At 63.8% G+C, this 920,475-nt stretch carries 786 protein-coding genes, 35 pseudogenes and 4 riboswitches (2 of these 825 cut by a window edge); of the genes and pseudogenes, 439 read left to right on the forward strand and 382 right to left on the reverse strand.

Annotated elements, in window-relative coordinates:
• Both J4G43_RS16740 and yghU read left to right on the forward strand, forming a co-directional pair.
• Window positions 1-187 carry the 3' portion of a flavin-containing monooxygenase gene (locus tag J4G43_RS16740; RefSeq protein WP_208085668.1) on the forward strand. It extends 1,433 nt beyond the left edge of the window, so only the last 187 of its 1,620 coding nucleotides appear in the window; the start codon falls outside the window, past its left edge; its stop codon occupies window positions 185-187.
• Window positions 188-364: 177 nt separating this feature from the next.
• Window positions 365-1,246, forward strand: coding sequence for a glutathione-dependent disulfide-bond oxidoreductase (gene yghU / locus J4G43_RS16745; RefSeq protein ID WP_208085669.1), 882 nt, complete (start codon window positions 365-367; stop codon window positions 1,244-1,246).
• A 173-nt stretch (window positions 1,247-1,419) separates the two neighbouring features.
• Here yghU and J4G43_RS16750 read toward each other — a convergent pair whose 3' ends face one another.
• From J4G43_RS16750 to J4G43_RS16765, 4 genes and pseudogenes are all read right to left on the reverse strand, one after another.
• Complete coding sequence (locus J4G43_RS16750) at window positions 1,420-2,037, reverse strand: flavin reductase family protein (protein ID WP_028146895.1); 618 nt, start codon at window positions 2,035-2,037, stop codon at window positions 1,420-1,422.
• 152 nt (window positions 2,038-2,189) lie between these two features.
• Window positions 2,190-3,467: an acyl-CoA dehydrogenase family protein gene (locus J4G43_RS16755; protein WP_014496881.1), complete on the reverse strand. Its 1,278-nt coding sequence runs from the start codon at window positions 3,465-3,467 to the stop codon at window positions 2,190-2,192.
• Window positions 3,468-3,773: 306 nt separating this feature from the next.
• Window positions 3,774-4,154, reverse strand: coding sequence for a VOC family protein (locus J4G43_RS16760; RefSeq protein ID WP_208085670.1), 381 nt, complete (start codon window positions 4,152-4,154; stop codon window positions 3,774-3,776).
• 109 nt (window positions 4,155-4,263) lie between these two features.
• Window positions 4,264-5,195, reverse strand: a pseudogene (locus tag J4G43_RS16765) (SDR family NAD(P)-dependent oxidoreductase).
• Between the two features lie 26 nt (window positions 5,196-5,221).
• On the opposite strand from J4G43_RS16765, the gene J4G43_RS16770 reads away from it, so the two are divergent.
• The 3 genes from J4G43_RS16770 to J4G43_RS16780 are packed head-to-tail and all read left to right on the forward strand — an operon-like array spanning window position 5,222 to window position 7,374.
• Entirely contained in the window at window positions 5,222-6,010 is a 789-nt protein-coding gene (locus J4G43_RS16770; protein WP_028146899.1) for an enoyl-CoA hydratase/isomerase, read from the forward strand.
• Window positions 6,007-6,993 (forward strand): phosphotransferase family protein, encoded by a 987-nt coding sequence (locus tag J4G43_RS16775; RefSeq protein ID WP_208085671.1) that lies wholly within the window; start codon window positions 6,007-6,009, stop codon window positions 6,991-6,993. The genes J4G43_RS16770 and J4G43_RS16775 overlap by 4 nt, the downstream gene beginning before the upstream one ends.
• A 3-nt stretch (window positions 6,994-6,996) precedes the next feature.
• Window positions 6,997-7,374, forward strand: a complete 378-nt coding sequence (locus J4G43_RS16780; RefSeq protein WP_208085672.1) for a DUF6285 domain-containing protein — start codon at window positions 6,997-6,999, stop codon at window positions 7,372-7,374.
• A gap of 187 nt (window positions 7,375-7,561) precedes the next feature.
• On the opposite strand, the pseudogene J4G43_RS16785 reads toward J4G43_RS16780, so the two are convergent.
• Window positions 7,562-8,339 (reverse strand): annotated as a pseudogene (locus J4G43_RS16785) (enoyl-CoA hydratase-related protein).
• A 212-nt stretch (window positions 8,340-8,551) separates the two neighbouring features.
• On the opposite strand from J4G43_RS16785, the gene J4G43_RS16790 reads away from it, so the two are divergent.
• Window positions 8,552-9,826 (forward strand): acyl-CoA dehydrogenase family protein, encoded by a 1,275-nt coding sequence (locus tag J4G43_RS16790; protein WP_208085673.1) that lies wholly within the window; start codon window positions 8,552-8,554, stop codon window positions 9,824-9,826.
• Between the two features lie 125 nt (window positions 9,827-9,951).
• On the opposite strand, the gene J4G43_RS16795 is transcribed toward J4G43_RS16790, so the two are convergent.
• Together J4G43_RS16795 and J4G43_RS16800 are read right to left on the reverse strand one after the other, a co-directional pair.
• Window positions 9,952-11,532: a fatty acid--CoA ligase gene (locus J4G43_RS16795; RefSeq protein WP_208085674.1), complete on the reverse strand. Its 1,581-nt coding sequence runs from the start codon at window positions 11,530-11,532 to the stop codon at window positions 9,952-9,954.
• A 248-nt stretch (window positions 11,533-11,780) separates the two neighbouring features.
• Window positions 11,781-12,653 carry an SDR family oxidoreductase gene (locus J4G43_RS16800; protein ID WP_208085675.1) on the reverse strand — a complete coding sequence of 291 codons (873 nt, stop codon included), beginning with the start codon at window positions 12,651-12,653 and terminating at the stop codon, window positions 11,781-11,783.
• A gap of 105 nt (window positions 12,654-12,758) precedes the next feature.
• Here J4G43_RS16800 and J4G43_RS16805 point away from each other — a divergent pair, with 105 nt between their 5' ends.
• From J4G43_RS16805 to ppc, 6 genes are all read left to right on the forward strand, one after another.
• Complete coding sequence (locus J4G43_RS16805) at window positions 12,759-13,568, forward strand: crotonase/enoyl-CoA hydratase family protein (protein ID WP_208085676.1); 810 nt, start codon at window positions 12,759-12,761, stop codon at window positions 13,566-13,568.
• 168 nt (window positions 13,569-13,736) lie between these two features.
• The gene (locus J4G43_RS16810; RefSeq protein ID WP_208085677.1) at window positions 13,737-15,281 is read left to right on the forward strand and encodes an acyl-CoA synthetase; all 1,545 of its coding nucleotides are present in this window, start codon (window positions 13,737-13,739) and stop codon (window positions 15,279-15,281) included.
• Window positions 15,282-15,438: 157 nt separating this feature from the next.
• Window positions 15,439-16,233 carry an enoyl-CoA hydratase/isomerase family protein gene (locus J4G43_RS16815; RefSeq protein ID WP_208085678.1) on the forward strand — a complete coding sequence of 265 codons (795 nt, stop codon included), beginning with the start codon at window positions 15,439-15,441 and terminating at the stop codon, window positions 16,231-16,233.
• A gap of 87 nt (window positions 16,234-16,320) precedes the next feature.
• The gene (locus J4G43_RS16820; RefSeq protein ID WP_208085679.1) at window positions 16,321-17,400 is read left to right on the forward strand and encodes a rhomboid family intramembrane serine protease; all 1,080 of its coding nucleotides are present in this window, start codon (window positions 16,321-16,323) and stop codon (window positions 17,398-17,400) included.
• Window positions 17,401-17,463: 63 nt separating this feature from the next.
• Window positions 17,464-17,868, forward strand: a complete 405-nt coding sequence (locus tag J4G43_RS16825) for a YccF domain-containing protein (RefSeq protein ID WP_071915736.1) — start codon at window positions 17,464-17,466, stop codon at window positions 17,866-17,868.
• A gap of 122 nt (window positions 17,869-17,990) precedes the next feature.
• On the forward strand, window positions 17,991-20,789 hold the full coding sequence (gene ppc, locus J4G43_RS16830; RefSeq protein ID WP_208085680.1) for a phosphoenolpyruvate carboxylase: 2,799 nt from the start codon (window positions 17,991-17,993) through the stop codon (window positions 20,787-20,789).
• 71 nt (window positions 20,790-20,860) lie between these two features.
• Here the strand turns inward: ppc and J4G43_RS16835 are convergent, their stop codons facing one another.
• From J4G43_RS16835 to J4G43_RS16850, 4 genes are all read right to left on the reverse strand, one after another.
• Window positions 20,861-22,027, reverse strand: coding sequence for an SMP-30/gluconolactonase/LRE family protein (locus J4G43_RS16835; RefSeq protein ID WP_208089340.1), 1,167 nt, complete (start codon window positions 22,025-22,027; stop codon window positions 20,861-20,863).
• A 114-nt stretch (window positions 22,028-22,141) separates the two neighbouring features.
• On the reverse strand, window positions 22,142-23,056 hold the full coding sequence (locus J4G43_RS16840; protein ID WP_208085681.1) for an SDR family oxidoreductase: 915 nt from the start codon (window positions 23,054-23,056) through the stop codon (window positions 22,142-22,144).
• Between the two features lie 138 nt (window positions 23,057-23,194).
• Window positions 23,195-24,334 carry a thiolase C-terminal domain-containing protein gene (locus J4G43_RS16845; RefSeq protein ID WP_208085682.1) on the reverse strand — a complete coding sequence of 380 codons (1,140 nt, stop codon included), beginning with the start codon at window positions 24,332-24,334 and terminating at the stop codon, window positions 23,195-23,197.
• 3 nt (window positions 24,335-24,337) lie between these two features.
• Window positions 24,338-24,751 (reverse strand): Zn-ribbon domain-containing OB-fold protein, encoded by a 414-nt coding sequence (locus tag J4G43_RS16850; RefSeq protein WP_038957112.1) that lies wholly within the window; start codon window positions 24,749-24,751, stop codon window positions 24,338-24,340.
• 193 nt (window positions 24,752-24,944) lie between these two features.
• Between J4G43_RS16850 and J4G43_RS16855 the strand changes: the two genes are divergently transcribed.
• From J4G43_RS16855 to alkB, 4 genes are all read left to right on the forward strand, one after another.
• On the forward strand, window positions 24,945-26,294 hold the full coding sequence (locus tag J4G43_RS16855; RefSeq protein WP_208085683.1) for an amidase: 1,350 nt from the start codon (window positions 24,945-24,947) through the stop codon (window positions 26,292-26,294).
• The gene (locus tag J4G43_RS16860; RefSeq protein WP_208085684.1) at window positions 26,287-26,973 is read left to right on the forward strand and encodes a DUF2848 domain-containing protein; all 687 of its coding nucleotides are present in this window, start codon (window positions 26,287-26,289) and stop codon (window positions 26,971-26,973) included. Before J4G43_RS16855 ends, J4G43_RS16860 begins: the two co-directional genes overlap by 8 nt.
• Window positions 26,974-27,129: 156 nt before the next feature.
• Entirely contained in the window at window positions 27,130-27,876 is a 747-nt protein-coding gene (locus J4G43_RS16865) for a 2OG-Fe(II) oxygenase (RefSeq protein WP_208085685.1), read from the forward strand.
• Window positions 27,877-27,885: 9 nt separating this feature from the next.
• Window positions 27,886-28,539 carry a DNA oxidative demethylase AlkB gene (gene alkB / locus J4G43_RS16870; protein WP_208085686.1) on the forward strand — a complete coding sequence of 218 codons (654 nt, stop codon included), beginning with the start codon at window positions 27,886-27,888 and terminating at the stop codon, window positions 28,537-28,539.
• Window positions 28,540-28,707: 168 nt separating this feature from the next.
• Here the strand turns inward: alkB and J4G43_RS16875 are convergent, their stop codons facing one another.
• The 6 genes from J4G43_RS16875 to hpaH all read right to left on the reverse strand — a co-directional run bounded on the left by J4G43_RS16875 (window position 28,708) and on the right by hpaH (window position 35,180).
• Window positions 28,708-30,333, reverse strand: a complete 1,626-nt coding sequence (locus J4G43_RS16875) for a thiamine pyrophosphate-dependent enzyme (protein WP_208085687.1) — start codon at window positions 30,331-30,333, stop codon at window positions 28,708-28,710.
• A gap of 25 nt (window positions 30,334-30,358) precedes the next feature.
• Window positions 30,359-31,228 (reverse strand): fumarylacetoacetate hydrolase family protein, encoded by an 870-nt coding sequence (locus tag J4G43_RS16880; RefSeq protein ID WP_208085688.1) that lies wholly within the window; start codon window positions 31,226-31,228, stop codon window positions 30,359-30,361.
• A gap of 174 nt (window positions 31,229-31,402) precedes the next feature.
• The gene (gene hpaD / locus J4G43_RS16885; RefSeq protein WP_208085689.1) at window positions 31,403-32,386 is read right to left on the reverse strand and encodes a 3,4-dihydroxyphenylacetate 2,3-dioxygenase; all 984 of its coding nucleotides are present in this window, start codon (window positions 32,384-32,386) and stop codon (window positions 31,403-31,405) included.
• Between the two features lie 27 nt (window positions 32,387-32,413).
• Window positions 32,414-33,952 (reverse strand): 5-carboxymethyl-2-hydroxymuconate semialdehyde dehydrogenase, encoded by a 1,539-nt coding sequence (gene hpaE / locus J4G43_RS16890; protein ID WP_208085690.1) that lies wholly within the window; start codon window positions 33,950-33,952, stop codon window positions 32,414-32,416.
• Window positions 33,945-34,343 carry a 5-carboxymethyl-2-hydroxymuconate Delta-isomerase gene (locus J4G43_RS16895; RefSeq protein WP_038957103.1) on the reverse strand — a complete coding sequence of 133 codons (399 nt, stop codon included), beginning with the start codon at window positions 34,341-34,343 and terminating at the stop codon, window positions 33,945-33,947. Before J4G43_RS16895 ends, hpaE begins: the two co-directional genes overlap by 8 nt.
• Before the next feature lie 30 nt (window positions 34,344-34,373).
• On the reverse strand, window positions 34,374-35,180 hold the full coding sequence (hpaH, locus tag J4G43_RS16900; protein ID WP_208085691.1) for a 2-oxo-hept-4-ene-1,7-dioate hydratase: 807 nt from the start codon (window positions 35,178-35,180) through the stop codon (window positions 34,374-34,376).
• Window positions 35,181-35,291: 111 nt separating this feature from the next.
• Between hpaH and hpaR the strand changes: the two genes are divergently transcribed.
• The 8 genes and pseudogenes from hpaR (at window position 35,292) to J4G43_RS16940 (ending at window position 44,397) form a co-directional block, all read left to right on the forward strand.
• The gene (gene hpaR, locus J4G43_RS16905) at window positions 35,292-35,807 is read left to right on the forward strand and encodes a homoprotocatechuate degradation operon regulator HpaR (protein WP_071915722.1); all 516 of its coding nucleotides are present in this window, start codon (window positions 35,292-35,294) and stop codon (window positions 35,805-35,807) included.
• A 295-nt stretch (window positions 35,808-36,102) separates the two neighbouring features.
• A complete protein-coding gene (locus J4G43_RS16910) occupies window positions 36,103-37,248 on the forward strand; it encodes an ABC transporter substrate-binding protein (RefSeq protein WP_208085692.1) in 1,146 nt (381 codons plus the stop codon).
• A gap of 83 nt (window positions 37,249-37,331) precedes the next feature.
• Window positions 37,332-38,204 (forward strand): branched-chain amino acid ABC transporter permease, encoded by an 873-nt coding sequence (locus tag J4G43_RS16915; protein ID WP_071915720.1) that lies wholly within the window; start codon window positions 37,332-37,334, stop codon window positions 38,202-38,204.
• A pseudogene (locus J4G43_RS16920) lies at window positions 38,201-39,978 on the forward strand (branched-chain amino acid ABC transporter ATP-binding protein/permease). The gene J4G43_RS16915 and the pseudogene J4G43_RS16920 overlap by 4 nt, the downstream one beginning before the upstream one ends.
• Window positions 39,978-40,706: an ABC transporter ATP-binding protein gene (locus J4G43_RS16925; RefSeq protein WP_071917611.1), complete on the forward strand. Its 729-nt coding sequence runs from the start codon at window positions 39,978-39,980 to the stop codon at window positions 40,704-40,706. Before J4G43_RS16920 ends, J4G43_RS16925 begins: the two are co-directional and overlap by 1 nt.
• A gap of 17 nt (window positions 40,707-40,723) precedes the next feature.
• Window positions 40,724-41,809, forward strand: a complete 1,086-nt coding sequence (locus J4G43_RS16930; protein WP_208085693.1) for a malate/lactate/ureidoglycolate dehydrogenase — start codon at window positions 40,724-40,726, stop codon at window positions 41,807-41,809.
• 128 nt (window positions 41,810-41,937) lie between these two features.
• Window positions 41,938-42,714, forward strand: a complete 777-nt coding sequence (locus J4G43_RS16935; protein ID WP_208085694.1) for an HpcH/HpaI aldolase family protein — start codon at window positions 41,938-41,940, stop codon at window positions 42,712-42,714.
• A gap of 159 nt (window positions 42,715-42,873) precedes the next feature.
• Window positions 42,874-44,397 carry a UxaA family hydrolase gene (locus J4G43_RS16940; protein ID WP_071915717.1) on the forward strand — a complete coding sequence of 508 codons (1,524 nt, stop codon included), beginning with the start codon at window positions 42,874-42,876 and terminating at the stop codon, window positions 44,395-44,397.
• A 13-nt stretch (window positions 44,398-44,410) separates the two neighbouring features.
• Here the strand turns inward: J4G43_RS16940 and J4G43_RS16945 are convergent, their stop codons facing one another.
• On the reverse strand, window positions 44,411-45,337 hold the full coding sequence (locus J4G43_RS16945; protein ID WP_208085695.1) for a lipase family protein: 927 nt from the start codon (window positions 45,335-45,337) through the stop codon (window positions 44,411-44,413).
• A 263-nt stretch (window positions 45,338-45,600) separates the two neighbouring features.
• On the opposite strand from J4G43_RS16945, the gene J4G43_RS16950 reads away from it, so the two are divergent.
• The 12 genes from J4G43_RS16950 to J4G43_RS17005 all read left to right on the forward strand — a co-directional run bounded on the left by J4G43_RS16950 (window position 45,601) and on the right by J4G43_RS17005 (window position 62,195).
• The gene (locus J4G43_RS16950) at window positions 45,601-48,870 is read left to right on the forward strand and encodes a transglutaminase family protein (RefSeq protein ID WP_208085696.1); all 3,270 of its coding nucleotides are present in this window, start codon (window positions 45,601-45,603) and stop codon (window positions 48,868-48,870) included.
• 27 nt (window positions 48,871-48,897) lie between these two features.
• Entirely contained in the window at window positions 48,898-51,423 is a 2,526-nt protein-coding gene (locus tag J4G43_RS16955; RefSeq protein ID WP_208085697.1) for a circularly permuted type 2 ATP-grasp protein, read from the forward strand.
• A complete protein-coding gene (locus J4G43_RS16960) occupies window positions 51,420-52,298 on the forward strand; it encodes a transglutaminase family protein (protein WP_208085698.1) in 879 nt (292 codons plus the stop codon). Before J4G43_RS16955 ends, J4G43_RS16960 begins: the two co-directional genes overlap by 4 nt.
• Window positions 52,299-52,503: 205 nt before the next feature.
• Entirely contained in the window at window positions 52,504-53,331 is an 828-nt protein-coding gene (locus tag J4G43_RS16965; protein WP_063984654.1) for an HD domain-containing protein, read from the forward strand.
• 110 nt (window positions 53,332-53,441) lie between these two features.
• On the forward strand, window positions 53,442-54,332 hold the full coding sequence (locus tag J4G43_RS16970) for an alpha/beta fold hydrolase (protein ID WP_208085699.1): 891 nt from the start codon (window positions 53,442-53,444) through the stop codon (window positions 54,330-54,332).
• A gap of 126 nt (window positions 54,333-54,458) precedes the next feature.
• Window positions 54,459-55,085 carry a GTP cyclohydrolase I FolE gene (gene folE / locus J4G43_RS16975; protein WP_208085700.1) on the forward strand — a complete coding sequence of 209 codons (627 nt, stop codon included), beginning with the start codon at window positions 54,459-54,461 and terminating at the stop codon, window positions 55,083-55,085.
• A gap of 32 nt (window positions 55,086-55,117) precedes the next feature.
• Window positions 55,118-56,641: an FAD-dependent oxidoreductase gene (locus J4G43_RS16980; RefSeq protein ID WP_208085701.1), complete on the forward strand. Its 1,524-nt coding sequence runs from the start codon at window positions 55,118-55,120 to the stop codon at window positions 56,639-56,641.
• 128 nt (window positions 56,642-56,769) lie between these two features.
• Window positions 56,770-57,345 (forward strand): HdeD family acid-resistance protein, encoded by a 576-nt coding sequence (locus J4G43_RS16985; RefSeq protein ID WP_208085702.1) that lies wholly within the window; start codon window positions 56,770-56,772, stop codon window positions 57,343-57,345.
• A 92-nt stretch (window positions 57,346-57,437) separates the two neighbouring features.
• A complete protein-coding gene (locus J4G43_RS16990; protein WP_014496835.1) occupies window positions 57,438-57,662 on the forward strand; it encodes a LapA family protein in 225 nt (74 codons plus the stop codon).
• Between the two features lie 113 nt (window positions 57,663-57,775).
• On the forward strand, window positions 57,776-58,987 hold the full coding sequence (locus J4G43_RS16995) for an ABC transporter substrate-binding protein (protein ID WP_208085703.1): 1,212 nt from the start codon (window positions 57,776-57,778) through the stop codon (window positions 58,985-58,987).
• Window positions 58,988-59,183: 196 nt separating this feature from the next.
• Window positions 59,184-60,413, forward strand: a complete 1,230-nt coding sequence (locus tag J4G43_RS17000; protein WP_208085704.1) for an acyl-CoA dehydrogenase family protein — start codon at window positions 59,184-59,186, stop codon at window positions 60,411-60,413.
• 327 nt (window positions 60,414-60,740) lie between these two features.
• Window positions 60,741-62,195: a hypothetical protein gene (locus J4G43_RS17005; RefSeq protein ID WP_208085705.1), complete on the forward strand. Its 1,455-nt coding sequence runs from the start codon at window positions 60,741-60,743 to the stop codon at window positions 62,193-62,195.
• Between the two features lie 249 nt (window positions 62,196-62,444).
• Here the strand turns inward: J4G43_RS17005 and J4G43_RS17010 are convergent, their stop codons facing one another.
• Window positions 62,445-63,713, reverse strand: coding sequence for an IS256 family transposase (locus J4G43_RS17010; protein WP_038952271.1), 1,269 nt, complete (start codon window positions 63,711-63,713; stop codon window positions 62,445-62,447).
• Window positions 63,714-63,856: 143 nt separating this feature from the next.
• Here J4G43_RS17010 and J4G43_RS17015 point away from each other — a divergent pair, with 143 nt between their 5' ends.
• Entirely contained in the window at window positions 63,857-64,357 is a 501-nt protein-coding gene (locus J4G43_RS17015) for a P-loop nucleotide/nucleoside kinase family protein (protein WP_208085706.1), read from the forward strand.
• Between the two features lie 559 nt (window positions 64,358-64,916).
• Here the strand turns inward: J4G43_RS17015 and J4G43_RS17020 are convergent.
• Window positions 64,917-66,656, reverse strand: a complete 1,740-nt coding sequence (locus J4G43_RS17020) for a methyl-accepting chemotaxis protein (protein WP_208085707.1) — start codon at window positions 66,654-66,656, stop codon at window positions 64,917-64,919.
• A 219-nt stretch (window positions 66,657-66,875) separates the two neighbouring features.
• On the opposite strand from J4G43_RS17020, the gene J4G43_RS17025 reads away from it, so the two are divergent.
• From J4G43_RS17025 to J4G43_RS17040, 4 genes are all read left to right on the forward strand, one after another.
• On the forward strand, window positions 66,876-68,258 hold the full coding sequence (locus J4G43_RS17025) for an ethanolamine ammonia-lyase subunit EutB (protein WP_208085708.1): 1,383 nt from the start codon (window positions 66,876-66,878) through the stop codon (window positions 68,256-68,258).
• 152 nt (window positions 68,259-68,410) lie between these two features.
• Window positions 68,411-69,997, forward strand: a complete 1,587-nt coding sequence (locus J4G43_RS17030; RefSeq protein WP_208085709.1) for a B12-binding domain-containing radical SAM protein — start codon at window positions 68,411-68,413, stop codon at window positions 69,995-69,997.
• Window positions 69,998-70,003: 6 nt separating this feature from the next.
• Window positions 70,004-70,786, forward strand: coding sequence for an ethanolamine ammonia-lyase subunit EutC (gene eutC / locus J4G43_RS17035; RefSeq protein ID WP_208085710.1), 783 nt, complete (start codon window positions 70,004-70,006; stop codon window positions 70,784-70,786).
• 207 nt (window positions 70,787-70,993) lie between these two features.
• A complete protein-coding gene (locus tag J4G43_RS17040) occupies window positions 70,994-73,360 on the forward strand; it encodes an efflux RND transporter permease subunit (protein WP_208085711.1) in 2,367 nt (788 codons plus the stop codon).
• Window positions 73,361-73,388: 28 nt separating this feature from the next.
• Here the strand turns inward: J4G43_RS17040 and J4G43_RS17045 are convergent, their stop codons facing one another.
• Both J4G43_RS17045 and J4G43_RS17050 read right to left on the reverse strand, forming a co-directional pair.
• On the reverse strand, window positions 73,389-74,222 hold the full coding sequence (locus J4G43_RS17045; protein ID WP_208085712.1) for a hypothetical protein: 834 nt from the start codon (window positions 74,220-74,222) through the stop codon (window positions 73,389-73,391).
• Window positions 74,223-74,291: 69 nt separating this feature from the next.
• Window positions 74,292-74,789 carry a hypothetical protein gene (locus J4G43_RS17050; RefSeq protein WP_028146949.1) on the reverse strand — a complete coding sequence of 166 codons (498 nt, stop codon included), beginning with the start codon at window positions 74,787-74,789 and terminating at the stop codon, window positions 74,292-74,294.
• 452 nt (window positions 74,790-75,241) lie between these two features.
• Between J4G43_RS17050 and J4G43_RS17055 the strand changes: the two genes are divergently transcribed.
• The 6 genes from J4G43_RS17055 (at window position 75,242) to J4G43_RS17080 (ending at window position 81,396) form a co-directional block, all read left to right on the forward strand.
• The gene (locus J4G43_RS17055; protein WP_028143219.1) at window positions 75,242-75,475 is read left to right on the forward strand and encodes a hypothetical protein; all 234 of its coding nucleotides are present in this window, start codon (window positions 75,242-75,244) and stop codon (window positions 75,473-75,475) included.
• Between the two features lie 192 nt (window positions 75,476-75,667).
• Window positions 75,668-76,546 carry a squalene synthase HpnC gene (gene hpnC, locus J4G43_RS17060; RefSeq protein WP_208085713.1) on the forward strand — a complete coding sequence of 293 codons (879 nt, stop codon included), beginning with the start codon at window positions 75,668-75,670 and terminating at the stop codon, window positions 76,544-76,546.
• Window positions 76,536-77,375, forward strand: coding sequence for a presqualene diphosphate synthase HpnD (gene hpnD / locus J4G43_RS17065; RefSeq protein WP_208085714.1), 840 nt, complete (start codon window positions 76,536-76,538; stop codon window positions 77,373-77,375). Before hpnC ends, hpnD begins: the two co-directional genes overlap by 11 nt.
• Entirely contained in the window at window positions 77,375-78,631 is a 1,257-nt protein-coding gene (hpnE, locus tag J4G43_RS17070; protein ID WP_028146952.1) for a hydroxysqualene dehydroxylase HpnE, read from the forward strand. The genes hpnD and hpnE overlap by 1 nt, the downstream gene beginning before the upstream one ends.
• Before the next feature lie 51 nt (window positions 78,632-78,682).
• Window positions 78,683-80,650, forward strand: a complete 1,968-nt coding sequence (gene shc, locus J4G43_RS17075) for a squalene--hopene cyclase (protein ID WP_208085715.1) — start codon at window positions 78,683-78,685, stop codon at window positions 80,648-80,650.
• Window positions 80,647-81,396, forward strand: coding sequence for a phosphorylase (locus J4G43_RS17080; RefSeq protein WP_071915696.1), 750 nt, complete (start codon window positions 80,647-80,649; stop codon window positions 81,394-81,396). Before shc ends, J4G43_RS17080 begins: the two co-directional genes overlap by 4 nt.
• 70 nt (window positions 81,397-81,466) lie before the next feature.
• Here the strand turns inward: J4G43_RS17080 and J4G43_RS17085 are convergent.
• The 3 genes and pseudogenes from J4G43_RS17085 to ispH all read right to left on the reverse strand — a co-directional run.
• A pseudogene (locus J4G43_RS17085) lies at window positions 81,467-81,712 on the reverse strand (ROK family protein); the annotation flags it as partial.
• A 68-nt stretch (window positions 81,713-81,780) separates the two neighbouring features.
• The gene (gene hpnH / locus J4G43_RS17090; RefSeq protein ID WP_063984632.1) at window positions 81,781-82,941 is read right to left on the reverse strand and encodes an adenosyl-hopene transferase HpnH; all 1,161 of its coding nucleotides are present in this window, start codon (window positions 82,939-82,941) and stop codon (window positions 81,781-81,783) included.
• 35 nt (window positions 82,942-82,976) lie between these two features.
• Window positions 82,977-83,902: pseudogene (ispH, locus tag J4G43_RS17095) on the reverse strand (4-hydroxy-3-methylbut-2-enyl diphosphate reductase).
• A gap of 463 nt (window positions 83,903-84,365) precedes the next feature.
• Here ispH and hpnN point away from each other — a divergent pair.
• Window positions 84,366-86,954: a hopanoid transporter HpnN gene (gene hpnN, locus J4G43_RS17100; protein WP_063984630.1), complete on the forward strand. Its 2,589-nt coding sequence runs from the start codon at window positions 84,366-84,368 to the stop codon at window positions 86,952-86,954.
• Here hpnN and J4G43_RS17105 read toward each other — a convergent pair.
• Window positions 86,922-87,596: a DUF2147 domain-containing protein gene (locus J4G43_RS17105; RefSeq protein ID WP_208085716.1), complete on the reverse strand. Its 675-nt coding sequence runs from the start codon at window positions 87,594-87,596 to the stop codon at window positions 86,922-86,924. The two genes, hpnN and J4G43_RS17105, sit on opposite strands and share 33 nt — an antisense overlap.
• Window positions 87,597-87,737: 141 nt before the next feature.
• Here J4G43_RS17105 and hpnO point away from each other — a divergent pair, with 141 nt between their 5' ends.
• Window positions 87,738-89,129, forward strand: coding sequence for an aminobacteriohopanetriol synthase HpnO (gene hpnO, locus J4G43_RS17110; RefSeq protein ID WP_166098762.1), 1,392 nt, complete (start codon window positions 87,738-87,740; stop codon window positions 89,127-89,129).
• A 95-nt stretch (window positions 89,130-89,224) separates the two neighbouring features.
• Here hpnO and J4G43_RS17115 read toward each other — a convergent pair whose 3' ends face one another.
• The 6 genes from J4G43_RS17115 to J4G43_RS17140 form a co-directional block, all read right to left on the reverse strand.
• Complete coding sequence (locus J4G43_RS17115) at window positions 89,225-89,992, reverse strand: anti-sigma factor family protein (RefSeq protein WP_063984628.1); 768 nt, start codon at window positions 89,990-89,992, stop codon at window positions 89,225-89,227.
• Window positions 89,989-90,540, reverse strand: a complete 552-nt coding sequence (locus J4G43_RS17120; protein ID WP_208085717.1) for a sigma-70 family RNA polymerase sigma factor — start codon at window positions 90,538-90,540, stop codon at window positions 89,989-89,991. Before J4G43_RS17120 ends, J4G43_RS17115 begins: the two co-directional genes overlap by 4 nt.
• 142 nt (window positions 90,541-90,682) lie before the next feature.
• Complete coding sequence (locus tag J4G43_RS17125; RefSeq protein WP_028146964.1) at window positions 90,683-91,006, reverse strand: cupredoxin domain-containing protein; 324 nt, start codon at window positions 91,004-91,006, stop codon at window positions 90,683-90,685.
• A 24-nt stretch (window positions 91,007-91,030) separates the two neighbouring features.
• Complete coding sequence (locus J4G43_RS17130; protein WP_208085718.1) at window positions 91,031-91,972, reverse strand: metallophosphoesterase family protein; 942 nt, start codon at window positions 91,970-91,972, stop codon at window positions 91,031-91,033.
• A gap of 260 nt (window positions 91,973-92,232) precedes the next feature.
• The gene (locus J4G43_RS17135) at window positions 92,233-93,114 is read right to left on the reverse strand and encodes an alpha/beta fold hydrolase (protein WP_208085719.1); all 882 of its coding nucleotides are present in this window, start codon (window positions 93,112-93,114) and stop codon (window positions 92,233-92,235) included.
• 12 nt (window positions 93,115-93,126) lie between these two features.
• Window positions 93,127-94,746: a GMC family oxidoreductase gene (locus J4G43_RS17140; protein ID WP_208085720.1), complete on the reverse strand. Its 1,620-nt coding sequence runs from the start codon at window positions 94,744-94,746 to the stop codon at window positions 93,127-93,129.
• Between the two features lie 211 nt (window positions 94,747-94,957).
• Between J4G43_RS17140 and J4G43_RS17145 the strand changes: the two genes are divergently transcribed.
• Window positions 94,958-96,130, forward strand: a complete 1,173-nt coding sequence (locus J4G43_RS17145; RefSeq protein WP_085403878.1) for a M20 aminoacylase family protein — start codon at window positions 94,958-94,960, stop codon at window positions 96,128-96,130.
• Between the two features lie 71 nt (window positions 96,131-96,201).
• On the opposite strand, the gene J4G43_RS17150 is transcribed toward J4G43_RS17145, so the two are convergent.
• The 3 genes from J4G43_RS17150 to J4G43_RS17160 form a co-directional block, all read right to left on the reverse strand.
• Entirely contained in the window at window positions 96,202-97,830 is a 1,629-nt protein-coding gene (locus J4G43_RS17150; protein WP_071915688.1) for an inorganic phosphate transporter, read from the reverse strand.
• Window positions 97,831-97,927: 97 nt separating this feature from the next.
• Window positions 97,928-99,370 carry a UdgX family uracil-DNA binding protein gene (locus J4G43_RS17155; protein ID WP_208085721.1) on the reverse strand — a complete coding sequence of 481 codons (1,443 nt, stop codon included), beginning with the start codon at window positions 99,368-99,370 and terminating at the stop codon, window positions 97,928-97,930.
• Window positions 99,370-100,605, reverse strand: a complete 1,236-nt coding sequence (locus J4G43_RS17160; protein WP_208085722.1) for a putative DNA modification/repair radical SAM protein — start codon at window positions 100,603-100,605, stop codon at window positions 99,370-99,372. Before J4G43_RS17160 ends, J4G43_RS17155 begins: the two co-directional genes overlap by 1 nt.
• 163 nt (window positions 100,606-100,768) lie before the next feature.
• Between J4G43_RS17160 and J4G43_RS17165 the strand changes: the two genes are divergently transcribed.
• Genes J4G43_RS17165 through J4G43_RS17175 form a run of 3 tightly spaced genes read left to right on the forward strand, consistent with a single transcriptional unit; the run spans window position 100,769 to window position 106,411 of the window.
• Window positions 100,769-101,551, forward strand: coding sequence for an ImuA family protein (locus J4G43_RS17165; protein WP_071915685.1), 783 nt, complete (start codon window positions 100,769-100,771; stop codon window positions 101,549-101,551).
• Entirely contained in the window at window positions 101,454-103,040 is a 1,587-nt protein-coding gene (locus J4G43_RS17170) for a Y-family DNA polymerase (protein ID WP_208085723.1), read from the forward strand. Before J4G43_RS17165 ends, J4G43_RS17170 begins: the two co-directional genes overlap by 98 nt.
• Window positions 103,037-106,411 carry an error-prone DNA polymerase gene (locus J4G43_RS17175; RefSeq protein ID WP_208085724.1) on the forward strand — a complete coding sequence of 1,125 codons (3,375 nt, stop codon included), beginning with the start codon at window positions 103,037-103,039 and terminating at the stop codon, window positions 106,409-106,411. The genes J4G43_RS17170 and J4G43_RS17175 overlap by 4 nt, the downstream gene beginning before the upstream one ends.
• Before the next feature lie 320 nt (window positions 106,412-106,731).
• On the opposite strand, the gene J4G43_RS17180 is transcribed toward J4G43_RS17175, so the two are convergent.
• Both J4G43_RS17180 and J4G43_RS17185 read right to left on the reverse strand, forming a co-directional pair.
• Window positions 106,732-107,502: an SDR family NAD(P)-dependent oxidoreductase gene (locus tag J4G43_RS17180; RefSeq protein WP_166098701.1), complete on the reverse strand. Its 771-nt coding sequence runs from the start codon at window positions 107,500-107,502 to the stop codon at window positions 106,732-106,734.
• A gap of 262 nt (window positions 107,503-107,764) precedes the next feature.
• Window positions 107,765-108,051: pseudogene (locus tag J4G43_RS17185) on the reverse strand (hypothetical protein).
• A 112-nt stretch (window positions 108,052-108,163) separates the two neighbouring features.
• Between J4G43_RS17185 and J4G43_RS17190 the strand changes: the two are divergent.
• The 3 genes and pseudogenes from J4G43_RS17190 to J4G43_RS17200 all read left to right on the forward strand — a co-directional run bounded on the left by J4G43_RS17190 (window position 108,164) and on the right by J4G43_RS17200 (window position 114,111).
• On the forward strand, window positions 108,164-109,576 hold the full coding sequence (locus J4G43_RS17190; RefSeq protein WP_208085725.1) for a CoA transferase: 1,413 nt from the start codon (window positions 108,164-108,166) through the stop codon (window positions 109,574-109,576).
• Between the two features lie 145 nt (window positions 109,577-109,721).
• Entirely contained in the window at window positions 109,722-110,966 is a 1,245-nt protein-coding gene (locus J4G43_RS17195; RefSeq protein ID WP_208085726.1) for an efflux RND transporter periplasmic adaptor subunit, read from the forward strand.
• Between the two features lie 29 nt (window positions 110,967-110,995).
• Window positions 110,996-114,111, forward strand: a pseudogene (locus J4G43_RS17200) (efflux RND transporter permease subunit).
• 20 nt (window positions 114,112-114,131) lie between these two features.
• Here the strand turns inward: J4G43_RS17200 and J4G43_RS17205 are convergent.
• The 5 genes from J4G43_RS17205 to J4G43_RS17225 form a co-directional block, all read right to left on the reverse strand.
• A complete protein-coding gene (locus J4G43_RS17205) occupies window positions 114,132-115,094 on the reverse strand; it encodes an amidohydrolase family protein (RefSeq protein WP_208085727.1) in 963 nt (320 codons plus the stop codon).
• A 46-nt stretch (window positions 115,095-115,140) separates the two neighbouring features.
• The gene (locus tag J4G43_RS17210) at window positions 115,141-115,704 is read right to left on the reverse strand and encodes a P-loop NTPase family protein (RefSeq protein WP_208085728.1); all 564 of its coding nucleotides are present in this window, start codon (window positions 115,702-115,704) and stop codon (window positions 115,141-115,143) included.
• A 25-nt stretch (window positions 115,705-115,729) separates the two neighbouring features.
• Entirely contained in the window at window positions 115,730-117,160 is a 1,431-nt protein-coding gene (locus tag J4G43_RS17215; RefSeq protein WP_208073218.1) for a TolC family outer membrane protein, read from the reverse strand.
• Window positions 117,161-117,348: 188 nt separating this feature from the next.
• On the reverse strand, window positions 117,349-118,128 hold the full coding sequence (locus J4G43_RS17220) for an enoyl-CoA hydratase (RefSeq protein WP_085403867.1): 780 nt from the start codon (window positions 118,126-118,128) through the stop codon (window positions 117,349-117,351).
• A gap of 162 nt (window positions 118,129-118,290) precedes the next feature.
• Window positions 118,291-118,926 carry a hypothetical protein gene (locus J4G43_RS17225; RefSeq protein WP_166098669.1) on the reverse strand — a complete coding sequence of 212 codons (636 nt, stop codon included), beginning with the start codon at window positions 118,924-118,926 and terminating at the stop codon, window positions 118,291-118,293.
• A 289-nt stretch (window positions 118,927-119,215) separates the two neighbouring features.
• On the opposite strand from J4G43_RS17225, the gene J4G43_RS17230 reads away from it, so the two are divergent.
• The gene (locus J4G43_RS17230; protein ID WP_028146986.1) at window positions 119,216-119,761 is read left to right on the forward strand and encodes a sigma-70 family RNA polymerase sigma factor; all 546 of its coding nucleotides are present in this window, start codon (window positions 119,216-119,218) and stop codon (window positions 119,759-119,761) included.
• 2 nt (window positions 119,762-119,763) lie between these two features.
• The gene (locus tag J4G43_RS17235) at window positions 119,764-120,402 is read left to right on the forward strand and encodes an NrsF family protein (RefSeq protein ID WP_014496784.1); all 639 of its coding nucleotides are present in this window, start codon (window positions 119,764-119,766) and stop codon (window positions 120,400-120,402) included.
• Between the two features lie 11 nt (window positions 120,403-120,413).
• Here J4G43_RS17235 and J4G43_RS17240 read toward each other — a convergent pair whose 3' ends face one another.
• Window positions 120,414-121,517 (reverse strand): DUF2336 domain-containing protein, encoded by a 1,104-nt coding sequence (locus tag J4G43_RS17240; protein ID WP_063984608.1) that lies wholly within the window; start codon window positions 121,515-121,517, stop codon window positions 120,414-120,416.
• A 64-nt stretch (window positions 121,518-121,581) separates the two neighbouring features.
• The gene (locus J4G43_RS17245; RefSeq protein ID WP_208085729.1) at window positions 121,582-122,739 is read right to left on the reverse strand and encodes a GGDEF domain-containing protein; all 1,158 of its coding nucleotides are present in this window, start codon (window positions 122,737-122,739) and stop codon (window positions 121,582-121,584) included.
• A 431-nt stretch (window positions 122,740-123,170) separates the two neighbouring features.
• On the opposite strand from J4G43_RS17245, the pseudogene J4G43_RS17250 reads away from it, so the two are divergent.
• The 4 genes and pseudogenes from J4G43_RS17250 to J4G43_RS17265 all read left to right on the forward strand — a co-directional run bounded on the left by J4G43_RS17250 (window position 123,171) and on the right by J4G43_RS17265 (window position 127,381).
• A pseudogene (locus J4G43_RS17250) lies at window positions 123,171-123,739 on the forward strand (sigma-70 family RNA polymerase sigma factor).
• The gene (locus J4G43_RS17255) at window positions 123,736-124,425 is read left to right on the forward strand and encodes a hypothetical protein (RefSeq protein ID WP_208085730.1); all 690 of its coding nucleotides are present in this window, start codon (window positions 123,736-123,738) and stop codon (window positions 124,423-124,425) included. The pseudogene J4G43_RS17250 and the gene J4G43_RS17255 overlap by 4 nt, the downstream one beginning before the upstream one ends.
• 15 nt (window positions 124,426-124,440) lie before the next feature.
• Window positions 124,441-126,147, forward strand: a complete 1,707-nt coding sequence (locus tag J4G43_RS17260) for a S8 family serine peptidase (protein ID WP_063984605.1) — start codon at window positions 124,441-124,443, stop codon at window positions 126,145-126,147.
• A 511-nt stretch (window positions 126,148-126,658) separates the two neighbouring features.
• Window positions 126,659-127,381 (forward strand): TIGR03809 family protein, encoded by a 723-nt coding sequence (locus J4G43_RS17265; protein WP_225005721.1) that lies wholly within the window; start codon window positions 126,659-126,661, stop codon window positions 127,379-127,381.
• A gap of 28 nt (window positions 127,382-127,409) precedes the next feature.
• Here J4G43_RS17265 and J4G43_RS17270 read toward each other — a convergent pair whose 3' ends face one another.
• The 16 genes from J4G43_RS17270 to J4G43_RS17345 all read right to left on the reverse strand — a co-directional run bounded on the left by J4G43_RS17270 (window position 127,410) and on the right by J4G43_RS17345 (window position 142,442).
• Window positions 127,410-128,780: a TIGR03808 family TAT-translocated repetitive protein gene (locus J4G43_RS17270; protein ID WP_208085732.1), complete on the reverse strand. Its 1,371-nt coding sequence runs from the start codon at window positions 128,778-128,780 to the stop codon at window positions 127,410-127,412.
• Between the two features lie 234 nt (window positions 128,781-129,014).
• Window positions 129,015-129,671 carry a pyroglutamyl-peptidase I gene (locus tag J4G43_RS17275; protein ID WP_208085733.1) on the reverse strand — a complete coding sequence of 219 codons (657 nt, stop codon included), beginning with the start codon at window positions 129,669-129,671 and terminating at the stop codon, window positions 129,015-129,017.
• Window positions 129,668-130,657, reverse strand: coding sequence for a methylmalonyl Co-A mutase-associated GTPase MeaB (meaB, locus tag J4G43_RS17280; protein ID WP_208085734.1), 990 nt, complete (start codon window positions 130,655-130,657; stop codon window positions 129,668-129,670). Before meaB ends, J4G43_RS17275 begins: the two co-directional genes overlap by 4 nt.
• A 51-nt stretch (window positions 130,658-130,708) precedes the next feature.
• Window positions 130,709-132,220 (reverse strand): tripartite tricarboxylate transporter permease, encoded by a 1,512-nt coding sequence (locus tag J4G43_RS17285; RefSeq protein WP_208085735.1) that lies wholly within the window; start codon window positions 132,218-132,220, stop codon window positions 130,709-130,711.
• A 4-nt stretch (window positions 132,221-132,224) separates the two neighbouring features.
• Window positions 132,225-132,719 carry a tripartite tricarboxylate transporter TctB family protein gene (locus J4G43_RS17290; RefSeq protein WP_208085736.1) on the reverse strand — a complete coding sequence of 165 codons (495 nt, stop codon included), beginning with the start codon at window positions 132,717-132,719 and terminating at the stop codon, window positions 132,225-132,227.
• A 119-nt stretch (window positions 132,720-132,838) separates the two neighbouring features.
• Window positions 132,839-133,831, reverse strand: a complete 993-nt coding sequence (locus tag J4G43_RS17295) for a tripartite tricarboxylate transporter substrate binding protein (RefSeq protein ID WP_028146998.1) — start codon at window positions 133,829-133,831, stop codon at window positions 132,839-132,841.
• Between the two features lie 131 nt (window positions 133,832-133,962).
• Window positions 133,963-134,736, reverse strand: a complete 774-nt coding sequence (locus tag J4G43_RS17300) for an RsiV family protein (RefSeq protein ID WP_208089341.1) — start codon at window positions 134,734-134,736, stop codon at window positions 133,963-133,965.
• 31 nt (window positions 134,737-134,767) lie between these two features.
• A complete protein-coding gene (locus J4G43_RS17305; protein ID WP_208085737.1) occupies window positions 134,768-135,064 on the reverse strand; it encodes a nucleotidyltransferase family protein in 297 nt (98 codons plus the stop codon).
• Between the two features lie 37 nt (window positions 135,065-135,101).
• Window positions 135,102-137,258 (reverse strand): methylmalonyl-CoA mutase, encoded by a 2,157-nt coding sequence (gene scpA, locus J4G43_RS17310; protein WP_208085738.1) that lies wholly within the window; start codon window positions 137,256-137,258, stop codon window positions 135,102-135,104.
• Between the two features lie 24 nt (window positions 137,259-137,282).
• On the reverse strand, window positions 137,283-137,747 hold the full coding sequence (locus tag J4G43_RS17315) for a GFA family protein (RefSeq protein WP_063984598.1): 465 nt from the start codon (window positions 137,745-137,747) through the stop codon (window positions 137,283-137,285).
• A complete protein-coding gene (locus tag J4G43_RS17320; protein WP_208085739.1) occupies window positions 137,744-139,615 on the reverse strand; it encodes a methylmalonyl-CoA mutase family protein in 1,872 nt (623 codons plus the stop codon). The genes J4G43_RS17315 and J4G43_RS17320 overlap by 4 nt, the downstream gene beginning before the upstream one ends.
• A gap of 81 nt (window positions 139,616-139,696) precedes the next feature.
• Window positions 139,697-140,188: a 2-amino-4-hydroxy-6-hydroxymethyldihydropteridine diphosphokinase gene (gene folK, locus J4G43_RS17325; RefSeq protein ID WP_208085740.1), complete on the reverse strand. Its 492-nt coding sequence runs from the start codon at window positions 140,186-140,188 to the stop codon at window positions 139,697-139,699.
• A gap of 1 nt (window position 140,189) precedes the next feature.
• Entirely contained in the window at window positions 140,190-140,558 is a 369-nt protein-coding gene (folB, locus tag J4G43_RS17330) for a dihydroneopterin aldolase (protein ID WP_008553485.1), read from the reverse strand.
• The gene (gene folP / locus J4G43_RS17335; protein WP_208085741.1) at window positions 140,555-141,415 is read right to left on the reverse strand and encodes a dihydropteroate synthase; all 861 of its coding nucleotides are present in this window, start codon (window positions 141,413-141,415) and stop codon (window positions 140,555-140,557) included. The genes folB and folP overlap by 4 nt, the downstream gene beginning before the upstream one ends.
• 229 nt (window positions 141,416-141,644) lie before the next feature.
• Window positions 141,645-142,052 carry a DUF4332 domain-containing protein gene (locus J4G43_RS17340; protein WP_071915663.1) on the reverse strand — a complete coding sequence of 136 codons (408 nt, stop codon included), beginning with the start codon at window positions 142,050-142,052 and terminating at the stop codon, window positions 141,645-141,647.
• 24 nt (window positions 142,053-142,076) lie between these two features.
• A complete protein-coding gene (locus tag J4G43_RS17345) occupies window positions 142,077-142,442 on the reverse strand; it encodes a hypothetical protein (RefSeq protein WP_063984593.1) in 366 nt (121 codons plus the stop codon).
• Window positions 142,443-142,790: 348 nt separating this feature from the next.
• Between J4G43_RS17345 and J4G43_RS17350 the strand changes: the two genes are divergently transcribed.
• From J4G43_RS17350 to J4G43_RS17360, 3 genes are all read left to right on the forward strand, one after another.
• Entirely contained in the window at window positions 142,791-144,416 is a 1,626-nt protein-coding gene (locus J4G43_RS17350; RefSeq protein ID WP_208085742.1) for a helicase HerA-like domain-containing protein, read from the forward strand.
• A gap of 338 nt (window positions 144,417-144,754) precedes the next feature.
• The gene (locus J4G43_RS17355; protein ID WP_208085743.1) at window positions 144,755-146,038 is read left to right on the forward strand and encodes a glycosyltransferase family 87 protein; all 1,284 of its coding nucleotides are present in this window, start codon (window positions 144,755-144,757) and stop codon (window positions 146,036-146,038) included.
• Window positions 146,039-146,062: 24 nt separating this feature from the next.
• Complete coding sequence (locus J4G43_RS17360; RefSeq protein ID WP_038942569.1) at window positions 146,063-147,457, forward strand: M20/M25/M40 family metallo-hydrolase; 1,395 nt, start codon at window positions 146,063-146,065, stop codon at window positions 147,455-147,457.
• 329 nt (window positions 147,458-147,786) lie between these two features.
• Here the strand turns inward: J4G43_RS17360 and J4G43_RS17365 are convergent, their stop codons facing one another.
• Together J4G43_RS17365 and J4G43_RS17370 are read right to left on the reverse strand one after the other, a co-directional pair.
• Complete coding sequence (locus J4G43_RS17365) at window positions 147,787-148,566, reverse strand: class II aldolase/adducin family protein (protein WP_028153549.1); 780 nt, start codon at window positions 148,564-148,566, stop codon at window positions 147,787-147,789.
• A 221-nt stretch (window positions 148,567-148,787) separates the two neighbouring features.
• Complete coding sequence (locus J4G43_RS17370) at window positions 148,788-150,437, reverse strand: glycosyltransferase family 39 protein (protein WP_208085744.1); 1,650 nt, start codon at window positions 150,435-150,437, stop codon at window positions 148,788-148,790.
• Between the two features lie 312 nt (window positions 150,438-150,749).
• Between J4G43_RS17370 and J4G43_RS17375 the strand changes: the two genes are divergently transcribed.
• A complete protein-coding gene (locus tag J4G43_RS17375; RefSeq protein ID WP_208085745.1) occupies window positions 150,750-151,610 on the forward strand; it encodes a DUF308 domain-containing protein in 861 nt (286 codons plus the stop codon).
• 157 nt (window positions 151,611-151,767) lie between these two features.
• Window positions 151,768-152,184, forward strand: a complete 417-nt coding sequence (locus J4G43_RS17380; RefSeq protein WP_063984587.1) for a Ros/MucR family transcriptional regulator — start codon at window positions 151,768-151,770, stop codon at window positions 152,182-152,184.
• A 150-nt stretch (window positions 152,185-152,334) separates the two neighbouring features.
• Here the strand turns inward: J4G43_RS17380 and J4G43_RS17385 are convergent, their stop codons facing one another.
• Window positions 152,335-152,763, reverse strand: a complete 429-nt coding sequence (locus tag J4G43_RS17385; RefSeq protein WP_166098574.1) for a SufE family protein — start codon at window positions 152,761-152,763, stop codon at window positions 152,335-152,337.
• Between the two features lie 68 nt (window positions 152,764-152,831).
• A complete protein-coding gene (locus J4G43_RS17390; protein ID WP_071915657.1) occupies window positions 152,832-153,257 on the reverse strand; it encodes a DUF5330 domain-containing protein in 426 nt (141 codons plus the stop codon).
• A gap of 409 nt (window positions 153,258-153,666) precedes the next feature.
• Between J4G43_RS17390 and J4G43_RS17395 the strand changes: the two genes are divergently transcribed.
• The 3 genes from J4G43_RS17395 to J4G43_RS17405 are packed head-to-tail and all read left to right on the forward strand — an operon-like array spanning window position 153,667 to window position 156,646.
• The gene (locus tag J4G43_RS17395) at window positions 153,667-155,538 is read left to right on the forward strand and encodes a PAS domain-containing sensor histidine kinase (protein ID WP_208085746.1); all 1,872 of its coding nucleotides are present in this window, start codon (window positions 153,667-153,669) and stop codon (window positions 155,536-155,538) included.
• Window positions 155,531-156,244 carry a peptidoglycan-binding domain-containing protein gene (locus J4G43_RS17400; RefSeq protein ID WP_208085747.1) on the forward strand — a complete coding sequence of 238 codons (714 nt, stop codon included), beginning with the start codon at window positions 155,531-155,533 and terminating at the stop codon, window positions 156,242-156,244. The genes J4G43_RS17395 and J4G43_RS17400 overlap by 8 nt, the downstream gene beginning before the upstream one ends.
• A 57-nt stretch (window positions 156,245-156,301) precedes the next feature.
• Window positions 156,302-156,646 (forward strand): DUF1491 family protein, encoded by a 345-nt coding sequence (locus J4G43_RS17405; RefSeq protein ID WP_063986550.1) that lies wholly within the window; start codon window positions 156,302-156,304, stop codon window positions 156,644-156,646.
• On the opposite strand, the gene J4G43_RS17410 is transcribed toward J4G43_RS17405, so the two are convergent.
• Window positions 156,643-157,617, reverse strand: coding sequence for a DUF2336 domain-containing protein (locus tag J4G43_RS17410; RefSeq protein WP_208085748.1), 975 nt, complete (start codon window positions 157,615-157,617; stop codon window positions 156,643-156,645). The genes J4G43_RS17405 and J4G43_RS17410 overlap by 4 nt on opposite strands.
• A gap of 255 nt (window positions 157,618-157,872) precedes the next feature.
• Between J4G43_RS17410 and J4G43_RS17415 the strand changes: the two genes are divergently transcribed.
• Together J4G43_RS17415 and J4G43_RS17420 are read left to right on the forward strand one after the other, a co-directional pair.
• On the forward strand, window positions 157,873-158,061 hold the full coding sequence (locus J4G43_RS17415) for a hypothetical protein (protein WP_014496746.1): 189 nt from the start codon (window positions 157,873-157,875) through the stop codon (window positions 158,059-158,061).
• A 15-nt stretch (window positions 158,062-158,076) separates the two neighbouring features.
• Window positions 158,077-158,838, forward strand: coding sequence for a hypothetical protein (locus tag J4G43_RS17420; RefSeq protein WP_208085749.1), 762 nt, complete (start codon window positions 158,077-158,079; stop codon window positions 158,836-158,838).
• Here the strand turns inward: J4G43_RS17420 and J4G43_RS17425 are convergent.
• Entirely contained in the window at window positions 158,835-159,698 is an 864-nt protein-coding gene (locus J4G43_RS17425) for a LysR family transcriptional regulator (RefSeq protein ID WP_063984581.1), read from the reverse strand. The two genes, J4G43_RS17420 and J4G43_RS17425, sit on opposite strands and share 4 nt — an antisense overlap.
• 93 nt (window positions 159,699-159,791) lie before the next feature.
• On the opposite strand from J4G43_RS17425, the gene J4G43_RS17430 reads away from it, so the two are divergent.
• Window positions 159,792-160,619 (forward strand): MBL fold metallo-hydrolase, encoded by an 828-nt coding sequence (locus tag J4G43_RS17430; RefSeq protein ID WP_208085750.1) that lies wholly within the window; start codon window positions 159,792-159,794, stop codon window positions 160,617-160,619.
• A gap of 22 nt (window positions 160,620-160,641) precedes the next feature.
• Here J4G43_RS17430 and J4G43_RS17435 read toward each other — a convergent pair whose 3' ends face one another.
• The 4 genes from J4G43_RS17435 to J4G43_RS17450 all read right to left on the reverse strand — a co-directional run bounded on the left by J4G43_RS17435 (window position 160,642) and on the right by J4G43_RS17450 (window position 164,775).
• A complete protein-coding gene (locus J4G43_RS17435) occupies window positions 160,642-161,721 on the reverse strand; it encodes a Cj0069 family protein (RefSeq protein ID WP_208085751.1) in 1,080 nt (359 codons plus the stop codon).
• A 160-nt stretch (window positions 161,722-161,881) separates the two neighbouring features.
• A complete protein-coding gene (locus J4G43_RS17440; protein WP_208085752.1) occupies window positions 161,882-162,289 on the reverse strand; it encodes a GFA family protein in 408 nt (135 codons plus the stop codon).
• Between the two features lie 138 nt (window positions 162,290-162,427).
• Entirely contained in the window at window positions 162,428-162,895 is a 468-nt protein-coding gene (locus J4G43_RS17445; RefSeq protein ID WP_225005722.1) for a TonB-dependent receptor domain-containing protein, read from the reverse strand.
• Entirely contained in the window at window positions 162,862-164,775 is a 1,914-nt protein-coding gene (locus J4G43_RS17450; RefSeq protein ID WP_225004936.1) for a TonB-dependent receptor, read from the reverse strand. The genes J4G43_RS17445 and J4G43_RS17450 overlap by 34 nt, the downstream gene beginning before the upstream one ends.
• A gap of 200 nt (window positions 164,776-164,975) precedes the next feature.
• Window positions 164,976-165,184: riboswitch (cobalamin riboswitch) on the reverse strand.
• Window positions 165,185-165,415: 231 nt separating this feature from the next.
• On the opposite strand from J4G43_RS17450, the gene J4G43_RS17455 reads away from it, so the two are divergent.
• The 4 genes from J4G43_RS17455 to J4G43_RS17470 all read left to right on the forward strand — a co-directional run bounded on the left by J4G43_RS17455 (window position 165,416) and on the right by J4G43_RS17470 (window position 170,961).
• Entirely contained in the window at window positions 165,416-165,781 is a 366-nt protein-coding gene (locus J4G43_RS17455) for a hypothetical protein (RefSeq protein ID WP_208085753.1), read from the forward strand.
• Between the two features lie 102 nt (window positions 165,782-165,883).
• Window positions 165,884-166,276, forward strand: coding sequence for a FixH family protein (locus tag J4G43_RS17460; RefSeq protein WP_028159689.1), 393 nt, complete (start codon window positions 165,884-165,886; stop codon window positions 166,274-166,276).
• Window positions 166,277-166,360: 84 nt separating this feature from the next.
• Entirely contained in the window at window positions 166,361-167,794 is a 1,434-nt protein-coding gene (locus J4G43_RS17465; protein ID WP_208085754.1) for an efflux RND transporter periplasmic adaptor subunit, read from the forward strand.
• On the forward strand, window positions 167,791-170,961 hold the full coding sequence (locus tag J4G43_RS17470) for an efflux RND transporter permease subunit (RefSeq protein ID WP_208085755.1): 3,171 nt from the start codon (window positions 167,791-167,793) through the stop codon (window positions 170,959-170,961). Before J4G43_RS17465 ends, J4G43_RS17470 begins: the two co-directional genes overlap by 4 nt.
• Before the next feature lie 76 nt (window positions 170,962-171,037).
• Here J4G43_RS17470 and arsC read toward each other — a convergent pair whose 3' ends face one another.
• The 7 genes and pseudogenes from arsC to J4G43_RS17505 all read right to left on the reverse strand — a co-directional run bounded on the left by arsC (window position 171,038) and on the right by J4G43_RS17505 (window position 174,933).
• On the reverse strand, window positions 171,038-171,457 hold the full coding sequence (gene arsC / locus J4G43_RS17475; RefSeq protein ID WP_166098479.1) for an arsenate reductase (glutaredoxin): 420 nt from the start codon (window positions 171,455-171,457) through the stop codon (window positions 171,038-171,040).
• Window positions 171,454-172,155 (reverse strand): aquaporin, encoded by a 702-nt coding sequence (locus J4G43_RS17480; RefSeq protein WP_166098476.1) that lies wholly within the window; start codon window positions 172,153-172,155, stop codon window positions 171,454-171,456. Before J4G43_RS17480 ends, arsC begins: the two co-directional genes overlap by 4 nt.
• A 20-nt stretch (window positions 172,156-172,175) precedes the next feature.
• Window positions 172,176-172,313: pseudogene (locus J4G43_RS17485) on the reverse strand (arsenate reductase/protein-tyrosine-phosphatase family protein); the annotation flags it as partial.
• Window positions 172,306-172,668 (reverse strand): ArsR/SmtB family transcription factor, encoded by a 363-nt coding sequence (locus J4G43_RS17490; protein ID WP_063984569.1) that lies wholly within the window; start codon window positions 172,666-172,668, stop codon window positions 172,306-172,308. The pseudogene J4G43_RS17485 and the gene J4G43_RS17490, both read right to left, overlap by 8 nt.
• A gap of 121 nt (window positions 172,669-172,789) precedes the next feature.
• Window positions 172,790-173,227, reverse strand: a complete 438-nt coding sequence (locus J4G43_RS17495; RefSeq protein WP_166098467.1) for a hypothetical protein — start codon at window positions 173,225-173,227, stop codon at window positions 172,790-172,792.
• 100 nt (window positions 173,228-173,327) lie between these two features.
• The gene (locus J4G43_RS17500; RefSeq protein ID WP_249814789.1) at window positions 173,328-174,524 is read right to left on the reverse strand and encodes an MFS transporter; all 1,197 of its coding nucleotides are present in this window, start codon (window positions 174,522-174,524) and stop codon (window positions 173,328-173,330) included.
• Window positions 174,525-174,606: 82 nt separating this feature from the next.
• Window positions 174,607-174,933 (reverse strand): ArsR/SmtB family transcription factor, encoded by a 327-nt coding sequence (locus tag J4G43_RS17505; RefSeq protein WP_166098457.1) that lies wholly within the window; start codon window positions 174,931-174,933, stop codon window positions 174,607-174,609.
• 143 nt (window positions 174,934-175,076) lie between these two features.
• Between J4G43_RS17505 and J4G43_RS17510 the strand changes: the two genes are divergently transcribed.
• The 5 genes from J4G43_RS17510 (at window position 175,077) to J4G43_RS17530 (ending at window position 179,523) form a co-directional block, all read left to right on the forward strand.
• Window positions 175,077-175,277, forward strand: a complete 201-nt coding sequence (locus tag J4G43_RS17510; RefSeq protein WP_080586512.1) for a GDCCVxC domain-containing (seleno)protein — start codon at window positions 175,077-175,079, stop codon at window positions 175,275-175,277.
• A 90-nt stretch (window positions 175,278-175,367) separates the two neighbouring features.
• Window positions 175,368-175,685, forward strand: coding sequence for an ArsR/SmtB family transcription factor (locus J4G43_RS17515; RefSeq protein ID WP_063986549.1), 318 nt, complete (start codon window positions 175,368-175,370; stop codon window positions 175,683-175,685).
• A 49-nt stretch (window positions 175,686-175,734) separates the two neighbouring features.
• A complete protein-coding gene (locus tag J4G43_RS17520) occupies window positions 175,735-177,105 on the forward strand; it encodes an NAD(P)-binding domain-containing protein (protein WP_208085757.1) in 1,371 nt (456 codons plus the stop codon).
• Complete coding sequence (locus tag J4G43_RS17525; RefSeq protein WP_208089342.1) at window positions 177,102-178,322, forward strand: MFS transporter; 1,221 nt, start codon at window positions 177,102-177,104, stop codon at window positions 178,320-178,322. The genes J4G43_RS17520 and J4G43_RS17525 overlap by 4 nt, the downstream gene beginning before the upstream one ends.
• Before the next feature lie 28 nt (window positions 178,323-178,350).
• Window positions 178,351-179,523, forward strand: coding sequence for an MFS transporter (locus J4G43_RS17530; protein WP_208085758.1), 1,173 nt, complete (start codon window positions 178,351-178,353; stop codon window positions 179,521-179,523).
• Window positions 179,524-179,528: 5 nt separating this feature from the next.
• Here the strand turns inward: J4G43_RS17530 and J4G43_RS17535 are convergent, their stop codons facing one another.
• A complete protein-coding gene (locus J4G43_RS17535) occupies window positions 179,529-180,311 on the reverse strand; it encodes a sulfite exporter TauE/SafE family protein (RefSeq protein WP_208089343.1) in 783 nt (260 codons plus the stop codon).
• Between the two features lie 712 nt (window positions 180,312-181,023).
• Between J4G43_RS17535 and J4G43_RS17540 the strand changes: the two genes are divergently transcribed.
• From J4G43_RS17540 to J4G43_RS17555, 4 genes are all read left to right on the forward strand, one after another.
• Window positions 181,024-181,920, forward strand: a complete 897-nt coding sequence (locus J4G43_RS17540; RefSeq protein WP_208085759.1) for a DUF1259 domain-containing protein — start codon at window positions 181,024-181,026, stop codon at window positions 181,918-181,920.
• A 28-nt stretch (window positions 181,921-181,948) separates the two neighbouring features.
• Complete coding sequence (locus tag J4G43_RS17545; protein ID WP_208085760.1) at window positions 181,949-182,545, forward strand: superoxide dismutase; 597 nt, start codon at window positions 181,949-181,951, stop codon at window positions 182,543-182,545.
• Between the two features lie 127 nt (window positions 182,546-182,672).
• On the forward strand, window positions 182,673-183,212 hold the full coding sequence (locus tag J4G43_RS17550; RefSeq protein WP_225004938.1) for a sulfite exporter TauE/SafE family protein: 540 nt from the start codon (window positions 182,673-182,675) through the stop codon (window positions 183,210-183,212).
• 26 nt (window positions 183,213-183,238) lie between these two features.
• Window positions 183,239-183,376 carry a hypothetical protein gene (locus J4G43_RS17555; protein WP_225004940.1) on the forward strand — a complete coding sequence of 46 codons (138 nt, stop codon included), beginning with the start codon at window positions 183,239-183,241 and terminating at the stop codon, window positions 183,374-183,376.
• Window positions 183,377-183,448: 72 nt separating this feature from the next.
• On the opposite strand, the gene J4G43_RS17560 is transcribed toward J4G43_RS17555, so the two are convergent.
• Window positions 183,449-184,387 (reverse strand): transcriptional regulator GcvA, encoded by a 939-nt coding sequence (locus J4G43_RS17560; protein WP_028149917.1) that lies wholly within the window; start codon window positions 184,385-184,387, stop codon window positions 183,449-183,451.
• A 207-nt stretch (window positions 184,388-184,594) separates the two neighbouring features.
• Window positions 184,595-184,807 (reverse strand): hypothetical protein, encoded by a 213-nt coding sequence (locus tag J4G43_RS17565; protein ID WP_161495875.1) that lies wholly within the window; start codon window positions 184,805-184,807, stop codon window positions 184,595-184,597.
• On the opposite strand from J4G43_RS17565, the gene J4G43_RS17570 reads away from it, so the two are divergent.
• Entirely contained in the window at window positions 184,794-185,486 is a 693-nt protein-coding gene (locus tag J4G43_RS17570; protein WP_208085761.1) for a glutathione S-transferase family protein, read from the forward strand. The two genes, J4G43_RS17565 and J4G43_RS17570, sit on opposite strands and share 14 nt — an antisense overlap.
• Before the next feature lie 350 nt (window positions 185,487-185,836).
• Here J4G43_RS17570 and J4G43_RS17575 read toward each other — a convergent pair whose 3' ends face one another.
• From J4G43_RS17575 to J4G43_RS17585, 3 genes are read right to left on the reverse strand one after another with little or no spacing between them, the layout of a single operon-like run.
• A complete protein-coding gene (locus J4G43_RS17575) occupies window positions 185,837-186,421 on the reverse strand; it encodes a DUF1254 domain-containing protein (protein ID WP_063984559.1) in 585 nt (194 codons plus the stop codon).
• Window positions 186,418-186,996 carry a DUF1214 domain-containing protein gene (locus tag J4G43_RS17580; RefSeq protein ID WP_208085762.1) on the reverse strand — a complete coding sequence of 193 codons (579 nt, stop codon included), beginning with the start codon at window positions 186,994-186,996 and terminating at the stop codon, window positions 186,418-186,420. The genes J4G43_RS17575 and J4G43_RS17580 overlap by 4 nt, the downstream gene beginning before the upstream one ends.
• Window positions 186,997-187,005: 9 nt before the next feature.
• A complete protein-coding gene (locus J4G43_RS17585) occupies window positions 187,006-189,291 on the reverse strand; it encodes a transglycosylase domain-containing protein (protein WP_135214850.1) in 2,286 nt (761 codons plus the stop codon).
• 292 nt (window positions 189,292-189,583) lie between these two features.
• Here J4G43_RS17585 and J4G43_RS17590 point away from each other — a divergent pair, with 292 nt between their 5' ends.
• Together J4G43_RS17590 and J4G43_RS17595 are read left to right on the forward strand one after the other, a co-directional pair.
• On the forward strand, window positions 189,584-190,099 hold the full coding sequence (locus J4G43_RS17590) for a YcgN family cysteine cluster protein (RefSeq protein WP_014496718.1): 516 nt from the start codon (window positions 189,584-189,586) through the stop codon (window positions 190,097-190,099).
• A 155-nt stretch (window positions 190,100-190,254) separates the two neighbouring features.
• Window positions 190,255-191,841: an MDR family MFS transporter gene (locus tag J4G43_RS17595; protein WP_208085763.1), complete on the forward strand. Its 1,587-nt coding sequence runs from the start codon at window positions 190,255-190,257 to the stop codon at window positions 191,839-191,841.
• Between the two features lie 3 nt (window positions 191,842-191,844).
• On the opposite strand, the gene J4G43_RS17600 is transcribed toward J4G43_RS17595, so the two are convergent.
• The 8 genes from J4G43_RS17600 to ku form a co-directional block, all read right to left on the reverse strand.
• Window positions 191,845-193,545, reverse strand: coding sequence for an alpha/beta hydrolase (locus tag J4G43_RS17600; protein WP_208085764.1), 1,701 nt, complete (start codon window positions 193,543-193,545; stop codon window positions 191,845-191,847).
• 21 nt (window positions 193,546-193,566) lie between these two features.
• Window positions 193,567-196,080, reverse strand: a complete 2,514-nt coding sequence (locus J4G43_RS17605) for a GAF domain-containing protein (protein WP_208085765.1) — start codon at window positions 196,078-196,080, stop codon at window positions 193,567-193,569.
• A gap of 95 nt (window positions 196,081-196,175) precedes the next feature.
• Window positions 196,176-197,810, reverse strand: coding sequence for a thiamine pyrophosphate-requiring protein (locus J4G43_RS17610; RefSeq protein WP_208085766.1), 1,635 nt, complete (start codon window positions 197,808-197,810; stop codon window positions 196,176-196,178).
• 200 nt (window positions 197,811-198,010) lie between these two features.
• Window positions 198,011-198,445 carry a hypothetical protein gene (locus J4G43_RS17615; protein WP_208085767.1) on the reverse strand — a complete coding sequence of 145 codons (435 nt, stop codon included), beginning with the start codon at window positions 198,443-198,445 and terminating at the stop codon, window positions 198,011-198,013.
• 350 nt (window positions 198,446-198,795) lie between these two features.
• Entirely contained in the window at window positions 198,796-198,960 is a 165-nt protein-coding gene (locus tag J4G43_RS17620) for a Flp family type IVb pilin (protein ID WP_014496710.1), read from the reverse strand.
• Window positions 198,961-199,175: 215 nt separating this feature from the next.
• Complete coding sequence (locus J4G43_RS17625; protein WP_028149907.1) at window positions 199,176-199,355, reverse strand: hypothetical protein; 180 nt, start codon at window positions 199,353-199,355, stop codon at window positions 199,176-199,178.
• Window positions 199,356-199,552: 197 nt separating this feature from the next.
• Entirely contained in the window at window positions 199,553-199,780 is a 228-nt protein-coding gene (locus tag J4G43_RS17630) for a hypothetical protein (RefSeq protein WP_208085769.1), read from the reverse strand.
• Window positions 199,781-199,840: 60 nt separating this feature from the next.
• The gene (gene ku / locus J4G43_RS17635; RefSeq protein WP_208085770.1) at window positions 199,841-200,827 is read right to left on the reverse strand and encodes a non-homologous end joining protein Ku; all 987 of its coding nucleotides are present in this window, start codon (window positions 200,825-200,827) and stop codon (window positions 199,841-199,843) included.
• A 235-nt stretch (window positions 200,828-201,062) separates the two neighbouring features.
• On the opposite strand from ku, the gene J4G43_RS17640 reads away from it, so the two are divergent.
• The 12 genes from J4G43_RS17640 (at window position 201,063) to J4G43_RS17695 (ending at window position 214,007) form a co-directional block, all read left to right on the forward strand.
• Complete coding sequence (locus tag J4G43_RS17640) at window positions 201,063-201,218, forward strand: hypothetical protein (protein WP_208085771.1); 156 nt, start codon at window positions 201,063-201,065, stop codon at window positions 201,216-201,218.
• A 235-nt stretch (window positions 201,219-201,453) separates the two neighbouring features.
• Entirely contained in the window at window positions 201,454-202,128 is a 675-nt protein-coding gene (locus J4G43_RS17645; RefSeq protein WP_208085772.1) for a response regulator transcription factor, read from the forward strand.
• A 93-nt stretch (window positions 202,129-202,221) separates the two neighbouring features.
• The gene (locus tag J4G43_RS17650) at window positions 202,222-203,598 is read left to right on the forward strand and encodes a sensor histidine kinase (RefSeq protein ID WP_208085773.1); all 1,377 of its coding nucleotides are present in this window, start codon (window positions 202,222-202,224) and stop codon (window positions 203,596-203,598) included.
• Window positions 203,599-203,759: 161 nt separating this feature from the next.
• On the forward strand, window positions 203,760-205,163 hold the full coding sequence (locus J4G43_RS17655) for a hypothetical protein (protein WP_063984548.1): 1,404 nt from the start codon (window positions 203,760-203,762) through the stop codon (window positions 205,161-205,163).
• A gap of 99 nt (window positions 205,164-205,262) precedes the next feature.
• Window positions 205,263-205,532 (forward strand): hypothetical protein, encoded by a 270-nt coding sequence (locus J4G43_RS17660; RefSeq protein WP_028149902.1) that lies wholly within the window; start codon window positions 205,263-205,265, stop codon window positions 205,530-205,532.
• Window positions 205,533-205,663: 131 nt separating this feature from the next.
• Window positions 205,664-206,773 carry a c-type cytochrome biogenesis protein CcmI gene (gene ccmI / locus J4G43_RS17665; protein ID WP_071917603.1) on the forward strand — a complete coding sequence of 370 codons (1,110 nt, stop codon included), beginning with the start codon at window positions 205,664-205,666 and terminating at the stop codon, window positions 206,771-206,773.
• Window positions 206,774-206,810: 37 nt separating this feature from the next.
• Window positions 206,811-207,320 carry a cytochrome c maturation protein CcmE gene (ccmE, locus tag J4G43_RS17670; RefSeq protein ID WP_063984547.1) on the forward strand — a complete coding sequence of 170 codons (510 nt, stop codon included), beginning with the start codon at window positions 206,811-206,813 and terminating at the stop codon, window positions 207,318-207,320.
• Window positions 207,317-209,296 carry a heme lyase CcmF/NrfE family subunit gene (locus tag J4G43_RS17675; RefSeq protein WP_208085774.1) on the forward strand — a complete coding sequence of 660 codons (1,980 nt, stop codon included), beginning with the start codon at window positions 207,317-207,319 and terminating at the stop codon, window positions 209,294-209,296. Before ccmE ends, J4G43_RS17675 begins: the two co-directional genes overlap by 4 nt.
• Before the next feature lie 4 nt (window positions 209,297-209,300).
• The gene (locus tag J4G43_RS17680) at window positions 209,301-209,783 is read left to right on the forward strand and encodes a cytochrome c-type biogenesis protein (protein ID WP_208085775.1); all 483 of its coding nucleotides are present in this window, start codon (window positions 209,301-209,303) and stop codon (window positions 209,781-209,783) included.
• A 128-nt stretch (window positions 209,784-209,911) separates the two neighbouring features.
• A complete protein-coding gene (locus J4G43_RS17685; protein ID WP_208085776.1) occupies window positions 209,912-211,255 on the forward strand; it encodes a methyl-accepting chemotaxis protein in 1,344 nt (447 codons plus the stop codon).
• A gap of 219 nt (window positions 211,256-211,474) precedes the next feature.
• The gene (locus tag J4G43_RS17690) at window positions 211,475-213,052 is read left to right on the forward strand and encodes a Do family serine endopeptidase (protein ID WP_028149896.1); all 1,578 of its coding nucleotides are present in this window, start codon (window positions 211,475-211,477) and stop codon (window positions 213,050-213,052) included.
• Window positions 213,053-213,326: 274 nt separating this feature from the next.
• On the forward strand, window positions 213,327-214,007 hold the full coding sequence (locus tag J4G43_RS17695) for a response regulator transcription factor (RefSeq protein ID WP_063986547.1): 681 nt from the start codon (window positions 213,327-213,329) through the stop codon (window positions 214,005-214,007).
• Between the two features lie 84 nt (window positions 214,008-214,091).
• Here the strand turns inward: J4G43_RS17695 and J4G43_RS17700 are convergent, their stop codons facing one another.
• The 8 genes from J4G43_RS17700 to J4G43_RS17735 all read right to left on the reverse strand — a co-directional run bounded on the left by J4G43_RS17700 (window position 214,092) and on the right by J4G43_RS17735 (window position 227,060).
• Complete coding sequence (locus tag J4G43_RS17700) at window positions 214,092-214,430, reverse strand: hypothetical protein (protein WP_408581435.1); 339 nt, start codon at window positions 214,428-214,430, stop codon at window positions 214,092-214,094.
• Window positions 214,431-214,438: 8 nt separating this feature from the next.
• Window positions 214,439-216,976: an arylsulfatase gene (locus tag J4G43_RS17705; protein ID WP_208085778.1), complete on the reverse strand. Its 2,538-nt coding sequence runs from the start codon at window positions 216,974-216,976 to the stop codon at window positions 214,439-214,441.
• A gap of 492 nt (window positions 216,977-217,468) precedes the next feature.
• Window positions 217,469-218,629, reverse strand: coding sequence for an IS110 family RNA-guided transposase (locus J4G43_RS17710; RefSeq protein ID WP_018273816.1), 1,161 nt, complete (start codon window positions 218,627-218,629; stop codon window positions 217,469-217,471).
• Window positions 218,626-220,053, reverse strand: coding sequence for an HlyD family type I secretion periplasmic adaptor subunit (locus J4G43_RS17715; RefSeq protein WP_208085779.1), 1,428 nt, complete (start codon window positions 220,051-220,053; stop codon window positions 218,626-218,628). The genes J4G43_RS17710 and J4G43_RS17715 overlap by 4 nt, the downstream gene beginning before the upstream one ends.
• Window positions 220,040-222,139: a type I secretion system permease/ATPase gene (locus J4G43_RS17720; RefSeq protein ID WP_208089344.1), complete on the reverse strand. Its 2,100-nt coding sequence runs from the start codon at window positions 222,137-222,139 to the stop codon at window positions 220,040-220,042. The genes J4G43_RS17715 and J4G43_RS17720 overlap by 14 nt, the downstream gene beginning before the upstream one ends.
• 233 nt (window positions 222,140-222,372) lie before the next feature.
• Window positions 222,373-223,617: a GTP-binding protein gene (locus J4G43_RS17725; RefSeq protein WP_208089345.1), complete on the reverse strand. Its 1,245-nt coding sequence runs from the start codon at window positions 223,615-223,617 to the stop codon at window positions 222,373-222,375.
• 1,431 nt (window positions 223,618-225,048) lie between these two features.
• Window positions 225,049-225,381: an H-NS histone family protein gene (locus tag J4G43_RS17730; RefSeq protein WP_135216962.1), complete on the reverse strand. Its 333-nt coding sequence runs from the start codon at window positions 225,379-225,381 to the stop codon at window positions 225,049-225,051.
• Window positions 225,382-225,716: 335 nt separating this feature from the next.
• Entirely contained in the window at window positions 225,717-227,060 is a 1,344-nt protein-coding gene (locus J4G43_RS17735) for an IS1380-like element ISBdi2 family transposase (RefSeq protein ID WP_208084232.1), read from the reverse strand.
• A 515-nt stretch (window positions 227,061-227,575) separates the two neighbouring features.
• Here J4G43_RS17735 and J4G43_RS17740 point away from each other — a divergent pair.
• Window positions 227,576-227,929, forward strand: a complete 354-nt coding sequence (locus J4G43_RS17740; protein WP_208085780.1) for a hypothetical protein — start codon at window positions 227,576-227,578, stop codon at window positions 227,927-227,929.
• 194 nt (window positions 227,930-228,123) lie between these two features.
• Here J4G43_RS17740 and J4G43_RS55975 read toward each other — a convergent pair whose 3' ends face one another.
• The 3 genes from J4G43_RS55975 to J4G43_RS55980 form a co-directional block, all read right to left on the reverse strand.
• Window positions 228,124-228,264 carry a sugar transferase gene (locus J4G43_RS55975; RefSeq protein ID WP_225005724.1) on the reverse strand — a complete coding sequence of 47 codons (141 nt, stop codon included), beginning with the start codon at window positions 228,262-228,264 and terminating at the stop codon, window positions 228,124-228,126.
• A gap of 235 nt (window positions 228,265-228,499) precedes the next feature.
• On the reverse strand, window positions 228,500-229,330 hold the full coding sequence (locus tag J4G43_RS17750; protein ID WP_208085781.1) for a Hint domain-containing protein: 831 nt from the start codon (window positions 229,328-229,330) through the stop codon (window positions 228,500-228,502).
• 1,210 nt (window positions 229,331-230,540) lie between these two features.
• The gene (locus J4G43_RS55980) at window positions 230,541-230,672 is read right to left on the reverse strand and encodes an H-NS family nucleoid-associated regulatory protein (RefSeq protein ID WP_408581444.1); all 132 of its coding nucleotides are present in this window, start codon (window positions 230,670-230,672) and stop codon (window positions 230,541-230,543) included.
• Between the two features lie 654 nt (window positions 230,673-231,326).
• On the opposite strand from J4G43_RS55980, the gene J4G43_RS17755 reads away from it, so the two are divergent.
• Window positions 231,327-231,689, forward strand: a complete 363-nt coding sequence (locus J4G43_RS17755) for an H-NS histone family protein (RefSeq protein WP_135216960.1) — start codon at window positions 231,327-231,329, stop codon at window positions 231,687-231,689.
• 205 nt (window positions 231,690-231,894) lie between these two features.
• Here J4G43_RS17755 and J4G43_RS17760 read toward each other — a convergent pair whose 3' ends face one another.
• Both J4G43_RS17760 and J4G43_RS17765 read right to left on the reverse strand, forming a co-directional pair.
• Window positions 231,895-233,373, reverse strand: a complete 1,479-nt coding sequence (locus J4G43_RS17760; protein WP_225004942.1) for an exopolysaccharide biosynthesis polyprenyl glycosylphosphotransferase — start codon at window positions 233,371-233,373, stop codon at window positions 231,895-231,897.
• 788 nt (window positions 233,374-234,161) lie between these two features.
• On the reverse strand, window positions 234,162-239,888 hold the full coding sequence (locus J4G43_RS17765) for a DUF4082 domain-containing protein (RefSeq protein ID WP_208085783.1): 5,727 nt from the start codon (window positions 239,886-239,888) through the stop codon (window positions 234,162-234,164).
• Window positions 239,889-240,723: 835 nt separating this feature from the next.
• Here J4G43_RS17765 and J4G43_RS17770 point away from each other — a divergent pair.
• On the forward strand, window positions 240,724-241,092 hold the full coding sequence (locus tag J4G43_RS17770; protein WP_135216966.1) for an H-NS histone family protein: 369 nt from the start codon (window positions 240,724-240,726) through the stop codon (window positions 241,090-241,092).
• A gap of 235 nt (window positions 241,093-241,327) precedes the next feature.
• On the opposite strand, the gene J4G43_RS17775 is transcribed toward J4G43_RS17770, so the two are convergent.
• Together J4G43_RS17775 and J4G43_RS17780 are read right to left on the reverse strand one after the other, a co-directional pair.
• Window positions 241,328-242,470, reverse strand: coding sequence for a polysaccharide biosynthesis/export family protein (locus J4G43_RS17775; RefSeq protein WP_135216965.1), 1,143 nt, complete (start codon window positions 242,468-242,470; stop codon window positions 241,328-241,330).
• A 276-nt stretch (window positions 242,471-242,746) separates the two neighbouring features.
• Window positions 242,747-245,059 (reverse strand): polysaccharide biosynthesis tyrosine autokinase, encoded by a 2,313-nt coding sequence (locus J4G43_RS17780; RefSeq protein ID WP_135216958.1) that lies wholly within the window; start codon window positions 245,057-245,059, stop codon window positions 242,747-242,749.
• 643 nt (window positions 245,060-245,702) lie between these two features.
• On the opposite strand from J4G43_RS17780, the gene J4G43_RS17785 reads away from it, so the two are divergent.
• From J4G43_RS17785 to J4G43_RS17795, 3 genes are read left to right on the forward strand one after another with little or no spacing between them, the layout of a single operon-like run.
• Window positions 245,703-246,026: a hypothetical protein gene (locus J4G43_RS17785; RefSeq protein ID WP_135216957.1), complete on the forward strand. Its 324-nt coding sequence runs from the start codon at window positions 245,703-245,705 to the stop codon at window positions 246,024-246,026.
• A gap of 49 nt (window positions 246,027-246,075) precedes the next feature.
• Complete coding sequence (locus J4G43_RS17790; protein ID WP_135216964.1) at window positions 246,076-248,226, forward strand: peptidase domain-containing ABC transporter; 2,151 nt, start codon at window positions 246,076-246,078, stop codon at window positions 248,224-248,226.
• Window positions 248,223-249,641, forward strand: a complete 1,419-nt coding sequence (locus J4G43_RS17795; protein WP_225004945.1) for an HlyD family type I secretion periplasmic adaptor subunit — start codon at window positions 248,223-248,225, stop codon at window positions 249,639-249,641. The genes J4G43_RS17790 and J4G43_RS17795 overlap by 4 nt, the downstream gene beginning before the upstream one ends.
• A gap of 211 nt (window positions 249,642-249,852) precedes the next feature.
• On the opposite strand, the gene J4G43_RS17800 is transcribed toward J4G43_RS17795, so the two are convergent.
• From J4G43_RS17800 to J4G43_RS17820, 5 genes are read right to left on the reverse strand one after another with little or no spacing between them, the layout of a single operon-like run.
• A complete protein-coding gene (locus tag J4G43_RS17800) occupies window positions 249,853-250,125 on the reverse strand; it encodes an acyl carrier protein (RefSeq protein ID WP_208085784.1) in 273 nt (90 codons plus the stop codon).
• 22 nt (window positions 250,126-250,147) lie between these two features.
• Window positions 250,148-251,371: a pyridoxal-dependent decarboxylase, exosortase A system-associated gene (locus J4G43_RS17805; protein WP_208085785.1), complete on the reverse strand. Its 1,224-nt coding sequence runs from the start codon at window positions 251,369-251,371 to the stop codon at window positions 250,148-250,150.
• Window positions 251,350-252,957, reverse strand: coding sequence for an acyl-CoA ligase (AMP-forming), exosortase A system-associated (locus J4G43_RS17810; RefSeq protein ID WP_208085786.1), 1,608 nt, complete (start codon window positions 252,955-252,957; stop codon window positions 251,350-251,352). The genes J4G43_RS17805 and J4G43_RS17810 overlap by 22 nt, the downstream gene beginning before the upstream one ends.
• 20 nt (window positions 252,958-252,977) lie before the next feature.
• Complete coding sequence (locus J4G43_RS17815; protein WP_228411354.1) at window positions 252,978-253,958, reverse strand: hypothetical protein; 981 nt, start codon at window positions 253,956-253,958, stop codon at window positions 252,978-252,980.
• Window positions 253,955-254,764, reverse strand: coding sequence for a polysaccharide deacetylase family protein (locus J4G43_RS17820; RefSeq protein WP_167768074.1), 810 nt, complete (start codon window positions 254,762-254,764; stop codon window positions 253,955-253,957). Before J4G43_RS17820 ends, J4G43_RS17815 begins: the two co-directional genes overlap by 4 nt.
• A gap of 780 nt (window positions 254,765-255,544) precedes the next feature.
• On the opposite strand from J4G43_RS17820, the gene J4G43_RS17825 reads away from it, so the two are divergent.
• Window positions 255,545-256,603, forward strand: coding sequence for a rhamnosyltransferase WsaF family glycosyltransferase (locus tag J4G43_RS17825; protein WP_225004951.1), 1,059 nt, complete (start codon window positions 255,545-255,547; stop codon window positions 256,601-256,603).
• 33 nt (window positions 256,604-256,636) lie between these two features.
• Here the strand turns inward: J4G43_RS17825 and J4G43_RS17830 are convergent, their stop codons facing one another.
• The 3 genes from J4G43_RS17830 to J4G43_RS17840 all read right to left on the reverse strand — a co-directional run bounded on the left by J4G43_RS17830 (window position 256,637) and on the right by J4G43_RS17840 (window position 259,599).
• Window positions 256,637-257,581: a hypothetical protein gene (locus J4G43_RS17830; RefSeq protein ID WP_135215044.1), complete on the reverse strand. Its 945-nt coding sequence runs from the start codon at window positions 257,579-257,581 to the stop codon at window positions 256,637-256,639.
• 115 nt (window positions 257,582-257,696) lie between these two features.
• Entirely contained in the window at window positions 257,697-258,395 is a 699-nt protein-coding gene (locus tag J4G43_RS17835) for a serine O-acetyltransferase (RefSeq protein WP_208085788.1), read from the reverse strand.
• A 7-nt stretch (window positions 258,396-258,402) separates the two neighbouring features.
• Window positions 258,403-259,599 carry an O-antigen ligase family protein gene (locus tag J4G43_RS17840; RefSeq protein WP_167768073.1) on the reverse strand — a complete coding sequence of 399 codons (1,197 nt, stop codon included), beginning with the start codon at window positions 259,597-259,599 and terminating at the stop codon, window positions 258,403-258,405.
• A 688-nt stretch (window positions 259,600-260,287) separates the two neighbouring features.
• Here J4G43_RS17840 and J4G43_RS17845 point away from each other — a divergent pair.
• On the forward strand, window positions 260,288-261,148 hold the full coding sequence (locus J4G43_RS17845; protein ID WP_205124599.1) for a 2OG-Fe(II) oxygenase: 861 nt from the start codon (window positions 260,288-260,290) through the stop codon (window positions 261,146-261,148).
• A gap of 278 nt (window positions 261,149-261,426) precedes the next feature.
• Here J4G43_RS17845 and J4G43_RS17850 read toward each other — a convergent pair whose 3' ends face one another.
• The 11 genes from J4G43_RS17850 to J4G43_RS17900 form a co-directional block, all read right to left on the reverse strand.
• Window positions 261,427-262,470, reverse strand: a complete 1,044-nt coding sequence (locus tag J4G43_RS17850; RefSeq protein ID WP_208085789.1) for a glycosyltransferase — start codon at window positions 262,468-262,470, stop codon at window positions 261,427-261,429.
• On the reverse strand, window positions 262,467-263,606 hold the full coding sequence (locus J4G43_RS17855) for a DegT/DnrJ/EryC1/StrS family aminotransferase (RefSeq protein WP_193560888.1): 1,140 nt from the start codon (window positions 263,604-263,606) through the stop codon (window positions 262,467-262,469). Before J4G43_RS17855 ends, J4G43_RS17850 begins: the two co-directional genes overlap by 4 nt.
• Window positions 263,603-264,598: an NAD-dependent epimerase/dehydratase family protein gene (locus J4G43_RS17860; RefSeq protein WP_208089348.1), complete on the reverse strand. Its 996-nt coding sequence runs from the start codon at window positions 264,596-264,598 to the stop codon at window positions 263,603-263,605. The genes J4G43_RS17855 and J4G43_RS17860 overlap by 4 nt, the downstream gene beginning before the upstream one ends.
• 80 nt (window positions 264,599-264,678) lie before the next feature.
• On the reverse strand, window positions 264,679-265,788 hold the full coding sequence (locus tag J4G43_RS17865) for a DegT/DnrJ/EryC1/StrS family aminotransferase (protein WP_135215039.1): 1,110 nt from the start codon (window positions 265,786-265,788) through the stop codon (window positions 264,679-264,681).
• A gap of 122 nt (window positions 265,789-265,910) precedes the next feature.
• Window positions 265,911-266,429 (reverse strand): acyltransferase, encoded by a 519-nt coding sequence (locus J4G43_RS17870; RefSeq protein WP_208085790.1) that lies wholly within the window; start codon window positions 266,427-266,429, stop codon window positions 265,911-265,913.
• Between the two features lie 30 nt (window positions 266,430-266,459).
• Entirely contained in the window at window positions 266,460-267,962 is a 1,503-nt protein-coding gene (locus J4G43_RS17875) for an oligosaccharide flippase family protein (protein ID WP_208085791.1), read from the reverse strand.
• 34 nt (window positions 267,963-267,996) lie between these two features.
• Complete coding sequence (locus J4G43_RS17880; RefSeq protein WP_208085792.1) at window positions 267,997-269,046, reverse strand: Gfo/Idh/MocA family protein; 1,050 nt, start codon at window positions 269,044-269,046, stop codon at window positions 267,997-267,999.
• A 139-nt stretch (window positions 269,047-269,185) separates the two neighbouring features.
• Entirely contained in the window at window positions 269,186-270,229 is a 1,044-nt protein-coding gene (locus J4G43_RS17885) for a glycosyltransferase family 2 protein (RefSeq protein WP_208085793.1), read from the reverse strand.
• A gap of 14 nt (window positions 270,230-270,243) precedes the next feature.
• A complete protein-coding gene (locus tag J4G43_RS17890) occupies window positions 270,244-270,750 on the reverse strand; it encodes a glycosyltransferase (protein ID WP_135215035.1) in 507 nt (168 codons plus the stop codon).
• Window positions 270,747-271,253: a UDP-N-acetylglucosamine--LPS N-acetylglucosamine transferase gene (locus J4G43_RS17895; RefSeq protein ID WP_135215034.1), complete on the reverse strand. Its 507-nt coding sequence runs from the start codon at window positions 271,251-271,253 to the stop codon at window positions 270,747-270,749. The genes J4G43_RS17890 and J4G43_RS17895 overlap by 4 nt, the downstream gene beginning before the upstream one ends.
• A gap of 443 nt (window positions 271,254-271,696) precedes the next feature.
• A complete protein-coding gene (locus J4G43_RS17900; RefSeq protein ID WP_135215033.1) occupies window positions 271,697-272,560 on the reverse strand; it encodes a glycosyltransferase family 2 protein in 864 nt (287 codons plus the stop codon).
• Window positions 272,561-272,797: 237 nt separating this feature from the next.
• Here J4G43_RS17900 and J4G43_RS17905 point away from each other — a divergent pair, with 237 nt between their 5' ends.
• The 5 genes from J4G43_RS17905 to J4G43_RS17925 all read left to right on the forward strand — a co-directional run bounded on the left by J4G43_RS17905 (window position 272,798) and on the right by J4G43_RS17925 (window position 277,108).
• Window positions 272,798-273,706: a class I SAM-dependent methyltransferase gene (locus tag J4G43_RS17905; RefSeq protein ID WP_135215032.1), complete on the forward strand. Its 909-nt coding sequence runs from the start codon at window positions 272,798-272,800 to the stop codon at window positions 273,704-273,706.
• Window positions 273,707-274,084: 378 nt separating this feature from the next.
• The gene (tnpA, locus tag J4G43_RS55985) at window positions 274,085-274,507 is read left to right on the forward strand and encodes an IS66-like element accessory protein TnpA (protein ID WP_018273743.1); all 423 of its coding nucleotides are present in this window, start codon (window positions 274,085-274,087) and stop codon (window positions 274,505-274,507) included.
• A complete protein-coding gene (gene tnpB / locus J4G43_RS17915) occupies window positions 274,504-274,860 on the forward strand; it encodes an IS66 family insertion sequence element accessory protein TnpB (protein WP_018273742.1) in 357 nt (118 codons plus the stop codon). The genes tnpA (J4G43_RS55985) and tnpB (J4G43_RS17915) overlap by 4 nt, the downstream gene beginning before the upstream one ends.
• A gap of 50 nt (window positions 274,861-274,910) precedes the next feature.
• A complete protein-coding gene (gene tnpC / locus J4G43_RS17920) occupies window positions 274,911-276,461 on the forward strand; it encodes an IS66 family transposase (RefSeq protein WP_035681142.1) in 1,551 nt (516 codons plus the stop codon).
• Complete coding sequence (locus tag J4G43_RS17925) at window positions 276,458-277,108, forward strand: UPF0149 family protein (RefSeq protein ID WP_063712394.1); 651 nt, start codon at window positions 276,458-276,460, stop codon at window positions 277,106-277,108. Before tnpC (J4G43_RS17920) ends, J4G43_RS17925 begins: the two co-directional genes overlap by 4 nt.
• A 620-nt stretch (window positions 277,109-277,728) precedes the next feature.
• Here J4G43_RS17925 and J4G43_RS17930 read toward each other — a convergent pair.
• The 4 genes from J4G43_RS17930 to tnpA (J4G43_RS55990) are packed head-to-tail and all read right to left on the reverse strand — an operon-like array spanning window position 277,729 to window position 280,752.
• Window positions 277,729-278,379 (reverse strand): UPF0149 family protein, encoded by a 651-nt coding sequence (locus J4G43_RS17930; RefSeq protein ID WP_063712394.1) that lies wholly within the window; start codon window positions 278,377-278,379, stop codon window positions 277,729-277,731.
• Window positions 278,376-279,926 carry an IS66 family transposase gene (tnpC, locus tag J4G43_RS17935; protein ID WP_035681142.1) on the reverse strand — a complete coding sequence of 517 codons (1,551 nt, stop codon included), beginning with the start codon at window positions 279,924-279,926 and terminating at the stop codon, window positions 278,376-278,378. The genes J4G43_RS17930 and tnpC (J4G43_RS17935) overlap by 4 nt, the downstream gene beginning before the upstream one ends.
• Window positions 279,927-279,976: 50 nt before the next feature.
• A complete protein-coding gene (gene tnpB / locus J4G43_RS17940) occupies window positions 279,977-280,333 on the reverse strand; it encodes an IS66 family insertion sequence element accessory protein TnpB (RefSeq protein ID WP_018273742.1) in 357 nt (118 codons plus the stop codon).
• Window positions 280,330-280,752, reverse strand: a complete 423-nt coding sequence (tnpA, locus tag J4G43_RS55990; RefSeq protein WP_018273743.1) for an IS66-like element accessory protein TnpA — start codon at window positions 280,750-280,752, stop codon at window positions 280,330-280,332. The genes tnpB (J4G43_RS17940) and tnpA (J4G43_RS55990) overlap by 4 nt, the downstream gene beginning before the upstream one ends.
• A 558-nt stretch (window positions 280,753-281,310) precedes the next feature.
• On the opposite strand from tnpA (J4G43_RS55990), the gene J4G43_RS17950 reads away from it, so the two are divergent.
• The 3 genes from J4G43_RS17950 (at window position 281,311) to J4G43_RS17960 (ending at window position 287,740) form a co-directional block, all read left to right on the forward strand.
• Window positions 281,311-284,421 (forward strand): Ig-like domain-containing protein, encoded by a 3,111-nt coding sequence (locus J4G43_RS17950; protein WP_208085794.1) that lies wholly within the window; start codon window positions 281,311-281,313, stop codon window positions 284,419-284,421.
• 80 nt (window positions 284,422-284,501) lie between these two features.
• Entirely contained in the window at window positions 284,502-286,439 is a 1,938-nt protein-coding gene (locus tag J4G43_RS17955; RefSeq protein WP_135215030.1) for a type I secretion system permease/ATPase, read from the forward strand.
• The gene (locus tag J4G43_RS17960; protein ID WP_208085795.1) at window positions 286,424-287,740 is read left to right on the forward strand and encodes an HlyD family type I secretion periplasmic adaptor subunit; all 1,317 of its coding nucleotides are present in this window, start codon (window positions 286,424-286,426) and stop codon (window positions 287,738-287,740) included. Before J4G43_RS17955 ends, J4G43_RS17960 begins: the two co-directional genes overlap by 16 nt.
• A gap of 200 nt (window positions 287,741-287,940) precedes the next feature.
• Here the strand turns inward: J4G43_RS17960 and J4G43_RS17965 are convergent, their stop codons facing one another.
• Window positions 287,941-288,798, reverse strand: a complete 858-nt coding sequence (locus tag J4G43_RS17965) for a hypothetical protein (RefSeq protein ID WP_208085796.1) — start codon at window positions 288,796-288,798, stop codon at window positions 287,941-287,943.
• 651 nt (window positions 288,799-289,449) lie between these two features.
• On the opposite strand from J4G43_RS17965, the gene J4G43_RS17970 reads away from it, so the two are divergent.
• A complete protein-coding gene (locus J4G43_RS17970) occupies window positions 289,450-290,004 on the forward strand; it encodes an acyltransferase (RefSeq protein WP_135215027.1) in 555 nt (184 codons plus the stop codon).
• Here the strand turns inward: J4G43_RS17970 and J4G43_RS17975 are convergent.
• From J4G43_RS17975 to rfbA, 3 genes are all read right to left on the reverse strand, one after another.
• Window positions 289,927-290,400 carry a VanZ family protein gene (locus J4G43_RS17975; RefSeq protein ID WP_225004953.1) on the reverse strand — a complete coding sequence of 158 codons (474 nt, stop codon included), beginning with the start codon at window positions 290,398-290,400 and terminating at the stop codon, window positions 289,927-289,929. The two genes, J4G43_RS17970 and J4G43_RS17975, sit on opposite strands and share 78 nt — an antisense overlap.
• 81 nt (window positions 290,401-290,481) lie before the next feature.
• A complete protein-coding gene (gene rfbB / locus J4G43_RS17980) occupies window positions 290,482-291,573 on the reverse strand; it encodes a dTDP-glucose 4,6-dehydratase (protein ID WP_208085797.1) in 1,092 nt (363 codons plus the stop codon).
• Window positions 291,560-292,468, reverse strand: coding sequence for a glucose-1-phosphate thymidylyltransferase RfbA (gene rfbA / locus J4G43_RS17985; RefSeq protein WP_135215024.1), 909 nt, complete (start codon window positions 292,466-292,468; stop codon window positions 291,560-291,562). Before rfbA ends, rfbB begins: the two co-directional genes overlap by 14 nt.
• A 140-nt stretch (window positions 292,469-292,608) precedes the next feature.
• On the opposite strand from rfbA, the gene rfbC reads away from it, so the two are divergent.
• The 5 genes and pseudogenes from rfbC to J4G43_RS18005 all read left to right on the forward strand — a co-directional run bounded on the left by rfbC (window position 292,609) and on the right by J4G43_RS18005 (window position 296,385).
• A complete protein-coding gene (rfbC, locus tag J4G43_RS17990; protein ID WP_135215023.1) occupies window positions 292,609-293,163 on the forward strand; it encodes a dTDP-4-dehydrorhamnose 3,5-epimerase in 555 nt (184 codons plus the stop codon).
• The gene (gene rfbD / locus J4G43_RS17995) at window positions 293,163-294,164 is read left to right on the forward strand and encodes a dTDP-4-dehydrorhamnose reductase (protein WP_135215022.1); all 1,002 of its coding nucleotides are present in this window, start codon (window positions 293,163-293,165) and stop codon (window positions 294,162-294,164) included. Before rfbC ends, rfbD begins: the two co-directional genes overlap by 1 nt.
• A gap of 124 nt (window positions 294,165-294,288) precedes the next feature.
• A pseudogene (locus tag J4G43_RS55995) lies at window positions 294,289-294,357 on the forward strand (hypothetical protein); the annotation flags it as partial.
• Between the two features lie 11 nt (window positions 294,358-294,368).
• A complete protein-coding gene (locus tag J4G43_RS18000) occupies window positions 294,369-294,911 on the forward strand; it encodes a hypothetical protein (protein WP_208085798.1) in 543 nt (180 codons plus the stop codon).
• A 205-nt stretch (window positions 294,912-295,116) separates the two neighbouring features.
• Entirely contained in the window at window positions 295,117-296,385 is a 1,269-nt protein-coding gene (locus J4G43_RS18005; RefSeq protein ID WP_038952271.1) for an IS256 family transposase, read from the forward strand.
• Between the two features lie 525 nt (window positions 296,386-296,910).
• Here the strand turns inward: J4G43_RS18005 and J4G43_RS18010 are convergent.
• The 4 genes and pseudogenes from J4G43_RS18010 to J4G43_RS18025 all read right to left on the reverse strand — a co-directional run bounded on the left by J4G43_RS18010 (window position 296,911) and on the right by J4G43_RS18025 (window position 300,326).
• Window positions 296,911-297,868: pseudogene (locus J4G43_RS18010) on the reverse strand (cupin domain-containing protein).
• 217 nt (window positions 297,869-298,085) lie between these two features.
• Window positions 298,086-298,856, reverse strand: coding sequence for a metallophosphoesterase (locus tag J4G43_RS18015; protein ID WP_208085799.1), 771 nt, complete (start codon window positions 298,854-298,856; stop codon window positions 298,086-298,088).
• A gap of 2 nt (window positions 298,857-298,858) precedes the next feature.
• Window positions 298,859-299,383: a hypothetical protein gene (locus J4G43_RS18020; RefSeq protein ID WP_208085800.1), complete on the reverse strand. Its 525-nt coding sequence runs from the start codon at window positions 299,381-299,383 to the stop codon at window positions 298,859-298,861.
• Window positions 299,384-299,396: 13 nt separating this feature from the next.
• Window positions 299,397-300,326: a DUF4357 domain-containing protein gene (locus J4G43_RS18025; RefSeq protein ID WP_208085801.1), complete on the reverse strand. Its 930-nt coding sequence runs from the start codon at window positions 300,324-300,326 to the stop codon at window positions 299,397-299,399.
• Window positions 300,327-301,929: 1,603 nt separating this feature from the next.
• Between J4G43_RS18025 and J4G43_RS18030 the strand changes: the two genes are divergently transcribed.
• From J4G43_RS18030 to J4G43_RS18040, 3 genes are all read left to right on the forward strand, one after another.
• Window positions 301,930-303,198 (forward strand): IS256 family transposase, encoded by a 1,269-nt coding sequence (locus tag J4G43_RS18030; protein WP_038952271.1) that lies wholly within the window; start codon window positions 301,930-301,932, stop codon window positions 303,196-303,198.
• Between the two features lie 2,140 nt (window positions 303,199-305,338).
• Complete coding sequence (locus J4G43_RS18035) at window positions 305,339-306,793, forward strand: sensor histidine kinase (protein ID WP_208085802.1); 1,455 nt, start codon at window positions 305,339-305,341, stop codon at window positions 306,791-306,793.
• Complete coding sequence (locus J4G43_RS18040; RefSeq protein ID WP_208085803.1) at window positions 306,790-309,777, forward strand: bifunctional [glutamine synthetase] adenylyltransferase/[glutamine synthetase]-adenylyl-L-tyrosine phosphorylase; 2,988 nt, start codon at window positions 306,790-306,792, stop codon at window positions 309,775-309,777. Before J4G43_RS18035 ends, J4G43_RS18040 begins: the two co-directional genes overlap by 4 nt.
• Here the strand turns inward: J4G43_RS18040 and J4G43_RS18045 are convergent.
• Genes J4G43_RS18045 through J4G43_RS18065 form a run of 5 tightly spaced genes read right to left on the reverse strand, consistent with a single transcriptional unit; the run spans window position 309,734 to window position 315,705 of the window.
• Window positions 309,734-309,970: a formate dehydrogenase subunit delta gene (locus J4G43_RS18045; RefSeq protein WP_028151503.1), complete on the reverse strand. Its 237-nt coding sequence runs from the start codon at window positions 309,968-309,970 to the stop codon at window positions 309,734-309,736. The two genes, J4G43_RS18040 and J4G43_RS18045, sit on opposite strands and share 44 nt — an antisense overlap.
• Window positions 309,957-310,787, reverse strand: a complete 831-nt coding sequence (gene fdhD, locus J4G43_RS18050; RefSeq protein WP_135215014.1) for a formate dehydrogenase accessory sulfurtransferase FdhD — start codon at window positions 310,785-310,787, stop codon at window positions 309,957-309,959. Before fdhD (J4G43_RS18050) ends, J4G43_RS18045 begins: the two co-directional genes overlap by 14 nt.
• Window positions 310,788-310,791: 4 nt before the next feature.
• Window positions 310,792-313,665, reverse strand: coding sequence for a formate dehydrogenase subunit alpha (fdhF, locus tag J4G43_RS18055; RefSeq protein WP_135215013.1), 2,874 nt, complete (start codon window positions 313,663-313,665; stop codon window positions 310,792-310,794).
• A gap of 10 nt (window positions 313,666-313,675) precedes the next feature.
• Window positions 313,676-315,232, reverse strand: coding sequence for a formate dehydrogenase beta subunit (locus J4G43_RS18060; RefSeq protein WP_135215012.1), 1,557 nt, complete (start codon window positions 315,230-315,232; stop codon window positions 313,676-313,678).
• Window positions 315,229-315,705 (reverse strand): formate dehydrogenase subunit gamma, encoded by a 477-nt coding sequence (locus tag J4G43_RS18065; protein ID WP_135215011.1) that lies wholly within the window; start codon window positions 315,703-315,705, stop codon window positions 315,229-315,231. Before J4G43_RS18065 ends, J4G43_RS18060 begins: the two co-directional genes overlap by 4 nt.
• Window positions 315,706-315,929: 224 nt before the next feature.
• Between J4G43_RS18065 and J4G43_RS18070 the strand changes: the two genes are divergently transcribed.
• Window positions 315,930-316,823, forward strand: a complete 894-nt coding sequence (locus J4G43_RS18070) for a LysR family transcriptional regulator (RefSeq protein ID WP_135215010.1) — start codon at window positions 315,930-315,932, stop codon at window positions 316,821-316,823.
• A gap of 106 nt (window positions 316,824-316,929) precedes the next feature.
• Here the strand turns inward: J4G43_RS18070 and J4G43_RS18075 are convergent, their stop codons facing one another.
• The 14 genes from J4G43_RS18075 to J4G43_RS18140 form a co-directional block, all read right to left on the reverse strand.
• Window positions 316,930-319,260, reverse strand: coding sequence for a PAS domain-containing sensor histidine kinase (locus J4G43_RS18075; protein ID WP_135215009.1), 2,331 nt, complete (start codon window positions 319,258-319,260; stop codon window positions 316,930-316,932).
• Window positions 319,261-319,488: 228 nt separating this feature from the next.
• Window positions 319,489-320,862, reverse strand: coding sequence for a cation-efflux pump (locus J4G43_RS18080; protein WP_085400612.1), 1,374 nt, complete (start codon window positions 320,860-320,862; stop codon window positions 319,489-319,491).
• Between the two features lie 256 nt (window positions 320,863-321,118).
• Window positions 321,119-322,087, reverse strand: coding sequence for a quinone oxidoreductase family protein (locus J4G43_RS18085; RefSeq protein WP_208085804.1), 969 nt, complete (start codon window positions 322,085-322,087; stop codon window positions 321,119-321,121).
• 79 nt (window positions 322,088-322,166) lie between these two features.
• The gene (locus J4G43_RS18090) at window positions 322,167-323,162 is read right to left on the reverse strand and encodes an NAD(P)H-dependent flavin oxidoreductase (RefSeq protein WP_208085805.1); all 996 of its coding nucleotides are present in this window, start codon (window positions 323,160-323,162) and stop codon (window positions 322,167-322,169) included.
• Between the two features lie 262 nt (window positions 323,163-323,424).
• Window positions 323,425-323,949, reverse strand: coding sequence for a hypothetical protein (locus tag J4G43_RS18095; protein ID WP_166351489.1), 525 nt, complete (start codon window positions 323,947-323,949; stop codon window positions 323,425-323,427).
• Window positions 323,950-324,169: 220 nt separating this feature from the next.
• Window positions 324,170-324,820, reverse strand: coding sequence for a hypothetical protein (locus tag J4G43_RS18100; protein ID WP_208085806.1), 651 nt, complete (start codon window positions 324,818-324,820; stop codon window positions 324,170-324,172).
• A 60-nt stretch (window positions 324,821-324,880) separates the two neighbouring features.
• The gene (locus J4G43_RS18105; protein WP_408581436.1) at window positions 324,881-325,075 is read right to left on the reverse strand and encodes a hypothetical protein; all 195 of its coding nucleotides are present in this window, start codon (window positions 325,073-325,075) and stop codon (window positions 324,881-324,883) included.
• Window positions 325,076-325,353: 278 nt separating this feature from the next.
• Window positions 325,354-326,760 carry a hypothetical protein gene (locus tag J4G43_RS18110; RefSeq protein ID WP_208085807.1) on the reverse strand — a complete coding sequence of 469 codons (1,407 nt, stop codon included), beginning with the start codon at window positions 326,758-326,760 and terminating at the stop codon, window positions 325,354-325,356.
• 615 nt (window positions 326,761-327,375) lie between these two features.
• On the reverse strand, window positions 327,376-328,149 hold the full coding sequence (locus J4G43_RS18115; protein ID WP_208085808.1) for a fumarylacetoacetate hydrolase family protein: 774 nt from the start codon (window positions 328,147-328,149) through the stop codon (window positions 327,376-327,378).
• A gap of 11 nt (window positions 328,150-328,160) precedes the next feature.
• Entirely contained in the window at window positions 328,161-329,180 is a 1,020-nt protein-coding gene (locus J4G43_RS18120; protein ID WP_063984530.1) for a 2-dehydropantoate 2-reductase, read from the reverse strand.
• 98 nt (window positions 329,181-329,278) lie between these two features.
• Window positions 329,279-329,707, reverse strand: coding sequence for a CBS domain-containing protein (locus J4G43_RS18125; protein ID WP_063984529.1), 429 nt, complete (start codon window positions 329,705-329,707; stop codon window positions 329,279-329,281).
• A 178-nt stretch (window positions 329,708-329,885) separates the two neighbouring features.
• Window positions 329,886-331,223 carry an oxalate/formate MFS antiporter gene (gene oxlT / locus J4G43_RS18130; protein ID WP_208085809.1) on the reverse strand — a complete coding sequence of 446 codons (1,338 nt, stop codon included), beginning with the start codon at window positions 331,221-331,223 and terminating at the stop codon, window positions 329,886-329,888.
• A 263-nt stretch (window positions 331,224-331,486) separates the two neighbouring features.
• The gene (oxlT, locus tag J4G43_RS18135) at window positions 331,487-332,779 is read right to left on the reverse strand and encodes an oxalate/formate MFS antiporter (RefSeq protein WP_063984527.1); all 1,293 of its coding nucleotides are present in this window, start codon (window positions 332,777-332,779) and stop codon (window positions 331,487-331,489) included.
• Between the two features lie 245 nt (window positions 332,780-333,024).
• Entirely contained in the window at window positions 333,025-333,162 is a 138-nt protein-coding gene (locus tag J4G43_RS18140; protein ID WP_166098301.1) for a hypothetical protein, read from the reverse strand.
• 347 nt (window positions 333,163-333,509) lie between these two features.
• Here J4G43_RS18140 and J4G43_RS18145 point away from each other — a divergent pair.
• A pseudogene (locus J4G43_RS18145) lies at window positions 333,510-334,576 on the forward strand (Hsp70 family protein).
• Between the two features lie 171 nt (window positions 334,577-334,747).
• Here J4G43_RS18145 and J4G43_RS18150 read toward each other — a convergent pair.
• Together J4G43_RS18150 and J4G43_RS18155 are read right to left on the reverse strand one after the other, a co-directional pair.
• Window positions 334,748-335,191, reverse strand: coding sequence for an SRPBCC family protein (locus tag J4G43_RS18150; RefSeq protein ID WP_208085810.1), 444 nt, complete (start codon window positions 335,189-335,191; stop codon window positions 334,748-334,750).
• Window positions 335,192-335,373: 182 nt separating this feature from the next.
• Entirely contained in the window at window positions 335,374-335,811 is a 438-nt protein-coding gene (locus J4G43_RS18155) for a DUF2147 domain-containing protein (RefSeq protein ID WP_208085811.1), read from the reverse strand.
• Window positions 335,812-335,958: 147 nt separating this feature from the next.
• On the opposite strand from J4G43_RS18155, the gene J4G43_RS18160 reads away from it, so the two are divergent.
• Together J4G43_RS18160 and J4G43_RS18165 are read left to right on the forward strand one after the other, a co-directional pair.
• A complete protein-coding gene (locus tag J4G43_RS18160) occupies window positions 335,959-336,516 on the forward strand; it encodes a DUF2975 domain-containing protein (RefSeq protein WP_208085812.1) in 558 nt (185 codons plus the stop codon).
• Between the two features lie 11 nt (window positions 336,517-336,527).
• Window positions 336,528-336,770, forward strand: a complete 243-nt coding sequence (locus tag J4G43_RS18165; protein WP_071917595.1) for a helix-turn-helix domain-containing protein — start codon at window positions 336,528-336,530, stop codon at window positions 336,768-336,770.
• Window positions 336,771-336,922: 152 nt separating this feature from the next.
• Here J4G43_RS18165 and J4G43_RS18170 read toward each other — a convergent pair whose 3' ends face one another.
• Window positions 336,923-337,612: a hypothetical protein gene (locus J4G43_RS18170; RefSeq protein ID WP_208085813.1), complete on the reverse strand. Its 690-nt coding sequence runs from the start codon at window positions 337,610-337,612 to the stop codon at window positions 336,923-336,925.
• A gap of 357 nt (window positions 337,613-337,969) precedes the next feature.
• Here J4G43_RS18170 and J4G43_RS18175 point away from each other — a divergent pair, with 357 nt between their 5' ends.
• From J4G43_RS18175 to J4G43_RS18190, 4 genes are all read left to right on the forward strand, one after another.
• Complete coding sequence (locus tag J4G43_RS18175) at window positions 337,970-338,710, forward strand: alpha/beta hydrolase family protein (RefSeq protein ID WP_249814848.1); 741 nt, start codon at window positions 337,970-337,972, stop codon at window positions 338,708-338,710.
• A gap of 333 nt (window positions 338,711-339,043) precedes the next feature.
• On the forward strand, window positions 339,044-339,253 hold the full coding sequence (locus J4G43_RS18180) for a cold-shock protein (RefSeq protein WP_028151479.1): 210 nt from the start codon (window positions 339,044-339,046) through the stop codon (window positions 339,251-339,253).
• A gap of 97 nt (window positions 339,254-339,350) precedes the next feature.
• Window positions 339,351-339,593, forward strand: coding sequence for a hypothetical protein (locus tag J4G43_RS18185; RefSeq protein ID WP_063984523.1), 243 nt, complete (start codon window positions 339,351-339,353; stop codon window positions 339,591-339,593).
• Between the two features lie 54 nt (window positions 339,594-339,647).
• Window positions 339,648-339,872: a hypothetical protein gene (locus tag J4G43_RS18190; RefSeq protein WP_028151477.1), complete on the forward strand. Its 225-nt coding sequence runs from the start codon at window positions 339,648-339,650 to the stop codon at window positions 339,870-339,872.
• Window positions 339,873-340,066: 194 nt separating this feature from the next.
• On the opposite strand, the gene J4G43_RS18195 is transcribed toward J4G43_RS18190, so the two are convergent.
• Window positions 340,067-340,249: a hypothetical protein gene (locus tag J4G43_RS18195; RefSeq protein WP_208085815.1), complete on the reverse strand. Its 183-nt coding sequence runs from the start codon at window positions 340,247-340,249 to the stop codon at window positions 340,067-340,069.
• A 306-nt stretch (window positions 340,250-340,555) separates the two neighbouring features.
• On the opposite strand from J4G43_RS18195, the gene bioB reads away from it, so the two are divergent.
• Entirely contained in the window at window positions 340,556-341,542 is a 987-nt protein-coding gene (gene bioB, locus J4G43_RS18200; protein ID WP_208085816.1) for a biotin synthase BioB, read from the forward strand.
• A 250-nt stretch (window positions 341,543-341,792) separates the two neighbouring features.
• Here the strand turns inward: bioB and J4G43_RS18205 are convergent, their stop codons facing one another.
• The 4 genes from J4G43_RS18205 to J4G43_RS18220 all read right to left on the reverse strand — a co-directional run bounded on the left by J4G43_RS18205 (window position 341,793) and on the right by J4G43_RS18220 (window position 347,268).
• On the reverse strand, window positions 341,793-343,070 hold the full coding sequence (locus J4G43_RS18205) for an MFS transporter (RefSeq protein WP_208085817.1): 1,278 nt from the start codon (window positions 343,068-343,070) through the stop codon (window positions 341,793-341,795).
• A 350-nt stretch (window positions 343,071-343,420) separates the two neighbouring features.
• Window positions 343,421-344,698 (reverse strand): formyl-CoA transferase, encoded by a 1,278-nt coding sequence (gene frc, locus J4G43_RS18210; protein WP_063984521.1) that lies wholly within the window; start codon window positions 344,696-344,698, stop codon window positions 343,421-343,423.
• A 66-nt stretch (window positions 344,699-344,764) separates the two neighbouring features.
• On the reverse strand, window positions 344,765-346,498 hold the full coding sequence (gene oxc / locus J4G43_RS18215; RefSeq protein ID WP_071915548.1) for an oxalyl-CoA decarboxylase: 1,734 nt from the start codon (window positions 346,496-346,498) through the stop codon (window positions 344,765-344,767).
• 74 nt (window positions 346,499-346,572) lie between these two features.
• The gene (locus tag J4G43_RS18220) at window positions 346,573-347,268 is read right to left on the reverse strand and encodes a GntR family transcriptional regulator (protein WP_166105920.1); all 696 of its coding nucleotides are present in this window, start codon (window positions 347,266-347,268) and stop codon (window positions 346,573-346,575) included.
• Window positions 347,269-347,615: 347 nt separating this feature from the next.
• Here J4G43_RS18220 and J4G43_RS18225 point away from each other — a divergent pair, with 347 nt between their 5' ends.
• The 11 genes from J4G43_RS18225 to J4G43_RS18275 all read left to right on the forward strand — a co-directional run bounded on the left by J4G43_RS18225 (window position 347,616) and on the right by J4G43_RS18275 (window position 360,732).
• Window positions 347,616-349,745, forward strand: coding sequence for an acetate--CoA ligase family protein (locus tag J4G43_RS18225; RefSeq protein ID WP_071915547.1), 2,130 nt, complete (start codon window positions 347,616-347,618; stop codon window positions 349,743-349,745).
• 216 nt (window positions 349,746-349,961) lie between these two features.
• Window positions 349,962-350,804 (forward strand): IclR family transcriptional regulator, encoded by an 843-nt coding sequence (locus J4G43_RS18230; protein WP_038956279.1) that lies wholly within the window; start codon window positions 349,962-349,964, stop codon window positions 350,802-350,804.
• 103 nt (window positions 350,805-350,907) lie between these two features.
• A complete protein-coding gene (locus tag J4G43_RS18235; protein ID WP_208085818.1) occupies window positions 350,908-351,876 on the forward strand; it encodes a Bug family tripartite tricarboxylate transporter substrate binding protein in 969 nt (322 codons plus the stop codon).
• The gene (locus J4G43_RS18240) at window positions 351,873-352,355 is read left to right on the forward strand and encodes a tripartite tricarboxylate transporter TctB family protein (RefSeq protein ID WP_208085819.1); all 483 of its coding nucleotides are present in this window, start codon (window positions 351,873-351,875) and stop codon (window positions 352,353-352,355) included. The genes J4G43_RS18235 and J4G43_RS18240 overlap by 4 nt, the downstream gene beginning before the upstream one ends.
• The gene (locus J4G43_RS18245) at window positions 352,355-353,854 is read left to right on the forward strand and encodes a tripartite tricarboxylate transporter permease (protein ID WP_208085820.1); all 1,500 of its coding nucleotides are present in this window, start codon (window positions 352,355-352,357) and stop codon (window positions 353,852-353,854) included. Before J4G43_RS18240 ends, J4G43_RS18245 begins: the two co-directional genes overlap by 1 nt.
• Window positions 353,855-353,908: 54 nt before the next feature.
• Window positions 353,909-354,709 carry an NYN domain-containing protein gene (locus J4G43_RS18250; protein WP_208085821.1) on the forward strand — a complete coding sequence of 267 codons (801 nt, stop codon included), beginning with the start codon at window positions 353,909-353,911 and terminating at the stop codon, window positions 354,707-354,709.
• Between the two features lie 85 nt (window positions 354,710-354,794).
• Window positions 354,795-356,597, forward strand: coding sequence for an adenine deaminase C-terminal domain-containing protein (locus tag J4G43_RS18255; protein ID WP_208085822.1), 1,803 nt, complete (start codon window positions 354,795-354,797; stop codon window positions 356,595-356,597).
• A 151-nt stretch (window positions 356,598-356,748) separates the two neighbouring features.
• Window positions 356,749-358,539 (forward strand): glyoxylate carboligase, encoded by a 1,791-nt coding sequence (gene gcl, locus J4G43_RS18260; protein WP_208085823.1) that lies wholly within the window; start codon window positions 356,749-356,751, stop codon window positions 358,537-358,539.
• Between the two features lie 11 nt (window positions 358,540-358,550).
• Window positions 358,551-359,336 (forward strand): hydroxypyruvate isomerase, encoded by a 786-nt coding sequence (gene hyi / locus J4G43_RS18265; protein ID WP_063984512.1) that lies wholly within the window; start codon window positions 358,551-358,553, stop codon window positions 359,334-359,336.
• 12 nt (window positions 359,337-359,348) lie between these two features.
• Entirely contained in the window at window positions 359,349-360,236 is an 888-nt protein-coding gene (locus J4G43_RS18270; protein WP_208085824.1) for a 2-hydroxy-3-oxopropionate reductase, read from the forward strand.
• Between the two features lie 112 nt (window positions 360,237-360,348).
• Window positions 360,349-360,732, forward strand: a complete 384-nt coding sequence (locus J4G43_RS18275; protein WP_014496647.1) for a DUF1236 domain-containing protein — start codon at window positions 360,349-360,351, stop codon at window positions 360,730-360,732.
• Window positions 360,733-360,792: 60 nt separating this feature from the next.
• Here the strand turns inward: J4G43_RS18275 and J4G43_RS18280 are convergent, their stop codons facing one another.
• The 3 genes from J4G43_RS18280 to J4G43_RS18290 all read right to left on the reverse strand — a co-directional run bounded on the left by J4G43_RS18280 (window position 360,793) and on the right by J4G43_RS18290 (window position 362,419).
• Window positions 360,793-361,155 carry a VanZ family protein gene (locus tag J4G43_RS18280; RefSeq protein WP_208085825.1) on the reverse strand — a complete coding sequence of 121 codons (363 nt, stop codon included), beginning with the start codon at window positions 361,153-361,155 and terminating at the stop codon, window positions 360,793-360,795.
• A 77-nt stretch (window positions 361,156-361,232) separates the two neighbouring features.
• Window positions 361,233-361,841 carry a thiamine pyrophosphate-dependent enzyme gene (locus J4G43_RS18285; RefSeq protein ID WP_208085826.1) on the reverse strand — a complete coding sequence of 203 codons (609 nt, stop codon included), beginning with the start codon at window positions 361,839-361,841 and terminating at the stop codon, window positions 361,233-361,235.
• Between the two features lie 11 nt (window positions 361,842-361,852).
• Window positions 361,853-362,419 carry a thiamine pyrophosphate-binding protein gene (locus J4G43_RS18290; RefSeq protein ID WP_014496644.1) on the reverse strand — a complete coding sequence of 189 codons (567 nt, stop codon included), beginning with the start codon at window positions 362,417-362,419 and terminating at the stop codon, window positions 361,853-361,855.
• Window positions 362,420-362,663: 244 nt separating this feature from the next.
• Here J4G43_RS18290 and J4G43_RS18295 point away from each other — a divergent pair, with 244 nt between their 5' ends.
• From J4G43_RS18295 to J4G43_RS18305, 3 genes are all read left to right on the forward strand, one after another.
• Window positions 362,664-363,713 carry a hydroxyacid dehydrogenase gene (locus tag J4G43_RS18295; protein WP_208085827.1) on the forward strand — a complete coding sequence of 350 codons (1,050 nt, stop codon included), beginning with the start codon at window positions 362,664-362,666 and terminating at the stop codon, window positions 363,711-363,713.
• Between the two features lie 117 nt (window positions 363,714-363,830).
• Window positions 363,831-364,280: a flagellar basal body rod protein FlgC gene (locus tag J4G43_RS18300; RefSeq protein WP_208085828.1), complete on the forward strand. Its 450-nt coding sequence runs from the start codon at window positions 363,831-363,833 to the stop codon at window positions 364,278-364,280.
• 140 nt (window positions 364,281-364,420) lie between these two features.
• Window positions 364,421-364,633, forward strand: coding sequence for a hypothetical protein (locus tag J4G43_RS18305; RefSeq protein WP_028150282.1), 213 nt, complete (start codon window positions 364,421-364,423; stop codon window positions 364,631-364,633).
• A 3-nt stretch (window positions 364,634-364,636) separates the two neighbouring features.
• On the opposite strand, the gene J4G43_RS18310 is transcribed toward J4G43_RS18305, so the two are convergent.
• The 6 genes from J4G43_RS18310 to J4G43_RS18335 form a co-directional block, all read right to left on the reverse strand.
• Window positions 364,637-365,215: a GNAT family N-acetyltransferase gene (locus J4G43_RS18310; protein ID WP_208085829.1), complete on the reverse strand. Its 579-nt coding sequence runs from the start codon at window positions 365,213-365,215 to the stop codon at window positions 364,637-364,639.
• A gap of 6 nt (window positions 365,216-365,221) precedes the next feature.
• The gene (locus J4G43_RS18315; RefSeq protein ID WP_208085830.1) at window positions 365,222-367,579 is read right to left on the reverse strand and encodes an Orn/Lys/Arg family decarboxylase; all 2,358 of its coding nucleotides are present in this window, start codon (window positions 367,577-367,579) and stop codon (window positions 365,222-365,224) included.
• A gap of 97 nt (window positions 367,580-367,676) precedes the next feature.
• Window positions 367,677-369,881 (reverse strand): xanthine dehydrogenase family protein molybdopterin-binding subunit, encoded by a 2,205-nt coding sequence (locus J4G43_RS18320; RefSeq protein WP_208085831.1) that lies wholly within the window; start codon window positions 369,879-369,881, stop codon window positions 367,677-367,679.
• A 7-nt stretch (window positions 369,882-369,888) separates the two neighbouring features.
• On the reverse strand, window positions 369,889-370,905 hold the full coding sequence (locus tag J4G43_RS18325) for an FAD binding domain-containing protein (protein WP_208085832.1): 1,017 nt from the start codon (window positions 370,903-370,905) through the stop codon (window positions 369,889-369,891).
• The gene (locus tag J4G43_RS18330; RefSeq protein ID WP_063984503.1) at window positions 370,902-371,393 is read right to left on the reverse strand and encodes a (2Fe-2S)-binding protein; all 492 of its coding nucleotides are present in this window, start codon (window positions 371,391-371,393) and stop codon (window positions 370,902-370,904) included. The genes J4G43_RS18325 and J4G43_RS18330 overlap by 4 nt, the downstream gene beginning before the upstream one ends.
• A gap of 143 nt (window positions 371,394-371,536) precedes the next feature.
• Window positions 371,537-372,016, reverse strand: a complete 480-nt coding sequence (locus J4G43_RS18335) for an Lrp/AsnC family transcriptional regulator (RefSeq protein WP_208085833.1) — start codon at window positions 372,014-372,016, stop codon at window positions 371,537-371,539.
• 141 nt (window positions 372,017-372,157) lie between these two features.
• Here J4G43_RS18335 and ald point away from each other — a divergent pair, with 141 nt between their 5' ends.
• On the forward strand, window positions 372,158-373,273 hold the full coding sequence (gene ald, locus J4G43_RS18340) for an alanine dehydrogenase (RefSeq protein ID WP_208085834.1): 1,116 nt from the start codon (window positions 372,158-372,160) through the stop codon (window positions 373,271-373,273).
• Between the two features lie 71 nt (window positions 373,274-373,344).
• Here ald and J4G43_RS18345 read toward each other — a convergent pair whose 3' ends face one another.
• The 4 genes from J4G43_RS18345 to J4G43_RS18360 all read right to left on the reverse strand — a co-directional run bounded on the left by J4G43_RS18345 (window position 373,345) and on the right by J4G43_RS18360 (window position 378,100).
• Complete coding sequence (locus J4G43_RS18345) at window positions 373,345-373,911, reverse strand: 2-hydroxychromene-2-carboxylate isomerase (protein ID WP_225004955.1); 567 nt, start codon at window positions 373,909-373,911, stop codon at window positions 373,345-373,347.
• Between the two features lie 150 nt (window positions 373,912-374,061).
• Complete coding sequence (locus J4G43_RS18350) at window positions 374,062-375,972, reverse strand: flavin-containing monooxygenase (RefSeq protein WP_208085835.1); 1,911 nt, start codon at window positions 375,970-375,972, stop codon at window positions 374,062-374,064.
• Window positions 375,969-376,610, reverse strand: a complete 642-nt coding sequence (locus J4G43_RS18355) for a TetR/AcrR family transcriptional regulator (protein WP_208085836.1) — start codon at window positions 376,608-376,610, stop codon at window positions 375,969-375,971. The genes J4G43_RS18350 and J4G43_RS18355 overlap by 4 nt, the downstream gene beginning before the upstream one ends.
• The gene (locus tag J4G43_RS18360) at window positions 376,607-378,100 is read right to left on the reverse strand and encodes an AMP-binding protein (protein WP_208085837.1); all 1,494 of its coding nucleotides are present in this window, start codon (window positions 378,098-378,100) and stop codon (window positions 376,607-376,609) included. The genes J4G43_RS18355 and J4G43_RS18360 overlap by 4 nt, the downstream gene beginning before the upstream one ends.
• 173 nt (window positions 378,101-378,273) lie before the next feature.
• Here J4G43_RS18360 and J4G43_RS18365 point away from each other — a divergent pair, with 173 nt between their 5' ends.
• The 7 genes from J4G43_RS18365 to J4G43_RS18395 all read left to right on the forward strand — a co-directional run bounded on the left by J4G43_RS18365 (window position 378,274) and on the right by J4G43_RS18395 (window position 384,561).
• Window positions 378,274-379,533 (forward strand): ABC transporter substrate-binding protein, encoded by a 1,260-nt coding sequence (locus J4G43_RS18365; RefSeq protein WP_028150294.1) that lies wholly within the window; start codon window positions 378,274-378,276, stop codon window positions 379,531-379,533.
• A 90-nt stretch (window positions 379,534-379,623) separates the two neighbouring features.
• On the forward strand, window positions 379,624-380,526 hold the full coding sequence (locus J4G43_RS18370; RefSeq protein ID WP_166351542.1) for a branched-chain amino acid ABC transporter permease: 903 nt from the start codon (window positions 379,624-379,626) through the stop codon (window positions 380,524-380,526).
• Entirely contained in the window at window positions 380,523-381,542 is a 1,020-nt protein-coding gene (locus J4G43_RS18375; RefSeq protein WP_208085838.1) for a branched-chain amino acid ABC transporter permease, read from the forward strand. The genes J4G43_RS18370 and J4G43_RS18375 overlap by 4 nt, the downstream gene beginning before the upstream one ends.
• Window positions 381,543-381,544: 2 nt before the next feature.
• Window positions 381,545-382,300 carry an ABC transporter ATP-binding protein gene (locus J4G43_RS18380; RefSeq protein WP_208085839.1) on the forward strand — a complete coding sequence of 252 codons (756 nt, stop codon included), beginning with the start codon at window positions 381,545-381,547 and terminating at the stop codon, window positions 382,298-382,300.
• Complete coding sequence (locus tag J4G43_RS18385) at window positions 382,297-383,010, forward strand: ABC transporter ATP-binding protein (RefSeq protein WP_085400670.1); 714 nt, start codon at window positions 382,297-382,299, stop codon at window positions 383,008-383,010. The genes J4G43_RS18380 and J4G43_RS18385 overlap by 4 nt, the downstream gene beginning before the upstream one ends.
• A gap of 163 nt (window positions 383,011-383,173) precedes the next feature.
• Entirely contained in the window at window positions 383,174-383,392 is a 219-nt protein-coding gene (locus J4G43_RS18390; RefSeq protein WP_063984492.1) for a hypothetical protein, read from the forward strand.
• Window positions 383,393-383,502: 110 nt separating this feature from the next.
• The gene (locus tag J4G43_RS18395) at window positions 383,503-384,561 is read left to right on the forward strand and encodes a YeiH family protein (RefSeq protein ID WP_208085840.1); all 1,059 of its coding nucleotides are present in this window, start codon (window positions 383,503-383,505) and stop codon (window positions 384,559-384,561) included.
• A 204-nt stretch (window positions 384,562-384,765) separates the two neighbouring features.
• Here J4G43_RS18395 and J4G43_RS18400 read toward each other — a convergent pair whose 3' ends face one another.
• The 5 genes from J4G43_RS18400 to J4G43_RS18420 all read right to left on the reverse strand — a co-directional run bounded on the left by J4G43_RS18400 (window position 384,766) and on the right by J4G43_RS18420 (window position 389,394).
• Window positions 384,766-385,638, reverse strand: coding sequence for an ABC transporter ATP-binding protein (locus J4G43_RS18400; protein WP_071915519.1), 873 nt, complete (start codon window positions 385,636-385,638; stop codon window positions 384,766-384,768).
• On the reverse strand, window positions 385,635-386,546 hold the full coding sequence (locus J4G43_RS18405; protein WP_208085841.1) for an ABC transporter permease: 912 nt from the start codon (window positions 386,544-386,546) through the stop codon (window positions 385,635-385,637). Before J4G43_RS18405 ends, J4G43_RS18400 begins: the two co-directional genes overlap by 4 nt.
• Window positions 386,543-387,964, reverse strand: a complete 1,422-nt coding sequence (locus J4G43_RS18410; RefSeq protein WP_208085842.1) for an ABC transporter substrate-binding protein — start codon at window positions 387,962-387,964, stop codon at window positions 386,543-386,545. The genes J4G43_RS18405 and J4G43_RS18410 overlap by 4 nt, the downstream gene beginning before the upstream one ends.
• A gap of 165 nt (window positions 387,965-388,129) precedes the next feature.
• On the reverse strand, window positions 388,130-388,903 hold the full coding sequence (locus tag J4G43_RS18415) for a Crp/Fnr family transcriptional regulator (protein ID WP_208085843.1): 774 nt from the start codon (window positions 388,901-388,903) through the stop codon (window positions 388,130-388,132).
• A 194-nt stretch (window positions 388,904-389,097) separates the two neighbouring features.
• Window positions 389,098-389,394: a gamma-butyrobetaine hydroxylase-like domain-containing protein gene (locus J4G43_RS18420; protein WP_208089350.1), complete on the reverse strand. Its 297-nt coding sequence runs from the start codon at window positions 389,392-389,394 to the stop codon at window positions 389,098-389,100.
• 206 nt (window positions 389,395-389,600) lie between these two features.
• Between J4G43_RS18420 and J4G43_RS18425 the strand changes: the two genes are divergently transcribed.
• From J4G43_RS18425 to J4G43_RS18505, 17 genes are all read left to right on the forward strand, one after another.
• Entirely contained in the window at window positions 389,601-390,374 is a 774-nt protein-coding gene (locus J4G43_RS18425) for a ferredoxin--NADP reductase (RefSeq protein WP_208085844.1), read from the forward strand.
• 100 nt (window positions 390,375-390,474) lie between these two features.
• Entirely contained in the window at window positions 390,475-392,217 is a 1,743-nt protein-coding gene (locus tag J4G43_RS18430; protein WP_208085845.1) for a fumarate reductase/succinate dehydrogenase flavoprotein subunit, read from the forward strand.
• A 30-nt stretch (window positions 392,218-392,247) separates the two neighbouring features.
• Entirely contained in the window at window positions 392,248-392,481 is a 234-nt protein-coding gene (locus J4G43_RS18435) for a 4Fe-4S dicluster domain-containing protein (protein ID WP_008141081.1), read from the forward strand.
• 2 nt (window positions 392,482-392,483) lie between these two features.
• Window positions 392,484-393,461 (forward strand): HEAT repeat domain-containing protein, encoded by a 978-nt coding sequence (locus tag J4G43_RS18440; RefSeq protein ID WP_208085846.1) that lies wholly within the window; start codon window positions 392,484-392,486, stop codon window positions 393,459-393,461.
• Between the two features lie 132 nt (window positions 393,462-393,593).
• The gene (locus J4G43_RS18445) at window positions 393,594-394,766 is read left to right on the forward strand and encodes a fumarylacetoacetate hydrolase family protein (protein ID WP_208085847.1); all 1,173 of its coding nucleotides are present in this window, start codon (window positions 393,594-393,596) and stop codon (window positions 394,764-394,766) included.
• 458 nt (window positions 394,767-395,224) lie between these two features.
• A complete protein-coding gene (gene ytfQ, locus J4G43_RS18450) occupies window positions 395,225-396,190 on the forward strand; it encodes a galactofuranose ABC transporter, galactofuranose-binding protein YtfQ (RefSeq protein WP_208085848.1) in 966 nt (321 codons plus the stop codon).
• 121 nt (window positions 396,191-396,311) lie between these two features.
• The gene (locus J4G43_RS18455; RefSeq protein WP_208085849.1) at window positions 396,312-397,856 is read left to right on the forward strand and encodes a sugar ABC transporter ATP-binding protein; all 1,545 of its coding nucleotides are present in this window, start codon (window positions 396,312-396,314) and stop codon (window positions 397,854-397,856) included.
• Window positions 397,853-398,845, forward strand: coding sequence for an ABC transporter permease (locus tag J4G43_RS18460; protein ID WP_071915511.1), 993 nt, complete (start codon window positions 397,853-397,855; stop codon window positions 398,843-398,845). The genes J4G43_RS18455 and J4G43_RS18460 overlap by 4 nt, the downstream gene beginning before the upstream one ends.
• The gene (yjfF, locus tag J4G43_RS18465; protein WP_208085850.1) at window positions 398,842-399,822 is read left to right on the forward strand and encodes a galactofuranose ABC transporter, permease protein YjfF; all 981 of its coding nucleotides are present in this window, start codon (window positions 398,842-398,844) and stop codon (window positions 399,820-399,822) included. Before J4G43_RS18460 ends, yjfF begins: the two co-directional genes overlap by 4 nt.
• Window positions 399,819-400,571, forward strand: coding sequence for a FadR/GntR family transcriptional regulator (locus J4G43_RS18470; protein ID WP_208085851.1), 753 nt, complete (start codon window positions 399,819-399,821; stop codon window positions 400,569-400,571). The genes yjfF and J4G43_RS18470 overlap by 4 nt, the downstream gene beginning before the upstream one ends.
• Window positions 400,568-401,494 (forward strand): Gfo/Idh/MocA family protein, encoded by a 927-nt coding sequence (locus J4G43_RS18475; RefSeq protein ID WP_208085852.1) that lies wholly within the window; start codon window positions 400,568-400,570, stop codon window positions 401,492-401,494. The genes J4G43_RS18470 and J4G43_RS18475 overlap by 4 nt, the downstream gene beginning before the upstream one ends.
• Before the next feature lie 2 nt (window positions 401,495-401,496).
• On the forward strand, window positions 401,497-402,573 hold the full coding sequence (locus tag J4G43_RS18480; protein ID WP_208085853.1) for an aldose epimerase family protein: 1,077 nt from the start codon (window positions 401,497-401,499) through the stop codon (window positions 402,571-402,573).
• The gene (locus J4G43_RS18485) at window positions 402,573-403,451 is read left to right on the forward strand and encodes an SMP-30/gluconolactonase/LRE family protein (RefSeq protein ID WP_208089351.1); all 879 of its coding nucleotides are present in this window, start codon (window positions 402,573-402,575) and stop codon (window positions 403,449-403,451) included. The genes J4G43_RS18480 and J4G43_RS18485 overlap by 1 nt, the downstream gene beginning before the upstream one ends.
• A gap of 73 nt (window positions 403,452-403,524) precedes the next feature.
• Window positions 403,525-404,598, forward strand: coding sequence for a multiple monosaccharide ABC transporter substrate-binding protein (chvE, locus tag J4G43_RS18490; protein ID WP_063984479.1), 1,074 nt, complete (start codon window positions 403,525-403,527; stop codon window positions 404,596-404,598).
• A gap of 101 nt (window positions 404,599-404,699) precedes the next feature.
• A complete protein-coding gene (mmsA, locus tag J4G43_RS18495) occupies window positions 404,700-406,277 on the forward strand; it encodes a multiple monosaccharide ABC transporter ATP-binding protein (protein ID WP_208085854.1) in 1,578 nt (525 codons plus the stop codon).
• The gene (mmsB, locus tag J4G43_RS18500) at window positions 406,274-407,464 is read left to right on the forward strand and encodes a multiple monosaccharide ABC transporter permease (RefSeq protein WP_063984477.1); all 1,191 of its coding nucleotides are present in this window, start codon (window positions 406,274-406,276) and stop codon (window positions 407,462-407,464) included. The genes mmsA and mmsB overlap by 4 nt, the downstream gene beginning before the upstream one ends.
• 471 nt (window positions 407,465-407,935) lie before the next feature.
• The gene (locus tag J4G43_RS18505) at window positions 407,936-409,141 is read left to right on the forward strand and encodes a sensor histidine kinase (RefSeq protein WP_208085855.1); all 1,206 of its coding nucleotides are present in this window, start codon (window positions 407,936-407,938) and stop codon (window positions 409,139-409,141) included.
• Window positions 409,142-409,170: 29 nt separating this feature from the next.
• Here J4G43_RS18505 and J4G43_RS18510 read toward each other — a convergent pair whose 3' ends face one another.
• On the reverse strand, window positions 409,171-409,326 hold the full coding sequence (locus tag J4G43_RS18510; protein ID WP_208085856.1) for a hypothetical protein: 156 nt from the start codon (window positions 409,324-409,326) through the stop codon (window positions 409,171-409,173).
• Between the two features lie 172 nt (window positions 409,327-409,498).
• Between J4G43_RS18510 and J4G43_RS18515 the strand changes: the two genes are divergently transcribed.
• The 15 genes from J4G43_RS18515 (at window position 409,499) to J4G43_RS18585 (ending at window position 424,681) form a co-directional block, all read left to right on the forward strand.
• On the forward strand, window positions 409,499-410,074 hold the full coding sequence (locus tag J4G43_RS18515; protein WP_208085857.1) for a cytochrome c oxidase subunit 3 family protein: 576 nt from the start codon (window positions 409,499-409,501) through the stop codon (window positions 410,072-410,074).
• A 2-nt stretch (window positions 410,075-410,076) separates the two neighbouring features.
• A complete protein-coding gene (locus tag J4G43_RS18520) occupies window positions 410,077-410,337 on the forward strand; it encodes a cytochrome C oxidase subunit IV family protein (RefSeq protein WP_208085858.1) in 261 nt (86 codons plus the stop codon).
• A gap of 111 nt (window positions 410,338-410,448) precedes the next feature.
• Window positions 410,449-410,901, forward strand: coding sequence for a c-type cytochrome (locus J4G43_RS18525; protein WP_208085859.1), 453 nt, complete (start codon window positions 410,449-410,451; stop codon window positions 410,899-410,901).
• 67 nt (window positions 410,902-410,968) lie between these two features.
• Window positions 410,969-412,315, forward strand: a complete 1,347-nt coding sequence (locus J4G43_RS18530; RefSeq protein ID WP_208085860.1) for a cbb3-type cytochrome c oxidase subunit I — start codon at window positions 410,969-410,971, stop codon at window positions 412,313-412,315.
• 58 nt (window positions 412,316-412,373) lie between these two features.
• The gene (locus J4G43_RS18535) at window positions 412,374-413,192 is read left to right on the forward strand and encodes a CbbQ/NirQ/NorQ/GpvN family protein (RefSeq protein ID WP_208085861.1); all 819 of its coding nucleotides are present in this window, start codon (window positions 412,374-412,376) and stop codon (window positions 413,190-413,192) included.
• Between the two features lie 10 nt (window positions 413,193-413,202).
• Window positions 413,203-415,122 (forward strand): nitric oxide reductase activation protein NorD, encoded by a 1,920-nt coding sequence (locus J4G43_RS18540; RefSeq protein WP_208085862.1) that lies wholly within the window; start codon window positions 413,203-413,205, stop codon window positions 415,120-415,122.
• 74 nt (window positions 415,123-415,196) lie between these two features.
• On the forward strand, window positions 415,197-415,859 hold the full coding sequence (locus J4G43_RS18545) for an HAD family hydrolase (protein ID WP_208085863.1): 663 nt from the start codon (window positions 415,197-415,199) through the stop codon (window positions 415,857-415,859).
• 6 nt (window positions 415,860-415,865) lie between these two features.
• On the forward strand, window positions 415,866-416,816 hold the full coding sequence (locus J4G43_RS18550) for a sugar-binding transcriptional regulator (RefSeq protein ID WP_014496591.1): 951 nt from the start codon (window positions 415,866-415,868) through the stop codon (window positions 416,814-416,816).
• Between the two features lie 349 nt (window positions 416,817-417,165).
• Window positions 417,166-418,419, forward strand: a complete 1,254-nt coding sequence (locus J4G43_RS18555; RefSeq protein ID WP_210387597.1) for an ABC transporter substrate-binding protein — start codon at window positions 417,166-417,168, stop codon at window positions 418,417-418,419.
• Window positions 418,420-418,510: 91 nt separating this feature from the next.
• Window positions 418,511-419,383, forward strand: coding sequence for a carbohydrate ABC transporter permease (locus J4G43_RS18560; protein ID WP_063984466.1), 873 nt, complete (start codon window positions 418,511-418,513; stop codon window positions 419,381-419,383).
• Window positions 419,384-419,387: 4 nt separating this feature from the next.
• The gene (locus tag J4G43_RS18565; protein WP_208085865.1) at window positions 419,388-420,218 is read left to right on the forward strand and encodes a carbohydrate ABC transporter permease; all 831 of its coding nucleotides are present in this window, start codon (window positions 419,388-419,390) and stop codon (window positions 420,216-420,218) included.
• Window positions 420,219-420,233: 15 nt separating this feature from the next.
• Window positions 420,234-421,241, forward strand: a complete 1,008-nt coding sequence (locus J4G43_RS18570) for an ABC transporter ATP-binding protein (protein ID WP_071915494.1) — start codon at window positions 420,234-420,236, stop codon at window positions 421,239-421,241.
• A 40-nt stretch (window positions 421,242-421,281) separates the two neighbouring features.
• Window positions 421,282-422,055, forward strand: coding sequence for an SDR family NAD(P)-dependent oxidoreductase (locus J4G43_RS18575; protein ID WP_208085866.1), 774 nt, complete (start codon window positions 421,282-421,284; stop codon window positions 422,053-422,055).
• 38 nt (window positions 422,056-422,093) lie between these two features.
• A complete protein-coding gene (locus J4G43_RS18580; RefSeq protein ID WP_208085867.1) occupies window positions 422,094-423,740 on the forward strand; it encodes an FGGY-family carbohydrate kinase in 1,647 nt (548 codons plus the stop codon).
• Window positions 423,741-423,745: 5 nt separating this feature from the next.
• Window positions 423,746-424,681: a carbohydrate kinase family protein gene (locus tag J4G43_RS18585; RefSeq protein ID WP_208085868.1), complete on the forward strand. Its 936-nt coding sequence runs from the start codon at window positions 423,746-423,748 to the stop codon at window positions 424,679-424,681.
• 12 nt (window positions 424,682-424,693) lie between these two features.
• Here J4G43_RS18585 and J4G43_RS18590 read toward each other — a convergent pair whose 3' ends face one another.
• Complete coding sequence (locus J4G43_RS18590) at window positions 424,694-425,581, reverse strand: LysR family transcriptional regulator (RefSeq protein WP_208085869.1); 888 nt, start codon at window positions 425,579-425,581, stop codon at window positions 424,694-424,696.
• Window positions 425,582-425,715: 134 nt separating this feature from the next.
• On the opposite strand from J4G43_RS18590, the gene J4G43_RS18595 reads away from it, so the two are divergent.
• From J4G43_RS18595 to J4G43_RS18625, 7 genes are all read left to right on the forward strand, one after another.
• Window positions 425,716-427,137 carry an amidase gene (locus J4G43_RS18595; RefSeq protein ID WP_208085870.1) on the forward strand — a complete coding sequence of 474 codons (1,422 nt, stop codon included), beginning with the start codon at window positions 425,716-425,718 and terminating at the stop codon, window positions 427,135-427,137.
• 84 nt (window positions 427,138-427,221) lie between these two features.
• Window positions 427,222-428,172 carry an ABC transporter permease gene (locus J4G43_RS18600; protein WP_208085871.1) on the forward strand — a complete coding sequence of 317 codons (951 nt, stop codon included), beginning with the start codon at window positions 427,222-427,224 and terminating at the stop codon, window positions 428,170-428,172.
• Window positions 428,169-429,062: an ABC transporter permease gene (locus J4G43_RS18605; RefSeq protein ID WP_208085872.1), complete on the forward strand. Its 894-nt coding sequence runs from the start codon at window positions 428,169-428,171 to the stop codon at window positions 429,060-429,062. The genes J4G43_RS18600 and J4G43_RS18605 overlap by 4 nt, the downstream gene beginning before the upstream one ends.
• A 2-nt stretch (window positions 429,063-429,064) precedes the next feature.
• The gene (locus J4G43_RS18610; RefSeq protein ID WP_208085873.1) at window positions 429,065-430,078 is read left to right on the forward strand and encodes an ABC transporter ATP-binding protein; all 1,014 of its coding nucleotides are present in this window, start codon (window positions 429,065-429,067) and stop codon (window positions 430,076-430,078) included.
• Window positions 430,075-431,079: an ABC transporter ATP-binding protein gene (locus tag J4G43_RS18615; RefSeq protein ID WP_208085874.1), complete on the forward strand. Its 1,005-nt coding sequence runs from the start codon at window positions 430,075-430,077 to the stop codon at window positions 431,077-431,079. The genes J4G43_RS18610 and J4G43_RS18615 overlap by 4 nt, the downstream gene beginning before the upstream one ends.
• A 54-nt stretch (window positions 431,080-431,133) precedes the next feature.
• A complete protein-coding gene (locus J4G43_RS18620; RefSeq protein WP_208085875.1) occupies window positions 431,134-432,630 on the forward strand; it encodes an ABC transporter substrate-binding protein in 1,497 nt (498 codons plus the stop codon).
• Between the two features lie 262 nt (window positions 432,631-432,892).
• On the forward strand, window positions 432,893-434,533 hold the full coding sequence (locus J4G43_RS18625) for an amidase family protein (RefSeq protein WP_208085876.1): 1,641 nt from the start codon (window positions 432,893-432,895) through the stop codon (window positions 434,531-434,533).
• Between the two features lie 74 nt (window positions 434,534-434,607).
• Here J4G43_RS18625 and J4G43_RS18630 read toward each other — a convergent pair whose 3' ends face one another.
• Window positions 434,608-435,510 (reverse strand): LysR family transcriptional regulator, encoded by a 903-nt coding sequence (locus J4G43_RS18630; RefSeq protein WP_063984453.1) that lies wholly within the window; start codon window positions 435,508-435,510, stop codon window positions 434,608-434,610.
• A gap of 153 nt (window positions 435,511-435,663) precedes the next feature.
• Here J4G43_RS18630 and J4G43_RS18635 point away from each other — a divergent pair, with 153 nt between their 5' ends.
• Window positions 435,664-436,365: an alpha/beta fold hydrolase gene (locus J4G43_RS18635; protein ID WP_208089352.1), complete on the forward strand. Its 702-nt coding sequence runs from the start codon at window positions 435,664-435,666 to the stop codon at window positions 436,363-436,365.
• A 215-nt stretch (window positions 436,366-436,580) separates the two neighbouring features.
• Here the strand turns inward: J4G43_RS18635 and J4G43_RS18640 are convergent, their stop codons facing one another.
• From J4G43_RS18640 to J4G43_RS18650, 3 genes are all read right to left on the reverse strand, one after another.
• A complete protein-coding gene (locus tag J4G43_RS18640; RefSeq protein WP_208085877.1) occupies window positions 436,581-437,414 on the reverse strand; it encodes a methyltransferase in 834 nt (277 codons plus the stop codon).
• Window positions 437,415-437,426: 12 nt separating this feature from the next.
• Window positions 437,427-437,603, reverse strand: a complete 177-nt coding sequence (locus J4G43_RS18645) for a hypothetical protein (protein WP_208085878.1) — start codon at window positions 437,601-437,603, stop codon at window positions 437,427-437,429.
• Between the two features lie 236 nt (window positions 437,604-437,839).
• Complete coding sequence (locus tag J4G43_RS18650) at window positions 437,840-438,082, reverse strand: DUF1127 domain-containing protein (RefSeq protein ID WP_208085879.1); 243 nt, start codon at window positions 438,080-438,082, stop codon at window positions 437,840-437,842.
• Between the two features lie 159 nt (window positions 438,083-438,241).
• Between J4G43_RS18650 and J4G43_RS18655 the strand changes: the two genes are divergently transcribed.
• Window positions 438,242-439,816 (forward strand): winged helix-turn-helix domain-containing protein, encoded by a 1,575-nt coding sequence (locus J4G43_RS18655; RefSeq protein WP_208085880.1) that lies wholly within the window; start codon window positions 438,242-438,244, stop codon window positions 439,814-439,816.
• 355 nt (window positions 439,817-440,171) lie between these two features.
• Here the strand turns inward: J4G43_RS18655 and J4G43_RS18660 are convergent, their stop codons facing one another.
• A complete protein-coding gene (locus J4G43_RS18660; protein ID WP_208089353.1) occupies window positions 440,172-441,956 on the reverse strand; it encodes an adenylate/guanylate cyclase domain-containing protein in 1,785 nt (594 codons plus the stop codon).
• A 127-nt stretch (window positions 441,957-442,083) separates the two neighbouring features.
• On the reverse strand, window positions 442,084-443,049 hold the full coding sequence (locus J4G43_RS18665; protein ID WP_208085881.1) for a helix-turn-helix domain-containing protein: 966 nt from the start codon (window positions 443,047-443,049) through the stop codon (window positions 442,084-442,086).
• Window positions 443,050-443,286: 237 nt separating this feature from the next.
• Here J4G43_RS18665 and J4G43_RS18670 point away from each other — a divergent pair, with 237 nt between their 5' ends.
• Both J4G43_RS18670 and J4G43_RS18675 read left to right on the forward strand, forming a co-directional pair.
• Complete coding sequence (locus J4G43_RS18670; protein ID WP_208085882.1) at window positions 443,287-443,814, forward strand: cupin domain-containing protein; 528 nt, start codon at window positions 443,287-443,289, stop codon at window positions 443,812-443,814.
• Window positions 443,815-444,445: 631 nt separating this feature from the next.
• Window positions 444,446-445,699 (forward strand): glycosyltransferase, encoded by a 1,254-nt coding sequence (locus tag J4G43_RS18675; RefSeq protein WP_321576334.1) that lies wholly within the window; start codon window positions 444,446-444,448, stop codon window positions 445,697-445,699.
• 57 nt (window positions 445,700-445,756) lie between these two features.
• On the opposite strand, the gene J4G43_RS18680 is transcribed toward J4G43_RS18675, so the two are convergent.
• Together J4G43_RS18680 and J4G43_RS18685 are read right to left on the reverse strand one after the other, a co-directional pair.
• Window positions 445,757-446,383 carry an alpha/beta hydrolase gene (locus J4G43_RS18680; RefSeq protein ID WP_208085883.1) on the reverse strand — a complete coding sequence of 209 codons (627 nt, stop codon included), beginning with the start codon at window positions 446,381-446,383 and terminating at the stop codon, window positions 445,757-445,759.
• Window positions 446,380-447,318 (reverse strand): ring-cleaving dioxygenase, encoded by a 939-nt coding sequence (locus J4G43_RS18685; RefSeq protein ID WP_208085884.1) that lies wholly within the window; start codon window positions 447,316-447,318, stop codon window positions 446,380-446,382. Before J4G43_RS18685 ends, J4G43_RS18680 begins: the two co-directional genes overlap by 4 nt.
• A gap of 129 nt (window positions 447,319-447,447) precedes the next feature.
• Between J4G43_RS18685 and J4G43_RS18690 the strand changes: the two genes are divergently transcribed.
• Window positions 447,448-448,344, forward strand: coding sequence for a LysR family transcriptional regulator (locus tag J4G43_RS18690; protein WP_208085885.1), 897 nt, complete (start codon window positions 447,448-447,450; stop codon window positions 448,342-448,344).
• A gap of 425 nt (window positions 448,345-448,769) precedes the next feature.
• On the opposite strand, the gene J4G43_RS18695 is transcribed toward J4G43_RS18690, so the two are convergent.
• Entirely contained in the window at window positions 448,770-451,481 is a 2,712-nt protein-coding gene (locus J4G43_RS18695; RefSeq protein ID WP_208085886.1) for a hybrid sensor histidine kinase/response regulator, read from the reverse strand.
• Entirely contained in the window at window positions 451,478-452,509 is a 1,032-nt protein-coding gene (locus J4G43_RS18700) for an ABC transporter substrate-binding protein (RefSeq protein WP_208085887.1), read from the reverse strand. The genes J4G43_RS18695 and J4G43_RS18700 overlap by 4 nt, the downstream gene beginning before the upstream one ends.
• A 296-nt stretch (window positions 452,510-452,805) precedes the next feature.
• On the opposite strand from J4G43_RS18700, the gene J4G43_RS18705 reads away from it, so the two are divergent.
• From J4G43_RS18705 to J4G43_RS18725, 3 genes and pseudogenes are all read left to right on the forward strand, one after another.
• Window positions 452,806-453,558, forward strand: a complete 753-nt coding sequence (locus J4G43_RS18705) for a hypothetical protein (RefSeq protein WP_208085888.1) — start codon at window positions 452,806-452,808, stop codon at window positions 453,556-453,558.
• A gap of 71 nt (window positions 453,559-453,629) precedes the next feature.
• Window positions 453,630-470,658 (forward strand): annotated as a pseudogene (locus J4G43_RS56000) (leukotoxin LktA family filamentous adhesin).
• 11 nt (window positions 470,659-470,669) lie between these two features.
• Complete coding sequence (locus J4G43_RS18725) at window positions 470,670-472,364, forward strand: ShlB/FhaC/HecB family hemolysin secretion/activation protein (RefSeq protein WP_208085889.1); 1,695 nt, start codon at window positions 470,670-470,672, stop codon at window positions 472,362-472,364.
• Between the two features lie 160 nt (window positions 472,365-472,524).
• Here the strand turns inward: J4G43_RS18725 and bluB are convergent, their stop codons facing one another.
• The 3 genes from bluB to cobU are packed head-to-tail and all read right to left on the reverse strand — an operon-like array spanning window position 472,525 to window position 474,447.
• Window positions 472,525-473,157: a 5,6-dimethylbenzimidazole synthase gene (gene bluB, locus J4G43_RS18730; protein WP_208085890.1), complete on the reverse strand. Its 633-nt coding sequence runs from the start codon at window positions 473,155-473,157 to the stop codon at window positions 472,525-472,527.
• 4 nt (window positions 473,158-473,161) lie between these two features.
• A complete protein-coding gene (gene cobS, locus J4G43_RS18735; RefSeq protein ID WP_208085891.1) occupies window positions 473,162-473,944 on the reverse strand; it encodes an adenosylcobinamide-GDP ribazoletransferase in 783 nt (260 codons plus the stop codon).
• Window positions 473,941-474,447 (reverse strand): bifunctional adenosylcobinamide kinase/adenosylcobinamide-phosphate guanylyltransferase, encoded by a 507-nt coding sequence (cobU, locus tag J4G43_RS18740; protein WP_063984439.1) that lies wholly within the window; start codon window positions 474,445-474,447, stop codon window positions 473,941-473,943. The genes cobS and cobU overlap by 4 nt, the downstream gene beginning before the upstream one ends.
• 121 nt (window positions 474,448-474,568) lie before the next feature.
• On the opposite strand from cobU, the gene cbiB reads away from it, so the two are divergent.
• Both cbiB and cobD read left to right on the forward strand, forming a co-directional pair.
• Entirely contained in the window at window positions 474,569-475,516 is a 948-nt protein-coding gene (gene cbiB, locus J4G43_RS18745; RefSeq protein WP_225004962.1) for an adenosylcobinamide-phosphate synthase CbiB, read from the forward strand.
• Window positions 475,517-475,527: 11 nt separating this feature from the next.
• Window positions 475,528-476,493 carry a threonine-phosphate decarboxylase CobD gene (gene cobD / locus J4G43_RS18750; protein WP_208085892.1) on the forward strand — a complete coding sequence of 322 codons (966 nt, stop codon included), beginning with the start codon at window positions 475,528-475,530 and terminating at the stop codon, window positions 476,491-476,493.
• Here cobD and J4G43_RS18755 read toward each other — a convergent pair.
• Both J4G43_RS18755 and cobO read right to left on the reverse strand, forming a co-directional pair.
• The gene (locus tag J4G43_RS18755) at window positions 476,482-477,930 is read right to left on the reverse strand and encodes a cobyric acid synthase (protein WP_208085893.1); all 1,449 of its coding nucleotides are present in this window, start codon (window positions 477,928-477,930) and stop codon (window positions 476,482-476,484) included. The two genes, cobD and J4G43_RS18755, sit on opposite strands and share 12 nt — an antisense overlap.
• Before the next feature lie 7 nt (window positions 477,931-477,937).
• Complete coding sequence (cobO, locus tag J4G43_RS18760) at window positions 477,938-478,573, reverse strand: cob(I)yrinic acid a,c-diamide adenosyltransferase (RefSeq protein WP_208085894.1); 636 nt, start codon at window positions 478,571-478,573, stop codon at window positions 477,938-477,940.
• Between the two features lie 40 nt (window positions 478,574-478,613).
• A riboswitch (cobalamin riboswitch) is annotated at window positions 478,614-478,835 on the forward strand.
• Window positions 478,836-478,931: 96 nt separating this feature from the next.
• Between cobO and J4G43_RS18765 the strand changes: the two genes are divergently transcribed.
• From J4G43_RS18765 to cobJ, 7 genes are read left to right on the forward strand one after another with little or no spacing between them, the layout of a single operon-like run.
• Window positions 478,932-479,306 carry a DUF1636 family protein gene (locus tag J4G43_RS18765; protein ID WP_208085895.1) on the forward strand — a complete coding sequence of 125 codons (375 nt, stop codon included), beginning with the start codon at window positions 478,932-478,934 and terminating at the stop codon, window positions 479,304-479,306.
• The gene (cobW, locus tag J4G43_RS18770) at window positions 479,303-480,352 is read left to right on the forward strand and encodes a cobalamin biosynthesis protein CobW (RefSeq protein WP_208085896.1); all 1,050 of its coding nucleotides are present in this window, start codon (window positions 479,303-479,305) and stop codon (window positions 480,350-480,352) included. Before J4G43_RS18765 ends, cobW begins: the two co-directional genes overlap by 4 nt.
• A complete protein-coding gene (gene cobN, locus J4G43_RS18775; RefSeq protein WP_208085897.1) occupies window positions 480,352-483,600 on the forward strand; it encodes a cobaltochelatase subunit CobN in 3,249 nt (1,082 codons plus the stop codon). The genes cobW and cobN overlap by 1 nt, the downstream gene beginning before the upstream one ends.
• Window positions 483,597-484,760 carry a precorrin-3B synthase gene (gene cobG, locus J4G43_RS18780; protein ID WP_208085898.1) on the forward strand — a complete coding sequence of 388 codons (1,164 nt, stop codon included), beginning with the start codon at window positions 483,597-483,599 and terminating at the stop codon, window positions 484,758-484,760. Before cobN ends, cobG begins: the two co-directional genes overlap by 4 nt.
• Entirely contained in the window at window positions 484,760-485,389 is a 630-nt protein-coding gene (locus J4G43_RS18785) for a precorrin-8X methylmutase (protein WP_208085899.1), read from the forward strand. The genes cobG and J4G43_RS18785 overlap by 1 nt, the downstream gene beginning before the upstream one ends.
• A 2-nt stretch (window positions 485,390-485,391) precedes the next feature.
• Complete coding sequence (locus J4G43_RS18790) at window positions 485,392-486,123, forward strand: precorrin-2 C(20)-methyltransferase (RefSeq protein ID WP_208085900.1); 732 nt, start codon at window positions 485,392-485,394, stop codon at window positions 486,121-486,123.
• Window positions 486,120-486,854, forward strand: coding sequence for a precorrin-3B C(17)-methyltransferase (gene cobJ, locus J4G43_RS18795; RefSeq protein ID WP_208085901.1), 735 nt, complete (start codon window positions 486,120-486,122; stop codon window positions 486,852-486,854). Before J4G43_RS18790 ends, cobJ begins: the two co-directional genes overlap by 4 nt.
• Here the strand turns inward: cobJ and J4G43_RS18800 are convergent.
• Entirely contained in the window at window positions 486,830-487,576 is a 747-nt protein-coding gene (locus J4G43_RS18800) for a cobalt-precorrin-6A reductase (RefSeq protein ID WP_208085902.1), read from the reverse strand. The genes cobJ and J4G43_RS18800 overlap by 25 nt on opposite strands.
• On the opposite strand from J4G43_RS18800, the gene cbiT reads away from it, so the two are divergent.
• From cbiT to cobT, 8 genes are all read left to right on the forward strand, one after another.
• Window positions 487,575-488,756: a precorrin-6Y C5,15-methyltransferase (decarboxylating) subunit CbiT gene (cbiT, locus tag J4G43_RS18805; RefSeq protein ID WP_208085903.1), complete on the forward strand. Its 1,182-nt coding sequence runs from the start codon at window positions 487,575-487,577 to the stop codon at window positions 488,754-488,756. The genes J4G43_RS18800 and cbiT overlap by 2 nt on opposite strands.
• Window positions 488,753-489,121 (forward strand): cobalamin biosynthesis protein, encoded by a 369-nt coding sequence (locus tag J4G43_RS18810; RefSeq protein WP_167768191.1) that lies wholly within the window; start codon window positions 488,753-488,755, stop codon window positions 489,119-489,121. Before cbiT ends, J4G43_RS18810 begins: the two co-directional genes overlap by 4 nt.
• Entirely contained in the window at window positions 489,118-489,900 is a 783-nt protein-coding gene (gene cobM / locus J4G43_RS18815; protein ID WP_208085904.1) for a precorrin-4 C(11)-methyltransferase, read from the forward strand. The genes J4G43_RS18810 and cobM overlap by 4 nt, the downstream gene beginning before the upstream one ends.
• A complete protein-coding gene (locus J4G43_RS18820) occupies window positions 489,900-491,210 on the forward strand; it encodes a cobyrinic acid a,c-diamide synthase CobB (protein ID WP_135215873.1) in 1,311 nt (436 codons plus the stop codon). The genes cobM and J4G43_RS18820 overlap by 1 nt, the downstream gene beginning before the upstream one ends.
• A complete protein-coding gene (cobA, locus tag J4G43_RS18825) occupies window positions 491,207-491,938 on the forward strand; it encodes a uroporphyrinogen-III C-methyltransferase (RefSeq protein ID WP_028148459.1) in 732 nt (243 codons plus the stop codon). The genes J4G43_RS18820 and cobA overlap by 4 nt, the downstream gene beginning before the upstream one ends.
• A 45-nt stretch (window positions 491,939-491,983) precedes the next feature.
• Window positions 491,984-492,201, forward strand: a riboswitch (cobalamin riboswitch).
• Between the two features lie 37 nt (window positions 492,202-492,238).
• Window positions 492,239-492,916 carry an energy-coupling factor ABC transporter permease gene (locus tag J4G43_RS18830; RefSeq protein ID WP_208085905.1) on the forward strand — a complete coding sequence of 226 codons (678 nt, stop codon included), beginning with the start codon at window positions 492,239-492,241 and terminating at the stop codon, window positions 492,914-492,916.
• Between the two features lie 41 nt (window positions 492,917-492,957).
• Window positions 492,958-493,707 carry a precorrin-6A synthase (deacetylating) gene (gene cobF / locus J4G43_RS18835; RefSeq protein ID WP_135215881.1) on the forward strand — a complete coding sequence of 250 codons (750 nt, stop codon included), beginning with the start codon at window positions 492,958-492,960 and terminating at the stop codon, window positions 493,705-493,707.
• A 10-nt stretch (window positions 493,708-493,717) separates the two neighbouring features.
• The gene (gene cobT / locus J4G43_RS18840; RefSeq protein ID WP_135215872.1) at window positions 493,718-494,770 is read left to right on the forward strand and encodes a nicotinate-nucleotide--dimethylbenzimidazole phosphoribosyltransferase; all 1,053 of its coding nucleotides are present in this window, start codon (window positions 493,718-493,720) and stop codon (window positions 494,768-494,770) included.
• A gap of 6 nt (window positions 494,771-494,776) precedes the next feature.
• On the opposite strand, the gene J4G43_RS18845 is transcribed toward cobT, so the two are convergent.
• Window positions 494,777-495,349, reverse strand: a complete 573-nt coding sequence (locus J4G43_RS18845) for a histidine phosphatase family protein (protein ID WP_135215871.1) — start codon at window positions 495,347-495,349, stop codon at window positions 494,777-494,779.
• 71 nt (window positions 495,350-495,420) lie between these two features.
• A riboswitch (cobalamin riboswitch) is annotated at window positions 495,421-495,622 on the forward strand.
• A gap of 115 nt (window positions 495,623-495,737) precedes the next feature.
• Here J4G43_RS18845 and J4G43_RS18850 point away from each other — a divergent pair.
• The 13 genes and pseudogenes from J4G43_RS18850 to J4G43_RS18910 all read left to right on the forward strand — a co-directional run bounded on the left by J4G43_RS18850 (window position 495,738) and on the right by J4G43_RS18910 (window position 513,851).
• Window positions 495,738-498,110 (forward strand): TonB-dependent receptor, encoded by a 2,373-nt coding sequence (locus tag J4G43_RS18850; protein WP_208085906.1) that lies wholly within the window; start codon window positions 495,738-495,740, stop codon window positions 498,108-498,110.
• Window positions 498,111-498,122: 12 nt separating this feature from the next.
• Window positions 498,123-499,544 (forward strand): PepSY domain-containing protein, encoded by a 1,422-nt coding sequence (locus tag J4G43_RS18855; protein WP_208085907.1) that lies wholly within the window; start codon window positions 498,123-498,125, stop codon window positions 499,542-499,544.
• Window positions 499,545-499,665: 121 nt separating this feature from the next.
• A complete protein-coding gene (locus tag J4G43_RS18860; RefSeq protein WP_208085908.1) occupies window positions 499,666-500,406 on the forward strand; it encodes a maleate cis-trans isomerase family protein in 741 nt (246 codons plus the stop codon).
• Between the two features lie 12 nt (window positions 500,407-500,418).
• Window positions 500,419-501,827: pseudogene (hydA, locus tag J4G43_RS18865) on the forward strand (dihydropyrimidinase).
• 179 nt (window positions 501,828-502,006) lie between these two features.
• Window positions 502,007-503,432, forward strand: a pseudogene (locus J4G43_RS18870) (NAD-dependent succinate-semialdehyde dehydrogenase).
• Between the two features lie 153 nt (window positions 503,433-503,585).
• Window positions 503,586-505,133 (forward strand): MocR-like pyridoxine biosynthesis transcription factor PdxR, encoded by a 1,548-nt coding sequence (pdxR, locus tag J4G43_RS18875; protein WP_208085909.1) that lies wholly within the window; start codon window positions 503,586-503,588, stop codon window positions 505,131-505,133.
• Between the two features lie 425 nt (window positions 505,134-505,558).
• Window positions 505,559-507,568 (forward strand): hydantoinase/oxoprolinase family protein, encoded by a 2,010-nt coding sequence (locus J4G43_RS18880; RefSeq protein WP_208085910.1) that lies wholly within the window; start codon window positions 505,559-505,561, stop codon window positions 507,566-507,568.
• Window positions 507,565-509,145, forward strand: coding sequence for a hydantoinase B/oxoprolinase family protein (locus tag J4G43_RS18885; protein ID WP_208085911.1), 1,581 nt, complete (start codon window positions 507,565-507,567; stop codon window positions 509,143-509,145). Before J4G43_RS18880 ends, J4G43_RS18885 begins: the two co-directional genes overlap by 4 nt.
• Before the next feature lie 10 nt (window positions 509,146-509,155).
• Window positions 509,156-510,451 carry an aminotransferase class III-fold pyridoxal phosphate-dependent enzyme gene (locus J4G43_RS18890; RefSeq protein WP_208085912.1) on the forward strand — a complete coding sequence of 432 codons (1,296 nt, stop codon included), beginning with the start codon at window positions 509,156-509,158 and terminating at the stop codon, window positions 510,449-510,451.
• Window positions 510,448-511,620 carry an AMP-binding protein gene (locus J4G43_RS18895; protein ID WP_256461563.1) on the forward strand — a complete coding sequence of 391 codons (1,173 nt, stop codon included), beginning with the start codon at window positions 510,448-510,450 and terminating at the stop codon, window positions 511,618-511,620. The genes J4G43_RS18890 and J4G43_RS18895 overlap by 4 nt, the downstream gene beginning before the upstream one ends.
• Window positions 511,578-512,129: an AMP-binding enzyme gene (locus J4G43_RS55320; protein WP_256461564.1), complete on the forward strand. Its 552-nt coding sequence runs from the start codon at window positions 511,578-511,580 to the stop codon at window positions 512,127-512,129. The genes J4G43_RS18895 and J4G43_RS55320 overlap by 43 nt, the downstream gene beginning before the upstream one ends.
• Window positions 512,130-512,244: 115 nt before the next feature.
• Window positions 512,245-513,177 (forward strand): N-carbamoyl-D-amino-acid hydrolase, encoded by a 933-nt coding sequence (locus J4G43_RS18905; RefSeq protein WP_208085913.1) that lies wholly within the window; start codon window positions 512,245-512,247, stop codon window positions 513,175-513,177.
• A complete protein-coding gene (locus tag J4G43_RS18910; RefSeq protein WP_208085914.1) occupies window positions 513,174-513,851 on the forward strand; it encodes a flavin reductase family protein in 678 nt (225 codons plus the stop codon). Before J4G43_RS18905 ends, J4G43_RS18910 begins: the two co-directional genes overlap by 4 nt.
• On the opposite strand, the gene J4G43_RS18915 is transcribed toward J4G43_RS18910, so the two are convergent.
• Window positions 513,848-514,510, reverse strand: a complete 663-nt coding sequence (locus tag J4G43_RS18915) for an aspartate/glutamate racemase family protein (protein ID WP_135215859.1) — start codon at window positions 514,508-514,510, stop codon at window positions 513,848-513,850. The two genes, J4G43_RS18910 and J4G43_RS18915, sit on opposite strands and share 4 nt — an antisense overlap.
• 56 nt (window positions 514,511-514,566) lie before the next feature.
• On the opposite strand from J4G43_RS18915, the gene hydA (J4G43_RS18920) reads away from it, so the two are divergent.
• From hydA (J4G43_RS18920) to J4G43_RS18980, 13 genes and pseudogenes are all read left to right on the forward strand, one after another.
• The gene (gene hydA / locus J4G43_RS18920; RefSeq protein ID WP_208085915.1) at window positions 514,567-516,036 is read left to right on the forward strand and encodes a dihydropyrimidinase; all 1,470 of its coding nucleotides are present in this window, start codon (window positions 514,567-514,569) and stop codon (window positions 516,034-516,036) included.
• A gap of 16 nt (window positions 516,037-516,052) precedes the next feature.
• Entirely contained in the window at window positions 516,053-517,027 is a 975-nt protein-coding gene (locus J4G43_RS18925) for an NAD-dependent epimerase/dehydratase family protein (RefSeq protein ID WP_208085916.1), read from the forward strand.
• A gap of 1 nt (window position 517,028) precedes the next feature.
• Complete coding sequence (locus J4G43_RS18930) at window positions 517,029-517,778, forward strand: SDR family oxidoreductase (protein WP_135215856.1); 750 nt, start codon at window positions 517,029-517,031, stop codon at window positions 517,776-517,778.
• A complete protein-coding gene (locus J4G43_RS18935) occupies window positions 517,775-519,211 on the forward strand; it encodes an NAD(P)-binding domain-containing protein (protein ID WP_208085917.1) in 1,437 nt (478 codons plus the stop codon). The genes J4G43_RS18930 and J4G43_RS18935 overlap by 4 nt, the downstream gene beginning before the upstream one ends.
• A 107-nt stretch (window positions 519,212-519,318) precedes the next feature.
• A pseudogene (locus tag J4G43_RS18940) lies at window positions 519,319-520,924 on the forward strand (ABC transporter substrate-binding protein).
• Between the two features lie 28 nt (window positions 520,925-520,952).
• Window positions 520,953-521,987, forward strand: a complete 1,035-nt coding sequence (locus tag J4G43_RS18945) for an ABC transporter permease (protein WP_063984406.1) — start codon at window positions 520,953-520,955, stop codon at window positions 521,985-521,987.
• Entirely contained in the window at window positions 521,984-522,832 is an 849-nt protein-coding gene (locus J4G43_RS18950; protein WP_008131147.1) for an ABC transporter permease, read from the forward strand. Before J4G43_RS18945 ends, J4G43_RS18950 begins: the two co-directional genes overlap by 4 nt.
• On the forward strand, window positions 522,829-524,499 hold the full coding sequence (nikE, locus tag J4G43_RS18955; RefSeq protein WP_208085918.1) for a nickel ABC transporter ATP-binding protein NikE: 1,671 nt from the start codon (window positions 522,829-522,831) through the stop codon (window positions 524,497-524,499). The genes J4G43_RS18950 and nikE overlap by 4 nt, the downstream gene beginning before the upstream one ends.
• Window positions 524,500-524,640: 141 nt before the next feature.
• On the forward strand, window positions 524,641-526,245 hold the full coding sequence (locus J4G43_RS18960) for an ABC transporter substrate-binding protein (protein WP_208085919.1): 1,605 nt from the start codon (window positions 524,641-524,643) through the stop codon (window positions 526,243-526,245).
• A gap of 17 nt (window positions 526,246-526,262) precedes the next feature.
• Window positions 526,263-527,204 (forward strand): ABC transporter permease, encoded by a 942-nt coding sequence (locus J4G43_RS18965; protein WP_208085920.1) that lies wholly within the window; start codon window positions 526,263-526,265, stop codon window positions 527,202-527,204.
• Window positions 527,201-528,124 carry an ABC transporter permease gene (locus J4G43_RS18970; RefSeq protein ID WP_135215851.1) on the forward strand — a complete coding sequence of 308 codons (924 nt, stop codon included), beginning with the start codon at window positions 527,201-527,203 and terminating at the stop codon, window positions 528,122-528,124. The genes J4G43_RS18965 and J4G43_RS18970 overlap by 4 nt, the downstream gene beginning before the upstream one ends.
• 19 nt (window positions 528,125-528,143) lie before the next feature.
• Window positions 528,144-529,132: pseudogene (locus tag J4G43_RS18975) on the forward strand (ABC transporter ATP-binding protein).
• On the forward strand, window positions 529,129-530,106 hold the full coding sequence (locus J4G43_RS18980) for an ABC transporter ATP-binding protein (RefSeq protein ID WP_208085921.1): 978 nt from the start codon (window positions 529,129-529,131) through the stop codon (window positions 530,104-530,106). Before J4G43_RS18975 ends, J4G43_RS18980 begins: the two are co-directional and overlap by 4 nt.
• Before the next feature lie 4 nt (window positions 530,107-530,110).
• Here the strand turns inward: J4G43_RS18980 and J4G43_RS18985 are convergent, their stop codons facing one another.
• From J4G43_RS18985 to J4G43_RS19035, 11 genes are all read right to left on the reverse strand, one after another.
• Window positions 530,111-530,398, reverse strand: a complete 288-nt coding sequence (locus J4G43_RS18985; protein WP_208085922.1) for a YciI family protein — start codon at window positions 530,396-530,398, stop codon at window positions 530,111-530,113.
• Between the two features lie 75 nt (window positions 530,399-530,473).
• Window positions 530,474-531,448, reverse strand: coding sequence for a sugar ABC transporter substrate-binding protein (locus J4G43_RS18990; protein WP_208085923.1), 975 nt, complete (start codon window positions 531,446-531,448; stop codon window positions 530,474-530,476).
• 42 nt (window positions 531,449-531,490) lie between these two features.
• A complete protein-coding gene (locus tag J4G43_RS18995) occupies window positions 531,491-532,468 on the reverse strand; it encodes an ABC transporter permease (protein WP_014496503.1) in 978 nt (325 codons plus the stop codon).
• Window positions 532,465-533,415 carry an ABC transporter permease gene (locus J4G43_RS19000; protein ID WP_208085924.1) on the reverse strand — a complete coding sequence of 317 codons (951 nt, stop codon included), beginning with the start codon at window positions 533,413-533,415 and terminating at the stop codon, window positions 532,465-532,467. The genes J4G43_RS18995 and J4G43_RS19000 overlap by 4 nt, the downstream gene beginning before the upstream one ends.
• Window positions 533,408-534,934 (reverse strand): sugar ABC transporter ATP-binding protein, encoded by a 1,527-nt coding sequence (locus J4G43_RS19005; RefSeq protein WP_208085925.1) that lies wholly within the window; start codon window positions 534,932-534,934, stop codon window positions 533,408-533,410. Before J4G43_RS19005 ends, J4G43_RS19000 begins: the two co-directional genes overlap by 8 nt.
• Window positions 534,931-536,325 (reverse strand): FAD-linked oxidase C-terminal domain-containing protein, encoded by a 1,395-nt coding sequence (locus tag J4G43_RS19010; RefSeq protein WP_208085926.1) that lies wholly within the window; start codon window positions 536,323-536,325, stop codon window positions 534,931-534,933. The genes J4G43_RS19005 and J4G43_RS19010 overlap by 4 nt, the downstream gene beginning before the upstream one ends.
• A gap of 54 nt (window positions 536,326-536,379) precedes the next feature.
• A complete protein-coding gene (locus J4G43_RS19015; protein ID WP_208085927.1) occupies window positions 536,380-537,264 on the reverse strand; it encodes an intradiol ring-cleavage dioxygenase in 885 nt (294 codons plus the stop codon).
• 14 nt (window positions 537,265-537,278) lie between these two features.
• On the reverse strand, window positions 537,279-538,181 hold the full coding sequence (locus tag J4G43_RS19020; protein WP_208085928.1) for an NAD(P)-dependent oxidoreductase: 903 nt from the start codon (window positions 538,179-538,181) through the stop codon (window positions 537,279-537,281).
• A 21-nt stretch (window positions 538,182-538,202) separates the two neighbouring features.
• On the reverse strand, window positions 538,203-539,576 hold the full coding sequence (locus tag J4G43_RS19025) for an amidohydrolase family protein (RefSeq protein ID WP_208085929.1): 1,374 nt from the start codon (window positions 539,574-539,576) through the stop codon (window positions 538,203-538,205).
• A gap of 4 nt (window positions 539,577-539,580) precedes the next feature.
• The gene (locus tag J4G43_RS19030) at window positions 539,581-540,660 is read right to left on the reverse strand and encodes a maleylacetate reductase (protein WP_208085930.1); all 1,080 of its coding nucleotides are present in this window, start codon (window positions 540,658-540,660) and stop codon (window positions 539,581-539,583) included.
• Window positions 540,657-540,980 carry a Dabb family protein gene (locus J4G43_RS19035; RefSeq protein ID WP_028147171.1) on the reverse strand — a complete coding sequence of 108 codons (324 nt, stop codon included), beginning with the start codon at window positions 540,978-540,980 and terminating at the stop codon, window positions 540,657-540,659. Before J4G43_RS19035 ends, J4G43_RS19030 begins: the two co-directional genes overlap by 4 nt.
• A 108-nt stretch (window positions 540,981-541,088) precedes the next feature.
• Between J4G43_RS19035 and J4G43_RS19040 the strand changes: the two genes are divergently transcribed.
• From J4G43_RS19040 to J4G43_RS19060, 5 genes are all read left to right on the forward strand, one after another.
• On the forward strand, window positions 541,089-542,012 hold the full coding sequence (locus J4G43_RS19040) for a LysR family transcriptional regulator (protein ID WP_208085931.1): 924 nt from the start codon (window positions 541,089-541,091) through the stop codon (window positions 542,010-542,012).
• Between the two features lie 13 nt (window positions 542,013-542,025).
• Window positions 542,026-543,471: a xylulokinase gene (xylB, locus tag J4G43_RS19045; protein WP_208085932.1), complete on the forward strand. Its 1,446-nt coding sequence runs from the start codon at window positions 542,026-542,028 to the stop codon at window positions 543,469-543,471.
• A 130-nt stretch (window positions 543,472-543,601) separates the two neighbouring features.
• Window positions 543,602-545,125, forward strand: a complete 1,524-nt coding sequence (locus J4G43_RS19050) for a sugar ABC transporter ATP-binding protein (RefSeq protein WP_208085933.1) — start codon at window positions 543,602-543,604, stop codon at window positions 545,123-545,125.
• Window positions 545,118-546,155 carry an ABC transporter permease subunit gene (locus tag J4G43_RS19055; RefSeq protein ID WP_166351726.1) on the forward strand — a complete coding sequence of 346 codons (1,038 nt, stop codon included), beginning with the start codon at window positions 545,118-545,120 and terminating at the stop codon, window positions 546,153-546,155. Before J4G43_RS19050 ends, J4G43_RS19055 begins: the two co-directional genes overlap by 8 nt.
• A 102-nt stretch (window positions 546,156-546,257) precedes the next feature.
• Window positions 546,258-547,205 (forward strand): ABC transporter substrate-binding protein, encoded by a 948-nt coding sequence (locus tag J4G43_RS19060; protein WP_135215839.1) that lies wholly within the window; start codon window positions 546,258-546,260, stop codon window positions 547,203-547,205.
• A 79-nt stretch (window positions 547,206-547,284) separates the two neighbouring features.
• Here the strand turns inward: J4G43_RS19060 and J4G43_RS19065 are convergent, their stop codons facing one another.
• The 3 genes from J4G43_RS19065 to J4G43_RS19075 all read right to left on the reverse strand — a co-directional run bounded on the left by J4G43_RS19065 (window position 547,285) and on the right by J4G43_RS19075 (window position 551,601).
• Entirely contained in the window at window positions 547,285-548,820 is a 1,536-nt protein-coding gene (locus J4G43_RS19065) for a glucosamine inositolphosphorylceramide transferase family protein (protein ID WP_208085934.1), read from the reverse strand.
• 29 nt (window positions 548,821-548,849) lie between these two features.
• Window positions 548,850-550,025: a glycosyltransferase family 4 protein gene (locus J4G43_RS19070; RefSeq protein ID WP_208085935.1), complete on the reverse strand. Its 1,176-nt coding sequence runs from the start codon at window positions 550,023-550,025 to the stop codon at window positions 548,850-548,852.
• Window positions 550,026-550,254: 229 nt separating this feature from the next.
• Entirely contained in the window at window positions 550,255-551,601 is a 1,347-nt protein-coding gene (locus J4G43_RS19075) for a lipopolysaccharide biosynthesis protein (protein ID WP_208085936.1), read from the reverse strand.
• 472 nt (window positions 551,602-552,073) lie between these two features.
• Between J4G43_RS19075 and J4G43_RS19080 the strand changes: the two genes are divergently transcribed.
• Window positions 552,074-553,297: an FAD-dependent oxidoreductase gene (locus tag J4G43_RS19080; RefSeq protein ID WP_208085937.1), complete on the forward strand. Its 1,224-nt coding sequence runs from the start codon at window positions 552,074-552,076 to the stop codon at window positions 553,295-553,297.
• 28 nt (window positions 553,298-553,325) lie between these two features.
• On the opposite strand, the gene J4G43_RS19085 is transcribed toward J4G43_RS19080, so the two are convergent.
• Window positions 553,326-554,462, reverse strand: a complete 1,137-nt coding sequence (locus tag J4G43_RS19085) for a GNAT family N-acetyltransferase (RefSeq protein ID WP_208085938.1) — start codon at window positions 554,460-554,462, stop codon at window positions 553,326-553,328.
• A gap of 230 nt (window positions 554,463-554,692) precedes the next feature.
• Between J4G43_RS19085 and J4G43_RS19090 the strand changes: the two genes are divergently transcribed.
• Window positions 554,693-555,979, forward strand: coding sequence for an O-antigen ligase family protein (locus J4G43_RS19090; RefSeq protein WP_208085939.1), 1,287 nt, complete (start codon window positions 554,693-554,695; stop codon window positions 555,977-555,979).
• Window positions 555,980-556,000: 21 nt separating this feature from the next.
• On the forward strand, window positions 556,001-557,026 hold the full coding sequence (locus J4G43_RS19095) for a glycoside hydrolase family 5 protein (protein WP_135216548.1): 1,026 nt from the start codon (window positions 556,001-556,003) through the stop codon (window positions 557,024-557,026).
• A gap of 53 nt (window positions 557,027-557,079) precedes the next feature.
• Here J4G43_RS19095 and J4G43_RS19100 read toward each other — a convergent pair whose 3' ends face one another.
• The 5 genes from J4G43_RS19100 to J4G43_RS19120 are packed head-to-tail and all read right to left on the reverse strand — an operon-like array spanning window position 557,080 to window position 563,156.
• Window positions 557,080-558,474 carry a four-carbon acid sugar kinase family protein gene (locus tag J4G43_RS19100; protein ID WP_208085940.1) on the reverse strand — a complete coding sequence of 465 codons (1,395 nt, stop codon included), beginning with the start codon at window positions 558,472-558,474 and terminating at the stop codon, window positions 557,080-557,082.
• Entirely contained in the window at window positions 558,441-559,649 is a 1,209-nt protein-coding gene (locus tag J4G43_RS19105) for a ribulose-bisphosphate carboxylase large subunit family protein (RefSeq protein WP_208085941.1), read from the reverse strand. The genes J4G43_RS19100 and J4G43_RS19105 overlap by 34 nt, the downstream gene beginning before the upstream one ends.
• Window positions 559,650-559,664: 15 nt before the next feature.
• Window positions 559,665-560,204: a VOC family protein gene (locus J4G43_RS19110; RefSeq protein ID WP_208085942.1), complete on the reverse strand. Its 540-nt coding sequence runs from the start codon at window positions 560,202-560,204 to the stop codon at window positions 559,665-559,667.
• A gap of 19 nt (window positions 560,205-560,223) precedes the next feature.
• Window positions 560,224-562,134: a TRAP transporter large permease gene (locus tag J4G43_RS19115; RefSeq protein WP_208085943.1), complete on the reverse strand. Its 1,911-nt coding sequence runs from the start codon at window positions 562,132-562,134 to the stop codon at window positions 560,224-560,226.
• Window positions 562,135-562,139: 5 nt separating this feature from the next.
• Window positions 562,140-563,156: a TRAP transporter substrate-binding protein gene (locus tag J4G43_RS19120; RefSeq protein WP_208085944.1), complete on the reverse strand. Its 1,017-nt coding sequence runs from the start codon at window positions 563,154-563,156 to the stop codon at window positions 562,140-562,142.
• A 135-nt stretch (window positions 563,157-563,291) separates the two neighbouring features.
• Here J4G43_RS19120 and J4G43_RS19125 point away from each other — a divergent pair, with 135 nt between their 5' ends.
• Window positions 563,292-564,347 (forward strand): LacI family DNA-binding transcriptional regulator, encoded by a 1,056-nt coding sequence (locus J4G43_RS19125; protein WP_208085945.1) that lies wholly within the window; start codon window positions 563,292-563,294, stop codon window positions 564,345-564,347.
• A gap of 307 nt (window positions 564,348-564,654) precedes the next feature.
• Here J4G43_RS19125 and J4G43_RS19130 read toward each other — a convergent pair.
• Window positions 564,655-565,385, reverse strand: a pseudogene (locus J4G43_RS19130) (DUF3750 domain-containing protein).
• Window positions 565,386-565,506: 121 nt separating this feature from the next.
• On the opposite strand from J4G43_RS19130, the gene J4G43_RS19135 reads away from it, so the two are divergent.
• Both J4G43_RS19135 and J4G43_RS19140 read left to right on the forward strand, forming a co-directional pair.
• Complete coding sequence (locus tag J4G43_RS19135) at window positions 565,507-565,767, forward strand: hypothetical protein (RefSeq protein WP_071917581.1); 261 nt, start codon at window positions 565,507-565,509, stop codon at window positions 565,765-565,767.
• A 371-nt stretch (window positions 565,768-566,138) separates the two neighbouring features.
• On the forward strand, window positions 566,139-569,243 hold the full coding sequence (locus J4G43_RS19140) for a DEAD/DEAH box helicase (RefSeq protein WP_135216557.1): 3,105 nt from the start codon (window positions 566,139-566,141) through the stop codon (window positions 569,241-569,243).
• Window positions 569,244-569,250: 7 nt separating this feature from the next.
• Here J4G43_RS19140 and J4G43_RS19145 read toward each other — a convergent pair whose 3' ends face one another.
• The 12 genes from J4G43_RS19145 to J4G43_RS19200 form a co-directional block, all read right to left on the reverse strand.
• Complete coding sequence (locus J4G43_RS19145) at window positions 569,251-570,225, reverse strand: tripartite tricarboxylate transporter substrate-binding protein (RefSeq protein ID WP_038941751.1); 975 nt, start codon at window positions 570,223-570,225, stop codon at window positions 569,251-569,253.
• Between the two features lie 26 nt (window positions 570,226-570,251).
• Complete coding sequence (locus J4G43_RS19150) at window positions 570,252-570,965, reverse strand: GntR family transcriptional regulator (RefSeq protein ID WP_208085946.1); 714 nt, start codon at window positions 570,963-570,965, stop codon at window positions 570,252-570,254.
• Between the two features lie 23 nt (window positions 570,966-570,988).
• Window positions 570,989-571,729, reverse strand: a complete 741-nt coding sequence (locus J4G43_RS19155; protein ID WP_208085947.1) for an SDR family oxidoreductase — start codon at window positions 571,727-571,729, stop codon at window positions 570,989-570,991.
• A 19-nt stretch (window positions 571,730-571,748) separates the two neighbouring features.
• Window positions 571,749-572,519, reverse strand: a complete 771-nt coding sequence (locus J4G43_RS19160) for an SDR family oxidoreductase (RefSeq protein WP_208089356.1) — start codon at window positions 572,517-572,519, stop codon at window positions 571,749-571,751.
• A gap of 15 nt (window positions 572,520-572,534) precedes the next feature.
• Window positions 572,535-572,915, reverse strand: coding sequence for a carboxymuconolactone decarboxylase family protein (locus tag J4G43_RS19165; RefSeq protein WP_135216560.1), 381 nt, complete (start codon window positions 572,913-572,915; stop codon window positions 572,535-572,537).
• Window positions 572,916-572,956: 41 nt separating this feature from the next.
• Window positions 572,957-574,192 (reverse strand): ABC transporter substrate-binding protein, encoded by a 1,236-nt coding sequence (locus J4G43_RS19170; protein WP_208085948.1) that lies wholly within the window; start codon window positions 574,190-574,192, stop codon window positions 572,957-572,959.
• Window positions 574,193-574,226: 34 nt separating this feature from the next.
• Window positions 574,227-575,477, reverse strand: a complete 1,251-nt coding sequence (locus J4G43_RS19175; protein ID WP_135216561.1) for an ABC transporter substrate-binding protein — start codon at window positions 575,475-575,477, stop codon at window positions 574,227-574,229.
• A gap of 32 nt (window positions 575,478-575,509) precedes the next feature.
• Window positions 575,510-576,217, reverse strand: coding sequence for an ABC transporter ATP-binding protein (locus tag J4G43_RS19180; protein WP_014496464.1), 708 nt, complete (start codon window positions 576,215-576,217; stop codon window positions 575,510-575,512).
• The gene (locus tag J4G43_RS19185) at window positions 576,204-577,976 is read right to left on the reverse strand and encodes a branched-chain amino acid ABC transporter ATP-binding protein/permease (RefSeq protein WP_193560930.1); all 1,773 of its coding nucleotides are present in this window, start codon (window positions 577,974-577,976) and stop codon (window positions 576,204-576,206) included. The genes J4G43_RS19180 and J4G43_RS19185 overlap by 14 nt, the downstream gene beginning before the upstream one ends.
• A gap of 2 nt (window positions 577,977-577,978) precedes the next feature.
• A complete protein-coding gene (locus J4G43_RS19190) occupies window positions 577,979-578,914 on the reverse strand; it encodes a branched-chain amino acid ABC transporter permease (protein WP_135216563.1) in 936 nt (311 codons plus the stop codon).
• A 112-nt stretch (window positions 578,915-579,026) separates the two neighbouring features.
• Window positions 579,027-580,421 carry an MmgE/PrpD family protein gene (locus J4G43_RS19195; protein WP_208085949.1) on the reverse strand — a complete coding sequence of 465 codons (1,395 nt, stop codon included), beginning with the start codon at window positions 580,419-580,421 and terminating at the stop codon, window positions 579,027-579,029.
• A 30-nt stretch (window positions 580,422-580,451) separates the two neighbouring features.
• Window positions 580,452-581,345, reverse strand: a complete 894-nt coding sequence (locus J4G43_RS19200) for an NAD(P)-dependent oxidoreductase (protein ID WP_135216565.1) — start codon at window positions 581,343-581,345, stop codon at window positions 580,452-580,454.
• Window positions 581,346-581,571: 226 nt separating this feature from the next.
• Between J4G43_RS19200 and J4G43_RS19205 the strand changes: the two genes are divergently transcribed.
• The 11 genes from J4G43_RS19205 to J4G43_RS19255 all read left to right on the forward strand — a co-directional run bounded on the left by J4G43_RS19205 (window position 581,572) and on the right by J4G43_RS19255 (window position 590,982).
• The gene (locus J4G43_RS19205) at window positions 581,572-582,948 is read left to right on the forward strand and encodes an MmgE/PrpD family protein (protein ID WP_135216566.1); all 1,377 of its coding nucleotides are present in this window, start codon (window positions 581,572-581,574) and stop codon (window positions 582,946-582,948) included.
• 28 nt (window positions 582,949-582,976) lie between these two features.
• Window positions 582,977-583,363, forward strand: coding sequence for a carboxymuconolactone decarboxylase family protein (locus tag J4G43_RS19210; RefSeq protein WP_027575101.1), 387 nt, complete (start codon window positions 582,977-582,979; stop codon window positions 583,361-583,363).
• Between the two features lie 21 nt (window positions 583,364-583,384).
• Window positions 583,385-584,218: an N-acyl homoserine lactonase family protein gene (locus J4G43_RS19215; RefSeq protein WP_135216567.1), complete on the forward strand. Its 834-nt coding sequence runs from the start codon at window positions 583,385-583,387 to the stop codon at window positions 584,216-584,218.
• Between the two features lie 69 nt (window positions 584,219-584,287).
• Window positions 584,288-585,016 carry a GntR family transcriptional regulator gene (locus J4G43_RS19220; protein WP_071915391.1) on the forward strand — a complete coding sequence of 243 codons (729 nt, stop codon included), beginning with the start codon at window positions 584,288-584,290 and terminating at the stop codon, window positions 585,014-585,016.
• Between the two features lie 51 nt (window positions 585,017-585,067).
• Window positions 585,068-586,027, forward strand: a complete 960-nt coding sequence (locus J4G43_RS19225; RefSeq protein WP_135216568.1) for an ABC transporter substrate-binding protein — start codon at window positions 585,068-585,070, stop codon at window positions 586,025-586,027.
• A 2-nt stretch (window positions 586,028-586,029) separates the two neighbouring features.
• The gene (locus J4G43_RS19230; RefSeq protein WP_208085950.1) at window positions 586,030-586,785 is read left to right on the forward strand and encodes an ABC transporter permease; all 756 of its coding nucleotides are present in this window, start codon (window positions 586,030-586,032) and stop codon (window positions 586,783-586,785) included.
• Window positions 586,764-587,570, forward strand: coding sequence for an ABC transporter ATP-binding protein (locus tag J4G43_RS19235; protein ID WP_225004965.1), 807 nt, complete (start codon window positions 586,764-586,766; stop codon window positions 587,568-587,570). The genes J4G43_RS19230 and J4G43_RS19235 overlap by 22 nt, the downstream gene beginning before the upstream one ends.
• Before the next feature lie 7 nt (window positions 587,571-587,577).
• Window positions 587,578-588,375 carry an ABC transporter permease gene (locus J4G43_RS19240; protein WP_208085951.1) on the forward strand — a complete coding sequence of 266 codons (798 nt, stop codon included), beginning with the start codon at window positions 587,578-587,580 and terminating at the stop codon, window positions 588,373-588,375.
• Between the two features lie 9 nt (window positions 588,376-588,384).
• A complete protein-coding gene (locus J4G43_RS19245) occupies window positions 588,385-589,044 on the forward strand; it encodes a polysaccharide deacetylase family protein (protein WP_208085952.1) in 660 nt (219 codons plus the stop codon).
• Window positions 589,045-589,047: 3 nt separating this feature from the next.
• Window positions 589,048-589,902, forward strand: coding sequence for a fumarylacetoacetate hydrolase family protein (locus tag J4G43_RS19250; protein ID WP_208085953.1), 855 nt, complete (start codon window positions 589,048-589,050; stop codon window positions 589,900-589,902).
• 36 nt (window positions 589,903-589,938) lie between these two features.
• A complete protein-coding gene (locus tag J4G43_RS19255; protein ID WP_208085954.1) occupies window positions 589,939-590,982 on the forward strand; it encodes a 5-methyltetrahydropteroyltriglutamate--homocysteine methyltransferase in 1,044 nt (347 codons plus the stop codon).
• Window positions 590,983-591,073: 91 nt separating this feature from the next.
• On the opposite strand, the gene J4G43_RS19260 is transcribed toward J4G43_RS19255, so the two are convergent.
• Window positions 591,074-592,081, reverse strand: coding sequence for an alpha/beta fold hydrolase (locus J4G43_RS19260; protein WP_208089357.1), 1,008 nt, complete (start codon window positions 592,079-592,081; stop codon window positions 591,074-591,076).
• A gap of 299 nt (window positions 592,082-592,380) precedes the next feature.
• Here J4G43_RS19260 and J4G43_RS19265 point away from each other — a divergent pair, with 299 nt between their 5' ends.
• Window positions 592,381-593,244, forward strand: a complete 864-nt coding sequence (locus J4G43_RS19265; RefSeq protein WP_208085955.1) for an alpha/beta fold hydrolase — start codon at window positions 592,381-592,383, stop codon at window positions 593,242-593,244.
• A 163-nt stretch (window positions 593,245-593,407) separates the two neighbouring features.
• Here the strand turns inward: J4G43_RS19265 and J4G43_RS19270 are convergent, their stop codons facing one another.
• Complete coding sequence (locus J4G43_RS19270) at window positions 593,408-594,166, reverse strand: SDR family NAD(P)-dependent oxidoreductase (RefSeq protein WP_208085956.1); 759 nt, start codon at window positions 594,164-594,166, stop codon at window positions 593,408-593,410.
• Window positions 594,167-594,330: 164 nt separating this feature from the next.
• Between J4G43_RS19270 and J4G43_RS19275 the strand changes: the two genes are divergently transcribed.
• From J4G43_RS19275 to J4G43_RS19300, 6 genes are read left to right on the forward strand one after another with little or no spacing between them, the layout of a single operon-like run.
• Entirely contained in the window at window positions 594,331-595,593 is a 1,263-nt protein-coding gene (locus tag J4G43_RS19275) for an extracellular solute-binding protein (RefSeq protein ID WP_208085957.1), read from the forward strand.
• Window positions 595,594-595,595: 2 nt separating this feature from the next.
• Window positions 595,596-596,534, forward strand: a complete 939-nt coding sequence (locus J4G43_RS19280; protein WP_135215391.1) for a carbohydrate ABC transporter permease — start codon at window positions 595,596-595,598, stop codon at window positions 596,532-596,534.
• A complete protein-coding gene (locus J4G43_RS19285) occupies window positions 596,527-597,375 on the forward strand; it encodes a carbohydrate ABC transporter permease (protein WP_208085958.1) in 849 nt (282 codons plus the stop codon). Before J4G43_RS19280 ends, J4G43_RS19285 begins: the two co-directional genes overlap by 8 nt.
• A 22-nt stretch (window positions 597,376-597,397) precedes the next feature.
• Window positions 597,398-598,495, forward strand: a complete 1,098-nt coding sequence (locus J4G43_RS19290) for a Gfo/Idh/MocA family protein (RefSeq protein WP_208085959.1) — start codon at window positions 597,398-597,400, stop codon at window positions 598,493-598,495.
• Between the two features lie 10 nt (window positions 598,496-598,505).
• Window positions 598,506-599,150, forward strand: coding sequence for a ThuA domain-containing protein (locus J4G43_RS19295; RefSeq protein ID WP_014496439.1), 645 nt, complete (start codon window positions 598,506-598,508; stop codon window positions 599,148-599,150).
• Complete coding sequence (locus J4G43_RS19300; protein WP_208085960.1) at window positions 599,147-600,196, forward strand: LacI family DNA-binding transcriptional regulator; 1,050 nt, start codon at window positions 599,147-599,149, stop codon at window positions 600,194-600,196. The genes J4G43_RS19295 and J4G43_RS19300 overlap by 4 nt, the downstream gene beginning before the upstream one ends.
• Before the next feature lie 71 nt (window positions 600,197-600,267).
• Here the strand turns inward: J4G43_RS19300 and J4G43_RS19305 are convergent, their stop codons facing one another.
• From J4G43_RS19305 to J4G43_RS19400, 20 genes are all read right to left on the reverse strand, one after another.
• Complete coding sequence (locus tag J4G43_RS19305) at window positions 600,268-600,894, reverse strand: FMN-dependent NADH-azoreductase (RefSeq protein ID WP_208085961.1); 627 nt, start codon at window positions 600,892-600,894, stop codon at window positions 600,268-600,270.
• A gap of 3 nt (window positions 600,895-600,897) precedes the next feature.
• Window positions 600,898-602,472 (reverse strand): isochorismatase family protein, encoded by a 1,575-nt coding sequence (locus J4G43_RS19310; RefSeq protein ID WP_208085962.1) that lies wholly within the window; start codon window positions 602,470-602,472, stop codon window positions 600,898-600,900.
• 22 nt (window positions 602,473-602,494) lie between these two features.
• On the reverse strand, window positions 602,495-603,343 hold the full coding sequence (locus tag J4G43_RS19315) for an N-acyl homoserine lactonase family protein (protein ID WP_028147221.1): 849 nt from the start codon (window positions 603,341-603,343) through the stop codon (window positions 602,495-602,497).
• A gap of 30 nt (window positions 603,344-603,373) precedes the next feature.
• Entirely contained in the window at window positions 603,374-604,258 is an 885-nt protein-coding gene (locus tag J4G43_RS19320; RefSeq protein ID WP_208085963.1) for an amidohydrolase family protein, read from the reverse strand.
• Entirely contained in the window at window positions 604,255-605,376 is a 1,122-nt protein-coding gene (locus J4G43_RS19325; RefSeq protein ID WP_208085964.1) for a vWA domain-containing protein, read from the reverse strand. The genes J4G43_RS19320 and J4G43_RS19325 overlap by 4 nt, the downstream gene beginning before the upstream one ends.
• On the reverse strand, window positions 605,373-606,254 hold the full coding sequence (locus J4G43_RS19330; protein ID WP_208085965.1) for an AAA family ATPase: 882 nt from the start codon (window positions 606,252-606,254) through the stop codon (window positions 605,373-605,375). Before J4G43_RS19330 ends, J4G43_RS19325 begins: the two co-directional genes overlap by 4 nt.
• Before the next feature lie 8 nt (window positions 606,255-606,262).
• Window positions 606,263-607,285, reverse strand: a complete 1,023-nt coding sequence (locus J4G43_RS19335) for a xanthine dehydrogenase family protein molybdopterin-binding subunit (RefSeq protein WP_208085966.1) — start codon at window positions 607,283-607,285, stop codon at window positions 606,263-606,265.
• Window positions 607,285-608,877: a xanthine dehydrogenase family protein molybdopterin-binding subunit gene (locus J4G43_RS19340; protein ID WP_208085967.1), complete on the reverse strand. Its 1,593-nt coding sequence runs from the start codon at window positions 608,875-608,877 to the stop codon at window positions 607,285-607,287. The genes J4G43_RS19335 and J4G43_RS19340 overlap by 1 nt, the downstream gene beginning before the upstream one ends.
• Before the next feature lie 11 nt (window positions 608,878-608,888).
• On the reverse strand, window positions 608,889-609,365 hold the full coding sequence (locus J4G43_RS19345; protein WP_208085968.1) for a (2Fe-2S)-binding protein: 477 nt from the start codon (window positions 609,363-609,365) through the stop codon (window positions 608,889-608,891).
• 6 nt (window positions 609,366-609,371) lie between these two features.
• On the reverse strand, window positions 609,372-610,190 hold the full coding sequence (locus J4G43_RS19350; protein ID WP_085400985.1) for an FAD binding domain-containing protein: 819 nt from the start codon (window positions 610,188-610,190) through the stop codon (window positions 609,372-609,374).
• Between the two features lie 2 nt (window positions 610,191-610,192).
• Window positions 610,193-610,636: an SRPBCC family protein gene (locus J4G43_RS19355; RefSeq protein WP_135215379.1), complete on the reverse strand. Its 444-nt coding sequence runs from the start codon at window positions 610,634-610,636 to the stop codon at window positions 610,193-610,195.
• Between the two features lie 5 nt (window positions 610,637-610,641).
• Window positions 610,642-611,079: an SRPBCC family protein gene (locus tag J4G43_RS19360; RefSeq protein WP_208085969.1), complete on the reverse strand. Its 438-nt coding sequence runs from the start codon at window positions 611,077-611,079 to the stop codon at window positions 610,642-610,644.
• 9 nt (window positions 611,080-611,088) lie between these two features.
• Window positions 611,089-614,001, reverse strand: coding sequence for a flotillin family protein (locus tag J4G43_RS19365; protein WP_208085970.1), 2,913 nt, complete (start codon window positions 613,999-614,001; stop codon window positions 611,089-611,091).
• A 25-nt stretch (window positions 614,002-614,026) separates the two neighbouring features.
• A complete protein-coding gene (locus J4G43_RS19370; RefSeq protein ID WP_063984343.1) occupies window positions 614,027-614,860 on the reverse strand; it encodes a phosphoenolpyruvate hydrolase family protein in 834 nt (277 codons plus the stop codon).
• Window positions 614,861-614,863: 3 nt separating this feature from the next.
• Window positions 614,864-617,077 (reverse strand): ABC transporter permease, encoded by a 2,214-nt coding sequence (locus J4G43_RS19375; RefSeq protein ID WP_208085971.1) that lies wholly within the window; start codon window positions 617,075-617,077, stop codon window positions 614,864-614,866.
• Complete coding sequence (locus J4G43_RS19380; protein WP_208085972.1) at window positions 617,070-617,852, reverse strand: ABC transporter ATP-binding protein; 783 nt, start codon at window positions 617,850-617,852, stop codon at window positions 617,070-617,072. The genes J4G43_RS19375 and J4G43_RS19380 overlap by 8 nt, the downstream gene beginning before the upstream one ends.
• A complete protein-coding gene (locus J4G43_RS19385; protein WP_208085973.1) occupies window positions 617,845-618,954 on the reverse strand; it encodes a branched-chain amino acid ABC transporter permease in 1,110 nt (369 codons plus the stop codon). The genes J4G43_RS19380 and J4G43_RS19385 overlap by 8 nt, the downstream gene beginning before the upstream one ends.
• Window position 618,955: 1 nt before the next feature.
• A complete protein-coding gene (locus tag J4G43_RS19390; protein ID WP_135215375.1) occupies window positions 618,956-619,966 on the reverse strand; it encodes a branched-chain amino acid ABC transporter permease in 1,011 nt (336 codons plus the stop codon).
• A gap of 239 nt (window positions 619,967-620,205) precedes the next feature.
• Window positions 620,206-621,033, reverse strand: coding sequence for a helix-turn-helix domain-containing protein (locus tag J4G43_RS19395; RefSeq protein ID WP_071915370.1), 828 nt, complete (start codon window positions 621,031-621,033; stop codon window positions 620,206-620,208).
• 136 nt (window positions 621,034-621,169) lie between these two features.
• Window positions 621,170-622,420: an ABC transporter substrate-binding protein gene (locus J4G43_RS19400; protein ID WP_014496418.1), complete on the reverse strand. Its 1,251-nt coding sequence runs from the start codon at window positions 622,418-622,420 to the stop codon at window positions 621,170-621,172.
• Between the two features lie 448 nt (window positions 622,421-622,868).
• Here J4G43_RS19400 and J4G43_RS19405 point away from each other — a divergent pair, with 448 nt between their 5' ends.
• A complete protein-coding gene (locus J4G43_RS19405; RefSeq protein ID WP_208085974.1) occupies window positions 622,869-625,139 on the forward strand; it encodes an MHYT domain-containing protein in 2,271 nt (756 codons plus the stop codon).
• A gap of 205 nt (window positions 625,140-625,344) precedes the next feature.
• Here J4G43_RS19405 and J4G43_RS19410 read toward each other — a convergent pair whose 3' ends face one another.
• Window positions 625,345-625,896 carry a hypothetical protein gene (locus J4G43_RS19410; protein WP_208085975.1) on the reverse strand — a complete coding sequence of 184 codons (552 nt, stop codon included), beginning with the start codon at window positions 625,894-625,896 and terminating at the stop codon, window positions 625,345-625,347.
• A gap of 803 nt (window positions 625,897-626,699) precedes the next feature.
• Window positions 626,700-627,593, reverse strand: a complete 894-nt coding sequence (locus tag J4G43_RS19415; protein WP_208085976.1) for a LuxR C-terminal-related transcriptional regulator — start codon at window positions 627,591-627,593, stop codon at window positions 626,700-626,702.
• A gap of 621 nt (window positions 627,594-628,214) precedes the next feature.
• Here J4G43_RS19415 and J4G43_RS19420 point away from each other — a divergent pair.
• Complete coding sequence (locus J4G43_RS19420) at window positions 628,215-628,883, forward strand: LuxR C-terminal-related transcriptional regulator (RefSeq protein ID WP_249814794.1); 669 nt, start codon at window positions 628,215-628,217, stop codon at window positions 628,881-628,883.
• A gap of 115 nt (window positions 628,884-628,998) precedes the next feature.
• Here J4G43_RS19420 and J4G43_RS19425 read toward each other — a convergent pair whose 3' ends face one another.
• Both J4G43_RS19425 and J4G43_RS19430 read right to left on the reverse strand, forming a co-directional pair.
• Window positions 628,999-629,235 carry a DUF6894 family protein gene (locus tag J4G43_RS19425; protein WP_028147263.1) on the reverse strand — a complete coding sequence of 79 codons (237 nt, stop codon included), beginning with the start codon at window positions 629,233-629,235 and terminating at the stop codon, window positions 628,999-629,001.
• A gap of 392 nt (window positions 629,236-629,627) precedes the next feature.
• The gene (locus J4G43_RS19430; protein WP_208085978.1) at window positions 629,628-630,635 is read right to left on the reverse strand and encodes an SDR family NAD(P)-dependent oxidoreductase; all 1,008 of its coding nucleotides are present in this window, start codon (window positions 630,633-630,635) and stop codon (window positions 629,628-629,630) included.
• A gap of 374 nt (window positions 630,636-631,009) precedes the next feature.
• On the opposite strand from J4G43_RS19430, the gene J4G43_RS19435 reads away from it, so the two are divergent.
• From J4G43_RS19435 to J4G43_RS19445, 3 genes are all read left to right on the forward strand, one after another.
• Window positions 631,010-631,996, forward strand: coding sequence for an aldo/keto reductase (locus tag J4G43_RS19435; protein ID WP_210387338.1), 987 nt, complete (start codon window positions 631,010-631,012; stop codon window positions 631,994-631,996).
• Window positions 631,997-632,284: 288 nt separating this feature from the next.
• A complete protein-coding gene (glmS, locus tag J4G43_RS19440) occupies window positions 632,285-634,108 on the forward strand; it encodes a glutamine--fructose-6-phosphate transaminase (isomerizing) (RefSeq protein WP_208085980.1) in 1,824 nt (607 codons plus the stop codon).
• A 512-nt stretch (window positions 634,109-634,620) separates the two neighbouring features.
• Window positions 634,621-634,821: a hypothetical protein gene (locus J4G43_RS19445; RefSeq protein ID WP_208085981.1), complete on the forward strand. Its 201-nt coding sequence runs from the start codon at window positions 634,621-634,623 to the stop codon at window positions 634,819-634,821.
• 120 nt (window positions 634,822-634,941) lie between these two features.
• Here J4G43_RS19445 and J4G43_RS19450 read toward each other — a convergent pair whose 3' ends face one another.
• Complete coding sequence (locus J4G43_RS19450) at window positions 634,942-635,340, reverse strand: hypothetical protein (RefSeq protein WP_208085982.1); 399 nt, start codon at window positions 635,338-635,340, stop codon at window positions 634,942-634,944.
• A 288-nt stretch (window positions 635,341-635,628) separates the two neighbouring features.
• Entirely contained in the window at window positions 635,629-635,877 is a 249-nt protein-coding gene (locus J4G43_RS19455) for a hypothetical protein (RefSeq protein ID WP_071915339.1), read from the reverse strand.
• Between the two features lie 232 nt (window positions 635,878-636,109).
• Here J4G43_RS19455 and J4G43_RS19460 point away from each other — a divergent pair, with 232 nt between their 5' ends.
• From J4G43_RS19460 to J4G43_RS19490, 7 genes are all read left to right on the forward strand, one after another.
• Window positions 636,110-636,289 carry a hypothetical protein gene (locus J4G43_RS19460; protein WP_166097357.1) on the forward strand — a complete coding sequence of 60 codons (180 nt, stop codon included), beginning with the start codon at window positions 636,110-636,112 and terminating at the stop codon, window positions 636,287-636,289.
• A 77-nt stretch (window positions 636,290-636,366) separates the two neighbouring features.
• Window positions 636,367-637,047: a response regulator transcription factor gene (locus tag J4G43_RS19465; protein WP_014496376.1), complete on the forward strand. Its 681-nt coding sequence runs from the start codon at window positions 636,367-636,369 to the stop codon at window positions 637,045-637,047.
• 59 nt (window positions 637,048-637,106) lie between these two features.
• The gene (locus J4G43_RS19470; protein ID WP_208085983.1) at window positions 637,107-638,528 is read left to right on the forward strand and encodes a sensor histidine kinase; all 1,422 of its coding nucleotides are present in this window, start codon (window positions 637,107-637,109) and stop codon (window positions 638,526-638,528) included.
• Between the two features lie 194 nt (window positions 638,529-638,722).
• Window positions 638,723-639,643: an RNA polymerase sigma factor RpoH gene (rpoH, locus tag J4G43_RS19475; protein WP_208089358.1), complete on the forward strand. Its 921-nt coding sequence runs from the start codon at window positions 638,723-638,725 to the stop codon at window positions 639,641-639,643.
• Window positions 639,644-639,782: 139 nt separating this feature from the next.
• Window positions 639,783-642,965, forward strand: a complete 3,183-nt coding sequence (locus tag J4G43_RS19480) for an efflux RND transporter permease subunit (protein WP_208085984.1) — start codon at window positions 639,783-639,785, stop codon at window positions 642,963-642,965.
• Entirely contained in the window at window positions 642,962-644,233 is a 1,272-nt protein-coding gene (locus tag J4G43_RS19485; RefSeq protein ID WP_208085985.1) for an efflux RND transporter periplasmic adaptor subunit, read from the forward strand. The genes J4G43_RS19480 and J4G43_RS19485 overlap by 4 nt, the downstream gene beginning before the upstream one ends.
• A gap of 10 nt (window positions 644,234-644,243) precedes the next feature.
• Entirely contained in the window at window positions 644,244-644,945 is a 702-nt protein-coding gene (locus J4G43_RS19490) for a hypothetical protein (protein WP_063984306.1), read from the forward strand.
• Between the two features lie 87 nt (window positions 644,946-645,032).
• On the opposite strand, the gene J4G43_RS19495 is transcribed toward J4G43_RS19490, so the two are convergent.
• Together J4G43_RS19495 and J4G43_RS19500 are read right to left on the reverse strand one after the other, a co-directional pair.
• Window positions 645,033-646,241: an ABC transporter substrate-binding protein gene (locus tag J4G43_RS19495; protein WP_208089359.1), complete on the reverse strand. Its 1,209-nt coding sequence runs from the start codon at window positions 646,239-646,241 to the stop codon at window positions 645,033-645,035.
• 79 nt (window positions 646,242-646,320) lie between these two features.
• Window positions 646,321-649,221: an ATP-binding protein gene (locus tag J4G43_RS19500; protein ID WP_063984304.1), complete on the reverse strand. Its 2,901-nt coding sequence runs from the start codon at window positions 649,219-649,221 to the stop codon at window positions 646,321-646,323.
• A 596-nt stretch (window positions 649,222-649,817) separates the two neighbouring features.
• Between J4G43_RS19500 and J4G43_RS19505 the strand changes: the two genes are divergently transcribed.
• Window positions 649,818-650,711, forward strand: coding sequence for a helix-turn-helix transcriptional regulator (locus J4G43_RS19505; RefSeq protein ID WP_208085986.1), 894 nt, complete (start codon window positions 649,818-649,820; stop codon window positions 650,709-650,711).
• A 302-nt stretch (window positions 650,712-651,013) separates the two neighbouring features.
• Here the strand turns inward: J4G43_RS19505 and J4G43_RS19510 are convergent, their stop codons facing one another.
• The 3 genes from J4G43_RS19510 to J4G43_RS19520 form a co-directional block, all read right to left on the reverse strand.
• Window positions 651,014-651,247, reverse strand: a complete 234-nt coding sequence (locus J4G43_RS19510) for a hypothetical protein (protein WP_063984302.1) — start codon at window positions 651,245-651,247, stop codon at window positions 651,014-651,016.
• A 153-nt stretch (window positions 651,248-651,400) separates the two neighbouring features.
• The gene (locus tag J4G43_RS19515; RefSeq protein WP_225004968.1) at window positions 651,401-652,648 is read right to left on the reverse strand and encodes an ABC transporter substrate-binding protein; all 1,248 of its coding nucleotides are present in this window, start codon (window positions 652,646-652,648) and stop codon (window positions 651,401-651,403) included.
• Window positions 652,649-653,028: 380 nt separating this feature from the next.
• On the reverse strand, window positions 653,029-653,271 hold the full coding sequence (locus tag J4G43_RS19520) for a hypothetical protein (RefSeq protein ID WP_063984300.1): 243 nt from the start codon (window positions 653,269-653,271) through the stop codon (window positions 653,029-653,031).
• Between the two features lie 313 nt (window positions 653,272-653,584).
• Here J4G43_RS19520 and J4G43_RS19525 point away from each other — a divergent pair, with 313 nt between their 5' ends.
• Both J4G43_RS19525 and J4G43_RS19530 read left to right on the forward strand, forming a co-directional pair.
• Window positions 653,585-653,866, forward strand: coding sequence for a hypothetical protein (locus J4G43_RS19525; RefSeq protein ID WP_028153535.1), 282 nt, complete (start codon window positions 653,585-653,587; stop codon window positions 653,864-653,866).
• Between the two features lie 124 nt (window positions 653,867-653,990).
• Window positions 653,991-656,846: an ATP-binding protein gene (locus J4G43_RS19530; RefSeq protein WP_225004975.1), complete on the forward strand. Its 2,856-nt coding sequence runs from the start codon at window positions 653,991-653,993 to the stop codon at window positions 656,844-656,846.
• A gap of 293 nt (window positions 656,847-657,139) precedes the next feature.
• On the opposite strand, the gene J4G43_RS19535 is transcribed toward J4G43_RS19530, so the two are convergent.
• Together J4G43_RS19535 and J4G43_RS19540 are read right to left on the reverse strand one after the other, a co-directional pair.
• The gene (locus J4G43_RS19535; protein ID WP_208085988.1) at window positions 657,140-660,037 is read right to left on the reverse strand and encodes an ATP-binding protein; all 2,898 of its coding nucleotides are present in this window, start codon (window positions 660,035-660,037) and stop codon (window positions 657,140-657,142) included.
• A gap of 230 nt (window positions 660,038-660,267) precedes the next feature.
• Complete coding sequence (locus J4G43_RS19540) at window positions 660,268-661,161, reverse strand: SDR family NAD(P)-dependent oxidoreductase (protein WP_063984298.1); 894 nt, start codon at window positions 661,159-661,161, stop codon at window positions 660,268-660,270.
• 357 nt (window positions 661,162-661,518) lie between these two features.
• Between J4G43_RS19540 and J4G43_RS19545 the strand changes: the two genes are divergently transcribed.
• The 15 genes and pseudogenes from J4G43_RS19545 to cydB all read left to right on the forward strand — a co-directional run bounded on the left by J4G43_RS19545 (window position 661,519) and on the right by cydB (window position 674,524).
• Window positions 661,519-662,571 carry a catalase family peroxidase gene (locus J4G43_RS19545; RefSeq protein WP_063984297.1) on the forward strand — a complete coding sequence of 351 codons (1,053 nt, stop codon included), beginning with the start codon at window positions 661,519-661,521 and terminating at the stop codon, window positions 662,569-662,571.
• Complete coding sequence (locus tag J4G43_RS19550; RefSeq protein ID WP_208085989.1) at window positions 662,568-663,131, forward strand: cytochrome b; 564 nt, start codon at window positions 662,568-662,570, stop codon at window positions 663,129-663,131. The genes J4G43_RS19545 and J4G43_RS19550 overlap by 4 nt, the downstream gene beginning before the upstream one ends.
• Before the next feature lie 123 nt (window positions 663,132-663,254).
• On the forward strand, window positions 663,255-663,755 hold the full coding sequence (locus J4G43_RS19555) for a Dps family protein (RefSeq protein ID WP_063986515.1): 501 nt from the start codon (window positions 663,255-663,257) through the stop codon (window positions 663,753-663,755).
• A 38-nt stretch (window positions 663,756-663,793) separates the two neighbouring features.
• Window positions 663,794-664,417 (forward strand): histidine kinase dimerization/phosphoacceptor domain -containing protein, encoded by a 624-nt coding sequence (locus J4G43_RS19560; protein ID WP_208085990.1) that lies wholly within the window; start codon window positions 663,794-663,796, stop codon window positions 664,415-664,417.
• A 137-nt stretch (window positions 664,418-664,554) separates the two neighbouring features.
• Complete coding sequence (locus tag J4G43_RS19565) at window positions 664,555-665,154, forward strand: HdeD family acid-resistance protein (protein ID WP_063984294.1); 600 nt, start codon at window positions 664,555-664,557, stop codon at window positions 665,152-665,154.
• 3 nt (window positions 665,155-665,157) lie between these two features.
• Complete coding sequence (gene fdhD / locus J4G43_RS19570) at window positions 665,158-665,994, forward strand: formate dehydrogenase accessory sulfurtransferase FdhD (protein ID WP_208085991.1); 837 nt, start codon at window positions 665,158-665,160, stop codon at window positions 665,992-665,994.
• Between the two features lie 96 nt (window positions 665,995-666,090).
• Window positions 666,091-666,678, forward strand: a complete 588-nt coding sequence (locus J4G43_RS19575) for a YoaK family protein (RefSeq protein ID WP_228411355.1) — start codon at window positions 666,091-666,093, stop codon at window positions 666,676-666,678.
• 164 nt (window positions 666,679-666,842) lie between these two features.
• A pseudogene (locus tag J4G43_RS19580) lies at window positions 666,843-667,280 on the forward strand (lyase family protein); the annotation flags it as partial.
• A 98-nt stretch (window positions 667,281-667,378) separates the two neighbouring features.
• A complete protein-coding gene (locus J4G43_RS19585; protein WP_038952271.1) occupies window positions 667,379-668,647 on the forward strand; it encodes an IS256 family transposase in 1,269 nt (422 codons plus the stop codon).
• 32 nt (window positions 668,648-668,679) lie between these two features.
• A pseudogene (locus tag J4G43_RS19590) lies at window positions 668,680-669,687 on the forward strand (lyase family protein); the annotation flags it as partial.
• 13 nt (window positions 669,688-669,700) lie between these two features.
• Window positions 669,701-670,126, forward strand: a complete 426-nt coding sequence (locus tag J4G43_RS19595) for a cupin domain-containing protein (RefSeq protein ID WP_063984290.1) — start codon at window positions 669,701-669,703, stop codon at window positions 670,124-670,126.
• Window positions 670,123-670,527 (forward strand): cupin domain-containing protein, encoded by a 405-nt coding sequence (locus tag J4G43_RS19600; RefSeq protein ID WP_166351885.1) that lies wholly within the window; start codon window positions 670,123-670,125, stop codon window positions 670,525-670,527. The genes J4G43_RS19595 and J4G43_RS19600 overlap by 4 nt, the downstream gene beginning before the upstream one ends.
• Window positions 670,528-670,569: 42 nt before the next feature.
• Window positions 670,570-672,108: a malate dehydrogenase (quinone) gene (mqo, locus tag J4G43_RS19605; protein WP_208085993.1), complete on the forward strand. Its 1,539-nt coding sequence runs from the start codon at window positions 670,570-670,572 to the stop codon at window positions 672,106-672,108.
• Between the two features lie 18 nt (window positions 672,109-672,126).
• Window positions 672,127-673,536 (forward strand): cytochrome ubiquinol oxidase subunit I, encoded by a 1,410-nt coding sequence (locus J4G43_RS19610; RefSeq protein ID WP_208085994.1) that lies wholly within the window; start codon window positions 672,127-672,129, stop codon window positions 673,534-673,536.
• A gap of 2 nt (window positions 673,537-673,538) precedes the next feature.
• Window positions 673,539-674,524, forward strand: a pseudogene (cydB, locus tag J4G43_RS19615) (cytochrome d ubiquinol oxidase subunit II).
• Between the two features lie 95 nt (window positions 674,525-674,619).
• Here cydB and J4G43_RS19620 read toward each other — a convergent pair.
• Complete coding sequence (locus J4G43_RS19620; RefSeq protein WP_208085995.1) at window positions 674,620-675,867, reverse strand: oxalate decarboxylase family bicupin; 1,248 nt, start codon at window positions 675,865-675,867, stop codon at window positions 674,620-674,622.
• A 240-nt stretch (window positions 675,868-676,107) separates the two neighbouring features.
• Here J4G43_RS19620 and J4G43_RS19625 point away from each other — a divergent pair, with 240 nt between their 5' ends.
• Window positions 676,108-678,399: an FdhF/YdeP family oxidoreductase gene (locus tag J4G43_RS19625; protein WP_208085996.1), complete on the forward strand. Its 2,292-nt coding sequence runs from the start codon at window positions 676,108-676,110 to the stop codon at window positions 678,397-678,399.
• Window positions 678,400-678,404: 5 nt separating this feature from the next.
• On the opposite strand, the gene J4G43_RS19630 is transcribed toward J4G43_RS19625, so the two are convergent.
• The 4 genes from J4G43_RS19630 to J4G43_RS19645 form a co-directional block, all read right to left on the reverse strand.
• The gene (locus J4G43_RS19630; RefSeq protein WP_208085997.1) at window positions 678,405-680,384 is read right to left on the reverse strand and encodes a PAS domain-containing sensor histidine kinase; all 1,980 of its coding nucleotides are present in this window, start codon (window positions 680,382-680,384) and stop codon (window positions 678,405-678,407) included.
• Window positions 680,385-680,552: 168 nt separating this feature from the next.
• Window positions 680,553-680,969 carry a thioesterase family protein gene (locus J4G43_RS19635; RefSeq protein ID WP_208085998.1) on the reverse strand — a complete coding sequence of 139 codons (417 nt, stop codon included), beginning with the start codon at window positions 680,967-680,969 and terminating at the stop codon, window positions 680,553-680,555.
• A complete protein-coding gene (locus J4G43_RS19640; RefSeq protein WP_208085999.1) occupies window positions 680,956-684,099 on the reverse strand; it encodes an efflux RND transporter permease subunit in 3,144 nt (1,047 codons plus the stop codon). Before J4G43_RS19640 ends, J4G43_RS19635 begins: the two co-directional genes overlap by 14 nt.
• A complete protein-coding gene (locus tag J4G43_RS19645; protein WP_208086000.1) occupies window positions 684,096-685,268 on the reverse strand; it encodes an efflux RND transporter periplasmic adaptor subunit in 1,173 nt (390 codons plus the stop codon). The genes J4G43_RS19640 and J4G43_RS19645 overlap by 4 nt, the downstream gene beginning before the upstream one ends.
• 23 nt (window positions 685,269-685,291) lie before the next feature.
• On the opposite strand from J4G43_RS19645, the gene J4G43_RS19650 reads away from it, so the two are divergent.
• On the forward strand, window positions 685,292-685,696 hold the full coding sequence (locus J4G43_RS19650; protein WP_085401748.1) for a hypothetical protein: 405 nt from the start codon (window positions 685,292-685,294) through the stop codon (window positions 685,694-685,696).
• 336 nt (window positions 685,697-686,032) lie between these two features.
• Here J4G43_RS19650 and J4G43_RS19655 read toward each other — a convergent pair whose 3' ends face one another.
• Entirely contained in the window at window positions 686,033-686,374 is a 342-nt protein-coding gene (locus J4G43_RS19655; protein WP_085401747.1) for a hypothetical protein, read from the reverse strand.
• Window positions 686,375-686,679: 305 nt separating this feature from the next.
• On the opposite strand from J4G43_RS19655, the gene J4G43_RS19660 reads away from it, so the two are divergent.
• The 10 genes from J4G43_RS19660 to J4G43_RS19705 all read left to right on the forward strand — a co-directional run bounded on the left by J4G43_RS19660 (window position 686,680) and on the right by J4G43_RS19705 (window position 695,468).
• Window positions 686,680-687,465: an alpha/beta hydrolase gene (locus tag J4G43_RS19660; RefSeq protein ID WP_063984278.1), complete on the forward strand. Its 786-nt coding sequence runs from the start codon at window positions 686,680-686,682 to the stop codon at window positions 687,463-687,465.
• A 94-nt stretch (window positions 687,466-687,559) separates the two neighbouring features.
• Entirely contained in the window at window positions 687,560-688,426 is an 867-nt protein-coding gene (locus J4G43_RS19665; RefSeq protein WP_208086001.1) for an MBL fold metallo-hydrolase, read from the forward strand.
• Window positions 688,423-690,069: a malonate decarboxylase subunit alpha gene (gene mdcA, locus J4G43_RS19670; RefSeq protein WP_208086002.1), complete on the forward strand. Its 1,647-nt coding sequence runs from the start codon at window positions 688,423-688,425 to the stop codon at window positions 690,067-690,069. The genes J4G43_RS19665 and mdcA overlap by 4 nt, the downstream gene beginning before the upstream one ends.
• A 9-nt stretch (window positions 690,070-690,078) precedes the next feature.
• The gene (gene mdcC, locus J4G43_RS19675) at window positions 690,079-690,396 is read left to right on the forward strand and encodes a malonate decarboxylase acyl carrier protein (RefSeq protein WP_063984275.1); all 318 of its coding nucleotides are present in this window, start codon (window positions 690,079-690,081) and stop codon (window positions 690,394-690,396) included.
• Window positions 690,393-691,331 (forward strand): biotin-independent malonate decarboxylase subunit beta, encoded by a 939-nt coding sequence (locus J4G43_RS19680; protein ID WP_063984274.1) that lies wholly within the window; start codon window positions 690,393-690,395, stop codon window positions 691,329-691,331. Before mdcC ends, J4G43_RS19680 begins: the two co-directional genes overlap by 4 nt.
• Window positions 691,318-692,040, forward strand: a complete 723-nt coding sequence (gene mdcE / locus J4G43_RS19685) for a biotin-independent malonate decarboxylase subunit gamma (protein WP_208086003.1) — start codon at window positions 691,318-691,320, stop codon at window positions 692,038-692,040. Before J4G43_RS19680 ends, mdcE begins: the two co-directional genes overlap by 14 nt.
• The gene (gene mdcG, locus J4G43_RS19690; RefSeq protein WP_063984272.1) at window positions 692,015-692,695 is read left to right on the forward strand and encodes a malonate decarboxylase holo-[acyl-carrier-protein] synthase; all 681 of its coding nucleotides are present in this window, start codon (window positions 692,015-692,017) and stop codon (window positions 692,693-692,695) included. The genes mdcE and mdcG overlap by 26 nt, the downstream gene beginning before the upstream one ends.
• A complete protein-coding gene (gene mdcB / locus J4G43_RS19695; protein WP_063984271.1) occupies window positions 692,692-693,573 on the forward strand; it encodes a triphosphoribosyl-dephospho-CoA synthase MdcB in 882 nt (293 codons plus the stop codon). The genes mdcG and mdcB overlap by 4 nt, the downstream gene beginning before the upstream one ends.
• Window positions 693,570-694,520: an AEC family transporter gene (locus tag J4G43_RS19700; RefSeq protein WP_208086004.1), complete on the forward strand. Its 951-nt coding sequence runs from the start codon at window positions 693,570-693,572 to the stop codon at window positions 694,518-694,520. The genes mdcB and J4G43_RS19700 overlap by 4 nt, the downstream gene beginning before the upstream one ends.
• A gap of 9 nt (window positions 694,521-694,529) precedes the next feature.
• A complete protein-coding gene (locus J4G43_RS19705) occupies window positions 694,530-695,468 on the forward strand; it encodes an ACP S-malonyltransferase (RefSeq protein WP_063984269.1) in 939 nt (312 codons plus the stop codon).
• A 195-nt stretch (window positions 695,469-695,663) separates the two neighbouring features.
• Here the strand turns inward: J4G43_RS19705 and J4G43_RS19710 are convergent, their stop codons facing one another.
• From J4G43_RS19710 to J4G43_RS19740, 7 genes are all read right to left on the reverse strand, one after another.
• The gene (locus tag J4G43_RS19710; protein ID WP_063986513.1) at window positions 695,664-696,710 is read right to left on the reverse strand and encodes a helix-turn-helix domain-containing protein; all 1,047 of its coding nucleotides are present in this window, start codon (window positions 696,708-696,710) and stop codon (window positions 695,664-695,666) included.
• 256 nt (window positions 696,711-696,966) lie between these two features.
• Window positions 696,967-698,265, reverse strand: coding sequence for an HlyD family secretion protein (locus J4G43_RS19715; RefSeq protein WP_208086005.1), 1,299 nt, complete (start codon window positions 698,263-698,265; stop codon window positions 696,967-696,969).
• Window positions 698,266-698,275: 10 nt separating this feature from the next.
• Complete coding sequence (locus J4G43_RS19720; RefSeq protein WP_028155834.1) at window positions 698,276-698,479, reverse strand: DUF1656 domain-containing protein; 204 nt, start codon at window positions 698,477-698,479, stop codon at window positions 698,276-698,278.
• Window positions 698,476-700,377, reverse strand: a complete 1,902-nt coding sequence (locus J4G43_RS19725) for an FUSC family protein (RefSeq protein ID WP_063984267.1) — start codon at window positions 700,375-700,377, stop codon at window positions 698,476-698,478. Before J4G43_RS19725 ends, J4G43_RS19720 begins: the two co-directional genes overlap by 4 nt.
• A gap of 153 nt (window positions 700,378-700,530) precedes the next feature.
• A complete protein-coding gene (locus J4G43_RS19730) occupies window positions 700,531-700,911 on the reverse strand; it encodes a response regulator transcription factor (protein ID WP_038955794.1) in 381 nt (126 codons plus the stop codon).
• Window positions 700,912-701,011: 100 nt separating this feature from the next.
• Window positions 701,012-701,683 (reverse strand): response regulator transcription factor, encoded by a 672-nt coding sequence (locus J4G43_RS19735; RefSeq protein WP_063984266.1) that lies wholly within the window; start codon window positions 701,681-701,683, stop codon window positions 701,012-701,014.
• Window positions 701,680-703,590, reverse strand: coding sequence for a PAS domain-containing sensor histidine kinase (locus J4G43_RS19740; protein ID WP_208086006.1), 1,911 nt, complete (start codon window positions 703,588-703,590; stop codon window positions 701,680-701,682). Before J4G43_RS19740 ends, J4G43_RS19735 begins: the two co-directional genes overlap by 4 nt.
• Before the next feature lie 419 nt (window positions 703,591-704,009).
• On the opposite strand from J4G43_RS19740, the gene J4G43_RS19745 reads away from it, so the two are divergent.
• The 4 genes from J4G43_RS19745 to J4G43_RS19760 all read left to right on the forward strand — a co-directional run bounded on the left by J4G43_RS19745 (window position 704,010) and on the right by J4G43_RS19760 (window position 707,201).
• Window positions 704,010-704,849 (forward strand): helix-turn-helix domain-containing protein, encoded by an 840-nt coding sequence (locus J4G43_RS19745; protein ID WP_208086007.1) that lies wholly within the window; start codon window positions 704,010-704,012, stop codon window positions 704,847-704,849.
• Between the two features lie 23 nt (window positions 704,850-704,872).
• The gene (locus J4G43_RS19750; RefSeq protein ID WP_225004976.1) at window positions 704,873-705,055 is read left to right on the forward strand and encodes a hypothetical protein; all 183 of its coding nucleotides are present in this window, start codon (window positions 704,873-704,875) and stop codon (window positions 705,053-705,055) included.
• A gap of 69 nt (window positions 705,056-705,124) precedes the next feature.
• Window positions 705,125-705,991, forward strand: coding sequence for a PhzF family phenazine biosynthesis protein (locus J4G43_RS19755; RefSeq protein ID WP_208086008.1), 867 nt, complete (start codon window positions 705,125-705,127; stop codon window positions 705,989-705,991).
• 172 nt (window positions 705,992-706,163) lie between these two features.
• Window positions 706,164-707,201 carry an IS110 family RNA-guided transposase gene (locus J4G43_RS19760; protein ID WP_038381005.1) on the forward strand — a complete coding sequence of 346 codons (1,038 nt, stop codon included), beginning with the start codon at window positions 706,164-706,166 and terminating at the stop codon, window positions 707,199-707,201.
• 267 nt (window positions 707,202-707,468) lie between these two features.
• Here the strand turns inward: J4G43_RS19760 and J4G43_RS19765 are convergent, their stop codons facing one another.
• The 10 genes from J4G43_RS19765 to J4G43_RS19810 all read right to left on the reverse strand — a co-directional run bounded on the left by J4G43_RS19765 (window position 707,469) and on the right by J4G43_RS19810 (window position 717,702).
• Window positions 707,469-708,080, reverse strand: coding sequence for a DUF1275 family protein (locus tag J4G43_RS19765; protein ID WP_208086009.1), 612 nt, complete (start codon window positions 708,078-708,080; stop codon window positions 707,469-707,471).
• 168 nt (window positions 708,081-708,248) lie between these two features.
• On the reverse strand, window positions 708,249-709,031 hold the full coding sequence (locus tag J4G43_RS19770; protein ID WP_208086010.1) for a 3-hydroxybutyrate dehydrogenase: 783 nt from the start codon (window positions 709,029-709,031) through the stop codon (window positions 708,249-708,251).
• Window positions 709,032-709,065: 34 nt separating this feature from the next.
• A complete protein-coding gene (locus J4G43_RS19775) occupies window positions 709,066-710,682 on the reverse strand; it encodes an MDR family MFS transporter (RefSeq protein ID WP_208086011.1) in 1,617 nt (538 codons plus the stop codon).
• A gap of 79 nt (window positions 710,683-710,761) precedes the next feature.
• Complete coding sequence (locus tag J4G43_RS19780; RefSeq protein WP_208086012.1) at window positions 710,762-711,910, reverse strand: HlyD family secretion protein; 1,149 nt, start codon at window positions 711,908-711,910, stop codon at window positions 710,762-710,764.
• A 32-nt stretch (window positions 711,911-711,942) separates the two neighbouring features.
• Window positions 711,943-713,118 carry a DUF3734 domain-containing protein gene (locus J4G43_RS19785; protein WP_208086013.1) on the reverse strand — a complete coding sequence of 392 codons (1,176 nt, stop codon included), beginning with the start codon at window positions 713,116-713,118 and terminating at the stop codon, window positions 711,943-711,945.
• A 33-nt stretch (window positions 713,119-713,151) separates the two neighbouring features.
• On the reverse strand, window positions 713,152-713,949 hold the full coding sequence (locus tag J4G43_RS19790) for an acetoacetate decarboxylase (protein ID WP_208089360.1): 798 nt from the start codon (window positions 713,947-713,949) through the stop codon (window positions 713,152-713,154).
• A 79-nt stretch (window positions 713,950-714,028) separates the two neighbouring features.
• Window positions 714,029-715,234, reverse strand: a complete 1,206-nt coding sequence (locus tag J4G43_RS19795; protein WP_208086014.1) for an NAD(P)/FAD-dependent oxidoreductase — start codon at window positions 715,232-715,234, stop codon at window positions 714,029-714,031.
• A gap of 116 nt (window positions 715,235-715,350) precedes the next feature.
• Window positions 715,351-715,644, reverse strand: coding sequence for a hypothetical protein (locus J4G43_RS19800; protein WP_208086015.1), 294 nt, complete (start codon window positions 715,642-715,644; stop codon window positions 715,351-715,353).
• A gap of 101 nt (window positions 715,645-715,745) precedes the next feature.
• A complete protein-coding gene (locus J4G43_RS19805; protein ID WP_071915289.1) occupies window positions 715,746-716,696 on the reverse strand; it encodes a helix-turn-helix transcriptional regulator in 951 nt (316 codons plus the stop codon).
• Window positions 716,697-716,748: 52 nt separating this feature from the next.
• Window positions 716,749-717,702, reverse strand: coding sequence for a helix-turn-helix domain-containing protein (locus J4G43_RS19810; protein ID WP_225004978.1), 954 nt, complete (start codon window positions 717,700-717,702; stop codon window positions 716,749-716,751).
• A 447-nt stretch (window positions 717,703-718,149) separates the two neighbouring features.
• On the opposite strand from J4G43_RS19810, the gene J4G43_RS19815 reads away from it, so the two are divergent.
• Window positions 718,150-719,079 (forward strand): helix-turn-helix domain-containing protein, encoded by a 930-nt coding sequence (locus J4G43_RS19815; RefSeq protein WP_208086016.1) that lies wholly within the window; start codon window positions 718,150-718,152, stop codon window positions 719,077-719,079.
• An 8-nt stretch (window positions 719,080-719,087) separates the two neighbouring features.
• Here J4G43_RS19815 and J4G43_RS19820 read toward each other — a convergent pair whose 3' ends face one another.
• Window positions 719,088-720,011: a catalase gene (locus J4G43_RS19820; protein WP_208086017.1), complete on the reverse strand. Its 924-nt coding sequence runs from the start codon at window positions 720,009-720,011 to the stop codon at window positions 719,088-719,090.
• Between the two features lie 445 nt (window positions 720,012-720,456).
• Here J4G43_RS19820 and J4G43_RS19825 point away from each other — a divergent pair, with 445 nt between their 5' ends.
• The 5 genes from J4G43_RS19825 to J4G43_RS19845 are packed head-to-tail and all read left to right on the forward strand — an operon-like array spanning window position 720,457 to window position 725,593.
• Window positions 720,457-721,407, forward strand: a complete 951-nt coding sequence (locus J4G43_RS19825; RefSeq protein ID WP_208086018.1) for a PDR/VanB family oxidoreductase — start codon at window positions 720,457-720,459, stop codon at window positions 721,405-721,407.
• Window positions 721,408-721,424: 17 nt separating this feature from the next.
• On the forward strand, window positions 721,425-722,765 hold the full coding sequence (locus J4G43_RS19830) for an aromatic ring-hydroxylating dioxygenase subunit alpha (RefSeq protein ID WP_208086019.1): 1,341 nt from the start codon (window positions 721,425-721,427) through the stop codon (window positions 722,763-722,765).
• On the forward strand, window positions 722,762-723,238 hold the full coding sequence (locus J4G43_RS19835; protein ID WP_208086020.1) for an aromatic-ring-hydroxylating dioxygenase subunit beta: 477 nt from the start codon (window positions 722,762-722,764) through the stop codon (window positions 723,236-723,238). The genes J4G43_RS19830 and J4G43_RS19835 overlap by 4 nt, the downstream gene beginning before the upstream one ends.
• A 7-nt stretch (window positions 723,239-723,245) precedes the next feature.
• Window positions 723,246-724,862, forward strand: coding sequence for an ATP-dependent acyl-CoA ligase (locus J4G43_RS19840; RefSeq protein ID WP_208086021.1), 1,617 nt, complete (start codon window positions 723,246-723,248; stop codon window positions 724,860-724,862).
• 2 nt (window positions 724,863-724,864) lie between these two features.
• On the forward strand, window positions 724,865-725,593 hold the full coding sequence (locus J4G43_RS19845; RefSeq protein ID WP_208086022.1) for an SDR family NAD(P)-dependent oxidoreductase: 729 nt from the start codon (window positions 724,865-724,867) through the stop codon (window positions 725,591-725,593).
• A gap of 81 nt (window positions 725,594-725,674) precedes the next feature.
• On the opposite strand, the gene J4G43_RS19850 is transcribed toward J4G43_RS19845, so the two are convergent.
• From J4G43_RS19850 to J4G43_RS19865, 4 genes are all read right to left on the reverse strand, one after another.
• Complete coding sequence (locus tag J4G43_RS19850; RefSeq protein WP_014496304.1) at window positions 725,675-726,157, reverse strand: MarR family winged helix-turn-helix transcriptional regulator; 483 nt, start codon at window positions 726,155-726,157, stop codon at window positions 725,675-725,677.
• Complete coding sequence (locus tag J4G43_RS19855; RefSeq protein ID WP_208086023.1) at window positions 726,157-726,651, reverse strand: MarR family winged helix-turn-helix transcriptional regulator; 495 nt, start codon at window positions 726,649-726,651, stop codon at window positions 726,157-726,159. The genes J4G43_RS19850 and J4G43_RS19855 overlap by 1 nt, the downstream gene beginning before the upstream one ends.
• Before the next feature lie 155 nt (window positions 726,652-726,806).
• Entirely contained in the window at window positions 726,807-728,372 is a 1,566-nt protein-coding gene (locus tag J4G43_RS19860; protein ID WP_208086024.1) for an indolepyruvate oxidoreductase subunit beta family protein, read from the reverse strand.
• Window positions 728,369-730,528 (reverse strand): thiamine pyrophosphate-dependent enzyme, encoded by a 2,160-nt coding sequence (locus J4G43_RS19865; RefSeq protein ID WP_208086025.1) that lies wholly within the window; start codon window positions 730,526-730,528, stop codon window positions 728,369-728,371. The genes J4G43_RS19860 and J4G43_RS19865 overlap by 4 nt, the downstream gene beginning before the upstream one ends.
• A gap of 386 nt (window positions 730,529-730,914) precedes the next feature.
• Between J4G43_RS19865 and J4G43_RS19870 the strand changes: the two genes are divergently transcribed.
• From J4G43_RS19870 to J4G43_RS19885, 4 genes and pseudogenes are all read left to right on the forward strand, one after another.
• Window positions 730,915-732,021 (forward strand): cupin domain-containing protein, encoded by a 1,107-nt coding sequence (locus J4G43_RS19870; protein WP_208089361.1) that lies wholly within the window; start codon window positions 730,915-730,917, stop codon window positions 732,019-732,021.
• Window positions 732,022-732,184: 163 nt separating this feature from the next.
• A pseudogene (locus J4G43_RS56510) lies at window positions 732,185-732,652 on the forward strand (fumarylacetoacetate hydrolase family protein); the annotation flags it as partial.
• A gap of 306 nt (window positions 732,653-732,958) precedes the next feature.
• Window positions 732,959-733,396, forward strand: coding sequence for an acyl-CoA thioesterase (locus J4G43_RS19880; RefSeq protein WP_208086026.1), 438 nt, complete (start codon window positions 732,959-732,961; stop codon window positions 733,394-733,396).
• On the forward strand, window positions 733,393-734,142 hold the full coding sequence (locus J4G43_RS19885) for a hypothetical protein (RefSeq protein ID WP_208086027.1): 750 nt from the start codon (window positions 733,393-733,395) through the stop codon (window positions 734,140-734,142). The genes J4G43_RS19880 and J4G43_RS19885 overlap by 4 nt, the downstream gene beginning before the upstream one ends.
• A gap of 44 nt (window positions 734,143-734,186) precedes the next feature.
• On the opposite strand, the gene J4G43_RS19890 is transcribed toward J4G43_RS19885, so the two are convergent.
• On the reverse strand, window positions 734,187-734,726 hold the full coding sequence (locus J4G43_RS19890; RefSeq protein ID WP_321576336.1) for a peptidoglycan-binding domain-containing protein: 540 nt from the start codon (window positions 734,724-734,726) through the stop codon (window positions 734,187-734,189).
• A 544-nt stretch (window positions 734,727-735,270) separates the two neighbouring features.
• Window positions 735,271-735,663, reverse strand: a complete 393-nt coding sequence (locus J4G43_RS19895) for a cupin domain-containing protein (RefSeq protein ID WP_208086028.1) — start codon at window positions 735,661-735,663, stop codon at window positions 735,271-735,273.
• Window positions 735,664-735,935: 272 nt separating this feature from the next.
• Here J4G43_RS19895 and J4G43_RS19900 point away from each other — a divergent pair, with 272 nt between their 5' ends.
• The 5 genes from J4G43_RS19900 to J4G43_RS19920 all read left to right on the forward strand — a co-directional run bounded on the left by J4G43_RS19900 (window position 735,936) and on the right by J4G43_RS19920 (window position 738,134).
• Entirely contained in the window at window positions 735,936-736,151 is a 216-nt protein-coding gene (locus tag J4G43_RS19900; protein ID WP_208086029.1) for a dodecin family protein, read from the forward strand.
• 144 nt (window positions 736,152-736,295) lie between these two features.
• Complete coding sequence (locus J4G43_RS19905; RefSeq protein WP_063984237.1) at window positions 736,296-736,601, forward strand: hypothetical protein; 306 nt, start codon at window positions 736,296-736,298, stop codon at window positions 736,599-736,601.
• Between the two features lie 151 nt (window positions 736,602-736,752).
• Window positions 736,753-736,932: a hypothetical protein gene (locus tag J4G43_RS19910; RefSeq protein ID WP_208086030.1), complete on the forward strand. Its 180-nt coding sequence runs from the start codon at window positions 736,753-736,755 to the stop codon at window positions 736,930-736,932.
• 147 nt (window positions 736,933-737,079) lie between these two features.
• Complete coding sequence (locus J4G43_RS19915) at window positions 737,080-737,721, forward strand: glutathione S-transferase family protein (protein ID WP_208086031.1); 642 nt, start codon at window positions 737,080-737,082, stop codon at window positions 737,719-737,721.
• An 83-nt stretch (window positions 737,722-737,804) separates the two neighbouring features.
• On the forward strand, window positions 737,805-738,134 hold the full coding sequence (locus J4G43_RS19920; protein ID WP_028155869.1) for a GcrA family cell cycle regulator: 330 nt from the start codon (window positions 737,805-737,807) through the stop codon (window positions 738,132-738,134).
• A gap of 214 nt (window positions 738,135-738,348) precedes the next feature.
• Here J4G43_RS19920 and J4G43_RS19925 read toward each other — a convergent pair whose 3' ends face one another.
• Both J4G43_RS19925 and J4G43_RS19930 read right to left on the reverse strand, forming a co-directional pair.
• Window positions 738,349-739,500 (reverse strand): sensor histidine kinase, encoded by a 1,152-nt coding sequence (locus tag J4G43_RS19925; protein WP_249814803.1) that lies wholly within the window; start codon window positions 739,498-739,500, stop codon window positions 738,349-738,351.
• Window positions 739,501-739,901: 401 nt separating this feature from the next.
• Entirely contained in the window at window positions 739,902-740,057 is a 156-nt protein-coding gene (locus J4G43_RS19930; RefSeq protein ID WP_208086033.1) for a hypothetical protein, read from the reverse strand.
• Window positions 740,058-740,526: 469 nt separating this feature from the next.
• Between J4G43_RS19930 and J4G43_RS19935 the strand changes: the two genes are divergently transcribed.
• Window positions 740,527-740,919 carry a hypothetical protein gene (locus tag J4G43_RS19935; RefSeq protein WP_210387341.1) on the forward strand — a complete coding sequence of 131 codons (393 nt, stop codon included), beginning with the start codon at window positions 740,527-740,529 and terminating at the stop codon, window positions 740,917-740,919.
• 403 nt (window positions 740,920-741,322) lie between these two features.
• Here J4G43_RS19935 and J4G43_RS19940 read toward each other — a convergent pair whose 3' ends face one another.
• From J4G43_RS19940 to J4G43_RS19950, 3 genes are all read right to left on the reverse strand, one after another.
• Window positions 741,323-741,889 carry a hypothetical protein gene (locus J4G43_RS19940; RefSeq protein ID WP_063984233.1) on the reverse strand — a complete coding sequence of 189 codons (567 nt, stop codon included), beginning with the start codon at window positions 741,887-741,889 and terminating at the stop codon, window positions 741,323-741,325.
• Between the two features lie 27 nt (window positions 741,890-741,916).
• On the reverse strand, window positions 741,917-742,183 hold the full coding sequence (locus J4G43_RS19945) for a hypothetical protein (protein ID WP_208086034.1): 267 nt from the start codon (window positions 742,181-742,183) through the stop codon (window positions 741,917-741,919).
• A gap of 261 nt (window positions 742,184-742,444) precedes the next feature.
• Window positions 742,445-743,416 (reverse strand): alpha/beta hydrolase family protein, encoded by a 972-nt coding sequence (locus J4G43_RS19950; protein ID WP_208086035.1) that lies wholly within the window; start codon window positions 743,414-743,416, stop codon window positions 742,445-742,447.
• Between the two features lie 120 nt (window positions 743,417-743,536).
• Between J4G43_RS19950 and J4G43_RS19955 the strand changes: the two genes are divergently transcribed.
• Window positions 743,537-744,088 carry a hypothetical protein gene (locus tag J4G43_RS19955; RefSeq protein ID WP_208086036.1) on the forward strand — a complete coding sequence of 184 codons (552 nt, stop codon included), beginning with the start codon at window positions 743,537-743,539 and terminating at the stop codon, window positions 744,086-744,088.
• A gap of 20 nt (window positions 744,089-744,108) precedes the next feature.
• Here the strand turns inward: J4G43_RS19955 and J4G43_RS19960 are convergent, their stop codons facing one another.
• Window positions 744,109-745,377: an IS256 family transposase gene (locus tag J4G43_RS19960; protein ID WP_038952271.1), complete on the reverse strand. Its 1,269-nt coding sequence runs from the start codon at window positions 745,375-745,377 to the stop codon at window positions 744,109-744,111.
• Between the two features lie 144 nt (window positions 745,378-745,521).
• Between J4G43_RS19960 and J4G43_RS56005 the strand changes: the two genes are divergently transcribed.
• From J4G43_RS56005 to J4G43_RS19975, 4 genes are all read left to right on the forward strand, one after another.
• Entirely contained in the window at window positions 745,522-745,752 is a 231-nt protein-coding gene (locus J4G43_RS56005) for a LytTR family transcriptional regulator DNA-binding domain-containing protein (RefSeq protein WP_408581437.1), read from the forward strand.
• Window positions 745,753-745,953: 201 nt separating this feature from the next.
• Window positions 745,954-746,892 (forward strand): helix-turn-helix domain-containing protein, encoded by a 939-nt coding sequence (locus tag J4G43_RS19965; RefSeq protein ID WP_225004979.1) that lies wholly within the window; start codon window positions 745,954-745,956, stop codon window positions 746,890-746,892.
• Window positions 746,893-747,029: 137 nt separating this feature from the next.
• Entirely contained in the window at window positions 747,030-747,743 is a 714-nt protein-coding gene (locus J4G43_RS19970; RefSeq protein WP_208086038.1) for an SDR family NAD(P)-dependent oxidoreductase, read from the forward strand.
• 10 nt (window positions 747,744-747,753) lie between these two features.
• Window positions 747,754-748,833, forward strand: a complete 1,080-nt coding sequence (locus tag J4G43_RS19975; protein ID WP_208089365.1) for an NAD(P)H-dependent flavin oxidoreductase — start codon at window positions 747,754-747,756, stop codon at window positions 748,831-748,833.
• A 197-nt stretch (window positions 748,834-749,030) separates the two neighbouring features.
• Here the strand turns inward: J4G43_RS19975 and J4G43_RS19980 are convergent, their stop codons facing one another.
• Complete coding sequence (locus J4G43_RS19980; RefSeq protein WP_225004981.1) at window positions 749,031-749,453, reverse strand: DUF805 domain-containing protein; 423 nt, start codon at window positions 749,451-749,453, stop codon at window positions 749,031-749,033.
• A 245-nt stretch (window positions 749,454-749,698) separates the two neighbouring features.
• On the opposite strand from J4G43_RS19980, the gene J4G43_RS19985 reads away from it, so the two are divergent.
• Window positions 749,699-750,457, forward strand: a complete 759-nt coding sequence (locus tag J4G43_RS19985) for a ThuA domain-containing protein (protein ID WP_223153616.1) — start codon at window positions 749,699-749,701, stop codon at window positions 750,455-750,457.
• A 164-nt stretch (window positions 750,458-750,621) separates the two neighbouring features.
• Here J4G43_RS19985 and J4G43_RS19990 read toward each other — a convergent pair whose 3' ends face one another.
• On the reverse strand, window positions 750,622-751,509 hold the full coding sequence (locus J4G43_RS19990) for a haloalkane dehalogenase (RefSeq protein WP_085401697.1): 888 nt from the start codon (window positions 751,507-751,509) through the stop codon (window positions 750,622-750,624).
• 317 nt (window positions 751,510-751,826) lie between these two features.
• Between J4G43_RS19990 and J4G43_RS19995 the strand changes: the two genes are divergently transcribed.
• Window positions 751,827-754,694, forward strand: coding sequence for an ATP-binding protein (locus J4G43_RS19995; RefSeq protein ID WP_208086040.1), 2,868 nt, complete (start codon window positions 751,827-751,829; stop codon window positions 754,692-754,694).
• Between the two features lie 136 nt (window positions 754,695-754,830).
• On the opposite strand, the gene J4G43_RS20000 is transcribed toward J4G43_RS19995, so the two are convergent.
• The gene (locus J4G43_RS20000; protein WP_208086041.1) at window positions 754,831-755,481 is read right to left on the reverse strand and encodes an FMN-dependent NADH-azoreductase; all 651 of its coding nucleotides are present in this window, start codon (window positions 755,479-755,481) and stop codon (window positions 754,831-754,833) included.
• A gap of 202 nt (window positions 755,482-755,683) precedes the next feature.
• Between J4G43_RS20000 and pdxR (J4G43_RS20005) the strand changes: the two genes are divergently transcribed.
• The 3 genes from pdxR (J4G43_RS20005) to J4G43_RS20015 all read left to right on the forward strand — a co-directional run bounded on the left by pdxR (J4G43_RS20005) (window position 755,684) and on the right by J4G43_RS20015 (window position 758,112).
• A complete protein-coding gene (pdxR, locus tag J4G43_RS20005) occupies window positions 755,684-757,102 on the forward strand; it encodes a MocR-like pyridoxine biosynthesis transcription factor PdxR (protein WP_208086042.1) in 1,419 nt (472 codons plus the stop codon).
• Between the two features lie 127 nt (window positions 757,103-757,229).
• A complete protein-coding gene (locus J4G43_RS20010; protein WP_063984223.1) occupies window positions 757,230-757,685 on the forward strand; it encodes a carboxymuconolactone decarboxylase family protein in 456 nt (151 codons plus the stop codon).
• Between the two features lie 106 nt (window positions 757,686-757,791).
• The gene (locus J4G43_RS20015; protein WP_208086043.1) at window positions 757,792-758,112 is read left to right on the forward strand and encodes a DMT family transporter; all 321 of its coding nucleotides are present in this window, start codon (window positions 757,792-757,794) and stop codon (window positions 758,110-758,112) included.
• Between the two features lie 209 nt (window positions 758,113-758,321).
• On the opposite strand, the gene J4G43_RS20020 is transcribed toward J4G43_RS20015, so the two are convergent.
• Window positions 758,322-759,551 (reverse strand): cupin domain-containing protein, encoded by a 1,230-nt coding sequence (locus J4G43_RS20020; RefSeq protein ID WP_071915263.1) that lies wholly within the window; start codon window positions 759,549-759,551, stop codon window positions 758,322-758,324.
• Between the two features lie 221 nt (window positions 759,552-759,772).
• Here J4G43_RS20020 and J4G43_RS20025 point away from each other — a divergent pair, with 221 nt between their 5' ends.
• The 6 genes and pseudogenes from J4G43_RS20025 (at window position 759,773) to J4G43_RS20050 (ending at window position 764,701) form a co-directional block, all read left to right on the forward strand.
• Window positions 759,773-760,093, forward strand: coding sequence for a hypothetical protein (locus J4G43_RS20025; RefSeq protein ID WP_228411356.1), 321 nt, complete (start codon window positions 759,773-759,775; stop codon window positions 760,091-760,093).
• Between the two features lie 194 nt (window positions 760,094-760,287).
• Window positions 760,288-761,024: pseudogene (locus J4G43_RS20030) on the forward strand (L,D-transpeptidase family protein); the annotation flags it as partial.
• 99 nt (window positions 761,025-761,123) lie between these two features.
• Window positions 761,124-761,522 (forward strand): transposase, encoded by a 399-nt coding sequence (locus J4G43_RS20035; RefSeq protein WP_026192391.1) that lies wholly within the window; start codon window positions 761,124-761,126, stop codon window positions 761,520-761,522.
• Window positions 761,519-761,890 carry an IS66 family insertion sequence element accessory protein TnpB gene (tnpB, locus tag J4G43_RS20040; RefSeq protein ID WP_208086045.1) on the forward strand — a complete coding sequence of 124 codons (372 nt, stop codon included), beginning with the start codon at window positions 761,519-761,521 and terminating at the stop codon, window positions 761,888-761,890. The genes J4G43_RS20035 and tnpB (J4G43_RS20040) overlap by 4 nt, the downstream gene beginning before the upstream one ends.
• A gap of 93 nt (window positions 761,891-761,983) precedes the next feature.
• Window positions 761,984-763,528 carry an IS66 family transposase gene (gene tnpC, locus J4G43_RS20045; RefSeq protein WP_224517700.1) on the forward strand — a complete coding sequence of 515 codons (1,545 nt, stop codon included), beginning with the start codon at window positions 761,984-761,986 and terminating at the stop codon, window positions 763,526-763,528.
• Between the two features lie 189 nt (window positions 763,529-763,717).
• The gene (locus tag J4G43_RS20050) at window positions 763,718-764,701 is read left to right on the forward strand and encodes a patatin-like phospholipase domain-containing protein (RefSeq protein WP_208086046.1); all 984 of its coding nucleotides are present in this window, start codon (window positions 763,718-763,720) and stop codon (window positions 764,699-764,701) included.
• A gap of 63 nt (window positions 764,702-764,764) precedes the next feature.
• Here J4G43_RS20050 and J4G43_RS20055 read toward each other — a convergent pair whose 3' ends face one another.
• Window positions 764,765-765,790, reverse strand: a complete 1,026-nt coding sequence (locus J4G43_RS20055) for an ATP-binding protein (RefSeq protein WP_225004984.1) — start codon at window positions 765,788-765,790, stop codon at window positions 764,765-764,767.
• On the reverse strand, window positions 765,753-768,125 hold the full coding sequence (locus J4G43_RS20060) for an AAA family ATPase (protein WP_225004986.1): 2,373 nt from the start codon (window positions 768,123-768,125) through the stop codon (window positions 765,753-765,755). Before J4G43_RS20060 ends, J4G43_RS20055 begins: the two co-directional genes overlap by 38 nt.
• 448 nt (window positions 768,126-768,573) lie before the next feature.
• Here J4G43_RS20060 and J4G43_RS20065 point away from each other — a divergent pair, with 448 nt between their 5' ends.
• The gene (locus J4G43_RS20065; protein ID WP_208086047.1) at window positions 768,574-768,756 is read left to right on the forward strand and encodes a hypothetical protein; all 183 of its coding nucleotides are present in this window, start codon (window positions 768,574-768,576) and stop codon (window positions 768,754-768,756) included.
• A gap of 12 nt (window positions 768,757-768,768) precedes the next feature.
• On the opposite strand, the gene J4G43_RS20070 is transcribed toward J4G43_RS20065, so the two are convergent.
• From J4G43_RS20070 to J4G43_RS20085, 4 genes and pseudogenes are all read right to left on the reverse strand, one after another.
• Window positions 768,769-769,482, reverse strand: a complete 714-nt coding sequence (locus J4G43_RS20070; protein WP_014496276.1) for an ABC transporter ATP-binding protein — start codon at window positions 769,480-769,482, stop codon at window positions 768,769-768,771.
• Window positions 769,479-771,244: pseudogene (locus J4G43_RS20075) on the reverse strand (branched-chain amino acid ABC transporter ATP-binding protein/permease). The gene J4G43_RS20070 and the pseudogene J4G43_RS20075 overlap by 4 nt, the downstream one beginning before the upstream one ends.
• On the reverse strand, window positions 771,241-772,284 hold the full coding sequence (locus tag J4G43_RS20080) for a branched-chain amino acid ABC transporter permease (RefSeq protein ID WP_014496274.1): 1,044 nt from the start codon (window positions 772,282-772,284) through the stop codon (window positions 771,241-771,243). Before J4G43_RS20080 ends, J4G43_RS20075 begins: the two are co-directional and overlap by 4 nt.
• Window positions 772,285-772,327: 43 nt before the next feature.
• Window positions 772,328-773,476: an ABC transporter substrate-binding protein gene (locus J4G43_RS20085; RefSeq protein ID WP_208086048.1), complete on the reverse strand. Its 1,149-nt coding sequence runs from the start codon at window positions 773,474-773,476 to the stop codon at window positions 772,328-772,330.
• A gap of 619 nt (window positions 773,477-774,095) precedes the next feature.
• Between J4G43_RS20085 and J4G43_RS20090 the strand changes: the two genes are divergently transcribed.
• The 7 genes and pseudogenes from J4G43_RS20090 (at window position 774,096) to J4G43_RS20120 (ending at window position 781,465) form a co-directional block, all read left to right on the forward strand.
• On the forward strand, window positions 774,096-774,878 hold the full coding sequence (locus J4G43_RS20090; protein WP_208086049.1) for an aspartate/glutamate racemase family protein: 783 nt from the start codon (window positions 774,096-774,098) through the stop codon (window positions 774,876-774,878).
• Window positions 774,879-774,894: 16 nt separating this feature from the next.
• A pseudogene (locus J4G43_RS20095) lies at window positions 774,895-775,322 on the forward strand (organic hydroperoxide resistance protein).
• A gap of 24 nt (window positions 775,323-775,346) precedes the next feature.
• Window positions 775,347-776,525, forward strand: coding sequence for a thiolase family protein (locus J4G43_RS20100; RefSeq protein ID WP_208086050.1), 1,179 nt, complete (start codon window positions 775,347-775,349; stop codon window positions 776,523-776,525).
• Entirely contained in the window at window positions 776,522-777,763 is a 1,242-nt protein-coding gene (locus J4G43_RS20105) for an SDR family NAD(P)-dependent oxidoreductase (RefSeq protein WP_208086051.1), read from the forward strand. The genes J4G43_RS20100 and J4G43_RS20105 overlap by 4 nt, the downstream gene beginning before the upstream one ends.
• Before the next feature lie 34 nt (window positions 777,764-777,797).
• Complete coding sequence (locus J4G43_RS20110; RefSeq protein ID WP_085404198.1) at window positions 777,798-778,580, forward strand: cyclase family protein; 783 nt, start codon at window positions 777,798-777,800, stop codon at window positions 778,578-778,580.
• A gap of 57 nt (window positions 778,581-778,637) precedes the next feature.
• Window positions 778,638-779,794, forward strand: a pseudogene (locus J4G43_RS20115) (ABC transporter substrate-binding protein).
• A gap of 9 nt (window positions 779,795-779,803) precedes the next feature.
• Window positions 779,804-781,465 (forward strand): ATP-dependent acyl-CoA ligase, encoded by a 1,662-nt coding sequence (locus tag J4G43_RS20120; RefSeq protein ID WP_208086052.1) that lies wholly within the window; start codon window positions 779,804-779,806, stop codon window positions 781,463-781,465.
• A 12-nt stretch (window positions 781,466-781,477) separates the two neighbouring features.
• Here the strand turns inward: J4G43_RS20120 and J4G43_RS20125 are convergent, their stop codons facing one another.
• The gene (locus J4G43_RS20125) at window positions 781,478-781,981 is read right to left on the reverse strand and encodes a MarR family winged helix-turn-helix transcriptional regulator (RefSeq protein WP_208086053.1); all 504 of its coding nucleotides are present in this window, start codon (window positions 781,979-781,981) and stop codon (window positions 781,478-781,480) included.
• A 290-nt stretch (window positions 781,982-782,271) separates the two neighbouring features.
• Between J4G43_RS20125 and J4G43_RS20130 the strand changes: the two genes are divergently transcribed.
• From J4G43_RS20130 to J4G43_RS20140, 3 genes are read left to right on the forward strand one after another with little or no spacing between them, the layout of a single operon-like run.
• Complete coding sequence (locus tag J4G43_RS20130; protein ID WP_208086054.1) at window positions 782,272-784,590, forward strand: bifunctional salicylyl-CoA 5-hydroxylase/oxidoreductase; 2,319 nt, start codon at window positions 782,272-782,274, stop codon at window positions 784,588-784,590.
• Between the two features lie 16 nt (window positions 784,591-784,606).
• Entirely contained in the window at window positions 784,607-785,785 is a 1,179-nt protein-coding gene (locus J4G43_RS20135; RefSeq protein ID WP_208086055.1) for an acyl-CoA dehydrogenase family protein, read from the forward strand.
• An 18-nt stretch (window positions 785,786-785,803) separates the two neighbouring features.
• Window positions 785,804-786,235, forward strand: coding sequence for a RidA family protein (locus tag J4G43_RS20140; protein WP_208086056.1), 432 nt, complete (start codon window positions 785,804-785,806; stop codon window positions 786,233-786,235).
• 38 nt (window positions 786,236-786,273) lie between these two features.
• On the opposite strand, the gene J4G43_RS20145 is transcribed toward J4G43_RS20140, so the two are convergent.
• On the reverse strand, window positions 786,274-786,876 hold the full coding sequence (locus J4G43_RS20145; protein WP_208086057.1) for an MBL fold metallo-hydrolase: 603 nt from the start codon (window positions 786,874-786,876) through the stop codon (window positions 786,274-786,276).
• A 258-nt stretch (window positions 786,877-787,134) separates the two neighbouring features.
• On the reverse strand, window positions 787,135-787,503 hold the full coding sequence (locus J4G43_RS20150; protein ID WP_208086058.1) for a nuclear transport factor 2 family protein: 369 nt from the start codon (window positions 787,501-787,503) through the stop codon (window positions 787,135-787,137).
• A 181-nt stretch (window positions 787,504-787,684) separates the two neighbouring features.
• Here J4G43_RS20150 and J4G43_RS20155 point away from each other — a divergent pair.
• Both J4G43_RS20155 and J4G43_RS20160 read left to right on the forward strand, forming a co-directional pair.
• Window positions 787,685-788,566: pseudogene (locus tag J4G43_RS20155) on the forward strand (LysR substrate-binding domain-containing protein).
• Window positions 788,567-788,855: 289 nt separating this feature from the next.
• A protein-coding gene (locus tag J4G43_RS20160) for an IS3-like element ISRj2 family transposase (protein WP_129557670.1) occupies window positions 788,856-789,985 on the forward strand; the annotation gives its coding sequence in 2 pieces (ribosomal slippage) (window positions 788,856-789,108 and window positions 789,108-789,985; 1,131 coding nt in all).
• Window positions 789,986-790,248: 263 nt separating this feature from the next.
• On the opposite strand, the gene J4G43_RS20165 is transcribed toward J4G43_RS20160, so the two are convergent.
• From J4G43_RS20165 to J4G43_RS20190, 6 genes are all read right to left on the reverse strand, one after another.
• A complete protein-coding gene (locus tag J4G43_RS20165) occupies window positions 790,249-790,758 on the reverse strand; it encodes an Lrp/AsnC family transcriptional regulator (protein WP_063984182.1) in 510 nt (169 codons plus the stop codon).
• 45 nt (window positions 790,759-790,803) lie between these two features.
• Entirely contained in the window at window positions 790,804-790,956 is a 153-nt protein-coding gene (locus J4G43_RS20170; protein ID WP_155795282.1) for a hypothetical protein, read from the reverse strand.
• A 213-nt stretch (window positions 790,957-791,169) separates the two neighbouring features.
• Window positions 791,170-791,496 carry a hypothetical protein gene (locus J4G43_RS20175; RefSeq protein ID WP_208086059.1) on the reverse strand — a complete coding sequence of 109 codons (327 nt, stop codon included), beginning with the start codon at window positions 791,494-791,496 and terminating at the stop codon, window positions 791,170-791,172.
• A 9-nt stretch (window positions 791,497-791,505) separates the two neighbouring features.
• Window positions 791,506-792,321, reverse strand: coding sequence for a MetQ/NlpA family ABC transporter substrate-binding protein (locus J4G43_RS20180; RefSeq protein ID WP_085404170.1), 816 nt, complete (start codon window positions 792,319-792,321; stop codon window positions 791,506-791,508).
• A gap of 45 nt (window positions 792,322-792,366) precedes the next feature.
• Window positions 792,367-793,710: an LLM class flavin-dependent oxidoreductase gene (locus tag J4G43_RS20185; protein WP_208086060.1), complete on the reverse strand. Its 1,344-nt coding sequence runs from the start codon at window positions 793,708-793,710 to the stop codon at window positions 792,367-792,369.
• A 36-nt stretch (window positions 793,711-793,746) separates the two neighbouring features.
• Complete coding sequence (locus J4G43_RS20190; protein WP_208086061.1) at window positions 793,747-794,583, reverse strand: class I SAM-dependent methyltransferase; 837 nt, start codon at window positions 794,581-794,583, stop codon at window positions 793,747-793,749.
• 373 nt (window positions 794,584-794,956) lie between these two features.
• Here J4G43_RS20190 and J4G43_RS20195 point away from each other — a divergent pair, with 373 nt between their 5' ends.
• The 5 genes from J4G43_RS20195 (at window position 794,957) to J4G43_RS20215 (ending at window position 800,414) form a co-directional block, all read left to right on the forward strand.
• Window positions 794,957-796,396, forward strand: coding sequence for an FAD-dependent oxidoreductase (locus tag J4G43_RS20195; RefSeq protein WP_208086062.1), 1,440 nt, complete (start codon window positions 794,957-794,959; stop codon window positions 796,394-796,396).
• Between the two features lie 297 nt (window positions 796,397-796,693).
• Window positions 796,694-797,620: a TauD/TfdA dioxygenase family protein gene (locus J4G43_RS20200; protein ID WP_208086063.1), complete on the forward strand. Its 927-nt coding sequence runs from the start codon at window positions 796,694-796,696 to the stop codon at window positions 797,618-797,620.
• 22 nt (window positions 797,621-797,642) lie between these two features.
• Window positions 797,643-798,701, forward strand: a complete 1,059-nt coding sequence (locus J4G43_RS20205) for an ABC transporter substrate-binding protein (RefSeq protein WP_208086064.1) — start codon at window positions 797,643-797,645, stop codon at window positions 798,699-798,701.
• Window positions 798,698-799,555 (forward strand): ABC transporter ATP-binding protein, encoded by an 858-nt coding sequence (locus J4G43_RS20210; RefSeq protein ID WP_208086065.1) that lies wholly within the window; start codon window positions 798,698-798,700, stop codon window positions 799,553-799,555. Before J4G43_RS20205 ends, J4G43_RS20210 begins: the two co-directional genes overlap by 4 nt.
• A complete protein-coding gene (locus J4G43_RS20215; protein ID WP_208086066.1) occupies window positions 799,548-800,414 on the forward strand; it encodes an ABC transporter permease in 867 nt (288 codons plus the stop codon). The genes J4G43_RS20210 and J4G43_RS20215 overlap by 8 nt, the downstream gene beginning before the upstream one ends.
• Here J4G43_RS20215 and epsC read toward each other — a convergent pair.
• Genes epsC through J4G43_RS20245 form a run of 6 tightly spaced genes read right to left on the reverse strand, consistent with a single transcriptional unit; the run spans window position 800,411 to window position 805,729 of the window.
• The gene (epsC, locus tag J4G43_RS20220) at window positions 800,411-801,328 is read right to left on the reverse strand and encodes a serine O-acetyltransferase EpsC (protein WP_208086067.1); all 918 of its coding nucleotides are present in this window, start codon (window positions 801,326-801,328) and stop codon (window positions 800,411-800,413) included. The genes J4G43_RS20215 and epsC overlap by 4 nt on opposite strands.
• Window positions 801,318-801,890: a flavin reductase family protein gene (locus J4G43_RS20225; protein ID WP_208086068.1), complete on the reverse strand. Its 573-nt coding sequence runs from the start codon at window positions 801,888-801,890 to the stop codon at window positions 801,318-801,320. Before J4G43_RS20225 ends, epsC begins: the two co-directional genes overlap by 11 nt.
• A 44-nt stretch (window positions 801,891-801,934) precedes the next feature.
• The gene (locus J4G43_RS20230) at window positions 801,935-803,167 is read right to left on the reverse strand and encodes an acyl-CoA dehydrogenase family protein (RefSeq protein ID WP_208086069.1); all 1,233 of its coding nucleotides are present in this window, start codon (window positions 803,165-803,167) and stop codon (window positions 801,935-801,937) included.
• Window positions 803,168-803,182: 15 nt separating this feature from the next.
• Window positions 803,183-804,187: an NrtA/SsuA/CpmA family ABC transporter substrate-binding protein gene (locus J4G43_RS20235; protein WP_208086070.1), complete on the reverse strand. Its 1,005-nt coding sequence runs from the start codon at window positions 804,185-804,187 to the stop codon at window positions 803,183-803,185.
• A 19-nt stretch (window positions 804,188-804,206) separates the two neighbouring features.
• Window positions 804,207-804,935 (reverse strand): ABC transporter ATP-binding protein, encoded by a 729-nt coding sequence (locus tag J4G43_RS20240; RefSeq protein ID WP_208086071.1) that lies wholly within the window; start codon window positions 804,933-804,935, stop codon window positions 804,207-804,209.
• Window positions 804,932-805,729: an ABC transporter permease subunit gene (locus J4G43_RS20245; protein WP_208089367.1), complete on the reverse strand. Its 798-nt coding sequence runs from the start codon at window positions 805,727-805,729 to the stop codon at window positions 804,932-804,934. The genes J4G43_RS20240 and J4G43_RS20245 overlap by 4 nt, the downstream gene beginning before the upstream one ends.
• Before the next feature lie 297 nt (window positions 805,730-806,026).
• Here J4G43_RS20245 and J4G43_RS20250 point away from each other — a divergent pair, with 297 nt between their 5' ends.
• Complete coding sequence (locus J4G43_RS20250) at window positions 806,027-807,118, forward strand: LLM class flavin-dependent oxidoreductase (RefSeq protein WP_208086072.1); 1,092 nt, start codon at window positions 806,027-806,029, stop codon at window positions 807,116-807,118.
• A 13-nt stretch (window positions 807,119-807,131) separates the two neighbouring features.
• On the opposite strand, the gene J4G43_RS20255 is transcribed toward J4G43_RS20250, so the two are convergent.
• A complete protein-coding gene (locus J4G43_RS20255) occupies window positions 807,132-808,472 on the reverse strand; it encodes an LLM class flavin-dependent oxidoreductase (protein WP_208086073.1) in 1,341 nt (446 codons plus the stop codon).
• Between J4G43_RS20255 and J4G43_RS20260 the strand changes: the two genes are divergently transcribed.
• From J4G43_RS20260 to J4G43_RS20315, 13 genes and pseudogenes are all read left to right on the forward strand, one after another.
• Entirely contained in the window at window positions 808,431-808,808 is a 378-nt protein-coding gene (locus J4G43_RS20260; RefSeq protein ID WP_208089615.1) for a hypothetical protein, read from the forward strand. The genes J4G43_RS20255 and J4G43_RS20260 overlap by 42 nt on opposite strands.
• Complete coding sequence (locus J4G43_RS55615) at window positions 808,795-809,286, forward strand: ABC transporter substrate-binding protein (RefSeq protein ID WP_208086074.1); 492 nt, start codon at window positions 808,795-808,797, stop codon at window positions 809,284-809,286. Before J4G43_RS20260 ends, J4G43_RS55615 begins: the two co-directional genes overlap by 14 nt.
• A complete protein-coding gene (locus J4G43_RS20265) occupies window positions 809,211-810,404 on the forward strand; it encodes an ABC transporter substrate-binding protein (RefSeq protein WP_208086075.1) in 1,194 nt (397 codons plus the stop codon). The genes J4G43_RS55615 and J4G43_RS20265 overlap by 76 nt, the downstream gene beginning before the upstream one ends.
• Before the next feature lie 3 nt (window positions 810,405-810,407).
• Entirely contained in the window at window positions 810,408-811,325 is a 918-nt protein-coding gene (locus J4G43_RS20270) for an ABC transporter permease (protein WP_208086076.1), read from the forward strand.
• Window positions 811,322-812,083, forward strand: a complete 762-nt coding sequence (locus J4G43_RS20275) for an ABC transporter permease (protein ID WP_208086077.1) — start codon at window positions 811,322-811,324, stop codon at window positions 812,081-812,083. The genes J4G43_RS20270 and J4G43_RS20275 overlap by 4 nt, the downstream gene beginning before the upstream one ends.
• A 746-nt stretch (window positions 812,084-812,829) precedes the next feature.
• A complete protein-coding gene (locus tag J4G43_RS20280) occupies window positions 812,830-814,176 on the forward strand; it encodes an ABC transporter substrate-binding protein (protein ID WP_208086078.1) in 1,347 nt (448 codons plus the stop codon).
• A gap of 76 nt (window positions 814,177-814,252) precedes the next feature.
• Window positions 814,253-815,143, forward strand: a complete 891-nt coding sequence (locus J4G43_RS20285) for an ABC transporter permease (protein ID WP_208086079.1) — start codon at window positions 814,253-814,255, stop codon at window positions 815,141-815,143.
• Window positions 815,140-816,031 (forward strand): annotated as a pseudogene (locus J4G43_RS20290) (ABC transporter permease). The gene J4G43_RS20285 and the pseudogene J4G43_RS20290 overlap by 4 nt, the downstream one beginning before the upstream one ends.
• An 8-nt stretch (window positions 816,032-816,039) precedes the next feature.
• Window positions 816,040-817,146, forward strand: coding sequence for an ABC transporter ATP-binding protein (locus tag J4G43_RS20295; protein WP_208086080.1), 1,107 nt, complete (start codon window positions 816,040-816,042; stop codon window positions 817,144-817,146).
• A 22-nt stretch (window positions 817,147-817,168) separates the two neighbouring features.
• A complete protein-coding gene (locus J4G43_RS20300) occupies window positions 817,169-817,660 on the forward strand; it encodes a (2Fe-2S)-binding protein (protein WP_187387739.1) in 492 nt (163 codons plus the stop codon).
• 2 nt (window positions 817,661-817,662) lie between these two features.
• Window positions 817,663-820,050 carry a xanthine dehydrogenase family protein molybdopterin-binding subunit gene (locus J4G43_RS20305; RefSeq protein ID WP_208086081.1) on the forward strand — a complete coding sequence of 796 codons (2,388 nt, stop codon included), beginning with the start codon at window positions 817,663-817,665 and terminating at the stop codon, window positions 820,048-820,050.
• An 11-nt stretch (window positions 820,051-820,061) separates the two neighbouring features.
• Entirely contained in the window at window positions 820,062-820,859 is a 798-nt protein-coding gene (locus J4G43_RS20310; RefSeq protein WP_085404913.1) for an FAD binding domain-containing protein, read from the forward strand.
• 16 nt (window positions 820,860-820,875) lie between these two features.
• The gene (locus J4G43_RS20315) at window positions 820,876-822,366 is read left to right on the forward strand and encodes an amidase (protein ID WP_085404949.1); all 1,491 of its coding nucleotides are present in this window, start codon (window positions 820,876-820,878) and stop codon (window positions 822,364-822,366) included.
• Between the two features lie 2 nt (window positions 822,367-822,368).
• On the opposite strand, the gene J4G43_RS20320 is transcribed toward J4G43_RS20315, so the two are convergent.
• Window positions 822,369-823,268 (reverse strand): LysR substrate-binding domain-containing protein, encoded by a 900-nt coding sequence (locus J4G43_RS20320; RefSeq protein WP_085404912.1) that lies wholly within the window; start codon window positions 823,266-823,268, stop codon window positions 822,369-822,371.
• Between the two features lie 378 nt (window positions 823,269-823,646).
• Here J4G43_RS20320 and J4G43_RS20325 point away from each other — a divergent pair, with 378 nt between their 5' ends.
• The 12 genes and pseudogenes from J4G43_RS20325 (at window position 823,647) to J4G43_RS20375 (ending at window position 834,802) form a co-directional block, all read left to right on the forward strand.
• The gene (locus J4G43_RS20325) at window positions 823,647-824,786 is read left to right on the forward strand and encodes a metallophosphoesterase (RefSeq protein WP_028152377.1); all 1,140 of its coding nucleotides are present in this window, start codon (window positions 823,647-823,649) and stop codon (window positions 824,784-824,786) included.
• Between the two features lie 556 nt (window positions 824,787-825,342).
• The gene (locus J4G43_RS20330; protein WP_038943777.1) at window positions 825,343-825,846 is read left to right on the forward strand and encodes a helix-turn-helix domain-containing protein; all 504 of its coding nucleotides are present in this window, start codon (window positions 825,343-825,345) and stop codon (window positions 825,844-825,846) included.
• 301 nt (window positions 825,847-826,147) lie between these two features.
• Window positions 826,148-827,164, forward strand: coding sequence for an ABC transporter permease (locus J4G43_RS20335; RefSeq protein WP_208089368.1), 1,017 nt, complete (start codon window positions 826,148-826,150; stop codon window positions 827,162-827,164).
• Window positions 827,165-827,167: 3 nt separating this feature from the next.
• Window positions 827,168-828,019 carry an ABC transporter permease gene (locus J4G43_RS20340; protein ID WP_028152375.1) on the forward strand — a complete coding sequence of 284 codons (852 nt, stop codon included), beginning with the start codon at window positions 827,168-827,170 and terminating at the stop codon, window positions 828,017-828,019.
• Window positions 828,019-828,981, forward strand: coding sequence for an ABC transporter ATP-binding protein (locus J4G43_RS20345; protein ID WP_208086082.1), 963 nt, complete (start codon window positions 828,019-828,021; stop codon window positions 828,979-828,981). The genes J4G43_RS20340 and J4G43_RS20345 overlap by 1 nt, the downstream gene beginning before the upstream one ends.
• Window positions 828,978-829,970: an ABC transporter ATP-binding protein gene (locus J4G43_RS20350; RefSeq protein WP_028152373.1), complete on the forward strand. Its 993-nt coding sequence runs from the start codon at window positions 828,978-828,980 to the stop codon at window positions 829,968-829,970. The genes J4G43_RS20345 and J4G43_RS20350 overlap by 4 nt, the downstream gene beginning before the upstream one ends.
• Complete coding sequence (locus J4G43_RS20355; RefSeq protein WP_208086083.1) at window positions 829,960-831,414, forward strand: amidase; 1,455 nt, start codon at window positions 829,960-829,962, stop codon at window positions 831,412-831,414. The genes J4G43_RS20350 and J4G43_RS20355 overlap by 11 nt, the downstream gene beginning before the upstream one ends.
• Before the next feature lie 303 nt (window positions 831,415-831,717).
• Window positions 831,718-831,951 (forward strand): annotated as a pseudogene (locus J4G43_RS55620) (ABC transporter substrate-binding protein); the annotation flags it as partial.
• Window positions 831,952-832,072: 121 nt separating this feature from the next.
• Window positions 832,073-833,074 carry an ABC transporter substrate-binding protein gene (locus tag J4G43_RS55625; protein ID WP_321576338.1) on the forward strand — a complete coding sequence of 334 codons (1,002 nt, stop codon included), beginning with the start codon at window positions 832,073-832,075 and terminating at the stop codon, window positions 833,072-833,074.
• Between the two features lie 53 nt (window positions 833,075-833,127).
• A complete protein-coding gene (locus J4G43_RS20365; RefSeq protein WP_208086084.1) occupies window positions 833,128-833,655 on the forward strand; it encodes an amidase family protein in 528 nt (175 codons plus the stop codon).
• Window positions 833,656-833,675: 20 nt separating this feature from the next.
• Window positions 833,676-834,314, forward strand: a complete 639-nt coding sequence (locus J4G43_RS20370) for an amidase (protein WP_208086085.1) — start codon at window positions 833,676-833,678, stop codon at window positions 834,312-834,314.
• Window positions 834,311-834,802 carry a GlcG/HbpS family heme-binding protein gene (locus J4G43_RS20375; protein ID WP_063629876.1) on the forward strand — a complete coding sequence of 164 codons (492 nt, stop codon included), beginning with the start codon at window positions 834,311-834,313 and terminating at the stop codon, window positions 834,800-834,802. Before J4G43_RS20370 ends, J4G43_RS20375 begins: the two co-directional genes overlap by 4 nt.
• Window positions 834,803-835,020: 218 nt before the next feature.
• On the opposite strand, the gene J4G43_RS20380 is transcribed toward J4G43_RS20375, so the two are convergent.
• On the reverse strand, window positions 835,021-835,977 hold the full coding sequence (locus tag J4G43_RS20380) for a LysR family transcriptional regulator (protein ID WP_028152372.1): 957 nt from the start codon (window positions 835,975-835,977) through the stop codon (window positions 835,021-835,023).
• Window positions 835,978-836,112: 135 nt separating this feature from the next.
• On the opposite strand from J4G43_RS20380, the gene J4G43_RS20385 reads away from it, so the two are divergent.
• From J4G43_RS20385 to dusA, 7 genes and pseudogenes are all read left to right on the forward strand, one after another.
• Window positions 836,113-837,579, forward strand: a complete 1,467-nt coding sequence (locus tag J4G43_RS20385; protein WP_080586938.1) for an amidase — start codon at window positions 836,113-836,115, stop codon at window positions 837,577-837,579.
• A gap of 263 nt (window positions 837,580-837,842) precedes the next feature.
• Window positions 837,843-839,342 carry a CoA-acylating methylmalonate-semialdehyde dehydrogenase gene (locus J4G43_RS20390; RefSeq protein WP_038952573.1) on the forward strand — a complete coding sequence of 500 codons (1,500 nt, stop codon included), beginning with the start codon at window positions 837,843-837,845 and terminating at the stop codon, window positions 839,340-839,342.
• 295 nt (window positions 839,343-839,637) lie between these two features.
• Window positions 839,638-839,752: pseudogene (locus J4G43_RS56010) on the forward strand (IS110 family transposase); the annotation flags it as partial.
• Window positions 839,734-839,978, forward strand: a pseudogene (locus J4G43_RS20395) (IS110 family transposase); the annotation flags it as partial. The pseudogenes J4G43_RS56010 and J4G43_RS20395, both read left to right, overlap by 19 nt.
• 684 nt (window positions 839,979-840,662) lie before the next feature.
• Entirely contained in the window at window positions 840,663-841,622 is a 960-nt protein-coding gene (locus J4G43_RS20400; RefSeq protein WP_208086086.1) for an ArdC family protein, read from the forward strand.
• 284 nt (window positions 841,623-841,906) lie between these two features.
• Window positions 841,907-842,077 carry a hypothetical protein gene (locus J4G43_RS20405; RefSeq protein ID WP_155258006.1) on the forward strand — a complete coding sequence of 57 codons (171 nt, stop codon included), beginning with the start codon at window positions 841,907-841,909 and terminating at the stop codon, window positions 842,075-842,077.
• A 1,325-nt stretch (window positions 842,078-843,402) separates the two neighbouring features.
• A complete protein-coding gene (gene dusA, locus J4G43_RS20410) occupies window positions 843,403-844,332 on the forward strand; it encodes a tRNA dihydrouridine(20/20a) synthase DusA (protein ID WP_225004996.1) in 930 nt (309 codons plus the stop codon).
• A 52-nt stretch (window positions 844,333-844,384) separates the two neighbouring features.
• Here the strand turns inward: dusA and J4G43_RS20415 are convergent, their stop codons facing one another.
• The 6 genes from J4G43_RS20415 to J4G43_RS20440 form a co-directional block, all read right to left on the reverse strand.
• Window positions 844,385-845,053, reverse strand: coding sequence for an outer membrane protein (locus J4G43_RS20415; protein WP_208086087.1), 669 nt, complete (start codon window positions 845,051-845,053; stop codon window positions 844,385-844,387).
• A 366-nt stretch (window positions 845,054-845,419) separates the two neighbouring features.
• Entirely contained in the window at window positions 845,420-845,959 is a 540-nt protein-coding gene (locus J4G43_RS20420) for a TIGR02281 family clan AA aspartic protease (protein WP_063984038.1), read from the reverse strand.
• A gap of 28 nt (window positions 845,960-845,987) precedes the next feature.
• Window positions 845,988-846,191 (reverse strand): DUF1289 domain-containing protein, encoded by a 204-nt coding sequence (locus tag J4G43_RS20425; protein ID WP_028146760.1) that lies wholly within the window; start codon window positions 846,189-846,191, stop codon window positions 845,988-845,990.
• Window positions 846,192-846,235: 44 nt separating this feature from the next.
• Complete coding sequence (locus J4G43_RS20430) at window positions 846,236-847,831, reverse strand: sensor histidine kinase (RefSeq protein WP_166094069.1); 1,596 nt, start codon at window positions 847,829-847,831, stop codon at window positions 846,236-846,238.
• A 137-nt stretch (window positions 847,832-847,968) separates the two neighbouring features.
• Window positions 847,969-849,246, reverse strand: coding sequence for a sodium:proton antiporter NhaD (gene nhaD, locus J4G43_RS20435; RefSeq protein WP_208086088.1), 1,278 nt, complete (start codon window positions 849,244-849,246; stop codon window positions 847,969-847,971).
• Between the two features lie 22 nt (window positions 849,247-849,268).
• Complete coding sequence (locus tag J4G43_RS20440; RefSeq protein WP_208086089.1) at window positions 849,269-850,141, reverse strand: NAD(P)-dependent oxidoreductase; 873 nt, start codon at window positions 850,139-850,141, stop codon at window positions 849,269-849,271.
• Between the two features lie 191 nt (window positions 850,142-850,332).
• Between J4G43_RS20440 and J4G43_RS20445 the strand changes: the two genes are divergently transcribed.
• From J4G43_RS20445 to J4G43_RS20460, 4 genes are all read left to right on the forward strand, one after another.
• Entirely contained in the window at window positions 850,333-850,770 is a 438-nt protein-coding gene (locus tag J4G43_RS20445; RefSeq protein ID WP_063984035.1) for a VOC family protein, read from the forward strand.
• A 108-nt stretch (window positions 850,771-850,878) separates the two neighbouring features.
• Window positions 850,879-852,021, forward strand: a complete 1,143-nt coding sequence (locus J4G43_RS20450; RefSeq protein WP_208086090.1) for an Mrp/NBP35 family ATP-binding protein — start codon at window positions 850,879-850,881, stop codon at window positions 852,019-852,021.
• Window positions 852,022-852,214: 193 nt separating this feature from the next.
• Window positions 852,215-853,306, forward strand: coding sequence for a TRAP transporter substrate-binding protein (locus tag J4G43_RS20455; protein WP_014496209.1), 1,092 nt, complete (start codon window positions 852,215-852,217; stop codon window positions 853,304-853,306).
• A 522-nt stretch (window positions 853,307-853,828) separates the two neighbouring features.
• Window positions 853,829-854,263: a YunG family protein gene (locus tag J4G43_RS20460; RefSeq protein ID WP_225004997.1), complete on the forward strand. Its 435-nt coding sequence runs from the start codon at window positions 853,829-853,831 to the stop codon at window positions 854,261-854,263.
• Here the strand turns inward: J4G43_RS20460 and J4G43_RS20465 are convergent.
• From J4G43_RS20465 to J4G43_RS20475, 4 genes are all read right to left on the reverse strand, one after another.
• Window positions 854,212-854,499, reverse strand: a complete 288-nt coding sequence (locus J4G43_RS20465) for a hypothetical protein (RefSeq protein WP_208086091.1) — start codon at window positions 854,497-854,499, stop codon at window positions 854,212-854,214. The genes J4G43_RS20460 and J4G43_RS20465 overlap by 52 nt on opposite strands.
• A complete protein-coding gene (locus J4G43_RS55330; protein WP_256461571.1) occupies window positions 854,496-854,627 on the reverse strand; it encodes a hypothetical protein in 132 nt (43 codons plus the stop codon). The genes J4G43_RS20465 and J4G43_RS55330 overlap by 4 nt, the downstream gene beginning before the upstream one ends.
• A 222-nt stretch (window positions 854,628-854,849) precedes the next feature.
• Window positions 854,850-855,101 carry a hypothetical protein gene (locus tag J4G43_RS20470; RefSeq protein ID WP_208086092.1) on the reverse strand — a complete coding sequence of 84 codons (252 nt, stop codon included), beginning with the start codon at window positions 855,099-855,101 and terminating at the stop codon, window positions 854,850-854,852.
• Between the two features lie 296 nt (window positions 855,102-855,397).
• On the reverse strand, window positions 855,398-856,255 hold the full coding sequence (locus tag J4G43_RS20475) for a hypothetical protein (RefSeq protein WP_063984030.1): 858 nt from the start codon (window positions 856,253-856,255) through the stop codon (window positions 855,398-855,400).
• Window positions 856,256-856,720: 465 nt separating this feature from the next.
• Here J4G43_RS20475 and J4G43_RS20480 point away from each other — a divergent pair, with 465 nt between their 5' ends.
• From J4G43_RS20480 to J4G43_RS20495, 4 genes are all read left to right on the forward strand, one after another.
• Window positions 856,721-858,484, forward strand: coding sequence for a cache domain-containing protein (locus J4G43_RS20480; protein ID WP_208086093.1), 1,764 nt, complete (start codon window positions 856,721-856,723; stop codon window positions 858,482-858,484).
• 131 nt (window positions 858,485-858,615) lie between these two features.
• Entirely contained in the window at window positions 858,616-859,569 is a 954-nt protein-coding gene (locus J4G43_RS20485; RefSeq protein ID WP_071915177.1) for an ABC transporter substrate-binding protein, read from the forward strand.
• Between the two features lie 160 nt (window positions 859,570-859,729).
• Window positions 859,730-860,404 carry a response regulator transcription factor gene (locus J4G43_RS20490; protein ID WP_028146749.1) on the forward strand — a complete coding sequence of 225 codons (675 nt, stop codon included), beginning with the start codon at window positions 859,730-859,732 and terminating at the stop codon, window positions 860,402-860,404.
• Between the two features lie 67 nt (window positions 860,405-860,471).
• Entirely contained in the window at window positions 860,472-861,788 is a 1,317-nt protein-coding gene (locus J4G43_RS20495) for a sensor histidine kinase (RefSeq protein ID WP_408581445.1), read from the forward strand.
• A gap of 24 nt (window positions 861,789-861,812) precedes the next feature.
• Here the strand turns inward: J4G43_RS20495 and J4G43_RS20500 are convergent, their stop codons facing one another.
• The 6 genes from J4G43_RS20500 to J4G43_RS20525 all read right to left on the reverse strand — a co-directional run bounded on the left by J4G43_RS20500 (window position 861,813) and on the right by J4G43_RS20525 (window position 868,174).
• Window positions 861,813-863,099, reverse strand: coding sequence for a M20/M25/M40 family metallo-hydrolase (locus tag J4G43_RS20500; protein ID WP_208086095.1), 1,287 nt, complete (start codon window positions 863,097-863,099; stop codon window positions 861,813-861,815).
• Between the two features lie 121 nt (window positions 863,100-863,220).
• Window positions 863,221-864,822 (reverse strand): TRAP transporter large permease, encoded by a 1,602-nt coding sequence (locus tag J4G43_RS20505; protein WP_166352235.1) that lies wholly within the window; start codon window positions 864,820-864,822, stop codon window positions 863,221-863,223.
• Window positions 864,819-865,358 carry a TRAP transporter small permease subunit gene (locus tag J4G43_RS20510; RefSeq protein ID WP_014496195.1) on the reverse strand — a complete coding sequence of 180 codons (540 nt, stop codon included), beginning with the start codon at window positions 865,356-865,358 and terminating at the stop codon, window positions 864,819-864,821. The genes J4G43_RS20505 and J4G43_RS20510 overlap by 4 nt, the downstream gene beginning before the upstream one ends.
• A gap of 300 nt (window positions 865,359-865,658) precedes the next feature.
• Window positions 865,659-866,711: a GTP 3',8-cyclase MoaA gene (gene moaA / locus J4G43_RS20515; protein WP_071915174.1), complete on the reverse strand. Its 1,053-nt coding sequence runs from the start codon at window positions 866,709-866,711 to the stop codon at window positions 865,659-865,661.
• A gap of 131 nt (window positions 866,712-866,842) precedes the next feature.
• The gene (locus tag J4G43_RS20520; RefSeq protein WP_208086096.1) at window positions 866,843-867,346 is read right to left on the reverse strand and encodes a hypothetical protein; all 504 of its coding nucleotides are present in this window, start codon (window positions 867,344-867,346) and stop codon (window positions 866,843-866,845) included.
• A gap of 153 nt (window positions 867,347-867,499) precedes the next feature.
• Window positions 867,500-868,174 carry an HAD-IA family hydrolase gene (locus J4G43_RS20525; RefSeq protein WP_085404867.1) on the reverse strand — a complete coding sequence of 225 codons (675 nt, stop codon included), beginning with the start codon at window positions 868,172-868,174 and terminating at the stop codon, window positions 867,500-867,502.
• A gap of 165 nt (window positions 868,175-868,339) precedes the next feature.
• Between J4G43_RS20525 and rpiA the strand changes: the two genes are divergently transcribed.
• The 3 genes from rpiA (at window position 868,340) to gor (ending at window position 871,136) form a co-directional block, all read left to right on the forward strand.
• A complete protein-coding gene (rpiA, locus tag J4G43_RS20530; protein WP_208086097.1) occupies window positions 868,340-869,065 on the forward strand; it encodes a ribose-5-phosphate isomerase RpiA in 726 nt (241 codons plus the stop codon).
• 2 nt (window positions 869,066-869,067) lie between these two features.
• Window positions 869,068-869,616 carry a DUF2059 domain-containing protein gene (locus tag J4G43_RS20535; protein WP_063984021.1) on the forward strand — a complete coding sequence of 183 codons (549 nt, stop codon included), beginning with the start codon at window positions 869,068-869,070 and terminating at the stop codon, window positions 869,614-869,616.
• A gap of 131 nt (window positions 869,617-869,747) precedes the next feature.
• Entirely contained in the window at window positions 869,748-871,136 is a 1,389-nt protein-coding gene (gor, locus tag J4G43_RS20540; RefSeq protein ID WP_208086098.1) for a glutathione-disulfide reductase, read from the forward strand.
• Between the two features lie 39 nt (window positions 871,137-871,175).
• Here gor and J4G43_RS20545 read toward each other — a convergent pair whose 3' ends face one another.
• The 3 genes from J4G43_RS20545 to J4G43_RS20555 all read right to left on the reverse strand — a co-directional run bounded on the left by J4G43_RS20545 (window position 871,176) and on the right by J4G43_RS20555 (window position 873,810).
• A complete protein-coding gene (locus J4G43_RS20545) occupies window positions 871,176-871,325 on the reverse strand; it encodes a hypothetical protein (protein WP_208086099.1) in 150 nt (49 codons plus the stop codon).
• Between the two features lie 73 nt (window positions 871,326-871,398).
• Window positions 871,399-872,694, reverse strand: a complete 1,296-nt coding sequence (locus tag J4G43_RS20550) for a DUF892 family protein (RefSeq protein WP_063984019.1) — start codon at window positions 872,692-872,694, stop codon at window positions 871,399-871,401.
• Between the two features lie 108 nt (window positions 872,695-872,802).
• Window positions 872,803-873,810: an alpha/beta fold hydrolase gene (locus J4G43_RS20555; RefSeq protein WP_063984018.1), complete on the reverse strand. Its 1,008-nt coding sequence runs from the start codon at window positions 873,808-873,810 to the stop codon at window positions 872,803-872,805.
• 425 nt (window positions 873,811-874,235) lie between these two features.
• On the opposite strand from J4G43_RS20555, the gene J4G43_RS20560 reads away from it, so the two are divergent.
• The 5 genes from J4G43_RS20560 to J4G43_RS20580 all read left to right on the forward strand — a co-directional run bounded on the left by J4G43_RS20560 (window position 874,236) and on the right by J4G43_RS20580 (window position 876,356).
• The gene (locus tag J4G43_RS20560) at window positions 874,236-874,775 is read left to right on the forward strand and encodes a hypothetical protein (protein ID WP_208086100.1); all 540 of its coding nucleotides are present in this window, start codon (window positions 874,236-874,238) and stop codon (window positions 874,773-874,775) included.
• Window positions 874,772-874,975, forward strand: coding sequence for a hypothetical protein (locus J4G43_RS20565; protein ID WP_063984017.1), 204 nt, complete (start codon window positions 874,772-874,774; stop codon window positions 874,973-874,975). The genes J4G43_RS20560 and J4G43_RS20565 overlap by 4 nt, the downstream gene beginning before the upstream one ends.
• A 74-nt stretch (window positions 874,976-875,049) precedes the next feature.
• Window positions 875,050-875,286 (forward strand): hypothetical protein, encoded by a 237-nt coding sequence (locus tag J4G43_RS20570; RefSeq protein WP_208089616.1) that lies wholly within the window; start codon window positions 875,050-875,052, stop codon window positions 875,284-875,286.
• Window positions 875,287-875,371: 85 nt separating this feature from the next.
• Window positions 875,372-875,707: a hypothetical protein gene (locus tag J4G43_RS20575; RefSeq protein ID WP_063984016.1), complete on the forward strand. Its 336-nt coding sequence runs from the start codon at window positions 875,372-875,374 to the stop codon at window positions 875,705-875,707.
• A 28-nt stretch (window positions 875,708-875,735) separates the two neighbouring features.
• A complete protein-coding gene (locus tag J4G43_RS20580; RefSeq protein WP_208086101.1) occupies window positions 875,736-876,356 on the forward strand; it encodes a hypothetical protein in 621 nt (206 codons plus the stop codon).
• Window positions 876,357-876,415: 59 nt separating this feature from the next.
• Here the strand turns inward: J4G43_RS20580 and J4G43_RS20585 are convergent, their stop codons facing one another.
• The 4 genes from J4G43_RS20585 to J4G43_RS20600 all read right to left on the reverse strand — a co-directional run bounded on the left by J4G43_RS20585 (window position 876,416) and on the right by J4G43_RS20600 (window position 880,228).
• Window positions 876,416-877,555, reverse strand: coding sequence for a hypothetical protein (locus tag J4G43_RS20585; RefSeq protein ID WP_208086102.1), 1,140 nt, complete (start codon window positions 877,553-877,555; stop codon window positions 876,416-876,418).
• A 347-nt stretch (window positions 877,556-877,902) separates the two neighbouring features.
• Window positions 877,903-878,124, reverse strand: a complete 222-nt coding sequence (locus J4G43_RS20590; protein WP_210387345.1) for a hypothetical protein — start codon at window positions 878,122-878,124, stop codon at window positions 877,903-877,905.
• Window positions 878,125-878,150: 26 nt separating this feature from the next.
• Window positions 878,151-879,377, reverse strand: coding sequence for a carboxylate-amine ligase (locus J4G43_RS20595; RefSeq protein WP_208086103.1), 1,227 nt, complete (start codon window positions 879,375-879,377; stop codon window positions 878,151-878,153).
• Between the two features lie 20 nt (window positions 879,378-879,397).
• Window positions 879,398-880,228 carry a class II glutamine amidotransferase gene (locus J4G43_RS20600; RefSeq protein ID WP_208086104.1) on the reverse strand — a complete coding sequence of 277 codons (831 nt, stop codon included), beginning with the start codon at window positions 880,226-880,228 and terminating at the stop codon, window positions 879,398-879,400.
• Window positions 880,229-880,431: 203 nt separating this feature from the next.
• Here J4G43_RS20600 and J4G43_RS20605 point away from each other — a divergent pair, with 203 nt between their 5' ends.
• Complete coding sequence (locus tag J4G43_RS20605) at window positions 880,432-881,028, forward strand: hypothetical protein (protein WP_224581006.1); 597 nt, start codon at window positions 880,432-880,434, stop codon at window positions 881,026-881,028.
• The gene (locus J4G43_RS20610) at window positions 881,025-881,510 is read left to right on the forward strand and encodes a hypothetical protein (protein ID WP_208086105.1); all 486 of its coding nucleotides are present in this window, start codon (window positions 881,025-881,027) and stop codon (window positions 881,508-881,510) included. Before J4G43_RS20605 ends, J4G43_RS20610 begins: the two co-directional genes overlap by 4 nt.
• A gap of 1 nt (window position 881,511) precedes the next feature.
• On the opposite strand, the pseudogene J4G43_RS20615 reads toward J4G43_RS20610, so the two are convergent.
• From J4G43_RS20615 to J4G43_RS20630, 4 genes and pseudogenes are all read right to left on the reverse strand, one after another.
• Window positions 881,512-882,140, reverse strand: a pseudogene (locus J4G43_RS20615) (FMN-binding negative transcriptional regulator).
• 250 nt (window positions 882,141-882,390) lie between these two features.
• A pseudogene (pdxR, locus tag J4G43_RS20620) lies at window positions 882,391-883,698 on the reverse strand (MocR-like pyridoxine biosynthesis transcription factor PdxR); the annotation flags it as partial.
• A gap of 45 nt (window positions 883,699-883,743) precedes the next feature.
• A complete protein-coding gene (locus tag J4G43_RS20625) occupies window positions 883,744-884,340 on the reverse strand; it encodes a redoxin domain-containing protein (protein WP_085404858.1) in 597 nt (198 codons plus the stop codon).
• Between the two features lie 64 nt (window positions 884,341-884,404).
• Complete coding sequence (locus J4G43_RS20630; protein WP_208086106.1) at window positions 884,405-886,162, reverse strand: MOSC and FAD-binding oxidoreductase domain-containing protein; 1,758 nt, start codon at window positions 886,160-886,162, stop codon at window positions 884,405-884,407.
• A gap of 176 nt (window positions 886,163-886,338) precedes the next feature.
• On the opposite strand from J4G43_RS20630, the gene J4G43_RS20635 reads away from it, so the two are divergent.
• The 5 genes from J4G43_RS20635 to J4G43_RS20655 all read left to right on the forward strand — a co-directional run bounded on the left by J4G43_RS20635 (window position 886,339) and on the right by J4G43_RS20655 (window position 889,262).
• Complete coding sequence (locus tag J4G43_RS20635; protein WP_208071012.1) at window positions 886,339-886,719, forward strand: nuclear transport factor 2 family protein; 381 nt, start codon at window positions 886,339-886,341, stop codon at window positions 886,717-886,719.
• Between the two features lie 453 nt (window positions 886,720-887,172).
• A complete protein-coding gene (locus J4G43_RS20640) occupies window positions 887,173-887,646 on the forward strand; it encodes a TerB family tellurite resistance protein (protein ID WP_208086107.1) in 474 nt (157 codons plus the stop codon).
• A gap of 2 nt (window positions 887,647-887,648) precedes the next feature.
• Window positions 887,649-888,011: a hypothetical protein gene (locus J4G43_RS20645; protein ID WP_208086108.1), complete on the forward strand. Its 363-nt coding sequence runs from the start codon at window positions 887,649-887,651 to the stop codon at window positions 888,009-888,011.
• Window positions 888,008-888,643: a TerC family protein gene (locus J4G43_RS20650; protein WP_063984006.1), complete on the forward strand. Its 636-nt coding sequence runs from the start codon at window positions 888,008-888,010 to the stop codon at window positions 888,641-888,643. The genes J4G43_RS20645 and J4G43_RS20650 overlap by 4 nt, the downstream gene beginning before the upstream one ends.
• Before the next feature lie 34 nt (window positions 888,644-888,677).
• Window positions 888,678-889,262, forward strand: a complete 585-nt coding sequence (locus tag J4G43_RS20655) for a TIGR00645 family protein (protein ID WP_208086109.1) — start codon at window positions 888,678-888,680, stop codon at window positions 889,260-889,262.
• A gap of 14 nt (window positions 889,263-889,276) precedes the next feature.
• Here J4G43_RS20655 and J4G43_RS20660 read toward each other — a convergent pair whose 3' ends face one another.
• The 3 genes from J4G43_RS20660 to J4G43_RS20670 form a co-directional block, all read right to left on the reverse strand.
• Window positions 889,277-890,245: a helix-turn-helix domain-containing protein gene (locus J4G43_RS20660; RefSeq protein WP_208086110.1), complete on the reverse strand. Its 969-nt coding sequence runs from the start codon at window positions 890,243-890,245 to the stop codon at window positions 889,277-889,279.
• A 175-nt stretch (window positions 890,246-890,420) separates the two neighbouring features.
• A complete protein-coding gene (locus J4G43_RS20665; protein ID WP_208086111.1) occupies window positions 890,421-890,981 on the reverse strand; it encodes a DUF2478 domain-containing protein in 561 nt (186 codons plus the stop codon).
• Between the two features lie 67 nt (window positions 890,982-891,048).
• Window positions 891,049-892,458, reverse strand: coding sequence for an aldehyde dehydrogenase family protein (locus J4G43_RS20670; protein WP_208086112.1), 1,410 nt, complete (start codon window positions 892,456-892,458; stop codon window positions 891,049-891,051).
• A 183-nt stretch (window positions 892,459-892,641) separates the two neighbouring features.
• On the opposite strand from J4G43_RS20670, the gene J4G43_RS20675 reads away from it, so the two are divergent.
• Together J4G43_RS20675 and J4G43_RS20680 are read left to right on the forward strand one after the other, a co-directional pair.
• Entirely contained in the window at window positions 892,642-893,019 is a 378-nt protein-coding gene (locus tag J4G43_RS20675) for a hypothetical protein (protein WP_028159380.1), read from the forward strand.
• Window positions 893,020-893,175: 156 nt separating this feature from the next.
• Window positions 893,176-894,162 (forward strand): annotated as a pseudogene (locus J4G43_RS20680) (cysteine synthase A).
• Window positions 894,163-894,190: 28 nt separating this feature from the next.
• Here J4G43_RS20680 and J4G43_RS20685 read toward each other — a convergent pair.
• From J4G43_RS20685 to J4G43_RS20715, 7 genes are all read right to left on the reverse strand, one after another.
• Window positions 894,191-894,565: a winged helix-turn-helix domain-containing protein gene (locus J4G43_RS20685; RefSeq protein WP_208086113.1), complete on the reverse strand. Its 375-nt coding sequence runs from the start codon at window positions 894,563-894,565 to the stop codon at window positions 894,191-894,193.
• Window positions 894,566-894,711: 146 nt separating this feature from the next.
• Window positions 894,712-895,923, reverse strand: coding sequence for an MFS transporter (locus J4G43_RS20690; protein ID WP_208086114.1), 1,212 nt, complete (start codon window positions 895,921-895,923; stop codon window positions 894,712-894,714).
• Between the two features lie 118 nt (window positions 895,924-896,041).
• On the reverse strand, window positions 896,042-896,485 hold the full coding sequence (locus J4G43_RS20695) for a cupin domain-containing protein (protein ID WP_208086115.1): 444 nt from the start codon (window positions 896,483-896,485) through the stop codon (window positions 896,042-896,044).
• 25 nt (window positions 896,486-896,510) lie between these two features.
• Window positions 896,511-897,311, reverse strand: a complete 801-nt coding sequence (locus J4G43_RS20700) for an alpha/beta fold hydrolase (RefSeq protein WP_208086116.1) — start codon at window positions 897,309-897,311, stop codon at window positions 896,511-896,513.
• Window positions 897,312-897,353: 42 nt separating this feature from the next.
• Window positions 897,354-897,902, reverse strand: a complete 549-nt coding sequence (locus J4G43_RS20705; protein WP_208086117.1) for an NAD(P)H-dependent oxidoreductase — start codon at window positions 897,900-897,902, stop codon at window positions 897,354-897,356.
• A gap of 28 nt (window positions 897,903-897,930) precedes the next feature.
• Window positions 897,931-899,163 carry an acyl-CoA dehydrogenase family protein gene (locus J4G43_RS20710; RefSeq protein ID WP_208086118.1) on the reverse strand — a complete coding sequence of 411 codons (1,233 nt, stop codon included), beginning with the start codon at window positions 899,161-899,163 and terminating at the stop codon, window positions 897,931-897,933.
• Between the two features lie 382 nt (window positions 899,164-899,545).
• Window positions 899,546-900,889: an IS1380-like element ISBdi2 family transposase gene (locus tag J4G43_RS20715; RefSeq protein WP_208086119.1), complete on the reverse strand. Its 1,344-nt coding sequence runs from the start codon at window positions 900,887-900,889 to the stop codon at window positions 899,546-899,548.
• A 328-nt stretch (window positions 900,890-901,217) separates the two neighbouring features.
• Between J4G43_RS20715 and J4G43_RS20720 the strand changes: the two genes are divergently transcribed.
• Window positions 901,218-902,009, forward strand: coding sequence for a response regulator transcription factor (locus J4G43_RS20720; protein ID WP_155795275.1), 792 nt, complete (start codon window positions 901,218-901,220; stop codon window positions 902,007-902,009).
• A 126-nt stretch (window positions 902,010-902,135) separates the two neighbouring features.
• On the opposite strand, the gene J4G43_RS20725 is transcribed toward J4G43_RS20720, so the two are convergent.
• Window positions 902,136-903,218 carry a substrate-binding domain-containing protein gene (locus J4G43_RS20725; RefSeq protein ID WP_208086120.1) on the reverse strand — a complete coding sequence of 361 codons (1,083 nt, stop codon included), beginning with the start codon at window positions 903,216-903,218 and terminating at the stop codon, window positions 902,136-902,138.
• Window positions 903,219-903,331: 113 nt separating this feature from the next.
• Here J4G43_RS20725 and J4G43_RS20730 point away from each other — a divergent pair, with 113 nt between their 5' ends.
• Both J4G43_RS20730 and J4G43_RS20735 read left to right on the forward strand, forming a co-directional pair.
• A complete protein-coding gene (locus J4G43_RS20730; protein WP_208089371.1) occupies window positions 903,332-904,816 on the forward strand; it encodes an aldehyde dehydrogenase family protein in 1,485 nt (494 codons plus the stop codon).
• Between the two features lie 187 nt (window positions 904,817-905,003).
• Window positions 905,004-905,267 carry a hypothetical protein gene (locus J4G43_RS20735; protein WP_063983997.1) on the forward strand — a complete coding sequence of 88 codons (264 nt, stop codon included), beginning with the start codon at window positions 905,004-905,006 and terminating at the stop codon, window positions 905,265-905,267.
• An 11-nt stretch (window positions 905,268-905,278) separates the two neighbouring features.
• Here J4G43_RS20735 and J4G43_RS20740 read toward each other — a convergent pair whose 3' ends face one another.
• The 3 genes from J4G43_RS20740 to J4G43_RS20750 form a co-directional block, all read right to left on the reverse strand.
• Window positions 905,279-906,070 (reverse strand): COG4705 family protein, encoded by a 792-nt coding sequence (locus J4G43_RS20740; protein ID WP_208086121.1) that lies wholly within the window; start codon window positions 906,068-906,070, stop codon window positions 905,279-905,281.
• A gap of 69 nt (window positions 906,071-906,139) precedes the next feature.
• Complete coding sequence (locus J4G43_RS20745) at window positions 906,140-906,541, reverse strand: hypothetical protein (protein ID WP_408581438.1); 402 nt, start codon at window positions 906,539-906,541, stop codon at window positions 906,140-906,142.
• Between the two features lie 58 nt (window positions 906,542-906,599).
• The gene (locus tag J4G43_RS20750; RefSeq protein WP_208089372.1) at window positions 906,600-907,349 is read right to left on the reverse strand and encodes a COG4705 family protein; all 750 of its coding nucleotides are present in this window, start codon (window positions 907,347-907,349) and stop codon (window positions 906,600-906,602) included.
• Between the two features lie 226 nt (window positions 907,350-907,575).
• Here J4G43_RS20750 and J4G43_RS20755 point away from each other — a divergent pair, with 226 nt between their 5' ends.
• Together J4G43_RS20755 and J4G43_RS20760 are read left to right on the forward strand one after the other, a co-directional pair.
• Window positions 907,576-908,238: a response regulator transcription factor gene (locus J4G43_RS20755; protein ID WP_208089373.1), complete on the forward strand. Its 663-nt coding sequence runs from the start codon at window positions 907,576-907,578 to the stop codon at window positions 908,236-908,238.
• Complete coding sequence (locus J4G43_RS20760; RefSeq protein ID WP_208086122.1) at window positions 908,235-909,545, forward strand: ATP-binding protein; 1,311 nt, start codon at window positions 908,235-908,237, stop codon at window positions 909,543-909,545. The genes J4G43_RS20755 and J4G43_RS20760 overlap by 4 nt, the downstream gene beginning before the upstream one ends.
• Window positions 909,546-909,547: 2 nt before the next feature.
• On the opposite strand, the pseudogene J4G43_RS20765 reads toward J4G43_RS20760, so the two are convergent.
• Window positions 909,548-910,440: pseudogene (locus J4G43_RS20765) on the reverse strand (alpha/beta hydrolase family protein).
• 183 nt (window positions 910,441-910,623) lie between these two features.
• On the opposite strand from J4G43_RS20765, the gene J4G43_RS20770 reads away from it, so the two are divergent.
• The 3 genes from J4G43_RS20770 to J4G43_RS20780 are packed head-to-tail and all read left to right on the forward strand — an operon-like array spanning window position 910,624 to window position 914,145.
• Window positions 910,624-912,012 (forward strand): class II 3-deoxy-7-phosphoheptulonate synthase, encoded by a 1,389-nt coding sequence (locus J4G43_RS20770; RefSeq protein WP_208086123.1) that lies wholly within the window; start codon window positions 910,624-910,626, stop codon window positions 912,010-912,012.
• 4 nt (window positions 912,013-912,016) lie between these two features.
• On the forward strand, window positions 912,017-912,370 hold the full coding sequence (locus J4G43_RS20775; protein ID WP_208086124.1) for a diacylglycerol kinase: 354 nt from the start codon (window positions 912,017-912,019) through the stop codon (window positions 912,368-912,370).
• A gap of 17 nt (window positions 912,371-912,387) precedes the next feature.
• Window positions 912,388-914,145 (forward strand): NAD+ synthase, encoded by a 1,758-nt coding sequence (locus tag J4G43_RS20780; protein WP_208086125.1) that lies wholly within the window; start codon window positions 912,388-912,390, stop codon window positions 914,143-914,145.
• A gap of 164 nt (window positions 914,146-914,309) precedes the next feature.
• On the opposite strand, the gene J4G43_RS20785 is transcribed toward J4G43_RS20780, so the two are convergent.
• The 5 genes from J4G43_RS20785 to J4G43_RS20805 form a co-directional block, all read right to left on the reverse strand.
• Window positions 914,310-914,702, reverse strand: a complete 393-nt coding sequence (locus J4G43_RS20785; RefSeq protein ID WP_085404837.1) for a cytochrome C oxidase subunit IV family protein — start codon at window positions 914,700-914,702, stop codon at window positions 914,310-914,312.
• Window positions 914,703-914,711: 9 nt separating this feature from the next.
• On the reverse strand, window positions 914,712-915,434 hold the full coding sequence (locus J4G43_RS20790) for a heme-copper oxidase subunit III family protein (RefSeq protein ID WP_063983988.1): 723 nt from the start codon (window positions 915,432-915,434) through the stop codon (window positions 914,712-914,714).
• 14 nt (window positions 915,435-915,448) lie between these two features.
• Entirely contained in the window at window positions 915,449-916,153 is a 705-nt protein-coding gene (locus J4G43_RS20795; protein WP_208086126.1) for a cytochrome c oxidase subunit 3, read from the reverse strand.
• Window positions 916,150-917,928, reverse strand: a complete 1,779-nt coding sequence (locus J4G43_RS20800; RefSeq protein ID WP_208086127.1) for a cbb3-type cytochrome c oxidase subunit I — start codon at window positions 917,926-917,928, stop codon at window positions 916,150-916,152. The genes J4G43_RS20795 and J4G43_RS20800 overlap by 4 nt, the downstream gene beginning before the upstream one ends.
• Window positions 917,929-918,006: 78 nt before the next feature.
• A complete protein-coding gene (locus tag J4G43_RS20805) occupies window positions 918,007-918,840 on the reverse strand; it encodes a cytochrome c oxidase subunit II (protein WP_071915136.1) in 834 nt (277 codons plus the stop codon).
• Between the two features lie 545 nt (window positions 918,841-919,385).
• Here J4G43_RS20805 and J4G43_RS20810 point away from each other — a divergent pair.
• On the forward strand, window positions 919,386-920,294 hold the full coding sequence (locus J4G43_RS20810; protein ID WP_063983984.1) for a DUF2189 domain-containing protein: 909 nt from the start codon (window positions 919,386-919,388) through the stop codon (window positions 920,292-920,294).
• A 54-nt stretch (window positions 920,295-920,348) separates the two neighbouring features.
• On the opposite strand, the gene J4G43_RS20815 is transcribed toward J4G43_RS20810, so the two are convergent.
• Window positions 920,349-920,475, reverse strand: partial view of a DUF2865 domain-containing protein gene (locus tag J4G43_RS20815; RefSeq protein WP_208086128.1) — the final stretch only. Its footprint extends 1,073 nt past the window's final position; only the last 127 of its 1,200 coding nucleotides appear in the window; its start codon lies beyond the right edge, outside the window — the gene reads right to left on this strand; the stop codon is at window positions 920,349-920,351.

Consider the following 920,475-nt stretch of genomic DNA (forward strand, 5'->3'; position numbering starts at 1 on the left):
CACGCTCTATCCGCAGGCCAATTCCTGGTACATGGGCGCCAACATTCCAGGCAAGCCGCGCATCTTCATGCCCTATATCGGCGGCGTCGGTGTCTACCGCCGGATCTGCGACGAGGTCGCGGCGAAGGGATATGAGGGGTTTTTGCTGGGGCAGGCCGAGCAGGGGCTGACGGCGGCCGCGTCCTGAACCTGGCTCTTTCCGATCGTCATTCCCGGGCGCGCGGCGGGCCCGGAACGACGGCGGGAAGCGGCCTGCCATGACGAAACGTAGAGTTGCCCCGCCCGGCAATGCATTTCTGCGCCCTTGCCATCGGCCATTCGCGAGCTAATTAATGCAAGCGCATCTTTTCGCCGGAGCCCCCGCATGACCGACGCCCCCGCCTACGTGCCGCCCAAAGTCTGGACCTGGAACAAGGAGAACGGCGGGCAGTTCGCCAGCATCAACCGCCCCATTGCCGGCGCGACCCACGACAAGGAGCTGCCGGTCGGCAAGCATCCCTTCCAGCTCTATTCGCTGGCGACGCCGAACGGCGTGAAGGTCACGGTGATGCTGGAGGAACTGCTGGCGCTCGGCCACAAGGGCGCCGAATACGATGCCTGGCTGATCAGGATCGGCAATGGCGACCAGTTCGGCAGCGGCTTTGTCGACATCAACCCGAACTCGAAAATTCCCGCGCTGGTGGACCGGTCCGGTCCCGAGCCGATCCGGGTGTTCGAATCCGGCTCGATCCTGGTCTACCTCGCCGAGAAGTTCGGCGCCTTCCTGCCGAAGGACATCAAGAGCCGCACCGAAGCGATGTCCTGGCTGTTCTGGCAGATGGGCAGCGCGCCCTATCTCGGCGGCGGCTTTGGTCACTTCTACGCCTATGCGCCGACCAAGATCGAATACGCCATCGACCGCTTTGCGATGGAGGTCAAGCGCCAGCTCGACGTGCTCGACCGGCGCCTCGCCGACAACGAGTACCTCGCGGGCAATGAGTACACCATCGCCGACATCGCGGTGTGGCCCTGGTACGGCGCGCTCGCCAAGGGGCTGGTCTATGGCGCCGGCGAATTCCTGTCGGTGCAGGACTACAAGTACGTGCAGCGCTGGACCGACCAGATCGCCAAGCGCCCGGCCGTCAAGCGCGGCCGCATGGTCAACCGCGTTTCCGGCGATCCCGCCAGCCAGCTCCACGAGCGGCACGACGCCGGCGATTTCGACACCAAGACCCAGGACAAGATCGGCGAGCCGGCCGCGACGTAAACGGTGCTCGCTTCACCTCGCCCCGCTTGCGGGGAGAGGTCGAATTCGATCGAAGATCGAATTCGGGTGAGAGGGACTCTCCGCGAGCCCAACTCACACTGTTTTCTCGGAAGCAGCCCCTCACCCCAGCCCTCTCCCCGTAAGAACGGGGCGAGGGAGCGCGATGGCGCGGCCTACTTCCCCTTCGCCCCCTCCGCCGCCGGAAACACCACGCGATCATCCGTGCGGCAGTAGCGGTCGGCGAACATCCGGCCGATCGGGTGATAGCGGTCCATGTGCACCCGCATCGCCTTGTCGTCCCACAGCTCGTCGCGGATATGGAAGTGGATGCCTTCGCCCATGATCAGCCGGCGATCGTCGTTGACGTCGATCATCTTCCAGAGCTTGCACTCCATCGCCCAGGGCGTGTCGGCGAGCCGCGGCACGGCGATCTTCGCCGACGGTGCGAGCTTCAGCCCGAGATAGTCAGGCTCGCCCACTTCAGGGGGAAAGTCGCCGCTGCTCTCGTGCATGGCCTTCGCCAGCGGCTCGTCGGCGAGGTTGACCACGAACTCGCCGGTGCGCTGGATGTTGAGAAACGTGTCCTTGTCCTGGCCGTTGGGCTTGCGGTTCGCCGCGAACATGCACAGCGGCGGATCTTCGCAGAAGGCGTTGAAGAAGCTGAACGGCGCGGCGTTGACGACGCCGGTCGGCCCGACCGAGGTCACCCACGCGATCGGCCGTGGCAGGATGAAGGACGTCAGCACCTTGTAGCGCTCGCGTGGCGTCAGGTCGCTGGCGGCGTATTCCATGGTGGCTCCGTGGGGGTGAAACTCTCGTAGGGTGGGCAAAGCGAAGCGTGCCCACCACTTTCTTGCGAAGCCGCGATGGTGGGCACGGCGCGCGAAGAGCGCGCCTTTGCCCACCCTACCGCTCTTCCCGAGCGGGGAGAGGCCAGAGACTTTTACGCCATGCTCAGCTCGTGGCGTCCCACCACCATCCAGTGCACCTCGTCCGGACCGTCGGCGAAGCGCAGATGGCGGACGTCCTGGTACATCTCGGCGAGCGGGGTCCAGTGCGAGATACCGGTGGCGCCGTGCATCTGGATCGACTGGTCGATGATCTTGCAGGCGCGCTCCGGCACCATGGCCTTGACCATGGAGACCCAGACGCGGGCCTCCTTGTTGCCGAGCACGTCCATGGCCTTGGCGGCCTTCAGCACCATCAGCCGCATCGCCTCGATCTCGCAGCGGGCCTGCGCGATGATCTGCATGTTGCCGCCGAGATGGGCGATCTTCTTGCCGAAGGCCTCACGGGTGAGGCCACGCTGCACCATCAGATCCAGCGCCTTCTCGGCCTTGCCGATGGTGCGCATGCAGTGATGGATGCGGCCCGGGCCGAGGCGGAGCTGCGAGATCTCGAAGCCGCGGCCTTCGCCGAGCAGCATGTTCTCCTTGGGCACACGGACGTTGTTGAAGCGCATGTGCATGTGGCCGCGCGGGGCGTGGTCCTGGCCGAACACGTACATGGGCCCGAGCACCTCGACGCCGGGCGTGTCGCGCGGCACCAGGATCTGCGACTGCTGCTTGCTCGGCGCCGCATCCGGATTGGTCTTCACCATCACGATGAGGATTTTGCAGCGGGGATCGCCGACGCCGGAGATGTAATATTTCTCGCCGTTGATGACCCATTCGTCGCCGACGAGCTTTGCGGTCGTCGAAATGTTCTTGGCGTCGGAGGAGGCGACGTTCGGCTCGGTCATGACATAGGCCGAACGGATCTCGCCGTTCATCAGCGGCTTCAGCCACTTCTCCTTCTGCTCCTTGGTGCCGACGCGCTCCAGCACTTCCATGTTGCCGGTGTCCGGCGCCGAGCAGTTCATCGTCTCGGAGGCCAGCGGGCTCTTGCCGAGCTCGGAGGCGATATAGGCGTAGTCGAGATTCTTCAGGCCCTGACCGGTCTCGTCGTCGGGCAGGAAGAAATTCCAGAGGCCTTCCTTCTTGGCCTTGTTCTTGGCGACCTCGAGCACCTCGAGCTGTTTCGGCGTAAAGCTCCAGCGATCCTGCTTGCCTTCGCCGGCCTTGGCGAATTCGATCGACATCGGCTCGACGGTGTCGCGGATGAATTTCCTGACGTGATCGTAGAGCGGCCGGACCTGGTCCGACATGCGGAGATCGTTGAGCTCATCGCCGGGATTGAGAGTGTAGTTGGTGGTGCGGGGTATGTAGGCGTGCTTTGTCATTGTTCCTCCCGGGGTCACTGAGATCGCGTTGGGCCGCAGAATAGTCGCAGCGCGGCCAAAGCGCGAGCGCGCATTTTTCAGGCGACCCATGCCATGCGATGGAATATCGCGAGAGCGTTTGAAATGCTGTTTGAACGGGGTGAGGAGGCAGGTGCGGGCCGCACTCACTGTTGTCATCGCCCGGCTTGACCGGACGATCCAGTACTCCGTGACGTCAGCGATTTACGGAGAAGCCGCGGCGTACTGGATTCCCCGCTCCAGTGCGCAATTGCGCACAAGGCGGGGAATGACACCGTCCTGGAGCAATCAGTTCGGCAGCCGATGCATCGCGCAGATCTTGTTGCCGTCGAGATCGCGCAAATAAGCGATGTAGAGCTTGTTCCCTGCGCCCTCGCGGATGCCGGGCGGATTCTCGATCGGCGTTCCGCCGGCGGCGACACCGGCTGCGTGCCACTTGTCGACCTGCTCAGGCGAGTTGGCGGCAAAGCCGATAGTGCCGCCATTCGCACACGTGGCGGCCTCGCCGTTGATCGGCTTCGTCACCGAGAACACGCCGGTCTTGGTGATGTAGAAGATGCGATGGCCGTCGACCCTGGCCGGGCGCACCTCGAGCGTGCCGAGCAGGTTGTCGTAAAAAGCCTTGGCCTTGTCGAGATCGTTAGTGCCGATCATGATGTGTGAGAACATTTGCCCATTCCCCTCAGAGTTTATAGCCCGGATGGAGCGCAGCGAAATCCGGGTCTTGCTTGCTTCTAGAAATCCCGGATTACGCTTCGCTCCATCCGGGCTACGAGATTCAAAACGCCGTATAGCCGCCGTCGATCACGAACGTATCCGCGGTGTGATACGACGACGCCTTGCTCATCAGATACACCGCGATGCCGCCGAAATCGCTGGCCTCGCCGAAGCGCCGCACCGGAATGCGCGGCATCACATTGGCCACGAACTTCTCGTTGGCCATGATGCCCGCGGTCATGTCGCTCTTGATCCAGCCGGGCAGGATCGCATTCGCGGTGACGCCGTGACGCGCCAGCTCGACGCCGAGCGCGCGCACCAGCGCTTGATCGCGGCCTTGGTCGCGGCATAGTGCTCGTTGCGCGCAGTGCCGAAGATCGAGGCGAGGCTCGATGTCGCGACCAGCCGGCCGAAGGGATCACCGGCATTGGCGCGCTCGGTCATGTGTTTTGCGGCGGCCTGGAACGCGTGGAACACGCCGTCCAGATTGGTCGCAAACATCGTGCGCCACTCTTCCTCGGTGCGCTCGATGAAGGAGCGCCGGCCGCCGCCGCCGATGCCGGCATTGGCAAAGCAGCCGTCGACCCGGCCGAAAATGTCGAGTGTCGCCTTCATCGCGGCATTGACCGAAGCCGGATCGGTGACGTCGCAGACGCGGGTGTCGACCTTGCCGGTAAGGCCCGTCATGCTCGCGGCAGCAGCCTTGTTCTTGTCAGGATTGCGGCCCCAGATCGAGACGTTGCAGCCCTGGCCGGCCAGTGCCTGCGCGATGCCGAGCCCGATACCGCCATTGCCGCCGGTGATCACGGCGACGCGGCCGGTAAGGTCGAAAAGGTTCATGGCGCGTTTCCTGTTTTTGGCACGGGCGCGCGCCAGCCTGTGCGCGCAAGATTGTGCGATACGACGACAAGGTATGTTCGGACCACCATGGACAAGGCCGCGACAAAAATCAAATATGCGCCCCGGCAAAACTAATTCCGGTCTGCGAAACATCGCTAGTACCAACTGACGAGGAAACCATGCAGTTCAAACACGTCACGCTCGATTTCGATGGCTCGGTCGCGATCCTCCGGCTCGACCATCAGGAGGTGATGAACGCGGTCTCCATGGACATGCTGGGCGGCCTCTCCGATGCCCTCGACGCGATCGAGGAGAAGAAGGGCGAGGTCCGCTGCGTGGTGCTGACCGGCGCGGGGCGGGCGTTCTGCACCGGCGCGAATCTGCAAGGGCGCAACAATCAGTCGAAGAAGACCAAGGCCGGCCTGACGCTCGAGACCGGCTTTCATCCCTTCTTGCGGCGCATCCGCAATCTGCATTGCCCGATCGTGACCGCGGTCAACGGCCCGGCGGCCGGCGCCGGCATGAGCTTCGCGCTGCTCGGCGACATGATTTTGTGCGCGCGGTCCTCTTACTTTCTTCAAGCCTTCCGCCGCATCGGCCTCGTGCCGGATTGCGGCTCGACCTGGCTACTGCCGCGCCTGATCGGCCGGGCGCGCTCGGTCGAATTGTCGCTGATGGGTGAGCGGCTACCGGCCGAGAAGGCGCTGGAATGGGGCCTCGTCAACCGCGTCTACGACGACGGCGTGCTGATGGAGGAGGCGATGAAGCTCGCGCGTGATCTCGCCAGCGGCCCGACGGTCGCGCTGTCGCTGATCCGCAAGCTTTACTGGGACAGCCCCGAAAATTCGTTCGAGGATCAGCTCAATCTCGAATTCCAGTGCCAGCTGCGCGCCGGCGACACGGACGATTTCCGTGAAGGCGTTGGCGCGTTTTTGGAGAAGCGCCCGGCGCAGTTCAAAGGCAAATGATCGAGGCCGAGCTCTCCCGCAGCGTCGCGCGCTGGTGCGAAGGGGCGACCGGCGTCACCGGCGCGGCAAAACTGTCCGGCGGCGCCAGCCAGGAAACCTGGCGTTTCGACATCGCGCATCCCGATGGGCCGATCGGCGCGATCCTGCGCCGCTCGCCGAAGGGCTATGGCGCCGCGCCGACGCGCGCGGCGGGCCTCGCGGCCGAAGCGCAGCTGATGCAACTCGCTTTCGAGGCCGGAGTGCCGTCGCCGCGCGTGATGCATGTGTTGACGCCGGACGAAAATCTCGGCACCGGCTTCATCATGCAGCGGGTCGAGGGCGAGACCATCGCCCGCAAGATTCTTCGCGATGATGAGTACGCGGCGGCGCGGCCGCGTCTCGCGCGGCAGATCGGCGGCGTGCTCGCCGGCCTGCACAAACTGCCGCAGGACAAGCTGCCCGAGCTGCGCAGCCGGTCCGCGACCCAGGAGATCTCCGAGTTCGAGCGCGACTATCGTAGCCTGAACTGGCCAAAGCCCGTGTTCGAGCTGGCGCTGCGCTGGCTGCGCGACCATGATCCCGGCCCCTCGGCCGAGACGACGCTGGTGCACGGCGATTTCCGCAACGGCAATCTCATCATCGGCGCCGACGGCGTCCGCGCCGTGCTCGACTGGGAGCTCGCCCATCTCGGCGATCCCATGGAGGATCTCGGCTGGGTCTGCGTTAACTCCTGGCGTTTTGGTGAGATCGACAAGCCGGTGGGCGGTTTTGGCACACGCGAGGAGTTGTTCGCCGGCTATGAGGCCGCGGGCCGCAAAGTCGTCCCGTCGCGTGTAAAATTCTGGGAAGTGATGGGCACACTGCGCTGGGGCATCATGTGCGGCGGCATGATGCAGCGGTTTCGCGAGGGGCCGGATCATTCGATGGAACGCGCCATGATCGGCCGCCGCGCTTCGGAAACCGAAATTGATCTCTTGCGGCTGCTCGCGCCGCGGGGAGGGTGAGACATGCAGGACGAACCGACCCCGATCGAGCTGACCAAGGCGGTCGCCGATTTCCTCCGCAACGACATCACGCCGCTGGTCTCCGGCCATCAGGCCTTCAAGCTGCGCGTCGCCATCAACATTCTCGACCTCGTCACGCGGCAGCTGACGCAGGAGGAGGAAAGCGATGCGAAGGAGGTCGAGCGGCTGCGCGCGCTGCTGGGCATTGACGGCTCGGTCGCCGATCTCAACCGCGCGCTCGCTGAGCGCATCGCCAAGGGTGAGGTTGATCTGGCAACGCCGGGGCTCGCCGAGCATCTCTGGCAGACCACGATGGATAAGCTAGCGGTCGACCAGCCGAACTATGCCTCATACAAGCGGGAGCTGGGGCGAGACGGGTAGACGGTGCCATATTCTCCGCTGTCATCGCCCGCCTAGTGCGCAATTGCGCACAGGGGCGGGCGATCCAGTATTCCAGAGACGGCAGTGAGATGCGTTGAAGCCGCGGCGTACTGGATGCCCCGGTCAAGCCGGGGCATGACACCTGTGGTGTTGGGGCATCCGTCGTCGTGACGAGGAGAACGGCGCTCTACTTCCCCACCCATTTCGGCGGCCGCTTCTCCGAGAACGCCTTCGGGCCCTCGATGTAATCCTGCGAGGCCACCATCGCCTTCACCGCCGGATATTCGCGCTGCTCCTCGATCGCCTGCTCCAGCGACACGGCGAGCCCCTTCTGGATGGTCTGCTTCGACGCCCGGATCGACATCGGTGAGTTCTTGGTGATCATCTCCGCCCAGCGCAGTGCGCCCGACAGCGCCTCGCCCTGCGGCACCACCTCGTTGACGAAGCCGAGCTCATGGCCCTCCTTGGCGCTGACATGGCGCGGTGAGGATCATGCCCATGGCGCGCTTCAGGCCGATCTGGCGCGGCAGGCGATGCAGGCCGCCGGCGAGTGCGGCGAGGCCAACGCGTGGCTCGGGCAGGGCGAAGGTCGCGTTCTCCGACGCGATGATCAGGTCGCAGGCGAGCGCGATCTCGAAGCCGCCGCCCATGGCGACGCCGTTGACCGCGGCGATGATCGGCTTGTCGCAATCGAATCGCGAGGTGAGGCCGGCAAAGCCGCCCTTGTCCCAGCCGCGCTTGCCGCCTGCCGCCTGCCACTTCAGATCGTTGCCGGCGCAGAACGCCTTGTCGCCGGCGCCGGTGACAACCGCGACCCACTGCTCGGGGTCGGCGGAGAAATCGTCGAACACCTTGTTGAGTTCGAAATGCGCATCGATGTGCAGGGCGTTGTAGACCTCGGGCCGCGACAGCGTGATGATCGTGATCGGCCCCTTGCGTTCCACCTTTGAGAATTTCAGATCCATCGCGCGCTCCCGCATTTACTCGTGAAGGAATATTGCGGACATACTAGCGCGCGTCAGCGCCGCGACACCATCGGATTGCGCGGGCGCGCCTTGCGCCTGTCACACGCCTCGCCTTGCTTGACTTGCGCGCGCACTTCTCACCTTAATCGCGCGAAGCAAAAGCGCGGTTAGCGCCTTAACGCAAAACGACAAAACTACTCCGGGAGAGAGCCGTGGATTTCTCATTGCCTGCCGATCTCGTCGCCTATCTCGGAGAGCTCGACCGATTCATCGAACGCGAGATCAAGCCGCTCGAACAGGCCGACGACAACATCCGCTTCTTCGACCATCGCCGCGAATGGGCGCGCACCGATTTCGACAATGGCGGCCTGCCGCGCCATGAATGGGAAGCGCTGCTGCGCAAGGCCAAGGATCTCGCGGACGCCGCCGGCCATCTGCGCTTTCCGGTGCCGAAGCAATATGGCGGCAAGGACGGCTCCAACCTCTGGATGGCTGTGATCCGCGAGCATTTTGCCGCCAAGGGTCTCGGCCTGCACAACGATCTCCAGAACGAGCACTCCGTCGTCGGCAATTTCCCCGTTGTCACCATGCTCGATCGCTATGGCCGCGACGACCAGAAGGCGATGATCGACGGTTCGATCAAGGGCAAGTACCGCATCACCTTTGGCTTGACGGAGCCGCATCACGGCTCGGACGCCACCCACATGGAGACGCGTGCGGTGCCCGCGACCCGCGACAACGTCAAGGGCTGGATCATCAACGGCGAGAAGATGTGGACGACCGGCATGCATGTCGCCACGCATTGCGCGCTGTTCGCGCGCACGAGCGGCAATGACGGCGATGCCCGCGGCATCACCTGCTTCCTGGTGCCGGCCAAGAGCCATGGCGTGAAGGTCGAGGAGTACATGTGGACCTTCAACATGCCCACCGACCATCCCCGCGTCAGCTTTACGGACGTGTTCGTGCCTGAGGATGCGCTGTTCGGCGAAGTCGGGCGCGGCCTGTCGCTGGCGCAGTGCTTTGTCCATCAGAACCGCATCCGCCAGGCGGCAAGCTCGCTCGGCGCTGCCGTCTACTGCATCAACGAGAGTGTCAAATACGCGCGCGAGCGAAAGCCGTTCGGCAAGGCGCTCGCCGAGAATCAGGCGATCCAGTTCCCGCTGGTCGAGCTCGCGACCCAAGCCGAGATGCTGCGCCTGTTGATCCGCAAGACCGCATGGGAGATGGACCAGCTCAACGAGGAGCAGATCGAGCGCACGCTCTCCGACCGCGTCTCCATGTGCAACTACTGGGCAAACCGCCTCTGCTGCGAATCCGCCGACCGCGCCATGCAGGTCCACGGCGGCATGGGCTATTCACGCCACAAGCCGTTCGAGCACATCTACCGCCACCACCGCCGCTATCGCATCACGGAGGGCAGCGAGGAGATCCAGATGCGCAAGGTGGCGGGGTTCCTGTTCGGGTATATGGGGCCGGGGAAGCATTGAGCGGTTGCTGCGAAGCATCGCTGCCGTAGGGTGGGCAAAGCGGAGCGTGCCCACCGTTCTTGTTGCAAACGAAGAATGGTGGGCACGGCGCTTTGCGCCTTTGCCCACCCTACGGCACCGTGGGATCAATTCACCCGCCGATCCTTCCCCGCCCAATACGGCTCGCGCAACTGCCGCCGCAAGATCTTGCCTGACGGATTCCGCGGCAGCGCCGGCAAGAACTCCACGCTCTTCGGCGTCTTGAACCCGGCAATGCGTTCGCGGGTGAAGTTGATGATGTCGGTGGCGGTCGCCTGCTTGCCGGGCTTCATCACCACCACCGCCCTCACCGCCTCGCCCCATTTGTCGTCGGGCACGCCGATCACGGCGGCTTCCGCGACATCAGGATGATCGCACAGCGCGCTCTCGACCTCGGCCGGGTAGATGTTCTCGCCGCCGGAGATGATCATGTCCTTGATGCGGTCGTGGATGTAGAGGTAGCCGTCCTCGTCCATGTAGCCGGCGTCACCCGTGCGCAGCCAGCCATCGCCGCGCAGGGTCGAGGCGGTCGCTTCGGGCAGGTTCCAGTAGCCGGCCATGTTCGAGCCCGAGCGCGTCGCGATCTCGCCGACCTCGCGCGGCGGCAGTGGTTTGCCGTCCGCATCCAGGATCGCGATCTCGACGCCCGGCAGCGCCTTGCCGGCCGAGCGCATCCGCTCGAGGCCCTCGACGTGGTCCTCAGGCGGTAGCGCGACGATGGTGCCTGTCGTCTCGGTCATGCCGTACATCTGCACGAAGCCGCATTTGAAGACCTCGATGCATTCCTTCAGCAGCGCCGCCGGAATCGGCGAGGCGCCATACAGCATGTATTTCAGCCGCGAGAAATCGACCGTCTTCGCGCGCGGCTGCCGTACCACGAACTGCATCGCCGCCGGCACCATGAAGAGTTTTGTGATGCCCGACTGCTCGAAGAAATCCAAAACCTTGGTCGGATCGAACTCGCGCGCGATCACGCCGCGGGCGCCGTGATAGAGTCCCATCACGCCCCAGCCGGAGCCGCCGATGTGGAAGATCGGCATCGCCACCAGCGACACGTCGTCGGTCGACCACCGGTTCCACTCCGGCTTGTCCTCGGCATTGCCGGTTTGTACCAGGTTGAGGAAGTTCGCATGCGACAGCATCGCGCCCTTGGGCTTGCCTGTGGTGCCCGACGTATAAAGCTGGATTGCGATGTCCCGGGTGTCGATCGGCACCCTGGGATCATCGCCGCTCTGCGCATCGCGCCAGGCCGTAAAATCCTGCCATTCCGGCGCGCCGCCTTCGGTGGTGATGACAGTGCGCACGCCAGGCAGCTGGCCCTTGATCTGGCGGACCTGCGCGATGAACTCCGGCCCCACGAACAGCACCGGCGCCCTGCAATCCGCAACGATGAAAGCGACCTCGGGCCCTGCAAGCCGCCAGTTCACCGGCGCCATCACCACACCGGCCTTCATCGCGCCCATCAGCAGCTCGAAGTAGAGGTCGCTGTTCTTGCCGAGATAGGCGATGCGGTCGCCCTTCTCCACGCCCATCGCGATCAACGCGTTGGCGACCTTGTTGGTCTTGACGTCGAACTCGGCAAAGCTGGTGATGTGGCCCTCGAACTCGTAGGCGGTCGCGTTGCCGCGGCTGGTCGCGCGCTCGCGCACCATGTCGGCGAGATTCGCCAATGGCTGTGTGGTGGACATGTCTCTCCCGTGGCGTCTTGTTTTTATGCCTGGGAGTGTGGCGTCATCCGCGGGTGAAGACAAGATGGGAGAGGCCCCGCTGTCGTCCCGGACAAGCGCAGCGGAGCGGAGCGCAGATCCGGGACCTATAGCCACAGGGAGGAGTTGTGGCGCGAGATCGGGGTTATGAGTCTTCGCCAAACCTCATCCTGGGGTTATGGGTCCCGGGCTCGCGCTATGCGCGCCCCGGGACGACAGCGGTGAGAGCATCACCCCCGCTTCGCCCGGTCCTTCTCGTTCTGCGCCATGATGCTCTCGCGCGCGGTTTTCCAGTCGTCGTCGCTCCAGTCGCGGAGCTGGTAGAAATTGCCGCCCATCGCCAGCGCCTGCGCGCCGTCCATCGCGATGGTCTCGCCGCTGATCCAGTCGCAGCCGCCGGAGATCACGAACACCGCGAGGTTCTGCAATTCCTCCATGGTGCCGACGCGGCCCATCGGGTTCATCGCCTTGGTGCGCGCGCCGGCTTCGTCGCCGGGCTTGATGCGCTTGCTCATGCCCTCGGTCGGGATCTCGCCCGGCGCGATCGTGTTGAGGCGGATGCCGTAGCGGCCCCATTCGGTCGCGAGCGACATCGTCATGGCGTGGATCGCCGACTTGCTCATCGCGGACGGTACCACGTAAGGTGAGCCGTTGCGCACCCAGGTCGTGGTGATGGAAACGACATTGCCGGGCTGCTTCAAGGCGATCCAGCGTTTGCCGACCGCATGGGTGACATAGAACGTGCCGTGCATCACGATGTTGGCGACGGCATCGAAGCCGCGCGGCGACAGCTCCTCGCTGCGCGAGATGAAATTGCCGGCCGCGTTGTTGATGAGATCGGTGAGGGGAGCGTCACGAAAGATCGTCTCGATCATCTCTTCGACCGCGAGCGCGTTGCGGATGTCGACGCCGTGGCTGGTGACGCGGCCACCATGCAGGTCCATCAGCTCGGTCGCGGTCTCGTCGCACACGATCTTGCGCCGGCCGCAGATGTGCACCTCTGCTCCAAGCTGGAGGAAGCGCGCCGCCATCGACTTGCCGAGTCCGGTGCCACCACCGGTGACAAGGATGTTCCTGCCGGCCAGAAGATTTTCCTTGAACATGGCTGTTTCTCCCGTACGGATTGTCAGTTAATTGGTCGATTGACTAAATCCGGCCGCTGGCTTCCTGTAAAGCGGCACTGAACAAGAACAGGGGAGAATTCATCCATGGAAGAGCGCGTCTCGATCTCGATCTCGGAAGGCGTCGCCGACGTGCGGCTGGTGCGCGCCGACAAGATGAATGCGCTCGATCAGGCGATGTTCGAGGCCCTTGTTGCCGCAACTGACCGGCTTTCGAAGGAAAAGGGCGTGCGTGTCGTCGTGCTCTCGGGCGAAGGCCGCGCCTTCTGCGCCGGTCTCGACATGGGGCGTTTTGCCGCCATGAAGGAGAAGGGCGGCAACGGAATTCCGGGTGGCGAAAATCGCGACCTCACGGCGCGTACGCACGGCCAGGCGAATTTTCCGCAACAGGCGGTGTGGGGCTGGCGCCAGTTGCCGGTTCCGGTGATCGCGGCCGTGCACGGCGTCGCTTTCGGTGGTGGGTTCCAGCTCTCGCTCGGTGCCGACATGCGCTTTCTCTCGGCCGATGCGCGGATGTCGGTGATGGAGATCAAATGGGGCCTCGTGCCCGACATGGCCGGCACGCCGATCCTGGCCTCGCTCGTGCGCGACGACATTTTGCGCGATCTCACCTACACCGGCCGCATCTTCTCCGCACAGGAGGCGATGAGCTACGGCCTCGCGACGCGCATCTGCGACGACCCCCGCGCCACGGCTCTCGAAGTCGCGCGCGAAATCGCCGGCAAGAGCCCCGATGCGATCCGCGCCGCAAAGCGCCTGCTCAACAATCTCTCGGTCGATCCGGGCCCGGCGCTGCTCGCCGAGTCGGTCGAGCAGCAGAAGCTGATCGGCAGTGCGAACCAGACCGAAGCGGTGCGCTCCAATCTGGAGAAGCGCGAGGCGAGGTATGTAGACTGACAGGCTCTCCGTCATGGCCGGGCAGAAGCGCGAAGCGCGTCTTCGCGCTAGATGTCCCGGCCATCCACGTTCTTGGTCAGAAGCGGCAAGCAAGAACGTGGATCACCGGGACAAGCCCGGTGATGACGACTAACTGGCAACGTCGCTAAACAACAAAGAAAAACAAAAATGAGCGAAACGTCCCCATTCCTCGGCATCGTCTCCGGCGCCCGCCGCCGTACCCACGCCGAAGTCGCCAACCGCGCCGATTGCATCGCGAGCGGCCTCGCCAAAATCGGCGTCAAGCAAGGCGATTGCGTCTGCATGCTGATGCGCAACGATATCGCCTTCCTCGAAGCGGCCTACGCCGCGATGCGGTTAGGTGCGTATGGTGTGCCGATCAACTGGCACTTCAAGCCGGAGGAGATCAACTACATCCTCGGGGATACCGGCACGTCCGTGCTGATCGGACATGCCGACATGCTACATGCCCTGCGCGATGCGATTCCGAAAGGCGTCACCGTGCTCAGCGTGCCGACCCCGCCGGAGATCCTGTCCAACTACAAGATCAATCCAGATCATCTGGTGACGCCGGACTTCGCGGTCGATTTCGAATCCTGGCTGGCGCAACACCAGCCCTATGACGGCCCGGTCGTGCCGCAGCCCATGAACATGATCTACACGTCAGGGACAACGGGCCATCCCAAGGGCGTGCGGCGCAACGCACCGACGCCGGAACAGGCCGCGGCCGGCGAGCGCATGCGTGCGATGATCTATGGGCTCAAGCCCGGCGCCCGCGCGATCCTGCCGGGCCCGCTCTATCACTCCGCGCCGAACTCGTTCGGCATCCGCGCCGGCAAGCTCGACGGCGCGCTGGTGCTGATGCCGCGCTTCGAGGCCGAGGAGTTCCTGGACCTGATCGAACGATACAAGATCGACACCATCTTCATGGTCCCGACCATGTTCATTCGCCTGATGAAGCTGCCGGAGGTGGTCCGCAAGAAATACGATGTCTCGTCGCTGCGCCACATCATCCATGCCGCCGCGCCATGTCCGGCCGACGTCAAGCGCGCGATGATCGAATGGTGGGGGCCGGTGATCTACGAATTCTACGGCTCGACCGAATCCAGCGCCGTCACCTTCGCGACCTCCGAGGATGCACTCAAAAAGCCCGGCACCGTCGGCAGGATTTCGCCCGGCGCCGAGCTGCGCTTCATCGGCGATGACGGCCGCGTGCTGGGCGTGGGCGAGATCGGCGAGATCTATTCCCGCATGGCCCAAATGGCTGACTTCACTTACCACAACAAGCCGGAGAAGCGCGCCGAGATCGACCGCGACGGCTTCATCACCTCCGGCGACGTCGGCTATATCGACGAGGACGGCTACGTCTTCATCTGCGACCGCAAGCGCGACATGGTGATCTCAGGCGGCGTCAACATCTATCCGGCCGAGATCGAATCCGTGCTCCACGCCGTGCCCGGCGTGCATGATTGCGCCGTGTTCGGCATCCCCGATGCCGAGTTCGGCGAGGCGCTGATGGCGGTGGTCGAGCCGCAACCAGGTGTCACGCTCGATGCCGGCGATATCCGCACCCGGCTCAAGGGCTCGCTCGCCGACTACAAGGTGCCCAAGCACATCGAGATCCGCACGAGCCTGCCGCGCGAAGACTCCGGAAAAATATTCAAGCGCCGCCTGCGTGATCCCTATTGGGAGCAGGCGGGGCGGAAGATTTGAGAAAGAACCCGTAGGGTGGGCAAAGCGACTTGTCCGCCGTAGCTCAACGAGCGAAGGCGGAAGCGTGCCCACCATGGCGATCGCAGGTACCGAAGGTGGGCACGGCGCAAACGCGCCTTTGCCCACCCGACGAGGGACACGCAGGGAAACATTCATTATGAGCGACGCTGCCAAGGAAGTGCTGTACGAAGTCGCCGACCACATCGCGGTGATCACGCTGAATGCGCCGGAGCGCATGAACACGATCTCCGGCCCGATGCTGAACGATCTGGCGCGGCTGCTGACCGAGGCCAATGAGGACCGCAACGTCCGGGTCGTGATCCTCACCGGCAAGGGGCGAGCATTCTGCGCCGGCCTCGATTTGCGCAAGGAGCGCGACGGCAATGGCCTCAGTGCCGCGTCCTCGCCGACCACGATCAATCTGCGCAACACGCCGCCGACCGTGCTTCAGGCTATGGACAAGCCGACCATCTGCGCCGTCAACGGCGGCGCCGCCGGTTACGGCATGGACACCGCGCTCGGCTGCGACATCCGCATCATGGCGGAGTCCTCGAAACTCGCCGCCGCCTTCGTCAAGCGCGGCGTCGTGCCGGAATCCGGCGGCACCTGGCTGCTGCCGCGGATGCTCGGCTGGGCCAAGGCTTCCGAGCTGATCTTCACCGGTCGGACGCTCAGCGCCCGCGAGTGTCTGGACTGGGGCCTCGCCAACGAGGTCGTGCCGGATGCCGACCTGATGGGCCGCACCCGCGCCATCGCCCGCGAAATCGCAGCCAACGCGCCGCTCGCGGTGCAGGCCTCCAAGCGCATGATGCGGATGGGCCTCAACGAGAACTTCTCCGATCACGTTCACCACGTCTACCTCCAGCTTCTGCCGCTGTTCAAGACACAGGACATGGCCGAGGGCATGAAGGCGTTCATGGAGAAGCGCGAGCCGAAATTCGAGGGACGGTAGGCGCCGCCTGATCGCGCACGCTGGAGTAGCAATCAGTAATCGGCTCGGCTAGGTTGACGTTCCCACGCCAACCGCTTGCGATCGCCGATGCCCTTATACCGCGCCAGCTTCTTCGAAGTTCCTCATGCGGCCCTTTACGCGCTGATGACGGTGACCGTCCTGGCGTCGGGATTCTGCTTCATCCAGGCAGGCAGTCCGGCGGCGCCGGCAGAGTTGCTGTATCGCTATGGCGGCATGTATTCGGGCGCAATCGCGCGGCATGAGTACTGGCGCCTGCTCGCCTATGGCTTCCTGCATGTCAACTTCGTCCACCTCACCATGAACATGTTGTGCCTCGTGCTGTGGGGCGGACATCTCGAGCGGCGAGTGGGACCGGCCTATTTCCTCATCATCTATCTCTGCGCGATGGTGTTCGGCGCCGTCATCGGCAATGGCATCCATTCCACGCCCTATTTGACTGTCGGCGCGTCCGGCGCCACGTCGGGCATTTTGGGTGCGCTGCTCTGCCTGTGGATCCTCGGCAAGCTCGACGTCAGGTTCGACTTCTTCGCCATCAACATCGGATTGAACATCGCGTTTGCGCTCGGCAATTCGCGGATCGACTGGGGCGTCCATCTCGGCGGCTTTGCGGCCGGATTGATCGCCTGCGCATTGCTGGACCTCATCGAGAAGGCGAATCCTTACGCGCTTCGTTGCAAATTTCCCGAAGCCGTGAAGGTCAATCTCACTCTGTTGGCCTGTGTTGCTGCTGCGTGGGCTTGGAGCGGTCAGGCCATCGCCGCCGGGATTTCCGGATGGGGCCTGGCCATCGTTGTCGTGGTCGCATGCTGTGCGGTCGTGAAGGTGGTTGATCTCGTCCTCTCCATGAAGAAGGGTCTTGCGATCGTCGTGGTCGCCCTGGCTGGAGCGAATGCTGTCACCATCCTGCTGTGCGGTTTGGCTCTGGCATCTTCTTGCAGTCCGCGCTGGCCAACCGGGTCCGTTCCACTCGATAATCTTCTCGTCATATTCTGTCCCAATCCTGTTCTGATCTCGGGGCTGGCCGCGATCGGTGCCGCCGCGCTGACGCTGTGGCTCTGTGCAAGGGAAATTTCGCGCGGGATCGAGGATGTCGGATTTGTCGGCACATCGCTGCGTGCCGAACGCAGCCGGCGTCATGGACTATGACCGCGGAGGTCGTGCTATAAGAGGGCTCATTGACCCCGGATCATCCCAAGGTTCCTAAATCTAATGGCCCCCGTTTCCATTCTGCTCAACGTGATCTGGATTCTCATCGGCGGTGCCTGGATGGCATTCGGCTGGCTGGTGGCTTCCGTCATCATGGCCATTACCATCATCGGCCTTCCCTGGGCGCGGGCGGCGTTCAACATCGCGGTCTACGCCCTGCTGCCGTTCGGCTCGCGCGCGGTCAACCGCGACGAGGTCACCGGTATGGGCGATATCGGCACCGGCCCGCTCGGGGTGATCGGGAACATTATCTGGTTCGTGCTGGCCGGCTGGTGGCTGGCACTCGGCCACGTGCTGACAGCCGTGATCTTCGCCGTCACCATCATCGGCATTCCCTTTGCCTGGGCCCATCTGAAGCTCGCGGGGATCGCGCTCTGGCCGATCGGCAAGGTGATCGTGCCGGCCTAGCCGCAAGGAGTGATCGTCCCTTTCAGTGTGCGCCGCCCCCAACTTCATCTTGCGCTGCGGCAAAAAACTTGCACACTCGGCGGAGCCGGGCAGCGAAGCGAGCTCGAACAAGGAAGCGAGCCATGTCCCTCCAGACCGTGCCACCCGACGCCATTGACAACCGCGCGAACCGCGCTGAGGACGCCCAGGCGCTGGAGGCGGATGCGCGGCTGCGTGACGACATCCGCCTGCTTGGACGCATCCTGGGCGACACCGTGCGCGACCAGGAAGGTGCCGAGTTGTTCGACCTGGTCGAGCGCATCCGGCAGACCTCGATCCGGTTCCACCGCGACGAGGACCGGCTCGCCCGCCGCGAGCTCGAGCAGATCCTCGACACCATGTCGACCTCCGAGACGGTGCGGATCGTCCGCGCCTTCAGCTATTTCTCCCACCTCGCCAACATCGCCGAGGACCAGAACAACATTCGCCAGATGCGCGCCCGCAGTGCCGCCCAGAGCACCGGTTCCGGCGTGCTGGCGGAGACGCTGGCCCACGCCAGGGACGCCGGGATCAGCTCCGACGTGCTGCGCAATTTCTTCAAGACCGCGCTGGTCAGCCCGGTCCTGACCGCGCACCCGACCGAGGTCCGCCGCAAGAGCACCATGGACCGCGAGATGGAGGTCGCTAGCCTGCTGGACCGCCGCGAGCGCGTTGCGCTGACTGCGGACGAGGCCGCCGCCAGCGACGAACAGCTTCGCCGCGAGGTGCTGACGCTGTGGCAGACCAATCTCTTGCGCCGGACCAAGCTCACCGTGCTCGACGAGGTCGCCAACGGTCTGTCGTTCTACGACTACACCTTCCTGCGCGAGGTGCCGCGGCTGGTCAATGTGCTCGAAGACCGGCTGGAGGAGGCTGGCGAGGCGGCTGCCAGCGAGCTCGCCTCGTTCCTGCGCATGGGCAGCTGGATCGGCGGCGACCGCGACGGCAATCCCTTCGTCACCGCCGACGTGATGCGCGGGACCCTGCGGCTCCAGTCGAGCCGGGTGATGCAATTCTATCTCAACGAGCTGCATGTGCTCGGCTCGGAGCTGTCGATCGCGGCGCACCTCGCCGACGTCTCCGAGGAGCTGCGGACGCTGGCGGAACGCTCGCCCGACACCTCGCCGCACCGGAGCGGCGAGCCTTATCGTCTCGCGGTCTCCGGCATCTATGCGCGCCTGACGGCGACGGCCGAAAAGCTCGAGGTCGAGATCACGCGCCGGCCGGTCGGCAAGGGCAGGCCTTACGAGACCGTCAAGGAGTTGCAGGCCGATCTCGACGTGCTGCACCGTTCGCTGATCTCCAACAATGCCCGCGTCATCGCCCGCGGCCGGCTGCGGCTGCTGCGGCGTGCGGTGGATTGCTTCGGCTTCCATCTGGCCCGGCTCGACATCCGCCAGAACTCGGCTGTGCACGAACGTACCATCGCCGAGCTGATGGATGCCGCGAACCCCGGCATGTCCTATCTCGCGCTGGGCGAGGACGCGCGCATCTCGCTGCTCACCAATGAATTACGCAGCACGCGCTCGCTGGTCTCGCCATTCGTCAAATACAGTGACGAGACCATGGGCGAGCTCAACGTCTTCCATTCCGCCGCAGAGGCGCATGCGAAGTTCGGCTCGGACGCCATCCCCCAATGCATCATCTCGATGTGCAAGGGCATGTCCGACATGCTCGAAGTGGCCGTGCTGCTCAAGGAAGTCGGCCTCGTCCATCCCTCCGGGCGCAGCGCCATCAACATCGTGCCGCTGTTCGAGACCATTGAGGATTTGCAGGCCTCCAGCGCCATCATGGATCGCATGCTGTCGCTGCACGATTACCGCCGCCTCGTCGACAGCCGCGGCAGCGTACAGGAGGTCATGCTCGGCTATTCCGACTCGAACAAGGATGGCGGCTTCGTCACCTCGGGCTGGGAGCTTTACAAGGCTGAAATCGGCCTCGTCGACGTGTTCGAGCGCCACGGCGTGCGACTGCGCCTGTTCCACGGCCGCGGCGGCTCGGTCGGCCGCGGCGGCGGCCCGAGCTATGATGCCATCATCGCCCAGCCCGGCGGCGCGGTGAACGGGCAGATCCGCATCACCGAGCAGGGCGAGATCATCTCGTCGAAATATTCCAACGCCGAAGTCGGCCGCAACAATCTGGAGATCCTCGCGGCCGCGACGCTGGAGGCGAGCCTGCTGCATCCGCGCCAGAGCGCGCCGCGCCGCGAATATCTCACCGCGATGGACGAGCTTTCAAATCTCGCTTTCAAGGCCTATCGCGGCCTCGTCTACGAGACCGACGGTTTCGTCGATTATTTCTGGGCCTCCACCGTCATCAACGAGATCGCGACGCTGAACATCGGCAGCCGTCCGGCCTCGCGCAAGAAGACCCGCGCGATCGAGGATCTGCGCGCCATCCCCTGGGTGTTCTCCTGGGCGCAGTGCCGCCTGATGCTGCCGGGCTGGTATGGCTTTGGCAGTGCGGTCGAGCAGTGGATCGCGGAGCATCCCGACAAGGGCATGCCGTTCCTGAAGGAGCTCTACAGGGAATGGCCGTTCTTCCGCATGCTGCTCTCGAACATGGACATGGTGCTGGCGAAAAGCTCGATCGCGATCGCCTCGCGCTATGCCGAGCTCGTGCCCGACGAGGCGCTCCGCGAAAAGATCTTCGGCCGCATCCGCCGCGAATGGCATTCCTGCATCGAGACGCTGCTCGACATCATGGGGCAGGATCGGCTCCTCCAGGGCAACCCGCTGCTGGAGCGCTCGGTGCGCCACCGCTTCCCCTATCTGGATCCGCTCAACCACGTGCAGGTCGAATTGCTGAAAGAGCATCGCGCGCAGAACCCGGACGAGCAGGTGCTGCGCGGGATTCAGCTGACGATCAACGGCATTTCGGCCGGATTGCGGAATACGGGGTAGTAGGGCGAGTAGCGAACAGAAGGCGTGCGCTGCCGACTATTCGCTACTCACCATTCGCTATTCGTTGATGTTCACGGCTTTAGTGCGCCCTGCACACCGGTGTACACAGCATAGAGCGATGTCGAGCCACAGATATAGAGTCTGTTTCGCTGCTGCCCGCCGAAGCTCAGGTTGGCGACGGTTTCCGGGATGTGAATTTTGCCAAGCAGTTGGCCGTTGGCCGTATAGCAGCGCACGCCGTCTTCGTTCGGATCGCCCCAGCCCACCGAACACCAGACCCGTCCTTCGGTGTCACAGCGGACGCCGTCGGTGATGCTTGGCTTTGGCATCTCGGCGAAGACCTTGCTGTTCGACACCTTCCCCGCCGCCACGTCGAGGTCGAACACGCGGATATGCGATGGGTTGTCCGGTCCGTCCGTGAATCCGGTCTCGCAGATGTAGAGCTTCTTCTCGTCGGGCGAGATGGTGATCCCGTTGGGCTCCACAAAATCGTCGATGACGACCTTGACGTCGCCGGTTTTCGGGTCGACGCGGTAGACGTTCTTCTTCTCCTGCTCGGGGTCGGCCTTGACGCCCTCGTAGAAGCCGCCGATGCCGTAGGCCGGATCGGTGAACCAGATCGCGCCATCGGCGGTGACGACCGCATCGTTCGGCGAGTTCAGTCGTTTGCCATTGAATTTGTCAGCAATGATGGTGATCGAGCCGTCGAGTTCGGTCCGTGTCACGCGCCGACCGCTATGCTCGCATGTGATCAGGCGTCCTTCGCGATCGATGGTGTTGCCGTTCGAATTCATCGAGGGCTGACGGTAGACGCTGACGTGACCGTCATCCTCCGAGAAGCGCATGATGCGGTTATTGGGAATGTCGCTGAACAGCAGGTATCGTCCGGCCGCGAAATACACGGGACCCTCGGCCCATCGGAAGCCGGTTGCAACACGCTCGACCGCCATGGTGCCGGCGAAGGCCGGGAAGTCGGCAGGCCCGAACGTTGGCGGCCCCTTCTTCGCGGATTCCAGACGGGAGTCCGGGTAGCGGCTGCCGGGCAGAGGTCCCAAGGGCAATGGCGCCGTCGACCTCGTCGGAGTAGCGGTCTGGCCGAACGGCGTAACGGAGGCGGCCAGGGCTGCGTTCATGGTGACGCCCGTCGCGGCTACCGCCGCTGCCGCGCCCTTCAAGAGGGTGCGGCGTCCAAGGCAAGGCTCGTCAGTTTCGGCAGAATTGGTCAGTGATTTTGTCATAGTCGCCTCCCGTTTTTTGTTGGAAGGAAACCATTCGCCCGCAATCGGGCGTAATGCGGGCGATCTCCGGTCGGACAACCGGAGATCGCAACGCAACAATTGCTGGGAAAACGGCTAGACGGGATCCCAGGGGAAGATGTCGGCGGAACGGTCGAGCTTGTAGAACGAGCCCTTCAGTGCCGGCATGCCGTGTTCCGCGTTCGTTTGCGGCGTCCAGCCCTCGCTGCGATGAACCGAGCGCAGCGGGCGGTTCTGGCTGAACAGGAACAGCTCGTTCATGCGTGCGCCGAAGATCTGCCCGGAGACGTCCTTGGCGGCATCGGAGAGCAGATAGGCGCAGATCGGCGCGATCTTCTCCGGTCCCATCTGCTTGATCTTCTCGACGCGCGCCTTCTCGGCTTCAGTCTCGGTCGGGATGGTGCCGATCATGCGGGTCCAGGCGAACGGCGAGACGCAGTTGGAGCGGACGTTGAAGCGGCCCATGTCGAGCGCGATCGACTTCGACAGCCCGATGATGCCGAGCTTGGCCGCGGCGTAGTTGGCCTGGCCAAAATTGCCGATCAGGCCGGAGGTCGAGGTGAAGTGCACGAAGGAGCCGCTCTCCTGCTCGCGAAAGATCCGCGCCGCGGCGTGGCTGACGTAGAACGAGCCCATCAGGTGAACCTTGATGACGGCCTCGAACGCTTCCACGCTCATCTTGTGGAAGATCATGTCGCGCAAAATGCCGGCATTGTTGACGACGCCGTCGAGCCGGCCGAAATGATCGGTCGCGGTCTTCACGATCTTGCTGGCGGGGACAGCTTCCGCCACCGACTCGAAATTGGGCACCGCGATGCCGCCGCGCTTCTTGATCTCGTCGACCACCTCCTCGGCAGGCGAAGCGCTGGAACCGGCGCCGTCGGCGGCAACACCGGGGTCGTTGACGACGACCTTGGCGCCCTCCGCCGCGCAGAGCAGCGCGATCTCGCGCCCGATGCCGCGGCCCGCGCCGGTGACGATGATGACCTTGTCTTGCAGTGATTTTGTCATGTGGGTTCTCCGCTAGCCGTTCCAAATTCCACCGTCATTCCGGGATGCGCCGCAAGGCGCAGGCCCGGAATCCACACTCCCGATCGTGGTTATGGATTCCGGGCTCGTCGCTGACGCGACGCCCCGGAATGACAGTCGTTACCTCTCGTTCGTAAACACGATCGTGCCACTTGCCGCGAACATGCCGCCGACGCCGTGGCACACCGAAATCTTCGCATTCGGCACCTGTGCCGGCGCAATCCCGCGCATCTGGCGTACGCTCTCCTGGAGTGCGTACATGCCGTACATGCCCGAATGCATGTAGCTCAATCCGCCGCCATTGGTGTTAAGCGGCAGTTTCCCGCCGGGCCGCGTGTTGCCGTCGGCGATGAATTTGCCCGTCTCCTCATGCGGCATGAAGCCGAGATCGCCGAGGCCGAACAGCGGCAGATGCGCGAAGGCATCGTAGATCATGAGATGGTCGACGTCCTTGTGCGCGATGCCAGCCTCCTTGAAGGCGAGGGGGCCTGCGGTTTTAAACGCGCGCGAGGAATTGAACGTTTCCATCTGGCTGACCATCGGCGTTTCCACGCTCTCGCCAGTGCCCATGATGTAGATGGGCTTGCTCGGAAAATCCTTGGCGCGGTCGGCCGAGGTCAGGATCAACGCACCGCCGCCGTCGGTGACGAGGCAGCACTGCAAGAGCCGGAACGGATAGGCGATCATACGCGAGTTGAGCACGTCGGCGACCGTGATCGGGTCCTTCATCATCGCGCGCGGATTTTTGGCCGCCCATTCCCGCTGCACCACCGCCACCGAGGCGAGCTGCTCATGCGTGATGCCGTAGGTCTTCATGAAGCGCAGCACGAGGATCGGGAACATGCTGGGCGGGCCGTAGACGCCGAAGGGCGCCTCGAACTGCCCTTGCAGGCTGTCGGCGGGGATCGAGCGCGGCGCCTTGCCGATCATCGACTTGCCGCTCTCGGCATGCGTGATCAGCACGGTCTTGCAGAGACCTGCCTCGATCGCCGCCGCCGCATGGCGAACGTGCAGCATGAACGAGCAGCCGCCGACCGAGGTGCCGTCCACCCAGGTAGGCCTAATGCCGAGATAATGGCAGACCTGCTGCGGCGTTTCGACCGCGGTGGCAAAGCCGTCGATGTCGGAGAGTTTCAGCCCGGCATCCGCGATGGCGTTGAGCGCCGCATCCGCGTGGAGCTGGAGCTGCGACATATTGGGGATGACACCGAGTTCGGTGGTCTCGGCCGCGCCGACGACGGCAACCTGGTTGCTGCGCATGGCCTATCCCTTCGCCGGACGGAACACGGGGAGGGTGATCTTGTCGTCGAGCGCCTGGAAGGCGACCTCGAGCTTCATGTCGAGCTCAAGCGCCTCCGGCGTCTGCGGACAATCGATGATGTTGCTCATCATCCGCGGTCCTTCGGCGAGCTCGACCACCGCGATCGCATAAGGCGGCGTGAAGCCGGGAGCGGCGGGACGGTGATTGATCACGTAGCTGTAGAGGAAACCCTTGCCACTCGCCTTGAAGATGCTGACCTTGCGCGAGGCGCAGGACGGGCAGAACGGGCGCGGTGGGAAATAGACATGCGCGCAGGCGTCGCAGCGCTGCAAACGCAATTCGCCCGCTTTCGTGCCGTCCCAGAAATGCTGGGTCTCCGGCGTCGGTTTCGGGCGCGCGCGCTGCGGTTCGGCCATGTCGGAAAACCCTCCCAAAGGCAATTCTTGATAAGGCCTGGGCTTCACGCCTGGCTGTTTCGATCTTGATGCGACAATCGACCATCGCGCGTCAACGGTCCAGCAATGCGCATGCATGCCATCATGCGCACAATGCTTGTGTCGAACCGAGGCGGCGCTATAGATTGCGCGCGCAATATTCCGTGAGACAGACATGCCCGATTTTCCGACACTGGCGAAACTCGCCGACGACCTCGAAAGCGGCCGCACGACCTCCCGCACGCTGGTCGAGGCATGCCTCGCCAGGATCGCCGACCCGGCCGGCGAGGGCCAACGCACATTCATCCACGTCGACAAGGACGCCGCGCTCGCAACCGCGGATGCGATGGACGGCTTGCGCAAGGTCAAGGCGGCGCCGTCGCGCTATGCCGGTATCCCGGTCTCGATCAAGGATCTCTTCGACATCAAGGGCCAGGTCACGCGCGCCGGCTCCCGCGCGCTCGACGATTCTGCGCCGGCCGATCAGGACGCCGCGACGGTGGCGCGGCTGCGCAAGGCCGGCTTCGTCGTGATCGGGCGGACCAACATGACTGAGTTCGCCTATTCCGGCATCGGCATCAATCCGCATTACGGTACGCCGAAGGGCGCCTGGAACCGGGCCGAGGGACACGTGCCCGGCGGCTCGTCCTCGGGCGCCGCGGTGTCCGTGCTCGACGGCATGGCGCATGGCGCGCTCGGCACCGACACCGGCGGCTCCTGCCGGATTCCGGCCGCCTTCAACGGCATCGTCGGCTACAAGCCGACGCAGCGCCGCGTGCCGCTGGACGGCTCCGTGCCGCTGTCCTTCTCGCTCGACAGCATCGGGCCGCTGGCGCGGTCGGTCAGCTGCTGTGCCATTCTCGATGCCGTGCTCGCGAACGAGCCGATCGTCCCGCTGAAGCCGCGACCGGTAAAGGGCATGCGGCTCGCAGTGCCGACCACGATTGCGCTCGACGATCTCGATGCGGACGTGGCCTCGACGTTCGAGCGCGCGCTCAAGAGCCTTGCCGATCACGGTGCGATCATCGAGCGCATCGAGATGGCCGAATTTCACGACATCGGCCCGATGAACGCCAAGGGCGGCTTTGCGGCGTCCGAAAGCTATGCCTGGCATCGCTACCTCATTACGGCCAAGGGCGACGTCTACGACCCCAGGGTCTCCGTGCGCATCATGCGCGGCGAGGCGCAGAGCGCTGCCGATTACATCGATCTCCTCAACGAGCGCCGCTCGCTGATCGCGCGCGTCAATGCGCGCGTCGCGCCCTATGACGCGCTGGTGCTGCCTACCACCGCCAACACCCCGCCGAAGATTTCCGATCTCGCCGATGACAAGGCGTTCACCAGGGAAAACCTGCGGGCGCTGCGCAATTGCACCCTCATCAACATGATCGACGGCTGCGCCATCTCGCTGCCCGCGCATCGCGAGGGTGACGTTCCCGTCGGCCTGATGCTGGCGGGCGCGGGCGGATCTGACCGTCGTATTTTCGAGCTTGCTGCCGGCATGGAGGCCGTAATTCGTGTTTGACCTGACTTTCACCGTTGACGCCCAGGACACCACCACGCCGCTGACATTGGCGATCGACCAGATGGTTATCGCGGGCTGGACCGGCCGCGATCCCGTCGCGCGCGACAAGCACATCGCCGAGCTGCAAGAGATGGGCATCGCCCCGCCGGCCTCGACGCCGATCTACTACCGCGCCTCGGCGCGCCGGCTGACCCAGGAAGACGGCATCGAATGCTGTGGCGGCGATTCCTCCGGCGAGGTCGAATTCGTGCTGATCGGCTGGCAGGGCCGCATCTTCGTCGGCTGCGGCTCCGACCATACCGACCGCAAGGTCGAGGCCTACAACGTCACGGTCTCCAAGCAGATGTGCGACAAGCCGGTCGCATCCACGCTCTGGGAGCTCGAGGACGTCATCGGTCATTGGGACAGGATGATCCTGCGCTCCTACGCCACCATCAAGGGCGAGCGCGTGCTCTACCAGGAGGGTACGCTCGACGCGATGCTGCCGGTCGCCGAGCTGATCGCGCGAGGCTTTGAGAGTGGCAAGTTCCCCGACGGCTGCGCCATGTTCGGCGGCACCTTTGCGGCCAAGGGAGGCATCCGCCCCGCCGATCGCTTCGAGTTCGAGCTTGAGGATCCGGTGCTGAAGCGCACGATCAAGCACGGCTACGACGTGGCGACGCTGCCGGTGCGAGGCTGATACCCCTCCGCCGTCATTGCGAGGAGCCCTTGCGACGAAGCAATCCAGGATCCCTCTGCGGAAAGACTCTGGATTGCTTCGCTGCGCTCGCAATGACGAGGAGATAGTCGGGAATCGGGTGGCAAAGGGCGGGCCGGTCTTGCGAAGGTGGCAGTCATGACAGCAACGGCACGCAAATCACCCCCTAAGCCCTCAGTCGACCTCGCCACCCACGTCGACGCCCTCGACTGGCCTCAAATCACCGCCGAGCTCGACGCCCAGGGCAGCGCCGTCCTGAAGAATCTGCTGACGCCGGACCAATGCCGCGCCATCGCCGCGCTCTATCCTGATGATGCAGGCTTCCGCAGTCGCATCGTCATGGGCCGCCACGGTTTTGGCCGTGGCGAGTACAAATACTTCTCCTACCCGTTGCCCGATCTGATCGCGCAGCTCCGCCCGGCGCTCTATGCGCATCTTCAGGGCGTCGCCAATCGCTGGAACGAGGCGATGGGGATCGACATCCGTTACCCGGCCGCGCATGCCGCGTTCCTCAAGCGCTGCCACGAGGCAGGCCAGGCGCGACCGACGCCGCTGCTGCTGCAATATGAGGCGGGCGACTTCAATTGCCTGCACCAGGACCTCTATGGCGAGCACGTGTTTCCGCTCCAGGTCGCTATCCTCTTGTCCGAGCCGGGACGCGATTTTACCGGCGGTGAGTTCGTGCTGACTGAGCAGCGCCCGCGCATGCAGTCGCGCGCCGAGGTCGTGCCGCTGATGCAGGGCGATGCTGTGGCTTTTGCCGTGCATCATCGCCCGGTGCAGGGGACGCGCGGCACCTACCGGGTTAACCTGCGCCATGGCGTCAGCCGGATTCGCTCCGGTCAGCGTCACACGCTGGGTGTGATCTTCCATGATGCCAAGTGAGCGCTGCGATTGACGGGTGATCTGTTTGACACCGCCGCCGAGGCACAGCCGTCGCGCGAGGAGATCGCCGACGGCGCCGTGCTGCTGCGCGGGTTCGTCAGGCCGATCGAGAGCGAGCTGATCGCCGCCGTACGCGCGATCGTGGCGCAGTCGCCGTTCCGCCGCATGACCACGCCCGGCGGCCACCTGATGTCGGTGGCGATGACCAATTGCGGCGAGCGCGGCTGGATCACCGATCACACCGGCTATCGCTATGATCCCATCGATCCGCGAACCGGCGCGCCATGGCCCGAGATGCCGACGGTGCTTCGCGACCTGGCTCGAGGCGCGGCGGAGCAGGGCGGGTTCACCGGCTTTGCGCCCGACGCGTGCCTCGTCAATCGCTACGAGCCCGGCACGCGGCTGTCGCTGCATCAGGACAAGGACGAGCTGGACTATTCGGCGCCAATCGTCTCGGTCTCGCTCGGCCTGCCCGCGACCTTCCTGTTCGGCGGCCTGGCGCGCAGCGACAAGCCGCGCCGCTTCCGGCTCGTCCATGGCGACTTGGTCGTCTGGGGCGGGGCCAGCAGGCTCGCCTATCACGGCGTTGCGCCGCTCGCCGATGGCGAGCACGCGCTGCTGGGAAGGAAGCGGATCAATTTGACGTTTCGCAGGACGCGCTGACCTTCCTTCTCCCCTTGTGGGAGAAGGTGGATCGCTGACGCGAAGCGGCAGCGAGACGGATGAGGGGTCTGTCTCCGCGAATAGAGACCCCTCATCCGCCTTCCCTTCGGGAAGGCACCTTCTCCCACAAGGGGAGAAGGGAAGAGTCTCGGTGCGACGATGCTTCGTTTACGGCTTTGGCGGATGAATGAACGCCCAGGGGCTGACTTCCGAATCCCGCGTCACTTCCACCGAAATCAGATATGGCCCGCCATGGGCCAGCGCCTTTTCCATCGCCGCCTTGAACTGGTCCGGCGCGGTGACGCGCGCAGCAGCCACACCAAAGGACTCCGCGAGCTTGACGAAATCCGGATTGACCAGATCGGACGCCACCACGCGGCCGTTAAAGCGCTCGCGCTGGTCGCGGCGGACATTGCCATAGGCGTTGTTGTTGAACACCAGCGTCACCACGCCGATGTTGAACTGCACGGCGGTGGCAAGCTCCTGCACCCCGAACATGAAGCCGCCGTCGCCGGTGATCGCGACCACGGGCTTGTCGGGGTTGGCGACCTTGGCGCCGAGCGCTGTGGGGAAGCCCGAGCCGAGCGTGCCCTGATACCCTGACGTGATGAAGGTGCGCGGCTCGTAGATCGGAAAGCCGTACCAGGACGCGAAGCCGAATTGCGACAATTCATCGGTGACGATCGCGTTGGCCGGCAGCACCTCGCGCAGGATGTTGAGATACGCCATCTGCGGCTGGATGCTCTGGATCTCTGCCAGCGCGGTCGCGGTGGCCTCGCGGATCGCGGCGCGGCGGCCGGCGGTCTTGCTGTAGCCGGCCTTGCTGACCGCTTGGATCAGATCGGCGGTCGCGGTCTTGGCGTCGGCGACGATGGCGGTGTCGGAGATGAAGCGCCGCATCTCGACGGGATCGATGTCGATGCGGATGCTCTTCAACCCGTCGGGCCGATACGGCCAGCGCGACATGGTCGGCAGCTCCAGTCGCGAGCCGATGCCGATCATGAGATCGGTCTTCGGCCACAGCTTGTAGGCGGCAGCCATCGTGAGCCCCAGCTCATGCGCGTTGGAGACGATTCCGCGCCCGCTACGGAAGGCGACGACGGGTGCATCGATCATCTCGGCGAGCTCGAGGATTTCGTCGCGCGCCTCGATCGCGCCGCTGCCAACAAAGATCATCGGCGTCTTGCTGCTCCTGATCACCGCGGCCGCCTGCGTGATCAGATCAGGATCGGGCAATGGTGCGGGCAGCGGCTCCAGCACCTTTGCGGCACAGGTGTCCGCGCGCTGGGTGAAGATATCCCAGGGCATCTCGACCGAGGCGGGGCCGCGACGGCCGGACGTCATTTCCTGGAAGGCGCGCGATACGGTCGTCGGCGCGTTGCCGGGCGTTTCGATGCGGTCGGCCCATTTGACATAGGTACGCAAGGTGGCGAGCTGGTCCGGCATCTCGTGCAGATGGCCGCGGCCCTTGCCAAGAAACTGCGTCGGCACCTGGCCGGTGACGCACAGCACCGGCTCGTTGCAGCCGTAGGCGGTCAGCAGCGCCGCGCTTGCGTTGAGCACGCCGGGGCCGGGCACTACGCTGAACACGCCGGGCCTGCCGCTGGAGCGTGCATAGCCGAACGCCATATAGCCGCAGGCCTGCTCGTGCCGTGCGCCGATCACCTTGAGCTGGGCCTGGTGGAAGGCGTCGAACAGGCCGTAGACCTGTGCGCCGGGCAGGCCGAACACAGTGTCGACGCCATGGGCGACAAGCCCGCTTACGATCGCTTCGCCGCCGGTGAGGGTCGTCATTGCATCATTCCACTTCAATTGTTCGTCAGGCTTCGTCGATGACGCCGTTGCGCAAGGCTCCGATGCCTTCGGCCGCGACCTCGATGACGTCGCCGGGCTTGAGGTAGCGCGGCGGATCGAACCGCGCGCCGGCACCGGTCGGCGTGCCCGTCACGATGATGTCACCGGGGACGAGCGTGGCGAAAGTCGAGATATAGCTGATGAGATAGCGGAACGGAAACATCAGCCGGCTGGTGCGGTCGTCCTGCCGCAACTCGCCATTGACATGCGTTGTCAGGCGAATGTCCGCGATCTGTGCTTCCTTGGTGTAAGGCACGAGCCAGGGCCCGAGGCTGCCGCTGGAATCAAAGTTCTTGCCTTGCGTGACATTGAACTTGGCATGGCGCAGCCAGTCGCGCACCGAGCCTTCGTTGCAGAGCGTGAGCGCCGCGACGTGGTCGAGCGCGGCACTTTCCGCGATGTGCCGGCCGGGCTTGCCGATCACCAGCACGATCTCGCCTTCGTAGTCGAGCTGCGCTGACGCGCGCGGACGCACCAGCGGCGTGTCGTGGCCGACGAAGGAGCGGGGCGAGCGCATGAACATGCTCGGATATTTCGGCGCCTCCTGGCCGTCCTTGTACTCGGCATTGCGGTCGGGATAGTTGACGCCGATGCAGATGATCTTTTCCGGCGCGGGCACCGGCGGCAGCCAGGTGATGTCGCCGAGCGCGTGATCCGGCGCGCGGCTGGCGGCCTCCTCGGCAAGGCTCACGAGCTTTTCGGCGGCGATCACTTCGCGCAGCGTCGGATAGTCTTTTGCGTGGCGTGCGGAGAGATCGACGATGCCGCCCTCAAGGACGGCGCCGTACTTGGTTTCACCCTTGACGGAATAGGTGGCGAGGCGAGGGAGCTTCATAGGCAATCTATCTCTCTTGTCGTCCCTGCGAAAGCAGGGACCCATACCGCGTGATCTATCGATAGCGTGCGATGACAATCCCGAACGACCAACCTTCGCCAAACTCCTCCCTGTGGTTATGGGTCCCTGCTTTCGCAGGGACGACAGGGAGAGTTATTTTGCTTGTCACCGGCATCAATCCGCCACCAGCACGTCGGCGACGAACTTCGGCTCACGCACGGCTTGCCCGCTAAACGGCGAGCCCTGCTCGAACCAGGACCGCGGCGCCGGCGCGCCCCACAGCGTCTGGCGGCGCGGATCGCGCAGCGACCAGCGCAGCGGCTCGTGGTCGTGATCGCCGGTGAAGTAGTCGCTGGTGTAGAGTTCGAGACGGTGCCCGTCGGGGTCGCGCACGTAGAGGAAGAACGCATTCGAGATGCCGTGGCGTCCCGGTCCGCGCTCGATGTTCTTGACGAAGCCTTGTGAGGCCATGACGTCGCAGAGATGGATGATGTTCATCGCCGTCGGCGTCCAATAGGCGAAGTGGTGCAGGCGCGGACCCTTGCCGTTGGTGATCGCGAAATCGTGGACATTGCCCTTGCGATGCATCCAGGCAGCCGCAATGCGCCCGTTCGGTCCGTCCTCCTCGGCGTATTCGGTCAGACGGAAGCCGAGCCGGGCATAGAAGTCGACGGTGTCCTGCACCTCGGCGGCGAAGACGTTGAAATGATCGAGCCGCTGCGGATGGCATCCCCTGTAGAGATCGTAGCGGCGAAGCAGATGCGGGCGGCGGTCCATCGACGCGTAGAGCTCGATCTGGAAGCCGAAGGGGTCGGTGAATTGCAGCGTGCGGCCCTGGAAGGGCTGGTCGACGAAGGCGTAAGAGAGACCGTTCTCCGAGAGGAAGGAGGCGGCCTTGTCGAGGTCTTTGTCGTTGCCGACCTTGAAGCCGAGCCGGGCGCAGGCGGGCACCGCCGCCTTGCGCAACACCAGCGAGTGATGCTGGTGCTCCTCGGCTGCGCGCAAGTAGACGACCTTGTCGTCGGCATCCTCGACATGCAGCCCGACGGTGGTCTCGTAGAACGCGCGGCTGAGATTCAGGTCGGTCACGTCGAGCACGACGTGACTGGAGCGGATGATGTTGAACGGCGGTTCGAAGATGTGTTGCGGTACGGGCATCGGCGTTTCCCCTCGGCTCGACGAGCGTCAGATTCCCAATTTCTGAATCTTGTGCGTGCCCCGCGCCAGCGAGACGTGCTTGGTTTCCATGTAGAAGTCGAACGAGTAGTCGCCGCCATCGCGGCCGATACCTGAGGCCTTCATGCCGCCGAACGGCGTCGGCAGATGGCGGACGTTTTCCGAGTTCAGCCAGATCATGCCGGCCTCCAGCGCGTCGGCAACGCGCAGTGCGCGGCCAACGTCGTTGGTCCAGACATAGCCGGTCAGGCCGTAGCGGGTGTCGTTAGCGATCTCGATGGCGTCGGCCTCGTCCTTGAAGGGCAGCACGGTGAGGAAGGGGCCGAACACTTCCTCCTGCGCCACGCGCATCTTGCCGGTTGCGCCGGTCACCAGTGTCGGCTCGACGTAATGTCCGCCGCCGGGGCCGTCATAGGTCTTGCCGCCGACGGCGATCACAGCACCATCCTGCCGAGCGATGTCGAAATAGGAGCAGACTTTTGCGAGGTGCCGCTCGTGGATCAGCGGCCCGATCTCGGTGGCGGGATCGAGGGGATGGCCGACCCTCAGCGCTTTGACGCGCGCGGTCAGCTTCTCGATGAATGTCTGGGCAATGCTTTGCTGGATCAGCAGGCGGCTCGACGATGTGCAGCGTTCGCCGTTGAGGGAGTAGATCATGAACACGACGGCATCGAGCGCGCGGTCGAGATCGGCGTCGTCGAACACGATCACCGGGTTCTTGCCGCCGAGCTCGAAATGCACGCGCTTCAAGGTCGGCGCGCCCTGAACCATGATCGCCGATCCCGTCGCGCTCTCGCCGACGAAGCCGATCGCCTTGATCGCGGGATGCTCGGTCAGGGCCTTGCCGGCCTCCTCGCCAAAACCGTGCACGGTGTTGAGCACGCCGTCGGGAACGCCGGCTTCCTTGACGAGCCTTGCGAGAATGGCGGCCGTCACTGGCGACCATTCGGCCGGCTTGTGCACGACGGTGCAGCCCGCGGCCAGCGCCGGGGCGATCTTCCAGGTCGAGAGCATGAACGGCGTGTTCCACGGCGTGATCACGCCGACCGGACCGATCGGCACGCGGGTCGAGACGTTCCAGTGCTCGTCGCTCGGCGTGTTCTGGCCATCGCGCGCCTCGGCGCATTTGTCCGCGAAGAAGCGAAAATTCTCGGCGGCGCGGATCGCGGCTTTGGCCATGAAGCGATAGGCCTGGCCGGTGTCGATGCATTCGAGCACGGCGATGTCGTCGGCATTGTCCTCGATCGCGTCGGCGACGCGGTGCAGCAGCTTCTTCCGCATCGCCGGTCCCATGTCGCGCCAGGACTTGAAGGCCAGCGCAGCGGCGGTGGCTGCGGCGTCGATGTCCTCGGCGTTGCCGCGCGCGACGCTCGCAAGCGTAGCGCCGTCAACCGGCGACTTCGTCTCGAATGTCTCACCGGAGATCGAGGCGACGATCTTGCCGTCGATCATGTGGCCGATGCCGTCGGCCCGCAGTTTCTTCAGCAGCGGCGCCGCGCGGTCGCGGTTGGCCTGGAACACATCGGCTTTCGGCGTGGGCTTATCCATGGGCAGCCTCCACTTTCAGGGCGTCGTGGATGTTGTTGCGCTTCCAGCTGGTGTCCTTGTCGTTGATCTGCATGTCGAACGACAGGGCGAACTTGCTGGCGGCGAAGACGGGATCGAGATGTTTTGAAAGCGCCTGGAAGACGTGCTCGCCGGCTTTCTGGCGCGTGGGAAGGTCGCGGCCTTCGCCGATGCGCAGCACCATGTCGAGAAAGCCGTAGTCCTGTCGCGCGTCGGCGATCGCATAGTGCTCGCATCTAATGGCGCGGACGCGGATGCCGCCGAGCGGGAAGATGCCGGTCTCGACCGCCGCCTTCCGCACCACCTCGCAGACGGCGCCGATGTCGAGGCGGCCATCGAGATTGGCCGAATATTCGATGGTGAAATGCGGCATCGCGGTTTCACTCCCTGTTTTTTTGTTCGTCTAAGCGAAGTAGCAGCTCACCGAGCCGTAGGCGCCATAATCGGCCTGAATTGTGTCGCCCTTGCGGGTCTCGATCGGACGGATGAAGGAGCCGGCGAGCACGATCTGCCCGGGCTCCAGCGCAAGGCCGAGCGGCGCGATCTTGTTGGCGAGCCAGGCCACGGAAGTGGCGGGATGATTGAGCACGCCGGCGGCAAGGCCCGTCTCTTCGAGCTGGCCGTTTTTGAAGCAGAGCGCGCCGATCCAGCGCAGGTCGGCGTCCAGCGGGCGGATCGGCCGTCCACCGAGCACGATGCCGGCATTCGCCGCGTTGTCGGCGATGGTGTCGTAGATTTTTCGCGTCGCTTTGGTGCTGGGGTCGACACGTTCGATGCGCGTGTCCAAGATCTCCAGCGCCGGCACCACGAAATCGGTGGCGTTGAGCACGTCGAACATCGTGCAGTCCGGCCCCGCGAGGCGCTTGCTCATGACGAAGGCAAGCTCGGCCTCGACACGCGTGGCGATGAAGCGCTCGGTCGGGACAAGGCCGCCATCGGCAAAGAACATTTCGTCGAGCAGCACGCCGGAATCCGGCTCGTCGATATTGAGCGCGCTCTGCATCGCCTTCGAAGTCAAGCCGATCTTGTGGCCTTTGACGGTGCGGCCCTCCGCGAGCTTGAGGTCGACCCAGGCCTTCTGAATCGCGTAGGCGTCAGCGATGGTAATGCCCGGAAAATCCTGCGAGAGCTGCCGGATCTGGGTGCGGGTCTTCTCCGCCTGGTGCAGACGGTTCGCGCAAGCTTGGATATCGTCGTTGGAAAGCGCCATCTGTGATCTTACAAATCGTGGTGCCCGGAGATACTTAACATGTTAAGTGAATGCGTCAAACACAATTTGGGTTTGCTGCACTGCAAACATTTTGCGGCTTGAAAGGGCGTCATGACGAAGAGACCGGCTGATCCCGCGAACGGAAGTGAGCCCGCCGCACGGCAGGTGCCGATGCGCGACTTTTCGCGTTCGCTGCCGATGTCGCTGCTCAGGGCACGTGAAGCGGTGATGCGGCAATTTCGTCCCAAGCTGCGCGAGCACGGCCTGACCGAGCAGCAATGGCGCATCCTCCGCGCATTGGCAGCCATCGAGGCCGCGGAGGTGACTGAGCTTGCGCGCACGGCATTTCTCCTCGGCCCGAGCCTGTCGCGCATCCTGCGCGATCTCGAGGCGCGCAATCTGATCGAGCGCAAGACCGCGAAGGCGGACCAGCGCCGCAGCATGGTCTCGATCTCGAAAGAGGGCGTGAAGCTGATGGCCGCGGTCGCCCCATCCTCGGAAGCGATCTACGCCGAGATCACGCAACGCTTCGGCGCGCGCAAGCTCGCCGAACTGCAGGAGATGCTCGGTCAGTTGGAATCGTGTCTCGCTTCCACGGGCGCGAGTGACGTCACGGATGAAACGTAACGGCAAATTTGCATGATCACTTTCCAACTACGCATGACTGTCATCATTGCATAATGCGTGGGCAGTGCGATCGCCGCGAAATGCGTGAAAATGCCGTGAGAAATCGCTGAGAATAGACAGCCGTCGCGGGTGTTGATCACTATTGGGTGCGCGCTGTGCGCAGTTAGTCGATGTTGGCGCAATATCAATTTACTCGTATCGGCAGAATTCGTAAGTAGCATCCGGTTCTGTATTCAGCGATAGAGCCAAGACCAAGAAGGGCCGACAAGGATGCCAGGCCCCCAGGGAGGAATGAATGAGACTGACGAGACGCGACTTCGCGGCCGGAATTGCTGCCGGCATTGCCGCGCCATACCTCATCAAGAGCGCGCATGCGCAAGGCGCCACCATCAAGATCGGCATGTGCGCGCCCGTCACCGGTCCCGCCGCTGAATCCGGCGGTTACGCCATCAAGGGCGCCAAGCTCGCGCTCGAAGCTGTGAACAAAGCCGGCGGTATCCTGGGAAAACAAGGCGAGTTGATCGTCGAGGACGACCAGACCACCAATCCCGGCATCGTGCTCGCTTTCTCCAAGCTCGCCGCGCAGTCCGACATCGTCGGGTTCCTCGGCTCGATCCGTTCGACCCAGGTGCACGCGATGGCGCCCGACGTGATCAAGCTTGGCAAGCCCGTGATGATCGGCGGCACCGATCCGAACCTCACCCACATGGGCAATCAGTGGCTGTTCCGCTGCCGCCCCAATGACAGCTATTCCGGTCGCGTCATCGCCGAATACGGCGTCAATACGCTCGGCAAGAAAAAGTGGGCCGTGCTGCACTCGACCGACGCTTTTGGCACCGCCGGCGGCAAGGCGTTGACCGCCGCGCTCGAAAAGCTCGGTGCCCCCTCGGTGCTCGACCAAGGCTACGCCAACCAGAGCCAGGACTTCACCCCGGTCGTGCTCGCGATCAAGCAGTCGGGTGCCGACATTCTCGGCTCATACTTCACCTTCGAGAACGATCTCGGCATCTTCGCCCGGCAGCTCCGTCAGCTCGGCGTGAACATTCCCTGGGTCGGCTCGCCCTCGATCGTCAACATCACCGCGCTGAAACTCGCGGGTCCCGCGCTGTACAATACATATGGCGTTGCCGATTATGCCGAGAATTCCAGCGAAGGCTCGAAGGCGTTCGGCAAGATCTACCGTGATGCGGTCAAGGTCGCGCCCGACAACCAGAGCTCCTGGACCTTCGACGCCATCAGCGTCTTGTCGGCGGCCATCAACAAGGCCGGCACGACCGATTCGGCCAAGGTCCGCGAAGCCATCCTCGCGATCAAGAAGTTCCCGGGTGCCGAGGGCGAATACAATTTCGACCAGAACGGCGATGGTCTCCACGGCTACAACATCGTGAAGAACGAGAAGGGCAACATCGTCTTCGACAAGCACATCGAGTTCAACGACTGACGTTGAAGCGGCCTCCCCGATTTCGATCGGGGAGGTCGAACCGTCTTTCGGCGAACGCATCCGACCTCCAACAGAAGCTTGTCATGGATCTCGCCCTACAACTCCTTTTTACCGGCATCGGTATCGGCGCCGTCTACGCGCTCGTCGCGCTCGGCTTCGTGCTGATCTTCCGTGCCACCAATGTGGTGAATTTTGCCCAGGGCGAATTCTCCATGGTCGCGGCCTATCTGATGGTCGTCGCGGTCGAAGCCGGTCTGCCCTATTGGGCGGCCTTCATCGTCGCGCTGCTCGGCATGGCGCTGCTCGGTGTCATCTTCAATCTCGGCGTCTATTATCCGCTGCGCCACCGCACCTATCTGCCTGTGATCATCGCCACCATCGGCGCCTCGATCCTGCTCGCCAATTCCGTGCTCGCGATCTACGGCCCGCAGCCGCAGGTGCTGGAAGGCTGGTTTGAGACGCCGGGCATTCAGGTCGGCCCGGTCTATCTCGACAGCCAGTATCTGCTGATCATCGGCGTCACCATCTGTCTCGTGATCTTCAATTTCTGGTTCTTCGAGAAGACGCTGCTCGGCAAGAAGCTGCAGGCGACCTCGCAGGACAAGGAAATGGCCTCGCTGCTCGGCATTTCCGTCTCCACCATGATCATGATCACTTTCATCTATTCGGCGGTGCTTGGCGGACTTGCCGGCATCCTCGTCGCGCCCGTGCTGTTCGTCTCGATCCAGATGGGCTCGACGATCGCGCTGAAGGCGTTCGCGGCCACCATCATCGGCGGCTTCGGCGACGTTGCCGGCGCCATCATCGGCGGTCTCGCGCTCGGCGTGATCGAGACCTTTGGTGCGGCCTATATCTCGGTGCCCTACAAGGACGGCTTCGCCTTCCTGGTGCTGGTCGCCTTCCTGATCTTCCGGCCGCAAGGCATCTTCGGCGAACGCGTGGCGGAAAAGGCATGAGCGCACCCAGCGACAACATGCCGATCCCGGCGCCCGCCATCCGTTCGAAACCGCTCGTGATCCGGCACCTGCCGTACTTCATCGGCGCGGCGATCCTGGTCGCGCTCGCGGCCAACATGCGCTTCGACGGATACGTCCATAACATCCTGCTGCAGGCCACCACGTTCTCGATCGCGGTGTTCGGCCTCTCGGTCGTGCTCGGCCTGTGCGGCCAGATCAATCTGGCGCAGGCGGCGTTCTTCGGGCTCGGCGCCTATGCGGTCGGCATGGGCACGACGGATCTGCAGCTCAGCTTCTGGCTGTGTCTCGTCGGCGGCTGCGTGATCTCGCTGCTCGCGGGCGCGTTCCTCGGCAGTCCACGCTGCGGCTCGGCGGCCATTATCTTGCGATGGTGACGATCTCGTTCCAGCAGATCGTCACGCTGGTGATGATCAACGCGATCTGGCTCACGCGCGGTCCCGACGGCGTCCCCAACATTAAGCGTCCCGACCTGTTCCAGTCGTCGCAGAGCTATCTCGCCTTCTGCGTGGCGATGCTCGCGATCGTCGGCTACCTGGTCTGGCATCTCTCCGACACCGAGCTCGGCCGCGCCATGCGCGCCGTGCGCGACAACGAGCTCGCGGCCGGCGTCAACGGCATCGACGTCTTCCGCACCAAGATCTACGCCTTCGCGCTCTGTGCGCTGCTCGGCGGACTCGCGGGCGGATTGTTCGCCGGCGGCTTCGCCTATGTCAGCCCCGATCAGTTCTCCTTTGCGGAATCGATCGTGTTCCTGACCATGTCGCTGCTCGGCGGCGTGGCCTCGCCGATCGGTTCTGCCATCGGCACGGGTCTCTTGATCCTGATCCCGGAATGGCTGCGCTTCCTCAAGAGCGTACCGGGCCTGTATCTCGCAATCTACGGCCTGTTCGTGATCCTGATCATCCGCTTCATGCCCGACGGCATCTGGGGCTTTGTTGCGGACGCCTTCACGCGCTGGCGCGCCAAGATCAAGGCGCCGCCGGCAGCGGCTGCCCTGCAATTGAAGCCGGCGACGATCGGCGGCGACACGGTGCTGGAAGTCACCGGCCTGTCGAAGCATTTCGGCGGTCTCAAGGCCGTCGACGGCGTCGACATCGCCGTGAAGCGCGGCGGCGTGCATGCGCTGATCGGTCCGAACGGCTCGGGCAAGACCACGACGCTCAACGTGCTCTCGGGTCTCTATGAAGCGACAGCCGGCAGGATCGTGCTCGACGGCACCGACATCACCCACATGCCGCCGCATCAGCGCACGGCTTCTGGTCTCGGCCGCACGTTCCAGAACATTCGCCTGTTCCGTTCGATGACGGCGCTGGAGAATGTCGAGATCGGCGCCGAGCGGCCCGGCAACACCATGGTCGGGAAGGGCGACGACGCCCTGACTGAGCGGGCGATGGAGGCGCTGACCTTCGTCGGCCTCGGCAGCCGCGCCAACGAGCTGATCTCGAGCTTCTCCTACGGCCATCAGCGGCTGATCGAGATCGCCCGTGCGCTCGCGTCGAACCCGACGCTGCTGCTGCTCGACGAGCCGGCGGCCGGCCTCAACTCGACCGAGAAGCTGGAGCTGCACGAGCTGCTCAAGCGCATCGCGGCGCAGGGCCTGACCATCCTGATCATCGATCACGACATGACGCTGGTCTCGGAAGCGGCCCAGCACATCACCGTGCTCAACTTCGGACGCCGTATCGCGGACGGCGAATCCCTGGCCGTGCTGCGTCATCCCGACGTCGTCTCCGCCTATCTCGGGAGCGAATGATGCCGTTGCTCGAAATCCGCAATCTGGTGGTGCGCTACGGCGAGATCGAAGCGCTGCGCGGGGTGACCTGCGCGGTGGAGCAGGGGCAGGTGGTGACGCTGCTCGGGGCCAACGGCGCCGGCAAGTCCACGACCTTGCGCGCCATCTCCGGCCTCGCCAAGCCGACCTCCGGCGACATCCTGTTCGACGGCAAGTCGATCGCAGGTCTTGGTCCGGAAGCGATCGTCCGCATGGGCATCTCGCACGTACCGGAAGGCCGCAGGGTATTCCCGGGTCTCACCGTGAAAGAGAACATCATGCTCGGCGCGTCCAATCGCCGGGCGCCGACCTCGGAGATCTCGCGGGAGGCGGACGCGATGTTCGACCTGTTCCCTGACATCCGGAAGTTCACCAACGCGCTCGGCTGGACGCTGTCCGGCGGCCAGTTGCAGATGGTCGCGGTTGCGCGCGGCTTGATGGCCAAGCCGCGGCTGTTGTTGCTCGACGAGCCCTCGCTTGGTCTTGCGCCCGTCATCGTGCAGGCCGTGTTCAAGATCATCTCGGAGATCCGGCGCAACACGACGGTGCTGCTCGTCGAGCAGAATGCGCGCATGGGCCTGTCGGTGGCCGATTACGGCTATGTGCTCGAAACCGGCCGCATCGTGCTGGGTGGCAAGCCCGACGCGCTCTGGGGCAACGAAGCGATCCGCGCCGCCTATCTCGGCGGCCATGCCAAGGTGAGTGCCTAAACGGGAGATATTTCGCGATGGTCACGATCCAGGTCCAGAACCTCATCGACTTCGTCGGCGAGGTGTTCGGCCACGCGGACTCCTCGCCGGAGGAAGCGAAGCGGATCGCGACCTATCTCACCACGGCCAATCTCACCGGCCATGACAGCCACGGCGTGATCCGCGTGCCCGTCTACATCCGCTGGCTGAAGACCGGCTTCGTGGTCCCGAACCAGACGGCGGAGGTCGTGGTCGACACGCCCTCGCTCGCGGTGGTCGACGGCAAGTTCGGCTACGGCCAGACCGTGACGCCGCAAGCGGTCCGGATCGGCATCGAGAAATGCAAGAAGGCGGGCCTAGCCGCTGTTGCGCTGCGCAATGCCGGCCATATCGGCCGCGTCGGCGATTGGGCCGAGATGGCCGCCGCCGAAGGGTTGGTCTCCGTGCATTTCGTCAATGCCGCCGGCTCGCTGCTGGTGGCGCCGTTCGGCGGCGTCGAGAAGCGGCTCTCCACCGCGCCTTACTGCGTCGGCATCCCGCGCGAGGGGCAGGATCCGATCGTGCTGGATTTTGCCACCTCGGTCGTCGCCGAAGGCAAGGTGCTGGTCGCAAGCCGCGGCGGCAAGAAGCTGCCGAAGGGCGCGCTGGTCGATGCCGACGGGACCCTGAGCGAGGACCCGACCGTGCTCTACGGGCCCTTCACGCCGGAAGGGCCGCGCGATCACACCAAGGGCACCGGCGCGATCCGCGCCTTCGGCGACCACAAAGGCTCGGGCCTCGCCTTCATGTGCGAGCTGCTCGGCGGCGCGCTGACCGGAACCGGGGCCACCTCGGGCGGCCGCCGCTTCGCCAACGGCATGCTGGCGTTCTATGTCGATCCGAAGGTGATCGATACCTCCCATGTGTTCGACGCAGAGGTATCGCGCTATACCGACTTCATCCGCGCCACCAAGCCGATGGCGGGAGTCGATCAGGTGCTGATTCCCGGCGATCCCGAGCGGAAAACCCGGGCCGAGCGCACCAAGAACGGCATCCCCTTGCCGGATGACACCTGGGCGGCAATAGTGAACACCGCCCGCGAGGTCGGCGTCAGCGAAGTCAGCATCCAGCGGGCGACCGCATAGGTCTTGCGTCATTGCGAGCGTAGCGCGGAGCCTCGGTTCGCGGTAACAGCAGAGCCGTGCTGTCGCGGCGCTCGTCATGGTGACGAAGGTCCAAACAACGGTCCAAGCAACAAAAGAAGGAAGGCAACGTGGCGAACAAGGTCAAGGAAATCTGGAAGTCGGGCAAGGCCGTGGTCAACGCGTGGCTCGCGATTCCCTCCGGCTTCTCGGCCGAGATGATCGCGCAATGCGGCTTCGACAGCGTCACCGTCGACATGCAGCACGGCGTGCAGGACTATCTCTCGATGGTGCAGTGCTTCCAGGCGATGGATAAGCATCCCGTGACCCCGATGGTCCGCGTGCCCTGGAACGAGCCCGGCATCATCGGCAAGGTGCTCGACGGCGGCGCCTATGGCGTGATCTGCCCGATGGTCAACACGGCGCAGGAGGCCAAGAACCTCGTGTCGTATTCCAAGTATCCGCCGCAGGGCGTCCGCTCCAACGGCCCGATCCGCGCCGGCATGTACGGCACCGCGGGCTCCTACCAGAAGACCGCGAATGCCGACACCATCCTGCTGCCGATGATGGAGACCAGGACGGCGGTCGAGAACATGGAAGCGATCCTCGACGTCGAGGGCATCGACGGCGTCTATATCGGCCCGTCCGACCTCGGCTTCTCCTACGGCCTCGAGCCCAAGCTCGACCGCAGCGAGCCCGAGATCCTCGCGATCTACGACAAGATCATCAAGGAATGCGCCAAGCGCGGTCTCAACCCGGGCATCCATTGCCGCGGCGCGGAAGGTGCGGCGCGTGCGATCAACATGGGCTTCAAGCTGGTGACGTTGTCCAACGAAGTCGGCCTGATGACGACCTACGCCAAGATGCAGGTCAACGCGACCCGCAAGGATTCGGCCGGGAAGGCCTGATCTCGTGTCCCGGACGCGATGCGGCGCATAGCGCCGCTTCGCAGAGCCGGGACCCAGTTGCTTGCGAAAGAAACGACACATGGGGCCCCGGCTCAGCAGCGCACCGTTTCACGCTGCGCTGCGTCCGGGGCACGATAGTTTTGATACAGGAGACCTGCCATGACCATCAGCCCCGTCATTCGCCTCCATCCCGATGATGGCGTGCTGATCGCGCGCGCGAGCCTGCCGCCGGGAACATTGGTTGCCGACGGCGTGACCACGGTCGAACGTATTCCCTCCGGCCACAAGGTCGCGATCAAGCCGATCGCAGTGGGCGAGCCGGTCAGGCGCTACGGCCAGATCATCGGCTTTGCGACGGTGCCGATCGCGCCGGGCCAGCACGTGCATACGCAGAACTGCGGCATGGGCGATTTTTCCAAGGACTATGCCTATTGCGCCGACGTCAAGCCGACGCCGAACTTCGACCTGCCGGCGACCTTCGAGGGCATCCGTCGCCCGGACGGCCGCGTCGCCACGCGCAACTATATCGGCATCCTCACCTCGGTGAATTGCAGCGCGCATGTCGCAAGCCTCGTCGCCGACGTCTTCAAGAAGAATCCGTTCACCGGCGATAATCCTCTCGCCGACTTTCCCAATGTCGACGGCGTGGTCGCGCTGACCCACAAGACCGGCTGCGGCATGACGCAGAACGAGCCGCTGGCGCTGCTCCGCCGCACGCTCGGCGGCTATGCGCGACATGTCAACTTCTCCCACGTCATCGTGCTTGGGCTGGGCTGCGAGGTGAACCAGATCGGCGGCCTGATGGAGGAGCAGAAGCTCGCCGGCCGCCTGCGCGCGATGGACATCCAGGAGGTCGGCGGCACCCGCAAGACGGTGGAAGCGGGTATTGCCTTCGTGCGTGAAGCTCTCGCAGACTCCAACAAGGTCAAGCGCGAATCCGTGCCCGTGAGCGAACTCACCGTGGCCCTGCAATGCGGCGGCTCGGACGGCTATTCCGGCGTATCCGCGAATCCGGCGCTTGGGGCCGCCAGCGATCTCATCGTCCGTCACGGCGGCACCGTGATCCTGTCCGAGACGCCGGAGACCTACGGCGCCGAGCATCTGCTCACGCGCCGCGCCGTCAGCCGCGAGGTCGGCGAGAAGCTGGTCGATCTCATGCGCTGGTGGGACGCGTATACCGAGCGCGAGGGCGCCGAGATGAACGCCAATCCGAGCCCCGGCAACAAGGCCGGCGGCCTCACCACCATTTTGGAGAAATCGCTCGGCGCGATGGCCAAGGCCGGCACCACCAATCTCGTCGACGTGCTGCGCTATGCCGAGCCCATCACCAAGAAGGGTTTCATCTTCATGGACACGCCCGGCTACGATCCGGTCGCGGCGACCGGCCAGGTCGCCGGCGGTGCCAATCTGGTCTGCTTCACCACCGGCCGCGGCAGCGTGTTCGGCTGCAAGCCGGCGCCCTCGATCAAGCTCGCCACCAACACGCCCATGTACAAGCGCATGGAAGAGGACATGGACGTCAATTGCGGCACCATCCTCGAAGGCGAGGAGAGCGTCGAGCAATGCGGCCAGCGCATCTTCGAGCTCATCCTGAAGACGGCGTCCGGACAGCCGACCAAGAGCGAGAGCTTCGATTTCGGCGGTGCCGAATTCGCGCCCTGGGTGCTCGGGGCGACGATGTGAGGCTACGCGGCAGTTACGGAATGGTGACCGACAACGCCCGGAAGTAGCTTGCCGGAACATGGTCGCGCACGAAGCCGGGCAGTACGTCGGATTGGTCGAGCGTCCGCGGGTCGATGTCGCTGAGTTCCTCGATGCTTGGGATCTTCAGGTGGAAATTGCCTCCGGTAAGAAGGGTACCAAGCCCGACTAGGTTGAAGCTGGGGTCGTTTCCCTCTTTCGACGCCGGCACCTGACCTGCGAAGGTCGAGCCAGACGCGCAACGCAGCATTCGGCCGACGTGGCGGAAGTTGCCTCGCAGGCTGGGTGGAACGGCCGGGACGATGTCGTTACCGTTGACGAGCCGGAACGTGCTTTCGCTGAGAGGCTCGTACGCTTCAAAGAAAGCCTGACCGCCGGTTCGCGGCCCGCCAAACGTGTAAATGGCGGTTGCCTGCAGGCCAACATCCAACGCCCGCAGTGCTGAGATATTTGCCAAGGCGCCGCCCATGCTGTGTCCAGTAAAGAAGAGCGGCTGTCCGGCGCCGCCACTCCTGATCGCGACTTCGATGTCTGATCGGACTGCATCGACGGCTTCGGCAAATCCCTTGTGAAGAACATTTTGACTTGGTGCGAGGGTGAAGTCGGTGATCCAATCCTTGATACTGAGCGGATCGGTGCCGGAGAGTGTGACGAAAGTCGCGCCGCGTCCGACGGCGACAATGAAGCGGGCTTTTGGCGGTACCAAACCTGTGGCGGGCGTGTCGGCACCGAAGCCGCGCATCTCTAGCCCGAGTGCCTTCAGGATATTGTCTACCTTGTCGCGGTCGTCGGTCTCGTAGACGAGCTGCGACAACCACATCATGGCTTGCGCGTTTCCCGGTGTGAAATCTGGAGTGACCGTGAAACCATCGAGCGCGTCGGCGCGATAGGAAGCCCGCGGGAATCTGACCAGAAAGCTCATCGGAAACATCTCCTCTTTCAGGCCGCGCCACGCGTCGATACGTTGCGCGGCAACCATTACGAACGGGAGAGTCCATCATGCGCAAAGCGGCGCGTCGGGCGTGGCTTGTGAAGGCAATGGTTCATTCGATCATAGGTAGATCACTTCGGCAAGTGTAACTCGCAGATCAGCCCGCGGCGTAGGCAACCCGTGCCCGTTGTTAGTGCTTGATCCCACCCGGAACCGGTGTTCTGCTCAAAAAAGCTGCTGGAGCACCGCACCCCGTGTCGATCTACGTCGCATTACACCACGTCACGCACTACAAATACGACCGCCCGATCGATCTTGGCCCGCAGACGATCCGGCTGCGGCCGGCGCCGCATACGCGCACGCCGGTCCTGAGCTATTCGCTCAAGGTCACTCCGGCCAATCATTTCGTGAACTGGCAGCAGGATCCGCAGGGCAATTGGCTGGCGCGCTACGTCTTTCCGGAGAAGACGACCGAGCTGAAATTCGAGGTCGACTTCACGGCGCAGATGACCGTGGTCAACCCGTTCGACTTCTTCGTCGAGCCTTATGCCGACAGCTTTCCGTTCGAATATTCGAAGGATCTGAAGACCGAGCTCGCGCCGTATCTCGAGACCATCAAGCCCGATCGCCTGTTCGCAAAATTTCTCGACGCGATCCCGCCTGAAGCCCCGAACACCGTCAACTTCCTGGTCGATCTCAATCGCGAGCTTCAAAAGCACGTCCGTTACATCATCCGCATGGAGCCCGGCGTGCAGACTCCGGAGGAGACGCTCTCCTCCGGTGCCGGATCGTGCCGCGACTCCGCCTGGCTCCTGATCCAGACCTTCCGTCATCTCGGTCTCGCGGCCCGTTTCGTCTCCGGTTATCTCATTCAGATACGCCCCGACATCGATCCGATCGAGGGACCGCCAGAGGTCGAGAACGATTTTACCGACCTGCATGCCTGGGCCGAAGTCTATTTGCCCGGCGCGGGCTGGATCGGCTTCGACGCGACCTCGGGTATGCTCGCGGGCGAGGGGCACATCCCGGTTGCGGCCACGCCGCATTATCGTTCGGCGGCGCCGATCTCCGGCGGCGCCGGCTTTGCCGAGGTCGAGTTCGAGTTCGACATGAGCGTGAAGCGCATCCGCGAGGCGCCGCGCATTACAAAGCCGTTCTCCGACGAATCCTGGACGCGGCTCAATGACCTCGGCGAGCAGGTCGACGGCGATCTCGCCGCGCAGGATGTCCGGCTGACCATGGGCGGCGAGCCGACCTTCGTCTCCGTCGACGATCTGGAAGCGGCGGAATGGAACACCGAGGCCGTCGGCCCGACCAAGCGCGCGCTCGCCGACGATCTGATCCGCCGCTTGCACACGCGCTTCGGGCCGGGTGGCCTGCTGCACTTCGGCGAGGGCAAATGGTATCCCGGTCAAAGCCTGCCGCGCTGGGCCTTTGGCCTGTACTGGCGCAAGGACGGCGTACCGATCTGGAAGAATGCCGATCTGATCGCCAGGATCGAGAATCCGCGGCGCGCCGAGGTCAAGGACGCCCAGGAATTCGTGGAGGGCGCGGCGGCGCGGCTCGGACTTGATCCCGGCTACATCATCCCAGCCTATGAGGACACCGCGTACTGGCTCCAGAAGGAAGCCGAGCTTCCCCTCAACGTCGATCCGTCCGACTCCAAATTATCCGATCCCGAAGCCCGCGCGCGGATGGCGCGCGTGTTCGACGAGGGCCTCAACACGCCGCGTGGCTTCGTGCTGCCGGTGCAACGCTGGAACGCGCCGCCGCGCTGGCGCAGCGAGCGCTGGCAACTCCGGCGCAATCATCTGTTCCTGATGCCGGGCGACTCCCCTCTCGGTCTGCGCCTGCCGATCGGCTCGCTCGGCTACGTTCCACCCGATCAATATCCCTACATCGTCGAACGCGACCCGATGGAGGCGCGCGGCAAGCTGCCGGTGTTCAGTCTTCCGGCGCGTCCGGAGGCGCCGCCGCGGGACGCGCCCGAGAAACTCAACACGTCGGTCCCGGTCCGCACCGCGATGTCGGTCGAAGTTCGCGACGGCGTGCTCTGCGCCTTCATGCCGCCGGTCGAGCGCATCGAGGATTATCTCGAGCTGGTCGCGGCGCTCGAAGCCACCGCCGAGGAGATGCAGCTCCAGGTCCATGTCGAGGGCTACCCGCCGCCGTTCGATCCGCGCGTCGAGGTCATCAAGGTGACGCCGGATCCCGGCGTCATCGAGATCAACATCCAGCCGGCCAGGAGCTGGCGCGATGCGGTCGACATCACCGTCGGGCTCTATGAGGACGCCGGCAAGACACGCCTCGGCGCCAACCGCTTCCTGGTCGACGGCCGTCACACCGGCACCGGTGGCGGCAACCACGTCGTGGTCGGCGGCTCCAGCCCGCAGGACTCGCCGTTCCTGCGCCGGCCTGATCTCTTGAAGAGCCTCGTGCTGTACTGGCAGCGGCATCCGTCACTGTCCTATTTCTTCTCCGGCCTGTTCATCGGCCCGACCAGCCAGGCTCCGCGTATCGACGAAGCCCGGCACGACAGCATCTACGAGCTCGAGATCGCGCTCTCGCATGTGCCTCCGCCGGGCTACCAGACGCCGCTGTGGCTGGTGGACCGGCTGTTCCGTCATCTGCTCGTCGACATCACCGGCAACACCCATCGCGCCGAAATCTGCATCGACAAGCTCTATTCGCCGGATGGCTCCACGGGCCGGCTCGGCCTCGTCGAATTCCGCGCGCTCGAAATGCCGCCCGATCCGCGCATGTCGCTGGCGCAGCAGTTGCTGATCCGCGCGCTGATCGCAAAATTCTGGCGCGAGCCGCAACAAGGCAAGTTCGTGCGCTGGGGCACTGCGCTGCATGATCGCTTCATGCTGCCTCACTTCATCTGGGAAGACTTTCTTGACGTGCTTTCTGAGTTGAAGCAGTCCGGCTATCCCTTTGAGCCAGAATGGTATCTGGCCCAGCTCGAATTCCGTTTCCCCGCCTTCGGCCGCGTCCATCATGGCGGCGTGACGCTGGAATTGCGTCAGGCGCTGGAGCCCTGGCACGTGCTGGGCGAGGAGGGCTCGGCCGGCGGCACGGTGCGCTACGTCGACAGTTCGGTCGAACGACTTCAAGTGAAAGCTGAGGGGTTTGTCGAGGGCCGCCACATCGTGACCTGCAACGGCCGCCGCCTGCCGATGACCTCGACCGGACGCTTCGGGGAGGCGGTCGCCGGCGTCCGCTTCAAGGCCTGGCAGCCGGCCTCCGGCCTGCACCCGACCATCCCGGTTCACGCGCCCCTGACCTTCGACCTGATCGACACCTGGAACGGGCGCTCGCTGGGCGGCTGCGTCTATCACGTCGCCCATCCCGGCGGCCGCAGCTACGACACCAAGCCGGTCAACACCTACGAGGCCGAGGCGCGGCGGCTGGCGCGCTTCCAGGACCACGGCCATACGCCGGGTCCGATGCAGCCCCCGCCCGAGGAACGCACAAATGAGTTTCCGCTGACCCTCGACTTGCGGACCCCGCTCCTGCAATGAGAATGATGGTGGGGCAGGGAGAGGCGCATGGGCGAGGGCGCAGCCGAACAGGACGACAAGACGGGTAAGGCGCGAGGTCAGCGCGAAGGCCAGCGCCGCCTCGCGCAATGGGTCCGCGACTATAGCCGCCTGCCCGGCATCCCCGACGAGTTCCTGGGGCCCGACGGCGCCCCCCGCGCGGTCTGGAGCCGCTTCTTCGACGCCTTCGGCGCGCTCGCGCCGGACGAGATCGAACGGCGGTTCGGCATGGCCGACCGCCATTTGCGCGAGGCCGGCGTCACCTACCGTGCGCCCGGCGACAGTGCCGACCGGCCATGGTCGATCAGCCATCTGCCGCTGCTGATCGACGAGGCCGACTGGAAGCAGCTGTCCGCCGGCATCACCCAGCGCGCCGAACTGCTCGAGCTCCTGCTGCGCGACATCTATGGCGAGGGGCGGCTGGTCGCGGAAGGCGCGCTGCCGGCCGCCGCGATCGCCGGCAGCCCCGAATATCTCCGCCCCGTCTGCGGCGTGCCGCCGCCGGGCGGGCGCTATCTCTCGCTCTATGCGGCCGATGTCGGCCGCGGGCCCGACGGGCGCTGGTGGGTGCTGGGCGACCGCACGCAGGCGCCCTCAGGCGCGGGCTATGCGCTAGAGAACCGCCTGGTGCTCTCGCGTGCCTTCTCCGACCTCTACAAGTCGATGAACGTGCCGCGCGTCGCGCCGTTCTTCGAGGCGTTTCGCGACAGCCTGCGCGCGCGCGCCGATCGCGACGAGCCGCGCATCGGCGTGCTCACGCCGGGCAGCTTCAGCGAGACCTATTTCGAGCACGCAACCCTGGCGCGCTATCTCGGCTTCCTGCTGGTCGAGGGCGACGATCTCGCCGTCAGCGACAACCGTATCCACATCCGCACAGTCGCCGGCCTGAAGCGGCTCGACGTGCTGCTGCGCCGGGTCGATTCCAACTCGCTCGATCCGCTCGAGCTCGATGCGTCCTCGCATCTCGGCGTGGCCGGCCTGATCGACGTGCTGCGCAAGGACGGCGTCGTCGTCGCCAACATGCCGGGCTCGGGCGTGCTGGAGGCGCGCGCGCTGCTCGGCTTCCTGCCGGCCCTGAGCCGCCGCCTGCTCGGGCAAGAACTCAAGATGCCGCATATCGCGACCTGGTGGTGCGGCCAGCGCAACGCGCGCGACGAGGTGTTGTCACGGCTCGACGAGGTTGCGATCGAGGGCGCCTATCGCCGCGGCGTTCCCGGCTTTGACAGCAACGGCCCGGTGCTCGCGAGCGAGCTCGACGCCGCCGGGCGCCAGCGTCTCGTCGACGCCATCAGCGCGCGCGGCATGGACTATGTCGGCCAGGAGATGGTGCGGCTTTCGACCATGCCGGTGTGGGAGCAGGGCCAGCTCACGCCGCGTCCCTTCGTGCTGCGCGTGTTCGCGGCCGCGACGGCCGACGGCTGGGCCATCATGCCCGGCGGCTTCTGCCGGATCGCCGAGCAGGCGGACGCGCGCGCGGTGTCGATGGGCGACGGCGCGCGCGCCGCCGACGTCTGGGTGGTCTCGGACAAGAAGGTCTCGATCGCGACGCTGCTGCCCGCGACCGACAAGGTGCGGATCCGCCGCATCGCCGGCGTGCTGCCGAGCCGTGCCGCGGACAATCTGTTCTGGCTCGGCCGCTATCTCGAACGCGCCGAGGCGACGTTGCGGCTGGTGCGCGCGCTGGGTTCGCCGAGCGGGCCCAACAAGGGCACCGCGGCCTCGCTGCAATCGGCCGACCGCATCCAGCGCCTGCTGGTGGCGTGGGGCGCGATCTCGCAGGCCTCGCGCACTGCGCCGGGGCGCATCGTCGCCGAAGCGCTGCAGAGCCCGGAGCGTTTCGGCTCGGCGCTGTCGCTGGTGCGCGCGGCGCAGCGCACGGCGACATCCCTGCGCGAGCGGCTGTCGCCCGACGCCTGGCAGGTCATCACCGAGATGGCCGATCGGCTGGCCTACGAGGTCGAGGACGACGACGATGTGCTGAGCGCGGCCGAGCTGACCTTGCAGGAGCTTGCGAGCCTTGCGGGACTGGCGCAGGAGAACATGAACCGCGCCGCCGGCTGGCGCTTCCTCGATATCGGCCGCCGCACCGAGCGCGCCATCAACACCACGCGCTTCGCGCGCCAGTTCGCCTATGACGAGGCCTGCGACGAGGATCTCGATATCCTGCTGACGCTGGTGGACTCCCAGATCACCTACCGCTCGCGCTATCTGCTGGCACCGATCCTGGCGCCGGTGCGTGATCTCGCCGTGCTCGACAGCTACAATCCGCGTTCGGTCGCATTCCAGGTGACGACGCTGAACGAGCACATCGCTTCGCTCCCGAGCCTGAAGGAGCACGGCCTGATCGAGCAGCCGCAGCGGCTCGCGGTGGCGGTGCAGTCCATGCTGGCCACCGCGGAAGCCGAGAAGCTCGAGGTCAAGACCCTGTTCTCGCTGGAACAGGACCTGCTCAGTCTCGCCGACGCGATCGGGCTGCACTACTTCCCGCACGGCCCCAATGCGAGCCGGCCGGAAAAGCTGACGGGGCTGGCGTGATCTACGACATCCGTCACGTCACGACTTACGAATACGAGAGTCCAGTCAGCTTTGCCCGCTGCACGCTGCGGCTCGAGCCGAAGAGCGGCGACGGTCAGGAGCTGATCTCGCACAGGGTCGAGATCCGGCCGCGCCCGTCCGAGCGCCACGTCCGCCGCGACTTCTTCGGCACGCTCACCGAGAGCGTGGTGATCGAAGCCGCGCACCGAAACTTGCGCATCGACTCGCGCTCGCGCGTGTCCGTCTCGCGCAAACCGCCGGCGCGCGATGCCGTCAGCCCGCCCTGGGAGAGCATCCGCGACATCGCGTTTGAAGCAACGAGCCTCGGGCCGTCCTCGCCGGTCGGCTACGTCTTTGCGAGCCCGCTGGTGCCGGTGCTGCACCCCGTCAGCGCCTATGCGGCCACGAGCTTTGCGCCCGGCGCAGGGATCCTCGCCGGCGCGACCGATCTCATGCATCGCATCCGTACCGAATTCCGCTACGATCCGAAGGCGACGGTGATCTCGACACCGCTTGGCGAGGTCTTCGACAAGCGCCACGGCGTTTGTCAGGACTTTGCCCATGTGATGATCGCAGGGCTGCGCGGGCTCGGCCTTCCGGCAGCCTATGTCAGCGGCTATCTCCGTACCATTCCGCCGCCGGGCCAGCCGCGCTTGCAGGGCGCCGATGCCACCCATGCCTGGGTGTCGCTGTGGTGCGGCGCGGAGCTTGGCTGGGTCGATTTCGATCCGACCAATGATTTGCTGGTCGCCAACGATCACATCGTGCTCGCGGTCGGGCGCGACTTTTCCGACGTCTCGCCGGTCGACGGCATCATTGTCGGCTCGCCGAAGCAGAAGCTCGGCGTCGCCGTGGACGTGCTGCTGGTGGAATAAAAGCGGTCTCGCCGGCTCGGCCAGGCTGTGTCGCGGCCCGACCGCAACCGTGATGTCGCAGGGCACAACAGCAACATATTTCCGTAAATTCGTCCCGGCGTTTGGTCACTTGGCCCAAGATGGGCTATGCTGGCCGTTGCGTTGAGGACACGAATGAGACGTCGGGAGCTGGCGTGGGACACCACCGACAAGCGGGGCTGCATCCATGATGACGTTACCGAGACTGGCGGCTGAATCCCTGGAGAAGTTGCTGGGCTCGTTCATGCGTCGCAGGTACGACGATTCCTATGCCAGGGTGGTGGAGGCCTCGACGCGCACTGCGATGGAATGCATCGGCAACAGCGACGCGCTCTATCACAATATCGAGCATACGATGCTGGTGACGCTGGCGGCCCAGGCGATCATGCTTGGCCGCAATCTGCACACGCACCTCGATGCCGAGGACTATATCCATATCCTGATCGCCTGCCTTGCGCACGACATCGGCTATGTTCGCGGGCTGTTTCCGGAGGACGACGAAGACGGTTTCGTGGTTGACGAGGCCGGCACCAAGGTGTCGCTGCCGCGCGGCGCGTCGGATGCCAGTCTGATGATGTATCACGTTGATCGTTCGATGCTTTTCGTGCGACGACGGCTGCCACCGATCCGCGGTATCGACAGTGAGCGCGTCGCCCGCGCCATCGAGGGCACCCGCTTCCCGGCCCGCGAAGGCCAGGAGTACGACGACGAAGCCTCGATCCTGCGCGCCGCCGACTTCATCGGCCAGCTCGGCGATCCCAACTATCTGCGCAAGGCCAACGCGCTCTATTACGAGTTCGAAGAGGTCGGCATCAACCGCCAGCTCGGCTACGACTCGCCCGCCGACATCGTGAACCGCTATCCACAATTCTACTGGAACAGCGTCGCACCGCACATCCAGACCGAGATCAGCTACCTCAACAAGACCGAGATCGGCCGGCAGTGGATCGCCAATCTCTACAGCAATGTGTTCCGCGCCGAACGCGAGATCTCGCTGTCAGGCCCGCAGAAATAGCCCCCGTAGCCCGCATGGAGCGAAGCGGAATGCGGGGACGCCTGCATCCGCGATCCCGGATTGCGCTGCGCTCCATCCAGGCTACCGCCTCTCAACTCCGTGAGTAAATCATGCAACAAAAAACCATCACCACGGAAATCCTCGACATCGCCTATCTCGAATACGGCGCACCGGATGGCTGGCCCTGCATCATGGGCCACGGCTTTCCCTATGATGTGAACGCCTATGCCGAGGCCGCGCCGCTGATCGCGGAAGCGGGCGCGCGGGTGCTTGTGCCCTGGCTGCGCGGCTACGGGCCGACGCGGTTCCGGTCCGCCGCGACGCTGCGCTCCGGCGAGCAGGCGGCGCTCGGCGCCGATCTGCTGGCCTTCATGGATGCGCTTCGCATCGAACGCGCGGTCCTCGGCGGTTACGATTGGGGCGGGCGCGCGGCCTGCGTGGTCTCGGTGCTGCATCCCGAGCGCGTGATCGCCCTCGTCTCCGGCAATTCCTACAACATCCAGAACATCGCGCGCGCGATGGAGCCGGCTTCGCCACCGGAGGAGGCGGCGCTCTGGTATCAATATCTGTTCCACAACGAGCGCGGCCGCCGCGCGCTGGAGCGCAACCGGCGCGGCTTTGCGCGCCAGCTCTGGGCGATGTGGTCGCCGAAATGGGGCTTCGACGACGCCACGTTCGAGACAAGTGCGGTGTCGTTCGACAATCCTGATTTCGTCGATGTCGTGATCCATTCCTACCGTCACCGCTATGGGCTGGTCCAAGGCGATCCCGCCTATGCCGCGATCGAGGCCAAGCTCGCCGCGCAGCCGCCGATCCGCGTCCCGACGATCGCGATCGACGGCGACAGCGACGGCGTCAATCCCGGCACCGCCCATCACGCGCCCAGGTTCGAAGGCGTGTTCGAACGGCGTATCTTCGCCGGAGCCGGCCACAACCTGCCGCAGGAGTGGCCTGCCGAATGGGCGCGCGCCGTGCTCGACGTGCGGAAAGCAGCCTCGTAAAGCCCGGCTTTCCCGCCCTGCCGCCCGGTCGCCCGATTTTTCGCGACTTCGGGAACCTTTTCCGATTGCAGCCGTCCAAGCTGAGGGGCCGCCAGATGTGCGCGGCTCATTGCAGGGAGGCTATTGATGAATTCACATGCGCGCAGGTTGGAGGGCGTCGCGGTGGCGCAGCTGCCGGGCGAACGGCCTGGCAGGGCCGAGGTCGAGCAGGCGGTCCGGACCATGATCCGCTGGGCGGGCGACGATCCCGCGCGCGACGGCTTGCACGACACGCCGGACCGGGTTGCGCGCGCCTTCGCAGAGTATTTTTCCGGCTATGCGCAGGATCCGACCGAAATCCTGCAAAAGACCTTTGAGGAGATCGAAGGCTATGACGAGATGATCGTCCTGCGCGGCGTTCGCTTCGAAAGCCATTGCGAGCACCACATGGCGCCGATCGTCGGCCGCGCCTGGGTGGCCTATATCCCGCAGGGTCGCGTCGTCGGCATCAGCAAGCTTGCGCGGGTGGTGGACATCTACGCAAAACGCCTCCAGATCCAGGAGAAGATGACCGCGCAGATCGCCAATACGATCAACGATGTGTTGAAGCCCGAAGGCGTCGGCGTCATCATCAAGGCGACGCATCACTGCATGACCACGCGTGGCGCGCACAAGCCCGGGACGGATCTCGTCACCAGCCGCATGCTGGGCGTGTTCCGTGACAACGCGCTGACGCGCCAGGAGCTGTTGGGGTTGGCCAATTCGACCGCGTGACCCGCGCGGGCCGAGCTGAAGGAGACGACACCATGACCGAGCACAAGACGCCGAGCGGGCCGGACCTCACCAGGGGCGTGTTGCTGACCGCGTTCGAGGACGGCAAGCTGCTCGGCCATGTCGGCGAGGAAGACGTCTTGCTGGTGCAAGCCGGCAGCGAAATCTTCGCGATCGAACCGTCTTGCAGCCACTACCACGGCCCGCTCGCCGAAGGGCTGGTCGTCGGCGACACGATCCGCTGCCCCTGGCATCACGCCTGCTTCTCCTTGCGCACCGGCGAGGCCACCCGCCCGCCGGCGCTGAACGCGCTGGCGGTCTGGGAGGTCGCGCGCGACCAGGACAGGATCTCGGTTCAGCGCAAGCGCGAGATGCCGCAGCCTGCAGCGTCACATCGCAGCGCGCCGACGCCGGAAAAATTCGTCATCGTCGGCGGCGGTGCGGCCGGCTTTGCGGCCGCCGAGACGCTTCGGCGCGAGGGCTTTGCCGGCGCCATCACCATGCTGAGCGATGACGGCGCGATGCCGGTCGACCGGCCGAACCTCTCCAAGGATTACCTCGCCGGCAGTGCACCCGAGGATTGGCTGCCGCTGCGGGGCGAGGACTATTATCAGGACGCGGGCATCGATCTCAGGCTCAACACGAACGTCGCAGCGATCGATCCGAAGGCGCGCATCATCACGCTCGGCAATGGCGACAAGCTGCCGTTCGACCGGCTGCTGCTTGCGACCGGCGCCGAGCCGGTCAAATTGCAGATTCCGGGCGCGGACCAGCCACAGGTGCACACCTTGCGGACCGTTGCCGACAGCCGTGCCATCATCAAGGCGGCGGGCAGCGCGAAGCGCGCGCTGGTGATCGGCGCCAGCTTCATTGGCCTCGAAGTCGCGGCCTCCTTGCGGGCGCGCAAGCTGGAGGTGCATGTGGTTGCGCCCGAGGAGCGGCCGATGCAGCGTGTGCTCAGCCCCGAGATGGGCGATTTCGTCCGCGCGCTGCATGAAGAGAGCGGCGTCCACTTTCACCTCGAGGACACCGTCGAAAAGCTCGACGGCAAACGCGCCACGCTGAAGGGCGGCAGCGTGATCGAGGCAGATCTGGTCGTGGTCGGGATCGGCGTCAGGCCGCGCCTTGCGCTCGCCGAGCAGGCGGGGCTCGCCATCGATCGTGGCGTCAGCGTGAACGAGTATCTCGAGACCAGCGCATCAGGCATCTTCGCGGCCGGCGACATCGCGCGCTGGCCCGATCCGCATTCGGGCCAGAACATCCGCGTCGAGCACTGGGTGGTGGCGGAGCGGCAGGGCCAGGCCGCGGCGCGCAACATGCTCGGCAGGCGCGAACGCTTCGACGCCGTGCCGTTCTTCTGGTCGCAGCACTACGACGTTCCGATCAACTATGTCGGCCATGCCGAGAGCTTCGACGACATCGCGATCGACGGCAGCATCGACGGCAGGGACTGCCTGCTGAAGTACCGCAAGGACGGCCGCGTGCTCGCGGTCGCTTCGATCTATCGCGATCTCGATAGTCTCAAGGCCGAGCTCGACATGGAGCGCTCGCGCGCGTGAGGCGCCCCGTCCGCTCTTGACTTAAGTCAATGGGGGCTCCCGGGGGGCTGCTCTACTGGCTGTTGTCCCGGCGCGGCTCGTGCTATCCTGAGATGTGCCTTGGGACTTCGCATGCAGGAGTAGCCGTCATGACAAGTGCTTCGGATACGTCTCCAAACTTGGGTCTTGGGTCCAGCATTGCTGCGCTGCACGCCAAGTGGGGCTGGATCGTCGCCCTCGGCGTCGTCTATCTCATCACCGGCTTCATCGCGCTCGGCAGCATGATGATGGTGACGGTGGCGAGCGTGCTCGTGGTTGGTGTGATGATGATCATCGCCGGGGTCACCGAGGTGATCGGCGCGTTCCAGATGAAGAGCTGGGGCAAGTTCCTGATCTGGGCCTTGCTCGGCGTGCTCTATATCGTCGCGGGCTTCCTGACCTTCGAGAACCCGTTGTTCGCCGCGGTGCTGCTCACCTTGTTCCTCGGCGCGTCGCTGCTGGCCTCGGGCGCCGTCAGGCTGTTTCTCGCCTTCAGCATGAAAAGGGAAAGCCCGTGGGTGTGGGTGGCGCTGTCTGCGGTCATCACCCTGCTGCTCGGGCTCTTGATCCTGGCGCGCTGGCCGGTGAACAGCGTCTACATTCTCGGCCTGTTCCTCGGCATCGACTTGATCATGGCAGGCGCCGGCTGGGTCAGTCTGGGCTTTAGCCTGCGGCGGCGCCATTAAGGCTTGATCCGGAGAAGGACCGCGGTCGCCCAAGAGCGCGATGACGGTTCATCCAGATTTCATCGCGCGTCGGGCGACGCTGAGGGATTGTCATGCGCTGGTTTCATCTCGCCGTGATCGTGTTTTTCGCCGCAGCGACCATCGTCTTCGCCGTGCAGAATCTCGACACGGTCACGATCTCCTTCTTCAAGATGAATCTCAGTCTGCCGCTCGCGCTCCAAACCCTCGTTGTCTATCTCGTTGGAGCCGCGACCGGCGGCAGCCTGTTCGCCCTGCTGCGGCGTTCATACGCAGGTTCCAAACGAGACGTCGAATGAACCAGCAACTCGACGCAAGACCATCTTGCGGAACTCCGCTGATCTGACGTGCTGGCAAAAAGCAGCACGCCGCGCGGTCGCCTCGCGTGGACGATCATCACCGGGGAGAAACCATGAGAGCCGCTTTGGTCCTGGCCGCAGCGCTGGCTGCCGCCTGCCTGTCCACGCCCGTCTCCGCGCAAAAGTCCTACGGTCCCGGCGTCAGTGACACCGAGATCAAGATCGGCAACACCATGCCCTATAGCGGTCCCGCATCGCCGCTGGGCATCACTGGCAGGGTGATCTCCGCCTATTTCGATGAGGTGAACGAGAAGGGCGGCGTCAACGGCCGCAAGCTCAATCTGTTGTCGCTCGACGACGCCTTCTCGCCGCCGAAGACCATGGAAGCCGCGCGACGTTTGGTCGAGGGCGACGGCGTCGCGTTCATCTTCGCGACCATGGGCACGGCGCCGAGCTCGGCGATCGCAAAATATCTCAACAGCAACAAGGTGCCGCAGCTGTTCCTGATCAGCTCGGCCTCGAAGTGGAACGATCCCGCCAACATGCCGTGGTCGATGGCGCTGCCCTGGGCGCCGAACTACACCAGCGAGGCCGCGATCGACGTCGCCTACGCCCGCGCCAAGAACCCGAACGCGCGTTTCGCGGTGCTCTATCAGAACGACGACGCCGGCAAGGAATATTTTCGCGGTGTCAAGGAGGCGCTTGGTGCCGACGCCGACAAGGCACTCGCGATGGCCTCGAGCTTCGAGGTCACCGATCCCACCGTCGATTCCCAGGTGTTGACGCTGGCCAACACCAAGGCCGATGTCTTCATGATCTATTCGGTGACGCCGCGCGCCTGCGCGCAGGCGATCCGCAAGGCCTATGAGGTCGGCTGGCAACCGACGCGCTTCCTCGCGAGCGGCTGCGCCAACAAGGCGACCGTCATGGTCCCTGCGGGCCTCGATGCCGGCAAGGGCGTGCTGTCGCTCGGCTCGCTCAAGCCGTTTGTCGAGCAGCCGAAGGACGACCCGTCGATGACGGCCTATATCGACTTCATGAAGAAGCGCCTGCCCAATGCCGACATCAACAACGTCGCCGGCCTCTACGGCTACACCGTCGCCGAGGCGTTGGTCGTCCTGCTCAAGCAGTGCAAGGACAATCTGACGCGAGAGAACATCATGGCGCAGGCGGCGAACCTCAAGAACGTGCCGCTGTCCCTTCTGTTGCCCGGCATCACGCTCAACACCACACCGCAGGATTTCCGCCCCATCAAGGACGGCTACATGCTCCAGTTCGACGGCAACGACTGGATCGTGGCGAGCGAGCTCTTGCGCGGGACGTGAGGGGACTGCGCGAGCGGCCGCAGAAACAGTGCACCCTTTCCCCTTGTGGGAGAGGGTGGATCGCCGCGAAGCGGCGAGCCGGGTGAGGGGTATCTCTCCGCGAGTCGTCTCTACATTTGAACTTGCGGATACAACCCCTCATCCGGCGCTTCGCGCCACCTTCTCCCACAAGGGGAGAAGGGAAGAGGAGACCACCATGGACTTTCAACACTCCGCCCGTTCGCTGGAGCTGCAGGAGCGCGTTCGCCAGTTCATGCTTGCGCATGTCGAGCCGGTCGAGGAGCTCTACTACGAGCAGGTCAAGCCGGAGGCCACACGCTACAAGACGCCGCAGGTCCTCCAGGATCTGAAGCGGCTGGCGCGGGAGCAGGGGCTCTGGAACCTGTTCCTGTCAGGCGAGCACGGCCAAGACCCTGACAACACTGGCCTGACCAATCTCGAATATGCGCCGGTGAAGGAGATCATGGGCCGCATCCTCTGGGCGCCCGAAATCTTCAACTGCTCCGCGCCCGATGTCGGCAACATGGAGGTGCTGGCCAATTACGGCACGCCGGCGCAGCAGGAGCGCTGGCTGAAGCCGCTGCTGGAGGGGCGCATCCGCTCCGGCTTCTCGATGACGGAGCCGCAGGTCGCCTCCAGCGATGCCACCAACATCCAGTGCGAGATCAAACGCGACGGCGGCGACTACGTTATCAACGGTCGCAAATGGTTCACGTCAGGCGCGATGAACGAGGATTGTGAGATCCTGATCGTGATGGGCAAGACCGCGCCCGACGATCCCGATCGCCATCGCCAGCAATCCATGATCCTGGTGCCGAAGGCGACGCCCGGCGTGCGCATCGTCCGCGACATGCTGACCTACGGCTACGACGACGCGCCGGTCGGCCATCCCGAAATCGTCTACGAGAATGTCCGTGTACCGGCCGAGAACATCCTGCTCGGCGAGGGCCGCGGCTTCGAGATCGCGCAGGGCCGGCTCGGCCCCGGCCGCATCCATCACTGCATGCGCTTGATCGGCTGCGCCCAGCGTGCGCTGGAATTGATGTGCCAGCGCTCGGTGTCGCGCACAGCCTTCGGCAAGCCGCTCGCAGACCAGGGTTCGGTGCGCGAGGACATCGCGCACTCCTTCTGCGAGATCGCGCAGGCGCGGCTGCTCACCTTGCAAGCTGCCGACAAGATGGACCGCGAAGGCAACAAGGCCGCGCGCGACCTGATCGCCGCCGCCAAGATCGTGGTGCCCAGCATGGCCGCCCGCGTCATCGACCGCGCCATCCAGATCCACGGCGCCGCCGGCGTCTCGCAGGACACCTTCCTCGCCCGCGCCTATGTCTATGCCCGCTTCATCCGCATCGGCGACGGCCCCGACCAGGTGCACCTTGCCGCGGTCGGCAAGGAGCTGATCAAGCGCGGCGGAGTGATGGGGTAGGGCCTGACCCTCTCCAGGGGCGCGTGCACCTTGATGCGGGATGAACGCTCATGACGGCGCGCAGGATGCCGCGCGCAACCCCCGGCGTCTCGCCATTCGACCTGACATTTAACCATGAAACGGCACTGTTTCAGGTCGTTGCGGCATTGTTTCAGATCATTGTAGCACAATAGTAACGACTCTCGATTGAAAGTGGCGCTGAGTACGCGCTGCGGCAGGTTCGCGCACGGGTGAGAGAGAACAGACCGCTTCCGTTCGAGGAGAGGGCCTTTGCCGGCGTCAAAAGAGGCGGTCACGCCCCTGGCCATGTCAGGAAGCACGTTTAGCATGAGCTACCGCGGGATCATCGTGTCGGCGATCCTGCTGATGGCCTTGCTCGTTCAAATGCCTGTCGTTCTCAACGCGGATTTGAGCTGCCTGCTGACCGAAGGCGAGAAAGTTCTCGATGGCGGAAAGCTCGGCGTCGACGTCTTCGAACTGAATCCGCCGCTGTCGGTCTATTTGTACATGCCGGCGTTGCAGCTTGCGCGCATCACCGGCATTGCCCCCGAGATCATCGTGATCATCCTGGTGATGATCGAGATCGTTGCCGCACTCGTCATCATCGATCGCGCCGCTGCGGCGGCAAAGCTGGAAGCCGACGAGAGGAGCATTACGGCGTGCGTGCTCGCATTCCTGTTCGCAATTTTTCCCAGCGCCGTATTCGGACAGCGTGAACAGATCGCCGTCATTGCGATGACGCCTTTCGTCGCCATCGCTGCGATCCGCTGGCGCGGGCTTGCGCCCGGACCGGTTGCGATCCTGGCGGGACTGGGTGCCGGGTTGGGCATGAGCCTCAAGCCCTACCTTACCCTCGTGGTCGGCCTGCCGATCATCCTCTGCGTCCTCCGTCAACGCTCCATCAGACCCTTGTTCACCCCCGAAGCGTGTGCGGCCGCTGCTGTCGTCATCGGCTACGCAGCGTTGCTCGCCATCTTCTTTCCGGCTTATCTGTTGACCTTCGCCCCGATGGTCACTGCCGCTTATGTGCCATTGAGGATGGATTTCGGCGATCTGCTTTTTTTCCCGGCCGTTATGCTGGTCGCTTCCGTCGGCCTCGTGCGCCTGTTGGCTCCGCAGGACTTCAAATGGGAAGGCGGCGCAACGCCGTGGCTGGCCGCGGCGGTTGGCGGAGCGGCGAGTTTCATCATCCAGGGCAAGGGCTGGACCTACACGGCATTTGCGCTTTGCATGTTTGCGAGTGCCGCGCCATTGCTGCAGGCTCGCACGAAGACGTTGCGCCTGCCTGTCATGATCTGCGCCCTTGCTGCGATTGTGTGCATCGGCTCCCGTCTGTCCCTTCAGGTACGGCCGTTCCCGCCGCTGGAGGAGCGCATCCTGGCCCTTGCAAAGCATCCGCGCCTGATCACGATCGGCGATCACGTCGCTCTCGGGCATCCGCTCGTCCGTCAGATCAATGCGACCTGGGCGGGCAACACGTGTGGGCAGGCGTTGGCGGCTGGCTCGATGCTCCAACAGAAGAGCTCGCAACTGCCTGAGGGTGAGCGAGCGAAACTGGACGGCATCATCAATTTCGAGCGTCGGCTGCTGTTGGCGGACCTGCGAGCCGGTCGTCCGAATGTGATTCTCGTGGATACCTACCTGCTGAGCTCAATGCCGTTCGATTGGCTGGCCTGGGCCAATTCGGATCCCGACCTCAAGGCGGAGTTGAGCCGTTATCGTGAAGTCGCGGTTGCCGACGGCCGCGTTCGCATATTGGTCGATCCATCCGGCTCGGAATGATAGTCCCGTCTCGCTCGATGTGAGCTGTCGATGGCAGCGCTTGCCGGGGCTGCAGTGGCTAATAGCTGCTTTCGTTTGCTTTGCCGCTTATTCGTGGTGGCCGACGTCAGGTCCCTAAGGGGCCGGTCCAACGCAATTCGGGTGTGCAATGGCGAGACTCATCACGCTTGCTGGTTTGCCGGGGGTCGGCAAGTCGAGCATTGCCCGGGTTCTGGCGAGCTATGGCTGATTTTGGGTGACGCGGCCTGATCAGGCGGCGTGGCTTTCAGTGTTCGGAATGACTTCGATTCCGTCGATGAACTTTACACCGGCGATGACTTTCGGCAACTGGTTCGTGCTCTTCAATCGCCGCCAGGTCTTCGATGCGGCGTCGATGAGCTTGAACACCATCAGCTTCGCAGTTTGTTGCGACAGCGATCCCTTGGTCCGCACCGTTCGGTGGCGCACCGTGGCGAAGACGCTCTCGATCGGGTTCGAGCTGCGTAGGTGGATCCAGTGCTCAGCAGGGAAGTCGAAGAAGGCGAGCAGCGCATGGCGATCCTTGATCAGGCACTCCACCGCACGTCCGTATTTGACGTGGTATTTCTCGACGAAGACGTCGATCGCGGTTTCAGCTTCGGCCCGGTGTGGGGCCAGATAGATGTTCCGCAGGTCGTTCTTCATGGGGCCCTGCACGGATTTGGCGACCTTGTCGAGTACGTTGCTCACTTTATGGCACCAGCATCGTTGGTGCCGCGTGCCGGGAAAGGCCTCGTCCAGTGCCTTCCAGAAGCCGAGGGCGCCGTCGCCGATGGCGAGTTGCGGGGCAATCCGTAACCCGCGTTGCCGCAGGTCGATCAGGAGTTCGCGCCAGCTCTGCGCGCTCTCGCGCACGCCGACCTGGAAGCCGATCAGCTCCTTCTTGCCTTCCGGCGTGGTGCCAATCAGCACCAGCATGCATTCGCTGTGATCTTCCATGCGGGCCTGCAGGTACACGCCATCGGCCCAGATGTAGACATAGCGACGCGCCGACAGATCGCGTCTCTGCCAGCGTTCGTACTCGACCTGCCAATCGGCCTTCAGGCCGGCGATCACCGAAGGCGACAGGTTCGGCGCATCCTTGCCGAGCAGCGCCGAGAGCGCCTCCTGGAAGTCGCCGGTCGAGATGCCGCGCAAATAGAGGACCGGGATCAAGGCATCCAGGCTCTTCGTCCGCCGCGCCCATAGCGGCAGGATTGCCGAACTGAAGCGGAGGCGGTCGCCTGGCCCGCTCGCTCCGCGGTCGCGGACCTTGGGACGAGCGACCTCCACCGGACCGATGCCGGTCGCAATCTCGCGCACCGGACCGTGCCCATGTCGGACCAGGCGCGCTCGACCGTCGGGCAGCGTCAGATTGGCCGTGCTGGCCAGAAACGCGCCAACCTCGATCTCGATCGCCCTGGCAAGCAGGTCCCGCGCGCCGGCACGAACGATATCGGTCAGTGGATCATCAACCGCGGACGGCTGACGGAAAGCAAGAACATTGGTAGTCTCGGTCATGGCGTATCGCTCTCCTCGAGAGGTTCTGGCAGGCTCGTCACCCGCCTCGATACGCCGCCTTCCTCACACCGTCATCACCCAGATTCCGCCATAGCTCGGTTCTGGCGCGGCGTACCGGAGCCGTCTGGCTGCGGATCGATTCGATGGATCAAGCGATCTGGGCATCCGGTACTGCACCGGCTGATCTGCTGGACTGGACCTATCGCGCCGCTCAGGCCGTCGCGACAGACAACCTCGCCCTCGGCCTGGACGTGATTGCCGACTGCGTCAATGATTGCGAGGAGGCGCGGGAAGGCTGGCAAATCGCCGCGCGAAAGGCTGGCGCCGAGATCGTCTGGATCGAGGTGGCGTGCAGCGATGCCGACGAGCACCGACGCAGGATTGAGACGAGATCGACCGACATTGCCGGGCTGTCGTTGCCCGGCTGGAATGCGGTCGTCGGCCGAGCCTACGCTCCGTGGGAGCGCGATCATTTTACGGTCGACACAGCACGGCGCAGTCTCGAGGAGTGCGTGGAAGAAGCGCTCGGCCTGCTTTACCGTCGGGAGCCGCTTCTGGCGCCTCCTTCCGCAAACACAAGTCTACTGAAGCTGACCCAGCTCATCCATGGCGATGATGAAGCCAACGAATGCAAGCAATCCTAGAAACAACACAATGGAATAGAGAAACTCTCGCGTGAGCGTCGCGCGAAACATCGTCTCCAGGGAGAAAATTGACGCTCCGGGCCTGAGAGCCTTTCGGTACATTTGCTCCTGCAAGAAGGAGCCGTAAGCCACTGCCGCAAATACGATTGCGGTCACAACAGCGATGATCCTGGCTCGTCCCTCTCCTGTGATCCCGATGTAGGCAAAACACGAGAACAGGATGATCAGAACGACAATTTGGGCCTTCCGCATGTTGGGTTTCGCCGGCTCCGGGCCATCCAAATTGACGATCGACTTTAGCGTGCGCAATTGAAGCCGCGCAGGTAACCCAGACGTCCGGCTTCCATGACGCCTGACGCCGCCACGATGACATCATGCCAGTGTTTTGCCCGACGAGTCAAAGCGATTTCGTAAAATCAGCAATCGCCCGAGCGTGAAGCCAAGCCATTGATATCGCTGGCCCCGGTTACTGTGCATGGGGTTGTTTTTCAGTTTTTGGTTCTGGCAGGCCTGCCGCCGGCCTCATGGCGCCGGGGTGCGCCCGATCATTTCACCTTCATCATCCCGCTTTGGCGATACGGCTGTCCGCCGCTCCCGAACGCAGGTTCTGGAAGAACTTTTCCACCTCGCGCGACAGCTTGTCCGCCGTCTCCGTCAGGCTGCTCGCCGCCGTCAGCACGGAGGCTGCCGCCGTGTCGGTCTCGCCGATGGCGTCGCGCAGCGAGGTGATGTTGGCGACCAGGGTCTCGTTGCCCTGCGCGGCCGATTGGGCGTTGGACGAGATCTCGAGCGTGGCGGCATCCTGCTGGCCGATGGCGCCGGCAATCGCCGAGGTGACGTCGTTGATCTCGCGCACGGCGCCGCCGATCTCGCGCACGGCATCGACCGCGTTGCGGGTGGACGCCTGGATCATCGAGACGTTCTCGCCGATCTCGGCGGTCGCCTTGGCGGTCTGACCCGCCAGCGCCTTCACTTCGTGCGCGACGACGGCAAAGCCGCGGCCGGCGTCACCGGCGCGCGCGGCTTCGATGGTGGCGTTGAGCGCGAGCAGATTGGTCTGCTCGGCGATCGCCTGGATGAGATTGAGCACGCCGTCGATGCGCTGGGTGGCGGCTGCGAGGCTTTCGATCTCGGAGATCGACTTCTCGGTGCGTTGGCCGGTCTGCTCGACTGCGCCTGCGGATTGCCGGACCTGGCGGCCGATCTCCACCACCGACGCGGACAGCTCCTCGGCTGCGCCTGCCACCGCCGTGACGTTGTGCGAGGCCTGCTCGGTGGCGTTCGCCGCGGTGCCGGCGCGGCTGCTGGCATCCGCCGTGACGCGGGTGATGGTCTGTGCCGTCTCGCGCATGACGGAGGCGTTGTCGCTGAGGCCGCGCATGATCGCGCCGATCGCCTCGCGAAACGCGTCGACGGATTGCTCGATGTGGCGGGCGCGCTGCTCGCGCGCGGCGGAGTCCTGCGAGACCTGCGAGGCGAGATTGCGGTTGCGGCCCATCGCGTCCTGGAAGATCTGGATGGCGCGTGCCAGCGCGCCGATCTCGTCGGCGCGGTCAGAGTGCGGCACCACGACATTCTCGGCGCCGTCCGCGACCTGCTCGATGGTCGCGGTGATGGCGGAGAGGGGGCGGGCGATCGAGCGGGCGATGATGACGATGCCGATCACGACGAGGGCCAGCGCCACGCCGCCGAGGCAAGTCAGCACGAAGGAGAGGGTGCGATTGGTCTCGGTCTCGAGCGCGATCTGCCTGGCGCGCTCGGCATAGACCTTGGACAGCGCCTCGAGATCCTTGTTCAGCGCCGAGCGCACGGCGCGATTGGCGTCGTTGTCGCCCCATTCGCGGCCCGCGGCTGCATTAATCTCGATGCCGCGGCGCACCAGCTCCTTGCGGAATTCGACGAACTGCTCGATGCGCTTCTTGAAAGTGGCGAACTGTTCGGCATCGTCGGCTTTGACGATGGTCTCCCAGCGCTTCACGACATCGAGGATCTGCGCGTTGAACTTGAGCAGGCCTTCGCCGTATTTCTTCACGACGGCCGGTTCGGTCGACATGTAGACGCCGCGCGATTCCATCACGACCGCGTAGACCAGCGAGTTGACCCGCTCGACATTGAGCGCTGCGGCGTTCGCCGTCTCGATCGCGCTCGTCAACTCGGCGCTGCGGCGGCTGTTGTAGTCGGACAGCATCGCGATCGCCGCCGTGAGCAGCGCGAACAGCGCGAAGATCGCGTAGAGCTTGGTCGCAAGCGTGAAACGGCCTGCCACCCCCGTGGCATTCCCAGATCGGTCGGTTGTCATGCTTTTCAGAGGCCCCAATGGCCGGGAGTGGCCGGAGAGCGCGGTCGTATAAAATTGATGCAAAACTATGCAGAATGAAGATGGACGCCGTCTTAACGCCGTGGCCCGGCCCCTTCGTTCTTAGTCGAAAGAAAGGTAAGATATTTCAGTGTCTTGACCTGGGTATAGTTTGGGATCGCGCTGATGTCGGCCACTGGCCGATGAACCCCGGAGGGGCCTTTGGTCTACCGCCACACCATCGACGCCACGACCTACACATTCCCGGACCTGCGCGACCTGCTCGCCAAGGCGACGCCGCCGCGCTCCGGCGACCGGCTGGCCGGGATTGCCGCGGCAAGCGCCGAGCAGATGATCGCGGCCCGGATGGCGCTCGCCGACGTCCCGCTCGGGCAGTTCTTGCAGGAAGCTGTCATCCCGTACGAAGCCGACGAGGTCACCCGCCTCGTCATCGACAGCCACGATGCCAGGGCATTCGCGCCGGTGGCTTCGCTGACGGTCGGCGCCTTTCGCGACTGGCTGCTGTCGGACGCGGCGACATCCGAGGTTTTGCGCAGGCTGGCAGGCGGCATCACCCCGGAAATGGCGGCCGCGGTCTCAAAGCTGATGCGCAACCAGGACCTGATCCTGGCGGCGCGGAAATGCGAGGTCACCACCGCCTTTCGCAACACCATTGGCCTGAAGGGGCGGATGAGCACGCGGCTCCAGCCCAACCATCCCTTCGACGACGCCAGGGGCATCACCGCCTCGATCCTCGACGGCATCCTGCTAGGGGCCGGCGATGCCTGCATCGGCATCAATCCGGCCAGCGACGATCCCGCTGTCATCGCGCAATTGCTGCGGCTGCTCGACGAGATCATCGCGCGGCTGAAGATCCCGACGCAAGCTTGCGTGCTGACCCATGTCACGACGACGCTGTCGCTGATCGGGCAGGGCGTGCCGGTCGACCTCGTCTTCCAGTCGGTCGCCGGCACCGAGGCCGCCAACCGCAGCTTTGGCGTCGATCTGGCGCTTCTGAAGGAGGCGCAGCAGGCCGGCCTCTCGCAGAAGCGTGGCACGGTCGGCGAGAACGTGATGTATTTCGAGACCGGCCAGGGCTCGGCGCTGTCGGCGGGCGCCCATCACGGCGTCGACCAGCAGACCTGCGAGGCGCGGGCCTATGCGGTCGCCCGCGCCTTTGCGCCATTGCTGGTCAACAGCGTGGTCGGCTTCATCGGCCCGGAATATCTCTACGACGGCAAGGAAATCATCCGCGCCGGGCTGGAGGATCATTTTTGCGGCAAGCTGCTCGGCCTGCCGCTCGGGATCGACATCTGCTACACCAACCATGCCGAGGCGGACCAGGACGACATGGACAATCTGCTGACGCTGCTGGCGGCCGCCGGTGTCACCTTCATTATGGGTGTCCCCGGGGCCGACGACGTCATGCTGAACTACCAGTCGACGTCTTTTCACGACGCGCTCTATGTCCGCGACGTCTTCGGGCTGCGCCGCGCGCCGGAATTCGACGACTGGCTGGTGCAGTCGGGGATCGCGGGCGCCGATTTCCGTCTTGCCGGCGACGCAGGCCTGCTGCCCGATTTTGCCTCACGGCTGATCGCGTGACGCGGCGGGAGCGCCCGGCGGCTTGAGGAAACCATTGGTCCCTCTCGGAATTATGGTCCTGCCACAATATTGAGAAATTCCGGCGACAGCATTACGCTATGTGTCTGGCTGGCAATTTCCGCAGCTATGTCGACCGTGGCGGGGGAGCTTTGATGCGAGCTGAAAGTAACGGTACGGCCCGGCGGATTCTGTGCGTGTTTCCCCGGTACACCTCGTCGTTCGGGACGTTCGAGCATTCCTATCCATTGACCGACGGCGTCTGCGCCTTCATGCCCCCGCAGGGGCTTTTGCTGCTCGCGGCCTATCTGCCCGAGGAGTGGGAGGTCAAATTCGTCGACGAGAACCTCCGTCGCGCGACCAACGAAGAGTTCGCCTGGGCGGAGGCGGTCTTCGTTAGTGGCATGCACATCCAGCGCCAGCAGATGAACGACATCTGCCGCCGCGCCCATGAACTCGATCTCCCGGTCGCGCTCGGCGGTCCCTCCGTCAGCGCCTGCCCGGACTATTATCCGTCCTTCGACTATCTCCATGTCGGCGAACTCGGCGACGCCACCAATCGGCTGATCGAGATTTTGGCGCGCGACACGTCGCGTCCCGGGGAGCAGGTGGTGCTCACCACCAAGGACCGCGTGCCGATGACGGAGTTTCCGATCCCGGCCTACGAACTCGCCGACGTGAAAAAATACTTCCTCGGCAGCATCCAGTATTCCAGCGGCTGCCCCTACCAGTGCGAGTTCTGCGACATCCCGGGCCTCTACGGCCGCAATCCGCGCATCAAGTCGCCGGAGCAGATCATCGCCGAGCTCGACCGCCTGCGCGAATGCGGCATGACCGACACGGTCTATTTCGTCGACGACAATTTCATCGGCAACCGCAAGGCGGCGATGGACCTGCTGCCGCATCTGATCGAATGGCAGAAGCGTACCGGCTATGTGGTGCGGCTCGCCTGCGAGGCGACGCTCAATATCGCCAAGCGGCCCGAGATCCTCGAGAAGATGCGCGAGGCCTATTTCATCACCATCTTCTGCGGCATCGAGACGCCCGATCCCGAAGCGCTGAAGGCGATGCACAAGGACCACAACATGATGGTCCCGATCCTCGAGGGCGTGCAAACGATCAACTCCTACGGCATGGAGGTCGTGTCCGGCATCATCATGGGGCTCGACACCGACAAGCCGAACACCTCGGAGGCGCTGCTGGCCTTCGTCGAGGAGTCCCGGATTCCGCTGCTCACCATCAACCTGCTCCAGGCGCTGCCGAAGACGCCGCTGTGGGACCGTCTGGAGCGCGAGGGACGCCTGATCGAGGATGACGGCCGCGATTCCAACGTCGACTTCCTGTTGCCCTATGACGAGGTCGTCGCATCCTGGAAGCACGCCATGGGCGTCGCCTACGAGCCCGAGAAGGTCTACGCGCGCTTCCAGTATCAATGCGACAACGTCTATGTGCACCGCCTGAAGATGCCGACGCCGGACGAGATGAAGACCTGGCCCAACATCCGGCGCGGTCTCGTCATGCTGCGCAACATCTTCTGGAAGGTGGGCGTGCTCGGCGACTACAGGCGGGTGTTCTGGAAGTTTGCGCTCGGGCGCATCAAGCGCGGCGACCTCGAAGGGCTGATCGGCTGCACCTTGATCGCGCACCATCTGATTACGTTTGCGCGCGCGGCGTCCAGCGGCAGGCAAAACGCCTCGAACTATTCGATCCGCCTGCGCGAGGCCTCCGTTCCCGCCGAATGACGCGACATGTCTGATCCGGCCGTCCCGCGCCGCCCGACCCTCGATCTGCGGTCGCTGACGCCCGCGCGCGTCGCGCTCGGGCGTAGCGGTGCGAGCGTGCCGACGAGGGCCTTGCTGGATTTCACGCTGGACCATGCCCGCGCCCGCGATGCCGTGCATGCAGTGTTCGACGCGCCGCGTCTGGTCGCAGATCTCCGCGCGCTTGGCCTTATCGTCACCGAGGCGCGGAGCCAGGCGGTCGACCGCAGGGATTATTTGCGGCGGCCGGATCTGGGACGACAGCTTGACGCCGGTTCAGCGGAGCTTTTGGCGCGAAGTGCCTCGGAGCCGTGCCAGCTCGCCATCGTGATCGGCGACGGCCTGTCGGCGGCGGCGGTCCACGCCCATGCGGTGGCGCTGGTGTCTCAGCTGCTGCCGCTGCTCGCGGAAGGGGACGACGTCGCGATTGGACATGTCGTTGTCGCCTCAGGCGCGCGCGTCGCGCTCGGCGACGAGATCGGCGCCATTCTCGGTGCGCGCATGGTGGTGACGCTGATCGGCGAGCGGCCGGGCCTGTCCGCGCCCGACAGCCTCGGCGCCTATCTGACCTTCGCACCGAAGCCGGGCCGCACCGATGCCGAGCGCAATTGCGTCTCGAACGTCCACAAGGCCGGGTTGAGCCATGACGAGGCCGCCTTCAAAATCGCCTGGCTTGTTCGCGAGGGGCTGGCGCGGGAGGCCACCGGCGTGGCGCTGAAAGACGAGAGCGGCGATCCTCCCGCTCGAATCGGGACGATCCGGCCGGAATGACCGGTATCAAGGGTCGAAATCGCCGCATGTTGATCCAATTTGTGCGCTTGCGCGCGCTTGCGAGAGGGCGTTTGGACCTGCTAAACCCCTCGCGGCGATTTTCCGCGCATTTTCAAAGGGCAAGCCTCCCATTTGTATGGCATTTTCAAGCCGTTCGCGGGACGCAATAAGCTCACAGACCCGAGCCGATTAGGAACTGGACAAGGCATGCTCGAAAAGCACCGCGAGAATGAGGTTCATGTCGACAAGGTCGAGCAGGGACCGACGTCCTCGATCGCCTTCGGGCTCGAGCGCATCGGGCTGATCGCCGTCCGGGCGCCGATCGTCTCCTGCATCGTTTTGCTCGCCCTGATCGTCGGTGCCGTGTTCGGCATTCACCGGATCAAGATCGACGATTCGCTGTCGCAGCTGTTCCGGTCCAACACGCCGGAATTCCGCCAGTATGAAGCGGTGACAAAGAAGTTCCCGGCTGAGGAATTCGACGTCCTCGTCGTGGTCGAAGGCAAGCCCCTCCTGGCGCGGAATAACCTCGAGAAGCTGCGCGACTTCGTCACCGACATGCAGTTGGTCGAAGGCACGCGCGGCCTGGTCTCGCTGTTCTCGGCGCGGCAGGCGCCGGCGCCGGGCAGGCTGCCGGCGGCGCTGTTCCCGCCCGAACTGCCCGAGGGCGCGGCCTATGACAAGTTCGTCGAGACCGTCAAGAACAACGAGATCATCCGCGGCAAGCTGTTGTCGGACGACGGCACGCTGGCGCTGATCGTGCTGTCGCTCGATCCGGAGGTGGTCGCCTCCAACAAGCTGACCAAGACCGTCGGCGACATCCGTGCGCTGATGAAGGAAGACCTCGGCAATACCGGCCTCAACGTGCAGCTCTCCGGCGTGCCGGTGATGCAGCTCGAGATCCGCAACGCGGTCGAGCGTGACGGGCTGACCTACAACATCCTCGGCATCCTCGCCGGCTGCGTTATCGCCATCATCTTCTTCCGCAAGATCTCGTTCATGGTCGCGGCGGCGTTCCCGCCGATGATTGCGATCCTGCTGGCGCTCGGTGCGCTCGGCTGGGCCAATTTCAATCTCAACATGTTCCTGAACGTGATGACGCCGCTCATCATGGTGATCAGCTTCTCGGACTCGATGCAGTTGACGTTCGCTGCGCGCGACCGGCTGATCGCGGGCCAGGACAAGTTCACCGCGTTCAAGAACGCCGTGCTGGTGGTGGGCCCGGCCTGCGTGCTGACGCACGGCACCGCCGGCATTTCCTTCATCGCGCTCCAGTTCTCCGACTCCGACCTGATCCGCAAGTTCGGCGAGGCGGGCCTCGCCGCCACCATCATCGCGCTGGTCGCGGTGCTGTCGCTGGTGCCGGTGTTCGGCGTGCTGCTGGTGCGCAATGAGAAAGTCTTTGGTTCCAAGTTCCAGAGCGCGGATGCCGGCGTGCAGGCGCTGCGCAATTTCTGCTACTGGATCGCGGTCCGCATGGTGGGCCGTCCCGGCCTGTTCAGCCTGATTGCAGTGTTGTTCGTCGCGGGCCTCGGCGTCATCTACGCCAATCTGGAACCGCGCTACCGGCTCGCGGATCAGGTGCCGGACAAGCGCCAGGCCGTCGCCGCCAGCGACCGGCTCGATGCCAAGCTCACCGGTGCCAATCCGGTCAACGTGCTGGTCCAGTTCCCCAAGGGTGAGACGCTCTACTCGCCGGAGACGCTCCAGACCATCGCGGACGTGCATGCGACCGTCGAGAAGGCGGCCGGTGTCGGCAACGTCTGGTCGCTCGAGACCCTGCGCCGCTGGCTCGCAGACAAGGCCGGCAGCGCCGACGTCGCGACGCTGAAGGAATATGTCAACGTCATCCCCGAGCATCTGGTCCGGCGCTTCATCGACGCCGAGCAGGACGCCGTCGTGGTCGCAGGCCGCGTGCCGGACAAGGATTCCAGTCAGCTGCTACCGATCGTCGACAAGCTCGATTCCGAACTTGACGCCGTCCGCAAGAAGCATCCCGGCTACGAGATCGCGGTAACGGGTCTTGCCGCGATTGCCGCGCGCAACTCGGCCGGCATGATCGAGAAGCTCAACCGCGGGCTCACTGTCGAATTCGCGCTCGTCGCGATCTTCATCGGCCTTGCCTTCCGCTCCTGGGTCGTGATGTTCGCCTGTATCCTGCCGGGCATCTTCCCGGTGGTGATGTCGGGAACGGTGCTGTGGGCGATGGGCGAGGGGCTGCAATTTGCCAGTGTCGTGGCGCTGACCGTTTCGTTCGGCCTGGGCTTAAGCGCGACGATCCACTTCCTCAATCGCCTCAGGCTGGAGAGCAAGCCGGGCGTCGGTTCGGCGCTCGCGGTGGAGCGCGCGACAGTGCTGATCGGCCCGGCATTGATCCTGACCACGCTGGTGCTGGCCTGCGGTCTCGTCGTCACCGTGTTCTCCGACCTGCCGTCGCTGCGGCTGTTCGGCTGGCTCAGCGCCTTCTCGATGGTGATGGCGCTCGTCGCCGACCTCTTCATCCTGCGGCCGACGGCGATGTGGCTGATCAACCTGCACGCCAAGCTTCAGGGCCCCGACAAGCCCGCGATCTGAGCGGGCGGCGGCATACGCCGCCGCTTGCTCACGCCTCGACGCGGACGATCCCGTACGGATTGAACTTGAAATCGTCCTCGGCGTAGTCCTGCTCCCGCGAGAGCATAAGCTTGCGGTCGCGTAGTGTCGCTTCGATGCCACTCTCGGCCATGGCGTTGGCAAGCTCCTTCATGAGCATCACCGCCGACCATTCGTTGCCGCGCGATTTCGCGACATAGATCTCCGGCAAGCCGACGAGGTGATAGCCGACGGTCTCGTAATAGCGATCGCCGCAGAGCGGACGCTTGGCGAAAGCAAGACGACACGCCTTGGCGACGGCGAGAGTCATGCCAAGGCCCTGACCGGTCTTTGCGCCCTTGCGGGCCTGATCGCCGAGACTGCGCCACCGCTCGAGGCCGTGGGCAATGCCGGCGCTTTCGCCCTTCACGGCGGTGGCACCGGCCTCGATCATCTCCTCGACGATGCGCAGGGCGGCTGCCGAAAAGGCGACTGCCTTCTGCTGCTCCAGCGGCGGGCTCAGCAGATAGAGCACCGCTTTGTGGTTGACCACGGCCGCTTCGTCCGCGGCAGACCAGGCTGTCGGGAAGACGCGGTCCCAGCATACGCCGAACGACCGCTCCATGTGCGGATCGGGCTTGGCTTGCGAATAGGTGCGGTCGATCTCGAAGTTGAAATCCGCGATTGTCTTGGCCACCGCCTTCGACGGATGCAGCAGGCTCTCGTCCTTGCCGAGGAAGCAGAGCACGTGACGTGGTTTCACCGACGAAGGCTGCATGCTCGTACCCTGCTGGTCATTGGCGAAGGCGCGACTGGCTACGAAGAGCCCGGCGGCCTTGAGCAGATGTCTGCGAATTGGGTCCATGTCCGTGTCAGCAAAAAGCCCCCGGCTCGTAAGAACCGGGGGCGTGTTCCTCTCGATGCGGGAAGGGCGTCAGCCCTTCGTCATCGTGATGTTGACGCCGCGGATCTCGCCCTTCGAGCTGATCTGCACCGTCTGCTTGGTGCCGTTGGTGCGCAGCGACAGGTTGGCGGCGAAGCCGTTGGCCTCGACGAACACCTCGATCTGGCCGCCGCCGGCGGTCCCCTGGAGATTGCCGAAGATGTTGCGGTTGGTCTCGCTCCAGTTGCCGGAGATTCGCTCGCCCTGGCTCGTCACGTCGCTGGTGAGGTCGAACTTGTAGCTGTCGGACGCGCAGTGCAGGGCCTGCTTGAGGCTGAGACCGGTGCCGGCGACCTTGTAGTCGGCCTTGCAGCGGATGCGCTCGGTGCTGCCATCGGACAGCGACACCGTGCCGGTGCCGCTCCACGCACCGTCGAAACCTGCAAACGGTCCGGACGACTGAGCATGGCTTGCCGAGACTGAGAAGAGCAGCGCAGCCCCGATGCCGGCCGCCTTGATTGCCTGTCCAGATCGCCCAAAGAATTGCATTTTGAATATCCCGTTTTCGAACGACGTTCGCTTATGATGAACGTCTCGCCACATCGAAAGTTTAGTGTTCCGAGCCTGTGTCTGGTTCAAAGCCTGGCAGCCGGGGATGGCGGTTCACGACGCCGTCGCGCCAGGTCAGGCTGCGCGATTCTCTCTGTTTCGCTGTGTTTCTGGCGGGAAAAGCAGGGCGGAGAGATGCAGCTCTGCAACAGGTGCGCATCAAAACGCGGTGTGCCAGAATTATGACGTAGTATCAATCTGTTACATCTGCCAATGAAGAGCGAGGGAAGACCCGATTTGGTGGCTGTGGCGCCAATTTGGCCGCATTTGCCAGTGCTTGTGCCTTCTCCGAGGCCGCACGTTCCGCGGCGACTTGCCATCAGAACAATCCGTTCCGGTCGTTCGCCCTGTCCGGGATCGGTGCGGTTCTGCCGTCAGAATGAAGGAATACAATGCGTAAGCTTCTCGTCGCTCTCACCCTACTGTCGGCATCCCTTTCGACGGCGGCATTCGCCCAGGCAGGACGTGGCACAGACGCGGAACAGAAGGCCTGCACGCGCGATGTGCAGAAGTTCTGCCGTCCGGTCATCGACCAGGGCGATTTCACCATCCTGGCCTGCCTCAAGGAGAACCGGGCCAAGATCTCGCAGGCCTGCGACCAGGTCCTGAAGACCCACAACCAGTAAGCTCGGCCACTGGCCTACCAAGGGCGGCCCCGGGGCCGCCTTTTCGGGCCGGATCCGGAAGGGCAGCCATCGAGAGACAGGATTGGTTTTGCGGCCGGATTCCCCTATATGGGGGCCGCGGCGGCATCGCCGGCATGAGCCCGCGCGAGCGAAAAAGCCCTTCCTGTCCAAACGATTGTAAACCAGCCCTCGATGACCTCTGCGAGCGAATTGCGATCCGGCAAGGGTGACCGCGACGAGAATTTTCCCGTCGCGTCCTGGATCATTCATCCGCGCCATCGCGCGCTGATCCTGGCGTACTACAATTTCGTCCGCACCGCCGACGACATCGCGGATCACGCGACGCTGCCTCCCGACCAGAAACTCGCTTATCTCGACCTGCTCGAGGCGGAACTGCTCGGCGAGGGCGACACCCAGGCCGAAGCTGTCATTCTGCGGCGGGCGCTGGCCGAGCGAGGCATGGCGCCGCGCCACGCGCTCGACGTGCTCATCGCGTTCCGCATGGACGTCACCAAGCTGCGCTACGAGAACTGGGACGAGGTCATCCACTATTGCCGCTACTCGGCGATGCCGGTCGGCCGTTTCATGCTCGACGTCCACGGCGAGAGCACGTCGACATGGGCGGCCTCGGACGCGCTCTGCGCAGGCCTTCAGATCAACAACCACCTCCAGGATTGCGGCAAGGATTTTCGCGAGCTCAATCGCGTCTATCTGCCGCGCGACGCGCTGGCCGCGAGTGGCGCCTCGGTCGAGCAGCTCGGGCTGACGCACTCGCCGCCGGCGATGCTGGCCTGCCTTCAGGCGCTCGCCGTGCGCAACGCAGCCCTGCTCGACGAGGGCAGGTCGCTGAGCGCGGAGATCCGCGATTTCCGCCTCGGCGTCGACGTCGCGGTGATCCAGGCCTATGCCGATCGTATCGTGCGCCTGTTGAAGGTGCGCGATCCCCTGCGCGAGCGCGTGCATCTGAACAAGTTCGAGCTTCTCACTTTCAGCGTCGCCGGCATGATCGGCGAAGTCGGCCGCCGCGCGATCGGACGCAAGGCCATTTCGGGGACTGCACATGACGCTTGAGGCGACCTCGCCCAGCGCCAATTACGGCTCGACCGCATCGAACAGCTCCTTCTACGCTGCGATGCGCATCCTGCCGCATGACCAGCGCGAAGCGATGTTCCAGATCTACAGCTTCTGCCGCCAGGTCGACGACATCGCCGATTCCGACGGCCCGCGCGACGAGCGGCTCGCCGCGCTTCAGGAGTGGCGCAACGACATCGACGCGCTCTATCAGGGCCATCCGCCGCCGCGGCTGAAGGACTACGTCGCCTCGGTGAAGACCTTCGGCCTCAAGCGCGAGGATTTCCTTGCGATCGTCGACGGCATGGAGATGGACGTGCCGCAGGACATCCGCGCGCCCGACATGACGACGCTCGATCTCTACTGCGATCGCGTCGCCAGCGCCGTGGGGCGGCTGTCGGTGCGGGTGTTCGGCCTGCCCGAGGAAGACGGCATCCAGCTCGCCTACCATCTCGGCCGCGCGCTCCAGCTCACCAACATCCTGCGCGACATCGACGAGGACGCTGGCCTCGGCCGGCTCTATCTGCCGCGCGAGGCGCTGCTGCATGCCGGCATCACCTCCAACGACCCGAACCGCGTGATCACCGAGCGCGCGCTGCCGAAGGTCTGCCAGCCGCTGACGCAGCGTGCGAAGGCGCATTTCGAGAAGTCGGACGAGATCATGAACCGCAACAAGCGCCGCGCCGTGCGCGCGCCGCGGATCATGTCGAAATACTACCATTCCATCCTGGACCTCCTGATCGCGCGCGGCTTCAACGCGCCGCGCGAGCCGGTGCGTGTGTCGAAGGTCACGCGCATCCTGATCCTGCTCCGTTACGCTTTCATCTGATGCAAAAGACAGCTCACATCATCGGTGCTGGAATTTCCGGCCTCTCCGCCGCCGTGCGGCTCGCCAATGCGGGCTTCAAGGTCGCCGTCCACGAGGCGACGCACCAGGCCGGCGGCCGCTGCCGTTCCTATTTCGACGGCGCCACCAATCTCACCATCGACAACGGCAATCATCTGCTGCTGTCGGGCAACAGTCATGCGCGCGCCTATGCCCGCTCGATCGGCACCGAGGCGGGCCTCGTCGGCCCCGAACGCGCGCAGTTTCCGTTCGTCGACATCAAGACCGGGCAGCGCTGGCAGATCGATCTCGGCGATGGCCGGCTGCCGACCTGGGTGCTCGACGAGAGCCGCCGCGTTCCCGACACCGGGCTCAGCGATTATCTCAAGCTGGCGCCGCTGATCTGGGCGTCGGAGGAGACGCTGGTCGGCAAGTCCATTCCCTGCGAAGGCATCCTGTATCAGCGGCTGGTGCAGCCGCTGCTGCTTGCGGCGCTCAACGTCGATCCGCCCGAGGGCTCGGCCGGGCTTGCCGGCGCGATCGTGCGCGAGACGCTGCTTGCTGGCGGACAGGCGTGCCGGCCGCTGATTGCGCGCGACGGCTTGAGCGCCGTGCTGATCGAGCCTGCCGTGAAGTTCTTGCAGGAGCGTGGCCACACCGTTCAGCTCGGCCATGAGCTGCGTTCGTTTACGACCGGTGACGGCAAGGCCAGCGCGCTGAATTTCGGCGGCGAGGATGTGATCCAGCTCGGTGAGGGCGATGTCGTCGTGATGGCGGTGCCGCCGCGCGCCGCCGCGAGCCTGCTGCCGGGGCTGAAGACGCCGACCGAATTCCGCGCCATCGTGAACGCGCATTTCCGGTTCGAGCCGCCGCCGGGCTCGGCGCCGATCCTGGGCGTGATCGGCGGCGTCGTGGAATGGCTGTTCGCGTTCCCGAACCGGCTCTCCGTGACCATCAGCAATGGCGACCGCCTGGTCGACATGCCGCGCGAGGAACTCGCGCAGGCGATCTGGAACGACGTCTGCGAGGCGGGCGGGGTGTCCGGCGAGCTGCCCCCCTGGCAGATCGTTCGCGAGCGCCGTGCCACATTTGCGGCCACACCGGCCCAGAATGCCCTGCGTCCGGGGCCGGCGACTGCGCTGAAAAACCTGTTTCTTGCCGGCGACTGGACTGCTACGGGATTGCCTGCAACCATCGAGGGATCGGTACGGTCTGGTGATCGCGCCGCCGATCTGGTTTTGGCCGCAAAGCGGCCCTGACGGGCATTGTCCCGGTCAAATTTCAATCGACTATCGGAGCAATCGAGCGACATGGATGCCGTGAACGCGACCAGCCGCGAAGCCTTGGAATCGGGCGTCCTGGAATCGAGCATTGCGTCGGCGACGCAAGGCGTTCTCGGCTTCCAGCAATCCGACGGCCATTGGGTGTTCGAGCTCGAGGCCGACTGCACCATTCCGGCCGAATACATCCTGCTGCGCCATTATCTCGCAGAACCCGTGGACGCCGTGCTCGAGGCCAAGATCGGCAATTATCTCCGCCGCGTGCAGGGCGCCCATGGCGGCTGGCCGCTAGTGCATGACGGCGAGTTCGACATGAGCGCGAGCGTGAAGTCCTACTTCGCGCTCAAGATGATCGGCGATTCCGTCGACGCCCCGCACATGGTGCGTGCGCGCGAGGCGATCCATGCCCGCGGCGGCGCGATCAACAGCAACGTCTTCACGCGCTTCCTGCTTGCGATGTTCGGCGTGGTGACCTGGCGCGCGGTGCCGGTGCTGCCGATCGAGATCGTGCTGCTGCCGTTCTGGTCGCCGTTCCACATCAACAAGATTTCCTACTGGGCGCGCACCACCATGGTGCCGCTGATGGTTCTCGCCGCGCTGAAGCCGCTGGCGAAGAATCCGAAGGGCGTCGGGATCGACGAGCTGTTTCTCCAGGATCCGCGCTCGATCGGCATGACCGCGAAGGCGCCGCACCAGAGCATGGCCTGGTTCGTGCTGTTCCGCGCGCTCGACGGCATTTTGCGCGTGATCGAGCCGATGTTTCCGAAGAGCCTGCGCCAGCGCGCGATCGATACGGCGCTCGCCTTCACCGAGGAGCGGCTCAACGGGGAGGACGGCATGGGCGCGATCTATCCGCCCATGGCCAACATCGTCATGATGTATGACGCGCTCGGCAAGGACGAGAATTATCCGCCGCGCGCGGTTACGCGCCGGGGCATCGACAAGCTGCTCGTGTTCAACGGCGACGAGGCCTATTGCCAGCCCTGCGTCTCCCCGGTGTGGGACACGACGCTGACCGCCCACGCGCTGCTGGAAGCCGGCGGTGACATAGCCGTGCCTGCGGCCAAGCAGGGCCTCGACTGGCTGATCCCGAAGCAGGAGCTCGAGGTGAAGGGCGACTGGGCGGTGAAGCGGCCCGACGTGCGCCCGGGCGGCTGGGCCTTCCAGTACAACAATGCCTATTATCCCGATCTCGACGACACCGCGGTGGTGGTGATGTCGATGGACCGCATGCGGCGCGAGCACGGTGCGACCGGCTATGACACCGCGATCGACCGCGGCCGGGAGTGGATCGAGGGCATGCAGAGCGACGACGGCGGCTGGGCCGCCTTCGACGTCAACAACCTCGAATACTATCTGAACAACATCCCGTTCTCGGATCATGGCGCGCTGCTCGATCCGCCGACCGAGGACGTCACCGCGCGCTGCATCTCCATGCTGGCCCAGCTCGGCGAGACCGAGAAGACCAGCAAGCATGTGGCCGACGGGGTCGCCTACCTCAGGAAGACCCAGCACCCGGAGGGGTCCTGGTACGGCCGCTGGGGCATGAACTTCATCTACGGAACCTGGTCGGTGCTCTGTGCCCTCAACGTGGCCGGCGTCCGCCACGACGACCCGATGAAACGGAAGGCCGCCGACTGGCTGGCCTCGATCCAGAACACGGATGGCGGCTGGGGCGAGGACGCCGTCAGCTACCGTCTCGACTACAAGGGCTGGGAGGCCGCTCCCTCGACCGCCTCGCAAACAGCATGGGCCTTGCTTGCCCTGATGGCTGCTGGCGAGGTTGATCACCCGGCCGTCGCCCGCGGGGTGGAGTACCTGATTGCAACACAGAACAAAAAAGGACTGTGGGACGAGCAGCGGTACACCGCCACAGGCTTTCCTCGTGTATTCTATCTGCGTTATCACGGTTACCCGAAGTTCTTCCCGCTGTGGGCGTTGGCGCGGTATCGGAACTTGCGGAACACCAACAGCAGGGTGGTAGGGGTCGGGATGTGACTTTGGGGACGGGGGACTATCTGACCGTGGGTAATGCCATCGACCCGCGGCCGATATTGATCGTGACTGGACTGGTTCAGGAGGCCCGTATCGCGGCTGGGCCCGGAATGGCGGTCATTTGCTCGTCGAGCAGCCCGACCCAGTTGCGGGCGCTTCTGACGGTGGTGGATCCCGAGACGATTCGCGGCGTGATCTCGTTCGGCGTGGCCGGCGGGCTCGACCCGACGCTGCGCTCCGGCGACGTCGTGCTGGCGACCGAGGTGCTCTCCGGCGATACCCGCTGGGCCGCGGGCCTGTCGCTCGGCGACGACCTGATCGACCGCCTGACGTCGGGCCGCCGCCGCGTGGTGCGCGGCAGCCTTGCCGGCGCCGAGGAGGTGGTCACGAAGCGGTCCTGCAAGGCGGCGCTGCATTCGGAAACCGGCGCCTCCGCCGTCGACATGGAAAGCCACATCGCGGCCGCCTACGCCGCCGAGGCGGGGCTGCCCTTTGCCGCGGTCCGCGTCATCAGCGATCCCGCCCATCGCGCGCTGCCGGCGCTCGCCCGCGCCGCCATCAAGCCGAACGGCCAGATCGATCTCGCCGCCGTGTTCCGTGGCATCGTGCGCAATCCGACCACGCTGCATGCGCTGGTCTCGACCGGCATCGACTTCAACCGCGCGCTGCGTAGCTTGCGCGGCTGCCGCGACTATTTGATCGGCACCGAGCTCGTCGACAGCGAGGCCTTGGTCTCAAAGGCGGCCTGACCTCTTGATGCGATAAAGCAAAGGGCCCGGTCGCCGTTGGCGACCGGGCCCTTTGCGTTTTGGTGCCTGCTCACTCGGTCGCTTCCATGCGGTTTCGGTCCACGACCCACAGCGTCCGTCGCATCATGCCTTCGACAATTGCCGCCGACTCGCTTGGACGCAGATAGATCGCCGTGGACTTGAGCAGCCATGGCAACACCGGTTGCTCGAGTCGCTCCTCATAGGCGCGGCGCATCATGTCGAATGCCTGCAGGCCGGGTCCCGCCAGGATCACATGGTGTGGGCGCAGCACGGATATCGTTGCCTCGGGGCGTTCGTGCCGAAGATGAAAAGGCCCGGTCGCGGTGGCGACCGGGCCTTTTTCGTTCGTACCGAGTAGCGTGCTTACGCGGCGGTCGACGCCTTCCGCGCCGCCTTCTCCTGCGCCGCGGCCGCCTCGTCCTTGCGGATCTCCGACAGGCGCTTCTGCACTTCCGCCGAGAAGATGTACTGCGCCGGACGCTGCTTGGTCATGTCGATCTCGGGCGCCATCGGGCCCGTGGTCCTGATGCCGCGCAGCGACACCCACATCGCCTTCAGCGGGTGGCTGATGGCAGCGGTCGCAGCCGTCGGCTCGTAGCCGCAATGGGCCATACAGTCGGCGCACTTCTCGTACTTGCCGGTGCCGTAGGTTTCCCAATCGGTGGTGTCCATCAGCTCCTTGAAGGTCTTGGCATAGCCTTCACCGAGCAGATAGCAGGGCTTCTGCCAGCCGAAGATGTTGCGCGCGGGCATGCCCCACGGCGTGCACTCGTATTCCTGGTTGCCGGCGAGGAAGTCCAGGAACAGGCCGGAATGCATGAAGTTCCACTTCTTGCCCTTGCCCATCGCGAAGACGTCGCGGAACAGCTTCTTGGTCTTGGTGCGGTTGAGGAAGTGCTCCTGGTCCGGCGCACGCTCATAGGCATAGCCCGGCGACATCGAGACGCCGACACCGAGCTCGACGGTGAGGTCGAGGAATTTTGCGATCTCCTCGGCCGGATGGCCGTCGAAGATGGTGGCGTTGACGTTGACCGTGAAGCCGCGCGCCTTGGCCGCCTTGATCGCGGAGACGGCGCGGTCGAACACGCCCTTCTGCGACACGGCCTTGTCGTGATGGTCCTTCAGGCCGTCGAGATGCACGGAGAAGAACAGGTACGGGGAGGGCGTGAACAGGTCGAGCTTCTTCTCGAGCAGCAGCGCGTTGGTGCAGAGCGAGACGAACTTCTTGCGCTCGACGAGGCCGCGCACGATCTCGCCGATCTCCTTGTGGATCAGCGGCTCGCCGCCGGGGATGGCGACCATCGGCGCGCCGCACTCGTCGGCCGCGTCCCAGCACTCCTGGGCGGTCATGCGGCGGTTGAGGATCGCATCCGGATAATCGATCTTGCCGCAGCCGACGCAGGCGAGGTTGCAGCGGAACAGCGGCTCCAGCATCAGCACGAGCGGATAGCGCTTGCGGCCAAGCAGTTTCTGCTTGAGCAAATAGCCGCCGATACGCATTTCCTTGAAGAAGGGGATAGCCATTACAAGTTTCTTTCTGGGCTAGGAATTCGGGTGGGTCAGCTCGCAGCCAGTTCGGCCGGAAGCCGGAATTCGATGTTTTCCTCGCGGCCCGGCAGCACCGAGACCTTGACTGGTCCGATCCGCCGCATCGCTTCGATCACGTCATCCACGAGTACCTCAGGCGCCGAAGCGCCGGCCGTGACGCCGACGCTCTTGGCATCTTTCAACCACTCCGGATTGAGCGCGCTGCCGTCGGCAATCAAATAACTCGCGACGCCGGCCTCAGTGCCGATTTCGCGGAGCCGGTTCGAGTTCGAGCTATTGGCAGCGCCCACCACCAAGATCACGTCGACCAGCTTGCTCAAGTCCCTTACCGCAGATTGGCGGTTCTGTGTCGCATAGCAGATATCCCGGATATCCGGGCCTTGAATATCTGTAAAGCGGGCCTGGAGGGCCGCAATAATGTCCTTGGTGTCGTCGACCGACAGGGTGGTCTGGGTGATGTAGGCCACTGGCGTATCTGCCTGCAGCGTCAAGGCCTTAACCTCTTCAACGCTTTGGACGAGCAGCACCGGGGCGGGAACCTGGCCATCGTGCCCTCGACCTCGGGGTGGCCGGCATGGCCGATCAGGATCAGGGTGCGGCCCCTGGAGATGTAGCGTTTCCCCTGATTGTGAACTTTCGTGACCAGGGGGCAGGTGGCATTGAGCACCGGAAGGTCGCGCGCGGCAGCCTCTTCCTCGACGCTGCGGGCGACGCCATGGGCACTGAAAACGGTCACGGCTTTCGGCGGAACCTCGGACAATTCCTCGACGAAGATCGCGCCCTTGTTCTTCAGGCTCTCGACCACGTACTTGTTGTGCACGATCTCGTGGCGCACGTAGACGGGCGGGCCGTACTTCTCCAGCGCCCGTTCCACGATCTCGATCGCACGTACCACGCCGGCGCAAAAGCCGCGCGGCTGCGCTAGATAAACTTCCATAGGACGCCCATCACGCAATTTGCACCAATCCGCTTCTCAAGTCCCCGGCGGCACTTCGATACTGCCCAATGAGTTGCAATAACCGCACCATTGGTTTCGCGCACGCGGTAACCGCCCACCCTACTTGGGCCCCGGCGCATGGAGGCACAGCACTTTGTGTCAAAAAATCGGCACAAAGGAAAGACCAGAATGAAACCCTGGTTCCGTTACCGTGCGCATCCGCGGTATTATAATAGGGCATGCGCTCTGAGCAAAATGGCGACATTTGCGCTCACCGCTTCGCCACTTTCCCGCCTCAAGTCACCGGCTATACCGACCGCCCCGCATGATTTTGCCACGGTCTGTCGCCGTTTACCTCGAACCTTCGTGCGGCGAGAACCACTCAAAACAGCAATAGGTTTCGCCGGGGAACTCCGATAAACAGCGGGCGTTTCCGGCAAGCTGTTAACCGCAGAAAGAAAAGATGCTGCAAAGCGTAGTCGTTGCCATCGTCAGGGCCTGCACCCGGTTTGCCTCCCTCGTCGTCGTTCTCGGGCTCCTGCTTTCGGTCGGGGCGGGCTATTACACGTCTAAGCATTTCGCCATCAACACCGACATCAATTCGCTGATTGCCCAGAATTTGGACTGGCGCCAGCGCGACCAGCAATTCGACCGTGCCTTCGACCGCGACGCGACAATTCTCGCGGTCGTCGAGGCCAGGACGCCGGAGATGGCGACCGCGGCAGCGGATGCGCTCTTCGCCAAGCTGAAGGACAACAAGACCGACTTCCAGTCGATGCAGCAGCTCGGCACCGGCGAGTTCTTTGAGAAGAACGGCTTGCTGTTCCTGCCGACCGAAGAGGTCGGCAAGATCACCAGCCAGTTCGAATCCGCAGCGCCCCTGGTCGAGATCATGGCCGGTGATCCCTCGATCCGCGGCCTGACCGGCGCGCTGGAGACGGGACTTGCCGGCGTCAAGCGCGGCCAGGTCAAGCTCGACAATACCGCGCGGCCCTTCAATCAGATCGCGCAAACGGTCGAGACCGTGCTCAACAAGGGCAAAGCGAGCTTCTCCTGGCGTGAGCTCGTCAGCGACGAGCCGCTGACGGATTCCGATAAGCGCGCCTTCATCGAGTTCAAGCCGATCCTGGACTACAACGCGCTGGAGCCCGGCAAGGGCGCCACCGACGCGATCCGCAAGGCGGCAGTTGATCTGGATTTTGCGAACAAGTACCAGGCACGAGTGCGACTGACCGGTCCGGTCCCGATCGCCAACGAGGAATACGCCACCGTCCAGGAAGGCGCCGTCGTCAACGGCGTCGGCACTGTGCTGGTCGTGCTGCTCATCCTGTGGATGGCGCTGCACTCGTCGAAGATCATTTTCGCGGTGTTCGTCAATCTCTTCGTCGGCCTTGCGCTGACGACCGCTGCCGGCCTGATGATGGTCGGCTCGTTCAATTTGCTGTCGATCGCGTTCGCCGTGCTGTTCGTGGGACTGGGCGTCGATTTTGGTATCCAGTACAGCGTCCGCTACCGCTCGGAGCGCTACAAGCACAACGATCTCTCCGGCGCGCTGGTGCTTGCCGCCAAGCGCTCCGCGGTGCCGCTGTCGCTGGCGGCAATGGCGACCGCCGCCGGCTTCCTCTGTTTCCTGCCCACCGATTACAAGGGCATCTCCGAGCTCGGCCAGATCGCCGGCGTCGGCATGCTGGTGGCGTTCCTCTCCAGCATCACCGTACTGCCCGCAATGCTGAAGCTGTTGAACCCGCCCGGTGAGCAGGAGCCCGTCGGTTATGCCTTCCTGGCGCCGCTCGATTACTTTCTGGAGAAGCACCGTGTGCTGGTCGTGGGCGGCACGTTGCTGCTGGCGCTCGCCGGCCTGCCGCTGCTCTACTTCCTGAAGTTCGACTTCAACCCGATGAACCTGCGCAACCCGAAGGCCGAGTCGATCGCGACCTTCCTCGATTTGCGCAAGGATCCGAACACCGGCGCCAACGCCATCAACGTGATGACCACGTCCGAGGAGCAGGCGAGGCAGGTCGAGGCGAAGCTGGAGAAGGTGCCGGAGGTGCTGCGCGTGATGTCGCTCGACAGCTTCGTGCCGACCGACCAGGCGCCAAAGCTGAAGCTGCTCGCGCAGGGCGCCAAGGTGCTCAACCCCGCGCTCAATCCTGACCAGGTCGACGCTGCGCCAACGGACAAGGAAAACGTCGAGGCGTTGAAATCCTCGGTCGACAATCTGCGCCGGACCGCCGGTGACACGAAGGGCCCGGGCGCCGTCGCCTCGCGCCGGCTGGCGGACGCGCTCGAAAAGCTCGCCAATGGCGACGAGGCCACGCGGAACAAGGCGCAGGACGTGTTCGTCACGCCGCTGAAGATCGCGTTCGGCCAGCTCAGGAACGCGATGCAGGCCGGGCCGGTCACCCTGGCCTCACTGCCCCCCGAGCTCGTCAGCGCCTGGAAGAGCAAGGACGGGATCATCCGCGTCGAGGCGCAGCCGAAGGGCGATCCCAACGACAACGACACGCTGCGCAAGTTTGCAGCCGCCGTGCTCGCTGCCGAGCCGACCGCGATCGGCGGGCCGGTCTCGATCCTGAAATCCGGTGACACCGTGGTGAAGGCGTTCATCCACGCCGGCATCTACGCGCTGCTGGTGATCGGCCTGTTGCTTTGGATCACGCTGCGGCGGTTCGTCGACGTGCTGATGACGCTCGTGCCGCTGCTGGTCGCCGGCGCGGTCACGCTCGAAATCTGCGTGTTGATCGGCCTGCCGCTCAACTTCGCCAACATCGTCGCGTTCCCACTGCTGCTCGGCGTCGGCGTCGCCTTCAAGATCTATTATGTCGTGGCTTGGCGCTCGGGCAGGACAAACCTGCTCCAGACCAGCCTGACGCGCGCGATCTTTTTCAGTGCGCTGACGACGGCGACCGCGTTCGGCAGCCTGTGGCTGTCGAGCCACCCCGGAACGTCCAGCATGGGCAAGCTGCTCGCACTCTCGCTGGTGACGACGCTTGCCGCAGTGCTGCTGTTCCAGCCAGCCCTAATGGGCAAACCCCGCAATCTCAGGGAGTAGGCAGATGTCGCCGACCGGGTCGGCGGCGTTCTTCTGACCGGGCTTGGCGGTGGTGGTGGCGGTCTTCGGGGCCGCGGGGGCAGGGGCCGGCGCAGTGGCGACGGTCGTGCCGCCTGTTGTGGTGCCGCCCGTGGTGCCGCCTGTGGTGCCTTGGGCTTTCGGCGCCGCGCCGGTGGGCTTCGGCGCACCCTTGGCCATGGCATTGGCGGTGCTCAAAGGAATCGGCGGGGCGACGCGGGTCCAGGTCTCGCCGCCGCAGAGGAAGCCCATCACGCAGCCCTTGATTTCGAGCTGGTCGGTGCCGACGGGCGTGATGGTTGCGCTGTAGAGCTGGCCGTCCTTGGCGTTGTAGACCTGCCCTTCCCACTGATCGACGCCGGGCTTCTTCTTCATGTCGATCAGGGTCGCCATGCCCAGCGTCGGCCTGGTCTTTTTCGATGCATCCGGATTGTATTCATCGCGGCCGCCGGGCTGTTTTTCCCAGGAAACCGCGCCCCACATGCTGCCATTGCATTGGGCGACACGAATGTTGGCGACGGCGTCGGCGACCCGCCAGTCGCCGGTGGGATCGGCGGCGAGCGCGGGTGTCAGGCAGGTGTAACCACCAGCCAGTATTAGTCCGGTGTAAAGGGCTAAACGCATGATAGTTCCTTGGCAGTGCAACATGGTTTAAAGCTGTGCTTGCGAAGATGGTCCGAAAAAGGGCAAAAGGCCGCACAGACCGTTTTCGGTAACGGTCCCTTTTCAGTTGACGAGCCGGCCCTCAAGCGAAGTATGTAGCGGATGCACAGCCCAAATCCAGACATGTCTCAGCTATTCGCGGACCGTCAGGCCCAGCGCAGCACCCTGCATAATCGGTATCTGAACGAACAGTTCGTTCGGGTTCTCAAGACCATCGGCTACGATGTCGGCTTCCAGAGGGGGCAGGGGCAGTATCTCTACGATCGCGAGGGGGCGCGCTATCTCGACCTGTTGTCCGGCTTTGGCGTGTTCGCGATCGGGCGCAATCACCCTGTCATGCGCGAGGCGCTCAAGAGCGTGCTCGATGCCGACCTGCCCAATCTGGTCCAGTTCGACGTCTCAGTGCTCGCCGGCGTGCTCGCCGAGCGGCTGCTAAAATACGTCCCCTATCTCGACAAGGCGTTCTTCGCCAATTCCGGCGCCGAATGCGTCGAAGCGGCGATCAAGTTCGCCCGCGGCGCCACAGGCCGTCCCGGCATCGTCTATTGCGCCCACGGCTATCATGGCCTGACCTACGGCGCGCTGTCGCTGACGGGTGATTCGAACTTCCGTACCGGCTTCGAGCCGCTGCTGCCCGGCTGCACCTCGATTCCGTTCAACGACCTCGCCGCGCTCGAAAAGGCGCTGGCCTCGCGCGAGGTCGCGGCCTTCGTCGTCGAGCCGATCCAGGGCAAGGGCGTCAACATGCCCACCGACGAGTTCCTGCCGGGTGCTGCCGCGCTCTGCAAGAAATACGGCACGCTGTTCGTCGCCGACGAGATCCAGACCGGTATGGGCCGCACCGGCCGCTTCCTGGCGGTCGAGCACTGGAACGTCGAGCCCGACATGGTGCTGCTGTCGAAGTCGCTGTCCGGCGGCCATGTGCCGGTCGGCGCCGTGCTGACGCGCAAGAGCATCTTCGACAAGATCTTCAACCAGATGGACCGCGCGGTGGTGCACGGCTCCACCTTCTCCAAGAACGATCTGGCGATGGCCGCGGGCATCGCGACGCTCGACGTCATGGAGTCCGAGAAGCTGATCGAGTCCGCCGCCAAGCGCGGCGCCGAGCTGCGCCTCGCGCTGACCCGCATGGTGCCCGGCTACGAGTTGATGAAGGAAGTGCGCGGCAAGGGCCTGATGATCGGCGTCGAGTTCGGCCCGCCGAAGTCGCTGCGGCTCCGGGCGTCCTGGAACGTGCTGGAAGCTGCCAACAAGGGCCTGTTCTGCCAGCTCATCACCGTGCCGCTGTTCAAGGACCACAAGATCCTCACGCAAGTCGCCGGTCACGGCAGCCACACCATCAAGCTGCTGCCGCCGCTCACCATTACCGAGGAAGATTGCGGCTGGATCGAGCGCGCCTTCGACGACGTCATCGCCGGCAGCCACAAGGTCCCCGGCGCGATCTGGTCGCTCGGCAAGACGCTGGTGGACAACGCGGTGCGGCGGTCGGCGTAAATTCGCCGATCTATCTCAGCGGTCGTCATTGCGAGCGAAGCGAAGCAATCCAGTATCCCTCTGCGGATGCGGGCTGGATTGCTTCGCTCCGCCAGCTACCCCTCTACATTCGCCTTCATCGCCGCCTCGAACTTGTCGACGAATTCGGCGAGCTCGTCGGCGCCGATATCGCTGACGGCCCAGAAGTTCAGGCCGCGATTGCCCCAGCGGCGGCAGTTGAAGCCCTGCATGGTCTCGGTCTTCGGCGCGCGATATTCCGCGTTCGATGTCTGCGACACGAACAAATTGATCACGTGCTGCCGGCGCTTGTAGACGACGGCGCCAATGGCGCGGGCGTCGATATAGTCGAGCCGGCCGCCGACCAGCGTGAAGCCTTGCGCGGTGAGATCGATCACGGGCGGGGCGACGTCGAGCTTGCCGTTGAACCACGGCTTCACGGTGTGCTGGTCTGTGGAGACCACGTCGATGAGATGGCCGGCCTGAAGCGAGCGCAGATGCGCGGAGACGACCTCCGACAGGATGCGCTGCTGGTCGTCCTGGCGCAGCACCACGGCGACGACGCCGGAGGCGGCGAGCGCGGAGACGGCAGAGCCCATCGCAAAGCCGCGCAGCACGGAGCGGCGGGTCGGTTGCCGGCGCTGCGGCTGTGGCAGCGAGGCTTCGATCCGGGCGCGCAGGCTAGCCGGCGCGGCATAGCGCAAATCGGTGTCGGCCAGCACGCGCTGCATCTCGCGTTGTGCGGCAAACTCCGCGGCGCAGTCCGGGCAACTGGCAATGTGGGCTTCGACCTCGCGCGCGTGGCCGGCATCGAGCTCGTTGTCGAGCAGCGCGTGAAGCAGGATTTTTGCTTCGTCGCAGGTCATCTCGAGTGCTCCTCTTCCGCCGTCCAGGCCGCGCGCAGCATGGCGCGGGCGCGGGCGAGGCGGGACATCACGGTGCCGACGGGGGCGCCGACGGCCTCGGCGATTTCACGATAGGACAGGTTGTTGATCTCCCGCAGCACGAATGTTTCCTTGAACGGTTCGGCGAGCGCGTCGATCAGCTTGCGGATGGCGCCGGCATCGCGGCTGCGCAGCACCTCGGTCTCGGGGCTCGCCTCGGTCTCCTGCCAGATCGGCGTCTGCTCGGCGGCACCGGGCGTATCCTCGATCGCGCTGTGCTGCCGGTGCGCGCGCCGCGCATATTCGGCGTTGCAGACGTTGCGCAGGATCGCGAACAGCCAGGGCTTCATCGCCGGCCCGCGATAGCTGTCAAAGTGCTTCAGCGCGCGCAGATAGCACTCCTGCACCGCGTCCTCGGCGTCGGAGGCATCGCGCAGCAGATAGCGCGCGAGCGTGTAGACGTCGTCGAGATAGGGCAGCGCGGCTTCGCGGAAGCGCTGCGCCTTCTGCAAATCGTCGTTGGCGGGCATCGCTCCTCGCTTTGCCTCTTGTTCTGCGCGTCGCGTTGTTTCGTCCCTGTTTGTTTCGTCCCCGTGTGTGACGGAAGGCACACGAGCCCGGCCGGCGTGGGACCACCGGCCGGGCAAGACGTTGATGCCTTGGTTTGAGACGTTACTCAACCTTGATCATCCCCGTCATGTGCGGGTGCAACGAACAAAAATATTTGTAGTCGCCCGCATTGGTGAAGGTGAACGAGAACTTGTCGTCGGTGTCCAGGGCCTTGGACCTGAACTTGCCGGCCGACACCACGGTGTGGGGGATGTCGTCCCGGTTGGTCCAGGTCACGGTGGTGCCGAGCTTGATCTTCAACTCGGCCGGCTGGAAAACGAAATTGTCGATATGCACTTCCATGTCGTCGGCACGGGCCGTCGTTGCGGGCAACAGGATGGCCGCGACCACGGCGACACCGAAGTCGCGGCGATTGAGTGTTTTCATTGTCAGCTTCCGTTCAGCCCTGGATCAACCCTGCAGTGGCGTGTCGATGATCGCGAGCCGCTGCTCGTTCTGCTTGAAGTTGATGCTGGCGACGCCGAGCATGCCGCGCAGCTTTGCGTCCTCGACCTTCATCGGTCCGGGCGAGGGCGCGGACCCCGGCGCCGGTTGCGGGAACGCAGTCGAGCGCGCGGTGTGGAAGGTGACGTTGCCCTCGACCTTCTGCATCACCTGATGGATATGGCCGTTCAGCACGGTGACGGAGCCGAAGCCTTTCACGTGTTCCAGCGCGCGGCCGCCGTCCTCGGTGCCCCAGCCCCATTCGGGATAGACCGTCCAGAGCGGGATGTGCGCGAACAGCACGATCGGTGTCGATTTCGACTTGCCGCGCAGGTCGTCCTCGAGCCAGGCGAGTTGCTCGGCGCCGAGATTACCGAGGCCGCCGGCCTTGAGGTCGACGACGTTGACGAGGCCGATGAAGTGCACGCCGCCGGCGTCGAACGAATACCAGCCCGCACCCTTGGTGCCGCGGCCGTAACGCTCGCGATAGAACTTCACCTCCTCGTCGAGGAAGTCATGCTCGCCCGGCACGTAGTGCACGTCGAGCTTGCTTTGCGAGATGATGCGGTCGGCATTGTCGAACTCGGCGGCCTTCGACAGATGCGTGATGTCGCCGGTGTGGATCATGAAGGAGGGTTTGGTCGGCATCGCGTTGATCTTGTTGACGGCTTCCTCCAGCGTGCCGAGCGCGTTGGGGTTCGCCGGCTTGTCGAAGCCGACATGGCTGTCGCTGATCTGGAGGAAGGTCATGCCGGGTGCGGCCGCGGTGGCGGCCTGCGCGGAATCGATGATGCCGAGCGAGCGCGGCACGCCGCCCGTGATGGTCCAGAGCACCCCGGTGCCGGCCCAGGTCATGCATTCCAGCACCTTGCGGCGGCTGACGCCGTCCCCGTGATCGTGTCCGCTCATCGCACGTCTCCACTTCGCCCGGAATTGGGCTTCGGGGAGTTGATTGGGGGAGGGGTGGACTTATTCCCGGATGCGATGACGTTTTCGTGAGGTGGGGGTCTCGTGTCCCGGACGCGATGCAACGCCAAAAGCGCGTTCACGCGCGTCTTCGACGCGCTATGGCGGTGCGCCGCAGAGCCGGGACCCACGCGGCTCGGGTTGTCTGGGCCCCGGCTCTGCGCAGCAGCGTTGCACGCTGCTGCGCGTCCGGGGCGCGAGACTTATTTCGCGAATTCCCGCACGGCGGCTACCACGCGTTCCGGCACTTCCTGCGCCACGCAGTGCCCGGCACCCTCGAAGACCATCGTGCTGACACGCGGAATCAGCGACACGGCGCGTCGCGCCATCTCCTTGTAGATCGGTCCCGACTTCTCGGCAGTGGTGACGCGCACCGGGCAGTCGATCTCGGTGAGCGAGACAAACGGATTGCCGCGGGCATCGCCGACATAGACCTGCTCCATCGCCTCGTAGATCGGACGCAGGATTGCGAATTCGATCTCGGGCGTGCAGCTAAGCCGAACCCGGCCATTCTCCAGCGGCACGAAGCCGTGGCGCACATAGGCCCGGAGCGACGTCTCGGTCCAATCGGCAAACGCCGGCGCTGTGCGGTAGCGCTCGAACACGGTGTCGGCACTGTCGAATTCGGCCCGCCGGCGCAGCGTGCCCTGGACGCGGGTGAGCGAGTCTTCGCTCAAGCCTCCGGGCCGCGCTGCGCGCGGGTCCATCACGGTCGGCTCCATCACGAACAGGCGCGTGAAGCGTCCTGGCCGAAGTTTCGTCGCGAGCAGGAGATCGGTCGCGCCGGCGCTGTGGCCGATGCCGTAGACGTTGCGCAGATCGAGTGCATCGATCACCCGGCAGACGTCCTCGGCATAGTCAAGGAAATGATAGGCATCGGGCTTGTGGCTCGCGCCGTGGCCGCGGCGGTCGAGCGCATAGACAGTGTAGGTCGATGCAAGCTCGCGCGCGACCTCGTCCCAGACGTCGGCGACGAAACCGGTGCCGTGCACGAGCAGGGCGGGCGGCTTCCCGCTCTCGCCCCATTGCAGCATGGCGATCTGCGCATCAGTGGGGCCGATGGAGAAGCGATGTGGATTGATCATGGGGACAGGATGCTACTTCGCATCCTCCAAAATCATCGTCGCGCCCTTCTCGGCGATCATCGCGGTCGGCGTGTTGGTATTGCCTGACGTTATCGTCGGCATGATCGACGCGTCGATAATGCGCAGACCGCTCAGGCCGTAGAAACGCAGCCGCTCGTCCACCACCGCCATCGGATCATTCGCCGCGCCCATCTTCGCGGTGCCGACGGGATGGAAGATGGTGGTGCCGATGTCGCCGGCGGCCTTGGCGAGCGAGGCATCGTCGTCGCCGACGGTGGGGCCGGGCAGATATTCGCTCGGGCGATATTTGGCGAGCGCCTTCTGCTGCATCAGTCGCCGCGTGGTGCGGATGGCGTCGGCGCCGACCTGGCGGTCGTCGTCGGTCGACAGATAGTTCGGCGCGATGATCGGCTTCTCGTCCGGGCTCGCCGAGCGCAGCCGCACCGTGCCGCGCGAGGTCGGCTGCAGATTGCAGGCGCTCACCGTGATCGCGGGGAAGCGGTGCAGGGGATCGCCGAACTTGTCGAGCGACAGCGGCTGCACGTGGAACTGGATGTTGGCGCGGGCGCGCGTCGCATCGGAGCGCGTGAAGATGCCGAGCTGCGACGGCGCCATGGTCAGCGGGCCGCGGCGGCGGAAGGCGTAGTCGAGCCCCATCAGGCCACGGCGGAACAAATTGTAGTAGGTCTCGTTCAGCGTGCGCACACCCTCGACCTTGTAGATCGCGCGCTGCTGGAGATGGTCTTGAAGGTTGCGGCCGACGCCGGGCTTGTCCATCACGATGTCGATGCCGAGCGGCGACAGCCAGTCGGCAGGCCCGATGCCGGAGCGATGCAGCACCTGCACCGAGCCGATCGAGCCCGCCGAAAGGATCACTTCGCGCTTGGCGCGCGCCTCGATAACCTCGCCATTCTGGATGAAGCGCACGCCGACGGCGCGGCCCTGCTCGATGATGAGACGGTCGACCAGCACGTTCTTCTCGAGCCGCAGATTTTGGCGGTTCAGCGCCGGCTTGAGGAAGCCGCGCGCCGACGACCAGCGCCGGCCGCGCTTCTGGTTGACGTGGAAATAGCTGGTGCCTTCGTTGTCGCCGGTGTTGAAATCCGGAATGCGCTTGATGCCCATCTCCTCGGCGGCGTCACCGACGGCGTCGAGAACGGCCCATGACAGCCGCGGCGCCTCGATGCGCCAGCCGCCGCCGGCGCCGTGATGCTCGCTCGCGCCGAGGAAGTGATCTTCGAGTTTCTTGAACAGCGGCAGCACGTCGTCATAGCCCCAGCCGGTCATGCCGAGCTGGCGCCAGTGGTCGTAATCGGCGGCCTGTCCGCGCATCGAGATCATGGCGTTGATCGCCGAAGAGCCGCCGATCACCTTGCCGCGGGGATAGGCCAGCGAGCGGCCGTTCAGGCCCGGCTCCGCCTCGGTCTTGAACATCCAGTCCGAGCGCGGATTGCCGATCGCGAAGAGATAGCCGACCGGAATGTGGAACCAGATCCAGTTGTCGTCGCCGCCGGCTTCGAGAATGAGGACGCGATTCCCCGATGCGGCCGAGAGGCGGTTGGCGATGATACAGCCGGCGGTGCCGGCTCCGACGACAATGTAGTCAAACTCACCTTCGAGGCGCCTCGGCATTCTGCTTCCACCCAAACAGGCGTCATGCCCGGGCTCGTCCCGGGCATCCACGCGCTTTCCGTCCTAATAGTCAGACGTGGATGGCCAAGACAAGCTGGTGACAAGCCCGGCCATGACGAGAGCACAGGGGGCCCTCGATCCACGGGAGTTAGGTGGACTGGTGCTTGCATGGTAGACAGTCCTGTATTCCCAACAAGGCTTGAGACCCTCCATGCCCATCGTGAACCGCGTCGCCGACCTCCAACCCGATATTCAGGCCTGGCGCCGGGACATCCACCAGCATCCGGAGCTGCTGTACGACGTCCACCGCACCGCAGCATTCGTTGCGGACCGGCTGCGCGAGTTCGGCTGCGACGAGGTTGTGACCGGCCTCGGGCAGACCGGCGTGGTCGGCGTGATCAAGGGCAGCAAGCCGGCCGGCGACGGGCTCAAGGTGATCGGCATGCGCGCCGACATGGACGCGCTGCCCGTCGACGAGCAGACCAACCTGCCTTACGCCTCCAAGACTCCGGGCAAGATGCACGCCTGTGGCCATGACGGCCACACCGCGATGCTGCTCGGTGCGGCCCGCTACCTCGCCGAGACCCGCAACTTCGCCGGTGATGCTGTCGTGATCTTCCAGCCGGCCGAGGAGGGCGGCGCCGGCGGCGCGGCCATGGTCAAGGACGGCCTGATGGAGCGCTTCGGCATCGAGCAGGTCTACGGCATGCACAACGGCCCGGGCATTCCGATCGGCTCGTTCGCGATCCGGCCGGGTCCGATCATGGCGGCGACCGACGAAGTCGACATCATGATCGAGGGGCTCGGCGGCCATGCCGCGCGTCCGCACAAATGCGTCGATTCCGTGCTGGTCGGCGCGCAGGTGATCACCGCGCTGCAGTCGATCGTCGCCCGCAGCGTCGATCCCCTGGAATCGGCCGTGATCTCGATCTGCGAATTCCACGCCGGCAATGCCCGCAACGTCATTCCGCAGACTGCGACGTTGAGGGGCACCATCCGCACGTTGTCGCCGGAGGTGCGCAAGCTGGTCGAGAAGCGCGTGCACGAAGTGGTGGCGGGCGTGGCGCAGATCACCGGTGCCAAGATCGACCTGCACTACAAGCGCAACTACCCTGTCGTGAACAACCACGCCGCGGAGACCGAGGTGGCGCGGCGCATCGCCAGGAACGTTGCCGGCGAGGCCAATGTGCACGAGATGCCGCCGCTGATGGGCGGCGAGGATTTCGCCTACATGCTGGAAGCGCGGCCCGGCGCCTTCATCTTCTGCGGCAACGGCGACAGCGCCGGCCTGCATCACCCCGCCTACAATTTCAACGACGAGGCGATCGTGTTCGGCACGTCCTATTGGGTCAAGCTGGTCGAGGAGTCGCTCGCGGCGTCTTAACGCCGAACCGAAGCACAAACGAAAAGGGCCCGTGCATCGCACGGGCCCTTTGTCTTTGCGGAATGATCGGCTCAGAAGATCCGCGAGAAGATCACATACAGTGTGGCCGACAGCGCGATCGCGCAGGGCAGCGTCAGCACCCAGGCCATCAGCAGGTTGCGGATGGTCGCCATCTGCAGGCCCGAGCCGTTCGCGGCCATGGTGCCGGCGACACCCGACGACAGCACGTGGGTGGTCGAGACCGGCAGGCCGAACACGTCGGCGGCGCCGATCGTGGCGGCGGCGACCAGCTCGGCGGAGGCGCCCTGTGCGTAGGTGAGATGGGTCTTGCCGATCTTCTCACCGACGGTGACGACGATGCGCTTCCAGCCGACCATGGTGCCGAGGCCGAGCGCGATGGCGACGGCGACCTTCACCCAGGTCGGGATGAACTTGGTGGCGCTATCGAGGCCGCCCTTGTAGGCGTTCAAGGTCGCGACCTCTTCCTTGTTGAGGTCGTTTTCCTTGTCCTTCATCAGGAAGCGGATCGCTTCCGAGGTCAGGTACATGTCGTTACGGGTGTTGCCGACCACTTCCGCCGGTACCTTGTTGAGCGAGCCGTACTTCGCGACTTGGTCGCCGACATCCTTCACCAGCACCGACAGCGAGGGGTAGGTGCCTTCGCTGATGTGGTGCGAGGTGATGTACTGCGTCACCGCAGGACGGGGATCGCCGATGATCGAGTGACCGGCGCCCTTGGCCGCGATCACCTTGGAGGCTGCGTCCGAGACCTTCTGGAACTGGGCGACCTGGCTCTCCGGCAGCGCGCGGTTGAGCGCGTAAGCGGTCGGCACGGTGCCGATCAGGATCAGCATGATCAGGCCCATGCCCTTCTGGCCGTCGTTCGAGCCGTGGGCGAAGCTGACGCCGGTGCAGGTTGCGATCAGCAGGCCGCGGATCCAGAGCGGCGGCGCCTTGTTGCCTTCGGGCGCGGCATAGAGCGCAGGGTTGCGCACGATGAACTTGAGCAGCAGCAGCAGCACGGCGGCGCAGATGAAACCGAACAGCGGCGACAGCAGCAGCGCGTAGCCGATCTCGGTGGCCTTGCTCCAGTCGACGCCCGAGGTGCCGTCGCGGCCGCGCATGACGGCATTGGCGATGCCGACGCCGATGATCGAGCCGATCAGCGTGTGCGAGGAGGAGGCGGGCAGGCCGAAATACCAGGTACCGAGGTTCCAGATGATCGCGGCGATCAAGAGTGCGAACACCATGGCGAAGCCGGCGCTGGAGCCGACCTGGAGGATCAGCTCGACCGGCAGCAGCGAGACGATGCCGAACGCGACCGCGCCGGAGGACAGCAGCACGCCGAGGAAGTTGAAGAAGCCCGACCACATCACCGCGAATTCAGCCGGCAGCGAATGGGTGTAGATCACGGTCGCCACCGCGTTGGCGGTGTCGTGGAAGCCGTTGACGAATTCGAAGCCGAGCGCGATCAGCAGCGCGACGAACAAGAGGATGTAGGGCAGGAAGGTCGTCACCTTCGTGCCGGTCGCGTTGACGTCGACATAGATGCTGTAGGCAACGAACAGCAGGCCTGCGGCAAGGATGCCGAAGAACAGGATCATCGTGAGCGGGTTAAAACCCTTGTCGAGATTGGGCCTGGATGCCGGCTGGACAGGCGTCGGATCGCCTACCGCACGGTCGAATGCAACATCTGTCATTTTTGGACGCCCCTTAACTGATTAGAAGGGCTATTGTCCGCGATGGATTTGAAAGCTGGATGACAGCTGCGTCCAAAAGTCGCTTTCCCACCTGTATTTAGGCGGCGCGCGGGGCTTTCTTCTGCAAACCGGCGGCAATCTTCAGGTCTTCGACAAAGCGCTGATATTCCAGCACTTTGGCTTCCGGATCGGGCAGTCGCAGCAGATAGGACGGGTGCACTGTCACCAGCGCCTTGCGCCCGTCGGGCAGGTCTATGAGCCGGCCACGGGTCTTGCCGATCGGGGTGATCTTGCCGAACACGCTCTGCGCGGCGGTGGCGCCCATTGCCACGATGAGCTCGGGCTGGATTACCGAAACTTCCCGCTCGTACCATTGCCGGCACGCCCGGATCTCCGGCGTCGCCGGCTTCTGGTGCAGACGGATCTTTCCGCGCGGCACGAATTTGAAGTGCTTGACCGCGTTGGTGACGTAGACCTTGTTGCGGTCGACGCCGGCTTCCTGAAGCGCACGGTCGAGCATCTGGCCGGCCGGGCCGACGAAGGGGTGGCCGGCGAGGTCTTCCTTGTCGCCGGGCTGCTCGCCGACCAGCATGATGGTCGCGTCTTTCGGGCCCTCGCCGAACACGGTCTGCGTCGCGTCCTTGTAGAGCGGGCAGGCGCGGCAATGCGCGGCCTCCTCGCGGAGCGCTTCGAGATCGTCGGCAGCCAGCTTGCGTGGCATCGGAGCCTCCGGCCGCTTCTGGGGCTTGTGCGGATCGGTTGCGGCATTGGCGATCATGGCGCCGGTCATGCGCTCGGCGTCCTCGATCAAGGGCTTAATGATCGACGCCTCGGGCAGGTTCCTCCAGTATTTCTTCGGCATCTCCGTCTGCATTGCCTTCACCTTCAGCCGCGCCGGATTGAAGATGCTGGCGTAGTAGCGCCGCCAGGTTTCCTCCAACCGGTCTTCGCCGGGTGCTTCGTTCTTGCTCACGCCCGACGTGAACGAGAGCGCGTGGCCGTCCCAATGCGCACACAGATCGGGTGTCAGGATCGACCAGGGCATGTCGGCGAAGCGCTTGGCAAAGAACGGCGCGGCAAGCTCGACGATGTGATGCTCCGGCTCGAACCAGGCGACGTAATGCGCCGCGCGCTCGCGTCCGATCTCGCGGAAGCGCACGAAGGCATGCATCTTGTGCTCGTCGCGATGGACTGCTCTTGCCATGGCGGTGACTTGCGCGACATCGGGATCGGTCGCGACCTCGATGAGATCGTGATTGTCTTTCAAGCGCCAGAGCAGGCGATAGAGGATCGCAAAGCGCTCGCCGTCGCGATGCAGGATCGCGGCCTTGGCGAGCTCGACGAATTTTGCCGAGACGTTGAAGGTGCCGTCGTTCACCTCAAATATCGGAGACGGCGCGGGCGGTGCGAACAGCTCGGCTTCGCCGCCTTGTACGGTCCAGGTGGCATCGGTTGGCGGCACATGATGCAGCACGAGCGACCGCGCGGCTTTGCGCCAGCCGTCGAAATCGGTTTCGGTGTCGAGGGTGATGTACTGCATCAGAAGCCAAACCCCAATTGTGTTGCCTTCGGCTTGAACCGTTCGATCAGCCGCGCCTCGTCGAGGCGGTGCGGCGCGGGGCGGTGATCGCTGAGGACGATGAAAGGCAGCGCCTTGTTGCGAGGCACGTGCAGCCGCGCGAGATCGGAGAGGCGGATCGTGGTGGTGCGCCGCGTCGCGATGATGCGTTCGACCGCCTTGGTGCCGAAGCCGGGCACGCGCAACAGCTCCTCGCGGCTGGCGCGGTTGACGTCGAGCGGGAAGCGGTCGCGATGGCGCAGCGCCCAGGCGAGCTTCGGATCGATGTCGAGCGGCAGCATCGCGCTGTCGTCAACGATCTCCGCAACGTCGAAACCGTAGAACCGCATCAGCCAGTCGGCCTGGTAGAGCCGGTGCTCGCGCAGCAGCGGCGGCTGTACCAGAGGCAAAGCGCGGCTGGCATCGGGGATCGGGCTGAAGGCGGAGTAATAGACGCGCCGCAGCCTGTAGGAGCCATAGAGATTGGCACTGGTGTGCAGGATGGTGTGATCAGAGGCCGTGTCGGCGCCGACGATCATCTGTGTGCTCTGTCCGGCGGGCGCGAAGCGCTGCGGCCTCGCCTTCGTCTTTGTGCTGCGGTTTTCCTCGGCCTCGTCGAGCTTCAGCCGCAGCCGGCCCATGGTGCGGCGGATCGCGCGCACATCCTTTTCCGGTGCGTATTGCTGCAGGCTCGTCTCCTCAGGCATCTCGATGTTGATGGAGAGACGGTCGGCATATTTGCCGGCTTCCGCGATCAGCGCATCGTCGGCCTCGGGAATGGTCTTGAGATGGATGTAGCCGCGGAAGTGATGCTCCTCGCGCAGTTTGCGCGCGACGCTGACCACCTGCTCCATGGTGTAGTCGGGGCTGCGGATGATGCCGGAGGAGAGAAACAGGCCCTCGATGTAATTGCGCCGGTAGAAGTCGAGCGTGAGCTTGACCACCTCGTCGATGGTGAAGCGGGCACGCGGCACGTTGGAGGAGGCGCGGTTGACGCAATAAAGGCAGTCGTAGTTGCAGGCGTTGGTCAGGAGCACTTTGAGCAGCGAGATGCAGCGTCCGTCCGGCGCGTAGGAATGGCAGATGCCCATGCCCGGCGCGGTCGAGCCCATGCCCTTGCCATCGCTGGAATCCCGCTTCTCGGTGCCGCTGGAGGCGCACGACGCGTCGTATTTGGCGGCATCAGCCAGAATCTCCAGCTTGCGTTGTACGTCCATCGTGGAATCCCTTTGATTCAGCTTACGAATCCGGATGAGCACCAATTCGATTGACTCCCCGGCCGCTGTTAGCTTTATATTAGAACATATCATGAACAAATGAGCCAGCCGCAGGTTCTTATTTTTGAGAACCTCGGCAATCACCTCTGAAGGAGCGGCGTATATGAGCGGCGCACGGATGAACGCGCTTGCGACCTTGCGCGGCCAGATCGAGCGCATCGAGACGGCGGAGGTCGTGCATCAGCACGATCGCGTCGCGCTCGGCCACGGCGAGGTCGACAGCGCGCTGAAGGGCGGGCTCGCGCGCGCGGTGATCCACGAGGTGTTTTGCGAGGGTCGGCAGGGAACCGCCGCGACGGGTTTTGTCATGGGGCTTGCGGGGCGTGTCTCGCGGCGCCGGCCGCTGCTGTGGGTGCGGCAGGATTTTTCGGAACTCGAGACCGGCGCGCTGTCGATGAGCGGGCTTGCCGAGATCGGTCTCGATCCGCGCCGCGTGGTGATGGTGCGCGCCGCCGATGTCGAGAGCGCGTTGCGGACCTCGGCCGATGCGCTCGCCTGCGACGCACTCGGCGCCGTCGTGCTCGAGCTCTGGGGTGAGACGCGGCAGTTCGATCTCGTGGCGAGCCGCAAGCTGACGCTGGCCGCGCAATCGTCCGGCGTCACCGGCCTGATGTTGCGGATGGCCGCGCAGCCGCTGCCCTCGACCGCGGAGACGCGATGGATGCTGCGCGCGGCGCATTCGCCGCCGGGCCCGGCATGGAGTGCCTGGGGCGCGCCGCGCTTCGATGCGGAGCTCTTGCGCAATCGTCATGGCCCGTGCGGCCGGTGGATCATGGAATGGAAATGTGATGAGTGCCAGTTCTCTGAACCGTCGACGTATCCTCAGCCTGTGGCTGCCGCGCCTGCCCATCGATCGGATTCAGCGGTTCTTCGGCGCGCTGGGTAAGACCAATGATCCGAGCATCGTTGTCATCAAGGACAACAATGCGCTGGTGATCCATGCGCTGGACGAAGCCGCCGAGCGCCTCGGCTTGTATATCGGCCAGCCCCTGGCCAATGCGCGGGCGATGTGTCCGGACTTGAAAGTGTTCGACGCCGATGTCGTGGCCGATGCGAAGACGCTCAGCGACGTCGCCGACTGGTGCGACCGCTTCACGCCGCTGGTGGCGCTCGATCCGCCGCACGGGCTGTTTCTGGACATCACCGGCTGCGCGCATCTGTTCGGCGGCGAGGCTGCGTTGTTGCAGACCTTCGTCCGCGCGCTCGCCCGTCAGGGTTTTGCCGTCAGCGCGGCGATCGCCGGCACCTCGGTCTGCGCGCGCACGCTGACGCGGCAGGCCTCCGGCACCATCGTCGCCGATGGCGGGGAGGCGGCGGCGATCAGCCGGCTGCCGGTATCCGCGCTCGGTGCGGGCGAGGCCATCACCACTGGTCTGCGCCGCGCCGGCTTGAAAACCATCGGCGATGTCGCCTCGCGCGAGCCGCATGAGATCACGGCGCGGTTCGGCGCGCGGTTCTCCACGCTGCTCGCGCATGCGCAGGGGCATGGCGATGCCCCGATCAATCCGCGCAAACCGCTGCCGGATTACATCGTGGAGAAGCGCTTCGCCGAACCGATCGCCACCGACACCATGATCGCGATGACGCTGTCGCGGCTCGCCGATACGCTGATCGCGTCCATGGAGAAGCAGGGCAAGGGCGCGCGGCGGCTGGAAGCCGCCTTCTTTCGTACCGACGGCGTGGTGCGCGCGATCATGGTCGAGACCGGGCGGCCTGTGACGCAAAGCAAAGTCATCGACCGGCTGTTCCGCGAGCGCCTCGATGCGCTCGCCGATCCGCTGGATCCCGGCTTCGGCTTTGACATGGTGCGGCTGTCGGCGAGCCGCACCGAGATCGTGGTGCAGGAGCAGCGCGATCTCGACGCCCATGTCCACGACAATGACGAGCTCGCCGCGCTGATCGACCGCATCGCCGCGCGCATCGGCGGAAAGCGCGTCGTCGTGCATTTGCCTGAGGATACCCATATCCCGGAATGTGCGGTGCTGGCCGCGCCTGCCCAGCACCATCTCGCCGTGGCCATGCAGGCCGAATGGCCGGCGCGCGCCGAGAGTGAGCCGCCGCTGCGCCCCCTGCGGCTGTTCGACAGACCGGAGCCGATCAAGGTGCCGTTCGCGACCGTGCCGGACGGCCCGCCGCATCAGTTCACCTGGCGGCGCGCGCTGCATGCGGTCGTGCGGGTGGAAGGGCCCGAGCGTATCGCGATGGAATGGTGGCGGCAGGACGGCAAGCAATTGACGCGGGATTATTTCCGTATCGAAGATGCCGAAGGCCTGCGCTTCTGGATCTTTCGCGACGGTCTTTACGAAGGAGAGGTGTTCGACGACGAAGGCAAACCCATTCCTCCCAACTGGTATGTGCACGGTCTCTTCGCATGACCACGCCCGCTTATGCCGAGATCGGCATCACCACCAATTTCTCCTTCCTGCGCGGCGGCTCGGATCCGCGCGCCTATGTGCATCAGGCGAGCATCCTCGGCATTCCCGTGATCGGCATTGCCGACCACAACACGCTCGCCGGCGTCGTGCGCGCCTACAAGGAGCTCGACAATGACAAGGTGCTGCACAAGCCGAAATTGCTGATCGGCGCGCGCATCGTCTTCATCGACGGCACGCCCGACATTTTTGTCTATCCGCGCGACCGCGCCGCCTATGGCCGGCTGTGCCAGCTCCTCACCAGGGGCAAGCGCGGCGACGACATCACGCGGATCGAGAAGGGCGAATGCCATCTCACTTTTGCCGACCTTCTCGAGTTTTCCGAGGGCCAGCTCCTGGTCCTGACGCTGCCGCATCGCTTCGAGCCCGCGCAGGCGCTGGATGTTCTCGCCAAGCTCAGGGCGAGCCGCGCCGAGGGCGTGTGGCTGGCGGCGAGCCTGGTCTATCGCGGCGACGACCGCCGCCGCCTGGCGCGGCTCGATGATCTCGCCGCCAAGGCAAACGTGCCGCTGCTCGCGACCAACGAGGTGCTCTATCACGATCCCGGCCGCCGTCCGCTTCAGGACGTGCTCACCTGCATCCGGGAAAAGACCACGATCGAGGCGGTCGGACGGAAGCTCGAAGCCAATGCCGAGCGCTTCCTGAAGACGCCACGCGAAATGTCGCGGCTGTTCCGAGATTTTCCCGAGGCGATCGCGGAGACCATGCGCTTTGCGGGCAAGATCGATTTCACGCTCGACCAGCTCAAATACCAGTATCCGGACGAACCGGTGCCGCGGGGCAAGACCGCGCAAGGACATCTGGAAGACCTGACCTGGGCGGGCGTCGACACATATTTCGGCGGCAACATCGACGACAAGCTGCGCGCGACCCTGATGAAAGAGCTCGCGCTAATCGCCGAGCTGAAATACGCGCACTACTTCCTCACCGTGCACGACATCGTACATTATGCGCGCAGCCAGAACATCCTGTGCCAGGGGCGGGGATCGGCGGCGAACTCAGCGGTCTGCTACGTGCTCGGCATCACCTCCGTTAATCCGACCAGCGTCGATCTCCTGTTCGAGCGCTTCATCTCCAAGGAGCGGCTGGAGCCGCCTGACATCGACGTCGATTTCGAGCATTCGCGGCGCGAGGAGGTGATGCAATATGTCTATCGCCGCTACGGCCGCCACCGCGCCGCGATCATCGCCACGATCATCCATTACCGCCCGCGCAGCGCCATCCGTGACGTCGGCAAGGCGCTGGGCCTGACCGAGGACGTCACCGCGGCGCTTGCCGACACCGTCTGGGGAAGCTGGGGCAAGGGCCTCAACGACATGCAGGTCAGGCAGGCCGGGCTCGATCCCAACAATCCCATGATCAACCTCGCGGTCGAGCTCGCGACCGAGCTGATCGAATTCCCGCGCCATCTCTCCCAGCATGTCGGGGGCTATGTGCTGACGCAGGACCGGCTCGACACCTATGTGCCGATCGGCAACGCCGCGATGGACGACCGCACCTTCATCGAGTGGGACAAGGACGACGTCGACGCGCTCAACATGATGAAGGTCGACGTGCTCGCGCTGGGCATGCTGACCTGCATCAGGAAGTGTTTTGATTTGATCGACCACCACAAGGGCAAGCGCTGGGTGCTGGCGAGTGTCCCTCAGGACGATCCCAAGGTTTACGACATGCTGTGTGCTGGGGAATCCCTCGGCGTGTTCCAGGTCGAGAGCCGCGCCCAGATGAACATGTTGCCGCGGTTGAAGCCGCGGACCTTCTACGACCTTGTCATCGAAGTCGCGATCGTGCGGCCCGGACCGATCCAGGGCGACATGGTGCATCCGTATCTGCGACGGCGGAACGGCCAGGAAAAGGTGAGTTATCCCTCGCCATCACCCGAACACGGTCCCGCGGACGAACTCTACAAGGTGCTGCACAAGACGAAAGGCGTGCCCTTGTTCCAGGAGCAAGCCATGCGCATCGCGATCGAGGCGGCAAAATTCACCTCCGAGGAGGCTAACGGCCTGCGTCGCTCGATGGCGACCTTCCGCAATGTCGGCACCATCGGCCAGTACGAGGAGAAGCTGATCGGCAACATGGTCGCGCGCGGCTACGATCCCAACTTCGCCAGAAGCTGCTTTGACCAGATCAAGGGCTTTGGCTCCTACGGTTTTCCAGAGAGCCATGCCGCGAGCTTTGCTCAGCTCGTCTACATCTCGTCATGGCTGAAATATCATCACCCCGATGCGTTCTGTTGCGGCCTGTTGAACTCGCAGCCCATGGGCTTTTACGCGCCGGCGCAGATCGTCGGCGACGCCCGCAAGAACGGCGTCGAGGTGCGCGACATCGACGTATCCCACAGCTTTGCGCAAAACACGCTGGAGAACACCGACGGCAAATACTGCGCCGTGCGCCTGGGCTTCCGTCAGATCGACGGCTTTCACTGGCTCGATCCCGATGAGGAGTTGCTCAAAGAGGCGCAGGCGAAACGGCAAGGCAAGGTATATGTCACTCAGAAAGACTGGGCCGACCTGATCATCGACGCCCGCAATAGCGGTCCCTTCACCTCGCTCGAAGACTTCGCCCGCGACACCGGTCTGCCCAAGCGTGCGCTGATCCTGCTCGCGGATGCCGACGCCTTCCGCTCGCTCGGCCTCGACCGCCGCGAGGCGCTGTGGCAGGTGCGGCGGCTGCCCGACGACGTGCCGCTGCCGCTGTTCGAGGCCGCGACCGCGCGCGAGCAGCCGGACGAGCACGCAAAACCATTGCCGGAGATGCCGCGGGCCGAGCAGGTGGTCGCGGACTACCAGACCATCCGGCTATCGCTGAAGGGCCATCCGATGGAATTTTTGCGCGAGATGTTCTCGCGCGAGCGTGTGGTGGCCTGCAGGGACATCAGCCATGAGAACGAGCGGCGCCGCGTCCGCTGCGCCGGCGTGGTGCTGGTGAGGCAGCGGCCGGGCAGCGCCAGCGGCGTCGTGTTCATGACGCTGGAGGACGAGACCGGCATCGCCAATGTCGTGGTGTGGCCCAAGATCATGGAGCAGTACCGCAAGGAGGTGATGGGCGCGCGCCTCATCCTGGTCGAGGGCTATATCCAGAGCAGCCCCGAAAAGGTGACGCATCTCATCGCCCAGCGCATGGTCGACCGCTCGCACGATCTGGTCGGCCTCGCCAACGACGCGCTGAGCCGCAAGCATCCGGTGCCGGCAGGCGCCGACCTGATCGAGCCCCTCAACGACGATCCCCGCGCCCACGCGGATATGCCGGCGCAAAAAATCCGCCACCCCCGCAACGTCCGCATCCTGCCGCCATCGCGGGATTTTCATTGAAGATGTGACGCAGAATGCCGCCACACCGTCATTGCGAGCGCAGCGAAGCAATCCAGACTGCCGCCCGTGGAAAGACTCTGGATTGCTTCGCTGCGCTCGCAATGACGAACTTGTTGAGCCGGGCCGTGTCACACTCTCGGTGTCATATCCCGCGACCCGGCTACGCCAAGGCTTCGCCGGGGCTGAGGTCCAGGGCCGCCGAAGCTTTAGCGTAGGCGGCAAGCGGGGTATCCAGTACGCTGCGGCTTCTCGGTTCTAGCCGCGCTGTCTCTGGAATACTGGATCGCCCGGTCAAGTCGGGCGATGACAGAGTGCCCGCTCTAAAAATTCACCCGGTTCGAGATCGCGCCGTCCACGACGAGATTGGAGCCCGTGGTGAACCCCGACACCGGGCTTGCCAGAAACACCGCCGCGCTTGCAATCTCCTGCGGCGTTGCCATGCGGCCCGTCGGGTTGCGCTTCATCGCGTCATTGTAGCGCTCCGGCATCTTCTGCTCGATCATGTTCCAGACGCCGCCCTTGAAATAGACCGTGCCGGGCGACACCACGTTGACGCGGATCTTCTTCTTTGCGTATTGCCGCGCCAATCCCTTGGCCATGTGGATCAGCGCCGCCTTGATCGGGCCGTAGGAGCTGGCGAGATCGGCCTGCGCCGCCGAGATCGAGGAGATGATGACGAAGGCGGCATCGCCGCTCTTTTCGCCGCTGGCCTCGAGGAACGGCCGCGCGGCGTCGAACGCATGCACGGCGCCGAGCACGTCGAGCCGGAAGTTCTGCTCCCAGGATGCTGCATCATGGCCCTGCGCCATCGCGCCGGCATTGGCGAACAGCAAGTCGACGCCGCCAAGCTCCTTTGCAGCGGTCTCGATCCAGGATTTCAGCGCCGCGCCGTCAGTGACGTCGACCGGTCCGCCGCTGGCGCGGATACCGCTTGCCCTGAGTTCAGTGACGGTCGCCGCAACCTGATCGGCGTTGCGCGCGCACACCGCGACATTGGCGCCTTCACCGGCCAGCGTCGCCGCGATCGCCCGCCCGATGCCGCGCGTGCCGCCGAGGACGATGGCGTTCTTGCCTTTGAGACCGAGATCCATTGTTTGGTTTTCCTTTTTGTTGATCGCAGGGAGTGTAACCGTTTCAGGAGATACGCAGAAGCCTCAACATCGTCATTGCGAGCGTAGCGAAGCAATCCAGAAATGAATCCGCGGAAACAGTCTGGATTGCTTCGTCGCAAAGGCTCCTCGCAATGACGAGGTCGTAGGATGGGCAAAGGCGCATAAGCGCCGTGCCCACCATTCCTCAACTTGTACAAAGGTGGTGGGCACGCTTCGCTTTGCCCACCCTACGAATTCTGCTTCACTCCGGTGCCGCCCCCACCGGCGGGCCGCCGGGCGGGCGGTGCAGGAAGGTCAGCGAGACGTAGGCGCCGGACCAGGAGCCGATCGCCGCGAAAGCGACATAGAACGGGTTTCGGTGTAGCTGATCACGGCGTAGGAGGAGAGCAGGTACCAGACCGCGCTCCAGTTCGCCGCCGGCACGCGCTTGCGCGCGATCACGGCCGAGGTGAACATGACATAGACTGCGTCGGTGGCCGCCGTTGCGATGAACACGGCGCCTGCGGTGAGGGGATCTACGGCGGCCATTGCATTCCTTTCTGCGATCATGACATGGTCGCGAAAACTACAGCATGATCCGGAAAATGCGCAGCGGATTTCCGAAAGATCATGCTCAAATCTGAAAGGGAGAGAAGCGGTCATGCAAAGCCCCGCCGATATTCTCAAGGATCTCTGGACCTCCATCGGCGGCGACAAGGCCGCGCTCGAACGCGTGCGGCTGACCGGCGAGGAGCCGCAGATTCCGTCCTCGTTTCGCGTCGCCGTCGCCGGACAGACGACGATCGCCGCCGCCGGTCTTGCCGCCGCCGAAATCTGGAGACTGCGCAGCGGGGAGACGCAGGACGTCTCCGTCGACATGCGCCACGCCGTCGCCGAATGCCGTTCGGAGCGCTATTTGCGCCTCGACGATAAGCCGCCGCCGCCAGCCTGGGACGCCATCGCCGGCGTCTACAAAACTGGAGATAACCGCTTCGTCCGCTGCCACACCAATTTCCCGCATCATCGCGACGCCGTCTGCAACGTGCTCGGCTGCGAGCCCGAGCGCGACAAGGTTCAGGCCGCGTTGATGCAATGGAAGGGCGAGGATTTTGAAACTGCGGCCTATGCCGCGGGCGGCGTCGTCGCCCTGATGCGTTCCTACGACGAATGGTCCGCGCTGCCGCAGGCGCGCGCGCTCGCCGAGCTGCCGTTGGTCTCGATCGAGAAGATCGGCGAGGCCCCACCCAAGCCATGGCCGCAGGGATTGTCGAACGGCGATCGTCCGCTTTCCGGCCTGCGCGTGCTCGATCTCTCGCGCGTCATCGCGGGCCCCGTTGCCGGCCGCACGCTCGCCGCGCACGGCGCGGATGTGCTGCTCGTCTCGGGGCCGGAGCTGCCGGCCATTCCCTGGCTCACCATCGACACCGGCCGCGGCAAGCTCACCACGTTGGTCGAGCTGAAGAGCGAGGCGGGCAGGGCGCAGCTGTGCGAGCTGTTGAAGGGCGCCGACATCTTCTCGCAAGGCTATCGCCCGCGCGCGCTTGCAGCCCTCGGGTTCGCGCCGGAGGATGCAGCGAACATCAATCCCGGCCTCGTCTATGTCACGCTGTCGGCCTATGGTCATGCCGGCCCCTGGGCGGAGCGGCGCGGTTTCGATTCACTGGTGCAGACCACGACGGGCTTCAACCACGCCGAGGGGCAGGCCGCGGGCATCGACGGTCCCAAGGAATTGCCGGCGCAGATGCTCGACCATGCCACCGGCTATCTGATGGCGTTCGGCGCGATGATGGCCAAGGCGCGCCAGGCCCGCGAAGGCGGGAGCTGGCACGTGCGCGTGTCGCTGGCGCAGACCGGACGCTGGCTGTGGAATCTCGGCCGGCTCGATGGCGGCCTGGACACCCCGGATCTTACGGGCGAGGCCGTACATGCTGCATTCATCGAGCCCATGCCATCTGGCTTCGGCACGTTGAAGGCGGTGCGCCATTCTGCGCTGCTGTCGACCACGCCGGCGCGATGGAGCCGCCCGGCGATGCCGCTCGGCAGTCATCCGCCACAATGGCCGGCGCGAAACTGACGTGAAGCTGACGCGATGCAATATTTTAACGCAAATGGAAAGGTGGCTGGCGTTTTTTAGGTTGTTTGAAATCCCAATTCAGCACTATTAGCGCGACCGATAAGGCAGGCGTCTGCCGAGATCGTCGCAGACTTGACCGGGCCCCATGGTAGTTGAAAATACCAAGCGATTGCAGGTGTTTACAAAACAACGGGTGATCACATCCGTAGTTTTACTGGCACTCGCCTGCGCCGGTGCCTATGGCTTCCTGCGTGCGGGGGCCAAGGAAAAGAGCCACTCCGAGGTCTCCAGCCAGTCGCGCAGGAATGCGCAGAATTTCACGCCAACGCCGTCCGAGTGGGCGACGCTGACGATCGAGCCGGTCAAGGCCAAGACCTTCCGGGCCGAATATGTCACCGAGGGTAAGGTCGCGGTCGACGAGGATCGCTCGACGCCGGTGTTCTCGCCCTATGCGGGCCGCGTGACCAAGCTGCTCGCGAAGCCGGGCGAGATGTTGAAGCAAGGTCAACCGCTGTTCACGATCGAGGCCGCCGACACCGTGCAGGCCCAGAACGATTTCATCGCGGCGATGACCTCGCAGAACAAGGCGAAGTCTGCGATCGATCTTGCCGACATCCAGTTCAGGCGCGCCAAGGACCTCTATGAGGGCCGCGCCATTCCGCTGAAGGACTATCAGCAGGCCGAAACGACCCAGGTCCAGGCGCAGAACGACGTGCGCTCCTCGGGGACGGCGCTGGAAGCCGCGCGCAACAAGCTGCGCATCCTCGGCTTCACCGACGAGACCATCAAGGCATTCCAGGACAAGGGCGTCATCGATCGGGAGATCACGATTTACTCGCCGATCTCCGGCACCGTCGTGCAGCGCAAGATCGGCCCGGGCCAGTACGTCAATTCCGGCGCCAGCGATCCGGTGTTCGTGATCGGCGACCTCTCCACGGTCTGGCTCACCGCCTTCGTGCGCGAGAGCGATGCGGCCGCGGTGTGCATCGGACAGGACATCAGCGTCAACGTGATGGCGCTGCCGGGCCACCCCTTGACCGCCAAGATCAACTACGTCGCCGCCGCCATCGATCCCACCACCCGCCGCCTCCTGGTCCGCGCGACCATCGACAACAAGGACGGCCTGCTCAAGCCGGAGATGTTTGCCAACGTCACGATCTATTCGGCCGGCGACCGTGCCGCGCCGGCGGTGCCGAAGCAGGCGCTGATCTACGAGGCCGACAAGGTCCGCATCTGGGTCGCGCGCGAGGACAAGTCGGTCGAGCTGCGCCAGATCAAGACCGGCCTCATCAATGGCAATTTCGTCGAGGTCACCAGCAATCTGAAGCCAGGCGAGCAGGTTGTCACCAAGGGCAGCCTGTTCATCGACCGCGCGGCGTCCGGTAGCTGATCGACGACCCAAGAAAATTGAAGACCTGAATGGATCGTCTCGTCGCCCTTGCCGTCAACCGGCGCTTCCTGATGGTCGGGATGTTCGTCGCCGTGCTGATCGGCGGCGTGATCGCGTTCAACCAGCTCAACATCGAGGCCTATCCCGACCCGACGCCGCCGATGGTCGACATCGTGACGCAGAGTCCGGGCCTGTCGGCGGAGGAGATCGAGCGCTACATCACGATTCCGATCGAGACCCAGGTCGCGGGTCTGAAGAACCTCACGACGATCCGTACCATCTCGCTCTACGGCCTCTCCGACATCAAACTGCAGTTCTCCTTCGCCTATACGTATGACGAGGCGCAGCAGCAGGTCTTGAACCGCCTGGCGCAGCTCGCGCCGCTGCCGGGCAATGTGCAGCCGCAGATCTCGCCGCTCAGCCCGATCGGCGAAATCTTCCGTTACCGCCTCGTCGGCCCGCCGAACTACAGCGTGCTCGACCTCAAGACCATCCAGGACTGATCCTCCAGCGCCGCTTCCGCGCTGTACCCGGGGTCATCGACGTCACCGGCTGGGGCGGCAAGAGCAAGACCTACGAGCTCCAGGTCGATTTCAACAAGCTCGTCGCCAACGGCCTGACGCTGCCGCAATTGCTCCAGGCGGTCAGCAATTCCAACGTCAATGTCGGCGGCAACACCGTCAATATCGGCCAGCAATCGGCCGTGGTACGCGGCGTCGGCCTGATCCGTTCCATCGACGACCTCGCCAACACCATGGTCTCGCAGACCAACGGCAATCCGGTGCTGGTCAAGGACGTCGCCACCGTCACTGTCGGTCAAAAACCCCGTCTCGGCATTGCCGGCCTCGACGATTCCGACGACATCGTGCAGGGGATCGTCCTGATGCGCCGCGGTGAGCAGAGCTCGCCAACCATCAAGCGCGTCCACCAGCTCGTTCAAACCATCAACGACTCCAGCATCCTGCCGCCCGGCGTGCGCATCGAGCGCATCTACGATCGCGGGGACCTGATCGACCTCACCACCCACACCGTGTTGCACAACATGGTGGTCGGCATCCTGCTCATCGTGCTGTTGCAGTGGATCTTCCTCGGCGATCTCCGCAGTGCGCTGATCGTCGGCGCCACGATTCCGTTCGCACTGTTCTTCGCCGTGATCATCCTGGTGCTACGCGGGGAATCCGCGAATTTGCTGTCGGTCGGCGCGATCGATTTCGGCCTCATCGTCGACGCCACCGTCATCATGGTGGAAGCGATCTTCCGCCGCCTGACGCAGACCACGCCGGTGTCGGAATCCGAGCAGATGTCGCCCGAGACGCTGTTCGGCATGAAGAGCCACGCCATCCTCAGCGCCGCCGCCGACGTGTCGCGCTCGATCTTCTTTGCCGCCGCCATCATCATCGCGGCGTTCCTGCCGTTGTTCACGCTGTCCGGCGTCGAGGGCAACATCTTCGGGCCGATGGCGCGCACCTATGCCTATGCGCTCGCCGGCGGGCTGCTCGCGACCTTCACGGTTACCCCGGCGCTGTCCGCGATCATTCTGCCTGCGCATCTCGAGGAGACCGAGACGAGGGTCATGCGGATCCTGCACCGGATCTACATGCCGGTGCTGAATTGGGCCGTCGCCAACCGCGGCATCATGCTTGGTGGCGCCGTCGGTCTCGTGCTGATGACGGTAGCCCTCAGCCGGCTGCTCGGCCTGGAATTCCTGCCCAAGCTGGAAGAGGGCAATCTCTGGATCCGCGCCACGCTGCCGCCGACCATCTCGCTCCAGGAAGGCAACACCTACGTCAACGAGATGCGCAAGCTGATCCGTGCCCGGCCCGAGGTGGAATCCGTGGTGTCGCAGCATGGCCGCCCCGATGACGGCACCGACGCGGCCGGCTTCTTCAACGCCGAGTTCTTCGCCCCCCTCAAGCCCGCGAGCCAATGGCCGGGGACGCACGACAAGGAAGAGTTGACCGCGCAGCTATTGAAGCAGCTCGACGATCGCTTCCCAGGTGTCGAATTCAACTTCTCGCAATATCTCCAGGACAACGTCTCCGAAGCCGTCTCGGGCGTGAAAGGCGAGAACTCCATCAAGCTGTTCGGCAGCGATCTCCAGGCGCTCACCGACACCGCCAACAAGATCAAGTCGGTGCTGGCGACCGTGCAAGGCGTCACCGACCTCGCGGTGTTCACCTCGCTCGGGCAGCCGACCATTCAGATTGACATCGACCGTGCCAAGGCCGCGCGCTATGGGCTCGCGCCGGGCGACATCAACGCCACCATCAAGGTCGCGATCGGCGGCGATACCGCGGGCGATCTCTACGAGCCGGGCTCCGATCGTCACTTCCCGATCATCGTCCGCCTCGCGCCGGAATATCGCAGGAGCGCCGAGGCGATCCAGAATTTGCGCATCGGCGCGCCAGGGCCGAACGGCACCGTCACGCAGATTCCCCTGAGCGAGGTCGCCACCATCAGCCTCGTCTCCGGTGCCGCCTACATCTATCGCGAGCAGCAGGAACGCTATCTGCCGATCAAGTTCTCGGTGCGCGAGCGCGACCTCGGCAGCGCGATCCGCGAGGCGCAACAGAAGGTCGCCGAGCAGGTGCAGCTGCCGCCCGGCGCGCACATGGACTGGGTCGGCGAGTTCGGCAATCTCCAGGACGCCATCCGCCGGCTGTCGATCGTGGTGCCGATCTCGCTGGCGTTGATCGGCGTGCTGCTCTGGTTCAATTTCGGCTCGATGACCGACACGCTGCTCGCCATGAGCGTGATCCCGATGGCGATCTTCGGCGGCGTGCTCGGTCTCTTGATCACCGGCACCGCCTTCAGCGTCTCCGCCGCGATCGGATTCATCGCGCTGTTCGGCATTGCGGTCATGGACGGCATCATCATCCTGTCGCAGTTCAACCAGCTCATCGAAGAAGGCATGGACCGCGTGAGCGCGGTGATACGCACCGGCGAGTTGCAGCTCCGGCCGGTGCTGATGACCTGCGTCGTTGCCGGCGTCGGCCTGCTGCCGGCGGCGCTGTCGGAAGGCATCGGCTCGCAGGTGCAGAAGCCGCTCGCCGTCGTCGTCGTCACCGGCATGATGCTCGCGCCGGTCGTGATCCTGGTGACCTTGCCGGTCCTGATTTCCTTCTTCTCCCGCCGCGCGCGCTGATCGCAGGCGGCCGCCGCGGCTCAGAATCCGTAGAGTCGCGCCGGATTGTCGACCAGGATCTTCTTGCGCACCTCCGCATCCGGCGCCCACACAGGAAGCTGGTTGAGGAGCCGGCCGTCTTCGATCTGATAGAAGGGCGCGATGTCGGTGGGCTTGCGTCCCTCGACGGGGCTGGAATCCGGATGCGGCCAGTCGGTGCCCCAGACGATGCGGTCCGGGTTCGCCGCGATCAGCGCGCGGGCGTAGGGCACCATGTCCTGATAGTCGGGCGCGAGGTTCGACGAGCGATAGGCCCCTGAGATCTTCACATAGGCCTTGCCGGATTTGACGAGCGCGATCAGGTCGGAAAATCCCGGCTGTTCCAGTCCGAGCGGCGCCTCGAGGCCGCCGAAATGGTCGAACACAGCCGGCACAGGCGAAGCCAGCACGAGCTCCTTGATCGCCGAGATCATCGGCAGCGTGGTGTAGAGCTGCACGTGCCAGCCGCGTGCCTTCATGCGCTCGACGGCGGCGGTGAAGCGCGCGCGGCCGACATTCGGATCGCTGACGCCGCCGGTGGCGAGATTGATGCGACTGCCGCGAAAACCGTCCGCCTGCATCGCGTCGAGCTGGGCTTCCGTGGTCTTGTCGTCGATCACGGCCACTCCGCGTGCGGTCGCGCCGCGCGCCTTCATGCCGAACAAGGTGGAGGAATTGTCGGTGCCATAGACGCTCGGCGTCACGATCACGACGCGCTCGATATGCAGCGCCTTGTGCAGCGCCGCCATTTCCTCGGGGCTTGCCGGTTCCGGCGTATAGACGCGCCCCGCGAAGAACGGAAACTTTTCGACGTCACCATGGATGTGCGTGTGGCAATCGCAGGCAAGGGCCGGAACGTCGAAATCGACCGGCGTCGCGGGCTGCGCCGCACGGGCGTGAGCTTTGTTGGTCATGACTACTCCGGCGGCAAGGGAGGCAAGCAGGACGCTGCGTCGGTTGAGCATGGTTCTCTCCCTGCTTCGTTATTTTTAAGGTGGGACCGGAACAATATCACATCAGCCCGGTAACCCGCTCCGCTTCGCTGCATAGCTGCTCGACAAGATCCGCAAGCGGGCGTGAGCCGTCGATGCGCACGACCGGGCAGGGCAGGCCCGCGAGCCAGGCTTCATCTTTTGTGAGACTGCGGCCCTCGCGATCGCCGGCTTCGTAGCGCGAGGCCCATTCGACGAACGACTCCGTCTCCTCGTGACGCCAGCCACCCTGTGCGACGGCATCAGCTCCGAAATGCGTAGCCTCGCGGCCACGCAGGCGCTGCAAGCGAAGCTCGCGCGGCGTCGTCACAAAGACGACAAGATCGAAGAACGGGACGAGCTCGTCGCCCCAGCCGGTGACGGTTCCGCTCAGCACCCAGTCGCGGCGCGGCAGAAACATCTCGCGCATCAGGCGCAGGCGCTCCGCGGCAGGGCGCGTCGTCTGGTAGGGCGGCACGGTCGGCAGCCAGAAATAATCGTCGCTGTCGTGATGCGGCAGCGCAAGCCGGCCGGCGAGCGCGCGACCGAGCGTCGTCACGCCGGAGCCCGAAGCTCCCATCAGATGGATGCGGCGGCTCTTCATCGGCATCAGGCCAGACGATTTGAAACTACTGCCCCGACGGCGTGCGCAGGCCGTGCCAGGCGTCGCGGACCTGCTGGTAATGCACCTCGGGCAGATAGTCCGGCGTGTTGAGGCTAAGCGTCTTGACGTCGAGATGGCCGACGGCGCTGAGCAGCGTGTAGGAGGCGATGACGCGGTCGCGCAGTGCGCCGATCAGGCGGGCCTTGGCCTGGATCAAATCGGCCTGCGAGTTCAGCACGTCCACCGTTGTGCGCTGCCCGCCGGCGGCCTCGCGCTGCACGCCCTGGAGCGCGACGGTCGCCGCCTTCACCTCTGATTCGGAAGCGGAGACCGTGATCTTGGCGCCCTCATTGGCGACCCAGGCGCTGGTCGCCGCCGTGCGCGCCTGGTTGCGGACCTGGTCGAGCACGAGCCGGCTCTGCGCCGTGATCTCCTTGGCCTGTCGGGTCTGTGCGGCGGCCTGGCCGCCGTCGTAGATCGGCGCGGTGACGTTGGCGACGATCGAGGCCTGGTCTTCGGCGATGGTGCTCAGCGTCGGGTCGTTGCTGCGGCTGCGGCTGGCGCTGCCCTGAAGACTGGCGCTCGGCAGCAGCGCGCCCTCGGCGACGCGGATGTTGGTCGAGGCGACATCGACGTCGAAGCCCGCCGCCATCACCGCCGGGTGCTGGCGGATCGCCGTCGTCAGCGCATCCTCGCGGCTCTTCGGCAGATAGCGGTCGACGACTTCGGCGGGCCGAAGCTGCGATGGCGCATTGCCGATTACCTGCGCGTAGACCGCCTGGCTCACCGCCAGCGCGACTTCCGCGGCGTTGAGATCGGCGAGCCCCCGGCTGAGCCGCGCCTCGGCCTGGGCGCTGTCGGTCGGCGTGACGTCGCCGGCGTTGAGGCGGCGCTGAGTGACGGCGAGCGTCTCGCGCAGGAACGCGACGTTGGAGCGTTGCGCCTCGACCAGTGACTGGTTGGCCAGCACGTTGGTGTAGGCGGTGACCGCGTCGAGCAGCACGCCTTGGCCGACATTGCGCAGAGCCTCGCGGCCGGACTGCACCTGAAGTTCCGCAGCGCGGACGCTGTTGGCGGTGCGGAACCCGTTGAACAGGGTCTGCGTCACGGTGACGCCGATGATCCACGGCTTCAGATTGGCGGTCTGGATCGTGTTGTCGGGCAGCAAATTGCGCACCGATTGCAGGCCGGCGCTGAGGCTTGCCACGATCTGCGGCCGGTAGCCGGCGAGCGCCTGCGGCACGTTTTCATCTGTGGCGCGTTGCCGCGCGCGCTCGGCATTGAGCTGCGGGTTGGTCTGGTAGGCCTTGGCGAGCGCCTCAGGCAGGGCTTCCGCCCATGCGGCGGAGGGCAGGGCGCAACAGAGCGCCAGCGTGGTCCATGTCGCAAGCACAGGACCCACGCCCGATCGATGCCGCGTCATCACGCGACCAACTCTGGCGGCACGCCCAATCATGTAATCCTGCTAAACCCCGGCTGTCCGCCCCCGCCGACGGTGGCCTCTTAACTGTTTAACCAGCCGGGGTCCCGCAGGCAAACTGCCGCGGGGAAAACCCCCATCTATTCCGTGCTTGTTGCAGGTGCGTCACAGGGCTTCTGCACCAGGGCGGCGAAGCCTTACACCAGCCTGACCGCTCGCGGGCATTACCGGTTCTTGTTGACAGGCTTGCGCTTCTCGATGAACGCCGCCATGCCCTCGGAGCGGTCCTCCAGCGCGAAGGTCGCGTGAAACAGGTTGCGCTCGACGCTCATGCCTTCGGCGAGCGTGGTCTCGAAGGCGCGGTTGACCGCTTCCTTGGCCATGGCGACGGCGGGCCGCGACATCGATGCGATCTTCTCGGCGGCTTCCATGACCTCGTCCATGAGCTTGTCAGCGGGCACGATGCGGCTGACGAGGCCTGAGCGCTCCGCTTCCGCCGCATCCATCATGCGGCCGGTGAGGCAGAGGTCCATCGCCTTCGACTTGCCGATCGCGCGGGTCAGGCGCTGGGTGCCGCCGATGCCGGGAATGGTGCCGAGCGTGATTTCGGGTTGGCCGAACCTGGCGGTGTCGGCGGCGATGATGAAGTCGCACATCATGGCGAGCTCGCAGCCGCCGCCGAGCGCATAGCCCGCGACCGCGGCGATGGTCGGCTTGCGGCAGCGCGCGACGCGGTCGCCGCCGATCGCGGCGAAATCCTCGGAGAACATGTCGATGAAGCCTTTCGGCTGCATCTCCTTGATGTCGGCGCCGGCGGCAAAGGCCTTCTCGCTGCCGGTCACGACGATGCAGCCGATGGCGTCATCGGCCTCGAGATCGTCGACGGCCGCGGCGATCTCGCGGAACACGCCGAAGGAGAGCGCATTGAGCATCTTCGGCCGGTTCAGCTTGATGATGCCGACCGCGCCTTTGCTCTCGACGATGATGTGTTCGAACGTGCTCATGCTCCACCCACGCGTTTGATTGGGCGGGCAATGTGCCCGCTGGCGCGGTGGGCTTCAAGGGCCGAAAAGCTGTCGGAACGAGGCCGTCCGGAACGCGCGGCGAGACACGCGTTCCGGACGAGGTCCCTCACCCCAAAATCAGGCCAAAAATCAGGCCAAGCATCAAGCGAAGAACATGCGTGCGGCAGACGCCAGCGTCAGCAGCGTGCCGACGCCGATGAAGATCTTGCCGATCAGCGAGCTCTGGTCCCAGGCCGAGCTGTGGCTGCTCGCCATCACCGGCGCCGGCCGCGCGTCGGTTGCGGCGATCACCGCCTTCTGTGCCGGCGGGTCCTGTTGGAGGGCGCGGTCGATGTCGTTGAGCTGATCGGGCGCCACCACCTGAGCCTCGTCATTCGGCGCGGTGGTATTATCGGCTGCAGCCTGAACGTTGTCGTTGGCGCGGCCGGTCAACGCGGAGGCCGCGGCAGCCGTCGGCGTATCGGCTGCGGCGATCTGCGCGTTGGCGTTGGCGACTGCCGGCGGCATCTGGCTCAAGGCCGGCACGTCGTTTTCGGCCTTCGCCGCGCCGTCCTTCTTGTCGGCCTTGTCGTCGGATTTCTGCGCCGTCTTGCCGCTGTCGCGGTGGCGCGATGCATGGCGCCGCTGCGTGCTCGGCTTGACTGCGTCGGCCTGGTTGCCCGCGCTGTCCGATTTGCTGCTTGCGGCTGAACTCGGTGCCGCCTGTGCAGCGGCTCCGACCAGCACGAAAAGGCCGGCAAGAAGAATCAGTGCGGCGCGCCCGCTGGCTTTCATCATGTTGACGATCTCCCCAATTCCGCCTGTCCCGGGGACGAACAGAGACCCTGGGGCGTGACCACAGCGGGGCAAAAAATGGGAATCTTCGGGCTATCCCGGGCAAAAGCGGGGCAAGCCGCCGCCTCGCAACCGGTCGCCGGATGCGGACGGGACCGATCGGTGTTATGAGCCGTCGCGGGTTTCGACGGCCGCATCGCGTGGCGAGGCATGGCACAGATCACGAAGTCGTGATTGTTCTGGTGCCGGCGTAACAAACTGAAAGAGCTGCCGAATTGCATGGTGAGGGCGCGTGCGCGGACGTGAGGACGAGTGGACCGGCCTGATGCGGTCGGCCATGGCAGGCGATGATGCGGCGTATCATCGCCTTTTGAAGGCGGTCACGCCTGTGCTGCGCGCTGCCGCGAGGCGGGGTCTGGCGCGCGCCGGGCAGCCTCCCGACCAGGCCGAGGATATCGTGCAGGAGATTTTGTTGGCGGTGCATCTGAAGCGGCACACCTGGGACAGCGAAGCCCCCTTCGCCCCGTGGCTGTTTGCGATCGGGCGCAACAAGCTGATCGATGCGCTCCGGCGGCGGGGCCGGCGGGTCTTCGTCAACATCGACGATTTCGCCGAGACGCTGCCGGGCGAGGCACCGCAGGAGACGGCCTCGGCGGCCGAGGTCGCGACGCAGCTCGACACGCTGCCGCAGCGCCAGCGCGACGTGCTGCAGTCGATTGCCGTCGACAGCGCTTCGATCAAGGACACGGCGTCAAAGTTTTCGATGAGCGAAGGTGCGGTGCGGGTCGCGCTGCATCGCGGACTTGCGGCGCTGACTGCCAAACTGCGGGACCACTAGTCATGGATACCGATCAACTCATTCGCTCGCTCGCGGCCGACAACGCCCATCGCGCGCCGCGCGTCGGCGCCGTGCTGACGATGGCGCTGCTGGTGGCGGCACCGTTCTCGATCCTGATCTTCGCCAGCTTCCTTGGCGTGCGGCCCGACGTGATGACCGCGATGCATAATCCGTTCTTCGATACGAAGTTCGCGGTCACGCTGTCGCTTGCGATCCCCGCGATCATCGTCAGCCTGCATCTGTCGCGGCCCGAAGCCTTGATGCGCGGCTGGGGCTGGCTGCTGCTGCTTCCCGTCGGCCTGCTTGCGGTTGCGATCGGCAGCGAGACCATGATGGCCCCGGCGATGCCGATGACGATGCGGCTGGTGGGCAAGAACTCCCGGGTGTGCATGCTCGCGATCCCCGCGATGTCGCTGCCGCTGCTTGCGGGCGCGCTGTTCGGCCTGCGCCACGGCGCGCCGTCGCATCCTGCACTCGCCGGCGCGCTCGCCGGCCTGCTGTCGGCCGGCCTTGCCGCAACGCTCTACGCCTCGCACTGCACCGACGACTCGCCGCTGTTCGTTGCGACCTGGTACACGATCGCGACGGCACTCGTGACCGCGATCGGCGCCTACGCGGGTTCGAAGGTTTTGCGCTACTAGCGGTGGCGGCCTCACGCCACCGGCGTCGTGCCCTGCTGCATGCGGTGGAAGCGCAGCACCTGCTGCGCGGTCGATGAGCGCAGGGCCTCGTAGGCATCGCGCAGCGTCAGCATGTCGGTCTTCGAGCCGCCCGAGAGCTTTTCGCGCATGGCGATGATCGCGCGGACGCTTGACCATTGCATGCCTGCGACCTTGGCGAGGACCATCACGCCCTCGTTGCGGCTCTCGATCATCATGTTCTCGGCGGTCTCGACCGCGACGCCCGCGAGCGCCGCGAGCCCCGCATTGGTCTCGTCGAACTTGCCCTGCTCGGCGAAGCTGGTGACCTGGAACTCGTTGAGACGACCATCCTCGTGCAGCGATCTCACCAGCGCGCGCGCCATTTCGGTCTGCCTGGTCATGGCGGCGGCGCGGACCCGCTGGGTCGCTTCCTGGACCACGCTGGACACTTCGTCCGCGAGCTCCGGATGCGCGGTCTCGAGCTTCCTGCGCACGCTCAGGGACGCCTTGGCGATCAGCTTCAGGTAGTGATGGCGCGGCAGGTCGGGCCGCAGGCCGATGCAGGTGGCGAGGTCATCGTCGCGTTCGGCGCGCGTGACGAGGTCGGTGAAACTTCCCTCGGAGAGCTGCGCGCCCGGATTGCTGACGGTCGATTGCACGACGTCTTCGTTGCCGCGCGCCACCAGCACGTCGGTCAGTGCTTCCGACAGCACCCGCCGCAGCGAGATCGCCTTGAGATGCGCCTGGCTCCTGGTGCGCGCGATCTCGATCAGGGTCGCCTCGTCCAGCCGTTCCGATTTCGAGAGCACGGGTCCGGAGACCTCGATCACCTCGTCGAGCGCGAGGGTGCGGATGATCTTGGGCGGCGCAGCCGCGATCGGCGCGAGACGGTTGGCGAGCAGCGTTCTCGCCGAGGCCTCGATCTGCTCGATCAGGCACTGGAACACGTCGTCGAACACCCTGATGTGCTCGTCGGAATAATCCACCGCATTGTTAATGAAGAGATCAGTGACGCGGCGCAGGGCCTCGACCCGGCGCGCGACGGTGCCGTGCGAGAGCGCGGTCTGCAATTCCTCAAGCAGGTTCTCGGATGGTTTTTCGGATTTCGATCTCATGGCCCTGTCCTGGAACGTTCGGTCCGGCTGCGGCTTCTGTGCAGCCAGGAAAAAAATGGATTAGTCAGCTCGTTGCAATACGGTTGCGCCCTTGCGCCTTGGCGGAATAAAGCGCGCTGTCGGCGCGTGCGAGAAACGTGTCGGCAGTATCGTTGTCGCGCAGCGTCACGACGCCCGCGGAAATCGTCACCCGCATGCCGGGGGAAAATGCGCTCCAGTCGAGATCGGCGACGATGCCGCGCAGCCGCTCGAGCATGCGCCCCGCCGCGCCGCCGTCGGTGCCCGGCAGCAGCAGCAGAAATTCCTCGCCGCCATAGCGGCCGAAAAAGTCGGCCGGGCGGATATTTGCAAAAATGGTGATGGCGAAGGTGCGCAGCACCTCGTCGCCGACGGGGTGGCCGTGGGCGTCGTTGATGCGCTTGAACCAGTCGAGGTCGATCAGCGCGATGGCGCAAGGTGCGGACGCCTGCTGCGACTTTTCGACCTCTGCATCGAGCAGCCGCATGATGCAGCGGCGGTTGTAGGAGCCGGTGAGCTCGTCGAGCTCGGCGAGCTCCTCGATGCGCTGATAGGCGGCCTTCAGCTCGATGCTGCGCCGGTACAGGACCTTTCGCAGTGTGGCGCCGAACAGGCCGAGGAAGGCGCACTGGCCGATCACCAGGACGAAGCACAGCATCGAGGCGGCCCGCTGGAGCTTCGTGGCGACTGGCATGCCGATCGGCAGGTCGGAGGCGAGGAAGACGGCCGCGAGGCAGGTCGTCGCGATCGCCCAGGTGAACATCGCCTGCGCCGAGGTCATGCGCAGCGTGCCGAAGGCGAAGATCAGGAACAGCACGCTGATGAAGGCGATGCCGAGGGTCGGCACCGACACCAGGAAGATGAACTGCAGCGCCATGTGCGCCGAGATCTGGAAGACGGTGAGATAATGGTCGCTGTGTCTGTCGCCGACGCCGGCTTCCGACATCACGACGAAGATGCCGATGATCATCAGGCCGCCGACCCAGAACAGCGACGGAACGTTCATCGGGACGACGCCGTCATGGGCATAGATCAGCAGCACGAAGGCGCCGAGCGAGTAGCTTGCGACCTGGCCGACATACATCTGCCGGCGTTGCCGGACCCGGCGTGGTCGTACCTCGGGCGCAGCCGCGTCGGGCATGAGAACGAGATCCGCGACCTCAGCGGCATTCCTCTCCGATAAGGTCGTCGCGGCCGTGCTCATTGTCCCGCCAAGGGTGAATGTCGCCCAAAAATCTACGCGGCAAGCCTTTAGGTTTGGTATCCTTCGAAATCGAATCCAAACGGTGCAGCGCGCAACAGGGTGACAGCGGCCGGCGGGGAAATTTGCCGGCGATTAGGCAGTTGGCGACGGGGTCGAGCCAAAGCAGGGCTTGGTGAGACATACGTCGTGCAGGGCTGCTATGGTTCCATCATGTCGGGCCGTCCGCGCCGGACGGCATTGCGCAGGGAATGCTTCATTACTATGTTACCGTTATCGAGCGAGCCGGCCAACCGCCGCGGGTGGCAAAAGGAAAATGCGCGTATGTGGGGTAGATCACACAGACCCCCGTGTGACTGCGGTAGGCTGAAGAATTTCGTCCCGCCCGTCGAACCGTCCGCCGCGCCGACCCGACCAACTTTGCGAGACGGGCATTGAGCGTGACACAGGCGGCTTCGGACGAGGTCCTCATCGCCAGGATCGCTCAAGGTGACCGGCTCGCCATGCAGGTGCTGTACGGGCGGCACCATGTCAGGGTCTACAGGTTCGGGCTAAGGCTCGTGCGGGACGAGCAGGCGGCGGAAGACCTCATCAGCGAGGTGTTTCTCGACGTCTGGCGTCAAGCCGGCAAGTTCGAGGGTCGATCCGCCGTTTCCACCTGGCTGCTGGCATCACCCGATTCAAGGCCCTGTCTGCGCTCCGGCGCAGGAAGGACGTTGGGTTGGACGACGAAGCTGCCAACGCGATCGAGGATTCGTCTGACGATCCGGAAATCGCGGTGCAGAAAAAGGATACCAGTGAAGCGTTGCGGGAGTGTCTGACGGGCCTCTCGCCGGACCACCGGGAAATCGTCGATCTCGTCTACTACCACGAGAAATCCGTGGAAGAAGTGGCCGAAATCGTCGGTATTCCGGAGAACACTGTGAAGACGCGCTTGTTCTATGCGCGCAAGAAACTGGCCGAACTGCTGAAGGCAGCCGGCGTTGAGCGAGGCTGGCCATGATGGCATTGAGCAAAAAGATGCTGGAGCAAGAGCCCAGTGAAATTGAACTGCTACTGCCCTGGCACGCCGCCGGTACGCTGAACGCGCGTGACGCTCGCCGCGTCGAGGAAGCGCTGGCGCGTGATCCGGCGCTTGCAAAGCAATATGCCGCGATCCGCGGCGAGTACGAAGAGACCATCCATCTGAACGAGAGCTTAGGGGCTCCGTCGGCGCGGGCGATGCAGAAGCTGTTCGCCGCGATCGATGCCGAGCCGGCGCGGCCGGTCGGTTCGCTGCCGCTCTCGGCGCGCATCGCGACCTTCTCCTCGAGCCTGTCGCCGCGTACGCTGGCCTGGTCGGCGAGCCTGGGTGCCATCGCGCTGCTGCTCCAGGCCGGCATCATCGGCGCCGTGCTGATGAAGACCCAGCCCGCGACCTTCGAGACCGCTTCGCTGTCGGTCGGCGCGCCGATCACGCGTGAGCTTGGAGCTCCACCTGCGCGCGCGCTGGTGCGCTTCACGCCCGAGGCGCGCGTCGCCGACATCACCGCGCTGCTCGACAGCTACCAGGCTTCGATCATCGGCGATGCCAAGGGCGGCATGTTCCGTCTCCAGTTCGATAAGGCGATGGGCCGGGACGAGCTCGCCTCGCTGCTCGGCAGGATGTCGCGCGAGAAGTTCGTCAACCTCGCCGTTGCGGCGCCGTAAGGCGCCGCTGCACCGATGACGCGCAAGTCCGAGAGTAAGTCGCGAGCCGGGGCCTACGCTTCATCGGTCGGAGCTGCACTCCTGCTCGCCGGTCTCGGCGTCGAGGTTGCGCAGGCGCAGGCGATCATGCGCACGCCGACGATCAGCGTCCCCACGCGCACCCCGACCATCTCTCCCAGCATCGCCGCGCGCGTCAGCCCCGGTGTCGGTGCGCGGGCTGTCGGCGTCGGCCCCGGCCCGCGTTCTATCCCTGCTATCCCGCGTACCACCACCACGGCGCGGATGAGACCGGTGCTGCCCTATGCGCGCTATTCGCCGAACCTGTACCCCGCCTGCACCGCCCCCTATCGCGACGCCGACGGCGAATGCCTGGCGCAGCCGGGCGCAGGCGGCGATGGCACGGGCAAATCGGGCAAGAAGAGCGCCGGCAAGGGGCGGGGCAACAGCACGCCGGCCGCCGTCGACTTGCGCACCTTCGCCAACGAATTCGTGGCCGAGATCGACGGCGCGCTGTCGGCGACCGAAGCCGACGAGCTTGCGCGTCGCCACGGCCTGACGCGTGTCTCATCCGAGAATTTCCCGCTGATCGGGGCGACGTTCGGCCTGTTCCGCATCACGGACGGCCGGCCTTCCGAGACGGTGCGGCGTGAGTTCGCCGCCGACGGCAGCGTGCGCTCGGTCCAGCCGAACTTCCGCTACGTGCTCCAGGATCAGAAATCGTCGGTGCCGACCGAGGGCGATCCCGCGCAATACGCGCTGGCCAGGCTTCGCCTGCCGCAAGCGCATACGCTGGCGCACGGCGCCAACGTGACGGTTGCCGTGATCGACTCCGGCATCGACGCCCAACATCCCGAGCTCGCCCATTCCATCGCCGACAACTTTGATGCGCTCGGCAGCGCCGAGGGCCCGCATGTCCATGGCACCGGCATTGCCGGTGCCATCGTGGCGCATGCCAAGCTGATGGGCAGCGCGCCCGAAGCGCGCATCATCGCCATCCGCGCCTTTGGCGGCTCGACGGGTGGAGCCCAGAGCTCGTCCTACATCGTCCTGCGCTCGCTGAATTACGCCGCCGAGCACGGCGCGCAGATCGTCAATATGAGCTTTGCCGGTCCGAAGGACGCCGTGATCGAGCGCGCCATCGCGGCGGCCGCCGCCCGCGGGCTGGTGCTGATCGCGGCCGCCGGCAATGCCGGCGCGAAATCGCCGCCGCTCTATCCGGCCGCCAATCCCAACGTGATCGCGGTCAGCGCGACCGACCAGCAGGACAAGCTGTTCTCGGCGTCCAACCGCGGCAATTACATCGCGCTGGCGGCGCCTGGCGTCGACATCTTCCTTCCTGCGCCGGACGGCAAGTACCAGATGACCTCGGGGACCTCGTTCTCGGCCGCCTATGTCTCGGGCGTCGCCGCGCTGCTGCTCGAGCGCAATTACACGCTCAAGCCGGAGGCGCTGCGCATGACGCTGGCGAAGACAGCGCGCGACCTCGGTTCACCCGGCCGTGATGATCTCTTCGGCGACGGTGAGGCCGACGCGTTTGCCGCGGTGATGGCCGTTCCCGTCGACAACGCGACGCCTGTTGCGGCTGCGTCGGGTACAACAAAACGTGAAGATGCCGAGAAGCGTCGCGACGAGCCTGGCGTCCGCGCGATCGAACAACCCTCGCTGTCGAGCGCAGGCGATAAATCCACGATTTCTCAGGCGGATAGGCCGGCGACGCGATAGCGGCTGCGACAACTTTGCGCGCGGTGCGAGGGCCAAGAAATCGAACGCCGCATTGAACGTTCAGCCGGCTGCCACGACCAAATTATGTGGGAGCGGTCATCCCTCCCCATAAGTCATATCAGGCGCGAGCGCCCATCCACCCCAAGCGCCCATATGGCTCGACCCGTCCGGTTGTCCCCCCGGACGGGTCTTTTCTTTTCAGGCGTCTGATTTCTTGAACCGCTCGGCGCGATCAGCTTCCGGTTGAACGAACGTGGCGGCGCCCCTTGTCGGCGTCCGCGAGTCGCCCCGCAGGCCGGTTATGCTTGTGCGAAGCTTGACTCGAAAACACAGCAATTGTCCGCACGACTACGGTGATTGACGACGACCGGCGTGTCGTTGCTGGACAAGTCGAAACTTTTCCACAAAATATTCATGTCGCGTCTAAATTGATTCGTGTGCGTTGCGTCGCGTCCGTATTTTTCTCCCAACGGGCTGGTTTATGACACATCGCCAAGAGGCTGTTCGCGACGTGGCGCGTGGCCGCGACATTGCGGCACGCTGGTGCGCTCTCGCCGAGCAGCGGCTGGAACATCTCTCCGAAATGTTCGAGACCGGACGCTGGCGCCGCTATCACTCCGAGATCGCATTCCTCGAAAACATCCAGGAAGCCAAGCGCGCCGTCCAGACCTGGCGCGCGCTCGCGACCGGTGCTGACGTGGCCGCGGCGGCCGCGAGTGTCTCGCCCGTATTCGGCTGGTCGCCGGCGACCATGCCCCGCGTGTTTCCGCGCGACCAACAGGCGCAGACCGTGCAGCCGAAGGCCGTCTACATCGCGGCGAAGACCGCCGTCCCGGTCAAGCTCGTGCCCAAGCCGGAGGTCCTTGCCGAAATCACCGAAGCCCCGCTCGCGCCGCGAGCAACGCCTGCTGCGGTGGCATTGTTCACTGCGCCTGCCGCGGTCGCTCCGCTCAAGGCTCCCGCTGCGCGGGCGCCGCTCACCGCACCCCCTGTGAGGTCGCCGGTCGCCGCGCCTGCCGCAATGGCGGCGTTCACCACGCCTGCCGTGAAGGCGGCGTTCGCCGCACCTGCCGTGAAGGCGCCCCCCGCCACGCCTGCTGCAATGGCAACGCTTCTGCCGCAGTTCGCCCCGCCCGCCGCCGAAATCGTCGCCGCACCCGAGCGCGTCGTCGAATTCACCTTCAGCCTTGACGGCCTGCAAGCGAAGTACCCGCTGCTGAGGAACGCGTTCTAGCGTTTGGGCGCCGGGATGAGGGCGGCAGCTACCGCCGCACCGCATTGCCGCCGACCATCAGCTGCGCGAAGCGCTGTGCGCCGTCGGCCGACAGATCCGACGTCACTGCACGGGCGTGATCGAGCCCAACCACGGCGCCGCGCGGGGTTTCCGAGATCATGTTGTTGTTGACGAGCGCGGTGCCTGCGCCGGACACCACCGAGACGCCGACGCCGGCCAGCGCCTTGCGGATCACATTGCCCGTGATCGCGACGTCGCGCAGATATTTGCCCCAGCCGGCGACGATGCCATAGGACGGCGCGTTCTCGATCACATTGCCGGTCACAGAGCTGTCAGCCTCGATGTAGATGCCGACACCGGCATCGTCGTCCGGGGCGGTGCCGATCGGCCGCTTCGGGATCAGATTGCGGATGATGTTGCCCTGGACCACCGCGATGCGGCCGCCTTCGTTGAAATTGCAGACGGAGACGCCGACGGCGGCACCACCGACCGTGTTGTTGGCGATAATCGCGGCCTCGAACGAAAACTCCGAATAGAGCGCGACCTCGCGCACGTCGCTGACGCTGTTGCCTGATATGTGGATGTTCGAGGCCGAATTGCCGCGCACCGCCGAGTAGTCGCAGTTCCTGATGCGATTGCCGCGCACGATCACGTTGCCGGCGCGAAACGCGTTGATGGCGTTGCCGTACTGGCCCGAGCCGCCGGGGCCCGCCTTGATGTCCTCGATGCGGTTGTCAGTGACCAGCGTGCCGTCGTCGCCGATTGCGGTGCGCAGGATCTCGATGCCGTTGTCGTTGGTGCCGATGATGGTGTTGCGCGAGACGCTGAGGCCTCTCGCGTCGAACGAAACCACTGCCGTCACCGCGATGTTGGTGAAGATGTTGCCCGAGATGTCGCCGGACACCTGCTCGAGCCAGATGCCGCTGCCGCCGGAGCCGGTGATCTCGCAATCGGTGATGCGGACGTCACGCCCGCCGAGGACGTGGATCAGTCCGCGCCGCGTCGGAAGCGGAATGCCGCCGCCGTCGAAGGTGATGCCGGTGAGGCCGATCGAGTCCGAGCCGTCGCTCTGGATCGCGGAAGCGCCGCCGGTGAAGACGAGCTTGGTCGCGCCGCGCACGCCGATCAGCTGGGCGCCATTCGGCAACCGCAGCAATCCGCTGCGATAGATGCCGGGTGGCAGTGCCAGCGGCGCCTGTGCCCGCGCAGCTTCGTCGATGGCGCGCTGGAGCACGCGGGTCTGGTCCTCGCTGCTGCCGGGCCGCACGCCGTATTGCGTGGCATCGCGGCCGAGCAGGGATGTCAGCGGCGCTGCGCGCGCGGCGTCGGCCGGCATGGCGAGGGCGCCCGCGATGCCTGCGGTCGAAGCTCCGATGAGATGACGGCGATTGAGGTCCATGACGCATCCTTCGGCGGACGCGGGAGGTCCGCGACCGACTAGGTAGCGCAGGGTGGCTGGGGCGGTGAGGATTGTTCGCGGTAGGGTTAAATGTTTACCCAGAGCAAAGTGCCGTAGGGTGGGCTAGCCTTGCGGCTGCGCAAAGCGCAGTCCGCTAGGCGTAACCCACCATGTCTCCGCGAGCACGGAACGGGTTGACGCAGAAGAGGTGGATTACGCTTACGCTAATCCACCCTACGAAGCCGGCATGTTCCGCGCTTTCCGCGCCAGCCCCACCAGCTCCATCAGCATCGCTTCCCCCGCGTCCACCAGCTCCTCCAGCGTAATCCGGGCTGCGCCCTTGCGCCGCACCGCGCCGCTGCGGGCGAGCAGGGGAATGTGGATGAACGCCGCAAGCTGCGGTCCGCCCGCCCTCACATTCTCGATCGCGCGCCAGCTGAGATAATTGCAGAGATAGGCGCCGGCATCGCGCGAGGCGCGCGCGTCGATGCCGGTGAGGCGCGCGGCGCGCAGCAGTCTTGCCGTGTGCGGACCGAACGTCATCGCGTCCGCATGGCCGGCGATGCCGCGCTTGCTGGAACGGGTGTTGGCGGCATCGGGCCAGAGCATGGTGACGGCATTGCGTGCGCGGGTCTCGATGCGGAGGTAAGGCGTACGCGAGGCGAGGCCGAACATCAGCAGCGCGTCGGGCTGTTCTTTCGCGAGCACATCAGGCAATTGCCGGTCGACCGCGGCATAGGTGACCGGGAAGATGTGGCTCGCGAGCGCGACATCGTCGAGCGCCGGACGGCGCAATTGCGCCAGCCGCGCCACCAGCGGCTGGGTCGGGTTATAGGGCGCGCCGGGAAACGGTCCGAAGCCGGTGAGGAGAATGCGGAGCTTTTCGCTCATTGCAGCAACTCCAGAATCTGCTCGGCGGCGAGTGCCGGCGTGAGATGGCCTTCGGCCACCTCAGCCTCGATTTTCCTGACCTTGGTTCGCACCGACGCCTCGCTGCGCAGCCGCGCCAGCATGCGCTGCTCCAGCATCGACCACATCCACTTCACCTGCTGCTCGCGCCGCCGTGCAGCGAAGTCGCCGGACGCGTTCATCGCCTTGCGGTGATCCAGAACCTTCTGCCAGAGTTTTGCGATCCCGTCGCCGGTCAGCGCCGAATAGGTCTCGACCGGCGGGTGCCAATGCTCGGACCGCGGCGCCAAAATATGCAGCGCGCCGCGATAGTCGGCGGCAGTGATGTTGGCGCGCTTGAGGTTGTCGCCGTCGGCCTTGTTGATCGCGATCATGTCGGCGAGCTCGACCAGGCCCTTCTTGATGCCTTGCAGCTCGTCGCCGCCGCCCGGCAGCATCAGCGCGAGGAAGAAGTCGGTCATGTCACAAACTGCGGTCTCGGACTGGCCGATGCCGACGGTCTCGACCAGCACTACGTCGAAGCCGGCGGCCTCGCACAACAGCATGGCCTCACGCGTCTTGGCGGCGACGCCGCCGAGCGTGCCTGACGATGGCGAGGGACGGATGAAGGCGTCATTGGAGGCCGACAGCCGCGCCATCCGCGTCTTGTCGCCAAGGATCGATCCGCCGCTGCGCGCCGAGGACGGATCGACCGCGAGCACCGCGACCTTGTTTCCCTGCTCGATGAGATACGTCCCGAGCACATCGATGGTGGTGGACTTGCCGACGCCGGGCGAGCCGGTGATGCCGACCCGAACCGCCTTGCCGGTGTCGGGCAGCAACTTCTGCACCAGTTCGCGCGCCAGCGCCTGATGGTCGCTGCGCCGGCTTTCCACCAGCGTGATGGCGCGGGCGAGGGCTGCGCGACTGCCGGAGCGCAAGTCGCGGGCGAGGGTTTTGATGTCCAGCGAGGCCTTCTTCTCAGTCATGCCCTGCTTTACAACGCTCCGGCGGGGCAGGCGAGGGCCGCTTGCCCGATATCACCGAGTCGTTGCCGCTGCCGTCTGCACCGGCTTCACCTTGCGCCAGATCCACACCAGCACCGGCCAGAGCAGCGCGCCGATCGCCATGGCGGCGAGGATCGCCGCGACGGGTCGCTCGAAGAACGGCAGGATACTGCCGTCGGACTTGATCAGCGAGGTCACGAAGGCCTGCTCGACCATGGTGCCCATGACGATGCCGAGCACCATCGCGGCCACCGGATAGCCGTTCGCCTCCATGACATAGCCGATGATGCCGAAGGCGGCGACGGTGACGACGCCGAACATGTTGTTGCCGATCGCGAACGAGCCGACCGCGCAGCACAGCATGATGATCGGCATGATGGCGGAGCGCGGCGCCAGCAGGATGTAGGCGGCGATCCGGATCATGGCGATGCCGAGCGGGATCATCAAAATGTTCGCGATGATGAACATCAGGTAGATCGCGTACATGCTCGACGCCTTCTCGGTGAACAGCGTCGGGCCGGGATTGAGGCCCTTCATGTAGAGCACGCCGATCGCGATCGCGGCGATGGTGTCACCGGGAATGCCGAACAGCAGCGAGGGCACCCAGCCCGAGGCGATGCTGGCGTTGTTGCTGGCGCCGGCCTCGACCAGGCCCTCGACGTGGCCGGTGCCGAATTTCTCCGGCTCCTTGGAGAAGCGTTTCGACATCGCATAGGAGACCCAGGCGGCCATGTCGGCGCCCGCGCCGGGCAGCACGCCGATGATGATGCCGATGATGTTTCCGCGCGTCATCTGCCAGTGATATTTCTTGGTCAGCTTCCACTGGCCGGCCATGATGCTTCCGAATTTTCGCCGCGGCAGCGGCGGCGGCTCGGGCGTCAGCATCGCGCGCATCACCTGCGCCACCGCGAACACGCCGACCAGCGCCGGGATCGGCTCGATGCCACCGAACAAATCGGTGATGCCGAAGGTGAAGCGCGGCACGCCGCCGGGATTCTCGATGCCGATGCAGGACACCAGCAGGCCGAGGAACATGCCCGCGATCGCCTTCACCGGCGAGGAGCGCGCGACCAACGTGGCGCACATCAGGCCGAGCAGCGCCAGCCAGAAATATTCGAAGGTCGAGAATGACAGCGCGATCTCGGCGAGCGGCGGCGCCAAGATCATAAGCGACAGCACGCCGGCGATGCCGCCGACGGCGGAGAACCAGACGCCGGCCCCCAGCGCCAGCTCGGCCTGGCCCTTGCGCGTCATGGCGTAGGCCTCGTCGGCATAGGCGGCCGAGGCGGGGGTGCCGGGAATGCGCAGCAGTGCGCCGGGGATGTCGCCCGAGAAGATCGCCATCGAGGAGGCCGCGACGATGGTCGCGATTGCCGCGATCGGCGAGAGGTAGAAGGTGACGGGGACGAGCAGGGCGGTCGCCATCGTCGCGGACAGGCCCGGCAGCGAGCCGATCACGAGGCCGTACACGGAGGCTGCGAACATCGCGATGATGACCTCCCAGGTGGAGATCAGGGCGAATGCTTCAATCAGGGTCTTGAGCATGGGATCACCAGGGCGTCGGCAGCAGGCCGGCGGGGAGCGGCACGCGCAGCAGCTTGCCGAAGATGAGGTGGATGGCGAACGGCGACAGCGCCGCGAGCGGCAGCGCCAGCTTCCACTTCGCCCCGAGCGCGGTCGAGGTGACGTAGACCATGATCGCCGCGGTGATGATGAAGCCGAGCCGGTCGGCGGCGGCGACGTAGAACAGCAGCAGCGCCGGCGGCAGCAGGGCGCGCAGGCCGTAGAGCTTCCCCTGCGGCGGCGGCGCAGCCGCCACCTGGCCGTACTCGAGCGGGACCAGCTCTTCCTCCTCCTCGAAGGAATGGCCTATGCCGAACACAATCGCGAGCCCGCACAGCGCGAGCCCGATGCCGATCACGAGCGGAAATACGTTGGGGCCGACCGGCTGCCCCGGCACCGGCGGCAGGATCCAGCCGCCATAGGCAGCCGCCGCGCCGAGCACGACGAGAAACGATCCCGTGACGGAGTCGGGAAGACGCATGTGAGAGGTCCTGTCAGAGGTACACTCCCTCTCCCCGGCTGCGGGGAGAGGGTTGGGGTGAGGGGGGCTCTCCTCTCCCCGCAAGCGGGGAGAGGCGATCAGAGCATCGCAGGTGCGGATCACGCCTTGCTCAGGCCGGCGGCCTTCATCGCCTCGCCCATCTGGGCGTCGCCCTTGTCCATGAAGCTTGCGAACTGACCGGCATCGCCCCACACCGTGCCGAAGCCGCGGTTGCTCATGAAGTCCTTGAACTCGGCGGAGTCGTAGACCTTCTTCAGCGCCGCGGTGAGCTTCGTTGCGATCTCAGGCGGCAGGTTCTTCGGCGCGCCGATGCCGCGCCAGGCGCCGGTCGCGTAGTCGATGCCCATCGCCTCCTTCAGCGTCGGCACGTCCTTGAAGATCGGGTTGCGCGCCGGGGCCATGATGGCAAGGCTCCTTGCCTTGCCCGCCTCGATGATGGCGCGCGCCTCCGGCACCGAGCACGTCGTGAGGTCGAGGCCGCCGGCGGCAAGATCCTGCATCGCGGGCGCAGCGCCATTCGACGGCACCCAGGCGACCTGGTTGGCAGGCAGGCCCATCGCCTGCATCCAGCCGACCAGCGCGAGATGCCAGATGCCGCCCTGGCCGGTGCCCGACGCCTTGAACTTGCCGGGAGGCGCCGCCTTGATGGCTTCGGCGAGCTCCTTGACGGTCTTGTAGGGCGAGGAGGAGGAGACCTGGATGCCGGGCGGGTCCTCGTTCATCAGCGCCAGCGGCGTGTAGCTCTTCGGCGTCAGCTCGGTGAGACCCTGCCAGTGCATCATCGAGATTTCGACGGTGAGCATGCCGATCGTGTAGCCGTCCGGCTGCGCGGTCGCGATCGCGCTATGGCCGACCACGCCTGAACCGCCGGTGCGGTTGACGACGTTGAAGGGCTGGCCGAGATCCTTTTCCAGCAGGGCTGCGACAATGCGCGCAGTCGCGTCGGTGCCGCCACCGGCGCCCCAGGGCACGATCACGGTGACCGGCCGCGCCGGATACGCCTGTGCGCGTGCGGGTGTGAGACCGAATGCGGCGGATGCGGCAATCGCGGCGGAAGAGGCCGCAAAAGTGCGGCGCGAAATCTTGGACATCAATGCCTCCCAGCGGCGCCCGTGACACCGGGCGCTCTTGTCAATGAAGGCATTCTAGTCGGCTTTGCGGCGCCGCTGCAAGGTAGCGCTACCACAGCGCTGTGAGCAATGTGTCGCTGCTCAAAACATCATCACTGCGGCTCCTCGGCGTCGCCCTTCGGCCGCGCGCCGCCGAAGATGCGCATGCCTTCCGCCGTGAGATAGGTCTTCAGCGTTTCCCACGGCACGAAGGCGACATATTCGCCCTCGGCGTAGGGGCCGACCGCGTAAGGCGGATAGTGGAAGGTGAGCCCGGAACTCTTGCCCGCTTCGGTTGACGGCGCGAGCGTCACCGCGCCGATCTTGAGCAGGCTCGGCTCGACGCTCTTGAACCACTCGTCGGTCGCGGTCTCGCTGGTGTCGCGCTTCTTCTTCTCGGCTCTCAGCGAAGCGATCACGGCCTTCACCATCGCCTTCATGGTCGCCCCGTTGTCGGCGGTCTCGGTGAAGAACGGGCGGATCGAGATGCGCTTGTGCTCGCTCTTGTCCCACAGGATCGTGTTCACGTCCGAGTTGGGATGCGCGCCATGAGTGTCCATGTAATCGTTGCGCAGGACGCTGACATAGCGATCGCCGACAACGGAGCGGATCGCATATTTGCGTTCGAAATCCCAGCCGCCGTCCTTGAAGAACTGCGGATCTTCCTTGCGCGCGGCGGCGGCCTCGGCCGCGTTCTTGTCTAGCCACTTCCTGCCCTCAGTGAGGCAATCCGCAGCGAGCGCCGCATCCGCCTTGATCCTGTCGTCGAGGAAGACGCGGGCGTCGATGCTCTTGGTCTTGACGACGGCGTCGGGCTTGGGGTCCGCCGCGAGGGCGGAGATCACGCACGTTGCGCTAAGCGCCATGGCGACGCTCAAACCGATCATGAACTTCAAGGGGAGTGCTCCTACGTGAGCGTCAGAATATTTCGTGGATGTCGTCTGCGATCTGCTGCGCAGAGTGGGGGGAGGCGGAGCGCCGGACAGTCGCCTGCGCCTGCAGGCCGGTTGCGTCCTCGATGATCTGCTCGACGTCGATCAGGTTGAGCAGCGAGAAAGAGGCCTCCGGTTCGACCTCGACCAGGACATCGATGTCGCTGTGCGGGTGATAATCGTCGCCGTCCCGCGTGCCGAGGATGGCGAGCTTCGAGACGCCCTTGGCTTTGATGGCATCAGCGTTCCTGCGTATCGCAGCGATGACCTCATCACGTGTCATGGAGACAATCCGGCCGGTGATGCGGCCAGCGTACCATCTACTCCGCCGCCTCGCTATGCCCGAGCCGGGCATTCAGCTTGCGGATCAGCTCCTCGGCGGCTTCCGCGATCACCGTGCCCGGCGGGAAGATGGCTTCGGCGCCGGCCGCATAGAGCGCGTCGTAATCCTGCGGCGGCACCACGCCGCCGATGATGATCATGATGTCGTCGCGGCCCTGTTTCTTCAGCGCGGCCTTGAGTTCAGGCACTGCGGTGAGATGGGCGGCGGCGAGCGAGGAGACGCCGAGGATGTGCACGTCGTTCTCGACCGCCTGCCGCGCAGCTTCATCGGCAGTTGCAAACAGCGGCCCGATGTCGACGTCGAAGCCGATGTCGGCGAAGGCCGAGGCAATCACCTTCTGGCCGCGGTCGTGGCCGTCCTGGCCGATCTTGGCGACCAGGATGCGCGGCCGGCGGCCTTCCGCCTCCTCGAAGGCGTCGATCAGCGCCTGAACCTTCTCGACCTGGTTACCCATGCTGGACGCCTCCCGCTTGTAGACGCCGGTGATGGACTTGATCTCGGCGCGGTGCCGGCCGAACACCTTTTCCATCGCGTCCGAGATTTCGCCGACGGTCGCCTTCGCCCGTGCCGCGTCGATCGCGAGTGCGAGCAGATTGCCGTTGCCTTCGCCGGCCGAGCGCGTCAGCGCGGCAAGCGCCGCGTCGACGTCGGTCTGGTTGCGCTCGGATTTGAGCCGCGTCAGCTTGTCGATCTGGAGGCGGCGGACATTGGTGTTGTCGACCTTGAGGATGTCGATGGGAGCCTCATCCGTCGGCTTGTACTTGTTGACGCCGATCACCGCCTGCTTGCCGGCATCGATCCGGGCCTGCGTCTTGGCCGAGGCCTCCTCGATGCGCAGCTTGGGCACGCCGGCCTCGATGGCCTTGGCCATGCCGCCAAGCTCCTCGACCTCCTGGATGTGGCCCCAGGCCTTCGCCGCGAGATCGCGCGTCAGCCGCTCGACATAATACGAGCCGCCCCAGGGATCGATGATGCGGGTGGTGCCGCTCTCCTGCTGCAGGAACAGCTGCGTGTTGCGGGCGATGCGCGCCGAGAAGTCGGTCGGCAGCGCCAAGGCCTCGTCGAGCGCGTTGGTGTGCAGCGACTGGGTGTGGCCCTGGGTGGCCGCCATCGCCTCCACCGTCGTGCGCATCACATTGTTGAACACGTCCTGTGCGGTCAGGGACCAGCCCGAGGTCTGGCAATGCGTGCGCAGCGACAGCGAACGCGGGTCCTTCGGATTGAACGGCTTCAGCAGCTTCGCCCAGAGCAGGCGCGCGGCGCGCATCTTGGCGACTTCCATGAAGAAGTTCATGCCGATCGCCCAGAAAAACGACAGGCGCGGCGCAAAGCGGTCGACATCCAGGCCGGCGGCAAGTCCTGCACGCAGATATTCGACGCCGTCGGCCAGCGTATAGGCGAGCTCGAGATCCTGCGTCGCGCCGGCCTCCTGCATGTGATAGCCGGAGATCGAGATCGAATTGTACTTTGGCATCTTCGAGGAGGTGTAGGCGAAGATGTCCGAGATGATCCGCATCGAGGGCGCGGGCGGGTAGATGTAGGTGTTGCGCACCATGAACTCTTTCAGAATGTCGTTCTGAATCGTCCCTGAGAGCTTTTCTGGCGCCACGCCCTGTTCGCCTGCGGCCGCGACATAGAGCGCGAGGATCGGCAGCACCGCGCCGTTCATGGTCATGGACACGCTCATCTGGTCGAGCGGAATGCCTGCAAACAGCGTGCGCATGTCGTAGATGGAATCGATGGCAACGCCGGCCATGCCGACGTCGCCGCCGACGCGCGGATGGTCGCTGTCGTAGCCGCGATGGGTGGCGAGGTCGAAAGCGACCGAGAGGCCCTTCTGTCCTGCCGCGAGGTTGCGGCGATAGAACGCGTTGGAATCCTCCGCCGTGGAGAAGCCGGCATATTGCCTGACGGTCCAGGGCTGGTTGACATACATTGTCGGATAGGGGCCGCGCAGGTAGGGCGCAATGCCCGGATAGGTATCGAGGAAATCGAGCCCGGCAAGATCGGCCTCGCCGTAAGCGGGCTTCACCAGAATGCCCTCGGGCGTCAGCCACGGCTCGGCATTGCCGGTCGGCGCGGCGGTAGCGATGCGCTCGAAGGCGACGTCGGCGAAATCAGGAATGCGGCTCATGGTTTCAACCATATCATTAGGCGCTCAATCATGATCCGGATGTTGATGGCTGACGATGGTCGCCATCTTCTCCGGCCCGTAATTCTGTTGCGTGGTCTGGCTCGGCAAATTGGAGATTCCGACCACCCAGCCGAGGCGGGATTCAGTTCCGTATTGGCGCGTCGGCACCAGCTGGTCGGGCCGGTCGAAGGCGCCGGTCATGATTTCGATCCGGTCGCCGTCGATGCGGCCAAAGCTCAGCGGCGTGCCGCAGGCGGCGCAATAGCCGCGATCGGCGATCGAGGAGGAGCGGAAGAACGCCGGCTGCCCCTTGCTCCAGGCGAAGTCCGTCCGGTTGATGTCGGCGAAGGACGCGAACGGCGCGCCGCTCGCCTTCTGGCACATCCGGCAATGGCAGATCGAAACCCTGTTGGGGGTTGCCGAAATCGCAAAGCGCACCGCGCCGCATTGGCAACCGCCGGTGAAAACTGGTTTGCCCGCCTCGCTCATGCCTGCTCCATCCGTCGGTAGGCGTCTTGCAGTGTCGCAAGCGCATCGCCTCCGGCGAAGACAAAACCCGTGACGCCGGCCGCACGGAGCGCCGCCTCGGCATCGGTCGGACGGCCTGCCAGATAGATATGTCGCGCGCCCGCCGTTTGCAGGGCCTTCGCCGCGGCGTCGGCGTGTTCCGGATAGACCTTGTCGCTGGAACAAAGACAGGCAAGCTCGGCGCCGGAGGCCTTGAATGCGGCGGCCAATTTGGCCGGATCGGCAAAGCCCTCGCTGTCGACAGCCTGGATGCCGCCGGCCTCGAACAAGCTCTTGGCAAAGGTCGCCCGCGCCGTGAAATCGGCGGGGGTGCCGAGATTGGCCAGAAACACCCTTGGCCGCGCGCCGCGCGCCTTCAGCGCCGCATCGGATTTGTCGCGCAGCGCCTCGAACGGTTCCGCAAGCCGGATCGGTGGCAACGCATCGAACTTGTATTTCTGTTCGCCATAGGGTGCGAGCGCGACCGGCGTCGCCTTCAGCACCGCCGTTTCGCTCTCATGCAGGTTGGGAAACTCGCTGGCGCCTGTCAGCACGTCGCGGCGTTTAGCGATATTGGCGTCGCGCGCTTTTCGCGCGGCTGCGACCTTGCTCTGGAACAGGCCTTGCTGAAGCGCGGCGAAGGCGCCGCCGGCTTTCTCGCTCACCTGGAACAGCGCCCAGGCGGCCTCGCAAAGCTGCGCGGTCAGCGTCTCGATGCCGCCTGCGCCAGCGGCGGGATCGCTGACCTTAGCGAGGTTGCTTTCCTCCAGCAGCAGGGCTTGCGTATTGCGCGCCACGCGCCGCGCGAACGTATCAGGCAGCCCGAGCGCCAGCGTATGCGGCAGCACGGTGATTGCATTGGCGCCGGCGAGCCCGGCCGCGAATGTCGCGATGGTCGCGCGCAGCATGTTCACGTAAGGGTCACGCTGGGTCAGCATGCGCCAGGCGGTATCGGCGGCAATGAACAGCGGCTTCGGCGTCAGCCCGCACGCCGTCTCGATGCGCGCCCACAGCAGCCGCAGCGCGCGGAATTTTGCCATGGTCAAAAACTGGTCTGCATCCGCAGAGAGCCGCGCATAGATCATGTCCTGCGCCTGCTCCAGCGGAACGCCGGCGCCTTCGATCGCGCGCAGATAGGCTACGCCGCAGGCGAGTACGAACGCGAGCTCCTGCACCTCGGAGCCGCCGGCATCGTGGATCAAGCGCCCGTCGGCGGACGCGAACGGTCCCTTGAAGCCGAGCGCTGCGAGCCCCTTGATTGCGCCGGTGACGGCCGGAACGATCTCGTCCCATGTGTAGGGGCTGTGACCCCACACCGCGCCAGCCGCGAGCGGATCGAGCCCGAAGCGGATGTTGCAGGCGGCGGGATCGAGGCCGTTGCTCTTCACATATTCCGCGACGTGGATCGCCGCCATCCGCGATTGCGGACCGATCTGGAGCTCGATGCCGATGCCGGCATCGAGATGAATATCCTTGAAGACCTTGGCGACCGCATCGGCCGAAGGTTCCAGCCCGAACCCGTGAGCGCCACTGCCGCCGGCGAACACCAGCGCGAGCCCCGTCGCGCCATTTTCGAGATCGGTCAGCGCCTGCGCATTCGCGAGCGCCGCATCGGGATGGTCGATCCGCTGCATGATCTGCCACGGCGCAGCGGCAGGCCGTCCCACCACGGGCGCAACGCCCCTGGCGCGGGGATAGAGCGGGTCGATCTTGAGGCCGTCATAAGTCTTGCCGACCAGCTTCTCGAACGGCGCGCCCTTCAGCACGCCGTCGACCAGCTTGCGCCAGTCGTCGACGGTCGCCTTGGGAAAATCGGCCGCGAGCGGCAGGTCGTCAGTCACGGAGGTCATACGGCCAAGGGCTCCCAAAAATCTTGTTGTTCGCAGGCGAAATTGCCACGGCCGGCCGTCGCTGCAAACGGTTGTTTTTGGTTAACCGGTATCCGGAAGCCGCTCAATGCCTTGCGTCGAGACGCTGGCAAGTCCGTCACGCACACGTATGCCCGAGATCACGCGGTCGGGCGCGATTTCAGCCAGCGGCACCAGCACGAAGGCGCGCTCGAACAGGCGCGGATGCGGCAAGGTCAGGTCGGGCTTCTGCAAGCTGACATCGTCATAGGCGATCATGTCGAGATCGAGCGTGCGCGGGCCCCATTGCCGCTCCTTGTTCCGTGTGCGGCCGAATTTCTGCTCGACCTTCTGCATCACGAACAGGAGCGCATGCGGATCGAGGCTGGTCTCGATCTCGACGCAGGCATTGATGAAGGGGTCCTGGTCCTCGTCGCCCCAGGGCGGCGTCGCGTAGTCCGAGGAGCGTGCGATCATTGCGGCTTGCGCCATGCCGCAGATATGGGCGATCGCCTTGCGGAATGTCGTGCGAACGTCGCCGACATTGCCACCGAGTGCGATCAGCACGCTCGCCATATCAAGGATGCCGCGAACGCGTCAGCATGATGCCGACGTCGTCGAAGATCGCGGCGATCGGCGCATGCGGCTTGTGCACGGTGATCTTCACGGCGCGGATGCGCGGGAAGTGTGACAGGATGGCATCGGCGACCGCGCCGGCCGCCCGCTCCAGCAGCTTGTAGTTGGTGTTCTTGAACGCCGCCGTCGTGGTCGCCACGACTTCGGCGTAGGACACCGTATCGGCGAGCCGGTCGCTACGCGACGGCTCCGACAAATCGGTATAGAGCTCGAGGTCGATGACAAAGCGCTGGCCGACTTCGGTCTCGTGATCCATCACGCCGTGGCGGGCGTGGATCGACAGGCCGGTGACGAAGATCGTATCGGTCATTGCTTGCTCTCGATTGCGTTCGCGACCCGCAGGGCCTGCAAGGTCTCGGCGACGTCATGGGTCCGGATGATCTTGGCGCCGCGCTGTGCGGCGATCAGATGCGCGGCGATCGAGCCGGCGAGCCGTTCTTTCGGCTCCGAGGGCGATACCGAGGCGATGAAGCGCTTGCGCGAAGCGCCGACCAGGACCGGCAGGCCGAACATGTCGAATTCGCGCAGCCGCGCCAGCGCGGTCATGCTCTGCTCGGCCGTCTTGCCGAAGCCGATGCCGGGATCGAGCACGATTTTTTCGCGCGCAATGCCGGCCTTGGCGGCGATATCGAGCGAGCGCAGGAAGAACGCCTTCATGTCTGCGACGATGTCGATGGCGGAATCGACGGTTTCGCGGTTGTGCATGACGATGACGGGGACGCCGCGCGCGGCGATGAGCTGTGCCATGCCGGTGTCGCGCTGCAGGCCCCAGACGTCGTTGGCGATCGCAGCGCCCTGGTCGAGCGCAAAGGCCACGACTTCAGCCTTCATGCTGTCGATCGACACGGGCACGCCCAGCGCCACCACGCCTGACAACACCGGCTTCAGCCGCGCCAGCTCGTCCGCCGCCGTCACCGGCCGGGCGCCTGTGTAGGGCCGGGTGGACTCGGCACCGATGTCGATGATGTCGACGCCGGCCTCGATCATCGCCCGCGCCCGCGCAAGCGCCAGCTCGGGCGCGATAAACTCGCCGCCGTCGGAGAAGGAATCCGGGGTGACGTTGAGCACGCCCATCACTGCCGGAATCGGCCGCTCCAGCAGCGTCCGCAGCACGTCGGGCCCGGCCGAGCCGGCCGGCGGGACGGATGGGGAGGGCGAGGCATTCATGCGGCCCGCTTTAGCGGTCGGGGAGGGGGGATTCAAGGTGGGAGGTGGCGAATGTCGATGTGTTCGCGGAGCATCGATCGCCTCCACTGTCATTGCCCGCGAAAGCGGGCAATCCAGTATTCCGAGGCCGTGCGGTGATACGGAGGAGCCGCAGCGTACTGGATACCCCGCCTTCGCGGGGTATGACACCGAGAGCTAACGCGGCAGGTCGTATGCCGAGGGAGATGCCCTAATACGTAATCTTCGGCGGCAGCTTCTTCGCCTTGGCGATGATGTCGCCGACCGATTTTTCCGAGGGCAGGATGCGGACGAGCTTCTTCTTCACGTTGGCTTCCCGCATGCTCTGGGCGAGCCGTGCCGGATTCCGATAAGCGAGCTCGCGCACGGTGGTGACGCCGGCGGCGCGGACGAGGCCGACCTTGGCCCGGCCCATCCCGGGAATGCGCATGTAGTCGGAGACGTTGGCCCATTCCAGCAACTGCTGCTCGCTGATGCCGGTCTTGGCGGCGAGCGCCTTGCGACCCTTCACGGTCGAGGCCGCCTCGAGCAGCGCGTCGGTCGTGCGGATTCCTTGCGCCTTCAATTTGTTGGCGGCAAAGGCTGGCAGGCCCTCAATCTCGGAGATCGGATATGTCATGATGCTCGATATGAAAAGCGTCGCTCAGGCGAACTGGCTGAGGCCCGGCGTCCCCGCGATGATCTTGCCCATCTGATCCGCTCCGATTTTGTCTCGGCCGTAGCGGAAAAGTTCACGGGCAACGTTCTGAATCTCGGACATGCCAAGTCCCAGGCCCATCAGGCGCGTGCCGACGGCCATCAGGCCGCCGCCCATCAGCCGCGACAGTCCGCCGCCGCTCCTGGACGCTTCTATCGCCGCTTCTGCACCGGGAATCTGATCGATCAGCGCTTCGACGTTCTCGGAAGGACCTTCGCTGCGGAGGAAGCCCAGGATAATGCCGACGGTCTTTTCAGCCACAGCACCATCTATGCTGGCGTTCGACGCCAGCCGCCCGATCAGCTCGTCCATAAGGCCCGCCCCTCAGCCGGTTTGCATGCCCGAGTATTGCTTCCGAAATGATCTTGATCCGGAGCGATGTGAAATACAAGCGATGAACGTACGCAAGGTTCCGATTCACTCTCGAAGGCGCGAAAAGTGTTGCAACGATGCAAGAGCGGAGATGGATTCAGCGAAAAATTGCCGCGGTGCGAACGCGTCATTCCTACTTTCGGCTGATGTCGGCGGTATGTTTCCGACAATGTCGCATGCTCGGGGCGCGTTGAACGGTTTTAATCCGCACGCGACATGCGTTAAACTACGGAGCAGGTGCATTCGAGTTTCAATAGGCGAAACACGGCAGAGAGATCAGAGAGAAGCATGACCGCACAGGACAGCAAGCTCGGCGACACCGACGACAAGATCTTCGTCGGCAAGGGAGACGAGCAGGCATGGCTGACGCTGGCGCTTGCCAATCGCCACGGCCTCGTCACGGGTGCAACCGGGACCGGTAAGACGGTATCGCTGCAAGTCATGGCGGAAGGATTTGCGCGCGCCGGCGTTCCGGTCTTCGCATCCGACATCAAGGGCGACCTCTCCGGCATCTCCGAGGTCGGCGAGGCCAAGGATTTCATTGTCAAGCGTGCCACCGAGATGGGGCTGACGTTCCAGCCCGACCAGTTCTCGACGGTGTTCTGGGACGTGTTCGGCGAACAGGGCCATCCGGTGCGGGCGACCGTCACGGAGATGGGGCCGCTTCTGCTCGCGCGCATGCTCGACCTGAACGACGTGCAGGAAGGCGTGCTCAATGTCGCCTTCCGCGTCGCCGACGACAACGGGCTGACCCTCATCGACATGAAGGATCTGCGCGCGCTGCTCGATGCAATCGTGCCGGATGCCGGCAAGAAGGGGGCGGACGCCGAGGAAAGCCCGCTTGCCGACCTCAAGAAGGAGGCCCAGGGTTTTGGCAACGTCACCAAGGCCACCGTCGGCACCATCCAGCGCCAGCTTCTGGTGCTGGAAAACCAGGGCGGCACCAAATTCTTCGGCGAGCCGGCGCTGACGCTGAAGGACTTCATGAAGACCGACCGCGACGGCCGTGGCATGGTCAACATCCTTGTCGCCGACAAGCTGCTGCAGAGTCCACGGCTTTACGCGACATTCCTGCTGTGGATGCTGTCAGAATTGTTCGAGGAGTTGCCCGAGGCCGGCGATCTGCCGAAGCCGAAGCTGGTGTTCTTCTTCGACGAGGCCCATCTGTTGTTCAACGACGCGCCGAAGGCGTTGATGGACAAGATCGAGCAGGTGGTGCGTTTGATCCGGTCCAAGGGCGTCGGCGTCTATTTCGTGACGCAAAACCCCGTCGACGTGCCCGACCGCGTGCTCGGGCAATTGGGCAACCGTGTCCAGCATGCGCTGCGTGCCTTCACCCCGCGCGACCAGAAGGCGGTCGCCGCCGCGGCCCAGACCTTCCGGCCCAACCCGAAGCTCGACACCGCCAAGGTGATCATGGAGCTCGGCAAGGGCGAGGCGCTGGTGTCCTTCCTCGAAGGCAACGGCACGCCGACGATGGTCGAGCGTGTCATGATCCGGCCGCCATCGGCCCGCATCGGATCGATCACGCCGGAAGAGCGCAAGGCGATCATGGATGCGAGCCCGGTGAAGGGCAAATACGACACCGCTGTCGATGCCGAATCGGCCTATGAGATGATCCAGAAGCGGATTGCCGGCACGGCTGCGACTGCCGATGCCGGTGCGGCCGATGGCGGTGGCGGCGGCATCCTCGGCCAGATCGGCTCGATGGTCGGCACCATCTTCGGCACCAATGTCAAACGCGGCCGTCTGTCGACGGGCCAGGTCATTGCGCGCGACATGACGCGATCGGTCACCAACCAGGTGATCGGGGGGATGGCGGCAAATCTCGGCAAATCGGTCGCCGGCCAGCTCGGTGGCTCGATCGGCCGCACCCTGGTGCGAGGCGCGCTCGGCGGGTTGCTGCGAAGGTAGGCAGAGAAGCCGGATTTGAGGCACTAAAGCCTCCACTGCGTCATGGCCGGGCCTTGTCCCGGCCACCACGCCTTAGTTGCAGCTCGAAGAACGTGGATGCCCGTGCCTTCGCCTCGCCGAAGCGGCTTCGGCCGCGCAGGCGGGACAAGCCCGGGCATGACGAAATCTCGCGAGTATTTGGATGCGATTGCCCCGCACGCCGGGCGAGGCCGAACACCATAAATTCAGGTGAGGGGGGTTCTCCAAGCGTCCGTCGGTCTGCTACGTGCTATTTGTTGCCGACGGGACATAATGTGACATCACCGAATCTATCAGACAAACTTGGCCCGCACAGAGCCTTGTCGCTACGTGCGCCGCTCGATCTGCTCTTCCTGATCTGCTGCGTCCTCCTGACCGCCGACGTGCTCGTTCCCGAGATATTCGGCCACGGCAAGACCAAGGATTATGGGCTGTGGTACTGGGCCGGACAGCAGGTCCTCCACGGCGGGTCGCTCTATCCCGACGAGATCGGCGCGTATTTCGAATTCATCTATCCACCGCTGCCGGCGATCCTGCTGGCGATCCCGAGTTGGTTCGGCAAGATCCCGCTCTATGTCGTGCTGTCGATCCTGAACGTGGCGGCATGGTGGTACACGGGCATATTCTCCAATGCCATGACGGGATCGGGCCGCAGGCCCGGCCCGTGGCTCGAAGCGCTGCCGGCCATGGTCACCGTGACCTTCGTGTTCGACATGTTCGACCTCGGCCAGCCGAACCTCGTGCTGCTGGCGATGATGCTGTGGGGCTTCTGGTCGTTGCAGCGTCAGCGGTCCTGGCTCGCGGGCTTCCTGTTCGCGCTCGCTACCGCCATCAAGGTGTTTCCGATCGCGGTGCTGCCCTATCTGATCTGGCGCAGGAAGTGGGCGGCCACCGTCGCGACGGTCGCTTTCACCGGCATCCTTCTCTATGTCGTGCCTGCACCGATCCGCGGCTTCGAGCGCAACGCGGCCGAGCTCAAGACCTGGTACCAGGGCATGGTCGGCACGAGCTCGGAAAAGGGCTTTGGCCAGCGCGACGAGCAGAACTGGTCGTGGGTCAACCAGTCGCTGATTGCCGTCACGCATCGCCTGGTCCGCCCGATCAACTACAATCAGGAAGATCCCAACAAGCCGCCGCGCACGATGAATGTCATCGATGTCGACTACAAGACGGCGAACTTGATCGTGCTGGCGTTGTCGGCGTTGCTCGGGCTCGGCTTCCTCGCGGTGATGCCGTCGCAAGCGCGGCGAACGGCGCGCTCGGATGCGGAGGAGCTCGGCATCCTGTTCTGCCTGATGACGGTGGCATCGCCGCTGGCGCGGCAATACTACTTCATGTGGCTGTTCTTCCCGATGACGGTGCTAATGCATCGTGCCGCCTTCGACGCGCGACCGAACGTGCGGTTGGGAACCTGGCTCGCGCTGGGCGCCGCCGGCATCCTCATGCTGCTGTCGCTGCCGTGGTTTTCCAACGTCATCCAGGCCTGGGGCAATAACCTTGTCGCGACCGCCATTCTTGCAGGTAGCCTCGCATGGCACATCCGGCATCCGCCGGTTGCGGCTGGCTCCGAGGCGGCGGCGGCGCTAAAACCCGGTACCTCTTGAAACTCACAAGTCAGGAATACGACCATGGCCAATGCGCAGCTTCAATCGGTGCTCGATCACATTGACAAGGATTTCGACAACAGCCTGGAGCGTCTGTTCTCGCTGTTGCGGATCAAGTCGATCTCTGCGGATCCGGCCTTTGCCGCCGACTGCAAGGCTGCGGCCGAGCATCTCGCCAAGGACATCGCGAGCCTCGGTGTCGCCACTGAAGTCCGCCCGACCGCCGGCCATCCCGCCATCGTCGGCAAGACCGGGGCGGGCGGACGGCCGCATGTGATTTTCTACGGCCATTACGACGTGCAACCGGTCGATCCGCTCGATCTCTGGCACCGTCCGCCGTTCGAGCCTGTCGTCACCGACCACGCCGACGGCCGCAAGATCATCGTCGCGCGCGGCGCCGAGGACGACAAGGGCCAGGTCATGACCTTCGTCGAGGCCTGTCGCGCCTGGAAGAAAGTGACCGGCTCGCTGCCGATCGACATCACCTTCCTGATCGAAGGCGAGGAGGAGGTCGGCTCCAAGAATTTCGTGCCGTTCATCGAGGCCAACAAGGACGAGTTCAAGGCGGACTACGTGCTGGTCTGCGACACCGGCATGTGGGATCGCAACACGCCCGCGATCACGACGTCGCTGCGCGGTCTGCTCTATGAAGAGCTGAAGATCACCGCCGCCAATCGCGATTTGCATTCCGGCGTGTTCGGCGGCAGCGCGATGAATCCGATCCGGGTGCTGACGAAAATTTTGGGCGGCCTGTTCGACGACGACAACCGCATCACCATCCCCGGATTCTATGACGGCGTGAAGGATCTGCCGCCTGATATCCTGGAGCAGTGGAAGAAGCTCAATCTCACGCCGGAGATGTTCCTCAAGCCGATCGGCCTGTCGATCCCCGCCGGCGAGAAGGGTCGGCTGCTGATCGAGCAGGCCTCCTCGCGTCCGACCTGCGACGTCAACGGCATCTGGGGCGGCTATATCGGCGAAGGCTCCAAGACGGTGATCCCGTCGCACGCCTCGGCCAAGGTCTCGTTCCGCCTGGTCGAGGGGCAGGACCCCCAGAAGATCCGCAAGGCTTTTCGCGACTACGTGACGGCGCGGCTTCCGGGCGACTGCAAGGTCGAGTTCGGCGATCATTCCGCCGCGCCGGCGGTGGCGCTCGACTGGAACATGAAACCGCTCGCCGCCGCCAGCAAGGCGCTGACCGAGGAGTGGGGCAAGGAGACCGTGCTGATGGGTTCGGGCGCCTCGATCCCGATCGTCGCCGACTTCAAGCGGACGCTTGGGCTCGACTCGCTGCTGGTCGGCTTCGGATTGGACGACGACAACATCCATTCGCCGAACGAGAAATACGACCTCCGCAGTTTCCAGAAGGGTATCCGCTCCTGGGCGCGGATCCTCGCGGCGCTCGCGGACGTGAAATAGGCGCGGTGCCGTAGGGTGGGCAAAGGCGCAAAGCGCCGCGCCCACCATTCGTCCGCGATCGCGATAGAAGAGGTGGGCACGCTTCCGCCTTCGCTCTTCGAGCTACGGCGGACAAGTCGCTTTGCCGACCCTACGAAGACCCTCTCCTCGTCATTGCGAGCGTAGCGAAGCAATCCAGAATCCCTCCACGGGCACAGTCTGGATTGCTTCGTCGCTTCGCTCCTCGCAATGACGGCGCAAATAAAAACGCCGCCCGGAATTGGGCGGCGTTTCATTCCGAAACGTGCAGAGGTAGTTCGAGAACTATCCTACACGAAACCTCGAAAATCTCAAGACCGGTAGCCCGGCAGCTCGCGGTCGAGCTTGCGCAGCAGCGGCGGCCAGACCAGGTTGGTGGCGCGCAGCTCGGCGCGGTCGCGGTTGGCGAGCAGCTCGGTGTTTTTCTCGATCGCAATCTCCTCGACCGGATAGACCGGCGTGCCCAGCGCGCGCGTGCGCACCTGCATCGAGCAGGCGCGCTCGAGATGGTACATGCGCTCGAACGCTGAGGCGACCGACCGGCCGACCGTCAGCGTGCCGTGGTTACGCAGCAGCATGTGGTTATGGTCGCCGAGGTCCTTCTGCAGCCGCGGCCGCTCGTCGTGGTCGAGCGCGATGCCCTCATAGTCGTGATAGGCGAGGTCGTGGGTGACGAGCTGGGCAGTCTGGTTCAGCGGCAGCAGCCCTTCCGCGCTGCTCGACACCGCGGTGCCGTCGAGCGTGTGGAGATGCAGCACACAGATTGCGTCCTCGCGCACCTCGTGGATCGCCGAATGGATGGTGAAGCCGGCCGGGTTGATGCTGTACTCGCTCTCGGAGAGCTGGTTGCCGTGCAGGTCGACCTTGACGAGGCTCGATGCCGTGATCTCGTCGAACATCAGTCCGTAGGGGTTGATGAGGAAGTGATGGTCGGGGCCGGGCACGCGCGCCGAAATGTGGGTGTCGACCAGATCGTCCCAGCCATACAGCGAGACGAGGCGGTAGCAGGCGGCGAGATTGACCCGTTGCTGCCACTCCGCCTCCGTCATGTTCGACGGCACTTCCTTCAGGCGCGCTTCCGCTGGCGACATGGCTTATCTCTCCGAACATCGTTGTTGCGGGGAGGGAGCGTAGTCGCGGGTGAGGCTGGCGGCAAGGCGGTCAAATCGCAGCAGCCACGCGTAGCCCGCATGGAGCCAACGGGTCGGCGCGAAGCGCCGCCCGATGACAGGCTCCGCGAAATGCGGGAGGCCTCACGATAGGGTCCCGGATTACGCTTCGCTCCATCCGGGCTACGGTCCGGAGAAAACTATTACGGCGCCGGGATCGACAGCAGGCTGGAAATGCTGCGGCCGCGGATGTCGTAGACGCGGGCGAACACCACGTCGTCGCGCTTGATCTCGACCATCACGGGCGCGGTGAGGCCCTTGCAGTAGAACTCGCCGAGCGTCATCGCGAAATCGGCCGCGTTGGAATCCCAGCCGATGGTGAAGTCGGGCCCGAGCGCGACCTGGGCCGGGCGCTGCGGACCGCACACCGCGACCTTCCATTTACGGTTGCCCGGCGCCACTTCCTGCCGCTCGACGATCTGCTCGCGCAGTTCGTCCGAGGCCTGCTTCAGCGCAAGGCCCCAATAGTCCAGCATGAAGCGGTCGTCGGCGCCGCGCACGGTGCCGGCGATGTGGTTGAAGTGCGTGTATTGATAGGGATGCAGCCGGATCATCTCGGCCAGCGACAGCGCGAGGCCGAAGCAGAAGGTCGCGAGCACGACGGGCTGCCAGGTGCGGTGGTTGGTGCGCAGGCGCTCCATGGCCCAGGCAAAGGCGACGCCGCCAAGCACCGCCATCGGCGGGATCACGAAGACGAAATGGCGGATGCCGTTGTACAGCGCCGGCCGCTTCACCATCGCGATCGCGAGCGGCAGGGTCGCCGCCAGCGTCAGCATCAAGAGGATGGTCTTGCGGCGCGCCGGAACCTCGCGGCGCGGCAGCATCGCGAAGGTGCTGACCACGGCGCCGCCCATCAGCACCAGCATCACCTCGGGCAGCTGCAGCGCGAACAGCGTCGGCAGATAGGACCAGGGCATATCGGGCACGGAAACAATCGCGCCGTCGAACATCTCCTTCCAGGGCTTCTCGAAGAAATGCGAGAAATAGGTCAGGGCCTCGAAGGGATTGCCGGGCTCCATGATCGACCACGGCCAGATCAGGCCCATCACGAGATAGCCGAACACGAGGCCCGGCAGCAGCAGGTAGACGACATGGGCGAAGCGGCGGGCTGCTTCGCGGGCGCCTTCGGTGCGCAGCTCCTCCAGGAACAGCGGCATGAAGCCGATCATGGCGTAGACCAGCGCGAGGCCGCCGAGGACGCGGCAGCCGAGCGAGAGGCCGGCACCCAGGCCGACGATCAGGATCGTGCGCGGCGACGGCTGCGGATATTCCTCGGCGAGGCGTACGAGGCCGAGCATCAGGATGATCATGGCCACCGCGAAGGGCGCGTCCTTCGGGTTCATGAACATGTGGCCGTAGAAGATCGGGCAGAGCGCGAGCAGCAGGAGCGCGGCAAGGCCGGCAAGGGGCCCGCCGATGCGGCGGCCGAGCCGCCACGTCACCGCAAGCCCGATCACGCCGACCATGGCGCCGAGCAGGCGTCGCGTCTCGAACAGCTCGAGCGGAATGACCTTGTGCAGGAGAGCCGCGACCATGTCGAAGCCGCCGCCATACATGTAGAGATTCGCGAAGGAGAGCGCCGCGGTGTCCCTGAAGCCGGAACCGAACATGCGCAGCAGCAGGTCGGCATATTCAGCGTGGGTGTAATCGTCCCAGCCGAGCCCGTAATCGCGGAAGGTCAAGCCTGCAGTGACGGCGACCGCAGCCAGCACCAGCATGGCGAGATCGTCGCAAGTCCGTTCAACCGAGCGCCGCAGCGGCGTGTCGATCGCCGAAGTCGTGATGGATGTCATGGCTATTGGTGACCCGGAATCCCCTCTTGGCCCTGCTGGTGCCCGCGGGCCACTTCCCCGGAATCCCTATAGCGCAGTTCCATTACCAAGTAATTGGGCATTATGGCTAAAATCCTGATGCGACGCAGCAAATCCAGACAGTTGAGAGCAGCTTAGAAGTAGCGGGCCGTAGCTGAAGGGAATGTGAATAAGTCCCTGATATCCTTCCCTTTAGGAACGCAGGCTCTAATTCGCCGTTGGCGTGGAACACCGTATGACGGTATCGTGGCGTAACGGGTGTCGCGCACGGCTGCGCGACCAGGGGTGAGTTCGATGAGCTTGGCATTGTTGATTGTGGGGATTTTCGCCATCCTGGCGGGCCTCCTTACGATCCTGTTCGGCTTCACCGTTAGGGAGGCCAGCCTCGGCAGCACCCTCATAATCTCCGGCACCATTGGCGTCTGCTCCGGAATGTTACTGGCCGGCCTCTACGTCGTGGTCGTGGAACTGAAGGGCATCGCCCGCCGGTTGGCCGGATCGGCCGTGCCGGGCGAGGTTCGGGTCAGGCCCGTGCTGCCGGGCCTCGCGGTGCCTGGCGCGCCAGTGTCCGAGCCGTTCCCGGCATCGGCGACGAAAACCGAGCCACCACCGGCCGCGGGTCTGCCGCCGTGGCAGAGCGAGGCCGCCGCGCGCGAGCGTCCGCGCGCCGAACCGCCGCCGGAGCCGGAAGCTCCGACACCGCCTGCGGCTCCGGAAGCGCCGCGCCGCCGCAACCTGTTGTTCGCCTCGTCCTCCCGCAAGGAGCGCGAGCGCGCGGAGGCGAAGGCGACAGAGAGCTTGCCGCCGCAGCCTCATGACGAGCCCACGGAACCGGCCGCCCCGGAGAGTCAGCCGGCGAGCTTCGACGATGCCTGGCCGAGGCCGGACCGTATGCGGCCACCGGAACCGCCGGCCGCCGGGCGTCGCCCGCCGCCGCGCTCGCCGTCGATCTTTACCGAGCCCGGCCCGCCGCCGCCTCCCCCCGAACCGACGCCGGTCGAGCAGGCGCCCGTGACCGTGCTCAAATCGGGTATCGTCGACGGCATGGCCTATTCGCTCTATTCCGACGGCTCGATCGAAGCGCAGATGCCGGAAGGCATGATGCGCTTCGCCTCGATCGACGAACTGCGCGCCCATCTCGACCAGCGGTCGTGAGACCGCCGCGTCCAAGTAGAGCGCCATCTTTCTTGTCACTTCGTCAGTAATCAGCTCATATTCGTCAGTCGTCTTATTTCGGCCGAATGTATTGTTGACACGGAATACTTAGGCGTCGTCTCCCGGCGAGACGCAAGGTCAGGGAAAGGTCGGGCCCATGTCGGATAACGGGGCTAAGAATTTCATCGAGCTGACGGCGAGCATCGTGTCCGCCTATGTCGGCAACAACCCGACGCCGGCGGCCGATATCCCGAACCTGATCAGCCAGGTGCATGGCGCCTTGGTGCGCGTGTCGTCAGGCCGCACCGAGACCGCGCCGCTCGAGCCGGCCAAACCGGCGGTGTCGCTGAAGAAGTCGATCGCGCCGGACTATCTGGTCTGTCTGGAAGACGGCAAGCGCTTCAAGTCGCTGAAGCGCCATCTGCGCACCCAGTACAACATGACGCCGGAGCAATATCGCGAGAAATGGGGCCTGCCGGCCGACTATCCCATGGTCGCGCCGAACTACGCGGTGGCGCGCTCGCAACTGGCAAAGCAGATGGGACTGGGGCAGCAGCAGCGGAAGCGGAAGTAGAGCTACGCGCTAGATCCGGTAGGGTGGGCAAAGGCGCGAAGCGCCGTGCCCACCATCTTTCTTCAATCGCGCTGGAAATGGTGGGCACGCTTCCGCCTTCGCTCTCCGAGCTACGGCGGACAAGTCGCTTTGCCCACCCTACGAAGCTTCTTACGATGCTTCCGCGAGCGCCTCTTTCGCGTCGGTCTTGATGCGCTCGACCATCGAGCGCAGGCCGTTGGAACGCTGCGGCGTCAGATGATCGCGAAAGCCGAATTCGTTGAACACCGCGATCGCGTCGGTCGCAAGGATCTGCTGCGGCGTGCGGCCGGAGTAAAGCGAGAGCACGATCGCGACCAGCCCGCGCACGATGTGGGCGTCACTGTCGCCGCGATATTTCAGGATCGGGGCGCCGCCATCGCGATCGACCAGCTTCTGGAGCCAGACCTGGCTGACGCAGCCATTCACCTTGTTCTCGGCCGAATGCTCGGATTCGGGCATCGGTTCCAGGGTGCGGCCGAGCTCGATGACGTACCGGTAGCGGTCGTCCCACTCGTCCAGGAGCTCGAAATTGTCCCTGATTTCGTCGATCGTCGTCATGCTGGCCCAATGTTCCCGTTCAGGCCAATATAAGGATGCGAGGAGGCGAAATCGATAGGGTTTGGGCGCTAATTCGCCGGCGCCGCCGCAGGGCCGCGCCATTCCAGCGCGAGGTCGTCCTGGCTCAGGGTGTCGCGCGGCGCCTCGCCCGAGGCGGCATCGCCTTCGCCGGCCAGCGCAATCGAGCCGGTATGATCGGGCGCCTTCTTGTCGGTCTTCTCGAGCTGCTCTTTCTTGTCGTTGATGATCTGGTAGATCTTCTTCGCGCCGTCCTGTGCGCGCTGGCCGATGATGGTCGCGGCCTGTCCGCCGACCTCGCAGGCCGCCGGCTGGCGCTTGCAGAACTGGGTCACGTCGGAGACGGCCGCGGTCGCAGCCTGCACCGCATCGGCGGCGCCGATCTGCGGCAGCTTGTCCGATTCGGGCGTCTTGTCCCGCGGCAGGAGCACCAGCACCAGCCCGAGCCAGAATGTGATGCGGAGCAGAAAGCGCATCTTATCGACCTGTATGTTAGATCCCGCCGCGGCGATGCCCGCGAGGCGCCGGACCTAGCAACTCTCGATAAATCGCAAGTGATTGCCTTCCGCTTAATTCGCGGAAAATCTACGCAAGAATCTTCCCGAACCGCCACGTCGTAAATTTTCGATTGACGCCGGAGCCCCGTGATTTCGGTGGCGCCGCTTGTCCACCAATTCGAAACCATGCGGGGACTGGTGAAACCCTGTGTTCACCATCCCCGATGATGACGTGGTCAAATCGCCTAAAAATCTCAGCGATGACACAGTGTCCGGCGGCGGGCCGCATCGCCTTAGCACTCGTTTAAGGTCGCTCTGACACGGTGGCTCAACGATAAGGAGGCGTTCCGGCACGTCTTCTCGACGAGTGGGCCGAAGCGCGAGACCCGTGACAGTTTTGAGTATCATCCGCGATTGTCTCGATGCACTGCTGCATCCCTCCGCGCGTTACGACGCGCTGACGCGAGCGCGCCATCGTGCCTTCATGGCGCCGCGGCTGCTCGGCAGCCTGGCCGCGTTTGCCGCATTCCCGGTCTATCTCGCCACGCGCGGCGTGCCGAGCGCGATCGAGGTCGCCGCCTTCGCGTGGCTGATCGCCCCCATTCTCCTGTCATGGTTCCTGTCGCGCACCGGCCGCTATGAAGGCGCCCATGTGCTGTCGTCGCTGGCGCTCGCCGGCCTGATCATGGCGGTTGCCGGCACCACCGGCGGCATCGAATCATTCGCCGCGATCTGGCTGGTCGTGGTTCCCCTGGAAGCCGCGTTGTCGGCCTCGCGCCGCGTCGCGGCCTTTGCCTCCCTGCTTGCGCTGTCCTGCGCCGGCGTCCTGATCCTTGCCGGCCAGCTCGGCTGGCTTCCGGCCGGAGACGCCAGCGCCGCACAACGCGGCGTGCTGATGGCGTTCGGCGTCGCCTCGGCGACGCTCTATGCCGCGGGCCTCGCCTTCGGCGCGGAATCGCTCGCGCGCACCAGCGTTGCGCTGCTGTTGCGCGAGGAAGAGCGCTATCGCCTGCTGGCGCGCAACATGAGCGACGTCATCTCGCGGCATCGGCGCAACGGCGCGGTGCAGTTCATCTCGCCGGCGGTGGAAGCCATGCTCGGCATGCCTGTCGCGCAGCTGCTCGGCCACGGCCTGTTCGACCGCGTCCATGTCGCCGATCGTCCGGCCTATCTCACGGTGCTCTCCGATGCCGCGCGCGGCGACGTGCGCAGCGTCGAGTTCCGACTGCGGCGGGAGCCGGCCGGATCGGAGCGTGGCCAGGTCGATTTCATCTGGGTCGAGATGCGCTGCCGGCCACTCGACCAGGATATCGGCCGCCAGGATATTGACGGTGACGCCACGCGCGAGGCGGAAGTCGTCGGCGTGATGCGCGACGTCACCGATCGCAAGCTCGCGGAGCAGGCGCTCGATCAGGCGCGCAGCGCCGCGGAAGCGGCCGATGCCGCCAAGACGCGCTTCCTCGCCACCATGAGCCACGAGCTGCGCACGCCGCTCAACGCCATCATCGGCTTCTCCGAGATGATCGCGCAGGAGCAGACCCTGATGCTGGGTGCGGCCCAGCGCAAGGAATACGCCCAGCTCATCAACGATTCCGGCCAGCATCTGCTGTCGGTCGTCAACGGCATCCTCGACATGTCGAAGATGGAATCGGGCAATTTCGAGATTGCGTCGGAACCGTTCGCGCCGCGCGCATCTCTGATGCATTGCTGCAATCTGCTGGCGCTGAAGGCGCGGGAGAACGGCATCGACCTCATCACCGATGCGCCGCAGGACCTGCCCGTCATGACCGGCGATCCGCGCGCCTTCAAGCAGATCGTGCTCAATCTCGTCGCCAACGCCATCAAGTTCACCGAGCGCGGCGGTCAGGTCACCGTATCGGCCGCGGTGTCCGGCTCGCAGCTCGCGCTGCGCATCAGCGACACCGGTGTCGGCATTGCGGCGGATGATCTCAAGCGCATCGGCGCGCCGTTCTTCCAGGCCGGAAAGACCTATCAGCGCCGTCACGAAGGCACGGGTCTCGGGCTTTCGATCGTGAAGAGTCTGGTGGCGTTGCATCTCGGCGAATTGACTGTACAAAGCAGGCTCGGCGAGGGCACCTCCGTCACCGTCAGATTGCCGCTCGTCTACACGCCGCCGCAGGCCAAGACGCCCGATAGAATGGCGGCCGAGAGCAAGATCGCGACGCTGACACCGGTGCCGCGCGAGGAGCTTCAGGACCAATCTCACGACCAACCCGCTCTGGTGAAGAAAAGTGCCTAAGAAGTCTGCCAAGGACGAAGCCGCTCCGCGCCGCCGTGGCGCCAAGGCCGCAGTCATTGATGTCGAGACCGAGCGCAATCTTGCGATGCGCATCCTGCTGCACAGTCCCAAGGACACGCTGGCCGGTCTCGTCGCCGTCGCCGCAGTCAGCGCGATCGTTGCCAACGCGCTGTTCCTTCAGACTGGCCGGCATCCGGCGCCGATGTTCGGCACCGTGATCAATCTTCCCGCGCCGTCGTCCGTGCCGCTGTCGAACCCCTTGCCGCGTCCGCGTCCGGTCGGCGCGGATACCTCGCCGCTGGAGCCGAGAGCGACGGAATTCCGCGCCGAGCCCAAGCCTGTCGAGCGCGCCGCCGAGAAGGCCCCCGAGAAGCCGGTCGAGGCGACGGCATCGTCGCCGCGCGCGAGCGATCCGATGACCAATCTGGTCAAGCAAACGACGTCGGCGCCGCCTTCCGTCGCCATCGCGCGTCCGCCGGCGCCGATTCCCGTGCAGCAGAGTCCGGCCGCGCGGCGTATCGCCGGCGTGCAGCGCGCGCTGTCAGAATACGGCTATGGCAATTTGAAGATCACGGGCACGATGGGCGCAGAGACGCAGTCGGCGATCCAGAAATTCGAGCGCGAGCACAAGATGCAGGTGACGGGTCAGGTCTCCGACCGCCTGCTGCGCGAGCTCGGAGCCGCGATCGGCCACCCCGTCGAATAAGCGTCATTGTTGTGCGAAGGCTGGTGCTGATTGCAGCACTGGCCTATCGTGCTCTTCATGCGTTTGAAATCAAACATTTGGGTTTCCGCCTACCTGCGCCGGTGCCAGACCGAAGGCGTGTTCGGGGCGGTGCGCCGTCGCGGTGCCGAGGAGGCGGGTGCGGTATTCGTGAAGGTGTCGCTGCTCGACGGCAACGCGATGCTGTACGTACCGGCGCCGCAGACCGTCTATGACGACGGCCGGCCGGTCGATCGCTTCTTCGTGCCACTTGCCGCGCAGCCGATGCCTGAGCCAGCGGTCGAGGAGCGCCTCACCAAGGAAATCCGCTTCGATCCGGACGCCTGGATCGTCGAGACCGAGGACCGCAAGGGCCGTCACTTCCTCGAATTGGCGAAGACCTAGCGGTCCGATCCGTCGGTGCCCGTCCGCACCGCAGGCGCCGAGCCCGGCTGCACGCCCGGCCGGGTCTGGCTGGCGCCCGCACGCGCGCGCTGGCGTTCGCTCTCGTGCAGCGACGACTGGTATTTTGCGCGCGTGACCGCGAGCGTCGAGCCGCGCCAGGCCGCCAGCATCACCAGCGCGGAGCGGTCGCTGAGCCGGTCGTAGAGCCGCGACAACCGGTACACCGCATCGACCGACGTGCCGATCTCCGGCTTGAAGAACAGGAGGATGCGCTGGAAGTTCGGGCTCGGCATGTCGAGCGCGCGCGCGGCGATTGCGAGCGCTTCGCCACCGGCATCGTCGACGATCTGGGCTGCGACGCGCGAGGGCAGGATCAGGCTGTCGCCGAGCTCGTAGGTGAAATTCTCGACATCGTTGGCGATTGCCGCCATCTCCAGGATCTGGATCGCGCGCTTGGCGCGCACGGTCGGAATCCGCGGCGCGGCCTTCAGCGGGGTTTGCGCCAGATTGTGCAGGACCAGCGCACGCTGGGTCGCATCGGCGCGGAAGAACATGTCGTGGATCTCGGCCGCTTCCTTCGGCTGCATCGCCATGTTGGCGGCCATGCGCAACTCGGCGTCGGTCGGCGTGCGAGCTGGCGAAGCCGCCTGCGGGGAGCTGCGAATTTCGCGCGCGAGCGGAACCCTGCGGCCTTCCTGGGTCGCAACCAGCCCGAGTTTCTGCAGGACCGGGACGGGCGTCTGCGGATAGATCGCAAGCTTCGCCTTGACGGCCGCGCGCGTCGCATCGTCGACCTGGTCGATCAGCCGCGTCGCAAGCTCGATGAACTGGCGCTGCTCGTCGTCGCTGTGGGTGGGCGCCTGGACATAGAGGTCCGTCAGCACGCGCAGCAGCGTCGGGCGAACATCAACGCCTTCGCGACGGGAGAGGCTCATCAGCCCGTCGAATCCGGGAAACAGCGACTTGGTCATGGAGAGATACGCGACCTGGAAAAGATACTCGTCCGCGAGCCTAACGCAGGTTCCTTTAAAGGCTCGTTAAGGAAAACGAGGCGTGAAGTCGACCCCATCATTTCAGGTGTTGTCGTCCCGCAACGGGACGCGGGAGGCCGCCCGTGAAGTTACGGTCCGGAAGGCGCGTTTACACCCCGTTAACCATGAACTGATCTTAATGAACGCACGTTGCACCAGCGCGCTCGGTCGCGCGGCAATTGATAGAGAGCTGATATGGGGACCATTATCGAATTTCCGGCCGGTCGCCGGGCAGGCTCGTCGGGGGATGCCACGCCGCGTACGGAAACGGGAACGATTCTGATCCTCCCCGTGATCCGCATCGAGCGCCAGACGGAAGAAACCAGCGGCGATCGCGGGCCGGAGCAGGGCACAGCGCCGGGGCGCCGTCGTCGTCGCCGCTAGCATCCGGCTTTTGCAATGCCGGATGCCATCCGCCAGATTCGGCCTGTCGTAACGGCCGTCCTGCTCGCACTCGTCGGTGCGACGCTCGGCGCGTGCAGCGGCGGCGATTTCGGCCGCACCCGCGCTGACATGCGCAGCGACGACATGCATCGCTGGCTCGGGGCCGAGGCCACCGGCAGCGTCGGCCTGAAGTCGTCACAATTCCAGCTCACCGACGCGGAGCGCCAGCTACGCGATCTCGCCTATCCCATGATCGAGCCGCCGCTGTCGCGGCCCGCCTGGAAGAGCGTATTCGGCGACTACAAGGCGCTGCCGTCGCCCTGGCAGCAGAAGGTCGTGTTCGACCGCACTATGTATGGGCGCACGCTGATCGACGAGCCGCATCGCTCGCATTCCTCGCGCTATGCGCAGCTGATCGAGGACGTGCGCAACGACATCACCCGTTTCGAGCCGTTCTTCGGCTCCGCGATCCGCGTCATCGATCTCGACAGGAAGCGCGATGCGACCATGGCGCGCGTCTCCGAGCTCTCGCCAAGGGAGAGGGACGATGCGGTCGCGCGCATGCAGGAGAACTCGCTGATCATCCAGTGGGTGCAGCTGTGCCTCGAGCAGCGCGTCTCGTCCTATCGCTGGGCGCTGGAGCGTCTGGTGATCCAGGCGCCCGACGGCATGGCCGCCGATGCCGACCGCCTGATCGGCGAACTCGCAGCCCAGACCGCCAATCCGCCGGTCGCGGCGCAGCCGCCTTACGGGCGCGCCGTGGTCACGAAGGGCTAGGACTTCCTGCGCTTGTTACGCCGTGGGCCGGTCCGATCCGGCTTTCGCCGCTGCCTCTGGAGCTTCCCGACAAACTCCTTCAGCGCATCCGCCAGCGGCTCTGACGCGCGGTAGGCGAGGCCGACCTCGCGTTTGACCCTGACCTCGATCTCGCGCACCGCGACATCAGGGTTGCCGCGCGCCACGCCTTCCGGGACGATGGCAATGCCGACGCCGGCCGCGACCAGCGCCATCGCCCAATCCTCCGATTGCGCGATCGCCGCGGTCTGCCTTCGTTGTGAGCTCCGACCGAAGAATTCGCTTTGCTCGCAATGGCAGCGGTCGATCAGAGGGACGCCGGCGAGATCGGCGGTCCGCAGCTTCTCCTTCAGCGTCAGCGGATGCGAGGGCGGAAGTGCGGCGACATAGCGCTCGCTCCACAGCGCGACGAAATGCTCGTCGGCGCGGAGCATGCTCTTCGAGATGATGCGCGCATCGGCGCGCTCGTCGCTGCCGACGAGGCGGAGCGCGATGTCGGTGCGCGCCGTCAGCGGCTTCAGCAGCGCGATCGTTCGGGGTATGTCGAGCGTGCGCATCAGTCCCAGCGTGACGGTGGTCTTCGTATTCGGCTTCCTGAACAGGCTGCGTGCGGCGTCCGCCTCGTCGATGATGCGGCGGGCCAGCGCATGAAACTGCTCGGCTGAGGCGGTCGGCGCGACGCCCTTCTTGTGCCGGATGAACAGGGTGGTGCCGAGCTCGGCCTCCAGATGGGTGATCGCGGTCGAGATCGACGGCTGCGACACGAAGCAAGCGCGCGCCGCCGCGGTCAGATTGCGCTCGCGGTACACGGCTGCGAAGTAGCGAAGCTCGCGGATGTCCATAGGATATGCCTAGAGATAGTATCAATATTCAATATTTTACCTATAGATCGCCCGGTGGCAAGAACGCCCTGCTCACAACAGCAGGAACGCGCCATGAAGATCCACCACCTCAACACCGGCACGATGTGCCCCATGGGCCGCCGCCTTGTGAACGGCACGGGCGGCCTGTTCCAGCGCGCCCGCCTGGTCTGCCATTGCCTGCTGGTCGAGACGAGGGACGGACTCGCTCTGGTCGACACCGGCATCGGTCTCGGCGATATCGCAACGCCCGATCGGCTCGGGGGCCGATGGCTGCGCCAGACCGCGCCGAGGCTGGATCCGGCGGAGACGGCGGTCGAGCAGGTGAAGGCGCTCGGCTACTCGCCCAGCGATGTGCGCCACGTGCTGCTGACGCATCTCGACCGCGACCACGCCGGCGGCGTGCCGGACTTTCCCCATGCCGCGATCCACGTCCACCGCGCCGAATACGACATGGCGGTGCTGCGCAAGCCCGCGCCGCCCGAAGGGCGTTATGTCACGGGGCAGTGGAGCCATGGGCCGGGCTGGACATTCTATGGCGAGGCCGGCGAGGACTGGTTCGGCTTCAAGGGCGTGCGCGCGCTCGGCGACAAGGAAGCCGACATCCTGATGATCCCGCTCGCCGGCCACACACTCGGCCATTGCGGCATCGCGGTGCGATCAGGCGAGAAATGGCTGCTGCATGCCGGCGACAGCTATTTCCACCACGGCCAGCTCGACGCGTCGCCGCACGTGCCGCTCATGCTCGGCTATTTCCAGCGCCGCGGCGACATGGACCGCAAGATGCGGATCGCCAACCAGGCGCGGCTGCGCGCGCTGAAGCTGAACCACGGCGACCGCGTGAGCATCGTCAACAGCCACGATCCCGTCGCCTATGAAAGCTGCCGCTGCGCTGCGCATTAGGGTGTCGAAGCCGGGCCGCCGGTTATGCGCCCGAACGCACTGCTTGAGTCCGGAGCAAGCGGTGCTTCACCGTTCGGGCGATTGCCGCTGGCGCGTCGTCGGGAATCGCAAAGCATGAGCTCGCGTTGATCTCGCACAGGACGTAGGTGTCGGTACCGGCGGCGTCGCGGGGCCCGTACAGGAAGTCGGCGTCCCAGATCACCGGCAGCGACGGTTCGTCGATGCCGAGCGTGTCCATCAGCTGCGGCGTCCATTCGTCCTCCATCGATCTTCGGAGCGTCTGGAATTGCGAAGCATCGGGTCCATGCATGATCCGTGGGCCCGGCTGCGCCTCGGGTGCGTCGGGGCCTTCCGGCGGCGGCGGGATCAGGGCCTTGATCAATTGATGCCCGAAGCCCGCGACCTTGGCGCCGCTCATGTAGCAGCGGATCATGCCGTCGGGCAGGCGGGGTTGGAACGCCTGGTCGATGACGCAGCCGCCCCATCCGAAATACGGTTCGCAGCGCGCGAGGAAGGCATCGAGCGGCATGTCCTCGGGCAGACTGCCGCGTTGGGCATGCAGCACGCGAACCATGGCGTCCGCGTTGGGCAGGGCCTCCACCTTCCACACCCCCTGGCCGCCATTGCCGCGATTTTGCTTGAGCACGCGCGGACCGTTCGCCTGAAGACGCGCGGGAAATTCGGCGCGGAAGCTTGCGGCGGTGTCATAGCGATGCGTGTCGGCTCCCCAGCCGAGATGACGCGTTCGGTAGAGCACCTCCTTGACGCCCATCTTCAGGATCACGTCGGGATGGGCGCTCACCCATGGCCCTTGCGCCGCAACGTCGCGAAGCAGCGGGTCGAGGGCCTCGCGCGTCTTGCCCTGATGGATCGGATCGACCCAGACGAGCACGCCATCGACGGCGAGCAGTTGATCGCGGACGGCGTCGGCGAAGATCTCGTCGTAGATCACCGGTCGGGCTTCGATGCCGACCGCGGCGAGTGCTTCGAAAACGCAGACGAAGCGGCTGTTTTGCGCCGTCGCGTCCCGGCGCGCGGCGGCGTCGCCGCGGGAGAGGATGGCAACGGTATGGCGGACAGGAGGATGGCGTTCGGTATCCATGCGCAAGCTCCACGAATGGCGTGCTGCGCAGAGCTTGGACCGAGGTCTCACGGGGAGTCTGCTTCGTCCCCACGCCGATCAATCTACGTGAGATCGTCCGGCCGTTGCAAGATGGTGTTTGTGCGGTTCCATCGAGACGGCGAACGCTTCGCGCGCGCCGCTACGGTGGCGGAGGATAGCGGTCGAATGTCGGCAGTTCGTGCGCGCGCTCCATCCATCGAAGGCGCTCTGCGACCTGGATGTGCATCGTCGCCGGTACGGCGTCGGGATCGTCGTAGGTCGCGCTCTGGACGTCGATGACCCCGGGCAACATGTCGGCATTGACATAAAACAGGCCGGTTCCGCAGTCGCCGCAAAAGTGCCGCCGCGCATGTTCCGAGGAGCTGTAGACCTTGGGCTCGCCCTTGGTCACCTTGACGGCATCGTCCGCGTACATCGTCCAGCCGACGACGGGAGCGCCCGCGTGAAGTCTGCAATCGCGGCAGTGACACAGCGCGTGCACGATCGCTTCGCCCTCGACCTGATAGCGGATCGCGCCGCAGTGACAGCCGCCGGTGATGGTGCTCATGCGTTCCTCCCGATGGAAGCGAGGTTTCGTTGATCGATAGCTCTCGAGACCTGCGGCTTCAACGGCGCAATCGATTTGCGATTGCGTCCTACTGTCGCGTGACACCTCCCGCCACGGCGCGGACGAGGTGATCCGCGACTACCACTTGAACGAAGCCGCGACCTCGTAGCTGCGCGGCGCGCCCAGGATGATCTGGTCGGTGTAACCCGGATCGCCCCACGCCGCGTAGAGCTTGTTGGTCAGGTTCCTCACGCGAAAGCTGATCCGGGTCTGGTCGACGCCCGGGAAATAGGCTTTTGGAATATCGACGAACGCGTATGCGTCGAAGATCGTGTAGGCGTCCATCGTGACCAGATTGTCCTGGAAGTTGAAGCGGTCGCCGACGTGACGGACGAGGCCGCCGATCTCCACCGGCAGCTTCGTGTCGAAGCGATAGGAGGCGCCGGCGTTGGCGATGAAGTTGGGAACGTTGGGCGGCGTCTTGCCCGAATAGGACTGGAAGTCGCCATTGCCGTCGACATAGGTGAAGTCGATGAAGCGCGACTGCACGAAGGCGACGTTACCCCACAGTTTCAGGCCCGCGACCGGATTGACCGCGGCGGCAATCTCGACGCCTTGGAGGCCATCTTGCCGGCGACGTTGAAGAGGATGCCGCTTTCGGGGACGTAGACGTTCTTGCGCTCGATGTCGAAGGCCGAGAACGTGGCCTCCGCGCGCTTGTCGGCCGACAGCAGCTTCACGCCGGTCTCGTAGGTCCGCGACGTCGTGAGCAGCAGCGGCGTCGTGGGCCTGAGGATGAAGATGTTCGCCACCGTCGGGTCGGCTGCCGTCGCGTACTGGCTGTAAAGCATCACGCCGGGCGCGATGTCCCAGGTGTAGCCGATGCGTCCGGTGACCGGATTGAACGTCTTCGAGAAAGGATAGTTGGCTTTCAGGAGGCCATTCTCGTCGAAGCGGGTCCGCGACAGCTCGATATTCTCAAAACGGATGCCGCCGATCAGCGCGAAGGTCGAGGTCAGCTTGAGCCGGTCCTCGAACGACAGCGAGGCGGTGTCGAGATGGGTGTAGATCTTCTCGTCGCTGCGCGGGCCGTAGAGGCCGCGGTCCGGATTGAGGAGGTCGACGTAGTCATTGAAGAACAGCGTGTCCTGCGAGACGTTGAACTGGTTGCTGCTCGCCGCCACGGTGGCGACGAAGCGATTGTCCATTCCGCCGAGATTGGAATTGACGGTGAGGTCGGTGATGTTGCCGTAGAGTCGCTGTGCGTGATCGAGCGCCAGGCGCTCGCGGTAGATGCTCTGCGCGCCTGCGAAATTGCCTACGGTCTGGTCAAACGACGAGATCTCGTTGTTGAACCAGTGCCGGTGGGCGTCATAGCCATAGACCTGGCTCTTCAGCGAGATGTTGTTGGTGATGTCCCATTGAAAGCCGCTGCGCAGCCAGAGCTCGCCGGCGCCGCTGTGATTGTCGAGCACGTTGTAGTTCGTGGTCAGCGTGCGCGCGTCGATGGTGACCGGGACCGGCGTGCCGCCGCCGAGGTAATAGTTGCTCCAGAGGCCGGAGACGACGCCATACGTCGGCACGATGCCCGGCGCGTTCGCCGGCACCAGCGGCGTCCCCCAGTAGAAGCGGTCGTTGTCCTGCCTGTATTCGGTCGCGCCCCAGATCCTCAGGTTCTCGTTGACGCGATAGTTCAGCTGGCCCGAGACGTTGCTGAGCTTCGAATAGGTGTCGTCGATAAAGCCCTTGTTGTTGAAATGGCTGATGTCGAAGCGGTAGTCGAGGCCGTTGATCAGCGTGCTGCCGCCCGATCCGTAACCGGCGCGATAGCCGTTGAAGGAATCGTAGGAGGTGAAGGCGTCGTTGACGATTGGTCCGGTGTGCGGCGCCTTGTTCACGTAGTTGATGGCGCCGCCGGTCGCACCGAGGCCCGCCACCAGCGAGTCCGGTCCCTTGATGATCTCGACCTGCTGGAGGCCAGCCACGTCCATGGGACGGCCGGTCATGGTCGACGGCCCGATCGGGATGCCGTTGTAGAGCGTGGAGATCTGGTCGCCGGAAAAGCCACGCATCGAGAAGATGGCGGGCGCGCCGGGCGCATCGCCGCCGGTGACGCCGACTGCAGCCTTGGCGACGTCGGTCGTGGTCCGGATGCCCAGGTCCTGCATCGTCCGCTGACTGATGACCTCGACGGTCGCCGGCATCTCGCGCGCCGTGATGCCGAGCCGGGAGCCGACGTCGGTGACGGCTGCCGTGTTGAGCGGCGTCTGCACCGGGCCGCTCGGAGCTTGCGTGGCCGGAACGGCGACAGCAGGGGCGCCACGATTGCGTCCCGCGGCGCGCCGGGCCGCGCGCTGCTTCTGAGTGCCCGGGCTGACGGCAGGAGCCTGTCGCGGCGCAGGCGGCGACACGATCACCGGACCGACCTCCCGGGAGCGGTTGTCCTGCGTCGCGCTTTGCGCGAGCGCCGCGGACGACAAGGACACCGACGAGAGCAGAGTAATCAGGAAAGCACGCGATAACGCTGGCCTTGCGCCAGCACGGAAATGAAGATTTTGCACGACAACGCTCTGCGGCGACGCAAACAAACCGTCACCGCGGTTGCCTTAGTCATCCACCTTCGCCCCAGGCGGCGGATGCACCGGCTACTTGTCCGACATCAGGGCACCCCGCCCAATGCGTTCGCGCGTGACCATGGCTGGTAGCAGGTTTCCTGGCTCGCGGGTCATCGCCTTCGACCACCTTCCCAGAGGCCCAAGCGGGGCTCCAGTGGTTCGTTTGGTCGTCGGCTATCCGCCTACAGTTGCGGGGGCAGCCCGCGGAATTGCCCACTGAGGTGGACGCACCGCATTCCCTTGAAGAGTCCTTGCGGACACTACCGATCACGAAACTGGCATCAGGGGATGAGCGCGTCAACATCCGCGCGGGCTGCTGGACGGGCCGGTCGGTCGATGGTGGCCTTGTGTTGCTGTTTTGCACGATAGTCCGAAGGACCGCGTCGAAACGTCCAACCCGGCCTCCGGACGAGCCTGGGTAACGAACGCTTGACCACGATCAATGACTGCCTTTGGTGTCCGAATATGCTACTGAGGCCGAGTTCCGGCCCGACAAGGTAAGTCGATATTGATGCAGTTCGTCCGTACCATCCTGGCAGTCGCCATCGCCATATCCTTGGCGATGCTGCCGGTTGGCGCGTCCGCGGCGAACCTCGCAATGTCGTCGGATGGCATGCAGACGGCCATGCACATGAGCGGCGACGCCGACATGTCGATGGACGATTGTTGTCCCGACATGAAGGGAACAGGCTCCCATAGCGGCGGCTACAAGTGCGGGATGGGTTTCTGCTGCGTCGGTGGGATCATCGCGCTCGGTGATGTCAGGCCCATGGCGTTCGAACGTCTCGCCGTCATGGCCAGCACGATGGCTATTCCCCCGGATCAGGTCGTTTCCTTCCGCGGCGGCAGTCCTCCTTTCCGACCTCCTCGAATCTGATCTCGCAAAGCCCGAGACGCGAGCGGCGTGCCTGCTCGCGACGACGACTGACGTGCGCGCTTCACGCGCCACGGCGAAAGATCAATTCATGAGGACAGGACAATGCTTTCCAAGATCAGCACCGCGGCTCTCGCCGCCACCCTTTCGCTTGCCGCTTCCGCCGCGATGGCGGGCGCGGGCGACTACGCCTTCGAGCCCGTCACTCCGCAGATGAAGAAGGGCGAAGATGTCACGCTCGCCGTTCGCCTGACGAACAAGCAGACCGGCAAGCCGATACCGGATGCGGTCATCTTCAAGACCCGCCTCGACATGGCCCCGGACGGGATGGCCGAGATGGAATCGGCGGTCGCGCCGCTGCCGTCCAGGGAGCCGGGCGTGTACGCCTTCAAGACGGACCTGCCGATGGCTGGCCGCTACCAGATGACGCTGTCCGTGAAGGTGCAGGGCGAACCGGAGACCGTCACCGGCAAGGTGATCGTCACGGCGATCAAGTGAGCGTTCGGGCGCTGCCCGGCAGCGCCCGACATTCCCCTTTTTCCTTCACACGGACGCGCGCTCTCGGGCGCGCGGATACACGACATGAAAACGCTGCGTCTCCTGACGGCTCTTGCGCTTGGCGGCGGCCTGGTCCTGGCCGGCTACTACTCGCATTCGAACGGTGCGGGCTGGCTCGCTGAGGCCGACATAACATCGGCTGCGGCTGCCGCGGAGCGAACGCCGCTCTACTACCGCGATCCGAGCGGTGCGCCGCTCTGGTCTGCTGGTCCGAAGAAGGACGACCGCGGGCGGGACTATCTGCCGGTCTACGACGACGATGGAGCGGCCGTCGCGCCGGCGCTGCCGAAGGCGCAGGCGGCTTCGCCGCGAAAAATCCTCTACTACCGCAATCCCATGGGACTGCCCGATACGTCGCCCGTCCCAAAGAAGGATCCGATGGGGATGGACTATGTCGCCGTTTACGAAGGCGACGATGCCGACGACGGCACGGTGAAGCTGTCGCCCGGCAAGATCCAGCGCGCGGGCGTGAAGTCCGAGCCCGTCGCGCGGCGCTCGATCCGGGTCTCGGTGAAGGCGCCCGGCACGATCCAGCTCGATGAACGCCGCGTGTCGGTGATCGCGATGCGCGCCGAAAGCTTCGTGCAGAAGGTCGCCGACGTGACCACTGGCACGCGCGTGAAGGCCGGCCAGCCGCTGATGGAAATCTACAGTTCGGCGGTGGCGTCCGCGGCGGCGGAATATCTCGCGACGATCACCTCCAAGACGGTCGGCGGTGTCGAGATGTACGGCCGCGGCTCGCGACAGCGGCTGGTCAATCTCGACGTTCCCGAGTCCGTCATTGCGGAGATGGACAAGACGCACACCGCGCCCGTCGCCATACGCTGGTCTGCACCGCGCGACGGGGTCGTGCTCGAACGCAATGCGATCGAAGGGATGCGGGCCAATCCCGGCGACGTTCTGTTCCGGATCGCGGACACCTCGGTGGTCTGGGCGCTGGTCGACGTGGCCGAGCGCGATCTCGGCAACATCGCGGTGGGGCAGTCAGTCGCGGTGCGCGCGCGCAGTTTCGCCGGCCGGACCTTCACCGGGACAATCGCCGTCGTCTATCCGCAGGTGAACCGCGACACGCGCACCGTTCGCATCAGGATCGAGCTCGCCAATCCGGACGCGGTGCTGCTGCCCGACATGTACGTCGATGCCGACATCGACACGGCCGATGCCGCGCCCGTCCTGGCGATACAGGACAGCGCGGTGCTCGACACCGGCAGCCGGCAGGCCGTGCTCGTCGACAAGGGGGAAGGGCGTTTCGAGCCGCGGGAAGTCAAGCTCGGCCGTCGCGGCGGCGGCTATGTCGAGGTGCGCCAGGGTCTCGCGGACGGCGAGGCGGTGGTGACCTCCGCCAACTTCCTTATCGATGCGGAAAGCAACCTGAAGGCGGCGCTGAAGGGGTTTGGCGAGGCGGCATCCCAGGCCACCGACGCCGGCCCTGGCAATGCAACGGGAGATCACAAATGATCGCCCGCATCATCGCCTGGTCGGCGCGCAATCTGCTGCTCGTGCTGTTCGGGACCGGCTTCGCGGCTGCCGCCGGCCTCTATGCCCTGGTTCACCTTCCGCTGGATGCGATCCCGGACCTCTCGGATACGCAGGTCATCGTCTACACCGAGTATCCCGGCCAGGCGCCGCAGGTGATCGAGGATCAGGTCACCTATCCGCTGACGACGGCGATGCTCACCGTGCCGAAATCGAAGGTCGTACGCGGCTTCTCGTTCTTTGGCGTCTCCTTCGTCTATGTGATCTTCGAGGACGGCACCGACATCTATTGGGCGCGGTCGCGCGTCATGGAATTCCTGAACGGCGCGGCGTCCAGGCTTCCCGCCGGCGTGACCCCGACCATCGGGCCCGACGCCACCGGTGTCGGCTGGGTCTACCAATACGCCGTCGTATCGAAGGAATTGAACCTTGCGGACACGCGCACGATCCAGGACTGGAATCTGAAGTTCGCGCTGGCCAAGGCCGAAGGCGTCGCCGAGGTCGCCAGCGTCGGCGGCTTCGTCAAGCAGTACAACGTGGTCCTCGACCCGCAGCGGATGCGCGACCGCGGCATCAGCATGCAAAAAATACGCGAGGCGATCCGCGCCAGCAACGCCGACGTCGGCGGCCGCACCGTCGAGCTCTCCGAGTTCGAATACGTCATCCGCGGCAAGGGCTATATCAAGAGCATCAACGATCTCGGCAACATCGTGCTGAAGACGAGCAACGGCACGCCGGTGCTGTTGCGGGACGTCGCCAACGTCGAGCTCGGGCCCGACGAGCGGCGCGGCATCGCCGAATTGAATGGCGAGGGCGAGGTTGCGAGCGGCATCGTGCTGCAGCGGTTCGGCGTCAACGCCCTAGACGTCATCGAAAACGTCAAGAAGCGCTTCAGGGAGATCGCGAGCAGCCTCCCGAAATCGGTCGAGATCGTACCGGTCTACGACCGCTCGAACCTGATCTATGCGGCCATCGATACCCTCAAGCATACCCTGTTCGAGGAGAGCATCGTCGTCGGGCTCGTCTGCATCGTGTTCCTGCTGCATGTCCGCAGCGCACTCGTCGCGATCCTGATGTTGCCGGTCGGCGTGTTGATGGCGTTTGGCGCCATGAAGCTGCTCGGGCTAGGATCGAACATCATGAGCCTCGGCGGCATCGCGATTGCGATCGGCGCCATGGTGGACGCCGCCATCGTCATGATCGAGAACGCACACAAGCACCTCGAACGGGCGAGGCCCGAACAGTCGCGCGTGCAGGTTCTGATCGACGCGGCATCCGAGGTCGGCCCCGCGCTCTTCTTCAGCCTGTTGATCATCACCGTGTCGTTCATGCCGATCTTCACGCTGGAATCGCAGGAGGGCCGATTGTTCAGCCCGCTGGCGTTCACGAAGACCTTCTCGATGGCCGCCGCGGCGTTGCTGTCCGTCACCCTGGTGCCGGCGCTGATGGTGATCTTCGTCCGCGGCCGGATCGTCCCGGAGAGCAGGAACGTCATCAATCGCGTCCTGATCTGGGTCTACCGTCCCGTGATCAAGGGGGTTCTGCGCGCCAAGACGCTGGTCATCCTGGCTTCGCTCGTCGTGCTTGCGGTGACGATCTGGCCGGCGCGCCAGCTCGGCACCGAGTTCATGCCGGCGCTGAACGAGGGAACGCTGCTCTACATGCCAACGACGCTACCCGGCATTTCGGTCACCAAGGCGGCCGAGCTGATGCAGATGCAGGACCGCATCATCAAGTCGTTCCCGGAGGTCGCTTCGGTCTACGGCAAGGCGGGGCGAGCAGCCACTGCGACCGATCCCGCCCCGACCGAGATGTTTGAGACGATCGTCAACCTGAAGCCGAAGGAGCAGTGGCGTTCCGGCGTTACCGTCGACAGTCTCATCGCCGAGATGGACAAGGCGTTGCAGTTTCCGGGCGTCTCCAACGCCTGGACCATGCCGATCAAGGCGCGCATCGACATGCTCTCGACCGGAATCCGCACGCCGGTTGGCGTCAAGGTCATGGGCACGGACCTCGCCGAGATCGACCGGCTCGCGAAGCAGATCGAACGCGTCATCAAGACCGTGCCCGGCACGTCGTCGGCCTACGCCGAGCGCGGTATCGGCGGCTATTATCTCGAGATCGTTCCCGACCGTGAGGCGCTCGCCCGTTACGGCATCCTGATCCAGGACGTCCAGGACACCATCGCGGCCGCGCTCGGCGGTCAGACGGTCACGACGACCGTGGAGGGACGGCAGCGGTTCACCGTGAACATGCGCTATCCGCGCGACCTTCGTGACAACCCCAAGGCCATCGCCAGCGACATCCTGGTGCCGATGCCGTCGGGGGGCGCCGTGCCGCTCGGCGAGGTGGCGAAGGTCGAACCCGCGCGCGGGCCGACGTCGATCCGGACGGAGAACGGCCAGCTTGCGACCTACATCTATGTCGACATCCGGGATCGCGACATCGGAAGCTACGTCGCCGACGCGCAACGCGCCGTGACGGAGAGCATCCGGTTTCCCGCCGGCACCTACGTCGTGTGGAGCGGCCAGTACGAATATCTGCAGCGCGCCGCGGCCCGTCTGAAGATCGTCGTGCCCGTGACGCTCACGATCATCTTCCTGCTGCTGTACCTGAACTTCCGGGCGATGACCGAGACCCTGATCGTGATGCTGTCGCTGCCGTTTGCGCTGGTCGGCGGCATCTGGATGATGTGGTGGCTCGGCTTCAACCTGTCCGTTGCCGTCGCGGTCGGCTTCATCGCGCTCGCAGGCGTCGCCGCCGAGACGGGTGTCGTCATGCTGATCTACCTTGACCACGCACTGGCCGAGGTCAAGGCTAGGTGCAGCGCCGAGGGAAGGCCACTGACGCGCCGGGATCTCCACGACGCCATCATGGTGGGCGCGGTCGAGCGCGTGCGGCCCAAGATGATGACGGTGGTTGCCATCATGGCCGGTCTGCTGCCGATCATGTGGAGCACCGGGGCCGGATCGGAGATCATGCAGCGCATTGCGGTGCCGATGATCGGCGGCATGACGTCATCGACACTGCTGACGCTCGTCGTGATCCCCGCAATTTTCGGCTTGGTGAAGGGGCGGGGGCTTCCGCCGGGCGAACGATCGGCTCCTGCCGAAGAATGGACCGAGCGCACGTCGCAAGCCGCCGAATAGGCTGGGCAGCGGAGGTCTTCACGGCGACCTCCGCTCCGACCTGAAAAAAACCGCCGCGGATTCCGACCGAGGAGCGTTAGGGGCGGTGAGTTGCCTGGCGCGCTTCGACCACCTCGCCATCTTCCTTCGTGAACCGGCCGACCGGATTGTCGAGGAGATCGACGACGGCTTCGGAAGGGCGGCACAAGCGCGTGCCCTTCGAGGTCACGACGATCGGGCGGTTGATGAGAATGGGATGCGCGAGCATCTGATCGATCAACTGGTCGTCGGTCCATTTGGGGTCGGCGAGGCCGAGCTCCTTGTACGGCGTGCCCTTCTCGCGCAGCAATTCGCGAACCGGAATGCCAATCGCTGCAATCAGCTGCTTGAGCGTCTCGCGCGACGGCGGGGTCTTGAGATATTCGATGACAGTGGGCTCCGCGCCGCTCTGCCGGATCATCGCCAGCGTGTTCCGCGAGGTGCCGCAATCGGGGTTGTGGTAGATCGTCACGCTCATCGGGTCGTCTCCGCAATTTGTACGGGGCCGCGGGCCCCGGAGTGCCCGAGCAGCCAGTTCATCAACAGCATGCCGGCGAATGCTCCGCAGAGCTCCGCAAGAATGAATCCGGGCAGGTCGGTCGGACGAATGCCCGAGAACGTGTTTGTCAGCGACCGCGCGATGGCCACCGCCGGATTTGCAAACGACGTGGAGGCCGTGAACCAATAGGCTGCCGTGATGTAAAGGCCCACCAGCCAGGGAACCGCCGTCCGCTGAAATCGGATGCCGGCGAGGATCGTCGCGACCAGACCGAAGGCGGCGACCGCTTCGGCGAACCATTGCGGCCCTCCCGTTCGAACCTTCGTCGAGAAATCGAGCAGGGGAAGTCCGAACATCAGATGCGCGGCCATCGTTCCCGCGATGCCGCCGGCGATCTGCGCGATCACGTAGAGCACGGCTTCGTTGACCGGAAGCTCGCGCTTGCCGGTGAAGACGAGGGTCACCGCGGGATTGAAATGCGCGCCGGAGATCGGACCGAGCACGGTGATCAGGACAACCAGAATGGCTCCGGTCGGCAGGGTATTGCACAGAAGCGCAAGCGCCACGTCCTTGGTCAGCGTCTCGGCCATGATGCCGGAGCCGACGACGGTGGCGACGAGAAGCCCGGTGCCGAGCGCCTCGGCCGCGAGGCGCCGTGGAAGATCGAAATTGTCCATCAGCCGGCCTTCGGCGTTGAATGTGTTGCGCCCTCGGAGCGTCCGATCTCGGACTGAAAGCGGCCGGCTCCGTCCTTGCGAAGGATCGACTCGGCGAGGACCGAGCGCGCCGAATTGCCGGTGCACAGGAACAAAACATTGTACATCTGGTCAGGCACGGCTTCGCTCCTTTCGCTTTGGCGAGCAGCAGGCTTGGAGACTTTCGACGACCGGCTCGCAAACCTCCGGCCGGCCGCCGCAGCAATCCCGAAGCAGGAAAACCGCAACGTCCCTGAACTCCGCAAGGTTGGCGCGATAGACGATCGAACGGCTGTGTCGCTCGGAGGTGACGAGGCGGGCACGCGTCAGGATCGAGAGATGAGCCGAAAGGGTATTCGGGGGGACTTCCAGCAGACGTGCGAGGTCGCCGGCCGCAAGGCCATCGGGCTCGTGTCGGACCAGCGTCCGGAAGGCCTCCAGACGGGTCGATTGTGACAGGGCGGCGAGCGCGAGGACGGCTTCTTCAGTTTCCATATATCCAGATTTATGGAATTATAAGATGTTCGTCAATCCGAAATCCGGCGAGCCCGTCTCGCGTCGGAAGGAGTTATTCGGCAACATTGGCTTGAGGACATCAATTGGCGCGCATCGCAAGTTACCGCATCGAGTGAAAATTATGGCGGGCTGGCGCCAACGGCGGCCACAGAAGCGCGCGAACGATGAGCGGAATACCAACCGCAAAAGGTATCAGCCAGTACATGAAATGAGGCAGGTCCTTCCAAAGCGGAAGCTGCTTTCCATTGTCCACGTAGAAAGCAACCAGCATCAGTATGTACGACAGGCCCATCCCCGCGATATGGAGCCTGACCCAATACCACCAGCGGCGCCGGAGCGCGGTGCGCCCGATCCAGGCGCAAGTGAATGACAACGCACCGAGAACGAACAAGTGATAGTTTTCGGCCCAGCGCATGAGCGACAGTAGCGTCGCGGACGCGAAGAGCGCCAGCAGGACCAGAAATAGGTCGTTCCAAGCCTCGAATGACGCCCGCGACGCTTCTGACTCAACATCGCGATTGCGCCGATCGCAACGCACGCAAGGCCCAGGGGGATATGCACCCCCAGGACTACCGCCAGAAAGAAGGGGGCGGTCGAAGGAATTTCGATACCCGCCACGATCGTCGTTTCTCCGACCGTCATGGCGCTACTCCTAGCTTTTCATTCATCATCGACTCGGCCGACGAGGACGGTCGTCTGACGGCGAATGCTCCGGCGCCACAGACAATGCAGAGCATGCAGCAACCGATCAGGACGGCGGCATAGCTTCCCGTCCAATCGACACTTGCCGCGAAAGGCAGAGGACCGAACGCCGCGCCGGCAATGCCGAACACGAACGACGCGCCCCTGATTGCGCCGAGATGGTCGCGGCCGAAATACTGCGCATAGCCAGCGGCGTTGATAGCTTGCTGCGAACCGTACGCCCCTCCCAGGCTCAACGCATACAGCACACTGATGGCGACGCCGTTGCCAAACGCCGGAAGAGCCGTCGCCAGCGCAAGCATGAACATCGCAAGCGGAACCAGGTGCCGGGGTTCATAGCGATCCACCAGAAATCCGGTGCCGAGTGTCGCAACAGCCTGAACGCCGGCAAGAAGCGACAACAGTAGCAGTGCGTCGCTGTGTGCGATCCCGGCCGTCTGCATGATGGAGAAATGATTGAGCAAGAGCGCGGTGCCGATGGCATTGGTCAGAAAGCCTGCCGCACACAGCAGCCAAAATACGCCGGTACGGAGCGCCTGTTCGCGCGTGAACGAGGGCTCCTTCCGAGGATATTCTGCGGCCGTTAGCAGCCCGGCGTCCGTGCTGAGGCCGAATTTTTCCGGCCGATCGCGAAACAGCGCGGCAGCAACCGGCAGAATGGTGAGGGCGACAAGTCCGGCAAGCGCGAGATAGGCGCCTCGCCAACCGTAGAGCGAGATGAGAGCATCGATGAGTTTCGGAAAGATCATGGAACCAGTCGCGAGCCCGAGGCTGGCCGCCGCAGCGGCAATCCCGCGCCGACGCACAAACCACAGATTGACGACCTGCTGACTGACGAGGCTAAGGCCGCCGATCGCCGCGCCACGCAACAGTGCGAATCCGACGAGCAGCATTATTGCGGATTGAACTGTCGCCATGAGGGCGCAGGCCAAGGCGAGGCCACCGGCGATGATGGTCGCCGTCAGGCGGGGTCCACGCCGGTCGATCCAGCGACCGATCACAGGTGCGGGCAGAATTCCCGCAAGCGTTCCCACTGCATAAGCGATCGAGGCCGATGTCCGCGAGATGCCAAGATCGGCAGTGATGGGATCGAAGAAAACTGAAACGCCTGCCGTTTGGCCGGGCAGGGTCATGAACGAGCCGAAGGTGCCCGCGCCCAGGACGATCCAGCCATAATGGAGAGCCGACGTTCGGGGGCTCACCATCCGCACGGGATCAACTCGCCCGGCGCGTCACCGCCGCCGGCACATCACTCGCAAATCCCTCGCAGCAATGCTCGCGCAAGAACGCGATGACTCCATCCATGCGATCATATTGAGCGCGGCAGATCACCGTGCGTCCATTTTTTTCCTGGGCGACGAGGCCTGCGGTGACCAACCCGCGCAGATGAAAGGCGAGCGTTGAGGCCGGTACATCGAGACGGGTCTGGATATCGGTGATGTTAAGGCCGGGCGGCCCGGCCCGAACCAGCAGCCGATAAATGTCCAGGCGCGTCAGATTGCCTAATTCGGCCAGGCAACGTGCAGCGATTTTGCGGTTCATGGGTTCCCGCATACCGCAAACTCCAGAGAATTACAACTATAATACTAGTTTTATAGTTTTAATCGCAATCCAATTTCCGAACTGGCCGCGGTTACGCTGAACGACTAGAATGGGCTTTGTCTCGCGATCGAGGAAAGCCGGCAATGCAAACCCAATCGGTCATTACGTGTCCGGTCTGTCATCACGCGTCAGCCGAAACCATGCCGACTGACGCCTGTCAGTTCTTCTACGATTGCAAGGGATGCGGGACCCGGCTCAAGCCGACGAGCGGCGATTGCTGCGTCTTCTGTTCGTACGGATCGGTCCCTTGTCCGCCGATCCAGCAGAACGGAAAGTGCTGCTGAGGCCGCCCCGCCGGCGGGCGGTCGCCCCTATATTTCCAATATTCTAGAAATACGGTTGACGGCGAGGGTGGATCGGCGCATCTTATGGTCATGAAGATCGACGACGCAGCAGCACGCTTGGAAGCCCTGGGCAACCGGACCCGGCTTCAGATCTATCGGGCCTTGGTCCGGGCTGGACAGCCGGGCATGCCCGTCGGTCGCTTGCAGGACAAATTGAAGATCCCGGCATCGACGCTATCTCATCACATCAAGTCTCTGGTTGCGGTCGGGCTCATTAGTCAGGTCCGCGAATCCACGACCCTGGTCTGCCACGCGAACTACGACGGGATGCGGGGCCTGGTGGATTTCCTGGTGTCGGAGTGCTGTGCCGATGAAACCGAATGCAAGGATACCAAAACGGCGGCCTGATTTTTTTGGCCGATTTATTCGATGATTCTAGAATAATGGGAGTAGCGAAATGAGCGGCGGAAAGACAGTTGCCATTATCGGGGCGGGGCCGGTCGGCCTGGCTGCGGCCGCGCACGTGCTCGAACGCGGCATGTCCCCCATTGTGCTCGAGGCCGGACCCGAAACCGGACACGCCGTCCGCCAGTGGCAGCAGGTCCAGCTGTTCTCGCCGTGGGAGTACAATGTCGACAAGGCCGCCGCGCGCCTGCTTGCACCGACGGGATGGAATTCGCCGGACCCGCAATCCTATCCGACCGGCGGCGAACTGCTTGATCGATACCTGGCGCCGCTCGCGACGCGAACGTCGCTACGCGATGTGATCCGGACCTCCAGCCGCGTCTCGGCCATCAGCCGCGTCGGCTTCGACAAGGCGAAGACCAAGGGGCGTGAGCAGGCGCCTTTCGAAATCCGCTATCAGAACGGCAAGGGGCCCGAGGTTCTGCGTGCAGATGCCGTGATCGATACCTCAGGCACTTGGTTCTCCCCCAATCCGGCCGGCCGCAACGGTTTGCCGGCGATCGGTGAGTCCGAATGCGGCGACCGTATTGCTTACGGCATGCCGGATGTCGGGGGTGTCGCTCGTTCCAGATATGCTGGCAAGACCGTTGCTGTCTTGGGCGCGGGCCATTCAGCGGTGGGCACGCTGATCGATCTCGTACATCTCGCCGACGAAGTGCCGGGCACTCAGCCCGTCTGGCTGTTGCGTGGCGCCGATCCCGCGAAGGCTTTTGGCGGCGGCCGTAACGATAAACTCGCGGCGCGCGGCGAACTCGGCAGTGCCTTCGCCGCGCTTGTTGCCTCCGGGAAGATCAAGGTCGAAACTGAATTCGGCGTCACGCACCTCTCGGACCCCGAAGGTCGCCTCAAGATCGCGGCGGGGTCCTGTTGCGGTGGGCGAAGCGTGGTCGTGGACGAACTGATTGTGTCGACGGGTTTCCGTCCTGACTTCTCGTTCCTGTCTGAACTGCGTTTGCGGCTCGATCCCGCCATCGAGGCACCAGTCGCTCTCGCACCGCTGATCGATCCCAACGAGCATAGCTGCGGGACGGTGCGTCCCCACAGCGCGCGCGAGCTCGCGCATGATGAAGCGGGTTTCTACATGGCGGGCATGAAGTCGTACGGCCGCGCTCCGACCTTCCTGATGATGACGGGTTATGAGCAGGTTCGCTCGATTGCGGCCGATCTCGCTGGCGACAAGGAGGCGGCGGCGAGGGTGGAGCTTGTGCTGCCGGAGACCGGCGTCTGCACACGTGGCGGTGTCGAGGCCGCCGGGACCGCATCAGGATGTTGCGGCGGGCCGGCGAAGGAAGAGTCGTCCGCCTGCTGCGCTGCCGACGAAACAGCCAAGAAGGCCGGCGCTTCGGGGTGTGGTTGTTCATGACGCAAGTTCTCGCGGGCCAAGCCCGAGGCCCGCTCGGCGTCGTCGCCGCGCTCGGCACCGCGCAAACGGTTGCATGGGCGTCGAGCTATTATCTTCCGGCCATCCTGGCTGCGCCGATTGCGCGCGATCTCGGTCTCGCGCCGACTTACGTGTTCGGCGCGCTGTCGGGAGCGCTCGTCATCTCTGGTCTGCTCGGCCCGCGCGTGGGGCATGCCATCGATACGTTTGGCGGGCGCAGCCTGCTTGCCATTTCGAACCTCGTGTTTGTGGCAGGCCTGCTCCTGCTGTCCGTGGCCCATGGCGTAGCGGTGCTGATTACGGCCTGGGCGTTGCTGGGGATCGGCATGGGCATGGGCCTCTATGAGGCGGCCTTTGCGACGCTTGCGCGCATCTACGGTACCAATGCACGACGAACCATCACCGGCATCACGCTGATCGCCGGTTTCGCCAGCACGCTCGGCTGGCCCCTCACGACCTGGCTCGCGTCGGAGTACGGCTGGCGCGTCGCCTGTCAGATATGGGCGGCGATCCATATCGCTGTTGCGTTGCCGCTCAATCTCTCGCTGCCGCGCGCCGTCCCATTGGACCAGCAGGCTCGACCGGGGCCGGGTGCAATCCAGCAATCCGGACGCCAGAGCGAGACCTTCGCGATGGTGCTGCTGGCTTACATGTTCGCGGCAGCTAGCTTCGTCAGTTCGGGCATCTCGGCCATTCTGCCGACCATGCTGGTTGCGTTCGGCGCGACACCGGCTCAGGCCCTGCTCGCGGGCGCGCTGGTCGGGCCTGCACAAGTCGGCGCGCGTCTGTTGGAAGCAGGATGGCTCGCCCGGTTTCACCCGCTGCTGTCGGCGAGGCTGGCCATGCTGATGAATCCGATCGGCGTCGTTGCGCTGGTGATGGGCGGACCCTTGCTCGCGTCGACGTTCACGGTGCTGTACGGAGCGGGCAACGGCATCATCACCATTGCCCGTGGTACGCTTCCATTGGCGCTGTTTGGGCCGGCCGGATTCGGCAAGCGGGTCGGCATGATCTCGCTGCCTTCTAGACTGACGGGCGCCGCCGCGCCGCTCACACTGGGGCTGATGGTCGAGCACATCGGCAGCAGTGCGCTGTGGATCAGCGCGCTCGTCTCGGTCTCGGCCTTCTTCGCGCTCTTGCTGCTTCGTACGGAGCGGGCAACATCAAAGCCGCTTCAGGTGGGAGAACAAAATTCATAAGCTCGGCGGCCGGTCTCTAATTGCGGTGATGTGCATAGGGCAGGTCGGCAACCTGCTGCCGCATGTGACGTTGCCCGCAAATCTGGCGCAGCATTTGATGCCGGAGTGGGGCCTCTCCGCCGCCGAAGGCGGCTTGATGGCGAGCGGTTATGCGTTCGGTTACATGCTCGCGGTGCCCGTGCTGACGACGTTGACCGACCGGATCGACGCGCGGATTGTCCTGCTCTGGGGCTCGATCGTCAGCGGGCTCGCGACCGCAGCGTTCGGAATCTTCGCAGAAGGGTTCTGGTCGGCGACTGCGATCTGGTCCCTTGCAGGACTTGGATTTGCGGGCGCCTATATGCCGGGCCTGAAGGCGCTGACGGACCGGCTTCCCGCCGGCGACACCTCGCGCGCCGTCACGTTGTACACTTCGAGCTTCTCGGTCGGCGTCGGCCTCTCGTTCCTGGTCGCGCAACTGATCGCCGACCGCTGGGGGTGGCGCACCGCCTTCCTCGTCACCGGCCTCGGTCCCGTCGCCATGGTCGTCGCGTGCCTTCTGATGCGGGAGCAGCGGCCCGCGCCGAAGGCGGGGCGTCTGCTCAACTTCGCACCCGTCTTCGCCAACCGCGAGGCGCTCGGTTACATCCTCGGCTACGGCGCGCACTGCTTCGAGCTTTACGGCATCCGTACCTGGCTGGTCGGGTTCTGGACGTTCGTGGTCGCTCATCAAGGCGCGCCGTCTTGGTTGAGCCCCGTCGTGCTGAGCTTCTGCTTCGCGGTGATCTCGATGCCCGCAAGCATCCTCGGCAACGAGGCCGCGCTGAAATTCGGCCGCCATCGGGCGATCACGATCGTCATGATCGCATCGGCCTGCGTCGCACTTATCATCGGGCTCAACGCGACGGCGCCGGCATGGGTGCTCGCGCTGCTGCTGCTCGCCTATGGCCTGACCGTGCCCGCCGATTCAGGTGCGTTGACTGCCGGCATGTCTGCCGCGGCGACTTCCGAACATCGCGGCGCAACCCTGGCCTTGCATTCGACGGTCGGCTTCGGTCTGTCGGCGGTTGGAGCCTGGGGAACCGGCGCCGCGCTCGACGCGGCCGGCGGTCCGCAGAGCGCGACCGGCTGGCTGCTGGCGTTCATCGTTCTTGCGGCCGGAATTGCGTTGGGTCCGTTCGCGCTGCTCTGGGCGCGGATTAGTCGAACACATCACGTCTGAGCGCTCTACTCGTGCCGCCATATCTCCACGGCTGAGATGACCAGGATCACAGCCAATCCCGGCAGAAGAATCGAATTCGGGACAATACCGAGAAGCAAGCCGCCGATGAATGTGCCGACGATCGATCCGATCGCCATTGCAAGCATGAACTGCCAGTTGGCGCGGAGCACTGAAAAACTCTGATCGCGACTATAACGCGCGAATCCCACGAGCATCGTCGGAAGGCTCACCGCAAGTGAGAGGCTGCCTGCCAGCTTGACGTCCGCGCCGAACAACAGGATCAGGGTGGGGATCAGGAATTCTCCACCGGCAATGCCGAGCAACGACGCCACGATGCCTATCAGGAAGCCTGCCGCTACACCCGCGACAATCAGGTACATGCCAGTCAGCGCCGGGGCGGGTGCTGCCGCAGTGCTGTGTGCGAACAGAAGCACACCTGCGATCAGCAGCAACAAGACCGCTATGACCTTGTAGAGCGTTTCGGACTTGAGGCGCGTCGCCCAGGATGCCCCGGCATAGGCGCCAACAAGGCTGCCCGCCAGCAGGTTCAGGATGACCGGCCAATGCGCATATATTTCGGCAAAGGGAACGGCGCGGGCACGAAATGGCAGTGCGCTGGCCACCACGATCAGGCTCGTCGCCTTGTTGAGGACCACGGCTTCAAGACCGCGAAACCTGAACAAGCTGATGAGGAGCGGCAGACGAAATTCGGCGCCCCCGAGGCCGATGAGGCCGCCCAAGGTACCGATGATTGCGCCCGAGCCGAACGCGGCGGAATTGTTTCGCATGGTCACGACGGAAAAAATGCGCTGGTGCGCAAAACTGGACTTGCCCGTAATCCGTCGTGGCGGGGAGCTTCACACCTGCTTACGGCAGGGCGTGGGGCTGAGGAACAGGCTAGTCTAGAATCTCGGGCGTTGCAAACTTACGTCCACTCGGCTTCGAGCGGCAGGAGACGATGACGATCCTTCGATCATGGCTCGCTTTGCTCAGACATGAAAGAAACGCGACGGATTGCTCCGCACGGGTGTTACGAACTTTAGATGCTGCCGGTATGCCGGTCTTTTGCTCGACGTGCCAAAGGTTCCAAACCGTCGGCGCTATCCTCGCGACGTGCCTCCGATGACTTCTGCATTCCCCGACTTAAGCAGGTTGACAGTTCGGCCATCCGGGTTTTAATTCGCCGCTACGGGGATGTGCGATCTCCCCGTGAGGCGACATGCCCAAGTATCGCGTCCTTAATCACCAAGGGCGCAGCATGTCAGCATCATACATCCCCCTTTCTTCCGGCAGACTAGCTAGACTGATCGGCACGGCGAATGCGCCGGCGCTTATCGATGCGCGCATTGACGGGGACGTCTCAGCCGACCCGCGCCTGATTCCCGAGCGCCGTGCGGCGCTCGCGCGACGTCCAGGATTGGGCCTCCCGCTTGATGGGCCGATGCGATCGATCTCGGGGCGTGCTTAGCCGCAGCTGCTTCAAGACTTAGGAGCACATCAATGAGAAACACACTCTTCGCGTTCATCGGTCTCGGCGCCTGCCTCCTTGGCTCGGTCTCGACGGCTCAAGCGCAGGACATCGACTGGCAGAAGGTTGACGAGACGCTGGGCCGCAAGCCCGCCGTCTCGGACGACGTCCACCGCTACGGCTTTCCCCGCAGCGATCTCTCCGTGACGTTGGACGGGGTGACGATCAAGCCGGCGCTGGCGCTCGGCGGCTGGGTCGCGTTCAAGCCTGGGCACGGCGGCGCCATGGTCATGGGCGACCTCGTGCTGCTCGAAACCGAGATCAATCCCGTGATGGCGAAGATGATCGCGAACGGCCTTGAGATCACCGCCATCCACAATCATCTGCTGCGCGCGAGTCCGGCGACGTTCTACATGCATGTTGCCGGGCACGGGGACCCGGTCAAGCTCGCCGCTGCGATCCACGATGCACTTGCCGAAAGCAAGACTCCATTGACCGTCGCAGCGCCGGCGAGCCCGCCGCCGGCCGTGGACCTCGACACCGCGAAGCTCGACCAGATTATCGGCAGCAAGGGACAGGCCAACGGAGGCGTCTACCAATTCAACGTGAAGCGACGTGATCCGATCACGCAAGACGGCATGCCATTGACCCCCGTCGCTCCAATGGGCGTTGCGATCGGTATCAACTTCCAGCCGACCGGGGGCGGGAAGGCGGCCATCACGGGCGACTTCGTGCTGACGGGCAACGAGGTCAACCCTGTCATTTTGGCGCTGCGCACGCACGGCATCGAGGTGACCGCGCTGCATAGCCACATGCTGGATGAGCAGCCGCGACTTTTCTTCATGCACTTCTGGGCGAACGACGACGCCGTCAAGCTCGCCGAAGGCTTGCGCGCGGCCTTGGACAAGACTGCCAGCACGAAGAGTTGAGCCAAAGATCGAGAGAAGGAGACGCCCGATGCGTTACGAAGCCAAGCCGATGCCGTTCGATCCGAAATCGATCAGCGGCATCTCCGAAAAGGTTCTTATCAGCCACTACGAGAACAACTACGGCGGAGCCGTGAAGCGGCTCAACGCGATTGGCGCGCAGCTCGCAGAGCTCGATTTCGCCAAGGCGCCGAACTTTCTCATCAACGGCCTGAAGCGCGAGGAGTTGATCGCAACGAACTCGATGATCCTGCACGAGATCTACTTCGACGGTCTTGGTGGATCTGAGCGGCCGAGCGGCGCTCTCGCCGATGCGATTGCGCGCGACTTTGGCAGCATCGAGCGCTGGCGTACGGAATTCGCAGCCATGGGCAAGGCCGAAGGCGGCGGCTCGGGGTGGGTGATCCTTGCCTATTCACCCCGTGACGGGCGGCTCATCAATCAATGGGCCGCAGATCATACCACAACGCTCGCCGGCGGTCGGCCGGTGCTGGTGCTCGACATGTATGAGCACGCCTATCACATGGATTTCGGCGCTGCCGCCGCCCGCTATGTCGACGTCTACATGGAGGCCATTCGCTGGGAGAACGCCGCCAAATTGTACGATCGATACGCCGGGGAATCCTGAAAGAGGCGGGAGGGGGGTAGGACGCCGAGGTATTGCCAAACGAGTGATCGACTGCGGACCCGCGACCTCCCCATCAGATGGATATGCATCCAAGTGCTCGCCTGCATTGTTCTTGGGGAGACGACCCATGGATGGACCTGTCTTCGCTCTCTTCGCATTTGCCGCGCTCGCGGGCGGCTTCGTCAGCGGCTTTTCCGGATTCGCCATGGGCCTCGTGGTGTCGGGCGTATGGCTGCACATCATCACGCCGATGCAGACCGCTACCTTGATCGCAGGCTACGGCTTGCTCACGCAGGGTTACGGCATCTTCAAGCTGCGACATGTCCTCGACCTTCGGCAGGCTTGGCCGCTCGCGCTCGGAACTGTCATCGGCATCCCGATCGGCGTCAGCATTCTCGCTTACCTGAACCCCAGCTACCTCCGATTTGGTGTGGGGCTCCTGCTGGTGCTCTACGCAATCTATGGCCTGACGAAGCCCGTATTCGCTCCGGTAAAGATCGGAGTCGGAGCCGATATCGCCATTGGCGTCTCCAACGGCTTGCTTGGCGGCCTGACTGGGCTCGGCGGCGTGATCTCGACGATTTCCTGCCAATGGCGCGGCTGGCCCAAGGACGTGCAGCGCGCGGTGTTTCAGCCAGTGCTGTTCGTGGCGTTCGTTGCACGCTGATGCTATACGCATTGGGCGTTCCCTTCATGGTCGCGGGCCTTTGGTCCGGCTTCAAATTGTTCGGCAAGATCAACGATGAGACCTTTCGCAGGACCGTGCTGGCGCTTCTGCTGCTCGCGGGATTGTCGCTGATCGCATCGGTGCTGTCGTTCGGACTGCGTTGATATCAGCCGAATCCCCGGCGGCTTACCACCTCGGACTATTCTCCGCGGACGAGAAAATCGCCGGAAAGAGGCCTATCGCCGCCTTGCTGCTTTTGGTGTCCCGGTGACGGATTTAAGCAGGCGCAGGTCGCTCGACGCCTCCGCGAGCAGCCAGTCACGAAATGTCGCAATCTTCGGAAGTGACGCGGTCGCCTTGGGGCAGACGATCCAATAGCTCTTCGACAATGGCACCGACTCCGGGAAGGGCAGCGCCAGCCGTCCATTGATCAGGTCCCAGGCGCCTAATGTCGTGCGGGCCAGGGCGATGCCCTGGCCGTTGATTGCGGCATCGATGACCATGCTGGCACGATTGAGCACCGGACCATGCGTGACATCAGCGTCGTCAATGCCGACGCCACGTAGCCAATTTGCCCAGTCGGATCTGCTGTCGAGGTGGATCAGGGGAAATCTCAGGATATCCGCGACCCCGCCGATGCGGCGGCGTCCCGACAGCAGCTTGGGACTGCACACGGCGAAGAGCCGTTCCGTGCAGAGCCTTGTGGCATCGAGGCCCGGCCAGTTTCCATCGCCATGGCGGACCGCAAGATCGACCTCCTCACGCGCAAAATCGACGTGATGCATCGTTGCCGAGACGCGGAGATCGATTCCCGAATGCGCTTCCGCGAAATGGCCCAGTCGGTGCACCAGCCATTTGGCGGCAAAATCCGGGGAGGTGCTGACCGTGAGCACGCCTGCGTTCTGTCGCTGCAACAGCCGCTCCGTACCCGCGGCAATTCGGTCCAGCGCATCGCGTATCACCGCGAGATAGTCGCGGCCCGCTTCCGTGATGATCAGGCGCTGGCGCTCGCGGCTGAACAGCTTGATGGCGAGCTCCGTTTCCAACGCCTTGACCTGATGGCTCACCGCACCTTGCGTGACGCACAGCTCTTCGGCGGCCCGCGTGAAGCTCTCGTGGCGGGCTGCGGCTTCGAAGGCCTTTAGTGCGTTCAGCGGTGGCAAACGCGGGCGCATGACGCACCCTCCTGAGGGACTTCATGAGAAAAATTGGGGCTGGCCCGAGAAACGATGCTTTGCGGACTTTGCCCTGCCGGCCCTATGCAGGCGGCCACGACACGAAATCATGGGAGCTGGAGGCAATAAATGTCAATACCTATTGCCGATCGTGGTTTTCCGTCGCGAGTTCGACGCAGCGTGACGGCTGCGGATCATAAACAAAATTCATGGCAGGCGTTGATCGGCAGATGGCTTGCCCGCATCGAGCGGATAAATCAGCGCGACGATCTTCGCGCGATTGCCGACAATCCCCATCTCCTTGCCGATCTCGGGCTCACTCGGGAAGAGGCCTTGGAGCAAGCGAACAAGCCGTTCTGGCGCTGATCGAGCCCGATCGACAGCAAGCGAACCGGGAGGAGAAAAGATGTCCGAGACCATCGTTTACGGCTTTCCCCGCAGCACGTTCGTCAACATCGTGCGGCTCGTCCTCACCCACAAGGACGTGGCCTACCGCTTCGAGGACCTCGAGCCCGTGATGGGCAGGAGCGAGCATCTCGCGCTCCATCCGTTCAACCGCGTTCCGATCTTCCGGCACGGCGACTTCACCGTCTACGAGACGCGCGCCATCGTCGGCTACATCGACGAGGTGTTCGCGGGAGCACGGCTGACGCCGCAGAACCCGCACGCGCGGGCTCGCATGAATCAATGGATCGGTGTCGTCGATTCCTACGTCTATCCCTACATGATCTACCATGTGACCCACGAGCGGTTGGTGTTTCCCGAGCTCGGGATTGCATCCGACGAGAAGGTGGTGGCGCACGCACTGCCCAAGGTCGAGAACGCACTCGTGGCCATCGAGCGCGAGCTCGCAGATGGTCGGGACTACCTCCTCGGTCCAGAACTCTCGATCGCGGATTTCTACCTTTTGCCAAGCACCTTTGCGTTCAGCCTGACGGAGGAAGGCAAGGCCATGTACCCGAAATATCCGGCCTTCTGTCGATGGCGGGAGCGCATGGAGAGCCTGCCGACGACGCAGAAGCTGCGCGCGATCCTGCCGCCGCGCGCGCGCATTGCGCATGCCCGCGAGTGGGCGCACTCGCACCGCCCGAGATATTGAGCTAGGCTTGGACTGACACTGGGGCAGGGACTTTCCGCCAGGTACCCGACGCAGTGGATTGCGTTTTCGAGCGGCGGGGGACGACGGTGATCCTTAGATCACGGCAACCTGTGCTACGACATGAAAAAAAACGCGGCGGATTGCTCCGCCGCGGGTGTTACGAACTTTCGATGTTGCCATGATGCCAGTGTTTTGCCCGACGTGTCAAAGGCGGCCAAAATGGTCTCGCCGCTGAGGTCGCGCTGCTGCTGATCGGTCGTGCAGATTAGCTAACAGTTTCAATGCCCCCGCTACTGTGCATGGGGTTGTTTTTTCAGTTCTTGTTTTGAGGGCGCCGAAATGGCCGCGTTTCAGCGCCGCCCGCGCGGCGCTTCGGCCTTGGCCGGCGCTTCTGTCTGCGGCGCGCAGGTCGCAGCCTGAAGCGAGTTTTGCGCCTGCTGCATCAGGCCAGGCTCGGCGGCGAGCGCCTTCATCACGATCAGGCCGGTGGTAGCAGGGGAATCGATGATCAGGCGGTCGGCCGCGGTGATCTCTTCGTCCTCGGGCAGCTCGTTGTGCTGCGGCTCGGTCATGAGGTCGAGCTCGATCACCTTCTTGCCGGCGGAACGGTCGTTGATTGCGTAATAGGCGATCTCGTTGCGGGTGTAGAACGACACCGAGGTGTAGGCCTGGCTCACCGGCACCGTAAGCTTGAGCGGCCCGCCCGTGAGGTCGTAGCGGCAGATCGCGATCGCGAAGGCCGGGTCCATGAACGGCATCGGCGAATTGTTGGGATCGGCGAGGGGAAGCTGCGTCACGGCGTTGAGCTTCGTCATCGGCGTCAGCCGCGAATAGGCGTCCTGTGTCGCGATCCGCGGCAGCGCCAGCACGCTGACGAGATGGACCACGAGGCCCAGCACCACGCCCGCGACGATGGTGAACATCAGGCGGATCATGAGCAGCCCACCGTCTTGATCGTGGGCATCGGCGCGTCGCGCTGGGTGCGCGTCGCAACGCCGACAGGGGTGTCGTAGAGGCGCAGCATCAGCGCGTAGCGCTCGATGCCGCCGGTCGGCAGCCAGTTGCCGGCGCGCGAGCGCGAGGCGATGCGGATCTGGAACGTTCCGTCGGACTGCCGCACGATCTCCTGGCTGGTGAAGCCGTAGCGCTGCAGCGAATTGGCGACGAGGTGGCCCTTGCGGTCGTACAGCGTCAGCGTCCAGAACCGCGCCGGCGGCGTCACGCCGGAGACGACGACGTCGCAGCCGCCGTCGAGCGCCTTCTTCTTCTCGTCGGCGGTCGCAGTGAAGGCGACGCCGTCACCGGTGCCGATCGGCAGCTCGCCGTTGCGCACGATGGTGGCGCGCGAATAGGGATCGACGTCGGCGGTGCCGGTGCGCGGCCGCGCGGTCCAGGGGCCGATGGTCAGCGCGCCGATCTCGGTGCCACGCGTCGTCGTCATCCAGGTCGCGCCGACGCCGACCACGCTCGCGAGCAGAAGGGCCGTCAATGTGATCAGGATCAGCCGCACGGGTTTCGATCAGTTCTTGCGCGGGACGGATGCATTCGCATTCTCTTCCGCATAGTTCTGCGGGAAGGCGAGCGCGCTCGTCGACGACGCCGGCTTGGCCAGCTTGTCGTCGTCGGCAGCCGCCTTGGTCGCGGTCCTGGCGGCGTCATCGAGCAGCTTCTCGACGCGCACCAGGACGTCGGCGCCGCGCTTGGTCAGCACGGGCGGCGGGCCGGGCTTGGTCTCCAGCACCTTCGGTGCCGCATTGGCCTGCGCTGCCATCGGCTGCGGCGGCAGCTTCTGGCCCATGCCGATGCCGGGGATTTCCCGGACCTCGACGCCCTGATGCGCGGTGACCATGATGTCGTGCCAGGTCTGCGCCGGCAGCGAGCCGCCGGTCATGCGGTTGGTCGGCGAATAGTCGTCATTGCCGTACCACACTGCGCAGGTGAAATTGCCGGTGTAGCCGACGAACCAGGCGTCGCGATACGCATTGGTCGTGCCGGTCTTGCCGGCGGTCGGAATGCCGTCGAGCGCGGCGCGGCGCGCGGTGCCTTCGCTGACGACGTGGCTCATCATGCCGGCCATGTCGGCGGCAACGGAGGCCGGGATCGCCTGTCGCGGCTTCGGACCGTCGCGGTCCCAGCGCCAGACCGGATCACCGGCGCCGGTGCGCACTTCCAGCACCGAATGCGGCGTCACCGCCTTGCCGCGGTTGGGGAAGGTGGCGTAGGCGACGGCGTGCTCGATCACGGTGACTTCGTCCGAGCCGATCGGCAGCGACGGCGTATCGGGCAGCGGCGCCTTGAGGCCGAAGCGGCGGGCGACCTCGACGATCTTGGCGCGGCCGAGCTTGGCCGGGTTCGGCGCCTTCGGCTGTTCCTTCTGGCCGATCGCGATCGACAGCTTGACGGGCACGACGTTGATCGAGCGCGTGATCGCCTGCGTCAGCGTCACCGAGCCGGAATAGGAATGACCATAGTTCTGCGGACACCAATTGCCGATGCAGACCGGACCGTCGACCACGATCGAGTTCGGCGTGAAGCCGTTCAGCAGCGCGGTGGTGTAGACGTAAGGCTTGAACGACGAGCCGGGCTGGCGGTAGGCGTCGGTGGCGCGGTTGAACTGGCTCGCACCATAGTCGCGGCCGCCGACCATGGCGCGGATGCCGCCGTCGAGATCGGAGACGACGGTCGCGGCCTGGGTCGCGTGATAATCGCGGCCGAACTGGCGCAGCTGGTTCTCGATGGCGTCTTCCGCGGCCTTCTGCACGTTGGTGTCGATCGCGAGGCGCACCACGAAGACGCGCTCGGTGTACGACTTCGGGAAGGTGTCGACCAGCTTGCGCATCTCGTCGAAGGCGTAGTCGAGATAGTAGTTCGGCGAGGCCTCGTCGCGGCGATCGACCGCGAAGGCCGGGTTGCGGCGGGCGCCGAACACCTGGCCCTCGGTCATGAAGCCGGCGTCGACGAGATTGTCGAGCACGACGTTGGCGCGGGCACGCGCCGCGGGCAGGTTGATGTGGGGTGCGTATTTGGTCGGCGCCTTGAACAGGCCGGCGAGCATCGCGGCTTCCGCAAGCGTCACGTCACGCGCGGATTTGTTGAAGTAGAAATGGGCCGCGCCGTCGACGCCGAAGGTGCCTCCGCCCATATAGGCGCGGTCGAGGTACAGCTTGAGAATCTCGTTCTTGGTCAGGCGCCATTCCAGCCAGACCGCGAGGAAGGCTTCGTTGACCTTGCGCTCGATGGTGCGCTCGTTGCTCAAGAACAGGTTCTTCGCAAGCTGCTGGGTGATCGAGGAGCCGCCCTGGCGGACGCCGCCGGCCTGGGCGTTGGTGACGAGCGCGCGCGCGGTGCCGGCGATGTCGATGCCGAAATGCTCGTAGAAGCGGCGGTCTTCGGTGGCGAGCGTCGCCTTGATCAGCACGTCCGGAAAGTCTTCCAGCGGGATCGAGTCGTTGTGCTTGATGCCGCGGCTGCCGATCGGGTTGCCGTAGCGGTCGAGGAACGACACCGCCAGGTCGGACTTCTTCAGCCAGTCCTCGTCCGCGGTCTCGCGGAAGGCGGGGATGGCGAGGGTGAGCATCACGACCAGGCCGCCAAGGCCCAGCGTCGCGGCCTCCGACAGCGGCTCGATGAACACCCAGCGCTTCCACCGCCCGACATAGAAGCGGTCCATGAAGGTCGAGTAGCGCTCGTAGAGCTCGCGGATGCCCTTGGCGGAGGAGAACAGCGAGGAATCGATGCGCGCGTCGAGGTCCAGAAAGAAATTCCGGATGCGGCTCTTCCAGTTGGATGGTGTGTTCTGGACCACCTAGAACCCTTGAGGCTCGGTTCGACAGCGTTCAGGCACCCGGCCGGGCGGCACCGAGACGTCTTGAGGGAATGTTACGGCAAACCCAAGGCGCCGGTTTCGCGTCCGAGGGGACTTGCTGTTCCTTCTAGCCGAGCAGGGCCCATAAACCAATGGTCAGGCTCGCGATTTTGAACAACAGGCCTAATTGACCCCGGTTCATTACGGGCCTCAATTGGGCGTTGCTTGCAGCGTCCCGGCCGCACGCCGTAGATGAACGAGCCGTAGCTCTTTCGAACCCTTGTTGAGGCGCATGACCGCAGCTCCCAAACGACCTTCAGGCCAGGAAGGATTCTTCTGGAAAACCAAGACGTTGGAAGAGCTGTCGACGGCCGAATGGGAGAGCCTATGCGACGGCTGCGGCCGCTGCTGCCTGAACAAGCTCGAGGACGAGGATACCGGCGACATCTATTTCACCCATGTCGGCTGCAAGCTGCTCGATGCCGGGACCTGCGGCTGCAAGGACTATCCGAATCGCTCCGCCAAGGTTCCCGATTGCGTCCGGCTGACCCCGGCCAATGTCCGCACCCTGAACTGGCTGCCGCCGAGCTGCGGCTACAAGCTGGTCGCCGAAGGGCGCGACCTCTATTGGTGGCATCCGCTGGTCTCGGGCGATCCCAACACCGTTCATGAAGCCGGCGTCTCCGTCCGCGGCCGGGTCGAGGGCAGCGAGGAGGAGATCCCGGACGAGGAGCTCGAGGACCACATCGTGCAATGGCCGGCGCAGCTGCCGAAACGGGCACGCCTGAAGCGACGTCCGAAGGACTGACCCGCCTGCGACGTCGAATCACGTCATCGCGATGACCCCGCGGCGGGATGCACCCATGCGCCGCGGTGCCTGCCTGAGAAGAACTTTCCTCTCTACATTGCCTGCATAGAACGAATCCTTCGCGGTGTTGCGCCGCTTCACGGCTTCCGATCGAGATGAACAAGTTCGACCGGCAGAGCAGTTCTGCCGACATTCAGGCGTTGCCTGACGACATTGCCGAAGAGCTGTCCCGCCTTCCCAGCGAGGTCTTGAGCGTCGACGACGCGCCTTCGCTCGCGCCGCCGGCACCATTATCGCAGGACGAGGTCCGGACCATCGTGATCAGCCTGATGCTGACGATGTTTCTGGCTGCGCTCGACCAGACCATCGTCGCGACCGCGCTGCCGACCATCGGGCGCCAGTTTCACGACGTCTCCAATCTCTCCTGGGTCATCACAGCCTATCTGCTCGCCTCGACCGCGGTCGCGCCGGTGTTCGGGACGCTGAGCGATATCTATGGCCGCCGCGTGATGATCATCATTTCGCTCAGCCTGTTCGTCGCCGGCTCCGTGCTGTGCGCGATCGCGCCGAGCATGCCGATGCTGATTCTGGCGCGCGGCCTTCAGGGCCTCGGCGGCGGCGGCATCATGCCTGTCGTGCAGACCGTGATCTCCGACATCGTCTCCCCGCGCGAGCGCGGCCAGTACCAGGCCTATTTCTCCAGCGTCTGGATGGTCGGCGGCATTTTGGGCCCCGTCATCGGCGGCGTGTTCGCCGAGCATCTGCACTGGTCGATGATCTTCTGGATCAATCTGCCGCTCGCAGCCGCCGCCATCGCGATGCTGCTGCCGAAGATGAAGAAGATCCCGGTGTTCCACCGCAAGCGCAAGGTCGACTGGCTCGGCGGCGTGCTGCTGATGGCCTCTGCGGTCGTCTTCATGCTGGTGCTGACCTGGGGCGGCAGGCGTTATCCGTGGCTCTCGCCGACGGTGCTTGCGATGGTGGGCGGCGCTGTCGCGCTCGCGGTCACCTTCGTGTGGCACGCGCGGCGGGCCGACGAGCCGTTCCTGCCGTTGAAGCTATTGACGGGTTCGGTGGCGCCTTTCGCCATGACAGCCGGGGGCTGCGGGCTCGGTGCGATCACGGGCCTCACCGTGCAGCTGCCGCTCTACTACGAGTCGGTCTACCATCTCAGCGCCAGCGAGGCGGGGCTTGCGCTGATTCCGCTCGCGGCAGTCTCGACCTGCGGTGCGGCGATTGCCGGCCGTACCATGGCGCGCGCAAAACACTACAAGCGCGTTGCCATCATCGGCACGTCCTGGGCCGCGCTGTGCGGCCTCGCCCTCACGGTCACCACCTTGCCGCTGTGGGGCTTGCTGATGCTGATGGCCGCCTTTGCGCTCGGCCTCGGCACGACCTTTCCGGTCTGCGTGGTCTCGCTGCAGAATTCGGTCGCGCGCCCGCAAGTCGGCACCATCACCGGCGCGATGAACTTCTTCCGCTCGCTGATGTCCTCGTTCACGGTCGCGGCGTTCGCGGCGATCCTGCTGATCGCGCTCGGCGCCGACGTTCCGCTGGCCGGCGAGCATCACGCCGCAGGCAGCATCCCCGCGATCCCTGCCGAAGACATGCGGCACGCGTTCCGTTACGTCTTCGGCGCCGCCACCGCGCTGATGACCACGGCTTCGCTCTGCCTGATCATGATGGAGGAGCGGCCGCTCGCCGGCCCCTCCGTCACGCAGCAGGTGGAGATGGCGGAGTAGGGGTTAGCCGCCGCGATCGGGATCGTCGTCGGCATCACCTGCGCTCGTCTTTCGCGCCTTCGCCGCAAGCTGTTCCTTGAGCCGCGCGAGTGCTTCGGCGGACCAATCATTGACATCTGTCACCGCGACCCAGCCATCGACATAATGCTCGGGCGCGTAGACATGGCCAAAGCCCATCGGCGTCGCGGTCGCGACCGCCATGTCGAGGGCGAGCTGCAGCATCGTCACGACAGGATACCATCGCAGCTGCGGCGACACGTCCGGCCCGCGCGGCGCATTCATCCAGTCCGGCGCCTGATAGGCGTCGCGGTAGGCGAAGAACGTGATCGCGTCACTGGCATATTGCAGATAGACGACGCGCATCGGCCCCCAGCGCGTATCCGGCGGCACCGTCGGTCCATTCTGGTTCATGAAGCGGACGAGGCGGCCGTCGCGGAATTCCGGGAGCCAGGCCGGCGATCCCGGATTGCGGTTCGCGGTGACCGAGCGCCAGATGCGGCTCTCAAATGGCGCCCCGCTCCATAGCGCGCCGCCAATGGGATCCCCGATCGTCTCGAACAGCTCCGCGGATTTCTCCGAGTTCATGGCGCCGAGGCTCAGTCCGTGCAAATACAGCATCGGCCGCTTGTCCTTCGGCAGGGTCGTCCAATAGCCGTAGATTTCTGCGAACAGCGCGCGCGACGCTTCGGCACCGTATTCGGGCTGAAACAGCAGCGACAGCGGGCTGTTGAGATAGGAATACTGCATCGCGACGCTCGCGACATCGCCATGGTGGAGATATTCGACCGTATCCATCGCGGCCGGATCGATCCAGCCCGTGCCGGTCGGCGTGATGACGATCAGGATTTTGCGGTCGAAGCCGTGCTGGCGCTTGAGCTCCTCGAGCGCGAGCCTGGCGCGCGCTTGCGCGGTGTTGCGGCTGCCGAGCCCCACATAGACGCGCACGGGATTCTGCGCGGGCCTTTCCGTAGCGGCGCTGATCTCGGCTGCGGCCGGGCCTGAGGCAATGAACCGGCGCCCCATGCGCCCGAGCTCGGTCCACTTCACCAGTGATGCCGGGCTTCCCGTCCGACCGGGATCGGTCGGCTGCGGCCGCTCGGGCTCGAACAGAACATCGAGTTCGCGGAAGGAGGAGTCGAGTGCGTTGAACGCCGTGCGGATCAGGACATTGCTGGCGATCGACCAGAACAGCAGGGCTGCGACGAGCAGGCCGACCACGTTCGCGACCTTCCGCGGAACGAGGCGTCGTATGCGCGCGGCGAGAAAGCGGGCGACAAGCGCGAACAGCCGCCCCAGCGCCAACAGCACGACGAACGTGATCAGGGCGATGGCGCAGACCTTGAGCGGATGGGCGGTCTCCACCGGCGCCATCTTCATCACGGTGCGGATCGAGTTCTGCCATTCGGCGGTGCGCGCGAGGGCGAGGATGACGACGAGCAGGCAGCCGACTGCGACAAGCGCATTCGCAACTGATCTTGCGCGCGCCGAAGGCTCGGGCAGTTCGAGATAGTGCCACAGCCGGCGCCACAGGATTCCGGTGAAATAGCCGATCGCAAAGCAGCCGCCGGCGAGGGCACCTTGCGTGAGATAGCTGCGCGGGATCAGCGTCGGCGTCAGCGCGGCAGCGAAGAACAGCGCACCCAGCATGAGGCCGACGCCGGACAGCGACAGCAATTGTCGCCGAATGAACCGAGCTGGATTCATGAAAGCACCTCCCGAGCCACGCTATCCTCCGGTCGTGTCCGGAAAGCTGCTCTTTCGCGGCAACAGGATCGTGAACTCCGTGAACGCGCCGGGCTCTGTCGTGACGTCGATCGTGCCGCCGTGCTGCTTCACGATGATGTCGTGGCTCATCGACAGCCCGAGACCGGTACCTTCGCCGGCCGGCTTGGTGGTGAAGAACGGATTGAACATCTTCGCCTTCACGTCTTCCGGAATGCCGGTGCCGTTGTCGCGGATGCGGATCTCGATGCTGTCGCCGCGGTCGCGGGTCGCGGCGATCACCACCGGCACGTAACCGGCGCCGCTGCCCATCTGGCGCCGGGTCACCGCATAGAAGCCGTTCGAGATCAGGTTCAAGAGCACCCGGGAAATCTCCTGCGGAAACACCTCGGCCGAACCCGCCGCCGGGTCGAGCTCGCTCTTCAGCGTCACGTCGAAGAGCGGCTTCTCGGCACGCGCGCCGTGATAGGCGAGGTTGAGACTCTCCTCGACCAGCGCGTTGATGTCGCTGAGCCGATGCTCGCCGCCGCCCTCGCGCGAATGCAGCAGCATGTTCTTGACGATGGAATCGGCGCGCCTTCCGTGCTGCACGACCTTTCCAAGATTGTCCCTCAGCAGCCCCGTCAGCTCGTCGACCTCCGCGCGCAGATCGTCGGCGAGCGGGACGGGCGCAAGCACCTCGTTCAGCTCGTCGGTCAGCTCGGCCGAGAGCGAGGCGAAATTGTTGACGAAGTTGAGCGGGTTCTTGATCTCGTGCGCGATGCCGGCGGTGAGCTGGCCGAGCGAGGCCAGCTTTTCGGTCTGGACCAGACGGTCTTGCGCGGCGCGCAAATCGTCGAGCGATCTGGCGAGCTCCCGCGTGCGGTCCTGCACCTCGTTGAACAGGCGGGTGTTCTCGACCGCGATCACGGCCTGGTCGGCAAAGGTCTTGAGCAGGCTGATCGCCTTGTCCGGGAAAGGGCCGGCCTCGCGGCGCGTCACGCCGATGGTTCCGATGGCAATGCCGTCGCGCAGCATCGGAATCACGAGGATGCTGCGATAGCCGCGCGTCCGCGCCAGCTCCCGCATGGCCTCCGTGAGGTCGGGCTCGTTCTGCATGTCGCTGCGGAATGCGTATTCACCACCTGTCGCCACCCGGCTGTGAATGCCCGATGCCGCAAGCGGCGCCGGGAACGAGCTGCGCAGCTCCGCGTTGCCGGCCTCGTTGTCGGTGGTGAAGGCAGCCAGATGCAGCATGCCGTTGATGACGCGGGTGACGGTGGAGGAATGTCCGCCGACCAGCGCCTTGGCACTGTCGGAGATGGCCTGGAACACCGGCGTGACGTCGGCCGGCGAGGCCGCGATCACCTTGAGGATGTCGGCGGTCGCGGTCTGCCGTTCCAGCGCTTCCCTGGTGGCGTTGAACAGGCTGACATTCTTGACCGCGATCACCGCCTGGTCGGCGAAGGTCTGCAGCAGCCGCACATGATGCTCGGCGAACGCGCCGGTGGTTCGCCGCGTGGCGATGATGACGCCTTTGGCCTCGCCCTCGCTCATCAGCGGCGTGAACAGCATGCTGCGAAAGCCGCGGGCGCGCGCGATGTCGCGTGCGGCCGGCTCAAGCTCGGTATCCGGCAGCTGCGCCGATTCACCATGGGCCGTGAGCTGGTACGCCGGGAACTGCGCGAACGGCACCGGGAACGAGGCCTGGAGCACGCGGTCGCCGGCTGGATCGCCCGGCGTGAATGCCACGAGGTGCGCGGCGCCGTCGACATAGCGCAGCACCGCGGTGGAGAAGCCGCCGATCAGCCGGTTGGCGTTGGCGGCGACGGCGTCGAACACCGGCTGCACGTCGGAGGGCGAACTCGCCAGCACTTTCAGAATGTCGGCGGTCGCGGTCTGCCGTTCCAGTGATTCCCGCGTCTCGTTGAACAGGCGCGCGTTCTCGATCGCGATCGCGGCCTGGTCGGCAAAGCTCTGTTGCAGCGCCATCTCATCATCGGTGAAGGGCGCGAGGCGGTCGCGGTAGACGATTAGCGCGCCGATCGCCTTGCCTTCAAGCCGCAGCGGCGAGCCGGACATCGAACGCGTGCCGGCGGCGCGAGCGTGAGGCATGCCGGGCCAGTCGGCGATGGCCGGATCGACATTGTCGAGATCGGGAACATGAACCTGCCGGTTCTCGGCCACGATGGTGCCGGGCATGTTGCGGCCGCCGATCTTGAGCTGGGCGAGCGGCACGCCGGCGCCGACGCGCATGGAGCTGTCGCCGACCCGGATCACCCTGGACCACCCGTCGCCTTCGGCAATGTGAATGGTGGCGCTCGGCGCGCCGAACAGATGCATGGTCGCTTCCGCGATCTGCTGCAGCGAGCCCTCCGCATCGCCCGAGGAGTTGGCGATGGTGCGCAGGATCTCCATGCTGGCGTTCTGGCGGTCGCGCGCAATGGCAAGCTCGGCTTGCAGGCGGGCATTCTCGGCCGCTTGGGATCGCAATTGCCGTTCGAGCTCGGCGGCCTTGTCCTGGGGAGGCGCGGTCATTGATAATCCGGCTAAGCGCCGCGACGTACGCGGTACCAAGCCCGATTATCACATCTCCTGCGGCCGGAGCCAGCGTCTGCAGCCTTGTGGCCGCCTCAAGTCGCCGGCCGCGACACCTCGGTCTCCTTGCTGGTGATGAACTCCAGCAGCACCGGGGTGCCTTCCTTCGTCTTCTGGATGCCGCGCTTGATCGCGGGGATGATGTCCTCCGGCCGCGTCACCCGCTCGCCATGGCCGCCGAAGGCGCGCGCCATCGCGGCATAGTCGCCGGAGATGTCGGTCGAGCGGTATTTCTCGGTCGAGATCGGCATCACCTTCAACTCGATCGCCATCGAGAAATTGTTCAGCAGGATCGACATGATCGGGATGCGCTCGCGCACCGCGGTCTCGAAATCCATACCGGTGAACCCGATGGCGGCGTCGCCCCAGACATTGATGCAGAGCTTGTCGGGCTTTGCGAGTTTTGCGCCCATCGCCAGCCCAAGGCCGTAGCCGAGCTGCGTCGTCTTGCCCCAGCCGAGATAGGTGAGGGGCTCGACCGCCTTCCAGAACGGCGAGAGCTGGTCGCGCGGGCTGCCGGCATCATGGGTGATGATGGTGTTGCTGACGTCGACGGTGTGCTGCAGGTCCCAGAGCACGCGATAGGGGCTGAGCGGCGCGTCATCGCTGGTGAGTTTCGGCATCCATTTCGCCAGCCACTCCTTGTGCGAAGCGGCGATCTCGGCCGCGACCGCTGATGCGTCGCGATCCGCCGTGACGGTCTTGCCGATCTCCTCCAGCAGCGCATCGAGCACGAGGCCGGCATCGCCGACGAGGCCGACCTTGGCTTCCACATCCTTGTTGAGATGGTTCGGATCGAGCGTGGAGTGGATGATGGTCTTTCCCTTCGGCATCGCGATGCCAAAGCTGGTCTCGGTGAAGGAACAGCCGATGCCGAAGATGACGTCGGCCTCAGCGAGGAATTTTGGAACAGCGCGCGGCACCGCGAGGCCGCCCGAGCCGAGCGACAGCGGATGCGTTTCCGGGAACGATGATTTGCCCCCCAAGCTGGTGGTGACGGGAATGGCGAGCCGTTCGGCGAGCCGCTTCAGTTGCGGCCAGGCCTGCGCGTAGTGCACGCCCTGGCCGGCATAGATCACGGGGCGCTTCGCGTTGACGAGCAGGGCTGCCGCCTCCTTCACATGAACGGGATCGGCGCCGTAGCGCGTGCGCAGCACCGGCGTGTAGTTCAGCGGCTCCGGCACCTCCTCGTTCCACATGTCGGCGGGGATCTCGACGATGACGGGCCCGCCGCGGCCGTTCTTGAGCTTGGTGAAGGCACGGCGAAAAATGTTGGTGACCTCGGCCGCGAGAATGATCGGCTCGGACGATTTCGAAAACGCCTTCATCGCCTCGCTGGAATTGAAGTTCGGCTCGATATGCGCAAGCCTGCGCTGATAGCCCATCGGCAGCACCAGCACGGGCACGGATTCGCCGTAGCATTGCGCAACGCCACCCATCGCGTTCTCGGCGCCGGGCCCATGCTGCATGCAGAACGCGCCGATCGAACGCCCCGACGTCACCCGCGAGATCGCGTCCGCCATATGCACCCCGACGCGTTCCTGCCGCACCATCACGGGCCGGATCTCGGCCTTGGCCGCGTGCTCGATCAGATGGTTGACCGGATAGCCGCAGAGGATCTCGATCCCCTCGCGCTTCATGATTTCCGCAATGGCGGTGCCGAGCTTCATGGCGTCTCTCTCCTCAGGCTTGGCCGGTTGCTCCGGCCGATTGGGGAGAGAGGATCAGGAATTTGCAGGAGGGTAAAGCACGGGTGGGCGACGGGCGCGGTAGGTCAGCTATGCAGCGAGCTGCCGTAGCCCGGATAGAGCGACTTGTCCGCCGTAGCTCGAAGAGCGAAGGCGGAAGCGCAATCCGGGCTACAAACGTCCTACTTGCAGTTTTTGCAGATCGTCAGCTTTCGTTTCAACGCCTCATCTTCCTGATCGACCGACGACTGCCCGCCGAGGCCATTTGTATCGGGATTGGACGTGGAATTGGACTTGGCGCCCTTTGCTGCGCGTGACCTCGCAGGCGGCGTCACCTGGCTTGAGGCGTCGTTGTCGTCGACGGTGCCTACGCTGAAGCCATCGTAGTCGGCGGCAGGATTAGGCATCGGCGGAGGCCCGCCGATCACAGGCGGCGAAGCCTCCCTGCCGGATGTCGCCGGCGGAATTCTGGAAGTTTTGGCGCTCGCGCGCGGCGGCGATACATTGGGCGGAGCAAGCGAAACCGGAGGCGCGACCGAAGTCTGTCCTCTCGCGCTGTCGTGCGACCAGGCGCCGACAAACATGAGGCTGAGAGCCAAGACCGTCACGCTTCTCATCCGCATCCTTCAAATCGCTCTGGTCCAATGATTGAGCATGGCCCGTCGAACCACGCCGGGCCGAAGACTATCAGGACTCAAAAGGCCGTCAAAGCGCGGGAGCGCGGGGGTGTGGTTGCTTGAAGTACGTTGCGTAGCGTCCGGGACACGATTTTGAGTGCGTTACGGGCCACGCACCGCTATTGCGATCGCAGCGAGGTAATCCAGAATTCCTCCGCGGGAGGACTCTGGATTGCTTCGCTGCGATCGCAATGACGAGATCGGGGAGGGAGCATGCGCCGACGGCCGCGCCGGGGTCGGCGCGTGCAGGGATGCCGCCTCAGGCCAGGGCGGCCGTTACGAGGCGGCCTTTACTTCAGCGACGAACTGATCGAGTTGAACTTGTTGTTGAGGAGCTGGCTGCCCGTGTTGTTCACGACGGTCACGATCGCCAGCGCAATGCCGGCGGCAATCAGGCCGTATTCGATGGCGGTTGCGCCAGTCTCATCGGCAAGGAAAGACCTAAGCAAAGTCATGCCAACTCCTCTTCATCCGATCCAATGTGTGGCAGCGTCGTTTTCGGACTGGTAAATAGATCGAATAGATTTTTCTGCGCGACGGAAGAATGAAGCCCGGGCGGCCGCGCCTCCGTCACATACGATGGCATCCATTAAATTAAGGTTCCATCGATCCATCCAAATGGATTCAAATCGACCGCCCCGGCAAGGACACGCGGACGCCGCGGCGCCTGTCAGGGCGTGATGGTCGGGCCCGGTGCGGCGGGGAGGCGGCGCTTCAGCACGGTCGCGAGACGGCCGACAAAGTCCTTCATCGTGCCCGGCTGCGGCCGCGGCGCCGTGCTCGCCGCCTGCTCGTGATCAGGCGCGTCGTTCACGATGCTGATGTAGTTCTTTCTGACGTCCTGCTGCACGGGGCACGCGAACCTTGGCTCGATCGGAGCCGGAACCATGCTGCGCATAAGGGGAACCAACGGTTAATTTTGTCGCCCGTAGGAATACCCTGTCGTGCTGGACACGAGGGCGCCGATTAACGGTTTGTTGAGCCTGTTCGTCACGACCGGCACGGATGCCTGCCAGGGATGACAACCAAGGATGACAACCAAGGCTCTCATCCGCCGCGGCCGTCCGCATTCAGCATCGCGATGCGGGCGAACATTACCCAGCCGCCGCCTGTCTCGGCTGCGTTGATCAAGGTCTCGATGGCGGTCTGCCAGTGCACCTCGTGCTGTGCGTCCTCAGGCAGCTGCATGATGTAGTCCGCCGCGTCTTGCAGCGTCAGCAGCTTGCGCTTGTGGCTTACGCGAACGGGATCGTCGAACGCCGTCGACCAGGGCATGTCAGGCCGGTCGATCGGCGAGGGGAGACATCACGGCGCGATTGCAGACGCGGATTGCGTCTAACCGGCCTTCTTCGCCCGCGCCGGCGCGCGGACCGGCTTGTCGGCCTTCTTGGGGGGCGCTTCCTTGGCGGCTGCTGTCTTGCCGCCCTTGCCGGCGATCGGCAGCAGCATCTCGCGCTGGCCCTCGACGCGCTTCTTCGGCTTCTTGCCCCTGACGGTCTCCTTGACGGCCTCCTTGGCGACCTTGGCCGCGGGCGCCATGTCCTTCTCGCTGGCGATGCTCTTCTTCAGTGCGTCCATCAGGTTGATGACGTTGCCGCCGGTCTTCGGCGCGGCCTTCGCCGCGATCGGTGCACCGCTGCGCTTCTTGTTGATGAGGTCGATCAGCGCCGTCTCGTAATGGTCTTCGAACAGCTCGGGCTCGAACGCGCCGGATTTCTTCTCGACGATGTGCTTGGCAAGGTCGAGCATGTCCCTGGTCAGCTTCACGTCCTGGATGTCGTCGAAATATTCCTTCTCGCTGCGGACCTCGTAGGGATAGCGCAGCAGCGTGCCCATCAGGCCGCTCTCGAGCGGCTCCAGCGCGATGATGTGCTCGCGGTTGGTCAGCACGACGCGGCCGATCGCGACCTTGTCCATGCTGCGGATGGTCTCGCGAATCACCGCGAAGGCGTCGTGGCCGACCTTGCCGTCAGGCACGAGATAATAGGGACGGATCAAATAGCGGCTGTCGATATCGGTCTTCGGCACGAACTCGTCGATCTCGATCGTGTGCGTTGAGTCCAGCGCGATGTCGTCGAGCTCGTCCTTGGTGACCTCGATATAGGTGTCGGTGTCGACCTTGTAGCCCTTGACGATGTCCTCGGAGGTCACCTCGTCGCCGGTCTCGGCGTCGACCTTGAGGTACTTGATCCGGTGGCCGGTCTTGCGGTTGATCTGGTTGAACGAGACCTTCTCGGTATCCGAAGTGGCCGGATACAGCGCGACCGGGCAGGTCACGAGCGACAGACGCAGAAAACCCTTCCAATTGGCGCGGGGGGCCATGGGCTACTCCAAACGCAACGGGGACAGAGGACGAGGATACCATCGGGGAACAACGAATCATAGCAAGGCGGATTGCGGAATCTTGCAACTGCGTTAACCGGCCGCCCGGCGCGCGGTTGCAGCCCGATGCAGCGGCAAAAACCGGAACATCATATCCAATCACGCGTTGGCTCAAGACATCAGGCCGCGAAGGGGGGGCGACCACCGCAGCCGACATCCAGAGATTGAGGGCGTTATGGCAACCACGCGAGAGCACGATCAGATCGTCGAAACCGCCACCGAGGCGCGTCAGGGCGAACCGGGGCCGTCAGTGGCGGCCCTGCTTGTCATCTCGACGGGGCTCGCGGTCCTGATCCTTGCCGTCATCTGGTTCGTGTTCTTCCGGACCTGACGGCCGATCGAGGGGACGGTTCGGACCTTCCGACTCGCCGCGTAACGCGGCACATTGCGCCCGCCACGCCCGCCGGCTCGTCCGGTGGCTGCCTGGCGGGCGCCGTCGCGTCGGCGCTTGAGAAGCTCTATATGACCAAAAAGTAACGCGGCCGGTTCCCCGTGTTCATATTCAGTTCACGCCGGAATTGCTCATCTCTGGCGATCGATTGTGCAGTCTATTTCTGGAGAGAAGCGTGCGCCTGCTTGTTGTTGAGGACGACCCTGATCTCAATCGGCAGCTCACCAAGGCGCTGACCGACGCCGGCTACGTCGTCGACCGTGCCTTCGACGGCGAGGAGGGGCATTATCTCGGCGATAATGAGCCCTACGATGCCGTTGTGCTCGACATCGGCCTGCCGAAGAAGGACGGCATCTCGGTGCTGGAAGCTTGGCGCCGCAACGGCCGCACCATGCCGGTCCTGATCCTCACCGCGCGCGACCGCTGGAGCGACAAGGTCCAGGGGTTCGATGCAGGCGCCGACGATTACGTGCCAAAGCCGTTCCATCTGGAGGAGGTGCTGGCGCGCATCCGCGCGCTGCTGCGCCGCTCCACCGGCCATGCCCAGAGCGTATTGAGTTGCGGCCCCGTCACGCTCGACACCAGGACCGGGCGGGTCAGCGTCTCCGGCAATCCGGTCAAGATGACCTCGCACGAATATCGGCTTCTGGCCTACCTGATGCACCATTCGGGACGCGTCGTATCCCGCACCGAGCTGGTCGAGCACCTCTACGACCAGGACTTTGACCGCGACTCCAACACCATCGAGGTCTTCGTCGGCCGCATCCGCAAGAAGCTCGACGTCGACATCATCCAGACCGTCCGCGGCCTCGGCTATCTCCTGACCCCGCCGCCTGCTCCCGGCGCTTGAGGCGTCAGGACTTGACGGCCGGCCGAACAGGGGCCTTGGTCCGGGTCATGACGTCCGACGCCCCGCCCCCCTGCGCCTGCCGGGATCCTTCCGATGGCCGCTAGCTCGCTTGCCAATCGCCTGTTCCTGTCGGCGACGGCGTGGCTCGTGGTGATCCTGGCCATCACCGGGGTGGTGCTGTCGTCGGTCTACAAGAGCGCCACCGAGCGCGCCTTCGACCGCCGGCTCAATCTCTATCTGCGCACCCTCATCGCCGAGGTCGCAACCCCCGACGAGCCGCCGGACCGTCAGTTCCAGTCGCTCGGCGAGCCCCTGTTCGAGCTGCCGTTGTCGGGCTGGTACTGGCAGATCACGCGGACCGATACCGAGAAGCCGGAGGTGCGCTCCTCGCGCTCGCTCTGGGACAAGAAGCTGCCGAAGCTGGAGGAGCAGGGCACCGAGTTCACCGCTGCCGGCATTCGCCTCGCCTATGTCGACGGGCCCGAGGGACAGAATCTGCGCATGGTGGAGCGGCCGGTCGATCTCGGCGCGGACGGCAAATATCTGGTCAGCGTGGCCGGCGACGACACCGAGATATTCGACGAGACGCGGAGCTTCGACTACTACCTCGGCGGCACCTTCACCGCGCTCGGCATCGTGCTGCTGTTGACCACGGTGTTTCAGGTGAGGTTCGGTCTCGCGCCCCTCAAGCGCATCTCGGAATCTATCGCCGACATCCGCTCGGGGCGGGCGGAGCGGCTCGAAGGTGAATTCCCGGTCGAGATCGCGCCATTGGCGCGCGAGACCAACGCGCTGATCGATGCCAATCGCGAGATCGTCGAGCGCGCGCGCACCCATGTCGGCAATCTCGCCCATGCGATCAAGACGCCGCTCTCGGTGATCGTGAATGAGGCCGGCACGCACGCCACCGAGCCGTTCGCAGCCAAGGTGATGGAGCAGGCGGACGTGATGCGCGACCAGCTCGCCCATCATCTGGAGCGCGCGCGCATCGCGGCGCGCGTCTCGGTGGTGGCGACCGTGACGGAGGTCGCGCCCGTCATCGAGGCGCTGCGGCGGACCATGGAGAAGATCCATCGCGATCGCGACATCGTGGTCGAGGCCAAGGCCGATCCGTCCGCAAAATTTCGCGGCGAGCGGCAAGACCTGGAGGAGATGGTCGGCAATCTCGTCGACAATGCCTGCAAATGGGCGGCCTCGCAGGTCTTCATTGAGGTTCTGGTGGAAGCGCCGCACCAGGCGGGCGCCGGCCCGCGCCTGCGGATCATCGTCGACGACGATGGCCGCGGCCTGTCGGAGGCAGAACGCGCCCAGGTCTCCCGGCGCGGCCAGCGGCTCGACGAGTCCAAGCCCGGCTCGGGGCTCGGCCTGTCCATCGTGACCGACCTCGCCGCGCTCTATGGCGGCAGCCTCTCGCTCGCGGGCGCCCCGACCGGTGGCCTGCGGGCGGAGTTGGTCCTCCCCGGAATATAATCCTTTGTTCCGGCACGACTATTTGACTGGTCCGGCACCGATCCGGACCAAACCGGAGCTATTTCGGAGCGACTTCCTAAACGGCTTCTTAAGTGGGCCCCATCTATGATCGCGCAGGACGCATCCCACGTCTGCCATTTTATCGTGCATCACCCGGGCGCATGAGCCAGACATCGATCGAGCGGCTGAGGGAATATCTCGCGCAGCTCCCGCCGCAGTCGCAGGCGCTGCTGATGCGGGAGTTCGAGCGCGCGCTCGAGCGCGGCCAGGACACGGCGGTGGCGACGCTCGTGCTCGAGCAGCTGCGCAAGATCGTCCGCAAGACCGAAGTCGACGAGGCTGCGCCGCCGCGCACGGACGATCTGTCGCGGCTGTTGTTCCAGGTGCTGGAACCGTTCCTGGTCGAGACGGGCGCTCCTGTCAGGGTCGGCCAGATCCGCCGCTCCTCGCTGCATCCGATCTGGCAATGGCTCGGCCGCGATGGCGCCCCCGACAAGGTCAACGAATTCGAGGCGGCGCTGGCGCGCATGCCGGCTTCAGACAGTGCAGGGCAGGTCGAAGCCCTCGCCGCGAAGCTCCAGGCGGTGGCCGCGGATGCCATCTTCGGGCTGACGGGTCCCGGCGGCGGCGACAAGTCGCGCGCGCTCGCCCGCGTCGGCCCGCCCAACGTGATCGAGGACCTCTATTCGATTGGAGCGGTGCTTCAGGTCCGGGAGGCCATCGCTACGCTGAACGAGAAGCTGCCGCGCTTCTTGCGTGCCTTCGGCGAAGCCCAAATCGCGTCAGTGACGTCCACGCTCAACATCCCCGCGCTCCAGACGCCGCAGATGCTGCCCTTCGCGCTGTCGATGGTCGTGCAGCGGATGACCGCGCCGTGGCAGATCATCCGCCTCGCCATCAAGATTGCCGCGTCCGACGACGAGATCCGCGTCGCGGCGACGCCCTACGGCGTGGCCGTCACGATCGCTTTGCATGATTTGTCCTGCGTTGCCGCGATCCTGCGCATGGACATCAAGCGCGGCCATTTCGAGAACGTCGCCGACAATCTCAAGGCGCTGCATGACGGCGTGCGCGGTCTTCGCACGGAACTCGATCTGCGCAACGATTCCGTCTGGGGCAAGCAGCTGACCTCGATCCGGGCCGACATCTCCAATGCGCTGCAATCGGAGATCGACAGCGTTCCCGGCCGGGTTCGCCGCATCCTGCGCCAGCGCGCCGAGAAGGACATTCCGCCGGGGGCGCGGATCGACAGCACCGAGGTTGAGGAAACCGCGGCGTTGATCGATTTCGTCGCGACCTGCCGCAACTATGCGAGCGAGCTTGCGATCAACGAGGTGACGCTGCGCACCTATTCCGATCTCCAGCAATATGTCGAACGCTCGACCGAGCAGTTGGTGCAGTCGCTGCGTGCGGCCGATCACAAGGTCCGCACCTATCGGCAGCAGCAGGTGCAGGCCGCGATCCGGTTCTGCCAGGTGCTGTTCGGCGATGATTACGCGTCGCTGATGAGCCGCGCCGCGGAGAACGCGGCCACGGGCGAGCGCAAATCGTCGCGGGCAAGCTGATCAAGCGCATTTTTTTGTGATCACAATTTGTGGTTGACGGTGCCGGTGGCGGGCCCTACGGTCGCCGTGCAAGATTTTGGAATTTCTATCTGTGGGCGCATGAAACCCCTTATCAGCTCCATCGAAATTGAAAACCGCGTCATTGTCGCCAAATACCAAAGGCTGATGGTTGGCGCGAAGGTGGTGCTGATCGAGAAGGCAAGCGGCCGCCAACTGCCTGAGACCGTCACCAGGGTTGCATCGCCCGTTCCCGTCGGGGCGTTGCGCATCAAATTGCCTGAAGCAATCGAGCCGGGAACATACTTCCTGAGGGCCTTCAACGGGCACGGCGAGGACGCGGCTCAAAGCGCGGACTTCGAGATCCGTTAAGCCGTTGGATTTTCACAGTTTCGGGACTGTGTGCGGTCGCGCCGAATTGACAATTGTCAATTGCCGCATCGTCCGGCCGTGGTGTAAAGCCACCTATGGGCGCGGTTCGCGCGCCGCCGGAAGCTTGCCTGATGACGCTATGGTTCGTGTTCGCGCTGATGACGGTCGCGGCGATTTTCGCCGTGCTTCTGCCGCTCGGCCGCAGCGGACGCGCGCAAAATCAGGGGAGCGAGGTGGCGGTCTACAAGGACCAGCTGGCCGAGATCGAGCGTGATCTCGCCGCAGGGCTGATCGCCGCACCGGAAGCCGAGGCCGCACGTGTCGAGATCAGCCGCAGGCTGCTTGCCGCGGCCGGGAGCGAGCCTGCATCGGAACCGACATCGAGCCTCAAATGGCGCCGCGCGGCGGCTGTGCTGGCGCTTGCCGGCCTGCCGCTCATTGCGATCGGCGTCTACATGCCGCTCGGCTCGCCCAGGCTTCAGGACTTTCCCCTGGCGCAGCGGGAGCGCGGGGCTGGGTCCGGCATGGCGCTCGAGAATCTCGTCGTGCAGGTCGAGCAGCATCTGGAAAAGAATCCGACCGACGGGCGCGGCTGGAACGTGCTCGCGCCGGTGCTGGTGCGGCTCGGCCGCTTCGACGATGCGGTGCGCGCCTATCGCAACTCGCTCACCTACAATGGTGAGAGTTCGGAGCGCCGGGCCGATCTCGGCGAGGCGATCGCGGCTGCTGCCGGCGGCGTGGTGACCGCCGAGGCCAAGACCGAATTCGAGCGCGCGCATGGCCTGAACGCGGACGATCCCAAGGCGAACTATTTCCTCGGGCTTGCCGCCGAGCAGGATGGCCGCAAGGACGATGCCGCCAACATCTGGCGCGCACTGCTGGCGAAAGCGCCGGCGGATGCGCCGTGGCGTCCTCTGGTGCAGACCTCGTTGGCGCGGGTCGGCGGCGGTGGCGCTACGATGCCGGCGCTGTCTGACGAGACGATCGCAGCCTCCAAGGACATGAACGAGGGCGATCGCAACGCGATGGTGCGCGGCATGGTCGAACGCCTGGCCACCCGGCTGAAGCAGAACGGCGATGATGTCGAGGGTTGGCTGCGCCTGGTGCGCGCCTATCTCGTGATGGGCGATCGTGACAGGGCAATGGGCGCTTCGACCGACGCCCGACAGGCTGTCGCCAACGACGCCGCGCGGCTGCGCCAGCTCAACGAAGGCCTCAAGACTCTCGGGCTCGACGGATGACGATGTCGGGACGAGGCGAGCGGAGAACGGATACGCGATGACGCGCAAGCAGCGACGCATGACCATCATCGGCGGCTCCCTCGCGGTGCTCGCGCTCGCGGCCGCGCTCGTGCTCAACGCTCTGCGCGACTCCATCGTGTTCTTCTCGACGCCAACGATGGTCGCCGAAAAGCACGTCGAGCCCGGCAAGCGGTTTCGTCTCGGCGGCCTGGTGCAGCCCGGCTCGCTCCAGCGCGGCGATAATCTCGCCGTGACCTTCGAGGTTGCCGATGGCGGCGCCAAGCTGCCGGTCGCCTACAAGGGCATCCTGCCCGACCTGTTCCGTGAAGGGCAGGGCGTGGTGGCCGAAGGCGCGCTCGACGCCAATGGCGTGTTCAAGGCCGACACCGTGCTTGCCAAGCACGACGAGACCTACATGCCCAAGGAAGTCGCCGATGCCCTGAAGAAGCAGGGGCATTGGAAGGACGATTACGGCGCCAAGGCTTCTGATAGCGTCAAACCCGCGGCGACGACCGCGCAGGGCAACCCGCAGGGAGCAGTGCGTTGATCGCGGAATCCGGACACTACGCGCTGGTGCTGGCCCTTGGCCTGGCGCTGATCCAGTCCATCGTGCCGCTGATCGGTGCGCGCTTGCGCGATGCCGCGCTGATGAACGTGGCGCGCTCCGCCGCGCTGGCGCAACTCCTGTTCGTCGGTGCGTCGTTCATCGCGCTCGTGATGCTACACGTGAACTCGGATTTCTCCGTCGCCAACGTCTACGAGAACTCCCATTCGATGAAGCCGCTGATCTACAAGATCACCGGCGTGTGGGGGAACCATGAAGGCTCGATGCTGCTGTGGGTGTCGATCCTGGCGCTGTTCGGCGGAATGGTCGCCGCCTTCGGTAACAATCTGCCGCTGTCGCTGCGCGCGCATGTGCTGGCCGTGCAGGCCTGGATCGCCAGCGCCTTCTATCTCTTCATCCTGGTGACATCGAATCCGTTCCTGCGCATCGCCAATCCGCCGATCGAGGGACGCGATCTCAATCCGGTGCTCCAGGACATCGGCCTCGCCGTGCATCCGCCGATGCTCTATCTCGGCTATGTCGGCTTCTCGATCTCGTTCTCCTTCGCCATCGCGGCGCTGATGGAGGGGCGGATCGACGCGGCCTGGGCGCGCTGGGTGCGGCCGTGGACGCTGGTGGCCTGGATTTTCCTGACCCTCGGCATCGCGATGGGGTCGTACTGGGCCTATTACGAGCTCGGCTGGGGCGGCTGGTGGTTCTGGGATCCGGTCGAGAACGCCTCGCTGATGCCGTGGCTCGCCGGCACGGCGCTGCTGCACTCGGCGCTGGTGATGGAGAAGCGCAACGCGCTGAAGGTCTGGACCATCCTGCTGTCGATCCTGACCTTCTCGCTGTCGCTGCTCGGCACCTTCCTGGTGCGTTCGGGCGTCATCACCTCCGTGCACGCTTTCGCCACCGATCCGACGCGCGGCGTGTTCATCCTGCTGATCCTCTGCCTGTTCATCGGCGGCAGCCTGTCGCTGTTCGCAGGGCGCGCGACCTCGTTGAAGCAGGGCGGCCTGTTCGCGCCGATCTCGCGCGAGGGCGCGCTGGTGTTGAACAATCTGCTGCTCAGCGTAGCTTGCGCGGTCGTGCTGTTCGGCACGCTCTATCCTCTGGCGATGGAAGCGCTCGACTTCAAGATGTCGGTCGGCGCCCCCTTCTACAATCTCACCTTCGTCCCGCTGTTCGCGCTGCTGCTGCTCGTGGTGCCGTTTGGGCCGATGCTGGCGTGGAAGCGCGGCGATCTGCTCGGCGTCACCCAGCGGCTGCTTGCGGCGGGCATTGCCGCGCTCGTTGTGATCGCCATCGTCTGGGCCTGGACCCGTGGTGGCAGTGCGCTGGCACCATTGGCAATTGGGCTTGGAGTCTTCGTCATCGCCGGTGCCGTGACCGATCTGTCCGAACGGACCGGTTTGTTCCGCCTGCCGTTCGCAACGACGCTGCACCGGGCCCGCGGCCTGCCGCGTTCGGCCTGGGGTTCTGTGTTTGCCCATGCGGGCCTCGGCGTCGCGCTGATCGGGATCGTCTGCGAGACCACCTGGAACAGCGAGTATATCGCGACCATGAAGCAGAACGACGTTGCACACGTCGCCGGCTATGATCTCAAGCTCGACGGCCTGTCCCAGCGTCAGGGGCCGAACTTCCGCGAGATGATCGCCGAGTTCAACGTCAGCGGCGACGGTGAGAAGATCAGCGTCATGACGCCGTCCAAGCGCAACTTCACGACGCGTGGGTCCTCGACCACCGAGGCCGCATTGCTGACGCGCGGCGCGAGCCAGCTCTACGTTTCTCTCGGCGACGCGACTCCCGATGGCGCCATTGCGGTGCGCATCTATCACAAGCCGCTGGTGCTGCTGATCTGGTGGGGACCGGTGCTCATGGCCTTCGGCGGCATGCTGTCGCTGTCCGACCGGCGCCTGCGGGTCGGCGCACCGAAGCCGGCGCGGGCCAAGCAGCGCCTTCAGCCGGCGGAGTGATCCGATGCGGCGGATGATGGTCACGATCGTTGCGCTCATGCTGCTGGCTTTGCCCGCCGCCCACGCCGTGCAGCCCGACGAGATCATGTCGGATCCCGTGAAGGAGGCACGCGCGCGCGACCTGTCGTGCGAGCTGCGCTGCATGGTCTGCCAGAACCAGTCGATCGACGATTCCGACGCACCGCTGGCGCGCGATTTGCGGCTGCTGGTGCGCGAGCGGATCGCTGCCGGCGACAGCAATTCGCAGGTGCTCGACTTCCTGGTCGCGCGCTATGGCGAGTTCGTGCTGCTCAAGCCGCGCTTCGAGCGGCAGACCATGCTGTTGTGGCTGCTCGCGCCGCTGCTGCTGATCAGCGGCGGCCTGGCGCTCTGGCTGCAAATCCGCCGGCGCGCGCGAAGCGGTGCAGACCTACCAGCTCCGCCGCTCACGCCCGAGGAAGAGGCGCGGCTCGCAGCCTTGATGTCGGACGAGACGAAGTCGTCCTAGCGACTTCAAGTCGTCCCGGCCTAAGTAATGATACGTAGGCCGTCTGCCGCAGCCTGTTTCATGCTCTGTTGACCTTTGTCTGGAAGCTTGTCGCGAAATTCAATTCCAGACGTTTGAGTCCTCAGCCGATGTTCACGAACAGCAATCTGACGATCCGCTTCCTGGTCGGCGCCGTCGTCGCTGCATTATTGTTCCTGCTGGGCATCGGCGGCGGCACCGGCTTCGTCGCGGTGCTCTACCTCAACAACGAGATCACCAGCCTGTCGTCGGATTTCGCCGCGCTGATCGGCCCCGCGCGCGAGCATGCAATGCTGATCTACCAGCAGGCGCAGGCGGCATTCTCCTATTTCCTGATCGCCTGCGGCGTGATCGCGGTGGTCGCTGTCGCGATCTGCCTCACCACCTGGTTCGCTGTGCGCAACGGCATCCTCAATCCACTGGCGGCGATTGTGCACGCCATGCGTGAGGTCGCCGATCAGAAATTCGAGACGCCTGTTCCGGGCCTCGGCGGTACCAACGAGATCGGCCTGCTCGCCGGCGCACTGGAAGTGTTCAAGACCAACGGCCTGGAGCGGCGGCGCCTCACCGAGCAGCAATTGCACGAAGCGCAGCATCAGGCCGAGCGGTCGATATTCCTGGACGCCCGGATCAAGCGCTTCAACGATCTCGTTGCCAGCGTGGTCGACAGCGTGGCGTCCTCGGCCGCGCACCTGAAGAGCAATGCCGAAACGCTGTCACGGACGGCCAACGACACCAGCTCCAAGGCCAATGCGGTCGCGAGCGCGGCGAACCAGGCCAGCGCCAGCGTGCAGATCGTCGCGGGCTCGGCCGAGGAGATGACGAACTCGATCGGCACGATCAGCCGCCGCGTCACCGACGCGACGCAGCGTGCCGAAGGCGCGGCGACGCAGGCCGAGAAGAGCCGCGACACCATCCACACCCTGTCGGATGCCGCCGACAAGATCGGCGAGGTCGTGCAGCTCGTGCAGGCGATCGCCTCGCAGACCAACCTGCTGGCGCTCAACGCCACCATCGAGGCGGCGCGGGCAGGGGACGCCGGCAAGGGTTTTGCCGTGGTTGCCTCCGAAGTGAAGAGCCTCGCGCACCAGACCAGCAAGGCGACGGAGGAGATCACCTCGCACGTCGCCAGCATCCAGGGCATCACCGCGGAGACGCGCGGCGCGATCGACGGCATCTCGAAGACGCTGTCGGAGATCTCGTCGATCATGTCGGGCATCGAGGTCGACACCGCCCAGCAGCGCAACGCCACGCAGGACATCACCCGCAGCGCGCAGGATGCCGCCCATGGAACGCTGGACGTCTCCAACCACATCGTCCAGATCACCTCGACGTCGGCGGAGACCGGCCGCATGGCGGCCGAAGCGCGCGATTCCGCCGTCGATCTGTCGCAGCAGGCCGAAACCCTGAAGCGTGAAGTCGACGAATTCATCGTCAGCGTGAGGGCGAGCTGATCTCGCCAAAGGCGTGTTCGACGCTCGTCAGGGGAACTCGATTAAGTTCCTGTAAGGCCACGACTTTCGGCGTGCGATAAACTGCCGCAATGGCGCGACCCTTCATTACAAAAGTTTAACCCCGCCGCCAGCGCACGGTAAGGCGGGAGCCCCCATCTTCATGTCCGTAACGTGCTGCCATCCGGCACCGAAAGAATTCAAGGCCTTGGAGATTCCTGCATGACCGACCGTCCCGACCTCACGAACCTTCCGTCCTACCGGCCGCCCCGCCGGTCGGTTTTCTCCGCGCGCAGGATCGCGCTGATGGCTTCGGTCGTCGCTGGCCTCGGGATTGCCGTCCACGGCTTTAGCCCGTCGACCTCGCCGAGCGAGCTGTTCTCCAGCCCGGCGCATGCGCAGGTCAACAACGAGGTCCGGAAGGTTGAGCGTCCGGTCGGGTTCGCCGACATCGTCGAGCGCGTGAAACCGTCGGTGATCTCGGTGAAGGTCAACATCAAGGAGAAGACCGCAAGCAACGACGATGGCGACGATTCCTCCTCGCCGTTCCAGCCGGGCTCGCCGATGGAGCGCTTCTTCCGCCGCTTCGGCGGTCCGGATGGTTTCCCGGGCCAGAAGGGTGGCCGCGGCCGCGTCGTGCAGGGCCAGGGCTCCGGCTTCTTCATCTCCGCCGACGGTTTTGCCGTGACCAACAACCACGTGGTCGACGGCGCCGACAAGGTCGAGGTCACGACCGACGACGGCAAGACCTATACCGCCAAGGTGATCGGCACCGACCAGCGCACTGACCTCGCCCTCATCAAGGTCGAGGGCAGCTCGAACTTCCCGTTCGCCAAGCTCGCCGACAGCAAGCCGCGGATCGGCGACTGGGTGCTCGCGGTCGGCAATCCCTTCGGCCTCGGCGGCACCGTGACTGCGGGCATCGTCTCGGCCAGCGGCCGCGACATCGGCAACGGTCCCTATGACGATTTCATCCAGATCGATGCGCCCGTGAACAAGGGCAATTCCGGTGGTCCCGCTTTCGACACCAACGGCGAGGTGATGGGCGTCAATACCGCGATCTACTCGCCCTCCGGCGGCAGCGTCGGTATCGCGTTCTCGATTCCCGCGAGCACCGTGAAGAGCGTGGTGGCGCAGCTCAAGGACAAGGGCTCGGTCAGCCGCGGCTGGATCGGCGTCCAGATCCAGCCGGTGACGTCCGATATCGCCGACAGCCTCGGCATGAAGAAGGCCGAAGGTGCGCTGGTGGCGGAGCCGCAGGCGAACGGTCCGGCGGCGAAGGCCGGCATCGAGTCCGGCGACGTGATCACCTCGGTCAACGGTGAATCCGTCAAGGATGCCCGCGAGCTTGCCCGCACCATCGGCGGCATGGCGCCCGGCGCGACCGTGAAGCTCAACGTGTTGCACAAGGGCCAGGACAAGGTCGTGAACCTCACCCTCGGCCAGCTGCCGAACACGATCGAGGCCAAGGCCGACACCGACAAGGATAGCGGCAAGGGTGCGAGCCGTGGCACCGACGTGCCCAAGCTCGGCATGACCGTCGCGCCCGCCGACTCCGTGGCTGGCGCCGGCAAGGAAGGTGTCGTGGTCACCGAAGTCGATCCGAAGAGCGCCGCGGCCGAACGCGGCTTCAAGGAAGGCGACGTTATTCTCGAAGTCGGCGGCAAGAGCGTGAGCACCGCCGGCGAAGTCCGCGACGCCATCAACACGGCGCGGACCGACAACAAGAACAGCGTCCTGATGCGCGTGAAGAGCGGCGGCCAGTCGCGCTTCGTCGCCGTGCCCATCGCCAAGGGCTAAGCCGTCAGGAGGTCTACGAGATGAGGGGTGTCGCCGGCATCAGTCGCCCCCGCCGCCGACGCCCTTCGGGGGAGCAGCATAAGGCCCGCTCCCCCAGCCTACCTTCCGGTGGAATTACGCCCCCCTCCGTCGGAAGGCCTAGGGCGGTGAGGTCCCCCCAGCTTCACCGCCCGCCTTTTTGCCTACCCAAGTCCCGTTTGCTTGGCTTGCATGCGATTGCCGCTCGCGCCATGTTCAGGAAAGGTTGACCCCCTTGACCGCCGCCGAACGCACGATGCGCCTCCTCATCATCGAAGACGACCGCGAATCCGCCGACTATCTCGTGAAGGCGTTTCGTGAAGTCGGACACATTGCCGACCACGCCGCCGACGGCGAGGAAGGCCTCGCCATGGCCGAGAGCGGCGATTACGACGTGCTGGTGGTCGACCGCATGCTGCCCAAGCGTGACGGCCTGTCGCTGATCGGCGCGTTGCGCGACAAGGGCGACTCGTCGCCGGTGCTGATTCTCTCAGCGCTCGGGCAGGTCGACGACCGCATTAAGGGTCTGCGCGCCGGCGGCGACGACTATCTGCCGAAGCCTTATTCCTTTGCCGAGTTGCTGGCCCGGGTCGAAGTGCTGTCACGGCGCCGCGGCGGTCCGGCCGAGGACACGCTCTACCGCGTCGGCGATCTCGAGCTCGACCGGCTGTCCCATCGCGTCGCCCGCGGCAAGGACGAGCTGACGCTCCAGCCGCGCGAATTCCGCCTGCTCGAATACCTCATGAAGCATGCCGGCCAGGTGGTGACGCGCACCATGCTGCTGGAGAACGTCTGGGACTACCATTTCGATCCGCAGACCAACGTGATCGACGTGCACATTTCGCGGCTGCGCTCCAAGATCGACAAAGGTTTCGAGCGGCCGCTGCTGCATACGATCCGCGGCGCCGGATACATGATCCGGGATGGGATACGTTAAAGCTTTGGATGCTCTTCAATACGCAAGCCACTGAGCCTGAAGAATTTTGAAGCTTCCCCAGAAACGGCGGGGTCGATGAGAAATTCAGCGGTCGCGGCTTTGCGAGCCGCCGCGCATCAAGAGCGTGGTCAGGATGAGATGAAGGACGACTGCCGGCCACAGAAGGACGCCGCTCAATCCACCTGCGAAACCGAGGTAGGCCAAATATAGGGTGATGGCTCCGTTGTAGATCAACATGCCCGGCAGTGGCGGCCGCCCTGGCCAACAGGCGATCCCCAAGGCAATCAGCGCAATGCCGGCGACACGCGCGACCGGCGTTGCGACACCGGAAAGCTGCTCGCCCAGCAACAACTGGCCAACCAGCGACGGCGCGATCAACAGCGCCAATCCCGTTGCAGCTTCGCTGATGGCGGCGAACGCCAATGCGCCTTTCATTTCTTCCCAACGTTCGCGGGTGGCTTTTGAGACTTCGACTCTTCAATGGGATCCGGCTCCGGCGCCGGCATAGGTCCAAGTTCTGCCTTGGCTTGCGCCGGGTCCTTCAACTCAGGTCCGAGCTTGAACGTCAGCTTGTTGATCTTGCCCGTGAACTTGAACGGAGGATCGTAGCGATACTCGAGCATCGCGACCCCGGTGCGGGTGTCCTGGCCGACGTCGAAGGTCTCGTCCTCCGGGAACGTGATGGGCGTACCGTGTTCTATGGATTTCCGGTCTACTTCCTTGGCATCCACTGAAAGTACGCCTGTACCGCCCTTGCCCAATCCGGGCCCATCCGACTTGAAGTCGAAGACGATGGTGTGCTTGCCCGCGCTCAACTCCGGTCCCGACCAGATCGTGCGCTTGAGGTTGAGCAGGTTGTAGAGGAACACGGGCTTACCCCGCCGAAGGCCCGCCACACCCTTGCTTAGAAGTAGCCCGTAGCCGCCGAAACGTCCGCCTTCGGTGACGATCATCCCTTCAGCGCCGCCGTTGGGAATCTCAACCTCGGCGGTGATGGTATAGGACTTGTTGAGGATGCTCGGCGCGGCGCTAGCCGGCACACCGGTCAGTTCGCCCGAATAGGTGAATACCGTCTGCCCGGCCGTCAGGCTTGGGCGCGGCGTATTCCAACGCGCGAGCGTCGTGTTATCGAGCGGCAGCACGTTGTACTTCTTCGCCTCGACATCAAAGACGGCTTGCAGCTCCTTGACCTTCTCCGGCATTTTGGCGGCCAGATCATTGAACTGGGTGGGGTCTTCCTGGACGTTGTAGAGCTCCCACTTGTATCCCGTGATCACATCTGGCGGGGGCGCGTTGCTTAGCTCCCATGGAAGCGTGATCGGCGTCGTGGCCGCAACCCAGCCATCGCGATAGATGGCGCGATTACCGAGCATCTCGAAATATTGGGTCGTGTGCGTCGTCCTGGCATTGGCGTTCGCCTTGTCCCAGGTGTACGCCATACTCACCCCTTCCATGGGGCTCTGTTTGATACCGTCGATCGTGTCAGGTTGCGAAATGCCGGTTGCTTCGAGGATGGTCGGAGCAATATCGATGACGTGATGGAATTGGCGACGGATGCCTCCCACATCGTTGATATGGCCGGGCCAGGACATGGCGACGCCTTGGGCGGTCCCGCCGAAATGCGACGGCACCTGCTTGACCCACTTGAATGGAGTGTCCATCGCCCACGCCCAGGGCGCGGCATAATGCGGGAAAGTCTTGTCCGAGCCCCAGAACGGATACCAGAGGTACTGAGCCTTCACCGGCACCGGGACACCATTGAAGGTCGTGAACTCGTTGGGCGTACCGTTGATCATGCCTTCGGCGCTCGCGCCGTTGTCGCCACCGATGTAGATAATCAACGTGTTGTTGAGCTCTCCCAGGTCTTCGACGGCTTGAATGACGCGGCCGATCTCATGGTCGGTGTAGGCAAGGTAGGCGCCATAGACATCTGCCTGCTTGATGAAGAGCTTCTTCTCCAACTCGCCGATAGAATCCCATTGCGGCAATTCCTTCGGCCATGGCGTCAGCTTGGCGTGGTCGGGCATGATGCCCAACCGCTTCTGGTTGGCGAAGATCGTCTCCCGCAGCTTGTTCCAGCCTTGGTCGAACGGGTGCATGTCGCTGATCTTCTTGATCCAATCCGGCGTCGGATGATGCGGCGCGTGCGTGCCGCCGGGCACGTAATAAACGAAGAACGGCTTGTCGGGCGCGATCTCCTTGAGCTGTTTCACGTGCTGGATGGCTTCGTCGGCCATCGCGGTCGTCAGGTTCCAGCGCGGATTGTCCTGGAATGGATAAATCGCTGTGGTGTTGCGGAACAGATTCGGCTGCCACTGACTGGCATCGCCGCCGACAAAACCATAGAAATACTCGAAGCCCATGCCATTGGGCCATTGATTGAATGGCCCCGCCTGGCTCGATTGATATGAGGGCGTGTTATGGTTCTTGCCGAACCACGAGGTGGCGTACCCGTTCGCCTTCAGGGTGGTGCCGATGGTGCCCTTCTCGATCGGAATGATCGAGTCGTAACCTGGGAATCCCGTCGATATTTCGCCGACGACTCCGAAGCCGACCGAATGATGATTGCGGCCGGTGATGAGCGCCGCCCGCGTCGGTGAGCACAGCGAGGTGGAATGAAAATTGGTGTAGCGCAGGCCCTGCGCAGCGATACGATCCATCGCGGGCGTGGGGACAACGCCGCCGAAGGTGCTCGGCGCTCCGAAACCTTGGTCGTCGGTCATGATGAGCAACACATTGGGCGCGCCCTTCGGCGGTACGACACGCGGTGCCCACCACGCCTTCGACTCCGAGGCTCTCTCGTTGATGACCCCTCCGAATTCTGGAGGCGGCGGCGGAAGCAGCTTGCCGTCAATTGTAGTCGTGGCTGCGGGCGAGCCTGGGGTTCCCGTGACCTGCTGAGCCGACGCGGAGATGCAACCGAGGGCAAGAACACTTGTGGTCGCAAGGGTGCGGCAACGGATTTTCATATTCCGACCTCCCGCAGTCCATTTGGCGGGTTGAGGCTGTCACCGCTAACCGATACCTGCTTGATTTAGGTCAAATGTGCCGGTTGGGCTGGGCCAGAGATCCCGATACCATTCCGCCGGATTCGCCGCCGTCTCACCGCTCCCGCAAACTCTCCTGCCCATACCGGATCAGCGGTGACACCACATAGCTGATGATCTTCCTTATATGATGATTGGTCAAGCCATCGGCTCTCCATTGTTTTGCTCCATTAGTTTGGCCTCCAGTATCCAGGTGAACCCAGGTCTTTCCTCGACCGGTAAACAGCCGGGACAACCTTATATCCGGTCGCTGCGCCAAGCAGCGGCACCACATTCCCGCATTCGATGGGCTGGGCTCAGGAAGGCGCTACCATCCTCATACTCGGCTGTTTAAGCCAAAGAAGACTTCCGGTTCGCCCGCCTGGATCTGCTGAAGCTGATCAGGCTTCAGTAGATGACGATGTGGAGCAGTTTCTACGCATTCTTCAGCTTCGCCCCGTCAATCACGACGCCAACCGTCACATATTTCCACAAAGCAACGAGTAGTTTGCGGGCGAGTGCGACAACGATTTTCTTGCGCTGGGCAGAACCACTCGATGCTGCTCGCTGCCGGAACCAGCGGGTTAGCGCAGAATCAGGCTGATGGCGCAGCCAGAGCCAGGCCAGCTGTATCATCGTGGTGCGTAACCGCGGGTTGCCAGCTTTCGACACTCCTTGATCACGATCAACGGATCCGCTCTGCCACGGTGTTGGTGCTAATCCCGCGTAAGCCGCGATTTGTCGGCGATTGTCAAAGTGCCTGTAAAAGCCTTCCGTCCAGAGCAGAGATGCGAACTCAGGTCCGATACAACGCACGTTCTCGAGCATGGAAATGGCGCTATTTGCCTCTTTCCGTTCGGACGCCAGAAGCTTATCGCGCTCCGCCTCGATCACTTTGATCTGCTCGATCACCAATTCAAGACGGTCAAGTTCTCGCGATATCTGGGCTTTCAAGAAAGGTGCGAGCGGCCGACCATCGCCAGTGCGAAGCTCTTCGAGGCGAGATCGTCGATCGCGATTCAGTGGTCGGTAGCCCGAAATACCTTGTGCGAACAGAAGTCCCTCAATCCGGTTGACGTGCGTCAGTCGCTCGACAACCAGGGCTTTCCTTTCCCGGACGAGCCGACGCCGGTCTTCCTCGTCATGGGATGGAATCCGAACCATCGCACATGTTCGTGGCTCACCCCGTTTGAACGACATAAGTGCGCGGACGAGTGTTTCTCCGTCGATACGATCGGTTTTAGCTCGGCGTGCTTTTCTGGGCACCGCTATCGATGTCGCATCCACCACATGGCTCTCAACACCTTCGTCGGCCAAGACGCGATGGACCCAGAACCCATCAAGGCCTGCCTCCTGGATAACGATCACGGGGAGCCAAGAATCGGTCTTACGGTGCGCCCTGGCGCGGAGCTCGTTGAGCAAGCTGAGCAGCCGTCCGATCTGGCCGGCTGGGAGACCCTTCCGCGCCATCTTGGTATCGATGGCCGGCACGAATGAAGTCACCAGCCAAGTTGACTGGCTCAACTCCACCGAGACGTAAATTGCCTTGGCTACATCCATCCGGGTTTCCGCTGCTTGCTGAGACATCACTTTCATCTGTACTCGCTCCCCATGATTACGACTTGCCCAGCCTTTCGCCGGCCGGCGCCGACGTCAATCATGGGACTCGTACCGGTCTTGATCTCGACGGTTACGGCCATGCCAGGGGCGAGGTTGACGGTGCGGCCGTCGATGTCCATTTGCGAGCGGTCGAGCGAGACGCGGGCAGAGTAAACCAGCTCCTGGCCCTTGGGTTCGCTGGATGATGTGTCGGTGCCGGCCGGCGTGTCGCCGGGCTTTTCCGGCGGTTTCTGGCGGACGATGGCGTCCTGGGAGACGCTGAGCACCTTGCCCTGACGCAGGCCGTAGCGGGTGAAGCTGAAGGTGTCGACCTTGATCGCGGCTTCCTCGCCGGGCTGGACGAAGCCGATGTCCTTGTTCGAGATCATCGCTTCGATCTCGAGGCCGCCGCTGGTGGGCACCACGACCATCAGCGTCTGCGCGGGGGTCACCACGCCGCCGACCGAATGCACCGCGAGCTGCTGGACGATGCCGTCCTCCTGCGCGGCGAGGCGGAGCAGGCTGGTGCGCTGCTCGGCCTTGACGATATCCTGGCGCAGCCCGCCGGCCTTCTGCTCGGCTTTCGCGAGCTCGTCGAACAGGCCGCGCTGATATTCGGCCTCGGTACGCCGCAGCGTCTCCTCGATGCCGCCGACGGCGGCATCGGCCTCGGTATAATGGCTCTTCTGGACCAGCAGCTCCTGCTGTTGCGCCACCAGGTCCTGTGTTTCCGTAAGGTATTGCAGTTTCGAGCCGAACTCGCGGTCGACGAGATATTTTCGCACGTCGACGCGCTGCTGCATGATGGGAATGAGCGCGCTGATCTTGCCGATCGTGGCCTCGGTGGTCGAGCGCTCCGCTTTCTTCTGCGTGCCCTGCCATTCGAGCGAGGTGATCTTGGACGCCTGCTCGGCGGCCTGCGAGGCCAGGAAACGCTTTGCGGTGCGGATCTGATCGGAGGTCGCGCGCGCGGGCGCGATGAATTTGGCGGGATCACCGCCGGCAAGTGCGGCGTGCAGACGTGCGATGTCGAGCTCGCTCGCCAGCAGATCGCTCTGGAGATGGCCGAGCTCGGCCTGACTCATGGTGGGATCGAGCTCGATCAGGAGGTCGCCGGCCTTGACGCGCTGACCGTCCTGCACGTGGATGGCGCGCACGACAGCGGTCTCGAACGGCTGGATCACCTTGGTGCGGCCGTCGGGGACGATCTTGCCGGTCGCGGTCGCGATGATGTCGACCGTGCCGATGCTGGCCCACACCAGCGCGATCAGAAACACCGCCGAGATCGACGCGGAGATGGCGCGGCCGATCGGTGAGGGCGGGGTCTCGACGATCTCGAGCGCCGCGGGGAGGAACGCCAGCTCGTCGCGCGTCCGCGTCGGGCTGCGCAGCGAGGCCATCATCGCCTTAGCCGACTTCATGGATGCCTGCCTGGACACGATGCAGCGTGGCGTAGCGGCCGCCGCTGCGGATCAGCTGGTCGTGCGAACCGTCCTCGACGATACGGCCACGCTCCACGGTGATGATGCGGTCCGCGGTGCGCACGGTCGACAGACGGTGGGCGATGATCAGAACGGTACGGCCCGCCGTGATCTCGCGCATGTTGTGCTGGATGATGCGCTCGCTTTCATAGTCGAGCGCGCTCGTTGCTTCGTCGAAGATGAGAACGCGAGGATTGGTCGTCAGCGCGCGTGCGATCGCGATACGCTGGCGCTGGCCGCCGGACAGCGTGCTGCCGCGCTCGCCGATGACGGTGTCGTAGCCATCCTGGAGTTCGAGGATGAAATCGTGTGCGCCGGCGAGCTTTGCCGCGGCCACGACGCGCTCCATCGGCAACGCGGGGTCGGCCAGCGCAATGTTGTCGCGCACCGAGCGGTTGAACAGCATGTTCTCCTGGAGCACGACCCCGACCTGCCGGCGCAGCCAGGTCGGGTCGACCGCCGCAAGGTCATTGCCGTCGACCAGCACGCGGCCGCTCTCGGGGAGATAAAGCCGCTGGATCAGTTTTCCGAGCGTGCTCTTGCCGGAGCCGGAGGTGCCGACGATGCCGACGATCTGGCCGGCCGGAATCTTCAGGGTGATGTCGTTCAGGATCTGCGGTCCGTCGACGCGGTAGCGGAAGCCGACATGCTCGAAGGTGATGTCGCCACGGATGGCAGGCAACGCCGCGCGACCCGGGCGATGGGTCGGCTCGGGCACGGTGTTGAGGATGTCGCCGAGCCGCTCGACCGACAGCCGCGCCTGGTGGAAATCCTGCCAGAGCTGGGCGAGCCGCAGCACCGGTGCGGTGACCCGTCCCGACAGCATGTTGAAGGCGACGAGCTCGCCGACCGTGAGGTTACCGTCGATGACCAGCTTGGCGCCGAAATAGAGCAGGATCGCCATGTTGATCTTGCTGACGAACTGAACGGCCTGGCTTGCAACATTGCCGAGATTGACCACGCGAAAGCTCGAGGCGACGTAGCCGGCAAGCTGCTCTTCCCAGCGCTTCTGCATCTGCGGCTCGACCGCCATCGCCTTCAAGGTCTCGACGCCGGTGACGCTCTCGACAAGGAACGACTGGTTCTCCGCGCCGCGCTTGAACTTCTCGTCGAGACGGTAGCGGAACAGCGGCGTGGCGCCGGCCGAGATGACGATGTAGAGCGGGAACGACGCCAGCACGATCGCGGTCAGCAGCGGCGAGTAGAACGCCATCAGGCCGAGGAAGACGAAGGTGAAGAAAAGGTCGATCACCAGCGTCAGCGCCGAGCCGGTGATGAAGTTGCGCAGGTTCTCCAGCTCGCGCACCCGCGCGACCGTGTCGCCGACCCGCCGCGCCTGGAAATAGGACAGCGGCAGCGCCAGCAGATGGTGGAACAGCCGCGCGCCGAGCTCGACGTCGATGCGGTTTGTCGTGTGCGAGAACAGATAGGTGCGGAGCGCGCCGAGCACGACCTCGAAGATCGAGATCGCGACGATGCCGGCGACCAGCACATCCAGCGTGCCGAGGCTGCGATGCACCAGCACCTTGTCGATCACCACCTGGAAGAACAGCGGCGACACCAGCGCAAAGATCTGGAGGAAGAACGAGGCGAGCAGCACTTCGCCGAGCAGGCCGCGATAGCGGTTGACCGCGCCCATGAACCAGGTGATGTCGAAGCGCCGCGACAGATCGGCGAGGCCGGCGCGCTTGGTCATCAGCACGATGCGGCCGTCCCAGAGCACCTCGAACTGCGCCTTGGTCAGCATCTGCGGTCGCGGCGAGCCCGGATATTGCACGATGGCCTTGCCGTCGCCGGCCTTGCCCAGGATCAGGAAGCCGCCGTCGCGCAAGGGGACGATGGCGGGCAGCGGCGTCTTGTCGAGCCGGTCCCAGCTCGTCTTCACCACGCGCGCCTTGATGTTGAACTGCCTGGTACAGCGCAGCATCTCGGTGGTGCCGATCACGGTGACGCCGAGCTGATGGCGGAGCTGCTCCGGCTCGGCGGGAGCGGTTCCACAGCTAACGGATTGGAAATACGAGTAAATCTAATAAGTGACGGCGGTCGATGATAGCAAGGCGCAGCGCTCAGGGTTTACATGATCCGTGACGGGATCAGATAAGAAGCAGTAATTGTTGAGTTTTTTTGGCGAGCTGTTTTTAGATGGCCAGTTATTTACCTCATCTCCCGGCCATCATGGTGTAGTACAGGACTCTAGTATTATGTACTTGGCTTGCAATTTATCTCCGCTGCCAAAGATGTGATTTGCCGTCACAATCTTCACATGGACCAAAGAGGAAAGGGATCATCGCGATCGCGCCAACTTTCCGGATCGAACCCTTTTTCGCTCGGATCCAGACATGCATCGAGGGAGGTGCGGATTCGGGCTTCATCCATGCCTGAGCCGATGAACACCAACTCTTGAAGGCGATCGCCCCAGGCTTCGTCCCATCGATTCCGGATATGGTCCTGAAGCTCCGGCTCCGCAGGCCATTGCGATCGGGGGATGCTGGCCCACCACAATCCGGCCGGCCCGCATCTGCGCTGAACCCCGGCGACGGAAAGAAGGCCTACCCAGTCGGGACGAGTGGAAAGCCAAAAGCGTCCTTTTGCACGAATGACACCTGCCCAGGGCTGGTCGAGAAACGAGCGAAATCGGACAGGATCGAAGGGGCGCTTCTCGCGGTACACGAAGCTCGATATTCCATAGGAATCCGTCTCAGGTACATGCGCCTGCGGGTTAAGTAGTTCCTTGTGCCATAGGGGATGGCTTGCAGCTTTCGTTGCATCGAAAAGGCCGGTGCCGAGGAGTTTGCTCGGGAAGATTTTGCCGAAATCCGCTTCGATCTGACGAGAGTCAGGATTGATAGCCGCGATGACACCCCGGAGCTTTGCGCGAGCCGGTTCGGCCAGGTCCGAGATCTTGTTGATTACCACGACGTCTGCAAATTCAATCTGCTCGACAATGAGATCGATGAGTGTCCGTTGCCGGTTCGTGCCACGCATTTCGTCGCAATCGTGCGGCAAGCTGCGACTGCCGAGATCGGCGAGTAGTCTGGTCGCATCGACGACGGTGACCATCGTATCCAGTGTCGCGACGTCGGACAGTGAAACGCCGGCCTCGTCGCGAAAGTGAAAGGTCGCTGCGATTGGAAGTGGCTCGGCGATTCCGGTGGCTTCTATAAGTAAATAGTCGAAGCGCTTCTCGGCGGCCAAACGTCTGACTTCCTGGAGAAGATCGTTGCGGAGCGTGCAGCATATGCAACCATTGCTGAGCTCGACGAGCTCCTCGGTCACATGTGAGAGGTTGGCCCCTCCATTGCGGATGAGGCTAGCGTCTATGTTGACCTGACTCATGTCGTTCACGAGGACCGCAATCCGCAAGCCGTCCCGGTTCATTAACAGGTGGTTGAGCACGGTCGTTTTCCCGGCACCGAGAAATCCGCTCAGCACCGTCGCCCGCAGCTTATTTCCGCTCGCCGTCGATCCTGCTGCAGGTTTGCCCGCAAGTTGAGGGTGGAACATGACATCGGCCCAATTATTTGCTGGGTTGAAGGTGTTGGTTGCAATCAATCCACTGCTATCGGTCCCGCAGTCGGTATAGTCCGCGTTGCCGGCCAAGCACGCGCACGCTCAACGGTCCAGTGGTTGTCACGGGAGCGGCGAAGAAGCCGTCGCTTGCCACGCAGGCTGCGCCGGTCCGATAGGACGCAACGTATTTGCATTGGCCCGGCGGCGTTCGTTGACGGTATATGTGAACGTGCGTGAGGTATTGAGAACGAAGCCGCGATAGGCTCCCGCGAGCCCCATTCCGATTGGATCTGTCGCCGCGTCGGAGACTAACGGATGTTGTCGACTTGACTACGCTTTGAGAGATGTCCTGCCGAATCTGTCGTTCGAGAGTGACATCATGCCAGTCGGAAATCGCCTTTAATGAACTCATGATGCTTTGCTCCATGGGAAAGCAAAAATGAATGTAACGAGGAAAATCGGCGAGCCGATGCGAACACCGGCGCTCAGTGGAAATCCCGCTCTCATTTTCCTGACGTCAGCGGCGCGAACGCTGCATCCGTATCTGATCGCAAGGTTGCGTTTCATGGGCGTGTTGAATGGTTGATTTAATATTATTATACCGCGGTGGTCGAGAAGGGATTGCGGCCAAAATAAAAATGCTATTAAATTCGAGCGCGGCTTGATCGACGGCGCATTCGCCGTTCGTACTGCCCGATATTGGTAGCTGGAAGCCAGGCCACGAGCGCGTTTTGACGCAGTGCCGGCTTGGGCCCAGCGATGGAAACTGGATTGAGTTTGCGCTCGAATTATTTGCATTGGTGGCAGGCTTTTCGTTTTTTGTTGTCGAGTTTCGGAAACGGAGCGTCGTTGATGGATACTCACGCCGAATTTGCGTTAATTTGCCCAACCTGCAGTTCCCCGAGTGTCAGTTTCGATTCCACCGAAGGCGCTCCTTCCTCGACGCCCGTTAGATGCGGTCGCTGCAATGCATTCCGCGGAACGCTGGGTCGCCTGCGAATTATTGCCAATACCGGCGATCGAGGCGTGTTTGGATTCCACCGCAATATGGGAGAAGGGGAGCTCATCGGGCGAGGGTGATATCGTCGCCTCGCCAGGCTTTGGCTGTCGCTTGAGAAATTCATCACCCCGGAAGCGTTAGTTTTGTAAAAGTGGGCAGGAGGAAGTAATGACAGGTTCTTGCGAGTCTGGTGGCTCTTCCCTTCGGAGTTCCCTCCACGCAATAAAGCAGGCTCAGGCCCAGCTCTATCTCTTGACCGGCGAAGGGGCGACGCCGACCGTCATCTCTAGCCGCATTCAGCTGTGCGACGTTCTGCTGGGAGAGATAACGGACATTAGCGCCAACCTCGCCAGACACATTGCCCATACGCGTGGAGGCGTAGGATCAGGTTTGCGGCTGCATAATTGACTTCGGCAACGAAGCGGCTAGGCCGATCCCTCGGCTTCCTTGTCGCCGGCACCGATCTGGAACTCCTCGATCTTGTGCCCGGATTGCAGTGCGGCAACCAACCATCGCGGCTGCCTGCCTCTGCCGGACCAGGTTTCGCTTGGTTCCACCGGGTTGAAATATTTCGGCGGCGCCTTCCGATAAGGTCGGCGAGCTCGTGATTCGCTCCGACCGGCAGGGGCAAGCTGGGCCAGTCGCTTCTCCAGTTCCAGCTTCTCAGTCGTGATTTTCTCCGACAGGATCCTGGTAACCTCCTCATGGAGGAGCCAGAGATCGTCGAAGGCCATGGCATCCAAATCGGGCTTGCGCATCGTACTTCTCGTCGTGATTGGTACTTTGGTTGAATGCACTGCAAATATTCTTTGACAAACGACCATTATGTGCAGAATCGGACATTGGCGCCCGTTAAATATATTAAATATTAGATGAGAAATTTTGTCTTGATAAGTGATTATTTCTGGATGAGCTTCGGAAAATTAGCCCGTCCTATTCGTGAGAGTGCGGCTTTTTGGCCCGATTGATGCGGCCGCACATCTTGTCTGACGAGGCGCACAGGATTGCCTTCGGCTTTTCGCCGCCTGACGACCGGTACTTTGCAACGCGCTTGAGGGATGGGTTGGGCGAACGGGGGCGGACGCCCCGCCGGTCAAGGACCGAGCGGCAGCAGCGCGCCGGGCAAGCCGCAGATCAGGTCGGCTTCGGGACATGCCGCGGCAAACGCAAGGCGAATGCGGCTCGTGGTCTCGACGACACGGGCGGCGATTTTCAAGAGCCGAAGACGCAGCGTCGCGAACTCGGCAGCGGCCAATTCCCGGGCTTTGGGAATGGCGTCGCGCACGGTCAGCATCAGCCAATAAGCGGCCGTATGGAGCACGAGACGGACCTGGTTGGCGAGCGCCGAACGGCAGCTGGTGCGATCGGAGGCGAGCTGCGTCTTATGCAGCTTGATCAGATTCTCGGCTTGGCCGCGCGCGCAATACAGGCTGTCGTAGATCCACTCGGCCGAGCCGACATCGAGGCTGGTGACGACGAAGCGGATGTCGAGGCCGAGCATCGTCGCCTCAATACGGGCGACAGTGCGCCGTTCGCGATCCCAGGACTTTGCCTTGTGGCGCGTCTCGGTATAGCCACGCAGAACCGGCAGGTTCTCGATGGCGCGTCGCGTGCGGATGTCGTCGGCGACCTCGTCGACTTTTCTGGCGAGAGGCTTGGTGCCGGACAGACCGAAGATGTAGTCGATGCCGTTGGTCTCGCACCACGCCATGGCCTCCGGCCGGGCATAGTGCCCGTCGCCACGGAACGTAATTTGCGTGTTGTGCCATCGCGTCCGGATATGCCGTACCAGGCGGCGCAGATGGGCACGCACCTCGACGCCGCCCGGCGTCTTGCCGGGCCGCAGCACGACCGCCACGGGCCGGCTCTTCTCCGTGTCGTAGACGTGGATCGGCAGGAAGCAGCGTTCGTCATAATGAGCGTTGAACAGCGAGAGCTGCTGATGGCCGTGGACGACGTCGCAGGTATCATCGATGTCGAGCGTGACGGATGCCGGCTCGCGCGGGTAGCTATCCATCCATGCGTCGACCAAAATGTAGGTCAGCCGGATCACGTCGCGCAGGCGCGGAGCATTCTCCAGCCGCGACAGCGTCGGCTGGGAACACAAATCCCGGCCCGTGTCCGGCAGCCGTCCGCAGGCCAGTTTGAATGCCGGATCGGACCTCAGATGATCGAGGTCGTCGGCGTCCTCGTAGCCGCAGCAGATCGCGAACATGCGAGCGCGGAGCATATCGACCAGGCTGTGCACGACCCGCGTCGGATCGCGCCGATCCGGGAACACCCGGGCCAGATTGTTGGCCAAACCGAGACGCCGCTCGGCCATCGCCAGAAGCATCACGCCCCCGTTCGAGGTTAGGCGCCCACCATCGAAGGCAGCTGTGACTTTCTTGGCGTGAACGGCTGGAAACGAGAAGGGCGGAATCGTATCGTCGGTCATGGCGGGCGTGGCGTTCGCGGTTGGAGGTGATGGGGTTGGCTTCGCAACCGAATCCTACGCCGCATCAGCGCTTTACCCCTCAGGCGCACTCTTACGAATAAGACGGGTTAAGTTGAAGAAAGATTGAGTGACTCCCGATCATTTCTGTGCCGAAACGTGGAGTCGCGGTCGTGCCGCGTCCAAAGAAACCGGCGCGAGCGGCCTATTAGACGCGGTAGGTGATCAGCCTCCGAAACGAGACTATCAAGCATGAAGAGATCGAGCGCGAGGCAGAGGTTTTATTTGTGTTGAATTCTTGCTTCTCGATAGTGGTCTGAAATCGTATCATCGGTCATGGCGGGCGTGGCGTTCGCGGTTGAAGGTGATGGGGTGGCTTCGCAACCGAATCCTACGCCGCATCAGCGCTTTACACCACGCTCGCCAGCCTCTCAGGCGCCCTCTCGCGAATAAGACGGGTTAGATTCCTGCGCATATTGAGAGATGAACAAAAAATTTGAGCTTGGAGGGAGTTTGAGATGGACCCAATTGAGGCTCCTCTGCGTAACCTTGATGCAGCCATTAGATGTTTTTTTGTTCCGACACCGGCATTGAGTGATATTCCAACGCTGAAGGCCCAAATCGAGCTGCGGCGGCTCGCTCTGCGCGATCTCGAGTTGATCCGCTCGCGTTTGCGGCCATTGGTGCGAAGGCGCATCGAGCGCTTTGTTCCAGGGACCTGTGGCGCGGTTCGAAGGCGATCGGCATCCCGAAGCAGTAGCCTGCCGTGCGGTTTGCGCAGTGCGGGCGAGGCTCTCGCATTGAAGTCCGGGAGAAAAATCGAAGAATTCCGGATCGGCGATTCCGGCAGCAAGAGTCGTCGAAGAGCCTGAGTCCGGACGGGGCAGCGCCGATATCTACAAGATCGCATGTTGTTGGCAATTTCGCTTAGACTAGGCTGCCGGGGCGCGTCGGCCGAGAAGCAGGCCCACCCCATGCCCATGTCATGTTTCCGAGAATAGCGCCGTTTCCTCAAAGATCATGGCGCAGCATGATCCGAGCACATGTTTTAAAGCCCGGTGACGATTCATCCTGATATCGCCGTGCTTGAAAAGGCATTGTGCGGTCTCAATACCTCCATTGGAGTTCGCAGAAGGATCACCAGATCCAGCCGAAGGCTCCAATTGTCGATGTACCAGAGATCGTATGTGACACGCTCCTCGATCAGCTCCCTCGTCGGCGTCGTTCACGGCTGCCATGATCTGGGCCCAGCTGGTCAAATCCAGGCTCTTGACCCGGCACCATAGGCATATTGTTGCACGGCGAGGCTGGAACTCGGTGTCGTGGGCGTGTGGCTGTGGTCCGACGAGCAGCATGAAGCTGCGGTCATTGAAGCCGCAGCGTTGCTGTGACGTGATCACCAAGTCGCTTGCGGTTGTTTAACCGAGGTCACAAGCGCTCGTTCAGGCGGCCATCGGCAACAATGCTCGAGCCGCGATCCGGGTATAGGCGATTTGGATGGGATCGCGCATGTCGCCAAAACGAGAAGCCGCCAACCGGAGCAAGGCGCTCACCTCTGCCCGGCCGCCCTTGTAGCGGCAATGCGGTGCAAACGGCGGCATCACCTTATGTTCGCGGCCGTAAAGGTCTTCGTACTCGTCACGATTGTCCCAGGCGATCTGATCACCGGCGTACCGAAACGTCTCGGCCGCCGCGCCTTCGGCGAAGATCACTTGATGAGTGTCGAGTTCGATTGAGAAGTATTCGATGGTTTCCGACTTCTCCACACCGCGATCGATGGCGATCGAGCGTTCATTGACAAGATGTTTCACCGGGATCAGAAACCCATCGATCAGGAGCGAGTGTCCCTCAGATAGATACAAATCCTTGCGCGGCGTTTGATCATCCAAGGCAAAGCGTGCCACTCGGATCGGCATAACGCTCGGATGCCAGCGGGCTGACGCGTTCCTTCTGATCGTTCTTCGACCTATCCATTTGATCGGTATTGCACCGTTGGCCGTTATAACCAATTCGCCGATCGTCAAGTGTTCAATAGGCATTTCGCCGTGTACCGTTTGAATGAGCGTTCCTCGTCCAAAACAATGATGATCGCGGCCGCGATTCGGGTCGCCCCTAGGCAATATACCCAAGGCATCGGCGCTTTTGCTTGCAAGTAAAACAGATGGAATTACGATGCTCGACAGTCTTGCAGTGCCAGCAGCAGCGATCCCCATAAAGTGACGACGTGCAAGGCTTGCGGGTGGCGGAAGGCTCTCGCCGGATCTGCGTGCCATGGATGGTATTCCTAACTCTGATGGAAAAATTCCATCTCCGTCTTCTAATTAAATGTATTAAATCCTAAAAATAATAAATGTCAAATTTAAATCCGTGAAATCAAAGTGAGCTGCGCTGGCGCAAGCCATCGGCGAGCCCTCAAAGTGAAGAGCTCAGAGTGAGCAAATCCAGCCCGCTCTGCCCAGTGGATTGCAATGAGGGAGCGTCGCAATTTCGCTGAGGAGCCGGACGCAGGAGCCCGTTATTTTTAAACCGATAGAACACGCCACTCACATGATCTCGCACAGCGGCGCTGCGTGCCTGGTCCTGGATTGAAGCGGAGAACTTGTGTCAGCGTGTTGATCGCTTGCCGCAAAATTTGTACGGCGCAAGCGCGACACCGTTCTCAGTTCCCATTCGCGCAGTAGCGGATAATGTCTGCAGTGAATAGCGGAGTTAGTATTATTTTAAGACAATGGTGAGCGGGGCTTGCAGCAAGCCAAAAATGATATTAAATTACGCGGTGAGGGGTTCAGGTTACAGATATTGGAATAGGTTCGTTTGAGAAAATTAGTGCAGTGAGGTTCCCCCGGTTGATTAGCCGGCGTAGCTCATTTCAATGAAAATTCGGGATAAGGAGCGCCAGTGATGGATTCCCGCGCCGAATTTACGTTAGTTTGTAAAGCCTGCAGTTCCCTGAGTATTCGTTTCGATATTGCCGAAGGAGCTTCCCCCTCGACGCCCGTGCGATGTGGCCGATGCAATGCATTCCGCGGTACTTTGGGTCACCTGCGGATCCTTGCTAATGCTGGCAAGCGCGATGTATTTGGACTCCATCAGAATGCGAGGAGCGAGGCGCCGATCGCGAGAGGATGAAACAGGCTCCGGACGAGTGTCGGTTATTTTTTTGCTCTATTACTTACCTGAGATTTTAATTTTTTTTAGTATGGTATGAGGAATCGAGGCGATGACCGGCGTTCACGACTCTGGTAATATTTCCCTTTGGAGCTCCCTCCAAACGATCAGGCTGGCTCAGGCTCAGCTCTATCAATTGAATGGTGAGGGGGCGACTCCCACCATCATTTCTAGCCGCATTCACCTGTGTGACGTCCTTCTCGGCGAGATATCGGGCATTCGTGCCCGGCTCGCCAGACACATGGCTCACGCGCGCGAAGAAGAGGTGGGGGCCGGTCCGCAACTACACAGTTGATTGATCTCGGCAACGCACGCCTAGGCCGGCTTCTCGGCTCCTTTGTCGCTTGCTTGGATCGCTAGCTCCTGAAGCTTGTGCCCGGATTGCAGGGCGGCGGTCAACCACTGGGGCTGATTGCCTCGGCCGGACCAGATTTCGCTTGGTTGCATTGGGTTGAGGTACTTTGGAGGCGCCTTGCGAGACGGGCGACGCGCCCGATCGGTTCCGATTGTTAATTGACCGCTTTGTGAGACCGAGTTGGAGGGGGTGAGCTGAGCCAAACGCTTCTCCCAACTCTGGTTTCCCTGCCAGGATACTTTCCGACAGAATTTTGATGCGATTTAAGTTTGTAGTGTAGGGAGTTGGTAATGGACCAAGTTGAAGTCGCTCTTTCCGACCTTGGTGCAGTCATTGATAGTTTTATTACTCCAACACGCGAATTGCGCGATATCGCAACGCTGAAGGCCCAGATTGAGCTCCGGCGGTTGGCTTTGAGAGATATCCAGTTGATTCGCGCACGTTTACGCCCGTTGGTAGGACGGCGCATCAAGAGCTCGATTCGCAGGCCATCTGTCACGATTCGGAGGCGGCAGCGGCTGGCGTTTGCATCACGGAAGAGGGACCTTCTGCGCGGCGCTCTTAGTTGCGAGGGCTAGATACCGAACCGGATAGCCCAAAATCTAGGGCTCCGGGGCAGTTATTAGCATATTTAAATTACCGGCGCCTTTTCAGGCGCATAAACTACTTGAAAAAGAAGATTTGAGGTCATAAGTGACACAGTCACGAATTAAGTGACACAGTCACGAATGACGCACGGAACGAGCATGACGTTAACCAAGACCGAACTTGAGGCGATGTCGCTCGATGATCTCTGGTCCCTGCACGAGAGGATCAGCGCGATTTTGGCGACGCGTATCGAGGCGGAAAAGCGAGAACTGGAAAAGCGCCTGGCAGTCTTAAGTCGGGGCGTGTCGAGTTCTCCCGATGCGATGAGGGCCCTGCAGACGGAGAAGCCGCGCCGGAAATATCCGAGAGTGCTTCCGAAGTATCGCAATCCAAAGACATCTGAAACCTGGTCGGGGCGAGGAAAACTTCCTCGATGGCTTGTGGCAGCCATGAAATCCGGGAAGAAGATCGAGGAGTTTCGTATCGGTGACACTGGCGCCAAAGCCCGCCGAAGAGCCTGACTTCCGACATACGTAGACGGGCAAGCTTCCTCGACAAGTTTGCCGGAATTGCCAGTGATTGATCCCAGCGTCAGAGACGGTCGCTGGAGCTGCGCGCTGTCACCGCCCCGTTGCTCAGTGATCTTCGTTCAATGATCTTCGGTACGTCCGAAGGAGCGTCGAAAAAGAATCCAAAGCACGACGTAATTGCCAATCTCATTGCGCTTCAGAAGGCATTACGCGACCGCAGTACCTCCATTGGAGTCCGGAGTAGGATTGCCAAATCCAGTTGAAGGCTCCAGTTGTCGATGTACCAGAGATCATATGTGACCCGCTGTTCGATTAGCGCCCTCGTTGGCGTCGGCCCGCGGCTACCATGTATCTGAGCCCAGCCAGTCAGTCCGGGCTTCACCCGTCGCCGATAGGCGTACTGCTGCACGGCTAGGTCGAACTCGGTATCGTGCGCTATCGCGTGTGGTCGCGGTCCGACCAGCGACATGCTCCCCTCCAGCACGTTCAGCAGTTGCGGCAGTTCGTCAACGCTTGTCCTGCGAAGCCACCTTCCGACCTTGGTCACGCGGCAGTCATTGGCGACCGCCTGGGTAATTGAGCAGCCATCCTCCATCACCCGCATGGTGCGAAACTTGTAGATCGTAAAACCGCGGCCATTGAAGCCGCAGCGCTGCTGCCTGAAGAGGACAGGTCCGGCGGAGTCCAATCTGATGGCGGCTGCGATCAGCAACAGAGGAGGCGTCAGCAGGATCAGGCAAATTCCTGCTCCAATTACGTCGATGCACCGCTTTGCAGCGCGTTCGCCGTGTGTGAGGGGCCTACGCTGCACCTCGACACCGATGGCATTTCTGAAATCGCGCGTAGGGCGACCGAACATTTCCGCCCCGGCTCCGACTGGGACGAAGACGACAGGAATCGGCAAAACCCTAAGGTCTGCAATGAATTCGCGCAGTTCGTGCCATCGGTTCGGATCCGCCTCAACGATGACTTCTTCGATGTCGGTGCCTCGGGCATGCCTGATGACGAGATCAATCAGCCGCTTGCGATGATTTGAGCTCGCACCTGTTCGAGGCAGGCAAAACGATCCACCTACGCGAAAACCGAGTGCTGTGAGCGTCCGTGCCAGTCCGGTTTCGCCAGATCGCGCCTGATCGGTGAGCAGTATGACATTTCCGCCAGAGAATTTGCCCTCGCTGAGACCCTTCAACACCAGCGCCCTCACGAAAACGCGCTGTCCGATCAACATCACCAGTCCGAGGACAGGAAAAATAGCTCCGGCGCTGCGGAAGAGTTCTGATCCCAAGTTAAAGGCGCTGACGGCTGCGCCCAGTAGAAGGAATACGACTGCCCAGCACAGGCACACCGCATGGACTTGGTGTCCCAAATCAAGCAACGCGGACGGAGTATGCATGCTCCGCGTCTTCAAGAGCGAGACGCAAAGTGCCGAGACGACAATGGCCGAACCAGTCGCCCTGCCGATGTCGGTCGCGGTCGAGACATCATGGTTGGGGAAAAGCAGGGTAGAAACGATGCTGGCAATCAAGATCGCAAACAGGTCGCCACAAATCACAATTGCCTCGATTGATCTGTAGCTGATCGGCCATTTACGATTGGCCCTCATCATTGAGCTGAGGGACGATCTCGTCATCTCGCCGCGAGTGTCGATTGGGATAAAGCGACTCTTTGAAATCATTGGCGAATCTATTCGTTGCTACTATTATTTAATACAACATTAAATACGCCAAAATCGCCGGGAGCGCCAGCATAAAATAATTAAATACATTTAAATGCCCGGCCGCTTGGATCAGGATATCTGGGGCACTCCTGCGCAGGTGAGATTGGACCGCTCAGGTCGACAGCCCCTGAAGCGCCCACTTCCAGAAACCACGGCCCCCAAATGCATCAACCGACTTCCGTGGATCGAGCGCTGGGCGCCGCGTCGATCATCCAGGAGCGGGTCTCCGGGAGCGCGCTGCGTCGGAACCGCCAGCCGCTCGAGATCGAGACGTGCGCCTGGTCGGCCGGCGGCAACTAATCGCTCGGAAGACGAGAGCACGATCCTGCCCTTCTGGATGTCGATCGATCGGTGGATGAACTCTTGCTTGAGGTGGCGCCGTAGAAGCACGCGAAGGCCGAGCGGGAAGAAGGCACCCGCCTGGGCGCATGCCGGCGTGCGTCCACGTCGGACTTCGGTGCAGCGGCCAGGTCAGGATAGCGGTCAGCCGGGACGTTCGATGGGAAACTCCAGGGGCTCAGTGCCTCGGCTACCTACCGCAGAAGAGCGACTTTCGGCCGGATTGAACGCAGGGATAATTCGCCGGCGCGCCGCGCGCATCGGCAACTCCGAAATCTTGTCGATCGCCACGACTTCGAAAAAGTCGATCCACTCAACCAGGCCATCGAGGAACGGCCTCTTGCCGCATTGAGAAATCGGCTCTGCACGGTCGCGGCGGAGATCTTTGGTCTCCCACTTTCTCCAGCCTAGCCGACTACTTGTGGTTGGAACACAACATCGGCCCAGTAATTGGCGGAGTTGAACGTGTTGCTCGGAAACAGTCCGGTCGAGCTTGTGCCGCCATAGGCATAGACGCCGTTGCCGCCCGCGCTCGCGCTTGAGGGCGCCGACAAGGGCCCGTTGGTAACGGCGGAGCTGAAGAAGCCGCCGCTCGCCACATATGCACCCATGGTGTGATAGGAGGCGACGTAGGTCGTGTTGGCGTTTATGGCGATGGGCGTCGCGAGTTGAACCGTTTGCCAGCCACTCGCCGATGTACTGGTAAAGGTGGCGTTCGCGAGATTGGTACCGGTGGCGCTCCACAGATTGAGTATGTCGGTACCGGTGTCGCTCGCACTGCGGTAGAATTTCAGCCCGGTGATCGTGCCCGCGACGGAGGAGGTGAACTTCACGCCAAGCTCAAGCGGAGAGCCGTCATTGTAGCTGCCCGCAGGCGTATTGGAGGCGCTGAATAGGCTGACCGGCGCAGGCGGGGGCGTGGTGGACACGGCAATATTGAAGGACTCGCTGGTGGCTGCGCCCGCAAGGTCCGTTGCCGCGACCTTTATGCCGGCGGTACCGACATTGGCAGCCGTCGGTGTGCCGCTGAATGTGCGTGTGGAAGCGTTGAACGCGAGCCAGGTGGGCAGGGCAGTGCCGTCGGCGGACGTTGCCGTATAGGCCAGGGTGTCGCTGACATCGACGTCGGTGAAGGTGTTGGTGGGCAGCACCAGCGAGAAGGACGACCCGACCGTCGCGTTCTGGTTGGCGGTCTGACTCGCGAGCACCGGGGTATCGTCAGCGCCATGGATGGTGACGGTGAGCGTGGTGGTCGAAGTGAGGCCTCCGGTGTCGCGCATGGTATAGTTGAACGTGTCCGTCAACGTGTTCGTTGGCAGCCGCAATGCCTGCACGGCGGAATCATTCTCGTTGATGGTGTAGGTGAACGTACCGTTGGCGCTGAGCACGATGCTGCCGTGGGCACCGGCGAGCGCTGTGCCGAGCGTACCCGCCGTCGTCCCGAAGCTGACGGCGGTGACGGTCTTGGTGTCGCCGGTGTCGGGATCTGTGTCGTTGGTGAGGACGTTGCCGGTGGCGGGCGAGCCGCCTGAACCATTGGCAATGCCGCCCTTCTCGGTGGCGTCGGCGACGTCGGCGACCGCCGTCGGCGCAGCGTTCGACGAGCCGACGGCGATATTGAAGGTCTCGCTGATGGGAGCGCCCGCAAGGTCGGTGGCCGTGATCTTGATGCTGGCAGTGCCGATATTGGCAGCCGTCGGCGTGCCACTGAATGTGCGTGTGGATGCGTTGAACGCGAGCCAGGTGGGCAGGGCAGTGCCGTCGGCGGACGTTGCCGTATAGGCCAGGGTGTCGCCGGCATCGACGTCGGTGAAGGTGTTGGTGGGCAGCACCAGCGAGAAGGACGACCCGACCCTCGCGTTCTGGTTGGCGGTCTGACTCGCGAGCACCGGGGTATCGTCAGCGCCATGGATGGTGACGGTGAGCGTGGTGGTCGAAGTGAGGCCTCCGGTGTCGCGCATGGTATAGTTGAACGTGTCCGTCAACGTGTTCGTTGGCAGCCGCAATGCCTGCACGGCGGAATCATTCTCGTTGATGGTGTAGGTGAACGTACCGTTGGCGCTGAGCACGATGCTGCCGTGGGCACCGGCGAGCGCTGTGCCGAGCGTACCCGCCGTCGTCCCGAAGCTGACGGCGGTGACGGTCTTGGTGTCGCCGGTGTCGGGATCTGTGTCGTTGGTGAGGACGTTGCCGGTGGCGGGCGAGCCGCCTGAACCATTGGCAATGCCGCCCTTCTCGGTGGCGTCGGCGACGTCGGCGACCGCCGTCGGCGCAGTGTTCGACGGGGCGCCCGACGCGGACGGGATGAACACGACGTCGGCCCAGTAGTTGGCGGCGCTCCATGTGCTGGTCGGGAAGACGCCGGCGGCGTTGGTGCCGCCGTATGCGTAGACGCCGTTTCCGGTGGCGCTCGCCGTCAGCGGCCCGTTGGTGACGGCGCTTGTAAAGAAGTTGTTGGTTGCAACATAGGCCCCCGTGGTGTGGTAGGAGGCGACGTATGTCGTGTTGGCGGTGAGGGTGATGGCCGTCGGCAGGGCCACCGTTTGCCAGCCGCTGGCGGTCGTATTGCTGAAGACAACGCTCGCCAAATTTGTGCCGGTTGAGCTCCAGAGATCGAGAATGTCGGTACCGGTGTCGCCCGCACTGCGGTAGAATTTGAGCGCAGTGATCTGACCAGCTACGGAGGTGGTGAACTTGACTCCAACTTCGAGCGGGGTGCCGTCCTGGAAGGAGCCAGCGGGCGCGCTGGATGCAGTGAACAGGCTCACCGGCGTTTGTCCTGGCGCCACCACGGTAAGGCTGACATTGGCGGTAGCCGTGCCGCCGTGCCCGTCCGAAACCGTATAGGTGAAGCTCGCGTTGCCGGTATAAGTGGCGTCTGGCGTGAAGGTGATGGTGTTGTTCTGCGGATTGCTCTGCACGTTGAGCGTGACGGTCCCATGGGTGGCGCCGCTCACCGCGGTGACGGTCAGGGCGTCACCATTGGGATCGCTGTCATTGCTGATGAGGGATGCGGCGGTGATCGTGACCGGCGCGCCCTGAGTTGCCGTCGGGCCGACGTCGTTCGCTGCCACCGGCGGCTGGTTAGTCGTACCGCTGGCGGGGTTGAACATGACGTCAACCCAGAAGTTCGACGCCTGGTACGTGTTCGTCGGGAACACGCTGCTGCTGCCGTAGGCAAAGACGCCGTTGCCGCTTGCGGGCGCTGTCAGTGGACCGCTGGTTACGGCAGAGGTGAAGAAGTTGGACGTGTTGGAATAGTGGCCGACCTCGGTGTGATAGGAGACGGTATAGATCTGTCCGGGTGTCAACGTGATCGGAGTAGAGAAAGTCGCGCTCTGCCAGCCGCTGGCCGTCTCGCCGGTGAAGGTGACGGTTGCAAGCTTTTGGCCGGTGCTCGACCAGAGCTCGCCGGTGTGGGTGCCCGTGTCCTGGCTGCCCTTGTAGAACCGTACGCCGGTTGCGGTGCCTGCGGCCGCGGTCTGGAATTTTACCCCGAGTTCGACCGCGCTCGCGTCCGTGGTGTTGACGACGGCAGGGGTTGCGCTCGGCGAGAACAGTGAGACGTAAGTCGGTGCCGTGACGGTCACGGTGATGCCGGCTGTCGGCGTTTGAAGATTAACGCTGTCGTCCACGGCGCGCGTGCGGATGGTGTAGGTGCCGCCGACCTGTGGCGACCAGGAATAGGTCCAGTTCGTGTCGCCGACGGCCGTGTACCAACTTACGCCGTTGTCAGTCGAAACTTCGACGCCGGCGACCACGCCGCCGACGTCCGCGGCGGTACCAGATATCGTGACGATGGTTCCTGCCGTAACGGTTCCGAGCGGATTGATGGTGGAAGTCGGCGGAGTGTGGTCCGTCGAGGCGGTGGCTGCGACGAGTCCTGATTGAAGCGTGCCCGGCTGAATGCCCATGTCGGCGAGCAGGTTGATCATTGCCTGTTGCACACGCGGGTCGGTCGGCGTTTGCTCCAAATCGTGATTGTCGCTCAGCGCCCAGGGCCAAAAGACGGTCCCCGCACCAAAGACCAATGCACCGCTTGGTGCGCGATAGAGGGTCAGGCTGTGGGTCGAGACGCCGGCGCCGGTGGTGTTGCCGTAGTCGAGCAGATAGGTATTCACCGGCAAGGTCGTCGAGGAGAGCCGCACCAGGCCCGCAGGATCAAACCCATTGTCGACCGCGTCGTCCCACTCATAGCCAAGATAGTTCTGGACCAGCGACGCAGTCTGTCCGGGCTGCAGGTTTGCAATGCTGGTGTTGCGCCAGAAGCGTAGATCGGAATCGCTATAGGGGATTTGGATCGACTGGAGGTTGGTGCCGACGTCGTCGACGTCGAAAAGCTGTCCGGTGAGCGAGTTCTCCGGATTGCCGCCGCCGGTTGCCGGCGGGCTGAAACGCGGGTCGCGGAACGTGCCCGTCCATTGGTCGCTCGGGTCGATCGAGGAGTTTGCCCACGTCTCCTTGTACGAAATCAATGTGCGATAAGCGGTCGCATCGCTGCTGATGCTATTGCCCCAGCGGGTACGCCAATAAACCTCGTTGCCGCTCCAGAACATCAGGTTGACGCCGGCATCGCGCGCGGCCTCGACATTGGTGCGCTGCTGACCCGACCAGTATTCGTCGTGGCCGGCATCGACATAGGTCTTGTGATTGAGCAGCAGGCTGCCGAAGCGGTCGACGTCAACTCCCGCCATATAGGAGACGTCGTAACCGTTCTGCTCGAGCCAGGAGATGCCCGCGTATTCGGCGCCGAACAGATAATCCTGCGGCCCGGCATACGTGCCCACACCGCCCCGCGTGGCGATCGGACGATTATAGCTGACCGCGTAGGCGCGGCCGGCGCCTTGGCCGGTCGCGGGTCCGTTACCGCCGTAGAAATTGGCTCCGCCCCATCCATTGTAGGCCTGCCAGGTCTCATCAGAAGTTTGGAATACGACGTCGCTGTGACTGCTGTCGTCCCGCACGATGAAGGGGATTTCATTCTCACCCGCCGTTCCATCCAGACGCGTGAGCTTTGCGATGTAGACGCCTGACACGGCATCCGCCGGAACGTCCCAACTTGCCGAAACCGCCCAGTTGCCGGCGTCGACCAGTCCTGTCGTGCTGTCTCGCAAGGGCGCCGGCTGATTCTGCAGCCCGGTATGATCGATCGTCGCGACCTTCCGGGCGCCCATGCCGCCATAATATCCGAGGCGGTAGATATCGATCCTGTAGTGCGTCGAATCCGTGTCGATCTTGAAGTTGATCGTCGAGCCGTGATTGACGCTGATGTCCGTCGCGAAACCTTCGATGTTCGAGTCGCCCGCGCCGTCGATACCCCACTCGCTTTCAGGATTCCCCTGCTTCTGGTTCTCGAGGACGATCGGGTTGAGGGCTGTTGCTGCGGCCGTCGCGGTCGTTGTCGCATCAGCCGCGGTGAACGCTGACGTAGCCGCCGATCGGAGGCCGGATGATGCCGAAGGAGCTACCGCAGTCGTAACGGAGCCGGACAGAATCCCGATCTGGCCAGTCAGTGTGGTGCCAGTCTCCCCGCCGCCGCCGCCAGGCAGCTGCGTGTTCCAGTTCGCCAACGGTGCCACAAATTGCGTTGACATGGCGTCGCTGATGGAGCTGCCCATGAGGCCGACCTTGCTGGTCGGCACGAAATCAGCTCCGGATCCGCTGCTATGCACGATTTGGCCAGCCAACTGGGTTGAGTTGGTGTGGCCCTGGCTCATCACCTGGGTTGGGCAATTGATGTAGCCGCACGAACCGCAACAAAGTGGTGCGCTGGCCGGTGTGGCCACGGCAGAAGCCTTGGCGAACAAAGACCCGGTGAGGCCGCCAGCCATGGCCGGCGAGGGAGAGCCGTCGAGGATCACGACGGGATTCGACGTCGCGGAGATCGGGGCGGGGCCCCCTGCCGCCGGCCCAGCAAGTCCGACTTTCGCCTCTGCGAAGGACAGCGGCCCTATGAGCGCGGAGGCGTTCGCCGACTCTTCCTGCGACCGCGACAGGCCCCCAGACAAGAACCAATTCCAGTCTTCTGCAATAGACGCGTCCTCTGATTTCTTCCGCTGGGGAATCCGTTGCCAATTCTGAAACCCGGGCGCCATACGGCTCCAATCAGAAGCTTCCTGAAATAACTTCGTCATATCTATGTTCTCGCGAGAGAAGGGGGATAAGCCTGGACAAACGGAACGCGGCGACAGAGGTCGGGTCGGGCAGGTCCTGCAATGGCGGCTTCGATGTCAGGATACCGAGCGGCATCGGGCGATTGCATGCCCGCGCCAGGGGATCGTGAGTTCGCGACCAAGCGTGTGCCGGTTCGCGAACTCGTGCATCTCGATGCGCCATCCCGCCGCGATTGCAGGCTCGCCCTCGCAATGGTTACCCCGATCATGGCACCTTCCCGCAGGCCGCAATGCGACAGGCCGGTCACAGATTAATTATTGTTTAATATCATTCCATCTGTTAGTCGAGAATTAAATATGCGGCCATGTAATTAAATGCGGCTCATGTATTTGGGCGAAAGGGCGATGACGACCTAATGTTTAATGAGGTTGTTCTCGCGCCGATTTTCATGGGATTCGCGGCACTGCCGGACGTCCGGGCCTCAAGGCTCAAATCGAGGTCGACGTCTCGTCTTGAGAGATGCTGAAGTTCTTCGCTGCCGGTTGCGGCCGCTCATTTGCCTGGGAGGCGAGCGCTTCGGGGGAAAGGCGTGAGAGAGATTGCGCCAGTGGTCCGCATTCCCTGCCAACAGCCTGCGCGAGGCCGCGCCATCTACCTGCTTTTGAATCGCGCAATATATTCGATTGCGAGTTGTCCTCGCTTGGTACGTCTTCTGGAGTAGCTTGTCCCCACAAAATTGTGCAAATGACCGATTTTCCCAAAGTTTGCCTTAGTAAATTCTTGGTTTTTCCTTTATTGCAAATTAAACACGGAAATATGACGGCTCATTATATGGGCGGCGCCGGGGACAAGCGCATGTGGGGGAAAGAACTCGAACTCAAGTTCATGTCTATTGGTGATCTCTGGTCACTTCATGAGAAGATCAGCGCGATATTGTCGGCCCGGATGGAGGCCGAGAAGCGCGAACTTGAGAAGAGGCTGGCAGTTCTCAGTCGGGGCGTGGCCGACATGCCGGATTCGGGTGGTGCTCGTACGCTCCGAGGCGAAAAGCCGCGACGAAAGTATCCGAGAGTGCTCCCAAAGTACCGCAATCCGAAGACCTCCGAGACCTGGTCGGGACGCGGCAAGCAACCCCGGTGGCTTGTCGCGGCGATGAAATCAGGAAAGAAGATCGAAGAGTTTCGGATCAGCGAGAGTGGCTCCAAGGGCCGGCAACGCGCCTGATCCTGGAGGGCGACAAATCCTCGACATCAGGTCAGCACGTACAGCAGCTACGGAGTCGGATCAGCATCGTCAGGCCGACGGTTGCTGGGTCTATGTCCTTACCGGCATCGGATGCGGTTCAACCGGTAGGCAATCGGTAAAGAATGCTGGCCGATCGAGATAAGTCGCGACCTGACTGCGCCGCCCCGAAGCAGATGGGATTGTGATCATGTCGGCTCGGCGTCGCCGCCGCACACTATTGACTGGTAGTGGTAATCGGCTGGGGAGTCGTGATGACCGTGGTTGATCCGGTGCCGGCGGCAGCGGCTTTCAGCGCGTAGGCGTTGGTGGCGTAGATGATCGGGTCGTTTACGGTGGCCATGATCGTTCGCAGGAAGGTCAGGAATTTGGTGGTCTCGACTGACGCCGAGTTGGACGTGTAGACGACATCCTTATTCCGCATCTCAAAGGTTTGAGCGAGGAAATAGCCTGACGGATCGCGGAAATTGATCAGATAAATGACGGGAATGATCGGGCCCTTAAAGGGCCCGCAATCGACGCCCATTGCCTTGGCCACTTCCCGCGTTTCGCCCCGGTACAGGAAGACCGAGGATGGATCAGCCAATCCATCGTTCATGCCACCCTGCTTGCCGACCGCCTCGGCTAGCGAAACACGCCACGCGTCGAACTTGAATTGCCCCTGAAGGCCGGACGCGCCGAACGCGACAAAGGTTTGCGGTTGGCTGTAGAGATAGATGATGTCGTTCGGCAGCACAAAAATATTGTTGGAAGGCTCGTACATCAGTGCGCCGAACGGAACGCTTGCCCGGTGTCCCGTGCGCTCGAGCGACACCCACATGTCATAACCTTGCGTTATGGGGCCGCCGGCGCGCGCGACGGCATCGACAACGCGCTCACCGGACGGGCTGGCGCGGAAGCGGCCTCCGGCCCGCACGTCGCCAAGGACGCTGATCAACGACGTGTTCTGCTCGGCCAAAGCCACGATAACTTGTGGTTCGAGGGCTCGGCCCTTGAGTTTGTCCGTGATTTCGTCGCGAATCTCCGAAGGGGTGCGGCCCAGTGCCCGGATGGTGCCTGCGTAGGGAACAGCAATATAACCCTTCTCGTCCACGGCCTGGTTTGGAACCGTGACGAAGTTGCCGGCGCGGACGCCGGCGTCGGAGGTAAAGAGGCCGCCAGCTCCGGATTCGAATATGGTGATGCTGACCGTGTCGCCCACGCCGAAGCGGAATGCCTTGGGAGGCGTCTTGGCGGCAAAGGCCGTGGACAGCCTTGGTGTATAGCGGCCGAGAACTTCGACAACCTCGGGTGTCAGCTTGACCAGGGCGTAGGGGAGGGCGGCGGCCTCAAGTCCTTCCGAGGCCGATCGGACGTCCATCGACAATGGCCCGGATCCAGGCGTGATGATGCACCCGGCGCTAGATAGCGCCAGGAGAACAGCAACAATCCTCCCGCATCCTGGCAGCGCGATAATGGCTAATACTCCCCAAGTGTCGTCCGAGTATGAATTCCAAGTATGTACAAAGTACATTTATACGTGATTCAGACCAGAGAATCATCGCGGTTACCTGAAGGGCAATCGGTGATTGTTGCTAATCTGCAACATGATGGAACAGGGCGCTGCGCCCATGATCCTTGGCGGGGTATGAATTGGTCAGTTTGAGCCGGTCAGCCCGTAGCGGATATAGTGCTCGTCCCGATAGTAGTCCCTGCATTGCGTGTCATAGCGCGACATTGCCTTGATGTCGGTCTTGTTGAGAACCGCCCCAATAAGGCACTCGTAAACATTCGGGGCCGTGTGCAGTGCATGCTTGACGACCTCCACCTTCGTCTGCCCCCATTCCACCACCAGGACGTAACAGTCGATGAAGGTTGTCGTCGAACGAACGTCGACCAGCGGGGTCAGGGGCGGAAGGTCCACGATGACGTAATCATACGTCGAGCGTAGCTGATCGAATAGTTTGCGCATCGAGTCCGCGGCCAACACTTCGCTGGTGTGGAGCACCGGCATTGGGCTGACCGCCGGGAGAATCGCGAGGTTTGTCTTTTGATCCCGCCAGATCGTCTCCTCGAGCGATCTGTTATGGCTGATGACGTCGACGATACCCGTGGTCGCGTTCGCGGCAAGACTGGCCGAAAGTGACGGATTCCTGAGATCTCCATCGACGACGATGCAGCTCTTGCCGCTATGGGCGATGAGCTGGGCGAGCGAGGCAGCAATCGTCGTCTTCCCCTCGTTCGGCAGGGTGGAGGTGATACCGATCACCTTATTGGAGGCTTTGCTGGGATTGAGATCTATGGCGAGTTTGATGGCGCGGATCGACTCGGCATACCGAGATAATGGCTTGCCGACCACCGTTCCGTGGAACGTTGAACTGCTGGAAACTCTCCGCCGCCGCATGTCGTGGTCGAGGCTCCAAGCCCACGTCCTTTTAGCTCGCAACGCCGGCACCAGTGACAGGCAAGGCAGTCCCAGCGTCGATTCGATCTGCGCGGACGTGCGGAAGACCCGATCCATCATCTCCCTGAACAGGCCCAGTCCCAGGCCCAAGCCGAGGCCGCCGACCAGGCCCAGCGCCATGACCATTGCGCCCTTCGGCTTGCTCTTGCTCTGCGGCGGCACCGCGAGATTCATCACCCGGGCCTCCGCGATCGGAAAGCTCTCTTGCTGCGCTGCCCCCACGTAGCGCTGCAGGAATGTATCGTGCAGGCTGCGCAAGCTTTTTGCCTTGCTTTCCAATTCGCGGATCGTGATCTCAGCCAGATTTGTCGAGCGGGACTGCTCCACGGCCCCCGACATTTGCTTCTCAATCTCCTGCTGTCGCTGCTTGGCGACCTCGAATTCGCTCCGGCTCGTCTCCGCATATCTCTTGACCTCGTCAAGGATAGAGCCGCGGAGCTCGCGCATCCGGTTTCGCAAGTTGACGACCGCGGCGTGGTCGCGGCCAAATCGTGGTACCCACTCGGCTACGCGTCGCTCGAGTTCGAGATATTGCTGGCGAAGGCTGGTGATGATGGGGCTACTTAGTGCGTCGCTGCCCGCTGCATCCAAATTGCCGATCGACGGCGAGTTTGCCGGATTGGCCTCCAAAATTGCCTCGTAACGGTTCAGCTTGGCTGCAGCATCGGACGTCTGCGCACGAGCGGCGACCAATCGGCTGCTGAGATCGGTGATCTGCTGATCGTCGATCGGCTTTCCCCCAGTGGAAATCAAGTTGTTCTTGGACTTGTAGGCGCTGACAGCGCGTTCAGCCTCGAGCGCCTGCTCTCCGAGCTCCTGCAGTCGTTCCTGCATCCAAGTCCTTGCCCGGCGATTTGTCTCCAGCTTCGCTTTCTCCTGATCGGCGAGATAGACTTTCGCGATTGCGTTGGCGATCTGGGCAGCTCGTATTGGATTGCTCGAACTGAAGTTGATCTCGATGAGGTTGCTGAAACCGATCCGGTCCACCACCGTGCGCTTTTGAAACGTAGTGACGATCCCTTCCAGTGGCTCGCCGGTCGGAGCGGGCTGCAGATCGTCCGGCGGCGACGGCAACAAGGCCGCGCGAAGCCGCTGCCAGTGGGAGGGCGAGGACGGGGGCGGTTGCTTGAAATCTGGGTCGTCGGCGAGTTTGAGCTGATTGATGACCTTGATCGCCATTGCTTTCGATTTGAGGACCTGGACCTGCGTTTCGAACAAGGTGAGGTCGAAGGCCGGCTCTGCCAGAATGGATTGTTGCTGGATGAACTGTGTCTTCGCGTTCTCAAGCATGACCTGGACCTGGGCGGTATAGGTCGGCGGCGTGATCAGCAGATAGATCAGGCTAGCGGTCAATCCGAGTACGGCTGCAAGAATGAGCACCAGGTACTGCCGCCAGAGAAATCCAAGGGCGGCGCTGATGATTTCGCCGATGCCGCCGCCTTCGGCTTCATCATTGAAGGCAGGTGCGCGGAGCCTGTCAGTTTGCAGCATATTGGTCTGGAGCATTCCGTTCGCCTCTGCCGCTTGTTAATCTCGCCGGGCCAGCCGCCAGCGTAGTTTGGTATGGCCGCCGAATGCCATGCTGCCCTGTATTTAAAATATACTGAAAAATCACCCTCGTTCAAATGAATTAAATGCGCTCTAGTTAATTTCGGTGGTGCCGGGGAGCCCGCCGGCAGGCGAGGCGGGGCATAATCGTTCTCAAAACGGGAATCTGTTCATGCTTGACGTGGGCGAGACGGATATTTGCTTAGTCATTCGCGGAAAGCAGGATTGCCGATCGAATTGAAGGAACTTCAGCTTGCGGGAGGACCTAGATTAATCGTAATAATTACACGGATGCCGAATTGAGAGATAATCAATTGACAATTAATTCGCCGCGATATTTATTTATTTGCAGAAATATTGGTGGTGATTTCAGGTGTCGGAGATGCTGACACAAGAGCCGGGTTGTCTGTTTTGACCGCTCCGATGCACGGTTTTACGGCGCCCTGCAATTTTTCCGTGAGTGTCGGACGGATATCGAAGCAACAACAGGCCGGCTTTGAAGCGAGCGGCCGCCCTGGATCCGTGACTATCGTCGGCGTCGAACCCTTGGCTGCAGGCCGACGCGCGATTCGAGATCGAGTTCGCAGCATTGGAGGCTTCGATGCATGCCGAACTTTATACTGACGGAGTGGAGGAGATCACCGTTGGCGGATCGATCGTCCGGGTTGACCTGGTCAGTCTTTCGCCGACCGAACGCGATGCCAACAATGCGCCGAAGAGGGTGTTCCAGCAGAGGCTGATCTTTTCAGTGGAGTCGTTTGCGAACTCGGTCGAGGTCATGCAGAAGGCGCTGCAGGGGTTGATCGACGCCGGCGCGGTGCGGCGCAACCAGCCGAGCCCTCCTGGCCAGTCTCACACTATTACGGCAGAACGCGATCCGTCTGGCAGCCCTCGGTCCCCAAATGTCTCAAGCAATTTCCGTTGAAGCCGAAGTCACGGGCTCGGGAGCTCCGCCTGTGAGCGCTGATGAGGCCCTGCGTCCGGCATTGCGGACAGAACTGGAATGCCTTGCAAAGGCCGCCGCCTATCACGGCGTTGACCTGCCGGTCGAACGCCTCAAGCACACCTATGTCATCGACGGGACCCCGGTCTCGACGACCCGGTTGCTGCGCATAGCGAAGGAGGCTGGCCTGCGCGCAACGCCTACGAATCTCGATTGGGGGGCGCTGTTTCGGTTGGGAGAGGCTTATCCGGCGCTGCTCCGACTTTCAAACGGCAACTGGATCGTGGTTCTCGGGGCAGGTCATGGGGCCGATGGCGCCGAAGCGGTCAGTGTGTTCGATCCGCTCGCCGAACGCCGGGATGAGCCTCTGATCGTCGCTAGGGATAAGTTCTGTACCAGTTGGGGCGGCGACGCCGTCCTGATCAAGCGCGAGCGGCTTGCATCGGATCATCGTCCGACGTTCGGGCTACGCTGGTTCATTCCCGAATTGGCGCGTCAATGGCGCTTGTTCGTCGACGTCGCGATCGCTGCCATTATGCTCTATGCACTGGGTCTTGCGATCCCGATATTCTTCCAGCTCGTCATCGACAAGGTGCTCGTGCATGAGAGCTTTACCACGCTCTATGTGCTGGCGGGCGGCGCGACTGCCGCGCTGGCGTTCGACGCAATCTTCGGATTTCTGCGACGCTATATTCTGCTTTATGCGACCAACAAGGTCGATATTCGTGTCGCAACCAAGACGTTCGGTCATCTCCTCGGTCTGCCCGTGACCTTCTTTGAGCACATTTCGGCCGGCATCCTGGTCAAGCATATGCAACAGGCAGCGCGAATTCGCGAGTTCCTGACCGGTCGTCTGTTCCTGACGACACTCGACGCGCTGTCCCTGTTCGTTTTCCTTCCGGTGCTGGCGCTCTATAGTCTCAAATTGACATGCATGGTGCTTGCCTTCACTGCGGCCAGCGGCATGGTCGTCGTGCTCCTGATGGGACCGTTCCGTCGGCGTCTTTATAACCTCTACCAGGCGGAAGGTGCGCGGCAGGCTCTGCTGGTCGAGACCGTGCACGGCATGCGTACGGTGAAGTCGCTGGCGATGGAACCGCTGCAGGGCAGGGTCTGGGACGATCGCTGCGCGCAGTCAGTGACAATGCGGTTCGGCGTTGAGAAGATTTCTGCCGTGGCCCAGTCTACCACCGGTTTTCTCGAGAAGATGATGACGCTCGGCATCATTTCGCTTGGAGCGCTGGACGTCTTCAGCGGCGAGATGACCATCGGCGCGCTGGTCGCCTTCAACATGTTGGCAGGACGCGTGTCGGGACCACTGGTCCAAATGGTGACAATGGTTCACGAGTATCAAGAAGTTGCCCTGGCGGTGAAGATGCTGGGCGAGGTAATGAACCAGAAGCCCGAACGCGACGGCAATCGCGAGGGGCTGCGGCCCGAGTTCGCCGGCAAGATCGATTTCGAGAATGTCTCGTTCCGCTACGGATCGGAGGGCGCGCCGGCGCTGGATGACGTCTCCTTCTCCATCACGCCGGGGTCGATATTCGGGATCGTCGGCCGAAGCGGCTCCGGCAAGACCACGCTGACGCGGCTCATTTCCGGGATGTATCCGGTGCAGCAGGGCTTGCTGCGGGTCGACGGATACGATTCGAGGGAGCTCGATCTCACTCATCTGCGCCAGAATCTCGGACTGGTACTACAGGACAACTTCCTGTTTCGCGGCACTGTTCGCGACAATATTGCCTGCGTGAAGCGCGACGCGACCTTTGCCGAGGTCGTCCGCGCAGCGCAGCTTGCGGGCGCCGATGAATTCATCGAGCGGCTTCCACGCGGCTTCGACACCATGCTCGAGGAGGATGCCTCAAATCTGTCCGGCGGACAGAAGCAGCGCCTTGCGATTGCCCGGGCGCTTATCGTTAACCCCCGCATCCTGATCCTAGACGAGGCGACGAGCGCGCTCGATTCCGAAAGCGAGTTGATTATCCGGCGCAATCTCCGCCGCATCGCCGAGGGACGGACCGTCATCATCGTCTCGCATCGGCTGTCGATGCTCTCAGACGCAAACCAGATCCTGGTGATCGATCGTGGCAGGATCGTCGACGTCGATCATCACGATCGGTTGCTGTCGAAGTGCATGATTTACCGGCATCTATGGAACCAGCAGACGAAGCAGGTCGCATGACCAAGCCTGAGAAATCCCGCGGCGATGCAAGCACTCAAGCGCCGATGACCGAACGGCGGCGACGCGCGCTGTTCAGACCCGCCAGACACCGGCCTCCGGTGGTGACGGAATTCCAATCCGACGCGATTGAGGTCGAGAATCGGGCTCCACCGCGCATCGCCCGCATGACGCTCTATTGTGTCCTGGCGTTGATACTCGCCGCGATCGGCTGGGCATCGGGATCGCAGGTCGACATGATTGTGACGGCCCAGGGCAAGCTGGTCACCACGCGCCCCAATCTCGTCGTTCAGCCGCTCGAAACCTCCGTTGTCCGCGAGATACATGTCAGGCCAGGCGACCGGGTCAATCGCGGAGACCTGCTGGCAACGCTCGATCCGACATTCTCGCAAGCGGATCTGGACCAGTTGCGCGGCAAGGTTGGGGTGTTCAATGCCGGGATCGACCGTCTCAAGGCCGAAGTGAATAGTGAGGACTATGTCATCGGGCAGTCCATCAACGCCGATCAGGTCCTGCAGCGCAAGATATTCCTGCAGCGCAAAGCGACTTACGATGCTCAGATGGAAAACTACGGCGCGCAGATCGCCTCTGCTCGCGCGAACCTGAAGACTGCACAGAACGAAGAGGCGGTGCTCGTTCAGCGGCTCGAGACGATGAGGTCGATCGAGGTCATGCGTGCGACGCTGATGGATAAGGAAGTTGGCTCGAAGCTGAATTTGCTGCTCTCGCGTGACGCTCGTCTTGATGTTGAGAGCAATCTGGCGCGTACTCGCGGCAATATGGCCGATTATGAGCATCGGCTCGATAAGGCCCAGGCAGACCAGAAGGTCTACGGCGAGGAGTTTCGCAAGACGGCTTATCAGGACCTCGTGGAGATGCTCGCGAAGCGGGACAGCGCCTCCGAAGACCTCAAGAAGGCCGAGCTTCGCCGGCAATTAATCGTGCTGAAGGCGCCGGCCGATGCGATCGTGCTGGATATTGCAAGCCGGACAGTCGGTTCGGTCGCCCGTGAGGCCGAGCCGATGTTTGTGCTTGTCCCCCGCGATGAGCCGCTCCGGGCTGAGGTCAATGTCGAGGGCAAGGACATCGGTCGGGTTTCGGTAGGCCAGCCCGTGCGGATCAAGTTTGATGCCTTCCCGTTCCAGAAATACGGGACGGCCAAGGGCGAGGTGCACGTCATCAGTCAGGACGCGTTCCCGCCGGATCCGAAAGCCGAAGGTGCGCGCCACGCGACCGCACCCTATTACCGCGTATTGGTCGACCTGTCCGACACTCACCTTCGGCTGCCGGAAGAGCGCGCTCAATTTATTCCGGGCATGGCGGTGACCGCCGAAATGAAGGTCGGACGGCGCAGCGTGATATCCTATTTCCTCTATCCGTTGCTTCGTGGATTGGATGAGTCCATTCGCGAACCCTAGAGATTCCCGGAGTTTTGGCTTGACGCATTTTGTTGACGCGAACCGACCTCTACTTCGCTCGAAGACGTCATAAGTGCACGCCTGCCGCAGCAGAAACCGTCAACATGGCATTGACAGTTTCTTGCGGGGGAAGACTTCGAGCGGATGCCTGTAGTTGGTTGGCGCTTGACCGTCGCGATCAGGGCAGGTGAGAGACGATCGGCCGCTTGGTTTAGTGGACCGGCAGGGGCGTCCTCATCCTGACGAACTCCGCAAGGGAGCCCACGGTCTCAAAAATCTCACCGCTGAACTCGCTGCCATCGACTTCGAAGCAGAACTGCTCCTCGAGCGAAGTCAGCAGTACGACCACGGCAAAGGAATCAAGCTCGGGCATGCTGCCGAACAGGGGCGTCGACGCGTCGAGCGTGCTGGCCCGGTCCTCGATGCCGAGCGTCTTCACGATAACGGCTTTGACGGCTTCAAACGTGCGATCATCAATATTCATTTTGTTCTCCAATTGCTCAAGCCTATACAAGCACTTCAACCGGCGGCGGGTGTCCAAGGAAAGCAGTGGGGCTGGCTGTTAACCCGTAGGCGCCGGCCTGAAACAGAACGATCAAATCGCCAATTTCGGCTCGCGGCAAGCTGACGTTGTCCCCGAGCAAATCCAGCGGGGTGCACAGACAGCCGACGACGTTCACAACTTCCTCGGCTTCATTGCCAAGCCGGTTACCGACCGCGATCGGATAATTTCGCCGGATCACCTGTCCAAAATTGCCGGACGCGGCGAGTTGATGGTGCAGTCCGCCGTCGACCACCAGGTATTGGCGTCCCCGCGACTCCTTGCGATCGACGACGCGGGTGACGTAGACGCCGCACTCGCCGACAATGTAGCGGCCGAGCTCGATGACCACTCGTGCCTCGGGCAACTGTGGCTCGATGGCAGTCTCGAGTAGCTCCGCGAGGTTGCCGGCGATGGCCGACAGCTCCAACGGGTGATCCTTGTCAAAATAGGGAATGCCGAGTCCGCCGCCGAGGTTAACGTAGCGGATCGGCGGCGACTTCCGGGCCAACTCCAGAATGAGATCAACTGTGCGGCGTTGCGCCGAGCAAATGAGATCTGCGCTCAAGTTCTGGGACCCGGCGAAGACATGGAATCCCAGAAACTCGACGTCCGCGGCCGCGATGTCGGCGAGCAGAGATGGCACCTTTTCGGCATCGATGCCGAACTGCTGCGGACCCCCGCCCATGCGCATACCTGAACCCTTCACCTCGAAGTCCGGGTTCACGCGGACTGCGATCCGCGGGCGCACCCCTAGCCGCTCGCCGGCCTTGATGACTCGCGCAACCTCGGTGGCCGATTCGATTTCGATGATGACACCCGAGGCAACGGCCTGCGCTATGCTTGCCTCGTTCTTGCCGGGGCCGGCAAAACTGACATTGGCCGGGCGCATCGGCGTGTCGAGCGCCGTTCGCATCTCGGATGCCGACGCGACGTCGAAGGCGTCCACCAGCGTCGCGAGATGCTGCGCCACCGCAGGCATTGGATTGGCCTTGATTGCGTAGCTCAACTTGATGCGCCGCGGGAGCGTTGACCTGAGCAGTTTGACCCGATCGGTGAGCAACGCGCGATCATACGCGAAGAACGGCGTGGAGCCGACCCGCTCGGCCAGCCGAGTGAGTGGGACGCCACCGACGGCGAGTTGACCCTCGATCTGGCCAAACGCGGCTATGGTTGGTCGCAGGGCCAAGAGGCAAACTCCTTTCTCAGCATGGCGCGGTCGAACTTGCCATTTGGCGATCGCGGGATTTCATCCCGGATGATGACGGCCGAGGGCACCATGTAGAGCGGCAATCTGCGCTTCATTGCGGCGATGATGGCGGTATGATCGGTGCCATTCGCTCCAGTAGGGCTCGCGACAAGCAGGATGCGCTGGCCAAGATTGCCATCCTCCACGCCGAGCGCTACCGCATCGCGAACGAGCCCGGTCGCGTAGGCCTCATCCTCGATTTCGGTCGGGCTTATTCGGTAGCCGGAGGTCTTGATCATCTCGTCCTTGCGTCCGACGAAGTAAAGGAAGCCCTCGTCGTCGGTCACCACGGCGTCGCCGGACCAGACTGCGATCTCGGGCGTTCGCCATGAGGCATCCCGTCCCGGCGCCGGCCGGAATCGTGCGGCCGTGCGCTCCGGGTCGTTCCAGTAACCCATCGCAACTAGGGCGCCGCGGTGAACCAGCTCACCTTCTTCACCCGGATCGCACCTGGTGCCGTCGGGCCGAACCACGAGGATCTCGGCATTCGGAATCGCTTTGCCGATGGAGCCGGGCCGGCGATCGATCTCCGCTGGCTCGAGGTAGGTGGAGCGGAATGCTTCGGTCAGGCCGTACATCAGATACGGCTTGGCTTGCGGGAAGTGGGCCCGCAGCTTGTCAAGGACAGGCTTGGGCATCTTCCCGCCGGTGTTTGCGAAGTATCGCATGGTTCGCGTGGCCTCGGGGGACCAGTCCTGCTCGGCGATCTGGATCCACAGCGGCGGCACACAGGTCAGGCCTGTGACGCCATGCCGGGCGCAGAGCCGCGCGACGTCGCCGGGCAGGAGGTAGTTCATGAGCACCACGTGCGCACCGACGCTGAAGGCGGTGGTGAGTTGGCTAAATCCGGCATCGAAGCTTAATGGCAGAGCGGCCAGGATGACGTCGTTGGCATTGTTCCCAAGATATTGGCTCACGCTCTCGGCGCCAACGATCAGGTTTCGGTGACTGAGCACGACGCCTTTGGGTTTGCCCGTGCTGCCCGACGTGTAGAGGATCGCAGCCATATCGAGATCAATGGCGGCGTTTCCTGTCGGGCCCTGATCTTCAGAAGCAGACGACTGCGGCCAGCGGTGGATCGCCGCTCCTATGTTACGCGAGATATTGTGCGGTCCGGCGTCAACGAGCAGGATGTGCTCGACACTAGGGCTCGTGCTAAGCGCATCGCCAAGGAACTCCAGCCGTTCGGAGGAGGTAACCAGCACGCGCGCGCCACTGTCGGCGAGGATGTGTGCGATCTGGTGAGCACGCAGAAGGGGATTGATTGGCACGAAGGTCCCGCCGGCTGCGGAAATGCCGAATATTGCCGCGACCGTCTCGATACGCTTCTCCAGAAACACCGCCACGCGCTGCTCCCGCTCGAGGCCGTGGCTGGCGAGCTTTGCGGCCACCGAGCAAACCTGCTGCCACAACTCCGCGTAGCTCAAGGTCGTGCTTCTATATGTCAGCGCCGGCGCCTCTGGATGTGAGGCGGCGCGATGTTGGAGCAGGTGATGCAAACTCGTCCGTATCATCGTTTGACCCATGTCCGACCCGCCTGTTCCGTTCACCACGTTACGCAGGTGAGTTCACTATAGAGGTCGTCGATCTGCTCCGGGCGCAAGGTCGCGCTCCGAAACATTTTTGGTCTCGGCGACTTCAGCATGATCGATCGCCTCGGGCGATCGCCTACGACGCGCAGCTCCGTCAGCGTCGCCAGGATCCCGTGGCGAAGCAGCAGATGGCGCGCGACGTACATTGCGACCTTGTGAAACAGCTTTCGATTGCCGACGTACAAGATCGCAGCAAACACTGGAAGGTTCTTGCGCCGGACCCTGCGGAACATGACGTAGCAGGTCGAATTGCCTTCAACGACCACGATATGATGTGCCGCAGCCGCGCGCGCGTGGTCGCGATAGATCTCCAGGTCGCGATCATGCAGAGTACGCTCGATTTCCTGCGGCTCGGAGATGACGCGCACCCGCTGTGATACGAGCGGAAATGGCAGATTCGGGACAAGGGCGGTCGTCGCATCCAGGTGGGAGAACTTCAGCCGGAGATTGAGCGGTATCACGTTTCCGCTCGGCGAGAGATCAGTGAAATGGTAGCCCTTCTGCGCGAGCAGTGCGTTGAGCAACAACACGCTGCGCGTTCGGTATTCGTCAAGCACGCACCAGGCGGCAAGATTGCAGAACCGCTCGGTTTGGCCATCTATTCTCCGCTCGGAATAGAACGCCAGATAAGCGCCGACGATCCGTTCGCCTGCACGCAGCAGGAAGCCATGGTTTGGCGGGCTGCACCTCCATGGCGGGGTGATTGCGGCCTCCCACTCGGCGCTTGTGATGCGCGTATTCAGCTCGGCATGCAGAAACTTCGCCACCGCTGGTACATCCGCGAAGGTGATAGGATGGATCACTGCCGCGGCCGCCGATTTGTTCGACATCGAACTGTTTAGCGGATGCATCACTTCGGACTGCTGCAGCTGCGTGGGAATATCTCGAAAACTGTGGAGCTTGCTGGTCGTCGATGAACGGGGCGGCTGGTTCATGACTGCTTGGGTCGCCTGTAGGTTACGAACGGTCTGAGAGCAGATTTCTGATCCGCCGAAAATGATCTGTGGTTCTTCAGCCTCCTCTTCAATGCGGAAAGGTATGGCGCCCAGGCATAGGCGCCGTTGTACTTCAGAAAAAACTCCAGACGCCCGTCGAACGGATCAACCTTCACGCGCCCTCTGACCAAGTCAGAACCAGTCGTATCCACGGGGGCGGGGGTGGTGGTGAAGACGGCTTCATAGCCAGCCGTTCTGCACAGATCGATCGTTGAGGAATCATGATCGCCGTAAGGAAGGGCGAATAGACGAACATCTTGTGTCGTCAGGTCTTCAAGCTCGTGACGCGAGCCCTCGATCTCTTCCCGGGCATCTCCAGGAGCCAAACGCGAGAGGCGAGGGTGGGTGCGGGAGTGAGCCCCAACGGTGACAAGCGCCGATGGCAGCGTTGCGATCTGTTCGGCCGACATCACAGTCTCGATGGAGTCGGGGCTGCCATCTTCCATCGACCAAGGTGGAGGCCCGCCCAACGTGCCGGTTGGAACAAAAATTGTCGAATGAAACCCGCGTGCGGTAAGCGCCGGCAAAGCATTCTTGGCGACGCTGACATACGCGTCGTCAAATGTAATCGCGACGTTGGCTTTACCCGAAGGCAAGCTCCCACGGTGCGATGCCGGTGAGACCTGAGCCTTGCGTCGGATCGACTCCAATTGGCGTACGAAATTCGATCGATAGGCGTCGGGTATGCCGTGATAGTAGAGGATGACCAGCTTGGGGGCCGGCGAACGTCCTGCTAGTCCCAGCACAAATCGTGACAGTCCTCGCGCCAGATAATAGAGCAGGCTGATTGTCAGCTTCGTCGTGCGCTTGGCGCTTGGACCGACTGAGATGTCACGCCTGACCAGCGGCGGCTTCCGGGCGGGCCCAGCGGGCGGGGCTTCAGCGCGAGCCGGCTGTACACTTCCGCCTAGACCGGTATTTGAGCTGGGCACTGCGGTCAGGCCGATCCAGCTACCTGGTAGAGAGTTCGTCCACACTCCGGCCATCCACTATATGCTCGTTTGACAATTGAAATTATATCAAAATAAATAAATACACGCGAGTTAAATTTTAATATAAGCGTATTTACCATAATAATCGAATTCTTGGTTTTCGTAACTCCAAGCGTTTGGCTGTGCAAGGGATTTTTCGAGTAAAGTGGCTTGACTGCAGCGAGGTTGATCGCCGGCGTGTCAGTTAAGCGCGAATTACGTTGCGCGATATCGGTGATGTCCTAATCTATTTCAGATTGTGCAATATTATGATTTGATCCGTGGCCTTGCAAAGTACGGCGCGCGCCACGCGGTAATAAAAGCGGCATGAAGGCTATGGCAAGGTCACCTCTAAGTTCCGCTCGAATCCAGCTAGCTCGTCGCGGGCGGCAGCTGACGAATATCTTGTTGGCAGAAGGCCACCAGGGACTCGCTAAACGGGTCAGAACCGCAGCCGCAACGTGGATGCGCCCCAAGCGAATTGCCTGGCCTGTGCTGCCCGAAGACATCTTGGCCGCCGACCTCAGTCGACCCCTCCCAAGATCGATACCCAGAATGAGATCGGGTGAACCGATTTCAATTAACTGGGTGACGACGCCGACGGGACCCGGATCCGGAGGCCATACAACCTGTTTTAGGATCATCAAGTATCTTGACAAAGCCGGGTACGACAATCGGATCTTTTTCTATCACATTCATGGCGCCGACCAGAAGTATTTCGAGGGCGTCGCGCGCGAACACTACGGGCTGACGTGTCCGATAAGTGATATTCGCAATGGAATGCCGGACGCTGACGCGGTGGTCGCGACAAGTTGGCCAACTGCCTATGTCGCGTTCAATGCGGCCTGTGCCGGGAAGCGTTTCTATTTTGTCCAGGACTTCGAACCATATTTCGAGCCTGTCGGCGCGTACAGCGTGATCGCAGAGAATACTTACCGAATGGGATTCCATGGCATCACAGCGGGAGCGTGGCTGGCGCAAAAGCTCTCGCGTGAGTACGGCATGGATGCGGACCATTTTCCGTTCGGCTGTGATACGTCACGCTACCATCGTGACCCGGTGTCCCGACGTTCAGGAGTCGCATTTTATGTGAGAACCGGAACGCCCCGGCGCGGGACCGAGCTCGGGCTGTTAGCTCTCGAGCTATTCGCCAAACGGCAACCCCATGCCCAGATACATTTGTTTGGTGAGAAGCTGGAGGGCCTGACCTTCAACTGCATCAACCATGGCTTGGTGAGCCCAGCCAAGCTCAACGAGATATATAATCAGTGTTTCGCGGGAATCTGCTTGTCTTTTACCAATGTGTCCCTGGTTCCGCATGAAATGCTCGCCGCAGGTTGCGTTCCGGTCGTCAATGATGCCGAGCACAATCGCATCGTGCTCGACAATCCGTACGTCCGCTACACATCTCCAACTCCTCACGCCTTGGCTTCGGCTTTGGAAGACCTCATGCAGATGGCCGATTTCAATGCTCTGTCACAGATCGCTGCGGAGAGCGTCAAATCAACGACGTGGGACGATGCAGCAGCGGCAGTCGACGCGGCTTTCAGGCGAGCCTTGAACGCGTCACGGCAAACGCAAGTCCTGGAAAGCTGTCTCGCGACGGTCGATTAGCACCGCCGCCTTGTGCCCGGCGGGCCGAACCTCTCAGCTCCCCCCGTCAGTGTTGCAGGGTTGCGTGCGTACGATCGTTGCCTGTTGGTTCGACGCGTCGATAGTCACTATCTGCGCATCCCATCCGTTGACTGCCGAGCACCTCACGTCGATCGGGCGATATCCCCACGAGCCTTGGACGATGCGCAGACCAAGCACTGAGCCCGGCGTTCCTAGTCGAAAAGGTGCGCCGCCTCCTTGAACAAGCAGCCCGTCAATTTCGACGGATTCATTACCCTGGCTGTGTGGATAGAAGAAGGGGGCGGTGCCACCGCATGTACCAACTTCGACCATATGCAGCGTCACATTGCGGACTGTCAGCGCCGCTCCGTCATAGCCCTGGATCCCGTCGCCGTGCCAGTCGCGACACATCTCAGGAGAGGTGACCTTGACGTAGCTGTCCTCGATCCTGACGGCCGCGCAGCCACGGGACCGCCCGCCAACGCGGAAGCCTTCCGGCAGCCCATCGATCTTCACGCGACGTGCTATGTATCCACCGGTCGCTACCGCGGGCGCGTCGGCGTCAGTCGTCGTCTGGCCTGGCGCACGCACGAGAGAGACATCCTCAAGGAGGAGCCCGTTGTTGCACTTGCCGTTTGTCTCGTTGAGGATATGACCGCCCTGGATTTCGACCCGCCGCACTGTAACATCGTCGGCAGCGATGATGAGGTCGGCGTTCACTAGCCGCACATCCTCCAACACGGCGCCGCGCTTCGAGATCCGTACTGTCCTGGTGTAGGTTGTGGCCGGCTTCCAATCGAGGGGCACGCCGGTCGTCGACGGACCTGGAAATGAAGTTCTGGCCTGCGGCCGAGCAGGCACTTCTTCACCGATTGCTGCGGAGGTGAGCATTAAGATCGTTGCCGCGATGCCCGCGCCTATCGTCCGTGCAGTGCGGCCGTGGAGACGGTCTGCCGTGCGGGCTGCAATGGCAAACATCCTGTTCCTCCTCTTGAACTGACCAGACCGCCGGGAGCGTGGAATCGGATTAGGACCCGTCGGCGCCGTCCCTCGGCGTCTGTGCGTGTCGACCCCCGCTCTGGGCCCGTTGCGATCAGCCATGCGAGCATCTGCATTTGTCGGCTGCGTCACAATCTTGTGTCAGTATCCGTGCCGGAACACCAACCGCGATCGCCCCGGATGGAATGTCGGTCAGGACGACGGCGTTGGCGCCCACCGTCGCGCTTGAGCCGATCTCGATGGGTCCCAGCACGCGACATCCGGCCCCGAAGAACACGTTGTCCCCTACGGTCGGCCAGCGCAACGGCTTAAGGCGGCCCAACGTCACACTACCCATCATTGAAACATTCGTGCCCATGGATTCCACGACGATCACGCAACCGACCGGATGGGCGATGTACAGTCCTCCCCCGATCCTCGCGCCCGGCACCAACTCAAGTCCGTAAAGTCTCAGCAGGCGACGCTTCAGAATGCCAGGCAGCAACTTCACCTTCCGGCGATGCATTAGTGTGGCAAGCCGGAACCACGCCATCGCTCGCAGAGGGGGATGCCGAAAGAGCAGCTTGAGGAGCAACAGGGGTGTGAGCTCGCTCCTATTGGCAACATCCTCGGGACGGATCCAACGACACGCGTCCATCTGAAGTAAATCGAAGGCACCGCGCAGCGCTCCGTCGTCGTAAGCATGAAGCGCAGCCTCCGCAACGTCTTGCGTCGTCACCGGTCGAACCCCCTCGGATGCCGTTACAGATTGTTTACGGACGTAAGTCGGGGCGTTGATGATGCGCTTCGCCATCTACCGATCAATTCCACCTCTGGGGCTGCTGGCCGGTCTTCCTGCGCGACAGCAGATTGCCATCAGTCGTCATTGCCGATCGAGGTTCTTTGGTGTCCATCAACCATGCACCACTTCCCAGGACGAACATGAACCACGCATAAATTCCGTGCGAAAAGTGAATAGTGATGCCCACGAACAAGAATGTGATGAGGGAAATCAAGTATGCCACACGGCAAATCTCGACCGTTCTGTCTGCGCTCTTAGCGTTAGTGACCGCAACCATCGTGTAAATACAGGATCCCAGCAGCAGGACGAGGGCGGGAATCCCGTGCCTCATGGCGGTCAATAGCCAGAAGTTGTCCACACTGTCAGATGCCATCCACCTAGGCCGCTCCCAATCTGCCAGACCTATTCCAAGCAATGGATGATTAAGCACCGAGGCACTTCCGTAATCCCAGATCGCGACACGGTACCACCCGGTCTGAGGATCGAACGTGAAGTGCGAGATGAAGAACTTGGCCGCTCCTTGATTGGAGCCAAACTGGGCAGCCAAGACGCCTACGGCGACGATACTCCAGAGTATCATCCACTTGCTGCTATTGCGCCGAAGAAGCCCGGCATATGCCATCAGCACGACTTGGAATACGAGACATGAGATCGGCGCCGACGACATCGACAAGAAGGCGGTGGCCGCCACCATCACGGTCAGGAGCCATCGTGAAGCAAAGTTGCTGCCATGCCCCCAAGCGAGGTGGGTCAAGGCTACGGTGCTGGTGCAAAAAAGGCCAAATTCGATCGAATGACTAAACGGTCCCTGAACCCGCCAAAAGCCCCACCGGGGAACCATCATCGTAACTTCGACGGTCGGAAAAACGACGCTCAACGTCGATAAGAGCGGCTTGTTTCCTGTGATCCATTCGTAGACAGCAAACGGTGACAGGGCCAAAACAACGATCGCTATTGTTAAGACCATTCCTCTGAAGTCAGCGGCATCGCGAACATAGCGGCGGGCGAGGAGGTAGGCTCCCATCGTTTCTATAAAAAAGATGCCAGACGTTTGAGTGGCAGAAGAGCCATCATGTGCAGCAAACAGGGAAGCTGCAGTCCAAACAGAGTAAAAAAGAAGCGCAAGATCCGGAAGTCTGAAGCCTAGCGCGCCGCGTACCCAACTCAAGAGACAGGGCAGCAGGGTTGCCAGGAGAACGAGTCGATAAGCTGACAAGTTCATCGGTCCCAGAGGAATGATCCATGGGACGGCCAATCCGACCAGGAAAGCGACCACAGCCCAAGGTGGTCGGATCCAGGCTGGTCGGCTTGTCTGCAAAGGGAAGTTGCGTGGTGCAAGGGCGCCCCCTGCTCCTGACAGTACTGAGCGTTGATGTCTTACTGCAAATCCTGCTGTGCCTGCCATCTGGAGACCAATGACCAAACCCTAGCGCGAAGTTTCCGAGACCATATCCAGCCCAATGTACGCTGAATGCACAAGTTGCTATTCGGTTGATTGCTCTTGGATCCCAGGCCTCTCAAGCTGGCGCCAGAGAATGGTCCTTGCGAGTTCGCAATGTTCGACGCGGGTCTCGCATAGGGGAGCTTGACGTCCGGTGCAGTCGTGACTGCCAATTTTGCCCGAATGGATCGCTTGTGAGACGTTGGTTTCCTGGTTTTGACGCATTGCGGCAAAATTCCTCTATTTCAAAATTCGTGATTTCTAAATAGCTCGTCAAAATCGTTTGGCGCGGTGATGTAAGGCTATGCACATGGAAAATATTGATAAAATTCAGTATGCCGCTCAAATGTCTCGCTGTCGAGGCTGATTAATGATTTATGGAATAATAATAGAAATTAAACCTTGATAATTGATAATAACGGAGTTTAATTGAAGCTGTTAAGATCAGTTGTCGGAGAAGGTCATGGTCAGTCTTGCCCAGCGCGTGGTGTCCGTCGACACGGAGCCTCTCGGTGTCAAATCGCTTCTTCCCATGAAGAAGATGGCGGAGCACAGCGAGCAGTGGGCCCAGCAATATCGCGACAATCAACCTTTCCCACATATTGGGATCGATGGTTTTTTTGACGAGAATATTATCAGAACTGTGGTTGCGAACTATCCCGGCGAATTTGATGCATCTTGGGATCGGAAGTTCCTCGATGCTGGAGCTTACGAAGAGCAAAAGCTTGGTCTGAATCGGTTGGAGGACTTTCCCCCTTACATTCAGCAATTCGTCAATGCGTTGAATTCGCGCGTCTTCGTTGGGTTTCTGGAGAAGCTTACGGGTATCCAGGGCCTGATACCCGATCCATATCTGTCGGGAGGTGGCCTGCACATGATCCCGCGAGGAGGGCGTCTCGGCATCCATGCGGATTTCAATACGCATCGAGAGCTCAGACTCGATCGCCGGCTCAATCTGTTAGTGTACCTTAATTACGACTGGCAAGAGGAGTGGGGCGGGGCCCTCGAGCTTTGGGACAAGGACGTTAAGTCAAAGGAGAAGGCGTATTTCCCCATCGCCAACCGCATCGTCGTCTTTACAACGACCGACACGGCTTATCACGGCCATCCTGATCCGCTGACAAGTCCAAAGGGAAAGTATCGCCGGTCGATTGCGTTGTATTACTATACGAATGGCCGTCCCGAGGAGGAGAAGTCGGACGAGCATACGACGATATTCAAAATGCGTCCCAACGAAGTCCGTCGACGTAGTGTGCTTGATGTGATGAAGCCCTTCGTTCCACCAATTGTCTGGCAGGTTCCCCGGTTGTTCAGGAAGAAGTAGGGTGATCTGCCTGCCGGCCGATCATGCGTCGGGGGCCGGCCGCGGCTCCCGACATCGCGTAGCGCCAGCACATGGCGCGAATGGCAGGTGATGGCGAACGACGGCGTTACGCGCGCTTCTGATCGATCATGTCAGGATAGCGGACCTGGTCAGCTGGGCGCCGTTGTCCTTGATCCTCATTTTCGATCTTGCCGGACTCCATCACGCGCGGAGCCCGGTTCTCGCCTCATCCGAGTGTTGATGCAAGTCGATATCAGACCTGAAGTGGACGACGACCTCTATACGCCGCGCAGGCGATGACGTCGCCAGAGCATCTTGTGTTTCACCCAATGAATATAGCCGCTTGGCATGATTGGTTGCAGAATCGGCGGCCACCGCGTCCCCAGACGCCGGCGCCATTGTAAGCCCCAATATTCACCGAGAGCATGGGCACTCGGATAAGTCTCCTCGGCGAAGGCCTGCAGATCATCGACGCAAATATGATGAACGCGACGACGATCGTAGGACCAGCAGGCGAGCCAGAGGGCTTCCTTGGCCAGAGCCCGCAGCGCCATCTGCCGCAGTTCTTCCATGTCGCTGATCTTATGTCCGTGCACTTGAAAGACGGCTTCGAATGCGGCTCGCCTCTGCCTGAGATCTGCGATCTTGGAGTTGAACTGGGTTGACTGCATGCTGGCAACGTGCCTGCGATAGTATGCTTGGTCCACTTCGGCCAAATAGGCGATCGATGAGTGCGCTGCAAATCGCAGCCACATCTCCAGGTCGCCGGCATGAGGAAGATCCTCGCGATAGCCCCCGAGCTGCCGCTGGAGCGACGTGCGGACGATGACCTCGGGGGACGAGATGCACGACGTCGCGGACTTGCAGCGCTGAGCAATCCAGTCCCGGCCATCCCAGATATCGACCCGCGGCTTGCCGGTACGGGCCTGCGGCAGCTTGTCGTTCGATTGGAAGTATGGCGCATGTCCATAGACCATGCCGACTTCCGGGTGGTCATCAAGAACTGCTTGGGCCCGCTTTAGTGCGCCAGGCGTGAGGAGATCGTCGGCCGATATCAGAGCGGTGTAGTCACCGGTCGCGAGGGCCAGTCCCTCGTTGTAGGTCTTGATGTGGCCCTGATTGATCCCGTGGCGAATGAATGTCACCCTGGCATCGTTCGCCAGCGAGGTGCCCACCGCGGGAGTTTCATCGGTCGAGCAATCATCGATGATGATCACCTGTACCTTGACGCCTTGGGAAAGAACGCTCTCAACGCACCCCTTGAGATAATGCGCATAATTATAGCAGGGGATGACAACGCTGAAGGACGTCTCCTTTGTCATTGGCTGACCTCGGCGCGGAGCGTGCTGGCCACCAGCTCGAGGTCTTCGTCCTTCATTTGTGCGTAGATCGGTAACAGGATTGCGCGATCTTGCGCGAGTTCGGACTGATGCAGCTCATGGCGTTGCTTGGCGTTCGAGTAGGGCGGCTCCCGGTGCGAACACATAATGCCACGGCGGGTGGCGATGCCTCGATCGAGCAATTTCTGCATCACCGTCCGTTGGTCCACGTTGCTCGGCAGGCGTACACAATAGCTTTGCCAGTTGGAGCGGGCCCATTCCGGCTCGAACGGCAGGCTCAGGCCCTCGACGTTGCCGAGCAATTCCGAATAGCGCGCGGCGAGGGTCCGCCGGCGGGCTACGATGTCTGGCAGCCTGGTGAGCTGCTTGCGTCCGACCGCGGCCTGGATGTCGGTCATCCGGTAGTTGAAGCCAACGGCAAGATAATCTTCGAAGATGACCTGGGGGGACCCGTGCCGCACCGTGTCCGGGACGCTCATGCCGTGCTGGCGCAGGAGCCTGAATTTGCGGTCGAGCTCGGGATCCGAGGTGGTGAGCATCCCGCCTTCGCCGGTCGTGATCACCTTGCGGGGGTGGAAGGAGAAGCATGCAATCCGGCCATAGGGCTTACCAATTCGATCCCAGCTGCCGTTTACCTGGATCTGACTGCCGGCTGCGCAGGCGGCGTCTTCGATCAAGGCAAGGCCGTGGCGATCGGCGATCGCAACGAGCGCTGCGAGGTCGCAGGGCATCCCCATTTGGTGCACGGCGATGATCGCGCGGGTGCTGGTCGTGATCGCCTCGGCCACGCGCTCTGGATCGATGTTGTAGGTGTCCGGGTCGATGTCGACGAAGACAGGGGTGGCTCCGCAATATCTGACGCAATTGGCGGTCGCGATAAAGGAATGGCTGACCGTGATGACCTCGTCGCCGGGTCCTATATCGAGTGCGACCAGAGCAAGGTGCAAGGCGGTCGTGCAGTTGGAAACGGCGCACGCATGGGGCGCGCCGACCAGCGTCGCAAAGTCGCGTTCGAAAGCTGCGACTTGGGGGCCTTGCGAAACCCAACCGGAAAGCACGGCCTCCCGGGCAGCTTCGGCCTCTTCGTCGGCGAGGAGTGGCAGCGCAATCGGGATCACGAGACGACCGCATCTTGCTGGCGGGCGGCAGAGGTCGACGCGTATTCGGCGCGCCACCATTTCACGAGATCGGCGAGGCCCTGTTCGAGCGGAACGGAGGCTCGGAAACCGAGCTTTTGCTCGGCCTTTTCCGTCGATGCCAGCCGGCGCGGCACGGGATTAATCGAGCGCTCCGGCGCGAACTCAGGCGTCAGGTTGCGATGGCCCATCACCGAAGCAAGCGCATTCGCGAGCTGCACCAGGCTGGTTTCGGTTCCACTGGCGATATTGAAGACGTCATCTGTGACCCGAGACCGGGCTCCGAGAATATTGGCGCGCGCGACGTCGCGAACGTGGACGAAATCCATGGTCTGCTGGCCGTCACCGAATATGATCGGCGGCAGCCCCGCTTCGAGCCGCTCCATCCAGCGGATCAACACTTCGGTGTAGCGGCCGTGGATATCCATCCGCTCGCCGTAGACGTTGAAGTATCGGAACGCGACATAGTCGAGCCCATGCATGTCGTTGAAGGAGCGGAGCAGCCCTTCATTGAAGGCCTTGGCGGCTCCATAAAGGGTGCGGTTGTCGTAGGGGTTTTGCCGCTCGGTGGTCGGAAACGCCTCCGCCATGCCGTAGACGGATGCCGAGGAGGCGGCGATGACCTTCTCGATGTTGTGTTTGACGCACAATTCGACCAGGTCGAAGGTGGCGTCGACCATAACTTCCTTGGCAAGGCGCGGCTCGGCGGCGCAATGGGTGATGCGCAAGGCCGCCTGGTGGAAGACGATATCGGCCGCCTGTACGAGCGATGCCATCAGCTTGCGGTCCCGTATATCGCCCTGGACCATGCGGACCGGTCCGCGGCTCATCGCCCGCTGGAGATTCTCCGGTCGCCCTCTGATCATGTTGTCGAACGCGACGATCTCGATGCAATTCTCGTCGCATAGGAGGTCAACGATATGTGAGCCGATGAATCCGGCGCCGCCAGTGACCAGAATTCGTTTCCCCTTCAGATCAGCCAAGCCGCTCTCCCTTTGTTGAGTTATTGAGCCAAGCCGAAAACGGCCCTAATGAAGCCGGTCATTCGCCGAGCCTAGGCGGCATCGACGAATGCGGATTTCTCCAACGCTGCTGCCACTTCGTTCACTTGTTCCAAGTGCAGCTCCGGAAAGATCGGAAGCGAGAGGAAACGATTGGCCAAACTTTCGGTGACCGGAAAATCGCCGGTGCGATAGTCGAGATTGGCGTACGCCTTCTGCAGATGGACTGGCACGGGATAATGAATGCCCACGCCGATGCCGGCTTCCTGGAGCGCGCTCAGCACCTCGTCGCGACGGGGCAGGCCAACCGCATAGACGTGGTAGACATGTCGGCTGTGCTCGGGCGGCCGCGGCCTCGCAATAGGAAGCTTCGCCGTGAGACGATCATACTGTACGGCCAGCGATCGGCGCGATTCGGTCCAGGATTCGATGTAGTTCATCTTCACGTTCAGCACCGCGCCCTGGATGCCGTCCATGCGATAATTGTAGCCCGCGACGACGTGATTGTACTTGGCTTCCTGTCCCCAATCGCGCAACAGCGAAACCTTCCGCGCGAGCTCCGGCTGACTCGTCACAATCGCGCCGCCTTCGCCATAAGCTCCGAGATTCTTGCCTGGATAAAAGCTGAAGCAGCCGAAATCACCGATCGACCCTGCGCGCCGTCCCTTGTATTCGGCGCCATGAGCCTGAGCTGCGTCCTCGATCACGATCAGCCCGCGACGCCGCGCGATCTCCATGATCGGATCCATGTCGGCCATCAAGCCGTGCAGATGAACCGGCAGGATCGCCTTGGTCCGTGGCGTGATCGCGGCCTCGATCAGGGCTGGATCCATTGTCCAGGTAACTGGGTCGACGTCGACGAAGACCGGCTTAGCGCCGCTGTACAGCACCGCCGCGGTCGTCGCGACGAAGGTCATCGACACGGTAATGACCTCGTCGCCGGGGCCAACACCGGCCGCGAGCAGGGCCAGATGCAGTGCCGAGGTGCCGCTACTGACCGCGCTGCAATGACTGGTGCTGCAATAGTCGGCAAAACGCTTTTCGAAGGCCGTCACTTCCGGGCCCAACACGAATTGCGTGCTCTCGATCGCACGCGCGACCGCGGCATCGACTTCCGGCTTGATTTGGCGATACTGAGCTTTCAAATCCAAAAACGGTATCAATGTCTTGATCCCTAACTGTCAGGCGTCCGATCTGGCCCCGTCTATTATAAATTTAAATGGATGAATATAATTAAATCAACCGAGAAACAAATAAAATATATCGTTGTTCGCGGGAGAACGATTTATTGGTAACCGGCACCGGCGAGGCGCGCCGCCTCGATCAGAGGGCCTTCCTTGGAGCTGGGGACGATGCGAGCGGGCACGCCCGCCACGGTCGCGCCGGCCGGAACATCCTTTGTCACCACTGCACCGGCACCGACAATGGCGCCGGCTCCAATGGTTATGCCGCACAGGATTGTCGCATTGGAGCCGATCGACGCTCCCTTGCCGACACGGGTCGGTTCGACGGTCCAATCGGCCGCGCCCTGTGGCCGGCCATCTGCCGTTGTCGCCCTCGGATACTTGTCGTTGGTGAACATGACGCCGTGCCCGATGAACACCTCGTCCGCGATGCTCACGCCTGAGCAGATGAAACTGTGCGATGAGATCTTGCACCGGGCACCGATTTTCGCTTCGGCCTGCACCTCGACAAACGTGCCGAGCCTGGTCTCGTCCCCGATCGAGCAGCCGTAGAGGTTAACAAGATCCGGATGGAATATCCGTACGTCACGACCGAGTTGTACATCTTTTGCAATAGGCATCGCAGCTTCTCCAAACGCTACACGAAAGTCTTAGCATACATCGCGGTCTCCCTGGGCCACCGGGACCGGGACCCGGCCAGTGGAGCGCCAGGCGGTGGACACCAAGCGGGAAACGGGTGCCTTCAGCTCCGGCAGCAGCGGATGCTGTACCGCGAACAGGGCGGCGAGCCACATCGCTGCGACTGCCCCGCAGGCTACGAAAATGCCCGCCACCGGTCCAATCAGGCCGTGCTCGACCAGCGCTGCGCAGATCGCGACCGTTGCGCAGCAGCAGAGGGCGACCATGCCGCTCTTGCGCAGCGCATGAACGAAATCGGTGAACCGCAGATCGAGATGTCGACTGACAAAGGAGATTGCCACGGCGGCCTGGAATGGCAATGTCAGCATTGCCGATCCCGCCACGGCTTCGACGCCAAAGAACGATGCGATAAAGATGACCAGGAGCGACGGCGGCAGCGAGATCAGCGACGACAGCAGCGTGTCGCGGACGCTGCCCGCGGCAACCAGGACGGGGTATGTGAGGCAGGCAGCGAATAGCGAAAGCTGAGCGATGCAGAGCAGGCGGACCAGCGGAACCACCTCCAACCAGGATGGGCCGAGCCAGACGAGAATGATTGGTTTCGCCATCACAGCCATGAAGATCAGAAACGGCCAATACAGGACAGTCAGAAGCGAGGTCGCGTGGAGATAGAGGCGTTTGAGGTCTGCGCCGGCTTTGGTCTGGGCAAAGATGGCCGGCATGATCACAGGGCTGATAACCTGGATCACGAGCTTGTCGAACACCTGGGTCAGGGTGCAGGCGCGGCTGTAAAGGCCGACAGTCGTGAAATCCAGCATCCGGGCAAGGAACAACTGCGGTGCTGAACTATAGAACACGTTGATGAGGACTACGCCGCTTGAATAGAGGCCGAACCTGACTACCTCGGGGTAGCCCTGCAACGACGGCCGGAAAATGCGTAGATCTCGTCGGTTGCCCATCAGATAGACCGTCTGGACCACACTTCCGGCGATCATTCCCCAGATCGGCGCAAGATAGCTATAGCCCATCTTCGCGAGCGCGATTGATACGCAGACCATCGTGAAATTGCAGGCAAGATTGCTGGCCGCGACGACGCCGAACTGCATGTCCCGACGATACAGCGCGATGATCGTCGTCGAGAACGGGGTAACGATGAAATTGAGGACGGCAACGGCGATACCAGTCGCGGGTCCCTGAGCGCCGAGCGTCGATCCGACAACGCCACCCAGCAGATAGAGAAGAAGCCCGATCGCGACGGACAAGCCAAATGTGATGGTAAAGGCGGTCCTGACGTTAACTTCCGACAGGGATGCTTTCTGAATGAGATAGTTGGCGCCGCCGAATTCCTGGGAAGAGGTCGAGAACACCGACGTGATTGCGAGGACGACTGCATAAATGCCGAACTCCTTGGGAGTCAGCAGTCTCGACAAAATGCCAATCGAGACAAGGAACAGCAGCAGGCTCGCGTAACGCTCGAGCGCCGAAAAGAAAATCGAACGTTGCACAGCGTTCATCGCGAGCCTTCGCAGCTATAGGCCGGCACCTGCCTCAGGCAATCGCCCTGACGTGCTCCGGAATCCTCCGCGGCTGCTTCAGCCGGACCGGCCGGCCGTGATCGGCGATCGAACGCGATGCCGCCTCCAGCACCTCAATGACCCGCAGGCCCGACAAGCCATTGGAAACCGGCGAGGCGCCGGTGGTCACGCATTCGACGAAGTGCTGGACCTCCGTTAGCAGCGCCTCCTTCGTGGAGATATTGGGCGCCCACATGTCGCCGGCCCGATATCCGATCCGGAATTGATGCGTATTCTCGGCTTGCGGGTTCAGCGTGATGCCCTTGTCGTAGACCTTGATCTTCTCGGTGGGCTCGAGGTCGTTATAGGCGATCATCTTCTTGCTGCCGCCGATGAAGGTCTGACGCACCTTGACTGGGGAAAGCCAGTTGACGCTGACATGCGCAACGCACTTGCTCTCGAAGAACAACGTGATGTGCGCCATGTTCTCGGGCGAGCCGGCCACATGGCACGACCCCGTCGCCGAAACCGCAACCGGATCCTCTTCGAGGAGATATTGGATGATTGAGAGGTCGTGAACCGCCAGGTCCCAGATCACGTTCACGTCGCTCTGGAACAGGCCGAGGCTCGATCGCGTGCTGTCGTAATAGAAAATCTCTCCGAGCTGGTCTTGCTGCAGGAGCTCGCGGATCTTCTGCACCGCCGGGGTATAGAGGAAGGTGTGGTCCACCATCAGAGTCAGGCCACGCCGATCGGCCTCGTCGACGAGGTGACGCACCTGGTCGGACGTCGGGGCAAGCGGTTTCTCGACCAGCACATGCTTTCCTGCTTTCAACGCTGCCAGGGCCAGCTCATAGTGAGTATGAACGGGCGTTGCGACCGCTATGGCGTCGATCTCCGGATTACGCAGAAGCTCGCTGAAATCCGACGTCGTGGTGACTTCGGGGTGGCGGCGCGCGCAGGTAGCCAGCTTTTCTGCGTCAAGATCGCTGACGCTGACAACGCACGACGACTCGTTGCTCGCGAAATTGCGGACGAGATTCGGTCCCCAGTATCCATATCCGACAATGCCGATTCCAATCATTTGCAGGCCCCTTAATATTCAATGTGTGAAAAGATCCAAGAGTGCGGAGTTTTCGCTCGTACTGTTCGACTGAGGTAGAAAACGCGATCGAGCTCGCTTCCCGCCACGACAAGCCTCGGTAAAAAAGAAGCTTGGGCAATCATTTTGGCTCGCTCCCGGTGAAGTGGAATACGAGCGCTGCTTTCGCTGCCGCCGATTTGTGCCAGCTACCATTATCGCGCTTGACGACGGACAAGACGAACCACGCAATCATGCGAACGAAGTTCGATGCGATGTAGATCAGTTTGAGCAGCCACCACGACGCCAATCCGAGGTTCTTGCGATGATAGATCATCGCGCTCTTCTGTAGCTGGACGAACATCTTTTTGCTGGCTTGCTTGGTGCTCTTGGCACCTCCGTCAAGATGAACAATGCGGGCGCTAGGCGTGAATACGCGCCGCCAGCCGGCCTGCGCAAACCGATAGCACCAGTCCGCTTCCTCCGAATAAACAAAGTAGGCCTCGTCCATCAGTCCGACCTGCGCGATCGCTTCGCGACGCACCAGCATGAACATGCCCGTGACGACATCGACGTCTCGCTCGCTCCGGCGGTCCCACCAGCTAAACTCTGGCCGGCCGAACAGACGCGAGCGCGGGAAGGCCCGCGACAACCCCGAGAGCGCAAGGAAAAGGTTGAAGGGACTTGGGAATGAAAAGCCCGTCGGCGTGATTCGATCTTCGGCCTCGAGCACCTGACATCCGACAACACCTACATCGAGATGGAGATCGGCGTAACGAACGCTGTGGGAGATGGCGTCGTCGAGTACGACCGTATCCGGATTTAGCAGGAGGGTATATCGTGCCGAAGCAAGCTGCATGCCCTGGTTGCAGGCTGCAGCAAAGCCACGATTTTCTGCGTTTGCGATCAAGGTCACGTCCGGAAATTCGGCGCGGACCATGTCGGCAGAGCCGTCTTGGCTGTTGTTGTCTATGACGAACACTTGAAAGGAAACACGCTGCGTCTGCTCAAAGACGGAGCGTAGGCAGCCTCTTAGGATGTCGCGAGTATTCCAGCTCACGATGACAACTGCGACGTCTGTCTCACTGACGCGAGGTGCCGAGACCGTCCGTAATTGAAGCAAATCGCCGCAACTATCGCTGCGCAGCTGGCGGCTCGGCACAACCGATTGGGCTTGAGACTCCATATCATTCACCTGCGCTAAAGCGCATCCCCGTCGAGACGAACATGCCCCGTCTCGATGAATGTCCGGATTGCCCCGATCAGGTGCGACGACGCCTGTGGATCGAGCCGATCTTGGTCGCAAGAGACTTCCAGTTGATCCAGCTTGAGTGACAGCTCCTGTTCGTCGAACGCGACTTCGATTCGGCCTTGTTCGGAAAATCGCGTTGCGGTTGCGACCTGATGATCGTTCCGGTGCTCGCCCAGGCTTGCCCGTCGCGGCATGACCAGGATTCGCTTTCCCAGCTCGAGGGCGGTGATGATGGAGCCCATGCCGGCGTGCGCGATGACCAGGCTTGCCGACTCAACACGCCTCCGAAACTCGCCGGGATCGATGAAGCGTTCAGCGCTGATATTCTCGTAGCGATAATCTGACGGCCCGATTTGAGCGAATACGTCGGGCTTTCCGCGCATACCGGCCCATTCGTCGACGGTCCGTACCAGCCGGTCAAAATGTCCCTGCGTACCGACTGTCACAAAAATCATAGCACCGATCCTGCGTAGTGGGGGCCTTCGGGGCGTGCCAGATGCGGCCACTGCGTCAGCCAGAGGTCTGCTGAGTGACCGACCCATGCTCCGGACATTGAAAGCTGTTCGACATTGGCAATGCTGTCGAGCCAAACGGTGCGTGCGCCCAACAGCCGTCCGAGCCGAAGTGCCAGATATCCGGGAGCAGCGCCCGTAGAGACCACGATATCGGGGCGCTCCCTCCAAACGACTGAGCTGAGCCGTGCCGCTGTCTTCATCAGCGCAATCTTGCTCCAGCGGTTGGCATCGTTGACCACATAAAAATTGTGACCTGGCACTTGTGCGCGATACGAGTCGTGAACGGTGACGTAGCTGACCTCGCATCCCTCAAACGCGTGTCTGATGCGCATCAACTGAACCCAGTGGCCGCCGCCCGAAGCAACCGCCAGCACCTTCGGACGGGCGCTGTGCGTTGCAAGTGCGCGTATTTGATCGTTCTGTAGCCCGTTGCTTTGGAGCATTATTTCCCCTCGAACCCTAAAGCCGAAGTAGGTGCTGCCGCGCCAGATAATTCTTATAACGCATATTTAAAATATTAAATACCGAAAAGGAAGCGATTTATTCGGAATTAATAACAGGGTTAAATGAGGCGATCGGGCGCCGGCGACCAGTGTGACGGCCGCCGCCAGGGCGTGGGCGTCGGGTGGGGCCGCGCGTCCATTTCGCCTCGGCCAGCTATCGCGAGCGAGATTTCAGGGGGAGGGCGGTCGCCGCTCAAGCTTACGGTTGGCTGGCATGGAAAGAGGTGGGCGCTGGAGGCAACCCATTTGGCCGCTCGTCGTGGATGCGATTTGGACGGGGCGACCGCGCTCCCTCCGTTCAATCGCGGACATGCCCGCCAGACTGCCGTTACGCTCGAGCGACTTCCCAAGTCGACGCGATTGCGAGCGCAATTGACACCGCGTCATTTTTTGGACGCATCTGCTGACAACGCAGCGCGAGAACTCTCATCGCGTTGCCAGACGGCGGTTCTCGCGCGGGAGCGCGCCTTTGCCCTGTAACGGGCGACAATGTTTACATAGCAGAAGACCGATAGCCCGGGCCAGAGAAGGGGGTTTGCGAACAATCCTAGCAGCGTTCGGCTGTTAGTCTCGCCCCTGTTGCCGGTAAGCTCCGGAAAGCGACGGATAACCTCGGCTGTGCCGGCGTGAGCGCGCGTCCTTACGGCGATCAGCTGGCCGATGGTGCGGGCCGGGAATACCTTGGATTTAATCGTCGTAAGCGTCTCACGCTCGTCCGGCCTAAACTGGAGGCGAACGAAGGTGTCGTCGGCAATAACATCCGGGAATTGAGAGAACCGTCTGCGCCCGGCTTCGGACAGCGCGTAGACGCCAGATCCGCCAAAGCCTTCGCGCGCCGAGGGCAGGCGGTCTCGAATGGAAAAATACAGACGGACCAGCCGGGAGCAGCCGGTCAGGTCGATATCGGGCGTCGGTGCTACGGCCAGCACGTCGCCCCGCCTGAGCCGGTCCGCCAGCGCCCGAACAGCATCGATAGTAATGACGATATCGGCGTCGACGTAAATCCGCGGGAAGATGTTGGAAATTTGGTCGCCAAGGTTCAGTGCGTGGATCTTGCTTGCAATCTCGGTTTCGACCACGCGAACGGTTGGACCGATACGGCGAGCGATGCTCGCCGTATCGTCTGTGCACCCATTGCAGACAACAACTGCGCTGATGTCCTCAGAACCCGAGCCGGTGACCCACGGTTTCAAGGTTCGTGCAATCACCGTGCTTTCGTTATGCGCTGGGACGACTATCGAAATCATGACCGCTCGGCCAGAATGAATCGCCGTGCCTGAACTTGAATAAATGAGACCCGGGCCATTGCAAATCGCATACTTCACCGCGCCAGGGTTTCGCCCCAATAGGCCGCAGACGATGATCGAGCCGACACAATATAATTGATTAATTTGAAATTTAAATCAGATTCTGTTATCAAGTGCTGAATATATTCAGCCATTCAGCTATTCCGCCATTCGGCGAGCGTTCGAAAGAAAGAGACAATGCTCCAATACGTATTGGCTGCGCAGGCACTGAAGGTATTCTCGCTCAATGGGGCGACTAAGCGCCTTTATCGCACCCTGGGGAATAACCTGGGTGGTCGCGCGCGTGAACGGGGCTTGCCGGCACACTACCTTTCCCGCGCGGACCAAAATCTCGCTCAGCTGGAGCGCTTTGGTGCGATCCGCGATGGCTTGCGTCTGATGGAAATTGGGACGGGCTGGGTCCATTGGGAAGCTCTCTTCCTGCGATGCTTCTATGACGTCGAGATCGTCTTGATGGATGTTTGGGACAATCGCCAATTAGGCGGGTTCAGGGCCTATGCTGCCGAGCTTGGCCGGCGGCTTAACGAGACTCAGCGCAGTGAGGACCAAAAGCGACGCGCCAGGGACGTGCTCGGGAGCGTCGCTGAGTGCAAATCGTTTGACGAAGTTTATGATCTGCTCGGCTTTCGCTACGTCATCGGCGTCGAGAATGCGTACGCCGCTATTGGCGATGGCGAGTTGGATGCGATTTTCAGCAGCGATGTCTTGGAGCACATTCCGGCACCCGCGATCCCGCAGATGTGTCGGGAGCATTTCAGGATGCTTAAGCCGGGCGGTGTCAGCGCGCATCAGGTCGTTCCGTCGGACCACCTGACCATCTATGACAAGCACGTAAACAGTAAGAATTATCTACGATACGATGATACCGTCTGGAGCCTGTTCTTCGCAAATGACGTGCAATATGTGAACCGAATCCAGATGAGCGAGTGGGCCCACCTGTTAGAGGAGGCCGGTTTCGAGGTCGAGTGTCAGCCAATCGCGCGCGTCGACGTTTCTTCCCTAAAGATAGCGAACCGTTTCAAACGGTTGCCGCCATCTGATCTTGGCGTAACTGTCTTTCACTTGATGGGTCGCAAGCCAACATAGATCGGTCTTGCCATCCAGCGAATTAAGAGCAAGCACGCCCCGTGACTAGATCCATGCCGTCGGCTCCGACGATATCGTTATCAACATAGATCCGCGGAAAGCTGCTGGAGAGCTCATCTCCAATGTTCAAAGCATGAGTCTTACTCGCGAGTTCGGCCTCGATAGGCGAACTGTTGGGCCGATGCGGCGAGCGACAGTTGCAGTTCATTAGAACGCTCATTGCAAACAACGACCGTGCCCCGGCGCGGTCGAACGATGATTGCCGTATCATCGGTGCAGCCGTTGCATGGATAGCGGTACGACGACCCCACCTCGTTTAGGTGGACGGGATGAGCGAGACTCGCGCGTGGATTTGACAACGCGAGGGACGCTCGTTCCATGCATCAAGACAGACATCAAGACGGGCATGATGCCGCCTCCTATCAGCGGATCGAGGTGATCACAGGGGAGAGGCGACGGCGCAGTTGGAGCGATGCGGAGAAGGCGCGGATCGTGGCCGAGAGTGCCGATCCGGAGACGAGCATTTCCGAGGTGGCTCGACGCAACGGGGTGAACCGGGGACTGCTCAGTGTGTGGCGGCGCCAGGCGCGGCTCGCGTCGAGCGAAGCGCCGCAGTTCGTGCAAGTCAGGCTCGAGGCCGCCGTCGAGGCGCAGCCGAACGCGATCGATAAGGCGCATGTTCTGACGGATCCGGCCGAGCGGATCGAGGTGATGATCGCGGGCGCGACGGTGCGCGTGCCCGTCGGCGTCGACGCCGCGACGCTGGAGCGCGTGCTGGCGGCGGTGAGATCGACGCGATGATCTCTTTCGGTCCAATGGTCCGTGTGTTCGTCGCGACGCAGCCGATTGACTTTCGTAAAGGCGTTCATGGCCTTGTCGCGCTGGTAGCGGAGGGATTAGGCGGCAAGCCCTACAGCGGTGACGTTTATGTCTTCCGATCGAAGCGATCGGATCGTTTGAAGCTACTGGTTTTTGACGGCTCGGGAATGGTTCTAGCGACGAAGTGGCTGGAGAATGGGGGCTTTGCCTGGCCACCTGTTCGCGAGGGTACGATGCCGGTGACGGGGGCGCAACTGGCGATGCTGATTGAAGGTCTTGCGGAGTGGTCGCGTGTGGTCCCGAAGGTGACGAAGCGGCCGACGAAGGTTGCCTGAAGCGTCTTGTTTTGCTGGCGATTGCGAGTGCGTTCGTGTAGCTCTGCGATATGGCGCTTCGCCCCGAAGATCTCCCCTCTGACCCTGCGGCTCTTGCCGAGATGGTGCTGGCTTTCGAAGGCGAGAACGATGATCTGCGCGCAGAGATCGCCACGTTGAAGAGCCTGATCTTCGGCGCACGATCGGAGCGCGCGGCGATCGTCTGCGCCGAACAGATCGCGTTTGATCTGGAACGGACCGCCGGCTCACAGCTCCCGGCCAATGACGACAAACCGGACGCGCCGCGGCCGGAGCGGCGCAAAGCGAAGCGCAACATCGGCGCGCTGCCGGCGCATCTGCCTCGGGTCGAGCGGGTGATCGAGCCGGCGTCCACGCTGTGCCCGTGCTGCACGGGTCAGATGCATCGGATCGGCGAGGAGAGCAGCGAAGCGCTCGATCGGGTTCCCGCGTGGCTGCGTGTGCTCCGCACGATCCGTCCAAAATACGCCTGCCGCTCCTGTGAGGGCCCGATTGTCCAGGCCCCGGCACCGGCGCGGCTCGTCGAGGGCGGCATGGCAACGACGGCGCTGATCGCGCATATCGCCGCGGCCAAATATGCCTGGCAATCGACGCTCTATCGCCAGACGCAGATCCTGGCGGGTCAGGGTGTCGTCGTCGACCGTCAGACGCTGGCGCGCTGGATGGGGAGCGCGGCGTGGCTGGTCAGGGGCCTCTACGATCTGCAACTGAAGACTATGCACGGCTTCGAGCGGCTGTTCTGCGACGAGACGCCGATGCCAGTGCTCGATCCGGGACGCGGCCGCACGAGGATCTGCCAGTTCTGGGCGCACGCGACGGACGATCGGGCGTGGAAGGGGCCGGCGCCGCCGGCGGTCGCCTACGTGTTCGCAGGTGGTCGCGGCAAAAAGGAGATCGTGGCGCAGTTAGCCGGCTTCGAAGGCGTGCTGCAAGTCGACGGCTATGCCGCCTACGCCTCGCTGGCGGGCGATGCGATGATGTCGGGCCAGATCCAGCTGGCGTATTGTCTCGTTCACGCGCGCCGCAACTTCGTGAGGGTGCACAAGACGACGAACTCACCCTTCGCCGCGGAGGTCATCGAGCGCATTGCGGCCGTCTACGCGATCGAGGAGAGGATCCGCGGTCTCGATGCTGGGGAACGCCGCGCGACGCGACAGGCCGAGACGAAGCCGCTGATGGAGGCGTTGAGGGCCCGTCTGATCGCGGTGAAGGACGGGATCTCCCGCCGCTCGACGCTCATCAAGGCGATCGACTACATGCTCGAACGCTGGCAGGGCCTGACGACGTTCCTGGATGACGGGCGGCTCGAGCCGGACACCAACACGGTCGAACGATCGATCAGGCCAATTGCGATCGGAAAAAAGAACTCGTTGTTCAGTGGTGACGAAGGCGGGGGCGAGACCTGGGCGATACTCGCTTCGCTTCTTAACACAGCGAAATTGAATGGCCTCGACCCCGAGGCGTATCTCGTCGACGTTCTCGATCGCATGGTGAGCGGCGCCACGAAGACCAACCAGCTTCACGAACTTCTGGCCTGGAACTGGAAGGCCGCACGCGAAGCCGAAAAGCGGGCCGTGGCATGACGAAGCCGAAGCAAGGGCGGGGAACGCGAAAAGCACGCAAGACGACGATGGCGGACTATGCCATGTCGTTCGAACGGCTCGGGCAATGGATCAGCAAGCGCGCCAGGTCGCCGACGCTTCGGCATCCGCGGGCGACGTCGCTCTCCATGCTCGATGGCGCGGTGGCCGCGGTCGTCGCCGGGCCGGTCTCGATGGCGTCCGAGGAATGGGTGTGCCCGCTCCTCGGCGTAGATCCCGACGCCTTCAATCACGACACCGAGGAGTTCTCGGCAATCGCCGCCACGCTGATGCGCCACAACGCTATCAGCGAGACGCTGTCGACGAGACCGGAGAGCTTCGAGCCGCTGTTCGTGCGATCACCGGACGGCGAAGTCGACCCGCAGCCCTGGTGCATGGGCTTCTACGCCGTCATGAAGCTTCGGCTTCTCGTCTGGTCGCGGCTTCTCCCCCCGAATGGAACCGAACACCTTATGCTGCGGCCGATCTTGGTCCATTGCATCGACGACGCCGGTCGACCCTTGCTACCCCCGGCCCGGCGCACGCTGGGAACGCAGCCCATCATCCAAAACGCCTGGCGCAACATTCCAGCAACCGTCGAGGCCCTCCGGCAGTTCTGGATGCCTATACGCTTCAAGCGCGGTGCGTAGGCCGTCCGCACCAAGTCCGTGGCTCCGTGGGCCTCTCGTACCGTTTACGTTGCATGCGACCACCACCTCCATCTCATCGGGGGCGCCGCTGCCGAGCCATGTATTCAACTTCCGCGCAATCACCCGCATTATGTGCTGGCATGATGATCAGATTCATGATGTCGGCCCGGATATATGTTCTCTATCGCTTATAATAATCAAAACTTGATTCATAATATAATATGCGTCGGGCAAGAATAGATGGGCTTGGCCCTCTCTTGCGGTGGCCCGGGTGTCGTTTGGTCGCGGCTCAAATAATAAGATGCGCAAGATCATATATTCGATGGTTAGATTGCGCCTTCCTGCCCCGAATCTTTGGGCTGCGGCATCTCTGGCAATAGGCCGCAAGTGTCGGGGCGACCCGTTTGTCCTGTGCACTTGCCGGACGGGCACCCGTCGCGCTGCGTAATTTCCGCAATCGGTCCTGTTTCAATCCATCTGTGGTTTGTCGCGCATATTAAATCGTGGATCCAAGTTACGCGCTGTTCACCAAGTCCATCTTGGTCCCGCCCAATCCGTCGATGAAATAAAATGTAAACGGTACGAGAGGCCCACGGAGCCACGGACTTGGTGCGGACGGCCTACGCACCGCGCTTGAAGCGTATAGGCATCCAGAACTGCCGGAGGGCCTCGACGGTTGCTGGAATGTTGCGCCAGGCGTTTTGGATGATGGGCTGCGTTCCCAGCGTGCGCCGGGCCGGGGGTAGCAAGGGTCGACCGGCGTCGTCGATGCAATGGACCAAGATCGGCCGCAGCATAAGGTGTTCGGTTCCATTCGGGGGGAGAAGCCGCGACCAGACGAGAAGCCGAAGCTTCATGACGGCGTAGAAGCCCATGCACCAGGGCTGCGGGTCGACTTCGCCGTCCGGTGATCGCACGAACAGCGGCTCGAAGCTCTCCGGTCTCGTCGACAGCGTCTCGCTGATAGCGTTGTGGCGCATCAGCGTGGCGGCGATTGCCGAGAACTCCTCGGTGTCGTGATTGAAGGCGTCGGGATCTACGCCGAGGAGCGGGCACACCCATTCCTCGGACGCCATCGAGACCGGCCCGGCGACGACCGCGGCCACCGCGCCATCGAGCATGGAGAGCGACGTCGCCCGCGGATGCCGAAGCGTCGGCGACCTGGCGCGCTTGCTGATCCATTGCCCGAGCCGTTCGAACGACATGGCATAGTCCGCCATCGTCGTCTTGCGTGCTTTTCGCGTTCCCCGCCCTTGCTTCGGCTTCGTCATGCCACGGCCCGCTTTTCGGCTTCGCGTGCGGCCTTCCAGTTCCAGGCCAGAAGTTCGTGAAGCTGGTTGGTCTTCGTGGCGCCGCTCACCATGCGATCGAGAACGTCGACGAGATACGCCTCGGGGTCGAGGCCATTCAATTTCGCTGTGTTAAGAAGCGAAGCGAGTATCGCCCAGGTCTCGCCCCCGCCTTCGTCACCACTGAACAACGAGTTCTTTTTTCCGATCGCAATTGGCCTGATCGATCGTTCGACCGTGTTGGTGTCCGGCTCGAGCCGCCCGTCATCCAGGAACGTCGTCAGGCCCTGCCAGCGTTCGAGCATGTAGTCGATCGCCTTGATGAGCGTCGAGCGGCGGGAGATCCCGTCCTTCACCGCGATCAGACGGGCCCTCAACGCCTCCATCAGCGGCTTCGTCTCGGCCTGTCGCGTCGCGCGGCGTTCCCCAGCATCGAGACCGCGGATCCTCTCCTCGATCGCGTAGACGGCCGCAATGCGCTCGATGACCTCCGCGGCGAAGGGTGAGTTCGTCGTCTTGTGCACCCTCACGAAGTTGCGGCGCGCGTGAACGAGACAATACGCCAGCTGGATCTGGCCCGACATCATCGCATCGCCCGCCAGCGAGGCGTAGGCGGCATAGCCGTCGACTTGCAGCACGCCTTCGAAGCCGGCTAACTGCGCCACGATCTCCTTTTTGCCGCGACCACCTGCGAACACGTAGGCGACCGCCGGCGGCGCCGGCCCCTTCCACGCCCGATCGTCCGTCGCGTGCGCCCAGAACTGGCAGATCCTCGTGCGGCCGCGTCCCGGATCGAGCACTGGCATCGGCGTCTCGTCGCAGAACAGCCGCTCGAAGCCGTGCATAGTCTTCAGTTGCAGATCGTAGAGGCCCCTGACCAGCCACGCCGCGCTCCCCATCCAGCGCGCCAGCGTCTGACGGTCGACGACGACACCCTGACCCGCCAGGATCTGCGTCTGGCGATAGAGCGTCGATTGCCAGGCATATTTGGCCGCGGCGATATGCGCGATCAGCGCCGTCGTTGCCATGCCGCCCTCGACGAGCCGCGCCGGTGCCGGGGCCTGGACAATCGGGCCCTCACAGGAGCGGCAGGCGTATTTTGGACGGATCGTGCGGAGCACACGCAGCCACGCGGGAACCCGATCGAGCGCTTCGCTGCTCTCCTCGCCGATCCGATGCATCTGACCCGTGCAGCACGGGCACAGCGTGGACGCCGGCTCGATCACCCGCTCGACCCGAGGCAGATGCGCCGGCAGCGCGCCGATGTTGCGCTTCGCTTTGCGCCGCTCCGGCCGCGGCGCGTCCGGTTTGTCGTCATTGGCCGGGAGCTGTGAGCCGGCGGTCCGTTCCAGATCAAACGCGATCTGTTCGGCGCAGACGATCGCCGCGCGCTCCGATCGTGCGCCGAAGATCAGGCTCTTCAACGTGGCGATCTCTGCGCGCAGATCATCGTTCTCGCCTTCGAAAGCCAGCACCATCTCGGCAAGAGCCGCAGGGTCAGAGGGGAGATCTTCGGGGCGAAGCGCCATATCGCAGAGCTACACGAACGCACTCGCAATCGCCAGCAAAACAAGACGCTTCAGGCAACCTTCGTCGGCCGCTTCGTCACCTTCGGGACCACACGCGACCACTCCGCAAGACCTTCAATCAGCATCGCCAGTTGCGCCCCCGTCACCGGCATCGTACCCTCGCGAACAGGTGGCCAGGCAAAGCCCCCATTCTCCAGCCACTTCGTCGCTAGAACCATTCCCGAGCCGTCAAAAACCAGTAGCTTCAAACGATCCGATCGCTTCGATCGGAAGACATAAACGTCACCGCTGTAGGGCTTGCCGCCTAATCCCTCCGCTACCAGCGCGACAAGGCCATGAACGCCTTTACGAAAGTCAATCGGCTGCGTCGCGACGAACACACGGACCATTGGACCGAAAGAGATCATCGCGTCGATCTCACCGCCGCCAGCACGCGCTCCAGCGTCGCGGCGTCGACGCCGACGGGCACGCGCACCGTCGCGCCCGCGATCATCACCTCGATCCGCTCGGCCGGATCCGTCAGAACATGCGCCTTATCGATCGCGTTCGGCTGCGCCTCGACGGCGGCCTCGAGCCTGACTTGCACGAACTGCGGCGCTTCGCTCGACGCGAGCCGCGCCTGGCGCCGCCACACACTGAGCAGTCCCCGGTTCACCCCGTTGCGTCGAGCCACCTCGGAAATGCTCGTCTCCGGATCGGCACTCTCGGCCACGATCCGCGCCTTCTCCGCATCGCTCCAACTGCGCCGTCGCCTCTCCCCTGTGATCACCTCGATCCGCTGATAGGAGGCGGCATCATGCCCGTCTTGATGTCTGTCTTGATGCATGGAACGAGCGTCCCTCGCGTTGTCAAATCCACGCGCGAGTCTCGCTCATCCCGTCCACCTAAACGAGGTGGGGTCGTCGTACCGCTATCAATAAAATGATAAATATCCCGCAAGGCGATTATTAAAGCGCGTCTCTTATGGTGCGTCGCATCGGATCGGCGGATGTCGCACGCATCAAACAAGTCAGCTTTACTCAGTCGCGAGAATCTTGATATTCTAATGTCGCAGCCAAGAGTCTTGTCTTTCGAATGTAGCGTCGCAGTCACGGTGGCTGTTCGTGCGTGACTGGCTCTCCACAATTCCCGTAGTTCACGCAAACCCAGGTATTTCTGGGGTTTAGCTGTGCGAGATAACGCGTTTTCGAGGCCGCGACGGCAGGCAAAGGGATCGAAGCGAACGGAAATGACCGCAGCTAGGCCCACGTCTGGTCCCAAAAAAGCCGTCCGCGTTCGACCATTACGTCGACGTCACGGTTGTCCAGAACCGGTCGGCATGAGTGCGGGGACAAGTTGCGCTCATGCCGAATAGACGCAAGCAGCTAAATTAAGGAGAGGCGCTTTGGCTTACACGTTCAACGGAGTTGTTTATCCCGACGCCACCACTACCGGTGTGCCGCCAGGGGTAACCCTCAATCCCTATAATGGGGACATTACCATCAACACACCGGGAACGGTCATCTCAGGCCTCAAGATCACCGGCACGGTTTATATCAACGCCGACAATGTCACGATCAAGGACTGCAGCATCGCGTCCACCGGCTACAACGTGGTCAATATCAAGAGCGGAGTGTCGGGTGCGGTAGTTGAAAACTGCGAAATCAATGGCACCGGCAACGGACCGCAAGGCCAGACAGGCATTGGTGGCCAGGGAACGTTCGCCAATAACAACATCTACAACGTTGAAAATGGCATCAACGTTGAGGGCAGCAATGTCGTCATCAAGGGCAACTACATCCACGACCTGAATGCGTCTGGCGGAAGCGCGGGTCACTATGACGGCATCCAGGCCCAGGGCGGATTCAACAACGTTCTTATAAGCGGGAATACGGTGCTCGGACGTGATACGTCGTGCATCATCATTCAAAATGCCTTCGGGCCGATAGACAACATCAAGGTCGATGGCAACTTGCTTCTCGGGCAGAACAACGCGGCTGCCACCATCTACGTTGAAGAAAAAGCCGGCTTCTCCGGTCAAATTACCAACGCTCAAGTCACGAACAATGTACTTGGCAAAGGCTTTTGGTATTGGAGCAGCATCGTAGATACTAATCCGGTGTGGACGAACAACGTTGATTACGCCACCGGCAAGCTCGTAACGACGAACAACACACTCTCAGGGACGCCCACGACCCCGCCAACCCCGCCTGCGACTCCAGACGCGCCGGCGATCGCTTCGTTTTCGAACGACACGGGAAAAGTCGGCGACGGCATCACCAGCGACACAACGCTCCAGCTGAAGGGTACGGCTGCGGCAAACAGCGCGATCAAGATCTACGACGGCTCGACCCAGATCGGCACGGCGACTGCTAATGCGAGCGGGAGCTGGGAGTATATTACGGCGGTACTGACCAACGCCCAGCACGTGCTGAAAGCGACGGCCACCAGTGCCAGCGGTCAGACCAGCGCCGCATCCGCTGCGCTCACGGTAACGGTCGATAATGTTGCGCCGACTGCCCCGGTGCTGAAAAGCAACACGGTTGTCGAGACGAACAAGGTACAGTTGTCCGGCACCGCCGAGGCGGGCAGCGCCATCAACGTCTATGATGGGGCGAACCTGGTCGGTACGGCCACGACGGGAGCGAATGGTAGCTGGAGCATCACCACCAGTGCCCTGTCGACCGGATCTCACACCCTGACGGCGAAGGCCACGGACGCCGCCGGCAACGTCAGTGCTGCATCGCAGTCGGCAAATCCGGTGATCGGCGGGGCGACGACGCCACCGCCGGCTACGCCGACGATCGTCTCCTTCTCGAATGACAGCGGCAAGGCCGGGGACAACGTCACCAACGACAACACGCTGACACTGAAGGGCACAGGCGCGGCCAACGCCACCATCACGGTGTTCGACGGCAACACTCAGGTCGGGAGCGTCAAAGCCGACGCCAGTGGCAATTGGAGCCTGACCACCGCGGCGCTGAAGGACGGAGCCCACAGTTTCACGGCCACGGCTTCGACCAGCAGCACTGCTGCTGCTGCAGCAGCGGCAACCGCAAGTCCAACGTCTGCGGTGCTTGCCGTCACGATCGATACCACGGCGCCGACCGCGCCGGTGTTGAAGGCGAACTCCGTTGTCGATACCAACCACGTGCTGTTGTCCGGCACCGCCGAGGCGGGCAGCTCCATCACGGTGTATGATGGATCGACTCTGGTCGGGACCGGTACGGCGGGGACAAATGGAAGCTGGAGCATCACCACCAACAGCCTGTCGAACGGTACCCATACACTTACTGCAACAGCGACGGATGTTGCAGGCAATGCAAGTGCCGCCTCGCAATCAGTTAAGCCGGTGATCAGCACCCCGACACCGCCGTCTCCCACGGCGCCTAAGATTGCCTCCTTCTCGAACGACAGCGGGACGGTCGGCGACAACATCACCAACGACAACACGCTGACACTGAAAGGCACGGCTGTGGCCAATGCCACTGTCAAGGTGTTCGACGGCACGACCCAGGTCGGAAGCATCAAGGCTGACGGCAATGGCAACTGGAGCGTGACCACGGCGGCGCTAAACGATGGCGATCACCACTTCACCGCCACCGGCACCGACGCGTCGGGGAAAGCCAGCGCGGCGTCTGCTGCCCTCGACGTCAAGATCGACACCCATGCGCCGGTCGCGCCGAGCGTAGGGCTCTACACGCAGGGCGGTTCGGCCGTCAGCGGCACGACCGCGCTCGACGACCTGATCGTCAAGGGGACCGCGGAGGCAAACAGCAAGGTCGCCATTTTCGATGGCGCCAAGCAGATCGGAACGGCAACCGCCGGCAACAGTGGCAGCTGGAGCTATGACACCGGCCACCTTGACGATGGCAGCCATAGCTTCACGGCCAAGGCTATTGACGTCGCCGGCAATACCAGCGGCTCTTCTACGGCTAAGGGCGTCACGGTGAGTGGGCACTCGTCGCCGATCGACATCACCGGATTCGGCTACTACAGCACGAATGCGTTCATCAAGGGTACGGCGGACGCTTACAGTCAGGTCAAGATTCTTGACGGCAACAAAATCATCGGTACCGTCAAGGCCGATGGTGACGGCGACTGGACTTACAAGGCGACCGGCTTGTCGGACCAGGTGCATACGTTCAAGGCTCAGGAGGTCAACAGCAGTGGTCAAGTGACCGGAACGAGCTCGGCGAGTGCAATCCTCGGCTCAAGCAAGGGCAACACGCTGACTGGTACAACCGGTGACGACATCTTCGTCGGCAACGGTCATCCGGATACCTTCGTATTCGATGCGAATTTCGGTAAGGATGTCATCAAGGACTTCAATTCTTACGGGCGTTCGCACGACACGGTTCAGTTCAGCAAGAGTGCGTTCAGCGACTTTGCGAGCGTTCTTAACCACGCCTCGCAGGTTGGGCAGGACGTTGTCATTGCGAATGGAGATGACTCGCTCACGCTGAAGAACGTCAAGCTCGGTTCACTGCAAAGCCACGACTTCCATTTCGCGTAAGCGAAGGGGCGCCATAAGGCGAAGTACATTCAATACCGCGGAGCCCTCGGCTCCGCGGTGCATGTCAGGGGACGTGTTCCATGAGCGATCTTGCACGGCGGGGGGATGCGCCCCCGCCGCTGAATATTGATGAGATACAGGTATCGAGATGGGCGATATTTATCGCCGCCCTCGGGCTTTTGGCAGAGCGGGCGCGATCATCGTCGCGCGCGTTGGGGCAGGGCTCGGTTGAGTTTGTACGAGCGCGGCTCTTTGCCCGCTCCCCCGGCTCTGCGGATCTCGACGATGAGCCGCAATCCGAGATTTCGGCATTCTTGACTTCGTGCCGTCGGATATTCTGGAGCCTTGCCGTCTTCAGCGGCCTGAGCAATCTCTTGATGCTCACCGGCTCGTTCTTCATGCTTCAGGTCTATGACCGGGTGCTGCCCGGTCGCAGCATTCCGACGCTCGTCGCGTTGTTGGTGCTGGCGATGATGCTTTATCTCTTCCAGAGCGGTCTCGATCTTGTCAGAAGCCGGATCAGTGTTCGGATCGGGCGTTACTTCGATGAGAGGCTCGGGCTTCGTGTGTTCGACGCAGTCGTGCGCCTGCCGCTCAAGACGCGCGGCGATGGTGACGGCCAGCAGCCATTGCGGGATCTTGACCAGGTTCGCAGCTTCTTGTCCGGGGGCGGGCCGACTGCGCTGTTCGATTTGCCCTGGATGCCGATCTATCTTGGTATTTGCTTCCTGTTCCATTTTTGGATCGGCGTGACTGCGCTAGTCGGCGCGCTGGTGCTGGTCGGTATGACAATCCTGACTGAAACGCGAACGCGCGGCCCGGCAAAGGCCGTCTCGCGTCTCGGCGTGACGCGTAGCGCACTCGCGGCGGAAGGGCGACGAAACGCCGAAGTGCTGCATGCGATGGGAATGAGGCGGCAGGCGGCGTTGCGTTGGCGGGATGTCAACGGAAAGTATCTCTCGGCGCATGAGCAGGCGAGCGATGTTGCAAGCGGGCTGGGTGGGCTTTCGAAGTTCTTTCGCTCGTTTCTGCAGTCACTTGTGCTTGCGGTCGGAGCGGTCCTCGTCATCAATCAGGAAGCGACCGCCGGCATCATCATTGCGGGCTCGATCCTGTCGGCAAGGGCGCTCGCCCCAGTGGAGGTGGCCATTGCGAACTGGAAGGGCTTCATTGGAGCCCGACAGTCGGCACATCGGCTCGATCGGTTGCTGAAGCTCCTGCCCGAAGAGGTTGAGCACCTCGGACTCCCCGCGCCCAAAGAGGCGCTCGTGGTGGAGCAGCTCTATGTCGCGGCCCCCGACTCGGAGAAGGTGATCCTCTCGGACATCTCGTTTCAATTGAAGGGCGGCGAGGCCGTCGGGATTATCGGGCCCAGCGGATCAGGCAAGTCGACGCTGGTTCGTGCGTTGGTCGGCGTCTGGCCGCGGCTGCGTGGCAAGGTCAAGCTCGACAACGCGACGCTGGAACAGTGGTCGAGCGATGCGCTGGGCAAGCACATCGGCTATTTGCCGCAGGACGTCGAACTGTTCGACGGCAGCATTGCCGTCAATATCGCGCGCTTCGATGTCCACGCAACATCCCAGGCGGTGCTGGAAGCTGCATTTGCGGCCGGCGCGCATGATCTCATACTCGCGCTCCCGGACGGCTATGCCACCAGGATCGGCGAGGGCGGAATGGCCCTGTCAGCCGGCCAGCGGCAACGCATCGGGCTCGCCCGGGCGCTCTACGGCAATCCTTTCCTGGTCGTGCTCGATGAGCCAACATCGAACGTCGACTCCGAAGGTGAAGAGGCGCTCACGGCAGCGATCACGAGCGTTCGCAGTCGTGGCGGCATCGTTGCCGTAATTGCGCACCGGCCAAAGGCCCTCGAAGGGGTGGACCATGTCCTGGTGATCGGAGAGGGAAGAGTTCAGTCCTTTGGGCCGAAAGAGGAGGTCCTCAAAAAGGTGCTGCGACCGGCAGCTCCGCTCAGGGTGGTGGCAGACGGACAGGGAGGCGGACGATGGATCGCGAAGTAGCAACGCCGGCGCTTCGGTCTATCCAGCGCTACATCATCGTCGGCATGGTCATGGTCGGCTTCGTTACTTTTGGTATCGGCGGCTGGGCCGCGACGTCCCAATTGTCGGGCGCCGTGATCGGACAAGGCGTCGTCGTGGTGGACTCGAGCGTGAAGAAGGTTCAGCACGCCACCGGTGGCATTGTCGGCGAACTGCGTGTCCGCGACGGTGACCGGGTGAAGGCAGGCGACATCTTGATCCGGTTGGACGAGACGCAAACGCTTGCGAACGCAACGATCGTCACCAAGAGTTTCGACGAATTGCTCGCGCGTCAGGCGCGCCTCGAAACCGAGCGCGACGGCGCCGAACAGATTCTGTTTCCAGCGACCCTGCTCGAACGAGCGAGAGACACCAATCTGGAGGCGGGGCGTGCGATCGCGGCGGAGCGCACATTGTTCGATCTGCGCCGGCAATCCCGGAACGGCCAGAAGTCGCAGCTCAAGGAGCGTAAGGCCCAGCTTCAGGATGAAATCAAGGGTTATGTCGGGCAAGCGGAGGCCAAGCAGAAAGAGGTCGAGTTCATCCGCCAGGAGCTCGAGGGCGTCCGGACGCTCTTCCAAAAGAACCTCGTGCCGATTACACGCTTGACCGCGCTCGAGCGCGACACCGCTCGGCTGGAAGGTGAGCGGAGCCAGTTGAGCGGCATGATGGCCCAGTCAAAGGGAAAGATAGCTGAGATCGAGCTTCAGATCATCCAGATCGATCAGGACCTGCGCACCGAGGTCGGCAAGGATCTCATCGAAACGCGCTCCAAGCTTTCCGAGCTCACCGAGCGCAAGACCGCGGCGGTGGATCAGCTCAATCGAATCGATATCCGCGCGCCGCAGTCCGGCCGCGTTCATCAGCTTTCCGTCCACACCGTGGGAGGAGTGATTGCTCCTGGCGAGCAGATCATGCTCATCGTGCCGGATTCGGATGCCCTCGCGGTTGAAGTCAAGATCGCGCCCCGAGACATCGATCATGTCTATGTCGGCCAAAGCGCGTCGATGCAATTCGCGGCGTTCAACCAGAAGACGACGCCTGGGGTCGACGGAGAGGTGAGCATGGTGTCGGCGGACCTGACGCAGGAACAGCGCACCGGAGCGAGCTATTACACGGTGCGGATTCTGCTCAAGGCGGAGGAGCTGGCGAGGCTCGGATCTGCCAAGCTGGTGCCGGGCATGCCGGTCGATGTCTTCATCAAGACGCCGTCGCGAACTGCGTTGTCCTACCTGATCAAGCCATTACGTGATCAGGCCGGGCGCGCGTTCAAGGAGCAGTGAGATTGACGAACGTGAGTGTCTTGACCGGCCTCCAAACCGACGCAGGTGAGCTGCGCCTGTTGCAAAATACCCGATGACGGGCCAAGCGAGTGCCGAGATCCCCGTCCAGAACCGGCGCTCGGGACCCCTATTCGCAACAGCGGGGGCGCTTGGTCTATGCCATGCGCGTCGTGGCGGGGCGGCGTGCGTAACCGCCCGCTTCAGTTGATGAATCGAACAGCGAGCATCAACCTATCGCCTTGGGTGGGCGGTGATGCGCGGTGATAGCATGAGGTATCCTGAACGAAGCCGAGGCCTGCTTGGCCTTCAATGACAACTTCGTTCTCAATTCCATACTGCCGCCTTACGTCTGCCTCGCTCGCTTTGACCGAGCCGAGCAGCATGCGAAGCGGCTTGTGCTTGTGCGACCGCTTCATCATGACATGCGCGCCGGAATTGCGGTCGGTGTCAGTGATGTAGAAGCTGGCGTACACGAAATTGAATCCCATGACGTCATAATGATAGTCGATGACGCCGTGTTTCATCCGTCGGCGCGCCTCGCCGGTAAAGTCCGACGCGAAGCTCCAATCGAGGATGGTCATCACTCGACGTGGCTCGTGCCCCAGATAGCCACGCACAACAGCGCGTAGCACCGGATCATTGATGACAGCCTGCACGGCAGGACATCGCGAGGGCTCGCGGATGCCTCCGACCGGGATGTCCCTTCCGTCGATACATTTGCCTCGAACCACGTCGGCGTATTTGAATTCAGGTCCTGTCGGATCGAAGATGGCGTGAAGCGGTTCAGATCGGGCAAACGCCTCGATCTCGGCGACGGTGTCTGCCGGGAGTTGCAAGCCGATAAAGACGGCTTCCTCACGAATGGTTTGCACGACGCGAGGGATGTCGGTGCCAGGGAAGAGCGTCGCATGTTTCTCGGCATCAGGGACAGTCGGGCTTCCAAGACTCGCAGCCAGATGGCGCACGGAGCTGTAGGCGGATCGGACTGTCCTAAACCTTCCAAGCGCGTATGCGACGTCTCCTCGGGCAATCTTGGTTGCAATGGACTGGATGTTCATTTCGAGCTCCACGAAACACTGTGTTATTTAGATTGGATGTCCTTTTGGGATCTCTTTGTTGGATCTCTTTCTTCTCGCTTTCACTTCGACCGGCGCGAATAAATCAACACGATAGGTGCCGCGCCGCGTAGCATCCCACGGTCTGATTTCTCGAGATTCAGCTTCCGATCATTCAGAGGAGCAGTCCCAGACGCGGTTTATGCAATCAATTTTCACGACCTCGCAATTATTGATCGAAACAACTGGGCCGCGCATCGCTACGAAGTCAAACACTATTTCGTGATTTAAATTTTGTAAATCCATTTAATATTTAGTCCTATAGAATAGTATTAATTGACCGCGGGCTGCTCCATTGCCTTCTGTGTCGGGCGCGACACCTCCGGCAATTCCAGCGTGGCCTCCCCTGAGAGGAATTCTGGTGCATGTCGGGGAGGTTGCGCGAGCTTGGTCTTGGCCGCGCTCTTCAGGCAAGCCTTGGGGGCGGCGCGGTATCGAGTAAAATGTTTGATTTAATTCGTGACGACCGTAAAATCTTATGGAGCTACACCGTGAGCTGACAGCCCGCGGATGGTTCGGCGCGGCCAGAAAAAGACGTTTTAATGCGTCGCTTCGTGAGATGCGCGTGAGAATGGCCCAAGAGAGTACCTTTGGATGACGCAAAAGTCGCAGTCGGGAATGCCCGATGAGATGGTTGACAAGTGGCTGGGGCTCATAAGGCCATTTATGCAGGCTCTCGCGATCCGTAAAAAGGCGCAGTTTGGCCGGAGGGTCTCGATCGGAGACCTCCTGACCGAGCGCGGCGACAATGCGGCTGCCTACGGCTTCGGCGAGGGCACCACCATGTATGATGGCGTGCTGGTGCTGGGAGATGTCCGGGTCGGCCGCAACACGTGGATAGGACCAGGCTGTATTCTGGATGGCTCCGGCGGCCTCGACATCGGCGACTGGTGCTCACTATCCGCCGGCGCCCAGATCTACTCGCACCACACGGTCGGCCGCTCCACCTCGCTTGGCGAAAAGCCCATTGACTACGCTCCGACCAGGATCGGAAATGGCGTCTACATCGGACCCAATGCGGTCCTTCAGATGGGCATCACGATTGGCGACAAAGCCGTGATAGGCGCTAATTCATTCGTCAACCGCGACGTTCCGGCTGGTGCGAAAGTATTCGGATGTCCGGCGCGTATTCGAGCGGATTTCAGGTGAGGAACTCTGGGGCAGCGTTTCGCAACGGTTTTTCGCCGAGTATTGCTGCTGGCTGCGAAGCGTTTTCCCCAAACTGAGTATCGCGTGGCCCGCTCCCAGACCTAGACAGCCGCCCGCCATCTTCTCCACCGCGTCGGCCAATCGCGCATGGCGATCGGGCGTGGCAAGCTGCATGAGCTCGAGTAGTGCAGCGCTTCCGATCACGAGACAAAGCACGAGCGTGGTATGGCGCGGATAGGCGAAGCAGAACAAGAGCCCAATCGGAATAAACGCGGCGACATGCTCGAGGCTGGTTGGATAGCGAAGAGTTGGACGTGCGCCGAGCGGCGAAATGGTGGCATAGACGAGGAAGCACAAGAATGTCCAAGCGGCCACAGCGGCAATTCTCTGAGCCATAGCGGCTGGTCCTGACATATGCGGGAGCTCGGCGATTGCGTTCGGTGAAAGGCGGGCGATCCAGTGCTTCGCGCCTTTGCTTTATTGAACGGGGCTTGGCCGGGTAAGCCCGCTGCTCAGCCCAACCCTTGTGGCCTCATAGCCCTTTTCTAGTATCGCTCGCCACCATCGTTTTTCGTCCACATACCATCGTACGGTCTTTTCGATCCCGCTTTCAAAGGTCTCTTGCGGGCGCCAACCGAGCTCGAGTTCAAGCTTCGAAGCATCAATTGCGTAGCGATGGTCGTGGCCGGGGCGGTCTTCCACGAAGGAGATCAAGCGCCGGTACGGATGTTCTTTGGGGACCAGCTGGTCTAACAGGTCGCAGATGGACTCGACGACACGAAGGTTGGTTCGCTCATTCCGGCCACCTATATTGTAGGTGCCGCCGACCTTGCCGCGTTCCAGCACCAGCGAGAGAGCCCTTGCGTGGTCTTCCACGTAGAGCCAATCTCGAATGTTGCTGCCGTCGCCATAGATCGGCAAAGGCTCTCCCGCGAGACCTTTGATAATGATGTGGGGGATCAGCTTTTCCGGGAAATGATAAGGGCCGTAATTGTTCGAACAGTTCGTTACGACCGTAGGCAGATCGTACGTTTCGTGCCATGCCCGGACGAGATGGTCGGATGAAGCCTTGGTCGCCGAATAGGGTGAACTCGGTGCATAGGCGGTGGTCTCGGTGAAAAGGCCCTCGTCACCCAGCGAGCCAAATACTTCATCGGTGGAGATGTGTAGGAAGCGAAAATTTTCGCGCTTCCGGGGCGCGATCGCTCGCCAGTAACGCAGCGTCTCCTGCAGCAGCGTGAAGGTACCGACGACGTTGGTCTGGACAAATTCGTTGGGGCCGTCGATCGAGCGGTCGACATGGCTTTCGGCGGCCAGGTTCATCACCGCGTCGGGCTGATACTTGTCGAACAACGTCCGCAAGCCAGCGCCATCGCAGATACATTGCTGTACGAAGGCGTAGCGAGGGTGGCCGCAAGCCGGGGTCAGCGAGTCGAGATTGGCGGCGTAAGTAAGCTTGTCGATATTGACGACGCGAGCCTGCGTATCGCGCAGGAGATGTCGTATGACAGCGGACCCGATGAAGCCAGCTCCGCCAGTGACAAAAATCGTGGGATTATTCAGCCGCATGCATCGTCTCGACAATGGAGCTGCGTGCGTAGTCCCTCGCGACCGATTTCAGATATTCTCCGTAGCTGCTCTTGTTGCTCTTCTCGGCGGCCCTTTCGAATTGCTGCAACGAAATGTAACCTTGGCGAAGCGCGATCTCTTCGGGGCAGGCGATGTGAAGGCCTTGGCGCTGCTCCAGGATCTGAACGAAATGGCTGGCCTCGACCAGCGAAGCGTGAGTGCCGGTATCGAGCCATGCGAAGCCACGGCCGAGGACCTCGACGAAAAGGTCGCCCCGCTCGAGGTAGGCTCTGTTGACATCGGTAATCTCGATCTCGCCGCGCGCCGAAGGTTTAACATTCGCAGCGATATCAAGCACATCGTTGTCGTAGAAATAAAGACCGGTTACCGCAACGTTGGACTTCGGATGTTTCGGCTTCTCTTCGATCGACAAGGCATGGCCCGACCGGTCGAGCTCCACCACGCCATAAGCCTGCGGCTCATTGACTACATAGCCGAATATCGTCGCGCCCTTCGCACGAACGGAAGCAGTGGAAAGTGCGTTAGGGAGGCCGTGTCCGTAGAAGATGTTGTCACCCAAGATCAAGGCAACCGAATCCGAGCCTACGAAGTCGCGTCCGACGATGAAAGCATCTGCGAGCCCGCGCGGTGTCTCTTGTGTGGCGTATTCGAAGCGGAGGCCGATCTCCGAGCCGGTGCCTAGCAAGCGCTGAAACAGGGGACTGTCTTGCGGTGTCGAGATGATGAGGATGTCTCTAATGCCCGCTAGCATCAGGGTTGACAGCGGATAGTAGATCATTGGCTTGTCGAAAACGGGCAGGAGCTGCTTCGATACGACCGTGGTAACTGGATAAAGGCGTGAACCGGTACCGCCCGCGAGAATAATGCCTTTCATCGCCCCTCGCAAAATACTTGGTTTTGTGGAAATATAAGTTTGATCCTCAATAGGATTCCGATTATCTATTTAATATGGCTGTATGTCCATAGTTAATTTAATATAATAAATTCAATCGCCTAGTCGGCGCGGGTATAAAGATGAAAATTATCGCCTCGGACATTCCGGACGTATTAATTTTTGAGCCGGATGTGTATGGGGACGCGCGTGGATTTTTTTTAGAGACTTATCAGTTTCAACGCTATGCGGCAGCCGGCCTGAATCGCCCCTTCGTGCAGGACAATTTGTCTCGGTCAACCCGTGGCGTGCTGCGCGGGTTGCACCTGCAATATCCCAATTCGCAAGGCAAGTTGGTTACTGCATTGCGGGGAAGGGTGCTCGACGTGGCTGTGGACGTGCGGGTCGGCAGCCCTCATTTCGGGCGACATGTCGCCGTTGAACTGACCGAGGAAAACCGTCGCCAGCTTTGGATTCCCCGCGGCTTCGCTCATGGTTTCATCGTTCTCTCCGAGGTGGCGGAGTTCTTCTACAAATGCGATGAGTATTACAGCCCGAGAGACGAGCGCTCTATTCGGTGGGACGATCGTGCGATCGCGATTCGATGGGGCCTGGAGAATCCGAGGCTCTCGGCCAAGGATGCGGAGGCGCCAATGCTGTCGGAGATCGTGGATCTGCCGATCTTTGGCGAGGTATGATGCGGATCTTGCTGACAGGCAGTACAGGGCAGGTCGGGGGCGCGCTTCTGCCGCTGCTCGGAGAGCTCGGAACCGTCGTTGCGCCACCACGCGCCCTATTTGATCTTGCCAGGCCGACCACGCTTGAGCGTGGGCTTGATGAGATTTCGCCCGATCTGATCGTCAATCCCGCTGCATATACCGCGGTCGACCGTGCGGAAGATGAGCGCGAGCTTGCCGGTCTCGTCAACGCCAGAAGCCCCGAGGCGATCGCAAACTGGGCATTAGCGCACGGCGTTCCGATCGTACATTTCTCGACCGATTATGTGTTCAACGGTAGCGGCAGCCACGCGCGCGCCGAGCAGGATCCGACCGGTCCCCTTTCAGTCTATGGTGAGAGCAAGCTCGCTGGCGACGTCGCGGTCCAGGCATCCGGCGCGCGTCATCTGATCTTCCGCACCTCCTGGGTCTATGCGGCACATGGCACCAATTTCCTGAGAACGATTTCAAGGCTTGCGAGTGAGCGCAAGGAGCTGAGGATCGTCGCAGATCAGGTGGGCGCGCCGACCAGCGCGAGATCCATCGCTGCTGCCGTGATGACGATCTTACGAGAGCACCCCGGCAATCTCGAGCGGCTGTTTGCCGAAAAGCGGGGCGTCGTGAACGTGGCTTGCAGCGGTCAGGCAAGCTGGCATGAATTCGCCGTTGCGATCGTCGAAGGGTTGAGAGCGCGCGGGGTGGTGCTCCCAGTCGAAGCGATCATTCCGATCGCAACCTCGGACTTTCGGACGCGTGCAGTTCGCCCCGCCAACTCGCGTCTCGATCTCAGCCGCTTGCGTCACGACTTCCGGATCGCAATGCCCCGCTGGGAGGACGCCTTGGCCGTTGAGCTCGACGAATTCGCGGGCTTTGAGGCAGCTATCGCCACCTCGGCGGAGATTCCTGCAGCGATCAGGTGGCGCTCCCGCGGATTTACCGCCACGACGTTGCCGCTTAACGGGGCCCGATGCACGCGGGAATAAGTGCGCCCCCTCCCGCCCCAGCCAGATGCTCTGCTTGCCCTGAAATTCCTCACGAAACCGGCCTGGCTGGGGAGGTGCTGCACAGCTCTGCGACACATCACTGCCGCACAGGTGTCGTGATCCCATGGCTGCGCATATTTTCCGGAGGAATGCTGTGTATTACTGGCGCCGCCGTCCACCGCGGCCGCTTGCCAGTTTCTTTTCTTGTCCGCATCATTTTCTGAGTTTGAAGACGACCAGCCGCGGCGTGAGGATTACGATCAGATGGCCGCAGACGGGTTCAGCGCCTCTGATATCAACGATGTATGGCAGCACCTCTGTTTGCTGCGGACTAACAAGCTGGTCCCGACTAAGCCGCATGTGCTGCGTCGACTGGTCGAAGACGTTGAGGCGGTACCGACGGCCATGAACCTCGGCATTGCCCAGGGCATCTACTACCGCGGTTTGAAGCTCGCTCTCGCCAGCATCGACCGCCGCTATGGCGGCAATCGGGTCGAGGATGCCTGCCTCGACCGGATGATCCTTGCGCAAAACGATCCACCGTCGCCGCGCCCGGCTATGGGAGTGATGCACGACAACGGTCCGCCCCGCGATCCACCGAAAAAGGAGACCTTGCTAGCGAGCGCATCGGCCGCACGCCAGAGCGTCAGCACGTCCGCCCGCCAATCGTTGGGGTTAGCGTACTGCAAGCCGGCGAAGATCGGCGCCAACGCTAACCGCAACGGGGCATATCTCACATCCAAGTAGGGCAGTCGGATTTCATATACGCTTCCATCGCAGGCGCGCGCTCTGGCTCTCGAATTGCCATCAAACGCTCGGGGAATCGGCGCCGATAAGTCATTCCGACGCACGCGAGAGCTATGGCGGAATCTGGGTGATGACGGTGTGAGGAAGGCGGCGTATCGAGGCGGGTGACGAGCCTGCCAGAACCTCTCGAGGAGAGCGATACGCCATGACCGAGACTACCAATGTTCTTGCTTTCCGTCAGCCGTCCGCGGTTGATGATCCACTGACCGATATCGTTCGTGCCGGCGCGCGGGACCTGCTTGCCAGGGCGATCGAGATCGAGGTTGGCGCGTTTCTGGCCAGCACGGCCAATCTGACGCTGCCCGACGGTCGAGCGCGCCTGGTCCGACATGGGCACGGTCCGGTGCGCGAGATTGCGACCGGCATCGGTCCGGTGGAGGTCGCTCGTCCCAAGGTCCGCGACCGCGGAGCGAGCGGGCCAGGCGACCGCCTCCGCTTCAGTTCGGCAATCCTGCCGCTATGGGCGCGGCGGACGAAGAGCCTGGATGCCTTGATCCCGGTCCTCTATTTGCGCGGCATCTCGACCGGCGACTTCCAGGAGGCGCTCTCGGCGCTGCTCGGCAAGGATGCGCCGAACCTGTCGCCTTCGGTGATCGCCGGCCTGAAGGCCGATTGGCAGGTCGAGTACGAACGCTGGCAGAGACGCGATCTGTCGGCGCGTCGCTATGTCTACATCTGGGCCGATGGCGTGTACCTGCAGGCCCGCATGGAAGATCACAGCGAATGCATGCTGGTGCTGATTGGCACCACGCCGGAAGGCAAGAAGGAGCTGATCGGCTTCCAGGTCGGCGTGCGCGAGAGCGCGCAGAGCTGGCGCGAACTCCTGATCGACCTGCGGCAACGCGGGTTACGGATTGCCCCGCAACTCGCCATCGGCGACGGCGCCCTCGGCTTCTGGAAGGCACTGGACGAGGCCTTTCCCGGCACGCGGCACCAACGATGCTGGTGCCATAAAGTGAGCAACGTACTCGACAAGGTCGCCAAATCCGTGCAGGGCCCCATGAAGAACGACCTGCGGAACATCTATCTGGCCCCACACCGGGCCGAAGCTGAAACCGCGATCGACGTCTTCGTCGAGAAATACCACGTCAAATACGGACGTGCGGTGGAGTGCCTGATCAAGGATCGCCATGCGCTGCTCGCCTTCTTCGACTTCCCTGCTGAGCACTGGATCCACCTACGCAGCTCGAACCCGATCGAGAGCGTCTTCGCCACGGTGCGCCACCGAACGGTGCGGACCAAGGGATCGCTGTCGCAACAAACTGCGAAGCTGATGGTGTTCAAGCTCATCGACGCCGCATCGAAGACCTGGCGGCGATTGAAGAGCACGAACCAGTTGCCGAAAGTCATCGCCGGTGTAAAGTTCATCGACGGAATCGAAGTCATTCCGAACACTGAAAGCCACGCCGCCTGATCAGGCCGCGTCACCCAAAATCAGCCATAGCTCCGCACGCGATCCTCCTTTGCGCTCATCATCAGCGGGGGTTCCGCCGCTCGATCTTGACCGGCCTGAGATCATCCATGGTTTCGTCGTTACAGACTTGTTGCCATAGTTGGACTCACCGCGATCAAAGCAGCAAGCACTTCCAAGGATAGTTGAATGCTTGGCCGAGCGATTGAGCTGCCCAAATCCGGTTTCGCGTTGGAGATCGGCAACCTGATAAGACCGAACTCTGCACGAAGGAAAGTGCTGAGCCGGGGCATTAGAGCTGAAACGCCGCTTAGGCTCTACGAGTTCGAATCTACGACGCTGTTGCGTAGTCCAACTTGGAGTAGCCGACCAAGGGTCGGGACCGACCAGCGAGACCGTCGCATCGTCGTCCAGGGTCTCTTCTGCTGGACATCGCTGGTTCAATACTTGCCATTGCGTCCGTGGTGTCCTGGCCGTCACAGTTTGCAGGCGCACACGGTTGGGCGTGCGATTAAGTCAAATGCTACCTCAATTGGCGACTTCTGCTTCTTGAGTGTCTTGCCGGCTGCCACTATTAGCGCGTCGTGTTGCCCGGTATCGGCCGCGTGATAAGTCGTGCTGTCGATAGAATAGCTTCGAGAAGGCCGCAGACGTCTCGTAACCGACCCGGCTTGCAATCCGCGCGATGGGCTCGTCATTCGTCTCCAGCAGAAATGCGGCTTCCGCCATCCGGCGTTCGATGACGTACTGGTGCACGGATTGGCCGACGAGCCTAGTAAAGCGTTCCGAAAATGCCGAGCGGCCAAGCCCCGCGCGGCGGCCGAGGTCGTTCAAGGTCCAAGGCCCCTCCGGGCTCTCATGGTGAGTTTGAGTACCGGCCCGATGTGCGGGTCGGATATGGCCCCGATCCAGCCGCCTTGCCCGGGACTGAGAGATGCGATCCAGTGTCGGAGTACTTCGACAAAGAGCACTTCCGTTAGTCGCGAAAGCGCAACGCGTTGGCCAGGCCGCTCAAGCGCGGACTCGCTGACCATGCGGCGCAGGACTGCTTCGAGCCAGCCACTGTCCGCCCTCGGCTTCAGCAAGAGCACGCGCGGAAGCAGCTCCAGCACACTCCCGATATTGGCCGCGACACGGTGAAACTGCCGCAGATCATGGTCGAGGACGGCTTCGCACGACTGCCCTGACGAATGACACCGAATCGCGATGAAGCTCGATCAATATCAATAATCCGCAAAGGCTTGGCCCGGCGATCTGAATAGAACACATGGGGCTCTTCACGTGTGATGACGACAAAATCGCCCTCGGTCATCTTGATCTCTCGGCCTTTGCCGAGCGCTAGGGTTGCTGAGCCCCGACTGAGATAGTGAAATAGGGCATAGGGGCCCGCAGGCAACTCAAGATGCCAGGGATGGCCAAGCTCGAAATGAAATAGCAGTGTCCCGCCGAGGCGAACGCGATCAAGTACTTGGGCGAGGATGTCCATGCGCGGAGGTACACACGCGGATGATCGCATACAATGCTTGGAAGGCATCGCGGGGCATCGGACTGGCCACGACCGGGATTTTGATCCGACATCAAGAAGAGTGCCTGCAGGAGAGAGCGCAACGGTGGGCTTCACCGCTTTGTTGCAGACCACGATGAATTGGGGACAGATTGTCAACGTTCATTCCCGTTGTCTCGGGGGCGACCGTCTTTTCTTGTCATGCCTCGATCTCGACAACCAAGGTGCAATCGAAAGCCGGGTTCTCTTTGCCGTAGCCATGCGGATTGGCGATGATGCGTGTCTGTCCGACTCGATAATCGAACGAGTTGTGGACATGGCCGTGAACCCAGAGGGCCGGCTGATAGGCTTCGATCAGCTCCGACAAATCGGAGACAAAGGCGGCCGTCACCCAGTCATCGCGATAAATCGGAACCACTGAATTTCGATGCACCGCGTGGTGCGTTACCACGACGGTCGGCCCCGGGAACAGCGAGCCCAGGGCCTCTTCAATAAAGGAGCGCGAGCGTTGATGCAGCAGCTCGGCCTCCTGCGGCCGGAAACGCAGCCACGGTTTTTTCAGCCAACCGATGCGACGGTGATCGTTCATGGCGGCTGCGCAAGTCTGCATGACCGGGATCTGCCTGTTGTCACCAAAAAGGCGATAATCCGTCCACAAGGTTGCGCCCACGAATCGGGCGCCCCCCAGTGCAACTTCGGCATCCTCAAGGAGATGAACGTTAAACGAAGGCGCCAGTGCACGCGCTTCCTCCAGCTCGGGCGGAAGGAAGCGGCGATAATGTTCGTGATTTCCCATCACCATAACAATCGGGATGGCCAATGGCACGATCTGGCGCAGCCGTTCGAAGGCGCGTCGTGCGCCTTCGCAGGTGTCGCCGGCGACCACGACGACATCGATGCCCTCCGCAAGAACAATGGGCTTGATAGGGAGGACATCGGCATGCAGATCGGAGAAAATCTGGATCCGCATGATTACTCCTCCCCGGGACAGAATGCAGCGGCAAGAGCCGCTTCGCTTGCGGCAAACTGTTCGCGGTTCATTGGGAAGGCTTTGTGGCGGTCGAGCCAGGCAAGGCCCAGTTCCTCGGCGCAAGGATCACCCCACTGGCAGCGGCCAAGAACGTGCGACAGAACCGGCACCGAGGCAGGATCGCCTGCAAGCGCGCAAGACAGAAGAGCCGACATGACGATGTCGATCTGCAGCGTCACCACGCGCAGCGGTATCAACGAAAGCGCCATACCGATGGCGGCAGCGGCATCGCCCGCCAACGCAGCGGCGCCTTCCATGCCGCCTCCCATGACGGCAAGCCCTTCGAGCGCGGCGGTAACTTGGAGATGCTCTGCGCCGCCCAGTAGATGCGGGGGCAATAGCCGCCACCACACCAGCGGGTGCGCGTCTTCAGGGCTGTAAGACTCAGGCGCTTCAGTGGGGCGTCCGGCCTCACCACCTTGTGCACTGAGCGGCTGTTCGAATTCCTGCGAGTACTTAGAGGACATATGCCTTACCCTCCTAAGCGTCGATCAGGATGGTGTGGGGGTGGCGTACCGGCTGCCACACGCGGACGCCGATGTGCGCGCCGGTCACCACCTTGGCGGCAATGGCTGCCGACGGGAACCAGACGTTTGCGATCAGGCGAGATCGATCGCCAACACCATCGATATCGACCAGCACCTTCTTGTTTCGCAATTCCTTACGACGATCGGTAATGATCTTGTGCGCGCTCGGATTGACGACGTTGCGAACTTCGGACCCTGCGGTCACGATGAAACCGCGCTCAGGATGCGGATAACCGCGGGCATAGATCCCTGTATAGAGCAGTTCACGCTCGCTACTGTTTGCGGGATCGACGCGGACATCGATCTGCATGGGGTCGCCATCCTCGGGGCCGATCGGATCAACCTCGACCTCGGGAGCAAGCATCGCCGAGTGCTGGTTGTCGAAGTTCGAATCGAGCGCACGGCAGCCGGCGTCGAACAGGAAGACGCGGGCGTCCGTGACAATGCGCTCCAACTCGGCGCGCTTTTCCTCCGGCACCGCCGGGATCTGCGGGTCGCGCAAATTGGTGACGACCACATAGTTCATCGACTGCGCGATTTCCCAGAGGCGATACTGAAGGTAAAGGACCGGCAGCTTGTCCAGCCACGGATCGGGGTAGCCGACGATCACGTAGACCTCGCGAGCAAAGTTCTTGGTCGGATCGTCGAGGTGGTCGATAACTCGCGAGAACCCGTTCTTGGTCTCACCCACGTAAACCGTGTTGTGGTTGGCCAGAAGATATCCGGCGGCGCCAACGGCACGGTCGAGCGCGATGCGGGAAACCTGCGGCATCGGGCAAGCCCACACCGCGACGCGGCTGGCATCATTGTAAATGCGGCGCAAGCCGCTGGTATCGCCCTCGGGGCGATAGATCTTGGATGTGCAAGCCGCAAGCGCCGGCAATTGGAAAATGGACGACATATTGGATCCCTCTATGTGTTTGAGAGATCGCGAGGCCAATGATCGCGTCGTTCGCCGAGCTGCCGGTTCCGGAAAGCCCAACCGTGACAGGTCAGGACCGGTCTCATCCGTCGCGAAGGCGGATCAGATCGGAGAGCAAGGCGTCGTCGCGATCGTGTATTGCGCCGCAACAACGGCGCAATGCAGCGAACCTCGCGATCGAGGCCTAGGCGTTGTGCGGTCGGCCGAACACAGCCACTGCGACGGCAGCGAAGCAAAGCTCCACAGCAAGCGAGTGGATCGCCTCGGTCACGGGCGCGCTAGCGTTGAGCAACAGGAGGGGCGGGGGCAGCGAATCGGAGTTATAAGCAGACTTAGCCATGATCGACTTCCTTATCAGTCGGTGGTGGTCAGGCCGTCGCTTCGTATTTCGACTACTTGGCGGCGGCCGCTTTCTCTCGCAGCTTTGCGAGGCAACCGAGGTATGGTCCGATCCGCATCGTGTCTACGGTTGGCCGAATATTTCTCCAGTCAGGATGGTTAACGAGCTATTGTACGGACATCTCGATTGAGCCGGCCGGCGATTTCGACCTGATCTGCGGAAGGAGTTCAGCGCGAAGCGGTAGCCCGCGGGGTGTATCGGCTGCGGACAACATCTTCGATCCGCCGGGCCCACGGTACCCCGCCAGCGTCTGCGGCCGGCGGGATACTTAGGTTTGGCCGAGCCTTTCCCGTTTCGCGAATGTTGCGTGGAATTGGCTGACTGGGCTCACTGCCAGATCGATAGACATCTTGAACCGCTGGCGAGAGATCTGGCCCGTTGCAATCTCTTAACCCTGCATGAGGGCTAAGCTTTCGGGAGTCATTCGTCGTGCAACGAGTTTTTGACGTTTTGCAACGTGTCCTTGGGGAAATCCGGTGGCCGGCCCATCGCATGACGCGTCCCAAGAACACGTTGCAAAACGTCTAAGACACGTTTTTTAACGTGCCATGTAATGGGGGGCCGAGTTCAAAAGTGCGCCGCCTCACCTCCCGCCGACGTCCACCAAAAGGGATGTGCCGAAGGGGGAAATTTCAAGCACGAGAAGCGGGCCTCTGCGCTCCACTTGTAACTGGATCTCGGGTGCTGGGGCGCCCTCACTTTGCTTTACTAAATTATCGGGGCGCCCGTCGAATTGCTTTCAGCAATTCGCCCGTCCGGCGCACCGCGCTGCCTGTCGCCATTCGCACTGGAACAGCCTTTTTAGGGAGACGGGCCCGGCTGGGAGGCGCTTTGATGTACTGCCGGGGCCGCTCCGCCAGCCGAGAGACAAGCTCAGCATCATTTAAGTGACGCTTGGCGTCCCAAGTTCCTGCCAGTCAGTCTGCGGAGTTCAGGGTGGTAAATGACGACGGCGGTAAGTCCGCAATAAGAGAGGGCCGCCTTGCGGGGCCAGTCTAATGTCATCAACGCCGATCAGCGGTCCGTACAAATACCGATAGACAGCGACGCCCCACTCTCATTAAGAGGAGCTATGGCGGAATCTGGGTGATGACGGTGTGAGGAAGGCGGCGTATCGAGGCGGGTGACGAGCCTGCCAGAACCTCTCGAGGAGAGCGATACGCCATGACCGAGACTACCAATGTTCTTGCTTTCCGTCAGCCGTCCGCGGTTGATGATCCACTGACCGATATCGTTCGTGCCGGCGCGCGGGACCTGCTTGCCAGGGCGATCGAGATCGAGGTTGGCGCGTTTCTGGCCAGCACGGCCAATCTGACGCTGCCCGACGGTCGAGCGCGCCTGGTCCGACATGGGCACGGTCCGGTGCGCGAGATTGCGACCGGCATCGGTCCGGTGGAGGTCGCTCGTCCCAAGGTCCGCGACCGCGGAGCGAGCGGGCCAGGCGACCGCCTCCGCTTCAGTTCGGCAATCCTGCCGCTATGGGCGCGGCGGACGAAGAGCCTGGATGCCTTGATCCCGGTCCTCTATTTGCGCGGCATCTCGACCGGCGACTTCCAGGAGGCGCTCTCGGCGCTGCTCGGCAAGGATGCGCCGAACCTGTCGCCTTCGGTGATCGCCGGCCTGAAGGCCGATTGGCAGGTCGAGTACGAACGCTGGCAGAGACGCGATCTGTCGGCGCGTCGCTATGTCTACATCTGGGCCGATGGCGTGTACCTGCAGGCCCGCATGGAAGATCACAGCGAATGCATGCTGGTGCTGATTGGCACCACGCCGGAAGGCAAGAAGGAGCTGATCGGCTTCCAGGTCGGCGTGCGCGAGAGCGCGCAGAGCTGGCGCGAACTCCTGATCGACCTGCGGCAACGCGGGTTACGGATTGCCCCGCAACTCGCCATCGGCGACGGCGCCCTCGGCTTCTGGAAGGCACTGGACGAGGCCTTTCCCGGCACGCGGCACCAACGATGCTGGTGCCATAAAGTGAGCAACGTACTCGACAAGGTCGCCAAATCCGTGCAGGGCCCCATGAAGAACGACCTGCGGAACATCTATCTGGCCCCACACCGGGCCGAAGCTGAAACCGCGATCGACGTCTTCGTCGAGAAATACCACGTCAAATACGGACGTGCGGTGGAGTGCCTGATCAAGGATCGCCATGCGCTGCTCGCCTTCTTCGACTTCCCTGCTGAGCACTGGATCCACCTACGCAGCTCGAACCCGATCGAGAGCGTCTTCGCCACGGTGCGCCACCGAACGGTGCGGACCAAGGGATCGCTGTCGCAACAAACTGCGAAGCTGATGGTGTTCAAGCTCATCGACGCCGCATCGAAGACCTGGCGGCGATTGAAGAGCACGAACCAGTTGCCGAAAGTCATCGCCGGTGTAAAGTTCATCGACGGAATCGAAGTCATTCCGAACACTGAAAGCCACGCCGCCTGATCAGGCCGCGTCACCCAAAATCAGCCATAGCTCCATTAAGAGTTTGGCGGGGCCTTTGGTTGACTTGGCAGGGCTAGGTTAGGCTGCGATTGCAGCGAGCCCATCGATGCCTGCCTGTACATCGATACTATTTACGTGATGATCGCGTCGCTTTGATCGCGTTCAGATTGTTCAACACCGCCTTGCGGTGTTTCGGACTGCGTCGGCTTACCGCGACGGCAACACCCCCTTGGTGGGGACCATAGTCAGTGGACTATGGTGAAGGCATCGCTCGTTCATTCTGAACTGACGCCCGGAACATTTGGCCCGCCAGCTCACGCTGGCGGCCGAGGCAAAAATATCAAAATGGCCTGGGCGAGTGTAACTCCGATGATGCTACCCACCACCTTCTGAGAGAGGTCGAAAAACGCTGGCTCGTGGTTAGGTGTCAACGCTTGCAGGAGCTCAAGCAAGACAGACACGCTTGTTGCCAGAGCGCAAGAGAGCGTGAACCGACCGGGTAGCAGAAAGGAAAGCAGAAATCCTAGCAGGCCATATGCGCTGAACCGCTCGACGACGACGACCCAATACGTTTCGGCGTGGCCCAGCAATGCTGGTCGACCCGCCAGTCTAGCCAACGTGGCGTAGACAATTAGAGCGAGGCAAATTCCCATCGCAGCGATAAGGCGATTCGGGTTCATGCCCTGACAGGGTAGATCATTGGTTGGCAGAAGCGCAGAAAAGCTGAGAGCATCGTTAAGAGGGAACTAGGCTTGGTCCAGGGGATTAGGCCGGTTCGGGCGGCGCATTGCCGTAATGGCAGGTGCAACCGTTCAGCCCTTTCGACGGCAAGCTTCTGATAGCCAGCGCCTGCGCTTCGAATTCAGCTTTCAGCCTGGGATTTATCTCTGTCTCAGCAGGCGCGCCGGTTCATGCTGGTGGTCCGCAAGCTACATAGACCACAAGCGGCGGTGCCCGCCGGTCTATAATCTAATCGCCCCCCGTTCGCTGAAAGGTCGGCGGGAATCTCTTTGGGACGAGTGGATCATCTTTCTGCGCCAGCTCTTCGATGAGCAGGAGAACCGCTAGTCGCGTCCCCGGGCTCTTGATCTCCTTGAAGGCGTTGGTCAGGCAAAGCACTTCGCGAGCGCCTTTGGAAATACACATGGGCACCCATTCAACGTAGGACGCGACAGGGGATCTGCTACGGCTTGCGCATTTCCGAGCAAAAGCCGGGCGAAAGGATCTAAGTGAAATATGCAAACAGCCCCAGTGAGAAAATTTAGCGGAATAATTTGTTAAATTTCAAACGTATTCTACGGTTCCCCGAAGGAACCGCCGAATTGCTTAATCTGTCTTCGAAACGATGGGGGCCTGCCGGTTCGGAATGTCGCTTCTCTTCGAGAGCAGGAGTGGCCCCAGCTCTTCCAAGGAAGCTCCAATGAGGACGGGTAAGAGAGACCAGGGCCGCTCCGGCCGGCGCGGATAGCAACAAGCCGGCCACGGTCAATCGGTCGGCTGCTGTGTCGTTCGTAAGCTTTGTCGCTAGCGGGTCGATGCTATCCGATCGACGTCAAGCATTACGCCACCGACCACCACCAGAACGCTCAACGGTCCAGGGGGTCTTTTACCCTCTGCAGTTAAATCGCACCCAGCGTATCCCTGATCAGGAACGGGGCTTTTCGGCCTCGCAATTATTGTTTGCTACCAAACGTTCCGCCACCGGTGATGAGAGCGAGTAAGGTATCGCCCGCTTGCCTTCGAGGTCAGTGAAGCGGACACCCGATCACCGCTCCCGCGCACCGCCAAGTAGAGTCCCCCAGTGTCCGCATGAACGCCAGCTTGCAGGGATTTAACTTGGTTCGAATTGAGTGTCACTTTAACGTTCCCCCTCCGCATACCACCTACCGTCACGGATGCTTTGCTGGTCATGGTCAGTCGTTCCACAATCGACTTGTCGGGATGTGTGACCATCACGGATACGATAAAGGGACGGATGCGTCAGCTTACCACTTTTTTGCCAGAACCGGCTGGCGTTCGGCGAATTTGTGCGAAGTCAGACGATGGTTCCTGAAGCTATGCTACTGTAAACAAATCAGAATACGAGATGTGACGATGCTCGGTGATGGCAGGCGCGGTACTAAAAATGGATACATGATCCGTGACGGCATTCGGTAAACTCGTCCGCACCACGGCATTCCGGCTGACGCTGGTCTACCTGCTGCTGTTCGCGATGTTCGCAGCCTCGCTGCTCGGCTATTTCGCCTGGAACACGCGGCGGTTGATCACCGAAGAGATCACGCAGACGGTGAATGCCGAGACCTCGGAGATCAACGAGATCTACGGCCGCCGCGGCCTGGTCGGCCTCGTACGCGCGATCGAATATCGGGCACTGCGACCGGGCGCCAATCTCTACCTTGTGACCACGCCCACGGGCCAGGCGATCGCCGGCAATGTCGGCTCGCTGGCGCCGGGCGTGATGGCGACGTTTGGCTGGACGGAGACCGCCTATCGCCGGATCGAGGACGCGGATGACCGCGACCATCGCGCGCTCGTGCGCGTCACCGAATTGGAAAACGGCTTCCGGCTCCTGATCGGCCGCGACCTCGCCGAGCGGCGGCGCCTCTTCGGCATCGTCGCCAAGGCCGCGCAATGGTCGGTCCTGATCGTCGTAGTGCTTGGCCTCGGCGGCGGCATCTTCGTCGCGCGCAGGGTGTTGAGGCGCATCGACGCGATGACCGGCACCGCGCAACGCATCATGACGGGCGATCTCAGTGGGCGCCTGCCGGTGGGGCGCAGCGGCGACGAACTCGATCGTCTTGCGGAAAACCTCAATGCCATGTTGGAGCGGATCGAGGCGCTGATGGCGGGGCTGAAGGAGGTCTCCGACAACATTGCGCACGATCTCAAGACGCCGCTGACGCGCCTGCGTAACCGCGCCGAGGAGGCGCTGGCGAAATCGGGCAGCGAAGCCGATTACCGTGTCGCGCTGGAGCGGACCATCGAGGAATCCGACGGCCTGATCCGCACCTTCAATGCGCTCCTAATGATCGCGCGCGCCGAGTCCGGACAGGCGCGCGGCAACATGGACGATTTCGACGCGGCCGACGTGGCGGGCGGCATCCACGAGCTCTACGAGCCGCTGGCCGAGGAGGACGGCATGACCTTGAAGGTCAAGACCAATCCCTCGCCGGTTCACGCCAACCGCGAATTGATCAGCCAGGCGCTCGCCAACCTGGTCGAGAACGCGATCAAATACGGCAAGCCGGTCGCGCAGACCGGTGGAACCGTGGTCAGCATGGACAGCAGGCAGATCATCATCGAGGCGAAGCACGAGGGCGACCAGGTGCTGCTCAGCGTCACCGATCGCGGCCCTGGTATCCCCGAAGCCGACCGCAAGCATGTCGTCGAGCGATTCGTGCGGCTTGAAGCCAGCCGCACGCTGCCGGGCTCCGGCCTCGGTCTCAGCCTTGCCGCCGCGGTTGCGACATTACATGGCGGAGAATTGCGGCTGGGTGATGCCCAGCCCGGCCTCGTCGCCACGCTGGTGCTCCCGGCGCGTGTCGGCGACAGGGTTGCTCCGCCAATGCAGGATGTGCCACAGAAGGTGGCATGAACCACTCCGCGCCGGGAAACGCGGACAAGCATGGTGAGGGCCTGGCCGCGCGCTTCGCGGAGGCTCCCCATATTGCCGCTTCCACAACTGAAGAACGACGTCTTGAAAACTGGCTGGCTGAGCTCGAGCCGGTTCAATCAGCCCGTCTCGAGGCCCTGCTGGTCCATCCCTTCGCGCGGGATATTTTGGCCGGCATCGCCGAATTCTCACCCTATCTGTTTGATCTCGCGCGCGCCGAGGCGCCGCGCCTGATCCGGCTGCTCGAATGCGATCCGGACGCGCATCTGGCCGCGCTCATCGCGGAGGCGAGGGATGCGGTCCTTGTGGCGACCGATGAAGCCGAGGTGATGCGGCGGCTTCGCAGGATGAAGGCGGAAGCGGCGCTTCTCACCGCGCTGTGCGATATCGGCGGCGTCTGGCCGGTGATGCGGGTGACGGCGGCGCTGACCGATGTCGCGGTATCCTCGGTGCAGGCGGCGCTCCAATATCAGCTGCGTCAGGAAGCCGCACGTGGAAAAATCCTGCCGCCCAATCCCGAAGCTCCGGAAGAGGGCTGCGGCCTGATCGTGCTCGCGATGGGCAAGATGGGGGCGGGCGAGCTGAACTATTCCAGCGACATCGACCTCATCGTGTTCTTCGATCCCGATGCCACGACGCTCGCGCCCGACATCGAGCCGCAGCCGTTCTTCGTGCGGGTGACGCAGGGCGTGGCGCGCATTCTCCAGCAGCGTACCTATGACGGCTACGTCTTCCGCGTCGACCTGCGCCTGCGTCCCGATCCGTCCTCGACGCAAGTGGCGATTTCGCGAGACGCCGCGCTGAACTATTACGAGCGGGAAGGGCGCACCTGGGAGCGCGCCGCGATGATCAAGGCGCGTGCCTGTGCCGGCGATGCCAAAGCGGGCGAGGCGCTGCTCGCCGAAATCGCGCCCTTCGTCTGGCGCAAGCATCTCGACTTCGCCGCGCTTGCCGACGTCCACGACATGAAGCGGCAGATGCAGACCTATCGCGGCCAGAGCGAGATCGCGGTCGAGGGGCACAACGTCAAGGTCGGGCGTGGCGGTATTCGCGAGATCGAATTTTTCGCGCAGACGCAGCAGCTGATCGCCGGCGGTCGCCATCCGGAGTTGCGGGTGCGGCCGACGCTCGCCGCGCTCGATATTCTCGCCACCAGCAACTGGATCACCTTTGCCGCGCGTGACGAGCTGACCATTGCCTATGAATTCCTGCGCCGTGTCGAGCACCGCCTCCAGATGATCGCCGACGAGCAGACCCATGCGTTGCCCGACGACAAGGAGGCGGTCGAGCGCTTTGCGCGCTTCCTCGGCTATCCGGATCGCGAAGCCTTCGCGCGCGACCTGTTGCGGCAGCTCCAGATCGTGCAGGGACACTACGAAAAGCTGTTCGAGGGCGATGACCCGACCGGCACGGCAAAGCTGCCGGCGCTCGACTACAGTGCAGGTCCTGACGATCCGCGCCTACTGCAATATTTGACGACGCTCGGCTTCAAGAAGCCGGCCGCACTCGCGCAGACCATACGTGACTGGATCACAGGCGACTACCGCGTGTTCCGCAACGACCAGACGCGAAGCGCTTTCGTCGAGTTCGTGCCGGCCCTGATCGACGGCCTCGCGCGGGCCGAGGAGCCGGATCGCGCCGTCGTGGCGTTCGATCAGTTCCTCCAGGCACTCCAGCTTGGCGGGCGGCTGATCACGCTGCTCGGCCAGAACCGCGATCTCGTCGCGCTCGTGGCGCTGGTGCTGGGCGCGGCGCCGCGGCTCGGCGAGATGCTGGCGCGGAAGCCGCAGCTCATGGACGGCCTGATCGATCCCAGATTCTTCGGCGCGATGCCGGACAAGCGGGAATTGTCGGCGCGATTGGCCGCGACGGTGCGCGACGCCGACTCCTATGAGGAATTTCTCGACCGTCTCCGCCTGTTCGGGCAGGAGAGCCTGTTCCTGATCGGCACGCGCATTCTCTCCGGTACGGTCTCGGCGCAGCAGGCCAGCACGGCTTTCGCCGATGTCGCCGAAGGCATCGTCCACACCGTGCACGATCTTGTCGCCGAACGCTTCGCCGCCCAACACGGACGTATCAAGGATCAGGAGACCGCGATCATCGCGATGGGCCGGCTCGGCAGCCGCGAGATGACGGCATCGTCCGATCTCGACCTGATCCTGCTGTACGATTTCGACAGCGACAATCCGGACTCCGACGGGGCCAAATCGCTTCAGGGCGCCCACTACTTCGCGCGCTTCACCCAGCGCCTGATCAGTGCCTTCACCACACGCACCAATTACGGCGTGCTGTACGAGATCGACATGCGGCTGCGCCCGTCGGGACGCGCCGGTCCGGTGGCGTCGAGCCTCGTCTCATTCGCGGACTACCAGGCCAACGAGGCCTGGACCTGGGAGCACATGGCCCTGACCCGCGCCCGCGTGGTATCGGCCTCGGGTGAATTCCGTGAGCGGATCGAGCGTATCATCCGCGATGTCCTGACCCGCCGCCGCGATCGGGCGACCATTGCCAACGACGTCGCCGACATGCGGCGCGCCATCGCGCAGGAGAAGGGCGAGAGCGACCATTGGGATCTCAAATACGCTGCAGGCGGCATGGTCGATATCGACTTCATCGCGCAATATCTCCAGCTCGTGCACGCCCATGACAAGCCTGAAATTCTCGACGTCAGCACCCTTCAGGTTCTGGACAACGCCGCCAAGCTCAACGTGCTCCCGCAATCGGAGGCGGAGATCCTGCGCGCGGCGGCGCGGCTCTATCACGACCTGACGCAGATCCTGCGGCTCTGCGTCAGCGACGGCTTCAAGCCCGAGACTGCCGGCACCGACCTTCAGCGCGTGATGGCGCGCGCCGGCGATGCGCCCGACTTCTCGTCACTGGAGGCGCGCGTGAAGGAAACGCAGAGCGAGGTGAGGCGCGTATTTACGGCGCTGCTGGAAGGGACGTCGTCTGCTTCAGCGAGGTAAGAGCCTCGCGCACGTTCGGCTCCAAGCCTGCGCCGCCCGCGTCGAGATGGGCGAAGATCGCGCGCTTCATCCGGGGATCCCAGAACTTCTTGATGTGGTCGGCGATTCCCGGCACGGCCTTGTCGTGACCTTGGCTCTTGAAGAAGGTACCGATCTGGTTGGCCATGTAGACGAGGCGGTCAGGCGACGACATCGATAATCTCCCGAGCACGATGAGCCGTAACGCGACTCTGGTGCGTGAATACTTCAAACCCATCGCTGCGGGCAATCGCGATCAACGTGATGCCGGCGGCCTCCGCGGTGCGAACCGCGAGCGCGGTGGGCGCCGAAACGGCGACCAGCACCGGGGCGCCGATTGCGGCCGTCTTCTGCACCATCTCGACCGAGACACGGCTCGTCAGCAGCACCATGCCCACGCTAGCGTCCGTCCGGCTGCGCGCCAGCGAACCTGCGAGCTTGTCTAGCGCGTTATGGCGGCCGACGTCCTCGCGCAGGGCCACAATGCCATTCGATGGCGACCAGAAGGCTGCAGCGTGGACCGCGCGCGTCTGCATGTTGATCGATTGCAGGGGCGCGATCGCCTGCATCGCCGTCATGATCTGTTGCGGCGTGAAGCTGGACCCTGGTGGGACGACGGCCGCGGGCCGCACGGCCTCGGCGATTGAATCGATGCCGCAAATGCCGCAGCCGGTCGGGCCGGCAATGTGCCGCCGCCGCTCGCTGATGCGCGCGGCATCTTCCGAAGCCAGCCACATGCGCAGCTCGATGCCGTCGTCGAGGCGGACCACTTCGAGCGACTTGATGTCGTCGACCGACCTGATGATGCCTTCGTCCAGGCTGAAGCCGACCGCAAAATCCTCGAGGTTCTGTGGAGTCCCCATCATGACGGCATAGCTGCCGCCGTTATAGGTCAGCGCCAGCGGCGTCTCCTCCGGGATCAGGCGCGCGCCTTCGGACGCGACTCCGTCGCGCCAGATCTCGCGGTCGATGGCCTGGACCGGCACGTGCATGCCGTTACTCCGCTGCCTCGGCCGGCGCGATGCGGCGGGAGTGCTGCGCCTGCGCGTCATAGGCCTTCTGCCAGTCGGACGGGCCGTTCGACGGCGAGATCTGCACCGCCGTGACCTTGTATTCGGGGCAGTTGGTGGCCCAATCCGAATAGTCGGTGGTGATGACGTTGGCCTGCGTGTCCGGGTGATGGAAGGTGGTGTAGACGACGCCCGGTGAGACGCGGTCGGTGATCTCCGCGCGCAGCGTGGTTTCGCCCGCACGGCTCGCGAGCCGCACCCAGTCGCCGTCGCGCACACCGCGCTGCTCGGCGTCGTGCGGATGAATCTCGAGCCGGTCCTCGGCATGCCAGACCACGTTCTCGGTGCGCCTTGTCTGCGCGCCGACATTGTACTGGCTGAGGATGCGGCCCGTGGTGAGCAGCAGCGGGAAGCGGGGACCGGTGCGCTCGTCGGTCGCGACATATTCCGTGACGATGAACTTGCCCTTGCCGCGAACGAAGCCGCCGATATGCATCACCGGGGTGCCCTCCGGCGCCTTCTCGTTGCAGGGCCACTGCACCGAGCCGAGTTCGTCGAGCTTGGCGTAGGAGACGCCGGTAAACGTCGGCGTCAGTGCCGCGATCTCGTCCATGATCTCGGACGGATGGCTGTAGTTCATCTCGAAGCCCATGGCCTTGGCGAGGGCGATGGTGACCTCCCAGTCGGCCATGCCGTTCTTCGGCGTCATCACCTTGCGGACGCGCTGGATGCGGCGCTCGGCATTGGTGAAGGTGCCGTCCTTCTCGAGGAAGCTCGAGCCGGGCAGGAAGACATGGGCGTAGTTCGCGGTCTCGTTCAGGAAGAGGTCGTGAACGATGACGCATTCCATCGACGACAGCGCCGCCACCACGTGCTTGGTGTTGGGATCGGACTGGAGGATGTCCTCGCCCTGCACGTAGATGCCCATGAACGTGCCTTCGATCGCGGCATCGAACATGTTGGGAATGCGCAGGCCCGGCTCCGGGTTGAGCTTGACGTTCCAGAGCGCCTCAAACTGGTCGCGCACAGCGTCGCCCGAGATGTGGCGATAGCCCGGCAGCTCGTGCGGGAACGAGCCCATGTCGCAGGAACCCTGCACGTTGTTCTGGCCGCGCAACGGGTTCACGCCGACGCCGGGGCGGCCGATATTGCCGGTCGCCATCGCGAGGTTGGCGATCGCGATCACCGTGGTCGAGCCCTGGCTGTGCTCGGTGACGCCGAGGCCGTAATAGATCGCGCCATTGCCGCCGGTGGCGTAGATGCGCGCGGCTTCACGCAACACCTGCGGATCGACGCCGGTCAGGATCGCGGTGGCTTCGGGGCTGTGTTTCGGCTGGGCGACGAAGGCGGCCCATTCCTCGAACTCGGCCCAGTCGCAGCGCTCGCGCACGAAGGCTTCGTTGGCGAGGCCCTCGGTGACGATGACATGAGCCAGCGCGGTCACGACCGCAACGTTGGTGCCGGGCATCAGCGGCAGGTGCAGCGCCTTCACGTGCGGCGATTCCACCATTTCGGTGCGGCGCGGATCGATCACGATCAGCTTGGCGCCCTGGCGCAGCCGCTTCTTCAGGCGCGACGCGAACACCGGGTGGGCGGAGGCGGGATTTGCACCAATGATGACCGCGACGTCGGTATCTTCCACCGAGTCGAAGTCCTGCGTGCCGGCCGACGTGCCGAAGGTCTGCGACAGGCCGTAGCCGGTCGGCGAATGGCAGACGCGGGCGCAAGTGTCGACATTGTTGTTGCCGAAGCCGCCGCGGATCAGCTTCTGCACCAGATAGGTTTCTTCATTGGTGCAGCGGGACGAAGTGATGCCGCCGATGGCGTCACGGCCGTATTTCTTCTGGATGCCGCGCATCTTGGCAGCGGCAAACGAGAACGCCTCATCCCAGGACACTTCGCGCCAGGGATCCTCGATCCGCTCGCGGATCATCGGGTTGAGGATACGCTCCTTGTGGTTGGTGTAGCCCCAGGCGAAGCGGCCCTTGACGCAGGAATGGCCGCGATTGGCCTTGCCGTCCTTGTACGGCACCATGCGCACGACTTCCTCGCCGCGCATCTCGGCCTTGAAGGCGCAGCCGACGCCGCAATAAGCGCAGGTGGTGACGACGGAGTGCTCGGGCTGGCCGATCTCGATCACCGACTTTTCCGTCAGCGTCGCGGTCGGGCAAGCCTGCACGCAGGCGCCGCAGGAGACGCATTCGGAGCCGAGGAAGCTCTCGCTCATGCCGGGCGAAACACGGCTGTCGAAGCCGCGGCCCGAGATGGTCAGTGCGAAGGTGCCTTGCACTTCCTCGCAGGCGCGGACGCAGCGCGAGCAGACGATGCACTTCGACGGATCGTAGGTGAAATAGGGGTTGGATTCGTCCTTGGGCATCCAGGCGGCGTTGACCTCGCCGTTGGATTTGGCGAAGACGTGGTTCTCGCCCTCATAGCCGTAGCGCACGTCGCGGAGGCCCACGGCGCCGGCCATGTCCTGCAATTCGCAATCGCCATTGGCGCCGCAGGTGAGACAGTCGAGCGGATGGTCGGAGATGTAGAGCTCCATCACGCCCTTGCGCAGCTTCTTCAGCCGTTCGCTCTGGGTGTGCACGACGAGGCCGCTCATGACCGGCGTGGTGCAGGAAGCGGGCGTGCCGGCGCGGCCCTCGATCTCGACGACGCAGAGACGGCAGGAGCCGAACGCGTCGACCATGTCGGTCGCGCAGAGCTTTGGGATCTGGTGGCCTGCATCCATCGCGGCCCGCATGATCGAGGTGCCCTCGGGCACCGTGACCTGGTTGCCGTCGATGGTCAGCGTCACCATCGTCGTCGATTTGGAGCGCGGTGTGCCGTAGTCGATTTCTTCGATCAGAGACATCGTCGTTCTCCTATTCCGCGGCCTGAAGCGTGGTCGGGGCCGGGATGAAATCTTCCCGGAAATGCTTCAATGCGCTGAGCACGGGGTAGGGCGTGAAGCCCCCGAGTGCGCAGAGCGAGCCGAATTTCATGGTGTTGCAGAGGTCCTCGACGAGCGCGAGATTTTCGCTCACGCGCTCGCCGCGGATGATCTTCTCGATGGTCTCGACGCCACGGGTCGAGCCGATCCGGCAGGGCGTGCACTTGCCGCAGGATTCGATGGCGCAGAATTCCATGGCGAAGCGCGCTTGGTTGCGCATGTCGACGCTGTCGTCGAACACGACGATGCCGCCATGGCCGATCAAGCCGTCGCGTGCGGCGAAGGCTTCGTAGTCGAACGGGGTGTCGAACAGCGCGCGCGGGAAATAGGCGCCGAGCGGGCCGCCGACCTGCACCGCGCGGACCGGGCGGCCCGTGAGCGTGCCACCGCCGATGTCGTCAACGAGCTCGCCAAGCGTCACGCCGAACGCGGTCTCGAACAGCCCGCCATGGCGTATGTTGCCGGCGAGCTGGATCGGCATCGTGCCGCGCGAGCGGCCCATGCCGAAATCAGCATAGGCCTTGGCACCTTCGGCGAGGATGAAGGGGATCGCCGCGAATGACAGCACGTTGTTGATGACGGTCGGCTTGCCGAACAGGCCGTGATGCGCCGGCAGCGGCGGCTTGGCGCGGACCAGGCCGCGGCGTCCTTCGAGACTCTCCAGCAGCGAGGTCTCTTCGCCGCAAACGTAAGCGCCGGCGCCGACCCGCACTTCGAGATCGAAGCTGTAGGTGGAGCCGCCGATCTTGTCGCCGAGATAGCCGCCGCGCTTTGCTGCCTTGATGGCCGCGTTCATCGCTTCGACGGCGTGGGGGTATTCGCTGCGGATGTAGATGTAGCCCTTGGTCGCGCCGACGGTGATGCCGGCGGTGGTCATGCCCTCGATCACCAGGAAGGGGTCGCCTTCCATGATCATGCGGTCGGCGAAGGTGCCGCTGTCGCCTTCGTCGGCGTTGCAGACGATGAACTTGCGGTCGGCCTTCGCTTGCGCGACGGTCTTCCACTTGATGCCGGTCGGGAAGCCCGCACCGCCGCGGCCACGCAGGCCGGATGCGGTGACCTCGGCGAGGATCGCATCCGAGCCGAGCGACAGCGCGCGCTCGAGGCCCTTATAGCCGCCATGGGCGCGGTAGTCGTCAAGCGAGCGCGGATCGATCACGCCGCAGCGGGCGAAGGTGAGGCGGGTCTGGCGCTTCAGCCAGGGGATCTCGTCGGTCGCTCCGAGCCGCAGCAGATGCGGCGTGTTGCTGGCGAGGGCGTCGAGCAGGGAGGGCACATCGGCCTCGGTCACCGGGCCGAAGGCGATCCGGCCCTGCGGCGTCGCAACCTCGACCAGCGGCTCCAGCCAGTACATGCCGCGCGAGCCAGTCCTGACGATCTCGACTGCAACGCCGCGCTTGGCCGCATCCTGCTCCAGCGCCAGCGCAACCTCGTCGGCGCCAACCGCAATCGCACCCGCATCGCGTGAGACGAATAGACGCATGCTCATCGCTGTGCCTCCGCGACCAGTGCATCGAGGCGCTTCTCATCGAGCCGGCCAATGAGGCGGCCGTCGAGCATGGCGGACGGTGCGGTCGCGCACAGCCCGAGGCAGTAGATCGGCTCCAGCGTGACGCGATCATCGGCGGTCGTGTTACCGAGGGGCACGCCAAGCTTCGCCTCGGCGCGCGCAGCGAGAGCATCGCCCCCCGCAGCCTGACACGCTTCCGCGCGACAAAGCTTCAGGACATGACGCCCGGCCGGCTTGTGCCTGAAATCATGGTAGAAGGTGAACACGCCATGCACCTCGGCGCGCGACAGATTCAGCGCCTGCGCCACCATGGGGATCGCCGCCTCCGGCACGTAGCCGAACGCCTCCTGAAGGGCGTGCAGGATGACCAGCGTCGCGCCCTCTTGCTTCGCATGTTCGGCGATGATCTCGGCGCCGCGCGTCTCGTCCCAAGGCTCGTAAACCGCTGTCATTCTTTGTTCTCAGATTGAGCGTCCCTTGATCGCAAACTATTTGGAATCGTTCGAAGATCAATAAAGCTGTCTCATGCTGCGATTGCGAATTGCGATCGATTTGGAAGTGCAATCAGACGATACGGAAATGCAATTAATCGCGTTCCGCTTGCCGGTTTTTCCGTGTTGGTAATGACCTGCCGTGCTAGCTTGCGTGCCACGATGGCATCCGAGGGGACGACCGGTTGATCGACAAGCTTGAACTGCTGCTGGCGCTGGCGAAGGAGCGGCATTTCGGACGCGCGGCAGAAGTCTGCGGCGTGACGCAACCGACGATGTCGACCGGGCTCAAGCAGCTCGAGGAGATCCTCGGCGTGATGCTGGTCCAGCGCGGCTCCCGCTTCCAGGGTTTTACCCCCGAGGGCGAGCGGGCGCTGGATTGGGCGCGGCGGATCGTGGGCGATGCCCGCGCCATGCGTGACGAGATCAACGGGCTGAAGCACAAGCTCTCCGGCGAAATCCGCATCGCGGCGATCCCGACCGTGCTCGGCATGGTCGCCCAGCTGACGACGCCGTTCCGCGCCAAGCATCCCGAGGTGCGCTTCCGCATCCAGTCCACCACCTCATCAGAGGTGCTCGGGCTGCTCGAAAATCTCGAGGTCGATGCGGGCCTGACCTATATCGAGAACGAGCCGATCGGCAAGGTGCGCACCATTCCGCTCTACAACGAGAGCTATCGCCTGCTGACCGCGCCGGACGGAATGTTCGGCGATCGCGAGACGGTGACGTGGAAGGAGGTCGGGCAGGTGCCGCTGTGCCTGCTGACGCCCGACATGCAGAACCGCCGCATCATCGACCGCGCGCTCCGCTCGGTCGGCGCGGAGGCGACGCCAACCCTGACCTCGAACTCGCTGCTCGTGCTGTTCACGCATGTGAAGACGGGGCGCTGGGCGAGCGTGATGCCGGCCAAGCTTGCCGAGACGCTCGGCCTGTCCGATACGGTGCGCTCGATCCCGATCACCGATCCTGATGTCAATTACAGCATCGGCATGGTGATTCCGCAGCGCGATCCGATGACGCCGCTGATTGCGGCGCTGGTCAACGTCGCGCGCGAAGTCGCGCCGTCGCTGCAATTGTAGGGTCTACAGCGTTTTCGAGCGAAGTGGATACCGGTTCGCGTTAAGAAAACGCGTCAAAACAAGAATCCAGAGCTTCGGTTCTGATCCAATCAGAACCGATAATGCACTAGGCCGCAGCCGACATCCCGGACGCCGCCTTGATCGCATCGCGCGGCAGGGTCACGCGGACGACGGTGCCCACCTCGATCTTCGAGCGCAGCCGCATCGAGCCGCCGTGGAGCTGCGCCAGCGAGCGCGCGATCGCAAGTCCAAGTCCGGAGCCGTGATAGGTCTTGGTGAGCTGGCTCTCGACCTGCTCGAACGGGCGGCCGAGCCGTGCCAGCGAATGCGGCGCGATCCCGATGCCGGTGTCGGCGATCAACAGCACGATCTTGTCGTCGAGCTGCCGACTGCGCACCACGATGCGTCCGCCGTCGGGCGTGAACTTCACCGCATTGGAGAGCAGGTTGACGATGATCTGCTTGGTCGCGCGGCGGTCGGCAACGACCGAGATCGATTTCTCGATCCCGGCGTCGAGCGTCAGATGCTTGTCTTGTGCGCGGCCGGAGACGACACGGAGGGACTCCGCGAGCGTCTGTCCGAGGTCGAGCTCTTCCATGTCGAGCTTCATGCGGCCGGCTTCGATCTTGGACATGTCGAGGATGTCGTTGATGACTTCGAGCAGGTAATGGCCGCTGGTCAGGATGTCCTGGCAGTATTCCTGGTACTTCTCCGAGCCGAGCTCGCCGAACATGCCCGAGCCCATGATCTCGGAGAAGCCGATGATGGCGTTCAGCGGCGTGCGCAGCTCGTGGCTCATATTGGCGAGGAATTTCGACTTGGTCTGGTTGGCTTCCTCGGCGCGGGTCTTCTCGCGCTGATACTTCTCGGCGAGGTCGGCGAGCTCGTTGGTCTGGCGCTCCAGCGCGGCCTGGGAGCGCTTCAGGTCGATGACGGTGGCGCGCAGGCGCAGATCGTTGTCGACCAGCTTCTGCTCGTGCTCCTTGATGCGGGTGATGTCGGTGCCGACCGAGACGTAGCCACCGTCCTTGGTGCGGCGCTCGCTGATGTGCAGCCAGCTGCCGTCGTCGAGCTGCGCCTCGAAGGTGCGTGCGCCCGGACCCTGGCTGGCCGTCTCGTTGTGGCGGGTGCGCACCTCCGGCATCCGGCCGACCTCGAGCACGGTCTCGTAGGAGGTGCCGGGGATGACGGCGGTGTCGGGCAGCTTGTGCAGGCGCTGGAAGTGCGAGTTGCAGAGCACGAGGCGGTCGCTCGCGTCCCACAGCACGAAGGCCTCCGGAATGGTCTCGATGGCGTCGCGCAGGCGGAGGTCGGCTTCGACGGTGCGTTCAGCAAGGCTCTTCTGCTCGGTGATGTCGACGGCGATGCCGATCAGGTGCACGCTGGAATCGGTCGCCCCGTGCGTCTTCTCGCAGCGGACGCGGAGCCAGATCCAGTGACCGTCGACGTGCTGCATGCGGAAGGTCTGGTCGATATGGTCGATCTTCCCGGAGATGAGCTGGTCGGCGATCTCGAACAGGTCGATGTCGTCGGACTTCACCAGCGCATTGACCTCGCCGAAGGTGAGGAGCTCGTTACGGCCGTCGAGGCCGAGCATCGAAAACATCGACTGCGACCAGAAGATCCGGCCGCGCGACAGATCCCAGTCCCACAGGCCGCAGCGGCCGCGGTTGAGCGCGGTGTCGATGCGGCCGCGCACGGCGTCGTTGATGAGGTCGCCCTCGCGGGCGCGGGTGGACTGCCAGTGGAAGGCGAAGCCGAGGATCAGAACGACGAAGCCGGTGGTCGCCGACAGCGTCACCGAGAGCGCGGCGTCCGAGCCCCAGATCGGCTCGTTGCGCTCCTGGATCACGGTGACGAGGCCCGGCAGCGACTTGATCTGCCGCGAGGTCACCATTGCGGCGTTGCCGTTCGGCAGCGTCATGTCGGAGACGTTGCTGTCGCGCGGCGGCGCCGCGAGCAGTTGCGCCGTGGTGATGGCATCGAGCAGGCGGTCGTTGCCTGAGGGGTCGCGGTCGATCGGAATGCGGGCGAGGATGCGGCGGTCGACGCCGGCCGAGGTGACGACGACGTGGCGGCCGGAGGCCGTGCCCCAGGACGGGATCAGATCGGGCAGCAGCGTCGGCAGGTTCTCGATGTTCTTGAGCCGCTCCTGCCGCGACGAGGTCAGGCGATCGATCCGCTCTGCGAGCAGGTCGGCCAGCGCCGAGATGTCGTGGCGGAGCACCTGCCGCTTCTGGCGCGTCTGATCGACGACCTGCACGAACGCGCCGAGACAGATCGTGACCAGGAACGCGATGATCAACGTCGGCACGGCGCGGCGCAGCGCCGGCTCCGCGATCAGGAGCCGATGATAGGCAGGTTTCGCGATCGATTGCGCCAATCCCTTGATCGAATCGGATTGGACGCGCACGTTCGCGGCGTCTGCACGCGACATGCCTTCTGCCCCCTGGAAAACCTGCTTGCAACTTGAGTTCGGAAGCAGCCCCACATCGCTTCCGAATCAAGCCTGATTTGAATCCAGTTTTCGCAGGCTGTCGAGAGTCAACGAATCGTTAACGCGAATTTATTCTTATCCAACGCGCAGTTTGCGCATTTTGCGTCCGCAAACTTACGTGCATGGTGAGTCCGAAACGAGAACGTGTGACTCCCCGCACATTTCGCGTCACGCCCGCGGCGGCTCGGCGTGGCTGATCACGCGCTTCACGCTCGGGAACGCGCGGCGGAGCGCGCGCTCGATCGCGTCGACATGCTCGTGCACCTTGATCACGCTCATCGAGGGCGTGGCGCGGCAGTGGAAATTGACGATCTCGCCGGCGTCGGTGTTGCGGACACGCACATTGTGGATGTCGTAGATCTCGCCGCCGGCGGCATATTCGGTCAGGGCGGAGGCGATGGCCCGCACCCGTTCCGGCACGGCATCGACCCCGAACGGCAGTTCCGGTTCCAATGGCTCGATATGGACGTCGACCTCGACGTCCGCGCCGAACTCCTCCTGGATGCTGCGCTCCAGCGTGTTGGCGATGTCATGGGCGGCGTCGAGCTGCATCCCGGCGTCGACCTCGAGGTCGATGCCGACGATCAGCTTGGCGCCGAGGTCGTGCACTGTGACGTGGTGGATGGCGAGGCCTGAATTGTGGGCGATGACCATGATCCGGTCGCGCACGGTCTCGTTGTCGCGCGCGACGGGGACGGCGGTGAAGGTAAGGTCGGCGTCGCCGAATGCCTTGTCGACCGCCGCCTGCGCCTTGCGCTTGATCTCCTCGACGCGGTCGATCGGATAGGTTCGCGGCACCTTCGCGATGGTGTCGATGAACATGGTCGCGCCCACCATGCGCAGCCGCAGCCGCTCGACGTCGATCACGCCGGGCACGCCAAGGATCGCGGCCGTGGCCTTCTCCTGCGCGCCCTCGGGGGCGCGATCGACCAGCGTCTGCACGGTCGAGCCGGCCATACGCAGGCCGAGCAGGGCGATCATCACGGCGACGGCGGCGGCCGCCGCGGCGTCGCCCCACCAGAAGCCGAGGGCGGCCAGGATCAGGCCGATGATCACGGCGAACGAGCCGAGTACGTCGGAGGCGAAATGCAGCGCGTCCGCCGCGAGCGCCTGGCTGCGCGTTTCCCGTGCAGCGCGGTGCAGGGCGCGGGCACGCCACAGGTTCACGACGATGTCGATCACCAGCACCACGAACGGTACGGCCGAGATGGTCGGCGGCGGGGTTCCCTCGCGCAGGCGGCTGTATGATTCGACCAGGATGCCCCCGGCCAGCACGTAGAGCAGGGCGGTGACACCGAGCGCGGAGATGCTCTCCAGCTTGCCGTGGCCGTAATGGTGCTCTTCGTCGGCCGGCTTGTCGGACACCCGCACCACCGCCCAGGTGATGATGGTCGCGACCAGGTCGATCGAGGAATGCAGGGCCTCCGAAATCAGCGCCAGCGAGCCGATCGCGATCCCGACCGCAAACTTGGCCGCTGCCATGCCGCCGCTGGCGAAGATCGAGATTGCGGCGACCGAGGTCTTGTTGTGCTGTGCGCTCATGGCCGGGGATTTAGCAGCCTAGGGCTGAACATCAAGCGACGATCCACAGCTGTAGTCGCGAGTGAGTTGCAGGAGCGAAACTATTGCGAATGCTTCCGAATTGAATGCTCGCTTATGCCACCGGCTCAGTCTCGTAGGGTGGGCAAAGGCGCGTAGCGCCGTGCCCACCAACAAGTGTCTCCTGATCAACCGCTGTGGTGGGCACGCTTCGCTTTGCCCACCCTACGAGACCGCGCGCTCGTCGCCCGGCCAGGGATCACAGCGTCACGACGATCTTCCCCAGATGCTTGTTCGCCTCCATGTGCTCGAACGCCTTGTCGATGTCGGCGAAGGCATAGACCTTGTCGATCGGCAGCTGCAGCTTGCGTGACTCGACCGCGCCCCAGATGTCCTTGCGGACCTCGTCGAAGATCTCGCGGACCTCCTCGATGGTGCGGGTGCGGAAGGTGACGCCGACATAGTCGATCCGGCGTGCCGCATGCAGGTCGAAGTTGAAGTCGGCATGGGTGCCGCCGAGCCGGCCGACATTGACGATGCGGCCCTTGACCTTGGTGGCGGCGAGGTTCTGGCTCGCGACCTTGCCCGAGACCTGGTCGACGATGAGGTCGACGCCTTCGCCGTTCGTCGCCTTCAGCACCTCGTCCACCCATTTGGGGTCGGAAGAGTCGACGGCGAGGTCGGCGCCATACTCCTTGAGACGGCCGCGGCGATAGGGATCGGTCGACGAGCCGATCACGAGCTTGGCACCCTTGAGCCGCGCGATCTGCATTGCCATCAGGCCGACGCCGGAGCTCGCCCCCTGGATCAGCACGGCTTGCCCGGGCTGAACGCCGCCAACGGTGACGACCGCATTGTGCATGGTCGCGAGCGCGACGGGCAGGGTGGCGGCTTCCTCGAAGTTCATGTTCGAGGGCGCGCGGAACAGCCGGCCGTGATCGGCCAGAGTGTATTCGGCGAACGCCGCGCCGCCCGAGCCCATGATGCGGTCGCCGACCTTCACGCCCTTGGCATCCGGTCCGAGCTCGGCGACCTCGCCGGCCCATTCCATGCCGAGCACGGTGCCGGCACCGCCGGCGGCGCCATGGGCGTGGCCCTTGCGCATGCCGGTGTCGGCGCGGTTCAGCCCGCAGGCGCGGACGCGAACTAGCACCTGCGTGCCTTTAGGTGTAGGTTGAGCGACGTCGGAAATCTTAGCTCCATCAGGGCCGTAGACGTAAGCCTTCATGAATTACTTTCTTGCGTTTGATGTATCTGTTTAAGCGACGGCGAGTATCACCTCGCCTCTCGGGCGATAGTTGTCCTTCTTACTCCGCTGCTTCGCGTTGTGGATGAACGATCATGCCTTCCAGCCTGTTCCTGATGATGGCTTCGGCCTCGCGCACGATGCGGGAGATCAGCTCGGCGCAGCTCGGGATGTCCTGGATCAGGCCCTGCACCTGGCCCGCCGACCAGATGCCTTCGTCCGAATTGCCGGTCGCATAGACCATCTTACCACGGGCGCCCGCAACCAGCTCGCGGATGTCCTCGAACTTCGCACCTTCCTTCTCCATGGCGACGACCTTGGTCGAGATGTCGTTTTTGGCAACGCGCGAGGTGTTGCGCATGGTGCGGAAGATCAGCTCGGTCTCGCGCTCGTCATTGGCGACGATCTTCTCCTTGATGAGCTGGTGGATCGGGCTTTCCTTGGTGGCCATGAAGCGGGTGCCCATGTTGATGCCCTCGGCGCCGAGCGCCAGGGCGGCGACGAGGCCGCGGGCATCGGCAAAGCCGCCCGAGGCGATCATCGGGATCTTGATCTTGTTGGCGGCGGCCGGGATCAGGATCAGGCCGGGGGTGTCGTCCTCGCCGGGGTGGCCGGCGCATTCGAACCCGTCGATCGAGATGGCGTCGACGCCCATGCGCTCGGCCGAGAGCGCGTGGCGGACGCTGGTGCATTTGTGCACGATCTTGACGCCATGCCTCCTGAACTCGTCGACATGCTCCTGCGGCTTGTTGCCGGCGGTCTCGACCACGGTGATGCCGGCCTCGATGATGGCGGCGCGGTATTCGGCGTAGGGCGGCGGCTTGATCGCGGGCAGGATGGTGAGGTTGACGCCAAAGGGCTTGTCGGTGAGGTCGCGGCAGCGCGCGATCTCCTTGGTCAGGTCTTCCGGGGTCGGCTGGGTCAGCGCCGTGATGAAGCCGAGCGCGCCAGCGTTCGCGACCGCGGCGACCAGCTCGGCGCGTCCGACCCATTGCATGCCGCCCTGGACGATCGGGTGCTCGACGCCGACGAGCTTTGTGAACCGTGTCTGCAGCATGATCTGTTCCCCCGCCTCGCGTGGCGCTCTGTTATCGGTTGATGGCGGCAGGATGCCGCCGGGGTCGGGAAATGTCTATTGCGCCGCCGTGCGGTGGGGGCGGGGCGATCATGCGAGGCGTGAGGGGATTCCGTGGGGCGGATAATTTTGGTGCGGGGCGCTTGGCGTATTCTCCTGCCGTCGTCCTGGGGCGACGGCGGAGAGGTAGCAAAGGTGCTGCTCCAAGGGTGCCCGGAAGGCCGAGCGCCAACTGGATCCCGCGTCAACCTTGGCCACGAAGCCGCAGGAGTCGCGATGGAATATACTCGACGTCGATGCTGATGCCGTCTCCGCTCAGAGGGTTCGCGGTGTAGACGACGGAGACAGACAGTTCGAATTGGCTGACAATCGTCAAGATAGCGATGGTGAGCGCGGTGTCTCCACTCGGGGCTGCGCCCAGCAGCATCTCTGCAATACGGCAGCAATCATCCATCGTCGCCCCCAACGGAGGAAGCTTGATGACCTCTACCTGACGTGCAGCGAACGTGGTCGGGTCGGCGACGTCGGGTTCACGCGCAACAACGGCGCCCGAGTTGATCAAGGGCACGACGAACTTCAGAACCGGCGCCGTCACCAGGTTGAGATTTTGAATGTTGACCTCGGTCGCATACACGCCCGGCCGGGCGCCCGCGACACAACAGCAGCTTGCCTCGGATTGCTTGCCGCATACGATCTTCGCGCTGTATGCGAAGAGGCCCTCGGCTGCGGCCGGTATCGCGCCGAGCTTTTCGAGAAACGGATGCTTCAACCGGTCAGCACTTCAGCCCGTCTGATTGTTAGCCATCTCGACCTCCGTGAAGGTTTGTGGAACGGATGAGCGGCACCTGGGCGCGTTGCTTATAGTCCTCGGTCTTGCCTCGATTGAGTTTTGATTACACTACGCCAGACGCTTTCCCGCAGCGCCTGCTCACCACCTACAATAGCACTGTCGAGGAATGCTCGCCAATCATGTCAAAGGCGAATAACGGCTACTCCGCCGACAGCCGCACCATCTGGCGGCCGCCGTTCATTTCCTTGAGGCTGTTGACGAATTTTTCCGGGCGCTGCCAGCGGTAGGGGACCTGCAGGCCCATGAACTCGGCGATGTCGCCGATGAAGCCGGTGCAGTTGGTGGTCTCAGCGTTCCAGACCGACGAGCTCGCCTGCAATTTCTTGATATAGGCGAAGACGCGCTTGGCGTCGGCTTCGTTCAGATAGACGCGATAGTTCGCGGTCAGATAGTCCGGATCGAGATCGCCGTAGCTCGCGCCGGTTTCGGCTGGCACCCAGGTGAGGTGACCGAGCACATAAGCCCAGGTGTCGCCGGCGGGCGTGAGGCCCGCGACTTCGACGGCGCGCTCGCTGGTCTTGCCGTACCAGACAAACGCATGGCCCCAGCTCGCCGCTGTCCGCGCGCGGAAGTCGACGTAGTAGGGACCTTTCTCTGCGCGTGCGACGGGGCGCCGCGTCGATTGCGGCGCCGGTCGTGATGCGGTGTCGGTCGTAGCAAGCGCATTGGCGTCGGCAACGCGCTTGTTCGCTTCGTGGGCCGAGGCCGAGGGGGTGGTGCAGGCGAGCATCGCCGCGAGGGCGAATCCCGCGAGGATGCAGGATCCCGATCGATCAGATGTGTTCGTCACGCTGTGCCCCTCGACTACCGGCCGCTTACGCAGATTTCTTGCGCGTATTTCCGTTGCGCGTCAGTAGCGCGCGGCGACCGGGCCGGGCGCCTTGCCGATCGGGGCCTTTCCAATCGGGCTCTTGCCAATCGGCATCTTGCCGATCGGCGCCTGCTCCGCAGGATAGGGAACGGGCTGGCGACGCGGCAGATCCGCAGCGTTCGCAGCCGTCACCAGAGCAAGCGTCGCACCCAGAGCAATTACAATCTTCTTCACAGTGATACCCCTAGAAGGTTTAGTCCAAACACGGCACGGCCGTGCCCCCAGACACGGCTCATAGAAGGCGGCCGAATGCGTCCAAGTTGCGGCACCCGCGGGACATGTTGGCGGCATTGATCGGGTGTACAGGGATGTGATGTGTCTGGATGTTTCGGGGTGGTGCGGCCTGGTCGGTAGGATGGGTAGAGCGCAGCGAAACCCATCGGCCATTTGCGCGGGGAGCGATGATGGGTTTCGCTGCGCTCTACCCATCCTACGCTGCTGCTACGCGTCTCTCACCCGATCCTGTTCAAGCTGTTCCGGATCGTCGAGAAGATACCGCCGATGTCCTTGCGCAAGGCATCGAGCGCGTTGAAATTGTCGAAGATGCGGGCGAGGCGGTCCTCGACCTCGCGCTTGCTCCTGGCGAGGGCATCGACGCGCGAGGCGAGGGTGACGTCGCCGTTCGCCTCGATCTCGCCGACGGTGTTCGCAAGAAGATCGCGGGTGGCGCCGACCTCGGCGATCATGGCCTCGATGCCGAACACCGGCGCCTTCAGCGGAACGAGGTCGGCCTGCGACTTCGACAGCTCCGTCTTGAACGCGTTCAGCGTCGCCAGCGTCTCCTGCAACACGCCGAGGCGCTGGCGCGACTGGAGGACGAAATCGTTCAGCGCGTTCTGGCGGTCGACGAGGGTCTTGCCGTCGGGGGCGGTTTCGACGTCGGCGAGCGAGCGTTCGAGCAGGGCCTGGCGCTGGCCGAGCTCCTCGAAATCGAGCCGGATCGCTTTCAGGATGTTGAAGCTGTCGTCGATGCGGGCGAGGCGCTGCGCGATCTCGATCTTGTTCTTCGAGAGCGTCTCGACGCGAGTGTCGAGCGGCGCCTCGCCGCCGGTCTCGAGCTCGTCGATGCTCTTGGCCAGCCGGTCATGGCTGAGGCCGAGCTCGCCGATCAGGGCATTGATGCCGGCGTCCGGCGATCGCAGCGGGACCAGCTCGGCATGGGATTTCGCCAGATCTTCCTTGTACTGGTTGAGGGTCACGAACGTGTCCTGGACCGCGTTCACCCGTGACAGCAGCGCCGATACGTCGCGCGCAACATCTTTCAGGCGGTCGGCGAGGTTGTTCTTGCGGTCGTCGGTCTCGAGGTCGAGCAGGGAGCGTTCGAGCTGGTTCTGGCGGTCGCGGATCTCGGTGAAAACAGGCTCGACCGCGCGCCGCTGATCGGCGACCTTGCCCACCATCTCTCGCACTCCCTGCTGGCGCCGGCGGATCTCGGCGAGCTGGTCGTGCATGTCGGTGGATTCGTTGCGGCCCTGCTGGAGCAGGGCGCGCTGCTCAGTCTCGCCCAGCTTGTCGTGGAGGGCGGAGACGGCCTCCCGGGGATCGCTTTCGATCAGGTGCTGCACGGTGGCGTCGAGGTGGTTTTGCAGGGCGTGGGCGACGACGACATCCTCGCGGGTCTTCTTGAGGCGGTCGCGCAGGGTATTGAGGCGCCGGTCCTGACGCGAGAGCCGCCAGGAGGGGGCGCCGATCAGCGCCAGCCCGAGCGTCACGATCGCGCCGGTTGCGATGCGCTGCGGCATCGGCAGGTCCGCAAACAGGGCGGGCAAGTGCGCGACGTCATAACCAAACGCCTGCTGGGCGAGGATCGCGATGGCAGCTAGCAGGACAAACCAGGCAACCACGAAAAACAGCCACATCGTGACTTCCCCACCCGGGACACATTCTCGCCATAGTTGCTATTGGAGAGCGGAACCGAGATCAAGGGGCGGGCGGGGTTGCCAGATGTTTCCGGTCGCGCGATCCACTGCTGGTTGCGTCAGTCGATTGGCGGAGAGCAGGGTGCCAGTTTTTCCCGGGGAGCGGGGCAAGGCCTGTAAGCCCGGATGGAGCAAAGCGCAATCCGGGGTCTGCGCGCGCAGAAACGCCCGTCCCGGATTAGGCTTCGCTCCATCCGGGCTACGGCACTGCGTGGGCCCCTTTCGGGGAGGCTAGCAGCAGGCGTCGGCGCGAGCCGGCGAGCCTCGGGCTATCATTTCCCGAGGAAGTTCGTGCGCATCTTGTCGGCGAACCAGACCACGAAGATCGCAGCGAACGAGAGAGCGAAGTACAGAGCCGCCCAGAGAAGTGCATTACTGGCGTTCGACATGACATCCTCCCTTGCATCAGAAATCGATCTGTTGCCGGGAAGGATAGCGGCAGCCGCGACCGCCGATTTGCGCAGGATCAATTTTTGCCGGGCTGCGGCGCAAATGGCCGGCGAGCCTTCATTCCGGGCCCACGATGGATTTGCGGCCTAGGAATGACGCAGCGAGTTACAGCCGAAACTCGTTCGTGAGCTCGCCGATGCCGTCGATCGCGACGGTCACTGTATTCACCGGCTCCTTCATCACGCCGACGCCGACCGAGGTGCCGACGGCGATGAGGTCGCCGGGAAGCAGGGTCATGTCGTGGGAGATTTTGCTGACCAGCTCCTGCGCGGTGAAGATCATGTCCGAGATCGGATAGTTCTGCCGCTCCGCCCCGTTGAGGATGGTGCGCACGGTGAGCTTGGCGGGATCGAGGCCGGTTGCGATGACGGGGCCGAACGGGCCGTAATCATCGATGCCCTTGGCGCGGGCCCATTGCGGGAAGGTGGGATCGCTGGTCAGGATGTCGTTGGCGGTGATGTCGTTGACGCAGGTGTAGCCGAAGATGAAGCTGTCCGCTTCCGCCGGCGAGACGCGGGCACAGGTCCTGCCGATGACGATGCCGAGCTCGCCCTCATAGGTGGTCTTGCCGTCGTAGTAAGAGGGGCGGCGGATCACGGCGCCCGGCGTCGTGATGCTGGTGGTGGCCTTCAGCAGATAGAGCGGCTCCGGCGGCTCGGGCTGGTTCAGCTTGGCGGCGAGCGCGTGGAAATTATTCCAGAGCGCGACGATCTTGCTGGGCGCGCAGGGCGCGAGCAACTCGACCTCCGACAGCGCCAGCGTCTTGCCGGTGGCTGCATGGCGGCCGAACATCTCGCCATCATGCACGCTGATGCCTGATGGCGTCAGGGTGCCGAAGCCGGTCGCACCGGCATGGCGGAAGCGCAGCCATTGTTTCATCTCGCCCGCCATCACGCCACCGCCAGTGCACGGGGATCGGCAGGCGCTGAGACGCCGTCATAGAGGCCGGCGATGCGGGCGCGCTGGGTCACCATCGCCAGCACCGAGTCGAGCGCGGGCGTGGCGATGCCGGTGAGGCGGCCCATCTCCTGCACCACGGTGACGAGCGGGTCGATCTCCATCGGACGGCCGCGCTCGAGATCCTGGAGCATCGAGGTCTTGTGCGCGCCGACCTTGCGGGCGCCCTCGATGCGGCGCTCGACGTCGACGCGGAATTTGACGCCAAACGTCTCGGCGATGCCTTGCGTCTCCACCATGATCGCGCGCGACAGCGCACGCGTGGAGGGATCGGTGCAGATCACGTCGAGCGTTGCATGGGTCAGCGCGCTGATCGGGTTGAAGCAGACATTGCCCCAGAGTTTCAGCCAGATCTCGTCGCGGATGCGGTCGAGCACCGGCGCTTTCAGCCCGGCGGCGACGAAGAGATCGGCGAGGCGCTGCACGTCCGAGGTGATTTCGCCGGAGGGCTCGCCGAGCGGGAAATTGTTGCCGTAGACGTGGCGGATCACGCCGGGCGCTTCGATCTCGGTGGCGGGATAGACGATGCAGCCAATGGCGCGCTCGGCGCCGATCTCACGCCACTGCCGTCCGCCGGGGTCGATGCTCTCCAGCGTCGAATTCTCGTATTGGCCGCCGTGCTTGTAGAAATACCAATAGGGGATGCCGTTGACGGCGGTGACGATGCGGGTGTGCGGCCCGAGCAGCGGCTGCATCTTCTCGATCACGCCGGTGATCGAATGCGCCTTCAGCGTGATGATGATGTAGTCCTGCACGCCGAGTTCGGCGGGATCGTCGGTGCAGCGCGGATGCACGGTGTGCTTCTCCTCGCCCGCGAGCAGGGTCAGCCCGCGCTCACGCATCGCGGCAAGGTGGGCGCCGCGCGCGACCAGGCTGACGTCGGCGCCAGCGCGTGCGAGCTGAACCCCGAGATATCCGCCGATCGCGCCGGCGCCGTAGATGCAGATCTTCATGAAATCCTCGCGGGTGTCCGGAATTTTGGGACGAAAGATCCGGTCCGGCTCGGAGAGGTCCGAGCCGGGGCCGGTAGTCGCAGGGGAAGTGTGACGCTTTAAGCTGCTGCTTGCGGCGAGCCGTTGATCGCTTCGTCAACGGCAGCAGCAATGTCGCGCATGCTGATGACGGAGACGAGGCTGTAATCGTCGATGACCGGCAGGTGACGGATGTGATTGCGGTTCATCAGATGCCGGACGTGCTCGATCGTGTCCGAGGAGCTGCAGGACACCAGCTGCTGCACCGACACGAGCTGCGAGACCTTGACGTTGATGGCGTTGGCACCATGCTCGGCGACCGCGCGCACCACGTCGCGCTCGGTGAACATGCCGACCGCGGTGTTGCCTTCGGAGCGGACCACGTCCTTGACCACCAGCGCGCTGATATTGTTGGCGCGCATCAGCTTGGCGGCGATACCCACCGTTTCGTTCATTCGCACCGTGACAACGCGCGGTGTCTTCTTGCGCAGAATGTCTCCGACCAGCATTGCAACCTCCCTAGGTGAATGACAGGGGAAGTGTGGTATACATAATGCCAATCGTCAAGCATTCGATTTGGCTGATCCGAAAATTCTTGCGGCAGCAATACTGACGTTTGTCGTCGTGCCAAAAAGAAAAGGGGCGCATCGCTGCGCCCCTTTCGACCGATTGAAAGGCGTGTGGTCGCTACGCTGTCTCGGTCTTGGCGTTGCCGGTCTTGGCGGTGCCGGTCGCGGCGCTGGCGCTCTCGGCTTCCTTGCCGAGGATGAAGGAGCGGCGCAGCGGCTTGATCACGAACAGCGCCGTCAGCGCCGCCGTCGCGTTCAGCGCCACTGCGACCACGAACACGGCCTTCCAGCCGTACGTTGCCGAGATCACGCTGGCGAGCGGGACGAGCAGGGATGCCGTGCCTTTCGCGGTGTAGAGCATGCCGTTGTTGGTGGTTGCGTATTTCGAGCCGAAGGTGTCGCCGCAGGTGGCGGGGAACAGCGAGTAGATCTCGCCGAACACGCCGAAGGACACCGCGGTCGCGAGCACGAACACGATCGGTATGTTTCCATAGGCCGACAGCGTCAGCAGCATTACCGCCGCGGTGCCGAACGCGATGAACATGGTGTGCTCGCGGCCGATCGTGTCGGAGACCCAGCCGAAGAAGGGACGTCCGAAACCATCGAAGATGCGGTCGAGCGAGATCGCGAACGTCAATGCCGCCATCTGGAAGCCCGCGAGCGTCACCGGCGTGTCGGCGATCTTGAAGTCGTGCGCGATCGGGCCGATCTGCGCCGCGGTCATCAGGCCGCCGGAGGCGACCATGACGAAAACGAGATACATCACCCAGAAAATAGGGGTGCGCAGCACCTGCGGCGGGGTGAAGTCGATCTTGGTCTGCGGCAGATTGAGCTGCTTCTTCTTCGGCGGGATCGAGATCCGCGGCGGCTGGATGAAGAAGGCGAGCACGAACACGATCAGGCCCTGGCCGATGCCGAAGGTGAGGAACGCGTGCTGGTAGCCGCTCGTTACGATCATGGTCGCGATCGGCACAATGGTGAGCGCGGCGCCCGCGCCGAAGCCGGCAGCGGTCGCACCGGCGGCGAGACCGCGGCGATCGGGGAACCATTTCAGCGCGTTGCCGACGCAGGTGCCGTACACCGCGCCGGCGCCCATGCCGCCGACGACCGCGGCGGCATAGAGCAGGGTGAGCGAGTCAGCGTAGGAGTTGAGCACCCAGGACAGCGCGATCATGACGCCGCCGAACATGACGACGATGCGCGGACCGTATTTGTCGACGAACCAGGCCTCGATCGGCACCAGCCAGGTCTCGGTGACGACGAAGATGGTGAAAGCGAGCTGGATCGCCGCGCGGCCCCAATGATACTTGGCGTCAATCGGATCGACGAACAACGTCCAGCCGTATTGCAGATTGGCGATCATCGCCATGCAGACGATGCCCATGGCGAGCTGGAACCAACGGAAACCGGTGCGAAGAGGCGCAGCTGTGACGGCGCCGTCCGTGCTGGAAATCATCAATAACCTCCCAACGCGCCTGATTGAATGCGACCTGGGATTGCAAGATGACCCAGTGTCGCAAATATTGTGGCTTATCGTCGCAAGCGCGGCGGGGACATTGGTATACCATATTCCAGAAGGCAAGCCCAATCTTGTGACGCAGCGCAAGAAAAGCGCGCGGTTCCCTTCACGTCAGCGGTAGCCAAGGCGGGTTCTGCAAAAACGAAAACGCCCGGCCGTGAGGCCGGGCGTCGTGCTTGAAGCAGTTGTGGTGAAGCGCGTCAGGCGGCGGCGGTCGATTTCGCGACCACTACCTTGCGCCAGGGCTTGAGCACCATGATCGCCAGCAGCGAAGCCAGGATGTTGGCGCCGGCCGCGATGATGAACACGCTGTCCCAGGTGCCCGACGATTGCTGCATGTAGTTGGCGATCGGGACAAGCAGCGCGGCGGTGCCCTTTGCGGTGTAGAGCAGGCCCGCATTGGTGGTCGCGAACTTGGCGCCGAACGTGTCGGTGCAGGTCGAGGGGAACAGCGAGTAGATCTCACCCCAGGCGAAGAACACGAAGCCCGACAGCAACACGAACCAGAGCGGGTCGTGTCCCCAGAGGTAGAGCATCCAGATGCCGAACCCTTCCATGCCGAAGGCGATGAACATCGTGTTCTCGCGGCCGATCATGTCGGAGATCCAGCCGAAGAACGGACGCGTCAGGCCGTTGAGCACGCGGTCAATCGTGGCTGCGAACGTCACCGCGGTCATCGTCACCGCCATCAGCGTCACCGGAACGCTGTCGACCTTCCAGTCGACTGCGATCGGCTTCAGGTTCGCCGTCACCATCAGGCCGCCGGCGCCGACGATCACGAACATGAAGTACATCAGCCAGAAGATCGGCTGACGCAGCACTTCGGTCGGCTGATAGTTGCGGCGGGTCTGTTGCAACGCAGCGTTCTGCACAACGGGAGGCACCTGTCCGGCCTTCGGCGCGTAGAGGAAGAAGGCGAGGATGCAGATGATGATGCCCTGGCCGAGCCCGAAATACAGGAAGGTGGTCTGGAATCCGCTGTCCTTGATCATGGCCTGAATCGGCGCAACCGTGAGCGCTGAGCCCGCGCCGAAACCGGCCGCCGTGATGCCGGCAGCAAGACCGCGCTTGTCGGGAAACCATTTCAGCGCATTGCCGACGCAGGTGCCGTAGACGCCGCCGGCGCCGATGCCCGCGATGATCATGCCGAGATAGAAGCCGTTGAGCGTGGTGGCTTGCGCATTGATCGCCCAACCGATGGCGCAGAGCACGCCGCCGACGAGCACGACGATGCGCGGGCCGTATTTGTCGACGAACCATCCTTCGACCGGCACCAGCCATGTCTCGAACAGTACGAAGAGCGTAAAGGCCCATTGGATCGAGGCGCGATCCCAGCCGAACTTTTTCTGGATGTCGGGGACGAAGAACGTCCAGCCGTATTGATAATTGGCGATCATCACCATCGCCGCTACACCGACCGCCAATTGCGCCCAGCGATACGTGTCGCTAACCCGCGCGGCGGTTGGAACCGTTGCCTGCACCATGTCCGTCATAAAGCCTCCCGTGGCGCCTCTAATTTTTCTGCGAGCGCTGGAGAGGCATTCTTGTATTCATTATGCCAAGGTTCAAGCGCTGGTCCGGTCACCGTGCGCAAATGCCGCAGGACCTTCATCGGTTGCGGCTGTGACTCGGGACAACGCAAATAGAAATGGCCCCGTGCTGCGGGGCCATTCATCAAAAGTAGTATGTGGACGGTTCTGAAACCGGCGCGTCGCGCTTGCAGCGCGGGAGGCGCTGCTTATAGGCCGAAGCGGGGCAGGTCGCCGTTGTGATTCGAAATCTCGGCGCTCGCCATCAGGAAGCGATCGACCGCAGCCAGGAATCGGGTGAACAGCGAGGCGGAGGGGGCGAGCGCGACGGAAGCGGTCTTGGACATCTGAATTCCCTTTCTCGAGACGGTCAGTGATGCTGTCTCATTTCGAAGGGCAATCTACGTATACCAGATGCCAGTGTCCATGCATGCCATTGCATAGCAGCATGCATGCTCCCGCATTGCGGCATAATGATCCGTTAAAGGGACCGAACCGAGCTCAAAATTGCCAGCCGGGCGGCTGGAATTGCGAGATCGGCCCCAAAAGGCCCCCATTACGGAGGCAAATGAGCGCGGACAGAGCGGCGCGCGGGTTCCAAATCCAACCGCACCGCAACATTCAAGGTCTTGGCAGGCCCAGCCAAAGCCGTTAGTGGTCTGCCCCCTTTTCCAATCAACTGTCAGAGTGGTTCATGTCGAGCGCCTCGCCCGCCGTCTCGATCGGCATCGATTTTGGGACCAGCAACACGGTCGTCGCGATCGCGGCGGACGATCGCCGGGTCGAGGCCATCCGCTTCGATCACGGCGGCCAGCGCCACAGCGTCTACGTCTCGGCGCTGTGCTTCTGGGAGGATCGGCCGGGCGCCGGCGCCCAGGCCGAAGGCGGTCCATGGGCCATCGAGACGTTCCTCGAAGGCCGCCACGTCTACCGCTTCCTGCAGTCGTTCAAGACGTTTGCGGCGAGCTCCAGCTTCAACACCACGACGCCACCGTCCTGGTTGCGGATTTCGGCGGCGGCACCAGCGATTTCTCGGTGATGCGTTTCTCGCGCGTGGGCGGTGCCTTGCGTGCCGAGCCGCTTGGACACGCCGGCATCGGGATCGCGGGCGACACGTTCGATTACCGCATCGTCGACCACGTCGTCTCGCCGCGGCTGGGCAAGGGCTCCAGCTTCCGCTCGTTCGACAAGGTGCTGCCGATCCCCAGCGGCCACTACAGCAACCTCGCGCGCTGGCATCAGCTCGCGATGATGAAGAGCAATGGCGATCTGCGCGAGCTCCGGGAGCTTGCGCGCACCGCGCTGAAGCCGAAGCTGCTCGAGGATTTCATCACCATCGTCGATCTCGACCTCGGCTTCTCGCTGTACCGCGCAGTGTCCGACGCCAAGGTCGCGCTGTCGGGCCACGACGAGGTGGACTTCCGCTTCAAGGGCGGTGGCGTCGATATCGGTTCGACCATCACGCGAAAGAATTTTGAATCCTGGATTGCCGACGACATCGCCAGGCTGGGCGCCACCGTCGACAAGGTGCTGGGCGAAGCCGGCATCACCGCGCGCGAGGTGGAGAAGGTGTTTTTGACCGGCGGCACCTCGTTCGTGCCGGCGGTGCGAAAGCTGTTCGCCGACCGGTTCGGCAACGAGCGGCTGATGTCAGGCGATCAGTTCGAGTCGATCGCCTACGGCCTCGCGCTGATCGGACACAGCCCCGACCCCGATCGATGGACCGCAAGCGGTGGGATTACGCCGAAGGCGGGCTCGTAGCCCGGCAACAGCCGCCATTGCTTGGCTGCTCGCAATGACGACGGAGAGAGCTGTCATCAGTGCCGTAGGGTGGGCAAAGGCGCGGAGCGCCGTGCCCACCATCTTTCCGAGGTTGAGAGAGCATCGGTGGGCACGCTGCGCTTTGCCCACCCTACGATACTGATGTCGCCGCTACTGATTGATCTCCGGCTCCACGAGCCTTGCGAGGTTTCGCAGCGATTCCTGCCAGCCGAGATAGCAGGCCTCCGGCGGGATGACGTCAGGGATACCGGCCTGGGTGATGTCGACCTCGGTGCCGACCGAGACCCTCTTCAGCGTCACGGTTACCTGGATTTCGCCGGGCAGATTGGGGTCGTCGAACTTGTCGGTGTAGCGGAGACGTTCGCCGGGGACGAGCTCGAGATATTCGCCGCCGAAGGCGTGGCTGTTGCCCGTCGTGAAATTCCGGAACGACATCTTGAACGTGCCCCCGACCTTGGGCTCGAGGTGATGGACGGTGCAGGTAAAGCCGTTCGGCGGAAGCCATTTCGCCAGCGCATCCGCCTCGAGGAAGGCGCGATAGACTTTCTCCGGACTGGTCGAGAGAACGCGGTGCAGACGTACAGTGCTGGGCATGTTCCTTCATCCTCTTGCATTGATGGGCCCGACCTTGGCGTCTACGGCCCATTCATGTCTCAAGGACGACCGGGATGCCGCCGATCCGACATGGCATCGCAGATAAACGGGGGCCGCCGAAACCGGCGGCCTTTGATGTTGCCTTTGAAGTTGTTGGAAGTTGTTTTGGATCGGGTTGCCGCTCACCGCGTCCAGTCTTCACCTGCGCACAACGTTCCCATGCAGCCCCGGACGTTGAGACTGCCGGATGGCAGCAAGGTGACGGTGCTCGCATAGGTCTTTCCGTCGTCGGCGTTGTAGATCCTGCCCGACCATTGATTGGCGCCGGCCGCCTGCATGTCGATGAACAGGGAGATGCCGACGATCTTCCGGGCGCGCAATGCAGGATCGGCGTTATGGTCGTCGAGCTGCGCCTTGCCCGTCTTCTTGTCGATCGGCTCCTTCAGCCAGACGACCCGGCCGCATAGCGCATTGCCGCAACGGCTCACCTTGATCCTCGCGTCGCCCGACTGTGTCAGCCAGACGCCGGCGGGACCGCTGGCCGTTGCGGCTTCGGCGTTTCCAAGCGGGGAGATGGACAACAGCGCTGCGAGCTGGTGCCGGACGAGGGTGGAACGCATGGGGGCTCCATATTGGATCAATTGTCATGAAATATTTCATGATAAACGATCAATATATCGCGCTTAAGGTTGAGTCAATCGCGCGGAACATGCATATTGGGGGAGGATGGTTGCCTGGAAATTGCGGAGTGCTTGGAGATGGGTGTGGTGGAGATATCGGTACGCGAGGCCCGGCAGAGCTGGTTCCGGCGTCTCGATCTTGCGTTCTGGGCGATCTGGGCGGCACTGCCGGTGGTGGTGTGGCTCGCCTATCTCCGGAGCACGACCGCCTCCGCCTCGATCGCGGCGAGCCTTGGTCCCGACCAGGTGAAATGCGCAGGCCTTGTCGCCAATCCGCTCGCGATGTCGCGCCCGGGGCAGCTGTTGTTCTGGACGCTATTTGCGCTTCAGCTCTCGTTCTTCGCCGTGTTGATCGGCATCCTGCACCGTATGGTGCACCGATTCGCACGCGGCCGGATCTTCGCGTCCGAGACGCTTCAGGGCGTGTGGTGGATGGGGATCATTCTGGTGATCTGGCCGTTCATCGACCTGATCACCAGCAACGCGGTGGCTTATGCCTTGCACGAGATCGGCGACGTCAAGTTCTTCCTGCCGTCCTACAACGTCGACATCGGCACGATCGCGGGCGGGATGTTCCTGATGGCGCTGAAATTCGTCATCGAGCACGCCATCCTGCTGCAGTCCGAAAACGAGCTGACGATCTGAGGTGAATGCTTGTGCCGATCGTCGTGAACCTCGATGTCATGCTTGCGAAGCGGAAGCGCCGCCTCGGGGACCTCGCCGACGCAATCGGCATTTCCATCCAGAACCTGTCGGTCCTGAAAACGGGCAAGGCGAGGGCGATGCGCTTCTCGACCCTGGCCGCGATCTGCCGCGAGCTCGATTGTCAGCCCGGAGACATCCTCGAATATGTCGCAGGCGAGGAGGGCAGCGATGAGGATGCAGGCGAGGGGAGCTGAGCTCACACTTGGCAAGCCTTGTCCGCCTTCGTGCTGCACGCGAGAACCTGAAACACATCCCCCATGTGCAACGGTTGGCCGTTTGCGCGCTCAATTGAATCGAGCTCGCCTGGTGCGAGATCTACCTCGCGGCCGGCCGGACGACCGATCCGTCAGATCGTTGCCACATCCTGCGGCGTCATCGTGAAGGCGAGCCGGTAGCGGCCGATCGTCGGATTGTCCTGCGCGCCCAGAGTGCCAAGCGCCGCCGGCGAAAGTCGGTCGGCGGCCACTTGCTCGATCGCCTCGGCATCGTAACCTGACAGCAGCATGATCCAGTCGGCGGCGCCGTCCTTGCCGCGGATCTGCTGCTCGGTGGTGGGCGAGCTGGTGCGGGGCGTGTCGGTCAGGAGGAGGTGGGCGCCGGTCAGTCCCGGCATCTGCGCCAATGCGCCGAGCGTCTCCGAGAGATGTGTCTGCAACTCCGCCTCGCGCCCGGCCTCCGGCGAAAGCCGGATGGTGGCGAGCGAGGTCGCGACGCCGCCGCCAAAGCTGGCGGCGACGCGGCACTGGCTGCGGACCATGCCGAGATGGTGCGGCATCATCTTGGTCGACCACGGCGTCGGCGCGTTGAGCCGGTCGAGATATCCCTTCGACGTGAGCACCTCGTACCGCTCCAGCTCGTACAGCACGAAGAAGCCGTCGGTGTCCGTCGTGCTGGTCCAGCGCGATCCGCGCCGGAAGCCGGGAATGCTCATCCGCTCGGGAAAATGTTCGTGGGAATGCCAGTCGCCGAACTCCGCGCGCTGCTCGTGGCGGACGCTCCACCACATCGCGACGGCGGCCTTGCCAAGCAGTGACATGCTGACCTCCCTGTTTTCCAGCACTTTGCCTTGACGCCAACGGAGGAAGCAAGTCGTCCACGCTTAGCGAGTTCAAGCCACAATTCCGCTACCGTTCTCCGGTCAGTTTTGCGGCCGGGATCAGGGGGACTTCCGTTGCGCAGCACGCTTTGGGCTTTCGCTGTCACGCTCTGTTGCCTTGGCTCGCCTGCGAAGGCTGCAGGCATTCAGCTTCTCCAATCCGACCCCGCACTGTCAGGCGCGATCTGGTATCCCTGCGCGGCGGAGCCGGCACGTGTTGGCAGCCTTTCGGTGCCCACAGTCGATTGGCTGGAGGGAGCGAAGGACTGTCCCGTCACGGGCACGAGGCTGCCATTGGTGATCGTCTCCCATGGAAATAGCGGCTACTTCGCACTTCACCTCGACATCATAGAAGCGCTGGCGAACGCCGGTTTTATCGTCGCTGCGATCAACCATCCCGGCAACAATACCAACGACATGTCGGAGCGCGGGATGTCTGTCTGGACGTCGCGTCCGGCACATATGGTCCGCCTCCTCGATTTCATGCTGCACGAGTGGAAGGACAAGGCCGCAATCGATCCTGCCAGGGTAGGCCTCTTTGGCTTTTCCCTCGGCGCCTTCACTGGACTCGTTCTGGTCGGCGGTCAGCCCGATTTTCGTAGGCTTGTCTGTAAGCAAGAGAACAAGTCAGCGGTCTGCGAGGAGCTGCGCGCTGGCGAGTTTCCTCCCGATCCGCCACACGATGCCCGGATCAAGGCTGCGGTGATCGCCGATCCTGCCGTGAGTTTTTCATTCACGCCCGAGAATCTGGCGGGCATCGGAGCCCCGCTACAGGTTTGGCGATCCGAGCTGGGCGGCGGAGGCGTAGACGCGGCAGGCGTCGCGCGCGTGACGGGCAGTCTGCCGGGTAAGCCCGACATTCACGTCGTGCGGGCCGGTCATTATGCATTTCTGCCACCCTGTACGGCAGAACTCGCAGCATTGAGGCCCCAGGTTTGCTCTGATCCCGAGGGCTTTGACCGGGCCGCCTTTCACCGCGAGTTCGACGTTGCCGTGGTGCGGTTCTTCCGAGAGCAGCTTGCTGGTGGCGTACGGTGAGCGCTCGATAGCGCGGCATCCTGTCGACGCTCTCGGGTCAACACAGTTGGCCGGCACCAAATCGCGGCTGCGAACGCGGAATTCACCTTGCCTCAGGCGCCTTTCAGGCCTGAATCCGCAAAGTCCGAATTGTTCCGCCGAAGCCCACGAGGCATTAAATCCCGCCAAGCCTTGCAACTGGCGCCGATGAGGTATACGTTGGTGCTGTTCGTTCAGCCGCTGTGCCTTGTTGAATGCGCCCGCGGGCTCCTTTTCCAGAGACATCGACGAATTGAATCTGGTTCTGCGTGAGTGTCACGCGGAATGTGCGCGTATGCGCTTTGGAGAAGAATAATGACGACAGGTACCGTGAAGTGGTTCAACGGCCAAAAGGGCTTTGGATTCATTCAGCCCGACGACGGCGGCAACGATGTGTTCGTTCACATCAGCGCAGTCGAGCGGGCTGGTCTCTCAGGTCTCGCCGAGGGCCAGAAGGTCAACTTCGAGGCCAAGACCGACAAGATGCGAGGCAAGGTCAGCGCAGAGAATCTCTCGCTGGCCTAAGATCCTGCGCCGTTTCACGGATGTACTGAAACGGCCACGCTGCCCGCTCGATCCCAGGGATTGAGCGGGTTTTGTCCGTTGCGGGAGTGGGTGAAGCATGAGCGGCAAGAAGTCGGCTGAACCGTCACCCCAAAGCATTGCGCGTACCAACCGTCAGCGTTTGGCTGCCGAGGAGGGAACGCGGGCAATGGCGGACGTCGAGAGACAGGCCGTCGATGTTCGCAAGAACATGGCGCGGCTTCGCGAACTGCGCGAAGCCAAGGAAGCGGCCGACGCAACTCTTCAAGCATCGCTGCCGGCACCAACCCTGACGAAGCGCAAGAGAAAGCTGACGCGATAGTCGAATTCAACTGCGTCGACGAAAATCTGGAGAGGGCCGGTCACATGCCACAGAGTGCGGATCGTGCCTAGGATCAAGTCGGACAGCGGCGGCACAATCACCTTCTTTCTCGCGCTTGGCGCAGGCCGGCAGATGTGCCGCCTTGCGACCACGTTCCAGACGCAGAAGCAGGCCTTCAGCTATCTTCAGAAATACCGGACGGAGTTCGAGCGCATCGCGCGGAGCCGACTGGCCTCCGGGGAGCTTGAAGACGGGATCGTCGTGCTCTCGATGCTCTAAAGCATGATCCGGACCCGAAGGGCCGCGTTAGCGCAAAGTGCGAAGCGGTTTTCCGAAAAGATCATGCTCAAACAATAACCTAAAGCGCGATGACGATTCATTCCGATCTCATCGCGCTTTCGGTCAGGCGTCGATTTCGACGCGACGCGCTCAGCGCCAGCCTTCATCGCGCGGATGCAACATCGTGACGCGTCCTATTTAGAGCGGTCCTTCGGCTCGGCCTCGCGGGCCAGTCGCTCCGCTTTCAGCCGCTCGCGATTCTCGTTGAAGGAGTGCTGGTCCTTCGCATAGTCATTGATCGGCTTCTGCGTTTTGACAGGCTTGAACGCCTTGTTGGCTTCACGCTTGGCCCGATCCGAGGATTGATCTCTCAACATTTCGACCTCGTTTTGATCAACAAGCTGTGACAGGACAGGTGCTGGCCGACGCCTCCCACCCGCAAACGCTGTGCGTGGGCTTGCTACCTTTCGGGGCGAGAAGAAGGCCAATTCTGCAGCGTTGCGCAGATGCTTTTGCGATGTGTTTCAGTCCCTCGCCTTGGCGGCTGCGTTGCTCGTACGTCGGGATAGCACGCCGGCTTAGACAACAATGGCACGCCGTCGCTTTTGTTCCAAGGACCCCTGCGGACTGGCGCCAGGTTTGCGATAGTGCGATTGTCCCGCCGCAATGTCAGGAGATCTGTAATGCTCGGTGTGAACGACGGGGAGACAATCCCCGCGAAGGAAAGACCGCAAAGGTCTCAAAGATGGACTGGTGAAGATGCATGGGCGGCTTACCAGCTTCCCTTCAACGATCTGCTCTTCCGTTCACAATCCGTACATCGGGAGCATTTTGACCCAAATCGCGTGCAGTTGAGCCGGCTACTGAACATCAAGACAGGTGGTTGTCCGGAAGACTGCGGTTACTGCAGCCAGTCGTCGCATCATGCGACAGCTCTTGCAGCCTCCAAGTTGATGGAGGTCGGGAAGATCGTTGCCGAGGCACGCAAGGCAAAAGACAGCGGCGCGACGCGTTATTGCATGGGGGCGGCCTGGCGCAATCCGAAGCCGCGCGACATGGATGCCATTGTCGAGGTCGTCGGAGCCGTGAAGGAGCTTGGGCTCGAGACCTGCATGACGCTCGGCATGCTCGACCGGGATCAGGCCGACCGGCTGAGTGCTGCCGGGCTTGATTACTACAATCATAATATCGATACCTCGGAGCGCTTCTATCCGAGCGTTACCTCCACCCGCACATTCGCCGATCGTCTCGATACGCTGGAGCATGTCCGCGAGGCCGGCATGAAAGTGTGCTGCGGCGGAATTCTCGGCATGGGTGAGAGCGAACAGGACCGCGTCGACATGCTGGTTACGCTCGCCAACCTCCCGGAAGCGCCGGAGAGCGTGCCGATCAACATGCTGATCCCGATTCCGGGAACGCCGATGTCGAAGGCGACGCCGATAGGTCCGATCGAGTTCGTGCGCATTGTCGCGCTGGCGCGTATCATGATGCCGGCCTCTTTCGTGCGACTCTCGGCGGGGCGGTCGGCGATGACCGACGAGATGCAGGCGCTGTGCTTCTTTGCCGGTGCAAACTCGATCTTTGTCGGCGACACGCTGCTGACGGCGGGCAATCCGCAGGACGAAGCCGATCGAAAGTTGTTCCGCCGGCTCGGACTGGAGGCGCTCTGAAGCGTGATCCCTCTGGAAAGCCACTGTGCGCTTTCCGGATTAGAGCGTTTTCGAGCGAAGTGGATGCCGGTTCGCGTCAAGAAAACGCGTCAAAACAAGAATCTAGAGCCCCGTTCCGATTCCATCGGAACGGGAAAGACTCTAGCCAACGCCAGACAAAGAAAGGCCGCCGAAATCGGCGGCCCTTCGTCTTCTCTGATGGTCCCGCTTACTCAGCAGCCTGCTTCTGCGGCGGGGCGAGAGAGGTCCGTTATGCGGGAGCCGGAACCGCCGGATCCTTCACCAGCGCAAAGGCTGCAGCGGCCAAAAGGCAGAGGACCCCGGCGAGAAGAAACGCCGGCACATAAGTCCCTAGCGTATCTCTGCTGACGCCCGCGGCAAATGCCATCAGGCCAACGCCGAGCTGGTGGGCGGCAAAAATCCAGCCGAAGACCACCGGCCCCATCTCCCGCCCAAACGTACCGACCGTCAACTTCACCGTAGGCGGAACAGTCGCGATGAAATCCAGGCCGTAGAGTATCGCGAACGCGCTCATCGCTCCCAACGTTGCGTTGGACTCCACGAGCCAGATCAACGCAAGTCCGCGAAAGCCGTAATAGATCGCCAGCAGCCATCGGTTGTCGTAGCGGTCGGACAGCAATCCCGATCCGATCGTACCGATCAGATCGAACACCCCGATCATGGCGAGCAAACCTGCTGATGTCACGACCGGCAAGCCGAGATCGCCGCAGAATGGCACGAAGTGTGTCGATGTCAGCCCGTAGCTGGATACACCGCAGATGAGGAACGTCAGCGCCAGCACCCAGAACACCAGACGGGTTGATGCCAGGCGCAGGCCCCGGAAACTGATTGCCGCAAAGTTCTGCGCGGGAATTGCGGGCACCGGCGGCATCGCCGTCTCTCCGAGTGGCGCCAGCCCCAATTCCTGGGGGCGGTCCTTCCCGAGCAGCAGAAAGAGGACGAGCGAGACGAGAAGACCGAATCCGGACGGAACAAGCGCGACGCGCCAGCCCCAATTCTCAGCGATCCACGCGCCCAGCGGCATGAAGATCAAAGTGCCGGTTGCGATTGATCCGTTCAGGAGGCCGACCACCAATCCCCGATGGGTCGTGAACCAGCGTACCGAGATGACCGCGGCAAGTTGCAGGGCCGTGAGCCCCGGCGCGATGCCGAGAATAAGCCCGAGGCCGAGCCACATTTCGAACCGGTTCGTCATGACGATCGTCAGCAGCAGTCCGGCCAGCGCCAGCGTTCCGGCGATCGACAGCATCATCCGCGGACCGTAGCGGAGCATCAAGCCGCCGGCGAACGGCGCCGCCAGTCCGAACAGCGCGAAGCGAAGTCCTTGCGATGCAGACAACTCGCTCATGCTGACGCCGATGTCAGAAGCGATCTCCCGCATCAGGACGCTGGGCACGCCGAGCGCCGAGCTTGCAAATAGCGAATAGAGAAATCCCAGTGCAGCCATCACCCAGCCGTAATGGATGTTTCGCGCTGCCGCATGCCGTGCGATGAATTCAGCAAGCATGGCCAAATCCCTTCGATGAAATGAATTTTCTGAAAAAGCCGAAGGCTATGCCGGAGCTCGCCGACGAAACCGGCGGCCTTTTGTCTCGAGATAATCACCTCGATCGTGCTGCGAAGTGCTCGTCGCCGCGCAAAACATTCACTTTTCGGATGATGGCATAATACCCCTGTTTTGCCCGACGTGTCAAAAGAGGTTTCGTGAAATGCGAAATCGTTTAAAGCCAACAGGTTAGCTACTGTGCATGGGGTTGTTTTTCCATTTTTTAGTCACAGCCGCGACCGCACGGTCTTCTGAAGCAAAAAGGGCCGCCCCTTCGGGCGGCCCTTTCGTCTCGTTCAACGTGGTGCGGCTTACTCAGCGGCCTGCTTCTGCGGCGGCTCGAGCGCGCCGGACTTGTGGATGTCGGCGACCTGGTGATCGCTGAAGCCGAGCACGCTGCGCAGGATCTCGTCGGTGTGCTCGCCGAGCAGGGGGGAGCGCTCCACCTCGCTCGGGCTATCCGACAGCTTGATCGGGTTGCCGACCGAGATGTACTTGCCGCGGGTCGGGTGATCGACCTCGACCACGGTGCCGGTGGCGCGCAGCGACTGGTCCTCGGCGATCTCCTTCATCGACAGGATCGGGCCGCAGGGGATGTCGTCCTTGTTGAGGATCTCCATCGCCTCGAACTTGGTCTTGGTCATCGTCCACTGTTCGATGCGGGCGAAGATCTCGTTGAGGCGCGGCAGGCGGACGGCCGGCTTGGCGTAGTTCGGATCGGTCTTCCAGGTGGGCTCGCCGATCACGTCGCAGATCTTCTCCCAGACCGGGGCCTGGGTGATGAAGTAGATGTAGGCGTTGGGATCGGTCTCCCAGCCCTTGCACTTCAGGATGCGGCCGGGCTGACCACCGCCGGAATCGTTGCCGGCGCGCGGCACGGCGTCGCCGAACGGAATGCCTTCGCCGAACTGGCTGTATTCCTTGAGCGGACCATGCGCGAGGCGCTGCTGGTCGCGCAGCTTGACGCGGGCGAGGTTGAGCACGCCGTCCTGCATCGCGGCGGTGACCTTCTGGCCCTTGCCCGAATGCGTGCGCTGATAGAGCGCGGTGACGATGCCGAGCGCCAGGTGCAGGCCGGTGCCGCTGTCGCCGATCTGCGCGCCGGTGACGAGCGGCAGGCCGTCGCGGAAGCCGGTGGTCGAGGCGGCGCCGCCGGTGCACTGCGCGACGTTCTCATAGACCTTGCAGTCTTCGTAGGGGCCAGGGCCAAAGCCCTTGATCGAGGCGACGATCATCTTCGGGTTGATCGCCTGGATCTTCTCCCAGGGGAAGCCCATGCGGTCGAGCACGCCGGGGCCGAAGTTTTCGACCAGCACGTCGCACTTCTTGATCAGCTCGGTGAGGACTTCCTTGCCCTTGGGGTTCTTGGTGTCGAGCGTGATCGAGCGCTTGTTGTGGTTGAGCATGGTGAAATACAGGCTGTCCACGTTCGGGATGTCCTGCAGCTGGCCGCGGGTAATGTCGCCCACGCCCGGACGTTCCACCTTGATCACGTCGGCGCCGAACCATGCCAGCAGCTGCGTGCAGGTCGGTCCGGACTGGACGTGGGTGAAGTCGAGAATGCGAACGCCCTTGAGCGCTTTGGTCATCGTGTTGCTCCGTATACTCTGTCTGCCCCCGCAAACCGCAGGGAATTAAGGGTTGAAGGGGAGGACTTACTTTTTCTTCTGCAGAACGCTCTGCGGATTGAGGTTGCCGATGCGGCCGCTCTCCGAGCCCGCGGCCGGATCGATCACCGCGTTGATGAGCGTCGGCTTGCCCGAGGCCATCGCCTCGTTGACGGCGCGCTTGAGCTCGTCGGGCGAGGTGGCATTCACGCCGACGCCGCCGAAGGCTTCCATCATCTTGTCGTAACGCGCGCCCTTGACGAACACGGTCGTCGCCGGATCGGCGTTGACGCTGTTGACGTCTGTGCCGCGATAGATGCCGTCATTGTTGAAGATGACGATGCAGATCGGCAGGTTGTAGCGGCAGATGGTCTCGACCTCCATGCCGGAGAAGCCGAAGGCCGAGTCGCCTTCCACCGCCAGCACGGGATGGCCGGTCTCGAGCGCAGCCGCGATCGCCTGGCCCATGCCGATGCCCATCACGCCCCAGGTGCCGACGTCGAGGCGCTTGCGCGGCCTGTACATGTCGATGACGCCGCGGGCGAGGTCGAGCGTGTTGGCGCCCTCGTTGACGAGGATCGCCTCCGGGTGATCCTTGATCACGTTCTTCAGCACGCCGAGCGCGCCGTGATAATCCATCGGCGACTTGTTGTTCATGAGCTTCGGCGCCATCTTGGCGACGTTCTCGTCACGCTTGGACACGATGGCCTTGGTCCATTCGGCCGGCGGCGCGGTCCAACCCGTGCTGATCGCCTGATTGAAGGCCGATACGACCGAGCCGATGTCGCCGACCACGGGCGCGACGATCTCGACGTTGGAGTCCATCTCGCGCGGCTCGATGTCGACCTGGATGAACTTCTTCGGGGTCTCGCCCCAGCTCTTGCCCTTGCCGTGCGAGAGCAGCCAGTTCAGCCGGGCGCCGATCAGCAGCACGACGTCGGATTCTTTCAGCACCGTGGAGCGCGCGGCTCCAGCGCATTGCGGATGCGTGTCGGGGAGGAGGCCCTTGGCCATGCTCATCGGCAGGAACGGCACGCCGCTCTTCTCGACGAACGACTTGATCTCCTCGTCGGCCTGCGCGTAGGCCGCGCCCTTGCCGAGGATGATGAGCGGACGCTTCGCCGCCTTGAGCACGTCGAGCGCGCGCTTGATCGAAGCGGGCGAGGGGATTTGCGCGGGCGCGGCGTCGATCACCTTGACCAGTGACTTCTGGCCGGCATCGGCGTTCATCACCTGGCCGAACAGTTTTGCCGGCAGGTCGAGATAGACGCCGCCGGGACGGCCGGAGACGGCGGCACGGATCGCGCGGGCGAGACCGATGCCGATGTCCTGGGCGTGCAGCACGCGATAGGCCGCCTTGCACAGCGGCTTGGCGATCGCGAGCTGGTCCATCTCTTCGTAGTCGCCCTGCTGGAGGTCGACGATCTCGCGCTCGGAGGAGCCCGAGATCAGGATCATCGGGTAGCAGTTGGTGGTGGCGTGCGCGAGCGCGGTGAGACCGTTGAGGAAGCCGGGCGCGGACACCGTGAGGCAGATGCCCGGCTTCTTGGTGAGGTAACCGGCGATGCCTGCGGCGTAACCGGCGTTCTGCTCGTGGCGGAAGGAGATCATACGAATGCCTTCGGCCTGCGCCATGCGGCCCAAATCCGTGATCGGGATGCCCGGCACATTATAGATGGTGTTGATGCCGTTCAGCTTGAGCGCGTCGATGACGAGATGAAAACCATCCGTCAATTCCTGCTCGGTGCCCGGTGCTTCGGACTTGGTCGCGGTATTCAGCATGGGCCTTGTCTCCCTGGTCTCATATGCCGTTTTAGGCTTTGTGGGCGAATGGCTCGCCCTTCTGGTGAACGTTGCTAGGTGAACAGTTCTTGACCGTGCGCTTCGACGTAAGCGGCAAGGCCAAGGGTGTGGTCGCGGGCGCGCTTCTCGGCGAGCTCGGTGTCGCGCGCTTCCAGTGCTTCGATCATGCTGAGATGCTCGGGCAGCGAAGTGGCGGTGCGATCCTTGCGTCCGATGGTGAGCTGGCGGTAGCCGCGCACGTGCAGCAGCAGGTCGTTGGTGAGATCGACCAGCACCGGCGATTCCGACAGCGAGATCAGCGCCTGGTGGAAGGCGATGTTGGCGCGCGAATATTCTTCGACGTGATCCTCGGGCAGGCGGTCCTTGCCGAAATCCTTGAAGTAGTCGCGCAGCGCCGTGATGTCTTTCTTGCGTGCGGTGGTGGTGATCAGGCGGGCCGCCATGCTCTCCAGCGCCGCCCAGGCGCGGATCATGTCGACGATCTCGCTCTTGGTCCTGCGCACCACCATGATGCCGCGGCGCGGAACGGTCTTCACGAAGCCGTCCTGCTCGAGCATCGCGATGGCTTCGCGGATCGGGGTGCGGCTCACACCCAGGCGTTCGGACAGCGCGCGCTCGTCGAGCATCACCGGCTCGGGCGTCGAGTAGATGTCCATCTTGAGGATGGCTTCCTTCAAGGCGTCATACGCCTTGTTCTTGAAGCTGCTCTCCGGGGCAATACGAACGATTGCGATATCTGCCTCGGTCATGTTCGGCAACGCCTTGGTTGGTTTCCGCAGTGACACGACGAATCTCCTCCAGTGGGAGTCGTCTTTTACAGGATTATTAACGGGAAAGTTTTTGGCATACCACATGCCAGAATGTCAAGCTGGCTATTTTTTGCGGCGTTCCAAGTCATGCAGCAGCTTGACAAGTTGGCTTCTGGCATACCAAATGCCATCGCCAGCCATTTTTGATCCAAAGCGACGGAGTAATGTGGGCTTTATGCCACTCCGTTCCGCGACATGGAACAGAGCGCGGCGAATGGCAAGCATCACGGGCAGCCGCTACACGCGCGCGCTTTGAAAGAACGAACTGAGGTCAAGGGAGAAGCCATATGTCCAATTCCAAAGATGCCGTCCGCAAAGTGCTCGACCAGGTCAAGGCGGACAACCGCACCAGCCTGACCGCGCCGGAAGGCAAGCTGGTCTGCGACGCCTACGGCATTCCGGTGCCGAAGGAGGGCGTGGCGAGGTCGGCGGGTGAGGCCGGCAAAATGGCCTCCTCGATGGGCTTCCCGGTGGTGATGAAGATCGTCTCGCCGGACATTCTCCACAAGACCGAAGCCGGCGGCGTCATCGTTGGCCTCAAGACGGCCGAGGATGCCGAGAAGGCCTACGAGACCATTCTCTCCAACGCCAAGAAGTACAAGTCCGATGCCAAGATCGAGGGCGTCCAGGTGCAGCAGATGCTGGCCGGCGGCACCGAAGTCATCGTCGGCTCGATCACCGACGGCTCGTTCGGCAAGCTGGTCGCCTTCGGCCTCGGCGGCGTGCTGGTCGAAGTCTTGAAGGACATCACCTTCCGCCTCGCGCCCGCGACCAAGGAAGACGCGCTCTCGATGCTCGACGGTATCCAGGCGCATGAGATTTTGAAGGGCGTTCGCGGCGGAGAGCCGGTGAACCGTACGGCGCTCGCCGACGTCATCGTCAAGGTTTCGCAGCTCGTCACCGATTTCCCTGAAATCGTCGAGCTCGATCTCAACCCGGTGTTCGCGACGGCCAAGGACGCGATCGCCGCCGACGTGCGTATCGTCGTCGACTTCGCCTATGTGCCCAAGCCGAAGCCGCGCCCGACCGAAGAGATCGTCGCGGCCATGAGCCGCATCATGCAGCCGAAGGCGGTCGCCGTGGTCGGCGCCTCCGCCGAGGACGGCAAGATCGGCAACTCCGTGATGAAGAACCTCATCAACGGCGGCTACAAGGGCGACATCTATCCGATCCACCCCAAGGCCGCCGAGATCCTCGGCTACAAGGCCTACAAGAGCGTCAAGGACGTTCCGGGTGTGATCGACACGGCCGTGTTCGCGATCCCCGCGAAGTTCGTGGCGGCGGCGCTCACCGAATGCGGCGAGAAGAAAATCCCGGGTGCGGTGCTGATTCCGTCGGGCTTCGCTGAAGCCGGCGCGCCGGAGCTTCAGGCCGAGATCGTCGAGGTCGGCAAAAAGTACGACATCCGCCTGATGGGGCCGAACATCTACGGCTTCTACTACACGCCGGCCAATCTCTGCGCGACCTTCTGTACGGCCTATGACGTCAAGGGTCACGCCGCGCTGTCGTCGCAGTCGGGCGGCATCGGCATGGCCATCATCGGCTTCTCGCGCTCGGCCAAGATGGGCGTCTCGGCGATCGTCGGCCTCGGCAACAAGTCGGACATCGACGAGGACGATCTGCTCGCCTTCTTCGAGCAGGATCCGAACACGAACCTGATCGCGCAGCACTGCGAAGACCTCAAGGACGGCCGCGCCTTCGCGGAAGCCGCCAAGCGCGTCTCCAAGAAGAAGCCGGTCATCGTGCTCAAGGCCGGCCGCACCTCGGCCGGCGCAAAGGCGGCCTCGTCGCATACCGGCGCGCTCGCCGGTAACGACAAGATCTACGAGGACGTCCTGGCGCAGTCCGGCGTGATCCGGGCCCGCTCGTTGCGGCAGCTGCTCGAATTCGCCCGTGGCGTGCCGGTGCTGCCGACGCCGAAGGGCGAGAACGTGCTGATCATCACCGGTGCGGGCGGCTCGGGCGTGCTGCTGTCGGACTCCTGCGTCGACAACGGCCTGTCGCTGATGTCGATGCCGCCGGATCTGGATGCGGCCTTCCGCAAGTTCATCCCGCCGTTCGGTGCGGCCGGAAATCCTGTGGATATCACCGGCGGCGAGCCGCCGATCACCTACGTCAACACGGTGAAGCTCGGCCTGTCGGACGAGCGGATCCATTCGCTGATCCTCGGCTACTGGCACACCATCGTCACGCCCCCGATGGTGTTCGCCCGCAACATGGTCGAGGTGAAGAAGGAGATGGAGGCCAAGGGCTTCGTGAAGCCGATCGTCGCCTCGCTCGCCGGCGACGTCGAGGTCGAGGAAGCCGCCGAATATCTCTACCAGAACGGCATCCCGGCCTACGCGTACTCCACCGAGCTGCCGGTCGAGGTGCTCGGCGCCAAGTACAAGTGGGCGCGCGGCGCGGGGCTGCTCTGAGACGACGAAGACGCTTCGGTATGATCCGGAGCGGGTGGTTATTCACCTCTCCCCGCGCGCGGGGAGAGGTCGAATTGCGAAGCAATTCGGGTGAGGGGGACTCTCCACGAGTCTAACTGTCACCGTCCTTGCGGAGACTCCCCCTCACCCTGGCCTTCTCCCCGCAAGCGGGGAGAGGGAAATAAGAACAGGGCGAGGGAGAACGGTCAGGTCGCGATGAGCAAGAACGTGATCCGGCGCAAATCGCTCGAGCCTCGATCGCCATCGGAGGCCGACCACGACGCGCGCGATGGCGGCGTGCAGTCGGTCGACCGCGCGCTGTCGATCCTGGAAACACTGGCCGAAGACGACGAAGGCTATCGCCTCAGCGACCTCGCCGTCCGCACGGGCCTGTCGGCCTCGACCGTGCACCGCCTGCTGGCGACGCTGGAGAGCCGCCGCTTCGTGCAGTTCGACCGCGCCGAATCCAAATGGCATGTCGGCGTGCGCAGCTTCACGGTGGGTGCAAGTTTCGCCCGGCGGCGCAATTTCTCCACGCAGGCGATTCCTTACTTGCGCAAGCTGCGCGATCTCACCCGCGAGACCGCCAACCTCGCCGTCGTCGACGACGAGTTCATCATCGTGCTGACCCGCATGGAGAGCCGCGAGATCATGCGCTCGCTGACCCAGGTCGGCGGTCGCGTCGCCATGGTGACGTCAGGCGTCGGCAAGGCAGTGCTCGCGACTTATTCGGACGAGGACGTCGGCGCGGTCATCCGCCATCACGGCATGCCCCGCCTGACCGAGAAGTCGATCGTGCGGCCGGGCGATCTGTTCAAGGAGCTCGAGAAGATCCGCAAGCAGGGTTTTGCGCTCGACGATGAAGAAGCCTGTATGGGCCTGCGCTGTATTGCCGCAGTGGTCTACAACGACTGCGCCGAGCCGCTCGCGGCGATTTCCGTCTCGGGCATGACCAGCCGCCTGACCGACGACAGATTGCCGGAAATCGGCCAAATCGTGCGCGAAGTCGCCGGCGAATTGACCGTCGCGCTCGGCGGGGTGATGCCGAAGTCTGGCTAACAAGGAACCGGGCCTGTCGCTGCCCGTTTTGGCTGATATGCGACTAAATGACACAATGCGGCAACCGATCAACGACGTCCGCACGAGCCCGGAGAATACCCTCATGTTTCAATTTCCCGCGCGCCTTGTCGGCGCAGCCGTCGCGTTGACCCTTGCGGCAGCCACGCCGGCCTTCGCCCAGCCGCTGGAGCTCAAGCTGATGGCGCCGGCGGCCCCGGGCGGGGGCTGGGACCAGACCGCGCGCTCGATGCAGCAGGCGCTGGTTGCCGCGGGCGTCGCGCGCAGCGTGCAGGTCACCAACGTTCCCGGCGCCGGCGGCAGCATCGGCATCGCGCAGTTCGTCAACGGCGCCAAGGGCGATGGCAACCAGCTGATGGTCAACGGCTTCGTCATGGTGGGCGCGCTCGCCATGAACAAATCGCCGGTCACGCTCGAGCAGGTGACGCCGATCGCGCGCCTCACCGAGGAAATCCAGGTGATCGTTGTGCCGGCGAATTCGCCTATCAAGACCGCGCAGGATCTCGCCGCCGCGGTGAAAGCCGACATCGCCAAGGTGACCTTCGCCGGCGGCTCGGCCGGCGGCGTCGACCATGTCATGGCGGCGCTGTTCGCGGGCGCCGTCGGCGCCGATGCGAAGAAGATCAACTACATCCCGTTCTCCGGCGGTGGCGAATCGCTGGCGGCAATCCTCGGCGGCAAGGTCACCGCGGGCATTTCGGGGCTGAGCGAATATGAAGGGCAGATCAAATCCGGCAAGCTGCGCGCGATCGGCGTGACCTCGGAGAAGCGCATCGCCGGGAGCGACATCCCGACCTTTAGGGAGCAAGGCATCGACCTCGTGATCGCCAATTGGCGTTCGGTGGTCGCGCCTCCCGGCATCACGCCGGAGCAGCGCAAGACGCTGAGCGATGCGGTCGAGAAGATGGTGAAGTCGGACGCCTGGAAGGAGATCCTCAAGCAGAAGGGCTGGGAGGATGCCTATCTCGGGGGCGACGCCTTCGCCGACTTCCTGAAGAAGGAAACCGTGCGCGTCACCGACGTGCTGAAATCGGTCGGCCTGGTCAAGTCATGACCTCAGGCGATCCCGCCCAGCCGCGGCGCGTCGATCGCGCCGGCATCGTCATCGCTGTATTGCTCGCAGGCCTCGCCGCGGTGCTGGTCTGGGACGCGCGCGGGCTGCAATCCACTGCGATGTACGGGATGGGACCGGAGGCAATGCCGGTCGTGGTCGCCACCGGCCTTGCGCTGCTCGCGATCGGCAATTTCATCGACGCGCTGCGCGGCAATCTGCCGGCGCGCGAGAGCGCCGATCCCGTGCCTGTGATTCTGATCCTGGTTGGCCTCGCGCTCCTCATTGCCATCATCGGCTTCGGCGGCGGCTTCATCCTGGCGACGTCGGCGCTGTTCGTGACGACGTCGGCGGCGTTTGGGCGGCGTGCCATCGTCGTCGACAGCATCATCGCCCTCGTGATGTCCACCCTCATCTATCTCGCGTTCGACCGGCTGTTGACGCTGAGCCTTCCGACCGGTCCGCTGGAGCGACTGCTGTGATGGACACCTTTGCCGCGCTGGCCCACGGCATGGCGGTCGCCGTCCAGCCGATGAACCTGCTTTACGCGCTGATCGGCGTGTTCCTTGGCACGGCCGTGGGCGTGCTGCCGGGCATCGGCCCGGCGCTGACGGTCGCGCTGCTGCTGCCGGTGACCTACAAGCTCGACCCCGGCGGCTCGCTGATCATGTTCGCCGGCATCTACTATGGCGGCATGTATGGCGGATCGACCACCGCGATCCTGATCAACACGCCCGGCGAGAGTGCCTCGATGGCAACCGCGCTCGAAGGCAACAAGATGGCCAAGGCCGGCCGCGGCGGGCCGGCGCTTGCGACATCCGCGATCGGCTCCTTCGTCGCCGGCACCATCGCCACCATCGGGCTCGCGTTCCTCGCGCCGTGGCTGGTCGATTTCGCGGTGCGCTTTGGCCCCGAGGATTACTTCGCGCTGATGTGCGTCGCCTTCGTCACGGTGTCGGCAACCTTCGGCGATTCCCCGGTCCGCGGCCTGACCAGCCTCTTCATCGGCCTGACGCAGGGCCTCGTCGGCATCGACAAGCTGACGGGTCAGGCGCGGCTTGCGTTCGGCGTCCCCGAGCTGCTCGACGGCGTCGAGGTGACGACGCTCGCGGTCGGCCTGTTCGCGGTCGGCGAGGCGCTCTACGTCGCATCGCGCCGCCACCACACCGAGGAAAAGCTCGAGCCGGTGCGCGGCTCGCTGTGGATGACCAAGGAAGACTGGAAGCGCTCGTGGAAGCCGTGGCTGCGCGGCACCATGTTCGGCTTCCCGATCGGCGCGCTGCCCGCGGGCGGCGCGGAGATTCCGACCTTTCTGTCCTATTCCACCGAGAAGCGGCTCACAAAACATCCGGAAGAATTTGGCAAGGGCGCGATCGAAGGCGTCGCGGGACCGGAGGCCGCCAACAACGCCTCCGCCGCCGGCACGCTGGTGCCGCTGCTGACGCTGGGATTGCCGACCTCGGCGACGGCCGCGATGATGCTGGCGGGGTTCCAGCAGTACGGCCTCAACCCGGGGCCGCTCCTGTTTGCCGAGCGGCCTGACCTCGTGTGGGGCCTGATCGCCAGTCTCTTCATCGCCAATTGCATGTTGCTGGTGCTCAATCTGCCGCTGGTCGGCCTGTGGGTGCGGTTGCTCGCGATCTTGCAGCCCTGGCTCTATGCCGGCATTCTCGTGTTCGCGACCATGGGCACCATCGCCGCAAAGCCGTCGGTCGTCGAATTGTCGATGCTGGCCGGCTTCGGTGTGCTCGGTTTCCTGATGCGCCGGTTCGACTTTCCGATCGCGCCCGTCGTCGTCGGCCTGATCCTCGGTCCGATCGCCGAGAGCCAGCTGCGCCGCGCGCTTGCGATCAGCCTCGGCGATCCCATGACGCTGCTCCAGAGCCCGATCTCGGCGACGCTGCTCGGCATTGCGCTGGTTGCGCTGCTGGCCCCGTTCGTGCTGAAGGGGATGGGGCGCTTCAAGGCGAACGAGGACTAGCCGTCCCGGCGCGCGCGTCCTCTAATGCTGCGTCCAGCTCGTTGAGGAAACGCCATGCCGTCGGAACTTCGCTCGCCCCGTCTCGCCGTCCTGATCGATGCCGACAACGCCTCAGCGAAGATCGCAGATGGGCTGTTCGAGGAGATTGCCAAGATCGGCGAGGCCAGCGTCCGCCGCATCTATGGCGACTTCTCCAATGCACGGTCCAGGGGCTGGGCCGACATCCTGTCCAAACACGCCATCATCCCACAGCAGCAATTCGCCTATACGACGGGAAAGAATGCCTCCGACATAACCCTGGTCATCGACGCGATGGACCTGCTTCACAGCGGCCGGTTCGACGGCTTCTGCCTGGTCTCGTCCGACAGCGACTTTACCCGTCTGGCCGCCCGCATCCGTGAGCAGGGCGTCGACGTGTTCGGGTTCGGCGAGCAGAAGACGCCGGAAAGCTTCAGGCAGGCCTGCCGAAGGTTCGTCTACACCGAGAACCTGCTCTCCGTCCCGGCGACCACCCAGGATGCCGCCTCAAGATCGACGTCGCTTCAGCCGCCCGATGCAGCCACGCCCATCATCAAGAAGGTCATCACCCAGATGGAGAGCGAAGACGGCTGGGTCGCGCTCGGCGAAGTCGGCCGGCAGCTCGCCAATCTGGCCTCCGATTTCGATCCGAGAACGTTCGGGTTCCGCAAGCTGAGTGACCTCGTGCGCAAGACGAATTCGTTCGAGATTGATGAGCCAAAGGGCCGGTCGATGCGAATTCGGGTCAAGCCCGCTGCTGCAGCACCGCCGAGAAGGCGGAACCCGCGCAGGCCTGCAAGGGCGGGGGCGACGGGCAGTTCGGCGCCTAAGGCGTAAGCAGGGCCTGCCGTTATATTTGCGCTTGCCCGGTTTGGCGCGGGGCGTAACCATCGCGCGGCCGTAACGCCACGCGAGGGTCCCGATGACTAGACTTACCCGCTTCGCCGTCGCACCGCTGCATTCGATGACCCGGCGTCTGGCCGATGTCGCCTCCGCGCGCGTCGCACCGGATCTCGTGGTCACGGGGGCCCGGGTGCTTTCGACCTATTCGGAGCGCATCCATCCCGGTCGGGAGGTCTGGATCACCGGTGGCCGCGTCGCAGCGGTGAAACCGGCTGGGACGGCGAAGAAGGTCTGGGGCGGGGTGCCGCTTTACGACGCCGCCGGCGGCATCATCGCGCCGGGGCTGGTCGATCCGCACATCCACATCGAATCCTCCATGGTGACGGCCTGCGCCTATGCCGAGGCTGCGCTCCTCAACGGCACCACCACGATCTTCTGCGACAGCCACGAGATCGGCAACGTCATGGATGTCGCAGGTGTCGAGGCGATGCTGGAGGACGCGCGCGAAGCGCCGCTCTCGATCTTTTTGACGGTGCCGAGCACGGTGCCGGCCACGTCGGCGGAACTGGAGACCGCGGGCGGCGACCTCACGCCGGACAAGATCGCCGGCCTGTTCGACCGCTGGCCCGAAGCGGTCGCGCTCGGCGAGAAGATGGATTTCGTGCCTGTCACGATGGGCGACGAGCGCAGCCATGCCATCCTTGCCGCTGCCTTGAAGCGGGGACGGCCGGTGTCCGGACATGTTTACGGCCGTGAATTCGTCGCGGCCTATGCGGCGTCCGGAGTCACCGACACCCATGAGGCGATCGATCGCGATATCGCCGACGATCTGCTCGACGCCGGCGTCTGGGTGTTCCTGCGCGGCGGTCCGCCGACCACGCCCTGGCATTCGCTGCCGCAGGCGATCCGCACCATCACCGAGCTCGGGGCGTCGCACAAACGTACGGCGGTGTGCACCGACGACCGTGATGCCGACGATCTTCTGCTGTTCGGTCTTGACTGGGTGGTGCGCGAGGCCGTGAAGGCCGGCATGTCGCCCGAGCAGGCCTGGTCGATGGGCTCACTGCATGGCGCGACGCGCTTCGGCATGGAAGGCGACATCGGCGGGCTCGGCGGCGGCCGCCGCGCCGATCTCGTGCTGATGGACGATCAGCTCAGACCGCAATGCACCTGGTATGGCGGCGAGCTGGTGGTCGAGCACGGCAAGATCACAGAGCTGCTCGATCAGGCGCTGTCGCAACGCTATCAATATCCGAAGGCGGCCTATGCGACGGTGAAGCTTCCGGAGAAGGTCAAGCTGACGCCGGAATTGCCGGCGAAGGCGTGTACCGTCAATGCCATCAAGACCGCGCTGCCGGGCATTACGCTGATCCATGAGAAGGTCGCGATCGAGCCGGCCAAGGATTGGCCGTCGCTGTTTGAGCGCTACGGCCTGTGCTTCGTCACGGTGGTCGAGCGCCACGGCAAGTCGGCCGGCAATGTGGCTTACGGCCTGCTGAAGGATTTCGGCCTGAAGCGCGGGGCGGTCGCCTCCAGCGTCGGGCACGACAGCCATAACATCATCGTCGCAGGCACCAACGAGGGCGACATGCAGGCGGCGATATCGGCCATCAAGGCGGAGCAGGGCGGCGTTTGCGTCGTCGCCGACGGCAAGGTGAGGGCGCTGGTCCCGCTGCCGATCGCCGGCCTTCTCTCCGACAAACGGGTTACCGAGGTCGCCGAAGCGGTCAAGGTGCTGAAGAAGGAATGGGCCGAAGCCGGCTGCACCATCCCCTACATGGGCTTCAATTTGATTCCACTATCGGTCATTCCGGAAATTCGCATCACCGACAAGGGCCTCGTGCTGGTGCCGCAGATGGAGCTCGCGCCACTGTTCGAGTGAGCGGCTTTCACGCCGATGTCAATCTAACCGCTTGAGACCGCCGCGTTTTTTCCGCGGCTGCCGCATCGTGGAAAATAAAATCGATCTCGTTGAGATCGCATCTTGCACGCCTGATGATCGCGCTCGCTGACGCAACCAAGCGAGGTCCGATATGGCGAAGATGCGAGCCGTCGATGCTGCCGTGCGAATTCTGGAGAAGGAAGGCATCTCGACTGCCTTCGGCGTTCCCGGGGCCGCGATCAATCCGCTGTACTCGGCGCTGAAGAAGCGCGGGTCGATCCGCCACATTCTCGCGCGCCATGTCGAGGGCGCCTCGCATATGGCCGAGGGCTATACGCGGGCGAAGGCCGGCAATATCGGCGTCTGCATCGGCACGTCGGGTCCGGCCGGCACCGACATGATCACCGGGCTCTATTCGGCGATCGCCGATTCCATTCCGATCCTCTGCATCACCGGGCAGGCGCCGCGCGCACGGCTCTACAAGGAGGACTTCCAGGCCGTCGACATCGAGTCGATCGCAAAGCCCGTGACCAAATGGGCTGTGACCGTGCGCGAGCCGGCGCTGGTGCCGCGTGTGTTCAGCCAGGCCTTTCACATCATGCGCTCGGGCCGGCCGGGTCCGGTGCTGATCGACATGCCGCTCGACGTGCAGCTCGCCGAGATCGAGTTCGACGACGAGACCTATGAGCCGCTGTCAGTCTACAAGCCCACCGCGACGCGCAAGCAGGTCGAGAAGGCGCTGGAGATGCTCAACGCCGCCGAGCGGCCGCTGATCGTCGCCGGTGGCGGTATCATCAACGCCGACGCCTCGGACCTGCTGGTGGAATTCGCCGAGATCGCCAACGTGCCGGTCGTGCCGACGCTGATGGCGTGGGGTGCGATCCCCGACGACCACGTGCTGATGGCCGGCATGGTCGGCCTGCAGACCAGCCACCGCTATGGCAATGCGACCATGCTGGAATCCGACTTCGTGCTCGGCATCGGCAACCGCTGGGCCAATCGCCACACCGGCTCGGTCGAGACCTACACCAAGGGCCGCACCTTCGTGCATGTCGACATCGAGCCGACCCAGATCGGGCGCGTGTTCAATCCGGATCTCGGCATCGTCTCGGACGCCAAGGCCGCGCTCGAGCTCTTCGTCACCGTCGCCAGGGAGTGGCGCCGGTCAGGCAGGCTCCGCGAGCGCCAGGCGTGGCCCGCGGCCTGCCGCGATCGCAAGAAGACGATGCTGCGCAAGAGCCATTTCGACAACGTCCCGATCAAGCCGCAGCGCGTCTATGAGGAGATGAACAAGGCCTTCGGCCGCGACACCACCTATGTCACCGTGATCGGCTTGTCGCAGATCGCCGGCGCGCAGTTCTTGGGCGTCTACAAGCCGCGCAACTGGATCAATGCCGGGCAAGCCGGCCCGCTCGGCTGGACGCTGCCTGCCGCGCTCGGGGTGCGTGCGGCATGCCCGGATCGCGAGATCGTCGCGCTATCAGGCGATTACGACTTCCAGTTCCTGATCGAGGAGCTCGCGGTCGGCGCGCAGTTCAATCTGCCCTACATCCACGTCGTCGTGAACAATTCCTATCTCGGCCTGATCCGCCAGGCCCAGCGCGGCTTCGACATGGATTACCACGTCCAGCTCTCCTTCGAGAACGTCAACGCACCGGAGCTCGGTGGCTACGGCGTCGACCACGTCGCGGTCGCCGAAGGCCTGGGCTGCAAGGCAATCCGCGTCACTGATCCCAAGGATACGCAGGCGGCGTTCGCGACCGCGCGTGAATTGATGGCGAAGCACCGCGTGCCTGTCGTGGTCGAGTTCATTCTCGAACGCGTCACCAACATCGCGATGGGCACGGAGATCGACAACATCGTCGAGTTCGAGGAGGTGCTGGATCTGCCGCTCGACGAGGTCGGGACCAAGCGGCCCGGCGTGCTGCAGCCGGCGGAATAGGGGAGAGCATCATGCCGAAATTTGCCGCCAACCTCACCATGCTCTTCAACGAGATGCCGTTTCCCGATCGCTTCGCTGCGGCGAAAGCGGCGGGCTTCTCCGGGGTCGAGTATCTCTTCCCGTATGATTTCGACAAGGCGTTGCTGCGCGAGCAGCTCGAGGCTCACGGGCTGACGCAGGTGCTGCACAACCTTCCAGCGGGAAACTGGGCAGCGGGCGAGCGCGGCATCGCGATCCTGCCCGATCGCGTCAGTGAATTTCGCGACGGCGTGTTCCGGGCCATCGACTATGCCAAGGCGCTCGATTGCGAGCAGCTCAATTGCCTCGTCGGCATCGCGCCCGCCGACGCCGACCCGCGCGAGCTCAACGAAACGCTGGTCGGCAACCTTCGCTTTGCCGCCTCGACGCTGGCGCGCGAGAACATCAAGCTCCTGGTCGAGCCGATCAACACGCTCGACATTCCCGGCTTCTACCTCAACGGCACCGAGCAGGCGGTGCAGCTGATCTCCGAGGTGCGGTCGAACAATCTGTTCATCCAGTACGACATCTACCACATGCAGATCATGGAGGGCGATCTCGCCCGGACCATGCAGGAATATCTCCCCCAAATCGCCCATATCCAGCTCGCCGACAATCCCGGTCGGCACGAGCCCGGTACCGGCGAGATCAACTACCCCTTCTTGTTCCGCCACCTCGACGCGATCGGCTATCGCGGCTGGATCGGCTGCGAATACAAGCCGCGCACCACGACGCTGGAAGGCCTGTCCTGGCATGCCGCGCAGACATTTGAGACCTGAGGAAACGTAGACATGATCGACATCGGCTTCATCGGACTTGGCACCATGGGACGGCCGATGGCCGGCCACCTTCTGGCCGCGGGCCATCGCGTGCTGCTCCACGACGTTGCGCCCGTGTCGCCCGAGCTGATCGCGGCGGGCGGCATCGCCTGCAAGTCAGCCAAGGAAGTCGCGGAGGAGGCGGATGCGGTCATCATCATGGTGCCTGACACCCCGCATGTGGAGGCGGTGCTGTTCGGCAAGGACGGCGTCGCGAGCGGCATCTCCAAGGGCAAGATCGTCGTCGACATGAGCTCGATCTCGCCGCTGGCGACCAAGGAATTCGCCAAGAAGATCGAGGCGCTGGGCGCGGACTATCTCGACGCGCCGGTGTCGGGCGGCGAGGTCGGGGCCAAGGCCGCGACCCTCACCATCATGGTCGGCGGCCCGGAGCGGGCCTTTGGCACCATGAAGCCGATCTTCGACAAGATGGGCAAGAACGTCACGCATGTCGGCGCCAATGGCGATGGCCAGACGACGAAGGTTGCCAACCAGATCATCGTCGCGCTGACGATCGAGGCGGTGAGCGAAGCGCTGCTGTTCGCATCCAAAGCCGGTGCAAACCCCGCGCTGGTACGCAAGGCGCTGATGGGCGGGTTTGCATCGTCGCGGATTCTCGAAGTGCATGGCGAGCGCATGGTGAAGCGCAATTTCGAGCCGGGTTTCCGCATCGAGCTGCAACAGAAGGACCTCAACCTCGCGCTCGAAGGTGCGCGCGCGCTCGGCCTGTCGCTGCCGAGCACCGCATTGGCGCAGCAATTGTTCTCGTCCTGCGCCGCGCATGGCGGCAAGGCCTGGGATCATTCCGCGATGGTGCGGGCACTGGAACTGATGGCGGGACACGAGATCGCCGCGGCATAAGTGTTACGCAGTAACATTCTCCAGATTTGGCCTGTCTTTCGTCGTGCGGGAACCGGAACAATGGTCCGACCCCGCGGTTGAAGGCGCAGAACAATCACTGGAGAGTGTGGACATGAAGACCCGTCTTGCGATTTCGCTGGCTGCCGTGTCGCTGCTGGCGTCGAGTGCAGCCTTTGCCCAGTCGACGACCGAACAGGGCGCCAGGGACGGCGCGCGTGCGGGTGGCGACATCGGTGGACCGATCGGCGCGATGGTCGGCGGCACCGTCGGTGCGGCCGTCGGCGCCGGCCTCGAAATTCCGAATGCCGTGCTCGGCGGAATCCCGCGCGACGATTCCGTCGTGATCCACGAGCGCGTCGTCGTCGGCGAGCCGCTGCCCCCGACCGTGGTGCTGCGCCCCGTGCCGAACTACACCGAGTATCGCTACGCGGTCGTGAACGATCGCCGCGTCATCGTCGAACCGCGCACGCGCCGCGTCGTCAAGATCATCGACTGATCGGTCAGAGCGTGAAGGCTTTGAACAGCCGGGCCCTGCGGAGCGTCACTCCGCGGGGCCTTAGTTCGTCAGGGCCGAACTGGCGCGGAGGCGTGCCATGATCCAATCGGCGACGGCGGCAAGCGCAAAGCCGATGCAGGCGGTGCCGGCATCGACCAAGAAATCGTCCAGCCGTGCATGCCGTCCCGGTGCCCAGAACTGCATCAGCTCGAGCACGCCGATCAGGACCACCGCGAAGGCCGCGACGGCCCAGCGGCGATTCCGGTAGGCGAGGCCGAAGGCCAGTCCCACCAGGATGAAGGCGAGGGCGTGCTCGCCGTCCTGGCCGAGATCGGAATGGGGCCGCAGGCCGGGCGGGCCGAGGGTTGCGAAAGTGACGGCGGCCGCGAGCAGCCAGGCAAAAAAGCGAATAAAAATGGGCATCCGGTGCCGATAGCACGGATTTGCAACGGCCTGTCACGTGGCAGGGATCAGATCGCCGTGTAGTTAATGACGAAACGTTAAAGTGGCTCGCGCACGCCGAGGCCGTGCATGAAGCGTTCCCGGATCTGAACGGGATCCCTGCGGGTGGTGCCGACGCCCGGCTTGTCGTCGATGCGGACCGCGATCAGGCTCGGCTCGGAGGCGGACAGGGCCTCGTCGACCAGCCGCTCGAAATCCTCCTCGTCCGCGGCCCAGACGCTGTTGGCAAGTCCCGAGCCTGTGGCTATGGCGACGATGTCGGCGACGCCAGCGGCCGGTGTCGGCTGCGCACCGGTGATCTGGTAGATGCCATTGTCCATCACGATCATGATGAGGTTCTTCGGCTTCAACGCCGCAATCGTCGCGAGCGCGCCGAGCTGCATCAGCAGCGAGCCGTCGCCTTCGAGCGCGAAGACGCGGCGATCGGGCTGGGCCAGCGCGACGCCCAACGCAATCGGGAAAGCCAGCCCCATGCTGCCGAGCATGTAGAAGTTCTGCGGGCGATGGCCGGCGGCCCAGAGATCGAAATTGGTGTTGCCGATGCCGCCGATCACCGCTTCCTCGTGCTTGAGCTTGGCGATCAGGCGCGAGGTGACATCGAAGCGGTTCATGACCTTGGTGTTGCGGTTGTCCAAATCTGTGCTCATTCTGGCCGGCCTCACTTGTCGAAAACCTTGCCGCCGGTGAGCAGCGGGTTGAGGATCAGCGCCACCGGCGCCTGCGTGGTAACGGCCTGCTTGATCGAGCGGTCGGCGATGAATTCGAGTTCGTCGAGCCGGGTGATGGTGTGGTGCTCCAGCGCGAGCGAATCCAGCACCGGGCGCATGGTCCGGCAGACCAGCGATTGCCCGTAATTGAACTCGCCAAGCGTGCCGCGCTCGGAGACGAACATGATCAGCGGGATCTGGTAGGGCACCGCGAGCGAGGCCAGCACGTTGGCGAGCGTGGCGAAGCCGGAGGTCTGCATCAGCACCGCGCCGCGACGTCCGCCCATCCAGGCGCCGGAGACGATACCGACGGCCTCCTCCTCGCGGGCGGTGGCAAAGGTGGTGAAGAAGGGGTCGGCGTGCAGGTTCTTGATCAGCGGCGTCAGCACGCGGTCGGGCACGTAAGGGATCAGGCTGATCTCGTTCCGCTTCAGGGTCTGCAGGACGATGCCGTGCCAGCTCCTGTCGCTGGCGCCTTGTGCCGCCTGGGGCGAGGTCTGCTGTTCCGCAAGCGCCATTACGTTCTCCCTTGAGCCGCGCATGCTTCTTGGTTCTGGCCGTCGCGGCGGTCTGCCGAACTTGACGCGGCGGGCGGGATTGTCAACATGTCCGGGCCAGCACCGTGATCTGCGCCAGACGGCCTGCCGTGGCCGGCACCGCCATGTCATAAGCGGCGATAATGCAAAAACGGGAGGAACGCATGGACGGGGCGCGGGGTGCGCTGGCCTTGCGGGTCTCCTTGAGAGAGCCGGAAGGGTCCTGATGTCCGTCAATAGCAAGCGCGTCTTCTACGTCAAATACCTGGCCAATCCGATTTATATCGACATCCTGAAGGCGCGGTCCGACGTCCGGCTCGATCGCATCGAGAACGAGAGCCCCGAAGATTTCTACGCCCCGATCCTGAACGCGGCGCATGTTTACCAGATCGGCGCCGCCCGCGACGAACTTGCCCCGCATTTCCATGTCGATGCCGCCTTCCTGAAGCGCACGCCAAACCTGTTGCTGGTCTCCAGCAATGGCGCGGGCTTCGACCCTGTCGACGTCGAGGCCTGCACCGATGCGGGCGTGCTGGTCGTCAACCAGTCCGGTGGCAACGCCCATTCCGTCGCCGAGCATGCGCTGGCGATGATGCTGACGCTGTCCAAGCGCATCATCCAGTCCGACCGCCGCCTGCGCCGCGAGCGCGACGTCAACCGCAACGAGCTCGTCGGCAACGAGGTCGAGCACAAGACCGTCGGCATCATTGGCCTCGGCAATGTCGGCCGCCGCATTGCCGCGCTGTGCAAGGGCCTGCTCGGCATGAAGGTGCTGGCCTATGACCCGTATTTGTCGGCCGAGGTGATGGCCGAGCGGGGCGGGGCGAAGGTCGAGCTCGACGAGCTGCTGCGCCGCGCCGATTTCGTCTCGATCTCCTGTCCGCTCGACAAGAAAAGCCGCAACATGATCAGCACGCGCGAATTCGCGCTGATGCAGCCGCACGCCTATTTCATCACCACGGCGCGCGGCTTTATCCACGACGAGGACGCGCTGCTCCAGGCGTTGCGCGACAAGCGCATCGCCGGCGCCGGCCTCGACGTCTGGTCGAAGGAGCCGCCACCGCCGGAGCATCCGCTGCTCCAGCTCGACAATGTGCTGGCGAGCCCTCACACCGCAGGCGTCACGATCGAGGCGCGCCAGAACATGGGCCGCATCGCCGCCGAGCAGGTGCTGGAGACGCTCGACGGCAAACGCCCGCCGCGGATCATCAATCCCGAGGTCTGGCCGCGCTACGCCGAGCGCTTCAAGCAGGCGTTCGGCGTGACGCCGGGGTAGGGGCGTGCGAAGCCTGATCGCGCTCCGATCGTTGGTTACGCGGATGAAAATAGAACGCGGCGGATTTTACTGATGGCGTGAATGAACGCGTATCACTTGTCCTGTAGTTGAAAGTCCATGAGCATATTTTCGATTGCGACATCAGGACTTTCCGCGGCGAGTTTGCGTGTGAACGTGGCCGCGAGCAACATCGCCAATGTCCGCACGACCGGCCCGCTACCCGCCTCAAGCGGATCGAGCACATCGGCCGGTGCGGGCAGCTCGAGCATTGGCCCGACATTTCCAGCGGCCTATGTGCCGTTGCGTGTCGATCAGGTCTCCCAATCGAGCGGCTCGACGCCAGGTGATACTGTCGCAACCGTGTCGACGGTTTCGCCGAGCTATACCGCACAATCCGACCCCGGCGCTCCCTTCGCAAACGAGGACGGCCTGGTCGTCGCGCCGAACGTCGATCTCGGCAGCGAGTTCGTTCAAATGGCAGCCGCCAAGTACAGCTTCATTGCCAATGCGAAGGTCATTCAAGCCTACGCCGAGACAGAACAGACCCTCCTCGATATCAAGACGTGATCGCTGACGGATTGTATCGACGCCTGCATTGGCGGCGGGAACCGTCACCGATCTTGATCCGCGTCAAAATCTCCTTTCCCGGTTCAGGCTAAATGGGATTAAAGTGCCGCCGGGGCACGCTGGCGCAGGCAGGAGGTCCCATGTCAACTTATGTCGTCAGGTTCATGAAGGACGTGCTCGGCCAGTACGGCCGGCAGATCGAGGTTTGCCAGGGCACGCTCGAAATCGACGCCACCGACGAGGACGAAGCCAGGGAGCGGGCGAAGGCGAGGTTTTGCAAGGACCAGGCGTTGCATCACTGGTCGCTGCATGCCGACCGGATCCAGGTCAAGCCGGCTGACTTTCCCTCGTAAGATTTAACGGCCCGGTGCCGGTAGCGTCGGCGGAGCGGTGACGCCCGCGCCGAGCGATCGCTGCACCATGACCGTGTCCGACCAGCGGCCGTGGCGATAGGCGACACCGCAGAGCAGGCCGGCGCGCGCGAAGCCGAACTTTTCGTGCAGCGCCAGCGAGGGCGCGTTGTCGGCGTCGATATAGCCGATCATCTGGCGGAAGCCGGCCGCCGCACACGCATCGATCATTCCCTGGAGCAGCAGCCGGCCGACGCCGCGGCCGAGATGTTCGTAGTGGACGTAGATCGAATGCTTGGCCGTGTAGCGATAGGCCGGGCGCTTGCGGAACAGCACGGCATAGGCATAGCCGACCACCTCGCCGCGATAGGTCGCGACCAGATGCGGCAGGCGGGTCTGCTTCAGGTTCTTGCGGCGGTCGCGCAGATCGTCCGGTTCGGGCGCGCCGGTTCCCTCGACATCGCGCGGCACGCCATTGCGGACGTGATGGCGGTAGATCGCCAGCATCGCCTCGACATCGCTCTCCCGTGAGGGGCGGACCTGAACCGGCTCGTCATCTGTACGCGCAATCGCTGTTTCGTTCATCGGCACCTACTCGGCAACGACGTAAGTATAGAGGCCGATGCGGCCCTGTGCATCGATCTCCTTGTAGACGCCCTGGATTTCCACATCGAACCCCGGGAACGTGTTGAAACAGGTTTCGAACATTTTGAGATAATCCACCATGGGCTTGGCCCGCTCCGTCAGCCGTTCGCCGGGCACGATGGTGGCGATGCCGGGCGGGTAGACCACGAACGGCGTGGTGGCGATGCGGCCCGCGATCGCCTCGATCGGCAAATAGTCGACGTCGTTCTTGAACAGATAGCGCGCGGCATCGCGGGGCGACATCGCGATCTCGGGCATGTGCTCGGGCATGAACTGCCGGGCCTGGAGGGCGCTGACGTCGGCGGCGCGGAAGAAGCGGTGCATGTCGCCGCAGAGATCGCGCAGCCGCACGCCGGCATAGCGCGCCTGCCGCCGCTGGTAGAATTCAGGGATGACGTCGGCCAGCAACGCGTTGTCGTCATGCAACCTTTTGAATGCGACAAGCCCGGAGATCAGCGTGCCGGCCTTGCTCGCCTCGACGCCGGGGGTCAGCAGGAAGAGCAGGGAGTTGAGGTCGTTCTTCTCAGGGACGATGCGGTTTTCGCGCAAATACTGCGCGACCACAGGCGCGGGAATGCCGTGCTCGGCATAGGCGCCGGTGGTGCGATCGAAGCCGGGCGTCAGCAGCGTCAGCTTGTTCGGGTCGGTCATGGCAAAGCCCTCCGCGAGATCGGGAAAGCCGTGCCAGTTGGTATCTGGCGAGAGCTGCCACAGCGCCGGATTGGTGGCGAGCTCGTCGGTGGAGAGGGTCTCCCAGGCGACGTTGTGCGCGGCGCCGGGGCGGCTGACGTCGGGAATGGCGACGCGATCGGGAACGAAGGGCTCGAAGAACCAGCGGCGATCCGGATTTTGCTCCTTCTCCTCGAACTCCCGGCGCATCGCGCGGATCTTCTTGCGCAGCTCGATGCCGAGCCGGATCGTGTCGTCCCAGAGGACCTCGCCCGAGCGGCCCTTCATCATCTGCGCGCCGACGTCGAGGGAGGCGAACAGCGGGTAGAACGGCGAGGTCGAGGCGTGCTGCATGAAGCTCTCGTTGAAGCGGCGGTGTTCGACGCGCCGCTTCTGGCCGCGGATATGGCGGTCCTTGATGTGGATCTGGGAGGCCTGCGAGAAGCTCGCGAGCTGCTTGTGGGTGGATTGCGTGGCGATGATGCCGGGCGCTTCGGGAGGAAGGTTCGCCAGCCCCATGGCGAAGCGGCCGGCATAGAGCGGGTGGAACTTCATGAAGCCGGCCCAGGCCTCGTCGAACAGGATATATTCGCAGAGATGGCCGATGCGCTTCAGGATCATCTCGGCGCTGTGGATCGAGCCGTCATAGGTGCACTGCTCGACCACGGCGACGCGGAACGGCCGCTCCTTGCGCCAGGCGTCCTTGTCCGTCACCAGCGGATGGTTCCGGATCGCCTCGCGCAGGGCCTTCTCGTCGAGCATGTCCCAGCGCATCGGGCCGATCAGGCCCCAGGCATTGCGGATGGTCGGCACGTAGATCGGGATGCCGCCATTGATCATCAGCGCGCCGTGATGGGCGGCCTTGTGGTTGTTGCGGTCGAACAGCACAAGGTCGCCGTCGGTGACGAGAGCGCCGAGCGCGACCTTGTTCGAGGTCGAGGTGCCGTTGAGCACGAAATAGGTCTTCTCCGCGCCGAAAATCTGGGCGGCTTCCTTCTGCGCCCTCAGCGCGGGACCCTCATGGGTGAGGAGGTCGCCGAGGTCGAGCACGGAATTGTCGAGGTCGTCGCGAAACACGGATTCGCCGAGATGCTCGACGAAGACCCGGCCGATCGGACTGCGGTTGTAGAACACGCCGCCATTGTGACCCGGACAGGTCCAGAGCTGGTTGCCTTCTTCGGCGTAGTCGACCAGCGCGCCGAAGAACGGCGTCTTCAGCGTCTCGGCATATTGCTTGAGCCGGCTGATCAAATTCTTGGCGATGAAGGTCGGCGTCTCCTCGGAGAGGAAGACATAGCCGTCGATGAAGTCGAGCACCTCGACCGGCAAATCCTCGAAGCGCTTGCGCCGGATCAGGAGGATGATCGGGAAGTCGAGGCCGCGGCGACGCATCAGGTTGATCAGCGCCGAGGTCTTCCCCTCGAGGCCCTTCTTGCCCCAGTCCACCACCATGCAGCCGATCGCGGCGTCGGTCTGCACCGCGATCTCGGCGTCCTCCAACCTGCGGGCCCTCACGACCTCGAAGCCGGAGCGCTGGATCTCCTCGATAATCTGGTTGAAGCGGATGCCTTCCAGATCGTCGGCGTCGAACACGGGCGCGGCGAACAGGAAGTTGAAGCGCTTGAAATAATCCATGGCGTGTCCCGAATCTACAGAAACTGGCAGGTCTCTGCACTTTCGATGACAGTTCTATGACAATCGCCCGATCCAGCGGGGATCGTGTGACGGGCGATCAATCCAGCAACTTGTCCAGCGTGATCGGGAAGCGCCGGATGCGCTTACCGGTAGCGTGATAGACTGCGTTCGCGATCGCCGCAGGTACGCCGACGATGCCGATTTCGCCAATGCCCTTGACGCCCAGCTTGTTGATCCGGTCGTCGGGTTCGTCGACGAAGATGACGTCGATGTCGTGAACGTCGGCATTCACGGGAATGTGGTACTCGGCGATGTTCGCGTTCATGATCCGGCCGAAGCGGTGATCCATCACCGTCTCCTCGTGTAGTGCCATTCCGATGCCCCAGACCACGCCGCCCATGATCTGGCTGCGGCCGGTCTTGGTATTGAGGATCCGTCCGGCTGCGACCGCGCTCACGACGCGCGTGACGCGGATGACGCCTAGTTCTTCGTCAACCTTGACCTCGGCGAAGACCGCCGAATGGGTGTTGCGCGCGTGCGACTTGTCCTCCGCGAAATGATTGAGCTTCTGCTTCTCGATCCGCTCGAGCTTGCCGTGGCGCATCGCATCGGCGATCGAGACGGCACAAGCCTTGTCGCCGGCTTTGGCGATCGTGCCGTCGACAAGGATCACGTCGGGCGCATCGACGCCGCCGAGGGGCGAGGAGGGCATCGCCTTGGCGAGCCGTGCGAGCTCCTGGCGAATGTCTTCGGCCGCGCCCAGCACGGCGTGCGCGGCCGACGCCGCCATCCAGGAACCGCCTTCGACAGGGGCCTGCGGCAAGGTCGAGTCGGCAAGCTTCACGTCGATATTCTCGATCGGCAGCCCGAGGGCGTCGGCGGCCACCTGTGCCACGATGGTGTAGGTGCCGGTGCCGATATCGGAGGCGGCGCAGGATACTTCGGCATGGCCGTTCGACGTCAGCACGATGCGGACGGCGGCCGGCATCTGAAGCGCCTCCCACACCCCCGTCGCCATGCCCCAGCCGACCAGCTCCTTGCCGTCGCGCGTGGAGCGCGGCGCAGGATTGCGCCGGCCCCAGCCGAACGCTTCCGCGCCGCGGGCGTAGCATTCGCGCAGCTGCTTGCTGGTGTAGGGCAGGTCTTCGCTCTGGTCGCGGTCCGAATAGCACTTCAATCGCAGCTCGATCGGATCGAGCTTGAGCGCGACGGCCAATTCGTCCATGGCGCATTCGAGCGCGCAGACGCCGGAGGCGGCGCCGGGTGCGCGCATGTCGCAGGGTGTGGAGAGGTCGAGATCGACGAGCTTGTGGGAGAAGAGGCTGTTCGGGCTCTTGTACAGCTGTTCCGCCCAGCCGGTGTCATTGCGCGAAAAATCCTCGTAGCGCGAAGTCACGGCAGTGGCCTCGTGCGTGACGGCATCGAGCGTGCCGTCGGGCCTTGCGCCGAGCGCGACACGCTCAATGGTCATCGGCCGGTAGCCGAGCCCGTACATCTGCTGCCGTGTCAGCACGACACGGACGGATCGCTTGAGTTCGAGCGCGGCAAGCGTCGCCAGCACCACCTGGCATTGCGGCCGCAATCCGGAGCCGAAGGCACCGCCGACATAGGGCGAGACCACGCGGAGATCATCGGGCTTCTTGTTGAACACACTGCATAGATATTTGTGGACGTTCTGGACACCTTGCGTCTTGTCATAGACGGTAAGCCTGCCGTTGCCGTCGCGGACCACCGTGGTCGCATAGAGCTCCATCGGGTTGTGGTGCTCGGTCGGCAGGACATAATCCGCCTGGTGCCGCACAGCGGCCCCAGCCAGCGCCGCGGCGGCGTCGCCGCGCGGCTTGTGCGGCCGATCCACTTTGCCGGCTTTGCCATGTTCGGATTCGAGATCGGTTGCAAATGCCTCCCGGTCGTATTCAACGCGCACGCGGGTCGCGGCGAATTTAGCGGTTTCCCAGTCATCCGCCACGACGAGCGCGATGGGCTGGCCGTTGAACCAGATCCTGTCGTCATAGAGCGGGCGGAAGGGCGAGCCCTTCTCCGGCGCCACCTCGTCCTTCCAGGCATCGTCATTGTCGGCGAGGGGCGGACGATGCGCATGCGTGAGCACGTCGACCACGCCCTTCACTTGCAGCGCGTCGCTGGCGTTGAGGCGAGCGATACGTCCGCGCGGAATCGTGGCCTCGACAACGAAGCCATGGAGGAGGCCGTCTGCCGGGAATTCGCCGGCATATTTGGCGGCTCCGGTGACCTTGGCGCGGCCATCGACGCGGGACGTTGGCGTTCCGACATAGGCGTTCATCGGTCCCTCACGCGATTTTCTTGTGAGCCTGTGATTGTGGCGTGGCGCTCGCGGCCTGTATCAGCGTACGCACGATGGCGCGGCGTGCGAGCTCGATCTTGAAGCGGTTATGTGCGCGGGCCGTTGCCCCGTGCAGCAGCAGATCGGCCGCGCGCGAGAAGTGGTCCGGCGTCGCTGCCTGGCCGCGCAACGCCGCTTCGGCCTCAAGGCTGCGCCAGGGCTTGTGAGCCACGCCGCCGAGCGCCAGGCGGGCTTCGCTGATCGCGTTGCCATCCAGTTCGAGCGCGGCCGCGACCGAGACCAAAGCAAAAGCATAGGACAGCCGGTCGCGGATTTTCAGATAGCTGTAGTTACGGGCAAAGCCACGCTTGGGAAGTTCGACGGCCGCGATGATCTCGCCGGTGCCGAGATTTGTGTCGACATGGGGCTTGTCCTCCGGGAGCCGATGGAAATCGGTCAATGCGATCGTGCGCTGCCCGGAGGGACCTGCGATGTGCACGAGCGCACCGAGCGCAGCAAGTGCGACGCTCATGTCGGACGGGTTGGTCGCGATGCAGGACGCGCTCGTACCGTGGATTGCGTGGTTGCGGTTGAGGCCGTCGATTGCCGAGCAGCCGCTGCCGGGATCTCGCTTGTTGCAGGGCGTCGCCGTGTCATAAAAGTAGGCGCAGCGCGTGCGCTGCATCAGGTTGCCGCCAACGGAGGCCATATTGCGCAATTGCGCGGAAGCGCCGGCGAGGATGGCGCCGGCGAGCAGGGGGTAGCGCTGCTCGACAAGCGGATGGTAAGCGAGGTCCGAATTCGGCACCAAGGCGCCGATGCGCAGGCCTCCGTCGGCCGTCTCCTCGATGTCGCGGAGCGGCAGGCGGGAGATGTCGATCAGCCGGGAGGGCCGCTCGACATTTTCCTTCATCAGGTCGATCAGATTGGTGCCGCCGGCAATCAGCTTGGCGCCGGGATCGGCGGCCAGCAAGCGGATCGCATCGGCGATGTCGGTGGCGCGGGAATATTGGAAGTTGTTCATGGCCGGCCCATTGCCTGCTGGATCGCAGCGACGATGTTCGGATAGGCGCCGCAACGGCAGAGATTTCCGCTCATCAGCTCTCTGATCTCGTCGGCATCCCGGGCGCGGCCTTCGGCCAGAAGGCCCGCGGCCGAGCAAATCTGTCCCGGCGTGCAATAGCCGCACTGAAAGGCGTCGTGGTCGATGAACGCCTGCTGCACAGGATGAAGCGTTCCGTCCTTGGCAAGGCCTTCGATCGTCGTGATCTCGGCGCCGTCCTTCATGACGGCGAGCGTCAGGCAGGAATTGACGCGCCGACCGTCAACCAGCACGGTGCAGGCGCCGCATTGGCCGTGATCGCAGCCTTTCTTGGTGCCGGTCAGCGCAAGATGGTCACGCAGGGCATCCAGAAGCGTGGTCCAGGGCACGAGATCGAGCGTGTGGCCGACGCCATTGACGACGATATGAACTGGAATGCGTTCGGGAATCTCGTGCGTGACATCGCTCATGTCCTGCTCCCTGCGACGGCGACTGAGCCGAGACGTCAGCCGAGCTGACGCGGAGGCACCGTTGCCTCCGCTTGCCAATGGCCTCCAACTTACAACCGGCCGCTTGGTTCCCTGCCGGGAATTATGGCGCCCGCGACACAGTGTCAGCGCTTGGCTTCGCCGAAAACCACCGTCGGCACCGCGCGGTTGACGATCTCGCGCAGCGCGAAGCTCGATTGGACGCGCGCCACGCGCGGCAGGCGCGACAGTTCGGTGCGATGGATGCGCTCGAAATCCTGGATGTCGCGGGCGAGCACGATCAGGATGTAGTCGTCGGTGCCCGACATCAGGAAGCAGCGCACGACGGACGGGCATTTCACCACCTCCGCCTCGAACGCCTTCAGCGCCTCGTCGCTCTGGCTCTCCAGCGCAATGCGGACCAGCACCGTCGTGGTGAGGCCGAACTGCGCGAGATCGAGCGCGGCCTGGTAGGCCTGGATGTAGCCGTCGTCCTCCAGCGTCTTCTGCCGCCGCGCCAGCGCCGTGCTTGATAGCCCGACCTTCGTGGCGAGCTCGGTGTGGCTGGCCCGCGCATTGGTGGTGAGTTCCGCGAGGATGGCGAGATCTTTCCGGTCGAGGGCCAAGGTTTCGTTTCCAGCGTGAAAGGGCGTTTGCACGCCGGAAACCGGCGCGGGGAGGTCGAAGCTAGCGGATATTTGCACGAAACCAAACTGGCCCGATCGCTACGATGACGGGGTGAATCAGGACGTTGGAAGGAGCCCAAAATGCGCGTCGGTGTGCCCAAGGAGATCAAGGTGCAGGAATATCGCGTCGGGCTCACCCCGGGCGCCGTCCGCGAATATGTCGCGGCCGCGCACCAGGTGACGGTCGAGACCGGCGCCGGCAGCGGCATCGGCGCTTCCGACGAGGTGTACCAGCGGGCAGGGGCCGCGATTGCCGAGAGCGCCCGCGACATCTTCGCGAACTCCGACATGATCGTGAAGGTGAAGGAGCCGCAGAAAAGCGAATGGGCCCAGCTTCGCGAGAGCCAGATCCTTTTTACCTACCTCCATCTCGCGCCGGATCCCGAACAGGCCAAGGGTCTGCTCGCTTCCGGTTGCACTGCGGTCGCCTATGAGACCGTCACCGACGCGGCCGGTCACCTCCCCCTTCTTGCGCCGATGAGCGAAGTCGCCGGCCGCCTCGCCGTCGAAGCCGCCGGCGCCGCGCTCAAGCGATCGGCCGGCGGCCGCGGGGTTCTGCTCGGCGGTGTGCCCGGCGTGCAGCCGGCGCGCGTCGTCGTGCTCGGCGGCGGCGTGGTGGGAACGCAGGCCGCGCGCATGGCGGCGGGCCTCGGTGCGGAAGTCACTGTGATCGACCGCTCGATTCCCCGTCTGCGCGAGCTGGACGATGTGTTTCTCGGGCGGGTGCGCACCCGCTTCTCGACCATCGAAGCGGTCGAGGACGAGGTGTTCGCCGCCGACGTCGTGATCGGGGCGGTGCTGGTGCCGGGCGCCAGCGCTCCAAAGCTCGTCACGCGCGCGATGCTCAAGTCGATGCGGCCGGGCGCCGTGCTGGTCGACGTCGCGATCGACCAGGGCGGCTGCTTCGAGACCTCGCATCCGACCACGCACGCCGATCCGACCTATCAGGTCGACGGCGTCGTGCATTATTGCGTCGCCAACATGCCGGGCGCGGTGCCGGTGACGTCGAGCCAGGCGCTGAACAACGCAACGCTGCCGTTCGGCCTGATGCTCGCGAACAAGGGCTTTGCCGCGGTTCTGGAAAATCCGCATTTGCGCAACGGACTGAACGTGCATCGTGGCCGCATAACCAACAAGGCGGTTGCCGAGAGCCTCGGGCTGGAATTTGCTTCGGTCGAGAGCGGCCTCGCCGCTTGACGGCTACACTGATTTGCGGTGGCGGCTGCCGAGCGCGGCTTCGATCGTTTCCGGACGCTCGATCCGCTCGATCAGCATGTCGATGCATCACCGCCCCAGAACAGCTCGCCGTTGAACACCATAGTCGGCACGCCGAACACGCCGAGTGCTTCGGCCTCGTCGATGATGCGGTCGTGCTCGGCGCGGGCAGGGCCGTTGACGAAGGCTTCGAACTCGCTCGCCGAGCCGCCGCACGCGGTGATGACGTCCGTGATTGCGGCGAGATCGTCGATCTCGAGCTCATGGCTCCAGAATTTGCGGAACACCGTGTCGTGATAAGGGCGGAAGAAGCCGTGCCGCTGTGCGAACAGCATTCCAACGCTGGAATAGAAGGCGTCATAGATCCGGCGCGGCCCCTTCATGACGAGCCCTTGCGCATTGGCATAGCGCCGCGCGTCCATATAGGCGTAACGCACCTTGCGCCAGAAATGCGGCGTGCGCTCCTCGACCGTCCCCATGAATTCGGCGACGCGCAGCGTATAGGGCAGCCATTCGAGCTCGACGCCGTGCGTCTCCTCGAGCGAAAATAGCCGCTTGTTGGCGACGAACGCGTAAGGGCTCTTGTAGTCGGTGTAGACGCGGACAAGCGGCTTGGGCATTGGCGGCTTCCTCGGCGTACGGCGCTCCCGGTTGTGCGGGAGATTAACCCGCGAATTCCGTCATTGCGAGCGCAGCGAAGCAATCCAGAGTATCTCCGCGGAAAGATTCTGGATTGCTTCGCTGCGCTCGCAATGACGACGAGGTGAGGTTTACGCCTTCGTCAACCTGTACTGCCCCAGATCCGGATCATGCGTCATGCGCCAGTAGTCCACGAACCGCCAGGGCATCGCCGAAAACACGCGGCCGCTCGAATTGCGATAATAGGTGCTCATGCCGGGATGGGTCCAGATCATCGCCTCGTGCTCGGCATCGACCTTGCGGACGTAGTCGTCGAGCACGTCCTGACGGACGTCGATGGCGGCGACGTCGTGCTCGATCATATCGGCGAGGCAGGCGGAGATATAGCGGCTCTGGCATTCCGACTGGAAGATGACGCTGCCGCCATGGGCGGGGCCGGAGTTCGGGCCGAGCATGCAGAAGAAGTTCGGAAAGTCTGGGACGGTGAGGCCGAGGAACGCGGTCGGATTGTCGTTGGCCCAGGCCTCGCGCAGATCCTTGCCGCCGCGGCCGCTGATGTTGAGGCGTGCCGCCATCTCCGTCACCTTGAAGCCGGTGGCGACGACGATGATGTCGGCGGGGCGGTGCTCGCCGTCAGCGGTGACGATGCCGTCGCGATCGAAATGATCGATCGTGTCGGTGACGAGCTCGACATTGTTCCGCGTGAGCGTCCTGAACCAGTTGTTTTCGAGCAGGATGCGCTTGCCATAGGGCGGATAGGTCGGCACGCACCTTGCGATCAGGTCGGGCCGATCCTTCAGCTCGGTGAGGATGAAATCGGTCAGCTCCTGGCGATGCCGGTCGTTGCCCTTGTTGACGGCGCGCTCGGGATGCGGCCAGGCCGGGTCCTTGCGCAGGAACGGCAACAGGCCGTCGCCATAGCGCCAGAACATGTTGAAGCGATACCACTGCACATAGAACGGCAGATGCGCGAGCAGCCAGCGCGCGCGGTCGCTGATCGGATCGGAATAGCCCTTAACGGGCCGCGCCCATTGCGCGCTGCGCTGATAGACCGTGACGGAGGCGACGCGGCCGGCGATCGACGGCACCAGTTGCATCGATGTTGCGCCGGTGCCGATCACGGCGACATGCTTGCCGTCGAGGTCGATATCGCCTGACCACAGCGCCGAATGCAGGATCGTGCCTTTGAAGCTGTCCTCGCCCTTGAAATGCGCGCGCGAAGGATCGTTGAGCTGGCCGATGGCCGAGACCAGAGCGGTGGATTCAAAGGTCTCTTCGCCGTTCTGGGTCTTCAGCGTCGAGATCCAGCGTCGCTTGCCTTCGTCCCAGCGCGACGACGTCAGCTCGGTATTGACGCGCAGATGCTTGCGGATGCCGTATTCCTCGGCGACCTTCTGGAGATAGCCGAGTAGCTCCTCTCGTTGGCAGAAATAGCGCGTCCATGCATTGCCCGAGCCGAACGAATAGGAATAGGAGTGGTTCGGCGTATCGACGCCGCAGCCGGGATAGCGGTTGATCCACCAGGTGCCGCCGAGCTCGGCGTTTTTCTCGACGATGGTGTAGGGGATGCCGAGATGGCCGAGCGCGACGCCGAGCGCGATGGCGCAGACGCCGGCGCCGACGATCAGCACATGCTGGCCGGCAAGCTTCTCGTCGGAAGGACGCTTCGTCCATTGCGGCTCGCGCGCTACAAACCCCATCTCCTCGCGCATCAGCGGTGCATATTCCGGCGCGACGTTCTCGCCGAGGCAGGCGCGCATCATCTTCAAGAGCAGCGCTTCGCCGGGATCGGTAATGACAGGTTTTGGCGTGCCGTCGGCAAACAGCCTGACCACTGCGGCGCGGATCTCGTCCTGGACCTCTCGGGGCACGCCGGCCTCCGGATCGGGAATGAGGCGGATGTCGCGCTTGGGCAAGTACGGCGGCTCGAGCCAGCGCTCATCGCCGGTCATGTGCACCAGCACCATCAGCAGGCAGCGGATATCGCCTTCGGCGATCGCGGAGACGAGATCGAGCGGCTTTTGTGGAGATGCGATGTTCATGGCGTGTCCTGATCTCCGGATGCACTGAAGAGGCCGCGCGTCATCAGCTTGCGATAGGCGGAGATGACGTGGTCGGGGACGGCGGTGACGCCGCCTGCCGAATAGGAGTAGCGGCGGCTGAGATAGCCGCGCGCGCCCATCAGCATGTGGACGATCGCCTCGAATTCCTCGTCGCTGTAATCCTCGATCGCGCCTGCCGTTCGCGCGCGGCGCAAGATGCGAACATAGGCGACGGAGATGTTGTCGAGATGTTTCTGGTAGCCGATGGGCGCGAAGAATTCGGCCTCGTTGAGGATGCGCAGGAACTCCGGCACCTCGCGGATAAAGTCGAAGAAGGCGGAGAAGCGGGCGATCTCCTGCCGCGCGGCATCGGCGGTGCCGGTGCGGGCGCGAATGAATTCCACCATGTCGAGGCCGATCTTCGGCAGGAGCTGGTCGAGCAGCTCCTGCCGGTTCTCGAAATGATTGTAGAAGGTGCCTTGCGCGACGCCGGCTTTTTCCGTGATGCGGGCGACGGAGGCTTCGGCATAGCCATGCTTGCCGACGACCTTGGTCGCGGCGTCAAAGATCTTCTGCTTGGTCCAGGCGTTGCGCTCGACGCGGTTGAGCTTTGTGACCTTGGCATTCGCTTGCGTCATTCAGACGTCTCCAGCTCGGCGCGCAGCACGCGCTTGAGGATCTTTCCGCTCGGATTCCGCGGCAGGCTGTCGCGGATGACGAGCTCCTTCGGCACCTTGAAGCTCGCCAGGCGCGTACGGCAGTGCTCGGTGAGGGCAGGGAGTTCGAGGCTCGCGCCTTTGGCCAGCACCACGATCGCGACCGGCCGCTCGCCCCAGCGCGCATCGCGCAGGCCGATCACCGCGACTTCGCGCACCTCGGGCAAATCGTAGATGACGCGCTCGACCTCGGAGGAAGCGATGTTCTCGCCGCCCGAGATGATCATGTCCTTCTTGCGGTCGGTCAGGTACAGGAAGCCTTCCTCGTCGAGATAGCCGACATCGCCGCTGCGGAACCAGTCGCCGAAGAAGGCCGCCGCCGTCTTCTCCGGATCCTTCCAATAGCCGCGCGTGATTTTCGGTCCGCGCAGGCAGATCTCGCCATTGACGTTCGGCGGCAGCGTCTTGCCGTCCTCGTCACGGATCTCGATCTCGACGTGGGCGATGGCGCGCCCGGTTGAGCCGATCTTCTCGATCTCGCGGCCGGCTTCCATGAAGGTGTCGCCGCCGACGGTCTCGGTGAGGCCATAGGCATCGATGTAGCGCGCATTGCGGAAGAACTCCGAGAACGCGCGGATGCGCACCTCCGGCGTCTTCTCGCCTCCGCCGATCGCCCATCGCAGGCTGGAGACGTCGTAACGATCGCGGGTGGGGCAGGTGAGCATCGCTGTGGTCATCACAGGCGCGAACCATGCCGCGTTGAGCTTGTCCTCCGCGATCGCCGCAAGCGCGGTCTCCGGCTCGAAATTGCGTTCGATGCGGATGAAACCGCCATGCCAGAGCACGGCGATGCCGGGCAGGTCGAGCGCGCCAACGTGATAGAGCGGGCCGACGACGAGCAGTCGGGTCTCGGCGCTGATGCCGAGCGCAATCGTCTGGTCGGCGGACTTCCAGTAGAAATTATCGTAGGTGAGCATCACGCCTTTGGGGCGGTCGGTGGTGCCCGAGGTGTACATCAACCGCATCAGGTCGGATGGATGGCGCACGTGCATTGACGCGGGCGACGCATCGCTCGCGAGCCGTGTGACGCTCTGCTGCGCGGCCTCGTTCAGCACGACAATCTTCGCGCCCGCTGCATTGGCGGTGAGTTCTTCATCGACGATCAACAGCCGCGCGCCGGCATTGCCGGCGATGTAGCCGACCTCGTCGCGCGAGAGACGGAAGTTGATCGGCAAGAACACCGCGCCGAGATGGCTGGTGGCGAAGACGAGCTCCAGGAACGCCGCGCTGTTCTTCATCAGCACGGCCACGACGTCGCCCGCGCCGATGCCCTGCGCGGCGAGCCAGCCGGCCGCTTGCCGGATGCGCGCATCGAAATCGGCGTAGGAGATCTCCTCGCCGCGATATTTCAGCGCGGGCCGGTCCGGCGTGCGCCGGGCATGAAAGGTGATGAAGCTCGAAAGATTGATCATTTTGCGGGTTTTGGGCCGATTACCGGCCTCGTTTCCTCCTTGGGTGAATTATGACTCGTAATTCATCTTTGGCTTGACGTCACCCCCCTGCCTCTGAAATTGTTGGGAACACGGAGACGAGATGATCTCCGGCAAGGGACCAGGAAACGCCGACCCGAAAGAGGGAGGGGAAAATGACGAGAACCCGCATGCCGGGCATCAGCCGCCGTTCAACGCTGGCGCTGATGGGCGCCGGTGCGATGAGTGTTGCCGCACCGTGGGTGGCGCGCGCGCAAGCCAAGACCATCAAGATCGGCATGCCGACGATTCTGTCGGGCCGCGTCGCGCAGCTCGGCACGTCGTCGCGCAATGCGGTGATGCTCGAGGTCGACAAGGTCAACGCCGCCGGCGGACTTGCCGGCCGGCAGATCGAGATGGTGATCCGCGACTCCAAGGGCCAGCCGCAGGAAGCCGCCCGCGTCGCGCGCGAGCTCGTCAACACCGACGGTTGCGAGTGGCTGATCGACGGCGAGGCGTCGTCCGGATCGTTTGCGGTTCACGAAGTTGCGCGCGATCTCGGTGTGCTCTGCGTCCACACCTGCTCGGAAGCGTCCTCGCTCACCGCCGATCCAAAGCAGCACATCCCGAACGCGTTCCGTTGCGTCCGCCAGGGCATCCACGATTCCATCGTCGGCGGCAGCTATGCGGCCTCGATCGCGAAAGCCAAGGGCCTGAAGAAATGGGCGACCTGCTCGCCGGACTATGCCTATGGCCGCGACACCACCGGCGAGTTCACGCTGTACCTGAAGCGCTTCGCGCCTGACGTCGAAATCATCAGCGAGTCCTGGCCAAAGCTGTTCCAGCCCGACTACACCGAAGTCGTGACCAAGATCCTCCAGGCCAAGCCGCAGGCGCTGTACTCCTGCCTGTGGGGCGGCGATCTCACCTCCTATATCGACCAGGCCAACATCTACGCGATGTTCGGCCAGATGGAGGTGTTCGCGGTCAACATGGCCGACTACACCGCGCTTACCGTGGTGAAGAACCTGCCCAAAGGTATCCACTCCGGCAACCGCTACATCAAGACCTTCCCGACCACGCCGGAGAACGCGGCCTGGGGCGATGCCTACAAGGCGAAGTACAACGAATATCCGACCAACTGGTCGTGGCAGAACGCGACGGCCGTGATGTTCCTCGCTGAGGCCGCGAAGAAGGCCAACTCCACCGACGGCAAGAAGATCGCGGAGGTGCTGAAGGGCCTCACCATCAAGTGCCCGTTCGGCGCCGACGGCACCGTGACGATGCGCGGCGACGATCACACGCTGGTCGGCTACGCCATCGGCTGGGGCACTACGATCCCGCAGGAGCCCTACGTGCCCGAGGTCAAGGCCGGCGACTGGAAGACCATCTTCGAGCTCGAGGCCGAGTGGAAGAAGAGCAAGGGCTACACCTGATCCGATGCGCGGCGGGGACGGGCGACCGTCTCCGCCGTTTCTATCTGGTTCTCCGCGCCAAGTCCGGCGCGTCGCAATGAAAGTGCTCCCGTGGATCTCGACGCGCTCGCCGGCTGCCTCTCCAGTTCCGCCTGCCTGGTGACGCAAACCACCAGCGGCCTCATCATCGGCATGCTCCTGTTCCTGGTTGCAGTCGGGCTGACGCTGATCTTCGGCGTGCTCAAGGTCGTCAACTTCAGCCACGGCGCCTTCTACATGTTCGGCGCCTATTTCGCGATGACGGCCTATCAGCTCACCGGGAGCTTCGCGCTGGCGATGTTCGCGGGCGCGGCCGGGACCGCGGTTCTCGGCCTGATCTTCGAGCGCGTCTTCATGAGCCGCGTCTATGGCGCCGACGTGCTGATGCAGCTGCTCGTCTGCTACGCCTTCGTGCTGATCTTCGACGATGTCGTGCGCATCATCTGGGGGCCGGAATTCAAGTCGATGGGCATGCCCGCGGCGTTCCAGGTGATGCCGCTGTTCATCGCCGGCGGCGTGGTGCCGCCTTACTACCTGCTGCTGATCGGCGTCGCGCTCGTTGTGGCGATCGTGCTCGGCATCGGATTGTCGCGCAGCCGTATCGGCAAGGTGATCCGGGCGGCGGCACATAATCCTGGTATGGTCTCAGCGCTCGGCATCAACACCGGCCTGATCTATGGCGGCGTGTTCGCGCTCGGCGGCATGCTGGCTGGCCTTGCCGGCGCGCTCGCGGCGCCCGTGCGTTCGCTGACCCCCGGCATGGGATTTTCGGTGCTGATCGAATCCTTCATCGTCACCGTGATCGGCGGCATGGGCTCGATCCTGGGCGCTCTGATCGGCGCGCTGCTGCTCGGCCTTATCAGGTCCTTCGGCTCGCTCGGCTTTCCCCTGTTCACGGAAGGCCTGATGTACCTGTTCATGGTGATCGTGCTGGTCTCCAAGCCCACCGGCCTGTTCGGCAAGGAGGCGGCATGACCGAGCTCGAGGCCGGCCGCGCCGAGACGCTGGCGCCGGTGCGCAGCGGTGCGGCGCTGCAACGCTATCGCGACGTCCTGATTGCGCTCGTCGCCTTTGCCGTGCTGGCGAGCCTGCCGCTGTTCACCGGCAGCAAGGCGTTGCTCGATTTCGTCATCCGCTGCTCGGCTTACGGCCTGTTCGCGACCTCGCTGAACCTGCTGGTCGGCTACACCGGCCTGACTTCGTTCGGCCACGGCATGTTCTTCGGCCTTGGCGCCTACAGTTTTGGCCTGATCATGCAGAAGCTGGGCGTGCCGATTCCCGTGGCCTTCGTCGCGACGCTGGCGATCACGGCGGCAATCGCCGCCGTCATCGGCGCTATCTGCGTGCGGCTGAAGGATATCTATTTCGCCTTCGTCACGCTCGCGTTTCAGATGCTGATCCACTCGACCATCCTGTCCTGGGCCTCCTTCACCGGCGGCGACCAGGGCCTGCGTGGCGGCATTCCGCGCCCCACATTCCTCGGCATCAATCTTGCGAACCACATCCATCTCTATGTCGCGAGCTGCGCGCTTCTCATCCTCGGCCTGCTCGCGATGCGCCAGATCGCGCAATCGCCGTTCGGTTACACGTTGCGCATGATCCGCGACAATGCCGCGCGCGCAAGCTTCCTCGGCATCGACGTCTGGCGGGCCAAGCTGACTGTCTTCGTGCTGGCGGCGCTGTTTGCCGCGATGGGCGGCATGGTGATGGCGCTGTTCGTCTCTGGCGCCTATCCGGAATTCGCCTATTGGACGATCTCGGGCGAGGGCATCTTCATCAACATGCTCGGCGGCGTCTCGACCTTCCTGGGGCCGATGGTCGGCACCGTGCTACTGCTTCTGCTCAACGACACCGTCACGCGCTTCACCGAATACCACGGCATCGTGCTCGGCGTGGTCATCCTGTTCTTCGCGCTGGGCCTGCGCAAAGGCCTGCTGGATTTCGTTGCCGACTGGTTCGCGCACCGGCGTGACGCAGGCGAGGGGCGCTAGCGATGCTCGAGATCCGCAACCTCGCAAAATCCATCGGTGGCGTGAAGGCGACCAACGACGTCACGCTCGACTTTCCCGACGGTTCGCTCACGGCGGTGATCGGACCGAACGGCGCGGGCAAGAGCACGTTCTTCAACCTGATTACGGGCGCCTTGAGGCCGGATTCCGGCCAGGTGCTGCTCGACGGCGTCGATCTCGCCGGCCGTTCGCCGCCGGAGATCGTGCGCCACGGCATCGGCCGCGCCTTCCAGGTTGCGAGCATCTTCAAATCGCTGACGGTGCGGGAGACCATGCTTGCCGCTGTCAGCGCCGACCAGCGCTCCTCCGCGGTGCTGCACAAGCGCTTTCCCTTGCCCGAGACGCGCGACCGCGCCGAGCACGTGATGGAGTTGCTGGGCCTCGCGGGAAAACGCAATCGCACGGCCGCGACACTGTCGCATGGCGACCAGAAGCTACTCGACATTGCGCTCGCTCTGGTGCTCGAACCAAAGGTTCTGCTGCTGGACGAGCCGACTGCCGGCATGGGCCCGGAAGAGCGCTGGCGCATGATCGACAAGGTGCGCGAGCTCTGGGAGACGCAGAAAATCACCGTCGTCTTCATCGAGCACGACATGGACATCGTGTTCAAGATCGCCCCAAAGATCGTCGTGCTCTGCTACGGCCGCATCCTGGCAACCGGAACGCCTGACGAAATCCGAAGCAACAGCGCCGTGATCGAGGCCTATCTCGGCACCGAACATGCGGGGGCCGCCGCATGAGCGCGACCATTATCGAGGTCGCCGATCTCGACGTCTACTACGGCACCAGCCAGATCCTGTTCGGCGTCGGCCTCTCGGTGCGGCAGGGCGAGACCATGGCGCTGCTCGGCCGCAATGGCGCGGGCAAATCGACGACCATGAAGGCGATCATGGGGCTGGCGCCGCCGCGGCGGGGCAGGATCAGCCTGCGCGGCGCGGTGATCTCGGGCCAGAGGCCGCACCATATCGCGCGCGCCGGTCTCGGCTTCGTGCCGGAGGATCGCCAGATCTTTCCGGAGCACACGGTCGAGGACAATCTCGTCATCGGTCGCAAGAAGGGGCCGGAAGGCCAGGACGAGTGGCCGATCAAGCGGATCTACGACGTCTTCCCGCTGCTGGAGCCGCTGCGCCATCGCATCGCCGGACGTCTCTCGGGCGGGGAGCAACAGATGCTCGCCATCGCGCGCACGCTGATGGGCAACCCGGCGCTGTTGCTGCTCGATGAGCCGAGCGAGGGCCTCGCGCCGATCATCGTGCAGCGGATCGGCGAGCTGTTGCGGCAGCTCCGCCAGCTCGGATCGACCGTGCTGATCGCCGAGCAGAACATGCATTTCTGCCTGGGGCTGGCGAGCCACGCCACGGTCATCGACAAGGGCCAGATCGTCTATGCCGCCGGGATCGACGAGCTGAAGGCCAACGACGCGATCCGTCGCCGCTATCTGGCGCTTTAACCGGGTTCCGGACCGCCAAACCGGCCTAAAGAAGAAAACTGTTGTCTCGGGTTCGTCAGATGGAAGGAGTTTCCCCGTCGAGGGCCAAAAACGCCAATCGCTTCCATTGCCGTTTGGGGCCGAAACGACGACATTCCATTCAGAATTTGATGGATTGACGGTCATGGAACGCACCGGATTTGAGCCCTTCGGCGAGCAGCTGGTGTCCGCAACGGACACCCAGCCGAGATCGCGCGCGTCAAAGCTCCTGCTCCGGGCCGGCACCACGGTGTTTTGGTCGCTGGTCGCGGGGATCGTGCTCGCGCGTGCGGCCTTCTTCGAGCCGGGCGTCTATGACAGCTTCAGCCGCGTCGCCTCGCTCGCCAAAAGCCTGATCTTCTGAGCCGATTATTCCGGGCTGAGCATAGAACTTCCCTCGGCCCTGATATGCCGAAAACTTATTCCCCAATCGGACGGCACTGCGTATAAATATTTCTCCTCTGGGAGAGATTTGTGTCGCAGAATCAAGCATCCAACCCGGCCGACGCCAAGCCAACCACTGTCGTGAGCCGTATCGCGGCGCTGATTCCGGGAATCCTCCTGTGCATCGCCGTGGCCGGTATCTCGGCTTTGCTCGAACGGGCCGAGCTGGGTGTCTTCGAGCACCCCTATGTCGAAGCGCTGGTGATGGCGATCCTGCTCGGGATGGCGCTGCGCAGCTTCTGGAAACCGGCGCCGCGCTGGCAGGCCGGTGTCGCCTTCAGCGCCAAACAGCTGCTCGAAGTCGCGGTCATGCTGCTGGGGGCCTCGATCAGCTTCGCCGCTATCGCGGCTTCCGGCGTGGCGCTGCTGGCATCGATCGCCGCGGTCGTCGTGATCGCGCTCTGCGTCTCCTTCGGCCTCAGTCGCATGCTGGGCCTGTCGACGCGGCTCTCGATCCTGATCGCCTGCGGCAATTCCATCTGCGGCAATTCCGCGATCGCCGCCGTGGCGCCGATCATCGGCGCCAACAACGACGAGATCGCGTCCTCGATTTCCTTTACGGCGATCCTCGGCGTGATGATGGTGCTGGGCCTGCCGCTGCTGATTCCGCTGCTGCAATTGTCGGCCACGCAATATGGCATCCTCGCAGGCCTGACCGTCTATGCGGTGCCGCAGGTGCTTGCGGCAACGGTCCCGGCCGGGCTCGTCTCGACGCAGATCGGCACGCTGGTGAAGCTGATGCGCGTGTTGATGCTCGGGCCCGTCGTCGTCGGTCTCTCCCTGGTCGCCTCGCGCTGGCAGACCGGCGCCAAGAAATCCAATGTCGGCTTCTTCCGCCTGGTCCCCTGGTTCATCCTCGGCTTCCTTGCGCTGGCGACTCTGCGCTCCCTGGAGATCGTGCCGGGCACGGTGGTCGGGCCGGTGACGAAGATCACGAGCTTCCTGACGGTGGTTTCGATGGCCGCGCTCGGCCTTGGCGTCGACGTGAAGGTGCTGGCGAATGTCGGGGGCCGCGTAACCGCGGCGGTGACACTGTCGCTGATGCTGCTGCTAGGGATCAGCATCGCGCTGGTGCACTGGTTCAAGTGAGGGGGAGCACAGCGGCTGCGAACTCCTCTTGCTTCTCCCCTTGTGGGAGAAGGTGGCGCGAAGCGCCGGATGAGGGGTTCTATCCGCGAGTCCGAACTGAGAGGGGAGTTTGCCGAAGCAGCCCCCTCATCCGCCTTGCCTTCGGCAAGGCACCTTCTCCCACAAGGGGAGAAGGGAAGTAAGAGCGCAATCGTAGATGGGGCGCTAAATCACATCCGCCAGCGAATGCCCATGCAGCTCGATGTTGAGCCCTTGCATGCCCATGTCGCTGATCTCGCCGCCCATCGCCTTCAGGCTCTCCTCGCGGATTAGTGACATCAGCCCGCGACGGAGCGCCAAAAACTCCGACGACATCATCATCGATTGCTGCCGCGGCCGCTCCAGCGGGATCGGGATTTCCGCCTTGATCGAGCCGGGGCGGGCCGTCATGCAGTAGACGCGGTCGGAGAGGAAGATGGCTTCATCGATGTCGTGGGTGACGAACAGCACCGAGATCTTCAGCCGTTGCCACATGTTGGTAAGGATCTGCTGCATGATGACGCGCGTCTGCGCGTCGAGCGCGCCGAAGGGCTCGTCGAGCAGCAGCACCTTTGGTCCCGTGGCGAGCGCGCGGACGATGCCGACGCGCTGCTTCATGCCGCCGGAGAGCTTTTCCGGATAATGCTTTTCGAAGGCCTCGAGCCCCGCGAGCCCGAGCAGCGTGCGCGCCGCGCGCTCGCGCTGGGAGCGCCCCATGCCGCGCATCTTCAGGCCGAACTCGACGTTCTCCCGCACCGTCTTCCACGGAAACAGCGAATATTGCTGAAATACCATGCCGCGCTCGGCGCTGGGGCCGTTGACCCGCTCGCCGTCGACCGTGACTACACCGGTGGTCGGCTTGAGGAATCCCGCAACAGCATTGAGCAGCGTCGACTTTCCGCAACCGGAGGGGCCGACGATCGAGACGAACTCGCCGGGCTTCACATGAATCTGCGTATCGGTGACGGCCTGTACCGGTCCCTCGATGCTCTCATAGCTGAGGGAGAAATTCCTGACCTCGATATGGCCCTGCGGTGCTTTGGTCAGGATTTCGTTCATTTTAGCCTCCACGGCATCACCAACTGCCCGGCGCCCCTGATAAGCAGGCTCGATCCAAGGCCAAGCACGCCGATCGCGATCATGCCGAGCGCGATGTCGGCATACTGGACAAGGGAATAGGCCTCCCAGGTGAAGTAGCCGATGCCGTACTGGCCCGAGATCATCTCGGCGGCGATCAGCGACACCCAGGCCACGCCCATACCGACGGTGAGGCCGGTGAAGATGTGCGGCATCGAAGCTGGAAAATACACCTCGCGGAAGATCGAGCGCTCGCGCGCGCCGAGACATTGCGCGGCGCGCACCAGCACGGGATCGACCAGCGACATGCCATGCAGCGTGTTGACCAGGATCGGGAAGAACGCACCGAGGAAGGTGATGAAGACGATGCTCTGCTCGTTGGTCGGCCAAAGCATGATCGCCATCGGCACCCAGGCGATTGCCGGGATCGGCCGCAGCACCTCGGCCACTGGGAAGATGATCTCGTGCACCAGCTTGAAGCGACCCATGATCAGGCCGAGCGGCACGCCGACCACCGCCGCGAGCGTGAAGCCGAACAAGATGCGCCGGCAGCTCAGGAGGATGTGCAGCAGGAATTTGGGATCGTGGATCGCCTTGGTGAAGCTGGCATAGACCGCGAGCGGCGAGGGCACGTTGGTGAAGCGCACGAAGAACACGACGCGATAGGTCGTGAGCAGGTGCCAGACCAGCAGGAAGGCGAGCAGCGATATGATGCCGATCGCCGTCGCGCGTAGCCCCGCCCGATTGAGCCGGTACCAGCGCAGCGCGAGCGTGCCGAAGGAAGGCGGTGTCGCGGGCGGGGAAGGGGCGGGCACGGGGTCCGCCTCGGCGATTGCGGTTGCTGCCGGCATGCTGTCCTCGGGATGTCTGACGAGGGCGGGACTGCTCACGTCTTGCCTCCGCCGACCGCCGCCTTCACCGCATCGTCGAAGCCGAGCACCTTGCCATTGATCTTGGCGGCATAGGCTTCGGCGTCCTTCTTGAGCAGGAACGGCGCGACCTCGCCGTTGCCGACCGCGAAGAAGGCCTGGTCGGCGAACAGCTTGATTCCACGGGTGGTGTCGAAGACGTAGGCGACGTTGATCTTCTTGCTCTTGGCCTTGTAGTCGGAATAGGCCCCTAACGTGCACGCTGCGGAAGCAAACGGCAGGATACCGGCATCGTCGACCCAGACCTCGCCGGCCTTGCGCGGGTCGGTGATCGGCTTCTTGCAGAACGAGTCTTCGCCCGTGATCTCGTAATTCCTGGTGCTCGCAAGCTGGGTGTCATAGTCGAGCTTCATCTCGGCGTAGGCCTTGCGGATGTAGGAATCATCCACCCACTTCTTCGGATCGAACTCCTTCATGCGGCCGAGATTCTGCAAAACCTTGACGTCGGTCGCGGCCGCGTCGATGAGCGCCGGTTTTACCGTGGGATCCGTGGTCATGTTGCCGCTGGGACCGAGGAAGATGTAGACGACTTCCTTGTTGATGCCAGTCCACTCCTGGATCTTTTCGGCCGCGAGCTTGGGATCGTCGCGCAGCCACTGGTTGGCGGCAATCAGCGCCTTGAAGTAGGCAACGACGACCTCCGGATATTTCTCGGCGAAATCGGTGCGGACCACGATGCCGTGGAAGGTCGGCAGATTGGTCTCAACGCCGTCAAAAATCTTGCGTGCGAAGCCGCGGAACGGCAGCAGCTCGGCGAAGGGGACGAAGTCGGCGTGCGCGTCGATCTTCTTCTCCTGCAGATTGGTCGAGCCGACCTCCGGGCTCTGGCTGACGAGCTGGAAGAAGTCGGAGGCGTAACCGCGGTCCTGCATCGCCTTCAGCACCATGCCGTGCGCGGCCGAGCCGAACGGCACGCTGACGAGCTTGCCCTTGAGATCGGCGAGATCGAAATAGGGCGAGTCCTTGTGGACCACGAGCCCGTTGCCGGAGCCGGACAGGCTGTAGGCGGCCACGCCGATCAGGCGGCTCTTGCTCTCCGGATTGCTCTCGAAGGTGAAGCCGTTCACGATCAGCGGATAGTCGCCCATCATGCCGATCTGGAGCTTGTTCGCCATCATCGCATTGGTGACGGGCGGGCCGGAGGTGAAGTTCTGCCACTCCAGCTCGAACTTGATATTGGCGTATTTGCCGTCCTTCGGCAGATATTTCTCGAGGAGATGCAACTGCCGGATGACGACGCCGGCGGTCACCGTGTTGGTCGTGGTGTCCTGCGTTCCAATGCCAAGGGTGACGGTTTCCGCCAAGGCCGGCTGCGCGATCAGAAGCGCCAGCGAGGTCACCGACATCGCGATCGAGAGCGTGGGAAGATGGCGGACCATTCTCATCCTCATTCGGTTGGATGTGCTGTGGTTGCCATGATTGGGTGAGGCCGCGGGTAGGGCAAATCCGGAGTGACCGTCGCAGTCGATTAGTTGCCGGGAAAAGCTGATTGCATACTCCTTGGGCAGTCCTGCACTATAAAGCCACTTGCCTGTGCATCGACCCTAGTCGCCGCTCTGGCCGCGCATCTCCTCGAGAGCATCGGCCCGGCACACCACGATCTGCGAGCGCTTGGTGACGACGATTCCCTTCTCCTGCATCCGTTTCAGGCTGATCGTGACCCATTGCCTGGTCGCGCCGACCATGTGAGCGATGTCGGCATGGGTGAAGGCCGCCGCGATCACCCGGCCGTCGGCATCCTCGACGCCGTAGAGCTCGACCAGATGCAGCAGAAGATGCGCGAGGCGCTGCGTGATCGAGCGCGTTCCCAGCATCTGTGCCAGCGCCGAATAGCATTTGCCCTTGAAGGTGAGGCCTTCAATGAGGCCGATGGCGAGGTTCGGGATCTCCACGGCAAGGGACCGCAGCTCCTTTCCGGGGAGGTGCACGACGCTGCAATTGCTGGATGCGACGCCGGACCATTGATGCACCGTGCCCTCGAACACTTCGGGCCCGCCGACGAAATTGCCGACATGCCAATAGGCCAGCGTGATCTCGCGTCCGAGCGGCGAATTGTAGAACACGCGGATGCGGCCGCTCTCGATCAGCCAGATGCCGTCATGCTTGCCGCCCTGGCTGAACAGCGTCTGGCCGCGGTTGAGCACCTTTCGCCGGCCCTGCTTCAGCACCAGCTCCCGCTCGCGCTGGCTGAGCTTGTCCATCAGCGGCGGCGGTCCGCCGATCCATTGCTGGTTCTCGGTCAGCAGCAGCGAGGAGCCTCCGGCAGGCCGGACCGTTGCGGGAACCGTCCCGCGAACCACATTGGCCGCCTGCAACATCGTTTGCCTCCGGAACGTTCAAATCGTTCTAAAGAGGAGCAATGTCCGTGCCAGCTTTACTCCGCTGTCGTCGCCCGGCTTGACCGCGCGACCCAGTATTCCAGAGGCAGCAATGGGTTACGGATAGGCCGCGGCGTACTGGATTCCCCGCTTTCGCGGGGAATGACAACGGAGCAAGGGGAACGGTCGAACCCCTACCGCCCCGCCAAACTCAGCAGATACGGCTTGGGATAAATCCCCCTGTTATGCCCATCCGAAAACGAGATGTTCAGCCCGTAGCCGAGATCGCCGATCTCGGTGATGGCGATGCCGGGAAAGCGTTCGGGGAAGCGATCGTCGAAGCGGGCGCGAGTGCAGTGGGCGCATTTGCAGGAGAGACGGAGCCGCTCGGCAGCGATCCCGACCACATCGTCCTGCGTGATGCGGACGACGAGCGTCGCGAGATCGGCGCTGGCTTCGTAGTCGGCCACAGTCGGCGCCACCAAGGTCATGGTCATGACAAACCTCCAGCTTCTTTCTATGTCGGCGCGGGCGCGCACGAATAGCAACTAATTGCCGGCGCGGACGCGTGGCCGTCTGCCTCCTCTTCGGTCATCGCCACCAAATTTGAAACTAATCGACCGGGAATTTCACTTCCGAATTGCCGGACTCTGCTCTCTCCGAAACCTTGTGCGCCAACGATGGCTGAGGAGAGACCATGAGCGCATTTCAGAAGGAAACGGTTTTATCGGTCCGGCACTGGACCGACTCCCTGTTCAGCTTCATCGCGACGCGCGATCCCGGCTTTCGCTTCCAGAACGGCCAGTTCGCGATGATCGGGCTGGAAGTCGAGGGCAAGCCGTTGATGCGGGCCTACAGCATGGCCAGCGCCAATCACGAGGAGGCGCTCGAATTTTTTTCGATCAAGGTGCAGGACGGTCCGCTGACCTCGCGTCTCCAGAAGATCCGGGAGGGCGACATCATCCTGGTCGGCCGCAAGGCGACGGGCACGCTGATCACCGGCAACCTCATTCCGGGCAAACGCCTGCTGCTGCTCTCGACCGGGACCGGGCTCGCGCCCTTCGCCAGCCTGATCAAGGACCCCGACGTCTATGAGAATTACGAGACCATCGTGCTCGCCCATGGCTGCCGCCAGGTTTCGGAACTCGCCTATGGCGAGCACCTCGTCGATGGCCTGCGCAATCACGAATTCTTCGGTCCGCTGATCCGCGACAAGCTCGTCTACTACCCGACCGTGACCCGCGAGCCGTTCAAGAACCGTGGCCGCATCACCGACCTGATCGCCTCCAACCAGCTGTTCGACGACATCGGGCAATCAGGCCTCGATATCGAGACCGATCGCATCATGCTGTGCGGCAGCCCGGCGATGCTCGAGGAACTCCCCGCGATGTTCGCCGCGCGCGGCTTCGTCGAGGGCAATCACAGCCAGCCCGGCCATTTCGTCGTTGAAAAGGCCTTCGTCGAGCGCTGAGGCGCAAATCGCGTCCCGGCGACAACTAATTGCTATCGCCGGAACGCCCCCTGAACAAATCTGATGCAAAGGCGCCGGACCGGCGAACCAGGAGCAAGTGATGGCACTAGATGAGATCGTCGACGGACTTTCGGAGGTTTCCTGCGACGTGCTCGTCATCGGCGGCGGCACGGCCGGCCCGATGGCAGCGCTGAAAGCAAAGCTGAAGAACCCGAAGGCCAATGTCGTCCTGCTCGAGAAGGCCAACGTCAAGCGCTCCGGCGCGATCTCGATGGGCATGGACGGGCTCAACAACGCTGTCATCCCCGGCTACGCGACGCCGGAGCAGTACACCAAGGAAATCACCATCGCCAACGACGGCATCGTCGATCAGAAGGCGGTCTATAAATACGCGCAGAATTGCTACAAGATTATCGAAGAGCTCGACAGTTTCGGCATCCGCTTCCTGAAGAACGAGAACGGCGATTACGCCGTCAAGAAGGTGCACCACATCGGCACCTACGTGCTGCCGATGCCGAACGGCGAGACGGTCAAGAAAGCGCTCTATCGCCAGCTCCGCCGCGCCCGCATCCTGATCTCCAACCGCTACATGGCGACGCGGCTGCTGAAATCCGCCGACGGCCGCATCGCCGGTGCGATCAGCGTCAACACCCGCACCGCTGAGATGCTGGTGATCAAGGCCAAGGCCGTGATCCTCTGCATGGGCGCCGCCGGCCGTCTCGGTCTGCCGACCTCCGGCTACATGTTCGGCACCTACGAGAACGCCGCCAATTCCGGCGATGGCTATGCGATGGCCTATCACGCCGGCGCCGCGCTCGCGAACCTCGAATGCTACCAGATCAATCCGCTGATCAAGGATTATAACGGCCCGGCCTGCGCCTATGTCGCCGGTCCCTTCGGCGCCTTCACCGCCAACAACGAGGGATCACGCTTCATCGAGTGCGACTACTGGTCCGGCCAGATGATGCTGGAGTTTTACAACGAACTGCTGTCAGGCAAGGGCCCGGTGTTCCTCCAGCTCAAGCATCTCCATCCCGACACCATCTCGGAGATCGAATCCACGCTGCACAAGGTCGAGCGTCCCACGCGCGGCCTGTTCCAGCAGGGGCGCGGGGTCGACTACCGCAGCGAGTCGATCGAGATGCACATCTCCGAGATCGGCTTCTGCTCCGGCCACAGCGCCTCCGGCGTGTTCGTGGACGACAACGCCCGCACGACGGTGCCCGGCCTTTACGCCGCCGGCGACATGGCGAGCGTGCCGCATAATTACATGCTGGGCGCCTTCACCAACGGATCGGTCGCCGGCATCGACGCGATGGAGTTCGCCGACAGCCACGACTTCGCGGAATTCGACGCCGCCGATGTCGCCAGGGAGCGCGACCGCGTGCTGGCGCCAACGAAGCGCGAGGATGGCATTCCGCCGAACCAGGTCGAGTACAAGACCCGCCGCCTCGTCAACGATTATCTCCAGCCGCCGAAGGTCACCCGCAAATACGAGCTCGGCATGCGCCGCCTGGCCGAGACGCGGCAGGACATGCAGGAGCATATGATCGCCCGTAACGCGCACGAGCTGCTTCGTGCGCTCGAAGTGCAGTCGATCATGGATTGCGCCGACATGGCGGTGCACGCCTCGTTGTACCGCGAGGAAAGCCGCTGGGGCCTCTATCACTGGCGCACGGATTTCCCGGAGAAGGACAACGAGAACTGGTTCTGCCACACGCTGCTCTCCAAGCAGAACGGCAAGATGACCAGCGAGAAGCGCGCCGTGGAGCCCTATGTCGTGCCGATCGCCGAGGACGAGAAGGACCTCTACGACAAGCAGCGCATCCGCGCCTCCGCCTGATCCACCGCACCATCGCAACAGGAGACAAAAATGCCTCTCGCATCCTATCAGACGTCGGTTCCGGTGGTCGTCGACGACGCCAAATGCATCGCCGACAAGGGCTGCACCGTGTGCGTCGACGTCTGCCCGCTCGACGTGCTCCGCATCAGCGACATGACCGGCAAGGCCTACATGGCCTATGACGAGTGCTGGTACTGCATGCCCTGCGAGGCGGATTGCCCGACCGGCGCCGTCACCGTCAACATTCCCTATCTGTTGAGGTGATCATGTCGAGCCCGTTCGAATCCTATGACGACCTCGAGGACGCCGACGAGCGGCTTCAGGCCGCCGATCCCGCCGAGCGCCGTGTCGCCATCATCGCGCTCGGTCACTCCGGTGATCCCGCAGCTGTCGCGCATCTCGCCAACATGGTGTCCGATCCCGATGCGGGCGTGCGCCAGCAGGTCGCGATGGCGCTCGGCGAGTTCGACGGGCCGGAGGCCGCGAATGGGCTGGTCAAGCTGCTGGTCGATCCCGAAAGAATCGTGGCGGCGGCCGCGGCCGACAGCATGGCCGAGTTCAAGGATCCGGCCTGCGCGGAGATCATCCTGCCGCTGGTCAAGCACGCCCATGCCTTCGTCCGCATGGGCGCGCTGCGTGCGCTGAAGGAATTGCGCTGCAAGGATACGCTGAAGCCGGCGCTGGAAGCGCTCCTGGATCAAGATGCGGCCGTTCGCGTGCAGGCGATCGGCGTGATCGGCTTCCTCAAGCTGGAGGAATCCATCCCGGCGCTGACCGCGCTGATCAACGATCCCGACGCCCATGTCCGCCGCGCTGCGGTGAGCGCGCTGGCCTTCTCGCAGCTGAAGCCCGCGGCCGAGACGATCACACGCGGGCTGAAGGACTCGGACTGGATGGTGCGCGAGATGGCCGCGGAAACGCTCGGCCTCAACGTCAACGGTTCGCTCGCGGCCGATCAGCTTGTCGGCTCGCTCGCCGATGAATTCTGGCAGGTGCGGCTGAAGGCGATCCGCAGCCTCGGCAAGATGAAGATCGAGCGCGCGGTACGCCCGATCGGCAATTGCATCAACCACGACCAGGCCAATTTGCGGAAGGAGGCGGCCGCCGCGCTCGGCGAGATCGCCCATCCCGACGGTGAGGCGTTCCTGGCGGTCATCGCCGACGATGCCGACCCCGACGTTCGCAAGAACGCGCGCTGGGCGCTCCAGCAGATCGCGGCGCGCAAAGCGCGAGCAGGCGCATAAAGGCCCGGGCAGGGGCATAGCGGCTCTTCGCTGCCGGTCTGGACTTCCCCTGCCAGACGTTTATTGGTCTTCGCCAATGGGATCGGCTGCTATTTCAGCGCGGCCGATCCGAGAAAGAGCGAGGACGCGGCCATGACGACACTGTCTGTTAGAGATCTTCTCCCCGAGGATGGAACGAAGGGGACGCTGGTCGGCCGCGTCTGGCTGCCGCAGGCGAACGGCCCGGCCGTTGTCGCCGTCCGTGGAGACGGCGTCTTCGACGTCACCGCCCGGTTTCCGACCGTCAGCGCGCTCTGCGAGGAAGACAATCCGGCCAAGGCGCTCGCCGCGGTCAAGGGCGAGCGCATCGGCGATCTCGAAGCGATCGTGGCCAACACGGCGCCAGATGGGCGCGATCCGAAAAAGCCGTGGCTGCTTGCGCCCCTCGATCTCCAGACCCTGAAGGCCGCCGGCGTCACCTTCGCCATCTCGATGCTGGAGCGCGTCATCGAAGAGCGGGCCAAGGGCAATCCGGCATCGGCCGAAGCGATCCGGAAAGAAGTGACGCGGCTGATCGGCGACGATCTGTCGAAGCTCAAGCCGGGCTCCAACCAGGCGATGCATTTGAAGCAGGTGCTGATCGATCAGAACGCCTGGAGCCAATATCTCGAAGTCGGCATCGGTCCGGATGCCGAGGTCTTCACGAAGGCTCCGACCTTGTCCTCGGTCGGCACCGGCATGGATGCCGGGCTGCATCCGAAATCGACCTGGAACAATCCCGAGCCCGAGCTGGTGCTGTTCGTCTCGAGCCGCGGCAAGATCGTCGGCGGCGCACTCGGCAACGACGTCAATCTGCGCGACTTCGAGGGGCGTTCGGCGCTGCTGTTGTCGAAGGCCAAGGACAACAACGCCTCCTGCGCGATCGGCCCATTGCTGCGTCTGTTCGACGACAGCTTCACACTCGACGACGCCCGCAAGCTCGACGTCAGCTTGAACGTGAAGGGCGCGGACGGTTTCGTTCTCGACGGCCATTCCTCGATCAGCATGATCAGTCGCGATCCGACGGACCTCGTCGAGCAGACGATCGGCAAGGTCCATCAATACCCTGATGGCTTCGTGCTGTTCCTCGGCACGATGTTCGCGCCGGTCAAGGATCGTGATGCGCCGGGGCAGGGGTTCACCCACAAGCGCGACGACATCGTCACGATCGCAGCACCCCAGCTCGGCAAGCTCATCAACCGCATGCGCACCAGCGACGAGTGCGAGCCCTGGACGTTTGGAATCGGCGCGCTGATGAAGAACCTCGCGCAACGGAAGCTGATCTAGCTCCGCTACCCATCGCCTCTCCCCGCACGCGGGGAGAGGCCGGATTGCATCGAAGATGCAGTCCGGGTGATGCGGACTCTCCGCGGGTCGATCTGGTCGACCTACGCCGAACTCTATCCACACCGTCATTGCGAGCGCAGCGAAGCAATCCAGAGTCCCTCCGTGGACAGATGCTGGATTGCTTCGCTGCGCTCGCAATGACGCGGAGGAGAGGTTGCGAGCCGCACATCTCCTTCATCTCCCCGTTGCATCCACGGAATAAAATCGCGCTGGGCGTGTCATTGAACCGTCCATCACGCCAAATCGAAGTTTCGCGCGAATAGTCAAATAATATGACTAGTCGGAACTCATCTTCCGTGAAATAGTCCCTCCCGCCGCCTCAAAGGCCGGCCTGCGGGTGCCATGCTACCGATCGGCGCCCGAGATAACACAAGATGACTTCTTGGGAGACACGCCTGATGACCCTCAAAGCCCTCTTTGCGGCCAGCGCCACGGCCGCGTTGCTGCTCGCGCTGCCGGCCAACGCCGCCGAGCTCACCATCGGCTTCTCGCAGATCGGATCGGAATCCGGCTGGCGCGCGGCCGAGACGTCGGTCTCCAAGCAGGAGGCTGCCAAGCGAAAGGTCAATCTCAAGATCGCCGACGCGCAGCAGAAGCAGGAGAACCAGATCAAGGCGATCCGATCCTTCATCGCGCAGAACGTCGATGCGATCTTCCTTGCACCTGTGGTCTCGACCGGTTGGGACTCGGTGCTGAAGGAAGCCAAGGAGGCCAAGATCCCGGTCGTGCTGCTCGACCGCGACATCGATCCCTCCGGCAAGGAGCTCTATCTCACCGCCGTGACCTCCGACAGCGTGCATGAAGGCGAGGTTGCCGGCGACTGGCTGGCCAAGACCGTCGGCGGCAAGGCCTGCAACGTCGTCGAATTGCAGGGTACGGTCGGCGCCAGCGTCGCCGCCAACCGCAAGAAGGGCTTTGACACCACCATCGCAAAGCATGCGAACCTCAAGGTGGTGCGCAGCCAGACCGGCGACTTCACCCGCGCCAAGGGCAAGGAAGTCATGGAAAGCTTCATCAAGGCCGAAGGCGGCGGCAAGTCGATCTGCGCCGTCTACGCGCACAATGACGACATGATGGTCGGCGCGATCCAGGCGATGAAGGAAGCCGGCCTCAAGCCGGGCAAGGAGATCCTCACCGTCTCGATCGACGCGGTCCCCGACATCTTCAAGGCCATGGCCGCCGGCGAAGCCAACGCCACCGTCGAGCTGACGCCGAACATGGCCGGCCCCGCGCTCGATGCCATCGCGGCCTTCAAGGAAAAGGGCACCGTTCCGCCCAAGTGGATCCAGACCGACTCCAAGCTCTATACAGCGGCCGACGATCCGCAGAAGATCTACGACAGCAAGAAGGGCCTCGGTTACTGAGGCGGGGTGCCGCGCCGGACCGCTCCCCCGTGGTCCGGCGCTCCCCCCTTCGAAACCGTTGCGCGAACGAATAGGCTGGGTGTCCGCGGCATAAGCGGACACCGGTGGGAGTGACGTCGTTATGGAGAACAGCCCCGATCCTGCTCCTTCCCTGCTGGAGGTGCGTGGGATCAGCAAAAGCTTCGGTGCTGTGCGTGCGTTGCAGGAGGTCGACTTCACGCTTCGTGCCGGCGAGATTCATGCGCTGCTCGGTGAGAACGGTGCCGGCAAATCCACGATGATCAAGGTGATCACCGGCGTATTCCCGCGCGATGCCGGCATCGTCCGGCTCGGCGGCGAGGAGGTCGCGCCGCGCTCGGCCAAGGCCGCGCTTCAGGCCGGTATCGCCACCGTCTACCAAGAGGTCAATCTGCTGCCGAATCTCTCGGTCGCGCAGAACCTGTTCCTCGACCGACAGCCGATGCGCTTCGGCATCGTGCGTGAAGGCGAGATGCGGCGTCGCGCCAAGGCGCTTCTCACGGACTTCGGCCTCGATATCGACGTCGCCGCGCCGCTCGGCAGCTATTCCGTCGCCATCCAGCACGTCACCGCGATTGCGCGGGCCGTCGATCTTTCCGCGCGCGTGCTGATCCTGGACGAGCCGACCGCGAGCCTCGACCGCCACGAGGTCGAGATCCTGTTCGGCATCATGCGCCAGCTTGCCAAGCGCGGCATCGGCATCGTATTCGTCAGTCACTTCCTCGATCAGGTCTACGAGATCTCCGACCGCATCACGGTGTTGCGCAACGGCCGCTTGGTCGGCGAGCGCGAGACCGCCTCGCTGCCGCGGCTCGAGCTGATCCGGATGATGCTCGGCCGCGAGCTGGCCGAGACCACCAGCGCCCGCGCGTCGGCGGGAGAGCATCGGGCGCGCGAGGTCTGCGCGAGTTTCGAGAACTACGGCAAGGCCGGCTATGTCGCGCCGTTCAATCTCGAGTTGCGCCATGGCGAGGTCGTGGGTCTCGCCGGCCTGCTCGGCTCGGGCCGGACCGAAACGGCGCGGCTGGTGTTCGGTGCCGAGCGCGCCGATGGCGGGCAGGCGAGGGTGGAGGGGGCGCCCGTGCGGCTGCAGTCGCCGCGCGACGGCGTGCGCCACGGCTTTGGCTATTGCCCGGAGGAACGCAAGACCGACGGCATCGTCACCGAGCTCACCGTGCGCGAGAACATCGTGCTCGCTCTCCAGGCCAAGCGCGGCCTGCACCGGCCACTGTCGCGCCGCGAGCAGGACGAGATCGCGGGCCGCTACGTCAAGATGCTCGACATCCGCCCGCCCGATCCGGAGCGCGCCGTGGGGCTGCTGTCCGGCGGCAATCAGCAGAAGGTGCTGCTGGGGCGCTGGCTCGCGACCTCGCCGCGCCTCCTGGTGCTGGACGAGCCGACTCGCGGCATCGACGTCGGCGCGCATGCCGAGATCATCCGCCTGATCCGCGAGCTCTGCGACGACGGGTTGGCGCTGCTCGTGATCTCCTCCGAGCTGGATGAGATCGTGACCTATTCCGACCGCGTGGTCGTGTTGCGCGACCGCGCCCATGTCGAGGAGCTCGCGGGCGAGGCGATCGACGTCGGCAACATCCTCGCGGCCATCGCCGCCGATGGCGCCGCTGTCGCGCATGAGGACCGGGCATGACAGCGCTGTTGCCGCGCCGCGGCCTTGCCCAGATCCTCGCGTTGATCGTCATCCTGGCGGTCGATCGCATCGTGTCGCCGCAATTCTTCGATCTGCGCCTTCAGGACGGCCGGCTGTTCGGCAGCCTGATCGACGTGCTCAACCGCGGCACGCCGGTGGCGCTGCTCTCGCTCGGCATGGTGCTGGTGATTGCGACGCGCGGCATCGATCTGTCGGTCGGTGCGGTCATGGCCATCTCGGGCGCGATCGCGGCGAGCCTTGCCGACACGCACAGTCTGGCCGTGGTCCTCGCGGCCGCGCTCGGCGCGGGCCTGATCTGCGGATTGTGGAACGGATTTCTCGTCGCGGTGCTCGGCATGCAGCCGATCGTGGCGACGCTGATCCTGATGGTGGCGGGACGCGGCATCGCGCAGCTCATTACCGAGGGGCGTATCGTGACCTTCTCCTCGCCGGATCTGGTCTGGCTTGGCAATGGCGCGGTGCTCGGCGTGCCGATGCCAGTCGTGATCGCCCTGGGCATGCTGATTCTCACCGGCGCGGTGGTGCGCGGCTCGGCGCTCGGACTGCTGATCGAGGCGACCGGCGGCAACGCGCGGGCGAGCGAGCTTGCCGGCGTCGGCACGCGTGCGATGATCCTGGCTGTCTACGTCTGGTGCGGCATCTGCGCCGCGCTCGCCGGCGTGATCGCGGCGGCCGACATCATGGGCGCGGATGCCAACAATGCCGGCCTCTGGCTCGAGCTCGACGCCATCCTCGCGGTGGTGATCGGCGGCACCTCCCTGTTCGGCGGCCGCTTCAGCCTCGTGCTGGCCGTGCTCGGTGCGTTGATCATCCAGACCATGAACACCGGCATTCTGCTGTCGGGCTACCCACCGGAGTTCAATTTGCTGGTCAAAGCTGTGGTGGTGATGACGGTACTGTTGCTGCAATCGCCGAAATTTTCGGGGATTGCCGGCATCGCCGCGCGGCTGCGGAGGTCCAAAGCATGAAAGGCCTGCCGCCCGTCCTCATCACCGCCATCGTGCTCGTTGCCGGCTTTGCGCTCTGCGCCGTGCAATTCCCCAACATCGCCTCGACCCGCGTGGTCGGCAACCTCCTCACCGACAACGCCTTTCTCGGCATCGTCGCGACCGGCATGACCTTCGTCATCATCTCCGGCGGCATCGACCTCTCGGTCGGCTCGGTGATCGGTTTCACCACGGTGTTCGTGGCGCTTGCGATCGAGCGCTGGGGCGTGCCGCCGCTGCTTGCCTTCGTCGCGATCCTCGCGCTCTCGGCGGCCTTCGGAGCGGCGATGGGCGCGGTGATCCATATCTTCGACCTGCCGCCGTTCATCGTGACGCTGGCGGGGATGTTCCTGGCCCGCGGCGCGAGCTTCCTGCTCTCGACGGAATCGGTGCCGATCACCGCGCCGGTCTATTCCACCGTGTCGGACTTCGCGCTGCGGATGCCCGGCGGAGGGCGATTGACGGCGATTGCGATCATCATGCTCGTGATCGTGATCGGCGGCGCCTTGCTGCTGCATCTCACCCGGTTCGGCGCCAATGTCTACGCGCTCGGCGGCAGCCGGGCGACCGCGAGCCTGATGGGCGTTGCCGTCGGCAAGATGACGGTGAGGATCTACATGCTGTCGAGCCTGCTCGCGGGCATCGCCGGCATCGTGTTCTCCTTCTACACCAGCGCCGGCTACTCGCTCTCCGCGGTCGGCGTCGAGCTCGACACCATCGCGGCCGTCGTGATCGGCGGCACGCTGCTCACGGGCGGGCAGGGCTCGGTGATCGGCACCTTCCTCGGCGTGCTGATCCAGGGCCTGATTCAGACCTACATCAATTTCGACGGAACGCTGTCGAGCTGGTGGACCAAGATCGCAACCGGCGTGCTACTGTTCGCCTTCATCGCCTTGCAGCAGGGGCTGGTCGCGCTCGCGCGGCGGCCGGCGGCGAAGCGCGCAGGAGCAGCCACATGACGTCGCGCATCGTCGTCATCCCGACGCGCCGGGCTCACTCCAACCATGCGGAAGTGGCCCGCTCGATCGGCGTCGACATCATCGCCGGCCGCTACGCCGAGGGAACGCGCCTGCCTGGTGATGCCGAGATGATTGCGATGTTCGGCGTGTCGCGCCCGGTGCTGCGCGAGAGCGTGAAGACCCTGGTCGCCAAGGGCCTGCTCACCACCAAGGCCCGCGTCGGCACCGTCGTACGCGAGCGCGCCGCCTGGAACATGTTCGACGCCGACGTGCTGGCCTGGCATCTGGACGCCGGCATCGACAAGCGCTTCCTCAACGACCTCGCCGAGATTCGCCTCGCGGTCGAGCCGCGCGCGGCCATGCTGGCTGCGGCGCAGCGGTCCGAGGACGACCTCGCCGAGCTCCGTCGTTGCATGGACCGCATGCGGTTTGAGGCTTCCGATTCCGTCGGCTTTGCCGACGCCGACCTCGCGCTCCATGTTGCGGTGGCGCGCGCGTCGGGCAATCTGTTCATGCGCTCGATCGGACACGTCATCGAGGCCGCCCTGCGCGCCTCCTTCCTGCTCAGCGCACCGGTCGAGCCGGAGGACCGCGACACCGTGCTGCTCTGGCACCAGAAGATCGTCGATGGCATCGCCGCCGGCGAAGCCCAGACCGCCTCGGAAGCGATGGTTTATGTCATTCACAACGGTATGCGCCGCCACGAGGCCGAGGTGCTGCCGTCCGCGGATACTGGAGAAAAAGCGTGACCGAACTTCGTATTGCCATCGTCGGCTTCGGCAAGATCGCGCGCGACCAGCATGTCGGTGCGATTGCTGCGACGGCGGGCGCGACGCTCGCGGCCGTCGCGAGCCGCAACGCATCGCTGCCGGGCGTGCCGCATTTTGCGACCATCGAGGAACTGCTGGAAAAGGGACCGCCGATCGATGCCGTCTCGCTCTGCACGCCGCCGCAGGTACGGCGCGCCCAGGCCGCCGCGGCGCTCGCTGCCGGCAAGCACGTGATGCTGGAGAAGCCGCCCGGCACCGGCGTCGCCGAGCTCGACCCGCTGATCGCAATGGCGGAGGAAGCCAAGCGAACGCTGTTTGCGACCTGGCATTCGCGCTATGCGCCCGCGGTCGAGCCGGCGCGCGAGTGGCTTCTCACGCGGCGGATCAAGTCTGTGCACATCAACTGGAAGGAAGACGTTCGCGTCTGGCATCCCGGGCAGGGCTGGATCTGGGAGCCGGGCGGGCTCGGCGTGTTCGATCCCGGCATCAACGCGCTCTCGATCCTGACCCGTATTCTGCCCCGTCCGGTGTTCGTCACCGCGGCCGAGCTGGCCTTTCCAGCCAATTGCCAGGCCCCGATCGCCGCGAACCTGACGCTGGCCGACATTGGCGGCCTGCCTGTGACCGCCGAGTTCGATTTCCGCCAGACCGGGCCGCAGAGTTGGGATATCCTCGTCGAAACGGACCAGGGCCGAATGACGTTGTCGGGCGGCGGTCGGCGCATGGCGATCGACGGCGAGACCGTTGCCGAGGCGTCCGATCAGGAATATCGCGAGCTGTACGGGCGCTTCGTCAAGCTCACCGCGACCGGCGCACGCGACGTCGACCTGGCGCCGCTGCGTCTCGTTGCCGATGCCTTCCTGCTCGGCAGGCGCAACATCGTCGAACCGTTTGTGGACTGAACATGGCTGGATCAAAAATAACAAAAGACATCTTCGGAACGCTGCCGGACGGCCGCAACGTCGAGCGCATCGTGCTGCGCGGGGAGGGCGGGTTCGAAGCCCGCATCATCACCCATGGCGCGGTGATCCAGGCGCTCATCGTGCCGGACGCCAAAGGCGGTTACGACGACGTCGTGCTCGGCCATGACGCGTTCGCCGGTTATCTCGCCGAACGAAAGTTCTTCGGTGCCACCGTCGGCCGCTACGCCAACCGCATTGCCAACGGGCGATTTTCGCTGGACGGCGAAACGGTGCAGCTTCCGGTCAACAACGGTCCGAATGCGCTGCATGGCGGCCTCGACGGGTTCGATCGCAAGCTCTGGGAGATTGCCGCCATCGACGACGGCGCGGAGCCGGGCGTCACGCTCACCTATTCGAGTCCGCATGGCGAAGAAAATTATCCCGGCCGGCTCGACGTGCGCCTGACCTATCGCGTTACCGGCCCGGCCGAGCTGTCGTTGACGATGGAGGCGCGAGCCGACCGGCCGACCATTGTCAACCTGACCAATCACAGCTTCTTCAATCTGGAAGGCGCGACCTCAGGCACGCCCATTCTCGACCACAAGCTGACGGTCGCCGCCGAGCATTTCCTCGCCATCGATCCCACCGCCATTCCGTTGGCTGAGCCGCCGCGCGCGGTGGCCGGAACGCCGTTCGACTTCCGCGACGGCGTGGCCGTCGGCGCGCGCATCCGCGAGAGCGATCAGCAATTGCGGAACGGCAAGGGCTACGACCATACCTACTGTCTCGGGCGTGACGGCAAGCTTGCTTTCGCGGCCCGGCTGGAGGCGCCGCGTTCGGGGCGCATCATGGAGCTCCTGACCAATCAGCCCGGCCTTCAGGTCTATTCCGGCAACTATCTCGACGGCACGATTTCGAGCAAGGGCGGCAAGCTCATCCGGCAGTCGGATGCCATGTGTCTCGAGCCGCACATCTGGCCGGATGCGCCGAACCGGCCGGATTTTCCGAGCCCGCGCCTCAATCCCGGCGAGGTCTACCGCCATCACACGGTCTATCGCTTTGGAGTGAGGACGCCATGATGGAAGAGGTGCCGACCTCGGTTCTCTCGGACGATCCGTGCCATCTCGGCGAGGGGCCGACCTATGATTTGAGCACCGACACGGCCTGGTGGTTCGATATCCGCGAGGGGCGGCTGTTCGAGGCGCATCTCGGCAGCGGCAGCATTCGTGTCCACGCGCTCGGCCGGATGGCGAGCGGTCTCGGGCGCATCGACGCCGAGCGCCAGTTGATCGTCGCCGAAGACGGCCTCTACATCCGCAAGCTCGCCGACGGCGCGTTGACGCTGGTCTGTCCGCTTGAAGCCGACAATCCCGCGACGCGCTCCAACGATGCCCGTGTGCATCAGTCCGGCACGTTCTGGATCGGCACCATGGGCCGCAATGCGGAGGCAGGAGCAGGCGCGATCTACGCATTCCATCGCGGCAAGATTTCGATGCTGTTCCCCCGCATCACCATTCCCAATTCGATCTGCTTTTCACCTGATGGTGCGACCGGCTACTTCGCCGACACCGCGCGCGCCGTGCTCTACGCCGTTCCGCTTGATCCGGCCACCGGCTTGCCGCGAGGCGAGCCGGACGTTCTGCTGCGCCACACCGGCATCGGGGGCCTCGACGGCTCGGTGTGCGACGCCGACGGGCAGATCTGGAACGCCTGCTGGGGTGCGGGCCGGATCGATGTCTACTCTCCGCAAGGCGAGCGCCTGCGCTCGCTGCGCGTGCCGGCAAGGCAGTCGAGCTGCCCGGCCTTCGTCGGCCCTGATCTGTCGCGCCTCCTCGTCACGTCGGCCTGGCAGGATATGGACGCCGCGGCGCGCGCCGCCGATCCGCAAGCCGGCTGCACTTTCCTGTTGCAGGCATCCGCGCGTGGCCGCGCGGAGCCTGACGTCACGCTCGCATAGGAGGCTCGAAGCCGCACACGACCAACGTTCTCGACGAAACGAAGAAACAGTCTGACACCCAAGGGAGTAAAACATGCTGAAACTGAAGACGACATTCCTCGCGCTGGCGCTGGCCGGCGCAGCGACGATGGCCTCAGGCGTCACCGCCTCCGCCCAGGATAAGGCGACGGTCGGCATAGCCATGCCGACGAAATCGTCGGCGCGCTGGATCGACGACGGCAACAACATGGTCAAGGTGCTGAAGGAGCGCGGCTACAACACCGACCTGCAATATGCCGAGGACGACATCCCGAACCAGCTCTCGCAGGTCGAGAACATGGTAACCAAGGGTGCGAAAGCGCTGGTGATCGCCGCGATCGACGGCACCACGCTGTCCGACGTGCTCAAGCAGGCGAAAGCAAAAGGCATCACCGTGATCGCCTATGACCGCCTGATCCGCGGCACGCCGAACGTCGACTATTACGCGACCTTTGACAATTTCCAGGTCGGCGTGCTGCAGGCAGAATCGCTCGTGCAGGGGCTCGGCCTCAAGGACGGCAAGGGCCCATTCAACATCGAGCTGTTCGGCGGCTCGCCCGACGACAACAACGCCTACTTCTTCTACAACGGCGCGATGAGCGTGCTGAAGCCGTACATCGACAGCGGCAAGCTCGTCGTCGTCTCCGGCCAGATGGGCATGGACAAGGTCGCGACGCTCCGCTGGGACGGCGCCACCGCGCAGGCCCGCATGGACAATCTGCTCAGCGCCTACTACGGCAACAAGAAGGTCAACGCTGTGCTGTCGCCCTATGACGGCCTCTCGATCGGCATCATCTCATCGCTGAAGGGCGTCGGCTATGGCAGCGCCGGTCAGCCGATGCCTGTTATCTCGGGTCAGGATGCCGAGGTGCCCTCGATCAAGGCGATGCTGCGCGGCGATCAGTACTCGACCATCTTCAAGGACACCCGCGACCTCGCCAAGGTGACCGCCGACATGGTCGACGCCGCACTCGCCGGGAAGCAGGTCACCGTCAACGACACCAAGACCTACGAGAACGGCGCCAAGACGGTGCCGTCCTATCTCTTGAAGCCGGTCGTGGTCTACAAGGACAATTGGGAGAAGACTCTGGTCGACAGCGGCTACTACAAGAAGTCGCAGTTCCAGTAAGCTTCTTTCTTTCCCCTCTCCCCGCTTGCGGGGAGAGCCTCTTCTCCCTCTCCCCGCAAGCGGGGAGAGGTGAACTAGCAGCGATCGAGGGATGTGAAATCATGACCGCCATGCTGGAGATGCGCAACGTCAGCAAGAGCTTTTCAGGCGTGCAGGCTCTGCGTGACGTGAACTTCTCGGTCGAGGCCGGGCAGATCCACGCGCTTGTCGGCGAGAACGGTGCCGGCAAATCCACACTGATGAAAGTGCTCAGCGGCGTCTACCCGGCCGGCAGCTACGAGGGCACCATCGTCTTCGAGGGCGAGGAGCGCCGCTTCCGCGACATCAACGATTCCGAGGCGCTCGGCATCATCATCATCCACCAGGAGCTGGCGCTGATCCCGCTGATGTCGATCGCGGAGAACATCTTCCTGTCGCATCCGCCGTCAAAATTCGGCGTCATCGATCGCGACGAGGTCTACCGGCGCACGCGCGAGCTGCTCGCGCAGGTCGGCCTGAAGGAATCGCCGGATACGCTGATCACCGACCTCGGCGTCGGCAAGCAGCAGCTGGTAGAGATCGCGAAGGCGCTGTCCAAGCGGGTGCGGATGCTGATCCTGGACGAGCCGACCGCGAGCCTCAACGAGGCCGACAGCGCCGCGCTGCTCGAACGCCTGATGGCCTTCCGCGAGCAGGGCATCGGCTCGATCCTGATCTCGCACAAGCTCAACGAGGTGGCCAAGGTCGCCGACCACATCACCGTGCTGCGCGACGGCCGCACCGTCGACAGCATCGACTGCCGCAGCGAGCCGATCCAGGAAGACCGCATCATCCGCAGCATGGTCAACCGCGATCTCGCCCATCGCTTTCCCGAGCGCAGCGCGAAGATCGGCGCGCCTGTCCTGACCGTCGAGAACTGGTCGGTCTATCACCCCATTCATCCCGAGCGGCAGGTGATCAAGAACGTCAATTTCGGCGTGAAGCGCGGCGAGGTCGTCGGCATTGCCGGGCTGATGGGCGCCGGCCGCACCGAGTTTGCCATGAGCCTGTTCGGCCGCTCCTGGGGCACCACTATCAGCGGCCGGATCCGGCTCGAGGGCAGGGAGATCGTGCTGCCGAGCGTCGCGGCTGCGATCGACGCCGGCCTTGCCTATGTCACCGAGGACCGCAAGCAGCTGGGCTTGATCCTGGCCGATGACGTCCGCAAGAACATCACGCTCGCCAGCCTCGACCAGGTCGCACCCGGCCGGGTGATCGACGACATCGCCGAGCTGAAGGTTGCCAGCGACTACCGGAGCCGCATGCGCATCCGCTGCTCCGACGTGTACCAGGAGACCGGCCAGCTCTCCGGCGGCAACCAGCAGAAAGTGGTGCTGTCGAAATGGCTGATGACCGATCCCAAGGTCCTGATCCTGGACGAGCCGACCCGGGGCATCGATGTCGGTGCCAAATACGAGATTTACTGTATCATCAACGAGCTTGCGGAGGCCGGGCGCGGCGTTGTGGTGATCTCCTCGGAGATGCCCGAGCTGCTCGGTATCTGCGATCGCATCTGCGTCATGAACGACGGCGCCTTCGTCGGGGAGTTCAAGGGCGCAGAGGCGACGCAGGAGAAGATCATGCGCGCCATCATGCGCAACGAACGAAGCAACGGAAGCGGCGTGCCTGAGGCCGCGGAGATGGGAGGATTGCAGCCATGACCGACAAGACGGTGTCGCTGCCCGAGGAGCGCCGGACCGGCAGCTTCATCAAGAATAATTTGCGCAATTACGGCATGCTGATGTCGCTGATCGCGATCATGCTGTTCTTCCAGGTCATGACCGGCGGCACGCTGCTCCAGCCGCTCAACCTGACCAATCTGGTGCTCCAGAACAGCTACATCGTCATCATGGCGCTCGGCATGCTGCTTGTGATCGTCACCGGCCATATCGACCTCTCGGTGGGGTCGGTCGCGGGCTTCGTCGGTGCGGTCGCCGCTCTGCTGATGGTGACGTACAAGGTCGACTATACGCTCGCCTTCATCGCCTGCCTCGTGGTCGGCGCTGCAATCGGCGCGGCGCAGGGCTATTGGGTCGCCTATTTCAAGATACCGTCTTTCATCGTGACCCTGGCCGGCATGCTCGTGTTCAAGGGACTTGCGCTCGCGGTGTTGCAGGGGCAGTCGCTCGGGCCGTTTCCGCCGACCTTCCAGAAATTGTCGTCGGGCTTCATTCCGGAGTTCCTGCCCGAAGCGGGCACGCTGCATCCGACCTCGATGCTGATCGGCGCGGTGCTGGCGCTGGGGCTGGTCTATGCCAGCGCCAAGAGCCGCGCGCGGGAGCAGTCGCACGGGATCGAGGTCGAGCCTTACGCGTTCTTCCTTGGCAAGAGCGTGGTGCTGGCCTGCGCCGTGCTCTACTTCACCTACCTGATCGCGACCTATCGCGGCTTGCCGAACGTGCTGGTGATCATGAGCGCCTTGATCGCGCTCTACGGCTTCGTCACCCGCCGCACCGTGATCGGCCGGCAGATCTATGCCGTCGGCGGCAACGCCAAGGCGGCAAGCCTGTCGGGCATCAAGACCGAGCGGCTGACCTTCCTCACCTTCGTCAACATGGGCGTGCTCGCAGCCCTTGCCGGCCTCGTCTTTGCCGCGCGCCTCAATACCGCAACGCCCAAGGCCGGTCTCGGCTTCGAGCTTGACGTCATCGCCGCCTGCTTCATCGGCGGCGCCTCGGCCTATGGCGGGGTGGGGCGCGTCGGCGGCGCCGTGGTCGGCGCCATGATCATGGGCGTGATGAACAACGGCATGTCCATCCTCGGCATCGGCATCGACTATCAGCAGGTGATCAAGGGCCTGGTGCTGCTCGGCGCGGTGTGCATCGACGTGTATAACCAGCGGCGGTAGGCGCAAAATCACGTCGCGGGGAGGCTCTGGCGCCGCCCCGCCAGGCGACTACCATTTTCGTCAATTTCGATCACGGCATCGCGACCGGAACCGATGCCTCGCGATGACCATGATTTGGGGACTAGATCCGGGGGGGGCCGAGCAGGGCACGGGCAGGGCAGCACCAGTGGCGGCTCATATCCACGAGATGACAGACGATGAATTTGAGGGCCGGCTTCGCATCCTCTTGCGCATCGTTTCCGTCTGCACCCTCGGGCTAGGCTCCTTTGCTGCAGGTTTATTGATCGGGGCCTTTGTTCTGTTTTGAACGAGGCGATTCACGCCAGAGCCTCGGAACGAGAGGCGCCGGCGCGTCTTCTTGATCTAGATCAACCGATCGCCAATTCCGTGCTAATCTCATGTGGTCGACGCAAGGGACCACGGGGAACCTGAGTGACGAGTACAGTGAGGTCATCGCCGGCTTCGGAGGTGATGCTGGTCTCGACTTTGCCGGCGTTGCAGCTGATCTACGACACCGCCCCGATCGGGTTGGCCTGTCTGTCGCCGGACTGCCGCTATTTGCTGATCAACCAGCGTCTGACCGAGATCTGCGGCATATCCATCGAAGGCCATCTTGGACATACGGTCAGGGACTGCGTGCCGGCCCTGGCGGATTCCGTCGAGCAGATTGTGCGCTCGATCGTCGCGACGGGCGAGCCCGTGATCGGTATCGAGGTGGCGGGGCAGCGGGCCGATCAGGTCGAGGAGCGTTCTTGGGTCACTTATTGGCACCCGCTGCGAATGCCAGATGGCGAGATTGTCGCGGTCAACGTGGCGGCGGAGGAGATCACCGAACGCAAGCGCGCCGAGCGGGAGATTCGCAGCGCCAGGGACGCCGCTGAGACCGCGCTTCGCCATCTGCGCGATATCCAGGACACCTTGATCGAGGCGGAAAAGCTTGCGGCGCTCGGGCGCATGGTTGCCGGTGTCGCGCACGAGATCAACACGCCGCTCGGCAGCAGTCTGACGGTGGCATCGACGCTCCAGCGCAAGGCGGAGCAGTTCGCGGCGGAGGTCGCGCGGGGTAATCTCAAGCGCTCGACACTGACAGGGTTTCTGGAACTGGTCAGCGATGCGTCGGCGCAGCTGGTCACGAATCTCGGTCGCGCCGCCGAGCGGGTGCAATCCTTCAAGCAGGTGGCGGCCGACCAGACCGAGTCATTTCGGCGCAGCTTCGACGCAGGCGAGCTGACCGGCCAGGTTCTGTCGCAGTTCGAGCGGCAGTTGCGGGCGCGCGACATCGCGTTCAGCCTCCACTGCGAAACGAATCTCGCCATGGACAGCTATCCCGGGCCTTTCGGCCAAGTGCTCACCAACCTTGCGGTCAATGCGATGACGCACGCGTTCTCCGACGGTGAGACCGGAACGATCAACGTCTCGCTCCGTGCGGTCAATGATGACCACGTTGAGCTGCTGTTTGCCGATGACGGCTGCGGCATGGCTCCCGATGTGGAACGGCGGGCCTTCGACCCGTTCTTCACCACGCGCCGGCACGACGGCGCCAGCGGCCTCGGTTTGCATATCGTGCACAGCATCGTCGTCGACCGGCTGGGTGGGCAGCTCCGGCTCGAGAGCCTGCCCGGCGCGGGGACGCGGTTTCTGCTCATCCTGCCGAGAATGGCGCCCGACCGGCGATAGCGGATCGTTTCCTCATCGGTAGTGCCCGGCTACTGCGTCGTGAACAGCACCGTCGCGATCGCGACGGAGAGGCTCACCGCCGATACCGTCGCCACCATCGACAGCACGCCCATGCGCCGGAGCGCGATGGCGAAGGCGATGATGATGGGTGTCGCGGTCATTAGCCCGATCTGTGCATCGCTCATGTCATTGCTCACCGCTCTTTTCGAACCCTGAGTCTGTTCGTACCGCGCTCCGGCGAGCGGGACGTTGCGTCGGCGCAAACATCTCCGCCGGTGGCCCCCCAGTTTGTCCTGCGACAAATTCCGAACTGGACGGTTGAGCTAAGTCTGGCCGGTGTCCTGATCCGGAAAGACGATGTCTGCGGCCGATTGCGAACAACAGGGAACCGGCTGGGGAATCTTGGAAGATCTCCCCGGCGATCCCATGATCTGGGTGCTGATCTTCAGCGAGCTCGTCGCCTTCGGCCTGTTCCTCGGCGCCTTCGTCGTTGCCCGGGCGATCCATCCCGTTGTGTTCGCGGCGGGGCAGGCGGCGCTCAACGCGAATCTCGCCGGCCTCAACACAATCGTGCTGGTGACCAGCGGCTGGGCCGCGGCGAGGGCGACCAGATCTGCGCGCGCCAGTGAAAAGCGGGCATCGCGCCGCTGGCTACTGATTGCCATGGCGCTCGGCGGCTTCTTCATCGCCATCAAGCTCGCCGAATATGCCGAGGAGATCGGTCGCGGCGTTGGCCTCGAGACCAGCCCGTTCTTCACGCTCTACTTCCTCCTGACCGGCTTCCATCTCCTGCATGTCGGCCTCGGCATCATCCTCCTTGCCGTGGTCTGCCGCCGCGCCGAGATCTCGGGCGTCGAGACCGGCGCCGCCTTCTGGCACATGGTCGATCTGGTCTGGATCGTCATGTTCCCGATCCTCTATCTGGTGCGCTGATCATGCCCGGCCGTCTCGATATCACCTGGCTCGTGCTGATCGGCCTCGCGCTCGCGACGATCCTGCTTCCGCCGCTGATGCCGCGTCCGCTGCTCGCCAACGCACTTCTCCTGGTCCTTGCCGCCATCAAGGGCCGCCGCATTGCGCTTGATTTCATGGATCTCCGCGCGGCGCCGGCGCTCTGGCGCGGTCTGGTGAGCGCATGGATCGTCATCGTGGTGCTGGTTGCCTGGCTCGCCTCCGCCGTCATCGCATTGATCTGACGCCGCCAACGCAGCGCTCATTGCGCCCGGACAAAGACCCGACGGCACCAATCGGCAAGATACAGCATCACTGCTTCCTCACGACTGGACTCACAACGGAAAGGACTGGCAATGGCTGAACGCCTGACCAAGTCGGCGGCTCGAAACGTCTTCTACGGCGGCTCGGCCTTCTTCTTCGCCATCTTCATCGGGCTGACGGCGCACAGCCACTATTACATGGCCACGACCTCGACAGACGCGACGACGCTGACATCGTCGGTCGCGCGCGGCAAGCATGTCTGGGAGAGGAACTCCTGCATCAACTGCCACACCTTGCTGGGCGAGGGCGCCTATTTCGCCCCCGAAGTCGGCAATGTCTGGGATCGCTGGGGCGGCAATGAGGATCCGGCCGTTGCGCGCGAGACGTTGAAGGCCTGGATGCAATCGCAGCCCTCGGGCGCGGAGGGCCGGCGCCAGATGCCGCAGTTCAACCTCACCGACCAGGAGCTGAACGATCTCGCCGACTTCCTGCAATGGACCAGCAAGATCAAGCGCCAGGAGTGGCCGCCGAACAAGGCCGGCTGACGCCTTCCTCTTTCAGGGCCTTGCCTCTTTCAAGACCTTGCCTCTTTCAAGACAGAGAGAACCCGAAATGAAATATCAGACCCAGAAAGTCGCGATGCTGTATTTCTACGGCGCGCTGACGCTGTTCCTGGCGCAGGTCCTGTTTGGCCTGCTTGCTGGAACCATCTACGTCCTGCCCAACACGCTGTCGGTGCTGCTGCCGTTCAACATCGTCAGGATGATTCATACCAACGCGCTGATCGTGTGGTCGCTGATCGGCTTCATGGGCGCGACCTACTTCCTGCTGCCTGAGGAAACCGAGACCGAGCTTTACAGCCCGCTGCTCGCAAAGATCCAGTTCTGGATGTTCTTCGGCGCAGCCGGCGTGGCCGTGGTCGGCTATCTCTTCCACTACCACGAAGGCCGCGAATTCCTCGAGCAGCCCTTCATCATCAAGGTCGGCATCGTGGTCGTCTGCCTGATGTTCCTGTTCAACGTGACGATGACGGCGCTTAGGGGTCGCAAGACGACGGTCACCAACATTCTGTTGTTCGGCCTGTGGGGTGTTGCGATCTTCTTCCTGTTCGCCTTCTACAATCCGGCCAATCTCGCGGTCGACAAGATGTACTGGTGGTACGTCGTTCATCTCTGGGTCGAGGGCGTCTGGGAGCTGATTATGGCGTCCGTGCTCGCCTATCTGATGATCAAGCTCAACGGCATCGACCGCGAGGTGGTTGAGAAGTGGCTCTACGTCATCATCGGTCTTGCGCTGTTCTCAGGGATTCTCGGCACCGGCCACCACTTCTACTGGATCGGCGCGCCAGGCTACTGGCAGTGGATCGGCTCGCTGTTCTCCACGCTGGAGGTCGCGCCCTTCTTCACCATGGTGATCTTCACGGTGCAGATGACCTGGAAGGCCGGCCGCAAGCATCCGAACCGCGCCGCGCTGCTGTGGTCGGTTGGCTGCTCGGTGATGGCGTTCCTCGGCGCCGGTGTCTGGGGCTTCCTGCACACGCTGTCCTCAGTGAACTACTACACCCACGGCACGCAGGTCACCGCCGCACATGGCCATCTCGCCTTCTTCGGCGCCTATGTGATGCTGAACCTGTCGGTGATGGCTTATGCGATCCCGCAGATCAAGGGACGTGCGCCCTATAACCAGTGGCTCAGCATGACCAGCTTCTGGATCATGTGCACGGCGATGATGACCATGACTTTCGCGTTGACCTTTGCCGGCGTGATTCAGGTCCATCTCCAGCGCGTACTTGGCCAGAGTTACATGGACGTGCAGGACCAGCTTGCCTTCTTCTACTGGGTGCGGCTCGGCTCCGGCGTGTTCGTCGCGATCTCGGCATTGATGTTCGTCTGGGCGGTACTGGTGCCCGGTCGCGAGAAGCAGGCGACTATCCCAGGCGTGCTGCAACCGGCCGAATGAACGCGAAGGCGGCCGCGGAACGTCGTGGCCGCCTTCCCCAGATCTTTGGAGAAAGATTATGAAAGCAGCACTTCACACCCTGGCGCTGCCCGCGCCTGCAGCCGAGCTACCGGCCTATTTCGCAAGCGGCAACGAATGCGCGCTGTTCGAGCACGCCTGGCGGCATCAGCTCCCGGTCCTGCTGAAGGGACCGACCGGCTGCGGCAAAACGCGCTTCGTCGCCCACATGGCGGCACGGCTGGGATTGCCGCTTCACACCGTCGCCTGCCACGACGATCTCACCGCAGCCGATCTCACCGGCCGCTATCTGCTGAGGGGCGGCGACACCGTGTGGACCGACGGTCCGCTGACGCGCGCGGTGCGCGAGGGCGGCATCTGCTATCTCGACGAAGTCGTGGAGGCGCGCAAGGACGTCACGGTGGTGCTGCATCCGCTCACCGACGACCGCCGCATCCTGCCGCTGGAGCGCACCGGCGAGGAGCTGGTCGCGCCGAAGAGCTTCATGCTCGTGGTCTCCTACAATCCCGGTTACCAGACGCTGCTGAAGGCATTGAAGCCGTCGACGCGCCAACGATTCGTCGCCATCGAGTTCGGCTTCCTGCCGCCGGAGCAGGAGATCGCGGTGGTGGCGGCCGAGAGCGGGCTCGCGCCCGACTATGTGCGGCCGCTGGTCCTGCTGGCCGGCCGACTGCGCGCGCTGAAGGGACACGACCTGGAGGAGGGCGTTTCGACCCGTCTCGTCGTCTATTGCGCCACCCTGATTGCGGCCGGAGCCTCAATTACGGATGCGGTGCTGGCCGGCATGATCGAACCGCTCACCGATGACGCAGACGTCAAGGCGGCTCTGCTCGACGTCGCACGCGCCGTGATCTCCTGAGGGTGATGCGATGCTCGATTTCCTCGAGCTTGAAGAAACCGTCGGCCGCGCCTGGCATCGTCTGGTCGGCGGCACCGCGAGCTATCCGGCCCATGCCGAACACGCGGTGTCGCTCGCGGAGGTGCGCAGCCGGATCGCGATCATGTTCTGCGCGCTTGGCGGGGAGACGGGCGTGCAGATCGCGAGCGCGAGTGCCCGCCGGACTGGGCATCGGCTCGGATGGCGGCAGCGCATCGGGCTCGGCGACGAGCGGCTCGCGCAACCAGGGCGTGACGCCGCGACGATCTTCCTGCCTGACAACATCGCGATCTTCGCCGATCGCGGGCTGAATGCTGCGTTGTACCGGTGGCTGGCCGCGTGGTTTGCCTTTGCACCGGTCGAAGTGATCGCGGAGGCCGATCCGCTGCGGCGCGATCTGCTGACGCTGCGTCGGACCAGCGAAGTCGCGGTGCTTGTGCTGACGGAATGTCCCGGCCTTGCCGAGGACTACGCCCGGCTGGCCGCGGCCACGGCCATGGCGCGGCCGCACCGGCCTTTGCCGCGCGTCGAGCAGGACGTGGAGCAGATCGTGCTCGCTCTGCTCGGCGCCGATACGCCGCCGGTGGGAAAACTGTGGCCGGCGATGATGGGGACGGGGCCGCTGCCGGACAGGGCGCCGCCCGGCTATCGTTCGATCCTGCCATGCCCGCTCTGGGGCGATTGCTGGACACGCGAGCTGTCGCCCGCACCTGCGGGCGACGGCGCGTGCGTGCCGACCGCCGCGCCAGCGCCATCGGACGATCGCAAGCGTTTTGCCGTCCGCGAGCGCGAAGACGGTACCAATCGCCGCGATCCCTTCGTGCTCAATCGCTTTGAAAAGATCCTCGCGATGGCCGAGATGATCAATGTCGACCGCCCGGCTGACGACAGTGAGGACGAGGATGCGCAGAAGGCAGCCAACGACCTCGAGGAGATCACGCTCAGCCGCCGCAGCGGCAAGCCGGCGAGCCGGCTCAAATTCGATCTCGACCTGCCGCCGGAAGCCCTCGATGTATCGCCATTGAACGCGGACCTGAGCTATCCCGAATGGGATTATCGCAGCGGCTCCTATCTGCCCGATCATTGCCGCGTGCTCGCGGGTGCAGCCTCTGAGCTGGGTGAGGGCTGGACGCCTGATGACGCCATGCGTCGGCACATCCGCCAAGTGCGCCGCCGCTTCGAGGCGTTGCGGCCGCGTCATGAATTGATGCGCGCCCAAGCCGATGGCCACGACCTCGACCTCGACGCGCTCGTGCGCGCGCGGTGCGATCTCCGCGCCGGAAGTGGCGGGGGCGGTCTCGATCGGGTCCATGTGGCGATGCGACCGGGAGGGGACGATCTTGCCGTCACGCTGCTGGTGGACGTCTCGCTCTCGACGGATGCGTGGGTCGACGGTTATCGGGTGCTCGACGTCGAGAAGGAGGCGTTGCTGGTGCTTGCGCACGGCCTGTCGGCCTGCGGCGATCACCACAGCATCCTCACCTTCACCTCGCGCCGGCGTTCCTGGGTGCGGCTCGAAGCGGTCAAGGCCTTCGGCGAGCCGATGAGTGGCGCGATCGAGCGCCGGATCGGCGCGCTGAAGCCTGGCTATTACACACGGATCGGTGCGGCGGTACGTCACGCCTCGGCCGAGCTGGCGCGCCAGCCGCAGCGCAAAAAGTTGCTGCTCGTCCTCACCGACGGCAAGCCGAACGACGTCGATCATTACGAGGGGCGCTTTGCGGTCGAGGACACCCGCAAATCCGTGCAGGAGGCGCGGCGGCTCGGCATCGCGGTCTTCGGCGTGACGGTCGATGCGACGGCGCAATCCTACGTCCCGACGCTGTTCGGCCGCAGCGGCTACGCCATCGTCGGCAACATCCGCCGCTTGCCTGAGGCATTGCCGGCGATCTATCGACAGGTCGCCCATTGACCCCGGCGAACCCGCATATGTCCTCCACCGGGTGAACTATTGCTCAAAGCATGAGTATATGATCGAATGGCCGGATGTACCGAAGCCGGCACAGGCCCGATCTCGTCATCTTCGACTGCGACGGCGTGCTCGTCGACAGCGAACTCTTGAGCTGCCAGTGCTTGGTAGACGAGCTGTCCGGATTTGGGATTTCGCTGACACTCGCGCAGGCGCTCGAGCTGTTTCTCGGACGAAGCACGAGCGCGGTCACGCAGCACTATCGCGAACTCGGCCAGGCGGTGCCGGCCGATTTTCCCGTCCGGCTGAAGACGCGCGTACTGACCGCCTTCGAGAAGGCGCTCCATCCGATTCCCGATGCGGATACCGTCCTGTCCGGACTCCGCGTGCCGAGTTGCGTGGCCTCGTCGAGTGATCTCGACCGCGTCGCGCTGTCGCTGAGGGTGACCGGTCTCGCGCCCCATTTCGGCGACCGGATCTACACGGCGCAGATGGTCACGCACGGCAAGCCCGCGCCGGATCTCTTTCTCCACGCGGCGGAGAAAATGGGCGCGCTGCCTGCGCGCACACTGGTGATCGAGGACAGCGTCAGTGGCGTGCTGGCCGCGAAGGCTGCCGGCATGACCGTCTGGGGATTTGTCGGCGGCAGCCATTATCGCGGGCGCGACGGGCAGGCTATATTGTGCCGTGCCGGGGCCGATCGGGTCTTCGCGCGCATGAGCGATTTCTGGGAGGCATAGGCCGCCATGGCCGTCGAGAACGAAAAGTCCAGACTCGACGATGCCGCGCGTGCCGGCTGGCTCTATTTCATTGCCGGTCACACCCAGGACGAGATCGCAAAGATGCTTCAGGTCTCGCGGGCCTCCGCGCAGCGGCTGGTCTCGCTGTGCCTGGCCGAGCGTCTCATCACCTTCCGTCTCGAACATCCCATCGCCGCCTGCATGGAACTGGCGGCACGCCTGAAGGCGCGCTTCGACCTCAGCCATTGCGAGGTGGTGCCGGCCGATCCTGCCGCGCCGCAGGCCACGGCGGGCATCGCCGAGCGCTGCGCCAATCTGCTGGATTCGACGTTGCGGTCGGAAACGCCCGTCATCGTCGCGCTCGGCACGGGGCGGGCGGTGCGCGCCGCGGTCGAGCGCGTGACGCCGATCGACCGGCCCAACCATCAGATCGTCTCGCTGGTCGGCAACATCTCCGCTGACGGTTCGGCGAGCTTCTACGACACTGTCGGCCGGCTCGCCGACCGCACCGGTGCGCGGCACTACCCGATGCCGCTGCCGTTCCTGATGTCGTCGGAGGACGAGCGCAACAAGATGGTGCGGATCGAGCCGATCGCCAAGGTCAAGGCGGTCGCGGCCAAGGCGGACTTGCGCCTCGTCGGCATCGGTCAGATGGACCAGAAGGCGCAAATCCACATCGACGGCTTCGTCACCCGCGACGAATTGTTCGAGATGATGCGGCAGGGGGCGATCGGCGAAATCACCGGCTGGGCCTATGATTCCAAGGGCCGCTTGCTCAAGGCCGGCACCAACAAGCGCCTCACCAGCATTCCGCCGGAGGTGCCGGCGAAGACCACAACGATCGGCGCCGCGGTCGGTGCGGCCAAGGTGCCGGCGATCGCAGCCGCGCTGAACGGGCACCTGATCAACGGCCTGATCACGGACGAGGCGACGGCAAGGGCGATTTTGGAGCGGTAGGGCGGGCGCTACAGCCACTTGCGCCAATGTCATCATCCGCGAAAGCGGATGATCCAGTACGCCGCGGCCTATCCGGAGCAAAACCAACCCACGATACGGAGTACTGGATGCCCCGCTTTCGCGGGGCATGACAGCCGTGGGCGAGGCAACATCTTCATCCCCTCCCGCACCGCAGCACTCATAAGTTGCGGGAACGTCCGCGCGCCTGCTTGACAAGCGCTGCACCTCGTCCGAACATACGCCCAACGCGTGGGCATATGCTCAGAAGCGCGATCTTAGGGAGGTCACCGTGAAACACGTCCTCGGCGCCGTCTGCGGCGCGTCTTGCCTGTTGCTGGCCGTCCCTGTGATGGCCGAAACGACCCTGACCATCGCCACCGTCAACAATGGCGACATGATCCGCATGCAGGGGCTGACCAGCGAATTCACCAAGAAAAATCCAGACATCACCGTCAAATGGGTGACGCTGGAGGAGAACGTGCTGCGCCAGCGCGTCACCACCGACATCGCCACCAAGGGCGGCCAGTTCGACGTCCTCACCATCGGCACTTACGAGGTGCCGATCTGGGCCAAGAAGGGCTGGCTGGTGCCGCTTGCCAATCTCGGCGCCGATTACGACGTCGCCGACCTGCTGCCGAAGATCAGGGACGCGGTCTCCGTCGACGGCAAGCTCTACGCCGCGCCGTTTTATGGCGAGAGCTCGATGGTGATGTATCGCACCGACCTGTTCGAGAAGGCCGGCCTGAAGATGCCGGAAAAGCCGACCTGGGATTTCGTCATCGACGCCGCCAAGAAGCTCACTGACAAGAGCGCCGGCACCTACGGCATCTGTCTCCGCGGCAAGGCCGGCTGGGGCGAGAACATGGCGTTCCTGTCGGCGATGGCCAATTCCTACGGCGCGCGCTGGTTCGACGAGAAGTGGGAGCCGCAGTTCAACACGCCGGAATGGAAGACGACGCTCACGACCTACGTCAATCTGATGAAGGAGGCCGGCCCTCCCGGCGCGAGCTCGAACGGCTTCAACGAGAATCTGGCGCTGTTCAACGCCGGCAAGTGCGGTATGTGGATCGACGCGACAGTGGCGGCGTCCTTCGTCACCAATCCGAAGGAGTCCAAGGTCGCCGACAAGGTCGGCTTTGCGCTGGCGCCGAACACTGGGCTCGGCAAGAACGCCAACTGGCTGTGGGCCTGGAGCCTCGCGATCCCCGCCGGCTCCAAGAAGACGGAAGCCGCCGAAAAGTTCATCGCCTGGGCCACCAGCAAGGACTACACCAAGCTCGTGGCGTCGAAGGAGGGCTGGGCCAACGTGCCGCCGGGCACACGGACCTCGCTCTACCAGAACGAGGACTATCTGAAAGTCGCGCCGTTCGCGAAGCTGACGCTGGCCTCGATTGATGCGGCCGACCCGAACAAGGCCACCGTGAAGCCGGTGCCTTACGTCGGCGTGCAATACGCGGCGATCCCCGAATTCCAGGGCATCGGCACGCAGGTGGGCCAGCAATTCTCCGCCGCGCTCGCGGGATCGATGACGGTCGATGCCGCGCTTACCGCGGCGCAGTCCGCCACCGAGCGCGAGATGAAGCGCGCCGGCTACATCAAGTAGACCCGAGCTCTCCCTGAGCTCACACTTGCGGCCATCCACCAGCCAGCCCCGGACGGATGGCCGCCTTCTTTCTCCAGCGGAGAGGCCAAGAATGGCAACCCGGCAGACGCAGTTCCTTGCGCGGTCGCTTCTGACCCCGGCCGTCGGGCTCCTGTTCATCTGGATGATCGTCCCGCTGGCGCTGACGATCTATTTCTCGACCCTGCATTACAGCCTGCTCGATCCCGGCTCCGAGGCGTTCGTCGGCCTGGAGAATTTCCGCTACTTCCTCACCGATCCCGCCTTCCTCGCTTCGCTCCGGAACACGCTGGTGCTGGTCGGCTCGGTGCTGGCGCTGACGATCCTGCTCGGCATCCCCCTCGCGGTGCTGCTCGATCAACCCGTGATCGGCCTCAACATCGTGCGGCTGATGGTGATCGCACCGTTCTTCGTGATGCCGACGGTGAGCGCGCTGGTCTGGAAGAACCTCTTGATGCATCCGGTGTCCGGCCTGTTCGCCTGGCTCGCCAAGGTATTCGGGCTGACGCCGATCGACTGGTTCACTGACGCGCCGCTGCTCGCGGTGATCCTGATCGTCGCCTGGCAATGGCTGCCGTTCGCGACGCTGATCCTGCTCACCGCGCTGCAATCGCTCGACGAGGAGCAGAAGGAGGCGGCCGAGATGGACGGCGCCAGCGCGCTCTCGGCCTTCATCTACATCACGCTGCCGCATCTGGCGCGTCCCATCACAGTGGTGATCTTGATCGAGACCATCTTCCTGCTCACGGTGTTCGCCGAGATCTACGTTACCACCGGCGGTGGTCCCGGACTGTCGACCACCAACATCGCCTTCCTGATCTATTCGCAGGCGCTGATCCAGTTCGATGTCGGCAGTGCCTCCGCCGGCGGCCTCGTTGCTGTTGTGATCGCCAACATCGTCGCCTTCTTCCTCGTCCGCATCGTCGGCCGCAACCTGGAGGCATGAGAGCATGGCGCGGATGGCGACGACGCAGCGGGTGGTGGTATCGACGATCGGGGCGTGGTTCTTCGGCTTCCTGATCTTCTTCCCGATCCTCTGGATGGTGCTGGCGAGCTTCAAGACTGAGCTCGAGGCTTTCGCGATTCCGCCGTCCTTCCTGTTCTTCCACTGGACCACGGAAAACTACGCCACCGTACAGGAGCGCAGCGACTATCTGCATCACGCGCTGAACTCGATCATCATCGCCGGCGGCTCGACGCTCATTGCGCTGTTGATCGCGATCCCCGCGGCCTGGTCGATGGCGTTCTCCCCGACCAAACGCACCAAGGACATCCTGCTCTGGATGCTCTCGACCAAGATGATGCCGCCGGTAGGCGTGCTGGTGCCGATCTATCTGATCTTCAAGACCTTCGGCCTGCTCGATTCCCGCGCTGGACTGATCTTCATCCTCTGCCTCGGTAACTTACCGATCGTGATCTGGATGCTCTTTACCTACTTCAAGGAGATCCCGCGCGACATCCTCGAAGCCGCGCGCATGGACGGCGCCACCATCGGCCGCGAGCTCATCTACGTCCTGACGCCGATGGCGATCCCGGGCCTCGCCTCGACCATGTTGCTCAATCTGATCCTGGCCTGGAACGAGGCGTTCTGGACGCTCAACCTGACGACCTCGAACGCCGCGCCGCTCACCACGTTCATCGCCTCCTATTCGAGCCCGGAAGGGCTGTTCTGGGCAAAACTGTCGGCGGCCTCGACGCTGGCGATCGCGCCCATTCTCGTCCTCGGTTGGTTCAGCCAGAAGCAGCTCGTACGCGGGCTCACCTTCGGCGCGGTGAAGTAAAGGGGCCGGCGGATCATGGGTCAGATCACACTTCAAGACGTGCAGAAATCCTTCGGTCCCGTGCACATCATCAAGGGCGCCGATCTCGACATCGCCGACGGCTCCTTCGTGGTGTTCGTCGGTCCCTCGGGCTGCGGCAAGACCACGCTGCTGCGGCTGATCGCCGGGCTCGAGGACGTCTCAGGCGGCAAGATCCTGATCGACGGCAAGAACGTCGTCGACACGCCGCCGGCCAAGCGCGGGCTGTCGATGGTGTTTCAGTCCTATGCGCTCTATCCGCACATGAGCGTGCGCGGCAACATCGGCTTCGGCCTCAAGATGGCCGGTCTCTCCAAGGACGAGACCAACCGCAAGGTCGAGGCGGCGGCGGCGACGCTGAACCTGACGCCCTATCTCGACCGCAAGCCGCGCGAGCTCTCCGGCGGCCAGCGCCAGCGCGTCGCGATCGGCCGCGCCATCGTCCGCGAGCCCAAGGCGTTCCTGTTCGACGAGCCGCTGTCCAACCTGGATGCGGCCTTGCGCGTGCAGATGCGGATAGAAGTCACGCGGCTCCAGAAGCAGCTCGGTACCACCGCGATCTACGTCACCCACGATCAGGTCGAGGCCATGACCATGGCGGACAAGATCGTCGTGCTCAACGGCGGCAAGATCGAGCAATACGGCTCGCCGCTGGAGCTCTATGAGCGGCCCGCCAATCTCTTCGTCGCCGGCTTCATCGGCTCGCCGAAGATGAACTTCGTCACTGGCGAGCACGCCTTGCAGAAGGGTGCGGCGACGATCGGCGTGCGGCCGGAGCATCTCAAGATCGAGCGCGACGGCGCCGGCGGCTGGCAGGGAACGATCGCGGTCGCCGAGCATCTGGGCAGCGACACCTTCCTTTATGTCGATGCCGGACCGCTCGGCATGCTGACGGCGCGCTACATCGGCGAATTGAGCCTGCATGCCGGCGACCACGTGTCGCTGGTGCCGGATCCCGCGCGCATCCATCGCTTCGACGAGAGCGGCAACGCGCTTCGGGGCTGACAAGAAACGGCAAGAGACGGCAAGAAACGGAAAGACCACCATGTACCTCGAAAAATTCAAGCTGAGCGGCAAGACCGCGTTCATCACCGGCGGCGGGCAAGGCATTGGCCTCGCCTGCGCGGAAGCGCTGGCCGAAGCCGGCGCGAGGGTCATCATCGGCGACCGCGACAGCAAGGTCGCCGACAGCGCGAAGGCCAGCCTGAAGGCGAAGGGTTTTGACATCGAGACGGCCATCATGGACGTCACCGACACGAAGCGCGTGGCGGAGGTCGCGGCCGACCTCGTCGCCCGCCACGGCAAGGTCGACATCCTCGTCAACAATGCCGGCATCGCCCGCAGCGAGACGCCGGCCGAGACCGTCACCGACGAGCACTGGCTCAACGTCATCGACGTCAATCTCAACGGCACCTTCTGGTGCTGCCGCGAATTCGGCAAGCACATGCTGAAGGCCAAGAGCGGTGCCATCGTCAATGTCGGCTCGATGTCGGGCTTCATCGTCAACAAGCCGCAGGAGCAGTGCTTCTACAACGCCTCCAAGGCCGGCGTGCACCATTTGACCAAGTCGCTGGCCGCCGAATGGGGCGCGCGCGGCGTCCGCGTCAACGCGGTGGCGCCGACCTATATCGACACGCCGCTCAACGCTTTCGTGAAAAGCACCCCGAAAATGTATGACGCCTGGATCGGCGGAACCCCGATGGCGCGGATGGGGCAGGTCGAGGAGATCGCCTCCGTCGTGCTGTTCCTGGCCTCGGAGGCCGCGAGCCTGATGACCGGCAGCATCGTGCTGGTAGATGGCGGCTACACTTGCTGGTAGGCTTACGTCAAAACTGACGAGAGCGACCGGGAGCGACAATGCCGCGAGCGTATATCGGCGTCGACGTGGGGACCACGAGCACGCGGGCAGGGGTGTTTGACGAGGCCGGCACCCTCCTTGCCACCGCCAAGCATCCGATCCGGATCTGGCACGAGGCCGGCGACATCGTCGAGCAATCGTCGTCCGACATCTGGGACGCCTGCGTAAAGTCGGTGCGGACAGCGATGGCGGAGGCTGCCATCGCGCCCGACAGCATCGGCGGCATCGGTTTCGACGCCACCTGTTCGCTGGTCGTCCTCGATCGGCAAGGCGAGCCGGTCACCGTCAGTGCCTCCGGCGACCGCCAGCGCAATGTCATCGTCTGGATGGACCATCGCGCCACGGCCGAGGCACGGCTGATCAACGAGACCGGGGACGCGGTGCTGCGTTATGTCGGCGGCTCGATCTCGCCCGAGATGGAGATGCCGAAGCTGCTTTGGCTGAAGCGGCACATGCGCGCGAGCTTCGATGCCGCCGGTCATTTCTTCGATCTGGCAGATTATCTGACCTGGCGCGCGACCGGCTCGCTGCAGCGCTCGACCTGCACGGTCACCTGCAAGTGGAACTACCTCGCACACGACGGCGGCGGCTGGAGCGCCCCGTTCTTCAAACGCATCGGCCTCTCCGACTTCGTCAGCGAGAAGTATGCCCGCATCGGCACCGAGATCGTCGCGCCCGGCACGCGGCTCGGCGAAGGCCTCACCCGAGCTGCAGCTGCGGAGCTCGGCCTGTCGCCGGGCACGCCGGTCGGCGCCTCGCTGATCGATGCGCACGCCGGCGGCATCGGCGCGATCGGCGGACGCGACGGATCGGCCGGAACGAGCGATGTCAGCGACCGCCTCGCCTACATCATGGGAACGTCGGCCTGCATCATGGCGACGACGAAGGAGCCGTGCTTCGTGCCCGGCGTATGGGGCCCTTATTATTCCGGCATGGTGCCGGACTTCTGGCTCAACGAAGGCGGCCAGTCGGCTGCGGGCGCGGCGATCGACCATCTCCTCAAGTCGCATCCCGGCCATGTCGAGGCGAGCGCGGCGGCGCGGAGCGAGGGCGTCGACCTCATCGAGTACCTCGAGCGGCGCATCATCGCGCGCGCCGGTGACGCCAGCCGCGCCGCGCTGCTCGCGCGCGACGTCCATGTGCTTCCCGAATTCATCGGCAACCGCTCGCCCTACGCCGACCCCGACACCCGCGCGGTGATCGCGGGCCTCGATCTCGACAGCGACGTTGGTGCGATGGAGCGGCTGTTCGTCGCCGGCCTCTGCGGTCTGGCTTATGGACTCGCCGAGGTGATCGAGGCTTTTGCCGCGCATGGCGTCCATTCCAGCATCATGATCATGGGCGGCGGCGCGAGCCGCAGCCCGCTGGTGCGGCAGATCATGGCGGATACCACCGGTCTCACCGTCGCGCTGCCGCAAACGAAAGAACCCGTTCTGCTGGGCGCCGCGATGCTCGGCGCGGTGGCCGGTGGCGCCTATGCCTCGATCGGCGAGACCATGGCGAAGATGTCGGCGCTGGGACGGAAGAGCGCGCCGACCGCGCCCGGCATGGCCGCGTTTCATGCTCGCAAGCGCGAGGTCTACAAGCTGCTGCGCGAGGTCGATCGCGGCAGCCGTGCCGCAATGCGCGACATCGCCAGAGGTTGAAACGGATGCTGATTTCCTGCGGCGATGCGCTGATCGATTTCGTGCCGACGCGAAACATCGAGGGACGCGAGGCAGTGATGCCGGCGGTCGGCGGCTCCTGCCTCAATGTCGCGATCGGCATGGCGCGGCTGGGCGCGCCCACCGGTTTTATCGGCGGCGTCTCGAACGACATGTTCGGGCGCATGATCGCCGACCACGCCACAGCCTCTCACGTCGAGTTGGGTCTCGCCACCCGCAGCGATCACCAAACCACGCTCGCCTTCGTGCGCATCGTCGCGGGCGAGTCTCACTATGCGTTCTATGACGCGGAGACCGCGACACGAAACTGGACCTACCGGCGCGGCACAATTCCGTTCGCGACGGTCGAGGCCGTCCATGTCGGGTCGACCACGCTGGTCAACGACCAGGGTGCGGCCGAGACGAAAGCCCTGATCGCGGACGCGCGCGCGTCATCGACGATCTCCTTCGATCCGAACTGTCGGCCCAATCTGGTCAAGAACAAGCCGGCCTATCTCGCGCGCATGGCCGAATTCGCAGGCCAAGCCGATCTCATCAAGATGTCGGATGTCGATTTCGCTTATCTCTTCGGCGAGGAGCCATATCAGCAACGCGCGAACGCGTTGCTGGGGCAGGGCACGAGCCTCGTCGTCATCACCCGCGGCAACAACGGGGCCATTGCCTGGCACGCGAGCGCAGGGCAGATCGAAGTTCAGGCGCCGAAGGTCGAGACCGCCGACACCATCGGCGCCGGCGACAGTTTTCAGGCTGCGCTCCTGTTCGCCCTGCACAAGCAGGGCCGCATCAGCCGGCAGCAGCTGAAAGACATCGGCGCGGACGAGCTTCGCCGCGCGCTATCCTTTGCCGCCAATTGCGCCGGCCTGACCTGTACCCGCCCGGGCGCCGATCCGCCGTGGAGCCATGAAGTCACGTGGAGCGTCTAGCCCGGGTCCGCATCACAGCCGTGCCACGACCTTCTCGGCGCATTTGAGGAAGGTGCGGATCAGCGGGCTCTGCGAATCCCGCCGCCAGCACACGGCGATATCGATGGAGTCGGCGGCATCCCGCAACGGCCTGAACACGATGCCCTGCGGCGCGCCGAGCTTCGCGCAGGCCGGCAGGATCGCAAGCCCCTCGCCGGCGAGAACGAGGCTCATCGCCGAATGCACCGTCTCCACCCGGCTCGCGATCGGCATCACGATCTGATGCCGCCGCAGCAAGGCCGCGACCGCGGAGGAGGCGGGATCCTGCTCCGGCGGCGGCAGCGCGATCAGCGGACGGCCCTGGAGTCGCGCCATCGGCACCGCGCTCAGGCGCGCAAGCGGCGAGCGCTTCGGCATTGCCAGCATGAACGGCTGCGCGCCGATCCGCGCCACCTGGATCTCGGGATGGTGGATCGCCGGCATGCACAGCGCGACGGTGACGCTGCGGTCGAGCAGCCGCGCCTCGCGCGTCGAGGCGCTGAGCTCGGCGAAGTCGAGGTCGACGCCGGGAATGGATCGCCGCAGGTCGGGGATCAGGCGCGGCAGCATGGCGTTCGCGAGCACGAACATGTATCCGACCGAAATCCGCCCGCGGCTGCCGGCTGCGACCGCGCGCGCGGCTTCGACCCCGTCGGCCGCGAGCGCCAGCGCCTCGCCGGCGCGCACCAGCAGGGCCTGGCCCGCTTCGGTCAGGTCCATGCCGCGCGTGCCGCGGCGGAACAGCGGCGCGCCAACCTCGGCCTCTAACTTGCGGATCTGGACCGACAGCGGCGGCTGCGCCATCCGCAGCCGTTCGGCGGCCTTGCCGACGCTGCGTGCCTCGGCCACGGCGACGAAATAGCGAAGCCGGTGAAGATCCATTGGCATACCGAAAACGTATGGGTTGACCATCAAAATGGTATTGGACGCTGAGTTAACAGAAGTGTCATTCTCGCTGTCAATGCCTTGTCAATGCTTGGGCCAACGAGGGCCGGCTTCGGAGCGATGATTTGACGATGAACGGCGATCCCTGCCTGCTGTCCGCAACCGAGCTGCGCGGCCTTATTGCCACGAAGAAGATTTCGCCTGTCGAGGTCACCCGCGCCGTGCTTGGGCGGGCCGAGGCGCTTCAGCCCGAGCTGAACTGTTTCATTACGCTCTGCGGCGACGAGGCGATGGCGCAGGCGCTTGCGGCCGAGCGCAAGGTGATGGCGGGCGAGCCGCTTGGCCTGCTGCATGGCCTTCCCGTCACCGTCAAGGACATCGTCAACACTGGCGGCGTGAAGACCACGTTCGGCGCCGTTCCCTACAAGGACAACGTGCCGGCCGAGGATGCCGTTGCGGTGGCAAAGCTCCGCGCGGAAGGTGCGATCCTGATCGGCAAGACCACGACGCCCGAGTTCGGCAGCAAATGTCTGACCGACTCGCCCTTGTTCGGTCGCACCCGCAACGCCTGGAGTGCAGAGCGGTCCTCCGGCGGCTCCAGCGGCGGCGCGGCCGTGGCGGTGGCGAGCGGCATCGCGCCCCTTGCGATTGCGACCGATGGCGGTGGCTCGACGCGAATTCCTGCCGCCTGCAACGGCGTGGTCGGGCTGAAGCAGAGCAACGGCGTGATCGCGCACAGCCAGGCGCTCGACGCCTTCGGCAACCAGACCTATGTCACGCCGACCACGCGTACCGTCGCCGATACCGCGCTGATGATGCAGGCGATGGCCGGTGAGGACTCCTGCGATCCCTGGTCGATCGGCGTGCCCGTGCCCGATTTCATCGGCACCGCCGCGCCGCGCGGCGATCTGCGCGGGCAAAGGATCCTGTTCTGTGCGTCGCCTCCCGGCCGCCCAGTGTCGTCAGATGTCGCGGCCAGCTTCAAGGCGAGCCTCGACCGGCTGGCCGGTCTCGGTGCCGAGCTCGAGGAGTTCTCCGGCGAGGGGTTTGACATCGAGCCGATCTGGCGCGCCATCAACCACACCGTCTGGCGTACGCGTTTCGCCAAGCTGGTGGCCGAGCATGGCGACGTCCTCAGCGAAGCCTTCGTCAAGCAGGTCGCGCTCGCGACCAATGTCAGCGGCGTCGCCTATCAGGAGGCGATGTTCGCGCGCACCGCGCTGTTCCGCCGCGTGCAATCCCTGCTTGCGCGCGGGCATCTTTTGGCGATGCCGACCCTTACCCGCACCGCGCTGCCGATCGACCAGGACCTGTTCGGCACCATCGAGATCGACGGCAAGCACTTCGACAGCGTCCGGCCGCACTGGTTCCCCTGGACCATGCCGTTCAACATGACCGGACACCCCGCGATCAGTCTTCCCAGCGGCTTCGGCGGCGACGGCCTGCCGATCGGGCTTCAACTCGTCGGGCGCTTCCGTGCAGATGCCGAGTTGCTGCGGGTGAGCGCGCTGTTCGAGGCCTCGCACGATCTTCTGTCCCGCCGGCCCGGCTGAGGTGAGGCACATGCCGCAAAGGACTTGCCTCCGGCGCCCGGACATGTTGATCGTGCGGCGGATGAGCCCTGAAGCCGAGCGCGCATGAGCGTATTCTTTCTTCGACGTCTGTTGACCTTGCTGGCGACGCTGGTCGGCGCATCCGTGATCATTTTCCTGGTGCTGGATGCGCTGCCGGGCAACGCGGCGCAGATGCTGATGGGCGCCGATGCCTCGGCCGACGCGGTGCGCGCGCTCACCGTCAAGCTCGGGCTCGACCAGCCGCTGGCGGTTCGCTATCTGCAATGGATCAAGGGCCTCCTCGTCGGCGATCTCGGCAACAGCTATGTCTATGGTACGCCGGTCGCAAGCCTGATCGCGGAGCGGCTGGTGCTGACCGTTCCGCTCGCGATCATGTCGATGCTGATCACGGTGACGCTGGCGCTCTCGGCCGGCATCTACACCGCGGCCAACCACAACAAGCTCGGCGACGTCGGCGTGATGTCGTTGACGCAAGTGGGCATCGCGCTGCCGAACTTCTGGTTCGCGATCCTGCTGGTCCTGCTGTTCTCGGTGCGGCTGCAATGGCTCTCGGCGGGCGGCTTTCCCGGCTGGGAGGATGGCATCTGGCTCGGCATCAAGTCGCTGCTGCTGCCGGCGATCTCGCTCGCCATGGTGCAGGCCGCGATCCTCGCGCGCGTCACGCGCTCGGCCGTGCTCGAAGTGCTGCGCGAAGACTTCGTCCGCACGGCGCGCGCGAAGGGTCTCGGCAAGCGTGAGGTGCTGTGGAGCCACGTGCTGCGCAACGCCATGATCCCCGTGATGACGGTGATGGGGCTGCAATTCGCCAATCTGCTCGCCGGCACCATCGTGATCGAGAACGTGTTCTACCTGCCGGGCCTCGGCCGCCTGATCTTCCAGTCGATCGCCAACCGCGACCTGATCGTGGTGCGCAATTGCGTGATGCTGCTTGCGGCCATGGTCGTCATCGTGAATTTCGTGGTCGATGTGCTCTACGCCTTCATCGATCCCCGCATCAAGGTCCACGATTTGTGAGCGCGCCCCTGGCCACTTCGGTCGACGCCCCGATCGCAACGCGTCCGCTGCCGGCCCGCACCTTCTGGGCCCGCGCGCTGCGTCACCGCAGCTTTGTGCTGGGCGGCGCGCTGAGCCTGCTGGTGCTCGCCTCGGCGCTGCTGTCGCTGGTGTGGACGCCGTGGTCGCCCTATGAGATCGACATCGCCTCGAAGCTCCGGCCGCCGTCGGCTGCGCACTGGCTCGGCACCGATTCCTTCGGCCGCGACATCGTCTCGCTGCTGCTCGCGGGCGCGCGCTCGACCATTCTGGTCGGCATCATCGCCGTGAGCATCGGTCTCACCTTCGGCGTCTGCCTCGGCCTGGTCGCGTCGGCCAAGCGCGGCTGGACCGAAGAGATCATCATGCGCTTCTCCGATTTCACCTTCGCCTTTCCGGCGGTGCTCTCCGCAATCATGCTAGCCGCGGTCGTCGGGCCGGGCATGGTGACCTCGATCATCGCGATCGGAATCTTCCAGATACCGACGCTGACCCGGCTGACGCGCGGCTCCGCCAACGCGATCTGGGCGCGCGAATTCGTGCTGGCCGCGCGCGCCTCGGGGAAGGGCAAATTCCGCATCACCATCGAGCATGTGCTGCCCAACATCCTGTCGATCCTGATCGTGCAGGTCACCATCCAGTTCGCGCTCGCGATCCTGGCCGAAGCCGCGCTGTCCTATCTCGGCCTCGGCACGCAGCCGCCGCAACCGTCCTGGGGCCGCATGCTGAACGATGCGCAGACGCTGCTGTTCCAGTCGCCGATGCTCGCGGTCTATCCGGGCGCGGCGATCGCCACCGCGGTGCTCGGGCTCAATCTGCTCGGCGACGGACTGCGCGATCTGCTCGATCCGCGACTGGCGCGGGAGCGATGAAGATGGGGGAGCGCTCAACCCTGCCGCTGATCGAGGCCGCGAATCTCGGCGTGCGCCTCAACACCAGCCGCGGACCGGCACAGGCCGTGCGCGGCGTGAGCTTCACCCTCAAGCGCGGCGAGACGCTGGGTCTCGTCGGCGAATCCGGCTGCGGCAAGTCGGTGACGGCGCTGTCGCTGATGGGATTGCTGCCGGACAGTGCCGTCGTGACCGGCAGCATCAAGCTTGATGGCAGCGAGCTCGCCGGTCTGTCGGATGCGGATTATTGCAAGCTGCGCGGCAACCGCATCAGCATGATCTTCCAGGAGCCGATGACAGCGCTCAACCCGATGCACACGATCGGCCATCAGGTTGCCGAGCCGCTGCGGCGTCACAAGAAGTATTCGGCGGCGCAGGCGCGGCGTGAAGCGATCGCCTTGCTCGACCGCGTCGGATTGCCCGATCCCGCAAGGCGGATCGAGGCCTATCCGCATCAGTTCTCCGGCGGTCAGCGCCAGCGCGTCACGATCGCCATGGCGCTGGCCTGCGAGCCCGACCTCCTGATCGCGGACGAGCCGACCACGGCGCTCGACGTCACCATCCAGGGCCAGATCCTCGACCTCATCGCCGATCTCGTCGAGGAGCGCGGCATGTCGATGATCCTGATCTCGCACGATCTCGGCGTCATCGCCGAGAACGTGCAGCGCATGATGGTGATGTATGGCGGCACGGTCGTCGAGAGCGGGCCGACCGACGAGGTGTTCCGCCGCATGGGCCATCCCTATACGCAGGGCCTGTTCCGCGCCCGGCCGAAGCTCGGCGCGCGCAAGGGGACGCGGTTGACGACGATCTCGGGCACGGTGCCCGAACTTGCGGATTTGCCCGCCGGCTGCACGTTCGGCGACCGCTGTCCGCTGGTCGAGGATAAGTGCCGCGTGGCGCTGCCGCCGATGATCGAAGTCGGTCCCGGTCACGGCGTGCGCTGTGTGCGCACCGATGTCTCCATGGCCGCGAATGTCGGAGCGCTGCCCGCATGACCGCAGCGCCGCTTCTCGACGTCAAGAATCTCGAGCAGCGCTACACGCTGCCGCGCGAAAGCCTGTTCCGTCCGCCGGGCCAGGTGCGCGCGCTCAACGGCGTCAGCGTGCGGGTCGATGCCGGCAAGAGCCTCGGCGTCGTCGGCGAGTCCGGTTCGGGCAAGTCGACCTTCGCGCGGGTGGTTATGGCGCTGGAGCGACCGACGTCGGGGCAGGTTGCGCTGCTCGGGCGCGATCTCAACCGCATCTCGCCCGACGAGCTGCGCCGCGCGCGCCGCGATTTCCAGATGGTGTTCCAGGATCCTTACGGGTCGCTCGATCCGCGCCAGACCATCGCGCGCATCGTCGCCGAGCCGCTCACCGTGCTGGAAGATGCCGACCGCACCACGTTTCGCGCCCGCGTCTCCGCGGTGCTGCGGCAGGTCGGCCTGCGCGACGCCGACATGGATAAATATCCGCACGAATTTTCCGGCGGCCAACGCCAGCGCATCGCGATCGCGCGCGCGCTGATCACCCAGCCGAAGCTGATCGTCGCCGACGAGCCGGTTTCCGCGCTCGACGTCTCCGTGCAGGCGCAGGTGCTCAATTTGATGCAGGACCTCCAGGAGCAGTTCGGCCTGAGCTACATCCTGATCAGCCACGACCTCGCCGTGGTCGACTATCTCTGCGACGAGGTCGCGGTGATGTATCTCGGCCGGATCGTCGAGCAGGGCAGGCCGGAGGACCTGTCCGAGCGCTGTGCCCATCCCTATACGCGGGCGCTATTGGATGCCGTGCCGCGGGCGCGCGCCGGCGGGGGCCGGCGACGGCGCGGGGCCCAGGCGATCGCCTCGCAATCGGTGACTGCTGCCGGATGCCCCTATGTCGCGCGCTGTCCGCTGGCCGACCAGCATTGCCGCGAGGTTCCGCCCTTGCTACGCAAGGTCGGAGAAGCCCATCTCGCCGCCTGCCACAAGGCGGAGGCGGTGATGGCATTGCCGCACGCGGCCATGGAAGGTTAGTGTCTCCCATGGAATTGGCGTAGGCTGAGACAAGAGAAGGCCGGGGAGTTACGCATGTTCAGGAAATTGTCGATCGTCGCATTTGCCGCCGCGCTTGTCGCAGCACCGCTGCCGGTGCTGGCGCAGAGCAAGAAGGACAGCGTCGTCATGGCGATGGCGCTGGAGCCGCCGGGGCTCGATCCCACCATCGCCGCCGCGGCGGCGATCGCCGAAGTGACGCTCTACAACATCTATGAGACGCTGACCAAGATCAACGAGGACGGCTCCGTCTCGCCCTTGCTGGCGGAGAGCTGGACCGCCTCGCCCGACCTGAAGACCTACACGTTCAAGCTGCGCAAGGGCGTCAAATTCCAGAACGGCGAGCCGTTCGATTCCGCGGCGGTGAAGTTCTCGTTCGAGCGCAACGCGATCGCGACCAGCACCAACAAGGACAAGAGCCTGTTCCAGGCTTTCGAGAAGGTCGACGCGCCCGACGCCGACACGGTCGTGATCACGGTGAAATATTCCGAGCCGAACCTGCCGTTCCTGCTCGGGCAGGCGAGCGGCTCGATCGTCGAGCCGAAGAGCGCAGCCACCAACGGCACACAGCCGGTCGGGACCGGGCCCTATCAGCTCGGGGCCTGGGCCAAGGGTTCCTCACTCACGCTGAACAAATGGGCCGACTATCGCAACGCCGCCGCGATCAAGCTGTCGAAGGTGACGATCCGCTTCATCTCCGATCCGGCCGCGCAGACCGCGGCGCTGCTCTCGGGTGACGTCGACGCATTCCCACGCGTTGCGGCCGCGCGTGCCATTGGCCAGTTCAAGGCCGATCCGCGCTTCAACGTCATGGTCGGCGGCTCCCGTGCCAAGACCATCGTCGGCATCAACGAGCGCAAGAAGCCGCTCGACGACGTCCGCGTGCGCCGTGCCGTCCTCGCCGCGATCGACCGCAAGGCGATGGTCGACGGCGCGGCGGATGGTTTCGGCACGCCGATCGGCAGCTTCTACGTGCCCGGCGCGCTCGGCTTCGTCGACACCACCGGCATCAACCCCTACGATCCCGAGAAGGCGAAGAAGCTGCTGGCGGAAGCCGGGGTCACCACGCCGCTCGAACTGTCGCTGAAGCTGCCGCCGCCGTCCTATGCGCGGCAGGGCGGCGAGATCCTCGCGGCGCAACTCGCCAAGGTCGGCATCATCGCCAAGATCGAGAACGTCGAATGGGCGCAGTGGCTGTCGCAGGTGTTCGCCGGCAATGGTCCGCATAATTTCGACCTCACCATCGTCAGCCATGTCGAGCCGTTCGACCTCGTCAAGATCACCGAGCCGGACTACTACCTCGGCTACAACAACGAGGCCTTCAACGCGCTCTACAAGCAGATTGTGTCGACGCCTGACGAGGCTGGGCGCGCAAAGCTGCTCGGCGATGCCCAGCGCATGCTGGCCACCGACGCGGTCGCCGGCTTCCTGTACCAGCCGCAGCTCATCACCATCACCAACAAGAAGCTGAAGGGCGTCTGGAAGGACGTCCCGCAATACGAGAACGATTTCTCGACCTGGTCCTGGGAGTAGGGGCCGTTCGATCAAGTCGAACCTGCTGCAACGTTGACCTCTCCCCATCGGAGGAGAGGTCAATCTTTTTGGGCCACCCAAAACAAAATCCTGAAAAACAACCCCATGCACAGTAGCCGGGGTTAGATATTTCAATGGCTTGCACGGTCCGCTCGATGGCTTGCTGAGCCACGCGATGCGGTTGACCCGTCGGGCAAAACACCGGCAATATACGACCATCGCGGCGTCATGGTTCGGGACGCGCCGTCAGGCGAGGCACGCCATGAAGAAGCCATCCCGCCGCGATGCCGGCATCGCCGCGGCTGCCGTCAGCGCTGAAGCACCGATCACTCTGAAGCTCGACAATGCGCCGATGAGCGATATCGCTCATGCGCTGGCCAGCGGGCGGGGCACTGCCACGGCGCTGACCAAAGCTTACCTCGCGCGCATCGAAGCCTATGACCGCAACGGGCCCGCGCTTAATTCCGTGCGCGCGCTCAATCCCGACGCGCTTGGGATCGCGGGCAAGCTCGACGACACAAAACCGTCGGCCAAGCGGCCGCTGGCGGGCATCCCGATCCTGGTGAAGGACAACATCGCGACCGGCGACAAGCAGCCGACGACGGCGGGCTCGCTGGCGCTGGAGGGCGCGCGCGCCAGGAGAGACGCGACCGTCGTCAAGCTGCTGCGAAAGGCCGGTGCGGTGATCCTGGGCAAGGCGAACCTGACGGAGTTCGCCAACATTCTCGCGGCCGACATGCCCGCGGGCTATTCGTCGCTAGGCGGTCAGGTGAAGAACCCTTACGCGCCGGCGCTGATGGGCGATCACGGCATTCCGGTCGTGCAGCCGGGCGGATCGAGCGCGGGCTCGGCCGTCGCCGTAGCGGCCGGCCTGTGCGCAGCCTCGATCGGCACCGAGACGTCGGGCTCGCTGCTGTATCCCGCGAGCCAAAACGGCCTCGTCACCGTGAAGCCGACCGTTGGGCTGGTCAGTCGGGCCGGGATCGTGCCGATCGCGCACAGCCAGGACACTGCAGGGCCGATGACGCGCACGGTGCGCGACGCGGCGATGCTATTGAACGTGCTGGCAGCCGAAGACCCACTCGACCCCGCGACCGAGCGGCAGCGGCGGCCGGTCGACTACACAGCCGACCTCGCGACCGACGCGATGAAGGGCGCGCGCATCGGCGTGCCGAGCGACCCGGCCGACCCGCTGAACGATCGCTACTACGGCAAGTTGCCGCCCAGATCGGCCAAGGTGATGGTCGACGCGATCAAGGTGCTGGAGGATCTGGGCGCGATCGTCGTGCGCGTCAACATGCCAACATCTGGCTGGATCGGCGGCCCTGGTACGAGCATGAACGTGCTCAACCGCAATCCCCTGAGTCGCAATAGGGGTAATCCGGCGACGCCGCCGATCGTCTTCCTCTACGAGCTGAAGCACGATCTCAATCTCTACCTCAGCGATTGGGCGACGAACACAGAGATGAAGACCATGGCCGACATCGTGGCCTTCAACGAGGCGAACGCTGAGACGGCGCTGCGGTTCGGCCAGGACCTGTTCCTCGCCGCCAACATGACCAGAGGCGATCTCAGCGAGCGCGAGTACAAATCGGCGCGGGCCATGGACCTGCTCTCCGCCAAGACGCGCGGCATGGACGCCTACATGAACCAGCACAAGCTCGACGCGGTGCTGTTTCCCGGCGCCGCGGGCTGCGTGATAACAGCGAAGGCGGGCTATCCCAGCGTCATGGTGCCGGGCGGTTTCATTTCGGGAGCAGACGACAAGGACACGCCCGACTATCCGCTCGGCGTTACCTTCGCAGGCCGTGCCTGGAGCGAGCACAAGCTGCTGCGTCTGGCCTACGCCTATGAGCAGGCCTCCAACATGCGCAAGCCGCCGCCCGGCTTACCCGCGCTTTAGATGTCACTGGCCGAGAGGATCAGGCGGAAATCCCTGCTCGCGCGTCGGACCCGTTTCTGGCCAGTTCCTAAAGTTCAGAGTGACAAATTGCGCGACACGCCCAAGGCGTCGACAAGAAAATCGATGAACAGGCGGGCACGCAGGGGAAGTTGTCGTCCGAATGCGTGCAGGACGTAGACCGGTGTAGTGAACATCGGTATGCCCGGCAGCACGACATTCAATCGCCCGGCGGCGAGCTCGTCCTCGATTGCTATGCGCATGAACTGCGTGATGCCAACGCCTTTTATGACCGCTTCAATCAACGACTGAGCATCGTCGCTGTCGAAGGGGCCATTGGGGATGACCCGTGTGCCGTCCGCAAAAGTAAATGCTTGCGGCCGGCCGCCAAGCAGATGGCGAAGGCAGGCATGCTGCGTGAGATCGTCGATCGACTGCGGGATTCCTCGTCGCTGAAGGTATTCCGGCGATGCGCCCAGAACATATTGCAGGACACCTAACGAGCGGCCGATCAGGTTTGTGTCTTCCAATTCGCCAATTCTGACAGCGAGGTCGAAGCCCTCGCGGATGAGATCGACACGGCGGTCCGTGACGCTGAGATCAAGCTTGATGTCCGGATAGCGCTCCAGGAACGAGCCCGCCCATGCGGAAATCAACGGGCGTCCAAATGTACTCGGCACAGTGACCCGAAGCACGCCGCGGACGTTTCCTGGAACCTGCACGACGTCGTCGGCTTCCTCTATCGCGCGCAGATGGGGAGCGACGTGCTCGTAGTAAGCGGCGCCTTCGGACGTTGGGCTGAGTGTGCGCGTTGAGCGCTGCAGCAAGCGCACGCCGAGGCGTTGTTCGAGGCGCGAAACGCTTTTCGATACCGCCGAGGGGCTGGCGCCGATCGATCGCGCGGCGCCGGCGAAAGAACCCGCGTCAACTGTCCGCACGAAGGCCAGCAGACCGGCCGTTCTTTCTAGAATCGTTGTCATTCAGGACTTTTGATCGCGAAAGAACCGAACGAAAGACGGCTAATCGGCCATTTATGAACGAATAGTCTGACTTTCGCAATGGGGGCCCCGGCAACCGAGTTGGTCTTCCAATGCCCTTCATCGCTGAAGTTCGTGCAAAAAAGGAAAAGCAGTATGTCTGCGCAAACCAAGCCAACGATCGTTTTCTGTCACGGCATTTGGGCCGATGGCTCCTGTTTCAGCAAAGTCATTCCAGCATTGCAGGCCGACGGGTACGAAGTGATCGCCGTTCAATATGGCCTGGACTCCTTCGAGGAGGATCTGGCGACGGTGAAGCGCACACTCAATCGCGTTGGCAGCCCGGTCCTTCTCGTCGGCCATTCGTATGGCGGCGCCACCATCACAGGCGCGGGCACCGATGAACGCGTGGTCGGTCTCGTCTACATTGCAGCGGTCGCGCCCGATGCCGGCGAGACCGTGCAGGACCAGCTCGACAAGTATCCGTCGGATATTTTCTCTCGCGTCGAGGTCGCCGATGGGCGTGCCTGGATGCTTCCGAGTGGCACCGAGTTCTTCGCAGGAGACCTCTCCGCGGAAGACCAGAAGCTGGTTTGGGCCACCCATTATGCGCCCGTCTACAATCTGTTCCAGCAACAGAAGCTCAGCGCCGGCAAGATCGCGTGGAGGTCGAAGCCGAGCTGGTACATTCTGGCCACGCAAGACCATACTGTGCATCCGGATCTGCAACGCTGGGTGTCGAAGCGCATGGGAGCGACGATCACCGAAGTGGCGAGCAGCCACGTGCCGATGCTCTCCCAGCCAAATGTGGTGATCGACGTGATACGCAAAGCCGCGGCCGCCGTTAAAAAAAGCTGATCGCAACAAGCATACATTGCCGGACACGAAGGAGAGGTCGTTCGCGAGGCGACCTCTCTTGTTCATGGGCTGGTGTGCAACGGCCGCTCTTGGCCCTTCGCAGGCGCGGCGTTGCTCGATGCTGATTTCGGCTTGTGACCCCAAGCTGGCGTGTTGGGGCATTGGCGCGGTGTCGGCCTTTGACCCACAGCGGACGTCGGTCAAACTTCTCTCGCTCAAGCCGCCACTGCTTCGAGGATGCTTGCAGCTGAATTGGTGGGTACGACCCGCGCAAGGCGAAAACGGGCTTTGCCAAGAAGTGACGCGTACTCGGACTCCGTTCTTTCCTGCCCGCCCAATAGCACTAGCATCGCCATATCGAGCATCTTTCCCTGATGTGCTGCATCGCCGGACGGAAGAACCATTTCGACGACAAGCAGCCGTCCGGCGGGGTTCATTGCCTTGCGGACGTGGCCAAGGATCGTGAGACACTGGTCCTCGTCCCAGTCGTGAATGACGTGCGAAAGAATGTAAGCGTCCGCCCCAGCAGGGACGCTCTGGAAGAAATCACCAGGCACTATTGTCACCCGGTCGCTTACACCCTTGGCAGTTAGCAATGCCGGCGCGTCAGTCACGACATGCGGACGATCGAACAGAATGCCGCGCGGTCCCTCATGACGGGAAAGCACAGTGGCCAACATGTTGCCGGTCGCTCCGCCAACGTCAACGATGGTCTTGAAAACCGCAAATCCATATGCAGCTGCGACGGCAGGAGGTTCCTGATTGTGGAGGCCGATCATTGTCTCGCTAAACAGCGATGCTTGTTCTGGATGATGTGCGAGATATTCGAAGAATGGCACACCATGCGCTTTGTCAAAACCTGGTTTGCCCGTTTGAACAGAGTATTCCATATAATCCCAAGCACCGCGCTGCCAGGCACTCCCGAAAACAAGCAGGGACGATCTTGCCGAGCCCGGCGCACTGGTCTTCAGAGCCTCGCCTAAGCTAGTCAACGCAAATCGCTGCGCCGATTGCTCTGTCAAGATGCCCAGGCTCGCCAGAGTGCGCATCAATCGATGCAGTTATGATGCATGCACCTGCATCGGACCAGCTAGTTCCAAAGCGCTCTTCGGCCCAAATGCGAGCTGATCGGCTAGTCCCAACTTTGCAGCGACGCAAACGGTTCTTGAGGTAATCGCCGCTCCCATTTGGATCAATTGGATGTGCGGCGGCAGCTGTTCAGGAGTATTGGCGGTCATGGCAATTCTCCAAAGCGAAAAACAACCAGCATACACGGCTGTTGGGTAGCTGACTACTTCCGCTTGTGGCCCTTCGCAGACGTGGCGTTGCTCGATGCTGATTTCGGCTTGCGACCCCAAGCTGGCGTGTTGGCGCGGTGTCGGCCTTTGACTAAGCGCAAGCCGGTATCCGGGCCGCCAAGCGGCTCGCGTCGACCAATTTCCGACGGACCGTCCAGCGCTGCCGGAGGTGGACATCATCCGACCGATCGTATGCCTCGCGGGTCAGTATTTCGGTTCGAGGCCACGTACTCGATCTCGCCATACGTAATCCCGATATCCTTCAGTTCCTGATCACTTAGGCTGCAAAGATCGCGCCGCAGGCGCTCCCATTTCCGCCACTCTTGAAAAGCGTTCCAGCAATTCCTGAAAACGCTGACATTGCGTCGCTGGGAGTCTGCCGTCTGGACCAAGCCCGTTGTCTGATAAATCATGCTCATCGCAGCATCCTCGGGCACCTTGTTTCCACGCTGGCATGCTGCCAAAATCCGGCCCAGCGCGCTTGATCTGCTGCTTACATTTTCCTTACGGACAGCTTATTCTTTATTTTCCAAGTGGTTGCCGGGCCTGACCGGAGACCGTCCAAGGGATTTCGCGTCTTGCGCTATCTCTTCGAAGACTACGAACTGGATTCCGGCCGCCGCGAGCTGTACCGCGACGCAAACGTCGTCGCCCTGGCGCCACAGACCTTTGACTTTCTGGACTACCTCATCCGCAACCGCGAGCGCGTAGTTTGCAAGGATGAGCTCATCACAGCCATTTGGAAGGGGCGGTGCGTGTCGGATGCCGCGCTGACGACCCGCCTGAATGCCGCTCGGTCCGCAATCGGCGATTCCGGGGAGAAACAGCGGCTGATCAAGACGCTGCCAAGGAAGGGCTATCGCTTTATCGGTATGGTGCAGGAGGCTGACGGCGCCCCCACTGTGGCGGTAATAGAAATCCAGAGGGAGACGGCTAAACCCGCCCTCACACTTCCCGACAAACCGTCGCTGGCCGTTCTGCCATTCACCAACCTGAGCTCCGATCCAGAGCAGGAGTATTTCGCCGACGGCATGGTCGAGGACATCATCACCGGCCTTTCGCGGTCCAAATCGCTGTTCGTCATCGCGCGGCAGTCCACTTTTACCTACAAAGGCAAGGCTATCGACATCAGACAGGTCGGGCGCGAGCTGGGCGTTCGGTATGTGCTCGAAGGCAGTGTGCGCAAATCCGGCGATCGGGTTCGCATTGCCGGGCAGTTGATCGAGGCCACGACGGGTGCTCATCTTTGGGCGGACCGGTTCGACAGCCAACTCGAAGATATCTTCGATCTGCAGGACCAAGTGACGAGTAGCGTGATTAGCGCGCTCTTTCCTCAATTGGAGCGCGCCGAGATAGAGCGCGCAAAACGCAAGCCAACCGAAAATCTTCAGGCCTACGACTACTATCTGCGTGCACTCTCGAGCTTCTATGAATTCACCCGCGAACAGAACATTGAAGCCCTCAGGCTGATCCGTCTTGCTGTCGAGATCGATCCCGGATTGGCCTCAGCGTACGCGCTTGGTGCTTACTGCTATCTGCAACGAAAGATCTTCGGCTGGACGATCGACGCGGATCAGGAACTGAACGACACCCGACGGTTGGCAAGACGTGCGATCGAGCTCGATAAGGATGATCCAACCGTACTTGTGAGAGCCGGGCAGGCAATTGGCGCCGTATTATATGAGATCGACGAAGGCGTGGCCCTCGTCTCCCGAGCGCATGAGCTTAACCCGAACCTGGCTGTCGCACGGTATACGATCGGCTGGGAACACATACGGCGCGGCGACATAGAGGGGGCGCTTAAGCAGTTCCACGCCGGGGGGCGTCTAAGCCCGATGGATCCGTTTCTTTTTCTGACGCAGACCGGCATAGCGTTTGCGCATTTCCTGACGGATCGATACGAGGACGGGGCGTCATGGGCCAAGTCGGCTGTGCTGCACCGGCCCAACTATCTCAACGCACAATTTATTCTGGCGGCATGCCACGCAATGTCTGGAAGGGTCGAGGAAGCCCGGATGATCGGTGCACGCCTGATGGAAGCGAGGCCGGCTCTCCGCGTCTCCACACTCGTTCCAAAGCTCGCTCGATTTTACGGGCCGGAATACCTCGAAAGGGTCATGCGAGCTTGCTCCATCATGGGTCTGCCCCCATGAGTGCATGCGGTTGTCGGGAAAGACCGGTCTCATTCCAATTCCCATCAACGGCGCAGTATGCAATGTCCGCTTGTGGCCGATATTGTTGCAAAAGTCGATTTTCGCCGATGACCAAAATTCTGCGGGCCGTGGGCGCGACTTTCGCGTACAAGATGCGAGGGACCTCACGGCCTCACGCAAAATTCACAGGCGACTTCGGTAGCGCGATTGAGGTCATACGAATCAGCGATCGCTCGCTGCTTAGTGTTTTCGCGAAAAATCTTGAGCCTGCAACTTTCGACTTTTGCAACACAATCGGCCCTTCGCGGACGTGGCGTTGCTCGATGCAGATTTCGGCTTGGACCCATACCAGACATCATCCCTCCGGTACCTCGGCCAAACGCATACCTTCATAGACGCGTTCGCGTCCGGCGAGATGGGTGGGGTTATCACTCGCTGCGCCGAGGCGGAACCGGCGGATGGTAAAGCTTGGATCAAGCGCAAGTCCTGCCTTCGCAGCGGCTCGCGCCTCATCCAGCGAGCCGAGCAGCGCCAGGACGGCGGCGAGTCCAAAATGCGTAATCGGATAATTTCGCTTGGCCTCGAGACTTCGACGGAACCAAGCTACCGCTTCGGCGTCGGCATTGAGCTGCACTTTGGCGAAGCCGACCATCTGCAGCCACCGGAAGGCGGAGATGTCGCGAGGAGAGAGGCGGAGCGCTTCGTTGACATGGGCCTCAGTCTCTGCGCCGCGACCGAGAGAATTCATGGCGAAACCGATGGCCGCGTGCGCGTTAGCCAGATTTCGATCCAACGCCAACGCTCGCTCGCATTCGGCGATGCCTTGAATCGCACGATTCGTAAAAATCTGGACTACCCCTAATATCATGTGGGCCAAGGCGTGGTTCGGCGCGAGAGACAGCGCCTTTGTCAACGTCGTCTCGGCTGCCGCGAGATGCGCGGCCCGGTCGTCGGCCAGGAAGATCGCTCCGATGGACGCATCCACCAACCCCACACCGACCATTGCTCCGATATTTCCAGCATCGAGCGCCAAGGCTCGTTCAAAAAAGCTGCGGGCTTGTGCCATCGATTCGGACGTGATCCCCTTGTTCCACCAGGCCACGCCTCGGAAATAGAAGTCCATTGCATCGGGATGCCGCGAACGTTCCGCTCGGCGCGCCTCAACCGCGATAAGCTGGGCGTCCAGCGCATTGGCGAGCCTTGCTACGATTTCGTCCTGCGTATCGAAAAGGTCGGTGACAGGCTTGTCGAAGCGTTCGGCCCATAGATGCGACCCGGTTTCGGCGTCAATCAGCTGCACATTTACTCGAAGCCGATTGCCGCCACGCTGCACGGAGCCCTCGAGCAGGTAGCGAACATTCAACTCGCGACCGATCTGTTTGAGATCAATCACTTTGTTCTTATAGGTGAATGCGGTGTGTCGGCCGATTACGAATGTGCCACTGATGCGCGACAGGTCCGTCGTGAGGTTCTCAGTCACGCCATCGACAAAATAATCCTGCTCGGTATCGCCCCCAAGGTTCATGAAAGGCAGGACGACGATCGAAAGTCGTGGCGCTGGAAGCACGGCCGGCCTCGCGCGGTCGGCTTGTACCGGCGGGTTAGGTCCTTCCTGGAGCACAGCGTAGGCTCGCACTGGGCGGTCGATGTTTTTGAGGTTCTGCTCGCCAAGATCGGCAAACTCAACCTCGATCTTGTCTCGGATTTGATCGTAGGCGGCGGACGAGATGCAGATACCGCCGGGCTCAGCGATGCTCTCAAGCCGCGCAGCGATGTTAACGCCGTCTCCAAAGATGTCATGAGGCTCAACGATGACGTCACCGATGTTGACACCCACACGGAAAGCAATGCGCCTGTCTTCCGCGTCGTCGATTGTAAGTTCCCCGATGCGGGTCTGAAACTGCACCGCAGTTCGGACGGCTTCGACAGCGCTCGGAGACTCCGCCAAGAAGCCATCGCCGATGTTCTTCACGATGCGGCCGCCGTGTTCGGCGACTGCCGGTGCGACAGCGTCCGCGAGGAGCGCCGTCACCTTGGCGTAGGTCGCCTCTTCATTCTCGTGCATCAGCCGCGAATAGCCAGCCACGTCAGCTGCCACTATCGCCGCCAACCTGCGCTCAACCCGGACTGGCGCCAACATCGCTTTGACTGAATGCCCGCTCAAGCTGGTGACCGTTCCTGGGTTCTTCTTAGACATGCCGACCGTCAGTTGAAATCTCTGCGTTCGAGGGCTAGCCCGGAAAACACTTGCTCGCACCGAGGTCTTCTCAATTTGAACCAGCTCGGACATGCGCTTCCGAGGCTACACTTGGGCTGCACCCAAATCGAAGGCGGAACATTCGAGAGAAATGCGCGTAGTCGCGAAACCCGCAGGAGTAGGCGATCTCGCTAAGCATCTGGTGCGATTTGGTTGGTTGTCGTCTGGTCAGAAGATGTGCCGCGTGATCCAAACGAAGCGACTGAATGAACCGGCTGTACGTTAATCCGCGTGCCGTGAACAGCTTCTGGAGATAGCGCAATGAAATTCCTGCTTCGCTGGCCACATCGCGAAGGGAAAGGTCAGGATCTGAGAAGTGGTTCCTGGCGATGCTGCAGACGCGCGTGAACAGCTTGTCAGTGTGAGAGGAATTAGGCGGCAAATCGGACTCGGCGAATAAGGCGCCGAGCAGATCGTAGATCGCGAACTGGATGTAGGGTTCGGCCGCAGTGGATGAACTATCGGCTTCGCCAGGGGCGGCCGAAACGAGACGGAATAGGAGGCGACACGCGGGTGTCGCACCATGCCAGCATAATCCGCCGCGTGGTTCCAAGCCCAAATGGGAAATCAGCCGCCGTCGTGGGATAGACAGAGAAAGCCATCGGCAGGATGTGCTCCCAGAGATCAAACTTACCGGCCGGGCCACATCGACAAGTCCAATGTCACCCACAGCAAGCTCGGCCTTATGATCGTCCTGTATCAGTGTCGACCGACCGGAGATCTGAAACACCACGTTGTAATAATCGCTGCTATTGAGGCGAGGGTCCCGGCGCATCCGATCGAACCGGCTGATGTTGGGGCTCGCAAATGCAGTATCGAGCGCAGTCATTCCCCACATGCATGAGCCACGGACCGAACCTCTAAAAATTCTGGAATCGACGCCTTGAGAACCGAAAACACCGATTGAGCGGATGCCGGTTAGCCACGTCTCGTAATCCGATGTTGGCCCGATGAGAAATTCACTGCGGCTGGGCATCTCGCTTTCCCTTTCGCAACCAAGGAATGAGGCGACCTCTTTACCGCAAGTGCGCACAAGTCTGAATGCCGCAACAGCGGCACACAAAAATGTGTTCCCAGCCGTTGCTGGGACACAGCAATCCTTGTGCCGATCTGACGGCGCTCTGGTGGCGATGGTGTCAAACTGCTGCGGTCAACAAGCCGAGCGTCATCTGCAAGTGTCTTGCCTGCAGCATCATGTAAGAGGTCTCTGGCGATGCCTGACAATCTCAATCCGAATGATCGTCGCTCGACGAGCGCAATCAATGCTCAAGAAGTGTTTTCCCCGCAGCAACACTTGCGTCCGATGAACGAGTATCTCACTGAGGTTTCCGATAATGCAGGAGACTACTGTCTCATCCGATGTACCCTGCCCGCGGGCGCGGTGGTGCCGATGCATAGTCACGCCGATCGAGAGACGTTTTACGTGGTGTCCGGGAGCATAAATGCTCTTCACGGAGACCGCTGGGAGGAGCTTGGACCGGGCGATGTCTTCGATGTGCGAGACGGTGCCAAGCACGCTTGGAGAAACTCGTCGCAACTGGCTGCTTCGATCATATGCGTGACAACAACAAAGATGGCCCGGTTTCTGCAAGAGATATCGAGTTCAGCTGCCGGCTCTTTGCCGGAAGAGCAAGCGCGACGCTTCCTCAAGCTCGTCCAGGCAAACGGGTATTGGCTCGCGAGCCCGGAGGAGAACTCAGCGGTCGGATTGACTGTCAATTGGAGCGGGGGCGGCGACTGACTGCGGTTCTCGTGTTGGATGCCCTGAATTATTGCACTGAAGAAGGGGCGGGCAACCGAAACGAGTGGCTAAGCACTATCGCAAGCGCACGTCGGCCCACTTCCGGTCCTGGCCGATATTGTTGCAAAAGTCGATTTTCGCCGATGACCAAAATTCTGCGGGCCGTGGACGCGACTTTCGCGTACAAGATGCGAGGGACCTCACGGCCTCACGCAAAATTCACAGGCGACTTCGGTAGCGCGATTGAGGTCATACGAATCAGCGATCGCTCGCTGCTTAGTGTTTTCGCGAAAAATCTTGAGCCCTGCAACTTTCGACTTTTGCAACACAATCGGCCCTTAGCGGACAAATTCGCGTTCTGAACTGATGGACTGCTTTTGCCCCCACCCGATGCGCCCTTTAGCGGCCATCCTCATTCTTACAGGTGTAACCATCTCACTCTGAGGAGACATCGTTCGGTAGCGCGCGCCCGCCATTCTTGGCGTGGCCCGCGCGGACACAGGCGCGGCCAAGCATCCGTCCGGAAGCCTGCGCCCACGATGGATTGCACCAGCGAATTCATCCCTGTGGCGAAAGAGGTTCTCCGATGTCCTATCATTTTCTGCTGGCGTCGTGGGGGACCCTCGGGAATTTGAGCCCGCTGCTGACTGCGGCGCGGAGGTTGCACCGGAATGGACATCATATCCGGGTGATGGCGGATCCGGCGATGCGCGCTGAAGTCGAGGCCTCCGGCTTTGCATTTGTAGCATGGCGCCGCGCCCCGACCGGAAAGGCTGCGGATCCGGTGGACGTCTCGGATGTGAAAGACTTTCTACGCCAAGCCGTCTTTGATCCTGCTGCGCTCTATGCGGCCGATGTCCGGGATGAGATCGGCCGTATGCCGACGGATGCCGTTCTCGTGCTTGACGTGCTGTTTGGTGCTGCGCTCGGGGCGGAGGCGTCAGGTGTGCCTTTCGCGCTTCTGTCCCCTCATGTCAGCATTCGGCCCCTGCCGGGAATGCCGCCGGCTGTCAGCGGGTTGAGCCAACCGAAAACGCCGGAAGAGCGCGCCGAGGTCGACGCCGCCAATGCCAAGCTTACCGAAACACTCAATGTGTTTCTGCCTGGTCTCAACCGCGCGCGTGCCGATCTGGGTCTTCCGCCTCTGGCAGATGTCTTCGATCTGTTCGATCGGGCCAACCGGCTTTTGCTCGCGACCAGTCGAGCGTTCGACTTTCAAGCTGACTCGCTGCCCGAGAATTTCCGCTACGTCGGACCGCTGCTCGATGTGCCGAACTGGTCCAAATCTCGGCAGACGGAGGCGTGGCGAGCGCCATGGTCGGCTCAGTCGGGGCGTCCTCGCGGGCTGATCGCATGCAGCACGGGCGCGCAATGTCAGCGCGAGCTGTTTCAGCGCATTATCACAGCGATGGAAGCGGTCGAGATCGATGCCCTTGCAACAGCCGGTCCCAATGTCGACGTCGCCGATCTCCGGGCTCCGAAGAACGTGCATTTGGTCCGGGGCGCTCCCCATGACCTCGTCATGAAGGATGTTTCCGTGGTGATCTCGCAAGGCGGCCACGGAACGACCACGCGTTCACTCATCAACGGACTGCCGCAGCTCATCCTGCCAATGGGGCGGGACCAGGCTGCCAACGCCGCGCGCGTCGAAGCGAAGGGGGCAGGGCTTCAATTGCCTCCAACCGCCTCCGAAGCGGAAATTGCCGCGGCGGTGAACCGATTGATTGCAGAGCCGCAATTCAGGAAGGCGGCCCGTCTGCTCGGCGAGGCCATGAAAGTCGATATCGATCGGTCCGGCCTCGTCGACGAGATGGAGGCGATCGCCGCCATTGGCCGCGCGGCGAGACCGCAACCGAAGAAACAACCGCTTCGAAAATCTGCCTGACGGATCGCAAGGCGAATGAGCGGCGCGCCGTTCGTGAACGATGCGCCGCTCGTTGATTCATGCCGCTTTGGCGTCGACGCTGCCGATCCAGTTGCGGGCCAGCGTGACGTCGGCCTGCGACAATTGATGGCCCGCCGGCAGGACCTTGTGGTCGACACGCGCTCCGGCTTCCGACAATAGCGCCGCAAGCTTTGCCGAATTGCTCGCCGGCACGATCGGATCGGACTGCCCGGACAGCAGCAGAATCGGCTTGCCACCAAGCTCCGCCTTCGGCGGATCCGACAGCGGCACCATGGCACGCAGCAGGATCGCGCCTGCCAGGACGTCCGGCTTCAGCAGTAACAGCGCGGCTGCGATGTTGGCGCCGTTGGAGAAGCCGACCGCAACCGGCGCGGCGATGCCGTATTGCTTCCGCGCATCCGCGACGAAGTCGCCGAGGTCCAGCGCGCGCCGGCGCACGTCGTCCTCGTCGAACACGCCCTCGGCGAGACGGCGGAAGAAGCGCGGCATGCCGTGCTCGAGCACGCGGCCACGCGGCGAGAGCAGCGCGGAGCCGGGCGAGATCATCTTGCCGAGCCCGAGCAGGTCGTTCTCGTCACCGCCGGTGCCGTGCAGCAGCAGCAGCGGAGGGGAGCCCGCGCTGGTCGCGGGCTCGAAACGATGGATGAATGTGCTCTCGGTCATGACGCGCTTTCTTTTAGGCTCGGCAGAACATTTTCGATCTGCTTGCGCTGCGCTTCGAGGAAACTCGGCAGCTTCAGGTCGCGTCCCAGCGTCGCGACCGGTTCGTCGACGGCGAAGCCGGGGATGTCGGTCGCGATCTCGAACAGCACGCCGCCGGGCTCGCGGAAGTAGATCGAGCGGAAGTAGTTGCGGTCCCTCTGCTCGGTCGGATGCAGGCCGTGATTGCTCACGAGCTTTTGCGCCATCCGGCCCTGCTCGGCGTCATCGGCCGCGCGGAAGGCGATGTGATGGACGGAGCCGCCGCCCTGATGTCCGCGCAAAAAGCCCTTGGCCTCGTAGATGTCGACGACGCTGCCTTCGGCATCGCCCGGCGCCTTGAAGCGGATCACCGAGCCCTCGCGTCCGGTCTCCTTGAAGCCGAACACGTCGGTGAGCACGGAAGCCGTCTTCGCCGCGCTGTCGAGCAGCAAGGTCACGCCATGGAAGCCGCGGATCGCGTGCTCGGCCGGGACGTCGCCATTGCTCCAGCCGGGCTCGTTCTCGGCACCGGGGACACCCACAAGCGCGAGCGCCATGCCGTCAGGGTCGGTGAACGGCAGGACGGACTCGCCAAAACGCTTCTCCAGCGCCTCGTAGGCGATGCCCTTCTCGGTGAAGCGCTGCGTCCAGTAGCCGAGCGAGCGCTGCGGCACGCGGAAGGCGGTCTGATGGGTCTCGCCGACGCCGCGGCGGCCGGCCGGCACGCCGGCCCAGGGGAAGAAGGTGAGGATCGTGCCGGGGCGGCCGGTCTCGTCACCGTAATAGAAGTGGTAAGTGCCGGGATCGTCGAAATTGACCGTCTTCTTGACGAAGCGCAGGCCGAGATCCCGGGTGTAGAAGCCGAAATTGCGGATGGGATCGCCGGCGATCGCGGTGACATGGTGCAGTCCAGACATTGTCGTCCTCCAGAATTCGGGGAGCGGTCTTGCTCTGAGTGGAAATATCGTTCCGCTTTGGATTGGAGACAATCCATGCAAATATGACGGCTATGTCTACGATTTGGAAACAATCGCCGGGATCGGCCCTTGGATAAGGTCGCCAGCCTCCGGGCCTTCGTGAAGGTGGTCGAAAGCGGCAGTTTTGCCGAGGCCGGCCGCCAGCTGCGGCTGTCGCGCTCGGCGATCAGCAAATACATCGCCGACCTCGAGGAGAGCCTCGGCGTCCAGCTCCTGAACCGGACCACCCGCCACGCCAGCCCGACCGAGAACGGCCAGCGCTATTTCGAGCGCGCGGTCGTGATCCTTTCGGAGATCGAGGCCGCCGATCAGGCAGTGACGCAGGCACAGTCGGCGCCGCGGGGATTGTTGCGGGTCAACGCGCCGATGTCGTTCGGCACGATGCGGCTTGGGCCGGTGCTGGCCGATTTCATGGCGCGCTATGGCGAGCTCCAGCTCCAGATCGTGCTCAGCGACGATCTGCTCGATCCCGTCCAGGACGGCTTTGACGTGACGTTGCGGATCGCGGAATTGGAATCGTCGAGTTTGATCGCACGAAAAATCATGCCGGTGGCGCGCATGATCTGCGCTTCGCCCGATTATCTCGCGCGTCACGGCACGCCAAAGCATCCGCAGGATTTGCGCGAGCATGCCTCGCTCACCTACGGCTTCCTGCTGACAGGCAATCAGTGGAAGCTCACAGGCAGCGACGGTGATCACTGGATCCAGCCGGCCTGGTCGCTCTGCGTCAACAATGCCGAAGTGCTGCGCGACGTCGCGATCAAGGGCAGGGGGCTCGCGCTACTTCCGGAGTTCATCGCGGCCGATGCGTTGCGGAAGGGCGAGCTGCGGACGGTGCTGGACAATTATTCCGCGCCGCCGCTTGCGCTCTACGCGGTCTATCCGCCGACCCGGCACCTGTCGGTGAAGGTGCGGCTGTTCATTGATTTTCTGGTGGAACGGTTTAGCGGCGATGAGGCGCGTTGAGGCCAAGCGGCCGATGTCTGCCGGGCCCGGGAAGCGGGGCGTGAGGCGATATCCCCTTTGGGCCGCAAGCTATCCGGCAAGCTTTTCAAGAAGTGCGTGGACGGCGAACGCGACGACTGGAAGCACGACGATCATCGTGAAGAATCGTTGCTTCAGATATTGCCTTTGCTGATCATCCCTGGGGAGAACCTCCCAGATCAAGTGTTCCCACAAGCTCGTTCGAGGTGATGGCCTAATTCCTCGGACCCAAGCGAGCCGTGAACGATCGTTAGGCTGATGATCAGCGTCAACGCCAAAAACAGAAAACCCCTGGTCTGCAGCAATCTCGCCCCTCTCAGTCCCGCACCGGGTGGCTGCGCTAATGTGTGCGCGGCCTGTTTGAGCACCTCCGCCAAGCTTGAGGCAAGCCGGTTCGATGCGAGGTGTCAATGGCTGGAAATCTCAGTCTTGGGCCCCGCGCGCTGCTCGGCGGACCGGAGCAGATCGTCGAGCGCGCTCATCGACGCTTCACGAAGCGCAGCGAGTTCGCGGGCGGCACTCTCGCATTCGGGTGGGGACATCGAGGGCGCCGCCAGTTCGATCTCACGGCAGCGCTCGAACAGGCGGACGAGGCCGAGTGCGCCGGCGGCACTGCCGAGCTGGTGCGTGAGCCGCGCAAGCTGCTTGTGATCGCCAATCGCTGCCGCCTTGGCGATGTCTGCGATCAGCTTGCCGCTGGTCTCCCCCAACAAATGATGGAGCTTTTCGATTTGCGCGGGACCTAGCAGCTCGCGCTGGTCGTCGAGGAAATGCAGGTCGATCAATGCGCCCGCGGCGAGTTGTGGTGCGGCCGGCTCATCCGGGGCGTCCTCGATCGCCTCGCGCAGCGCGTTGATCAGGATCGGCTTGCTGACGACCTTGGCGATGCCGGCGCCGGCGAGCCGCTCGCGGGCGCTGGTGGAGACGTCGGCGGTCACGGCGATGATCCGCGGCATCCGCGGCAGATTGAGCTTGCCGATCCGCGACGCCGCCTCGACGCCGTCCATGTCGGGCATGTGCAGGTCCATCAGGATGATGTCGAACGCCTGATCGCGGGCGAGCGCAATGGCCGAAGCGCCGTCTCTCGCGATCGTCGCGCGATGGCCGAGACGGTTCAGGATCGCTTCGCCGACCTCGCAATTGACGGGATCGTCGTCGACCAGCAGCACGCGGAGCTGCCGCGATGGCGGCGGGACCGCGCCTTGCGCCACGCCGCTTGCGGCGCGGCCGAGCGGCACCTGAAGCGTGAACGTGCTGCCCGCGCCCGGCGTGCTCTCCACCGTCAGCTCGCCGCGCATCAGGCGCGTGAGCCGGCGCGCGATCGCGAGTCCGAGGCCGGTGCCGCCGAACCGCCGCGCGATGCTGTCGTCGGCCTGGACGAAATCGTCGAAGATGCGCTCGTGCATGTCGGGCGCAATGCCGATGCCGGTATCGCGAACGGTGATGCGCAGCAGGACATGATCGTCGCGTTGCTCGGCGGCCGCCGCGAGCGCAATTCCGCCGTGCGGGGTGAACTTGATGGCATTGCCGATCAGATTGAGCAGGATGCGGTTGAGCCTGACCGGATCGCCGTGCACGGATGTGTCGACCGTCGCATCGCAGGCAAGGTCGAAGGTCAGGCCCTTGCCGAAGGCTTGCGGACACATCAGCTCCGCGGCGGTCTCGATCAGCTGGTGGAGGCGGAAGTCGCGCGTCTCCAGCGTTTCGGTGCTGGCCTCCAGGCGGGCATATTCCAGGATGGCATCGACCAGCGCGATCAGCGTTTCGCCCGATGCCTCCGCGGTCGCGAGGTGGCGGCGCTGGGCCTCGCCGAGGCTGCCGTCGTCGAGCAGCTGCAGCACGCCCATGACGCCATTCAGCGGCGTGCGGAGCTCGTGGCTGACGACGGCGAGGAAGCGCGACTTGGTCTCGTTGGCCAGCACGGCGGCCCTGCGCGCGCGCTCGGCCGCGTCATGCTCGGCCAGGGCGTGGTCGCGGGTCTTTTCGAGCTCCGAGGTGCGCTCGATCACCTTGCGCTCGAGCGTCGCGTAGGATTCGCGCAAGTGAGCGGCCATCCGGTTGAATTGGTCGCCGAGCGCTTCCAGCTCGTCGCCGGTCTTGATCGCGAGCCGCAGGCCGAGATCGCCGCTGCCGATCCGCCGCGCGCCCTGCGTCAGGATCTGGATCGGCACGGTCATGCGCCGGCTGAGCCAGAGGGACACCAGGACCGCGCAGGCGAGCAGGACGACCAGGAGAAACGTCGCGCGTCCGATCGATGCATAGATCGGGGCGTAGGCTTCGCTGAGCGGAAGCTCGACGAACACCAGCCAGCCGAACGAGGGGACCGTCGCATAGGTCGAGAGCACGCGCTGGCCTGACAGATCCCCCTTGACCAGGCCGCCCGAAGGCGGCCCCACGCCGTCGAGTGCGGCGCGCACGTCGGCATGCCCGGAGAGATCGCTCCGTTGCAGCGCCGGCCACAGATCGGGATGCGAGATCAGGACTCCCATGCGGTCGACCACATAGGCCTTGCCGGTGTTGCCGACCCTGATCCCGGCAACGAGGTCCCAGATGAAGCGCAGATTGACGTCGGCCACGATCACATTGGGATTCCGCCCGGTCCCGCGCGTGGCGAGCGTCATGAACGGCTCGGTGTCGCCGAGGAAGTACACCGGCCCGTAATAGGCCCGGCTTTCATTGGCACCGCGGAAGGCCGGCGAGGCCGAGAGGTCGGCCTTGCTGCCGACCCTGTCCGCGACGCGGCGCGACAGGCGCACCTGCTCGCGGCCCTGCGAATCGAGCTCGGCAATTTCCGCGATCGCGGGCGAGAGGCGCAGGAGCCGGATGGCGTTCAGGCGGTCGTCTTCGTTGCTCGACAGTTCCGGAGGCAGCCGCGAGAGCCATCTGATCTGGCTTTCGATCTGCCCGATGAACTGGCCGATCTGGATAGCCGCGCTTGCTGCCTGCTCGCGCTGGGTCGCCGCGAGAAGCTGCTTCTGCTCGCGATAGGAGAACCAGACGTCGAAGCCGGTGTTGATGGCGAGTGCGGCAAAGGCGAGGGCGACGATCGAGTAGAGATATTTTCGGAACAACCGGCCCGGGGGCGTCCGCAAATGTCCCTGGTCGATCGCCTCGTTCACTCGCGGATCTCGTCGGCGCGCGCCAGCAGCGTGAAGGGAATGTTCAATCCGAGCGAGCGGGCGACTGTGCGGTTGATCAGGAGTTCGTATTTCCGCGGCGATTGCACCGGAAGATCCCCGGCCTTGGTGCCGCGCAGGATGAGATCGACGTAATCGGCCGAGCGCACCTCCAGCGTCGGCCCGTAGCTCATCAGTCCGCCCGCATCCATGAAATAATGGAACGGATAGATCGTCGGGACGCGATGCTTGGCCGCCGCCGCCACGACCGCCTGACGGTGGACTACGAGGAAGCTGTCGACCAGCGCAACCAGCGCCGCCTTGGGCGGTTCGGAAAAGCGCCTGATGGTTTCGTCGATGTCCGTTGGCGCGTTGACGGGCGCGGGGGCCACGGACACCCCTGACGTCGCAGCCTCCTGCTCGATCGATTCGAGGAAGAAGCGCCCGGCGCGGGGCGTGGTCGCCGGGTTGAAAAGGACGCCGACGCGCGCGAGACCCGGCACCGCCTCCCTGATGAGCTGAAGCCATTTGCCGCCCATTTCGGCGGTGCTGTTGGTGAAGCCGGTGACGTTGCCGCCGGGATGCGCGAGGCTTTCGACGAAGCCGTTGCCGACCGGATCGTTGGCGGTCGCGAAAACGATCGGGATGGTTTTGGTGGCGGCAAAGACTGCGGCGGTTTCGATGGTCGAGCCGGTCAGGATCACGTCCGGCTTGAGCTCGAGCAGCTCCTGGACCGCGGTCTTGAGCTTGTCCGGTCCGCCGAAGGTCGAACGGAGTTCGAGGCGGAAGTTGACGCCCTCGACCCAGCCTCGCTGCCTCAAGCCGACGATGAGACCACCCAGGCGGGAGGTCGGGCTGTCGGTCACGCTCCGTCTGGTCAGTTCGTCGTCGAGCGGCAATCCCGTCAGCGAGGCAACGATCCGCATGCGATCTGACGTTGCGCCGAGCGTAATCCAGCCGGCAGCGGTTGTGCCCGCAAGGCGAATGAAGCCGCGGCGATCGAGCGCGAACGCGGAAGGCCGTTCGGTCATGGAATTCTTTGCACGATGGTCTGTCCCAAGCCGGATGCTTAACGCGAAAGGGCGGTGTCCACAATTGATGAAAAAATGCGCTTATGAATGTTCATTCGCAGCATTCGGCAGTTCGATACCGTATTCCTACCCGGCCAAAGAGTCGCTGTTTCGAGCTTTGTCTGCTCCGTGACGATCTGCAACGCATTGTGGCGTTGCAACATTTTCCGTCTCGTTGAGACGACGGTGCGGAGAAGTCGATTTCTAAGCGGCTGATGTTTTGAAGCGTTGTTTCAGGTTTGTTTCGAAGGTTGTCGATGCGCAAAATCTATCTTCTTCCGGCCCTCGTGGGCCTGCTGACCTCTGTTGCAGCCGGGCCGCTCGCGGCTCAGGGAGTGGTGCCGAAGCAGAAGGCTGCGCCGGCACCCAGAGCCGCCGCTGCCGGTGCGGCACCAGCCGCCGCCGGTGCGCCGGTCGCTGCTGCGACCGAGACGCCGACCGCCGGTGCGGACGACAAGACGACCAAGGCGATCGACGGCTTCCGCTCCGCCAAATTCGGCATGAACGAAGCTGACGTGCGCGCGGCGATGACCAAGGACTTCAGCGCCAAGCCCGACGCGATCAGGGCGCAGGACAACGCGTCCGAGCTGACGCACAGTCTGCTGCTCTCCGTTCCCGAGCTGCTGCCGAACGGCGGGACTGCCGAGCTCTCTTATGTGTTCGGCTACAAGTCCAAGTCGCTGATCCAGATCGGCGCGGTCTGGTCGAAGGGGACCGACACGGCGATAACGCCGGAGAAGCTGTTCTCCAACGCCAACATCCTGCGCGCCCATTTCATGGGCGAAGGCTTCAAGCCCGACTCCATCGCGATGAACATGCCGGTTGCCGGCGGCATCGTGATGTTCCGCGGCAGCGATGCCAAGGATCGCTCGGTGATCCTGCTTTTGCAGGGCACGTTCGAGAACAAGGAGAACAACCAGCGTGTGCTGACCCCGACCAGCCTGTTGCTGTTCTACGTGGCCGACGCCAAGAGCCCCGACATCTTCAAGCTGCCGCCCGGCCAGTTCTGATGCCGGACGACCTCACGACATTCTCCCACCCGGTTGTGGATCGGCGCGAATGCCGATGAAGAGGATATGAAATGCGCAGACCATCTGCGACGCGACACAATGACGAGCTGACGACGCTGCGGAGGCTGGCACGCTTCCGCTCGATGTCGCTGCTCTGCGCGATGCAGATGGTCTTCCTGCCGGTGTTCAGCGTCCGCCTGCAGGCGCAGACGGTGAACGTGATCACCCCGGACGGCCGCACCGGGACGAGCCTTCAGACATCAGGCAGCGTCACCAACGTCACGACGTCGACGATTTCGGGCAACAACGCCTTCAACTCGTTCTCGCAGTTCAGCGTCGGGCGGGGCAACACCGTCAATCTGCAACTGCCGACCGGCACGCAGAACCTGGTCAACATCGTTCGCGACGCCCCGGTCTACGTCAACGGCACGCTGAACTCCTACATGAACGGCGCGATCGGCGGTAACGTCTATTTCGCCGATCCCAAGGGGTTCGTGGTCGGCCGCAGCGGCACGGTCAATGTCGGCAGCCTCAACGTCTCGACGCCGACACGCGAGTTCACCGACAGCCTGATCGGCGCAGGCGGGCAGATCAACCAGTCGGCGGTCGGCAATCTGATGGCGGGCTCCTTCCCGGTCTCGCCCGACGGCAACATCCGCATCTACGGCCGCGTCAACGCCCAGGACGGCGTGCGCCTGACCGGGCAGAACGTCTTTGTCGGCGGCGCCAGCCAGCGCGACATCGCCAATCTCGATCACGCCGCGAAATTCGCAGCCTCCGTCAACTCCAAGGGCCTGCGCAGCGCCAGCGCGATCACCGTCAGCAACGGCTCGATCCATATCGGCGCCGTCAACAACGCAAGGGTCAACGGACGTCTCACTGCGCAGAGCAAGAGCGCGACGCCGAGCAACATCACGGTTCAGGCCGGCAACAACATCGATGTCGGCAAGAAGGCCAATCTCAACATCGCAAGCGCAAACGGCAATGCCGGAGAGATCCGCCTGAAGGCGGCGCAGAACCTGACCGTCGCGGGCGGCGCCAGGTTCGATGCCAGCGCGAAGACGGGCAATGCCGGTCTCGTCGACTTCAGCGCGAACGGGATCATCGACATTGGGAAAGGCATCAAGGTCGATCTCAGTGCGGACAACGGCAAGGCCGGCACGCTGCTGATCGACCCGACCGACGTGGTCGTGGGTGATGCCGCTCAGGGCGACACCGGCGTGACGCTGTCGAACAGCTCCATCGTGAATGCGCTCGCCGGGCTCAGCGCCGGTGCCGGCTACCTCATCCAGGCCGATCATTCCATCACGCTCGCCGCGCATGCGATGATCGATGCCCGCCGTCTCGATGGCTCCGGCCATTCGACCGGCAACGCCAACAACGTCATCATCGACGCGCCGAACATCGAGATCATGAATGGCGCGCAGATCCTGGCCCAGTCGGTCAACTTCGGCGGGACCACCTACGCCGACGGCAACGTGACGCTGAGGGCAACGGCGAGCGACATCAAGCTGTCCGGCCAGGCCACCGCCACGACGGCGATCACGGTCGACGGCAAGATTACCGGCGGCATCGTCTCGATCACCGCAACCTCGACGGCCGTGTCGAGCTTCCTGAACGGTTCGGTGGCCGGTGATTTAGCGCTTGTCGGCTCGACGCTTGCCGCCTCGCTGCTCGGGCTCAATGGCGGCTATGTCGCGGCAAGCGCGACTGCGACCATCAACATCAACAGCCATGCCGACATCAACGGCCGTGGCGACGTCACCATTTCCGCGCATGCCACGGAGACCGCGTCGGATCCGGCGGTCGCCTCCACCTTGCTCGGCAGCCTCACGCCGGTCGCGGCCGGCGTGGTCGTCGGCAAGATCGACGGCACTGCCACGACCAACGTGGCCTCGGGCGCGACGGTCAACGCCGGCGGCAACCTCGAGATCAAGGCGCTCAACGATGCGACCATCGCCATCTCGGCCCTCGCGGCGTCGACGAGCGCGCAGATTGTCCCGACGGTGGCCTATTCCACGGGATCGGTGACAACGACCGCCAACGTCGCGACCGGCGCGCATATTGCTGCCGGCACGGTGAACACGAGCGGCAGCACCCTGAAGGTGCGCGCGATCAACAACAACTCGTTCTCGACCAGCGCAACGTCGGTTGCGGCGAGCGGGCCGAATGCGAGCGGCGCTGTCGGCGCCGCGGTCGCCATCAGCGACGTCACGACGTCTGCGACCGGACGCTCGGCGCATCGCTCGGAACCAGTGCCGGCGACCGGATGAACGGTTCCGTTCTGGTCGAGGCGACGTCCGACACCACGAGCAATTCCACGATGGCCTCGGCCATCGCCGGCCTGCCGGCGCTGGTCGCGGCCATCCAGGAATTCGCGGTCTCGAACGTCGCTTCGCCGACGCACTTCGTCATGGACCACATGACCTCGCTGGTGCCGCTGAGCTTCGATTTCAAGGTCGCAGGCGCACTCTCGCTTGCCAACAGCACGCAGAGCGCGACCGCTGCGATCGCGCAGAATCCGAGCGGCGGCGCGCCGAGCATCTATGCCAGCGGCAACGTCGCTGTCGCCAGCAACGTCATCGATCGCGGCGTTCGCAGCAATGCGATGTCCAGCGCGATCACGAAGGACGTGTCGACAGGCGAGGGGACGGCGATCAGCGCAGCCGTTGCCTGGGGCAATTTCACCCACAATTCGAACGCCTATGTCGGCAACGGCACGCTGATCAACGCGGCCAATATCGCCGTCGATGCCACCACCGAATTGCCGATCACCAACACCTGGCTGAAGTGGGACGGGCTGGGTGCGGTCCTGAGCCATCTCAACGGCAATGTCGGCGTCGGCGGCAACATCCTGACCAGCTACGCCAACGCAACGGCCGATGCCGGAGACACGATCGGCATCGCAGGTTCGCTGAACCATTTCGTGGTGAACAACAACACGACGGCGTGGGTGGCCGGTTCCGCCAGCCTGACTGCGACCTGCACGACCGCGACCTGCGGCAGCAGCTGGTCGGCCGGCATGGACAATGGCGACGTCCACACCTACAACGCCAGCATTCAGATCGCGGCGACCACGACCACGGCGTCGATCGATGCCGCCGGCAACGTCGGCACGCTCGGCTTCCTGTTCGGCAACACCTCGGGCGGCTCCTCCGTCGGCGGCGCGCTCAATCTCGTCCAGTTCAACACCAATACCATCGCCGGCGTTTCGGACCGTGCGACGCTGCGTGCGGCGGACGACATCGCCGTCAACGCGATCACTTCCGACCGGTTCGTCGCTGTCGCACCGTCGTCCGGCAAGGCTGCCGGCACGCTGGCGCTGAACGGCATCACTTCGCTCGGTTTCCTGAACAACACGACGCACGCGTCGATCTCGAGCCAGGCCACCGTCTATGCCCCGACCGTCGGCATCCTGGCGCAGCAGGATCTGTCGGTCGTGACGCTGTCCGGCGCGATGAGCTATAACGGGAGCGGCGGTTCGGCGGTCGGCTTGTCGGTCGCCTATCTCGGCGCAAATACCGACACCTCCGCCTATATCGGCGACAACCATTCCGACATCCGGCCCGGCGTGTTCAGCGCCAACGATCCGTTCGCCGGCACCAGCGGCGGAAGCGGGGCGGTCAATGTCGACAATCTGACACTCAGCGCGACCACTTCGGGACGCATCACGGCGGCCGCCGTCGCGGCAGCCGTCTCCGATCCGGCGTCGTCGAGTTTCTCCGACAAGGCAGGCGCTGCCGGCGCCGCCTCGACCGGAGGCACCGCCGGCGTGACGACGGCGGCGGGCAAGATTGGTTCGACCTCGGGATCGAGCACGAGCGGCTTCAGCCTCGATCTCGCCGGCAGCTCGTCGGTGAGCGACGTCTCGCTCGGCACCAGCGCCTATATCAGGAACACGACGGTCAACAAGTACACCACGACCGGCGCCGTGCTGACCAACACGATCGTTCAGGCGCTGAACGACACTATGCTCAACAATGGTTCCGGCTCCGCGGCGCTCAATCTGGCCGGAGGGTCTGCCACGGGGGCTGCGATCGGCGGCGCGATCGCGGCGGCGATGTCGAACAATGCGACGCTCGCCTATATCTACGGCACCACCATGAACAACCAGAGTTCGGTGACGGTGCTGGCGCTCAATGGCGGCTCGGAGACCGTCGTTGCCATCGGCGTGGCGGGATCGAAATCCAATTCAGCGTCGCTGTCGGCCTCCGTCGGCATCATCACTGACAGCGCCAACGCCTATATCGAGAGCTCGACGATCACGGGGCAGGCGTCCGGCGTCAACCGGGCGCTCGAGGTCGATGCCTACCAGACCACGAACATCGCGATCGGCGGCGGCTCTCTCTATATATCGGGCGGCCAGGCCGGAGTCGGCATCGGGCTGACCTATGCCTCGATCGCCGATCCCACCGGCGGAAACGCGACCGACGCGCATATCCGCAGCACGGCGATCTCGAATTACGACACCCTGTTGGTGATGGCCGACAGCGCCAGCGTGATTGCGGCCGGTGCGGCCTCAGGCGGGGGCGGGGCCAGCGCCAACGGACTTGCCGGCGCGATCGTCGTCAGCGAGATCACGCCGACCACGACAGCCTATATCAACAGCGGCTCGACGGTGAGCATCAATGTCGGCCGCGTGACGGTGCTGGCGGACAGCGGCGCGGTGTCGGCGCTCGACACTGCGCTCGGCAACCTCGTCAAGAAGTCGAACAACAATCTTCTCGCGTCGGATACCTGCACGGTCGCCGGTGGCACGGGCGGGCAGAACTGCATCGACTTCAGCGCGGCCGCGCTCAACGACGGCACGGGGAATGGTCCGGGCGCCAGCATCGTTTCCGTCGCGGGCCTCATCCAGGCCGGCAAGAACAATGTCGGCGCCTCGATCGTCTACAACACCATCGCGACGACGCACTCGGCCTACATCGCCAACGTCCTGATGACGGCCGGCAGCAACGGCAATGTCATCGTGAGCGCGGTGGATTCCTCCAAGATCCAGGCGGTCACGATCGGCTTCGGCCTTGCGACCGGCCAGTTCGCCGGCGTCGGCGGCACCACGATCAGCTCGATCGCCAACACCGTTTCGGCGGCGATCGGCAACGGCCAGTCCAGCACGACGCAATCGAGCGTCACGGCCAAGAACATTTCCGTCTCCGCGACCGACAATTCGAGCATCACCGGAACTGCCGCCGTGGCGGGTGCCTCGACGCAAGGCAGCGCCGCAGGCCTTGCGCTCGTCTACAGCAGCATCGCCAACAATGTCAGCGCCGGCGTCACCGGCTCCAAGCTGACCGCTTCGGGCAACGTCGCGGTTGGTGCCAACTCGAACGCCAGCATCTCGACCGTCGCCGTCGGTATCGCGATGTCCTCGCAGGTCGGGCTTGCAGGTTCGGTCGCCACCAATCTGATGGGGACCAACGTCACCGCGAGCATCACCGCCGCCGGCACCAACGGGATCAACGGCGCCGACGTCACCGCCACCAACAATGTCGGGGTGACCGCCGGCAACAACGACAAGGCGGCCGTGTTTGCGGGTGCCGTGTCGATCAGCAAGGGCGCCGCCGGCGGCGCGGGCTCGCTGGTCACCAACCAGATCACGGGAACCACCGCGGCCTATATCAGCGGTGCCAACACCAAGGTCGACGCGCTCGGGACCAGCAGCACCAATACGCTGTCGGTCAACAGCGGCACGCTCGCGCACGCCTTCGATCTCGGCACCGCCCACGCGCCGACCGACACCACGCCCGACCTCACCGAGAACCAGGACACCGTGCGCGGCCTTGCCGTGGTCGCGAGCTCGCACCAGGCGGTCGTGACCAACGTCGCCTCGGTCGCCGCGAGCAGCGGCATCTCCATCATGATCAACCCGATCACCAACGTGATGAGCGGGCAGACCCGGGCCTATATCGACAACGCTTCCATCGACACGCGCCTGACCTCGTCGACGCTGGCGCCGCAGATCGAGGTTGCTGCGTCGAGCTTCTCCTATTCCGGCGCGTTCGGTGCCGGCATCGTGGCTCCGACCGGCAACGGCGGCGGCGGTGCGACCATCGTCAGCACCACGATGCAGCGCGGTACGTTTGCCTACATCACCAATTCGACTGTCGGCGGCGCGCAGTCGTCGAGCCCGACGGTCGGCGCCGTCACCGTGAAGGCCAATGCCGAGCAGGATGCATCCTCGATCGCGATCGGCTTCAACACCGGCTCGGTCGGGTTGAACGTCTTCCAGGCGACGACTGAAGCCTATGTCGACGGTGGCGCGCTGACGGCCGCATCGCTGACGGTGAACGCCACCAACAGCACCGGCATCTTCTCCGCGAACGGCTCCGGCGCCTATGGCAGCCAGGCCGCGATCGGCGCGGCGTTCCTGGTCCAGGTCTCCTCGAACCGGACCGAGGCCTATGTCGGCGACGAATTCCACTATCAGGGTAATGGCGCTGCACACACGACCGCGCTCAATCTGAGCGGCGCGCTCGACGTCGAGGCCACCACCAAGAACCGCTTCGAGGCCTATGCGATCGGCGGTGCGCTCTCGACCGGCACGGCGGCGATCGCCGGCATGGCGAACATCGAGATCGCCAACAACACCACCATCGCCGGCGTCTACGACACCACATTGCAATCGGTGACGGGTGGTGCGGCCGGCGCGGTCACCATCAACGCGACCGAGGACGTGGCGATCAAGGAGATCGCGGGGGCGCTCGCGGTTGGCGCCAGCGGGGCAGGGGTCGGCATCGGCGCCGCCGCCAACGTCATCAGCTTCAAGAGCCAGACCATTGCGGAAAGCCGCAACAGCAATCTGAACTCGGCCGGCGCGATCAACGTCAATGCGCTCAGCACCAAGGAGGTGCTGTCCTACGCGGTCACCGCGGGCATCGGCGGCAGCGTCGGTATCGGCGCGACGGTCGGCGTCATCATCATCGGCACCAACACCGCCGATGCCGATACCCAGGGCCAGCAGACCGGCCAGCTCAATCAGGGCAACAACGGCACCATCGCGTCCGTGAACAGCGGCACCAACCACACGCAAGGCAGCAACGCGGTCGCGAGCGGCACGGCCGGCAATCCGAACAGCGCCAACGTCAGCTCGACCTACGACGTCAGCAGCGTGCTGAGCGGCGGCAACGACGCCGTCGTCGCGCAGATCGCTGGCGGCAACGTCACGGGCACGCAGGTCAATGTCACTGCCACCAGCGCCAATGCGGCCAAGATGTATCTGCTCGGCGCAGGCTTTGCGAAAAATGTCGGCATCGGGGCCGGCATTGGCTACACCAGCGTCAACAGCACCGTGTTCGCCAATCTGAGTGACTACGGACGCAACGGCTCCGGCGTGCTGGTGGCCGCAGATACGCCTTTGGCCGTCTCGGCACCGATTGTCACCGTTGCGGCGGTGGTCAAGGACGCGACGACCGGACCTTATGCCGGCAAGACCATCGACACCGAGGCGATCGCCGGCGGTGCGGCGCTTTACTTCGGCGCCGATGCGGCTGTCGCGGTCGGCAATGTCAGCAACTCCGTGGTGGCGATGCTTGGCGGCCAGATCACCGGCACGGGCGGCACCGGCACTGGCGCCGCGGTCATGGCGCAGGATTCGACGACCCAGGTGGTCTTCACCGGCGGCGTCACCGGCGGCGCCGTGGCCGTCGGCGCTTCGGTCGCGTCGGCAAGCCGAACGAGCTCGGTCGCTGCGAGGGTTCTGAACGGCTCCACCGTCAACGTCACGACTCTGGCAGTTGGAGCAAGCGGCGCCGGCACCTTGACCACGACGTCCACAGCACTTGGTGGCGGCATCGTCGCGGGCGTCGGTGCGGATGCGGAGGCCCACGAGAACTCGTCCGTGTTGGCGGAGATCGGCAGCAGTGCCTCGATCACGACGTCGGCGGCCGGCGTCGGCACGCTGGTGTCGGCGTCGATCACGCCCAATCTGTCGAGCGAGGCGATCGGCGTTTCGGTCGGCGGCGGTGCCGTGGGCGTTGCCATCGCCAAGTCCACGGTCGGCGCCACGGTGACGGCCGATGTCGGCGACAACGTCAGCTTCTCGGGCGGTGCGCTCGCGGTAACCGCCATGGCGCTGGTCCCGACCAGCGGCACCACGACCTGGGCCAAGGCGCTCGCCGGCGGCGGCGGCTCGCTGATCGGCGCGCAGGGCAGCCTGGCCGTGGCTTCGGAGAATGCGACGGTGAACGCCTATGGCGGAACGGGCATCGTGCTGCCCAACGCCAACGTGACCATCGCGGCCGAGAACGACAGCGCCCAATATGCCGAGGGGACGGGCCTTTCGACCGGATTCCTGGCGCTCGGCGCCACCGTCGCGCAGACGTCGTCGAGCGCGCACACCTATGCCTATCTGGGTGCGCCGGCGGACATGGATAATCTCAATCACGAAAATTACACCGGCATCCTCCGGATCACGGCCACCGGCACGGATACCAACGTCTCCAACGCGACGGTCGGCGCGGGTGGCACCTATGCCGGCGCCGCGGCGGTCGCGACGACCAGCTCGACCGCCGTGACCAACGCACGGTTCGACGGCGGCACGGCGGATGACACGCTCTATTTCGGCGGCCTCCGCATCAATGCCAAGCACACCACGAATTATGCCGCGAGCGGCGATGCCTACCACGCGTCCACGGCCGGTGTTTCGGCCGGCAAGGCGCAGAACGACGTCGACTCCACCACCACTGCCGAGATCGGAACGCACCTGATCATCAATTCGGCGGGCGGCAACATGGTCGTCATCGCCAACGACATCGTCAACCAGGGCGGCGGCGGCGCGCGGTCGGGCTCCGGCGGCTCGTTCTCGGGTGCAGCCGCACTCAGCACCTCGACCGTCACCCAGCACGTCAACACCAATATCGGCGCCGGCACGGTCCTGAGCCTCAACGGCGATCCGCGGACGTCGGCGGCGTTCATCAATATCGAGGCCTACAACACGCTGAACACCAACGACACGGCGAGCCTCGCCACGGCCAGCTTCTTCGCCGGCGGCGGCGCCGAATCCAACATGACGGCGAACGCCACGCTCGCGGTCAACATCAATGCCCGCGAGCTGTTCAGCGTGGGCAAGATCTATATCGGCACGGCCGCGAAGATGGCGGCGGCGAACAACGCCAATGCCAGCCTCTACGGCGCGATCGCCGGCGTCGGTGCCAGCACCAACAGCTGGGTCCACGCCAACCAGTCCGTCAATGTCGGCGACAACGCGAAGATCGCGGCCTGGCGCGACATCACCATCTATGCGGGCCTCGCCGGTGACGGCAGCGTCTTCAGCAGCGTGCAGGCGACGGCAACGACGGTCGTCTACAACAACACCGCTATTCCGATCTCCGCGCTCTATCGCGGCACGGCCAACGCCGACGACACCACGAGCCTGACGCTTGCGCCCACCTCGAGCGTGCTCGGTGTGCGCGACATCTACCTGGGCGCAACCCAGGGGCAAGTCACGGCGGCCGGCAACGGCAGCAACTACAATCCGTATCTGGACATCTTCAGCGCCAAGAACAGCGACAATCACAGCCACACCAGCGGAACCGGCGATGTCGCGCTCAATGGCACGGTGGTGGCCGGCGTCAACAACGATGTGACGATCACGATCGAGCTCGGTGCGGCCGCGCCGACACTGAGCACGACCAGTCCGTATACCCTGCTGACAAACGGCTCTTCGTCGGTCCTCGAGCTCGTCCCCGACGTCAATCATTTCAGCCCGGTGATGAGCTGGAACCACCAGACGGTCCAGTATGCCGTCGTCGGCAACTTCAATCCCTACCAGCTGGTGGTCAACCAGCTGGCGACGCTGACCGGCCTGACCGCGGCGCAGGTCCGCTCGCAGCTCGCGGCGGCGACGCCCACGTCGCCCGCGAGCATGTCGCCGTCCGGCACCGATCCGACCGGCGACATCCAGCGCCAGATCGACACGCTGATCAAGCAGGCGCCGTTCACCTCCGACGCGCCCGGCAACGCCTTCGCGTTCGGCGACATCCTGGTGTCCGCCGGCAACGTCTCGATCCTGGCGCAGAAGCTCACCGGCAACAGCGGCACGAATCCTGCCGCGCCCGCGGTCATCGCGCGCAGCTCGCCCTTGATCAAGATCGAGAACAAGGGTCTCGACTTCATGAGCCTGGGCAATCTCACGGTCGCCGATGTGACCGGAGGAAACATCACTTACCGCCAGATCGACCATGTCGACCCGGATTCGCACTCCAACGTGACTTTCACCGCGATGCCGAGCGCCTCGCCGGTCATCGACGTCTCCGCCACCTACAACCGCCTGGATCCGGACTCCGGCCAGGGTATCGACCAGAACGGCAACGTGCTGACCCGCACGCCCGACATCTATTTCAACGGCGCCGTCAACAACGCGAACGGCCTGCTCAAGATCATCAACAATCTCGGCAGCGTCGTCGCATCGCAGTCGCTCAGTGCCGCGACCGTCCAGATCGTGGTGCCCAAAGGCACCTTCACCTTCCTCGGCGGTATCGGGAGCTTCTACGACAGCGGCAGCGCGGTCACCTCGCAATGGGCCACCACTGAAAACAGGCCGGAAGACACGCTGACCGCGGTGATGACGGCGGCGACTTATCTCGGCGCCTACGGCGACTACTATACCGCTCCGCATATCGCTTCGGGAACCGATCACCCCTATTTCTATTACTGCTGCACCGACGGCAGCCACGGCGTGTATCAACCCGTCGGCAACGCCGACGCCAGCACGATCTTCACCGCGCGCATGCTGATGACGTATTACGACGGCACCTCGCTCTATTCATCGATCTTCCTGCCGGTGGGCAGGGGTACGCCTGGGAACACCAGCACTCCCGATGCCGGCAGCGTGCCTGACATCGCGACCCTCAAGATCATCGAGGGGCAGTCGCAGGACTCGTCCAATGTCGTGCTCGCGCAGTGGAAGAAAACGACTTATGACGGCCGCAACGTCTACACCGATAGCGGTCCGTACAAGACGCCGTTCAACTGTGCGTCAGCCTGCGACAGCTCGGGCTTCTTCCAGGTGATCAACATCCAGCCGGATGCGATCACGCCGAAGACCGCGGACGCGCCGGCCACCGCGACTGCCACCCGGACCATCAGCGGCCAGGCGGTCATCATCTCGGCGTCGGTGATCAACATCAACGGCACCATCCAGGCCGGCTCGAGCAGCAATTACTCGGTCGACATCGGCGCCGCGGCGTACGATGCCATCTACGGCAGCAACGGCCTCAAGAACCGCAACGGCGGCGCGGATTTTGCCGCGGCCCAGGCCAATGCGCGGAACGGCGTCTATTACGACATCTCGGGCTCCGTGACGGCGTCGGCCAGCGGCGACGCCAAGATCGGGGTCAGGTACAACGCTCTCACCGACCAGCTCATCCTGAATGGCGTGGCGCAGGGCGCCGGCGGCTACGTCTACCTCAACGGCAAGATCATCTCGACCTCGACCGACAGCACCCAGACCCAGGGTAACATCGAGATCAAAGGCGGCGCCGGCACGGTCACCGTCAACAACACCAGCGGGCTCCAGCTGGTCACCAACACCATCAATACCAGCGTCACTGCCCAGAGCGTGGTCGAGATCGTCGACCAGCTCAAGGGGAAGACGACGTGGTGGGTTTACGATCCCAAGGCTGCAAGCAGTCAGCAGGTGTCGCGGTACGAGACCAACAGTGTCACTGCGGCCGCGATCGATCCGTCGATGCTTACGGCCAGGACCGGTACGGCGGGCGTCCAGTACCGGACGCAGGAGAACATGCTCTATCAATGGGTCGACACCGCGACGCTGGATCGTCTACCCACCAGCACGCAGTTCGACTACGGCTGGAGCTTCACGCCCAATCAGGTCACCGGCGAGAACTGGACCCGCTCGACCAACCTGGTTTCAGGCACGCAGAGCAGCAACTATCAGAAAGTCACCACCGCCACAGGCAGCTATCACTGGGCGGGAGGCGTGAACCCGGATGGGAGCCCCGTTGGACTCAACACCCATTCCAACGCGTGCTGCGGCGCGGACGCCCAGTACAACTGGTACCAGGCGATCTATGATCACCTGACGCTCACGCTGACCAACACGGTCAAGGCGTCGAACCCGATCAACATCAAGTTCATCGGCGGCAGTAGCAGCGACGTCGTGGTCAATTCGACCTCGGGCATCGTCATCAACGGGTCGATCAACAACCAGCAGGGCACGACGACGCTTGCCGCCACCGGCGCCAACTCGTCCATCACGGTCGCCGCCAATGCCAACAACCCGGTCATCTCGGGGACGAGCGTGACGCTTCGGGGTGACGGCGGTATCGGCACGCTCGGCACCACCAAGGCGCCCGTCCAGGTGCAGCTCTATGGCGGCAGCCTGACCGCGAGCTCGATCGACCGCGACATCGCGATCTCGGCCATCGGCGCGCTGTCGATCAACCAGGTGAAGGTGAACTCGGCAGGCGCGACGCCGCAGGGCAGCGTCTTCCTTCGGCGACCGGCGACATCAACTCGGCGTCCGCCTACAACGTCGCCAATCCCGTCGTGATCGGCAAGAACATCGAGATCAACTCCACCTCCGGCGCGATCGGCGCGACCAGCGCCGTCGTCAACGGTGCGTCCACCCTGACCAACATCAATCCGCTGGTGATCCAGGCGACCGGCACGGTCCAGGCCAACAGCACTGTCGATGGCGGCGTTCTCGACAGCGCCTCGGCCACCGGCACCTACATCATCCAGTCCAAGGGCGATCTGCGCCTCGGCACGGTCCAGTCGACCGGCGGTCCGGTGTTCCTCGAGGCGGCAGGCTCCGACGGCAACCAAGCCAACATCCTGAACGGACGCGCGGCGGTTGGTCTGACCCAGGCGCAGAGCCAGCATCTGCAGGACGTCTGGGCGAGCCTCGACCTGCTGAGCGGCAACGCCGCCACCAATGCCGTCAACAGCTACCAGTCGATGGTGACGTCGGCCTACAACGACTACTTCCAGCTCAAGAACATCGCCTTCCAGGACGGCAGCACCTACAATCCGACCTCGGTGGGGCTGACGGTGCTGCGGGCGCAGGTGGCTGCCAAGCTCGGCATCATCGATCCCGCCAATGTCACGACCACGCAGATGCAGGTCGAGGCCACGACGCGGTTCCTGCGGGACCAGTTCCTGCTCGGCAAGATCACCACCGACCAGCTCAAGAGCTCGCTGACGACATTGCTCGGCACCGCGCCGGCGGATCCGCTGGGGACGGTGTTCGGCACTTCGCTTTCGACGACGCTGTTCACGAAACTGTTCGACGGCGTGGCAACCGCCAATCAGCGAATGCCCAGCAACACGGCGCTGCAAACGGCGCTCAATACCTACAATGCGAGCTACAGCTATACGCTGGCGTCGACCGAGCGGGTCTATAGCATCATCACCGCGGGCTCGCAGTGGACGCAGAGCCAGCTCGCCTACACGGTGTCGTCGTCGGCCGTCGGCGCGGCGCCGCCGCCGATCGACGAGAACGTCGTGGCCAATGTCAACGCCAACCAGATCATGCTGTACGCGCCGCGCGGCTCGGTCGGCAATTCGGCCGCGCCCCAGACGTTCACCTTCACCAGCGTCGATTCCTCGTCGCTGACGCCGGAGCAGAGGGGATTGCTCGCCACGGCCGGTCCCGGCCAGCTCACCGTCGGCGCGGTCACGGACCCGACGACCCATGTCACGACCTATACGGTCAGCCTGTCGCAGCAGAACCTCGTCGTTGTCGACAACCCGATCGCGATCTCGGCCAAGGCGCTGTCGAATATCTATCTCGGCAGCAAGAACAGCCTCGCGCTCGGCGGCGTCACTGCGAACTACGGCCCGATCGCGGCCGCGCAGGCCAACGGCATCGAGGTGACCGGCCGCGGCGACGTCAAGCTCGATGCCGTCAACAGCATCTCCGCCAACGCAAGCGGGGCCGTGATATCAGGTGATATCGGCAACCTGACCCTGATCGCCGAGCACGGCAATGTCGGTGCCCCCTCGGGAACCGCCGGAAGCAACCCCGCGAACAATACGAACGCGCTCCAGATCGCGTTCGCGGATCCGTCCAACGACCAGCTCGACCAGGTTTCGTCGGCGCAGGGCATCTACCTGAAGCAGACCACCGGCGATCTCATTCTCGGCAACATTGCCGCCGGCAATGCGATCCAGCTCGCTGCGACCGGCAGCATCTATGCCGAAGCCGGCTTCACCGACCGTTCGGCGATCCATATCCTCGGCGCCGACCTCGATCTGCGCGCCGGCGGCAACATCGGCTTCAACGGCTCGACCTTCCAGCCGCTGCAGGTGAATATCTCCGGCGCGGTGACCGGCTCGGCGGTCGGCGACCTCAGCATCCTCGCCGTCACCGGCGATCTCATAGTCGGCACGAGCGGCACCTATGGGACGCTGACGGCCGGCGGTGCGCTGACGCTGAACGCTGCGCGCGGCGGGCTCACCGTCAATGCCGACATCACCAGCGGCGGCCTGATGCAGCTGCTTGCCAACCGCGGCATGAATTTCGCTGCCGGCACCAGCGCTGCGCCGGTGGTTGCGACCAGCAGTTCGGACGGCGTCACCCTGGTTGCCGCGACGCTGACGATGGGCGCCTATTCGGCCATCAACGCGGGCGGCCTGATCTCGGTGACCACCACGGGCGATGCGACGATCGGCCAGCTGAATTCATCGCTGTCCTATGCGGCGGCCTCGAACGCGCCCTCGATCATTGTCACCGCCGGTGGCGTCGCCTCGCTTGGCGCGATCCTCGACAATGGCGACGGCCAGACCAGGTTCGTCGCGTCCGGCGCGGGCGCCGAGCTGTCGCTGAGTGCATCGAACGGTATCGGAAGTGCCACGAGCCGGCTCGCCTTCAACGCCGTACAATTGTCGGCGAGCGCGAGCGCCGGGGGCATCTACCTGAAGGCGCTGACCGACACCGAGGCGAGCCTGCTCTCCGCGGTGAAGGGCAACGTGGACATCATCGGCACGGGCGCGCTGACGCTCGACCAGGTGCTGGCGGGCACGGCGACTGGCGCGAGCGGCAGCTTCAGTGCCGTCGCGAACAACGGCAGCATCGTCATCGGGACCGCCGACAGCAGCGGCTCGCAGACGGTCCACGCCAGCCAGAACGTGACGTTCAAGTCGCTGACGACGACCGGAAATGCCGGCGACGCCGGCAACATTGACGTCACCGCCGACAACGGCTTCATCCTGGCGCAGACGGTGACGTCGGGCGGCGTGACGACGCTGGGCTCGGTCTCGGCCCATGGCTCGGCGACGCTGCTGGCGGCCACGACCATCACCGGCCATACGCTCGCCACCACGACCGGCTCGGCCGTGCTGACCGCGACCGGCCCGATCGACTGGAACACACTCAACGTCGGGACGACGCTGGGCGCGACGGCAAGCCAAGGCAGCATCACCTTCCAGACCGCGCAGAGCGGCGGCACGCAGACCAGCCGCGCCCATGACAATGTGACGTTCAATGCGCTGACGACGACCGGCATCACCGGCGATGCCGGCAGCATCAACGTCACCGCCGACAACGGCTTCATCCTGGCGCAGACGGTGACGTCTGGCGGCGTGACGAGCCAGGGCTCGGTCTCGGCCAACGGCTCGGCGACGCTGCTTGCCGCCACGACCATCACCGGCAACACGCTCGCCGCCACGACCGGCTCGGGCCTGCTGACCGCGAGCGGTCCGGTCAACTGGAATGTCCTCAATGTCGGCACGACGTTGGGCGTGACTTCAAGCCAGGGCAGCATCACGTTCCAGACGGCGCAGAGCGGCGGCACGCAGACCATCCACGCCCATGACAACGTGACGTTCAACGCGCTGACGACGACGGGCATCAACGGCGACGCCGGCAGCATCAACGTCAATGCGGATAGCGGTTTCATCCTGGCGCAAACGGTGATGTCGGGCGGCGTGCCAACGCTGGGCTCGGTCTCCGCCAATGGCTCGGCGAGGCTGATCGCCGCGGGGACCAACACCGGTCACAAACTCACGGCCTCGACCGGCAACGCAGTCCTGAGCGGCACGGTCGTTCATTGGGATAATCTCAACGCGGGCGGCACGCTCGACGTCACCGCGACGGCCGGAGGGATCACCGTTGGCACCGCCATCAGCGGCGGCACGCAGACCCTGCATGCCGTCAACGATATCGTCTTCAGCCAGCTCGCCACGACCGGTATCCCGGGCGATGCCGGCGACCTCAACGTCAAATCCGACACGGGCTCGCTCCGCGGCGGTTCGATCACCGCCAACGGCGAGACGCATTTCGATGTGGCCGGATCGGTCTCGTTCGACCGGATCACCGGCGACGTCGTCAAGATGACCTCGTCGGGTGACCTGACGATCAACTGGGTCAGCGTCGTCCGGGAGCTCGACCTGGCGGCAGACACGATCAACGTCAGGGGCGAGCAGATCCGTTCGAATCCGGCGATTCCGCTGATCATGAACATCACCGGCTATAACGGCGGCGTCGCGAAGTCCGCCAACATCTCGATCGATCCGGACAGCATCATCGTCAACCAGTTCAGGGTGGTGGACGCAAACTTCTGGACCGACGCGCATGCGGTCACGATCCTGAGCGGCTATGTCCCGGGCCAGCTCATGCTCACCACCGCCACCCAGCAGGTGTTCCTGAACAACCGGACGCTGGCGCCGACCAACGGGCCGACGCTCCAGCTTTACCAGCCGGGCGGCGTGTTCACGATGAGCCAGATCGGCAACGCCAATGTCAGCAACGCCTATGTGGTGTTCTACACCGGCGACGTCTCGGCGAGCGTCACCAATTACGGGCCGACCCACACCTGCTGCTACGACTTCACCGGTGCCAGCATGGTGCGCAACATCCCGGTCGACGGCGAGGGCAAGGAGAGCATCGAGACCTGGCTCGCGAAGAAGGATGGCGGGACGTTCTATTTGCTCGGTCTCTCCGGCCAGGCGCGGCTCGACGCGCTGCTGACGCCGCGTCCGGTCGAGACCATCGGCTCCGGTCCCGCCGTCAACATCGAGGGACTGAGCGACCTGCGCAAGCTGCGCCGTCAGGGACAGCGCGTGGGTCGTCCGGGCTGGAAGGATGCGGCGGTCGAGACGGCGAAGCCGTCCGTTGGCCGTCTCGCACAGGCATGGTAACGAGATTCGGGATGCGGATTTGGGGGGCAGCGTTGGGGGTGGGGCTTGCAGCTTGCTGCGTCGCCCCTTCGCGCGCGCAAGTGCCCTCGATCAATCCCGGCGTGATCCAGAACGACGTCGACCGGCAGCGCCGCCAGCTCGAACAGCAGAGCGCGCCGCCAAAGCTGAGCGGTCCCGCGGTGATCGGCGGTGAGCGGGAAAAGTCCCAGCTGCTGAAGCCGGGGGGGCCGAAATTCCGCCTGCGCAAGGTCGAGTTCGACTCCTCCAAGTTCATCACGCCGGCAGAGCTGGACGAGATCGCGAAGAAATATGTCGGCAAGAACGTCGACATCGCCGCGCTATTGCAGCTCGTTGCCGACATCAACGCCATCTACACCGAGCGCGGCATCGTCACGGGCATCGCGACGCTCCCGGACCAGGACGCCAAGGGCGGCATCGTCCGCGTCAAGCTGACCGAAGGCCGGCTGCAGCAGACGACCATCGAGGGCAACAAGCAGACCCGCACGGATTACATCCTTCAACGCGTCAAGGAGCCCGAAGGCGAGGTCCTCGACGTTCCAAAGCTCAATCGCGACGTGATCTGGTTCAACCGCACCAACGACGTGCAGATCAAGGCGCTGCTCCAGCCTGGCACGAGTTTTGGCTTGACCGATCTCCAGTTCGCCGTGATCGAGCCGCCGGTCGACACCTTGCAACTCTTCACCGACAACCAGGGCGCGGAGAACACCGGGCGCTGGGAGGGCGGAGCCTTCTACAAGCGCCACGGCCTGTTCGGCGTCGACGACCGCCTGACCTTCTACGGCGTCCGCGCCGACGGCAATCTCAACGGCAACGCCGCCTACAGCATTCCGGTCAATCCCTGGGGTGGCCGCGTCGGCGTCAGCTATACCGAAGGCAAGATCAAGATCATCCAGGGACCGTTCGTCGCGCTCGACGTCACCGGACGCTCGAGCCAGGCCGCGGTCAATTTCAGCCAGCCGATCTGGGTGACGCAGAACTGGCTGATATTGCTCAACGCCGCCGAGACCGAGGGCAAGACGGTCAGCCGCTTCGCCACGGTCTCCGTGACCGACGACCATTACGACAAGGCCACCGCCGGGCTCTCGGTGACCAATTCCGGCAACACCTATTCGATCACGGTCTCGCCGGCGGTGAACTACATCACCTGGCATGATTATGTGCTCGGCAACAACCGCGCGTTCAACACCTATACCGGCTCGCTGATCGCGACCAGCGCGGCGGGGCCGCAGAATTTCAGCGCCAACGTGCTGGCGAGCTGGCAGTACACGCAGGAAAAGCTGCTGCCGGGCGACCAGATCTTCTCGATCGGCGGTCCCACCACCGTGCGCGGCTATCCCTCCAACTCCGCATCCGGCGACAGCGGCTATTATTTCAACGCCGAGCTGCACTACAATTGGTCGTCGTGGCTCAAGGGGTTCGACACCTACATCTTCACCGACTGGGGTGCGGTCTATTCGACATTCCCGGGGATCACCGAGCTCGCTTCGGTCGGCGTCGGCTTCTCATGGACCTATGCGTCGTTCATGACGTTCGAGGCAAATTACGCGACGCCGCTGAAGATGGCCGTCTCGACCCAGAACCATTACGAGGCCTATGGCCGCGTCATCTTCCGACCGTTGTTGATGTTCCAGAAGCAGGAGAGCCCCGCGCCGGTGGCGGCTGCCGCCGGCAAGAGCAGGTCGTAGCGACAAGCCGTCGCTCTCTCCGTCGTCATTGCGAGGAGCCCACGACAAAATTGCAAAGCAATTTTGCGCTGGTGCGACGAAGCAATCCAGAATCCCTCCGCGGAGACAGCCTGGATTGCTTCGCTACGCTCGCAATGACGGAGGATGGAGCGGGGGCGTCTCAACGCCGCAGCGTGAATTCCTCCGCGCCGCGACGGTGCTCCCACTTCGCCTGCTCGAGCTCCGGCTGGTCGCATTCGACTTCCGGATAGCCGATGCAGAGATAGGCGATGAATTTCCAGGTCTCAGGCACGTCGAGAGTGGTGTGAACGCGCTGCGGATTGAGGATCGACACCCAGCCGATGCCGATGCCGTCGGCGCGCGCGGCGAGCCACATCGCGGTGATCGCGGCGACCACGGAATATTCCGTCGTCTCCGGCATGGTCGCGCGGCCGAGGCCGTGGCCGATGTCGCTCGCCTTGTCCGCGAACACGGCGAGGTGACCGGGCGCCTGTTCGAGACCGGACAGTTTCAGCGTGGCATAGCGCGCGGCGCGTTCGCCGGAGTAACAGTTCAGCGCATCGGCGTTGCATGCCCTGAAGTCGTCGATCACGGCGCGGCGTCGTGCGGCATCTTCAACGACAACGAAGCGCCAGGGCTGGCTCAGGCCGACCGAGGGCGAGAGGCAGGCGGTCTCGATCAGGCGGTCGATGGCGCCGGCCGGCAGCGGATCGGCGCGGAAGCGGCGCACGTCGCGGCGCCACACGAACAGCTCGCGCAAATGTTGGCGGAAGGTGTCGTCGAACTCGACCATGAGATCAGCCTCCCATCCGGAAGGATGCCGCCACCAGCAGAATGAGGATCTCGCCGGTCTGCTCGAATGCGCCGAGGATGTCGCCGGTCTGCCCGCCGATCTGGCGGATGGCAAGCCGCGCCAGCATCAAGCCGGCGATGGACAGCAGGATCAGGCTGACCAGCGCCTTGCCAGGCCCGAGCGCGAGCGCGAGGGAGAGCGTTCCAACAGCGAAGGCGATGGCGACGCTGCGGCCCGGCGGCGATCCCGCGCTTGCCGACAGTCCATCAGGCCGCGCCGGCGGGACCAGCGACATGAAAGCCGGCACGCCCGCGCGGGCAGCAGTGTGCGCGGCGCACAGCGCGAGCGCGACGGCCCAGGGATTGGCGATCGCCGCGAGCGCGCTCCAGCGCAGGCCGAACGACAGGATCAGCGCGCAGACGCCATAGGTGCCGATCCGGCTGTCGCGCATGATCTCGAGCTTGCGTTCGCGCGTCCGGCCGCCGCCGAGCCCGTCGGCAGTATCGGCAAGGCCGTCCTCATGCAGCGCGCCGGTGATGAGCGCGGTCGTGGCCAGCGTGAGCAGGGCGGCGAGGTTCGGTGTCAGTCCGAACCGGCTGGAAATCTTGTAGACCAAGGCACCCGCCAGGCCGACCATCAGTCCCGCGACGGGGATTGCCCAGGTCGCGCGCGCGATGGCGCCGTCAGCCGCGGACTTCGACGATGCGACGGGGAGGATCATCACGAACGATGCCGCCATCCTGAGATCGGCAACGACGTCTCGCAAAAGTTCGGCGCGCGGCATCATTTCAGTTTCATCGGCAGGCCGGCCACGACGAACTCGACTTCGTCGGAAACCGCCGCGATGACCTGGTTCATGATTCCGGCGGCGTCGCGATAGCTGCGCGCCAGCGCGTTGTCGGGCACGATACCGAGCCCGACCTCGTTGGTGACGAAAATGACGGGGCTCTTCTGGCCGCCCATGAAAGCGGCGAGCTTCATGAGTTCGTGTTCCCAGTCACGCCCCGCATGCATGATGTTGGAGAGCCACAAGGTCAGGCAATCCACCAGCCTTGGGCCGGCGCCATCGGTCTCGATCAGAGCTTGCAGGAGATCGAGTGGTACCTCTCGCTCGATCCAGTCGACGGCCGCGCGCTTGGCTCGATGCTTGGCGATGCGCACCTCCATTTCGGCATCGAGCGCCTCGGCCGTCGCGATGTAGATGGGCTGGCCCGGAAAGCTGCGCGCGCGCTTTTCCGCGTGGGCGCTCTTGCCCGATCGTGCTCCGCCGGTGATCAAGATGACGGCCATAAAGGTCTCCTGTGGGCCTGACTAATCACCAATCGCGGCCAAAGACAAAGCCGAAATCAGGCGGCCGGGGGCTTGCGCTCCGCCTTCGCTTTGCGCAACAGGGGCGTGACAGGAGGTGGACGTGGGTTTTGCGGGGGCGATGGCGATGGCGGTGGCGATGGCGGTGGATGCCCTGCTGGGCTGGCCGTCGTGGCTGTTCGCGCGGATCGGCCATCCCGTGACCTGGCTGGGCCGGCTGATCTCTGCCATCGACGCCGCCTGGAATCGCGATTCCGATCCGCCGGCATTTCGCCGTGCTGCGGGCGTGGCTGGAGCACTTCTGGTGATTGCGATCTCGGTCGCAATCGGCTGGGTACTTCAGTCCTTGCTCCCCTGGGGATGGATAGAGATCATACTCGCGGGTGTGCTGGCCTGGCCGCTGGTTGCGTTGCGCTCGCTCCATGATCATGTCGCTGCCGTCGCGAAGCCGTTGCAGGCCGGCGACATCGCTGCTGCGCGTGAAGCGGTGTCGCGCATCGTCGGACGCGATCCCGCGACCCTCGACGAAGCCGGCATCGCGCGCGCGGCGATCGAGAGCCTCGCCGAGAACGCCTCCGACGGCATCGTGGCGCCGGTGTTCTGGGGCGCGCTGTTCGGACTGCCGGGCATTTTGGGCTACAAGGCGATCAACACGCTGGACTCCATGATCGGTCATCGCAGCGAACGCCACGAAGCTTTTGGCTGGGCCGCGGCACGCATCGACGATGTCGCAAACTTCATTCCGGCGCGCCTGACCGGCTTTCTGTTCGTGCTGCTGGCAGCGCGGCGATCGGAGGCGCTGTCGTGCATGGTGCGCGATGCCCGCCGTCACCGCTCGCCCAATGCCGGCTGGCCGGAGGCGGCGATGGCGAGTGCGCTTGGCGTGCGGCTGAGCGGCCCCCGCATCTATCACGGCAGCGCGACCGATGAGCCCTGGCTCAACGAAGGCGCGCGCGATCCGCTTGCCGCGGACATCAGCCGGGGATTGACGATCTACCGCCGCGCCATGCTGCTGCTCGCCGGCCTCCTTGCGGTCCTGGCCTTCGCGTGAAAGAACGGGATATGCGCGAGCACGGTGGAAATCTCGATCTGGCCCAGCAGCGTTTTGGCGGGCGCGCGGAAGACTGGATCGACCTGTCGACCGGGATCAACCGCCTGCCTTATCCCGTGGGTGAGGTGAGCCCGCGCGCATGGAACGCGCTGCCGTCGCGCGCCGAGATCGAGAGCCTGCATCAGGCGGCGCAGCACGCTTACGGCACAAGCGCGCCGATCGTCGCGATGGGCGGTGCCCAGGCCGCCATTCAATTGCTGCCGCAACTCGCGCCAGCCGGCCGCGCGCGCATCCTTGCGCCGACCTACAATGAATATGCCGGGGTCTTGTCGATTGCGGGTTGGGATGTCCAGGAGGTCGGCGAGGTCGGCACGCTGGCGGGCGCGGATCTCGCCGTCGTCGTCAATCCCAACAATCCCGATGGCCGGCGTTTTGCGCCAAAGGATTTGCTGGCGCTGCTGCCGCGCGTCGGCCGTCTCGTCATCGACGAGAGTTTTGCCGATGCTGCCCCGCAGCTGTCGCTCGCATCCGAGGCGGATCGGCCTGGACTGCTGGTCCTGCGCTCCTTCGGCAAGTTCTATGGTCTTGCCGGCCTGAGGCTTGGGTTTGCGCTCGGCCATGCGGTCGACATCGCGAAGCTCGCGGCGATGTCGGGTCCATGGCCGGTCTCGGGAGCGGCGATCGCGATCGGCTGCCGCGCATTGCGTGACGACGCCTGGGCCGAGGCCACATCAGCGCGTCTTGCCCGGGACTGTGTTCGCCTCGACGGGATGGCGCAAGCACAGGGCTGGCGGCTCGTCGGCGGTGCATCTTTGTTTCGCCTCTATGAGACACCCGATGCACTCGCCGCCCAGGAGAGGCTGGCACACGGCCAAATCTGGTCGCGCGTATTCGCGAAACAGCCGGCATGGCTGCGCCTCGGGCTTCCGGGCCGCGAAGCCGAATGGACGCGCCTTGCTGAGGCGCTAGCGCGCTAGCGCGAGCAGGCCGCCGACGTCGAGGTGCTGTTCGATGTGATCGGCGAGGGCATCGAGCGCGCTCTCAACCCTCGCATGATAAGGCTCGTCGCCTGCCGGAATGTCGAGCTTTGCGAGATACGCCTTGCGGAAATCATCCGACGTGAACAGGCCGTGCAGATAGCTGCCTTGCACGCGGCCATCGCGCGAGATCGCGCCTTCGGGCTCGCCGTTCAGTTTCGCAAACGGGCGCGCGCGATCCGGTCCGTCGGTGTGGCCGATGTGGATTTCGTAGGCGTCGATAGGCTGGTCCGTGGCGGCATGGACAGCCGCGACGCGCGTCAGCGTCTTCTGCGGGCTCATCATTGTCGCGACGTCCAGAAGTCCGAGGCCCGGCGTGTCGCCGGCGGGACCTTCGATGCCGTCAGGGTCGGCGACGCTGCGTCCGAGCATCTGATAACCGCCGCAGAGGCCAAGCACATGGCCGCCGCGGCGACGATGCGCCAGGAGATCGATGTCCCAGCCCTGCGCGCGCAGAAAGGCGAGATCGCCGCGGGTGGATTTCGAGCCGGGGATGATGACGAGCCTGATATCGCCGGGGATAGCTTCGCCCGGCCGCACCATGACGAGATCGACGCCAGGCTCGAGCTTCAACGGATCGAGATCATCGAAATTGGCGATCCGCGACAGCGCGAGGCAGGCGATCTTGCATTGGCCCGGCTTGCGCGCATCACTCAGGCCCAGCGCGTCCTCGGCCGGCAGCTCGCCGGCGCGCGCGAACCAGGGCAGCACGCCAAGGCCGCGCCACGCGGTCTTCTGCTCGATCAGCTTGTAGCCGTCGTCGAACAGCGAGGGGTCGCCGCGGAACTTGTTGATGACGAAACCCTGGATCATCGCGGCATCGTCGGGGTCGATCACCGTCTTGATGCCGACGAGCTGGGCGATGACGCCGCCGCGGTCGATGTCGCCGACTAGCACGACGGGCACGTCGGCTTTGCGTGCAAAGCCCATATTGGCGATGTCGGCCTTGCGCAGGTTGACCTCGGCCGGGCTGCCGGCGCCTTCGACCAGCACCAGATCGGCGCGCGCCTTCAGCCGCTCGAAACTCTCCAGCACCGCGCCCATCAACGACGGCTTCATCGCCGCATATTCACGCGCCCGCGCGGTCGCGATGCGCTTTCCCTGCACGATCACCTGCGCGCCGACGTCGGTCTCGGGCTTCAGCAGCACCGGGTTCATGTCGGTGTGCGGCTCGACGCCGGCGGCCAGCGCCTGCAGCGCCTGGGCGCGACCGATCTCGCCGCCGTCGACGGTCACGGCCGCGTTGTTCGACATGTTCTGCGGCTTGAAGGGCAGCACGCGCACGCCGCGCCGCGTGAAGGCGCGGGCGAGGCCGGCGACGACGAGCGACTTGCCTACGTCCGAGCCGGCTCCCTGAATCATTAAAGCCCGCGCCATGGCGTCGTCAGAACTCGACGCCGGCTTGCGCCTTGATGCCGGAGCGGAAGGGGTGCTTGACCAGCGTCATCTCGGTGACGAGGTCGGCGATCTCGATCAGCTCGTCCTTGGCGTTGCGCCCGGTGAGCACGACATGCGTCATCGGCGGCTTGTGCGTTTTCAGGAAGTCGACGACCTCGGCGATGTCGAGATAGTCGTAGCGCAGCGCGATGTTGATCTCGTCGAGCACGACCATGCGCAGACTGGAGTCTGATATCAGCTCCTTGGCCTTCGCCCAGCCGGCCTGTGCTGCGGCGATGTCGCGGGCGCGGTCCTGCGTCTCCCAGGTGAAACCTTCGCCCATCGCATGGAACTGGCAGAGCTCGCCGAAATGGCCGGTGAGCAGGCGCCGCTCGCCGGTGTCCCAGGCGCCCTTGATGAACTGCACGACCGCGCAAGGGAAGCCATGGGCGACACAGCGGACGATCATGCCGAAAGCGGAGGAGGACTTGCCCTTGCCGGCGCCGGTGTGGACGATGATGAGGCCCTTCTCGCCGCTCTTGGTCGCCATGATCTTGTCGCGGGCGACCTTGATTTTCGCCATTTTCGCGGCGTGGCGGGCGTCGGTTTCCTCGGCCGTTTGGGTATCCGGTTCAGGCGTCATCTGACAGGGTCCTTCGGCTTGACAAGAGGCGGCCGGGGGCAAATGGTGGCCCGGCGTTGGTTCCTGTCCTATGACAGGCGAAGAGGGAATGCGATAGGGTCCGAATCGACAAGATTCGGCTCCAAACTGCAGCCGCCCCCGCGACCGTGACCGGAGAGATGCCCGAAGCCACTGATCCCCCGGGGGATCGGGAAGGCGGGGATCGAAGGGCCAAAAGCCCTGCTCCGCAAGCCGGGAGACCTGCCAGCGCGGACGAGTTTTGGACCGGCGGACGGGGTGTTCCGCGACGGGGAAACGGACCTTCGGGGGAATGGTCCGTGTGCCTCTTCGCCTCCCGCTGTTTATCCTGGAAGAGGCGATGACCGTCACACTTCACGTCTGTATTACCTGCCGTGCCGGCCAGACGCTCGACGAGGGTGAGACGACGCCCGGCAAGCGCCTGCATGGTGCGATCCTCGACGCCGGCGTGCCCGAGGGCGTCAATGTGGTTCCCGTTGAATGCCTGTCGGCATGCAGCCAGGGTTGCTCGGTTGCGCTCAGCGCGCCCGGCCGCTGGTCCTATGTCTATGGCCGTCTGTCAGAGGCCCATGCGAGGGACGTGGTCGCGGGTGCTGCGGCCTATGCCGCCGCGCCCGATGGCCTCGTGCCCTGGCGCAGCCGTCCCGAAATCTTCCGCAAGCAGTCGCTTGCCCGCATTCCCCCCATTGCCGTGTTGCCGGAGGCCGCCGAATGAACTCGCTCGCAAAAGTCCCTGTGACGGTGGTCACGGGTTTTCTCGGCTCCGGCAAGACGACGCTGATCCAGTATCTCCTCGCAAACCCTGACGGCAAGAAGCTCGCCGTGCTGGTCAACGAGTTCGGCAGCGAGGGTGTCGACGGCGAGATCCTGAAATCCTGTGCCGATGCGAATTGCCCGGAGGAGAACATTGTCGAACTCGCCAATGGCTGCATCTGCTGCACCGTTGCGGACGATTTCATTCCGACCATGGAAAAGCTTTTGGCGCGGCCGGTGCGGCCCGATCACATCCTGATCGAGACTTCTGGCCTGTCGCTGCCGAAGCCGCTGTTGAAGGCGTTCGACTGGCCGGAGATCCGTTCGCGCATCACGGTCGATGGCGTGATTGCGCTGGCCGATGCCGAGGCTGTCGCCGCGGGCCGTTTTGCGCCGGACCCGGCTGCGGTGGAAGCGCAGCGCGCGGCGGATGGAAATCTCGATCACGAGACGCCGCTGTCGGAAGTGTTCGAGGACCAGATCGCCTGCGCCGACATCGTGTTGCTGACCAAGGCCGATCTTGCGGGGGCCGCAGGGATCGAAGCCGCCAAGGCCGCCATCACCGCCGAGATGTCGCGCCGCGTGCCGATGCTATCCGTCACCGATGGCGCGATCGATGCGCGCGTCATCCTCGGCCTAGGCGCCGCCGCAGAGAACGATCTCGCCGCGCGCCCCTCGCATCACGACGGCGAGGAGGATCACGAGCACGACGATTTCGCCTCCGTCGTGATCGATCTTCCTGAAATCAGCGACATCGACGCACTGGTCGCGTCGGTGCAGCGTCTTTCGCGCGAGCAGAACGTGCTGCGCGTCAAAGGCTATATCGCGGTCGCGGGCAAGCCGATGCGCCTTCTGCTGCAAGCGGTCGGCGAGCGCGTGCGCCACCAGTTCGACAAGCCCTGGGGCGCAGCTCTCAGGCAGTCGAAGCTCGTTGTGATCGGCGAGCACGGCGATATCGACGAGGCCGCGATCAAGGTCGGACTTGGGCTTTCAGGATCTGGTATCTGATGCACGTCGTCTTCCGCGAGAGCCGCGGTCTCGAGGAGACCGCGACGCCAAGGGACATCGGCCAGGACCCGGCCGATCTCGTGGTGCTCTCGTACTCGGATTCCGACCTTGCCGCGTTCGCGGCCGGCTGGCGGCGCGGCCGCAACAGCCTGCCGTCGCTGCGGCTCGCCAATCTCGCGGAGCTGCGGCATCCGTTGTCGGTCGACACCTATATCGAGCGCACGCTGTCGCAGGCGCGCGGCATCCTGGTGCGCCTGATCGGCGGTGAATCCTATTGGCCGTACGGGCTCGCGGCCCTGCAGCAGCTGGCGAAGGACCGCAATATCGTGCTGGCCGTGCTGCCGGCCGACGGCCGCGACGACACGCGGCTCGATGCCTACTCGACCCTGCCGGTTTCGACGCTGCGCCGGCTCAAGGTGCTCTGTGACACCGGCGGTCCTGTTGCAGCCCAGGCCGCGATCGCGCAGCTCGCGTTGGCCTCGGGCCTTTACGCAGGCCCGGTCGTCGGCGAGATGAACCTGCCTGAGATGGGCTTTTACGATCCCGCGCGTGGTGTCATTGCTGCGCCGATGGCAGGCGAGGGAAAGCCGCTCGCGCTCGTGACCTTCTATCGTTCCTATCTCACCGCCGCGGATACCGGGCCGGTCGACGCCCTGATCGCGGCGCTGCGCGAGCGCGGCTTTGACGCGTATGGCGTGTTCGTCACCTCGCTGAAGGCTCCGGGCGTTGCGGATTGGCTGCGGACGTATTTCGCGACGAATCCTCCCGCCGCGATCGTCAACGCGACGGCGTTCTCGGCGATGGGCGACGACGGCACGACACCGTTCGATGCTGCATCGTGTCCCGTCTTCCAGGTCGCGCTCTCATCGGCACGGCGCGAGGACTGGGCGGAGTCGCTGCGCGGCCTGTCGCCCGGCGATCTCGCGATGCATGTGGTGCTGCCGGAGGTCGACGGCCGCCTGTTCGCGGGCGTGGTGAGTTTCAAATCGGCCGCGGAGCGTGATCCCGATCTGCAATTTTCGCATCTGGCGCACCGGCCCGATGAGGAGCGCGTCAAGGCCGTCGCCGCGCGCGTTGCGGCCTGGCGGCGCCTCGCGGACACGCCAGCCGCCGAGAAGCGGGTGGCGCTCGTGCTCTCGAACTACCCGGGCCGTCCACATCAGATCGCGCATGCGGTTGGTCTCGATGCGCTTGCGTCGGTCGAGGCATTGCTGTCTGACCTGACAGAGGCCGGCTTCGATGTTGTGCCGGTCTCCGCACTTGGCGAAACGTTGCTGAAGCAGCGACTGACCTGGAACGTCGCCGATTACCGCGCCGCGCTCTCGCGTCTCCCGCAAGCATTAAAGGATGATCTTGCGCAGGCCTGGGGCGCGCCGGCGGATGACCCGAGTTGTCGCGACGGTGCATTTCAATTCGCGGCCATCGCAAGTGGCCAATCGATCATCGCGGTTCAGCCCGAGCGCGGCGATGCGACGACGCGCGATGCCGACTATCACGATCTCGCCCGCACGCCGCGCCATGCCTATGTCGCGTTCTATCTTTGGCTCCGCGGGCAGGCCATCGATGCCGTCGTGCACATGGGCGCGCATGGCACGCTGGAATGGCTGCCCGGAAAATCCGTGGCGCTGTCGTCCGCGTGCTGGCCGGAAGCCCTGATCGGCGATCTGCCGGTCATCTATCCCTTCATCGTCAACGATCCCGGCGAGGCCGCGCAGGCCAAGCGGCGCTTGGGTGCCGTCACCATCGGCCATCTGCCGCCGCCGCTCGAACAATCCGCGGTGCCGGAAGGCCTCCGTCGGCTCGAACGTCTCCTGGACGAATATTCGACCGCCGATGGTCTCGACCCCGCCCGACGTCAGCGTCTGATCGCCGCGATTCGCGACGAAGCGCGTGCGGCAGGGCTCGAAGACGATCTTGGTCTCGATGCATCGGCTGCACCGGCGGAAGCGATCCCGCGGATCGATCGCTTCGTCTGCGATCTCAAGGAGAGCCAGTTCGGCGACGGCTTGCACGTGTTCGGCCGCGGCGTCTGCGCCGATGCGGAGCGCGATGCGTTGCGTTCCTCCCTCGCGGGGCAGCGCGTTGCGCCGGGGCCGTCGGGCTCGCCGTATCGCGGACGCCAGGACGTTCTGCCCACGGGGCGCAATCTCTTTGCCGTCGATCCGCGCGCGGTGCCGACGCCGTCGGCGCATGCGCAAGGCATCAGGCTCGCGGAAGAGCTGCTGCGTCGCCATTTGCAGGATCACGGCGACTGGCCGAAAGGCCTCGTGGTCGATCTCTGGGGCTCGGCGACGATGCGGACCGCCGGCGAGGAGTTCGCCATGGCGCTGCATCTCGCCGGCCTTGCGCCGCGCTGGGACCACGCCTCAGGCCGCGTCAACGGCTACGACATCATCGCACCGGCCGAGCTCGGCCGCCCCCGTATCGACGTCACGCTGCGCGTGTCGGGCCTGTTCCGCGATGTCTTCTCCGGCCTTGCGCAATTGTTCGAGGCCGCCGCCGAGGCGCTCGCGTCGCGCGAGGAGGAGGGCGACGAGAATCCCTATCGCCACCGCGCCTCGCGCGTGTTCGCGCCGCGCCCCGGCCAATACGGCGTGGGTCTGTCCGCGATCCCCGATGCCTTTACGGCCGAGACGCGTGATGCCGCCGGCGAAGCCTGGCTGTCGGCATCGTCCTGGGCGTTCTCCGCGGACGGTGCGATGCAGCCGGATCGGGCCGGCATCGAGACGCGGCTCGCATCCGCCGATGCTTTCGTGCACGTCCAGGATCTGCCGGAGACCGATCTTCTGCTTGCCGCCGACTATGCCGCACATGAAGCCGGCATCGCGGCGGCTGCAGCGCATCTCGGTGCGGCAGGACCATCGCTCTATCACCTCGATACGACGCGGCCCGAGCAGCCGCACGCGCGGACGCTGACCGAGGAAATCTCCCGTGTCGTCCGTGCACGCGCGGCCAATCCGGCCTGGATCGCCGGCATGATGCGACACGGTTTTCGCGGTGCCGCCGAGATCACCGCGACGCTGGAGCACATGGCCGCCTTCGCGCATCTGGCCGGCGCCGTACCGCCGCATCTGTTCGATCTCTACTACGATGCGACGCTCGGCGACGCCGATGTCCGCACCTTCATGGCCCGCGAGAATCCGGCGGCGCTCGCCGCGATGGAGACCTGCTTCACACGCCTGCACGAAGCCTCGCTCTGGCGAACGCGCCGCAATTCGATCGCGGCTGCGCTGAAGGAGGCTTCATGAGTGCGGCCGCGATCAAGGGCTGGTGTCCCGGCGCGTTGCGCCCGATGCAATCGGGCGACGGGCTCGTGGTTCGCGTGCGCCCGTTCGGCGGAAGGCTTGAAGCCGCGCAAGTCGCCGGCCTTGCCGAGCTCGCCGAACGCTACGGCAATGGTCTCATCGATGTGACGAGCCGTGCCAACCTCCAGATCAGAGGCGTCAGCGAGCAGGGCCATCGCCGGCTGCTCGATGGACTCGCGTTGCTGCGGCTGCTCGACCCCGATACCGACATCGAAGCCCGGCGCAACATTTTGGTGACGCCGTTCTGGAACAGCGGTGACGAGACGCAGGCGCTCGCCGCGGAGCTTGAAGAAGCGCTCGCCGACAGCACGCTCGAACTCCCCACAAAATTCGGCTTCGCCATCGACGATGGAAAGTCGCGCGTACTCGCCGGCGATTCCGCCGATGTGCGCATCGAACGCGATCGCGACGGCCGGCTCCTGGTGCGGGCCGATGGCGCAAGGCTTGGCCGCTCGGTCGCGCGCGGAGAGGCCGTGAGCACGGCGCTCGCGCTCGCGAACTGGTTCATCTCGTCCGGCGGCGCGAAGGGCGGGCGAGGGCGCATGGCAGCCCATATCGCGGCCGGCGCAGAATTGCCTCAGTCGTTGAGCGGCGAAACCGAGCCTGCTCCGGTCATGGCCGCGTCACGACCCGGGCATTATCCGCATGGCGCCCTGGTCGGCGTCGCGTTCGGGCAGATGCTGCACACGACGCTCCATCAATTTTCCGGCTGTGGACATGCGCTGCGCATGACGCCATGGCGAATGGTGCTGAGCGAGGGCAAGCGCGAGATGCCGAGCGGGGCAGGCCTCATCACCGAGCCTTACGATCCGGCGTTGCGCGTGATTGCTTGTAGCGGCGCCCCGCGTTGCCGCGAGGCGCATGCCGACACCCGCGCGCTCGCTTCCGCCCTTGCGCCGCGCATCGCCCTCGATACGCGCCTTCACGTCTCCGGGTGCGCCAAGGGCTGCGCGCGTTCCGGCGCGTCCGCGGTGACGCTGGTTGCGACCAGCGCCGGATTTGATCTCGTCCGCGACGGCTCGACCCGCGATGAGCCGGTTCTGCGCGGCCTCAACGGTGCCGACATCGTCAGCGATCCCTCCATCCTGGTCGGAGGCCACTGATGCCGCACACCTACGAGACCGACGGTGCGGCGATCTACCGACAGTCCTTTGCGACCATCCGGGCAGAGGCCGATCTTGCGCGCTTTTCGCCGGACGAGGAGCAGGTGGTGGTGCGGATGATCCACGCCGCCGGCATGGTGGGCCTCGATGCGCATATCCGCTTCACATCAGGCATGGCGACTGCTGCGCGCGCGGCCTTGCAGAGAGGCGCGCCGATCCTGTGCGACGCGCGCATGGTCTCGGAAGGAATTACGCGCGCGAGACTGCCTGCAGCCAACGCCGTGATCTGCACGCTCGGCGACGAAGCCGTTCCCGCGCTCGCGCAGTCCATGCGCAACACGCGCTCGGCTGCGGCGCTGGAGTTGTGGCGACCGCATCTCGACGGCGCAATCGTTGCGATCGGTAACGCGCCGACCGCGCTGTTTCATCTCCTCAACATGCTCGAGGACCCGGGCTGCCCGCGCCCTGCGGCGATCATCGGCTGCCCCGTGGGCTTCGTCGGCGCGGCCGAATCCAAGGCCGCGCTGATGGCCGATCCGCCGGTGCCGGCGCTGACAGTCGAGGGCCGCCTCGGCGGCTCCGCGATCACGGTCGCCGCCGTGAATGCACTGGCGAGCCGGAGCGAATAGCCATGGGACGCATCATCTGCTGCGGTCTCGGCCCCGGTGATCCTGATATGATGAGCGTGCGCGCCGACCGGACGGTGCGCGGTGCGAAGCATGTCGCCTATTTTCGCAAGAAGGGCCGGCCCGGCCAGGCGCGGCGGATCGTCGAAGGCATGTTGGGCTCCGACGTCACCGAATACGCAATGGAATATCCTGTTACGACGGAGCTCGCCTTCGATAGCCCGGAATATGTGCAGCTGCTCGCCGGCTTCTACGACGAATGGGCGGAACGGCTGGCGCGGCTTTCGCGTGCGGTGGATGTCGTCGTGCTCTGCGAGGGCGATCCTTACTTTTACGGCTCCTTCATGCATCTGCACACGCGCCTGCAAGGCCGTGTCGAGATCGAGGTGATCGCGGGCATTCCCGGCATGGTCGGTTGCTGGAACGGCGTCGGCCGGCCGATCGCGCTTGGCGACGACGTGACGACGGTGCTGATGGGGACGCTCGCCGAAGACGAGCTCGAGCGGCGCATGCGCGATTCCGATGCGCTTGTCGTCATGAAGACCGGCCGCAATCTCGCAAAAGTGCGCCGCGCGCTCACGGCTGCCGGCCGGCTGGACGATGCCTGGCTGGTCGAGCGCGGCACCATGCCGGGCGAGCGCGTGGTGCGGCTCGCCGAGGTCGATGCCGCCGACTGTCCTTACTTTGCGATCGTGCTCGTGCACGGCAAGGGCCGGCATCTGGACGCCGCCGAATGACGGGCACGCTGACCATCGCGGGCCTTGGGCCGGGCAGCGATGCGCTGGTGACGCCCGAGGTCTCCGCCGCCCTTGCCGCCGCCACCGACATTCTGGGCTACGCGCCCTATGTTGCGCGCGTGCCGCCGCGGACAGGGCTCACCTTGCATCCCTCCGACAATCGCGAAGAGCTGCAGCGCGCGGGCGAAGCCCTGCGGCTTGCGGCCGAAGGCGGGCAGGTCGTCGTCGTTTCCTCCGGCGATCCCGGCGTCTTCGCGATGGCGTCGGCCGTGTTCGAGGCGCTCGAACAGGCACCGCAATGGCGCGAGCTTCCCATTCGCGTTTTGCCTGGTATCACAGCGATGCTGGCGGCGGCCGCGCGCGCTGGTGCGCCGCTCGGCCATGATTTCTGCGCGATCAATCTCTCGGACAATCTCAAGCCGTGGGCGGTTATCGAGAAGCGCCTGCGGCTGGCCGCGGAAGCCGATTTTGCCATTGCGATGTACAATCCGCGCTCGGCAAGCCGACCAGAGGGTTTTGGCCGCGCGCTTGCGGTGTTGAAGGACGGCGGCTGCGGCGACCGCCTCGTGATCTTCGCGCGCGCGATCAGCGCCGCCGATGAAAGGATCGAGACCGTCACGCTGAACGACGCGCGGCCTGAGATGGCCGACATGCGCACGTTGGTCATCGTCGGCAATTCGCAGACGCGCCGCGTCGGCCGCTGGATCTATGCCCCGAGACAGGCGCGATGACCGAGCCATTGCATGATCTCGGTCACGCTCTCAACCCGCTGACGATCGGGCAGCTCCGGCCGCGCGATCATGATCACGGGCAGGCTAAGCATGCGGGCCGCGTCGATCTTGGCGCGTGCGCCGTCGCCGCCGGAATTGCGGGCGACGATCCATGCGATGCCGCGCGCGCGCATCATTTCGAGCTCGCGGTCGAACGTGAACGGCCCGCGCGACACGATCACGTCCGCAGCGAAGGGCAGAGGTGCTTCGGGGGGATCGACGAACCGAAGCGTGTAGACGTGCTGCGGCTTCGCCGCGAACGGTGCGATGTGCTGGCGGCCGATGGCGAGGAACACGTTTGCCGGCGTCTCGGGCAGCGTAGCGGCCGCGGCGGTGACGTCGGCGACTTCGATCCAGTTGTCGCCGGGCGCCCTCGTCCAAGGCGCGCGCTCGAGCGCGATCAGCGGCGTTCCCGTTTGCGCGCACGCCTGGACCGCGTGGCGGCTCATCTCGGCAGCGAAGGGATGCGTGGCGTCGATCACATGCGTGATGCGCTCACGGCGAATATAGTCGGCAAGCCCGCTCACGCCGCCGAAGCCACCGATGCGGGTCGGCAGCGGCTGATCGGCGGGCGCGCGGGTTCGGCCGCCATAGGAATACACGGCGTCGATGCCCGCGCGTGCGATTTCCGCGGCGAGCAAACTCGCATCGGCGGTTCCGCCCAGAATGAGGGCGCGCGTCATGGCTGATCCCTGGTTGACCATCATCGGTATCGGCGAAGATGGCCTTGCCGGGCTGTCCGAGGCAAGCCGAAAGGCGCTCGCGAAGGCAGAAACTGTTTTTGGTGGCGAGCGTCATCTCGCGCTTGCTGATGTGGAGGGGCGCGGTCGCCCGTGGCCGGTGCCGTTCGACGCAGACATCGTGCTGAGCTGCCGCGGCCGGCCGACGGTGGTACTCGCCTCCGGCGATCCGTTCTGGCACGGTGCCGGTGCAAGTCTCGCCGAGAAGCTCGATGCCAACGAGTGGATCGCGCATTCGGCGCCATCGACCTTCTCGCTCGCCGCCGCGCGGCTGGGCTGGCGCCTCGAAGCCATCGCCTGTCTCGGGCTTCATGCCGCGCCGTTCGAGCGTCTCGTACCGCATCTCGTGCGAGGTGCGCGCATCATTTGCCTCGTGCGCGACGGCAAGGCGGCCGGTGAGCTCGCCAAATGGCTGAGCGAGCGCGGGTGGGGCGCCTCGGCGTTCTGGACTCTCGCCGCGCTCGGCGGGGCGCGCGAAGGCATCGCTGAGCATCGTGCCGACAGCTTTGAGGGCGATCTCGCCGAAAACCTGGTCGCAGTAGCGGTCGAGGCGAGGGGCGGGCAAGGCATTCCCCGCAGCTCAGGCCTGTCAGACGATCTCTTCGCTCACGACGGCCAGATTACCAAGCGGCCGGTGCGCGCGCTGGCGCTCTCGGCGCTGGCGCCGCGACCCGGCGAGCGGCTGTGGGATATCGGTGCGGGTTCTGGCTCGATCTCGGTGGAATGGGCGCTGTGCGGCGGGACGGCGAGCGCCATCGAGGCACGCGAGGATCGTGCCGCGAATATCCGTAGCAATGCTGCAGCGTTTGGATTGGCGCATCGGATTAATGTCATCGCGGCGTCCGCGCCCGAAGCTCTCGCTGCGCTGGAAGTGCCGGACGCGGTCTTCATCGGTGGCGGTCTCGATATCGCGATGTTCGATGCCATCTGGTCACGGCTCTCGCCGGGTGCGCGGCTCGTCGCGCATGCGGTGACGCTGGAGACGGAGGCGCTGCTCGGCGAACTGCACCAGCGCCACGGCGGCGAGTTGATGCGGGTCGAGATTGCCTATGCAGCGCCGCTCGGTCGCTACAGGTCCTGGGAAGCGTCGCGGCCCGTGGTGCAATGGAGTGCGGTTCGATGAAAGTCGCCGGACTCGGATTCAAGAAGGATGTCACGCTGGCTTCGCTGCGCGAGGCGCTGCTGGCAGCCGGTGGTTCCGAAGGCCTCGCGGCGGTCGCGACTGTCAGCGACAAGGCCGACGCGGAAGTGCTGAAGCAGCTCGCGCGCGAATGCGGCGTACCGATCAAGCCGGTTCCGGCGGACATGCTGGCCGGCATCGAGACGCCGACGCAGTCAAAACTCGTCGCGGAAAAGTTCGGCACGGGCTCGGTCGCTGAAGCCGCGGCGCTCGTTGCGGCTGGCCCCCGCGCGCGATTGATTGCGACGCGGGTGGTCTCGCGGGATCGCACCGCGACCGCCGCGATCGCGGAAGGAGACGGCGCATGACGGTGCACTTCATCGGTGCAGGACCGGGCGCTCCGGATTTGCTGACGTTGCGCGGACGCGACCTGATCGCGGCCTGTCCGGTCTGCCTCTATGCGGGCTCGCTGGTGCCCGAGGGCGTGCTGGCGCATTGCCCGCCCGGCGCCCGCATCGTCAACACCGCGCCGCTGTCGCTCGACGAGATCATCGCGGAGATCGCTGCCGCGCATGCCGACGGCAAGGATGTTGCTCGCTTGCATTCCGGCGATCTCGCGATCTGGTCGGCGATGGGCGAGCAGCTTCGCCGCCTGCGCGCGCTCGGTATTCCCTACACGGTCACGCCGGGCGTGCCGTCCTTCTCGGCTGCGGCAGCTGCACTGGAGGTCGAGCTGACGCTTCCCGGTCTTGCCCAGACGGTGGTGCTGACGCGCACGCCGGGCCGCGCCAGCGCAACGCCTGAGGGCGAAAAGCTCGCGTCGTTCGCCGCCACCGGTGCGGTGCTCGCGATCCATCTGTCGATCCATCTGCTCGACAAGGTCGTCGCCGAGCTGACGCCGCATTACGGCGCGGATTGCCCGGTCGCCATCGTCTGGCGCGCGAGCTGGCCGGACCAGCGCATCGTTCGCGCCACGCTGGCGACGCTCGATGCCGCCGTCGGCACCGAGATGGAGCGCACGGCACTCATTTTGGTTGGCAAGACGCTTGGAGCGGCGGATTTCGACGAGAGCCGCCTCTATGCCGTCGACTACGACCGCCGCTATCGGCCGGTCGGCGCCGATCCGCGCTTTCCGGAGGCATCGTGATGCCGGCAGGGCTCGTCATCTCCGCGCCGGCCTCCGGCGTCGGCAAGACCACGCTGACGCTGGCGCTCGCGCGCGCCTGGCGCAATGGCGGATTGAACGTGCAGTGCTTCAAGAGCGGGCCCGATTATATCGATCCCGCCTTCCATGCCGCTGCGACGGGGCGCGCTTCCGTCAACGTCGATAGCTGGGCGATGGATCGCGGGACGATTGCTCATCTCGTCGGTCGCGGCACTAATGCCGATGTCGTGCTCGCGGAGGGCTCGATGGGCCTGTTCGACGGCGTCGCGGCGCGCGGCGTCTCCGGCACCGGCGCCACCGCCGACATTGCCGAGATGCTGGGCTGGCCGGTGCTGCTGGTGATCGATCCCTCCGGACAGGCGCAGACGGCGGCGGCGATCGCCGCAGGCCTTCGCGACTATCGAGCCGGTGTGCGCCTTGCCGGCGTGGTGCTCAACCGCGTCGCCAGCCCACGGCATGAAGATCTCGTGCGGCGTGCACTCAACGACGCCGGCATCGCCGTGTTCGGCGCGCTGCCGCGTCATGCCGAGATCAGCCTGCCGAAACGGCATCTCGGCCTGGTGCAGGCCGAGGAGCAGGCCGAGATCGGCAAGCTGATCGACGAAGCCGCGCGCTTCGTCGCCGAGCATGTCGATCTCGATGCGGTGCTGCGATCGGCAGCAAGCTGGTCGCCGCAACCGGCGGTAAACGGCATGAACGTGACGCCGCCCGGGCAGCGCATTGCGTTGGCCCGCGATGCCGCGTTCTCCTTCATCTATCCGCACATGCTGGAGGCCTGGCGCGCGGCCGGCGCCGAGATCTCGACATTCTCGCCGCTTGCCGATGAAGCGCCCGACGCGAGCGCCGACGTCTGCTGGCTGCCCGGCGGCTATCCCGAGCTGCACGCGGGGAAGATCGCGGCCAATGCCCGCTTTCGCAGTGGCTTGCGCGCGTTCGCTGACACACGGCCGGTGCACGGCGAATGCGGAGGCTATATGGTGCTGGGAACCGCTCTGACCGACGCCGACGGCATTCGCCATGAGATGACGGGCCTGCTCGGACTGGAGACGAGCTTTGCCAAGCGCCGCATGCATCTCGGCTATCGTCTCGCTGCGCTCGCCGCGCCGATGCCGGGCCATCAGGTCGGTGCGCGCCTGCGCGGTCATGAGTTCCACTATTCGACGATTATCGCGCAGCCCGATACGCCGCTGGCGGTCGTGCACGATGCAACAGGCGCGGTCATCGCCGAGACCGGCTCGCGGCGGGGACAAGCCACCGGCACGTTCTTCCATCTGATCGCGGAGGATCGGTGAGCGGTTTTGTCACTTTCATCTCGGCCGGCCCCGGCGACCCCGAGCTCCTCACGCTCAAAGGCGCCGCGCGGCTGCGCGATGCCGACGTCGTGCTCTATGACGACCTCGCCTCCGGCGCGATCCTCGATCTGGCCCGGCCCGGCGCCAATCTCGTCGCGGTCGGGAAGCGGGCAGGGCGGCCCTCGACCAAGCAGCACCACGTCAACCGCCTGCTGATCGACTACGCCGCGGCCGGCGTCCGTGTGGTGCGGCTGAAATCGGGCGATGCCGGTATCTTTGGCCGGCTCGAGGAGGAGCTGGAGGCGCTGCGCGAAGCCGGCATCGGCTACGAGATCATTCCCGGAATCACCTCGGCCTGTGTCGCCGCCGCGCAAGCCGGCATTCCCCTGACCCGGCGCCACACGTCGCGCCGGGTGCAGTTCGTGACCGGGGCCGATGTCACCGGCGAGCTGCCGCAGAATTTGAACTGGGCGGCGCTGGCGGATCCCGAAGCGACCACCGTGGTCTATATGGGCCGGCGCACCTTTCCGGCGCTTGTCGCAAAATTGATCGAGCACGGCCTCGCGCCGGATACCCCGGCGCTGTTCGCCGAATCCCTCGGTCGTCCCGACGAGCGGCTGGTCCGCACCACCATTGCCGAGCTGGCCGAACAGCTTGCGCGGGGCGGCGCCGCCTCGACGGCTGCCGTGATCCTGTTCGGCGCGCTGGCGGGCGATTATCCGTCATGACCGTCCCGGCCGCCCTTCGCCCCTTGACGCCCGGCTGGCGAAAGGGGCACACAGGAGACGCATGGTGCTCGGGGTGGTGCAAGCCGCCAGAGCATAATCGGGAATGGGGGTGGGCGGACAGTTGCGCCGCCCAAAACCCCAGCCGCCCCCGCGACTGTAAGCGGTGAGGGACTCCGATCAGCCACTGGGCCGCAAGGCCCGGGAAGGCCGGAGAACCCCAGTGAACCGCGAGCCAGGAGACCGGCCGTGCATGTTTTGTGGCCAAGGCCGTCGGGTGTGACGGCAGGAAGGAACTGAACCATGCATATCGAACCCGGAGTTGTATCGGGCGCCAAGCTCGTGTTGAGTTACGCAACCGGCATCGCCGTCGGCGGCGTTGCGCTGAAGCTCGCGGTCGAGACCGTGCGCGAGCAGGGCATCACGTCGTTCGCGGCGCGGACGCTCGCCACCACGGGCCTCGTGTTCGTCTTCTTCGAGATCCTGCCGCACTTCCCGGTCGGCGTCTCCGAGGTGCACTTCATCCTTGGCTCGACCCTGTTCCTGCTGTTTGGGGCGGCGCCCGCGGCCTTCGGCCTTGCGTTCGGACTGTTGTTCCAGGGCATCTTCTTCGAGCCGCCCGATCTGCCGCAATTCGGCATGAACGTCACCACGCTGCTGGTGCCGCTGTTCGGGATCCAGGCGATCGCCGCGCGGATCATTGCCCGCAACGCCGCCTATGTCGATCTCAGGTATCGGCAGGCGCTGGCGCTGTCGACCACGTATCAGGCCGGCGTCATCGCCTGGGTTGCGTTCTGGGCGCTCTATGGCTCGGGCTTCGGTGCGACCAACCTCGTCAACATCGCGACCTTCGCGGCCTCCTACGCGCTCGTCATAGTGATCGAGCCGCTGGCCGACCTCGGTGTGCTGGCACTGGCAAAATCGCTGCGTGGCGTCACCGCGCCCGGTCTCGTCACGCCGCGCCTGCACAACGCGGCTTAAGAGACAAAGGGGCGGCCGTCATGGCCGCCCCTGAACGCGCGATGCTCACGCTCTCCCTGATAGGCATCGGTTGCGGCGATCCCGAGCAGCTCACGCGCGCCGCCGTTCAAGCCATCAACGCGGCCGATCTCATCCTGATCCCGCGCAAGGGGACGGCGAAGTCCGATCTCGCAGATCTCAGGCGGACGATCTGCGCGGATGTGCTCACCAATCAAACGACGCGCATTGCCGAGTTCGATCTTCCCGTGCGCGATGCCGGTGAAGCGGATTATCACAAGGGCGTGGACGATTGGCACGAGGCCGTGGCCGCGGCCTGGTCGCAGACGATCGCCAGCCATCTCGGTGATGATGGCAAAGTCGCGCTGCTGATCTGGGGCGATCCCTCACTGTATGATTCGTCGCTGCGCATTGCGCGGCGGCTCGATCCCTTGCCTGATATCGACGTCGTGCCCGGCATCACTTCGATCCAGGCGCTGTGCGCGGCGCATGCGCTGCCGCTCAACGACATCGGCGAGCCCTTCCTCGTCACGACGGGGCGCCGCTTGCGCGAGGGTGGCTGGCCGCAGGGCGTCGATACCGTGGTGGTGATGCTCGACGGCGGCACGGCGTTCCAGTCGCTCGATCCTGCGGGGCTGCACATCTGGTGGGGCGCCTATCTCGGCATGCCCGATCAGATCGTCATGTCGGGCGTTCTGGCCGAGATCGCCCCGCACATCGTCGCCGCGCGACAGGATGCGCGCGAACGGCATGGCTGGATCATGGACAGCTACATTCTCAAGCGCCGGCCGTAAGCGAGGCAGCATGCTCCCTGAATGGGTCACCCGGAAATGCCCCGATGTCTCCGCTGTCCACCGCGAGGCGGCGCTCGCGCGTCAGGCGCAACTCACAAAACCGGCCGGCGCGCTCGGCCGGCTGGAGCAGCTTGCGGTCGAGCTTGCGGGCCTGCAGGCGACCGAGCAGCCGCGCGCCGCGCGAGTGCCGATCATCGTCTTCGCCGGCGATCACGGCATCGTCGCGCAGGGCGTGTCGGCCTATCCGCAAGGAGTGACCATCGCGATGATGGCGAATTTTGCCTCGGGCGGTGCCGCGATCTCGGTGCTGGCGCGTGAGCTTGGCTCAAACCTTGAGGTCGTCGACGCCGGTACGCTGGCGCAGGAGGAGATGGCAGGAATCGTCACTGACAAGCCGCGCAGCGGCACGCGCGACTTCAGCGTGGAAGCAGCGCTCCCCCCCACGGAGCTGGCATTCGCCTTCGAAGCCGGTCAGCGCGCAGTCGCGCGCGCAGAAGCCAGCAGGCCCGATCTCCTGATCTTCGGCGAGATGGGCATCGGCAATACCACGACGTCGGCGGCGATTGCGGCGAGCCTGCTCGGCATCAGTGCCGAGGAGATCGCGGGCTGCGGTACCGGCGTCGACGCGGCCGGCCGCGCGCACAAGGCGCGCGTGATCGACGCTGCGATCGCGCGTTACGGCGTTGCGGGCGCTTCGCCGGAACAAATTCTGTGCGCGGTCGGCGGCCTCGAGATCGCGGCGATTTGCGGCGCCATCATTGCTGCTGCGCAAGCCCGCATTCCCGTGTTGATCGATGGCTTCATCGTATCCGTGGCAGCGCTGGCGGCGGTGCGGCTGAACCCGTCGTGCCAGCCATTCCTGCTGCCGTCGCATCAATCGGCGGAGCAGGGACATCGGCTGGTGCTGCGTGCGCTGAACGTGCAGCCGTTGATCAGCCTCGATCTCAGGCTCGGCGAAGGATCGGGGGCGGCCATCGCGCTGCCGCTGGTGCGGCTCGCGTGCAGCCTTCACAACGGCATGGCGACCTTCGCGCAGGCCAACGTGCCGGATCGCCCGGCCTGATCCAGCTCAAGCCGCGCGCTGATTGACCGCGACGACGCGCCAGCCGGTGGCGAGCCGGTCGATCCGGGTCAGTGACAACGGATCGATCACGAAGCGCAGGGCCGCTTGTGGTGTCAGATCCAGCGCAATGCAGAGCGCGGCGCGGATGGTGCCGGAGTGAACGACGAGCGTTGCCGAGCCGGCGCCGATTTGCGCGAGACCCAGCCGGACGCGCGCGACCTGATCCTCAAAACTTTCGCCGCCCGGCGGCCGACCGTGCGCCGGATCGCTCCAGAACTGCGCATAGGTCTCCCCGCCGGTCGCAGCGAGTTCGTCATGCCGCCGGCCGGTCCAGTCGCCAAAATCCTGCTCGCCAAATTCGGGCACCAACGCGGGTTCGAGTCCCAGCGCGCGCGCCGTCTCAACCGTACGTCGCGCCGGGCTCACCAAGCTCGCAGCATCTGGCGGAAGCCTCTGCCGCAACGCCTCCAGTTGCACGCGATCGCCGAGATCGGCGGGCGCGTCGGCCGCGTGGATCGTCCCTTTGACGCCGTCGACGGGCGCATGCCGTATCAGCCAGAGGAAGGTCTCGCCTTCCATGCCTATCTCCAAGGAAGTTGGTCGCTGTGGTAATAACGTCGCAGCGGCACATTGACTCTGTCTTGTCGGTAATCCTAGATGGCTTTGACGGTTTCCCCGAGTGGGGATGAAAAGGGAATGCGGTGCGGGGATTTTGTCCCCAATGCCGCGGCTGCCCCCGCAACTGTAAGCGGCGAATCTTGCGTCACGAGCCACTGGGTATCTCGGTCCCGGGAAGGCGATGCAAGGTACTGACCCGCGAGCCAGGAGACCTGCCGTCAGCCGTGGTCACACGCGAAGATGTCGGTCGGGGAGTACAGACATTCGGCTTCATCGGAAGGCTCAAAGGCCGGAGGTGGGACCTGGTTCGCTGTGACGTGCCACTGACGTCATACCGAGGTCCCGAACTGTGTCTTCCATTCGTCTTGTACGACCGCGTTGCTTCCTGCTCGCTTCCGCCGCGCTTACTTCATTTGCAGTCGCCGATCTGCCCGCAGCGCTGGCGCAGCAGGCCCGCGAGCCGCTGCCGCCGGTCGAGGTGTCGCCCGCCCAATCCCGCAAACCGGCAAAGCCGGCGGCCCGGGACGCGCAGAGCCCACGCCGCGCGGCATCGCGCAGGCCAGCGGCCGCATCGGCCGCGGCCAAGCCCGTCGTGCCGACCGCGGCGGCGCAGACGCCGCTCAACACCAATGTGGTTGCCGAGAGCGCCTCGCGCCTCGGCCTGACCGTGCAGGAGACACCCGCGACCGTCGAAGTCATCTCGGCCGAGACCATGCGGGAGCAGGGCTATCGCACCGTGTCGGAGGTTGCGCAGGGCGCGGTCGGTGTCACCTCCGGCGACAATCCGGCCGAGCCCGCGGCTTTCTCCATGCGTGGCTTCACCAACAGCCAGATCAACATGCTCTACAACGGCATCAAGATCGGTCCGCAGAACATGACCTCGCGGATCACGGATACGGCCAATCTCGCAGCCGTGGAATTTTTGAAAGGTCCGGCCTCGCTGACGTCGGGCGAAGGTGCCGCCGGTGGCGCAATCAACTTGATCACGAAGCAGCCACACACCGGACCGATCCGGAATGAAGCTGACTTTTCCTGGGATTCGCTCAACTCGTTCGGCGTCCATTACGGCTCGGGCGGCAGCACCAACGTGCAGGGGCTCGACTACCGCTTCGACATCAGCCGCGCCTCGCTCAATGGCTTTGCCGACGACACCAATACCAAGACGTTGGATGTGTCTGGCCAGCTCAATTACCGCATCTCCGACAGCCTCAAGATCTGGGGCGCGATCGAGTACCGGGAAGATCGCTCGAAGGCCTATTGGGGCGCACCGCTGGTACCGATCGCCTTCAGCGGCTCGCATGCGACGAGCGGCATTGTTTCGGGCAATTACGTCTCGAACTTCAACAAAACGAATCTCGGTGCGATCACGATCGACGATCGTACCTTCAACACCAATTACAACGTTCTCGACAACCGCAACGTGGCACAAGAGGTGTGGCTGCGCGGCGGCTTCGAACTGAAGCTGGCGCCTGACCTGACGCTGAAGAGCCAAGCCTATGCCTATGGCGCGGAGCGTACCTGGTTCAACAACGAGATCGAGGCTTTCAATGCCAGTACGGGCCTGCCCAACTCGAACATGGTCGATCGCGAGCGCTTCTATGTTGCACATAGCCAACGCCTTGTCGGCAACATTACCGACCTGATTTGGGACGCTAATATCGCAGGCTTCGACAACCGCCTGGTCACGACACTTTCGTCCAGCTATCTCGATTTCGTCAGGCCAGGCGCGGCCAACTTCCCGGACGATTACGTCTCGCTCGTCAATCCCGACCGTGGCCTTTACGGCCTGCTCACGACGCAGCAGCAGACCGCGCGCATCGACAACGAGGCGCTGTCGTTCGAGGACCGGGTGAAGCTCACGCGAACCTTCGCGCTGGTCGGCGGCCTTCGCGTCGAGCATATCGGGCTTGACCGCAACTCGACCGACGCCGCCGGGCTGGAAAAGGCGAGCTTACCGTTCTCGAAGTCCTGGGTCCCGACGACGGGGCGTATCGGCTACACCTGGGACGCCGTGCCCGGCCTGACCTTCTTCAGCCAGTACGCGACCGGCGCGGACGTCTCGGCCAACAACATCTTCCTGCTTGGGCCAGCCCAGCCGCTCGACCTGACGACCTCGCGCACCTATGAGACGGGCGTCAAGCATCTGTTGTGGAACAACAGGGCGGAATGGTCGTTCTCGGCCTACGATATCGAGCGCAAGAACGTCTATGCGGCGGCTGGCGGCATGCAGCTCAACATCGCGGGACGGCAGGAGTCGAAGGGCGTCGAGCTCGCCGCGGCCGTACGCCCGATCGATCCCCTGCGGCTCTGGGGCAACATCGCCTATGTCGATGCACGCTATGCCGACTACAATTTTGCCGGTGGTTCGTTCTCCGGCAACACGCCGCCGAACGTGCCGCGTGTCGTGGCCAATGCCGGTGCGTCGTACCGGTTCTTCACGCCCTGGCCGGTGGAGCTCGGCATCACGGGCCGCTGTGTCGGCGACCGCTACAACACCGATGCCAACTTCGTGACGATGAAGGCCTACACCGTCGCCGACGTCTACGCCTTCGTCGACATCCCGAAGACGGTGTTCAACGCGGTCGACCAGGCCCGTCTGGGCTTCCGCGTGCGCAACATCACCGACAAGCGCTACGCGATCTGGGGCGATCCGTTCTATCCCGACCAGATCCTGCTCGGTGCGCCCAGGACCTATGAGCTCTCGGCCGCGTTCAAATGGTAGGGCGCTGACCACATGATGAACGCGATCGTGCTGCTGCATCGCTGGCTCGGGATCGCGTTCTGCCTGCTGTTCGCGATGTGGTTCGCGAGCGGAATCGTGATGCACTTCGTCCCGTTTCCGTCATTGACGGAAGCGGAACGTTTTTCCGGGCTCGCGCCGGTGGCTGGCGGAGAGGTGAGGATTGCGGTCGCGGATGCCGTCGCCGCGAGCGGGATAGCGGACGCCACGCGCGTTCGCCTGGTCCAGCGGAGCGACGGGCCGGTTTATGTCGTGTCGGACCCGTCGCGTGTGGCCGCGATCCATGCCTCCGACGGACGGGATGCATCGGTGACGTCGGCCGACGTCGCGGTCGGTATCGCGCGGGATCATGCCCGGCAACGCGGGCTCGATGCCGCGCGGGCGGCGATGATTTCGGGCGCGGATTATGATCAATGGAGCGTGCCGAACGGCTTTGATCGACACCGGCCTCTGTTGCGCGTCGCTCTTGGCGATGCGGCCGGAACCGAGGTCTATGTCTCCTCGCGCACCGGCGAAGTCGTGCTGGATACGACCCGCAGCGAGCGCGGGTGGAATTGGGCCGGCAGCGTCCTGCACTGGATCTATCCGACAGTCCTGAGGAGCAACTGGTCCCTTTGGGATCAGGTGGTCTCGACATTGTCGCTGGTGGCCTTTATCGCCGCGACGCTCGGCGCGGTGCTCGGAATTATTAGGATCAGGATTCGAGGGCGTCGGGTCTCGTCGCCTTATCGCGGCTGGCACGCACTGCATCACATCATTGGTCTCGTCGCGACCGTTTTCGTGCTGACCTGGAGTTTCAGTGGCTGGCTCTCGATGGATCACGGCCGGCTGTTCTCGCGCGGGGAGCTGACCCCGACCGAAGCGGGCGTGGTGTATGCCGCGCCTGACTGGACGACGGCCCCATCGTTCGGTCAGCCGTCGGCTCGCGAAGTCGAATGGTTCGCCGTCAACGGTGTTGTCTACCGGCGCGACCGGACCGGCCTCGCCAGTCAGACCTTGACCAAAGCGGGGGAGGCGATCCGCAGCCGGCAGGTGGCATTCCTCGGCGAGAAGGATGTCCATGACCTGACGACGCGCCTTGCGCCGGGCTGTGGCGACTCGTCCGTTCTTGCCGACAATGACGATTATCCCGCGTACTCCGTTGTCCCCGGAGCGCCCGTCTATCGCTCCCGATGCGGCGACCTCTGGTTCGACATCGACGGTGCCGACGGCCGCGTGCTGCAAAGACTGGATGCCTCGCGGCGCGCCTATCGCTGGTTCTATAGCGCGCTTCACACGCTCGATTTTCCCGTTCTCATGGCGCATCCGCGTCTGCGCGATATCCTGGTCGTCGGGCTCTGCTTGCTCGGGCTGGCATTTTCCGTCACCGGCACCGTGATCGGCTGGCGGCGCTTGCGGTCGACCTTCGCGGCTTGAGCTGCGTATCGAACAAATCATATGCGCCATGCAGATTGCGGGTTGCGCGGGCGATGGCAGGCGCGGATGATCGTCCGAGGGGGCGCAGCGGTGCGCTCTCTCAATGGGGCGATCGTGATCGATGTCAATTCAGCGCAAGCGCCTCGGCATGATGACCCCGTCGTCCAACTCGGTGCTGGAGCCCGTCACCAGTTCCATGCTGCATGGCGTGGCCGGCGTCACCGCTCATTTCTCGCGCTTCCGCGTTACCGAGATCGCGCTCGATGCCGCGGCGCTGAACCAGTTCGATGCCTCGGTGATGCTGCCGGCGGCGGATCTGCTGGCGGACGCCAGGGTCGATGCCATTGCCTGGAACGGCACGTCGGCAAGCTGGCTCGGTATCGGCCGCGACCGGAGCCTGTGCGAAGCGATCGCGGCGCGGACCGATATCCCGGCGACGACCTCCACGCTCGCCTGCATCGACGCCGTCCGCGCGCTCGGCGCCGGACGCGTCGGCCTGGTCTCCCCCTATACGGACGACGTGCAATGGCGTATCGGCGATGTCTGGGCCGAGGAGGGGATCGCCCCTCACGCCGAGCGGCATCTCGGCCTGCGCGATAACTTTTCCTTCGGTGAGGTCACGCCCGCGACGATCGCCGACATGATCCGCGCGGTCGCGGCGGACGGTGCCGATGCCGTCGTCATTCTCTGCACCAATCTCGACGGCGCCGCGCTGGCTGCCTCGCTCGAACGGGAGTTGGGTATCGCCGTGCTGGACTCGGTCGCGGTCACGCTCTGGCGGACACTCGAACTCGCCGGCGGCGACATCGCGGCCCTTGCGGCGTGGGGCCGGATCTTCCAGACATCAGCGATCATCAACTGACGGAGCCCTCCTGTGACGCAGCTCGATCTCGCCATTCGCGGCGGCACCATCGTGACGGCCAGCGACGAGTTTCGCGCCGATATCGGCATTCGCGAGGACGCATCGTCAGCATCGCCGACCGCATTGAAGGTGCGGCGCGCGAGATCGACGCGACAGGTCTGCTGGCGCTGCCGGGCGGGATCGACAGCCACGTCCACATCTCCCAGGCCTCCGGCCCCGACGTGGTGATGGCCGACGATTTTGCTTCGGCAACGCGCGCCGCGGCGGCCGGCGGCAACACCATGGTGCTGCCCTTCGCGCTCCAGGAGAAGGGCACGTCGCTGCGCACCTGCGTCGAGAACTACCGCAAGCTCGCCGAGGGCGAATGCTACATCGATACCGCCTTCCACCTCATCATCTCCGACCCCACCGCAGTCGTACTCGGGCAGGAGCTGCCGGCTCTCGTCAAGGATGGCTACACCTCGTTCAAGGTGTTCATGACTTATGACGACCTCGTGCTCAGCGACAAGCAGCTGCTGGAAGTGTTCGACGTCGCGCGCCGCGAGGAGGCGCTGGTCATGGTCCATTGCGAGGGTTACGACGCGATCCGCTTCCTCACCGCGAAGCTCGAACGCGAGGGCCATATCGCGCCCTATTATCACGGCACCTCGCGGCCGCAGGCCGTCGAGCGCGAGGCGACGCATCGCGCCATCAGCCATGCCGAGGTGATCGGCGTCCCCATCATGATCGTGCACGTCTCCGGGCGCGAGGCGATGGAGCAGGTGCGCTGGGCCCAGCAGCGCGGACTGCCGGTGCATGCCGAGACCTGTCCGCAGTACATCACGCTGACGGCCGACGACATGAAAGGCCTGAACATGGACATGTCAGGCGCAAAGTATGTCTGCTCGCCGCCGCCGCGCGATGCCGAAAGCCAGCAGGCGATACGGGAAGGGATCACCACCGGCGTGTTCCAGACCTTCTCGTCCGATCACTGCCCGTTCCGCTACGACGACCCCAAGGGCAAGCTGACGCCGAATTCCCGCACCTCGTTCCGCTGGGTGCCGAACGGCATCCCCGGCGTCGAGACCCGGTTGCCGATCCTGTTCTCCGAGGGCGTGTCGAAAGGGCGGATCAGCTTGCAGAAATTCGTCGAGCTGACTGCGACCAATCATGCGCGGATCTACGGGCTCTATCCGCGCAAGGGCTCGATCGGCGTCGGCTTCGACGCCGAGATCGCGCTGTGGGACCCGAAGCTGACAAAGACGATTCAGCAGGCCGATTTGCACCATGGCTCCGACTATACGCCGTGGGAAGGCTTTGACGTCACCGGCTGGCCCGTCACCACCATCGCGCGGGGCCGCGTGGTGTACGAGCAGGGCAAGATCGTCGGCGACAAGGGCGCGGGCGAGGTGCTCAGCCGCGGCAAGTCGAGCCTGGTGTGACGGAAAAATAATTGCATCGGGACGACGCCATGTCGTCCGTTGCGCATACCATCCTCGCGCTGCTGCGACATCATTGATCCCTTTTCGCCGGCCGCCTTTCGGTGTAGCTCTGCGCCCACTTATGAGGCGACCGGACGCCAATGCTGATCGCCGCCGAAATCATGCAGGAGACACCAGGGATGTACCCGAAAGTTCAGATGTTCATCGCCGGCGAGTGGACCGACGGCACTTCCGGCAAGTCGGAGGACATCCTCAACCCCGCCACCGGCCAGCCGATCGGCAAGACCCCGCACGCCTCGCGCCAGGACCTCGACCGCGCGCTGGAGGCCGCCAAGGCCGGCTTCGAGATCTGGCGCAAGACCTCGCCGTTCGACCGCTACAAGCTGATGCGCAAGGCCGCCGACATCATCCGCTCGCGCGCCGCCGAGATCGCGCCTGTCATGACCATGGAGCAGGGCAAGCCGGTCGTGGAAGCGCAGGGCGAGACCATGCTCGCCGGCGACCTCATCGACTGGTTCTCGGAAGAAGCCCGCCGCGCCTATGGCCGCATCGTGCCGCCGCGGATGGGCAACGTCTCCCAGCTCGTGACCAAGGAGCCGGTCGGCCCGGTCGCCGCGTTCACGCCCTGGAATTTCCCGATCAACCAGGCGGTCCGCAAGATCTCGGCCGCGCTCGCCGCCGGCTGCTCGATCATCGTCAAGGGCCCGGAAGAAACCCCGGCAAGCTGCATGGAGCTGGTGCGCGCCTATGCCGACGCGGGCATTCCGGCCGGCGTCGTCCAGCTGGTGTTCGGCGTGCCGTCGGAAGTGTCCGAATATCTCATTCCGCACCCGATCATCCGCAAGATCAGTTTCACGGGCTCGACCGCGGTCGGCAAGCATCTGGCCGCACTCGCGGGCCTGCACATGAAGCGCGTCACCATGGAGCTCGGCGGCCACGCGCCGGCGATCGTGTTCGCGGACGCGGACCTCGACAACGCCGCCAAGATTCTCTCGGCCAACAAGTTCCGCAATGCCGGCCAGGTCTGCGTCTCGCCGACGCGCTTCCTGGTGCATGAGAGCGTGTATCAGCCCTTCGTCGACAAGTTCGTCGCCGCGGCCAAGAGCCTGAAGGTCGGCAACGGCCTCGACAAGGACACCCGCATGGGTCCGCTGGCGAACCCGCGACGCGTCGACGCGATGGAGGGTCTGGTCTCCGACGCTGTGCAGCGCGGGGCCAAGGTGCAGGCCGGTGGCAAGCGCATCGGCAACGAAGGCTTCTTCTTCGAGCCGACTGTGATCACCGACGTGCCGCGCGATGCCCGCATCATGAACGAGGAGCCGTTCGGACCGCTTGCGCCGATCACCTCCTTCCGCAGCTATGACGAGGTGGTGGCCGAGGCGAACCGTCTGCCTTACGGCCTATGCCTACACGACCTCGACCAAGACGATGCAGGCGATCGGCTCCGATATCGAGAGCGGCATGGTGTCGATCAACCACCATGGCCTCGCGCTGCCGGAAGTGCCGTTCGGCGGCATCAAGGATTCCGGCTACGGCTCCGAGGGCGGCCTCGAGGCGATCGAGGGTTACCTGAACACGAAGTTCGTGACCCAGGCGAGCGCGTAAGGAAGAGTCGCGTTGTCATTCCGGGGCGCGCGAAGCGCGAACCCGGAATCCATCGCGCCGCGCGTAAAGAGGGAAAATGGATTCCGGGCTCGCGCCAAGCGGCGCGCCCCGGAATGACGGTGGATAGGACCTGCGTTGCCTGACGGGCGAGACATGGACAAGAGCCGTCACCCGAGCAAGCGCGTGTCCCTTGCCGGGATGCATATCGACCGGAATTCGGCGGTGCCGCTGCATCTGCAGATCGCGGCGCACATCCGCGATGGCATTTTGCGTGGCGTCTTTCCGGCCGGAACGCTATTTCTGGGATCCCGCGATATCGCGCGCGAACTGGGCTGCTCGCGCACGGTAGTGCTGACCGCCTGGGATCTGCTCTACGCCGAGGGCTATCTTGAATCGACGCCGCGTGGCAGCGTCATGGTGGCCGCCGTTGCAGCCCCGCATGCGGAGCCTCCGTCCACTACGTCGCCTGCGAGCAAGCCTGCCCACATGTCGGAGCGTTGGCGATCGCTGCTTGGTTTGGATTACGAGACCAATTGGCCGTCTGTGTTCGCGCCCGGCGCACCCGACGTCTCGACCTTCCCATTCAAGGAATGGTCGCGCCTGCTGCGCCAGACCTGGCTAAATCCCAGAGAGCAGGAGTGTCTCGATCTTCCCTCGGAAGGCCACCCGCGCTTGCGGAGCGAGATCGCGAACTTCCTCGGCTCGGTGCGCGGGCTCGTCTGCTCGCCGGAAGAGGTCGTCGTCACCTCAGGCACATCGGGCGCGCTTGATTTCTGCAGCCGGATGATCCTCGATCCCGGCGACGAGGTGTGGGTCGAGGAGCCCGGCTTCGTCGAGGCGCGCTGGGCGCTCACGGCTGCGGGTGCGAAGCTCGTTCCAATTCCGGTCGATGACAAGGGCCTCGTCGTCTCCGAAGGAATCCGGCGCGCACCGGGTGCGAAGCTGATCGTGGTGACGCCGTCGCATCAATATCCGCTCGGCGTCAGCATGAGGCTGGAGCGGCGGCTCGAGCTGCTCGATTGGGCCAACAAGAACGACGTCTGGGTGAGCGAGGACGATTACAATTCCGAGTTCAGGCACCAGGACAGCATGATCGCCTCGCTGCGCTCGCTCGATCGCGAGGGGCGGGTAATCTATTTCGGCACGTTCTCGAAGATCATGATGCCGAATTTGCGGCTCGGCTACATCGTCGCCAACAGGCATTTCATCGAAGGCTTTTCCAAGGACCGCGCGCGCATCGATGTGCACACCTCCGGCATCGGTCAGCTCGCGCTGGCCGAGTTCATGCGGGAAGGGCACCTGCTGCGGCATCTGCGCGGGATGCGGCGGATTTACGCCGCGCGCCGGAAGGCACTGATCGATGCGATCGCAGCGCTGATGCCTGACGATCTCACCGTATCCTCCGCCGTCACCGGATTGCATCTGGTGGCGCTGTTCACTGAAGCGATGCAGGCACGCATGAGCGACCGAGAAGCGGCCGCGGTCCTGAAGCAGGCCGGCATCCACGTCCAGCCGCTCTCGCAAAACTTTCTGGAGCAGCCGACGCGGCAGGGCCTGGTGTTCGGCTACGGGCGGCTGCGGGTCGAGGACGCCGCGCCGCTGCTTGCGAGAATCGCGGCTCGCATCGGCAGCGGTCGCCGCAACGCACCATCCGACCCGGCAATATCCTCTCTTACTGTTCGTACAATAAAGAGAAGCTGAGCCGACCGTCGTGCATAGCTCGTAGGCATGCGGCTTTACCGCAACGCCGTTCAATCGCCTGGAAATTAGACAGACGTTTTTGAGTGCTCCGATTGCAGTGCAGCGGGCGTCACGATTTGCGTGGAGAAATCCTTGGTGCGCTGCACGTTTGTCGCATGGAACGGTTCGCGTTCGTGTGCTCTCTGCGCGGGCATGGCTGCACCAAAACGTGCAGCCGGTGTTGCACCGCGTGATGCCGGTCCTGCGCTGGTCTAGCGGTTTGCGACAACTCTGGCCCTATCCCGAGCCCATCGCTCTGTCGCACGCTCGCAGGCGGTGGCATGACAGGGGATGATGATGAGCGCTCTCGGTTTGGCATTGGACGTTGCGATGGACGGCAAGCACCCGGCGTCCGGTTCGGACGTCATCCGTAACTGACCCCGCACATGAGCTCCTCCGAAAATCACTGGGAAGTCGGCACCGATATCGGCGGCACCTTCACCGACATCATCGCCATCCGGCGCGGCTCCGTGGAGGCGCGGATCGCAAAGGTGCCGTCGCGCCCCGACGCGCCGGTTCAGGCGATGCTGGAGGCGATCGAGGCGGTGGGCCTGCGCAAGAGGGAGGTCAAGCGCTTCGTGCACGGCACCACGCGCGTCACCAACGCCATCGTCGAGAACCGGCTGCCGAAGGTCGCGCTGGTCGCGACCGAAGGGTTCGCCGATGTGCTGGAGATCGCGCGCTATCGCCGCCGCGATCTCTATCGTCTCGACATTCCGCCGAAATCGCCGCCGCTGGTGCCGCCCGAACGATGTTTTGGGCTCGCCGAGCGCCTCGATCACGAGGGCCGGGTGCTGAAGGCGCTGGATGAGACCGAGATCGAGCGCCTGGTGGCCTGGCTGAAGCAGACCGGCGTACAGAGCGTCGCCGTGGCGCTGCTTCACGCCTATGCCAATCCCGTCCACGAAAAGATGCTGGGCGAGCGCCTCAGGGGCGTCGTCGCCCACGTCTCGCTGTCGCATGAGGTCAATCCCGAGGCGCGCGAATACGAACGGACGTCGGCGACCGTGTTCAACGCGGCCGCGATGCCGATTGCGGTGGAATATCTCAGCGAGCTGGAGCAGCGGCTGCCGATCGGGCCCGGCTTGCAGGTGTTTCATTCGGCCGGAGCCATGGTCCCGATCTCGGCCGTGAAGCGGCGGCCGCTGGTGATGGCGATGTCGGGGCCGGCGGCCGGTGTCTCCGCATCGGTCAGTATCGCGCGCCAGCTCGGCACATCGCGCATGCTCACCTTCGACATGGGCGGCACCACGACGGACGTCTGCCTGATCGTCGACGGGCAGGCCGAGATGACCGACGGCCGCATGCTCGGCGACAAGCCGCTGCGTCAGCCGATGCTTGCGGTCCATTCCATCGGGGCCGGCGGCGGATCGATCGTGCGAAACGGTCCCGGCGGCCTGACGGTCGGGCCGGAGAGCGCCGGCTCCGAGCCGGGGCCGGCGTGCTATGGCCGCGGCGGCCTTGAGCCGACCATCACCGACGCCAATGCCGTGCTCGGCTATCTCAACCCCGAGACCAAGCTTGGCGACCGCATCGGCATCGACATCAAGGCCGCGGAACGCGTCATCGACCCGATCGCGCGCACCCTGGGGATGAGCCTGACCGAAACAGCACTCGGCATCATCAAGGTCGCCAACGCGACGATGGCCCGTGCGCTCCGCCGCGTCACGGTCGAGCGCGGTATCGATGGCCGCGACTGCACGCTGCTCGCCTTCGGCGGCGGCGGCCCGATGCATGCCGCAGGCCTTGCCGATCTCTACGGGATTGCAGAGGTCGTGGTGCCGAGCGCATCGAGCGCGTTCTCCGCGCTGGGCTGTCTCACAGCCGATTTCAGCTTCCTTCAGCAGCAGACTCTTCGCGCTGCTCTCGACGGCATCGATCTCGCCCGGGTGTCGGAGCGGATCGGGACGCTGATGGACGATGCTTCGGCGCCGCTGATCGCCAACGGCGTTGCGAGGGCCGAGATCCAGGTCGAGCTTGTGGCGCTGATGCGCTACGCGGCGCAGAATGATGCCATTCCGGTGCCGTTCACGTTGCCGCTCGACGTGACCAAGCTGAAGAAGGACTTTCTGGCGCGGCATCACGAACTGTTCGGCTATGCGACCAGCGAGAGCTGCGTCATCGAATCCGTGCGTGTGCAGGCGCGGCGCCCGTCGACGACGGTGGTGAGCCGGCCGGCGACTGCGGTGAGGGCGGTGTCGTCGGGCAAGCGAGCCTGCTCATTCGATGGCCTCCACGATATCCCGACCGCGATCATCGATCGCGCCAAATTGACCGATGTCGTCAGCGGCCCCGCGATCATCGAGGACGCATGGTCAACGGTGGTGGTCCCGCCCGGCTGGCAAGCACAACCCGACGCCGCCGGCAACCTGTTCCTGACGCGGAGGGCGGCATGAAGCTCGATCCGTTCGTCGTCGAGGTTATCAGGCACGGGCTCTCGGCCGCGGCCGAGGAAATGAGCCTGGTGATGACGCGCTCGGCGCGCTCGCCGCTGCTGCGCGAGGCCGGCGATCTGTCGTCCGCGATCACGGATGGCCGCGGCGGCCTGGTCGGGCAGGGCCGCGACATCCCGATCCATCTCGGCGCGATGGCCTACACGATCCCGGAACTCCTGAAGGTCGTGCCGGTCGAGACCCTGAATGACGGCGACGTGCTGATCTACAATGTCGGCGCACTCGGCGGCAATCATCTCAACGACGTCAAGGTCGTGCGTCCCGTCTTCGTCGACGGCGAGATCGTGGCCTTTGCGGTGAGCCTGGCGCACTGGCCCGACATCGGCGGCACCTGGCCGGGCAGCTATTTTGCGAAGGCGATCGACACTTTTCAGGAGGCGATGCGGATTCCGCCGGTGCTGATCGCCACGTCAGCCGGCGTCAACACGCCGATCGTGCAGCTGCTCAAGGCCAACGTCCGCGATCCTGAGTCCTGCGAGGGCGATCTGCTCGCCCAGATAGCCGCGACCAAGGCCGGCGAGAAGCGCATCGTCGAGCTTTGCCGCGAGCACGGCAAGGCGGTGTTCATGGCGACGCAGTCGCGCCTGCACGATCTCTCCGAGATCGAGATGCGGGACGCGCTCCGCGACCTGCCGGATGGCGTCTACGAGGGCGAAGACTATCTCGACGACGGCAGCGTCAACAACGCGCCTGCGCGCATCCATGTGAAAATCACCATTCGCGGCGACGAGGCGACCTTCGACCTCTCCGGAAGCTGCGACCGCGTCTCGAACTTCTGCAACACGACGCCGTTCATGGCGCGCTCGGCGGTCGCCTATGCGGCACGCATCATGAGTGGGCGCGACATGCATCAGAATGCGGGCGCGCTCCGGCCTTTGACCATCATCACACGTCCGGGCTCGATCCTGGAGCCGGGCTGGATGGCGTCCGTTGCCGCCGGCAACCACGAGACGTCCATGCGCATCGTCGATGCGATTTTTCGCGCGATGCAGGACACCATTCCCGAGCGTCTGTCGGCCGGTGGCGCGACCACGGCGGGCGTGCTGTTTTTTGCCGAGCCGCGGCAGAACGGCTCGTGGAAGATGCTCTACGAGGTCCACGGTGGTGGTGAGGGCGCGCGGCATGATCGGGCCGGCATGTCGGCGACGCGCGTGCATCTCTCCAATACGTCGAACACGCCGGTGGAGGTGATCGAGGCGAGCTACGCGATCCGCCTGGAGCAGCAGGCCATTCGCCGGCAGTCCGGCGGCGCGGGGGCGCATCGCGGCGGTGACGGCTCGGTTCGCACCTATCGCATCCTCGCGCCTTCGATGCACCTGACCACCTGCATCGAGCGCATGGTGATTGCGCCGTTCGGCATGCAGGGCGGCGAATCCGGCAAGGCCTGCCGCATCTCGCTTGTCAGGCAGGGCGCGAACGTCGCGATCGACGGAAAATCGAACCTGGTGTTGCAGCAAGACGATCTCGTCACGATCGAGATGTGCGGCGGCGGCGGCTACGGCGCCGCGGCCGCGGAGTGAGGGGATTGCGATGAGCAGATTGTTGCGAACGGGTCTGAACGCAGGCGAAGCCGCGCCGATGGCCGTCGTCGGCGGCGAGGGCGTCTATTTTCACCTGTCCGATGGCCGCAAGCTGATCGACGGCAGCAACACCGGCGGTGGCCTCGGCCACCGCCATCCCGCGATGGTCGAGGCGATCCGCCGCGCGGCCGATACGCCGGTCGTGAACGAAGGTTGGACCTGGGTTGGCCGCGAGCAGGCTGCCGACGACCTGATGGCGACCGCGTTCAAGGGCGAAGAGGGTTGGGTCGGCGCGGTGCGCTTCTGCATCAGCGGCAGCGAGGCCAACGACATGGCGCTGTCGCTCTGCCAGGCGCTGACGCAGCGGCCGGCGCTGGCGACGCGCGAGCGCGCCTATCACGGCATCACCGGCCTGTCGCGCAGCATGACGGTGCAGCCGCAATGGCACGGTGGCCTCGCGGTGCACGCAGGCGGCTCGAAGCTGCCGGCGCCGATGGCGCCGGTGCGGATTCTCCCGGCGCCGGATGGCGCGATCTATGGCGCGCCGATCAACAATACGCCGCCTAGCGAATATCTGGCTGATGCCACGCGTCTGCTCTCGGACACGGCGGCGACCATCATCGACTACACCCAGGGCGGGATCTACTACGACGGTGCCTATCAGGACGAGCTGGGCCGCTGCGCGCGGCAGGCAGGTTCCTACTGGATCGCGGACGAGGTCGTCACCGGCGCTGGCCGCGCAGGCCGCTGGTTCGCCTTCCAGGGCGCGGAGAGCCGCCCCGATATCGTGACGCTCGGAAAATCGCTCGGCGGCGGTGCGGCGGCAGTCGCGGCGGTCGTGGTGTCGAAAGACATCGTCGAGCGGCTCAAGGGCACGAGCTGGCAGAATTACGGCACGCTGCGCGGCCATCCGATCAGCATGGCTGCCGTCAGCGCTTACCTGAAGGTCGTCAACGAAGAGAAAATCCTGGAGCGCGTAGCGAGCCTGGAAAAGCTGTTCACCCGCCGCTTGCTCGCGATCGCGCAAAGGCATCCGAGCGTGCAGCGCGTGGCGGGGCAGGGGCTGCACTGGACGGTGGAGCTGCACGGTCCGGATTGGCGCTCCTGGCATGCCGACACCACCGAGGTGCCGATCGCCTCGCGTGTCGCAGAGCGGGCGTTGGAGGCGGGTGCCGTGATCGGCACCAGCGGTGAGCAGACCTCGCTGTTCCTGGCGCCGCCGCTGGTCATCTCCGAGCATGAGGCCGAACTGCTTTTGGATGCGCTCGACCACGGCCTCGATATCGCAGACGAGGAGCACGGGTGAGCGCAGACCCCGCAACACCTCATCGCTCGCCAGCCTGGCTGGCGGACGAGCCTTGGCATCTCGCGATGCCGGAGGGCACGCTGTACGACGCGCTGGCACGCGCGGCGACGGATCAGCCGTCGCACCCGGCGACGGTGTTTTATGGTGCGAGCCTGAGCTATGCCGAGCTACGCGAGCGGGTCGATGCCTTAGCCGGCTTCCTGCAGAAGGTCTGCGGTGTGAAGCGCGGCGACTGCGTCATGATCGCGCTGCAAAACTCGCCGCAATATGTCATCGCCTACTACGCGGTGACGCGGGCGGATGCCGTGATCGTGCCCGTCAATCCCATGAACAAGACGGTCGAGATCGCGTATCTCGCCGAGGACAGCGGCGCCAAGGTCGCGATCATCGGAAGCGAATTGAGCGAAATATTCGCGCCGCTGGTGGGCGAAGCCATCTCCCATACGATCGTCGCACAATATCGCGACGAAGTGCCGGCCGCCACGCCCTATACGCTGCCTTCATGCATCACCGAGGCGCCGTCGAAGATACCGTCGTCGCCAGGCCGGCATTCCTGGTCATCTGCGATCGCGCAAGGTTTGCAGCCAGGCGCAATGACCGCGGGGCCGGATGATCTCATGATCCTGCCCTATACGTCGGGGACGACAGGCAAGCCCAAGGCCTGCATGCATACCCATCGCAGCGCGCTGTTCACCGCCGTCCTGCAGGCACGCTGGTATGGACTCGACGGCAGCGACGTGATGACCGGCTTCATGCCGCTGTTCCATGTCGCGGGCATGCAGGGCTCGATGAATGCCGCGGTGGTGACAGGCGCCACGCTGCTGTTGATGGCGCGCTGGGACAAGGATCTGCTGCCGGATCTGTTCGAGACCTACGGCGTCACGTTCTGGAACGCCGCGCCGACCATGATCGTGGACGTGCTCGCAAGCGTCCGGTTCCGCGATCGGTGCTTTGCAAAACTCAAGGTGCTGACCGGAGGTGGTGCGGCAATGCCGACCGCGGTGGCCGAACGGCTCAAAGGCCGCTTCGGCCTCGATTTCGTCGAGGGCTACGGCATGACCGAGACGATGTCGCGACCCATCTCAATCCGATCGCTTCGCCGAAGCCGCAGTGTCTCGGCATTGCCGTGCACGAGACCGATGCGAGGGTCGTCGATCCCGAGACCCTGATCGAGCTCGACGACAATGTCGTCGGCGAGATCGTCGTGCACGGGCCGCAAGTGCTGCAAGGCTACTGGAACAGGCCGCAGGCCGATGCCGAGTCCTTCATAGAACTGTCCGGCAAGCGGTTCCTGCGCACGGGCGATCTCGGCTATCGCGATGCCCAAGGCTATTTCTTCGCGGTCGACCGCCTGAAGCGGATGATCAATGTCAGCGGTTTCAAGGTGTGGCCGGCCGAGGTCGAAGCCGCGATGTACCAGAACCGCGCCATCCGGGAATGCTGCGTCGTCTCGACCCCCGACGACTACCGCGGCGAGACCGTCAAGGCGCTGGTGGTGCTCGATGAAGCCGCGCGCGCGACGATTTCGGCGGACGACATCGTCGGTTGGGCCCGTGGCGCGATGGCAAGCTACAAGGCGCCGCGCGCCGTCGTCTTCGTCGATGAGCTGCCGCGCACCGCCAGCAACAAGATCAACTGGCGGCTTTTGCAGGATGCCGAATGGGGGCGGACGGCATGAAAGCTGCTTGGCTGGAAAAACGGCGCAAGACCGCGTTATGCTGCGCGCGCCGGCACGCCCCTCAAGCTACGATCCCCAGCCTCACCAAAAAATTCAAGAAACCAGGAACCCGCTGATGCGTATCGTCACTGTTGCTGCCGCCCAGATGGGCCCGATCCAGAAGGCCGACAGCCGCGAGGCCGTGGTCAGGCGCATGATCGCGCTGATGGACGAGGCGAAAGCCAAAGGCGCCGACCTGATCGTCTATCCGGAACTGGCACTGACGACGTTCTTTCCGCGCTGGTATTCGGAGGACCGGGCCGAGTTCGATACCTGGTTCGAGCGTGAGATGCCGAATGCGGCGACCAAGCCGTTGTTCGAGCGTGCGGCGCAGCATCAGATGGCGATGAATTTCGGCTACGCCGAGCTGACGCCGGACGGGCACCACTTCAACACCGCGATCCTGACCGACAAGTCCGGCAAGATCGTCGGCAAATATCGCAAGGTCCATTTGCCGGGCCATGTGGACTACGACACCAAGCGGTCGCACCAGCATCTGGAGAAGCGATATTTCGAGCCGGGCGATCTCGGATTCAACGTCTGGCGCGAGCTGGGCGGCATCATCGGCATGGCCATCTGCAACGACCGGCGCTGGCCCGAGACCTATCGCGTCATGGGCCTGCAGGGCGTCGAGATGGTGCTGATCGGCTACAACACGCCGTCGGTGAATGCGGAGAAGAGCGAGGAGGGCGTCGAGAAGCGCCTGTTCCACAACCGCCTCTCGGTGCAGGCCGGCGCCTATCAGAACGCGACCTGGGTGGTCGCGGTGGCCAAGGCGGGCGTCGAGGACGGCCATCCGCTGTTCAGCGGCAGCCTGATCGTCGATCCCGATGGCGAGATCGTCGCCGAGGCCAAGACGGAGGGCGACGAGGTCCTGGTTCACGCCTGCGACCTCGACGCCACCACCTTCGGCAAGACCACGATCTTCAATTTTGCCCAGCATCGCCGCATCGAGCATTACGGCCTGATCACCAGCCAGACCGGCGCGGTGCCGCCGCCGGAGAAATGACGCCGATGGCAGGCAACAGTACATCCGGCATTTCCCTGCGCGAGCTCGATCCGCGCGATCGCTACAAGCTGCTTTGCGGCGTGGTCGTGCCGCGGCCGATCGCGCTGGTAACGACGCTGGACGCGAACGGAGCGGTGAATGCCGCGCCCTTCAGCTTCTTCAATGTCTTCTCCGAAAGCCCCGCGCTGATCGTGCTCGGGCTCCAGCACAAGCCGGATCACAGCCCGAAGGATACGACCCGCAACATCCATCGTGACGGCGAGTTCGTCGTTCACATGGTGGATGAGGCGCTGTCTGCCGCGATGAATGATTGCGCGGTCGATTTTCCCTCTGGTGACAGCGAGGTCGCGGCGACCGGGCTTGCGACGCTTCCCTCAGTTGACGTGAAGGTGCCGCGCCTTGCGGTTGCACCATTTGCTCTCGAATGCCGCCGTCACGTCGTGCTGAAGTTCTCGCCCGATCGCGAACTGCTGGTCGGTGAGGTGCTCAGGGTTCATGCCCGGGAGGGCCTCGTCGACGAGGCCAACATGTATGTCGATCTCGATGCCTACCGGCCGATCGGCCGCATGTTCGGCAATCTCTACACTACGCAGCGGGATACGTTTGCGCTTGCGCGCGAGAGCCATTCGCAATGGCTCGCACGCCAGGACGGCAAAGAGCTGAAGGACGCCTAGTGAGCCGAGAACTGCACCGTACCCAGCGCCATGGTGACGGCCGCCTGTGTCGGGTCGATCACCGGAATGCCAAGCGCGTCTTCCAGCGGACGGCGGTGGCGCGCCATGCCGGCGCAGCCCATCACGATGGCGCGGGCGCCATCCTCGTCGCGCAGCGCGCGGCCGACCTCGATCATCTTCGCGAGCGTACCTTCGCCGGATGCGGTTTCGGCAACGCTCATGTTGAGGGGGCGCTCGCCCGCGAGGCGCTCCGTCAGGCCCATCTGCCTGAGATAGCGCATGTGGCGCGGGATCGAACGCTGGGCGATCGCGATGACGCCGAAGGTTTCGGCACGCGCGAGCGCAGTCAGCACGCCGCACTCGGCGATGCCGAATACCGGCCGATCGGTGCCTTCGCGGCAGACCTGAAGCCCGGGATCGCTGTAGCAGGCGATGACAAACGCAGCCGAGCTGTTGTCGCCTTCGACCAGCCGGCGCAGCGGCATCGCAACGCCGTCGACATCGGCCTGGCTTTCAATGCCGAACGGACCCTCGGCCAGCGACTGGCAGACCAGTTCCGGGCCACCCTCGAAACCGAGCGGCTTCAGCGCCTCCTCCAGCCCTTGCGTGACCGCAGGGTTGGAATTCGGATTGATGACGAGAATGCGCGGCCGGGGCATGTTGGTCTTCCCTTGAAATGGCGATCACGTAGCTCAGGCATACCATGGAGTGCCTCATGACTGAACCCACATACGACGTGATCATCCGCGGCGGCCGCGTCGCCACCACGACCGACGTGTTCGAGGCCGATGTCGCGATCTCCGGTGAGACCATCGCAGCGATCGGCCGCGGGCTTCCGGCGGCGAAACGCGAGATCGACGCACGCGGCAAGCTGGCGCTGCCCGGCGGCGTCGACAGCCATGCGCATATCGAGCAGCTGTCCGCGGCCGGCATCATGAATGCCGACACCTTCGAGAGCGCGACCGTCTCCGCCGCTTTCGGCGGCACCACCACGGTAATTCCGTTCGCTGCCCAGCATGTCGGCATGAAGCTGCCGCAGGTGGTGGAGGATTATCACGCGCTGGCCAAGAAGGGCGCCGTGATCGACTACGCCTTCCACATGATCATTGCGGATGCGACCAAGGAGACGGTCGAGGAGGACATTCCAGCGCTGGTGAAGCAGGGCCATGGCTCGATCAAGATCTTCATGACCTATGACCGGCTCAAGGTCGACGACGAGCCGTTGCTCGACATTCTCTTGGCCGCACGCCAGTCCGGCGCGATGTTGTGCGCCCATGCCGAAAATCACGGCATCATCGCCTGGATGGTGAAGCGGCTGCTCGCGCGCGGCTACACCATGCCGAAATATCACGCCGTCAGCCACGCCCGCGTCTCGGAAGCGGAAGCCTTTACGCGACTGATCGGCATGGCGGCGCTGATCGACCAGCCCATCATGATCTTCCATGTGTCCACGGCCGAAGGCGCGAAGGTGATCCGCGATTCGCGCGGGCAGGGGTTGAAGGTCTTCGCCGAGACCTGTCCGCAATATCTGTTCCTCACGGCAAACGATCTCGACAAGCCTGGCGCCGAGGGGGCCAAGTGGATGTGCAGCCCGCCGCCGCGCACGCATGCGGATCAGGAGGCGCTGTGGCAGGCGCTGTCGCTCGGCGATCTCCAGACCATCTCGTCCGATCATGCGCCCTATCGCTACGACGAGACCGGCAAGCTGCGCGCCGGCCCCAATCCGAACTTCAAGCAGGTGGCCAACGGCCTGCCGGGCCTGGAACTGCGGCTGCCGCTGCTGTTCGACGCGATGGTGTCGAAGGGGCGGCTCGGCCTTGAAAAGTTCGTCGAATTGACTTCGACCGCGCCGGCAAAAATCTACAATCTGCATCCGCGCAAGGGCTCGATCGCGGTCGGCGCCGATGCCGATATCGCGATCTGGGATCCTAATCGCGAGACTGTGATCGCCGACGAGATGATGCACGACCTCGCCGGCTACACGCCGTTCGCGGGCCGCAAGCTGAAGGGCTGGCCGGTTAGCGTTCTCTCGCGCGGCCGGGTGATCATCGACGGCAACAGGTGTCTTGCGGACGCCGGCAGCGGAAAATTCCTGGCGCGCAGCGGCGGCGAGGCGGCAAAGCCCACCGGCCGGCTCGTTGCCGACATGGATCCGGAGCGGAATTTCGGGGCAAAGCTACTGTGATGGTGGATCGCGCGCGATGAAGATCGTCATCTTCGGCGGCACCGGCTTTGTCGGCCTCAATCTTGCCGAGGTGCTGCTCGCGCGCGGGCATGACGTGACGCTGTATGACCGCGCAGAGTTGCCGCCATCAGCGCGGCGAACTCTCGCGGATTACGGCGCACGGCTCAACGCCGTGCAGGGCGATATCACCGACGCAGACGCCATCGACGCCCTCATTGCTGCGGGCTGCGATGCGATCGTGCTGGGCGCCGCGGTGACGGCCGGCGATGAACTCGAGCGAGCGTCGACCGCGCGCGTTCTCGAGATCAATGTGATGGCGCAAATCCCGATCCTGCTCGCGGCGATCCGTCATGGCGTTCGCCGTGTCGTCAATCTGTCGTCGGCCTCGGCTTATGGCGCATCCGGTGGGCGGGTCGAGATTCTGGACGAGGAGACGCGCTGCCATCCCATCTCGTTCTATGCGATCAGCAAGTTCACCTCGGAGCGCTCTGTCGCTCGCCATGCCGAACTCTTTGGCGGCGATTTCCTGAGCGTGCGGTTGACTGCGGTGTTCGGGCCGTGGGAGCGACCCGGTTCAGTGCGCGATACACCGAGCCTCCAGTATCAGATCCTGGCCGCATTCGCTCGCGGTGAGCCGGCGATCATGCCGGGGCCGGGTATGCGAGACTGGACCTACGCGCCGGACGCTGCCGAAGCGGTCGCGATTCTGGTCGAGGCCGAGCGCCCTCGTCACCAGCTGTACAACATTTCGAACGGCGGGGCGTGGCCCGCATTGCAATGGGGCGAGGCGTTCGCGGCGTTGCATCCCGGCCTGGAGTGCCGGCTCGCGGCACCCGGAGAAAAGACCGCCATAAAGCTGCACGGGCCGGCTCGCGCGCCGCTCGCGGTGAACCGGATGGCGGACGAATTCGGCTGGCGCGCGCGGTTCGGCTGTGCCGAGTCCGCCGCGGCGATGAGCGCCTGGTTGACCCAGCACAAGGAGTGGATCTGAGATGCGGCTGCAAGGGCGCACGGCCATCATCACGGGAGCAGCTTCGGGCATTGGCCGTGCCAGCGCAAAGCTGTTTGCGGAGGAGGGCGCGCAGCTTGCTTTGGTCGATCGCGATGCCGCCGGCCTCCAGGAGACGCTGAGTCTGGTCGGCGAGGCAACGACGCATGTCGGCGATGTCGGTGACGCCGGTTTCGCGGAGACCGTTGTCAGCGATGTCGTGGCGCGGCTCGGCCGGCTCGATATTCTGATGACCGCGGCGGGCTTCTCCTGCGGTGGCACGGTGCTGACGACGACCCTGGAAGACTGGGACGCGGTGTTCCGCGCCAATGTCGGGGGCACGTGGCTGTGGGCGCGCGCGGCGGTGCCGCAGATGCAGCAGCAGAAGAGCGGCTCGATCATCACGCTGGCGTCGCAGCTTGCGATCGCCGGCGGCAAGGGCAACAGTGCCTATATCGCCGCCAAGGGTGCGATCGTCAGCCTGACGCGCACCATGGCGGTCGATTTCGCGACCGACGGCATCCGTGTCAACGCGATTGCGCCCGGCGCAATCGACACGCCGATGCTGCGCCGCAGCTTTGCCCGCCACGCCAATTCGGACGAGGTGCGCGAAGCCTCCCGCAATCGCCACGCCATGAAGCGGTTCGGTGAGGCGGAAGAGATCGCGCAGACCGCGCTGCATCTCGCCAGTGATGCGTCTTCGTTCACGACCGGCACCGTGATGGTGGTTGACGGAGGCTGGCTCGCGGCATGAGCGACGCGCTGGCAAAGCTTGAAGCGACCGTGCGCGCCGATCTCGCGATGATCGCGCATCCCGGCGCTGCCTGGCTCGAGCCGAAGACGGGGCCGGATGGCAAGCCCGCGCTCGATGTTCTCATCATCGGCGCCGGCCAGTCCGGTATCGCCATCGGCTTCGGCCTGATGCGCTCGCGCGTCAGCAACATCCTGCTGCTCGACAAGGCCGAGGAGGGGAAGGAGGGCCCGTGGCTCAGCTATGCCCGCATGCCGACGCTGCGCAGCCCGAAAGATTACACTGGCCCGGACCTCGATATTCCCAGCCTGACCTATCAGTCCTGGCACGAAGCCCGTTTCGGCAAGGAGAGCTGGCAGGAGCTGAATCTGATCCTGAGAGAGCATTGGGCGGACTATCTGCTCTGGCTGCGACGCACGATCGGTCTGCCCGTGCGCAACGGCTGCGAACTTCTGGAGATTGCGCCTGCGTCAGGCGGTCTGCTCGCCGCGCGTGTGAGACGCGCCGATGGCGTCGGGACGCTCTATGCCCGCAAGATCGTGCTGGCGACGGGGCAGGAGGGCATGGGCGACTGGATGATTCCCGAGCCCCTGCGCGATCTGCCGGCAGATTCGGTCGCAACTGTTGCCGACGACATCGACTTCGAAAGCCTGCGCGGCAAGCGCGTCGCGGTGATCGGCGCCGGCGCGTCCGCCTTCGACAATGCAGCGACCGCGCTGGAGGCAGGCGCGGCGGAGGTGCATCTGCTCTGCCGCCGCGCTCAGATCCAGGTGATCCAGCCCTATCGCTGGCTCACCTTTCGCGGCTTCCTGCGCCATCTCAGCGATCTCGACGATGCCTGGCGCTGGCGCTTCATGCGCAAAATCCTCGAAATGCGCGAGGGATTTCCGCAGCCGACTTACGACCGCTGCGCGCGTCACGCCAATTTCACACTGCACGAAGGCGCGCCGGTCGAGGGCACCAGGCAAACCGATGGCGGTGTCGAATTGCACACGCCACGCGGCGCCATCACCGCGGATTTCGTCATTTGCGGCACCGGCATCGACATGAACTTCGCCGGCCGCGGCGAGCTCGCCAAATTTGCCGGCAATATCGCGACCTGGGCCGATCGCTATCAGCCGCCTTCGAGCGAGCACAACGCGCGGCTCGGCCGCTTTCCCTATCTCGCTGACGATTACGCCTTCACCGAGCGTGCGTCAGGCGAGACGCCGTGGATCTCCGACATCCATCTGTTCGCCATTGCCTCCACCATGAGTTTTGGTCCGTCGGGATCGTCGATCAATGCGATGACGACCGCCATTCCCAAGCTGGTCAATGGCCTGACGCGCGGCTTGTTTCGCGCCGATGTTGAACGCCACTGGGCTTCGCTCAGCGCCTACGACGTGCCGCAGGCCGTGGTTGCGCGGCCCGCGCGAACAATGGAGGAATCGCGATGATCATCCATGCACCGCCGCGACGAAGCGCCTCTGCGGGATTGGCGCGCAACTTGCTTCTTTCTTGACCTGCCTTGCTGGCGTTCTTGCCGAAATTTTGGGGAAAACGAATGCGTTTTGTGTCTTTCAGGCCCGCGGCCTCAGTCCTCGCCACCACTGCGCTGTTGCTCATTGCCACCGCGCCTTCGAAGGCACAGACCAGGGCGGAGACGTTGCGCTACGTCACGGGATCAGCGGTCAACACGCTCGATCCCAACATCCCCGGATCGACGCGCGAATCCTTCGCGCTGAGCATGAGCACCTACGATCGGCTGGTGGCGTTCGGCCGCAAGCAGCTCAACGGCAAATGGGTGTTCGATCTCGACACGATCACCGGCGAGCTCGCCGAATCCTACGATGTCAGCCCCGATGGACTGAAGCTGACCTTCCGCCTGCGCAAGGACGCCAAGTTCCAGGATGGCTCGCCCGTCACGGCCGAGGACGTGAAATGGTCGCTCGATCGCTGCGTCACCGCGCCGATCCTCGGCAAGGCCCAGCTCCTGACGGGTTCGTTGACGTCGGCGGACCAGTTCAAGGTGATCGATCCCCTCACCATCGAGGTGACGCTGCCGAAACCCGACAAGCTCGCGCTGCCCAATCTCGCCACCGTCTATCCCCTGGATCATCAACTCGAAGGTGGCAAAAGAGCACGCGACGCCGGATGATCCCTGGGCCACCGCATGGCTGAAGGAGCACACCGCCGGCAGCGGTGCTTATGTGGTCGAGACCTTCAAGCCGGGCGAGCAGGTCATCCTCAAGCGCGACGAGACCTGGAACCGCGGTTCGGCCAACAAGCCCGCATTCTTCAAGCGCGTGATTATTCAGTCCGTGCCGGAGCCGGCGACCCGCGCCAATCTCGTCGAGCGCGGCGATGCCGACCTCGTCGTCGATCTCCAGGCCAGCGACGTGCAGTCGCTCGAGGCCAAGGGCAAGCTCAAGGTGGTCTCGACCCCGCAGTACAATGCGATCACCTATGTCTCGATGAACAACCAGATGCCGCCCTTCGACAACGTCAATGTCCGCCGTGCCATCGCTTACGCGCTGCCCTATGACGACATGTTCAAGGCCGCCCAGTTCGGCCGCGGCGCGACCTGGCCGGACGGCAAGCCGCTGAACGGCATCTATCCTTTCCAGCAGCCCGTGAAGGTCGACCTCGACAAGGCAAGGGAATATCTCAAGGCGGCCGGGCTCCCCGAGGGTTTCTCGACTACCTTCAGCTTCAACGTCGGCCAGTCCTCGACCGCGGAGCCGATGGCCGCGCTGGTGAAGGAGTCACTCGGCAAGATCGGGATCAAGGTCGACATCCAGAAGCTGCCGGACGCGCAGATGTCCACGCAGATCAACGAGAAGAAGCTTCCCTTCTACACCGAGGGCATCGTAGCGTGGCTGCCGTCGACCGATTATTTCTACCGCAACTTCTACACCGGCAATCAGCGCTGGAATTACAGCTCGATCAACAACCCGGATCTTGCCGCAATCGCGCAGGAGGCGCGTTTCGAGCCGGACAAGGCCAAGTATGAGGACGCCGGCCGCAAGCTCAACGCGATGCATGTCGATCTGATGCCGCAGATCATGCTGTGGCAGCCGAACCAGGATGCGGTGATGGCGTCGTCGGTCGAAGGCTACACCTACGAGTTCCACCGCCAGGTCGACTATCGCGACGTCAGCCGCAAGTGACATCGGACAACGAGAGGAGCTCTCAGAGGTGACGACCGGTCTTGGTGCAACCATGGTGCGGGCGGGCAGGCGGCTTCTGTCGTCGCTGCCAGCGCTGTTCGGTGTGCTGGTGTTCACCTTTCTGCTGATGCGCGTGCTGCCCGGTGACCCCGCGGTGTTCTTCGCCTCGGGGCCGAATGCCGGCAAGGAGGAGATCGAGCAGATCCGCAAGCAGATGGGGCTCGACAGGTCGGTGCCGGAGCAGCTCGTGTTCTATCTCTCTGACATCGGCCACGGCAATCTCGGCCGCTCCATGATGACGGGACAGCCGGTGCTGAAGGACCTGCGCGAACGGCTGCCGGCTTCGCTGGAGCTCACCTTCACGGCGCTCCTGATCGCGCTGATCGCGGCGGTACCGCTCGGCGTTGTCGCAGCCTTGAAGCCCGGCTCGATCGTCGATCACGGCGTGCGGCTGTTCTGCGCGCTCGGCGTCTGCGTGCCGACTTTCGTCTCGGGCCTGCTGTTGATCTATGTCTTCTACTACCTGCTCGGGCTCGCGCCTGATCCGACCGGGCGGATCGACGTGTTCACTTCGCTGCCGCCGCAACGGACCGGGTTCCTGTCGATCGATTTCCTGCTGGCGGGAGATATCGAGGGCTGGTGGGCGGCCTGCAAGCAGTTGATTCTGCCGGCGGTGAGCATGGCGCTGTTCGTGATCGCGCCGCTGGCGCGGATCACGCGGGCCTCGATGCTGGTCTCGCTCGGCAGCGATTTCGTCCGCACCGCGCGCTCGGTCGGATTGTCCTGGCACAAGGTGGTCGTCACTTATGCGCTGCGGAACGCGATCCTGCCCGTCATCACCATCGCCGGCATCGTGTTCTCGACCATGCTGGGCGCCAATGTCCTGGTGGAGAAGGTGTTCTCCTGGCCGGGCGTCGCTTCCTACGCGCTCGATGCGCTCTTATCCTCCGACTATGCGCCGGTGCAGGGTTTCGTGCTGCTGATGGCCAGCCTGTTCGTGCTGGTCAATCTCGTGGTCGACATCTGCTACGGCATCGCCGATCCCAGGGTGTCAATCGAATGACCAGCGCAACTCTCCGCCATTCGGTCTGGATTCTGCGCGGCAATCCGCTCACCGCCGTTGCCGCGGCCGGCGTTGCGCTGTTCGTCCTGATTGCGATCTTCGGGCCTTGGATCGTGCCCTATGATCCCGTGGTCTCCAATGTCTCGGAGGCGCTTTTGCCGCCGAGCGCGGCCCATCTCGCCGGCACCGACCAGCTCGGCCGCGATGTGTTCAGCCGCCTCATCATCGCCGCGCGCCTCGATCTTGCCATTGCGGTTTCCGCGGTCGGCATCTCCTTCGTGATCGGCGCCGTCGTCGGCGCGTTCTGCGGCTATGCCGGCGGCAAGCTCGACCGTGGCGTCGGCCGCTTCGTCGATGTGATGATGGCCTTTCCGCTGTTCGTGCTGGCGATGGCGATGGTTGCCGCCCTGGGCAACCGGATTGAGAACATCGTGATCGCGACTGCGATCATCAATCTTCCGTTCTACATCCGCTTCGCACGCGCCGAGGTCAACGTTCGCCGCAATGTCGGCTGGGTTGAAGCCGCGCGCGCCTGCGGCGAGAGCCATTTCTCGGTGGTGCTGCGCTTCCTGCTGCCGAACATCCTGCCGGCGATGGCGGTGCAGATCTCGCTCAATCTCGGCTGGGCCATTCTCAATGCCGCCGGCCTGTCCTTCATCGGTCTCGGCGTCAAGCCGCCGACGCCGGAATGGGGCATCATGGTCGCGGAAGGGGCACGCTTCATCTCGACCGGGCGATGGTGGCTGGTGGCGTTTCCGGGCCTTGCGCTGATGATGGCCGTGCTGTGCTTCAATCTTCTCGGTGACGGGATGCGGGACATTCTCGACCCGCGGATGCGCACATGAGCGAGGAGCTGCTAGGGATCAACGACCTCCACGTCTCGTTCTCGACGCGGCGTGGCATGGTCGAGGCCGTGCGCGGCGTGACGCTCTCGGTCGAGAAGGGCGAGATGCTCGGCCTCGTCGGCGAGAGCGGCTCGGGCAAGTCGGTCACCGGCTTCGCGACCACGCGGCTGCTCGATGCGGCCGGGCGCGTCACCGGCGGCAAGATCCTGTTTCGCGGGCAGGACGTCACAAAACTCAGGGGCGATGATCTTCGTCAGCTCCAGGGCGCCGCGATGTCGATGATCTTCCAGAATCCGCGGGCCGCGCTCAACCCGATCCGCGCGATCGGCCTGCAGATCGCGGATGCGATCCTCACGCATAAGAAGATATCGAAGGACGCCGCAGGCGCCGAGGCGCTCGAGCTGCTGCGCGCTGTCCAGATCCGCGACCCCGAGACGCGGATGAACGCTTATCCGCATGAGCTGTCCGGCGGCATGTGCCAGCGCGTGATGATCGCGATCGCGATTTCCTGCAATCCCGCGCTGCTGATCGCCGACGAGCCGACCACCGGCCTCGACGTCACGACCCAGAAGGTGGTGATGGATCTGCTCGCAGACATTGCCGCCGCGCGCGGCATGGCGACGATCCTGATCACGCACGATCTCGGTCTCGCGGCGCGCTATTGCCGCCGCATCGCCGTGATGGAGCGCGGCCGCATCGTCGAGGAAGCGAGCCCCAAAAAGCTCTTCAGCGCACCGCAGCACGCCTATACCCGCCGCCTCGTTGCGGCATCGCCGACCGCGACGTCGCGGATCGAGGATCTCGTGACGGAGGAGGAGCGGGAACGGCATGCGACGATCGTCAGCAAGCCAAGGCAGGAGCTCCCGCACGGGACGCCACCGCTCCTCGAGGTGCGCAAGCTCGCCAAGCGTTTTGACCAGGGCTCCGCGGCGGTCGCGGATTTCTCGATGACGATGGCCGGCGGCGAGAGCGTCGGGCTCGTTGGCGAGTCCGGCTCCGGCAAGAGCACGACGTCGCGGATGATCTGCCGTCTTATCGATCCGAGCGAAGGCGATATCGTGTTCGACGGGCAGTCGATCGGCCACGTCGCCTCGCGCGACTTTCACCGTTCGCCCTTGCGCAAAGACATCCAGATGGTCTTCCAGGACCCGAACGAGAGCCTCAACCCGCGCTTCACGGCGTTCGACTGCATCGCCCATCCCTTGATGCGGCTCGACGGCATGCGTACGGGCGATGCGCTGCGCAAGCGGGTGGAGGAGTGCGCCGAGCGGGTGGGCTTGCCGCTCGATCTGCTGCCGCGCTTTCCGCACCAGCTCTCCGGCGGCCAGAAGGCCCGCGTCGGCATCGCCCGCGCCATCGCCTGCCGGCCGCGGCTCCTGGTGCTGGACGAGCCGACCGCCGCGCTCGACGTTTCGGTGCAGGCGGTGGTGCTGCAACTGCTCGACCGTTTGCGCCGCGAGAACGACATCGCGCTGCTGTTCGTCAGCCACGATCTCAATGTTGTGCGCATGCTCTGCGACCGCACCATCGTGCTGCGCAATGGCGGCATCGTGGAGCAGGGGGAGAGCCGGGCGCTGTTCGACAATCCCAAGACCGACTACACGCGCAAGCTGGTCGAGGCGATTCCGCATATCGAGACCGGACCGGCACTGGCGGCCGCGCTTTGACGCCTGAACCGGTCGTAATCCAGATGAGATCCCGCTGGCGAAGGCCCGGTTAGTGGCATACCATTTGCACGCCAATGGGTTCTGGTTTCACCTGCCTTTGGCCAACGATGGCCGGCATCACGGCACTACTGGGAGGATTTCATGGATCGCAGGACCGTATTGAAGGGACTGGCCGGCGCGGGCGGTCTGGCATTGTCGGGCGGCCTCTCGGCCCCGGCGATCGCACAAGGCGCCTCTGCGCGCACCCTGCGCTTCGTGCCGCAAGCCAACCTCGCCAATTTCGATCCCATCTGGGGCACGCAATATGTCGTGCGCAACGCGGCGGCGCTGGTCTGGGACACGCTCTACGGCGTCGATGCCAAGCTCCAGCCGCAGCGTCAAATGGTCGAGTCCGAGGAGACCACCGACGACGGTAAGACCTGGACCTTCAAGCTGCGCCCGGGTCTCAAGTTCCATGACGGCGAGCCGGTGCTGAGCAAGGACGTTGTCGCGAGCCTGTCGCGCTGGGCCGCGCGCGATCCAATGGGTCTGATGATCCTCGCTATCCAGCAGGAATTGACGCCGGTCGACGACCGCACCTTCAAATGGGTCCTGAAGCAGCCTTTCCCGAAAATGTTGTACGCGCTGGCCAAGAACAACGCGCCGTGCTCCTTCATCATGCCCGAGCGCATCGCGAAGACCGATCCGTTCAAGCAGATCACCGAATATGTCGGCTCGGGTCCGATGAAGTTCGCCAAGAGCGAATGGGTGCCCGGCGCCAAGTCGGTGTTCGAGAAGTTCACCGATTACGTGCCGCGACAGGAGAAGGCGTCGTGGCTTGCCGGCGGCAAGAACATCCTGGTCGATCGCGTCGAGTGGCTGGTGATGCCGGATCCGGCCACCGCTGCGGCCGCCTTGCAGAACGGTGAGGTCGACTGGTGGGAGAACCCGATCTCCGATCTCGTGCCCGTGCTGAAGAAGAACAAGAACATCAGCGTCGATATCGGCGATCCCCTCGGCAATATCGGCTCATTCCGGATGAACCATCTGCACCCACCCTTCAACAATGTGAAGGCGCGGCGCGCGGTGCTGATGGCGTTGAGCCAGGAAGACTATATGCGTGCGCTGGTCGGCGACGACGATACGTTGTGGAAGCCGCTGCCCGGCTTTTTTACGCCGGACACACCGCTCTACACCGAGTTGGGCGGCGAGATCCTGAAAGGAAAGCGCGATTTGGATGCGGCCAAGAAGCTGCTCGCCGAGAGCGGCTATTCCGGCCAGCCGGTCACATGCGTGGTCGCGCAGGACCAGTCGATCACGAAGGCGCAGGGCGACGTCACCGCGGATCTGCTCAAGAAGCTCGGCATGAATGTCGATTTCGTCGCGACCGATTGGGGCACGGTGGGCGCGCGCCGCGCGATGAAGACACCGCCGGGGCAGGGCGGCTGGAATATGTTCCACAGCTGGCACGCCGGCGCCGATTGCATCAATCCGGCCGCCTACACCGCCATCCGCGCCAATGGCGACAAGGCCTGGTTCGGCTGGCCCAACAGCCCGAATACCGAGAAGGAGATCACGGCCTGGTTCGACGCCAAGAATCTCGAGGAAGAGAAGGCCGCGATCGGGCAGGTCAACAAGGCGGCGCTCGAGGATGTCGTCTACGCGCCGACCGGCTTCTTCCTGACCTACACGGCATGGCGCAAGAACGTCTCCGGCATCACCAAGGGGCCGCTGCCGTTCTTCTGGAACGTGTCGAAATCCGCATGATGGTACGCTGAAGCCAGATGCTCTCTTACATCCTCCGTCGCATCGTCTCGACCTTGCCGGTGATGGCAATCGTCGCGCTGTTCGTGTTCAGCCTGCTCTATATCGCGCCGGGTGATCCCGCCGTGGTGATCGCAGGCGATCAGGCGAGCCCGGAGGATGTGGAGCGCATTCGCCAGGGCCTCGGCCTCGACCGGCCCTTCCTGATCCAGTTCGGGAGCTGGGTCTGGCGCATCCTGCACGGCGATCTCGGCACCTCGATCTTCACCAACCTTCCGGTCTCCGCGATGATCGGACAGCGTCTCGGACCGACGCTGTCGCTGATGACCGTCACGTTGCTGCTCACCATCGTGGTCGCCGTGCCGCTCGGCGTGGTGGCGGCATGGAAGGCCGGCAGCTTCATCGACCGCGCCATCATGGCGTTCGCCGTGTTCGGCTTTTCGCTGCCCGTGTTCGTCGTCGGCTATGTCCTTGCCTACGTCTTCGCGCTGGAGCTCGAATGGCTTCCCGTGCAGGGCTACACGCCGCTCACGGAGGGCTTCTGGCCGTGGCTGCCAAACCTGATCTTGCCGTCGATCGCGCTGGGCTGCGTCTACATCGCGCTGATCGCGCGCATCACGCGTGCCACCATGCTCGAAGTCCTGCAGCAGGACTATATCCGCACCGCGCGCGCCAAGGGCCTCGGGCAGGGCGGCATCCTCTTCGTTCACGCGCTGAAGAATGCCGCGGTCCCGATCGTGACCGTGATCGGGATCGGCATCGCGCTCCTGATCGGCGGAGCGGTCGTCACGGAAAGCGTGTTCGCGATCCCCGGCCTCGGCCGGCTCACGATCGACGCGATCCTGCGCCGCGACTATCCCGTCATCCAGGGCATCGTGCTTCTGTTCAGCTTCGTCTACGTCCTCGTCAATCTGATGATCGACGTCGTCTACACGCTCGTTGACCCGAGGATCCGCTATTGACCGATACGACCGTCAATCCGCAAGCGCTGCCGGCGGGCTTCGTTCTCGCGCCGCAACTGCCTGAAATCCTGCGGCCGGTCAGGATCCGGCGCGGCTTCATCGGCCTCTTGCGCGGCCATCCCACGGTCGCGATCGGCGGCGCGCTGCTGCTGACGCTCGTTCTGATCGCGATCTTCGCGCCCTATCTCGGGACGGTCGATCCGACGGCACTTGCGCCCGCCAAGCGCACGCGGGCGCCGTCGGCCGCTTTCTGGTTCGGCAGCGACGTGCTCGGCCGCGACATCTATTCGCGCGTGCTCTTTGGCGCGCGGGTCTCGCTCACGGTCGGTCTGTCGGTTGCGATCCTCGCATCTGCGGCGGGCCTCGCCATCGGCATCGTCTCCGGCTTCATCCGCTGGGCCGACGGCATCTTGATGCGCTTCATGGACGGCCTGATGTCGATCCCGCCGATCCTGCTTGCGATCGCGCTGATGGCGTTGACGCGCGGCAGCGTCGGCAACGTCATCCTGGCCATCACCATCGCCGAGATCCCGCGGGTTTCCCGTCTTGTCCGTAGCGTGGTGCTGTCGCTGCGCGAGCAGCCCTATGTGGACGCCGCGGTCGCCTGCGGCACGCGCACGCCGATGATCATCCTGCGCCACATCCTGCCCAACACGCTGGCGCCGATGCTGGTCCAGGCGACTTACATCTGCGCCAGCGCCATGATCACGGAGGCGATCCTGTCCTTCATCGGGGCCGGCACGCCGCCGACCATTCCGTCCTGGGGCAACATCATGGCCGAGGGCCGCGCGCTGTGGCAGGTCAAGCCCTACATCGTGTTCTTCCCGGCGGCATTCCTCTCCGTCACCGTGCTCGCCGTGAACCTGCTCGGCGACGGCCTTCGCGATGCGCTCGATCCGCGCATGGCCAAGAGCCTGTGATGTCGAGGGGTTGATCGCGATGGCGTTGCTCGAAGTCGAGAACCTCCAGACCCACTTTCGCACGCCCGGCGGCATCAACCGTGCGGTCGACGGCGTGTCCTTTCATGTCAACGAAGGCGAGACGCTCGCCATCGTCGGCGAATCCGGCTGCGGCAAGTCGGTGACCTCGATGTCACTGATGCGGCTGATTCCGGAGCCGCCGGGCAGGATCGCAGGCGCTGTCCGCTTTGCGGGCAGGGACCTGCTGCAACTGTCCGATCGCGAGATGCGTGCCATCCGCGGCAATGACATCTCGATGATCTTTCAGGAGCCGATGACGAGCCTCAACCCGGTTCTGACGGTCGGCCGCCAGATCCGCGAGACGCTGATGATCCATCAGGGCCTGGACAAGCAGGCGGCCGAGGCGCATGCGATCGAGATGCTGACGCTGGTCGGCATTCCCGAGCCGAAGCGGCGCGTGCGCGAATATCCGCATCAGCTTTCCGGCGGCATGCGCCAGCGGGTGATGATCGCGATCGCGCTGGCCTGCAATCCAAAACTCCTGATCGCGGACGAGCCGACCACGGCGCTCGACGTGACCATCCAGGCGCAGATCCTGAAGCTGATGCTCGATCTCAAGCGCCGGGTCGGCGCGGCGATCATCCTGATCACCCACGACCTCGGTGTGGTCGCCGAGATCGCCGAACGGTCATGGTGATGTATGCTGGCCGCAAGGTCGAGGAGGCGCCGGTGGCCGAGCTGTTCCGCTCACCCCGTCATCCCTATACGCAGGGCCTGCTCGGTGCGGTGCCCCGGCTCGGCTCCTCGCTAACAGGCACCGCGAGACGGCTGGCCGAAATCCCGGGGCAGGTGCCTGATCTGCGCAAGCCCATCATTGGCTGCGTCTTTGCCGGCCGCTGCGCGCTCGCGACCGATCTTTGCCGCCAATATGCGCCTGGGCTCGAAGAGAAGGCGCCTCGCCACGTCGCCGCCTGCCACTACGCCGCCAAGGGGGCCATCGCGGCATGAGTCCTCCGCTGCTCCAGGTCAACGACCTCAAGAAGCATTTTCCGGTCAAAAAGGGCCTGTTCGGCCGCAAGTCCGAATATGTCTATGCCGTCGACGGTGTGTCGTTCGAGATCGCGAAGGGCGAAACGCTGTCGCTGGTCGGCGAGTCCGGCTGCGGCAAGTCCACGGTCGGCCGCGCCATCCTTCGGCTGTTCGACATCACGGCGGGCCAGGTGATTCTCGATGGCCAGCGCATCGACGACGCGCATCCGAGCACGATGCGCCAGATGCGCCGCCGCGTGCAGGTGGTGTTCCAGGATCCGTTCTCGAGCCTCAATCCGCGCATGCGCGTGCGCGACATCCTGGCCGAGCCGATCCGCAATTTCGGCCTCGCCAAATCCGCCATCGATCTCGAAACCCGCGTGACGGCGCTGATGGATACCGTTCGGCTGCCGCGCGAGGCGCTCAACCGCCGGCCGCACGAATTCTCCGGCGGCCAGCGCCAGCGCATCGGTATCGCGCGGGCGCTCGCCGCCGAGCCCGAGCTGATCGTCTGCGACGAGGCGGTCTCGGCGCTCGACGTCTCGGTCAAGGCGCAGATCGTCAATCTCTTGCAAGATCTTCAGCGCGAGTTCGGCCTGGCGCTGCTGTTCATCAGCCATGACCTCGCCATCGTCGAGCACATGACCCACCGCGTCGCGGTAATGTATCTCGGCAAGATCGTCGAAGTGGCGCCGCGCCGCGAGATTTTTGCCGCGCCAAGGCATCCCTACACCAAGGCGTTGCTCTCCGCGGTCCCGTTGCCCGAGCCCGGCGCCCAGCGCAATCCCATCATCCTCAAGGGGGACGTGCCGAGCCCGGTCAACCCGCCGAGCGGGTGCCGCTTCCACACCCGTTGCCCATACGTCTTCGATCGCTGCCTGACGGAGGAGCCGACGCTGCGTTCGACCGGACCCGAGCAATGGGTGGCCTGTCACCTCGAAGAGGCGCCGTAGGCCTTCAGCCCTGGCGGCGCAGGAAGCCCGTGATGGTGACTTTCTCCCAGATGCCGGCTGCGGCGAAGGGATCGGCGCGGTTGAAGGCTTCGACCTCGGCGCGGCCGGGCGCCTCGATCAGGAACAGGCTGCCGATCATGCTCGCGCCGTCGTCGGAGACCAGCGGCCCCGACATCACGATCTTGACGCCGAAGCGCGAGGTGTCGCTCAGGAAGGCCTTGTGAGCGTCGTAATTGGCGAGCCGGGTCGGCAGCGCACCGGCACGGTCGATAGCGTGAATGGCGAACAGCATGGTGTCTCCGTTTCTTGGCGTCGTTCTTGGGACGGCCGCTAGAGCGGCCGTCCGGACTTGACGTTATTGGTTAGTCTACTTGGCGCCGAGCTTGCCGGCGTCCTCGAAGGTCGGGCAGGTCCGCTGCTCCAGCGGCACGTCGAACGGCTGGTAATTGTCCTTGGTGATGACGGTCGGCTTCAGCACGATCTCGGAAATGACAGGCTGGTTACGCAAGCTGCGGATCGCCATCATGGTGCCGAGGCACCCTTGCGCAAATCCGTTGTAGTCGCCGCTGGCGAGCAGCTTGCCGGACTTGATCGCGTCGATCGCCTCCTTGGTGCCGTTGATACCGATCACCTGGGCCTTGCGGTTGGCGCCGTCGAGCGCCTCGATCGCGCCGACCGCCATGGCGTCGTTGGCGGCGAGCACGCCGTCGATCTGCGGGTTCGACTGCATCAGGTTTTCCATGACCTGGAGCGCCTGCAGCCGCTGGTAGTTGCCGGGCTGCGAGGCCAGCAGCTTGGCGCCCGAATTCTCCTTCAGCGCGTCGTTGAAGCCCCGGACGCGATCGACATTGGTCAGCGAGCCCTTGACGCCCTCGATGATGACGATGTTGCCCTTGCCGCCCAGCGTCTTGAGCAGGAAGCGTGCGGTTTCGAGTCCGAGGCTGTAATCGTCGGCGCCGACGAAGGAGAGGAACTTGCCGCCGGCGGAGCGGTCGGTGATGTTGACGACGGGGATTTTTGCCTCGTTGATCTTCTCGACGCCCGGCACCATCGCCTTGTAGTCGACCGGCGTGAACACGATCGCGCTCGGCTTCTTCACCACGACGTCCTCGATCTGGCTGAGCTGCTCGGGGATCGAGTCCGGCTTGGTCGGGATGTACTGCAGCGTCTTCGCGTTCAGCGCTTTCGCCATGTTGTCGGCACCGACCCGCACCGTCTGGAAGAACGGATTGGTCTGGTTCTTGGTGAACACGGCGATAGTCTCGCCGTCGGCGCGCGCTTGCGTGGCGAACGCGGCCGCCATCAGCAGCGGCAGCGCCAAATAACCCAGTGTCTGTTTCATGTAGCCTCCATCCCTCATTTTGCTTGTTGGATTTCTAAGAGCTCATTGCGCGCGGCGGCGGGTCTTCATGTCGAGCCAGACCGCGAGAATGACGATGATGCCGGTGACGAGCGGCTGCCAGTTGGCGCTGACCGACAACAGGTTCATGCCGTTCAGCACCAGCGTCAGGATCAGCGCGCCGATGAAGGTGCCGAACACGGTGCCGACCCCTCCGAACAGCGAGGTGCCGCCGATCAGCACGGCTGCGATCGCCGGCAGCGTCAGGCTTTCGCCGATGTCGGCTTCGGCCGAATTGAGCCGCGACAGGAAGATGATCGAGGCCAGGCCCGCCATGGTGCCTGATACCGCGTAGACCAGCAGCAATCGCCGCGCGACGGGAATGCCGGAGAGGCGGGCGGCGACCGGATTGGCGCCGATCGCGTAGATCTCCTGGCCCCAGATCGTCCGCTGCGCAAACAGCGTCCCGATCCCGAGAAACACCAGCAGCAGGTAGACCGGAATCGGCAGGCCGAACAGATAGCCGCTGCCGATCTGGCGGAAGCCCGCCGGGAAGCCGTGCAGGGTTTCGCCCGCCATGTACCAGTAGGTGAGGCCGTTCAGCACCCAGAGCATGCCATAGGTGGCGATGAAGGAGGGGATGCGCAGCGCGGTGACCATGATGCCGTTGAGCAGGCCAACGATGCCGCCGCAGGCGAGCCCCGTGAGGATGCCGAGCGCCGGCGAGCCGGTCTTGTGGATCACGGTGCCGGCGATGCAGGCGGACAGCGCGACATTGGCGCCGACGGAGAGATCGAGGCCGGCGGTGAGCACGACCAGCGTCAGGCCGGACGCGATGAAGAAGGTCAGGCTCGCTTGTCTCAGCACGTTGAGGATATTGCCGAGGCTCAGGAAGGAGTCGCTGAGCACGGCGAGCACCGCGCAGATCAGCAGCGCCGCGAGCAGGCGATAGAACACCTGGATCGCGTCCTGCGACAGGAACGAGCGGGGCGGCGAGAGGGCCTCTTTGGAAATGTCGGTCATGCGCGGCTCCGGAGGCCGTCGAGGAAGAGGGCGACGATGACGAGGACGCCGACGCTTGCGACCTGCACCGAAGAGGGCATCGAGATCAGGTTGAGCCCGTTGCGAAGCACGCCGACCGCGATCACGCCGAGCAGGGTGCCGAGCAACCAGCCATTGCCGCGCTCGAACGAGGTACCGCCGACCGCGACCGCGGCGATGGCGTCGAATTCGAGACCGAGGCCCGCGGTCGGATGACCTGAATTCATGCGTGCGGTCATCAGCAGGCCGGCGATGCCGGCCATGGCGCCGCCGATCGCGTAGACCGCGATCAGCAGCTTGTTCGGCGAGAGGCCGGCATAGCGCAGTGCCTCGCGGTTGCCGCCGAGTGCGAAGATGTAGGTGCCGAAGCGGGTGTGGTAGAGCAGTCCGTGGAAGGCCGCATAGGTCACCAGCGCCATCACGATCGGCACGGGCACGCCCAGAAGCGTCGCCGAATAGATGTCGCGCACGCTGTGGGGGATGCCGACCACGCTCTGGCCGTCGCTGACGATCAGCGACAGGCCTTGCGCCATGCCGAGCGTGCCGAGCGTCGCGACGAAGGGCGGGATGCCAAGGATCGCAACCAGCCAGCCGTTGGCGATGCCGAAGGCTGCTCCCACCAGCAAACCGGCTCCAAGGCCCAGCAGCATCGACTTGGTTGCGAGCGACACGATGGCGACGCAGAGCGAGGTCAGCGTCAGCACCGCGCCCATCGACAAATCCAGCCCCTCGGTCATGATGATCAAGGTCATCGGCAGCGCCAGCATGGTCAGGATGGTCGACTGCACGAGCACGTTGGAGAGGTTGGCGACCGACAGGAAGCCGGGCGCGATCGCGCTGAACAGGGCGATCAGCAGCACCAAGACGATGGCAACGCCGGGAATGCGCTGCAGGGGATTGGGTTGTGAGACGACCGCGGCTTCACGCATGATGCATCCCCAGTCGCACGATGTTCTCCTCGGTCAGTTCGTTGCGTGTCAGGTGTCCGGCGATGCGGCCCTCGCGCATCACATAGGCGCGGTCGCAGACGTGGCAGATCTCGACCTGCTCGGACGAGATCATCAAGGCCGCCGCGCCTTCGGCGACCAGCCGGTCGATCAGCGCAAAGATCTCGGACTTGGCGCCGATGTCGATGCCCCGCGTCGGCTCGTCGAAGATGAAGAGCTTTGAGCCGGCCGCCAGCCACTTGCCGATCACGACCTTCTGCTGGTTGCCGCCGGAGAGCAGGCCGACAATCTGGCGCGCGCTTGGCGTTGCGATGCGGAGCTGCCGGATCAGGCCGTCGGACGTGCGCTGCGCGCTGCGCTGGTCGAACAGGCCGCTCGGGAACAGTTTTCGCAGCGCCGACACCACCAGATTGTCACTCACCGAGCGCAGCAGAGCGAGGCCCTCGCTCTTGCGGCTCTCCGGGATCAGCGCGATGCCGCGGCGGGCGGCAAGGTCGGGCTCGCCGGAGATGGCCTTGCCGTCGAAAATGATCTCGCCTGATGTCACGGCATCGGCGCCGAAGATGGCGCGGGCGACCTCGCTGCGGCCGGAACCGACCAGGCCGCACAGGCCGACGATCTCGCCCCGGCGCACCTCGATGTTGATATCGGAGATGCCGGTCGACGAGCTCAAACCCTTGACCTCGAGCAGCAGCTCGCCGGGCTTGTCGGCAAAATTGCGCGGATAGGTCATGTCCACGTTGCGGCCGACCATCATGCGGACGAGCTGGTCCGGCGTGACGTCGGCGGGGCGAACGCCGTCGATGCGACGGCCGTCGCGCATCACCGTGATGCGGTCGCCGAGCGCGAACACCTCGGCCATGCGATGCGAGATATAGACGATGGACACGCCGTCGGCCTTCAGCCGCGCGATCAGCGCGAACAGCAGCTCGGTCTCGCGGTCGGACAGCGCCGCCGTCGGTTCGTCCATGACCAGGATGCGCGCGTTCTGGCTGATCGCCTTCGCGATCTCGACCATCTGCTGCTGCGCTACCCCTAACTTGTCGACGGTGGTGGAGGGATCGATCTCGAACCCGATCGTGCAGAGCACGCGCCTGGCGTCGGCCAGGATCTTGCGGCGGTCGATGGTGCCGGGAATGCGCCCCTTCGGCTCGCGGCCGAGGAAGATGTTCTGGGCGATATCGAGATGGGGGACCAGCGAGAATTCCTGGAAGATCACGGCAATGCCGAGCTTCTGCGCATCCGCGGTCGAGGAGATCGCGACCTTGTCGCCCTTGTAGTAGAACTCGCCAGCATCGGCGCGGTAGGCGCCGCACAGCACCTTCATCAGGCTCGACTTGCCGGCGCCGTTCTCCCCCAACAGCATATGGACTTCGCCGGGGAAGACGGCAAAGGAAACATCATCCAGCGCCTTGACGCCGGGAAACTCCTTGCTGATGCCGCGCAGCTCCAGCAGAGGCGCGGGTGAGGCGGGCTCGATGGCCAATGCGGCGCTGCTCATGCGTGCACTCCGCTCGCAAAGATCTTTCCGGGATTCATCAGTCCATCAGGATCGAGCGTGGTCTTGATCGACTTCATCACGTCGACGGCCTCGCCGAGCTCATCAGTGAGATAATCGATCTTGCCGAGCCCGATGCCGTGCTCGCCGGTGCAGGTGCCGTCCATCGCGATGGCGCGAGCGACCATGCGGGCCTGCAGCGCCTTGGCGCCCTCGGCCTCATCCGGCTTCGCCGGGTCGATCAGGATCAGCATGTGGAAATTGCCGTCGCCGACATGGCCGACGATCGGGGCGGTAAAACCGTGCTCGTCGGCGTCGCGCCGGGTCTCGGTCAGGCATTCGGCCAGCCGCGAGATCGGCACGCAGACATCGGTGATCACGGCGCGCGCGCCGGGCCGCAAGCCCAGACCCGCATAGAGCGTGTTGTCGCGGGCGTGCCAGAGCCTGCTGCGGTCCTCCTGCGCCTTCGCCCAGGCAAAGCCATGGCCGCCATGGTCGGCCGCGATCGCCTGCGCGGCTTCGGCCTGCTCGGCAACTGAGGTCTCGGAGCCGTGGAATTCGAAGAACAAAGTGGGGGCCTCGCGATAGCCGAGCTTCGCGTAGGCATTGATGCCGCGCATCATGACGTCGTCGAGCAGCTCGATGCGTGCCACGGGGATCGCGGACTGGATCACGGAGATCGCGGTGTCCACGGCATCGTGCAGGGTGTCGAAGCTGCAGACCGCAGCCGAGATCGCCTGCGGCACGGGATGCACCTTCAATGTGACTTCGGTGATGATTCCAAGCGTGCCTTCAGCGCCGACGAACATCCGCGTCAGGTCATAGCCGGCGGCTGATTTGCGCGCGCGCCTGGCGGTGCGGATCACGCGCCCGTCGGCCAGCACCACCTCCAGCGCCATAACGTTGTCCTTCATGGTGCCGTAGCGCACCGCCATGGTGCCGGAGGCACGCGTGGAGGTCATGCCGCCGATCGAGGCGTCGGCGCCGGGGTCGATCGGAAAGAAAAGTCCGGTGCCGCGCAGCTCGGCATTGAGCTGTTTTCGGGTGATGCCCGGCTGCACCACGACGTCCATGTCGCTGTCATGCACCGTCAGCACCTTGTTCATGCGCGCGAAGTCGAAGCAGACGCCGCCCGCGACCGCGGCCGCATTGCCTTCGAGCGAGGTGCCCGCGCCGAACGGAACGATCGGCATGCCCGCGCTGGCGCAGAGCTTTACGATCTCCGCGACCTCCTGCGTGGTTTCGGGGAAGACGACGATGTCGGGCGGTAAATTGCGATAGTGCGATTCGCTCTGCCCGTGCTGATCGAGCACGCCGCGCGCAACGCTCGCGCGCGGGCCGATCATGCCGGTGAGGCGATCGGCCAATATGCTCGTGCTGACCCGCGGTCCCATCCTTAGCTCCCGTCTGCTCCCTGTTGCCGGACTCTTGTTGGTCCTTGGTTTAGCCTAGGCGGCTCTCGCGCTGCTCGCGACCTGCTTCAGGCCGAAATCGTAATTGAGGTGGAAATAGTCGCGCTCCACCATGCGACCATCCGGCGCACGGCCGGCAGGGTGGCCAGTGAATTCGCGGATCAGGCTGTCCTTGACGCCGAACACCACGTCAGAGTCGAGATATTTGTCACCGGCGACGAACACATGGGTCACCAGTTGCTCGAAACCGGGCGCTGAGATCATGAAATGGACATGCGCGGGGCGCCAGGGATGGCGGCCCTGGACCTCCAGCATCTCGCCGACGGGGCCGTCATGCGGGATCGGATAGGCGGCCGGCTTGATCGACCAGAAATGGAAACGGCCGTTGGCGTCGGTATGGAAGCGCGCGCGCATCGCGAGATCGCCGATGTCGTCGAGCTGCTGCACGTCGTAATAGCCGTCGTCGTCGGAATGCCAGACATCGACGATGGCGCCCGCAAGCGGTTGTCCGTCGTCGGTCGAGACCGAGCCTGTGACCAGCATCGAATCGCCTTCCATCGGCCCCGAGATATCGGCGCCGCTGTCCTTCTCCGGCGCGGCCTGGACGAAGAAGGGGCCGAGCACCGTCGTCTCGGTCGCGCCTTCCGGCACCGGATGATTGATCGCGTCGACCAGCATGGAGACGCCGAGCGTGTCGGACAACAGGATGAACTCCTGGCGCTTGTCGTCGCACATGTGCCCGGTGCGGGTCAGGAAATCGATGCCGTATTCCCATTCCTTTTGGGTCGGCCGGACCTCGCGGACGAAGGCATGCAGGTGGCGCACCAGCGCCTCGCTGACTTCTTTGATGCGTGGATCGGTCGCGTCCTTGATCCGCTCCAGCACCGCGTCCGTGATCGTGGTCTCGTTGAAGTTGCGCATAGGTGTCTCCGCGATCAGAGTTTGGGTTCGCCAAGTCCGGACAGACGTTCCAGGTGCTTGACGGTCGCGATGAAGTCGGTGTCGCCGTCGCCCTGCGCGACCAGTGAGCCATAGGTCTCGCGCACTTGGGCTGCGAGTTGCAGCGGCACGCCGACGGCATGGCCGGCGCCGAGGATGAGATCGAGATCCTTGGCCATCTGCTTGCACGAGAAAGTCGACTCGAAGTCGCGTGTCCGCAGCGGCGCGGTCTTGTACTTCACCATCGGCGAGGCGACCGCGCTATCGTCGAGCACCTTCAAAATGTCCTGCCAGGCGATGCCGCCCTTGCGCGCCAGCGCAAGGCTCTCGGCCATCATCGCGGCCGACACCGCGATCATCAGATTGACCGAGAGCTTTGCGTAGCGCGCTTCCTCGGCTGGCCCGAGATATGTCTGGGCGCGGGTGAAGGCGGCGAACAGCGGCTTGGCGTTCTCGAAGGCGTCCTTCGGCCCGGAGACGAAGCAGGTCAGCGCACCCGTGTGAACGATGCTGGCATTGCCGGAGACCGGCGAACGCAGATAGGCAATGCCGCGCGCCTGTGCGGCGGTCGCAACTTCAGTTGAGGCCTCGACGCTCACGGTGCTGGTCTCGATCAGAACAGATCCAGCCGCCATCGCGGCGATCAGGCCGGCTGGGCCGAGCAGTGCGCCGCGCAAGGCGGCGTCATCCGGCAGGGACGTGATGACTGCCGCTTTGCCGTTCACGGCCTCGGCCGGCGAAGCGGCAATCGAAATGCCTTGCGCACGCGCCTCGTTGATCCGGGCTGCGCTCTGATCGAATGCGGTCACGGCGTAGCCGGCCTTGGCGACGAGCGCCGACATCGGCAGGCCCATCTTGCCGATCCCGATGAAAGCGACATTCCTTGAAGCGTCGGTCATTGATCTCATCCGTTGGCGCCTTCAGGCGGCGCGTCCCTGTCGTTCGATGTCCTGCACCAGCCGCCGGCCGGATTGGGCCAGCAATTCTTTCTTCGCGTCCAACCCGTCAACCAAAAGCCGGCCATCCCGCTTCTTCCAGGCGCCGCCGATCATCACAGCCTCGATATTGGCGAGGCTCGTCTGCATCACGACGGTCGCGACGGGATCGTGCACCGGGACAAGGTTGAGATCGGATGCGTTGATGACGATGAGGTCGGCGAGCTTGCCCGGCGTTAGCGAGCCGATCTGGCCCTCGCGGCCGAGCATGCGGGCGCCTTCGGTCGTGATCCAGCGCAGCGCCTCGCGGACGGGGATCGTGGTGGCCGCCGGAATGGTGCCGCTCACTTTTCGCGACTCCGCGTTGTCGAGCGCCCGCTGCATCGACAGCGCGACGCGGGCGACGGAGAAGAGATCGCCGGCCAGCACGGATTCCAGGTCGATCCCGATGGTCGGGCGCACGCCGCGCTTGAGCAGCCGTCCGGTGATCGGAAAACCGTGGCCCTGGATCATCTCGTTCTCCGGCGTCACCGAGAAGGACACGCCGAGGTCGACCATCTTGTCGAGGAGATCGTCGGGCAGATCGTTGCCATGAACGATGTTGATGCCGGCGCCGACGAGGCCGGCCTCGATCAGCTTCTCCCAGCCGCCGGGCGTCTTGGCCGGACCGCCGCCCTGATGCATCGAGGCGATCAGCTTGAGCTCGCGCGCCAGGCGGAAATCGTGCATGGCGACGTCGAGCGTCGAATAATGCGGGCCGAGAACAGCAAGCCCGAGCGTGACGAGGCCGTCGCGGTCGGCAAGGGGACCGGCCAGCAGCCGCTCGACCTCGCGGCGCGGATGCGGAATCTCGGAGAAATGCGGCTCGCCGGGCTTCGGCTCGGGTTTTGGCGAGCCGTGGAAGAAGGCGGCGCGGATGCCGCTCTCGATCAGCCCACGCACGGCGGCATCGGTATGATCAGGCGTCGGATTGTTGTGGCACCAGTCGACCAGCGTGGTGGTGCCGCAATTGATCTGGTTCAGCGCTCCGACGAGGGTCGCAATGTAGATGTCGTCGGGCCGGAACACGGTCGCGAGCCCGGCATGCATGCGACGGAAATATTCCAGCAGCGTCCAGTTCGCAGCATAGCCGCGCAATGCCGTCTGCCAGGTGTGCATATGCGCGTTGATCAGGCCGGGGATGACGATCCGGCCGTTGCCGTCCACGATCTCGGTTTCGGAAGCGCCGCTGCCGAGGTCGATCGAAGGGCGCACGTCGACGATGCGGCTGCCTTCGACCAGCACATCGCCGGTGTTGAGGTCGCCAATCGCGTCATCCATGCTGATGATGACCGCGGATTTGATCAGCGTGCGCCGCATCGCTTCAGGCCGCCGCTTTGATGGTAACCGGCGGCTCGCCGGCCCAGGCGCGGGCGATCAACTCGCGGATGGCGTTGCGCTCGAGCGGGCGCGGATTCCAGTAGGCGTTGGTGACGGCGAGATCGGCGGCCTTGTCGATGCCGCTTTCGGGCATGCCGATGTCGCGCAAGGCCAGCTTCGCACCCAGCCGCTTCGCGAGCTCGTAGAGCCCTTGGGACGCATCGGCCCCGCCGATCGCGCGCGAGATCCGCGCCATGGCATCGGGCACCGCCGGTGCGTTGTAGGCCAGCGCATGCGGCAGCACGATGGTGTGGGTTTCGGCGTGCGGCAGATCGAAGGTGCCGCCGAGCGTGTGGCAGAGCTTGTGATGCAGCGCCATGCCGACGGTGCCGAGGCAGACGCCGCACAGCCAGGCGCCGTAGAGTGCTTCGGTGCGCGCCTCGCGGTCATCGCTTTTGGCCGCAATGGCGGGGAGGGCGCGAGCGATCGCGCGGATGCCTTCCTCCGCCATCAGCGATGTCACGGGATTGGTGTCGCGCGCATAGAGCGCCTCCACGGCATGTGCGATCGCGTTGATGCCGGATGTTGCGGCCAGGCTCGCCGGCAGCGTCAGGGTGAGGTCGACATCGTAGATCACGGTCTCGGGCAGCACGGCTGGGTCGCGCACCGTGGTCTTCAGGCCGTTCTCGGTCTGGCCGACGATCGGCGTCATCTCCGAGCCGGCATAGGTGGTGGGAATGCAGAGCTGGTTGACGCCGGTGCGCAAGGCCAGCGCCTTGCCAAGGCCGGTGGTCGAGCCGCCGCCGAGCGAGACGACGCAATCGGCCTCGCATGCCTTCATCGCCGCGAGCGCGCGCTCCGTGACCTCGACCGGGGTGTGCATGGTCGCGCCGGGAAAGATGCCGGCGTAGAGCGGGCCGAGTGCGGCCCCCAAGCTCTTGCCTTGCGCCTCCTGCTGCGGCGTCGTCAGCACCAGCGCGCGCTTGCCGCCGAGCCGCTCGACCTCGGCTTTGGCGGAGGCCAGCGTTCCGCTGCCGAACACGACGCGGCAGGGCAGGTTTTCAAAGGTGAACGAACCGATCATGCGCCGGTCTCTTTGATGGGATAATCGACCTGGAAGCGTCCGATCCGCAAGTCGCCCAGCGCCTCGCGGACGCGCAAATGTTCGGGGTGGGTGGCATAGGCGGCGAGTGCGGCCTGGTCGGCAAATTCGGAGAACAGCACCACGTCGCAGGCGTAATCGACATCGCTGACGTCGACGCCGACCTCGATATGGGTGAGGCCCTCAATCCGGCCCCGCAGTCCCTCGAACAGGGTCTTGACCTTGGAACGGGCCGCGGAGCGCTCCGCGGGCGTCTCCCCGCGTAGCCGCCACATCACGATGTGCCTGATCGGGCCCGACATTTCCCAGTTTCCTCGCCTGCTATCTTGCTTGTGTTCTGGCCATTTTGACTTGCAGGATGCGAAAATAAAGGTCAATATTTGTAAGTCTCTTTTTCTAAAAGTGGAAAAATGGATCGCCTGCTGCAATTGGAGGTGTTCTCCAAGACGGCCGAGCTCGGCAGCCTGTCAAAAGCCGCCGAGGCCTTGCGCATGTCGAATGCGGCGGCGAGCCGCCATCTCAGCGCGCTCGAGGAGCGCCTTGCGGTCAGGCTGATCGAGCGCAACACACGCAGGCTGTGGCTGACGGAGGCGGGGCAGGAGCTGCTGGAGCGCTCCAGCCGGGTGCTGAGCGAACTGGCGGAGGCCGAGGACATCGTCAGCGATCGTGCGCTGTCGCCGCAGGGCACGCTGCGGGTCACGAGCTCGCTGTCCTTTGCGGTGATCTATCTGGCGCCGATGCTGCCGGCCTTCCGCGCGCGCTATCCGAAGCTCAACATGCAGATCACGACCGCCAACCGCTATCCCGATTTCATCGAGGCCGGCATCGACGTGGCGATCCGGACGCGCGAGCAGGAGCCGGATTCGAACATCATCGTCCGCCGCATCGGCCAGATGCGGCGCGTGCTTGCCGCCGCGCCTTCCTATCTCGCAAGCGCCGGCGAGCCGGAGCAGCCCGCCGATCTCGCGCGTCACAACATGCTGGTCTACAATCTCGCGAACGATCCCTATTCGCTGCGCCTGCGCAAAAGCCATGGCGCGCAGACCGTCCGCATCGCGCCGACGCTCGACAGCAATGACGGCCAGGTCATTCGCGGCGCGGCGCTGGCAGGGCTCGGCATCCTCATCCAGCCGCTCTACATCGTCCAGAGCGACATCGCGGCGGGCCGTCTCGTCCCGGTGCTGGTGGATTGGGAGCTGCCGCTGCTCACCATGAACATCGCCTACCAGAACCGCGCCGGGCTGCCCGCCAAGATCAGGGCTTTTTCCGACTTTCTCGTCACTCACATCCGCGAGCATTCGGAGCCGGGCATCTGGATGGACGCGACGAAGTGAGCGGGTAGCAGCCATGTATCTCGGCATCGATCTCGGCACCTCGGCGGTCAAGACCGTTCTCGTCGACGGCGCCCAGCGCGTGATTGCAAGCGAGAGCCGGCCGTTGACGACCGCCTCGCCGCTATCAGGCTATTTCGAGCAGGATCCCGCGCAGTGGATCGATGCAACCTTCGCCACGCTGGATGCCTTGAAGGCGACGCATGCCGGCGAGTTGGCGGCCGTCGAAGGCATTGGACTGTCCGGGCAGATGCATGGCGCCACGCTGCTTGATGCGAGCTCGAGACCGTTGCGGCCCTGCATCCTCTGGAACGACGGACGCTCCGCCGCCGAGTGTCGTGTCCTGGAACGACGCTGGCCCGCCTTGCGTGCGACGTCGGGCAACAAGGCGATGCCGGGATTCACCGCGCCGAAGCTGCTCTGGATCGCGACGCACGAGCCCGAAATCTTTGCGGCGACGAAACTCGTTCTGCTGCCAAAGGCCTATCTGCGCCTGGTGCTGAGCGGCGAGGCCATCGAGGACGTCTCGGATGCATCGGGATCACTGTGGCTCGACGCCGCGCGCCGGGACTGGTCGGACGCAGCACTGGCAGCGACCGGCCTGTCGCGCGATCACATGCCGCGTCTGGTCGAGGGATGCGCGCCCGCGACCACGCTGCGCGGCGAGCTGGCACGGCGCTGGGGCATGAGCGGACAGCCGGTGATCGCGGGCGGTGCCGGCGACAATCCGGCAGGCGCCGTCGGCATCGGCGCGATCCGGCCGGGAACCGCGTTCGTGTCGCTGGGAACCTCGGGTGCCTTGTTGGCACCGACCAGCAGAATCGCCGCCAACCCGGACCGCGCGGTGCACACGTTCTGCCATGCCATTCCCGACATGTGGATTCAGGCCGGCGCGATCCTCTCGGCTGCCTCCTGCCTGGCCTGGATCGCGCGCCTGTTCGGCGCCACCGAGGCCGAGTTGCTGGCGCCGCTTGGATTGCGCCCGCAGGCGCCGTCGCCTGTGAGTTTCCTGCCTTATCTGGCGGGTGAGCGGACACCGCACGATGATCCCGCCGTGCGCGGCATGCTGGATGGTTTGAGCCATGGCACCGATCGCGGGTCGATCGTGCAGGCGGTGCTCGAGGGCGTTGCCTTCGCGCTTGCCGATTGCCGCGACGCGCTCGCGGATGCCGGCATTGCGATGACGGAAGCCGACGCCATTGGCGGTGGTTCACGGTCCCGGTTCTGGCTCTCGGTGCTGGCAAACGTGCTGAATGTTCCGGTCCATCGCTTTGCCGGAGGCGAGACCGGCGCGGCGTTCGGTGCGGCGAGATTGGGGCGGCTTGCCGTCACCGGTGAGGCGATCGCCGCCGTGTGCACGCGGCCGCAGCGCGTCGAGACGTTCGAACCAGACGCAAGACTGGTCGATGCCTATGCCGAGCGGCTTCCCGCGTGGCGCGAACTGTATCGGCCGCGCCACTAGCACCGCCTTGACGTTGCATTCCCGTGTGTTCGGTATTGCTCTGCGCCGCGGCCTTTTGTTTAATGCGTGAACCGCGCTGACAAAATCATTGAGACGCGGGTAGGAAACGCATTGTGCGTCGGGAGGCACGATGAACGATCCGATCCTCGAGATGCGTGGGGTCTCAAAGTCCTTCTTTGGCATCAAGGCGCTGCGTTCCGTCGATCTCACCGTCCATGCCGGCGAAATTCATGCCCTGATGGGTGAGAACGGCGCCGGAAAGTCGACGCTGATGAAGATCTTGTCCGGCGCCTACAGGCCCGATCCCGGCGGCGAGATCCGGATCGAAGGAAGCCCGGTACGGATCGAAGGTCCGCTCGGCGGCCGCGCGGCGGGCATCTCCATCATCTACCAGGAGCTGTCGCTGGCTCCCAATCTCAGTGTTGCCGAGAATATCTATCTCGGCCGGGAGCTATCGCGAGCAGGCTTGCTGGCACGCGGCGCCATGCGCGAGGGCGTCGGCCCCATCCTGAAACGGCTGGGCGCAGACTTCCTGCCGTCGACGCTGGTGGCGCACCTTTCCATGGGCCAGCGGCAACTGGTCGAGATCGCGCGTGCGCTGCACGCGAGGTCAAAAATCCTGATCATGGATGAGCCGACCACCGCGCTGTCGGCCGGCGAGAGCGCGCGGCTGTTCGCGCTGATCCGCCAGCTTCGCGCCGAGGGGCTTGCCATCATCTACATCTCGCATCGCATGGACGAGGTCTATGCGCTCGGCGACCGCGTCACCGTGCTGCGCGACGGCCGGCTGGTCGGGGCGCTCGACAAGCAGGACATCCGCGCCGACACCATCGTTCGGCTAATGGTCGGGCGTGACGTCTCCTCGTTCTACAAGAAGGATCATGATCCGGAGGCGGGGCGGGGGCATCCCGTGCTCGCAGCGATCGACATGGCCGATGGCCGGCGCGTCAAAGGGTGCTCGCTGACCGTGCATGCGGGCGAGGTGGTCGGCCTCGCCGGCCTGATCGGCGCAGGTCGCACCGAGCTTGCGCATCTCATCATTGGCGCGGCGCCCAGGACCTCCGGCCGTGTCGAGCTGGAAGGACGCCCGGTCGATATCCGCACGCCGGGTGAGGCGCTCGACATCGGCGTCGCCTATCTGACCGAGGACCGCAAGGCGCTCGGCCTGTTCCTGGACATGTCGTGCCTGGACAACATCAACCTCGCGGTGCTCGGCCGGGATGCCCGGATCGGTTACATCCTCGATCGCGACAAGGCCCGCGACCGCGCCAACAGGGCGTTCGCGGCGCTCGGCATTCGTGCCGCCGATATCAACGTCACCGTCGGCGCATTGTCCGGCGGCAACCAGCAGAAGGTGCTGCTGTCGCGCCTGCTTGCGACCACGCCAAAGGTCCTGATCCTCGATGAGCCGACGCGCGGCGTGGATGTCGGCGCCAAGTCCGAGATCTATTCGATCATCGACAATCTTGCCAAATCCGGCACCGCGATCCTCGTCATCTCATCCGATCTGCCCGAAATCATCGGCATCTGCGACCGCGTCGTCGTCATGCGGGCGGGGCATATCGCCGGTGAAATCGAGCGTGGCGCGACGTCGCCCCTGAACCAGGAAGACATCATGGCGCTCGCCACGGGGATGGAGCAACTCGATGCATGACGGCTCTTCAAAGACGGACGCCGCCGCCGCCGCGGGCCTCGCGGCCGCGCAGGAGACGAAGCGTCAGCGCATAAGGCTTCTGATCCGCGCCGCCGGCATGCTGCCGGTGTTGTTGATCTTGTGCGGCGGCTTCCATTTTCTGTCGGAGGGCCGCTTCTTCACCGGACAAAATCTCGGCATCGTGTTGCAGCAGGCCGCAGTGAACACCGTGCTTGCGGCAGGCATGACCTTCGTCATCCTCACCGGCGGCATCGACCTCTCGGTCGGCTCGATCCTGGCGGCGTCCGCGATGGCCGGGTTGACGCTCTCCAAGCTGCCGGAGCTCGGGATGCTGTGGCTGCCGGCCGCGCTGCTCACGGGCCTCGGCTTCGGCGTCATCAACGGCGCGCTGATTGCACTCCTCCGCCTGCCGCCTTTCATCGTCACGCTCGGCTCTCTCACCGCCGTACGCGGCCTGGCGCGACTGCTCGGGGCCGACACCACCGTCTTTAATCCTTCCATTCCCTATGCCTTCATCGGCAACGGCTCGCTGACGCTCGTTCCCGGCGTCGCGTCGATCCCGTGGCTCTCGGTGATCGCCTTGCTCGTCATCCTCGTCTCGTGGCTGGTGCTGCGCCGGACCGTCCTCGGCGTGCACATCTATGCGGTGGGCGGCAATGAAAGCGCGGCGCGGCTTGCCGGCATCAAGGTCTGGGCCGTGCTGATCTTCGTCTACGGCATCTCGGGACTCTTCGCCGGGCTCGGCGGCGCGATGCAGGCGGCGCGGCTCTATGCGGCCAACGGTCTCCAGCTCGGTCAGTCCTACGAGCTCGATGCGATCACCGCCGTGATCCTGGGCGGCACCTCGTTCGTCGGCGGCATCGGCTCGATCTGGGGCACGCTGGTCGGTGCGCTGATCATCGCCGTCCTGTCGAACGGCCTGATCCTCGTCGGCGTCTCGGACATCTGGCAATATGTGATCAAGGGCCTGGTGATCATCGGCGCCGTGGCGCTGGACCGCTACCGGCTGCAGGGCTCCGCCAGAACCTGAATGGGTTCGGCGCGCACCTGAGTGCGCATGATGTGATGCGAGGTTCCGCTGCGGCAACTGGTCTGCCGTGCCGGATAAGAATACAGACCAGGGAGGAAGCCAATGTTGAAGACGATCACGCTCGCCGGCGCCGCGATGGCGCTTGCCCTAAGCACCGCGCCGTCCTTCGCCAAGGAACTCAAGTCGATCGGCGTCTCGCTGGGGTCGATGGGCAATCCGTTCTTCGTCGCGCTGTCGAAGGGCGCCGAGTTCGAGGCCAGGAAGACCAACCCCAATGTGAAGATCACGACGGTCGGCTTCGAATACGACCTCGGCAAGCAGGTCACCCAGATCGACAATTTCATTGCCGCCGGCGTCGACCTGATCCTGTTGAACCCCGGCGATCCCAAGGCGATCGGGCCGGCGATCAAGAAGGCGCAGGCGGCGGGCATCGTGGTCGTCGCGGTCGACACCGCGGCCGAAGGCGCCGACGCCACCATAACCACGAACAACGTGCAGGCCGGCGAGATCTCATGCCAGTACATCGTCGACAAGCTGGGGGGCAAGGGCGACGTCATCATCGAGAACGGGCCGCAGGTCTCGGCCGTGATCGACCGCGTCGTCGGCTGCAAGAACGTTCTCTCGAAGAATCCCGGGATCAAGGTGTTGTCCAGCGACCAGGACGGCAAAGGCTCGCGTGAAGGCGGTCTCACCATCGCGCAGGGCTATCTGACGCGCTTTTCCAAGATCGACGCCATCTTCGCCATCAACGATCCGCAGGCGATCGGCACCGATCTCGCGGCGCGCCAGCAAGGCCGCAGCGGCATCGTCATCACCGCGGTCGATGGCGCGCCCGACATCGAGGCGGCACTGAAGGATCCGGCAGCGCCGCAGGTCCAGGCGTCCGCTTCGCAGGACCCGTTCTTCATGGCGCGGCGCGCGGTGCAGGTGGGCGTCGGCATTCTCAATGGCCAGAAGCCGGCCTCGACCGTCGAGCTCCTGCCCTCGAAGCTCGTGACCAGGGACAACGTCGCCGAGTACAAGGGCTGGACCTCGGATCGTTCTCAGTAGAAGGCCGCCTCCCGCGGGAGCGGTCGAAGCACGAGATGACGGGCGGCGTTGTGATCCACGCCGTCCGTCGTGCCACGCGCTAGCAGGCGGTGTGGGGACTGGTTCGCGGGGACAAGACGACCGATGGAAATTTGCTTGCGAAGGCCCGGGTCTTGGGTTGAACACGCGACCCGTCGATCACCTCGAGCCGGCCGCAGCGGTTCAGCGTGTGCAGCTTTCTGCCGGGCCATGCCGGTCCGGGTCTGAGGGAGTGGCGGACGACCTGCTTGAACGTCGTCGGAGACAGTTCGATCACTTCCGCGAGGTCGAGCGCGGCGCCATATCCGTCGGCGCAATCCTGCACCGGCCGCCACAATTTGCCATCGATGGTGACGAAATTCCCCGCGGGTCGCGCACTTGCGCGATCGATCAGGACGGGGTTGCTGGCATGGGGCAACCAGGGGCCGAGCAGGTGCTCGGCGTAATAGATCGCAAGCGAATCCGAATAGCCGCCGGTTCCGTCTCGCCAGGCTCCGAACAGGTAGTTCAGACCGTTGTGCTGCGTGATGGTCACGTCGGCCAGTTCGAGGCCTGACAGCAGCGTGGCGTGTCGCTCCCATTTGTCCGGAAACCGAATGCATTTGTAGAGCGCGACGTCCCCGTGGAGCGAGCTCTCCGGGATCATCCACAACTCGCCATCGTCCTCGATCAGGAACGGATAGGACAGGTGCCAGGGCTCCTCCAGCACGGGCACGACGTCGCCGACCGGGCCGGCCTCGCCGAACTCGACCGCCGAAATGATGCCTTTTCCAACCCGATGATCGAGATCTTCGAAGTAGACGAATGTTCGTCCCTGCCAGGTGATGGGGAAGGGATCGGCATAGAAATGGTTTCCGGGATCGGCAAGAACGTTCCAGCGAGGCCCGGAGAGATCTCCCGTCTGCCAGACGCCCGCGCCATCATTGAAGCGCCATCCGACATGCCAATGCGGGGCATAGCAGCAGAGGCGGTAAATCTCCTTGGCGATCGACACGGCGAGGCCGCGCACGACGTAGGCCGCAGGCCGCCGGCCGTTGCCGGCTCGGGCCGGGCGTGCCAGCTGCGGCACGATACGCGGCCGTCCCGACAGGATGGCCGCCACCATGGTCAGGGTTCGCGCCATGACCGTTTCGAGCCCACCGCTCAAACCGGCCGCGATTTCCGCGGAGGGATGGCCGCGATCGAGCACCGCACCGTCGACCTCGTTGACGATCTCGATGACGGGCAGGTCGCCGGCGAGAATCGCCGCGAGTGCCGCGTTTTCACCTGCAGTTCCGTTGAACAACGGGCGGAGATACAGCCGGGCCGAACAGTGCGGATCGCGCGCGGCGCTCGTGAAATCGACGATCACGTCGGCCGTGCCGGTGCGGGCCTGTGTCTGTTCCGGATCGATCTTCAGCCCGTCGGCGCCGCTGTGCCTGCCTTTACGCAGCACCATGCGCTCCAGTTCGAACAGGGCGTCGAGCCCCGCGGGCCGTGGCTCCGCCGTTGCAGTCAACGCGATTTGAACCGGAACGTCCCGGCCGTCGATCGACAGCGTCTGGCGGTGCATCCACCGCCGCGCATGGTCACGTTCGCAGCGAAACTCGATGATCATGTCGAGCCAACCTATTCCAACGCATCGGCTCAGACGACCCGATTGAGGATTTGAACGTATTCCTCAACCATCGCATCGACCGAATAGCGCAACCTCAGGCCTTTGGCATTCTTTTGCAGTTCGTCGCTCAGTGCTTGGTCGGTCAGAAGTCTGGAGACGGCAGCCGACAGCTTCGCTTGATCTGAAGCATCGACAAAGAGGGCAGTGGGCTTTCCTTCGAAGGACAGCACCTCGCGCAGCACGGGAAGATCGGTGACGACCGAGGGAACGCCGGCGTTGGCGGCTTCGACGGCGGCAAGGCCAAATGTCTCGGCCTGCGTCGGAAACACGAATATGTCGAGACAGGCGAGAAAATCCGCGATCTGGCGTGGCGCGATTTCACCGAGCAGATGCAATCGGTCCGAGACCTTCAGCTCGTCCGCGAGCTGCCGCAGTCGCGCCTCATCGGCGCCCTGGCCGGCGAGTGCAAGGTGCCACGACGGCTCGTCCGGCAAGAGGCGTATCGCCGCATCGAGCCGCTTGTGCGGATGCAGCCTCGCCGCGCAGCCGAGCAGGACGCGGTCCGGCGGCAGGTTGAATTTCTGTCGTGCGGCGCCCTTCGGCAGGATGAGGGCCTTGTCCTCGAAGCCGTGCGGGACATGCACCATGCGCGACCGGTAGGCCTGCGGGTAGCGCGAATACTCGCGCTCCATGTCCTTTGAGTTCAGCGTGATGCGGTCGAAGAAGCCGACGCTGCCCATGACGATGTCGGCCGTGCGGATCGGCCAGCTCATCGACAGCGCGGATGAAACCTGATTGGCGACGACAGGGGCGCGGCTGACGAGGCGCGTCACGCCCGCGCCGATGACGTTGCCGAAATGCTGGAAGGTCAGAACGGCGTCGGGCCGCGTGGCTCTGATATGACCGCCAAGCGTCCACAGCATCCGCAGCAGCGCAACCGGATCGCCCGGCCGGCTCGATGCGCAATAGAACGTCTCGGGCGGCTCGTCGAACGAATCCGATTTGCGGAAGAAAAACAGGTTGGAGACGCGATGGCCGCGCGCGGAGAGCCCGGCGCCGAGAAGCCTGGAGATCTCCTGCGCGCCCGCGTTCTCGGCCTGGGTCTGTACGAGAAGGACATGCAGCTTTCGTTCGCTGCCGTTCAGCCGCGCCAGTTCTGTCGCGGTCGTCTCGCCCAATTCCTTGTTCGGCTGGTAGTGGAGCACGGATCCCGACCGCTAAAGAAACGAAATCTTCACCTTCTTAACCCCGTACCTATCATGCAGGCATCGGGCAGACACCGACTAGCAACAAACGGAGTTAATGCGCGAGCCGCCGATTGCCGCGTTCTCGCGGGAATTCTGCCGATTCCCGGATGGTGCGCAGCGAGCGCGTTAACCAACGGGACCTGCACGCGCCGTCGCGGATCAACCAAGCCGATCGTACGGCTGACGCCTATTCGGCGGAGTCGGCGCCGCGAACCGCATAGCGGCCGCGCCGCCACGCCGAGAAGCGCAACAGCACGAGAACCGAAGGATCGACCCCGGTTCGCCGGCGGCACAAGATATTGAGCGCGATGGTCGTGAGCGCCAGCGACACCGTGGCGGCAATCGCCGCGCCAAGCACGCCGAGCCAGGGGATCAGGACGAGGAATCCGACCAGTCTCAATGCGACATTTGCGGCGACGACGGGGACGTAGATGCGTTCATGGCCGGTCAATTGCAGGATCGCCGCCGACGGACCGCCCGCGGCCTGGATGGCCGTTCCGATCGCCAGCACGATCAGCACCGAGTGCTGCTCGGTGAAATGAGGCCCGAACAGGTTGAGGAGATAGGGGCCGCCGATCCAGATCATGGCGAGCCCCGCGACCACGCAAAGCGCGGTCACTTCCGCCATGAGCTGCAGCGTCCGCTCGAATTCCTGGTGATTTTTGCTGAAGTAGAGCGAAGGAAGCCGGCGCGCGCCGAACGAGTACAGCGCGGCGGAGAGCATGGCGAAGATGTTGGCGAGGCGTGACGCCGCGAAGTAGATGCCGGCGGTCGCCGGATCCAGCATCCAGTAGACCAGAATGACGTCGAAATACTGGTTCGCGACTTCAAGGATGGACGCAAGCCAGAAATGCAGCGCGCTCGATCGCCAGCGCGATGCTTCGGAATTCGCTGCTGTCGTGCGCAAATCCGGCAGCACCCGTACAATCGCAATGATCTGTGCGACGAGGCCCACCGACATCGCAATCGTCATTGCGGCGATCAGCTCGGCGGGATCGAGCTGCCGATGCCCGAACAGCATGGCGAGCAGAAACAGCACGACGAAAACCCGCCAGAAGAACTCGCGGTTGCCTTCGCCCATGATAATGCTGACCAGCGAGCGCGCGATCTGGCTGCCGAGCATCAATCCGGCACTCACGGCGGTGTAGGCCGAGACGGCGAGGATCAGCAGCCACAAATCTCCTCTGAAATGCGCAACCAACGCAACCGCGGCGATCGCGATCAGCATCGCGACGGCGGAAATCCTGAAGCTGGAGAGCAGGAGGCCCTTGGTGAGGTCGGGCCTGTCGCCGACCTCATACTCGTTCAGGAATCGCACCAACAATGCTTCCTGACCGACCAGTCCTACGACTGCGGCGATCTGGGCAACCGAAAGCCAGGTCGCAAAGATACCGAATCCATCGGGCGTCATCGTTCGCGCGGCCAGCGAGAACAACGCAAACGCGAGCGCGCCGCTGCCAACCTTCAGAAGGATGGTCCCGACGACACCGCGCGTGACGTCACGCCGCAGAAATTGAACAATGGAATCGATCATCGAAGATGCGGAGCGTTCCCCGAAGATGGGCGTTGCAAGGACGGCGAGAGCCTAGCATGCCGGAAAAATGCGAGTGTTAATGCGCGGTCTTGAGGTCCCGTCGTCTGTCGTCGACGAAGGTCGTACGCCGCTGCTTCACTGCGGAACAGCCGCGTCCCCGATGTGCCAGATTGACCGGGCACCGGCTCGATCGAAAAGCGGCGCGATGTCGTGCCGGTGCAAGATGCGGGGCGAAGCCGGCCGGCCTGCGGCTGTTCGAGCATTGGAATGGCCTCTCTGGAACGAATTCGGACGCTTGGTCTGACGAGACAGCAGTATTTCGAGGTCGTTCTGAGCAAGGCGCGTGCCGGGACGGATGTGTCCGGCGACCCGTTAACCTCAATCGCCGGAAATGATCGCGTTTGGCTCTGCGATACGACATCAGGCGAGGGAATTGCACATGGAACCACCGTTAACCGTGGAGCCCTAAACCATGACGACGGATAGACCCGTGACCGAGCCGAGCGCTGCAGCTGCGACTGCGGCGATCGTCGCAGACATCGCGATCGTCGGTGGCGGCCTTGCGGGATCGCTCGCCGCGTCCGTGCTTGCGCGGGCGGGGCATCGCGTCGCACTCGTCGACAAGCGCGCGGTGCATCCGGACGAATTCCGGGTCGAGAAGCTCGGTGGCCAGCAGCTAGAGATGTTCCGCAAGCTGGGCTTCCTTCATGCGCTCGAGAACGTCGCCTGCCGGTATGACCGGGTGCTCAATATCCGGGAAGGCAAGGTCGTCGATGTCAGCGTCGGCCAGGCTTACGGGTTTTCCTATGCCGGCCTCGTTGCGATGGCGCGCAGCCAGCTGCCTGATCCGTCCAATCTGATCGTCGACGAAGTCATCGCAATCAGCCCCAGCAATGATGTCCAGCATATCGAGCTTGCGTCCGGACGACGCCTTGAGGCGCGGCTCGTCGTGCTCGCCACGGGCATGGCGGGAGCTCTCGGCTACAAGCTCGGCATCAAGCGGCGCGTGCTGGCCGAGCGCCATTCGGTGTCGTTCGGCTTCACGATCGCCCGCCGCGATGGCACGCCGTTCGATTTCGAGGCGCTGACCTGTTACGGCGAGCGCACCGCTGACGGCATCGACTATCTCAGCCTGTTCCCGGTGCCATCAGGTATGCGGGCCAATCTGTTCATGTTCCGCGACCCGACCGATCCGATCATGCGCGAGCTGCGCCGCGAACCGGAAGCGACCGTCCTGCGGCTGCTGCCGGGACTGCGGCCTTACCTCGGCGACTTCCACGTGACCGACAGGGTGCAGAACTGGGTGATGGATCTGACCGTGGTGGAGGGACACCTTCAGCCCGGAATCGTCCTCATCGGCGATGCGTTCCAGACCAATTGTCCCGCCGCCGGCACGGGCGTCGCCCGCCTGCTGGTGGACGTCGATCGCCTTTGCACGGAGTACGCGCCGCGCTGGCTCGCAAGCGCCGGCATGGGCACGGAGAAGATTTCGCAGTTCTATTCCGATCCCGACAAGCTCGCGGCAGACCAGCGGTCGCTGAAAATGGCGCGCTTCCGTCAGGCCCTGACGTCCCGCAACGATATCGAATGGGATGTGCGGCGGCGGTTGCACTTCCTGCGGCGCAGTCTCACGCATCGTGTCGATCAGATGAATCCGGGCTGGCTCGGACGCGTCCGCGGCGCGCTCCGCGCGTGAGCTCTGCGCTCCCTCGCTTGCGCTTCGGCTAGCGCGTGGGCGTCGGGGTGCGGGCCGGCAGGAGCCTGAAATCGGACAGCCGCTTGGCCGCCAGTTTGAGCCAGGGAGCCTGCTTCAGCGCGAACAGGCTGATGGCGCCCGCGGTGCTGCCGGCCTGCGTGACCATCCACATCGGCGAAGGCTGGCCGCCGAACAATTTCTTGTACGGCTCGTCGCCGATCGTGAAGTCGAGCATCTGATCGCCGCGCTCGATGCAATCCCGCGCCACTTGCTCGAACATCAGAGAGCCCAGGGATTGGCTCTTGTAGCCGTCGATATCGAAGGCGCTCATGATGACGAGGAAGCTGCCGCGATGGCGCAGTCCGAGCACGGCGGCGATCACGCCGCCGTCCATCTTCATGGCGTAGAGTCGGACGAACGAGCCGAGACCGCGGGCCGCCACGTCAGAATAGAAGCTGTAATATTCGGGGCGCTGGAGCAGGTCGCCGTCGCCCTGGGCGTGAAAGCGCGGGCCGCGATATTGCTTCATCGCGTCCATCGCCTCGGAGATCGAGGCGCTGTCGTCGCAGCATGAGAAGCTCAATGCTCCCTTCTTCTGGAGCTGGCGATATTTCTTGGCGAGCTCCTTCTGATAGGAGCGATCCAGCGCGCTGGCACGCCATTGCTCGAACGGGGCGACGAGAACGGTCGCGTAGGCGTTCGTCTCCATCGAGACGCGGCGTGGCGCGCCGAGTAAGCTCTCGATCGGAAGCCGTCCGTCGGGCAGCTTGGTCATGCGGAGCAGATCGAACGGGCGGACGAGGCGCCGGATCTCTGCGCAGGCCGCTTCGTCCTCCAGCAGGCTGGAAAACACCTCGGGACTGCAGACCGGCGCCAGATAGTCGGATACGCGCAGATTGGCGAATTCGATGGTGCGGATCGGGCCGCGGCGGATTCGGAGCAGGGGCAGCACCATCGCCAGTGCCCCCGTTGTACGGCGGCGGACCACGACGACCAGCGGCGTCGCGCCTGCATGGGATGCGAGCCTGGCGTAGAGGCTGTCCAGCCAGAGCGGATGCTGAAACGCGGTCGCGGCAGAGCTGTCGAAAAGCGCCGCGTATTCCGGAGACAGGAAGTCGAACGCCTGCTCGATGGCGATATCGAATGTATTGCTCGGCTTATTCATGCGTGACCACGGAAACCAGATAATCCGGAGAAGTCGATCGAGCCGGATCCCACGCTTGTATAGCAGGGTCGTGACGGCCGAGGCACCAGCGGGGTGCGATTTGCATTAACGCATCGAGCAGGCGCCGTATCGTTATCAATCGCCGAAGTTTCGAGATTTCGTGGTGCCGCGGCCCGGGAGATCAACCCGCAGTAGCAGATAATTAACCAAGCTTAAGGGAAAGTCACCGCATGACCATCCTGCAGAACGAGAGAGACTCTGGGGCACTCACGAGCGCGATCTGGAAGACGCGCAGTGCCGGCGTCGAGAAGATCGCCAGGCTCGTCATCTGCGTATCGATCACCGTCAATGTCGTCGCGTCGATGGGGACATTCAATACGGCGATACTGCCGGCGGGACTGACTTATCTGCAACAGGCGGTCGCTCTGCTGATGTGGAGCGTCCTGATCTACGCAAGCGCGTTCGTGCGCCCGCGTCTGCAGCTGGCGTTCAACCCTGATCTGATCGCGCTCCTCGCATTCTACACGTTGGCGGTCGTCTCGGTGTTGTGGACCACTCTGAATGCCGCAGCCATCATGAAGAGCGCCGCTCTTGCAATGACGACGTTTGGCGCGTTCTGTATGATCACGCGGATCGATATCGACGATGTCGTGAAGGCGACATCCTCCGGGCTCTTCATATTGGTCGCCGCATCGGCGCTTTGCGCACTCGCCGTACCCGATATCGGGATAGACCATAGCTGGATGCACAATGGTCAATGGCAGGGCGTCTATGAATCGAAGCAGACGCTGGGCTTTGTCGGCGCGTATCTGATGTTCTTCTCCTGTTACCGGAAGATGACGGGGCAGGGGTGGCTGGCGTTCCTCGTTGCGTTCCTGCTGGCGTCGACCTGCGTTCTCGCGTCGGAATCGCGCGGTGCCGGTGCTGTCGCCCTGGCGGCTTGTGCGCTGCTCGTGACGTCGATGTGGTCGGTCGGCTGCATGAGGCTCTATGCGATCCTGCCGTTCGTCATGTGCGTTATGGCCGGCTTCCTGATCGTCTATTTTTATGCGACGGGATACGACGCCATCCACATTGGCGATGCGACCGTCAACTTCACCGAGCGGACCTTCATCTGGCACTACGCGATAAGCCATTTCGACGATGCGCCGCTGCTCGGCTTCGGAATCAACGGTTTCTGGACGATCCCGTCGATCTACGATTATTTCGAGCAGAACCACGGTTGGGTGCTCGACAACTATCATAGCGGTTATATCGCGATCCTGATGGAAACAGGATTTCTGGGCTACGTGCTTTTCGCAGCGAGTGTTCTTCTGTTCTCGAACAAGGTTCTCTATTTGATTTCTGCACGATCGATCCACCGGGCGCACTGTGCCCTCATCATCGGATTTGTCGCCCTCAGCTTTCAGACCAATTTCACCGAGACGACGTTCCTTCGCTCGACCATGTTCACGTCGGTGCTCCTCGTGGCGTTCCTCCTTGCAACGTGCAGGCCGGTGCCGGAGACCGATTTCTAACCCTTACGGAATGGAAGCAAGATGACCGCCCCCCGCGCTCGCTGGTCGAGACGCTTCAATCTTGCCGCAGTGGCTTTCGTCTTCGCATCGCTCTGCTCCGACGCACACGGCGCGGGGCAGGTCGTGCCTCGTGATGCCGCAAAATTGGGACGCGGGATCAACATTCTCGGTTATGACGGAATCTGGGAAGGCGGTCAGAACGCGCCGTTTCGTCTGGACAATTTGACGGCGATCAGAAAGGCCGGATTCTCGCACGTCAGGATCAATTTCTTCGGCTTCAAGTTCATGGATCGCGGGAATGTGCTGGATGAGGTCGTGCTGAGAAGGCTTGATGCCGTCATCGAGGAAATTCTCGCTAGGAACCTCGTTCCCATCGTCGACGAGCACGACACGCATGTCTGTCAGCGTGATGTCTCCGAATGCGGCGAGAAGCTCAGGGCATTCTGGCGGCAGATCGCGGAGCGCTATGCCGGAAGATATCCCGGGCTCGTCTTCGAGGTCTTGAACGAGCCGGGGGGACAGATGACGTCCGCCAGCTGGAATTCGCTCCTCAACGAATGTATCGGCATCATCCGCCGCACCAACCCCGAGCGGCGGGTCATTGCTGCCGTTCTCAACACTGACGAGATTCCCATCGACGATCTGGCTCTCCCCGCCGACGACAGGAATCTCATCGTCACCTTTCATTATTACGCGCCGATACGCTTCACGCATCAGGGTGCGCCATGGTCCGAGACGTTCGCGCGCATCGGGCCGCTGGATTGGGGCAGTCCGGACGACGAAGCCAGGGCGGCCGCTGATTTCGAGAAGGTCAGCCGGTGGTCGGAGCGAGAGAAACGCCCGATTTATCTCGGCGAGTTCGGGGTCTACGAACGGGCTCCATCCGAGAGTCGCCAGAGATACCTGTCGTTCGTGGCGCGTAGCGCCGACAGACGCGGCTGGGCATGGGCCTATTGGCAGTTCGACCATGATTTCGCGGCCTTTGACAGCGCCCGTCAGGCCTGGAAGCCCGACATCCTGCGCGCCCTGATCCCGCCGGCCCGTTGAAGCCGCAGTTCAAAGCCAATATCGGCCGGATCACGATCGCCTAGCGGTGACGGCTAACCGCCGTCCCTCGCCCGGCAGAACAGATCGATCCCGCCGACCTGTCCGCCCTTGAGCGCGATCTCGATGTTCGCATGCGCGCGATCCGATGATGCGCGGTTGAGTGGCGCGCCTTCTGCGAGAGGGGCGATCGCGGTCAGCGCATAGATGCCCATCGCCTGCAGCGCATGGCCGGACGTGTCGCCGCCGGCGACCACGGCGCGCGGGAGCCGCGCGGTTTCCAGAATGGCGTCCAGCGCCTGGCCGAGCCCCGCGCCGATGCGCTCGTTCACCGCACTCGCCGTTGCGCCGCTCGCCTCGATGGCTGCGTTGAGCGCGCCGATGGCGGGATCGTCGGGGCCGCTTGCGGTGATCAGGAGCGCATCGCGCCCCGACGCGAGCGCCGCGACCGCACGTTCGGCAGCGCGGCCGATCTCCCTGGTCCATTCAGCCGCGTCGACCGCGCGCGTCGCATCGAGCCGCTCGACGTCGAAGCCGTTGTCCGCGGCATGCGCGATCTGCGCGGCGGTGACGGGCGAGCAGGAGCCGGAGACGCACGCGATGCGCTCGACGCCGGCAAGGCGCAGATCGGGCTTGCTGTCGGCAATCAGGCCGGCCGACCGCCAATAGGCGACCAGGGCCTGCTCGACACCTTGCGAGCCGGCGACAAAGAGGCGCTCGCCGCGATATTCCCAGATCAGGCGGCCGGCTTCGATCAGCGATGCCTGGTCGAGCACGTCGAGCGAGATGATCTCGGTGCCGGCGCCCCTCGCGCGCATCAGCGCCAGATCCGCGCCGCCATTGGCCATGGTGACGAAGTCGATCAGTCCGATCGATCGCGCCGTCTGTTTTGCAAGATGTCGGCCGAGATCGGACTCGTCCATCGGCGTCACCGGATGACGCGACATGGTCGGGTGCCGGTCGAGACGATGGCCGACGCCATTCACGTCCGCGAACAGATGGCCGAACATCTGATAGCGCCCCATCGCCGGCGATCCCACGAGGAGCGGATGCCAGGCGCCGCCGAGCTGCGGCACGGCGAGATCGATCGCACGCCCGATCGAGCCGATCTGCGGCGAGGAGTCGAAGGTCGAGCACACCTTGTAGTGTGCGATCGGCGCGCCGATACCTGCGAGCACCGCGAAAGCCGGGGGCAGGTTTTGCTCCATCCAGGCCGGATCCTTCGCGCGCGCCGTGCCGGCGATGCCGATGCCGCGGTACTGCCCGATAGAAACGAGACGTTCGGGCGTCGGAGGTTCGAGGAACAGGATTGTCGGCAGGCCTGCGAAGGTGAGGGCCTCCATCGCCGCGGACGAGCCGGTGTAATCGTCGCCGTAGAAGGCAACGAGTGGACCGTCGGGCAGGGTGGATGCGCCGCTCACGGCTGCGGGCTCGCCATCGCGGCGTCCCATGCTGCGCGCAAATCGGCAACGCCGGCGGCCGGTCCAGCGGGATGGGCGAGAATGCCGCCGCCTGCTGCGAAGATCAGATCTGTCGAACCGAGTGCGCGCCAGGTCGGCGCGGCCTGAGCCGGCGTCTGGCCCGAGGAGAACACGGGCATCGCGATGCATGGTTTGTGCGCGAACATCGGCGTCAGCGCCGCCTTTGCGGATGTGACCACGCTGTCATCGGTCTCGCTGAACTTGTTGCCGATGCCGTTGACGTGCATGTGGTCGGCGCCGGCCAGCCGCCAGATCTTGTGCCACGCCGTATAATGCCAGCCGAGCGCGGGATGACGGTTCAGCGCGCCCCAGCCGTTGCGATGCGCATGAACGGGAAGCTGCGTATGGCGGCACATCTCGACCATGCCAGCGAGCCCGACCGAGTTGATGCTCGCCATCACGCAGGTGCCGCCCTCGCTGAGCACCAGATCGTGCCGGCGGCGCATCTGGTCGATCTCGCCGGTGAGGTTGAAGGCGACCATGACCTTCTTGCCGGTTCGATCAGCGTGGTCGTTGACGACGCGCATCACGGCGCGCACACGCGCGTCGAACGGACAATAGGCGCCGTCCGATTGCAGCTCGTCGTCCTTGATGAAGTCGATGCCGGCCTCGCACAGCGTGGCGACCAGATTGGCCGTCTCGGCCGGGCTGAGCCCGATGCTCGGCTTGATGATGGTGCCGATCAGCGGGCGACCGCTGACACCGGTCAGCTCGCGCGTGCCGGCGACGCCGAACTTCGGTCCGGGATAGGCGGCGGCAAACGCGAGCGGCAGGCGCAGGTCGAGCAGCCGCAGGCCGGTCAGCTGGCGCAACTCCCAGAGATTGCCGGCGATCGCCGTGACGAGATTTGGCAATGACGCGCCGATATTGTCGAGCGGCCATGACAACGTCACGCGCGCGCGATTCCAGGGGCCATCTGGGTTGATCGGGCGGGCGACCGGGAGCGACGGCGCGGAGATTGCATCGAGCAACTCGATGCTCTCGACTCGGGCGGCCGCACGCGCTTTCAGCTCCGGCGTTTCGCCGGGCACCGCAACGAACGTGCCGCTCGACTGCTCGCCCGCCATGGTTTCCGCGGCAGGACGCGGATCTTCAGGCGTTTCGATCAGATAGTCGGCTTCGATGCGAACAGGATTTTGCGTCACGGGAGCGCAGACAATCTAGAGCTTGGTCAGATCGGGGAAGGGACGCACGGGGTCGCGCCCGTCCCAGCCCTTGGCGGCTGCGCGGATGAGGTCGAACATCTTGCCCTTGGGTCCCGAGACTTCAGACAGTTCGATCACCGTTCCCGGATGATACTCCGTGTCGAAATAGACGAAACGACCGCGCGCGCCGACTTCGCCGCTCATGACCGGCTTGAAACCGTCGGCTTCGAGACGGGAGAGATCGGCGTCGTAGTCTTCGGTCCAGTAAGCGACGTGCTGCAGACCCTTATGTCCGGCTTTCAGGAAGTCGGCATACATCGACGGCGCATCGTTGCGGATCTGGATCAGCTCCATCTGCAGCGGACCGGAATTGGCCAGCGCCACTGAATTGTGCGGCTCATAGGCCTTGCCGCGATAGTGGTAGTTCACGATTGGAACCCGCGGATTATAGAACCACGGCCCGATGCCGAGCTCGCGGCTCCAATAATCCATGGCCTTCTCGATGTCGTCAACGACGTAGCCGGCTTGCCGGATCTCACCAAAAAAACGGCTCATTGCATGATTCCCATGATCTTCAGAATTTGAGGAAGCCGATCGACAGCCACGGCACGGCCGCGACGACGACGAGGCCGATGAAGAGCGCCGCGACATAGCCCCAGATGTGCTTGAGGCCTTCGTCCGGCGATATCTTGCTGATCGCGCAGGCGCCGTAATAGCCGACGCCGAACGGCGGCGCGAACAGGCCGATGCCCATCGCGAGGATCACGACCATCGCATAGTGCACTTCGTGCACGCCGGCCTGCTTGGCAATCGGAAACAGCAATGGGCCGAACAGCACGATGGCCGGAATGCCTTCGAGCACGCTGCCGAGCACGACGAAGGCCACAATCGAGATCGCGAGGAAGCCGTAGGCGCCGCCGGGGATCGCCGCCATCGCCTTCGCCAGCTGTTGCGAGAAGCCGGATTGCGTCAGTCCCCAGGCCATCGCCGTGGCGCAGCCGATGATGAAGATGATTGCGCCCGTCAGCGAGGCCGTCTCGACCAGCATGGATTTCAGCCGCCGCCAGGGAAACTGGCGGTAGACCACAAGGCCCATCAACACGGCGTAGGCGATGCCGATCGTCGAGACCTCCGTGGCAGTGGCAACACCTTCCACAACGGCGGTGCGGATCACGAAGGGCAGCAGGATGGCGGGCAGAGCGACCATTGTGAGTTTCGCGATCTCGCGCTTGGAGGCACGCCGCACATGGCTCAGATCCTCATGCCGGTAGCGCCGCCACACCACCACGCAGAGCGCCGTGCCCACGACCAGGGCCGGCAGCAGCCCGCCCGTGAACAGCGCCGCGATCGAGACACCGGTCACCGAGCCGATAGTGATCAGCACGATGCTCGGCGGAATGGTCTCGGTCTGCGCGCCGGTGGCCGACAGCAGCGCGACGAGGTCGCCGGGCTTGGCGCCGCGCCGCTGCATCTCCGGCAGCAGCACCGGCGCGATCGCGGCCATGTCGGCGATCTTCGAGCCGGAGATGCCGGAGACCAGATACATGGCCCCGATCAGCACGTAGGACAGTCCGCCCCTGACATGTCCGAGCAGGCTTGCCAGAAACTGGATCATGGCCCGCGCCATGCCGGTCATCTCGATCAACGCACCGAGGAAAATGAACAGCGGCACCGCGAGCAGGATCAGGTGCGACATGCCTTCATCGAGACGGCCGACCATCACCATCATCGGTACGCTGGTTGTCAGCGCCAGATAGCCGAAGGTCGCGAGCGCAAAGGAGAAGGCGATCGGTACGCCGGCGAACACGTTGGCCGCGACCACGCCGACGAAGAAAATGATGAGATTGTAGCGTCCGAGCGGGGCGAGCAGCGGTCCGGCAAGCCAGAACGCGGCAATCAGGACGGTGATGGTGATAAGGGCCGCGACGATCAACGCGAGGCGGTGATGCGTCGCGAGCCGGATCGCGGCGACGACGGCCATCAGGGTCATCCCGACGGGAATTGCGGCTGCGCGCCAGGCATTGCTGATCTCCAGCGCCGGGGTGACGATGACCTGTTCCTCGCTCGCATAATCGAAGGCGGGATGCAGGATCAGCGCCAGCAGGGCTAGCGGCGCCACCGCCGCGATCGTGTCGAGAAAGGCGCGCGCGCCCGGGCCGACATGGCTGACGAGCCCTGTCATGCGCATGTGCTCGCCCCGGCGCAGCGCGATCACCGCGCCCAGCATTGAGAGCCAGAGAAACAGGATCGAGGCCAGCTCGTCCGACCAGATCAGCGGGCTGTGGAAGACGTATCGCATGATGACGCCGGCGAGCATGATGCCGATCTCGACCAGCACGACACCGGCCGCGGCGGTCTCGACCACGGCACCGAGCCAGCGGTCGACGGTGCCAAAGGCGCTCGCAAGCTTGCGCGTGCCTGCATCGGAAGCAGGGTGCGCGGCCGCCGCCAGATAGTCCGTCATCTGATGCTCTGCGATCGTCATCGCGCTCAGGCCAGCTTGCCGACGGCGCCTTCGAGCAGCGCCCAGGCTTCGTCGCCGAAGCGGCCCTTCCATTCGCCGTAGAAGCCGGAGTCGCGCAGTTTTGCGCGGAACGAGTCCGGTGAAGGCGTGGTGAATTTCATTCCATTGCGCTGGAGATCGGCCTGCACGGTCGCATTGAACGTCTTGATGTCCTCGCGCTGCTTCAAGCCGGCATCGTTGATGGCGTTGCTGACGATGGTCCTGAGATCGGCGGGAAGGGCGTTGAAGGCGCGGGCGTTGGCGATGAACCAGAAGCCGTCCCAGATGTGGTTGCTGATCGCGCAGTACTTCTGCACCTCGTAGAGCTTCGCCACCTGGATGATCGGCAGCGGATTTTCCTGCGCGTCGACAATGCGTGTCTGCAGCGACGAATAGACCTCGCTGAATTGCAGGCTGGTCGGCGAGGACGAGAGCGCCTTGAACATGGAGATGCTGAGCGGAGACACGGGCACGCGGATCTTGAGGCCGTCCATGTCCTTGGCGCTCTCGATCGGCTTGGCGCCGCTGGTGATCTGGCGGAAGCCGTTGTCCCACATCTTCTCGAACGTATGGAGGCCGACCTTGGCCATGGCGGCACGGATATGCGCGCCAAGCCCGCCGTCCATCGCTTTCCAGACCTGATCGTAATCGGCAAAGGCAAAGCCGACCGCATTGATCGCGGCGATCGGCACCAGGGTCGCGGCCACGAGCGCGGAGGGCGTGAAGAAGTTCAGCGCGCCGCTGCGCACCTGGGCGAGCATGTCGGTGTCGCCGCCGAGCTGGTTGTTCGGGAAGATGACGATCTCGACCCGGCCATTGCTCTCCTTGGCGACGCGGTCGGCGGCTTCCTGGGCGCGGATGTTGAGGGGATGCGTCAGCGGCAGGTTGTTGCCGTATTTCAGCGAGAACTCGGCCGCCCGGGCCGGGCGCGAGAGACCGCCCATCAAGCCCGCGGCGGGGAGGACGGACAGGGCTTGCAAGGCGCGCCGACGGGTCAGGGACAAGGGCTTCTCCTCCACAGATATTTGATGTTATTTGATGTTTCTGCGACAATGTTGATGCGAAAATTGCGACTTTGAGCTAGCATGTCAAACGAAAAAGTTGATGGTTTTTGATGTATTCGACGATTGGGCCCCGGAATGAATAAACCAGTGGCTCCTTCGCTGAGCCGCATCGTTGACGTGGCGCGCCGGGCCGGCGTCTCCACGGCGACGGTCGACCGCGTGCTGAATCGTCGGCCCGGTGTGCGGGCGATTACGCAGCAGCGGGTGCTCGCCGCTGCGTCCGAGCTCGACTACATGCCGGCCGAGAACATCCTGGCGGCGATGCGGCCGAAGCCGATGCGGCTCCTGTTCCTGCTGCCGGCCGGCACCAACCGCTTCCTGTCTACGCTCGGGCAGCTGATCGCGCATTCCGACGGCCGGCTCGCGCCCTTCAACGTCCATTGTCAGGTCGACACCATCAAGGGCTTCAATCCCGACCTGCTGGCACATCAGCTCTGGCGGGCCCGCGACAAGGCCGACGGCATCGCTTTCATGGCGCTCGAGCATCCCGTCGTGAGGGAAGCGGTCGACCGATTAGCGGAGCACGGCGTGCCGACGGTGACGCTGATCTCGGATATCCTGAATGCGCGCCGCGCGGCCTATATCGGACTGGACAATCGCTCGATTGGGCGCACCGCCGGCTATCTGATCGCGCGCTTTCTGGGCGAGCGTCCGGCCAAGGTCGCGATGATCGCGGGCAGCCGCAGCTACCGCGCGCACGAAGAACGCGAAATGGGCTTTCTGCACGTCTTCGAAGAACTATTCCCGGCCATCAAGGTCGTGGGCCTGCGCGAAGGCCATGATGACGCCGACCGCAACTATCGCCAGACGCGCATGCTGCTGGGCCAGCATCCGGATCTTGCCGGAATCTACAACATCGGCGGCGCCGCCGATGGTGTCGCTCGCGGCCTGAACGAAATGAACCGGGCGCGCGACGTGGTCTTCATTGGTCATGGTCTGACCTCGGATACGCGCGGCTTTCTGCTCGATGGGACGATGGATGCCGTCATCACTCAAAATCAGCTCAACACGATGATGAGCTGTGTCGGCATCTTCGACAATCTGCGCGCCGGCCGCAGCGCCATGCACGGCATCGAGGCGCCGCGCAGCGAGATCATCTTTCGCGAAAATATTCCGGCGCTTGGGGGCTAGGATCCAGGGAGGCTTGCTGGACCCATGGTCGGCCTGGTCGAGCGCATCCATGGCCTGATTGGCACGATGCAATTTTGCCGGTGTTTTGCCCGACGAGTCAAATGACCGGCGTCTGAAGACATCGGGCTCGTCGAGCAGCTCAACGTGCGTTGCAGGAGAGATGCCTCTCGCGCTGCGCGCGCAAGGCAATTCACCCAAGCCTCATCTCGACTTAAGTCGCGCCACCGCGACCAACCGGCCAGGGGCGGTTCTACTGTGCATGGGGTTGTTTTTCAGTTTTTTGTTTGGCGAGGCGCCGGCAGGCGCTCTACAGGCCGGCCGCGACGCCCAGGCGGCCGATGCCGGGGAGCTTGAGCGCCGGCCGCCGGATGTCGATCCCCAGCACCGCGCCGAAGAAATTGATCTCGAACCCTTCGACCCAGCCGACCGTCATGCCGAGGTAACCCGACAGCGAGGCGTAGGCGCCGGTACGGGAAGGGGTGATGCCGGCCCAGCGTCCGCTGTACGGATAGTCCTTGCCGACCGCGGTGGGTGGAAGGACAGCACGAAGCTCGGGAACGGCGTCCAGCGCGCCTGCACGAAGGTGTTGGAATTCGGTCCCGGCCAGGCGCTGTAATCGCCGTAGGCGCGGAACTTGTAGGTCTCGACGACGTGGCGGATCTTGGGGATCAGCGCTTCGGCCCGCGCGCCGTCGACCGCCACGACGGTTTCGGGCATGGCGCCGAACCAGCGGCCGTCGGCTGCAAATCCGTTGCTCCGGATCGGGTCGCCCCACGCCGTGTAGTCGTATCGGCTGTAGGTGCTGGCACCTTTCTCCTTGACGACGATCCAGCTGTGGACGGCGAAAATGCTGCGCCACCGCACCGTGCGCGCGGCAAAGACCCGGATCAGCGCGTCCGGATTGGCGGATGCCGGCGGCAGCAAGCCGGCGCTCGAGCGATCCGCCGTCTGCCAATTGCCCCGGCCATCGCCGAACACATAATAGCGTCCGGCCGACAGTCCTATCGGCACGGAGACCAGCAGCAGGAAGAGAATCAAGAGTTTTCTCAAGGGCAGACGGGGGCAGGCGGGACAATACGATTAATATAGTTCGCCCGGCGGGTCGCGCCAGCACGCTTCTGCTCTTGCATTTGGGAGGTGCGCCCCCATGTTCCCGATTATGATGAAACTGTCCCTCATCGAAGACCAAGCCATCCAGGCGCGAATCGCGGGCATCGCGGGCGCCGAGACGTTCGATCGCATCTTCGCCGGCATCCGATTCGACGAGATCGACGGCAATCTGCTGTTCGCCATTGCCAGGGACGAAGACTGCGCGAGCGAGATCGAGGACGAGTTCTCGCATCACCTCGCGGTGGTTGCGACTCAAGTCCTCGGGCAGAGCGTCGACGTGGTCGTGGTGCTGCCGAAGGTCCTGCAGTAGGCCTTATTTTGCCGTGCAAGCGGCCTCCCGGGCTTGCATCCATGCTTTCCAACGCAATCGTGAAATTGTAATGACGTGCTTGGGCGCTTAGGCCCAGTCCGCGTTGTCGACCGAGCTCTACGGCAGGGCTCGTCGGCGCGCGACTCTATTTCTAAAACAAAATTGGATACACATTGGCGTCCACCAAAAAAGCCCGGGCCGCGACCGGCGCGAAAAAGACCAAGGCCAAAAGCTCGAAAGGCGAGAGCCCGAAGACCAAGAGCTCGAAGAGCAAGGGTTCAAAGAGCAAGGGTTCGAAGAGCACAGAGAGCAAGGGCTCGAAAGGCAAGAGCGCGTCGCGTTCTACGGTCTCGTCCTCATCGCCGCTCGGCATGCTGGCGCTGCATCTGCGCGAGCAATGGGAGAAGTCTGGCCGCGACGGCCTCGTGTTCCTCTGCGACAATGAGAACAGGGCGGAGCGGCTGGGCGGCGTGATCCACGCGCTCGACCCTTCGGTCGACGTGCTGGTGTTCCCGCGACTGAACAATCTGCCATTCGATGGTCTGGAGCCGTCGCGCGAGATCGCGGGCAGGCGGAGCTCGGTGTTGCGGCGCCTTGCCAAGGCAAGGAAGCCGGTCTTCCTCGTATCGACCGCTGAGGCCATCATGGAGCGGCTGCCACTGCCGGCGAGCTGGTCAAAGACCAGCCTCAGCCTGAAAGTGGGCGCGGCCTATTCGGAAGCCGAGCTGGAGCGCCGTCTGGAAGCTCTCGGCTACGACCTCGACGAAGAGGCAGAATATCCGGGCGGCGTCCTGTTCCACGGCAAGACGTTCGAGGTGTTTCCCGCGGGCGGACTTGGTCCTTTCAGGATCGAACATTCCGACGGTGTTATCCGTAAGATCGTTGCCGTCGATCCGGTCGAGCATGAGGTCGTCTACGAGACCAGGGAATTGCTGATCGATCCGATGTCCGAACAGATTGCGCTCGGAGGCAAGCGCGGACAGCGGGCGACGCTGCCGGATTATTGCGCTCGCGCGCGGTGGATCGTGGATGCCGGCGTACCGGGCCATGCCGATATCTGGCTGGGCACCATCGAGGAGGCCGCTGGCCGCAGGGATGCGGAGCGCGAGTATCTCGGACGGGCGGACTGGAAGCGGCTGAAGAAGAGCATCAGCGTGCTTCCGCAAAAATCGGCCTTCACGCCGACGCCCGATTTCTCGAAAGCCTCATCGCCAAGAAAGATCCTCCGCGCATTTATTGACGACATGCAACGCGCCGGGTCGCGGGTGCTGTTCGTCGCGGCCGTCGAGGATGACCTTCGCGCAATGGAGCGGATGAGCGGCATCAAGGCGGAGCGCTGCGCCGATTGGAGCGAGGCGACGGAGGGACGGGATCGCGAAACGGCGTTCCTGGCCGACTTCGATGCCGGCTTCGTCGGGGCCGGCCGCAAGCCTCTCGTCATCGTCACCGCGTCCGACGTGCTCGGCAGCAGAGCCCATCATCCCCAGCCCATGGCGAGAGCCTGGACGGCCGCGTTCGATCATCCGGACGTCCCGGAGCGCGGCGCGGCGGTGGTGCATTTGCAGCGTGGGCTCGCTCTGCTCGACGGCTTGCAGACCCTCGCCATGGGGACGGGATCGCGGCGCGAGATGGTCAGGCTTGCGTTCGCGGGAGACAACGCCGTTCTCGTGCCGCCGGCCGATCTTGCCTTGATCTGGCCGTATGCGGCCGAGCCCGGCAAGCTGGCACGGGACAAGGCGGACGGAAGCACATGGTGGGCGCGGCGGACCGAGGCCGAGGCGGAGATTCAGGTCGCCGCCAAGGCGCTCGCGAAGCACATCAGCCAGCGCCACCGCCGCCGCGCGCCGAAACTGGTCGCGCCCGGGCCACTCTATGAAAGGTTCGTTGCGCGTTTTCCGTATTTCCCGACGGTCGATCAGGCGAAGGCCATTCAGGACGTGCTCGATGATCTCGCGGTAGGTCATCCCATGGACAGGGTGGTGTGCGGCGACGTCGGATTTGGAAAGACCGAGGTGGCGTTGCGCGCGGCAGCCGCCGTGGCGCTGTCCGGGAAACAGGTGGCGATCGCGGTGCCGACCACGGTCCTGGCGCGGCAGCATGTCGAAACCTTCCGCAAGCGCTTCGGTCCTCTCGGTATCGACGTCGGAAGCCTGTCGCGAGCGACCTCCGGCCCGGAGACGCGAGGGATCAAGGAGGGCCTGCGAAGCGGCAGGCTGAAAGTCGTTGTCGGCACGCAGGCGCTCTCTGCAAAGGATGTGAAGTTCGCCGATCTTGGCCTCGTCATCATCGACGAAGAGCAGCACTTCGGAGCGGCGGAGAAGGCGAAGCTTTCAGGCCTGGCAAAGAATGCCCATACGCTCTGGATGAGCGCGACGCCCATCCCGCGCACGCTCGCTGCTGGTCTTGCGGGCTTCCGGGATCTCAGCGTGATCGCAACGCCGCCGGTTCACCGGCTTCCGATCGTGACCAAGATCGCTCCGCTTTCGGATGCGGCCATTGCCGGAGCATTGCTTCGCGAGCGGCGGCGGCACGGACAGAGTTTTCTGATTTGCCCGCGCATCCAGGATCTGGAGCCGATGCTGGCGCGCGTGCAATCACTGGCGCCCGACCTCCGCATCGTCTGCCTTCATGGCAAGATGCCCGTCGACGACCTCGACGACCGCATGATGAGTTTCGTCGATGGCGAGGCGGACGTCCTCCTGGCGACCAACATCGTGGAAAGCGGTCTCGATATCCCGCGCGCGAATACCATCGTGGTGTGCTGGCCCGAAAAGTTCGGCCTCGCACAGCTCCATCAGCTCAGGGGGCGGGTGGGACGCGGCGGAACGCGCGCCTTCGCCTATCTGCTGACGGAGTCGACCTCGGAACAGTCCGAGAAGCGTTTGGCCGTGCTCGAGGAGTTCAGCAAGCCTGGCGCCGGCTTTGCCATCAGCGAGCGCGATCTGGACCTAAGGGGCGCCGGCGATCTGTTTTCCGAACAGCAGTCCGGGCACGTGCAGGTGTTCGGGCCGGTGCTCTACAGTCATCTCCTGAAGCTCGCCTCGGAAAGAGTGAACGACTCGGGCGCCTTTCTGTGGGTGCCGGATCTCAATCTGCCTGTCGGCGACATGTTGCCTGAAGGTTATGTGCAATCGGAAGCAATGCGGCTCGAGATCTATGGTCGCGCCGCCAGATGCCGGAGCGACGACGATCTGGAAGACCTGGAGGAAGAGACCTCGCGCCGTTTCGGCAGGCTCCCGCCGGAGGCGCGCGATTTCTTTGCGGCCGCCAGGCTCCGGATCGATTGTAAGCGGCGTGGCATCGTCAGGCTCGATGTCGGGCCCGAGGCCGTCGCCGCGACTTTCCTCCCCGGGCGGCTGCGGAAATCCAGGGCGCGATCGCTCCAGCGCGACGGCGATCGCGTCGTCTGCGCCGCCCGCGGGCACGCGGACCCGTTCGGCCGGATCGAGGAATTCCTGGAGCTTCTGGACGAGTGAGGCAGACCTACTGCGGCTCGATTCCGGCTGCCTTGATGATCCGGCCCCATTTGGCGATCTCCGCCTTCAGGAAGGCTTCGAGCGCAGCCGGCGTCGCGCGCTCGGCCTCAACCGGAGCCATGCTGAGCTCGGCGAAGCGGCTGATCAACGCAGGGTCCTTGAGTGCCGTCTGGAGTGCACCGACGAGCTGGTCGATCACGGGCTTCGGCGTGCCGCGCGGCGCGTAGAGGCCGTACCAGGTCGTCACATCGAATTCGGGAACGCCGGCCTCGGCCGAGGTCGGCACGCCGGGCAGTGTCGCGACGCGCGTCTTGCTGGTGATCGCGTAGCCCTTGATCGTGTTCGACTGGATATAGGGCGTCGGTCCCGTCGCGGGGTCGCAATAGACGTCGATATGGCCGGCGATGACGTCGTTCAGCGCGGGCCCGCCGCCCTTGTAGTAGATTTGCGAGAGTTTCGTATCGGTGGTGCTCATGAACATCAGGCCGCAGAGCTGCGAGGCTGAGCCGAGACCGACATTGCCGAAAGTCATCTTGTCGCCCTCGCTGCGGATGCGCGCGATCATCTCGCCGAGGTCCTTGGCCGGGAAATTCGGCCGGGCCACCAGGATCATCGGTACGTCCGTGACGAGCCCGATCATGGCGAAGTCGCCGACGGGATCGAACGGCAGTTTTGCGTAGAGCGCGGGCGCAGTGGCCTGGCCGACATGCATCAGGAGCAGCGTGTAGCCATCAGGCGCGGCCTTGGCGACGCGGTTGGTGCCGAGTGTGCCGCCGGCGCCGACGACATTCTCGATGACGATGGACTGCTTCAGCGTCGCGCTCATGGCGTTGCCGAGAATTCGCGCGATGACGTCGCCGGGGCCGCCGGCGGAGAACGGCACGATCATCGTTACCGGGCGGGTGGGGTAGTCGTCTGCGATTGCCGCGCCGCAGGGCAAGAGCAGGAGACACAGGATCAGCGATCGTACCAGAGACAACATCGAACACTCCCTGAATTCTTGTTTTTCTAGTCGTCGGAAGGCGCCGCCTCCTTGGCGGCGTTTCGTTCAATCATGTCGAGCGCGGCCACCGCAGCCGCATTGATGTGATCGACGCAGCAGCGCTCGGCGAGATCTGGATCGCCGTTCTGGATCGCGCGCCAGATCGCGGTGACCTCGCGGAGGCTCTTGTTGATCCGTTTCGGCTGCGACATCGACGTGATCCGCAACAGTTGGATCCGGTCGTGCAGCGGCTTGAGCATGCGCTCGATGAAGGCGTTGCGGCAGCCGCCGATCAGCGCGGCGTAGAAGTCGGTCTTGGCTTCGAGGCTTCCGACGAGATCCTGCTTGGCCGCGGCCGCCTTCAGCCGCGTCAAGGCTTCCCCGATCCGCCGAGCCACTTCCGGATCGTGGATTCTGGCGCATTCGCGGCCGGCGAATCCTTCGAGCACCGCGCGCGCCGCGTAGAGCTGCCGGGCTTCTTCGAGGCTGATCGTGGAGACCACGGGGCCGCGGTGCGGGACGATGTTGACGAGGCCGTCGGCTTCGAGGGCGCGCAGCGCTTCACGGATCGAGGGCCGGCTGACGCCCATCATCTCGCAAAGCTCGCGCTCGACCAGGCGCTGGCCCGGTTTGAGTGTTCCGGACATGATCGCCTCGCGCAGCTTTTGCGCGACCATCGCCCGGACGGTCGGGACGTCCTCGATGCGGAGTGTCGACTGCAATTCGCTACGTCTTTCCATGTCCGGACCCTGATTGGGAAAAGTCAGTACCGGTTTACAGGCAGAATCATCATTTCGGCAATTTGAACGTGCGCGGGCTGGTCCAGGGCGAAGACGATCGAACGGGCAATATCGGCAGGCTCGAGCGCCATCCTGAACTGGTCGAAATAGTCCTTTTCCTTCTGCCTGTCGCCGCGGTAGCGGGTCAGGATGATGTTGGTCCGGGTCAGGCCTGGCTGGAGTTCGGTGACCCGGATCGCGGTTTCCGCCAGTTCGCCCCGCAGCGTCTCGGTGAACATGTGCACGCCCGCCTTGCTGGTGCTGTAGGCGGCCATATCGGGGACGATGCGGACGGCGTTGATGGAGCTGATGTTGACGACATGGCCGGCGTTGCGCCTGACCATGTCGGGCAGGATTGCGCGGGTGACGCGCATCAGGCCGATCAGATTGGTCTGGATGATGTTGGACCAGTCGTCGGCGGAGCCGGCATCGAACCGCGTCCGCCCGCCGATATCGTGCCCGGCGTTGTTGATGAGGACGTCGACCGGCTTGAACTGCGCGGGAATGGCGTCCGGCAGGCGATCCACGGCCTGCCCATCGCTAATGTCGAGCTGGATCGGAAACACCGCGTTGCCCGCCGTGGACGCGAGTTCGTCAAGCGCCTTGGCGTCGCGATCGACCAGCACGACGCGGCGGCCGCTTTCCAGCAAGGCCTTGGTGATGGCGCGTCCCATGCCGCCGGCGGCACCCGTCAGCACGACGCTCTGGCCCGATTGTTCAGTCATCGCAACACTCCCAATGCTTTCATGCGACCGACCAGCCGCCGTCGATCGGCAGGCTGGCGCCGGTGATATCGTTTGCTGCGGGCCCACAGAGAAAGACGACCATGGCGGCGACCGCATTCATTTCGACGAAACGCTGCGTCGGCTGGCGCTCGCCGAGATATTCCTTGGTCACATCGTCGACCGGACGGCCGCTGTTCGACGCGATCGTTGCGATCTTGTTCAGGATCGCGGGCGTCGGCAGCGTGCCCGGGCAGAGCGTGTTGCAGGTGATGCCGCTCCGCGCCGTCTCGATCGCCACCGCACGGGTCATGCCCAAAATCGCAGTCTTGGTGGTGACGTAGTCGATGCGGTCTTCGACCGCGCGGTTCGAATAGATCGAGCCCATGCTGATGATCCGGCCCCAGCCGCGCTGCTTCATCGCCGGCAGCGCCAGGCGGATCAAATGGAACGGCGCCGAGAGATTGACCGCCAGCGCCTGCTCCCAGCGATCGGGCGGAAACTGCTCGATCGCGGAGAAATGCCTGACCACGGCGTTGTTGACGAGGATATCGATGGCGCCGCAGCGGGCGAGCAGATCGGCCATCATGGCCTCGATCGCCTCGCGCCGGGACAGATCGACGGCGGCCGAGACGACCTCGACGCCGAAGCGGGCGCGGAGGTCATCCGCGGCCTGCTTCGGCGCGACGAGATCATGAAGGACGATATTGGCGCCCGCGCCGGCAAGGCCTTCCGCGACGGCGAGGCCAAGGCCCGCGGTCGCACCGGTCACGAGTGCCCATTTGCCCTTCATCGTCGTCACGCTCCGTTATTTCTTGTCGAGCTCGACGAAGACTTCCTTCGCGTTCCGGAACGCATCCACGCCGGCCGGCACGCCGCAATAGATCGCGACCTGCATGAAGACCTCGCGGATCTCCTCCTTGGTGGCGCCGTTGGCGAGCGCGCCGCGGACATGGGTCTTCAGCTCGTGTGGGCGGTTGAGCGCGCAGAGCATCGCCAGATTGAGGAAGCTGCGGGTCTTGCGCGTCAGGCCGTCGCGTCCCCAGACGTAGCCCCAGCAATATTCCGTGGTAAGGTCCTGCATCGGACGGTTGAACTCGTCCGCGGATGCGATCGCCTTGTCGACGAACTCGTTGCCGAGCACGCTCTTGCGGATTTCGAGCCCGCGGTCGTAGGTCGCCTTGTCCATGTTGTCCTCCGTTTCTCTTTCCGGCGTTGTCAGTTCTCAGTTCAGTTTTTGGGCCAGAACGGCTGCGCCAGCGCGAGCTGGGGCGGGAACACCGTCACCGGCACGCCGGACTGCCACTGCACGATGGTCATGCCGGCGCCGACGCGGCGGCCCTTCTCGTCGAACTTGATCTCGCCCAGCGGATAGTATTTCGAGGGGCCGGCATCCATGGTGCGCAGCGCCTCGCCGACGGCAACGCGGTCGGCCTTACCGGCCTTCTCGAGCGCGTCCTTGATCACCCACATGTCGCCATAGGTGGAGATCGCATTCTGCGTCATCCACGGCTCCTTGTAGCGGGTCTTCAACTCGGCGATCAGCGCCTCGTGGCCTTTGGCGCCCCAGCTTGCGACGCAGGTCAGCACGCCCTGGAGGAGTTCGGGACTGACGGTTTGCAGCATGTCGGGCTCGGCGATCGCGATGCCGAACGAGATGGTCGGAATCTTGCCCTGGCCGAGGCCGAACTCGTTCATCTTCTCGAGCAGCAGTTTCGCGTCCGAGATCACCGTCGGCAGGAAGAACAGCAGATCGGGCTTGGCCGAACGGATTTTCTGCACCAGCGACGTCGCATCGGCCAGCGGCGGCGTGAACGTCTCGTCGACGATCAGCTGCAACTGGTTCTCCGCCAGCAGGCCCTCGCGCATCGCCTTTGCGGAAGCGATCGAGGCCCCCGTGTTGTCGGTCAGGATCGCGACCGTCTTCGGCCGCTTGCCTGAGGCCGTTTCCGCCAGCTTGATGATTTGGGGCAACGCCTGCCGTGCCTGCGAACCTGCGGTAGCCGCGGTCTGGAACACGTATTTGAAGCCGCGGTCGGTGATCAGGTCGGAATAGGAGAGGGTGAGGACGGGCAGGCTGGCGCGCTCGGTGACTTCGGTCACCGCGAGCGTGAACGAGGACAGGTATGCGCCGCTGGCAGCAACCAGATCGGTCTCCTGCGCGACCATGCGCTGGGCGGCGTTCTTGGCCTTTTCCGTGGTGTCGCCGGAATCGAGCACGACCAGCTTCAGCTTGGCGCCGCCGAGCGCCTTGATGCCGCCTTGCGCGTTGATGTGGTCGACCGCCATCTCGGCGCCCTCACGCATCACCGTTACCGGGCGGGCGTAGAGGCCGGAGATCGGCACCAGCAGGCCGACCTTCACCTCAGAAGGTTGCTGCGCCCAGGCCCGGGATGCGATCAGCGTACCGGAGGCGCCGGCAAGCAATGTTCGCCGCGAGATCGTGATCTTGCTCTTTGCAGTCATGACAATTCTCCTCCCTGAAAAATATCGCGACGCATCATGATTTCTTCGGCCAGAACGGCTGCGCCTGCGCGAGTTCGGGCGGATAGACGGTGACAGGCACGCCCGATTGCCATTGCACGATGACGACGCCGGCGCCGACGCGGCGGCCCTTCTCGTCGAATTTGAGCTGACCGCCCGGATAGTATTTCGACGGGCCGGCATCCATGGTGCGGAAGGCCTGTGCGACCGAATTGCGGTCGGCCTTGCCGGCCTTCTCCAGTGCTTCCTTCATCAGCCACATGTCGCCATAGGTCGAGATGACGTTCTGCGTCATCCAGGGCTCCTTGTATTTGGCCTTGAGCTCGGCGATCAGCGCCTCGTGGCCTTTCGAGCCCCAGTTGGCGACGATGGTCATGATGCCCTGCACGGTCTCCGGGCTCACGCTCTGGAGCATGTCGGGCTCGGCGATGGTGATGCTGAACGACACCGTCGGGATCTTGCCCTGGCCGAGGCCGAACTCGCTGATCTTCTCCAACCCCAGCTTGGCATCCGACACTGCATTCGGCATGAACAGGAGCAGATCGGGCTTGGTCGAGCGGACCTTCTGGATCAGCGGGGTGGCATCCGACAGCGGCGGGGTCCAGACTTCCTCGACGACAAGCTGGAGGCCTTCCTGTGCGAGCAGCTTTTCCTTGAGTGCCTTGGCGGTGGCGACGGATGTCGCGGTGTTGTCCATCAGCATCGCCACGGTCTTGGGCTTCTTGCCCGACGCGTTCTCGGCGAGCTTCATCAGCGTCGGCAGGCCCAGCTCGGACTGGCGGCTCGCGGTCGCGGCGGTCTGGAAGATGTATTTGAAGCCGCGGTCGGTCAGCAGGTCCGAATAGGACAGCGTCAGCACCGGCAGTTCGGCGCGCTCGGTGACTTCAGTGACGGCGAGGGTGAAGGACGAGAGATAAGAGCCGGTGGCGGCGACCAGATCGGGTTCCTGCGCCACCATGCGTTGCGCCGCGTTCTTGGCCTTCTCGGTGGTGTCGCCGCAGTCGATCACCACCAGCTTCAGCTTGGCGCCGCCGAGCGCCTTGATGCCTCCTTGCGCGTTGATGTGCTCGATGCCCATCTCGGCGCCCATTTTCATCACCTGGCCGGGGCGGGTGTAGATGCCCGACAGCGGCACGATCAGTCCGACCTTGACCTCGGCCGGCGCCTGCGCACGTGCCACGCCGGCGAGGCCGACGGCGGCGGCACCCGACAGCACGGTCCGGCGCGTCAGTCCTTTTGATATCCTGCCCTTCGATGTCTTGTTCATCTTGTTGTCTCCCTGCTCTTTGTTTTTGTTCGTCACATGCCGAGATAGGCTTTGCGCACGCGATCATCGGCGCGCAGCGTGTCGTTGTTGCCTTCGAGCACGACGTGTCCGGCTTCGAGGACATAGCCGTGGTCGGCTGACTCCAGCGCTTCCGCGACGCGCTGCTCGACCAGCAGCATGGTCAGCCCGGACTGACGCCGGATATCGATCAGCCGCTCGAAGATGAAGTCCGCTGTCGACGGCGCGAGACCCATCGAGGGCTCGTCCAGCATCAACAGCTTCGGCGAGGAGGCGAGGCCGCGGCCGATCGCGAGCATCTGCTGCTGGCCGCCGGACATCGTACCCGCGAACTGATTGCGGCGTTCCTTCAGCACCGGCAGCCATTCGAAGATGCGCTCGATATTGGCCTGCCAGTCGCGCCGGCCGCTTTCGGTCATCGCGCCCATTTCGAGGTTCTCCATCACCGTCAGCGACGGGAACACCTGGCGGCCCTCGGGGACGTGGGCGATGCCGAGATGGGCGCGCTGCGGCGGCGGCACGGCAAGAAGGTCGACGCCGTCGAACGTAATTGCCCCGCCGCTCGGCTTCACGATGCCGGAGATCGTCTTGAACAGGGTGGTCTTGCCGGCGCCGTTAGGCCCGACGATCGCAACGAACTGGCCGGCGCCGACATTGATCGACACGTCGTTCAGGACGGGCTTGGCCGAATAGCCCGCGCTCAGTCCCTCAATTCGCAGCATGGCCCACCCACTTCTTGCCGAGATAGGCCTCGATCACCCGGTTGTCGCGCGTCACCACTTCCGGCAGGCCCTCGGTGATGACGGCGCCGTGGTCGAGCACGAGGAATCTGTCGACCAGGCGGACCATCGCCTGCATGGTGTGCTCGATGATGGCGATGGTCGTGCCGTCGCGTGCGAGTTGCTGGATCACGGCGACGACCTCGTCCGCCTCGCCGTGGCCGAGGCCCGCAAGCGTCTCGTCGAGCAGCAGGATGCGGGGCTGGCCGGCGATTGCGCGGGCGAGCTCCATCAGCCGCAGCTCCTTGGTCGAGAGTTCGCCGGCGACACGGTTAGCCACGGCGGAGAGCCCGACGCGGGCGACCGCGTCGGCGGCAAGCTTGCGGGCCTCCGCGTCGGAGCCGGCGCGCACATAGGCCCCCACCACGACATTGTCGAGGATCGACATGCGCAGGAATGGGCGCATGACCTGGAAGGTTCGCCCGATGCCGGCCTCGCAGATCACGTGCGGCCGTTGGCCGGACATGTTGCGGCCGTCGATCAGCACCTCGCCCTCGCTCGGTTTCAGGAAGCCGTTGAGGAGGTTGAACAGCGTGGTCTTGCCGGCCCCGTTCGGGCCGATGATGCCGAGGATCTCGTTCTTGTGCAGCTTGAAGCTGACGTCCTGAACGGCTTTGAGTCCGCCGAAGGAGCGCGAGAGGTTGCGAACCTCGAGCATCACTTCGCCGGTAGCCGCACGCTGCCGCGCGGCGGGCTTCAGCGCCGTGACGTTGGCGACGGCCGTTTCCGGAGTGACGCTAGCCGTGGCCCTGGATGCATTTCGCTTGCGCAGGAGATCGCGCAGTTTCCAGAACAGGCCTTCCGGCGCGAGCAGGATGACGCAGACGATAGCAAGGCCGAAGATGACGCCCTGAATGCCGGGGATACGTGCACCGGCCTCTGCGTGCAGGATCTCGGCGAGTGGGATCAGGATGACGGAGCCGATGACCGGCCCCCAGACCGTGCCGACGCCGCCGAACATCGCGACCGTGAGCGCCTGCGCCGACACCAGCATGCCGAACACCGATTGCGGGGTCACGACCAGCAGCACCTGCACATAGAACCCGCCGATGGCGGCGGCGATCGCGCCGCTCAGCGTGATCGCGCGCAGCTTCCAGGCCAGCGTGTTGATGCCTGCGGCTTCTGCCGCAGCCTCGTTCTGCTTGATCGCCAGCAGCGCCATGCCGAAGCGGGATCGCTCGATCACCTGCGTCAGCACGATGGTGGCAAGCATGATCGCAAGCCCCAGCAGCGTGTAGATGTGGGGATCGGAGAACTGCATATAGGCGATCGGCGCGTCGCGCTTGATCGGAAGCGTCACCTCCTGGAAGCCGAGCCACTCGAACACGTAGAGAATAGCGAGCGGGTAGGCGAGCATCGCGAGCGCGAAGTAGTGGCCCTGGAGGCGGAAGGTCGGGAATCCGATCAGCAGCCCGGCGATGCCGCCGAGCATGGCGGCGACCGGGATCAGCAGCCAGGGGGAGATATCGAAATAGATCTGCCCGAGCGCGGTCGCATAGGCGCCGATCCCAAAGAAAGCGGCGTGGCCGAACGAGATCAGCCCGGTGTAGCCGCTGAGCAGATTCCAGGACAGGCCGAACACTGCCCACACCGGCACCAGCGTCAGGATGAGCTGGTAGTAGGAGTTGGTGACGCCGAGTGAGATCCCGGCGTAAGCGAGCGTGAAGAGCAGGGGAGGCAGCAGTGAACGCATCCGGAGCATGGTCACGTCCTCTCGACCATGCGCCCGAAGAAACCTTGCGGACGGAAGAAGATGATGAGGAGGAAGACGGCGAAGATCGCGGCGTTCTGCAATTGCGTCGGCAGGATCAGCGTGGACATCTGCTGCACGAGCCCGATCGTCATGCCGCCCCAGAAGGCACCGATGATGCTGCCCATGCCGCCGAGCACGACGCCGGCATACATGACGATCACGTATTCGAGGCCGACGAAGGGGTGGAACGGATAGTTGGTCGCGAGCAGGCCGCCGGCAATCGCGGTGATGCCGCAGCCGAGCGCGAAGGCCGTGCGGTGCGCGCGGTCGACGTCGATGCCCATATAGGTCGCGGCGGTCGGATTGTCGGCGGCGGCGCGCAGCGACTTGCCGATCCGGGTCCGCGTGATCAGCAGCGAGAGCAGAATCATGATCGCGAGCGAAACGATCGCGTCGATGCTGCGCGCCTTGTTGAGGAAGATGCTGATGTCGAAGAAGGGAACGAGCTCCCAGGCCGAGCTCGACAGCGGCGTACGGATCGAGGCCAGCACCGATCCGAAAACGATCAGGCCGCCATTCTGCAGGATCAGCGCGATGCCGAGCGTCAGGATGAGCTGGGCGTAATGCCCTTCGCCTTCCAGCGAGGCGGTGCGTGTACCCGAGACGCGCGAGATCAGGGCCAGATGGACGAAATAGCCGAACACGGCGAGCACGGGGCCGGCCAGCAGGATGGCCACGAACGGCCCCACCGTGTTGCCGAACAGCGCCTGGATGCCGGCGGCGGTGAAGAGATAGAAGGCGGCATACATGCCGAGCATCATGAAATCGCCATGGGCGAAGTTGATGACGCGCATGACGCCGAAGATCAGGCCGAGCCCGACACACATCAGGCCGTAGACGGCGCCGATCAAAAGGCCCGCAGCGAGCGCTTGAAAGAAGCCTTCCATCAGCCCCGCCTCCGCGCGGCGCGAGCGCCGGCTTGCTGGCGATTGTGCGCCGTCGGCACTGCTAGGCTGGTCTCCCGGTCGACCATGTTTCCCCCGTATTGTTTGGCATTTCTTATGATGCCGATCGTAAAACTCGTTCCGGCGCATCCAGACGACACCGCGCTGCGATGTCGCCGGCATTGCCGAGCTGCTCGCAGCCGTCGATGAGTTGCTCGAGCCGGTGCGCGCGATCGTCGCCAAGGACTCTGGTTGCGGCGGCGCGGAAGCGCGCACGAATATCTGAAGGCGTTGCGGCGATGACGTCGGGCAAAGCGTGCCGGATCGTCCGGCCGCTGCGCAGATGCACGGTCACCTCTGCGCCCTGCTTGCCGGGGAAGGCGGCGGTGAAGCCTGGATCTGCCCCGAGATCGGTGACCGCGACCAGGCGAATGATGTCGGCATCATCGAGTTCGGAATAGTTCTCTTCCTCGATCTCGCCCCGCGTCAGCGTCGCAGCAACGCTGAAGGGAATGCTCATCTTGGCCTGAAGCGCGTTGCGATAGGGCCCCATGGAGTCGCAGCCGGGATAGCGAACGGCGGCATCGGGTGCGCGAATGATGACGCGGTCGATCTCCTCAGTGCTGGCGAGCTCGTGCGAGACGCGAAGCGCTGCTTGGGCCGCGGTCTGCGCGAAATTGCAGGCCGGGACCGGCTTGTTGTAGACGGCCATGATCTCGCTCTCGCCATCGGGGAAGAGCGTGATGCTGTCGGGCGCGGCCTGGCGGCGATAGGCGGCGAACAGGCCGGCTTCGCCCTCCAGTATGGTTTCCGAGCCGAATGCGCCGGCCGCGGCAAGACCGATCGCCTTGATGGCGTTGCTGGAGGCAAAGCCGGGATGAAAATACATGTCGGAGCCGCCGGCATGCGGCCACTCGTTCAGCCCGCTGGACGTATTGGCCGCGATCGCGACGGCGCTGGTTGCGGCGTCCTCGGAGAGGCCAAGCGCGAAACTTCCCGCCAGCGCCGCGCCCGGAGGTGCGACCAGCCCAGTCGGGCGATAGAGGCGTGCGAGGTCGGAGGTCAGGAGCGCGCGGCCGATCCGCGCGCCGGTCTCATAGCCGATGATGGCGGCAGCGAGCAGCCTGGCTCCGTGCAGCGGCGTCTGCTCCGACAGCGCGAGCAGCGTCGGCCAGATCACGACGCCGTGGTGCGCGATGCTGGCCGCGTGCATGTCTTCGCGGACGAGACCATGCCCCATCACGGCGTTGGCAAAGGCGGCATCGGCCGACGAGGAGAGTTGTGACGTCCCGATGATCGTTGCAGTGCCGCCGGCTTGTGCGATCGCAACCGCCTGACGGCTCCAGGGATGCTGGCCCGCCTCGAAGGCGCAGGACAAGAAGTCGAGCAGGCAGAGCTTTGCCTTCGCGACGACCTCCGGCCCGAAATCTCCAAGATCAAGCGCAAGCACGCTCCGCGCCATCTGGCGCGCGAGCGAGACCTTGCCTGATCCGGTCGGGCCGATCGTCATCGCAATCGCTCTCCCTGAAGGCTTGCGTGATCAGCCGCGCATCTCGACCCCGGCCCACTCCTCGAGCACCTTGGCGATCGAGGTGAAGTCGGACGACGCGCCATACTTGGCGTTGGTGATCGCGAGCATCTGCCGCACCACCGCGCCGCAGACCATCGGCACGCCCATGGCCTCGGCCTCGTCGACGCAGAGCCGGACGTCCTTGTAGGAAAGGCCGGTGGCGAAGCCGAAATCGAACGTGCCGGGCAGCACCGCGCGGGGGAACTTGTCTTCGGACGCGCTGTTGCGGCCGCTGCTGGCGTTGATGATGTCGATCAGCACTTTTGCGTTGACGCCGCCCTTGACGCCCATCGCGACGGCTTCGGACGTGATGACCAGCGCCGCGGCCGCCATCAGGTTGTTGGCGAGCTTGGCCGTCTGTGCCACGCCGGGCTTGTCACCGGTGTAGAACAGCTTGCCGAAATTCTTCAGGATCGGCTGCACGGTCTCGTAGGTCGCCTGCGGGCAGGACACCATCACGGCCAGCGTGCCGTTGACGGCGCCCTTGATGCCGCCGCTCACGGGCGCATCGACCAGCGTCATGCCTTTGGCCTTCAGGCCTTCGGCAACGATCTTCGCGGCGCCGGGACCCGAGGTCGAGAGATCGATGACGATCTTGGCGCGGTTGCCGCTGCTGATACCGTCTTGTCCGAGCGTGACGGCCTTGACGATGTCGGGCGTCGGCAGGCTGGCGAGCACGATATCGGCGCGCGAGGCGACGTCGGCCGGCGATTTGCCGAGCTGCGCGCCGCGCTTGACCAGCGGCTGGGTTGCATCAGCTTGCGTGTCATAGATCACGAGCGAATAGCCCGCGTCGATCAATCGCCCCGCCATGGGGCCGCCCATGCGGCCCGTGCCGATTACGCCGAGAATCTCTCCCGCCATCGTCTACTCCCTGTCGCGCGACCCGTGACGGGCGCGCCTTCTTGATCTCGTTGGTCAAACGCTTTCGCCGGCCGGCCTTCTCGGCCGCCGTCGTCGTGGCAGCGGGATCCCGCGCCAACGGGCCGGATTGTTATGATTGTCAGACAAGCTGTCAAGCATAACATTTGGGGTCGACAGTTTGCCGCGGATCGTCATATGGTCCGGGAAAACGAGGAAGACGCCCCGCGTGCCGCAAGCTTCAATTCCGAGTGTGAGCAAGACGCTCGCCGATTTCGTCGCGTCCTCGTCGTGGGCGGACGTGGAGGCGCAGAGCCCTGAGGCGAAGCGATCGATCCTCAATTTCTTTGCGACCGCGCTCGGCTCCGCACGCGATCCGGTGGTCACGGCCGCGATGCGCACGCTGTCGCCGTTCAGCGGCGCCGCGACATCGACAATCATCGGCCATTCGCAGTCCATGGACGCGCTGTGCGCGTCGTTTCTCAATGCCATCTCGGCGAATCTGCTCGACTTCGACGACACGCATCCTGAAACGATCATCCATCCGGCCGCGCCGGTCGCCGCGCCGATATTGGCGCTGGCAGAGACGCGCAAGCTGACGGGGCGCGCGGTGCTGACCGCGTTTATCCTTGGCGTGGATGTGGAGTGCCGCATCGGCAATGCAGTCTCGCCGCGTCATTATGCCCGCGGCTGGCACATCACCTCGACCTGCGGGATTTTTGGCGCTGCGGCGGCGTGCGCGAAGCTGTTGGGCCTGCCCGCGGAAGGGATTGCGAACGCGATCGGACTTGCGGCGAGCCAGTCGGCCGGCAATGTCGAGAATCTGCCAAGCGCCGCCAAGAATGTCAGCGTCGGCAATGCCGCACGTAACGGGTTGTTCGCCGCGCTGCTTGCGCAGCAGGGCTATGAGGCTGCGCCCCACGCCATCGAAGGTCCGCTCGGCTGGGCGCGTACCATGGGGGATGAGCCGGATCTCGCCCGCATGCTCGATGGCCTCGGAAAGACCTGGGAGATCGCGAAGAGCACCTACAAGCCCTATCCCGCCGGCATCGTGTTCCATTCGGTCATCGACGCCTGCCTGCTGTTGCGCGAACGAATTGGACGACGCGTTGACCGGATCGAGTCGGTGACAGTGCAGGGCTCGGCACTGCTGCTCGCGCGCGGTGATCGCCCCGTGAACAACGAGCGCGATGCGCGCGTCAGCATCCATCATTGCGTGGCTTGCGGACTGTTGCTCGGCGCGGCCGGTGTGGCCGAGTTCGCGCAGGAGACCGTGGTCCGGCCCGATATCGTGCGGCTGCGGCAGAAGGTGAGGGCGGAGCTTGATGCTCAGATGCCCGACGGCGCTGCGCGCGTCACCTTGCGCCTGTCGTCTGGTGAAATTCTCACAGAGACCGTGACTTCGCCGCGCGGCAGCCGGGCTGCGCCGCTTACAGACGGCGATCTCGAGGCCAAGCTGCGCGAAGGCGTGCGGACCGATCGAAGTGACTGGGACGCGGACCGCGTCATCGACGCAGTCTGGCGGCTCGACGCGGCGGATGACGTCGGCGCGCTGCTGCAATCACTGCGGCCGCCATCGGCGTCGCGCCAAACAATTTCCAACTAGAATCTCTCAAGACCGGAAAGGGACGATCATGAGCAAGACCGAACTGTTCGAAAAGGGCCTCAAGGTTCGTAAAGAGGTGCTGGGCGAGGACTACGTCAACAAGTCGATCGCCGGTGCCGACGAGTTCACGCGCACGATGGCGGAGTGGTCGACCGAATTCTGCTGGGGCGCGCTGTGGACGCGGCCCGGCGTCGACCGCCGCACGCGCTCGATCGTCAATCTGGCGATGCTGGGCGCACTGAACCGCCCGCACGAACTGAAGCTGCACGTCAAGGGCGCCCTGAAGAACGGGCTGACCAAGGAGGAGATCAAGGAGATCCTGCTCCAGGTCGCGGTCTATTGCGGCGTGCCCGCCGGCATCGACGCCTTCCGCAACGCGCGCGAGGCCTTCAACGAGGTCGACGCGGGGTCCTGAGTCCGCTTGATTGGAAGCCCCATGGCTGACCCGGAATACGAGCTCTTCGCCATCCGCTATGCAACGCGGGATGCCCAGCGGAGCGAGCACTTCATCGGCGGCGACCCGCATGACGGACCGATGCCGATGGACTATTTCATGTGGCTGGCGAAGGGAGAGGGGCGTACCTTCGTCATCGACACCGGGTTCAACGCCGAAATCGCAAAGCAGCGCAGGCGAACATTCCTGCGCTGCCCGGTGGAGACGCTTGCCGCGTTCGATATCGACGTGGCCGACGTCAAGGATGTGATCCTCACGCATCTGCACTACGACCACGCCGGCAATTTCGACCGGTTTCCGAATGCGCGGTTTCATCTTCAGGAGCGCGAGCTCGCATACGCCACCGGGCGCTATATGCAGTATCCGAGGCTGTCGCATTCCTTCGAGGTCGAGGACGTCTGCGGGATCGTGCGGCTGAGCTATGCGCGCCGGGTGCTGTTCTACGACGGCGACGCCGAGATCGCGCCCGGACTGACGGTCCACGCGGCCGGCGGACATTCAGCCGGTCTTCAGTTCGTCCGCGTCAACACGCGCCGCGGCCCGGTCGTGCTCGCCTCCGACGTCAGTCATTTCTACGAGAACATGATGAGCGAGCGTCCGTTCACGACAGCATTTCATGTCGGTGACATGCTGGTGGGCTTTGACAAGCTGCGAGCCGCGGCGCCGGACGCGGACCATATCGTTCCCGGCCATGATCCGCTCGTCATGAAGCTCTACCCGGCGCCAGGCCCGGATTTGAAGGGTGTAGCGGTTCGTCTCGACGTGGCGCCATCCAGGGCCGTGCATTCCCAGGACGTTGGGCAAGGCGTAGCGTAACCTAGGCTAGAAAAAATCGATTTTCGATTTTCTGTTGACCCGCGGCCGCCGCCTTGCAATCATCCGACCATGGGTCCGCTTCAGTTCCAGTTGTCCGGAAGCCCCGGGGATGGTCCGCGCAGCCTGACGTCGGCGCTGCACGAACGTTTGCGCGCCGACATCCTGGCGACGCGGCTGCCTCCGGGCCAGAAGCTGCATATCGCGGGGCTCGCCAAACAGTTTTCCGTGAGCCTCGCCGCCGTGCGCGAGGCGCTGTCGCGACTTGTCGCGGACGGGCTCGTGCAGGCGTCGGACCAGCGTGGCTTTCGCGTGAGCCCGGTGTCGCTCGCCGATCTTGCCGACGTGACGCAGACCCGCATCGACATCGAGGGGCTTGCGCTCCGTCGCTCGATCGAGCGGGGCGATGAGGCCTGGCTCGCATCGGTGAAATCCGCCTGGGCGGATTTGAAGGCCGTTCCCCATCGTTATCCCGACGATCCGACCGTGCACTACGAGGAGTGGGTGATCCGTCACCGCATCTTCCATCGTGCGCTGGTCAACGCGTGCGGCTCGCCATGGCTGCTCGGCTTCCGCGACGTGCTGCACGAGCAGAGCGAGCGTTATCGCCGCCTCTCGATCCGGCGAGAGGCCGGTGGCAAGCCACGCAACGTCGAAGCCGAACACAAGGCGATCGTCGCCGCCGTGATCAGGCGCGATGCGGATGCGGCAGTTCGCGCCTTGTCAAAGCACTTCGGCACCACCAAAGAATTCGTCGAGCTCGCCGCCTCTCGCATTGCGGAGGTGAGCCGTACGACCTGACGTCCGGAAAATTCCGGCACACAAAAAACAGAGACCGGGAGGAAACCAATAATGAAGATCAATCACGCGTTGATGTCGCTGATCGCCGCCGCAATTCTGGCGGGGCCTGCGAGCGCCGCCGACACCATCCGCGTCGGCCTGCCGACGAAAACCTATTGGCCGACGACGATTGCCGAGACGGCGGTGCGGCAGAAACTGTTCGAGAAGGAAGGCATCCAGGCGGAGTTGACGATCTACCGCAGCGGCGCGGAGACGTTCGAAGGCATGGCTGCGGGCGCGGCCGACATCATTCTCGATCCGCCGTCGCTGGTCTCCGCCGGACGCAAGAAGGGTGTCATGTCGCGGATCGTCGCCAATGCCGCGATGGGCAATTTCGGCTGGCAATTGATGGTCCCGACCAAGTCGACGCTCGACGTCAAGGACCTCAACGGCAAGAAGGTGGCGATCACCGCGGCCGGCTCCGGCTCCGACCTGCTCGCGCTGTGGACCATCCAGGACAAGAAGATCGATTTTACGCGCGTTCCCGTCGGCGGCGGTGGCTTGGTGCCGAACCTGCTGGCCGGAAATGTCGAGGCGGCCGTGGTCTATTCGCCTCTGAGTTTCCAGATATCGAAGTCCGGCGAGGCGAAGCCCATCCTCGATTACGCGACCGCGGTCCCGCCGAACCTCACTGCGGGCTGGATCGTGCTCGACAAATTCGCCGAGGCCAAGCCCCAGATGGTGCAGAAGGCGGTGAACGCCCTCTATGGTGCGGTCGCGTTCATGCGCGCCAACCGCGACGTCACCGTCAAGCTGATCGCTGAGCTCTATGAAATGCCGCCGGAGATCGCGGGCCTTGAGTACGACAACACGATCATGAAGCTCGAGACCAGCGGCGACATGGGCGCGGCCGACGTCAATGCGGCCGTGCAGCTCTCGCTCGACCTCGCCAAGCTCGGCGGGCTCAAGGACATCGTGCCGGTCGAGGACGTGATCTCGGCCAAGTTCAAGCCCGTCCCGACCAAGCCGTAACGATGCAAAGCACGTTCGTCATCAACCTTGCGCGGATCGCGATCATCATCGCGGTCCTGGCGCTGTGGGAGGTGCTGTCGCGAACCGGCATCGTCAATCCGCGCCTGCTGCCGTCGGCGTCCGACACGTTTGCAACGCTCGGCGATCTCCTGCAGCGCGCGGCGGTGCAGAAGGATTTGATGGTGACCGCGACCGAGGTGCTGGCCGCGTTCGCGCTGGCCGTGCCGTTCGGTGCGGTGATCGGCTTCCTGGTCGCGGAGAACCGCTACTTTGCGGACGTGGCCAAGCCGCTTTTGTTCTTTGCCTTCAGCATCCCGAAGTCGATCTTCCTGCCGATGTTCATCCTGGTGTTCGGCGTCGGCTTTGCCCAGAAGGTGGGATTCGGTTTCTTTTCGACGATCTTCATCGTGATCATGTCGACCACCACGGCGGTGGAATCGGTCAAGGTCGAGCATCTGACAGTGGCGCGTTCATACGGCGCCACGCCGATGCAGACTGCGTTCCGGGTCTATCTGCCGAGCATGCTGCCGGTGCTGCTGGAGGCCTTGCGGATCTCCATGATCTTCAACCTCACCGGCGTGATTTTGGCCGAAATGTACGCCTCGCGTGACGGCATCGGTCACCAGATCGCGACTTGGGGCGAGAACTTCCAGATGAAGCAGCTCCTCGCCGGCGTCGTGATGGTCGCCGCGATCGCCATGACCTTCAACGAACTTGTCAGATGGGTGGAAACGCGATGCAGCCATTGGCGAACGTGACCCCGTTGAAGCCCGCCGCGCGGGCCGGCGCGATCGAGGTGAAGAACGTCGGTCAGGTCTTCAAGACCCGGTCGCAGGACGTCGTCGCGCTGGAGGGCGTCTCGCTCGAGGTCAAGCCCGGCCGCTTCGTCGTCCTGGTCGGCCCGAGCGGCTGCGGCAAGTCGACCCTCTTGATGATGATGGCGGGCCTGCGCCAGCAGACCTCCGGCACGATCACCATCAGCGGCGCGCCGATCCTTCAGCCCGACCCCGACAGGGTCGGCGTGGTGTTCCAGGAAGCGAGCTTGTTCCCGTGGCTGACGGCGGAGGACAATGTCGAGTTTCCGCTGGCGCTGCGGGGCGTGCCCAAGGCCGAGCGCCGCGCCAAGGCGCAGGACGCGCTCAAGCTGGTCGGCCTCGACGGCTTCGGCAGGCGTCATCCCCACGAATTGTCCGGCGGCATGAAGCAGCGCGTCTCGATCGCGCGCGGGCTGGTGCAGGACCCGCCAGTGCTGCTGATGGACGAGCCGTTCGCCGCCCTCGACGAGCAGACGCGCATGACCATGGGCGACGAGCTGCTGCGGATCTGGGCTGCGACCGGCAAGACGGTCGTTTTCGTTACGCACAGCCTCACCGAGGCCGTCTATCTCGCCGACGAGGTGATCGTGATGTCGGCGCGGCCCGGCCGCATCGTCGACCATCTCCAGGTCCAGCTGCCGCGGCCCCGCACCTACGAGATGCTGAGCGGCGACGCCTTTGGTGCGCTGCGCGACCGCATCTGGCGCCACATCCGCAAATCGGCGTGAGGCGGAGATGAGCGCCAAAACGCTGCGATATCTGATCGTGATCGGCCTGATCGCGCTGTGGGAGCTGTTGCCGCGCACCGGTCTCATTCCCGAGCTGTTCCTGCCGTCGCTGTCGTCGACGCTGATCGCCGGATGGACCGATGCTGCCGAATATGGTCATGCGCTAGCGGTGACGCTCTATGAGGTCGTGGTCTCCATGGCATTCGCTTGCGGCGGCGGCATCCTGCTCGGCGCCATCGTCGGCAGCCTGCCGCGTCCGCGCGTCCTGATCATGCCGATGGTGTCGAGCCTGTATGCAGTGCCGCTCGTGATCCTTTATCCCGTCTTCACGGTATGGCTTGGCATCGGCTCGGAGTCCAAGATCGCGTTCGCCTCGATCTATGGCTTCCTGCCGACGATGCTCGCCACCGCCGCCGGCATCCAGACGATCGATCCGCAGCTCCTGCTCGCGGCACGCAGCATGGGCGCCACGCTGAGCCAGCGGCTGGTTCGCGTCATCATCCCGGCGGCGATTCCGACGGTGCTGTCGGGCCTGCGCGTCGGCGGCGCGCTGGTCATCGTCGGCGTCGTCGTCTCGGAGATGCTGATCTCGTCGGCCGGCATCGGCTATCTGATCTCACGCTACCGCACGATCCTCGACAGCCCGCACGTGTTCGCGGGCGTGCTGCTCGTGCTGTTCCTTGCCATCGCCTTCAATGCCGCGATCCGGTGGATCGAGCGCAAGGCGGCGATCTGGCAGACCGGTACGCGGGCCGGTCAGGCCAATGACGAGATCGCGTCGAGCGCGATGCAGCCGGCGACCTGAGGTATTTGCGTGTACGATTTGACCCTGACATTCGACAACGGCCCCGATCCGGATGTGACGCCGCGTGTGCTCGACATTCTCGCCGAGCACGGCATCAAGACCACCTTCTTCGTCATCGGCGAGAAGCTCGCAGACCCCGCGCGGCGCGGCCTTGCGGTGCGTGCGCACGGGGAGGGGCACTGGATCGGCAATCACACGTTTACGCACAGCATTCCGCTCGGTGAGCAGGCGGATCGCGGGACGGCAGAGAACGAAATCGGGCGTACGCAGTCTGCGATCTCTGATCTCGCGCATCCTCAGCGCTGGTTCCGGCCGTTCGGTGGCGGCGGCAATCTGGATGCGCGGCTGTTGAAACCCTCCGTCGTGGACTATCTCATCCGCAACAAGCACAGCTGCGTGCTCTGGAATGCGATCCCGCGCGATTGGGACGACCCTGATGGCTGGACTGAGCGCGCACTCGTCCAGTGCAACCGGCAGCCCTGGACGCTGATGGTGCTGCACGATCTTCCGACCGGTGCGATGGACCATCTCGAACGTTTCCTTGACGCTGCCGAGGCGGCCGGCGCCCGCTTCCGCCAGGACTTCCCACCGCAATGCGTTCCGATCCGCAACGGCGAGATCGTGCTTCCGATCAACGACTATGTTTCCTCCCTCGAAGAGAGTGTTTGACTGATGAAAGTTGCAAGCTTCACGATCGCCGGCACCGCGAGCTATGGCATCGTCACCGACAAGGGCGTCATCGATGCCGGCAAGCGCCTGAAGGCCTATCCGACGCTGAAGGCGCTGCTTGCGAAGGGATCGCTCGACGAGATCAAGAAACTCGCCGGTGAGAAGCCCGACTACGCGCTGCAGGATGTCGCGCTGCTGCCGACCGTGCCCGATCCCGACAAGATCTTCTGCATCGGCGTCAACTATGCCACGCATCTGGCCGAGAGCGGCCATCCGACGCCGGCGCATCCGATGATCTTCACCCGCTTCGCCAACAGCCAGGTCGGCCATGGCCAGCCGATGATCCGGCCGTTGGAGTCCGAGCGTTTCGATTACGAAGGCGAGATGGCCGTCATCATCGGCAAGGCCGGTCGCCGCATTTCGCGCGAGGCTGCGCTGAGCCATGTCGCCGGCTATGCCTGCTACAATGACGGCAGCATCCGCGACTGGCAGCGCCACACCTCGCAATTTGCGCCGGGCAAGAATTTTGCCGGCACCGGCGGCTTCGGGCCCTGGATGGTCACGACCGACGAATTGACCGACGTGACCAAGCAGACGCTGATCACCCGGCTCAACGGTGTCGAGGTGCAGAAGGCCCCGATCTCCGATCTCGTTTTCGACGTGCAGGCCTTGATTGCTTACTGCTCGACGTTCACCGAGCTTGCGCCCGGCGATGTCATCGTCACCGGAACGACCGGCGGCGTAGACGCCTATCGCACGCCACCGCTGTGGATGAAGGGCGGCGACGTCGTGGAGATCGAAATCTCCGGCATCGGCATCCTGCGCAACCCCGTCGAGGACGAGGGACGCGCGGCCTGATCGGCTGCACTCAACAACAATAAGAAGGAGAATCCCATGCCCATGCCAACGCATATCCTGCCGACCACGGTGGTCGGCAGCTACCCGCAGCCGGAATGGCTGGTGAATCGCGCCATGCTGTCGAAGGTGGTGCCGCGCACGCGCCTGCACGACATGTGGCGGTTGCCGGCGGAGCATCTGGAGGAGGCGCAGGACGATGCGACCATCGTCGCGATCCGCGACATGGAGCGCGCCGGCATCGACATCGTGACCGACGGCGAAATCCGCCGCGAGAGCTACTCCAACCGCTTCGCCACTGCACTCGACGGCATCGACGGGGACAATCCCGCGATGATCGTGGCGCGCACCGGCAACACCCAGACCCCGGTGCAGCGCGTCGTGGGTCCCGTGAAGCGGAAGGGACCGGTCGAGCTGCACGACATGCAGTTCCTGCGCAAGAACACCGATCGCGCCGCGAAGATCACTTTGCCGGGCCCGTTCACCATGAGCCAGCAGGCCAAGAACGAGTTCTACAAGGACGAGGAGGAACTCGCGATGGCCCTGGCCGAGGCCGTCAATGCCGAGGCGCTCGATCTGCAGAAGGCGGGCGCGGATGTGATCCAGCTCGACGAGCCCTGGGTGCGCAACAATCCGGAGCTTGCCAAGCGCTACGCCGTCAAGGCGATCAACCGGGCGCTGAGGGGCATCACGGTGCCGACCGTCGTGCATCTCTGCTTCGGCTATGCCGCGGTCGTGCCGGGCTCGAACAAGCCGGCCGGCTATTCCTTCCTCGCCGAGCTCGACGACACCATTGCCGACCAGATCTCGATCGAGGCCGCGCAGCCGAAGCTCGACCTCGGCGTGCTCAAGGACCTGTCGTCGAAGAAGATCATGCTCGGCGTGCTCGACCTCGCGGATCCCGCGATCGAGAGCGTCTACACCGTGGCCGCCCGTATCCGCAACGGCCTGAAATACGTCTCGCCGGACCGCCTGGTCCCGGCGCCCGATTGCGGCATGAAGTACATGCCGCGCGCAACCGCGTTCGGAAAACTGAAGGCGATGTGCGATGCGGCGGCCATGGTCCGGCGGGAGATCGGCTGAATAGAGCTGGGCCGGCGAGGATCGTTCGTTCGCCGGCCATCGCCTGGCTGTGGCCAGCCTGGTCGAAATCTGCGCGGGCGTCAGCTGCCGTTCAAGCCGAGAGGAATTTGGCTAGAAGCTCCGTTGTGTCGGTGGGGTTTTCCTCAGGAAAGAAGTGACCGCCCTTGACGGCCCGACCTTGTACGTTGCCGGCCCACTTCTTCCAAATTCCCAATGCGCCGCCATTCTGCTCGTAGAATGTATCGAGTGGCCCGCCGGAAGCCCACAGGTGCAGCATAGGGCACTTAATGCGCCGGCCTTCCTTCTGGTCCGCCTTGTCGTGCTCGATATCCAGGGTTGCGGCCGCGCGGTACTCTTCGCAGATCGCATGCACCCGAGCCGGATCGCGGTAGGTTTCGATGTATTCCGCTTTCACCTCGGGGCCGAATGAGCCCTGGCCGAAGGGATTGTCGAATACCGCGTCCGGCGCACCGATCAGGTATTTTTCGGGAAGCGGTGCCTTCTGTGAGAGTAGACTCCATGGCCAGTAGGTCATGGCGAACTTTGCGTCGGCGTGTCCCCAGGCTTCCGAGATCGGCAGCACGTCAAACACTGCGAGACGCTGCACCTTCTCCGGGTGATCGAGCGCTAGACGGTAGGAAACGCGACCGCCCCGATCGTGTCCAACCAGATCGAATTTGGAAAAGCCGAGCTTATCCATCACGGCGACAAGCTCGTTCGCCATCGCCCGCTTTGAATAGGGATAGTGATCCTCCGCGGAAGCGGGAACGCCGCTGCGGCCATATCCACGAAGATCGACGCAGATGACCATGCGATTACCGGCGAGATGCGGCGCGACATGACGCCACATCAGGCTGGTTCGCGGAAATCCATGGACCATGAGCAGTGGCGATCCGCTCCCGTAGCGCCTGATGAAAATGGTGTTGTCATCGGTCTTGATCTCCTTTGTCTCGAAGAGATCGGAAGCGTTCGAGGTGGAGTTGTTTGGGGATTGGCCGGCCGCGCGTCGCGGTAGAAGCGCCAGTGATAGAGCGGCGCTCGATGCAGCGGTCATCACCTGGACGAAGGTGCGGCGCTCGATCTTTGTCTTTTCTGTCATCCCTGAGGTCCTTCGAGGTTCGCGCGACGTTCCTGGCAAACGCCCCCCTCAATGACGACGCGGTGAGACATGTTAGCACCTCCGTGGAAGCACGCTTTCGCAGGATTAGCGTCTCTGAACCGTTCGTGCTGATGATTTCGGTCATCCGGCTGGCGCGATGGGGCAGAGGCGGGGGCAGTCGGGAAGTGATCGCTGGAATGATCCTCCGCCTGTAACCAATGTGGTCGCGTTGCCGAATAGCGGGAGGTCAGGGTAAGCGGAGGTGCGTCAACGCAAGCCGCCAGAGCAATGGAGGATCCATGTCCGACGAAATCAACCACGATCGCCGGCGTTTCGTTGGTGCTGCGGCAACGACAGTAGCTGCAGCACAATTCGGCGTGATCGCGCCTGCGGTTGCAGATCCCCGAGCGAGCAAGAAGGTCGCCCGCGACGTCAGCAGAAGATCGGAAGCGGCGGGGACGGACGCCACCGTCGTTCTCGTACATGGCGCCTGGGCCGACGGTTCAAGCTGGGCGCACGTCATTACGCTACTGCAGTCCGAGGGACTGAAGACGATGGCGGCGCCGATCCCGCTCACATCGCTATCGGATGATGTTGCGGCGCTTGAGCGAGCGTTGGAGCGGCCCGACGGGCCGGTTGTCCTTGTCGCACATGCCTATGCCGGCGCCGTGATTGGTGCGGTCACGCAGGAGAGAGTGCGGTCGCTGGTCTTCATTTCGGCTCTCTCTCCCGACGAAGGCGAAACAGTCGCGCAAATATTCTATCGCGACAAGCCGTCGCCGGAGGCGCCGAAACTCACCCCCGACAGTCATGGTTTCCTCTGGATGCCGAACGACCGGTTTGGCGCGGCCTGGTGCCAGCATGCCCGACCTGAGCAGGCTGCGCTCCTTGCTGCGATCCAGCGTCCCATTGCCGTCGCGGCAATCCAGGAAAAGGCTCCGAAAGCCGCATGGAAGGCAAAGCCGTCGTGGTACCTGGTCGCCGAGGAGGATCGAATGATCAATCCGGCGACACAGCTATTTCTGGCACGACGAATGGGTGCGCAGGTTCGCTCCGAGAAAGTCGATCATGCATCGCCGATCACCGCGCCGAAGCTGGTCGCCGGAATGATACGCGAGGCCGTCGCCAACGCAGGTCCGAACGCCACGCAGCAACACGGCTGAACTGTCGCTATCGGCGCGATATGGTTGAACGTGCCATTGGCATCTTTTCCAATAGGCTTCGCGACCTCGGCTTGTGCAAACAACTGGACGGAGTCACCAGCTGACTCTTAGTCAGCGGGGCCCAGGTTCGAGCTCGGGTCCCGCCCACGACCCTCAAAGCATCTCACACCCAGCCGCCATCCACGACGTAGTGCTGAGCGGTGCAGGCGGAGGCCTCGTCGGACGCGAGGAACAGAGTGAATTTCGCGACCTCGTCCGGTACCAGCCGGCGCTTCAGGCACTGTCGCTGCTGCAGTTCGATCTCGCCCGCCGGCGTCATCCATTTCTCGAGCTGGCGCTCGGTCATGATCCAGCCCGGCGCGATCGCGTTCACGCGGATGTTGTAGGGGCCGTAATCGCGCGCGAGGGAGCGCGTCAGACCGACCACGCCCGACTTGCTGGCCGTGTACGCGGCCATGCCGCCTTGACCGGCCATCCACGACACCGAGCCGAAATTGATGATGGCGCCGGCATTCGCCGCCTTCATGTCCGGCAGCACGGCTTGGGCAGCGAAGAACTGGTGCTTCAGGTTCACCGCGATGCGGTCGTCCCAGTATTCCGGCGTCATCTCCTCGGTGTTGTGCCGTTCGTCATGTGCGGCATTGTTGACGAGGATATTGATCGCGCCGTGCGCTTTGCGCGCCGCGGCGATGCCGGCGCGCAACGCGGCGATGTCAGTCAGGTCGACGCGCTGGAAATGCGCAGCCAGACCCTGATCCGACAGCTCGCGTGCGAGGCGTTGGCCCTCGTCGGCCTTGATGTCGGAGAACACGACATTGGATTTCTGCTGCGCGAAGCGCCGCACGATCGCAGCCCCAATCCCCGATGCGCCACCGGTGACGAGAACGACCTTGCCGGCAAGGTCGGAATAAACGGCGGCCATGGGCACCTCTCAAATTGCGTTGCGGGCGGTGCGAGGCGCCGCCCAGTTGTCCCGCTAACCTTAGCCATTCCCCGCGTGAGGTGCATAGATCAGAATTTTAGTTGCGTACCTCAAAAATCGAAGGCAGGATTGCAGCCAAAGAATAAGAGCCGGTTGGGAGGAATGTGACGAGACTGCTCGGGAAGCTGGGACTCGCCGCCGCCGCATGCCTGCTTTGGGCCAACTCCGCCGCGGCCGACACGACCGTCAAGTGGTTGCACATCGAAGCCAATCCGGCCCAGGTGAAGATCTGGGAGGAGGTTGCGCGCGCCTATGAGGCGTCGCATCCCGGCACCAAGATCGAGATGCAGTTCCTCGAGAACGAGGCCTACAAGGCCAAGCTGCCGACCATCCTGCAATCCAAGGACCGGCCGAACATCATCTACAGCTGGGCCGGCGGCGTCCTGAAGACGCAGATCGAGGCTGGCGTCCTCGACGACATCACCGATCAGGTGAAAGGGTACAGCGACAGCCTCACGCCGGCAGCGCTCGCCGCCTTCACGGCCAACGGCCGCGTTTATGGTCTTCCGACCGCGCTGTCGCAGGTTGGCTTCCTCTGCAACAAGGAGCTGATGGCCAAGGCAAAGGTCGATCCTGCAGGCATCAAGAGCTGGGACGATCTGCTTGCCGCGGTGAAAACGTTGAAAGCCGCCGGCGTGACCCCGATCGTGGTCGGTGGCGCCGACAAATGGCCGCTGCACTTCTATTGGACGCATCTTGCGGTGCGGGTCGGCGGCAAGCCGGCGTTCGATGCGGCGCTGCGCGGCGAGAACGGCGGCTTCGCCGGCGAAACCTTCCAGAAATCCGGCGAGCTGTTCAAGCAACTCGTCGATCTCCAGCCGTTCCAGAATGGCTTCCTCGGCTTCAAGAATCCGCAAGCCGTCGGCTATTTCGGCGATGGCAAGGCGGCGATGACGCTCGCCATCAGCACGGTCTATCATTTGCAGCGCGCGCTTGCCGCCGACAAGGTCGGATTGAGCGAAGACAAGATCTGCTGGTTCGACTTCCCGGTCGTGGCGGGCGGCAAGGGCGCGCCAACCGATACGCTCGGCGGCATCACCGGCTGGCTGATCACCAAGGGCTCGCCGAAGGAGGCCGTCGATTTCCTGAAATACTTCGTCTCCAGGGATGTGCAGACGCGGCTTGCAGCGGGCAATTTCATCATCCCGGTGGTGCAGGGCGCGGATGCCGGTCTCAACAACGCCTTCATGAAGCTGATCGCGGCCAATCTGGCGAAGTCGAACTACCACCAGAACTTCTATGACCAGAGCCTCGGCCCCTCGGTTGGCCGCGTCGTCAACGACGTCACCGCCGAGATCGCCGGCGGCAGCATGAGCCCGCAAGACGCGGCCAAGGCGATCGAGGCGGCGTGGAAGCAGGGCAACTGACGGTGGCACGCCGGGCCGCGAGCGTGTCGGCGATGGACGTTGCCGGTGAGCTCCCGCAGGTCGCCGAGCGCGGCCCGAGCTGGGACGGCAGGCTGACGGTCCTGATCCTGTTCCTGCCGCCGGCGCTGCTGTTGTTCACGCTGTTCGTGGTGCTGCCGATCGGCGAGGCGGCCTGGTACTCGGCCTTCAACTGGAACGGGTTCGGCAGGCCGACCAACTGGATCGGCTTCGACAATTACCGTTTCGTGTTGGAGACACGCGCCTTCTGGCTCGCGCTGCGCAACAACGGGCTGATCATCGCTGTTTCGCTCGCCATCCAGCTGCCGCTTGCGCTCACGCTGGCCTTGATGCTCGCCGAACGCTTCCGCGGGGCGGTGGCGCTACGCATGCTGTTCTTCATGCCTTATATCCTGGCCGAGATCGCGACCGGGCTGATCTTCAGCTTCGTTTACGACGGCGACTACGGCCTTGTCGCCTCGATCTGGCGCAGCTTCGGCGCCGAGCCCCCGCATCTGCTGGCCTCGACCGATACGGCAATGCTGGCCGTGCTGATCGTCGTCGTCTGGAAGTACTTCGGTTTTCACATGATGCTGTTCATCGCGGCGCTCCAGGGCCTCGACAAGAGCCTGATCGAGGCCGCGCGCATCGACGGCGCGACGCGTTCGCAAGCCCTGCGACACGTGGTCATCCCCTTGCTCTATCCGACGATTCGGCTCTCGGTGTTCTTCGCCATCGTCGGCTCGCTGCAGCTGTTCGACCTCGTCATGCCGCTGACGCGCGGGGGGCCTGCGGACTCCTCGAACACGCTGGTGAGCTTTCTCTACAACAACGGCATCTCCCGCATGCGGGTCGGATATGGCAGCGCCATCGGTGTCATTCTGTTCACGATCTGCGTGACCTTTGCCTTCACGTACAAGCGATGGTTCATGCGTGATGAGTAGCACCGAGACCAGTCGTACGCCGTTCGATCCTGCCGTGCTGTTCAAGGCGGTGTTCCTCGCCGTCGTTGCCGTCTTCGTGCTGGTGCCGCTGCTCGCGACCTTGCTCGGCGGCTTCAAATCGCTCGGCGAACTGCGCGTCAATCCGTTCGGCCTGCCACGTCGCTGGGAGTGGCAGAACTATGCCGACATCCTGTTCTCCTCGCGCTACTGGCAGCTCTTGCGCAACTCGCTGATCATCTCGACGCTCACGGTGACCCTGACCCTGATCGTCGCCTCGATGGCGGCGTTCACCTTCGCCCATGTCAGGTTCTACGGCTCATCGATGCTGCTGAGCTACCTGACGCTCGGCCTGCTGTTTCCGGCCGCGACCGCGGTGCTGCCGCTCTTCATCAAGGTGCGCGATCTCGGGCTGCTCGATACCTATTTTGGCGTGGCGCTGCCGCAGGTGGCCTTCAGCCTCGCGATGAGCGTGCTGCTGCTGCGGCGCTTCTTCAAGGACATTCCCTATGAACTGCTCGAGGCCGCGCTGGTCGACGGCTGCAGCTATATCAAATTCTTCCGCTATGTGACGCTGCCGTTGTCGCGACCGATCCTGGCGACCGTCGGGACCATCACTTTCGTCAATAGCTGGAACGCCTATCTGTTGCCGCTGGTGATGCTCAACACCGATGCGCTCTATCCCTGGCCGCTCGGCATCATGGTTTATCAGGGCGAGTATTCGTCCGAATGGCACCTGATCCTGGCCTTCATCACGCTGACCATCCTGCCCACCATCATTCTGTTTCTTCTGGCGCAGAAGCACATCGTCGCCGGCCTCACCGCAGGCGCGGTCAAGGGATGAACGATACCTTACGGAGATTACAATGAGAAAAGTCGGCATCGGAATCATCGGTTGCGGCAATATCAGCACCGCCTATCTGAAGGCGGCCCAGCGCTTTCCGGTCATGGAAATCAAGGCGCTGGCCGACATGCGCAGCGATGCGGCAGAGCGGCAGGGCGCCGCCTTCGGGCTGCCGGCGATGCGGGTCGACCAACTGCTCAAGCGAGAGGATGTCGAGATCGTCATCAATCTCACCGTGCCGCTCGCCCACGCCGACGTCAGCCTCGCGGTGCTGAACGCCGGCAAGCACGTTCATTCCGAGAAGCCGCTCGGCATCGACGTCGCAGAAGCCCGCAAGGTGATGGATCTCGCCGCGCAGAAGGGCCTTCGCGTCGGCTGCGCGCCCGATACGTTCCTTGGCGGTGGGCACCAGACCGCGCGCAAGCTGATCGACGATGGCGCGATAGGCACGCCGGTCGCGGGCAGCGTCTTCTTCGGCTGCCCTGGCCATGAGCGCTGGCACCCGTCGCCGGGCTTCTATTACCTTCGCGGCGGGGGGCCGATGCTCGACATGGGACCGTACTACATCACGGATCTCGTGCAGCTGCTTGGCCCGGTCGCGAGCGTGATGGGCTCGACCGCGCGTCCGAAATCCGAGCGGTTGGTCACCAGCCAGCCGATGAACGGTGCCTTGATCCCGGTCGAAGTTTCGACCCATGTCGCCGGCACGCTGGAATTCGAGAGCGGGGCGGTCGTCTCGATCGCGATGAGCTTCGATGTACCGAAGCACCGGCACGCGCCGATCGAGATCTATGGCGACAAGGGCAGCATGTTGGTGCCGGACCCGAACCGGTTTGGCGGCGAGGTGCAGGTCGCGAAGACTGGCGGTGAATGGGAGCCGGTGCCGCTGACCCACGGTCATGTCGATGGCGAGTTTCGTTCCATCGGGGTCGCCGACATGGCCTCCGCGATCCTGAACAACCGTCCGCATCGCGCCAGCGGCGCGCTCGCTTTCCATGTGCTCGAGGTGATGGAGGCGTTCCAGACCTCCGCCGACGAAGGACGCCGCGTCAAGATCGGCAGCTGTGTCGAGCGGCCGGCAATGCTGCCGGCCGGACGTGAAACCGGACAGATCGACTGAGGGAATGACCATGCGCAAGGCAATGATTGTATGGGGCGGCTGGCCGGGACACGATCCCGATCTCTGCGCCTCGATGATCCGCGGCTGGCTGAAGGCGGAAGGCTTTGAGGTTCGGGTCGAGACCACGACGGCGGCGTTCGCCGATCCCGCGATCCACGATCTGTCGCTGATCATCCCGATCTACACCATGTCGAAGATCGAGAAGGCGGAAGCGCTCAATCTCTGCGCGGCGGTGCGTGGCGGCGTCGGGCTGGCCGGCCATCATGGCGGAATGTGCGATGCGTTCCGCGAGTCCGTCGACTACCAGTTCCTGTGCGGCGGGCAGTGGGTCGCGCATCCCGGCAACATCATCGACTACAAGGTCGACTTGACGAAGCCGGATGACCCCATCATGAAGGGGCTGAAGAGTTTCGAGCATCGTTCCGAGCAGTACTACATGCATGTCGACCCCGCCAACGAGGTGCTGGCGACGACGACCTTCACCGGCGAGCACGCGCCCTGGATCGACGGCGTGGTGATGCCGGTGGTCTGGAAGAAGCGATACGGCGCGGGCAGGGTGTTCTACTCCTCGCTCGGCCACCGCGCTTACGAGCTCGACGTACCGGAGATCCGAACGTTGATGACTCGCGGCATGCTGTGGGCGGCGCGCGAATGACAGCTGGCGCGGCGCAGCCGGCGGTTCGCGCCACGCTGGAGGACGTCGCGCGTGCGGCGGGCGTTTCGCTCGCTACCGTCGACCGAGTCGTCAACCGGCGCGAGGGCGTGCGTGCCAAGACCGTCGCGCGTGTCGAAGCTGCGGTTGCAAAACTCGGCTATCGTGCCGACGTCGCGGCCGCGCGGCTCGCCCGCGGGCAGACGTTCCGCTTCGCCTTCGTGCTGCCGAGCGGCAGCAACAGCTTCATGACCAACCTGGCCGAGCAGGTCCAGCGCACCGCGGAGTGGCTCGCCGGCCACCGCGGCTTCATCGATATCCTCCATGTCGACGTGTTCGATCCGGATGTGCTCGCCGGTGCGCTGGAAAACCTGTCGCCGGCCTATCAGGGCGTCGCCGTCATCGCGCTGGACCATCCCAGGGTGCGCGCCGCGATCGACGAGCTCGCCGCGCGCGGGGTCGCCGTGGTGACCCTTGTGTCGGACGCGCCGAGTTCGCGGCGGCTGCATTATGTCGGTATCGACAACCCGGCCGCAGGGCGAACTGCGGCAACGCTGATGGGACGTTTCCTCGCCGGCCGCGAGGGGAAGGTTGCCGTGATCGCGGGATCGTTATCGCTGCGCGATCACACCGAGCGGCAGTTCGGCTTCCACCAGATCCTGTCCAGCGAGTATCCGAACCTGCTCGCGCTGCCGGTGATCGAAGGTCGCGACGACAGCGAGCGCACGCGGGAGCTCACGGCCGCGCTGCTGGCGCGCCACGTCGATCTCCGCGGCATCTACTGCTGCGGCGCCGGGAACCGCGGCATCGCCAATGCGCTGGAGACCTCGGGCCGCGCGCGTGAGGTGGTCTGGATCACGCACGAGCTGACCCAGTACACGCGGCGTTTCCTGGTCCGTGGCACGCTCGATGCCATCATCAACCAGGATCCCGGTCACGAGGCGCGATCTGCTGCGCGAGTTCTGCTCGCGCATTGTTCGGATGAGCCGATCAGCCCCGACCAGGAGCGCATCCGCATCGATATTTTTCTGCGCGACAATCTGCCGTGATTCGCGTTCGCAGGTGATACGCAGCTTGCTTCGATAGATGTCGCGAAGCGACGCAGCGGCCTCAACGGTGCTCAGAAGTTCGCTGCCATTGCTGCGATGTGCTGATGGGCTCTTTCGCGGGCGGCCTCGATGGGTTGTTGCGGTCCGGTGGTCGGCCCGATCGGCACGAAACGGACATTGCTGATACCGATAAAGCGCAAAATTTCCCGCAGGTAAGGCGTTGCCATGTCGATGCGTCCGCGGTTCATTCCGGTGGCGAAATCGCTGCCACTGGCGAGGATCACCGTGGTCGGCCGGTCCTTCAGCAGCGGGAGATATCCCAGGGAGGGATCGAAACGAAAGGTGAGCCCGGGCTGGACGATGACATCGAACCATTGCTTGAGCTTGTAGGGAATGCTGAAGTTCCACATTGGCGTCGAGATCAGCACACGATCGGCCAGTGAAAACCGCAGCGCCATCCGCTCCGCCTCGGCAAAGCTGTCCCGTTGTGCGTCGTTGAAGGGCTGCGCCTTCATGCGCGCATATTTGGCCTCGACGATGGGACCTGCGAATTCCGGCAGCCGCTCGCGCCAGAGATCCACGACGTCGATATCCCAGTCCGGACGGGCCTGCCGAAATCCGTCAAGAAAGACGCGCGCGCCGGCGCTCGACTCGGAGTCGGCGCGGGGCGAGCAGGAGAGGTGCAAAAGCTTTGCCACCACTCATCCCAGCGCTCTGATGACGGCGTCCGCCCGGGTGACGATTGCGACGTTCTGCATGGCAAAATTGATCGAGGCGGAGTGCCAGTCGGCATTCATGGTCGAGCAGCAGTCTTCCGGCACAATCATGAAATAGCCCTTGTCGGCGCCGGTGCGCGCGGTGTGCTCGACCGACATGTTGGTCCATGCGCCGGTATTGATGATCATGTCGCGCCCCGTGGCCTTGAGGATCGTCTCCAGCCGGGTGCCCTCCCAGGCGCTCATCCGCATCTTCTCGACGACGAAATCGCCGGGCCGCGGCTCGAGGCCGGAGACCGGGGCGGCGCCCCAGCTGCCGCGCACCATCGCCTTGCTGTCGACGAGACCCTCGAACAGCGGTGCGTTCAGCGTCACGCCGGGGGCGCCGGGCTCGACCACAAACCAGACGTGGATGATGGCGACGCCGCGCGCGCGAGCTGTCTCCGCCAAGCGCCGGACGTTCTCGACCACATGCTGTTGCTTCGCATGACCCGGTGCGCCTGACTCGGCGAACGCGCCGCCATCCATGATGACGTCGTTCTGAAGATCCTGGATGATCATGGCGCAGCGGCTCGGATCGAGCCGCATCTCGCCGTCGGCGAGGATGGGCGCCGCAGAGGCGGGGCCGGCACTTGCGCCGCCGCTGCCGCGTTTGCCGCTCATATAGGGCTCGTGGCGCGGCCCGGCCTTGGTCGGGATCGAATAGACCGAATGCGTCGACGTCAAATAGAGCGTGCGGAAATCCGGGCCACCCCAGGCAAGGTTGGCGACGAGCTCAGGCACGCGGACTTTCCCGAGCAGCTCGCCGCGCGGTGAATAGACCCAGACGCCGCCGGGCGCGGTGACCCAGACATTGCCATGCTGGTCGCACTTCATGCCGTCGGGCAGGCCCGGCTCCAGCTCGGAGCGGATGCCGCTCGCAAACACGCGCGCGTTCGACAGCGAGCCGTCGCCGTTGACGTCGAATACGCGGATCAGCGCCTGCACGGTGTCGTTGACATAGAGCAGTTTCTCGTCGGGCGAGAAGCACAGCCCGTTCGGCTGGTCGAACAAATTGCGGTCCACCACGAGCGTCGGCTCGCCGCCGGGCATGACGCGATAGACGCCCTGGAAGCCGAGTTGGCGCGGCCGCTCGACGCCATAGACCGGCATGCGGCCATACCAGGGATCGGAGAAATAGATGGCACCGGAGGAGTGCACGCAGACGTCGTTGGGGCTGTTGAGCTCCTGTCCCTGGAAGTGCGAGGCCAGCACCTCGTGCCGCCCGTCCGGTCGCTCACGGATCAGCGACGAGGTCGCGTGCTCGCAGACGATCAGATTGAGCTCGGCATCGTAGGTCATGCCGTTGCATTTGTTCGACGGGCGCTTGACCTCCGCGACGCCGCGCCGCGAATCCCAGCGTCGCCGCACGTCGCCCGGCATGTCCGAGAACAGGAGATAGTGATCGACCGGATGCCAGATCGGCCCCTCCGTGAAGTCAAAGCCCGTTCCGACCTGCGCGACCGGCGCATAGGGGTCGATCAGGCTCTCGAATTCGGAGCGCAAGGTGACGTGCGTCATCGGTCGATATCCTCAGGTCACGTCAGGCAGGGAACCAGTTGCGCGCAGGCAGCGACTGCACGATCGGGCCGGGGACCTGGTCGTGCAGCCGTCCGACGACCATGCCGCCCTCGATCTTGGCCGGCCTGTCGTGCACCGGCAGCAGATAGCGCGAATTGCTCAGGAGCTTCTTGATCGACGCCTTCTCGGCCCGCTTGCTGGTGCCGTGGTTTCCCGTCGTCCGCGGCTCCCAGTCGTGGATCTCGTTGAAGGGCGTGACGATCTGGTCGTTGAAGTCGTAGATCACGTCGCCGCAGATCGTCGCGATTCCGTCGGCTGTCTCGACGATGACGTTCATCGATCCCTCGGTATGTGCATTGGCCGCATCGCAATAGACGCCGGGCATCAGCTCGATAGGACCTGTGATCTCGAGGTCGAGGAAGCGCAGCGCACTCTTGGTGTGCAGTCGGTCGATGAGATGCTTGATGTCGGGCGCCGGATATTGCGGATGCATCAAGCCGGAGACGGAATATTCGAGTTCTTTCCGGTTGAGGACGACGGTCGTGTTCATCGGAAACAGATCGTCCTTGCCGGCGTGGTCGATGTGCAGATGGGTATGGCAGACGAAGCGGACGTCGCCCATGCGCACGCCGTGGCGGGCGAGCTGGTTCTCAATCATGTGCTCGTGGTATTGCAGGCCGCGCATCCCCAGCGTTTCCATGATCTGGTTGGAGCGGTAGCCGGTATCGACCACGACCGGATATTTGCCGCCGAGGATCAAAAAGCCGAGCGTGAGGACGCGGCGTGTGCGGCCGCAGTCGCGGCCGAGGACCAGAAAGCTCGATTCCAGCTCGATATCGCCATAGTCCAGGATCTTGATCTCCAGCGCCATTCGTTTCCCTCCCTGTTCTGTTCTTGTCTGTCAAAGCCGGTAGACGCGCGTCGCCGTCGTCCTGAAGATTGCGTCCTGCTGCTCGGTCGTCAGCCTCGCGGCTGCGGCACGAAAGGCGTCGACGAGCTCCGGATAGCTGGTCCACAATTTCTCGATCGGAAAATTGGAGCCGAACAGGCAGCGCTCCGCGCGGAAAATCGCGACGGTATCGGTGAGGACGGCCGCGATGTGCGCGGGATCGTTGCGATGGATGAAGGTGCCGAGCCCGGAGAGTTTTGAGACCACGTTCGGACAGGTTGCGAGCCGGGCCATCCCGGCGCGCCAGGCGGCCCGGCCCGCCGGCGAGAGGTCCTCCAGCATGCCGGCATGCTGGAGGATGAAGGTCACCCTGGGGCAGGACTCGGCGAGCAGCGCTGCATCCGGCATCTGCGGCGTGAAGACCTGGAGGTCAAAGCTCCAACCGTAATCGGCCAGGCGTGCGATGTTGCGGCGGACCATGGGATCGACGCAGAGATCGGGCTTGGCCGCGAAGCGATAGAGCGGATTGTCGTGCCAGTGCAGCTGCATGCGCACGCCGCGCACGAGCGGGTAGCGCTTCAGGCGATCGAGTTGCGGGCGCACGTCGTCGACGGCGAAATCGGCGTAGGCGACGATGGCATGCGGCCAGCCGTGCTCGTCGGCAGTCTGCTGGACCCAGGCTGCCTCGTCCTCGAAACGGTCGTTGGCCCAGTTGGTCTGGACATAGACCGAACGGGTGACGCCGGTGCCCTTGAGGTCGTCGAGATATTCCCGGATCGGATAATCGCGACGGATCGGCTCGTAGGGTCCAAAGATGCGCGGCTGCATCGGGCCGGTCAGCCAGGGCAGGTCGGCCTGCCGCCAGATGTGATGATGGCCGTCGACAATGTCGCTCACGCCGCTCTCCTCCGTCCCAACGTCAGAATGTGCGCGACAATCGACGCGCTTGAACCGCCATCCACGAGATCATCGACGAAGGGCTGGATGGCCACCAGCGCCTCGGTCTGTGGGCGGAAGTCCGGGCCCGTCGCGAGCGGCGTCAGCCAGCTCACGCGCCAGGCGCGCCGCGACAGCTTTGCGACCGCGTCGCGTAACGCATCGACTTCGCCGCGCTCCAGCCCGTCCGACACGACGACGACGGCCGCGCCTCGCGCGTAACCACCGAACCGCGGCACCGCGAGGAAGGCTTGCAGCGCGTCGCCGATGCGGGTGCCGCCATCCCAGTCGCTGACGAGGTGCGCCGCCGCGCTCAGCGCCTGCTCGCGCCGCTTGAGGCGCAACGGGCGGGTGACGCGGGTCAGCCGCGTGCCGAAGGTGAAGACCTCGACATTGGGCGCGGCCTGTACCAGCGCATGCGCGAGCTTCATGTTCTCCTCGGTGCGCGTCTTCATCGAGCCGGAGACGTCAATCAGCAGCAGGAGTTTTCGTCGGCGCGGGCGCCGCTTCAGGTGCCCGAGCCGCAGGATCTCGCCGTCGTTCCGGACACACTCGCGCAGGGTTCGGCGAAGGTCGGCAAACGGCCCGCGGCGGGCGCGCATGCGCCGGTGGCCGCGACGCTGCGGCAGGCGCCGGGAGGCCTCGCGGGCCAGGCGCCGGAGCGCGTCGGTGGTGGAGAGCTGGGCGAAGCGGCGCTCCACCAGCGCCTCGGCGCGCGTCGCGGCGAGGCCGGATTCGTTGGCGTCGTCGGAGAACAGGGGTTCCTGTTCGCCGCGGCCCTCTTCCTGGAGCCGGACAGTCTCGTCGTCGTCGCCGTCATCGACATGTTCGATGGCTTCGCTGCCGCGGAAGTGCAGGTCGAACAGCCGGTCGAAGGTCTTGCGGCGCTCGGGTGGCGGGGCGAGTGTGGCCAGCGCCGATTGCCAGATGTCGTTGAGGTCGCGCGGCCCGAGCAGCTCGATCGCGGCGAGATAGGAGGTGGTCTGCTCGGGCGCGACGGCAAAGCCGTTGGCGCGCAGCAGCGCGACGAAGGAGACGAAGATGCGGGCAGCGCGTGGAAGCTCAGGCTCGGTGCTCATGCGGTTGCCTCCGCGAGCATGACGTCGAGCCGGGGCGAGATGAAGTGCAGGTCTTCCTCGTCTTTCAGCGCCACGCCGATCGAGCATTTGAAGGCGTCGGGCCAGCGCGCACCGCCCTTGTGAAGGAGCGTCGCCGCTTCAGCCCAGTCGACGGCTTCCGCGATGCCTGGTGCCTTGCTGAGCGGCTCGCGGCGCAATTTGCCGACGGCCGCGACGACGGCCCGCGCTGTCGCCTCGGCGACGCTGGAGGCCCGCAGCATCACGATACGCGCCTCCCGCTCTTCAGTGGGATAGTCGATCCAGTGATAGACACAGCGGCGGCGCAGGGCTTCGTGTAGGTCGCGCGTCCGGTTAGATGTCAGCACGACGACAGGACGTTCGGCCGCGCGCACCGTGCCGCGTTCCGGGATCGAGATCTGGAAGTCCGAGAGAAATTCGAGCAGGAACGCCTCAAACTCCTGGTCGGCGCGGTCGATCTCGTCGATCAGCAGCACGGTGGAGTCGGGTGCGCGAAGCGTCGCCAGCATCGGCCGCTCAATCAGAAACGTCTCGCCATAGATGTCGATGCTCTCGTCGCCAGCCTGGCGGATCGCGAGCATCTGGCGTGGATAGTTCCACTCGTAGAGCGCGGCCGAGGCGTCGATGCCCTCGTAGCATTGCAGGCGGATGAGGCGGCGGCCGAGGACGGCGGCGATGGCTTTCGCGGCCTCGGTCTTGCCGACGCCGGGGGCGCCTTCGAGCAGGAGCGGCTTGCCGAGGGCAAGGCCGAGATAGGCCGCGGTCGCGAGCCCTTCATCGGCGAGGTAATAGGCTGCCCGAAGCGCCTTCTCCAGCGCTTCGGGGCTGTCGATGCCAACGATGTTGCTGCGGACTGCCATGGCCAGTCTCAGCGTCGCGCCTGTGGCCGCGCGCCGCCCTGGGTCTTGATCGCGCGCAGCACCTTTTCCGGCGTAATCGGCAGATCGTCGATGCGCACGCCGACGGCGTTGAAAATCGCATTCGCGACAGCCGGCAGCACGGGATTGGCGCACATTTCGCCCGGTCCTTTGGCGCCGAACGGTCCATCTGGCGCGGGGCGCTCCAGCACGGCGATATCGTGCGGGCAAATGTCACCCGGGCCGGGCATCAGATATTCGACGAAGTCGCGGGGGCCGTGAACAGGGTCGGGATAGTGAGGCTCCGTGGTCTCGTACAGCGCGTGGCTGATGCCCATCCAGGCGCCGCCCACGAGCTGCTGCTCGACCAGGCGCGGATTGAGCGCGCGGCCGAGCTCGTAGGCAGAGTCCATCCGGACCATCGCGACTTCACCGGTCTCGTCGTCGACCTCGACCTCCGCCACGAGACAGGCATGGGCGTAGCAGGTCGCCGGCGACATCTCGCCGGTTTCGGGGTCGACGTTGGACAGAGGCACGAGGAATATGCCACGGCCGGAGATGGTCTTGGCCTGCTTGAACTGGGCGGCGATGGCGACGTCCTTGGTCGAGATCGAGCGATGCGGCGCACCCTTGACGTGGATGTTGCCACGTCCGTCGGTTTCGAGATCGGCGGCGTTGACCTCGAGCTCCTCGGCAGCCGCCTCCATCATCACGCCGCGTGCCTCGCGCGCCGCGGCCATCACCGCATTGCCGACGCGATGGGTGCCGCGCGAGGCGAAGGAGCCCATGCAATGCGGACCGGTGTCGGAATCCGCGGTATCGACATAGACGTCCTCGACGGGAACGCCCAGCGTCTCCGCGCAGATCTGCCGCGTCACCGACTTCATGCCCTGGCCGAGGTCGATCGACGACAGCGCCACCGTGAACTTGCCGCTCGGGTTGGAATGAACCAACGCCTGGCTGGGATCGCCGCCGAGATTCATGCCGATGGGATAGTTGATCGACGCCATGCCGCGTCCGCGATGCAGGGTCATCAGCGCCTCCTGGTGCCGAACACGGAGGAGAAGCGGGGCGCGCCATGCGAGGGCGCGGCCGGCCGCGGTGGAGGTGGCGACGGCGCAGGGGGCGGCGGCTCACGCGGTGGTTCGCGGGTGACGGTGGGCGGGAGCCGGTCATAGCTGGTGCGCTGCTGGACTGGTGCGGCCGGCCGGCTGCGCGAATCCGTCGGTGTCGGCGGGATCACGGCGCGGCTGCCGCCGCCGTCCTTGCGCGACGACGCTCGCTTGAACTCCTCGCGGATCGGCCATTTCGCCTTCTCGGCGGCGACCTGGACGCATTCGATCAGCGCGGTGTTCTTGGCTTCGCGCCGATGGGCCTTCATGTCGCCGTCGCGATAGGCATTGAGGATCCGGAACTCCATCGGGTCCATGCCGACGAGGTTCGCCAGCTTGTCCATCTGGCACTCGATCGCAAAATCCATCGCGGTGACGCCGAAACCGCGCATCGCGGTCGCGGGCGTCCGGTTGGTGAAGACGCAATAGACGTCGCCATAGACGTTCGGGATGGTATAGGGCCCGGGCAAATGCGCGGCGCATTTCACGGCGGCGTAGCTGGACAGCCGCGTATAGGCGCCGCTGTCGAAATAGGCGCGGATCTTGCGCGCAACGATGCGGCCGTCGCGCATCACGCCGTCCTTGATGTAGATGCGCTCGGCGCCGCGAGGCGGGCCGTATTGCATCTCCTCCTCGCGCCCGAACACGTAGCGGACGGGACGCCCGGTCAGCATCGCACCCAGGATCGCGAGCGGCTCGGTCAGCGTATCCACCTTGCCGCCAAAGCCGCCGCCGACGGTGCCGCCGATGAAGTGGAAGGTGTTGGATGGCAGGTCCAGGATCTTGGCGCAGGTGTCGACCGAGAAGAACAATGCTTGCGTCGAGGTGTAGACGACGTAGCGGCCGTTGGTGTCGGGCGCGGCGATCGCGCCATTGGTTTCGGTTGGCGCGTGCTCGATCGGCGACATCTGGTAGCGCTGTTCGAGCACGTGGTCGGCGGTCGCGAGCGCGGCGTCGGCATCGCCGAAGCGCAGCTTCTGGTGATCATGGACGTCGTAATAGATGAAGGCGTTCTTCGGATAGGTCTCGTTGACGACGGGCGCCCCGGACTTGAGCGCGTCTTCGACGTCGAGCACGACGGGCAGCGGCTCGTAGTCGATCCGCACCTTTGCGATTGCCTCGAACGCCTCGCGCTCGCTGTCCGCGACGATAGCCACGACCGGTTCGCCCTTGTAGCGGACCTTGTCCGCCGCCAGCGTAGGCTCGTCGTCCTTGCCGAAGTTGATGAGGCTGAGAAGCGTGTTGAGATTGCGCGGCACGTCGGCGCCGCGGATGATCCGGCGTACGCCGGGCGAGCGTTCGGCTTCCGTGGTGTCGATATGGCGCAACCGCGCGTGCGCCTGCGTCGAGCGGACCACTTTCAGATGCAGCATGCCCTGAAGCTTGTGGTCGTTGAAATAGCTCGACGTGCCCGTGACATGGCCGAGCATGTCCTGGCGCTGCGTGCCCTTGCCGATCTCATTGAGATTGTCGTCGCGCTCGTCGGCGAAAATGTCCTTGCGCAGTTCCAGCATGACAAGATCCTTTAGGCACTGGCCCGGCCGCCCGAAGCGGCGAGGATGGCATCGATGATGGGTTCGTACCCGGTGCAGCGGCAGATGTTGCCGGAGATCGCCTCGACGACCTCGGCGCGGCTAGGCTGCGGATTGCGATCGAGCAGCGCCTTTGCGGCCATCAGCATGCCCGGCGTGCAATAGCCGCATTGAGCGGCAAAATTGTCGGCGAAGGCACGCTGGAGCGGATGCAGGTTCGGGCCCTGCTTGAGGCCGTCGAGCGTCTCGACCGATCGGCCGGCAACGATTTCCGCCAGCGTCAGGCATGACAGGTGCAGCTCGCCGTCGATCAGCACACTGCAGGTGCCACAGCCGCCCTGGCCGCAGCCGAATTTCGGCGTCATATCGCCGATCAGTTCGCGCAGAGCGACCAGCAGATTGGTGCCGCCATCGACGAAGATCGCGACGTCGCGGCCGTTATGACGAAATTGCAGGGCGGTCTTGGCCATGACGAGCTATTCCTGACCCGAGAGGAGACGGCGCAGATGTACGCCGGCGATCTCGCGGCGATACCAGGCGCTGCCGAGCGCGTTGTCGAAGGGGGAGGTGCCCTCGGTGACGGCGGACGCCGCGGCAGCGATGGTCGCGGCATCCAGCGAACGTCCCTCGAGCACACGCTCGGCGGCGCGTGCCCGAATCTGGGTCGGCGCCATCGAGCCCAGCGCGATCCGTGCCCCGGCGATCCGTCCGCCGCTGATCGGCAGATGGGCTGCGAGCGTAATGACGGAGCCGCCCTTTGGCTTGATACGGGCGACCTTGTGATAGCGGAAGGCGTCCGCGCTCGCCGGCCGTGCGCAGGACACCGAGAGCACCAGCGTGCCGGCCTGCCGCTCGCGCGACTGCAAGAACTCTTCGATGGCGATGTCGCGTGTGCCAAAGCCGCCCTGCACGGCGACGGTGGCATCGAGCGCAAGCAGCGCCACCGTGAAGTCGCCATAGGGACTTGGCGCGAACAGGTTGCCCCCGACCGTGCCCATGTTGCGCACCGCAGGTCCGCCGATCGAGCGGGCAGGGGCATGCAGGAAGCCGAGGTCGCGCTCGGCGAGGATTTTTGCGAAGGTGATGCCGGCCCCAAGCGTCACGCGCGGGCCCGACGCGTCGATCCGGGTCAGGGCCTGGTCGCTGGCGCGGATGACGGTCGAGACAGAGACGTCACCCTCATTCAGCGCCCGCATCACCAGCGTGCCGCCGCCGAGATAGCGTGCGCCGCGATCTGCCGACAGCGCGCCGGCCGCTTCGCTGGTGCTGGCAAAAGTCTTCACTGTCACGGCCATTGCTATGCCGCCTCCTTCAGGTGCCGGCGGATCGCCTCGAAGCCGGCTTGATAGATGTCTTCTGCGACCATGTGGATGATGCGATCGCGGTCCTCCGGCCTGGTGCTGAAGCGCGACTCCCAGTGCCAGAAGGTGCGGTCGCCGTCGGTCACCGGCAGCAGGCGGACATGCGCCACGTAGTTGAACATCGGCACCGGCGTATCGAGCAGGCAATAGCTGAAGGTCTGCTCGAGATCGGACAGCGCCAGCAATTGCTCGCGCAGCTCAGATCCATCCTGCAGCTTGAAGCGCCTGACACAGCCGATCTTGTCAGGGGAGTGCGCGCGCTCGATCGTGGAGCTCGCGACCGCCGGATGCCAGCGATCGTGTCCGTTGAAATCGCGCAGCACGTTCCACACCGCATCGGTGGACGCATCCAGGATCGTGCTCTTGACGATATGCGGCACGGAGCTCACCCTCCGAACTGGCGCTTGAGGGCGTCGAAGCCGCCCTGGAACACGCCGCCGCCGATATTGCCGACGAGCTCCGCTTCCCGTTCGGGTGCGCAGTCGAACTCGGCGGTCCACTCCATGAAGGTCTGGTCGCCGTCGGTGACCGGCGTTAGCCGCAACGTCGCGACGTAATTCTCGACGCCCATGGGGGATTCCAGGATCGAATAGGTGCAGAACATGTCGTAGTCGGAAAGGCCGAGCAGCTTTTCGCGGATGCGGTCGCCGTTGCGCAGGCGAAAATCCCTGACACAGCCGATCTTGTCCGAGGGCTCGCCGCCCTCGATCCGGCTTTCCGCGATCGCGGGATGCCAGTTCGGCATGCCGTTGAAGTCGCGCACCCGCGCCCAGACGCGATCGTTGCGCGCACTGACGACGGTTGAGACATAGACGCGGGCCATGATGCGACCTCAGCTCTTCTTCCGGGGGCTGCGCTCCGCGGACGGTTCGCCCTCGGTGGAAGGCGAGGGAGCTGCAGCCGGCTTCTCGCCGCCTCCGCCTCCACCGCCGCCCTTGCGGGCGGCCTCCTTGATGCCTTGCATGTCGCGGGCCTCGCGGATCAGGCCCGGCATCTTGGCGAGGCTGCCGCCCTCGACGCCGATATCCGCCAGAAGCGAATCGATGAGCGGCGCCTGGACGCGGTAGCGCAGCGCCGAGTCGATCACCTCGTCGGTGGCGCTGCGGCCGCCATTGCCACCATGGCCGTTGCCGTTGAGGCCGTCGACCTGGAGGATGCGGATGCCCTCGATCTTCTCCATTGGCTTGACGCTCTCGCGCACGATGCCTTCGATGCGGTCGAGCAGCTTTCTGCGGAACAGCGAGTAGCGAGCCTGGTCGGTCAGCACGTTCTCGGCCTCGTTGAGCAGCCGCTGCGCCTCGGCCTCGACGGCCGCGCGCACGCGTTCGGCTTCGGCGGCAATTCGGGTCTCCTCGGCCTGCTTCTCGGCGATCACGATTTCCACGCTCTTGCGACGCCTGGCGATCTCGTTTTCACGTGCGGTGATGACGCGCTCGGTGGCCTCCGTCGCATGTATCCGCGCTTCCTCGGCCGAGGCCCTGGCGGCGGATTCTTCCAGCGACTTCAGGTGGATCGCGATCGCCTTCTCCATCAGAACGGTCTCGACCTCCTTCTCGCGATTGACTTCGAGCTTCCGCAGCTCGCGCTCACGGCCGATGCGGGCTTCATCCAGGCCGCGATCGGAGGCAATGCGGGCGCGCTCGACCTCCTCGCGCGCGGCAATCTCGGCTTCCTGGAGCGACTGGACGCGGGCGACCTCGAGTTGCTCGATCGAGCGGCGGCGTTCGATCCGCGCCGCCTCCAGCGCCTGCTCGCGCGAGACGTCGGTGGTCTCGACGTCTTTGCGTGCGACGATCTCGGCCTGCTTGACCTGGCGGTCGGCGTCGATGCGTTCGGAGCGCTTGGTGGAGAGCGCGATGACGCGGTCCTCGTCCGCGATCTCGATCGCCTTCTTTTGCTCGATATTGAGCACTTCGCGCTTCTTGGACGAATTGATCCGCTCGGACTCCAGCGCGAGATCGACGCCGATGCGCTGGCGCTCGATCACGTCGCGCCGCTTGAGGTCAGCCGCCTCGACTGCGGCGGTTCGCTCGATCTCCAGCGCCTTGGTCTCCCTGTCGGCCTGGATCCGCTCGGCCGCGATCGCCTTCTCCTGCGCGATGCGCGCGGCCTCGATCGCTTCGCGGGAGGCGATATCGGCTTCCTCGACGGCGCGGTTGCGGGCGATCTCGAGCGAACGAACTCGTTCTTCCTGGGCGATGCGGGAGGCTTCGGTGGCTTCGCGCGCGCTGATTCCCGCGACGTCGAGTGCCTGGTTCCGCTCGATCTCCAATTGCCGCGTATTCTGCTCAGCGGCGATGCGCTCGGCGGCAAGCGTCCGCTCGCGGGCGATGCGCGCGGCCTCGACCGCGCGCTGGGCCTCGATCTCGGCTTCCTGGATCGTGCGCACCTGCTGGATCTCAAGCGCGCGGGTGCGCTCGTCTGACGCGATGCGCTCGACATTGACAATCAGGGTCTGGGCGATGCGGGCCTTTTCGGTCGCTTCGCGGGCGGCGATCTCGGCTTCGTCGACGGCGCGGGTCCGCTCGATCTCGCGGCGCCGTGTCTCTTCTTCATTGGCAATACGGGCGTCGGTCACCACCCGGTCCTGCTGGATGCGCGCTTTCTCGATCGCCTCGCGGGCGGCGATCTCGGCTTCCTCGATAGTACGCATCCGCTCGATTTCGCGCTGGCGCACCTCGCGCTCGGAGGCGATGCGGCTGGTGTCGATCGAGCGCTGGTTAGCGATCCGGGTCTTCTCGATCTCCTCGCGGGCGAACAGTTCCTTCTCTTCGATGGTGCGGGTGCGCTCGATCTCCCGTTGGCGCGTCTCGCGCTCCGAGGCGATGCGGGCTTCCGCGATCGCCTGGTCGTTGGCGATGCGTGCCTTCTCGATGGTCTCCCGCGCGGAAATCTGCGCCTGCTCGGCCTCGGTCTCGCGCAAGGCCCGCTCACGCGCGACCTCGGTGCGTTGCAGGGCGCGGCGCATCTCGATGTCACGCTCCTGCTCGAGGCGCGCCGTCTCGCTTTCGCGCTCGATCTCGAGGGCCTGTCGCTCGGCCTCCAGATTGCGGGAGCGGATCTTGATCATCGAATCCTGCTCGATGTCGTTGCGCAGCTTGCGCTTGGCCTCGATGTCCTCCATCAGGCGTGTCAGACCTTCGGCGTCGAAGCGGTTCGAGGGATTGAAGAATTCGAGATCGGTCTGGTCGAGATCGGTGATCGCAACGGATTCCAGCTCGAGTCCGTTCTGAGCGAGGGCCTCAGCCGCGTTCGCCTTGACGCGGGCCACATACTCGCCGCGCTGCTCGTGCATCTGCTCCAGGGTCATCTCCGAGGCAATCGAACGGATCGCGGAGATGAATTTGCCGGCGAGGAGGGCGTGGAGCTTCTCGGGCTCCATGGTGCGGCGGCCGAGCGTGGCGGCGGCGATGGACACGGCTTCGCGGGTCGCCTGAACGCGGACATAGAAGTCAGCCTCGATGTCGACGCGCATGCGGTCACGGGTGATCACGGCGTCCTGCCGGGAGCGCACGATGCCCATCGGCTGCACGTTCATGTTGACCGGCGTGTAATCGTGGATGAAGGGCAGCACGAAGGCGCCGCCGTTGATCACGACGCGCTCGCCAAGCAGGCCGGTCCGGACGAATGAGGTCTCCTTGGAGGAGCGATGGTAGAGCCAGTTCACGATGTAGACGCCGACCACGATCACCACGATGGCGACGATCAGCCAGAGGATCAATTCACCGACCAGAGTCCCTGACATATTTCCCTCCCTCGACCTTCCGGCGTTATCGCGCGCCGATCGCCTTGAATTTGCGTACCTGATCCGTCAGCGCCCGCTCGACCGGCAGCCGCTCCATCGAGGAGGCGCCGTAAAAGCCGTGGCAGTAGCGGGTGTTCTTCATGATGAAATCGGCGTCGTCCGGATCGGCGATCGGTCCGCCGTGGGCGAGCACCAGAATGTCCGGATTGACGCTGAGCGCGGCGGAGGCCCAGGTATCGATGCGCGCCGGGCAATCCTTGAGCTTGGGCGCGGTCTGCGCGCCGATGGTGCCCCCGGTCGTGAGGCCGAGGTGACAGACGATGATATCCGCGCCCGCGATCGCCATCGCGGCGGCTTCCTTCTCGGTAAAGACGTAGGGCGTCGTCAGCAGGTCCTTCTCGCGCGCCTTGGCGATCATGTCGATCTCGAGCGCGTAGGACATGCCGGTCTCTTCGAGATTGGCGCGGAACACGCCGTCGATCAGGCCGACGGTCGGAAAGTTCTGCACGCCGGCGAAACCGAGGGCCTTCAGCTGGTCCAGGAAAACGTCCATGTCGCGGAACGGATCCGTGCCATTGACGCCAGCGAGCACTGGCGTTTTGGTCACGACGGGCAGCACTTCGCCGGCCATCTCCAGCACGATGGCGTTGGCGTCGCCATAAGCCATCAATCCTGCGAGCGAGCCGCGGCCGGCCATGCGATAGCGGCCGGAATTGTAGATGACGATGAGATCGACGCCACCGGCTTCCTCGCACTTGGCCGACAGGCCGGTGCCGGCGCCGCCGCCGATGATGGGCTCGCCGCGCTTTGCCATGTCGCGGAAGCGTTTCAACAGTTCTGCGCGTTCAAACCGGGCCATCGGTCACCTCGCTAGTCTCCGGCGCGCCCCGGTGCGGCCGAACGAGGTCCGGAACGCGCTGACAATGATGGAGGCGAACTCGGGATCGTTGATGTTCTTGGGGACGCGGATGAGCTGACGGTTGGCGGTCTGCCGCACGTTCCGCTCCAGCGCACGGAACAGCGCCGCATCGGCATCGGGATCCCAGAACGGCTGTCCTCGTGTATCGAGCGCGGAGACGCCGCCCTCGGGCAGGAAGAAGCGCACCGGGCCGTCCATCTGGTTGAGCCGATCGGCGATCCAGCGGCCCATGCGTTCGTTTTCCTCGGCCGTGGTCCGCATCAGGGTGACCTGGGGGTTGTGGACGTGGAATTTGCGGCCGCGGTAGCGCTCGGGAATGGTGTCCGGGGCGCCGAAATTCACCATGTCGAGCGCGCCCACCGAGCCGACGTAAGGCAGGCGGCCGCGGATGATCGCACCAAAGCGGTCGTCGGTTGCCGGGAACACGCCACCCATCAGGAGATCGCAGATTTCCGTGGTGGTGAGATCGATGACGCCGGCGATCTGCCCGGAATCGACGAGCTTCTCCATTGAGCGGCCGCCAACGCCGGTGGCGTGGAACACGAGGCACTCAAAATCCTCGCGCAGGTCGGCCGCGATCTTCTGGACCGCCGGCGTGGTGACGCCGAACATGGTGATGCCGACCGACGGCAATCCGCCATCGCCGAGATCCTTCCGCGCGTGCTGATCGAGGCGCGCCCTGACCATGCCGGCCAGCGCATTGGCGCCATTGGCGAGCACGGCACGCGAGATCGAGTTGAGGCCCTGCACGTCGGTGACCGAATGCATCATGGTGATGTCGGCGGGGCCGACATAGGGTCCGACGTCGCCGGAGGCGACGGAGGAGATGATCAGCTTGGGCACCCCGACGGGGAGGGTCCGCATCCCCGGCGCGACCAGTGACGCTGCGCCCGAGCCGCCCGCCGAAATCACGCCGGCAATATTGCTCTGGCGTCGCAGCCAGCTGGCGAAGGCATCGGCCATCGCGGTGACGGCAGCGCCGCGGTCGGGTCCGAACACCGCCGATCCGCCGCGCCCATGGTTCAAGGCAATCTCCTGGGCAGAGACGTCGCTGGTTGCGTGCCGGCCGCTGGTGGAGACATCGACCAGTCGCGTGCGCAGGCCGCTCCCGGCGATGATGTCGCGGATGAAGCGAAGCTCCGTGCCCTTGGTGTCGAGCGTGCCGACGACGAGCACGACCGGGGGGCCCTGCGTTTGCGCCGCGACCGGCTCGCGCCGGCGCCGGGCGGTCTCGTCGAGACGCGCCACCTGGGTCGAGAGCGTGCGGGCGGCGGCCTCGATGCGGGCGATCGGGACCGGCTGCGACCATCGGGTGGGGGGCGTCGGGTTGGAGATGTAGACGCGGATCGGGCCGCCTGGACGGGACGGCTGCGGTGCGGCCTTCGCCCCGGTGCCTGCAGCCGGCACGTCGACGGCGGGCTCGAGCTCGGCGTGGAGGCCGACGCCGAGCAGGCGCTGCTGCAACTCCCGGTCCGCGGCAAGGCGCGCGGAATCGATGATGCGGTTGATGCGGCCGTTGACCATGATCGCGACGTTGCGCGAGACGGCCGTGGCCACACCGATGTTCTGCTCGATCACGAGCACGGACATGTCGCCGTCCTCGCCAAGCCGTACCAGCATCTCCTCGACCTGGGCGACGATGACGGGCGCAAGCCCCTCGGTCGGCTCGTCCATGATCAGGAGCTGCGGATTGGTGAGCAGCGCGCGGGAGATCGCCAGCATCTGCTGCTCGCCGCCGGAGAGCTGGCCGCCGCCATGGTCCTTGCGCTCGGCCAATCGCGGAAAGGTCTCGTAGATGCGCTCGACCGTCCAAGCCCCGCGCCGCAGGCCCGCGGCAAGCTGCAGATGCTCGTCGACGCTGAGCGAGCGCCACAGCCGCCGGCCCTGCGGCACGTAGCCGACGCCAAGCCGAGCTATGTGGGCGGGCGGCCGCCGGGTGACGTCGTCGCCGCGGACGCGGATCGAGCCGCCGCTGACCGGCACCAGCCCCATGATCGCCTTGCACAGCGTGGTCTTGCCCATGCCGTTGCGACCGACCACCGAGAATACGCCGGCTTCGAGCGTCAGGTCCACGCCTTGCAGCGCATGCGAATGCCCGTAGTAGACGTCGAGGCCGCGGACTTCGAGGGCGGCGGCGGAGCGGCGGACCTCATTCATGGCCGCCTCCGAGGTAAAGCTCCTGCACCTCTGGATCGGACTCGATCTCCTGCGGCAGGCCTTCCTTGAAGATGCGCCCGTTGTGCATCATCGTGACGCTCTCGACGACGCGTAGCGCCACGTCCATGTCGTGCTCGATGATGATGTAGCCGATATGCGCCGGCAGCGAGGTCAGGATCTCGACCAGCTCGGCACGCTCGGTCGGAGACAGGCCCGCGGCCGGCTCGTCGAACAACACGAAGCGCGGCGCGCCGGCGAGCGCCAGTGCGATCTCGAGCTGACGCTGCTGGCCATGCGCAAGCTCCGCGACGCGCTGGTCCTTCACGCCTGTGAGATGGACGGCCTGCACGAGATTATCGGCCGCGCTCATCAGCGCGTCGTTCTGTCCGGGGCGCAGGAACGAGAAGGGTCCGCGCGAGACGCCGCGGCAGGCGAGGTAGACGTTGTCCTGGACGGTGAGACCGGGAAAGAGCGCTGAGATCTGGTAGGTCCGGCGCAGGCCGCGGCGGATGCGCTCGTAGGGCGGGAAGTGGGTGACGTCCTCGCCGAAGAACCGGATGGTGCCGGAGGAGGGCGGGAAATCGCCGGTGATGCAGTTGAACAGGGTGGTTTTTCCGGCACCGTTCGAGCCGAGCACCGCGCGCCGCTCGCCGGGGCGCACGGTAATGGTGACGTCGGTGAGCGCGGCCAGCGCGCCGAACAGGCGCGTCACGCCGCGAAGCTCCAGCGCCGCGCCGGCGCCGACGGCTGAGAGGCGTTGCGCGACGCTATCCATGACCGGATCCTTGACCAGATCCTCGGCCGTGACGTTCGCTTGAACGGGCCGCGCCGGATCGCTGGCGCTGTCGCCAGCTCTGCCAGAGCCCGATCACGCCGTCCGAGGACCAGAAGACGATGACGAGGAAACCGAGGCCGATCAGCAGCCGGAAGCGGTTGCCGTCGAGCCCGAGCTTGACCAGGAAGTCGAGCGCGAAGGTGCGTAGCAGCACGAAGATCAGCGCGCCGATGAAGGGGCCGATGGGACGCGTGATGCCGCCGACGACGGCGATGATGAGGATATCGATGCAGGCGCCGACGCTCACGGATCCCGGCGAGATCTGCCCGTAGTTCCAGACCTGGAGAACGCCGGCCAGCGCCGCGACAAAGGACGCGAAGGCGTAGGCGGCGACGCGGTGCGCATTGACGTTAAAGCCGAGCGCCGCCATGCGGCGGGGATTGTCGCGCACACCTTGCAGCGCCAGGCCGAATGGTGCGCGGGAGATGTATTCAACGGCGAAGTAGCACAGCGCAGCAACCGCGAGCACGATATAATAGAAAGGAATGTCGGCGCGCCAGTTGACGCCCCAGAAATGCGGCGTGGCGACGGTGTTGATGCCGGTATGGCCGTTGAAGATCGCCCAGTTCTGGTTGGTGAAATAATAGAAAGCCGCGCCGATCGCGAGCGTGATCATGATGGTGTAGATGCCCTCGGTGCGCACGGCCAGCGCGCCGCCAAGCGTGCCGAACAGGGTCGCGAGCGCGAGCGCCATCGGGACCGCGAGCCACCACGGCCAACCTAGGCTGATATTGGCGTTGCCGCTGACGCCGAACACCGCGACCATATAGGCGGAGAAGCCTGCGATGGTGAGCTGCATCAGGCTGACCATGCCGCCGTAGCCGGCGAGGAACATCAGGCTCAGCGCCATGATGCCGAGGATCAGCGTGGTCGCAAAGATCTCGATCAGGAAGAAGCCGTTGGCTATCAGCGGCATGATCAGGAGAATGGCCGCGACAATCCAGGCTGCGGGATTGTTGATCTCCGGCCATCCGCGCAAGGTGGGGCGCTGCGCGGCTGCGGCGGGACGAACGGTGACGCGGGCGTCGTGGGCGAGCGACATCTCAGCGCCTCGCCAACAGGCCTTGCGGCCGGACTGCCAGTACCAGCACCATGATCAGGAAGGTCACGACGATGGCGTAGGTCGGGATGTAGACCGAACCAAGCTGTTCGGCGAGGCCGATGATGAGCGCGCCGAGCGCGGCACCGGGGATCGAGCCCATGCCGCCGACGATGACGACGACGAGCGAGGCAAGCAGGAAGCGGATGTCTTCGCCAGGCGAGAGAGACTGGAAGGTGCCGCCGACGACGCCGGCGATGCCGGCAAGCCCGGCACCGAGCGCAAAGACCAGCACGAAGACGAGCTGGTTCCGCACTCCGGTCGCGGCCAGGATGTCGCGATCGTCGACACCGGCGCGGATGATCATGCCGATGCGTGTGCGGTTGAGCGCCAGCCACATCGCCAGGCCGATCACGACGGACGCGGCGAAGATCACCAGCCGGACCAGGGGATAGCGGAGATAGACCGGTTCGCCCGAGGATTTCACCGCAGTGACCAGCGGCAGCTCGATCGGGCCGATCAGCCAGTTCGGTGTCTGGATCTGATAGAAGTCGCCGCCGCAAGCCCACAGCATGAGATCGGCGAAAACGATCGAGAGACCGATCGTCACCATGGTCTGCCGCAAGTCCTGGCCTTCCATGCGGCGGAAGACGATGAGCTGAAGCAGGACGCCGACCAGCGCCGTCAGGATGAAGGCGACGATGAAGCTGAGGAGCCAGGAGCCGGTCGAGGCGCTGATGGCGTAGCCGACATAGCCGCCGAACAAATACAGCGAGCCGTGCGCGAGGTTGACGTTGCGCATCAGGCCGAAGATCAGGGTGAAACCGCTGGCGACAAGGAAGTAGAGGCCGCCGAGCGTGATGCCGTTGAACACGGCGTTCAGGAAGACCCGCTTGCGGCCGATCGCCTCTTCAAGTCCGGGCGGCCACACCGCCAAGGTCAGCCACAGTGCGAGCGCGATCGCGACGATCACGATCAGGGCCCAGGCCGGATGACGTTCGACGAAGCGCGTCATGTCAACTGCCTCATCCCCGCCTCGCGCCCCCGCAAACGGGAAGAGGGCGCGATCAGGCCGCTTCGACCTCGCCCTGCCTCATGTTTTGAACGCTGGTCGAACAGCCTTGCGTAGGCTGCGTACCTCGCCATGGACGTGCGTCCTCCCGGACTTGCGATCCTCTTTTCGGGATCGCGTTCCGACCATCTTAGCGAGGGCACAAGGGGAGCGTTTGATCGTCAGTATCTTTTCGCGCGCGGTCAGGCCCGCAAAACCTTGGCGGCGCGGCGGTAATCGGTCGGCGCCATCCCGACATTGGCGGTGAAGAAGCGTGTGAAGCCGCTTTGCGAGGAGAAGCCGAGGTCGAAGCCGATGTCGGCGATCGGTGCTTCGCCGGCGACAAGGGCTTCCAGCGCCTGTTCCATGATCAGGGTGTTGAGGTAGAGATGCGGCGTGACGCCGGTCTGGGTGCGGAATAGCCGGTAGAAATGCGGTCGCGATAGGCCGGATTCGCGCGCGATCGTGTCGAGCTCCATTTCGGCGCCCGGACTTTCCGACATCAGCTTGATGCATTTGCGCACGCGGAAGTCGGTGACGGCGCCGGCCGTGCGCGCGTCGCGCGCGATCTCGGCCTGCTGCCAGCTTTCGTCGTAGCAGATGTCGATCAGCCGCCGCAGCTCGGCATCGAGGCTGGAGAGCGACGGTGCGCCGCACACAAGCGCTGCGGTTCGTCTGATGTGCTTGTCGAGTGCGACCGTGCGCTTGAACTGGGTGCGGCCGAAACGCAGGCGGTCGGCGCCGGGCGCATCGGGGGCGAACCACTCCGGATTGACGTAGAGCACGAAGAAGATCGCGCCACCGTCGAGATCGGACGGCAGGAAATTGTGAGGCTCCCAAGGATTGACCGCGACGATGGAGCTTTCCGTAAGGTCGTAGTGCCCGTTACAGACGTCGATGCATGCGGACTGGCCGCCAACATGGAAGATCAGATGACCTTCGCGATGTGCGTGCACGTTGAAGGGGCGGTTCAACTGATAGACCGTCGCCCGACCGAACCGGCCGTGAAAGACGGCAAGCGCCCGGCTCATGCCTTCCCTCCTGAATGTTCTTGTCTTTTCAGTCAGCGTTCAACAACCGGGGCGAGATTGCAAGAGCGCAAGATATCGCGCCTGCAAATCGCTCCCGGTTGCCGGAGAGCATGCGAAACGAGCGACGGTGAATGCGTCAGTACTTCTTACATTCCGGGACCGTGCGGCTCGGCAGTCCGATCTTGGCGAACACCGCCGGATCGTAACCGAGCGTCTGGTTCACGTTCGGGATCACCTTCACGACCTTGCTGAACAGCGCGCCCTTGCCGTCATCGACGACCTCGGTGACGAAGTTGGTGCCGATCGCCTGGCGGTTGGCGTCAAGCTTGATCTTGCCGTTCGGTGCGTCGATCTCGATCTTGGCCAGCGCCTCCTTGTACTTGGCCTGGTTGTTGGAAAGATCGCCATTGACCTCACGGAGCGCGAGGATCAGCGCCATGGTCGAGCCGTAGTAGTTGGTCGCAAGAAGCGATGGGCTCGGGAAGCGCTTGTTGGGCGGAAACGCGTCCTGATACGCCTTCACGAACTTCTGCCAGCCCGGATCCTCCCAGGTGTCGGCTTGGCCGCTCGCCGCGATGGTGCCGACCAGCGCATTCTTGGCGTTGCCCTTCGAGGACAGGATGGTCTGGTCGATCATGATGGAGCCGCCCATCAGATGCGCCTTGCCGCCGGCCTGCTGGTATTGGTTCAGGAAGTTGACGGCATCCGCACCGCCGAGGCCGAGATAGATCGCATCGACATCGTCGGGCAGCGCCGCGATGACGGAGGCAAAATCCTTGGTGCCGAGCGGCACCCATTGCCGGTTGGTGACCTGGCCGCCGGCGCCGCAGAATTCGAGCACGAGGCCGAACACCTGGGTGTAGATGAAGGAATAGTCCTCGCCGACGGTCGCGATCTTGCGATATTTCTTGGTTTCATAGGCGTATTTGCCGAGGCCCACCTGCCACTGCGCGCCGTCCATGTTGTAGCGGAAGAAGTTCGGAGCGGGATCGACATAGGTCGTCTCCTGCGCGCCGGATGCCGCATTGATGAAGGTCAACTCGGGATGGGTCTTAGCGAAGTTCTTGACCGCAATGCCCTCGTCGCCGGAGAGAGGCGACAACAGGATCTGCACCTTGTCCTGCTCGATCAGCTTGCGCACGGCGCGCACCGCGGAATCCGGTGTCGCGTCGGTCGAGGCAACGATGAATTCAAGCTCTTTGTCGCCGACCTTCTTGCCAAGCACATTGAGCGCCGTCTGGTGGCCGCGCATGCCGTCCTCGCCGAGCACCGTGTAGGTGCCTTCCAGCGTTGCGGTGACGCCGACCTTGATCTTTTCCTGGGCGATTGCCGCGCCTGAAAGGAAAAGGCTGCTTAGCGCGATCAGTCCCACACTGCATTTCAACATTTCATTCCTCCCTCTATGGCCAAATTTTTCGCTGAATTGGCGCGGCGCCGTGGCTCCCGAAAGGCGCCCGGCTGTTGAACGAAGGCTAACCGAAGTCGGATGCAGTGCACGCATGGGCGCATCGTGCGGCTTGACGGGCAGTCTCATTTTGAATGTTGCGGCGCAATTGGCTTCGCGGTGCAATAGGCGGCCGGCTTGCCCAATTTGAAGGGCGGTGCGCGAGGGGCACGATCCTCCGCTTGGTCCGTGCATGGAGCCTGACCCAGCACAGGCCTGGTCCGGTTCAAATCCCCAAGGGAGGGTGGGGCGGAAACAGCCCCCCGACGGCTGGATCCAGCTTAAATTTGCCGACAGGGTGCCACGGATCGCGGCCGGCCGGCCCTGATCCCGCCGCCGCTATTCAACCTAGGGTGAATTTGCCCCAGATTTCCATTACCATCTGGTGGAAATGAATCACCATACGGCCTCTCACGATCCCGTTCTTGTGGCGCTGTCGATCCTGATCGCCGCGCTCGCCTCCTACACAGCGCTCGACCTCGCGACCCGGATGCGTGCCGCGTCCGGGCGGGCTCGTCCGGCTTGGCTTGCAGCCGCGGCGACGGCCATGGGCGGCGGCATTTGGTCCATGCATTTCGTCGGCATGCTGGCCTTCAGGCTGCCTGGGGTCGATATCTCCTACGATCCAATCCTCACCTTTCTATCGCTTGTCGTCCCCATCGTTGTCGCGGCCGCGGCCTTTGCCGCGGTCGGAAGACGCCCGCAGGCGCTCCTGGTGTCCGGCCTTGCGATGGGGCTCGCCATATCCGGCATGCACTATACGGGCATGGGCGCGATGAGAATGGCGGCATCCGTCGCGTACGATCCTCGGTGGGTCGTGCTCTCGGTCGTGATCGCGATGTGCGCTTCGGTCGTGGCGCTCTCGCTCGCCTTTCGCAAGACAAGTGCGACGCAGCGGCTGTTTGCAGGACTTGTCATGGGTCTCGCGATCTCCGGCATGCATTACGCAGCTATGGAAGGTGCCTCGTTCGAGCCTGCGAACACCATGGCGGGACACGCTGGACATTTCGTGGGTCGGGCGCCGCTGGCATTTCTGCTCGCCGGCGCCACCATCCTGATCCTGAGCTTCGGGATTGCCGCTGCCGTCTACGATCGGGCCTCGGCGGAGCGCGCCCAACGCGAGGCCAGCGCGCTGAGGCGAAGTGAAGAACGCTTTCGGCTCCTGGTGGAGGGCATCGCCGATCACGCCATGTTCATGATCGAGCCGAATGGGTCCGTGGGAAACTGGAATCTCGGCGCGCGCCGGCTGATGGATTATGGCGACGACATCGTCGGGACCAGCTACGCGATCCTTCATACCGACGAAGACCGCGCGTCCGGGGCGCCAGCACGTGCTCTCCTTGAGGCGGAGCGGTGCGGCAAGTCAGCAGTGGAAGCCTGGCGCGTGCGCCGGGATGGCAGCCGTTTCTGGGCAGAGGCAACCCTGGTCGCGGTACGGAATGAAAGCGGCTTGATCACTGGGTTTGCCAAGATCGTGCGCGACATCAGCGAGAGGAGGCGGGCACAGGACGCGCTGGATCGGGCACGCGAAGCGCTGACGCTGTCGCAGAAAATGGAGACCATCGGTCAGCTTACCGGCGGCGTGGCCCACGATTTTAACAACCTGCTCGCCGCCGTTCTGGGCAGCCTTGAGCTTCTGAAAAAACGCCTGCAAACAGACGATCCGAAGATACAGCGTCTCGTGGACAACGCGATGCAAGGCGCGCAGCGGGGCGCTCTGCTAACCCAGCGCTTGCTTGCCTTCGCTCGCAAACAGGATCTCAAGCCGGCTGTCGTCGATATCGCCGCACTGGTGCGGGGCATGGCGTCACTGCTGAAATTCGAGGCAGGCGTCCGTATCGACACACTCTTTCCGCTGGACCTGCCAAACGTAAAGATTGACGCCAACCAACTCGAACTGGCCATCCTCAATCTCGCCGTAAACGCGCGTGATGCGATGCCGGCCGGCGGCCTGATAACCATCTCCGCCCGAGACGAGCAGCACGAAGCTGGCGCTCCCCGCTACGTCGCGCTCTCGGTGAGCGACACCGGCTGCGGCATGGACGAGGAAACGCTGAAGCACGCTCAGGAGCCGTTCTTCACGACGAAGGGTATCGGCAAAGGCACCGGGCTCGGACTATCGATGGTTCACGGCCTCGCCGAGCAGTCCGGCGGCAGGCTCGTCTTGAAGAGCCGCCTTGGGGTGGGCACGACGGCCGAGATCTGGCTGCCGGTGGCCGAGGAGGAGGCCGCGCTGCCAGCACCGCGCGCGGAGTCCCCGGCACCCATGCTTCGGGCCGACCGCCGGCTTTCTGTGCTTCTGGTCGACGACGATCCTCTCGTGCTCGAGAATACGGCGGCAATGCTGGAGGATCTCGGGCATGCGGTGGTCGAGGCACGCTCGGGCGAAGAGGCATTGGATCTCCTCCGCCGCACGCAGACCATCGAACTCGTCGTCACCGACTTTGCGATGCCGGTCATGACCGGCCTGCAGCTTGCTGAAGCCGTGGTCGTGGAGCGTCCCGGTACGGTCATCCTCCTGAGCACCGGGTATGCGGAGCTTCCCATCGACGCGCGTTCCAATCTGCGCCGCCTGTCGAAGCCGTTCGATCAGGCTGCCCTTGAGAAGGCTATCGAGGGAGCGATGCGAGAGCGGGGGAGCGCGAGATCTGTCGTCGCCTGACGGTGTCGGGCTGACGGCCGCCGATCGGTGCCGCCAGCACATTTGCCTCCAGCTCCGCGACCAACCAATATGATTGCGTTGAGCCATTAGATCGTGCTTCGACCGGAGAGAATAACGGCGCTTCAGCGACGAGAGATTGCCGCTGTCCCGGTGAAAGCATGCCGGTGCTTGGCAACTGTGTTGCCGATTCGATAAAGGGCTAAATTCAAGTCGGCGTCGCGCGCGGATTCACAACCGTGTACCCCCTCAAAGAACGCGCGTGTATTCTTGTTGCGCGTCCACCTGAGTTGCCGTCGTACGCCATCCAGACGTCGCCCCCGATGTGCTGCTCGAGGACGAAAACGTGCCCGCGTCTTGCCGCGACCATTCCTGGTGCCGGCGACGTACGCGGAAATCTCAGCCAGTTTGCCGCGAGATTCAATTCCGGAACGATGCGACCAAACAGGCGCAGGGCTGCGGCACAACCGCAGAATGAGGAGGGGCAGCCCGTGGGGCGGCCGCCAACGATCCGAGTGCTGACGGGACTATCAGACGCCGCAATATTTGTATTGGCGACGACGGAGAGTTGTTTGGTTCGGTGTATCCGCAATGAGTCTCGCGCCTCTCTTCGCTGGTTCGGGATTTGCGCGTAGTTCGAGAAGTCGCATGGCATGGTGACGTTGCATTCAGAGGCGTGCTGCATGCGATAGGGTCGTGCATCGGAATTGAGCGAGGTGATCACAACGAGGCAGCACGCAGAAATAACTTGCTTGAACATCGCAGGCTCCGGGATTGATGGATCCTGCCCCGAGCAACGAGCAACTAACAAAGATTGGCTGAAATGGGTCAAAAGAGCGGCCCAATGCTGGATCAGGGGCCGGCTATACTTCTGGAGTAACTCAAAACGCGTCGTTGAAGAGCGCCTTCTGCCGCGAGTGGGGCCGTGAACGCTGCGCCCGCTTCACGTGTCGATCATGGCCACGTAGTCCACGTGAAGAGTAATTGGTCCCTTCGATCCGTCCAGAATGACGCGGAGGCTCTTCGGATAGTATCCGGCCCCAACCACGGTCCCGGTCTTTCCAGATAAGCGAGGACCGGCTGCCGGCTTTACCTGAATTCGTGAACCCGGCGGAAACTTGAGGTTCGTTTGGGCCGACCCTGAGATGACGTCCTCGGCAGCAAATGAGCTGATTCTACTCGAAAAATCGCCAGCGCGCGGCACAGCGAACGGGTGGGACAAATTCGATTCGCGCGCGCTATCAAAAAGAGCTCTCCAGCCACGGCGCTAGAGGCAAGGCATGCCGGCACCTAATGCTTCCGCAATTTTCGTCGCCAGGAACTGCGGCTGCTGGTTGAGCTGGTGCGGGCCGTGCTTGTATTTGCGCGTCCAGATAGAAGCAGCGTCGGGATCTGCGATGTATCGGCAAACGGCTCGTCCCGGATGGCCAGGCTCCTGCGGCGACCAGGAATATTGGTCGCCGATGCTTTCTAGCTGAGTCGCAACGCGCATCATTTGAATGCAGGAGACGTCTCGAAATGTTGCGGATGCACGGGCAGGCTCTGATCCTCTCGATCGATAGATCAGTCCGGCGCGGCTAGCTGGGCGGCGCGTACAGGGGCCGCCCGGGATTTGTTGAGGGCGTGATGGGCGTCAGGCCGATCGGCCAGGCTAGTCCGGCTCTGAGGCGTCGATTTCGTGACGTCCGCGGTCGCTTGACACATGCTGAGCGTAGGTTCCCGATCGATTGACAACGGCAGCGCGTGACCATTCGAGACCCGCACCAGTGATCCGTTGTTCATTCCCCAAATTGCGGCCTGCGTCCTGTTCTGGACCCGTATCTTGCGCAGGATCGCCTTGACGTGAACCTTCACGGTCGCCTCGGCAATATCGATCTTTCGCGCAATGCACTTGTTGGAATTGCCCTCGATCAGATAGGAGAGAATCGCCCGCTCTCGCGGTGACAGATGAGGTGCTATCCGTTCTTCGGCCGCAACGAGGAGATTTGATCGCTCTTCGATCGCTGGCTGAAGCTGAGGCTCGCGATCGAAACCGCTATCGAGCACGAATGACAGGAAAGCCGGTGGAAACACCGTCTCGCCCATCGTCACGAGTTCGATGGACTTGATGAAAGCGTCGCATGAATTGACGTCGACGAAGTAGCCGCTGGCGCCGGCCTTGTAGGCCGCGATCAACTCATCCGGCCGGTAGTGGTCCGAAACGATCGCGACGCGCGCGTCCGGATAGTGCTCTCTTACAAATCCGATGTGCTTCATGGCTGCATCGAATTCGCCGGTGCTGTGGATAATCACAAACAGGAGCTGCTGATGTGCCTGGAGTGTGCTTGTAACTTCATCGGTGCTCGAGGCCGAGACCGCAATTTGAAAATCTGCCGCATGCAGTATTTGAGAAATTCCCTCTCGCAGCAAAATATTTCGTCCGATCAAAACAACTTTGCAGGATTGCCGCCTCCTCATCTTACCCTCCGCAACCAACGCAATGACACAACTTGAATGAAAAACACGCAGGAAAAGGAACAAAGCGTCTCATGGCCCGGTTTTTCTGATTTACAGAAGCCGGGCGCCGTTTAGTTAATAATTACTGAAGGTTAGATTCGATCTTTCGATTTTGCCTATATACCTTTGGTTATAGGCCGATGGGTCCCCAAGCTGTTGGTGAACGGCCGTCAGAGATTGACTTGGGGGCGAAAGAGAATACTGATTCAACCTTTGAATGTTCGCCCTGAGCGGGTGAATCCGTTCGCGAAAGCCTTGCTCCATCGCGATGCTTTCGAACTTGCCAAGTGGCAAGACCGCTCTCCAGCGGTTGTGAGCCGTGACCACCGGGTTCATACGGCCCTTTGATCCGGCGAACTTGATGTATATTGCGATCACAGACTCGTGCGGTTATTTGCCTCATAGGTCCGCTACGCCAAATGATACTTTAGGGAATTGCTCGAAGTTTATTTGTTGGTGATCAATTGATGTTGGAGCGGCAAGGGCGGGGGCCTGTAGCTTCAATCGCGGGAATTTTGGGGGCGGCAGGTTAGGGAGCGCCCGATGCGTCGTGCGACTGTAGTGATTGCAGACCGACACCCAATGGTTTTGCAGGGTCTCGCAAGTGTTCTCGGTTCAGAATCCGATTTTGAGGTCGTTGCATCCTGCGGCGATGCTGCGAGTTGCATCCAGGCAATTTTGACGCTTGCGCCCGATATAGCGATCATGGATGCGGCAATGCCGGAGCTGACCGCGCTGATGAACAATTCGCTCAGCCATTCGGACAGCCGACCAACGCGGTTTGTGTTCTTCGCGCCCAGCGAGGACTATGATCTTGTGTTGGCGGGCGCCCCCGCCGGGTACAGTGTCCTTCTCAAGGAGATGACAGGCCAAGCCGTGGTGCAAGGCTTGCGAGACATTGCCAACGGCCAGACCGTTGTTCCGTTGTCGCCCACCGATCAGGCCGCGCCTCGCGAGCACAGTCCGAATCCGGAAAGTGCGCTCGCGGTGCTTACCGAGCGCGAGCGGCAGATCATGCGCCTGGTCTCTCGTGGTCTGTCCAACAAGGAAATTGGCCGCCGGCTCAACATTGCAGACGGCACCATCAAGGTTCACCTCCACAACATTTTCCAGAAGCTTGAAATCGGCAATCGCACTGCGCTGGCTGCCCTCGCCATCTCGCAGGATGACCGCGCCAATTCGGCGCAGGACAAACCGGCGCAGGACAAACCGGCGCATGCTGGATCGGATCCGGTGCCCGGGGAGCGCTAAGACATCATATCGCACTGTTTGCAGTGCGATATGCGGGCATTTCGCCGAAACCCAGCCGAGCGACTGTTGCACCTTCAGATTGTGCAAGCGCCGGCAAAGCTGCGTTTTCGGTCTCTTATCCCTCGATGGAGAACTGAAGAACGAACAGCGACCGGCCGCCAAGCTCGGGGCTGTCGCTGACTTCCACCTGCCAGGAAATGTAATGCAGGAGTGGGTCCATCACGTCGTGCTTGAGGATCTCGCCGCTCAGTTCGATCGCAGTGGTCCGCGCCGCGGAAATGTCGGGGAGATCAAGTCCGACATCGTCGAGCACTGAATGACCGTCGTGGATATGAAAGAAATACCGCGGCATGGATGTCTCCGGACAACGCGAACATTCCGATGACTGCAGCGAGCCCCCCGCATCACGGTCAAGATTTCGCATCGCAGGGGCGCGCATAGCAAGCGGCTATTCTAGGAGGGCTCAATCATCATTGATGGGTACCCCGACGTTGATCTCTATGATCACGAATTCAGAATGAACAATTGCTTCTCGAGGACTACTATGATGTTGCGTCGACGGAGCCCACTTCGGCGCAGCGTTGCGGCCCCGGCCCTGCGAATCCCCAATGCCCCCGCCGGGGCCGCGCTCTTTTCTTCGCAAGTCCCGCTTGGTCGTCCATCACCGCCGCGCAGAAGTTGCAACCGATACTCCGGTCGATCGGGAGCGGACGGTTTGACCCTTGGGGAGATGATCTCGAAAAATCATATCCGGTAGTAGTCGCGATACCAGCGGACGAAATTGGATATGCCGGTTTCGATAGGGGTGGAGCGCGAAAACCCGGTATCGCGCATGAGATCGCCAACGTCGGCAAACGTTTCCGGAACTTCCCCAGGCTGCATTGGCAGCATTTCCTTCGCCGTGGTTCGTCCGAGCTCTTTCTCGATCAATTCGAGGACGTGCATCAGCGCTTCCGGGCGGTTATTGCCTACATTGTAGAGCTTGGCCGGTGCGCGCGCCGCATCGGCGTTGTCCTCCGGAGCGCGCTCGATCAGCCGCGAGATGACGCGCGTGACGTCGTCGACATAGGTGAAGTCGCGCCGCATCCGGCCATGGTTGAAGAGCTTGATCGGCTTGCCTTTGACGATCGCGTCGGCGAACAGGAATATCGCCATGTCGGGCCGGCCCCACGGGCCGTAGATCGTAAAGAACCGCAAGCCGGTGACCGGGAGCCGGTACAGGTGGCTGTAAGAATGGGCCATCAGCTCGTTGGCTTTCTTCGTCGCGGCATAGAAGCTGACGGGGTGGTCGGTTTTATGCCGGGTCGAAAATGGCAACTCGGCATTGGCGCCGTACACGGACGATGATGATGCGTAGATCAAATGACCACAGGCGTTATGCCTGCAGCCTTCGAGGACGTTGAGGAACCCCTCAAGATTGGCGTCGACATAAGCGTGCGGCTGATCGATCGAATGCCGGACGCCGGCCTGAGCGGCCAAATGGACCACTCTCGCAAAACGATGTTTTGCGAACAACTCGGCCATCGTCGACCGATGTCCAAGATCGATCTGCACGAAGGAAAAACGCGGATCGCGGCGCAGAATGTCGAGACGCGCGCGCTTCAAGGCGGGATCGTAGTAGCTGTTGATGTTGTCCAATCCGACGACACGACGCCCTTCATCGAGCAGTCGACGGGCAACATGAAAACCGATGAAGCCAGCAGCTCCGGTCACCAGGACGTCGTCGGCAACTTGCTCTGAGCGAGATGACATTCGCTGTCCAAGTTAGATGGAGTTCGAACGGCGAAGAAGGCGCCATCGATCGCAGAAAGTTAACTCCCAATCGCGCTGCATCTCGATTGCGCAAATGAGCACACCTGACGATGGCGGCGGAGCCGAGCTGCCAGCGGCGCTCGAACGGACTACTCCGTGCATCCCCGCCACTGTCTCAAATTCCAGGGGCGTAGCGTATGTAATGTCCGAGCGAACCCCGTCATCATCCATTTGCATGAAGATGAAGCCAGGCAAACCTGCAGAGATGTTTCGGCGGCGGGCTTGCCCGACGTGGCCGTCGGCTTGGAGTACGCGCTGTCGAACGATCGACGTCGGTGACTTGAGCACAAACGGCGTGGTCAGGGGTGTTTGCGATGAAGATGGTCCGTGTTGATGCTCTCGGCGCGAATGTATCGAGCATCGGTTTCGGCTGCGCGTCGCTCGGGGGGCGCGTTGGGGCTCGCAGGGGGATCGAGGGGCTCGAGCGCGCGTACGACGCCGGAATAACCTGGTACGACGTGGCGCCTTCGTATGGCGATGGGATGGCCGAGTCTATTTTGGGCCAGTTCGTATCCAGCAAGCGCGGCAGCGTCCATATCTGCACAAAGGTCGGGATGCGCCCGCGTGATACCTCCGCCGTCATGCGGATCCTGAAGCCGATGGCGCGCGCCGCTCTTGCGGTGTTTCCCGGGATCCAACCGCGCCTCTCCGCAATGAAGTCGAAGCCCTTCAAAGTGCCGCTATCGGCCGAGCTGATCAGGACGAGCATCGAGGCCAGCTTGAGGCGACTTCGCACGTATTATGTAGATGTGCTTGCTCTCCACCGTCCCACCCGCGAAGAGGTCGTTCGCGAAGACATCATTCGAGCGGTCGAGCGCATCGTCCAGGACGGGAAGGCCCGCGCCATTTCGATTGCGGGCAATAACGAGGGCGGAATTGACGACCTCCATGAATCGCTACCATACCGGCTGATACAGATCGCGAATAATCCACTCGAGCCGAATCTTCAGAGATCGACGGAGATTGCGCGGCGCAGGACGTTTGTCACGTATGGATCATTCTCGAGCGTCGATCCGCTTGTCGCGAGGCTGGGATCGGAGAAGGAAATACTGAACGGCCTTTACGAGATGGGATACCGGGGCGACCTCACCGAGATCGCTGCTGCCTTCGTCGTGGATTACGCGCTGGCAACGAACTCTACAGGAGTCTCACTGTTTTCGATGTTTCGGAAAGAGCATCTCGCGTTCAATCTGCGCCGGTCAGCGCAAATCCCGGCGCTTCATCAGCTCAATCGCATCGTCGCCGAGCTCTCGAACGGGCCGCGGCAAACCGAACGATTGGTCATGCGTGCGTCGGTGTAGCGATCTAGTGCGGAGCTTATGGGCATGAGGTCTACTCCGTCATCATCATACAATCGGCGGCTGCGCGTGCTAGAATTCGCGTCCCACGATACTACTCGCCAATGTTGTCGACGATATTCGACAGGCGCGCGGGCGGCCGGGAGGCGGCTAGCTTGAGCGTCTCGCCGAAGCATGCGCAGCAGGGCAGGCCAAAGGTGAGGGGGCCAGGCCGATGCCGTCGCGTTAGGAGATTGCCCGCAATCGTGGTTGCGCTTGGTGGGCCCGTTGGTAGTTGCTCGGAGAGAGGCCATGTGCGGAATTGTTGGTGTCGTCGGGCGGGGCCCAGCCTCTGCTCTTCTTTTGGATGCGCTGAAGCGGCTTGAATATCGCGGATATGACTCAGCCGGTATTGCCACTCTCGAGGACGGTTCGCTGACGCGACGTCGTGCGGTCGGAAAGCTCGTGAACCTCAAGAGTCGGCTCGACTCGGAGCCGCTTGCCGGGCGGATCGGAATTGGTCACACCCGCTGGGCAACGCACGGCCGTCCCGATGAGACGAATGCGCATCCTCACATGGTTGATGGTGTGGCGATCGTGCACAATGGGATCATCGAAAACCATCGAGAGTTGCGCAATGATCTCAAAGCGGCCGGTGCACATTTTGCGACCGAAACCGACTCCGAAGTGGTTGCGCATCTCGTTAGCCGCGAGCGGAAGAACGGATACGAGCCGGTCGCAGCGGTGCGTAAGGTGCTCCCGCGCTTGAACGGAACGTTCGCGCTCGCCTTCCTGTTCGAAGGGCACGACAATCTCCTGATCGGTGCCCGAAAGGGCTCGCCGCTTGCTGTCGGCTACGGTTGCGGCGAAATGTTCCTGGGTTCGGATGCGATGGCGCTCGCGCCTCTGACGGACATTGTCGCCTACCTTGAGGACGGCGATCTCGCCGTCGTGACCCGGGAGCAGATCGAGTTTATGGACGTGAACGGCGCGCGCCTGCGCCGTACGTCGGCCAAAATCGCCGGTGCCGCCGTGATTGTTCACAAGGGCGAGCATCGCCACTTCATGGCGAAGGAGATTCACGAACAGCCGAAGGTGGTTGGGCAGACGCTTGCGCAGTATATCGCGGGCGACGGGACAATCAGGTTGCCGGCGGGCGTGGATGTGAACTTCGGGACAGTCGATCGCGTGTCGATTGTCGCTTGCGGGACCTCCTTCTACGCCGGTCTAATTGCGAAGTACTGGTTCGAGCGCTACGCCAAGCTCCCGGTTGAAATCGATATTGCATCGGAGTTCCGCTATCGCGACGTTCCGTTCGGCGCGGGCAATTTGGCGATTTTCGTGTCGCAATCCGGCGAAACGGCCGATACGCTCGCCTCGTTGGAGTTCGCCAAGACCCACGGCCAGCGTATTCTCTCTGTCGTCAACGTGCAAACCTCGACAATGGCTCGTTCGAGCCACATGGTAATGCCCACATTGGCCGGTCCGGAAATAGGGGTCGCATCGACAAAGGCATTCACCTGTCAGCTGGCAATCTTGCTCTGCATTGCAATCGCTGCCGGTCGCAGTCGCGGTGTGCTCTCGGCCGAAGACGAGCGCTCACTCGTCCGGACCCTTGCCGAGATTCCAGACTATATGGCCCGCGCGCTCGAACTGGAGCCGAAAGTCCATGAGCTCGCGCGTGAGATCGCCAGGGCCAGAGACGCTCTGTTCATAGGCCGGGGCACCAATTATCCGCTGGCATTGGAGGGAGCCCTCAAGCTCAAGGAGGTCACTTACATTCACGCAGAGGGCTATGCGGCCGGTGAGCTCAAACATGGACCGATCGCGCTGATCGACAAGGGCCTGCCGGTCATCGTCATTGCGCCGTACGACGCGACGTTCGAAAAGACCATGTCGAACATGCAGGAGGTGATCGCCCGTGGGGGCCGCATCATCCTCTTGACCGACGAGAGAGGTGCTTCACTCGCCGCGTCCAGTGGTTGCTCGGTCCTGGCCTTACCGGATATGCCCCCGATCGTGGCGCCGCTGGCTCTCGCGGTGCCGCTACAGCTCCTTGCCTATCACAGTGCCGCGATTATGGGGACCGACGTGGACCAGCCGCGGAATCTCGCGAAGTCCGTGACCGTCGAATAGTCGGTCCGGTCGCGCCACTTCCGCTTCAGAAAGAGGTGCTGTCGAAAGCAGGATGCCGGTCTGACAGACTGGGAGGCTCCGAAATGGGTGCCTCTTTCGACCAATCCGCGTTCTCGGCGGCTCGGGGTAAAATCTGGTGGCCTTCGGGCCTAGGTTAAGCACCGACGTCCGTAGGGCAGGCGGCCCCGCTATATTGTAACCGCGTTGGCGGGGCCGCTGCTGCCAAGAAGCGAGCTAGCACCTGGGGGGCTGCTTCCATCCGTCGAAGCGAGTGGGGTTTCCCGGGGCGGTGCGGCTCGGACTTGAGATACGCAACTCCTCAGAACCAGCCGCCTTGCGCGCGCTCCGCAGCCGGATCTTCGCAGACTCTTCGGCATCAGGCCGCAAGGGCAGCCCGATCAGGAGTAGTCCTTTCGGGTTATTGGAAGACGGTTCCGCTTCGAGATAGCTTCAGACAAGCCCGTCCGGTCGACGAGCTCGTTTGGCATCTTACGTGCGCTTCGCGAGGGATCATGTCGGTTTTGACGGGAACAGCCGGCGCGGACATTCGACGTGGTGATATGATTAAGGTGATCAAAGGGAGGCTGTTCCCGGCGCTCCTTTACGAGCATTATGAGGGCGGCGCCGCCGAAGATATTCCCGAGGGCGCCCGTGCCTATTGCCTCAAAGACAAAGTCTGGCGAACGATGCCTCCGGGCTTCCGCCCCTCCTAGAGCTTGTTGGCAAACCAGCATCGCAAAATGGCCGAGCCAGGCTCGGCCAAGTCGTGAGCGGGCCGGGACCGCAACCTCCGCGATAGGTCTGGACCGACGGCGGTGCGCCGTGTGTGCAGACTAGCTGCAGCTCAGCGGCAACGGCTGGTCGGGGTGAAACTCGTACCAATCGTAGCAATCTGGATAGGCGCCGTAGAATCCGTATCCGGGTCGATAGCGACCAAAGCGGTGGAACGCATGTTGGCGCAGGCCGATGCCGCCGGCGCCGGCATGACCGCCGAACCCGAGATGTTCGCCGCCAAAGCCTCCCTCATGCGCCATGCCGCCGAAATGCGCGCCGCCGCCGCCGAAGCCCATATGTCCGCCGCCAAAGCCACCACCGCCAAAACTGGCGTGGCCGCCGCCGCCAAAGCCACCACCGTGGCCCCCGCCGCCGCCACCGCCGTGCGCCTCGGCCGCGCCGATGGCCAGGGTCGAGGCAAGCGCCGCTGTTGCCAAAATCATGATTGCTCGTTTCATGGGACACTCCTTTCGTGTCGATCTGCCTGGTCATCCATGCAATCCGCTCTCGCGTCGTGCCGTCGCCGAAGCTCCTGATGACAAGGCTCGTGATGAAAGGAGAGGTAGGAGCGATGCGCAGCAATCCCACTAAATTCGACTTCAGGAACGAGGCGCGCCGCTAGGGAAGGTGATCCTGCCGCGGGGGCCGCGGCCCACAAAGGGGCGGGCTGAACATTCCAGCCCGCCCCCGTCGTTCGATGAGGAGCGGCCGACCGAAGCGCCCGGCCGGCCAGGGAAATGCCGTGATCAGAAGCTGCCCGTGCCGGGCTCGCACGGCACGTTGTTGCCGGTCCACGGCGCCGTCGCGAAAGCGCCGACGCGCGGCGCGGGAACGCAGACGCGGCCTCCCTGCTGATAGAAGGGCGCATCCGGTGCGGCCGTATCGGTTGTCATCGCGGGCTGTCGCATGACGGAATGGTGCTCGCGCGCCATGACGGGTCCCCCGAGCACGGCGGCTGCAATCAATCCCGTCGACAAGAGTTTGAGAGTGGTCATTTCGGCTTCTCCTTTGATGACATCAGGCCGACCAAGCGGCTCACCATCAACGTATGGACGGCCGGGCGTCATCCAAATGCACGAATTGCTCACCTGATTTCAACGGCCTGTGACCCGGCGCGTCGCTGCAAGCACGATCGTGCGAATGCGCAACATCCGTTGCCTTGAGAGTAACGGGGAGCGCATCGCAGGCATATGTTCATGAAAGCGCAGTTCAGAATGGAGGCGGAAGATGATCACGACGACAGCGAGACGTATGGCCATCGCGCTGGCCCTGTTGGCGACGGGCTCGGCGCGCTTCCTGAATCGCTATTTAGTGGTGCCCCATGCTCCGCAGGACTATCTCGTCAGACAACGAGTGGCCTATGGCAGGCTGGCGCGGCGCCGCGCGTTCAGAGCGGGCGGGCATTGAACATGACGCTCCGGACCGCCGAGCCCGTGCTCCTCCGCCGCAGGCCGAAACGCCTCGCAGAACGTGGGAGCAGGATCATGACGCGGATTCTTCTGATCGAAGATGATGCCGAAACCGCCGAGGTGATCGTCGCCGAACTCGCCGATCGCGGTTTTGAGGTCCAATGGGCCCCTGACGGCGTCGACGGTCTCGATCGGGCGCGCGCGGCGTGTCCGGATGCCATGATCGTCGATCGCATGCTGCCCGGAATGGACGGGCTGACCGTGATCGAGGCCTTGCGCAAAGATCGGGTCGGGACGCCGGTGCTGGTTCTGAGTGCGCTCGGCGCCGTGGACGATCGGGTGCGCGGATTGCGTATGGGGGGAGACGACTATCTCACCAAGCCATTCGCAATCATCGAGCTTGTCGCACGGATAGAGGCATTGCTGCGCCGTCCGATGGACAGCCGCGAGACCACGTTGCATGTCGGGCCGCTGGAGCTCGACCTGATCGAGCGGACCGCGCGACGGGACGAGCGCGAGATCGACCTGTTGCCGCGTGAGTTCCGCCTGCTCGAATACATGATGCGCCGGAGCGATCAGTTGCTCACGCGCGCGATGCTGCTCGAAGAGGTCTGGAACTACAAGTTCGTTCCTGCAACGACGAATCTGATCGACGTGCATATGGGCCGGCTGCGCCACAAGGTCGATGGTCCCGGCGATACGCAGCTCATCCACAATGTTCGCGGCTCCGGCTTCATTCTGCGTTCGCGCGCATAGAGACGCGAAACCCAGGGGCTCGCGGAGCACATCTCGGACGAATATCGAGTGCCGGTTCGATGCGCCAAATTCAGTTCATCCGTTCGAACACGTTCCTCTGGGCCCTGGCGGTGGCGGCCGCATTTGCGCTGTTCGTGGTCGGGCTGTTCGCGTTCACCTATTGGAAGCTCGATGACTATCTGATCGCGCGATCCGACCGCATGATCATGACCCGGATCAATTTCATCGCCGATTTGCCGTCGGCGCGCCGCATCGGAGCGATCTCCGATCATCTCGAGCAGGATTCCAGAGGCGTGCAGTACGCGGGACTTTTCAACGGTGCCGGCACCCGGCTTGCCGGCAACATCGACAGCTTGCCGCGCGCACTCGATCTCGGCGGAGCGGCGCAGGGTGTGCAGCTCGACCTCATCGAGAGATCGGCGGTCCACGGACCGGTCATCAGGGTCGTGGGCAGGCGTCTTGAGAACGGCGATGTCTTGGTGATGGGACGGAATGTCGATGAGACGCGCGAAATCTCAAGTGTCGTGGGGCAGGCACTCGCGCTTGGCCTGCTGCCGGCGTTCTGCCTCTGTCTGCTGGCCGGAGCGTGGCTGAGCGTTCGCGCCCAGAGACGCGTGGAGGAGGTGAACCAGCGGGTGCAGCGGATCGTGGCCGGGGAGTTGCGCGAGCGGCTTCCGGAGGACAATTCCGACGATCCGTTCGCGCGACTGGCCAGGATCGTCAACGGCATGCTCGCCGAGATGGAGACCATGATCAACGCGCTTGCCGGTGTCGGCAACGATATCGCCCATGATCTCAGGACGCCGCTCACGCGCGCACGCCTGGCGCTGGAGCGCGGCCGAACGCATGCGACCACCCTGGAGCAGCTCCAGGAGGTCACGGACAAGGCAATGGCCGGAATCGACCAGTCGCTCGCGATCGTCACCGCCTTGCTGCGCCTCACCGAGATCGAGAACAGCCGCCGCACCGCCGGTTTTGGTAACGTTGCGCTCGACGAGATCCTGCGCGAAGTGTGCGACGTCTATGAGCCCATCGCCGAAGACAAGGGCATCGGGCTTGGCGTCGTCATCGATCGCAATGTGCAGGTGTGGGGCGATCGGGACCTGTTGTTCGAAGCGATGGCCAATCTCGTGGACAATGCCGTCAAGTTCACGCCGCCCGGCGGCCAGGTGAGGCTCGAACTGGTGTCGGAAGACGACACGGCGCTCGTGCGCGTAAGTGACACCGGACCCGGCATCAGCACGCAGGAGCGCGAAGCGGTGCTGCGGAGATTCTATCGTTCCGACAAGATGCGCAATACGCCGGGGGTTGGGCTGGGGCTGAGCCTGGTGGCTGCCATCGTCAAGCTGCATGGCTTTCGATTGATCATCGGTCCGGCTCCCGGCGGGCGGATCGAGATCCTTGCCTGGACCGGGAGGGCGAGCAAAGCCGCCGCATGCCGGTCCCGGACCCCAACTCTCGCAACCGTCAATCAGATGTGATGCCCCTCATGATGCGCGATGTTCTCGATGCCATGACATGCCGAGTGACATGCCGAATGTCTGAAGGCGAATTCAGGTTTGTTACGCTCAATTCAGTGGCCTCCTCCTTCGGAGGCTTCCTAGAGTCCGCTCGCCGGTTTCGTATGTGGGAGTGACAGATGCAGATCCGCCCCGAAGGCGTGAGGAATGGTGCCATGGCTGTCGCGGCCGGAGCCCCATCGCCCTCCTTCCTCAGCGCCTATTCCGCGGCCATCAAGCGCTATGAACTGCTTGAGCCCGGTCACGAGCAGCAGCTTGCACGCCGCTGGCGCGAGACGCGGGACCGCGGTGCCGTGAACGCGCTCGTCACGAGCCATCTCCGGCTCGCAGCCAAGGTGGCGCGCGGCTACAAGGGGTACGGTCTGCCCTTGGCCGATGTGATTGCGGAGGCAAATCTCGGCCTCGTCATCGCGGCGTCACGCTTCGAACCCGGCCGCGGTGCGCGGTTCTCCACCTATGCGGTTTGGTGGATCAAGGCCTCGGTTCACGAATACATCCTGCGCTCCTGGTCTCTGGTCAGGATCGGCACGACGGCAGCGCAGAAGAAGCTGTTCTTCAAGCTCCGTAGCGAGATGAGGAAAGCCGCGGGCGGCGCGATGGCGGCGCTCACGCCCGATGTCGCCGAGACGATCGCGGAAAGGCTCGACGTCACGGCGCGTGAGGTGATCGAGATGGATTCCCGCCTGAACGGTGACATGTCGCTGAATGCGCGCGTTGGCGACGACGAGCAGGGAACCGAATGGGAAGCGTTGCTGGTCGATCAGGCGATCGACGCGGAGACGGTGCTCGCCGATCATGAGCAGACGGAGCGCCGTACCAACGCCTTGCGCGTTGCGCTGGGCATGCTCACGGCGCGCGAGCGTCATATTCTGGAGGCAAGGCGGCTGGCGGAATGCCCGGTTACGCTGGACCAACTCGGCTTCGAGCTTTCGATCTCCAGCGAGCGGGTTCGGCAGATCGAGATCCGCGCCTTTGCCAAGGTCAGGCGAGCCGCAATTCTTGCCGCGCAGGATGCGGCACGCAAGCGCCCCGACGGCGCCTCGGGCTCACGGCCGCGGGAGCTCACCGCTCCATGAGCGATCGAGAAGCGGTGATGCCGGTACGAATGATGTCTGTCCTGCCGCGGAGCATCTGAATTCGTTTTCATTTGAACGGATGCTCTCCCGTCCTCATCTGTTCAATGATCCCGCGCAACTTGCTTCAGGCAGAACCACCATGGGAATTGTTCGCTTCGCGCTACGGTTTCCGCACACGTTCTATGTGCTTGCGGCGCTGATCCTGTTTCTCGGCGGCATCGCGATCTGGTCGATGCCGACGGACATTTTTCCGGAGATCCGCATTCCCGTCGTCACGGTGGTATGGAGCTACACCGGCCTGTCGACGCCCGAGATGGAGCAGCGGGTCAGCACCTACAGCCAGTACTCGATCAGCGCCAATGTCAGCGGCATCAAGAACATCGAGGCGCAAACTCTCAACGGCCTGTCGGTTCAGAAGATCTACTTCCAGCCGGACGTGAATCTCGACCTCGCAATCTCGCAGATCGTCTCGGCAACCAACGCCATCCGCGCTCTGATGCCGCCGGGCATTCAGCCGCCAATCATCGTGCAGTTCAATGCATCGAGCGTGCCGGTGCTGCAGCTCAGCCTCGAGTCCAATAGTCTGAACGAGCAGCAATTATACGATTTCGGCATCTACCGTATCCGGCAGCAATTGGCGCCTGTTCCGGGCGTGACGCTGCCCACGCCTGCCGGCGGCAAGTACCGCCAGATCATGGTCGACATCGATCCGAACAAGCTCCTGTCGCGCGGATTGACGCCGCTCGACATCGTCAATGCGGTGAACACCCAAAATCTGACGCTGCCCACCGGGACGACGAAAATCGGCGACACCCAGTACACCGTTCGAACCAACGCCACGCCAGCCTCGATCAAGGATCTCAACATGATCCCGGTCAAGTTCGTGAACGGGGCCACGATCTTCCTGAAGGACGTTGCCCAGGTCCGGGACGGCTCCCAGGTCCAGCAGAACATCGTGCGCGAGGACGGTCATCGCGCCGTCCTGCTCAGCGTGATCAAGAACGGAAATGCCTCGACGCTCGCTGTCGTCAACGGGGTGAAGAAGGCCTTGAGTTCGATTCGCGCGTCGGCTCCTGCAGGGCTGAAGATCAACGAGCTGTTCGATCAGTCGGTCTTCGTCACCCATTCGGTCGATGGCGTGCTGCGCGAGGGCGCGATCGCGGCCGGCCTCACGGCGCTGATGATCCTGCTGTTTCTGGGATCGTGGCGATCGACACTGGTCGTCTTGATCTCGATCCCGCTGGCGATGCTGTCTTCGCTGGTGGTGCTGTATTGTCTCGGCGAGACCTTGAATACGATGACGCTCGGCGGGCTTGCACTCGCGGTCGGCATCCTGGTCGACGATTCGACGGTAACGATCGAGAACACGCACCGGCTCTGGACCGAGGAAGGCATGCCGTTGCCTGATGCGACGCTGCACGGGGCGGCTGAAATCGCGGTGCCGACGCTCGTCTCCACGCTTGCCATCAGCTGTGTGTTCACCTCGGTCGTCTTTCTGGAAGGGCCGGCCAAATACCTCTTCACCCCGCTGGGCCTGGCGGTGGTGTTCGCGATGCTGGCGTCGTATGCATTGTCGCGAACGCTGACGCCGATCACCATCGGCCTGCTGCTGAAAGGCGAACGGCGCCATGGCGAGGGCGGAAGCCCGTCGGGCATGTTCGGTCGCGCCTCGGCGATGTTCGACCGCGGATTCGAACGCCTGCGCAACGGCTATTCCGACCTGCTGTTGACGTTGCTTCGGCGTCGCGTTGTCGTGCCGGTCGTCGCCGTGCTGGTGCTTGCTCTTGGGGCCACTATGTTCGTCTATGTCGGCAGGGACTTCTATCCCCTGATCGACGGCGGCCAGATCCAGCTCCACGTTCGCGCGCCCGCGGGCACCCGCATCGAGAAGACGGAAGCGATCTTCCAGGCGGTCGAAGACAAGATCCGTGAAGTGATTCCAGAGCGGGACCGGGCGCTGATCGTCGACAATATCGGGCTTCCGGCGCGTCCCTACAATCTCGCATTCACCGACGGCTCGACGATCGGTGTGAACGACGGCACCATTCTCGTGTCGCTCAAGGACGGACACAAGCCGACCGCGGACTACGTCAGGAAACTGCGCCAGGTGCTGCCGGCGGCGTTCCCGGAGGACACGTTCTATTTCCAGGCGGCCGACATCGTGACGCAGATCCTGAACTTCGGTCTTCCGGCACAGATCGATGTCCGCACGGTTGGCTACGGCGCCAACAATCTGGCCGTGGCCAAGGAGCTGCAGAAGAGCCTCGCGGCGATCCCCGGTGTCGTCGATGCGCATCTGCAGCAGGAAGTCGATGCTCCGGCGTTCTATGCCGACATCGACCGCACGCGGGCCGCCCAGCTCGGGCTCAACGCCAGCACGGTGGCGACCAATATCAATGTCAGCCTCAGTTCGTCGGCGCAGGTCTCGCCGAACTTCTGGACCGATCCGACGTCGGGCATCCCGTATTATCTGGCCGTGCAGACGCCCGAATACAGGGCCAATTCGCTGAACGCACTGGGAAACACACCGGTGTCGGCCTCGCTTGCCGCGAGCGGGCAGACGGTGCCCGGCCTCCTCAGCAATGTCGCGACGTTCAAGCGGGGGAGTGTCCCCACCAATTCGAACCAGGCCAACGTCCAGCCGGTGTTTGACGTCTATGCGAGCGTCCAGGGTCGCGATCTCGGTGGCGTCGCGGCCGATATCAACAAGGTCACGTCCACACTCCAGAAGCAGCTCCAGCCGGGTAATTCGATTCAGGTCTTGGGACAGATCCAGAGCATGAATCAGTCGTTCCGCAATCTCGGAATCGGCCTGCTGTTTGCCGCCATCCTGGTCTACCTGTTGATGGTCGTGAACTACCAGAACTTCGGCGATCCCTTCGTCGTCATCATGGCCCTGCCGGCGACCTTGTGCGGCATCTTGACGATGCTGTTCATCACCGGAACGACACTGAACGTGCCTTCGCTGATGGGGGCGATCATGGCGGTCGGCGTTGCCTCCGCGAATTCGATCCTGCTCGTGACGTTCGCGCGTGATGAGCAATTGAAGGGACATTCCGCGTTCCAGGCGGCGCTGAGTGCGGGCCGCACCAGGATCCGGCCGGTCCTGATGACTGCTGCCGCGATGATCGTGGGCATGATCCCGATGGCGCTCGGAGGTCCGGGCGAGGAGCAGAACGCCGCGCTCGCGCGCGCGGTGATCGGCGGACTGCTGTTCGCGACCCCGACGACTTTGCTGATCGTGCCGTACCTCTTTGCCATGCTGCGCAAAGGTAACGATGGCAAGCCTCACCACGGCGTATTCGAGGAGCAACCGGAATGAGCGACGTTCGTGTGCGGACCAATGAGGACGAGGCGAGGGACCCGCCCGATGCGGAGAGCCGCCGGATCGTCGAGCTCCCCGGCAAGGGCGCGCCATCCGGACGCCGTTACGGCGGTGCGCTGCTCGGGGGAGGGATGCTTCTGCTGCTCGCGGGCGGTCTCGGCATTGGCGGCTGGCGGCACTATCAGGCGGCGCGTGAGGTCGCTGCAGTGGCGGAGCAGGTGAGAACCGCCATTCCGGAGGTGCGAGTGGCGGCGGTCCGGCCCAGCGGCGACCTGATGAAGGTTACCTTGCCGGCGACGACGACCGCGTTCGAGGCAGCCAATATCTTCGCGCGGACCAGTGGCTATATCGAAAAGCGCTACGTGGATATCGGCGATCGGGTCAAGAAAGGCGATCTTCTCGCGGCAATCACCGCTCCGGAGCTCGACCAGCAGATCGCCCAGGCCCAGGCGACGTTGGCCCAAAACCAGGCCGCCTTGCAGCAGGCGCAAGCGAGCCGGGATCTTGCCGACGTCACCAATGCGCGGGACAGCAATCTGGTCAAGCAAGGCTGGCTGACGGCACAGCAGGGGGACAACGATCGTCTCACCCTGCGTGCACAGCAGGCGGCCGTGGGCGTCGCCCAGTCGAACATCACGGCGCAGGAGGCCCAGATTCGGGTCCTCCAGCAGGAGAAGGCCTACCAGCGCGTGGTGGCGCCGTTCGACGGCGTGATCACACAGCGCAACGTGGACAATGGCAGCCTGGTGCAGGCCGGGTCGACCTTCATGTTCACGCTGATGCATTCCAATGTGATCCGAACCCAGGTCTTCGTGCCGCAGGACGAGGCCTTCGGAGTTGGACCGGGTGTCGACGCGGATATTCGCGTCCCCGAGATTCCGGGGCGGACGTTTCCGGGGAAAGTCACGCGCATCGCAAGCGCAATGCAGCCGGGAAGCCGGACTCTGCTGACCGAGATCGACGTGCCCAATCCGGACGGTGCATTGAGTCCCGGTATCTACTGCACGGTCGAGCTGTCGATCCCACGCAAGACGCCGTCGATGACCGTCTCGTCCGATGCGCTCGTCTTCGATCAGAACGGTCTTCATGTCGCGGTCGTGCGGAATGGCACCGTTCATCTGCAGCACGTCTCGATCGCGCGGGACTTGGGCACCACAATTGAAGTGCGCGAGGGCCTACAGCCCGGCGACCAGGTCGTGCTCAATCCGGCGGTGAACCTGGCGGAGGGCAGCAAGGTCACCATTCGCAAGGTCGAGGTCAGTTAGGAGCATAGAGATGATCCGGATCGTGCTCGCAACAACGATCGCCTTGCTGTTGGGCTGTTCTTCGAGTGAGGCGCAGGTCTCAACGATGGGCACCACGGCGATGGGCCTTCCAACCGTACCGGGTGCGATCGTGACCTCGCCGCTCAATAGTCCGGGTCCGTTTTCCGCAACAACCGAGCCTGGCGTTCCCGACACGACGCTCGCGCCTGTTCCGCTCGCCTCGGATCCGACGACGCCGGGTACGGTCGTCGTCTGCGCCACGCCATCGACGTCCCCGATGCCGGTGCCGGCGACCCCGATCGTATCGAGCATCGGCGCGTCAGCGTCAGGCATCGGCGCTCCGCTATTGCCGGTCACAGGGCAAACCGGCAGCTCCATCGGAACGATTCCCGCAGCGGCACCGGCGGGAACGGGGACGACGGTCGCATGCAGCTCGACGCCGGGAGGGCTCGCGACAAGCGCTGCGTCCCTGCCGCTCTCGATCCCGCAAGTGCCGTCCAGTCTCGCGCCCGGCACGATCCTGGCGGACACCAGCGCCGCCGGCGGCACCGGCATCGATCCGAATGCCGCCGTCATGCCGAGCCCGAACAGCACGGCCTGCGCGGAAGGAGTCTCGATGAACCTCGCAGCGCCTGCGACCGTGTTGCCGGCCAACGCCTCAGGCGCGGCGCCAACGCCGGGAGTGTCGCCGATCTTGCCGCCGGGATGCTGAGGCGACGCCGCTACAGGACTCTCGTCGCACCGCGTGGGGAACGGGGGACGACACTTCGGCTAGCATAGCCTTGGCCGCACCGGCGCTTCACGTTGCCGGTCGTAGCTTCAAAACTTCGGCGTCGGGCGGCAGCATCGTTCCACCGTCCCGGTACTTCCAGTCCACCATCACGCCCTTGTTGGCCCGTACAGTGGTGCGGCCGACGAAGGTCCCCATCGTGCTCTGATGGTCGATGGAACGCCAAATCGCCGGGCCGAACGGCGTTTCGAAGCCGACGTTGCCAAAGCCGTCGGCCATCGCCTCGGTATCGAATTTCCCGAGCTTTGCGATCGGCGCCGCGATGGAGCTGATCAAGGCGTGACCGACCACGGATCCCATCGTGGGAGCCTCGCCATATCGCGCGGAATAGGCCGACACGAAGGCGCTGTTGGCGTGACCCAAGACCTCGGTCACCGGATAGCCGGTCACGATCCATCCCTCCGGGGCGTCCTGCCCGAGGGGAAGAAGGTATTCGGGTTCGCCGGTCGTGAACGACACGACGTGTCGCCCTTCGAACAGGCCGCGATCATTGCCTTGCCGGACAAATCTGGCGAGATCGGGTCCGAAGGTGACGTTGAGGATCGCTTCGGGCTTCTGCTGCGCGAGGGCGTTGACGACCACGCCGGCATCAATGGCACCCAGCGGCGGCCACTGACTGTTGATGAACGCGACGTCGGGGCGACGGCGGCTCAGAAGCTGCGTGAACCATCTTACGGCCGACTGGCCGTATTCGTAGTTCGGGGCGATCGTCGCCCACCGCGTCGCCTTCAATTGAGCTGCCTCCTCCACCAGCATGGCTGCCAGCATGTATGTCGAGGGGCGGAGCCGGTAACAATATCGATGTCCTTGCTCCCAAACGAGGGCGTCGGTGAGCGGTTCGCTCGCCACGAAGAGGATCCGGTTTTGCCGGGCGAAGTCGCTGATAGCCAGTCCGACATTCGACAGATATGCGCCTGCCAGAAGATCGACGTCATTCCGTCGCACCAGTTCTTCGGCGGCACGCAGCGCGACGCTCGGCTTGCCTTCATCGTCCCGGCTGATGACCTGCAGCTCTCGCCCGAGCAGGCCCCCGCCCGCATTCAGCTGTTCGACCGCCAACTGCCAGCCGCGACGATAGGGCAGGGTAAACGCGGGCGCGCTGCTATAGGAGTTGATCTCGCCGATCCTGATCGGTCTCGTGCCCTGGGCGCGGATGATGCCGGGCGAAAACACCGACGCGCCAACACTGCCTAAGACCTGTCGTCGAGAGATGCTCATCTGGTGCGATCCGGAGGATTGAGTGTGAGGGCTGGTCCAGCGCTGCAGGACATGTCGTGCCGGTCGAAAGATCAGCAACCTAGTGGCAGGTGCAGGACGGGGGCCGGTCGTCGCCGCCTGTCGAAATCGAGATGCCCGGACTTGCAGCGAGACCGCGCGCAAAGGCGAGCGCGGGAAGATCGACCTCCCGATCGAACAAAGCGCTGACCGGACCGACGAGATCAAGCGCGGTCTGCTGGCGGTCCGACGCTGCCATGATCCTTGCCCAGGCTGCCGCGACCTTCAGCTCGTAGAAGCGGCATTGCTGCTCTCTGGCAACGGACAGGCCCTCGGAGAACAGGACTTCCGAGCGGGACCGATCTGACGAGCCATCGGCAAGCAGGATCTCGCCCTTGATCCGCAGCAGATCAGCAAGGCACCACAATTGCTGGCCTTGCCGGGAGATGGCCAGGGCATCTTCCACGGCGGCCAGGGCCTGCGCACTCTCGCCGACCGCGAACAGTCCTTCGGCGAGCGATCCGAGAAATTCGGGATTGCGCATCAGCCAGCCGTTCTCGGCCCGCGCTTTCAGTCCGCTGCGCAGCAGCTCTATTCCATCGTGATGTCTGCCTTGCAGGACGAGCAACTGCCCCTTCAGGCAGGACGTCCAGCTCGTCCAGAAAGCTATTCCCTCGCGCGTGACGAGCTCGAGGAGAGACGCTATCGCCTGATCGGCAGTGGCGACATCATGCGTCATCAGCGCAATGGGGCACACGGCGTTCCGCAGCGCGTAAGCGATCGCGAGCTTGTCCTTCTCACGCTGCGCCTCCTCGAGGCATTCCGCGGCCAGGGATCTGCTCTGGGCGATCTTTCCCTGGAGCAGCAGCACGCGGGCTAACATGGCTTTTGCCAGGACGCTCTGGTTGAGCAGGAACCACATCTGGTTCGCGCCGTCCTTCAATCCGTGAGCCGAGTGGTCTAGGGAGAGGGTTAGTTCGCGTCGAGCTTCCTCCTGCGCGCCGTAAAAATGGGTGGCGGCGCCGATCAGGCGGCGGCCGACCGTCTCGTTGGCGGGGTTTCCCGTGCGAAGGGCGATCTCCAGATATCGCTCTCCGACACTCTTGGCCGCGTCGTATTGGCCCGAGTTGAGATTATAGCTCCACAGCGTCCAAACAGCCTTGAGCTGAAGCTCGAGATCGGACAGCTCTTCGCCGAGCGCAAGGCCGATGTTCAGGGCCGCTTTCATGCGATCCGCCGAGCCAGTCGTATTGAGAAGCGCGAACCCCAGCGCGACGTAGAGCTGCGCCTTGAGCCTTGGATTGCAGGTCAGCTCTCCGTCAAGATGGGCGAGAGCGTGCTCGATCCGGGTCGAGCATTCCATGAAGGACAGCAGTTGCATCCACACCGGCACAAAGCCGGCCGTCAGCTCTACGCCGAGCGCGGCATCGCCGCTGGGTGCGAAGGCCCAGTCGAGCGCCGCATGCACGTTTCCAATTTCCTGGGCAAGGCGAGTGAGATCGTCGGAGGCGGGGGAGGCATCGCCAGGTGGCATGATGAGCTGTCTGAGAAAGCCCGCATGCCGTCTGCTGGCCTGCTCGCAGAGCCCTGCTTCTGCCAGCTTCTCCAGAGCATAGGCGCGGGTGGTCTCCAGCAGACGCCACCGCCCTTCGAAGGAGGGATCGAGCGCGACCAGCGATTTTCCGACCAGATTGAACAGTGTTTCGATGACGTCCGACCGGGACAACGCGTCGTCCATCATTGCAATGGCCGCATCGAGTGTGAAACCTGCCGGAAACACCGCGAGCCAGCACAACAGCCTTTGCTCGTCGGGCGACAACAGATCGTAGCTCCAGTCCAGCGTCGCTCGCAGGGTCTGGTGCCGTGGCAGTTGGTCCCTGCGGCCGCCGCTCAGCAACTCCATTCGCCTGTCCAGGCGAAGCAAGACCGTGTCTACCCCAAGATTCGCGGTCTGAGCCGCGGCGAATTCCAGCGCGAGCGGAATTCCGTCGAGCCGGCGACAGATGGCAGCCACTTTCAGCAGATCGTCCGCGCCTGGAGAGAAGTTCGCGCGTAGCGACTGTGTGCGAGCGACGAAGAGCTGCACGGCGCTTGCCTGCAACAGCAAACCGGGATCACGCAAACCAGAGTCCGGAACCGACAGCGGCGGGATGGCCGCGACGTATTCGCCATCGATGCGGAGGCCTTCCCGACTGGTCGAAAGAATAGTGACATTGGGACAATAGCGAAGTGCAGCACTCGCGATCTGTGCAGCGACGTCGATGACATGCTCGCAATTGTCCAGGATGAGAAGCAGACGCCGTGACCCGATGGCCTGGGCGATGCAGGCGGCCGAAACCTCCTTGTCACTCAAGGCAAGCTTGAGCGCACGGGCGGTGGTCGATGTCGCAAGTGCCGGATCATGCAAGGTCGCGAGCTCGACCAGCGCCACCGCACCATCGAATGAGGATGCGACCAGGCGCGCAAGTTCGATGGCCAGCTTTGTTTTCCCGATGCCTCCCGGGCCGACCAAAGTCACGGCCCGATATGCGAACATAAGTTCGGCAATTTCGCTCAGGCAATCCTCGCGCCCGATAAGAGGAGCGCGCGTGTTCGGCAGGTTGTTCGAAAAGGATTCGATGGCCGGGACGGATACCGATGTCGCTGCGGGCTGATCCAAATGCCCGCTTCGCCAGGTCCCGGCGAGGGTATATCCACGGCCCGAGATCGTCTTGAGGAGATCGCGATCTTTGCCCAGCGCCTTGCGGACGGCGGAGATATGGACTTGTAGCGTGTTGTCCTCGACGGCCAGGCCTGACCAGACACTTCCGATCAAATCATCCTTGGTCACCAGGTGACCGGCGCAACCCGCCAGCTTCTCGAGAATCTCGAATGCGCGGCTTCCGATCGGGACCGTGATGTTGTCGCACTTCAGCTCTCTCCGCTGGCAATCGATGAGCCAGTTACCGAAAGAGTAGGTTCGTACGGCGGGCGAAGGCGACATAAGGGGGTCCGTGGATCAGCTTCACTGCCGCAATCTAGGAGAGTGACGTGACCCCCAAAGATCACCGCCCCTGGCAAGATTCTGAAAGCGTCAGTATGCCCAGGTGTCCTACAGGGGAGGCCGTTGGGGTGTCAAGGCGACCTTCTCAGTAGTCGGCTGTTCGCCATGGCTCGATGCAGGCGTCCGAAACGCTCGTTGCTTGCACACGAATTCGTGAGGACGAATGGGAGTGCCAAAATGGGAGAGCGGGCCGGAAGGAGCGTGCAGCACATCCCGACAGCAACACGGGGCAGGGGACTTCGCGTCGCAACGGTTCAGAAGCTCGGCAGCCTGCTTGGTCTCTTCGTTATCGAGCGGTCGAAGCGACACCTGTTCACATCGCGAGCTGCAGGATATCGCGCGGCATCTCGATTGAAAGGATGGCACGACGCATCGCTTCGACGGTGTCGGCATGTCGGCGAAGGAGAGCCTGAAGTTTCCTGATTTTGCGCCTCTTCACTCGCGATCGGGCCATAGCTTGCTACCTTACTCTGCGATCGATGCGCTTCGCCGGAATGGAGCATCATCGTTTGGATTGTCCTTGCCAGAGTAAGATCATGTCTCAGCCATTATTACTGTCGCCACAACCGAAGCATGGCGACACCCAGGCGACCGTCACCGCGGACGAAACAGATTTCCGCTCGGCCATCGCAATGGCCTCGATCGCGCCGCTTCCGAAGGTCATCGCGCCTACCACCGTTTCGCGCAGAGACGATCTGTCCCCCCTTGACGCAACGACGATTGCCTTCGAGCGGCTTGGTCTGGTCATTGCGATCGAAGGGCAGCCACGGCGCAGCTCCAGCATATCCCCGTGTAATCCGGCGCGCGACACCGGCTGGCTGCGCGTCAAAATCCCGTGGCAACGCGCGGCCATGACTGCACCTAGCTCTCCGACAACGGCGTCCATTTGTGACGACGATCCGGTAGTTCAGCGCCTGTCCGAAGCTCTCGTCGCGATGGAGCGATTGAAGGCCACCGATAGCGCCCTTTGCGTCGACGCCCTGCGATTTGCCGTCATTGCCCGGCTCCTCGCCTTGCGGTCCGAGGCGGAGCCGAGGTTCGACGAGCGAACCCGCGTCGGCCAATGCACTTCTGAAAGGCCGGTCCACGGATTGCAGAAGTGGCGGCTCAAGCGGGTGCTCGACTATATCGAGACTCACTTCCGCAAGAAAATCGTGCTGGCGGATCTTGCCGCGGCCGCGGGCCTGAGCCGGATGCATTTCGCCGCCCAGTTCCGCGCCGCGACGGGTTGCAGGCCTCACGAATATATCTTGCGGCACCGGATACAGCGTTCCAAGGATCTGCTGCGGGACTGCGAGATGCCGATTGTTGAGGTCGCGCTCACAGTGGGTTTTCAGAGCCAGGCCCACTTCACGACGACGTTCAGGCGCTTCGCGGGTGACACGCCGAGTCGATGGCGAGATGCCGCTGCGGCTGGATTCGATCTTTGATGCCCTTGCCTCGAGCGAGTAGGCCTCGCCCCCGCGGGGCCTGAGACTGCAGTGGCGAGGTTGGTGAATTCCGCGATGGAGCTGGTATCGCTCTCGGATCCGCTGCAGATGCCGGGCCGCGGCGTTGGTACGGATCAATGCGTCTCAGACATGGCCGGTCGGAAGAACGGGGCTTCATAGGGCCGCCATTCTTCCTCCAGTCACGTCCGCGAGATGGAAGCCCCCGAAGCGCCGAGATGAACCTCTTCAAGTCCGCGCTGACGATTGCCTTGCGGCAAGGGGGCGCGCTCCGGTTGGCGTGCTCAATAGCCCGACTTGGGCTCGCACGGAGGCCGACGCCAGGGGTCGCTCGCATACGCACCGACGTCGGGAGCGCGAACACAGTTGCGCTTGGACGTCACCGGAACGCGCTGAACCGACGCATAGGCGTCGTCATTGGTCCGGCGCGCCTGGTTGTTGCCTTCGCGAGCCATCGCGGGGGAGGCGATCATGGCCGAAACCATCAGTCCGGCCGACAAGAGCTTCAGTGTAGTCATTGCACGTCTCCTTGACAAAGCGACGCCGGGAACGCCTCGGCTCGCCTGCCAGACATGTGTACGCATGTGTCGGATGAGCAGTATCAATTGAACGATCATTTTCGCCTTTGCACGAAGTCGGCGCCCGCGCTTCATCTCGAAAGCGATTGCTCGCTAGTCGGGCGAAAGCGTTATCTGGTCCGAATGGCCATTCATGAGCGGACCGAACCATTCCCACTTCTCGCCGGTGAAACGCATCATTTGGAGATGCTCGATCGGGCGAAAGTCCGTCGGCGATGTCTTGACCCGGACGCCGGGAATATAGGCCGCCCCCTCGATGTCGAGATTCGTCGCCACCTGCATGATCCTCTCGCGCGTAAGATCGTCGCCACAGCGCCTAAGCACCTCAACGAGCGCGCTCGACATATTGAATGCTACCAGCGGGCCGCTTTCGGATCGATCTGCGTCCGGATAGTATTTCGCCATGAACGCGCGAAAATGCTGCATGCCCGGGTATGAGTCCCACTGCGGGTCGGTCACGTCCATCTGGTACCCGGCACTCAGGACTCCCTTCGCGTTGTCCAGTCCTGCGAGCTTCAACACTGAGCCAACCGAAACCGAGACGTTCGTCATGATGTGGACGGGATGCCAGTCCAGCTCGGCGAGCTTCCTGATCGCCTGAGCCGCGAATTTTGGCGTGGCGACATTGATGAAAATGTCGGGGGCGGCCGCCTTGATCGCCACGATCTGCGAGTCGATTGTCGGCTCGCTGATTTCATATGGCAGGCTCGCAACCACCATTTGCGCGTACCTGTCTTGCAGCACCTCCTTCAGGCCAGCCAGATAATCGCGTCCGAAGTCGTCGTTCTGGTAGAGGATGCCGATCCTGGCGCCAGGGTAATGCGTCAGGACATAGTCCGCGTAGATGCGTGCCTCGGTTCGGTAGCTCGGTAGCCAGCCGATCGTCCACGGAAAGTGGACGGGATCAGCCCAGCGAGATGCTCCCGAAATGGCGAACAATTGCGGCACGTGGCGATTATTCATGTACCTTTGAATGGCGGCGTTGCTCGCGGTGCCGAAGGGGGCGAAGATCGCGAGCACTTCGTCGGCCTCGACGAGCCGCCGTGCCTGCTCGACCGCTCGGGACGGATTGTAGCCATCGTCGTAGGAGATGAACTCGACTGTCCGGCCGTTGATGCCGCCATTGTCGTTGACCATGCGAAAATACGCACTCATCGTCCTGCCGATGATGCCGTAAGCCGATGCCGGGCCGCTATAGGGCATGATGTTGCCGATCCTGATCTCGGTGTCGCTCGCACCGGGATCGTATCGCTGTTGCGCAGAGGCGCTGGCTGCGCCGGCCGCAAATATGACAGTGACGACCGCTAGTTTTCGCAGGCGCCTCGCAATGTCCGGACTCAAATGGCCACTTCCACCGGTGATCAAGCGATGCCTCCATAGCGCTGCTGGTCATCGTGCCTGCCGGGCGGCGGTATGGCGCCAATGGAGGGCCTGCTCGTCCAACAGTCGATAGCCGGAGTGTAGCGCGGGACCCGCCGCGAGCCGGATTACAGAAGCTGAAGAACTGTGAAGTTTTACAATGGTGTGCGTAGAATTGGCCCGTCACCGGCGCCCGATCTGGGGGAGCGTTCTACGCCGTCGTCGCGAACAAACGTCCGGAGCCGATGATATCGATCGAGGCTCCGGACCCGCGGGGTGCGCCGCATGGCGCGGTCGCACTCCGAGCGAGGTCACAGACAGGCATGGTGACGCGGCAATTTGCCTTTGCGTGTTGCCGCCGCTCACCGATGCCCGTGGCGGTTGTAGATGTGGCCCGCTCCGAACACCGGAGCCGCGCCACCGGACCGCTCGAGACCCATTCGCCCTGCCGGCGTCAATGCGCCGCCATTCAGCACGTCGCGATTGGGATACATTGATGCAAATGCGGCGGGCTCCTGATCGGCAAAGGACCAAGCCGCGGAGGCGGATGATATCGTTGCCGTTGAGAGCAGCACTGCGGCGATCAGGGTTTTGAATGCACTCATAGCGAATCTCCATTGTTCGTGACGTGCGGAGAGTCGCTTGGCGATGATCGCTGCTCGGCTGATGGCGTTTCCGGAATTGCTTTCTATACCGGGCTATATAGGCAGTCCGGCCAAAAAACCCCGATTGCTGTGCATCACTCTTGCGAGAAGATGACGGGAATATCAGGCAGAGCGCGCGGTTACGAAGGTCTGATGCGTCTTCGAAGCCGAACTCTGTCACAATTGTCATAGTTGCTCGCGCGATCGTGCATGGTCGAATCGTGTGCGACGCCCAGTTCAAGGTGCAGGTCATACAACATGAGGAGTGTGAGCCATGAGACTGCTCTGGTTTCTCTGCGTCGTTGCCAGCCTTGCGCTCTCGGGCGTTGCATCTGCCCGCGGCGGCATGGGATCTCACATGTCGATGGAGAGCGGCGGCGCGCTCGGTACCAGCGCTGCTGCGCCGGGAACGAACTCGCTCGGCACCGCGCTCCCGTCATCGGAGGGGGTTGGTCATCCGACGAAGGGACCGCTGCTCGGCTCGGATGCGACCATCGACAAGGAGGACGCACGGGTTGAGAAGATGCTGGAAGGATCCATCTGTCGCGGCTGCTGACGTGCGAGCATTGCGATATTTGCGGCGAGTGTCTGGCGGCCTTGGTCGCCGGACAGATTGTGTATTTTGAAAGCGTTGGTGATACGCTGGGCGCAAGATCAAACAACCGCCTGGGGCTATGCCGATGATGGCCGAGCCAAACCAGCGCCCCGTCTACGCTTGCGCTGAATGGGAGATCGATCTTGCCAGACGCGAACTGCGCTCGATGGGAGAGTCCGTTCCTCTGGGCGGTCGTGCCTTTGAGATTCTTGCGGAATTGGCTCAGGCCGAAGGCGGGCTGGTCACCAAGAATGACCTGACAGAGCGTGTCTGGCGCGGCGTCTTCGTCGAGGAGAGTGCACTTCGGGTCCATATCGCGGCGATCCGGAAGGCCTTTGGTTCGGATCGTGACATGCTGGCGACAACGGTCGGCCGGGGCTATCGCCTGCTGGGTTCATGGCGGACCCGGCAGATGGATGCCCCGCTACAATCTGCCGCACCCCAGCCACTGCCGTCGACCAACATTCCCAATGCATCATTCGTTCTCATCGGCCGCACCACCGCGGTCGCGCGTTTGTGGGAGCTTCTGTCGGCTTATCGCGTCGTGAGCCTCGTCGGGCCTGGCGGGATCGGCAAGACGGCCCTTGCACTACAAGCTGCCAGGACGCCGCCAGCCGGTTTTGCGGCCGACCGGTTGCTGGTCGAATTGGCCTCGCTGCCCGATCCCAAGCTTGTGTGCTCGGCCGTCGCCAGCACGCTCGGTATCAAGCTCGAAGGGGAGGAGATCACCCCGGGCTCCATAGCGCGCGCGATTGGCGCCAGGCAGTTGTTGCTCATTCTCGACAATTGCGAGCACGTCGTTGATACCGTGGCCCAACTGGCCGAGACGATCGTCAGCCAGTGTTCCGGAACGATCGTCCTGGCGACAAGTCGCGAAGCGCTGCGCATTGACGGCGAACATGTCTATCGCGTTCCGCCCCTGGGGGTGCCGCCCGAAGTCCGGCTCGGGTCTGACGCCGCATCGGCCTACACGGCGGTAGAATTGTTCACGACCAGAGCGAAAGCGCTGGGCTCCAGCTTCGCGCTCGACGAAGAGAACCTCGATGCCGTCGCAGCCATCTGCCGCCGGCTGGATGGCATTCCGCTCGCGATCGAGTTCGCGGCGGCACGCGCCGTGATGCTCAGTCCGCCGAAGATCGCGGCACTTCTCGACGATAGGTTCAAATTTCTGACGACCGGCCGGCGTACTGCGTTGCCCAGGCAGCAAACGCTTCGTGCGACGCTCGACTGGAGCTACGATCTACTGCCGGACGCCGAGGCGCGGGTCCTGCGGCGGCTCGGCGTGTTTGCCGGAGAGTTTCTGCTCGATGCCGTGATCGCGGTCGCGAGCGAAGGGATGGGCGACGTCACCGCGGAGCTTGCCAACCTGGTGGCAAAGTCGCTCGTCCTTGCGGATATTCGCGGCGAGCGCCCGTACTATCGCCTGCTGGACACCACGCGCGCCTATGCGCTGGAAAAGCTTCACGCCAGCGGCGAATTTCCCGGCGTCGCGCGCCGCCAGGCCGGATACTATGGCGGGTTCTTTGCGAATGCGGAAGCTGACAGCGAAGTGAAGCCGCAGGCGGAGTGGCTCGGCTTCTATGGCCAGCACATCGACAACGTAAGATCCAGCCTCGATTGGGCTTTCTCGCCCGACGGAGATGCGCAGATCGGAGTGGCGCTGACCGCAGGGGTCGTCCCGTTATGGGTACAATTGTCGCTCCTCGCCGAGTGCCGCGAGCGGACCGAACTGGCGTTGGCCAGCCTCGACGGCAGCGCCGCGGGCGCTTTGCGGCTCCGCATGCAATTATCGGCCGCGCTTGGCTGGTCACTGATGTACGGCGTTGGCAGGGCCCGAGAGGCCGGTCCGGCTTGGGCGGCGACCCTGCAGCTGGCCGAGCAGCTCGGCGACAGCGACTATCTCCTGCGCGCGCTTTGGGGGCTGTGCATCGATCAATTCAACAACGGCGAGTTCCGCAAGGCGTTGGAATTCGCGCACCGCTTCGCGGATATCGTGGCCGATTCCCAAAATTCGGTCGACCGGATGATGGGCGATCGGCTGCTTGCCACCACGCTGCACTACCTCGGTGACCAGCGGTTGGCGCATCATCACATTGGGCGGACCTTGTCTCGCCTTTCCGATCTGGCGGCGAAGCCGCAGGTGATCCGTTTCAGGTTCGACCTGCGTGCCTCGGCACGCTATTTCCAGGCGCGCATCCTGTGGCTTCTCGGGTTGGCGGATCAGGCACTGAGCGTCGTCGAGCGCAATGTCGAGGAGGGCCGAGCGAGTGGTCATGCTCTGACCTTCTGCAGCGTGCTTGGCCAGGGCGCCTGTCCGATTGCTTTCCTGGCCGGCGATCTCGATGCTGCGGAAGGCTATTGCACCATGCTGCTCGAGCACACCGAACGTCATCCGATCCGTCTATGGAACGTATGGGCGCGCGCCTTCAGGGGCATGGTCATGGCGCGGCGTGGCGATGTCGCCGCCGGACTGACGTTGCTGCGCAAGGCGCTCGAGCTTGCGGGCGAGGCGCGTTTCCTGCCGCGCTTCCTGCTTCCTCTCGGCGAACTGGCGGCATGTCTCGGAGAGGTCGGCGAAGTATCGCTGGGGCTTGCGACAGCGGATGAGGCGCTCGCGCGCTGCGAGGCGAGGGATGAGCGGTGGTACGCGGCCGAGCTCTGGCGCATCAAGGGCGAGTTGCTCCGGCATCCCGGCGAGCGTCGCTCGGCTATCGCTGCCGAGCAGTGCTTCGACAAGGCGTTCGAAGTGGCGCGCGGCCAAGGTGCGCTGTTCTGGGAGCTGAGGGCGGCCATCAGCCTGGCACGGTTGAGGACGAGTCAGGGCCGTCCCGCCGATGCGCACCAAATCCTGGCTTTTGTGTACGGCAAATTCACCGAAGGTTTCGAGACCGCGGATCTCAGGCTCGCGAGAGCGATGATGACGGAGTTTTCGACCTCATAGGGCTGACGCGCGGTACTACAGGATGCCCCGGGGGCGGCGTCCGATACATGTCATCGGACGCAGGTGCGGCCTCGGCGAGCGCCGCATCCCCCGTGCTCCAGAACGTTGGCTTCGAAGTCCTATTGCCGGACCAAGAATGCGCCGGCCCCTCGACGCGGTCTTTCCACGCCGCGCGCTTCTATCCGGATTGCACGGCATCGCCGCCAGCCGCACGACCTGACCCACAGGAGTTGCGATCACGCCTGATGTCGCTGCGGGTTCGCGCACTCCCAGGCGCGCCCGTTGCGGAGCCATCAACTCGCGGCGAGCGAGCCCGAAGGCGGAGACGCCAATTCGGCCAGCAATTCGCTGGCCGCTTTCAGGACGGGCGTATTGAACCCCTCGGTGAATCGTCCATAGATGGGCGCGAGCACGTCTTGCGCTTCACTGCGGCGGCCCCGCCGCTGCAATAGCCCTGCAAGACCGATTGCCGTGCGCAACTCAAAACCGAGCGCCCCCTGATGTCGGGCAAGGTCAAGTGACTGCGCCAGGCTCCGCTCCGCCTCCAGGAAGTCGGGATTGTCCTTGCGGATCAGCACTTCTGCCCTTGCCCGCAACATGTCCGGCATCTCCACCATGAAGTTGCGACGCCGGCCCCGGGCAATCGCCTGATCGAGGATGTCGAGTGCTTCATCTCCACGACCTGTCGCCGCCAGAGCTTCCGCGAGCGGCACGCAAAGTCCGGCCGCCGCGCCGTAGCGCTGGCTCTGCAGCTTCTTGACGGAGGCGTTCAGCATGGCCAGCCCGATATCACTCTCGCCGCGCGCCAACAGCGCAATCCCTTTCATGGCGTCGCCGACCGTCTGGAGGGTGGCGAGATTATGCTTGCGGGTCTCCACGAGGAGCCTGTCAATGTGCTCTTCGCACACGCCCACATCCCCGTTCCAAAGGAAAACACCGAATGCCCAGGGCAGCGCTATGCACAATATGGTCGGATGGTTGATGGCGATCACATCGGAGATGGCTTGGCGCGCCGTCGCCGTGGCCTGATCGGGATGTCCCTCGAGCCACAAGATGCGGGCGAGGGTGATTTGAGGACGCTTCGGGTAATCGGACGTCAGGCCGCCACGGGAGTCGCCTTCCAGTCCCGGATGGGACAGCGCCGCTTCGACGTACGAGCGAGACGCGGCAACCTCGCCCAGATAGTGGCACGACGTTCCGAGCAACATGCGCATGCGCGCCACTCCGACGGAATCGTTGCTGGCGAGGGCAATCGCTTCGCCGCGCTTAGCGGTGGCCAGCGCATCGTCAAAATTGCCGACCAGCAATTGGAGCAGATGCAGTCGGCCACGGATTTGGCCGGCGACATCGCCAATTGTCTCCGCCAACCGGACCGCTCTGTCGAGATAGCCGACGCCCAATTCGTCGATTTGTCCCGTCAGCATCCGCGCCGACGCCAGCGCGGCATGAAGTGCGAGGTCGTGCCTGACACTTCCGCCCGTCTCACGAAGCGCTTCGATTGCGCGCGTGACCCAGAGCTGGCATTCGGTGAAGAGCGACAGCTTGAAGAACAGGGGGATCGCTGCGGCAGCGAGGCCGACGCCGGTTCTGCGGTCGCCTCGATCCGAGAAGCACCACGCCAGCGCGCTGCGTATGTCGCCGAATTGATCGGCCATCGACGACAGGCCTTCATTCGGCTCGTCGGCCGTCTCTTCAAGCAAATCTCGAAAGTAGGAGGCGTGGCGTAGCGGCACGATCTCGGCGTCGGTGCTGGCGGCGAGCTTCTCCTGCGCGTAGGCCCGCGTCGCGTCCGCGAGCCTGTAGCGAATCGATTGCGAGTCCTGGTTCGGGGCAAGCATCGACTTGGCCACGAGGTTGTCGAGCGCAGCCATGGTCGTGTCGTCGCTGGTCGCATCGCTGCCGGCGATCGCTCGGGCCGCATCGGCGGTGAAGCTGCCGACGAACACGGATAGCTGGCTGAGAACCACCCGTTCGGGCCCGGATAGAAGATCGTAGCTCCACTCGATGGTTGCGCGAAGCGTGCGGTGCCGGGGCAGCGCCGTGCGTCGTCCTTCCCACAGCAGATTGAAGTGCTTGTCGAGGAGTTGGACCATGGCCTTGACGCCGTAGGCGGTCACATGGCCGGCGGTGAGCTCGATCGCGAGCGGGATGCCATTGAGCCGACGGCAGACGTTGCCGACGTCCGACGCGTTCGCATCCGTCAATCCGAACCCACCTCCAGCTGCGGCCGCGCGTTCCACGAAGAGCTTTACGGAGGGGTAGGCAATCGCGCTCTCGGCCGTCAGAACGGCGTTTTCCGGCGGGCTTGTCAGAGGCGAGAGGCGATATGTGTGCTCGCCTTCGACCCGCAGCAGCTCCCGGCTCGTGGCCATGATGTGCAGCTGCGGTGCCTCCTGGTAGAGCCGTTCGGCCAGCGCCGCCGCGGCGTCGACGACATGCTCGCAGCAATCCAGAATGAGCAGCATCCGCCGGTCGCGCAGGAATGCAACAAGACTGTTTGAGGGATCGTCCGATCGCGCCCGCAGTCCGAGCGAAGATGCTGCAATGGCCGGCACCAGAGCGGCATCGCGGGTCTCGCCGAGACTGACGAAGTGAACCTGGCCGGCGAATTCCGCGAGAAGGGCGTGGCCCGCGGAAACAGCGACCGTCGTCTTGCCGATGCCGCCCGGGCCGACGACCGTGATGAAACGCTGGGCTTTGAGCCTTTCCGATATATCCTGGATGGTTTGCTCGCGGCCCACCATCTGCCAGGGATGTGCCGGCAGGTTGTGCGCGCGAACAGGCTTGGTCGGTGCAGGTTGATTCTGCTCCGGTGTCGCGGCCGAACCGACGAAACAATAACCCTGTCCCGAGACCGTGCTCAGATATTTGGCGCCGGCATTGCCGTCCCCGAGCGCCTTGCGGAGTGCTGCGATATGGACGCGCAGGCTGTTGTCATCGACGCTGGAGCCTGGCCATGTCCTGGCTATCAGATCGCCCTTGCTGACGACTTCGCCCGCATGCCGGATCAGTGTCAGCAGCAGGTCAAATGCGCGAGCCGACAGTTGGACCGGATTGCCATCCTTCTCGATCCGTCTCTGCGAAGCGTCCAGACGAAACGGCCCAAAGACGAAAATCTCTTGAGCGGAGCTCTCCTGGAGAGAGGGTCCGGTCGTGGCTGTTGTGGCGTTGCTCTGCCAGCGGTGGACCATTTGGAAATATCAAATCCGACGACCAACTCGTCGTACTCTATGACTTGAACTCGGGCCGAAACGTGTGACCGCGGTGGCAGCTTCAAACGTAACATCCAGCAGTATCGCGGTAAAGGATCACCGATGGATGTCGCTGATCACTTTCGTCCGGAGGGCAGGGAACTCCGGGGAGAGTCCTGATTTTTTGGGAAACGACCGTCGATTGGGGAAATCTCCGCCGATGGGCGATCTCATCGGATCAACACCGGCTTGAGAAGATCCTCCAGGCCGATCCGGCCGAACAGTTCCGTGCGTGCGCGGTCGGCGACGGCGTCGACAGCTGCCGCCCCATCGTCATCCGGGCCGAAATGAACTTTCAGCGGACGTTGTCCGAACGGCATGTTCACGACATTCGCAACTGTGCTTGCGACATCTTGTGGGGCCGTATCCTTCGGCGAAAGCTGCGCGAGTCCCGCAAGCGCGATTTCACTCACGTCGGCGGTCGGACCATCCGCGTATTCTTCCGCCCGAACAGTATCCTGCGGCCGGCCGGATCGGACATAGTGGCCGGGTCCGAGAGCACTGGGAACGATGATGGTCGTCTCGACGCCCCAACGTGCGAGCTCGCCGGCGTAACTGAGTGCCAGCGAATCCAGGGCGGCTTCCGTTGAAGCACAGGCGCCGAGGAACGGAACCGAGCTGCCCCGTGCGCTGCTTGACGTGATCCATATCAGCAAGCCCTGACCTTGCTTGCGCAATTGTGGCAACGCCGCGCGATTGAGGCGCTGTGCGATCAGGACGTTGGTATCGTAGAGCTCGGCGAGCTGCTCCGGCGTGAAGGCTTCTGCGGGTCCGTAAACGACTTGCCGGGCATTGTGCACGACCACGTCGAGGCGGCTGTTTTCGGCGATGATGGTCTCAACGGCCGAGGTCACTGAGGAGTCCGAAGAGACGTCGAACTCGATCGTGCGGAGATCGGCGCCGGGCTGGCCGGGATTTGATCCAGCCTCCTCGATCCCTTGCGCAATAGGGCCACTCATTTCCCGGCTTGAAACGTAGACCGTGTGGCCTGCCTGCATCAGTTGCCGGCAGGTGGTTCGTCCGATGCTGTTTGCAGCACCCGTGACGATGATCACTTTGCTCATTCGATTCCCAATCGCATTCCAGCCTCTGCGGCGCTGGCGGCCCCGTCGCGACACGGTCCATCGTTCGGGAGTCGACCGCCGCCATCGTGCGAAGCGCATCTGGAATAGGGCGGGGCGCAGGGTGGGTCTTTTCGGGCATCACGATCGATTGTCAAATTGCACGAAAAATTTCGAGAATGCCCGAAGCCGGATCCGGTCCGGCGAACGCCGAAGACAGTTCAGGCGTGCCTTCGCGAAATTGGCGGTGGGTTCGAAAAGATCGGGCCTTGGCCGCCGGCTACAAGGAGGCTGCTTCGCTCGAAAGAGCGCCGCGCGCACCCGATCGCCAGGCGGTCTGCGCATCGCAAAGGAGACCGGATGAATCAAGGCAAGCTACCACGTTCGGGGCTTGGGTCCCTCGTCCTGATTGCGGCCGTGGTCGGCGGCGGCGCGGCTGCCTTCGCATACACTGCGGGATGGTTCTCGCCGGGGCGTCTGACGCCGGAACGGATGATCGCGGCGCTGACGCCTCCGAGCGGCCCGCCGCTCGGGCACCGGCGAAATCATGCCAAGGGAATCTGCTTCACCGGGACATTCGAGGCGAATGGAAACGGTGCGGAGCTCTCCCGGGCCAGGGTCTTCGCGCAGGGGCACTATCCGGCCTTGGGCCGTTTCAATCTCGGCACGGCCGATCCGAACGCGGTTGATGCGACCGTGCGCGTCCGCGGCCTCGGATTGCTGATCACGACGGCAGACGGCGAAGAGTGGCGCATGGCGATGATCAACCCGCCGTTCTTTGCGGTTTCCACGCCGCAGGCATTTCACGACCTGCTGATCGCATCCGGCAAGAAGGATCCGGAGGCGATGAAGGCGTTCATTCAGGCCAACCCGGAATTCGGCCCCTTCGCGGCCTGGGCCAAGACGGCGCCCTGGACCGGCAGTTATGCGGAGGAGCCCTATAACGGCCTCAACAGCTTCGTCTTCACGGACGCCGGAGGCGGCGACCACACCGTGCGATGGTCGCTGTTGCCCTCGGCGCAACCCATTCCGATCTCGCAGGCCGACCTCGAAAAGCGCGGGCCGGATTATCTCGAGCAGGAGATCACCGAACGGGTCCGGACCGCCGGTCCACTGCGATGGACCATGGTCACGACCGTCGCCGATCCGGGCGACCCGACCGCGGATCCGAGCAAGGCCTGGCCGGAGAACCGTCGCAAAGTGGAGGTCGGAACGCTGATCGTGCAGCGGATCGAGCCGGAGCGCGATGGACCGTGCCGCGACATCAATTTCGATCCGGCGGTCCTGCCACAGGGAATCCGGGTGTCGGACGATCCGTTCCCGGCTGCACGCTCATCGGTCTACCGCAAATCCTACGATCTGCGCGCGGCCGAAGCCAGGGACTATCCGCGAACCGGGACCGCCAAGCCATGACCAGCGCTCCTCATCGTTTTGCCCTGATCCAGCGGGTTCTGCACTGGCTGATGGCGGTCTGCATCCTCGCCATGCTGTTCATTGGCGTCGGCATGGTCTCCACGGTCGCGCCGAAATATCTGCCGCTCATCCTGGTCCACAAGACGATCGGCGTCACCCTGCTGGTCCTCGTGCTGATCAGGCTGGCGTTGCGACTGTATTACGGTGCGCCGCCATTGCCGGCCGATCTTTCGAGACCCATGAAGTTTGGAGCAAAATTGTCGCATCAGCTCCTGTATGGCCTCATGATCGTCATGCCGTTGCTCGGCTTCGGCATGCTCTGGGCTGCGGCCTATCCGGTCGTCCTGTATGGCGGGATCCGAATTCCCGCGCTGCTGCCGCAGAGCGACCTGATGCACACGCTGCTCTGGAATGCCCACGTCTATCTGGGTTTCGCGTTCTTTGCCCTCGTGCTGCTGCATCTGGCGGCGGGGCTATTCCACGCATTGATCCGTCGCGATGGCGTATTCGCATCGATATCGCTTCTGCCGCTGTGGGACAGGGTGACACAAGCGAAATGAACCCGTTACGTGCCGGCGGGCGCCCCTCGCAGGCGTGCGATCCCAAAAGGATCTTTCGCGCCGGAAAGATTCCTCGCGCACCGCGTGGCTAGATGTTCCCAACCTCCAACAAGGATGCCGACCATGACCAAAGCAGACCTCCAAAGCCCGACCGATCTCGGAGCGAATGCGAACCGGGACGTTCCAGCCGCGCTGAGAGCGCTGCTTGCCGACGTTTTCGCGCTCTACCTGAAGACCAAGAACTTCCACTGGCACGTGTCGGGCAGCCACTTTCGCGACTACCACCTTATGCTCGACGAGCAGGCCGACCAGATCTTCGCCATGACTGACGACATCGCCGAACGCGCACGCAAGATCGGCGGCACGACGCTACGCTCGATCGGCCACATCGCGCGCGAGCAGCGCATTCTCGACAACGATGCCGACTATGTCGATCCGCAGGACATGCTCGCCGAGCTGCGCAGCGACAACCAGCAGCTAACGCGGGAAATGCGCCGGGTCCACGAGCTCTGCGACGAGTACGGCGATGTCGCCACCGCGAGCGTCCTGGAAAACTGGATCGACGAGACGGAACGTCGCATCTGGTTCCTCTATGAGACCGGCCGAAGCGGCCAGAACCCGTAAGTGCAAAGCACGCCGTTGGGCCGGGAGTCGGGTGAAGGATGAGCAGCCTCTCGGAACTCCTGCCGGATGGCGGCGTCAAGGCGGAGCGCCTGCTGCTGCGTGAGCTCGCGCACCGGATCGACGACGAGCTCGCCTCGGCGATTGATCTGGTGGCGCAGGCGGCCGATCGTTGCGACGGCATCGAAGCGAGAGCGACCCTCGCTTCCGTGCAGGACCGGCTGGAAGGTCATGCACAACTTCACCACGCGCTGCAAATGCCGCAGTTCACCACCACCGTCGATCTGGCTGCCTATCTTCAGCAATTGTGCCGCTCGATCAGCCGCTCGAGCCTCGAAGACAAGGGTATTGCGCTCTCGCTGCTGCTGCATCCACTGCAGATGAGCTCCGAGCGCTGCTGGCTGCTGGGGATGATCGTCTTCGAACTGATCACCGGTGCGGTGCGCCACGTATCCCACTGCGGAGCAGGCGCCATTCGTCTCGAAGTATGGCTCACGGCGACGTCGGTTGCGTGCAGCGTCATGGACAACGGCTCGTCCGACGAAAGTCGGTACCGGGAAGAGGACCGCTCCATCGTCGAGACGCTTGCGGCGCGTCTGCACGGGACCGTCGACGTCCGCGGCGGCCCCGACGGATTCAGGACCGTCGTGACCATCCCGCGCTAGTCGCGACTCTCGCGCAACGATCCGTATCGTGCGGATCAAATAATATCGCTGCGACCTCGAAAGATGAGTTGGGACAGATCTCGATACGCTTGCCCTATTCATGATCTGCGGATCGTCGTGCGAACAAGGGTCAAGCCATGACGGACATGTCGAACTCGAAGGCCTCGCTCGGATGGGCCATCCACGCCATCACCGGAAAATGGGGCTGGTTCGTTGCGCTGGGTGTCGGCGAACTGATCCTCGGCGGTGTTGCATCTGCCAATCTGATGGCGGCGAACCTCGCGTCCGTACTGGTCATCGGCGCCACCATGGCGGTCGCCGGCATTTTCCAGATCGTGCAAGCGTTTTCAGTGCGCGGCTTGCGGGGATTCCTGCTTTGGCTACTGGCCGGGATCGTCTATGCGGCCGCCGGGGCCATCATACTCTACGATCCGATCCTGGCTTCATTCACGCTGTCTCTCGCAGTGTGTGCCTTCCTGGTCGTAGCCGGGGTGATAAGGATCTGGGCCGGCTTCCATATCCGGCCGGCCGCGGGCTGGCGTTGGATCGTGGCTGCGGGCGTCCTGACCTTCTGCGTCGGTGTCATGCTGGTTGCGGCTTGGCCCGCCATCGGTTTGTGGCTGCTTGGTGTGATGCTGGTCGTCGACCTGATCTTCCAGGGATGGGGATTCATCGCATTCGGGGTCGCGCTCAAGAGCCGCGCGTCCCGCCATTCGTCCCAGCCGGCGACGGTATGAGTCATGGCGAAAGGCTCGACATTCACGCGGCATTGGGAGATTGCCTGGCGCGGCGGTCAGACGAAGTCGACCTCGCGGCTGGTTGCCGAGGAGACCGCGATTGCGCTCACCTATAACGGCTCGACCCAGGCGGTGATGATGGGCACGCCGGGAGATCTGGAGGATTTCGGCATTGGCTTCAGCCTCACCGAGGCCATCGTCGAACGTGCGAGCGAGATCAGCAGCATCGAGCTGATCCCGAACGATCTCGGCGTCGAGGTTCGGATGTGGCTCGATGGTGACCGCGCGGCATCCCTGGCTGCACGGCGCCGAACCATCAGCGGCCCCGTTGGCTGCGGGCTATGCGGCATCGAGAGCCTCGAACAGGCTCGCCGCGCGCCGGCGCGGGTGAAGGGCCGGGGCAACGTTTTTCACGCGCGCGACTTGCTGGGCGCCATGCAGGCCCTTTCTCCGCACCAAATCCTGAATCAGCAAACGCGGGCCGTCCACGCGGCGGCCTTCTGGCATCCGCGGGCCGGCATCGGCCTGATCAGAGAGGACGTCGGCCGGCACAATGCGCTCGACAAGCTCGCCGGCGCGATCGTACGCGAGGGGAGATCGGCGTGCGATGGCGCGGTACTGCTGACCAGCCGCGTTTCGGTCGAGATGGTGCAGAAAGCGGCGATGCTCGGCGCACCGGTCATCGTGGCCGTATCCGCACCCACCGCACTCGCGATCAAGACCGCGGATGAAGCGGGGATCACGCTGCTCGCGATCGCTCGCGATGACGGATACGGCGTATTCACGCACCCGCGTCGCGTTCTGCTGCCGGATGAGGCCGCAACGCACGCCGGCTGCTGACCTCGCGGGCCGACGCACATGGCGATGCAAGCCGTATCTCCGGAACCGGTCGCCGAGACCGGAAGCGTCGTCCATGCTCCGGAGCGATCGGTTCTCGTGGCGTCTCTTCTGAGCATGACGGGCGGCTTTCTCGACGCCTTTACGTGGCTCTCGCTCGGCGGCGTGTTTGCAAGCTCGCAAACCGGCAATGTTATCTTCCTCGGCATCGACGCCATGTCCGGGCAATGGCGGCAGGCAACCCATCATCTTCTTCCGCTTGCCGCCTTTCTGCTCGGCGCATCGCTGGCAATCCGCCTCAAGTCGCCGCTGCTCTGCCTCGCCGGAGAGATCGTCTGCCTGGTAGCGATGATGCTGTTGTATCATCGGATTCCGGACATGATCACGATCCTCGGAATCTCCTTCGGCGCCGCGCTGCAGTCGGCCAGCTTCAGGCAGGTCGAACGCTGGAAATATCTCACCGTCACCGTCACCGGCAACATGCTCCGTGCCATCGATCAATCAGTTGCGTCCGATCGCGATGCGGCGCGCGGCACCGCAGTCATGCTTCTGGTCTGCCTGATGTTCCTGTCGGGGGCCGCCATCGGGGCCTGCGTGACGAAATGGCTGCACGCCTGGAGCCTTGTCCTGCCGATCGCATCGTCGGTGTGCGTTCTTTGGCTCTGCCGGCCGCAACTGCGAAGCTGAACCGTCGATCCAAGTCTCGTGATTTCGCTCGTTGACGGTGCGGAGCGCGCACCATGCCATTCGGCAAAAGGACGTTCATTCAAGGAAGCGTGCGCGTCATGCGGTGCGTACACTTTCCAACAGCGCCGAGATGGCCTTTCGACGTCAACTGCCAAGAGGCACGGATGAACGACCTTCGCAAAGAGACGGACAGCCTGGGTGAAGTGGACGTTGCCGCGGACAAGCTCTGGGGGGCGCAGACGCAGCGTTCGCTCGAGCATTTCAGCATCGGCAAGGACCTGATGCCGCGCGAAATGATCCAGTCCTACGCGATCCTGAAGAAGGCGGCCGCGAACGCCAATTGCGCCGGCGGCCGTCTCGACGGCAAGGTCCACAAGCTGATCGCGCATGTCTGCGACGAGATCCTCTCCGGCCAACATCAGGACATGTTTCCGCTTCACGTCTGGATGACCGGCAGTGGAACGCAATTCAACATGAACGTGAACGAGGTGATCTCGAACCGATGCTGCCAGCTCGCGGGCACGCCGCTCGGGAGCAAGCATCCGGTTCACCCGAACGATCACGTCAATATGTCGCAATCCTCGAACGACAGCTTTCCCTCGGGAGCTATGGCGGAATCTGGGTGATGACGGTGTGAGGAAGGCGGCGTATCGAGGCGGGTGACGAGCCTGCCAGAACCTCTCGAGGAGAGCGATACGCCATGACCGAGACTACCAATGTTCTTGCTTTCCGTCAGCCGTCCGCGGTTGATGATCCACTGACCGATATCGTTCGTGCCGGCGCGCGGGACCTGCTTGCCAGGGCGATCGAGATCGAGGTTGGCGCGTTTCTGGCCAGCACGGCCAATCTGACGCTGCCCGACGGTCGAGCGCGCCTGGTCCGACATGGGCACGGTCCGGTGCGCGAGATTGCGACCGGCATCGGTCCGGTGGAGGTCGCTCGTCCCAAGGTCCGCGACCGCGGAGCGAGCGGGCCAGGCGACCGCCTCCGCTTCAGTTCGGCAATCCTGCCGCTATGGGCGCGGCGGACGAAGAGCCTGGATGCCTTGATCCCGGTCCTCTATTTGCGCGGCATCTCGACCGGCGACTTCCAGGAGGCGCTCTCGGCGCTGCTCGGCAAGGATGCGCCGAACCTGTCGCCTTCGGTGATCGCCGGCCTGAAGGCCGATTGGCAGGTCGAGTACGAACGCTGGCAGAGACGCGATCTGTCGGCGCGTCGCTATGTCTACATCTGGGCCGATGGCGTGTACCTGCAGGCCCGCATGGAAGATCACAGCGAATGCATGCTGGTGCTGATTGGCACCACGCCGGAAGGCAAGAAGGAGCTGATCGGCTTCCAGGTCGGCGTGCGCGAGAGCGCGCAGAGCTGGCGCGAACTCCTGATCGACCTGCGGCAACGCGGGTTACGGATTGCCCCGCAACTCGCCATCGGCGACGGCGCCCTCGGCTTCTGGAAGGCACTGGACGAGGCCTTTCCCGGCACGCGGCACCAACGATGCTGGTGCCATAAAGTGAGCAACGTACTCGACAAGGTCGCCAAATCCGTGCAGGGCCCCATGAAGAACGACCTGCGGAACATCTATCTGGCCCCACACCGGGCCGAAGCTGAAACCGCGATCGACGTCTTCGTCGAGAAATACCACGTCAAATACGGACGTGCGGTGGAGTGCCTGATCAAGGATCGCCATGCGCTGCTCGCCTTCTTCGACTTCCCTGCTGAGCACTGGATCCACCTACGCAGCTCGAACCCGATCGAGAGCGTCTTCGCCACGGTGCGCCACCGAACGGTGCGGACCAAGGGATCGCTGTCGCAACAAACTGCGAAGCTGATGGTGTTCAAGCTCATCGACGCCGCATCGAAGACCTGGCGGCGATTGAAGAGCACGAACCAGTTGCCGAAAGTCATCGCCGGTGTAAAGTTCATCGACGGAATCGAAGTCATTCCGAACACTGAAAGCCACGCCGCCTGATCAGGCCGCGTCACCCAAAATCAGCCATAGCTCTTCCCTCGGCCATGTACATCGCGGCCGCGATGAACGTGACCGAGCGGCTCGTTCCGGCGGTCGAGGCGTTGCACGACGCAATCGCGGCAAAATCGAGCCAGTGGGACGACGTCGTCAAGATCGGCAGAACCCACATGCAGGACGCGACCCCCCTGACGCTCGGGCAGGAATGGTCCGGCTATGCCGGCATGCTCGCCGACGATCTGGCCCGCATCGACGACGCGCTCAAGGGCGTCTTCCGGCTCGCCCTGGGCGGCACGGCCGTCGGCACCGGCATCAATGCCGCGCCGGGCTTCGCCGAGGCCGTCGCCGCGGAAATCGCGCGGCTGACGGGGCTGCCCTTCGTCAGCGCACCGAACAAGTTTGCCGTCCAGGGTGCGCATGACGCGCTGGTGCAGCTATCCGGCACGCTCCGCACGCTCGCGGGGTCGCTCTACAAGATCGCGAACGACATCCGTCTGATGTCCTGCGGCCCGCGCGCGGGCTTTGCCGAATTGCTGATCCCCGAGAACGAGCCGGGTTCGTCGATCATGCCGGGCAAGGTCAACCCGACGCAGGCCGAAGCGCTGACGATGATCGCCGTGCAGGTGATGGCGAACGACGTCGCCGTCGGGTTCGGCGGAGCCGGCGGCTATCTGGAAATGAATGTCTACAAGCCGCTGATCATCCACAACATCGCGCAGTCCGTCACCATCCTGACCGATGGTTGCACCAATTTCCGCACCTTCCTCGTCGAGGGCACCGAGCCGAACCACAGGAAGATCAAGGAGTATGTCGAGAGATCGCTGATGCTCGTGACGGCGCTGGCGCCCGTAATCGGCTACGACAAGGCGTCGCGGATCGCGCACTATGCGATGGACAACGATCTCACGCTGAAGTCGGCGGCGCTCAAGCTCGGTTTCGTGACCGAGCCGGAGTTCGACCGCATCGTGGATCCCGCCAAGATGGTCAAGCCCTATGTGGCCGAGATCAAGGTGCCGCTCGCAATCGGCGCGAAGGCCGGCTGAAGGGGCGGCGGCAATGATCCGGTGCGTCAGACTCTGGACGGGTGCGGATGGCAAGTCGCACTTCGAGGATGGCGTCGTCGAGCTCGCGCGCGGGGCGAGGGGCGATGCGCTCAGCGCCAAGCTTCGGATCGATGCCGCTTCGTTCCACGAAACGGATGCAGATCCGAAACTCGGCTGGCATCCCGACGCAGCGCGCCAGCTCGTCATGTCCCTGAGCGGGACGCTACGGTTCGAAACGGCGGATGGAAGCTTCACGCTGCGCCCGGGCGATGTCCTGTTCACGGAAGATACCGGTGGGACGGGCCACAATTGGACCATGACGGACGAGGCGCCGTGGCGGCGCCTCTACACGGTTCTCGAGCCGGACGCCGAGGTGCCGTTCCGGTCCGAACGACGCCGCGCAGGCGGCGCAACCACAATGCAAGGAGAGACACGATGATCCGCTGTGTGCGCCTATGGACCGGAGAGGACAACAACTCGCATTTCGAGGAAGGCTTCCTCGAGCTGGAGCCGGGACAGCGCGGCGACTTCCTGACCGGAAAGATCGATGCCGCCAGCGTCTCCTTTCAGGAAACGGAATCGGGCGGAGCTTTCGCCTGGCACACCGCGCCGATCCGGCAGCTGGTGATCACGCTCAGCGGAACGCTCGATTTCCAGACGCGTGACGGCCACCACTTCCTGCTCCACCCCGGCAACATCCTGCTGGCGGAGGACACCGCCGGCTCGGGGCATAGCTGGAAATTGACCGACGATTCATCCTGGCGCCGTGCCTACGTGATCCTGCGCCCGGGAGCGGACGTGCCGTTCCGCGCCAAGGTGCGGCAATCGGTGCGGGCCTGATCGAGCCATCCAAAGCAGCAACACCCGACGAAAGAAAAAGCCATGTCAGCAGCTTCCGACCGCGAAACCGATGTTGTCCTTATTGGCGCCGGCATCATGAGCGCGACCCTCGGCGTCTTTCTCAAGGAGCTCGAGCCCTCTCTGTCGATCCAGATGTGCGAGATTCTCGGGGATTGCGCGCAGGAAAGCTCCGACTCCTGGAACAATGCCGGGACCGGTCACGCGGCGAACTGCGAGATGAACTATACGCCGCAGCGGCCCGACGGCAGCATCGACATCTCCAAGGCGCTCCAGGTCAATGTCGAGTTCGATCTGTCCCGGCAGTTCTGGTCCTACCTGATCGGTCGCGGATCGATCGCGGATCCGCAAGCGTTCATCCATCCGGTGCCGCATATGAGCTTCGTGCACGGCGCGGAGAACGTCGAATTTCTCCGGAAACGGTTCAAGGCGATGTCGGCCCATCATTGCTATGAGGGGATGGAGCATACCGAGGATCCCAAGAAGATTGCCGAATGGGCGCCGCTGGTGATGGACGGACGGACTGGCGACGAGCCGGTTGCCGCAACGCGGATCGTCACCGGCACCGACGTCGACTACGGCTCGTTGACGCATCTGCTGGTCAAGCATCTGGTCAACCAGCCGGGCTGCGCGGTCCACTACAACAGCTGTGTCACCGGTCTTGACCGGGAGCAGGGCGGCCGGTGGCGCGTCGAAGTGCGGGATACCGCGAGTGGCGAGACGCGGTCGGTCCGCGCAAAGTTCGTCTTCATCGGTGCCGGCGGCGGTGCGCTGCCGCTGCTGGAGAAATCCGGTATCCCGGAGGGGCGCGGCTATGGCGGTTTCCCGGTCAGCGGGATCTGGCTGCGCTGCGATGATCCCGAGATCAACAAGCGTCATCATGCCAAGGTCTACGGCAAGGCCGCGGTCGGATCGCCGCCGATGTCGGTGCCGCATCTCGATACGCGGGTGATCGGCGGCCAGCACTCGTTGCTGTTCGGTCCCTATGCCGGCTTCTCGAGCAAATTCCTCAAGCATGGCTCGCTGCTGGATCTCTTCGAGTCCATTCGTCCCGCCAATGTCAAGCCGCTGCTTTCGGTGGCGCGCGACAATTTCGATCTCACCGAATACCTGGTCGGGCAGGTGCTGCAATCCGAGGGACACCGGCTCGCCGCACTCGACGAATATTTCCCGAAGGCCGACCCGAAGGACTGGAGGCTGCAGGTCGCGGGCCAGCGCGTCCAGATCATCAAGCCCAATGTCAAGCGTGGTGGGTTGCTCGAGTTCGGGACCGAGCTCGTCGGCGCGGACGATCATTCGCTGGTGGCCCTGCTCGGTGCTTCACCGGGGGCTTCCACCGCCGCGTTCATCGCCATCAGCGTGCTCGAGAAGTGCTTCGCCGGGGAGCTGACGGCAAGCGCCTGGCTGCCCAAGCTGAAGCAGATCATCCCGTCCTATGGCGTGTCGCTGATCGACGATGCGGATTTCTGCCGCCAGATTCGTGCAGCGACCGCCGCGGTCCTCAAGGTCGACAACATTCCGCAGCCGGCCGCACGCGCGCCGGCTGCCGCGAAGCGGGCGTGAACCAACGGAGAATGTTCGATGGACCCGACGGCGCTCCTTCTGTCGCGGCTGCAATTCGCTTTCACCATCTCGTTCCACATCATCTTCCCGGCGTTCACGATCGGGCTTGCCGCCTGGCTCACCGTGCTCGAAGCGATGCACCAGTACAGTGGCAAGCCCGTCTACCGGACCCTGTTCGCGTTCTGGCTGAAGATCTTCGGCGTGGCCTTCGGCATGGGCGTCGTATCGGGCGTGGTGATGGCGTTTCAGTTCGGAACGAACTGGAGCGTGCTCTCGAAGATGTCGGGCCCGATCCAGGGCCCGCTGCTCTCCTACGAGACCTTCACCGCCTTCATGCTGGAAGCGGCCTTTTTCGGCATCCTCATCTTCGGTCGCCCCCGGGTGCCGCCGTGGTTCTACCTGTTCTCGACGGCGATGGTCGCGCTCGGGACGACGCTTTCGGCGTTCTGGATCATGGTCAACAACAGCTGGATGCAGGTGCCGACCGGCTACGTCCTGCAGAACGACCAGTTCGTGCCTGATGACTGGACGCAGATCATCTTCAACCGCGTGGTCTGGGTCCGGTTTCCGCATATGCTGCTCGCGTCCTACCTGACCGGCGCGTTCTGCGTGGCGGCAACCGGCGCGTGGTATCTGCTGCGGCGGACCTATCGCCCCGAGGCTCATGTCATGCTGCGGATGGGCCTTGCGCTTGCGGCGGTGCTGCTGCCGGTCCAGCTCTTCATCGGGCATCTCGTCGGCGACTATGTCCACGACTACCAGCCGGCCAAGTTCGCCGCGATCGAGGCGCGCTGGCATGACGAGCAGCCGGCCTCCGAGGTGCTGATCGCGATCCCGGATTCGAGCACCGAATCGAACAAATACGCGATATCGATTCCTGTGCTCGGGAGCATCATCGGCAGCATGAGTCTGACGTCGAAAGAGGTCGGCCTCACCAGCTTCGCGCCGCAGGACCGGCCGCCGGTGCTGATCCCGTTCTTTGCATTCCGCATCATGGTCGGCTGCGGCTTCGTGATGCTGGGGCTGGCCTGGCTCGGGACCTGGCTCGGCCTCAAGCATCGGCTCGATCGGAACCGCCTGCTGCTGTGGGGCATCTTCCTCAGCTTCCCGCTGCCGTGGGTCGCGATCCTCACCGGCTGGTACACCGCGGAAGTGGGGCGCCAGCCATGGACGGTCTATGGCGTGTTGCGGACTGCGGACGCCGTGACGCCGTTCCTGACCGCGTCGGCTGCGATGACTTCCTTGATCCTGTTCGTCGCGGTCTACGCCTTCATCTTCTCGTTCGGGACGTATTACATCTATAAGCTGCTGCGTGCCGGCCCGGCGGGACTCGGTGGCAGGCCGCTCCACGTTCCCGTGCCCAATCGGCCGATGTCGCTCGCCGATCAGGTGCCGGCTGCACGCAGCTATCTCGGGGCGGGAGAATAGCCATGGTGATGTACTGGGTTGCCCTTCTTGCCATCAGCATCCTGATCTATCTCCTGCTCGACGGGTTCGATCTCGGCGTCGGCATGCTGTTCAGTGTGGCCGGCGGCGAGTCGCAGCGGGATGCCATGCTGAGCACGGTCGCTCCGGTCTGGGACGGCAATGAAACCTGGCTGATCGTCACGGGCGTGATCATGTGGGGCTCGTTTCCCGTGGTCTACGCCATGGTGATGTCGGCCTTCTATATCCCGGTTCTCGTGATGCTGCTCGGATTGATCCTGCGCGGCGTGGCGTTCGAGTTTGGCGGCAAGGCGCTCAGTTCGCGCTGGGTCTGGGACGTCAGCTTCGTCGTGGGCTCGTTTGCCGCCAGCTTCATGCAGGGCGCGATGGTCGGCGCTCTGGTCGAAGGACTCCAGTTTTCCAACGGCGATTATACCGGCGGAACGCTCGGCTGGCTGACCGCCTTTTCCGCCCTGTGCGGGGTCGGGCTCTGCTTCGGCTATTCGCTGCTCGGCGCCTGCTGGCTGGTGCGGAAGTGCGACGGTCCCGTTCGGGATGTCGCACGGCGCCAGATCCCGCCACTGGCGATCGGCGTCCTGGTCTTCCTGGTCGTCGTCTTTGCGTATGCACTTGTCGAACATCTTCCGATTCTGCAGCGCTGGACCGACCGGCCCTATCTGTTCGTGTTTCCGTGATCGGCGCCGGTGCGGCCGCGATGCTGGCTAAGAGCATCCTGCGCCATGACGACTATTGGCCGTTCCATATGGTCGCCCTGATCTTCGTCGCGGCTTTCGCCACGCTGGCCCTGTCGTTCTGGCCCTACATGATTCCGTTCGTCGTCACGATCGACGAGGCCGCGGCGCCTCATGCAAGTCTCGCATTCATGTTCTGGGGCGCCGGCCTGTTCGTGTTCCCGCTGATGCTGCTCTATGTGGCGATCGGCTATCGCGTCTTCCGCGGCAAGTCGGCCCCTGCTGCCGATCACTACTGACGGCTGCACGCTCGAAGTTGCCGTGAGCTGTCACGGATAAAAAGAAAGGCGCCGGTTTCGGCGCCTTTCTCGTTCAGAACTCTTGCGAGGCTGGTTCAGGATTTGGGCATGACGCCGGGGCTGTTGTCCGGCCATTGCGCGATCAGCTTCTCGTCGATGTTGAGATGCTGGGCGACCAGTTTGGGTGGCGTGTGCGTCAGCCAGTAGGAGAGCGACACCTCCTCGTAGCGGGGGGCCCGAAACACGCCGACGAACTGCAGCTCGGTGTCGCCGACGTTCTCGACATAGTGGCCGAGATTGCGCCGGACATAGCCGATGTCGCCGGCCCCGAAGTCCGTCGTCAACGCATTGGGGCCGGTGTCGAACACCGTCATCCGCGCCTTGCCCTTGATATAGTACTGCCACTCGTCGGCATTCGGATGCCAGTGCATCTCCCTGACTGCTCCCGGCGGCATCGACACCAGCGCCGCAGCGACGGTGGTGGCAACCTTGAAGGTGGTGCTGTCGGCGACGCGGATGCTGCCGGCGGAGTTCTCCTTGACCGGGGCCGAGCCGCCGAGCGAGTGGATGAAGGGGTAGGGCGGCACTTCGGCGTGCTTTGCAACGGCTGCGCGATCGGCGGCGAGATCGCCGGGCACGGTCCCCTGGAAGATCCAGCGGTTGTGCAGCGGGATCTTTGCGAACGCGTCGGCCGGAACACCGAAGTTCTTCGCCAGCACCTCGGGCGGCGTGTGGGCGAACCAGTCGGTCACCAGGAGCGTGTTGAATTCATTGGCGTGGCCGTCGTCGAAACAGATCACGAACTCGCAACCATCGGGGCCCAAGCCCTGCAGCGAATGCGGCGCGCCCGGCGGAAAATACCAGAGGTCGCCGACTTTGAGGTCGCCGACATAGGGACGCCCCTGCGTGTCGAGCACGGTGACGCGGCAGGAGCCGTAGGTCAGGATCGCCCATTCGGCAGCCTGGTGCCAATGCAGCTCGCGGATTCCGCCGGCAGCCAGCCGCATATTGACGCCGGAGATCTCCTTCGAGATGGCGAAATCCTCGACCGTGACCTGACGGGCCCAGCCGCCATTCTGGATGCGCCTCGGCGCATTGTTGAACGAGGCCCAATCCATCGGCAGGCCGCCGACGTCCGTCGGGGGCGGGGTTTGGGCTGAGGGGAAGTGCTTGGCAAGGTCTGGATCTTGAGGACCGGGATCGGACAGGCTTCCCGGGCTCTTGGCGTTCACGGCGCCTTGCGGCGGCTCGTCCGGATTGCCGAAAGTTGCGGCCTGCGCGCTGGAGCCGACCATGGCGGCGCCTGCCGCGGACATGGCCAGCAAATCACGTCTTGAGAACATCTTGGGTCGCTCCTGAAAAATGTCGAAAGCCCTCCGTAGCGACGGGGCTCCTACTCACAAACCTAGTTTCCGGTCGCCGTTTCAGCTTCCGTGAACGCGCTCTTTTTGCCGGAATGCACTGGCTGCTGCGCCCGGCTCCGAACATGTGCAATTGCGAAATTCGGCTTCGTTTTGAAAAGACGGCTCTGCCCGCGCGATCCTTAACTGGCCCGGAGAATTGCCCTATCGCGAGATATCGAGATGACCACGAAATCGGTTCGTCCCTACCGTGAACCCGCCGGCGGCTGGGGCGCACTCAGGGCGCTCAGCGAGGCGCTTCTGGTGCAGCGGGCGCCGCTGAAGGGCGCAGCCACGCTCAGCAGGATGAATCAGCCGGAGGGCTTTGATTGCCCCGGCTGCGCCTGGCCAGATCCGAAGCACACCTCGTCATTCGAATTTTGCGAGAACGGCGGCAAGGCGATCGCCTGGGAGACGACATCGAAGCGCTGCACGCCCGAATTCTTTGCCGAGCACACCGTCACGGAGCTCGCGAGCTGGAACGATTACGATCTCGAAATGGTCGGTCGGATCACCCATCCGATGGCCTATGACGCCGCATCCGATCGCTATCTCCCGGTGCAGTGGAGCGATGCGTTCGCCATGATCGGCCGCGAGCTGAATGCGCTGCCGGATCCGAACATGGCGGAGTTCTATACGTCCGGGCGAACCTCGAACGAAGCCGCCTTCCTCTATCAGCTGTTCGTGCGCGAGTACGGCACCAACAACTTTCCCGACTGCTCGAACATGTGCCACGAGGCGACCAGCGTCGGCCTGCCGGAATCGCTCGGCGTCGGCAAGGGCACCGTGCTGCTGGAGGATTTCGACAAGGCCGATTGCATCTTCATCTTCGGCCAGAATCCGGGCACCAACAGCCCGCGGATGATGACCAGCCTGCGCAACGCGGCCCGCCGAGGGGCCTCGATCATCTCGTTCAATCCGTTCCGCGAGCGCGCGCTGGAGCGCTTCCAGGCGCCGCAGAGCCCGGTTGAGATGATCACGCTGTCGTCGACGACGATCAGCTCGAAGCTTTTCCAGGTACGTGTCGGTGGCGACGTCGCCGTCCTCAAGGGGATCATGAAGATCCTCGTCGAAACGGACGAGGCTGCCCGTGCGGCCGAGCAGCCGGATATCCTGGATTGGGATTTCATTCGCGGGCACACCGCCGGCATCGAAGCGCTGATCGGCGATCTCAAGCGAACGCAATGGCCCGACATCGAACGCCAGTCCGGCCTGACGCGCGAGGACCTGGAATATGCCGCCGGCGCCTATATGAAGGCGGAGCGCGCCATCCTTGTCTACGGCATGGGCATTACCCAGCACCAGCGTGGTGCGCACAACGTGCAGCAGATCGCCAATCTTGCGCTCTTGCGCGGCAATGTGGGACGCGATGGCGCCGGCGTTTGTCCGGTTCGCGGTCATTCCAACGTGCAGGGCGACCGAACCGTGGGGATCACCGAGATCCCCAAGGCGGATTTCCTCGAGCGCCTCGAGCACCGCTTCGGCTTCAAGCCGCCGAGCGCGCCGGGACACAACGTCGTGACGGCGTTGGAGGCAATGATTCGCGGAGAGGTGAAGGTCTTTTTCGCGATGGGCGGCAACTTTGCCGCGGCCATACCCGACTGGCAGGCGACGCAGGCCGCGCTGCGCAAGCTCGATCTGACCGTCCACGTCTCCACGAAGCTCAACCGCAGCCATCTGATCCATGGCCGCGCCGCCCTGATCCTGCCGTGCCTCGGGCGAACCGAGATCGACATTCAGGAATCGGGGCCGCAGTCGATCACCGTCGAGGATTCGATGTCGATGGTCCACGCCTCGGGCGGTCGCAACAAGCCGGCATCCGAGCATCTTCTCAGCGAGGTCGCGATCATCGCAGGCCTCGCCAAGGCGACGCTCGGCGAGCGCACGGTGGTCGATTGGGACGGCTTTGTAGGCGACTACGATCGCATCCGGGATGCGATCGAGGCCGTCTTCCCTATCTTCGAGAGCTACAATGCCCGGATCCGCATTCCCGGCGGCTTCCATCTGACCTCGACCGCGCGGGAGCGCATCTGGGCAACGCCGTCCGGCAAGGCCAATTTCCTGGTGTTTGAGGGCTGCGGCGAGGACCCGCCGCAGGCCGATCCGGATTTCCTGTGGCTCAGCACGATACGTAGCCACGACCAGTACAACACGACGCTCTACTCGCTGTCGGACCGCTATCGCGGCGTCTTCGGCCAGCGCGACGTGGTCTTCCTCAACGAATATGAACTGAAGAAGCGCGGGCTCGCGGACGGCGATCGCGTCGACCTGATCACGGAGTCGACCGATGGCGCCGAGCGGATCGTGCGCAACTTCCGCGTGGTTGCGTATTCGTTTCCGACCGGCTGCTGTGCCGCCTACTATCCGGAGACCAATCCGCTGGTGCCGCTCTATGCCCGTGATCCCCTCAGCTTCACGCCGTCATTCAAGGGCATCCCGATCCGTCTGGTGCGCTCGACCGCCCCGGCGCAATAGCGGGGTCAGGCGTCGGCGTCCCGACCGGATGGCGGCGATGACGCCGGCGTCGCGATCGGCAGCGTAAACCAGAACCGGGCGCCGCGATCGGCGCCAAGGCCTTCGGCGCCAAGGCCTTCGGCGCCAAGTCCTTCGGTGCTAAGGCCTTCGGCGTCGATCCGGCCGCCATGCGCTTCGACGATGGACCGGCAGATCGGCAGCCCCATGCCCATGCCGGACTCCTTGGTCGTGAAAAAGCTTTCGAACAGCCGGCCGGCATGTTCGGCGGAGATGCCGGGACCGTTGTCCTCCACGGAGCAGCACAGGGTTGTCGCGTCCTGCGCGGCGGTGGTGATGACGATCCTGCCATGCTGGCGTCCCGCCTGCGTCATCGCCTGCACGGCGTTGATGGCCAGATTGACGATCACCTGCTGGAGCTGGGTGCGGTCGCCGAGCACGAGTGCAGCCTCCGCGTCGGGCCGGTGCAGGATCGTTACGCCGCGGGATTCCATCTCGTGGCGCAGGAACAGAAGCGCCTCGCGAATGACATCGTCAAGCGACAGAACGGCACGCTCCGGCGCCTTGCGCGAAGCCATCCCGTGAACACGCGCCACGATGTCCGCGGCCCGCCTCGTATCCGTGGCCATATTTTCGATTGTACTGCGGACCTCGGCCATGTCGGGAATCGGCCTGTTCAGCCAGCGCAGACCGGCAGCGGCGTTGGTCGCGATGGCGGCCAAAGGCTGGTTGACCTCATGCGCGATGGAGGCGGTGAGTTCGCCGAGCATCGAGACGCGCGCCGCATGCGCGAACTCCGCCTGAACCTGCCGAAGCCTCTCCTGGGCGCGGACGCGTTGCGAGATGTCGATCGTGGCGACCAGGCTTATTTCGAGATCATTGATTGGGCCGACGCGGGCCGTTGTGAAGAGAACGTCGACGACGCGGCCGTCCCACGTCACCATCTTGGTTTCTTCCTCGAAGTTCGTTTCACCGCGAAAGCGGGACTCCATGGCCCGCCGAAACGTATCCGGGCGTGCCTTCCAGGTGTCGGACATGGAACGCCCGACATAGCCGTCGACGCCTCCTCCGAACATCTGGATGGCCCGTTCGTTGGCTTCCTGAAACGAGAGCGCGTCCATGCAGGTCCGGAGAAAGTCGGGATGGCTGTCGAAATAGCTGCCGAGGTCCTTGATGCCCTCGGCTCGCAGCTTTCGGAACAGCACCACCAATCTGCTGGCGTCAAGCTGACGGAGGGCGATCGGCATGCGACCGAACAGGTGGCGGTACCGCTGCTCGCTCCGCTCCAGCTCGGTGTGGTCCTTCTTCTGGGCGGTGATATCCATGACCGCGCCGATGAACCGAAATTGTCCGCGCTCTTCCGACGTTCCACGGGCGACCACGCGAATGTGCCTGATCGAGCCATCGCTCAGGATCAGCCGATGTTCCAGGGAAAAGTCGTTCCTGTCGTTCGTGGCGCGATCGAGCGCCTCGCGTACGGCATTGAGATCGTCGGGATGCGTACGCTTCAGGATAGTGTCGAGCGACGGCGGCAACGTCGGCTCGAGATCGAAGATCCTGAACGTCTCTTCGGACCAGAACAGCTCGCCGCTGGCGACGTTCCAGCCAAAGCTGCCGGTGTGGCTGAGCTTCTGGGCCTCGGCGAGATAGGCGACCTGACGCCGCCGCAAGACGTCCTCTCGCTCGAGCCGGTGCTGCCGCCTGACCAGGCTCGCGATCGCAAGCAGCGACAACACGACAATGACGGCCAGCAGGGCGAGGGCGCTGGTGGTGAGGTCGATCCCAAGCAGGAAGCAAGTGAATGACAATACGCCGAGCGCGACGCCTCCCAGGACCCAAAGGGCGGGATGAGCGTAGCGCGAATGGTCGGGCCACGATGCGCGACAGAGCGTCCCCGTGTGACGGACCGTGGCGGGTTCCTTGCCTTCGTGAGCGAGTCCGGGCTGGGCCAGCAGATTGAAGAGGTCCAAGAGATACTCGCCGGGCATGAGACCAATTCCCGAGCCCGGATGTCCGGACGCGGGATGCAAGCGATGTACCGTACCGTGGAAAACCGGTCTTTTGCTTTTTCGCGGACCCTTTGTCAAAACGCACGGCGTCACCATGCGAGCCTGCGCCCAGATCCGGGATGTTGCCGCGGGAAGGATTCCGCGACCTTAGGCCAACGCCGCGGTGGGCCTCGTCACGCCGAAACGCCTTTCGAACTCGGCGACATCGACGACGCCGCGCCGATGGGGCCCGTCACCGATCTTGCGGCCGCCGTCCCAGGCCTCGACTTCGAACAGGACGCTCCTGGCTTCGACGGCGACGACCCGTGCGACCGCGCGCACGGTGCGGCCGACCGGCGTCGCCGCCAGATGACGGACGTCGACCATCATCCCGACGCTGACATAGCCGGTCGGCAGGGACGGCTGGATCGCCGATCCCGCCGCCATCTCCATGTGCAGGATCATCATCGGCGTGCCGTAGACTTCAGGCATTCCCGGCACCACGTGGCCGACCGTCATCTCGGCCGTGACGGTCACCAGCTTTTCCGCCGTCATGCCGACGCTCACCCGATCAAGCGGACTCATGGCCCAATCCCGCATCTACTTCGCTCGTGGAGGGGGTGGGTGTCACGGCCGCATGCGGCTTGCGCTTGGTGAACCAATTGCCGAGCCGGTCGAGATAGAGATAGACCACGGGCGTGGTGTAGAGCGTCAGGATCTGCGAGAGCATCAAGCCGCCGACGATCGTGTAGCCGAGCGGCTGGCGCAGTTCGGCGCCGGTGCCGTTGCCGAGCATCAGAGGCACACCGCCGAGTAGCGCGGCCATGGTCGTCATCAGGATCGGACGAAAGCGGAGCGTGCAGGCCTGGTAGATCGCTTCCTCAGGGCTCAGCCCTTGATTGCGCTCCACCTCCAGGGCGAAGTCGACCAGCATGATGCCATTCTTCTTGACGATGCCGATCAGCAGGATGATGCCGATGATGGCGATGACGCTGAGATCCATGTGGACCGCCAGCAGCAGCAGCAGCGCGCCGATGCCGGCGGAAGGCAGCGTCGACAGGATCGTGATCGGATGGATCAGGCTCTCATAGAGGACGCCGAGGATGATGTAGATCACGATCAGCGCCGCCCCGATCAGTAGCGGCGTACCGGACAGGGACGACTGGAAGGCCTGCGCGTTGCCCTGGAACGAGGTCGACAGCGAGGCGGGCTTGCCGGTGTCCTTCTCGATCTTCTGGACCGCCGTCACCGCATCGCCCAGCGCGACGCCGGGCCGCAAGTTGAACGAGATCGTGACGGAAGGAAACAGGCCCTGGTGATTGATCAGAATCGGCGCCGGCATGATGACAGTGTGGACCAGCGTGCTCAGGGGGACCTGCTGGCCGGTGGCTGAGTTCAGGTAGATATCCTTGAGCGCGTCAGGCCCATACTGGAAGGCTGGATCGACCTCCATGACCACGTGGTACTGGTTCAGCGAGGTGAACATGGTGGAGACGATGCGCTGACCGAAGGCGTCGTCGAGGGTGTTGTCGATCGTCGTGGGCAGGATGCCGAAGCTCGAGGCGACTTCGCGATTGACGGTGACCTGCAGCCTCGGGCCGGCATTGGCCTGGTCGCTCGCGACGTCGGTGACGAGATCGAGCGCGCGGATCTTCTCCAGGAAGATCGCCGACCAGTGGTTGAGTTCGTTGGAATCGGCGTCCGTCAGCGTGTACTGATACTGCGTCTTCGACAGGCGCGCGCCGATCGTGATGTCCTGGGCCGATTGCATGTAAAGCTTGATGCCCTGGATATGGGCGAGCCGGGGTTCCAGCCGCGCGATCACCTGGTCGGCGCTGGCCTTGCGTTCAGGCTTCGGCTTCAGGACGATGAAGATGCGCCCCTGGTTGAGGGTCGCGGTCGGGCCGCCCGGACCGATATAGCTCGCCACCGACTGGATCGCCGGATCCTTTGACAGGATGTCGACGACCGCCTGCTGGCGTTCGGACATGGCGGGGAAGGAGATGTCCTGGGCAGCCTCGGTGATGCCGACGATCTGTCCGGTATCCTGTTGCGGGAAGAAGCCTTTCGGGATGATCACATAGAGATAGCCGGTCAGCGCGATCGTCGAGAGCATCACGAGCAGCGTCACGAAACGATGGCCCAGCACGATTCGCAGGCCGCGCGCGTACAGCGCAAGCAGGCCATCGAAGCCGCGCTCGAACAGGAGATAGAGCCGGCCGTGCTTCCTGCGTGATTCGTCCTTCAGGAGGCGCGCGCACATCATCGGCGTCAAGGTGAGCGAGATCACCAGCGACAGCAGCAGCGAGGCGGTGATCGTGACGGCGAACTCCTGGAACAGCTTTCCGACGTAGCCGCCCATCAGGAACAGCGGGATGAACACCGCGATCAGCGACAGGGTGATGGAGACGATCGTGAAGCCGATTTCGCTGGAGCCTTTGAGCGCAGCCTCCATGGGCGTCATGCCCTGCTCGAGATGGCGCACGATGTTCTCGATGACCACCACGGCGTCGTCGACGACGAATCCCACCGCGATCGACAGCGCCATCAGCGAGAGGTTGTCGAGACTGTAGCCGAGTACGTAGAGGACCGCGAAGGTGCCGATCAGCGCCAGCGGAACCGTGATCGCCGGGATGATGGTGGCCCAGAAATTCCTCAGGAACAGGAATATGACCATCACCACCAAGGCGACGGTCAACATCAGCGTGAATTGCACATCGGAGACCGCGGCGCGAATCGTGGCGGTGCGGTCGGCGGCGATCGTCACCTTGATCGCCGGCGGAACGGAGGCCTGCAGCTGCGGCAGCAGTTTCTTGATGCGATCGACGGTTTCGATGACGTTGGCGCCGGGGACGCGCTGGACGGCGAGGATGACGGCGGGGTCCTTGCCGTACCAGCCGGCCAGCAGATCGTTTTCGGGCCCCTCGATCGCCGAGCCGATGTCGCGCAGCCGCACCGGCGAGCCATTGCGATAGGCGATGATGAGGGCTTCATAGGCGGAGGGCTTCAGCAACTGGTCGTTGGTATTGAGCGTATAAGTGACGCGCGGGCTGTTGAGCGTGCCCTTGGGCAGGTCGACATTGGCGCCGGCGATCACGGTGCGGACGTCTTCGAGGCCGATGCCGCGGGCGGCCAGCGCCTGCGGATTGACGCGGATGCGGATGGCGGGCTTCTGCTGGCCGCCGATCCCGACGAGGCCCACGCCCGGCACCTGGGAAATCTTGGGCAGCAGGATGTTTTCCGCGTAGGCATCGACCGTGGTCTGCGGCATCGACTCTGACGTCAGCGCGATCAGCATGATCGGCGTTTCCGCCGGATTCACCTTCCTGATCGTCGGCGGGTAGGGGATGTTCTGCGGCAGGTACGGGCTCGCGGCATTGATCGCGGAGAGCACGTCGACCGCCGCGCTGTCCACCGTGCGCGACAGCTCGAACTGCACCGTGAGCTGGGCGACGCCGAGTGCGCTGGACGAGGTGAGCTGCGTGACGCCGGGGATCTGGCTGAGCTGCTGTTCGAGTGGCGTCGCGACCGACGAGGCGATGGTTCCGGGGTCGGCGCCGGGCAGTTGCGCCGAGATCTGGATCGTCGGGTAGTTGACGTTCGGCAGCGCGCCGACCGGCAACAGGGGGTAGGCCGCGAGGCCGCACAGCAGCAGGCCCGCCATCAGCAGAGCGGTTGCAATCGGCCGCAGGATGAAGGGCGCGGACAAGTTCATGGGAGCGCGTCCTGCACGGAGCTTTGCAGGTCGGCTTCGCGCGCGGCCTTGCCGTGCAGTTCCCGAACCTGGCTTCCTTCCGTCAGCCGATACTGACCGTCGACGACGACGGTATCACCTGATTTCAGTCCCTGGTCGATCAGGGCCTGCCCCTCGCTGATCTGTGCGACGTGAACGGGACGCAAGGAAGCGGTCTGGTTGGGAGCGACGACATAGACATAGCTGCCGTTCGGGCCCTGCTGGACTGCGGAGCCGGCGACCGTCAGCGCATCCTTCTGAATCTTCAGCAGCAGCCGGGCATTCACCAGCTGTCCCGGCCACAGCCGGTGCTCGTGATTGGCGAATGTGGCCTTGAGCTGGACGGTGCCGGTCGTCCCTGCGATCTCGTTGTTGACGAGCAGCAGCGTGCCTTCGCCGAGCTTAATCTTGTTGTCCTGGCTGTAGGCGATGACCTTCAACTGGCCTTTTGCTTCGTGTTCCTGGATCACGGGCAGATCCGTCTGCGGAAGGGTGAACAGCAGCGAAATCGGCTCGATCTGGGTGACGACGACGAGACCGTTCGGGTCGGTCGGATGAATCACGTTGCCGACATCGATCTGGCGGACGCCGGTGATGCCGGGAATGGCCGATGTCAGGCGCGTGTAGCTGAGCTGGACGTTGGCCTCGTCGATCTGCGCCTGGTCCGCTTTCACGGCGGCCTTGAGTTGGGCCACCTGCGCGGTCTGCGTCTCGATCAGCTGCGGGGTCGCATAACCCTTGTCACCGAGTTTACTGTAGCGGGAGAGATTGGCTTCGGCATTGGTGAGTTGGGCCTGATCTCGGTCGCGATTGGCCGTCAATTGCTCGATCTGGGCCTCGTAGGGACGCGGGTCGATCTGGGCGAGCAGATCTCCGGCCTTGACGGTCTGTCCCTCGGTGAAGGCGATCTTGACGATCTGTCCCTGAATCTGGCTGCGCACGACATCGGTGTTGTAGGCGATCACGGTGCCGATGCCGCGCAGATAGATCGGAACGTCCTTGCCGATGACCGCGGCGGTGACCACCGGTACGGCCGCGGGCACCGGCGCGGCGGCGACGACCGGCTTCCGGTCCGCGGCGAAGAACCAGAGGCCGGCTCCGACGAGAATCGCGGCGAGAGCGACAAGCGCGATGGCGAGATTTCGTTTCATGAGACCGTCCTGGATGTCAGGGATTGCTTGAGCCGCTGATCGAAGTCGTGCTGCCCGTTGCGGCAGGGCCTTGCACCGGGACGGACGGACTGATTCCGGCGCCGCCGAGCTCGGTGGCTCCGAGCGGTATCCCGACGCGTCCGACCGTCGATGCTGAAGGCAGCGGAGGCGCCGCCGTGATGCTGCCGTTGCAGGTGACGGATGAGCCCCCGGACAGTCCGCCGCCGTCGAACAAGGCTCCGGACGAGGCGGTATTGCCGGATCCGGCACAACCCGCCGTGCTTTGCGCCGGATTGAGCGGCGAAATGCCGGGTGTTGCGATCTCGGTCGATCCCAGCGGAACGCCGACGGGCCGCGTGGATTGCGGGTTGAGCGGCGACGTCGCCAGCATGCCGGTGGAAGGCTGCATTCCCGGCATGGTCGTTTGAGCGGACGTCGCAGCCGGGACGAGCCACAGCATGCCGGCCGTGAGTGCCACGGCGAGCGGTATCAGGGTGAACCGGTGCGAGCTGGATCTTCCCGAGCCGACGTCGTTCGATGGGTGCTGCTCTCGCATGAAAAATGCTCCGGCTGAATGCTGTCGAGCACTAGAGAGGTGCGGAACGGTGGGGTATTTCCAGAACGCACGTCCCGCTACCCGGCAGCACGACGACAACGGGCATTCGACGCATCGTAAGCGGGCATTCGTCTTCGTTCGGCCGCGTCGCCGAGTTGCCTCGCCGATGACAGCGCCGTTGGCCGGCTTTGGCTTCGGCTCGCTTTCGCTATTTCAGAATGGCCCGCACATGCGCGAGTTCCCGGCTGCATGTGCTTGTGTCGCCGTTTTGTTCGGCGGTACGTGCGCGATCAAGCGAATCCAGCGCATCCGCGAAAACCGCTCCGCGGCCGCCTTCGGCCTCTGCAATCGAGCGAGGCGTCGGTTGATGACTGCGCAGCGCGCTGAGGCTCTCCCGCTGCCAGCCGTGGGCGCCCGCGTCTTTTTCTATGGCCTGATCCAGCTGGATCTGGGTTTTCGCGATGTCGTCCGCACAAGTGCCTGCACGCGCGGGCGAAGCTGCGCACAACAGGATGAGAAGCGCGATCTGGAGATTTGCTGTGGATGTCATGTGTCCGATCCCATGCATGGAGTTCAATCAGCATCAGATGCGACCTCTTGAATGCCAAAGCGGATCGTTCGTCTTTCGCGTATGAACGCCGGCCGTTCACAGTAATGAGAGGTCTGTACGCCTGACATATGCGCTGCGCTTTGAAGTGCGCGCCCTAGCTAGGCAGTGTCCCGAGGATGCGCGAGGAGCCGCTGTCTCGATCGGCATGTCCCGACGTGCGAAGTGGCAAGGGCCGTTGTTTGCCGAAATACGCGGGCAAGCGTCGACACTACTGTCGCACCATTCCAACCCGGAGTGATCCCGACATGAAACACCTCAACGCTGGCCTCGCCTTCGCTGCCACTCTCTCCCTGTTCGCGACCGTCGCCCCGGCGCGCGCTGAACCCCCGAAGAACATCGTCCTGGTGCACGGCGCCTGGGTCGATGCGTCCGGCTGGAAGCCGGTCTACGAGATCCTGGTCAAGGAAGGCTTCCGCGTCAGCATGCTGCAGGAGCCCGAGACGTCGTTTGGCGATGATGTCACGGCGGCGAAGCGGCTGCTCGATCTCCAGAATGGCCCGACGCTTCTGGTCGGCCACAGCTATGGCGGCTCGATCATCACCGAGGCGGGTGTTCATCCCAACGTGGTCGGCCTGGTCTACGTCGCTGCGCATGCGCCCGACGTCGGAGAGGACGAAGCGGCGCTGGGCAAGAAGACGCCGAGCGTCCTTGGAAAGACCGAAGGCGCCATCAAGGTCACGCCCGACAAATTCACCTATCTCGATCCTGTGCAATTCCCCAAGCTGTTCGCCCCCGATCTGCCGCGCGAGCAGGCGGAGTTCGAATCACGCTCCCAGGTTCTGGCCGCGACGCAGGTGTTCAGCACGCCGCTGACGGCGGCTGCGTGGAAGACCAAACCGAGCTGGGGCATCGTTGCCGGCAACGACCAGATCATCAATCCGGATCTCGAGCGCTGGTATTACGAGCGCGCCAAGAGCCACACCACCGTGATCCCGGGTGCAAGCCACTCGGTCTACGAGTCGCATCCGAAGGAAGTGGCGGAGATCATCACCCGTGCCGCTCGCAGCATCGATCAACCGGCCACCCGCTGACGCGTTTTGCCGGTCCTGACGCACGGCCGGCAGAAGGAAGGGCGGCGGGAGAGACAGCACTCCCGCCGGCCCGACTGCCCCTCCGGAGAATTCCATGAGCATGATCGAGACGACCGGCACGATCCTGGACTGGGACGTGACGACGGTGAAGCGGGCTGGACTGAGCCGCGATCTGCCCTCCGGCAATCCGGACCTGATGTGGGTCGCGAATTCGTCGACGCTGATCTACGGCGAGCGGGATGCCATCCTCGTCGACACGTTCCTGACCGCCGGGCAGTCGAAGACGTTGCTGGATTGGGTCGTGTCGCGGGAGCGAAATCTGACCGCGATCTACGTCACGCATGGCCACGGTGATCATTTCTTCGGCCTCGCGCCGCTGCTCGATCGCTTTCCGCGGGCAAGCGCCGTTGCCGTTCCCGAGGTTGTCGACGAGATGAAGACGCAGCTTTCGCCGGCATCGCTCGACGGTTTCTGGCGCAAGCGCTTTCCGGGCGAGATCGCACAGCGCTTGGTCGCTGCAGAGCCTCTCGAAGGCGAGCTCACGCTCGAGGGACACAAGCTCGTCGTCATCGACATGGGACCAACCGACACGGCGCGCTCCACCGCCCTTCATGTCCCGTCTCTCGATCTGATCGTCGCCGGCGACACCGTGTACAACGGCATTCATCCTTATCTCGCCGAAACCGACACGCAGAGCCGGCTCGAATGGATCGCCGCGCTCGATCGGCTCGAAGCGTTGAAGCCGCGCTTCGTGGTGGCCGGACACAAGAAGCCGGAGAACGATGACGATCCGCGCAACATCGCGGAGACCCGGCAATATCTGCTCGATTTCAACCGCCTCGACCAGGCGACGATTTCTCCGCGCGAGCTCTACGAGGCGATGCTCGCGCTTCATCCCGACCGTGCCAATCCGGGATCGCTCTGGAGCGGAGCCAACGCCGCAAAGGGGCCAAGGTCATGACGAGCTGGCAGAACAACCGCGCCGCGCGCGATGCCCGCATTGCGGCCGGTGCCGGCCTGGCCCACGGCAAGGTCGTGGAAGCATCCGACGCAACGCGCCTGCTGGAGGCCGTGATCCGGCCGGGCGACCGGGTTTGCCTCGAAGGCGACAACCAGAAGCAGGCGGATCTCTTGAGCCGCGCGCTGCTGGCGGTCGATCTGTCCAAGGTCAACGATCTGCACATGGTGCAGTCGGGCGTCGTTCTGCCCGAACATCTGGACCTGTTCGACCGCGGGGTCGCGAAGCGGCTCGACTATGCCTATTCCGGGCCGCAATCGGCGCGCATCGCGCGCATGCTGTTCGGCGGCAAGATCGAGCTGGGAGCAATTCACACCTATCTCGAACTGTTCGCGCGCTACTTCATCGATCTCACCCCGCACGTCGCCCTGATCGCCGCCGTCAGCGCCGACCGTGACGGCAACCTCTACACCGGCCCGAACACCGAGGACACGCCCACCGTGGTGGAGGCAACGGCGTTCAAGGACGGCGTCGGGATCGCCCAGGTCAACGAGATCGTCGAGACGGTTCCGCGGGTCGATATCCCGGCGGACCGCGTCCATTTCGTCGTCAAGTCCGACAAGCCGTTCTTCGTCGAGCCACTATTCACGCGCGATCCCGCGGCGATCACCGAGGGGCAGATCCTGACCGCGATGCTCGCGATCAAGGGCATCTACGGGCCCTATGGCGTGCAGCGGATCAATCACGGGATCGGCTTCAGCACGGCCGCGATCGAGCTCCTGCTGCCGACGTTCGGCGAGAGGCTGGGCCTGAAGGGCAGGATCGCAACCCACTTCGCCTTGAATCCGCATCCCGCGCTCATTCCCGCGATCGAGTCCGGTTGGGTCCGGCAAATCCACTCGTTCGGCTCGGAGGTCGGGATGGACGAGTACATCCGGGCGCGATCCGACATCTATTTCACCGGTCCCGACGGCTCGCTGCGCTCCAACCGCGCCTTTTGTCAGACCGCCGGGCTCTATGCCTGCGACATGTTCATCGGCTCCACGCTGCAGATCGATCTCCAGGGAAATTCCTCGACCATCACCACCTCGCGCATCGCCGGGTTCGGCGGCGCGCCGAACATGGGCGCGGATGCACGCGGGCGCAGGCATCCGAGCGAGCCCTGGCTGAAGGCCGGAGCGGAGGCCGATCCGGACAGCCCGGCGCCGTTGCGCCGGGGCCGCAAGCTGGTGGTGCAGATTGGCGAGACCTTCGGCGACAAGAACGTCCCGTTGTTCGTCGACAAGCTCGATGCGATCGAGCTCGCCGAGAAGCTCAACCTCGAGCTCGCGCCGGTGATGATCTACGGCGACGACGTCACGCACATCGTTACCGAGGAGGGCGTGGCAAACCTCCTGTTGTGCCGTACGGCGCAAGAACGCGAGCAGGCGATCCGCGGCGTCGCCGGATACACCGATGTCGGTCGCGGGCGGGATCGCAGCATGGTCGCGCAGCTGCGCGAGCGCGGCGTGATCCGGCGGCCGGAAGATATCGGCATCAATCCGCTCGATGCGGATCGCAACATGCTGGCGGCGCGCTCGATCAAGGATCTCGTGCGCTGGTCGGGCGGGCTCTACGCGCCACCGTCGAAATTCAGGAACTGGTGAGGACAGGCCATGGAAGATCTCAGCTTTCATCACCCGGTTCGCGAGCGTGCGGGCGGTATCAGGCAGAGCGCGATCGTGGGCGTGGTCGCCTCGGGCAATCTGGAAGTCCTGGTCGAGCGCGTCCTGCCGGATGCGGAATGCGCGGTGGAGATCAAAACCGCGGCGATGGGCTTCGGCGAAGTCTGGAGCGCCGTCATTGGAGATTTCGTCGAGCGCTATTCGCCTGGCGGGCTGAAATTCTCCATCAATGACGGCGGCGCGCGCCCCGACACGGTCTCGCTTCGGCTGGCGCAGGCGGTGCGATTGATCGCGGGGAGCGAGCAATGACCGCGCCGCTCCCGCACATCGCCCCGGCCGAACGAGCCCGCAGCACGAGCTTCAACGAGGCATCGGCGCGGACGAGGCTTGATCTGCTGCTTGATGCCGGCAGCCTGGTCGAGTTCATCGGGCCGGAACAGCGCGAGGTCAGTCCGCATCTGGAGATATTCGGCCTTCCCGAGCAGTTCGATGACGGCATCGTCGTCGGCCATGGCCGGCTCGGCGGCGCGCCGGTATTCGTCGCCGCGCAGGAAGGACGTTTCATGGGCGGCGCCTTCGGCGAGGTGCACGGCGCCAAACTGCTGGGTCTGCTCCGCGCAGCGCGCGAGATCGGATCGATCCCCGTTCTGATCCTGCTCGATACCGGCGGCGTCCGTCTGCAGGAGGCCAATGCCGGTGAGCTCGCCATCGCCGAGATCATGCGTGCGGTGATGGAGGCGCGCAGTGCTGGCGTGAAGGTCATCGGCCTGATCGGCGGGCGCTCCGGCTGCTATGGCGGCGGCGGTCTGATCGCAGGCTGTTGCTCCGCGCTCGCCGTGTCGGAGGCGGGACGGATCGCGGTTTCGGGCCCCGAGGTGATCGAGACCAATCGCGGCGTCGAGGAGTTCGACTCCCGTGACCGTGCCCTGGTCTGGCGCACCATGGGCGGCAAGCACCGGCGGCTGCTCGGCGCAACCGACGTCTTCGCCGATGACACCGTGCAGGATTTTCGCGAGGCCGCACTCGAGCTGATCGGGTTGATTGGCCCCTTCGGCCTCGACCAGCTCAGGGCGGAGCAGGGACGTCTCGCCGACAGGTTGCGCCGCTTCGGCGCTTGCCAGGACGCCGTCGATATCTGGACCGTGGAAGGTGTTGCGCATGCGGAAACGGTTCCGGAATTGCCGGCCGACCAGTTCATTGCGCTCGCTAGCAGGATCGGGAGGAGCAGTCGTGACGCTCGATGACGTTCTCGCCTCGCTGTTTCCCGACGGCCATGAGGTCAGGAACGACAATGGCGTCATTGCCGGCGCCGCGACGCTGCGGTCCGGTGGCAGGATACTCGTGATTGGTGTTGCGGATCGGACTGCGCTCGGCGTCGACGAGGCGATCAGACTTTCCGCGCATGTCCTGGAGTCGATCGACCGGGGGAGCGGACCGATCCTGGTGCTCGTCGACAGCGACAGCCAGCGCATGAGCAAGCGTGACGAGCTGCTCGGGCTCAACGAATTCCTCGCGCATCTGGCGAAAGTGCTGATCCACGCGGACATGCACGGCCGCCCGACCATCGGTCTTCTCTACGGCCACTCGGCGGCGGGGGCCCTGCTTGCGACGGGCCTTGCGACGCGCGTGCTGGTCGGATTGCCCGGCGCCTCTCCCGCGTTGATGGATCTGCCGTCGATGGCGAAGGTCACCAAATTGTCGATGACCGCTCTTGAGGAGAAAGCCAAATCGACGCCGGTTTTCGCGCCGGGGCTCTCCAATCTCGAGCAGATGGGTGCCGTTCATATGACATGGAGCGACGCCACCTCACTCGCAGACCAGCTGGAGGCGCTGCTCGCCGACATGCCGGCTGCGCGGGATCGAAGAGATGCGCTCGGCAAGGAGCGCGGTGGCCGGCCGAAGGCCGCCGATATCGCGGAGCGCGTTCGTGACCTTGCCCTGCAAACCCGCTGAACCGCCGGTCGGTCGCCACGACCTCGTCTTTGTCAGCCCGCAGGGTTGGCGCGCGATGATCGGGATGCGCGGCGATCTCGCAGCCGACCCGCTGGTTTCGCGTTGGTCCGAAATGGGATGGCCGACGATCAGGCGGCGCGCTCTGCCTAGCGAAGCGACCGGCCTTGCACTCGGCCTGCCGTTGCCGCCCTCCGCCGGCAAGAAACGGCTGTCGTTTCTCGCGGATATCGACCACGTCACCTCGGTCGCGAGGCCGCCCGCGCTGCGGCAGGTGCGCGGCTCGGCGCCGCGCAACTGGTGGCCGACGCTCGATCGGCTCGACGGGCTCGCGCTTCGTCATTCGGTGGACGTGCGCGTGTTCGGCAGCCTCGCATGGCAATCGCTGACCGGGCTCGATTACGTGACCGCTCGTTCCGACCTCGATATCCTGTTCGCGTTCCCCCGCGAAACCGATCTGGATCGGCTCGCCGCCGACGTGGCTGCGATCGAGACCGATGCGCCGATGCGGCTCGATGGTGAATTGATGCGCGCGGATGGTGCAGCGGTGAACTGGCGCGAATTCCATGCCGGCACGGACCAGCTTCTGGTCAAGACCATCGGGTGCGTGGCCCTGCTCGACAGGGATCGATTCATTTCGGGAGCGATGGGATCATGACCACAGCGGCCGCGCGAAGTATCGAACCGCTTGTTTCCAGCCGGAGGCAGATGCCGTCCGGTATCTGGGCCATCGGCGGCTTCGCTGCCGATTGCCTCGCCATGGAGCTGGAAACCTGGCCCAAGCCGGGGCTCGTGAGCCATGTCGACAATGGCAGTCACGTCGACATGGATGCCGGCACGTTTCGTCGCAGCGCTGCGGCCATCAGGCCTTACCTTCAAAGCCTTGCCGAAGCGGGCGCGCTCGGTTGCGGCATGGGAGTGCTGCGGGTCATCGGCCTGGAGGCCGAACGGGCGATGCTCGAGGCGACCGCGGGCGTCAATACGCATCGCGGCGCGATCTTCGGTCTTGGCCTGTTGTGCGCGGCGGCCGGTGCGAGGGCCGGCGGGCTGGTCGATTCGGCACTTCCGCTCGGCGACGTCGTGGCACGCCTCTGGGGCGCCAGCATACTCGACGGTCCGGTGTTGCTGCACAGCCATGGCAGCGCTGCTCGCCGCCGCTTTCGCGCAGGCGGAGCCCGTATCGAGGCGGCGAGCGGGTTTCCCAGCGTCTACCGGATCGGCTTGCCGGCCCTGAGGAGAACAATGCCTGCCACGCCCGAGGATGCGGAAGCGGCCCGGGTCGAAGCGTGCTTTGCCCTGATTGCGTCAGTGGAAGACACGAATCTGCTGCATCGTGGCGGGCTCGAGGGGCTTCGCTTTGCGCGTCGCGCGGCACGTCGCTTCATCGATGCCGGCGGCGTGCGCGCTCCCGGCTGGCGCGTCAGCGCGCGATGGATCCATGAAAGCTTCGTCGCGCGTCGTCTCAGTCCCGGTGGCTCGGCTGACCTGCTTGCGATGTCGCTCTTCGTCGATGCCCACGACGCGCCGGGGCCATGATGTCCAATGCAATCCTGATGGCGCTGGTGCCGGTGTTCTTTGTCCTGCTGCTGGGATACGCCGCCGGAAGGTTTCATGTCGTCGACAATCTCCATGTCGATGCTCTCAACGCACTCGTGATGGATTTCGCCGTGCCGGCGTCGCTGTTCGCCGCGACCGCCTCGGCGTCGCGCAGCGAGATGATCGAGCAGGTTCCGCTGTTTCTGGTGCTCGGCATAACGATGTCGTTGCTCTATGCCGCCTGGTATCTTGCCGCGCGCAGGTTGTTCAAGGTGTCGCGGCCCGATGCGTCGATTCAGGCACTCACGGTTGGCTTTCCAAATCTTGCCGGCGTCGGTCTTCCAATCCTGACATCCGTCGCGGGACAGGCGGGCGCCGTTCCGGTCGCCGTCGCATTGGCAACCGGTTCGGTCCTCATCAGCCCGGTGACCCTGATCATGGCGGAAATGGACGCCGCCAGGTCCCGTGGCGAGGAAATGGCGGCGCGGCAGATGCTGACGGCAGTGGGGCGCGCGATCACCAAGCCGGTCGTGCTCGCGCCCGTGTTCGGCATCCTGTTTTCGGTGTCGGATCTGAGCCTCGACGCGCTCGCTCATGCCTGCCTCGCGCTGATCGGGAGTTCGGCCGCCGGCGTCGCGCTGTTCCTGACCGGAGCCATCCTGTCGGCACAGTCGTTCCGCCTGAACTGGAAGATCGCGGCCGCAACCGTGGCCGCGGACGTGGTTCGGCCGCTCGCAGCCGTTGCAATCACTCACGTCTTTCCAATCGCTCCCGACACAGCGAGGACGGCCATTCTCCTCGCCGCGGTGCCTTCCGGCTTTTTCGGCATCCTGTTTGCGGTCAACTACCGGCTGGACTCCGCAGCGGTCGGCTCGATGGTCATTTCGAGCACCGGATTCAGCGTCGCGACCATGGCGGTCGCGATCGCCGTGCTCTTTCCGCACTAGGCGGCGATCATGACACTTGCGATCCTGTGCTCGGGACAAGGCGGACAGCATCGGGACATGTTCGCCCTGACGGGCGATGCGCCGGAAGCGACGCACCTGTTTGCACACGCGGCAACGTTGCTGGGCGGCAGGGATCCGCGCGATTTCGTGCGCAGCGAATCTGACGAGGCTCTGCATCGCAACCGGTCCGGCCAGATTCTATGCACGTTGCAGGCACTGGCCGCCGCTGCCGGGCTCGAGGACATCATTCCACATGGCGCCATCATCGCAGGCTATAGCGTCGGTGAGGTGGCGGCATGGGGCGTGGGAGATCTGTTCGAACCGGTCCTCACGCTCGACCTCGCAGTGCGCCGCGCGGAAGCAATGGACGCCGCCACCTGCGCCGGTGACGGGCTGATCTTTGTCCGCGGTCTTTCACATGACGATATTAAGCGCCTTTGCGAGCGCCACGGTGCGGCGATCGCCATCGTCAATCCAGGCGATGCCTTCGTGATCGGCGGTGGCCGGGCGGCATTGAACGGAATTGCCGGAGAGGCGAGGGCGATGCGTGCCACAAGGATCGTCGATCTGCCGGTTCGGGTTGCCTCCCACACCGGACGGCTCGCCGAGGCGTCGGTCGTGTTTCGCGAAGTCTTGCGGTTGGCGCCGGTGGCGTTCCCGTCGGCCGCCGGTGCGCGCATCCTGAGCGGCATCGATGGCGGTTCGGTCGTCTCCGCCGAGACGGGCCACGACAAGCTCGCCGCGCAGATCTCGCAAACCGTGCAGTGGGGAAATTGCCTGCAAAGCTGTCTCGAAGCGGGTGCCACGGCATTTCTCGAATTTGGACCTGGACATGCACTGAGCCGGATGGTTGCGAGCATCGAGCCCGGCCTTCCGGTGCGGTCGCTGGACGATTTCAGGAGTCTTCAGGGCGTGCGCAACTGGCTTGCGCGGCATCTCAGCGACTGAAATGGCGACAGCATCGTTCCGGAATCGGACGGACGGCGCGCTCCGGATCGACGTGCGGCGAGGCAAAAAAAAGGGGCCGTCCTTGTGGGAAGGACGGCCCAATGCTCGCATGCCTGGGAGGAGAAGGCTCGAGCCGTGACTTGGGGTCTCAGTCACTAACACTGCCAGCATCGCCGATCCGGCGTGCAAAGTATTTCACGTCCCCACGCTGTTTCTCATTTCGCATGATTCACGAAGGTCCGCCGGCAGGACATGAGACACCGGCTCGCGTGACGGAACCGGGTCGCATTCAGCGAGCCTGGGTGACGCCAATGCGTTCCGGCTGGTGCATCGCCAACGTGCCGGCGTGTCGCCTGTCAGACGTTTGAAGACCGTCGAGAAATGCGCCTGCGTGCAGAAACCGACGGCCAGCGCCGCCTCGACCAGCGGCGTCTCGGTATTCGACAGGAGAGATTTTGCATGCTCGATGCGCTGTTGCAGGAGATACTCGCGCGGCCGGTATCCAGTCGCGGCGCGAAACTGCGCTGCGAAGTGCATCCGGGACAATCCCGCGACGCCGGCGAGGTCGGATAGGCTGATGGAGTGGTCGAAGCGCGCCCTGACATACTCCTCGACGCGTCGGAGCCGCCATTTCGGCAAGGCGTTGACTTTCGTACGCGGGGGCTCGCGCCGAGCGACGTGCATCACCAGCGTCTGGGCGATGCAGCACGCAAATTCGCGATCGGCCGAATGGCCTTGTTCGGTCAGCGCCTTTGCGAGCTGCTCGGCGAACGGGTCGCGCAACAGAAGGAGATCGTTCAGGCATTCGGGCGCGAGCGGCTCCGTTCCCTGCTGTGGAGATGGAAAGCAATTAGCCGAGATGTGGAAGTGCAGGAAATCGCACGGCGCAAGAAACTGCGCGCGGAGCGGCTTCGACGGCGCGCCGACATAGAGCGTGCCTGCCGGCATGGCGCCGTCGAAAATGGTCTGACTGCCTCTGGTCAGCTTGAGACGTGTGCTCTTCAGGGCGATCGAGAAGAAGTACCGGTCGGGAGGCGTCGTTGCATCCTCGCGCCTGACGGCCGTCTGGGCATAGGTAAAGCGCGAGATCGTGATGTCCTCGCGCGCGACGCCCGCGCGTTGCTCGGGCTGGCGCCATTTTCGTTCGTGGGGGAATGCGCGTGCCCCCTGAGAGAAATCCGGTTCGCGGGCGCCGGGTTGATGTGTCAATCGGGCGCCGGCCGCTTGCATATCGGTGAGCATCGTTCGTCCCGTCTTTTGGATTCCGCTGCCGCCGTGACGGCTGCTGAATGCCATTGGTTGACGCTCGAACGATATGTCTGATGCCGCCACAAGGCCCGTTAGCGTTGCTGAAATCGTGTTAGATTTTGCGAAAGCTGCTGGTGCGTCGGAACGTCGCGAAATTCCGAATTAAGCAAGAAGAATCAAAGGCCTGCGCTGTGAGTTCCGATGTTGCGGCGCGATGCAGCTCTCTTCAGGTCGGGCGATCTGACCGGATTCAGGGAAGGCGTGGCGAGGCATCGATGCCGGGGGTGAGTCCGGGCGCGATCTTCTCCGCCGGCGGAATTGCGGGCACCCGCGCGTAGGGAAGCGCCGTCACCTCGGGAGGCTGCTGGGATGGGGATTGGAGGCAGTTGGGGCGCGGCGGATCTCCTGCGCCGAACACATCAAACATTGGGTCCACGAAGGTCGTGCGGAGCCGATGAGGCCAGGTCTGGCGATCGACCGCATTGGGCTGCCGGATCGTCACCGTGGCCGTCATGCCGGAGACCAACGGCACGCCCGGCGGCACCGTGTCGATGGCGACCCGAACCGGTATGCGCTGTGCAAGCCGCACCCAGGTGTAGATCGGGTCCACGTTGGGCAGACCTTGCGTGCCCGCCGCGGCGTTTGACGGGCTGATGCCGCGGGTCACGGTTTTCACATGTCCCAGGATCGGCTTGGAGTAACCGATGAGCTGTGCCTCGACGCGATCGCCGACGCAGACATGCGCCATCTTGGTTTCCTCGAAATAACCGTCGATCCAGAAGCTGTTGGAATCGATGATGGAGACGTTGGTGACGCCGGTCAGCGCATAGTCGCCGACGCGTAGCAGGAGATTGGTGACATAGCCGTCGACGGGGCTGAGCACATTGGTGCGCTTCAAGTTCAATTCCGCCTGTGCAAGCTGGTGAGCGGCCGCTGCGTAGGCGGCCTTCGCCTGCGAGGCGTTGCCGGCGAAGATCTGCTGCTCCTCTGGCGTCGTCGCGAGGTCGGACAGACGCCGGCGCCGGTCGGACTCGGCCTGCTTCACCTCCAGGTCCGCCGCCCGCTGGTCGACGAGGGCCTTGCCGATGCGGACGGCTACGTCGAAGTCGAAGGGATCGATGACGTAAAGCACGTCACCCTTGTGGACGAACTGGTTGTCGGCCACCCGCAGCTCCACGATTTTGCCTGCGATCTGCGGCGCGACATTGGCGACCTGCACGCGCACGCTGCCATTGCGCGTCCAGGGCGCGGTGACATAGTGCTGCCAGGTTGCAACCGATATCAGGATGGCGACCAGGGCGATGGCAAGGGTGGCAAAATGCTTGCCGACGCCGGCCATGAAACGCCCGGCGGCCTTGCGCAGCGAGCGCGTCAATAGCGTCGCCTGACGGGAAGCTTCGCCATCGTTCGCGGCGCGGTCGCTGGTCGCGTGCGCCGCGGCCTCCGTCGGGCTGGAACACGCGACGGCGTCGGCTGCGTCCGCCCATGCTTCGGCTGAAGATTCGGGGTGGGGCGGAAAGGCCGCATCTCGAGGCAGAGCCGCGTCCATGACTTTCTCCCTAGCAAAAGAGCGCGAGCAGGCCGAAGATCGACACGTAGAGGCAGAGCTCGGCCAGCGACGGGTTGCTGAAGATTCTTGTAAATCCCACGAAGCGCAGCACCGGGCGGAGCAGCAGGAATGCGAGCAGCGCCGTGGCCGCATAGGACACGATCGGGGCGATCAGCACGCCGCCCACGACGAGTTCACGATAAGTATTCGTCACGGATGCGTCCCCTGGCCGGAACCGGCGAAACTCCGCCATGGTTCGAGGACGATGCTGGCCGGAACGAGCGCGGCGAGCACCGGCTCGACGGACAGGTTGCTTTGGGCAGCCGTCTGGCGCAGCGCCTCGGCGGCAGTCAGGATTGCGCCTCCATCGCGTAGGGTGAGCGCGGCTCGCGCGGCGCGCACCGCGTTGCCGAGTGAGGTCTCGGCCAGGCGGTCCAGTTCGGCATGGCACCGTCGCAGCACCACGGCCTCGTCGAAGCAGCGCAGCGCTTCCGCGACGACCCGAGGGGGAGGTGCCGTGGCGCCGTTCGTCGTCAGGATCTGCTCGATCCGGGCGGCATCGCGAAACGCGGCTTCCTCCGGCGCGAGATGCCGGGCTCGCCCGGAATCGAGGCGGCTCAGCTCGCGATGGGCCTCGTCCAGCAGCAGCCGGATCCTTCGTTCGCCGGACAAGGACGGCAGCAGGAGCTGCGCCGCGAAGACCAGAACCGAGGAAAGCTGGGCAAACAGACACGTCACAAGGAATACGTCGGGGTCGTAGCTCTGCGGATTGCTCGGTGCGAGAATGACAAGCGTGAACACGAGGGAGAGCCGGCCGAGCGGCGGCAGGACGCCGCTCGGCCGCGTGATCAGCAGCGCTGCGCCGATCACGAGAGGCGCAAGGCCGATCGCCAGCAGTTGGAACTCGGATACGCCGTTGAAGACGAGGTATTTCAGGACGCCGGCGAGCAGGCATGCGATCGGCATGGCAAAAACCGCCAGTGTCGTGAAGGCGCGCGGATCCGGAGCCGTCGCGCTGAGGCCGATGATCACTGCGGCAAGCGAGAGGCAGAGCGCGGTGGTCGGCCATCCCGCCATCACGAAGATGATTGCAATGAGGATGAAGTGGATCGCGGCCCTGACGCCGGCTGCCGCTGCAATGCGAGGCGAGCGGTAAAGCGGCGCGCGCCATTGCCGGAGTGGATGGTTTCCGGCCCGCAGCGCCTCGAGGCTGTCGCGCACGTCTGCATTCCTGCGGATGATCTGATCGCGCAGATGGGTCCGGCAGATCGCGATCAGGCCGGAGGCGTCGGGGTTTCGGTCGTCCCGGGACGTCGCGGATGCGGCCGGCAGCGCGGCAAGCGTACGGGCGTGCGCGAGCTCGCTCACGAGGCCCACCATCGCGGAGCGTGCGGCTGCGGTTCTGGCCGGGCCGCTGATCGACTCCGTGACGAGGCTCGCGATCTCCGGATGCAGGGCCGCGACATCGCGCAACATGTCCGCAGCAGCGGTCGCGGATGAAGCTTCACCGCGGACGGCGCGTTGCGCGAACTCCGTGACCCGGCGATGCAGTGTTTCGAGACGGCTCGCCAGAACCGGATGATAGTCAGGCGCGGCGAGCACCTCGTTGACCAGAGCGACTGCGAGGACGCCGATGGCGATGGCGGCGCCCCGGGCGACGCCGGTCGGAAACACCTGCAACGGGCTGTCGATCTGCTGAATGGCAATCAGGGCAACGGTGATGCAGCTGAGAGCCGCCGCATAAGCGCGATTGCCGTCCAGCATCCCGGCGACGTAGACGCAAAGTCCGACCCAGATCCCCAACACTGCGGGCAGAAGCGCGCCGGTTTGGGAAAAGGTGCCGGCGATGGCGATCGATGCGATCACGCCGATGGCGGTTGCGAGCAGCCGATAGCCCGCCTTTTCCATGCCCTGCGCGCGCGTGGGCAGCGCCAGGATTGCCACGGTGACGGCTGCCGACGAGGGGGATTCGAGTTCGAGCCAGAAGCTCACATAGAGTGCGAGGAGCATTGCCAGCAGGACGCGCAGCGCGAATGCCCAGGAACTCACCGGAAAGCCGGCGAAGACCCGCGGGCGGATGTCGTCGGCAGCGCTGGTGGCGTCCCCTGGCAATTATGCTCCCTCCATGCGCGGCAAAGCGTGCGGCCTGCCGGCGTCGCGAAATCAAAGGGGAGCATGAGCTGTGCCGGCGGTATTTTCGGTCCATCAACCTGCTTTCGGGAACGCACGCCGGGAAGGCGCAGTTTGCCCGAGCCGGGGGCCCGACTATTGCGGCGCGTGGCCCGCCAGGGCCTCTTCGAGGCGGCGGATGATCTCGTCGCCGCTGGACGGCTTGCCGAGATAGCAATGCGCGCCAGCCGCCATGACGCGCTGGCGCACGGGTTCGCTGGGGAAAGCGGTCATGAAAATGATCGGGAAATGGCGGCCGGAGGCAACCAGGCGCGCCTGCAATTCATCGCCGGTAATGACCGGCATCTGAACGTCGGCGATCATGCAGGCCGGATCTTCTCCCGCCGGTTCCCGCAGGAAGGCGACGCCGGACTCGTAGGCGTGGGCTTCATAGCCGAGCGAACGCACGAGGCTCGCCAGCGACGCGCGCACGCCTTCGTCGTCGTCCACGATCGCAATCACCGGGGTTTTGGCCATTGGCACACATCCTGACCGCTGTGTTCCGCAGGGAGGATATCTCCCATTGGGCGGCCGATGGGGCCTTATGCACCGTGCGGCAGTCCCGCCGGAATTATACTCAGGTTTGGTCCGTAGTCTTTCGGTTCTGGGAAATCCCGAGCGCTTCGGCCTTGCGAACGAGGTCGGCCAGCGAGCGGACCTCCATCTTGCGCATGACGTTGCCGCGGTGGATCTTGACGGTGATCTCGCTGAGGCCGATCAGGCCTGCCACCTGCTTGTTCATCAAGCCGGCGGTCACATGGCCCATCACCTCGCGCTCGCGCGCCGTCAGGCTCTCATATTGGATGCGGATATCCTCCTTCGTCGCGGCTTCCGCGCGGCGCTGCGCATCGCGCTCGAGCGCTGCCGTCACGGCGTCGAGCATGTCCTGATCGCGAAACGGCTTGGACAGGAAATCCACGGCGCCAGCCTTCATGGCGCGCACCGACATTGGAATGTCCCCATGACCGGTCATGAAGATGATCGGATATCTGATGCCCTGGCGGGTCAGTTGCCCCTGGAGATCGAGGCCGCTCACGCCCGGGAGCCGGACGTCCAGCACGATGCAGGCCGGTTTGTCGGGCATGACGCCGCCAAGCAGCTCGGCCGGTGAGCCGAACAGGCGTGTCTCGAGGCCGACGGATCGGAACAGGCTGTCGAGCGAGGCACGAATGCTCGCGTCGTCATCAACGATGATGACGACTGCACTGGAGGATTGGGCCGGCGGTTGCACTTGGTTTGGTCGTGTCATGGCAAGGCGTGTTCTTGGCTAAATGGCAGTGTCAGGTGGAATGTCGCGCCCGAGCCCGGAGAGCTCTCCACGGACAATCGGCCGCCGTGAGCTTCCACCGTCGTTCGGCAGATCGCAAGTCCCATGCCCATGCCGCCTCCCTTGGTGGTGAAGAACGGATCAAACAGGTGCGGCAGGTCGTCAGGCTGGATGCCCGGGCCGCTGTCCTCGACCGTGATGGCGAGATTTTCACCATCGACGGTTCCGGCGCGCAACGTGACGGTGCGGGAACCCGGCCGGCCTGACATGGCCTGGCCGGCATTGATCAGAAGATTGACCAGGACCTGCTGAAGCTGGATCCGGTCGCCGCGAACCGGCGGCAGGCCATGCTCCGTCTTGACGATGAGGGTGACGTCGTCCTTGACGAGCTCGCGCGCGACCAGGAGGGTCGCTTCCTCGATGATCTCGTCGATCTGCAGCAGATCCTGCTGGGTAGGGGCCTTCTTCAGGAAAGTCCGGATGCGGGTCACGATCTCGCTGGCGCGGCGGCCCTGAGCAACGACGTGACCGATCGTCGTCGCAACTTCCTTGAGATCGGGCACGTCGCGGCGCAGCCACCGCAAGCCGGCCTCGCCGCTGGTGACGATCGCTGCCAGAGGCTGATTCACCTCGTGGGCAATGGACGCGCTGAGCTCGCCGAGGGTGGCGACGCGCGCGGCATGCGCCAGCTCCGCCTGCGCCGCGAGCAGCGCATCCTGTGCCTGCTTGCGTTCGGTGATGTCGATGACGAAGGCGAGCACGTTGCGATCTCCGTCGGGCTCAGCCGGAAAGGTGATCGTAAACAGGACGGGAACCTTGCGTCCGTCGAGGCTCACGAGATCGGTCTCGCCTTCGTGGAACCGCTCTCCTTCCGCGAATGCGACCAGCGCGCCGAGGAAACTGCGGTCGTTCTCCCCCAGAAGCCTGTCCACGTTCGCGATGAAGGCCGCAGAGCCGCTTGCTCCCGCCATCTTCTGGAGGGCCGGATTGACGTCGGAGATTCTGGTGAGCTGGCGGGCATGCCGCACGAATTCAGGATTTCGTGCAAGGTAGTCCCGCAACGTGGCGCCTCCGGTCTCCAGCGAATTCAGCGCGGTCCGCACTGCGCTCCAATCCTCCTCGACGACGCCGACCCGGCTTGCGTCGAACATCCGGCGGTATCGCTGCTCGCTCTGCACCAGCGCGTTATGTGCCGCGACGCGGTCCGTGACGTCGGTGTGGGTTTCAAGGACTCCAACGGGTTTGCCGAGATGGTCGTGCTGGAGCGCCCATCTTGCATCGACGGTGAGTGCGCCGCCGGCCTTCGTCCGCTGCTCCAGCCTGCCTTCCCATCGGCCGATGTCGAGCAGGCCGGCCTCGATGGCCTCTCGCCGGTCGGGATATTTGGTTCTCAGCAGCGCGTCGGCGAGTTGCCCGACCGCCTCGTCGGCCGACCAGCCGTAGGCCTGTTCCGCGGCCCTGTTCCAGAAACTGATCACGCCGCCGCGATCCCTGACGAAGATCATGTCATGCGAGAGATTGAGCAGGCGCGCCTGCGCCGCGAGGCGCTTCGTCGCCGCCTGATTCTGGAGCGCCAGCAAGGTCGTGATTCCGATGGCTGCGAGGCTCACCAGCGCACGAAGGGCAGGCGAGGCGATCGCCTCCAGATCGTGCGACAGTAGATAGGCGGTTATGGTCAGGACGCTGCAGCCGACAGCGGCGGCGATGATGTCGTTAAGCCGGTGCGTCCTCGCCGCGAGCAGGATCGCAACCACGTAGAGAACCGCGACCGCGCCCTCGAGCGGCGTCAGCACATCGACCAGGAAAACCGCGAAAGCGAGGACGGCAGACCAGAAGCGCGAGCCGGCGCGGCTCATCGATGAACCCGTGGCCCGATCAAGACTGGTCATCGTCGCTGGTGGTCGCTCTGCTCATTTTCGGTCACGTTGATGCCGCGATTTGATCGGGCCGACAACATGCGGCAACATGATTTTCGTGCTCTCTTGAAAGACGTTGCCGCGGTTTGATCCCGCGCGCGTGCCGATGAGGCACATTCCCCGGCAAAAACGGGGTTTTGCGTGAGTTTCCGACCATTGGCGAGCGCGTCAACTTACCGCAGGGCGAGATCTGTTCCGCCATCGCGGCGAACGGGACGCCCGTGCGGCCGGCGACGCCGCGGTCATACCTAGGTATGACGCGATCAACCCGAGAACCTATCCGGTGCACCCGCGCGTAGAATGGAGCGCGGGGACCGCCGAACTACTCTGCTCCCACATTCGGACGAGCCATTGGGTCTCGCCGGATCGAAAATGGGACAAGGAGTTCGACGATGTCGCTACAGATGTCACACCCGCTAGGCGCGAAGGATCATGTCGTCGGCTCGATCGGCGTCTCCGCCATCGATGGTTGCCAGTCCGGGCTTGCGGAACGTCCGGATCGCGCCGGCGAAAAGGCGATGACGCTGTCCCTCGTTCACCTCGATGTTGCCCTGGCCATCGAGACGCCCCCGCCGGGCGTGCGGAGATGCGCCGGCGACGGGCCCAGCTTCAGGGTATCGGCGAAACGCCTCGCGCGTGCCTCGGTCGAGACCGATCGGGAGGCCGGTGCAGGCGAGTTCCCGGACCCGGTGATGCGAAGCCTCTCCGATGCGCTCGCGGCAACCGAAGCGGCCCATCATCCTCACTCCGCCATCCTTGCGGACGCCTTGCGTCTTGCCATCCTGACCCGCAGAGCCAGCCGGCCGACGGCCGTCGCGCGCAACGAGACCGATCAGGCCGACGAGCGGTGCCGGTCTGTGCGGTCGTTACAGAAATGGCGCCTCAAGCGCGTGCTGCAATATGTCGACGAGAATTTGGCTGGCAAGATCACCTTGCAGCATCTGGCGGCGGTCGCCGGCCTCAGCCGCATGCACTTTGCCGCGCAGTTCCGCGCGGCCGTCGGCATGCGGCCACACGACTTTCTGCTGAAGCGGCGGATCGAACGCGCCCAGGAACTGCTGAGGCGCGCCGACGTCTCGCTGGTCGACGTTGCCTTGACCGTCGGATTCCAGACCCAGGCGCATTTCACGACGGTATTCAAGCGTTTCGCCGGCGATACGCCTTATCAATGGAGGAGCGCCTACCTTGCGCAATTCCTGCCGCTGCCTCGCGCCGAAGTTTGGCCGTCATGAGCAGTGTTGGCATTGAGGCCCTGATGCTGCCGCTGGCCGGCATTCACCTGGCGATGACGCAGCATGAAGTCACGGGCGTGCTGGAGATCGCCCGTGCTCTCGGCAACTCCTATCGCCTGGCATCGTCAGATCCGGGATCCGGCGCTCTCTATGGCCGGTTCATTTTCGATTTCTGCCGAACCATCGTCACGGTTATCGCGCGATAGCCTCGAGCCCTTTACAAGCGGGGCAGGTCAAGCGTTAACACTGCGATGGCAAACCGCAGAGCGAGAGTCATGAGAGCCTACAAAGTCGTCGACGCCTTCTCCTCCAAACCCTTCCTGGGAAACCCCGTCGCAGTCGTCCTTGATGCTGAGGGGCTGGCGACGGCCGAAATGCAGGCAATTGCCCGCTGGACGAACCTGTCGGAAACGACATTTCTCTCGCCGCCCACGAGTTCCGAGGCGGACTACCGCCTGCGCATTTTTACCCCCCGCAGCGAACTGCCGTTTGCCGGGCATCCGACGCTCGGCAGCGCCCATGCGGTGTTGGAGGCGGGCCGCGTGATGCCCCGGGGCGGTCGTCTCGTCCAGGAATGCGGTGTCGGGCTGGTGCGGATTGCCGTGGAGGGCGACGGCGCGGAGCGGCGTCTGACGCTTGCGTTGCCGCCGGCGAAGGTCACGGCTCTTTCAGCCGCAGACGTCGACGAATTGGAGGCAGTCATCGGGCATCGGATCGTTCGCGAGGTGGCTCCAGCGATCGTGGATGTCGGGGCCGTCTGGGTCGTCGCGCAACTTGCCGACGCGGACAGTGTGCTCGCGCTGACCCCAGACTTCCGGCGCTCGGCTGCCTTCGAGAAGCGGCTCGGTGTGACCGGGCTCTCGCTTTTTGGCCGTCACGCTGATGGCGAGGCGGCTATCGAGGTGCGTTCTTTTGCACCATCATGCGGCGTCGAGGAGGACCCGGTATGCGGCAGTGGAAACGGCGCCATCGCCGTGTTCCATCGCGACCGCGGTCTCCTCAAGGCCGGGACGAGCTACACGGCGGCGCAGGGGCGCTGCGTCGGGCGCGATGGCCGCATCGCCTTGGCGATCGAAGCGGACGGCGAGATCAGCGTTGGCGGCGCTTGCGTTACGTGCGTGGAAGGCAAGATTGCCGGTTAAGCCATAGGTTGCTGGTCGATCATGCCGCGCTTCGGCTGCGGTACTCATATTGAATCAGATGGGGTATTCGGCCTGTTGCTGAGCCCCGCGTTAGCAGGGTGCTGCGCTTCAGGTTGATGATAAACGTGGTCTGTTTTCGAACAGCCACAAGCATCAGACGGAGAAGCGCAGCATGAAACATTACGCTGGACTGGACGTGTCGGTCAAAGAGACGTCCCTGTGCATTGTCGACGAAACGGGCCGCATTTGCCGGGAAGCGAAGTTGGTGAGTCACCCGGACGATCTTCTTGCTGCACTCAACGATCCGATTTGGCGGTTTGATCGGATTGGGCTCGAGGCTGGACCGCTGTCGCAATGGCTGTTCAGCGGGCTGGCGGAGGCTGGCCTGCCGGTAATCTGCATCGAGACGCGACATGCCAAGGCGTTCCTCAAGGCGCAGGTGAACAAGAGCGACCGCAATGATGCGCGTGGCATTGCGCAGATGATGCGCGTCGGCTTGTTCCGGCCTGTCCACGTCAAGACCCTGATCAGCCAAAAGCGACGGGTCCTGCTTGCCGGTCGCAAGCTGCTTCAGGAGAAGGCCATTGCCATCGAGAATGACATTCGTGGGCTGTTACGCAACTTCGGCTTGAAGGTCGGAATTGTGGGGGTGATCGGCTTTGAACAACGTATCCACGAACTCGTCGGCGGTCAGCCGGAGCTGGCCGAACTCATGGAACCGCTTCTCGTCGCCCGACGCGTTTTACGCGAACAGTTCACACAACTGCATCGCAAAGTGCTTCTACTTGCCCGGGAAAGCGAGGTCTGTCGTCGGTTGATGACGATCCCTGGTGTCGGCCCCGTCACGTCGCTGGCCTTTATCAGCACGATCGACGTTCCCGCCCGCTTCAAGAGTTCGAAAGCCGTCGGGCCGTCCCTTGGATTGACGCCAGTTCTCAACCAGTCCGGCGAAAGCCACCGCATCGGCCGGATTTCGCTGTGCGGTGATGAAGCCATGCGAGCGCTACTCTATGAGGCCGCACAGGTCATGCTGACGCGGGTGCAGAAATGGTCCTGGCTCAAGGCGTGGGCCATGCAGATCGCCAAACGACGCGGGCAGCAGAAGGCGATCGTCGCTTTGGCGCGGCGGCTCGCCGTCATCATGCACCGCATGTGGAGCGACGGAACGGAATTCCGCTGGACACGGGAGGCCACGCCCGCGGCACAATAGTGCGACGCGCGGTCCACGCACCCGTTGTTTAGCGGGAGGAGGTCCCTCGCGGGACGATGGACGAGATGAGTTCGCTTTGGGCTCTTGTACGGTCGCGTCCTTGCGATCAGCACGCGAGTCAGATTGTTCCGTCTCGTTCTACTGATCCCATGCTGGGAGAGCCATACGGCTGATCCCGAAGAGAAGCACGGCCCCGCGAGCGGTACCGAACCCAAGGAGGCACCCAATCAAGCCCTTGACTAAATCCGGCCGAATAGAGAAGACCCGCTAACGCACTGCGATCGCAACGGCAGACAAGGCTGCTGGAAGGGACCAGGCCCAGTCTCCCAGCACTGAAACGGCCGCCGCGGCGGCGACACAGCCGAAGATGAAGCCGAGCAAGCGATGGAGCGAGCGACCCAGCGGCGTTGAATCATGCGGCAGCAGAGGGGTGCGTGGAGCGAGCAGGTCCATCGTCGACAAGACGGCATTGGCCAGATTGCCGATCATCACCGCCGTCGAGATCGCGCCCGGCAGAGCGAGGCGAAGGAGCGCGTACTGGCAGGCCATGGCCGACACGGCGATCATCGCGGCCGCGCCGGCCCGGGATCCAGCCGCATCGGCAGATGGCCTTGTGATGACGCTGAAGATCAACAGCGCGGCCAGCACGAGGAACTGAACCCGAAGCAACAGTCGCGCCAGGCTCGAACCGTGCCGGCCGGAAGCTTGGGCGATCAGCCAGACGGTCGCCAAGGTCAGCATGAAAACGGGAATCGCCAACAATTGTGCCCAATGAAACGGGCCACCATCGACGGCAACGACGGCGGCCAGCACGATGTTGCCGGTCACGTGAGCCGTGAAGATATGACCCAGCGTGAAGAAGCCGGTGAAGTCGACCATTCCGGCGATGATGCTGAGCAGCGGTGGCAGCCGCGCCTCCAGGCGCGACAGCTCCGCAGCGTCATCCGCTGAGTCCGCGGACCTTTGCAGCACGAGGAGGTCTCTGGCGAGCAGGGACATCTTTGGCTACTCCAATGCTGGCCGTCTGCATGGGCCTCTCACTGTGGGCTACTGTGCCGTCCATCCGCCATCGACCGCGATCGCGGTGCCCGTGATCTGGTCCGCCGCGGGCGAACACAGGAAGGCCACGGTGCCTCCAAGCTGCTCCGGAGAGACGAACTCGGACGACGGTTGTTTCTCGCCCAGGAGTGTCGCGGCGGCGTCCTTTTGGCTGATGTTCTTCTGTGCGGCGATGTCGCTGATCTGCTTTTCGACCAAGGGCGTCCGCACCCAGCCGGGACAGACTGCGTTGCAGGTCACGCCGCTGCCGGCGGTCTCCAGGCCAACCACCTTGGTCAGGCCGATCAACCCGTGCTTGGCGGCGACGTAGGCCGCCTTGTGCGTCGATGCGACGAGGCCGTGGGTCGAGGCGATGTTGACGATCCGGCCCCAGCGCTGCTTCTTCATCTGGGGCACCGCCGCCGCGATGCCGTGAAACGCGGCCGACAGATTGATGTCCAGGATCGCATGCCACTTGGCCGACAGAAATTCTTCCACCGGCGCGGTGAACTGGATGCCGGCATTGTTCACGAGGATGTCGAGGCGTCCGAACGTCTCGATTGTCGCGGCGATCAATCGGCGCACGGCATCGCCCTTCGACATATCGGCGCCGTCGTAGACCACGCGCACGCCGTGCTCGCGTTCGATCCCGCTGCGGATGGCTTCGATCTCGCCGGGGTCGCCGAAGCCGTTCAACACGAGGTTGACGCGGAGCCTGGCCAACTCTCTGGCGATTCCGAGCCCGATACCGCTGGTCGATCCGGTGACGATAGCGACCTTATCCTTCAACATGGCAGTTCCTTTCGACGTCAGGTGGGGTGGGGGACTAGTGGGTGCCGCCGGCCTCGATCTGGCCGGGTTTCTTCAGCATCATCGAGGCGGCGAGTGCGACGATCAGTGCGACACCGAGCAGGTAGAACATGTCGCCGAAAGCCAGGACGAAGGCCTGCTTCTGCACGATCTTGCCGATCGCGACATAGGCGCGGTGAGCGGCGTCGATGCGATCGGTCACGCCGTGGTTCATGAAATACTGCGTCAGCTTCTCGAGCCTGGCTTGCGTGGCCTGCTCCAGCAGCGAGACCGACTGCGTCAGCACGTTGGAGTGATATTGCTCGCGCTTGGTGAGCAGCGTCTGCAGCAGCGCGATGCCGACGGCGCCGCCGAGGTTACGCATCATGTTGAACAGGCCCGAGGCCGAACCCGCGTTCTCCGCCTCGATGCCCGATGTCGCGACAGCCGACAGCGGGGCGAACACCAGCGCCTGACCGAAGGCGCGGACGACGTTCGGCCAGAAGAGCTGGTCGGTGGCGTAGTCGTTGGTCATCGAGATGTTCATGAAGTTGGATGCTGCGAACAGCGCAAAGCCGACGCCGATGATGAGCCGCGCGTCGAAGCGCCGTAACAGCTGCGGCACCAGCGGGATCAGCAACAGCTGCGGCAGCCCGGTCCAAGCCAGCACCATGCCGATCTGCTCGGCGTTGTAGCCCTGGATGCGCGATAGATAGACCGGCAGGATGAAGACCGAGCCGTAGAGCGCGATGCCGAGCAGGAAATTGGCGAGGATACCGAAGCCGAAATTGCGACGCGCCAGGAGGCGGAGGTTCAGCAGCGGCTTCCTTGCCGCCAGCTCGATCCACAGGAAGGCCGACAGCGCGATCGCCGCGACGATCGACAGCTTGACGATGAACGGCGAGCCGAACCAGTCGTCCTTGTTGCCTTCCTCGAGCACGGTCTGCAGCGCGGCGAGGCCGATCGCCATGGTGGCGATCCCGGCCCAATCGCCCTCGCGCAGCAGCGACAGCTTCATCGGTTGCGACTCGAGCGAGACGAACAGCAAGCCGATCATGACCGCGCCCGGCACCAGGTTGACGTAGAAGATGTACTGCCAGCCCCAGTTCTCGGTGAGATAGCCGCCGATGGTCGGCCCGATCGCGGGCGCAAAGGTCGCGGAGATCGCAAACAGCGCCAGCCCGATCGGCTGCTTCGCCTTTGGCAGCAGCGTGATGATGAGCGTGAACGCCATCGGGATCAGCACGCCACCGGTAAAGCCCTGCACGGCGCGCAACACGATCATCTGCGACAGGTTTTGCGCCAGCGCGCAGGCCGCCGAGAACACCAGGAACAACGTCGCATTGGTCAGGAGATAGATGCGGATCGAGAACGCCTGCGCCAGCCAGCCGGACAGCGGAATCACCACAATCTCGGCAATCAGGTAGGAGGTCGAGATCCAGCCGCCATCATCGATACCGGCCCCGATCGCGCCCTGGATGTCAGCCAGCGAAGCGTTGACGATCTGGATGTTGAGCACCGCCATGAAGGCGCCGAGCGTGGCGCCGGCGATGGCGATCCAGGTCTTGGCGGAGACCGCCGGGGCCGGTGTGGTGACGGACCGCTCGCCTTCGCCGGCGGGCACGGCATCGATGGCCGGTTGCAGTGTGGTCATGGTTGTCTGCTCGTCGCTTGCGAGAGAAGCATTGCCTGAACGGATTGTCCGGGAGGAGACGACCGCCAGGGACGCGTATTCAACTGCGAGGCTCGGGGCGGCGCGATGCGAGGCGCTTCTTGCTTTCGCGTTCGGCGATCGCCGCCGATTTGGTATTGATGGTCGGCTCGGTCGACATGCCGGGACGGAGCAGGCCGGTCAGGCTGCGGTCGTCGAGGACGATTTTCACCGGCATGCGCTGCACGATCTTGGTGAAGTTGCCGGTCGCGTTGTCGGGCGGCAGCAGCGCGAACTCCAGGCCGCTTGCCGGGGACAGGCTGTCGACATGGCCGTGCAGTCTGGTGCCGCGGAAGCTGTCGATGGTCAGCTCGACGGGCTGGCCGCCGCGCACATGGGTGAGCTGGGTTTCCTTGAAATTGGCGACGATGTACACGGCATCGAGCGGAACGACGGCCATCAACAACGTACCGGCCTGGACGAACTGCCCGACCCGGAGTGAGCGCGCACCGACGGTGCCGTCGACCGGCGCGATGATGCCGGTGTAGGACAGGTTCAACGCCGCCTGCTGCTCGACCGCACGGGCGCGGTCGCGCTGCGCGACTGCCCTGGCGCGTTCGGTGGAGAGCACGTCGACCTTGCGCTCGGCCGCGAGCAGGCCCGACTTGGCGTGCTGCAATTGCGCGGCGGCGGCGCGCAGCGCCGCATCGGTCTGCTGCGCGCGCTGCACCGTGCCGGAGCCCGTCTTCATCAGCCCGTCGTATCGGACCTGCTCTTCCTGCGCGAACTTCAGATTGGCCGTGGCGGCAGCGACATCGGCCGTGCCTTGCTCGATGATCGGCTGCTGCAGGGCAAGCTGTGCATCGAGATTGCGGACAGTGGCGTCGGATGCGGCGACGTCGGCGCCGGCCTGGTCGAGCGCGGCGCGGAAATCGCGATCGTCGATCTTTGCCAGCAACTGGCCGGCCTTCACCGTCTCGTTGTCGCCGACCAGGACCTGCGCGATATAGCCCGACACCTTCGGCGAGATGATCGTGGAATCCGCCTTCACGTAGGCGTCGTCCGTGGTCTCCAGATAGCGGCCGATGGTGAGATAGTGGTGGCCGAACTCGGCTGCGGCGGCGACGCCCAGGGCCAGTGCCAAGGCGAGGGCGGCCCGCTTGATCGCCTGCCCGGATGGCCGAAGGCTGGTTTTGGCGCCCTGCTCGGGAGCATAGGGAATGGAAGACATGGTATTCTCCGAAACGAGGTGGGCGGTGAGATTCAGCCGCGGCGATGGACGTCGTGGGTGACGATGCCGAGCTCGGGAGCCGGCGGGTCCAGGCGTCGCGGATCGGCCAGCGTGCGGCGGATATCGTCCAGTCCGCTCTGACAGTGAGCGCGCATCGCGCTCAGCCCGAACTCGTAATCCCTCGAGTGGCCCTCGTGGATCTTGGTCTGATAGATCAGGTGCACGATGTTGTAGCAACGATGGCGCGCCATCTCCGCGATGGCGCGGATCTCGGGATCGTGCCTGGCGGCGTCCGGCAATTTCGCGATCGTGCGCTGCAAGGCCTGACGCATCTTCTGCATCCGCAGCACCTGGTCGGTTACGGCGCGTGTGCGGCTCGAATACTGGATGTCCTTCTGCCGGCTCGACACTTCCATCATGTCGTGGGGAACGTGGCCCTTGGCCGACCAGAGATCGATCTGGAACGTCAGCGTGTCACACGGCTCGCCGGACAGCACGCGAGATAAAGGCGTGTTCGAAACCACGCCGCCATCCCAATAGTGCTCGCCTTCGATCTCGACGGCGGGGAAGCCCGGCGGCAGCGCACCCGATGCCATGAAATGCTTCGGTCCCAGCCGGCGCTCGGCGGTGTCAAAATAGGTCAGGTTGCCGGTGCGGACGTTGACCGCGCCGACGCTGACGCGCACGTCGCCCGAGTTCAGCCGGTCGAAGTCGACGAGCCGTTCCAGCGTCCGGTGCAGGGGTGCCGTATCGTAAAAGCTGGTCGCGGAGTCGCCCGAGAACGGTGACCAGAGCGGCGAGGGGAAGCGTGGCTTGAAGAAGCCCGGCTGGCCCTGGATCAAGGCCCGCGCCGCCGCCATCGCGTTGCGTACCGAGTTGATGTCGAACGCAAAGGGCAGGGCGTTGGCGAGCCCTTCGCCGGCGGGCCACTCTATCGAAAAGGCGCAGATGGTTTCCCAGAACTCGCGCAACCGCGCAACACGCTCGCCTTCGGGCGAGCCCGCGATGATCGCGGCGTTGAGCGCGCCGATCGAGATGCCGGCCAGCCAGTTCGGCCGGATGCCGGCCTCGTGCAGGCCTTCATAGACTCCGGCCTGATAGGCGCCGAGTGCGCCGCCGCCTTGCAACACCAGGGCGACGACATCGTAGGGAAGCGAATTGCTCCGCTGCGGCACAGGATTGGTTTGCTCGCGCATCACGTTCAGCATTTTGAGGACTCCCGATGGTACGGATGACGTCGATCAGTCGGCATTCGCGTCGACCAGCGTCTCGGAGGATCCGCGCCGCCGCACAATTTCGCTCGAGGCCAGATAGTCGTGGACCACGGTGCCGAGCCCCAGTGTCAGGTCGGCAACGATATGCTTGGCCGAAAGCACCTGGAGCACCGGCAGCTCGGCGACGGGGGCAAGGGCGTGCGAGTACAGGTCGAGCGCTGCCGGCCCAGTCCAGGCGCCCTTCACGGTGATGTCTTCGAGATGGAAGCGCACCAGCTCGCAGATGCGCGGCGTGCCGTCGACATGCGGAATGATCTTGAGCAGGAAATTCGGTGCGGCGAGCTTTTTTGCTTCGGCCGCGGCGTCCAGGGCCCGGTGCTTGTAGCCCATCGTGCCGGTCGCGATGCGGACCGAGCCGTAGTTCAAGGTGCCAACCAGGGTGTCGGTCTCGACCTCAAGCTTCGGCTGCGCCAGCTTCTTGGGAAAGCCCCAGAGCTCGCGCCCGCCCGCAATTGGCGGATGATCGTTGAGGAACATCTGGTGGACGAAGCTGCCGGCCTTGCCCTGATAGGACACCGGAATGACCTGCCCACTTTCGGTGTAGTCGCCGAATCCGGTCGAGTCCGGCATTCGGATGAACTCATAGTTCACCACAGGTTCGGTGATTTCGAGTGGTGCCGGCACGATCCGGCGCAGTGCCTCGGGATCTGTCCGGTACTGGATGATGAAGTATTCGCGATTGATGAAGCGATAGGGGCCGGGCGGGAAAGCCGGGCTGGTCAGCGGCATGGCGAACGCGCTCGCGCGCACGGTTTCGTGTTTCATCATGGTCGGCTCCGGTTGGTATGGGGTGATCGGGCCGGGCCCGCGCACGGTCGGCGCGGCCCGGTTTCGCGTGAGGCAGCTAGACTTCGCCGACGTGCTCCGGATCGGCCGAGGCCAGCGCGGCCGCGCGTTCCGGTCGGGGCGGATAGATCCAGACAGTATTGATCTGCTGCTTGGTCCGCTTCGCCTCGTCGCCGACGAGCTCGAGCTTCCGATCCCAGCCTCGCGTGAAGATGGCGCCGGCTTCTCCCAGATCGAGGCAGGTGGCGTAGGCCTTCTGGTGATAAGGCCTGGTCGCGACACCCAAAAGTTCGGCAGCGGCATTGTTGCCGGCAAACGCGCCCATTCGCGTGGCATGCTGGCACGACATCAGCGCGTGGTTGCCGACGTCGTCACACGCTGCTTTGGCGGCATCGCCGGTGGCAAAGACGCCGGCGACACCAGGCACGCGCAAGTCGCGGTCGACAAGGAGCCGGCTCAGATTGTCGCGCTCGGCCGGGATCTGCGCGGTCAAAGGAGCGGCGCGCATGCCCGCGGCCCAGATCACGGTCTCCGCTTCGATGTGTTCGCCGCTGGAAAGCGTGACGCCAGACTTGTCGAGCGAGGTGACACCGGTGCCGAGGCGGGTCTCCACGCCAAGCTTGCGCAGCGCATCCTCAATGACGGGGCGGGAATCTGCGCCCATATCGTGAGCGATCGTGCTGTTGCGATCGACGATGACGACACGCGCCTTGGCGTTCTTGCCGAGGACCGCACGCAGCCGCGCCGGCATCTCCGTCGCCGTCTCGATACCGGTGAACCCGCCGCCGGCCACGACGACCGTATCGCGTCCGTTCCTTGCCGGCCGATCGGCCAGATCATGGAGATGCCGCTCCAGCGCAATCGCATCGTCGAGCTTGTCGACGCTGAAAGAGTGCTCGGCGATGCCGGGGATGTTCGGTCGGAAAAGCCGGCTGCCGGTGGCAACGACCAGCCGATCGTAGGAGAGAGTCTGCTTCGTGCCTTCGGCCGTGACGAGCTCGATCGCACGAGACTTGGTATCGATGGTCCCGGCGCTGCCTTGCACGTAGACGACGTCGATGGCCTTCAACACGTCTTGCAGAGGTGCCGTCAGGGTCTCGGGCTTGCTTTCGTAGAGGCGGGGCCGGACCACGAGCGTCGGCTCCGGTGCAACAAGCGCGATCTCGAGTTGTTCGGGCGAAGCGCCCTGAATGTCCCGCAGGCGCGCGGCGGAAAGTGCGGCGTACATGCCGGCAAAGCCGGCGCCGATAATGACGAGTCGCATTTGATGATCTCCTGTGGATTGAGCTTTCCGGGCATGGGCGCGTCATCGCCGCCGCCACTCTCGTGGCGGCTCGTCGAGACCGATGACGCGAAGACGTGAAGTGAGATCGCGAATTCTCAGGGAGAGGGGCAGCCTGGCATCGAAGCCATCGGCGGCGGCCAGCGGTGACGAAAGAAAATTGGCTCGATGGCGTTCGGACGCCAGTCGGCGTACGGAAGCTGGCCGCCATCTCTGTCGATGATGGGCATTACCGGACTTGCGTTGTGTACGGACTGCGCCGGTATCTCCACTTCCTCGCCGGTTGCCGAGGTGAAGCGAACGGCCAATGAAAGTCCGTACATGACGGCACTTGCGGCCATCCTTCGTCGCGGCACGAGTTTGACCGGACTAGCGAAGTTCTTCCAGGTCATTGTTCGTCTCCGTCTATTGGATCGAGGGCACCCTGATCATTTAGCGGAGCGGACCTGCAGTTGCGCCAGAGCGATTGCTCTGCCTGCAGAGTGATTGCTGCTTAGCGCATGCGACGTCGCCAATCGCTCGGCGTTTCTCCCGTCAATCGCCTGAACGCGGCGGCAAAGGCGGTTTGAGAGGCATAGCCAAGCTCAGCCGCCACCGTGGCGATCGGGATTTCGGTGTCGCGCAGCGTGTTCATGGCCTGCTCGAGCCGGTGCTGGCGCAGCCAGCTATGCGGCGAAAGACCGGTGCTTTCCTTGAAAGCACGACAGAAGTGGAAGCGAGACAGGCCGGCGTCCGAAGCGAGCGCCGCAAGAGAGACGTCGGAATCGCTGTCCGAACGCAAGCGTTCGATCGCGCGTCGCAGAGCTTGGGGAGCCAGCCCGCCTATGATCGGCTCGATGGCGGTCGGCTCGCCGATGTGCGCGGCCAGGATGCGCGTGGCGATGATATCGGTCAGTCGCTGCCTGAAGAGTGCATCCAGAACCGCGTTGCCCTCCAACACATCCGCCCCGCTCATCAGCAGTCCGGATGTGACAGGGTCGAGATGCCCGGTTCGCTCCAGAAGATCACCGGGAATGGGCGCGTCGGCTTCGCGGGCGACGCGTTCGAGCGTTGCGTGCGGAAGATACAGCTGGACGACATCGACAGGACCGGGAATATCCCATCTGGCGCTCGAACCAGCCGGGATGATCGTCACGACTCCGGAACGGGCCGTTCCAATCGCAACCGATTTTCCGGCGCGTCGCTCCAGGCGCTGAACGCCTGTGGGGTACGTCATGATGACGTGGTCGGTCATGGGCTCGACGACGTCGTGCAGAGCGCCGTGCTTCCAATGCGCGATGCCGCCATTGGAGGGGTCTGAAGCCATCTGCAGCGGCGCGGTCTTCAGGATGCGCGCCATCTCCACATCGGCACGCCGCCGCTCGACGTTCGGCGAGTCGCTGTGGCGCGCACCGGGTGCGGCAAGCAGAGCCCCCAAAGGATCGTGCAGGATTGGCTTGTCCATAGAGCTATTCTCGCGTTCGGAACGCACTTCGGGACCGGCGGAGCGATTGCTACTAACGCACGCGTCGTCGCCAATCGCTCGGCGTTTCGCCGTTCAATCGCTTGAACGCCGCGGCGAAGGCCGTTTGCGAGGCATAACCAAGCTCTGCCGCAACCAGGGCGATCGATGCGTCGGTATCGCGAAGCAGGTTCATGGCCTGCTCGAGTCGGTATTGGCGCAGCCAGGCGTGAGGCGAGAGCCCGGTGCTTTCCTTGAATGCGCGGCAGAAGTGGAAACGCGACAGGCCGGCATCGGAGGCGAGGGCATCGAGGGAGACGTCGGTATCGCTGTCCGAGCGCAAGCGCTCGATGGCACGGGCCAGGACCTTGGGCGAAAGCCCACCGATGGTCGGCTGGAATGGGGCTTGCGAGCCGGTATGAGCAACCAGGAGACGCATCGCCAGGAGGTCGATCAACTGATGCCTGAACAGCGTGTCCAGGGCCGCATTGCTCTCCAGCGTGTTGACCGCGCTCAGGATCAAACGGGACGTAATGGGATCAGGATGCGCCGTTCGCTCCAGGAGTTCGCTCGATGTGCCGCTCGCGGCTTCGTCGGCGACGCGTTTCAGCGTTGCGTGGGGGAGATAGAGCTGAACGACGTCGACGGGCTTCGGAATATCCCATCGGGAGCTCGATCCTTCGGGAATGATGATCACAGCCCCGCGACGAAACGTTCCAATCGCAACCGACCGTCCTGAGCGCCGCTCCATGTGCTGCACCGCGCCGTTGTAGGCCATGATGACGTGGTGGCTCATGGGCTCGACGACGTCGTGCAAGGGTTCGTGTTTCCAGTGGGCGATCCCGGCACCGGAGGAGTCCAATGCCACGCGAAATGGTTCGGTGTGGAGCACACGCGCCATCTCGGCATTAGCGGCACGCCGCCCGGTCGTCGACGACTGGCCTTGGCTTGGCTCGGATGCGGCCGGAGGATTTTCACGCGCAGAATTGTGCGAGATCGGTTTGCTCATTGGACGTGCTCGTCTCAGGGGCCTTGCACTCGCGGCTGAGCGCGATTTGCGCGCCCGGCGTGAAGCCATCGCTTCTTTTGCGCCCGTACGGGTGCCGCAGCGCGCCGCGAGCGCTCGGTGTCGTTTTCTAGGCACGTGGGACTACGGGGTCTTTCCTGAAACCGCGGTGCTTTTCCTGATTCTGCTCAAAGCGCTCGGACGCGAGATCTTGTGATCGGCGGTCCCTGGACGACTGCGGAGAATTAAGCTCATGATTTACGCATTAGATATTGAAATCGCTTCTGAAAATGGCTTTGCCACAATCGGCCGCGGCGCCCCGTCGCAATCGCAAATCACGCCGCGACGCGACTGGACCGCCGTACTCCGAAGCGGATAATGCTACCGACCTCCAGGGCGACGGCAGTCAGATGGGTTGCCTGGTCAAAATTCCACGGATGGGTCGATCGAATGGCACTGGCGGGCACCTTCGGACAGAGGGTCAAGCGGCAGTTGAGCCTGGCGGATGCGCCGCCTTCGCTGATCACGCGGTCGCGGCGAGGCGTCGACGTTGCGGTCACCGAAACCCTGAACAGTGAGCCGGTAGAGGGTCTTTGCGGCTCGCTTGCCGACGACGCCTATCTCGTCAGCCTGAAGCTGCAGGATTATCCTGACTGCGAGCTCTGGGAGCACGGCAAGTGCTTCACGAGGACGGACGTCAGGGCCGGTACGACCTATCTGTACGATCTCCGGCACGATCCGCGCTTCGTCATCGACAAGCCGTTCCATTCCGTCCATTTCTATCTTCCACGTCTGACGCTCGACGGAATCGCGCGAGAAGCCCGCACGCCGCCCATTGGCGACCTCGCGTGCCGGTATGGTTTCGGCCATGACGACGAGATCATGCGCCATGTCGGCGCCCTGATGTTGGAAGGACTGCGTCGTCCGGCGGAGGCCAACCAGCTCTTCATCGACCACATGATGCTCGCGTTCACGGCCCACATTGCCCAGACCTATGGCGGATGGCAGCGCGTCGCGGATGCGGCCCGGGGCGGTCTTTCCCCATGGCAGGTGAGGCGAGCCTGCGAAGGGCTCGACTCGGATCTCGGCGGGACGCTTTCACTGCAACAGATCGCGGCCGAGTTTGGTCTCTCGGTTAGCCATTTTTCCCGCGCGTTTCGAATCTCGACCGGCCTCCCGCCTCATCAGTGGCTGCTCCGCCAGCGTGTGAAGGCGGCAAAGCAGTTGATGACCCTGCGCGACGTGCCGCTGTCCGAGATTGCGATCTCGGTCGGGTTCGCCAATCAAAGCCATTTGACGAAGGTGTTCTCGGCGCAGGTGGGCGTCAGCCCGGCGGCATGGCGCCGCGAAGCGCTTGGCATCAGGGACAGCGAGACGTGATCGTCCGATCAGCGGCGCTGCGCCAGTGAATTGGCGTAGGCGGCGCGTCGCGCCACGAAGATCTCATCCGGCGGATAACCGATGCCCTCCGCAAGATTTGCCGGATCGAAGCCGGAAGTATCGCACGTCTCGTCGGCTTCGATCGCGGTGATCACGATCGTTCCGAGCCGTACGGCTTCCCGGCTGTCCTCATCCGGCCACCGGATCGTGACGTCCTGCGTCGGGTCGTCGGGACGGCCGAGCAGCGCCATCAGGCTGAACCGGATATCGCGCGTTGCGATCCTTCCTTTGAGATCGTCGTGCAGGACGTCGGCGGACGTCGCCCTGGCCTTGCCCCCGATCGCCGCAAGCTCGCTACCGACCGGGACGACCTTGAATTTGATGAACTGCGTCTCGCCCTTCGAATTCGTTGCGGGGAAGGCGTGGACGGCCCAGTAGGTCGTGCCGGCAAAACTCGGGGGAGGCGGATGCGCGGCGATGTAGTTCGCCTGACGCAGCGTATCGGGATTGGCGGTGGAGAAGGCCTTGATCTTCTCCAGGTCCGGCCTGCCGTCGCGACCGGGCATGCGCGAGGTGAGGAATGCCAGCATTTGATCGAGCGTCCTCGCATAATGAACCGGAGCGCTCTGTGTGAGGATGTCGGAGCGATGCTCGTCGTTGCCGAGCCTGAAGCTGAAGCCGCGCAGCGCGAGATCCCTGGTCTCGGATTCGTGGGGACCGCCGTCCACCGAGAAGCGCGCCAGCACGCGCGATGGTGTTGTGAAGCTCCGCGACTTCGTGACCTCGTCGGCCCGATCCGAAGGGATGTAGGTCCCCCGGACGCAGCGGCCCTTGGCAAAGCTCGCGCGTGCCTTGGGTGGATGACCCAGAACGGCCTTCTGAGCCTCGACAATGGAGGCGGGTGTGGCGGTGCCGCTCGGGAACAGGGACATGGCTTGGTCTTGGATTTGCTACCCCAACCCTTAGCGGTGGGGCTGCTTTCCCGCTCCAGAGCGATTGCTGTGGTTGCAGCGCGATTGCTGTCATCTTGCGCGGTCACCAGGGCACTCAACGCGGCGTCGGTGGATCGTTTACGATAAAATACCTCAGTAAAATGAGCGGCTTGAGTTGAAGTCTTCCCACGGCCCATGATGGATCGGGGCGGGCGCTCAAAGGCGGCGTGTGCACGGGCAGCAAAGTCCATTGAAAGCACGGCCGGCCGTTCTTCGGAGTGATCTGCTGAGGCGTGGGCAACCTCGGAGGGGGCAGTGCCAACCGTCCTGCACCAACGAGACGTGCCTGGGACTGCAATCCGAGCCTGAGCCCGCGCCGACGATTGACAGCTAATTATTACATGTCTAAAAATATGCAAATTCATATAATTCGTGAGATGCCTGAATGGACACGCATCCGCTCAAGCTCAAGGTCAGATCGTATGCCGCGGAGACGCCGTTCATACGGAGCCTTGTGCTTGGCGTGGAGGACGGCGTCGCGCCGCGATGGCAGGCGGGCGCACATATCCGCGTGGCGCTCCCGAATGGAGGCGACCGGCCGTACTCGCTGATGGCTTTGCCGGGCCTTCCCGAGGGTATGCTGGCGCTCGGGGTGCTGCGCGAGGAGGCTTCGACCGGCGGCTCGCAGTTCATGCACGCGCTGAAGATCGGCGATGTCGTAAAGGCAACGGCGCCGGTCAACAATTTTCATCTGCATGAGGGCGCGGCGCCCGCGCTGCTGTTCGCCGGCGGCATCGGTGTCACGCCGATCCTGTCGATGGCGGTGAATCTCGCGGCCCGAGGAAGCCCGTATCGCTTGCACTATGCGGGCCGCACGCAAGGCCTGCTCGCGTTCGTGCCGCACCTGCAGGAGATTTGCGCCAAGGGGCTATCCATTCACTACGACAGCGACGAGTCCCGCCTGGACATTGCAGCGGCGCTCGGCGATGCCGCCGCAAACGCCCACATCTACGCCTGCGGTCCGGCCGGCATGATCGAAGCGGTGAAGGCGGCTGCGCTCGGCAGGGACATTCCGGCAGACCGCATCCACTACGAGCTCTTCAAGGCCGAGCAATCGTCCTCGGCCGACTTGCCGTTCGAGGTCGAGCTCAAATCGACCGGGCAGGTCGTCAGCGTCGCGGCCGGCCAGACCATCATCCAGGCGCTGGAGGCTGCGGGTCTCGACGTGCTCTACGACTGCCAGCGCGGCGATTGCGGCATCTGCCAGTGCGGCGTGATCGAAGGGGTGCCCGACCATCGCGACGTCATCCTCAGCGACGACGAGAAGGCGTCCAACAAGGTCATGCAGATCTGCGTGTCACGCGCGAAGTCGGAACGTCTGGTGCTGGATCTCTAGGGGAGGCGAGGGACGTCATGGCGAAATACGGACAGAATGCCGACGCGATCGCGGCGCTGGTGCGCGAGGCCGAGGTGCACCGCGACGTCTATGTCGACCCCGAGATCTTCGAGCTCGAGATGGAGCACCTGTTCCCGAACAGCTGGATCTATGTCGGGCACGCGAGCCAGTTGGGAAAGCCCGGCGATTTCATCACGGCCAATATCGGCCGTCAGCCGGTGCTGGCGAGCCGCCACGCCGACGGCTCCATCCACGTCTTCTACAACCGCTGTCCGCACAAGGGCGTGAAGATCGCCTCCGAGCCCTGCGGCAACACCGGAAAGTTCTTCCGCTGCCCCTATCACGCCTGGTCGTTCAAGACCGACGGCTCGCTGCTCGCGATCCCTCTGAAGAAGGGCTACGAAGGCACCGGCTTTGGCGACACGCAAGCGAATGAGGGGCTGTCGAAGGTCAGGAACGTCGTGATCTATCGCGATTTCATCTTCGCCCGCCTGAGCGACGACGGCGTGTCCTTCGAGGATTATTTCGGCGAGAGCCTCTCGACCATCGACAACATGGTCGACCGCTCGCCGGAGGGGAAGCTCGCAGTCCAGGCGACGCCGATCCGCTACATGCACACCTGCAATTGGAAGATGCTGGTCGAGAACCAGACCGACACCTGCCATCCGATGGTGGCGCATGAGAGCTCGGCCGGCACCGCGGTCAAGGTCTGGAAGCGCGAGCAGGGCGATTCCACGGAGACGCCGATGGCGGTGCAGCTCTACGGTCCCTTCATGAGCCCGTACGAGTTCTACGAGCAGAGCGGCATCAGGATCTGGCCGAACGGCCATGGCCATACCGGCGTCGCCAACTCCATCCATTCCAACTATTCGGACATCGAAGGCTATGTCGGCCAGATGGTCGCGGCGTATGGCGAGCAGCGGGCGCACGAGATCCTCGGCGAGGTCAGGCACAACACGGTGTATTTCCCGAACATCATGGTCAAGGGCGCCGTGCAGATCCTGCGCAATTTCATCCCGATCGCGGTCGACAAGACGCTGGTCGAGAGCTGGGTCTATCGCCTGGTCGGCGCGCCGGACAAGCTCTACGAGCGGGCGTTGATGTACAACCGCTTCATCAACGCGCCGACCTCGATCGTCGGGCACGACGATCTCGAAATGTACGAGCGGGCGCAGGAAGGACTGAAGTCGAACGGCAATCAATGGGTCAATCTGCGGCGCCTCTACGAGAGCCATGAAGAGCAGGACGTCACGGCCGTAATCAACGGCACGTCCGAGCGACAGATGCGAAACCAGTTCCACGCCTGGTCGAAATTCATGACCATGAACATGGACAAGCGTGTCGAGGCCGCAGAATGATCGACGAGAAGGCCATCACGGACTTCATCTATCTGGAAGCCGAGCTGCTCGACACGATGCAATGGCAGGCCTGGCTCGATCTGTTTCACCCCGAAGGGCGCTACTGGATGCCGCTCGAATGGCAACAGCGGGATCCAGTGCTCCAGCCCTCGTTGATGTACGAGGATCTGCTACTCCTGAAGGTGCGGGTCGAGCGGCTCGCCGGCGAGCGGACCTTCAGCCAGAAGCCGAAGAGCCGTTGCCATCATCTTCTCCAGGCACCGCGGATCGTGGCGTGCGATCCGACTGCGGGCGTCTACAAGGCGCGGACGTCCTATATCTATACCGAGACCCGCGGTGATCTGCTGGAGCGCTATTCGGGATGGGCGTCGCACGAATTCGTAGAGGTCGGCGATGCCCTGAAGATCAAGCTCAAGCGGGTCGATCTCGTCAATTTCGACGCGCCGTTCGGCAACATCCAGCTTTTCATGTGAGTACGCCTTGACCGCTGCGACCACAGTCTACGCCCGCTTTCGCGAGACCGCCCTTCGCCGGGAGGAGGCGGGCTTCCTCAACGTGCTGCCGGAGACCGCCGATATCTATGGCATCGCGGCAGGCGAGATTTCCTACCGCGCCATGCTCGACCGGGTCGAGCGCTGGCGCGCAGCCTTTGCAGGTCGGGGCTATGGCGAAGGCCACAGGGTCGGGCTGCTACTCCAGAACCGGCCGGTGTTCGTCGAGCTGTGGTTCGCGCTCAACGCGCTCGGCGTCTCCGTGGTGCCGATCAATCCCGATTTGCGGATCAGCGAGCTCGAATACATCATTGCGCATTCCGAGATGAATGCGGCGTTCGTCCTCGCCGAGCGGCGCGACGAGGTCGAGACCGCGGCGCGCCAGGCCGACCGGCCGATCCCGGTCGTGACTGATCAGGACGACGTTCCCGTGCCCCTCGGAGGTGTGCGGCCTTCGACCGCCGGAAACGAGGCGAGCGAATGCGCGCTGCTTTATACGTCTGGAACCACGGGACAGCCCAAGGGCTGCGTGCTCACCAACACATATTTCCTGCATTCCGGAAACTGGTATCGCGATGTCGGCGGGCTGATCGATCTCAAGCCCGACTGTGAGCGCATGATCACGCCGCTGCCGCTGTTTCACATGAACGCGATGGCGGTGTCGCTGATGGCGATGCTGTCGGTCGGCGGCAGCCTCACCATGCTCGATCGCTTCCACCCGCGTACCTGGTGGGCTTCCGTGCGCGATAGCCGCGCGACCTGTCTGCATTATCTCGGTGTCATGCCCTCGATGCTGATGAGCGCGCCGCCGTCCGAGCAAGACCGGGCGCATACCGTGCGCTTCGGGTTCGGTGCCGGCGTCGACAAGCTTCTGCATGCGCCGTTCGAGGAGCGTTTCGGCTTTCCGCTGTTGGAGGCCTGGGCGATGACCGAGACGGGAAGTGGCGGCGTCATCGCCGCCAATATCGAGCCGCGCAAGATCGGCACGAGCTGTTTCGGACGCCCGGGCCCCGAGGTCGACATTCGTATCGTCGACGACAGCGGCAACGACGCGCCGGTCGGGACGCCGGGCGAGCTCATGGTGCGGCGGGCAGGTGCGGACCCGCGTTACGGCTTCTTCCGCGAGTACCTGAAGAACGAGGCCGCCACCGCCGAGGCGTGGGCCGGCGGGTGGCTGCACACCGGCGATATCGTGTCGCGCGATGCGGACGGCGACCTCCATTTCGTCGACCGCAAAAAGAACGTGATCCGCCGTTCCGGCGAGAACATTGCCGCGGTCGAGGTCGAGTCCGTCCTCAATCGCCATCCCGCGATCCGGCAGGCCGCGGTGGCCGCGACGCCCGATCAGGTGCGCGGCGACGAGGTTGCGGCGGTCATCATCGCCGAGGAGGCCGGTGCTGACCGCGCGCGCGCCGAGGAGATCGTGCGCTGGAGCCTGGAGCAGATGGCCTACTACAAGGCGCCGGGCTGGATCTGTTTCGTCGACAGCCTGCCGTTGACCGCGACCGAGAAGATCCAGCGCGGCGGCCTGAAGGATTTCGTCGCCAGGCTGATGTCTGACGGTGCGTTCTTCGACCTTCGCGACCTCAAGCGGCGGCAGGTTTGATCATGAGCGAGATCCGCACCACACTCATCACCGGCGGCAATTCGGGGATCGGCGAGGCGCTGGCGAAAAAGCTCGTCGAGAGCGGGCAGCGCGTGGTCTCGGTCGGGCTGGAGAAGCCGGACTGGACGCATGATCTGCTCGCGGCCTATCGCGCTGATCTCTCCAATATCGAGGAGACGCGCGCGATCGCACAGGAGATCTGCCGCGATCACGCCGTCGATCGCCTCGTGCACAATGCCGGCGTGATCCTGCCGAACCTGCTGCCCGATGCGAAGCCGGAAGACATTTTGATGCTGGCGCAGCTGCATCTGGGCGCGCCGATGCTGCTGACCCAGGCGGCGCTGGATGGGATGCGTGCGCGCCACTTCGGCCGCATCGTGTTCGTCAGCTCGCGCGCCGCGATGGGCGCGGCGACGCGGTCGGCCTATTCAGCGACCAAGGCCGGCGTGCACGGCATGGCGCGCACCTGGGCGCTGGAGCTCGCCGCGAGCGGCATCACCGTGAACGTCGTGGCGCCAGGGCCGATCCTGACCGACAATTTCTGGGGCATCATCCCGAAAGGCTCCGAGCAGCAGGAGCGGATGGCGCGCAACGTGCCGGTCGGGCGGCTCGGCTCGCGCGAGGATGTCGCGCACGCCATCAGTTTCTTCCTCGACGAACGTTCCGATTTCGTCACCGGCCAGGTGCTCTATGTCTGCGGCGGCACCAGCCTCGTCGGCCTTGGCCCGTAGAGCATGATCCGGACCCGGAGGGCCGCGTTAGCGCAAAGTGTGAAGCGGTTTTCCGAAAAGATCGTGCTCCAATAAACGAGATCAGATCTGGTTCTGGCGGATATTCTCGACCATCCTGGCCAGCACGCGCGCGCAGACCTCGATGTCGTCGGGCTCGATGCCTTCGATCAGCTTGTCGTAGTTGCTCGCCATGATTGGCCAGATCTTGCGCAGCAGCGCCTCGCCGTCTGGGGTCAGACCTACGACGCGGCGGCGCTGGTCTTCCTCCGCGATCTCGCGCTTGACGAGGCCCGATGACACCATGGACTCGACCATGCGGCTCGCCGTCGACTGCTCGGTCACCGCGAGAACGGCGACCTCGTTGACCGTCAGGGTCTTGTAGATGAACAGGACCGACAGCGTCCGGAACACGACATTGTTGATGCCGTGGTCGCTCAGGTCGCGGTTCTGATCGAGATTCCAGCGATTGGCGAGCCGGTTGAACAGATACGGGATGTAGGTTTGCAGCTGGTCCCGCGTCCTCGGCGGACCCGACTTCCATCTGCTCTTGGATTCTCTGGCCATTATCTCTTGCGACTTTGCTTCTTGCTCTCGGTATGAAGTTTTGAAGAAAGGGATTTCAGTACGGACAACGCACCGTCCAGCTCCCGGGCCGAAACATTCTCGAGCCGTTTGCCGAGATGCTTCTTGTGGACGTCGGCTGCCTTCCTGAACAACGCTTCGCCCTTTGGCGTCAGGCGCACGATGAAGGACCGCCGGTCCTCGCTCGACATTTCCCTGCTGATGAGGTCGTCGGCGAGAAGACGCTGCACCAGCCCCGAGACGTTGCCGCCGGTGACTTTCAGATTTTGCGACAACTGCCCGAGCGCGAGGCCATCCCGGTAGCGATCGAGCTGGGCCAGCACGTCGAATTTTGCGAGCGACAGGCCGAACTCGGCGTTCAGCATCGCATTCAGCGACGCGAACAGCTCGCCATGCAGCGACAGCAATTGGAGCCAGAGCCGGGTTTCGATCTGCCCAGGGACGGGAACAATGTTCTCTTTGAGTGCTGCCGGCATTGCATGACCATCGAGTACAAGATGTCTCGTCGATTGGAGGGATTATCGCGGGTCTTTCGCTCCGATTAACAATTTGAGAATCGTAGTCAAGTCGCCTGATCCTGACGTCTCGTGGGTCGAACGGCAATCCACTCCCGCGTTCCCCTCCGATGGAATCATGCAAAAGTCTTGATGGTCTGGATCACGCCGTCGAGCTCCTTGCCGGCGCTGTCCTTCAGCGCGGCCTCGCGCAAGCGGCGGGCCCAATCGGCGGCATCCTCGCGTCGTTCGACCAGCTTGATCGCCGCCAGCGTCCTGTCGAATTTCGACAGCCCGCGGCTGTGGGTATCGGAATAGCCTTTCACGAGGCGTCGGCATTGCAGGATCTCGACACCGAGCTGGTAGTTGGCGGCGACCGCATCGGTTGCCGCCTTGAGCCATCCGTCCCGATGCGCGGTCTCGACCGCGTGACGCAGCGAGCGGCGTCGCAGGCCGCGTAGTCCGGCCACGACATAGAGCGTCAGGAACCAGGGCAGCGAGTAGGTCCGCACCCGGCGTCCCCGGTTGACGCGGCGATCGAGCCAGCCGAGCAGACGTGGCCGCGCGCCGAGCCAGCGGCTGAAGCCCGCGGGCAGCACGCCCATGACCTCCTCCATGCGCGGATGCATGAACTCGGTGGTCTGGAGCACCTGTCCCTCGGACATCTCGAGCTCGCTCTCGATGCGCGCGCGGCGACCAGCGCGCGTCTTCAGGTCGGCCACGCGGATGACGTCGTCATAGCTCATGGCGTTGGCGAGGTACTTAGCCGCGGTCTCCGTGAAGGCATAGGCGTGCGCACCACCGCCGGCGCTTCGGTCGGCCGCGTGCAACGTCTTGAGAATGTCGAGATACTCGGCGCCATAGGCGACGTCCTGGAAGTCGACCACCTTTTTCAGGCCGGCGCGAGCCATGGTGAGCGGGGGCTCGGGCAGTTCCTGCTTCAGTCTTGCGATGAGCCCGGCGAGTTCTGGATCGGGCGTTGCGGGAGAGGGGACGTGATCGGCCTGCTTTGATGGCGCTGGCGCGGCGACCTCGGGTGAGCCGGTCTTGACCCGGTCAAACGCGGCTTCAAACGTCTCCACGCTAGCCTTGGCGCCTTTCCCACTTGCGCGGATCACGTCGAGATAGCTGTCGCGGCTGAACGGCAGCACAGCGGCCGCCGCGAGCGCACCGAACATCGCGGCCGAGATGACGCTGCCATGCGCGATCGCCAGCGCGTTCAGATCGAAGATGATCTCGGTCTTGGCGGCGACCCCGATGGCGCCGGTGACGGCGCCGCCGTCGGCGATGCCGTTGCCCGGTGCAATCTTCTCGCCGATTGCAAACGACCGGTGGTTGGATGCGATCAACGTGGTTCGATCCGGCGTCACGAGGCCGCGCAGGATCGACCGGCCGGCCTCCATGAACTCCGCCGCCATCACCACGTCGACGTCGCCGGGCGTCGGCATCAACGACAGGATCGGCTTGCGGCCGTCGAGCGGCGGCATCGCCTCGATATAATAGATCGTGGCGCCGGTGCGCTGGGCGACGCCGGGTACCGAGGTCGATTGCGCGACCCAGCCATGGTTCTCGGCCAACTGAACGATCCAGTCGGTCAGCACGCCGCCGCCCTGGCCACCCATCGCGACGATCGCGATGGAGATCGGCCGCTCGGTTGCCTCGCCGGCGGCGGGGAGGGCCAGCCGGACCGTCTCGTCTCTCATGCCAATGCCTCGAGCGCCGGACGCCGGCGATCACGCCGCCGTTGCAACCAGCCGATCACGGCCATCGCGACCTTGGATTTGAACCTGTCCCAGCCGGTCGGATTGTGAATGACGTCCGCGCGATAGAACGAGGGGCAGAGCACGGCGGCCTCGGAGACCTCGCCGCAATTGCCGCAGCCGACGCAGGAATTGTCGATCGCGGCAACGGGATCGTCGCGCAGGGGATCGTCAAGCTGCTTCACCGAAAGCGACGGGCAGCCCGAGAGCCGGATGCAGGCATGGTCGCCGGTGCAGACGTCCTCGTCGACACCGAAGCGCTCCTTGACGGTGCGCACTCCGTCCTTGATGGCCTTGTTGATCTGCGGCTTCACGCGGCGCTGCTTGTTGAGCATGCATTCGGAGGAGGCGACGATGACCTTGGGGCCTTCCTCCTTGGTCGTCAGCGCTTCCTTCAGCGTGTCGCGCATCTTGCCGACATCATAGGTGCGGTCGAGTTGGCGCACCCACTGGCCGCCGATGCCCTTCACGGCCTTGACGATCGAATTGTTGGTGTCTCGCCGCTTGTTGGTCGCGCGCGACGACAGAATGTCCTGACCGCCGGTCGCCGAGGTGTAGAAATTATCGACGATGACGAAAACGCCGTCGTGCTTGTTGAACACGGCGTTGCCGATGCCGCTGGTCAGTCCGTTGTGCCAGAAGCCGCCGTCGCCCATCACCGCGATCGAGCGTTTGTCGGCCTTGACGTTGAAGGCCGAGGTCGAGGCCGGGCCAAGGCCGAAGCCCATGGTGGTCGCGCCGATATTGAAGGGCGGCAGGATCGAGAACAGATGGCAGCCGATGTCGGCCGAGACATGATGCTGGCCGAGCTCTTCCTCGACGAGCTTCATGGCGGCGAAGATCGGCCGCTCCGGGCACCCGGTGCAGAGCCCGGGCGGGCGCGCCGGCACAACCTGCTTCAGCTTTTCGACCGCGGGGTGATTGAGCACGGGAACGGCGTCCGGCGCCGGCGGCCGGTTGCCGAGCAGCCGCGGCTCGGTCTTCTCCAGGAAGTCCCGGACGCCGCCGAGCAGAACCTGCGCGGTGTAGTCGCCGCCCATCGGCAACACGTCCTTGCCGTGGATGCGCGCCTGGATGTCCCTGCGGCGCAGCACGGTGTTGATCGCCTGCTCCAGATATTCCGGCTGGCCTTCCTCGACGATCAGGACGGCGTCCTTGTCGACGCAGAACTCCGCGACCTCGGTGTCGATCACGGGGTAGGTGACGTTCATGACGTAGAGCGGAACCTGCGTGTTGCCGTAGGCATCCGACAGCCCGAGATATTGCAGCGCGCGGATCACGTTGTTGTACATGCCGCCCTGCATGATGATGCCGACCTTGCCCTGCTTCGGCCCCATCCATTCATTCAGCTTGTTGTCCCGGATGAAGCCGATCGCCGCGGGCATCCGCGTCTTGATCTTCTCCTGCTCGTGCTCATAGGCCGCCGGCGGCAGCACGATGCGGTTGACGTCGCGCCTGGGGTTGTTGAGAGCGTCCTTGATGGTGTGTGCCGGCTTGACGTTGTCCTTGCAGGCGAAGCTGCCGTGCATGTGACAGGCGCGGACGCGGACCTCGAGCATCACGGGCGTGTTCGAGAATTCGGAGAGCTCAAAGCCCTTCTCGATCAGATTGACGATGCACTCATGATCGGGGCGGGGATCGAGCAGCCACATCTGCGATTTCATCGCGAAGGCGTGGGTGCGCTCCTGCATGATGGAGGAGCCTTCGCCATAGTCCTCGCCGACGATGATCATGGTGCCGCCCGTGACGCCGCCCGAGGCGAGATTGGCGAGCGCGTCGGAGGCGACGTTGGTGCCGACCGTCGACTTCCACGCAACCGCGCCGCGCAGGGGATACATCACCGAGGCCGACAGCATCGCCGCCGCGGCCGCTTCGTTGGCGGAGCTCTGGAACACGACGCCGAGATCGTCGAGCACGTCCTTGGCGTCGGCGAGCACGTCCATCAGGTGCGAGATCGGCGAGCCCTGGTAGCCGCCGACATAGGCGACGCCGGATTGCAGCAGCGCCTTGGTGATGGCGAGGATGCCTTCGCCGCGGAACGTATCGCCATCGCCGAGCCGGAGATCCTCGACTTCGCGAGCAAAAGACCGTTCAGCCATTGCACCTTCCAGAAATATGCGATAGCATACGTTTACATGTGAAGTAAGTCAACGCCGCGCCATGCTATCACGCTTGCGGACCTCTGCTCCGGCAAGGCGATCATGAGCTAGCGACAGGGTAGGGCCAATGCTGAAGCTGCCTCGCTTTAGAGCCGCCGCCGTCCAGGCTTCACCTGTCTATCTCAACCCGGGCGCGACAGCCGACAAGGCGGCTTCACTGGTCCGTGAAGCCGCAGCCAATGCACGACATCATCAGGCGCTACAACCGGTTCGACATCTTCGATCTGCGGGTCGATCGCCGTCGGCCGGCGCCGCTTGGCAAATCGGAACGAGAGTTCGGGACGCGTCGCGTCAACGGTGCCAAAGGGCAGGACTTGGAGGATAGGATGCGCGAAAACATCGTCGGTCGGGCCAATGTCGAGGACACCCCCGAGCTTAAGGCCTATTACAAGGACCTCGAGAAGTACGAAGCCGGCGCGCTGTGGACGGTCGCCAACAAGATCGAGCCGTGGGCGCCGCAATCGGCCTCCGTTCCCGTGCTCTGGCGCTACAACGATCTGCGCGAGCACGTGCTGCGCTCGGTCGAGCTGGTCTCGCCGGAGAAGGCCGGGCGGCGGGTGATCTACCTCAACAATCCCGGCCGCCGCGACGTGTCGGCCGCGGTCGGTTGGCTTTATTCGGGATTGCAGGTGATGCATCCCGGCGAGGTCGCAACCGCGCACGCGCACTCGGCTTCAGCCCTGCGCTTCATCATGGAGGGTTCGGGCGCCTACACCATCGTCGACGGGCACAAGATGACGCTGGGGGCGCGGGATTTCGTGCTCACGCCGAACGGAACCTGGCACGAGCATGGCGTCGAAGGCAACGGCTCGGTGTGCATCTGGCAGGACGGCCTGGACATCCCGCTGGTCAACGCGCTGGAGGCGAATTTTTTCGCGGTCCATCCCAAGGTGCAACAGGAAGACTCCGGCTATCCCGTGGACGACATGACCAAGACCTGGGGCAATCCCGGGCTTCGGCCGGCGGATTCGAAATGGTCGAAGGGCTATTCCCCGATGTTCAAATACGAGTGGGAGCCGACCTACGAGTCCTTGCGCAAATATGCCGCCGCGACCGACGGTTCGCCCTATGACGGCATTCTCATGAACTACGTCAATCCGATCTCTGGCGGACACGTGATGCAGACGATCGGCGCGAGCATGCAGCTGCTGCGGCCGGGCGAGAAGACGAAGTCGCATCGGCACACCGGCAGCTTCATCTACCAGGTCGCCAAGGGGCGCGGCTATTCGATCATCGCCGGCCAGCGTTTCGAGTGGCAGGAGCGCGACATCTTCTGCGTTCCCTCCTGGGCCTGGCATGAGCACGGCAACGCCTCGAGCAGCGAGGACGCCTGCCTGTTCTGCTTCAACGATCTGCCCGTCATCGAGAGTCTCGGCTTCTACCGGGAAGAGGCCTATGGCGACAACGCCGGCCATCAGCCAGTCGCGGCCTGACGTCCCCGCACAGAATTCAACCGAAAGAGCCGGATAAAGCTTCATGCGCCTTGTTACCTACACCTTGGGCTCCAGTGGTGCCCGCCTCGGGGTCCTCGTTGACGGATTGGTCGTGGACGTCGAGCACCTCGGTGCGTCGCATGGCTTTGCATGGCCGAGCGACATGTTGTCGTTCATCGACAACAGCGTGACGCTGCTGCCGGCGCTGAAGGAGCGTCTGGACGATGCCGATGGACGCTTGCCGGCCGGCTCCGCCGTTCCGCTCGAGGACGTGAAGCTGCAGGCCCCGATCCCGCGGCCCCGCAAGAACATTTTTGGCATCGGGCTGAACTACCGTGCGCATGTGGCGGAGTCCGCCAAGAGCCTGGACACGGACAAGGATCTGCCGAAGCAGCCGGTCGTCTTCTCCAAGCCGCCGACCTCTGTGATCGGTCCGGGTGGTGCAATCCAGCATAATGCGAAGATGACGCAGCAACTCGACTGGGAAGTCGAGCTCGCCGTCATCATCGGCAAGACCGCAACCCGCATCGCGACCGACAAGGCGATGGACCACGTCTTCGGCTATTCGGTGATGATCGACATCTCCGCGCGCGACAATCGCCGCGCCGGCCAGTGGATCTTCTCCAAGGGCATGGACACCTACGCGCCGTTCGGCCCCTGCATCGTGACGGCGGACGAGATTCCCGACCCTGTGGCTGACCAAGAACGGGGTCATGAAGCAGGACTCCAATACCAAATACATGATCTTCGACATCCCGGTCCTGATATCGGATATTTCATCGGGCATGACGCTGGAGCCGGGCGACATCATCGCTACGGGAACGCCGGAAGGCGTCGGAGCCGGCAGGACTCCCCAGGAATGGCTGTGGCCGGGCGACGTGATCGAAGCGGGGGTCGACGGCGTCGGTGTCATCAGGCATCCGGTCGTTGCGATCTGATGGCGTCGTTCTCGTTCGATCGCGAGCTGAGATTCGGAGACTGCGATCCCTCGGGGATCGCGTACTTCCCGTCCTACCTGAACATCCTCAACGGGGTCGTCGAAGACTTCTGGGCGAGAATTGGATTTCCATGGCCGGAGCTGATCACGGTCCGGAGGATCGGGACGCCCACGGTGCATCTGTCCTGCGACTTTTCCCGGCCGTCGATGTTCGGCGACCTCCTGACGTTCAACTTGCATATCAGCCGGGTCGGCGGATCGTCGATCCATTTGGAGCATGTCGTCTCCGGCGCGAACGGCATGCGCTGGCGCGCCCGCCAGATCCTGGCCGCGACGTCGCTGGTGGATCACCATGCGATCCCGTGGCCGGATGACATTCGCGCCGCGCTGATGGCGCATGTGAGCGCGGGCGAGGGCGCTGAGGCAAGGCCCGCATGATCTCGCTGTTCATGACATTCGCCGATCCGGCAGGCGAACGGCGAATTCATCCTGACGAGGTTGACGCCGTGGCGGAGCTGGTCGGATCGATCCCTGACACGACCGAGGGCCTGCTGTTCACGCCGCTCGAGGAGTCCGTCGATCATCCCTACAAGGCCGATGGCTCCGGCCCGGTGTTTGCGCTTCAACTCCGGTTTCCGGACCTGCTCGCCTGCGAGGCGGCAATGGACCGCGGTGGCATCCTTGCCGGTCTCGCGACGGGGGCCGGACTGGCGAGCCTCACCGGCTTGGACGTCACGCACCAGGTCATGCTGACGCGCGCGTTTCCCGTCGATGCCGCCGAACATCCGCCAGGCACGACCACTCCGTGCAGCTACCTCGTGCACTATCCCGGCCCGGCCGAGGACATGAACGCCTGGAACCTGCACTATCTGGAGCACCATCCATCGATCATGCGAACCTTCCCGGCCGTTCGCCAGATCGAGATCTACACCCGGATCGATTGGGTCGACCGGCTGCCGTCGCAGCGCGTCGAGCACATGCAGCGCAACAAGCTGGTGTTCGACAGCCCGCAAGCCCTCGCGCACGCGCTCGGCTCCGACGTGATCAGGCGCATGCGCGCGGACTTCGTCCAGTTCCCGCCATTCGCAGGCGGCAACAAGCATTTTCCGATGCTGACGCGGGTGGTTCGACCCGGGTACTCAAGAACCGAGAGTGCGGGAAATAGCCGGGGCGTGCACCCATAAATTCAGATTGGTCGGCGGAGCTAACGTGCGCGCCACGTTATCGGTCACCTGCGTCCGAACAGGCCTCCCACCACGCCGCCAATCAGTCCACCGGGACCGCCCCCACTGTGCTGATGGCGAGCACCCGTGCGACGACGGGCCGGACGGTCGTCATCGGATTTGTCGCTGCCCTTGAAGCTGGCATGCGCCGCCGAGGCGGACTCGGTCAGTAGCGCCTGATGCTGCAGCGGGTTTAGGAAGCCTGTCCTGGGATAGCCGTGTGCCGCCTGCCAGCGCGCGATGACGGCGCGGGTCGACCCGTCGAACTGTCCGTTGACCTTGGTGTCGAAACCGAGACCGGTCAGCCGGCGCTGTACGTCGCGACGCTTTCCCTTGTTGAGGCCGATCTGATCTTCGGTTTCCTGATTTGCCTCGCCGGCAACGATCGTTGGATCGACGGATGCGATCAGCTCACGGTCGGTCGTGCTCGGACCCGCCGCGGCAGCATTTGCACCGACGAGAATTCCCAAGACTGATAATGCAAGGATGAAGACACGCAATGGCATATTCTTCGCTGATCTTAAGTCTGATTTCGCGTTGAACACCTGTATCGGTTCAAATGCACCGCTGTGACACTCAAACTTCCGTCGGTGTCCAAATCAAAGGTCAACTCCGGGTTCCGTCGCTGGCAACTGTTTCAGAGGTCACTTGTTCCTTGGTAGGCGTGGATTGTTACACTGCCTTGCTCTGAGACTGCCTAACGGGAAGGACAATCGGCGCCCCCGCTTTGGGCTATTCGGCTTCAATGTTCGCCGAGTACGCCCGGGCGATAATCTCTATCGCCTGCCGGGCGTGCGAACTCCGGCCGCTTGCGCATCCGGTGCATGCGCTTGGACACAGGATCTGAAACGGGAAGCGGGTGGTTGCTCGCTTTGAGGCGCCCAAGCCGACGCTGAATGTGGCATTAGAAGCAACATTAAAAGTGCTGCTCTCGACAAGCGCCCCAATTGTCGGAACAAGCATTGCTTTGGAGCAAGCTATTTGGACCAAAATGAAGGAGTCATGTCAGCTTCGGGTCACGTGTGGGCGTTGCAGGATCGAGTGCTAAAGTCGGCTTTCGGCGTCGTGGGCGATGGCGATCCCCGCGAACTATGGGGGCGGCAAATCGAGGCCGTTGGGTAGCCTGATCCAAAGAACGGTTTGCTCGTCTGGGGAATGACGAGACAGATGGCCCTTTCCGTGTGTGTCCTCCACCAACACGAACTCGCCCGCAGAGACGTGCCGCACCTCGCCGTCGCTCGTCTCGTATTCGACCGCGCCAGTCAGTCTGACAGTCAATACCCGCGCTGGAACGGTGTGCCACTCAACCTGTCGCATACCGGCAGGGATTTGAGTAACCTCCATGCTTGACGCGAGATAGCGCTGGGACACCTGAAACGGCTTGGCACCGGGAGCGACGGTCAACTTTGCCGTCATGGGGATTTCCACTTCACCGAAGTGAGATTCACCGTCCGGGGTTGCGTATATCCGAAGACACTTCATCGGCTGTCACCTTTTGGCTCGCCAGCGCAAACAAGACCACCCTACCATGACCGCGGCGAGGGTGATCGCGGCTCTGACGGGTTGGTCCGCTACGGGCGACGGCCCGCTTCGGGCCAAAAGCCGCCATCCCCGCCAAATGCGGTTTGTTCTTACGGGGCCCCCGGGCGACGTCCGAGGCCGTATCGCGTCGTATCAGCGCCGACATCCTGATGCTAGATTTCACAACGGCGGGGAGCAGCTGCTTCCTGCTTCAGACCGAACAGGAGGACGATATGCCTGATAGCGTCTACAAGGTCATTGAACTGATCGGTACCAGCAGTGACTCATGGGAGAAGGCGGCCGCCAATGCGGTCGGGCAAGCTGCAAAAACTCTCCGGGATCTTCGCATTGCAGAGGTCGTCAAGCTCGATATGCAACTGGATGAGAAGGGAAACATAGAGGCCTATCGCGCCAAGCTCAACGTCTCGTTCAAGTTCGAGGGGTCCTGAGCCTCGGCACCTCGCCCCCGCTTGCGGGGCGAGGTTGGCTCACTGAAGAAAGGCGCGCGGCCATTCGGGAAGCAGCGCCCTGGTCCGACCGGGAGCCGGTATGCTTTGATGCGTGGGACGGGAACTGCAACGCGTGGTGGCCTCATGTACATCGTCATTCGCAAGTACACCAGGGTTCGTTCGGTCGCGGACGCTGCTCGCCGCGCCAAGAGCGGCGTCGGTCAGATCCTGAAGCAATCGCACGGATTCAGATCTTACTACGTGCTGGATGGGGGCGACGGCGTTGGTGTCGCCGTGATGATATTCGAGGACCGCGAAAGCGCCAATGCAGCGAACGCCAGGATAATGGAGTTTATTCAAGCAAGTCTGCATGACCTCGATCTCGGGGATCCCGAAATCACTGCCGGCGAAGTGTTGGTAAATATAGAACCTGATGCGTCCTCGGCATGAAGTATTCGTAAACGCCGCCAGTTGCGTGGGGGGCGGCCCCTGCCGCTGCCGTCGATCTGGTCGCCGTCGCGCAGGAGCGATCGCGCCCTGGACATCCGGATGTCGTCGGTCAGGAATATTCGACTGCGCATGCTTTTCGAGGAGTAACAACATGAGGCAACACGATTTCGAAGCATTTTTCATCACAGCGCCCGTCTGGACGCCGCTCGTAGCTATGGGCACCGCGATGCCGCCCCGAGATCCTGATGAAGACGAGGAGGACGACGAGGGCGACGAAGAGGAGGATGAAGCCGACGAGCCGGCGGTCGTACGCGAGCCGGATGAAGACTAGGCCGTGAACCCATAAAGTAGGGAGGACCGGCGCTGCATGATGCCGAGTATTCAACCTTGTGCATATCGTGTCAGCGCGATAGCAGCAGGTGTGGAAATCTCGCTCCTGCGAATTAAGGCACTTAAGCCAACGTAAGGACGCTCAAGTATGCTCACTGTCTATGGCGAAGGTCGTGGGTTCCGCGTCGTTTGGCTGCTCGAGGAATTGGGGGTAGCTTATCGGCTGCGCCCGGTCGATCTGTTCGCTATCGAGAATGATCCCGATTTTCTTGCGATCAACCCCGCCGGCTTTATCCCGGCGCTGCAGGACGGCGAGATGATCATGGTCGAGTCGATCGCGATCCTCGAATACCTGCTCGCCCGCCACGGCCCGAGCCCGCTCGCCGTCGCCCCGGATGATCCGGCTTTCGCCGCCTATCTGCAATTCCTCCATTTGGGAGAGGCCGGGCTCGCTGGACCAATGAACGCCGTCATCGTCGGTCGCGCATTCGCCCCCGCAGCAGAGCGAAACGCCCGGGTCACAATCTGGGCACTGGAGACCTTTCATAGCCGGCTGGGATTGGTCATCCAGCGTCTCGCAAATCGTCCATTTCTCGCCGGAGACCGGTTCACTGCTGCTGACATTTCAGTGAGCTACGCACTCCTGCTTGGTCTGCGAACCAGCAACTATACCCCGGGTTCAGTCGAGCGTGCCTATCTCGCCCGTACGACGACACGCCCCGCCTACGCCCGGGCGATGGAAATCTGCCAAGCCACCAAGGCTTGGGCGGAGAGATCACCAGCGTTGTAGAGCCAAGTCGTGAATCCATAGAAGGGATTCCCGCGAGCGGCCTGGACTAGCCAGTGTCGGTCAGTCCGCGCTATAATCTCTCCATGGGCTGGGATGCGAAAGACGTAGCGCTGCTCAAAAGGCTCTGGGCCGCAGGACAGAGCGCGGCACAGATTGCGCGCCGTCTCGGGTGTAGCCGTAACGCGGTCTGCGGGATGCTAACCCGTTCGGGCTTGAAGCGTGGCCACAAGCCGCCAACAGCAAGACCCAAGATAAGGCCGCCCCCGAAGCCAAGGCCGGCGTCGTCGGCCGCCCTGGTACGTCGAGTAGAGAAGAAGGTGTCGCGAAGCACCGCAGAGAAGCAGCAGCCCAAGGAATTCAGCAAGCAGCAGCTGTACGCCATTCTAGCTGAGGCGGTCAGGAACACTGGCTAAGCGCTAACCACGACGGGCGTTACGCTCCGCGTCCGTGTCCTGGTCCAACTCGAACGGTTCGGCTGTCGTGACCATTCCCCAAGCCTTGGTCTGCTTCGGGTCAATCGCGTCGGTTTGGTTCTCCCGAGACGACTTCCGGTCAGCCCCAGTGAGCGGACATCTTTAGTACCCCTCGCCAGGTCTCAAACGGGCCATTAGCGGAAGTGGACAATCGTCAAGCGGCTGCAGCGACTGAGCTAAGTGGAACATCCAGCGAATAGATGAAGCCGGACGGTTGGTAGGCGAGCTGCACTTGGCCGTTCAATTGTTGACCGAGAGACTTCATCATGCGGGTGCCGAAGCTTTGCCGTACCGGCGGCTCAACCGCGGGTCCACCGCTTTCAGTCCAGACAAGGCGAAGCCTTTGTTTGGGCTCATCGATCGTCCACGCGATTTCCACGCGCCCAGCAGGGACGGAAAGAGCGCCAAATTTGGTCGTGTTCGTGCACAGCTCATTGAAAGTCATCGCAAGCGCAATGACCGCGCCTGATGTAATTCTGAGATCCGGCCCGTTGAAATGGAAGCGCCGGCCCCCTTGGCTGTCGTACGGCTCCGTTGCGCTGCTAAAGGTGTGGGTAAGACTTGCGCTCGCCCAACTGACCTGCATCAGCAAATCGTGGGCTCGGCCCAATGCGGTTAACCGCCCCTCCATGGCCTTCTGGCCGGCCTCGATACTCGGCGCTGCACGAAAGCTCTGGGACGCGATCGCGCTCACCGTGGCAAGCGTATTCTTGATGCGATGATGTAGTTCACCAAGGATCAGCTTCTGCAACTTGTCGGCGGCCTCGCGTTCCTTGGCGTCGATCCCGGCCTGGATAAGTAAGGTCTCAGCATCGATGCCGGCTTGCTCCAGCAGCAGCCGGAGGCTGTCATTTTCCGCCGACAACACAACTTCCTGCGCGGAGCGGGGCGACGGGGCAATTGGTTCTGCGCCGGGCAGCGCCACATTCACCGACAATATCGTTGCGTCAGGAAAAATTCTCAATGCGCCCGCGCCGACCATATCCTGCAATTCAGCGATCATTTGTTCAACACCCAGCGGTTTGCCAAAGAAACGACTTTGCGCCGGCCTTTCCGCGTCTGACGGCTTCACTTGACCGGAAACCAGGATGATCTTGATGGAGGGCCAACGGTCGTGGACCGCGTGGGCGAGCTTCAAGCCGTCGATGCTGCCGGGCATTTGAATATCGGTGAAAAGCAGGGAAATGTCCGAACGGGATTCAAGAATTGAAATTGCCTCGTCGGCGTTGACCGCCTCGACCGGGTTAAACCCCGCGTCCTCCACGATGTCGACCGCGCGCATGCGCAGAATCATCTCGTCTTCCACGACTAGAACGCTCGGCACCGGCGTTAAATCTGTCGACACGGATAGCCTCGTTCGTCATACAGCCGATTACAGATCGGCCCCTGGCGTAGTTGAGCGAATTTGTTAAAGGTGGAGACGGCAGCAGTTGTTCGCCCATCTCAGCGACCGTTGAGCATTTACAGCAACCATTGCTGCGCCCTTCACGGACAGATAGCGAGCTAATTCGCGTCATCCGAAGGACTGGTCGCGTCGAACCGTGGCTTCGGTCAGGGATCAGGCCGAACAACAACCGGAAAACGAAAACGTTCCAATAAGACCGCTTATGTTGTGAGACCGCTCACTCGACGTTCCTGCCCGGCTTATTTGGCGGGTGATGCAGATGAGACTTCCGCTGCGCTGAGAGGAACTCCAACCGTCAGCCCTTAGGCCTCTTCTTGGCCGTTAGCTTTCTTTTCGAGTTCGTCAATTCTATCGAGCGCGTTGCTCAGGAGCTCTCCCATGACCAGCAGCGTCGAGTAGAGTTGCTGCGACATTCCGGGCGCTGCAGCCTTAATTACTCGTTTGATTTCTTCTCTCATTCCATCGCCCTTCCGTCCAAGTCGCGTCTCGGGTTGTATCACTTGGAGTTATAGATGCTAGTAGGAGGGACACCAAATGGCGAGCTGCCGGCTTCACTACTCAAAGTGAGCCGTTCGCTCTAACGCACACGGCGGACCGCGAATATCAAGCCAAGGCGGATCTGGGTCGGAAGGTCAGCTAAGGGTCAAAAGCAGCAGTGGGCGCCAAGCTGTATCGGCGTCCGGTTTGCCCCTGACAGTCGACATGACACGCGCTCAATTGACCTTCGGCTAAGGGCCATAAGCGAGCGCGGCAAAACATGCCAGCGCATGCTCCGGCAAATGCTATTGGTCCATGCTTGGGCGGGGTTAACGCTGCGCCGGCGAGCCAGAAAGTCCTTGACGCAACAGAACACCACGGATTTGGATCGGTCGGAAGACCTTGATTGGACGATGGACGGAGCCGACCCGTGGGATTTTGCTGAGAATTATGCTCGTAACCGCTCTCGTGAACCTTGCTCCAGCCGTCGCCCAGGCGCCGAAGAAAGCCGTCGCTTCTCCTGCCTTGCAGAAGGAATTCGATGGCTTCATCGCGAAGTTTCGCGCGGCGCTGAGGACAAACGATTCCGCCGCCGTCGCCGGTATGACACGATTGCCGTTCATGAACGACAGCGCAATTCGCGACGCCGCGCAATTTCGCGCAAAGACCTATCCGACCTCGTTCACGGCGAAAAATCGCGCGTGTATCCAGCGCGGCAAGGCCGTCTACGATCGCAATCAGGAGAACAATGACAATTACTTCGTCTTCTGCGGCGAGCTCATCTTCGTCTTTACCAAGACGCCCGCGGGCTTCCTTTTTACGGAGGTCGGCGCGAATGACTGATCAGGCAACAATGCTATCCACTGCCGCCGGACGTATGATCGGCGCCTCGCTCAGCGACGTATTGGATACCGCAACCTAGGCGATGGGCCGCACTCATCAACGGAAAGACTCGCCGCGAGCACAACGAGTCGGCTCAGCTCCCCATTAACGGACATGCAAACGGACAGCGGCGACTTCGCCTTCGGGGCACACCCGGAAGAACTCGGGCTGAGCCTATCAAGTCTGCTTCACCCCCAAGGAGCGGACATCTAGCGGACATGCCGGGTCGACCGCTTGGGGCCACAAGCGGACCATCTGACCCAAATTACGAACAGAAGAAGAGCCCAGCTGTGGTGTGCTAGGCTCTCGTTCAGCGATTGATGCCGCCTCAACAACCATCTTTACGGCGACATCGGGTTCAGGATCATTTGATTTCCCAGGACGTGTTGTGCGGGATGTCCATCGCAAAATAATCGCCAGAGCCAGCCAGCGCAGGCATAGCTATGCACGCAAATGGTTCGCTTCCGGTGATGCCCTTGTACTTACCGGTGCCGCCGGTGATGATATGCGTTCCACAATCCATCTTCGGCTGGGCCTTGTCGAGGTCTCGAGTATCGAAGGTCGAGAAAATCTTGTCGCCGTCGCTGTCGGCGAGCACGCAAGCGCCGTCAATGTATTTCTTGTCTCCGGACGCGACGTTCAGCGCCACGCAGCGTGCTGACATCTTGTCCAGCATCTTCTCTCCCTTCATGTTTTGAGTGGTCCCGACCGCCTCCAGCGTAGTGGCCTTGCCGAGTTCGGCGGTGTCAATGCTCATCAAGGGCCGAAAAATAAAGTGCGTCACATAAGGAGTAGTCCCCTTCTTTTCAATCGGCTCTCCCGCGACAGCCGCGGGGGCAAAGGACACGAGCGCTGCAGCAAAAGCCGTTGCTTTGGTGAGTCTCATCGCTGCGGTGACTGTGGGGACTATGCGCACGTTGATGGAGTTCATGAGTGCCTCCTTAGATCAAGCGGCGGTTCAGGTCTCCGCCGTGAACTGCCGCGAGTTGAAATCGACCTGCGTATGCTTTCTCTTGTCAAATCGAGTTTGCACGCCGGCGCCGAGCGTCAACGTGATCATGCTTTCTTGATGCTTCGCCTTGGACTGACGAAGTATGTGGGGATGGTGGCTCCAATCATCGGTTTTGACCTCAATACAAGGCTCGACCGAACGACCTGGAATATTAGCATAATAGCAGGGAACGCGGCGAACGTCAGCGTCATGCCCGGAATACGCAGCACGCACCGTCAGCTGTCCTGACCGAATGCGCTGTGAAAAATGCAATTCTCCTGTTGTTCGGATGAAGCACGGGGCACATCGGTGCAGCGACTCCGCTCTTCATGCTTTGCGTCGTTCCGCTTGCAACTCAGGAGTGAGCATTGAGTCACGTCGATTTCCACAGCCACCAATATCCGTAATGTCCGCTTCGGGTCACAAGGGGACGTTCGCTCTGAGCGCGGGAATGTCAACTAACGGCCAAGAACGGACATCCCGCTTCAAAACCTGCTACTGCAGCGTCCGCTTGAAGAAGGCGACGATGTCGTGATCGAAGCGCTCATGAAACGCAGCGCGGTCGAAGCCCGGCTTGCTTGTGCAGATTGCCGGCATGCGGGTTGCCAGGTCCGCAGAGCACGGCTTCAGAAAGTCGTAGTGCCCGGCGTCAGCCACGACGTGCGTCTCCGGTGGCGTCGGCAACGCGAGCCGAACGGCTTCCGCATAATAGGGGTGTGGTAGCACTTGATCATCCTCGGCCCGCCAGAGCTGCACCGGCTGGAGGACCGCCGCCAGACCGTTGGTCCCGAAGGCAAAACCGAGAGCGGGCGCGGCGGAGACCACCGCCTTGATTCGCGGATCGCGGGTCCAGACGATATCGGTATCCGGCAGCAATGGGTGCTCTTCCATGATCTGACAGTCTTCGAAGGCGGGATGCGCCTTGCAGTGACTCGGAAGGGTCCGAAGGTCCGGCTCGCCGCCGGCGGCCGCTAGCACCGTCAAGCCGCCAGCCGAGAAGCCGAACGCGCCAACGCGACTGGCATCGAGGCGGGCGTGGTCGCTCCACGCGCCCAGCATGTAATCCGTGAGCAGCTTCAATTGCCGTGGCCGTTCCCAGATTGCGGTAGGACGGCTTTGGTCGCGCCAGCTATCGCCATTGTGCGTAAGAGCGGCGACGACGAACCCTGCATTGGCCAGGGCCGTGGCGGTGTCGAGGTGCCCGGCGTAGGAGCCTCCGTGACCGTGAGATATGACCACCAGCGGAAGACCGGTGCCCTCAACCGGCGCGTCGCGGGCGACCATCTGTTGATCGGTCTCGACCGCCTCCAGCTTCGGGGGCATCGTGGTCGGATACCAGACGCCCACCTCGATAGGTGGGCCTTGCGGATCGTCGATGCTGAAATGCCGGAACCCGACCGCGGCGTCGGCCTGGCCGGTGGTGACTGTGATGAGTACGGCGAAAAAATATGCAATCGTGTAGCGCATGGGAACCTCTCGGCGAGTGGGACGCCAAGGATCCAGCAAACGGCACAGGCCTGCGCCAGCACTTGTTCGCCAACGGGCGAATGGGTTCGCCGGCGGGCAAACCGCCACTATAATGGCCTTATGAGCGAAGCGCGTCGGAGTGACCTTCTGCGGGATTGGGCCGTTGACCTCGCGATCGCGAGCGTCTGCGCCATCTTTTTCGGCCTGATCGGACCGTTTGGTAGCTATCTGAACGGACCGACCTGGCAGCGCGTGGTGTTTCAACTCGCCTGCTTCTTACCCGGAACCCTCCTTTTCGGATCGCTCATCCGGGTGGTGCTGCGGCTCCGCCTGAACCCGGCGATGACCTGGATGTCGATCTTCCTCGGCGTCGTCATCCTGAACGCGCCATTCCAGATCTGGGTCGTGTCGATAGCCGTATCGATATGGCCCTTCCTGAAAATCTTACGACCCCTCGATTGGTACTTGCAGGGGCTGATCACCGCCTTGCCGATTGTGCTGGGTTTCACCTTTCTCATGCAGGCCCGGTTACATCGCCGGCAACAGGCCAAGGAAGCCGGCGAAGCGCCGCCAACTGCTTTCGGACTACTCGGTGCGCCACCTTCCGCGGTGCTTTGCCTGCAGATGGAGGACCACTATGTGCGCGTCCGTACCGCCGGGAGCTATGGCTGATTTTGGGTGACGCGGCCTGATCAGGCGGCGTGGCTTTCAGTGTTCGGAATGACTTCGATTCCGTCGATGAACTTTACACCGGCGATGACTTTCGGCAACTGGTTCGTGCTCTTCAATCGCCGCCAGGTCTTCGATGCGGCGTCGATGAGCTTGAACACCATCAGCTTCGCAGTTTGTTGCGACAGCGATCCCTTGGTCCGCACCGTTCGGTGGCGCACCGTGGCGAAGACGCTCTCGATCGGGTTCGAGCTGCGTAGGTGGATCCAGTGCTCAGCAGGGAAGTCGAAGAAGGCGAGCAGCGCATGGCGATCCTTGATCAGGCACTCCACCGCACGTCCGTATTTGACGTGGTATTTCTCGACGAAGACGTCGATCGCGGTTTCAGCTTCGGCCCGGTGTGGGGCCAGATAGATGTTCCGCAGGTCGTTCTTCATGGGGCCCTGCACGGATTTGGCGACCTTGTCGAGTACGTTGCTCACTTTATGGCACCAGCATCGTTGGTGCCGCGTGCCGGGAAAGGCCTCGTCCAGTGCCTTCCAGAAGCCGAGGGCGCCGTCGCCGATGGCGAGTTGCGGGGCAATCCGTAACCCGCGTTGCCGCAGGTCGATCAGGAGTTCGCGCCAGCTCTGCGCGCTCTCGCGCACGCCGACCTGGAAGCCGATCAGCTCCTTCTTGCCTTCCGGCGTGGTGCCAATCAGCACCAGCATGCATTCGCTGTGATCTTCCATGCGGGCCTGCAGGTACACGCCATCGGCCCAGATGTAGACATAGCGACGCGCCGACAGATCGCGTCTCTGCCAGCGTTCGTACTCGACCTGCCAATCGGCCTTCAGGCCGGCGATCACCGAAGGCGACAGGTTCGGCGCATCCTTGCCGAGCAGCGCCGAGAGCGCCTCCTGGAAGTCGCCGGTCGAGATGCCGCGCAAATAGAGGACCGGGATCAAGGCATCCAGGCTCTTCGTCCGCCGCGCCCATAGCGGCAGGATTGCCGAACTGAAGCGGAGGCGGTCGCCTGGCCCGCTCGCTCCGCGGTCGCGGACCTTGGGACGAGCGACCTCCACCGGACCGATGCCGGTCGCAATCTCGCGCACCGGACCGTGCCCATGTCGGACCAGGCGCGCTCGACCGTCGGGCAGCGTCAGATTGGCCGTGCTGGCCAGAAACGCGCCAACCTCGATCTCGATCGCCCTGGCAAGCAGGTCCCGCGCGCCGGCACGAACGATATCGGTCAGTGGATCATCAACCGCGGACGGCTGACGGAAAGCAAGAACATTGGTAGTCTCGGTCATGGCGTATCGCTCTCCTCGAGAGGTTCTGGCAGGCTCGTCACCCGCCTCGATACGCCGCCTTCCTCACACCGTCATCACCCAGATTCCGCCATAGCTCCCGCCGGCAACTCTCGCCTTGTACTGGCAACGCTCAACCAGGCGATGATGGCGCTCGAAAATGCCGATGGCCTGCAGGTACATCGCTCCTGGTGGGTCGCGAGGAGGGCGGTTGTTCGGGTCGTTACCGAGGGCCGCAATCTGCGACTGCAGCTCGTCAATGGCATCACGGCCCCGGTCGCCCGGTCAGCCGTCGCCATCGTGCGGGAGGCGGGCTGGTTGACGAACGAGAGCTCGACGGGGGGCCGCAGCACCGAAACAGAAATATTGCCCCTATGACGGAGGCCATGTCCGTTGTGGGTCAAAAGCTGGCGGTCGGCAGCAGCGTGGCAACGTCGGTTGGGGGCCAATAACGAAAGTGAGCGGCTACACTGCTTGATCGCAGATGCGTGATAGGGCGGGGGCGAGAGTTGCGGTCAGCCACGAGTCCGACCACATTGACGTCGTCGAGCCTGCAGCCTGTCCAAAGGTGACGCCCGCGTGAATTTATTTGGCCGAAATCAGGAATTGACATCTCGGCCGACGCCGTCAGGCGAACGCAGCTCCAATAAATACGGCGTCGCCGGGCTGCTGGCCTCATCCGCCACGCGAGGTTGGTCAAATCTAAAGGCAGAGCTTCGCAGCCACCGCGGTACGGTTGCCTGGAATAACCCCCAGCCTGATGCCGAGATCTGCGTTGATGTGCGCGGTAGTCGGTCCGTTGTCACGCGTCGGCCGGACGGGGCCATCGACTCGACCATCTCCGAACGTGGAACCATCTGGTTTCGTCCGGCCGGCGTGCACGAAGGCCTGATCGACATGTCCGAGCCGGTGCCCGCGATCTTACATCTTTACCTACCGCCCGGTTTGTTCTTGTCGCATGATCTGGGTGAAGGGTTCGGCGCGACGGCGATCGATTCACTCCGCCACAAGGGCGGCTTCCGCGATCCACTGCTTGCCGAGATTGCCTTTGCCATCATGCTCGAATTGGAACACGAGACGTCCGCGGGCAGGCTGCTCGCCGAAACCCTGGCATTGAGTCTGGTGGCAAGATTGATCCAGAACCATGCTGCGCCGCGGTCCGGCTTGGTCACGCCGGCCGCAGGGGAAGGGCTCGACCGACGCAGATTGGCGCGCGTGCTCGACTATATCGAAGCCAATTTGGAGGGCGATCTGACGGTAGCGCGGCTGGCCTCGGTTGCCTGCCTGAGCGAGTTTTATTTCGCGCGCGCGTTCAAGGCCGCCATCGGCAAATCGCCGCATCGGCATGTCAGTGCAAGGCGCCTCGAACGCGCCAAGGATCTGCTCTGCGATGCGGATCGGGCCTTGGTCGATATCGCCCTCGGGCTCAGGTTTTCGTGCCAGGCCAATTTCACCCGCGCATTCGGGCGAGCCACGGGCCAGACACCGGCGCAATATCGGCGAAACCGGCTGGCTTGACTTTGTTACCGATGTAACGATCTGCATCCACCGACGGCAGGAAATGACAATAGCTGAGCAGGCGATGCAAAGAGGCATTGCCTCGATCAGGGTAACTGTTCGCTCATCCATGCACTTTGCGTGAAGGAGAAGCGAATATGACGTCCGAACGGAAGGTTGCCATCATCACCGGAGCATCGCGCGGCATTGGCGCAGGATTGCTCGAGGCCTACCGGGATATCGGCTACCACGTCGTTGCCAGTTCTCGTTCGATCGGCAGGAGCGACGATCCGTCGATGCTCGCGGTCGATGGCGATATCGCCAGCGCAAAGACGGCCGATCGCATCGTGGAACTGGCCATCGAGCGCTTCGGACGGATCGATACGCTCGTCAACAATGCCGGCCTGTTCATTGCGAAGCCCTTTACCGAGTATTCTGAGGCCGACTTCGCCAAGATGGTCGGGGTCAATCTCGCGGGCTTTTTCAATCTGACGCAGCGGGTGGCGGCGCGGATGCTGCTCGCGGGCTCGGGTCACATCGTCAATATCACGGCTACGATCGCCGAGCAGCCGATGGCGTCCCTGGCGGCGGCGCTCGCGGCGCTAACCAAAGGCGGTCTCAACGCGATCACCCGCTCGCTCGCGATCGAGTACGCAAGCCGGAATATCCGCGTGAATGCCATATCGCCTGGTGCGATCGCGACCCCTATGCATGCGCCGGAGGCGCATGGCTTCCTCGCAAGCTTGCAGCCGATGGGCCGCATGGGCGAGATACAGGAGGTCGTCGACGCCGTGATGTATCTTGAGCGAGCGGCTTTCGTCACCGGCGAGATCATGCATGTCGACGGCGGCGCGTCCGCCGGCCACTGGTAGGAGGCGTGCGATGTGGTCTGACCGACGTCTTGTTGAATTGTTCAAGATCGAGCATCCGATTGTGCTGGCACCAATGGCCGGATTGGGCACGGTAGACCTTGCAGCCGCGGTCTCGAATGCCGGCGGCATGGGCTCGATCGGCTGCGCTGTCTTGACGCCTGAGCTCATTGCAAAGACCGTTGCCGAGCTACGGCGACTGACGAAGAAACCAATCAATCTCAACTTCTTCTGCCACGATGCGGCAAAGGCGGACGCCGCTCGCGAGCGTGCCTGGCATGAGAAGCTTTCGTCGTATTATCGCGAACTGGGCATCGCCCCCGCAACGGCTGCACCGCGCCTCGATCTCGCTCCGTTCGGCGATGCCGCGTCCGCCGTAGTCGAACAGGTCCGGCCGGAGGTGGTAAGCTTTCATTTCGGTTTGCCCGAGCCCGGATTGGTCGATCGGGTCAAGGCAGCCGGCTGCAAGGTGATCTCATCGGCGACGACAGTCGACGAAGCATGCTGGCTCGAAAAGCATGGTGCCGATGCGATCATCGCTCAGGGGTACGAAGCCGGAGGACATCGCGGCTTATTCCTTGATTCTGACCGCGAGCGCGCGATCGCCTCACAGGCCGGCACGTTCGCCCTTGTGCCACAAGTCACTGACGCCGTCAGCGTGCCCGTGATAGCAGCCGGCGGGATCGGGGATGGGCGAGGGATCGCAGCGGCGTTCGCACTCGGGGCCGCCGGCGTGCAGGTTGGAACCGCCTTTCTGCTTTGTGCCGAGTCGGCAACGCCCCCGCTTCATCGCGAGGCTCTGCGAAATGCGCGGTTGAACCGGACTGTCATGACCAACGTGTTCTCCGGGCGACCGGCGAGGGTTCTGGTCAATCGCCTTGCCGCCGAGATTGGTCCCTGGTCGGACGCGGCGCCGGACTTTCCGCTGCCCATGGGCGAACTGTCGCCGCTGCGTGCTGCGGCTGAGCAGAATGGAAGCTCCGATTTCACGCCACTCTGGTCAGGTCAGGCGGCCGCGCTTGCCCGCGAGATGCCCGCCAGAATGTTGATGGACGTCCTCGTGCGGGAAGCCACCAAGTCTGGAGGCAGCTGATGTCCGGCTTGGGATACCAACCAAAGTCCGAATTGGGTCGAAGTCCGGCGTGGTTCGCTGCGGATCGGCGCGCCGGGTTTACCCTGCGAAGACCTGTCGTTGAGGAGCGCTGTCGGCAGGGATGGGCCATCAGCAGACATTGCGGCTGACTTTCGCGCCACCGTTCAAACGCCCGGCCGGTCTGCTTTGGGGGCGCGCTAGACGCGCGTGCGCGGTAGCGAGGTCGAGCCGAACCGATTGTCGCCAGGCCGTCCGGGAAATGCACTCAGGATTGTCGCCAATAAAAGATAAGGAAGCCAATACGGAATGCTGAGCGCGGCGACGAGGAGAGGAATTGCGAGGATTGTGAGCGCCCACCAACCCGAGATGTTGAAGTCATGTAGTCGCTTCATAAGGATTGCAGCGAGCGGCCAGAGCGAGATAAAGAGGACAGCCGGGACGATGGGCCAGTCGAGCGGAGGGTTGACGCTATAGTATTGGGGTCCTGAATCAGTGAGCTTCCTCGCGACGCGCACGACGAGCATGCCGACTAGCACAAGTCCCAAAAGTCCCAATCGAAATTCCTGCGGACCGATGCGGCCTTTCATGGATAAAAAATACCAAATGAAAGCTGAGTGCATGCGCCTCCGAGATCATCCTGTCCGATAGCTGTAGTGCAACGCTTAAGCAGCATAGGCTATTCAGCCCAACACTATCCGAATAGATAACCTAAAATTGTGCGCACGGGCGGACAATCGCCGACGGTCACAATAGGATCAGGCCAGCAGCGTCGCATAGGACGCGAGAGGGCGATGCCCCCCGGTCGGCGCTGGGCTGATCTGTGCTAGGCTTCGTCAACACATGGTTGGTTTTGGCGGAGGCGATTGTGAGGCGACGTGAGTTCATCGCGCTCCTCGGCGGCGCGGCGGCAATCCGACCACTCGGCGCGCATGCGGAGCGTCCGCGAGAGCGCATCCTCTATTTCACATACTCCGCCGGCTACCGGCATGATGTCATACCGCTTTCTAAGGTTATCCTGACCCAGCTCGGAAGCCATTCGGGTGTTTTTGAAGTCACTGCAACGGAAGACACGTCCGAATTTTCTACCGAAAACCTCGAGCGCTACGCAGCGGTGATGTTCTATACGTCAGGAGAACTTCCGATGAGCGACGCGCAAAAGAGAGCTCTTCTCGACTTTGTGCGCTCGGGCCGCGGGTTCCTCGGCGTTCATTCGGCGACGGACACATTCTACACTTGGCCGGACTATCTCGATCTGGTCGGCGGCTACTTTAATGGTCATCCTTGGCATCAGGCCGTGAAGATCGAGGTGGTTGATCCCGGCGATCCCCTGGTGGCTTTTCTCGGGAATTCGTTGCAAGTCGAGGACGAGATCTACCAAATCGGCGACTTCGACTATCGTGGTTCACGCGTGCTCCTGCGCCTCGACCCAAGCTCGGTGGACCTTGGCAAGACCGGCGTACATCAACGATTCTATGGCTGGCCTCTCACCTGGACCCGATTCTATGGCGAGGGACGAGTATTTTATTCGGCGTTAGGCCACGAGCCGTCAGTTTGGCGGGACGCCCGCTACCAGCGAATTCTCACGAACGCTATCCTGTGGTCTATGCGAAGGTCGCCCTGGTAGACGCCGCGGCACTTCGCATTTGCGCCACCGCCGGATTCGTTGGCTGGTGTCCATGCCTGAGAGGTTCGGACCGTCTTGGTCTGCGACTTCCGCTCCGGGTCAAAATGCGAAGAACTCAGAGTGAGCCTTGATGATCCTGACATCGCAGCCCTGCATGGCCGCCGTCAGCCCAACGCCTCCATCCAGCCGGCGACGGCCCGTCCGATCTCGTCCGGCGAATCTTCCTGGACAAAATGGAGTCCCGAGATCGTCACCTCGGTCTGTGCCGGGAGGCTGCGGGCCAAATCGAGAACCGGGCCATGGGCGAGGATCCCACCGGGCTCCGCCCTCAGGAACAACTTGGGTATATGGCTCGTCTTAAGCCAGTCAGCGTAGGCGGTCACGATCGCAGTCACGTCGGCGGGCTCGCCCTCGATGGGGATTTGCCTTGGCCACGTCAGCGTCGGACGCCGGCCCTCGCCGGGCTCGGCGAAGGGCCGTCGGTACTCCGCCATATCCTCGTCGGACATTTTGCGAAGGATGGCTCCCGGCAGGATCTTCTCGATGAAGAAATTGTCTCGCAAGACCATTTCCTCGCCTTTCTCGGAACGTAGCCCCTGCAAGGCGTGACGCATTTCGAACTTGTCCCAGTGGTCCCAGTATTGCGGCCCCATGATCGCCTCCATGTACGCGATACCCTTCACGGCCTCGCGGTGGCGGTTTGCCCAGTCGAAGCCGAGCGCCGAACCCCAGTCATGGATGACGAGGGTGACCCGTTCGCGCACGTCCAGGGACTCGAGCAGGGCGTCGAGATAGCGGCGGTGCTCGACGAAGCGATACGAGTTGGGACCGCTGTCAGGCAGCTTGTCGGAATCGCCCATGCCGATCAGGTCGGGGGCGATGCAGCGACCCAGCGGCTTCAGGTGCGGCAACACATTGCGCCAGAGATACGACGAAGTGGGATTGCCGTGCAGCAGTACGATGGGGTCGCCCTTTCCCACCTCGACATACGCCATCTCGCGGCCGAGGACCCGCCGCCGCTGCTTCTTATAGGGAAATGCCGCAGAGATCATGTTCGCTCTCCCGTTTACATTTGGGCGCAGCGACACCGCGAAGCCTGCGCAACAGCGCGCCGCTGGGTTAGACAGTGATCTTACTCGGGCCCTGCATCAATCGCTTGCCCGCCATTGATGCTGTTTTGCTAATCTTGCTCAGAAGATCACCCAAGCAGATACTGGGTATCAAGCCATTGATATGCCGCGCGTTAAGCGGATAGTTCGACGGCCCTTGCCCACTGCCCAGATCAACGTTTAAGCTGATTTCCTGGAGCGGTTCCCTGATCTGATGCTGAGATTTTCTTAGGATTACTCAACCGACGGGGCAGGCCGTGATGGCCGAGCAAGGCCTACGAGCCGTCTATGAGTCGAACGGGTGGGAGATCGATCTTACCCAGCGTGAGCTGCGGTCCCGAGGTGTTTCCGTTCCGATCGGGAACCGCGCATTCGAGATTCTGGAGATTCTGGTTCAGTCGGGCGGCGAGCTTGTCACCAAGCGCGATCTTATAGATCGGGTGTGGCCGGTTGCGACGGTCGAAGAAAACACGCTCCAGATTCATATATCCGCCATTCGCAAGGCGCTCGGCGCAGATCGCGAGTTGTTGAAGACGGTGTCCGGCCGCGGCTATCACCTGCGCGGCATCTGGACCATGCGGCCAGCAACCGGACCGGGACATCCACTCTACCTAAAGGAAAGTGCGTCGGCGCAGCCATTAGCGTCGACCAACCTGCCGCAGCCGGTTTCAGCGTTGATCGGCCGCACCGCCGAGGTCGAGGAAATCTCGAAGCTTGTCCGTGCCGGCCGGCTCGTCACCCTGACCGGGGCGGGGGGCATCGGCAAGACACGGCTCGCGCTCGCGGTCGCCCGTGAACTGCTGCCGCATTTTCCAGAGGGCGTGTGGCTGGCCGAGTTCTCGCCGCTCGCTGATCCCAGTCTGGTTCCCATAGCGCTCGCTGTCGCGATCGGACTCAAGTTCGGCGGAGGTGAAATTTCGACGCAGCGCGTGGCGCTGGCACTGGCAGCGCGGCGCTTGTTGGTGGTGTTGGACACCTGCGAGCATGTGATCGACGCCGCGGCGAGGATGGCTGAGGGCGTGCTGCGAGCCGGATCCTCGGCTCAGATCATCGCAACCAGCCGCGAGCCGCTCCGGGCCGAGGGGGAGCAGGTCTACTGGGTGCAGCCGCTCTCGATTCCGACGGAGGACGCGGACGATCTCCTGGAATACGGCGCCGTCAGACTATTCATCGAACGTGCACGAGCAACCGAGGCAGGGGCGGTTCTGGATGGCTATCAGGCAAAGACGATCGCGGCGATCTGCCGGCGTCTTGATGGCATACCGCTCGCGATTGAAATGGCGGCGGCACGTGTCACGGCACTCGGTGTCGAAGAACTCGCCGCTCACCTTGACGATCGCTTTCAGCTGCTGACCGGAGGGCGGACGGCGCTGCCGCGGCACCAAACTCTGCGGGCGACCTTCGATTGGAGCTACGAGCTACTGACTGAGCCTGAGCTGGTGCTCCTCCGCCGGCTCGCGGTCTTCGCCGGCGCCATCGACCTGGAGGCGATCTGCGCGGTGGTAACGGGCGCCGGGATCGCTTTGCCGGACGTGGTCGATGGAATTTCCAGCCTGGTTTCGAAGTCGCTGGTTGTGGCGGAAATCGATGCCACCACGGCGCGCTACCGCTTATTGGATACGACCCATACGTATGCCCTCGAAAAGCTCGGCGAGAGCGGGGAACGGGAACGGCTCGCGCGCCGCCATGCCGAATATTACCGGGACTTGTTCGAGCGGGCTGAAGCGGAGCTGGAGATGCGCCCCACGGTCGACTGGATGGGCGACTACGGACGGCACATCGACAACCTGCGCGCGGCGCTGGGTTGGGCCTTTTCACCCAGCGGTGACGTGCAGATTGGCGCGGGGCTGACCGCGGCCGCAGTGCCCCTATGCGTCCATTCGTCGTTGCTGGAGGAATGCCGCGGCCGCGTGGAGCGGGCGATCGGCGCCCTTGGGGCTGCCGTCAATGGCGACGCGCGCCTCGAGATGAAGCTGTATACCGCGCTCGGTACGACCCTGATATTTGTCACCGACGCGAAAATTCCCGCGCTCGGCGAAGCCTGGACAAAGGCGCTGGAGCTTGCAGAGAGGCTTGACGATGTCGAGCACCAATTGCGGTCGCTGCTAGGCCTGTGGTTCTTTCACCGGGTCGCCGGCCGCCTTCGCGCCTCCTTGACCGCCGCGCAACGATTCAGCGCTCTTGCGGCAAGCCGGTCAAATTCCAACGATCGGCTGATCGGTGAGCGATTGATCGGCATCTCGCAGCAATGCTTCGGCGATCAAGCGAGCGCGAGGTATCACCTCGAACGCATGCTCGCGCACTATGTTCCTCCAGTCCAAAAGTCGCGGATCAGCCGTTTCCGGAGCAACCAGCGGGTGACCGCCGGCGCCTTTCTGGGCCGGACCCTATGGCTGCAGGGATTTCCGGATCGCGCAATGCACGTCACCGAAACATACCTGCATGAGGCATCTGCCAGCAGACACGTCAACTCGGTGTGCTACATCGTCGCCAACGCAGCATGCCCGATCGCGCTGTGGAGCGGCGATATGGATGTCGCAGACCATTACGTGGCAAGGCTGATCGACCTTTCGACCAGGCATTCGCTGATGCGCTATGTTGCCTTTGCCCGCAGCCATCAAGGACTGCTTGCGATCAAGCGCGGAGATACCGCCGGCGGCTTGCCGCTGCTGCGGTCAGGCATCGACGAACTCGGCGACGAAGTCAACGCATCGCATCGCTATTTCCTGTTCGTTGGTGAGATGGCGGAAGGCTTGGGGCGCGTCGGGCAAGTGGGCGAAGGACTTTCGGTGGTACACGATGCGATCGCGCGCGCAGAGGAGACCGAAGAACGCTTGAGTATCGCCGAGCTGCTGCGCATCAAGGGCGAACTGCTGCTGTTGCAAGGTGCACCCGGCGCTGCGGCAACGGCCGAGGATCAGTTTTTCCGGGCGATGAAGTGGGCGAGCCTGCAGGGCGCTCTGTCCTGGGAACTACGCGCCGCCACAAGCTTGGCACAGTTGTTTCGCGATCGGGACCGACCGGCTGACGCGAAGGCGCTGCTACAACCGATTTACGACCGGTTTACCGAAGGTCTCGACACCGCCGACCTTAAGCGAGCAAGAGGTCTCTTGCGTGATCTCAGTTAAGCCAATCTCCGTTCTTAGCGAGGCTCTGATGTTTGGGGGAAGTTTTGCTTGCTCAATTGAGGAGGCAAGTACCTCAGCTTCCCGGGCGCTGTATTGATCTCGCTGGTAGGGAATCCCGCGAGGTGCCGTTGCCCGTTCATACAGCTTGCTGAAACACCCCCGTTGAATTGCGCGCGAAACGGAGGAAGAACCTCTGCATTGCCTGATCCGCCTTGGTTCGGGCTGCGACCAATGCATCAGGACCAAGGGACGATCCTTCAACGGAGAAGAACGTCAAATCATGCAGCCCGATGGTGCCGAGGATAGCTTTTAGATACGGCGTGAGAAAATCGGGCTGATGCGCGCGATCGCCGGAAAACCGTCCGCCCGAGGACACTGCGACAAAAACCGGACGGTCGCGCAACGCCCCCAGTTTTCCCTGGGCAGTCACGTCGAACGTTCGACGGACTCGAACGACGTGATCTATCCACGCTTTGAGAGCGGCAGGCACGGTGAAGTTGTGCATCGGAGTTGCGATGACGACGAAGTCCGCGCTCTCCAGTTCCTGGATCAGTTCTTCGGACCGGGACATGGAACCCTCGACAAACATTTCCAGGCTCGATCGCTCGGTCGCGCCAAGAGCAGTTGCGTAGCTTTCATCGATATCGGGGACGCCGCTGATCGGTCGAACGATGACGGTTGCCGTCGGCTCGCGATCCAGCAAGTGGCCGACGAGTTTCTGGGATAGCCTGTAACTCTCCGAGGCCTGCCCGCGGGGGCTGCAAATCAATTGCAGTATTTTCGTCATCTGCTTTCCAATCTCTGCTGTCCGAACTCTGATCATCAGCAAAGAGCAATTTCGGCCTACATCCAAGGACCATGAATGAGCTTTGCGACTGGTCCATGATTTGTCGGCGCAGGCTGACCGCTGCAGCGTGCGAGAAGTGGAGACCAATCCGAACTGTTATGGCATAGTGGGTTTTTCGTTCATCGAAAGATCGGATCGGGCCATGCCTGCCGCGAATCCCAAGCTCTCGCCGCTTGATCCGACAGCAGCCGCGCCGTTCTACCGGCAGATTTACGATCGGTTTCGCGACGCTATCGCCAGTGGAATGTTGAAGCCTGGTGACCGCATTCCGTCGGTACGGGCGTTGACCAAGGAATTGGGGCTGGCCAGAGGTACCATCGACACGGCTTATTCCTTGCTGGCCGCTGAAGGGTATATCGAGGCGCGCGGGCAGGCAGGAACCATTGTAAGCCCAGACCTTACGCCGCGAATATCCATTGCGAACCCGACGCCGCGGGCGGATCCCCGGATGGACGCAGTCAGTTTTCGTCCGGATTCCATCCTGCCGTTCCAGATGGGTTTGCCTGCCCTGGATGCGTTTCCCCGGAAGATCTGGGCGCGCCTTGGCGCGCGCAGCGCGCGGGCCATGCAGCCTTCCGATATGATCCATCCCCCTGTGTCCGGCTTGCCTCCGCTGCGTGCTGAGATCGCGAGATACCTCCAGGTTTCCCGTGGGATCAACTGCACCCCGTCTCAGGTGTTCGTGACCTCGGGATACCGCCAAACCGTGGAGCTGGTCGGTCATGCCCTGCTGAAGGCGGGTGATCGCGTCTGGCTCGAAGACCCGGGATATCCGCCCACGCGAGAAATTTTCGAATATGTGCAGATCGAAGGCATCTCGGTGCCGGTCGATGCGGAAGGCATGGTCGTTTCCGATGCCGTCAAGCTCGCGCCCCGGGCGCGCGCAGCGGTGGTCACGCCTGCGCATCAGAGCCCGCTCTGCATGTCCCTGTCGTTACCTCGGCGTCTGGCGCTGTTGGACTGGGCCGCGCGAAACAAGGCATGGATCATCGAAGACGACTACGATGGCGAATACCGCTATGTCAGCCGCCCCCTCCCTGCATTGAAAAGCCTCGATCGTGACGGGCGGGTGCTCTATGCGGGTACCTTCAGCAAGGTACTTTTTCCAGGCATGCGGCTGGCCTATCTCGTCGTGCCGGAAGCGCAGGTCGAGCGGTTTGAGGAGGTCACCGAAAGCCTTTCAACTGGCTCTCCGGGGCTTACGCAAACCATCGTCACTTCATTCATCGCCGAAGGACATTTTGCGCGCCATATCCAGCGGATGCGGAGGCTCTATGCCGAGCGCCGCGCGGCAACCGCGGCGGGGCTGGAAAGCGTGCTGGGAAAAAATGTGCGAATAGATTTACAGCCGGGGGGCATGCACCTGATCTTGCGTCTGCGAGGCAACCGTTCAGATCGCCGGCTCGCTGCGAGCATGCGGGAACAAGGCCTGTACGCGGAGGCACTTACGGATTGGACGAGGCGCAATGATGGGGCTTCCGCCCTTCTTTTGAACTTCACGAATATCGCCTCGCGGCGCACGGCCGAAAATTTCGGACGGCGCATTTTGGGATTGATGTGACTGAAGCTCGAGCGTGATCTGCCGGATTATAGAAATCATGGCCCAGCTGCAAACGCCTATCATGGAGCTTCTTGAATAGGCCAAGATGCGAAACGATGGAATCCTTCAACCAGATGAGGATTCAATCATGAACAAGCGCATCGATTACGCCAAGGCTTCACCGGAAGGCTTCAAGGCTTTTGGAGGGGTCTACGTCTATCTTCAAAAAAGCGGCCTTTCAAAGCAACTTGTCGATCTCGTGTATCTGCGGGTTTCGCAGATCAATGGCTGTGCCTACTGCATCGATATGCACTCCCGCGACCTGCTCAAGTCTGGTGTCGCCGCGGACAAGCTCGTGCTGGTGCCTGTGTGGCGAGACGCGGGGGAAGTCTTTAGTGAGCGCGAACGCTCTGCGCTGGCCTGGACCGAAACCGTGACGAGGGTGGCCGAAACCGGCGTTCCCGATGCCGACTACGAGGCCGCCGCCGGCGAATTCAGCGACAAGGAACTCGCTGACCTCACCTATGCCATCGGCTTGATGAGCGCGTTCAATCGATTGGGAATTTCGTTCCGCTCGATCCCCGCTGCCGCCAGTAAGGCTTGAGGCGCCCATCAGCAAGCATGTCGCGCATGGAATCCTCCATGCGCGTCCAGCCCCTCACAAGCGGCCCGGCGGTAACGCCCGGTGACCAGCGAATGGATTGACCCACATGGCATGGATGATATTGGCCTCCGCCGGCCTTCTCGAGATCGGATTCGCCTTCGGTATGAAGTGGTCCGCAGGCTTCACGCTGCTGATACCCGCGCTGTTTACGGCTGTCACCGGTTTGTCGAGTGTCTTTCTTCTCTCGCTGGCGCTCCGCACACTTCCCGTAGGAACGGGGTACGCGGTCTGGACCGGTATCGGTGCCGCGGGTACCGCCGTTCTGGGTATCGCAGTGCTGGGCGACTCTGCGTCGCCGGCGCGGATACTTTGCATTGCTTTGATTGTGGCCGGCGTGATTGGACTAAAGCTTGTCTCTGCAAACTGAGGATGCCACTGACGCTCGGGTGCCCGTTTCGGCCTGACCGTTTGATGCTAAGGCGGATCCGGCGACCACCAACGCAGGGCGGCCGAGGTCAGAACGTTCATGGCGTTCTCCTTCTGCAGCCGGAGATGGCGCAATCTTGCCGGCGGTCCGTCAGCGGCCAGCCCACCGGGCGCCGGACAGTGTGCCGCGATGGGCTCCGACTTAGGCGGTTATTCCGGCACGACCAGAGCCTTGTTCGTGCGCAGCGCGCTCATCACCTTCGGATCGAGTTTGAGATGGGCTTGCACCAGTCCCGGCGGTGTTGCCGCCATCCAGGTATCGAGCGAGAAATCGATAAAGCGGTCACTCTTGAACGTCTCGAGAAATCGAAAGTTGGTCGAGCCGGTATTCTCGAGATAGTGGCCCATCGCCACCGGGACGTAACCAACGTCGCCGGCCTGCAGATCAAATGTGCGCGCCTGCCCCTGGCCGGCAAACACACCCATGCGCGCCTGTCCCTCGATGACGTAGAGCCACTCGTCTCCGTTAGGGTGCCAGTGCACCTCGCGCAATCCGCCAGGTTCGAGTTCAACCAGGGCCGCTGCGGTCGTGGTGCTGATTGGAAACAAACGGGAATCGGTGATCCGCACCGTTCCGCCCTTCGTCTTGATGGGCACCTGCTCCATCATCCGCCAGGTGTAGCTCGTCTCCGACGCCTTTGCGCCCGATATGGCTTCCGATCCGAGCGGCCCCGGCAACGGGGCCAGGAAAATATAGCGCTCGCTTTCATCGGGAGTGTGGCCGAACAGTGAGGCAGGCACTCCGAAATTCTTGCCCAGCACATCGGTCGGTATGCGCTTGAACCAGTCGTTGAGCAGGAAGGTGTTGTCTTCGTCGAAATCGCCATCGTCGAACACGAGAAGGAATTCGCAGCCGTCGGGGCCGAGGCCCTGGATCGAGTGCGGGGTTCCGCCCGGGAAGAACCAGAGATCTCCGACGCCGACGTCATCGACGAAATAGCGTCCCTCGGAATCGACGGCCGTCACGCGAGCCGTGCCATAGAGCATGTAGGCCCATTCTGACGCCTTATGCCAATGCAGCTCACGCACACCGCCCGCGTTCAGGCGCATATTCACGCCGGCCATGGACTTGGCAATGCCCAGCTCACGCTGCGTGACCTGGCGGGTCCAGCCGCCCGGCTCAAGCCGCATATGGGCGTCCGAGAACGAGAAGCGCAGGTTCGGCAAGGTGCCATGATCGGTCGACGGCGGAACCAGCAGATCCGGGTTCTGCCGATCCCGCATGAGATTGCGCGGACCGGGATCGGTGCCGCCGTGACCCGGTCGCTGTGGCTGAGGAATCGCGCCGTCCGCGGTTTGCGCGTGCGCCAGCCCAACGCTCGTTAGAAGACCTCCGGTAGCTGTCGCTGCCAACATATGGCGACGAGAAATGGAATCCATGCTCGGTTCTCCCATGATTCCAGGCTACAATTCTTCTGCGCACGACACCTGCGCCTGACGTCTCCGAGCGTCGTCCGTTGGAAGCGGTTCAAACTATCAAAGCAGTACGCTTCGATATTTCTCGTTAGCACGAGTTCCTGCGGCTTCCGGCAGGGCGAGCGCCAACATTGGCACTGTCCGCCTCGATGCTTCGATAGCCGTATCGGTTTTCGGACCAGGCCGTGAACCCATACCCCCGCTGCGATCGACGAAAGACCCGGGATCACGATGCGGTGCTCTATGCTCGTGCGGGTGCCATCCACGATGTCTTTAGCGGACAGTTTGCTGACTTCACTAAGGACGGCGAGGACAACAAAACGCTGTTCGCAAAGACCGGAAAATTGCCGATTCCGGTCTTGGCTATCGGTGGCGATCACTCCGTCGGCACATTGATGAACTCCGGCTTGGCCGATGTCGCGGGCGCCGCCAAGAATGCTGTCATAACCAATGCGGGCTTTTTGCCTAATTGTCTCCGGAACTGCTTGAGGTCAGCTTTGGGTTAAAAGAAGTCCTCGGCTGAACGATCGGGCAGGTCAGCTATGGGCCAGAAGCGGACGACGAGACCGAGCGTCTTGGCATCCCCAAGGCCAACGATAAGCTCGAACTTCTCCGGTGGCTGCGTCCATCTGGGCTTGCCTTACGAACCCACTGACTACACGCTACCCAAATGAGCAGATTCCACGCCCGAGGTAAGGTCATGATCGGCGCCACGGCACTCCGTGCGCTTATGCTGACTGCAGCTTTTTTCGCGGCGTTGTCGCCGGCCACCTGCCTTGGCGAAAACAGCAACCGCTTGCCGGCCAAGGCTACAAAGGAGCTACCACCCGAGTTGCTCTCGCTGCTCCGACAAAAGAAGATGCCAAAATACTCGCCTATCCTTGTGCGCGTCTTCAAGCAAGAGGCGGAGCTCGAAGTCTGGAAACAGGACACCACCGGCCTCTTCAAAATCCTCAAGGTGTACCCGATCTGTCGGTGGTCGGGGGATCTCGGGCCGAAACTGAAGGAGGGTGACCGTCAGGCTCCAGAGGGTTCTATACGATTACTCCCGAGCTGATGAATCCCAACTCCGATTACCATCTCGCGATCAACGTCGGCTTTCCCAACAGCTTCGACAAGGCAAACAATCGCGACGGCAGCTTACTCATGATCCATGGCGACTGCTCATCGAGCGGTTGCTATGCCATGACCGACGAACAGATAAGCGAGATCTATTCGCTAGCGCGGGACTCCCTCGGCGGCCGACCGTCCTTTCAGGTCCAGGCTTATCCATTCCGCCTGACGCCGGCAAACCTGGCGCAGCATCGAAATAGCCCGAACCTCTCCTTCTGGAAAATGCTCAAAGTCGGCAACGATCACTTCGAGACGACGCATCTCGAACCTAAGGTGGACGTGTGCAATCGACGCTATGTGTTCGATGCGCAAGCTCCACCAAATTGTAAGCGGAGCTTTTCTCCCATTTGATTGACTGGTTTCGCTTCGGCTTTCGCTCTGCGATCCTTGGCTTGTCAGAGAGCCGAGAGGAGACTGAAGGCGATGGAACAATCGGGGGAGGAAGCCGAAGCTGATGGCTTTGTGGGGAAGCTTACGCGCCGGACGCGTTCTGGAGGCCGGTTATGGTCTGCGGAGATCAAGGGGCGCGCTGTTTTCGAGAGCATGAAGCCCGACGCCCGGGTATGTGATGTCGCACGGCGTTATGGTGTGAAGGCCCAGCAGTTGACGACGTGGCGCAGATTGGCGCGTGCTGGCCGGCTCGCATTGGTCACGGACGACGCGGCGGATTTCGTGTCGATCGAGCTGAGCGATCCAGTGGCGTCAGGCAAGAGCGAGGGGCCCGTCGAGATTACGATTGGCAAGGTTTCGGTCCGCCTGGATGCGGACGTGTCGGCGGTGCGGATCGCGGAGATCGTGACTGCGATCGAGCGCGGCGCATGATCATTCCGGCGCAGGGACTGCGGATTGTGCTTGCTGTGCGTCCTGTTGACTTCCGGTGCGGGCACGACGCGCTGGCCGGTCTTGTGCAAAACACGCTTGGGCTCGATCCGCATTCGGGCCTGATCGTGGTTTTTCGTTCGAAGCGCGCCGACCGGCTGAAGATTTTGCTATGGGACGGCACGGGCCTCGTTTTGGTCTACAAGCGCCTTGGCCGCGATGGTCGTTTCGAGTGGCCGCAGATCAGCGACGGCGTCATGCATCTGACGCGCGAACTGGAAGCGAGTGGGCGAACGGATTGTCGCGACGACGCCAGCTGCGGCGAACTGACTCAGACCCGACAACCTGTTTCGCGCGGGGCTTTGGGATGATAGCTTGCGGATGTGCCGCCGTCCCCCATTGATCCCGCCCGTCTTGCAGCGCTGCCCGCCGATTTGCGCGCGCTCTTCCGCGCGCAGGAAGCGATGATTGAAGCCGAGCGTCGTCGCGCAGACGATGAATGCTCGGCGCGCCTTCATGTCGAGAGTGAACTGGCTGCGTCCAAAGAGAGCGTCGAACGCCTCGAACTGCTCGTGAAGGAGTACGAGCGCGCACGTTTCGGTAAACGCTCGGAGAAGTTCAATCCCGATCAGATGCAACTGGTTCTCGAGGACATCGAGATTGCCATCGCCGAAGTCCAGGAACGCCAGGACGATCGTGCGCGCCGCGCCGGCACGGCGCCGTCCAGCCGCCGGACCAGGCGCGCTGCCCGTGCCTTTCCCGCGCACCTGCCGCGCATCGAGCAGGTGATCGAACCCGAGAACCTCGAGTGTCCCTGCGGCTGCGGCCGGATGGTCCAGATCGGCGAGGATCGCTCCCGCCGTCTCGATGTCATGGCCGCCCAGTATCGTGTGATCGAGACGGTGCGACCGCGCTACGCCTGCGCAAAGGGCTGCACCGGTGTTGCTCAGGCGCCGGCGCCCGCCCATCTCGTGGAGGGTGGCATCCCCACCGAGGCGCTGCTGGCGCAGGTGGCGGTCGCCAAGTTCAGCGAGCACATGCCACTCTATCGTCAGTCGCAGGTTCTGGCTCGGCATGGCATCTTCATCGATCGCGCCGTTCTGGCAGACTGGATGGGAACGGTCGCCTTCCACCTCGCGCCGCTGGTCGAGCGCATGAGCGTCGTGATGAAGCAATCGGGCCGCTTGTTCATAGACGAGACCAGGGCGCCTGTGCTCGATCCGGGCCGGGGCCGAACGAAGACCGGCTATCTGTGGGCTGTCCTGCGCGACGATCGCGGCCACGGCGGCGCTGATCCACCAATCGTGGTCTACCACTACGCGCCAGGACGCGGTGGTGACCATGCTGAGCGCATCCTCGAGGGCTTCGACGGCATCCTTCAGGTCGACGGATACCAGGGCTATCATCGGCTCGCACGGCCCAAGCGCAAAGGCGGCGTGCCGCTGCGGCTGGCCGCATGTTGGTCCCACTCAAGGCGCAAGATCATCGCAGCGACTCCGAAAGCCGGCTCACCCATCGCCGAAGCCGTTCTCGCGCGCATCGCCGCACTCTATGCGATCGAGAAGGAGATCCGTGGCGCCGACGCCCCGGCTCGGCAAACGACCCGTAACGAGCGATCACGGCCGCTCGTCGCTGAACTCGAGAGGTTTCTGCGCGAGCAAGCCGCTCGCCTGTCGCCGGGCAGCGAGATGGGCAAGGCGATCGCCTATCTCCTGAACCATTGGGATGGCCTCACCTTGTTTCTCGACGATGGTTGCGTTGAGATGGACACCAATCCCGTCGAAAATCAAATCAGGCCGCTGACTCTGACGCGTAAAAATAGTTTATTTGCTGGTCACGACGAAGGTGGTCGTTCATGGGCGCGCATAGCTTCGCTCATCGCCACCTGCAAAATCAACAGCGTGGAGCCCTACGTCTGGATGAAAGCGACGCTCAAAGCGATCGCAACCGGTCACCCGCAGTCCCGGATCGACGAGCTCCTGCCCTGGTCGTTCGGCCGCACCTCGTAATTCTCCGTCGTTGCCGCCTCCATACCCCCCGCCAACGATTTGCAAACACGTTGATCAACAGACTGCAATCCCCACGCCAAACCTTTGCGAGTGGGACGCGAACGTCGCTTACACCAAATTCGCCGTATCCTCTCGTGTTCAGTCCCACCGATAAATGCCCCGCGTTTTGGTCCGGATTGGGCAGGAAGCATGAGCAGGGCTCTGACCAGCTTCGTCATGGATCCCAAGAACTATCTGCATTTATGGGACCCATCGACCATGGTGAATGCCTTCAGGGATTCTATGTCGCTCTGGTTCCCTCAACAGAAGTTCACGATCCCGGACGACGGAGACATCAACAGATGGATCCTTAATCAGGTTCTGGCACCCAATCCCTTCGTTCGCTATCTCACGTCAATGATGTACTTGTCCCATGTCACTGGACTCTCCAAGATCAACTATCCGAATAGCCAGTTCATGAAGAGCATTAAGTTCGAAGCGCTCAAAGAGCCTGGAAAGCCCGTCATATTTCACAACGCCTGGAATCTTGATGACCATAAGCTCGCGTTGTTTTCCAACCGACCAATGATCCAGCAAGCCGACAAGAAAGAGTACAAAGGGCCAATCAGCGCGTCCAGCCTATGTGCGTGCTCAGCTCTTCCCTTTATCGAAGAAACGGTAGAGATCGACGAGGTTACATACTGCGAAGGAGCGCTGGTCGACACCGTCAACTTCGAGAGCTTGCTCCTGGAGCACCATAACCCACCGGACGATACGCTGGACGAAGTATGGGTCAGCAGGATCGTTGATTCAAAGCAGGTCCGCAAACCGAAAGACCTTCATGATGCCCTGGCGAATCTCTGTCAGTTATTCGCAGCGACCGTTGGCGAAGATGACGTCAGGATCTTCAAATATCACGTGCAGTACGACGAACCCAAATGGGAAGGCATAATCGTCGAGATCCAGGTGCCGGGGCACATCAATTTCAAATGGAATCACAGCAACCTCTATAACGGGCGAGTGTTGGGAAGAGCCGCTGCGGAACAAGCAATCAAGAGGTATCACGCACATGCAGACCTCGACCCGCATGAAGGGCCACACTTCATAAATGAGCATCCAGAGAAGAACGACAAGGAGGGATGGCAAAAGGTGAAAGATACGTATCGTAGATGCCAAGAGCGAGCGGATGCCTAGTGCCAAAGGCAAGTAGCTCTGCGACCGCTGAACCAGACTCCAATATCTGTGATCCAGGCAAAATTACTGCAGTCGATCGAGCAGTGCCTTCGCTTGCTTTAGATCCTGCGTTTCAAAACCCTCGGCGAAGCCGGCGTAGATGGGCGCGAGCAGATTGAGCGCGTCCTTGCGTCTGCCCTGATCGACCCACAAGGCGCCGAGGTCCACTGCAACTCGAAGTTCAAGGGCCTTGGCGTGTTGGCTTCTTGCAGTTGTCAGTGCGCGCTCGAACAGTGATTGCGCCTCGGTGCCGGCTCCCGGTACGTCATCGAAGAGCAGCGCGCGCGCCTTCAGTCGGTACAGTTCGGCCTCAAATATCCGCTCGCTATTGCGGCTGGTTGTGGCAAGACCCTGTTCGATCAGCTCGAGCGTGGCTTCGCGCTGACGGCTCGACAATAGGGCCGGGCTCAGGAGCACGTATAGGGCCGTGATGCCGAGCTGATAGCCCGCGTTGCGATATTCGTTCATCGCACCCTGGATTTCCGCGAGCGCGGCGGACGAAGGATCAAGAAAGGTGGCACTTATCCCCCGGACGGCGCGCGCCAATCCTCTCCATTGCCGGAATCCGTGCTCCTCCGACAAGGCAAGACAGCGTTCCGCATAGCCGTGCGCAGTCAGGAACTCGCCCCGAAGAGCGTGGAGAATAGACGCATAGTAACATCCATAGGCCTGCGAATGCGGATGACCAATGGCGTCGGCACGCCGAATGGCGGTATCCAGTCGTGCGAGCGCGGTATCGGGGCGGCCCAGCAGCCAGAGCACCCATGACATCAGGGCAAGGTCGGCCACGCCCGCATCCTGGCCGGCGGCACGCGCCGCCAATCTGTCCTGCTCGTTGCTTGCCTCGAACGCTTCGAAGGCCCGTACGATCACTTCGTGGGCTCCTTCGAGATGTCCCATGAAAAGTCGAATCATGCCTTGTCCACGCATCGCGTTGAGCAATGTTGGTCGATCGCCGCGCGCCTCCGCGAGTTCGAGCAGCGCCGAGATCATTTCCTCGGCGACCGGCAACTCACCACGAATGACGCTCGCGGTGGTCAACCAGAACATGATTTGTAGTTGCTCGGGGGGGGGCTTCGAGGCGCTGGCACAGCTCGCGCGCGCGAGCGAAGATCGCCACCGCATGTGGCGATGCCGGTCCCTGGGTAGCGATCAGGCATGGTCCCAGCGCGAACTGGAAATCAAGCTCTCGTCTGTCCTTCCGAGCACCGTCGGCCAAATGGGCCAACACCTCGATGCCCTTCCGCAGGTGTGCGATAGCTTCGAGGTTGGCGGAGCGCATGGCCGCCTTCCTTCCCGCCTGAAGCCAATATTCTCCTGCCTTTTCGAACAGTCCCGCCTCCGTTAGGTGGAGCGCGAGAGTCTCGGGTTGAGCCTCCACGATTTCCGGGAACTGTTGCTCGAACACGTCCGCGATGGTGGCGTGCAGCGTAGCGCGTCGGCTCTTCAGAAGCCCGGATTCGGCAGCGTCGCGTACCAGCGCATGCTTGAAAGTATAGACCGCCCGGGGTATCTCGCCCCGGCAGAATATCAGCTCCGCCCTGACAAGCTGGGCAAGCGCCTCCTCCAGCGTCTGCCTTGGCAACTCGGCAACGGCGCTCAGTAGTTCGTAGGAGAACTCGCGCCCCACGACGGCGCCGATCTGAGCCACGTATTTCACCGGAGCCAATCGGTCGAGCCTGGCCATCAGCGATGCGCTCAACGTCGTCGGAATCGCCATCGACGGTAGCGGACGGCTGAGCGTGTAGTGGTCGTCCCGCTCCTGCAACAGCCCGGTTTCGAGCACGGCCTTCGTCAGTTCCTCGACGAACAAGGGTACGCCATCGGTACGGGCGAGGATTTGGTGCATGACCTCCTCGGGGAGCGTCTTGCCGGCGGTGACGCGCTCGACCAATGCCGCCCCGTTGCGCCGACTGAGACGCGTGAACGAGATCGTCGTCACATGGGCATGACCAGGCCAGGGCGGGGCGAACTCCGGTCTCGCCGTGATCAGCAGCAGTACGCGAAGCCGCGGCAGCTTTTCCAGTGTAATCGCGAGCAGTTCCAGCGACGTCGGATCCGCCCAATGGGCATCCTCGAATATCACGAACACCGGCTGACGCGCCGCCAATGCTTCGAGCTGGGCCAGGAACGCCGCCAGCGTCATGTCCTTGCGGGTCTGCGGAGTCATTTCGGGAAGGCGATAGCGGTCGCAGAGCGGAAGCGACAGAAGATTGGCCAGGGCCGGCACCACGCGGTCTGCATCGGCGCCAAACCGCAAGAGCAGAGCTTCAAGCTTGGCAAACTTCTCCGTCGGCGTCTCGCCTCGTTCGAACCGGGCGGCACGTTCGAGGTTGACGATGAATGGATACAGCGCACTGTTGGCGTGGTGCGCCGAGCAGAAGTGCCGTACCGTAATGTGTGGTTCGGCCTGGAGCCGCTCTTGAAGCGCCAGCGCGATATGCGACTTACCGATACCCGGCTCTCCAGTTAGAACCACGACGCAGCCTTCGCCTGACGCGGCATGCCGCCAGCGCCGCAACAGCAGTTCGATCTCCTCGTCACGCCCGATTAGCGATGTCAACCGCGTCTTGTGCTGCGCCTCGAAGCGGCTTTCCGCTCCACTGATCCCGAGCACCTGCCAGGCAGGTATTGGTTCCGCCCATCCTTTGAGCGCGACAGGGCCGAGATCGCGGTACTCGAAATGTCCATCGGTGAGCTGGTGTGTGCTCTCGGAAATCAGCACCATACCGGGCTCGGCGAACTGCTGCAGGCGAGCGGCCAGGTTCGGTGTCTCACCAATGACCGCGTGCTCCTTGGCGGCGCCTTCGCCGGTCAGATCACCCACGACGACCATTCCGGTGGCGATGCCAACGCGGACCTGTAGTCTCGTGCCGATATCTGTCTGGAGGTTGGCCACGGCATCGACCAGTGTCAGTCCCGCGCGTGTCGCCTGCTCGGCGTCGTCCTCGTGGGCCTGGGGATAGCCGAAATAGGCAAGCACGCCATCCCCCATGTACCGCGCGATGACGCCCTCATTCCGGGCGATAACACCCGCGATGCAGTCGTGATAGGCACCGATTACCGAGCGCAAGTCCTCTGGATCCAGTCGGGCCGCAAGTGCCGACGAGTCCACCAGATCGCAAAACATGACCGTCAGTTGGCGCCGCTCGGCGCTGTCCCGCGGCGCCGGTTTGGCGGCCGTTCGGACTGATACGAGGACTTCACTCTTGAGTTCTGCAATTGCGCGCAGAAGTTTGCGCCGGTGCCCAAGCAGGACGCCAAGGTCCTTGAGGTCCTGCTCCGTGAGATCGCTAACGACCGAGAAATCGATGGCGTTCTCGGCGAAACGCTGGGCGTACTCCCCCAAACCGATCGATGCGAGCCACTCTGCAGTACCTGTCATGGGATACCTATGGCCTATGCGATAAGAATAGCACATTGGAATAGCCAGCGAAGGCGCATCTATCGCCGGAAGCGCAGATCGCCGGACCTCTCGCCCAGTTGAAAGGGCTCCGGCGAAAACTGGATGCTGCCAAGCGATGTCGCAGTTGGGTCAAAAGCCGACATCAAGCAGACGGCCACGATAGGTCTGCCATGAGCCAATAGCGGTCCTCGGCGAGGCCGGACGTAATATGCACTTTGTGCCAAAATGCGGATTCAAGATGGAGCGCAACTGATGTTCGATTTATCGCGCCGATTAGAGCAACATTGATCAGCCTTTGCTGTGGCCCAAGATGTGGGCGCGCAAGCGGCGCCATTTCATCGGGTGATGGTATGCTCCACCGTTCCCAATCGTCGCGGGCGGGCTTTAGCTTGCTGATCCCCTAGTAACTGGGATGTCCGAGTTGGCGATGGAAGCCATCGACTATCCATGGGCAGCGATGATGGCATTGTGCCACTGTGTTGCCCGACGGATCAAGTTTTTTTCGAAAAATCCGCAGTTGCTGGGTATCAAGCCATTGATATCGCTGCCGCCAGCTACTGTGCATGGGGTTGTTTTTCGATATTTTTGTTGTGCGGCTCGCCGAGCCTGATCCCGGCTCGCTCTAGTGTCCACCTAGATAGGCCGTGATCAGCCGGGGATCGTGGATGAGATCCTTGGCCGGGCCCGACTGCACGACCTCGCCGGTCTCGAGCACATAGCCGTAGTCGGCCGTCTCGAGCGCGGCGCGGGCGTTCTGCTCGACCAGCAGGATGGACACGCCGAGGTCGCGTAGCGACGCGATGGTGCGAAAGATCTCGCGCACGATCAGCGGCGCGAGGCCGAGGCTCGGCTCGTCCAGCATGAGCAGTTTCGGCTTGGCCATCAGCGCGCGGCCGAGCGCGAGCATCTGGCGCTCGCCGCCGGAGAGCGTGCCTGCCGCCTGGCGCTGCCGCTCCTTCAGGCGGGGGAAGCGATCATAGACCTCGTCCAGCGTCTTCTGGACGCCCGAGCGGTCGCGCAGGCTGTAGGAGCCGAGCAGAAGGTTGTCCGCGACCGTCATGTCGGAGAACAGCTCGCGCTTCTCCGGCACCAGGCACAGCCGGCGCTCGACGCGATCTTCGACCGACATCCTGCCGATGTCGTGACCCTGGAAGACCATGCGCCCGCGAGAGGCCAGCAGGCCGATGGCCGCCATCAGCAGCGTGGTCTTGCCGGCACCGTTCGGGCCGATGACGGTGACGATCTGACCTTCCTCGACCGACAGCGACACGTTGCGGACCGCTTCGACATTGTCGTAGCAGACCGTCACATCCGTCATGGACAGCATCTCGCTCACGCGACGCCTCCGAGATAGGCCTCTTGCACCCGCTCGTCGCTGCGGATCGCGGCTGGCGCGCCTTCGCAGAGTTTTGAGCCGAAATCGAGCACCACGATGCGGTCGACCAGCGACATCACGAACTCCATGTCATGCTCGACGATCAGGATCGTCAGATGGTCTGCCCGCAGCGAGCGGAGCAGTTCCGCAAGCCGCAGCTTCTCCTGGCGGCGAAGGCCGGCGGCGGGCTCGTCCAGCACCAGCAGCGCAGGGTCGGCGGCGAGCGCGCGCGCGATCTCAAGGATGCGCTGGTTGCCGAGCGGCAGATTGCCCGCGAGCTCGAACGGCTTGTCACCAAGCCCGACGCGTTCGAGCTGCATCAGCGCCTCGTGCCGGGTACTGGCTTCCTCAGGCCCGTTGAGGCGGAAGGCGCCGGCGAACAGGCCGGTGCGCGTGCGGGCATAGGTGCCGAGCATCACGTTTTCCAAGAGGCTCATGCGCGGCCTCAGCTTCACATGCTGGAAGGTTCGCGCGACGCCGGCCTTGGCGATGCGGGACTGCGCATCATGCGTGATCGGTCGCCCCGCAAAGACGATCTCACCCTTGTTGACCCGGAGCGCGCCGGTCAGGCAGTTGAACATCGTGCTCTTGCCGGCGCCGTTGGGGCCGATGACGGCAAGGATTTCGCCAGCGCGGACCTCGAAACATTGTTGACCGCGACGAGGCCGCCGAACCGGCGCTCGGCACCATCCACTTTCAGAAGCAGCTCCCCGGGCGTCGGTTGCGCGCGACGGGGCAGGGGCGGCGCCGGTTGAGGTCGCTCGCGTTTGGCCTTGGGCAGATAGCGGGCGACGAAGGGAACGATGCCTTGCCGTGCCCATTGCAGGAACAGGATGAACAATGCGGAGAAGGCGACGATCTCGAGCTGGCCGGAGGCACCCTTGGCGATCAGCGGCAGATAATCCTGCACGCTGTTCTTGAGCAGCGTGACGACCGCGGCCCCCACGACGCCGCCGAGCAGGCTGCCGGCGCCGCCGACCATCGACATCATCAGATATTCGATGCCCATGCCGGCGTCGAACGGACCCGGGCTGATGAAGCGGCTCATATGTGCGTAGAGCCAGCCGGAGAGCGAGGCGAGGAAGGCCGCGATCACGAAGGTCACGAGCTTGATGCGGAAAGCGTTGATGCCGAGGCTCTCGACCAGCGTATTGCCGCCGCGGAGCGCGCGCATGGCGCGGCCGAGCCGGGAGTCCAGCAGGTTGTAGCCGAGGAAAAGCACCGCGGCGACGATGCCCCAGATCAGGAAATAGATCTGGGCGCTCGTGACCAGCGCAATCGAACCGAAGCTGATCGGCGGGATCGACGAGATGCCGTTGAAGCGGCCGAGCCCCTCGACATTGCCGAACAGGAAGCCGATAGCGAGGCCCCAGGCGACAGTCGAGAGCGACAGGAAATGGCCCTGAAGTCGCAGGGTGACGACGCCGAGAACGGTTGCGACGCCGCAGGTCAGCGCCACGCCGAACACGAGGCCGAGCCACGGGGAGTACCCGTTCAACGCAGAGACCCACGCGGTTGCATAGGCCGCGACGCCGACGAACGCCGCCTGTCCGAACGACACGATACCGCCGACGCCGGTGAGGAGTGCAAGACCAATGGCGACCAGCGAATAGATGCCGATATAGTTCATCAGCGTGATGCTGAACGGACTGAGCACGAAGGGAGCCACCGCGAGACACAGCACGGCGAGGACCGCGGCAAGCTGGATGTGGAGGCGCGTCATTCCTCGATCTCCTCCTCGGAATGCAGCGAGGCGAGGGATCGCCAGATCAGGATCGGGATCAGCAGCGAAAAGACGATGACGTCCTTGAGTGCGCTGCTCTCGAAGGAGGCGAAGCTTTCGAGGATGCCGACGCCGACGGCGCCGATCGCCGCACCGGGATAGCTGGTCATGCCACCGACGATGGCGCCGACGAAGGCCTTGAGGCCGATCAGGAAGCCGGAATCGTAGAAGACGGTGTTCACCGGCGCGATCAGGATGCCGGATACGCCGGCCATCAGCGATCCCAGCAGGTAAGCGATCGTGCCGGCGCGGGCGGGGCGTATTCCCATCAGCCGGGAGCCGGTCCGGTTCACGGCCGTGGCGCGTAGCGATTTTCCGACCAGCGTGAAGTCGAAGAAGAGGTAGAGGAGGCCGCTGAAAACGAGGGCCGCGATCACGATCAGCATGGTTTGCCCCGAGATCAGCACGCCCGCGAACTCGGTCGAGAGCGAGGTCAGCGGCTCGGTTCGGACCCCTTCGGGCCCGAAGAACAACAGGCCAAGGCCGACCAGCGCGAAATGCAGCGCCACGGACACCGTCAGCAACAACAGCACGGTGCCGTCAGCGATGGGACGGAAGACGATCCGATCCAGAAGCGGGGAGATCGGCGTGATCAGCATCAGCGCCAGCACGAGCCTGACGGCAAGCGGCGGGTCCAGGCGCATGACAAGCCAGGCTGCACCGACCACGGCGAGCGGAAGCAGGAGATAGAAGGACAGCGCGCGGGGCAGCAGCCGGAGTTCGCCGGAGCGCACCAGCGAGATGATCTCGATCAGGGTCGCAAGACAGGCCAGGATCACAACCAGCGCTCCCGTGCCGGGAAAGCGCTTCGCGTCGAGGGCGGCAAGCGTCAGCGCGGTGAAGGCCGCGATGTCGCCGAAGGGAATGAAGATGACTCGCGTCACCGTGAAGATCAGGACGGTCCCGATCGCCACCAGGGCATAGACGGCCCCGGTGGCGATCCCGTCGATCGCGAGAATGGCTGCAATGTCGCTCGTCATTGAGACGTCGTTGCTCCCTGTGATGCCGGGGCCATTGATCCGGTTATGGCGCGTACTTCCAGGCGCCGCCGGTCAGGCGCACCACGACGAGCGAGCGCTCGTCGACACCGGTGACCGCACCGGGCTTGAAATTGTAGACGGCATGCACGCCCGGCAGCTCCTTGGTGCTGAGGATCGCGTCCCGCAGCGCCGTGCGGAATTCCGCCGTTCCGGGCTTGGCGGTCTTCAACGCGCGCTCGGCGGCGTTGGCGAAGATCAGCCAGGCGTCGAAGGAATAGGCGGAGAAGCCGTCGGTGGTCGGGATGTTATGCGTCTTCTGGTATACGCTGCGGAAATCCAGCGCGATCTTCTTGGCAAAGTGCTCGTCGGGAAGCTGCTCGGCGACGATCACGGGACCCGCGGAGACCTGAATGCCGTCGGCCGCCTTGCCGCCGACGTTGACGAAGTCCGGATTGACGAGTGCCACCGTGCCGTAGGTGTTTCCCTTGAAGCCCCGCTCGGCGAGCGTGATGAGCGGCAGCGCGCCTTGCGTACCCGAGCCGCCGTCCAGCACGGCGTCGGGACGTGCGGCCATCACCTTGAGAATCTGCGCGGTGACCGAGGTGTCGGTGCGGGCATAGCGCTCGTTGGTCTGAATCTTGATGTCGCCGGCGGCCTCGGCGGCCTTGGCGCCGTTGTAGACGAGGTCGCCCCAGGCATCGGAGAAGCCGACATAGCCGATGTTCTTCATGCCGTCGCGCTTCATGCGGTCGGCGACGATCTTGACGAGGAGAGAGGCCGGCTGCGGCACCGACACCACCCACTGCTCCGGCGTATCCGGCAGCTTGCCGATCGGCGAGACCGCGATCATCGGCACTTTCAGCTCGCTCGCCACCGCCGCCATGGCGATGGTCGAGGGCGCCGTGGCCGTGCCGATCAGGAGGTCCACCTTCTCTTCTTCCACCAGCTTGCGCGCATTGCGGGTCGCGGCCGACGGGTCGGAGCCGTCGTCGAGCTGGATCAGGCGAATGGTCTCGCCGTTGATGGTCTTCCTGTATTCATAGGCGGCATTGATGCCGCGCCCATAGGGGATTCCGATCGACGAGCCGTTGCCGCTCAGCGAGGTGACGAAGCCGATGGTGATGTCGGCCTGCGCAGCCGGCGCTGCGAAGAGTCCGGCGACAAGTGCGAGTAGGCTCAGAGTCTTGCGCATACGCGTTCTCCTCCGTTGGTGCTGGATAGGAATGCCTCGAAGCTGCCGTGCGGGGAGCCCGAACGACGAATGAACCGATTGAAAACATTGCTGCAGCGCCGAAATCCGGGCGCGACCGAAGAGGGTTTGCTCGGCCGGATCTCAGCGGCCATGGCGCTGGTTGCCGCTCGAACGACAGGCCCATCGGCAGATGCGGGCGGGAATTTCCTGAAGCAACGAAAGGCTGTTGGCCCGGCCGCGATGCGCGGCCGGCGATGCTGTTGCTGCCGGCTGTTCGAGCACGGCGACTGTCCACACGATCGAGTCTCTCAAAATCGGTGCCCTGCAACATCCACCGGTCCCTGGCCGGTGAGGAATTACTTAAAGCCTAAAGTATTGTTGGTGGAGCCGTCAACACGTGTCACGGCTCCGTCAGAAAAAATGTTGTTGCATACAATTTCGCCAGAGTGCGGCGCCTCAGTGCCGATCGAGCGTACAAAATGGCCGGGCTTCCCTTGCGGTGGCGGTGGCCGTCGGCGGCGACGCCGAGCGCATTTGACGCGTGAATTAGTTTATGATTGAAATATATTTATCGGCCGTCGACGACCGATCCTCCGATCACCGCCTGAGGAGAAGGACGATGCGCATCTTCTGGCAGAGCTTCGTTGATGCGAGCGTGAACGCGCCCTACATGGCGCGGCTGTCGGAATACCTCAACAACATCGCTGCATCAGGCACGACAGTTCACGTCGAGGGCATTTCGCCGCCCGACCGGGAGTTCGGACGGCTCGCGGAATTGCGCTGTGCCGTCCAGGCGATCGACAACGGCATCACGGCCGAGGAGGGCGGGTTCGACGCCTTCGTGATGGGACATTTCCAGGATTCCGGACTCTACGAATTGCGTTCGACGCTCGACATTCCGGTGATCGGGACCGGCGAGGCGACGTTGCTGGCGGCCTCTCAGCTCGGCCGGAGGCTCGGCCTTGTGACGCTCGATCCCGTCTTCGAGGTCTGGCACTACGAGCAGGCCGAGCGTTATGGCCTCGGCGATCGCGTGGTCCACGTGACCGGCCTTGGCTGCAAGCCGGCGGATTTCGCCGATGCCTTTGACGGAGATCAGGCCGCGCAAGCCCGCATGATCAAGGACTTCGTCGCCTGCGCACGCCCGCTGGTCGAGCACGGCGCCGACGTCGTGATCCCCGCCGGTGTACTGCCGGGCCTTCTGATCGGAAGGGAGCATGGCCTGAAAGTCGGGCACGCGCCGGTGGTCAATTGCGCGGCGGTGGCGCTGAAAAGTGCCGAGATGTGGGTCCAGCTCCGGCAGCTCAATGGCACCGAGCCCAGCCGCGGGCCGAGCTTCAAGCGGGCCAGCGCCCAGGCGCGCGACGATTTCCGCGCACTGCTTGCTCGCAACAGCCGCTAGGACTGGAGAGTGAATGATGATGACTCCCGAAAAGATCCTGTACGAGACCGAGGTGACGGCGATCGGCGGCCGGGACGGCAAGGCCGCCAGCGCCGACGGCCTGTTGTCGGTATCGCTGTCCGTGCCGAAATCGCTGGGCGGTCCCGGGGGCGAAGGCACCAACCCCGAACAGCTCTTTGCGGCCGGCTACGCCGCGTGCTTTCTCGGTGCGGTCAAGCTCGTCGCGCGTACCCGGAAGGTCGTCCCATCCGCTGAGCCGTCGGTGACCGCGAAGGTTGCGATGGGTCCGGTTCCCGTCGGATATGCGCTCGCCGTCGAACTGAAGGTCGATCTGCCCGGTGTCGAGAGGTCGATGGCCGAGGAGGTCGTCGCGGGCGCGCACGAGCGCTGTCCCTTTCGAATGCAACTCGCGGCAATATTGCCGTGAAGCTGACGGTCATCTGAGACAATGAACGAGGCGGGCGGTTGGTGACCAATACCTTGCGCACACCGTACGACGGCGTCGTGATTGCGGCGCCCGTCACGATTCCCTATGTGCGCTACTCCATCGAGAGTGCGCAGTGGTGGATCGGGCGGGCACTGAGCACGCTCGTTGCGCAGGCCGGCATCAAGGCTTCCGACATCGACGGTCTGTGCGTCTCCAGCTTCACCATGGGCACCGACAGCGGGATCGGGCTGACGCAGCATTTCGGGCTCTGCGTGCGATGGCTGGATACGATTCCGCTCGGTGGCGCCAGCGCCATCGCAGGCTTGCGAAAAGCGGCGCGCGCGGTTCAGGCGCGCGACGCCGACATCGTGGCGTGCATCGCCGGCGATACCAACCACGTCGATTCCTTCCGGCTGACGCTGGAGAACTTCTCGCGCTTCAACCAGGATGCCGTCTATCCCTATGGCGCCGGTGGCGCCAATGCGAGCTTCGCGCTGATCGCCCGCAACTACATGCGGACCTTCGGCGTCACGCGTGAGGATGTCGGCAGGATCGCCGTCGCCCAGCGCGCCAATGCCCTGCGCAACCCGCATGCGCTGATGAAGACGCCGCTGACGATGGAGCAATATCTGGCGGCCCGGCCGATCTCAGATCCCATCCATCTCTTCGACTGCGTGATGCCATGCGCCGGCGCCGAAGCCTTCCTGGTGATGCGGGACGAGACCGCGGCTTCGCTCGGGCTGACAGCAGCACGGCTGCTTTCGACGATCGAGCGGCACAACGCCTTTGCCGACGATCCGATGCAGGTCCGCGGCGGCTGGGCCATGGACGTCGGTGAGCTCTACGCGATGGCCGGCGTGAGGCCCGACGATCTCGATGTCGTGCAGACCTATGACGACTACCCCGTCATCACGATGATGCAGTTCGAGGATCTCGGCTTCTGCAACAAGGGGGAGGGGGCCGAGTTCGTGCGTCAGCACGATCTCACCATCGACGGCGACTTTCCGCACAACACGTCGGGCGGACAGCTCTCGGCCGGACAGGCCGGCGCCGCCGGCGCCTATCTCGGTCTCGTCGAGGGACTTCGACAGGTTCTGGGGACTGCAGGCCCCACGCAGGTCGGGAACGCGAGCCTCGCCTTGGCCTCGGGGTTCGGTATGATCAACTATGACCGTGGTCTCGCCTCGGGCGCCGCGATCTTTGCAGGGCCGTCGCGATGATAGAGCCGATCAAGCCGCCCCGGCGCAAGAACCCGCTGCTGCGGACGCGGCTGCCTGCTTCGCCGCCGCGACCGCGCAGCAGGACGTCGCATGGGTTTACGCGGGCAGCCGCCGAGGGCCGCTTCATGCTGCAATGCTGTGACGCCTGCGGTTCTTTTGCTTATCCGGCGCGGGAGGCCTGTCCGTCTTGCCTGTCGGCCGGCCTTGCCTTCGTCGATGCGCCACGACGAGGTATTCTCCTTGCCGAAACGACTGCGCGCGTGCCGAGCGATGTCTATTTCCGCGAACGGGCGCCCTGGCGCATCGGCCTCGTGAAGATGGAATGCGGTCCGACGATTGTGACGCACCTCCATGCCGACTGCGTGGAGAGGGCACCGGTCCGCATGTCGTTTCAACTCGACAAGAGCGGCCAGGCAGTGGCCTTTGCCCATCCCGAGGGGGAGACTCCCAACATGGCAGACGACAAGCAATGGCGGGAAATGACGGCCGATCCGAAATTCCGGCGCGTGCTGGTGACCAACGGTCGGAGCGTGATCGGTCAGGAGGCCGTCGCCGCCTTGAAGGCCGCAGGCGCCAAGACGGTGTTCGTCGGGGTTGCCGAACCGTGGCGGCCTTTCGCCGGCGAGCAGCTGCTGCGCGGCCAGGACGGAATCGAGATCGTGACCCTTGACGCCGCCGACGAGAAATCTGCGGCCGATCTCGCGGCCGACATCGGCGGCAAGGTCGATATCCTCGTCAACACGACGGAGTATGTGCGGCCGGGCGGCCTGCTCGACCGCAGGGGCACGAGCGTCGCGCGCGACGAGATCGACCAGGCCTATCTCGGCTTCATCAACCTCGCACAGGCCTTCGGTCCCGCCATGCGAATGCGGGGTGCCGATGGCACCAACAACAGCGCCGCGTGGGTCAACATTCTCTCGGTCCATGCGCTGGCGAACTGGCCTGCCTTTGGCGCCTACTCGGCCTCGCAAGCGGCGTGCCTGTCGCTCTCGCACTGCCTCCGCGCCGAGCTCAGGCCCGGCGGCGTCAGGGTGATGAATCTGTTCACCGGGCCCGTCGACACCGAGTGGTTCCAGACCGTGCCGCCGCCGAAGGTCGCGCCGCGCGCCATCGCGCAGGCGATCGTGTCGGGGCTGAGAGGCGGGCTCGAGGAGATGTATGTCGGGGATGTCGCCGAAGAGATCAGGCAACGTCTCGCGGCCAATCCGAAAGCGCTCGAGCGCGAGCTCGACAGGTGAGATTGGGATTTCAACCAAGCCGGAGGACGTGACGATGCAGAGCAACAATCTCCTGGAGCTGGCGGGTGCGGTTTCTTCCGGCGCGGTGCGCGTCGTCGATCTGACATTTACGCTTAGTCCGGATTTTCCGGTCATCGTGCTGCCGCCCGAGTTCGGCCAGGCCGCGCCGGTCCGTATCCAGGAAATCTCGCGATACGATGGTCGCGGCCCGGCCTGGTACTGGAACAACGTCACGTTCGGTGAGCACACCGGCACGCATTTCGACGCGCCGATTCACTGGTTCACCGGCAAGAACCTGCCGAACAATGCCGTCGACACGATGCCGACCAAGGACATGATCGCACCGGCCTGCGTGATCGACTGCTCCGCCCAGGCGGCGCAGGATCCCGATTTCCTGCTGACGGTCCCGCTCGTCGAGGCCTGGGAAGCAAAGCACGGCCGGATCCCCGAGCGGAACTGGGTGCTGCTCAGGACCGACTGGTCGAAGAAGGGCTGGCGCGACTACTCCAATCTCAGGGATGACGGCGCACATACGCCCGGCCCCAACGCGGCCGTCATGAAGTGGCTGGTGGAGGAGCGCGGCGTCATCGGGTTCGGCACCGAGACCATCGGTACGGATGCGGGGCAGGCCGGTCATTTCGAGCCGCCTTATCCGGCGCATCACTTCCTGCACGGCGCGGGCCGCTACGGCCTGCAATGCCTGTGCAACCTGGATCAGCTTCCACCCACCGGGGCGGTCATCGTGGCCTCGCCGCTGAAGATCCAGAACGGCTCAGGCAGTCCGCTTCGCGTTATCGCGCTGGTTGCGTCAACCTGAATCCAATCCATGGCGCTTGCCAATCGGAACAAGACATCCTCACGAAAGACAGGTGCCATGAACTTGATCAAGAGCCTGCTGGCTTCCACCGCATTGCTTCTCGCCGTCCCGCAACTTGCGCAGGCCGAGATCCTCGTCGGCTTCGTCACCGGTCTCAGCGGGCCGGTATCCTCGATCGGCATCCCGAATGCGAAGGGCATCGCCGCGGGAGAGGCCTATGTCGGTGAGATCGGCGGCGAGAAGGTCCGCGTCATCCAACTCGACGACGCTTCCGATGCCACCGCCTCGGCGCGCAACGCGCGCAAGCTCGTCGAGCAGGAGAAGGTCGATATCCTGATCGGAACGTCGGGCGCGCCGCAGACCCTGGCGATGGCGACCGCCGCGATCGAGATGAAAGTGCCGATGATCGCGGTGTCTCCGATCGCGCCGGTGCCGCCGGGCGACGGCGGCCCCTGGGTCGTCCAGACGCCCCAGCCGACGCCGCTTCTGGTGCAAGGCATCGTCGATCACATGAAGGCGAAGGGCCTGAAGACCGTTGCCTTCATCGGCTTCTCCGATGCGTTCGGCGACCTCATGTACAACTCGCTCGAGCAGAGTGTGAAGACGACCGACATCAAGATCATTGCCAACGAACGCTACGCCAGATCGGATTCTTCGGTGACGGCTCAGGTGCTGCGCGCACTCGCCGCACGTCCCGACGCCATCATGCTCGGCGGCACTGGAACGCCCGGCGCGCTGCCGGTCATCGCCTTGTCCGAGCGCGGATATAAAGGGCCGCTATACGGCAATCATGGGCTGATCAGCGCCGATTTCCTGCGTCTCGCCGGCAAGGCCGCCAACGGCATCATCTGCCCGACTGGACCCGTGACCGCGGCGGAGCAGCTCCCGTCCGGCAATCCGATCCAGAACGTGGCCCTGGATTTCCGCTCTGCCTTCGAGAAGGCGAACGGCGAGGCGCCGACGGATTCATTTCGTCCTATTCCTTCGACGGCTGGCTCGTGTTCGCCGATGCCGCCAAGCGCGCGATGGCAACCGGTGCCAAGCCCGGCACGCCGGAATTCCGCACCGCGCTTCGTCAGGCGCTGTTCACGACCAAGGAGGTCGTCGGGACGCAGGGCGTCTACACCTATACGCCGGCGGATCGGCACGGCGTCGACGATCGCTCGCGCGTCATGGTCCAGATCGAGAACGGCAAGTACAAGCTGTTGCCCTGAGACGGGAGCATGATCGTGACGGAGAACGCGCCGGTGAACGTCAGCGACGCGGTCGGCCAGGAGAACGTGACGCCGGCCTGGGCGTGTGCAGTGACGTCGTTTCCGCCGTCGGACCGCATCCTCTCAACGATCCTCACCCGGCAGGCCGAGCGCTATGGCGAGCGCGTGCTGCTTGTCGCCGGTGAGACGCGCTGGAGCTTTGGGCAGACCGCGGCGATCGCGGCCGCGTCGGCCCAGGCGCTCGTCGACGCCGGGATCAGGCCGGGCGATCGGGTCGCGCTGATGTGTTCGAACCGTCCGGAGTTCCTGCAGGTCTATCTCGGCTGCGCATGGCTTGGCGCCATCGCAGTCCCGATCAATACCGCGCTACGCGGCTTCCAGCTCTCCCACATCTTCCGCAACTCGCGTCCCGCGCTCCTCGTCGTCGAGGCTCAGTTCGTCGACGCGATCGAGAGTGTCGAGGCGGGTGTCGACCTGCCACCTCGCACCTGGATCGTCGGAGCTGCCGCCGGTGCAGTCGACGCCAGGCTTTCCGCGGTACCGTTGCCGGCACTGGGAGCCGCGGCCCCGGCGGGTGCCGTGCGTCCCGGCGACACCGTTGCGATCCTCTACACGTCGGGCACGACGGGGCCAGCGAAGGGCGTGTGCTGTCCGCAGGCGCAGCTGTTCTGGTGGGGCATTTATTCGGCGCGGGCGCTTGGCATCCGCGAGGGCGATGTGCTGTTCACGACACTGCCGCTGTTCCACACCAACGCGCTCAATGCGTTCTATCAGGCGCTCCTGAACGGCTGCACCTACGTGCTGGAGCCGAAATTCTCCGCGTCCGGATTCTGGGCGGCCGCGCAACGGCACAATGCGACGGTCGGCTATCTGCTCGGCGCGATGGCGTCGATGCTGCTGGCGCAGCCGACGAATGCGAACGATAAGGCGCATCGTCTTCGCGTTGCGCTTGGAGGCGGCGTGCCGCCGCAAATCCACGGTCCGTTCCTTCAGCGGTTTGGCGTGCCGCTGGTTGACGGCTACGGGTCGACCGAGACCAATTTCGTGTTCGCGGGCACGATCCCGTCGGATCGTCCGGGAACGATGGGCTATCTGGCCGACGGAATCGAGGCGCGGATCGTCGATGAAGACGATTCAGCGCTTCCTGACGGGCAGGCCGGCGAGCTCGTGCTTCGCGCCGGAGAACCCTTTGCTTTCGCCACCGGCTATTTCGGCATGCCGGAGAAGACGGTCGAGGCCTGGCGAAATCTGTGGTTCCATTCGGGCGATCGGGTCGTTCGGGATGCTGACGGACATTATCGCTTCATCGACCGCATGAAGGATTCGATCCGCAGGCGCGGCGAGAACGTATCCTCATGGGAGGTCGAGCAGACCATCCAGTCCCATCCCGCGGTCGCCGCCTGCGCGATCTACCCGCTGCCGTCGGAGCTGGGCGAGGACGAGGTTGCGGCTGCGATCCTGCTGGAGCCGGGCCAATCGCTGGAGCCCTTCGACATCGTCAGGCATTGCGAAGGCCAGATCGCCTATTTCGCCATCCCGCGCTATGTGCGCATTCTGAGCCAGATGCCGTTGACTGAGAACGGCAAGATCAAGAAGGGCGTGCTGCGTGAGGCGGGCATCACCACGGATACGTGGGATCGCGAGGCGGCCGAAGTGAAGGTGCGGCGCTGACTGTCGGTCCGCTCAAGGTTTTTGCAGGGCGTCCTTGACGGCAGCCTTGAGGTCATCGAGCTCGCCGATCAATCCGTCGAACCGGTCCGCCGGGAAATCCGCCAGCAGCTCGGCAAGCCACGCGCCGTGGCTCTTGGCCATCCGCCTGAAGGTCTTGCGGCCTTCGACCGTCATGCAGACAATCTGCACGCGGCGGTCGAGGTTCGACGGCGTGCGCGTGATGTATCCGTCCTCGACCAGGCGGTCCACGATCGGCGTGAGGTTCCCGGCCGAGACCATCAGGCGCTTGGGCAACTCTCCCAGCACAAGCCCGCTCGGTTCGCGGTCGAGCTGGGCCAGAACATCGAAGCGGGGCATCGTGAAATCGAACTCTTCGCGAAACCGGCGCCGCAACTCGCCTTCGATCAGGGTCGTGCAGGCGAGCAGCCGGAGCCAGACCCGCGTTTGAGCCCTGTACTCGGCGTCCTGATCCGCCCCATTCTTTGAAACAGGCGTGGACTCCTTCGCGAGTGCCAATCGAATCTCCCGGGCTTGGTGGCCTGACGAAAGCCGGCGCAGCTGTCGTGGTCATTGGCAAGATAGTTCGTGCCAAAAGTAAATTCAAGGCTGCGCCCGAACGGCTCGGAATCGGCGCTGCCGTGTGTCCAATTTACACTGAATCTCCAGATCGACGCCGCGGAGATCAGCCCGTGGGCCGGGTCTTTGCAGAACCGCCTTGACAAGACGCACGCCGAGGAAATATTTTATGCTTAAAATAATTTGGGTGAAAGCTCGGCACACGGCGCGACGCGCGAAAGCGAGGGATCATGCGCATAGTCTGTATCGGCGGCGGCCCGGCCGGTCTCTATCTGGGCCTGCTGATGAAGCGCCGGCACCCGGAGCATGTCATCACGGTCGTCGAGCGCAACAAGCCCTACGACACGTTCGGCTGGGGCGTCGTGTTCTCGGATGCCATGATGTCCGCGATGCGCCTTGCCGACCCCGAGAGCGCGGCCGAGATCGAGGACGCCTTCAATCACTGGGACGACATCGAGCTCGTCTTCAAGGGGACGCGCCAGCGCACGACGGGCCATGGCTTCATCGGTATCGGGCGCAAGCATCTGCTCAATATTCTTCAGCGGCGCTGTGAAGCGCTGGGTGTCGAGCTCGTCTTCGAGCGCGAGGTCGAATCCGATCTCGAATACCCCGACGCCGACCTGATCGTCGCCTGTGACGGCGTCAATTCCAGGATCCGCGCTCGCTATGCCGAGCAATTCCAGCCCGACATGGTGATCCGGCCCAACCGCTTCATCTGGCTCGGCACCAAGAAGGCGTTCGACGCCTTTACATTTGATTTTCAGAAGACCGAGCACGGCTGGTTCCAGGCGCACATCTACAAGTTTGATGCGGAGACCTCGACCTTCATTGTCGAGACCACGGAAGAAGCCTACAACGCCCACGGGCTTGGCGAGCTCGATCAGCAGGCCTCGATCGAGTTCTGCGAAAAAATCTTCGCCGAGACGCTCGATGGCGCGAAGCTCCTGACCAATGCGCGCCATCTGCGCGGCTCGTCCTGGCTCAATTTCAGCCGCCTGATCTGCGGCAAATGGAGCGTGTTCAACGGCAAGTCTCATGTCGTGCTGATGGGGGACGCCGCGCATACCGCGCATTTCGCGATCGGCTCGGGCACCAAGCTCGCGCTCGACGACGCCATCGAGCTTGCCAACCAGTTCGATCGCCATGGTCACGGTCGCGCCGGCATCGAAACCGTGCTGGACGCGTACGAGGAGGTGCGCCGCGTCGACGTGGCGCGCATCCAGAATGCGGCGCGCAACGCCATGGAATGGTTCGAGGTGGTCGGCCACCGCTATGCCGATACGCTCGAGCCGCCGCAATTCTTCTATTCGATGCTGACGCGCTCACAGCGCATCAGCCACGAAAACCTTCGCCTGCGTGATCGCACCTGGCTGGAAGGTTTTGAGCGCTGGTTCGCCGCGCGGTCGGGCATTGCGGTCAAGGATGGCGAGCGGGTGCCGCCGCCGATGTTGACACCGCACCGTGTGCGCGGCCTTTCGCTTGCGAACCGGATCATGGTCTCGCCGATGGCGATGTATTCGGCGCAGAACGGACTCATCGACGACTTCCACATCGCCCATCTCGGCGCGCGCGCCATGGGCGGCGCCGCGCTGGTCTTCGCCGAGATGACCTGCGTCTCGCCCGATGCGCGGATCACGCCGGGCTGCCTCGGGCTCTGGAACGATGCGCAGGCGGCGCAGTGGCGCCGCTTGGTCGAACTCGTCCATGGCGTCGGGCATGCCAAGGTGGGGATTCAGCTCGGCCACGCCGGCCGCAAGGGTGCGACCAGGGTGCCCTGGGAAGGGATCGATCAACCCCTTGAATCCGGAGACTGGCCGCTGATCTCGGCCTCGGCCCTGCCGTATCTGCCCCACAGCCAGTTGCCGCGGGCGATGGACCGCAGCGACATGGAACGCGTGCGCGACGATTTTGTCGCGGCAACACGTCGTGCCGCTGCCGCCGGCGTCGAATGGCTCGAGCTCCATTGCGCGCACGGTTATCTGCTGTCGAGCTTCCTGTCGCCGCTGACCAACCGGCGCACGGATGAATACGGCGGCAGCCATGAAAACCGCGCGCGCTTTCCGCTGGAGGTGTTCAAGGCGATGCGCGCGGTGTGGCCGTCCGACCGGCCGATGTCGGTGCGCCTGTCCTGCCATGATTGGACCGACGGCGGTAACATTCCGGCCGATGCGGCGGTCTTCGCTGCGATGTTCAAGGAGGCCGGGGCGGACCTGATCGATTGTTCGTCGGGGCAGGTCTGGAAGGACGAGCGGCCGATCTATGGACGCCTGTTCCAGACGCCGTTCGCCGACCTGATCCGCAACGAGGTCGGCATTGAGACCATCGCAGTCGGTGCGATCTCCGAGGCCGATCACGCCAATTCGATTCTCGCGGCCGGCCGCGCGGATCTCTGCGCCATCGCGCGGCCGCACCTTGCCGACCCGGCCTGGACGCTGCACGAAGCCGCGCGAATCGGCATCACAAAGGTCGAGTGGCCGAAGCAGTATCTGTCCGCCAAGGGACAATACGAAACCAATCTGGCGCGCGCCGCGGCAGCTAGCGCGCAATGAGCGGAGGAGGGATCAGATGAGCTCCACGGCGAAAGTGATCCGACGCGAATGGCTCGACTGGCCGTTTTTCGAGCCGCGTCATCATGCGGTCGGCGAGGCGCTCGATCGCTTCGTGCAGTCGGGGGCTCTCGACACAATCGATCACACTGATGTCGATGTCGCCTGCCGCAAGCTGGTGCGCGCGATGGGCGAGGCGGGGGTGCTCGATTGCGCCGTAGCGGCGCCCGACGGCGATGCGACGACGATCGATTCCCGCTCGATCTGCCTGTCGCGGGAGTCGCTGGCCTATGCCGATGGCCTCGCCGATTTCGCCTTCGCCATGCAGGGGCTCGGCTCCGGCGCGATCGCGCTCGGCGGCTCGGCGGACCTGCGCAAAGCTGTGCTGCCGAAAGTTCGCACCGGCGAATGGCTGGCGGCCTTCGCGCTGTCCGAGAAGGAGGCAGGATCGGACGTCGCGGCGATGTCCTGCACGGCACGGGCCGACGGCAACGACTACGTCATCGACGGTGAGAAGACCTGGATCTCCAACGGCGGGATTGCCGACGTCTACACGCTGTTTGCGCGAACGGGCGAGGCGCCGGGCGCCCGCGGCATCTCGGCCTTTGTCGTTTTCCCGGATGATCCCGGCTTCGGCATCGCCGACCGCATCGACGTCATCGCGCCGCATCCGCTGGCGACGCTGCGCTTCACCAATTGCCGGATTCCGGCGAGCCGTCGCCTCGGCGCGCCGGGCGGTGGGTTCAAGCTCGCGATGCAGACCCTGGATATTTTCCGCGCATCGGTCGCGGCCGCAGCCCTCGGCTTTGCGCGGCGTGCACTGGACGAAGCGCTGTCGCACGCGCGCAGCCGGCATATGTTCGGTGCGACGCTGGGAGATCTCCAGCTGACCCAGGCCGCGCTCGGCGACATGGCGACGGAGACTGACGCCGCCGCGCTCCTGACCTACCGCGCGGCCTGGCGCCGCGACGTCCAGAAGCTTACGACGACGCGCGAAGCTGCCATGGCGAAGCTGACGGCAACCGAGACCGCGCAGCGCGTCATCGACCGCGCCGTCCAGATGTTCGGCGGCCGCGGCGTGCGCAAGGGTGAGATCGTCGAAAGCCTCTACCGCGAAATCCGCGCGCTGCGCATCTACGAAGGTGCGACCGAAGTTCAGAAACTGACTGTGGCGCGCGATCTCCTGAAGCCGCGCTGAGAGGATCGAGAATTCCGCATGAGTACGATGATAAAATCAGAAGCCGCCGCGACCAGCGGTCTGCAAGTGCTTCAGCCCGGCGGCTGGCCGCAGCCGAAGGGGTACGCGAACGGCATGATGGCCGAAGGACGTCTCGTTGTGACGGGTGGTGTCGTCGGCTGGGATATCGCAGGTCGATTCGCCGACGGGTTTGTCGCGCAGGTTCGGCAGACGCTCGAAAACATCGTTGCGATCCTGGCGGAAGGCGGCGCCCGGCCGGATCATCTCGTGCGCCTGACATGGTATGTCGTCGACATGGATGAATACACCACGAATCTGAAGGCGCTCGGCAAGGCCTATCGCGAGGTGGTCGGCACCCACTACCCCAGCATGGCGCTCGTGCAGGTGGTGCGCCTCGTCGAGCCATCCGCGCGCGTCGAGATCGAAGCGACTGCCGTCGTCCCGCGCTGATGAGGGTGCTGCCGCCCGTCGCGCGGGCTCATGGGCCGCTACGCGACCGGAATGAACGCGTATCCTTGCCCTTCTTCGACCACTCTGCCGATGCCTGGTCGACCCAGATGAGCGCCGGCCAGCCACGTCTGCGCATTTGCTGTGTCCGGGAGCAACCTGATCCGGGTAGCCCTCGCCACGGCTTCGTCATCGTCATAGGCCCAGGTAAGCTCGGGACGGGCAAACTGTGCGGCGGGAACGTGGATAAGGTCGCCGCAGAACAAGACATCGTCCTCGTCAGTGTTGAGGAGATAACCCATATGGCCTCGAGCGTGCCCAGGTATATCCACCGCCAGTAAATGATCGGCCAGCCGATCTCCACCGTTAACGGGGGCAAGGAGCGAACGAAACTGCTCCAGCACGGGCTCGGCAAGAAACTCCTCGATGGCGTCTGCCCCTATCACGATCTTCCTCAGGCCATTAAATGCTCGTCGACCGTCAGGCATCAGGAGACCATTGATGTGGTCGCCATGAGCATGAGTGAGGGCGATCATCGTGATCGATGACGTGTCGATGCCTGCCTCCGCCATCGCCTCCGCGAGGTGACCCATGGACGGATCCCAACTCCCGCCCGCTCCACAATCGATCAAGACGCGATCCATGCCAGAGCGATCGAATAGGAAGCAGTTGACCGATAATCGAACCAGCGAAGCGTCCCGCTGAGGCGGTTCGGTCTGCCTGCCTACTTTGTCGTTTGGATACTTGAGGGATTCGGCGGGCAGGTCGACATATCCATCAGAGAGTGACCAAATCCTCCATGATCCCGAAGCGCAGCCCAAGGTGTTGGCGCTTTGTGACAGAGCTTTCACGGACAACCTGACAAGCGTTTGATTCACTTTCTCAAAACGACCAAGAAGCCGTCAGAGCTTCGAAGTCATCACTTTCTGAGCGATCTTCCACGTTCCGTCGACCTTCAAGCACGACAACATGTCGGTGAAGTAGCGCGGCGGAATTTGCAATTTCAGCTTCAGAAGCGCGAGCTCTCCTTCAACGTCAATTGAGAGGATCTGATCTTGGCGCTCCAGGCCCTGCTGATTCGGAGCTTTCAAATTGCGGACAGCTGCCAGCCACGTCGCAATTGGCGTCACGCTCACGTTGCCGTCGTCGCCGACCTTGGTCACGGAACTCGAGTGATGGAATATAGAGGCGAATTTGTCGGCATCCATTTCATAGGCACTGTCGAAATAGGTCTGCGCCAGGGAGCGCAAGGCACGAGCATCGGTATCCATAGGCCTGTTATCCATAACGTTTGGAACGGGAAGAAACTGCGCGTGGCTGGAAAGTTTCGTCTCCGGCCGCAACCTGCAGAAGGTTGCCTCAAGTCTTCCTTGCTGACCGAACCTAGGACAAAGTAGCTTATGAGGATAGGCGTGTTGAATAACATGGGCTTATGAGGAATATTCATAAATCATGAGAAACGAGCTGAACGAACTCGCTAGTTTGCAATCGTCGCCAGGGAGCGAAGCTTCACGCGGGCTGCGGCAAAGATCGGTGTGTCGCAGTCTGCCCTGAGCCACACGATCCGGGGACTTGAGCAACGGCTCGAGCTGCAGCTTCTTGCTCGAACGACTAAGAGCGTCGCACCCACCGCCGCAGGGGCAGCTCTCTTGAAGGAATTGTCTCCGGCACTCGAGCAGATTGCTCGTGCCATCAACGAAGCCCGAAACGTTCGGCACCGGCCGGCAGGGCGCCTTCGGATTGTAATGTCCCGGTCGGCTGCCGTGATGGTATTGTTGCCGCGGCTCACGGCATTCGCGGAAGCTTACCCCGACATCGTTCTTGACGTCGTTACTGTCACTGGCCCCGTCGACCTCGTCGCGGGTGAGTTCGACGCCGGTATTCAACTTGGCGAGTACATTCAGAAAGACATGATCGCGGTGCGGATCACCCAGGAGTTGCGATTGAGCGGTGGTCGGATCGCCCAGCTATTTGTCATCACGAAGCATCCCCCGGAAACCCAAGGATCTAAATGACCATCGATGCATAAGCCTGCGTCTTCCGGGCGGTCCATACAGGTGGGAATTCGAGAAAGGACGAAAGGCGGTCACGGTCGGCGTCAATGGCCCGCTCATCATCGATGACACCCACCTGGTGATTCAGGCGGCACTCGCTGGCGCCGGCCTGGGGCTCGCATTCGAAGAGCAGGTCGCGGAGCATGTTGCGAAACGTCGCCTTATCCGTGTGCTGGAAGATTGGACGCCGCCAATTCCCGGCTTCTTCATGTATTACCCCAGTCGTCAGCATCAGCCGGCTGCGCTGTCTGCGCTAACGAACGCACTGCGAGCCTCTTAACCACAATTCGACGCGACGAACCGTATAGTGGCGCCGTCGCTGAAATCGAATCCGAACGCCATCAGGGCCCGCGTGGGTCGCGATGCAGTCGTCGACAATCCGTCGAGCGTTCAACGCCGGGATGTCCGGAAGCCACCCAGACCCGACCGCCGATGGCGACGACGACCGTCGTGCTCTTTCAGGAGGCTTGCCTCGGGCTTTAGAGCTGGCCCCGCAAATTCGGACAGTAGCTTGAGTGGATTTTCTGCCTGACAGCGGCGAGGATTCTTGCTGCGAATCAGGAGCGAAGATGACGAAGAAGAGCCGCCGGACGCATTCTCCGGCATTCAAGGCGAAGGTTGCTTTGGCTGCGGTCAAAGGCGACAAGACACTGGCGGAGCTGGCGCAACTGTTTGATGTTCATCCGAACCAGATCACGATCTGGAAAAACCAGCTCCTGGAAGGCGCCGCCGGCGTGTTTGGGCATGACAAGACATCGGCCGAGACGCCGGTCGATTTGAAGGCGTTACATGCCAAGATCGGCGAGCTGGCGTTGGAAAACGATTTTTTGTCCGGCGCGCTCACCAAGGCGGGCCTGCTGAGCGCAAAGCGATGATCGACCGCGATCATGATCTTTCTATCGTGCGCCAGGCGAAGGTCCTGAAGCTGGCTCGCAGCACGGTCTACTATGAACCTCGGCCAGTTTCGGCCGAGGACCTTGCCTTGATGCGTCGGCTCGATGAGCTGCATCTCGATTATCCCTTCGCGGGAGCGCGTATGCTGCGATCGTTGCTGCGGCGGGAGGGCGTATACGCCGGTCGCCGCCACATCGCGACGCTGATGAAGCGCATGGGGATCGAGGCGGTCTATCGTCGCCCGAACACGAGCAAGCCGGCTCCGGGTCACAAGATCTACCCGTACCTGTTGCGCGGATTGAAGATCGAGCGGCCCGACCATGCGTGGGCAATGGACATCACCTACATTCCGATGCGGCGTGGCTTCGTCTATCTCGCGGCGGTCGTCGATGTGTTCAGCCGACGGGTCCTGGCCCATCGCGTCTCGATCACAATGGAGGCGGCCTTCTGCGTCGAAGCGGTCCAGGAGGCGTTGGCGAAGCACGGCAGGCCCGAGATTTTCAACACGGATCAGGGCAGCCAGTTCACCAGCCTCGAGTTCACCGATGTGCTGCTGGACGCGAAGATCGCCATCAGCATGGACGGCAAGGGCGCCTGGCGCGACAACGTGTTTGTCGAGCGGCTCTGGCGCACGGTCAAATACGAAGAAGTTTATCTCCGCGCCTACGACAGCGTGTCCGAGGCGCGAGCGTCAATTGCCAAGTATCTGGCCTTCTACAATCAGGGACGCCCTCACTCGAGCCTTGACGGGCGCACGCCCGACGAGGCTTACTTCGGCACGCAAGCTATGGTGATGGCCGCATGACCGTCGCCGACGGTTTTGTCGTCGCTCTGGTCGGGCTACGCCCTCCCGACGCAACGACAAAACCGTAAAGCCCCGCGTTCAGCATAACCCGGCAGGAATCCACTTAAATCCAGCGGGGCGCTGTCCAAACAACCGGGGCCAGCTCTCACCACGCACTCCAATCCAACCAGAAACGAGAGGATTTGCGGCGCCGTCGTCTAAGGATGCCTCGGTTCGCGATCTGTCAATTCGTCGCGTGGAATTGGCTCGTCTTTTGTTGGCTCTTATTCCACGGCAATCGGCGGCACTGGCAGCGCCGTGATCGACTTGATCTTCTCCATCGCGAAGCGCGAGGTGACGTTCTTGAGCGGGACGGCGTGGATCAGCTTCTTGTAGAACACGTCGTAGCTCGGCATGTCCGGAATGACGACGCGCAGCATGTAGTCGACGTCGCCGGCCATCCGGTAAAATTCCATCACCTCTGGCATTGCGCTGACTGCTGAGGCGAAACGCTTCAGCCAGACGTCGGAGTGATCCGCGCTCTCCACCGAGACGAACACCGAAAGGCCGAGGCCGATCTTGTTCTGGTCCACCAGCGCAACGCGCTTGAGGATGACACCGTCGGCTTCGAGCCGCTGAATGCGCTTCCAGCAGGGCGTGGACGACAGGCCGACCCGGTCGCCGATTTCGGCCACCGAGAGCGAAGCATCCTCCTGAAGCACCGTCAGGATCTTGCGGTCGATGGCGTCGAGGCGGCGGCCAGTCTCGGCGAGCTGCAACGCAGCGTCGGTCATGTCATAAACCTCAGTGTGATGAAAAGTTGGACGCGTTGCCGGGCGTCAGCCGTGGGGCCCGAACAGGAAGATCTCGTAGAGATCGTCCTGCGTGTTGTCCGAGCCGCCTGTCCGTGGCCGCAGCGAGCGCCGGAACCATCCACGTGCCTGTTCGATCAAACGAGCGAAGCCTGAATGCAGCGAGATGACGTAGCTCATGTTCACTCCGGACGACGGTGTAGGACGAGAACCCGGAAAAGCTATCACGGCGGGGGTGGAATTGAACATTGCTACACACTCGTCGGAATCAGTTTGGTTGAATCATGCTGGCGTCGTCGCGAGCGCGGCTGGAAAATTCCACGATGCTCGGCTGAGATGGATGATTTTGATATCCATCGCCGCGCCGAAAGCATGGAAGGCATAGTCTTGCCGCTAGTCGGCCGTCAGTAGCGCAAGCACTTCAGCCTGCCGGAGCCGCGGCAGGGAACCGAGGTTCGATGGCCTGCGACAGGACTCCGATGCGGGATAGAGCATGGGCATACCCGTGCCCCCCGACACGAGATACGGCAAAGCGTGGTTTGCTCGTCTGTTCAAATGAGCTCCTGTCATGATGCCCAGTGCGAACAGGAAGATGATCAGCAAGACCAGCGGGAGGACGAAAGCCTCCTGGAAACGAAGCTTACTGGTCATCGCTCGCGCGTCGATCGCGCGCTCGGCGGTGGAACGGCGGCTGGCCCATTCAAGCGTGAAATCGAACATGCGATTCCCTCACTTCATGTAATCGGGCAAAGTGAACCCGTCATAGAACCGGTCGGCCCGGATTGCCGTCTTGAACGTCGGCGACTTGTAACCGGCGACGATGTCCTGGGCCCATTCGGCATTGGCGTTAGCCTTCTTCACCGCGAGCACGTTGATGTAGGGCGTGGTCATCTTCTCCAGCGCAAAGGCATTGGTCAGCTTCAGCCCGCTGAAGATCGCGAAATTGCCCTGTACGGCGGCGAAATCGACGTCGTCGAGCGCCCGTGGCGCCTGTGCGGCCTCGAGCGGCACGATCTTGATGCCGCCGGGATTTTTGATGACATCGAGCTCGGTGACGTCGACCGACTTGCTATCACGGATCTCGATCAGGCCGAGGTCACGCAGCACCCACAGCGCGCGCTGCAGATTGACCGGATCGTTCGGCACGGCGACGCTCGAGCCCGGCTTGATCGGCGTGCCCAGCGGATGCTTCTTCGAATAGAGGCCCATCGGCGGGGTGGGGACGTGGACGATGCCGACGAGATCGGTCGTCTGCCGCTCGTTGTAGGAATCGAGAAAGATCGTGTGTTGCATCACATTGGCGTCGATCTCGGATTTGAATACCGCATTGTTGGCTTCAAGGCCGGTCGAGAACTCGACATAGCGGATCTTGTAGCCCTTCTTCTTCAGCTCGGGCTCGACGCCGATCTTGAACTCGTCGATATACGGTCCCGGCACGAAGCCGACCCGGAGCTCCGGCTTCGCGGGCTGCTGTGCCAAGGCGTCTTCGGCGGCGAAAGGGGAAAGAGCCAAAAGGCCGGAGAGGAGAAACAACGCTGTCTTCATGTCTTCTTACTGGTCTCGAGTTGGGATGTCAGTGCGGAAGCGGTGTCAGGCGATCGCCTTGACCGCGTTGGAGTAGATGCTGGCGGGACGCGCCAGGCCGTAATGCTCGCGCAGGGTCGTTCCGGTGTAGTCCTCGCGGAACAGGCCGCGCTTGCGCAGGATCAGGACGACCTGCTCGGCGAAGACGTCGAAGCCGCCGGGCAGCCAGGGTGGCATCACGTTGAATCCGTCCGCCGCACCGCCCTCGAACCAGCTCTGGATGTTGTCGGCGATCTTTTCCGGCGTGCCCGCAATGACCCAATGGCCGCGCGCGCCGGCGAGGCGCTGCACCAGCTGGCGGATGGTCGGCTTCTCGCGGTCGACGATGTCGACCACCAGCTTGAAGCGGCTTGCAACGCCGCGCGCGCTCGCGGTGTCGATGAGATGGCGCGGGACGGGGCCGTCGAGATCATAGCCGGAGAGATCAACGCCGATCATTTGGCGCAGCTGGGTCAGGGAATATTCCGGTTGGATCAGCGCGTTGAATTCGTCCTGGAGGCGATCCGCCTCCTTTTGCGTGCTGCCGATGAAGGGACTGATACCGGGCAGGATTCTGATCTCGTCAGGACTACGGTCGAAGGAGCGGGCCTGGCGCTTGATGTCCGCATAGAAAGCCTGAGCCGAGTCCAGGGTCTGGTGCGCGGTGAAGATTGCCTCCGCGAAACGGGCGGCGAAGGCACGACCGTCGTCGGAGGCGCCGGCCTGCACATAGACCGGCCGGCCTTGCGGCACGCGCGAAATGTTGAGCGGGCCGCGCACGCGAAAGTGTTTGCCGACATGGTCGAGCGTGTGGATCTTGCTGGTATCGGCAAAAATGCCCGAGATGGGGTCGTTGACGAGCGCGTCATCCTCCCAGCTGTCCCAGAGCCGCGAGATCACGTCGAGATATTCGCGGGCGCGCTCGTAGCGTTCGTGATGCGGGGGGTGTTCGGGCAGGCCAAAGTTCTGCGCTGCTTGTGGCGCACTGGTCGTCACGATATTCCAGCCGGCGCGGCCCTGGCTCAGATGGTCGAGCGAGGCGAACAGGCGCGCGAGGTTGTAAGGCTCGGTATAGGTCGTCGATGCCGTTGCGATCAGGCCGATGCGCTTGGTCACCGCGGCGATAGCCGCGAGCCATGTGATCGGCTCGAAGCGAAAGCGCTGGGCGTAACGGACATTGTCCGCCAGCGCCGGTCCGTCGGCAAAGAAGATGGCGTCGAACTTGCTGGCTTCGGCGCGCTGCGCAAGCTCTTGATAGTGGGTGATGTCGAGAATGCGATCTGGTTCAGATCCCTTGTAGCGCCACGCGGCTTCGTGATGGCCGCCGGGATAGATGAAGAGGTTGAGAACAAGCTGCCGTTGATTGCCCATGGTTCGAATGTCCAGATGCGAGAAGAGGCGGAGCGGCTACGAGACGGAAGTGACGGTGCGTGACCTCGGCTTTCGCGCGAAGGCGAAACGCAGATATCGCTCCAGGCGAAGGCCCTCCGGAGTGCGCTTCGCCTCGACGAGCGCGGCAAAGGCAGCGTCAATCGCTGCCCGTTCTTCCGAGGAGAAGCTGCCAAGGAAGTTGCCGAATGCGCTGGCTTCGGACCGTCCGAGCACCGAGTCCACGTCGTCGTGGAGATCGATGAGCGAGCGCAGATCGCTTCGGTAATCGACGAAGCCCGCCTCGGCAAACAGAGCCTTTAGCTCGTCCTCAGTCGATCCGAGCACGCGATGCGACTCGCTGCTTCTCTCGCCGAAGCCGGCCTGTTCGATCGCCTGGCGGAGCAGGGTTCGCGACTCGTGAGGTTTGGTCGGATCCTGAACGTTCAGCCCGATCCGGCCGCCCGGCCTGAGGACGCGTTCGATCTCGCGCAGCGCCTGCCGCTTGTCCGCGATCCAGTGGAAGACGCTGTTGAGGTAGACGGCGTCGAATTCCGCGGGTCCAAAGCGCGAAAGGTCCTCGGCACGGCCGACATCGAAGGTCAGCGTCCCCGAGGCGCGCAGACGCGCGATGGCGACCCGGTTCTCCAACGGGTCGATGCCGATCACGCGCCCGGTCGGGCCGACAAGTCCCGCGACGAATTCGGTCAGGCGGCCGGTGCCGGCACCGATATCGAGCACGCGATCCCCTGACTTCAAAGCCAGCGGTCCAATGAGAAATTTGCCATGGTGAAACTGGAGGATGCCGGCTTGCTCGTAGGTCCGTGCAAGCTCGGGCGTGTCCCGTTCAAGGCTGATGACGCCGGCGGTCGACATCGTGCTTTCCAAAATCTCCAACGAGCCGTCGAGACGGCTTGATCGAGACGAACTCTATGTTGCCGGGGTGAGAAAAGTCGATGAAATGGATTTGCGTTGTTCGGTGCGATGCGAGCATGAATCTAGTGGCGGGAGCGCATTCAGTAGATGACGTCGCGAACCGATCGTCTCAACTGAAAGTCGATCTGGCGAGCGAATGGCCGGTCGTGTCTTCTGGCTCGCGCCGCTGTCGGCGCAAATCTTTCAACGCCGCGTGACCTCGCGGTCTGTTCGTTGTTCAGGCCGCAAAACAAAGCCAATTCCATTTCATTGACTGAGCACCGTTGGCTTCTACGATTTGGTCGCATCTGATGCAGACAAATCCGGGGGCAACATGTTTCAGTCTGATGTCGATGACGCGGCTCGAGAAACCCTGCGTCTGATTGGTCCAGATCCGCAGAACTGGGTTCCGGATCGTCACGGGGGCGACCACAACGTCGCCATCATCGGGGGCGGGCAATCCGGAAGCGCTTTCGCCTTTGCATTGCGCCGTGCCGGCATCGGCAAGGTCACGGTGATCGATGCATCACATGACGCGGCGTCGTCCGGTCCATGGCTGAGCAGCGCGCGCGTGCACAAGCTGCGCACGCCGAAGAGCTTGCCCGGACCCGAGCTCGGCCTACCCGGACTGAGCTTCCAGTCCTGGTATGAGGCCCGCCACGGCGCGGCCGCGTATGAAGCGATCGATCGCATTGCTCGCGTGGATTGGGCCGCCTACCTCGATTGGTACCGCAAGACTCTTGGTATTGAGGTGCGCTACCGGGCGAAGCTTCTCCGCATCGAGCCGGCGGGGGATCATTTGCGGCTTCATCTCGACGTCGCCGGTGAGGCAAGGATCGAGACCGCCCGCAAGATTATCCTGGCCGGCGGCTTCCCAAGTAACGGCGGCCCCGTCGTTCCCGACGTGCTCTCGCGCAGTCTGCCAAAGGAGCTTTACGCGCATACGTTGGAGCCGATCGATTTCGACAGGCTCCGCGACAAGTCGGTCGCGGTGCTGGGCAGCGCGGCCTCCGCGTTCGATGCCGCGGCTGTTGCGCTCGAAGCAGGGGCGAGGGAGGTGCATCTCTTTGCACGACGCGGCAGGGTGGCCTCGGAGCCTGTGATCAGGACGCGTGGATATCCGGGCGCATACGACAATTACGGGGTGCTCCCGGACGCGGTGCGCTGGCATCAGGCCGTTCGCTTCCGTCGCGCGGGATCGACGCCGCCGCCCGATGCAATCGCGCGTGCGGTCAAGTTCCCCAACTTCCACCTTCATCTGGCAGCGTCGTGGACGTCAGCCAAGCCGTTCGGACGTCGGCTGCTCGCGACCACGACGGAGGGCGACATCGCATTCGATTTCGTCATCGCCGGTACGGGCTACCACGTCGATCTGGCGAAGCGGCCTGAGCTCGCCGCCTTTTCCGACGAGATCCTGCTATGGCGCGACCGCTATTCTCCGGCCGCGGACGAGCAGGACGAGGCCCTGGGCGCACACCCTTATCTCGGTGCGGGCCATGAATTCCTGGAGAAGGATCCCGGCCGTGCGCCTTACTTGCGGAACATCCACGTGTTCAACCCCGCGGCATTCGTCAGCTTCGGCCTGCCGATTGGGGACGTGCCGAGCTTCAAGCGCGATATTCCGGGCGTCGTGGCGCGGATCAGCAGGGATCTGTTCCTTGACGACCTTCCGGCGCACGAGGCGCGGATCAACGGGCCGATCGCCGACGACTTCGAGCCGGCCCTTTACGCGTCGGCCGTCTGGCGGTCGCCGAATATCGTCGCGGCAGAATAGAGCAGAGCGCAAGTAGCAACTGGACACGCCATGATCGTGGATGCGCCTGTTTCTTAACGGCCTCGAACTTTGGAAGCTATTTCCGAAGTCCTTGAGTTAGCATCCTGTGACTGAACAAGGGGCTGCATCGATGCAGCCCCTGGGGAAGATCCCGCCAGACGCGATTGTCGTCAGAGCAGACGGCGGTCTCGCAAGAGGATCGATCGCAACATCACTGCCTTTCACTCCGCCATCGCAGCAGCGATCGGCGAACGGCGGAGCCTTGTCCAAATGGATCGCGGTCTCGGGGAAGATGACATGACAGACGGAATCAACATCGACAACGTCATTCCGCGTTCGGATATCGTCAAGCGATCGGCCCGTATCGGCGCCGAAATCAGGAACATCAAGCTTTCGGGCGATCTTCCGGATCGGACGATTGCGACGATCAACCAGGTGCTGCTCGAGCACAAAGTCATCTTCTTCCGTGACCAGAATCATCTCGACGATGCCGAGCAGGAGCGTTTTGCCCATCGGCTCGGAAAGCTGGTGCCACATCCCACGGTCGGCGCCACCAAGGGAACGGCCTCGATCCTCGAACTTGACTCCGCGCGCGGAGGCGGGCGCGCCGACCAGTGGCACACCGACGTCACATTCGTCGACGCTTATCCGAAGATCTCAGTCTTGCGCGGCGTCGTGATCCCCGAGTTCGGCGGCGACACGATCTGGTCGAACACGGCGGCGTCCTATCTGGATCTGCCGGCTCCGCTGCGCAAGCTCGCGGACGAGTTGTGGGCGGTGCACAGCAATGCCTACGACTATGCAGTCAAGACCCGTGCGAGCGAGGCTGACCGGAAGCAATTCGAGGAGGTCTTCACGGCGACCGTCTACGAGACCGAGCATCCCGTCGTTCGCGTCCATCCCGAAACCGGGGAACGGACGCTGGTGCTCGGCAATTTCGTCCAGCGCTTTGTCGGCCTGTCGAAATACGACAGCCAGAAACTGTTCGACCTGTTCCAGTCGCACATCACCGCACCCGAGAACACCGTGCGCTGGAGCTGGCGGCAAGGTGACGTGGTGATCTGGGACAATCGCGCGACCCAGCACTACGCGGTCAACGATTACGGCGACCAGCACCGCGTGGTCCGGCGTGCCACCATCGATGGCGAGGTGCCGGTCAGCATCGACGGCCGCAGCAGCGTGACCCGCGTCAAGGCGGCGAAGCCCCAGGCGAAGGCCGCCTGAACCGAGCAATGGAGTGAACACAATGAAGATCGCTATCTCTGCGTTGCGTCGTCTGGTTGCCGGCCTGCGGGCAAGAGGGCGGCAACTCGGTCTGGCCGGCCTCGGCCTGACGGCTCTCGCCAGCAGTGCCATGGCCGAGGCGCAGCTCGAAAAGACCGAGATTCGTTACCAGGGCTGGGCCGGGCAGGTGACGTTCATCGAACTGGCCGACGATCTCGGCTATCTCGCGCCGCTCAAGCTCAAATGGGTCGGCAACACCATCAGCGGTCCGCAGGACATCCAGACCGTCGTCACCGGCGACATCGATATCGGCGGCGCGTTCTATGGCGCGATCATCAAGCTGATCGCAGCCAGGGCGCCGATCAAGGCTGTTGTCGGCTATTACGGCTCGGACGACAACACCTACAACGGCTACTACGTGAAGGAGGACAGTCCGATTAAGACCGCGCGCGACCTGATCGGCAAGAAGGTCGCGGTGAACACGCTGGGGGCGCATCTCGAATTCGTGCTGCGCGAGTATCTGGCCCGCAATGGCCTGACGCCGGCGGAGGCGAAGCAGGTGACGCTGGTTGCGATCCCGCCGGTCACCGGTGAGCAGGCGCTGCGGCAGGGGCAGGTCGAGGTCAGCACGCTGAACGGCGTGCTGCGCGACAAGGCGCTGGAGCGCGGCGGCATCCGCAGGCTGTTCGCGGACTCTGACATCTTCGGAAACTTCACCGGCGGGTCCTATGTGCTGCGGGACAAGTTCATCAAGGACAATCCCAACGCGTCCCGCAAGCTGATCGAGGGCGTGTCCCGTGCCATCGCCTGGGCGCAGACGACGCCGCCCGAGGAGGTCCGCGCCCGCTTCGAACGCATCATTGCCGATCGCAAGCGCAACGAGGACGCAACACCCATCAAATACTGGAAGAGCACGGGTGTCGCGACCAGGGGCGGGGTGATCGGCGATGCTGAGCTCCAGGTGTGGATCGACTGGCTGGTCAAGGACGGTCTGTTGAAGCAGGACCAGCTCAAGCCATCGGACATCTATACCAACGAGTTCAACCATTTCCGCCCCGGCAAGACCGCGGAGGCCAAATGACCATGGCCAAGATCCGCTTCGAGCACGTCCGCAAGGAGTTCCTGGTCCGCGGCAAGGATGGCGGGCCGGCGCAGAGCTTCACTGCGCTCGATGATATCACGCTGGATGTTCGTGCCGGCGAATTCCTGGCGCTGGTCGGGCCGAGCGGCTGCGGCAAGTCGACCTTGCTGGATCTGCTCGGCGGACTGACGGCGCCGAGCAGCGGACGCATCCTGCTCGATGGCAACGCCATCGAGGGCCCGGCGCGCGACCGCGGCATCGTGTTCCAGCAATATGCGCTGTTTCCCTGGCGCACAGCCGCGCAGAACGTCGAGTTCGGGCTCGACATCGCGGGTCTCAAAGCCAGGGAGCGGCGCGAGCGGGCTCTGCATTATCTCGATCTGGTCGGACTGTCCGGCTTTGCCGACCGCTATCCGCACGAACTCTCCGGCGGCATGAAGCAACGCGTCGCAATCGCGCGAAGCCTTGCCTACGATCCGGAGGTGCTGCTGATGGACGAGCCCTTTGCCGCGCTCGACGCACAGACGCGTGAGACGCTGCAAGGCGAGCTGCTGCGGATCTGGCGCAGGACCGGGAAAACCATCCTGTTCATCACGCACGGCATCGACGAGGCCGTCGTGCTCGGCCAGCGCGTGGCCGTGATGACCTCGCGCCCCGGCCGGATCAAGCAGATTGTCGATATTCCCGCCGAGCTGCACAGCGAGACCGAGGACGTCCGCTCGCTGCCCCAGTTCGGGCAGGTCAGGCACGAGGTGTGGTCCTTGCTGCGCGACGAAGTGTTGAAGGCGCAGGGCTCCCAGGTGCCCGCGCCGGACGGCGAGCGCGCAGGAAAGAAGGAGTTGGCTCATGTCTAATCTGGAAATCCTGACGTTGCTGGAGCTAGCCGAGGGGAGTCCGAAAGACCGGGCCAGACCACGCGCCGGCGCGGTTGCCGCCGCGACGGGCAGCCTGGTGCGATGGTTCGGCATCATCGGGCAACGATCCCTGCCGCTGCTGGTGTTCCTGGCTGTCTGGGAGACGACGCCGCGCCTCGGGTTGATCGACGTGACGTTCCTGCCGCCGTTCTCCGAGGTGATCGCCGCTGGCTGGCAGCTCGCGCAGAGCGGTGAACTCTATGACGACGTCTGTGCAAGCCTGCTTCGAGCCCTGAGCGGCTTCCTGATCGCCATTGTCCTCTTCGTGCCGTTGGGTGTGCTGACGGGATGGTACGCCCGGCTCGGCGACTTCTTGAACCAGATCATCGAGATCGCGCGCAACACGGCGCCACTTGCGCTGCTCCCTGTTTTCATCCTGCTGCTCGGCATTGGTGAGCTCTCGAAGGTCACCATGGTGGTTTATAGCTGCGCTTGGCCGTTACTTCTCAATACGATCGCAGCCGTGCGCCAGGTCGATCCGCTGCTGGTCAAGTCAGCGCGGACGATGGGCGCGACACCGAGCCAGTTGTTCCGGAAGGTGATCCTGCCGGCATCATTGCCGACGATCTTCGTCGGCATCCGTCTGGCGAGCGCATCCGCGATGCTGGTCCTGGTGGCGTCAGAAATGGTCGGCGCGAAATCGGGGCTCGGCTATCTCATCATCAACAGCCAATACAGCTTCCTGATCCCCCAGATGTATTTTGGCATCCTGGGCATTACCGTGATCGGCCTCGTCTTCAACGCGATCCTCGAGACGCTGGAACGCCGCCTGATGCGCTGGAAGGCGCCGGCCGCCTAACCCTGCTTGTTGCGGGCGGTGGCCTGCGTCACGATGCTGTTCGGCGGCACGTCCTGGGTGACCCAGACGTTGCCGCCGATCGTCGCGCCTCGGCCGATCGTGATCCGCCCGAGGATGGTTGCGCCGGCATAAATCACGACGTCGTCCTCGACGATCGGATGCCGTGCATCGCCCTTGATCAGATGGCCATCGTCGTCGGTTGGAAAGTGGCGCGCGCCGAGCGTCACGGCCTGATAGATCCGGACATTGTCGCCGATGATTGCGGTCTCCCCGATGACCACACCGGTCCCGTGATCAATGAAGAAGCCGGATCCGATGCTGGCGCCGGGGTGAATGTCGATCCCGGTTCTCGTATGAGCGATCTCCGCGACAAGTCGGGCGATCAAGCGCGCATTGAGCCCATCAAGGATATGTGCCAGCCGGTGATGGATGATCGCCGTCATGCCCGGATATCCGATCAGGATCTCCGGAAAGTTCCTGGCTGCGGGATCGCCGACGAAGGCGGCTCTCAGATCGGAGATCAGGAGTCCACGCACCACCGGCAGGCGCTCGCCGAACTGCCGCGTCAGCTCGACCGCGTCCTCGCGCCGGTAGCCCGGGATCAGCTCGTCACCGACGAATCGTGCGCCGCGGTGGATCTGGTCGCAAAGGCCGTCGAGGGCGATGCTCAGGCGATTGCCGACGAAATAGTCGATATTCTCGCCGTCGAGGTCGAACTGACCGTAATGCCTCGGAAACAGCGCCTCGGTGAGGCCATCCAGAATGGCCTGAAGCGCCTCGCGCGAGGGAGCGCGTCGCGCCTCTCCGTCGCGCCTTATGCTGTGTGTTTCTTCGCGCGAGAGGCGAAGCTCGGCGACAATCCCGTCAAGCTGCCAGCGCCCGCCGCTGGGCGATTCCGGCGGGTTATCTGACATGGGCCAACGGAATACTGATCTCGGCGAGGAGGTCGAGGTCGAAGTCATGGGTGATCCTGATGTACTGGCCGTTCCAGTACACCAGGCCCGACAGTTCGCGGGACAGCTCGAAGCTCAACAGGCTGCCGATGATGATGCCATGCGAGTGCCGTTCGATGATTTCCTCGACCTTGCATTCGATGGTTGCGAGAGTGTCGCCAAGCAGCGGCACGCCGGCCGCCCCCGCGGACCATCTGATCCCGTCGAAGCGCTCGTGGCCCTTCAAGCTTTTGTCGCTGAAGCGCCCGGCGAGGGCCTGCTGATCCGATCCCAGAATGCTGACGCCGAATACGCCGTAGCGCGCGATTCGAGCAAAGGACGAGGCCTGCCGGTTGACGCTGACTAGTAGCCGGGGCGGACTGGCGCTGAGCGATGTCAGGGACGTCACCGTCATGCCGGTGATGTCCTCGTCGCGACCGGCCGTGATGATGGTGACGCCGCCGGCCAGGCGCCGCATCACGGCTCGAAACTGATGCTCGACCTCGTCATCGCCGCTGACAAGATGAATGTCGGACTTTCCCATCTGTCGCTCCTCGCATCGGACGCCGTGGATCGGCCTGTTCGCTCTCAGAAAAAGCCCTTCGCGGGCAACGGCGTGCCGTTGATCTCGTGTTCGCCGATCGAACGCGCCTTGTAGGTGGTCGGATTGTGCGAAGAGAGCGTGCGCGCATTGCGCCAGTGACGGTCGAAGTTGGTGACCTTCTTGGTCGCCGATGCGCCGCCGACATCGAACAGCAGGCTGCCACCTCGGATGGCGAAATCATCGGCGATGATCTTGGCCTTTGCCGAGAGCAGCGCGGCGGTGTGCGCCGCCTCTGTAGCGTTCGCCGCGCCGGCGTCGAACGCATCGGTTGCAAGGTCGAGCGCCTCGACGGCCGCGAGCACCACCGTCTCGGCCGCAAAAGCGCCGCTGGCGATCTGGCCGACCGTCTGTTGCAGGAGCGGATCGTCGGTCGGGATCTCGGTGGGCGCGTAGTAAAACGTACGCTTGCGCGAGCGGACCAGGGCTGTCGCATCGCGCAGCGTCGCGCGTGCAATGCCGGCAACGACCGCCGTCAGGAAGAGCTGTGCAAACGTGTTGGAATAGGGCACGCCATAACCGCCGTCCGGCGTATCGAACACCACTTCCTCGCGCCTGACCTTGACGTTACGGAAGTGCGTCGTGCCGGTTGCGGTAAGTCGCTGCCCGAGCCCGTCCCAGTCGTCGACCAGCTCGATTCCCTCGCGCTTGATCGGCACGATCGTGGCGCCCGTCGCTCCGGACGGATCGGCCGCGCGCACCAGCACATAATCCGAGTACAACGTGCCTGTGCTGTAGTATTTGGTGCCGTTCAGCAGATAATCGCCGTTCCCGTCGGGCGTGAACGTCGTCCCGGGCGTGACATTGCCGACGCGCGGGCTTTCAAGCTCGGTCGTCGCAAGTCCGATGATGGCGCCCTCGGCGACCGCCTTCTGCCATTGCCGGCTCTGCTCGTCCTTGGGGGAACGCACCAGGCGCTCGACCACGCTGAAATGGTTGCGCAGGATATGCGCGACATTGGCGTCGGCCTCGCCGAGGCGAATGACGAAGGCGAAGAGATCGCGGATCGTGCTGCCGGCGCCACCGGCGTCCAACGGCAGCCGCAACGCGCCAAGGCGAGCCCGGCGAATGAGATCGATGACCTCGAACGGCAGGATGCGGTCGCGCTCGCGGTCACTGGCGCCCTCGGCGATCTGGTTAAGGAGCGCCTCCAGCTCCGGCGAGCCGGTCTTGAGCGGTTCGGGTGTGCCGAGGGAGGGGGCGGACACGGTCTTGTTCATAGTGTTGGCCTGTTATTAGAGCTGGGCGAGATGGTCGGTCACCTTGACCGGCTCGGGTAGAACCTTGCGGGCCGCGAGCCAGTCGGCGGCCTTTTGCAGCTCGCTGATGAAGCGCTCGTCGTTGACCGCGAAGTAGCGGTATTTGCGGTTCATCGCGATGAACTGGTCGCGGACCTGATCGCTGTATTTCCCCGCCTTCTGGGCGATGTACTCGGCATCCCTGCTGTTCTCCGAAATCCACTTGCCTTCGGCGCGGAAGGCGTCGTTCACCGCGCGGACGAGGGCGGGATTGTCGGTCGCGAATTTGCGGGTGGTCAGATAGGACGTGTAGTCGATCTGGAATTCGAGATCGCGGCCTTCCAGAAAGATGTCGTGCGCCTTGTATTCGAGCCGGGCGATGTCGACGCCAGGGCTCCACATCGACCAGGCGTCGACCTTGCCGGAGGCGAGCGCCGGCGCCGCATCAGGAGGATTGAGATAGACGAACTTCACCGCGGAGCGGTCGACCTTGTGTTTCTCGAGCGCCGCGACCAGCAGGAACTCGCCGAGGCCTGAGCGATTAACCGCGACCGACTTGCCGACGAGGTCTTCGACCTTGTCGATGCCGGACCCGTCTTTGGCGATGATCGCCGTGGTGCGGGGCTCGTAGACCACGAACTGGGTGAACACCAGCGGCGAGCCGGCGATGATAGCGGCGAGCGCAGGCGTGGTGCTGCCGCCGAAGCTGAAATCTGCGCTGCCGCCGGTCACCGCCTGCAAGGTTGGCGCATGATTAGGGAAGGGGCCGAGCCATTCGACCTTGATGCCATCCTTGGCCAGCACCTTCTCGAACTCGCCGCGCTCCTTGGCGATCAGATTGAGGCCGCTCAGGCCCCAGGTCAGGCGGACCGTGTCGGTGGTACGGCCAGGCGCGGCCTGGGCGAATTCGCTGATATTCATGCCGGCGAGCGCGCCAATGCCAAAAGCTGCGGAGCCGAGGAAGCTGCGCCGGGATGGTTTGGCGATCGATGAGTCGGACATTTTTTGCCTTCCGGATGACCTAGCTGGGAGAATGGGAGACCACGCCAAGCTCGCTAAGGAGTTCGGCGCGCGAGATGGATGCCGAGCTTCCACGCCCGGCGCGATGCTCGAAGGCGATTGCGCCGTCGCGCATCACGAGGATGCGATCGGCCAGCGCGATGGCTTCGTCGACATCGTGGGTGACGAGCAGGACGCCGGGCTGATGATTGGCCACCAGCTCGCGGACCAGCTCGTGCATGCGGATACGGGTGAGCGCATCGAGCGCGGCAAACGGCTCGTCGAGCAGCAGAAGCTCGGGCTGCTGCACCAGCGCGCGGGCGAGCGCGACGCGCTGGGCTTGTCCGCCGGACAGATTGCGCGGCCAGTCGTCGAGCCTGTCGCCGAGGCCGACCTCGGTGAGCGCTTCGGCGGCGCGTTCGCGAGGATCCGGAACCTGCAAGCCGAGCGCCACATTGCGCCAGAGATTGTCCCAGGGCAGCAGCCGATGCTCCTGAAACACCACGGCCGGCCGGCGGGGCGCCGCGATACGGCCACCCTGGATGGGATCCAACCCGGCCAGCGCCCGCAACAATGTTGTCTTGCCGCACCCGCTCTCGCCGAGCAGGGCGACGAATTCGCCGCGATCGATGCGCAGGTTCAGCTTCTCGATCACGACGCGGCTGCCGTAGCTGCGGACGAGGTTGCTGACAACGACGGCCGGTCCGGATTCGAACGGCGCGGAAGGCTGCGGAGCGACGTGCACGTTCACCTTGCTGCTCCGTAATTCGGATGCCAGGCGAGGAGGCGCTGTTCGAGAAAGCGCGCAATGGCGTCGGCCGCGACGCCGATCAGCGCGTAGATTGCGATCGTCAGGACGATCACATCGGTGCGCAGGAATTCGCGCGCATCCATCGCGAGAAAGCCGATCCCCGACTGCGCGCCGATGGTTTCAGCCACGACCAGCGCGAGCCAAGCCGTGGCAAGAGCATAACGAACGCCGGTCAGGATCGACGGCAGCGCGCCGGGAAGAATGATGCGGCGGATCAGTTGGAGCGAGCTCAGGCCCTGGACTCGTCCCAGCTCGAGCAGCTTGGGATCAACCTGGCGGATGCCGAGCACGGTATTGATGTAGATCGGGAACGTGACGCCGAGCGCGACAAGGAAGATTTTTTGCGTCTCGCCGACGCCCAGCCAGACGATGACCAGAGGGAGTGCGGCGAGAAAAGGGATGGCCCTGATCATCTGCACGCTGCGGTCGATCGCGGCTTCCGCGATCCGTGAGAAGCCGACAAGGATGCCGAGCGTGGCGCCGACCGCAGACCCGATCGCAAAGCCCGCCGCGGCACGCAGCAGGCTGACGCCGAGATCGTTCAACAGGGTCCCGGTGGTTACGAGCTTGTACGCCGTTCGGATCACCTTGCTTGGTGCAGGCAGCACCTGCGGCGAAAGCCATCCCGCCTGTGCAAGTGCTTCCCAAACGACAACGAGCAGCAGGGGTGCAACCCAGGACAGAAGCTGGAGGCCGCGAGCGCCAAGCTTGCTTGCCGCCGCAGGCGATTTCATGCTGCCTTGCGATGACGGCGCGTTGTCAGCGACGATTGTCGTGCGGTCGATTTGGCTCAGTTCGATATTGCTCAAGACGTGAAACCTTGTTCAGCGCAAAATGTCCCATGAAATCGTGCCGACAGAAATAGAGCGCTATTTCAATTGTCGTTCGCTCCGGAGTGATCTGCTGTCGCCACGGTGCCGCTGCGCGACAAAGAAAATCTTTTGAGGCGGATGTGCTTGATCTTGCGTCAGGCCTTGGCGAGAACAGGCGACGATCGAGAACTTGACGAGAGAAAGTCACAGGAGAGCACGATGGCGACTGCACCTCTTCGCTTCGGCATTTGGGCGCTGGTGCATGGGCCGCGCGCGGCGCATCAGGCTCCCGAAGAGCCCTATGATGCGTCCTGGGAGCGCAATCGCGATCTCATCCTTGCAGCCGAAGAGCTCGGTTATGATTCAACGCTGATCGCGCAGCACACCATCAACCCGCATCAGGAAGACCTCGATCAGCTCGAGGCCTGGAGTGCCGCGGCAGCGATCGCGGCGCTGACCAAGCGCATCGAGATCATTGCTGCGATCAAGCCCTATCTCTATCACCCCGTGGTGCTGGCGAAGCTCGCACTCGGGATCGAGAACATCAGCGGTGGCCGGTTTGCGATCAATCTGGTCAATGCCTGGAACCGTCCCGAACTGGAGAAGGCCGGGATCGGCTTCCCGGACCATGACGCTCGCTATGCCTACGGCCGCGAGTGGATATCTGTCGTCTCGCGCCTCATGGAAGGCGAACGTCTCAATTATGCGGGCGAGCATTTCAACGTCACGGACTATGCCCTGCGCCCGACCAGCCTGTATCGCAAGCGTCCGGCCATCTATGTCGGCGGTGAGTCCGAGCCGGCGCGCGGCCTCGTTGCAGGCCATGGCGACGTCTGGTTTATCAATGGCCAGCCGCTGGAGGATGTGGCCGGGTTGATTGCCGATGTCGCAGTGCGCCCGCGCGATGCCGCGCCGCCGCTCCGTTTCGGCTTGTCGGCCTTCGTCGTCGCACGCGAAACCCGGGAGCTGGCGCAGGCCGCTTACGAGCGGTTGCTGAGCCTCGCCGCAAAGGATGCGCCGATGAAGGCGATCCAGAAGCACAACACCGACCCCAAGGTCGTGATGATGCAGACCATGCAGAAGACGCCGCGCGTTGGCAGCAATGGCGGTACCGCCGCGGGGCTGGTCGGGAGCTATGACGAGGTGGCGGAGCGCATCGAGGCGTTCCATGCGGCCGGCATCGAGCTCTTCATGCTGCAATTCCAGCCGTTCGAGGCCGAGATGCGGCGATTTGCACTCGACGTAATTCCGCGCGTGCGGGCCAGGCGATCGGCCAAGCCCGCCGACGGGCGGGCTCGATCTCTGGGATAGATAGTCGGGACAGCTAGGCTGATGCGACCTCCAGCGACCGCTTCGCATATCGGCTCACTGGTCGCTGCAGGCCAAGATGATCGCGCAGCGTCGAGCCGGCGTACTCGGTGCGGAACAGCCCGCGACTCTGTAGGATGGGCACGACGGTATCGACGAAGGTCTCCAGACCGGACGGCAGTACGTCTGGCATGAGGTTGAAACCGTCGGCGGCACCCGCCTTGAACCAAGCCTCGATGTCGTCGGCGATCTGCTCCGGCGTGCCGACGATGATGCGATGTCCGACGCCGCCTCCGAGCGCGCGGATCAGCTGTCGGACTGTGAGATTGCCACGCCGTGCGATATTCACGGTGCCTTGGAACATGGTGTGGTTGGCATTGACCGGAAGCGGCAGGGGATCCGGCAGGGGCTTGTCGAGCTCGAGGAGGGTAGGGTCGATCTGAAGCGTGCCGGCCAACCGCGCCAGGCTGTATTCGATCGGCACCAGTTCCCAGAGCTCGTCCTGTCGCCGCTTGGCTTCGGCCTCGGTGCTGCCGATGACGGTGGCGAGCCCGGGCAGAATCACGATGGAATCGCCGGAACGACGATAGGACGCGGCGCGTGCGCGCAGATCGCGCGCATACGCGACGCCTTCCTCGATGCTCTGCGCCAGCGTGAATACGGCTTCTGCATAGGCTGCCGCGAAATCGCGCCCGTCATTCGAGCCACCCGCCTGCACCGTGACCGGTCGCCCCTGTGGTGAGCGTGGGACGTTCAGCGGTCCTGCCACCGAGTAATGCGGGCCGCGGTGCGCGATCGGGTGCACTTTCGACGTATCAACAAATCGCGCGCTCGCCTTGTCGCCCACAAAGGCGTCGTCCTCCCAGCTGTCGAACAATGCGTGGACGACTTCCGTGAACTCCTTGGCGCGTTCGTAGCGTGCCTTGTGTTCCGTTACCGACGACAGACCGAAATTGCGGCCTGAAGCGGCATCTGCCGTGGTGACCGCGTTCCATCCCGAGCGGCCGCCGCTGGCGTGGTCGAGCGTCACGAAACGGCGTGCGATGTTGTAGGGCTCGTTGTAGGTCGTCGACACCGTTCCAATCAGACCGACGTGCCTGGTCGTTGCGGCAACTGTTGCCAGCACGATGGTCGGCTCCATCGACGTGAACGACCGGTAGTCGATGCGGTCGTTCACGGCTGGCGAGTCCGCCAGAAAGATTGCGTCAAACTTGCCGCGCTCGGCAATCTGAGCCACGCGCACATAATGACCGAGATCGAAGAAGGCGCGTGGATCGCTGTCGGGCAGTCGCCAGGCTGACGGATATACGCCGGAGTGAAGCAGGTTGACGTTCAGGTGCAATTGGCGTGGCGACATGGGGATTCCAAAGCTCAGCTGGTTGTCGGGTCACGATGCGCAACGATCGTGCAGCATCGAATTGTCGGATTGGCGTTCGATGTCGTCGATTTCATCCACCGTCGGCGTGAGGGCTCGAATAATTGTTCAAACTTCATGTGCAGCCGTCGTCGCGACCGTTTGCATGTTGCGTTTGCGCGCGACGACGAATTACATCGCGATGCAACAAGAGATAACGCCTCGTGCAGATCGGATGAAGCGCGAACGTACGTCATCCTTCAATTGATGATGTTCGATGCGCCGATTGCAGGGGCAACAGCAGAAACGATTGCGAGTGACGCGGATGAAGAAGAATAATTTGCTGGTGAGCGGCGTGGCGATTGCCTTGCTTGCGTCGAATGTAGCGTATGCCGAAGACAAGCCGGTTTCCGGAGGCGCGTTGCGGTGGGGCGTGACGACCGAGCCATCATGCTTCGATCCGCATTATTCGTCACAGCAGGCCGCGTTCTTCGTGGCCCGCAATTACATCGACTCGCTGATCGCGAAGAAGGCGGATGGCACGTTCGCACCCTGGCTTGCGACCGAGTGGTCGATTTCGACCGACGGCAAGGAATACACATACAAACTGAGGGAAGACGTCGTCTTCCACGACGGCGAGAAGTTCGACGCTGCAGCGGTCAAGGCCAACTACGATTTCGTCAAGAAGCCCGAGACGCGGTCACCGCGGTCTCGCTGCTCCAGGCCTACGATCGTGCCGAAGTGGTCTCGCCCTATGTGGTCAAACTGGTGTTGTCGACGCCGGATTCGAGTTTCCTGGAGTCGACCTCGAATGTGAAGCTCGGCCTGATCTCGCCGAAATCGCTGGCGAAGGGTGATCTCTGCGGAGGTGGACGCGGGTTGGCCGGCACCGGACCGTTCGTGTTCGAGAGCTACACGCGCGGCCAGTCCGCGGTGTTCGCGCGCAACGCGGCCTATAATTGGGCGCCTGGCAATGCCGCGCATAACGGACCTGCTCATCTGGACCGCGTCACTCTCCGCTTCCTCCCCGAATATGCCGTTCGCACGGGCGCATTGACCTCGGGGCAGGTGGATCTGATCGAGGGCGTGCAGCCGACCGATGCGCCGCTGTTCGCGGAGCAGCCGGGCTTCAAGCTGCTGACCGGCCCGTCCGGCGCCAGCACGTCCTTCACCTTCAACATCAACTACACGCGCCCGCCGGCGGACGATGTTCGCGTGCGCCGCGCGCTGCGCGACGGTTTCGATCTGGAGCCGATCGTGAAGCAGGTCTATCTCGGCACCGTGCCGCGCGCCTGGTCGATCATCGGCCCGGCCAATCCCGCCTATAACAAGGCACTGGTCGGTTCCTGGGGCAACGACATTGCTGGCGCCAACAAGCTGCTCGACGAAGCCGGCTGGACTGGCCGCGATTCCGAAGGCTTCCGCACCAAGGACGGCAAGCGCCTCTCGATCGAGGTCGGCTATCCGCAGCCCTATGTGCGCGACAATCGCGACATCCTTATCCAGGGCGTCCAGGCGGCGTTGCGCAAGAATGTCGGCCTCGATCTCAACCTGCGCCTGATCACGGCGGGCGAATACGCCAAGAACAACGCCAACGGCACCTGGGTGATCTATCCCAATACGGACAATCCGTCCGATCCTGCCCGCGAGCTCTGGGACATGCTGGGATCGAAGGGCTTCCTCTATTCCAACATTCCCAATCCAGACCAGGAGATCACGAGCCAGATCGACGAGTCGTTGCGGACGACCGATCCCGTCCGCAAGCGGCAGCTCACCGACGCGATTCAGAAGCGGGGTGTGGACCAGGCCTTCATCGTGCCGTTGTTCGCGCCGAGCTGGTTCCTGGCGGCGAAGAGCAACGTCAACGGTCTGGGCTTCGAGGCCGGCCTCGACTCGCCGTCCAGCGCCTACGATTTCTGGATCGCGAAGAAGTAGGCCATGTGGTCTCGCATCGTCTCCAGGCTGTTCACCAGCCTGGTGGTGGCCTGGGCGAGCGTGACAGCAACGTTTCTCGCGTTGCATGCGCTGCCCGGCCGCATTCAGGACATCCTCGCCGGTGACGTCGAATATCCCGGTCTCCGTGAGGCGATCGCAGCCGAATGGGGCCTCGATCGCTCGTTGCCCGAGCAGTACGTCGAGTTCTTGTCGCGCATCCTCCGCGGCGATTTCGGCACGTCCTATGTGCTGCGCCAGCCGGTGATCGAGGTCGTCGGATCGCAGCTTCTGCCGACCGTCGAGCTTGCGCTCACGGCCGGCGTGCTTGCGATCGTGATTGCCGGCTTCATTGCGCTGCTGACTGCGGGGCGAGGGCGGTTCTCGCGCGAGCTGGCCTCGTTCGTCGAACTGGTGTTCGCCTCGACGCCCGTCTTCTGGCTCGGCATCCTCCTGCTGATGGCATTCTCGTTCAATCTGCGCTGGTTTCCGGTATCGGGCGCGGAGGGGTGGAATTCCCTCGTGCTGTCGGCGATCACCCTGGCATTGCCGACCGCCGGCCTGCTGACGCAGGTTCTGCGTGAAGCCATGGAGAAGACGCTCGACCAGCCCTTCGTGACGACCGTGCGGTCGCGCGGCGTCGGCGAACTCGTCATTCGCTGGCGTCACGTGTTGCGGCACGCTCTTTTGCCGGCGGTGACGTTAGGCGGTTGGCTGATCGGCGGCCTGCTCGGCGGTGCGGTCATCACCGAGAAGGTGTTCGGCCGGCCAGGCCTCGGCACGGTAACGTTGGGCGCGGTGCTGACCCACGACGTACCGGTCGTGCTCACCGTCGTGCTGCTCGCAGCCTTCATCCACGTTGCCGCGTCCACGCTGCTCGACATCCTCTATGTGCTGATCGACCCGAGATTGAGGGCCCAATGACCGCGCCGTCGCATCGCTCCTTCGACACGGCCGTACCGCTCGAGGCCCCGCAAGACCTCGTTGGCTTCGAGGCGTCACATCTGGCTGCAATCGCTGTTCGGCGCCGTCTGCCGTTCGCGCTCGTCCTGTCCTTCGTCTTCGTCGCGCTCCTGATCGCGGCGTCGATCGCGCCTTCGCTGTTCACGCACTTCGATCCGCTCGTCGGCGATTTCAGCGAGGGCCTGAAGCCGCCGGGCTGGGCGCATCTGTTCGGGACCGATCGGCTCGGCCGCGACGTCTTCGCGCGGACTGTCTTCGGCACGCGCTACTCGCTCCTGATCGGGTCCGGCGGTGTTGCGGTCGGACTCGGAGCAGGCATTGTCCTCGGCATCATCGCGGGCCAGCGCAATCGCATTCTGGATGAGGCCGTGTCGCGCCTGTTCGATATGCTGTCGTCATTTCCCGGCGTGCTGCTCGCCATGCTGATCGTGACCTTCCTCGGCCAAGGCATGCTCAACATCGCCATCGCGGTCGGCATCGCCGGCATCCCGAAATTTGGTCGCGTGGTGCGGGCGCAGACTCAGCTGATACGCGATGCCGATTACGTGACGCACGCGGCCGAGGACTTTTTGAGCGACTACTCTCGGATCTCGCGTTTGCGCGAAGGGAGACGGACCGCCAGTTTGTCGCAGATCGCTTGGCGCACCACGGCATCGTTACCACCACAATTCGCCAAGCCTTGTTCGAATGGGCGGTGGTTCTCGATGATCCGGCGATGACACACAGGATCCGGCAGTTGCTGCCTTGATTGGGCGCCCTCGCAAGCGTTCGCTTGCTGGCCGGGCTCTCGTGAACCGAGCCCTGTCCGGTCTCGGCCTTCCGGCTTCGATCCCTGACGCCAAGGTCCGCGCCAACCGGACGCGTGCGACGTTTGTGCTGAAGAGTATTTTCGAACGATGTGGACCTCGTTCGAACGAGAAACGAGTCGGAGGCAAAATCTGAGCTCACGACCAAACCGCATTAGTATCTGAGCCGAAAACGACGTGTGAAATGCCTTCTGGCAGGGCTGGCCGCAAACAGCCCATTAAGTTGCTCCTAAAGGCGGGGGCGGCGCTCCCGTATTGTCCCGAACCGGAAGGCAGCAAGCGCGCCCCTGTCAGCTCCTTGTGAACACTGTGTGCTTGGCGCGATCCTCTACTTTCGCTTCGGCCGCGCCGGTACAGCCTGCCTCTGGCGCTCGGGGCTGTCCGGTCGCTCTTCGACGCACGCGCTATACGATCTGTCTGCGGTCTTAACGCGACCTGAGCGATCAGGGGGCGGGCTGTATACAAGCCATGGCGCCTTCTTATGCGCGTTGCCAAAAGCTGATGCAGCAGACAAATCCATTAGCCGCGTTTATGCGGCGAATATTTACTTCCAATTTTACTTCGCGAAATCCCGTCAATAGCCTTGAGCGCAATTGATCACATCGCAGCCGGTCAATGGCGATCGGTGCGGGCGTTCATCGTAACCAATGAGGGTTGCCATGCTTGACAGGGATAAGCGGACATCGACTTCCGATCCGGCGGGAACGGAAGTGAAGTCTTCGAAAAAGCTGAGCCGGCGCACGCTGTTGAGGGGTGCTGCGGCAGTTGCGGGCGCAGCTGTGGGTTCGGATGCGATCCGCGGATTCCCGACCATCTGGGCGCAGGAGATCAAGGACATTGAGCTCCGTCATGTCGGCGTCTCCTATTCGGTGGTGAAGGCGATCGGCGACCAGGCGGCCAAGGATCTCGGCTTCAAGGTGACGATGCAGAACCTTGATACCTCCGCTGCCATCAATCGCTTCATAAGCCAGCCAAATACGGTCGATATCGCCGATCTTGAAGGCTGGCAGGCCAAACTCGCCGCCAAGCGCAGCGTGATCCAGGGCATCGAGGTCAAGAAAATCAAGGAGTTCGACAACATCCTGCCGATCTTCACCAAGGGCGAGATCGACGGTCACAAGATCCCGCGCCAGGGCGTTTCGCCCTACGAGGCGATGTATATCTCCAAGCCCGACTCCACCGATCTGCATGACGGCGTCACGGAATGGGCGACCTTCCTGCCGCAGGTCTACAACGCCGATTCCATCGGCTATCGGCCCGACCTTGTCGGCCATGAAGTAACCGAGTGGAAGGACCTGATCGATCCGAAGTTCAAGGGCAAGGCGGCGATTCTCGACGTGCCCGCGATCGGCATCATGGATGCTGCGCTCTGCTTCGAAAGCGCCGGGCTGATCAAGTACGGCAACAAGGGCAACATGACCAAGGAGGAGATAGACTTTACCTGCAACAAGCTGATCGAGCTGAAGAAGCAGGGCCAGTTCCGAGCGACCTGGACCACCTTCGACCAGTCGGTGCAGTTGATGGCGGCGGGTGAGGTGGTCATCCAGTCCATGTGGTCGCCGGCGGTCGCCGCCGTGCGCGTCAAGGAAATCCCCTGCGTCTACGCGCCGGTTAACGTCAAGAACGGCAAGGAAGGCTATCGCGGCTGGTGTAACGGCATGGGCCTGATGAAGCACCTGTCCGGCAAGAAGCTCGACGCGACCTACGAATATCTCAACTGGTATCTCTCGGGCTGGCAGGGCGGCTTCGTTGCGCGCTACGGCTATTACAGCCCGGTCCCGTCGACCGCGAAGAAGTTCCTCACACCGGCGGAATGGGCGTTCTGGTACGAGGGCCAGCCAGCGCCCGAGGTGGTCAACGATCCCTATGGCGTGCCGATGGAGCAGACCGGTACCAAGCGTGACGGCGGCTCGTTCCTGGACCGCGTCAAGAACATCTCGTGCTGGAATACGCTGGACGAGGCCGCGTACATGAACAAGCGCTGGAACGATTTCAAGGTGGCCTGAAACCTGCTTTCCGCGACCTGACGACGGCATCGGCGCGGTCGCGCGCCGATGCGAGAAGACCGAGTTCGAGGCCGATATGCAGCCGAGTTCAATTTCAACTCAAGCTCCGCCACGCGACAATCTCGCCGGCTGGCTCTATGTGTCGCCGCTGGTCCTGGTGCTCGTGCCGTTCTTCGTGGCGCCGATCTTGGTCGTGCTGGCGGCGAGCTTCTTCGCCACTGACGGTTTTGGCGGCCTCACGCCCGACTTCACGCTGGCGAGCTACATCGATGTGCTGCATTCGGCGCTGACGCTGAAGCTGTATCTGGCGACCATCAAGTTCACGGTGCTGACCTGGATCTTCACGCTGATTATCGGCTTTTTTGTCGCCTATTTTCTGGTCTTCCACGTTCGTAATCAGCTGCTTGCGATCGGCCTGTTCCTGCTGTGCACGGTGCCGTTCTGGACCTCGAACATCATTCGGATGATCTCCTGGATTCCTCTGCTCGGCAAGGAAGGCCTGATTAACCAGGCGCTATTGGCGCTAGGCGTAATCCGCCAGCCGCTTGAGGTGTTGCTGTTCTCCGACCTTGCGGTGGTCATCGCCTATGTCCACCAGCTCACGATCTTCATGATCGTGCCAATCTTCAACTCCATGGCGCGGATCGACAAGAGGCTGATCGAGGCCGCGATCGACGCCGGCGCCAGCCGTTTCGACATCATGCGTCTGATCGTGGTGCCGATGTCCAAGAGTGGCATCGCGCTCGGCACCATCTTCGTGGTCTCGATCGTAATGGGCGACTTCTTTGTGGTGAAAGTGATGTCCGGCGGCGGCTCGGCCTCGGTGGTCAGCGCGTTCTACGAGGACGTGGGCGTGCTGCAATATCCGACCGCGGCGGCGAGCGCTGTACTGCTGACTCTCGTGCTGGTCGCGATCGTCTCGTTGATCCTACGTACGGTTGATATCCGGCAGGAGATCACGCGATGAGCGCCGCTCTCGCCGACATGCCCGAAACGGCCGCGCCCGCGACCAGGAAGGCGATCGCACCGAGCAAGGGCGGCCGGCCCTGGACCTTCTACGTTCTTGCGACGCTATTCGGGTTCTACGTGATCGCGCTCTACGGGCCGATGTTCTGCATTTATGTCCTGTCGTTTCAGGATATCCGCGGCGGCCTCGTGTTCCCGATGAAGGGCCACTCGCTGCATTGGTTCGTCGATCTCTTCACGCAGGTGCGGACCGGCGACGTCAAGGGCTCATTCGACCGCTCGATCAAGCTTGCGGTCATCGTCACCGTGATCACAGTGGTGGTGTCCTTTCTGGCAGGGCTCGGCTTCCGCAAGCGCTTTCGAGGCGACACCGTCGTGTTCTACATGATGATTGGTAGCCTTGTTGCGCCCGGGCTGGTGCTCGGTCGTGGCACCGGCCTGCTGTTTCAGGCGCTCGGACTGAACGCCAGCTGGTACACCTCGGCGCTCGGCGCGCAGCTGTCCTGGACGCTGCCGTTCGGCGTGCTCGTGATGTTCGCGGTGATGTCGCGCTTCAATCACGTCTGGGAGGAAGCGGCCTATGATCTCGGCGCCAGTCGCTGGCAGTCGATCTGGCTGGTGATGATACCGGTGCTGGTGCCCGGCATCGTCGCGGTGGCGCTGTTCGGCTTTACGCTCTCCTACGACGAGTTCGCGCGCAGCCTCCAGACGGCGGGCTCGCTGAACACGCTGCCGCTGGAAATCTGGAGCATGACGCTGAAATGTCACCTCGCCCTCGCTCTACGCGCTCGGCACGGTGACGACCATCGTCTCATTCATCGTCATTGGCGCGAGCCTGGGCAGCATCGTGCTGATCCAGAAGAGGCGCGGCAGCAGCGCAAAGGGCTGAGCTGGAATATGAAGAGCGATCGCGGTGATATCGAACTGGCTGGCGTCGGCAAGAGTTTTGACGGAGCGACCTACGTGGTCGACGGCGTCAACCTCAAGATCGCCGACGGAGCCTATTGCTGCTTCATCGGCCCCTCAGGCTGCGGCAAGACCACGATTCTGCGCATGATTGCGGGCCATGAGGACCCGACCGCGGGCGAGATCGTGATCGGTGGCCAGAACGTCGTGGGGCTTGCGCCGGCCCAGCGGCGCACGGCGATGATGTTCCAGTCCTACGCGCTGTTCCCGCATCTCACCGTGCGCGACAACATAGCCTTTGCGTTGCGCGTGCGCGGGATGTCGAAGACCGATCGCCTGCGTGCCGCCGACGTCATGATCGAGAAGGTCCGGCTGACGCAATTCGCTGACCGCCTGCCGGCGCAACTTTCTGGCGGCCAGCAGCAGCGTGTGGCGCTGGCGCGCGCGGCGATCACAGAGCCGCGCGTGCTGCTGCTCGACGAGCCGCTCTCCGCGCTCGACGAGCAGCTACGCGTACAGATGCGCCAAGAGCTCAGGCGGATGCAGCGAGAGCTCGGCATCACCTTCATCCATGTCACCCACACCCAGCTCGAAGCGATTGCGCTCGCCGATCTCGTGGTGGTGATGGAGCAGGGCAAGATCAAGCAGGCGGGGGCCGCACGCGACGTATACGCCCACCCGCACGACCGTTATGTCGCCGAATTCATGGGCGGTCAGAATGTGCTGTCGGGGCGGGTGGAGAAGGTCAACGGTGCAAGCTTTACACTCGCACAGGCCGCGCCTTCAGGAATCGAAGTGCCACTCCAGGCGCGCTCGACTGTCTCCGTGGGCGACAAGGTTGATATCGCTGTGCGCCGTGACGACGTCGCGCTGGTCAGGCCGGGCCGGGAGTTACCGCCCGGCTGCAGCACGTCGCTGCCGAGCCGCGTGCTCGCGATCGAATATCAGGGCTATTTCGTCAAGGTCATGCTCGACACCGGGCCGGACGACGAGTTCGTGGCTTATGTGCCGGAAAAGACCTTCTTCGCAGATCCGTTCATCGTCGGCGATGTCGTCATGGCCACATGGGCCACCGGCAGCGCACTTCCACTAGCCTGAAGACCCCATCGCGCACAGGAGTATGACCGTGCAGATATCCTTCACTCTCAACGACCGGCCAACCACCGTTGACGTCGAACCGGCGACGCTCGTCGCCGAGCTGCTGCGCGAGCAGCTCAATCTGACCGGCACGCATATCGGTTGTGACACCAGCCAGTGCGGGGCCTGCGTGGTGCATCTCGACGGCCTCCCGGTGAAGAGTTGCACGCTGCTCGCGCCTGCGCTCGACGGCGCGACGCTGCTGACGATCGAAGGGCTGAGGAGTGAACCCGGCTCGAATCGGATGCATCCGATGCAGGAGGCGTTTCGCGAACATCACGGCCTCCAGTGCGGATTCTGCACGCCCGGTATGCTGATGACGGCGGTGGCGCTCGCCACTGAGAAGCCAACGCTGACGGAGGCGGACGTCCGCCACGGCCTCGAGGGCAATATCTGCCGTTGCACCGGATACCAGAACATCGTCGTCTCAGTGATGGCCGGCGCTGCCGCCATGAACGCTGCCAAGGGAGAGTGACCATGGGCAATGTGATTGGCATTGGCGCCTCACCGAAGCGCAAGGAGGACCAGCGGTTCCTGACCGGCCGCGGCAATTACGTCTCCGACATCAAGCGTCCCGGCATGACCGCGGGCGTGTTCGTGCGCTCTCCGCATGGCCACGCGATTCTGCGCGGCGTCGATAAGAGTGCGGCGCTGGCTTCGCCCGGGGTCATTGCTGTCCTGACCGGCGACGACGTCAAGACTGACGGACTGGGTTCGTTGCCCTGCGGTTGGGGCATCTCGGACGCCAAGGGCGTGCCGATGAAGGAGCCGCCGTTCCCGATGCTGGCTCAGGGCAAGGTGCGCTTCGTCGGCGACATGGTCGCCTTCGTTATCGCCGATACGCCGGAGCAGGCCAATGCGGCAGCGGAACTATTGACCGTCGACTACGAGGTCCTGCCGTCCGTAGTGGGCGTGCTCGAGGCGGTCCGGCCGGGCGCACCCCAACTGTTTGATGATGTGCCGAACAACATCTGCTGCGACTGGGAGCTCGGCGACAAGGCCGCGGTCGAGACCGCCTTCCGCAAGGCCGCGCATGTTGCAAAGCTGAGCCTGGTCAACAACCGCCTGATCGGCAACCCGATGGAGCCGCGTGCCGCGATCGCCGAGTATGAGCCGGGCACCGACCGCTTCACGTTGTGGACCACCAGCCAGTTCCCCCATGTCGTGCGCTTCCTGATGGGCGCTCTGGTCCTGAACATTCCCCAGCACAAGCTGCGCGTGGTCGCTCCGGATGTTGGCGGCGGTTTTGGTGTCAAGCAGTTCCACTACGGCGAAGAGGCCGTCATCACCTGGGCCGCCAAGCGGGTGATGCGGCCGATCAAATGGGTCGCGAGCCGCTCGGAGGGCTACGTTTCCGATCGTCACGGCCGCGATCACGTCACCGAGGCCGAACTCGCGCTCGACGAGACCGGCAAATTCCTGGCGTTCCGCGTCAACACGCTTGCCAATATGGGCGGCTATCTCTCGACGTTCGGGCCGAACATCCCGACCAATCTTTATGGGCCCTTGCTCGGCGGTGTCTACACCACGCCCGCGATCTACTGCAATGTGAAGGTGGTGTTCACCAACACCGTGCCGGTCGACGCCTATCGCGGCGCGGGCCGACCCGAGGCGACGTTCGTGCTGGAACGCATCGTCGATGTCGCAGCCAGCGAGATGGGCATCGACCGCGTTGAGATCCGCCGCCGTAACATGATTCCGAAAGAGGCCTATCCGTACCAGACGCCGGTGCTGGTGCAGTACGATTCCGGCGATCCGATGGGGTGCCTCGACGGCGCGCTGATCGCGGCCGACGTCAAGAATTTCGGCATCCGTAAGGCGGCCTCGGCCAGCAAGGGAAAATTCCGCGGGCTCGGCTACTCGACCTATGTTGAGGCCTGCGGCCTCGCGCCGTCGCGTTTTGCGGGACGGCTCGGCGCGCGCGGTGGCCTCTATGAGAGCGCCACGGTGCGCGTGCATCCGACTGGCCAGGTGACGGTCATGATCGGCACGCACAATCACGGCCAGGGCCATGAGACGACGTTCGCGCAGATCGTCTCGGAAAAGCTCGGCGTGTCCTTTGAGAATGTCGATATCGTGTTCGGGGATACCGATCGCGTGCAGTTCGGCATGGGCACCTACGGTTCGCGTTCGCTGGTGGTCGGCGGCGCCGCGCTGTCAAAGGCAACCGACAAGGTGGTCGCGAAAGGCAAGAAGATCGCGGCGCATCTGCTCGAGGCTTCCGAAGTCGATATCCAGTTCGAGGCCGGAAACTTCTCAGTCGCGGGTACGGACCGCATCAAGTCGTTCGAGGAGATCGCGGGCGCTGCCTATGTGCCGCATAATTATCCGCTGGAAGTGCTGGAACCAGGGCTAGAGGAGCAGGCCTACTACGATCCCGTCAACTTCACCTATCCCGGCGGCTGCCACATCGCCGAGGTCGAGGTCGATCCGGAAACTGGCACGGTGACACTGGTCAACTACACGGCCGTGGATGACGTCGGCACGGTGATCAATCCGATGATCGTCGAAGGCCAGTTGCACGGCGGCATCGTCCAGGGTGTCGGTCAGGCGCTGTTCGAGAGCGCGGTCTATGACGAGGGCTCAGGCCAGCTCCTGTCTGGTTCGCTAATGGATTATTGCATGCCACGGGCCGACCACATGCCGATGATGAAGGTTGCGACCCACTCCACGCTCTGCACGCACACGCCGATGGGTGTGAAGGGCTGCGGCGAAGTCGGGACCATCGGCTCGCCGGCAGCCGTCATCAACGCGGTGGTCGATGCGCTGTCGCATCTGGGTGTGACCCATGTCGACATGCCGGCGACGCCGAACCGGATCTGGCGCCTGCTGCAAAATGCGTCGCTGCCGGTCGCGGCGGAATAGGGAGAACAACAATGAAATCGTTTGCCTATCACCAGCCGGCCGAGATTCCCGACGCGGCACGATTGCTGACCTCGATTGAGGACAGCAAGCTCGTAGCTGGCGGGATGACACTGATTCCGACCCTGAAACAGCGGCTGGCCAGTCCCGTCGCGCTGGTCGACCTGTCGAAGCTCGGATCTCTCAAGGGCATCAACGATGACGGCGCCACCGTCACGATCGGCGCGATGACGCCGCACGCCGTTGTGGCTGCCTCGAGACTGGTGCAGGCAAAGATCCCCGGGCTTGCGGCGCTGGCCGCGATGATCGGCGATCCTGCGGTACGCAGCCGCGGCACCATCGGCGGTTCGGTCGCGAACAACGATCCGGCTGCCGATTATCCCGCCGGCGTGCTCGGCCTCGGCGCGACCATCGTCACCAGCACGCGCGACATCGCGGCTGACGATTTCTTCCTCGGCCTGTTCGAGACCGCGCTCGAACCGGGCGAGATCATCACTGCGATCCGCCTTCCAGTGCCGCTCAAGGCAGGTTATGCAAAATTCAAGGCGCCGGCGTCGCGCTATGCGCTGGTTGGCGTGTTCGTCGCTAAATTTTCCGACGGCGTTCGCGTGGCTGTGACTGGAGCAGGGTCGGGTGTGTTCCGCGTGCCGCCGATGGAAGAAGCGCTGTCGCAAAAGTTCGATCCGTCCGCGATCGCGGCGATCAAGGTCGACACCGACGGCCTCACCTCCGACATCCATGCCGAAGCCGACTACCGTGCGCATCTCGTCACGGTCATGGCCAAACGTGCCGTCGACGCGGCGCTCAGCTAGCTTTTTAGGGTTGATGATGACTGATGGTTCCGGCCGAACGGCCTTCCCGCCAGCGCCGACTGGCCTTGGCGCGCTTTCTGCAACCGAGATCATGGCCGGCTATCGGCGCAAGACGTTTACTCCGCGTGATGTCGTGGACGATACGATAGCTGCGCTCGAAGCGACGCATGAGGCTTGCAATGCGGTGGTGACGCCGATGTACGGGCAGGCGAGGGCGGAAGCCGACCGCGTCACCAAGGAGATGCGCGCGGGCGAGGCCAAGGGGCCACTCGCCGGCGTACCGGTCACCATTAAAGACCTCGTCTTTGTTGCGGGCGTGCCAGCCTATGCCGGCTCGCCGATGAACAAGACGTTCGTGCCCGACGTGGATGCCGCGGTGGTGTCGGCGCTGAAGGCATCGGGCGCGATCATCACCTGCAAGACTACGACTTGCGAGTCCGGCTACAAGCTGACGGCCGACAGTCCGGTCACGGGTACCACGCGAAATCCCTGGAATCCCGGTCGCACCAGCGGCGGCTCGAGCGGCGGCGCGGCCGCGGGCGTTGCCGCGGGCTGCGGCCCGATCGCGATCGGCACCGACGGCGTCGGATCGATCCGTGTTCCATCATCCTTCTGCGGCGTGTTCGGGCTGAAGCCGACCTTTGGCCTCGTGCCGCGCTCGCCCGGTTTCTCGCCGCCATCCTGGGCCTCGCTCGCGCACACCGGACCGATCACGCGGACGGTCGCGGATGCCGCGCTCACGCTGGAAATTATCGCCGGCTACGACATGCGCGATGCCGCAAGTCTGCCCGTGCCATCCCGTCGCTTCGACACCAACGCTGTTCCGTTGAATGGCGTTCGTATCGGCGCCAGCGCCGATCTCGGCTACGCCGCGGTCAGCACCGATGTGCGCGCAGCGTTCAACAAGGCGATCGCCGTTCTCGATGCCTGCGGTGCACAGGTCACTATCGATGGTCCGGGCCTCGATGCCGGCATTTTGGAACACACGCTGAAGCCGATCGCCTTCACCGAGCAGGCGGCGGCGGTTGCGACGAAGACCACGGCTGATTTGGCCAGCTCGGAAGCCGATTATCGCGACGTCGTTACCGCCGGCCGCCACTACAGTGGCACGGACTATATCGAAGCTAGCTATCGGCGCGGCCAGGCGCGCAATGCATTCCTAAAGCTGTTTGAGCGGGTCGATGCGCTAGTGACGCCAACGGTTGCGGTGACCGCGTTCGAAGCCGGCAAGATCGGCGTCGGCAAGATCGACGGTAACCAGGTTGATCCGCATCTCGGCTGGTCGCCCTTCACCTGGCCAATCAACCTCGCTGGCCTTCCGGCCGCGACTTTGCCTTGCGGTTTTGACCGGGATGGCCTGCCGATTGGTCTTCAAATCGTCGCGCCCTGGCTCGACGAGCCCACGATCTTCCGCATCGCTGCGGCGTTCGAGCAGGCGCAGCCCTGGGCAAAGTTTTGGCCGTCGCTGGCGCTCAACGAGATAGGGCGAACGCGCGCGAAGGCGTAGTGCTAGGACAACTCGATCGGTACCCCGCGGCCGTTGAGCTCTTCGTCGAGGCGCAGATAATGCGCCAGGTAGTCGTGCAGTGCGGTCGCGGCTTTCGAAGTCGCGCCGCTCGATTTGTAGAGCAGCAGCTCGATCTTCGGCAGCGGCGGCAGGCCCTCGTTGGGACCGATCTGGCGCATCGTCGGCACCAGCGCGCTGCGGCCGAGCACGGTGACGGCCATGCCGGCGAACGCGGCGGCCTGCAGGCCGCCGACGCTTTCGCTGACGCAGGCGATGCGCCAGCGCAGATTCGCGCGCTCTAGCGTATCGATGGCATAGTCGCGATAGATGTTGCCAGGCGGCAAGAGCGCGAGCGGAATCGGGCGCTCCTGGTGCGCGGCGGATTGATCACCGGTCATCCAAACCAACTGCTCGCGCCGCACCACCTGGCCCCCGGTGAAATCATTCATCCGTGTGACCAGCGCGATGTCGACATCGCCGCGCTTGACGAGACCGACCAGTGGCGTCGAGAGCGCGCAGTTGAGCTGGACCTGCACGCGAGGAAAGGATTTTCGGAACACGCTGAGGATCGAGGGGAGCATGAAGGCGGCGTAGAGATCCGGCGTGCCAAGCACGACATGGCCCTCGATTTCCTGTGACGCAAGTTGCGAAATCAGTTCGTCATGCAGCCTCAGGATGGATCTGGCGTAAGTGAGAACCGTGCTGCCGTCATCGGTCAACGTCAGCCTGCGGCCGCCATGCTCGAACAACTGCTTGCCGGTGAGCTCCTCCAGCCGCTGCAATTGCAGGGTGATCGCCGGTTGGGTGCGGCCCAGCCGTCGCGCGGTCTCAGTGATGCTGCCGGTCTCGACCACCGAGATCAGCGACCGGAGCATGCGGATGTCGAGACTGATGAGGTTCATGCGGCGTCCATGTCGCCCAGAATTTATGCAATTTCCATGCAAGCGTAGCTACAGGCAATTGCGATCAGCCGAACCAGAGAAAACGAACAGCCGGGCAGGGTGGAATACCCCTGTGCTTTTGAAAAAATGCTGTAAGATTTTGTTAACATGTAGGTTTTTTCTCACTAAGCGAGCGGGGCACTCTGCTAAGGTGCCTCTGAAATCCGGAGTGCGGCTTGGCAAAATGGACCCCAGAGTGGGGATGCGCCACGAAGAAATTTCCGGAAAGACCATCGATGCTCGCCACAACCTTCGGAAACTGAAGAACCGGTTATGGGGCGCCGCTGTCGCGCTGGTTCTGTGTAAGAATGCCGCACCGATCAAATCCGGAGCAAACTCATTTCTCAATTCTTATTCGGCCTGGTCTATCTCCTTATCCTGACCCGCTTCATCTGGCCGCTGCAGTTGCCGCTCTCGATCAAGTTCGCAATGGCAGCGCTTGCATTGGTCGCATTGCAGTTTCACCGGTGGAGCAAGCTCTCGTCAGGCTCTGTGTTCTCTCCGGAATTCCCGCGACCGGTTGTCGCTATCTTCAACTGGGCTTTCGGCGCGCTCGTTCTGCTGGCGCTGCTTCAAGTGATGCTCGATGCCGGACTTCTATTAGGGTTGCTGATCCACGGCGGCCCCCTGAGTGCCCCCGACGTTGTCCGCTACGGGTTGGCCGGGTTAGCATCGATTGCGGCTGCGACCGGCGTCCATCAGGCAATGAGGATTCCGCCGCTGAAGGACGTCGAAGTCCGCGTCTCCGGACTTCCGCGGCAATTCGACGGTTACACCATTCTGCAACTCACTGATCTTCACATCAGCCGCCTCTTTCCAGCATCATGGGCGCGCGCTGTTGTCGAGCGATCAAACAAGCTCGGCGTGGACTTAATCGCCATCACGGGAGATCTGATCGATGGCACGCTCGAAGCGCGACGCGCCGACATCGAGCCGTTGCGGGACTTGAGGGCGCCCGACGGCGTCTACGTGATCTCCGGGAATCACGAATACATTTTCGGCTACAGCACATGGATGGCGCACTTCGCCGCGTTGGGACTGCTCTCGCTCGAGAACAGGCACATCGTTCTCGAGCGCAATGGCGGTAAGTTGGTCCTCGCTGGCATCACCGACCGGGCGTCGCGCCATAGAGGACATCCCGACCGCGATCTCGCTGCGGTCCTTGAAGGCGCTCCAGAAGGTGCTCCTCTCATTCTGCTCGACCACCAGCCAGGTGACGCACGAAACGCCGCGGCGCTTGGCGTGGCTCTGCAACTGTCCGGACATACGCACGGAGGACTGATTCTAGGGCTCGACAGGTTGGCCGCGCGCGCCAACGCGGGTTACGTCTCGGGTCAATACGACGTGGACGGGATGACGCTCTACGTGAATAACGGCACGGCCCTATGGCCAGGCTTCGCGTTACGGCTCGGTCGACCATCCGAATTGACGCGGATCACGCTCCGCCGGGTAAGGTGCAAGTCAGGCAATGCTGACTGATCTGCTCGTAGCCTGTGCCGCAGCTGGCTATCTTGGTTCGCTGGTTATGCGTTGATCGCTAGGTGGAGGCAGATGTCAGTCGGCGTATTGGCGTGTCGTCCGCTTCGGGTCAACGGGCGCTGTCCTAATCGCCGCCGGTCCCGTCCGATCTGCCGCGACAACCGGGCGATTTCAGAGCCCGTCCGGGCTTCGCGTTCGGGCCACAAGTCGACCCAGCAAGTTACCGCTCGCTCACCCGGCCTGTTTAACTTGGCTCGCGGGCCCTTGTCTTGACGGGCAGTCCCTTGAGGCCAAGCGGTTGAAATTGGCGAGACCCAAGGTCGCCTGGACGGTAGAAGCCAACGGCTCTCGCTTGTCAGGTCGGGGGCGGGCCTCGCCCGTAGGCGGGCGAAGAGTTCGGTTCGCCCAACTTCGCCCCAGCATGCTGGTAAATCATGTGATTATGATGCATACACTTCCCGTCCAACTGGCTGGAAAATGTTGCGTGAGCTCTGAAAACAACACCTTGAATATTGGTCCGCGTATCCGGCGTGCCCGCTTGTCCAAGGGGCTGCGAATGCGAGACCTGGCGCAGGTCGTCGGATGCGACGAGAGCATGATCTCCAAGATCGAGGCCGGGAAGGTCATGCCGTCGCTGCCGATGCTCGCTAAGATGGTCGACGCGCTCGACCGCGACATGGCCTCGTTCTTTGGCCTGCGGATCGACGACTACAAGCTGGTGCAGAAGCCCGAGGATCGGCTCAAGGTGCCTGTTGATGCGCTGCGCGGTGGCACGGGCGTCGTGTATGAGCGCCTGGTGCCGGTAGCCGCCGGAAATCTGCTCGAAGCCAATGTTCACGTGGTGGCCTCGGGAGGCGAGAAGATCGATCTGATTACCCATCAGGGCGAAGCCGTCGGCTATCTCGTGTCCGGAACCATCGAGCTCACCATCGACGACACCACCTATCTGATGACTTCAGGCGATTCCTTTTTCTTCAAGGCGTATCTGACCAACAGCTATCGCAACGTCGGGCCGGACGAAGCGCGGATCGTCTGGGTCAATACCCCCCAGGTTCACTGAGCCGAGCGATCAGGCTCACGGTGCATGAATTTCATGCATGTGGCGAAAACTGTAGCAGGGTGCTTCAAAGCCACTTCATTTCCTGCGCCCGCGCGTGCCTGCTTCACAGTAAAACGCGCTGATCCGCTGGCTCTCGCACCCAAAGGTTCCGAAAGACAAGCTGGCATAACGCTTGCTTAAACCCAGACATGACTGTGATGCATGCCAACTGCCCCTGGCTGTATCCGATGTCGATGGGGCCCGACCACGTTGATGCGCTCCGGCATGGCCGTCGCACCGGCGAATAACGGCAGGCGAACCGCTGATGGCTTTCGTTTGGAAACGTTTGGTAGGCACCATCCCGAGTCTGATCGGCGTCGTCGTCCTGACCTTTTTCATCTCCCACGCCCTGCCGGGTGACCCGGCGGCGTATTTCGCCGGCCCCGCCGCGAACGCCGCATCGATCGAGAACATCCGCGCCACGCTGGGCCTCGATCGCCCGCTTCCAGTGCAGTTCGTGCACTATGTCGGTGACCTCGCGCAGGGCAACCTCGGCCGTTCGCTCACCACGGGACAGCCGGTGTTGACCGATCTGCTCGAGCGGCTGCCTGCATCGCTGGAATTGTCGTCCTTTGCGCTTTTGTTCGCGATCAGCATCGCCATCCCGATGGGGGTGTGGGCCGCGACCCGCATCAACGGAAGCGTCGATCACGCCTGCCGTGCGCTGGTCACCGTGAGCGCCGCTTTCCCAACGTTCTTCGTCGGGCTGCTGTTCGTCTACATCTTCTATTTCCTGCTCGGCTGGGCGCCGCAGCCGCTCGGCCGCCTGAACGAGATCGCCTTCTCGCCGCCACCGCACGTCACCGGGGCCTACACCATCGACGCACTCATCGCGGGCGATTGGCCGGTGCTCCGCGCGTCGTTGTCTCAGCTGATCCTGCCCGCGATATCGCTCGGCCTGTTCGCGCTGGCGCCGATCGCGCGCATCACGCGCGCGGCCATGTTGGAAGCGCTCGGCAGCGACTTCATCCGTACTGCGCGCGCCAGCGGCTTGCCGGTGCGCAAGATCCTGATGACCTACGCATTCCGCAACGTGCTGCTGCCGGTCAGCAGCGTGCTCGGTATGGTGTTCTCCTTCCTGCTCGGGTCCAACGTCCTGATCGAACAGGTGTTCGGCTGGCAGGGCGTCGGCGCCTACGCGGTCTCGGCCGTCATCGCGTCCGATTACGCAGCGGTTCAGGGCTTCGTCTTAATGATGGCGGTGCTTTACGTGCTGCTTAATCTCGCCGTCGACATTTTCGCGACGCTGGTCGATCCCCGCGTCCGGTTCGAGGGCTGAGCGATGAGTATAGTCACGCTCGCCCGCAACACAGGTTATGCCTTTGGCGAAAACCGCCTGACGCTGATGGCCGTGATCATCCTGGTGCTGCTGGCGCTGTGCGCGATTTTCGGACCTTACATCGCGCCGTACGATCCTCTGGTCACCTCCGCCACCACCAAACTGGCGCGGCCCAGCACCCTGCATCCGTTCGGGACCGACGCGCTCGGACGCGACATCCTCAGCCGTGTCATCGTCGCGACGCGCCTCGACCTCGGGATGGCAGTCTCGGCGGTGGCGCTGTCGTTCGTGGTTGGCCTGGCGCTCGGCTCGCTCGCCGGCTATTTCGGCGGCTGGACTGACCGCATCATCGGCCGCGCCATGGACACCATCATGGCGTTCCCGCTGTTTGTGCTCGCCATGGGCATCGTGGTGGCGCTCGGGAACAGCGTCGCCAACATCATCATCGCCACGATGATCATCAATCTGCCGTTCTATTGCCGCTTCGCGCGCGCCGAGGTGAACGTGCGGCGCGAGCTCGGCTATGTCGAGGCGGCGCGCATGGGCGGCAACGGCTCGCTGCGCGTCCTGCTCAACCATATCGTCCCGAACGTCCTGCCGCCGATGATGGTGCAGGCTTCGCTCAACATGGGATGGGCGATCCTCAATGCCGCCGGCCTGTCCTTCATCGGGCTCGGAGTCCGACCACCGACGCCGGAATGGGGCATCATGGTCTCGGAAGGCGCCAGCTACATCATTTCCGGCGAGTGGTGGGCCTTCATGTTCCCGGGCGCCGCTCTCGTGCTCGCGGTGTTCTCCTTCAACATGCTGGGCGACGGACTGCGCGATCTGCTCGATCCGAGGAAACGCGTGTAATGGCGCAGCTCGAGATCGACAATCTGTCAGTGGAGTTTCGCACCCGTCACGGCGTGGTGCGGGCGCTGGACGACGTGAGCTTGTCGGTCGGCCGCGGCGAGATCGTCGGCGTGGTCGGTGAAAGTGGATCCGGAAAGTCGGTCACGGCCTACACCGTCATGGGCCTCAACGATGAGGCGGCGCAGATCACCAAAGGCAACATCACGATGGGCGGCATCGATCTTCTGGCGGCACGCCCGGAAGCGATGCGCGAACTGCGCGGACGCGAGATGGCGATGATCTTCCAGAGCCCCCGCACAGCGCTCAATCCGATCCGTAAGGTCGGCAAGCAGATCGAGGACGTGCTGCAGGAGCATGCCGGGTCGCCGAGTCGTGATCTCAGGAAAGCGGCAATCGAAGCACTGGCGCGAGTCCGCATTCCCGATCCCGAACGCCGGGCGGAAGCCTATCCGTTCGAGCTCTCGGGCGGCATGTGCCAGCGCGTGATGATCGCCATGGCGCTGGCCTGCACACCGTCGGTCCTGATCGCGGACGAGCCCACGACGGGGCTCGATGTGACAACCCAGGCGGTGATCATGGACCTGATCAGGGACATGAGCCGCTCGACGCGGATGTCGACGTTGCTGATCACTCACGATCTCGGGCTCGCCGGCGAATATTGCGACCGGATCGCCGTCATGCATGCCGGGCATATCGTCGAGATCGCGTCGACCGAGGCGCTGCTGGATCATCCGGCCCACCCCTATACACGCCAGTTGCTCGCCGCCACGCCCGTTCCGGAATCGCGTCTCGACGACCTCAACTCCATTCCCGGCCATCTACCCGATCTGCGCGGCGCGTTGCCGCCGTGCCGCTTCAGCGAACGCTGCGAGCTGCGGCAACTAATCTGCGACGAGGCAGAGCTGCCCTGGACCGAATTGTCGCCCGCGCATGTCGTGCGCTGCCGGTTTCCCCTGTCATGACGCCGCTGCTCGAAGTCAGGTCGCTGTCCAAATTATACCCGATCAAGCGGGCCTCGCGCGGCGCCCGGCTCCACGCGGTCGACGATGTGGATCTGACGATCGGCGCCGGTGAAAGCGTCGGCTTGGTCGGCGAATCCGGCTGCGGCAAATCCACCATGGTTCGCCTGCTTGGCCGGCTGATCGATCCCACGGCGGGCCAGATCCTGCTCGGCGGTGAGGATCTCACCGCGATTGCGCAGGCGAAGTTCGCGTCCTCGGCAAGCCGGCGGCGTATTCAGGTGGTGTTCCAGGACGCGACCGAAAGCCTGAATCCATCGTTCCGCGCTTTCCAGGCGATCGCCGATCCCTTGAAACGGCTACTCGGCATGAATAACGGTGCCGAGCTGGACAGCCGCGTTCGCGCCACCGCCGCGCTGGTTGGACTGCCAGAAGAACTGCTGCAGCGTTACCCGCATCAATTGTCGGGCGGCCAGCGCGCACGGGTGGGCATCGCGCGCGCCGTTGCGGTCGAGCCGTCGTTGCTTATCCTCGACGAGCCGACCTCGGCGCTCGACGTGTCGGTGCAAGCCGTAATCCTGCGGTTGCTCGCCGACCTGCGCGCACGGCTGGCGATGAGCTACCTGTTCGTATCGCACGATCTCAACGTGGTGCGGCTTCTCTGTTCGCGCGTGGTCGTGATGTATCTCGGCAAGATCGTCGAGATCGCGCCGGCGGAGGCGCTGTTCACCGCGCCTCGTCATCCCTATGCGCAGGCGCTGGTCGCCGCGATCCCGGATCCGGCGCGGCGTGGCGAAGCGCGGCCTCGACTCGACGGTAGTCCGACCAGCCCGATCGATCCGGACCCCAACGTCTGCCGCTTTTACGGCCGCTGTCCCAAGGGGGCCGACATCTGCACCAAGGCCATGCCGCCGCTTCGCGCGGTCGGCCCGGACCATTTCGCCGCCTGCCACTTCGCTCTTTCACCCGATGGAGGAACCGATGAGCGCTGACAATCAGATCTGCCGCATGGACGCCGCGACCGTCGCGGCTAAGGTCAGGAACAAGGAGCTATCCGCCGCCGAGGTCACCGAAGCCGTTCTGCGCCGCATGGAGAAGCTCGAACCGCACATCCATGCCTTCTGCACACCGACGCCCGACGTGGCGCGCGCTGCGGCCGCGGCAGTCGACGCCAAGATCGCAGCCGGCAAGGATCCCGGCCTGCTGGCGGGCGTACCGATCGGAATCAAGGATCTCGTCGCCACCAAGGACATCCTGACGGTGATGGGTTCTCCGCTCTACCGGGACTTCGTGCCGGATGAGGACGACATCGTCGTCGAGCGGCTGAAGGACGCCGGCGCAGTCATCATCGGCAAGACCAACGTGCCGGAATTCGGCTACAGCGGCGTCGGCCACAACCCGGTTTTTCCCGCGACGCGTAATCCCTGGAATCTCGACATGACATCCGGCGGATCGAGCGCTGGCTCCGGAGCTTCGGTCGCGGCCGGCGTCGCACCTTTCGCAATCGGCTCCGATGGCGGCGGATCGATCCGCATTCCGTCCGCGCTTTGCGGGCTCTACGGAATCAAAGCCTCGATGGGGCGGGTGCCGCTCTACCCGGGTTGCCGGGATGAACGCTATCCCGGCGTCTCGAGCTGGGAATCGCTCGAGCACGTCGGCCCGATGAGCCGCACCGTGACCGACTCGGCGCTGATGCTGAAGGTGATCACCGGACCCGATCCGCGCGATCGCTATTCCATCCCGGCTGCCGACTTCGACTATGTCGGCGCCGTGAAGGAGAGCATCAAGGGCCTTCGCATTGCCTATAGCGAAGATTGGGGCTATGCGCCGGTCGATCCGGAAGTCCGTCACGTCGTGTCTGAAGCGGTGCGCGTGTTCGAGACCGATCTTGGCTGCACGGTCGAGCGCGCTCATCCGGGATGGGAAGATCCGTTCCCTCATTTCTGGACCATCGTCGCCGGCGACACCGACCTCACCGGTATGCGCCGCATGATGAAGGGGCATGAAAAGGAAATGTCGCCGCACCTGGTCGGGCTGTTGCAGCGGCAATGGACCGCGGAAGAATTCACTGACGCCAAGATGATCCGGCAGATGGTCTGCAACCGCATGTGGCGGTTCATGGCCAACTACGACCTCCTGATCACGCCAACGCTCGCGGTGCCGGCATTCCCGCTCTACATGCAGGGGCCCGAGATCATCGAAGAGAAGATGGTCTCTACCGGCGATTGGCTCTGCTTCACCTTCATCTGCAATTTGACCGGCCAGCCAGCAGCGACCATTCCCGCCGGCTTCACCAAAACCGGTTTGCCTGTCGGCATGCAAATCATTGGTCGCCATCTGGCGGATCGTACCGTGCTCGCCGCCTCCGGCGCCTTCGAACAAGCGCGTCCGTGGGCTCACAAATGGCCGACACTGCTGGGCGATCTCGGCCTCTGACGCTGCCTCGACTTTTTCAACCGAAATCCAGAAAGGACGCACGATATGAAGTTCGATCGTAGTCTCGCTACAGCGGCGCTGCTCACAGCGTCCGTTGTCTGGCCCGGCGCTTCCGCACGCGCGGCCGAAATTGCCAAGGACACGATGGTGATCGTGTCCGAAATGGGCCCCAACGGTCTCGACACTATGGTGCCGACCGCCAACGATCACAGCCGCATGGTGGTGTGGCAGGCCTACGACCGGCTCGTCAGCCACGGCGAGAAAAAGCTGGCCGACGGCACGGTATCCTACGACGCCAAGGTCATGACGCCAGAGCTGGCCGAGAGCTGGGAAGCCAGCGAGGACGGCAAGACCTACATTTTCCATCTGCGCAAGGACGCGACGTTCCACGATGGCAGCCCGGTCACCGCCAAGGACGTCAAATGGTCGTTCGATCGCGCCATCGCCGCCGGCGGCTTTCCGGCGGTGCAAATGGCGGCGGGATCCCTGGTCAAGCCCGAACAGTTCACGGTGGTCGACGATCACACCTTCAAGGCGACGTTCGATCAGTTCAACAAGCTGACGATGCCTGACCTCGTCGTGCCGGTGCCCGTCATCGTCAATTCCGAGCTGGCCAAGAAGCACGCGACAGCGCAAGACGCCGTGGGCGTTCGAGTGGGTGTCACGCAACGATTGCGGCGGCGGTGCCTACAAGGTGGAGTCCTGGTCGCCCGGCCAGCAGACTGTTTTTACCCGCTTCGACGCCTGGAAGTCCGGCCCGCTGCCCCAACTCAAGCGCGTCGTCTATCGGCAGATCGCCTCGGCCGGTACGCGTCGCGCGCTGCTGGAGAAGGGCGACGTCGATATGTCGGTCGGCCTTCCGCCGAAGGACTATGCCGAACTGGCAGAGCAGGGGAAGGTGACGATCATCGGCGTGCCGGTGCAGAACGACCTCGTGTTCGTCGATATGAATGTGAAGATCGCACCGTTCGACAATCCCAAGGTGCGCGAAGCGATCTCCTACGCCATCCCCTACAAGGAGATCGTCAGCTCCGCGCTCTATAACCGCGCCAAGCCGATGTTCGGTGGTGACCCTGACAAACCCTATCCCGACGCGACGTGGCCCGTTCCGATCAAGCATGGCCAGGATCTTGCGAAGGCCAAGCAGCTGTTGACCGAGGCCGGGTTCCCCAACGGCTTCAAGACCACGCTGTCGATCGATCTCAGCGAATCCACCGTGCGCGAGCCGACTGCCATCTTGATCCAGGAGGCGCTCAAGACGATCGGCGTCGAACTCACGATCGAGAAGGTCCCGGGCTCGAACTGGTTTGCCCAGATGGCCAGCAAGACGATGCCGATGGTCATCGCCGAATTCTATGGCTGGCTCGATTACCCCGACTATTTCTTCTTCTGGACCTTCCACGGCGGCAACAACTCCGTGTTCAACACTGCCAACTACGTCAATCCCGACCTCGACAAGGTGATTGACCAGGCGCGCTTCACCCGCGATCCCGATATCTACAAGACAAGCCTGAACAAGATGGTCGACATCGTCATGACCGACTTGCCTCGCATCCCGCTCTACACGCGGTTTGCCGACTATGCGGTGCAGAAGAACGTCAAGGGTTTTGAGTACTGGTTTCACACGCATCCGGATTTCCGCAAACTCTACAAGGAATGAGAGGACGGCAAGCGCGCTCGAACGGGGCGCTTGCCATTCATCGGGGAAACACCGTGCAAGACACGCTCGGCGCTTTCGTTCCAGGCCCCATCATCCAACGGGCGCCGCACGGCTCAGGGCCACTTTCGGGCTTGAGCTTCGCGGTCAAGGACCTGTTCGATGTTGCAGGCGGCGTGACCGGCTGCGGCAATCCGGACTGGGCTGCCACCCACGAGATCGCAAAGGCCGACGCCTGGGCCGTCGACGCTCTGCTGGGCGCCGGCGCCTCGCTGACGGGCAAGACCATCACCGACGAGATCTCGCTCGGGCTGCTTGGCATCAACAAGTTTTACGGCACGCCGCTGAACCCGCGCGCGCCGGACCGTGTACCGGGCGGCTCGTCGAGCGGCTCCGCGTCCGCTGTTGCCGGCGGCCTGGCTGATTTTGCCTTGGGTACCGACTCCGGCGGCTCAGTGCGCATCCCCGCGAGTTTCTGCGGAATTTACGGCCTGCGTCCGACTCATGGTCGTATCTCCATCGCCGGCATGATGCCCCAGGCACCATCATCGATACCGTTGGCTATTTCACTCGCGATGCCCTGACTTTCGGCCGGGTCGGCGCGGTGCTACTCGGAGAGCAGGCGCCCGATGTCTTTCCCAGCGAGATCGTCGTTGCGGCCGACTGTTTTGCCATCGCCGACGAGCCGGTAAGGCGCGCCTTGCAGCCGGTTGTTGATCGGATGCGCGATGCAGTGGCGATCACCGCGTCGCCATTGGCCGAAGGCGCGCTCCTCGACTGGGCGCGCCACCAGCGCATCCTGCAGAAGTGTGAATTCCACGCCACGTTTCGGGATTGGATCGATCGCGTGAACCCGCGCTTCTCGTCGGAGGTAGCCGGCGCGTTTGCCGACGAAGGCCGCATTGAATCGAGTGACCTCTCGGCCGCCAAGGCTTTCCGCGAGTGCGCATCGAAGCGGCTCAACGATTTGCTCGAGGGGCGCCGCATGCTGTGCCTGCCGACCTCGCCCATTCTGCCGATAGGCCGCGACGCGCGCCTGTCGGACATTCGCGCGGCGGTACAGCGGATTGTCGACCTGACCGGTATCGCGGGCCTGACGGGCCTTCCACAGGTCAGCCTGCCCGTCGCTACATCCGGCTCTATTCCGGTCGGGCTGTCCCTCATTGGCTGGCGCGGCGGCGATGCGGCATTGGTCGCGGCAGCGCGCACCCTGGCGCGGGAATTCTCGATTGGACTGGCATGACCGACATCAAGGAAGCACGGACGCTGACCCTCGAAGGCGCGCTTAAGGTGCTCAACGCGGCAATCGGCGAGGCGACCCGCATTGGACAGCCGATGTGCATCGCAGTGGTCGATACCGGCGGCAATCTGCTGGCGTTCGGGCGCATGGACGGCTCGAAGGGACTTAGCGTGACCTCGTCCATCAACAAGGCACGGACGTCGGCACTGTCTGGCTCGCCGACCGGCGGCGCTCACGCGGACGTGGAAATCCAGGTCACTCTCGCGCATGAAAATCGCTGGACCAATCTGATCGGTGGTCTCCCGATCCGCGTCGATGGGTTCATCCTTGGCGCAGTGGCGGCGGGCTCCGGATCAGGCACACAGGATCTCGCTGTCGCCCGGGCCGGTGCGGCCGCGATCCTGGGAGCAGACATGTGCGTCGATTTCACGCCGATGGGCGCGGAAGACACCGGGATCATCAGGGGGGCGACGCTTCAGCCGAGGATTTGAAGCCAGCGGTCGGTCTGCGCACGACGACATAGGCCAAGGGGCGGAAGAGAGCCAAAAGTGATTGCTAGGCTCGGTGGAGCAATGTCCGCACTGGGTCAAGAGCGGGCCGGGATGGATCGCTAAACTTGCCCCTTGGTTGAGGGGCGTGAGTGAGGTGTGCTCCCGCTCGCATCGGGTAGTTGTCGGTCTGTAACCAAGTGCGCCAAAAGGGACGTTGGCTAAACGTCGAAAAGCGTTTCTTCATTCTTCAAAGTTGCGATAGCGAATCCGTGCGGGCCGAGATCTCGAAAGAACTCACGGATAACGTCGATGAGGACTCGCACGTATTCGGGCTTATTCGATCCGTAAACGTCGGCGATGACGAGCGTGGGTGCGGGCAGATCGTCAGTTATCGGCAGCCGGATAAGCTCAGTGCCGTCCGGGGAAGCGTGGCCCAGTGGGGGCATGTTGAGCACAGAAACTCCAAACCCGCACGCAACAGAGGTCCTGATAGTCTCGTAGTTGCGCGTGCGGAAGCCGATCGTTGGTTGAGTTGCCAGCACATCGAACAATGTAAGGAGATACAGCGCGGTCTGTGGCAAATCCAACAGAACCAAAGGCCGAGTTGCCAATTCTGCGATAGATACGGCCGGCTGACGCGCGAGTTGGTCGGATCGCGAAATTAGCGCATGCGCAGGTACTTTACAGACGCGTGTTGTGTTCTCTTTGAAGTGCGGTCCGATATCATAAGTTACGACCAGGTCGACCGCTCCGTTTGCGAACCATTCTCGCAACTGCAACTGGTCTCCCTCGAGCACAGAAATCTCAACCGGCCCAACGCGCTCGATGTAGCGCTTCAGTGTGTCGGGAATGAAAAGTGCGCCGAAAGGATTGAAGCAGCCAATACGGATTGCCGGCGTGCTCAGTCCTCCCAAGCGAGCTATCGTCCTTTTGAATTCTGCATCGGCGGTCAGCATCGAGCGGGCTGCGCAGATAAAGCGTTCTCCCGCCGGGGTTACTCTGACCCCGCGTGAGGGACGCCTCTCAAAGATTCGAGCGCCCATTTCGGTTTCAGCAAGTTCAATCGCCGCAAGGATCGACGATTGCGAGATCCGCAAACTCACCGATGCTGCGTGCATGCTGCCAAGCCTGGCGACTTCGCTTACGTATCGAATTTGCCGAATCGTAAGATCCACAAGGCGTTCCCTACAGTTGATCGATGGTCTTTCTACAAATTATGCATTTTATGACCAGCTCGTAAATTCCTAATGCTCGCCGGACGGAGCCGAGTTTGACCGCTCCTGACTGTGAGAGAGGGAAAAGCAGTGTCTATGGACGTCTTCAGTCCGCCTGATGGGACCGACATATGTGGGCTGAATGCAGCCCAGGTGCTTTCCGCCTATAGGAAGGGGACATTGTCACCGATTGAGGTGACCGAAGCCGCTTTGGAGAGAGCTGAGGCAGTCAACGGGGAGCTGAACGCGTTCACGTTTATCGACCGGGATCGGGCTAGGAATGAGGCGCGTCGGTCCGAAGCTCGCTGGGGGTCCGGCGCACCCTTGTCAGACATCGATGGCATCCCGACAACGATTAAGGACATCGTCTGGGTCGAGGGGTGGTCGGTTCGGTGCGGCAGCCGCACGACGACAGCTTCGCCGTGTGAAAGGGATGCGCCGTCGGTCGAGAGGCTGCGCCGCTCAGGCGCGATCTTCATCGGGCAGACAACAACGCCGGAATTCGGCTGGAAGGCGGTTACCGACTCTCCTCTCTTTGGCGTGACGCGCAACGCCTGGGATCCTTCGATGACGGCAGGAGGATCCTCCGGAGGAGCAGCGGTAGCCGCAGCTGTCGGAGCGGGCAGCCTTCATTTGGGTAGCGATGGCGGTGGCTCGATACGCATTCCGGCGTCGTTCAACGGCATAGTCGGACATAAGCCGTCATTCGGACGTGTGCCCGCTCATCCTCCCAGCGCTTTTGGAACAGTGGCGCACATCGGTCCGATGGCACGAAGCGTTGGCGATGCTGAAGCCATGCTTGAGGCGATGTCTGGGCGCGACTTGCGCGACTGGGCGCAGGGCGCAGGCATTTTACCAAGATTGGGGAAGCGGCAGGCGGACTTTACGGGGATGCGGATCGGATACTGGTCAACTCCCCCTGTAGGACACGTCGACAGGGAAGTGGAATTGAGTGTGGCGGCTGCGGTTCGGCGAATGGAGGAGTGGGGAGCGATCGTCGAGCCGGTCGAATTGCCTTCCATTGATCTTCTTGAGCTGTTCCATATCCACTGGTTTTCGGGGGCCGCCAATCGGCTCGTCTCAGCGGGCGAAGTTGCCTCCGAAGTATACGATGCCGGCTTCCTGTTGGCCGCGGCGAAAGGCCGGGAGTACAGCGCTGCTACCCTGGTGGCTGCTCAAGTGCTTCGCGCCGAATTCGGCACCTTCATGGACGAGTTGCTCGAGAGTTACAATGTGTTGGTCTCTCCAGCCGCCGCCATTCCTCCGTTCGCAGCCGGGCGAGATGTGCCAGAAGGTAGTGGCCTTAGCCATTGGACCGAGTGGGCATCCTTCAGCTTTCCCATCAATCTGAGCCAGCAGCCTGCGTGCGTAGTTCCTTGCGGAATGACGGCTTCTGGAGCTCCAATTGGACTGCAATTTGTTGGCGCACGAGGAAATGACTCAGGCGTACTCGCCACGGCGCGGGCTTACGAACTGGTGTCACCCGAGCACTTCAGGATGGTCGATCTGACTAAGCGATCACGAAAGAGGATGGACGGCGTCGGAGCGACGCGCAGCGAATAGCGACCGGATTATCTTGGTTGAACGAGAACGTACTGACGTTCATCAGGGGGCGCTCGGATGTGCGACCATCTATTGTTCTTGGCAAAGTCGGAAGTCTCGCTTGAATCGATCGAGCGACCGGGGCCAAACGATGAGCGTGACTTGCGACGTCGCTGATACAGTTCTTGGCTCATGGTTTTCGTTGCTCGCTGAGGTCGACGGAAGCTCTCGGAGTGTTCTTCGGCAGGCCGAACAATCTGATGTAACGGTAGGGAGAAGTGGGTATGGCGAAATACATTGGCCATTACATCGATGGGCGGCGGTGCATAGGTCAGGGGCGACGGACCTCAACGGTCTTCAATCCGGCGACAGGCGAGCACTCGGGATTGGTACCTCTTGCATCCGGCTCGGACGTTCATCGCGCGGTTGCGAGCGCGGCTGCGGCTTTCGCGATCTGGTCGGAGATTACTCCCCTGCGGCGAGCACGAATTCTCAATAAGTTCTTGCGGCTTCTGGAGGAAAGGGCAGAACGCCTGGCAGCTCTGATTAGCGCGGAGCATGGCAAGGTGCTCGCTGATGCGATGGGCGAAGTGCAAAGAGGCATTGAAGTTGTTGAGTTCGCGACCGGTGCCCCGCAGCTTCTGAAAGGGGAGTTTACCGAAAGCGTCGGAACACGGGTTGACAGTCATTCGGTCCGACAGCCGATTGGGGTCGTTGCAGGGATTACGCCGTTCAACTTCCCCGCGATGGTCCCCATGTGGATGTTTCCAGTCGCTCTTGCCTGCGGTAACTGCTTCATATTGAAACCTTCGGAGCGCGTTCCTTCTGCCGCGATCCTGCTCGCCGAGTGGCTAACCGAGGCCGGCCTTCCGCCAGGAGTATTCAATGTCGTTCAGGGCGATAAACAAGCGGTCGATGCACTCTTAGTACACCCGGATGTTGCGGCAGTGAGTTTCGTCGGGTCGACGCCGATCGCTCGATACGTCTACGAGACCGCAGCCCGCTTCGGAAAGCGCTGTCAAGCGCTAGGTGGTGCAAAGAACCATATGATCGTCATGCCCGATGCGGATTTGGATCAGGTTGCAGATACCTTGATGGGAGCGGCCTATGGAGCGGCAGGCGAGCGTTGCATGGCGGTCTCCGTGGTGGTGCCAATCGGCGAACATACGGCTAACGAATTGATCGCGCGGATGGCCCCCAGGGTGCGTGCGCTCAGGATCGGACCGGCGACCGATCCTGACGCTGAGATTGGGCCATTGATAACAAAACAGCATCTAGAGAGGGTCTGCGCTTACATCCAATCGGGCGTGACCCAGGGCGCAAACCTGCTGGTCGACGGTCGTGGTTTCAAGATGCAGGGTCACGAAGGGGGGTATTTTATTGGGGGCTCTCTCTTCGACCAAGTTGAGCCGAACATGACGATCTACAGAGAAGAGATCTTCGGACCAGTGCTTTGCGTCGTGCGTGCGGAAAGCTTCGAAGCTGCCGCCAGCCTGATCAATCGAAGCGAATTTGGCAACGGTACTGCGATCTTTACCCGTGATGGGAAAGCAGCGCGTGAATTCGCGCATCGGATACGCGTCGGCATGGTGGGGGTCAATGTTGCTATCCCCGTTCCCATGGCTTTCCATTCCTTTGGAGGATGGAAGGCCTCTCTGTTCGGTGGTCATCATATCCACGGTCCAGAGGGAGTGCGCTTCTACACGCAATTGAAGACGATTACGACACGATGGCCCACAGACATTCGCGCGGACGTCAATTTTGCCATGCCGACCTTCCATTAGTGAGGCCGAGCGCCGGCAGTGCGTGTCGGTAGCGACCGGTGTACTTTCTCCTCGTCACGACGTTCTCTCAGAAAAGGCCCCGCTGACGGCGCCACCCCACGAGGCGCGCAGCAATTCGGTGTCATCATCGCCGATGACGCCACATAGTGGTTCACGACTGGCTGGAGTGGTGTTTGCGCGTAGACGCGTGCGGCCAAGGGCCAGCAGCGGTCTCTCGTGTTGGGGAGACGGCCCCCCTCCGCCACACTGCGTGGCAAGATGAGGTCGTCGCTGACCTCAAACGAAGAAGCCGCCCGTGGAAACGATTGTTCGCATCGGCCTGGATACGTCGAAGATTGTATTTCAGCTGCATGGCGTTGACGGGACAGAGCAGCTGGTTTTTACGGCGTAAGTTGAGGCGCGGGCAGGTTTGTTGCGAACCGTTTTGGTGGCTGGCGCGACGGCTGTGATCGCGGATATGCGCCGACGGAAACTCGCTCCTGGCCCTGGCTGAAAGACATCATCGCACGCAAGCCGCTGAAGCTAGGGGCCATAGCGTTGGCAAACAAGCTGGCGCGGATTGCCTGGAAACTGATGGTCAGCCGCGAGCGGTATCGACCTGCAAGCAGCGTCATGCCGATGCCGACAGAGACTTGAACGAAAAGCAGAGCTTGGCGCCAGACCGGCAGGTTTGACACTAAGGGCGGAACTTGCAGGATAGTAAGAGGTGGTACGTTCGGCGCGAGCCGGTTAGTAAAATGCTCCGCTCGGTTTACCGGCAGAAAATGCCGCTCTCGTATTTGGATCTCACTGTCCGCGGAGCCCATCTTGGCCGGTGGTCGTAAGACCCGAAAACAGGCCGGACATATGAGCGCAAGCGATCCGAGCAAGCTGCTAGAACCGTCCTTGCAAGTCGGGGGCCGTCCACATATGAACCGAGCCCTTTCGGTCTCGGCCTGCGGGCTTCAATCCCTGGCGTAGGACCATGATGGAGTCGTCGTCCGATATCTCCAAATCTGACGAGTGACTTGACGCGATAATCCACACAGCAGAATTGTCGCCGGAGGCGCTCTTTGATGAAGCCGGCCGCAAGCGGCCTGCGCTTGTTTTTACCCCCGAAGACGGGGTGGGCGGCGCTCCCGCATAGCCCCGAACCGGTGAGCCGCAACCGCGCCCCTCTCTGCTCCTCCAGGACGATCATGATAATGGCGCGGTCCTCCGCTCGCGCTCCGGCCGTTCCGGTGCGGCCCACCTCAGGCGTTCGGGGCTTTCCGGTCGCTCTTCGCCGCCCACCCCGCCTTCCGGGGGCAGGTTGCGGAAGAAGAGTGGATGGAGATCATCATGGCCAAGGGCCGCAAGATTGATTGCACGACAGCGACCAAACCGAGCCTCTACGAAGAAATCACCTCGCACATCATCGCCGACCTGGAGGCCGGCACCTTCCCATGGGCGCGACCCTGGGGCGCGAGTGGTGAGAGCAAGGCGTTTGCGTTGCCCAGCAATGCCGCGACCGGCAATCCCTATTCCGGGATCAATATCCTGATCCTGTGGGGCAAGATGTTTGAATCCGGCTTCACCTCTCAAAGGTGGCTCACCTTCAATCAGGCATCAGCCCTCGGCGGCACCGTACGCAAAGGAGAGCATGGCACGACGGTCTGTTATGCCGACCGCTTCGTCCCCAAGCGCGCGCAAGATTCTGCGCGTCGAGGCACAGAGGGGCAGGCGGAGGAGGGGGAGGCAAGTATTCCCTTCCTGCGCCGCTACACGGTTTTCAATCTGGATCAATGCGACCAATTGCCGGCCGATCTCAGCCTCGCGTCACCCGAACTGCCCGAGCGGCAGCTCGTGCCGCAGGCCGAGGCGCTCGCCAAGGCAACGCTTGCCGATATCCGCATCGGCGGCGCGGACGCATTCTATCTGCCGCTGGCAGATACCGTTCACATCCTGCCACAGCCGGCATTCTTCGAGCAGATCAACTTCTATCGGACGCTCTTTCATGAGCTCGGACACTGGACCGGCCATCCCAACCGGTTGAACCGCGACCTCACGGGTACCTTCGGCTCGAAACCTTACGCCCATGAGGAATTGGTCGCCGAGTTGACCGCCGCTTTTGTCTGCGCCGCGCTCTCCATCAAGCCGACGGTCCGGCATGCCGACTATCTCGGTTCATGGCTGGACGTGCTCCGCAGCGACAGCCGCGCAATTTTTCGGGCCGCAAGCAAAGCCTCCAAGGCCGCCGATTTTCTGCTCGCGTTCAGCGAAGACAACCGAGCGGCCGCAGCGAAGGCGAGGGCGCCCTGAGCCGCGCCCTCGATGAGCCGCGTGCGGCCGCCGCCTGTGTGCCGCGCTACATGGCGTTTCCGATCGGTCATTAGGACGCCAAATAATCGCTATCTCGGCCCGCGCCTGCGAGATGATTAACCCTTTGTTTACCAGCCCTTGACGCTCTCGATTCGGGCGCAAGGACGCAATTTGCGCCCGAATTCTGCGGTGTCCGAGTCGCCTTGGAGTCAATCGGGCGAGGTGGAAATTTAGCCGGAAGCGATTCTGACGACTCAGCCTATTGGAGGGTCCAAGCAGAGCGCGTGCAGCGCATCATGGAGCCGACCATGGTTGATCCCTTCAAGGCGTTTCCCGAACCGCATGCAGTGAAGCTCAGGCGTATTTGCGTTGCTCAGGTCGTGGTGAGCGTCTCGGCACTGACGTCAACGGCGGTACTGCTGTCGTGCCTCACGATCGTCGTGAACAAGCTCTGATTGGCTGGAAAGAGCGACGCCGTCCTGACGCAGCCTGCAATGCTCTATTGCCAAAACGCCAAAGCCGGATCGTATCGCGCCCGGCGCGTCTACGATCCGGCTTAACGACGAGCTATCGTTCCAGCCATCGCCGTGAGATCAATCAGGTGGCAAGTCCACAAAGGCCAAATGCCTCAGGGGCGTGCCTCTGGCGGGAGCGAAAGCGGGTCTCGATGCCCGAAGACCTACTACTTTTTCTTGGCGGCCTTCTTCGCCTTCTTCGCGACGGTCTTCTTTGCCTTCTTCGCTTTCTTAGCCATATGCCCTCCGTCAATCCTCAATGGATGCAAACCGGGAATCGGTATGCACAGAAAAAAGTGTAACACTGTTTTGAAAGATTGACAGTGAGGCGGCTTGATCGCGCTTTTCGAGTCGCTCGACGTTGTTCGAGAAGATAGCGCTGCATGAGAAGAGCGACCGATGCCGTCGCATCGCTGCCGCGGCAATTCCAGGCAACGGCTGCCCCATGAGACAGCGATCTCAAGAGAAGGCAGTCCCAAGAGAAGGCGATCCTAAGTGAGCCGTCTCCAACACGCGGCTCCGTGCTCGCAGGACGCCTTTAAGAGAAAGCCGTGACGAGAGGGCCCCGCGACCGATGCTGGCGGAGACCGTTGGCGTCAGTCGGTGGATTTCCTGATCAAGGCGACGAGCGCTGTTGTCGTCCTCGCCGGCCGCCCGGCCGAGAATGCGGCAGAGCTGGCAGGCCGGAGGTTGGCGCTGCCAGGGCGAGGTTCACATGGTCTTTGCTGCTGTTTCGCCGGAGCAGGTCCAACCTGTAGCGATCGCGATACGCCGGGGCATGTCACGAACGTCAGAGCGGGTCTCGGCGGCCTTGGCGCGGTTGGGGATGATGTCGACGCCGAGGCACTGATGAGAGACTGCGGTAGCCCTCGAGCGCCATCGTCTCGAGACATTCCGACGTGCGTCGGCCTTTGTCCTTCTGTGTTAGCGGGTCCGATCTCCCTGCGCGTGGCTGAGTGACCTATGGGAAGGGCTCCGCCTGCCAAACCCTCGCTCGCATAGCTTTTTTCCCCGCCGGACAAGTCCGGCTCCTCGCGGCCGCTTCGCTCCAAAAAAGCCATCGGCTCAGGTGCTCCGCATGCGCTACGCCCCGCGTGAACGCGGGTTCGAAGGCGTTTCGCTTCCCATCACGGTCCAGCCATCGCGAGGGGATCGGCTCCTCGCGAACAAAGGACAAAGACCATGACCGCAATCGGATACGTCACCAAGAACGACAACGGCAGCTACAAAGGGCAGCTCCGCATTGGACCGATCGGCATTGCCGGGTGTTCCATCGCCATCTGACGCGGCGGGCGCTGCTCTATACGGAGATGCTGACGACCGGCGCCATCATTCATGGCGACCGGGAGCGGCTGCTCGGGTTCGACGCGGTCGAGCATCCGGTGGCGCTTCAGCTTGGCGGGTCGGATCCGCGCGAGCTCGCACAGGCCGCGCGGATCGGCGAAGAGTTCGGCTATGACGAGATCAACCTCAATGTCGGCTGCCCGTCGGATCGTGTGAAGGATGGCCGCTTTGGAGCCTGCCTCATGGCGGAGCCGGAGCTTGTGGCGCGATGTGTCGACGCGATGAAGGGCGCGGTTTCCATTCCCGTCACCGTCAAATGCCGCATCGGCATCGACGATCAGGATCCGGAGGTCGCGCTCGATACGCTTGCGCGTGGAGTGGTCGCGTCAGGCTGCGATGCGCTGATCGTGCATGCCCGCAAGGCCTGGCTCAACGGTCTGTCGCCGAAGGAGAACCGCGACATCCCGCCGCTCGACTATGACCGCGTCTATCGCCTCAAGCGCGCGATGCCTGATGTGCCCATCATCATCAACGGCGGCATCCCCGATATCGACGAGGCGAAAGCGCATCTCGAGCACGTCGACGGCGTGATGCTCGGCCGCGCCGCCTATCAGGAGCCATGGCGGCTGCTCTCCGTCGATCAAGACATCTTCGGCGAAGCGGCGCCGCATGCGACGATGCAGGACGCGCTCGAAGCGATGATGCCCTATATCGAGCAGCAGCTTGCGCGGGGCACGCGGCTGCATGCGATCACGCGGCATTTCGTCGGGGCGTTCCACGCCGTGCCCGGCGCGCGCGCCTTCCGCCGCCATCTTGCCGAGCAGGGGGTGAAGCCGGGCGCCGGTGTGGACGTGCTGCGCGATGCGATCGCGCGTGTCGGTGCGCGCGCTCCGGCGGAGGCCGCGGCCTAGCCCAAACGGGTGAAGAGCCGGATCGCAAAATCCGGCTCCTCGTCGATCCGTCTCAGCGGAGCAGATCGAAATGATAGTTCACGCCGACGCGGAAGGTGTGGAATTTCGCGGCGTTCCAGTCCGGCAGATCGTCGTGCTTGAACTCGGTGTAGAGATATTCGGCCTTGGCCGACCATTTCGGCAGGAACGCCCATTCGACGCCGCCGCCCGCGGTCCAGCCCATCTTCATCTTGTTGATCGGCCCGTCTTTCAACTCGCCGGTGGCAAGACCCGCGGTCCCGAAGAACAGCAGCCGTGAATCCATCGTCGCGATGCCGGCGCGGGCGCGGCCGGTCATGTACCAGGGGATGCTCACCGCGGCGCTGTTGAGCGCGTCGTGGTTCTTGATGTCGCCGCCCTCGAAGTCATTCTCGATGCCGACCACGAACATCGGCGAGAGCTGGTAGTTGTAGCCAATCTGCATGCCGCCGACGGCGCCCTTGACCTTCCCGCCGCTGATGCCGACGAGATTATTGAACGCGTCGTCGCCGCTCTCTGCGTAGCCGGCGTTGAAGCCCGCATAGAGACCCGTCCACGAGTACACCGGCTGCGGCGCAGTGTAGGCCGAGGAGGGCGCGGCGTAGCGCGGCGACAAGTCGGCAGCGCAGGCGTTGCTCGCGGCGAACACCGCGGCAAAGGGCAGGGCGCGCATCGTGCGGCGTAAGGCGGCTCTGGCAGTCATGACTCTCAATCTCCCACTTGGCCGCACCTCACGGAGCAGCCTTGTCCAACCCCGATCCGGGAATGGGACCGTTATAAACCGACTAGGCGGTTTGTAAATGGAGGAAATGCCACATCGATGGATTGTTCGCGGGGGCTCGGGTTAGGCGGTTGGCTGGCAGCCGCGCCGATGTTGCGCAGCGCGCTGGCGCAAAGGTGGCCTCGCGGACTGGATCAATCGGGGCTGCCTGGATGGAGCGGCTCCGTCAGTTTGACTGGCGCCAGAGCGGCCAAGGGCGATCTGACAAGCGCCGATCGCGTTGTGCGGCTCAGGCAGTCCCGGCTGATTGGGCCTTGATCGTGCGCATGAGGCGCGCAGCGAAGCGAATTATCGGAGCGCGCGGCGATCGGGCAATTCCGGGTAGCCGGTGAGCATCAGCTTGTCGGCGCGCACACCCCAGCTCTCCAGGCGGTCGAGGAAGCTCATGCCAAGCAGATTGGTCTTCATCTGCCCGCGCGGCACGACGAGGGCCGGCACCGACTTTTCGACGAGGTGGCCGACGGAGAGACGGTCGAGCGTAAGGCGGGCTGCCTTGGTGTGGCCACCCGCGGTTTCGAGATCGACGTCGTATTCGAGCATCTCGAGCGGCAGTCCGATCGCTTTCGCGGTTTCCCAGGTCAGCACCACCGAGGTCGCACCGGTATCGATCACCATCGGAGCGGCGACGCCGTTGATCTTCGCGCGCAGCGCGAATTCGCCACCCTGGCCGCGCTGGATCTGCACGGCCGGGGCCGGGGAGGCGATCTGCGCGCGAAACATGTGCGAGACCTTGTTGCTCGCGCGCGCGATCCGGTCGGGATCGCCATAGGCGACGACGGCACCGGCCGTGCCGGCGAGCATGACGAGAACGAGCAGGAAGCGGATCATTGCGCGCCTCCGAGGCGACGCAGGGCGGTCAGGCGCGTTTCGGCGATCCCGCGATCGGCTGCAAACCCGCATCCGCCATGCGTGCGGGCAATAGCGCCATCACCGCGAGCCGTTCCGTGCTCTCCATGGCGTGCCAGCGCGCGATCTCCGGCAAGGTCCGGCCGCAGCCGAAGCACAGCCTCGTCTTGGGATCGATCATGCAGACGGCGACGCACGGCGTTTCTTTGCTCATGTGGCCATAGTGGGGGATCGTCGGGCATGTCTGCAAGCATCTCGTTAAGAGCCCGTACCAGCGCTCATGATCGGCTTGTGGCGCGGCCGGCGCTTCTCGTCGGGCACCGCGGAACTGTCCGGCTGGAGCGGCGGAGAATCGTCCGACATCGGCGCCAGCGCACTCATCACGCGCTCCGGCGGGAAGGTGACGATCACTTCTGTGCCGATGCGCAGCTTCGATTTCAACGTGAATGTGCCGCCATGCAGGTCGATCAGGTTCTTGGCGATGGGCAGGCCGAGCCCTGCGCCCTGTTCGGCCGACTTGATCGAGTTGGAGCCCTGGCCGAACGAGGCGAGCACGATCGGGATCTCGTCCTCGGGGATGCCGGAGCCGGAATCCCTCACCGAGAGATATTGCCCGCCCGAAGCGGTCCAGCCGGCCTTGAGCCAGATCTCGCCGCCTTGCGGGGTGAACTTGATCGAGTTGGAGAGCAGGTTGAGCACGACCTGGCGGATCGCCCGCTCGTCGGCCCAGAGCCGCGGCATGGCCTGCTCGAATACCTCGTGGATGGTGATGCCGCGGCTCGAGGCGCGCAGCTTCATCAAATGATGGCAGTCGGCGACGATGCCGACCAGCGACACCGCTTCCTCGTTGAGCTCGTAACGGCCAGCCTCGATCCGCGACAGATCGAGGATCTCGTTGATGAGGTTGAGCAGGTGCACGCCGGAATTATGGATGTCGGCGGAATATTCCTTGTAGACCGGCACCGCGTGTGCGCCAAAAATTTCGCTCTTCATCACCTCGGAGAAGCCGAGGATCGCGTTCAGCGGCGTGCGCAGTTCGTGGCTCATCTGCGCGAGGAAGCGCGATTTTGCGACGTTGGCGGATTCGGCGCGGTGGCGCGCTTCGTCCGAGATCGCCTTGGCCTGTTCGAGCTCGCCGATCAGCGCGTCCTTCTCGGCGCGTGCCTCGAGCGTGGCGAAGGTCGAGGAGTGCAGGCGGTGCGCCAGCAGCACGAAATAGCCTTCGGCTGCGAGCGCGAGCGCCGCCAGGATGTAATTGTCGAGCGCGCCGGTGATTGCAAAGCTCAGCGCCATCGCGACCGCGACCGGCGCCGTGGCGGCAAGGGCGGCGATCGGCAGATTGGCGGCCAGCATGCTCGACACTGCGATCACCAGCAGCATCAGGAACATCATCAGCGTTTCCGTGACCATGTCGAGCACGGGATGGATCAGGATCGCCATCCAGCACAGGCCATAGAGCAGGTCGAGCACGACGAAGTGCGTCCGCCATGTGCGCGTCGCCGCGGGCGAGGGGGCCTCTGCCAGGAAACGGTGGCAGCTGCGGATCATCGCGGCGTGGATGCAGAGCATGCCGGCGGTCCAGGCCGCGGCCGGGATCGGCTGCATCCACAGCCCGAACAGCACGCCGGTGGCGACCACCAGCAGCATCACGACATAGGAGGCCGACAGCCGCGTCTGGGCATATTGGCGCAGCATCTCGGCGTCGAAAGCCGGCCGGGTTCCGCTGGTCGACGTTAACTTGTCGCGCGCCTCGCGTACCCGCTGCGACGCAGCCCGTCGGCTGCTCGCCGATGGCGCGCTCACCGGCTCGGCCGGAAGCTGTACGACCTCTGGCTTTTCAGCGGGTTTACTCATCGAACAACAACATTCCTGCCCGCGCAAAGGCGGGCCTTCTGCATTGTCTATCTCTGGCAAGAAATCCTTAAGAGGTGACTTAAGGAGCTAAAGAATTACGTTAACCCGGCGTTAATTTTGAACGCGGGCAGTGCCGGTCAGTGCAGTGCCGCATGCTGGGCGACGTAGACCACCGCGCCCGCCAGATAGCCCGCGAGCGCGGGGATGGCGATGCGGCGGGCGTACCAGAGGAACTCGATCCGCTCGAGCCCCATGGCGGCGACGCCCGCGGCCGAGCCGATGATCAGGATCGAGCCGCCGGTGCCGGCGCAATAGGCGATGAATTCCCAGAGGAAGCTGTCGGGCGGGTAGTGGCCGAGGTCGTACATGCCCATGGTCGCCGCCACCAGCGGCACGTTGTCGATGACGGCGCTGAGCAGGCCGAGCACGACGACGATGACGTCCTGGCGGCCAATCGTCGCCTCCAGCCAGCGCGCCAGCATCGACAGGAGGCCCGCATGTTCGAGGCAGGCGACCGCCAGCAGAATGCCGAGGAAGAACACGATCGAGCTCATGTCGATCCGCGTCAGCGCATGCGCGAGCGTCAGCGGACGGCGGACATGCTCGTCCTTGTCGCGGTGAACGACCTCGCCGACCAGCCAGACGATGCCGAGCCCGAGCAGCACGCCCATGAAGGGCGGCAGGTGCGTGACCGCCTTGAAGGCCGGCACGGCGATCAATACGCCGAGCCCCAGATAGAACATCAGATTGCGCTCGAACGACCCGACGAGCTGAACTCCGTCGTCCTTGGGCGGCGGCGCGATGGACTTGCCTTTCACCAGAAGGCTGATGAAGGCGAGCGGCACGAGCAGATTGACCAGCGAGGGCAGGAACACCGAGCCCATGATCTTCAGCGGCGTGATCTGCCCGCCGATCCACAGCATGGTCGTGGTGACGTCGCCGATCACGGTCCAGGCGCCGCCGGCATTGGCGGCGATGACGATGAGGGAGGCGAACAGCAGGCGGTCGTCGCGCCTGGCGATCAGCCGCTGGATCAGCGAGACCATCACGATGGTGGTGGTCAGATTGTCCAGGATCGCGCTGAGGAAGAAGGTCACGAAGCCGATCAGCCACATCAGGCGGACCTGGCTCGTCGTGCTGATGCGGGAGGTGATGACCTCGAAACCGTCGTGGGCGTCGATCACCTCGACGATGGTCATCGCGCCGATCAGGAAGAACACGATCTGCGCGGTGGAAACGACGGATTCGTCGATCTGCCGGCCGACCATGGCGTGGTCGCCGATCGTGGCCGCGTAGATCGCCCAGAGCAGCCCGGCGCCGATCAGCGCCGTGGCACTCTTGCTGATCCGGAGTGGGTGTTCGAGCGCGATCGCCGCATAGGCCAGAACGAAGATGACGGCGATCGCGATCAGCAAGGCGGGATCAGTTCGACAGGTGTCAGCGGTTAAGGCGCGCGAGCAGGCTCGACGTATCCCAGCGCTTGCCGCCCATCTTCTCGACCTCGGCGTAGAACTGGTCGACCAGCGCGGTCACCGGCAGATTGGCGCCGTTGCGGCGGGCTTCGGCCAGCGAGATCGAGAGGTCCTTGCGCATCCATTCGACCGCGAAGCCGAAATCATACTTGTCCTCGTTCATGGTCTTGTAGCGGTTCTCCATCTGCCAGGACTGCGCTGCGCCCTTGGAGATGGTCTCGATCACGGCGGCGACGTCGAGGCCACTCTTCTTGGCGAAGTGGATACCCTCGGAGAGGCCCTGGACCAGACCCGCGATGCAGATCTGGTTGACCATCTTGGTCAACTGGCCGGAGCCGGCGGGCCCGAGCAGCTTGCACATCCGCGCATAAGCGCCCGTGATGATCGGCTCGACGCCGGAATAGGCGTCCTGCGCGCCGCCGCACATCACCGTCAGCACGCCGTTCTCGGCGCCGGCCTGGCCGCCGGAAACGGGAGCGTCGATGAATTTGAAGCCGGCCTTGGTGGCGGCAGCGTCGAGCTCGCGTGCGACCTCGGCGGAGGCGGTGGTGTGGTCGACGAAGGTCGCGCCCTTCTTCATGCCGGCGAACGCGCCGTCGGGGCCGATCGTGACCGCGCGCAGATCATTGTCGTTGCCGACGCAGCACATCACGAAATCCTGGCCCTCGGCCGCGGCCTTCGGGGTCGCTGCGGTCTTGCCGCCGAACTTGTCCGCCCATTCCTTCGCCTTGGCCGCGGTGCGGTTATAGACGGTGACCTCATGGCCCCCTTTTTTCACGAGGTGTCCGGCCATGGGGAAGCCCATCACGCCGAGACCGAGGAAAGCGACTTTAGCCATGTGTGGTACCTTGTCCGTAGTTTGGGTTTTACGGTTTTTGCCGGGCGAGGGGGCGCCTGGTTCCGCTATGAGGGCGGATTAGGAGCGCACCATAAACCCTTGAGGCCAGAGGGCAACGGCTTCGTTTGGCAGCCGCCTGTGCTAGGATGGCGGGACTTAAGGTCCTACATAAAAAAAAAGGGAGCGAAAGCATGGGCGGCGTGAGCGTTGGTGTCCTCGATCATTTCAACATCCGGACCCGGAATCTGGCCGAGACGGTCCGCTTCTATGAGGACGTGCTGGGCCTGGAAAAGGGCGCCCGGCCCGATTTCGCCTTCCCGGGGGCCTGGATGTACAGCGAGGGCAAGGCGGTGGTGCACCTCGTCGATATTTCCCCGACCTCGGAGCCACAAAAGCCGGATTCCGGCGTTGTCCACCATGTCGCCTTCGTCAGCCGCGGGTTCGACGGCATGAAGCAGCGGCTGACGTCCAAGGGCATGAAATTCGACTCCCGCCAGGTGCCCGGCGGCGACCTCTGGCAGATCTTCGTCCACGACCCCAATGGGGTCATGATCGAGCTCAATTACGAGGCCGCTGCGGAGCAGGGGGCAGCCCCCGCGGAGATGGCTGACGATATCGGCAAGCAGTAGCCTTTTGGCCGTTTCCGCTCTAATGGGGCATCCTCAAGCCTTGAGCGTGATCTGATCGGAAAGCCGCTCCACACCTTTCCGGATCATGCTCTGTTCAGGAGATGCGCTTTGAGCGTGACGCAGCAACAGGTTCTCGACAGCCTCGCCAGGATCAAGTCGCCCCGCGGGGTCGCGCTCACCAATGCCAATGTGCTGAGCGCGATCAGCGCGGCCGACGGCAAGGTGTTCTTCTCGATCAACGTCGATGCCGCCGAGGCGCGGGCCTGGGAATCCGTCCGGGCCGAAGCCGAAGCCGCCGTGCGCGCCATTCCCGGCGCCACCACCGTGATGGTGGCGCTGACCGCCGAGCGCAAGCCGGGCGCCGCACCGCCTCCGCCGCCAACGCCGAGCCGGGGCACGCCGGGCGTGCAGCCGGTCCACGCCCACAAGCCGCCGCCGCAGGGCGGCGCTCAATCGCCGATGGCTCGCCAGTCCGAGATTCCGGGTGTCGCTGCCGTGATCGCGGTTGCCTCGGGCAAGGGCGGCGTCGGCAAGTCGACCACCGCGCTCAACCTGGCGCTGGGCCTGCGCGACCTCGGCCTCAGGGTCGGGCTGCTCGATGCCGACATCTACGGCCCCTCGGTGCCGCGGTTGACGGGCCTCCACGAGAAGCCGGCGCTGGACGGCGAGCGCAAGATGATTCCGCTCAAGCGTTTTGGCCTCGCCATCATGTCGATCGGCTTCCTGGTGGAGGAAGAGACCGCGATGATCTGGCGCGGTCCCATGGTGATGTCGGCGGTGACGCAGATGCTGCGCGACGTCGCATGGGGGAGCCTCGACGTGCTCGTGGTCGACATGCCGCCGGGCACCGGCGATGCCCAGCTCACGCTGGCGCAGAATGTACCGCTCAAGGGCGCCGTGATCGTCTCGACCCCGCAGGACCTGTCCCTGATCGATGCACGGCGGGGGCTTGCGATGTTCAGGAAGGTCAACGTGCCCGTGCTCGGCATCGTCGAGAACATGAGCTACTTCCAGTGCCCGCATTGCGGCACGAAATCGGATATTTTCGGCCATGGCGGCGCGCGCCACGAGGCCGAGAAGCTCGGGGTACCGTTCCTGGGCGAGATCCCCCTGCACATGGCGATTCGCGCCACCTCGGATGGCGGTAATCCCGTGGTCGACAGCGAGCCGGACGGCCCTCATGCGGCGATCTATCGCGCCATTGCGGGGCAGGTTCGGGACCAGCTCAAAGGCGTTATCGCCGCGGCCTGAGCCGGTCTTTTGGGGACATGCGACTTTCGTAGAGCCCCGTCATGCCATTGTCGCGTTCCGAAAGCGGGGCTTCCGTGTTAAAGGCCACGGCAGTCAAGCCCCTTCGGTTCGACGCGACAAAAACGCGTCGCCGGAACGAGCGGCGACAACGAGGAAGTTTAGGGGAAACGCCCCAACAAGGAGAGACCTGAAGATGAAGCGTCGTGATTTCCTGAAAGTGTCGGCAGCAGGCGCGGCGGCGACCGCCGCGGTGGCCTCGCCGGCGATCGCGCAGTCCATGCCCGAGATCAAGTGGCGCCTGACGTCGAGCTTCCCGAAGTCGCTCGACACCATCTATGGCGGTGGCGAGCAACTGGCGAAGTACGTCGCCGAGATGACCGACAACAAATTCCAGATCCAGGTGTTCGCCGCCGGCGAAATCGTCCCCGGCCTCCAGGCGCTCGACGCGACCTCGAACGGCACGGTCGAGATGTGCCACACCGTCTCCTACTACTATGTCGGCAAGGACCCGACCTGGGCGATCTACGCCTCGGTGCCGTTCGGCCTCAACGCGCGCCAGCAGAACTCCTGGTGGTACCAGGGCGGCGGCGAGCAACTCGGCAACGAATTCTTCAAGAAGTCGAACGTGATCGGTCAGCCCTGCGGCAACACCGGCACCCAGATGGGCGGCTGGTTCCGCAAGGAGATCAAGACCGTTGCGGACCTCTCCGGCCTCAAGATGCGCATCGGCGGCATCGCCGGCCAGGTGCTCCAGAAGGTCGGCGTCGTGCCGCAGCAGCTCGCCGGCGGCGACATCTATCCGGCACTGGAGAAGGGCACCATCGACGCCGCCGAGTGGGTCGGTCCCTACGATGACGAGAAGCTCGGCTTCGCCAAGGTCGCCAAGTACTACTACTATCCCGGCTTCTGGGAAGGCGGTCCGACCGTCCACGCCTTCACCAATTTGGACAAGTGGAATTCGCTGCCGAAGAACTACCAGGCGATCCTCACCAATGCGATGGCCAACGCCAACAGCTGGATGGCCGCGCGCTACGACATGCAGAACCCGGCGGCGCTGAAGCGTCTGGTCGCCGGCGGCACCCAGCTTCGTCCCTTCACCAACGAAGTGCTCGAGGCCTGCCTCAAGTCGACCAACGAGCTGTGGGGCGAGATCTCGGCCAAGAACCCCGACTTCAAGAAGTCGATCGACGCCATGCAGGCCTACCGCTCCGACGAATATCTGTGGTGGCAGGTCGCCGAATACACCTACGACAGCTTCATGATCCGCTCGCGCACCCGCGGCTGATCATTCGAAACGTCGCAAGACAACAGAGCCCGGCCTCGTTCGCGAGGCCGGGCTTTTTCTTTGCCGCCAGCGGCCGCCCAAACAAAAATATGAAAAACAACCCCATGCACAGTAGAAGCAGGGTCAGGGCAGGCCGCCCTGTGAATGCTGCCAACAGCTTGACGCGTCGGGGCAAATCAGCGGGAAGGGGCAATCGTCGCGCGACCGGGGCCAACGCGGCGATTTTGCCTGATCGCGGCATCTGGAATGACATCGTCATTTGCCGCGCGTCCGTTCCCGCATCGTCATTGCGAAGAGCCTTTGGGAAGAAGCAATCCAGACTGTCACCGCGGATGGACTCTGGATTGCTTCCGCCTTCGCCGAGGCTTCGGCGGACAAGTCGCTACGCCCGCAATGACGGGTGGATGGAGTTGGGGCTCAACCCAGCAGCGAACCCGTTTGACACGTCGGGCAAAACAGTGGCAAAAACCAACATCGCATAATCCGAAATTGGCGCTTCGGTGCCGATCACGTGAGGTGACGATGAGCTTCGATCCCGATGAGGTTCAACGCACGCTGCGCAAGGCATGGTCGCTGTCGACTTCCAGCCTATGGACGGCGAGCAATCCGGCGGCAGGGCAGTGCAACGTCACGGCGCTGCTCGTTCACGAACTCTTCGGCGGCGAGCTGCTGAAAACGCCTCTGCCGGCGGGCGATCATTTCTACAATCGGATCGAAGGACGGCGGTACGACTTCACAGCGAGCCAGTTCGATCAGCCGATTGCCTACGTCGACTTGCTCACAGATCGAGCCGACGCAGAGCTGGGAGCAACGAGCGAGCAACTGACTAAGCTCAGGGCCGCTTTTCTGCGGCACTGTACTAGTACTATCCCGGCTGGTGGGACGGCGGGCTTGCCCGGCGTCCATCAGTCGGCCTCCGGGTCCGACTTCCCGACCAATCGTATCTGCCCCGGATAATCGATCGGCTGCGGATCGCGTATTCCCGCGACGTCTCGGCGAAACTGCTTACCCGCATCCGTCCATCGGCCGAACCGCGTGTTGACGACCTCCATCAGGCCATAATCCGCCAACGCTTCAATCGCATGTTCGCCAGCAGACACCGAAATGGAGTCCACTTCGTCGCCGTACTCGTCCAGATGCTGGTTGACCATCAGAACAAGCGCGATCAGGAGCTTCTGTTCGCCGTCGGTCATCGGCTGTTACCCCCGCACTGCTCCTTGATGCGCTCGAAGGCATCGATGTATTTGGTGTAGAATTTCTTTGCTCGCGCACCGAGCGCGTACGGCTGGCAGGCTTCATCGGGAAACGGCATCTTGCTCACGTCGGAGTCCAACTGAGGACGCCGCGAATTACAGAATGCCCGCTTCTGCGAACTGAAATGAAGAGAATAGGTGCACCTGTTGTCAGGCGGAGCATCGGCCGGCCCGCGGCAAGCTTCCCACAGCTGATAAGTCCCGTCGAACTTCGTAAAATCCAATTGCACGACGTTGAACCCATCCTTCTCCTGACTTGTGGAAAGAAAGACGCATTTCTTGTCTGGAATCTAACGTATCTCAAGACGCATGCGCCGGTCGCCAAACTCTTCGAGTGTGACGGAATCATCCGCTGTACTGGTCAGCTTGTACGAGTCCTCACCGAACGGTCCATGAATCAGCATCGCGACATCCGGCAAAATCGCACCGGTACTCTTCGATTGTCCGGACTGCGCACGGCTCTCCGATGCGATGAAAATCGTTGCGGCGAGAGCAAAAACGATCCGGCTCAGCGCGCTGCTCCAAACAAGCTTTCGCTTCATGTGACTGGATCCCCGGTGCCGCAGCGGACTTCCGCGCGGCGCGCCCGTCGATGATGAACCGCTCAAGCGTGACTAGGTTGTAAATGGAATTGAAACAACCGATAATGCGCGGAATGCTCAATTTTGAATGAAGCGGGCGCAGGATGGTAGGGCGCCGCGTCATCCTGCGAGCTCTTGCCATGCTGTCGCCCTCCCTGAACATGAGGTTTTGACGATGCGTACTGTAATCGCGAGGCCATGGCCGACGCGGGCCCGCCAGATGTTTTCGGCGGAAGGCCAAGGCGGTGAACGCCGATCTACAGCTGCGGACCAGACAGTCTAACCTCTCGCTCGGCGCGGAAGACATTGCCATACAGGTTGCTGATCCATTGCCTTCCGCTCGACGTTACGTTCAGATAACGGATCGCCGTCGGGACTTGCGGTGCGACCTTGGTCCAGTAGAACTGCGGATATTTGTGCACCACGTCCGCGGGTGTGGCGTATCCGAGCGATTTGTTGAGCCCTATCTCTTCGAATTCATAGAAGAGCGCATTTGATTTCTTCATGTAGTTGGGATCGCCGAGCTGGCCGATCAGATCAGCGGCGCGCAGCAACAAACCTTCTTCCTCGTCCAGATCATCCTTGAGTTCGCTCGTTGGTGCGTCTGTATAGGGAAAGCGGGTATATTCGATGGCCTGGGCAACGCGCGCGGCGTCGATCTGGTCGACTGCGTCGAGGCGCTCCACCGCGAACAATTTTGAGCGATCGACGTGATAGGGCGCAAGCGCTGCATCGGAGGAGCCGACCGGCAACTCAACCGTTCGGCCGGTACCATCAACGACATAGGCGCCCTCCTGGTCTCCGTAGATGACGCCCCGAACGTAGCCGATGTCGTGGATCAGACAGGCCAGGATAAAGTGAGCGTAATCGCTGGCCGTGGTTTGCCTCAGAAGTGAGCGGCCGATCAGGATGTCGTGCCCCACCAGCGTGACCAACAGGGTGTGCTCCACGTTGTGATACAATGCATCGCTGTTGCCGATACATTCCAGGGCCAGCTTCGCCGCGTAAGGGAGCAATTCCGGCAAGCTGGCATGCGATGAGCCGAAGCGGCCTTTTGTCTCCGAGATGAGGAACGCACCGAGCGCCTGGGACGTCAGTTCTGGAATTGTTATCATGAGCAAGGTCCTCGTCGACGAACCCCCAGTAAGCCTGCTGCAGGATCAGGAGGGAGAGGAGGCCACTGGAAGAATGCGACGCCGAGCCGGAAGTTGCCGGGCGCCGGTGAACTGAAAGGCGACGTCGCCGCCTGAAATGGGGCTGAACATGACGTGAGGCCAAAGGCGGGGGTGATGCTTGACCTAGATCAACGTGGCTGCGGCGCATGCTACGTCTGCCCGGCAGCAACGCCCGTTTAGGGTGGTCAAAAGCCGGCGTGCGGCGCGAAGGCCAGTCAGCCGGAGGCTGACATCGGCGGACAATTCAGCCATGGCGCCAATTTGTCGCCGGACCGCGTGGCTGGTCCGCCCTAGAAAGCGCGAAGGGTGCACCGGTACGCTCGGGTTCGAATGAACTCCACCCGACGGCGGAGCGACATGTTATTCTGGCTCATTGTATTTATGTGATTATCAGGAGACCGGATCATGATTCCTCAGGATCGGTTTCGCGGCCTTTTTCATAAATATCTGTTCGCGCTTTTCGTGGCTGTCGCGATCCCACTTGCATTCAACGGCGTTATTGAAGCGTGGTTCGGCTATCGCGATCAGCGCGCGAGGCTCGACCAGTGGCTTAGCCTCCAGTCCGCATCCGCGGCCGCCGAAATTCACGATTTCATCCACGGCATCACGAGTCAGCTTGGCTGGCTGGTTCAGCTTCCATGGAGTGACGAGTTCGACGAACGCCGGCGGACCGACGCGTTGCGCCTGCTTCGACAAGCGCCCGCCATCGTCAGTCTCACACTCCTCGACGGCAATGGCCTGGAGCGTCTCTACATCTCGCGGATCGGCCTCAATCGTATCGAGAGCCGCACGGACCGATCAGCCGATCCCGCCCTGGTTGGTGCCCGCGCAGCTCAGATCTGGTTCAGCGACGTCAGCTACAATCGAGGCTCCGAACCGTACTTGACGGTCGGGATTGCCGGCAACCGGCCGGCTGTCGGCGCAGTCATAGCCGAAGTGAACCTCAAGCTGATTTGGGACGTGATCTCGGCGATCAAGGTCGGAAAGACCGGCTCCGCCTTCGTCCTGGACCGATCGGGTCGCCTGATCGCCCATCCCGACATCAGCCTCGTGCTCCGCGGGGCGGAGGAAGCAACCTCCAAGCCATTTCGGGCTGTGCGGGACGCGATAGGGTCGAAAGCGGGCTTCGCAACGAGCCGGGATGCGCAAGGACACTATGTTGCCGCCAGCGCTGCTCCCGTACAGGGCCCCGACTGGACAGTCGTGGTCGTGCAGCCGCTATCCGAAGCTTACGCGCCGATCTATTCCGCCCTGTGGCGGACGGCAATGCTCCTCGCAATCAGCACCATGCTCGCAGGCATTCTTGCCTATGCATTGGCGCACCGGATGACGGAGCCGATCAAGCTGCTCGAGGAGGGCACGGAGAGGATTGGTGCCGGGTCCTTTGACCACCGCATCTCAATCCACACCGGGGACGAGTTCCAGCGTCTTGCAAACAGTTTCAACAGAATGGCGTCCGAGCTGGCGCTGGCGCAGCAGCACCAGGAGCGCATCGCCAAGCTCAAGCGGTTCCTTGCCCCCCAGGTCGCCGATCTCGTCGATCGAGCCGGCGATGACAGCGTGCTGGACGGCCGCCGTACGGAAGTCGTCGTTGTCTTCTGCGATTTGAGGGGGTTCACCGCGTTTTCAGCAGGCGCCGCGCCCGAGGACGTCATGAGCGTATTGTCGGAATATTATGAAAGCCTTGGCAGGGTCATCACGAAATTCGAGGCAACGCTGATCAATTTCTCCGGAGACGGACTGATGGTGCTGGTGAACGCACCTGTCCCGGTCGTAGAGCCTGCATTGAGAGCCATCGATCTCGCCATCGACATGCAGACGAACGTGCAAGCCCTCATCGCCGGCTGGCGATCGCGTGGCTACCACATTGGTTTCGGAATCGGCCTTGCCAGCGGGCCGGCGACTGTCGGCCGGATCGGATACGAGGACCGGCTCGACTACACCGCCATTGGAAGCGTCGTGAATCTTGCGGCCCGGCTGTGCGCATCTGCCGCAGACAAGGAAATCCTGATCGACGCCAAAGTCGCCGCCGACGTCAAGGGCAGGCGGCCCGTTGAGGATCTCGGGGGCCGCGAGATCAAAGGATTTGACGAAGCCATTCCAGTCTTCGGAATATCCTTCGAGGCTCTCCAGCCGAGTGGCCGCGGGATGCCTGGCACAATCCGCTAGAGACTGTTTGGGTATCCGGGGCTATGCTCCGGCAAACGGCTGGCGGCAGCGGGTCCGTAGGCATGAGGTGCGCCAACCCTGAAGCAGTAACGCTACGCAGACGTCCCAGACGGCGCGATTTTCTTCTTTGGATGGCAGGCGCCGCGACGTGGACGACCGTCTCGTATGGGCAGAAGCCCTCCATGCCGGTCATTGGCTATCTTTGCCCGGAGTCACCCGAGCTCTTTGGCAGTCGACTTGAGGCTTTCCGGCAGGGACTGGAGGAAGCCGGCTTCGTCGAGGGGCGCAATGTGGCGATCGACTTTCAGTGGGCCGCCGGACAATATTCTCGATTGCCAGCCCTGGCTGCCGAATTGGTCGCCAGAAATGTAGACCTGATCGTGGCTCCTGGCGGGGCTCCCGTGGCACTTGCCGCGAAGGGTACGGGTACGACCAAGACCATCGTGTTCGAGATGGGCGGCGACCCCGTTCAGCTACGCGTGGTGGACAGCCTGTCGCGGCCGGGCGGAAATATCACGGGGGTATCGAGCCTGAGCGTCGATGTTTCGCCAAAGCGGCTTGAGCTGATGCGCGACCTGTTGCCCACGGCGACCAGATTGGCGGTGGTCGCCAACCCGACAAGTCCGACCGCACCATCACAATTGCAGAAGCTTCAGGCGGCCGCAGAAACCCTGCGGGTTCAACTGCAGATCTATAGCGCAAGCAAGGAGGATGAATTTGAATCCGTGTTCGCGGCCGTTGCCAGGGACGGGCCAGGCGGAGTTGTGTTTACCTCCGACCCTTATTTTGCATTTCGCAGTGCCCGGCTGGCGGCTCTCGCGATGAAATATCAATTGCCCGCAATCACGCAGACCCGAGACTTTCCCGTGGCTGGAGGCTTGATGAGCTACGGAGGAGATTTCATGCAGTCGCACCGTCGCGCGGGTATCTATGCCGGACGCATTCTGTCGGGCGAGAAGCCTTCTGATCTTCCGGTTCAACTCGTCACGAAGGTGGAGCTCGTTGTCAATTTGAAGGCAGCGAAACTGCTCGGCCATCCGTTCTCCGCAGCAGTCATTGCCGGCGCGGACGAGGTGATCGAGTAAATCATCATGGGAACGCGCCCAGGTCGGCTTACACGAACCTGACAGGGGCGCGGGCTAGCTTGCCACGCGCTTTTTCGCTGGCCGAGGCGGCCGGAATGGTGGAAGAGAGCGAAGATGCGGCGCGAGCCGTGATTGCACCGGAACATCCGGCGGGACTGCGATGCGCCTTCTGATCGTCGAGGACAATGTCGAGCTGTCGCGGCTCGTTGCCGCCGGGCTGTCGGCCGCCGGCTACCAGAGCGACATCGTGAGCACCGCGGCCGAGGCACGCGAGGCGGTCAGCAGCGTCAGCTATGCTGCGATGATCCTCGACCTCGGCTTGCCCGACGGCGATGGCCTGTCGGTGCTGCGCGAGCTGCGCCGGCAGATGGAGCCGCTGCCGGTGCTGGTGCTGACCGCGCGCGGCGGCCTGCAGGACCGCGTCAGCGGCCTGCGCAGCGGTGCCGACGACTATCTGGCAAAGCCGTTCGCCATGGAGGAGCTGGTGGCGCGGCTGGAGGCCATCCTGCGTCGGCCCGGCCAGCTGCTCGGCCGCTCGCTGCGCCTCGCCAATCTCGTCTACGACACCGAGAGCCGCCAGATCTTCGTCGACGACCAGCCGCGGATCATCTCCGCGCGCGAGACCTCGGTGCTGGAGATCCTGCTGCGCCGGCAGGGGCGGGTGGTGCCGAAGAAGAACGTCGAGGACCACATCTTCGGGCTCGAAGGCGAGGTCGCCTCCAACGCGGTCGAGGTCTACGTCTCGCGGCTGCGCAAGCAGCTCACTGAACACGGCGCCAAGGTCGTGATCCACACCATCCGCGGCGTCGGCTATCTCATGTCCGAGGAGAAATAGCTTGGCCGCCGCCGGGGCCTATGGCAGATCGCCGACATTCAAATCGTTGATCTGGCGCATCGTGTTCATGCACATCGTGGCGGTCGCGGTGGTCGCGATCTTCCTGCCGCTGGTGCTGTTCTGGCTGCTCAATTCCGAAGTCGACCAGCTGCACCGCGAAGCCATGCGGGCGCAGGCCGAGGTGCTGGCCGAGCGCATTGTCGCGGCGCCGGACGGCCTGCTGACGTTCAACCTGCCGGACAGCCTGCGGGGCCTCTACTCGGAAGCCTACGGCCGCTATCTCTACGATATCCGCGATGCCGACGGCCGTTTGCTGTTTTCGTCCCGCCGCAAGACGGGAGCGGCAGCGTCGGCGCCGCCGACACTTTCCGAGACGATTTCCGGCGCCGGCGTCACCCGCATCATCGACGGCAAGATCGTGCGCATCCGCGTGGCCGAGGATCTGGCGCATCGCGACGTCATCATCGACGACATCATCTCGAACTTCTTCCGCCGGGTCGGGTGGATCACCATTCCGATCCTGCTGATCCTGCTCGCCGCCGACATCATCATCTTCCGCCGCGCCATCGCGCCATTGTGGAAGGCCTCGGAGGAGGCCAGCAATATCGGGCCGGCGCGCACCGACATCCGCCTGCCGACGGAACAGATCCCGCGCGAGATCATGCCGCTCGTCACCGCCGTGAACCAGGCGCTCGACCGGCTCGAGGACGGTTTTCGGGTGCAGCGGCAGTTCACGGCGGATGCCGCGCATCAGTTGCGCACGCCGCTCACGATCCTGCGCACGCGGATCGAGACGCTGGGCGATGGCGCCGCAAGGAAGGCGCTGCACGATGACATCGAAGGCATGAGCCGCATCGTCGCCCAGCTGCTGGAGATCGCCGAGCTCGACACCCTGGTGCTCGATCCCGGCGAGACCGCGGACCTGCGCGCCGTCTGCGCCGAGGTGGTCGGCTCCATCGCGCCGTTCGCGATCGCGCAGCACAAGGACATCGCGCTGAAGGGCGCCGACGCACCGGTGCTGATCCACGGCAATGCGGAGATGCTCCAGCGCGCGATCTTCAACCTCGCCGAAAACGCCATCAAGTTCACGGCGAAGGATACCGCCGTCGACGTCGAGGTGCGCGAGGACGGTTCGGTGCGCGTGCGCGATTGCGGCCCTGGCATCGCGGAGACCGAGCGCGAGCTGATCTTCCAGCGCTTCTGGCGCGCCGACCGCCAGCGCAGCGACGGTGCGGGCCTCGGGCTCTCGATCGTGCGCGGGGTCGCGGACGATCATGCCGCGACGGTGGCGGTGGAAAATCTTCCAGGCGGCGGCGCGGAGTTCACGCTGCGGTTTCGGCTGGCGGAGGGAGCCGTTGCTGCTCCCTCCCTTGGTCAGGGCTGATCGTCGAGCCCCGCGAGCGGCGGGCTATTTCAGCTTGCCCGTGGACAGGTCCATGATCATGCGCGTGGCCAGATAAAGCCGCGGCACGATGCTGTTGATCTGCACATATTCGGCATCGTTGGAGTGCGCGCCGAAGCCTGACAGGCCCATGCCTTCCACCACAGCGCCGCTGGTCTTGAGCGCGGCAAATGCGGCGTCGGTGCCGCCGCCGGTCGCCTTCTTGTCGACCTTGAGGGACAGTCCGATCTCCCCATAGATCGTCTTGCCGTAGGCCGCGACGCGGCGCGAGGCGTCGTTGGCCTCCAGCGGCGGGCGGCGCACCTCGAATTTCAGCTCGACCCTGGAGTCGGGCAGCAGGCGATTCTTGATCTTCTCCTGCAGCGCCTTCTGCAACTCATCGAAATCGGCGACCTTGAGCGCACGCGCATCGGCCTGGGCCGAGGCGTCGGCCGGGATCACGTTGCGGTTGGTGCCGGCCTTCGAGACCGTCCAGTTCAGCTTCAGGCCCTGCTCGGGCTTGGACAGGTCCTTCATCTGCAGCACCTGGTGCGAGAGCTCGTACAACGCGTTGATACCGCCCTCAGGCCGAGCGCCCGCGTGCGAGGACTTGCCATGCACCGTAAGATAGGCCGAGCCGATGCCGCTGGTGGCAAGGCGCAGCGTGCCGTCGGTGCCGCCGCCCTCGAACGAAAACACCACGTCCTGATCCGCGGCGAATTTGGTGATGGTGCTGCGCCAGCCGGGCGAGGAGATCTCCTCGTCGCCATTGGTGAGCACCGTGAGCGTGCCGTAATCCTTGAAATTGAGTTTCTGGAGCATCGCCACGGTATGGAGAATGAGCGCGACGCCCTGCTTGTCGTCAGCAATGCCGAGGCCGTAGGCCTTGTCGCCGTCGACGCGGAACGGCTGGTCCTTCAGCATGCCCTTCAGGTACACCGTGTCCATGTGGGCGATTAGCATGATCTTCTTGCTGCCGGTGCCCTTGAACACGGCGTGCACGGCCGGGCCGATTGTCTCGGGCGTGTCGTCGAGGCGATAGACGTCGGTGGGGTGCAATATCTCCACCGTGCCACCGAGCTGCTTGAGCTGGCCGGCAACGCGCTCGGCGATCTGGTTCAAGCCGTCGATGTCCTTGCTGCCGGATTCGATGCTGACGAGGTCGCGCAGCGTGTCGAGCAGCGGCTGCTGCTCCTTTTGCGCCAGCGCATGGACATCGCTCATCGGTTGCGCATGCGCAAACGTTGCGGCACATGCCAGCCAGAGCGACGCGATCAAGGGGGCGAGCGACGGAGCGGGGAGCGATCGGGACATGCGCGGCGGTCCATCAGTTGGAGGATGGCCCGGTATGCCCGTGTTTGCGGCGCTTGTCACGCGCGCGAGCGCGCGCGTCATGAACCGCCGAGGCGGAACATGACGACGATGGTTATGGCCGCTACTTCTGCGGCGGTCCGAGATCCAGCGGCGGCAGGTCGATCTGCGGCACCTCGATCTTGACCTTGTCGAGGTCGACGTTGAGCGGCTTGTCGAGCAGGCCCGTCACCGTGATCGGGAAGATGATCACGAGCAGCACCATGATCAGCTGCAGGCCGATCCAGGGGATTGCGCCCCAATAGATGTCGGAGCTCTTCACTTCCTTCGGCGCCACGCCGCGCAGATAGAACAGCGCGAAGCCGAACGGGGGATGCAGGAACGAGGTCTGCATGTTCACGCACAGCATCACGCCGAACCAGATCAGCGCCGCGTCCGGTCCCACCACCGGGGCGAGGACCTTCTGCGCGATCGGCGCGATCATCGGCAGGATGATGAAGGCGATCTCGAAGAAGTCGAGGAAGAAGGCCAGGAAGAAGATGAAGAGGTTGATGAAGATCAGGAAGCCCCACACGCCGCCGGGCAGCGAGGTCAGCAGATGCTCGAGCCAGACGCCGCCGGAGACGCCAAGGAACACCACCGAGAAGCAGGTCGAGCCGATCAGGATGAAGGTGACCATGCAGGTGAGGCGCATGGTGGACTCGTAGCCCTGCTTGATCAGGTCGCGCAGCTCGGGGATGCGTGCCGCCTGGATGCAGATCCACGCCACGGCGAGATAGGTGACGGCGAACGAGAGCCTGAAGACCAGATTCTCGGTGAACAGCATCGCGACGATGGTGCCGACGCCGGCGGCGATCACGCCGCCGATCAGGATCATGCGGTCCTTCGAGGTGAAGTCCTTGTGATGGATCGCGGCGAGCACGATGGCGCCGACCGCGCCCATCGCGCCGGCTTCGGTCGGGGTCGCGAGGCCCATCATCATGGTGCCGAGCACGACGAAGATCAGCACGGCCGAGGGGATGATGCCCATCAGGCACTTCTTCCACAGCGCCCAGCCGGTCAGCGTGCGCGCTTCCTTCGGCACCGGCGGCACGTGGCTCGGCTTGATCAGGCCGAGGATGAAGGTGTAGCCGGCGAACAGCATGATCTGGAACACCGAGGGGCCCCAGGCGCCGAGATACATGTCGCCGACCGACTTGCCGAGCTGGTCGGCGAGCACGATCAGCACCAGCGAGGGCGGCACCAGCTGCGTGATCGTGCCGGAGGCAGCGAGCACGCCGGTGATGTAGCGCATGTTGTAGCCGTAGCGGATCATCACCGGCATCGAGATCAGCGCCATGGCGATGACCTGCGCCGCCACCGTGCCGGTGATGGCGCCGAGGATGAAGCCGACGATGATCACGGAATAGCCGAGGCCGCCGCGGACCGGGCCGAACAGCTGGCCCATCGAGTCCAGCATATCTTCGGCTAGTCCACATCTCTCTAATATGGCGCCCATGAAGGTGAAGAACGGGATCGCGAGCAGCAGCTCGTTGGAAAGCACGCTGCCGAACACGCGGCCGGGAATCGCCTGGAGGAAGTTGAGGTCGAAGAATCCGAGATAAATGGACAGGAAGCCGAAGGATAAGCCGACCGCCGCGAGCGTGAACGCGACGGGGAAGCCGATCAGCATCGCCAGAACCAGGCCGCCGAACATCAGCGGCGGCATCATTTCCAGCGTAATCATTGGGTCGGCCTCTCGTACTTGGCGTCGATCGTCACATAGCCCTGGAGAGCCGCGATTCGCTTGATGACTTCGGAAACACCCTGGAGCGCCAGCAACACGAAGCCGGCGGGGATCACGAACTTGATGGGCCAGCGGATCAGGCCGCCGGCATTGCCCGACATCTCGCCGACGTTATAGGCCTGCATGAAGAACGGCCAGGACAGATAGGCGAGCAGGAGGCAGGAGGGGATCAGGAAGCAGAGCGTACCGATCATGTCGAGCCAGAGCTGGCCGCGTTCCGAGAGCGTGAGGTAGAAGATCTCGACGCGGACATGCTCGTTGCGCTTGAAGGTGTAGGACGCGCCGAACATCACCAGGATGGCGAACATGTACCATTGCAGCTCCAGCCAGCCGTTCGAGGAGTTGCTGAAGGCATAGCGGATCATGGCATTGGCCGCGCTGACCAGGCACGCCAGCAGCACCAGGATGTTACAGACGTACCCAATCTTTTCATTGAGGGCGTCGATGGCGTTGCTCACCGCCAGCAATGGACGCATCTTACTTTCTCTCCGTCGCCGTCGCGGCCCAACACTTTACGGGAGGCTTCAGCACGCATCGCCTGGCCGGCGTGCGAAAAGCACGCGACCGCACGGACAATATTCCGGAGCGATTGCGGCGTCAGTCCTCCCCTCGTGCCTTGCCGTCTTGACCGCGACCGCCAAAGGGGCGCGGCCGGCTTATTGCTGCCGGGCAAGCAAAGGCGGCTGCACCAAACCAGCGGGCTTGTGCGCCGTCAATCGGAAAATGGGCAAATTGACGCCGAGTCAAAAGCTTATGGCGGGGAGGGCGCGAATCCCTCAGCCGCCCGTGACGCTCATGTGCCTGGAGACGCTGGGGCGGTCGTGGCGGCGGTCGATGATGAAATCGTGGCCCTTGGGCTTCAGCCCGATGGCGCGGTCGATCGCATCCGCAAGCAGCATGTCGTCGTCAGATGCACGCAGGGGTTTGCGCAAATCTGAAGCATCCTCGTGGCCGAGGCAGGTGTGCAGCGTGCCCGTGCAGGTGATGCGCACCCGGTTGCAGGATTCGCAGAAATTATGGGTCATCGGCGTGATGAAGCCGAGCTTGCCGCCGGTCTCGGCAATGCTGACATAGCGCGCCGGCCCGCCGGTGCTCTCGGCCAGATCGGTCAACGTGAATTGCTGGGCGAGCCGCGCGCGCACCAGCGACAGCGGCAGGTACTGGTCGATACGGCCCGAGCCGATCTCGCCCATCGGCATGACCTCGATCAGCGTCAGCCCCATGCCCTTGCCGTGCGCCCAGCGCATCAGGTCGGGAAGCTCGTCCTCGTTGAGGTTCTTCAGCGCCACCGCGTTGATCTTCACGCCAAGCCCAGCGGCGCGCGCGGCTTCGATGCCCTCCAGCACCTTGTCGATCTCGCCCCAGCGGGTGATCTCGCGAAATTTCTTGGGATCGAGCGTGTCGAGCGAGACGTTGATGCGGCGGACGCCGCAATCGGCGAGCTCCCGGGCGTGTTTCGCAAGCTGGGTGCCGTTGGTGGTCAGGGTCAGCTCGCTCAAGGCGCCGCTCGAAAGGTGGCGGGACAGCGAGCGCACCAGCGTCATCACGTTGCGGCGGACCAGCGGCTCGCCACCGGTGAGCCGCAGCTTCTTCACGCCCTTGGCGATGAAGGCCGTGCAGAGCCGGTCGAGCTCTTCCAGCGTCAGCAGGTCCGCCTTGGGCAGGAACGTCATGTCTTCCGACATGCAATAGAAGCAGCGCAGATCGCAGCGGTCGGTGACGGATACGCGCAAATACGAGATGGTCCGCCCGAACGGATCGGTCATCGCGCTCGACAGCGCGTCGCGGGGGCTCGCTGCTGCGAGAGGGCTCGCGGAAGGTCCGTTCATACCAGATGCCTTGCCAAATGCCTTGTCACTTACGGCGACGGGCGCACCTTTGCTTCAGTGGTGCTCTGGAAGCAATCTAAGCATCGGACGCGGTTAGGACAATCGGGTGGTATACGTAATCAGCGCCTGGATCAGCGCTTTCCTGCGTTCGGATCGGGAAACGGCGAGGCCGCCACCGCAGCAGGTGCAGCATCCGCAGGGGCCGCAGCGGGTGCGGCATCCGCAGGCGCCGCGGCGGCTGCGGCCGGCTTCGGCTTCTTCGGCCGGTGCGGCTTCTTCACAGGCTTGGGCGGCACTGCCGGCTGGAGTTCCGCGAACACCGGATTCGGGTCGGCGGTGACCGAGGCGGGCGTGGTGAAATCCCCGGGATTCTTGATCACGTTCACCGGCACGCTGGCCGGCTGATATTTCGGCAGCGCGAAAGCGACGGTGAACGGCGCGTCGGGGGCGGGAACCGAGACGGAGCAGGGGGTCTTGCAACCCGCACCCAGCGAGGTCGTGGCGTCAGCCCCTGGAGGATTGGATTCGAGCCGGACCTGGACGGTCGGCGGCGCCGATTTGAACATGTCCCAAGACATCGAGGAGCAGCCACCAAGGCTCGCTCCCGCTAGCGCAATCGCGATGACACGACGCATGACCACCCACTTCTAACTGCGACGAACCGCCACATCCCCGGGCGAACCTACGAGCGTCGTTCCAAGCAAGCAACCGGCGCGCTGCGCATAGTTAATAGATGGTTAACGCAGGGTTCCGTAGAATATGCCAGTTATCTCAGAGGCTTGTGGCTCCTAGGTGGTCATCAGGCTGTGGGCCGCGGCCGGCAGGTCGCGCATGTGATGGATCAGCCGGTCCGGCTTCAGCTCGGCGATCGGCACGTCCGTATAGCCGAAGCTGACCCCGATCACAGGCACCCCGGCGCGCCGGGCCACGCCGACGTCGGTTCCGGCATCGCCGACCATGATGCTGGCTTTGACCGCTCCGCCGGCGCGCGCCACGGTCTCGCGGAAAATGGTCGGATCGGGCTTCTGGACGCCAAAGGTGTCCGCGCCGCAGATCGCGGCAAAGCGGCGGGTGAGGTCGAGCTGGTCCAAAAGCCGCTTCGACAGCCATTCCAGCTTGTTGGTGCAGACCGCCAGCCGGTGGCCCTGGGCGGCAAACTGGTCGAGTGCGGCCTCGAGCCCCTCGAACGGACGGGATTCGACCGCGATATGGTCGGCATAATAGGCGATGAAATCCGCCGTCATCCGGTCCATGTCAGCCGGCGTGACCATGCGGCCCTCAGCCTCCAGCCCTCGTTCGATCAGCTTGCGGGCGCCGGCGCCGATCATGTTGCGGGCCGAGGCCATCGGCACGGGCGGCAGCCCTTCGCGGTCGAGCACGAAATTCAGCGCGGTGATCAGGTCGGGCGCCGTATCCACAAGCGTGCCGTCGAGATCGAAGACGAGGGTGTAAGGGGAGGTCATGGTCCCAGCGCTATCGGGCCGGCCGGATCGGCGCAAGGGCCGAAGCCATAAGTTCACCTTATAAGATCGGCCCGGAGGCCTGTTCCGGCAGGAAAAACGAGGCTACATAGGCCGCCGCAAGCAACCTATCGGCGGCACACTCTAAAATTCAGGGGCGGGCGCATCGTGAACATGGACCAGTTGAAGCGGCAGGCTGCGGCGCGCGCCCTCGAGGAGGTGCGTGACGGCATGCAGCTCGGGCTCGGCACCGGCTCGACCGCCAAACATTTCGTCGAGCTGCTCGGGGAGCGCGTGCAGGCCGGGCTCAAGGTGATCGGCGTACCGACCTCGGAGGCGACGCGCCTCGACGCCGAGCGCTGCGGTGTGAAGCTGACGACGCTGGACGAGATCGATCATCTCGACCTCACCGTCGACGGCGCCGACGAGATCGATCCCGACTTCAACCTGATCAAGGGCGGCGGCGGCGCGCTGCTGCGCGAGAAGATCGTGGCGGCCGCCTCGGATCGCATGATCGTGATTGCCGACGACAGCAAATGGGTGCCGACGCTCGGCCGCTTTCCGCTGCCGGTCGAGGTCATCCCGTTCGGGCTCGGCGCGACGCGCCGCGCGATCGAGAAGGCATTTGCCGAATGCGGCGTTTCCGGGCAAATGGCGGTCCGCAAAGCCAAAGGCGGCGACAAGGATGGCCACGTTTTCGTCACCGATGGCGGCCACTGGATTCTCGATGCTCAGCTCGGACGTATCGTGGATCCGCCTGGCCTCGCCAGGGCGTTGAGCTCGATCCCCGGCGTGGTCGAGCATGGCTTGTTTATCGGCTTGGCCAGCTCTGCCGTTCTGGCGGGCGGCGAGGGAATTCGCGTGATTGAACGGCGTAAGCCGAAAGGAGACTAGGAATGAAGAGCGTATTGAGATTCTTGCCGGCCGCGACGCTTGCTGCTGGACTGGCCGTCTTGGCGGTCCCGGCGATCGCGCAGCAGGCCGCGCCGGCCCAGAAGGCTGCTCCCGCGCCCGCCCCGCCGAAAGCCTCGCCTGCGGCGATCGCGGCGGCCAAGGAGATCCTGCAGATCAAGAACGCCACCGCGATGTATCAGGGCGCCGTGCCTGGCATGGTCGAGAAGACCAAGATCACGCTGATCCAGCAGAATCTCAACTACCAGAAGGAGCTCAGCGAGGTCGCGCCGATCGTGGCCCAGCAGCTCAACGGCCGCCAGAACGAGATCGGCGAAGGCATGGCGCAGATCTATGCCAGCGAGTTCACCGAGCAGGAACTGAAGGACCTCGTCACCTTCTACAAGTCGCCGCTGGGCAAGAAGCTGATCGACGCCGAGCCGCGCGCCATCGGCCTCAGCATGGCCTTCATGAACTCCTGGGCTCAGAACTTCTCCGAGACCGTGATGGGTGCCTTCCGTGCCGAGATGCGCAAGCGTGGCAAGGAAATCTGACAGTGCCTATCTGATCAGAAATCCCTAAAGCGCGTCATCGCGCTTTAGGCTGTTATTTGCGCATGGTCCTATCGGAGAACCGCTGCACACGTCTCCGGATCATGCGCTGAAAGAAGAGGTCGGAGTGGACAATGGCTGAATTCGACGTCGACCTCTTTGTCATCGGTGGCGGCTCGGCCGGCGTGCGTGCCGCCCGCATCGCGGCCGGCCACGGTGCGCGTGTGATGATCGCGGAAGAGTACCGCATGGGCGGGACCTGCGTGATCCGCGGCTGCGTGCCGAAGAAGCTGTTCGTGATCGGATCGCATGTCCGTCACGAGCTGGAAGATGCCGCCGGTTTCGGCTGGACCGTTCCGCCCGCGACCTTCGACTGGCCGACGCTGATCGCCAACAAGGACAAGGAGATCGCGCGGCTGGAAGCGGCCTACACGACGAATGTCGAGAAGTCGGGCGCGCAGGTCGTCAAGAGTCGCGCGGTGATCGAGGACAAGCACACCGTCCGCCTGCTCGAGAACGACCGGAAGATCACCGCAAAATACATCCTGATCGCTACCGGCGGCGCGCCCAACCACGGCGCCTCGATCCCCGGCATCGAGCACGTGATCTCCTCCAACGAGGCGTTCCATCTGAAGAAGTTGCCGAAGCGGATCGTGATCCAGGGCGGCGGCTATATCGCGCTGGAATTCGCCGGCATCTTCGCCGGCTACGGCTCCGACGTCACCGTGATCTATCGCGGCGACAACATCCTGCGCGGTTTCGACGAGGACGTTCGCGCCCACGTCCGCAGCGAGATGGAAAAACAGGGCATCACCATTCTCACCGGCTGCACGGTGGCGAAGGTCGATCGGCACGGCGAGGAATTCACCACGCACCTGTCGAACGGCTCGAGCCTTGCTTCCGACCAGGTGATGTTCGCCATCGGCCGCCATCCGTCGGTCGCCAATCTCGGCCTGGAGAAGGCCGGCGTCGCCATCAACCCTGACAATGGCGGCATCGCGGTGGACCATTTCTCGAAGAGCTCGGTCGACAGCATCTATGCGATCGGCGACGTTACCCACCGGCACAATCTGACGCCGGTTGCGATCCGCGAGGGGCATGCGTTTGCCGACACCGTGTTCGGCAAGCGCGAGGTGCAGGTCGATCATTCCTACATTCCGACCGCGGTGTTCTCGCAGCCGGAGGTCGGCACGGTCGGTCTGACGGAGACCGAGGCGCGTGCGCAATTCAGCCACGTCGACATCTACAAGACGACGTTCCGGCCGATCAAGGCGACCATGTCCGGCCGCGACACCCGCGTGCTGATGAAGCTCGTCGTCGATGGCTCGACCGACCGCGTGCTCGGCTGCCACATCGTCGGCGATTGCGCCGCCGAGGTCACCCAAGTGGTCGCGATCGCGGTGAAGATGAAGGCGACCAAGGCCGACTTCGACGCGACGATCGCGCTGCATCCGACCGCGGCCGAAGAGCTCGTCACCATGCGCACGCCGACGGCGCGGCATGTACGGCAGGCGGCGGAGTAGGACCGGCCTTTAGCGCGACCTCAAAGCACTGAGATCACGTCACGTCATCTCCGATATCTTGCCCTTGCCCTGGCAGGACTCGCATTTGACCGGATAGATCTTGCGGCCCGGGTGCGCTGGCTCCTTGGACTTGGGAAAGCCGGTTCCGTTGCACAGCGGGCAGGTATGTTCTTTGATCTTCGGGGGCATGCTAGATCCTTTCCGGCTGTGGTGGCGCAGCGGCCCCTGCAGGGGCCGCCTTGCCTTGTGGTCAATGGTTGGCCTAGCCTCCGGCGGGCTCATCCTCGGCGAAGGTCTGCTCGATGGCGGCGGGCATCTTCGCAACCGACATCAACGAACGTGCGACCTGATTGAGCAACTGGTCCGCGTTCTCTTCCTCCGCCAGATTCTTGGAAAGCAGCGCGACGACGGCGGTGTGACGCAACTGCTGCGCCAGGTTGCGGGCGGTCGCGTAGCCGGCAATCTCGTAGTGCTCGACACGCTGTGCCGCACCGATCAACGCGAGATCCGCGGCGGCATCGTCCTTCCTGGCGCCCTCCTTGATCACTTCGTCGCCTTCCTCGACAAGCCCCTGCATGCCCTTGCAAGCCTTGGCGCGCGGCTTCTTCCCAAGAAGTTCGAAGCACTCGTCGAGACGCTCGATCTGCGCTTCGGTTTCGGCCAGGTGAACGGTGAACAGCTCGGAGAGCTGGTCGTAGCGGGCAGCCTCGATCATCTGAGGCAATGCCTTGGTCAACTGCTTCTCCGCGTGCAGGAGATCCCGCAGCTGATCGATCAGCAGGTCGTCAAGGCCAACGGACGGTTCCGATGGCGAGCTCTCGGCAACGATGGAAGGCGCTGCGCCGGGATCGCCGCTCTGGAGTGCCGGTGATTCCATGAACACCCAGTCCTCGCCTTCATTCCAGGGACCTCTTGTGTCGATTTCTCCATTGTCGCCGGACCCTGTCGAATCGTTGAAGAACTGGTCCACGAGACCGGGCGTCGGAGCGATGCGGCCGATGCTGAACGTGGGCTTGTTCATGCTTTCCAGCGCGCGTGAGAACGCCTTCATGTGGGTGATTTCCCGTGTCATCAGGAATTGCAAGGCGTCCTTGGTGCCGGCGTCATCACAGAAATTGATCAGGCGCTCATAGACGATCTTGGCCCGAGCTTCTGCGGCGATGTTGCTGCGCAGATCGACGTCGAGTTCTCCGGTGATCTTGAGATAGTCCGCCGTCCAGGCACTGCCTTGCGAGTTGAACAGATTGACACCGCCGCCTCCGGCAATCGCGATCAAGGGATCGGCTTCCGCCGCTTCGCGATCGAACTTCATGGGCTTCAAGTGCAGCCGCGCGAGCGATCCGACGACCTCAAGGTGGCTCAACTCCTCGGTTCCAATATCCATGAGGAGATCCTTACGGTCGGGATCCTCGCAGTTGAGACCCTGAATGGAATACTGCATGGCGGCCGCAAGCTCGCCGTTGGCGCCACCGAATTGCTCCAGCAGCATATTGCCGAACCGGGGATCGGGCTCGTCGACCCGGACTGTGAACATGAGCTTTTTGACGTGATGATACATGGAAAGACCTTTGACTACAGGAGATACCGGGGCCAACTGAGCGCTGTGTTGGACGTTCCTAATTCGGATCGTGCCGCGACCAGATGCTTCTCGGGAGAATCAGGTGGCTCAATGCAGCGTTTCCGCCGCGGCTTCGTCGACAGCGGCCATCAGGTCAGCCGTATCCGATTGCTGGATCATGTGACCCGCATTCGGGACGCGACGCATCTTGCTGTGCTTGATCTCGTCATGCAGCCTGCCGGACTGTTCGTCGATGTCGATGAGGCGGTCGTCCTCGCCGGCCAGGATGGTGACCGGCATGGCCAATTCGCCGTAAGTCTTCGCCGACAGCATCGCAGAAGGGACCATCAACGCCGCTTCCGCGGCACCCGCACGAAGCTGCGACGGGCGCACCGCCAGTGATTTGGGGAAGCCGTCGAATTTTTCCGGGACGGATTTGGGCCCGAACAGCTGCCGCAGCATAGTCGGCCACATCAGGCGGCTGAGGATCGGCGAGATCGTGTGACTGAGGATGTCGCCAAACCCTGGTATCGCCGGCCCGGCCATCGCCATCATCGCGTCGGTGCGGGCCGTCGGGAAATAATAGCCCGACGCCAGTATCAAGGCTTCGACCAATGAGGGGTGCCTGCTTGCCAGGGCGATCGCAACCGATGCGCCCCAGGAATGTCCGAGCACGATCGCCTTGTCGACGCCAAGGTGCGCAAGCGCGTCTTTGAAAAGGTCGGCTTGGGCGGCCGGCGTCCACACCACGTTGCGCGGCCTCAGACTGTGCCCGAAGCCGGGACGGTCGAACACGATGACCCGATAGTCCTTGGCTGCAAGATCGATCAGGCCACTCGACTCGAAATCCTGGATCATGCTGCCATTGCCATGGAGCAGAACCAGCGGGCGTCCGGACCCGCGCTCGACATAGTGCAGCCGAACACCGTCGATGTCGATGAACCGCCCTTGGGGCGGATTATCACGCTGCGCCTTGTCGGCAAGGCGCCGATTGACGAACGCGGCCGCTGCGAGCAGGCCGGCCGTCGCGGCAATCGTGGAGGCCAAGGGATGTTCTGCGAGAGCATGAAGGGCCGTGGCCGCCAAAGATGGCGAACGTTTTTTCAGTATGCGCATGTGACACTTTCGCTGACTGCGGCCAGCTGTTGGAGAGTGGGGAAGGGACGCTTCCGCATTGACGCCCTTGGTCGCATCACGACCGCGATGGCGCCGGATTCTTGCTGGAGGAGATTTCCGTGCGTCGCGGGTGCGGTTCGGAGACCGGATCAGCACCATCGAGCAGGGATCGATTTCGCCTTCTTGGGACCCGGAACAGTGCTGGTCCGGACCTCCCGGCATGCGCATTCACGGATCATGTCGTGCAGACGCAACAGGAGGGACGGAGAGATGTTCCTAATCCGATGGAGAGATGTTCCTAATCCAATGGATGCAGCCCGCAGTCGGCCATTGACGTAGATCGGAGGCAAAGGCGTGGTTTCTCGGGACCGCGCACTGGTGAATGTCATTTGCGACACCATATCCAGGATATCACCCGCACAGACATGACAGGCGCCGGTGACAGAGAGACGCTGCCGCGCTCCCGCCACAACCGGAGGCGCGCATTGAACGTTATCTCCTATCCCCTGCATCTCTGCCGCAAGTTCGATCGCCGCTGGAGCGCGAAAGCGGTTCAGGACGAGACACAGCAATCCCCGTCACAACGGCCCAACGGCTGTACCGCCTGCGGGCGAATAGTGGCGGCTCCCTTGCATGCGACCTACTTGCCCACCGGGAACTTCGTCAATCAGTGGCGGTGCCCTGTGTGCAAGAACTCCTGGCAGACCTCTGCCGATGCCACGAGCAGCACTGATATCCAATTGAGCCAGTCCGAGCATCTTCGGCAGAATGCCGGGCACTGCCTGACGCTGGAAGACACCGCTGCCAACGACGCGGCGCGCAAGCAGTTCAGGAGCATGGGCGATGCCTGGCTCGCTCTCGCGGAGACGCAGGAGTGGCTCGATGGCGCGACGCCGCCGGTCTCGCGACCGCAGCCGCAAAGCGCTGATTTGATTCCGATGCCAACGCAGGGGCGTTCGTCATGAATGAGAAGCGCAACCGCGTGCGTCAGGCGGATTCACTTGCCGAGCGTCTCGCAGCTGATGCACTGAGGCTGCGTGAAGAGGCCTCGCACCTTGAACCCGGCCCAGAGCGGGATGCGCTGCTGAGCAAGGCACACCGGAACAAGATGGCTGCCGATATCAACTCCTGTCTGACCGCTCCGGGACGCCGCTTGCCTGGATAGCCAGCGCAGATCTCGAGCCCGAGCTTTCACCGTTTGCCGATAGTAACGAACCACCAAGGGTCCGATTGAGACCCATGGACGATTTGGCGTGGGCAGCACTGCCGGGTCTGACGCAGGCAAACGGTCGACCTTTCCCCGGAATGCAAGGACCAGATGACATGGATCGAGACAAGAGCGGCCGCATCGTTGAGACTGCGCTCGAAGCGCGCCAAGGCGAGCTCGGTCCCAGCGTGTTGATGCTGCTGGGTGTGAGTGTGGAACTTGCAGTCATCCTCATGGTGATGACGTGGATGATATTCTTCAGAACCTGAGCGTGAAGGAGATGTCAAAGCGCGAGACGTAGGAACTAAAGCTCTGATGGGGGCTTGGATCACTCCTTAGACACTGGAGACCATCATGAAGCGCCCATCGTTTATCGTTTGCATTTCTTTATTCGCGGCGGCCACCGCCTTCGCAGCTGCTCCGGCCTCGGCACAAAATCCACCGGCGCAGTCCGGACCGAACAACAGCGCGGTCAACAGCGCGGGGCAAAACAACTCCGACGCTCCTGTCGCAGGTCGCAACAGTTTCACCGAAGGACAAGCCAAGTCGAAGATCGAGGATGCCGGCTACGCCAACGTCACCGAACTGAAGAAGGACGACAACGGTGTTTGGCGCGGCCATGCCAGCAAGGGTGGATCTGCCACCGCGGTCAGCGTCGACTTTCAAGGCAACGTCAATTCGGCCAAGTAAGCCATTAAGCAAATAAGAAGGACACACAATGACCATTACAATTTCTCGTCTTTACGACAACTACAGCACTGGGCAGCAGGCGGTTCAGCGTCTCGAAGCTGCCGGCGTGCCGCATTCGGACATCAGCATCGTCGCCAATAATTCGGACAGCTGGTTCAACACCGACAAGAAGGTGGACCGTGACCGCGATGGCGTCGACGATCGCGCCGAAGGTGCCGGCAAGGGCGCCGGCATCGGTGCGGGCGTGGGTGGCACTGCCGGCCTTCTCGCCGGTCTCGGCCTCCTCGCAATCCCCGGCCTCGGACCCGTCGTTGCGGCCGGTTGGCTCGCCGCGACCGCGGTCGGCGCGGCCGCCGGAGCCGCAACCGGCGGTGTCGTCGGAGCGATGACTGAGGCCGGCATTTCGCGGGAAGATGCGGACTCCTATGCCGAGGGCGTGCGTCGGGGAGGCACGCTGGTGTCGGCGCGGGTCGCAGATGCCGATCGATCCCGCCTTGACGCAGTCCTGAACGAGTCGTCGGTCAATTTGCGTGACCGCAGCGCCGCCTGGCAGAAGACCGGATGGAAGTCGTTCGATCCCGCCAGCAAGCCCTACGGTGCGGACGAAGTTCGCAAGGAGCGGCAGCTCTACGGTGGATCAGTGCGTTAAGGATCAATGCGCCAATGAGATCGCGACGGCCCGCTTCGGCGGGCCGTCTTTTCGTGCGGCTACGCGTACAGATATCCAACCGGCTTGCCCTCGGTGCGCAGGGGGCGGATGTCCTTCTGCGTGATGATCTGGCCGGCGAGGCCGTCGATCTCGTCGCGCTGGGTCGGCGTCCAGCTGCAAAGGTCGTTCATGCCCTTTAGAAGACCGAGGCGGAGCACTTGCGTGTTCTCGCCGAGGCCGACGAGGCTGATCGAGCTCTTGCCCGCCGTCACCACATCGCCAGCCGCAAGCTCGATCGCCTCACCGGCCTTGTTCTTGAATTCGGCCGTGCCGCGAATGACGCGGTAGATTGCGACCTCGCCTTTGGCGAAACAGCTGGCGTCTGCTGCCGTCGATGTGCTCTTCGGCAGGAGTGAATGGCCACGCGGGTCGGTTGCGATGATGTGGCCGGTGACGAGATGGCCGCTCGGCACTTCGATGCCGATGTCGCGCACGTACACCGGCATGGCCGATTTGATCGGACCGTCGACGAGCGGCTTGAACAGCGCGTCCAGCGCGAGTGGGTCCTGAAGCCAGAAGCCCGCGCCGGCCGGCCGGTTGTGCAGCGGGTGGCTCCAGGCCACGCGCGGTGTCTCGGCCTCGTTGATCTGGTCCGGACCGACGATGGTCGGGTTCGGAAAGGTCGTCGGATCGGTCACGAAGGCTTCGAGGAATTTGCCGGAGTAGCCCATCGAGATCGGGTCGGGCACCACGGTCTGCGGCGTCTTCAGGTTTTCTTCGGTCGACAGTCCCGACCAGGTGTAGAACAGCTGACGGTGGACGATCGCGCTTTGCAGCATCACCGCGCCGGGGCCGACATTGTAGAAGCGCCCGTCGTAGTCGAAGGTGAAGGCGCCCGAGGTGACCAGCACGAGCTGAAAGCCGCCCGGCGGAAGATGAAGATGGAAATCGGTGGGGCCGGTGTCCGGGCGGTAGATCGGGAGGTTCGTCGCGACTTCGTGCAGGAGGAAGGTTTCGTTGTTGGCGTGGAAGCCCTCGTTCGCGCGGTTGTAGAGGGCTTGCGGCCGGTACGTCGGTTCGAACTTGGCATTCCTGTCGCGATCGATCGCCACGAAATCCTGAGCGTTGAGGCGTAGGGGTGCGCCGTTCGGATGGGTGAGGCCGGTAAATTTGAGATCGCCGGCGGCATGCACGTTCATGGCACTCTCCGATCTTTGCCGCTCACCCGGTCTCCGGGCGCACGCATCTTGCTGCGCCAATTCGTGGGAGCAGGGAATCAGGCCTGACGCTGCCTTGCGAATTCTGGGCCAGTCGAGATGCAGCACGATGCGGGGGCTCGGCGGCCCCGCACGGCGCGATGAAAAATCGAGATTGCACCTGAGGTTAGGCGGCGCGTTAGGCTGGCCTGCCTGGGCCTCATCGCCGAACCCTCAACCCCGACGACGGGGCGCGGTTTGTCAAATTTGTCGGCAAGCCCCGGCGCGGGCGTGCAGCCGCGCAGGTTGCGTCGATCAGCAAAGGCCGGCGGCAGGGCATGTGAAACCGCTCATTCGATCGGCTGACGTGTGATCCGCTCGGGCTTGCCGATCGGGCTGTCCGCCCACTTCGCCATGTCCATCGTTCGCGCGTCGATGCCTTCGCACCAGAGGCAGCTGAGCTCCGCGCGGCCCTTGGCCGAAAGCAGCGGTACAAGTCCGTGGCCGCAGCCAGCGCAAGGCGTGACGCGATTCACGCGTTCCTCCACGATCACCGAATTCAGGAACGACATTGTCGTTCGCCAAGCTTGCGCGGGCGCTATGACGGCGCACGAACGCTTCCGATCGGAGCGCTCGCGCCCGAGATCGTCGAGGCTGCGATCCAGCGCGAGACCGCCCCGATGTCCTCCGCATTCTCGCGATAGGCGCGAAGCTGGAATTCCGCCGAGCTGCCGCGCTCCACGATGGTCCGGCAGTGCTCGACCTCGGCGGCGCAGTTCAGCGCGGCTGCGTCCCCGGCGACGTCGTCGATGATCCGGGCCAGCAGCTCCGAGATGGTGACCGGCCCGTCTTTCGAGGCAAAGATGCAATCGGTGCCGTAGCGCTGGGCCCGCCATTTGTTCTCGACCGAAATCGCGCGCTCGACCGCCGTGACCTCCTTCGACCGATGCGGCCGCAGATAAAGATGGCGCGTCAGGCAGCGATAGAGCGAGGCGATGGCAACGGCGTCGTCGATGAAGGTGCAGGTGTCGGGCGCGCGAAGCTCGAGGGTCGGATGCCTCATGGACGGCCGCATCGCCCACCAGATATGGCTCTCGTCGGGAATCACGCCGGAGCGTTGCAGCGCGCCGACATATTCGTCGTAGTCGTGCCTGGTTTCGAACAGTTCGGGCAAGCCGGTGCGCGGCAGCTCGGAATAGGCGGCAAGCCGGTAGCCCTTTAGCCCGGTCTTGTGGGAATTCCAGAACGGGGAGGAGGCCGACAGCGCGATGAACAGCGGCAGATGCGGCAGCATCGCCCGCATCACCGCCATCCGCTTCTCGGGATCTGGCAACTGGACGTGCACATGCATGCCGCACATCATGTTGCGGTGGCCGATGCTGCGCAGATCCTCGATCATCTCCTCGTAGCGCGGCTTCGGACTCGGCTGCGACATGCGCCAGACCGCGGTCGGATGCGTGCCGCAGGCCATGATGACGAAGCCGTATTGCGCGGCGACGTTGGCGACCTCGCGACGGAGGAACCGCAGCTCTTCCCGGGCGTCATTGACATCGACGTGAACGTTGGTGGCGACCTCGAGCTGGGATTGCAGCATCTCCCGCATCGCCTGGCCGCCGGTGGACCAGTTCACCGACTCGAACAGGGCGTTGGGCGTTTCGATCGCGACCTCGAAGCTGCGGCGATCGGCGAGGAAGTATTCCTCCTCGATGCCGAAGGAATATTCAGCCGCCTTGCCGTGTCCGCCGGCAGAGCGGATGACGAGGTGCTGCTTGTCGTCGGAGGAATCGAGGCGCAGCAGTTTCAAAACGTCCGAAGCAAATGTCATAGGGCCACCCGGCAGTGGTATTACCTGCGGGCAATAATCCGCCTGACCCGGGCCGGTTCCGCGTCGGCCTCACTGGAAATTGCAAGGTCGAACGGAACAATTTTCAGGGTTTCGGATGCGCGCGCGACCAGCGCGTGATTCGGCGGCACTTCCGTCCAGTCCGTTTCCTTGTCGAACGGCTCGGACACGACGACGACCTGGCCGCCGCCGGCCTCGCGATAATAGAGCGTGTTGGCGGCATCGTTGACCGCGACGCGAAACGCATAGAGATCCCGGCCGTTTGCGATCGCGCTGGTGAAACGCAGGCGCTCACGAAGCACGCCCTCGTTGACCAGGCTGACGAGCGATTGCAGCACGGTTTGCGTTGCGCCAAGGGGATCGCCGTCGAGTCCCGCGCCCATCATGGCGAGGAACACGGCTTCCGAATCGGTCGTGCCCAGCCGCGAGGGGTAGTAGGCATCGGGGATCAGCGCCTCGATCTTGCGCCGCAGGCGATTCCAGCTGCCGACGAAGCCGTTGTGCATGAACATCCACTGGCCGCAGGAGAACGGATGACAATTCTGCCGCGTCACCGCCGTGCCGGTGGCGGCGCGCACATGGGCGAAGAACAGATGCGAGCGCAGATGGCGGCAGAGGTAGCGCAGGTTTTCGTCCGACCAGGCCGGACGTGTCTCGCGGTAAAGGCCGGGCTCCGGATGCTCGCCATACCAGCCGAGACCAAAGCCGTCGCCGTTCGAGCCCGCGGTGGATTGCAGCGAGCGGATGCTCTGCGCGATCAGCGAATGCTCGGGCTCGGTGACGTAAGGCTCGAACGAGGTGGTCTCGCCCCGGTATGCGATCCAGCGGCACATGCGGCCTTCCTGTCAGGATGTGGCGTAAGGTTCACCAACAAGATCGCCTGTGTTGGGTTCCCCGGCGATGTGTTCTGCAAAGTCCGGATCATTTCTGCGGCGTGTTTTAGACGTTCATTTACCCTGCATTGCGGGAACCCGCGCGTTAATACATCTCTTAACGCCGACACGGTTAGGTTGCGCGCAAATTTTGAGTGCGCATCATGAGCCGATTTGTTCTTTTCACCTGCATGGCGTTCGTCTCCACGTTCGTGGGCGTCTCCTGGGCGATGCGCGGATTTCCGGTGTCGCACGTTTCGCTGGTCGGTGAATTGAGGCCCACGCTCAGTTCCTCGTTCGGCGATGAGCATTCAAAGGCCAAGCAGCGGAAGGATTGGGAAGCGGAGCACACCCTGCAAAGCGACAAGGACCCGAAGCAAGACGCACTGCGGATGGACGCATTGCAGGCAAGCACCGCTTACGCGATGTCGCCGTGCGACGACACCATGAAGGCGAACCTGAGGGCGGCTACGGAGGCCTATGCGCGGGGCTGGGTGAAGATCTACGACTGCCCAAATCCGAGAATGGGCATGTTCTGCAGTGAAGAGAAGCGCGATCGGGCGAACGCCGCGTATTCCACGCCGCTGGACGTTCGCGTCAAGGCGCAGCTGGCCGAGGCGTTCAAACAAAAGGGCATCGTCAAGGAAGACTTCCCGGAGGATATCCGCGACGTCGTTCTCTGGTTCACCGGGCCTGGTATGTTGTTTGATCCGTCTCCGGTATGCCTGCCACGGCAGCAGGCGTCGGCGAGCTTCAAATGAGCCGCGCCTGGTTCATCGTCTGGGCGCTTGTCATCTGGCAGGTCGCCGCCTGGGCATTCGCTCCGCAGAAGACAGCCCAGCAACCAGCAGCACCGGTCGATGGTCCGGGCTATGGCTCCAACGAAGAGATATTCGTGGACGGTCGCGCGGGCTTGCGCCGCGAGACCGCTCTGGCGTTCGAGCGCCCTTATGGATCGCGTTGCGCGGGAGAGGGGCGGAAGCAATTCGTCACCCATATCGACTACTACTATTATCGTCGTCAGAACGACATGGAACACTACCCCAAGATTTTCGGGAAAGCCGGGGCAGACTACATCGCCAAGCAATGGTCGACCGGAGACGACAAGCGCCTCGAACGCCTGACGCAGGAAGCCTACGCGCAAGGCTATCTTGCCCTATCGGATTTCGGTGACGTCGGGCGCAAACTGGCGGAAGCCGTTGTCAGGGGCGAGCGCGTCACCGCGCATTCCTGCGCAAGCTGACTCAGGTTGGCAGCGGGATCAGCGCTGCGACCTCGCGATCGCCGTGGTTCTCGCTTGCGGCGAGACCCTGCGCGACGCCGACCCGATCGGCCTCAGGGCGGTTCTGGCTCATCTTGCGCTTACCTTCGAACCGCACCACGGGGATGCGCACGCCGACGATCCCTCGCAGCTGCGCGGCGATGAAGTCAGCGGGCGCGTCACTGACCGCCCACGGCTTTGCGCGCGCGCCTTCGTGCTTTTTGGTCAGCCGCGTCACGGCCTCGAGCAGGCGCTCCGGCTCCTGGAAGAATTCCACCGGACCATAGGCGTGCACGGCGACGTAATTCCAGGTCGGCACCACCTTTTCCGTCTCTTGCTTGGTCGCATACCAGGACGGCGTCACATAGGCGTCGGGGCCGTTGAAGATGGCGAGCGCATGCCGATCGGCGGCAGCTTCCATTGCGGGTTGGCCCTGGCGACATGGCCATAGAGCACGCCGTGCTCGCCTTCGCTCTCGTCGAGGAAGAGCGGCAGGGGCGTTGCGACCGGGCCCTCGGCGGTGGCCGTCACCAGGCTGGCGAGGCGGGCACCGCGGATGGTCGCGCGGATGTTCTCGATGTCGTCGTCCTTGAATGCCGGGGGGATGTACATGGCGTGTCTCCGTTCTTGATGCGGAGATAGCCGGAATCTGGCCTATATGAAACGGCCAGTTCTGTGTGATTTGATCAGTCCAGTTCGGCGGCGGCCTGGGCGAGGAGCTTGCAGCCTCTCTCGATCTGCGCGATCTCCAGCGCCGAATAGCCCATGACGAGACCGACGGTCTTCCGCGTCCGGCCTGGCGTCCGGCTTGGGCCGACCAACAACGCAGAGACGGATAGATGCCGACGCCTTTCGCGCGAGCCGCCTGGATCAATGCATCCTCGCGCTTCTGCGGCAGATCGTCGAGCCACGCCACTACGTGCAGGCCCGCCGCCGTGCCCTCGATCCGGACACGATCTCCGAACCGGCGGCGCAACGCGCCGATCAGTGCCTGCTGACGCTCGGCGTTGCGCCGGCGCACGCGCCTGACGTGGCTGTAATAGGCGCCGCTTTCGAGCATCGAAGCGAGCGCGTGCTGTTCGATCAGCGGCGTGTGCCGGTCCATGATCTGCTTGGCGGCCGCGAACAGGGATCGCAGCCCGGTGGGCACGACCAGGTAGCCGATCCGCAAGGTCGGGGAGAGCGTCTTGGAGACGGTGCCGAGATAGATCACGTTGTCGCTGCCCTCCAGCGCATGCAGCGGCGGAATCGGTCTTGTGTCGTAGCGATACTCGCTGTCGTAATCGTCCTCGATCACGTAGGCGTCGTGCTTGCGTGCCCATGCGAGCAATTGGTGCCGGCGTCCGATCGGCATGACGCCGCCGAGCGGATATTGATGCGACGGCGTCACATAGGCGAGCCGGGCCTCGATGCCGTCGAGCCGCGCTGTCTCCAGTCCGTCCGCGTCAACGGGGATCGGCACCGTCTCGGCGCCCGTCGCCGCGAGCGTGTGCCGCGCCATCTGGTAGCCGGGATCCTCCATCACGAAGCGGTCGCCGGCATCGAGCAGGAGGCGCGCGCAGATGTCGAGCCCCTGCTGCGAGCCGTTCACGACAACGATCTGATCGACCTCGCAGCGGACGCTTCGCGATCGCCACAGATAGCCCTGAAGCGCGGTCCGCAGTCGCAGCGCGCCGCAGGGGTCGTCATAGGCGAGCCGCTCGGGCTTGCGCGCCATCGCGGCCGTCACGGCCTTCTTCCATGCCAGCACCGGGAAATCCGACGGCGAGAGCTCGCCATAGCGGAAGTTGGCGATGAGCCCGCGCGGCGGCTCGATCCAGCGCGGCGGGTCCGACCGCAGCCGCTCGCCGAAGGCCGACAGCTGTACCTTGCGCGCCGAGGGCCGCGATGCGGCGCGCGCGCGTCCGCGTTCGACGACGGCGCGGGCAACCCGCGGCCGCGCGCCATGGCGGGTCTCGATAAAACCTTCGGCGGCGAGCTGTTCATAGGCGACGGTCACGGTCGAACGCGCCACGCCCATCTCGCCGGCAAGCGCCCGCGACGACGGCAGCAGGCCGTCGATGCCGTAGACCCGCGTCAGAATCTGATCCCTCAGGGCTTCGTAGATCTGGCGCGCGCCCATGCGGCCGGCGCGATCGCCGGGAGTCGTCTTCATCTGGACCATCCACATTCCTGGCTCGGCATTCGTCCGAACGGACGAAGCCGGAATGTGGTTCTAGTCCCGTTCGCCGAGAGTTTCGACGTAAGCCTTGCCGTAGGGATAAAAATGCTCCTTGTGGCCTTGATCCCAGAGGGCCTTCAGCCCGGGCGCGGTGATGTCCCAGTCCGGACGGCAATTCATGCTGACGGCTCGGAGATCCTGGCGCAGTTCTTCGACGGTCGGGCGTCCGAAGAACCAGTAGCCGTTATAGATCTTGTGAACGCGCAGGCCGGGCTCCAGCACGATGACATGCGGGATCATCGGATTGTGGACGGGATCGGTGTATTCAGCGATGTCGAGATCCTTCTGAACGATCCGCCGCGAATCCGACAGGAAAGGCCAGTGCGCCCCGACGCCGCTGCGATATTCGTTGGTCTGGGTGATGTTGTCGGTGGTGATCGTGACCAGCCGGCAATAGCCGACCTCCATCTCGCGATGGAGTTGCAGCAGGCCTTCGGCCTGGCGGCGGTCCTTCGGACAGAAGCCGCCGCGGCCGAGAACGAGCACCATCGGATCGCCACCCTGGAGCTCGGAGAGCTTTCGGTGCTTGCCGGTGTGGTCGCTGAGCTCGTAGTCGGGGAAGGTTACTCCCGGCATCATGTCAGGTCGCATTGAACTCTCCCATATCTTCGAACTCTCGCATGTCTTCTCGCATGTCCGGCGTGAGTGCCGACACTCACAGATCGATCACGACGTCGCCCTGGGGCCGTGAACAGCAGATCAGGACATTGCCGTCCGCCGGTGCGTCAAGCGGGTCCGGCGCGTAGCTGACAGATCCGGCCACGAGCCCGCTCTCGCAGTTGTGGCACACGCCGGTCCGGCACGACCAGCGCACGGGAACGTCGCAGGCTTCGGCCAGCTCGAGCAGGCTGGCATATGATGGTCCCCAGCAGACATTGAGGCCGCTGCGGGCGAACGAGACCATCGGACCCGGGCCGGTTGCGCCGGCCGGCAAGTGCGCCCGCTTCTGCGGGGAGGACGCTATGCCGGGTGTCAGGGATGGTCCCGCGCCGAACATCTCGGTGTGAACGCGATCCGCTGCGACGCCGAATGCGGCAAGCCCGCGCGAGAGATCGGTCATGAACGGTGCCGGCCCGCACAGATAGAAATCGCCGTCTGAGGGGACGCCGAGGGTTTGAAGCACCCGGAGGTCCATACGTCCGATCGAGTCGAAATCCACATCGAGACGATCGCCCGGATCGGGCGCGCTGTAGCAGACATGGCTGTGATGGTGGGCCAGCCCAGTCAACAATCCGCGCGCCTCGGCGGCGAACGCATGTTCGCGACCGTTGCGGGCGCCGTGCAGCCACCAGACCTCTCGCGTCGATGCCTCCGCGGCGAGCGCGTGCAGCATCGCAAGCACGGGCGTCACGCCGATGCCGGCACTTAGCAAGACGACGGGCCGCGCATCTTGCCGTAGCGTGAAACTTCCGCGTGGCGCGCCGATCTGCACGGCGTCGCCAATTTTGACCTCGTCGGCGACATATTGGCTTGCCGCGCCGTGGGCTTCGCGCTTGATGCTGATGCGCCAGGACGGGGCATCGGAACGGCTCGACAGCGAATAGCTGCGCGTCATCGCCGGTGCCGTGGAGGTGCCGAGCCGCACGACGACGAATTGCCCGGGCAGGGCGGCGGCGACGGGATGTCCGTCTGTGGGTTCGAGGATCAGTGACGTCACGTTGCCGCTTTCGGCGATCTTGCGCGCGACGCGAAACGGTCGGAAGCCGCGCCAGGCCGGAGGCGGGCTCGATGCCGGGCCGAGCCCGGCGTTTCCCGCCGTCGTGTCCTTGCGCTGCTGCTCGAGCAGCGCCTCGAAGGAATGACGCCAGCCGCCGCTCAGCGCCGGAATTTTCAGCGCGCGCTCCAGGCGGTCACGCGGGTGAGGGGGCAGATAGAGCAGCGCATTGATCTCGGACACGCTCATGCGTTCGGGGCCGTCAGCGACCCGGACGATCTCGTCGCCGGCCTCAACGTCGCCTTCCTCGATCACCCGAAAATAGAAGCCGGGCCGGCCGTGCCTGACGAGCAGCGCGGCCATGTCCGGCTCCTCCATGCGAATCCCCAGCCGGTAACAGGTGACGCGCGGCTGCGTCACCTCGAACAGGGCAGAGCCGATTTTGTAACGGTCTCCGATGCAGACGTCCCTGTCGGCGAGGCCCTCGACGGTAAAATTCTCGCCGAATTGACCGTGGACGAGGTTCGCTCGATCGAGGTGCTCCTGCCAGTATTGATAGGACTCCCGCTGGTAGACGTAGACGGCGCGCTGCTCGCCGCCATGACCGGCGGTATCGCCCTGTCCATCGCCGTCGATGTTGAGCCGGCGCACCCTGCGCGGACCACTGACGGGCGTCTTCCAGACGCCGGTATAAACGGTCTTGCCTTGCCACGCGATGTCGCGCGGCAGGCCGACGTTGACGGAGAGCAGACGGGCCATGGGGTTCCCCGGTGTGACGGGCGCGGCTCTGGCGGATTCCAGGTCGCTGCAATGCCAATCTGCATCCATGTCGGAATTTTGGCCCGTTAGTCGTTGTTAGACGTTGCTAGCCGGTCTTGTCGCCGGCTGTCCGCGCCCCGATCTGGGGAGCAGACACCGCAAGACGGGAGATCGCGATGGATGATCAGGCGATACTGGCGGCCCTTCAGCGCCATTGGGCTGCGTCGGACGCGAATGATTTCGAGGCCGAGCATGACATCTACCGCGAGGACGCCGTGCTCGACTATCCGCAGTCCGGCGAGCGCATCCGCGGCCGCAGGACGATTCAGGAGAGCCGGTTCGTGCAGCCCAACAAGAAGCGCTTCACGGTCCGCCGGATCGTCGGCGGCGGCGATCTCTGGGTGAGCGAGTTCGTGCTGACCTATGACGGCGTGCCGTCCTATGTCGTCAGCATCATGGAATTCCGCGAAGGACTGGTGGCGCACGAGACGCAATATTTCGGCGAGAGGTTCGATCCCGCACCGTCGCGCGCGCATCTTGTCGAGGTCGTGAGGTAGGTTGCGCGTCAAACGGCGGTCTCGTGCCCCGGACGCAGCGTAGCGCCTCTTCGGCGGTGCGCTGCTGAACCGGGGCCCATATTGCGGCGGAATGCTTGGCCTTCTGGGTCCCGGCTCTGCGCAACAACGCGAAGGGCGTTGCAGCGCGTCCGGGACACGGAGAGACGCGCACTATTGCTTAACCACATCCAGCAACACGGAACCCGATGCGGCGGCTGGTCGCAGTCTTGTTGCCTTGATTCCGGCCCACCCATCTTTATGTCTGGAGCGAACAAGAATCCGGGCCCCTCTGGCGAGGACGCCGACCATGTCGGCAAAACCTCGCGATGTCGGATGACCTGTCCCGCGCGAATGCGATGGATCGGCCGATCGTCGGGCCTTCTCGAGTTCTCTCCGACTCAATCGTCCCCATCGCAGCCCCGCGCGGTCATTTCGCAACGTAAGGGAGCTACGATGTCCGACGCCGCCACTTCAAATCCGACCGAGATCGAGATCACAGAACCGTCCAGGCTGAACGAGCAGGCTGCGGTCGCGTTGGTGATCGCCGGCGCGCTCGTCGCCGTCGCCGACCGGCGCGTTTCGCCGGTCGAGCGCGACGAGGTGATCCGCTTCATCAGGGATCGCGGGCTGGCGCCGCACATGAGTGACGACCGGCTGTTTGCGATATTCGACGAACTGGCGGAACGGCTCGAGGAGCCCGACTTTGCCAATGTGGTGATCGACACGTTGCGTCCGGTCTCGGACCTGCCGCTGTCGGCCCATTTGATGGAACTGTCGGAGCGCGTCGCGGCTGCGGACGAGGACGTGCATCCCCATGAGGTGCAGGCGATCAAGCTGTTGCGCCTGCTGACGCTCGTGCTGCCGCGCGCAAAGCCGGTGGCGCCGGGCAGCGCAGGCATTGAACGGCGCGCCGCCGCGCAGGAGTGAGCATGAGCACAGCATCGGACGAGCGGACGACAGGAAACCTGGTCACCACCCGCCAGATGGCCGGTGGCGACCCGCGTCTCGACAAGCTCGTCCGCCGCCTGCCGGCGCGCATGGGCGACACCGTCACCTATCTGCTCAAACCGTCCAGCCGCTGGGTGAGGATCCCTTCGGGCGCGCTGCTCATCGTTGGCGGCGTGCTCTCCTTCCTGCCGGTGCTCGGAGTCTGGATGCTGCCGCTCGGCCTCGCACTGCTCGCCGAAGACGTCCCGGCGTTGCGCGCCTCGCGCTCCAAGGTCCTGGATTGGGTCGAGCGGAAGAAGCCGCAATGGCTCGATCCGTCTGCATCGAAAAATGATCAATCATGACTGAATTCATCACCGCCGACGCGCTGACCGCGCTGCTCCAGGTCATCCTGATCGACCTCGTGCTCGCCGGCGACAATGCCGTCGTCATCGGCCTTGCCGCCGCCGGCCTGCCGGCCGAGCAGCGCCGCCGCGCCATTATCGTCGGCATCGTCGCTGCCACAGCCTTGCGGATCGTCTTTGCCGGCGTCGCGACCCAGCTCCTGCAGGTGATCGGCCTGCTGCTCGCCGGCGGCGTGCTGTTGCTATGGGTGTGCTGGAAGATGTGGCGCGAGCTGCGCGAGCAGTCCGCGCACACCGAGCTCTCGTTGAGCCATGGCGGCAGCGCGGGCAGCGCACCGGCGTCGCGCAAGACCTTCGGGCAGGCGGCGTTGCAGATCGTCGCCGCCGACGTCTCGATGTCGCTGGACAACGTGCTCGCGGTCGCAGGCGCCGCGCGCGAGCATCCCTACATCCTCGCGTTCGGACTGTTGCTGTCGGTCGCGATGATGGGCGTCGCCGCCGATCTGCTCGGCCGGGTGTTGCAGAAGCAGCGCTGGATCGCCTATGTCGGTCTCGCCATCATCGTTTACGTCGCCTTCGAGATGATCTATCGCGGTTCGCTCGAACTCGCGCCCGTCATCGCGAGTCTCTGAGGCGACAATTCCTGCCTGCAATCCGGAGTGATCCATGACGTCTGAACCCAAAGCACCTTCGGCGCACGCCGGGCCGCGACCGAAAATCGGCCCATTCGCCCAACTCATCTTTGGCTCGCGCTGGCTGCAAGTGCCGCTCTATGTCGGCCTCATCGTCGCGCAGGGCGTCTACGTGCTGCTGTTCCTGAAAGAGCTCTGGCACCTGGTCGCGCACTCGTTCGACGCCAGCGAGCAGCAGATCATGCTGGTCGTGCTCGGACTGATCGACGTCGTCATGATCTCGAACCTGCTGGTGATGGTGATCGTCGGCGGCTACGAGACCTTCGTCTCGCGCCTGAACCTGAATGGGCATCCGGACGAGCCGGAATGGCTGAGCCACGTCAATGCCAGCGTGCTGAAGATCAAGCTCGCGATGGCGATCATCGGCATTTCCTCGATCTCGCTGCTCAGGACCTTCATCGAGGCCGGCAATCTCGGCACCACGCGCAGCAATTTCACCGAGTCCGGCGTGATGTGGCAGGTGCTGATCCACCTGACCTTCATCATTTCCGCGATCGGTATCGCCTGGGTCGACCGCATTAGCGAGAGCGGGCACCGCAAAGAGAACGGTCGCGCCTGAGGGGCGATCCGCTCTCAGGCGCCGATGGCCAGATGCAACGGACGGCGTCCGCGTGCCAGCGTCTCGGACGGCGCTTCGCCGAAGGCCAGTCTGTAGCTCCTTGAGAAGTCGCCCAGGTGCCAAAAGCCGTTGCCGAGCGCGGCGGCCTTGACGGTCAAGCCATCGCCCCCGGTCATGAGTTGGACGCGAACGGCCCACAACCGTTTGAGGCGTAGATAGTGGTGCAGGCTCACGCCGTGCACCGCGTGCGTCGCGACCTGGAGCGTGCGCACGGACACGCCGAGCGCGGCGGCGAGGTCGTCGCTGTAGAGCGGCTTGCTGCCGAACAGCGCAACGACGTCGTCGAGATGCGCGATCAGCTTGCGGTGCTTGTCGAATGAACCGGGGCGGGCGCTGCGTGCGCCTGCCGGCAGCAGGGTGGCGTCGAGGCCGGCGAGCAGCGTTTCCTGGATCGGGCGGTAGAGCGCCTCGAATTGCCGGGGATCGTTGCATGCCGACGCCAGCGAGAACATCTCCACGATAGCCGCGCGCAGGCGCGTCATCGGATCGTCCTGCGTGCGGACATAGGCGAGGCCGGTGTCGAAATCCGCCCAGCCGCGATGGCGCATGTCCGAGTTGAAGCGCAGCATCAGGTAAGTGTTGGGATGATGCTCGATCGCCTTGACGGGGGCTTTGCCGCGCATGACGGCGATCATCGAACTATCGACCTCGCGGCCATTGGCGATGGAGTGAAAGGTGAGGGGAACAACGAGGCCGACGCCGTTGTCCGTGCCGATCTCGGCCTCAAACCGCCGTGCAAAGGAGCGCTGGAGCACGAAGAGCCCGTCGCGGAGCGGCAGGATGGCGCGAGACAGCGAGAATTCCCGCGGATGGAGCGGCGTGCTGGTGCCGAGACCGAGCACCTCGTTGGCGCGAAATTCGTCGAAGTCCGAGAAGCGCTCGACGCCGAGGACGCGCGATGGCTTTAGCCGACGTACCGGCATTCGGGATCCCAGGGCATGTCGGGGTGAGCGGGTTGAATCCGCAGAAGCGTATCAGAGGCCCGACCGTCGGCCATATTCCGGGAAACTACTGCCTGCGCAGCGGCGACAGGGGAAGTCGGCGCGCTGCTGTGAAGACTTCACGGACAAGTACGCGAGTCCGGCAGGCTCAGATCGTTTACTTCAGAATTTCGCACACCGTAGGATGTGATCCGACGTCAAGCTGCGCGTTGCTTGTGGAGATGCTCCGCCACCACGCCTCCAACGCGTCGCGTTCGCAGCCGAGCCTGACGCTCATGCCGCCGGCGAACTTGATCCAGTCGGCGAAATGGTCTCTGCCGACCGCGATCACCACGGGAATGTCGGCGCCCAGCGCGCGTCCAATCAGATGGGACAGGCCCTTGCCGTCGCGTTCGCGCTTGCCGAAGCGGTTGATGATGACGAGATCGGCGCCATGCGAGAGGGCGTCCGCGATCCGCATCCCCGCATTTTGCAGCCGCGCGAGATCGAGCCGGCAGCCGCGCGCGGCCGGATCGAAATCCTGCGCGAGCAGAAGCGTCTCGCCGCTGTGAAGCAGCACGGCCGACAGGCTCGAATCCGCGCATTGGCCGGCCTGAACCATGCCGACGACGCGACAGCCACGCGCATTCAGATCCGCCGCAAAGCTGCGCAGGACCGCGTCGGGGTCCTGATGCGCCTCGTAGACGAGGGCGGCGAGGTCGCATTGCGCATCGAACATGGTCGGCCTCCGTTTGATGGCAAAGAATTGGGGCCGCGACGTTTCCGCCGCGGCCCCGGTTTTCCGATCAGGCCGCCGGCGGGCCGTTGATGATCTGCAGCTGTGTGAACTCGGCGAGACCTTCCTCGGCGAATTCAGTGCCGATGCCCGACTGCTTGGCGCCGCCGAACGGGATGTGCGGGGCCATGTCGAGGTGCTTGTTGATCCAGACCGTGCCGGACTCGAGCTGCGTTGCGACCTCGTGTGCGCGCTTGATGTCGGACGACCAGACCGACGCGCCGAGGCCGTAGGTGGTGGCGTTGGCGCGGCGGATCGCATCGTTCTTGTCGGAGTACTTGATCAGCGGCAGCACCGGGCCGAACTGCTCCTCGTCGACCAGTTTCGAGCCTTCCTGGATGTCGCGCACGATGGTCGGCTCGATGAAATAGCCGGGACGGTCCATCGCCGAACCGCCGGCGACCACCTTGCCGTTCTTGCGGGCGTCCTCGAGGAACGTCTTCACCTTCTCGTACTGCATCTTGTTCTGCAGCGGCCCGAGCTTGGTGCCCTGCTTGGCGCCGTCGTCGACCACCGTGCTCTTGGCGATCGCGACCAGCTCGTTGCAGAGCTCGTCATAGACGGACTCGTGGACGTAGAGCCGCTTGATGGCGAGGCAGACCTGGCCGGAGTTCTGGAACGCGCCCTCGAAGATGCCGGGAGCGACCTTCTTCGGGTCGACATCGTCGAGCACGATACCGGCGTCGTTGCCGCCGAGCTCCAGCGTGATGCGCTTGAGCGTCTGCGCCGCGCTCGCCATCACCTTCTGCCCGGTGGCGGAGGAACCGGTGAACGAGATCTTGCGGATATCAGGGTGCTTGGTCATCTCGCCGCCGAGGTCGTTGGCGTCGGTGATGAAGTTGAGCACGCCCTTCGGCAGGACGTCCTTGATCAGCTCGGCGAAGCGCAGGGTCGCCAGCGGCGTTGTCGGCGCCGGCTTCACCACCAGCGTGTTGCCGGCGAGCAGGGCCGACGGCAGCTTGAAGCTGAGGATCAGGAGCGGATAGTTCCAGGGAATGATGGCGCCGACGACGCCGAGCGGGCGGCGATAGGCTTCCACCTTGCGGTCACCGGAATCCTCGATCACCTTCATCGGCAATTCGAGCGAGCTGAGGTAGCGGAAGAACGCGGCCATGCCGAGGACTTCGCCAGTGGCGTCGCCAAGCGGCTTGCCTTGCTCGCTGGTGAGGATGTGGGCGAGCTCTCCCGAATTGGCCTCGATCACGTCGGCCATCTCGTTCACGAGCTTGCGGCGTTCCACCATCGGGGTCGCGGCCCAGGCCGGGAAGGCGGCCTTCGCCGCGGCGACGGCGGCATCAAGCTGCGCCTTCGAGGCACGCGGGCACTGCGCCAGCACCTCTTCGGTCGCGGGATTGAGAACCGGCATGGTCTGGTCGCCGGGCACCATCTTGCCGTCGATGAGAAGATTGTAGTCACTCATTGGCTTTGCGCTCCCTTGCAGAAACGGGCCGTTCGGGGCCTCGTTATATCGAACTATATATCACGACTTCGCCGGGCCGACCATGGCGGCCGGTTCGATCAATTCCAGAAAAGCAGGGCTGGACGCGGGTGGACATATCGATATATCGTGATGAATATAGCGAACCGTGTTCCGGGACCGACGATGGAAATCAAGGTGAGGCAGCTCACGACCTGCGAGGTGGCGTCCGACGGCGGTGCGATCTCGCTGGGCTTCGAGGATCTGGCGGGCAACCCCGCCGCGGTCAGCGTCTCGCTCAACCAGGTCGGCGCCCTCATCATGACGCTGCCCGGGCTGCTCGAGGCGGCGTTGAAGGCCCGCTACGGCGACCAGAGCCTGCGCTACGCCTATCCGCTGGCGTCTTGGGCGATCGAGCAGGCGACCGACACGACCCAGCGCATCATCACGCTTCAGACCGAGGACGGCTTCAAGGTGCGCTTCTCGATCCCGAAAGCCGAGCAGAGCCTGCTCGGCGAAGCGCTGACCCAGCCGATGCCGGAAATGTCGGTGCGGCCGAACTAGCGGCTTCGGCCAAAGGCGCAAACAAAACACCGCCTAAGAATGGAATTGCCGGTTGGGCCGGTCGAACGCCGGAAATGTTGCACGCGTCGCCTGAACTAGAGAATCGCTTTGCCTGTTCGCCAGCCTAAAGTTGCGGGCGTGCAGAGGTGGCAAGCGATGAGCGACGTTCGAACGGGTTTCCTGGACGCTATCGGCAACACGCCATTGATCAGGCTGCGAATGCCGTCGGAAGCCACGGGTTGCGAGATCTATGGCAAGGCCGAATTTCTCAATCCCGGCGGCTCGATCAAGGATCGCGCGGCGCTGGCCATGATCAACGATGCCGAACGATGCGGCAAGCTTGGGCCAGGAGGCGTCATCGTCGAAGGAACAGCCGGCAATGTCGGAATCGGCATAGCGCTCGTGGCGAATGCACGCGGCTATCGGAGCGTGATCGTGATGCCTGACACGCAAAGTCAGGAGAAGAAGGACATGTTGCGGTTGTGCGGCGCCGACCTGCGCCTGGTGCCGGCCGTTCCCTATTCCAATCCCGGTCATTACGCGCGCTATTCCGGTCAGCTCGCCGAGGAGCTCGGTGCTTTCTAGGCCAATCAGTTCGACAATGTCGCCAATCGGGAGGGGCACTATCGCACGACCGGTCCCGAGATTTGGCGGCAAACGGATGGAAGAATCGACGGCTTCACATGTGCCGTCGGGAGCGGCGGTACCTTGGGTGGGATCGCGCGAGCCCTCAAGGAGCGAAATCCCGGCATCAAGATTGCGCTCAGCGATCCCATGGGGGCCGCTCTCTACAATTGGTTCACCAAAGGCGAGCTGACGACAGAGGGAGACTCCATTACCGAAGGGATCGGGCAAGTCCGTGTCACCCGAAACCTCGAAGGCACCCCCATCGATACGGCATATCAGATTACGGACGAGGAAGCCTTGCCTGTCCTGTTCGACCTGATCGAGCATGAAGGACTGGTGTTGGGCGGCTCAAGCGCGATCAATATCGTTGGAGCCATGCGACTTGCGCGCGACCTCGGTCCAGGCAAAACCATCGTGACCATCCTCGCGGATGGCGGACAGCGCTATCAATCCAAGCTGTTCAACCCGGAATTCCTGCGCAAGAAAAATCTGCCCCTGCCACACTGGATGCGATAGTGAGCCGCCAGGATGCGCGCCCGTCCGTTCACGATTTCCGCGAACGGCCGATGTCGCTCTTGAGCGCTTCCAGCTCCTTGTGCACGGCGCGCGCGGCGTCGCGTTCGATCTTGCGGTAGCGCGCAACAAGTTTGTCGCCGAAGGGAGTGAGCATCGCGCCGCCGCCGTTCTTGCCGCCGGCCTGCGGCTCGACCACGGGATGTCCGCAAATGCGGTTGATCTCGTCCACGAGATCCCAGGCACGCTTGTAGGACATGTCCATGGCGCGGCCGGCCGCCGAGATCGAGCCTTGCTCGCGGATCTGCTCCAAAAGCTCGATCTTGCCGGGCCCGATCCGATCCTCGCCGTCGAGGTCGATACGCAGACTCAGCTGGGGAAGCGATTTGGCGCTCGCGCGCGACATGATGGGGTCTCTTGGGGCACTTGCATGCGAGATTGCCACTCTTGCCCGCCGCGGACAAGGTGAGGGCGCCCGATTTCCCAAAAGATGGACCTTTGTCGAGGTCCCAAGGGCACGGGCTTCAGCCCCGTGCCCTTGATCGCTGCATCTTATTCCGCGGGGCTTCCGACCACCGCGCCCTGACTGACGTCCTCGCGGGCGAGGATCATCAAAAGGCCGACGATGATGAGCTCGACCACCGCGAAAGCAATGAAGGCGCCGGTGAACGAGCCGGCCGAGGCGTTGATGATGGCGCCCATCATCCAGGGCGCCACGAAGGCCGAGAAGATGCCAAATACCTCGGCGTATCCAATCGCGGCCGGTGCGAGCGCGTCGGAGTATTTTTCGCTGAGCAGGGCGAAGATAGCGCCGCCGCCGAGCAGCGCGATACCGCTGAGTGCTGCAAACAGCACCAGCATCGAGAACGACATCGGTGTGACCACGCTCCACAGGAACATCAGCGCGGTCAGGAAAGCGAGACATGCGGTGAGTTTGATCATGAAGGGCTTGCCGAGCCGATCGGACATGTAGCCGCCAATCACCAGGAATAGCACCTGCGACAACCCCATGACGGTGCCGATGACAGCGCCGGCTTCCGGCGGCATGTGCTGTACTGTGATGAAGGCCGGTACCACCCAGGTGGCGGTGCCGGCGATCGCGAAGGTGCAGGCTACGATGCCGAAGCCGCCGACCGCGATCCATTTCGAGCGGAAGATCTCGCCGAGCGGCAGGTGCCCCTGCGATGTTTCGTTGCCCCAGGTGAAACCGCCGATGCCGAGCTCGCGCGGATCGTTGCGGACGACGAGTGCGTCGACGGCTGCAACGAGCAGCGTGCCGATTGCCAGCACGGCGAAGAAGGTCCGCCAACCGGTCGCAATCGTCAGGGGAATGCCGAGCGCGAAATCCATGGTGATGGCGAGGCTGTAGGCGGCGAGGATGATGCCTACCACCGAGCCACGCCGACTTTGCGGAAACCAGCCGAAGATCAGCTTCATGTTGCCGATGAAGATGCCGGCGTCGAAGAAGCCGATCACGAGCCGGAGCATCACGAGCTGTGTGTAGCTTTGTACGAACACCTGGAGCACCATGCCGATACCAGTGCCCGCAAGCCCGATCAGCAGCATGTTGCGCGCCGTCATCGACCGGCTGACCGGAGACCACACCACCATGCCGATACCGTAGGTCAGCGCAAAGATGCCTTGCGCAAGACCGGCCTCCGCAGGATTGAGCTTGAGGCTCTCGGAGACGAAGGGCAGTACGGCCGCGAAGGCATACCAGTCGGCGGCGAGAAAGATCTCGCAGAGGATGGCGAGGGCCAGCATGCCTTTTTGCCACCGGGCTATCCGACGGCGGTCGTTCTCGGAGATGGACGTCCAAGTTGTTGTCAGCATGGTCATCATCGGTTCTCGCGGTTTGCGTGTCGACGGAATCGGCGTGGCCTCAGGCGGGCGGCGGCAGGAAGTTGACCTCGTGTTCGGCGGCACGTCGCACGACCTCCTGCGGATCGGGGAGATTGTGGATGCGCTCGAACAGCTCTTTCAGCGACCGCGTCGGTGCGACCCAGAACAGGCTGGTGGCGGTTTCACCCGACTTGTTGAAAATGCCGTGGGGGATGCCCTTGGGCATGCGGACGAGGTCGCCGGCCTTGGCGACAAAGTCCTTGCCGTCGAGCCAGAGGTCGTAGCGGCCGCTCAGCACATAGACGAATTCATCCTGAGTCGGATGCACGTGCGGCGGCACGAAGGTGCCATCCGGAAACACGGCATGCCAGGCCATCGACGCCTCGGAATGCTGCTTCAGCGTGTAGGTCTGGCCCAGAATGTTCCAGATGACGTTGCCAAAGCCTTCTTTCTCAGGGGTCACGCCCGGAGGCATCTCGATCATGGTGGTGTCCTCTGTTGTGTGCGGATCAATCGGCGAGAAAATCGGTGACGAAGTGTGCGGAAGATGGCGTTTCCTCGAACACGAGATGACCGGTCGCCGGCACCAGCGTCACGCGTGCGTCGGGGAGCCCTGCTTTCCAGGCATCTGCCTGGGCGGTCGGGCGCAAACGATCTGCGGCCCCCCAGAGCACCAGCGTCGGCATCGTGATCCGATGCAGCCAGTGCGCGAGCTTGGGATTGCCCTGCGGTTCGCTGCGGATCAGCTTGGCAAAGCCCGTGACCTCGCGTCCAAGCCGGGCGTCGAAGGCCGGATCGGGCGCCTTGGGAAAGTAACGGAGTGCCGCGGCCGGATCGTGCGCGAGATAGGCTGGCAGTTCTTGCGGTGCGATCTCGAACAATCCGGGCGCGGGCGCGCTTCCGACCACAAGACCGGCGGGCGCAACCAGCACCAGCTTGCGGACCCGATGCGGCTGACGGATCGCGAACTCCGCGGCAAGCCATCCGCCGAGGGAGAACCCGGCGAGGTCGAACTGCTCAAGGCCAAGCTTGTCGAACAGATCCATGTAGTGAAGGACGTGATCCTCGACGGTGTCGATCGTCTCGGCGTCGCCGGAGTCGCCAAAGCCCGCATGATAGGGGATGATGACCGTGTGCCGCTTCGCCCAATCGCGCGCCATCTCGAAGCCGGTGAAGGTGCCGGTGCCGTGCAGGAACACCAGCACCGGGCCGCTGCCGATGCTGTGAACGACGGTCCGCACGCCGTTGATCGTATGTTCCGCGCGGGAGAAGCCGGTGAGATCGGGCGAGGGTTTGACGGTATCAAGCATGGTCATCTCCGGTTGAAGGCGGCAGAGCCGGGCGTTGGTGAGTCATGCGGCGGCTTCCTGGCGACCGCTGAGAAGTGAGGCGAATTGTTCGACGGCGTTGGCGAGCCGCGCGGCCGTCATTGGTGCGAGCGGCTCGCCTGGTACGATCTCGCCGCTGCTGGTGTAGATCGCCGTCGAAACGGTGCAGGCTTCGAAGAAGCCGAACAGCGGGCGGAGCTGGTGCTCGACCACCAGCGAGTGGCGCAGGCCGCCGCCGACCGCGGTCAGCAGCACCGGGCGGTTGCGCAGCACGCTGGGTTCGATCAAGTCGAATATGTGCTTGAACAATCCGGGATAGGAGCCCTGGAACACCGGGCATCCTATCACGAGGCCATCGGCCTGTTCGATGGCCTCGACGACGGCGCGCGCATTGTCATCGAGTGCGGTCCGGGTGAAGCCGGCGATGCCGCAACCGGCATCGACAAGGTCGAGGACGGTGGTCTTCAGTCCATGCTGCGCCTGAAGATCGGCGGTGACGGCTTCCACCAGCATGCGCGACTTCGCCGGGCGCCAACTATTGCCGCAGAAGCCAACGATGCGGGATGTCCTCACCTCGACGCCCTCGTGTCTGGTCGCTTGCTCAGCCCGTCACCCCGAAGACCGTCCATTGCGCACCAGGGCCGGGGAGGCCGAGCAACGCACGGCCGCACTCTTCGACGATCTGGTCGGCCATCAGGATGTGCTGCGTGCCCGAATGGATGTCGCGATAGAACCGCTGCATCGGCGTGTTGTGCAGCGAGGCGCCGCGCGCGGCGCGATGCGCGAAGGTGGCGACATCCGACAGAACGTCGTGGACGTGGCGCAGTGACAGCTTGATCATCGTCATCTGCTCCAGCGACGGACTTTCACCGCCGGCACAAGTCCCCGAGACGTCCTTCCAGGTTTCGTGGACCAACGCACGTGCTGCGCGGAAACGAGCTTCGGCCTGCGCGAACTGGAACTTGAAGCTCGCGCTGTCGCGCGACTTGCCGAATGGATCCTGGCGCTGGACGATTACCTTGACGAGTTCGTCGAGCATGCGGCGGCCGACACCGACGGCCCAGGCGGAATGCGCCCAGGCGCTGTAGCCTGCCAGCCCCAGTGCACCCTGCACGCCACCTCGGCGCGGCGCACCAATGTCAAAATCGTAGGTCATGTGCGTGGGCACGAACAACTCGTCGCCCTCGCTCAAAGTGTAGTCGAAACTTCCCGTCGCGCGCAGGCCGAGCACGTCCCAATTGCCCATCAACTTGATGGTCGCGCGCGGATGGTGGGTGACCACGATCTTGGGCTGGCCGTTCGGGCCGAACACCATGTCCTTGCCGGATGCGTCGGTGACGAAGCAGCCTGAATGGACCCACTCGGCGTGCTGAATGCCGCTGCCATAGGCCCAGTTGCCACGGATCATGTAACCGCCATCGACCGGTCGGGCGAAGCCGCGCGGCACGCCGTTGCCGGCAATCGTGATGTCGGGCCCGCCCGCGAAGACTTTCTTGATGCCTTCGTCTTCGATGTAGATGGCGAGCGTCGTGCCTTCCATGTTGTTGCCGATGACGCACCAGCCGGCGGAGGCGTGTGCGTAAGCGAGCCGCTCGATCACGGTCATGGCGTCGTAAGGCAGAAGCTCGGCGCCGCCGACCTCCTTCGGGAACAGCATGGTGTAGATGCCGGCCTTGCGCAGCGCCGCCACCACGTCGTCAGTCAGATAGCCCTGTGCCTCGGCCTCCGCGGCCCTGGAGTCAACCAGCGGTAGCAGCGCGTCGAGGCGCGCATGGAACTCGGCCACCGTCGGGGTCGCGGAAGGTTTTACGGCGAGTTGCACGGAAGGGCTCATGGTCGGTGTCTCCACGTCGGGCTGTTGGTTCTTCGCGCAACGCTGCTGGACGCGAAGATCTGGGTCGGGCGGAACAGACGCCGGTCGCGGGCAAGACTCCGCCCACACGCGCCAACGCCTGTTGGTGCGCGCGACGAACGGCTCGCGTTGGTGTCGAAATGTCCCCGTCGGAACCGCGCGAACGTCGTTACGCGATCCCGATGGCCGGGATGCTAGCCCGTCCTATTCGTGAGAGTGCGGCTTTTGGGCCCGATTGATGCGGCCGCACATCTTGTCTGACGAGGCGCACAGGATTGCCTTCGGCTTTTCGCCGCCTGACGACCGGTACTTTGCAACGCGCTTGAGGGATGGGTTGGGCGAACGGGGGCGGACGCCCCGCCGGTCAAGGACCGAGCGGCAGCAGCGCGCCGGGCAAGCCGCAGATCAGGTCGGCTTCGGGACATGCCGCGGCAAACGCAAGGCGAATGCGGCTCGTGGTCTCGACGACACGGGCGGCGATTTTCAAGAGACGAAGACGCAGCGTCGCGAACTCGGCAGCGGCCAATTCCCGGGCTTTGGGAATGGCGTCGCGCACGGTCAGCATCAGCCAATAAGCGGCCGTATGGAGCACGAGACGGACCTGGTTGGCGAGCGCCGAACGGCAGCTGGTGCGATCGGAGGCGAGCTGCGTCTTATGCAGCTTGATCAGATTCTCGGCTTGGCCGCGCGCGCAATACAGGCTGTCGTAGATCCACTCGGCCGAGCCGACATCGAGGCTGGTGACGACGAAGCGGATGTCGAGGCCGAGCATCGTCGCCTCAATACGGGCGACAGTGCGCCGTTCGCGATCCCAGGACTTTGCCTTGTGGCGCGTCTCGGTATAGCCACGCAGAACCGGCAGGTTCTCGATGGCGCGTCGCGTGCGGATGTCGTCGGCGACCTCTTCGACTTTTCTGGCGAGAGGCTTGGTGCCGGACAGACCGAAGATGTAGTCGATGCCGTTGGTCTCGCACCACGCCATGGCCTCCGGCCGGGCATAGTGCCCGTCGCCACGGAACGTAATTTGCGTGTTGTGCCATCGCGTCCGGATATGCCGTACCAGGCGGCGCAGATGGGCACGCACCTCGACGCCGCCCGGCGTCTTGCCGGGCCGCAGCACGACGGCCACGGGCCGGCTCTTCTCCGTGTCGTAGACGTGGATCGGCAGAAAGCAGCGTTCATCATAATGAGCGTTGAACAGCGAGAGCTGCTGATGGCCGTGGACGACGTCGCAGGTATCATCGATGTCGAGCGTGACGGATGCCGGCTCGTGGGGGTAGCTATCCATCCATGCGTCGACCAAAATGTAGGTCAGTCGGATCACGTCGCGCAGGCGCGGAGCATTCTCCAGCCGCGACAGCGTCGGCTGGGAACACAAATCCCGGCCCGTGTCCGGTAGGCGACCGCAGGCCAGCTTGAATGCCGGATCGGACCGCAGATGATCGAGGTCGTCGGCGTCCTCGTAGCCGCAGCAGATCGCGAACATGCGCGCGCGGAACATATCGACCAGGCTGTGCACGACCCGCGTCGGATCGCGCCGATCCGGGAACACCCGGGCCAGATTGTCGGCCAAACCGAGACGCCGCTCGGCCATCGCCAGAAGCATCACGCCCCCGTTCGAGGTCAGGCGCCCACCATCGAAGGCAGCTGTGACTTTCTTGGCGTGAACGGCTGGAAACGAGAAGGGCGGAATCGTATCATCGGTCATGGCGGGCGTGGCGTTCGCGGTTGAAGGTGATGGGGTGGCTTCGCAACCGAATCCTACGCCGCATCAGCGCTTTACACCACGCTCGCCAGCCCTCAGGCGCACTCTTACGAATAAGACGGGCTAGAGATGAGGCGGCCAAAGCAGCAATCCCCCATCATGGGGGGTGTTGGCCATGCTGCTCTGCCGCAAAGCTGGGCCGGGAGAGCAGTGTTTTGCCGCTTCTTTTCGCTTGACCAAAGGTCAGGCGAGGCAGAAATTTTAAGCCTATAACAATCGGCAATGACGCGCGTGTGTCCGAGGGCACCGCGCGTTCGCGCGAGGAGTGGCGGTGAGAGCCGAGCAGGAGCATTTGGATGGTCTGCCCGAGCGCCAGCTCGCAGATCGGCTGATGTCCATCGCCGAGAGCCGCTCGGTGCGCGCGCTTGGCATTGCCTGCTGCTCGGCGATCACGGAATTGACGGGATCGCCGACCGTCGGCCTCTATTTGCTCGACGGGCTCGAACCGGAACTGGTCTACAGCCGGCACGTCGCAGAAGGCCTGCTCGACAATTACAGGGCCGGCTTCTGGAAGCGCGACCCCGTGCTCGACTGCATCATGACCCAAGGCCGCGCGGTCGACGGCGAAACGGTGATCGGTCCGCAGCAATGGCGGCACAGTCCGTCCTTCGAGATGCTGCACGAGTGGGGCTTTGCATACAACATGGGCGGCCCGTTGTGGTGCGGGCAGAAGATCGTCGGCGTGCTGTTTACGGCGACGACCGATACGGACGCGCCGTACACGATGCGGTCGCGGCAGCGCATGGAGATGCTGTGTCGGGCCGGCTCGCTCGCTTTGACCAACATGACGAACGCGGGCGCGATCGACGCCCATCCTGCCGCAATCCGCGTCCCCGAGCCGGCAGCGACGCCGGTGGCGACGCTCTCGGCATCGCTTCCGCCACGGTCCGCGGACGTCGCCATCCGGGTCTGCCGCGGCCAGACCAACAAGGAAATCGCTCGCGAGATGGGGATTTCCGATCAGACCGTGAAGGAGCACGTCGCGAACCTGTGCCGACGCTTCGGCGTGCACAACCGCACCGAGCTTGCGGCCTGCCTGCTGAGTCCGAGCGCTCGCCAATAAGGTGCCGCGCCGGATCAGATATGATTGACGATCAACTTGAGCGCGCCGGCGAAGATCGGCGGTTGCCGGTACTGCCCATGGCGCGCATCCCATCGGCCGGACGCGAGATCGTTGCCGAGCCGAGCATCACCGCACGGCGTGCATCTCCAGAAACGCCTTCACGCCGGTCACGTTGCCGGTATCCGACGGCACGTAGCCGGGCAGGGTGGCGACGGCGGCGCGGAAATCGGCGCTGCGCATGATCTCCAGGATGCGCTGCATCGGCCCGGTATCGAGGAAGGCGCGCTTGCAGACGAAGAAATAATCCTCGGTGAGGATGCGGATGAAATCGAGGCCGAAGTGGCGGGCGGCCGCCTCGACACCAAAGCTCGCATCCGCCATGCCGCTCGCGACATAGGCCGCGACGGCCGCGTGTGTGAACTCGATCTGCTGCGCGCCGTTGATCTTGCTCTCGTCGATGCCGTTCGCGGCAAGCAGCTGGTCGAACAACAGCCGCGTGCCGGAATCATGGTCGCGGTTGACGAAGCGGACTTTTGGTCCGGTGAGGTCTTGAAGCGAAGCGATGCGCAGCGGATTGCCGCGCGCGACCATCAGCCCCATCTCGCGCGTGACGAAACTGATGATGCGATCCTCGCGCGGGTCGAGCCATTCGCGCGCAGCCTTGATGCCTTGCGCGCGCAGCGCGCCGTGCGGCAGATGCAGGCCGGAGAGGTCGCAGGCGCCTTGCGCCAGCGCGACCAGCGAATGTTGGTTGCTGACATAGCGCAAATCGACGCCGATGCCGGGCTCGCGATCGAGGAATTCGCGCAATTTTGCCACGGCAAAGCCGTGGCTGGCATGAACGCGGATCACCGAAGGGCGCTGTTCGAGGAACGGCTTTATCTCGCTCGCCAGCTCCTGCGCCAGGTTTTCGAGCTGCGGCCCGAGCCGGGCCTGCATGCGCTCGCCGGCCCATACCAGCCGCTCGCCGAATGGCGTGAGCTTTGACCCCTTGCCGCGCTGGGTCTCGACCAGCGGCGTGCCGAAGAATTCCGACCATTGCTCGATCAGATTCCAGACGTGCCGGTAGGACAGGTGCACATCGCTGGCCGCGCTCGTGATCTTTCCGGTCTTCCGGATTTCGTTGAGCACGCCGAGCATCACCACCACGGTGCGCGGATTGCCTTCCCGGCGAAACCGCCAGACAGCCTCGATCTCGATCTGAAGCATGGGTCTTCCTTATGAACTTCGCTTCATATGTGAGGCGTCCATCGGCAAACCATATCATATTTACTCCGGCCAATAGCCGCCTAATCTGGTATACCAGAACAGGAGGAAATATGATGTCTGTTGCATATGACTTTGCGCATTCGCCGGCCACCGAATTCATGGCCCGGCCGCAGCATCTGCTGATCGACGGCCGCCGCGTCCCCGCCAGCTCCGGCCGTACCTTCAAATCCCTCAATCCCGCCACCGGGCAGGTCATCGCCGTCGTCGCCGAAGGCGGCGAGGCCGATGTCGAGCATGCGGTCGCCGCCGCGCGGCGCGCGTTCGAAGGCCCGTGGCGTACGATGCGTGCCTCCGAGCGTGGCCAGATCCTGCTGCGCTGGGCGGACCTGCTCAAGCAGCACTCCGAAGAAATCATCGAGCTCGAGTCGATCGATGCCGGTAAGCCGATTTCCGCGACGACGCGCCAGGACTTTCCGGCCGCGGTCGACACGCTGATCTACTACGCCGGCTGGGCCGACAAGATCAGCGGCGACGTCGTGCCGGTACGTGACGATGCATTGACTTATACAGTGCGCGAGCCGGTCGGCGTGGTTGCGGCGATCGTGCCGTGGAATTTCCCGCTGATGATCGGCATGTGGAAGCTCGCGCCGGCGCTGGCCTGCGGCTGCACCATCGTGATGAAGCCGGCCGAGCTGACCTCGCTGTCGGCGCTGCGCATCGCCGAGCTCGCGCTCGAAGCGGGCCTGCCGGCGGGCGTCTTCAACGTCGTCACCGGTCCGGGCCGGGTCGTCGGCGACGCGCTGGTCAATCACCCTGACGTGGACAAGGTGACCTTCACCGGCTCGCCCGGCGTCGGCCGCGGAATCATGAAGGGCGCGGCCAGCAACTTCAAGCGCGTCTCGCTCGAGCTCGGCGGCAAGTCGGCCAACGTCATCTTTGACGATGCCGATCTCGAAGCGGCGTCCAAGGCTGCGGCCTCAGGCATCTTCTTCAATGCCGGCCAGGTGTGCTCGGCCGGCTCCCGCGTGCTGGTGCAGGAGAAGGCGTACGACGAAGTCGTCGAGCGTCTCGCGGCGCGCGCAAAGTCGCTCAGGATCGGCGATCCGCTCGATCGCAAGACGGTGCTCGGCCCCGTCATCTCCGAGAAGCAGATGAAGTCGATCCTCGACTATGTCGACATCGGCCAGAAGGAGGGCGCGACCCTCGTCACCGGCGGCGAGAAGGTCGGCGATCGCGGCTATTTCATCAGCCCCGCGGTGTTCGCAGGCGTCGCACACGAGATGCGGATCTCGCAGGAGGAGATTTTTGGCCCCGTCGTCAGCGTCATCAAGTTCAAGGACGAGGCCGATGCGCTCAGGATCGCCAACGGCACGGCCTACAGCCTCGCCGCCGGCGTCTGGAGCCGCGACATCGGCAAGCTCCAGCGCTTCGCCAAGCGGGCGCGTGCGGGCACGGTCTGGATGAACACCTATGGCTACACCGACGTGCGCCTGCCCTGGGGCGGCGAGCGCGACTCCGGCCTCGGCCGTGAGCACGGCACCGCCGCGCTCGACAATTTCACCGAGCCCAAGGCTGTCTGGATGAATCTGGCCGTCTGATAACCTCCCGATCGGCCAATCCTGGGCCCGCCTGATCGTCCGGTCAGGCGGGCTCTCTTTTCGACATCGATAAAATTGTCTGCATTCCGCTCAGCGGCGGCAAACCCTGCGGACAAGAAGGCCGCTGCCTTAAACCTCGGTTTTGGAACCGGCGTGCTTCCTGCCTGCAAAAGGTTGGGGCATCGACATGTCTGTTCTCAGGGAGATCGTTGCGGCGGTTGCGGGAGTCTACGCGCTCCTGTTCGTCTGCGACGCATTGTTCGGCGTCGGCGAGGCGCGTTTCGACGACGCCTATTACAGCGCCAGCTTCTACGCGCCGCGGCCGAAGGAATTCCGCTTCGCCAGCGATACGCCGCCGGCGGTCCGCGTCAGCGAGGCCTTCGCGCAGTTTGCGCCGGGCGAGGCCAAGCCGAACCGGCGCTACTCGTCTCTGACGACGATCATTCGCTAACGTTCGGCCATTCAGGCTTGCTCCGGCGCCGCGGTGTCGCCGGGATGCTGCCCCGCGCGTTGCGGAATCAGCAGCAGGCACCCCAGCATGAAAGCTGCGATCACGACCGAGGCCAGCGGCCGGCTCAGCGCCAGGCCGCCGTGGTCGAGCGGCTTGTCGAGAAAGTCGCCGACGGTCGCACCCAGCGGACGCGTCAAGATGAAGGCGGCCCAGAACAGCGTGACGCGTGAGACGCGGGTCCAGAAGTAAAGTGCTGCGATAACGGCGAGTCCGGCCGCGAAGATCAATGCGCCGCCGCGATAGCCCATATCGCCGGTATCCGCGATCCAGTCGCCGAGCGCAGTACCCAGTGTTTGCGAAAAGGTGATCGCGCCCCAATAGAACGCCTCAACGCGCGGTGTGCTGACGCTGTTGACCGAGATCGTTCCCTCGGCGCGATACCAGAGGCCGAGCACCAGCACGAGACAAGTGAGCAGCAGCGTCGAGCCGCCGGTATAACCGATGCCAAGCGAGCGGTCGGCGAAGTCGGCCATCGTGGTGCCGAAGGTGGTCGATGCGACGATGGTGGCCCAATACAGTGCCGGATTGAATTTGCGCGCGCGGACCTGCGCCGCGACCAGGACGATCATGGCCGCGAGGAACAGGCAGGTCCCGGCCAGATAGCCCCAGTTCAGCGTCATGGTGACGGTGTCACCGCCGGTCTCGCCGAGCGTGGTGGCGGCGATCTTGATGATCCAGAAACCGAGCGTGACTTCGGGGACCTTGCTCTCGCTGGTGATGTTGCTCTTGGTCTGATCTTCCATTGTGTCCTCGTTGATGCGTCAGCCGCGGACCGGGATCCGCGGCTGACGGGATGGTGGCGCGCAGAAGCGTCAGGATTTCGCGGCGGTATCCATGGCCGCGAGCAGATCAGCGACCGCCTGTTTGCACTTCGCCGTATCCGGCGCGCCCGCGCGCAGCGCCTCGAGCGCGCGGTCGATCGCCTTGTCGACGGTGTGCCAATCGGCTGCCGCGCGCGGCTTCAATCCGGCTTCGGCCTCGTCCCATTTGGTCTCTAGGTCCTTGATCCGTGTCTTGGCGGCGGGGAGGTCGCCCTTGTCGATCAGCGCGGCGACGTCGACCACGATGCTCCGGAACGGCGTGAGATCGCCGAGCTTTGCGGCCGCGGCTTCCGCGAGCGGCACGAAGGTGAAGTGCTGGCTCGCCTGCATGTGCGGTTCGCCCGTGAAGGTCGTCAGCAGGCAGACGGCGACGGCGGAAATCAGTTTCATCATGTGGTTTCTCCTGGTGGAGCTCCTGCTTCATGCAGAGAGCGGGATCTCGCGGTTGAAGCTATTGCGCCGGATCGGCACGGCGCCTGCCGTCGCCCTCGAAGGAGACCCAGGCGACGAGGCCGACGATCACGGTCAGGAAGGCGATGCTGGTCTGGATCGTGCCGAGGCCGATGCCGCCGTACTCGCGCGATTGCGAGAGCAGATCGCCGAGCGAGGCGCCAAGCGGACGGGTAAGAATGTAGGCAAGCCAGAAGGTGAGGACGGGATTGGCGCCGAAATAATAGGCCATCATCACCGCCGCGATCAGCACGCCGAAGGCGGCGACGCCGAGCTGGAAACCGAGACCAAGTGCTTCGGTGGCAAGATCGCCTGCGGCCGTGCCGAGCGCGAAGGTGAAGAGGATGGCCGTCCAATAGAACAGCTCGCGCCGCGTCGTCACGATGCTGTGGATCGATAGCGTGCGCTCGACGCCGTACCAGACCGCAAAGGTCGCGGCGAGCGCGCAAGCGAACGCCGCTGTGCTGATGTAGAGGCTGATCTCGAGCTTGTCGGTCAGGAGATCCGTGAGCTGCGTGCCGACGATACTGACGAGAACGACGGTCAGCCAGTAGATCCAGGGCACGTAGACGCGGCGGTTCAGTTGCAGCAGCAGTGCAGCGACCAGCAGGCCGCTCATGCAGATCGCCGTCAGGCTGGCGCCGAGGCCGACATGCACTGCGAGATAGTCGGCGCCGGTCTCGCCAACCGTGGTCGAGAGAATCTTGATGGCCCAGAAGATCGCCGTGACCTCCGGAACCTTGTTCAGCATCCGTCTTGCGCCAAAACCTGAATATTGCGACACGCCCAAATCTCCCAAAGCCGAAGCGATGCGAGACCGTCGCGCAGGCGACTTAGGCCGGGCTTAGGGACGAGAATCTTCAATGCGGGGCGGCCTTCGCCGCATTTTGGGCTGCTGGCGCTCCCTAACTCTGCGCTAAGTCGGAACGGTCATGATTTTGACGGCCGGATGGCCCGGCGGTTTCGAGGATCGAGCTTTGCGGGTTTTGCTGATCGAAGACGACAGGATGGTCGGTGCCGCCGTCGAGCAGGCGCTGAAGGATGCTGCCTACGCCGTCGACTGGGTGAGGGACGGCGAGTCCGCGCTGCTTGCCGCCTCAGCCGAGTCTTACGAGGTGCTGGTGCTCGATCTCGGACTGCCGAACGCGGACGGTCGGGATATCCTGCGGCAGTTGCGCGCGAATGGCTGCAGGTGCCCAGTCATTATCGTCACCGCGCGGGATGGCGTCGATCACAGGATCGAAGGCCTCGATCTCGGCGCCGACGATTATCTGGTCAAGCCGTTCGAGATACGCGAATTGCTGGCGCGGATGCGGGCGGTGCTTCGCCGCGAAGGCAGCGGTGCGCCCGCTGTGCTTGGCAACGGCAAGCTCAGTCTCGATCCTGCGACCCGCGAGGCGTCGCTGTGTGGCCAAACGGCCCTCCTGACCGCGCGCGAGTTCGCGCTGCTCCAGGCATTGTTGACGCGCCCCGGCACCATCCTGTCGCGAAGCGAACTCGAGCGGCAGCTTTACGGCTGGAACGAGGAGGTCGAAAGCAACGCGGTCGAATTCCTGATCCACACCATCCGAAAGAAGCTCGGTACGGAGGCGATCCGTAACGTGCGCGGGATGGGATGGATGGTGGATCGCGCGCCATGATCAACTCGCTGCGCGGCCGGCTGTTCATCAGCTTGACGACGATCGTGCTGGTGACCGGGCTGATCGGAGGCGTCTTCGCACACCGGTGGGCATTCGATGAGGCGATCGAGACGCAGGACTCCGTGCTGATCCAGATCGCGGGCCTCGTTCAGAGCGGTGGCTTCACCGGAGCTCAGGACCTCCATGGGGTCGATGAAAACTCCGAGGTCTGGCTGATGGAGCTGGGCAAGGCGCCGCAAGGCACACCCGAGGAGCGCCAGTTGTGGCGGCTTCAGGATGGGATGCGCGATGCAACGCGACAGGGAAAGCCGGTCCGGGTGGTGCTGAAGACGCGATCCGACGGCAGCCGGTTTGCCGTGGCCCAGAGCACGGGTGTCAGGGATGAGATCGCAAGTGACATGGCGCTCCGCACCGTGCTTCCGATCGCCGCGCTGATCCCTTGCCTGATGCTGGTGATCGCCTTGGTCATTGCCGGATCGCTTCGGCCCATGGTCCGGCTGGCGGACGAACTCAACGCACGGCGTGCGGATGACATGACGGCGTTGCCGCTTCGCGACCTCCCAAGCGAACTGAATCCGTTCGTGTCTTCCATCAACGGCCTGTTGCAGCGCATGCACGAGATGATAGGGCAGCAGCGAAGGTTTATCGCGGACGCCGCGCACGAACTGCGCACACCGCTGACGGCGTTGAGCGTACAGGCTGAGAATCTCGATCACGTCGAACTGCCACCGGCCGCGCGCGAGCGCCTTGCAGCGCTTCGGCAGGGCATGAGTCGCAGCAAGCATCTTCTGGAGCAGTTGCTTGCGCTGGCACGACACGACGCTGAGTCCACCGATTGCGGGCAATGGGAGGTTGTGGAGCTCGACCTCGCGGCGAAGAGCGTCATCGCCGATCTCTTGCGGGAGGCGATCAGCCGCGGCGTCGATCTTGGTTTCGAACGGGCCGAGTCTGTTCCGGTGCGCGGCGAGCCGGTCATGCTCGCAGCCATGATCCGCAATCTTCTCGATAACGCGCTCCGTTTCACGCCGGCGAGCGGCAGGATCGATGTGGCGATCTACCGGGACGGCGCCATGGCTGTGCTTCGGATCGAGGACAATGGGCCGGGCGTGTCCCCCGAAGAGATCGGCCGGATATTCGAGCCGTTCTTCCGTGGGCAGCGGCCGGAAGGCGAGGGCGTCGGTCTGGGCCTCTCGATCGTCAAGCGGATTGTCGATCGATTGGGGGGATCGATCGACGCTGCGAACATCACGGAGGGCGAACGAGGCGGATTGCGGATCGTCATCAAACTGTCCGCGGCGGCCGCGTAATGTCACTCCCCCTGGATCCATTCCGCGACGCCGCGCCACAGCGTGTCGCGGTGCTCCGGGCGGAAGAAGCCGAAATGGCCGATCGCCTTGGCGCCGACGTCGGACGGCTTGACCGTCAGCACCTCCGGCTTGATCGCGGAGAAGCCGCTCGCGAGCAGCTCGACCGCGGGTCGCGTCGCCCAGGGATCGTCGGAGAAGCAGAGCGCGCGCAGCTCGCCCTTGAACTTTGCGAGGTTCTCGAGCGCCGGCAATTTGGAGTCGAACAGATAGCGCGGGCTGGAGACCCAGTCGGCCCATTGCAGGAAGACGCCCTTGGGCAGATCCTCGCCGATGCCGGCCCAGGCCGGCGCGTAGCCGAGCGCGTGGACGAGCGGCACGCCGACGAAATTCATGAAGGCGTAGACGCGATATTTCTCCGGCGACGCCATCAGCTGCCAGGTCGCGGCCTGCGAGGCCACGAAGGCGGCGCGCGAGATGTCGCTGTTGTTTTCGATCAGCCCGAGCGCCTGGCCGCCGAAGGAGTGGCCGACATAGGCGAGCGGCAGGGTGGTGTAGCGCTCGCGCATCCAGCGCACCGCGGCGGTGACGTCCTGCGCGGCCCAGTCCGACATCGAGGCCTTGAATCCGACCAGTGATTTCGGCTGGTTGTGGCCGACCATCGCCGGCTGCCGGGAGCGATGCCGCGATAATCGTAGGTCAGGACCGCGCAGCCGCGATGGGCGAGGTAGGAGGCAAAGCCGCGATAGATTTTTCGCGGGACGGCGGTGGCGGAGTTGATCAGCACGGCATGGCGTTTGGTGCCGCGCGGCAGGAACAGGGTGCCTGCCAGCGGATACCCGTCCGTCGCCGGGAAGGTGATCTCGTCGATGAAAACGTCGTCGCGCGCCGCGTCCATGGGGCAGCCGATGTCCTGCCAGTTTCCTTGCCAGCCCTCAGCAAATGCGAATTCGGCTTTCCCCGCAAGGGTTTGCAGTGCGAAATGGATTTACAACTGGCGGCCGGGGACCGGGCTGTGTATAAGGCGGCCCTCGCAACCCACAGATCAGGTTGTGCTTTTTTACTTCACGGAGAGATTGCGATGTCCGAGCGGTGGACGCCCGAGTCCTGGCGCAGCAAGCCGGTGCTACAGGTGCCCGATTATCCCGACGCCAAGGCCTTGGCCGACGTCGAGGCGCAGCTTGCGACCTTTCCGCCGCTGGTGTTCGCGGGCGAGGCGCGCAACCTGAAGAAGGCGCTGGGGCGCGTTGCGGCCGGCGAGGCCTTCCTGCTCCAGGGCGGCGATTGCGCCGAGAGCTTTGCCGAGCACGGCGCCAATAACATCCGCGATTTCTTCCGCGTGCTGCTCCAGATGGCGGTGGTGCTGACCTATGCCGGCGCGGTGCCGGTGGTGAAGGTTGGCCGCATTGCCGGCCAGTTCGCAAAACCGCGGTCGTCGCCGACCGAGAAGATTGATGGCGTCGAGCTGCCGAGCTATCGCGGCGACATCGTCAACGACATCGCCTTCACCAAGGAAGCGCGCGTGCCGGATCCGCAGCGCCAGCTGATGGCCTATCGCCAGTCGGCCGCGACGCTGAACCTGCTGCGTGCGTTCGCGACCGGCGGCTTTGCCAATCTCGGCAGCGTGCATCAATGGATGCTCGGCTTCCTGAAGGACTCGCCGCAGTCCCGCCGCTACAAGGAGCTGGCTGACCGTATCTCGGACGCGCTCAATTTCATGCGCGCCTGTGGCCTCGATCTCGAGGCCCATCCCGAGCTGCGCGCGACCGATTTCTACACCAGCCATGAGGCACTGCTGCTCGGCTACGAGCAGGCCATGACCCGCGTCGATTCCACCACCGGCGACTGGTACGCGACCTCGGGCCACATGATCTGGATCGGCGACCGCACCCGTCAGCTCGATCACGGCCATGTCGAATATTTCCGCGGCATCAAGAACCCGATCGGCCTGAAGTGCGGCCCGTCGCTCAAGCCCGACGAGCTGCTGAAGTTGATCGACGTGCTCAACCCCGACAACGAGCCGGGCCGGCTGACGCTGATCAACCGGTTCGGCTCCGACAAGGTCGCCGACCATCTGCCGGGACTGATCCGCGCCGTGAAGCGCGAGGGCAGGGTTGTGGTCTGGTCGTGCGATCCCATGCACGGCAACACCATCACCTCGACGTCAGGCTACAAGACGCGCCCGTTCGACCGCGTCCTGTCGGAGGTGAAGTCGTTCTTCACCATCCACGCGGCGGAAGGCACGCACGCCGGCGGCGTGCATCTGGAGATGACCGGTCAGGACGTCACCGAGTGTATCGGCGGCGCCCGCGCGATCACCGACGAGGATCTCAACGACCGCTACCACACGGTCTGCGATCCCCGCCTCAATGCCGAGCAATCGATCGACATGGCTTTCCTGATCGCGGAGCTCCTCAAGCAGGAACGCGCCGGCAAGGCCAGGCCGATGCCGGTCGCCGCGGGGCTCTAACACCTTGCTGCGGATCTGGAAGGCGACGATCAATTCACGCAACGGTCTGGCCTTCGCGTTCCGGTCGGAGCAGGCCGTTCGCGAGGAGATTTTTGCGCTCATCCTGTCGGTGCCGCTGGCATGGTTCGTGGCCGCGACGGCGCTGCGGGCGGTCGAGCTGGTCTGTTCGGTTGGGTTCGTGCTGACGGTCGAGCTGCTCAACACCGCGATCGAGAAGCTTGCCGACCGCCTGACCATGGATCACGACAAGCAGATCGGTCGGGTCAAGGACATGGGCTCGGCCGCGGTCGGCGTTGCGCTGCTGATGGCCGGCGCATTCTGGATCATCGCCATCGTCGAGCGATTGGGGTTCCTCTGAAGCGGAGTGCGGCGGCCATGACCGAACGTCTCAACGTATTCGCGGTCACGCTCGCCCAGCTCAATCCGACCATGGGCGACATCGAGGGCAATGCCGCGAAAGTGCGTGCCGCGCGCGCGCAAGCCAGGTCCGACGGCGCCGATCTCGTGCTGTTTCCGGAATTGTTCATCGCCGGCTACCCGCCGGAAGATCTGGTACAGAAGCCGGCGTTCCAGGACGCCTGCCGCGCCGCGATCGAGGCGCTCGCGCGCGAGACCGCCGATGGCGGCCCGGCGATGCTGGTCGGCACGCCCTGGGTCGAGGACGGCAGGCTCCATAATGCCTGCGCGCTGCTCGATGGCGGAAAAATCGCCGCACTTCGCTTCAAGTGCAACCTGCCGAATTACGGCGTGTTCGACGAGAAGCGGCTGTTTTCGCGCGGCCCTGCCGCAGGTCCCGTGACCGTGCGCGGCGTGCGCGTCGGCGTGCCGATCTGCGAGGACATCTGGCTGGAGGAGTCAGAGGATTACGAGAACGTGGTCGAGACGCTGGCCGAGACCGGCGCCGAGATCATCCTGGTGCCGAACGGCTCGCCCTACGCCCGCGACAAGAGCGACGTGCGCCTCTCGGTCGCCGTGGCGCGCGTCACCGAGAGCGGTCTGCCGCTGGTCTATCTCAACCAGGTTTGCGGCCAGGACGAGCTGGTGTTCGACGGCGGTTCCTTCGCGCTCAACGGCGATCTCTCGCTCGCGGCGCAATTGCCGGCGTTCGAAGAGAGCGTCACCACATTGCGCTTCACCAGGAACGGGGACGATTGGCGCTGCGCGGGGCCGATTGCCGCGCAGCCGGAGGGCGACCACGCCGACTACGCGGCCTGCGTGCTGGGCTTGCGCGACTATGTCGCCAAGAACGGATTTCCCGGCGTTCTGCTCGGCATTTCCGGCGGCATCGACTCCGCTCTCTGCGCAGCGATCGCCGTCGATGCGCTCGGTGCGGACCAGGTGCACGGCGTGATGCTGCCTTACCGCTACACGGCGGCGAGCTCGATCGCGGACGCGGGCGAGCTCGCCGGGCATCTCGGAATCCGTTACGAGGTGCTGCCGATCGCGGAAGCCGTGACCGGCTTTGAGACCATCCTGTCCGGCATCTTCAAGAATCTGCCGCCCGATATCACCGAGGAAAACCTGCAGGCCCGCACCCGCGGCACGCTGCTGATGGCGATCTCCAACAAGACCGGGCTGATGGTGGTGACAACAGGCAACAAGTCGGAAATGTCGGTCGGCTACGCCACGCTCTATGGCGACATGAACGGCGGCTTCAATCCGATCAAGGATATCTACAAGACGCAGGTGTTTCGGCTGGCCGCGCGGCGCAACCACTGGAAGCCCGACGGCGCGCTCGGGCCCGCGGGCGAGGTCATTCCGCCCGATATCATCACGCGTCCGCCGACGGCGGAGCTGCGCGAGAACCAGACCGACCAGGACTCGCTGCCGCCTTACGACGTGCTCGATGGCATCCTGGAGCGTCTGATCGAGCGCGAGGAGCCGCTCGACAAGATCATCGCCGCCGGCTTCGACCGTGAGACGGTCACCCGCATCGATCATCTGCTCAACGTCGCCGAATACAAGCGCCGCCAGGCCGCACCGGGCGTGAAGGTGACGGCCAGGAATTTCGGCCGCGACCGCCGCTATCCCATCACCAACCGCTTTCGCGACAAGGGCGAGCCGTCGCCTGCGGCGGACGAGACGCTGGTCTCGCGCGGCAGCAAGGCGTCGATCGACGCGTTCGAGGGCTGATGCGAGCCGCGCGGCGGGTCAGGCGATGGCGCCCCATCGCTGTCATCATCCGCGAAGGCGGATGATCCAGTACTCCGTGGCGGGCATTGTAGGAACCGACTGCTGACACGGGTTACTGGATGCCCCGCCTTCGCGGGGCATGACAGTGCGAAATCAGCTTGCTGCTACGACGGGGTTGCGAAAAACATCACCCGAAGCAAGTGGGTGTATTCGGATTCGAGCACCATGATGGTCACAAACACCATTACCGCGATCGGCGGCAGCAGGATGGCATAGGTGAGGGCCAGCCGCTCCCAGGCCATGTGCATGAAGACGGCGACGATCAGGCCGGCCTTCAACACCATGAACAGCAGGATCAGCGACCACCTGAGGTAGCCGTGTAGGCCAAAGTAGTCGACAAGGTAGGAGCATGTGCTGAGGACGAACAGCCAGCCCCAGACCACGAGGTAGAGCTTGATCGGGTGCTGTTGCCCTTTGGCGTGCACGGCTGCTGTTGCGACTGCGCCGTGCGCCGGAGCGTGGAGCTGGCCTTCCATGTGTACCGCCGCGTTTGTCATGCGCCGACCTCACCAAAGATAGAACAATGCAAAGATGAACACCCACACGAGGTCGACGAAGTGCCAGTACAGGCCCATGATCTCGACGATCTCGTAATAGCCCTTGCGGCTTGTGAAGAAGCCGCGCCTCTCGACGTCGAAGTCGCCCCGCCAGACCTTTCGCGCGATCGCGATCAGGAAGATCACGCCGATCGTCACGTGGGTGCCGTGGAAACCCGTGATCATGAAAAAGCTTGAGCCAAACTGCGCCGCGCCCCATGGATTGCCCCAGGGTCGAACGCCCTCCATGATCAGCTTGGTCCATTCGAACGCCTGCATTCCGACGAAGGTTGCGCCGAAGGCCGCCGTGACCAGCATCAGGATTGCGGTTCTCACGCGATCCCGGCGGTAGCCGAAATTGACGGCCATCGCCATCGTGCCGCTGCTGCTGATCAGGACGAAGGTCATGATGGCGATCAGGATCAGCGGGATGTGGTGGCCCCCGATATTGAGGGCGAAGACTTCGCTGGGATTCGGCCACGGCACGGTCGTGGACATGCGCGCCGTCATGTAGGAGAGCAGGAAGCAACTGAAGATGAAGGTGTCGCTGAGGAGGAAGATCCACATCATGGCCTTGCCCCAGGACACGTTCTTGAAGGCGCGCTGATCGGACGCCCAGTCGGCGGCGATGCCGCGCCAGCCTTCAAGCCGCGCAGGCGATTGGCCCGAATGTGTCAGCACGGTTTCAGCCATCTGGTCTCGCCTCCCTAGCTCAGCAATTGACGGCAGATGTTGACGAAATCGTCGGTCCAGCCCGTAAGAAGACCGAGCAGGACAAGCCAGACCAGCAGCAGGAAGTGCCAGTAGATGGCGCACAGCTCCACGCTCAAGCGCATCTCGGCGATCTCGGCGCCGCGCCACACCTTGGCCGAGGTTCGCCCGAGGGCCACCAGGCCGCCGGTCAGATGCAGCCCGTGCACCGCGGTCAACAGGTAGAAGAAGGAATTCGCCGGATTGGACGCCACGAAATATCCGGCAGCCCCGAGCCGTTGCCAGGCCAGGAGCTGTCCGGCGAGGAAGATCACGGCAGATGCTCCGCCGGCGAGCAGACCGATCTTGACGCTCTCGGTATCGTGTCGCCCGGCAGCCACGTACGACCATTGCAGCGCGACACTGCTCAGAACCAGGACGCCCGTGTTGACCCACAGCAGCCGCGGGACCGGCAGCGGCCGCCAGTCCACCACGCTCATGCGCATCGAGTAGGCGCTGATGAAGAGGACGAACAGTGCGCTGGCGACAGCGAGAAACACGCCTAGTCCGACCTTCGCTGCCGGCCAGGTCATGCTATCGCCGCCGGGGAAATCACCGACCGAGCCTTCCTCCAGCCAGGGCTTGGCCATCAGCCGCTGCTGCGACAGCCACCATCCGGCGATCACCGCAAGCACAGCCAGGAACAGGATGATGGCGCTCACGAAGCAGCTCCCTGAACGAGCTGCGTCGCGCGCGGCGGCTGGTTCTGCGGAATGAAGTCCTCCGCGGCGCCGGGCACACTGTAGTCATAGGCCCAGCGGTACACGATCGGGAGCTCCTTGCCCCAGTTGCCGTGTCCGGGGGGCGTCTCCGGCGTCTGCCACTCCAGCGTCGTCGCCCGCCACGGATTGCCGCCCGAGGCCTCACCCTTGAACAGGCTCCAGGCAAGATTGAACAGGAACACCATCTGACTGAAGCCGACGGTCAAGGCCACCACGGAGATGAAGGCATTCAGTGTATGGGCCGAGGACGGGATGAACGCCGTGTCGCCGAGTTCGAAATACCGGCGCGGAACCCCGAGCAGTCCAAGATAGTGCATGGGGAAGAAGATCAGGTAGGCGCCGAGGAAGGTGACCCAGAAGTGAAACTTGCCCAGGACGTCGTTCAGCATCCGTCCCGTGACCTTGGGGTACCAATGATAGATCGCGCCGAGCACGACCATGATCGGCGCCACGCCCATCACCATGTGGAAATGCGCGACCACGAACATGGTATCCGAGAGGGGCACGTCCACGACGACGTTGCCGAGGAAGAGGCCGGTGAGGCCGCCATTCACGAAGGTGATGATGAAGCCGAGGGCGAACAGCATCGGCACCCTGAGATGAATGTCGCCGCGCCACAGCGTCAGCACCCAGTTGTAGACCTTGATCGCGGTGGGGATGGCAATGATGAGCGTCGTGGTGGCGAAGAAGTACCCGAATTGCGGGAACATGCCGCTCACATACATGTGGTGTGCCCACACGACGAAGCTGAGCGCACCAATCCCCACGATGGCCCAGACCATCATGCGATAACCGAAGATGTTCTTGCGCGCATGCGTGCTGATCAGATCGGAGACGATGCCGAAGGCGGGCAGGGCGACGATGTAGACCTCGGGGTGGCCGAAGAACCAGAACAGATGCTGGAAGAGCAGCGGGCTGCCGCCGCCATATTTCGACAGCTGGCCCATCTCGACAAGGGAGGGCATGAAGAAGCTGGTTCCCAGGAGACGGTCGAGCAGCAGCATGACCGAGGCAACGAACAGTGCAGGGAATGCCAGCAACGCCATGACGGTCGCCGTGAAAATGCCCCACACCGTCAGGGGCAGGCGCATCAACGTCATGCCGCGGGTGCGCGCTTGCAGCACCGTGACCACATAATTCAAGCCGCCCATCGTGAAGCCGATGATGAACAGGATCAGGGACGACATCATGAGAATGATGCCCCAATCCTGCCCGGGCGTTCCGGAGAGGATGGCTTGCGGCGGGTATAGCGTCCAGCCGGCGCCGGTGGGGCCGCCGGGCACGAAGAATGTCGAGGCCAGCACCAGGACCGCGAGCAGGTAGACCCAGTAGCTCAGCATGTTCACATAGGGGAAGACCATGTCCCGGGCGCCGACCATCAGCGGGATCAGGTAGTTGCCGAAGCCGCCCAGGAACAATGCGGTGAGCAGATAGATCACCATGATCATGCCGTGCATGGTGATGAACTGGAGGTACTGGTTGGCATCGATGAAAGAGAAGGTGCCGGGGAACCCCAGTTGCAGTCGCATCAGCCACGACAGCACCAGGGCCACCAGCCCGATGGCCGAGGCCGTCAGCGAATACTGAATGGCGATCACCTTGGCGTCCTGCGAGAAGACATACCGTGTCCACCAGCTCCTTGGATGATAGAGCTCGACTTCAGGTACTTCGGCAGGCGGGATGCCTGCGATCCCTTCATATGGAATATCGACCATAGAAACCTCCTCGGTCGTTTCCATCGGGGGTGAGGCGTCGGCCTCGTGCACCCGATCCATCTTCGCGGCGGCAGCCTGCTACTTGCCACCGGATTGGTACGTCGCCTTCACGACAGCTCTTGCCGGCGACAATTCGGCAAACGTCTTTTGTTGCTCCAGCCAAGCGTGATATTCACGCTCTTCGTCGACGATGACCTTGGCCCGCATCTGATAATGAGCCGCGCCACAGAGCTCCGCACATAGAACATCGAACGTTCCGGTTCGGATCGGCGTTATCCAGAAATAGGTCACCATGCCAGGGACCATGTCCATCTTGGCGCGGAATTCGGGCACGTAGAAATCGTGCAGGACATCAACCGAGCGGAGGAGAACCTTGACCGGCTTTCCCATTTGAAGGTGCAGGTCGCCGTTCTCGATTACGACGTCGTCTTGCGCGTGCGGGTCGTCACGATTGAGTCCCATCGGATTGTCGGAAGCGATGTTGCGGACATCGGATGTGCCCAACCGCCCATCCTTGCCCGGAAGGCGGAAGCTCCATTGCCATTGCTGGCCCATGACCTCGACTTCGGTGGCATCCGCAGGCACCGTCACGAACTGGTGCCAGACCACGAGACCGGGCGCCAGCATGGCCGCGACTCCGACGCCGGTCCCGACGCTCAGCCACCATTCGAGCTTTTTGTTTTCCGGATTGTAGTCGGCCCGTCTTCCCTCTTTGTGGTGAAAGCGAAAGACGCAATAGGCCATGAAGGCGATGACCGCGACGAAAACGAAGCCCGTGATCCAGAACGTGATGCTGATGGTGTGGTCGATATAGGCCCAGTTCGTGGCGATCGGCGTCCACCACCACGGGCTGTAGAGGTGAAACAGCACCGAGCCGATCGCGACCAGAAGCAGTATCAGTGCGACAGCCATCCTGATCCATCCTTGCCATCGAAGGCTACGGATACGAATCCAGGGCGGAGCTCACGTCTGTCGCGATGGCGGACTTTCTCTACGCGGACATCTATGCTGACATATGCGCCATCACCGCGCCTCTTGCCTCGCCCATTCAACCAGTCGCGATATTCAAGAGGAAGACCGCGACCGCTGGGGGCGTCCAGGCATTTAAAATGATCCCCCGCGAACCCGGCGTCAATAGCATGTCAACACGCTTACGCGGCGTGGGCGATCGATGTTGCCGTGCGAGCTGGCGAGCCTCGGTCGCATTCTCGATGTGATGCATCGCACAAAATATGCGACGCACAATTCACCCAGCCGGGAGCGCTGGTCATTCCAGATCGCGCGCGCTAAGCTCGGGGCGCAGGTCGCGACGGGTTTCGTCCGGCTAAGCTCCTTCCTCGTTGAGCCTGGAACTGCCGTACTCGGCTCGATCGCGTCTCCCGCACATAAGGGCGGATACGCGCGGCCGGAAAGCGCGCCGTTTGCCGCCGCGACTTTCAGCAGAGGAGGGTGTGTCCATGGCCACTCTTTATCCCGACAACATCATAAAGCGGCACCTGTTCGGCGAAGCGGCCTCCTACCCCATTCGCAAGATCAGCTTGTCCGACCTGACCGAGGCCCTACGCCTGGGTTGGGAGGATTTCCAGGCGATGCCGAGCCACGCGATCGTCGTGTGCGTGATTTATCCCGTTCTCGGTCTCGTCCTGTTCAGGATGGTTCTCGGCTATTCGGTGCTGCCGCTCCTGTTTCCGCTGGCTGCCGGCTTTGCCTTGATCGGCCCTTTTGCCGCGATCGGTCTCTATGAACTCAGCCGGCGTCGCGAGCGCGGCGAGGAGGTCGATGCATGGGATGCGATCAAGGTGCTGCGCGCACCGTCGTTCGGCGCCATGGTCGAGCTCGGCGTGCTCCTGCTGGTCCTGTTCGGGGCCTGGATCGGTGTCGCGAACGCAATCTATGTCACGATCTTCGGTCACGCGGCGGCCGCAAGCATTCCCGACTTCGCAACGCGGGTGCTGACGACACCGGAAGGCTGGTCGCTCGTCATCGTCGGTTGCGGTTGTGGCTTCCTGTTTGCGGTTGTGGCCTTGTGCGTCAGCGTCGTGTCGTTTCCGTTGATGCTCGACCGGCATGCGACTGCGATCGACGCGATCCGCACGTCGCTCCGAGCAGTGGCCGCGAATCCGGTTGCGATGGCCGGATGGGGCCTCATCGTCGCGGCACTGCTCGTGATCGGCTCGCTGCCGTTCTTCGTCGGTCTCGCTGTCGTCCTGCCGGTGCTCGGTCATGCCACCTGGCACCTCTATCGGCGGGTGGTCGAGCCGAATCCGAATCCACCGGACGAGCCGCCGCCGCCCCCGAAGGGAAAGCGCTACGCAGCGGACTTTCCGGCCAATCTCTTCCCGTGGAGCCGCGAGGGTAAGCAGTAACAGCGAAACGGCCGCACCTGGCGGCCGCCTTCGCGGGGCATGACGGGTTAGAGCCTACTTCTGCTGCTGCGGCAGGAACGTCGGACCAACCGAGCGGATCGGCTTGTTCTCCGACGAATTGGTGGCCGTGCTGGTCTCCGCAGGCGCTGCCGCAGCCGGCGCGCTGGCCGTCGTCGGCGCG

It is taken from the genome of Bradyrhizobium barranii subsp. barranii (genome assembly GCF_017565645.3).
Taxonomy (GTDB): domain Bacteria; phylum Pseudomonadota; class Alphaproteobacteria; order Rhizobiales; family Xanthobacteraceae; genus Bradyrhizobium; species Bradyrhizobium barranii.

Excerpts from the sequence above, each read along its gene's own strand:
- J4G43_RS17785 (WP_135216957.1), top strand. The coding sequence starts at position 245,703 with ATGCATGCCGAACTTTATACTGACGGAGTGGAGGAGATCACCGTTGGC.
- J4G43_RS19180 (WP_014496464.1), bottom strand. The coding sequence starts at position 576,217 with ATGCTGCGAATTGAGGGACTGAGCGCGGGCTATTCGGCCAAGCCCGTC.
- J4G43_RS18125 (WP_063984529.1), bottom strand. The coding sequence starts at position 329,707 with ATGCTGGTCGGAGACATTCTGCGCAAGAAGACACCGCGCGTTGTCACG.
- ald (WP_208085834.1), top strand. The coding sequence starts at position 372,158 with ATGCGCGTCGGTGTGCCCAAGGAGATCAAGGTGCAGGAATATCGCGTC.
- J4G43_RS17190 (WP_208085725.1), top strand. The coding sequence starts at position 108,164 with ATGCAAAGCCCCGCCGATATTCTCAAGGATCTCTGGACCTCCATCGGC.
- J4G43_RS18185 (WP_063984523.1), top strand. The coding sequence starts at position 339,351 with ATGAGCGGCAAGAAGTCGGCTGAACCGTCACCCCAAAGCATTGCGCGT.
- J4G43_RS17235 (WP_014496784.1), top strand. The coding sequence starts at position 119,764 with ATGGATACCGATCAACTCATTCGCTCGCTCGCGGCCGACAACGCCCAT.
- J4G43_RS18380 (WP_208085839.1), top strand. The coding sequence starts at position 381,545 with ATGCTCGAGATCCGCAACCTCGCAAAATCCATCGGTGGCGTGAAGGCG.
- J4G43_RS20475 (WP_063984030.1), bottom strand. The coding sequence starts at position 856,255 with ATGATAACAATTCCAGAACTGACGTCCCAGGCGCTCGGTGCGTTCCTC.
- J4G43_RS16875 (WP_208085687.1), bottom strand. The coding sequence starts at position 30,333 with ATGACGACCCTCACCGGCGGCGAAGCGATCGTAAGCGGGCTTGTCGCC.
- J4G43_RS20470 (WP_208086092.1), bottom strand. The coding sequence starts at position 855,101 with ATGAAGCGAAAGCTTGTTTGGAGCAGCGCGCTGAGCCGGATCGTTTTT.
- J4G43_RS17975 (WP_225004953.1), bottom strand. The coding sequence starts at position 290,400 with ATGGCTCAGAGAATTGCCGCTGTGGCCGCTTGGACATTCTTGTGCTTC.
- oxlT (WP_063984527.1), bottom strand. The coding sequence starts at position 332,779 with ATGACGGACATGGTGCAGGCAACGGTTCCAACCGCCGCGCGGGTTAGC.
- J4G43_RS20590 (WP_210387345.1), bottom strand. The coding sequence starts at position 878,124 with ATGTCGTTCCTGAATTCGGTGATCGTGGAGGAACGCGTGAATCGCGTC.
- J4G43_RS19100 (WP_208085940.1), bottom strand. The coding sequence starts at position 558,474 with ATGGGACGCCGCGATGGCGAGCCCGCAGCCGTGAGCGGCGCATCCACC.
- J4G43_RS17965 (WP_208085796.1), bottom strand. The coding sequence starts at position 288,798 with ATGAACATCCAGTCCATTGCAACCAAGATTGCCCGAGGAGACGTCGCA.
- J4G43_RS20060 (WP_225004986.1), bottom strand. The coding sequence starts at position 768,125 with ATGACAGGTACTGCAGAGTGGCTCGCATCGATCGGTTTGGGGGAGTAC.
- J4G43_RS18015 (WP_208085799.1), bottom strand. The coding sequence starts at position 298,856 with ATGCGGATCCAGATTTTCTCCGATCTGCATGCCGATGTCCTCCCTATC.
- J4G43_RS19940 (WP_063984233.1), bottom strand. The coding sequence starts at position 741,889 with ATGAACTCCATCAACGTGCGCATAGTCCCCACAGTCACCGCAGCGATG.
- J4G43_RS17810 (WP_208085786.1), bottom strand. The coding sequence starts at position 252,957 with ATGGGTCAAACGATGATACGGACGAGTTTGCATCACCTGCTCCAACAT.
- J4G43_RS17030 (WP_208085709.1), top strand. The coding sequence starts at position 68,411 with ATGCGAGCTGAAAGTAACGGTACGGCCCGGCGGATTCTGTGCGTGTTT.
- J4G43_RS18845 (WP_135215871.1), bottom strand. The coding sequence starts at position 495,349 with ATGGAAGGCGAGACCTTCCTCTGGCTGATACGGCATGCGCCCGTCGAC.
- J4G43_RS19370 (WP_063984343.1), bottom strand. The coding sequence starts at position 614,860 with ATGGCCCGGTTTGAACGCGCAGAACTGTTGAAACGCTTCCGCGACATG.
- J4G43_RS19075 (WP_208085936.1), bottom strand. The coding sequence starts at position 551,601 with ATGATCGATTCCATTGTTCAATTTCTGCGGCGTGACGTCACGCGCGGT.
- J4G43_RS20300 (WP_187387739.1), top strand. The coding sequence starts at position 817,169 with ATGACCGTGCAGATATCCTTCACTCTCAACGACCGGCCAACCACCGTT.
- J4G43_RS18425 (WP_208085844.1), top strand. The coding sequence starts at position 389,601 with ATGAGCGCATTTCAGAAGGAAACGGTTTTATCGGTCCGGCACTGGACC.
- J4G43_RS19195 (WP_208085949.1), bottom strand. The coding sequence starts at position 580,421 with ATGACGATCGGCCCGACCGGATCAGGCAAGGTCTCGCTCGCGCGCCAG.
- J4G43_RS17595 (WP_208085763.1), top strand. The coding sequence starts at position 190,255 with ATGAACAAGTTCGACCGGCAGAGCAGTTCTGCCGACATTCAGGCGTTG.
- tnpB (WP_018273742.1), top strand. The coding sequence starts at position 274,504 with ATGATCTCTTTCGGTCCAATGGTCCGTGTGTTCGTCGCGACGCAGCCG.
- J4G43_RS19640 (WP_208085999.1), bottom strand. The coding sequence starts at position 684,099 with ATGAACTTGTCCGCGCCCTTCATCCTGCGGCCGATTGCAACCGCTCTG.
- J4G43_RS18065 (WP_135215011.1), bottom strand. The coding sequence starts at position 315,705 with ATGACAGCGGTTTACGAGCCTTGGGACGAGACGCGCGGCGCCGAGATC.
- rfbA (WP_135215024.1), bottom strand. The coding sequence starts at position 292,468 with ATGAAAGGCATTATTCTCGCGGGCGGTACCGGTTCACGCCTTTATCCA.
- J4G43_RS19885 (WP_208086027.1), top strand. The coding sequence starts at position 733,393 with ATGATCTCGCTGTTCATGACATTCGCCGATCCGGCAGGCGAACGGCGA.
- cobM (WP_208085904.1), top strand. The coding sequence starts at position 489,118 with ATGACGGTGCACTTCATCGGTGCAGGACCGGGCGCTCCGGATTTGCTG.
- J4G43_RS19220 (WP_071915391.1), top strand. The coding sequence starts at position 584,288 with ATGGGTCCGCTTCAGTTCCAGTTGTCCGGAAGCCCCGGGGATGGTCCG.
- J4G43_RS20585 (WP_208086102.1), bottom strand. The coding sequence starts at position 877,555 with ATGAACGTGCATGCCGCCGGCGATCTCAAATTTACCGGCCTCACCCAT.
- J4G43_RS17360 (WP_038942569.1), top strand. The coding sequence starts at position 146,063 with ATGGCCAATGCGCAGCTTCAATCGGTGCTCGATCACATTGACAAGGAT.
- J4G43_RS18400 (WP_071915519.1), bottom strand. The coding sequence starts at position 385,638 with ATGAACGAAATCCTGACCAAAGCACCGCAGGGCCATATCGAGGTCAGG.
- J4G43_RS18255 (WP_208085822.1), top strand. The coding sequence starts at position 354,795 with ATGACTAGACTTACCCGCTTCGCCGTCGCACCGCTGCATTCGATGACC.
- J4G43_RS20640 (WP_208086107.1), top strand. The coding sequence starts at position 887,173 with ATGTCCGACGCCGCCACTTCAAATCCGACCGAGATCGAGATCACAGAA.
- J4G43_RS17055 (WP_028143219.1), top strand. The coding sequence starts at position 75,242 with ATGCGTAAGCTTCTCGTCGCTCTCACCCTACTGTCGGCATCCCTTTCG.
- J4G43_RS20320 (WP_085404912.1), bottom strand. The coding sequence starts at position 823,268 with ATGAACCTCATCAGTCTCGACATCCGCATGCTCCGGTCGCTGATCTCG.
- J4G43_RS19825 (WP_208086018.1), top strand. The coding sequence starts at position 720,457 with ATGGACACGCATCCGCTCAAGCTCAAGGTCAGATCGTATGCCGCGGAG.
- J4G43_RS19435 (WP_210387338.1), top strand. The coding sequence starts at position 631,010 with ATGAAGATGGTCCGTGTTGATGCTCTCGGCGCGAATGTATCGAGCATC.
- J4G43_RS19020 (WP_208085928.1), bottom strand. The coding sequence starts at position 538,181 with ATGACCGACGCTTCAAGGAATGTCGCTTTCATCGGGATCGGCAAGATG.
- J4G43_RS20085 (WP_208086048.1), bottom strand. The coding sequence starts at position 773,476 with ATGCGCAAGACTCTGAGCCTACTCGCACTTGTCGCCGGACTCTTCGCA.
- J4G43_RS16810 (WP_208085677.1), top strand. The coding sequence starts at position 13,737 with ATGAGCGAAACGTCCCCATTCCTCGGCATCGTCTCCGGCGCCCGCCGC.
- J4G43_RS20170 (WP_155795282.1), bottom strand. The coding sequence starts at position 790,956 with ATGAGCTACGTCATCTCGCTGCATTCAGGCTTCGCTCGTTTGATCGAA.
- J4G43_RS20285 (WP_208086079.1), top strand. The coding sequence starts at position 814,253 with ATGCAGCCGAGTTCAATTTCAACTCAAGCTCCGCCACGCGACAATCTC.
- J4G43_RS18700 (WP_208085887.1), bottom strand. The coding sequence starts at position 452,509 with ATGACCGAACGGCCTTCCGCGTTCGCGCTCGATCGCCGCGGCTTCATT.
- pdxR (WP_208086042.1), top strand. The coding sequence starts at position 755,684 with ATGCCTGCCGCGAATCCCAAGCTCTCGCCGCTTGATCCGACAGCAGCC.
- J4G43_RS20120 (WP_208086052.1), top strand. The coding sequence starts at position 779,804 with ATGATCGTGACGGAGAACGCGCCGGTGAACGTCAGCGACGCGGTCGGC.
- J4G43_RS20760 (WP_208086122.1), top strand. The coding sequence starts at position 908,235 with ATGATCAACTCGCTGCGCGGCCGGCTGTTCATCAGCTTGACGACGATC.
- J4G43_RS17775 (WP_135216965.1), bottom strand. The coding sequence starts at position 242,470 with ATGGACGTCCGATCGGCCTCGGAAGGACTTGAGGCCGCCGCCCTCCCC.
- J4G43_RS20800 (WP_208086127.1), bottom strand. The coding sequence starts at position 917,928 with ATGGTCGATATTCCATATGAAGGGATCGCAGGCATCCCGCCTGCCGAA.
- cobW (WP_208085896.1), top strand. The coding sequence starts at position 479,303 with ATGAACTCGCTCGCAAAAGTCCCTGTGACGGTGGTCACGGGTTTTCTC.
- J4G43_RS17880 (WP_208085792.1), bottom strand. The coding sequence starts at position 269,046 with ATGATTGGAATCGGCATTGTCGGATATGGATACTGGGGACCGAATCTC.
- J4G43_RS17905 (WP_135215032.1), top strand. The coding sequence starts at position 272,798 with ATGCTCCAATACGTATTGGCTGCGCAGGCACTGAAGGTATTCTCGCTC.
- J4G43_RS17715 (WP_208085779.1), bottom strand. The coding sequence starts at position 220,053 with ATGAAGTCGGCTAAGGCGATGATGGCCTCGCTGCGCAGCCCGACGCGG.
- J4G43_RS19830 (WP_208086019.1), top strand. The coding sequence starts at position 721,425 with ATGGCGAAATACGGACAGAATGCCGACGCGATCGCGGCGCTGGTGCGC.
- J4G43_RS17460 (WP_028159689.1), top strand. The coding sequence starts at position 165,884 with ATGCTTTCCAAGATCAGCACCGCGGCTCTCGCCGCCACCCTTTCGCTT.
- J4G43_RS19935 (WP_210387341.1), top strand. The coding sequence starts at position 740,527 with ATGCTCGTAACCGCTCTCGTGAACCTTGCTCCAGCCGTCGCCCAGGCG.
- J4G43_RS17680 (WP_208085775.1), top strand. The coding sequence starts at position 209,301 with ATGCGGCGGATGATGGTCACGATCGTTGCGCTCATGCTGCTGGCTTTG.
- J4G43_RS17620 (WP_014496710.1), bottom strand. The coding sequence starts at position 198,960 with ATGACTTTGCTTAGGTCTTTCCTTGCCGATGAGACTGGCGCAACCGCC.
- J4G43_RS17930 (WP_063712394.1), bottom strand. The coding sequence starts at position 278,379 with ATGACGAAGCCGAAGCAAGGGCGGGGAACGCGAAAAGCACGCAAGACG.
- J4G43_RS19365 (WP_208085970.1), bottom strand. The coding sequence starts at position 614,001 with ATGTCAGGGACTCTGGTCGGTGAATTGATCCTCTGGCTGATCGTCGCC.
- J4G43_RS17130 (WP_208085718.1), bottom strand. The coding sequence starts at position 91,972 with ATGAGCGGACACGATCACGGGGACGGCGTCAGCCGCCGCAAGGTGCTG.
- J4G43_RS18660 (WP_208089353.1), bottom strand. The coding sequence starts at position 441,956 with ATGTTGGCGCCAGTCCGGGTTGAGCGCAGGTTGGCGGCGATAGTGGCA.
- hpnN (WP_063984630.1), top strand. The coding sequence starts at position 84,366 with ATGCTGCAAAGCGTAGTCGTTGCCATCGTCAGGGCCTGCACCCGGTTT.
- J4G43_RS19740 (WP_208086006.1), bottom strand. The coding sequence starts at position 703,590 with ATGACCAGTCTTGATCGGGCCACGGGTTCATCGATGAGCCGCGCCGGC.
- J4G43_RS18530 (WP_208085860.1), top strand. The coding sequence starts at position 410,969 with ATGAAATATCAGACCCAGAAAGTCGCGATGCTGTATTTCTACGGCGCG.
- J4G43_RS19010 (WP_208085926.1), bottom strand. The coding sequence starts at position 536,325 with ATGGGACCGCGGGTCAGCACGAGCATATTGGCCGATCGCCTCACCGGC.
- J4G43_RS17420 (WP_208085749.1), top strand. The coding sequence starts at position 158,077 with ATGCCGGATGCCATCCGCCAGATTCGGCCTGTCGTAACGGCCGTCCTG.
- J4G43_RS20465 (WP_208086091.1), bottom strand. The coding sequence starts at position 854,499 with ATGACCGACGGCGAACAGAAGCTCCTGATCGCGCTTGTTCTGATGGTC.
- J4G43_RS18085 (WP_208085804.1), bottom strand. The coding sequence starts at position 322,087 with ATGAAGGCTTACGTCTACGGCCCTGATGGAGCTAAGATTTCCGACGTC.
- J4G43_RS19705 (WP_063984269.1), top strand. The coding sequence starts at position 694,530 with ATGACACTTGCGATCCTGTGCTCGGGACAAGGCGGACAGCATCGGGAC.
- J4G43_RS19285 (WP_208085958.1), top strand. The coding sequence starts at position 596,527 with ATGAGTAGCACCGAGACCAGTCGTACGCCGTTCGATCCTGCCGTGCTG.
- J4G43_RS19930 (WP_208086033.1), bottom strand. The coding sequence starts at position 740,057 with ATGAGAGAAGAAATCAAACGAGTAATTAAGGCTGCAGCGCCCGGAATG.
- J4G43_RS20610 (WP_208086105.1), top strand. The coding sequence starts at position 881,025 with ATGAGCCGCGCCTGGTTCATCGTCTGGGCGCTTGTCATCTGGCAGGTC.
- J4G43_RS20130 (WP_208086054.1), top strand. The coding sequence starts at position 782,272 with ATGCGCATAGTCTGTATCGGCGGCGGCCCGGCCGGTCTCTATCTGGGC.
- J4G43_RS16865 (WP_208085685.1), top strand. The coding sequence starts at position 27,130 with ATGACAGCAACGGCACGCAAATCACCCCCTAAGCCCTCAGTCGACCTC.
- J4G43_RS17825 (WP_225004951.1), top strand. The coding sequence starts at position 255,545 with ATGAGATCGGGTGAACCGATTTCAATTAACTGGGTGACGACGCCGACG.
- J4G43_RS19310 (WP_208085962.1), bottom strand. The coding sequence starts at position 602,472 with ATGACGCACGTCACCTTGCGCTCCGAATTCGAGAGCCTGATCGACCCC.
- nikE (WP_208085918.1), top strand. The coding sequence starts at position 522,829 with ATGAGCGAGGAGCTGCTAGGGATCAACGACCTCCACGTCTCGTTCTCG.
- J4G43_RS19465 (WP_014496376.1), top strand. The coding sequence starts at position 636,367 with ATGACGCGGATTCTTCTGATCGAAGATGATGCCGAAACCGCCGAGGTG.
- J4G43_RS19510 (WP_063984302.1), bottom strand. The coding sequence starts at position 651,247 with ATGACTACACTGAAGCTCTTGTCGGCCGGACTGATGGTTTCGGCCATG.
- J4G43_RS16855 (WP_208085683.1), top strand. The coding sequence starts at position 24,945 with ATGCCCGATTTTCCGACACTGGCGAAACTCGCCGACGACCTCGAAAGC.
- J4G43_RS18950 (WP_008131147.1), top strand. The coding sequence starts at position 521,984 with ATGACCAGCGCAACTCTCCGCCATTCGGTCTGGATTCTGCGCGGCAAT.
- hydA (WP_208085915.1), top strand. The coding sequence starts at position 514,567 with ATGACTGAACCCACATACGACGTGATCATCCGCGGCGGCCGCGTCGCC.
- J4G43_RS18310 (WP_208085829.1), bottom strand. The coding sequence starts at position 365,215 with ATGAACGAAACAGCGATTGCGCGTACAGATGACGAGCCGGTTCAGGTC.
- J4G43_RS19240 (WP_208085951.1), top strand. The coding sequence starts at position 587,578 with ATGAGCGCCAAAACGCTGCGATATCTGATCGTGATCGGCCTGATCGCG.
- J4G43_RS16760 (WP_208085670.1), bottom strand. The coding sequence starts at position 4,154 with ATGTTCTCACACATCATGATCGGCACTAACGATCTCGACAAGGCCAAG.
- J4G43_RS17155 (WP_208085721.1), bottom strand. The coding sequence starts at position 99,370 with ATGCAGTACATCACCCTCGACACCGAAACCGATTTCGACGGCTGGCGC.
- J4G43_RS18180 (WP_028151479.1), top strand. The coding sequence starts at position 339,044 with ATGACGACAGGTACCGTGAAGTGGTTCAACGGCCAAAAGGGCTTTGGA.
- J4G43_RS18555 (WP_210387597.1), top strand. The coding sequence starts at position 417,166 with ATGGCCGAAACGACCCTGACCATCGCCACCGTCAACAATGGCGACATG.
- J4G43_RS19500 (WP_063984304.1), bottom strand. The coding sequence starts at position 649,221 with ATGTCGCCTTCGCCCGCCGTACGAACCTACTCTTTCGGTAACTGGCTC.
- folE (WP_208085700.1), top strand. The coding sequence starts at position 54,459 with ATGAATTCACATGCGCGCAGGTTGGAGGGCGTCGCGGTGGCGCAGCTG.
- J4G43_RS17290 (WP_208085736.1), bottom strand. The coding sequence starts at position 132,719 with ATGCGTCTTCCCGACTCCGTCACGGGATCGTTTCTCGTCGTGCTCGGC.
- J4G43_RS20685 (WP_208086113.1), bottom strand. The coding sequence starts at position 894,565 with ATGTCGCGCGCGAGCGCCAAATCGCTTCCCCAGCTGAGTCTGCGTATC.
- J4G43_RS20430 (WP_166094069.1), bottom strand. The coding sequence starts at position 847,831 with ATGAGTAAACCCGCTGAAAAGCCAGAGGTCGTACAGCTTCCGGCCGAG.
- J4G43_RS17570 (WP_208085761.1), top strand. The coding sequence starts at position 184,794 with ATGTCCGAGACCATCGTTTACGGCTTTCCCCGCAGCACGTTCGTCAAC.
- J4G43_RS18615 (WP_208085874.1), top strand. The coding sequence starts at position 430,075 with ATGACCGCAGCGCCGCTTCTCGACGTCAAGAATCTCGAGCAGCGCTAC.
- J4G43_RS19350 (WP_085400985.1), bottom strand. The coding sequence starts at position 610,190 with ATGGCCGTGACAGTGAAGACTTTTGCCAGCACCAGCGAAGCGGCCGGC.
- epsC (WP_208086067.1), bottom strand. The coding sequence starts at position 801,328 with ATGTCAGATAACCCGCCGGAATCGCCCAGCGGCGGGCGCTGGCAGCTT.
- yghU (WP_208085669.1), top strand. The coding sequence starts at position 365 with ATGACCGACGCCCCCGCCTACGTGCCGCCCAAAGTCTGGACCTGGAAC.
- J4G43_RS20455 (WP_014496209.1), top strand. The coding sequence starts at position 852,215 with ATGAAGCGTCGTGATTTCCTGAAAGTGTCGGCAGCAGGCGCGGCGGCG.
- J4G43_RS18315 (WP_208085830.1), bottom strand. The coding sequence starts at position 367,579 with ATGGATTATTTCAAGCGCTTCAACTTCCTGTTCGCCGCGCCCGTGTTC.
- J4G43_RS16925 (WP_071917611.1), top strand. The coding sequence starts at position 39,978 with ATGCCGTTGCTCGAAATCCGCAATCTGGTGGTGCGCTACGGCGAGATC.
- J4G43_RS20190 (WP_208086061.1), bottom strand. The coding sequence starts at position 794,583 with ATGTCGACCGCCGGCGTCATCAGCCTTGAACGGGACACGCCCGAGCTT.
- J4G43_RS19450 (WP_208085982.1), bottom strand. The coding sequence starts at position 635,340 with ATGAAACGAGCAATCATGATTTTGGCAACAGCGGCGCTTGCCTCGACC.
- J4G43_RS17370 (WP_208085744.1), bottom strand. The coding sequence starts at position 150,437 with ATGACATCCATCACGACTTCGGCGATCGACACGCCGCTGCGGCGCTCG.
- J4G43_RS18480 (WP_208085853.1), top strand. The coding sequence starts at position 401,497 with ATGGCTGGATCAAAAATAACAAAAGACATCTTCGGAACGCTGCCGGAC.
- J4G43_RS20245 (WP_208089367.1), bottom strand. The coding sequence starts at position 805,729 with ATGAAATCGCCTGCGGCGGCAAGCAAGCTTGGCGCTCGCGGCCTCCAG.
- J4G43_RS18630 (WP_063984453.1), bottom strand. The coding sequence starts at position 435,510 with ATGACAACGATTCTAGAAAGAACGGCCGGTCTGCTGGCCTTCGTGCGG.
- mmsA (WP_208085854.1), top strand. The coding sequence starts at position 404,700 with ATGACCGCCATGCTGGAGATGCGCAACGTCAGCAAGAGCTTTTCAGGC.
- J4G43_RS17005 (WP_208085705.1), top strand. The coding sequence starts at position 60,741 with ATGAGCTACCGCGGGATCATCGTGTCGGCGATCCTGCTGATGGCCTTG.
- J4G43_RS16825 (WP_071915736.1), top strand. The coding sequence starts at position 17,464 with ATGGCCCCCGTTTCCATTCTGCTCAACGTGATCTGGATTCTCATCGGC.
- J4G43_RS17735 (WP_208084232.1), bottom strand. The coding sequence starts at position 227,060 with ATGACCGACGATACGATTCCGCCCTTCTCGTTTCCAGCCGTTCACGCC.
- J4G43_RS20310 (WP_085404913.1), top strand. The coding sequence starts at position 820,062 with ATGAAATCGTTTGCCTATCACCAGCCGGCCGAGATTCCCGACGCGGCA.
- cbiT (WP_208085903.1), top strand. The coding sequence starts at position 487,575 with ATGGCTGATCCCTGGTTGACCATCATCGGTATCGGCGAAGATGGCCTT.
- J4G43_RS20710 (WP_208086118.1), bottom strand. The coding sequence starts at position 899,163 with ATGAGCCCTTCCGTGCAACTCGCCGTAAAACCTTCCGCGACCCCGACG.
- J4G43_RS20185 (WP_208086060.1), bottom strand. The coding sequence starts at position 793,710 with ATGGGCAATCAACGGCAGCTTGTTCTCAACCTCTTCATCTATCCCGGC.
- J4G43_RS17535 (WP_208089343.1), bottom strand. The coding sequence starts at position 180,311 with ATGCGAAACAATTCCGCCGCGTTCGGCTCGGGCGCAATCATCGGTACC.
- J4G43_RS20415 (WP_208086087.1), bottom strand. The coding sequence starts at position 845,053 with ATGACTGCCAGAGCCGCCTTACGCCGCACGATGCGCGCCCTGCCCTTT.
- J4G43_RS17390 (WP_071915657.1), bottom strand. The coding sequence starts at position 153,257 with ATGCGCTTTCTGCTCCGCATCACATTCTGGCTCGGGCTGGTGCTGGTG.
- cobO (WP_208085894.1), bottom strand. The coding sequence starts at position 478,573 with ATGACGCCTGAACCGGATACCCAAACGGCCGAGGAAACCGACGCCCGC.
- J4G43_RS20445 (WP_063984035.1), top strand. The coding sequence starts at position 850,333 with ATGGGCGGCGTGAGCGTTGGTGTCCTCGATCATTTCAACATCCGGACC.
- J4G43_RS19710 (WP_063986513.1), bottom strand. The coding sequence starts at position 696,710 with ATGCTCACCGATATGCAAGCGGCCGGCGCCCGATTGACACATCAACCC.
- J4G43_RS18860 (WP_208085908.1), top strand. The coding sequence starts at position 499,666 with ATGTCAATTCAGCGCAAGCGCCTCGGCATGATGACCCCGTCGTCCAAC.
- hyi (WP_063984512.1), top strand. The coding sequence starts at position 358,551 with ATGCCGAAATTTGCCGCCAACCTCACCATGCTCTTCAACGAGATGCCG.
- J4G43_RS18930 (WP_135215856.1), top strand. The coding sequence starts at position 517,029 with ATGCGGCTGCAAGGGCGCACGGCCATCATCACGGGAGCAGCTTCGGGC.
- J4G43_RS19810 (WP_225004978.1), bottom strand. The coding sequence starts at position 717,702 with ATGAGCAAACCGATCTCGCACAATTCTGCGCGTGAAAATCCTCCGGCC.
- J4G43_RS18790 (WP_208085900.1), top strand. The coding sequence starts at position 485,392 with ATGGGACGCATCATCTGCTGCGGTCTCGGCCCCGGTGATCCTGATATG.
- J4G43_RS17285 (WP_208085735.1), bottom strand. The coding sequence starts at position 132,220 with ATGCTCAAGACCCTGATTGAAGCATTCGCCCTGATCTCCACCTGGGAG.
- J4G43_RS19795 (WP_208086014.1), bottom strand. The coding sequence starts at position 715,234 with ATGCGACTCGTCATTATCGGCGCCGGCTTTGCCGGCATGTACGCCGCA.
- J4G43_RS19485 (WP_208085985.1), top strand. The coding sequence starts at position 642,962 with ATGAGCGACGTTCGTGTGCGGACCAATGAGGACGAGGCGAGGGACCCG.
- J4G43_RS17365 (WP_028153549.1), bottom strand. The coding sequence starts at position 148,566 with ATGTCGCCAGCGGAAGCGCGCCTGAAGGAAGTGCCGTCGAACATGACG.
- J4G43_RS18430 (WP_208085845.1), top strand. The coding sequence starts at position 390,475 with ATGGCACTAGATGAGATCGTCGACGGACTTTCGGAGGTTTCCTGCGAC.
- J4G43_RS19955 (WP_208086036.1), top strand. The coding sequence starts at position 743,537 with ATGAGCGAAGCGCGTCGGAGTGACCTTCTGCGGGATTGGGCCGTTGAC.
- J4G43_RS17430 (WP_208085750.1), top strand. The coding sequence starts at position 159,792 with ATGAAGATCCACCACCTCAACACCGGCACGATGTGCCCCATGGGCCGC.
- J4G43_RS17045 (WP_208085712.1), bottom strand. The coding sequence starts at position 74,222 with ATGGACCCAATTCGCAGACATCTGCTCAAGGCCGCCGGGCTCTTCGTA.
- J4G43_RS19790 (WP_208089360.1), bottom strand. The coding sequence starts at position 713,949 with ATGAAACACGAAACCGTGCGCGCGAGCGCGTTCGCCATGCCGCTGACC.
- J4G43_RS20635 (WP_208071012.1), top strand. The coding sequence starts at position 886,339 with ATGGATGATCAGGCGATACTGGCGGCCCTTCAGCGCCATTGGGCTGCG.
- J4G43_RS19665 (WP_208086001.1), top strand. The coding sequence starts at position 687,560 with ATGAGCATGATCGAGACGACCGGCACGATCCTGGACTGGGACGTGACG.
- J4G43_RS19895 (WP_208086028.1), bottom strand. The coding sequence starts at position 735,663 with ATGAAGTGTCTTCGGATATACGCAACCCCGGACGGTGAATCTCACTTC.
- J4G43_RS19060 (WP_135215839.1), top strand. The coding sequence starts at position 546,258 with ATGTTGAAGACGATCACGCTCGCCGGCGCCGCGATGGCGCTTGCCCTA.
- J4G43_RS20375 (WP_063629876.1), top strand. The coding sequence starts at position 834,311 with ATGACCGACATCAAGGAAGCACGGACGCTGACCCTCGAAGGCGCGCTT.
- J4G43_RS17900 (WP_135215033.1), bottom strand. The coding sequence starts at position 272,560 with ATGATTTCGATAGTCGTCCCAGCGCATAACGAAAGCACGGTGATTGCA.
- J4G43_RS19805 (WP_071915289.1), bottom strand. The coding sequence starts at position 716,696 with ATGGACAAGCCAATCCTGCACGATCCTTTGGGGGCTCTGCTTGCCGCA.
- J4G43_RS20495 (WP_408581445.1), top strand. The coding sequence starts at position 860,472 with ATGCACATCGTGGCGGTCGCGGTGGTCGCGATCTTCCTGCCGCTGGTG.
- J4G43_RS17505 (WP_166098457.1), bottom strand. The coding sequence starts at position 174,933 with ATGAACCGCAAAATCGCTGCACGTTGCCTGGCCGAATTAGGCAATCTG.
- J4G43_RS19905 (WP_063984237.1), top strand. The coding sequence starts at position 736,296 with ATGTACATCGTCATTCGCAAGTACACCAGGGTTCGTTCGGTCGCGGAC.
- J4G43_RS18390 (WP_063984492.1), top strand. The coding sequence starts at position 383,174 with ATGGAACGCACCGGATTTGAGCCCTTCGGCGAGCAGCTGGTGTCCGCA.
- J4G43_RS20545 (WP_208086099.1), bottom strand. The coding sequence starts at position 871,325 with ATGCCCCCGAAGATCAAAGAACATACCTGCCCGCTGTGCAACGGAACC.
- J4G43_RS20575 (WP_063984016.1), top strand. The coding sequence starts at position 875,372 with ATGAAGCGCCCATCGTTTATCGTTTGCATTTCTTTATTCGCGGCGGCC.
- J4G43_RS19565 (WP_063984294.1), top strand. The coding sequence starts at position 664,555 with ATGACGGACATGTCGAACTCGAAGGCCTCGCTCGGATGGGCCATCCAC.
- J4G43_RS20565 (WP_063984017.1), top strand. The coding sequence starts at position 874,772 with ATGAATGAGAAGCGCAACCGCGTGCGTCAGGCGGATTCACTTGCCGAG.
- J4G43_RS18415 (WP_208085843.1), bottom strand. The coding sequence starts at position 388,903 with ATGTTGCAGGCGGCCAATGTGGTTCGCGGGACGGTTCCCGCAACGGTC.
- J4G43_RS16985 (WP_208085702.1), top strand. The coding sequence starts at position 56,770 with ATGACAAGTGCTTCGGATACGTCTCCAAACTTGGGTCTTGGGTCCAGC.
- J4G43_RS17040 (WP_208085711.1), top strand. The coding sequence starts at position 70,994 with ATGCTCGAAAAGCACCGCGAGAATGAGGTTCATGTCGACAAGGTCGAG.
- J4G43_RS20400 (WP_208086086.1), top strand. The coding sequence starts at position 840,663 with ATGGCCAAGGGCCGCAAGATTGATTGCACGACAGCGACCAAACCGAGC.
- J4G43_RS18915 (WP_135215859.1), bottom strand. The coding sequence starts at position 514,510 with ATGCCCCGGCCGCGCATTCTCGTCATCAATCCGAATTCCAACCCTGCG.
- J4G43_RS17295 (WP_028146998.1), bottom strand. The coding sequence starts at position 133,831 with ATGTCCAAGATTTCGCGCCGCACTTTTGCGGCCTCTTCCGCCGCGATT.
- J4G43_RS20605 (WP_224581006.1), top strand. The coding sequence starts at position 880,432 with ATGAGCCGATTTGTTCTTTTCACCTGCATGGCGTTCGTCTCCACGTTC.
- J4G43_RS19090 (WP_208085939.1), top strand. The coding sequence starts at position 554,693 with ATGACCATCCTGCAGAACGAGAGAGACTCTGGGGCACTCACGAGCGCG.
- J4G43_RS17225 (WP_166098669.1), bottom strand. The coding sequence starts at position 118,926 with ATGATGAAAGCCAGCGGGCGCGCCGCACTGATTCTTCTTGCCGGCCTT.
- J4G43_RS18680 (WP_208085883.1), bottom strand. The coding sequence starts at position 446,383 with ATGACCGAGAGCACATTCATCCATCGTTTCGAGCCCGCGACCAGCGCG.
- J4G43_RS19030 (WP_208085930.1), bottom strand. The coding sequence starts at position 540,660 with ATGATCGGTTCGTTCACCTTTGAAAACCTGCCCTGCCGCGTCGTGTTC.
- J4G43_RS18020 (WP_208085800.1), bottom strand. The coding sequence starts at position 299,383 with ATGTCCTCTAAGTACTCGCAGGAATTCGAACAGCCGCTCAGTGCACAA.
- J4G43_RS18045 (WP_028151503.1), bottom strand. The coding sequence starts at position 309,970 with ATGTCGTCGCCTGACCGCCTCGTCTACATGGCCAACCAGATCGGTACC.
- arsC (WP_166098479.1), bottom strand. The coding sequence starts at position 171,457 with ATGAGCGTGACGATCTACCACAACCCCGATTGCGGCACCTCGCGGAAC.
- J4G43_RS18325 (WP_208085832.1), bottom strand. The coding sequence starts at position 370,905 with ATGAACAACTTCCAATATTCCCGCGCCACCGACATCGCCGATGCGATC.
- J4G43_RS19715 (WP_208086005.1), bottom strand. The coding sequence starts at position 698,265 with ATGGACGCGGCTCTGCCTCGAGATGCGGCCTTTCCGCCCCACCCCGAA.
- J4G43_RS18810 (WP_167768191.1), top strand. The coding sequence starts at position 488,753 with ATGAAAGTCGCCGGACTCGGATTCAAGAAGGATGTCACGCTGGCTTCG.
- J4G43_RS20020 (WP_071915263.1), bottom strand. The coding sequence starts at position 759,551 with ATGGATTCCATTTCTCGTCGCCATATGTTGGCAGCGACAGCTACCGGA.
- J4G43_RS17885 (WP_208085793.1), bottom strand. The coding sequence starts at position 270,229 with ATGGAGTCTCAAGCCCAATCGGTTGTGCCGAGCCGCCAGCTGCGCAGC.
- J4G43_RS19785 (WP_208086013.1), bottom strand. The coding sequence starts at position 713,118 with ATGCTGAACGTGATGCGCGAGCAAACCAATCCTGTGCCGCAGCGGAGC.
- J4G43_RS20500 (WP_208086095.1), bottom strand. The coding sequence starts at position 863,099 with ATGTCCCGATCGCTCCCCGCTCCGTCGCTCGCCCCCTTGATCGCGTCG.
- J4G43_RS20035 (WP_026192391.1), top strand. The coding sequence starts at position 761,124 with ATGGAACAATCGGGGGAGGAAGCCGAAGCTGATGGCTTTGTGGGGAAG.
- J4G43_RS20015 (WP_208086043.1), top strand. The coding sequence starts at position 757,792 with ATGGCATGGATGATATTGGCCTCCGCCGGCCTTCTCGAGATCGGATTC.
- J4G43_RS20385 (WP_080586938.1), top strand. The coding sequence starts at position 836,113 with ATGGACGTCTTCAGTCCGCCTGATGGGACCGACATATGTGGGCTGAAT.
- J4G43_RS16915 (WP_071915720.1), top strand. The coding sequence starts at position 37,332 with ATGGATCTCGCCCTACAACTCCTTTTTACCGGCATCGGTATCGGCGCC.
- J4G43_RS18295 (WP_208085827.1), top strand. The coding sequence starts at position 362,664 with ATGTCCGTCAATAGCAAGCGCGTCTTCTACGTCAAATACCTGGCCAAT.
- tnpC (WP_224517700.1), top strand. The coding sequence starts at position 761,984 with ATGATTGAAGCCGAGCGTCGTCGCGCAGACGATGAATGCTCGGCGCGC.
- J4G43_RS18960 (WP_208085919.1), top strand. The coding sequence starts at position 524,641 with ATGGATCGCAGGACCGTATTGAAGGGACTGGCCGGCGCGGGCGGTCTG.
- cobS (WP_208085891.1), bottom strand. The coding sequence starts at position 473,944 with ATGATGCCGCGCGCCGAACTTTTGCGAGACGTCGTTGCCGATCTCAGG.
- J4G43_RS19050 (WP_208085933.1), top strand. The coding sequence starts at position 543,602 with ATGAACGATCCGATCCTCGAGATGCGTGGGGTCTCAAAGTCCTTCTTT.
- J4G43_RS19920 (WP_028155869.1), top strand. The coding sequence starts at position 737,805 with ATGGGCTGGGATGCGAAAGACGTAGCGCTGCTCAAAAGGCTCTGGGCC.
- J4G43_RS17220 (WP_085403867.1), bottom strand. The coding sequence starts at position 118,128 with ATGAGCACGTTCGAACACATCATCGTCGAGAGCAAAGGCGCGGTCGGC.
- chvE (WP_063984479.1), top strand. The coding sequence starts at position 403,525 with ATGCTGAAACTGAAGACGACATTCCTCGCGCTGGCGCTGGCCGGCGCA.
- J4G43_RS20200 (WP_208086063.1), top strand. The coding sequence starts at position 796,694 with ATGACAGACGGAATCAACATCGACAACGTCATTCCGCGTTCGGATATC.
- rfbB (WP_208085797.1), bottom strand. The coding sequence starts at position 291,573 with ATGCGGCTGAATAATCCCACGATTTTTGTCACTGGCGGAGCTGGCTTC.
- J4G43_RS17925 (WP_063712394.1), top strand. The coding sequence starts at position 276,458 with ATGACGAAGCCGAAGCAAGGGCGGGGAACGCGAAAAGCACGCAAGACG.
- J4G43_RS18540 (WP_208085862.1), top strand. The coding sequence starts at position 413,203 with ATGCTCGATTTCCTCGAGCTTGAAGAAACCGTCGGCCGCGCCTGGCAT.
- J4G43_RS20770 (WP_208086123.1), top strand. The coding sequence starts at position 910,624 with ATGTCCGAGCGGTGGACGCCCGAGTCCTGGCGCAGCAAGCCGGTGCTA.
- cobT (WP_135215872.1), top strand. The coding sequence starts at position 493,718 with ATGCTCCCTGAATGGGTCACCCGGAAATGCCCCGATGTCTCCGCTGTC.
- J4G43_RS19265 (WP_208085955.1), top strand. The coding sequence starts at position 592,381 with ATGTCCGACGAAATCAACCACGATCGCCGGCGTTTCGTTGGTGCTGCG.
- J4G43_RS19625 (WP_208085996.1), top strand. The coding sequence starts at position 676,108 with ATGACCACGAAATCGGTTCGTCCCTACCGTGAACCCGCCGGCGGCTGG.
- J4G43_RS19000 (WP_208085924.1), bottom strand. The coding sequence starts at position 533,415 with ATGCGTGAAGCCGCGGTCGTCTCACAACCCAATCCCCTGCAGCGCATT.
- J4G43_RS17105 (WP_208085716.1), bottom strand. The coding sequence starts at position 87,596 with ATGCGTTTAGCCCTTTACACCGGACTAATACTGGCTGGTGGTTACACC.
- J4G43_RS19185 (WP_193560930.1), bottom strand. The coding sequence starts at position 577,976 with ATGCTCCGGATGCGTTCACTGCTGCCTCCCCTGCTCTTCACGCTCGCT.
- J4G43_RS20305 (WP_208086081.1), top strand. The coding sequence starts at position 817,663 with ATGGGCAATGTGATTGGCATTGGCGCCTCACCGAAGCGCAAGGAGGAC.
- J4G43_RS18440 (WP_208085846.1), top strand. The coding sequence starts at position 392,484 with ATGTCGAGCCCGTTCGAATCCTATGACGACCTCGAGGACGCCGACGAG.
- J4G43_RS19555 (WP_063986515.1), top strand. The coding sequence starts at position 663,255 with ATGACCAAAGCAGACCTCCAAAGCCCGACCGATCTCGGAGCGAATGCG.
- J4G43_RS20250 (WP_208086072.1), top strand. The coding sequence starts at position 806,027 with ATGGCGACTGCACCTCTTCGCTTCGGCATTTGGGCGCTGGTGCATGGG.
- cobN (WP_208085897.1), top strand. The coding sequence starts at position 480,352 with ATGCACGTCGTCTTCCGCGAGAGCCGCGGTCTCGAGGAGACCGCGACG.
- J4G43_RS16880 (WP_208085688.1), bottom strand. The coding sequence starts at position 31,228 with ATGAAGCTCCCTCGCCTCGCCACCTATTCCGTCAAGGGTGAAACCAAG.
- J4G43_RS17000 (WP_208085704.1), top strand. The coding sequence starts at position 59,184 with ATGGACTTTCAACACTCCGCCCGTTCGCTGGAGCTGCAGGAGCGCGTT.
- J4G43_RS20790 (WP_063983988.1), bottom strand. The coding sequence starts at position 915,434 with ATGGCTGAAACCGTGCTGACACATTCGGGCCAATCGCCTGCGCGGCTT.
- J4G43_RS20010 (WP_063984223.1), top strand. The coding sequence starts at position 757,230 with ATGAACAAGCGCATCGATTACGCCAAGGCTTCACCGGAAGGCTTCAAG.
- J4G43_RS19585 (WP_038952271.1), top strand. The coding sequence starts at position 667,379 with ATGACCGAGACTACCAATGTTCTTGCTTTCCGTCAGCCGTCCGCGGTT.
- J4G43_RS19775 (WP_208086011.1), bottom strand. The coding sequence starts at position 710,682 with ATGACCACACTGCAACCGGCCATCGATGCCGTGCCCGCCGGCGAAGGC.
- J4G43_RS19125 (WP_208085945.1), top strand. The coding sequence starts at position 563,292 with ATGAATAAACCAGTGGCTCCTTCGCTGAGCCGCATCGTTGACGTGGCG.
- tnpA (WP_018273743.1), bottom strand. The coding sequence starts at position 280,752 with ATGCATCAAGACAGACATCAAGACGGGCATGATGCCGCCTCCTATCAG.
- J4G43_RS20055 (WP_225004984.1), bottom strand. The coding sequence starts at position 765,790 with ATGTTCTGGTTGACCACCGCGAGCGTCATTCGTGGTGAGTTGCCGGTC.
- J4G43_RS19535 (WP_208085988.1), bottom strand. The coding sequence starts at position 660,037 with ATGGTCCACCGCTGGCAGAGCAACGCCACAACAGCCACGACCGGACCC.
- J4G43_RS19155 (WP_208085947.1), bottom strand. The coding sequence starts at position 571,729 with ATGACTGAACAATCGGGCCAGAGCGTCGTGCTGACGGGTGCCGCCGGC.
- J4G43_RS19610 (WP_208085994.1), top strand. The coding sequence starts at position 672,127 with ATGGACCCGACGGCGCTCCTTCTGTCGCGGCTGCAATTCGCTTTCACC.
- J4G43_RS18985 (WP_208085922.1), bottom strand. The coding sequence starts at position 530,398 with ATGCTGTTCGCCATTCACGCTATCGACCGTGCCGGTGCGCTGCCGACC.
- J4G43_RS19680 (WP_063984274.1), top strand. The coding sequence starts at position 690,393 with ATGACCGCGCCGCTCCCGCACATCGCCCCGGCCGAACGAGCCCGCAGC.
- J4G43_RS18595 (WP_208085870.1), top strand. The coding sequence starts at position 425,716 with ATGAACGGCGATCCCTGCCTGCTGTCCGCAACCGAGCTGCGCGGCCTT.
- J4G43_RS17275 (WP_208085733.1), bottom strand. The coding sequence starts at position 129,671 with ATGAGCGAAAAGCTCCGCATTCTCCTCACCGGCTTCGGACCGTTTCCC.
- J4G43_RS18650 (WP_208085879.1), bottom strand. The coding sequence starts at position 438,082 with ATGAGCATGATTTATCAGACAACGGGCTTGGTCCAGACGGCAGACTCC.
- J4G43_RS17245 (WP_208085729.1), bottom strand. The coding sequence starts at position 122,739 with ATGAGCACGGCCGCGACGACCTTATCGGAGAGGAATGCCGCTGAGGTC.
- J4G43_RS16930 (WP_208085693.1), top strand. The coding sequence starts at position 40,724 with ATGGTCACGATCCAGGTCCAGAACCTCATCGACTTCGTCGGCGAGGTG.
- J4G43_RS18445 (WP_208085847.1), top strand. The coding sequence starts at position 393,594 with ATGACGACACTGTCTGTTAGAGATCTTCTCCCCGAGGATGGAACGAAG.
- J4G43_RS19250 (WP_208085953.1), top strand. The coding sequence starts at position 589,048 with ATGAAAGTTGCAAGCTTCACGATCGCCGGCACCGCGAGCTATGGCATC.
- J4G43_RS20715 (WP_208086119.1), bottom strand. The coding sequence starts at position 900,889 with ATGACCGATGATACGATTCCGCCCTTCTCGTTTCCAGCCGTTCACGCC.
- J4G43_RS17800 (WP_208085784.1), bottom strand. The coding sequence starts at position 250,125 with ATGAATATTGATGATCGCACGTTTGAAGCCGTCAAAGCCGTTATCGTG.
- J4G43_RS18435 (WP_008141081.1), top strand. The coding sequence starts at position 392,248 with ATGCCTCTCGCATCCTATCAGACGTCGGTTCCGGTGGTCGTCGACGAC.
- tnpA (WP_018273743.1), top strand. The coding sequence starts at position 274,085 with ATGCATCAAGACAGACATCAAGACGGGCATGATGCCGCCTCCTATCAG.
- J4G43_RS17555 (WP_225004940.1), top strand. The coding sequence starts at position 183,239 with ATGGTCGCGGGCCTTTGGTCCGGCTTCAAATTGTTCGGCAAGATCAAC.
- J4G43_RS17765 (WP_208085783.1), bottom strand. The coding sequence starts at position 239,888 with ATGACGAAGTTATTTCAGGAAGCTTCTGATTGGAGCCGTATGGCGCCC.
- J4G43_RS19420 (WP_249814794.1), top strand. The coding sequence starts at position 628,215 with ATGGTTTTGCAGGGTCTCGCAAGTGTTCTCGGTTCAGAATCCGATTTT.
- tnpC (WP_035681142.1), top strand. The coding sequence starts at position 274,911 with ATGGCGCTTCGCCCCGAAGATCTCCCCTCTGACCCTGCGGCTCTTGCC.
- J4G43_RS19175 (WP_135216561.1), bottom strand. The coding sequence starts at position 575,477 with ATGAACAAGACATCGAAGGGCAGGATATCAAAAGGACTGACGCGCCGG.
- J4G43_RS18485 (WP_208089351.1), top strand. The coding sequence starts at position 402,573 with ATGGAAGAGGTGCCGACCTCGGTTCTCTCGGACGATCCGTGCCATCTC.
- J4G43_RS18610 (WP_208085873.1), top strand. The coding sequence starts at position 429,065 with ATGGGGGAGCGCTCAACCCTGCCGCTGATCGAGGCCGCGAATCTCGGC.
- J4G43_RS19910 (WP_208086030.1), top strand. The coding sequence starts at position 736,753 with ATGAGGCAACACGATTTCGAAGCATTTTTCATCACAGCGCCCGTCTGG.
- J4G43_RS19455 (WP_071915339.1), bottom strand. The coding sequence starts at position 635,877 with ATGACCACTCTCAAACTCTTGTCGACGGGATTGATTGCAGCCGCCGTG.
- J4G43_RS18565 (WP_208085865.1), top strand. The coding sequence starts at position 419,388 with ATGGCGCGGATGGCGACGACGCAGCGGGTGGTGGTATCGACGATCGGG.
- mdcB (WP_063984271.1), top strand. The coding sequence starts at position 692,692 with ATGACCACAGCGGCCGCGCGAAGTATCGAACCGCTTGTTTCCAGCCGG.
- tnpC (WP_035681142.1), bottom strand. The coding sequence starts at position 279,926 with ATGGCGCTTCGCCCCGAAGATCTCCCCTCTGACCCTGCGGCTCTTGCC.
- J4G43_RS17410 (WP_208085748.1), bottom strand. The coding sequence starts at position 157,617 with ATGACCAAGTCGCTGTTTCCCGGATTCGACGGGCTGATGAGCCTCTCC.
- J4G43_RS17440 (WP_208085752.1), bottom strand. The coding sequence starts at position 162,289 with ATGAGCACCATCACCGGCGGCTGTCACTGCGGCGCGATCCGCTATCAG.
- J4G43_RS19620 (WP_208085995.1), bottom strand. The coding sequence starts at position 675,867 with ATGTTCTCAAGACGTGATTTGCTGGCCATGTCCGCGGCAGGCGCCGCC.
- J4G43_RS19635 (WP_208085998.1), bottom strand. The coding sequence starts at position 680,969 with ATGAGTCCGCTTGATCGGGTGAGCGTCGGCATGACGGCGGAAAAGCTG.
- J4G43_RS17725 (WP_208089345.1), bottom strand. The coding sequence starts at position 223,617 with ATGTTCCACCCTCAACTTGCGGGCAAACCTGCAGCAGGATCGACGGCG.
- J4G43_RS16820 (WP_208085679.1), top strand. The coding sequence starts at position 16,321 with ATGCCCTTATACCGCGCCAGCTTCTTCGAAGTTCCTCATGCGGCCCTT.
- J4G43_RS18375 (WP_208085838.1), top strand. The coding sequence starts at position 380,523 with ATGACCGAGCTCGAGGCCGGCCGCGCCGAGACGCTGGCGCCGGTGCGC.
- folK (WP_208085740.1), bottom strand. The coding sequence starts at position 140,188 with ATGGCGAGCGTGCTGATCGCACTCGGTGGCAATGTCGGCGACGTTCGC.
- J4G43_RS19360 (WP_208085969.1), bottom strand. The coding sequence starts at position 611,079 with ATGGCCCGCGTCTATGTCTCAACCGTCGTCAGTGCGCGCAACGATCGC.
- fdhD (WP_208085991.1), top strand. The coding sequence starts at position 665,158 with ATGGCGAAAGGCTCGACATTCACGCGGCATTGGGAGATTGCCTGGCGC.
- J4G43_RS17520 (WP_208085757.1), top strand. The coding sequence starts at position 175,735 with ATGAGCGGCGGAAAGACAGTTGCCATTATCGGGGCGGGGCCGGTCGGC.
- J4G43_RS19995 (WP_208086040.1), top strand. The coding sequence starts at position 751,827 with ATGGCCGAGCAAGGCCTACGAGCCGTCTATGAGTCGAACGGGTGGGAG.
- J4G43_RS18575 (WP_208085866.1), top strand. The coding sequence starts at position 421,282 with ATGTACCTCGAAAAATTCAAGCTGAGCGGCAAGACCGCGTTCATCACC.
- J4G43_RS20000 (WP_208086041.1), bottom strand. The coding sequence starts at position 755,481 with ATGACGAAAATACTGCAATTGATTTGCAGCCCCCGCGGGCAGGCCTCG.
- J4G43_RS18355 (WP_208085836.1), bottom strand. The coding sequence starts at position 376,610 with ATGACGCAAGCGAATGCCAAGGTCACAAAGCTCAACCGCGTCGAGCGC.
- J4G43_RS20350 (WP_028152373.1), top strand. The coding sequence starts at position 828,978 with ATGACGCCGCTGCTCGAAGTCAGGTCGCTGTCCAAATTATACCCGATC.
- J4G43_RS18765 (WP_208085895.1), top strand. The coding sequence starts at position 478,932 with ATGACCGTCACACTTCACGTCTGTATTACCTGCCGTGCCGGCCAGACG.
- mdcA (WP_208086002.1), top strand. The coding sequence starts at position 688,423 with ATGACGAGCTGGCAGAACAACCGCGCCGCGCGCGATGCCCGCATTGCG.
- J4G43_RS19145 (WP_038941751.1), bottom strand. The coding sequence starts at position 570,225 with ATGTTGTCTCTGGTACGATCGCTGATCCTGTGTCTCCTGCTCTTGCCC.
- J4G43_RS16990 (WP_014496835.1), top strand. The coding sequence starts at position 57,438 with ATGCGCTGGTTTCATCTCGCCGTGATCGTGTTTTTCGCCGCAGCGACC.
- J4G43_RS19215 (WP_135216567.1), top strand. The coding sequence starts at position 583,385 with ATGGCTGACCCGGAATACGAGCTCTTCGCCATCCGCTATGCAACGCGG.
- meaB (WP_208085734.1), bottom strand. The coding sequence starts at position 130,657 with ATGACTGAGAAGAAGGCCTCGCTGGACATCAAAACCCTCGCCCGCGAC.
- J4G43_RS18275 (WP_014496647.1), top strand. The coding sequence starts at position 360,349 with ATGAAGACCCGTCTTGCGATTTCGCTGGCTGCCGTGTCGCTGCTGGCG.
- J4G43_RS20280 (WP_208086078.1), top strand. The coding sequence starts at position 812,830 with ATGCTTGACAGGGATAAGCGGACATCGACTTCCGATCCGGCGGGAACG.
- J4G43_RS19135 (WP_071917581.1), top strand. The coding sequence starts at position 565,507 with ATGATGAAACTGTCCCTCATCGAAGACCAAGCCATCCAGGCGCGAATC.
- J4G43_RS19395 (WP_071915370.1), bottom strand. The coding sequence starts at position 621,033 with ATGAGCCGGGCGCTTGCCGTCTTTCACGGCCGGTTCGGTCGGGCGACG.
- J4G43_RS19820 (WP_208086017.1), bottom strand. The coding sequence starts at position 720,011 with ATGTCCCTGTTCCCGAGCGGCACCGCCACACCCGCCTCCATTGTCGAG.
- J4G43_RS19335 (WP_208085966.1), bottom strand. The coding sequence starts at position 607,285 with ATGACCCTGCATCGCGGACGCGGCATGGCGTCGATCAACTATCCCATC.
- J4G43_RS20345 (WP_208086082.1), top strand. The coding sequence starts at position 828,019 with ATGGCGCAGCTCGAGATCGACAATCTGTCAGTGGAGTTTCGCACCCGT.
- J4G43_RS20665 (WP_208086111.1), bottom strand. The coding sequence starts at position 890,981 with ATGTTCGATGCGCAATGCGACCTCGCCGCCCTCGTCTACGAGGCGCAT.
- J4G43_RS19520 (WP_063984300.1), bottom strand. The coding sequence starts at position 653,271 with ATGAGTGCATTCAAAACCCTGATCGCCGCAGTGCTGCTCTCAACGGCA.
- J4G43_RS19915 (WP_208086031.1), top strand. The coding sequence starts at position 737,080 with ATGCTCACTGTCTATGGCGAAGGTCGTGGGTTCCGCGTCGTTTGGCTG.
- J4G43_RS17255 (WP_208085730.1), top strand. The coding sequence starts at position 123,736 with ATGATGGCATTGAGCAAAAAGATGCTGGAGCAAGAGCCCAGTGAAATT.
- J4G43_RS19755 (WP_208086008.1), top strand. The coding sequence starts at position 705,125 with ATGAGAGCCTACAAAGTCGTCGACGCCTTCTCCTCCAAACCCTTCCTG.
- J4G43_RS19470 (WP_208085983.1), top strand. The coding sequence starts at position 637,107 with ATGCGCCAAATTCAGTTCATCCGTTCGAACACGTTCCTCTGGGCCCTG.
- J4G43_RS18040 (WP_208085803.1), top strand. The coding sequence starts at position 306,790 with ATGAACCACTCCGCGCCGGGAAACGCGGACAAGCATGGTGAGGGCCTG.
- J4G43_RS19255 (WP_208085954.1), top strand. The coding sequence starts at position 589,939 with ATGCCCATGCCAACGCATATCCTGCCGACCACGGTGGTCGGCAGCTAC.
- J4G43_RS19560 (WP_208085990.1), top strand. The coding sequence starts at position 663,794 with ATGAGCAGCCTCTCGGAACTCCTGCCGGATGGCGGCGTCAAGGCGGAG.
- J4G43_RS19730 (WP_038955794.1), bottom strand. The coding sequence starts at position 700,911 with ATGGCCAAAACCCCGGTGATTGCGATCGTGGACGACGACGAAGGCGTG.
- J4G43_RS19295 (WP_014496439.1), top strand. The coding sequence starts at position 598,506 with ATGCGCAAGGCAATGATTGTATGGGGCGGCTGGCCGGGACACGATCCC.
- J4G43_RS18965 (WP_208085920.1), top strand. The coding sequence starts at position 526,263 with ATGCTCTCTTACATCCTCCGTCGCATCGTCTCGACCTTGCCGGTGATG.
- J4G43_RS17730 (WP_135216962.1), bottom strand. The coding sequence starts at position 225,381 with ATGCGCAAGCCCGATTTGGATGCCATGGCCTTCGACGATCTCTGGCTC.
- J4G43_RS18300 (WP_208085828.1), top strand. The coding sequence starts at position 363,831 with ATGAGCATATTTTCGATTGCGACATCAGGACTTTCCGCGGCGAGTTTG.
- J4G43_RS16815 (WP_208085678.1), top strand. The coding sequence starts at position 15,439 with ATGAGCGACGCTGCCAAGGAAGTGCTGTACGAAGTCGCCGACCACATC.
- J4G43_RS19745 (WP_208086007.1), top strand. The coding sequence starts at position 704,010 with ATGTCGCTACAGATGTCACACCCGCTAGGCGCGAAGGATCATGTCGTC.
- J4G43_RS17780 (WP_135216958.1), bottom strand. The coding sequence starts at position 245,059 with ATGCTCCAGACCAATATGCTGCAAACTGACAGGCTCCGCGCACCTGCC.
- J4G43_RS18625 (WP_208085876.1), top strand. The coding sequence starts at position 432,893 with ATGAAGAAGCCATCCCGCCGCGATGCCGGCATCGCCGCGGCTGCCGTC.
- J4G43_RS18115 (WP_208085808.1), bottom strand. The coding sequence starts at position 328,149 with ATGAAACAATGGCTGCGCTTCCGCCATGCCGGTGCGACCGGCTTCGGC.
- J4G43_RS17465 (WP_208085754.1), top strand. The coding sequence starts at position 166,361 with ATGAAAACGCTGCGTCTCCTGACGGCTCTTGCGCTTGGCGGCGGCCTG.
- J4G43_RS19410 (WP_208085975.1), bottom strand. The coding sequence starts at position 625,896 with ATGTTCAAGCAAGTTATTTCTGCGTGCTGCCTCGTTGTGATCACCTCG.
- J4G43_RS20295 (WP_208086080.1), top strand. The coding sequence starts at position 816,040 with ATGAAGAGCGATCGCGGTGATATCGAACTGGCTGGCGTCGGCAAGAGT.
- J4G43_RS18245 (WP_208085820.1), top strand. The coding sequence starts at position 352,355 with ATGGACACCTTTGCCGCGCTGGCCCACGGCATGGCGGTCGCCGTCCAG.
- J4G43_RS19345 (WP_208085968.1), bottom strand. The coding sequence starts at position 609,365 with ATGGCCAAGACCGCCCTGCAATTTCGTCATAACGGCCGCGACGTCGCG.
- hpnD (WP_208085714.1), top strand. The coding sequence starts at position 76,536 with ATGACGCTTGAGGCGACCTCGCCCAGCGCCAATTACGGCTCGACCGCA.
- J4G43_RS16775 (WP_208085671.1), top strand. The coding sequence starts at position 6,007 with ATGATCGAGGCCGAGCTCTCCCGCAGCGTCGCGCGCTGGTGCGAAGGG.
- J4G43_RS20140 (WP_208086056.1), top strand. The coding sequence starts at position 785,804 with ATGAGTACGATGATAAAATCAGAAGCCGCCGCGACCAGCGGTCTGCAA.
- J4G43_RS19425 (WP_028147263.1), bottom strand. The coding sequence starts at position 629,235 with ATGCCGCGGTATTTCTTTCATATCCACGACGGTCATTCAGTGCTCGAC.
- J4G43_RS20730 (WP_208089371.1), top strand. The coding sequence starts at position 903,332 with ATGTCTGTTGCATATGACTTTGCGCATTCGCCGGCCACCGAATTCATG.
- J4G43_RS20595 (WP_208086103.1), bottom strand. The coding sequence starts at position 879,377 with ATGACATTTGCTTCGGACGTTTTGAAACTGCTGCGCCTCGATTCCTCC.
- J4G43_RS17015 (WP_208085706.1), top strand. The coding sequence starts at position 63,857 with ATGGATCAAGCGATCTGGGCATCCGGTACTGCACCGGCTGATCTGCTG.
- J4G43_RS17170 (WP_208085723.1), top strand. The coding sequence starts at position 101,454 with ATGAGTGCCAGTTCTCTGAACCGTCGACGTATCCTCAGCCTGTGGCTG.
- J4G43_RS16805 (WP_208085676.1), top strand. The coding sequence starts at position 12,759 with ATGGAAGAGCGCGTCTCGATCTCGATCTCGGAAGGCGTCGCCGACGTG.
- J4G43_RS20740 (WP_208086121.1), bottom strand. The coding sequence starts at position 906,070 with ATGGAAGATCAGACCAAGAGCAACATCACCAGCGAGAGCAAGGTCCCC.
- J4G43_RS18910 (WP_208085914.1), top strand. The coding sequence starts at position 513,174 with ATGACGCCGATGGCAGGCAACAGTACATCCGGCATTTCCCTGCGCGAG.
- J4G43_RS17895 (WP_135215034.1), bottom strand. The coding sequence starts at position 271,253 with ATGCTCCAAAGCAACGGGCTACAGAACGATCAAATACGCGCACTTGCA.
- J4G43_RS18305 (WP_028150282.1), top strand. The coding sequence starts at position 364,421 with ATGTCAACTTATGTCGTCAGGTTCATGAAGGACGTGCTCGGCCAGTAC.
- J4G43_RS20255 (WP_208086073.1), bottom strand. The coding sequence starts at position 808,472 with ATGTCGCCACGCCAATTGCACCTGAACGTCAACCTGCTTCACTCCGGC.
- J4G43_RS19340 (WP_208085967.1), bottom strand. The coding sequence starts at position 608,877 with ATGCTGGAACTGCGCAAGGACATTTTCGCCGACGAGCGCGACGACAAT.
- J4G43_RS19900 (WP_208086029.1), top strand. The coding sequence starts at position 735,936 with ATGCCTGATAGCGTCTACAAGGTCATTGAACTGATCGGTACCAGCAGT.
- J4G43_RS18995 (WP_014496503.1), bottom strand. The coding sequence starts at position 532,468 with ATGACCGACATTTCCAAAGAGGCCCTCTCGCCGCCCCGCTCGTTCCTG.
- J4G43_RS18285 (WP_208085826.1), bottom strand. The coding sequence starts at position 361,841 with ATGAGCACAGATTTGGACAACCGCAACACCAAGGTCATGAACCGCTTC.
- J4G43_RS19600 (WP_166351885.1), top strand. The coding sequence starts at position 670,123 with ATGATCCGCTGTGTGCGCCTATGGACCGGAGAGGACAACAACTCGCAT.
- J4G43_RS19390 (WP_135215375.1), bottom strand. The coding sequence starts at position 619,966 with ATGACGCGCTTCGTCGAACGTCATCCGGCCTGGGCCCTGATCGTGATC.
- cobF (WP_135215881.1), top strand. The coding sequence starts at position 492,958 with ATGCTCACGCTCTCCCTGATAGGCATCGGTTGCGGCGATCCCGAGCAG.
- J4G43_RS18580 (WP_208085867.1), top strand. The coding sequence starts at position 422,094 with ATGCCGCGAGCGTATATCGGCGTCGACGTGGGGACCACGAGCACGCGG.
- J4G43_RS18520 (WP_208085858.1), top strand. The coding sequence starts at position 410,077 with ATGCCCGGCCGTCTCGATATCACCTGGCTCGTGCTGATCGGCCTCGCG.
- J4G43_RS20670 (WP_208086112.1), bottom strand. The coding sequence starts at position 892,458 with ATGAGTGACTACAATCTTCTCATCGACGGCAAGATGGTGCCCGGCGAC.
- J4G43_RS17380 (WP_063984587.1), top strand. The coding sequence starts at position 151,768 with ATGTCGGATAACGGGGCTAAGAATTTCATCGAGCTGACGGCGAGCATC.
- J4G43_RS20195 (WP_208086062.1), top strand. The coding sequence starts at position 794,957 with ATGTTTCAGTCTGATGTCGATGACGCGGCTCGAGAAACCCTGCGTCTG.
- J4G43_RS17340 (WP_071915663.1), bottom strand. The coding sequence starts at position 142,052 with ATGACATATCCGATCTCCGAGATTGAGGGCCTGCCAGCCTTTGCCGCC.
- J4G43_RS17960 (WP_208085795.1), top strand. The coding sequence starts at position 286,424 with ATGGATCGCGAAGTAGCAACGCCGGCGCTTCGGTCTATCCAGCGCTAC.
- J4G43_RS18535 (WP_208085861.1), top strand. The coding sequence starts at position 412,374 with ATGAAAGCAGCACTTCACACCCTGGCGCTGCCCGCGCCTGCAGCCGAG.
- J4G43_RS17240 (WP_063984608.1), bottom strand. The coding sequence starts at position 121,517 with ATGAGATCGAAATCCGAAAAACCATCCGAGAACCTGCTTGAGGAATTG.
- J4G43_RS17480 (WP_166098476.1), bottom strand. The coding sequence starts at position 172,155 with ATGGACAATTTCGATCTTCCACGGCGCCTCGCGGCCGAGGCGCTCGGC.
- J4G43_RS17180 (WP_166098701.1), bottom strand. The coding sequence starts at position 107,502 with ATGGATCTCGGTCTCAAAGGCAAGAACGCCATCGTCCTCGGCGGCACG.
- hpaD (WP_208085689.1), bottom strand. The coding sequence starts at position 32,386 with ATGCCCGTACCGCAACACATCTTCGAACCGCCGTTCAACATCATCCGC.
- J4G43_RS17835 (WP_208085788.1), bottom strand. The coding sequence starts at position 258,395 with ATGGCGAAGCGCATCATCAACGCCCCGACTTACGTCCGTAAACAATCT.
- J4G43_RS19065 (WP_208085934.1), bottom strand. The coding sequence starts at position 548,820 with ATGATCATCGAGTTTCGCTGCGAACGTGACCATGCGCGGCGGTGGATG.
- J4G43_RS20390 (WP_038952573.1), top strand. The coding sequence starts at position 837,843 with ATGGCGAAATACATTGGCCATTACATCGATGGGCGGCGGTGCATAGGT.
- J4G43_RS20205 (WP_208086064.1), top strand. The coding sequence starts at position 797,643 with ATGAAGATCGCTATCTCTGCGTTGCGTCGTCTGGTTGCCGGCCTGCGG.
- J4G43_RS18550 (WP_014496591.1), top strand. The coding sequence starts at position 415,866 with ATGGCCGTCGAGAACGAAAAGTCCAGACTCGACGATGCCGCGCGTGCC.
- J4G43_RS19380 (WP_208085972.1), bottom strand. The coding sequence starts at position 617,852 with ATGGATAGCGTCGCGCAACGCCTCTCAGCCGTCGGCGCCGGCGCGGCG.
- J4G43_RS17135 (WP_208085719.1), bottom strand. The coding sequence starts at position 93,114 with ATGATCAATCCACATCGCTTCTCCATCGGCCCCACTGATGCGCAGATC.
- J4G43_RS16840 (WP_208085681.1), bottom strand. The coding sequence starts at position 23,056 with ATGACAAAATCACTGCAAGACAAGGTCATCATCGTCACCGGCGCGGGC.
- J4G43_RS16850 (WP_038957112.1), bottom strand. The coding sequence starts at position 24,751 with ATGGCCGAACCGCAGCGCGCGCGCCCGAAACCGACGCCGGAGACCCAG.
- folB (WP_008553485.1), bottom strand. The coding sequence starts at position 140,558 with ATGACCGATACGATCTTCGTCACCGGCCTGTCGATCCACGCCCGCCAC.
- J4G43_RS20090 (WP_208086049.1), top strand. The coding sequence starts at position 774,096 with ATGCGCATCTTCTGGCAGAGCTTCGTTGATGCGAGCGTGAACGCGCCC.
- J4G43_RS18685 (WP_208085884.1), bottom strand. The coding sequence starts at position 447,318 with ATGTCTGGACTGCACCATGTCACCGCGATCGCCGGCGATCCCATCCGC.
- yjfF (WP_208085850.1), top strand. The coding sequence starts at position 398,842 with ATGAAAGGCCTGCCGCCCGTCCTCATCACCGCCATCGTGCTCGTTGCC.
- J4G43_RS18665 (WP_208085881.1), bottom strand. The coding sequence starts at position 443,049 with ATGCCCAGCCGCAGTGAATTTCTCATCGGGCCAACATCGGATTACGAG.
- J4G43_RS20560 (WP_208086100.1), top strand. The coding sequence starts at position 874,236 with ATGACAGGCGCCGGTGACAGAGAGACGCTGCCGCGCTCCCGCCACAAC.
- cobG (WP_208085898.1), top strand. The coding sequence starts at position 483,597 with ATGAGTGCGGCCGCGATCAAGGGCTGGTGTCCCGGCGCGTTGCGCCCG.
- J4G43_RS18905 (WP_208085913.1), top strand. The coding sequence starts at position 512,245 with ATGCGTATCGTCACTGTTGCTGCCGCCCAGATGGGCCCGATCCAGAAG.
- J4G43_RS17690 (WP_028149896.1), top strand. The coding sequence starts at position 211,475 with ATGACCGACCGTCCCGACCTCACGAACCTTCCGTCCTACCGGCCGCCC.
- J4G43_RS17815 (WP_228411354.1), bottom strand. The coding sequence starts at position 253,958 with ATGAACCAGCCGCCCCGTTCATCGACGACCAGCAAGCTCCACAGTTTT.
- J4G43_RS18030 (WP_038952271.1), top strand. The coding sequence starts at position 301,930 with ATGACCGAGACTACCAATGTTCTTGCTTTCCGTCAGCCGTCCGCGGTT.
- J4G43_RS17260 (WP_063984605.1), top strand. The coding sequence starts at position 124,441 with ATGACGCGCAAGTCCGAGAGTAAGTCGCGAGCCGGGGCCTACGCTTCA.
- J4G43_RS18290 (WP_014496644.1), bottom strand. The coding sequence starts at position 362,419 with ATGGCGCTTGCGGAACAGCAGACCTCGCCCCAGGCGGCACAAGGCGCC.
- J4G43_RS20660 (WP_208086110.1), bottom strand. The coding sequence starts at position 890,245 with ATGCCGGTACGTCGGCTAAAGCCATCGCGCGTCCTCGGCGTCGAGCGC.
- J4G43_RS17685 (WP_208085776.1), top strand. The coding sequence starts at position 209,912 with ATGTTCACGAACAGCAATCTGACGATCCGCTTCCTGGTCGGCGCCGTC.
- J4G43_RS20555 (WP_063984018.1), bottom strand. The coding sequence starts at position 873,810 with ATGCGCATACTGAAAAAACGTTCGCCATCTTTGGCGGCCACGGCCCTT.
- J4G43_RS19055 (WP_166351726.1), top strand. The coding sequence starts at position 545,118 with ATGCATGACGGCTCTTCAAAGACGGACGCCGCCGCCGCCGCGGGCCTC.
- J4G43_RS20580 (WP_208086101.1), top strand. The coding sequence starts at position 875,736 with ATGACCATTACAATTTCTCGTCTTTACGACAACTACAGCACTGGGCAG.
- J4G43_RS18420 (WP_208089350.1), bottom strand. The coding sequence starts at position 389,394 with ATGACCTTGGTGGCGCCGACTGTGGCCGACTACGAAGCCAGCGCCGAT.
- J4G43_RS18820 (WP_135215873.1), top strand. The coding sequence starts at position 489,900 with ATGCCGGCAGGGCTCGTCATCTCCGCGCCGGCCTCCGGCGTCGGCAAG.
- J4G43_RS18600 (WP_208085871.1), top strand. The coding sequence starts at position 427,222 with ATGAGCGTATTCTTTCTTCGACGTCTGTTGACCTTGCTGGCGACGCTG.
- hpaR (WP_071915722.1), top strand. The coding sequence starts at position 35,292 with ATGACGAAGAGACCGGCTGATCCCGCGAACGGAAGTGAGCCCGCCGCA.
- J4G43_RS18350 (WP_208085835.1), bottom strand. The coding sequence starts at position 375,972 with ATGAACATCGCATCTCCACAAAAGCCGCTCGATCTCGTCTCCGCGATC.
- J4G43_RS20725 (WP_208086120.1), bottom strand. The coding sequence starts at position 903,218 with ATGCTTCAGATCGAGATCGAGGCTGTCTGGCGGTTTCGCCGGGAAGGC.
- J4G43_RS19545 (WP_063984297.1), top strand. The coding sequence starts at position 661,519 with ATGAATCAAGGCAAGCTACCACGTTCGGGGCTTGGGTCCCTCGTCCTG.
- fdhF (WP_135215013.1), bottom strand. The coding sequence starts at position 313,665 with ATGTCTCTGATCGAAGAAATCGACTACGGCACACCGCGCTCCAAATCG.
- J4G43_RS20215 (WP_208086066.1), top strand. The coding sequence starts at position 799,548 with ATGTCTAATCTGGAAATCCTGACGTTGCTGGAGCTAGCCGAGGGGAGT.
- J4G43_RS18280 (WP_208085825.1), bottom strand. The coding sequence starts at position 361,155 with ATGCCCATTTTTATTCGCTTTTTTGCCTGGCTGCTCGCGGCCGCCGTC.
- J4G43_RS19860 (WP_208086024.1), bottom strand. The coding sequence starts at position 728,372 with ATGAGAGACGAGACGGTCCGGCTGGCCCTCCCCGCCGCCGGCGAGGCA.
- hpnC (WP_208085713.1), top strand. The coding sequence starts at position 75,668 with ATGACCTCTGCGAGCGAATTGCGATCCGGCAAGGGTGACCGCGACGAG.
- J4G43_RS18120 (WP_063984530.1), bottom strand. The coding sequence starts at position 329,180 with ATGAAGATCTGCATCTACGGCGCCGGCGCGATCGGCGGATATCTCGGG.
- oxc (WP_071915548.1), bottom strand. The coding sequence starts at position 346,498 with ATGCTGAATACCGCGACCAAGTCCGAAGCACCGGGCACCGAGCAGGAA.
- J4G43_RS17425 (WP_063984581.1), bottom strand. The coding sequence starts at position 159,698 with ATGGACATCCGCGAGCTTCGCTACTTCGCAGCCGTGTACCGCGAGCGC.
- J4G43_RS55615 (WP_208086074.1), top strand. The coding sequence starts at position 808,795 with ATGAAGAAGAATAATTTGCTGGTGAGCGGCGTGGCGATTGCCTTGCTT.
- J4G43_RS19760 (WP_038381005.1), top strand. The coding sequence starts at position 706,164 with ATGAAACATTACGCTGGACTGGACGTGTCGGTCAAAGAGACGTCCCTG.
- J4G43_RS18360 (WP_208085837.1), bottom strand. The coding sequence starts at position 378,100 with ATGATCAATCTTTCGAGCTTCATCACCTTTCATGCCCGGCGCACGCCG.
- J4G43_RS19865 (WP_208086025.1), bottom strand. The coding sequence starts at position 730,528 with ATGGCTGAACGGTCTTTTGCTCGCGAAGTCGAGGATCTCCGGCTCGGC.
- J4G43_RS20480 (WP_208086093.1), top strand. The coding sequence starts at position 856,721 with ATGATTCCTCAGGATCGGTTTCGCGGCCTTTTTCATAAATATCTGTTC.
- J4G43_RS17385 (WP_166098574.1), bottom strand. The coding sequence starts at position 152,763 with ATGACGACGATCGACGAAATCAGGGACAATTTCGAGCTCCTGGACGAG.
- J4G43_RS17305 (WP_208085737.1), bottom strand. The coding sequence starts at position 135,064 with ATGACACGTGATGAGGTCATCGCTGCGATACGCAGGAACGCTGATGCC.
- J4G43_RS16770 (WP_028146899.1), top strand. The coding sequence starts at position 5,222 with ATGCAGTTCAAACACGTCACGCTCGATTTCGATGGCTCGGTCGCGATC.
- J4G43_RS17610 (WP_208085766.1), bottom strand. The coding sequence starts at position 197,810 with ATGAAGCTCGGCACCGCCATTGCGGAAATCATGAAGCGCGAGGGGATC.
- J4G43_RS18470 (WP_208085851.1), top strand. The coding sequence starts at position 399,819 with ATGACGTCGCGCATCGTCGTCATCCCGACGCGCCGGGCTCACTCCAAC.
- J4G43_RS19530 (WP_225004975.1), top strand. The coding sequence starts at position 653,991 with ATGATGGCCGAGCCAAACCAGCGCCCCGTCTACGCTTGCGCTGAATGG.
- J4G43_RS17705 (WP_208085778.1), bottom strand. The coding sequence starts at position 216,976 with ATGAAAATCCGTTGCCGCACCCTTGCGACCACAAGTGTTCTTGCCCTC.
- J4G43_RS18455 (WP_208085849.1), top strand. The coding sequence starts at position 396,312 with ATGGAGAACAGCCCCGATCCTGCTCCTTCCCTGCTGGAGGTGCGTGGG.
- J4G43_RS19495 (WP_208089359.1), bottom strand. The coding sequence starts at position 646,241 with ATGAGCATCTCTCGACGACAGGTCTTAGGCAGTGTTGGCGCGTCGGTG.
- J4G43_RS20745 (WP_408581438.1), bottom strand. The coding sequence starts at position 906,541 with ATGATGAAACTGATTTCCGCCGTCGCCGTCTGCCTGCTGACGACCTTC.
- rfbC (WP_135215023.1), top strand. The coding sequence starts at position 292,609 with ATGAAAATTATCGCCTCGGACATTCCGGACGTATTAATTTTTGAGCCG.
- J4G43_RS18230 (WP_038956279.1), top strand. The coding sequence starts at position 349,962 with ATGAGCAAGAACGTGATCCGGCGCAAATCGCTCGAGCCTCGATCGCCA.
- J4G43_RS19855 (WP_208086023.1), bottom strand. The coding sequence starts at position 726,651 with ATGCCGGCAGCACTCAAAGAGAACATTGTTCCCGTCCCTGGGCAGATC.
- J4G43_RS17020 (WP_208085707.1), bottom strand. The coding sequence starts at position 66,656 with ATGACAACCGACCGATCTGGGAATGCCACGGGGGTGGCAGGCCGTTTC.
- ytfQ (WP_208085848.1), top strand. The coding sequence starts at position 395,225 with ATGACCCTCAAAGCCCTCTTTGCGGCCAGCGCCACGGCCGCGTTGCTG.
- J4G43_RS19700 (WP_208086004.1), top strand. The coding sequence starts at position 693,570 with ATGATGTCCAATGCAATCCTGATGGCGCTGGTGCCGGTGTTCTTTGTC.
- J4G43_RS19110 (WP_208085942.1), bottom strand. The coding sequence starts at position 560,204 with ATGAGCCGTTTTTTTGGTGAGATCCGGCAAGCCGGCTACGTCGTTGAC.
- J4G43_RS18800 (WP_208085902.1), bottom strand. The coding sequence starts at position 487,576 with ATGACGCGCGCCCTCATTCTGGGCGGAACCGCCGATGCGAGTTTGCTC.
- J4G43_RS19950 (WP_208086035.1), bottom strand. The coding sequence starts at position 743,416 with ATGCGCTACACGATTGCATATTTTTTCGCCGTACTCATCACAGTCACC.
- J4G43_RS19770 (WP_208086010.1), bottom strand. The coding sequence starts at position 709,031 with ATGTTGAAGGATAAGGTCGCTATCGTCACCGGATCGACCAGCGGTATC.
- J4G43_RS17560 (WP_028149917.1), bottom strand. The coding sequence starts at position 184,387 with ATGCGCCCGCGTTTGCCACCGCTGAACGCACTAAAGGCCTTCGAAGCC.
- J4G43_RS56005 (WP_408581437.1), top strand. The coding sequence starts at position 745,522 with ATGGCGCTCGAAAATGCCGATGGCCTGCAGGTACATCGCTCCTGGTGG.
- J4G43_RS18110 (WP_208085807.1), bottom strand. The coding sequence starts at position 326,760 with ATGTGGCTGTTTTTCGTGGTTGCCTGGTTTGTCCTGCTAGCTGCCATC.
- J4G43_RS20145 (WP_208086057.1), bottom strand. The coding sequence starts at position 786,876 with ATGGATCGCGTCTTGATCGATTGTGGAGCGGGCGGGAGTTGGGATCCG.
- J4G43_RS17500 (WP_249814789.1), bottom strand. The coding sequence starts at position 174,524 with ATGACCCTGCCCGGCCAAACGGCAGGCGTTTCAGTTTTCTTCGATCCC.
- J4G43_RS20805 (WP_071915136.1), bottom strand. The coding sequence starts at position 918,840 with ATGGCTGTCGCACTGATACTGCTTCTGGTCGCGATCGGCTCGGTGCTG.
- J4G43_RS17160 (WP_208085722.1), bottom strand. The coding sequence starts at position 100,605 with ATGGACGTACAACGCAAGCTGGAGATTCTGGCTGATGCCGCCAAATAC.
- J4G43_RS19015 (WP_208085927.1), bottom strand. The coding sequence starts at position 537,264 with ATGCGCAACTTCAACGAGACCACGATCACGGACGCGGTGCTGGAGCGG.
- J4G43_RS17795 (WP_225004945.1), top strand. The coding sequence starts at position 248,223 with ATGACCAAGCCTGAGAAATCCCGCGGCGATGCAAGCACTCAAGCGCCG.
- J4G43_RS17710 (WP_018273816.1), bottom strand. The coding sequence starts at position 218,629 with ATGAAAGTGATGTCTCAGCAAGCAGCGGAAACCCGGATGGATGTAGCC.
- J4G43_RS19660 (WP_063984278.1), top strand. The coding sequence starts at position 686,680 with ATGAAACACCTCAACGCTGGCCTCGCCTTCGCTGCCACTCTCTCCCTG.
- J4G43_RS19750 (WP_225004976.1), top strand. The coding sequence starts at position 704,873 with ATGCTGCCGCTGGCCGGCATTCACCTGGCGATGACGCAGCATGAAGTC.
- J4G43_RS17300 (WP_208089341.1), bottom strand. The coding sequence starts at position 134,736 with ATGATCGGTTTGAGCGTCGCCATGGCGCTTAGCGCAACGTGCGTGATC.
- J4G43_RS19850 (WP_014496304.1), bottom strand. The coding sequence starts at position 726,157 with ATGGCCAGAGAATCCAAGAGCAGATGGAAGTCGGGTCCGCCGAGGACG.
- J4G43_RS19270 (WP_208085956.1), bottom strand. The coding sequence starts at position 594,166 with ATGGCCGCCGTTTATTCCGACCTTGCCGGCAAGGTCGTTCTCGTCACC.
- J4G43_RS17210 (WP_208085728.1), bottom strand. The coding sequence starts at position 115,704 with ATGAAGAGCCGCCGCATCCATCTGATGGGAGCTTCGGGCTCCGGCGTG.
- ccmE (WP_063984547.1), top strand. The coding sequence starts at position 206,811 with ATGACGCGCAAGCAGCGACGCATGACCATCATCGGCGGCTCCCTCGCG.
- J4G43_RS20675 (WP_028159380.1), top strand. The coding sequence starts at position 892,642 with ATGGAAATCAAGGTGAGGCAGCTCACGACCTGCGAGGTGGCGTCCGAC.
- moaA (WP_071915174.1), bottom strand. The coding sequence starts at position 866,711 with ATGAACGGACCTTCCGCGAGCCCTCTCGCAGCAGCGAGCCCCCGCGAC.
- J4G43_RS19735 (WP_063984266.1), bottom strand. The coding sequence starts at position 701,683 with ATGACACGACCAAACCAAGTGCAACCGCCGGCCCAATCCTCCAGTGCA.
- J4G43_RS18645 (WP_208085878.1), bottom strand. The coding sequence starts at position 437,603 with ATGACCGCCAATACTCCTGAACAGCTGCCGCCGCACATCCAATTGATC.
- J4G43_RS19165 (WP_135216560.1), bottom strand. The coding sequence starts at position 572,915 with ATGGACAAGGCGACCTACGACCGCGGGCTCGAAATCCGCAAGAGCGTG.
- J4G43_RS19845 (WP_208086022.1), top strand. The coding sequence starts at position 724,865 with ATGAGCGAGATCCGCACCACACTCATCACCGGCGGCAATTCGGGGATC.
- J4G43_RS17550 (WP_225004938.1), top strand. The coding sequence starts at position 182,673 with ATGGATGGACCTGTCTTCGCTCTCTTCGCATTTGCCGCGCTCGCGGGC.
- J4G43_RS20780 (WP_208086125.1), top strand. The coding sequence starts at position 912,388 with ATGACCGAACGTCTCAACGTATTCGCGGTCACGCTCGCCCAGCTCAAT.
- J4G43_RS18885 (WP_208085911.1), top strand. The coding sequence starts at position 507,565 with ATGAAGCTCGATCCGTTCGTCGTCGAGGTTATCAGGCACGGGCTCTCG.
- J4G43_RS20650 (WP_063984006.1), top strand. The coding sequence starts at position 888,008 with ATGACTGAATTCATCACCGCCGACGCGCTGACCGCGCTGCTCCAGGTC.
- J4G43_RS19235 (WP_225004965.1), top strand. The coding sequence starts at position 586,764 with ATGCAGCCATTGGCGAACGTGACCCCGTTGAAGCCCGCCGCGCGGGCC.
- J4G43_RS19150 (WP_208085946.1), bottom strand. The coding sequence starts at position 570,965 with ATGGAAAGACGTAGCGAATTGCAGTCGACACTCCGCATCGAGGACGTC.
- J4G43_RS17470 (WP_208085755.1), top strand. The coding sequence starts at position 167,791 with ATGATCGCCCGCATCATCGCCTGGTCGGCGCGCAATCTGCTGCTCGTG.
- J4G43_RS18925 (WP_208085916.1), top strand. The coding sequence starts at position 516,053 with ATGAAGATCGTCATCTTCGGCGGCACCGGCTTTGTCGGCCTCAATCTT.
- J4G43_RS18980 (WP_208085921.1), top strand. The coding sequence starts at position 529,129 with ATGAGTCCTCCGCTGCTCCAGGTCAACGACCTCAAGAAGCATTTTCCG.
- J4G43_RS17660 (WP_028149902.1), top strand. The coding sequence starts at position 205,263 with ATGAAACCCCTTATCAGCTCCATCGAAATTGAAAACCGCGTCATTGTC.
- J4G43_RS17870 (WP_208085790.1), bottom strand. The coding sequence starts at position 266,429 with ATGCCTATTGCAAAAGATGTACAACTCGGTCGTGACGTACGGATATTC.
- mdcC (WP_063984275.1), top strand. The coding sequence starts at position 690,079 with ATGGAAGATCTCAGCTTTCATCACCCGGTTCGCGAGCGTGCGGGCGGT.
- J4G43_RS17530 (WP_208085758.1), top strand. The coding sequence starts at position 178,351 with ATGTGCATAGGGCAGGTCGGCAACCTGCTGCCGCATGTGACGTTGCCC.
- J4G43_RS17320 (WP_208085739.1), bottom strand. The coding sequence starts at position 139,615 with ATGACCTCCGTGACTGACGACCTGCCGCTCGCGGCCGATTTTCCCAAG.
- J4G43_RS18460 (WP_071915511.1), top strand. The coding sequence starts at position 397,853 with ATGACAGCGCTGTTGCCGCGCCGCGGCCTTGCCCAGATCCTCGCGTTG.
- J4G43_RS19815 (WP_208086016.1), top strand. The coding sequence starts at position 718,150 with ATGGCACTGGCGGGCACCTTCGGACAGAGGGTCAAGCGGCAGTTGAGC.
- bluB (WP_208085890.1), bottom strand. The coding sequence starts at position 473,157 with ATGGTCGAGTTCGACGACACCTTCCGCCAACATTTGCGCGAGCTGTTC.
- J4G43_RS17510 (WP_080586512.1), top strand. The coding sequence starts at position 175,077 with ATGCAAACCCAATCGGTCATTACGTGTCCGGTCTGTCATCACGCGTCA.
- J4G43_RS19290 (WP_208085959.1), top strand. The coding sequence starts at position 597,398 with ATGAGAAAAGTCGGCATCGGAATCATCGGTTGCGGCAATATCAGCACC.
- hpaE (WP_208085690.1), bottom strand. The coding sequence starts at position 33,952 with ATGGATAAGCCCACGCCGAAAGCCGATGTGTTCCAGGCCAACCGCGAC.
- J4G43_RS20570 (WP_208089616.1), top strand. The coding sequence starts at position 875,050 with ATGGACGATTTGGCGTGGGCAGCACTGCCGGGTCTGACGCAGGCAAAC.
- J4G43_RS20550 (WP_063984019.1), bottom strand. The coding sequence starts at position 872,694 with ATGTATCATCACGTCAAAAAGCTCATGTTCACAGTCCGGGTCGACGAG.
- J4G43_RS16895 (WP_038957103.1), bottom strand. The coding sequence starts at position 34,343 with ATGCCGCATTTCACCATCGAATATTCGGCCAATCTCGATGGCCGCCTC.
- J4G43_RS18505 (WP_208085855.1), top strand. The coding sequence starts at position 407,936 with ATGCTGGTCTCGACTTTGCCGGCGTTGCAGCTGATCTACGACACCGCC.
- J4G43_RS19140 (WP_135216557.1), top strand. The coding sequence starts at position 566,139 with ATGCTGGCGCTGCATCTGCGCGAGCAATGGGAGAAGTCTGGCCGCGAC.
- J4G43_RS19975 (WP_208089365.1), top strand. The coding sequence starts at position 747,754 with ATGTGGTCTGACCGACGTCTTGTTGAATTGTTCAAGATCGAGCATCCG.
- J4G43_RS19970 (WP_208086038.1), top strand. The coding sequence starts at position 747,030 with ATGACGTCCGAACGGAAGGTTGCCATCATCACCGGAGCATCGCGCGGC.
- J4G43_RS18060 (WP_135215012.1), bottom strand. The coding sequence starts at position 315,232 with ATGAGCATGCGTCTATTCGTCTCACGCGATGCGGGTGCGATTGCGGTT.
- J4G43_RS19405 (WP_208085974.1), top strand. The coding sequence starts at position 622,869 with ATGAATCACCATACGGCCTCTCACGATCCCGTTCTTGTGGCGCTGTCG.
- J4G43_RS16835 (WP_208089340.1), bottom strand. The coding sequence starts at position 22,027 with ATGACAAAATCACTGACCAATTCTGCCGAAACTGACGAGCCTTGCCTT.
- J4G43_RS19260 (WP_208089357.1), bottom strand. The coding sequence starts at position 592,081 with ATGACAGAAAAGACAAAGATCGAGCGCCGCACCTTCGTCCAGGTGATG.
- J4G43_RS18270 (WP_208085824.1), top strand. The coding sequence starts at position 359,349 with ATGATCGACATCGGCTTCATCGGACTTGGCACCATGGGACGGCCGATG.
- J4G43_RS20785 (WP_085404837.1), bottom strand. The coding sequence starts at position 914,702 with ATGACAAACGCGGCGGTACACATGGAAGGCCAGCTCCACGCTCCGGCG.
- J4G43_RS17165 (WP_071915685.1), top strand. The coding sequence starts at position 100,769 with ATGAGCGGCGCACGGATGAACGCGCTTGCGACCTTGCGCGGCCAGATC.
- J4G43_RS17315 (WP_063984598.1), bottom strand. The coding sequence starts at position 137,747 with ATGAGCGAGGCGGGCAAACCAGTTTTCACCGGCGGTTGCCAATGCGGC.
- J4G43_RS20440 (WP_208086089.1), bottom strand. The coding sequence starts at position 850,141 with ATGGCTAAAGTCGCTTTCCTCGGTCTCGGCGTGATGGGCTTCCCCATG.
- J4G43_RS17345 (WP_063984593.1), bottom strand. The coding sequence starts at position 142,442 with ATGGACGAGCTGATCGGGCGGCTGGCGTCGAACGCCAGCATAGATGGT.
- J4G43_RS18365 (WP_028150294.1), top strand. The coding sequence starts at position 378,274 with ATGACGAGAACCCGCATGCCGGGCATCAGCCGCCGTTCAACGCTGGCG.
- J4G43_RS19330 (WP_208085965.1), bottom strand. The coding sequence starts at position 606,254 with ATGGCAGTCCGCAGCAACATCGTTGGCATCGACAGCCCCGAAGCGCTG.
- J4G43_RS20600 (WP_208086104.1), bottom strand. The coding sequence starts at position 880,228 with ATGTGCCGCTGGATCGCATACCGGGGCGAGACCACCTCGTTCGAGCCT.
- J4G43_RS19170 (WP_208085948.1), bottom strand. The coding sequence starts at position 574,192 with ATGACTGCAAAGAGCAAGATCACGATCTCGCGGCGAACATTGCTTGCC.
- J4G43_RS19210 (WP_027575101.1), top strand. The coding sequence starts at position 582,977 with ATGAGCAAGACCGAACTGTTCGAAAAGGGCCTCAAGGTTCGTAAAGAG.
- J4G43_RS19960 (WP_038952271.1), bottom strand. The coding sequence starts at position 745,377 with ATGACCGAGACTACCAATGTTCTTGCTTTCCGTCAGCCGTCCGCGGTT.
- J4G43_RS19315 (WP_028147221.1), bottom strand. The coding sequence starts at position 603,343 with ATGGCGCTGGAGATCAAGATCCTGGACTATGGCGATATCGAGCTGGAA.
- J4G43_RS19040 (WP_208085931.1), top strand. The coding sequence starts at position 541,089 with ATGGATCGCCTGCTGCAATTGGAGGTGTTCTCCAAGACGGCCGAGCTC.
- J4G43_RS17755 (WP_135216960.1), top strand. The coding sequence starts at position 231,327 with ATGACGTTAACCAAGACCGAACTTGAGGCGATGTCGCTCGATGATCTC.
- J4G43_RS18150 (WP_208085810.1), bottom strand. The coding sequence starts at position 335,191 with ATGCCCAGCACTGTACGTCTGCACCGCGTTCTCTCGACCAGTCCGGAG.
- J4G43_RS19225 (WP_135216568.1), top strand. The coding sequence starts at position 585,068 with ATGAAGATCAATCACGCGTTGATGTCGCTGATCGCCGCCGCAATTCTG.
- J4G43_RS19095 (WP_135216548.1), top strand. The coding sequence starts at position 556,001 with ATGACCGCCCCCCGCGCTCGCTGGTCGAGACGCTTCAATCTTGCCGCA.
- J4G43_RS20080 (WP_014496274.1), bottom strand. The coding sequence starts at position 772,284 with ATGACGAGCGACATTGCAGCCATTCTCGCGATCGACGGGATCGCCACC.
- J4G43_RS20625 (WP_085404858.1), bottom strand. The coding sequence starts at position 884,340 with ATGCGACCTGACATGATGCCGGGAGTAACCTTCCCCGACTACGAGCTC.
- J4G43_RS20105 (WP_208086051.1), top strand. The coding sequence starts at position 776,522 with ATGATAGAGCCGATCAAGCCGCCCCGGCGCAAGAACCCGCTGCTGCGG.
- J4G43_RS17605 (WP_208085765.1), bottom strand. The coding sequence starts at position 196,080 with ATGACCGCGCCTCCCCAGGACAAGGCCGCCGAGCTCGAACGGCAATTG.
- J4G43_RS19550 (WP_208085989.1), top strand. The coding sequence starts at position 662,568 with ATGACCAGCGCTCCTCATCGTTTTGCCCTGATCCAGCGGGTTCTGCAC.
- J4G43_RS18345 (WP_225004955.1), bottom strand. The coding sequence starts at position 373,911 with ATGCCCAAGCCGCTTGTCCGCGTCTACACCGACTACAAGAGCCCTTAC.
- hpnO (WP_166098762.1), top strand. The coding sequence starts at position 87,738 with ATGCACAGCCCAAATCCAGACATGTCTCAGCTATTCGCGGACCGTCAG.
- J4G43_RS17740 (WP_208085780.1), top strand. The coding sequence starts at position 227,576 with ATGGACCCAATTGAGGCTCCTCTGCGTAACCTTGATGCAGCCATTAGA.
- J4G43_RS16910 (WP_208085692.1), top strand. The coding sequence starts at position 36,103 with ATGAGACTGACGAGACGCGACTTCGCGGCCGGAATTGCTGCCGGCATT.
- J4G43_RS19655 (WP_085401747.1), bottom strand. The coding sequence starts at position 686,374 with ATGACATCCACAGCAAATCTCCAGATCGCGCTTCTCATCCTGTTGTGC.
- J4G43_RS17405 (WP_063986550.1), top strand. The coding sequence starts at position 156,302 with ATGCGTTTGAAATCAAACATTTGGGTTTCCGCCTACCTGCGCCGGTGC.
- fdhD (WP_135215014.1), bottom strand. The coding sequence starts at position 310,787 with ATGCACGTGCCGGTCCAGGCCATCGACCGCGAGATCTGGCGCGACGGA.
- J4G43_RS18225 (WP_071915547.1), top strand. The coding sequence starts at position 347,616 with ATGTCCAATTCCAAAGATGCCGTCCGCAAAGTGCTCGACCAGGTCAAG.
- J4G43_RS20505 (WP_166352235.1), bottom strand. The coding sequence starts at position 864,822 with ATGATTACGCTGGAAATGATGCCGCCGCTGATGTTCGGCGGCCTGGTT.
- J4G43_RS17375 (WP_208085745.1), top strand. The coding sequence starts at position 150,750 with ATGAGCTTGGCATTGTTGATTGTGGGGATTTTCGCCATCCTGGCGGGC.
- ppc (WP_208085680.1), top strand. The coding sequence starts at position 17,991 with ATGTCCCTCCAGACCGTGCCACCCGACGCCATTGACAACCGCGCGAAC.
- J4G43_RS17145 (WP_085403878.1), top strand. The coding sequence starts at position 94,958 with ATGCCCATCGTGAACCGCGTCGCCGACCTCCAACCCGATATTCAGGCC.
- J4G43_RS20460 (WP_225004997.1), top strand. The coding sequence starts at position 853,829 with ATGAGCTTCGATCCCGATGAGGTTCAACGCACGCTGCGCAAGGCATGG.
- J4G43_RS18590 (WP_208085869.1), bottom strand. The coding sequence starts at position 425,581 with ATGGATCTTCACCGGCTTCGCTATTTCGTCGCCGTGGCCGAGGCACGC.
- J4G43_RS20150 (WP_208086058.1), bottom strand. The coding sequence starts at position 787,503 with ATGGATACCGATGCTCGTGCCTTGCGCTCCCTGGCGCAGACCTATTTC.
- tnpB (WP_018273742.1), bottom strand. The coding sequence starts at position 280,333 with ATGATCTCTTTCGGTCCAATGGTCCGTGTGTTCGTCGCGACGCAGCCG.
- J4G43_RS17490 (WP_063984569.1), bottom strand. The coding sequence starts at position 172,668 with ATGGAAACTGAAGAAGCCGTCCTCGCGCTCGCCGCCCTGTCACAATCG.
- J4G43_RS19385 (WP_208085973.1), bottom strand. The coding sequence starts at position 618,954 with ATGTCGCTCGCCCACGACGCCCGCGTCACCGTTCGTCCCGCCGCAGCC.
- J4G43_RS17125 (WP_028146964.1), bottom strand. The coding sequence starts at position 91,006 with ATGAAAACACTCAATCGCCGCGACTTCGGTGTCGCCGTGGTCGCGGCC.
- shc (WP_208085715.1), top strand. The coding sequence starts at position 78,683 with ATGGATGCCGTGAACGCGACCAGCCGCGAAGCCTTGGAATCGGGCGTC.
- J4G43_RS17195 (WP_208085726.1), top strand. The coding sequence starts at position 109,722 with ATGGTAGTTGAAAATACCAAGCGATTGCAGGTGTTTACAAAACAACGG.
- J4G43_RS17435 (WP_208085751.1), bottom strand. The coding sequence starts at position 161,721 with ATGGATACCGAACGCCATCCTCCTGTCCGCCATACCGTTGCCATCCTC.
- J4G43_RS20520 (WP_208086096.1), bottom strand. The coding sequence starts at position 867,346 with ATGCGTCGTGTCATCGCGATTGCGCTAGCGGGAGCGAGCCTTGGTGGC.
- scpA (WP_208085738.1), bottom strand. The coding sequence starts at position 137,258 with ATGAGCCGCATTCCTGATTTCGCCGACGTCGCCTTCGAGCGCATCGCT.
- J4G43_RS19460 (WP_166097357.1), top strand. The coding sequence starts at position 636,110 with ATGATCACGACGACAGCGAGACGTATGGCCATCGCGCTGGCCCTGTTG.
- J4G43_RS20485 (WP_071915177.1), top strand. The coding sequence starts at position 858,616 with ATGGCAGGCGCCGCGACGTGGACGACCGTCTCGTATGGGCAGAAGCCC.
- mqo (WP_208085993.1), top strand. The coding sequence starts at position 670,570 with ATGTCAGCAGCTTCCGACCGCGAAACCGATGTTGTCCTTATTGGCGCC.
- J4G43_RS18170 (WP_208085813.1), bottom strand. The coding sequence starts at position 337,612 with ATGTCACTGCTTGGCAAGGCCGCCGTCGCGATGTGGTGGAGCGTCCGC.
- J4G43_RS16970 (WP_208085699.1), top strand. The coding sequence starts at position 53,442 with ATGCAACAAAAAACCATCACCACGGAAATCCTCGACATCGCCTATCTC.
- J4G43_RS19115 (WP_208085943.1), bottom strand. The coding sequence starts at position 562,134 with ATGACGATCGCAGAGCATCAGATGACGGACTATCTGGCGGCGGCCGCG.
- J4G43_RS18140 (WP_166098301.1), bottom strand. The coding sequence starts at position 333,162 with ATGTCCAAGACCGCTTCCGTCGCGCTCGCCCCCTCCGCCTCGCTGTTC.
- J4G43_RS18510 (WP_208085856.1), bottom strand. The coding sequence starts at position 409,326 with ATGAGCGATGCACAGATCGGGCTAATGACCGCGACACCCATCATCATC.
- J4G43_RS17600 (WP_208085764.1), bottom strand. The coding sequence starts at position 193,545 with ATGAATCCAGCTCGGTTCATTCGGCGACAATTGCTGTCGCTGTCCGGC.
- J4G43_RS16980 (WP_208085701.1), top strand. The coding sequence starts at position 55,118 with ATGACCGAGCACAAGACGCCGAGCGGGCCGGACCTCACCAGGGGCGTG.
- J4G43_RS19990 (WP_085401697.1), bottom strand. The coding sequence starts at position 751,509 with ATGATCTCTGCGGCATTTCCCTATAAGAAGCAGCGGCGGCGGGTCCTC.
- J4G43_RS17970 (WP_135215027.1), top strand. The coding sequence starts at position 289,450 with ATGACGCAAAAGTCGCAGTCGGGAATGCCCGATGAGATGGTTGACAAG.
- J4G43_RS18220 (WP_166105920.1), bottom strand. The coding sequence starts at position 347,268 with ATGACCGAGGCAGATATCGCAATCGTTCGTATTGCCCCGGAGAGCAGC.
- tnpB (WP_208086045.1), top strand. The coding sequence starts at position 761,519 with ATGATCATTCCGGCGCAGGGACTGCGGATTGTGCTTGCTGTGCGTCCT.
- J4G43_RS18935 (WP_208085917.1), top strand. The coding sequence starts at position 517,775 with ATGAGCGACGCGCTGGCAAAGCTTGAAGCGACCGTGCGCGCCGATCTC.
- J4G43_RS20355 (WP_208086083.1), top strand. The coding sequence starts at position 829,960 with ATGAGCGCTGACAATCAGATCTGCCGCATGGACGCCGCGACCGTCGCG.
- J4G43_RS18250 (WP_208085821.1), top strand. The coding sequence starts at position 353,909 with ATGCCGTCGGAACTTCGCTCGCCCCGTCTCGCCGTCCTGATCGATGCC.
- J4G43_RS55980 (WP_408581444.1), bottom strand. The coding sequence starts at position 230,672 with ATGCAACCAAGCGAAATCTGGTCCGGCCGAGGCAATCAGCCCCAGTGG.
- J4G43_RS20510 (WP_014496195.1), bottom strand. The coding sequence starts at position 865,358 with ATGCGTCCATTGCTGGCGGTGAGCAACGCCATCGACGCCCTCAATGAA.
- J4G43_RS17150 (WP_071915688.1), bottom strand. The coding sequence starts at position 97,830 with ATGACAGATGTTGCATTCGACCGTGCGGTAGGCGATCCGACGCCTGTC.
- J4G43_RS17515 (WP_063986549.1), top strand. The coding sequence starts at position 175,368 with ATGAAGATCGACGACGCAGCAGCACGCTTGGAAGCCCTGGGCAACCGG.
- J4G43_RS17175 (WP_208085724.1), top strand. The coding sequence starts at position 103,037 with ATGACCACGCCCGCTTATGCCGAGATCGGCATCACCACCAATTTCTCC.
- J4G43_RS17270 (WP_208085732.1), bottom strand. The coding sequence starts at position 128,780 with ATGGACCTCAATCGCCGTCATCTCATCGGAGCTTCGACCGCAGGCATC.
- J4G43_RS17630 (WP_208085769.1), bottom strand. The coding sequence starts at position 199,780 with ATGCCCTGGTCGACGGCGTTCGACGATCCCGTTCGCGTAAGCCACAAG.
- J4G43_RS20695 (WP_208086115.1), bottom strand. The coding sequence starts at position 896,485 with ATGATCGAGATGCCTCCGGGCGTGACCCCTGAGAAAGAAGGCTTTGGC.
- J4G43_RS20135 (WP_208086055.1), top strand. The coding sequence starts at position 784,607 with ATGAGCTCCACGGCGAAAGTGATCCGACGCGAATGGCTCGACTGGCCG.
- J4G43_RS20425 (WP_028146760.1), bottom strand. The coding sequence starts at position 846,191 with ATGAGCAAAGAAACGCCGTGCGTCGCCGTCTGCATGATCGATCCCAAG.
- J4G43_RS20065 (WP_208086047.1), top strand. The coding sequence starts at position 768,574 with ATGGAAGCCATCGACTATCCATGGGCAGCGATGATGGCATTGTGCCAC.
- J4G43_RS17050 (WP_028146949.1), bottom strand. The coding sequence starts at position 74,789 with ATGCAATTCTTTGGGCGATCTGGACAGGCAATCAAGGCGGCCGGCATC.
- J4G43_RS16755 (WP_014496881.1), bottom strand. The coding sequence starts at position 3,467 with ATGACAAAGCACGCCTACATACCCCGCACCACCAACTACACTCTCAAT.
- cobD (WP_208085892.1), top strand. The coding sequence starts at position 475,528 with ATGCGCGAGCACGGTGGAAATCTCGATCTGGCCCAGCAGCGTTTTGGC.
- J4G43_RS20690 (WP_208086114.1), bottom strand. The coding sequence starts at position 895,923 with ATGCTGGCCCTCGCCATCCTCTGCGAGATCTTTCTCGCCGCCGACTGG.
- J4G43_RS18410 (WP_208085842.1), bottom strand. The coding sequence starts at position 387,964 with ATGGTCCGCCATCTTCCCACGCTCTCGATCGCGATGTCGGTGACCTCG.
- J4G43_RS20225 (WP_208086068.1), bottom strand. The coding sequence starts at position 801,890 with ATGGGAAAGTCCGACATTCATCTTGTCAGCGGCGATGACGAGGTCGAG.
- J4G43_RS18670 (WP_208085882.1), top strand. The coding sequence starts at position 443,287 with ATGCCTGACAATCTCAATCCGAATGATCGTCGCTCGACGAGCGCAATC.
- J4G43_RS18570 (WP_071915494.1), top strand. The coding sequence starts at position 420,234 with ATGGGTCAGATCACACTTCAAGACGTGCAGAAATCCTTCGGTCCCGTG.
- J4G43_RS18545 (WP_208085863.1), top strand. The coding sequence starts at position 415,197 with ATGTACCGAAGCCGGCACAGGCCCGATCTCGTCATCTTCGACTGCGAC.
- J4G43_RS19645 (WP_208086000.1), bottom strand. The coding sequence starts at position 685,268 with ATGAAACGAAATCTCGCCATCGCGCTTGTCGCTCTCGCCGCGATTCTC.
- J4G43_RS19490 (WP_063984306.1), top strand. The coding sequence starts at position 644,244 with ATGATCCGGATCGTGCTCGCAACAACGATCGCCTTGCTGTTGGGCTGT.
- J4G43_RS17010 (WP_038952271.1), bottom strand. The coding sequence starts at position 63,713 with ATGACCGAGACTACCAATGTTCTTGCTTTCCGTCAGCCGTCCGCGGTT.
- rfbD (WP_135215022.1), top strand. The coding sequence starts at position 293,163 with ATGCGGATCTTGCTGACAGGCAGTACAGGGCAGGTCGGGGGCGCGCTT.
- glmS (WP_208085980.1), top strand. The coding sequence starts at position 632,285 with ATGTGCGGAATTGTTGGTGTCGTCGGGCGGGGCCCAGCCTCTGCTCTT.
- J4G43_RS17695 (WP_063986547.1), top strand. The coding sequence starts at position 213,327 with ATGCGCCTCCTCATCATCGAAGACGACCGCGAATCCGCCGACTATCTC.
- J4G43_RS17590 (WP_014496718.1), top strand. The coding sequence starts at position 189,584 with ATGACCGCAGCTCCCAAACGACCTTCAGGCCAGGAAGGATTCTTCTGG.
- J4G43_RS17575 (WP_063984559.1), bottom strand. The coding sequence starts at position 186,421 with ATGATCCGCCTGATGTTCACCATCGTCGCGGGCGTGGTGCTGGGCCTC.
- J4G43_RS19025 (WP_208085929.1), bottom strand. The coding sequence starts at position 539,576 with ATGCGGCGCACGCTGATCAAATCCGCGGTCATCATCAGCATGGATGAC.
- J4G43_RS17115 (WP_063984628.1), bottom strand. The coding sequence starts at position 89,992 with ATGACCTGCGACGAAGCAAAAATCCTGCTTCACGCGCTGCTCGACAAC.
- J4G43_RS18155 (WP_208085811.1), bottom strand. The coding sequence starts at position 335,811 with ATGCGTTCCACCCTCGTCCGGCACCAGCTCGCAGCGCTGTTGTCCATC.
- J4G43_RS20735 (WP_063983997.1), top strand. The coding sequence starts at position 905,004 with ATGTCTGTTCTCAGGGAGATCGTTGCGGCGGTTGCGGGAGTCTACGCG.
- J4G43_RS18195 (WP_208085815.1), bottom strand. The coding sequence starts at position 340,249 with ATGTTGAGAGATCAATCCTCGGATCGGGCCAAGCGTGAAGCCAACAAG.
- pdxR (WP_208085909.1), top strand. The coding sequence starts at position 503,586 with ATGGACAAGAGCCGTCACCCGAGCAAGCGCGTGTCCCTTGCCGGGATG.
- J4G43_RS18090 (WP_208085805.1), bottom strand. The coding sequence starts at position 323,162 with ATGCTGCAGACACGGTTCACAAAGCTCGTCGGCGTCGAGCACCCGATC.
- J4G43_RS17140 (WP_208085720.1), bottom strand. The coding sequence starts at position 94,746 with ATGCCGAGGCGCCTCGAAGGTGAGTTTGACTACATTGTCGTCGGAGCC.
- J4G43_RS19400 (WP_014496418.1), bottom strand. The coding sequence starts at position 622,420 with ATGTTGAAATGCAGTGTGGGACTGATCGCGCTAAGCAGCCTTTTCCTT.
- cobJ (WP_208085901.1), top strand. The coding sequence starts at position 486,120 with ATGACGGGCACGCTGACCATCGCGGGCCTTGGGCCGGGCAGCGATGCG.
- J4G43_RS17760 (WP_225004942.1), bottom strand. The coding sequence starts at position 233,373 with ATGATTTCAAAGAGTCGCTTTATCCCAATCGACACTCGCGGCGAGATG.
- J4G43_RS18890 (WP_208085912.1), top strand. The coding sequence starts at position 509,156 with ATGAGCAGATTGTTGCGAACGGGTCTGAACGCAGGCGAAGCCGCGCCG.
- J4G43_RS20750 (WP_208089372.1), bottom strand. The coding sequence starts at position 907,349 with ATGCTGAACAAGGTTCCGGAGGTCACGGCGATCTTCTGGGCCATCAAG.
- J4G43_RS18755 (WP_208085893.1), bottom strand. The coding sequence starts at position 477,930 with ATGGCGCGGGCTTTAATGATTCAGGGAGCCGGCTCGGACGTAGGCAAG.
- J4G43_RS20700 (WP_208086116.1), bottom strand. The coding sequence starts at position 897,311 with ATGCTTGATACCGTCAAACCCTCGCCCGATCTCACCGGCTTCTCCCGC.
- J4G43_RS19160 (WP_208089356.1), bottom strand. The coding sequence starts at position 572,519 with ATGAAGGGCAAATGGGCACTCGTGACCGGTGCGACCGCGGGCCTTGGC.
- gor (WP_208086098.1), top strand. The coding sequence starts at position 869,748 with ATGGCTGAATTCGACGTCGACCTCTTTGTCATCGGTGGCGGCTCGGCC.
- J4G43_RS20235 (WP_208086070.1), bottom strand. The coding sequence starts at position 804,187 with ATGTCCGACTCATCGATCGCCAAACCATCCCGGCGCAGCTTCCTCGGC.
- J4G43_RS18880 (WP_208085910.1), top strand. The coding sequence starts at position 505,559 with ATGAGCTCCTCCGAAAATCACTGGGAAGTCGGCACCGATATCGGCGGC.
- J4G43_RS16995 (WP_208085703.1), top strand. The coding sequence starts at position 57,776 with ATGAGAGCCGCTTTGGTCCTGGCCGCAGCGCTGGCTGCCGCCTGCCTG.
- J4G43_RS19375 (WP_208085971.1), bottom strand. The coding sequence starts at position 617,077 with ATGAATGAGGTCCGCCGCTCCGCCGCCGCCCTCGAAGTCCGCGGCCTC.
- J4G43_RS18385 (WP_085400670.1), top strand. The coding sequence starts at position 382,297 with ATGAGCGCGACCATTATCGAGGTCGCCGATCTCGACGTCTACTACGGC.
- J4G43_RS19085 (WP_208085938.1), bottom strand. The coding sequence starts at position 554,462 with ATGAATAAGCCGAGCAATACATTCGATATCGCCATCGAGCAGGCGTTC.
- J4G43_RS19595 (WP_063984290.1), top strand. The coding sequence starts at position 669,701 with ATGATCCGGTGCGTCAGACTCTGGACGGGTGCGGATGGCAAGTCGCAC.
- hpaH (WP_208085691.1), bottom strand. The coding sequence starts at position 35,180 with ATGGCGCTTTCCAACGACGATATCCAAGCTTGCGCGAACCGTCTGCAC.
- ku (WP_208085770.1), bottom strand. The coding sequence starts at position 200,827 with ATGGCCCCCCGCGCCAATTGGAAGGGTTTTCTGCGTCTGTCGCTCGTG.
- J4G43_RS16955 (WP_208085697.1), top strand. The coding sequence starts at position 48,898 with ATGGGCGAGGGCGCAGCCGAACAGGACGACAAGACGGGTAAGGCGCGA.
- J4G43_RS20050 (WP_208086046.1), top strand. The coding sequence starts at position 763,718 with ATGAGCAGGGCTCTGACCAGCTTCGTCATGGATCCCAAGAACTATCTG.
- J4G43_RS20535 (WP_063984021.1), top strand. The coding sequence starts at position 869,068 with ATGAAGAGCGTATTGAGATTCTTGCCGGCCGCGACGCTTGCTGCTGGA.
- J4G43_RS20630 (WP_208086106.1), bottom strand. The coding sequence starts at position 886,162 with ATGGCCCGTCTGCTCTCCGTCAACGTCGGCCTGCCGCGCGACATCGCG.
- J4G43_RS20330 (WP_038943777.1), top strand. The coding sequence starts at position 825,343 with ATGCGAGACCTGGCGCAGGTCGTCGGATGCGACGAGAGCATGATCTCC.
- J4G43_RS20175 (WP_208086059.1), bottom strand. The coding sequence starts at position 791,496 with ATGTTCGATTTCACGCTTGAATGGGCCAGCCGCCGTTCCACCGCCGAG.
- oxlT (WP_208085809.1), bottom strand. The coding sequence starts at position 331,223 with ATGATTTCCAGCACGGACGGCGCCGTCACAGCTGCGCCTCTTCGCACC.
- J4G43_RS17830 (WP_135215044.1), bottom strand. The coding sequence starts at position 257,581 with ATGTTTGCCATTGCAGCCCGCACGGCAGACCGTCTCCACGGCCGCACT.
- J4G43_RS19835 (WP_208086020.1), top strand. The coding sequence starts at position 722,762 with ATGATCGACGAGAAGGCCATCACGGACTTCATCTATCTGGAAGCCGAG.
- J4G43_RS17350 (WP_208085742.1), top strand. The coding sequence starts at position 142,791 with ATGACCGCACAGGACAGCAAGCTCGGCGACACCGACGACAAGATCTTC.
- J4G43_RS16965 (WP_063984654.1), top strand. The coding sequence starts at position 52,504 with ATGATGACGTTACCGAGACTGGCGGCTGAATCCCTGGAGAAGTTGCTG.
- J4G43_RS16945 (WP_208085695.1), bottom strand. The coding sequence starts at position 45,337 with ATGAGCTTTCTGGTCAGATTCCCGCGGGCTTCCTATCGCGCCGACGCG.
- J4G43_RS19880 (WP_208086026.1), top strand. The coding sequence starts at position 732,959 with ATGGCGTCGTTCTCGTTCGATCGCGAGCTGAGATTCGGAGACTGCGAT.
- xylB (WP_208085932.1), top strand. The coding sequence starts at position 542,026 with ATGTATCTCGGCATCGATCTCGGCACCTCGGCGGTCAAGACCGTTCTC.
- J4G43_RS20180 (WP_085404170.1), bottom strand. The coding sequence starts at position 792,321 with ATGAAGACAGCGTTGTTTCTCCTCTCCGGCCTTTTGGCTCTTTCCCCT.
- J4G43_RS17205 (WP_208085727.1), bottom strand. The coding sequence starts at position 115,094 with ATGCTCAACCGACGCAGCGTCCTGCTTGCCTCCCTTGCCGCCGGAGTA.
- J4G43_RS17545 (WP_208085760.1), top strand. The coding sequence starts at position 181,949 with ATGCGTTACGAAGCCAAGCCGATGCCGTTCGATCCGAAATCGATCAGC.
- hpnE (WP_028146952.1), top strand. The coding sequence starts at position 77,375 with ATGCAAAAGACAGCTCACATCATCGGTGCTGGAATTTCCGGCCTCTCC.
- J4G43_RS20210 (WP_208086065.1), top strand. The coding sequence starts at position 798,698 with ATGACCATGGCCAAGATCCGCTTCGAGCACGTCCGCAAGGAGTTCCTG.
- eutC (WP_208085710.1), top strand. The coding sequence starts at position 70,004 with ATGTCTGATCCGGCCGTCCCGCGCCGCCCGACCCTCGATCTGCGGTCG.
- J4G43_RS19415 (WP_208085976.1), bottom strand. The coding sequence starts at position 627,593 with ATGAGGAGGCGGCAATCCTGCAAAGTTGTTTTGATCGGACGAAATATT.
- J4G43_RS18080 (WP_085400612.1), bottom strand. The coding sequence starts at position 320,862 with ATGAGCGCACAGCACAACAAGACCTCGGTCGCCGCAATCTCGATCTTC.
- J4G43_RS18990 (WP_208085923.1), bottom strand. The coding sequence starts at position 531,448 with ATGAAACAGACACTGGGTTATTTGGCGCTGCCGCTGCTGATGGCGGCC.
- J4G43_RS20525 (WP_085404867.1), bottom strand. The coding sequence starts at position 868,174 with ATGACCTCCCCTTACACCCTCGTCTTCGATCTCGACGGCACGCTTGTG.
- J4G43_RS19300 (WP_208085960.1), top strand. The coding sequence starts at position 599,147 with ATGACAGCTGGCGCGGCGCAGCCGGCGGTTCGCGCCACGCTGGAGGAC.
- J4G43_RS18330 (WP_063984503.1), bottom strand. The coding sequence starts at position 371,393 with ATGAGCGATGTCACGCACGAGATTCCCGAACGCATTCCAGTTCATATC.
- J4G43_RS19630 (WP_208085997.1), bottom strand. The coding sequence starts at position 680,384 with ATGCCCGGCGAGTATCTCTTGGACCTCTTCAATCTGCTGGCCCAGCCC.
- folP (WP_208085741.1), bottom strand. The coding sequence starts at position 141,415 with ATGAATGCCTCGCCCTCCCCATCCGTCCCGCCGGCCGGCTCGGCCGGG.
- J4G43_RS17750 (WP_208085781.1), bottom strand. The coding sequence starts at position 229,330 with ATGGCACGCAGATCCGGCGAGAGCCTTCCGCCACCCGCAAGCCTTGCA.
- J4G43_RS17615 (WP_208085767.1), bottom strand. The coding sequence starts at position 198,445 with ATGAGAAGCGTGACGGTCTTGGCTCTCAGCCTCATGTTTGTCGGCGCC.
- hpnH (WP_063984632.1), bottom strand. The coding sequence starts at position 82,941 with ATGGCTATCCCCTTCTTCAAGGAAATGCGTATCGGCGGCTATTTGCTC.
- J4G43_RS18725 (WP_208085889.1), top strand. The coding sequence starts at position 470,670 with ATGCGGATTTGGGGGGCAGCGTTGGGGGTGGGGCTTGCAGCTTGCTGC.
- J4G43_RS19325 (WP_208085964.1), bottom strand. The coding sequence starts at position 605,376 with ATGAGCACCGAGCCTGAGCTTCCACGCGCTGCCCGCATCTTCGTCTCC.
- J4G43_RS16940 (WP_071915717.1), top strand. The coding sequence starts at position 42,874 with ATGACCATCAGCCCCGTCATTCGCCTCCATCCCGATGATGGCGTGCTG.
- J4G43_RS20270 (WP_208086076.1), top strand. The coding sequence starts at position 810,408 with ATGTGGTCTCGCATCGTCTCCAGGCTGTTCACCAGCCTGGTGGTGGCC.
- J4G43_RS20110 (WP_085404198.1), top strand. The coding sequence starts at position 777,798 with ATGCAGAGCAACAATCTCCTGGAGCTGGCGGGTGCGGTTTCTTCCGGC.
- J4G43_RS17850 (WP_208085789.1), bottom strand. The coding sequence starts at position 262,470 with ATGACAAAGGAGACGTCCTTCAGCGTTGTCATCCCCTGCTATAATTAT.
- J4G43_RS18830 (WP_208085905.1), top strand. The coding sequence starts at position 492,239 with ATGCATATCGAACCCGGAGTTGTATCGGGCGCCAAGCTCGTGTTGAGT.
- J4G43_RS20340 (WP_028152375.1), top strand. The coding sequence starts at position 827,168 with ATGAGTATAGTCACGCTCGCCCGCAACACAGGTTATGCCTTTGGCGAA.
- J4G43_RS20420 (WP_063984038.1), bottom strand. The coding sequence starts at position 845,959 with ATGATCCGCTTCCTGCTCGTTCTCGTCATGCTCGCCGGCACGGCCGGT.
- J4G43_RS17875 (WP_208085791.1), bottom strand. The coding sequence starts at position 267,962 with ATGAACGCTGTGCAACGTTCGATTTTCTTTTCGGCGCTCGAGCGTTAC.
- J4G43_RS17955 (WP_135215030.1), top strand. The coding sequence starts at position 284,502 with ATGAGCGATCTTGCACGGCGGGGGGATGCGCCCCCGCCGCTGAATATT.
- J4G43_RS20490 (WP_028146749.1), top strand. The coding sequence starts at position 859,730 with ATGCGCCTTCTGATCGTCGAGGACAATGTCGAGCTGTCGCGGCTCGTT.
- J4G43_RS19035 (WP_028147171.1), bottom strand. The coding sequence starts at position 540,980 with ATGTCGGGCCCGATCAGGCACATCGTGATGTGGCGGCTACGCGGGGAG.
- J4G43_RS18205 (WP_208085817.1), bottom strand. The coding sequence starts at position 343,070 with ATGCTTGCTGAATTCATCGCACGGCATGCGGCAGCGCGAAACATCCAT.
- J4G43_RS19505 (WP_208085986.1), top strand. The coding sequence starts at position 649,818 with ATGTCTCAGCCATTATTACTGTCGCCACAACCGAAGCATGGCGACACC.
- J4G43_RS16845 (WP_208085682.1), bottom strand. The coding sequence starts at position 24,334 with ATGCGCAGCAACCAGGTTGCCGTCGTCGGCGCGGCCGAGACCACCGAA.
- J4G43_RS19005 (WP_208085925.1), bottom strand. The coding sequence starts at position 534,934 with ATGAGCAGCGCCGCATTGGCCATCGAGCCCGCCTCACCCGCGCCTCTG.
- J4G43_RS18515 (WP_208085857.1), top strand. The coding sequence starts at position 409,499 with ATGTCTGCGGCCGATTGCGAACAACAGGGAACCGGCTGGGGAATCTTG.
- J4G43_RS17215 (WP_208073218.1), bottom strand. The coding sequence starts at position 117,160 with ATGATTGGGCGTGCCGCCAGAGTTGGTCGCGTGATGACGCGGCATCGA.
- J4G43_RS18705 (WP_208085888.1), top strand. The coding sequence starts at position 452,806 with ATGCGCAAAATCTATCTTCTTCCGGCCCTCGTGGGCCTGCTGACCTCT.
- J4G43_RS16800 (WP_208085675.1), bottom strand. The coding sequence starts at position 12,653 with ATGTTCAAGGAAAATCTTCTGGCCGGCAGGAACATCCTTGTCACCGGT.
- frc (WP_063984521.1), bottom strand. The coding sequence starts at position 344,698 with ATGACCAAAGCGCTCAAGGGCGTTCGCATTCTCGACTTCACCCACGTC.
- J4G43_RS19445 (WP_208085981.1), top strand. The coding sequence starts at position 634,621 with ATGTCGGTTTTGACGGGAACAGCCGGCGCGGACATTCGACGTGGTGAT.
- J4G43_RS18585 (WP_208085868.1), top strand. The coding sequence starts at position 423,746 with ATGCTGATTTCCTGCGGCGATGCGCTGATCGATTTCGTGCCGACGCGA.
- J4G43_RS19800 (WP_208086015.1), bottom strand. The coding sequence starts at position 715,644 with ATGACCTGGAAGAACTTCGCTAGTCCGGTCAAACTCGTGCCGCGACGA.
- J4G43_RS18855 (WP_208085907.1), top strand. The coding sequence starts at position 498,123 with ATGATGAACGCGATCGTGCTGCTGCATCGCTGGCTCGGGATCGCGTTC.
- J4G43_RS17655 (WP_063984548.1), top strand. The coding sequence starts at position 203,760 with ATGAGCCAGACATCGATCGAGCGGCTGAGGGAATATCTCGCGCAGCTC.
- mmsB (WP_063984477.1), top strand. The coding sequence starts at position 406,274 with ATGACCGACAAGACGGTGTCGCTGCCCGAGGAGCGCCGGACCGGCAGC.
- J4G43_RS19430 (WP_208085978.1), bottom strand. The coding sequence starts at position 630,635 with ATGTCATCTCGCTCAGAGCAAGTTGCCGACGACGTCCTGGTGACCGGA.
- cobU (WP_063984439.1), bottom strand. The coding sequence starts at position 474,447 with ATGGCCGTCATCTTGATCACCGGCGGAGCACGATCGGGCAAGAGCGCC.
- J4G43_RS19765 (WP_208086009.1), bottom strand. The coding sequence starts at position 708,080 with ATGGTCGACTTCACCGGCTTCTTCACGCTGGGTCATATCTTCACGGCT.
- J4G43_RS17890 (WP_135215035.1), bottom strand. The coding sequence starts at position 270,750 with ATGATTTTTGTGACAGTCGGTACGCAGGGACATTTTGACCGGCTGGTA.
- J4G43_RS20315 (WP_085404949.1), top strand. The coding sequence starts at position 820,876 with ATGACTGATGGTTCCGGCCGAACGGCCTTCCCGCCAGCGCCGACTGGC.
- J4G43_RS20655 (WP_208086109.1), top strand. The coding sequence starts at position 888,678 with ATGACGTCTGAACCCAAAGCACCTTCGGCGCACGCCGGGCCGCGACCG.
- J4G43_RS18005 (WP_038952271.1), top strand. The coding sequence starts at position 295,117 with ATGACCGAGACTACCAATGTTCTTGCTTTCCGTCAGCCGTCCGCGGTT.
- J4G43_RS19480 (WP_208085984.1), top strand. The coding sequence starts at position 639,783 with ATGGGAATTGTTCGCTTCGCGCTACGGTTTCCGCACACGTTCTATGTG.
- ccmI (WP_071917603.1), top strand. The coding sequence starts at position 205,664 with ATGACGCTATGGTTCGTGTTCGCGCTGATGACGGTCGCGGCGATTTTC.
- J4G43_RS19780 (WP_208086012.1), bottom strand. The coding sequence starts at position 711,910 with ATGTCTTCCATTCCCTATGCTCCCGAGCAGGGCGCCAAAACCAGCCTT.
- J4G43_RS17540 (WP_208085759.1), top strand. The coding sequence starts at position 181,024 with ATGAGAAACACACTCTTCGCGTTCATCGGTCTCGGCGCCTGCCTCCTT.
- J4G43_RS20275 (WP_208086077.1), top strand. The coding sequence starts at position 811,322 with ATGACCGCGCCGTCGCATCGCTCCTTCGACACGGCCGTACCGCTCGAG.
- J4G43_RS17525 (WP_208089342.1), top strand. The coding sequence starts at position 177,102 with ATGACGCAAGTTCTCGCGGGCCAAGCCCGAGGCCCGCTCGGCGTCGTC.
- J4G43_RS18785 (WP_208085899.1), top strand. The coding sequence starts at position 484,760 with ATGCCGCACACCTACGAGACCGACGGTGCGGCGATCTACCGACAGTCC.
- J4G43_RS17845 (WP_205124599.1), top strand. The coding sequence starts at position 260,288 with ATGGTCAGTCTTGCCCAGCGCGTGGTGTCCGTCGACACGGAGCCTCTC.
- J4G43_RS17650 (WP_208085773.1), top strand. The coding sequence starts at position 202,222 with ATGGCCGCTAGCTCGCTTGCCAATCGCCTGTTCCTGTCGGCGACGGCG.
- J4G43_RS17640 (WP_208085771.1), top strand. The coding sequence starts at position 201,063 with ATGGCAACCACGCGAGAGCACGATCAGATCGTCGAAACCGCCACCGAG.
- J4G43_RS18075 (WP_135215009.1), bottom strand. The coding sequence starts at position 319,260 with ATGTCGCGTGCAGACGCCGCGAACGTGCGCGTCCAATCCGATTCGATC.
- J4G43_RS19525 (WP_028153535.1), top strand. The coding sequence starts at position 653,585 with ATGAGACTGCTCTGGTTTCTCTGCGTCGTTGCCAGCCTTGCGCTCTCG.
- J4G43_RS17415 (WP_014496746.1), top strand. The coding sequence starts at position 157,873 with ATGGGGACCATTATCGAATTTCCGGCCGGTCGCCGGGCAGGCTCGTCG.
- J4G43_RS19190 (WP_135216563.1), bottom strand. The coding sequence starts at position 578,914 with ATGGAAGGCTTCTTTCAAGCGCTCGCTGCGGGCCTTTTGATCGGCGCC.
- gcl (WP_208085823.1), top strand. The coding sequence starts at position 356,749 with ATGGCGAAGATGCGAGCCGTCGATGCTGCCGTGCGAATTCTGGAGAAG.
- J4G43_RS17455 (WP_208085753.1), top strand. The coding sequence starts at position 165,416 with ATGCAGTTCGTCCGTACCATCCTGGCAGTCGCCATCGCCATATCCTTG.
- bioB (WP_208085816.1), top strand. The coding sequence starts at position 340,556 with ATGCTCGGTGTGAACGACGGGGAGACAATCCCCGCGAAGGAAAGACCG.
- J4G43_RS18560 (WP_063984466.1), top strand. The coding sequence starts at position 418,511 with ATGGCAACCCGGCAGACGCAGTTCCTTGCGCGGTCGCTTCTGACCCCG.
- J4G43_RS18640 (WP_208085877.1), bottom strand. The coding sequence starts at position 437,414 with ATGCGCACTCTGGCGAGCCTGGGCATCTTGACAGAGCAATCGGCGCAG.
- J4G43_RS18620 (WP_208085875.1), top strand. The coding sequence starts at position 431,134 with ATGTTCAGGAAATTGTCGATCGTCGCATTTGCCGCCGCGCTTGTCGCA.
- J4G43_RS17120 (WP_208085717.1), bottom strand. The coding sequence starts at position 90,540 with ATGCCCGCCAACGACGATTTGCAGAAGGCGCAGCGCTTCCGCGAAGCC.
- J4G43_RS20230 (WP_208086069.1), bottom strand. The coding sequence starts at position 803,167 with ATGAACAAGACCGTGTCCGCCCCCTCCCTCGGCACACCCGAACCGCTC.
- rpoH (WP_208089358.1), top strand. The coding sequence starts at position 638,723 with ATGGCTGTCGCGGCCGGAGCCCCATCGCCCTCCTTCCTCAGCGCCTAT.
- J4G43_RS17770 (WP_135216966.1), top strand. The coding sequence starts at position 240,724 with ATGTGGGGGAAAGAACTCGAACTCAAGTTCATGTCTATTGGTGATCTC.
- J4G43_RS19230 (WP_208085950.1), top strand. The coding sequence starts at position 586,030 with ATGCAAAGCACGTTCGTCATCAACCTTGCGCGGATCGCGATCATCATC.
- J4G43_RS18635 (WP_208089352.1), top strand. The coding sequence starts at position 435,664 with ATGTCTGCGCAAACCAAGCCAACGATCGTTTTCTGTCACGGCATTTGG.
- J4G43_RS20645 (WP_208086108.1), top strand. The coding sequence starts at position 887,649 with ATGAGCACAGCATCGGACGAGCGGACGACAGGAAACCTGGTCACCACC.
- J4G43_RS19540 (WP_063984298.1), bottom strand. The coding sequence starts at position 661,161 with ATGAGCAAAGTGATCATCGTCACGGGTGCTGCAAACAGCATCGGACGA.
- J4G43_RS18525 (WP_208085859.1), top strand. The coding sequence starts at position 410,449 with ATGGCTGAACGCCTGACCAAGTCGGCGGCTCGAAACGTCTTCTACGGC.
- J4G43_RS18320 (WP_208085831.1), bottom strand. The coding sequence starts at position 369,881 with ATGAACGCCTATGTCGGAACGCCAACGTCCCGCGTCGATGGCCGCGCC.
- J4G43_RS19870 (WP_208089361.1), top strand. The coding sequence starts at position 730,915 with ATGCGCGAAAACATCGTCGGTCGGGCCAATGTCGAGGACACCCCCGAG.
- J4G43_RS16780 (WP_208085672.1), top strand. The coding sequence starts at position 6,997 with ATGCAGGACGAACCGACCCCGATCGAGCTGACCAAGGCGGTCGCCGAT.
- J4G43_RS19200 (WP_135216565.1), bottom strand. The coding sequence starts at position 581,345 with ATGGCGGGAGAGATTCTCGGCGTAATCGGCACGGGCCGCATGGGCGGC.
- J4G43_RS20810 (WP_063983984.1), top strand. The coding sequence starts at position 919,386 with ATGGCCACTCTTTATCCCGACAACATCATAAAGCGGCACCTGTTCGGC.
- J4G43_RS16750 (WP_028146895.1), bottom strand. The coding sequence starts at position 2,037 with ATGGAATACGCCGCCAGCGACCTGACGCCACGCGAGCGCTACAAGGTG.
- J4G43_RS16795 (WP_208085674.1), bottom strand. The coding sequence starts at position 11,532 with ATGTCCACCACACAGCCATTGGCGAATCTCGCCGACATGGTGCGCGAG.
- J4G43_RS19980 (WP_225004981.1), bottom strand. The coding sequence starts at position 749,453 with ATGCACTCAGCTTTCATTTGGTATTTTTTATCCATGAAAGGCCGCATC.
- J4G43_RS18235 (WP_208085818.1), top strand. The coding sequence starts at position 350,908 with ATGTTTCAATTTCCCGCGCGCCTTGTCGGCGCAGCCGTCGCGTTGACC.
- J4G43_RS19080 (WP_208085937.1), top strand. The coding sequence starts at position 552,074 with ATGACGACGGATAGACCCGTGACCGAGCCGAGCGCTGCAGCTGCGACT.
- J4G43_RS17565 (WP_161495875.1), bottom strand. The coding sequence starts at position 184,807 with ATGGTCTCGGACATCTTTTCTCCTCCCGGTTCGCTTGCTGTCGATCGG.
- J4G43_RS20165 (WP_063984182.1), bottom strand. The coding sequence starts at position 790,758 with ATGACCGACGCTGCGTTGCAGCTCGCCGAGACTGGCCGCCGCCTCGAC.
- J4G43_RS18240 (WP_208085819.1), top strand. The coding sequence starts at position 351,873 with ATGACCTCAGGCGATCCCGCCCAGCCGCGGCGCGTCGATCGCGCCGGC.